Source organism: Antarcticibacterium sp. 1MA-6-2 (assembly GCF_021535135.1).
Lineage (GTDB): Bacteria > Bacteroidota > Bacteroidia > Flavobacteriales > Flavobacteriaceae > Gillisia.
This window is the reverse complement of the sequence record NZ_CP091036.1, coordinates 2,420,331-3,343,076: the sequence shown is the minus strand read 5'-3', so window position 1 is coordinate 3,343,076 and position 922,746 is coordinate 2,420,331. Positions and strand designations below refer to the sequence as shown.

Here is a 922,746-nt window from a genome sequence, read left to right as displayed (position 1 = left end):
TATCAATGATACAAACCACCTGGCCAACGGCCACTGCGTCACCTTCTTCTGCCTTAAGGGTGATTATTCCGCTTGCCTCCGCTAAGCAATTCAAGCGTTGCCTTGTCACTATCAACTTCTGCAATTGCCTGATCTTTTTCTACGTAATCTCCATCTTTTACCAGCCATTGAGCAATTTCAACTTCTGTAATAGATTCTCCGGGAGAAGGAACTTTCATTTCTAAAGCCATGATCTTTTATTTATTTCTGCTTAAAATTAGTAAGCAATTTTAATTTTTATATTCTTATTCTATTTTTTAAACCATTGTCTTATCAAAAACGCTCTCAATTACCTTTTCGTGACGTTTTTTAAACCTTACAGCACTACCTGCAGCAGGGGACCCATAAAATCTTCGACTGCACACCCTAAAGTTCTTAGCTTCATCAAAGTGAAGTAACAAATGACTATAGGCTCCCATATTCCTTGGTTCTTCCTGCGCCCATACCAGGTCATCGGCATTTTTATATTTATCTATCATTTCCTTCATCTTATCGCAGGGCAATGGAAATAATTGTTCTACCCTCACTAGAGCCACGTCATCTCTTCCAATCTTTTCACGGTGCTCAAGAAGGTCATAATAAAATTTACCTGTACAAAATACCAGGGATTTTATTTTATTAACTTCAGCTTGCGAATCATCTATTAGAGTTTGGAAACTACCCTGGGCGAAGTCTTCTTTTGTAGAAATAACTTTTGGATGCCTCAACAAACTTTTTGGAGTAAATATAATTAAAGGCTTTCTAAATTTCACCTTCATCTGCCTGCGAAGTAAATGAAACATGTTGGCAGGTGTTGTAACATCTGCCACATACATATTATCTGTAGCACACAACTGAAGAAAACGCTCCATTCTTCCCGAAGAGTGTTCTGCTCCCTGACCCTCATATCCGTGCGGCAGAAACATCACCAATCCATTTTGCAGTTTCCATTTATCTTCAGCGGCCGAGATGTATTGATCCAGCATAATCTGGGCACCATTGACGAAATCACCAAACTGCGCTTCCCAAATAGTAAGAGTTGTAGGGCTGGCCATTGCATAACCGTAATCAAAACCTACCACTCCATATTCTGAAAGTAGCGAATTGTATATCCTGAAATCTCCTTTTTTATTCTTTATGTTGTTGTGAAGAATAATTTCTTCTTCACTGTCTTCGACTTTTACAATAGCATGCTTAAGTGAGAAAAAGTACCTCTTTCCACATCCTGACCGCTCATCCTCACATTATAACCTTCCAGCATCAAACTTCCATAAGCAAGTAATTCTGCCATGGCCCAATCCAGTTGATTATTGTCAAAATACATACTATGCCTGCCCTCAATAAGTTTCGCGATTTTGCGCATAAACTTTTTGTCTTCCGGAAGTTGGGTAATTACTTCTGCAATCTCATCCAGCTTTTGAATATCTATAGTAGTATCTACAGATTCCATCATTTGGTCTTCCTCTACATTTTCAAAACCTTCCCACTCGTCTTCCATAAAGGGAGTTATTTTGGTTTTGTCCTCTTTACGGGAATTTTCCAGATTTTCTTCAAGATTTGCCTTGTATTCTTCTTCAAGCTTACCTACATAATCTTTATCAATAACTCCACTTTTGATAAGCTTTTCAGCATAAATATCGCGGGGATTTTCATGTGAAGCTATAGCCTTATAAAGCTTAGGTTGAGTAAACCTTGGTTCATCACCTTCATTATGCCCATATTTCCTGTAGCCAAGTAGATCAATAAAAACGTCTCTCTTAAACTTCATTCTAAAATCCAGTGCGAATAAAGCCGCGTGTACAACAGCCTCTGCATCATCAGCATTTACGTGAAGGATAGGAGATAAAGTAACCTTTCCAACATCTGTACAATAAGTTGATGAGCGGCCATCCAGGTAATTGGTGGTAAATCCAATTTGGTTGTTTACCACGATATGAATAGTACCTCCTGTTTGGTAACCCTCCAGTTGAGCCATTTGTATGACTTCATAGACAACTCCCTGTCCTGCTATTGCAGCATCTCCATGCACTACAATAGGCAAAACTGAAGAATTATCTCCATTGTACCGCCTGTCCTGTTTTGCACGGGTAATTCCTTCTACAACCGGACCTACGGTCTCCAGGTGAGAAGGATTGGGCGCTATGTTTATATTAATTTCTTTACCGTTACGGGTTTTCCTGCAACTAGTCCATCCAAGGTGATATTTTACGTCCCCATCAAAAATATCCTGCTCGTAATCTTTCCCATCAAATTCACTAAATATGTCCTTCGCACTTTTACCAAAGATATTGGTAAGGGTGTTTAATCTTCCCCTGTGAGCCATACCCATTACGAACTCACGCACTCCTACATCTGCAGCTTTTTCTATAATAGCATCCAACGCCGGAATTAAACTTTCATTTCCTTCTAAGGAAAATCTCTTTTGACCCACGTATTTCGTATGCAAAAAGCTCTCAAACGAAACAGCTTCATTTAATTTTTTAAGGATGAGCTTTTTTTGCTCAGCAGTAAAATCAGGCTGATTATCGTTGATATTTAATTTATCCTGGATCCAGGAAATTTCTTCGGGTTTACGAATATACATATACTCAATTCCAATGGATTGACAGTAGATCCTGGACAGGTGGGTAATAATGTCCTTTAAAGTGGCAGAACCAATACCAATAACCTCCCCCGCATTAAATACAGTATCTAAATCTCCCTGTGATAATCCATAATTTTCAATATCCAGGGTAGGGGAATATTTTCTTCGCTCCCTCACAGGATTTGTTTGAGTAAACAAATGCCCTCTTGTGCGATAACCTTCGATAAGTTTTATAACCTTAAATTCTTTTTCAAGGTTTTGTAGTTGTGGCGCGCAATACTCTCCATCGACTGCATTTTCAATTACCTCTTCCCTTGCTTCTCCATTTGAAGAAGAGAGGCCATTTTGTCCAAAATCAAATCCCTGGAAAAATGCTCTCCAGCTTGGTTCTACGCTGTCAGGATTTTCCAGATATTGTTCATAAAGATCGGCGAAAAATGATGTATGTGCGGCGTTAAGAAATGAGAATCTATCCATAGTTGGAAACTAATGTTTCTTTTTTGTAAAACATCGCAAAAATACAACTTTTAGCTATTATAGCTTATAAGAATTGTTATATTTATCCCACACCTTATAAGAACTTTAACATGACAAAAGCACTAAATTTCATTAATCCCAAAGTTTTTTTTCTTTTGTTGTTTTTAATAATTTCAAACTCACAGATAAAGGCTCAGGGCATAGAGAAGAATCCTCAAAATCCTTCTAACTTCTGGGATCAGGTAAGATTGGGAGGAAGTTTAGGATTATCTTTTGGAAATGGGAATTTCACTGGCGCTCTTGCACCTTCTGCAGTTTATGATTTCAATTCTTATTTTTCTGCAGGTGTAGGCATAAGTGGAGCTTATGCCTCTCAAAGGAATTATAAAGCCACAAGTTTTGGGGGAAGTGTCATTGGAATGTTCAGGCCAATTCAGGCTATTCAGCTATCTGCGGAATATGAACAATTAAATATTAACACGCGGTATGAATTTGATGGCGGCAGTATGAAAGAACAATCCTGGGTTCCCGCTCTGTTTGTAGGATTAGGATATAATGCCGGGCTTAGTTGTTACCGGGGTTCGTTATAACCTCTTGCACGACGATGAAAAAAGTTTCTATGGAAGTGCCTTTATGCCTTTTGTAAGTATTTATTTTTAAACCTTCCTGTTCATTAGTAACAATCCAAAATTTCGAAGAAGCTCCTTTTTGTGTGCCGGGATGTCTATTCCTTCTAAAACTTCAAAAGCCAAAGTAGTATATTTCTCAATTTCTTTCCTTGCCAGATTTGAAGCTCCACTGCTTTCAAAAATGCTTTTTACAGCTGATATTTTTCCTGAAGTTTCAGGCGGGTTAATGGAATACAAATGCTCCAGTTGTCTTCCCTGTAATTCATCTGCTTCTGCCAGTGCAGTTAAATAGAGGAAGGTTTTTTTATTTTCTATAATGTCCCCTCCAATTTGTTTCCCGAAAGACTCAGGATCACCAAATACGTCCAGGTAATCATCCTGCAATTGAAAGGCTATTCCCAGTAATTTTCCAAATTCATAAACCGCTTCTTTACATTCTCCGGTAGTTTCAGCAACTATGGCTCCCATTTGTAGTGAGGCACCAACGAGTACTGCCGTTTTGTATTCGATCATTTTAAGATACTCTCCTATCTTCACATTATCCCGCGCTTCAAAATCAACATCATACTGCTGTCCTTCACAAACTTTAATTGCCGTCCTGCTGAATAACTGTGCCAATTCCTTAAATACCGGACCGTCATAATTTTCGAATAGCTGGTAAGCATTAATGAGCATTGCGTCCCCGGAAAGGATACCTGTATTAATATCCCATTTTTCGTGTACTGTGACATTGCCTCTTCTCAAAGGGGCATCATCCATAATATCATCATGGACAAGGGAGAAATTGTGAAATACTTCTATGGCTAAAGCTGCATCCAAAGCTTTTTTGTGAGAACAATCAAAGATTTCTGCAGCCATTAAAGTTAGGACAGGCCTTAGTCTCTTGCCTCCCAGATTTAAAATATAGATCATTGGCTCATAAAGATTCACTAAGTTCTTTAGAAGTGATCTTCTTATTCATGTGATCTTCAAAAACATCACGGTATTCAGATATAGAAAGCATTTGAAAATTTTTAGTAAAAATAGGACAAATGAGCACAACTGGAAATTGTCACAATTATTTAATAATAATTTAATGGAAACTTTTATAGTTTTTAAAGTTTCCTGCAGTATATTTGCGCCCTCAGAAATTGAAAATGAAAGAAGATATAATACGTACTGCGGCAGATATGTTTTTGACTTTTGGCTTCAAAAGCGTCACTATGGACGAGATTGCCAATAAAATGGGAATATCAAAAAAGACAATTTACGCGAATTTTTCCACGAAAACCAAACTGGTGCAGGCCACCACTATTTACATCCTTAAATCAATAGAGCAGGGAATTGAGAACATCAAGGCCAGAGAAAACAATCCCATTGTAGAGCTTTATGAAATAAAGAAATTTGTAATGAATCATTTAAAGGATGAGAAATCTTCACCACAGTATCAATTAAATAAATATTACCCAAAGGTCTACCAGGAAGTTCAGGAAAATCATTCCGAAATGATGCACTGCAGCCTTGCCGACAATTTGAAAAAAGGTATAGACGACGGTCTTTACTCAGTCCTCCATACCCGTAGAATTTATTAGTAAGATCTACTTTATGGGAATGATGAGCATAAAGAATTCTGATTTTTTCCCAGTTGACCAGTTTCCGCTAAAGGATCTAACCGAAAAATTTCTCGAGTATCACCTGCGTGCCATTGTAACTCCCAAAGGCCTACAAACACTAAATGAAATCTTAACCCTTGAAGATTAAATGAAAAAAGTATTTCTATTCTTTACTCTCCTGTTTTCCTTTACAATGTTTTCACAGGAAGAGGATGTTCAAAGCTCCTATACCTTATCCCTGGAAGAAGCAATTATTTTAGGTCTTCAAAATAATTATACCTCTCAAATTGCCGGAAAGGAAGTAGAAAAAGCCCTGAAACAAAAATGGGAAATCATTTCCCAGGGTTTGCCGCAAATAAGTGCCAATGTTGATTATCAAAACCTTTTAAAACAACCTGTTACCCTTTTGCCAGCTGAACTTGCCGGAGGTGCTCCAGGAACTTTTGTGCTTAAGTGAGATTTGGAACGAAACAAAATCTTGGAGGCACCGCCACCTGGAACCAATTAATTTTTGACGGTTCTTATATTGTAGGTGTCCAATCAGCTCAAACTCTTTTAGCAATTTCCAGAAATGCCAAAACCAAGACAGATCAATCTGTAAAAGAGGCTATTGTTTCTGCTTATGCTAATGTACTCTTAGCTGAAGAAAGTGTTCAAATCCTGAAGAAAAACCTCCAGACTGTGGACAAGAATTACAGTGACACCCAAAAGATTTTTGAAAATGGTTTTGCTGAAGAGGAAGACGTGGAACAATTGCAAATCACTCTCCTCGGTTTACAGAACAATTTAAACCGCAGCGAGAGAATGCTGGAGATTTCTTATGAAATGCTTGCCCACACTTTGGGTCTTCCTGTAGATACTGAAATAAAACTGAGTGAAGATCTGGATGTTGTCGCAATGAAATATTACGACCTCGCTCTCCTCTCCAAGGAAATACCTGTCGAGGAAAATATTGATTACAGGATAGCTGCCAATAATGCCGAAGCCGCCCGCATTTTTGTTCGGCTGGAAAAGGCAAAAGCCCTGCCTTCGCTTACTGCTTTTGTCAATTACGGTGCACAGGCCTATAGTGGAAAATTCACCTTCTTCAATAGTGATCAGGAATATTTTGCACAGTCCATTCTTGGAGTAAGCCTTAATATTCCAATTTTCAGCAGCGGAATGCGCGGAGCAAGAACCCAGCAAATGCAGATTGAATATGAACAGGCTCTCTTAGAACTTGATGAAACCGAAAACAGAATTCGGCTTGATATCAATGCAGCAAGAAACGACTATGAATACAGTCTGGAAAATTACGAAACCCTAAAAAGAAATCTGGAACTGGCAGAGAGGATTGAAAACAAAAACAGGATCAAATTTTTTGAGGGACTCGCCACCAGCTTTGAATTAAGTGAAGCGCAACGGCAGCTTTTTAATGCTCAACAGGAATTATTACAATCCATGTTAAATGTAATAACAACAAAAGCGACTCTGGAGAACCTGCTGGACACCACCAAATATTCTCCTAATAATTAATACCCTTTACTTTAATAAACCACTTAATGAATTTAAGTAAACATAATAAGCCGATGAAAAATTTACTCTATATCTCCCTTTTCTCACTACTGCTTGTTTCCTGTGGGAAAACTGAAGAAGGTTCTGTAGAAGATGTTATAGCTTCTAACAACCTGGAAGAGATCCGGGCGAAAAAGGTAGAGCTAAGCAAGCAACAAAGTGAAATTGCAGGCAAAATTGAGCAACTCGATGCAGCAATAAACCAAATGGACGACACCAGAGGCTTTCCCGTTGTTACTGTTCAGGAGGTGATTGATACCACCTTCAGGCACTACACAAGAGTACAGGGTGATGTTGCTACCAGGGAGAACATAATTATTTATCCGGAATTTTCGGGAGTTCTTTCTCAAGTTCACGTAGAGGAGGGGCAGCAGGTGCGCAAAGGACAGTTACTCGCCACTATTGATGATGGAGGTCTATCGAGCCAGGTGGCACAGCTGGAGGCGCAGGCAAATCTTGCTAAAACCACTTTTGAGAGGCAGCAGCGCTTATGGGAGCAAAATATAGGATCAGAAATCCAGTTTTTGGAAGCTCAAACAACTTATCAATCGTCACAAAATGCTGTAAACCAATTGAGATCTCAATTAGCTAAAACTAATGTGAGAGCACCTTTTAGCGGAGTAATAGATGAAGTAATTTCCGATGAAGGACAGGTTGTAAACCCGGGTCAAAATCAACTATTCAGGCTGGTAAACCTTGAGAATATGTACGTGGAGGCAGCTGTTCCAGAAACATACCTTAATCAAATTAAAAAAGGCACATCGGTAATTGTAGAAATTCCCGCAATTAACAAGCAATATGAAGGAGAGGTTAAACAGGTTGGCAGCTTTATAAATCCCAATAACAGAACATTCCAGGTGGAGGTATCCATACCTAATAAGGATGGATTTGTAAAGCCTAACTTAATTGCTACTGTTAGGCTCAATGACTATACTGCTGAAGGAGCTATAACAATACCAGAGAGTGCTATTCAAAAGAACTCCATGGGGGAGAGTATAGTTTATGTTCTTCAGAAGGAAAGTGACAGCACCGGAACAGCAGTGAGAAAGACTGTAGAAACAGGAAAAACCCAGGATAATCAGGTAGAGATACTTTCAGGTATTGAAACAGATGAACAGGTTATTATCCAGGGAAGCAGAAATTTAAGGGATCAACAAAAGGTCAAAGTAAAAAATTAAGAATTTGTTGAAGCAGTCCAAATGAACAAAATAGACAAAGAATTTAAGATATCGTCCTGGGCCATTGAGAACAGGATGACGGTGTACGTAATTATTGCCATTGTCTTAGTAGGGGGACTTCTCTCCTACTACAGTATGCCAAGGGAATCTTTTCCTGAAATTATTGAAACCAAGATTTATGTTAGTACTATAAATCCAGGAAACTCTGCAGAGGATGTGGAGAAATTTATAACTGAACCTCTCGAGGAGGAATTCAATAACGTGGGAGGTGTTATAGACATAAGCTCTACTACTTTTCAGGATTACTCTATGATTATTGTAGAATTTGATGATGATGTAAGTGTTGATGTTGCAAGGCAAAAAATAAAAGACAGGGTAGATCAGGTCAAAGCAGAAACAACCTGGCCAAATCTGGATAATGGCGGTAAAGTAGAACCCAATGTTTTTGATCTCAATATTTCTGAAGAACAACCTATTCTTAATATCAATCTAACCGGAGATTTCACTGTTCAGCAATTAAAAGAATATGCCGAATATCTTCAGGATAAGATTGAAATCCTTCCGCAGATAAAAGAAGCAACTATTCGAGGTGCTGAAGAAATGGAAATTGAAATAGCTCTTGATGTCTATCGTATGACTGCCTCACAGGTGAGTTTCAACGATGTGGTCAATGCCGTTAGTGCCGAGAACAGAACAATTTCAGGAGGAAATATTCTTTCCAATAGTGTACAGAAAAACATCAGGATCATTGGGGAAATTGAAGATCCCGGGGAGCTCGAAGATATCGTGGTAAAACGTGAAGACGGAAATATCTTTCTTAAAGATATAGCCGAAGTCAAATTTCATGAAAAAGATGCTACCACTTATGCCCGGGAATATGGTGAACCTGTAGTGATGCTTGATATTAAAAAACGCGCGGGGAAGAACATGATCGAGGCGGTTGATGAGATTAATAGAATTATTGCCGAAGAGCAGGAAACCTACCTGCCAGAAACCCTTCATGTCTCTCTCACAAATGATCAATCTATTAAAACAGAAACCCAGGTAGATGACCTTGTAAATAACATCATTTTTGGGGTTATTCTTGTAGTTGTTGTCCTGATGTTTTTCCTTGGATTCAGGAATGCTTTGTTCGTGGGAATAGCTATCCCCCTTTCCATGTTCCTATCCTTTATAATCCTTTCAAGTCTCGGCATTACTCTTAATACTATGGTGCTTTTTGCCCTGGTAATGGGTCTGGGAATGCTCGTAGATAACGGGATTGTTGTTGTGGAGAACGTATTTTCATTAATGGACCAGGGGATGCCCCGGCTTAAAGCTGCAAAACAGGGATTGGGTGAAATTGCCTGGCCTATTATAGCCTCAACAGCCACTACTCTTGCAGCATTTTTTCCCCTGGGTCTGTGGCCGGGAACAATTGGAAAATTTATGATGATCTTTCCAATGACCTTATCCATAGTCCTGGGGTCTTCTCTTTTTGTCGCTCTTATAATAAATTCTATGCTTACCTCCCGCTTCATGAAAACCGAAGAGGAAGAGTTCACAAAGAATAAACTGGTACGGATAACCGTAATATTAATTGGGGTTGGTTTATTACTGCTTGTACCAGGGTTTATAATTGATTCTGGTTTATTAAGAGCTGTTGGAAACCTTCTTATTTTTAGTGCAGTATTGCTCTGGTTTTACAAGTATGTGCTTTCAAGAGGTGTAAATTATTTCCAGTATAAATCGCTAAAAAAACTTGAGAACAACTATGAAAAATTCCTGAAATTTGCCCTTAGGAAGAAGAAAGCTTATATGTTCTTCTTCGGTACTTTAGGCTTACTTATTTTCTCTTTTATCCTCGTGGGACTGGTACAGCCGAATGTACTCTTCTTTCCTGAAAATCAACCGAACCAGATCATTACGTATATAGAATTTCCTGAAGGAACTGATATAAAACGCACCAATGAATTCACCAAAAAGGTGGAGCAGCGAATATTTGATGTTATTGAAAAATATGAAGATGAGAGCGGTTATAACTATATGGTAGAATCTGCCATTTCGCAGGTGGGACAGGGTGCTGTAATCCTCAAACAGATGGTGGCCAGCAAAACGAAATGCCTCATAAAGCAAAAGTCACGCTTTCTATGAGAGAGTTTAGTGAAAGACGTGGAGTATTGAGTAGCCAGGTATTAGGCGAGGTACGGGATGCTGTAAGGGAATTCACAGGTGCAACAATTATAGTTGAAAAAGATGCTGCAGGACCACCATCAGGATATCCAATAAATATAGAACTGAAAGGGGAAAATTACGACCAGATGCTCGTGGAAGCAGAACAATTACGGGAATATATCAATGGACTTGGGATTGCAGGAATAGAAGAACTTAATATAGATGTAAATAAGTCTAAACCTGAATTAAGTATTCGCGTAGACCGAAGAAAGGCAGGACAGTTGGGGATCTCCACTTCCCAGGTGGGACAAACCCTGAGACGGGCAATTTACGGGGAAGAAGTTTCAACATATAAAGATGGTGATGATGATTATCAAATCAATGTAAGATTTAACGAGGAACTGCGATATGATCAAACAGCACTATTCAACCAGCCTATAACCTTCCGAAATAATTCAGGACAACTGGTACAGGTTCCAATATCTTCGGTTATTGAGACAGATGCAACATCTACTTTTAATTCCATAAAAAGAAAAGATTTAAAAAGGGTGATAACCTTATATTCCAATGTGCTGCAGGACTACAATGGCAATGAGATAGTAGAGCAATTAAAAAACTCGCTGGAAAGTTATGATTTACCTAATGAAATGTCCCTTGAGTTTACAGGAGAGCAGGAAAAACAGGCAGAAAACATGAGTTTTCTTCTCAAGGCGCTCCTCATTGCTCTTGGCGGAATTCTGCTTATCCTGGTTGCACAATTTAATTCTGTTTCCAAGCCTGTAATTATTCTTATGGCTGTAGTTCTAAGTTTAGCGGGAGTATTTTTAGGCCTGGTGGTTTTTCAAATGGATTTTATTATAATTATGACAATGATGGGAATCATTTCACTAGCGGGAATTGTAGTAAATAATGCCATAGTACTAATTGACTATACCCAACTCTTAATTGATAGGAAAAAAGTTGAATTAGGTTATGAAGAGTATGAGCTCTTAACCCGGGAAGAATATTTTCAAACCATTGTTGCCGGGGGTAAGTCCAGGCTTCGACCCGTTTTACTTACTGCTATTACTACAGTCCTGGGATTAATTCCCCTGGCTGTAGGTCTAAATATTGACTTCTTTGGATTATTCATAGATTACGCTCCAAACATAAAAATTGGAGGTGATAACGTAATCTTCTGGGGGCCACTTGCCTGGACAGTTATTTTTGGATTGGTTTTCGCCACCTTTCTCACCCTTGTAGTTGTACTGTAATGTTTTACCTGGTTAACAGGATGAAAGTAAGTGCTTCTAACAAGAGGAGAGCCAGAAAACGTTTAAAAGCAGTAAGAGAAGCAAGCCACTAAGGATATAAAAAATCTAGTGAAATGTGTCAGGAATTTCTTCGACCTAATACCTACGAATTAGACTTACACATAAAAGTAAATAATGCAAAATAATAATAATATTAAATATTCCATACTTGAGTTAGCCAGTATAGGTGCAGGAGTTAGTACATCTAAAACTTTTAAAAATAGCCTTGAGCTTGCACAAAAAGCTGAAGATTTTGGGTACAACAGGTTTTGGCTTGCAGAGCATCATAACATGATAAGCATTGCCAGCTCAGCCACCGTTGTTCTTATGGGTTATATAGCAGGTGGAACCAATAAAATAAGAGTGGGATCTGGAGGAATAATGCTTCCAAATCATTCCCCTTTAATAGTCGCCGAACAATTTGGAACACTAGCAAACCTTTACCCTGGAAGAATTGATATGGGACTTGGAAGGGCACCGGGAACAGATCAAACCACGGCTCACGCTATAAGATCAGACAGGATGCAGGCTGTTTATCAATTTCCAGATGAGATTGCTAAAATACAGCAGTATTTCTCACGTGACAACAGCAATTCTAAAGTAAGAGCAACTGTTGCCGAAGGCGTGGAAGTGCTAGTTTACATTTTGGGTTCCAGTACAGATAGTGCCCATCTTGCAGCTAAAAAGGGTTTACCTTATGTGTTCGCCAGCCACTTCGCTCCTACCCATCTTTTCGATGCATTTAATATTTATCACAACGAGTTTGAACCTTCAGAATTCCTGCAGGAACCTTACACAATGGCAGGAGTTAATATTGTAGCCGCCGAAACAGATGAAGAAGCACAAAAGATATCTACTTCAATGATAAGAATGATGTTGGGAGTGCTCACAGGAAAAATTGATTATATGCAGCCATCAATTGATATGACAGAGGAACTTCGGGAGATTTCACAACATCCCGCTCTTCAACAAATGTTGAGGTATTCATTCGTGGGAAGCAAAGAAACTGTAAAGAAAAAAACTAAAGAATTTTTGAAGCAAACCGGAGCAAATGAGATTATGGCAGTTTCGCACATTTATGACCACCAGGACAGGGTGAATTCCTTCAGAATATTTTCTGAAATAATGAAGGAGCTTTAAATACTTACTTATAGATTAAAATGCAAAACCCGAAGCTTCCACTTCGGGTTTTGCATTTTTAATGTTGAAAAATTAATCTATTTCTACAATTCCACTTACTTCTTCATATGAATGAACTTCAGCAATTATATTATTGTTGTAATCGACCTCAGTTAAAAAATTTTTATTCCAAAAAAACCATTTTCCTGTTTTAACGCCTTCTTTGTATTGCGCAACGGCATTCTTCTTACCGTCCTGGTCATAAGAAACCCATTCCCCGTGGAGTTGTCCGTTCTTGTACGTACCCTCCTGTCTAATACTTCCATTTTCATAATAATATGTACCTTTTATTAACTCTCCCTCTTTCTCAAATTTTGGTTTAATTTCCTGGGATACAGCTGTGGTGTTCGCAAAAATTGCCAATATTGCGATAGCCGTGAAAAACTTTTTCATATGCATAAGTTTTTGGTGAGGGTTATATCTCAAATATAGCCTTAATTTTACAATTAATCAATGTTTAGGTAACATTAATTTAACATTGTAGTATCCTCAACTTATAATTTCTCCTGATTATAAATGGATGTTCCTTAAATTTTTACTTCCTTGAAGACCTTAAATACCCTCGAACTTATTACTTTTGCGATTCTAAATTTGAATACTATTTATGTATAGAAGTCATACCTGCGGGGAATTGAGAAGTACCAACATTGGGGAGAAAGTTACTCTTGCTTAGGTTGGGTCCAAAAGATTAGAAATAAAGGATTTATGGTGTGGGTAGATCTCCGGGACAGGTATGGGGTGACACAATTAATTTTTGATGAAGAAAGAACTCCTGCAGCAATGCTAAAAGAAGCTGTAGAACTTGGGAGGGAATATGTCATCCAGGTGAAAGGAGAGGTTATAGAGCGGCAGTCAAAAAATCCACAGATGCCAACAGGAGATGTGGAAATTTTAGTTTCAGAATTTAATCTTTTAAATCCTTCTCTCACCCCTCCGTTTACAATTGAAAATGAAACTGATGGTGGTGAGGAGCTGCGAATGAAATATCGCTATCTGGATATTAGAAGAAATCCTGTAAAAGAAAGCCTTATGTTTCGGCACAAAGTTGGAATGCAGGTTAGAAATTACCTATCTCAACAGGGATTCATCGAAGTGGAAACGCCTTACCTTATAAAATCCACTCCCGAAGGAGCCCGGGATTTTGTGGTGCCAAGCCGGATGAATGAAGGTCAATTTTATGCACTCCCACAATCTCCACAAACTTTTAAACAGCTGTTGATGGTAGGCGGAATGGACAAGTATTTCCAGATCGTCAAATGCTTTAGGGATGAAGATCTACGCGCAGACCGTCAACCGGAATTTACCCAGATAGACTGCGAAATGGCTTTTGTGGAACAGGAAGATATCCTGAAAACTTTTGAAGGTCTCACCAGACATCTTTTAAAAGAAATTAAAGGATTAGAAGTAAAAGAATTTCCAAGGATGACCTATGCTGAAGCCATGGAAAAATATGGAAATGACAAACCGGACATTCGTTTTGGGATGGAGTTTGCCCAATTAAATGATCTGGTTAAAAACAAAGGTTTTAATGTATTTGATCAACAGGAACTTGTAGTTGGAATTGCAGTTCCCGGAGCTGCTTCCTATACCCGGAAAGAGACTGATAAATTAATTGAATGGGTAAAACGGCCTCAAATTGGTGCCACTAAGTCTTATTTGGGCAAAGTACAACGAAGATGGCAGCCTTAAATCATCTGTAGATAAATTTTATTCTGAAGAAGATCTTAAAGAATGGGCTAATACCACAGGAGCTAAACCCGGAGATCTTATTCTCGTAATGGCTGGCGAAACAGCAAAAACCAGATCGCAACTTAGTGCTCTGAGAATGCACTTGGCTACTGAACTAGGTCTAAGAGACCCTAACACCTTTGCACCTCTGTGGATAGTAGATTTCCCATTGTTGGAATGGGATGAAGAGACTTCCAGATTTCATGCTATGCACCACCCGTTCACGTCACCAAAACCTGAAGATGTAAAATTACTGGAAACAGAACCAGGTTCTGTACGGGCCAATGCTTACGATCTTGTTCTTAACGGTAATGAAATTGGTGGTGGTTCTATAAGGATACACGACAAAAAGACGCAGGCGAAAATGTTTGACTTTTTAGGTTTTACTCCTGAAGGAGCTAAAGAGCAATTTGGCTTTCTTATGAATGCCTTTGAATTTGGAGCACCACCCCATGGAGGAATCGCTTTTGGCTTTGACAGGCTTGTAGCCATTCTTGGAGGCCAGGAAACAATACGGGATTATATTGCCTTTCCAAAAAATAATGCGGGAAGAGATGTAATGATCGATGCCCCTGCCCGCCTGGAAGAGGCCCAACTAAAGGAATTGCACCTACAGGTAAAATTATAAATTTTTAAATCCTGCCTTTGGGCGGGATTTTTTTGTATCAGTCAAATAACACGTACTAATGGTTCCAAAATCAATTCCCGGGTTACAGCGTTTTTTGATATGGAAGACAAAGCATCTTTCACAGCAACAATTTATATTAGTACTTAGTTCTATTATAGGCTTCACCGCAGGTTTGGGAGCAGTTATTATAAAGAACCTTACACACTTTATACAAAAACTCCTGGAGGGGAATTTAATTTCTAATTACCATACTGCTTTTTACTTTATTTTCCCTCTGTTGGGACTAACCATTACCCTTCTTATAATAAAATTTGTGCTTAAGAAAAAAGTTGGTCACGGTATTCCTTCCACATTATATGCAATTTCCAAAAAACAGGGAATAATGCATACATATCAAATGTACGCATCTCTTATTACCGCACCATTGACTGTTGGTTTTGGAGGTTCTGTAGGACTTGAGGGACCCACGGTAGCCACAGGAGCATCCCTTGGATCTAATATTTCCCGTTTATTTCAAATGGACCAGCGGGCTCGCACACTGCTAATAAGTTGTGCGGCGGCAGGGGCAATGTCCTCCATATTTAAAGCCCCGGTTGCTGCTATCATTTTTGCTATTGAAGTTTTTAGCCTGGATCTCACACTCATTTCCTTACTGCCTTTACTTATTGCATCAGTTTCAGCGATCCTTACCTCCTACTTCTTCTTTGGATCAGATATTATTTTACCATTTCAACTTGAGGATAATTTCAAAATTTCAGAGGTTCCTTTTTATATTATCCTGGGGGTACTTGCGGCTTTTTCTTCTATGTATTTTACTTCGGTTTATTTTAAGATCAATAATTATTTTAAGAAGATCTCTTCTCCTTTTAAAAGGCTATTAATTGGTGGAATAGGTCTTGGAATTCTAATCTATTTTATTCCGCCTCTATATGGGGAGGGCTATAATGTCATAAATAATCTACTTTCTGCTAACTATTTGCAGGCTCTTGGAACCAATCTTTTTAATGATTACCTGGATAACATTTGGGTGGTAATTCTTCTATTGGCGGGTCTTGTAATTTTCAAAATTATTGCTACTTCGCTTACTTTTGGTGCAGGCGGAGTTGGAGGTATTTTTGCACCCGTACTTTTTATGGGAAGTGCTATGGGACATTGCTTTGCTTTGTTTGTAAATAATACAGGGCTATTAAAAAATCCTATTTCGGTTAGCAGCTTTACAATGGTGGGAATGGCTGGTCTTATGGCTGGTGTTTTACATGCCCCGCTTACGGCAATATTCCTCATTGCCGAGCTCACAGGCGGCTATGAACTATTTGTTCCTCTTATGATTACATCTGCCATTTCCTTTATGATAACCAACCAGTTCCAGCCTCACTCTGTTTATACCATGGAACTTGCTATGCGGGGAGAATTATTAACTCATGATAAAGATCAGGTAGTTTTAACCTTACTGGATATTGAACAGGTAATAGAGACTAATTTTGTGGAACTCAACGTGAATATGACCCTGGGAGAAGTAATCCACAAGGGAGTTATAAAATCCTCCCGAAACATCTTTCCGGTATCTGATGAAAATAATAACTTTATGGGAATCCTTCTACTGGATGACATACGACCTATTATGTTTGAACAGGATCTGTACGATAAGGTAAAGGTGCAGGAACTAATGCAACGGGCTCCCGAAATTATAGATATTAAGAAAGACAGAATGAAGGATATAATGAAAAAATTTCAGGATAGTGATGCCTGGAACCTTCCGGTCACAGAAAATGAAAAATATATAGGATTTGTCTCGAAGTCAAAGCTGCTTACGGCATACAGGCAAAAATTAATTGAGGTAACAGTATAGCTATGAATTTATTTTTAAAAATATTTGGAATCTTAATCCTTGTGGCTATAGGAACAGGATTCTATTTTAGAATTCAGGGGGAAATAATTTTAGGGGACAGAATTATTGGGATAGCAGTTCTGGCCACTGCCTTTATCCTTATGCCCATTTTTTTGGTCATTAGATGGAGGGGTAAAAAGCTGGAAGATTACACCCTTTCTGATAAGAATATAAAGAAAATGAGAGACAAAGGAATAGATTAACTCTCTTAAAATCAATAGGGTTATTATAACTAATAACGTTAAAAAGATTTTTAATTAAACTATTAATGATTCATTTAATTATGTAAGTTTGTCTTTTATTAATTATTTATTTTATTACAATGGAAGGTACAGTTAAATTTTTCAATGAGTCTAAAGGTTACGGATTCATTACCAACGACGACACAGGAAGAGACATCTTTGTTCACGTTACAGGTCTTAATGGTGAGACTTTGAACGAAGGTGACAAAGTTGAGTACGTTGAAGAAGAAGGAAGAAAAGGATTAACCGCAGCTCAGGTGCGTGTAATCAACGATTAATATATTTTGAATATATAATTCGACAACCTAACCAAAACCCGCCAATGGCGGGTTTTTTTATGGTATGTTATGGCTGCAAGTAAATTTTTAAGATTCTACCTTTAAACCCTGTAGCATAGCTTTTGTGAGTTTTGGAAGATCATATTCATGTTCCCAATACCACTCCTCTCTTGCTATACTGTCATCAATACTACCTGGCCAGGAATCAGCAATCTCCTGCCTGAAATCTGGCTTATAAGAAATTTCAAAACGCGGAAGTTCCTTTTTAATTTCTGCAGCCAGTTCTTTAGGAGTAAAACTCATGGCGGAAAGGTTGTATGAAGATCTCACCTTTATCCTCTCTCCCGGGGCTTCCATTATATCAATGGTAGCTTTAATTGCATCATCCATAAACATCATAGGTAAAGCAGTGTCTTCCTTGAGAAATGAAATATAAGTCCCGGTTTTTAAAGCTTCATGGAAAATTTCCACTGCATAATCTGTAGTACCACCACCGGGCAAAGTCTTATAACTAATAATTCCGGGATATCTAAGGCTTCTTACATCTACTCCATATTTCCTGAAATAGTATTCACACCATCTTTCTCCTGTTTGCTTTGAAATGCCATAAACAGTAGTAGGCTCCATTACCGTGGTTTGAGGAGTAGCTTCCTTAGGAGTGGAAGGCCCAAAAACAGCAATACTGGATGGCCAGAAAACTTTTTCAATTTTTTTATCCTTCGCAAGATCCAGAACAATGAATAATGAATCCATATTCAGTTCCCAGGCCTTCATTGGAACTTTTTCGGCAGTAGCACTTAAGAAAGCTGCCATTAAATAAACATCGGTAATCTCATAATGGTTAACCAGTCTATTGATATTTTCCCGGTCCTTGGCATCAGCTATTTCAAATGGGCCTGATTCCATGAGTTCCGGCCCTCCTTCTTTAATATCACTGGCAATAACATTTTCATTGCCATACTTTCCCCTTAATTTCAATGTCAATTCACTTCCTATTTGTCCCGCTGCACCAATTATGAGTATTTTCTTCGGATTCATTCTCTACTTTTTGAAGTGCAAAGATATTGATTTCACAAAAGAAGATTACCTACCGCACGTTAAAATGAAAATTGTGTAAATAGAGGAATATTTCCTTATTGGAGTAGGTTTTCATTAACTTTGTTGCTTTGTAATCCTTATGAAGAAAATATTCTGGTGCATCTCAATTATTATCCTGACAGCCTGTAACCAAAATGCTGGTGATGAGCAAATTCAATCGCAGGAAACAATTGACACCACGGCTCTTCAACAGCCTCTACAGGTTCCCAATGAGGAAGTTATTTTGTTACCTGAAGCCCGGGAAATAACTTCAGACTGGCTTGCTTATCTCACTGCACAAAGTGAAATTAATAATTTTAGCGATTACACCCTTAACGAAGTAATTTCCAATGCCACCCCAATTGCTGAAATTATGCAGTCCCTACGGCAAACAGTTCCAGCCGGATTTAGAACTAATGCAGTTCAAACAAGGCTTTCAGTTTTATATACCAAGGCGAAAGTTTTAGAGCGACTCTCCAGGAGCAGAAACAGCAAACCTGAAGAAATTGCAAAAACTGCTGAAGAACTTCCGGTGGAATTCAACAACCTTAAAATTCAGCTGAACGAGTTGTTCCTTAAAACGCTGGAGGATTTTGAACAGGAACTGGACGAGCTGGAAGAGATTCACACTACCCCCGATACCATTCCCGTTGACAACAGGGAAGAAATTGGCAGCGGATTCAATTAATAAATTTTATTAAGTATGAAGAAATTATTGCTGTTTCTTGCTCTTACCTCTGTTCTTTCCTGCAACTTTTCAGTAGAAACTTCAAAAGCTAATTTTGAAGAAAACAAGGCTCCGGTAAATAAGGAAATTTTAAAAGATTCTATTAATACGGTATTGGAAGAATGGCACAAAGCTGCAGCTGAGGCTCGTTTTGAAAAGTATTTTGATTTGATGACGCAGGACGGTGTTTTCCTTGGAACCGATGCTACAGAGAATTGGCAAAACAAAGACTTCAGGGCATATGCTAAACCTCATTTTGACAAAGGTAAAGCCTGGAGTTTTTCAACTTTGGAAAGAAATATTTACACAGGCGAAGAGGCTAATATTGCCTGGTTTGATGAGCTTCTCGACACCCAAATGGGAATTTGCCGTGGGTCGGGAGTGGTGGTGAGAACCACTGAAGGATGGAAGATCAAACATTATGTGCTTTCCATTAGCATTCCAAACGAAAATGTTTCAGAAATAACTGAATTAAAAAAAGATTTTGATGAGGAGTTAACATCCAGACTAAAATAAGACATCCAAATCTATTTGTGCCGTTCAACATCCCCGAGGCTCCTTCCGAAGAAATAATTGTTATTTGCCTGAAGCAATTTTCTGTTTCAAATCTCTCATGCGCTGACATTTTACTTTTTAGTACTTTAGCGCGAAATTTTTTAAACCCTGATAAAGAATGAAAAAAATATCCAATGCCATGATATTGTCAATCCTTGGTGCAGCCTTCGTGACTAAGCTGTAAAAGTGATGACAAAAAAATGGAAGAAAAACAGGATCCTCGAGGAATTAATCTTGCCTATATGGATACCACTGTTAGTCCTAAAGATGATTTCTTTAGATATGTTAACGGGATATGGATAGATTCTACTGAAATTCCTGATGAATATACCACCTGGGGCAGCTTTAATGAATTACGTAAAAACACAGATTCTGAGGCTCTTTCCCTGTTGGAGAAAGCATCAAAAAATTCAAATTTAGATCCTTCCAGCAATCAGGCAAAAGCAGTTTTCCTTTACCAGAGCATAATGGATACAGTTAGCAGGAATGAAAGAGGGATTGAACCTATAAAACCATACCTGGCTAAAATTGAATCAATTCAAAACAAGGAAGACCTTCAGAAATATTTAACCGGGATGCAGGAGTATGGCGGAGCAGGATTTTTTGGTTTTACGGTGAGGGCTGACGCTAAAGACAGTAATAAAAACGCGGCTTACATATATCCATCCGGATTAGGATTGCCGGACCGGGATTATTACCTGGGCGATGACCAAAGTACTAAAGACATCCGTGAGAAATATAAAGCTTACGTTTCAAGAATGCTGCAATTTTTAGGAGACTCTCAGGAAGAGGCTTCCAAAAAAGCTGAAACTATCCTGGCTTTTGAAACCAGCCTTGCAAAACCTCAATTAGATAAGGTGGAACGTCGAGATACACGTAACACATACAACCCTATGGCTGTTTCAGAATTAAAAAAGGAGGTTCCCGCTATAGACTGGAACCAGTATCTTGAACAGATTGGAGCATCAAAGGTAGACACGGTTATTGTTTCCATGCCTAAATATATGCAGGCGCTGCAAACTACCTTTTCAGGTCAAAATGTTGAAGACTGGAAAACTTACCTTCGATGGACGCTTTTTAATGATGCTGCCACTACATTGAGCACTGATATTGAACGAGCAAACTGGGAATTCTATGACAGGACTTTACAGGGAGCAAAAGAAATGCGACCCTTAAATGAACGTGCTTTAGGAACAGTAAATAACACCTTAGGTGAAGCGCTGGGAAAACTCTATGTAGAAGAGAACTTTCCACCGGAAGCTAAACAAAAAGCTCAGGAAATGATCGCCAATATTATTAAGGCTTTTGAGGTTAGGATCAACAATCTTACCTGGATGAGTGACAGTACCAAAGTAAAAGCTATTGAAAAATTGGGAACAACAACTATTAAAGTTGGATATCCCGATGAGTGGAAAGACTACAGCGAACTAGAAATCTACGGTCCTAATGATGAAGAAGGTTCTTACTTTCAAAACATGATGAATGCCAGCAAATGGAATGTAAATGAAACAATGGCAAAACTTGGAGAGCCTAGGTTGACAAAACTGAATGGTTTATGCCTCCTCAAACGGTAAATGCTTACTACAACCCAAGTTATAATGAGATCGTTTTCCCTGCTGCTATCCTGCAGCCTCCTTTCTATGACTACAAGGCTGATGCTGCTGTGAATTACGGCGGAATTGGTGCTGTAATAGGACATGAAATCTCTCACGGGTTTGATGACAGCGGTTCAAGATTTGACGCACAGGGCAACCTGAACAACTGGTGGACTGAAGATGACTTAAAACAGTTTGAAGGTCTTGGTGGTTCACTGGCAGACCAGTACAGCGCAATTGAAGTACTGGACAGCGTTTTCATTAATGGTAAATTTACCTTAGGTGAAAACATTGGAGATCTTGGAGGAGTTAATGCCGCTTATGACGGACTTCAAATTCACTTAGAGGAAAATGGAAATCCCGGAGAAATTGATGGATTTACACCAGAGCAACGTTTCTTCCTTTCATGGGCAACTGTATGGCGTACTAAAATGAGAGATGAAGCTTTAAGGAACAGGATTAAAACCGATCCTCATTCCCCGGGAATGTACCGCGCCTATGTCCCACTTCAAAATATTGATGCTTTTTATGAAGCCTTTGATATTAAGGAGGGAGACAAGATGTACGTGAAGCCGGAAAATCGCGTGCACATTTGGTAAGCACAATTAGAAAAATAAAAAGAGGGCCGCAGCATTGTTGGCCCTCTTTTTATTTTAATGAGTACTTTGCTTAACTGAGTTAGACCTCTCATCTACAGGTCGTTGCATACTGATGCAGGCCTCGCCACTCTTATCTTTTGTGATTTTAAATCTCCTTTTGAAAATTATAGCCAAGAAGTTGTTGAACTTTCACCGACTCCACAACTTTTCCTTTTGATGGATGTTGTAAATCAAAGTGAGGCAGGGCAAGGTTTTTTTCCTCAGCAACCCGTGTATAATAGATTTCTTTTGGAGGATGCTCAGGATAGACAGCATTAATGACTTCATCCCACAAGCCTTTTTCAAGTACAGATTTTATAATTCCCACACAATCATCAAGATGAATAAGATTTACAGGAGACACAGCATTTTTGTTATTCTTTTTTTGGGAAAGGAAGTTAATTGGATGCCTTCCCGGTCCTATTAGTCCGCCAAATCGAATTATTGTAGTGCTGAATTTATCACTACTCCGCAAAACTTCTTCAGCTGCAATTAATTGTTGTGAATTTTCTGCCGTTACGTTTGCTTCTTTCTCCTCGGTGTAAACAGGAAAATCCTCGCGATCCTCATAGACAGATGTACTGCTGATAAAAATTACTTTTTCAACAGAAGATTTTTCCAGATAGCCTTTTAATTTTCCAATCTTACCAACAAAATCAGCATCTGGATCTTTTCGCAGCCCGGGCGGAATATCTATTATTAAGACTTCAGTTTCTGAAAGAAAAGATTCCAGGTCACCCTGTACTCCATCTGTAAATAGCTTTATCTGGTAAGGAGTTATTCCCTCCTCCCTAAGTCTTGCCATTTTATCAAGAGTAGTAGTACTTCCTTTTACCACCTGTCCTGCTTCCACTAAATTTTTCGCCAACGGCAAACCCAGCCATCCACATCCCAATATTGAAATATTCATAAGTTTGTTTTAATCATAAAAGAGAACTGCTAGTTCATTCCTTCATCAAATTTAATTGTCTTTTTTACAACTACCGCATCATTAAGCACAAAGGGACGGGGGATCATTGTTTCCTCTCTTTGCGGCACCTCAAGCTGTTTGTTTTCGAGAAGGTCATAACTTGATTCGTAAAGCGTTATATTGGGAATTGTATCTCCTTTAAAAGAAAAATTTATTTCAAGGGTATCCTTATTAGCAGCATGATAAAGGAGCAGCTAGGTTACTCCATCTCTTACTGAAAACGTGGAAGGTACCGCTTCCCAGTTTTACTGAATCTGCCAGTTGATTGTTAACTGTGAAATTTTCAAAATTTTTATCCCTGTCTACAAAAAGTTCTATCCTGTTAACCTTCCTGTTGGGAGCAATTTTTAAGGAATAATTTTTTAAGGCTGAAAGAGAATCCATGCTTGTTCGCCTATAGATTATTCCCGGTTCCTCAATTGGGACTAAAGGTGCCGGAACGCTGTAAGTAAATCCTGAACTATATTTACTTTCAAAATTTACATCCCTGGGAGATTCTGCGGGATCTTCTCCCAAAAAAGGAGTTGTCCAGCTATCAAAGATTTCATCATAGGTATTCCAGGTAGCTTTTTCTGCATCAGCATCATAGAGATAGACAAGGCTGTTGGGTTTTTGGCGATCTTCAGAAAAACCAGATTTAAAATGTGCTATAATGAAGAGAGTTGTAAAAATTAAAAAACCTAAACCTGCCAGGATCTTCTTCCGACCAAAATAGAGAAACACGGGCAGAAACAGGCTAAATAAAAAAACAGTGAACAGGGCAGCAACAAATAATATTTTTAAGCCCAAAGCTACAGCGAAAGTCACCAGGAAAGGCCTTATTATAATTAATGCAGGAAGGCTCAGGAAAAACATCAGGAACAAATTAGGTTTCCGTTGTCTTAGCATCACCCAAAGCTGGATGCATCCAAAAAAAACAGGAATGACAAAGTAAGCCGCCCCTTTAAGGTAAAAAGAAACAAGAGCCGAAATTATCAACCAGAAAAGTAAGGGAATCACAAAATATCCTGCACGTGGATCTTTGTCTTTAAAGTTGCTGTATACAAAGAAAGCTATAGCAAGGCTAAGGAAAATAACTGCAGAAATATAATAGTAGCCGTTATAAGTGAAACCATGTTCCATCTCCCCGTACTGCGGATAAATGATGAGACACAATTCCCATAATAGAAATGAGAAAAGTGCAGCTCCTATTAGGCTTATAAAATAAGGCACTGCTCCTTTGAAAATACTTTTCAGGCTCAGGCCTTTTGTGGAAAGGCCATAAACGGTAATTCCCAGAAAAAGCAAAGTAGCTATAAGCAACATGGGCAGTATCCAGGAAAATGGATAGGTCAACAATTCTCCCGGAGGAACATTAAAATAAATTAGATCTTCTTCCGAATCCAGGTTATTTAAATCGGCATCCTTAAAGTAATTAAGCAATGGCATTAAGTAACTTCCCTGGTGTGCCAGGGTTTCAGGATCAAGATTCGCAGGTGTATCGTTAGCCGTATGGTAATCGAAATGATCATCAATAAAAGCAAAATTAAAACCGTTTACTTTGCCTTCTTCTCTTAATACAGTAAGATCTGTATCGTTGGGCAACATTTTATAGATGCTGTAATAAAGGGAACTTGTAGAGGGAAATGAAGGATTTGCCTTTACAAAGTTTTCTACCAAATTTGCATTCCCTTTATTTGTTTCCAGGAGCATAAAGGAATTTCCTCCACTGCCGCGGGATTCAAAATTGAGGGCGAGTTTAACGTCTTTAGCCCAGGGATGTTCTTTAATAAATAGCTGTGCACCCAGTAATCCGGTTTCCTCCACGTCTGTAAACAGCAGAATAATATCATTCTCATGTGATGGATTTTCAGCAAGAAAAGCCCTTATACCTTCGAGAATTGTCGCCACACCACTTGCTGCATCACTCGCGCCGTAAGAAGAGTGTACCGCGCTGTCGTAATGAGACATTAAAACAATTGCTTCCCCATCTCCAGTGCCATTGATCCTTGACAGAACATTTTGCGCATAACTAAGAGTGCCGGAATTATTTAGAACATAGCCCTGCTGCGTCTGCACTTCAAGTCCCTGCTTCTGGAGTTCGTCTATAATATAATTTCTAACCCGCGAATGGTTGTTACTCCCCACGAAATGAGGAGCTTTAGCCGTTTGTTCTACGTGTTCCAGTGCCCTAAGTGTTGAAAACCGGGATATAGGAACATCAGTTTCCTCCACGTCGCTGGGCATAGAAGAGTAAAAAAGATACCAAACAGTAAAGATCAATAACAGCAACACCAGGATAGGCGAAAGTTTCTTGAGCATAGGAGGATTTAATAGGTGAATAAAGATAAATAAGTAAAGTTTAAAACAAAGAAAAAATGACCTCTCTACCCCATTAAAAAAAAATTCATTAAATTGAAGAGACTAAGAATCAAAAACTTAAGCTATGGGAATTAAAAGTTTTCAGGGTAGAAGGGCAGAACCAGAAAAGCTGGAGAGTGCTCCTATATTAGTTGAGCACTACATGACAACTTCACTTATTACCTTCTCCAAAGATCAATTAGTCATAGAAGTCATGGAAGCCCTTGTAAAAAATAAAATTTCAGGAGCTCCTGTTGTCAACGAGAGAATGGAGTTGGTAGGAATAATTTCTGATGGGGATTGTATGAAGCAAATTTCAGAATGTCGTTACTACAATATGCCAATTGGAGATAAACGAATTGAAGAATTCATGGAATCTAATGTTTATACAATTGATAAAAAAATAAACATTTTTGACTGCGCTTCTCTTTTTTACAAACATGGATACCGCAGATTTCCGATTGTTGAGAATGGAAGATTAATTGGACAGATTAGCAGGAAAGACATCCTGTGCGCAGCAATGAAACTAAGGGGACAAAACTGGCATTGTTAGGTCCTGCGTACCAAAGCAAAATATTCACCTTCAATGGGGAGATATCCCTGATCATAAACAAAAAAGTAGGTATTACCTGTTTTTGTTGTATATATACTCGTAAAATATTCAAAACTAAATCCTTTAGCCAGCAACTTTGCTCTGCTGGCTTTCGTTTTATCAACTGGATTTAGTTCTTCAAGAATCCTGTAATTCTTTCTAAGGCGATTATTTATATTTCTTACCAGGTTAGTTTTATCCTTGTTGATTTTATTGTTGTAGGCATTGCGACAGTAATCACTACAGAATTTCTTATCTACCCTGCCAACGATCTTTTCCCCACATTCTAAACAACTTTTTTGCATCTATTAAAGATAAACAAAAAAATTATTATTAAAATTTTCACTATTTCTTAACACGTTTAAAAAAGGCAATTATTTTGTAAGCTTGAGCTATTACAATAAGAGAACAGGATTTTATTACTGAAAATTATAAACTTTATAGATTTTGCTTTAAGAGAGTTTTAAATCATAATTAGGAATATTTTACACTAGCCTCCTGTACCTTTGAAATTAGAGTTAAAATTTAAATCTGACTTACTGGGGTAAAGGCATCTGTGCCATATAAATTTTAAATAAATATTTCCAAATACGGGTGTACTCATGGGTCCTACCCGTTTTTATCGCATTAATTCTTTACCTGAAGCTGCAGATTTTTCACTTAAATTTCTTCTGAAATGCAGAAAGCAGCCTTACCAAAAACAGCCTTAGTAACCGGAGGAAGCAGCGGGATTGGTCGTGCTATTGCAAATAAATTTTCAGAAAATAAAATAAAAGTCGCAGTTGCCGACATTAAGGATTTACCCGGAGACCATGAGGATATTTTATATAAGAACTGTGATGTATCTGAAAGTGGTGATGTGGAGGAATTGTACTCCTGGACTGTTGATACAATAGGACATCCCGAAATTCTTGTGATCAATGCTTACTTGGGAATACAGGAAAAACTTACAGAAGGTGATCCTGAGAAATGGCAAAAAATCATTAATACCAATATTATGGGGGCACTTAGATGCATTAGAGCCTTTACCCCTAATATGATTGAACAGAAAAAAGGACATGTAGTGATTATTTCTTCAGTAGCTGCAGGACAGCCTCACCCTTACGGAGGCATATACAGTGCTACAAAAACGGCTCTGGAAGTAATAGCGGAAACTTTAAGACTGGAAACAGTGCCACACTTAAAGATCACAGTTATTAGTCCCGGTATCACAGATACCAGTTTTTTTCCAATCAACTGGCGGGAAATTCCAGTGTAGAGAATCTTAAAATGGGGTCTATATCGCCAGAAGAAATAGCTGAAGACGTTTTTTATGCAATAAGCAAGAAAAACGGAACCAACATAAATAAGATTATAACAAGACCAATAGCTCAAAGCTTTTAACCAACCAAAAAATTAATTAGATGAAAAAGCAAATCTTAATCACTGGAGGGGCAGGATTTATAGGCTCCCATCTTGCAGACGAACTTCTTAATAAAGGGTACAAAGTGAGAGTGCTCGACAATCTTAGTGAACAGGTTCACGGCGAATCCCGGAGAGACCTGCTTATTTAAATCCGGAAGTTGAACTGCAAATAGGAGATGTAAGAAATCCTGATGACGTAAAGAAAGCCTTAAAAAATGTTGATGCGGTTTTTCATCTTGCAGCTATGGTTGGTGTAGGTCAAAGTATGTATCAAATAAGGGATTATACAGATGTAAATAATTTAGGGACCGCTACTCTGCTGGAGGCTTTAATAGAAAATCCTGTAGAAAAACTGGTTGTTGCATCCAGTATGAGTATTTATGGCGAAGGACTTTATAAAGACGAAAGCGGCAATAAAAAAATGGAATGTGAAAGAGAACTGGAAGATCTGAAAAATGATCGTTGGGAAATGTATGATAACGGCAAAGAATTAAAACCAGTTCCCACTCCTGAAGATAAAAAACCAAATCTGTCTTCTGTTTACGCTCTTTCAAAATACGATCAGGAGCGGCTATGTATTATGACAGGAAAGGCTTACAATATTAATACTACCGCTCTTAGATTCTTCAATGTTTACGGTACGCGCCAGGCTCTTTCCAATCCCTATACAGGAGTGCTGGCGATTTTTGCTTCCCGTTTATTAAATAATAACCCGCCTCTAATCTTTGAGGACGGCAAGCAAAAAAAGAGATTTTATTCACGTAAAAGACGTCGCCCGTGCCTGCAGGCTGGCAATGGAAACTCCTGAAGCTGCCGGAGAAGTATTTAATGTCGGAAGTGGTAACCAATATACAATCACACATATTGCCGATAAACTTGCAGGTGTAATGAAGAAAAATATAGCTCCGGAAGTAACAGGAAAATACCGTGTCGGCGATATCAGGCATTGCTTTGCAGATACAAGTAAGACAAAAGAACTGTTAGGTTTTGAACCGGAAGTTAAGTTTGAAGATGGGCTTTTAGAGCTTGCAGAATGGTTAAAAGACCAGATAGCGACAGACAATGTAAACAAAGCAAGTACTGAACTTTCATCCAGAGGATTAACCGTATAAAATCAACCTGTTATGTACAAGAAGAAAGAAATGAACAACACACCCATAGTAGGTATCCTGGAATGGTTTAGGCCTGGAGAATATGATGAAGTTAAAAACGCCATAGAAGATTTTAAAAAGCTAGGAATTTCCCACCTTAGAACAGGAATCTCCTGGGCAGACTGGTATGTGGAAGGAACTCAGGATTGGTATGATTGGCTTTTTCCTGAATTAAGTAAGCACGTAGAAATACTTCCCTGTTTTCTATATACACCTCCTTCTCTGGGAGAAAGAGAAAAAACTTCATCCCCTCCGCGGGAGCTCAAATCTTATGCTGATTTTATTGATGTAATGATCAGCAGATACGGGGAATATTTTGAATGGGTCGAGCTTTGGAACGAACCAAATAATAAAGTTGAATATGATTTTACCCTTGATTATTCCTGGACAAAATTTTCAGAAATGATCATTAAAGCCGGGTACTGGGCACAGCAAAAAGGCAAAAAAACCCTGTTAGGAGGAATGAGTCCCATTGATCCTAACTGGTTACAAATGATGGGAGAACAGGGAGTTCTGGAGCATATAGATGCAGTGGGGATCCATGGTTTCCCCCACGTTTTTGATCAGCAATGGAAAGGATGGGAAATAAATATTAAAGCTGTCAAAAACATTTTGAAAAACTTCGGAATGGAACACAAAGAAGTTTGGGTATCTGAAGTGGGATTTTCAACCTGGCAGGATGATGAGGTAAAGCAGTTTGAAGAATTTAAAAAGGTAATGGGTGCAGATACTCAAAGAATCTACTGGTATAGCCTGAAGGATCTGGATCCGAAAAAATCTACTGTTGGCGGATTTCATCTCGACGAAAGGGAGTACCACTTCGGCTTAAAAAAGGAGGACGGCACCAAAAAATTACTCTACAAGCTCCTGGAAAAACACGGATTGAAAAAAATTAACAGCCACGACTATATTACCAAAACTTACCGTCTCGAGGAAAAAGAGAAATACACATTAATTACAGGTGGAGCAGGTTTTATAGGAACTAATCTCGCCAGCCGACTACTGAAGGAAGGTAAGCGGGTCATGGTATATGACAGCTTATTCCGTGATGGTGTAGAACAGAACCTGAAATGGTTAAAAGAGGAATATGGCGACAACCTGATAATCCAGATTGCAGATATCAATGAAACCAGAATTTTGGCTGAAATTGTGAAATACGCTTCAGAGATTTTCCATTTTTCTTCCCAGGTTGCTGTTACTACTTCTTTGACAAATCCTTTACTGGATTACCAGGTGAACCTGAAGGGAACATTTGAACTGCTTGAGGCCATAAGAAAATCTGATCATCAACCTCCGTTGTTGTTCACTTCTACAAATAAGGTTTACGGAAACCTTAATGATGTGGAAATGAAAACGAACGAAACCAGATATGTTCCTGCAGATAAAAAAATTCAGCAAAACGGAATCGATGAAAAACGTGCTTTGGATTTCCACAGCCCGTACGGATGTTCAAAAGGTGCTGCAGATCAATATATTCTGGATTACTCCCGCTCGTACGGATTAAAAACAGCGGTTTTCCGGATGAGTTGTATTTACGGTCCCCACCAGTTTGGAACCGAAGATCAGGGATGGGTTGCTCACTTTTTAATTAGTGCCCTGGAAGATAATCCTGTTGTGATCTACGGAAACGGAAAACAGGTACGGGATATCCTCTTTGTGGAAGATCTTGTGGATGCTTTTGTTCTGGCTGCTAAAAATATAGAAGATCTTTCAGGAGAAGTATTCAATATTGGCGGTGGACCTCAAAATACAGTGAGCCTTATTGAAATTCTGGAAATCATCAAAAATAAAGCAGGTAAAGAAATAGATATTTCCTTTGAAGACTGGAGAACTAAGCGATCAATATTATTATGTTTCCAACACTTCAAAATTTCAAAAGGCCATACTAGCTGGTCTCCAAAATATTCAGTAGACGAAGGAGTTCAGGCACTACTTCAGTGGTTATGTGAAACCCGAAATATTAAACTTAATAAAACTATACAACCCTCTAATAAAGAATTAGCTTTATGATCTTAAGCCCAACATTGCAACAAATGCCTCCTATTCAGGACAAAACTTTTTACCGGGCTGCGGTAATAGAAGCACCGGGAAAAGTTTCCGTCCAAAATCTGGACCTGCCTGAACCCGGAGCAGATGAAGTGCGTATAAAAATTGAGGGTTGTGGGATTTGTGCTTCCAATATTCCCGTGTGGGAAGGAAGAGACTGGTTTGAGTATCCTGTTTCTCCCGGTAACCCGGGACACGAAGCCTGGGGGATAATAGATGCTGTGGGGGAAAATGTTGATAATTTAACTCCGGGAGAACGGGTTGCAGGACTTTCCTATAACGCCTATGCCACTCATGACATTGCAAAAGCTAAAGATCTTGTGGTGTTGCCGGATTTCTTTGATAACAAACCTTTTCCGGGAGAACCGTTAGGGTGTGCTATGAATATCTTTTCAAGAAGTGACATTCAGGAAGGGCAGACTGTTGCCATTGTAGGTAGTGGATTTCTGGGCTTGCTCCTTACTCAGCTTGCAAAAAGTGCCGGAGCAAAAGTAATCGCACTTTCGAGAAGAGAATTCTCCCTTAAAGCCGCAAAAGAGGCAGGTGCAGATGAAATTATTACGCTTGATGATCATTACCAAATTATTGAAAAAGTAAAACAGCTTACAGAAGGGAGATTTTGTGAAAGAGTTATAGAAGCTACAGGAAAAGAATGGCCACTAAATCTTTCTATCGAACTCACTGCTGAAAGAGGAAAATTAATAGTAGCAGGCTTTCACCAGGATGGGATGAGGAATATTAATGTACAGATGCTTAACTGGCGTGGAATCGATATGATAAGTGCTCACGAAAGAGACTCATCAAAATATATAAAAGGAATTAAAGCTGCAATTGATGCAATTGAAAAACACGAAATGGATCCTTATCCCTTCTTTACTCACGGCTTTTCTCTTGATGAAATGGAGGACGCTTATAAACATCTCACAGAAAGACCTGATGGTTTTATAAAAGGCCTGATAATTAACAACCAATAAATGATAGCTACCCAACCAAAAGAACAAAAAAAGAAAGAATTGGCCTTAGGCTTTATTGGCGTAGGCTGGATTGGCAGAAACCGAATGGAGGCTATCCGGAACAATACTCAATCCCGGGTTGCTTCAATAGTTGAACCTACTAAAGAAAATGCTGAAGAAGCTCTAAAGTCAGCAAAAGAGGCAAAAATCATATCGTCTACTTCAGAAATGCTGGCAGATGAGGAGCTGGACGGTATTGTTATAGCAACTCCCAGTGCCATGCACGCACAACAGAGCATAGAGGCGCTTAAAGCGGGAAAAGCTGTGTTTTGTCAGAAACCTCTTGGCCGCACCGCCACTGAAGTAAGAGAGGTTGTGGAAGCTTCAAAAGAAGCCAATAAGCTTTTGAGCGTAGATCTTTCCTACAGGTACACAAAAGCTTTTGAGGCGATTTACCAGCTCATCAGGAATGGAGAAATAGGAGATATTTATGCTGTAGATCTGGTTTTCCATAATGCTTATGGCCCGGACAAGGAATGGTTTTACGACATCAAAAGATCGGGAGGAGGCTGTGTAATGGATCTGGGAATTCATTTGGTAGACCTGGCTCTCTGGAGTCTTGACTTTCCAAAAATAACAAATGTAAGAAGTCATCTTTTTCATCAGGGAAAAAAGCTTACCTCTTTTGAAGAGCAGGTAGAAGATTTTGCCAGCGTTGCAATGACTTCAGAAAAAGATAATATAATAAACCTGGAATGCTCATGGCACGTTTCGGCCGGAAGGGATGCTGTAATTGAAGCTAGATTCTACGGTACAAAAGGTGGCGCTGCATTTAAAAATGTCAACGGATCCTTTTATGATTTTAAAGCTGAAAAATATACCGGAACTCAAACTGAAACTTTGGTCACCCCTCCCGATGAATGGAGCGGTCGTGCAGGAGTAGTATGGGCCAATAATGTACTTGAAAATAATAGTTATGCCCCCCAATCTGGAGAAGAATTTATTAAAACTGCTGAAATAATTGATAGGATATATGGAAGGTAAAACTACAATTTTGATGACTACAGATACTGTAGGCGGCGTATGGACATATTCAATGGAATTGTGCCGTGTGCTAAATGATTATGGGATAAAAGTTCATTTGGCTGCTATGGGAAACTGGCCTTCGCAGGCACAGCAGGAAGAAGCTGCATCTCTGGACAATCTGCTTTTATACAAAAGTGATTATAAACTGGAATGGATGCAGGATCCCTGGGAGGATGTGGACCAGGCAGAGAAATGGTTAAATTCCATTTATCACACCGTACAACCTGATATTATCCATTTCAATAACTACGCACACAGACGGGAAGAATGGTCCTGCCCCACTGTTACTGTTTTTCACTCCTGCGTACAAACCTGGTGGCAGGCTGTGAAAGGCACTTCTGCCCCTGCAGCCTGGGATAAGTATAACGAACTGGTTTCAGATTCGCTGAATTCTTCTGATGTTGTTGTGGGTCCCACGGAAGCAATTCTGCAAAAAGCTAAGGAAACTCACGCAATCACTTCCCCGGTCAAATTGATCTATAACGGAAAGAATCTAAAACCTGCTGAAAATATTCAAAAGGAAAGAATAATCCTTTGTATGGGCAGGGTTTGGGATGAAGCTAAAAATCTTCGCTCCCTTTCCGGAATGGCGAAGGATCTTCCGTGGTAAGTATATGTGGTGGGAAATAACATTAATCCCAACACCGGGGAAGCAGTAGAAATTGAGAATGTGAAATTCCTTGGTGAAATGCCACAGGAAGAAGCTGAAAACTGGATGCGCCGGGCTTCCATTTTTATTAGTCCGACGAAATATGAACCCTTTGGTCTTGCAATTCTAGAAGCAGCAGCTGCAGGTTGTGCATTGGTACTAAACAAGCTGGACACTTTAACCGAATTATGGCATGACGTGGCAATTTTCTTTGATCCGGAAAACAAACGAGAAACAAAGGAACTGGTGCTTCAGCTAATTGAAAATGAAGAATTCAGAGAAGAAGTCGGACAAAAAGCAAGAAAGAGAGCTGAACATTTTTCCGCAGAAAAAATGGCAGTATCCTATATGGAACTATATAAAGATCTGCTCAATAAGAAGAAACCTGAAAATCAATTAATCCAAAGTATATAATAGCCACAACATAACTATAACAACAACCAACCAGGATCACGTATGAAAATTGTAATGTTTTACCACTCCCTTTATTCCGACTGGAATCACGGCAATGCGCACTTCCTTAGGGGGATCGTAAAAGAACTTCAGAAGAGGGAACATGAAGTTGAAGTTTACGAGCCGGACGGGGGCTGGAGTCTCAAAAATCTTATTAAAGATCACGGAGCGGAGAAATTGGATGAATTCCGCAGGTATTATCCTACCCTGAGTCCTCAGTTTTACAATCCTGCAAAGAAGATAAACGCAGATGCAATTCTTAAAGATGCTGATCTTGTTATAGTACACGAATGGAATGAGCCGGAACTGGTGGCAGAAATCGGGAGGAACAAAGCCAGGTATGGTTATAAATTGCTGTTTCACGACACCCACCATAGAGCCGCTTCTGCCCCTCAGGATATGTCAAAATATGATTTCAGCAACTACGACGGAGCACTCGTTTTTGGTGAAGTGATAAAGCAGATGTACCTTGAAAAAAAATGGATAGAAAATGTCTGGACCTGGCATGAAGCAGCAGATGCAGAGCTTTTCAGGCCGAACCGGAATGAAGATAAAGAGGGAGATCTTGTTTGGATTGGCAATTGGGGAGATGATGAACGTACAGAAGAATTGATGGAATATCTTATTGCTCCTGTAAAGGAACTGAGCCTAAAAGCAAAGGTCTACGGCGTTCGATATCCTGATCATGCTAAAAAAGCATTAGCTGATGCAGGTATAGAGTACGGCGGCTGGTTACCAAATTATAAAGTACCTGAGGTTTTTTCAAAATATAAAGTTACTGTTCACGTGCCAAGAAGGCCCTATGTTGAAATGCTTCCGGGGATACCAACAATACGCCCGTTTGAAGCCCTTTCCTGCGGAATTCCGCTGATATGTTCCCCGTGGGAAGACAGTGAGAATTTATTTACTCCGGGTGAGGATTATCTTATTGCTAAAGATGGTAATGATATGGGATACAAACTTGCTGAAGTGCTAAAGAGTGACCACCTTGCTCAAAGTTTATCTGAAAAGGGCAGAAAAACAATTTTAGAAAAACACACCTGTGCTCACCGGGTGGACGAACTGGAAAATATTTTAACCGAACTGAACAAGCAAAATCCCCTCACCCAAAAAACCGGAACAAATGGATAAGGACAACCTGAAGATCGCATTTTTTGGTTCCAGCATAGTATCTGCATACTGGAACGGTGCAGCAACTTATTACCGCGGAATAGTGAAAGCACTTAGTAAAATGGGACATGAAGTCACTTTTTATGAACCGGATATTTATGAAAGACAGCAACACCGTGATATTGAAGATCCCGATTATTGCAGAGTAGTTGTTTATCCTGAAGATAAGGTGACACTTAGAGCTCTGTTGAGAGAAGCTTCAGAAGCTGATGTCATAATAAAAGCCAGTGGTGTTGGAGCGTTTGATGAATTTCTGGAGTATGAAGTCACTCAGCTTAAAAAGGACAGCAATTTGATTATCTTCTGGGATGTTGATGCACCTGCGACTTTAGATAGAATAGAGGAAAATACTAATGATCCCTTTAGTGATCTAATTCCTAAATACGATTTTGTACTTACCTATGGTGGCGGGCAACCTAAGTTATTGATGCTTATGAAAGAAACGGAGCCAAAAAATGTATTCCTATTTATAATGCTCTGGACACAGACACTCATTTTCCTGTAGAACCACAGGAGAAATTTGAAGGTACTTTAGCTTTTCTTGGAAATCGGCTACCCGATAGAGAAAAACGGGTAGAAGAATTCTTTATAGAACCTGCAAAGGAACTCAAAGAGAAGAAATTTCTGCTTGGAGGTAGTGGCTGGGGAGACAAAGCGCTTCCGGAGAATGTGGAATATTTAGGTCACGTATATACCAAGGACCATAACGCCTTTAATTGCACACCAATGGCAGTCCTCAACATAAGCCGGGACAGTATGGCCAAATATGGTTTTTCACCCGCAACGAGAGTATTTGAAGCAGTAAGCTCTGCCGCCTGTATTATCACCGATTACTGGAAAGGTATTGAAACCTTTTTTGAGCCGGATGAAGAAATACTTGTTGCTAAAGATGGACAGGAAGTTCAGAATATTCTGGAAGAATTGACGCCGGAGAAAGCCCAGACAATAGGACAGGCAGCATACAAACGGGTACTGGCCGAACATACTTATGAGCATAGGGCAGAACTGTTAGAGAGTGTAATTTCCAGAAGATTATTTGGAGAAGCCAGGCATAACCACTAAAACCGGAGAAATGAAATTTGTAGTTATAGGATTATCTGTCACCTCCTCCTGGGGAAATGGCCATGCTACGACTTACCGAGCCTTGCTTAAAGAACTTGCGGCACTGGGGCACGACATCCTTTTTCTTGAAAAGGATGTGCCGTGGTATTCTGGTCATCGCGATATGCCGAATCCAGAATTTTGCAAATTAGGGTTATACAAGACGAACGAGGAGCTTAAGACGCAATACCAAGAAGCAGTTGCAAATGCAGATATAGTTATAGTTGGCTCTTATGTACAACAGGGAGTTGAAGTTGGAAACTGGGCAATAGAAACTGCACGCGGAGCAACCGCATTTTACGATATAGACACACTTAGTGACTCTGGCGAAACTTGAACGGCAGGATTATGAATATATAAATCCTGAACTCATCAGTAAATATGACATGTATTTATCCTTCTGCGGAGGACCAACCTTAAAATTGCTCGAAGAAAAGTACGGCTCACCTATGGCCAAAGCACTATACTGTTCGGTAGATCCGGATCATTATTATCCTGAAGATCAGACTTTAAAATGGCAAATGGGATACCTGGGAACCTATAGCACAGACAGGCAGCCGACGGTAGAAGCATTGCTGAATAAGGTCGCACCTCAGCTTCCGCAGGAAAAATTTATTGTGGCGGGGCCTCAATATCCTGAAAATATTACCTGGTCTCAAAATGTAGAACGAATTGATCATCTTCCGTAAGCAGAGCATAGAGCTTTCTACAATTCCCAGAAGTTTACTCTCAATGTTACCCGGGAAGATATGATTAAGGCAGGTTATTCTCCAAGTGTGCGACTCTTTGAAGCTGCCGCATGCGGGGTTCCGGTAATATCAGATTACTGGGACGGGATTGACAGCATCTTTGAACTGGACAAAGAAATTCTTATAGCAAGATCTTCGGAAGAAGTAGTTGAATATTTCAACAATATTAGTGAAGACGAAAGGAAGCAAATAGGTGAAAATGCCCGGCAGAAAATTCTGAAATATCATACAGCCAAAGCAAGAGCCAGAGAACTGGAAAATTATTCTAAACAGCTGAAAGAACTCTCAAAAGTTTAAATAAAATATTATGTCTACACAGGAAGAAGTAAAAAAATTAGAACCCTGGTTTCACAATATCCACCTTCCGGATGGCACACAAACTGCACCCAATCATTTCCTGGGGAATTTTCCGTCATTCAAATGGGAGAATATAAAAAATTCTGTACCCGAAGATCTTTCAGGCTGGAAAGTTCTGGATATTGGCTGTAATGCCGGATTTTATTCAATAGAACTTGCAAAACGTGGAGCCGAAGTAACTGGAATTGACCTGGACGAGCACTATTTAAAACAGGCCCGCTGGACAGCAGAAAAATTTGGACTGGATGATAAAATCACTTTTAAACAGATGCAGGTCTACGATTTTGCCCATACCGAAGAACAATTTGACCTCGTGTGGTTTATGGGAGTATTTTATCACTTGAGATACCCTTTACTGGCGTTAGACATCCTGTCGCAGAAAACAAAGAAAATGATGGTTTTTCAAACCCTCTCCCTTCCGGGGAAGGATGAGATGCAGGTGCCGGACGATGTTGAATTTCATAAGAGGGAGATCATGAAAACTGATGCCTGGCCTTCTATGGCTTTTATTGAAAATAAGCTTGCAGGAGATCCAACTAACTGGTGGGCACCTAATCATCAGGGAATAATTTCTATGCTTCGCAGTTGCGGATTTAAAGTGGAAGGTATGCCGGAAGATGAAACTTATATTGCCGTTAAGGACGGGGAGAATAAATCCAGCCTGGAGAGCTGGAATTATTCTGAATACCTTTCAGCGGTTGGCAAGGACTGGAAAGAGGAAGTAATGAAGAAAACGAAGAAATAATTTATTAATTAAAAATTAGAATGATGGCAAAGCACGATTCAAAAACAACGACAGACCACAGTAAAATTAAAAAGTGGGTGGAAGAAAGAGATGGAAAACCAGCTCTTGTGAAAGGAACAGGAGACAGTGGTAAAGGAGGAGGACTCTTAAGAATTAATTTTCCGGGAGGTGCAGAGGATAGTCTTGAAAATATTGACTGGGATCAATTCTTTACCATTTTTGATGAAAACGACCTTGAATTTTTATACCAGGAAGAAACTAAAGACGGCGGAGAAAGCAGGTTCTTTAAATTTGTAGGAAAAGATTAAATCATATAATTAGAAATAAAAACCTAAGCATTTAACTGCTTAGTTTTTTTGTTTAACCTCGCGTAAATTTTTACGCTTATAAAATTGCCGTTCTTTATCTCACAGTCTCCCATGGTACCTTCATAGTTGAAGTCCAATTTCTCCAGCAACTTTTCAGAATTTTGATTACCATCTTCTACGTAAGCTTCAATGCGATGCAGGTTTAAGTTTTTAAATGCATACTGTATCAATTCCCTGCCTGCCTCGGCAATTATACCCTTTCCCCAAAAATCCGGGAGGAGCCAATATCCAATTTCAGCTTTTTGATGATCCTCATTTAGACTGTTTATTCCTATTCCGCCCAGGAACTGTTTCTCTTCCAAGGAAGTTATGGCCCACCAGATTCCTGTTCCGGTTACGTCAAGCTCCCTAAACCATTTTATCTGCTTCTGAGTCTCTTCCAGGCTTTTATAGTTCACACCATAGTACCGAATCACTTCAGGATGAGAAAGTCCATAAAAAACGTTTTCCAGGTCGTCCTGCTGAAACTGCCTGAGGAGCAATCTTTCAGTTTTTATTTCCGGAAAACTCATCTGTTATTGATTTCTGGTGATTTCAAAGTTTTTTGGTGGCTCAGCACCTAATAAATGCTCCACAAAGTAATCCCACCTGCGTCGCATCATATAATAGCTGTCCTGCCCATAACCATGCCTGGCATTTGGAAATATTATAAGATCAAAATCCTTATTCGCTTTTATCAGCGCATCAACAACTAAATATGTATTATATGGCGGTACATTGTCATCCATTCCACCGTGGGCGAGAAGTAATTTTCCCTGTAGATTTTCAGCAAAATTCTGGTTAGCCTGTACATCATAATTATCCTTCCCCTCTTCATCTTTAACCAGAAGACCAATATATCTTTCGCCCCAGTCATCTTCATAATTCCGGTTGTCGTGGTTTCCTGATTCAGAAATTCCAACTTTATAAAATTCCGGATAACGAAACATTGCTGCAGCAGTTGCATATCCCCCGCCGGAATGGCCCCAAACTCCTACTTTATCAAGATCCAGGTAAGGATATTTCTCAGCAAGTTGTCTTATACCCGACATTTGATCTTCTAAGGTATTGTCTGCCATATTTCCATAGCAGGCATCGTGAAAAGCCTTGGAACGATCAGGATTACAGGTGCCGTCAATTACAACAACTACAAAGCCGAGTTCAGCCAAAGCCTGATGATCAGACCGGGCTAGGTGAGAAAGAGCGGCTTCCCACTCCCCCGCCCTGAGGTCCGGGATAGATGTAGTTGACGACGGGATACTTTTTTGACTCATCAAGATTCGTGGGGGTAAACATCAACCCGTATAGATCCCACTTTCCATTGCTGGATTTAACCGTTACGGCTGCGGCGGTTTCCATCCTGTAGCTTCTAAACGAGAAATATCAGCCTTTTCCAGTTCCATGACCAATTTCCCTTTTCTGTCCCTTAATTCTGTTACAGGAGCAACATCTGGCTGGCTGTAGGTATCTACTATATATTTACCATTTGGCGAGAAGCTTACACTATGGTTCCCATTTTCCGGAGTCAACAATTGCAGGTTTTTCCCATTGAAATTGACACGATATAAATGAGTGAAATAAGGGTCTCTGCCCTCTTCCTTACCATTAGCAAAAAAATACAGGACTCTGTTCTTCTTATCAACTTCCAGAAGTTCTGTAACTACAAAATCTCCTCTGGTTATCTGGTTTTTTAACTCTCCCGTTTCCAGGTTGTAAAGGTATAAATGACCCCAGTTGTCTCTTTCAGAATACCAGATAATTTCATTAGACGCGGGAAGGTATTTCCAGTTTATAGAACCCTGTCCTGATTCATATTGAGTTGCAACTACCTCTTCAAAAACATTTTTTACTTCTCCTGTAGAAGCATCAGCAATTTTTAATTTAGCTTCCTTATGATCCCTGGAAGTGGAAACGAACATTAATTTTGATGCATCTTCATTCCACTGATTATCATCAAAAGCACCTGAACAGGAAATATCGTCACATAAAGTTCCCCTACGCGGGTCTGCAGGCGTTTTCAGCCGTATCACCTTAGGTTCATCTACTTCAATAATAACTCTCTCAATTTTAATTATATCCTCATCTGTAGGCAGCGGATATTTCCACTCTTGCAATTTTGGTTCTCCCACATTTGTAGTCACCAAATACATGTCGCTTACGTGCCGCTGGTCCTGCTGATAAGTAGCTAATTTTTTAGAATCCGGCGACCAAAGTACAATAGGCCTGTCACTTTTTCTCCAGCTAAGCGTTATCTGTTGCGTAACCAAAATTTTCTGTGCCATCTGTTGTTAACTGAGTTTCTGCGCCAGTTTCCAGATTTTTCATCCACAAGTTCCAGTCCCGGATGAAAACTGCATTTTTACCATCGGGAGAAACTACTTCATTCCGGGAAGTTTTGGCTTGCTTAGCTTCATCAGGAACTTTTACATTTTTCAACAATTCCTCTTTAGAAGCTGCTGTTTTTCTGCTCTTCTTAGCGGGATCTACTAACACAAACCCCTTTCCGGCATTGGTAGAAACTTCATACCAGAACCTGCCATCTTCCAGCCAGTTTGGACGAACTGAAGCACGATCTACAAGATTATAGGTATTAAAACCAAGGGAGTTTACAGCCTCTTCATAATCGGCGGCGGTATATACTTTTTTTCTGAAGTTTGAGAAAATGCTGAAAGTGCTAAAAATAAAAAACACAAACTACCGGGGAATTTTTTTATCATAGTTGCTAATCCTGAATATTTGAAATTGAGAACCTCCAAGATACATATTTACGGGGAAGCGGAGGTATTTTTGTTAGACTGATGAATTGCTATTCTAAACTTAAAAATTTATTTTTTTTCCAGGAGATCATCATAAGTAGTATTCCTTCTATTGCTAGCTTTTTCTATAACTGATATTGTTCCGTCTGCTTCGAGAATAATAGCTTCTACTTCCTCAAGGCTTCCAATACCTTTTTTCCGGATACTTCCCAGAACATCACTTTTAACGAGCCTTTCCTTCCGAAGATTTTTTTCAATAAAACTATCTTTATAATAAATCATCTTTGGCCGGGCAGTAAAAATCTTCCTGAAGGAAGAAGAGCGAGTTTCGACATAGCTAAAAATAAACTGTAGAAAAGCCAGCAAAACAAAAGCAGTAACTGCTTCAGAAATAGCCACGTTTTTCGCAGTTAACACCCGTCCAAAAACAGCACCAATGGTAACAGTAATTACAAAATCAAAAGCGTTCATTTTTGCCAGGGTTCTTTTCCCTGACATCCTCAGTACCAAAACTATACTTATATAAGCTAAAGTTCCTACAATTAATATCCTTACCAGGGGTTCAAAACCATTCCAATAAATTTCAATTTTATCCATTTACCAGTTTGTGTTTATGAATGATGGAAAGTGGTTTACAGATTTTCGCTGCTGCAGTTTAAAGTCAATTTTTATTTTAAAAATATGATCTTATTTTATAAAATATAATTCAATCTGTAACTACATTAATCTGAAATACTTCATATATATCATTCCTGTACGGATATTTCATATTCTCCTTCAGATGATCTATTACTAAAGATTTCAATTCTTCCTGCCCTATAGAGGTATCTTTTGGAAGTAAAGTAGCCTCAAATTTTGCTATTGAGCGGTCATCAATCATTTCATTAGTAAAAGTTACGTCCTTACTTAAAACTTTAATGTACTCCAGCTTATTCAGCTCTTTAGTCAAAACTTTGGCAAGTTCGGTATTCATACTGGCCTTCCTAAGGTAAGGCGGCTGATTAAATTGCCAGAACATCATAGCGCCTATTCCTACGGCAACGACCAAAGTGGTAATAATTCCGGCCTTTTTGCTTCCTTTTAGAAATCGTACTCCATTAGGAGTTACTTTTCCGTAGAAATAAAACACCAGAGTAGCGGCCAAATGGATTCCTAACAACTGTAAAGCTATCCTGAAAAGACTACTGAATACAACTAAGCCAGTCCATCATATAAAGACCAATACCCACGAGTCCCACAGGCGGGGCAAGAGAAGCTGCAACTAAAATTCCTACCGCAGCACCAGATACAAGGCTGTCCCGTTCACTTTGACAAATATTAATCGCTCCTGCAAATCCTGAAATTATAGGTAGAAATAAGGCGAATTTCGACACCTGGCTCACCTGCTCCATTAGAGGAGTTAAAGTATTGAGAGGAAACAGGAGTGTCAATAAAAAGCTTGTTAAAATTCCTGTGAATATTGCAAGTGCATATCTGGCAAGACTGGTTTTTAGAAGATCTAATTTTCCCGCAGCAGTCGCCAGCGCTGCATTCATCGCAGGGCCTGCAAATGGAGCAACTAACATAGCAGCAACTAACAGGTATGAAGTTGAGGTGAACAAACCGATCCACACAATAATTCCCGCCACAAAGGAATAGCCGAAAAGTCCGAACATAGAACCCACACTTTGGATCCCACCAAGATAAATCTCAAGCGAACTTTTTGGCTGCACATCAGCTACCTGGTCGGGAGAATCAGATCTTAAGCGGATATAAAGAAATCACCCCCCTCGGAATAAGGGTGATCTCAGGTTTTTCAAATTCATCAATCTCCTTCAGGAAATCATTAACCTTTTGGTTTGGCAAATAAATATAAAAAACGTCTCCCTCTTCACTGGATAGGTTAAAGGTGTTTTTACCTTCATATTTCTTTACAATCTTGTTAACCTCTTCCTTGTGCCCCTTTGGAATTTTAATAATTAACTGACGCATATTTTCTGTTGAAAATCTTGTTTAATAGAACCATTTTTGGATAATTGGTTCTGATTTTAAATTTTAGGATTCTTGAAAATTGTGCTTTCAAGTAGTCTCTACAAGATAAAAAATCTACTTCGGAAAGTGGAGCGTATTAAGTCAGTTTTAGCTTTTACAGCTTATTTAATAAGTCTAATTACTATCTCTCATCTCTGCCCTGCGCATTGGCATACTGTCGATTTTGCTGAAGATTTCCTGCGGATCAGTAAAATTCCGTTCTGTCATTTTTATACCTCCGTCTAATCCGATTAGCTGAATCTCAAAAGGAGAATCGGTAGTTTTATTAATATACAATTGTTCATTTTTCTGCCATTCTGAATTTTCCTCAAGGTCTTTTTTGAATTGTTTTGAAGTTATTTGATAAACTACAAGTTTTCTTTCTTCCAGTTTTTTTCGGTTTTCCTTTAAAGCTGAAATTTGTTTTTCAAAATCAGGATTATTTTTGTTTTCGGTAAAAATCAGAAGAATTCTATTCTCCCATTGGTGTGAAGAAAGTTCTTGTGCATTAGCGCTTGTCATAATCAGAAAAATAAAGGTGAAGAGGAATTTCATATTTAAAATGAGGTGATAAAAGTTTAGATCATGAAAGAACCAAGGCTTTTATATTTATTACCTTAATTTAAAGATAATCCCGGAGGATGAGTCTATAACAAATATTAAAAACTTTATAAAGCTCAGGAATACAATCGTGGATCATCTAATCTTTAAAATCCACAAATTCAGAATGTGCCATGAAATTTTCCTGAAGTCTTTCAAGCTTTGAATTAAATTCCTGTGCAAATACCAGATACTGGCATTTCGAAATATGTTCCGGGATCTTGACGAGATTGTTGTAATCTTTTATATTGAGAAGGAATTCTGCATCTTCAACAATAAAAAGTTTTAGCTGACTCACATTAATTCCGGTTGCCTTAAAAAGCTTAAATAGCTTTTGAGGTGTGGCTATCACAATGTCTACTCCTTCGTAAATTTCACCTTTCTGAACATCTAAATCGGGTTTATCGTAAGCACTAAAGATCCTTAGATCCATGTGCCTTATAAATTTGCGGAATTCCTCTTCAAGCTCCAGGGCAGCCTCTTTATCTTTTACTACAATTAAAGCTCTGGGGGCATCTTCAAAAGCCTCACTATTTAAAGTCTGGATTGTATTTATAATTACTGTAGTGGTTTTGCCGCTGCCGTGCGGGGCAATTGCTAACAAATTCTTCCCGCTTTTAATTTTTGGAATAGCAATCTTCTGAAATGGCAAAGGCTCCTCATATCCCAGACGGTCAAGAGCTTCCAAAAGCGGCGGATTTAATTTTTTAAAAGACATTCTGTAAGATTTATTAGTAAACCTGATGTTAAAGACAAAAAAGTGATAAAGTTTTTTGTAAAGGTAACATTGCAGGATTTAAGAGGCCTTACAAATCTTTTATTTCTTTTATAACCGACAACAAACGTTTACAAACGCAAGTAAACGAAAACAAATCATTCCCAACCGATTACGATTTAAGAACCGCAATATGTTTGTCTCGTTGAAATGAACTAATGATTTTCAACTGCAATAAATTCTAAAGTTATGAGCACTCTAAGAAACAAAGTTCAATTAATTGGTCACGTAGGTAACATTCCTGAAATCGTAAACCTTGAATCCGGAAAGAAACTCGCCAAATTTTCTATCGCTACAAATGAATCCTATAAAAATTCAAAAGGCGAAAAAATTACAGATACTCAATGGCACAATATAGTTGCGTGGGGAAAAACCGCTGAACTTATTGAAAATTACGTTCCTAAGGGAAAAGAAGTTGGTATTGAAGGTAAATTAACCAGCCGCAGCTACGAAGATAAAGACGGACAAAAGAGATATGTTACTGAAGTAATTTGCAGTGAATTGCTTTTGATGGGCGGGAAATAACCTCGTTAATACCATTTTCAAAAATTAAAGGCACAGAGGAAATTCTTCCGTGCCTTTAATTTTTTTTTGATAATCGAAGGTCCAACAGCGGGAGGATGAAATCCAGCCACTTAGTTAACAGGTTATTTTTTGTTTCTTAAGGCTTCTATTCCATTTGCCAAATAGGCAAACGGAGCATTCCAGTTTATGGCGATTTCATTACTGGCATAACTGCAGCGATCATCGATATAGGAGGTAGCCGGATATTTATGCGCATCTGTATATTTTCCCTCGCAATATGCTTTGTCCTGTTGCCCAGGGTTCGGTCCGTAAGCTAATAAACCAGGGACAGGATCTTCCTGATCATCGGACTCAGAAGGGCGGTGATGTGGATCTTTTGTTGATTTCTTGCCAAACCCGGTTAAAAAGGAAAAACCCGTGGCATTTCTTCCTAATAGGTAATCCAGATTATGGTTAGCCGCATTTAAATATTTTTCGTCTCCCGTAAGCAGGTAAGCATTTATAAGCAACACACCCTGATTTCCGGCTACGGAATTACTTCCCCATACAAAATTTGATGATTTGTCACCCATTGGGGTAGCGTATGCAGATTCTTTAGAATGTTCTACCAGTTCCTCTGCCATCTCAATTACTTTACTCTCAATGGAGGAAATATTAACTATACTATTTGTCTTAAGTTTATTTCTGTTCCTTACCAAAGTATATAGTGCAAGAGTATTTACATTTGGCCAGGATGGAATGCCAAAGGCTTCGACAGCGTCTTTTTCAATATCAGAATCCTTATAGAACTTCTCATCTCCGGTGGTAACAAATAATTCTATTGCAGCCCATTGAAATTCGTCGGCAAATTTACCATCTCCATAGGCGCCTGTGTTTATAGTAAGTTCTTTTAGATTCTTTTGGATATAAGCAACTTCCGGATTTTCTTTGGCCCAGGTATAAGCTTTTTTGCTCATCACCAGCAAAGAGTCTGCTAATCCGGGTAATTCTTTCTGATATTCTTGAAATATCCTGGAGGCCTGTGCAGTAACTGCTGCAAAATCCAGGGTAGCAGCGGTTCCTTTCTGCACAACCCAACGTTGATTAACCGCCTCTTCAGGCTTCACCGCTCCCTCAAATTCAGCAGTGGTCAATTTATGGTAAACTCCGCCGTCTTCATCCTGCATGGTCATCATCCACCTAAGATTGTGGAGGGTTTCATCCAGCAGATCCGGAATTGTGTTTCCGCTCTCTGGAATATTCAGATTTATGGTATCAATATATTGAGGAAAATCCTCATATAATGACAACAAGGTGCCCATCGTTATCCCGCTGTTCACAATATATTTATTATAATCTCCCGCATCGTACCATCCTTTCGCTCCCGAGATTTCAGAGCCAGTAAGTCTTTTTCCGTAGCTGCCGAATTATGTACTTTTACAGCAGTATCAGGATGTCCCACCTCTCTGGCCCATTTTCCGGCATATTCTTCAGTAAGATTTGTAGAAGCTCTCTGAAAATAAAAAGCCTTTAAGCTGGCTTTTGCAGGTTCCAGATGCACATCTTCACGTATCTCAAAAGTAAAGCTGTTACCTATTCCGGAAATGTGCAGAACATAATCTCCCGGTTTGGTAAACGAGGAAAAATCTGCCTGCCGGACCATTTCTTTGCTATGCGGCCACTCCATTTCCTTCGAAAGGGTTCCGGAGAAAACCTCCTCCTTACTATCTGCTTTTAATATCTCAAAATTCAGATTCTCTGCGCCCAAAATCACCGCTGTTTTAGGTCCTTCAGGATAAAATCCTATTTGATTTAACCTTATTTTTTCAGATCCAGAATTATCTTCCGCTGTTTGGGCTAAAGATGTGAAACAATAAAAAGAGGTAATAATTATAAAGATTATTCGGTTTACAAATCGCATATTAAATTTTGTATTAATTAAAATTCAGAAGTTAAGTCCCCATCCAAAAGGTAAAAATAACTGCGGACTTCTCGGTCTCCCTTCAGTTTTACTTTTTAATGTAAAAGACGAATGCCTCCTGCAATTTTCATGGCATTCATTCAAGAGCCAGCTCTGCTGCCAATTAATCCTCCCCGAATTGTAAGCTATTTGAACAGCCTGGATGCTTCTTCAGTTAAACCAAAATTTCTAATTTTTAAGATCAGGCACATCCTGTTTCTTAACAGCAGGAGTAAGAGGTTTACCATCAGCATCTATTTCTATAATAGAATCAAATCCCAGTTCATCCAATTTGGACGCTATTTTTGCCCTGTCTCCCACTACAAACCAGTTTATTTCTTTCGGCTTAACCACCATCTTACTCACCTCGTGTAAATCTCCTATTTGCAGATTCCTCACATTAGCATCATAACTCTGATAATAGTCGTCATCAAGATCGTACTTTACAAGGTTGTAAAGAGAACTGTTGACGGAAGAATTTGTCTCCCACTGGCCGGGAAGTGCAAGTACTTTGTTCGTCTTCACTTTATCAAGCTCCTCCTGTGTTGCTAAGCCTGGAAGTAATAAATTCTTCAATTTCTTTTTTGAGCTCCACGATAGACTCTGCAGTCTTGTCGGTTTGTACGGGGGCATATAATATAAAAGGCCTCTCCTGTTGCGCGTTCATTACAAATCCGCTCGCTCCGTAAGCCCAATGTTTATCTTCCCTCAAATTCATGTTGATACGGGAGGTAAATTCTCCACCAAGGATGCTCACCATTTGCTCTACCGCCAGTTCATTTAAGTCTCCGTACTTTTCTGTTAAGTGACCTGCTATAATTACAGTCTGTTGTGACTCCGGTAAGTTGATTAGATAAAGAGTGTTTCCGGATGCCTGCTTGGGTTCATTAAAAGTAATATTGGGAACATCACCTTTCTTCCAATTTTTAAGGGAGTTCTCTAATTTCGATTTCAGTTCCTGCATAGTCACATCTCCTGTCACAACCAATGTTGCATTATTTGGTTTCAACCAGGTGTTATAAAAATCGACCACGTCTTTCCTTGTCAAATTTTCCACAGTACTCTCATAGCCACTACTGGTGTAAGGGTTGGCATAAGGATGATCTTCTCCATATAAATATTTATTCATTGATCTTAATGCCATTGTCACTTAAGCTGTGACTTCTCCCGTTTTATACCGTTAAGTTGTTCTGTTTTTAATCGCTGAAATTCCTTCTCATCGAAAGCAGGGTTAAGAACAACATCTGCCAACAAACTGAGACTTTCATCCAGGGTTGGCTTTAAGGTACTCATTCCTACAGATGAAATATCCTGGTCAGACCCTGTATATAGATCGGCTCCTAATAATTGCAGTTTTTCACTTATTTCCAGGGCATCCATATTTTTAGTGCCTTCATCCAGTAAATTCATTGCCAGGGCTGCTGTTCCGGGTTTAGACAGATGGTCAGTTTTATAGCCTGCGTTGAACATTAAATTCATAGCAATGGTAGGAACTCCTTCTCTTCTGGCAAGAACGATTTCCATTCCGTTAGAAAGTTTTGCACGTTCTACTTCAGGAAACTTACTGCTTTTGGCCACTCCTAATTCAGGTAAGCTGGAGCGGTCTAATGTTGAAGGAGTTACCGTATAATCAGGAAATGGATTTGCTATAAGTGTGTGTTTCCCTTTTGTTAGCCATTCCTGAGCAGTTTTTTTAAGATCTTCTGCTGTTGCTTCTTCGGCATATTCCAGAACCGTTTTATAGTAAGAAGCATCGCCAAAATAAGTTTCATTAGAAGCAAGGATGTCGCTTACTCCTCCAAAACCACCTATTCTTTCCATTCCCTTTATAAAATTTGCAAAGTATTCGGCTTTTACCCGCTTTAGTTCAGCCTCTGTAGGTCCATTATTTATCAAATTTTCAATTTCAGCTAAAAGAGTAGTTCTTACATTTTCCACATCTTCTCCAGGTTTAACATTAGCAGAAACAATAAATCTGCTGGCAATTTCCGCAGAAGCCTGATAAGCATTTACATAACCCACTGTTTGATCTTCGTAAACAAGTTTCTTATAAAGCCGCGAATTCTTTCCACTACTTAATATTCCGGCTATAAGATCCATATGAATGTCCTGTCGCGTCCCAAATTCAGGAGTGTTCCAGGCAAAAAGAACCCTGCTTTCGGGAACGCGATCTTCATAAACCTGGTAAGTGTCCGTTCCATGTTCAGGTATATTTCTCTCCTGCCGCTCGATGGTGGGTCCCGGGGGAATATGTCCAAAATACTTAAGTACTTTATCATAGGCCTCCTGCGGTTTTATGTCGTAAGCAATTGCAATGACAGCATTTGCAGCACCGTAATAAGATTTGAACCATTCCTGAACATCTTCTAAAGTCGCTGCATTTAGATCTTCCATTTCTCCAATTACTGTCCAGGAATATGGATGACCCTTAGGATAAAGAGCACGGGTAAGATAATTCCACTGTTGACCATATGGTTGATTCTCTCCCTGTCGCTTCTCGTTTTGTACCACTCCCCTCTGCTCATCAAGCAACTCCTGAGTAATGGCACCCAGCATATGCCCCATTCTGTCTGACTCCAGAAAAAGAACCTGGTCGAGGGCAGACACCGGGACGTTCTGGAAATAATTGGTCCTGTCTACGTTGGTTGTTCCGTTCACATCAGTTCCCCCAATTCTTTCTATCGCCTGAAAGTAATCATCATTAAAATTTTCGCTCCCATTGAACATCAAGTGTTCAAAAAGATGTGCAAAACCACTCTTCCCCGGCTTCTCATTTTTAGAACCGACGTGGTACCAAACGTTTACGGCTACTATAGGAGCCTTTGGATCCTCGTGAACCAGGAGTTTTAAACCATTGGGCAGAACAAATCGCTCGTACTCGATATTGATATCATCTGCCTTAAAATTTTGAGCATTCTGTTCCTGAAAGCAGAACACAAGCAACACCAGAAGGACTGTTAGCTTCTTCATAACTTAATAATTAAATGATTCTTAATGAGGTAGGGCGATTAAAGATAAGAATTAAACCTCACGATATGAGAGAGGTATGTGAAATTTTTTATACCCCTTATTTTGAAATTTGCCTAAAAATAAAGTTCCTTCGCCAATCTGTAAGTGTTGGAATGAGCTTCAATTATTGTCCTGATGTCCGGAGAGTAACCTCCCCCCATACTTATCTGAACCGCAATACTATGATCGCGGCAAGTTTCCAATACAAAACGATCTCTTTCTTTACAGCCGTCTACAGTACAACCCAATTTCCCCAGTTTATCTGTTAAAATTATATCTACTCCGCTCAGGTAGAAAATAAAATCCGGCTTTTGTTCCTGGATAAGCTGCGGCAGGATATTTTTGAGAATTTTGAGATATTCAGCGTCACTAAGTACCATCAGGGAGAGGAATGTCAAGATCTGAAGTTTCTTTCTTAAATGGATAATTATTCTTCCCATGCATACTAAAGGTAAAAACAGAATCATCTCCTTCAAAAATTTCTGCAGTTCCATTTCCCTGATGTACGTCCAGATCTACAATGAGAATTTTTTTCGCTAAGTTGTTTTTCTGAAGAAATCTCGCGGCTATTGCCTGATCGTTCAGCAAACAAAAAGCTTCACCGTGACCCGAATAGGCATGATGGGTACCTCCCGCTATATTTAATGCAATCCCATTTTTCAAAGCAAGTTCTGCTCCTTTAATGGTTCCTCCGGCAATAATTATTTCCCTTTGTACCAAAGCTTCAGAAAGAGGAAAACCTGTTTTTCGAACGGCCCGGGGGTTAACAGTAAGCTCCTTTAAATTCTGTAAATATTCCGCAGTATGAACAGCAAGAATATGTTCATCGGCAGCTAAGTTCAGGTTCAAAGAAATTTTCAGGCGTACAGGTGCCTTCGTGCAATAATTGTTTCGGCAGCAGCTCATATTTTTCCATTGGAAATCTGTGACCTTCCGGTAAAGGATGTTTGTAGATTGTGTGGTAGGCGATTCTGAGCATGCTTATTATGTGGACAACCGTTCTCTCATTAATTTTAGTTAATGTCAGGTCGAGCGCAGTCGAGACCTCCTCATTTAGTAAAATTATTCTTCCTTCCCAGGTAACCCCTCGACTGCGCTCGGGGTGACAAGAGGTTAATAACTGATTATGTTATTCTTCCGGTTTGTAATCAGAATGGCTGGCATTCCTGCACTCTGCTAAAATTTGAAGTAATTCAAACTCGCCTCCAATTAAAGCTCTTTTCTTCTGAGCACTCCACTTTTTTATTTTCTTCTCAAAAAATATTGCCTGGTTAACATCATTAAATTCCTGGTGGAATTTCAACATAACAGGTCTTCTTTTATATGTGAAGCTAGTTCGGTTTAATCCCGCATTATGTTCTTCTATCCTTCTGGAAATATTGTTCGTTATTCCTGTATACAGCAAATTGTCTGAACATTCTACTATGTATACATAATAACGTTTCATTTCTAAATTTAAAATAAAGGTTCAGTACTTAATTAAGTGTAGTATTCATAATAACCCCTCGACTGCGCTCGGGGTGACATGGAACTACAGATAACGCCCTACATTGTCAACAAAAACCAGTGTCATGTCGAGCGCAATCGAGACCTTTTGAAAGATCAATTTACGAAATAACTGCCCCGTTCTCCACTCCTTCTGTGTCAGGATTAAGAAAAACAAGCTTTCCTTCTGCATTTTCTGTCATTAGGATCATTCCTTCACTCTCTACTCCTCTTAATTTTCTTGGAGCGAGGTTGACCAGTACAGTAACTTTTTTGCCAATGATCTCTTCAGGCTTAAAACTTTGTGCAATTCCCGATACTATTGTACGGGTGTCTATCCCGGTATTAATTTTAAGAACCAAAAGCTTATCAGCTTTAGGCATTTTAGTGGCTTCCACAATAGTTCCAACCCGCAGGTCCATTTTAGAAAAATCTTCAAAGGTTGCAGTTTCTTTTTGTGGCTCCACTTTCTTATTTTCGGCTTCGTTAGCGGCTTTAGTTGTTTCCAATTTGTTCAATTGTTCCTGAATTTGTTCATCTTCTATTTTGCTGAAAAGCAGTTCTGCCTTTCCAATTTTGTTCCCTGCGGCCAGCAAGGCTTCTTTTGTAGCAATTTCATTCCATAAAGTTCCTGAAGAAAGACTCTTTTCATCCTGTTCCATATTAAGGATCTTCTTCAGTTTTGCTGAAGTAAACGGCAGAAAAGGCTCACTCAAAGTTGCCAGTGCTGAAGCTATTTGTAGTGCCACATACATTACTGTCTTTACGCGTTCGGCATCAGTTTTTATCAGCTTCCACGGTTCTTCATCTGCCAGATATTTATTCCCCAGCCTTGCCAGGTTCATCAATTCGCCCTGCGCTTCCCTAAACCTGTATTTATCTATAGAGCTCGCTATCACTGAAGGATAGGCTCTTAAAGTCGCCAGTGTTTCTTCATCAACTTCAGTATATGCTCCCGGAGCAGGTACTTCTCCTTCGTAATATTTGTCGGTTAGTACAACCACGCGGTTTATGAAATTTCCGAAAATTGCCACCAGTTCATTATTATTCCGCGCCTGGAAATCTTTCCAGGTAAAATCATTGTCTTTGGTCTCCGGTGCATTTGCTGTTAAAACATATCGCAGCACGTCCTGCTGACCCGGAAAATCCTGTAAATATTCGTGCAGCCAAACTGCCCAGTTTTTAGAAGTTGACAATTTTTTTCCTTCCAGATTAAGAAATTCGTTGGCAGGAACGTTTTCAGGAAGGATATAGCTACCTTCAGCTTTAAGCATTATAGGAAAAATTACACAGTGAAACACGATGTTGTCTTTCCCAATAAAATGTACCAGCTTTGTATCATCAGCTTTCCAGTAATCCTCCCAGTTTTTACCTTCTCTCTCTGCCCATTCCTTGGTAGAAGAAATATATCCTATAGGCGCATCAAACCATACATAAAGTACCTTTCCATCAGCTCCTTCAACAGGTACAGGAATTCCCCAATCCAGGTCACGGGTTACGGCACGAGCTCTTAACCCGTCATCTATCCAGGATTTAACCTGTCCGTACACATTAACTTTCCAGTCTCTCTTATGTCCTTCGATAATCCACTCTTTCAGCCAGCTTTCATACTGATCTAAAGGTAAATACCAGTGGCGGGTTTGTTTCATTGTAGGCACAGAACCTGTAATAGCCGATTTGGGATTGATGAGATCTGTCGCGTTTAAAGACGTTCCGCAGTTTTCACACTGGTCTCCGTAAGCTTCAGGATTGCCACATTTCGGGCAGGTTCCGGTTACAAATCTGTCGGCCAAAAATTGATTGGCTTCAGCGTCGTACAACTGCTCGTTTGTATCTTCTATAAATTTCCCCTCGTCATATAATTTTCTGAAAAATTCAGAAGCTGTTTTGTGATGTACATCGGCCGAGGTCCTTGAATAATTATCAAATGATACCCCAAAGTCTACAAATGACTGTTTTATAATAGAGTGATATTTATCTATCAACTCTTGTGGAGTGATTCCTTCTTTCTTGGCTTTCATCGGGATAGCAACCCCATGTTCATCGCTCCCACAAACAAAAGCAACATCAATCCCCTGCATCCTTAAAAATCTGGCATAAATATCGGCAGGCACATAAACTCCTGCAAGATGACCAATATGAATAGGCCCATTGGTATAGGGCAAAGCAGCGGTAATAGTGTATCGTTGTGAAGGTTTATTCATCTTAAAATTTTAAGGGTGTAAAGGTAAGCAACTGCCTTATATTACGCGTTAAATTCTTGTAAAAGACAGTGCCGGAGCGGGAAATGTGTCTAATTTTATCCCAAACTTAACCATAATGAGAAAAATTTTTGTTTTGCTTTTACTTGTGGGAATTTACTCGTGTAAAAGTACGAAACTAAGCAACTGAAGATAAATTTATACTGGAAAGCCTTGCAAAATTAGATGCTGAAGAACTTAAGAGAATATACCCGGAGGCTAATGCAAGAGAAGACGTGGGTGTTTTTGAAGAAGGCACAGTAGAAATGCCCTACTCCATCCTGTATGCCGATACGCCTGATGAGGTGCAGATCACCTGGAAGAATTCTGCTAAAACTGAAGTAAATGATATCAGGTTCTCAGGTAATGGAAAATGGAAATCATCAACAGGTTTAAAAATAGGTACCACCTACGATGAATTAAACAAATTGAATGAAAAGGAGATTTCCTTTTATGGTTTTGGTTGGGATTATAGTGGCGCTGTAATGTGGAATGATGGAAAACTTGAAGATAGTAACCTTAGAGTGTTTGTATCTCCCGAAGGGGAAACAAAAAATGACCATTATGGCGACCATATAATTGAAGCTACTCCCGAAGAAATAGCCAAGCTTAATTTGAAAGTGCAAACGATAATATATAAACTTTAGCCAATCCATTTGTAAAATATTGAGAATAAGCTACTTTTACTAGTTTTATTCCTCAATAGGTATGGCAGCACACAATGAACTTGGCAAAAAGGGAGAAGATCTGGCAGTAGAATTTTTACTGAAGAAAGGATATGAAATTGTTGCAAGAAATTTTATATACCAAAAAGCTGAAGTAGATATTATAGCGAGAAAGGATAGTATTTTGGCTATTGTAGAGGTAAAGACCAGAAGCACCCCTGATTTTGGAAATCCGCAGGAGTTTCTTAAGGGTCGCCAAATTCAGCGACTGGTCAAAGCAGTAGACCATTTTGTGACAGCTAATGAGATGGATGTGGAGGTTCGGTTTGACATTGTAGCTATAATTAAAAACAAATCCGGCACCCGGCTGGAACATTTAGAAGATGCTTTTTTACATTTTGATTAAGTAAATAGATGGCCGTTTCATTAACTCATATTTAAATCTATTTTTATTAATTTATTTCCGGCAAAGATCGCCCTAAACCTTTTGCTCCCTGTATAAAGCATGAAATATATAAAAATTTCCTTTTTCTTCTTATTCTTCCTCTGCTTTATCTTTCCTGTATTATCCCAGGAAAATAAAACAGAAAAGGATTCTGTAGAAATTTATAAAAAGATTGAAGAATTTTCTCAAAAAAGGAAGTTCACTAAAATGCTTCATAATCTTGTTTTTAAACCTACGAGCAAGAGTAAAAGATCCGGTATTAGGGTAAGGAAGTCAATAAATTTTAGGCCATACCAGGGTAAAGTGATTAGGAATATTATTATTCAAACTCTGGATCCCTTTGGCTATTCAATATATGATACCGTTTCAAAACCCAGAAACTGGGCAGAGGCTGTAGGTAATAAAGTGCATAAAAAGACCAATCACGCTCCCATTCGGGATCTTCTTTTATTTAAGGAAAACACTCCCCTGGACTCTCTTTTGCTCAAAGAGTCAGAACGTTTAATACGTTCCCGCTCCCATGTGAGGAGTGTCCTTGTAAAGCCTCAGTTTATCCATGGAAAAAATAGAGATTCTGTAGATGTAACGGTGAGAGTACTGGATTCCTGGAGCATTATTCCTGAAGGATCCTTTTCACCAGATCATACTTCGGTTGGACTGAAAGAAAGAAATTTTGCAGGTACAGGACACGAATTCCGTACTCGCTTTACCCGAAAGTTTGACGAGGGGGATAATGCTTATGATTTGGGTTATACCATACCTAATCTCAAGAATACTTACATAAGAACAAGCCTTAGGTATTTAAGAAATATTGATGAATCTTACTATAAAGGTTTTAATGCCGAAAGAAACTTTTATTCCCCTTTTACCCGATGGGCAGGAGGTATTTATCTGGATCAACACTACAGGAAAGATTCTTTGCAAAATCCTTTGCAGGAGATGGAACTGGAGAGTTTTAAATACAACACATACGATTTCTGGGGAGGACACTCCTTCCGGATTTTTAAAGGAAATACTCAGGATGATCGCACAACCAATCTCATTACTTCCGCAAGAATGCTCAATGTAGATTATCGCGAAAAACCTTCAGCAGAATTTGACAGTATTGGATTTTTTTCAGGTGAAACCTTTTACCTGGCGGGAATTGGAATCACTTCAAGGCAGTATGTGGAAGACCAGTATATTTTTAATTATGGGATTATTGAAGATGTACCAGTAGGCACGATCTACGGCATAACCGCAGGACACCAACGCAAGAACGGGCATGGCCGCTTATACCTGGGTGGACGTGTGGCTTATGGAGATTATTTTAGCTGGGGTTTCCTCAGCACTAATTTTGAGGCAGGAACTTATTTAGGAAACAAGAGAACCGAACAAACTACCTATTCCTTCCAGGCCAATTATTTCACAAAGTTGATTGATCTTAACCCTACCTGGAAGATGCGCCAATTTGTGAAACCACAACTTATCTGGGGGAGAAACCGCTTAAATTCGTTTGGCGACAGGCTCACGGTTAACGAACATGGAAATATTTTAGGTTTTTACGGACCAGATTATGAGGATATTTCCAATATAGGTGTTCAGGGCTTTCACAGCTCGCTCTATGGTACGAGAAAATTCCTGCTAACCCTTCAAACACAGTTTTATGCTCCCTGGAATTTATGGGGCTTCAGGTTAAACCCTTACCTCAACTATACTATGGCCGCAATTGGTGATGAGCAAAGGCAAATTGCTAATAGTGAAATCTATAACTCAATAGGCGTAGGTTTTATTATAAGTAATGATTACCTGGTGTTTGATACTTTCCAGCTCTCCTTCTCATTTTTTCCTGAAATGCCTGGTCGTGGAAACAATTTGTTCCGAACGAACACTTTTAATACAAACGACTTTGGATTTCAGGATTTCGAATTCGGGAAACCCCGACCTGTTTTGTTTAAGTAAACCTGAAATTTCCCTATTCTCGTTAATAAAAAAACCTCACAGGTCTTGAAGACCTGTGAGGTTAATAGGTATATCAAAACTAAATTATTCAGCCTTGGCAACTTCTTTTTGATAAGCTTCAGAATGTACATTCGCCACAGCTCTTCCTGAAGGATCATTCATATTCCTGAAAGATTCATCCCATTCCAGAGCAGTGGGACTACTGCAGGCAACAGAAGGTACCGAAGGTACAGAAAGTGCAGCGGCATCGCTTGGGAAGTGTTCTGAAAATATAGAACGGTAGAAATATTCTTCTTTGCTTTTTGGTGGTTGTACCGGGAATCTGAAGTGGGCATTTTTAAGCTGTTCATCGCTTACCTGCGCATTCACCATTTCCTTTAAAGTATCGATCCAGCTGTAACCAACTCCGTCCGAGAATTGCTCTTTCTGTCTCCAGGCAACACTGGCAGGCAGATAATCTTCAAAAGCGGTTCTCAGTACCCACTTTTCAATGCGTTCTCCCTTTACGATCATCTTATCTTTAGGATTTAACCTCATAGCGACATCCATAAATTCTTTATCCAGGAACGGCACTCTTCCTTCTATTCCCCAGGCGCAAAGAGATTTATTTGCTCTTAAACAATCGTACTGATGTAATTTATCCAGCTTTCTTACTGTCTCTTCGTGAAAATCCTTTGCACTTGGTGCTTTGTGAAAATATAAATATCCCCCGAAGATCTCATCGGCACCCTCACCGGAAAGTACCATTTTAATCCCCATAGCTTTAATAGCACGGGCCATTAAATACATAGGAGTAGAAGCCCTTATAGTGGTAACATCATAAGTTTCCAGCTGATAAATAACATCTCTAATCGCGTCAATTCCTTCCTGAATAGTAAACTTCACCTCGTGATGCACCGTGTCCAAATGCTCTGCCACTTTTCTTGCCGCGGCAAGATCGGGTGAGCCTTCAAGGCAGTAGCAAAGGAATGGAGTCGTGGCCACCAGGCAGCATCGGTATCGTCACTTTCAATACGTTTATCTGAATATTTTTTAGCTAATGCTGAAGTAATGGAAGAATCCAGTCCGCCGGAAAGTAGCACCCCGTAAGGAACATCACTCATTAACTGACGGTGCACAGCAGCTTCCAGTGCTTCCCGAAGGTCTTGAATACTGGTTTCGTTGTCCTTTACATTTTCATAATCCATCCAGTCCCGCTGGTACCAACGCTGATATCCTTCTTCCTTGCTCGACAGGTAATGACCCGGAGGGAAAAGCTCTATTTTGGTACAATGACCTTCCAAAGCTTTCAATTCGGAAGCGACATAAAAAGTTCCATTCTTATCCCAGCCTATGTACAGCGGAATAATTCCCATGTGGTCGCGGGCGATGAAATATTCGTTATTCTCCACATCATAAATAGCAAAACCGAAGATCCCGTTAAGTTCATCCAGGAATTGAGTACCTTTTTCCTTATAAAGGGCAAGAATTACCTCACAATCACTCTGCGTTTGGAAGTTATAACGGCCATCGAACTGCTTCCGTAATTTTTTGTGGTTATATATCTCACCATTTGCGGCAAGTATCAAATTTTTATCTTCACTAAACAATGGCTGTTTCCCCGAAGTAGGATCAACAATGGCCAGTCTTTCATGAGCCAATATCGCCTTCTCGTTACTATAGATCCCGCTCCAGTCCGGTCCGCGGTGGCGCAGGCATTTTGCCATATTCAACAATTGTGGTCTCAGTTTTTCAGAAGACTCTTTCAATTCAAAAGCACATACAATTCCGCACACAATATTTAATTTTAAATTACAATACAAATATGGCCTTATTAGTTTTCAATAACAAACTATCTTTAATAATTGCTTACATATATAAATAACAACAATATATTTTTATAGCAAATGTAAGGGTAATACAATTTTTTAAAAGAACTGTGTTTTCAAATGAAATTGAAATTAGGAGTAAGAGGCTAGCTGCATGTTATTCAAGATTTCTTTCAACCTGAGAAATTTCAAATTTGCTGTGGTTGTAAGATCTTGAGGAAAAAGAATTACTTAAATTGTGGGGTAAAGAAGCTTCTGCAGAACAGGGGGACAATGAGAAAGAATTCTAATCCTGTAAAATTGAAACCAAACAAAATGAACAAGATGGAAGTAAAGACTCTCGTGGCAAGGAATTCTAACAGATTTTTCCTACTTTCTTTCTTCCTTTTTGCTTCTTGTGCGGCACAGAAAAAGCAAACTTTTAAAGAAGAAAAAATCTACAGTCTTTTAGAGCATCATTATGCTTTAGGCGAAATTGAAGACTCAGGCAAGTTTCTATATAATCAAACGATATCAATAAAGGACAATCCAAACTTCGAGTGGACAAAACAGGTAACACTATCAGAATTTTTAAATGACTCAATTTTTGAAAAAAAATGTCAGGAAATTCAAAAGTTATTGGACAATGAGGAACAGGAAGAGTTGAATAACCGCTTTGCCAGTCTGGAAAGCAAGAGGCTTGATGAAAATAAATTTTCTAAAAATGTACTCAACCGGAAATTCCTACTGCATGAAACTTATGAAAAAGCACCCAATGCAGCAAGCAGGAAAGTATCCTATCCTATAATATTCACCGCAAAAAATCATATTTGTGGGCTTTTTGTTGAAGATGCGCATAATGAAGGTGGTAATCTGTATTTTTATAAACTTGAGGATAATGAATGGAAACTGGTATGTAAAGATTCTCTTTGGCGGGTATAAATTTAAATTTGATTTTTCAAAAACTTTCTTTTATAGGTGAAATTAAATAATTGTAGACCTTAAGATCAGGAGACTTTTGAAAAAAGAATTTCTTAAATTGTGTGGTACAGCTCAAAGTCGGGAGACTTTGCGCAGCAGGGGGATGTGCTTATATTCCTACTTCTAATGCTCCATATTGCCCATAATATATACCTCATGCACCAATTAATCCAATTTAAAAAAATTAAAGAAGACGAGCTACAAAAGTTTTCTCCCGGAATACATGAAGAAGTAAAGAAGTTCTATCCCCTCGGACTGAAAAAGGAGCAAGCAGATTATAATAAGTCTCCGGGAATTAAAAAAATAAACAGTATAATTCAGGATAACATCTTAAATGCAGAAAATTTTAGATCGCGATGGACGGAAGGTTTTCATCATGATTTGGCCAAAGCACTCCATCTGGACGTAAAAGGCGCGACTAAGCGGCCAGGTCCCCTGTACTGGCGGTATTATTTCTATGGGTGAAGATCATTTGGGCTATCCCATAGAACTTCATTATTATGTTTCTCTTTTAAATAATTATTTTTCAATTCAATTAGTGGAAACTGGCAGTATGATGCATTTTCCCAAGAAATATGTTCCTAATTCCTTTGGAACGGGAACAAAAAAAATCACCGTTTCCCCGGTGCCTGGTCCTTATCAATCTCTATTTCTGGAGTTGGAGAATTATTTAGCAGCAAATCTTACTGATGGAGTTTTTATTCCTTTTATCTTTGATACTTTACAATTAGAAGGTTTCCAGGTAGCCTACAAAGAATGTGTCGAAGATGAATGTTTTATAAGTGATGCTTTTTTTCATAAACTTTTTACTACCCATTTTAAAACTGAAATTATAGGAGATATTAAATATAAAATACAAGATATAAAGTAAGTATTTTAACAGTTTGACAGCTATACTCTCCTAGCTGCAAGAGGTCTAATGATCTAGTGCAAAACTTCAATTAAATAATAAATCTGGGAATCGAAGCCAAAGGCAAAAAACCTTGAGAAAAAGAATTTCTTAAATTGTGTGGTACAGCTCAAAGTCGGGAGATTTTGCGCAGCAGTATTACTGCATTTTTATCCAATTTAAATCATGATCTACCCGTTGAATCTCACCAGGACACTTTACTTATAAAAAACATATAAAAAATCATCTCATTTTAGAGAATATTAAAGGCAGTAACTTCAGCAAATTTAATTTCTGTGGTAAAAGCTCAAAGTCGGGAGACTTTGGGCAGCGGGGTTAATTAATCAACTGTTAGAATATACAAGTTCAACTATGGAAGATCCTTACAAGAAATTACTTTCTAAAACTGCAACTAAAGCAGAATTTACAAAAAACCTCAGCTTTGATGAATAAATTTTTAATTGCAAGTTATGCACTTCTTTTTTCATCAATGACTTTTTCTCAAAGTAAAGACACCCTTTATATTGAGTTCGATAATTCCTATGACCAAATGAGAAAAGATGATTTTACCCAAGCAGTTCAAGCGGGCTCTCCGGAGGAAAAACTTAAAAGATCTACAACCTATTATATAGAACAAATGGAATCTGTTAATGGGTATGACTTTGAATTTAGTTTTTCACATCTTAACCAAAGTCAAAAAAACTATAAAACCTTTGGAGGGAAACCTCCTACTATTCTAGATAAACCAAAATCTTTTTTAAAAGAAAAAACGGTTTTGGATATTAATTTTTTTAGATCCACACCCTATCTTAAAATTGCCAAGACCTTTGAAAAAGAAGATAGATGGGAGCAGGATGTGGTGATCTTTGTTGTAGATGTAGATGAGATAAAGAATGACAGTATTGTGTTGCGGGAGGTAAATTTTTCCCGGCCTGTAAAGCAGTAGCGTATCCTCCTTTTTAAGGGATAAAGCCCTCAACAATAGAAAACTTGCGAGGGCTTTTTCCTACTTCGTTAATTCCTCCTTTGGTTGCGCAGGAACTTTTAACGGCTCCAATACTTTTAAAGCCCTCTCCACAGAAGTTATCTTTTCAAATGTAAGCAACAACCTCAACCCGGCACGGGTTTTCTTCTCTTTCATGGTGCAGGAGTGGGAATGGGTTTGCACATATTGCAGTACTTTCGAGAATGCACTGGTTTGATAGAAATTCGATTGCTGATCTGCAATGAAATAACCTATTAATTTTCCCTGCTTCAGCACTACCTTTTCAAGTCCGATTTTTGGAAGCTATCCATTTTATACGCACGCTGTTCAGCAAGTCCACAGCCTGGGTTGGTAATTCCCCAAACCTGTCTACCAGTCTTCCTTCAAATTTCTGAAGTTCCTCTTCGGTTTGAATTCCGTTTAATTCTGTATAGAGATTTAATCTTTCAGAAATATTGTTGATGTAATCATCCGGGAACAGCAACTCGAAATCTGTATCAATTTGAGTGTCTTTTACAAAGACTTTTCCTTCCACATCCTCATTTTCTGCATAAAGATCTTTGAACTCGTTTTCCTTTAGCTCTTCAATGGCTTCATTTAAAATTTTCTGATATGTATCAAAACCTATTTCGTTGATAAATCCGCTTTGTTCTCCACCCAAAAGATCTCCTGCACCGCGGATCTCAAGATCCTTCATCGCAATATTAAATCCGCTGCCCAGTTCGCTGAATTGTTCAAGAGCGGTGATACGCTTACGCGCATCATCGGTCATAGCAGAATACGGGGGAGTAATAAAGTAGCAGAAGGCTTTTTTATTGCTTCGGCCTACACGACCACGCATCTGGTGAAGATCTGATAATCCGAAGTTATTGGCGTTATTAATAAAGATCGTATTGGCATTGGTGACATCGAGTCCGCTCTCGATAATTGTTGTAGAAATCAGCACATCAAACTCTCCGTTCATAAAGGAAAGCATCAGTTTCTCCAGCTTTTTTCCTTCCATTTGTCCGTGTCCTACAGCAACTTTAGCATCAGGAACCAAACGCTGCACCATTCCCGCGACTTCTTTTATATTTTCAATCCGGTTGTGAATAAAGAACACCTGACCTCCACGCTGAATCTCATACATCACAGCATCACGAATGGTTTCTTCAGAAAACCGAATAACATGACTTTCAATTGGATACCTGTTTGGCGGCGGAGTGGTAATGGTAGAAAGATCTCTCGCAGCCATTAAACTGAACTGCAACGTACGCGGAATTGGTGTCGCAGTAAGCGTAAGAGTATCCACATTTTCTTTTATGGTTTTCAGCTTGTCTTTTACCGCTACTCCGAATTTTTGCTCCTCATCAACAACTAAAAGACCCAGATCTTTAAATTTCACCGCTTTATTTACCAGCTGGTGAGTACCAATAATAATATCTACTTTCCCTTTCTCAAGATCCTCCAGCGTATCTTTTCGCTCTTTTGCAGTCCGGAAACGATTAAGATAATCTACAGTAACAGGAAAATCTTTCAGCCTTTCTGTAAATGTTTTATGATGCTGAAAAGCAAGTATTGTTGTGGGCACTAACACCGCCACTTGTTTTCCATTGTCTACGGCTTTAAAAGCAGCGCGAATTGCAACTTCTGTCTTTCCGAAGCCAACATCCCCACACACCAGCCTATCCATTGGCCGCTCGTTTTCCATATCCAGTTTTACAGCTTCAGTTGCTGTTGACTGATCCGGAGTATCTTCATAAATGAAAGAAGCTTCCAGCTCGTGCTGCAGATAGGAATCAGGTCCAAAAGCAAATCCTTTTTGCAGTCTTCTCTTCGCGTAAAGTTCTATAAGGTTGTAAGCAATGTGCTTTACTCTCGCTTTGGTCTTCTGCTTTAAATTCTTCCAGGCGTTGCTGCCAAGTTTATAAATTTTAGGAGGTTTCCCGTCCTTTCCGTTGTATTTCGAAATTTTGTGCAGCGAGTGAATGCTCAGGTATAGAATATCGCGTTCTCCATAGATCAGTTTTATCGCCTCCTGCATCTTCCCTTCCACATCTATTTTCTGAAGTCCTCCAAATTTTCCGATTCCGTGGTCGATATGGGTTACATAATCCCCTACTTCAAGATTTGTAAGCTCTTTGAGTGTGATTGCCTGTTTCTTGGCATAGCCGTTCTTAAGCTGGAATTTGTGGTAACGTTCAAAGATCTGATGATCTGTATAACAAACCATTTTAGCGGCATCATCAATGAAACCCTGGTACATCGAGAGTACCACAGTTTGGTATTTTACCTCCCGGTCCTGATCATCGAAGATGTCGTGGAAACGTTTTGCCTGTTGTTCGCTTACACAAAAGATAAAATTCTTAAAGCCAGGCTTCCTGATTCTCGATCAGGTTATCAATTAGAAGATCAAATTGCTTATTAAAGGAAGGTTGTGGTTTTGTATCAAAGGAAATGACTGCATCATCCTGAAAATCATCGCCTGTGGTTTTTCGTTTGGTACCGCCGCCCTGAAGGATATTCTGATTCCCCAGTTCTACCAGCGCAAAATCTTTAAGTTGCTTCTGAAAAGTATCTGCATTACAAAAAAGCTCTTCCGGTTTACCGTGCTTTACTTCCGAAGGAAGTTTTTCAAAAGCCTCTATTGCTTTTTCAAAAAGCTTATCCATTTGAGCAGAAAGCAGATCCATATTCTTTACGAATACCACCGTATTGGAGGACACATATTTTAAGAAACTTTCTCTCGTTTCATCCAGTCTTTTGTTCTCCACATTGGGCATAATGGAGATTTTCTTTACCTGCTCTGTAGAAAGTTGCGTCTCCACATCAAAACTCCTGATGCTGTCTACTTCATCCCCAAAAAATTCTATCCTATAAGGTTCATCGTTACTAAAGGAAAACACATCTATAATACCGCCTCGCACCGAAAACTCTCCGGGTTCAGTTACAAAATCTACTCTTTTAAATTTGTACTCAAAAAGAACTTCGTTGACAAAATCTATAGAAAGATTGTCATTTAAAGCAATTTTAAGGGTGCTTTTTTCAAGTTCCTTACGGGTTACTACTTTTTCAAAAAGAGCATCGGGATAAGTAACTATTAGAGCTTAGCTTTTTCCTGGAGTTGATCCGGTTTAAAACCTCTGCCCGAAGAAGAACATTAGCATTATCAGTTTCCTCGATCTGGTAAGGCCGACGATAACTTCCGGGGTAGAAAAGCACGTTTTTCTCTCCAATTAATTGTTCAAGATCATTCAGGTAATAGGCTGCTTCTTCTTTATCATTAAAGATCAGTAAAAAAGGAGCATCGGCTTCTTCAAAAGCATTAGCAACAACAAAGGAAAGTGCAGAGCCAACAAGGCCTCTCAGGTGAATATTTGTTTTGGAATCTTGAGAAGCGGCAATAGATTTTTGCAGTTTCTGCTGTTGCAGAGACCGTGCAAAATTTTGGGCGATAATAGATTTACTCATTAACGCAAAGATAAACGCTGCTGCTTTGCTTCACAAAACATTAATATTAATTTGTAATTATCTTCTTCCGAGGCTTCTAAACCCAATAAAAACAGAATTTTCCAGAGCAGCACCTCCTACCCGAAAGGTTATATTATTCCTAATCCTATCCTGTAAGCCTGCCTTTTTTCTGTAATTTGTTGGTCTATACTAGGAAATGGCAAAATTTAAAGAATACGATGTTTTCGTAATTGGGACAGGCACAGTAAGTAAAACTGTGGCAAAATCCAGTGCCGATAAAGGGTTAAAAGTAGCAATAGCCGATAACCGCGAGTATGGCGGCACCTGCCCTAACCGCGGCTGTGATCCTAAAAAAGTTTTATTGGGACTCACAGAAATATTAGACCGTGCAAGAAAAATGCAGGGAAAGGGAATAGCTGCCCTGCCGGAAACCAGCTGGGAAGACCTGATGACCTTCAAGGAAACTTTTGTAAATGCTGTTCCCGCCGCAACGGAGAAAGATCTCCTAGAAAAAGGAATTGAACTTTATCATCAATCTCCTCGCTTCCTGGATGAAAACACTCTCTCTGTAGAAGGGAAAACGGTTACAGCGAAAAAAATAGTGATTGCTACGGGACAGGTAGCGCGACCACTCAATATAGCAGGAGAAAAAATATGCATTAAAAAGTGAAGACTTTTTAAATCTGCCAAAATTACCCGCTTCCATGCTTTTTATTGGATCAGGATACATAGGAATGGAATTCGCTCATATTGCCGCCAGAATGGGAGTAAAAGTCACTGTAATGGACCTGGCACCAAGACCTCTTTCAAATTTTGATGAAGATTTGGTGGGGCTTCTACAGAAAGCTTCAGAAGAAATCGGGGTAAAATTTATTTTTAATGCTGAAGTCGAAAAAATTGAGAAACTGCAGAAAAATTTCCGGGTAACCGCAAAACAAAACGAGAAAGATATTACAGCAACCGCTGAATTGATCTTTAATACCAGCGGCAGAGTACCTTCCATAGAAGACCTGGATCTCGAAAAAGGAAACGTGAAATTCAGCAAAAAAGGAATAGTGGTAAATGAATTTCTGCAGAGTGTAAGCAACAAAAATGTATTGTCCTGCGGAGATGTTTCTGACAGTGAAGGATTGCCGCTCACCCCGTTATCTTCTTATGAGTCTGCAGTGGTGGCAAAAAATGTTTTAAAGGAGAAGGGCTTTGAGAAAATAAAATACCCGCCCCAGCCTTCGGTGGTATTTACCTTACCAAATCTTGCTTCCATAGGACTTTCTGAAGCAGCTGCAAAGAAAAAGGTTTTGAAGTAAGAGTAGAGTATAAAGAAGCCGGAGAGTGGTTCAATGCAAAACGAATCAATGAAAACTATTATGCTTACAAAACAATAACAGATGTAAAAACTTAGCCAAATTCTGGGAGCACATCTTTTAGGTCCTGAAGCCGGGGAAGTGATCAATATGTTTTCAATTGCTATGGCAGGAAAAGTGACCATGGAAGAACTCAAAAATATGATTTTTGCATATCCTAGCTGGGGGAACGATATGAAAAGTATGGTGTAGTACGATGTTCAGCAATATATAGCACGGATTGCAAATCCGCGCTATCTCTGCGCTATCACCGCGCTTTTATTGTTATATGAAGACTTGTTGGCCCGGATTTGCAATCCTAGCCAACTTCAACTGCCATTGTCAATCCGCAATTTCTAATTGAAAGAGAGCTTCTTATTAGTCAGCCTCATTATTCTCCCCCGCCACCAATTGAAACATAGGGTTGGATTTCCTGTTCACATAGCCGTGGTAACTCACGTAAGAAAAAATAATTATTCCGCCTGCAAGTGCCGTATAAGCCACTCCGGGATTATCGTTAATCTGCCGCACATAAATTGCCACAAGCGCCCAGATTCCTACCAGGGCAAACTCTCGCATGTTTCTCCTGTAGACAATGAGCAGGTTAATAATTACAGTCACCACCAGCATAATTATCATCCATTGTTGTTCACTCAGGAACCACTGTCTCCATCCTATATTGGTAAGGTGCGCAGAAACATTTGCTACAGCCGCAACGGTGATCCAGCCGGAATAAAAACAAATTGGCCACCAGGTAAAGGCAATAATTTTGGGAGGAGCATCCCATCTTTCCATGTTAGTATTGAGTATGATCTTGATCAAACTTCCCAGAATGATGAACATAAGGATTACCGATAAAAACGTGTTTTCATACAGCCACGCCACTACCCAGGCTGCATTGGCAATATTGGCAATAATAAACCAGGGTCCCGTTTGAAGAATAAAATCTGTCTCTTTTTCACTTACGAAGACACGGTTAAGCTGGAAGATACAGTAGACCAACAATGCCACATAAATTAAGCCCCAGATACTAAAAGCATATCCTGCAGGAGTGAAGAGGTTCTCGTAATAGTCACTTACTCCCCCTATAGTGTTATTGTTTAACCGAATTGCCTGTGAGTAGTAGCTCACGATTATCATTAAAATTACCGAAAGCAGATTTAACACCGAAAGATTTCGTGTCATCGGAAGAAATTTTGGTTGGTTAACTAAAATACTTCTTTTTATTGAATTGCTGAAGTACTGCACGGATTACAAATCCGCGCTAACGAATCCGCGCTACCGAATTTGTGTTATTAAATCTGCATCAGCAAATTAGTGCTGGCTATTGCATAGCTCTACTTCAAGTCCACTCTACTACAACTTTGATTTCATCTACTGAATGATGATGTAAGGCTTTATCAAAATCTGTATAGGGAACACGTTCAGTAATTATTCTGCTGATAGCCTCCGGCCATATTTTGTGACAGGTATGTATATCTTGTACCGCCATTTTATAATGATCTATACTTGCATTCACGCTTCCTAAAACAATCTGATTCTTTAGCACCAGTTGCCTCATGAGATCTGCACCATCCAGAGTAATAGGACGATTCCCAGCCGGAATTCCCGTGGCAACATAAATACCATTAACTCCAAGGGCATCAATTAATTCAATTTGCAACTCTGCATAACCCACGGCTTCAAAAACAAAATCCATATCTCCCAGGTAATCATCAAGATCTGTTACCTGTACTTCCCTTCCATCAACATACTTCCCGCCGATTTGCTCCAGCACCTGCGGCCTTAATGTTGTCCTGTCAACTATGTCCATTCCGTAAACTTCTGCACCTCGTAATCTTAATGCAAAAGCAGCTAAAATACCAATAGCTCCTATTCCGGCTACTAAAGCTTTTTTTCCTTTGAACCATTCCGAAGGATTTTCGAAGTCTTTGAATCTCGCTCCCTGCACGATCATTGCCTCGTCTATGGCTTTAGAAGCCACAGACATGGGTTCTGTCAAAACTCCCAGCTCCTTTATTTCTTCGGGAACAGGAATGAAGTATTCTTCAGTATCCACAACAAATTGAGACTGAAAACCGTCAGCTGCCTTTATTCCTCTTTCAGTATAGTCTCCGGTAAAGCACATGTCACTGCGGTTGTTTGTACAGGCTTTACATTTTCCACAACCACGCCTTACTGTAAAAACGCCGTAATCTCCTTTTTTTACTGAAGAAATCCCGGCACCTACTTCAATCACCTGCCCAAACATTTCATGGCCTATGATGAGTTCTTCTTTACCTGCAGGAGGATCGGCCCTGCCACCACTCGCTTCTTCTCTGTCCGTCCCACAAATTCCTACTCTTATCACCTGCATTTTAATTTCGTCTGGACGTGTAATTATAGGTTCTGCTACTTCATCAAGAGAAATATTGGTCGTACCCGGTACTAAAGAAATGGCTTTCATAATTAATAATTTACATCTTTATTTCGGCTGTCGTTCAATTGTTGATCCAGGTTATACGCAGCACTTATTAATCCCAAATGCGTAAATGCCTGTGGAAAATTCCCCAGATGCTCTCCCTGGAAACCTAATTGTTCAGCATATAGACCTACGTGATTAGCATAACCCATCATTTTTTCAAAGTAGAATCTTGCTTTCTCAAGTTGTCCTGCCCGGGACAAACATTCCACATACCAAAAGCTACACATAGAAAAAGTCCCTTCGTGACTTACAAAACCATCGGCTGCAGCTTTTCCGGGTCTATACCTGTAGACTAGAGAGTCAGAGACCAGTTCGTCCTCTATTCTGTCTAAAGTAGAAAGCCATCGCGGATCGGTTGGACTTATAAATCTCACCAGCGGCATCAGCAAAGTAGATGCATCTACAGTGTCAGATCCGGGATATTGCATAAAAGACTTCTTTTCTTTATCCCAGAATTCAGAAAAAATGCTGTTGAAAATAATATCCCGCTCTTTCCGCCATTTTTCATTGAGCGGGAAAGATCTTGCTTCACAAATTTTAATAGCTCTGTCAAAAGCCACCCAGCATAACAGCCTTGAATATAAAAAATTCTTTCTGCCACCCCGGACTTCCCAAATTCCTTCGTCAGGCTGTTTCCAGTTTTCACTCAGCCAGTCAATTTGCTTCTCCAGGTTTTTCCAAAAATCATAAGAAATAGGATTTCCGTATTTGTTGTACAGGTATACAGAATCCATTAACTCTCCGTAAATATCTAACTGTAGCTGGCCGTATGCCTCATTCCCAACTCTTACGGGAGAGGATTCTTTATAACCTTCAAAATTCTCAAGTTCCCATTCTTCCAGTTTCTTTTTTCCGTCTATAGAATACATGATCCCCAGGCGGTTCTGTCCCTTTATATCCTCACACAATTTTTCTACCCAATTCATAAAAGCTCCCGCTTCCTTGGTATAACCCAGACGTATCAGTGCATAAATTGAAAATGAGGCATCTCTTATCCAGGTGTAGCGGTAGTCAAAATTCCTTCCGCCACCAATACTTTCGGGAAGACTAAAGGTGGGAGCTGCTACAATAGATCCATATTTATGACTGGTAAGTAACTTGAGAACAAGGGAAGAGCGGTTTACCATATCTCTCCATCTACCTGTATAATTTGACTGCGCAATCCAGTCTTTCCAGTAATTTACTGTATCAAACAGGCTTTGGGTGACGAATCCTTTAAAATCCCTTTCAGAAGGATACTCGTTCTTTACCTCCTCAAGCAGGAAATCGGCAATTTCTGTAGGCTTGAGTGTGAATTCTGCCGTAACATCTTCTCCCTCCACTTTTAGCGGAACAGAACTCATAAGGCGTAGTGCAGTTTTGTCGTCTCCTTCACTTCGAAAAATTACTTCAACTTCCGAAATTCTTTCAACAGAAAATTTGCTTCTACCGTAGTTGAACCTGGGTGAGCATTTCATTTTATAAGGTACTTCCCCCCTTATAGTGGTAACCCTTCTTATAATTTCCTTGCCATCGTAAAGCTCCTCTCTAAGCATAAAATCAGTTATTTCTCCAACCCCTTCAGGAGAAAGACACCGGGTGAGCAAAACATTGGTATCAGGCAGGTACAGCTGTTTTGTCTTCATTTCTTTAAACTCAGGACAAATTTTAAACCTGCCACCCTTTTCATCATCCAGAAGTGCAGCGAATATACTGGGCGAATCAAAATTAGGAAAACACATAAAATCTATAGAACCGTTAAGGCCAATTAACGCGACTGTATTTAAGTCTCCAATTATTCCATAATTCTCAATTGGCAGATAACCCATAAAACTTTTGCTTTTGAACTATTAAAATTTTCAGCAGCAAAATGTAATAATTGCCGCTGCACAACAAGTTAAAAAAAGATAACAAGGAGAGTTGCTTTACTGCAGAAGATTATGGAATATTTATAATTTAAGAGACCAGGATAACTTCCTTTTTAGTTATCGCAAAGATTTGATCATCGGCCGCAGGAGATATCCAGAAATTACCAGTAAATTCTCCAAAAGCAGGCATAATAAGTTGCCTGTCCATTTTATGGAAACAAGGTAGCCCGAGAGATTGCCTGCCCCGTCCTCTTAACTTAAAACCGGGATGTAAATGACCGCAGATGTTGAAATGCTCTTCCCTTATTTCAGGGTGATGGGTAAGCAAAATTCCATTAAGTGAAATTTCAGAATAAATTTTAATTCCTAACTGCTCGTATTTATTTTCTGAAATTATATCGTGATTTCCTGCTATCAAAATAACTTTCGCAGATTGTTCTTCAATCCACGCGGCAAAGAGATCCCATTCTGCATTGAGGGAACTGTGGAACAAATCTCCCATAAACAGCAGGTTCACCGGATTAAAATATTCAACAGCTGCAGTAAGTCTTCTAAAATTTTCGGCAATGGCTTTTTGTGGAACAGCACTGCCAAATTTCCTGAAATGTGAGATCTTCCCCAGGTGCACATCACTTATAAGCAGCGCCTCCTGCTCTTCCCAGAACATGGCTCCGCTCGGGTGCAGGGAGAAATTTTGACCATTAATTTGCAGCTTTTCCGTCACTCTGCAAATCTAATCTTTTTCCAATTGTTCCAGCATACGTTTAATGCGATCTTCCAGTTTTTCTGAAGATAATTTATCTCTCAACCTGTCGGTAATAATTGGAAAAGCAAATGGGGTTGGCTTTTTACAAGGCATCCATTTTATAGTTTGATGTGCTATTCTTTCCAGCGCCAACCTAAGCCTTCCTTCCTCCAGTTGATGTTCAAACGTTTCTCTGTAAGCCTGAAGAAATAAAAGATTATCCGGCTCATAATCCCTGAATACACTGAAAAGCAATTGGGAATTGGACTGTAGATGTTTTGTTTTGATCAATTTATTTGGATATCCGGTAAAAACAAGTCCTGCAATAACAGCAATATCCCTAAACTTCCTTCTTGCCATCTCTGTGGAATTCAAACTTTTCTGAAGGTCATCCATCAGGTAAGCTGAAGTAAACAAATCATTATCCAGCACCTGCTGCATATCAAATTCCTGGTCGCTCAACAGTTCGAATCCGTAATCGTTAAAGGCCAAACTGAAAGAAATGGGAGTAAGCAGACTTATCCTGTAAGCAAAAAGACTTGCCAGCGCCTCGTGCACCAGCTAACCTTCAAAAGGATAAAACAATGCGTGGTATCCTTCCCGGGTTTTAAATGTTTCAATCAAAAATTCGTCTTTCCCCGGGACTATTGATTCCTTTTGTTGACGCTCCAAAATAGGTCTTAGGGCAACTAACTCCGGAGATTTCTTCCAGTCTGTAACCAACCCGCTATCGACCGATGCTTTTGCTTCGTACATTTCCTTTCTCAACAGTTCACTCATTTGAGCAGAAAAGGTCATCCTGCCACCCATCCAGCTGGGAACTTTTGCATTTTTTTCGGAGATTTCCTCACCAGCACCTGCATGTGTTTGATCTTTATCAGCTCTAAAGTTTTACTTAAGCAAAGGTGAAGGAATCCCCGGGATTTAATTTCGATATGAACCATTCTTCTATAGTACCAATATAACCACCTAAGCAAGATATTTCACACTCAACATAGCATCACTCACAATAGTACCAATTTGTAACCTGTGCCTCATCGCTACCCCACGATCATTTACTTTAAACCTGCCATCTTCTTCAATTTCTACTTTTTTATACTCGTCGTAAGCCTGCAGACTCTGGCTACCTTTGGTTATAAAGTTGAGGATCCATCGCCATTGATCTTCGGAAATATCGCGGTAACAGAAGGTGGATTTCACCTCCGGATAAATTTCTGCCGGAAAAAATCCGTTAGACACAGCCAGGGTTGTGAGATATTGAACCAGAACATCAAAACTCAACAAGTACGGAATTCTGTCTTCCACCACGGTTTCCGTAACCGCCTTTTGCAAAGCCGAAGCTTCTATTAATTCAATGGCATGAGTCGGCAGAAAATAGATCACACTCTCCTTGCCTGGTTGATGGCCGCTCCTCCCGGCGCGCTGGATAAAACGGGCCACTCCTTTCGGCCCACCAATCTGAATAATTGTTTCAACAGGGGCAAAATCGACTCCCAAATCAAGACTGGAAGTACACACCACAGCTTTTAAGGTTTCATCTCTTATCGCGTGCTCCACCCAAAGACGGGTTTCCTTATTAATACTCCCGTGGTGCATCGCCAGTTCTCCCGCAAACTCCGGATAATTATTAATAAGCTTCTGAAACCAAATTTCACATTGGGAGCGGGTATTGGTGAACAACAGGGTAGTTCTGGAATTACGGATTATCGGTACAACCTCATCAATTAAATGCATTCCTAAATGACCCCGCCACGGAAATCTTTCCATCTTCTCCGGAATAATTGATCTAACCGTGATCTTCTTTTTAATATCTGCTCTAATTAATTCTGAATTGAAAAAAGCTTCTGAATCAGGACCTAATAATACTTCCCGTGCCTCCTGCAGATTTCCTATTGTAGCAGAAATTCCCCAAATCTTCAGATCCTTAGAAACAGTTTTAAGCCTCGACAGCCCCAGCTCCACCTGTACCCCGCGTTTTGTCCCCAACAGTTCATGCCATTCATCAATAACAATAGCATTTAAATTTTTAAAAGTTTTGTCATAGTCTTTAGCAGCAAGAAGAAGCTGCAGACTTTCGGGAGTGGTGATCAAAAGATCTGGCATTTGTTTCTTTTGAGCAGCTCTTTCTTTTTGGGAAGTATCTCCCGACCTGATGCCAACAGTAAGCTCTGTACCCATTTCTTCTGCAAACCGGGAAGCGGCCTGTTCAATTTCCACAGAAAGTGCCCGCAACGGAGTAATCCAAACCGCTTTTAATCCTTTAGGCTTTTTAGTTTTATAATCGGGATTCTTCCTGATGTAATCCAGCACGATGGGGATCCAGAGTGCATAAGTTTTTCCGCTTCCGGTAGGAGCGTTAAGTAATCCGTTTTTTCCTTTTAAAAATGCCTCCCAGGTCTGTTTTTGAAAAGCAAAGGGTTTCCAGGATTGGTTCTTAAACCAATTATGTGCAAGTTTTAAAAGTTCTTTTTGGTTCATTTAATTTTTCAAAAGTTCCCCTCCTTGTTTTAAGGAGGGGTGGCCTATGCCGGGGTGGGTCAGTGTTCCGGGGATGTTTTTATTTCTTCGTTTATTTACTGAAATTAGCGTTTTATAATTGGCAATTAAATCTATCCAAAAATCTTTTTTAACCCTTCCGTCTTAATCGGTTTGATAATCCTGCACTGAAAACGCTTATCTACCGATTAATCCACCTTCCCTTAAAAAAAGGGAAGGAGCCCTTTTTAATTTAATTCATAGCAAGAGAATCAAAAGCTCCCCTCCTTATTTTAAGAAGGGGTGGCCGCAGGCCAGGGTGGTTCAGTGTTACAATCATAATTTTATCTCTAAAATCTTCCGCCAAAGCCTCAACCCTTCCGTCTTAATTTGTGTTGTTAATCCTGAACTGAAAACGCTTATCTCCCGATTAATCCACCTTCCCTTAAAAAAAGGGAAGGAGCCCTTTTTAATATAATCTATTAAAACAGAGGAAGAAGCTCCCCTCCTTTTTTTAAGGAGGGGTGGCCGCAGGCCGGGGTGGTTAACTTTTACAATTTATCTCACTTACCCAAGCCAAGATCATTCATTATCCTTCTCCCTAAAAATATTCGTTATCTCCATCAAAACCGAATCCAAATTTTCAAATACCATCTTGTTTTCAAACCTCAGCACAGTAAATCCCATTGCCTCCAGCTCCTTTTCTCTTCTCCTGTCTTTTTCCTCTGCTAAAGCATTTAGATGCACCTGTCCATCAAGTTCAATTATTAATCTTTCCATAGGACAGTAAAAATCTACAATAAAACTTTTGATACTGTGTTGCCGCCTGAATTTTCTTCCTTCCAGTTTTTGGTGCTGAAGTTCTTTCCATAAAAATGCCTCAGCCGAAGTCATTTCTTTCCGGAGTTCTTTTCTAAAAGGTTTTAAGTTCTTTTTATTGTGTATAGGTTCTTTCATTTTAAGCTATAGTACATCTTATCACCACATATTTAGAAATATTGGAATATATCAGGAAACCCTTCCGTCTTAATCGGTGTTGTTAATCTTACAATAATCACGTTTATCTACCGATTAATCCACCTTCCCTTAAAAAAAGGGAAGGAGCCCTTTTCAATGTAATCCATAAAAACTGAGTAAAAAGCTCCCCTCCTTATTTTAAGGAGGGGTGACCGCAGGCCGGGGTGGTAAACCTCAAGCTCCCGGCACTTTAATCAATGTCTTTAAATCTTCCAGAGTATTGGCGTCTTCAATCTTTTTGTCCTTCCTCCACCTCAAAATTCGTGGAAACCTTGTTGCTACTCCACTTTTATGTCTTCCGGATTCTGCTATTCCTTCAAAGGCTATTTCAAAAACATGGTGTGGAACTACACTCCTCACAGGACCAAATCTTTCAAGAGTGTTCTTTTTGATCCAGGCATCAACCTTTCTGAATTCTTCATCTGTGAGTCCGCTGTAGGCTTTTGCGAAGGTCACCAGTTCTTTCTTCTCCTCATCCCATAATCCAAATGTGTAGTCTGTAAATAGATTGCTTCTCCTTCCGTGGCCGCGCATTGCATACGTTAGGACAGCATCAATAGTGAGTGGAGCAACTTTCCACTTCCACCAGTCTCCTTTCTTCCTGCCCACCAGGTAAGGGGAATCAAGTTTTTTCAGCATTAGACCTTCAGACCTTTCTTCTCTCGCCCGGTCTCTTTCTTCCTGCAACTTTATCCCAGCTGTTGAAGGAAATAGTTTCAGAAATGTGTAGCGGAAAACCTTCTGCAGCAACTTCAGAATAAAGCTTTTTTAGAATATCCCTTCTTTCAGCATAAGCCCTATCCCGAATATCCTTTCCATCCCATTCCAAAATATCGTAGGCTTTTAAAATAACCGGAGTTTTATTTAGCAAAGCTTTTGAAATATTCTTACGGCCAATCCTGGTTTGCAGATCGTTGAAGGTCCCTATTTCTCCTTCTATAAATGGAAGTATCTCCCCGTCTATCACAGTTCCATTGGGAATAGCAAACTTAAAAACATCAAATTCCGGATATTTATCTGTCACCAGTTCTTCTCCACGACTCCACACAAAAAGTTCATCATTGCGAATGATAACCTGGGATCTAATGCCATCCCATTTATGTTCTGCAGCCCAGTCCTTCACGTCTCCAAGAGCAGTAACGTCATCTTCAATAGCGTAAGCCAAATAGAAAGGGTATGGCTTGGAAAGGTAATCCTCCTCGTTTTCTTCCAGGATCAACTGTTTAAAGCTGATGCTATTAGGATCCCAATTCCCCATTAACTTATAAGCAAGAATATCCTCTTCTATTCCGGTCGATTTCGATAGTGCCCTCGTCATTAATTTCTGACTCACTCCTATTCTGAAACTTCCCGTAATTAATTTGCTGAAAACGAATCGCTCATAGTAATTTAAATGTGTCCAATTCTCAAATAAATATTCTTTTTTATCTTCTTCAGATTTTGACTTGAGAGCCAGTATTTCTTCACAAAATTGCGTCAGGCTTTTTTCTGAATTTGCTTCGGAAACAGGAATAATAAGTGCGATTGTTTCAGCCAAATCTCCCACGATATGGTAAGAATCCTCAAACAGCCAAAGCGGAATATTTGCCAGTTCTGATGCCCAGTGGCGAAGCAGCGTAGTATTTACGGGTCGCGGCGGACGGCGGTGAGATAAAATGGCAATGGCCCATACCTTATCTTTATCTGTTGCTTCCTTGAAATATTCACTAAGCGCTTCTACCTTTAGATTTGTTTTATTAGTGCTGTCCAGGCTCCGGATCAATTCTGCAAAAGCAGCCATTCCCGCGGTTTGGGGTTTTTTTTGATTGTTATCTTTTTCGAGGTTTTCCATTAGTAGTATGCTTCTTCCGAAGATTAAAGCGGAATTACTTCGGACTTTTTATTTTTATAGAAGCACTTTCCTCATCAGGAACTACTTCTCCCGTACTCTCAGCTCTTGCTTCCATTTCACCCAGTTCTCCTTCGTATTGGGTTTCCTCTGTACGTGCATCAATTCCCTGCTCACAAAGGTATTTTGAAAAAATATCTGTGTACCCATGGGTGCAGATTACCTTTTCGCATCCTGTTTCTTTGATGGCTTTTAGCAGTCCCTGCCAATCACAATGATCGCTGAGAACAAACCCTTTATCAATAGCTCTCCTGCGCCGCGCACCCCGAAAGGTCATCCAGCCACTGGCCGAAGCTGTTACATAAGGCACCATTTTTCGCAACCACGGCGTACCATGAGCACTGGGTGGAGCTAGAACCATACTGCCTTTCAATTCTTCCTTTGTAGTATCTCTGGTGACCCGAATAGTTTCCGGAAAATCCATTAACGGCCTTAGGACTTCGGTCATATTTTCTACCGCACCATGGGTATAGATCTTTCCAATAGATGGATCCAAATGTTTAAGCAGACGCTGGGCTTTCCCCAGAGTGTAGCCAAAAAGAATAGAAGTGCGGCCGTCATCTTTGTTTTCCTGCCACCATTCGTTTATTTCGGTCATCACCTGTTGCTGTGGCAGCCATTTAAAGGCAGGTAAACCAAAAGTGCATTCAGTAATAAACGAATGACATTTTACCTAGCTCATATGGAACTGCCACTCCATCATCTTCCATTTTATAATCCCCGGTAAAAACCCATACTTCCCCTTTATACTCAACTCTAATTTGTGAAGAACCAATAATATGCCCCGCAGGATGTAAGGAAAATTTCACTCCATTAATAGTAAAACTTTCATTCCACTCTTTTCCTGCCACCTGGATATCCCCCAGACGGTGCTTGATAATTGGAACGTTAGAATGGTGGGTAATATATTTTTTGTGACCCCAGCGGGAATGATCGGCATGGCCATGGGAAATAATAGCATTTTCTACAGGTTTCCATGGATCCAGGTATACCTTAGCCCGATCACAGTAAATTCCTTTTTCATTAAATGCCAGTAAAGGAGGGGTCATTTTGTTCTAATTTGTTAGATGAAGTTAGGGATTTCGCTTAAGGCACTAAAGGGATTAAGAAAAGATTAGCGAATGCAACATTGGGATTTTAGCGGGAAAATCTCATTTTTTTCCAGTCAGCATTATATATTTGTACTATAAAATTAGAAACATGTCATTTTCAGATCTTTTTGGCTCGGGAGAGCATTTACGCAACTTAGGACACTTTGCATCAATAGTTAATATGGCCACAATTGATGGTGAGATAAATGAACATGAGCAAAAGGTTCTTGAACGGTTTGCGCGTAAACTTGATATTAGTGAAGATGAATATACAAGGGTACTTGAAAATCCAAAAGCCTTTCCTATTCACCCCACTAATTCTTCTGAAAGGCGCCTGGAAAGACTACACGATCTTTTTGTAATAGTTTTCTCTGATCATGATATTGATAATGAGGAGAAAGATCTAATTAAAAGGTATGCAATAGGACTGGGATTTTCTTCAGAATCTGCAGAAGCTGTAATTAACAGGTCTCTTCAGATATTTCAGGGGCAGTTAAGTTTTGATGATTATAAATACCTGGTGAACAAAAAATAATTACTCCTCATACTTCGCCATAAATTCTTCAGCTTTTTCTACCATTGTGGTACTTCCGCAGAAGAAAGGAACACGTTGATGAAGCTCATCGGGTTTCATTTCCAGAATTCTGGAAAAACCATTCGATGCTTTTCCACCTGCCTGTTCTACGATAAAAGCCATTGGATTGCATTCGTACAGAAGTCTTAGTTTTCCATTTGTAGCGGTGGAACTTTTTGGATAAATAAAAATTCCTCCTTTAATCATATTCCGGTGGATATCGCTTACCATGGATCCAATATATCTGGAAGTATACGGCTAAGTCCTCCTTTTCCTCCTGGCAATATTTAATATAGTCTTTCACCCCCTGGGGAAAATGAACGTAATTACCCTCGTTAATGGAATATATATTTCCCACCTCAGGAAATTTCATATCCGGGTGCGATAAATACCAGGAACCAAGGGCGGGATTGAGTGTAAAGCCATTAACTCCATTTCCTGTTGTGTAAACCAGCATTGTGGAAGTACCGTAAATAATATAACCCGCTGCTACCTGGTTGTTTCCCGCCTGCAGAAAATCCTCCAGTTGAACAGGAGTGCCAATTGGCGTTACCCGGCGATAAATAGAAAAAATAGTACCTACAGAGACATTAACGTCAATATTTGAACTCCCGTCCAGGGGATCCATTAAGACCACATACTTGTTTTTATGATCTCCCTTTTGACCGGAAATGGTTATGAAACTGTCATTTTCTTCGGAAGCAATCCCACAAACTATTTCCCGGTTCGTAAGAGTTTGAATAAAAGTTTCATTAGCCATTACGTCCAGCTTTTGCTGATCTTCCCCCTGAATGTTGGTCTCACCGTGGGCACCAATTATATCTACAAGCCCTGCTTTGTTTACTTCGTGATTTACCACTTTGGCAGCTAATCGTATAGAATTGATCAATCGTGAGAGTTCTCCCGAAGAGTAGGCAAAGTCAGCCTGATTTTCAATTATAAATTCCCCTAAGGTCTGGTTTCTTTTGGCCATAAAATTCTAAATCTTCTTTTAAAGGCGGTAAAAATATTCAAATAATTATGTTACTACAACGATTGCGTAAGAATTATAAGTTTAAGGTTCCTTATTTTTGAAACAATTAACACAACTATGGAACATAGAATTAGAAAAGCCGAAAAAGAAGACATTACTCAAATCCTGGAACTCATTAAGGAACTGGCAATTTTTGAAAAAGAACCCGAAGCTGTAGAGGTAGATATTCAACAACTGGAAAAAGAAGGTTTTGGGGAGCATCCCCTTTTTACCTGTTTTGTTGCCGAAGTTGCAGGGCGTATAGAAGGAATGGCTTTGGTCTATTTTCGATTCTCCACCTGGAAGGGCCGTACAGTACATTTGGAAGACCTCATCGTAAGGGAAAATATGCGAGGCACCTAGCCTGGGAGGTGCATTATATAAAAGAGTAATAGAATATGCCGTGGAGCAGGGAGTAAAAAGAACAGAATGGGTTGTATTGGACTGGAATGAGCATGCCATAAAATTTTATGAACGAAGTGGTGCAACCGTAATGCGGGATTGGCATACTGTACAAATGAATGAAAAAGGTATGAAAAACTATTTGGCTGAAGTTAAATAAATGTTTAGCCATCCCCGGGTTGCTGCCTTCCGCTAAAAGATGGGTAAATTTGTAGGAAATCAATTGAATTATGGAGTTTACAATAAGAGAAGCAGAAAGAAAGGATATGCCGGAAGTCCTGGAGCTAATAAAGGAACTGGCTGCCTATGAAAATGCATCAGATGAAGTGCAGATTGAAGTGGCCGATCTTGAGAAAGAAGGTTTTGACCAGTGCAATTTCAAATGTTTTGTAGCTGATGTTAATGGGAAACTGGAAGGAATGGCTTTAGTGTATTTCCGGTTTTCTACCTGGAAAGGACGAACGGTACACCTGGAAGACTTAATCGTAAGGGAATCCATGAGAGGGACTGGTCTTGGAGGTGCTCTTTATCGCAAAGTGGTAGAATATGCCCATGAGAATGGAGTACGACGTGTAGAATGGGTTGTTTCTGAAGGGAATAAGAATGCAATTCAGTTTTACGAAAATACGGGAGCAGATATTAAGAGAAACTGGTATACAGTTCATATGGATGAAGCCGTCATTCAAAAAAACATTAAGAAGTAAAATGGAGGTATTTAAATTTGGAGGAGCATCAGTTAAAGATGCTCCTTCAGTTAAAAATGTTTTAAAGGTACTTCGTCATACAGGTCTTCGGGATAAACTTGTGGTAGTTTCGGCAATGGGAAAAATGACCAATGCTTTTGAGGTAATTGTAGCAAAGTATCTGGAAAATTTATCCATTCCAAAAGAGAGTCTTTCAGCAGTAAAAAATTACCATAGTGAGATTATTGCAGAATTATTTGAAGATCCTGATAAAACCTTTTTTAAAATAGATGAACTATTTGGGGAACTGGAGAATTTTATGGAACATAATAAATCTACACAGTATCATTTTGTGTATGACCAAATTGTGAGCTATGGGGAATTGGTTTCCACCTCCATTTTAAGTGATTTTTTAGAGGCTCAGGGAATAGAGCACGAATGGCTGGATGCCCGAAAACTGGTTAAAACCGACAGTACGTACCGGGATGCTACTGTAAATTGGTTGGAGACCCAGCAAGGTATTCTACAAAAAGTTAGACCAAATAAATTATATATCACCCAGGGATTTATTGGGGCTGATGCCAATAATTTCACTACAACTTTGGGCAGGGAAGGAAGTGATTATACAGCAGCTATTTTTGCATATTGTCTCAATGCTGAAAGAGTGGTGATTTGGAAAGACGTTCCCGGTGTTTTAAATGCTGATCCCAGGGTATTTGAAAATTCACAATTATTGCACCAGATATCCTATGAGGAGGCTATAGAACTTGCCTTTTATGGAGCATCTGTAATACATCCTAAAACATTACAGCCTCTTCAAAGAAAAGAAATTCCGCTTTTTGTAAAATCATTTCTCAATCCGGAAGGTGAAGGGACAGCAGTAAGTAAAGGACAGGCTTTAATCCCCGCTGTTCCATGTTTTATTGTTAAGAAAAATCAGGTTTTAATCTCTCTTTCCTCTCTGGATTTTTCGTTTATGGTGGAGGAGAACCTTAGTGAAATTTTTAGGCTTTTTCATCTTTACCAAATGAAGGTAGACCTCATCCAGAATTCTGCTATTAGTTTTACTGTGTGCGTGGACAACCTAGGTTTAATAATCTGGATAAGTTAATTATGCACCTTAAGGCAAGATATAAAGTAGATTTTGTTGAAGGAGTTTCTCTTTATACGATCAGGCATTTTGATGATTCTGCAAAAGAACTTCTGGAAAAAGACAAAGATATTCTCGTTAAACAGGTGATGCAGAACACGGTACAGTTGGTTTCCCGCAACTAATCCTACATGTCAGGAAAAAACTGTAAATTTTATCTTTGTTATCAATCATTAAACAAAATTTCATGGGTATAGTTTCGGCAAAAGAAGTAGCTAAAGTAATGAACCTGGAAAAGTTTGGTACTGTTGGCACCTCTCTGGGCTGGATCATTCTGCAAACTACCCGTCTTTCTGTTATCAACAAAGAATATGAAAAAAGGAAAAACCTTAATGGTCAGGATTTTATCAAGTCCATCTTAAAGAGGTTTGAGATAGAATTTGAAATACCTGAAAAAGATTTAAAAAGAATACCCAAATCGGGACCTTTTATTACCATTTCAAACCATCCCCTTGGAGGGATTGATGGAATGATACTATTGAAAACTGTTCTTGAGCAAAGGGAAGATTACAAGGTAATAGCCAACTTTCTATTGCAAAGGCTTGACCCTTTAAAGCCATACATTATGCTTAGGTTAATCCCTTTGAGGAGCACAAGGAGGCAAAATCCAGCCTGGCGGGGATTAAAGAAGCTATTACACATTTAAAAGATGGTCACGCCTTGGGTATCTTTCCTGCAGGGGAAGTTTCTACTTACAGGGATGAGAGAAATATTGTGGACCGTCCCTGGGAACGGGTGCAATGAAGCTTATTCAAAAAGCTAACGTTCCTGTTATTCCAATATATTTCCATGCCAGAAATAGTGTTTTCTTCTACAGGCTTGCGGGATTGAGCGGGGTTCTACGTACAGCTAAATTGCCCAGTGAAATGCTCTCTCAAAGAAGGAGAAAAATCAAGGTGAGAATAGGCAACGCTATTTCTCCTGAAGAGTTGCAGGCACATCCCAACCTCGAAGCTTTTACTGCTTTTCTCCGAAGGAAAACTTACATGCTTGCCAATACTTTTGAGCGCAAGAGGTTAATAGATAACCTGCCAAAGACATTAAACATCCCAAAGAAGCCTAAAGACATTGCTTAGCGAAACAGAGCAGGAATTAATTGAGGCTGAGATTGAAACCTGTCGCCATTTGGACAAACGTCTTTTAGAAAGTAAAAATTATGAAGTCTTCCTGGCAAAAAAGGAAATAGTACCAAATATTATTAAGGAAATCGGCAGGCTTCGCGAGATAACTTTTCGTGCGATTGGTGAGGGAACTAATAATTCTATTGATCTGGATAAATTTGATGATTATTATTACCATATGTTTTTGTGGGATAACGATGCCAAAAAGGTAGCGGGGGCTTATAGAATGGGAATGGGTTCTGAAATCTTCAGAAAATACGGGATTGACGGGTTCTATCTACAGGACCTTTTCAGGTTTGAACCCGAACTACATAAAATGATGAGCCAGTCCATTGAGATGGGAAGGGCCTTTATTGTAAAGGAATATCAGCAGCGGCCAATGCCGTTGTTCTTACTGTGGAAAGGCATCGTTCACTGTACCCTCAGATTTCCGGAGCACAAATATTTAATTGGAGGAGTGACCATTAGTGACAAATTCTCCAACTTCTCCAAATCTCTGATGATCGAGTTTATGAGGTCTAACTTTTATGACCAGGAAGTAGCTCAATACGTAAGACCGAAAAAAGAATTTAAGGTGAAACTGCGGGACGAGGATAAGGATTTAGTAATGGACTCGAGCGAAGCCGATCTCAACAAATTTGATAAGATTATAGATGAACTGGAGCCGGATAGCTTACGTCTTCCTGTACTTATTAAAAAGTATATTAAGCAAAATGCCCGCGTTATTGCATTCAATGTCGACCCGTTGTTCAACAATGCTGTTGACGGACTTATGTACATCAAAATAGCTGATCTTCCTGAAAGTACAGTAAAACCTGTAATGGAAGAATTTCAAAAGGAGCTGGAACAAAAGGCTGCAGAACACTAAAACCGCTGTTAATTTCGTGTTATTCTGCCTGTCAATTTAGGCTTTGTAGGAGATCCTTCTTATATTTTCCTGAAACGCAATTTGAGAGACATGGAAAAAATATTAATTATAGGAGCAACCGGAAGCACAGGAAAAAGAGTAATTGAAATTCTTAAAAGCTCACAAAGTTTTGAACCTGTTGCGATGATTCGGAAGAAGGAACAGCAGGAAATGTTTGATGATATGGAAGTTCAATGGGTTATGGGAGATCTCGAGCAGGAGGTGGATCAGGCTTTTAAAGGTGTTGATAAGGTTATTTTTGCAGCAGGCTCTGGTGGGGAAACAGGAGAAGACAAAACTATAGCCGTAGATCAGGAAGGCGCCATGAAGGTTATCGATGCCGCCAAAAAAGCAAATGTGAAAAAGTTTGTGATGCTGAGTGCTATGGGAGCAGATGATCCCTCTCAACACGAAAAGCTGAAAGTTTATCTGGAGGCTAAACACAAAGCAGACGAGCACCTTAAGAATAGCGGAATCCCGTTTACTATCCTCCGTCCGGGAGCATTAACTGACGATTTAGGACTTGCCAAAGTTAAACTGGCAGAAAAGCTGAATGAGACAGGGGAAATTTCCCGTGATGATGTTGCTTTCCTTCTTGTGATGAGCCTTGCAGATCCTTTGGTGAAGAACAAAGTCATTGAAGCACTTGAAGGTAAAGAATCCATTAAAACTGCAATTATAGAAGCCAGTAGATAATTTCTTAAGTATGATACCAACTAGAAAAGATATTCATCCCGGCAGTCACGTAAGAATTGTTCAAAAGCATGATCAACGACCGGGAATGCTCACCGAAGGTGTGGTGAGAGAAATTCTTACCAACTCCCCTATTCATCCACACGGGATTAAAGTGAGACTGGAGACGGGAGAAGTGGGAAGAGTGCAACAAGTGATTGGGGTGGCGTAAATTTAACATATCAGACCGCTGCGCTGGTAGAAAAGAGAGGAAAGAGAAGAGACAAACGATTTTGCAATCTAACCAAAGTTAAAAATCCGGACAATTGGTCTCTTTTGTCATTCGGGGCGTAGTGAAGAATCTTACCTGCCATAGTCTCAAACTCGAAAGGGAAAAACGAGGAAAAACCCTAAGCCATAACCAGGAAGGTCCTTCCGCAGAAATGTTCAGGAATAGAAGAATGTTCATCCAACGCAAGAGATTCTTCCGAACCCGCTCGTAGCGGCTTCTTCAGAATGACAACATTACGTCTTTTGTAAATCAGAACAAAGTGAAGGATCCCCGACAACATTGTCTCTTTTGTCATTCTGAACGAAGTGAAGAATCTTACTTACCATTGCCTCAAACTAAAAGGGAGAAATGAGCAAGAACGTTCAGTCATACCAGAAAATCCTTCCGCAGAACTGTTCAGGATAAGAAGAAGGTTCATCCAACGCAAGAGATTCTTCCGAACCCGCTCGTAGCGGCTTCTTCAGAATGACAACATTACGTCTTTTGTAAATCAGAACAAAGTGAAGATTCCCGAACAACTAGTCTTTTCTCAATCAGAACAAAGTGAAGGGATCCCTAACAATATGGTCTCTTTTGTCATTCTGAACGTAGTGAAGAATCTTACCTGCCATAGCCTCAAACTAAAAGGGAGAAATGAGCAAGAACGTTCAGTCATACAAGATCCTTCCGCAGAACTGTTCAGGAATAAAAGAATGTTCATCTAACGCAAGAGATTCTTCCGAACCCGCTCGTAGCGGCTTCTTCAGAATGACAACTCTAGTAAGAGAAATCATCTCAATACTCAATACTGAAATCTCACTTCTCAGTACTATACCCAAACTTCCCAATAATCTTATCTGCAATTGTCAACGCGAGTTTTTTGTGGGATTCAATTGTCCAACCTGCCACGTGCGGACTAAACATTACGTTATCCAGAAGCATTAGTTCCTGGAGCGCTTCAGGTAGATGTTTTTTGGAAAATAACTGTTCGAAGGAACTCTTTTCATACTCCAGTACATCAAGGCTAAGCGCCAAGAACTTTGCCTTCTATGAGTGCCTGCACAAGATCTGAAGTCACTACACTTTTTCCCCTGGCGGTGTTAAGAAGCCAAAAGGGTTTTTGAAATCCACTGATAAAGGTGGAATTTATCATCTTATTCGTCTGTGGCGTCCAGGGAGTATGAAGACTCACCACTTCTGCTTTATCTTTAAATTCCGGAAGATCTACCTGCCTCGCATTTTCATCGCCAACTCCTTCTTTAATGTCATAACACAACACCTCAACTTCAAATCCCCGTAGCTTCTTTGCAAAGGCTTTACCCATATTCCCATATCCAATAATGCCCACTGTTTTTCCGTCCAGTTCAATGCCTCTGTTTGCCTCCCTGTTCCAATGGCCTTCCCGCACTTCCCTATCGGCCTTGTTGAGTTTGTTGAAAAGTGAGAGCAACATACCCAAAGCATGTTCTGCAACAGCATTCCTGTTTCCTTCCGGAGCTGAAAACAAAGCAATTCCTTTTTTTTCAGCATAATCCACATCAATGCTTTCCAGGCCTGCTCCAACTCTGGCAATGAACTTCAAATTAGGCGCTGCATCTAAAAAATCTTTTCCAATATCGAAACGACTTCTAATCACTATTCCATCATACAAATGCTGATTTTCCAGGATATCTTCTACCGAGTGGGTGTAGGCTTCAATATTTTGGTGCCCCGCCTCCTCCAATCTTCGCATTAAAAGAGGGTGGTTACTGTCTGCGTGCAGTATGGTCATGAATTAAATTTTTGGATATTCTGTAACTGTTCTTTCATCCTCAACTTCTCCTGTATGCTTAATACCAATTTTTTCAAAAAGCATCACATAAACTTCCTCATCGTTTTTAGTCATTGGGCAATGTCTCACTCCTTTGGGTACTACAATTATTTCTCCCTGCTCAATTTTTTCAGTTCGATCTTCAAACTTGATGTAAAGTGTTCCCTTTACAACCTGAAATAGCTCGTCTTCCTCATCGTGCTGATGCCAGACAAAATCTCCTTTTAATTTAGCTAACAGTACCTGCATGTTATTGACAACTGCAATTTGATGTGGGTGCCAGTTCTTACTGAATCTTTCGAATTTTTGCTGAATATTTATAGCGGTTGGAGTCAAGGTTGGAAGGGTTTAAGGTTCAAGGTTCAAAAATTCAAAGTTTCTGGTTTCGAATTTCTGGTTTCTGGTTTCTGAAAAAAGCTGGAATTTAAAGTAAGATTGAAAATAATTCGATTAAAATCCGAAGATGAGTTTTGCGATGGAAAAATAGATTAGAATTCCGCAGATGTCGTTACTTGTTGTTATAAATGGTCCTGTCGCCATTGCGGGATCAATTCCCTGTTTATCAAGAATAATAGGAACGAAAGTTCCAATAAGAGAAGCTATAACAATAACAGAAATAAGAGAAATACCTACTGTGATACCAAAAATCGCATCAAAACCCAGCAAATAGGTTGCTCCTATTCCCAAAATAATTGCCAGTACCAGACCATTAAAAAGACTCAGGAGAATTTCTTTAAAAAGCCTGTTTATAAGTGAACCTCTAAGGGTGTCATTTGCAAGACCCTGCAAAACAATGGCAGAGGACTGCACCCCCACGTTTCCCGCCATTGCGGCAATAAGAGGTACAAAGAAAAATAAAGCTCCATACTGTTGCATTGCTGCATCAAAGGTGCCTAAAACCGTGACACTCACAAATCCACCAAACAGAGCCAGGATCAACCAGGGGAGCCGGGCACGGGTGAGCCTCCAGATGCTGGCATCGGCCTCAACATCTTCAGAAATACCTGCCGCCATCTGATAATCTTTTTCCGATTGTTCTCTTATGTAATCTACAATATCATCAATCGTGATCCTGCCTACCAACCTGCCCATCTCATCTACAACCGGGATTGCCTCCAGGTCATATTTCTGCATTATTCTGGCTACTTCATCTCCAGATGTGTGCACATTCACGTAATCCACCTGAGGAATATAAACATCCCTAATATGAGCATTGCTGGGTGCAGTCAAAAGATCTTTTAAAGATAATCGCCCCTTAAGTTTGTTCTTATCATCCACCACATAAATAGAGTGAACACGCGTAACATTTTCGGCCTGATTTCGCATTTCGCTCATACAGCCTGTCACGTTCCAGTTCTCATTCACTTTCACCAGCTCCTTTGCCATCAAACCCCCGGCAGAATCTTCATCAAATCGAAGTAGCTCCACAATGTTTTCGGCATGCTCCTCATCTTCAATTTGAGCAATGACCTCCTGCTGCCTGTCTTCGGAAAGTTCAGAAATAATATCGGCAGCATCATCGGTATCCATATTCTCCAGCTCCTCGGCAATTTCTTTGGGAGAGAGATTTTCCAGGATACGCTCCCGCACGCCTTCCTCCAGCTCCATAAGAGCTTCAGAAGTTTTTTGACTATCGAGCAGTTTTATGATGTACGTGGCGTCATCAAGATCCAGCTCCGTCAGAATTTCAGCAATATCAGCGTGGTGAACTTCCTCCAGGTGCAATAGCAATTCTTCATCGTTCTTTTGTTCGATGAGGAATTCTATTTTCTCAATTAATTCATCACTAAGTTGAAATTGCATACGGTTCAATTTTTAACGTAAGGTCAATAAATTGTTGGGTGCTGAGTTGTTCAGGACGTTGCCCAAAGATAGCATCTTCGCGAAGATTATCTGGCAACTGGAAAATTTTTAAGCTATTTCTAAGAGTTTTTCGCCGTTGCTGAAAAGCTGTTTTCACCACTTTAAAAAGCAATTTTTCATTACAGGGAAGAGAATAATTTTCTTTCCGTTTTAGCCTTATCACTCCGCTCTCTACTTTTGGCGGCGGATTAAAAACTTCAGGGGGAACCGTAAATAAATATGTTACTTCATAGAATGCCTGTGCAAGTACAGATAGAATTCCGTAGGTTTTATTCCCATGAGGTGCTGCAATACGTTGAGCGACTTCTTTTTGGAACATTCCTGAAAATTCAGGAATATCCTCCCGATTCTCAAGGGTTTTAAAAACTATTTGTGTTGAAATATTGTAAGGGAAATTTCCAATGATGGCAAAAGGTGCATCGGGAAAAATGTTTTTTAGATCGTATTTCAGGAAATCCTCCTCGTGGATCTTTCCCGAAAGATCAGGATAATTTTCTTTTAAAAAAGCAACGCTTTCTCTGTCAATCTCGATTACGTGCAGATCTACATCTTTCTTCAGCAAATATTTGGTTAAAACACCCATTCCCGGACCTATTTCCAGTACGTTTTTAAAGCCGGACCAGGTAAGGGAATCAGCTATTTTTTGAGCCACATTTTCATCGGTTAGGAAATGTTGACCCAAATGTTTCTTTGCTCTTACTTCTCCTTCAGCTGCAGGATCATTTTGAGGGGTGTATTTTCCTTTGCTTTTCTTCATTTAAAAATTTTTGAATTTTTGTTTAGGAGGTGCAGAGAATTTTCGAAAACTCTCTTCTCATTCTTATATGCCTGTCTATTCTACTCTTTTTGTTCACTTATAATTTGCATCTCTGTACGAAAGCTCACGAATTTTCCTTCAAAAACTTTGCTCCTGGACCTTAGATCGGCGGCGTCCTCCTCGTAATATTTATGCAGCATCTCTTTGTTGATGCAGGTGTATTGAACGGAATAAGTTACTCCACCCATAGCCTCCTCCACCATTACCCTGGACATAAGCGCTTTAGTAAATTTTTTAGTGCTCAACATGTCAGGAATATGTTCATTCTTCATCCATTCCAGCCACTCTTCGTGAACATCTTCCTGTATATTTGTAGTTACGTTGTATATGTACATTTGTGGGTAATTGTTAATGGTTATTGGTTATTGGTTATTGGTTGTAGGTTGTAGGTTCTAGGTTTCTTTTTTATAAAAATTTTCTTAATCTCTTCTCTCTAAATTTCTTTCCCCCAGATATTACCAGATTTTCTCAACTTCTGATGAGTCAATTTCTCTTTTTCCGATCAAATCTTATTAATAACAATTTATTTCCCGGCTCTTGGCTCTTGGTTCTTGGCTCTTGTTTCTCAAACTCCCCTTTGGGGGCCGGGGGAAACTACTCAATCTCATCTCCCCGCAACTGTCTAAAATTCCTTCTGGCATCCACAAAATAGATACTATCTGGAAAATTAAATATGATCTTCTCGTAAAAATCTCTGGCTTTATCAGGTTCGTTCATCCGGTTGTTATAGAGCTGTGCCAAATTATATGTGGCATTATCAGCAAGAATACTTTTATTATAGAACTGCAATATCTTCAGATAATTCGCTTCAGCATTGTTCCAGTTTTCTTCCTCCTCGTATAATTCAGCCTGCTTCAGCAAAGCATCATCTTCAATTTTATCACCCTTATACTCGTTCAATAGCTCATCTAATAAAATTATAGCTTCTTTATTTTTATTCTGAAAAGCCAGCAGGTCTGCCCGCGCGTATTTTTTTAATGCAGCCTGAGCCGAATCTTCCAAAGTATTGTCCCTAATTAGCAGACTCAGTTCCATCGCATCATTGGCAATTAATTGCGTAGCCGATGCTTTTAAGATATCCAACTGCGATTTTGCCCATTCAAAATCTCCCTTATAGTAACTCGTTTTGGCCACTTTAAACCTGGCTGACTGGGACATTTCATCATTTTTTACCAGATTCTGAATTTGAGAGTAGAAAATAAGAGCCTGATTATATTTCTCGTCGAGAACAAGGATATCGGCAAGTGCCATTTTCACTCTTGCCTGCTCAAAATTAGAGAGGGTTTGATCTGAAAGGTTTCTAAGATCTCTAATGGCGTTTTCAGGCTGCTCAAGTTGAAAAGCCAGGAAATTAGCATAATCTACCTGTAAACCTAATGTTTCCCGACCTCTGCCGAACTGCTCAAATAATTTCTGAAAATCTCTTTGAATTCCCGAATAATCAGATTTTGTAGAGGTGGCCACCTTCATATCGAGCAGGAGTTGATTGGCCTGCAGCAGAATATTCGGCGGCGGGTTTTCACCAATAATAAATTCAACTATATCTTTGGCTGTTTCAAGATCACCTTCAGCTTTTGCCGTAAAAGTTAGCTGAATGATCCTTTGAATATCTCCATTGTTTCTGCGGAAAATTGCTTTCTCCTGGGCAAAGGCTTTGTCATATTCTTTCTGCTGCACATATAGCCAGGCGAGCATTTCGTTAAAAATAAGGTTTTGATTCTTCTGAAGCCTTTGAACGAGCAATTTCCGTAGGACATTATTAGCGGGATTAGTAGCATCCTCCAGTATATACTAGTCAAATTCCCTTACCAGGTTATAACTTATTTCAGGTTCCTTTCCCATTATATCAAGGTAAGAATTGAACATTTCATCCAGTTTTCCCTGCTCTCCATAAATTCTTGCAAGGGGCAGATCAAAGTTCATATCTGAACCTAATTCAGAACCCGATTTATATGCCTGCACCGCATAATCCAGAAGGCTGTATTTTTCAAAGGTGCGGGCAACGGAATAGGTATAATTCGAGTTTTCCTTCAGCATTTCAATTGCGGTGTTGTATTGTTGCTGGGCTTCTTCGGTTTTTTGCTGCAACTCAAAATTATGTCCCAACTCTATATGCATATTGGGGTTGTTCAGGATCTTCTGCATTCTTTCCTTCAGAAGAGCTTCAGCTGCATCAAAATTTTCCATTTCCTGGTATGCAGTAATTAGACCGTAGAAATAGGTAGAATTCCCGGGACTCTCCTGATATAGTTGCTGATAAGTCTTTAAGGCTTTTTCATACTCTCCCTGTTCCAGGTAATTTCGCGCCAGCTGATCGTTCTGGGCAAAATGACTGAAAGTTGTGAAGAGACAAAGGCTTATAAATAGAAAACAGCGCATTTCGTAAAGATAACAAAATGCGCTGTTTCAAATATGTAATTCCTGTTAATCTATAAGATCAAAACCTATTGTATTTCACCAGTACTTCAGGAACTTTTATTCCTTGAGGTGTTTGGTAATTTTCCAGTATTCCTGCCAGAACTCTTGGTAATGCCAGAGCACTCCCATTAAGCGTATGCAGCAATTGTTTGTTACCTTCCCTGTCTTTAAATCTAAGTTTTAACCTGTTAGCCTGGAAAGTCTCAAAGTTTGAAACCGAACTTATTTCCAGCCAGCGATCCTGAGCGGTAGAAAAAACTTCAAAATCATAAGTAAGGGCTGAAGTAAATCCTAAATCGCCGCCGCATAATCTTAAAATACGGTATGGAAGTTTTAATTCCTCAAGCAGGTTTTTGACGTGCTCTACCATTCCTTCCAGGGCAGGATAGGAGTTTTCCGGCTTCTCAATGCGCACCAATTCTACTTTGTCAAATTGATGTAATCTATTTAATCCCCGAACGTGCGATCCATATGAACCTGCTTCCCTTCGGAAACAAGGGGTAAATCCTGAAGCTTTAATTGGAAGATCAGTCTCATTCAAGATCATATCCCTGTACATATTGGTAATCGGGACTTCGGCAGTGGGGATGAGATACAAATCATCTTCGGTGACGTGGTACATTTGCCCCTCTTTATCGGGTAATTGTCCTGTACCAAAACCTGAAGCTTCATTTACCAAAAGTGGCAATTCATATTCGGTATAGCCTGCTTCTCCAGCTTTATCAAGAAAATAGGCAATTAGCGCCCGCTGCAGCCTAGAACCTTTTCCTTTGTAAACAGGAAAGCCAGCTCCGGTGATCTTATTCCCAAGCTCAAAATCTATAATGTCGTATTTTTTTGCAAGTTCCCAGTGTGGCAGGGAACCTTCAGCTAGTTGTGGTATTTCTCCGGAAGAAAAGATTTCTTCATTATCTGCCTCTCCCGCTCCTTCCGGAACAGACTCATGTGGTACATTGGGAATAGTGTATAACAACTGCTCAAGCCTTAGAACAGTATCATTAAGAGTTTCAGAAAGAGTTTTAGAGGATTCCTTCAGCTTAGCCGATTTCTCCTTTAAAACTCCGGCTTTGAGATGTTCCCCCGTCTTAAATAAAAGTCCGATTTCCCTGGAAACCTGGTTTGATTCAGCTAAAGTATCATCAAGTTGCGACTGGGTAGAGCGACGGATTTCGTCCAGCTGTAAAACATCATTTAAAGTGTCTTCAGCATTAAAATTTCTTTTCTTAAGAGCCTTAGTATATGCCTCTTTATTCGCCCGTATATTGTTAACCTGTAACATAAAGCCTACCTGATTTTTAGTGTGGCACAAATGTAACAAAAGCGGGACAAATTATTAGCCTAAAGCTAATCCAGATACATGGGGTATTTTAGACAATCATCAAAGAAATGGCCTGCTTGAAGAGTTTGTCAATATTTTAATGGTCATTTACTCCAATTTTGAAGGTAAGATCCAGTCGTGATGTTTAAAATGTCGCCATTTTTCTGCAGCGAGATCAACTTTGGGGTTAATTAAGGTTTGTGAAGGCCTCCCGTTCACCATTACCTTTGCATTTACAAATACCTGAATATCTTTTCCCTGTTCAGCATATTCTCTTTTTAAGCGATGCGCGAATTGCCAGATCATGTCTGGCTTGCTATTAATGGCCCGCATTTGTTTTTGAGTTAAGTAATCCTGTTTTTTAACATATATAGTATCCGTGGTGCCTTTCTCAACCACCTTAAAGGTGCTGCTCCCACCTTTGCTGCGTAACATCATTCTCCAGCTTAAACGGTGCCCTTCTTCTGTCCATAATACATTATCCTCAAAAAAATGATGTCGAAGCGGTAAAGCGATTTGCACCAGAAACCAACCGGAAAAAAGGAACATAAGCAGGTTTTTATGGGCCGGAACTATAATTTCATTTCCACCATAATATTCTTTTCTTCCCCGCAGAAAGAGGCTGTGGATTGTACGGCTTGAAAAAAAGAAAATTGTAAATGCCAGAGCGAGATAAGGAAAAATGCCAATATGCAGCACAAAACTATTAAAGAGATGGAAAAAGACCGCTGCTATGAAGGCAAATAGCCGCGTTCTTTTCCAAAGAAGCAGAGGTATTACCAGCAGGTCAAAAAAGAAGCCGTACCACACCATGCTTTGATGAACCCAGTTTTGCTGCAGAAACTCTCCTACCAGCCAGTAATCTTTTTTACCCGCCATAAGCAGCCGTGGGAAAGTTCCGTTAAACCAGTCGGGGTATATCTTTGCAATTGCCGCATAGGTATAGACAATAAACAGTTGCAGGACAATAGTTACCCACACCCAACGAGGCATAGATATAGATCTTATTGCCGGATTACGGCGGGCATCAAGAGAGAAACTACGGTGTGCAGGAAAAAATGCCATTAATATACACAACAGCATCAGGAGGTAATAGTGATTGTTATAGGAAGATTTCTGCATAAGATATACAGCCGTCCACATTATACCATACGCTATAATACTTACCCTGTAGCGATATCCCAGCATCACAAAAATCCCGAACATCCCCATAACGGCATAATAATACAACATTCCATTCCCGGGAAGCGGTTGCAGAAATTCAAATCCTATAAAATTAAATGTTTCCTGGGGCTCAATGAGAGTACGTTTTATCCAACCCGTAAAAATGGCTCCAAAAGCTTCAACAGCAATTAAAAATCCAAATAGCACCCGGAAAACTACCAGGGCACTATTGTCGATTCTGGTGAAGAACCACTTATTCAGCATAATTATCTTCAATATATTTTATTGAAAAAGCTTCATCCTGTTTCATCGCTATCTTTAGAGCGTCAACTGTGTCAAATTTCTTCTCATCTCTTATACGGGTAAGCATTTCAATTTGAAGCTTCATTCCATAAAGATTTTTGTCTAAAAAAAAGAAATAGGTTTCAATGGTAAGTTCCTCCCCGCCCACAGTAGGATTGGTGCCGATATTCATCATTCCAAAATACGGGATATCTTCAATAAAGGCACGTACTACATAAACACCGTTCCCGGGGATAAGTTTGTACTCTTCCTCAATCTTTAAATTTGCCGTGGGGTAGCCAAATTTTTTACCTAGTCCTTTTCCTTTAACCACAGTGCCCGTAAGGGTAAATGGATGCTGAAGGTACTAGGTTAGCCTTCTCTACGCGACCTTCAAGAAGAGCATTCCTGATCTTGGTAGAACTTACGGCCACATCCTCAATCTCCTGCTGACTTATCTCCTCAACATCAAAGTTAAATTCTTCTCCAAATTCCTTTAGGGTATTTATATCTGCCGTACGGTTACGGCCAAACCTATGGTCATAGCCTATAATTACTTTCTTTGCGTGCAGTTTATTAACGAGAATGTCGCGCACGAATTCCAGGGCTGTTAAGCGCGAGAAATGATGGGTAAAAGGATGTACTACCAGGTGATCTATTCCCGAACGTTCAAGGATTTGCTTTCGCTCGTCAATAGTATTAATAAGTTTAATATCACTTTCTTTTTGCAACACCATCCTTGGATGAGGGAAAAATGTGAGAATGACAGATTCCAGTTCGCTCATTCGTGCAGTAGCTACGAGGCGCTCAATGATTTTCTGGTGTCCGGCGTGAACTCCATCAAAGGTGCCAATGGTTATAACCGTAGGGTGATCGCTGGTAAAAGCGTAAGCTCCTTTATGTTCTTTCAAGTGAAATTATTTACCGTTAAAAGTATTCATCGTATTGTTGATTCCTGCCGTACCAAATGATTTTATCACTTCTACAGATTTTTCCAGGCGCTCCGGCATTGTTTTTAATTCCTCTTCATCCCATTCTCCCAGCACATAATCTATCTGCCTCCCTTTACTGTATTCGTTGCTTATCCCAAATCTAAACCTGTTGTAGTTGGTAGTATTAAGAGTAGCCTGTATATCTTTAAGACCATTATGCCCTCCATCACTGCCTTTTGTTTTTACGCGGATGGTTCCAAACTCAAGATTGAGATCATCTGTAATAACCAACAGATTTTCCAGTGGAATTTTTTCTTTAGTGAGCCAGTAATTAACTGCTTTTCCACTAAGATTCATGTAAGTGGATGGTTTTAACAGAATGAAAGTGCGGCCTTTGAACTTATAGGTAGCAACGTCACCAAGCTTTTCAGTCGAAAAGCTTATATCTTCTTTGTGGGCCAGATGGTCAAGAATCCTGAAACCAATATTGTGACGGGTGTTGTGATATTTTGGGCCAATATTCCCGAGGCTAAGCAATTAAAAATTTTTTCATGGGGTCTACCTGTTCCTCTGGGTGTTTTTTGCTCAATATTCTTCCGAAGAATGCCAGCATGAATTAAGTTTTGGCAAAGATAAAATTAATAAGGCTCTTTCCCCATACTTTTTAACTCTTAACAGTTGCTGAAGGTTATGAAACACTAATTCTCATAGCACGGTAGTATAAAGCCCCATAGTATAAAGTCCGATAGTACGAAGCACGGATTACAAATCCGCGCTAGCATCCGTTACAAATCCGCGCCATCTTCTGCGTTATATTATTACAACTCAACTCCATTTCCACAATAGCATCCGCCTTCGCTTTTGCTGGCGTTGGCGCGGATTTGCAATCCGCGACAGTATCTGTCCTATTATAAAAAAACATCCCAAACCTTTCGGAATGGGATGTTTAAATTTATTCTTAGAAAAAAATTTACTCCTTAGCGTCAGTTGCTCCCGACTGAGTGTTTCCTTCTTCAGAAACTTCAGTTGCTTAGTACTTCGTCTGCAGCTGTTTCTTCCTCTTCATCTTCAGTATCTGCAATAATGTTACGAGATGTTTTCACCTGGCATATAACAGTATTATCAGGATGCTGAATTTTATAGTCGTCGCTTGCTACCGCAGTAACATAAAGTTTGTTTCCAATTTTAAGGCTGGTAACATCGGCTTCAATAAAATCAGGAAGATTTTGAGGAAGACCTTTAACTTTAATTCTCCTTAGGTTGTAACGCAATACCCCACCATTCTTTACTCCTCTTGCAACACCTTTAGTATGAACAGGAATTTCCATTGTAATTTCTTTGTCTTCAAAGATTTGGTAAAAATCCATGTGAAGGATAGCATCTGTTACAGGGTGAAACTGGATGTCCTGTAGAACAGCATTGTAGCTCTCTCCACCTAAATCTAAAACCACTGTATGTACATCAGGAGTGTACACGAGGTCTTTGAAGGCAATCTCATCTGCTGCAAAGTGTAATGGCTCGCCCCCTCCGTATAGTACGCAAGGAACCTTTCCAGCATTACGTAGGTCTTTAGATACCTTTTTTCCTACGCTTTCTCTTTTAGATCCGTTGATCGTTAGTGATTTCATTGTTAAAAATTTTAGGCTGCAAAGGTGCGATATTTTTTTATGTTATTAAAGTGCTGTGAGAGAATTATTTTAATGTCCGTTTACCCCTGAATAGGATTACTTTGAAATACCAGTGCACCCTCCTTTCCTTAAGCTTAAAATATTCTCTTCCCGATTTTTCCCGCAGAAATTGCAGAATTAAATGGCAGACTGAAAACTGCCACCAATGCACTAATTTCTTTTTGGCAGAGAACAACAACGGAAACAGAGGAACTTTATTTAAAATAAACGATGTCCTGAAATAAATTCAGGGTGACGTAAATTTTGAAGTTTTTCCCCAGAATTCGCAGAATTAACTGGTGAATCCTGGCGGACTGCAAATTGCTACGAATGCACAAACAATTCTTTTAGGCAGAGAACAACAACGGAAAACAGAGGATCCTGGTTTTAAGTACAGGGAGATCCTGAAATAAATTCAGGATGACGAAAATTTTGAAGTTTTTCCCCAGAACCCCAAAGACTATTATCGTTGACCACTTTTCCTCCTGAAGGTGAGATTGCTTTACCAAGAGATAAGTCATTTTACGAAATGTTAATCTTCTTCGCGCGTAATGGCAGTAGGAATTTTAAGACCAGTTTCACCCCTCTCCTCTTTCCTTATTTACATTATAAAGTTAGTACTAATAGACCTGTTTTGATGTACCCGTTGCATCACATCGGCAAATAATTGAGCACAGCTTACTACTCTTATTTTTCGGCTTTCTTTTTTTAAAGGAATGGAATCTGTAACGATTAATTCCTGCAATTTTGAACTTTCGATTCTTTCATAGGCTTTTCCTGAGAGAATTGGGTGAGTACAAATTGCCCTCACACTTAATGCTCCGCGTTCCATCATTAAGTCTGCCGCTGCAGTAAGGGTTCCGGCTGTATCTACCATGTCATCAACCAAAACCACGTTTTTGCCAGTAACATCTCCAATAAGTTCCATATGAGTAATTATATTGGCCTTTGCTCGTTGCTTATAACAAATAACCACATCGCTCTCAAGAGCTTTAGAATAGGCATAAGCTCTTTTGGAACCTCCCATATCTGGTGATGCGATCGTAAGATCCTCAAGGTTAAGATCCCTTAGATAGGGTAAAAAGACAGTTGAAGCGAAGAGATGATCAACAGGTTTCTCAAAAAACCCCTGAATTTGATCAGCATGTAAGTCCATTGTGATTATCCTTGTCGCACCTGCGGTTTCAAGAATACTAGCTACCATTTTTGCAGCAATTGGCACCCTTGGTTTGTCTTTACGATCCTGCCTTGCCCAACCAAAATAAGGTAAAACAGCAGTAATATGTCGTGCAGATGCTCTTTTTGCTGCGTCGAGCATTAACAGCATCTCCATAAGGTGATCACTCCCGGGATGTGTGGAACCAATAATAAATACCCGCGATCCCCTAACAGACTCTTCAAAGGAAGGCTGAAATTCACCATCGCTATAAGTACTGGTTATAACATTCCCGAGGGGAGCACCGTAAGCTTCAGCTATTTTTTCGGAAAGTTCCCGGCTTTGGGTACAGGTAAAGATCTTGGCATCTGTAATTACATTTGGCATTGTGAGTGGTGTTGAGAATTCTAAAGTGGATTTTTTTGCGTGCTCCAAATTTAAAAATTTATTCCCACCAAACACACTTCATAAACTACTAGTTCCTAAATTTTTTATGAAGTTCTCTCCTGTATATTTTATCTATATCTAAAACGTAGCAGGAAAGGAAAAACTATTGCCCCATAAACACACCTACTAGCGCAAGAATTATATTTATGAAAATAAATCCAAGTACAAGGGCAAGGATTATTTTTCCAACAACTCCCACATCCTTTGTAGAATTTTTGTAATTGCTAACTAAAACAGTAAAGACTTCCATAGAATTAGATTTAGAGGTTTTATATCTCCCTTAAATTTAAGAGGAAATAAGAAGCTTCGAAAATGTTTTCGCTGAATGCAATATTTTATCTGGAAAAGGACGAAAAGAAATTTTAAGATGATATTTCCTACAACTATGACAAGGGTTACTTCCTAAATATCAGGCTTTCCATAATTTGAAAGAAATTTCTTACACAATTACATTATTGCGAACCGCTCATTTTGGCCAGCCTTTTTATAGCTGCGGTTAGGGTAACTCCAGAGGCTTCAATACTTTTCCACGGATCCCCTTTTTCCTCCAGTCGCTTAAAGATATTTTTTATATCATAAGATTTAGGAGAAAGAGAAGATTCTTTTAACTCATCCCACTCCAGAGGAGTGGCTACGGGAGCTCCTTTAACAGGTCTCACAGCATAAGGAGAAACTCCTGTCTGGCCGTAAGCATTCCTGCCAACATCCAGGTAGATCTTTCCTTCCCTCTTATTTTTTCTAGCGGCAGTCGTAAGCAGTTCAGGATTTTCTTTTTCAAGAAAATCGGCTGCAGATTGTGCAAACTCTCTTACCTCGTCAAAGTCCCTTGTCCTTTTAAGTGGCACCACAATATGTAATCCTCTGGAACCTGTGGTCATGAGATAAACAGGTAGCCCGAGATCTTCCTTAAGCAACTTTCGGGTTTTTTCTGCAGCTATTTTTACTTTTGAAAAATCCTCAACTTCAGGATCCAGATCTATAATTAGTCTATCGGGTTTTTCTGGTTTATCACGCTTAGCTCAGCCAGATATGAGGGGTTATACAAGCCTGGTTAGCGAGATAAACAAGAGTAGCAGCTTTGTTGCACACCACATAATTTGTAGTTCCTCCATCCCTATTATCTATAACTTTTGTATTAATCCAGGAGGGAAAATATTCAGGAGCTTCCTTTTGATAAAATCGTTTTCCATCTATTCCATTTGGAAAACGAATCATTGTCACAGGACGATCCTTTAAATAAGGCAACATGGTCTCTGCAATCTTTTCGTAATAATCAATTAAATCTCCCTTTGTATATCCTTCTTCCGGAAAGAAAATTTTTTGGGTATTGGTAATCTCAACGGTGTGGCTTCCTATTTTTATTTCTTTTCCCATAGCCTAAGCTTCTTTTTTAACCTCATAAGGATCTTTGTCCCTTCGCAATCCTATAAAAGAAGGATGTCTGAGTTTGTTTCCTGCAGTCCATTCTGTAAATGATATTTGCGCTACCAATTCCGGCTCTAACCAATGAACATTTTTAGACTTGATTGCTTTTGGATTTGCAAATTTTGAATTGGCGATCTCACGCTTCAACATATTTTTGTGCAATTCTTCCAAAACATCATTAGTAAATCCCGTTCCAACTTTGCCCGCGTACAGGAATTTATCACCATCATAATATCCTAAAAGCAAGGCTCCAAATTTTACCCTGCCACCTGTTGGTTCTGTAAATCCTCCTATTACAAACTCCTGCTCATTAGTACATTTAAACTTAAGCCAGGAAGAGGAGCGGCCGTGTACATACCTGCTATCAGCTTTCTTGGCAATGAGCCCTTCCCACTTCCGGCGACATGCGTCATTAAGAAATTTGAGTCCTTTTTCCTTTTTGTGTTCCGTGAATCTTACGGGATCTTTAAAGAGAATATATTTCTGTAGGAAATTTTTTCGCTCCAGGAGAGGAAGATCCCCCAGATTCATATCGTTTAAGTGTACAATGTCAAATACATAGTAAAAGACTTTTGTCTTGTGTCCCACAATATTCTCTGCCTTTGTTAAATGCATTCTCTTTTGAAGTTCAGCAAAACTGGTGTGCTTCCCTACAAAGGCAACCATTTCCCCGTCTAATATGAATTTATCCTCAGGTTGCCCCTGAAGAGCCTTAATAATTTCAGGATAGGTTGAATTGAGGTTTTTCTTATTCCTGGACATGATATTGACATTCTTCCCGTCTTTGAAAACCAGACAACGTTCCCCGTCCAGCTTTCTTTCATACACCCAGTCTTTATGAGAAAATTCCTCGTGAGTAAGTTTTGCCAGCATAGGAGAGATCCATTCCGGCTGTTTTTCCCTGACAGTTTTCTCGGCGAGATCTTCAAATATGATTTCTGGAACCTTCTTCATCGGTTATACTTTCCTTTCGAATTTGAGCCATGGACCTTCCAGTTAGGACTGATTTTGTTTCAGTATTTACAGGATTTCTCCTGGCATCGGCCTCATCATCGTCAACCTTCCGCAGCATCCAGTTTTCATCTTTCCCTTTACCGAATTTTATTAGAGAATAGCCTCCCCTCAATTTTTTCTCATGTAATATAAAGGTGCAGCGACCTTTATCCAACTGCTCCTGCATCGAAATTTCAGCTCCTTTTTTATCTGTCTTCTCGTTTTCATAAGTACTAGCATCCCATACCATCACAGTCCCGCCTCCATATTGGTCCTCGGGTATAATGCCCTCAAAATCGGCATATTCAATTGGATGGTCTTCGGTAGGGATTGCTAAACGTTTCTCGCGAGGATCGGTAGACGGCCCTTTAGGAACGGCCCAGCTTTTTAAAACTCCATCTACAAGTAGCCTGAAATCATAGTGCAAATTGGATGCGTCGTGCTTTTGGATAACGAAGATCTTCTTTTCCTTATCTTCAAGATCACTATCTCCTCCAAAAGGTTCTGAAGAAAGTTTAAAATCTCTTTTCTTATGATATTCGGTTAAAAGTTTACCGCTTCCCATAACATTACTTTGTTTTGGTTGCTTCTATGCACCAGGAGAATTGACTATTCTTCTTCCTCTGCTTCTTCATATCTTTTCCAGCCCTGAAATACAATTCCTTTGGACTTTACTGCCATTGATTGGTTCTTATGAAGTGCCTCCTGTTTCATCCCCTTTACAACACAGCCTTCACTAAAACGGCTCATCTTTCTCATGGTTATAATTTTAAATTTTATTGAAATTAAACCATTGTCATTTAAATATTCTTAAACAAGATGCTAAAAATAAGCCAATTATGAAAAATTTCAGATATTGCATACTCTATAGGAGCAGCAGTTGAAGAGGATTAAGAAGAACAGATAAACGGAGAAAACTTCTTCAGAATTAAACTTTTAGAAGCAACTAAATCAAATTCGGAACAATCTGCGGAAGGCACATTTACTCCGGCTCCCTGCTGGTACACAAGAGACGCGCCTAAATGGCTAAGTATAAATAGGAATGCAGATCCTGCTAATATGAGAAGAAGGGAAATAAAATTTATAATCCCTGTTTGTATTTAATAATATTCAATTGGGAAAGGCTTCAACGGCAACGGCTGCCGTAAATAACCAAATCATTGTTAAGACCACGGATCTTACGATGATCCATTAAGATTGAAATTTTAATGCGGAAGCATATTTAGAGAAGCAACGGTTCTAAATCCTAAATGTTCCTGTGCAGAATCTATAGAATTTGCCATACGGGCAGAAATCCTAAAACTGGCACAATAAGAAGCGTTACAAAGAAAAGATCCACCCTTGATAACTTTTTCAGGCATATTGGGATTGGCCGGGTTATATGCTTTTGCTGCTCCCGAAGGATTTTTTACAGTTCCTTTAATATTCGTCTCCCGGTAATATTGCACATTGTACCAGTCCTGTGTCCATTCCCAAACATTTCCCGCAAGATCATATAGTCCATACTTATTTGGCGGGAAAGATCTTACCGTAGATTTATTTTCAAAGCCATCTTCCAAAGTATTAGAGGAAGGAAATTCACCTTCCCAGGTGTTTGCCATTTTAGGTAATTTGGATCCATCTTCACCCCAGGTAAAAATACCTGTTTCATTACCACCTCTTGCCGCATACTCCCATTCCGCCTCAGTTGGTAGTCTTCGACTTAAGCCCATTGACAATAAGCTAAGGCATCTTCAAGGGCAATATGTACCACCGGGAAGTTTTCTTTCCCTTCTATACTACTGCCCTTGCCGTAAGGCTGCTTCCAATTCGCACCGATTTTCCAGTCCCACCACTGGGAGTAGTCGTAGAGATTGGGAACTTTGCTTTTAGCTTTTTTAAATATTAAAGAGCCCGGTTGTAAAATGGAATCATGCGGTTTGGGGGTGCCCGGGGGAAGTTGCTTTTTCATCTCCTCCCAATCAATTTCTCTTTCTGCAATAGTAACATATCCAGTTTCTTCAACGAATTTTTTGAACTGACCATTGGTTACTTCGGTCTGATCCATAAAAAATCCATCTACAACAACTGTGTGAGCTAGGTTTTTCATGAGCTAAAGCCATAGTATCGTCCTCAATTGCTCCCTGCACAAATTTTCCGCCAGGAATCCACACCATACCTTCAGGAGTTACTATTCCTTCAGGAAGTTCTTCAATAAAATTGATTTCTTCAAGTTCTCCCTTTCCTTCATTACTTAATTCCTGTATGTCCTTTCTTTCATCTGATTCAGATTTACAAGACAGGACAAAACTTAGGAAGAGGAAGAAAAACAGCCTGTTTTTCATGTAAATCAAATTTCTGTTATTGTATGAAAACTGAAGCTTCCCTGTGTTAATTAGATTTTAATTCACCTTTAAATTTCAAATCATTTAAAATCTTTTGAAGGCGGGCAGGTTCATCTACGTATGGCTCAAGATCTACGATTTCTATTTTTCGAAAGTCGGTTGGATGACTTTCACTCTGGACAGATATTGAACCTTTTTTAAGGATCTGCCCATCATCGGTTTGAGGTTTTTCATAACGCATTACCTCTTGCCCATCAATATAATGTGCAATTAAAGAATCCCGCAGGACGAGTACTTCCACCCGAACCCACTGGTCCCCATGAAATGTTTTTGAAGATGATTCTATACAGTGAGTTTTCACTAATTCGCCGTCTATTACCACATGGGTTCCCGGGGTACAAAGGTTGGCAGTAGATCGTTCCCCTGTTTCATTACCTCCTAACAGTTGCACCTCTATAGAAGTTGGAAAATCCTGATCTTTTTCCATAGTAGCCGGATCCTGCCCATGAACCATCACCCCATTATTCCTAAAAGCCCAGGAGCCTGGATTGTTACTAACCTGGTCTCCCACAAAACGATATTCAACAGCAAGTAAGTAGGAGGAAAACGAATCTTTGTAAAACAGATGTCCAAATTTTTCCTGAAACCCATTTTCGTATTGATCGTATCTCACCTGCAAATTTCCATCCTCCACCCTAAAGGTATTACCAAAATTATCACCCAGATCAAACCCGCGTATTTTGACGTTCCAGTTATCTAAATTTTCCCCATTGAATAATTGCTGCCATTCGGGATTTTCTTTGGAAGAACACCCAATACAGAATATCGCAACAAAAGACAGGAAAGCTTTTAAAAACGTATTATTCATAACTACTATAAATTTCAAACTATTATCTTTAAGTATGGTTTAGGATTCATTCTTCCCAGTTATTAAATGAGCAGTACACCTTTGGTTTTCCTTATAAGTCAGGAAATCATTGTTCATTTTATGTTCAATTAATAATTGAAGCTGCTAATTTACTCCCGGCCTTCAAAAATGATTTATTCCCCGTGAACATTTGTTTTTGCCTCCTGTTGCCTTACCATCTCATCTTCTTTTAAGGTTGCAAGGTAACTTACAAGATCCCTTATCTCTCTCTTGGTAAGTAACTGGCTCATATTGGGCATACTTGAAGGTGAATTTGTACGCTTTAGTACATCTTCTTTCCGAATTACAGTATCCCCTACATTCCCTCTTTTTACTGCAATGGTAATATCATTCTCCCCCTGAAGAATTCCGCTGACACTTTGACCATTTTTAAGATCAATTGAGACCATTCCAAAACCAGGAGAAAGTTCTTTTCCAGGATTTATTAGAGCCTCCAGTATCTGCTGTCGAGAGAGCCTTCCTGCCACACCATTAATTCGCGGGCTAAGCATTCCCTCCAAAATCATCAAAGGAATGACACTTCATACACTGTGCGGTTTGATGCTGAAAAAAGATCCTTCTGCCCACTTCTTCATTCCCGCCAAATAAGCTCGCTTCATAAGAGGAAAAAAGTTCCTCTGAACTTAAGTTTTTACTTATTTCTTCAAATCGCTTTTTTAAGGGTCCGGAACTGGTGCTGTCAATAGCTTCAGCCAATTCCAGATGAATTTCCGGCTCAAGATCTCCTTTTTCCAGCCTGTTCAGCAGTTTATTAAAAATATCTTCAGAATATTCAGAAGGCATGGCTCCAAGGGTTAACACGGCCACCTGTTTTTCTTCCTTACTTCTTTTTTGAATGACTTCAGCAAGAAGTTTAGCTGTTAATTCCTTCGACATTTCCAGTTGCCCGATCAAAGCCAGACCTCTCACCCTTACAATCTTTTCTTTATCAGACAGGGCCTGCTCAATGGCTTTTTCTATTAACGGATCTTTTAAGGTTGCCAAAGTATTTAATGCTGCAATTCGAACCTCAGGACTTGAATCTCTTTTTAAAAGCTCGAATAACTTCGTGGATCCTTCTTCAACTCCCAATTTTTCCATGGCGAGCACAGCATTGAGACGTATGGCTTCTTCCCGGTTATCTAACAATTGAATAAGCTCTGTAGAAGATTCATTCCTAACCAACAGAGGATCTCTGTTAACAACTCCTCTGTACTTAGGCCGTCTACCCTGTCAAGGACCGAAGGTTTTGCCCAGGTACTCAAAGCTTTAATGGCTTCTGCCCTCATGGCAATAGGTTTGTCTTCCCTAAGGGAAAAAGAGATTAAATTTTTCATTGCTCCAGCTCTACCCACTCTTAGATTAGCGTTTATAGCCCTTCTTAAAAGGGGCTCATTGGTAAAGGGGGTCGTCATGAGCGCATTGCCAAGTGCGGGCAGTGCCTCTTCTATTGAATAATCATCATTAATAGCCCTTGCCGCCTCTGTTACAATATATTCATTTTCATCATTAAGAAAATTTGCTATTCCAGGATGGTTCAGCCTACGCAGGGTAAGGACCGCTCCCATTCTCACAGCTGCCGAAGGGTGGTTTGCCAGGGCAACAATAGGTGTTGCCTTACCTATTCTTGCTAAAGCAAGACTTGCTGCGTGACGTATATAAGCATCCTCATCATTATTTTCCTCCAGTAGATCAATGAGGGGCTGGGTTGCGGGCTGATAGGCTATTCTTCCCAGAGCCTCTGCAGCAAAGAATCGGGTACGACTGTTGTCATCTTTAAGGAGAGGCAACAGTGACGGTGCCGCTTCTGCATAGCGTATATCCCCTAACCATTTAGCCGCCTGGGCTCTTATTTCAGGATCACTATCTTTCAACAACGGAAGCAGGATCTTTCCATGTTCACCTTCACCACGAGCCAGCTGGGCGATTCCCCAAATTCCATGTACCCTGGCCAGCTGATCATCCCGTTGTTTAATACTCTGCTGAAATACTTCTGCCCCCGCGAGACCTCTCTTTGCCAGCTCAAACTGGGCTTTTTGCCTTACCCGCATATCAGGATTCTTCAGCAACTCTCCTAACTCGCCTGATTTCCGGGAGCTAAAATCTTCAGAAAGCAATTTTTGAGTTAACTGGCGATGAGCACTGGCTGCTTCAGCTTCTGTATCAACTTTCCAAATACGGCCGTGGTTCTTTGTATCCCAACCGTCAATCCAGTCTCCAAAATAAAGTGCCCCATCAGGACCAAAATCCATTCCTGTGGCCAGGATACCTTTTAGGATCATTTCACTTTCCCCAAGTTCAAAAGATGCTCCTTTAGGTTTTAATTTGAAGGAATGTATCCCCGATTGTGCAGGGTTGCCAACAAATTCACCCACTAAAAAAGTGTTTTTGTATTTCTCTCCCAAAGCTGTTCCCGGGTTGTAAAGCATCCCCGTAGGCCCGCTTACATAGTTTGCAATAGCGGGAGTTATATAGGCGGCCTGTCCTTCAAATCTTGGCTTGTACATTTCCTCGTCCATCCAAACTTTATACGTATTATTATCTGGGTCTCTGTATTTCCCAAATTGCCAGTTGATCCTCCAGCCAGAATCAGAACCATTGACTATGTAAACCAGTCGCTCTTTTTCACCGGGATGATCCCCATCATTATCTACACTTATTAAGTTACCATATTCGTCAAATACGAATTCGTGGGTATTTCTAACACCCATTGCAAATACTTCAAAATCACTACCATCGGGGTTTGCTCTTACAATTACCCCGCGATTGGGATATTTCCATTCTTTACCGTCAGGACCTTTCCCATTAAATCCTATATCCCCAATTCCCCAATATAATTTACCATCTGGTCCCATTTCAAGACCCGACATCCCGTGACCTCCAAAACCAACATGCACTCCATAACCATGAGAAATAGAAGTTTTTTCATCAGCAATTCCATCGCCATTGGGATCTTTGATTCGCCACAAATCTGGTGCTACTCCAACGAATAAATCCCCTTCGTGAAAAAGAATGGCTCCGGCTACATCTGTTACCTCCGAATTAAAATCTTCAACCATTAGTTGAGAACGATCTGCCACTCCATCATTGTTGCTATCCTCCAGCCTGTAAACATGCTCCTTCTCAACTGTCATATCCCGCCAGTCCCGGGAACCATCTTCGTTAAGATCTGCCAGCCACTCATTTTTACTGCTGTTTTCCGGAGACAATACTTTGTAAAGGAAATTTCTTTTGTCTTCCACTGTTTGAAGTTGAATTGACTGAGTTTCCCAATCCTGATGAGCCCGGATATCAAATTCAGAATTTTTTTGCCTGTTGGTCCTGGTGTAAAAAAGTAAGCCCTGGTCATCGATATCTATAGAAATAGGATCTGCGACCAAAGAATCCACTCCCCACAGTCGCAAGCTAAGACCTTCGGCCAGTTCTGGGGTAATACCAGATTCTATTCCTTTGGCCATTTCTGCTGTCTTAACAGGATCAATTTCTACGATCCTCAAGTCCACATTTTCCTGTTCTTCCTGGCAGCCCAGCAAAATAAAGGCAGGCAAAATCGCAAAAAGCAAAATAATTCTACTATACATTTGTTTAATTTTAAAATCGGCAATCACATTATTTAGTATCTATAAACCTTCGAAAAGTTTAACCTGACTATAATTCGAAGATTTTTTTAGCTGTTTTATATACCTATTCGTAAATAACCCGTAAAAGTAATTTTCAAAAAGAGGTCAATTTAGCTATTTTATGAAGATCTACTGCACCCGGAATAAATTTTCCTGCGGGAATTAGAGTTATACCTTCTGAAAAAACTAATCCAATAAAGAAATTTGCTGAATCATCCTTCCCTCTCAACGTCTGGTTCTGCATTGATTTTACCCTTAAAGCCTTTCCGATTTTCTATAAACTGACTTATAAATCCGATATATAAAACTCTGAATAATCTCTTATAAGCCCTCTATATTTTTCTCAATTAATAATCTTCACTTAGTATTGTCTTCACATTAATTTAATCAATCATTGGAACCTATAAAGTAGGTTTGCGTCGACAAAATGATTCATTTCATTGCCATAGCCAGGCTTTAAATTGTCAGAAAGTTTGAATTAGCCAATTTAAGGGGGGAAAGAGATTCCACCCTTTTTTTGTACCCTCCTCTGAATATAATCCAAAAAAAATCCGAATATTTTCGCCTAATTTTTAACGCTGGGGTAATGAAGTGCAGGGAAGTTTAAATTTGGGATAACCTGGAACTTATACCCGCACTATATTTTTGTAACATAAACAAAAACACTGTTATGAATTCAAATGAAACTCAGGATATGGTAAAGGAAACAATATCCTTTCCCGTAATATACGATAGTAAACAACAAACCATATGGGATTCAAAAGGAATGATGGTATGCGATATTAAAGGGTGGGGCAAAATACAATTTATGGGAAATCAGAAGAGCGGCAGGATGCTATTGGAGAAAAAATTGCCCAACTTTTAAAAGAAGATTGCAGCAATTAGATTTAAACCAGCCTTTAATCCATCTATTCTGAAAAAAAGGAATAACAAATAATTTTTTCGGTTTTAGTGAGCGAACTTTAGAAATACTCTTATATACCTTTTTAACTTCAAATCTCCGTTTTTCCGAAGAAGAAAGATAGCAGGAGAAATATTATACTCTCCTGTTAGATTGTAAAATGTAATAGCTTGCAACAAGAATTGCTCCCGCAACTACACCTATAGCAGGTTTTGACGCCAGGAATTTCTTATAGGCAGGAGGATTTTCAAGATCTTCCAGGTACTTCCTGTATCCTTTGGTGGAGGCCTTTTTGAAATTTACATCAGGAATGTACTTTCCGTCCTTCAATTTTATGATCTTATGAGACAATAACTCTTTATAAGCATCTTCAAATTCTGATGGATATTCAATAAGATCCTCAATTTCACCTTCATAACTTATGATCATCAAGATTACCTCTGCGGCCTGATGAACATCTTTTTTCTCTTCCTGCATTTTTCAAATTATTTACAAAGATATTACAATGCTGTGCTATTGAAAAAAATTGATGATATCATTTCTTTAAATTTATACACATAATAATATATCGAAAAATAGTTAAGAAAAGAAACTTTAACGTTAGTTTTAACCTTGCATTATTAAAAAAATAATCATTTTGAACAAAAAAATAATTATAACCCCTACTTTATTTTTATATTTAGCGCTATGAAAACAAAACTTCTACTCCTCACACTTCTCACTTTACCTTTTTTTTCCTGTAAAACTTTGGATAAAAAAGGATCAGAGTCCTTTAGCTTGTTCAACGGTAAAAATCTGGAAGGTTGGCACGTTGATGTACCAAAAATGGATAATAACTCCCAGATACGAAATCCTTTTATTGTAAGGGATGGCATGTTAGTAAGTCTTGGAACGCCGGAAGGACATTTAATTACAGATACTGAATTTAAAAATTACAGACTGGAAGTTGATTACCGCTTTCCGGGAGAACCAGGAAATTGCGGGGTATTAGTTCACGCCTCTACTCCAAGGGCGTTATATGGGATGTTTCCTCAATCTATTGAGGTGCAGATGATGCATGAAAATGCAGGAGATTTTTGGTGTATTGTAGAAAATGTAGAAGTTCCAGATATGGAATCTCGTAGGGGACCCAAAGAGAATTGGGGAATAACTGAAGGCAAAGAACGCAGGATCAAAAATTTAACCGATGGATCTGAAAACCCGCTGGGGGAATGGAATACCATGGTCATCGAGGCTCAGGAGGATAAAATAAAAGTATGGGTAAATGGAGACCTTGTTAACGAAGGATATAATCTAACTGCAAAGGAAGGTCATATTGCAATCCAGGCAGAAGGTGCAGAAGTGGAATTTAGAAAAATAGAACTCACTTCTTTATAAATATTCCTGCTATTCCTTTTGTAAAGTTTACAACCATGTTATCAGAGCTTCAGTTTTTTGTAATTATGAGAAAATCCAACTTCTTATTATTTTCATTTTTTGTTTTCTTTACCTCCAAAGTCTTTTCCCAGGAACAAAACTTTAACAATTACTCCCAGGATATTTCAGGATCAAATTTAGTTATTGAAATGGTTGCAATTCCGGGAGGAACATTTGTTATGGGAAGTCCTGAAGACGAGAAAGATCGTTATGAAGATGAAGGACTTAGGTGCATGAGGTAGAAATTGAGGCCTTCTGGATGTCAAAATTTGAGATTACCTGGGATCTTTACTATTTATTTCTAACAAGGTCCGGAGACGCAATACCTTCAGCAAATAAAGCCAATGAGGTTAATATTGATGTCGATGCAGTATCGGGTGCGACTGTTCCATATGTTGATATGAGTTTAGGTATGGGCACCGGGGAAGATCTACTGTAGGAAACGTCACCCACCATGCCGCTTCTAAATTTTGTGAATGGCTTTCTGCCAAAACAGGGCATTTCTACAGATTACCCACAGAAGCGGAATGGGAATATGCAGCAAGGGCAGGTACCAGCACCGCTTTTCATTTTGGAAATAGTACTGAAGAGCTGGGGGAGTATGCCTGGTATTATGAGAATAGTGATAATTCGTATCACAAGGTGGGACAAAAGAAACCCAACCAGTGGGGGCTGTACGATATGTATGGAAACGTGGCCGAATGGACCCTTGATCAATATGAACCCCAAATATATAGCAGCAGAAAATCTTTGTCAAAAAATCCTTTAGAAGTTCCTGAAAATGAATATCCTCATTCTGTAAGGGGAGGTTCCTATTACGATGATGCTGAATTTTTAAGAAGTGCCGCCCGGTTAGGATCTGACGAAAAGTGGAAAATGCGCGACCCGCAATTCCCAAAAAGTAAATGGTGGAATACCGATGCTCCTTTTGTAGGATTTAGAGTTGTAAGAGTTCAAAATCCACCTGAAAAAACCGAATATAATAAATACTGGGGAGAAAGTAATCCTTAATCTTTAATACTAAAAATATGAACAAATCTGAAAAAGACCAGAACTCCATTTTGCAATCTTCAAGAAGAGATTTCTGTAAAAACACAGCTCTTTTTACAGCAGGCATGATGTTACCGGGGATGCAAATGGGAGCAATGGCCAATGTCTTTAATGATAAGACCTTAAAGCTTGCGGTAGTGGGTTGTGGAGGCAGAGGTACAGGTGCTGCCAACCAGGCATTAAAAGCCGATGAGAATGTAGAACTAGTGGCAATGGCCGATGCTTTTGAGGATAGGTTAAATGGTAGTTTGCAAAGCCTCCAAAAGGAATTTGAAGGAAGCAAAAAGGTGAACGTCCAGGAAAAAAACAGATTCGTAGGCTTTGATGCTTATAAAAAGGCTATTGATCAGGCCGATGTGGTCATTCTTGCCACTCCCCCGGGATTTCGACCTTACCATTTTGAGTATGCTGTAAACGCAGGGAAACACGTGTTTATGGAAAAACTGAGTTGCTACCGATGTTCCCGGAATAAGAAAAGTTTTGGAGATGGCAAAAGTTGCCAAAGAGAACAAACTAAACGTAGTGGTGGGATTACAACGGCGATACCAAAATAACTACCTCGCCATGGCCGAAAAGATTAAGCAGAATGAAGTGGGCAAGATCCTTTCTGGACAGGTGTACTGGAACAGTGGAGGTGTATGGGTAAACCCTAGAGTGGCAGGACAAAGTGAACTGGAATATCAAATGCGAAACTGGTATTATTTCAACTGGCTTTGCGGGGATCATATTCTGGAACAACACATTCACAATTTAGATGTAGCCAACTGGTTTTTGGGCGAATTTCCCGTCTCTGCCCAGGGAATGGGCGGGCGTCTCGTAAGAACGGGCCCGGAGCACGGGGAGATCTTTGATCATCATTTTGTAGAATATAAATACCCTAGTGGTGCAATTATCTCCAGCCAATGCAGGCATCAACCCGGAACCTGGTCTAAGGTGGGTGAAAATTTCCAGGGAACAAAAGGAAGTATTGAGATGAATGACGCCGGAGCAGCCAGTATTTCCGATCTTGAAGGAAATACTACTTTTGAGTACAGAAACCGGAGAGATCCAAATCCATACCAGGTAGAACACGATAAACTTTTTGCTTCAATTAGAAACAAAGGAGTCATAAGTGATGCTGAAGTTGGAGCCAAAAGTACCCTTACCGCAATTATGGGACGAATGGCAACATATACAGGCCAGGTAATTAAATGGGATGAAGCTATAAAATCAGAAAAACTTCTTATGCCTGCAGAGGTGACCTGGAAGTCTACTCCTCCTACTTTACCGGGAGAAGATGGATTGTACCCTATTCCTACTCCAGGAAAGACTGATGTAATGAGTTAATAAAAAAAATAATACCATATAAAACAGGTCACCACAAGTGGCCTGTTTTATTTTAAATAGTGTAACCGCCTTTATTTTCTATTCTTTTCCTGTGCTTTCCTTCCCCCTTTTGCGAGCCAATGCATAGTACAAAATTCCTGTTTCCCCACAAGATATAAAAAGTACCCGGGAACTTTTAGGATTTTAAAATAACTTAGAAACTCAAGATTTCTCCATTTTTTAGGCAGGTTTTCCTTTTCGGAAGATACCAAAAGAGGAAATTTTAATGTTATTTTGTGAGAGAGATGATTAGATCTGGTCCTGAATAAACCTATTTATTAAATAGACCTGAAATTTGAGAATTGATACTCCAACTTTAATAAAATGAGAGCAAAGCTCTATTTGAGCTTTTTCTCAAACTATGTCTACACTGTTAAGGAAGCATAAAATAATTTGATATGGATTTATACAAGCGTGTCTTTGAAAATAACAGCAGATGGGTTGCTGAAAAAAAAGCCTCTCAGGCAGATTTTTTTGAACATCTCTCCAAAGGACAGGCACCGGAATTCCTATATATAGGATGCAGTGATAGTAGAGTAACTGCTGAAGAATTAACCGGAATGGGACCGGGACAAATGTTTGTTCACAGGAACATAGCCAACCTTGTACCAAATAACGACAATAGTTCCCAATCTGTAATTGTTTATGCAGTAGAGCATCTACAGGTAAAACATATTGTCGTATGTGGCCATTATGACTGTGGAGGAGTAAGGGCTGCTATGCAAAGTAAGGACCTGGGAATACTTAATCCCTGGCTTAGAAATATTAGGGATGTATACAGGATTCACAAAACACAACTTAACGCCATTGAAGATGAAAATGAGCGTTATAAAAGGCTGGTAGAACTAAACGTCCAGGAACAATGTATTAACATTGTAAAAATGGCTGCCTGGCAAAAATCTTTTCTAAAAAAGCAATATCCTGAAATTCATGGTTGGGTCTTCGACATTTCAACTAAGTAAACTCTTAGACTTAAATATAAACATCCCAAAACTACTTTCTTCGATTCAGGAAATCTATGATCTCACTCAGGAGATTTGATCGTTTCCATTCAGTATTTTTTAAATTACATTCCTCCTAAAAGGTCAAGGGCTATTTTAACTATTACCGTGGGGAGTTAAACACATAGTCATGGTGGCAACAGGATTAATATCTCCCACGCGGTGAGCGAGTGTAACTTTTAATAAGATCACTCAATAAGACCATCGTTTTGGGAGGGACGGATAGTTTAACTAACTGGTGGTGTCCTCCGTTTTGCTGCCAAACTCTTCTCTCAAGCTGATCTGGAAATCTTCCTGATTATAGTTTTGATTAAAGCTGAAATAAAGTAAACCTGGTATAGTTATCTCTGTATTAAAAAACCCCCGATTATTATCAGGGGTTCAAAAGCATTAAATACTGGAAGGGTCCAGATTTTTCTTCAGCTCATAATTGACCGCCGAATTAGTCTCTGCGCTCTATTTTATTAATATATGAGCAAGAACAGAAGCTGCAGGTCCAAAATTTTAATTTAAGTTGAGACTAACTTTGGCAAAAAGAAAGCGTCCTCCCAGCCCGTATTGCAGGGCCTGGCGAGACCAGTCATAACGTCCACCACTTCTGTTCCCAAATTGTTCTTCGGCTCTGTCCGGGAAAATATCGAAAATATTATTTGCTCCTACTGTAAGAGTTAAAGCATCAGTAACACTATATCCTACTGAAAGATCTGTAACTATTTTTGAACTAAAAACCTGTCTCCCTGCTGGATCTGCTGATGCTTCGGTAGTTTCTCCGAAATAAACATTTCTAAGAAAGAAATTAAACTTATCCATAGAGAGATTATTAGTTAAATTAATTTTTGTTCGTGGTACAGATTCTTCTAAAAGAAGCCTGCTGTTCTCTGAAAAATAAGTATCAACAAGGCCCGCCCGTTCTAATTGTGGCGAGGCTTTTGTCTCTCCCACTTTAACTGTTTTTGAAAATGTTCCTGAAAGATCGGACCGCAGTTCTAAGCCATCTCCAAAGAAGGCTCTGTGCGTGATTACGACATCCAGTCCTTTTGATTCTGTATCAATAGCATTAACAAAGAAAGATGCCGCTGTTGCATTGGCCATGGATAAAAGATTGTCCAGTTCTGTACCTGTACCGGGACCTCTGAACTGTCCTGTATAGATGATCCTGTCATCAATGGCAACAAAGTATCCATCTACTGTTAGGGAAATATTGGCCTCGGGAAGTTTTGCAGTAAAACCAAGACTTGCACTTCTGGAGGTTTCCTCTTTTAACTGCGGAATTCCAAGAAGGGTTGCCGCACGACTTTCATTTGCAAAGGTTCCTACTTCTTGTGGAATACCGTTTGCCCCAAAAACAGTAGAGGTAGAATTAAAATATAACTGATGTAAGGAAGGTGCCCTATACCCGGTATTCGCGGCCCCTCTTATATTTATATTATCTGTAAGTTTATAGCGGCTGGAGACTTTAAAATTAAGGGTGGAACCAAAGTCTGAATAATCTTCGTAACGGGTAGCGAACGTAAGCAAAAATGCTTCAGTTAAATCTGCCTCTACATCGAAATATCCACCTATACTGCTCCTCATTCGGGATAGCTCATTGCTGGGGCTAAATCCGGGAAAAACCTGGGAACCGCCCGCTCTTGAGTTTCCGAAGAAATCCTGTGCAGGCTGTTGATCTGCCCTTGTCACCACATCACCTTCCGCAGTATATTGCTCATAAGAAGCTCTTTCCCCTGCTACTATTTCATACTGCTCCACCCGGTATTCTGCACCAAAAGCAATATTTAAACCTGCAAAAATTTCTTTATAGAATTGAGAAATATCAAGATTTGTGGTGTTTTGTGAAAATGAAAATCCGCCTGCATCAAAAGTAGTGGGACTGGAGCTCAACATGGAAGCATTGGAGGTATTCGAGATCAAATACATAAAACTGTTTCTTCCCCAGGTATTACTAAAATCTACATTCCAGTCTCCCACCATTCCTCTTATTCCCGCTGCAAAGGAAACATCATTAATTTTAGAATTTATTTCAGGAAGGAAACCATTTATATAAATAGGTGTGTACGTTCTGCTTTGATTGGGAAGCCTGTAAAAGCTTAAGCAGAATTTCCCTGGCGCGAACTTACACCTGAAAAAGCATAAAATTCTGTTCCTTCTTCATCAAAGGGAAGAGCCATGTTCATAAAAAACCTTCCTCCTCTTAATCCCGATTGCCCAACACGCATATTGAAGTCACTCCTTTGCAAATCTCTTGCTGCCAGTTCAGCCTCGGTTACGTCAAATGTTAATAAGGACTGCAGAGCCGCTCGATCGGGGGCAGCACCAATTGCATCTACAGTGGCAGCATCGAAATAATCAACATCCTGTGCAAAACCCTGAATTTGTTCATTATTTAAAAAGGAAATATCTGCACTTAAGCGTCTAATGCCACTCTTTCAATAGCATTATAGGCGTTAAAAATAGAACCCTCCCATTCTTTCATACGATTGTAAGGCTCCCTGAAATCAAAATCTCCTGCAAAGTTTATGTAACCTCCCTTATTTCCAAGTCCAATCCCGTAACTCGCTGCCACATTCACTGTTTCTCCATCTATTCCACTAAGTTTGTTCATTGGCATTTTGTGTGAAATTCGCCCCGGTAGTTATATCCACGTTAAGTTCATTTACATCGCTCTTAAGAACAATATTTATTACTCCGGCAATTGCATCAGAACCATATTGAGCAGCAGCTCCATCCCGTAAAACTTCAATACGATCAATGGCAGCAGCAGGGATAGCATTAAGATCTGTTCCCACACTTCCGCGGCCAAAGGTTCCGTTTACATTTATTAACGAGGTATTGTGTCTCCTTTTTCCATTTATTAAAACTAAAACCTGATCTGGCCCTAATCCCCGCAAAGAAGCAGGATCAATATGGTCTGTACCATCTGCAATTGTTTGGGTATTGGAAGAGAAAGATGGTGCAACATAATTTAGCATTTGATTCAGGTTCACCTGCGGTACCGCAGTGGAAAGTTCCTGGATATCCAGAACATCAATTGGTACAGTAGATTCTACCACGGTTCGGCTAGGCCTCCTGGACCCGACAAGAACAACCTCATCCAGAGCCATTCCTGCCACCAGTTTTACATAAATATCCTGTTCTGCAATTACAACCTCACGGCGATCAAATCCCACAAAGGTAAATACCAAGGTTTCTCCAAGATTTGCTTCCAGGGAAAATTTCCCGTCAAAATCTGTAACAGTACCCCTATTAGTCCCTTTAACAGCGACGGAAACTCCGGGTAAAGGTTGTTCATTATCGTCAACGACAGTTCCTGTTATTTCACCTGATTGTCCAAAGGACAACCAGCCGCAAAAAAGGAAAATAAATAGTAAATAGTTTTTCATAATCAAATGTTTATACGTTAATAATTATTAGAATCCCGCAGCAGCATCATCGCCTCTGGGATCTGCTCCTCCTTCAAGAGAACCGTTTGGAAGTCGTAGAATGGCATCGACTTTCCCAATAATGGTAGATTTTCCCTCGTTAGGCTCGTAACCTTTTGCCCTCAGATTTTGAAGGATTTCCTTATCAAAACTGTTGGGTTCAAAAAGAATTTCATCAGGCAGCCACTGGTGATGAAATCTTGGCGCCTCAACAGCTTCCTGCATGGACATGTTGAAATCGACCACATTGAGAATAGTTTGTAACACAGAAGTTATAATTGTAGACCCTCCCGGGGAACCAAGAACCATAAATAATTCGCCTTCCTTTTCCACTATGGTTGGCGTCATAGAACTCAGCATTCTCTTACCCGGCTCAATGGCATTTGCTTCAGTTCCTATAAGACCAAACATATTTGGCACTCCGGGTTTTGCACTGAAGTCGTCCATTTCGTTATTTAGGAAAAAACCAAGTTCTTCAGAATATAATTTCGAACCATACGCGCCATTGAGAGTGGTGGTGACAGAAACAGCATTTCCCTTATCATCAACAATAGAATAATGAGTTGTTTCCATACTTTCAAAACCAGAAATTTGGCCATGTTCTAAACTACTGGAAGGTGTTGCCCGGGAAAAATCGAAATTGCTCATTCTCTCCTTAAGATAATCCTCACTGAATAGTTCTTTTGTGGGAATATTCACAAAATCAGGGTCTCCCAGGTAAAAACTACGGTCTGCATATGCCCTTCTTTCAGCTTCGGTAATCACCTGTATTATTTTTTCAGAATTATGTTCAAATTCTGAAATTGAAAACGGCTCAATCATCTTCATTATCTGCCCGAGTACAATTCCTCCGCTGGAAGGAGGAGACATCGCGTGAATGGTAAGTTCTTTATATTTAAAAGTTACAGGATCACGCCAGCGTACTTCATATGCGGCGAGATCTTCCATGGTCATAATTCCTCCATTTTCCCGTACGGTAGCAACCAATTTCTCACCTATACTGCCATTGTAGAAAACGTTCCTACCTTCATTCACAATCCATTCCAGAGTATTTGCCAGTGCAGAATTCTTTAGAGTATCTCCTGCAACGAATCCTTGTGCAAAAAGAATGGTATCCTTATTTACTTCCATGAAATCCTCAAAATAACGGCTCATAGCCTGCTCCTGATTCTCTGATACCCGATATCCCTTTTGCGCCAGGGCTATAACAGGAGCAAGAATTTCCTCAATTGGAAGGGTACCAAACTTTTCATGAACGGCAAAGATTCCTGCAACCGTTCCGGGTACGCCTGCAGCCAGACCTCCATACCTGCTTTTTCGAGAGTTCACGTTGCCTTCTTCATCAAGATACATATTTCGGCTAGCTGCCATTGGTGCTTTTTCCCTGTAATCTAAAGCTCCGGTTTCACCATTATTCAAACGGTAAACCATAAAACCTCCACCCCCTAAATTTCCCGCATAGGGATATACTACGGCAAGTGCCATTTCAGTAGCCACCATAGCGTCAAAAGCGTTGCCCCCTTTCTTTATTATGGATAATCCAATTTTGGAAGCTTCCTCCCTTGCCGAAACTACCATTGCATTTTCAGCTATTAGACCTTGTTTTTCTATAGTATGAGGCGCTAAGGAAGTATCTTCATTGGTCTTACAACCCAGAAAAAAAGTAAGGACGAAAAATAAGGAAAGAGTTGATCTCATTGAGAAAGGTCAAGATTAGTAAAGGGTGAGATCCTTAAAAGTAAGAATTGGCTCCCTCTTCTTTTCTTAAAATTTTATTAAACCTTTCTATTTTGGCACTCCAAATATCGTTTAAAAGAAAAATAAAAACCCCCGAATACAGTGAATTTTACAGGGTTTTAGTTGTATTTGAAGCTTTAAAAGTACTCGAGCGGGAGTACTTAAAAAAATTGATTTTGCCTTTTTTTACTTATTCTTTTTTATAAGTAATATACGCTGACACAAGCCAATGATTAAGTTTATCGCCATTTATTGGAGTACCGTCTATGGAGATATTTACTTGGTATGTGCCTTTTTTTAAATCACCCAGTTCAGCTACCTTAGGGCTAACTTTAGAGCCGGGGCACCAGTTGGAGCGGGAAAGATCGGACGAAGCTAAACGCTCTTCAATTTCTTTAAATACCCTTTCCCGGTTACTGTTATATGCATAAGCAGTATCTTTTCTTGTCCATACTCCCGATGAAGGATTAAATCTTCTAAAGGCGGCACAGTCATCCCGCCAGGGAATGAAATTTATAACCACCTCATTATTGACACTTACTTTATTTCTAATTTTAATAAATTCATCACCCCCGCTATGTCCGCCATGGTAGAGTTGTGATGTAATGAATTTTTACATCCTCTGCATTTTGAGGAAGTTCAAATTTTGTTACCAAATCCTGTTGTGAAAAGACGTCAGGATGTTTTTGACCTGCATAATAAATAGTATTTACGAGAGGAATTACCATTCGTTTGGCAAGTGGCCTTCCAGAATACTCCAGGGAAACATCAATAAGATATCCTTCAGCTGTCCAGGTGTCTATCCATACACCTACTATAATTTCGCCCTGGAGTTCTTCTGCCAATTCGCTTATATCTTCTTCCCACACCACCTCTGGTGCCCAATTCGGAACTGAAACTGGTCTATTATACCGTATTTTTGGATGAGCTTTTTCATCGCTGTAATGACCCACTCCAAAAGGGGTCATAAATCTCAATATTTCCAGGGCAGGGTTGTAATTTTTTGACTTTATAATTCCAGGATAGCCACCTGGTCCGGACAATTCAGGAAAAGAAGCTTTACCCAGGGCTATATCCCTAATATCAATATTTTGAGGATCGGTAATAACAAAAAGTGATCCCGATTTATCCCATGCATCTCCTGCTGATTTGAGGGTCATTTTCACTTTAACGTCTGTACCTTTAGGAAAAACGGGAGCTTTTATTTTTTTAAACACAATGCGACCGTCCTGTACTCGCTCCATTGTAAGAGTATCACCTTTAACTCCATTAAAATTTACAGGCTGATCTTTAAATATCTCTACTACATAGGGTTTCTGAGCCTGGATTTTACCACATATTACAAAAACCAAAAACAGCAGAATTATATTATCTCTCATTTATTTTAATTTCTATTTTACAAGAATCTCATCATTAGACCCTAAGGAATCACCTCCGCAAGTGGAAAGAACAAAACTTCTCCTTCTATTTTAATAAACCTGGTCTTAATGAAATTCGCCTAATTATTAAATTTTCTTAATTATTTCTATTATTTCTGAATTTCCTGAAAGTATCCCTTACCTACATTTAAAAGATAAGAAATTAAACTTCTTTGCATTTTAGCTGTGGATTGCTCATCTCCTGACTTGTAATTTTCGTCCATTATATTATACCGCATCCCTATGTGGAAATACCTCCAATATTATAGAGAGCCCGCAGGAAATTTTAACCCTGTTATCTCTCCCTTTCTTCATAAAGCTGAATATAATAATTATCAAGTTCTTCTGAGTCTTTATACTTTTTCCGGATCTCTTTAAGTTTTTGCGTCATTTCCTCCCGCACTTCTGCGTATCTGGGATCGTAATAGACGTTGTGCAGCTCCTGGGGATCTTTCTTTTGATCATATAGCTCCCATTCATTAATGTCGTAGTAAAAATGAATAAGTTTATAATCCTTTGTGGCTATTCCATAATGCCGTTTTACCGCGTGTTCTCCGGGATATTCATAATAATGGTAATATACAGCATCTCTATCCCACGTCTCTTTCTTACCTTTTAGAAGAGGAACCAGACTTTTTCCCTGCATATCTTCGGGAGCATTTATTCCGGCTATTTCCAAAAAGGTCTGGGCAAAATCCAAATTCTGCACCATTTCTTCTTCGGTGGTACCTGCGGTGATTACGTTAGGCCATTTGATTAATAGTGGAGTCTTAAAAGATTCATTGTACATAAAACGTTTATCGAACCAACCGTGTTCTCCTAAATAAAATCCCTGGTCGGAGGTATACACTACTACTGTATTCTCATCCAGATGTTGTTCTTCCAAATAATCCAGCAGTCGACCTACATTTTCGTCAACCCCGGCTATGGTACCCAAATAATCCTGCATGTATCGCTGATATTTCCATACCATTAAAGTAGAGTCATTCATCCCGGGAAATTTTTCTTCAAATTCTTTTATAATAGGATCATAAACTGAGTCCCAGGACCTGCGCTGTTCCTGATCCATTCTATCAAGTGGACCAGTGGTATAGAACATGTCCTCTAAACCAAATTTCTCTATAACTTCACGGGAAAGTTTATTGTCATACCCCAGGGTCATGTGCTTATAAATATTCATCTCAGCCGTTTTTGCGGCAGTACTGTAAGGATTGAGACTCCCTTGCTTATTAAGTTCATCGCCAGAGGAAGGGCTTAGGTGATGGAAATACGTTTATAATCATCAAAAAGGGTGGCGGGTACCGGAAATTCTTTTTGGGTGAACTCTTTATAATGTTTTTCCGCAGGTAGCCAGGATCTATGTGGAGCCTTATGAAGATACATAAGTAGAAAAGGTTTATTAACGTCCCGGCGGTTATCAAGCCAGTCTATTGTAAGATCGGTGATAATATCTGTAACATACCCCTTTATTATAGTATCTCCCTTTTCTGTAATAAATTTAGGGTTATAATAATCTCCCTGCCCGGGCAATATTTTAAATTCATCAAAACCTTTAGGATTGTTCCCAAAGTGTAATTTTCCAAACATTGCAGTTTGGTAACCTGCGTCCTGGAAGAGCTGCGGGAACGTAACATTGGTAGTATCAAATTTGCTAATGTTATCAATTTTCCCATTGAGGTGAGTGTGTTTTCCAGTCAAAATAGTGGCTCGTGAAGGGGCACAGATTGAGTTCGTGACAGAGGCATTGGTAAATAACATTCCGCCTACTGCAATACGGTCAATGTTTGGCGTGTGGGTGAGTTTGTCACTGTAAGCACTAATCGCCTGATAGGCATGATCATCAGACATAATGAAAACTATGTTTGGTCTTTTATTTTTAGTTTCCTTTTCAAGCTCATTCTTCTTTTTACAGGACAACAGCAAGCTAAGTTAAACAAAAAATTAAAGCAATATGATTTATTTTAAGCATACAATATATAATTAACCTTTACCATTTTCTGATAATAGTAATACAGGAGCATATCATAAAAAGTCAATACTAGTTTTTTGGTGTAACAAATTTAAAAGGCGATTAACATTCTGCGCTTCAGCATAGATGAATAACAAAATGGCTATTTCGAAAAATAAAAAAACTAAACAAATTAATACATTATAAATTTATTCTTGGATTTATAATGTATTTTAAAATTAAATAGTCTTAAAATTTATATTTATCTCACTTATCCACCTATTACCTAGTCAGTTATAACACCTATTTCAGCAAAACCCATTACCCCTGAAGCATCTGCACTGCGTTTACTGTAGAATTTAAAATACCTGGCTTGTGTTGGGTCAAATGCTATACGTTGTTCAATTGGATTATTTTTAATATTTGAAAACTCACCTTCACTGACTTTTTTCCAGATTTCACCATTTTCACTTACTAAAAATTCATAATCAGCGAGGATGCCTTGCGGATAACGAGTTTGGTGTGGCAAATAGGTAAATCCGCTTAAAGTATAAGTCTTTCCCAAATCCACGACTACATCCTGGGGCAAATTTCCTTTTTTAGTCCAGATGGTATTTTCATCGGCATCTATGATTGCTGTAGCTCCTTCATTTTCATTTAATACCTTCCAGTTTTTCTTCGGAATATCAGCTCGGAAATTAGATACTTCGCTGTAGGTATCAGACTGAGGATTATAACCTACGGCTTTTACCTCAGTAGGTTTGTCGATCAAAAACTTTTCAGAATATATCTCTGAGGATTTATCAGGATTCTTTCCATTCAAGGTATAATATACCTCCAATCCTTTGTCATAACTGTTCACCGTAATAGTGCCTTCTAAGTCCTGTGAAATCTCCGGAGCTTGCATTACTAAAGGGGCACGATAAACTTCAATATTTGAAATTAGTGCTCGGGCTTTGGCATCTTCGATTTTCAGACGCAAAGCGGTAACCTCAACGGGATCAAATCTTAAAATCCGTTTGTAGCCAATTGTAGTTTCTGAAGCAATCTCTTCCCAATTTCCTTCAATCTCGCCCTCAAGCTTAAATTCTTCTACCCTTTGTCCCAGTGCGATATGTTCTTGTACCAGAAACCTATTAATTTCTGTAGGGCGCTCAAAACTTAGAATGATTTCACATTGTACAATACCTTCTTCAGGCATCCAGAAAGTATTATCATTTCCATCAGTTAATGTGGAAGCACTAAAATTTGAATCAGCAGTAGAAGAAGTCTTTACCTTCGCATTGGTAGCCAAATTGTTTGCAAAATCTTTGTCTAATTGTTCGCGTAATTTCATTAATTGCTTAACATCGTTCTCATGAACAATTCCACGCGCGTCCACGGGCAAATTGAGTAATAGTGTTGCATTTCTTCCTATTGATTTGTAATAGATATCGAGCAGATGCGGAAGACTTTTTACCTGGTGGTCTTCCCGCTTGTGATAATACCAACCCGGTCTTATAGAAACATCAGCTTCGGCCGGGATCCATTTGTCACCATCTTCATTTCCGGTTTGTGAGGCTCCACTTCCGGGCTTAAAAGTACTCCAGTTTGTTTTTGCTCCATAACCATGTTCATTTCCTATCCAGCGTATATCAGGATTTCCTCCACTGAATATTACGGCATCAGGCTGATGTTCCCTGATAATCTCTGTAATCCTATCCCATTGATAATATGTTGCATCGTCAATTTTTCGATCTTCATTAGCTCCTCCGTAGAAACCAGTTCCTCCATTGGCCCCATCAAACCAAACCTCGAATAAAGGACCGTAATTTGTCATTAGTTCTTCCAATTGCTTGTGAAACACTTCTACATAGCCTTCCCGGGCATATTCCGGATGGTTCCTGTCCCACGGAGAGAGATAGACTCCGAATTTAAGTCCATATTCTTTACAGGCTTCGGCCAGTTCTTTTACCACATCACCCTTACCATCTTTCCAAGGCGAATTTTTTACTGAATGTCCTGTGGTTTCGGTAGGCCAGAGACAAAATCCGTCGTGGTGTTTTGCGGTTAAAATAATCCCTTTCATTCCGGCATCTTTCGCAGTTTTTGCCCATTGGCGAGTATCGAGTGCAGTAGGATTAAAATTCTCCGGAGATTCCCCTCCGTCACCCCATTCCATATCGGTGAAGGTGTTCATATTAAAATGAATAAAAGCATAGTATTCCATATTCTGCCAGGCTAACTGTTGTGGGGTAGGCACCGGGCCAACGGCTTCAGGTCCAGTTTTCTTTCCGCTTTTACAGGACACAATACTGAATAAGAACAGGAGCAGGAAGATTGGTTTTAAAATGTTCATTTTTTGTTTAATTGGAAGATGTTTACGAGTTTGACAGGCTTTGCAGCTTTTTATTTTGATCTAAGGATAGAATTAATTTCTGAAATTATTAAGTTCTTTATTCTGACGGGAAATTGAACTTCTGTTGCAATTCCACATCATTTATGCATAAGGCGGGCTATTAAAGTGAAAGTTTAAACTAGCTCATTTTAATTTTCCTGGTACACCCTCACCCAATCTACTATCATTTCTACTGGCAAATCCTTATCATGAATTTCTCCAACCCATGAAACACCTAAAGCCTGGTCCAGGATAATGTAGAATTCCTGATCAAAAGGCCACTGTTCTGTAGTAGATCCCTCAATCCTGGGATAAGTGAATGTTTTTTCTCCATTTAAAAAGAAGTCCAGTCTGTCAGGATACCATTCTAAACCGAAGACATTAAATTCCCCTTCTTTAAAAGCGGCTGTCGCAAAGTTAATTGGGGTTTCTTTTTTGTGCTGGACATCCACATAAGTACTGTGGATAGTTTGATAAACAATAGTATCAAAATTAAGATGTTCCATTATATCGATTTCTCCACTATGCGGCCAACCTCCATATTGAGGGTCCTGTGGCATCATCCATATCGCTGGCCATGAGCCCTTTCCTTTGTCCAGCCTTGCACGAACTTCCACCTTCCCATATTTAAAAGAAAAGTTGTCTTTCGTTTGAATGCAGCCAGTTTGGTATTTAGTACTATCAGCCTCTGTGGTAATTATTCCTCGCAGATGGAGTTTTCCGTCCTTTACTAAGGTGGTTCCGGGATTATTTGCACAATAACAGTTCCAGTTGGCATTACCACGACTCGAAAACTCCCAGTTCTCAGAGTTTGGTGCTCCAGTATTTTCAAATTCATCCTGCCAGACAAGGTTCCAGGATGAGGCTCCTTTTTGTCCCATACAGGAAAAAAGACCAGAAAACACCCCAAGTGCGATGAGGAAGAAGTTTAGATTATTTTTCATGATTTAGCTCTTATTATGATGAACTATATTTTAATAGGATGACTTTCATAATATCCATTGTTTCTTCTGAATTTTAAATATTTAAATCCTATATGTACCTTTCGGTATTTTACCCCCTCTATTCGGTACATATAGGAAATATGGCTAACCCATTTAAAATTCAGCACTAAGTACCTGCTTCTTTGGACCAACCCGGATTTTGATAAATTACTGATTCAGATAAATTAGAAGATCCACCTGGGATAGTTATTAAAAAATGTTCTGTGGCAATAGGATTTAAATAATGAGCGAAAGCCCATGAATATCCCTCGCTTACCGGGTTACCGGAACTTGTATTTATACGGTAAGGCATCAGGTAATCACTTTCAGCACTACTTGAAACATTAGGAACTCCTCCTTCACCAGGCTCTATTAAAATTGAATTCCCATTTTCGTCCACATACCATTCAGACATTGGACCCCAAAGCTTAAAACCTTCAATTACGTGTGGTTCATTCTTTAATTGATCCAGTGCTCTCCATCGCTTCAAATCGAAAAGGCGCATCCCTTCAGCTATTAATTCACTTCGTCTTTCTCTTCTGATGTTATACATCACAGGATCATTAAGTAAGGTACCGGAAGAATAAGCAGCAAAATCATTTTCAGCCTCTTTGGATATATCTGTTGCGGCGACAGTGATTGTAAAGTCGGGTTCTACACCAGCTCTTGTCCTGATTTCTTTCCAATATTCGGAAGCTTTGGAATTAATGGCTCCCTCCATCAAGTAAGAAGCTTCAATGTAATTCAGGTAAGCTTCGGCAGCACGAAAAACTATACTACCTATAGATCCATTGTTGCCTTCTGTATTACTTGCCAGGTATGAAAAGCCTTTTTTTACAGAATATCCTGTCACGTCCTTTGTTTCCTGTAAGCCTGTAATATCAGGTACTCCAATTAGAATTGGACTTCCATCTGGTGCTGCTGCATCAATTAGTCTCAGCTCTCCCGGAGCTTTCATAAAAAGCTGAAGTCTGTGATCTCGATCTTTTTTGACATCTTCAATAAAATCATCCCCCTCATAACCAGAACCGGGAGCATAAATGGGTAAGCCGTTGGCCATTAAAAAATTATCTACTAAGCTCCTTGTATACCCTGAATTGCCTCCATTCTGATTCATGTAGTGGTTAACATTATGACTTATGCCCAGGGTTGGGTCGTAATCTCTCCATAATAAAACCTCCTCATAAGATTCTAGATTATCAGAACTAAACATAGTAAAATAGGGATTACTGGAGGAATTATACCCAATATCCTCATTAGGATTGTTAGGCACTAATGAAATAACATCTGCTACCCTGGAAGATGCGTCCATAGCTTCGGTTAGAAAATAGTCGATTTCAGCATCAAGACTTATATTAAAATCATTTACTAATCCCGTACCAGGCCAGTTGGGACCTCCCGGTACAAATGGAGTTCCTTTATGGTACGTTAACCAACTTCCCTCGTGAAGTGCTACTCTTGATTTTAATAAAAGGGCTGCATACTTTGAAATCCTGTTCTTTCCATTAGGTGGTGTCTCTTGTAATAACTCAATGGCAGTATTAAGATCTGAAATAACAAATCGTGCTACTTCATTTCTTGGTCTTCTTTTAGATTCAGCAATAAGTTGTTCAATATTGTCTTCGAGAGTATTTTTGACAATTGGAAAATCACCCACTGCCTGTACTTTCTGAAAATATTCATAGGCACGAAGGAAATAAGCTTCACCTATATAATGTTCAACATTTTGCGGAGTTCCAGCAATTTCTCCTGCTTCCCATTTAGGAACCACAGTTTCTAAAAAATAGTTTAACTGTCGGATATTTCCAAAGTTCCAAACTCCCCCTGATTGTGGCACTCGCCACTCACCTGGAGCCCAAATATCACTATAGCCAGAAGTAGCCTGATTATCTGTATGATTATCCTGGGCAAAAGTACCCAGGCCCCATCCTCCATGGGTTTGAAAGTTATATCGGGCAATAGTATAGGCTGCCAAATCCGCCTCTCTATTTAAATAATCATCGGGTGTTACATCAGAGAGAGGTTCCCTTTCCAAAAACTCTTCGACTTCGCAACCTACGAGAAAAAGCATTGCCATAATGGCAAAAACTGGTTTTATTAATTTCATATTTTTAAATTTTTAAATTTTTAAAATGTCACATTTAGACCCATAGAAAGCACCTGGGAATAAGGATAAGTTTTCCCATCGTTCCACCCTCCCAAGCCTATAGATTCGGGATCAAATATGTCTATCATATCAGTAAAAGTGAGTAAATTTTCACCTGATACGTAAAATCTTACTCTAGCTGCCTGAAAGGCTTCGAAAGAATAGCCAATCTGAACATTTTTTAATCTTAGATAAGAGGCATCCTGAAGGTAACGCGTTTGGGTTTGTTGATTCTTCCCACTACCAAACATTGGGCGGGGGAAATAAGCATTAGGATTTTCCTCTGCGAGACCCGCCTGCACCATTGGGGAATCTTCATCTCTAAAGAAATCCATATGTTCCTCAAAGCCCGCAGATTGCCACATACCTCCATTAGCTCCCCAAAAATAAGGGCCGTTTGGCATGTACTCTCTCTTTCCAAAGCCCTGTAAAAAAATTCTAAAATCAAATCCTTTGAAATCACCGCTCAAATCCACTCCAAATCTATAGCGGGGAGTTGAATTTCCTATAATTGTTAAATCTCCTGTATCCTCTAAAGTTCCGTTTCCAGAATTAATTTCTCCATCCCCGTTTAAATCAGCATACATAATATCTCCAGCTTCCCAGTTACTACCTAATTGACTCTGGCTGGTATTTTCCAGATGGTTCTCCATCTCCTCATCTGTTTGGGCAATTCCTATTGTGGTATATCCCCAGATTTCGCCCATTTCTCTACCGTTGTACCAATCCCCAATACTATTTGTAGGATTTGGATAACTTAAAATTTTCTGGCGGGAGTCTGATATAATTCCTCTTACACTATATCGAAAATCCCCTATTTGATCTCTCCAGTTAATTTCAAGCTCAACACCCTTTGACTCCATATCTGCATTATTAATTCGTGGCACTCCTGTTCCCAAAACCACTGGCAACTGGGGAGCAGGACCTACCATATCCAGGGTTCTTCTATTAAAATATTCCACAGTAAAATTTAACCTGTTCTTTAGGAGAGCCATATCCAAACCTACGTTCCAACTGGTTACTTTTTCCCAGGTAAGCAAAGAACTAACTAAACCTGGAGCACCTGCTGTATTCGGTTTTTCGCCGTTTAGCAACCAACCTCCGTTGGCGGTTCCAACAGGCATGGATTGATAAAAAGGATACCAGTTACTTGTATTCTGATTCCCCAGTTCCCCATATGAGCCTCTTAACTTAAACATTTGTATAGCCTCGTCCCAGTTCCAAAAATTCTCATTAGCAATATTCCAATAAGCCGATACAGAAGGAAAGAGATTCCAGCGCTTATCACCAATGAAGCGGGAGGACCCATCATACCTTGCATTCAATTCAAGCAGGTACTTTTCTTTGTAGTTATAATTTAACCTACTAAAGAAACCTGCTACTGACCAATGCTGATACTGTCCTTCAGTTGCTCTGCTTTCATCCGTAGCAGTATTTAGAGTAGGAAGGTCAGGAGTAATTAAGCCACTCCTTGAAGCACCTATTGTTCTGTACTTCGTTAATTCTGAATTATATCCAGCCATAACTTTAAAATTATGCGCCTCATTTAAATCAAAAGAATAATCCGTGTAAATGTTTGTGCTGAAATAATCTTCTTTACGGTTGTACTCGTAAACATAGCTATAGCCTGGTGAATTCCATCCCACGGCAACAGGAAAGGGATTTCCCGCCACATCATAAGCAAAAGCCGGAAGCACATCTGAATGATGATTGACATTTGTAATCTTATAATTACCGATGGCATAAATATTCCACCCTGTGAGAGGTGTGATAGTCAACTGTCCTTGCATATATAATCTATCTGTAAGATCATCCGTACGTCCTCCCTGCACTAGTTGAGGAATTTCTCCGGAAGCATCGCCAAAGTTCCCATTTGGATCTCGAACTGGTACGGTAGGCCATCTACGGGCTATATTATGATAAAACAAATCATTTTGCTGGGTTGGTTTATTATAGTTTCTTCTTGAAAACCTTGTACTGGAGTTAAAACTTACGTGCTTTGTTATTTCCGTTCTAAGTTTTCCACTGAAGTCATAATCTTCCAATCGATCCTCTCCATAAGCGAGTAATCCTCCCTGATCTAAAAATCTTGCAGAGGTGTAGTAGGTTGTTTTCTCATTACCTCCACTCAGGCTTAAATTATGTTCCTGTGAAAAAGAATAATCCTTATAAAGTTCATCAAACCAATCTGTGTTTGCGTTAGAACCAGTATAATACTGATATCTATCCCCGTTCGCATTAGGCACTGTACCATAATCAATTTCACCTTCCTGATATTGAATTATTCTCTCAATCACTTCTTGTGAGAAGGGAGCGCCCTGACCTGAATTGTCAGCAGCCTCATTCCAATACAAAGCAAATGTATGAGAGTCCATCATATTTGGTACGTGAAGGGGGGACGTAAACCTAAGGTTGTTATTATAGTTAATGGTGGGAGTACCGGTTTTACCATCTTTTGTAGTAACAAGAATAACCCCAAAGGCGGCCCTGGAACCATATACTGCAGAAGCTGCTGCATCTTTTAATACAGTAATAGATTCAATGTTTTGAGGATTAATTGCATCCAAATCTGCTTCCATACCATCTACTAAAACTAATGGAGCAGAATTGGAAGCGTACCAATTGTACCAGAACCCCGGATGTTGAAGCTAAGACCACTATTGAGTTCCCCTCCCAAACCTGATGTTTGAAAATTTAATCCAGGTACTACGCCTTGAAGCATCTGGCTCACGTTAGGTACGGGTCTTGACTGAAGAACCTCTGAATCAACGGTAGTCACAGCACCTGTGAGGTTTACTTTTTTCTGGGTACCATAACCTACTACAACTACTTCATCGAGGGTGGCCGAATCAGGCGTCAATGCTATTTCTACCCTCGACTTTCCCTGAACCTCGACCTCAGAAGACTTATAGCCTATATAGGAAATTACCAGGGTCGCATTTGCAGGTACATCGATTTCGAAGTTTCCATCGAAATCTGTCATAACTCCATTCGAAGTACCTTTCTCAACAATGTTTGTACCTGGAAGTGGGACACCCGTTTCTTCATCTAAGACAGTTCCAGTTACAGAGATCATTGCCTCCTGACTGTAGCTAAGCAAACTGAAAAAGCAATAAGGGAATTAAGATGAGTAAAGTTTTTTTCATTTTGTGAATTTGTTTTAACAGTTAATAAAATCTTTAAAGCAACAGTGTTTAATTCCTCTTCTTTTTTGAAGAGAACAAAAAGGGTTACCTACACTTCAGTACGTTCTATATACATTCTTCTATTTAAGACGCGAAATCTTAGAAAATTTGGTATTAAATTGATTGCAAGCTAAATCAAATGTTATATTTTTATTAATTATTACTAATAACATTAAGGTTACATCCTATATACATTAAGGTTACATCCTATATACATTTAGGTTACATTCGTAAAACGGATGGATTGATAATCAGGACAAAGCAAAGAGTCAAATTGTTAGAGAAGAATACAAGGATCATTAAAACGAAGTCAAACCTAATCTTAATTATAGGTAAACTATTTCTTTTTGTTTTCATACCTCATAGTGCTTTGGGTCAAGATCCTATTCCTTATTTTCAAAATTTTACAGCCGAGAACGGCTTACCTGATAATCGAATTTCTACTGTAATACAGGATAAGCAGGGTCTTTTATGGGTGGGCACACGTTTTGGTATCAATAGGTATGATGGAAGAGAAGCTATATCTTATCCTTTACCAGGTGAACCAAGGGTAGAAAAGATTTTTTTAGATAAAGAGGGCACACTTTGGGTCGGGACCAGCAAAGGCTTATTTTTTTACAATGGAAGAACTGATCTCTTTGAAATTTTTACTACCGGGAATCAAGACTTTGATTCTGTACTACATTCTAACATAGTTGAAGTTTTTCAAGCCAGTAATGGAAAAATATGGTTCAGTAACAGGATTGGACAATTAGCTTTCTTTATACCTGGCCTGGAGAAAAATCAAAAAATTTACAATATTCGTTCAAATCCGGTGAACCTGGCTTCCTGGGCTCTAATTACAGCTATTGAAGAAGATAATCAAGGGTATTTATGGTTGGGGAGCAACGTAGGAGATATACGCCTGTTTGATGCCACTGGAGAAAAATTTATTAAAACTGAATTTGAAAATTCATTTTTGGGATCTCATATAAATGACATAGCCCTTGACACCACAAATCAAATGTGGATAGCCACTAATGATAACGGGGTGTTCAAATTTATGCTGGATTCCGGTGATGCCGTTCATTATATCCAAAGGGGGAAGCACCTCGGCAATAGTATTAACAACAATATTGTTCTGTGCTTATTAGTTGATTCTAATAATAATGTTTGGATGGGAACCGACGGTGGCGGGTTAAATTTATATCGTGCGGAAAGAGATGAGTTTATATATTTTAAACGTAGAGGAGGCACGGAAGCTTCCCTATCTGATAATTCTATTCTTTCCATAACTCAGGGCCTCCATAATATTATATGGTTAGGTACAGTACATGGCGGCATTACCTATTTTAAAAATAATCTGAGTATACAAAATATTCCACCTGAAAAATTGTCTTTTAACGCGGATAGACAAGGTTCAAGAATTTTTGAAGATAGCAGGGGCAATTTTTGGATTAGTGCCGGAAGGGATGGTTTGAGAAAGTACAATCCCGCGACAGGTAAAATTTCATTAATTAACGATACAGATCATCCTACCGGGTATAGTGGAAAAATAGTTCTTTCCATAATGGAAGATTCTTTTCAAAGGTTATGGATAGGAACATTATACGAAGGAATTAATGTATATGATCTTAAAAAGGAAAAATTTCTTGAGGTTCCCGGGAGTAGGGATTTGAATGGAGTTTTAGCAATCGAGGAGCAAGAAAATGGAATTGTTTGGGTAGGTTCAGATACTGGAATAAGAATATATAACCCCTCCCTGGATATTGTAAACGATCTTAACACTCAGTCCGGGGAAGGTCTAAGTAACAATGTAGTGACCAGCATCTATAGAGATGCTAAGGGAGATATGTGGGTAGGTACCATCAATGGATTAAATGTATTTCCCCATAATCAGGAAAGCTTTCAAACCTTTTTCTCTGTTAAAGATGATAACTCCACTTTAAGCAGTAACCATATTTTATCCATAAGTGAGGGTCCCGATTTATCTGTTTGGGTAGGAACCTATGGCTTTGGTGCTAACCGTTTTTTCAGAAGCACAGAGAAATTCCACAGAATTAATAAAGAGGATGGTCTGGCAGGAAATATTGTGCAGGGTGTTTTAATGGACCACTCAGAGAATATCTGGTTAAGCACGAATTTAGGACTTAGTAGAGTTGGAGCAGAGGGTATTACAAATTATGGTAACAAGGAAGGAGTGCCGCCTTTTAATGGAAGTTCCGTAAGTATTAGTAAGAATGGTAGAATGTTTTTCGCTGGAGAAAAAGGTCTTTTTCATTTTAGACCTGAAGAGCTAAAGACCGATACTATTGCTCCAAGACCCTTTTTTAGTAGTACTCAGGTACTAAGAAAGGGAGGAGTGAAGGAAATTGCCTTCGGGGATTTAAACAATCGAGGAGAGAATACAAGAAAGATTTCTATTGAACCGGATGATAAATCGATGTTGGTCTTTTTTGGAAGTTCTAATTTTTGGAATCCCGAGAAAAACAATTATGCCTACCGCTTAAAAGGCCTCAGTGAGGAATGGCATAACATTGGTCTGCAACAATCGCTTTCATTTTCAAATCTTCCTCCCAATGAATATACTCTTGAAGTTAGAGTAGCAAATGAATTGGGAAAATGGAGTCCATATATCGCTTCACTGGATTTCATGGTTCTACCTTCATTTTGGCAAAAAACAGAGATTCAAATATTGGGATTTCTTTTGTTGATTTCAGCCATACTTTTTTTCATTAAATGGAGGAGCAATTATTAAAAAACACAGAATAAAAAATTACAGAATCTAATTGATATTAAGACTGTAGAGGTTAAACTTCAGAAAGACAGAATTTTTAAAAAAAATATGGATCTTTTAAAAGCAGAAAATGAAAATGAAAAGTTAAAGCAAAGAAATCTTCTAAGTGAACTTATTTATAGAAAAGAAGAATTAACCAATAACACACTTCGGAATGTCCACAAAAATAACTTATTAGCCATAATTAAGGAAGCTCTCAAAAAAGAGATAAACAGAGATCCTAACCTTAAGAACAACCTGAAAGAAATAATAGAGAATATAGATGACAGCTTAAGCCTGGATAAAGATTGGGAAGCTTTTTACCATTTATTTGGACAGGTACACCCCACCTTCATCGAAGATTTAAAAATTTCATGTTCGAAATTAAGCGATAGAGATATTAAGCTTTGTGCTCTAATAAAACTTAATTTTTCTTCTCAACACATTGCTACTCTTTTCGGTATTTCGCTAAGTTCCGTCAAAGTTGCACGTCATCGATTAAGAAAAAAACTAGATATTCCGGAAGACGTATCTTTTGATGATTTTCTGGAGAAGAAAATACTGGACCGAAGTGTGACCAATTAGGACTAATTTTTAATATAGTTTTTAAAAACTTCTCTTCAAAACAATTTCAAAATCTTATAAGGGAATTGTAGTAAAGTTCTATACCCAAAGATCTTAATAAAAAAGTGATACTGTTGGGTTTGAAGTATATTGACAAATAGAAGTATTGCCTATAAGCAGGGTTTACCGTTATTAGTTATTTGACACTATTTTACCTCTTTTCATTTAAAACACCCGTAAAAATTGAAAATATAAAGAAAATATTAATTCTGAAGTAAGCTAGCGTGTCAACTATTTAACGATCCCGAACAGGTCCATCATATAGTTTAATTGCCGCGCATTTTTTATTTTTGTTAAAAAAGCTGTACGGTCTCCTGCAGGAGATTATATATTCGTTTTTAATTTCCTTATCCGCGTTTTTTTCTTCAGAACTTCCTGGAGATAATTTAATTATAAAAAACTTGTGTTAGAACCCGAGGAAAAAGACTAGTACAGCTACTATAAGGAATAGTAGAGAAAACAGTGTACCACAATTAAAATAGGACTTCTCTTTTTTTATCTTTTCTTCTGCACTCTTCGTCGCCATATCCAGTTTAACATTAAAACTATAGCCTTTTAATTCAAAAATTAGAACCGTACCACTTACAAAAAATTATTAATTTCTAATGATTCGATTTTAAAAAACTTCCAGTGCTATTCTTAAAAAAATCTATTCTCTTTAAAAATGCGAATTCAAAATACCTTAAGAAGAGATTTTAACCTTGGGATTTTTCACTTTAACTTTGATATAAGGAATATTTTCCTTGTGAGACGGCGTTTTACAATCGTTCATTATAAATGAAACAAAGCCTTTGTAGGGGCCTTCACGTATAGCTTTTATGGATGTAAATATTTCATCTCCCTTTAATTATAAAAATCAATTTTTAATTATAAACTGGATTTTCTCAATGCTTAGCCTTAATTTAAAATAAAAAAGGAATGAAAGCAGCTGCTTTGGTTATAAGGGAAAATAAAGAGGGGATAATGCATCTCTGGGAGGAAACAGTTAGGAAGGAAATTCCCAAAATCAGGGATACAGAGCATCTGGTTCTTTTAAATATCGTTCCGCGTATACTGGATGACGTCGCTCAGGTCCTGGAGCAATCATATGAAAAGAAGAATCTTTTGAACGACATTAATCTGGATAAAATCAAAGAGGAAAACATTGATCACGGGCGTCACCGTGCAACTTCTGCAAATTATAATGAGAAAAGAATTATAGAAGAACAAATTATTCTTCATAAAACTCTTATTATTACCCTTAAAAACTACAATGCCTACAATGAAGAGGTGGGAATAGTACTTTCTTTGGTAATTGAAAAATCCATGTCTTATTCTGCAAAATCCTTTAGTGCCTCTCTCCAGGATATGCGGGAAAAACTAATTGGTACTTTGGCCCATGATATTCGCAATCCTCTTTCTACTGCACTTATAGGACTTAGCGCAGTGGATTATAAAGACGGAGAGGAGCAGGTAAATATAATTATTGGCATGGCAGCTAAAAGCCTGAAAAGGCTATCCATTTAGTTGAAAACCTACTTGACTCCATTACTGTAAAATCGGGAGAAGGAATTTCTCTGGTATTTTCTGAAGGTGATATTGTAAAGGATGCAAAACTGGTTTTTAGTGAAGCAACTGAAAACTTCGCAAATAAATTCGTATTTGAGAGTAAGGAAAAAGAAATATTAGGTGTCTTTGCCTCGACTGCCGTTAGAAGATTATTAGAAAACCTTATAACAAATGCGGTAAAATATGGTGCGTCTGACAAGCCGATAACAGTAAGCATTAAAAATGATAATGAAAAAGTAATATTACAAGTTCATAACTTCGGAAATCCCATAAGTCCTGAGAACAGAGAAGAAATTTTTAATTTTCTAAACCGTCTGGACTGTGAATCAGGAAGTGAACTGCAAAGCTGGGGAATAGGTCTCACTTTTGTAAAAATGGCAGCCGAAGCTCATGGCGGTCATGTAGAACTGGAAAGCGATGAAGAAAAAGGAACAACTTTTTCAGTTATTCTACCTAAACATTCTAACAAACCCGGAAAAAGGAGGGCTATGCTTAATTTTCAGTAGTAATATTAATAATCTGCTTATCTCATTGGAATCTTAACATTAAGATGATATGAGCATGTGGTTGTGGCTTTAATGTACTTGTTGCGGTCTGGGCAGCACATTGGGGAGCAAAACTCTATCCAAACCATACTTTAGACAAACCAGTAATTCTTCATTACCTTAAAATTACCAAAACACATTTTAATAAAATTTTTGTTTAAACATGGCTTCAAGTAACCTTTGATAAGATAACCTAACTATATTAATGAATAACACTCACCTCCTAAATATCAGAAACGGTTATAATCGAAAAATCAAAATTTTAGGAATTTGTTAAGAATTGTAAACCTTACTACTTCAAATTTTATTATTTGTAATTGTATTCTTACAAAAAAATTTTAGCTCTAGAAAAGTTGGAGCTAAATTTATATGGCTAAAATTTTTGAAAAAACGGGGATGTGTTACGGACTATCACTTGAAAAAGAGAAAAAAGAATTTGAGAAAGCTTATTTTGCTTCTATTAAGCCGGGATCAAATATTTTACCGTTCAAGCCTGGCTCCAGTATTTATGACAGTAATCTATACTGTATATCTTGTGAAAACCCATCTCAAATTTATCCTATGAAAATGGGAATTAGCCCCTCCTGGGGAAAAGAACATAGTAACTCTAATACCAGGAAATATAGAATTTTGAATATTAATGCTGATTCAGCATTTAATTGGGAGAGATACGCCAAACTGGTAAGAGAAAGAAGATGTTTAATCCTCGCCGATAGCTTTTTTGAGTTAACATTTAAAACCAATTTTTTACAGAATTCCTCAGGCTTTTATAGGTTTCAACTCAATGGGCAAAAATTGTTTGCAGTGGCAGGGATCTATGACATTTACGATGACAACCATGGATACGCTATGATTATTACTACAAAATTCAAAAGGAATTTTAATCATCCTCTTTTTCAGAGAAAAACAGTACCAGTGATTTTAGATCCTGATTATGAAGCAGATTGGCTTAATCCCACTCTAACTGATAATGAGATTAAGAGTCTTCTAAACCATGCTTTCACCAAAGAAGATATAGAAGCTCGTTTAGAAAACTCCAGCACACATAAACCAAACAGAATAGTTAAACTTTCAAAAGACACAGAAAGGATTCGGAAAATTTGATTTAGGTGTGTTGAGATCTTTAACTAATTTTTAAATTTTTCAAACCAATAATTAAAAGATTTCAATTCCATTATATCCCGGAATCTTTATCTGGAATTTACCTGTCCCCATTCAATTCTATTCTCTTTCTCAGTATCTCCATATCCTCACTTAATTTCTTATCCAGAACTTTTGCATAATGCTGAGTTATTTTAATAGACTGGTGGCCCAGCATTTTACTTACCGATTCAATAGGGACACCATTTGAGAGGGTGACAGTCGTCGCAAAAGTATGACGGGCCATATGGAAGGTTAAGTTCTTTTTAATCTCGCAACGGTCTGCTATTTCCTTTAAGTAACTATTGACTCTTTGATTGGTATAAACTAAGCAACAATTTTCCTTTAGGAAATTTTACTTCCTGGTATTTCTCAATTAAACTTTGTGCAACAGGAAGTACGGGAATACTACTAAGGGATTTGGTCTTGGTCCTTTTAATCTTAATCCACAAATTTCCATCAATCCCTTTTATTACATCATCTTCTGAAAGTTTTTCAACATCAGAATAGGCTAATCCCGTGAAACACGAGAAGACAAAAACATCCCTTACATGTTCTAATCTTGGGATAGAAAAATCCTGCTCCATTATTTTTACAATCTCTTCCTTTGTTAGGAAATCCCTGTCAATAGACTGGTTCTTTAATTTAAAATTATAAAAGGGATCTTTCTCCATCCACCCATTGGCAAAAGCAACCCGAACAATCTTCTTCAGGTAGGCTAAATATTTTAATGCAGAATTATGGGTAAGATCCAGCTCTGTTTTGAGATAGTAGATAAAGGCATTAATAAATTGGGTGTCAATATCCTCAACCGGATAATCCTTTTTCTTATAGGAACTAAGAATAAAAGCTGTCAGATGTTTTTTTGTTGTGTTGTACCTCTGGAGTGTGCGAAAAGAAAATTCTTTTCCAACTAATTTTTTCATCCTCAAATTATGCTCCTCGAAAAGTTGAATTATATTCCTCTCGGAATCGCTTTTGCCCAAATACTCATCACGAATTTTTCCCGCAGTTATTGCTTCTTTTTTCTCCAGCAACCTTTGATAACTGTCATATACATTGTTCTTAATAATATCCAGGTGACGGTTTACCTGCCGTGCTTCAATAGAAGATCCTCCCACTTTATTTGCTTTTGCATTCCATTTAGCTATTGGAACTCTACGCATAGTGCTGGTTTCTGACCGTTGGCCGTTATAAGTAATTCTTAAATATACAGTTGCGTGTATAGCATCTTGTTCTTTACTTTTTCTCACATAGAAGAGAACGGATAATAAATCTTGCATCTTTTTGTAATTTTTCTACAATAAAAGTATCTGAAAAAAAATTAAGATCAAACGCATAAAAGCTTATTTAACAGTGCTTTAGAGAGTATTCGGGCGCACCTAAGGTGTATCTTAAAGTGCCACCGAATTAGACACCTTTTATATGGTATTTTTTGATATTATTTGATATCATAGAAAATGAAAAACCCCGTAAATAGTAATATTTACAGGGTTTTAGTTCAATCTGAAGCCTTAAAAGTACTCGAGGCGGGAATCGAACCCGCACTCCCGAAAGAACCGGATTTTGAATCCGGCGCGTCTACCAATTCCGCCACTCGAGCAAGTAGGGCGCAAAATTAGCAAAAATTATTATTTCATACCCAATAACTTCCGATTTTAATTTTCTTCCATACCAGGTGTTCTAAAACGTCTCTTCCCGATGTCTACTTCAGTAATTAAATTGTTTAGAAGATTTCTAAACGTAATTCAACAAAGTTTTCAACTACATCGATTGCAACTCAGCTTAACTGTTAAATATGGGGACTGAGGCTGGTTCTCTATTGGAAATGAGGTAATTAATTTTTTTCTTGCGATGAATTAAATCAGGAAATTATGGCAATTACAAAACAAAATCTAAAGTCGAAACCCGTTTGCAAGGTAACCTTTACTGTTCCTGCGAAGGATGCAGAAAGTGTAAGTGTGGTAGGAGATTTTAACGAGTGGGATCCAAAGAAGACCGTGCTTAAAAAATCAAAAGCGGGTATTTTTAAGGGAACAGTTTCCGTTCCTGCGAAGAATACTTACGAATTCAAATATCTTATAGACGGGAATTACGTGAATGAACCTGAAGCAGATTCCCAAAAATGGAATGACTTTGCCTGCGCCGAGAATTCGGTTCTGGAGGTTTAAAGTTTTCCGTAGACAATAATAAATCTGCTGTAGCAAAAATTCTGCGCAGATTAGCTTTTATTCCCTCTCCTTTCTTCTTTTAGTAAAAAAGAAGCCAGTCCCGCCTACCCTAATTTCATAAAGTATTCTTATTCCCGGCTGTGAAGTAAAAACAAATTATAACTTAGATTGTCTTAATCCAAAACCAATAGCTATGCCCATTGATTTATTAAAACAGTTCAGCGTAACCGAAAAAGTGACAAACGAGGAGGGCAGAGAACTTTTTGAGATGTTCCTCTCCCCTACTGAGCCTATTGAGCTATACTACAGAACCTCCCGGGACAGGGTGATATTTACTGACAGAAAGATCATTGCCATAGACATTCAGGGCCTTACTGGAAAAAAGAAAGAATTCCGGATGTTTCCTTACTCCAAAATAACCTCCTGGTCTGTGGAAACAGTAAGCACCTTTGACTGGGACAGTGATCTAAAGATTTGGGTCTCAGGAGTGGGAGTTTTTGCCGTTAAACTTGGAAAGAAAATTCATATCGCCGAAATTGGGAAGTTGCTGAGTGAGAAGGTGAAGTAGAAAAGGTTTCAGATTTCTGGTTTCTGGTTTCTGGTTTCTGGTTTCTGGTTTCTAATTGCTGATTACTGGTTTGGGTTGAGAAAGTTGTAGCTTGATCTATTTAGTTTTTCCTAAATTCATCTACTCTCGCATTTGAATCTTCTAATGACCTTGCTGAAATGAAAAAATATCTGCTCGTTTTTTGCTCCCTCGCCATCCTCTCCTCCTGTAAGAAGGAGGAAAAAGTAGCAGAAGCCAAAGAAGAGGCTTATGAAGTATTGGGTACCATTAAAAATGTTCCTGATAGTTCTATGGTGGTTCTTTCGGCCGACAATAATAATATTGATTCTGCTTATGTGGTGGGTGAAAAATTCCGGCTTTCAGGGAAAATTGACGAACCTACGAATGTTTACCTGGTGGTAAAAAATTCCAGAAATTACAGTTCCTTTTGGCTGGAAAATAATTCTATGACCTTTGAAGCTGAAACGGGCAATTTTCAAAATGCCAGGATCACCGGATCTAAAACTGAGGATGAAAACAAAATTCTCTGGGCACAAATTGATCCGTTACGGATTGAAGTGGATAGCCTGATGACGAAAATTCTCAATGAAAGCATGCTCGTAACCAGGAGGGATTCAATTAGGGCAAGAATTACAGAACTTCGGGAAAAAGAAATGGAACTGGACCAGGATTTCATCAGGAATTATCCCAATTCCCTGGTAAGCACTAATGTTTTAAATATTTACAAGACCACCTGGGGCAAAGATGTGAGCAGTGACCTGTATTCAGAACTTTCTTCAGAACAAAAAGCATCTGAAAAGGGAAAGAACATACTTTCCTTCATCAGTCACAATAAAAATCCCGATGTGGGTGACAGCTATGTTGACCTGGAGCAGCCCGATTCAGCTGGAGAGATGGTGAAGATATCTGATGTTAAAGAAAAATACACTCTAATAGAATTCTGGGCATCCTGGTGCGGACCCTGCAGAAAAACCAATCCCGAACTGGTTAAAAATTACGAGCGATTTAAAGAGCAGGGTTTGAGATCTACGCTATCTCTCTTGACCAGCATAGGGATTCATGGTTAAAAGCGATCGACGAAGACGGTCTCACCTGGACCAATGTAAGTGAACTCAAAGGAGGTGAGAATGAAGCTTCTTATGTCTATGGCATCAATGGAATCCCTGATAATTTTCTAATTGATGAAAACGGAACCATCATTGCCCGTAATCTTCGAGGTGAAGATTTTACCCGAAAACTGGAAGAATTATTTGGTAAAAAGTAAGTGGCGGCTGGAAAGTAGGGAGTTAGATGTTAGACTTGAGATATTAGACAAGAGGTTTTAGACTTGAGATTTTAGAGTTTGGAGAGTGAATTTATATCCAATTTAAATATCCTGCTGGCGCGGATGTTTTTGTTTTTTTTTATTTCTTTTTTATTAAACATTAACTCTTAACCTGTCTCCAGATCCATGTCTAAATTTTCAAATCTCCATACTACAAAAGTTACCTGCGCGATCATAGAACATGAGGGAAAAGTGCTTTGCGCGCAGCGGAGTGAGCAAATGAAGCATCCTCTTAAATGGGAATTTCCGGGAGGGAAAGTAGAGGTAGACGAATCTTTGGAAGAATGCCTGCAGCGGGAAATACTGGAAGAATTGGGAGTTAAAATTGAGATCCTGGAGAGACTGCCTTCCAGCCACCACTCTTATTCTGCAAAATTAAAGATCAAATTAATTCCTTTTAGATGCAGGTTATTGAGCACTCAAATAAAGCTAAAAGAACATCTGCAAATCTCCTGGTTCACCTCTAAGGAAGCAGCAACTTATGACTGGGCAGAAGCAGATATTCCCGTTCTTAAACAGTATTTTCTTCATCACAATGAGCATTAAAATTTGGCTTATAAGAATTTTCTTCTACGGAATTTAAAGCTTTAACTTTTTAGTTTCAGGAGAATAACTTTTATTTGCTTATTGCTGTTTAACAAAATTTTATGAAATTCCCCCTTATTTCATTTATGGCTCTGGCCATCTTTCTCATTATACTTAACCTCATTTTTATCGGCTGGTTTAGCATACCACAAAGCAGGTGGATAAGATTACTCACCGCTGCCGTTTTTCTGGGTACCTATCTTCCAAAGTTTTCTCGAGAAACCCGGTTACTTGCAGGCGCTTTAATTTCTTTCTTAATTGCAGATATTTTTACTCTTAGCTATCAGCTGGAATCGTCAAAGGACGGATATTTTATTTTTCATGGCATCGCATTCTCCAGTTTATGCCTGTTCGTCACAAGAGGAACCCTAAAGGAACAATGGAGCTAGGTTTCAGAAAAACTATATTGTCATAGCTTCAGCGCTTTGTTTTATGATCCTGCTGTTCTTTGGGCTTACCTTCAGCAGTGAGATCAAAGGAATCCAGCACCTTATCTTTTTTTATTTTCACGGGGTGGCCATTATCACCTGCCTCATCACAGCCCTAAGCTACTATGAGAGAAAAACAGATTCCTCTGCTCTTTTCTTTCTTTTGGGCACCCTGGGCCTTCTGCTTTCAGATCTTACTGCTTTTGCCGCGGTTTATTTAAAAGCCGATAGTTTCTATTATTTTAGCAGAATTTTCTACGTCTCAGGACTGGCAGGAATGGTAAAATTTGCCTTTTCTTTTGAACCCTCTCCCAAACCTGAAGCAGAAAGTATTTCTTCCGCTTACCTGGAACAGAAATCAGAAACTGCTTACCACGATCATTAGGAAATATTTTCTGAAATCTTCTGCGGAAAAATTTTTTGTTCTAAACCCCACTTTATTTTTAAAATTAACACTCCCTCACCTACTAAAAATCAACAGGTTATCGATTTTTTTCCTAATTTAATATGCTGTACCGGGAAAACTAGTTCAGCAGGAATGGATTATGAAAGCGATCTTCTTACTTCTGGTATTTCTTCTTTTACTACAATCCTGTAGTGTATATAACGAACCCATATCTGTTCAGGAAGCTGTGGCTTCAGAAAAAAGAGCAAAAGTAATTACCGCAGATAAGCAGGAATTTAAATTGGAACGGCTCGAAAACAGAGATAACTAAGCTCACCGGAATTATCAAAAGAGGATCGACCATTGCAGAAAAAATAATTGGGATGCCAACTAACATTGACGGCAAATACCTTGTTGTAGACTTATCCAATTTAGATATTGAACAGGTAAGGCTTCGCAATAGATCCCGTTCAAACACCTCGACACTCCTGGTCCTTGCGGCAACTGCTTTTGTAACTGTTGTTGCAGTATTCCTTATTGGGTTTTCACAGGGCGATATCTGGCCTGCCAGCACTGGTGCAGAGTAATGGGGGCCAACCCTAAACCTTAAATTCTTAACCTTGAACTTTAAACCCGGAACCTTGAATTTCACCCCCTCCAGTCGAAGCGCCAGGAAAAACCTGCATCTACAAACCAGTTGTCCAGGTTATCCCTCCCCTGCCAACCTGCAGAAACATCCAGCCTAAGATCCTTATTCACCAGGTAAAATAAACCTAGGTATCATAATTGGCAGTAAAATCTTCCAGTCTTCCATAGACTTCCACAAAAGTTCCTATTCTGTCGGTAAGGCTAAAGCCGAGGTTGAAAACGTAAAGTTCTATTGGTCCCTCTCCGTTCCCCGGCCATAGAAGTCCGAAGTTGGCAGTGTAGCCGACCCAATCGGTGATTTTGTTTCCGGCAGACAATAGAAACTGGCTTCCCAGACTCTCTCTGCGGAATTCCTATTTCTGAAACTTAAGCAGCACCCGGCCCTGTAATCCCAGTGCGGGTATAGCGCCATTTGGCTCCAGGATATTATATCTGGCACCTATCTGGGTGTTGCTCACCCCGCGGATCCTGTTTCCGGTAAGGGGAGCTTCTTCAGCAATACGATAACCCACCACACCGCTGACTTCAAATTTCTCCCATATCCCCAGCCGGAATACATTGTTGTTCATATAAGTACTGTTCTCATTCCCGGCAGCATCTTCAAAACGGTTATAAGTAAGCCCGCTTTGCACCTGAAAAACTTTACTACCCAAAGCAAAGGCTCCTATAGCCTGCCCCGGTCTTCCTGTACGAATGGTTTCTCCATACTGCCCGAGCATAAGAGATGGAATAAAAATGATCAATAAAAGTATCAGGTTCTTTTTATACATACTGGTTCTTTAAAATGTGTACAATTACCGTTTAGATATACTATTTCTAAACGATTTTCATTAAGATGAGAAAAAATTGTTCAAACGTTTTTTAAGAGGGTGTTAAAAAAAGGGAAAATCGGCTGTAGATTAAAATATTGCTGAAATACTTGTATTTTTATTTCAATAAAGAACCCTCTTGAATAGAATTTCAGTCACTTGTGCCATTATAGAACAAGATGGAAAAATTCTGTGCGCCCAACGCAGCACAAAGATGAAGCACCCGTTAAAATGGGAATTCCCAGGAGGAAAGCTAGAGGAAGCCGAAAGTTTTGAAACCTGCCTACAACGGGAAATATGGGAAGAACTTGGAATAGAAATTAAGCTGCTAGAGAGGTTACCTTCCAATTTTCACATATATTCGAATTTCGAATTAGAATTGATACCATTTCGCTGTTCCCTGCAAACATTTGAAATAGATCTCCTCGAACATTCACAGATCCTTTGGCTATCGGTTAAGGAGCTGAAAGATCTGGATTGGGCAGAGGCAGATATTCCTATTGTAAACTTTTATACTGAAAACTATAAATGAGTTTTGAAACAGGATTATACGAACAGTTAATAAACAAACTCGTAGCTAATAAATTAAGTTTAGTTGACTCTCAGAAATTTCACATAAGTGAAACGACTCTGGACAAAGAGGAGGCTTCACAGCATTTGAGCATTTATTTAGCTGAAACTATTAAATACGCTCTTAATGAAATTAAAGAAAAGGATCGTCCTTTACTTCAAATAGAGCTGTCTAATAAGATCATAAAGCTTTTAGCAACAGAGTTAAAGAATCTTGATCTATCAGAGAATTTAATTGAAGCCGAAGGGAAAATTTTACAAGCTGTATTCTCTAAGCTCGATTTTCCGTATTCCAATTTGGAGTCTAGATTAAAGGAAATCACTCCTTATACCAGGTTAAGTCAAAGCGAATTATTCACAGGAAATAATGTAGGTATCTCACTGGAAAGTGAATTAAGAAAGGAAATTTTATCATCTGATGAAATTTCCTGGCTGGTTTCGTTTATAAAATATTCAGGAATCAGAATTTTTAAGAAGGAGCTTGAGGAGTTTACAAATAGCGGAAGAAAGTTAAAAATTATCACCACTTCCTACATGGGAGCCACAGATGTAAAAGCTGTAGAATATCTATCCTCTTTACCAAATACTGAAATTAAAGTTTCTTACAATTCTGAACACGAACGTTTACATGCAAAAGCTTATTTATTCCTTAGAAATTCTGGTTTTCATACCTAGCTATATTGGTTCTTCAAATCTTTCGCGTTCTGCTCTCACAAATGGTTTGGAATGGAACTTAAAAGTAACAACTCAGGAAATTGGCCACATAATCGATAAGTTTAAAAAAACTTTCGAGACCTATTGGGAAGATCCAGAATTTGAATTTTACGAAAAGGGAAAAGATCGGGAAAAATTAAGTAGCGCTCTTAAAAGACAAAGTTCATACGGCACTAATCAAATAACAACTTTTTTTGATTTAAAACCCTATCCCTATCAGGAGGAGATTTTAGCAAAATTACAATCTGAAAGAGAAGTGCATAACAGATGGAAAAATCTTTTGGTCGCAGCCACGGGAACTGGAAAAACAGTAATTTCTGCATTTGATTTTAAAAGATTCTATTTACAAAATCCATCGGCAAAATTCTTATTTGTTGCTCATCGAAAAGAAATATTACAACAAGCTCAAATCACGTTTCAGCATGTGCTTCGTGATGCAAATTTTGGAGAGTTATGGGTTGATGGAAATGAACCTGTAAGTTATGATCAAATTTTTGCTTCAGTCCAAACTTTAAATAATCGTTTAAAAAAATTAGAACTAGGTTCTGAATTTTATGATTATATAATTATTGATGAAGTTCATCACATTATAGCAGATAGCTACCGACCAATTCTAAAAAGATTTAGTCCTCAAATTCTATTAGGGTTAACAGCCACACCCGAAAGAATGGACGGTGGAGATATTGCAGAAGATTTTGACTACAAAATTGCTGCAGAAATACGATTGCCAGAAGCTTTAAATCGAAAGCTCTTAAGTCCTTTTCAATATTTTGCTCTTTCAGATACAATTGATCTATCCGATGTCAATTGGAGAAATGGTAAATATGAAATCAATGAACTAACCAAATTGTATACAGAAAATGATAGAAGAGTATCGGATATCATTCATAACTGTGAAGAATATTTAACCGATGTTCACGATGTACAAGCGCTAGGTTTTTGTGTAAGCCAAGAGCACGCAAGGTATATGGCAGAGAAATTTGCAATAGCAAATCTAAAAGCAGATTATTTGGTTAGTAGTAATAGTTCGTCTCGGGATGTAATTAGAAACAAACTCCTGAAAAAGGAAATAAACTATCTCTTCGTGGTAGACATATTTAATGAAGGTGTTGATATTCCTAATATAGATACGGTTCTTTTCCTCAGACCGACAGAAAGTTTGACGGTGTTTCTGCAGCAATTAGGCCGTGGCCTGAGACTAGCAGAAAATAAAGACTGTCTGACGGTTTTAGATTTTGTTGGAAATGCCCGTCCAGAATACGATTTTGAACATAAGTTTAGAGCACTTGTAGGCAAAACCCATACTTCTATAATTAAAGAAATTGAAGACGAATTTCCTCATTTACCATTAGGATGTTCTATTGTACTCGAGAAAAAAGCCAAGGAAGTAATTTTAAAAAATATTAGAGAAGCTACAGAATTTAGAAGACCTCAGCTTTTACTTAAAATCCAGCAGTTTAAACATCATTCAACTCTCCCGCTTACATTGAATAATTTTCTAGAATTTCATCATCTTGAAATCCGGCAAATTTACAGGAAAGGGAGCTGGAAACGATTATGTGTAGATGCAAAGGCAATCCCAGATTTTGATGAACCTCAAGAGAAAGAGCTTACCAGTTGTATGCAAAAGAAGCTTATGTACTGCAACTCCCTTAGTTACTTAAAATTTATTCAAAAAGTAATTTCTCCCACTTACAAATTGGATTTGCTAAGCAAAGAAGAAGAGATTATGCTTCTAATGTTCCATTATGACATATGGCAAGAAGCGGGAACAAAACTCAATTTTTTTAATGTAAAAGAAAGTATTGAATCTCTTAAGAAAAATCCAATAATGCTCCAAGAGATGCGGGAATTCACTGAACATCAAATAAACAAAATTGAATTCGTTGAGAAAGAGATTGATTTAGGTTTCTCATTCCCATTAAAACTCCATAGCAGATATAATAGAGAGGAAATCCTAGCCTCAATTGGAATGAGCACCTTCAGCAAAAAATCTTCAAATCGGGAAGGATCTGCTTTCAATAAGAAACTGAGTGTGGAGGCATTATTTGTGACACTTAAGAAAACTGAAAAAGAATATTCCCCGACTACCATGTATGAGGATTATGCCGTGAATAAAACGCTTTTCCACTGGCAGTCACAAAATAGCATCTCCCCCCAATCTCCAAAAGGAGAATCTTACATCCAGCATAAGAATATTGGAAAGAAAATTTTACTTTTCGTAAGGGAACAAAATGTAGATGAATATGGTTTTACAATGTCCTATACCTTCTTGGGAGAAACAGAATTTATAAAATCGCAAGGTGCAAAACCTATGAGTGTAGAATGGAGGCTTCTTGAGCCTATGCTTACTTATATTTTAAAGGAAAGTCAAAAATTAGCTGTTGGATAGTTATGACAGAAGAAGCCATAATTAAATATTCTACCTACTTCAAAAAACTTAGACGCGCCAATGTCAAAGGAATGGGAATGGCTCCTCATAAGCCAATCCTATTACTTTCCATTGTGCAATTAATTGCTAAAGGCTTAATATCAACAAATCGCATTTTCATTACCGCAGATCTTCTATTGGCGTTTAAACAGAATTGGAAGCTGATAGTTGACACTCCACATTCACCAACCTTTTCCCTTCCTTTTTTCCATCTACGATCAGAACCCTTCTGGCATTTAGTAGCTAAGCCAGGAAAAGAGATTATTACAACCAGCTCCAAAAGCATTTCAAGTTTTAATAAGCTCCAGGAAAATATTGCCTATGCTGAAATTGATCGTGAATTATTTCTGCTCCTATTAGAAATTCCAAATCAGCTATGGTTTGAGCAGCTACTACTGGAAAAATATTTTCAAAATGCCAGATTTTCTTATTTAAGACCTGATAGAAATTACGAAGAGGAAAGCATAGAAAATGAAATTTTGAATGAACCAAAAGAGGCTTATCAGAATCACATGCAAAGGCTGAGAGAAACTTTGGAGGAAGATGATTATGAAGAGGAAATTTTTGTTCGCGGTGGATTATTTAAAAAAACCATTCCAAAAATTTATGACTACACCTGTTGCATAACCGGAATGAAGATTCAGTCTTCACATAGCCTTCAAATGATTGATGCCTGTCATATATTTCCTTTTAGTCTCTCTGGAGATGATACTGTGACTAATGGAATTGCATTGTCGCCTACTTTGCATCGGGCATTTGACAGAGGTTTGATAACCATAAATTCCAATTTTCTGGTGAGAGTTTCGCCCTCTATTGAGGAGTTTAATTCAAGATTTACACTTTCACAATTTGATGGACAACAAATTATTCTTCCCGAAAAGGTAAAATATTTTCCATCTCAGGAGTCTTTGCAATGGCATAATAAAGAAGTGTTTTTGCTGTAAAACATTTTCAAAATTTTTATGTCGGGCTCGTTAGATGCAAATGACCCTAGAAATTTACGGAACGCAAATTAGCTGATCCACCCCTTCTCCTTCAAATCCTCAAGAATTAGATGATCTACCGTTGAACTTTCCGCTTTACGCGAGTATGGGAAAAATTCCAGCTTTTCGATTTCGGCAGCGGGTGAGAGTGTTCCGCTAAAATCTCCTGTGTAGCAGGTCATTCTTACCATTACTCCTTCAGGATGGCCGTGTGCCTGTGCTTCAAAAACTCCGTATAATTCAATGTTTCAAGTTCAATTTTTACCGTCAGCTCCTCTTCTATTTCCCTTATCAGCGCCTCGTGGTCGCTCTCTCCTGCTTCTCTTTTTCCGCCGGGAATATACCAGGTATCTTTTCCGCGGCTAAGGCTCATCAGGATCTTCTTTTCCCTGATGTGGATGTATGCCAGTTTATCTATAAATTTCTTCATCGTGCAAATTTACAGTTCCCGGAAATCTCTCTTCAGCAGTATCAATTATTTTTCGGAATTTAGATAAAACTTTGGCAATGAACCCCCTTCATCAACTTCAGCAAAAAATAACTGAGCAGCACCTGTGGGAACGGGAACTGGAGTTTGCGCGTAATGAATATCTTAAGGTGAAGGGCAGTAAAGACACCAACATCTATTTTGTGGAGGAGGGCAGCCTGCGCATTTTTGTTATTGATGAGGAAGAGGAGCACACGATACGCTTTGCCTACCAGAACAATTTTGTGGCTGCGCTGGATTCTTTTGTGAGTGAGAAACCTTCCGATCTTTATATTCAGGCATTGAAGAAGACGAGATTAAAAGTAATCTCAAAACAGCAGTATATGGAGTTCATCTTCAGCAATGAAGAAAACCTGAAACTGTGGCACGTGATCCTGGAGCAACTGGTGCTGCAACAAATCGAACGGGAAAGAGACCTGCTTACCTCCTCCCCGCTGGAGCGGTATAACCGGGTGCTGGAAAGGAGTCCGCAGCTGTTCCAGGAAATTCCGAACCGCTACATTGCCTCTTACCTGCGAATGACTCCCGAAACTTTGAGTCGGTTAAAAAAATCTTGATCAGGATCAATGTTTCCAACTCCCTGATGTGCAGATATTTGTAAAAAACAATCAAGATGAAAACGAACACAGAAAACCTCATCACCGATCTTATTGAAAGAACCCGGCAAAACCTGAACCAGGCAGAAATGTTGAAAGAGCATCACGAAAAAGAACTCAATTTCAAACCCGATGCACAATCCTGGAGCGTCCTGGAATGTATTGCTCACCTCAACTTCTACGGCGACTATTACCTTCCCGAGATAGAGCGGAGAATAAGCCAAAGCCGTTTCCCTTCTGAAGAGAATTTCAAGGCTGGCCTGCTGGGAAATTACTTTGCCATAATCATGCTGCCCGGGGAGAAAATGAAGAAGATGAAAACCCTGAAGAGCACAAACCCCAACGGCAGCAAGCTGAATAAAAAGACGCTGGAGAGTTTTATTTTTCAGCAGAAAAAGATGCTGGAGCTGCTTGGCAAAGCTAGGAAAGTGAGCCTCAACAAAACCAAAACCTCGATAAGCATTGCTTCATTTATAAAATTAAAACTGGGAGATACTTTTAGGGTAGTGATCTATCACAATGACCGACATTTACAACAGGCACAGCGGGTTCTTGCAAACGCAGAAAGCGCAAAAGCTTCTAAAATCAAATTCGCCTAATCGCTTCTCAATAATAACAAAAGTAAGCAAAACGCCTAAGCTTTGTTAAAGTGAAAATACAGCCTAAACCTATGAATCATATAAACCCGAATCTTCATCTGCCCTCATTATTTCTATAAGCCGAGATTTTGGATCCTCTTTTATTTTCGTGTGGGTAGTAAAATTGCCTTTTTCGTATTCATCTTCGGCTTTAGCAATTTCCCTCTTAAAATCCTCCTGGCTTAATATCTTTCCCTGAACATTGTAAGTTCCTGATCGCTCTTGCTCAATATTATCTAAAATGTTTTTTATAATATTAAGTTGTTCATCATCGGCATTTTTAATTTTCTCCAATAATTGTACTCTCAATTCTGTTGCATCCATCTTTTCCACTTTTACTAAAGATACAAATTCTCACTCTTCCACCTCGGAAATTTTACTCCCCCTCGTATGTTTGAATCTTGATTACTATTTCAAATATAAGATTTTGTTAGTAGAGATTATCTTGGTTATTTTAATTATAACTAAGGAAGGAACAGGATTAGCAACTCCCCCTAGATAACTCTTTTGATGTATATCGACCCGAAGATTTTGCTCCTGTTTCTTTTCTTCTCAAAATCTGAATAGTATCTAGGGAACTTGTATATCACTTGTATCCCGTATAATTACGAGGAAAGATAAAAAGAAGAATTCCTTTAATTTAAAAAACCTTTTATGAAAAAGCTTGTGGTTGGCATTGATATCTCTATGAATGATTTTCATGCCTGTATTAAATTAAGAACAGAAAATGATGTTATTAAGATTAAAGGCACCCGTACTTTTGAAAATACAGAAAAAGGATTCCAGGAATTCTATTCTTGGGCTTTAAAACAGCAAAAGAATAATTATTCTCTCAAGTTCGTAATGGAGGCCACAGGGATCTATTATGAGAATCTGGCATATTTTCTATATGCTAATGACCAGAATGTATCTGTAGTGCTGGCTAATAAAATCAAGAACTACGCTAAGAGCCTTAATATCAAAACAAAAACAGACAAGGGTGACTCAAAGATGATTACGGTTTTGGAATAGAAAGAAAACTGGAAGAATGGCAACCAATGTCCCCAGGCTATAAAGATCTTAGGGATCTATGTAGAGAACTTCTTAGTATTAAAAAAGAAAAGCAACGAGCCCAATCGCAACTTCATGCCCTTGAAAAGTCTCATAGAAAGCTGGAAGTCGTTTTAAAATTAAAGAGAGAACAAATTGAATTCTTTGAAAAAGCCATTAAGCTCATTAAAAAAGATATTAAAGCCAAGGTAAATCAGGATGTGGTTTTAAAAGAGAAAATAAGAAAAATAAAAACCACCCCAGGATTAGGGTTTGAAACAGCAGTGATTTTAGTATGTGAAACAAATGGATTTGCTCTTTTTAATAACATTAGCCAATTGGTAAGCTATGCGGGATTAGATGTAACACAAAATGAGTCTGGAAAATATAAAGGGAAAACAAGAATCTCAAAACGAGGTAACACAAGGATACGCCAGGCTTTATATATGCCTTCTATGAGTGCTGTTCAAGCTAATGAGCCTATTAAAAAATTATATGAAAGAGTGAAAGAGAGAAATCCAGATATTAAAAGAAAAGGCATAGTAGCCGGAATGAGAAAATTATTGATCCTTGCCTATACCCTCTGGAAAAAAGATGAAGAATATAGAAAGGATTATGACTGGACCCAATCAAAAAAAGAAAATAAAAGTATAAACCAAATTCCAAAAAAAGCGGAGCCCAAAGCCCCGCACTAGATAGACTTCGAATCAACGAATTGACCGAAGCCTTCTTTTAAACAAAATTAAAAAAAAGAAGAGATAATCTCTATATAATTAGGAATTCACCATAGTATCTTCGGGGGTAAGGGGGCCTTTACTCCCCCTTTGGGGGCTGGGGGGCTTCTATCCACCTGTCGATCTTTTTTCCAGAAGCGTAAGCGGCATTGCTCCACCTTCCAAAATCTGGTTGTGAAATTGCCCAATGTCAAATTTATCTCCCAGTGCGTTTTGCGCTTTGTCCCGAAGTTTCCGAATCTTTAACTGTCCCATTTATAAGATAACGCCTGACCCGGGATTGGCCATATAACGTTCAATTTCGGCAATTACGCTGGCTTCACTTTCAGCTTCATTATCCAGGGAATACTGGGTCGCCTGCTCGCGGGTCCAGCCTTTGCTGTGTAAACCTGTGTTTACCACCAGTCTTACTGCGCGGTGCATTTCAGCTCCCAGAGTTCCAAAATACTGGTAAGGATCTGTATACAGACCCAGCTCTTTCCCTAAAAATTCCGAAGATAACGCCCAGCCTTCACCGTAGCCACTGTACCACAAGGTTTTTCTGAATTCCGGCAGGTCTTCATTTTCCTGCGTCAAAGAAATCTGATAGTGATGCCCGGGAATAGCCTCGTGCAGGAACAGGGATTCATCGCTGTAAGTATTGTAAGCAGCAGCATCGGGCACAGGAACATAAAATATTCCGGGGCGGGTGCCGTCCAGTGATCCGGGGTTATATTCGGCACTGGCAGATGCTTCCCTGAATTCTTCAGTACGTCTTACCTAAAAAGCAGTTTTCGGTGTTATAGAAAAAAGCTCTTCCCGATTAAGAGAAGAGCCTGGTATAATTGGTTGGTTAGCTACTAATTTGTTCGTTCAGCTCGCATCATTTCCTGTTGCACATTTGAAATATTCATCACCTTCACCTGCCAGCCCGGATCATTCCCCTCACGCTCCCAAATAAAGGTATAGGTACCACGGTAGGTGGTGGTGTCGTTTGTATAACCATGTGTAAATGTACGGTATCATAAGCCATCCTGTCCGACGAATTTTTGTTGAGAGAGTTCATTTTAAGATCGGCCATGTCAGAACCTGCATTTTCCAGAAAAGTACGGATACTATCTTTTGGAACCTCTGTCCCGTTAAGCACCAGCACGGCATCCTCTGCAGTACGCGCAACGATTTGACGGGGATCATTACTATTCCAGGCCTCTCCCCACTCTACCATCGCCTCTTCAGGATCCTGAAATTCCTGTTCCTTAACCTCGATAACTTCTGGATCTTTCGGCTTGTTTTCTCCACACGCTATAAACAGCAGGGAAAAGGCAAAAAAGGAAAGGGTTTTATATATTTTCATAGTGGGAGGCTTTATATTTCTATATCTAATTTACTGAAAATATAGTGCGGTATGTAAGAGAGGTCGCTCTTTTAGATGAAAAGCAGAAATTACTGGTTCAAATTCCGGAGAACCGGAATTTTATTTCAGGTTCCAGGTTTCAGGTTTCAGGTTTCAAATTTCAATTTTTTGTAATTGTATGGGAAGAGGGAGAAACAGGTAATTTCGTCAAGCTGAATTTATTTCAGCTTCTAACATGAGGCTGGTGCGAATCTACTAGATCCTGAAACAAGTTCAGGATGACGTTGTTTTGAGTAAGAGGGAGAAGCAGTCATTCGTCAAGCTGAATTTATTTCAGCTTCTAACGTGAGGCTGGTGCGAATCATTTTAGATTCTGAAACAAGTTCAGGATGACGTTTATTTTGTGGTGAAGAGGCAAACCAATCATTCGTCAAGTTGAATTTATTTCAGCTTTTAGCATGAGGCGGGTGCGAATCATGTTAGATCCTGAAACAAGTTCAGGATGACGTTTGTTTGTGGTGAAGAGGGAACCAGTCATTCCTCAAGCTGAATTTATTTCAGCTTCTATCATGAGGCGGGTGCGAATCATGTTAGATCCTGAAACACAAGAAACTTATTTCAAATCACAAGGTACCCAACTTCAGCTCCGGAGGAGCGAGATGTATATAGCAATTGGCACACCCACAAATAGAGCTCCGGAGGAGCGAAATGTTACATATTCAGGATCACGATCTTTTAAAATTCTATATCGGAAATGCGTGGAATTACCCCTCAATTCATGCTGTTAAAAAAATGTCAAAATTTCTTACAATTATTTGCACATCACCGATTAACGGTAACAAAAACAATATATATTAGTTGCGAAATTTGAGATTTATGAAACACTATTTTTTAGCTAGTCTTTTCCTCTTTTTATCTGCTGTTTCCCCGGCCCAGGAAACAGATCTGGCAAAGGAGATCATGCAATATTCTGAAAGTAAAAGCGACCTTATTTCTAAAGGCAGAAGGTTGTTAATCGATAAATTTTTAGAGGGGGATATGGCAAAGGTGCAGGAGGTAAAAAATTACTTAATGAACGAAATAGAAGATGATTATTATATCGCTCTCTATCCCGGAGAGCTCTGGATGATCCAGTACTGGACGGGAGAATATGAGCCACTCCTAAAATCTATTACTCAAATGGATCAGGAGGCTATGGCCGCTTACAGCAGAAAATTGGCTCCCTCCCGCGATATGCTCTATAGTAAACTGGTAGAGCGTTCATGGGAAAACCTTGAAACGCTGGAGAACCAGATTATGGCTTCTCCCCTGGAAACGGTTCAAAAGGATTTTTTGTTATTGCATCTCAACTATATGGTCTCGGGTGAACCGTTGATGAAGCTTTCACAGGATGAGGTTAATAAAATGGCCGATCTTTATCTTGAAACACATCCCGATAGTCCTTACGAAGAATATATCCGGAATAATATAAGGTTTTACTTTGTTCCCAGGAACTGGGCACTGGGAATGGAATTTTTTGGCGGTTACGGATTGTTAACCGGGGAATTAGGGGAACAATACAGCAATAATGGAGCTGTGGGATTTGATTTTGATATTGAGTACAAGAAACTCACCTTATTCCTCAGAGCTTATATAGGGTTTGGGAAAACCTTGAAAGACAGGGAGTTTTCTACCGGAATTTGGGAAAAAGGTTCTGCTGCAAATCTTGCATTACCAGAAGCATCCCTGGGCTATGCCATTGCCGATAATGATAAGATAAGACTTAGTCCCTTTGTAGGGATTGGAGCTGCCGAAATCACTGCATTACAGGCTGATGTAGACAAATATCCTGAGCTGGATGACGCCAAATTGGTGGATGTGGCATACACCTTAGGCCTCAGCGCGAATTTTAAACTTGGCTGGGATACAAGCTCTTACATGATGTATAATGGGCTGCAGGATAAAAGTTATTGGTTTATACGGGTAAGATATGGTTACACCCTGCCCCAATTTAATGAGGTTGGGAATAATGGCAATATACACCATATCACAATTGGTATAGGAGGTATCTACCGGGGACTGAAACGGGAAATCTAAATTGAAATAAGATCTTATCGGGAGGTAGCTTTTACCTCCTGAATTTTTTCAGATGGTTCCATTTTGGTGCTTTCTGTACCCATCCATTTATCCCAGAATGTAAAGTAGAGGCCGTAGTTGGTATTAAATTCTGAATGGTGGTAGTGGTGATGTGTGGCACCGATAAATAATTTTCCGAATCGGCTTTTCTGAAATCTCTCCGGATAAACTTCTATATCCAGATGATTCATTACGCTGCTCACAGTCATAAGCATCAGGTAAAATCCAAGAACGAAAACATGCACCGGAAGGACGAGCAAGATAAGCGGTACTACAATAGCTTCAATAATACTTTCCCAGGGATGAAACGCAAAAGCTGTCCAGGGAGTTGGCGTTAAACTGTCGTGATGCACCTTGTGAACCGTTCTGAATATCTTTGGATCGTGCATCCAACGGTGTACCCAGTAATAGTAAGTTTCGTGAATAAGAAGAATTATAATCAAACTAATTGGAAGATACCAATAACCATATTCACCCACTTCCAGATAAATTGCAGTATAACCTTTTTGCCACAACCAGTACAGGCCTGCTCCCACTGCCGCAAAAATGGCTGAAGATTTAATGCTCCAGATGATCTCTTTTCTAATCTGCCCCTTTCTCCACCCGCGGCGGCTAAGTCTCTTCTCCCGAAATTTCTCCCCCCGCCAAACATAATAATACCCATAGAAAATACCCGCTGCCACGAAATACCTTATCAGGATCGCGAGGAAGAAGATAATCACATACACCATAAAAAGGGTGGGCGTGGTTGGATGTGGAAGCATTTTCTTTTTCAATTCTTTAGCAGGAATAAATTTAAGGGTTTTTTCGTGAACAGTTGTTAAAGAGGAGACAAGACTGCTGTGTGGGAGTGGAAAGTGGAAAGAGGAAAGTGGAGAGTGGAAGTGGAAACTTCAAATTCCAATTTTATTCATTGCGGGCGAAGGAAAACCAACTCGGTCTGAGTGCGGCAATTTCATCTGCAGAAAATTTTTCAGTTCGTCAAGCTGAATTTAATTCAGCTTCTAAATGGAGCTGGTTCCGATGATGTTAGCTCCTGAAATAAGTTCAGGATGACGTGCTTTTGGCGAAGAGGAGAAATCAGCAATGCGTCAAGCTGAATTTATTTCAGCTTCTAACGTGAGGCAGGTTCCTATGATGTTAGATCCTGAAACAAGTTCACGATGACGTACCTTGGTTACCCCACTTCTGCAATTTTCGAAAGCAAAACTGGATTTGAAAACACCTTAATTCCCGTGGTAAATATGCCGCTCCTCCGGAGCTCCATTCAGGGGCAAACATATATTCTATATACATCCAGCCTCTCTGAGGCTGGATTAAAATTATAATAACGTATTATCAGGAAACTTATCATCAGCTCCGGAGGAGCGAAATGTCTATAGTAATATCGCCCCCAATAATAGAACTCCGGAGGAGCGAGATGTAATGGAAACGAATGATGTTAGATCCTGAAACAAGTTCACGATGACCTTCTTTTTTAGCGAAGAGGAAAAAACAATTATGCGTCAAGCTGAATTTAATTCAGCTTCTAAATGGAGCTGGTTCCGATGATGTTAGCTCCTGAAATAAGTTCAAGATGACGTGTTTTTAGCGAAGAGGAGAAATCAGCAATTCGACAAGCTGAATTTATTTCAGCTTCTAACGTGAGGCAGGTTTCTATGATGTTAGATCCTGAAACAAGTTCACGATGACGAACCTTGGTTATCCCCACTTATGCAATTTTCGAAAGCAAAGCTAGATTTGAAAACACCTTAATTCCCGTGGTAAATATGCCGCTCCTCCGGAGCTCCATTCAGCGGCAAACATATATTCTGTATACATCCCGCCTCTCTGAGGCTGGATTAAATTATAATAACGTACTATCAGGAAACTTATCATCAGCTCCGGAGGAGCGAAATGTCTATAGTAATATCGCCCCCAATAATAGAGCTCCGGAGGAGCGGGATGGAAGGGAAACGAATGATGTTAGATCCTGAAATAAGTTCAGGATGACCTTCTTTTTAGCGAGGAGAAAAACCCAGCATTCGTCAAGCTAAATTTATTTCAGCTTCTAACGTGAGTCTGGTCCAAATTTGTTAAATCCTGAAACAAGTTCAGGATGACGTGTTTTAGATATTCCCGACATCCACAATTTTTGAGACCCCAAATACAATTGAAAAATTTCAAATTATTTAAAAAAATATGCCGCTCCTCCGGAGCTCCATTCAGCGGCAAACATATATTCTATAAACATCCCGCCTCTCTGAGGCTCAAGGGGATTATAGGAAAATAACAAATATATCATCAGCTCCGGAGGAGCGGAATGTCTATAGCAATATCACCCCAAATAATAGAGCTCCGGAGGAGCGGTATGTATTAGGATCGAATTATATTAGATCCTGAAACAAGTTCAGGATGACGTTCTTTGTTTATTCCAGACACCTGCTATCACTCCTATATACGAGAAAATACTTCTACTGTACCTCTAATATCGCCTTCCGCTTGCCAGATCTTCCTTTATTGGACTTCTTCTTCTTTGTTCGTTTGTTCCACCAGATTATTGTTCCTGTTATAGGAAGGCTGGTGGCGATGAGGCAGGCGAGGAAGTAGATGATCTTGGAGAAAGTGCCAAAGATTTCCCCGGTGTGAATGGGTTTAATGAGAGAAGCAATTTGCACGTTCGTGGATTTTTCACTGAAGATCTCTTTGTTCAAAACTTTTCCGTCGCGGTCAATTACCAACTGATCTGATGTTACGGGGGACCAGTTATCTTCTTTGTACTTTCTTATGCTGTAAAGCTGGGATTCTTCTGAAGGAAAAGATATCATGGTAGTACCGCTGTAGGCTAATTCAGTTGAACTGATTTTATAGATTTCTGCAACAGACCTCTCTTCTTCCGCCGAAATATTTTCATTTGAAGTGAACCCGGGACCTCCACCTCTGTTAAAGATCTTTGTTCCTATTACTGCACTTCCGGCTTCACGGTACCACTCAAAACTCCAGCACAGGCTAGTAAGGGTCATCACAACCAGGAATATACAGGCATAAAACCCAAGGGTGTTGTGAAGATCATGGTTAATACGCTTCCAGTTTGCTGAAGTTTTTATTTTAAACCCGGCTTTCATATTCCTCCACTTCAGCTTTTTCGGAAACCAAAGAACCAGTCCGCTAAGGGAAATAAAGAAAAAGAAGATGGTTGCGATCCCAACGATGGGTCTTCCGGTTTCGGTATCCAGTAAAAGCCAGCGGTGTAGCCTGAAATTCCACATAAAAAACCCATCCAGCGAAGACTCCTGCGTTTGCTGATATTCTCCTGTGTAAGGATTGACGTAAAAAACCGTTCCGCGCCAGTCTTCAGGAGAAGTTTTCACCCGAAACTCGTAAGGCTGTCCAGCTTCAGAAGGAATACTAACAGAACTTACCTCTCCTTCCTGCCTCAGACTTTCAGCAAGAGCCTCTACTTCCATTACTGTAGTGCTTAGCTTCTACTTTTAATTCTTCAGCAAATAAGCTTTTGATCTCTTTTTCAAAAGTGAGAATAGTTCCGCTAAGGCAAACCGCAAAAAGTATTATTCCGCTTCCCAGGCCCAGCCACAGGTGCACATCATTAATAAAACTGCGGAGACCGTATTTCTGTTTTTTCTTCATTGCTGAATTTTTAGAAGCAGGCCTCATCTTATAAAATAAGGCCTGCCAGGAAATTGGATTTAAAATGTATAGGTTAGAACGCTTAAGCAAAAGTACGTGGATCTGTTTGATTTATATAGCTGGTCCTGTAAGCATTATAACCTACCGTGTTTAAAACATTACTTGCAAGCAAACGGGTGCTCCAGTGTTCATTAAACTTATAACCTGCCTGAAAATTAAGCATCGTATAAGCATCTACATAAAAAGGTTCCTGATTAGGGACAATACCTTCGTGAGTTACGGGACCTGCGCTCCAGTCGTTGATTGGCCGTTCCCCGGTATAATAGGCTCCTCCTCCCAATGAAAGCCCTTCCAGACTACCCTGGAAGAAATAGTTGCTGTATACATTAAATGTATGTTTTGGAGTATTAAGCGGGGCCGACCCATACACGTAGGAAGTATGCTCTTTGTATTGCGCATCTATATAGGAATACCCCGTAATTACCTCAAGATTTTGAAGAACACGGCCCGTTAATTCTACTTCAATTCCCTGTCGTTGATCGTTCCCTCCTTTTTGATAGAAACCTGTAGCTACCCAGTTCTCGTCATATACAGGGAGATTAATATCCCTGTTGTTAATTTTAAATAAGGTAAGGTTAAACCTAAGCCTGTTATCCAGCCAGTTTGTTTTAATACCCGCTTCCAGTTGATCATATCGCTCATTGCCAAGCTCCTCTCCATTCTCACTTAGCCTTGAGGCGGTACGGGGATAAGAACTGTTAGTGTAAGAGGCGAAGAAATTTATATTCTTAAACGGAGAAAGCACAATTCCTCCCAGAGGATTTATAGCATCGCTGCGGTTTGTTTCTGTTTCGGTAATAGCCTCTGTAGAACTGTAGCGAAGTCCGAAAAAGGTTTTAAGCCACGAATTAAAGGTGATCACATCCTGCGCCACCAAACCTATTGCTTTAGATTCCCCGGCTCCTTCTCTTGCAACACCCAGTTCAAAGTTTGCAGGTAATAGGATTGTTATTAAGATCGAAAACATCAATTATATCAATATTATTTGCACTCCGGGAAAAGGTACTAAAATCTGTAGTCCTGTAATCTACTCCCACCTGGAAAGTATGAGTAAGGTTTCCGGTTTTGAGCTCATTTCCTATAAGATCCAGCTGCACCACACTGTTGATGTCACTACGGGTGGAGACACTGTAACCACGGTTGCGCAGGTTGTACACTAGCTCCCCATCCTGCTCAACCACATCTCCCAGGCTGGCACCTTTATCATCCAAAGCCAGGTTTGATCTATAAAATGCTCCTTTTAAACTTAAATAATTGTTGAGGGAGTGATCTACCCGAACTGCATAAGTTGAATTACGTGTAATGGAACGGTCATCTTCATATCCCAGGAAAATATCGTGCGGAAGATCGTAAATAGCATTCACATCATTTTCTCCAATATTCACGGTACCAAGATCAGGAGTTCGGCTGTCATCAAAATAGTCCATTTCTAGAGTTATAGTGGTATTTTCCGTCATTCGCCATTGCAGGGAAGGATTGAGATAGAACCGTTCCCTGGAAACTCCTTCCCTAAAACTCTCCCCATTTTCAAAAGCTCCATTTAAACGGAAAGCCACAGTTTCAGAATCGTTAATGGGTCCAAACACATCAAATGTAGGTCGCACCTGTCCGTAGCTTCCGAATCTTGTAGAGATTTCTCCCCCAAAGTAATATTTTGGGGTTTTGGTAACTATGTTTATTACTCCGCCGGGACTTCCAAGATCTGTTGCAACTCCCTGGGTGACTGATGCAGCACCTTTTAAAACCTGAATATTATCCACCCCCTGCATATCGGTTAGAATTCCTGTTCCGCGAAAATCGGAATGTACCCTCACTCCATTCTTAAGAATTGGGATTCCGCGGAACCCACGGGAGGACATACTTTCCCGTTTATTGCCGTAAGTGGCGAAGGTATAAACTCCCGGTACATTTTTAGTAGCTTCGGAAATGCTTAAAGCTCCCTGATTTTCTATAAGTTTTCCCGATATTACAGAAATACTTTGAATTTGTTCATAGGGTTCCAGCGGAAGACGGGTTAAAGCTTCAATTTTATCGGGATGTTTATACCTGTTTCCGAATACTTCAACTTCTTCCAGTTCATCCTCCTTCAGCTGGAAATTTACAGACATTTTTTCTGAAGCGTTTATAGAAATGGCAGCAGTTTTTGTGGCATATCCCACTGCTCTTATCTGCACTTTCCATTCTCCGGAAGGAATATTGGTTATACTGAAATTTCCATCAGCATCTGCCGCACTTCCCATTTCAAGATCGGCAATATAAACCGTTGCAAATGGAATTCCATCCCCTGAACTGTCGGTAATTTTTCCCGAAATGCCGGAGGTTTGGGAGTAAGAAAAGGAAGTTAAAAGAAGAATGAAAAAGCTTAATTTTTGAATCATGAGGGTTCTTATTTAGACTTGATAAAAATAAAAACCCAAAATTATATGGAATCTCTGAATTGAAAAAATTTATTTAGAATTATTTTAAATAAAAATGTAAGGTCAGGCAATATTCAACGACAGCGGGAGGTTTAAATGGTAGAATTATAAAACGAATCAAAGAATAGTAAGGATAAATTTATAGTATGGAACCTGAAATTTGGAACCTGAAACTTAAAATCTGAAATCTAAAATTCCTATGAACTAAGTTCGTTTCGTGCTATCCTGTTTAGCTTTTGCCAGTAAGCAGGAATATTGTACTTTCACGCATTATTTATTTTTGCTACTATGTCTCAATTTTGGTTATACTTCCAATTAGGCCTGGAACACGTTTTAGACTGGAATGCCTATGACCATATATTATTTCTAATTGTTCTTGTAGCTTCTTATTCCTTTTCAAGCTGGAAGCGGGTTTTATGGCTCGTGACAATTTTTACTCTGGGACATACGCTTGCATTATTTTTGTCAGTTTATGAAATAGTGATAGTGAGTAGCAAATGGGTAGAGGCGTTAATTGCAGTGACGATTTTTGTCACAGCTCTTTACAATATCCTAACCGCCAAAAAGAAAGAGTCTCAAAAAAATATTTCTCTTCTTTATTTTGCAACAGCATTTTTCGGGATCATTCACGGGTTGGGATTTTCAACCTATTTCAAAATGATTTCCTCAAATACTCAAAGTAAATTTCTTCCCCTACTTGAATTTGCCCTGGGAATAGAAGCGGCACAGGTTATTGTAGTCCTGGTGGTGCTGGTTCTCGCTTTTATTTGTCAAAACTTTTTTAGAATAAACAAGAGAGACTGGGTCCTGGTTTTATCCTCCATAGTTATAGGAATTATTCTTCCTATTTTGAAGGAAAATATTCAGGCATTTTTTTAAAATTTTAACTTGGTTAAATTGTATTAACCCTCACCTTGCAATAATTTAGTAAGCCTTGTTTTTTTACAAAAAAGCTTTTCTAATATTGCAGGACCCTTACTATTATGCAGGAAAAGAAGCAACTAAAATACGACAAAGCTTATCTAAGGATCGCCAGAGAGTGGAGTAAATTATCCCACTGCAAGAGAAAACAGGTTGGCGCACTTATTGTGAAAGACAGGATGATAATTTCCGACGGATATAACGGTACTCCTACGGTTTTGAGAATTATTGTGAAGATGAGGAAGGCTATACTAAATGGTATGTGCTTCATGCAGAAGCAAATGCCATCCTTAAAGTGGCTTCTTCAACTCAATCCTGCCAGGGAGCAACCTTATATATTACCATGTCGCCTTGCAGGGAATGTAGTAAACTCATCCACCAGTCTGGTATAACCCGGGTGGTATATCAGGTAAATTACAAAGATAATTCAGGATTGGATTTTCTCGAAAAAGCAGGGGTATTGCTAACACAGGTAACAGAATTAGATGCATAGTTGAAACGAAGTACTAAAATATATTTACCACTTTTGCTGGCAGTTGTTTGTGCAGCAGGCATTCTGCTTGGCTCCAAATTAAATTTCTCTCAAAGTCAGGGTTTGTTTTCCTCTAATCCCAAGAAGGAAAAACTTAACCGTCTTATTGATTATATTGATTATGAGTATGTGGATGACGTAAACACAGACAGTATAGTTGATGTAACCGTAAACCGGATCCTTGAAAATCTTGACCCTCATTCGGTTTATATTTCAAAAGATGAATACGCCAGCGTGACTGAAAGTATGCAGGGCGATTTTGTAGGGATAGGAGTGAGTTTTCAAAAAGTGAGGGACACTATTGTAGTTATTCAGCCTCTTAAAGGAGGACCCAGCGAAAAAATAGGAATTAAAGGTGGAGACAGGATCCTTTTTGCAAATGACGAGCAGCTTTTTGATAAAAACATAAGTAATGATTCTCTTATTTCCCAGCTCAAAGGGGAGGAGAATTCAAATGTCACTCTTACCGTTTTTAGGAAAGGCCTCAAAAACCTGATGACCTTTAATGTAAAGCGCGGCAGAGTTCCTCTTAAGAGCGTTGATGCTGCTTATATGCTTTCAGATAAACTGGGCTATATTAAGATTAACCGATTTGCTGAAACAACTTACCAGGAGTTTAAAGAGAGCATAAAAGATCTTAAAGCAAAAGGCGCAACACAAATCGCCCTGGATCTAAGGGATAATCCCGGAGGATATCTTTCAGAAGCTATAAACATAGTGGATGAATTTCTCGAGGACGGGAAACCTATTTTGTTCACCAAAAACAAAAAAGGAGCGATGGAGGAAACCTATTCCAGGAACAAAGGAAGTTTTGAGGATAAGGAGGTTTTTGTACTTATCAATGAAAATTCTGCTTCTGCCAGTGAAATAGTTGCCGGGGCTTTTCAGGATAATGACCGCGGTATTATCATAGGAAGAAGGTCTTATGGAAAAGGATTGGTACAAAGGGAAATGGAACTGGGAGATGGTAGTGCAGTGAGACTTACCATTGCACGATATTATACTCCTACAGGACGCTCTATTCAAAAACCTTATGAGCAGGGGAATGAGGAATATTTTAATGATTACATCCGTCAGTACAAGAATGGCGAATTGCAGAGCGTAGACAGTATTTCAGTAGATGATAGTTTACGGTATGTTACTCCCGGCGGAAAAGTAGTATACGGCGGCGGGGGAATTATTCCTGACATTTTCGTAGCCAAGGACACTAATTTTGAGAGGGAAAATCTCACTTATATTTTAAAAAGCGGTTTTCTAAGTCAGTTTGTTTTTGAGCAATTGGAAAAAGACAGGACCTACTATAACTCCCTCAGCTGGAAAGAGTTCCAGGACGAGGTGGTTGTAAATGATCAAATGGTGGAAAACTTTCAGAAATATGCCCAACGTCAAAATATTCCGATAAAAATTACTAATTATAAACCTCTGGTCAAACGCTATTTAAAAGCCGTCATGGCACAACAGCTGTACGGTACCGATGAATTTCAGCGATTAATTAATGAAGATGACCGAATTATAGAAAAACTCATGGAAATTTCAGAAACTATCTAGTATATTCGTTGGCATGGATGCTTACAACGACTATACAGCCATATTTTTATTGTTATCCCCCCTGGTCTTCTTCATCATTGCTGTAAGCTTCAGGTTGCTGGATAACAGCGCCTTGCTATTCCTGCAAAAGGAAATCCTTGTAGACTCTTCCAACGTCTCCCAAAAGGCTATTGAAGAGCAAATAAGATCATCTGCAGACTACAGGTTTAAAAAGCAGTTAAAGCGAGCTCTTCTCTTTAAGAAACTACACCGCATTTTTATTATTTTAATGATAGCTTTTTTGCTTAACAATAATAACTTACGTTACCTTATTCTAGCTTATCGTGCACCTTTGTGTGCTCTCCATTGTTCCATAAAGTCAAAACATCTGTAGCTACGGCAGCACCGCTCCCGCAGGCAATCGCGTATTGACTCCTGTGGTAAGCTAATGTACCTGCTACAAATAAGCCCGGAGCTACAAGGTGATCTTCATTTATTAATTGTATCCTGTTTTTAGCCGCCGGAGATTTTTTGTGAGGTATAATATATTCTTCCAATCCTCTAATCTTTAAAAGATGTGTATATCCCACACACACAACAACTAATTTTGTACTATAAGAATTTTTATTTGTTTTTATAGTAAAACTATCAGGCAAGGGAGTTATCTCAAGAACTTTTTCCTTTTGCACCTGTATCACCTGCGGATATAATTTTTCTAAATGCAGCGGGCCCTGCTTTAATATTTCCGCGCCCTGGGTTCCGGGTGTGATTCCAAGAGCATTATTTATTACTGCTGAAGATAAATGAGAGGCTTTTTGATGTATTACTATCCCCACCTTTTTATTATGTGCATAGGATTTATCTTTCGCTGATCCTAATACAAGTGCGCAAGAGAGTCCGGCCGCGCCTCCCCCAACAATGAGAACATCAAAATCCATTACTGTTTAAATCTTTTCGAAATCGATCGGGAGGTAAGTAAAATACCAAGTAATACAATGACACAGGCCGCGCACAATATTCCTATTAATGCTATCCCGCTATCCCCGTTAAACACATCATCAAAGTTAAGTAGAGTAACATTGTACCCTATCACCACGACGGCAAGTACAATGAGAAGGTAGATAAATATCTTCATTTTTATAGTTTTAAGGTTTTGAGAAACCCTGAAAAATTAATTGAACAGGCTCTGAATATTAGCTGTAAACAGTTTAACTGCTATTGCCAGTAAAATTACACCAAAAATTTTACGGATCACATTAATTCCCTGTTTGCCTAAAAATCTTTCCATTTTACCCGAAGATTTCAGCACCACATAAACAATGATAATATTGAACAGGATAGCCACCACGATGTTTATGGTGTGGTACTCTGCCCGAAGGGAAAGCAGGGTAGTCATGGTCCCTGCGCCTGCAATAAGAGGAAAGGCAAGAGGTACAACAGCAGCAGTTTCAGGAGCGTCATCTTTATATAGTGTAATCCCAAGGATCATCTCGAGTGCCAGAAAGAACAGGATGAAAGAACCCGCAACCGCAAATGAATTAACATCGATTCCAATTAAATTCAGGATCTCCTTCCCTACAAAAAGGAAAACGATCATTAGTATTCCCGCAACAATAGAAGCCTTTTCACTCTGGATATGCCCGGCTTTTTTCCGAAGATCTATAATAATAGGAATGCTCCCAATAATATCAATCACCGCAAAGAGGATCATACTTGCTGTGGCAATTTCCCGAAAATTCAGTTCCATTTTAAGCTGTTTAAATTTTGGCAAAATTAATCTTAAAAAACAGGATCCCCATATTATTTTAAGCTTATAATTGAATAGATTTATTCTGAAAAATTGGCCGGAAAAACTGTTTTTGATCTTGGCTTAATTAGATATCTTTGCCGCATGTTTCAACTCGGGAAAACAATCGTTTCTGAAGAGATCCTGGAAAAGGATTTTGTTTGCAACCTTTCCGCCTGTAAAGGTGGCTGCTGTATTGATGGTGATGCAGGTGCCCCTCTTGAGGCTGCCGAAACAGAGATCCTCCAGGAAATTTATCCAAAAGTGAAGCCTTTCCTGCGGAAAGAAGGGATTAAGGCAATTGAGGAGCAGGGCACTTATATTATTGGTGAGGACGGTGAATTTGAAACCCCTCTAATAGATGGAGCAGATTGTGCATACGTTACTTTTGATACTAAAGGAATTGCTCTCTGCGGAATAGAAGAAGCTTATAACCAGGGAGAAATTTCCTGGAAGAAACCCGTCTCCTGCCATCTCTATCCTGTAAGGGTGCAGGATTATACAGAATTTGCTGCCGTTAACTATCACCACTGGCATATTTGCGACCCCGCCTGTTCCCTCGGAAAAGAACTACAGGTGCCTGTTTACAAATTTGTAAAAGAAGCTCTAATTAGAAAATTTGGTGAGGATTGGTACGGGGAGCTCGAGAAAACAGCGAGAGATTTAAATAAGTAATACTATCTATTTTGCCGGACAGCAAGGTAATTATTTGATTTTCAGAGCAAAAAAATTATTCCTGCATTTTTTTTTGTAACTTACAGCTTATACCTTCCCTACAATTTATTCCCCAGGTCCAGATCTTTTACTCCCCTGGCAGGAGTTGTTTTTTTTCTTTATCGGTAGATTTAAAAATGTACAGGCTCTCAACCTCTCTGCATTAAAAAACATATACTATCTCTTAATATTTTTGATATGAGATTAATTGTCACTTTTTACCAGCAAAGCCTGTTTATTGGAGGTTTAGTTTTTTTAATTTTTACGAATAATATTTTTGCTGCTCCTTTTCAGGAGGATCATTCCGGGGAAAAGGTTCCTGTGGTAGAAATTGTTTCCACAGGAATGAATTTTGAGCTTCCCAATGAAATTCCTTCAGGCTGGACAACTTTTAAGTACAAAAATCTTTCGCCCGATGTACATTTCTTTGTACTTGAGAAAATGCCTGCAGGCAGGACTATTGAAGATACGCGAGCCGAAATTATACTGGTTTTACAACTGCGATGAACCAGATTAATAACGGGAACACGGAACAGGGTTTTGCTGAATTTAACAAGCTCCCCACCTGGTTCTTTGATGTTGTTTTTACAGGAGGAGCAGGTCTTATTTCACCCTCCGGCACCGCCCAAACCACTGTAAACCTGGAACCCGGAAAATATGTGATTGAATGTTATGTAAAAATGCCAAACGGAATGTTTCATTCAGCAATGGGAATGCTTGCAGAACTCGATGTTTTGCCCGCAAATAACAACAGGAGAAAACCAATAGCCCGGGATACCATTACAATTTCTTCAGAATTAGGTATTGCTTTTAAAGATGAGATCCAGCCGGGTGAACATACTTTTGCTGTAAATTTTAAAGATCAAATAGCACATGAACATTTCATAGGTCATGATGTGCACCTGGTACGTTTAAAGGACGAAAATAGCATTAAGGACCTTAACAACTGGATGAACTGGGCAGATCCTGAAGCTTTTAAAACTCCGGCTCCACAAGGTGTAGAGTTTTTAGGGGGAACGCAGGAAATGCCTGCCGGAAATACCTCCTATTTTACCGTTACCCTGACACCTGGAAACTACGCTCTTATTGCAGAGGTGCCTAATCCTATAGATAAAAACATGCTAAAAACTTTTACTGTTCCCCAAAACGGGGTTTTGGAAAAATAAGCCGTGTACAACCCGAACTATTTTTCTATTCCACTGACTCTTAAGCGTTAAAAACATAAAATCTCTCTAGTTCAGTATTAAAAAATCCAACTGAAGCATCTGCCGAATCAAAATATTATATACATTTGAAACGCAGATTTCCTAAATCTCGTTAGTTACCTACCCCCTCACCTAATTACTTTTTATTATTCATTTTCTACCGATGTTTAAATAACATTCCGGTGGAGTAGTTTCAACAAAAAATCCTGTAGTATGAAAAGATTATTCTACATTTTAATCGCCATCTGTATGTGTTACAGTACTTCCGCAGAGGCACAACTTCTTGGAAAACTTAAGAAAGGAGTTCAAAATGCTGCTGAAAGAGCGGTAGTTAAAAAGGCAGAAGACAAGGTTACGAAAGAGACAGAGAAAGCCATGGACGGTGTTCTTGACCCAAATGCACCCAAAGAAGAAACTACCGAAGTGGAAGAATCTTCTAATCAAACATCCAATGAACCTAACGTTGCTGCTGCAGTCCCTGCCTCCAAAGAGGCTAAGCTGTGGTCAAAGTACAACTTCGTACCTGGAGATGAAATTATTTTTGAAGACAATCTGGCAAGGGAAGAAAACGGTGAGTTCCCTTCACGATGGGACCTGTTACAGGGAAATGCTGAAAATGCTTCTCTCGATGGGGAGTAGGTGATCAAATTTGATAACAATAGCATTATTGCTCCCTTGATGGAAAAAGAAAAGTACCTGCCGGAAGTTTTTACGCTGGAATTTGATGCATACTTTAATGATGTTTATCACACGTATCAAACCTACAGCATAAGGTTTTTCCCCGGTGTTGGTGGTGCAGCTGATGTAAAGGATGGTTATCTGTACCCATTGGTCATTAGAATGAATGGCGCCGAAATTAATAAAACTGAAGCTGCAGGGAACAAGTCATATGAAAAACATCTCGAGTCAAATGGAAAAGTTCCCGGCTGGAAACATATTGCAATCTCTTATAACAAAAGAGCCATGAAAGTGTTCATCGATGAGGAAAGAATCCTGAATATCCCAAATATCGAACTTGATCCTTCTGTTTTTAGTATTCAGTCATATACCATTGGAGAAATGACCAGCGCAATTAAAAACATCAGGATAGCCGAAGGCGGGAAAAAATTATACGACAGAATAGTTGCAGATGGTAAATTCATTACCCGCGGAATAACATTTGATGTCAACAAATCAACTCTCAAACCTGAATCTATGGGTGTAATCAATGAAATAGCAACTTTAATGAAGGAGCATCAGGATCTTAAATTTAGTATAGAGGGCCATACTGATAGCGATGGTGAGGAAAGCTCTAATCTTAAATTAAGTGAGCAACGTGCGAATGCTGTTCGAGAAGCCCTGATCTCTTTTGGAGTGGACGGCTTGAGACTACAGGCAAAAGGTTTGGGCGAGACTGTTCCCGTGTCCAACAATTCCCTTCCTGAAGGAAAAGCAAATAACCGACGAGTGGAATTTGTCAAAATTTAAGTTTTCTCAGGAATGAATATCGAGAATATATAATTCATCCCGATGCATACACATCGGGATTTTTTCATTTAAAACCCAAAAATAATACCCCTTAATCCTTTTAGAACACCTGACAACCTGCACATTCCATCCCCCAATTTTGAAAGATTTATCAACTTTTCACAGCGGCTTCTTAAATTTATTAACAGGTTATAATCATCTGTATTTCAATTATTTATTCCTCCCGATTAACAAAAACCTAAGAATAACCGTAATTGGCTATGTTAAAAACTTTGTTGAAAACGTTTAGCCCAAATTCCCCTATCGTCCGCTCTAATTTGCAATATTTGTGAAAGCGCTAAACCCATTAGCTGAATCTAACCGAAAAAACCAGAACATCCATGGCCCAGACAGAACCCATTTTACAGGAAAACAAAGATAGATTCGTCATCTTCCCCATCAAACATCATGATATTTGGGACTGGTATAAAAAAATGGAAGCAAGTTTCTGGACTGCAGAGGAGATTGATCTACACCAGGATCTAACTGACTGGAACCAAAAGCTTAACTCAGATGAGCGGTATTTCATAAAGCACATTTTGGCTTTTTTCGCAGCTTCAGATGGAATTGTAAATGAAAATTTAGCTGAAAACTTCGTAAACGAGGTACAGTATTCCGAAGCTAAATTCTTCTACGGATTTCAGATAATGATGGAAAATATCCATTCTGAAACTTATTCGCTTCTTATCGATACTTACGTGAAAGACGAGAAGGAAAAGGATATGCTGTTCAGAGCTATTGAAACTTTTCCTGCTATTCAGAAAAAAGCTGAGTGGGCACTTAAATGGATTGAATCTGATTCTTTTGCTGAAAGGCTTATAGCATTTGCAGCAGTGGAAGGGATCTTCTTTTCGGGAGCTTTCTGCTCCATCTTCTGGTTGAAGAAACGCGGACTAATGCCCGGCCTAACTTTCTCTAACGAATTGATCTCGAGAGATGAAGGAGTTCATTGTGACTTTGCGGTTCACCTTCATAACAACCACCTTGTAAATAAAGTACCCAAAGAGCGCATTCGCGAAATAATCGTGGACGCTTTAAATATAGAGCGGGAATTCATTACAGAATCGCTTCCTGCAAGTCTTATTGGTATGAATGCCAAACTGATGACCCAGTATCTCGAATTTGTTGCCGACAGACTGCTTGTTGAACTGGAGTGCGAAAAAGAATACGGCAGTACCAATCCTTTCGATTTTATGGATATGATCAATCTCCAGGGCAAAACCAATTTCTTTGAAAAGCGAGTTGGGGAATACCAGAAAGCCGGAGTGATGAACAAGGATAAAGACACTAACAAAATTAGTTTCGACGCCGATTTTTAAAAATCAAGCCCCCTCCGGGTCCCTTAAAGGGGAGTGAATGGAAGGCTTTATCTTTTACCAGATAGACGGCACGGCTAAGCTTTTTTAAGAAATTTTCTTTGCCTAAATAATAACTTTTATTAAACAGGGGTTTCGCAGAACCAACTCCTCCCTTTGGGGAGGGTAGGTAGGGGCTCCTTAAATTTTTACCTATGTATGTACTGAAAAGAGACGGCCGTAAGGAGCCTGTCATGTTTGACAAGATTACCGCCAGAATACGAAAATTATGTTATGGTCTTAATGAAATGGTTGACCCTCTTAAGGTTGCCATGAGAGTAATTGAAGGCCTGTATGATGGGGTAACCACCAGTGAACTTGACAACCTGGCAGCAGAAGTATCGGCTACAATGACCACTGCTCATCCCGATTATGCCCGTCTTGCAGCACGTATCTCTGTTTCAAACTTACACAAGAATACAAAAAAGACATTTTCTGAGGTCATGACAGACCTTTATGAATATGTGAATCCACGCACAGGAGAGAAAGCTCCTTTACTTTCAGATGAAGTTTTTCATGTTGTTCAGGAAAATAAAGAGATCCTGGATTCCACAATCATCTACAACAGGGATTTTGGATATGATTACTTCGGATTTAAAACCCTGGAGAGATCTTATCTTCTTAAAATTAACGGCAATATCGCAGAACGTCCTCAACATATGCTGATGAGGGTTTCTATAGGTATTCACCTTAACGACATTGAAGCGGCATTGGAGACTTATGAGCTCATGTCCAAGAAATATTTTACCCACGCTACTCCAACACTTTTCAACAGCGGAACTCCAAAACCTCAAATGTCATCGTGCTTTCTTCTTACGATGAAGGACGACAGTATTGACGGGATTTATGACACGCTGAAACAAACCGCAAAAATTTCCCAATCTGCTTAAGCGGAATAGGATTATCTATTCACAATGTGAGAGCTACAAGCTCTTATATTTCTGGAACGAATGGTACTTCAAACGGAATTGTACCCATGTTAAGGGTATTTAATGACACCGCCAGGTATGTTGACCAGGGTGGCGGAAAACGAAAAGGCTCCTTCGCAATTTACGTAGAACCCTGGCACGCTGATATCTTTGATTTTCTGGATCTTAAAAAGAACCACGGAAAAGAAGAAATGCGCGCCCGTGACCTCTTCTATGCCATGTGGATCCCGGACCTATTCATGAAAAGAGTAGAAGAAGATTCTACCTGGACCCTGATGTGCCCGAACGAATGCCCGGGACTCTACGACATTCACGGGGACGAGTTCGAAGAACTTTATCTAAAGTACGAAGCAGAAGGAAAAGGCCGTAAGACTATAAAAGCGCGGGAATTATGGGAAAAGATCCTGGAATCTCAAATTGAGACAGGAACGCCCTATATGCTCTATAAGGATTCAGCCAACAGGAAATCTAATCAGCAAAATTTAGGAACCATTCGTTCTTCAAATCTTTGTACTGAAATCCTGGAATATACCAGTCCTGACGAAGTTGCTGTTTGTAACCTTGCATCCATAGCACTACCGATGTTTGTTAAGGGAAACGAATTTGATCACAAAGAACTTTTTAAAATCACCAAACGTGTAGTTCGAAACCTAAACCGGGTTATAGACAGAAATTACTACCCTGTTAAAGAAGCTGAAAATTCCAATATGCGACACCTAAGTAGTAGGTCTGGGTGTACAGGGTTTGGCAGATACATTCATTAAATTGAGAATGCCTTTTACCAGTGATGAGTCAAAACAACTGAACCAGGAGATTTTTGAAACGCTTTATTTTGCGGCTGTTTCGGCTTCTATGGAATTGGCAAAAGAAGAAGGTCCCTATTCTACCTATAAAGGCTCTCCAATAAGCAAAGGACAGTTTCAATATAACCTTTGGGGAATTAAGGATGAAGAACTGAGTGGCCGTTGGGACTGGGCTAAACTAAGGAAACAGGTTTTAAAGAATGGAGTACGAAACTCCCTTCTTGTAGCACCAATGCCCACAGCTTCCACCTCTCAAATACTTGGAAACAATGAAGCTTTTGAGCCTTATACCTCAAATATATATACCCGTAGAGTACTATCGGGAGAATTCATTGTCGTTAACAAACACTTACTGGAAGATCTTGTAGAGCGCAATTTATGGACAGAAGAAGTGAAAGATGCTATTTTACGTGCAAATGGATCTGTTCAAAACATAGATATTATTCCGGAGGATCTAAAGGAACTCTATAAAACGGTCTGGGAATTGAGTATGAAAGATATTATTGATATGTCCCGTCATCGCGGATACTTTATCGATCAGTCGCAATCCCTCAATCTGTTTATGGAAAATGCGAACTTCAGTAAACTCACCTCTATGCATTTCTACGCCTGGAAAAGCGGACTTAAAACAGGAATGTACTATTTAAGAACAAAGAGTGCTGTAGACGCTATAAAATTTACATTGAAAAAAGAAGAGAAGAAAGAACTGGTAACAACCTACAGTGAGCCTGTTTCAGTTTCCACGCCCAAAGCGGCACCAGTGAATGTCGAACCAGATTCGGGATCTCTTTCTCCGGAGGAGTTGCGTACTTTAATAGCGCAATCTAAAGAAGCTGAAGGGGACGATTGTTTAATGTGTGGTTCATAAGAGTTCACTACCCCCCGTTTATTTCAGATGAGATTACAAGTAAAGGGAAGTATCCATACCTACTTCCCTTTTTGTATTTTTAAAAATTATAGATTCTGCGAAAATCAGCGAGTTCTGCGGGAGAAAAATTAGTACTTTAATTACAGTTGAAGTTATATGGATGAAAATGAGATCTCTTATAAAATAAGAGGAGCCATATTTAAAGTTTATAAAACTCTTGGACCAGGTCTTCTGGAATCGGTTTATGTTGCCGCTTTAGATTATGAACTTGGTAAAGGTGGTTTGGAGGTTAAAAAAGAAGTTCCCTTACCTGTAATATATGAGGAAAAGAAATTAGAGTTAGGATTTCGTCTTGATATTCTCGTGGAAGGTAAGGTAATAATTGAAGTTAAATCTGTAGAGAATATAGCCGAAGTTCATCACAAACAAGTCCTGACTTATTTAAAATTAACAGGTTTAAAATTGGGCATTATGGTAAACTTTAATGTAGAAAACATCAACAATGGCATTTACAGAAAAGTGAATGGGCTGTAACAACTAATTCCCGCAGAACTCGCAGAATCACGCAGAAGAAATGACAAATAATTATACCAAGTATTTATTATGATGAATTGGGAACAACTCCTTTCCCTGAAAAGGTTTGGAGACAGGAATAAAAGACTTCGGAAAGAACAAAACGAAACCCGGCTGGGGTTTGAAGTAGACTACGACAGGATCATCTTTTCTTCAGCATTTAGAAGCTTACAGGACAAGACCCAGGTAATTCCGCTCTCTAAGACAGATTTTGTACATACCCGACTTACTCATAGTTTGGAAGTGTCGGTTGTCGGGCGATCTTTAGGAAGGCTGGCTAAGTCAAAAGATACTGGAGAAACACCCGCACCTCAACACCATTCACGGTTACCAGATGAACGATTTTGGGGCAATAGTCGCTGCAGCGGCGCTTGCTCACGACATAGGAAATCCACCTTTTGGGCATTCCGGGGAGAAGGCAATTGGAGAATACTTCAGCCTTGGTAGAGGTAAGAGATTCAGGGAACAATTAAGCGAGCAGGAATATCAGGATCTTATAAAATTTGAAGGGAATGCTAACGGTTTCAAGATCCTTACCCAAACCCGACCGGGGATAGAAGGTGGTATCCGGTTATCTTACGCCACTCTTGGAGCATTTATTAAATATCCCAAAGAATCTCTTCCGCATAAACCCACCAGGAATATTGGCGATAAAAAATTTGGAGTATTTCAAACCGAAAAGGCAATTTTTAACGAGGTAGCCCGGGAATTGGGATTAGTGGAAGTACGCTCAGGTAAAAACATTGCCTTTGCCCGACATCCTCTGGCATTTCTGGTAGAAGCGGCAGATGATATTTGCTATACTATTATAGACTTTGAAGACGGAATAAATTTGGGATTAATAGATGAGGAATATGCACTGGAGTACCTCATAAAGTTAGTTAAGAACAGTATTAATACAGCAAAATACAATGCTCTTACAAATACTGCTGACAGACTTAGCTATTTACGTGCATTAGCCATTAATACCCTTATTACTGAAGCAGTTGAATTATTTCTGAAAAATGAGGAGGCAATCTTAAAAGGAGAATTCCACGAATCCCTTTTTGACAAAAGTAGTTATGAGGCGCAGATAAAAGACATTATCAAGATAAGTGTCGAAAGAATTTACCAAAGTGAGGAAGTGATCAACAAAGAAATTGCTGGGTATAAAATGCTTTCCCATTTGCTGGACACCTATACCCATGCATTCTTGCCGGAAAACGCTGAGGAGGAAGATTCAAATTATAATAAACTGGTGAGAAGATCGGCACCAAAACTTGAGATTTCAGGAAACTCTGTGTACAATTCGCTGCTGGAGATTTGTTCCTATACTGCCTCTCTTACAGATGGATTTACCGTAGCTTCTTTTGAAAGATACAAAGGCTTGAAGATTTGATTTCTGCAGTTTAACGGTTTTCCTTAGACCTCACAGGTTTTTAAAACCTGTGAGGTCTTAAACTTCAACTTAAAATTCATAGACCACTCCCACTCCAAGCATTTGCTTAAATTGAATTCGTGGTCCCAGAGTCTCTAAATCTCCGTCTCCGTCAAGATCTTCTTTTACCTTGACATCATCATCATAACGAAGGTGAGAACCTATACTGGCTTTAACAAAGTTATTCACGACCATGTTTACATTCAGTTGCCAGTCTACATCAACATTTCCGAAACGATTTAGGTAATCTGAATATAAACTTAACTGGTTATCAAGATTTATATTTTCAAAGATCTTTTTGGTATAACCACTGGTGAAAAGCACCCCAAATTCCGTTCGCACCTTCTCCCCGTCTTCAACGATATTACCCTCTTCATCTCGTATTGCTGGTGTTACTCCAAACATTCCTTCATTAGCAAGTGTCCTGTCCAAAACAAAGGTAGATTTTTGGGTTATAGGTGATAGGTAGAGAGTAAGATCTTCCTTTGGGTGGGTATATTCTGTTCCTATACCCAGGAACATGTATCCCGGAGCCATGAATTTAGAAATAGGCCTCTCTGTATCTGGGTAACGATAACCATTGGCAAACTGGGTATTAAAATTAAATTTTGCTGAATATCGAAAATTAGAAACTGAATCTCTCCTGTAACCAAAAGTGGAATTAATAGCTATTTGGTCTTCACTTTTTCGTAATTCCCGGCCTTCCTGCGCATTTATTCCATATCGAATTGATGCATTATTTTTCCAGGACAAAAGTTTCTTTTGATATTTTCTCTCAAAATTTCCGTGAAAAAGTGCAGATATTGAATTGTTACCCCCGGCATTCCAGTTAACAAAGGCTACTTCATTAAAATTAACCCCTACTGCATTTTTATTGGTCCAGTAGATTATTACCTCTTGCGGCTCATTTGCCACAGAATCGATATTTACTGAATCTACCTTTACAGTATCCCTGCTTGTAGTATCTAACCTGATTATCCTCATATTTTTTCCAAACCCGGAAAAACTAATGGAAATGAAAAGAACGGTAAAAAAGATGGTAGGGTAAAATAACTTGTCTAACATTAATTCTATTGGCCTAAAACATTATTTAAGGAGCTCACTTATTGAGTCTGCTATACTATGAACGTCAATTTTTGAAATTTTGTATAATTGCTCCATATTTCCTTGTTCAATAAACTCATCAGGGACTCCCAGGCATTTAATTTTTCCGGTATATTGATGGGTAGCAGCAAATTCTAAAACGGCACTTCCAAAACCTCCCATAACTGCTCCATCCTCTACCGTGAGAATTTTTTCAAATTTATCAAATATTTTCCGAAGAAGTCTCTCATCCAGAGGTTTAACAAATTTTGCGTCAAAATGTGAAATTTGACCTGCTAAAAATGAGGATTCAATAGCTAGCTCAACGTTTTTGCAAATACTGCCTATGCTTATTACAGCAATTTTGTCCCCAGCTCTCAGCTGTTCTCCTTTCCCTATTTCTATCCTCTTAAAAGGTTCCCGCCAGTTTACGTTAATTCCTCTTCCACGGGGATATCTTATTGCTATGGGACCGCTTAAGTTTTCCTGGACCGTAAAAAGTAAATTCCTGAGATCAATTTCATTTGAAGGTGCGGCAATTGTTATATTTGGAATACACCTTAAATAGGGAATATCAAAAACCCCGTGATGAGTTGCACCGTCTTCTCCCACCAGTCCTGCACGATCTAAACAGAAGATCACAGGGAGATTTTGTAAGGCAACATCATGAATTACCTGATCATATGCTCTTTGAAGAAAGGTAGAATAGATTGCACAATAGACAATGAAACCCCGCGTAGCCATACCTGCAGCCAGAGTCACGGCATGTTGCTCAGCAATTCCCACATCAAAAGCCCTTTCAGGAAAGGCCTCCATCATATATTTTAAGGAGCTACCTGTAGGCATTGCGGGAGTAATCCCAATGATCTTATTATTCTTGCGGGCAAGTTCTACTAGTGTAAGCCCGAAGACATCCTGGTATTTTAAAGGTAGGCCATCTGTTTCGTAAGCTAAAAGTTCTCCCGTATCGGGGACAAATTTTCCGGGAGCATGGTATTTTACCTGATCCTCTTCAGCTTTTTTTAATCCTTTGCCTTTAGTGGTAATGACATGAAGAAATTTTGGCCCTTTTATCTTCTTAAGATCCTCAAAGGTATTGATCAGGCTGGGAATATCATGGCCATCCACCGGACCAAAATATTGAAAATTTAAGGCTTCAATGATATTATCCTGGGCAGGTTTGTGGCCTACCCGGGCTTTTGTAAGATATTGTTTTAATGCCCCAACGCTGTGGTCAATCCCAATAGCATTATCATTGAGGATCACCAGGAGATTTGCCTTTGTCACTCCGGCATGGTTCAGGCCTTCAAAAGCCATCCCGCTGGCGATGGAAGCATCGCCAATTACCGCAATGTGATGTTTTTCAAAATCCCCTTCCAACGCAGAAGCCAGAGCCATGCCCAGTGCTGCTGAAATTGATGTGGAAGAATGGCTAAGTGCCAAAGGTGTCATATTCACTTTCGCTCCTTTTAGGAAATCCGCTAATCCCGTTGAGTTGTAAGTTAGTATGAAAAATGTCTCTTCTTCCTGTAAGGATTTTATGCCCGTATGCCTGATGGCCCACATCCCAAACGAGCAGGTCCATAGGAGTATCGAAGGTAAAATGAAGAGCGATAGTTAATTCCACGACTCCCAAACTCGCACCTAAATGTCCTTCTTTTGTGGCAACAATTTCAATGATAAACTTCCTTAATTCGGCTGCAAGTTGAGGTAATTTTTCCTGCGGAATCTGCCTCAGTTCTGCCGGAGAATTGATCTTGTTTAAAATTCTTTCAGCCATAGAAACAAAGGTACAGTTTTCTGAAATTCCACAATTTAAAATTCCTGGATCCAATTCCTTTTGTAAATACTTTTCGTAACTCTAAGGATATTTTTATCTTTCAGCAAAGATGGGTTATATGAAGATCAATCCTCCAGATGATACTTATTTTATGCAGAAGGCTTTAGCTGAAGCAGATCTTGCTTATGAAAAAGGAGAAATTCCCGTGGGCGTAGTGGTAGTAATTAAGGATCGCATTATTGCCCGCGGCTATAATCTAACAGAAACTTTAAATGATGTTACCGCCCATGCTGAAATGCAGGCTATCACAGCCGCTGCCAACTTTTTAGGCGGAAAATACCTCAAAGACTGCACCCTCTACGTCACTCTGGAACCCTGCCAGATGTGTGCCGGAGCCCTGTATTGGAGCCAGTTGACCAGGCTGGTTTTTGGGGCTACAGATCATGAAAGGGGATATCGCAGCATGGGTACATCTCTTCACCCAAAAACCCTTGTTAAGGCCTAGGTGTACTTGAGAATGAATCATCTGCTTTATTAAAGAGATTTTTTATTGAAAAGCGGAATTTAAATTAGATTCCTCCAATCCCCGAAGGCTGAGAAAGAGAATTTCTGAAAGATTTGTATTATATAATTCCATCTACTGTTCCTGAATTAAGATCGTAACTCCCATTTGGGAAAGAATTAATGTCCTGATGCTTCTCCTGCACCTGAAGGAATTCGTATGCTCTCTACTATCTCCTGAACATCTTCAGGGGGATCAGGAGTAAAAAGATTAATTATGATAGCCACCGTAAAATTAGCGATCATTGCGACCGTTCCAAAACCTTCAGGAGATATTCCAAACCACCAATCCTGCTTTAATCCGGCTACCGCTTCCTGGCCTCCATCAAATAATCCAAACTTAAATTTCAGCATATAAAAAAGCATAAAACACAGTCCCACTACCATACCACCTATGGCACCTTCTTTATTCATCTTCTTGTAAAAAATTCCAAGGATAATAGCCGGGAAAAAAGATGCTGCTGCGAGTCCAAAAGCCAGAGCAACGACTGCAGCTACAAAGCCCGGTGGATTTATACCGAAGTACCCCGCAATTATAACAGCTACCGTCGCCGAAATACGGGCAGCCCATAATTCACCTTTTTCAGAAATATCGGGTTTAATGATTTTCTTGACAAGATCGTGGGAAACGGAAGATGAAATAACGAGTAACAGGCTAAGCAGCGGTAGAAAGTGCTGCGGCCAGGGCTCCTGCAGCCAGTAAAGCGATCACCCAATTAGGTAAATTAGCGATTTCAGGATTGGCGAGAACCATAATATCCTGGTCTATTGTTAATTCATTAGGATCTTTATCCCCTACATATTGAATTTTTCCATCCTGATTTTTGTCCTCAAAAGTTATAAGCCCAATTTTCTCCCATTTAGAGAACCATTCAGGCATATCACTATATTTTTGTTCACTCACCGTGCTAAGAAGGTTTGTCCTCACGAATACAGCGACTGCGGTGCGGTGGTGTAAAGAATAGCAATAAACAATAAGGCCAGTCCAGCTGACTTCCGGGCATCTTTCACCCTTTTTACCGTAAAAAACCTGATAATTACGTGTGGCAAACTGGCTGTTCCTACCATTAAGGCAAGGGTGATCGCAAACACATCTATTTTTGATTTTGTACCTTCAGTATATTCAGCAAATCCCAGTTCCGTATTCAGGCTATTTAATTTATCTATTAAATAAGTTCCTGAACCATCAGCCAGGGTGTCGCCCATTCCCAACTGGGGAATAGGATTGCCCGTCATTTGGATAGAGATGAAAATAGCGGGAACCATAAAGGCAAAAATGAGAACGCAATACTGCGCCACCTGGGTATAAGTAATGCCTTTCATACCACCCAGCACGGCATAAAATAAAACTATCACCATTCCTATTATTACTCCGGTGTTTATATCCACCTCAAGGAATTTTGAGAACACCACTCCCACCCCTCTCATTTGGCCCGCCACATAAGTAAACGAAACAATTAGAGCACATATGACCGCAACGATCCTTGCTGTTTTTGAATAATACGGTCTCCAATGAAATCCGGAACTGTAAATTTTCCGAATTTTCTAAGGTATGGAGCGAGCAACAGTGCCAGCAGTACATAACCTCCGGTCCATCCCATTAAATATACCGAGCCATCGTAACCCATGAAAGAAATTAATCCGGCCATAGAAATAAAGGAAGCCGCACTCATCCAGTCGGCAGCAGTTGCCATTCCGTTTGCCATTGGAGAAACTCCTCCTCCTGCAACATAGAATTCTGAAGTAGAACCAGCCCTGGACCAAATAGCTATACCAATATAAAGGGCAAAAGTGAGTCCAACCAACAAAAAGGTCCAGGTTTGTAAATCCATTAGTTAAAGGTTAGGGTCAGTGGGGTTTAGGTTAAAGTGCAGAAATTTCAATTATTGTAGCCGAATTTTTTATCCAACCTGTTCATAAGCCGGACATAGATAAAAATTAATATTACAAAAACGTAGATGGATCCTTGCTGGGCAAACCAGAAACCAAGGGGAAATCCACCTATAGAAAAATTATCAAGCAAATCTTTAAAAAGAATCCCGGCACCATAAGAGACGAGGAACCAAATACTCAGGAGTATGAATAAATATTTTAAATTCTGCTTCCAGTAAGCAGTTGCTTTTTCCTGTCCTTGCATAGTGTAATTGTTTCTAAAGCTCAAAAAAGGAAACCTTAAGCTTTGGATTCAAAAATGGAAGTTAAAATAAAAATCTTAAGAAGCAACAAATTTATTTTTTGAAAAAATATAAATAGGGCTTTTTAAGTCGATTTTCATTTGTTATGCAAGAATTTCTTCACCAGGAACAGAAATATTTAAGTAAAAAAGTAATATTTCTGCACGAACGATGTTCTAAAATTTTAAGTACTAAAAAGGAAAAAATTCTAATTCGTTTGGGTACAATACCAATCAATTCTTAAACTGTGTTGAATCCAAATGTTTTAATTCAGTTTTAATGATATTTTTAACCGGGGTTTTTTGAGAATATTTTTTAATTCGGTTAATCACCATAGTAGCCGCAGTTTCGCCCATTTGTACAGGATGTTGATCTACGTAACTAATTGAAGGGTAGAGAAAAGAGGCAAAATCTTCATTTACATAGCCAATCATCTTGATGTCTTCCGGAATATTAAGTTTGTGTTGTTGAATAGTACGGGATGTGAGAAGTGTACTCACAAAATCCAGCCCAATTAAAGCTTCTACTTCCCGGGTTTCAAGTAGATGAGAAAGTTTTGATTTTACAGTTTCTATATCTTTAGAGACTACAAGGTAATCCTCATCAATAGGTAATCCCAGTTCTTTACAGGCACGGGTATATCCCTCTATACGCTCCTGTCCCAGACCAATATCTCCAAGGGCACAAACCAAACCTATTTTTTTAAGATTTTTAGAATAAAGATATTGTACAGCGTCGTAAATACTGCCTTTATCGTTTACGCCCACCCGGTCCATTTCTATTTCAACACCTATTCTGTCAAACAAAACTACCGTATTTCATACTCCAGTAGTTGCATTAAATGGTCATAATTTTTTGTTTGTTGTGTTTCCTCAGACACTGAGATCAATAAACCATCTACAAGCCCATTAGAGATTAACTCGGTTATTTGTTGTTCAAGGCCTAGAGATTCATTAGAAATATAAGTAATCACCTGGAAGCCCTGTTTTCTGGCTTCAGTTTCTACACCTCCCAATACTTTCGCAAAAAAGGTATTAGATATATTGGGAACTATTACAGCAATATTACCCGTGCGGTTTCTCTTTAAATTTACTGCTGTAGGATTTGGTAGTAGTTATGCAATTGAGCGAGTTCCTTTACCCTTTCCACAGTTTTTTGACTTATTTCGGGGCTGTCATTTAAAGATTTTGAAACTGTTGATACTGAAACATTTAATAGTTTCGCCAGCTCTTTTAAAGTGATTTTTGATTTCATCTAATTCCAGGGTAAATTATAGGTGTTAAAAATAAGGAACATTCAGCCAAAACTCACACTTTCGGCTAAATTTTTGAGTTTTAAAATAGAATGAAGAGATGGTAATAAAATTAAATTTCGGCATCTTAAAAAGTTTGGGTTTAATAAATCTTCCGGATTCCGCATTATGGATCTGCTTATTTTAATATTTATATAAACAAAAAGAGCGGCACAATTGTACCGCTCTTAAATTTTCTAATTATAATTTCTACTGTCTTGGTTGGAAAGTAAATCTCTGTCCACCTACAGATATTCCAGCCATTGCACCAGCCTTAGGCACAGTTACAATTGAAACTCCATCCTGAAATTCAAGATTTCTTGAAACTCCTTTTTCAAGAATAACTGCCGATGCATTTGCATCCAGTTCATAGGTTCCTTCCTTAAATCTCTCCAGGGTACCCTGATCTTCAAAGAAAACCACTTCAATGAAAGATTTTCCTCCGGCCTGTAATCCTATATCTACCTGCTTAAGATCGGAATATCCTATAACATTTCCATTTTGGTATACCACACCGTTACCTGATGCTCCACCTATTATATATGCCCCTTTCCCAACATTTGGAAATATGGCATAAGCTTCAGCTTCATTAAACATTTCTGCAGCATTAGGATGGTCCATCATAATTGTATTACGGGCATCCTGTGCGTCAGACACAAGATCCTGCTCGGTATTTTTCATTGAACCACAACCTGCTACTAATACCAGCAAAAGAAGGGTTAATAAGGGTGCGTAAAATTTTTTACTCAATAGTTTCATTTTCAATAATTTTTTAGTTTCAGATCTAAATTACCACCATTCCTAAAAAATTTCTGTTAAGTGACTGTTATTTCACTTAATATTAATGTTTTAAGAAAATTTGTTAAAATCTACAAATAGAAAAATCCCACATTTCATTACTAATTTCCTTAAAACTACTCCTATCCATATACTTTTAAATTAACAATAATCCTGGATAATTTTTTTGGGGATATATCGTCCCGAGTCAAATTAATTATAACCTTTCCAGCCACTATGACCGGGTTTGACCTTACAAAACCTACCTTAGAATAGAAAATATATTAAAATCAGCAGATTAATTATATGAGACTTGTTCTTAAAATCTGATTATCTTCATATTACATAAAAAACACTTTAAGGATTAAGCAATATTTTTTTAATAATCAATTTAAAATAGCCTTTATTAAGATTTTTTTATATTTTTATAAGTAACTAACTTATTATAAATATTTTATGGACATTAAAATTACTTCTAATCCTGTGGGGTCACCCTGGAAATTATTCCAGGCAGTCATTATGGGAATTGCAATTACTAGGTTTTCTGTTCTTCGGGGGCGGTTTAACATTGATGGCCGGAAACCCGGATGAAATTGACCTTCAGCAAACGATTAGCGGGATGGTTACTGATCAAAATGGAATTCCTTTACCTGCGGTTAACGTTTATGTAAAAGGAACAACGACTGGAACCCAAACTGATTTTGATGGAAATTATAGCCTGGAAGCTTCTCCCGGACAAACTTTAATTTTTAGTTTCGTGGGATATGCTACAAAGGAAGTCATAGTAGGAGATCAGCAAACCCTGGATGTCAATTTAGAGGAAGACACCAGCCAGCTTGATGAAATAGTAGTTATGGGATATACCGCCCAAACCCGTGGGGATGTTACAGGATCTGTGTCTTCTGTCGACATTTCTGAAGCAACTAAAGCTCCTATAGTTAATGCCGCGGAAGCCTTGCAAGGCAGGGTCACAGGGGTGACGGTTTTAAATGACGGTTCCCCGGGATCCTCTCCTGTTGTTAGGATTCGTGGGTATGGAACCAGCAACAACAACAATCCATTATACATTATCGATGGAGTTCAAACAGATGATCCTTCTATTTTGAATAGTCTTAACGCAAACGATATAGAACAAATGAACGTTCTTAAGGATGGAGCTGCTGCAATATATGGAGCAAGAGCATCTAACGGGGTCGTGATTGTAACAACAAAAGGCGGAGGATATTTAATGCAAAAGCCTACTGTTTCTATTGATACTTACGTTGGCTTCTCACGGGCATCAAATCTTCCAGATTTATTGAATGCCCAGCAACACGGAGAAATGATCTTTCAAAGTCTCAGGAATGATGGCGCTCCTATTACACACGCCCAATATGGAAGCGGTGCAAGTCCTGTTGTTCCCAACACTATTCAAGGAGTAAATGCTCCCGTAACCGTCCCACAAGGGGGAACAAACTGGCTGGAGGAAATTTTCCGGGATGCGCCTACTTATAATGCCTCTGTAAGTTTTCAAAATGGAAATGAATTTGGTAAATATTTGATGTCTATCAATTATTTAAAAAGAGAAGGTATTCAGCTGGAAACAGGTTTTGAGAGGGCAGCTACCAGGTTAAATTCCGAATTTAAAATTATGGAAAAACTTAGGGTAGGACAACATTTAAATATTTCCCACAGCAACACACGTGGCGGCAATCAAATAAACTTTGCTCTAAGAAGTTCACCATTACTTCCTGTAAGGGATGATAACGGCAATTTTACTGGAAGTTATACAGCCGCTGCTGGTTTGGGTAATGCTGAAAATCCTGTAGCGATTCTAAATAGATCATCTGATAACTACAATAAATCTTTAAGGATTTTTGGAGACATCTATGCTTCGCTGGAAGTATTGGAGCACCTTAATATAAAAACCTCTATTGGTGCAGATATTCAAAACTATAATGGAAGGTTCTTTACCGCTTTAAACCCTGAACATTCAGAACCTCGTTCTACGAATACACTGGCAGAGCAGGATGCTCAGAATTTCCAGTGGATATGGACCAACACGATAAATTATGATAACAATATCGGCGATCACAGTATTAATGCAGTAGCTAGTATAGAAGCACTTGCACAAAGCGGAAAAGGAAAAGGAATTAACAGAAATGGTTACCTATTTGAGAATCCCGATTTCTACCTCCTAAGTAATGGTTCAGGGGCTCCCATAGTAAGTTATGCTTATGACGGGAAATCTACCCTGTACTCCTTTTTTGGTACTGCTAATTACAATTATGCTTAAGCAGGTATTTTTTAACTGCAACCGTAAGAAGAGATAAATCTTCAAGATTCCTGGGAGATAATCAAAGTGATATTTTTCCCTCATTTAGTGCAGGATGGGTTATCAGTGAAGAAAACTTTTATTCAGAAGATTGGTTTGTTAACAGGCTAAAAATAAAAGGATCCTGGGGAGAATTAGGAAACCAAACCCTTCCTTCAGACAATCCAACTATAAATATCTCCAATTTAAATAATCAATACGCCAATTATGCATTCAATGGAAGTGGCACACCTACTACAGGTGCGATCCTGAGCCAGGTAGGAAACGGAAACTTAAATTGGGAGAGCAGTATTACCAAAAATATAGGTTTTGATTTAGGATTATTTAATGACAGACTTGATGCTACGATAGAATTTTATCAAATCACCACTAAAGATCTTATTACAAGAGACAATAGTTTAATTAGTACAACAGCAATAGATGCCACTGCTCCTTTAGTAAACCTTGGTTCTATTGAAAATACTAGGTGTTGATTTTAGCCTGGGGTATCACAGTAGAGCAGCATCAGATTTTACTTATGGTATTAACCTAAACATTTCTCACTACAAGAATGAAGTAACAGATCTTATAAGCGAATTTCAAAGTGGTGATACCAGTTTTAGAGGAGGTGCAATTACCAGAACTTCTGTAGGCCAGCCACTTTCGTATTTCTACGGAAGACGGGTAGTGGGAATTTTTGCTTCTGAATCTGAAGTTTCCGGGGCAGCAGACCAGGGTTTCGCATCTCCTGCCGATGGGGTTGGCCGTTTCCAATATGCTGATGTGGATAATAATGGAGTTATTAATGACGAGGACAGAACTATCATAGGTTCTCCTCATCCTGATTTTACTTACGGTTTAAATTTAACAGCCGGATATAAAGGTTTTGATATGTCAGCTTTTTTCTCAGGTTCACAGGGAAATGATATTTACAATTATCAAAAAGTCTTTACTGATTTCCCATTGTTCTTCGATGGAAATAGAAGCACCAGAGTTCTGGATTCATTTACTCCCGATAATCCTAATGCTTCTTTACCAGCTCTAAGCGCCACCATTAGAAATAGCGAAACTAAGTCCAAATTCATATTTTGTAGAGGATGGTTCCTACTTTAGGTTATCAAATCTTCAAATTGGCTATAATTTTGCTGATACAGTTTTGGAAACTCTTAGGGTTCAGGACTTAAGAATATTTCTTCAGGGAACAAATTTATTCACAATTACAGATTATCAGGGCTTAGATCCTGAAATAGCCTCTAGTAATAGTCTTACCTTAGGTGTTGATGGCAACGTAGGCTATCAGGTTTATCCCATATCTCAGATTTATTCTATTGGTGTTAATATTAAAATATAATTATTATGAAAAGGAAATTAATTTATTATATACTCCCGCTACTAATCATTATTGCCTGTAGTGAGGATTTTACTGATACTCCTGCGGTAGGAGCCTTAAGTGATCAGGCTCTTCAAAATGCTCAGGGAGTTGATCTATTGTTAACCGGGGCCTATTCCGCACTGGATGGGATTGTTAATAATAACGGTGGAAATGGTTTTGCGGTTAGTCCCGATAACTGGTGGTTTGATGTATTGTCTGATGATGCACATAAAGGTAGTACAGATGGTGACCAGCAGGAACTTTTCTTAATGGAAACTTATAGTTTTACTCCCGCTAATCCATATATTTTAGGTAAATGGGAAGCCTTATATGGAGGTGTAAATCGGGCAAATGCTGTGATCTCTGTAATAAATAAAATAGAAGATCAGGATTTTACTGAAAAGCTTGCCGAAGCAAGATTTTTAAGAGGATACTTTAATTTTGAATTACAAAAAATTTATGGCAATCCTTCTTTTATTTCTGCTGAAAACTATGCGAACACCGAATTTAATCAGCCTAATCCGGGACCAATTTGGAGCGAAGTAGAGGCTGATCAGCAATTTGCAGTTGAAAATTTGCCTGATACTCAAACAGAGCCCGGAAGACCTACTTCCTGGACTGCAAAAGCATTTCTTGCTAAAACTTATTTATTTCAGGAAAAATGGACTGAGGCGTTTTCACTGTTACAGGACGTAATTAACAATGGCCCTTATGGCTTGAATGATGAGTTCCTGGCTAATTTTGTTGCAGGAAGTGAAAACAGCCAGGAATCTGTATTTGCTATTCAGTTTGCTGCAGATGATGGTTTATCTTTTAACGGTAATGTGGGTAGTACTTTGAATTTTCCAAACGCCCTTGGATGGTGCTGCGGGTTCTATGTTCCTACACAGGACCTTGTTGATGCTTTTCAAACTGGTCCCGATGGTTTGCCGCTTCTTGATAACTATAGCGATACTCACGTAGCATCAGATTATGGTATTGCCAGTGACGCACCATTTACACCAGAAACCTAGTCCTCTGGATCCAAGACTTGATTATACCGTAGGTAGAAGAGGAATAGAATACAACGGCTATGGCATCAATCCAGGTGCTGATTGGGTTCGAAATACTACAGCCGACATTTCGGGTAGTTACTTACCTAAAAAGAACGTGTACCACGCTGGAGAAGATGTTAACATGGGAACAGCAGATTGGGGTCAACAAAGTCCAGGAATTAATTACAATGTTATGCGCTTCTCAGGAGTATTGCTAATGGCTGCTGAAGCAGCAGCAGAATTGGGAGATCTTGATACTGCACTTGAATATGTAAACATGGTTCGTAACAGGGCTAAAAATATGACTTATGTGATGGCTGAAAATGGGTCACCTGCGGCAAACTATAAAATAGAGCCATATGCTTCTTTTCCAAATACTGAATTTGCTTTAAAGGCCATAAGATTTGAAAGAAGATTGGAACTAGCCATGGAAGGCCACAGATTCTTTGATCTTGCACGATGGGATATTGCTGTACCTAAGTTCTTAATCAGTACATCATAACCGAAACTGAAACTATTTCCAATTTTGGTCCTAAGACTTCTCCTTTCAAAGAATATATGACCATCATGCCTATTCCTACAACAGCAATTGATTTATCGGGAGGTGTATTAACGCAAAACCCCGGTTATTAATACCATTTAAGATTAATAAAAACCTTGAGTTTTTAATTAACAAGAAGCAAGAGCCTGTCTAAATATTCTCTAATAAAGAATTTATGGGCAGGCTCTTTTTTTATGATACATTAGTAAAAATAATAACGAATATAATGTTAAGAAGAAAATACTATAATTTTCTATTAGGTTGGGTTGGTGTAAGTTTATTACTACTGGCATCCTGCTCCTCTGACTCTTCTTCAAGCAAGGAAGAAAACGAAAAAAATTTTTCCCTGTTAAGTTTTGAGGATACCGGAATAGACTTTCAAAATAACTTAAAGGAAAATGACAGTATAAATTATTTCAGCTATTCATATCTATACATGGGTGGTGGAGTAGCAGCCGGGGATATTAATAATGATGGTCTTCCAGATCTATTTTTTACCGGAAATATGGAGCCCAATAAATTATACCTGAATAAAGGCAATCTCAAATTTGAGGACATTACAAAACAGGCAAATGTAGCTGGGGATAAACGCTGGTTTACAGGAGTTACTATGGTTGATATTAATAACGATGGTTACCTGGATATATACGTCTCGGTTTCAGGAAAATTTGAACCCCGGGAAAATCTACTGTATATAAATAATACCGATGGAACCTTTACTGAAAGCGCTGAGCAATATAATATTGCTGACCCCGGTCAAAGTGTTCAATCCACTTTTTTTGATTATGATATGGATGGGGACCTGGATCTTTATGTAGCTAATTATCCATCTACCAATTTCACTGCTCCTAATAGTTTTTACTTGTTTAAAATGCAAAATGTGAAGGATGTGGAAACTGATAATCTCTATAGAAATGATGGAAATACCTTTACGAAGGTAACAGATGAAGCCGGATTACGATCTTTTGGTCTCTCTTTAAGTGCAACAGTGGGAGATCTCAATGAGGACGGCTGGCCCGATATTTATATTTCAAATGACTTTAGTACTCCAGATTATATGTATTTAAATAATCAGGACGGGACATTTACCAATGTTATAAAAGAAGCCACCAGCCAGACATCTTTCTACGGGATGGGAGTTGACATTGCAGATTATAATAACGATGGGTTGCTTGATATTATTCAAATGGATATGGCTGCTAAAGATAACCGCAGAGCTAAAGCCAATATGGCAAGTATGAATCCAAAACTATTTTGGAGTACAGTAAATTCCGGTTTTCACTATCAGTATATGTTTAATTCTCTTCAAACAAACGCGGGAAATTTTAACGGGGATACGCCACACTTTAGTAACACCTCTTACCTCGCAGGAGTACAGGCGACTGATTGGAGCTGGGCACCTTTATTTGTTGATCTTGATAATGACGGCTGGAAAGATATTTATATCTCCAATGGTACCCGAAGAGAGATAAATAACAAGGATTACTTTAATGAATTAAAGAAAAAGGGCAGCCAAAGAGACAGCCTGCTTGAAAAATCCCTGGAGATACCTTCAGAAAAAATTGACAATTTTGTTTTTAAAAATAAAGGGGATCTAAGCTTTGAAAAAGTAAATGATAACTGGGGTATTAGTTACAGCGGATTTTCTAACGGAGCCGTTTATGTGGATCTGGATAATGATGGAGACCTTGAAGTTGTAACAAATAATATAGATGATTATGCCAGCGTATTCAGAAACAATAACACTGAAAACAATAATTACCTTGCGATTGATTTTAAAGGAACTGAAAGGAACAGATTTGGTTTAGGAGCCAGGGTTTATCTAACCAATGATGAAAAGGAGCAAATGCAGGAATTAACCCTTACGCGGGGTTTTCAGTCTTCAGTAGCTCCAAGACTTCATTTCGGTGTAGGTAAATCTAAAACTATTGAAAAATTAAAGGTGGTATGGCCAGATCAAAATGTACAAATCTTAAACAATATTCCGGTAAACCAGTTGCTGGTGCTGGATTACAAGGAGTCTGAAAAACAACCTGAGATTATAAAAGATGTTCCGGAAAAGTTATTTCTTACTATAAACGCAGATTCATTGGGATTGAAATATCAACACCGGGAAAATGAATATGACGATTTTAAAAAAGAAATTCTACTGCCTCATAAAACCTCGATGTTTGGACCGGGATTGGCTGTTGGAGATTTGAACGGTGATAACCTGGATGATATTTTCATAGGAGGTGCTGCCAATCATTCCGGGGGCATTTATTACCAAACGGCCAACGGATTTGAGAAGCAGGAATTTGATTTTCTGGAAACAGACAAAAAGTATGAAGATTTGGGCGCATTAATTTTTGATGCCAACGGTGATGGAAAAAATGATCTTTACGTTGTAAGTGGAGGTAATGAATTTGAAAAAGACTCAGAAAATCTTCAGGACAGGCTTTATAAAAACGAAAACGGTAAATTAAGCAGATCCCTTTCTGCATTACCTCAAATGTATACCAGCGGCTCCAGGGTGTACGCAGAAGATTTTGACAAAGATGGCGATCTTGATCTATTTGTTGGAGGCAGATTAGTTCCAGGTAATTATCCTGCACCCGCAAACAGCTATCTTCTTGAAAACCAATCTGAGAATGGGAGAACAAAATTTGTAAATGTTACCCCTCAAAAAGCACCCGGTCTGGAAAATTTGGGGTTGGTTACCAGTGCCAGCTGGACCGACTTTGATAATGATGGATGGAAGGACCTGATAATTGTGGGGGAATGGATGCCTATTACAGTATTTAAGAACAACAATGGAGATTTTAAAAATATTACAAAACAATTAGGTTTAACTGAAACTACAGGCTGGTGGTTTAGCCTTAAAGAGGGTGATTTTGATAATGATGGTGATATGGATTTCATTGCGGGCAATTTAGGCCGGAATTATAAATATCAGGCCAGGGAAGATGCCAGCTTTGATATCTATTATCACGATTTTGATGAAAATAATTCTAAGGATATAGTTTTAAGTTATTTCAATGACGGAGAGAAATTTCCTGTGAGAGGAAGAGAATGTTCTTCCCAGCAAATGCCCGGAATTAAAATGAAATTTGAAGATTATAATTCTTTTGCTAACGCAAACCTGGAAGATATTTATACTACAGATTATCTGGAAAATGCACTTCATTACCAGGTGAAATCCTTTGCCAGTGTATTTATTGAAAACAGGGAAGATGGATTTAAAATTCATCCACTTCCTGCGGAAGCACAAATTGCTCCTATTAATCAAATACTGGTTGAAGATTTTGATAATGATGACAATCCTGATCTTCTTATAGCCGGAAATCTCTATGCCTCAGAAGTAGAAACTCCACGTGCAGATGCGGGGATTGGACTTCTCCTTAAAGGAGATGGCAAAGGGAAATTTCAGCCTGTAAAAGCCCGTAAGAGCGGATTTTTCGTTCCGGGCGATGTAAAAGATATGGAATTTCTTAGCACCCCAAATGGAAGATACATTATAACTGCTAAGAACAATGACTATATTCAGTTAATTCAAATTAATACAAAATTGAAAAACAATATTGCTGCATTATCTTCAGATTAAGCGGTCATAAGCCCTTTCTAAATTATAGAAAAGCTTGCGCCGTCCAGGCCAAGATTAAATTATTTAATTACTAAGGCTCCAAAATTGGATTATTACTTTAACTTTTAAATCTAATTCTATTGTTATGCAAAGAAGGAAATTCATTAAATCTTCAGGTTTAGCTGTCACAGCCACTACTCTTTTACCCGGATTCCTCATGGGATGTAGAAAAAATTATCCATTAGGGCTTCAACTTTATTCTTTAAGAAATACTATTGGTGAGGACGTAAAAGGAACAATTAAAAGAGTAGCCGATATAGGTTTTAGTGAGGTTGAGACCTATGGATATTCACTTAACCAATCAATTTTGGGGTTTAAGTGTGCAGGAATTTAGAGACACTATTCATTCAAACGGAATGACAACACCAAGTGGGCACTATGGTCTTGATTCTTTTTTAAGAAAAGAAGGAAACAAAAGTGACTTAACACATGTTTTGGAAGTAGCACAGGGCCTGGATCAAAAATATGTAATCATTCCTTCAATTTCTGCAGATTTACGGACTTCTATTGAGGACTTTAAAAGAATAGCTGAAAAATTGAATCAGGCAGGGGAAATGTGCAGGCAGGCAGGTCTTAAATTAGCTTACCACAACCATGCCTTTGAATTTGAGGACTTTAATGGGCAAAATGGACTCCAAATCTTTTTAGAAAACACAGATAAAGATTTAGTGGATTTTGAATTAGACATATATTGGGTTGTTAGAGCTGGAAAAGATCCCATTGCACTTTTTGATAAGTATCCCGGAAGGTTTCCTCTTTGGCATATAAAAGATATGAGCAAGACCAATAATGAGCTCAATACAGAAATTGGTAGTGGAACAATTAATTACGAAAAGATTTTTCAAAGAGCAAAAACCGCAGGGGGTGAGCACTTTATTGTAGAGCAGGAAAATTTTGAAATAGATCCCTACCAAAGTCTCTCCCAAAGTTATTCTTACTTAAAAGGCAAATTTTAAAGTCTTTTCATAGATTTTTAATCCACAGCATCCCCAGTTTAAAAAATTATCCAATGAACTTTTAATTAATAAAGATTAGAGAATAGAAATCTTTGGTAAAATATTTATTAACACCCGCTCACTTAATTTTTTACGGGGTTCTTTCGCATAATTTAGTTGTAAGAAATAAGTGTGTGATTTTTAAAAATGGAGATCTAATTTTCTTTTATATTAAAATTCCTATGTTGAAAATTTTTTTATAAACCACACTTTCTCATACAGTTGGCCGCCAGCCTTCTTCGTATTTACGACTCCATAGTGACATTGCATCACGATCAAAGACGCGCCCGGTTTTATCATCAATGTCAAAACCCTTCCCGGTGCGATAAGCCATATTTGCATAATGCACCATAGCCATACTTACTGAGGCATCTTCAATAGGAGCCAGAAGTTTGTCTTTACCACGAATTGTATTGAAAAAATTAATTACGTGTGCAGTAGAGGAGTCTCCACCGCCACCTAAAGCCGTCCCCGCCTCATTGGAACCTGATCTTTTTTCCTTGATTATCTTGCCGCTAAGGTCAGTAACCTCATACCTCTCCCTGTCGACAAAGGCGGCTCCTTCACTACCGTAAATAAAAGTGCCGCGACCTGCTCCATAGGTGTTATAACCATTGCGACTTTTACCATCCCATTGTATAACTTTTTCATCAGGAAAATCAAAGGTAGCTTCCATACTATCATACATTTCCCACCCGTCATCTTTAAATTGTCGTTTTCCTGCTACTACTCTCGCGTGTTGAGGATAATCAACCTGCAGGGCCCAACGCGCTATATCCAATTCATGAGTGCCGTTATTTCCGGCTTCAGCCGTGCCGTAATTCCACCCATACCAGTGCCAGTTATAATCCCAAGTTTCAGCAGTATAATCTCTATGAATAGCCGGACCCTGCCATAATTCCCAATCCAGACCTTCAGGAACTAGGTGCCTTTTTTTGTACAGGAACGGGACCTCTGGAATTGACATAAAATGCGACCGCCTTATAAGGTTTTCCAATTGCACCGCTATGGATATCTTTCATTACTTCAATAGTATGGTTTGAAGACCGCTGTTGATTACCCATTTGTACCACTTTATCGTATTTTTTGGCAGCAGCAACAATCAATTCATTTTCTTCCATATTATGACTGGAAGGTTTTTCTACATACACGTGCTTCCCTCCTTTCATGGCCATTATAGAACCGGGTGTGTGCCAATGATCAGGAGTTGCATTTATTAATGCATCCACGTTTTTATCATCAATGACTTTTCGAATATCATTCTCAGCTTTTGGGGTATAGTTGATAAACTGAGAAACATTTTTCAGAGCATTTTCTCTCTGGCTCCTCATTACGTCACATAAGTAAACCAGTTCCACATTGGCTTCCTTTAAAGCTATAGGCTCATAATAGGCTCCTACTCTCCTTCCCAATCCTGCGATCGCAACATGAATCCTCTCATTGGAACCAATAATCCTTCTGTAACTTTTAGCTGGCATTGCCATTGCCGAACCCGAAATTGCCACAGCTGCTCCTCCTAAAATTGTGTCGGAAATAAATTTTCTTCTTGTTGTCATTTATAATTCCTTTATTTTAATGTTTTTGAATGAGACCCTGTCCCCGTGATCCTGAAGTAAAATTCGCCCTTCTTCTAATTCCCCAAAATTAGGCCACTGGTCATACTTACTTTCCGAAACAAGTTTTTTAAAGTCTTCGCTTCCTCTTTCATATTCCAGCACTTTTACCCCGTTTAACCAGTGTTCAACATGTTTGTCCTTTGATACTATATAAGCAGTATTCCACTCCCCTACGGGCTTTATAGGTTTATCAACATCTGCCTGAATTAAATCATAGAGTGACGCAACTGTTCTGCTCCCTTCGTGGTTTCCTAACTTTGCATCGGGGTGATTCTCATCATCTAAGATTTGATATTCCAGCCCTATAGAAGATCCCGGTCCTTTATTAATATCGGTATCTACATAATATTTAATTCCGCTATTTGCACCGCTGGTTATTTTAAAATCAACCTTCAGTTCAAAATCACCATATAAATTTTCTGTAACTATATCGCCTCCTGCTGCAGATTCCTCACCACCGCTTGCGAGAACTGTTAGAATACCGTCATTGACTTCCCATCCCTGCTGCGGGAAACTATCCAATCTCGCTCCTTTCCATCCTTCGGTTGTCTTTCCATCCCACAAAAGTTTCCATCCGTTCTTTTTCTCATCCAATGTCAGGCTGTTTTTTGTATTAGTAGGTTCTATGTCCATAGGTTGTGAATAATAGCTCAAACTATCGGTTATAATCCTAATATTTTTCCACATAATATGTTTCCCCGGCTCCTCTTCATTACCTATACTATGTACCTGTAAAGCAATAAATCCTTCCGGAGTCATATCGTCAATTAAATATGCTGCGGGAACATCATTGAGCCAGGTTTTTATAGTGTCTCCAATAGCTTCCACACGTACCTTGTTCCATTCATTCTGTTTGAAAGCCTGTTGTGCCTTTTGATTGTTATCCAGATTAACCAGCCAGCCTCTTCTAGCCTCGTCATAAATCCCTCCACTGTAAGCCCTTTCTGAAGGATCTATTTCTACCTGATAACCGTGAACTCTTCCATCCTGATACCCCGGTAAACTGTTACTTCTTATCTGAATTCCCGAATTCATGCTGGGATCAACCTTATATTCTAATTCCAGAATAAAGTCATCATACATTTTATCTGTGGTTAAAAAGGAATTGGGAGTATTGCTAACAGTTTCCCCAATAATGACGTCATCTTCTATTTTATAAACGGCCTCTCCCCCTTTCTGGGTCCAGCCTTGCAAATCTTCTCCATTAAAAAGAGCTATTCCTTTATTTGTTTCTTTTTTGGAATCTGAGCAGCTTACAAAGCACATTGCTCCAACAAAGATGAGTAACACAAAAAATTTAAGTTTTTTCATAAAAAATAAAGTTGAAAATATGATGTAGAGTGTAAGTTATAAAAAAGTCACAATATTGCACCTTAACTTGTACCTGATTTCTAAGGTCTTTGTATTATCCTTAGCAGATCTCTAATCAATAGGTGATATTTATTCGGAATTGGCGGCTATTTCAACCGCATAGGGTTTTCTCCTAAACTCCCTCTCCAGATAAGCATCTTCTGCAGAAATGACGTATTTATAATTTTCAGAATATAATAAATTCTAATTTATGTTGATAAACTGAAGAGGTTTTCACCTCAACATGGGAGAGGATTTCCAGCTGGTGCTACCTGCTTTTTCACAACCTGCATTTTTTAAAAACTGTACTTACAACTTCTTAAATCTTATCGCTGTACCTCCGCTTTCACCCAGGTTTAGAATGAGTTTATCGGCTGCAGTTACATTCTTTTTAGTTATAACAACCTCCATAGGATTATTGCGATAACCTGTTCCTTCGGCATCGGCATAAACCTGCGCTTCGTAAGTTGCTCCTTCATCCAGAAAGGACAAAGAAATAGCAAGTGCGCGACTCTCCTCATTAGTAATACTTCCCAGGTACCAATCGTCACTATTAAGATCTTTTCTCACTGTGGTAATGTATTTCCCAATTTCGCCATTCAATATTTGTGTGTCCTCCCAATTTACAAGTACATCGAGAAGGAACTGAAAAGCAGGTTTATCTACATAATTTTCGGGCAGGTCGGCCAGCATTTGTATGGGAGAAAAAACAGTTACCAGCAAGGCAAGCTGTTTAGCAGTGGTGGAATGTACATTTCTACCGGGATAACCCTGGCTTATTTCCACATCAAATATTCCTGCAGTAAAATCCATTGGGCTTAGCAAGGAACCGGGTGAAAGGAAGAATAGTGACGTGATCTGGTGGGTTTCCTTCACTCCAGGCATTATACTCAATACCACGGGCCCCCTCTCGTGCCATCATATTAGGATAGGTTCTGCGCTCCCCTGTATCCTTTATGGGTTCATGGAAGAACACAGTTAATTTATGCTCAGCAGCCTTTTCCAGTATGTACCTGAAATATCGCACTCCATACTGTCCATGATGCCATTCCTTCATATTAAGTTTTGAACCCACATGGCCAATCTTTACATCGTGAATACCCATCCTGTTGTAAAGGGCAAAGGCACTATCAACCTGCTTTAGATAATTATTTATATTAGATCCTGTTTCATGATAACCAATAATTCGCACTCCGTTTTCTGCGGCATAATCTGTTACTTGTTTAAGACTGAAATTATCTGCTTCCTCTGTGAAGTTAAAAGTGTGCATAGCATTTTGATACCACGAGGGAGTCCAGCCCTTGTTCCATCCTTCTATTAGTAGATGGTCTATACCTAGCTGTTTTGCATAATCTATATGTTCCTTTGCATTGCTCGTAGTGGCACCCTGATTTTCTCCTTCCCAAAAAGTGTATTTTCCAATATGCATTCCCCACCAGATGCCAATATATTTAAAGGGTTCGATCCAGCTTGTATCTTCAATTTTACTGGGTTCATTTAAGTTGAGAATAAGGTAGGATGTAATAAGATCTTTTGGCTGCTCACCTATTTGCAAGGTTCTCCAGGGCGTCGTAAAAGATTTCACTGTACGTACTTTAATTCCGTCTGCCCAGGGTACAAGATCAATTTTCAATTTCGATCCACCTTCCGCATAGAGCGTATAACTTGCAAAATCGGTGAGGTTAGCTTCATGAAAACTTAAAGCAAGCCCGCTTTTACTTTCTATAGTGAGAGGAGTGTGAACAGTATCCAGATCACTTATTTGAGAAGCTTTATAAAGATTTTCGTATCGTTGCTCGTGGTAAGCGGGGATCCACCAGGCTTTGCCATCATCTTTAAGGTTGAAGGTGGTGAGTTCATCCATAATAAATATACTATCTACAATTCCCTGCTCCGGAAAAATATACCTAAATGCTATTCCATCATCAAATGCACGAAACTGCACCTGTAGCTTTCTCTGCTTTCCGCCCTTCTCCTGAAGGTTTACAAGCATTTCATTATAATGGTTCCTTATGTTTTGTTTCTCTCCCCACCCCTGTTTCCATGTATTGTCATAGGTGGCTTTTTCCACACCTGTGACTTTGAAATTTTTACTTAAGGAGTCATTATTTCTAAACACAAATCCTAATTGTGAAGGCATTATGACTTCAATATTCCCATGTGAAACTGAATACCTGGGCTTCTCATTTTCCAGATTAAAAGATATTTCGTTTAATCCTCCGGGTGAATTGATCCTGTAACTTTTTTCCTGTTGACCAACAACTATAAGGGAGAACAAAAGCGCGGGAATTATGTTTAATTTTCTAATCATTTTAATACTATTATTATTGCTACCCATTTCATTTGTACAGATAGGGAACTTTAATTTATTTCTTCCACTCCGTTTTAAATGAGGTTTTTCCAGAAAGTGGGTTTTCTAAAACTTCAAAGGAATTTCCTTTTTTTGAGACGGTTATGGTCTCAACCTTTTCTCCTCCTGGTAAGAACACTTTTCCAGTTGCAGAATTGGTACTATCATTTGCATAAACCTTGAGATGAAGATTTTTCCAATCCATTGCCTGCGTGGATTGGGCCAGCCCGATGTGCGGGATTACTGTTCCATCTTTTATTAAAGCAATTATAGGTATCTCACCCGCCTTTATGGTATGCCAGCCGCTGTCGTAAATTTCGCAGGTTTGGTAATCTATCCATCTTCCTGGTGGAAGATATACTTCCCGCTCTGTTATTTCTTCAAAAAGCGGGGCAACCAGCATACTGGAGCCAAAGAGGTATTGATCATCAATTAACCAGGACCCTGGATCATTGGGAAATTCAATAAATAAGGCACGCATCATTGGTAATCCCTGCTCTGCACTCGCTTTAGCCTGAGCGTAGATATAAGGCATTAATTCATATCTCATATTATCTGCTTCTCTAAAAGCTTCAAGGAAGCTCTCGTTGTAAAGCCATGGCTCAGTAGGTGGTTCTCCGTGACTCCTCACATGGGAAGAGAGCATACCAAATGGAGTCCATCTTCTATAGAGACCTTCCGGGGCGGCAGTTACGAAACCACCCACGTCATGGCTCCAAAAGCTAAAACCACTTAAACCAAGGGAAAGTCCGCCGCGAAGGGTAGCGGACATTGCTGTATTTGTAGTTGCCGCATCTCCTCCCCAGTGCAGGGGATAACGTTGGCCTAAGCACCAGGTACTACGGGCCCAAATGAGGGAGTAACCCTTTTCTTTTTTAGTTAATTCCGCCACGGCTTTATTGTAGCGTAATGGATATAAATTATGCTCGTAGAATCCCGTACGACCAGAATGATATATACCAGTTGCCGGGGCAGCTTCTCCAAAATCAACTTTAAAGACTCCCACTCCCTGATCAAATAAATGTTTTAGTTTATCCTGGTACCAGTTAACGGCTTCTGGATTTGAAAAATCTAATACTGCATCTTCAAATGGAATATTTCCTTTCCTATCTTTCACGGCAAGCCCTTGCTCAATTATTTCCTTAAATAAGGTGTTTTGGGGAGTAAAATATGGCAATTGCCAAAGCGATACATGAAATCCATCCTTTTTCATGTCTTTCATCATATCAACCGGATCCTCAAAACGATCTGCGGCAAACTCATAGTTATTTCTCCAATCTACGTCAAACCAGCTGTAGATCAAAGTGGATCACATCACTGGGGATCTTATATTTCCGAAGATTGGAAGCAATCTCACGTCCTTCTTTTTCAGAAAAATAGGTAATTCGGCTCATCCAAAATCCGAAAGACCACAAAGGTGGCATTTCTGCTTTACTTATGAGGTTTGTATATTCATCAAGTACATCTTTTGGTTCCCCAAGAAAGAAGAAAAGATCGGCCACATCGTCACCTATCATCATATTATTAGCTGCATTAAAATATTTCCCAAAGTCGACTGTAATGGGGGAGGAAGTATGCATAAAAATTCCGTACCCACGGCTGCTCATATAAAAAGGAACAGGTTTGTACATTGTCTCATTTTGTACCCCGTTTGCATCATCTACCCATAATATTACTTTTTGCCCCCGTTTATTGAATTGAGTAAAAGATTCTCCAAGGCCAAATATTTTTTCACCTGGTTCAAGGCTTAAAACAGCCGCCATACTGCGAGAGTAATCGCTGTTCCTTCGAACGTAAGAGAAAGGTAAAACCGGGGTATATGTATTAGTAACATCTGAACTATGCAGGGTGCTGGTTAGCATTTTTCCCTTATTATCGTATAATTTTACACGCCAGGGCTTGGATAGGATCTCTACCCTTCCATGTTCATTAGAATAACCATGACCCCCTCTATTTTTGAATAGGTCCAAAGTTCCGGATGGTTTGGTGCAATACCATTGATAAGCATCAACGATTCTTCCTGCTTGTGGAACTGTGGTCCCGAAGCCATTTTAAGTCTTAGTGTACGAGCCGAAATAAATTGTATTTCAAAAGGCAATTGAGGTGAAACTGCATACTCTGTTGTAGGAAATTCATTGGCCTCCACCGGAACTCAGTCGCATAAGCATGTTTTTGAAAGCCTGTCGGGATTGATACTCATGCCGTAAATACTTTATTGTACCTCTTCCCGATTTTGGATCAAAATCTACCAGTTCATCAGCAAAGTAAAAAGTGTTATTATAATCGGCGAAATCTTTACTTATGTCCACCGGAGTATTGAGAATATCGATTTCCTGTAGCTGTGCCTCTGCACTTATACTTAAGAAGCCCGCCAAAAATATAGTAAGCCCCAACTTTTTTAAGCTGCCGTTCTTCATTATTTTAATTTATTTAAAAACTTATTTCTCTATTGCAGATTTGCTGATGTTTACTTCCCTAAGACAATTTTATTGTAAATCACTTTATTAACACCAGTTAAACCGAAAATTTTTCTGTTAAGACAGACTGCACAAACAAAAAAGAGCCATCATCGTTAATGCCATTTTTTATGAAATGTATTTCTGAAAAATTAGCAGAATAGCCACTAAAAATTCATCCTACTAATATTTTAGGATCAAAAGAATAAAGATAAAGAACTGATTAAAAGGAAGAAGCTCCTAATTAGAGCTTCTTCCTGAAAAATAAGAATGTTTTTGTATCAATTTGGAGTAGAAGGCAGCAGTCTTCTATAATAAAATTTTTACTTAGACTGTGGCCGTTTAATCCTCAGATTCCCCTGAATCACCCGATCCCTCAGGTTTAAATACCCAGGTCCATCCGGTATCTCCCGCATTGTTTGGAACATACAGGACTAATTCGTCTTCAGTTAAAGAAACTATATCATAAACGCCATTGGGATTACCTCTAGGCTCTTCAGCTCCTAAAATATTACCGTTATTAATTATTAATTTCTGGTTTTGAACGTCAAGTATAAAACTAGCTACCTGTCCTTCAGCAGTTTCATTAGCATAGTAGGTGAAATTAGCTGCACCATCTAAATCAAATTTCATTTTACCTGCCGCATCAGCTGGAGGACAACAATCTCCGGCTGCATTCCACCAGGCAGTCCAGGCACCGTCCTTACTACCAGGAGGAGACATAAACCACCATAAACCACCATCAGGGGCGGGACCTCCATCAAAAACCCATGTTTTACTTAGCTGCTGTCTCCTCACTCACAAGATCATACCAATCCTGATTCAATCGGTGATCAAGAGTATCAACCTGCACCTCAATCGTTTTTGTAAAAAACTCACCACCTAAAGTTCCAACATAAGTAAAACTGGATGTTCCCGGAATAGGATAAATTACGGTGGTTTTATTTGTAAGTGCTTTCCCAAGGTTATAATCCCAATAACCAGTAACACCCGGTGTTGTCATTTCCAGGGTAATTTTATTACCCCCTGTTGTACTTTGGCTAGCTGCCAAATCTACACCTTCCACATTGGTATTGTTTTCTAAAGATCGTTCATCTACCTCTGGTTCGCAAGCTGATAAGAACAGAACAAAAGAAGCAATAACCACACTCCCTATTTTATTAATTTTCATTTCTGTAAATTTTTAGATTTATAATTTATTCTACCAACCTGGATTTTGTTCATAAATACCATTAGATAACCTCATCTCAGTTTCCGGTATTGGCACCAAACCTTTAGTTTCTGGCCTGTAGTTTACTTGATAAGTAGCAGCAGTCCCGGAGTTATTTACATTAAGTGTATAATTAAATGCTGCTTCAACATCTCCCCAACGCACCAAATCAAACCAACGTAAACCTTCAAAAGCAAATTCATGTAAACGCTCTTCTTTCAAAGCTTCCAGTGAATAACCCACAGGATCCAAACCTGCTCTTGCTCTCACAGCATTCATTCCTTCTGCAGTACCTGTTATTTCTGAATGCATTAATAGCACATCGGCGAAACGCATAAAGATAAAATCCTGCGCGTGCATTAATTGCATATCTGCGTTACCCCAGCCATATAACTGCACAAACATACCTTTTACAGCACCTGTTTCATCGGGAAACTGCAAAGCTGTATATTTCTTATTATAAAGTCCTGTACCATGATCCTGATTTCCAGGAGGAGCCCATCCTTCTGTCCCCTGAGCTGGATTTCCTACTTCAAGAATTGAACCTGCTTTTCTTGGATCACTATCGTCCCAATTGCTCCATAATCTTGGATTTACTGTCATCCAACCCCAACCTTCTCCAAATGGAACCAGAGATTGACCGCGAATGGACGAGAATAGAGATAACCTGTTGGTATATATATTCCCATTATTCCAGCCCCAATCTCCAAATGAAAATCTTTGAGCAAACATGGTTTCGAAGTTTCCGGTTCCAAAAGTTGGCGTAGTCCCATCCTGGCCTACCCAGGATAATCCTTCCTCTGCAGCCCACGGTAAAACTGTTTCTCCTGCAGCTATATTAACATATGAATATGGCCAAAGGTTTCTAAAATCTGAAGCCAAAGCATGACCACTGTTATTAATTACATCCTCTAAATAAGCTGCCACATCTGCACTGCTTAAAGACCCACCATCAACCAAAGGTAAATCACTGGTTGGAGTGTTGTTCATATTGGTCATATATCCCGTGTAAAATAAAAATACACGTCCCATATAGGCTTCAGCTACCCATTTATTAGCATGTCCAATTTGAGATGTCGCAATACTTGGAAAAGGAGTCTCAGGCATTGTTTCTATTGCGGACTTCAAATCAGAAGCGATTTGTGCAAAAGTTTCAGAATAAGTAGCTCTGGCAACATCTTTAGGATCATTAATGGCAACGATTAGAGGCACACCACCAAAGAATTTAGCCAATCTAAAATAATAGAAAGCTCTCATAAAATGTGCTTCCCCGATTGCCTGATCTTTAAATTGTTGTGCTTCTTCAGGACTACTAAAGAAAGAAGAAAAATCAGCATCTGCAGCCTTTTCAATAATAGCATTGGCCCTGGCTATACCATTATATGATTGCACCCACAAATCACGATATGTATCTTCTGCGGGATCCTGGAAATTATCTACCCATTTTGCCCCCGCATCATCTGGTCCACCCCCACCGAGCATCATATCGGACATTAAATTGGCGGCAACTGATTCATTACTGTAAACATTAGTGGTATACATTGCATTGTAAACACCAGCCATTGCTTCATTAATATCTGTAGGAGTACTGTAAAAAGTCTCCAAACTTTTTCCGTAAATATTATCTGTGTCTAAATAGTCTTCACAACTAAAAGCAACAAACAATGTTGAAAGAGCTATAAAATATTTTATTTTTTTCATAATCATTGTATTAATATTAAAAGTCAATACCCATTCCAAACATTACCGTTCTTGCCTGTGGATACAATCCAAGGTCTATACCTGATGCCCAACTTACGTCATGTCCAAACCGTACTTCGGGATCCATACCATCATAACCTGTAAACGTATGTAAGTTATTTACAGACACATATAAATTAAGATTTTTTATAGCCACTGATTCAAACATGGTCCCAAAATCGTAACCTACAGTTAAATTATTAATTCTCAAATAGTCGGCATCGTGCATGAAAATATCAGAAATAAATTGTGTATTTCTATTGGAGGTATAGCTCAGCCTTGGAAGCGTATTTGAAGTACCCTCACCATGCCAACGATCAAATATACCTGTAGTATAATTTTGTGTAAATTGATCAGAGAATGAACGATAAGACTGCATTACCTGCATTCCAAATTTTCCTGAAAGCGTTGTATTGGCATAAATTCCTTTATACTCTAAATGTAATTGAATACCTGCTTCAAAATCTGGATTAGGATTTCCCAGAAATACTTTATCTGCCTCATCAATTAGTCCATCTTGATTTTGATCTACAAAACGTACATCACCGGGACGTTGATCATTAAAATATGGCGTACCATCGGGTGTTACATAAGCATCAACTTCCTCCTGATTTTGTAAAATTCCATCGGCTTTGTAACCATAGAAAACACCTATTGGTTGACCTACCTGTACTCTTGAAATAGCAGCAGTTCCCTGGGATAAAACATGGCTCGGTCCCTGAATAATACCATCTGAATTGGCTATTCTGGTTACCTCATTCTTGTTATGTGTTCCGGTTAATGTGACACCATAATTAAAATCTCCAAAACTGTCGTTCCAGTTTACTACAAGTTCAATACCGTATTTTGAATATCACCTCCATTAATAAATGGTGCAGCTGCACCTGAAGTTCCTAAGATAGGTGCTTCTAATAACCAATCCCTGGTTGTTTTTTTATACCAATCCAAAGTCACACCAAGTTTTGATTCAAACATACGAGCATCTAAACCTATGTTTAACTGTTCTGAAGTTTCCCAGGTAACATCTGGATTTGTAACCCTTTCAGGATAAGCTGTTACTCCGGAAACTAGGTTTTGTATCACCAAAGAAATAGCCGGGGAATACATAAGCGATCTGTGAGGAGTAAATGAAATTAGGAATGGACTGATTACCATTTTGTCCCCAACTCGCTCTAATCTTCAAATTATCCAGAACATCTGACGTATTAGACAGGAATTCTTCTTCTGTCAATACCCATCCAGCAGATACAGAAGGGAAAATTCCCCATCTATTGCCTTCTGCGAAATTGGAAGAACCATCTGCACGCACTGTAGCATTTAAAAGATACTTCTCTTTGTAGTTGTACTGGGCTCTTGCCATATACGACATTAAACCACCACCACTAAGCAGCCCAATCAGCACCCCAGGTATTGATATCATTAATACTTTCCGGGCTCTGGGTGTTATTTAGGTAAGCATATCGTGGATTTCCCGGAAATAATAGATTATTTCTTGAACCACCCACTTCATTATTGATTTGATTTTGAAGCAATTCGGTACCAACAAGGGCATTAATTTCATGATCCCCTACTTCAAAGTCATATGACAAAGTATTTGTCCAGGTCCAGTCATTTCCGAAGTTTTGACTTTGTTGCGCGCCATCTACATCATCTCTATAAAGTACACCTAAGCCATATGTAGGGTTCATAGATCTACTATGCCCAAACCAGGCATTGGTACCATAAGAAGATCGGAATTTTAGAGCTCTTATTGGCTCAATTTCTACAAACACATTCCCGATAATATTATTTCCTTTACCATAATTGTAGTTATGGCGGTAATACATTACAGCTAATGGATTAGTTTGACTTAGTACTTAACCCATCTAAAGTAGGTGTAAAACCAAACTCATTGATATTGTTATCAATTGCTTAGCTGCCAGTATGCAGGCTGTAACGGGTTTTGGACTAATGCATTATGCAGGTCATTCCAATAAATATTCCCGGTTGCCACACTTCTATTTTCTATGTTTGTATAAGTAAAGTTTTCCCCAATAGTAATAATGGCATGTTCGTCATTTCTTTTTAGAACCATTTCTGTATTTAATCTGGCTGTAAATCTTTTAAATCCGGCATCTGTAATATGCCCACCTATAATACCCTCCTGGTCTAAATAAGAAGCTCCCATTGAATAAATAATATCTTCACCACCACTAAGTAATGTTAATAGAATGACTTCTCATGGGTGCATCCTCTTGTGTCATTTCATTGATCCAGTTGGTCCCTTCCCAACCGTTTTGAAGATTTGTCCAGATCTCTTCACCTAATTGTGTTCCTAATCCAGGGTAATTCTGCTCTAACCAACTATTGTTCGAAAGCATAGCTTGCCAGTTATTTGGCGCCAATCCATCATTTACACGGCCTTCATCCATAATGTACATATATTCCTGTGCATTTAATGGATCTAAATTTTTGTAGATATTTTGAATTCCATAGTAGGTGTCGTAACTAATTTGAGCAGGTCTATTTTGACGACCTTTAACTGTTGTTACCAAAACAACTCCATTTGCTGCTCGTGAACCATAGATGGCCGCAGAGGCAGCATCTTTTAAAACGTTTATGGATTCAATATCCGAAGGGTTCAAATAATCTATATTTCCTACGGCTACACCATCAACAATGTATAAAGGGTTAGAATTTCCTATGGTTCCCAAACCTCGAATTGTAATTCTTGTACCTGCGCCTGGGGCTCCACTATTTCTTGTAACGCTTACACCTGCAACAACGCCCTGAAGTGCTTCCATAGCCGTTCCAGGATTAAGTGCCGCAATATCTTCCCCTGCCACATTACTTGTCGCGCCTGTAACTAAAGCACTCTTTTGAGTTCCATAACCTACGACTACAACTTCATCCAGAGATGCAGCATCTGGCGTTAAAGTAATTTCAATTTGGTTGGCATCTCCTACAACTACTTCCTGGGGCTCATACCCTAAAAAAGAGATAACCAGAACATCACCGCGAGCAGCCTCAATGGTAAAATTCCCGTCAAAATCTGTTAGGGTTCCCGTTGATGTACCCTGAATGAGAATATTAGCTCCAGGCAGGGGAAGACCATTCTCGTCCACCACCGTTCCAGTAATTGCCTCTGTTTGCGCTAAGGCAATGCTCGTAACCATTAAGCATAACATCACTAAATAATTCTTAATTTTCATTGATTGTTCAATTTAATTTGTTCGTGCATAAAATTTAAGTTCTCTTTTTCTAAAAGAGCCCTATAGTAATAATCGATAACGTTTTCGAATTAGGAGATAATTCAAGAAAATTATAAATTAGGGTATAGGCCGTCTTCAGCAATTGTTAAAATTGTGTTACGAATATATAAAAAAATGAAAAGAGGGTAATGAAAAGGACTTTACGCAGAAAATATTTTCCAGGCAAAGGTACTCCATCTCCAGCGCCCGTAATTCCTCACATTAGTGTGAATTGAACACAAATATTATGACCTTATAAAAAATAGTAGTTCTAATTAAAATAAAAATAAGAGGAAGAAAAAAGCTTTTAAGGATCAGAATTTATCAATTTAAAGTCGGAAACGGCGGAGTTATTTGAGAGAGATAAATCTCAAAATCTACCCTCGCCCTGTAGAAAATTTCTTATTCAACCTGGCCTCCAGCTCCTTCTTTTCCTTACTTATCAAAAGCCTCTAATTAATGCCTTCATTTGATGATATTATTACTCCTTAATCCTGATTATACAAAAAGGTCCTGCCGTTGCACCGCAGAACCTTTAGTGAAATTTAAATTCCTCAGGATTATCTTTTTATCGTTATTAGCCGCTGTACAGAGTTGAGCAGGTGATCCACAGAAAACTTTCCGCTACCAAGGATCAACAAAGGCAGATAAAGGAATAAGTAAAGTAGTCCTAATTCCTGATTTGCGAAAGGATCATTAAGATGAAAAACAAACACCGCTATGACCATCGTGATTATTAGGGGAATTGCCGCCCAACGTGTTGCCAGTCCTATTAAAATGAGGATAGAGCAAATCACCTCTGCAAAAACCGCCAGCATAAGAGAAATATCCTGACTCAATCCCATAACTGCCGGAAATTGGATTTCTCCTTCTTTAAAAAGCATTTGGAGCTTAGGAATACCATGGGTGAGCATAAGGACTCCTGCTCCAATTCTTAATATTAAAAGAGATATGTCTACCTGAAATGTTTTAAAACCTGTATTTATAATCTTGTTCATATTATTATTTAATCAATTTTTACTGAAGCGATCGCTATTGATCAATTTTACAGTACTGTCGTTAAAAAAACCTGTCTCTTAAACACATAGATCCAGTAGTGTATAGCTGATGTATTGGGGGTATGAATTGCCCCGGCGGCGTAATAGTTCTGGGGAAAAGTCTCTTTAGCTATTATGTTCCTTTGAGGATTTTTCATTATCAGCCAATTTATAGTTCTGAATCATTCATATTAGAACCGAAACCAACACTCCACTCCGGAATCATTTTTTCCCACCTGTTAGGTTTACCTGATATAATATATTGAGAGATTTTTTATAATTAAATTTTTAATCCGCGGTGCCACAAGAATTAGGGCTGGAGCTGGTAAGTAATAAAGAGGAAGCGGTAGGGCGATCTTAAGATCAAAGAAATTAAGATCATCGACTTCCTCTCTATATAGAGGGTTTATTGTTTTTTGAACTCTCCGTCAACGTCAATTACTACTTTGTCACTTAACACAGCTTCAGGGAAATCAGGCCCCAGGTTGTAATCAGATCCTTTTACCTCACCAGAGATTGCAAATCCTGAAATTATTTCACCATTTTGTGGATTCTTCACTGTTCCGCGGTACCAAACGTCAAGAGTGACGGTTTAGTAAACCCGTTGAAAGTAAGCTCACCTTTTACTCTATATTTTCCCTCACCAGCTTTTTCTGAAGAAGTGCTTTTAAAGATCATTTTTTGGTTTTTTTCAGCATCAAAAAAATCCGGACTTTTAAGGTGATCATCCCTCATTTCAATTCCTGTATCTATTGAAGGAACTTCTATGGTCATCTGGTATTGCGCATCGCTAAAATCGTCTTTTGTAGTTGTGATGCTACCATCAAATTTGTTGAATTTTCCTTCAACTTCAGAAATGCCAAGGTGGGTGATTCCAAAGGATACCTGCGTATGGGCCGGATCGACCTTCCAAGTAGTTTGGGCCAACGTTGTGCTGCTTATAAAAGCGATTGTTATTAATAAAAGTACTTGTTTCATAATATTCATTTTAAAAATTATTTATTAGTAATCAGGTTTTTAATATGCTGCGGTAAACCGCTGTTTTATATGTACTGCATTCTCAGCCTCGTCAAATAGCACCACAGCAGTATCCTGTACAGAAAGATCACTTCTCCCCTTCCCTTCAAACATCAAGTTGATCAAATCCTTTTCTCCAGGAATTCTTTTTCACCTGCGGTTTCCCGGGAGCCATTTCAATTGCCGGACTAAAAAAAGTTCAGTCGAGATTCTTTTCCTTATGATCTCCAGATAATCGCTGGCCGCGGTCGCACCGGGCCTGATTTGTTCAGGAAATTCCGGAGGATCAGTTGTGTTAAATATTGCCAGTAAAGCTTTAGGAAGGTCTACTGCCGAATTTCGTATCCAGCACCTGAAAAAATCTCCTTTACCCTGTCTCCCGCCTCAGGATAATCTCCAAACATTAAGAATTCCTTCTCCTGTGAATCTACCTGAAGCAGTACCACTTTTGAATGAGGCAGCACCTGCTTTAAATTTGAATTTTCGAGTTTTTTTGTGTTCTGGTAGGTGGCAAGTACAATTTTCTGCGTGGCTACTTCTCTTATTCCTTCGAGAAAATCAGAAGAAACTTTTTCAGGTTGAGAAATCACAATAATATCGGCTTCCCAACACCCATCGCGTTCACAGCTGGTAAATTCTACTTCAGCCACAGTTTTAGTTTGCTCCAGCCTTGACTTCAACTTAGATTTTTGGAATTCATCTTCAGAAACAAAAAGCAATCTTAGATCCTGCTTCATTAAAACTTCCATTAAGTCCGGAAAAATGTTCGTTGTATCCCCTAAAATTGTTATTGTTTTCTTCATCACCTGCCCCTTTAAAATTGCAGCCTGGTGAAAAGTGGTATAACTTTTCACCGCTGCTTTATTTATTATGATTGCTTTACAAACTGCACCTCTGCGTTTAGTCTCACCTGGTCACTTACAACCACGCTTCCCGCCTCGGTAACGGCATCCCAGGTTAACCCAAATTCTTTTCTGCTAATCTTTCCGCTTAGAGTAAGACCCGCTTTTGTTTGTCCGTAGGGATCTACTACCACTCCTCCAAATTCGCCATCGAGAGTGACAGGTTTTGTAATATTTTTAATCGTTAATTCACCTTGAAGCTTATCACTGCTAACATCAAATTTATCTGCACGAAAAACAATGTCTGCATGCTCATCGGCTGCAAAGAAATCACCTGATCTTAAATGTTCATCACGTTGTTCATTGTTGGTATCAATAGATTTAACATCAGCTATAAATTTTACGTCTGTCACATTTTTAAAATCCTCCTCTTCGCTCTCCGCCTGCCCTTCAAATACTTTAAATTTACCTGTGACAGTTGAGATCATTAGATGCTTAACTTTAAAAGTAACTTCACTGTGTGTTGGATCAATATTCCATTTTGTAGTTGCCATAATTTTAATTTTATTAGTTATTAATAATTGTTACTCTGCAAATTTACTAAGCATAGGACACGGTGGCCAATGACCTATGATAAGAAATGGATGTGATCTATGTCACGTTTTATCCTACAGCGTGTAATAGTGAAAGGACTAGGGATTATAAATTGACCTCCGGACACCGCTCGAGTGACTAATCTGAAAGGTTGAATTACTACCCCGCTTTTTCTGGAGAATATTAATACTGTGATTATACTATGTGTATTACGATATTTAGAAATTGCTGAAGGTTTCCCGTAGAAAAAACTGGGTCACCGCAAGAATCTTATAAGCGGATTATTCTGCCAATGCTTTAAAAGGATTTCGACACTTCAAAAATGGCCATTGCCATTGGCATCTCATTAACCTATAGTTATTTTCAAATATTTCTTAATTCTATTATTTTTTTTAATCCTGTCACATAGATTAAAAAGGAATAAATTCTTCGGTTATAAATTCCACCAGTATGTTACTTTGACCAGTAAGGCCCTATTCTGCACATTAAGGGAGTTGGGCAAATAATTATCTGTATACACAATAAAAATATCAGAAGCAGGCTGGAATCGCCACTGGAAACGGGCGTTAATATTAAGATTATCTATTTGTTCATTGTACTGCGCAAAGGCGGTGAAGAAAATTTTATTTGTTACGGTAACGTCGAGTCTTGGCCCCAACAGCCATAGGTTAGTATTTCCCCACGGTTGAGGAAGCCGGAGGTCATTATAAGTACCATTAATAGAAATTCCTACATAAGGCTGAAACCTATATCCCATTTCCCCACTAATGTTTGTCATAGAACCATCGGCATAATACCCTCCAAATCGTGAAGAAATGGCATATGTGAAGAGGCTTTGGGGTTTGGAATAATATCTTGCCCCTACACCAGGCCACTAAGTGTTCACTCCCGGGCAATAAATTATAGCCACTAAAGTTAGTAGGATCAAAAGGTTGCTGTAATTGTACATAATCATACCCTCCCCATAGTGTAAATAAGCTTTGGCTTCGAAATCGAATATTATACTCCAGCAAGCTTAAGCTTTCGGTATACTCCATTTGCTTATTAAAGAATACCATCGTACTCACGACCGGGCCGTGATTAAGAATGGTTTTACTTTTAGGAAAGAACAAATATCCAATGCTGGGATTGATCTTATAATACCCCGACCGTGGAACATACCCTACTTCAGCAGTAAAATTTTCTGCCACATATTCGTGTCTCCAATTCCAGGAGAGGTTCCCGCTTGTATATTTCAAATTTGCAGCGTGAACGAAATTTTTATCAGAATTATTAGGACTAAAACTTTTTAACACCATTGCTTTGCCTGTCCACTTATTATCGGGTGAGGCAAGATTGTATTCAAAGCCCAGGTTCCTGTTGAACTGAGAATAAACTAAGCACACCTAATGAAAGATCAGGAGTATAATCCAGGGATTCCTTATTTACAAAAATTGCGCTGATGTTTGATCGGGAAAAAACTCTCCTCTGCAAACCAACTACGGTAAAATTTTGAGCGGGAAGACCAATTTCTTTCACCTGCCCCGTTTGCATATTCATGGCACTTAGCCTCCAATCTCTATTTATTTTTCCACTTAGCCGGGCTCCAAAATCGATTGGCGCTAAAAGGCCAATGCGACGGGAAAAGAAAGGCCGTATATTTTCATAGCCAAAATTTGCAAAAATATCTCCATTCTCCAGGAAAAATTGCCTTCTCTCAGGAAAAAATAACTCAAACCTGTCCAGATTGGTTACCTGTAGGTCTACTTCCACCTGAGAAAAATCAGGATTCACGGTAAGATCAAGATTTAAGGAAGATCCCAGGGCAATTTTTGCATCAAGCCCTACTTCATGACGATTCCCCGCTGCATCTCCCACATTGTAATTTTTAGTAGTTCCTGCAAGAGCATAGGGGATTAAAGATATGTTCGTACTAGCTGCGGGAGGGAGCTGGTCCCACACAAGGTTCCCAGTATACGCCAGGGAAGCTGAGGGAAATTGACGTGGTACGGGAGCCCAGCTGGATTTTTCAGTTGTTTTTAAGTCATTCCTACTAAAATTTATTCCCCACTCCCTTATTCCTTTTTTATACCGTATACTTTTAAATGGTATAGCTGCTTCGAATGTCCACCTGTCCTCATAATTTTTTACAGAAGATAACCATTTGTTATCCCAACTTAAATCTACCGATCCACCGTTGTACATAATACCGTCCCATTGTGCTCCAGCCGCATTGGATCCAAAAGAAAAACCATTTGTTTGATCATCAAATGGGTCCATAAACAAAAGAAAATTATCATTTTTAGTGAAGGAAAAATCTCTTCTTAATGATTCCACCATATAAGGTCCCGGAGCACCATGATAGTTATTTACGAAAATATAAATATTCTTTTCGTCATAGGTCATCCTTACATCGGTTAAAACTTCTGCAAAACTGGTGTCTATAGGGAGAATCATAAAAAAATGGTCAGCAACCTCCGCATCCTGCCAGGATTGTTCGTCCATTATTCCATCAATTTCTATATCTGAAGTAGCCTTTTTAATTTCCAGCTTGTAAGCATTATTAAACTTTTGGGCTAAAAGAGATGATGGAACTCCAAAAACAAGAAATACCATTAGGACCTGAAAAAATTTTACCATTTTTAATAAATTATCTTTCTTTTTTAGGATAAAAGTTTACGACTAATATAGAATAAACTTATCTAAGACAAAAAGTAAAATCTTTTACTTCAGCCTGATTATTTATAATTTAAAGTTTTCAATAACAGGTGTGGTGTTGAAGGCCTTTTTATTAAATGCTTCTGTTTGTTGATAATGCCACTCTTTCTATACGGGCACTTAGTGACAGTAAATTCAGAAATTAGAAGACTTAAGAAATTTTAAAAATCAATTGTTATTAGGTGGGGAAAAATTATAACACAGGAATAGAAAATTTGTAAATCATAAATTTTACTTATAAAAAGGCAAAAAGGTAGATTTTTCAACTATTTTTATTTCATGATTAATAGTATATTCGTGAAATGTAAATTTTTCAAAATAGAACTGTAAATTTTTAAAAAATTAACTCACACATAAACCTTTAATCTTATGAAATCATTCTTTTTCCTTCTCATAACATGCCTGTCTACTTCTTTTCTTTCTGAAGGATATGCTCAAGCTGAACATCAATCAGGTTCGTTTTCTGATATCGACTTTATCGAAGGACGCTGGAAAGCCACCGCCGGGGATAACACAGTTTACGCTACCTGGTCTGCACCCGAAGGGAATACAAGAGTAGGTTATGTTCGTGTTATCAAAGAAGGGAAAGTTACACTATATGAATTTTTCGCCTTTGAACAAACGGAAGAAGGATTAATCGCACTTGTTAAGCATTTTAGACCAGGTCTTATTGGGTTGGAAGAAAAGGATAAATCTGATCGATATCAATTCCTGGAGGCCCGGGATAATGGAGCTTATTTTAAAAAAGACGGGGAAGACGTTCGGGTACTATATGAAAAACGAGGTGATGATCAATTCGCTATTGCCATTGGTAAACCACAGGGAAGCAAATGGGTATATAAAGACTTCTGGGTTTTCAATAAAGAGTAAGGCATAAATTTTAATTAGAATATAACTGTTGTTGTTTTGTTTACATTTTTTATTGGAAGTTAGGACTCCCTATTCTTGAAGTTTAACCCATTCCCTACAATGGGTTAATTTCTTGATAGCTCATGAAAAAGAGCTAATGTTAAGATTATCGCGGATAATTTATCTCTAATACAGCAGGTTCTTCCTAAGCTGTCTTTAAAAATTTCCAGAAACAAACCGCCAGCAGATACAAAATCAAAAACCCTGAAAATCAAAGATTAACAGGGTTTTAATTTTTTATAATTTAAAAGTAGCCTCGCCAAGAATCGAACTTGGATCTACAGTTTAGGAAACTACTATTCTATCCATTGAACTACGAGGCCAAAAAGGTTCACAAAAATAAAAATGTTTTAAGAATTTACAGCCTTAATCCATACAAAGTTTTAATGTCAAGAAAAAGGTTAGGAAAAACCTTTCACTTTCTCGATTCTTTCTTAGTGTTTTTATATTTGCAGGAAACCTTTAAAAATGAAATTTAAAATTCCTTTCCTTTTTTTATTGCTATTTACCTTTAGCATTAATGCTATAGCCCAGATAGATGAAGAAAAAACAGGTGCCTGGTATATGTATTTTTGGAATACCACATTCAAAGAAAGCAACTTCGGACTACAGGGAGATGTTCAGTATCGCAACTGGAACCTGGGAGGTGATCTCGAACAACTACTTTTAAGGGGCGGACTCACATATACTCCTGAAAGTACAAATGTAAAATTTACCCTCGGGTATGGCCATATAACTTCGGGTGTTTATGGGGACAGTAACGAAACCAGCAGTGAAAGCCGGGTATATCAGGAAGCCCTATTACCTCAAAAGTTGGGAAATAGATTCTACCTTACCCATAGGTTTAGATATGAGCAGCGTTGGGTGGAGGGACAGGATTTCCGCACGCGGTATCGCTATAATCTTTTTCTGAATTTACCGCTCAATAAGCCCGACCTAAGCCGGAATTCTATTTACCTCGCTTTATACAATGAGTTGTTCATCAACGGGGAAAGAAGTATTGGAAATGGAAGAAAGGTAGAGTTCTTTGACAGAAACAGATTTTATTCGGCATTGGGTTATTCCCTTCGGGATGATCTTAGGTTGCAGGCAGGATATATGACACAAACAACTAATACTACAGCCAAAGGACAGATACAGTTAAGTTTACACCACACCTGGTAAATTTATTTCCTGATTGTCTATATTTGAAATAGACACACATCAAATGAAGAAAATAATCTTTTCTATTTTAATTTCCGGTATGAGTATATACAATGGCTTAGCCCAAAATTCCTCTATTAGCGGGGACGCTTTTTGCACACACCTACTCTATAGTAGCAAGGGATTCTATTACCGGAGAAATGGCCGTAGGTGTTCAAAGCCACTGGTTTTCTGTTGGTTCTTTGGTATCCTGGGGAAAAAGTGGCGTGGGAGTAGTGGCCACTCAATCTTTTGTTAATCCTGCATATGGTCCAAAGGGGCTGGAATTAATGGAGAAAGGAAAATCGGCTACCGCGGCACTTAAACAATTAATTGCTGAAGATGAAGGGAGAGCTTACAGGCAGGTAGCTTTTCTTGACACCCGGGGAAATACCTCAGCTTATACCGGAGAAAATTGTGTAGAATCTGCAATGCACCATTCAGCAGAAAATTTTTCGGTACAGGCAAATATGATGCTCAACGACGATGTCATTCCTGCCATGAAAAAAGCTTATAAAGAAAATGTTGAACTCCCCCTGGCTGAAAGAGTAGTAAAAACTTTACAGGCTGCCGAAGCTGCGGGAGGTGATATTCGAGGCCGCCAGAGTGCTGCACTTATTGTAGTAGGTCCTGAAAAAGTGCAGAATTCCTGGGAGGATAAAAAAATAGATCTTCGGGTAGATGATCACGCGGAACCACTTAAGGAACTGGAACGCCTGCTAAAAGTAGCAAGGGCGTACGAATTTATGAACAAAGGTGACCTGGCCATGGAAGAAGAAAATGTGGATGAGGCACTAAAGCAATATTCCAAAGCTGAAGAGCTATTTCCTGAAAATCTCGAGATGAGATATTGGAAAGCTATTGCTCTCGCAAATAATAGTCGAATAGAGGAGGCCCTGCCTATTTTCAGAAAGATTTTTAAGGAAAATGATAATTGGAGAGAAATGACCACCCGTCTTCCTGCTTCAGGATTGTTAAATATTTCCGAAGAAGACCTAAATCGAATTGTAAATTGAGCCCGGTATTTTTCTAATTCTTACTTTTATAGATTCATTAGCTAATTAAAATTCTGATTATCATGAAATTACGAAATATAGGCTTTGCAATTCTTTCAATAAGCATCCTATCCCTTACTTCCTGTAAGAATGAAGAAAAGACTGAAGCTGCTCCTGTACAAACCCAGGAGCTAAGCAAGTAATACCGAGGGAACAACAGCTGCGTTAAATCCTGCTCACGGACAACCGGGGCATAGATGCGATATTCCGGTAGGTACTCCTCTTGACCAGCCAGCATCTTCAAATACGATTCAACAGCAACAGCAACCTGCCTCTTCTAACGTTTCTCCTGTAAGAGTCAATGGCTCCACTGCAACACCAACAAAAAATCCACCTCACGGGCAGCCAGGTCATAGCTGTGCTATTCCCGTAGGAGCAGATCTTCCGCAGAGCTAATTCTAATAAAAAGATATAATGCAAAAAATCCTCCTTTGCGGGAGGATTTTTGTTTATAAAGTATAGGGAGACTAATCTAATCCTCCTCTACGAGTAGCATCTCTTGGCTCCGGCCAGGTCATTTGTTCACTAGTTCTTGAATTCTTAGGTAATTTTATCTGTTCCCTGGAAGTCCTTTCCTGATCTTCACTGGCCTGATAAGTAAGTATTGCAGTAAGAATTGCGTTATTCCTAACATCATCCCACACGATCTTATCATAAGTGTCCAGATTTGTATGCCAGGTATAATTCCAGTAAGACCAGCTTAAGGAGCTTAAACTAAATGCTGGAGCACCTGCTGCTACGAAAGAAGCATAGTCTGATCCTCCACGACCCGGAGTTCCCGGAAAGTTAGTTTCTATTTCACTCTTGATTTCCTCAGGAACAGCTTCCAGCCAACGTCCTAAATAATCGTACGCATGTAAAAATCCGCCACCGGAAAGATTCACAACCCTTCCTGTTCCATTGTCCTGATTAAACAAAGCCTGTAAATTTTTAACAATTTCAGGATTATCTTTTACAAAGGCACGGGAACCGTTTAACCCCTGCTCTTCACTGCCCCAGTGACTAAGCAATAATTGTCCTTTTTGGGTTTGGATACATTTTCTTTAGGATTCGCATGGCTTCCATCATCACTAATGTTCCTGTCCCATTATCTGTTGCAACTGTAGCTCCATCCCAGGAGTCAAAATGAGCTGATAAAATAATATACTCATTCGGCAACTCTGTACCGGGAATTGTTGCAATAGTATTAAATGTAGGTACTGCTCCTAATTCTTTAGATTCAGCCGTTACTCTTAATTTTGGTTTGTTACCTGATTCGGCCAAACGATAAACCATTCCGTAGTCTTCAAGAGAAAGATCTATCGTAGGTATTTTTTTTGTGGAGGCTGAAAAGACTTTATTCGCTCCAAAACCTTGCGACCAGTACAGGGTAATAATTCCTGCTGCTCCTGCTTTTTCTAAAACTTCAGGAAGTTCGCGACTGCTATAACCTAGTTTTATTAAGTTTTTCTCTCCATTCATTTTGTTGCTCTTCCCTATCGGTCTTCATCTTTTCAAAAGATTTTTTTGTAGCAAATTCTTCCCAATTATAGTCGGGTCGACTTAGTTGCCTGTGGCATGGAGATCATAACAAGCTTCCCTTTTACCTGTGATAATTTCTTCGCAAAATCTACTGAATCTGCAGCTACGGGAAGTAACACTACTTCAGCTTCAATAGGCTTTTTTCCAGTAGAAGGACTCCAGGCAAGTTGCATTCCTGAAAGAGTTCGCACCCGGGGTTCAATAAGGTCTATATGAGTAATCCCACGCTGCCATCCACGCCATTCTCCCCATTGCTGATTTTCGGCTGAAATGCCCCAGTCTTCGTAAGTTTTTACTGCCCAGTCATGAGCCTGTTTGGCTTCAGGTGTACCTACAAGGCGTGGCCCGATAACATCGAGTAATTGATGCCCAAGTGTTTCCAGCTGGGAATTTTCGTTTGCTTCCTTAATGATATTCTGCACCACCTGGTCCTGTTCCTGTGCAAACAGAACAGTGGTAGACAAAAATAAGAATGTAAACAGTGCCTTAAAATTTCTTTTCATGTGTTCGTTTTAATATTGGATTATATGTTTTCCAAATATAAACACTCCTAAGCAATAAAAGAACCACTAAAGGATGTATTACTGTCCCGGTGAAAGGCTTTCTCCGTTAGAGAATGGAGCTTGACAGGTGCTCCTGAATTTAATTATCTTGCTGTCACTGATTTCACCACTTTTTTAAAAGTATTCTATGGACATCGATTTTGTACGGGAGCAATTTCCGGCGCTAAAACAGGATTTCACTTTTATGGATAACGCGGGAGGATCGCAAATTCTTGGCAGAACCATTGATTATATAAGTGAGTATTACAAGAACTATAATGTGCAGCTGGGTGCTTCCTATGAAGTTTCTAAAAATGCAGGTTCAAAATTAAGAGAGGCTACACAAAAAGTTGCGGATTTTATAAATTCTCCCGGAAGTCAGGAAATTGTGATTGGCCCCTCTTCCTCAATGCTATTGAGAATTCTCAGCATGGGGATTAGCCATGACTGGAAAGAAGGAGATGAAGTTATTGTTACCAATACCGATCACGAGGCGAATGTTTCCTGCTGGACAGATCTTCAGCAAAAAGGTATTGTAATAAAAATTTGGAAAGTGAACCCGGAAAATTTTCAACTGGAAATGGAAGAGCTCAGGAAACTACTTTCTTCCCGGACTAAACTGGTCGCTGTAACCCATGCTTCCAATGTTCTCGGAGGAATTAATCCCATCAAGGAAATTTCAAAGGAAGTCCACGAAGCCGGGGCACTTATTTGTGTAGACGGAGTAGCTTATGCGCCACACCGCAAAGTTGATGTACAGGAACTGGATGTAGATTTCTACACTTTCAGCTGGTACAAATTGTACGGACCTCATCTGGCGGTGATGTATGGCAAGCTGGAACTCCTGATAAATATGAAAGGAATCAATCATTATTTCTTTAAACCAGAGGATGTTCCCTACAAATTCCAGCCGGGCAATTACAATTTTGAACTTACTTATGGGCTAAAAGGAATTCCGGAATATTTTGGGGCATTGCACGATCATCATTTTCCTGAAGATAAATCAGTGTCTGAAGCTGAAAAATTGGAAAAAAGCTTCAACCTGATTACTCAATATGAAGAAAAACTCGCAGGTAAACTTCTCGATTATCTAAATTCCATTGAAGACATCAAAATCATCGGCAGCAACAAAGCTGATGGCTGCGGAAGAGTTCCAACTATTTCGTTTATTCACCATAAACTAAAAAGCCCGGAAATTGTGGAAAAGGTTGATCCTTTTAGGATTGGCATTCGCTTCGGAGATTTTTATGCCAAAAAATTAATTCAGGATCTGGATCTGGAAAAATATGGTGGAGTAGTTCGGGTGAGTCTTATGCATTATAATACAGAAGCTGAAGTAGATGATTTGATTCAGGCCTTCAGAAGCATATTTTAAACTAATTAATCTTTTTGTTCTTGCCGGGCTTCTGAAGAATTTTCTAATAGATCACTAAGCTTTAATAACTCTTCCACCTCCGGCGAGAATATTTATTTTCGCATTTTTATACTGTTCCTCATCAAGAGCACGCGTCGCATCCTCTATAAGAGTGACATTAAAACCTTCTTCAAGAGCATCAATGACTGAAAAGTACACACAGTATTCTCCCGCGAGGCCACAAAAATAAAGCTCTGAAGCCCCTTTTTCCCGAAGGTAACCCGCGAGTCCGGTGGATTTTAAATGTGCGTTGTCATAGAATCCGCTATAGCTGTCAATTTCAGGATCTGTTCCTTTTCTAAAGATAGATTCTATTTTCGCGGTTTCGAGTTCAGGGTAAAATTCAGCTCCATACGTATTCTGCACACAATGAATTGGCCAAAGCACCTGATCTTCATCTCTCCATTTTATAGTTTCAAATGCCTTTTTCCCCTCGTGATTTGCTGCAAAACTGGAATGGTTTTTTGGATGCCAGTCCTGGGTGGCAATAATAAGTTCAAATTTCTTCTGAAGATCGTTGATCACCTCTACTATTTCGTTTCCACCAGGCACAGCCAAAGCTCCGCCGGGGATGAAATCGTTTTGCACATCAATAATTACTAATGTCTTCATTTTCCATTTCTTTATATTTTGACAAAAGATCTGCCCGCTCTTTTTTAAGTTTTCTGCTTATTCCGATTTTGTAGATGTGCGGATTGTCAAACCTTTTATATTCCGTAAGCAAAGCCGATAATCTTTTAGCCGAGTATTCCGCTATTTCCCACACACTCCTGAATTCAATTGTGGTCTTCCCGTTTTCCATCACCGGGTGTAGCAAAGGCTCAAAATCGTGATGCGTTAAAGGGAGAGATTTTAAAGGTCCCACAGGATCATACATTCTTTCCAGCCTTGTTTCTTCCCGTAGTGCAATGGCATCAGCACCAATAAGCTCTCCTTTTGAATTTTTTATGCGGAAAACCTGCTTTTTATGCGGAATGGTCACCTTTGCCAGGTTTTCCGAAATCTTTATTCTGGGCTTTCCGTTAGACATTGAAAGTTTGTAGACTCCGTCAATAGCAGCATCAGGGCTACCCGTAACCAGGCTGGTTCCAACTCCGAAGATATCTATAGGTGCCTGCTGCTCCAGTAAGCTTTTTATCACATATTCATCCAGCTGATTTGAAGCAGCGATTTTTACGTAACTAAGCCCTGCATTATCTAACATTTTTCGGCTTTCTCTCGCGAGGTAAGCCAAATCTCCACTATCCAAACGTATTCCTGCCAGTTTTTCTCCCCTTGCCTCCATTTCCTTTCCTACTTTTATGGCGTGAGGAAGACCACTTTCCAGGGTATTGTACGTATCTACAAGAAGAACACAGCCCTTTGGCCGTCCTTTTGCAAAAGCCCTGAAGGCTTCCAGTTCATCATCAAAACTCTGGATAAAAGAATGAGCCATAGTCCCTGAAACAGGAATATCAAAATTCTTTGCAGCCATCACATTACTGGTACCGTTAAAACCACCAATTATTGCCGCCCTGCTGGCGTGATAACTTCCTGTAGCCTGGGCCCGTCGCATCCCGAATTCGAGTAGCTTTCTTTCTCCTGCCACCAATCGCATTCTGCTTGCTTTTGTGGCTACCAGGGTTTGAAAATTCAGAAGATTCAGCAAAAGAGTCTCAATTATCTGCGCCTCTATGATATTAGCCTCTACCTGTAAAATTGGCCTATTCGGAAATACCAGATCCCCCTCAAGAGCAGAAAAAATTCTCCCGTTAAATCTGAAATCTTTAAGGTAATCCAGGAAATCACTATCGAATCCCTGCCCCTGGAGGTACCTAATATCGTCTTCAGAAAACCTGAGATTCTCTAATATTCGGAGGAGATCTTCAAGACCTGCAAAAATTGCATAAGCTCCACTAAAAGGTACTTTCCTAAAGTAGTAATCAAAAACAGCGGTATGTTCTTTATGTCCATTCTTGAAATACACCTCAGCCATCGCAAGTTGATACTGATCGGTATAAGTAGCAGAAAAATTGATCATTTATATAACTTTTATTCCTTCTGAAGAATTCCTGTCACAGAGAGATAAATCCATCAATTGGTACTACAAATTTACTTGTTTGAAAGCGGATTATGGCAGCCACAGCTGAAATTTGTAATTCTACAGAGTCTTTTTTAGCGTGATCGGCATTTTTTCTGAAGGCGGAAGGGGCAATATTTAGATCTTATCTTCTGGAAAGAAAACACTTATTATGCGAAGAGTCAGGAATAAGAATAAATTAGGGTTATATATAAAACAAAAAAGCCCGACATTTCTGTCAGGCTTTCTGCTCCCCCTCTTGGGCTCGAACCAAGGACCCTCTGATTAACAGTCAGATGCTCTAACCAGCTGAGCTAAGGAGGAAGGTGTTTTTTCCTTTGCGGTTGCAAATATAACTCAAAATTTAAATGCTATCAAAACAAAAAATCATTTTTTTCTGAAAAACTTCTGTGTGTAAAAATTACAAAATTTAAGAAGATGAAATCCAGGTTGATGACTAAAATTACCACTCCTGTTTTTCAGGTTTTTGCATACCTTTAAAAGAAAGTTATTCCGAATTCCTTCTAAAATTGTATTACAATCAATTAAATCTTTTTTCGGAAATTTAAAACTCAAAAATCTATCTGGTCTATGAAAAAGCTCTTACTACTGAATTTTCTTATTCTGTTATCCTCTTCCGGATTTTCCCAACAAGCACTGGGAGGCGCAGGGAATATTATCTCTCCCGAGGTTCACGAAGACAACACAGTAACTTTTAGACTTTATGCTCCTAATGCAAGGGAAGTAAAAGTTAGCGGGGAGTGGATGCCGCAGAAAGAGTGGGCCACTATTCCTGCAGAAATGAAAATGAACAAGGATAGTGTTTGGACTTACACAACAAAACCACTACCATCTAATCTATACAGCTACTCTTTTCTAGTAGACGGCGTAAAAATGACAGATCCTAACAATGTACACCTGGTAAGGGATGTGGCAACAGTTAGCAGTATTTTTATTATTGGCAACGGAAAAGCAGAAAACTATAGCGTTAACGACGTGCCACATGGAACAGTTGCCAGAAGGTGGTACAATTCTCCCTCAAACAAAGAAAAGGATAACAGGCGCATTACTATTTACACTCCCCCGGGATATGAGACCAGTGATGAATCTTATCCCGTACTTTACCTGCTTCACGGAATGGGAGGTGATGAGGAAGCCTGGATTGCCCTTGGAAGGGCTTCTCAAATCCTCGACAATTTAATTGCGCAAGGAAAAGCCAAACCTATGGTAGTGGTAATGCCAAATGGTAATTATGTACAGGAAGCTGCTCCCGGAGAATCCTCAAAAGGTTTTTATAAGCCCAACTTTCAGCTGCCATTTACAATGGAAGGGAGTATGGAAAGCTCTTTCCCGGATGTTATAGATTTTGTTGAAAACAACTACAGAGTAAAGGCAGAGAAAGAAAGCAGAGCGATTGCAGGTCTATCCATGGGAGGTTTTCATTCCCTGCACATTTCAAGATATTATCCTGATACTTTTGATTATGTAGGCCTCTTTTCACCTGCTATTATGCCGGGAGAAAACGTAAAATCTCCTATTTATGAAAATCTGGAAGAAACTTTAAAACAGCAAAAGGAAAATGGGGTAGAACTTTACTGGATTGCAATAGGTAAAACAGATTTTCTATATAAGAGCGTAGAAGATTTTCGAAAAACACTTGACCAAATAAAAATGAATTATGTGTACAGGGAAACAGAAGGTGGCCACACCTGGAGTAACTGGAGGGATTACCTGGTGGAATTAACACAACTTCTATTTAAATAATGAAACCGCAGTAAAATATAAACGCCGGAAGTTCTTTCCGGCGTTCTAATTATAGTTCTTGTCTCTTATTCAAATAACCAGCGGTAGACATCATTTCCGTTTGCAAACAGTACTAACGCAATTATTATAAAGAATCCTACCAGCTGGGCATATTCCATGAATTTTTCATTGGGCTTTCTGCCTGTCACCAGTTCATACATTAAAAATACTACGTGCCCTCCATCTAAAGCAGGAATAGGCAGTATGTTCATAAAGGCTAAAATTATAGACAATAAAGCTGTTGTAAGCCAGAATCCCTGCCAGTTCCAGGCATCGGGAAACAATCCTCCTATCGCACCAAATCCACCCACTTGTGTAGCTCCTTTGGCAGTAAAAACATATTTAAATTGCGCTACGTAGTCGTGAAGGGTCCAGTAACCATATTCAAAACCTTCTGTAATACTTTCAGCAAGGCCGTACTCTCTTTTCTGAATATTAAAGTCTCCCTTTGAAGTAACACCTAATAATCCTTCTTCATCTGGAGTAACCGTGGTGCTCATTATTTCATCTCCTCTTTTAAAGACGATTTCCACTTCCTTATTTTTAGCATCCTGGGAAAGGGGAGCCAGATCATGCCAGTATCCTATTTCCTGCTTATTGAAGGAAATTAAACTGTCGCCCTTCTGTAAGCCTGCAATAGCAGCAGCTCTTCCAGCGACAACGCTGTCCAGAACAGCATTTTGAATAGGAACAAAAGGTTGCATAACCCCTTCCTGGAACATTCTCGTTCCTATTTCTTCAGGAATTTCTATAGTCTCTTCTTCACCATTCTGGCGTAATACAGTTACTCTTCTCACGTCCCGCATAAAAAGGTGTCGATTTATGTCCTCCCTGCCGTAAAGGAAATCTTCTCCATTAACCGCAAGGATCCTGTCCCCATCTTCAAAACCAAACTCTTTAAATTCTTCGGCAACCGCAAATCCCCTTGGCATGTCTTCCGGGGTAATAAAACTGCTACCCCAAACAAATAGGACTATCATATAAATGAAAAATCCTAACAGGAGGTTAACGGTTACTCCACCAAGCATAATAATTAAACGTTGCCATCTTGGTTTGCTCCTAAATTCCCAGGGTTTAGGCTCCTGCGCCATTTGCTCCCTGTCCATACTTTCATCGATCATCCCCGAGATCTTTACATAACCACCTAAAGGAAGCCACCCAATACCGTATACTGTATCACCAATCTTTTTCTTAAAAAGGGCAAATTTTACGTCAAAAAATAAGAAGAATTTTTCAACACGGGTCTTGAAAATTTTTGCGGGAATAAAGTGACCTAGCTCGTGTAGGACGATTAATATAGATAAACTAAGAAGTAATTGTATTGCTTTTATTAAAAATGGATCCATTCTGTATTCAAAATTTAAAACGCACAAAAGTAGTCTTTTAAACACTCTCAAAAAAGCATAAAAATGATCGAGTCTAAGGGAGATTCAAATTTTAAGTTTTGTAGTGCTACTAATTGATCTACAGGCCGTAATTTTGCAGAAATAAATATTGCTATGCTTAAATTCTTTGCCAAATACAAGTTCTTTGCTATTGTTTTATTTATTCTCTCTGTTATCATTATAATAACGATATACACTATTTTAAAGCCTGAAAAAAGATTACCCGTTTACCAACCAGACATGGTAAATGCTGAACTTGTAGATACCACCGTACAGTATATAAGAAAATATCACACGATTGGGGATTTTAAACTTCTAAATCAAAATGGCGATACCATCACCCAGGAATTTTACAAAGACAAAATATATATAGCCGATTTCTTTTTTACTACCTGCCTCACTATTTGCCCAATTATGACAGATCATATGCAAAAGATCCAGGAAAAGCTAAAAAACGATCCCGAGGTCCTCTTGCTTTCTCACACTGTTATTCCGCAACACGATAGTGTTCCCGTTTTAAAAAAGTATGCTTTAGAAAATGGAATTGATGATTCTAAATGGAACCTGGTAACCGGGGATAAGAAGGAGATTTATGACCTCGCCCGAAAGTCCTACCTCGCCACAAAATCTGATGGTGATGGCGGACCCTATGATATGATCCATACCGAAAATTTTGTACTGGTAGACAAAAAGGGCCAAATTAGAGGTTTTTATGACGGTACCCAACCCGGGGTAATAGACGAGGTAATGCGGGATGTAAAAATTCTTAAGGACATCACACGATAAATATTCTTTTCTCTCCTAAACTTTTTTAAGACTTTATTTTGCATTATTTTTGCCTTGTTTAAAATCAATCTAAATAAAAATGAAGCTTACAGTTGCTCATTTAAAGCGGGGACAGAAAGGGATCATCAGGGAATTTTCTGTTGACAATGTTCCGTTGAAGCTTCTGGAAATGGGGTGTCTCCCGGGAAACCAGGTTGAGCTTGTTCAAACTGCTCCTTTTCGGGATCCATTGTACCTCAATATTAACGGAAGTCATTTGGCTATAAGAAAGGAAACTGCACTTCATATAGAAATAGATCTAATTTCTTGAAATGGGGAAACAAATTAATGTAGCATTAATTGGAAACCCCAATACCGGGAAAACTTCGGTTTTTAACCAGCTTACGGTTTAAATCAACAGGTGGGGAACTATCCCGGGATTACTGTTGAAAAAAAGGAAGGTATCTGTAAACTTCCGCGGGGTATAAAAGCCCACATCCTGGATCTTCCCGGTACCTACAGCTTAAACGCCTCCTCCCTGGATGAAAATGTTGTCATTGAACTGCTCCTTAACAAAAATGATAAAGATTTTCCAGATGTTGCTGTTGTTGTGAGCGATGTGGAGAACCTTAAACGAAATCTCCTGCTTTTTACACAAATAAAAGATCTTGAAATTCCAACCATCCTCGTCATCAATATGGCCGACAGGATGAAGAGAAAAGGAATTAGCCTTGATGTAGAAAAACTGGAAGAACAACTAAAAACTAAAGTCGCTCTTGTAAGCGCAAGAAAAAGATCTGGAATAGAAGAACTTAAAGAGTTAATTCTCAATTATAAAAAAATCTCCACAGAACCGTGTTTAAATGCATCTTCCATGGATCCGGAGTATTTCAACAGGTTGAGAAAAGCTTTTCCTAACCAGTCGTTGTACAAACTTTGGTTGGTCATTACTCAGGATGTCAACTTCGGAAATGTAAACCTAGCACTCCCTGTCTACAGATCCCGATTTTCACACCAAGAGTGAAGGAGATCTAAAACGCCTTCAGCAAAAAGAAACCATCCTTAGGTATAAATTTATTAATGATCTTCTAAAAGATACGATGACTGTAGATGTTAATTCAGCTACAGATATCAGGATAAGGCTGGACAGGCTGCTTACTCATAAGGTTTGGGGATACGTGATATTCTTCTTTATTCTGCTTTTGATATTTCAGGCAATTTATGACTGGTCCAGTTATCCGATGGATTTTATAGATGTTACTTTTGCTGCATTTAGCGAATGGGCCCTTCAAATCCTGCCTCCGGGTGCTTTTACCAGCTTAATTGCTGAAGGTATTATCCCCGGCCTGGGAGGAATTGTAATTTTTATTCCCCAAATAGCATTCCTGTTCCTGTTTATTTCGGTTTTGGAAGAAAGCGGGTATATGAGCCGCGTCGTATTTTTAATGGACAGGTTAATGAGGAGGTTCGGCCTTAGCGGAAAAAGCGTGGTTCCCCTGGTTTCGGGTACTGCCTGTGCTATTCCCGCGGTAATGGCGACACGAAATATTGAAAACTGGAAAGAAAGGCTTATAACAATTCTTGTAGTACCCTTTACTACCTGCTCAGCAAGATTACCTGTATACCTTATAATTATTGCCCTCGTAATTCCCGACAGGAGTTTTATGGGATTCAACCTGCAGGGGATCACACTTATGTTGCTGTATTTATTAGGATTTGTTACTGCAATTGGCGCAGCCTGGATCCTCAATCAAATCCTGAACATTAAATCCAAAAGTTATTTTGTCATTGAAATGCCAAACTACAAGCTTCCTCTGGCAAAAAATGTGGCAATTAACGTAGTAGAAAAGACTAAATCATTTGTACTGGGAGCTGGAAAAATTATCCTGGCTATTTCTGTTATTTTGTGGGTTCTGGCAAGTTATGGCCCGGGAGAAAATTTCTCTAATGCTGAAGAAATAATAAGTACTCAAACAGAAAATGTTTCAGAAACCGAATTTGAGGAAAAAGTGGCCTCCTTTAAACTGGAAAATTCTTATATAGGAATTACAGGAAGAGCTATTGAACCAGTGTTTACTCCCCTGGGATACGACTGGAAAATTGGAATAGCTATTTTAAGTTCCTTTGCTGCAAGAGAAGTATTTGTGGGAACTCTGGCAACAATTTACAGCGTTGGAAGTGATGAAGTAGAAACCATCCAGAACAGGATGGCTGCAGAATCAAACCCCATCCTGGGAGGTCCTCTTTTTACATTCGCCAGTGGGGTGAGCCTGCTGCTGTTTTATGCTTTTGCCATGCAATGTATGAGTACACTTGCTATTGTAAAACGGGAAACTAATACGTGGAAATGGCCTGTACTACAACTTGTTATAATGAGTGGATTTGCCTATTTGGTAGCTCTGCTCGCATTTCAGGTTCTCAAATAAAATTGTAAGATCTAATTTCTAAACCGACTGAATCACTATGGAACTTATACAGGAAATCTTAGTCTTAATCACGTTTATTTTAGCAGTAGGCTATATGTTTACCAAATTTATTTGGAAACCTGCTTTTCTTAAAGGCAAAAAAGCTGCAGATAAATCTTGTGGGGTATCGGGTTGTGGCTGTGATTAAGAACAACCGCAGTCGGTAGGTAATTTTCCTTTCTTCGGAAGTTAATTTAAACTATCTGAAATTTTGCTGATTTGAATGTGCAGAGAGTAAGGATCGTGCTTTTCAGTAGTTTCTACCTTTGGATAAGGTAGAAGGATAAGCCCATTTAAATTATAGGAAATTTCTTCAGCTAAAAGATCTAAAGGAATTTTTCCTCCGCCTACAGTTTCAATTTTTTCCTTCTGAAAGATCCCATTTTTATATAATTCTACTCTCACTACTGCCTCCCCTGCCCATATACAGGTTACACCAATAGGACATCTGGAATCAGAAATTACCTCTTTAAATTTTATGGAACTATCTCCAAAGTTTAGCATTTCTCCTAGCTTAAGAACAGAGTTGTGGATTTTCACCTCTGTAGTATCCTGAGCAAGGGTTTCACCTGTAAGAAAAATAAGAAGAATGATTAGCAGGTATTTCATTTAGATGTTTTATATAAAGACTGCCTTTTGACCTTAGCGTTGCAAAAATTAGCTCAATCCTACGTCCAGCGTCATCATTATTATAAAACCACCTATAAAACCTAAAGTCGCAACATCAGTAAATTTTGCCTGTTGAGATTCAGGAATTACTTCTTCCACTACAACAAAGATCATTGCTCCTGCAGCAAAGGACAGCGCGTATGGTAAAATAGGTTCAAAAGTTAAAACTGCCCAGGCACCTAAAACAGCTGCAATCAGTTCCACTGCTGCCGAGAGTTGCCCAAAATTAAAACTTTTCCAGCTGGACATTCCCTGCTTAGGCGTAAGGGCATTGCCACTGCTATTCCTTCAGGAAAATTTTGAAGTCCTATCCCCAGGGCCAAAGCCACAGCCCCACCAATAGTTGCACCGTCAAAACCTGCAGCTGCCGCTCCAAATAATACACCCACTGCAAGACCCTCTGGAATATTGTGCATAGTAATTGCTAAAGTTAGCAGGGTAGATTTGTGCCAGGGAGTTTTTATTCCTTCTTTATCAACCATTTGGTTATGGATATGCAGGTGAGGTAAAACTTTATCCAGGCCGAATAAAAATAGTGCTCCCAGGGCAAATCCCACAACAGATGGAATGACTCTTACAAATCCTTCCCCCGGGCTCATTTCTATCCCGGGAGCCAATAAACTCCAGAAACTGGCTGCTACCATTACGCCTCCCGTAAATCCCAGCATACCGTCAAAAAAGCCCCTGCTCATATTTTTAAACAGGAATACCAGGGAAGCACCTAAAGCTGTAAGCCCCCAGGTGAAAAGAGTAGCAAGAAACGCTGCAAGAATAGGATCCAGGCCCTCAAAATAATTAATTATACTTTCCATTGTGTTAGGTGATTTTTATATATAAATTTCCTGAAATAAGATTTGAGATCCTTATTTCTTCATTTTCGATTCTTATTTTCATAGACTGGTCAAAAATCTCTTTTTCAAGGATCGTGATCTCTTTACCCAATGAGATCCTGTGCTTATCCAGAAATTGCAAAAAGGCAGGAGAAGAGTCTTTTACCCCTACACAAATACCTGTTTCTCCTTTTTCAAGATCGGCCAAAAGGTCTTTGTGCAGGATTTCAAATTTTCCATTTGCATCAGGAATAGGGTCTCCATGGGGATCCCGCTTTGGATATTTAAGAAACCTATCCAACTCATTAGTGAGTTTTTCAGATTTAATATGTTCTAATTGCTCTGCTACTTCATGCACCTCATCCCAGCTAAAATTTAATTTATCTACCAGGAAAACCTCCCAGAGCTAGGTGCTTTCTAATTACTCCAACAGCCGCTTTCTTCTAGCTTCACTTAATTTAACACCCTGATATTTCCTGTAATTGACCAAATCTTTGTCTGATAATCTTTTTATCATGTCTGTTACAGAAGATGCTTTAGTCTGCATTTCTTCTGCCAGGGCATTAGTACTTACACCCCCTCGATAATTTGATTCAAGATGAAAAATGGCTTTAAGATAATTTTCTTCAGATAGGCTAAACATTTTTATAATTTAAAGTACCAAAAATACATTTTTTAATTTAATAAATCAATTTTTTAGATACGCCTAAATATTTTTTATAAATTTGTGAAAAATTAATTGAATGAAAACTAAGGTTTTTATCTTCTTCAGCCTTTTATTTTCGACCGCAGGAGCTCAAAACACTGAAGTCAAAGGAGTAGTCATTCATGATGATATACCAATATCTTTTGCAAGTATTTCTATATCCGGAACAAGCAAAGGAGTTAGTGCAGATAAAAGAGGAATATTCTCTCTTAAGCTTGAAAATAAAATAGAAGAATTAACCATTCAGGCCATAGGTTTTAAAACCAAAAAAATAAGCATAAGACCCCGCGACTATTATGATAGAAAACTTATAATTAAATTGGAAGAAGATGCTTTGGGTCTGGATCAGGTAGTCATAAGTGCTACAAGAAACCGAATCAACTTAAAAGACGCTCCCGTGATTGTTAATGTGCTTAACTCTAAATTATTCAATGCCACGCAATCGGTCTCCGTTGCTGAAACTTTAAATTTTCAACCGGGGGTACGAATAGAAACTAATTGTCAAAATTGTGGATTTACCCAGGTAAGACTAAACGGACTTGATGGAAGTTATACACAGATTTTAATTAATAGCCGATCTGTCTTCAGTGCTTTAAATAGCGTTTATGGACTGGAACAAATACCTACTTCTATTTTGGACCGGGTAGAAGTGGTTCGCAGTGGTGGCTCTGCTTTATTTGGATCTAATGCTATTGCTAAGCACCGTAAATATCATTACTAAAGAACCTGTTTTAAATTCATGGAATCTTGCCTCCAACCTATCCCTGATAGAAGGTGAAATTCCTGACAGAACAATAAATTTTGCTGGTTCTGTAGTAACCGAAAATCTGAATAGAGGAGTAACCATTTATGGGATGAATCGCGATAGGTCTGCTTATGATGCTAATGGCGATGGATTCACTGAAATTACTGAATTATCTAATAACACCTTAGGCGCCAAGGCTTTTTTGGACCCTTCTGAAACCAGTAAGATTACTTTGGACCTTACAGCTCTCAAAGAATACAGAAGAGGTGGCGACAGATTAGCCCTTGCTCCGCATTTAACAGATATAACCGAAAAATTAAACCATAATACAGTTATTGGTGGACTTACCTATGATTTTTCAAATGCTGAAATGAGCAATAACTATTCTCTTTACATTTCCGGACAGCATACTGACAGGAAGAGTTATTATGGTGGGCTTGGAGGTGGCAGAACTTCTATGGATAGTATTTCAGCTTCTAACGCCTACGGAAATACTGAAGATCTGGCGCTGTTGGGAGGCTTTCAGGTCACCAGAAATTTTACTAATAATGATGTATTAACCACCGGAATCGAATATAATTACAGTAATACAGAAGATAATATTGCGGGATACAAAAGGTTTATTGATCAGGAAGTAAATTCCTATGCTGCATTTGGCCAGTACGAGTGGAAGCCTCTGGAGAATTTCACAGCATTGATAGGTGCTAGGCTGGATCATATAAATGTTTCTGGGACATATACCGTAGAAAACATTGGAAGAATTTCTGCAATAGATCAAACCGTAATGAGTCCAAGGCTAACCTTACTTTACAACATTACCGATGAGTTACAATTTCGTGGAGGATACGCCCGTGGTTTCAGAGCGCCGCAAGCCTTTAATGAAGATCTGCATATTTCTTCAGTTGGTGGAGAACCGCAGTTCGTAATTCTTTCAGATGATCTGGAAACAGAGTATTCCAATGCCTACACTGCTTCTTTCAACTATTCAAAAAGCATTAATAAGTTACAAACAGATTTTCTTTTAGAAGGTTTTTATACTGAACTAAAAGATCCCTTTACTACAGTGAGTACCGGAGCCAGCTTGCCCAATGGATCCATTTTAAAGGAAATCAGAAACGGAAGCGGGGCTTATGTTACAGGAACCAATTTTGAATTTGGTGTTTCTCCTTCATTAGATCTAACCTTCCAACTGGGAGGAACTTACCAGCAATCTATATACAAAGAAGACCAAATTCTATATGAGGCAGATCCGCTCTCTCAAACCGAAGCTGATATTGTGATTAGCGAATTCGTAAGAAATCCAGATTTTTACGGTTACTTAAATATAAATACCAGGCCTTTTGAAGATTTTTCCCTGGATCTTACCGTACTTATACGGGAAACATGATTATCCCAAGAGTGATCAATGCTAATGGATTTTTAGAGTTGAGAGAATCTTCATCTTTTTGGGATATAAATTTGAAACTTGAGCAACATATCGATATTACGGAGAATTTTCACATTAATTTAAGTGCGGGTGTTCAGAATGCTTTAAATGCTTATCAAGATGATTTTGACTCCGGCCCTACCCGGGATTCCGATTACATCTATGGACCAGCCCGACCCCGTACTTTTTTCTTCGGAATCAAAATTGGAAATCTCCATAACTAGACCGAAATCATGAAAAATCTAATCGCTCTCTTTTTTTAATCAGCTTCACTCACGTTTGTGCTCAGCAAAATGAGATCAACTGGATGGGCTTTGAAGAACTGGAGGAATCATTGGAAGAGGAAAAAAAACCCGTGGTGATCTACTTTTATACTGACTGGTGTGTGTATTGTAAAAAAATGGACAAACAGGCATTCAAAGATCCCGAAATTATTTCCGCTCTAAATAACCACTTTTATGCTGTCAAAATGAATGCGGAAAGCACTGAAAATATAAAATTTGATGGGCAGATTTTTACGAATGAACAGGTTAAAACGAAGAGGATCGCGATCCATCAAATACCTCTGCTGTTAGCCAGCCGAAAAAATACACCAGTTTCGTTTCCCGTCATTCTGGTGCTTGATGAAAACTTTAAAGTTCTCAGGAAGAGTTACGAATATCTCACTACAGAAAAATTGAAAATATTGATCAAAGACTAATTTTTGACTCAGGGTTTTCATAATTAACCTGGTTAAAAGTCATTGGGGGTTTTTAAATTCCTCTTTCCTTTAGAATATGCTCATATGCTTCCTGTACTTTTCTGAACTTTTCTTCAGCTCCTTTTTGGTAAGCTTCATCCATATGCTGCAGCTTGTCCGGGTGATACTTTTTTGCCATTGTTCGAAAAGCTTTTTTAACCTCGGCATCGGTAGCAGATTTTTCAATTTCCAGGATCTTGTAGGCATTATCGGCAGATTGGAAGAACATTGCTTTAATGCTTTCAAAATCTCTTTTCATCAGATTTAAGTATCCTGAAATTTGATGTAATTGATTTAATTCAGCCTGGGAAACCTGCCCGTCTGCTTTTGCAATTCCAAATAGAAAATGCAGGATTTGAAGTCTAACTTCATAGCGAGTACGCTGTTGTAAGTAAAGACCAATTCGCTGAGCTGATACTTCTCTGCTTTTGATGACCTCATTAAAGGTGCGAAAAGTGGCATTTGCCCGCTCCTTTCCGTAGGCCTGAACGAAATATGTCCTCACATAATCAAGTTCAGTTTGTGAAACCTTACCATCAGCTTTAATGACAATGGAACATAAGGATAATAGATTCAGCTCAAAATCACCGGGAGATACCGTTTGTGCTTCTCCCGAAAACACATTTTTATAAGTCCCTGACGACCGGGACCAGTTATCTATTACTGTACCTAAAATAAAACCGAGAATAGCTCCCGCATACCTGTAAAACATAAAGCCAATAACGGCCAGTATCCATTTGAACATGTATCTGCTTTGAAATTATTAATTGCAAAGATAGCATTTGGAGTTCTTATTTAGCTTATCTGCACGAGTCAAAACAGTCTAAAATAGGAGTATTGTTAGAATTTTAACCAGTCTTTAACCGGGAAATAAACTTGTAATCCTTAAATTTAGGAAAATCCGGTATTATGAAAACAAGTAATAAATTATACATTTTGTTAATCTTCGTCCTGGCATTTTTTACAAGTACGATGTCTTTTTCACAAAGTATTATCCAGGGGGACCCCGATCCCGAAATTGAGGAACGGGCAGCTGAAACTACTGAAATGTGGGCGAGGGAATTGGGCTTAACGAGCAAACAGGAAATCCTGATGGAAAAGAAAATTATTGAATTTACAATGAGAAGAAAAGACCTGCTGAATTCAAAAATGAATGAAGCAGCGAAAAAAGAAAGATTGATCGTATTGCAGGAAGAAGAACGTGCAGACATGACTGATATTCTTACACAACCCCAAATAGTAGACCTTGTTATCCAGGCAGAGAGAATAGCAGAGGCAGCGGAAAATAATGAAAAGAAAGAACAGTAGAATTGTCGCTTTATAATATGATGAATACTGCAGGTTTAATAGGCTCTGGCTATGTCCCTATAGTTAGATGAGATATCTCATTCCGAAGTAAATTCTGTATCTTTACGTTTTAAACTTTTAATAAAATATTCGATATATGTATCCAGCAGAATTAGTAAAACCAATGAGAGAAGATCTTACGAATGTAGGATTTGAAGAATTACATACAAGAAGCTGAAGTTGAGGCCGCAATGCAAAGACAGGGAACTACCCTGGTAGTGGTAAATTCAGTATGTGGTTGCGCGGCTGCAAACGCACGTCCGGGAGCCAGGATGTCCCTGCAAAATGCAAAAACGCCCGATAATCTTGTAACAGTTTTTGCGGGTGTAGACAGAGAAGCAACAGATAAAGCCAGAGGTTTTATGGTACCGTTTCCTCCATCTTCTCCTTCAATGGCTCTTTTTAAGGATGGCGAATTAGTTCATATGCTTGAGCGTCATCACATAGAAGGACGTCCTGCACAAATGATTGCAGAAAATCTTGTGAGTGCATACAATGAGTTTTGTTAATTTCAACTAAACCTATTAAATACAGTAAGCCACACATGTGGTCGGTTTTTGTATTTTAAAGGGGAGTTTTTGTATTTTCACCTTCTGTATTAATTTACTATGAAGATTATTTTATACTTCTTTTTCCTTACAATTGCCGTTGCCAGTTGTGAAAACCTGGGAGATCATCCTGAAGAATTTAAAAATGAGAATATTACACAAGCTCAACTGGAGCAGCAATTTTCAGAAATTGAGAAATATATAGCCCAGGGCAGCTGTACCGGAAGTGAACAGTGTTCTTTTATTCCTTACGGAAGAAAAGCGTGCGGAGGACCTCAAGGTTACCTTGTATTCTCCACAAAAGTTGACAACGAAAAGCTGCAGGAAATGGTGAATCGCTACACTAAAATGGAAATAGCTTATAATGAACAAAACCAGGTAATGAGCGATTGCAGCTTACCTCCGGAACCTGCTGAATTAGGCTGTGAAAACGGAAACTGTATAAGGATAAAGTAATTTTTTAAAAAAGTCTATTTTTGCTGTAGTCAAACGGTACAATGAAAAAGATCCTTTCCTACCCCTTATCGGTCATTTGCTATTTTTTCTTTTTTCTCTCACTTATTGTTTTTCACGTAATACAGTGGCTATGTCTTAAGCTAGGCGGGTACCAGGCGCACAAAAAATCGGTTGATATTTTTAACCTTGTGCTCATGCGTTGCTTAAATATAATGGGCACCCGGTTTAGTATAGATAATGCTTTTAATATTCCTGTTAACAGGACCTGCATTTTTGTTGCTAACCATCAGGGAATATATGACATTCCTCCTATTATTTGGTATTTGCGCAAGCAACATCCTAAGTTTGTGAGTAAAAAAGAACTGGGAAAAGGGATTCCGGGAATTTCATTCAATTTGAGACATGGAGGTTCTGCATTAATAGATCGAAAGAATCCAAGGCAGGCGGTAGTAACTATTTCAAAATTTGCGGCTTATTTAAAGGAAACAAATAGATCTGCCGTAATATTCCCTGAAGGAACCCGTAGCAGGACGGGGCAACCCAAGAAATTTGCCGTTACAGGGTTACAGGTCCTCTTCAAAAAGTTACCCGATGCTTTAGTAGTTCCTATAACAGTAAACAACTCCTGGAAATTATTTAAATATGGAAGTTTTCCCCTGGGGATGGGGGTTCACGTTAAACTGAAAGTTCACGAACCTATCCCGGTCAACTCCCAGGAACCCGAAGCGCTTATTGCCCTTGTAGAGCGCACCATTATAAAAGATATTAAATAAAAATGACAAATCGTTTTCCCATTGGCACCAGTCCAAACCACTCCCCGTTGACACAGGACCAAATTATCCAAAAGACTAAGATTTTTGTAGAAGCTTCTCTCAAAGATGCTGAAGGAGGACACGATTACTTTCATATTGAGCGGGTTTTAAACAACGCTCTCCTTATTAACAGGGAAGAAGGGGCCAATGAGTTTATAGTCGTTCTGGGAGCTTTACTGCACGACATAGCCGACTATAAATTTCACAATGGTGATGAAACAGTGGGGCCAAAAACGGCCAGAAATTTTTTATCTGAACAAGGGGTGGATCAATATACAATCGATCAGGTTGTGAAAATTATTGAAAATGTCTCTTTTAAAGGGGGAAATGAGAGGCAGGAATTCTGTTCAAAAGAGCTTGAAATTATACAGGATGCTGACAGACTGGATGCTTTGGGGGCAATTGGAATAGCCCGAACCTTTAATTACGGTGGATTTAAAGGAAGAGCTCTTTATGATCCTGGAGTAAAGCCAAACCTCTCCCTGACTAAAGAAGAATACAAAGCTTCAACAGCTCCCACAATAAATCATTTTTATGAAAAACTTCTCCTGTTAAAGGACAGGATGAATACTAAAACGGGGAGAACACTAGCCGCAGAGCGTCATAGATTTATGGAACAGTTTCTTGACCATTTCTATGCCGAATGGGAAGGTAAGCGGTGATTCCTAAAATTTAATTTAGAACCAGTTGCTCCACGGGATTCTTGATAATACGAATAGAAGGCCTAAACTATAGAAAATTGCCAGCATCTTAAATTTTGGCCTGGAGGTAAGCTTCTTTTTATGTTTGGAGTAACCTATAGTTATAAGTGCTACTGCAATCAACATCATAAGTGGATGTTCAATTATATACAAGCGCAAGGTACTATCGCTCATAACACCACCCATTCCAACTTTTCCAAACGCACTTAAATAGGGAGCCGTAAAGAAAAGAACAATTCCTATTAGTATTTGAATATGTGAAACTATTAAAGTGAAGAGGGCTATTCGAAAATTTGTAGCACCATATTCTTTATTTGAAAAATACCCTACCAAAGAATTCACTGTAGCGATTATTAAAATAAGTAGCACCAGATATGCCCAGTAGGAATGAATAAACAGAACAGTTTCGTACATAATTACTAATTTTTAGTAAAGATAGTTTTTTCCAATAAAAAACGCCACGGCTTCCCGTGGCGTTTCTCTATTAATATAAGATTTTCCTAGAAGTTGTACTTAACGCTCAAGCTCCATTGTCTGTCGTAACCAAAAAATGCTCTGTTTGCAGTGTTAATACCTTTGTAGGTAGCTGCACCATCTTCCACAGGTCGATTAGTTGCGAGACTCGAAAGATATACTTCATTAAATAGATTATCTACATTAGCCCTAAAGTTTAATGAACTTCTACCTTGCAATGGAATACTATAGGAAGCTCCAAGTCTAACAAGATCATAAGAAGGAACTTTTATAATTTCATTGGATGCTTCAGGATCGGTGAAAGAAATAGGATCAATACCTGCGTAAAGATCAGCATAGTAATACCAATCTGCATCTACGGAAAGATTTGGTAAAACATCATATTCTACTCCAAGATTAAAAGATGTTTGTGGTGCGTTACCTACTTTCTCCCCATCAATATAAGAAATAGTATTTGAAAGACCTTCAACAGGATCTAAAGTGCTTGAATCAAATAATGATTGCACAGGATTTGCTGAATATTTCCAATCTCCTACAGCAGCAAAACCTGTTACAGATAATGTAGTTGTTGGCCTGAAAATAAAATCCAATTCCACACCGTAGTGAGTTTGTTCAATTAGGTTAAAATTAGCGAAGTACTCTTCATCAACACCGTCCTCACCAACCAGGTCAAGGAAAGTAGTTCTTGTTTCAGTTCTGTTTGCCCATTTCGTAAAATATCCATTGATATTTGCGCTAAACAATCTTGTGCTATAACCATATCCGGCTTCGATCCCCGTAATTTCCTCATTTTCAGTTAAAGGATTAATATCATTCTCGAAGTTGAGAAAAATATTGTCGTGGAAAGGTTGACGGGAATAAAAACCTGCGTTAGCAAAAACATTGTGAACTTCACTTATATTATAGTTAGCCCCACCTTTTACATTGTAACCTGTGTTAGTAATTTTAGCAGATTCCTGATCAGATGGCATAGTATAATTAAAGTAATCAAACCTTTGGTGAGATTGACTTGACAATGCTCCCTGTAAAAAAGTCGAGAAACTATCATTCCTGTACTCAATCTGTCCAAATCCACCTATGTAAGCAATATCCTCAGAGTAACTATAATCAATCTGTTGATCTCCTCTTGCTTTGTTAAAAGTAGGACCAAAAAGACTAACATCAAAGCTTTGGAAAACTGTTTGTCCAGCAGGGATAGAACCATTTCCATTTTCATACCAACCATCAAGTCCAAGGAAATTTGTTACCTGTCTATAGTGGTCACCCTTATAAAATCTATAATCTGCACCAACATTTAATTCCAGGTTTTCACTTAATTCGTGGTTAAAGCTTGATACTGCACCTACCCAAAAGTGATTGTTCATAGAAGCTCTTGTAATGTAACCTCTTTCTCCCTGAACCGCAGGATTATTACCAATTTGAAGCTCTTCCCCAACAACCATCGTAGGAGTTATGCTTCTGTTACTTGCAACTATTTGGTCAAAATTGATTTGGCCTGCATCATTAAATTTGCTTCCAAATCTACCTAATGGACCTGTACCCCCTCCAGTTCCAGTAGAAGCATAAGCAACAGTAGATAAACTTGAAGCATCGCTCATATTCCAGTCCCAGTTAAAGTTGATAACTAGGTTTGTGATAGAAGTTTGTACGCTCATTATATAAGCTACCGTTTAAGTAACCCCAATTTTCGTTGTAATCTCTTCCGCGGGTCAAAGCGGCATTTATACTACCTTGATATGCCTGACCGTGGGTTTGAGGGGCTCCTGTAATAAGTAAGTTAAAGGCGTGCTCATCAGAAGGTCTGTATCCAACTGAGAAGAAATAGGTTAAACCTTCTCCAGCGGTTCCTTTATAGAAATTTCCATCTCCCTGCCATCTGGATAGCATATAGGTGGAAGACCAGCCAAGATCATTTTTACCTGTAGTGTAGTAGGCAGTTGTCTTATAGTAATTGTTGTTAGCAATTTCTCCAGAAACAAATCCTCTCTCAACGTTGTTATAGGTTTGTGTTACGATGTTAACAGTTCCTCCAACAGAAGAAATAGCAAGTTTTGAAGCTCCCAGACCTCTCTGAACTTGTACTGCATTGGCAATATCTCTTACTCCCTGCCAGTTACTCCAGTACATATTTCCATCCTCCATACCATTGATTGGTTGACCATTTAGAAGGAATGCGGTATTACTCTGGTCAAATCCACGAACTCTCATTTCAGAGTCACCATATCCACCTCCGGAAGTATTAGCATAAACAGACGGCATAGATCTTAACATCTCTGGAAACTCCATGTTTCCTGCACTTTTTTCTATTTCAGCAGAAGTTATTGTTGAAACAGCTACAGGAGTTTGTCTTCCAATTGCAACGTCGATAACTCCTCTACCAATTACTATAACTTCCGAAAGAGCATCGGCATCAGTGCCTAAAACAATATTTCCTAAATTTTGAGTTTGACCTGCAGCTACAGAATATGCTACTGTCTTTCTTTCAAATCCCACAAAAGTAATTTCCAACGTACCGCTTGCGTTAGGAACGCTAAGGGCAAAACGGCCATCAAAGTCGGTAGTGGTCCCTGTGTTTGTACCTACTACCTTTACGTTTGCACCAGGTAGTGGGGCATTCATGTCAGAATCTACTACCGTTCCGGTAATGGTTCCTTGAGCAAAAATCGTAGCAGACGTTAAAAAAAACACTGCTAGTGCTAATAATTTCCTCATTTTAAAAGTTGTTTGTTTTGAGTTTATAATTCGTGGCAAAAGAAGTGATTTTATGGTTATAAAACTTTAACTAATTGTTAAGGTTTCGACCTTTAACATCTAATGCCGGACAAATTTAATTAAAACAAATAACCCCCTGAAAATTAAGGAACAGTAAGTAGCTAACAGTTTATTAACTATTTCGAAATAGTTAGTTTAAATAGAATTTTAAGAGATTTTTAGTAGAACTATCATGGTTTGAAACGTCAAGTCGATCAATTTCTGAAAGAATTTTTGAAGCTAATTGCTTCCCTAATTCTACCCCCCATTGGTCATAACTGTAAATATTCCAAATCACTCCCTGTACAAAAATTTTGTGTTCATACATGGCTATTAATTTTCCCAAACTGGTGGGAGTCAATTGGTCTATTAGAATTGAAGTGGTGGGTTTATTCCCGTCAAATTCCTTGAATGGTCTTAATACATTCAATTCTTCAGAAGCCATTTTCTTTTCTTCCAGTTCTTTTTGAACCTCGTTAGAAGTTTTGCCCATTAATAAAGCCTCTGTCTGGGCAAAATAATTAGCCATAAGCTTATGATGATGATCCCTGTCTTTATAAAGAGATTTTTTAAACCCAATAAAATCAGCCGGAATAAGCTTGGTACCCTGATGGATCAATTGGAAAAAGGCATGCTGAGAATTAGTGCCGGGCTCACCCCAAATAATATTCCCGGTTTGGTAGGAAACTTTGTTCCCGTTGCGGTCAACGCTTTTACCATTGCTTTCCATAATTGCCTGTTGAAGATAGGAAGGCAATTTTTGCAGGTACTGCGTATAGGGAATTACGGCTTCACTTTCAGCTTTATAAAAATTATTATACCAAATGCTGAGTAAGGCCAGCTGCACCGGGATGTTCTTTTCAAAATCTTCAGTTTTAAAATGAACATCCATTTGATGAGCTCCTTCTAACAATTCATTAAACTGGCTGTATCCCACCGCCAGGCTAATAGATAAACCTACTGCACTCCAAAGAGAAAATCGGCCGCCAACCCAATCCCACATTGGGAAAATATTTTCAGAAGCAATTCCAAATTCTTCTACTTTGGAAATATTACTTGATACGGCCACAAAATGTTTTGAAACAGCATCAGCCGGAGAAGATTTTTTAAACCAGTCTCTGGCTGTGTTAGCGTTACTTAAGGTTTCCTGGGTTGTGAAAGTTTTTGAAACAATAACAAAAAGGGTGGTTTCAGGATTAAGATCTTTTAATGTCTCATGAACGTGATCACCGTCTACATTGGAAATGTAATGTACATTAAGGTGGTTTTTATAAAACTGCAGTGCTTCAGTCACCATAACGGGTCCAAGATCTGATCCTCCAATCCCGATGTTCACTACATCTGTAAAAGCCTGATCTGTATATCCCTTTTTCGCCCCATTTATTATTTGTTGCGAAAATTCCCTGATCTTTCTTTTAGCCTCGTAAACTTCAGGAATAACATTTTTACCATCTACTAAAACTTCTGAATCTTCAGGTGCCCGTAAAGCAGTATGTAATACCTGTAAGCCTTCGGTCCTGTTAATAGCTTCTCCGCCATAATAAGATTCTATTGCTTCCTTAAGTCCAGTGTCCTGTGCTAATCCCAGTAATGCTTGCTGAACTTCCGCCGTGATCCTGTTTTTACTGAAATCTACATAAAAATCTTTCCATTGAATGGTAAAATTACCAGATCGCTCCGGATCTTCCTGAAAAAGATCCTTCATCTTCAAATTCTTTGTCTCTTGAAATATCTCCTGGAGTTTCTTCCAGCTTTCTGTTGTAGTAGGATCTATATTTTTCATTCTAAATTTCTTTAAATGGTATGGACTCCAATCTAGTCTTCACTAAGTTCTATTGCTGCAAAATAATCATCTCGTAAACTATCAACTATTGGTTCGGCCGATGGAAGATTTTGCCTGAAAGGGTCCACCTGTTCTCCTCTCACCCAAAAACGGTAACACACGTGAGGGCCTAGCAAGACCTGTACTTCCTACAAATCCTATGACATCTCCCTGTTTAACTCTTTCACCCACTCTCACATTTCTTTTCGACATATGAAGGTATTGTGTGGTATAGGTGTCGTTGTGTTTAACCTTTACATAATTCCCATTTCCCGCTGTATAACCAGAGGCTATTACAACCCCGTTTGCCGTAGACCAAATTGGAGTTCCATGAGGCGCAGCATAATCGGTACCTTTATGAGCTTTCCAGGTTTTTTGCACGGGATGAAATCTTCTTCCTGAAAATCGGGAAGAAATCCTGCTGAAATTTAGCGGCGCCTTTAAGAAAAAACTCTCCAGTGGCCGTGCTTTTTCATCGTAAAAATCTGTATCAGAATTTTCTGTATTAGCAGCGTAATTAAAAGCATAATAGGGTTTATCCTGATGAACAAACACTGCTCCTTCTATACTTTCTAATCCTGCGTAAATTGTATCGTTGATGTAGCGTTCATTATACACCATCTTGAACTTGTCCCCCTTTTGCAATTTCCAGAAATCTATACTCCACTGGTAAATATTGCTCAACTCATAAGAAAGTAAAATACTTAAACCTTCATTTGTAATAGCATCTGAAAGATTACTAACTATTACTCCTGAAACCGTTTTTCTCTTTATAGTTACAGGTTTTTTCGCCTTTTCTACAGAAACACTATCCTTTATTTTTACGATTGTATATTCTATACGATCGTTTTCATAAATAAAAGCACTGGGTGTAGATGCGGAATCCTTTTCTTTCAGGATTACATATGGCTTTCCTACAATCAACTTTGTAGGGTCAAACTCTTTACCTGCCTGTTGAGTGATTTCATAAACTTTTTGAGCACTCACTCCATGATTGTTCATTATACTCCCGAAGAAATCTCCCGATCTTATGGTATCCCGTACTACTTCAAAATCATTTAATACAAATCCATATTCTTCAAGAATCGGCGGCTGCTCAATTACTTTGGCTTCAGTAATTTCACGGGTTTCCTTTTCCTGCTTACAGGCGGTGAGGGAAAGACCCAGTAATAGTAAGTAACTTAATTTTTTCAATTTTAATTGATATTTTCTTTATTAAACAAGTGAGTTACCCATTCCCTGCCCCAATTATTAAATTCCTCCTGTGACCATAAATTCGGAAAAAATGAATTCTTCTGAAAACTAGGAGGTAAAAATTCTTTCCAATTTGTTCCTCCTGTCGCTGCAATTGTATTTTTATCCTTCCTTAGGTAACGATGCGCTGCCCCCATGTGCATCAACAACCAGTTTACATTTACATTAACATCAAAAGTACGCAACGCTTCAATTAAATTCTTATTGTTCCTTTCCTCCTCAGGAAGCATCAAAAATTTATGATAAAGCGTTTTGCCTTTTACTTCATTAGCAATACGAAGAAATCTTCGCGTATACCTTAGCTCAAACTGTTTTAAGGTAAGAGTTTTTTCTTTGGTAGAAAGATCAATTCCTCCTTTTTTCCAGTAAGAATTTTCATAAAGCTCTTCAATAGGATTAGCTGGAGTAAAAGAATTGCGTTCGTTATGAGTGATCAAATGCTCAAGAGGTGTGGAATAAATTTCTATCATCCTGAACTGAGCGGACTGGAAACCACTTGCAGGCAACAGAGCCATCCGGAATTTTAAAAATTGATCCCTGTCCATTCCTTTGATCATGACATCAAAAGAATTAATAAGAATTCTAATATAGCGGTTAAGCCTGTCCAGTTTTTCAAGATAGAACTTCGCAGTAAGATACTCTTCAGCAATTATTTGCTTTTGCTCATGGATCATGAGCTTAAAATAAAGTTCAGTAATTTGATGGTAAGTGATGAAGATCTCTTCATCTGGGAATTGGGTTTTTGTATTCTGAAGGCTTAAAAGAGTATCCAGACTTATATAATCCCAATAGGTTAAATATTTGTCATATAAAAGACCATCCAGGTAAGAACCCATATCCTGCCCGGAATTTTTGAACTTCTCTTCAAGTTGTAAAATTCGTTCAGCAATTTCGGGCTTGATCTCTTTCATTCAATCTAACTTTAATCGTATATTATCTGCAGAGGATGTTTTAAACCTTTAAATTCATCCAGGCTGGCATTAAGAGAACCTACAGCCAGGTTTGCACTTATCTTTACAGGCATTTTATTTAAATCGTCACTCACCCAAAAAGTAAGGCTTTCCTTCTCCTCAAACACTCTTCCTGCCAAAACGTAGGGCCGGAATTTTAAAGTGGCAATTTTACCAAATTTTGTCTTAATAACCTCCTTTCCCAGGAACTTTAACTTGAACTCGTGATGTTCTTTATCGTAAAACATATTGAGGTTATACTCCTGCCCAGGAATTAAAGCTTTTTCGTTTAAATCATTGCGGAGGTAATAAAAAGCTGAAAGCATATCATGAACATTATCCGGAGTCGAATAATTATGATTCTCATTATTCTTACGATCAAATACAAAAGCTTTATTTTGAGACTGATTAAAATCTATTTGAAGATCTTTAGTATAGCCACCTTCATCAATTTGACGAATAAACCTGTATGGCAAACCGTTATTTGCATCTATATAACTTTCATAATTATCTTCAACTTTAAATACCAGGTGGAGCATACCTGATGATTTACCTTTTCCTACAACGTGGAATACTTTTTTATTATTAAAGTTGGTCTCCTTTACATTTAGAGTTGCATAGCCCGCATTTATAGGACCGTAATGAACCCGAAACTTAAACCATTCCCCATGGTCAAAAGCCTGCTGAGAAAAAATTTGAAAAGGAAGAAGTAATAGTAGAAGTGAAATTATAGTAATCCCGTTTTTCATATATCAAAATTTAATAGAGGCTTATCACATTTGGCCCATCTATTTGTAAGAATTACAATTTCTATTCCAAATGTAAAAAAACAAAAAACCCCATCAAATTAATGACGGGGTTTTTATCTTATTAACCAACTAAAACTTAAATTATGAAAAAAATTAAACATTTGGTAACCACTCCAAAATTCGGTGCAAAAGTCCCATAACTTAAGGTTATTTCCTAACAAAATTTTAAGTTTAACTAAAAATATGTCATCTTAAGCTATTTATTTTTATTTATTAAGCGAAGTTTTCAATATTTTGTGATTATTGAAGTGTACCCCGTAAATCCTGCTCCCTTTCAATTGCTTCAAAAAGAGCTTTAAAATTACCTTTCCCAAAAGATTGCGCACCTTTTCGCTGTATGATCTCGAAGAACATGGTAGGACGATCTAATACAGGCTTGGTAAATATCTGCAATAAGTAACCCTCATCATCACGGTCAATCAAAACACCAAGCTCTTTTAAAGGCTCAAGATCTTCATCAATCTCTCCCACTCTTTCCAACACTGTATCATAATAAATCTCTGGCACATATAAGAATTCCACTCCGCGATCCCGTAATTGCGTTACGGTTTCAATAATATTATCGGTTGCAACGGCAATGTGTTGAACTCCCGCCCCGTTGTAAAAATCTATATATTCCTCGATCTGTGATTTCTTTTTACCTTCCGCAGGTTCATTAATAGGAAATTTGATCCTGCCATTCCCATTACTCATTACCTTACTCATTAAGGCTGTATAATCTGTAGAAATATCTTTATCATCAAAGGACACCAGCTGAGCAAAACCCATAGTCTTAGCGTAAAACTCACACCATTTGTTCATTTCGTTCCAGCCTACATTTCCCACCATATGATCAATATATTTTAATCCCGTAGGCTCCACCTGGAATTTAGGGGTGTAGGCTCTGTAACCGGGAAGGAATGGTCCATTGTAATTGCTGCGCTCCACAAAAAGATGTACCGTTTCTCCATAAGTGTGGATTCCTGAAATTACCACAGTTCCATTCTCGTCCTTCATTTCATAAGGCTCCACATAGGACTCTGCTCCACGATGGGTCGTCTCCTGGTAACTTTTTCTTGCATCATCTACCCACAAAGCCACCACCTTTACCCCGTCACCATGTTTATTAATATGCTCATTTATAGCCCCTCCCGGTTGCAAGGGAGAAGTTAATACCAATCTTATTTTTCCTTGTTGCAGCACATAGGATACACTGTCTTTTCTTCCCGTTTCCAAACCGGAATATGCCATAAGCTGGAAACCCCAGGCTTGTTGATAATAAAACGCTGCCTGCTTTGCATTACCTACATAAAGTTCAACAAAGTCCGTCCCCAACAAAGGCAGAAAATCTTCAGCCTGTTGTACGGTTTTTTTTAGTTTTAATGAAGTGCTATCTGTGTTCATGCTGTTTTAATTAGAAGATTAAGTGATTAGATAATATTTTAATCACGTTGTATACTTATTCTTTATAATCCTTTTTTTGAGGAAGATATTTTGTGATACGTTCATATTTTCTCATTCATTTACCTGACAGTGGAACTAATCATTTTTTTCAAGATCCTAACAATAGATTCCTGACCTACCAGGAGGTAAACTGTTTTTGGATAGCTGGTAATCACCTTGTATAAAAATTAATCATCTTCTTCACCAGCTTCTTTCAGTGTAAATTTCATTTTACAAATAAAATCTCTCGTGCTTTCAACATTTTTAGATCCTTAATACTTGTTCCAATTGATGTCACGGATATCAACTAATGATCAAGCCAGGATTTATGGTATTCTTCATCAGCTATTTTCATCGCTTCTTCAGTCACTTTGAGGGGCTTAAAAGTATCTACCATAACGGCCAATTCTTCGGTCTCTACCTGTCCTATACTCCTTTCAACAGCTCCGGGATGTGGGCCGTGGGGTATTCCAGCAGGATGTAGTGAAATATGACCTGCTTCTATATCGTTACGGCTCATAAAATCTCCGTCGACATAATAAAGAACTTCATCGCTATCAATGTTGCTGTGACTATATGGCGCTGGAATACTTTCGGGGTGATAATCGTATTTCCTGGGACAAAAACTGCAAACCACAAAAGCATCTGTCTCAAAGGTTTGATGTACAGGTGGTGGTTGATGAATTCTCCCGGTAATAGGCTCAAAATCGTGAATTGAAAAAGCGTATGGGTAATTGTAGCCGTCATACCCAACTACATCAAAAGGATGCGTTGCATAGATCATATCAAAGATCTCTCCCTGTTTTTTCACCTTAATTAAAAACTCTCCTTTTTCATCATTCGTTTCCAATTCGTAAGGTCGGCGAATATCGCGCTCGCAAAAAGGGGAATGTTCCAGCAACTGGCCAAACCAGTTCCTGTAGCGTTTCGGAGTATATATTGGTCTTCTGGATTCTACGATAAACAGGCGATTTACCTCATCATCAAAATCGATCTTGTAGATCGTCCCCGGGGGGATCAACAGGTAATCTCCATATTTGAAATCCAGGTTCCCGAGGTGGGTGCGAAGTTTTCCGCTTCCTTTGTGAATAAACAAGAGTTCATCTGCATCTGAATTTTTATAAAAGTATTCCCTGGTTGAACCTTGTGGAGCGGCAAGGGCAATATCACAATCGCTGTTGGTTAGCACCACTTTCCTGCTCTCAAGATAATCGGGATGGGGTACGGTTTGAAATCCTCTAAACCTGTATGATTTAATATTGTTTTCTTTGGCTATTTTCGGCTTTATACTATAACTGCCTTTGACCTCTTTTACCTGAGTGGTAAGTGTTCGTGATACATATTTAAATACATCCCGTCAAAGCCTATCGTTCCAAATAACTGCTCATAGTAAAGGCTTCCATTCGGCTTTTTAAAGACGGTATGTCTTTTATGTGGAATCTTCCCTAATTTGTGATAAAAAGGCATAATCTTTATAATTTAGGGTTCCAATATTCTGCAGAACCTGAGTGATTCTTATTTTTTTTGAAAAATATTTCGATTATCACAAATATCGATAATTAAAACCAATATCTCTCTTAACGAAGGTTTAAATGTAGAGAGGCCTTTTCAAGTTAATTTCCTCTAAAACCAAAATCCCAAACTGAAAAACCATTGGCTGGATGACAACTCGGGAGAATACGAATATTTCACCTCCACAGGACCAAAAATCGTTTCCAGCCCATATCCCAGGGCATAGCCGGAATATTCGGGTAAAGTTAACCAGTTTCCAGATCCAAAAAGATTGTTATCTACATTGGCAAAATTTGCACTGGCAATAAGATGATTTCTTCGGAAAAATTCAAAATCTACTTCGAGAAGACTTTTTATATAACTATCCCCCGAAATATCTATGAAATCATATCCATAAAAAGGTATGAGATTATTAATAGGAGCATTTCCGTACCCTCCAAGAAAAAAATTGAGGGTATTATTGGAATAGGTTCCTATTCTAAAGCCAACTTCAGAAGAAATTTTTCCGGTAATTCTGGAATGAGGTGAAAAAACATATCCCAGTGATCCCCTGGTTATAGAAAATTCATCGAAATTTTCTTTATACCTGGAGGAAAGTAAATATAAGTTTGTGCTTCCTTCAAAATAAACTCCCCGGTTAGGGAAATATTTGTTGTCATAGCTGTCCAGCAAAAGAAAGCCAAAGGCGCTGTAGTAGTTGCTGTGGTCAAACACTGCAGCCGGACTCGACGCTCGCGTGGTCACTGGGCTCAGAGTTTCAGAAGTTATTTTTAAAAATTTATGCTCCACTCCCACCCCAAAAGAGAATATTTGCTGAAAAAGCGTTTCCAGGTATATCTGGTTGGTGATATCCTGGTAATCCACTTCAATCCTGTTGATCCCAATATCGGGTAATTTTTCGCTGTCATAAATAAGATCAGATGCCACTCCTTTGTCAAAGCTACTGTACCGCGACCTCACCCCCACGCTCCAGTAATAACCTTTATCTATGTAATAGTGAAAATTATACCTGAAGTTATCTCCCAGAACAACATCGAGAGAAGCCACATCATTGGTGAAAAAATTACTTTTCCTTGTAAAGTTAATAAGGGCACCACTTTTATAAAGATCGTCGTAATGAAGCGCCAGTCTTAAAAAAGATTTACTCCTGCTCTCTTCTACCTGTAATGCCAGGGTGTAGGTACTGTCATTGGGAATAAGATTGTAATTGATCCTATTAAAATTTCCGGTAGCTGCAAGATTATTTACTCCCTTATTAAGATCTTTTAAAGTGTACCGGGAATTGTATCTCAACCTAAGCTTACCCTGAATGTATGCCCGGGGATACGTGTTGCTACCTTCCATACTAAGTGCATCAATATTAATATTATCAAGTTTTATGCTCTTCTTTACGGGAGAATAATTCTCTTCCTGTGTTGCCGAAATCTTTTCCAATTCTGCCATTTTCTCTCTGGCGGCTTCTTCCCCGGCTTTAATGATCTCTGTCCCCTGTTCAAAGGAGAGTACACTGTATTTGCTAATTTCCGGCTTAATATAAACTTCAGTTAGTTCCACTTTATCTTTCATGTCACTAATTGTCCTAAAGTTGCTTATTTGAGTAAGAATATCGAAGACACTTCTAAGTTGTTCACGGGTCATTAGCGTATCCTGAACATCTACTCCAATAACAATTTCTGCTCCCCGATTTTTAAGTTCTTCCACAGGATAATTATTAGTAACTCCACCATCAGTAAGTATTTTACCGTCCATTCGTACTTAGCTGAAAAAAGGAGGGAATTGCAGCGCTGGCTGAAACTGCCTTTGCCAGGGAGCCGCTGTCTAATATTACTTCTTCTCCTGTTTCAATGTTTGATGCTACACAAAAGAACGGAATTGGCAACTGCGAAAAATCCCGAACATCTCCCAGATGTACAGTAAGCCGGGAAATGAGGTTATAAATATTTTGCCCTTTGGATAAACCTGAAGGGAATGCCACCTGAAAATTATTAATTGGAAGGGTAAGGGCATATTTCTCGGTTTCCTCCTTTTCATAAAAAGTCTTGGAACTTCGGGGGATATCATCCTGTAGAAGGATATTAAAATTAATTTCGTGAAAGAGAGAATCGAGCTGGGCAGCTGTATAACCAGATGCATAAAGCGCACCTACAATGGCACCCATACTACTACCGCCAATGTAATCTATTTTTATTCCTGCTTCTTCAATCACCTTTAAAGCTCCAATATGAGCCAGGCCCTTTGCCCCACCTCCGCTTAAAACCAGCCCTACCTTAGGATCTTCCTGTACCTGGGCAAAATTGAACAGGGGAAAAAGCAAAAGAAGCAACAGGATTTTCTTCATTTATTCTGAATTATAATTTTTATAGATTATGCCTGCTTTTGCAGTTCCTACCACCTGTGCCAGCTCATCCATTCCTGCTTCTTTTATTCTTTTTAGTGACCGAAAATGTTTTAATAGCTCCACCACTGTTTTATCTCCTATTCCGGGAATTGCTTCCAACTCTGTATTTAACGCGGTTTTACTGCGTTTATTCCTGTGAAACGTAATTCCAAATCTATGTGCTTCGTTCCGCAATTGCTGAATGATCTTCAGGGTTTCACTCTTCTTGTCCAGATAGAGGGGTATAGAATCCCCGGGATAATATATTTCCTCCAGGCGTTTCGCTATACCTATTATTGCTATTTTCCCTCGTAGACCCAAAGTTTCAAGTGCCTTAACACCTGAAGATAACTGTCCTTTACCTCCATCAACAATAATTAACTGCGGCAGGGGTTCTTCTTCATTTAATAATCTTTTGTACCTCCGGAAAACAACTTCTTCCATAGATGCAAAATCATCTGGACCCTCCACTGTTTTAATGTTGAACTTACGGTAATCTTTTTTGCTGGCTTTTCCATTTTTAAAAACCACACAGGCAGCAACGGGGTTAGTACCCTGGATATTAGAATTATCAAAACATTCTATATGGCGTGGCTCTTCATGAAGCCTTAGATCCTCCTTCATTTGTGCCATAATCCGGTTCACATGCCTGTCAGGATCTACAATTTTCATCTGCTTAAACTGCTCCTGCTAAGTAATATCTCGCATTGCGATGTGATAATTCCACAATCTTCTTTTTATCTCCCAACTGCGGCACAATAATTTTTACCTCCTCTCCTACTTCAACGTCAAAGGGAACATAAATCTCTCTGGAATTAGAATTAAACCTTTGCCTTATCTCGACGATCCCTAATTCAAGAAGTTCCTTATCTGTCTCATCCAGCTTTTTTTTCATTTCAATCGTGTGGGATCGTATTATAGCTCCGTGAGAGATTTGCAGAAAATTTACATAACCATAACCTTCATCACTAACAATAGAAAAAACATCTACATTATTGATACGAGGATTAACAACAGTAGATCTTGACTGGTAATTTTCCAGAACATCAATTTTGTTTTTGATTCGTTGTGCCTCCTCAAACTCCATATTTTCAGCATACTGCTTCATTTGCTGCCGGAACTGATTAAGAGAGTCTTTAAAATTTCCTTTAACTATCTCCCTGATAGCAGAAATATTCCGATTGTATTCTTCTTCCGATTGTTTATCCTCGCAGGGGCCTTTGCAATTCCCTAAATGGTATTCAAGACAAACCCTGTACTTCCCGTTCTGTATCTTATCTTCAGCAAGATCATAATTACATGTACGCAGAGGATAAAGACCCTTTATTAAGTCAAGAAGAGTATTGACTGTTTTAAAACTGGTGTAGGGGCCATAATACTCACTCCCGTCCTTTACCAGTCTACGGGTAGGGAAGACACGGGGAAATCTTTCGTTCTTAATACAAATCCAGGGATAGGTTTTATCATCCCTAAGCATAACGTTAAACCTTGGCTGATGCTTTTTAATAAGATTATTCTCGAGCAACAGCGCATCGGTCTCAGACTCTACGACAATATGCCTAATCTCTTTAATCTTTTTTACCATTACCCCAATGCGGTGACTGGTGTGGCCCTTTGTGAAATAGGAAGTAACTCTTTTCTTCAGGTTCTTTGCCTTACCTACATAAAGGATCTTCCCGTTCTTATCGTAGTATTGGTAAACTCCGGGATTCTCGGGCAATGTTTGAAGTTGAACGTTTAAAGCAGGTGTTTCCATTAATTCAAAGGTATTACATATTCCCGGGAGGCTTAAATCCTGAAAGCCGACAAAATGTTAAATTTTTGTCCTCTGCGCCTCCTGAAGTAACAATAAAGGCCTGAAAATCTGGGAGCTCAGGATTTTAAGGATGCTATAAGAAAACTCCAATAATCATTTTAGTATCTTGCAGTTATGGATAAAAAAGTAATAGGTAGGGTAGATAAAGCAGATTTTCCATTGTTGAACCTTGAAGATGTTGCAATTAAAATAGATACCGGGGCCTACACTTCTTCCATTCATTGTGATAACATTGTTGAAAAGGAAGACGCTTTACATTGTACATTTTTAGATGAAGAACACCCGCTCTATAACGGGAAAGAATTTATCTTTAAAGATTATGATGTGGTATTTGTACGCAGTAGTAATGGAATTATGCAGCAGCGCTATCAGGTACAATCCACTATAAAAATTTTCGGTAAGATTTTTAAAATTTCACTTTCTTTGTCGGCCCGGCAAGAGATGCGATATCCGGTGTTAATTGGAAGAAAATTTCTAACCAAGAAGTTTATAGTAGATCCGGAACTCACCGATGTTTCCTTTAATTTAAAAACAAATGAACATAAAAATTCTATCAAGGAATAGTCATTTATATTCCACACAGCGTCTTATCGAAGCTGCTAAAAAAAGAAACCACCATGTAGAGGTTATTGATCCTCTTAAGTGTGATCTTATAATTGAAAAAAGAAACCTTCTATATTTTACCGCGGGAAGACCTTAGCTGATACCGATGCAGTAATTCCCAGGATTGGAGCATCGGTTACATTTTATGGGACTGCAGTAGTTCGACAGTTTGAAATGATGGGCGTATTTACTACTACAGAATCTCAGGCACTTGTGCGCAGCAGGGACAAGCTTAGAAGTCTCCAGGTACTTTCCCGGGCCCGTCTTGGTTTGCCAAAAACAGTCTTCACTAATTATTCCAAAGATGTGGGAGAAGTGATTGACCATGTTGGTGGCGCACCATTAATTATTAAACTTTTGGAAGGCACACAGGGATTGGGAGTTGTACTTGCTGAAACTAAAAACGCTGCCGAATCGGTTATTGAAGCTTTTAACGGGCTACAGGCCAGGGTAATTGTTCAGGAGTTTATAAAAGAGGCCGGGGGAGCAGATATTCGCGCACTTATAGTGGATGGCCATGTAGTGGGCGCAATGAAACGCCAGGGTAAAGAAGGAGAATTCCGGTCTAATTTACACCGCGGAGGAACGGCCAGCGTTATAGAACTTACAGACGATGAGGAAAATGCTGCAATAAAGGCTGCAAAATCTATGGGTCTTGGTGTTGCAGGGGTAGATATGCTTCAAAGTTCAAGAGGTCCACTAATCCTGGAAGTAAATTCCTCGCCCGGCCTCGAAGGAATTGAAGCAGCAACCGGGAAGGATATTGCCAAAACCATCATTCGATATATTGAAAGAAATGTTTAGCCTATGGCTCATATAGACAAGAACAATGTTCTTGAAATCTTAGGTAAAAAAGTTCTTCCGGGAACGGGTGCCGTGATTAACCTTAACATGGCTAAACTATATACAACTACCTCTGTCGAGGTGCCTGTTATCATTGAAAGATCTAAAAAACCCGGACCTGTGGTTCTGCTTACTGCTGGAATTCACGGGGATGAAATTAATGGGGTAGAGATCGTAAGACAGGTAATTTCAAAAAATATAAACAAACCTGTTAAAGGAACAATTATTTGTATTCCCGTAGTCAACGTATTCGGATTTCTTAATATGAAAAGGGAATTTCCCGATGGCAGGGATTTGAACAGGGTTTTTCCGGGAACAAAAAATGGCTCCCTTGCCAGCAGATTTGCTTTCCAGTTTGTTAAAAAGATACTTCCGGTAGCCGACTTTTGTCTTGATTTTCACATAAGCGGTGCCAGTAGGTTTAATGTTGCGCAGGTTCGGGTGCTTAAAGGAGACGAAAAAAGTATGAAATTTGCTCATATTTTTAACGCGCCTTTCACCATATATTCCAAAACTATAGGAAAATCTTACCGGGAAACCTGTTACAAATTAGGGAAAATGGTTTTGCTCTTTGAAGGCGGAAAGTCAATGGATAGCAACAGGGAAATCGCACGGCTGGGAGTGGAAGGAACTATGCGCATTTTAAAACATTTGGGGATGTTAAAACCTCGATTTGAAATTGAAGATCCTCCTACCCAAACTAATATAATAGAAAACAGCACCTGGATGCGCGCGAAATACAGCGGCCTCCTCCACGTGAAAATTGAGTGTGGAAGACGGGTAGAAAGAGGGGAATATATTGCCACTATTACAGATCCCTACGGAAAGTTTCGCCACAAGGTGATTGCGCCACACGAGGGATTTATCATTAACGTAAATGAATCGCCCATTGTCTATCAGGGAGATGCGATATTTCATCTTTCAACACCTGCACGACCCAAAGAAGAAGCTGATGAAGGATAAATTGAGACAAAAATATTCAGCTTTAAGAAATGAATTAAGTAATTCTCAAATTGAGGAAAAAAGTTTGGAGATCGCCAACAGGCTTTTAGAACTTCCAATCTGGAATTACAGCTTTTATCATCTTTTCCTGAGCATTTCAGAAAAAAAAGAGATAGATACAGAGCCACTGCTGCACATCTTACAGGGAAAAGACAAGAATATTGTTCTTTCCAAAAGTAATTTCACAACACGGGAGCTCACAAATTACCTTCTTACTGACTCTACGGTAATTAAGAAAAATGAATGGAACATCCCTGAACCAGTAGACGGGATCGAGATTCCTGCCTCTAAAATCGACCTTATCTTTGTACCGCTTATGGCTTTTGACCTGGCAGGTCATCGGGTAGGTTATGGAAAAGGTTTTTACGATATTTTCCTGTCCTCCTGCCGGAACGATGTAATTAAGATTGGCCTGTCACTTTTTGAAGCCGAAGAGGAGATTCCCGGCCTTTTAAATAGCGATATACCTATGAATTATTGCATTACACCGAATAAAACGTATTTCTTTGAAAAATAGGATTTCTATATTTGTATTATTATTAACATTGCACTACATTTATTTCATATCCCCCTAGTAATATAATTGATGCTCAACGACCTTCAGTTAAACAATATCTTAGAAGATTTCGATATTGCGTACTGGAAAATTGACCTTATCACCAGAGAAATTACCTGGAGTGAGCATTTTCAGTCCCTGGTAGGTGCACCTCCATCTGGTTCTTCCCGCTTTGATTACTTTATAAATAATATACTTCACAAAGACTATCGCTATGATTTTAGGGTGGGCTTTGAGAATCTTACCAAAGGAGCTGAAAGTTTCAGTCAGGAGATCAAATTAAAACTCCAAAACGAGAAATATCGCTGGTTCGAATGCCGTAACTTAAAGAGCAAAGACAATTCTTCTCACCGGGATACAGCAGTTCTGCTTTTTGTTAATATTCACCAGTCAAAGAGAGACCAGTATACCATAGAAGAAAATTTCTTTTACTACAGGGAAACTGCCGAAATGACTTCAACAGGAGGTTGGTACGTAGACACTGTACATAAAGCAATTTACTGGGATGAAGTGACAAAAAGGATCCTTGATTGTCCAAAAGATTTTAACCTTAATTACGAGGACTGAGCAGAAATTCTATTCCAGGGAACACCAGGAGAAATCACTTTCTATGTTTGAAAAGTGTGAGAAATATGGTATTCCATTTAAGGAAGAGATCAAGATGGCCACCCTCTATGGTCGGGAATTTTGGGTGCGGGCAACGGGAAAACCTGTATATAACGAAGAGCAGGAGATCATTGGGATAAGAGGTGTCTTTCAGGACATAGATGACAACAAAGAAAATGAGATAAACCTGCAGAATACGCTGGATATTATTGCCACTCAAAACTCCCGTTTATTCAATTTTGCTCACGTTGTTTCCCATAACCTTAGATCACACAGCAGCAACCTCAGCCTTGTGGTACAGCTGGTGAAGGAGTCCCGCAATCAGGAAGAAAAAATCGAGCTTATAGATAATGTTCAAAGTATATCAGAAAACCTTGACAGGGCAATTTCCCAGCTGAATGATATGGTTAGTCACCAAAATCTTTTAAGAAAAGAACCAAGACTCGTAAAATTCAGTAATGCTTTAGACGTTGTAGTAGCATCGACTTCCTCTTTGATAAACCGGGAAAGCGCGAAGATTGTTTCAGATTTTTCAGCATTAAAAGAAATCAAATATATCCCTGAGTACCTGGAGAGCATTCTTTTAAATTTAATTACCAATGCCATCCGCTACAAACAACCCGGAAGAAAACCAGTTATATTCATCCAGTCTTACCTGCAAAATGCTCAGGCATTCCTTGAAGTAAGTGACAACGGTATGGGAATTGATCTCAATCAATATGGGGATAAGATGTTTGGGATGTATAAAACTTTTCACCGAAATCCTGATGCCAAAGGAATAGGTTTATTTATTACGCGTAACCAGGTAGAGACGATGGGTGGGACCATATCTGTCACCAGTACGGTTAATATTGGCACAACATTTAAAATTAAATTTTAATTCAACAAATGGGGCAAAAAATTGAATTGGCGTGCATTATAGATGATGACAAAATCTATGTGAATCTCGTCAAGAAAATCATCGAAATCAAAAAACTGTCAGAAAACTTATTGATCTTTAAGAATGGGCTGGAAGCTCTTGAATATTTCAAGGTAATTCTATGCAACATGACCGAGGAGAAACTTCCGGATATTATCTTTCTGGACCTGAACATGCCTGTTATGGATGGTTGGGAATTCCTGGGAGAATTTATTAAGATCAAGAACAACTTTGACAAAAAGATCACCTTGTACGTGGTCTCTTCTTCTATTGATCCACGGGATCTCGAGAGAGCAAGATCATTTAACCTGGTAACAGATTATCTTATTAAGCCTATTGAACTCAAGAAGTTTGAAAAGATATTTGACCGGGACGTTAACGTCGCCTAATTATTTTCGGCAGCCTCTTCTTTTTTAGGAAAGGCTTTTTTATTAAAAAGCAGCAATAGCACCACTCCGGTGCTAATGGCTGTGTCGGCTATATTGAAAACGGGTTCAAAGAAAGTGAAATGCTCTCCTCCCCAGAAGGGGATCCATTCAGGTAAAATATCGTCATATAAAGGAAAATAAAGCATATCTACTACCTTTCCGTAGAAGATATCTGCATATCCTCCACCCGCAGGCATAAATTCGGCTACGCGGCCGTAACTGTCTGTAAAGATCATTCCGTAGAGGACCGAATCAATGATGTTTCCAAAGGCACCCGCAAAAATAAAGGAAATGGCAATAATTAAAACTTTAGATCCATGGTTCTTTACCGAGTCCCACAGCCAATATCCAATCCCTACAATTGCGCACAAACGGAAAAGGGTAAGCAACAATTTACCATATTCTCCCGGAATTTTTGCTCCCCACGCCATTCCTTCATTTTCTACAAATAAAATGCTGAACCAGCTAAGAACTTCAATCTCTTCGCCTAAAACAAAATTGGTTTTTATATAAAATTTGGAGACTTGATCAATAATAAGGATCAAAAGGATGAGAAGACTCGCTTTCTTTAGGGACATGAATTGTTTTTGTTTAACTAAGCCTCAAAAATACTAATATTATTTAGTTTTTAACTACCTTAATATCACCGTTAATAGATCTTAGTTGTAAGGTATAAATACCATTCATTTCCTCCGGTAATTCTACCTTCCCCTTACCTGAAGAGGCAGTAACAACTGCATTACAGTCGCTACAAAAATTCCACCTCTGTAAGTATTGATAATTGCGTTCCCTGTAAAAGCTTTAAGAGTACAGCCACCGGACTGTAGATCCACCTGTAGGGCTTCAAAAGCACCAGTTGCATTTACACTGCCTATATTGGAGGATATGTAAACCTCTAATCCTTCAGGAATAGTAAGTTTAACTTCTAAGGAAAAGACTTTATGAGCACTTAGTTTGTCGTAGCCACTCTGTAGAATTTCCCGAAAACTGGAAGTAATGAGCATTTTATTCTGAAGTTGTTCCACCTCAAGATTAATGTAATTAAAATATTCCCCTTCGGAATGTGTACTTATAAGAATTTTATCTTCTTTGGAAGTTTGAAGATTGATCCTAAAGACTTCATCCAGGAATATTTCAAGACGCTGAACATTTCCTGCATCAAAGCTTCGGGAAGTATCCTTTTGAGAAAAAAGGGCAAGAGGGAGCACAAGTAAACAAAGGACGCTGTACTTCATGAGATATTCATCAACAAAAAACGCTCCAGCATAATGATATATGGGAGCGTTTGATATTAAAAAGATTTGTGGTTTATCGTTGCAAATTCTTTGCTTCAATGCTTAAAGTGGCATGAGGTACCAGCTTTAAACGTTCTTTGGCAATTAATTTTCCGGTTACTCTACAAATCCCGTAAGTTTTATTTTCAATCCTTATCAGTGCATTTTTTAAATCCCTGATAAATTTTTCCTGACGTATGGCTAACTGGGAGTTTGCTTCTTTACTCAAGGTTTCACTTCCTTCTTCAAATGCTTTAAAAGTGGGGGAAGTATCATCTGTTCCATTATTACCATCATTCACATAGGCGCTTTTATAAAGCTCCAATTGTTCCTGTGCCTTTTTAATCTTAGATTGAATTAACTCCTTAAATTCCGCCAGCTCGGCATCACTGTAACGTTCTTTGGTCTCTGTTGTTGACATGGGTCTTAATGTTTTCTGATCCACAATTTAGTGGCGACATTATCGAATTCTACCTCGTTACCGTCTTTTACCACATCTGCAAATTCGAGGTTTGCAGTTAGTGTTTCGTTTTTGATATAATTTATATTATTCAAAACAGCATCCTCGACAATACCGTCCTTCTGTAGGGTCACATCTATTGAATCTGTCACTTCAAATCCTGAATCTTTTCTAAGATTCTGAATTCTGTTTACCAGTTCCCTGGCAATTCCTTCATTCTTCAGTTCTTCTGAAATATGAACATCAAGAGCAACAGTTATTCCGCCACTGCTGGCTACCAGCCAACCTTCAATATCCTGTGAACTGATCTCCACGTCATTGGCGCCAAAAGTAAACATTTTTCCATTAATGTCAACCGTTATATTTCCTTCCCGTTCTATGGTCAAAATATCATCGGGAGTGAAATTATTTATCGCTCCTGCAACAGCTTTCATATCTTTACCAACTTTGGGGCCAAGAACTTTAAAATTAGGTTTTATCTGCTTCACAAGTATTCCTGAAGCATCGTCTATAAGCTCAATTTCCTTTACGTTTACTTCAGATTTTATCAAATCTTCAACCGCTGCTATTTCAGCTTTTTGCTTATCGTCAAGCACAGGGATCATGATCCTTTTTAAAGGCTGCCTCACTTTGATCATTTCCTTCTTCCGAAGTGAAAGAACGAGAGAAGAAATGGTTTGTGCCTTTTGCATTTTAGCTTCGAGATCTTTATCTACATAAGAAGCATCAAAAACCGGAAATTCAGCAAGGTGTACAGAATCAAACTCTTCTTTGTTGGTGGCTGAATTAAGATCTTTGTACAACCTGTCCATAAAGAATGGCGCTACAGGAGCACTTAGCTTTGCAACTGTCATTAAACAGGTATAAAGGGTTTGATAAGCGGAAATTTTATCCTGCTCATAATCCCCTTTCCAGAAACGCCTTCTGCTTAACCGTACGAACCAGTTGCTCAGGTTTTCCTGAACAAATTCTGAAATTGCACGGGTAGCCCGGGTAGGTTCATAATCGGCATAAAACTTATCTACATTGTCAATAAGGGTATTTAATTCTGAAAGGATCCAGCGGTCGATCTCCGGCCTGTCGTTTAAAGCTACCTCATCTTCAGAATAAGTAAAATTGTCAAGATTTGCATATAACGAGAAAAATGAATAGGTGTTGTAGAGCGTTCCGAAGAATTTACGACGCACCTCTCCTATTCCTTCAATATCAAATTTTAAGTTATCCCATGGATTTGCATTGGAGATCATGTACCATCTAGTGGCATCGGGCCCAAAAGCAGCAAGGGTTTCAAAAGGATCTACAGCATTACCAAGTCTCTTGGACATTTTTTGTCCGTTCTTATCGAGAACAAGTCCGTTGGAAACCACATTCTTATAAGCCACGTCATCAAAGATCATTGTAGCAATGGCGTGCAGAGTATAAAACCATCCCCTGGTTTGATCTACACCTTCAGCAATAAAGTCGGCGGTCTTTTCCCCTCCTTCTACCTTGTCCTTATTTTCAAAGGGATAATGCCATTGCGCATAGGGCATAGATCCGGAATCAAACCAAACGTCGATAAGATCTGCTTCCCTTCTCATAGGTTTTCCGGAATCTGAAACCAATACGATCTCATCTACCACATTCTTGTGAAGATCTACTTTGTCGTAGTTCTCATCGCTCATATTGCCCGGCTCAAACCCTCCAAAAATATCTTTATCTGCAACTCCGGCCTCAATAGCTTTTGCAATTTCTTCCTTGAGCTCTGCAATGGATCCTATGATCTTCTCCTCTTTTTTATCCTCTGTCCTCCAGATTGGAAGCGGGATTCCCCAGTAGCGGCTACGGGAAAGGTTCCAGTCATTGGCATTAGCAAGCCAGTTTCCAAAACGGCCTTCTCCGGTTGCTTTTGGTTTCCAGTTGATCTCTTTATTAAGATCAAACATCCTGTCCTTGAATTCGGTCACTTTTATAAACCAGGAATCAAGGGGATAATAAAGGATTGGCCTGTCTGTTCTCCAGCAGTTAGGATAACTATGAAGGTATTTTTCGACTTTAAAAGCCCTGTTTTCTTCTTTTAATTTTATTGCAATCTCAACATCTACAGACTTTTCGGGAGCTTCCCCGTCATCATAGTATTCATTTTTTACATACTTGCCGCCCAGTTCTCCCAGATCCTTTACAAATTTCCCCTGAAGATCTACCAGTGGAACAAGATTGTCATTTTCATCCTTCACCAATAATGGCGGAACTTCGGGAGTAGCCTGCTTTGCAACCATAGCATCATCTGCCCCAAAAGTTGGAGAGATATGTACGATTCCCGTACCATCATCTGTAGTAACAAAATCCCCAGAGATTAAGCGGAAAGCGTTTTCCGGATTATTATACGGTTGCACATAAGGCATTAACTGATGGTATTTAATTCCCACCAGGTCTTTTCCCTTAAACGTATTTTCTCCAATATAAAATGGGATCTTATCGCCCTGTTTATAAGAGTTTAAAAGTTCCTCATTTTCTACTTTTTTGAATTTTTTGTCGAACTGCTTTTCAGCCAGATTCTTTGCCACTACAATAGTGATTGGCTCGAAAGTATATTGATTATAAGTTTTTACCGTTACATACTCAATTTTCGGTCCCACGGTTAAGGCCGTATTTGACGGAAGCGTCCAGGGAGTGGTTGTCCAGGCAATGAAATAAATCTCAGGAGACACATCCAGAAGAAAATCAGGAAGTGTATCTCTCTTTGCCTTAAACATTGCGGTTACTGTGGTATCTGTAACATCCTGGTATGTTCCCGGCTGGTTAAGTTCGTGAGAGCTTAAGCCTGTATAAACTTTGGGTGAATAAGGTTGTATGGTGTACCCTTTGTAAATAAGCCCTTTCTTATAAATTTCGGAAAGCAGCCACCAAACAGTTTCCATGTATTTAGATTTGTAGGTGATGTATGGGTCCTCCATATCTACCCAATAGCCCATTTTTTCTGTAAGATCATTCCAAACATCAGTATAACGCATTACTGCGTTCTTACAGGCCTGGTTATATTCCTCTACACTTATCTTTTTACCAATATCTTCCTTGGTGATCCCCAGCTCCTTCTCAACTCCAAGTTCTATTGGTAACCCGTGAGTATCCCAACCTGCTTTCCGCTTTACCTGGAAGCCTTTTTGGGTTTTATACCTGCAGAATATATCTTTTATGGAACGAGCCATTACGTGGTGAATTCCGGGAAGTCCATTCGCTGATGGAGGACCTTCAAAAAATACAAAAGGCTCCTTCCCCTCACGCGTAGAAACACTCTTCTCAAAAATATCATTCTCCTTCCAGTAGTTGAGGATTTCCTCTGCTACTTTAGGTAAGTCAAGTCCTTTATATTCAGGAAACTTCATGCTCATTTTGCCTTAATTTCTAATGATGTGCGAAATTAATCAATTTTAGCAAAAGAGAAGGTTTTATGCTCGGAAATTGAGAGGCTGCCTTAAAAGGTAACTTGGGAAAAATGCAATGCTAACTATAATTTAAAATTGGGTAAGCGGCTGCAGCCGGATTGAATTAATTCTCCTTCAGGACCCGGATTACTTTGCAGGGGTTACTAGCTGCAAAAACATCTTCGGGAATATCTTTGGTCACTACACTGCCAGCACCAATTACGCTACGGTCTCCTATAGTTACTCCGGGACAGATAACTGCACTTCCTCCAATCCACACATCTTCTCCTATCACTATGGATTTTGCGTATTCAACTCCCGAACTTCTTTCTTTATGATCCAGCGGATGAGTGGCTGTATAAATCTGAACATTTGGACCAAACATCGTTCTGCTACCAATGCTTACGGGGGCAACATCCAGTACCACACAATTGAAATTGAAGAAAACCCGTTTCCCCACCTTCATGTTAAACCCATAGTCGCAGTAAAAGGGAGGCTGCAGATAAAGATCCTTTGATGCATTGGGCAGTAAAGTTTTCTGAATGCGACCTCTTTCGGAGAGTTGGTCTTCTGCTGTGTCGTTAAAAGCTTTCAGGAGCAATCTTGTTTGCTTCCTGTCTTCCACCAGCCCCCTGTCCATAGGATTATACATTTCCCCGGCGATCATTTTTTCCTTTTCTGTTTTCATACTTGAAGATAGTTAACAGCCTCTCAATATTGAAATTTTAATCCTTCTGAAATTTACTGAACCTCAAAATAATTTTACGGGGTTTTTATTCCTCCCGGGTATAATCACAATCTTCGCTAATCACAATTTTCCTATCAATTTTCCAGTAGTTGATTAATTTCTCTTTCGAGTCCAGTCTATCATAATAGTCTATATAATATTTTTCCAGAAAAATTCCATTGGGCAGCTTTTGTTTGGTTTTCCATTCCTCATAGATCGTTGGAAAATCCACTACAGGCAAATGAAATTCAGTTTCCTTTTCTATAATATAAAATTCAGCACCAAGTTTTTTTCTTTTAACTGTTTTAGGCTTTATTGATGCTATCTTGAAATGTTGGTAAGCTGTTCCATCAATAAGGGTGTCTGCTAATTCAAAGAATTCGTAATCCTCAGTTAGATGTTTATATGGATTTTCATAGGGGCTAACATATCTGCAATCAATGTTTATAAATTCTGCCTTATTTAAGTTGGACTTTAATACTGAGACTTCAGAATAAATACCGTCCTGATCTCTAAAGATCATCTTATAATAGGAACTGTCTAAATCCTTTATTACTGCAGTATAATTGTTTTTTCTCGAATTGGTCAAATAATATTTTTTATAGCTTTTTTCCTCTTTATGGAAAGGACGATTTTTTATTCTAACAGAATCCTTATAAAGAGTCACTTCGTATTCAAGGAGGTAATCAAATTCATATTGTTTTTGTGAAAAACACAAGGTGGTAAACAAGAGAAAGAGAAAGGTTAATAGTTTCATTAAGGTGTTATAATTTAAATATGGAGATGCAGCCGAAGATTTATTGATCTTTTTTCCTTACAGGAAATTTTTATACTTCCTTCGGGAATATGAACTGCTCATTTCATCCATTAATTTTTGACAAAATGAGGAGTTCAAAATTCTTTTCCTGGTTAAATACCTTTTTTCTCACACTGGATGTAAATCATTTTGATATAATAAAGCTCATTAATTCCCGGTCATGGTTATTTACTATTCTGCACTTTTCATTAAAAATCATAGTTTCTCCATTGTCAATTGAATAGGGTTCCCAATCGGGCAATTTCCCTTCTACATTAGGATTACCTGTTTTAGCAAAGTTGAGCCATGCCGAACTCATTTTGTCAGCCAGGTCATATGCTTCTTTTGTAGTACCTGTCCACTCCGGTTTTAGGTCAATATTATTAAATGCCAAAGGAATGTCCAAACCGTGAAAGGAACCTTTTGTTGCACCATCTTCAGGACTCTTCCAGGCTAGAAAATAGGTATAGACTGGAGCACTCTCCTGTTTCGTCCTGGCATCAGCAGCCATAATAGTTCCCGGCCTAAAAACCGTGTCGACAGAAAGAAGATCCTGAGGGGTAAAATCAGGATAGGTCTTTTCATATAATCTTATAAATTGATTTGTATCCTCACCGTATATCTTTGTTAAACGTGATCTGGCCTGTTCCATGCTCAGGTCCTTTTCGTCATAAGCTGTTTTAATAAGCTCGTTTAAGGTCGTGCCGATTAAAAGAGGAACATCCTTTGAAATTTCTGCAAAACCCGGACTAAAAGGTTGCTGAAGTAAAACCTGACCATCTGCTGAAGGTGCAAAACCAAACATCGTTTTTGAACCGGGTTTTCGGGGACCAAATAATTTTAATATAGCTTCATTTCCCGCTTTTACGAGGTCTTCATAGGGAACAGTTTCTAATTTACTTAGCATCATTTGATGTGATTCCTAAATTGTCAATTACGGCTAAACCCAGGGCTCTGGATTTCTCTTTGGTCATAACATTAACTAAAGTTCCACTTTGAATTATGGCTTTGTGAAATAAACCTTTTGCCGCTGGCATACCCATCAAGGTACCTACTTTTCCTCCACCACCTGATTCTCCAAAAATGGTCACATTAGAAGGATCACCTCCAAACTGCTCAATATTATTTTTAACCCATTCCAGGGCTTTAACAACATCAAGCATTCCAACATTTGCTGATTTAGCATACTTCTCATCATATGCTGACAAATCCAGAAAGCCCAGAATATTTAATCTATGATTTACAGATACCATTACCACATCTCCTTTTTGAGCCAAAGCCTTCCCATCGGTCATTGGGTCATTGCTGCTGCCAACATGAAATCCTCCTCCATGCAGCCAGAGCATTACAGGACGCTTTTTGCTATCTAAAATTCCCGGGGACCACACATTTAAGCTGAACAATTTTTTCTCATCCATTTGAGATTCATCAATCCAGCTAACTACTTGTTTAGCTGCTTACCCATACTCAATACTTTCACGGACTCCATCCCATGTAATAGGATCCTGTGGAGGCATAAATCTTTGGGCGCTGGCGTAGGGAATTCCTTTAAAAGAATATATCCCCTCCTCGACTTTCCCTGAAATAGTTCCAAAGGTGGTTGTAACGACTAGCTTTTGATCCTTGCCTTTACTGAAAGTGCTCTTGGAGAAACAAAATCCCGTTGTCAATAGTAAAAGGAGAAAAATGTTTATTACTTGTTTCATAGGTAAAAAGTTTATTTAGTATTCCAAATGTTTATAAAATGGAAATTGATTAAATCAAAAATTATTTATGGATATCTTCAACTTATTATAGATCTTAATTTTTCTCCTGATTTTTATTCCCCTCCAAAACTTTCTTTCTTCCGGTTGATTCATTTCTTCTGGTTTACCCTCTTAAGACTTAAGCCTATAGCTTCAGCTCAAAATTAAAAGAAAAAACCGCCTAACTTTATTAATCAGGCGGCCTTATACATTTAATGATTTTTTACTGAAGCTTTTTCACTAGAGAGTGGGAGAACCTCAACTTTATATAAAGGTATCCCGAAAAAAAGTCTTATTTCTCTTCAGCTTGGGCTATAAAAAACTTATTCACTTCCAGCCAGTGAATAAATGCATCAAACCAACGATTACTGGTTCGGTCAGGATTTCCAAGGCCGAATCCATGGCCACCATTTTGGTAAAGGTGAAGTTCAACAGGTTTACCTGCTTTGTACCAGGATTCAATTAAACCCAACTCTCCGTTGAACAGAAAATCATCTGCGGCAATAACATTAAACATTGGGGGAGCATTTTTTGGCACCTCTACTGCATTTAATCCTCCATAAATTGGAGCAATAAAAGCAAGATCCATAGTTTTGGAATTGAGCGTTGAATGCATTGTGAGACTTGGCACCAGCTGAAAAGCCCATCATCCCTATATTAGTAGTATCAACACCCCATTCCTCTGCACGTTTAACAATTAAAGCATAAGCAGCCTCAGCATCCTCGAGCTGGTTAGACAAATTGGACCGGGGACGTTGTGGTGGTACCGGAGCGCCGTTTGAAGAGCCTGCGGGAGGCGAAGGGGGTCGGGTCATCGAGGTTTTAAAATCTTCAAGTGACTCAGGAGTTGGGTTAAGCCTATACTTTAGTACAAAGGCAGCAATTCCTTTTTTGGCAAGTGCCTCAGCAACTTCCCAGCCTTCGTTACCCATAGAAAGCCACCTGAAACCTCCACCGGGTGCCACAATTACAGTGGTACCGTTTGCTATTGCAGGATCGGGCAGGAATGGTGTAAGTGTAGCAGTGGAAATATTACGAGCCATTGGATCCCCCCATTGTCGAAACCAGGTTTCTTTAGCTAAGCTGATCTTCAACCCCACCCGTTCCTAATGGAATTGCTCTCGGTTCTGCAGGGGCCTCTAGAGGATAAATTGTCCCGTCCTGGGCCATTCCCGATGCAGCACAAACAAATAAAATCGCGTAAATAGACGATTTAGCAAAAATATTAAAAGAAAAAGTCATTATAAATGGATTATTATGTTAATAATTATGAATATACGTATAGTTCCGGTTGTTAAAGCCTTTCTTTTATTTCTTAATGTTAAATTTTCGATCCCCTAAACAACTGATTAATAGTAAAATTTTTGGCCCCTACTGAATCCTTTTAATTAATCTGGAAATCAGGGAAGATCCTGGACTATGCATACCTAACCCATTAATGACCGAACGAAATGTTTTAATACTTTTTTGCAGCTATTATAATCCCGGTTGACCAATTCATTTTAGTCAAATTAAGGTCTTTTCGATTTTCTAAATATTCAATAAGGCCATCAACATTCTCCTGATGCCCCTCGGGCCAATTAGGCTGAGTAGACATATCATCAATAATATATATCCCGCCGATTTTAATAAGATCAAGTATTCTATTAATTTCGCTGTACTTGCCTGGCCATGCGTCTGCAAAAACCAAATCAAATTTTTCTCCGGTGTAATTATTTATCCATTCAGTTCCGTCTGCACAAATGAGTTCCACTCTTTTATCCTGTCCGAAAAAATTTTTAGCTATCTCAATTAATTCAGGATCATTGTCAATGCTGGTTAATTTCGAATCAGAGTCCATTCCATCTATCATCCAGGATAAGGACAATCCTATGCCCGTTCCTAGTTCCAGAAGGTTTGAATTAGGTTTAGACGTTATTAATGTTTTTAATAAAGTTCCTATGTAAATGTCAGAAGGCATTGTAAATCCAATTTCCTTAGATATATTTTCAACTTCTGAAAGAATTCCGGGCTTATTTTGAATATTAAAATCGTTCATATAATGTTTGTTTGATCTGTCTTTTGATGTTTTCAGATATTAAGCACTTCTCGTTAAAAATCCGTGCGAGTTGGCGAACTGGAATGTCCGAATGACCATCAAGCTTACTGGCGAGCAAGGGTTTTCGATCTAAGAGAGATTTAGTATAGTTTTAGACAATGTGCCTTCTGCACAAGTTATCTAAATTAGCTAATTTTTAAATGGAATGCATTGAAAAAGGATTACCAGTGAAAGACAAATGGCCAGGCGCTGTAAGACCTGCTTTTCCTCAAAGAATTCCTGGCTTAAGACACATAGACCTTGTGGTAAGACTGCTCAAATGTTAGAGTTAATCGTTACAATAAGTATTGGTGACGCTAAATAGAATCATTTGTTGTGCAATTGTCATCACCTGCCAACGAAATTTCCTTCTTTTTACTCTGCTTTTAAAACTTTTACAGCTTCAATTTCTCCCGCTCGAATGGTTTGAGATAAGACAGTCAAGAGCCCGAGTATGGCTACCATTATAAAGCCAAGGCTTATATTTATAAAACTTAATTTAACAAGACTGCTGCCTATATCCTGTCTTAATAAATCACTGCCAAACACGCTTAGCCGGAACCCCAATAAGTCCGGCAATTAAAATGAGAATAGCAAAATTTTTGGTAACTGTCCACACTAACTTTAATTTGCCTGCACCCAGTACTTTTCTTATACCAAGTTCTTTTATTCTTGTTTCTACAGAATAACTGGCTATGCCTAGAATGCCTAAACCAGCAATTATCATAACTATAAGGGCAAAGAATCCAAAAAAACTTATTCTTTCTCCACTGCTCGCATAAGCTTCTTTTAAATTTTGAAGATCTGCTGTTTTTTCAGGAAAATTGTTATTCCATAAGGTTTGAATGGCTTTAGTAGCTTCCAATTCTGTATTTGGCTTAATCTTTATGGCCAGGGATGCTATTTCATTTGGCAAATACCGATAGATTAAAGGAACTGTTTCGCCTATAATTTCATTCGGCATGATGCCTATGACCTGGACATAGGCAGAGTCAAGTGATAAATTTTGCCCCACTATATCCTCTGATTTATTTTTTAGTAATTCTGCGGCAGCTTCATTTATCAACACATATTGCTCAGTACTTTTGGGCATATGTTCAGGAAAATTTTCCCCGGATTTTAAGCTGATACCTTCTGTTTCAATTATTTTTGGATCAATACTTACATAATTAATATTCAGGATTTTATCCTTTATTTTTATAGAAGATTTGCCCATTTTCATTGGTCCATAATACCAGTTAGTTGCCAAAGTTGTTTCTACCTGGCTTAGTTGGTTTATTTGGTTCTGTAAATTTTCATATTCTTCACCTTTTAAATCAAGTGTGAGAACATTGGAGGACACAGTTGAGCTAATGATTTCATTATTTTTTATTTCATAATCGGCTAATATGACAACCAATATCATAAGCATTATGGTTACCGAAAATTGTAGGACAATTACAGCTTTGTAAACAGCAACACCCCGGAACAGCTTTATATTCTTCATTTTACGCAGTACCTGTATGGGTTTGAAGGCTGACAATAGCCATGACGGAAATGCCCCTGCGACCAGCCCTGTAATAACTGCATAGGTTAACAAGCCTGAAATTAGGATGGGATCCCAGGAGAATGTCACTTCCATATCGGGTATATGCTGCATTAAAAAATGAACCCCCGGGAGTGTAAACACTAAAGCAAAAAGAGCGATAAGGGTAGATTCCATTAAAAACTGACGAATAATTTGTCCCCTGGTTGCACCTATTGTTTTGCGAACACCTACTTCCTGGGCCCGGGAGAAGGCACGCGCCAATGACAAACTGATATAGTTGAAAGCAGATAAAAGGGTTAAGGATAGAATTAAAAGTAATTGCGTTCTAATACCCGCCCAATCCACGCCCGCATTAGGGTCATTTATAATGTCATTGTTTCGGGGGGTAATATCTTCTATGGGTTGTGCAAAAAATTGAAGACTGCTCTTTTCCAGTTTCCGATTGTAGTTTTGGAGGGTTGTATTAAGCTGCTCTAAATTATCTTCTGATTTTATACGCGCATAAATTGCTGAACTTTTGAAGTCTTCCCACCTTTGTGAAATATTACCGATTGCTCCTTCTTTTTCAAGGATTTCAGCAGAAGCAATAGAAAGCATTGCCTCAATGGGTAGATGTGTTTCTAAGGGCGGGTCCTGGATGATTCCTTCAACGGTATAAGAACCTAAATTTTCAAGTTGAACTATCTGCCCTAAAGCATTAAGGTCGCCAAATATCTTTTTTGCTGTTCTTTCAGTTAAAAATATGGAAGTGGGATTATTTGTTAGGCTTTGTGGATTCCCGGCCAGTAATTTAAAGCCGAATACATTAAAGAAAGAAGGCTCTGAAAATTTAATGTCAACAGGAACATCCCCTTTGTCTGTTTGCAGGTTATACTTTCCTGCCATTTGAATTTTTACCGTATTCTCCACAAAGGAGACGCTTTCCAATTGAGGTGCCAGAGCCAACGGTGTTGTTGCCCATTTAATTTTTTCTCCCTCCTTTGTTTCCTGGGTGAGTATACGTACTATATGATTTAATTCCGGATGAAAATGATCTGTATCATAAGTAGCTTTAATGCCTGTAAAGAGGATAACCCCTACCGCCATACACAAGGACAGGCTCAGGATATTGACTAATGAAAAAAGTTTATTTTTCCAGAGGATCCGGATTGCGATCTTAAAATTGTTTTTTAACATGCCTTGATGATTTATGATGAAAAACAGGCAAATACTGTAGGAGATGGTTCCTTCATTTTTATTGGCAAAGTTTGTGCCTCAACATAATCAACTAAACTACAGTTATTTAAAAACATAATTAGTTGAACCTGTTCGATTTTGATACACTTGTTGTATCGAATTGATACAGCCAGGAACAAAGATTTTTAACCTCTATAAGACCATATTTTTACGTTATATCAGAAAGCTGTTTACTATGGAAAAACTAATCCGTAGGATTTGTACGGGAGATTTTATTGGTTTCCAGGAAGGGTATTTTTAACAACGTTCAAGTATTGCTGATGTTATAATGATTTTTATGGGCACGGCTATAAAAAATTGTAGGATTAGCACTCATATCTTAAAAACACTAAATTGAAAATTGACGCAATTTTTAGAAGTAGAGGGAAAAGCATCATTATAGCCATCGTGGCGGGTAATTGTTTCTTCATTCCTTAATGGGGTTGATAGTAAAGTATTATAGCTCCACTTTGAAAGGTTTTAGTCTTAGCCAGTTTAAAAATAATTCTTTGGTTTATGTCTTCAAATAATGTTAAGCCGTTTCCCTGGAGAATTGGATAAATGCAAAGCTGGAATTCATTAATCAACTTTAGTTTCATTAGTTGTATAATTAAACTTCGGCTTCCAACGAATATATCTTTACCTGCTTGTTTCCTGAGTTCTAAAACTTCATCTTTTAAATCTCCTTTTGCTATGGTTGCACTTTCCCAATCTACTTTTTTAAGGCTATGAGAGAACACAAGTTTTGGAATTTTGTCAATAGCTAAAGCAAAGTCGTTCATTGATTTTTCTTCGGAAGGATTTTCTAAAACTGTTCGCCAAAATTCCATAAGTTAATACGTGGTCCTGCCGTATAGAATAGTGTCTCCTTTTTCTAATAATTCTGTATAATGCTGATGTATTTCTTCATCCGGAATTCCTGCTGTATGATCGCAAATTCCGTCAAGAGTCATATTTAATGCTGCAATTATTTTCCTCATTATTTTGACATTTAATTTCTATGCTCTATTTAGAAGTCAACTTATAAATAAATTCTTCTATTTCCATTTAACGGGCATTTGCAAAACCTTTGTCAGTGCCAACAATTTTAAAACCGCATTTGTCTAAAACCTTTTGCGAACCAGGATTGTCAAATGCAACCCGTGCGAAAATTGGTCTGCTGGTTTCAATTGTAAGAAATTCTTGCAGCGCTTTCGTGGCAATACCCTGTCCCCAATATTTTCTGTCAATCCAGTAGGTGATTTCTGCATTACCTTCCATTACAAACTTTCCAATGCTTCCTACGACCCTATTATTAAAAGTGATTGTTTGGTTATTTACGGTTGGATCAATTAGCAATTTTGAGTATTTGTTTACATAAGCTAATCTGTCCGTTGGGTCTTTAGGCATAAATGCAGCTAAATATCCACTTTCTTTGTCAGCCTGAAATTCAAAAAGAGTGTCTAAATCTGAAATTTCTGTTGGTCTAAGTTCTATATTTAATTTGTTACTAAGCATTTAGTATTATGTGTTAGATAAAATGACCGATAAAGCCAAGTATAAACAGTGTGAGCTTACGAGCATAGAGTTTCAGATTGAGACAGGTTTTAGCATGTTTTTAATTATTGTGCCTGTTGCACAAGTTACCTAAATTAGGTAATTTCCTGGAATACAAGCCAAAAAGGATTTTCAGGCAAACTCTTCACTTCCTTCAGATTAAGTGACAGAATCCAAAAACAATTTTTTTTTATAGCAGTGGTGAAAACTATACTTATCTTCAAAGAAATGGCATTAAAAGTTACCTTCCCTCCTGAAGGATTTGAGTATATCACGAAAGGAAACTATTGGCCGTGCACCCAGAGGAAAAAGGTCACCTTCTGCAATTAAAAAATGGAAAATGGCAGTCTAAACGAAAACTATTTTACTACCAGAGCCGACTGTAAGGCCTGTATCGGGAAAAGCCACAAAAAAAAGGATCAACATCACCGCATTCGGGGAAGAATAACAGCGGAATATCAAACTGGTAAAAAGAAGGCGTGGCCGCTATATGAATGGCAAGTGACAAAACACCATAGAAACTGTTTTGGCACCCTCAAAGAATTCGCGGGCTTAAGAAAAGTAAATGCTATCGGAATTCGCCAGGCTACACATGTATGCACCTGGCCGCAATTGCATATAACCTCAAGAAGTACCTGAAGTTTTCAATAAAGAAGATTTAATCCGGGGCAGATGCCTGGAAAAATGGTCATAGCGTCGTTCCTTCTTTTATAACGACTGACTTATTGACTTTTCAAGCTGTTCAAAGGCTTCTTATTTCTTCCCAAAAAGAGTTCGTGGATAGAGCAGCACTTGCTTAAAAAGCTTTAAATATTATAGGAAATGTTGTTTTTAGAGGGAAATTAAGGGCTTGTGCAACGGTTACTGTCGTTGACAGTAGTACTTTTTCAGTCATAATGAAACCTGCATTTCGCAATTAATATTTCTCCTTCTCTATATTGATAAATCAGTCTATGCTCACTATCTATACGTCTTGAAAAAAATCCAGCGTATTTATGTTTTAAAGGTTCAGGTTTTCCAATTCCATCAAAAGGATTTCGAGCGATGTCTTTAAGAAGTTCATTTATCTTTTTCAACTTTTTCCTGTCTGTTTTTTGCCAATATAAATAATCCTCCCACGACTCGTCAACGAAAATATACTTCATTTAATTTTCGATCAAATCTTTGTTGAATGCTGCTCCGCTTTTTAGTTTTTCAATTGCAGAATCTAACCTTAATTCATTCTTTCGAGATGACAGTTCGTGATTTGTAGCCATTAAAGAATTGTATTCTTGCAGAGACATAACTACAATTCCGGAATCTTTTCCGCGATTTATGATCAAAGTCTCAAAGTTCTTTACAACGCGATCTAAATAAGTTTTAATATCTTTTCTGAATTCAGAAACAGTTGTAATTTGCATAATATTGTATTTTAAGAGGTACAAATATATGTACAAAATTTAATTTGCCTAATTTTCCCGTTATTCTCTATCACTCCAAAAAAGCAGCAATTTTTTATATGCGCTGTGCCTGTTGCACAAGCTACACAAATTAGGTAATTTCCTGGAATACAAGCCAAAAAGGATTACCAGGAGAAACTCTTCACTTCCTTCAGGTGCTATATGAATGGCAAGTGACAAAACACCGTAGAAACTGTTTTTGGCACCCTCAAAGAATTCCCGGGCTTAAGAAAGGTAAATGCTATCGGAATTCTCCAGACCAACAAATTTATGTATCTGACCGCCATTGCTTAATAACCTCAAGAAGTACCTGAAGTTTACCAGCAAAGTCAAATCAGGGGCAAATGTCCTGCGAAATGACCAAAGCACCAATCCTTCTTTATAACGACTGAATCATGGACTTTTCAAGCTGTTCAAATGCTCCTTATTTCTTCCCAAAAAATTTTCGGGGATAGAGCAGCACTTGCTTAAAAAGCTTTAAATATTATAGGAAATATTGTTTTTAGAGGGAAATTATAGGCTTGTGCAACGGTTACTGTTGTTGTGCACTGTTATTTTAGTTCGATTATTTTATTATAATTAGATCTTAGGATAAACAACTTATCAAATAAAGTTGTGATCGGTTCTGAAACTTTAATCTCAGCAAATGATCCGGCATAATAATTTCCTTCTCTAATTAATAACCATTGTTCAGAACATATTTGGTATTTGCCTAATTTTCTATGTTTTTTGTTCAATATGTTATTAATATGAATATTTTCAATAATAGAAACTGCCCCTCCTTCAGGCATTACGTCATATGATTCTTTTAATCCGTCAAATCTGCCAATTTGAATAGAATTTATCTCCTCTGGTAGCATATCGAAATCTTCTATAATAACAGATTGTTTATTTTCAAGAATTAAAATATGTTTAATCGTTGCACAAAAAGCTTTGTTTAAAATCAGATCTTTCTTTTGCCTTTTTATTAATTTAAAGTCATTGAAACCAATTCCCATATGAAAAGGGAAGGAAACAAAATTTTGTATTTGGGAAATTAATTCATTTGTAAAAAAGTGTCGGTCAGAAGATAGCTTTTGGAATTTAGAATAACCTTCTAAATGAGTATCTTGAAAAATTTCCGTTATTTCAATCCCTATTTTACTATCATTACTTTGAACAATAAAATCTGGTTGTTCCGATTTTATAATTTCCCCTGGGGGAAAATTTTCATATAATTCCTTGAAGCGATTTAAATAATAAAGTTCCTGGGTAGAATTCATTCATTTCCTAATTGCGCTCAACGCTTTGCATATGAAAAGTTGCGAGTTAAAATGCTCGGACTTGTCCGCCGCAACTTCTGCTTTTTTAAAAGTAAAAAATTTCGAATAATTACCGCCGCAGCAATTTTTTTATATGCGTTGTTACCCTTTGTTTTATTTAGATAGTTGATAGTTATTTACCAGAACGGAAGCAGAAATTTGTAAAATCTTTTCCAATTCCCTTATCATATCCACTGTCAGTCTTTTTCTTTTATTCAGTATCTCAGAAACCCTACTTTTTCCTCCTATAATTCCAACTAAATCTTTCTGTTTAAGGTTCATCTCCTCCATTCGGATCTTTATAGCTTCGATTGGGTCAGGAGCCTCAATTAAATAATGTTGATTTTCATAGTTATCAATCAACATAGTTAATATTTCAGCCTCATCGCCTTCTTTTGTATTGGGATCTGCATCAAAAATCATCTCTAATCTTTTTAGCGTTTTTTCGTAATCTTGTTCGGATTTTATAGGTTTTATATTCATAATATTCTCTATTAAATTGTGTCAGCGTCTATTTTGTCGTATTCAGCGTGGGTACCTACAAACCTTATAAATGCCCATTGCCTTTCAAAATTAAATTTTACAATAAGTAAGTAAGAATTTCCCTTAATGTTGAAAACTACACGACCATTTTTTAAGATACTGGCATTTATATAGGTGTGCTTAATTTCATTTGGCGAAGTCCAATTGGAGTTTTTAGCTGTTTCATACCACGTTTTTAAATATTGTTCTGAATCAGCGTGCTTTTCCCAAAACTCTCGTAGTGCTCTCTTCGCAATTATTCTTTTCATATTTAACATTATACTGCAAAGATACACAAAAGTTCTCATTTAAAGAACCTCGTTTTGTTTTTTAATAAAGGATAACAGCTTATAAATGCACTAGTGCATTTTATTTCAATTTAAAAGTACTACTACGTTTAAATCTCTTATACCATGTAAGATAGAAAGTTTTTGTAAATGAAGAAGTTTAAAAACTGTACTTCAGCGCCAGGATAAGATTTCTTCCGGCAGCTGCAATTCCCGAGGAGTAGGTGCGGTATCGTTGATCTGTAATATTCTCAAGAGAGGCTGTTGCCTGCCAGTTTTCTGTCAGTTGGTAACGGCTAAGTGAAATTGATGGTATACCAGGAGGGGGAATAAGGATTCCCGTCATCGTCTATAGCATACAAATATGCTTTTCCCTGTTCAGAAGGTGCAAGATCCTCGTAGTCAAACTGCCCGTTATATTCACTAAAAAGATCCAGTTTCAGTTTTCCGCTGTCCCAGATAAAATGAGTATTCCCAAAAAGAGGAGCTGCATGTCTTAATGGCGCGGTGGTTCCGTCATCTAACTCTTCCTCACCCGTAGTTGCCGTGAGTTGGGAGATAAGTTTAAGTTCTTCAGAAAAAATTATTTCTGCCCCGGCTTCAAATCCGTAAACATAGGCACCCGCTGCGTTCTGTATTGCCTGGACGTTACTTTCTTCTCCCTGGTAATCTACAGTTGTAACTCCGTTAAGGTCAAAATCTCTTCTCACCATCGCATTTTCCAGGATGGTGTAAAAAGATGCCAGATCCATAACCAGGAATTCTCCAATTCTCCAGTTAAGCCCCAGCTCCCCATTATAGGCATACTCCGGCCTCAGGTTCGGATTCGGAACTACAACGGAACCGGGTTCAGAATCAAAGATCTTCCCCACATCGTCTATATTTGGTGCTCTAAAAGCGGTTGCAAGATTGGCCCGCCAGGTGGTTCTCTTGTTCGGGTGCCAGTTGATTCCGGCACTACCTGTCAGTGCCCCTGTACTTAAATTGGCATCGTTGAAAGGAAAATCATATATAGCTTCATCAAATTCAGCTTTTAAGAGAACATGGTTATAACGTGCACCAAACTGAATATTCAGTTTTTGATTCACCTCCCACCGAAAGCTGGAATAAGCGGCCAGAGATTGCCAGGTAGAACCATCAGGATAACGGGAAGCAGATGGTTCCTGCTCTCCTGAGAAAATATTCTTTGCAGCACCTTTAGATCCTACATAATTAAATACATATTCGGCACCATAGTAAAACCTGTTCTTTCCAAAACCTTTCTCAAAATCGAGGTTCAGGGAGTAAGCATCAACATTTTCTAAGGTATTATAAAACATTTCTCCTCCAAAATTCCTGTCATTCCTGCTCTCTTCGAAAAATTGGTAAGCGGCCGTCAATTTACTCCTGTCATAGAATTTATTATATCCCCTGTTTTCTACCTGCAGATGGCCCAGAAACCAGGTTTGCGGCCCGTAGTACCATTCCGCAGACCGCAGCTGCCCATTTCTCTCCTGATACAAACGGTCATAACGAGGATAATTGGAAGTAGTGGAATAATACAAACCAAGGTTAAGATCCCACAAATCGTGTGGCTGATACGCGATCTTCTGCAGAAGATTTATCTGATTATAACCCGTAGGTTTCTGCACCAGCGGATCGTCATTTTCTACAACTAAATCCTCCCCATTTCGGGTAACGACATAATGGGGGCGCATATATTCTAAAGGACCATGGCTCCCCATTCTCAAATCATCAAAATCTGAATAAGAAACACTGCTCAAAAAGGCCCACTTCTCGAAACCGACATTAAAATCGGCATGTACCGTTTTCTCATTGTTTGCGGTCGCATACCTACTGAAAGCATTTCCGCTAAAGTTGTCTTCTCTATAGGAGAAAACAGGTTTTAGGGTATAAAAATTCATAACCCCGCCTACCGCATCACTGCCGTAGATCACAGAACCCGGACCAAGAATAACCTCAGCCTGCTCTATCGCGAGCGGATCAATGGAAATAACATTTTGAAGGTTCCCACTCCTGAAAATGGCGTTATTCATTCTCACCCCATCTACAGTGATCAACAATAGGTTAGTGGCAAACCCTCTAATCATAGGACTTCCACCTCCAAGCTGGCTCTTTTGAACGTAAACCTTTCCTGTACTTTCTAAAAGATCTGCGGAAGTTTGAGGGTTGGCAAAAGCTATTTCTTCAGGCTGAATGGTGACCAGTTTTTGAGGTACTTCACTTTTTTTCTGCCTGAACCTGGATACCGACAAAACCACTTCCTGCAAGTGATTATCATCTAAAATTAGAAAAATTTTGCCTCCTGCAGCCATGACCTGGGCCTTGGTGGTGGTGTATTCCAGGTGAGAAATGTGTTTAAAAATGATCTCCTCGTGTTGTGAAAATCGGGTAAGATCTGCTTTTCCCTGTCCTGACGTTACAGTACTTTTAGTTTTCGCCTTATTATAAATTGCCACGTATGGCAGGGGAATGTCCGTGTTCTTTTCCAGGACTATTACTTCCTGCCCCAAACCGGGAAGGCTATATAACAGGAGGAGGAGAATAAGGAGGAGACGCATTAATGGAATAGTTCGTTTAGCACCGTGAGGGACTTTGGTTTCTTAAAAGATTCAATATGTAACTAGGTAATACCCAAGTAACATAGTGAGGAAATTTGATCTCGCGGATTGATTCAATTTTATTGCATTTAACTCATCAAAATTTGTACCGAGTAGCAGCTTAAGAAGCTGTAAATTTCCGCCTTCGATGCAATATTCGTTTGTTTTTATATCCTGAAAAATTCCCTCCAGGAGATTAAAATATTCTCCTTCTGCCTGGGAAGTATCAGGATAAAATCCAAGGAACCTCGTAAGCTTCAGCAGAAATAATAAATGAAAATTGGCGATATTATCATGAACATCCATCCAGTTAAATGTATTCTCAAGGAAATGATATAACTCTTCATTCTGTTCCTCTTCCTGGATTGAATTCCGAAGTATTTCAGAAAGAAATAGCACCATAGAACTTTTTACAACATTGGTGTGCAAGCTTTGGTAGTGCGCAATAAGCTTCGCATCCTGAATATATTCAAGACTGCCTTTATCTTTATGTTTTGCCACCAGCTCCAGCTGCGTTAACGGCTGAAACATAGAAACTTTAAATCTTCCCTTTTTCGATTTTAGAATACCACGCAGCAGGTACGACTTCAGTCCGCTTTTTTGGGTGAAGCATTTTACTATAAGATCTGCTTCGCCGTATTTTAAAACACTTATAACAATAGCATTCGTATTAACTATCATGGTACGAATTTGAGCCGAAGATAAAAAAATGCCGCTGGACGAGCGGCATTTGATCTATGCATTTAAGATTGTAAATTTTATACTACTCCCTGCGCAAGCATAGCATCGGCTACTTTTACGAAACCTGCAATGTTTGCTCCTTTTACGTAATCAACGTATCCGGATTCTTCTGTTCCATACTCCACACAACGTTCGTGGATATTTTTCATAATTTCGTGAAGTTTTTTGTCAACTTCTTCTGAAGTCCAGCTATATCTCATTGAGTTTTGAGACATTTCAAGTCCTGAAGTTGCAACCCCACCTAAGCATTTGATGCTTTCCCCGGGGAGAATAATATCTTCGCATCCTGGAAAACACTAACAGCCTCTGGTGTACAGGGCATATTCGCCCCTTCTCCTACACAGATGCAACCGTTACTAACAAGTTTTTCCGCATCTTCTTTGTGCAATTCATTTTGAGTGGCACAAGGCATAGCTATGTCACACTTCACTCCCCACGGAGTTTCCCCATCGTAATATTTAGCTGAAGGATACTCATCTACATACTCACTAATTCTTCCTCGTTTCACATTTTTCAGGTCCATGATGAACTGAAGTTTGGAAGCATCAATTCCACCTTCGTCATAAATAAAACCTCCTGAATCTGACATTGTTACAACCTTAGCTCCTAACTGGGTAGCTTTTTCTGCAGCAAATTGCGCCACGTTACCAGATCCTGAAATTACCGCCGTTTTACCTTTAATGGTATCGCCTTTTCTCTCAAGCATATTCTGTACAAAGTATACGTTACCGTAACCAGTAGCTTCAGGACGAATTAATGATCCGCCATAAGAAAGGCCTTTCCCGGTAAGAATCCCTGTGAATTCATTTCTAATTCTCTTGTACTGCCCGAACATGTAACCCACTTCACGGCCTCCAACTCCTATATCTCCTGCAGGAACATCTGTATCTGCACCTATATGGCGTTGAAGTTCTGTCATAAAACTTTGACAAAAACGCATTACTTCATTGTCTGATTTTCCTTTGGGATCAAAATCGGCTCCACCTTTACCACCACCCATAGGAAGTGTGGTCAAACTATTTTTGAAAACCTGCTCAAAAGCGAGGAATTTTAGAATACTCAGGTTTACTGAAGGGTGGAAACGAAGTCCTCCTTTATAGGGCCCGATAGCGGAATTCATTTGAATCCTAAACCCACGGTTGATCTGGGTATTTCCCTGATCATCGATCCACGGCACCCGAAACATGATCACCCTTTCAGGTTCAACCATACGTTCAAGTAACATTGCATTTTGATATTTTTTATTTTTTTCTATAAAGGGGATGACCGTTTCGGCCACCTCATGTACAGCTTGCATAAACTCAGGTTCATTCTGATTTCTCTTAGATACTACCTCTAAAAATTGTTTTACATTTTGTTCCATAATATAGTGGTAATGATGTTTATAAAAACGTTTGCGTAATGAGGTGCAAATATAAAGAATCTACAACCAAACGACGGATATTTTTAGATTTTGATATAATATTAACGGGTCACTGGGAAACCTCTGTTAAAGGGTATTTTTCCTTACATCTTTGTTAACTTCTATTTTATATATTTGTTTCTCCTGTAAGGTGTTAAAATGATAAAATTCCGCGCATTGTATCTTCTAATTTTCCTGTGTGCCTTTACATCTCACAGAGGATATGCGCAACTTGGAATTTCGCACGAAATAGGAGCACTAATTGGCCCGACTTCATTTTTTACAGATTACGGGGAGCGGTGGAATGTTAAAAATAATTTAGAGAATGCAGGACTGGGTATAGGGCTGGTACATTATATGAACTTTGCCTCCAGCAGGAAATGCAACTGTTACTCCACCAAAAACTTTTTTAGTGATCACTTCAAAATCCGTTCAGAGCTGGATTATTTCTTTAGTGACCTGGAGCATTACGGCCCTGTTGCCAAAGAAGATACTGATGGGGGAAGACTGTTACGGGCAATGCACGGCAAATCTCAGCTTCTTGAGATTGGTGCGGCCCTGGAATACTATCCCCTGAGCATAAGAGACTACACCTCCTTCGGATTTAGATTTGCACCTTTCATAAGTGCAGGTTTCCATTTTGTGTATTATAAACCCAGTGCTTATTCTGATTTTGGGCCCCTTACCAATGACAAGAATCTATTCCGAACTTTTCAAAACGGAGGAGTTAATCTTGAAGGTGGCTCTACCTGGTCTATCCAGGGAAGTATGGGTACCCGCTACAGGCTAAGCATTGTGAGCGATATTGTCGTAGAAGCAAGATGGAATTATTATGATACCGACTGGATTGATGGCCTTAATATTACAGCTCCCCAGAATAAATTCAATGATTTCATATTCTGGTTTAATGTTGGGTACATCTACTATCTTAACTATTAAACAAGCCAGGCTATTGCAAGCCCGGTTTTAATTAAATTCCTGAATTTATCCTAATGCCTGTTTTAGATCTTCTATAAGATCCTCATCATCTTCAATTCCTATACTTAACCTTATAAGAGAATCAACAACACCTGTCTTTGCTCTTTCTTCTGGCGGAATAGAGGCATGAGTCATACTGGCAGGATGTCCGGCAAGAGACTCCACCCCTCCCAGAGATTCAGCAAGTGTGAATACTTTTAAGTTTTCCACAACCTTCACTGCACTTTCGAGGGTTTCTTCTTTTGTTGTAAAAGAGATCATTCCACCAAAACCACTCATTTGTTTTTTTGCAATTTGGTGGTTTGGGTGATCTTCAAATCCCGGCCAGAAAACCTTTCCCACCTTTGGGTGAGACCTTAGGAAATTAGCCACTTTTTCTCCATTTTCGCAATGTCTTTGCATTCTAATATGTAGGGTTTTAATACCTCTTAAGACAAGAAAACTGTCCTGTGGCCCACAAATCGCCCCACTTGCATTCTGGATAAAATACAGTTTCTCTGCCAGTCTTTGATCGTTCACCACAAGCGAGCCCATAACAACATCACTGTGTCCACCCAGATATTTGGTTGCGCTGTGCATAACAATATCTGCACCCAGTTCCAGGGGCCGTTGCAAATAGGGAGTTGCAAAGGTATTGTCTACAGCCAATAAGACCTGGTGCTCTTTAGCAATCTTAGAGGTGGCTTCAATATCAATAATATTCATCATAGGGTTAGTAGGTGTTTCAACCCAGATGAGTTTTGTATTTTCATTAATATGATCTTCAATCTTTACCGCATCCTGCATTCCAATGAAATGAAATTTAATCCCCATACCTTCGAAAATCTTCGTAAAAAGGCGGTAAGAACCCCCGTAAAGATCACTTGTGGAAATGATTTCATCACCTGGCTTAAATAATTTTATAACGGCATCTATAGCTGCAAGCCCAGATCCAAAAGCGAGTCCATATTTACCATTTTCAATACTGGCAATGGATTTTTCAAGAGCAGTCCTCGTGGGATTTGCACTCCGGGAATATTCATAGCCTTTATGGCCGCCGGGAGTGGTTTGGGAATAGGTAGTGGTTTGGTAGATGGGAGGCATGACAGATCCATATGCAGGATCAATATCGTGCTGACCACCATGGATGGTTTTAGTATTAAATTTCATAGAATTGTATTAATTTTTAGAGGATATAGCAGAAATTACATCCGTTTTAATTCCTGATTTTCAGCCTATTTACTACAGCTATAAAAATCAAAAATTTATTTTCTCAAATGTACTACTCGTATTGGCGATTGACAAAATAGCTTGTACCTTTATCCCTAATTTAACAAGGATTAATGCTGTGAGAAAGCTGCTTTTGCCTCTTTTTTTTACCACTTTACTTATTAGTTGCCAAAAAGAAACATCTGCACCGGAATTTGAGGAACTAAACATTGACCAGGTATCCAGCCAGGACTGTAACCCCGAGGAAGAAAATTGTGCTTTTATAAGCATTAATGTTCCATGGGTGAAAAACGCGGGTGCCCGCAACAAAACAATTAACCACTACATAGAGCAACACGTAATAAATCTTGTTGACTTCCAGGAGGAAGATGAGTTTGGCAGCCTGGAGGAGTTGTCCCAGAATTTTATTGACAATTACGAAGCATCAGCAAGGGAATTTCCGGAATATAATATACCCTGGGAAGCCTCAGTAAACGGCAGAGTTTTATATACCTCTCCCGAAATTATTTCCATTGAATTTAACCTTGCCCTTTTTACGGGAGGGGCTCACGGTTATACCAGCCGGAGTTATCTCAATTTTGATCCTGAAACCGGGGAGCCGTTTTCAAATGAAGAACTATTTACTTCAGAATTTAAAGATTATGCTGAACAGCTCTTTAGAAAAAAGAATGAAATTCCTTTAGAAGAACCTATCAATAGTACAGGATATTTTTTTGAAAATGACAGCTTTCAACTTCCTCAAAATATTGGCTTTCACAAGAACAAGGTTATCCTAAGGTATAACGCCTATGAAGTTGCTTCTTATGCTGAAGGCGGTATTCAAATAGAGATTCCTAAAGAGGAAGCTCAGGATTTCATCCGAATATTTTAAATTTTTCCACGTCATTACCTTAAATCATTCTCTTCATGAAAAAAATCTATCATCTCTCTACCTGCGATACATGTAAGAAGATCCTGAAGGAATTAAATCTACCGTCTACTTTTGATGTTCAGGATATTAAAAGCGATCCTGTTACAGGCGACCAGCTCGAGGAAATGAAAAAACTTTCAGGAAGTTATGAAGCGCTTTTTAGCAAGAGAGCAAGATTATACAAAGAGCGCAGTCTAAAAGATAAATCACTTGCTGAAGATGATTACCGTAATCTTATCCTGGAACACTACACATTTTTAAAGAGGCTAGGTGATAATTAACCAGGAAGAAATATTTATAGGTAACTCCCGGAAAGAAGTAGAAGCCGCCACAAAATCTATACATGAATAAAAGGTCATTGGCGATCATGGCTGCCATTATGGAAAGCACCATTTATGGCCTTAACCATACGATTGCCAAAGCAGTAATGCCGGAATATGTAAAACCATTTGGATTTATATTTTTACGCGTAACAGGTGCGGCAATCCTATTCTGGCTTGTAAGCTTATGGTTTCCAAAGGAGAAAATTGCCAACAGTGACTGGCCACGACTTATTGCAGCAACAGTGTGCGGTATGGTTATAAACATGCTTTTGTTCTTCAAAGGCCTAAGTCTCTCTACTCCTATAAACAGCTCGGTCATAATGACCATTTCACCTATCCTTGTCTTATTGCTATCGTCTTATCTTTTAAAAGAAAGAATTACCTTGCTAAAGGTGATAGGGATCATAATAAGTTTAAGCGGTGCATTAATTTTAATTCTTTTTTCAGCTGAACAAAAATACAACGCACCCAATATACCTTTGGGTAATCTCTTGTTCCTGATCAACGCTTTTTCTTTTGGTATTTACCTCATCCTTGTAAAACCTTTAGCAGCCAAATACCATCCCATTACCCTAATGAAATGGCTGTTCCTTTGTTCTTTCCTCATAAACTTTCCTATAACTTTCTGGGAGTTTCGGCAAATTGAATGGGAAAGTATGCCGCCCGCCATATGGGGAAGCATAGCCTTTGTAATACTTGGTACTACCTTTTCCACATATTTGCTTAATATTTTTGCAATTAAACAGCTGGCCGCCTCTACTCTTAGCTCCTTTATTTATTTACAACCGCTCATAGCCATAGTCTTTTCAGTCGCAGTTGGCGCAGATCAATTAAACTTGCTGAAGATCGTGGCAGGATCATTAATTTTCCTGGGAGTTTACCTCGTCACAAAAAAGAAAACGGTTACAGGAAGCTAGGATCAACATCTGCAGGCTTTTTCCCGAATGCCCGGGTATCTTCTTTTGTAAGTATCCTGAAATCTTCTGTATGAGAAAGGCTGTTAAGGTTGTCAAATAACTCTTTAGGTAATGCGGTAAGACTTCTTTTTTCAAGATCTATCCAGGCTCCCATCATTTCACAACTGGCAAAATTTCTGCCTTTTTGGTCATAGAAGTTGTGAATAAACTCAAAGTACATCCCGTCCTCAGATAATCCTCTAAGTTGCAAACTAACCTTCACTGGTGCCCCCGCGAACACCTCCTTAAAATAATAAACGTGCTCATATAAAACCACTAAGCCCAATGTTATACTTTGCCATTTCTCTTTGACCAAAACCGTTATCCATGAGAAAGCCCATTCTCGTATGGCTCATGAAATTTATATATGCCGTATTGGCGAGATGCCTGTTAGCATCGAGATCGCTCCACCTTATCTCAAATTCCTTAATGTACATTCCAATTTTATTTTGATTAAAAATACAAAATTATGTTATGCATGCATAATTGTTTCTGTTTTGTATACCAGTAAAATTATTGCAATTTAGCAGGCATGCCATTAGTCAAGTCTCTATATAAGGTTCCATGGATTTTCAGGAATTATCACCTGAGCACCATCTATGCTTCAATGTTGCGAAAAGTGAAGGCACCCAAACAATATAGGTATAGGCTGGAACTTAAAGATGGAGATTTTCTGGATCTTGACCGCAGTTATTCAGAAAAGGGAAAATCAAGGAAAATTTTAATTGTTCTTCATGGTCTGGAAGGCAATGCTAAACGTCCTTACGTCACAGGTTTGGCTAAACATTTTACTGAAAAAGGATGGGACGTGGCAGCAGTAAATTTTAGAGGCTGCAGCGGCGAAATGAATAGATTATCAAGTCTTACAATGCAGGTGCAACTGAAGATCTTGAAGAGGTCATTAGCTATATTCTGAAAGAAAATTTCCAACAACTGGCGCTCACTGGCTTTAGTCTCGGCGGAAATTTAATGCTGAAATACCTGGGGGAGAGAACTGAATTTCCCCCTGAATTAAAAGCTGCAGTTGCTGTTTCAACTCCTTGTAACCTGCACAAATCTTTACTGGAATTGGATAAACCCCAAAACTGGATCTACTCAAAAAGATTTGTAGCTAAACTGAAACAGCAGCTCTACCTGAGAGAAAGCAGGTACCCGGCTAATATTTCCAAATCGGACATAGATTCCTGCAACAATCTCTTTTCTATTGATGATCTATACACGGGGAAAGCTCATGGATTTAAAGATGCCCTGGATTATTATGAGAAAAACAGCGCCTTACAATTTATTCCACACATTAAAATTCCGACTCTTCTAATTAATGCTAAAAACGACGGATTCTTATCTAAAGACTCCTCTCCTGTGGAACTTGCCCGGGTTAATCCATGGTTTCATCTGGAAATGCCAGATCACGGAGGACACGTGGCATTTCTTCAGAATAAAAATGAAACCTACGCTGAAGAAAGAGCTTTGGAATTTATTGAAAAACAACTTCAAAAATAGATTTGTTCCAACTATAGTTGCCGCGCAGGCAATTCAACAATTTAAGATTGCCCAACGTCTTCAAGGGTACAGAGGGAGCTTTAAATTCTCTCTTAAGCATTGACTACGGTTACATTCTCTAGGAGTAGTAGCTTTAGGCTTAATATTTTACGGTATTTTTCACGTGATGGTGGCGAAACATGCCAATCTTACCAGGTTAAAATAACATTCCCACACTTGGCTTACTTCTCTACCTGTTCAGGTTATAACCCAGCTTGTAAAATCTTGTTCCACAAAAAAGTTTATCTTTGCCCAACCTTTTAAAAATCAAGCATGATCCAGTCTATGACAGGTTTTGGAAAAAGCCTCATCCAGCTTCCTTCCAAAAAAATTACGGTGGAAATAAAATCTCTAAACAGCAAGAGTCTCGATCTCAACGCACGTGTTCCCAGCCAGTACCGGGAAAAAGAACTTCTTTTAAGGAATCTTATTGGCTCCTCCCTTACCCGGGGAAAGGTAGATTTCTCCCTATATGTAGAAATTACTGCTGAAGAAACTACTGCAACTATTAACGCTGCAGTGGTAAAACAATATATTAAGCAGATGAAGGAAATCGTAGATGGCGATGAAACTGAGCTTTTGAAAATGGCAGTAAGAATGCCCGATGCTTTAAAAACCGAAAGGGAAGAAATAGACGAAAAAGAATTTGCCTCTATAGAACTTGCTGTTAACCGTGCACTCGAGGAGATCAATAGATTTAGAGCCGATGAAGGAAAAGCACTGGAAAAAGAGCTTAATCTTAGGATTAGCAATATAGAAACCCTTCTTGCAGAAATTATTACAATGGATCCAGATAGGATCAATGGAGTTAGAGAGCGCTTGAGAAAAGGGGTAGCCGATTTAAAAGAGAATGTTGACGAAAACCGTTTTGAACAGGAACTGATCTTCTACATAGAAAAATTTGATATCACCGAAGAGAAGGTAAGACTTGACAACCACCTTGCTTATTTTAAAGATACTCTAAACAGCGTAGACTCCAATGGCCGAAAACTGGCCTTTATTTCCCAGGAAATGGGAAGGGAGATAAACACCATTGGCAGTAAGTCAAATTATGCTCCTATGCAGCAGCTCGTGGTTCAAATGAAGGATGAACTGGAAAAAATTAAAGAACAACTTCTAAACGTACTTTAATGAGCGGCGGAAAATTAATAGTATTCTCGGCACCTTCCGGTTCGGGAAAAACGACCATTGTACAGCACCTGCTTGCGCAGCCAGAACTTAAACTGGACTTTTCAATTTCAGCAACTTCAAGGGAAGCGCGTCCCGGAGAAACAGAAGGAAAAGATTATTACTTTCTTAACCTTGAGCAGTTTAAAAAGAAAATTAAAAATGATGAATTCCTGGAATGGGAGGAAGTATACAGGGATAACTTTTACGGCACTTTAAAATCGGAGATCGAAAGAATTTGGGCCTCCGGTAAAAATGTAATTTTTGATATTGATGTCGTAGGCGGGCTGGATATAAAACATATTTACCCAGATCAAACTTTGGCTGTTTTTGTAAAACCACCAAGTATCGAGGAGTTAAAGATACGTTTAAAGAAACGAAAGACTGAAAGTGACGATAAGATCAATATGAGGGTAGCCAAAGCTTCCATTGAACTGGCAACTGCTCCTCAATTTGATTATATTATTGAAAACAATGATCTTAAGCAGGCTTTAAAAGAAGCTCACGAACTGGTCTCCACATTTGTTGAAGCGGAAAAAAAGACAGAATGAAAAAAAAGATAGGTCTTTATTTCGGGACCTTTAATCCTATTCATATAGGGCATCTTATTATTGCAAATTTCATGGTTGAGTTCAGTGACCTTGAAGAAATATGGCTGGTCGTTACCCCACATAATCCCTTTAAAAAGAAAAGTTCTCTACTGGCTAACCATCACCGTCTGGAAATGGTGTACCTGGCTTGTGAAGAACACGAGAAACTCAAACCCTGTGATGTAGAGTTTAAATTGCCTCAGCCAAATTATACTGCCACTACCCTGGCTAAATTGGAGGAAGATTTTCCCGGAAACGAATTTTGTTTAATAATGGGGGAAGATAACCTCAAGACTTTTCATAAATGGAAAAATTATGAGGTGATCCTGGAAAGACATCAGGTGTATGTATATCCCAGAATTGGAGGGGGAAGAGTGGAAAATCAATTTAAAGATCATCCTAAAATCACCCGGGTAGAAGCATACGTAATTGAAATATCGTCTACTTTTATTAGAGAAGCCGTAAAAGAAGGTAAAAATATTACCACTATGTTACCGGGAAAGGTCTGGGAGTATATAGACAGGATGAATTTCTACCGAAGATAAAAGTTCCAATTAAGGCTACCCAACAATTCTCCTGACATTTATCTGAATCTATCTTACGTCATCCTGAACTTTGTTTCAGGTATTAATTTAGATCTATGAATAAGGTTATAATATTCTAAGGTTAAAATGATAAAGCGTTTATTCGCTTTTTTACTGCCTATCAAATAGAAAAAGACTGTTTAAAATATTTTTTGAAGGTTCTGTTGAGTTAAATGATCCTACTTTTTTCATGGTGGAACTTTAACTTTGCACTTCGACTGCGCTCAATGTAACTTTCTCAAATTTTTTAAACAGTCCTATATTATTTTGTTTGAGTAAGTATTCTTAGTACCTGCCCGGGATATATTTTGTCTGGGTCCTTAAGCATAGGTTTGTTAGCTTCAAATATTTCCTGATATTTATTAGCATTTCCGTAATGTTCCTTTGCTATTTTACTTAGAGTATCCCCGGTTTCAACTGTATGAAAAACAGATTCAGGTTCTTTATTTTCAACACTCATTTTATCATCCACCTGCGAGATCCCTTCAACATTTCCTACAACCAAAACTACTTTCTCCCGGGTAGACTGGTCCTTAGCTCTTCCCTGCACAGTAGCCATTTCGCCTTCAATTTCTACTCTTAGCCCTTCTACCTCAAGTTTTAGGTCCCTTATTGTTTCTTCCAGTTTGCTGGCGGCCTTTAAGTTTTCCTGTCGCTCTTCATTATCTTTATCACCTGTCACCTTTGCTGTCTCGTGTTTCGTTTCTTTGCCCGATCCAAAAACCTTAGCCCCGGCATTTTTTATAAAATTGAATAAACCCATATTTTCTTGTGCTATTTTTCTAAAGTACGAAATAGTGGCCAAAAGCATCAGCCTCTAAATATTAAAGTTTTGTTAGCATCTGAAAAAAGAAAAACAGGGAAAAGCAAAAAGATTTGCCTGTCCCTGTTTAACTAAATAACCAACCAAAAAACTAAATGAAAATGATAACTGTTTTCTCAATCACCCTTTCAATATCTCTAACGGAAAAAAAATGAATACATTGTAACGGAAGTCAAAAAAAGCCTTTTCTTCCAAATCTTTTAATTTTATGTATTTTTGGGCCGTAGACAGGCAACTATGGATAAAAACCCTTCTTTTGGTGTGATTGGTGGCGGCAGTTGGGCCACGGCTATTGTAAAAATGTTATGTGAAAATCTCGACGAGGTTAACTGGTATATGCGTAGCAAAACAGCTATTTACCATATTAAAACACAGGATCACAATCCTAATTATTTGAGTTCAGTAGAATTTAATATTAAGCAGCTTCATCTTAGTAATGATATCAATGAAGTAGTAAAGGCTTCAGACTATCTTATTTTTGCGATTCCTTCAGCCTTTGTAAAACAGGAGCTGGATAAACTTACTATCCCATTAAAAGGAAAAGTAATTTTTTCTGCTATTAAAGGTATAGTTCCGGAAAGCAGCCTTATAGTGGGAGAGCATTTCAATAAAGAATATGAAATTTCTGATGAAGATTTCGGGGTAATTACAGGACCCTGCCACGCTGAAGAAGTTGCACTGGAGCGTCTATCTTATCTCACTATAGCCTGCCAGGATGAGGCGAAGGCAGAGATAATGGCAAAACATTTACAGAGTGATTATATTACCTGTAAAACCAGCGATGATGTTACGGGAACAGAGTATGCTGCCATGCTTAAAAACATTTATGCTATTGCCGCAGGAATAGCCCACGGCCTTGGCTACGGAGATAATTTTCAAAGCGTACTTATGAGTAACGCTATACGGGAAATGAAAAAGTTTATCAAAAAGGTTCATAAGATGAAGCGGAATATTAATGATTCTGCATACCTGGGTGATCTTTTAGTAACAGGTTATTCAGTTTTTAGCCGTAACCGTATGTTCGGTAATATGATAGGGAAAGGGTATACCGTAAAAAGTGCCCAAGTGGAAATGAGTATGGTAGCTGAAGGTTATTACGCCACAGAGAGTGCTTACAAAATAAATAAGGAAAAAGGAGGAGCTAAAACGCCTATCATTAATGCGGTATACAATATTTTGTATGAAGGGAAAAATCCTAAAAAGGTATTCAGAAAATTAGCTGAAAAGCTGGATTAGGTTTTGTAAGACTACTTTGCCAGGATCCCCTTTTGCTGAATTACCAGTAAAGCCTCAACAGCCGACTCCTTTATAGAATTTTTACTGAAGCTAAAGGTCTTCTCATACATACTGTTACCCTCAAAGAAGGTTACAAGAAATTCGTTGGATAATTTAAGAATATCGTCCTGCATGAATTCAATCTTCGCATAAGACTTTGGCGGCAAAACTTTAATTGAATGCCTCATCGTGGAAGTAACACGCTTATTATCATACCCGCGGGCAATAATAAGCACCATTTCCAGAGGAACGCTCTTGTCATTAATAATGTAAGCATTCCAGTCCATAGACCTGAATTCTACATTTTTCTCCCTAACAGCTGCAACATGAACTCCCTCTACTTCAGGAATTGAAATATCCTTTTTCAAACTTAATCCAGTTTATCCTTTACCTTAAAATACAAATAAATGAGGAAGATAATGGCCACTATAAAGAGCACGGCACCCACTATAAATTCCAGTACCTGGAAAACAAGTGTAAGGACTAAAATAATTGCAAGGATAATTACACCTAGCTTGATAATGATTCCAACTTTTTTCATATAGAAGATTTAAATTGTTTAAGGAAACGAAGGTCATTCTCATAGAACATCCTAATATCTCCAATTTGATAAAGTAACATTGCAATTCGCTCTATTCCCATTCCAAAAGCAAATCCTGTATATTCTGTAGGATCTATTCCGCAGTTCTTTAACACATTAGGATCTACCATTCCACAGCCCATGATTTCGAGCCACCCGGTACCTTTAGTGATCCTGTAGTCGGTTTCTGTTTCCAGTCCCCAATAGATATCTACTTCGGCACTTGGTTCAGTAAAAGGAAAATAGGACGGCCTTAGCCTTATCTTTGATTTCCCGAACATTTGCTTTGTAAAGTACAACAAAGTTTGTTTTAAGTCGGCAAAGGAAACTTCCTTATCAATATAAAGCCCTTCTACCTGGTGAAAGATGCAATGGGATCTTGCTGAAATTGCCTCATTTCTAAAAACTCTTCCGGGGGAAATAGTTCTAATTGGCGGTTCGTTATTCTCCATATATCTTACCTGTACCGAAGAGGTGTGGGTACGAAGAAGCACATCAGGATTTGTCTGAATGAAAAAAGTATCCTGCATATCTCTTGCCGGGTGATATTCAGGTAAGTTTAAAGCCGTGAAATTATGCCAGTCATCTTCTATTTCGGGGCCTTCAGAAACATTAAAACCAATATTAGAAAAGATCTCAATGATCTGGTTCCTCACAATGGAAATAGGATGCCTGGAACCTATTTCAACAGGTTCAGAAGGACGGGTGAGATCTCCATAGACCCCTTTTTCTTCCTGCTGTCCTTCAAAAGATTCTTTTAAAAGATTCACCCTTTCCTGGGCGGAAGTCTTAAGTGTGTTTATGGCCTGTCCAAAATCCTTTTTTTGCTCATTCGGAACATTTTTAAATTCAGCAAAGAATTGATTTAATAATCCTTTCTTTCCCAAATATTCAATTCTAAAAGCCTCTACTTCCTGTTGATTTTTTGCTTCAAACTTTTCGACTTTTGCAATATGTTCCCTTATAGTCTCAATCATGGATTCCTTTTCTTTTAAACCAGCGCTAAATTAATAATTTTGCACGTTCTGTGGCTTTACTATATTATTCTATATATCCTTTTTCTAAAAAATATTGAACGATAGCCTCCTTCATTAAGACAGATTGTTCCCCTGCCTTTAAAGTAAGTAAACTTTCGATCACCTTATAATGAGGCCAGCTTTCCTCATCAAAATAATCAAATTCGTAGTAGCCATAAGGCTCCAGGAGGCGACAAATCGCAATATGCATTAAATCCAGTTTATGATCTTTCTTAAACTTCCTGTGAGGCTGGCCCAGTTCCTGCACACCGATAAGGTATATGATCGCGTCCAGATCAAGCAACTCACCATCTGCAAATTGCAGTGAAAGTTTCTTTTGTAAAACTGTCCAACGTTCTTTTAATTGTTCATCTCTTGCCATTGCGCAAAGATACGTATCTTAGGCTTTGTAACAGGTATTTTTAAACCATGAATACAGTAGATGTAATTCTCGCCGTAATTCTACTTTACGGCCTAATCCGGGGGTTCTTCCGCGGTTTTTTTGCTGAACTTGCTTCCCTTATAGCTTTTATTGCAGGAATTTATGTTGCTGTTTATTCCTCCCATATTTTAAGTGACTTCTTAACTGAAAGAGTGACCTGGAATATTAATTTTGTTAACCTCATTGCTTTCGCCATAACTTTTATTCTGGTGGTTTTTGTCATTTCCCTGGCTGGTAAATTACTCACTCAGGTTGCAAATCTGGCAATGCTGGGTATCCTGAATAAATTGATAGGTGCAGTATTCGGTTTCCTTAAGGTTGCTTTTATCACAAGTGTCGTAATTATGTTCTTTAGCGCAACAGGGGAAGACATCAATATTGTAGAGGAAGAAACTCTCGAAGATTCGGTTCTCTATGGACCCATACGTGTTTTGGCACCTACGATCCTGCCTTCAATTCTTAGAGAAGCAAGAGAGCTGGATCTTTTGGAAGAAGATGTGGAGGCGTAAAAAAGAGGCTGTCTGAAAAGGCAGCTTTTTTTATTTGATATTTTTTGGGTTTTTATTAATTTCATGGAATGAAAGCCAAAGTAGTATTTAAGACTTATGATCAGTCCCAGTTAAGTCTTTTACCTCCCAGTTATGATGATTTGGTTCCTGCCAACCATCCCGTTAGGATCGTGAATACGATTATTAATCAAATTGACATTTCTGCCTTAGAGAGAAGTTATAAAGGAGGAGGTACTTCCAGTTATCATCCCCGGATGTTGCTTAAGGTCACCATCTATGCTTACCTGCGCAATATGTATTCATCGCGTAAAATAGAGCAGGCCCTGCAGGAGAACATTCATTTTATATGGCTCAGTGGACAGAGCAAACCTGATCATAACACCATCAATGATTTTAGGGGCAAACGATTAAAAGGAAAATTTAAAGATATCTTCAATCAGGTGGTGCTCTTATTGGCAGACCAGGGAGTGTTGTCTTTAAAAGAACTTTTTATTGATGGCACTAAGATAGAGGCAAATGCGAATCGCTATACCTTCGTGTGGGGTAAATCTATTAACACCAGTAAAGAGCGGATAAAAAAACAGTTAAAAGAACTTTGGTCTTACGTAGAGAAGGTATATACCCAGGAGCAAATGCTGCCCAATGAACTGACTTTGATGCTATTGATCCGGTTGAAGTAGCTAAAACCATTGATGCTATTAATGAAGCTCTAAAGGACAAAGACATCGACAAAAAAATAAAGCAACGCCTTAATTATGCAAAGAAGAACTGGCCCCAAAACTTAGAAAAATACCAGAAGCAGCAAGCCATCTTAGGCAAACGAAATAGCTATAGCAAAACAGATCCTGATGCCACTTTTATGCGAATGAAAGATGACCCTATGCAAAATGGTCAATTAAAACCCGGGTATAATCTTCAAGCCTCCACTAACAACCAGTTCATTACCAATTACACTTTAGCTCAAACCACGGCAGATACCACAACATTAAAAGATCACTTACAGGACCATATTAATTCATACGGTCAAACCCCTCAAACCCTCACTGCAGATGCCGGATATGGTAGTGAAGAAAATTACACAGATTTAGAAGAAAAAGAAGTTACTGCTTATGTGAAATACAACTACTTCCATAAAGAACAGCGAGATAAAAAACATAAGCAAAACCCATTCCTCCCGGATAACCTCTTTTACAATAAGGAAGAGGATACCTATTACTGCCCTATGGGGCAACCGATGAGAAATATTGGAAATTACGAAAGTGAAACAACAACAGGCTTTAAGCAGCAAATCCATCGGTACCAGGCCGCCAACTGCCAGGGATGTCCTCTGCGAGGAGGGTGTCATAAAGCTAAAGGCAACAGGATCATAGAACGCAACCATAACCTGAACCGTTTAAAAGAACAGGCTCGAAATCTATTGCTCAGTGAAGAAGGCATAGCTCACCGCAAGAGAAGATGCTGGGATGTAGAGGCCGTCTTTGGAAATATAAAACAAAACATGGGGTTCAAGCGATTTATGCTCAGGGGAATGGATAAAGTAATTACTGAAATAGGCTTAATAGCGATGGCACACAACCTGAAAAAGTTCAGTATAGCCTAAGAAAGGGCTATCTGTAAATTTTTTGCCAAGAAATATTTAATAAAAACTATAGTTCACCTACCCATAATATTACCACAAAAAAAACCGCCTAAAATTTACTTTTTAGACGGCCTCTAAATTTTTGTTTTTATAAAAAATATTAGAAGTTCAATTGGTAAACTTCATCAAGATCTCCGTCGTTTTTTACATTCACTCCAAGATCTTTTATTATTCCGGAATCCACACCATAAACCCATCCATGAATTGAAAGTTCCTGGCCGTTGTTCCACGCACCCTGTACTATGGATGTTTTGGCAAGATCAAAAACCTGCTCGGTTACGTTCACCTCTACAAAGCGGTTGAATCTTTCAGTTTCATCCTCAATAGAATCAAGTTCCTTTTTATGAACTCTGTATACATCTTTAATGTGACGTATCCAGTTGTCTATTAATCCTATACTCTGGTTGCCCATAGCTGCGTTTATACCACCACAACCATAGTGACCACAAACAATAACGTGTTTCACTTTTAAAGCATTCACGGCGTAATCCAGCACGCTCAACATATTCATATCGCTATGTATTACCATATTGGCAATATTACGATGCACGAATACCTCTCCCGGTTGTGCTCCAATAATTTCATTTGCAGGTACCCTGCTATCAGCACATCCTATCCACAATAAAGGTGGTTTTTGGCCTTTAGCAAGTTTTTCAAAAAATTGAGGGTCAAGGTCAAGTTTACTCTCTACCCACTTCTTGTTATTCTTAATTAGATTATCATAAAATTCGCTCATGATTATATATTTTAAAATTAGTTATTAATGTGCTGCTCCTAAAACGTTGATTCCAAAAAACTCCCGGTAACTATGAGGATTTTCAATAGTACCTCTTTCAGAAACTAAATTTATTTTAATATTCCTTTCCTCTGCCGTAACAGAAAAATCGTCTAAAATTTCCAGAACGTCCAGGTCCAGGGCTTTTGTTTTTGTTACATCTAATGTAAGATAAGTATTCTCTGGTAATGCATATAATTCTCTTTGGATAGCTGCTTTGTTGAGGAAAGTAACCTCTTCTGCAAATTCCATTTTAATAGTATGCACTCCATTGGATTTATCTTCGATGTGAAGGAAATGAGAATTCCTGTAACTGTTGATAAGAATTGTAATCACCCCCACAGCAAGTCCCAGTAAGATCCCTACTAGTAGATCTGTGGCAACTATTGCAACTACAGTAACCGTGAATGGTATAAACTGCGACTTTCCAAGTTTCCACATGGTGATGAACTGTTTTGGATTTGCCAGTTTATAACCAATGATTAAGAGAACAGCAGCAAGAACCCCAAGAGGAATAAGATTAAGATATTCTGCAATAAACATTACACTTATTAAAAGGAAAAAACCATGTATAATGGCAGATAATTTAGTTCTACCTCCGTTCATCACATTTGCAGTACTACGTACGATAACCTGTGTAATTGGCAAACCTCCTACTAAACCCGAGAATGTATTTCCAACTCCCTGGGCGATAAGTTCCCTGTTAGTGGGAGTAACTCTCTTATGAGGGTCGAGTTTATCTGTTGCTTCCACACTTAGAAGGGTTTCAAGACTGGCTACAATAGCAATCGTTATGGCTACAATGTAAACCTGAGTGTTTCCCATTTCACTAAAGTCGGGAAAGGTAAACTGGTTGAAGAAATCCAAAGGATTTTCCGGTACCGGAACAGAGACCAAATTATTCCCGGTAATTTCCAGAACAGATCCTGCTCCACTAAAAAAGAGCTGATATATAATTCCCACAATTACCGCAACTAATGGCCCCGGAATGAGCTTAAAGATTTTGTGCTTCTTTGCCAGCACCTTATCCCAAACTAATAAAATTGCAAGGGAAATTGCAGTAATTAAAATTACTCCCGGAGCTATGGCGTCTATCATATGGCCAAGACTTCTAAAAAGATCATAACCTGTGGTTTCAAAGAATGCAAACGGTGTTTCTCCCTCTTCATATCCCAAAGCAAGAGGTATTTGTTTTAAGAAAATGATGATTCCAATTGCAGATAACATTCCTTTTATAACAGACGATGGAAAGAAATAACCAATAACTCCCGCCTTTAAAAATCCCATTAAGATTTGCAAAAGACCCGCAAGGACTACTGCTACAAGAAATAATTCATAGCTTCCAAGGTCTGAAATTGCAGTTAACACCACTACCGCAAGACTGGCTGCGGGGCCACTTACTCCAATTGAAGAACCGGAAATTGAACCTACTACAATTCCTCCTATAATTCCTGCTATAATTCCTGAAAAAAGTGGTGCTCCACTAGCGAGTGCAATTCCAAGACATAAAGGAAGTGCAACAAAAAATACTACCAAACTTGCAGGCAAGTCAGCTTTTACGTGCTTAAACATATACAAATATTTATTACAGGACCTCATTTGAAAGTCCCGAAAACTGTTTTACTAAAATTGAGAGATTACCAGGCTTGCGAGTTGAAATAGAAACTCCTCCCGGATCTTTATAAAGATCACGTCACAGTAGCAACCAAAAGTCGCGTGGTAATAAAACTGAAGTGTTTAAGCTTGTTTGGGTGGTGGAGAAAGAACATCAAGAAATATTAATCGATATCCTTCTTTGTAGTAATGATTAAATGCACTTTGTTCCTTAAGAAAATGTAAACTGGAATAACCTGGATGTGGATCCTGAATGTTATATTCAAATGTTATTCCTGTTTTAGAAGAATTTTCTTCTTCATTGGCAGTAAATGCTGAAGAAATGTTCACGTCCTTATCTATTAAAGTCACCACAGTGGGAGTCGCAATGAATCCCAGGAAGATGAATAGAAATAATAAGGCGAAATTTTTCTTCATAATTTGCAAAAATAGAACATAAACTCAATTAGAAAAGCCTGTTCTAATCATTTAATTTTAAATTAACATAGAAAATACTTATGGTTAAAGGAATTTGAGATAGCTTTTATCTGTCCAGCCCTGTAAACCATTGGCCAGTTCAAATTTAACCCAGTCCTGATAAGTTTCTATGATTTCAATTTTTGTTCCTTCGTGTAATGTGAAAATTTCTTCGCTCCGCTGTGTGGGTTCACTTCTTACCTCAGCTTCTTCAGTAAATATAACAGCAAACTGTTCACTGGTTACATAACTTTTCTGCTGAAAGGCAAACACCACAGCAAACAACATTCCCCCTACTGCTATCATAGACAAAGTAAAGAATAACCTCTTCTGAAATGTTTTTCTGCTGAAGTAATAGATCAGGAAAAAGATCGAAAACATTACAGCGAGGCTAATCGCCAGCCATCCCCATTCGTTATAATCTAAAACAGAAACAGTATCTTTCCAAATGGCAGTAAAACCGCTTTTTTGAACCTCCTCAATGTCGTCTATCGCCATATTACGGGCAAACTCAATATTGTTCTTAATGTCCTGATCATTGGGATTTAACTGTAGTGCTTTTTCGTAGTAGTATATAGAGGGAGCAATATTATTAAGTTTGTAATGTGCATTCCCAAGGTTGTAATACAACTCATCTGATGTTTCGCCACTATTCAGGATCTCTTCATAGTTTTCTATAGCTGCCTCGTAATTCCCATTATTGTATGCAGCATTTCCTGCTTCAAAAAGAGCATCATTCTGGCCCAGTAAGGGCATTGTAAATAGAAAAATGAGATAAAATAACTTCTTCATTTCCACATTCTGATTTTAAAGTTGTTTATCCATTGCAGAAAGAACTCTGGCAGCCTTCTCATAGTCCTGCTGCATTTCTACATTGGAAGAAGGAGTATAGCGTGCAAATTCACAGCTCCTCAACAAGGAGATGAACTCTGCTGAAGTTTCCTCATCTACCTTCTTCTCTGCCAGCAATGAGCTTATTCTTTCTTTAGTCATTTCACTGGTTTGAATATGTAGCTTTGCCTTGAGATAATTATGGAGGGAGCGTTCAAGAGCTTCATAAAAAAGTTTTTGGTCTCCAAGATTTCTCCTGGCCTCAGAAAGATATTTTTTTGCCAGCCTGTTAGCCTTTTTAATTCTGTTTCCCTGTACATCATTTGCAATGGCCTCACGTTTTTTACCCAGAAGAATTGCCCCCAGCACAACTACCATTGGCAAAACCATAAGGCTCCAGAAAACCCAGGAGCCCAAAAAACTCCCTGAATTTACTTAGCTGTAGATCAGCTCTAAGTTTAATGTATCTAAATTGTGTACCTGTTATATCGAGTGGTTGTTTTGTCACTCCTCCCCCAGGAGCTAAGCATTGAACTTCCTGCGGGAGCTTTATCTACTTCGAGCACAATTTCTTCAGAAGTGAGGGTTTTATAAGTTTCTGTAGAAGGATCGAAATAAGAAAATGAAAGTTGCGGGATAGGATATTTCCCCTGCCTCGTAGGAATGACAGTATAAGAGTCGGTAATACTTCCCTGGGTGCCATTAAGATCAGTCCTCACATTCTCTGTTCTTTCAGCTTCATATCTCTCCAGGGAGGGCGGGACCTGCAGTTCTGGGAGATCAAACAACTTAAGGTTGCCGTTACCATTCACCTGCACCTTTACATTCATAGATTCAGTAGCAGCAAGTTCTGTGCGGCTTGGGGTGACCTTAAAATTGTATTTTCCCACTGCTCCACTAAATCCAATGGGTTTTCCCTGCTCCGGTAAAGGTTTTACATTAATTGTTCTTTTTCCTGCAGCAACTGTTTTATCTATGGTGGTGTACAACCTCCCGCCAAAGATATCCCGCCTGTCACTGGGAACGTCTACAGAAACTGAAAGGGTTAAAGGTTCTATATCCAGTTCACCTGTCTTCTGGGGATAAAGTATTGTCTTTCTAAGAACCACAAAACGATATGGTTCTCCCTCATATTCCCCTGTTTCTATTTTAAGCTGCCTTATATCTATATTTTGGCTCCAAAAGTCACTAAACACAGGGCTATCCATTTCCCTCCAGTTGCTCACACTTATACGCGGACTTACGTAAAGCTTGTAAACAACAGTTATTGCCTGATTCAAATAAGGGTTGGCATTGGAAATTTCGGCAACCAGGTGGAGATTATCACTCGCAACCAAATCTGAATTGTTACCATCGGTAGGCTCTTCTACTGCTGCAGTTACTTCAACCTGGATAGGCGAAGTTTTATATACATCCCCGTCTACTGTTATTTCTGCCTGGCCAATTGTGAACTTTCCCCGTGCCGTAGGTGCAAGGAAAAAACTGTATGTCTTGGAATAAGTACGTTTCCCATTTATCCATTGGTTGCTAACCATTTGGTTAGGACCTCCTACAACGGTAAACCCGCTGAAAGACGGAGCTCTAAAATTATCCCCATCCTGATTCATTTCGAAATCTACCCTAAGCCGCTCATTTACTCCCAGCTTTTGCTTGCTCGCTTTGGCTTCAAATTTTACCTGCGCAAAACCTGCCGATGAAAGCATTAAGAAAAATGACAGTATGAAAAATTTCAATTTCATTCTTGTTCAATCAAATTATTTGACGGTAAACTTCAGGAAATGTTACCAGTCTTTTTCGGTTCGCACTTTTGCCCCCTTAACCTTTTCTGCGTTTACTTTATCCTGCACCTTCTTCTCCTCGTTATTCATGGCTTCTAATAAACTTTTTATTTGCTGAGGAGATAACTGGCCAGGCTGGGGCTGTTGAGGTTGTTGGGGTTCCCCATCCTCTTTTTGTTCTTTTGGCTCTCCTTTGTCATCTGGTTTTTCCGGCTCCTGCTTAGGATCTTCTTTTTTCTCCCCGCCTTTATCTTCTTTATCCTCGCCTTCCTGTTTATCTTTTTCCTGCTCTCCCTGGTCTCCTTTATTCTTTTCGTCCTCGTTCTTTTCTTCCTCGTCCTTCTTGTCATCTCCACCACCACCCTGAGGATCTTCCTTTTCTAACTTTTGTTTGGCCAGGGCAAGATTGTAGCGTGTTTCTTCATCATTGGGATTATTGCGGAGTGCATTTTTATATGCATCCACTGCTTCTTTATACTTCTTCTGCTCCATAAAAGAGTTTCCCATGTTATGGAAAATCTTGTGCTTATCCTCTTTAGCTTCTGCCACTTTTGCTGCCTGTTCTAACCTTGAAACAGCCTGTGCAGGTTTTTCCTTTCCATAGTACATATTTGCCATATTATACCTGGCCTTTACACTTTCATAATTTTTGGCTACAGCCTCCCGGTAAGATGCTTCAGCTGAAGAAAAATCATTTTCAGAAAGATGATCTTCGGCATCACGCATTAGGGTATTGGTCTCCCGCTCTATCTTTTTATCTTCCTGCTGAAGGGATTGAGCTGAAACTGAATTCAGAAAAAAGAAGAACCCCGGCAGCATTAAGAACACCTGAAGATCCTTCAAATATGTATTATTTCTCATTTCTTGTTTCTACTTTCATTAAATAGATTTAATCTCTTGATCCAGGCGGTTTTTCTTTCCAGAAGGAACACATCTACCAATAACAAAATTATTGCCAGACCCAAAAACCACTGAAACTGGGACTGATATTCAGCAAATTGACGATCATCAAATTGAGTTTTGTCAAGATCCTGAAGGAATTCTGTCATTTTTTCAGTTACCTCAGCAGTTACATTTCCATTTATATACTCGCCCTTTGAGGCTGCGGCTATATCGCTTAGCGTCTCCTCATTAAGACGGGTAATTACGGTTTCACCGTTCTGGTCCTTTTTATAACTCTGTACTATTCCACCTCGTTTCATTGGAATAGGTCCTCCTTTTGCAGTACCCACTCCTATGGTAATAATTCTTATTCCCTGTTCTGCAGCTTCCCGTGCAACTTCATCTACATTACCAATATGATCTTCCCCGTCGCTTATGATCACCAGCACTTTACTGGTAGGATCTGCCGGATTAAAATATGTTTGCGCCATTTCTATGGCTTCATTTATCGCCGTTCCCTGCGAAGAAACCATATCTGTATTCATTGCCTGCAAGAACATCTTTGCCGATCCGTAATCTGTCGTTATTGGCAACTGCGGAAAAGCGCTCCCGGCATAGGCGATAATTCCAATCCTGTCACTGGCAAGGTTATTTATAATTTGCGTTACCAGCTGCTTGGTTTTCTCCAGCCTGTTTGGTGCAACATCCTCTGCCTCCATACTTTTAGAGACGTCAATGGCAAAAACGATGTCTATCCCTTCCCGGGTAATCGTTTCCATTTCCGTGCCAAGTTTTGGATTTACGAGGGCAATACACATACTTGCCAGGGCAAGGAGCATAATGGTAAATTTAAGGCCGGGTTTAAACCAGGATTTATCCGGGCTTAGCTTTTTAAGCATTTCGGGGGAGGCAAATTGTTTTTGTTTCCGCTTTTTCCAATAAAAAAGTAAAGCGTAAAAAACCATCAGCACCGGGATGATGAGCAATAGCCAAAAATATTTTTCTTCTTCTAAAACGAACATTCTTTATGCTGCTATTTGTGCTGAAAATCTTTCAGCTATATAAAACTTCTGAAAATTGTGAACCTTAAAAGAAGTTCCATTATTAACAATAGTCCTGCAATTAGGAGGAATGGCCTAAACCTTTCTTCATAGTTGTAGTACTTAAATTCTTCAATTTCTGTTTTCTCAAGGGCATCTATTTCCTCATAGATCTCTTCCAGCTTCTCGTTGTTGGTAGCTCTAAAGTATTTACCATTGGTGGCCTGGGCAATTTCCTGCAAAAGCTGCTCATCGATCTCTCTGAGTACATTCCCGTACTGGAACTGCCCGTTTGATAATATTCCCAAGGGTGAAAGTGCCATTCCATTACTCCCCACTCCTATGGTATATACTTTTATGCCGTACTCCACGGCTAGTTCGCTGGCAATTTTAGGATCAATAAAACCCGCGTTATTTACTCCATCTGTAAGGAGGATGATCACTTTACTCTTAGCCTTACTATCTTTTAGTCGATTTACAGATGTTGCCAACCCCATCCCTATTGCTGTTCCAGTTTCGAGAACATTGTTGTATTCAATATCCTCAAGAGCATTAAGTACAACTGCCTTGTCGCTGGTTACAGGGGTAAGGGTAAAGCTTTCGCTTAAGCATACACAACAAGTCCTATTCTGTCTGTAGGCCTTCCCTCAATAAATTCTGCTGCTACTTCTTTTAATGCCTCGAGACGGTTTGGTTTTAGATCCCGCGCCAGCATACTTGCAGAAATGTCTATGGAAAGGACTATATCGATCCCCTGTGTAGAGGTAGTCCTGCTGGAGACATCTGTAGTACGCGGCCTTGCCATTGCTACAATTATAAATGCCAGGGCCAGTAGACGCAGCAAAAATAAACCGTGTCTTAAGGCGGGAAGAATGCTTTTGCGGGTTTTAAATCCTTTTACACTCGAAATTCTTAGCTCTGCCTGCTGTTTATTCCTCTTCCAGAAATACCAGGCAGCTACAAATGGCAGGATCGCCAAAAGCCAGAAAAACCCGGGATTTTCAAACGTGAAATTTGTCAGCATTGTCTTATATTATTTTATAAATTCTACAGAATTAATTATTCTGCCAGCGATTTCTTCAGCAAACTCGTCCTGCTCATCATAAATAACAGTAATCTGTTGAAAACCTCCACCTACAGAGAAGTTTAGAATACTATACTCCTTACTTATATATTCTCCTTCCTTGCGAGGATGCTCCATTTCTAAAGTCCCAAAAACCTTTACACCTTCTACTCCTTCCAGCGTGGTAAATTCTTCATCTTTAACTATGATATTTCTGGCTCCCTGTTGCTCAAGATTTGTATAAATTCCTTCTACCGCTTTATCAAGATCAAATTTTGCACCCTGGTTAAATTTCATCGTTGTAAGAACAACGTAAAGATCCTCGGCCAGATCACCATCTTTAAAAGTTTCGCTGCCAACCATCATTGCTTTTACATCATCAGGAAGCTCTATTTCTCCTCTTTTTAAGACCCGGGGCGTGTTTACAGCAACTGCAGGATCACCATATTCACTGCTTATCCATTCTCCTTCCATCAACTCTTTCGTAGGATTTCCAAATACAGTATGAGTTAAGTAGGTAAAGCCGCGTGTAGAGATAATTACTGATATCGCAATTACAATTATGACAGCTCCTGCGGTGGAAGCCATTATGATCTTACGGCGTTTCTTTTTCCTTAGCTGTGCCTGCCTGTATTCCTCATCCTTTAATAACTCCTCTTCAGTAGGTTCAGGAATTGCAGCTTTAGTATCTTTAATTACAAATTCGATTTTAGATCTGTCTCCTTTTGCCGTAATTATATCTGGCCGGGAATTTGCAAATTTGGCAAGATCTGCCCGTTGTAAAATGATTTTAAGATCATCTATGGTCTGGCGGCTAAGTTTTAATTCACCGCTTTTCATTTTTTCTTCAAGTTCCAGAATAAGTTCAGAAGTGGTGCTCTCCATTGCCCTTAAATGCACCTCATCCTCAATATACCTTCGCACGGCTTCAGTTAATTTAGAATAATATTCTTTGGTTTGCCTGTTCTCGAGTAGGTGGGATTCATCCAGTTGTTGAAGTTCAAACAGCGCCCGCTCATATGGCGGTAATTGTTTGGCTGCTTCCTGCCTCTTTTTCCTCCTGCGTAGCAAGAAAAATACCAGGGCAGCAAGGACTAATACTGCAAGGATTATCCAGATCCACGGAAAAAATGAAAAACCTGAGGGTACTTCCATCGCAGGTTTTATAGCATACATCTTTTGTTTGGTGGTATCTACAACAACATCATTAACTTCAACCAGAAGAGAATCTGTATAAAACGGATTTTCATTAATAAGTACCCGCTGGGATGGAATAGTGTAACTCCCTGAATCGAATTGTGTAAGTAAATATTCTTTGATAAGCCTGTACCCGTTGTCCTGTCTGGAAGTATCTGCTGCCAAAGACTCTACAACTTCCATAGGATTAAAGGTTTCGCCTTCAGGAAAAACCACAAGACTGGAAGGATTTGTTTCTACGCTAATCTTATAGGAAATTTGCTCCCCAATTTTAATTGCTGTAGTATCAATGTTTGCTTCAACTTTTGCATCCTGGGAATAAGCAGCAAAACAAAATAGGAACGACAGAGCAAATAAGAAAAGCTAGCTGGACCGGGTGTAGTCCCTTCTAAAGATCACAGAGAAAGGCAGAATAAGTATATAAAAAATAGCACTGTACCTTATAAAACTGTTTTTCATTATACTATCTTATCCTCTTGTTTTAAAATAACCCAATAATTTCTTCACGTAGCTCTCTCCCACGCGTGTACTCAACATTCCTGCTCCACTTTTAGAAAAACTTTCCCTAAAGTAATCTTCCCTCTCCTTAAAATAAGCTTCATAAGATCTTCTTACAGATTTGGAGCCTGTATTCACCATTATAAGTTCACCAGATTCCCTGTCCAACATTTGTACCAGACCCACATTTGGAATACTTTCTTCTCGTTCGTCATAAACTCTAATTCCCGTCACATCGTGTTTTCCACTGATGATCTTTAAAGTTTGACGGTAATCATCCACCAGGAAATCTGAAAGCACAAAGATGATAGCCTTTTTCTTAATTACGTTGGAAACATATTTTAAAGCTTCAGCGAGATTAGTATCTTTCCCTTTTGGCTTAAATTCCAGTAATTCACGTATGATCCTCAAAACGTGGGACCTTCCCTTTTTTGGAGGAATAAACAATTCCATTTGATCTGAAAAAAGCAAAAGACCGATTTTATCGTTATTTTGAGTTGCAGAAAAAGCGAGAGTAGCTGCAATTTCAGTTATAACTTCTTTTTTAAATTGTTCTCTTGAACCAAATAATTCAGATCCTGATACATCTACCACGAGCATCATCGTGAGCTCCCTTTCCTCTTCAAACACCTTTACAAAAGGTTCATTATAGCGGGCAGTGACATTCCAGTCTATATTTCGTACATCATCCCCAAATTGATATTCCCGAACTTCACTAAAAGTCATACCACGGCCTTTGAAGCTGGAATGATATTCTCCTCCAAATATATTATTACTGAGACGCCTGGTTTTGATCTCAATTTTCCTAACCTTCTTAAGTAGCTCTTTAGTATCCATATTAAGCTCCCTCGCTAATCCTCTCTCAAAAGCAGAGAAATTTATGAGGTCTTCGCAATTTTAATTTTTCATTTCAGAAAAACTTGTGGTGATTTTTTTAATCGGAGATGTTTCTTTTCGGGGTACAAAGGATTCTATGGGACTTCTACTTCGTTTATGATTTTACTTATAATATCTTCAGAAGTAATATTTTCAGCCTCGGCCTCATAAGTAAGTCCAATCCTGTGTCGCAATACGTCATATACTACTGCCCGTACATCCTCAGGAATAACATATCCCCTTCTCTTAATAAATGCGTAACATTTTGCTGCGGTTGCAAGATTAATACTTCCTCTTGGTGAAGCACCAAAATTAATTAATGGAGCCAGATCAGAAAGTTTATATTTATCTGGCGTACGTGTTGCAAATACTATATCAAGAATGTATTTTTCAATCTTTTCATCCATGTATACCTCCCGTACTGCTGCCTGCGCCCGTGCAATCTGCTCAAGTGTCACTACCTGGTTTACCTTTTCAAATCCACCTCTCAAATTTGCCCTTACAATTAATTGTTCGTCGGCCATTTGAGGATATTTAATAACAGTTTTCAGCATAAAACGGTCAACCTGAGCTTCTGGCAAAGGATATGTTCCTTCCTGCTCCACCGGGTTTTGAGTCGCCATAACCAGGAACGGCTAAGTCGAGCTTAAAAGTTTCATCCCCTATGGTTACCTGTTTTTCCTGCATCGCCTCCAGAAGTGCCGACTGGACTTTTGCGGGTGCCCGGTTGATCTCATCGGCAAGTACGAAATTGGCAAAAATAGGACCTTTCTTTATACTGAAGTCATTGAGCTTCATATTGTAGATCATCGTACCCACGACATCTGCGGGTAAAAGGTCTGGCGTAAACTGAATTCTGCTGAAGCTACCGTGAACAGCTTGAGACAAAGTATTTATTGCAAGTGTCTTTGCAAGACCGGGAACCCCTTCCAACAGGATGTGACCCTGACCCAACAAACCTATTAACAGACGTTCTACCATTGTCTTTTGACCCACAATCACCTTGTTAATTTCATTGATAAGCAGGTCTACAAAAGCGCTCTCCCTTTCAATTTTCTCATTCAGGCTGGATATGTCTATAGAAGCGTTGTTTTCTATCATAAATATTTATTTTAAAATACGTGAAGATATTCACAAATTACCAACGAAGCAAATAGAAAAATATTGGCAAAGAATAGAAAAAGCTCTAAAATAAAAAAGGCCGCCGAAGCGACCTTTTAATTTTACTTAAACATTTTTATTCAAAAAAGATAGTTTCAAGATCTGTCGTTTGCCCGGAAGTTACCACAATATTATTAAGAGTTTTTGCCTCATAACCTGTAGTAGCATCAGGAGTAACAGTAATTTGGTAGGTTCCTGCAGGAACTCCGTTTAAAGAAAAAGTACCGTTAGCATCTGTATAAGCAGAAATCTCATTAGTAGCATTTTTAGCTTTCACTACACTTTGAGTTAACGATGGCTGTATCTCTCCCATAATTGTTCCGGTAGCTTCCATAGTAGTCACTCTAATTACTGGTTTAAGAGAATATCCTCCAGCAGATCCTGCAGACACTATAGATTGGTCTACATTAAAATCTAACAGAAATTCATATTCTTCACCTGCTTCAAGAGTTTCATTCACCTGAAGCTTTAACCCAGATTGTTGCGCACTTGGTGTACTTAGAGCCTGGCTTTCACCATCAATAACAACTGTATTGTTTTCACCTAATACCAACCTGATTTGAGTAAGGGGTCCAGCAGGTACTTCAGCATCGGCTAAAAGCTCAGTTATACCTCCGGTAAGTTCAAGAAGGTCATATATTCCTGTTTTAACACCTGGAAGGCTTACCCATCCTTCCTCTTCTCCAGCTGAGGCATCGCGTTTTATTCTAACATCTTTTACTTCTATAAGAACTGACTCAAAATCTCCAGGGGCATCTGTAAGCCTTATCATTAACCTGGCGGTGTCTTCATTCATTTTGTCATCATCATCGCTACAGCTCGCAAATGAAGTTAAAGCTACAACGGCTAAAAGTAACCCGGCAAATTTTCTAAGTTTTAGTTTTCCAGAAAACATTTTCATATTTTAATTGATTTAAGTTTGACCTCAAAACGCAGTAATTGTACATTCATTTTAGTGAAACTACGGGTTTAACAATTTTTAACAATCCCTAAATGATGGATAAAACTATAACTACCTTAGAGGCAGAGGATTTAATGAAATATAAAATATATCACTTAGACAATATTTAACACACATGAGAACAGCACTAATTACAGCGCAACCAGTGGGATTGGCCGCTCCACCGCAATTGCCTTTTCAAAATTAGGTTATAACCTTATTATCTGCGGAAGAAGAAAAGATGCACTTGAACAGCTAAAAGCTGAAGTGGGCACTGAAGTTAAAGTTGCCACCCTGCAATTTGATGTAAGAAACAGATCTGAAGTTTTTGAGCAAATAAACAGCCTTTCTCAGGAATTTAAGAATATAGATATCCTCGTAAACAACGCAGGCAATGCCCACGGCCTGGAACCCATTCAGAAAGGAAATATAGACGATTGGGACGCTATGCTGGACATCAATGTTAAGGGACTGCTCTATGTGAGCAAAGCTGTTATTCCCGGAATGATTGAAAGAAAAAGAGGGCATATAATCAACGTGGGCTCTACTGCCGGAAAAGAAGTTTATCCAAATGGAAATGTTTATTGCGCCAGCAAGTTTGCTGTAGATGCAATTAACCAGGGAATGCGTATAGACCTCAACAAAACCGGAATAAAAGTTGGAGCAGTGAACCCGGGACTTACAAAAACGGGTTTTAGCAACGTAAGATTTAAAGGAGATGACAATAGAGCAGAAAAGGTTTATGAAGGTTTTGAACCTTTAATGCCGGAAGACATTGCCCAAATTATTTCTTTTATGGTCACAGTTCCGCAACACGTTAATATTGCAGATCTTACTGTAATGCCCTCGGCACAAGCTAGTAGTACGATAGTTAATCGGAAATAACTGCAATATTATTCATTACTTACCGGAGCAAATTCAAATCCAATTTTTTCTATATTAATTCTACTTATGTTTATTTTGAGTAATGGCTAAAATCCAAAATTTTGAAGATCCTGGGATTTACCAAGTGGCCAGAATAAAATGTAAAAATGTTCGGAATCTAATTGCCTCTGCACCACTTGAGCGGGATTATAAGTTACGGGACCAAATTAATAGAACCTCTATGGACAATATTGCTGAAGGATTTGGAAGAGGTGGAAATAAAGAATTAATTCAGTTCCTTGGGTTTTCCGTGGTTCAAATATTGAAACCCGGGTCCCATTAGAAAGAGCCTTTGATAGAAAACAAATTTCTGAAGAAAAATTCCGGCTTCTTTATAAAGAGTCAGAAAATTTGAAGGAACAAATATTAAAATTTAATAATTACCCGTAGAGCTCAAAAAAGAAAGGTTCTAAAGCGATTAACAGAGACGTACTAATTGTATAAAACAGAGAACTAATAATAAATAATAGAAATAAAGAATAAAATAACTTCAATGATCAATAAACGTCTCCTGATTAAGAACCTCCTGGCTCATAATGATGAGAACAGCTTTTATGACAAAAAGCGAAGGCTTAACATTGATCAAAAAGAAGGTAAAGCAAAATTTTTAAAGCACGTGTGTGCTCTGGCCAATTCAAATCCCAATAATAATTCATACATAGTAATTGGCGTTGAAGATGAAGACAACAGCATAATAAGCGTGGATTTTTTTGATGACAGTAAGATCCAGAATCTTGTTAACGCTTACCTTTCAAATCCTCCCCTGGTTTCTTATGAGAATATTCCCTTTCCTCACCTGCCCGACGATCTGGTGGTTGGCCTGGTCACAATTAGACCAAACAGTGGTGAAATATGTTCCCTGCGAAAGAACATCTGGAAATATTATGGGGGAGCTGTTTTTTTTAGGGAAGGCAGCATAAGCATGCCTAAAGTCTTTGACATAAAGATGAAAGACGTAAATTCTGCCATAGTTACTGCTATAGAAAACCATTCTCATAACAACATTGAACTCACCCTGGGGGGAGTTTTTGACTTTATGAAGAAGAGAAAAGATTTTCATCCCACCTATAAAGTTTTTAAAGAATATTTCGTGGTTTGCTGGTAGTAAGGTAAAAAAGAATAAAAATGAAGTTTATTTTTCCCGGGTAGATATTGAATTGATAAATGAACAGGTAAAATTATTTTACTCAGATCTTGATGAGGTGAGTATTAATATTGACAGTGACAGGTTTACTATAATTGAATATGTAAATCTGGGTCTTCAGGATAAATTCCAGTATTACCCTTTAGAGGAAGTTAATATAAGATTCAAAGAGAATGCGACCTATGACATTACCACTAAATTATTGTTTAATCCGCCGCAGTTTGATAAAAAAATCCTGTACCATATCTATAATTCTAACAATGCGCTTATAACGAAATTGAAAAATGGGAATAAATTAACTCCCGGAGAAGAAAAAGACCTTTTAAATTTGGCACCTACTTATTTAATCTGTTATTTAAATAATTTTGATAAGGCTATAGAGATACTTGAAGCTGCTAAAGATGTGCTGCGGGATTATAGTGAGAAAGTTTATCAATCGTACAAAGAGACTATGAGAATTTTAAGAAAAATGAAATACAGCTAAAAATGTCTAAAGGAAGAACAATAGCAATAGGAGACATACACGGGGGGTTAAAAGCCCTTGTTCAATTATTAAAGAAAATACAGGTAACGACAGATGATAAATTGATCTTTCTGGGAGACTATGTTGATGGCTGGAGCGACAGTGCAAATGTTGTGAGTTACCTTATTGAACTTGGAAAACAAAACACCTGTGTATTTTTAAGAGGAAATCATGATGACCTTACTCACAGATGGTTAAAAACAGGGGAGTTAAATGAACAATGGCTTCAGCATGGAGGCCAGTCCAGTATGGACGCTTATCGAAATTTTTCAGAAGAACAAATTGCAGCCCATATAAAGTTTTTTGATCAAATGGTTAATTATTATATTGATAAAGAAGAACGACTCTTCGTACACGCAGGTTTTACAAACTTACACGGCCCGAAGCAGGAATACCACAACACAGGTTATTATTGGGATCGTACACTTTGGGAAACAGCACTTTCCTTAAACCCGGGATTATCTCCTTCTCACGATTATTACCCTAAGCGTCTGGGTTTATTTAGGGAAATCTTTATTGGACACACTCCTACCACACGAATTGGGAAAGAGGAGCCCGTAAATGCGGGAAATGTTTGGAATATAGATACTTAGGTGCAGCATTCAAAGGAAAATTATCTGCACTGGATATAAATTCCAAAGAAATATGGCAAAGTGACCATGTTTACAAGCTTTATCCGGAAGAAGAAGGGAGAAATTAAGATTTTTTTATACCCTTAAGCCCTAATTACTTAGTATATTTGGTGCAAAATCATTTTTAGCATCATTCTTGATTAGTGCAACTTTAAAAACGAAATTAGCCAGCGCTTTACAGAAACATATTTTGTATTGTTTGGTCCCTAATAAAAAAAGCTATGGCCTTAGATAATATTAGATTAGAAGTCATGAAAACGGTGGAGAAATCCATTGATCAATTTGTGGAAAAATACCTTATCCCTGTGGAAGACATCTGGCAACCTACTGACCTGCTTCCAAACCTCCAGAATGAAAATTATATGGACGAAATTGTTCAAATAAGAGAAGAGGCAAAAGAACTTGGATATGACTTTTGGGTTGTTTTAGTAGCCGACATGGTTACTGAAGAAGCTTTACCAACTTATGAATCCTGGTTAATGGATATGGAAGGCGTAGAGCAACACGGCGCAAGCAGTGGCCAGCAAAATGGATGGGCGAAATGGATACGGCACTGGACAGGTGAAGAAACCTAGCACGGTGACACTTTAAATAAGTATTTATATCTTTCCGGAAGGGTAGATATGCGCGAGATCGAAAAAACCACTCAATACCTTATTAATGATGGTTTTGACATTGGTACAGGACGTGATCCCTATAAAAATTTCGTTTACACCAGTTTCCAGGAACTTGCTACAAATATTTCCCACAAGAGAGTTGGGCAACTTGCAAAGAAGAAAGGAAATAAGATGCTAGCAAAGATGTGTAGTATTATAGCGGGGGACGAAATGAGACACCACCTTGCCTACAGGGAATTTGTAAAGACTATTTTTGAGTATGATCCCAGCGAAATGATGCTGGCTTTCAATGATATGATGAAGAAGAAAATAGTTATGCCCGCCCAATTTATAAGAGAAAGCGGCCAGGGAATTGCTGAAGCTTTTGAAAATTTTTCAAACGCAGCTCAGCGCCTTGGGGTTTATACCACATACGATTACATAGATATTTTACAAAAGTTGAATGACTATTGGGAAATTGATAAGTATACCTCCCTAACAGATGAAGCCGAAAAAGCAAGAGATTATCTTATGGCCCTGCCAGACAGGATGACCCGGATTGCTAACCGGATTGCAGTACCGCAGGACCAACACCAATTTAAGTGGGTGGAGGCAAACGGAAGACTATAGATCGCTAAAAAAATATATAAAAATCCCGTTCCTTCCAGGAGCGGGGTTTTTCTTTTAGGGTAGCTTCAGATTTTTGCTGATGTAAAATCCTGCTAACGCTTTAGCTCTATCCAGACAGGACAGTGATCACTGGTTTTTTCCCAGCCACGTACCTCAAGGTCTACTCCCGCATTCACGAGATTCTTTTCCAAATGCGGGCTCAGCAAAAAATGATCTATTCGTAAACCTGTATTACGTTCATAAGCTTTTCTGAAATAGTCAAAGAAGGTATAGATCGTTTCATTGGGATAAAGTTTACGTATAGCATCTGTCCATCCCTGATCTACAAGATTCTCAAAAGCTGAACGCACTTCTGGTCTAAAGAGAGCATCGTTCTTCCATTTTTCGGGTTTGTAAACATCCAGCTCTGTAGGCATTACATTAAAGTCCCCTGCCAGTATAACCTAGGTGAATCGAGAGCCAGAAGCTCCTGAGCGCGCGCTGTAAGTCTTTCAAACCACCGGAGTTTATAATCAAATTTTGGCCCGGGAGCAGGATTACCGTTGGGGAGGTAGAGACAAGCTATTAATACATCCTCTACAAGTGCTTCAATATACCTGCTCTGTTCATCTTCAGGATCTCCGGCGAGACCACGTCCAATTTCATTGATCTCGAGGTTACGGGTGAGAATGGCGACTCCGTTCCATTGCTTTTGTCCATGCCATAGGGCATTATATCCCGCATCTGCTATAGCCTTTTCGGGAAATTTTTCATTAGGGGCTTTTAATTCCTGTAAACAAACTACATCTGGTTTGGCCAATTCCAGCCATCGCAGTAAGACCTAAGCAATCGGCCGTTTACCCCATTAACATTATAAGTCGCTATTTTCATAGTAATTCAAGTTAAAACATAAGGTACTAAAAATGATTCCGATGTTAGAAGAAATTCCATCTCTTCAACCTGGTTTTGCTAATTTTTAACCTTTTTTCAGGCAGTGGTTTTATCGTAATATCTTTCCGACTTCATTCCTACAGGAAAGAAATATTAGTGGCTGTGAACCAGAAATTCTTAACTTTAAGATCTAATCTTTATAAGTTATCTTCAACTGGCAAAAATCCCTCATTAACAACTTCTTTTTATGATATTAAAAAAACTCCTGCTCCTTCAGGCAATAGTCCTGTTGTTTTTGGTTTCTGAAACCTTTTCACAAACTACCAAAGAGGCAATTGAAATTGATGATCTTCTCAGCTTAAAAACAGTGGCTAATCCTCGTGTGAGTCCAGACGGGAAATGGATAGCATTTACTGTAAGAGAAATTGACATTGTTAAGGATAAGAATGATACAAGGATCTGGATGATATCTGCCAAAGGAGGAGAACCTATTCCTATGACTGGAAAAGGTTATACCGCCAACTCTCCCAGATGGAGCCCTGATAACAAATATCTTTCTTTTATTGCTTCCAGAGACGGGGGAAAAGCCCAGGTATGGACCCTCAATAGAATGGGAGGAGAGGCAGAACAGCTCACAAAAATTAAACAAGGTGTCTCTGATTACGAATGGTCGCCGGACGGAAAGAAATTATTAATGTTGTTGCGGGATCCAAAGCCCGAAGATCTTACCAAAGACAAAGAAGATGATAAAAAACCAAAGCCATACGTCATCGACAGATTGCAATTTAAACGTGACTATGTGGGCTACCTTGACAGATACAGAACCCATCTCTATACTTTCACTCCGGGAGATTCCACTGCCACACAAATTACTTTTGGAGACTTTGATGCTTCCAGCCCCGCCTGGAGTCCCGATGGATCTTCTATAGCTTTTGTTAGCAACAGAACCGAGGAACCAGATGGAAATACAAATTCAGATATTTGGATAGTTCCTGCAATTAACCCAGGTAAAGAAAAATCTCCTTTCCAGGTCACGAAAAATGAAAATGCCGATTCTGCACCTTCCTGGAGTCCAGATGGAAAATATATTACTTACACTACGGTAACAGATGGAGACGCCATATGGTATGCTACAGAAAAACTAGCTGTAATTTCTGCATCCGGGGAAGAACCTAAAATATTAACTAAGGAGCTCGACAGAAATGTTCGAAATCCCGAATTTTCAGCTGATGGTAAATCTATTTTCTTTATTCTGGAGGAACAGGGATCAACAATGCTCGCTTCTGTAAATCCATCAGGAGGAAATATTACAAGATATGCAAAAGGAGAGACTACAGTAGACGATTTTTCTGTTGCAGGAGGTGTAACTGCAGCCTTAGTAGGAAATCTCCTCGAGCCTTCTGAAATTTATACTCTTCAGAAGGACAATTTCATTAAATTGACAAATATAAATAAGGAATTTCTGGAGGACATTAAAAACCCGTCAATTGAAAAGATTAGTTTTAAAAGTGAAGATGGGACAGATGTAGAGGGTTTTGTTGTTAAACCAGTGGATTTTGACAAATCCAAAAAATATCCCGCAATAGTATGGATCCACGGTGGACCTGTGGCACAATATGAACACTCTTTTCACGCTACTGCCCAACTTTTTGCTGCTAATGGATATGTAACCTTACTTATAAATCCACGGGGATCGAGCGGGTACGGACAGGAATTTTCTCAGGCTATTTTTGCCGACTGGGGAAATCTGGATTTTCAGGATATTATGGCAGGAGTTGATCACGTTATTAAGGAAGGCTATGTAGATCCTGAAAAATTGGGAGTAGGCGGCTGGTCCTATGGGGGCGTTCTCACCAATCATGTAATTACAAAAACTAACAGGTTTAAGGGTGCAATTTCAGGGGCCAGTGAAGCCCTTTACAGAACAAACTATGGACATGATCATTATCAATTGCTTTGGGAAAAAGAACTTGGATTGCCGTGGGAAAATGCTGAAGCCTGGGAAAGAATCTCACCTTTTAATGATGTGGATAAAATTACCACCCCTACACTGTGGATAGGCGGTAGCGATGACTGGAATGTTCCAATCATAAATTCTGAACAAATGTACCAGGCAATGAAACGTCTTGGAGTGGAAACTCAACTTATTGTATATCCGGGTGAATTTCACGGGATCTCACGTCCCTCTTTTGTAAAGGACAGATATGAACGTTATCTCAATTGGTTCGACACATATGTCAAATAAAGTATAGACACATTGTTAACTATTAAAAACTTTAAATAAAAACTATTGTATGGCGGAAATAAATGAACAATTCCATGGCACGCCATTTCATTATATAAATAATCCTGATAATAGATTAGTAACCAATTGCACCGATTCAATTTTCAGGGCAAGTGATCCTTTAAGTTTTCATAATTCTCTCGCCGGATATAAACCCACTCCCCTGGTGGAACTTAAGAACCTGGCAAAGAAAATTGGAGTGCGGGAAATTTATATTAAGGATGAGTCTTATCGCTTCGGATTAAATGCATTTAAGGCATTAGGAGCATCTTATGCCATACACAAGATCCTGGAGAAAAACCCTGAAATTGAAACCTTTTGTACAGCTACTGATGGGAATCACGGTCGTGCAGTAGCCTGGTCTGCGAGAATATTTGATAAGAAATCAAGAATCTTTGTTCCCAGCGACACTACTACTGCAAGAATAGATGCAATTAGAGCTGAAGGTGCCGTGGTGGAAAAGATCATTGGGAATTATGAAGAAACCTGTGCATTTGCAAAGAAAAGGAGCCTTGAGTATGGCTGGACACTTTTACAGGATACTGCAACAGAAGATTATGAAGAAATACCTGCTCATATCATGGCAGGATATTTTACTCATTTCAAGGAACTGGAGGACGGCCTGCATCAATTACCTGAACCTAATGTAGATGTGGTTTTTTTACAATCGGGTGTGGGCAGTTGGCCTGCGGCGGCGGCCTGGTATTATACGAGTCGTTATAGCTTAAAAAGACCTAAACTGGTAATTGTTGAACCTAAGGAAGCTGCAGGAATGCTTGCATCTCTTATTAAAGGAGAACGTTGTAGCCCTTCGGGAAGCTTTAAAACCATGATGGCAGGTTTAAATTGCGGAATACCTTCCAGCACTGCCTGGGAAATCCTCAAAAATACTATAGATGTTTCTATAGCTATTGAAGACAAATTTATGGAAGCCGCAATAAGAACATTGTTTTCGCCCAGCCAGGATGATCCGCAGGTTATTTCAGGGGAATCCGGCGCAGGAGGTTTTGCAGGTTTTCTGGCAATAATGAATGATGAACGTTTTGCTGAAGTAAAAGAATTTCTAAATATTAATTCCAACACCAGGATTCTCTGTTACAGTACAGAAGGAGCTACAGATCCTTCCAATTTTAAAAAAATAATCTCTGCACATTAAAAGCTGATATAACTAAATCATCCCATGGCTCGCTACTTTGCTTATAATCAATAATTTAATATTTTTAACAGAAGTCAAAGTAATCCTTAAAATTTAAATTATGTATATATATGTAGAACTTTGGAATGTTATTCAAAAATGTATGGACTTATCAAAGCAGGAAAGAGAAGACTTTTTTAACAAAGTTGGCCCCGAAATTCAAAAATTAATGGATAAAGGAGTAGAAGTAACGGGTTGGGCTATGAACGATGAACATACTCCATACCGCAGCGACTACAGGTATATGGCAGTTTGGAAAATCCCCTCTCTGGAACTTGTGGAAACCCTGGAAAGAGCTGTGGCTGATGCAGGATGGCACAATTATTTTTCCCAGGTGAATGCCAGAGGTCAAATAATTCCATTAGATCAGGCAATAGATAATCTTATAAATCTCGAAAAACATTCCACATCTATTATTGAATAAAGGAATGTTATTACATATTAGGTAAAACATCTGCCTTTAATTGAGCTGCATCTCAGGAATTTCTCCTTCTACAATTAGGTTGCCCTCTGTTGCTGTTTTAATTTCTTCAACAGATACTCCGGGGGCTCGTTCGAGTAGTTTAAATCCTTTATTTGTAACTTCTATAACAGCAAGGTTCGTTACAATCCGCGTAACACAGCCCACACCTGTGAGAGGAAGAGTACATCTCTTCAATAACTTTGATTCTCCTTCTCTGTTGGTATGCATCATAGCCACTATAATATTTTCAGCTGAAGCAACGAGATCCATGGCTCCTCCCATTCCTTTGACCATTTTTCCGGGAATCTTCCAGTTGGCAATATCTCCATTTTCTGCTACTTCCATAGCTCCAAGAATAGTAAGATCTACATGCTTCCCACGGATCATTCCAAAGCTCATAGCCGAATCAAAAAAGCTGGCGCCGGGAAGTGCTGTAATAGTTTGTTTTCCGGCATTTATTAGGTCCGCATCTTCTTCTCCTTCAAAAGGAAAGGGCCCCATCCCTAATATCCCGTTTTCACTTTGAAATTCAACTTCAATATCATCCCGAACAAAATTTGCAACCAGGGTTGGAATACCTATTCCAAGATTGACGTAGTATCCATCTTTTACTTCTTGTGCTATTCTTTTTGCAATTCCGTTTTTGTCTAACATTTTATTTAATTTGAAAATTTGAAGGTTCTGCAATTCCTCTCGCTATTCATTCTTTCTACTGGAGCTAATAATTTTTGATATAAATTTACTTATATTCTACTTCCGCAAATGTTCTTAGGTGTGGATCGGGAAAGTGAGAGGAGGCTTTGCAAAGTCTGAACCAGTAGTTCGTTTCATCAGCCTCTTTCGCAGTAATCTTAAATTTGTAAATGAAACCTGCAGGACTTTCAGCATTTTGCGATTCCCAAACATTGGCCCAATTGAAGCCCCGCTTCCGAATAACTGAGAAGCCATTTCATATTTATGAAGAAATCTGAGATTTTTTGAGTATTAATTCCTTCCTGCGCAAAATCAGAAGTTGTATTTACTATAAAATTTTCTCTATCGTCTCCCATAACCATATCAATTTTCAAATCCTTAAATCACCTAATCCTCAAATTATCTCTTTCTCACTGTTCTTTGCTCTATTCTCTTCTCATAATTCTGTCCCTGAAAAATCCTTTTAACGAAAATCCCCGGGATGTGAATATGATTAGGATCCAGTTCTCCCGGTTTTACCAGTTCTTCCACCTCAGCAACAGTAATAGTGGCCGCGCCACACATTAAAGGATTAAAATTGCGCGCAGTTCCTTTAAAGATCAGGTTTCCTGCTTCATCCCCCTTCCAGGCTTTCACAAAAGCAAAATCTGCCTTGTAGGCTTCCTCTAAAACGTACATTTTACCGTCAAATTCCCTGGTCTCCTTTCCTTCAGCAACTTCAGTACCATATCCCGCTTGTTGTATAAACTGCGGGAAATCCCTGTTGAGCAGCCTGGCACTTTGCTGCAAGTGTTCCCTGGGGGGTTAATATAACATCCAGTTCTCCACTAAGCATCTGCCTTTCAAATTCGGCATTTTCCCCTACATAAGACGAGATCATCCTGTCAATTTGTTTTTTCTGAAGTAAAAGCCCCAATCCAAAATCGTCTACCCCGGCGTTATTGGAGATACAGGTTAAATTTTTTATATTAAGACGTACCAGCTCAGCAATAGCATTTTCAGGTATTCCGCTAAGTCCGAAACCTCCAAGCATCATGGTCATTCCATCTTTCACACCCTTAACAGCTTCTTCTACGTTATTTACAGTTTTTTTGATCATTGAAAAATTCTTTCCCGAAAATTACGAAAATATTGAGGCTACTACAACGTTTTCAGAAAAAAGGAAATCAAAAGTCTATCCCCCGAAGAAATAAAAAAACCCCGCAAGTTTATCACTGGCGAGGCTTCCTTTTTTATCTGAAATTCAGCTATTTAAATTTTCATTAAAATTCTAATTCATCCGGCAGTTCCTGAAAATCTTCACTGTTGCGACCATAATTATTACAATTTATCTCAATAGAAAGATGATCTGGCCTGGAAAAAGCCCCGGACGAAATCTCCAGAGATTTATCGGCATAAACTTTTTTCATATATGTTCCCCATATAGGCAATGCCATTGCAGCACCCTGACCATAGGTAATTGTGGGAAAATGTACTGCCCGGTCTTCTCCTCCTACCCAAACCCCGCTAACCAGGTCTGGCACCATACCCATAAACCAGCCGTCACTTTGATTCTGGGTTGTTCCTGTTTTTCCGGCAATAGGATTTTTAAAATCATAAGGATAACCAGTCATTACAGCTTTATAATAAGGATTATTTACACCCCAATTACCTCTTAATCTTGTACCCGATCCATACTGCGTTACTCCTTCCAGGAGATTTACAGTAACATAAGCAGTTTCTTTGCTTATTACATCCCGGGTTTCAGGAACGTGCTGATACAAAATTGTTCCGTTTTTATCTTCAATTCTTGTAACAATTACCTAGTTTTACAAATACCCCTTCATTAGCAAAGGTGCTGTAAGCAGAGACCATTTCAAACAGGCTCATATCTGCTGTTCCAAGAGCAATTGCAGGTCCTTTATCAACATTTCGAGTATCTATACCCAACTTGTTCAGCATCTCTATTACAGGTCCTGTTCCGGTTTTATCGATCAACCTGGCAGTAATGGTGTTTACAGAATTGGCTAAAGCATCTTTAAGAGACATCATCCCTTCATATTTACCATCGCTATTTCTTGGAGCCCAGTCGTTTTGGTTTCCATGTTTGCCTGCTTCTATAGTAAAATGGTTTCTTGGTAAGGTGTCACAGGGAGAAAGTTTAAGTTGATCTATAGCCGTCGCATATACGAAAGGCTTAAATGTAGAACCAACCTGCCGCTTTGCCTGCTTTACGTGTTCATACTTAAAATGTTTGAAATTTATTCCCCCCACCCAGGCTTTTACTTCTCCGGTTTGTGGAGTCATAGACATAAGGCTAAGCATTGAGAAAAGATTTATAATATCTAATAGAATCTCTTGGAGTCATCACAGTGTCTTTAATTCCACTCCAGCTAAAGACTCTCATATCTGTCTCCTTGTCAAAAGAACTTAATATTTGTTCTTTTGATTTCCCCTGTTCAGACATTATGCGCCATCTGTCAGAAGCCCTTATTGCACTATTCATTATGCCTTCGATTTCCTCAGCTTCAATGTCTCTAAATGGTGCTGTCTTATTGTTCTTGTTCTGTTTGTCAAATTCCTTCTGAAGGTTAGCCATATGCATTTCCACTGCTGCTTCAGCATATTTTTGCATCCTGGAATCCAGGCTGGTATAGATCTTTAGACCATCCCGAAAAATATTGTAGTTTTCCCCGTTTGGCTTTGGGTTTTTTTCAATCCAGTCTCTCATAAATCCCTGTAGATAAACCCTGAAATAGGTAGCTATTCCCTCATCATGACCCTGAGGTGAAAATTCAATCTTCATTGGGATCGCCTGAAGGGAATCTGTTTCTTCGGGAGTAAGAAAATCATTTCTTTCCATTTGGGAAAGCACTACATTTCTTCGCTGTTCCACAAGTTCAGGACGTCGCATGGGGTTGTAGTAAGCGGCATTCACCAGCATCCCTACCAAAACTGCCGATTCTTCTATATTAAGATCCTTTGCTTCTTTATTAAAATAGATTTTTGCTGCTGAACGTATTCCTACCGCCTGATACACAAAATCATATTTATTAAAATACATTGTAATAATTTCTTCCTTGGTGTACTGGCGCTCCAGCCTTATCGCAATGATCCATTCCTTAAACTTTTGAAGGACCCTGCTTAAGCAAAATTTGTGGAGGCGTTGCCTGTAAATAGCTGTTTTGCGAGCTGCTGAGTGATAGTACTTGCACCACCTCTTTCTCCAAGGTAAACGGCTGCCCTCATAGTTCCCCTCGCATCAATACCGGAATGTTCGTAGAACCGTTCATCCTCAGTCGCTACCAATGCCTGCACAAGATGATCTGGAAGATCCTCATATTTTATTGGGGTCCTGTTTTCGCTATAATACTTCCCCAGGGTTTCACCGTCTGCCGAAAAAATTTCGGTGGCAAGATTGGTTTCAGGATTTTCCAGTTCTTCAAACTTCGGCATCTTTCCAAAGGCACCCCAACCAGCAAGAAGGAAGAGAAATACTATGGCCAGTATACCTAATGAAAACAGTGTCCAAAAGCCAATGATGTATTTACGATAATTTGATTTTTTTGTGTTTTTTGATGGTTTTGCCATTGGTGCAAATGCATTAATTTTGGGTATTCTCTATGCGAAATCCTACTTCGGTTATTCCTTCAAGATCTTCAATTCCTTCTTCACTGCCGCTCTTTCTCATAGCGTGCTGTATACTTACTTTGTATTGACCGGGCTCTGTAAACCGAACGTCTTCTTTATACCAAAGTTTATTCTCCTTCACGTCTCCAAAACCTGTGCCAAGCCACTCACCACCCGGAGTAGCCATTTGATATTCAAGAGTATCTGTGATCACCTTTCCTTGTGGAAACTGGATTTGCGCTATTAAAAACAAATTACTGTAAGAAAAATTGTTATTGTTCCTGATGTTTATGAACAAATCATATGCCTGAACCGAATCTATATTCTTTAAATTAAACGTAACAATAGAGTCTTTATTCCATGCATCAGGAATTGAAGTGTACTCATCAAAAACCCTATTCTTATCACAGGACACTAAACAAGCGACAGCAACAAGTAAAACCAGAAAAAAAATTTATGCATTCTTTGACGGTTTTCCTTTACGACGTTTGTTCTTTCTACGTTTTTTACCTGTACTACTCTTAGGTGTATCAAAACGGGTAAGGCTGTCCTGGCCTACAACATTGTTAAAATCTTTAGTTTCTACTTCTGCAAGTACTTCGTACTCTTCAAGGCTTGCAACTAAGTTCTTTATCGGTATTAGCCTTTATTATTTTGTTTGCCTGTTCAGCAGTTAATTTGTGCCAGTTCATCCAGTCACCTTCATAGGCATACCAAAGTAAACCTTGAAAAATATCAATTTTTTGGCAAACAGCGGTTCCCTTTTTCGTGTTCAGCTTTACTTCTGTCTTCGGAAAAGCTTTTAATGCGTCAAGATAAGTGTCCAATTCATAGTTCAGGCAGCATTTAAGTTTTCCACACTGCCCTGCCAGCTTTTGGGGATTCAACGATAATTGCTGATATCTTGCTGCTGAAGTATTTACTGATCGAAAATCTGTTAACCAGGTAGAACAGCATAATTCTCTTCCGCAGGAACCAATACCTCCCAGGCGGGAAGCCTCCTGCCGAAACCCAATTTGCCGCATCTCAATACGGGTATTGAATTCCCTTGCAAATTCCTTGATGAGCTGCCTAAAATCTACCCGTTCCTCCGCAGTATAATAAAAAGTTGCTTTAGATGCGTCTCCCTGAAATTCTATATCACTAATTTTCATTTGTAGGTTGAGCCTTATGGCTATTTCCCTTGCACGCACCTTCATTTTATCCTCCCGGTCCCGGGCTTCCTGCCATACATCTATATCCCGTTGTGTGGCTTTTCTATATATTTTTAAAACTTCGTCACTGTCCTCGCTTACCCTTTTCTTCTTCATTTGAACCCTTACCAGTTCTCCAGTAAGTGTTACCATTCCCACATCATGACCCGGGGAAGCCTCTGTCGCGACTACATCTCCAATGCTTAAAGTTAAATTCTCCGGATTTTTAAAAAAATGTTTTCTTCCGTTCTTAAAACGAACTTCTACACAATTAAAAGGTTCAACTCCATTTGGTAAGGACATATTGGCTAACCAATCAAAAACAGTAAGTTTATTACAACCATCTGTTCCACAGGTGCCATTATTTTTACATCCCTTTGGCTGACCGTCCTTGCTTAAGTCGAGCAACTTGTACATCCCATATATTATATATTGAAAATTCTAGCAGGCCTATCACCCGCTGAATTTGATTGCTGATAATAAAAAGTAAAGATACCAATATTTATTGGTACGTATAGATAAGCAAATTATTCTCTATTGCTTGAACTTTAACACCTCGGATCTTCCCTTTTTAAAAATTTTATTGCTATTGGGTATACCTTTCCTTAGAGCCTTTTGCTCTTCATAAGGTAAGGCATTTACATCCTTACAACTGGTCGAGCAACAATTATCCATAGCTGCTGCACATTCTTCACACTGTATGAAGAGTAAATGACAGGCTTCATTTGCACAGTTCACATGAGTATCACAGGCTTTCCCGCATTGATGGCAGCAGGAGATCACATCCTCAGAGATTCGCTCGCTCCTGCGGTGATCAAAAACAAAATTCTTTCCTAAAAACTTGTTTTCCAGCTTTAGATTTTCAACCTGTCGGGCATATTCAATGATCCCGCCTTCAAGCTGAAATACATTTTTAAAACCTTTATGTTTATAATAAGCGCTGGCTTTTTCACATCTAATTCCCCCGGTGCAGTACATCACAAGATTCTTATCTTCTTTGTGATCTTTAAGATCTTCCTCAATAATATCAAGTGAATCTCTAAAAGTATCAACATCGGGAGTTATTGCTCCTTTAAAATGCCCGATTTCACTCTCATAATGATTCCTCATATCTACCAGTACAGTGTTGGGATCATCTATTAATTCATTGAAACGAACAGCATCTACGTGAACACCTTTATTGGTAACATCAAATGTGGAATCGTTAAGACCATCGGCTACAATTTTGTCCCTAACTTTTACCTTCAGCTTTAGGAAGGACATTAAATCGTGTTCTATGGCAATATTCAGCCTTACATCCTTCAGAAAATAAATCGAATCCAGAAAGTCCTTAAATTCAGCAAATCTTTTAGCGGGAATTGAGAGTTGTGCATTAATACCTTCGTGGGCAATATATATTCTCCCCAGAACCTCCATCTGGTCCCAGGCTATAAAAAGGTAATTTCTAAAAAGTTTGGGGTTGCCAATCTTGGCATAGGCGTAAAAAGAAAGAGTAAGCTAAGTCTTCACCTGCTTCCTGTATTAATGCTGCTCTTTCCTTTGCGCTTAATTTATTGTACAGTTGCATGCTATACTAATTTATTAAGTTAAAGAAAATTTTTGGCAAAGATAAGCCTTTCAATAAAACAAAAAAATGCCCTGAAAATCGTTCCCAGGGCATTTTTTGAATGGCTAATTCGTTATTATTATTTTTTACTTACTATCATAAAAATAAAAACAACGATTAGCCTCCATCAACTCTGCTACCACAACTCAACAAAATTGTAGTGGCAGAGCCGAATTGATTCAGGATCAAACTTATTTTAAGAAACCTCATAGTATTTTGGTTCTTTTAATTATTTATTAGATGCAGATATTTGGAAAAGGTTGCGTGGGAAATTGTAGTGATGGAAAACTTATAGTATTTTAGCAGCACGCATTTAAATGATCTTAAATAATTATGAGCAACGATAATAAAGAGAAAGAAGCAAAGTTAAAAGCTCTAAAGCTTACCCTGGACAAGATGGATAAAACCTATGGAAAGGGGACTGTAATGAAGATGAGTGACCAGTCAGTTTCTGATGTTGAAGCCATTTCTACTAGTTCTGTAGGTTTAAACATTGCAATGGGAGTAGGTGGATATCCTCGTGGGCGAGTAATTGAAATTTATGGACCTGAATCTTCAGGAAAAACTACATTGACGCTGCATGCTATTGCTGAAGCACAGAAACATGGAGGGATTGCGGCTTTTATTGATGCTGAACATGCTTTTGATAGATTTTATGCTGAAAATCTTGGAGTAGATCTTGAAAATCTCATTATTTCTCAACCCGATAATGGGGAACAGGCCCTGGAAATAACCGATAATCTTATACGCTCTGGAGCAATTGACATTATTGTAATAGATTCTGTTGCAGCCCTAACACCTAAGAGTGAAATAGAAGGTGAAATGGGAGATTCAAAAATGGGGCTTCACGCAAGATTGATGTCTCAGGCCTTAAGAAAACTTACTGCAAGCATTAGCAAAACCAATTGTACGGTAATTTTTATTAACCAGTTACGTGAAAAGATTGGTGTAATGTTTGGAAACCCGGAAACTACAACTTATGGGAACGCTTTAAAATTTTACGCTTCAGTAAGGCTGGATATTAGAAGGTCTACCCAAATTAAAGATGCCAACAGCAATGTTACAGGTAATAAGACCAGAGTTAAAGTAGTAAAGAATAAAGTAGCTCCTCCCTTCAAGACTGCTGAATTTGATATTATGTATGGGGAAGGAATCTCGAAAATTGGTGAGATCATTGACATTGGGGTTGACTACGAAATTATCAAGAAAAGTGGTTCCTGGTTTAGCTATGAAGATACCAAATTAGGACAGGGACGTGATGCTGTAAAACTAGTTTTAAAAGATAATCCCGACCTAATGGATGAACTCGAGGAAAAAATAAAAAATGCTATAAAGATAGCAACAGCGTAAGTTTTACGTTTATTTCTTACAAAATCCCGCCGACGCGGGATTTTTTTATGGTATAGGCACGCAACCCTTCAGGTATTTGTGCATCTGATAAGTGACAACCTACCAATTACTCCAGGATTATGTTAAGAATTAAAATATTACTGCTCGTATTTACTTCGTTTTTGATTACGGGGTGTTCGGGTGATGATGATTCCGGCGACATTATGCAAAACCTGGCGGCCGTGGTGTCTGTAGAAATGCCGGAGGAATTTGAGGAAGGTTCAAGATATGATTTGCATATCGTTTATGAACGTCCTACAAGTTGCCATACGTTTAGTGGTCTTGACATAAGTGAAGAAGGAAACAAAATGACTATTGGGGTGGTTACCAGTTTTCTTACCAATAACAATCTTAACTGTGTGGATACCGGAAATTTACAGGCTACAGCGACCATTAATTTTGTTGCAGAACAGGAGGAATTTTATATCTTTCGGTTTTGGAAAGGACGTAACGCGGCAGGAAGAGACGAATTTTTAATTTTTGAAATACCAGTTACCCCGCCAGGCACAGATTAATAACTTAATACTACTAAGCACTTGAGTTTAGATCAACTCATACACAATTGTAAAAAACAGGATATAAAAGCACAGGAACAGCTTTACAGGCTTTATGCCAATAAGCTTTTCGCAGTGTGCTTAAAATATTCCGGAAGCTATCAACAGGCTGAGGATAACCTGCAGGATGGCTTTATGACGATATTTGATAAAATAAAGCAGTACCAGGACAAAGGTTCTTTTGAAGGATGGATGAAGCGGATAATGATTAATACTACGCTACAGAAGTACAGAAAACAAACCGTCTTTGAAATTTATAATGAAGATATTTTAAAAGAGCCTGCTTTAGAAATTGATGAGGAAATACTAACAGTAGATTATCTGTTAGAAATTATTCAGGAGTTACCTAACCGCTACAGGCAGGTTTTTAATTTATACGCACTTGACGGATTTTCCCACAAGGAAATTTCAGAAATGCTGCAAATAAGTACAGGAACATCTAAATCTAACCTTGCAAGGGCGCGGATGATCTTAAAAGAAAAAATAGAAATCAACCAGGAAACAAAGGCGGTAAGTTCGTCGTAAAATGGAAGAAAAAAAGCACATAGACAGGCTCTTTCAGGAGAAATTTAAGGATTTCGAGGCTGCGCCACGAGAGGCAGTATGGAATAATATTTCTTCGCGGCTTCAGGAAAAAAAGCGTAAAAAATACGCTATTCCATTGTGGTACAGGATGGCAGGTATCGCTGCAGTCCTTGCTTTGCTCGTTAATTTCGCCAATGATTTGTTTAAAACGTCCCGCAGTTCTAATAATACTGCCTCAATTACTACAAAACAGCAAAGAAACTTTGGGGAACTCACTCTTATTTCAAATTCCTATAATGAGAATATGACAAGGTCTGCAATTATATTACAGGCTTTGATGCAGGACACAAAAAATAGACAAAAACAGGAAGCATTTGAAGCATCCTTAAGTACTCAATCGTTTTCAGGAGGATCACAACTGGCTCAACAAAGAGAAACTATCTCAGCAAAAAATCTTAAGCCGGGGCTTTCGTCCTTTTCTATTCTAAGTGCGCTTACCTATGAGGAGCTCCAACAGGAGAATGAGGTGAAACAGGTGACTGAAATAAGAAAAATTGCACTTCCCACACCGCCGGAAAATGGCTTTACCGAAGAATTAAAAGGAAAACATGCCATGCCGAAAAGAAGCTTAGGGTTTCAACAGTGGCTGCACCTGTTTACTTTGACAATCTGGGCAATGGAAACTCTATAGACTCCAGGTTTGCCAACAACAATAGCAGCGGCGAGATCTCTATGGCTTACGGGGTGAACTTTGCTTACAAAATTTCAGATAAAATTAAAATAAGGTCCGGGATTAGTAAAGTAGATCTTAGTTATAACACAAAAGATATTGCCTTTAGAGCTACCGTTAATCCCAGTGCACTTACCGGAATAGACTATAGAGGTGAAATTCCTAAGTATAGAATAGAAAACACTATTTCAAGACCCTTCAGCAATATAAGTGCTTCTTCAGAATTTAATCGCTCCAGCATTGCGTCTCCGGCGGCAGGTTACCTAAACCAAAAATTAGGATTTATTGAAATACTTAGTTGAACTGGAGTATGTCATTATTGACAAACGTGTAGGTTTTAACTTAATAGGAGGTGGAAGTACGTTATTCCTGGATGAAAATATGATCTCCCTCAACTCCTCTAATTTTTCAACAGATCTTGGGGAGTCAAACAACCTGAACCAGGTGAGTTTTAGTACAAATGTGGGGGTTGGCCTGGATTATGAAATTTCTCCACAATTTCAAATAAACCTGGAGCCCATTTTTAAATATCAAATAAACACCTACACCAATAATACCGATCTTAATCCCTACTACTTTGGTGTATATACGGGATTCAGCTTTAAATTCTAGTTAAATAGTCGGATTTTTTAGCTCCTTAAGAATTACCTCAAAAACTTCATCTTTAATTTCACGTTTATCGGCTTGCGTTTTATTTTTAGTTGGAACAACAGGATGAATTTTCGCCCTCATAATTCCCGGACTACCAGATAAAAAAGTATATGAAAATCTCCTTTTATTGTCGTGGAAGGTAATAGGTACAATGGGAATTTGATGATCAATTGCCAGTCTTACAGCCCCATCTTTAAAAGGTGCCATTACTATAAATTTATCTTCGGGCACTCCTCCTTCAGGAAAAATACAGATACTGTTTCCCTGCCTTAGTCGTCTTTGGGCTTCAGCAAAAGCTTCCAGGCGGCTTTTTTGAGAGCCCCTGTCTACCAGTATGCAAGTTCTACGGTAGAAATAGCCGAATAAGGGAATACGGGCAAGTTCCACTTTTCCTAAAAAAACAAAAGGATGATCAATAACTGCCAACATCAACATAATGTCTGTAATGGAAGTGTGATTGGCGACAAACATATAACTCTTTCCTTTTTCAAGCTTTGCTGATGAACATTTCTTTGGAATAAAACCCATGCCGTATAATATACATTTTGCCCAAATCCTGGCACAAACGAAATATTGCGGATAAAATCTTTCAGAAGAAGTAAAAATGATAAGAAAGGGAAACATAACTACAATTGGAAGACCTAAAAGAATATAAAACCAGATTCTCCAGATTATAGTTATAAAAGATCTCAATACTCCCATAGCAGGTAAAAATAGTAAAATGAATTAAGTGAATTCTATAAAAGAAGTACCTTTGTCAAAATATAAAAAAGTCAATGGCTAGAATACTTACAGGGGTTCAAAGTACAGGAACTCCTCATCTTGGAAACCTTCTTGGCGCAATTATCACTTAAGCAATTGAAATGGCCAATAGACCAGAAAATGAATCTTTTCTTTTTATTGCCAATTTGCATACTTTAACCCAGATAAAAGATGCAGAATTATTAAAGCAAAATACTTACTCCACGGCGGCAACCTGGCTTGCTTTTGGACTGGATATTAATAAAACCGTTTTCTACTAAGCAGAGTGATGTTCCGCAAACGGCGGAACTCACCTGGTATTTAAGTTGCTTTTTTCCTTACCAGAGGTTAACTCTTGCACATTCGTTTAAAGATAAAGCTGACAGACTTGAAGATGTAAATTCTGGCCTTTTTAGCTATCCTATGTTAATGGCGGCAGATATTCTTCTCTATGACGCGGAAATTGTGCTTATGGGAAAAGACCAATTGCAGCACCTGGAAATGACCCGTGATGTTGCTGCACGCTTTCACGCAAAAATGGGAGAAACCTTCGTTATGCCCGATGCCAAGGTTTCTGAAGATACAATGTATGTTCCCGGTACAGACGGAGAAAAGATGAGTAAATCCAAAGGAAACATAATTAATCTTTTTCTGCCAGATAAACAATTGAGAAAACAGATCATGGCAATCCAAACAGATAGCACACCTCTGGAGGAGCCAAAGGATCCGGATAATGATAATGTTTTCAACATCTATAAGTTAGTTGCAAGTAAGGAGCAAACTGCTGAGATGCGGAAAAATTATGAGGTCGGAGGATATGGGTATGGACATGCAAAACAGGCACTTTACGAGGTTTTGATCACAAGGTTCAAAAATGAAAGGGAACAGTATAATTATTATATGGAAAATCCTAAAGAAATTGATGCTGCCTTACAAATAGGAGCGAAAAAGGCCGAAGCAGTGGCAAATAAAGTCCTGGAAAGAGTTCGTACCAAATTGGGGTACTAAGAACAGAAAATCCTTACTTTATTGGCGGTGTACTAAATAAAAAGTCACAGGTTAAAGAAATAAATTTTCCATTTTAACCTGTGACTTTTTATTTCTGAAGGATCAGATTCAATCAATTAACCCGAATAAAGGATGTGGAATAAGTTCCATCCTCATCCTCTGCAGTGATTGTAAAGGTATTATTGTTGTTAGAAAAAGTAATAGTAACGTCATCAACCTGTTCTCCTTCGGTGATTCGGTAAACGTTATTCCCTCTATTTTCCCATTTTTGGGTACTAACTTCAGAAACACATTCTTCTGTGTCAAAATCTGCAAAATAATCGGTACTCTTAACAGTACCATTTGCCATAAATTCTACTGTTGTTTGCTTTTCACAATCAGTTAATGGTTCTTCCTCTCCGTCGAAAAATTGATTCTGGATCTTCCACGTTCCCAAAATTTTGTCATTATCCGGCGGCACATTAGAATTACCGTCATCGTCATTACTGCAGGAAGCAATTCCTGCAAAGGCCAGGAATACAAAAATAAATCTGAAATTTTTCATACTTACCAGATTGTTAAGTTAATACACCAAAAATCGGATAAAAAAAGACATGAATTCAAATTCAGGTGTTAAATAGCTTCAAACAATTTTCCCGGCAGCGGTCTTACAACTCCCTTTAATTCCATCTCCAGCAGCAGGCCTGCGGTTTTGTAGGTAGGCAGGCTGCAGCCAAGTGCAATGGCGTCGAGCTGTTGTTTACCTTCACGTTGCAGATAGTCGTAAAGTTCCTGCTCCTGTGGTTCCAACTCAACGAATAGTTGCTTTTGAACAGGAGACGGTGAAGGTTTGGTATCCCAGTTAAGAATGTACACCAAATCTGCCGCACTGGAAAGCAGATGCGCATTTTGAGATTTTATAAGGTTATTACAACCCCTGCTTTGTGAATCTACAGGTCGTCCGGGAACTGCAAAAACTTCCCTGTTATAAGAATTAGCAATATCGGCAGTTACTAAAGAGCCTCCTTTTTCTGCACTCTCTATTACTACTGTAGCTTCACTAAGACTAAGCAATTATCCTGTTCCGTTTCAAAAAATTATTGCGATCAAAGGGATGACTACTCCAAAAGTCGGTATAAAAACCTCCGTTAGTTTCTATTTGAGCGACGTATTTTTTATGAACCTTTGGATATACCTGGTTCAAGCCATGAGCAAGGCAGCCTATGGTTTGTAGCCCGTGTTTTACGGCAGCCTTTTGAGCTGTAATATCTACTCCATAAGCAAAACCGGAAATTATAACAGGATCTAAAGGAGAGATGTCTTCAACAAACTGCTCGCAAAATGCTATTCCCTGTGTGGTTATATTCCTCGTTCCCACTATGCTTATGATCCTCTTATTTTTTAGATCGATATTTCCTTTAGAAAAAAGAAGAATTGGGCCATCATGACAATGTTTAAGTTTTTCTGGATACTCTTTATCCTGGTAATAGCAAAAATCTATATTGTTGGCCTCAATAAATCTTATTTCCTCCTCTGCCAGCTTTAAATGTGCCGGATCATCGAATCCTTTTAATTTAGCATCCCCTACTCCATCAATTTTCAGAAGAACCTGCTTTTTGGTCTTAAAGATCTCAACCGCACTTCCCAGGTGGCGAAGCAGCTTCTTTGCTGTACTATCTCCTAAATTGGGCATATTTTGAAGCGCTAATAGATAGTGAAGTTCTGATTTGTCCATGAACTATTATTCGATTTTTACAATCTTTTCTTTTCTAAAGAATCTATAAAAGAAAATTCCATTTAATATCTGAAATTTTTTGGAAACTGTAAGAAATATGTAACTAATTTTCAGTAACTCAACGTTGATATCTCTGTTAAAAAGTCTCAAAAAAAAGATTTGTTAATAACATATCTTTATCTAATTTTATGCTGTTCCTTAAAATCTTATTTTTGCTATTATGACCGTAGCTTCTCACATCTCCGATTTATTGTACCGTTACGAATGCGTTATTCTTCCCGGTTTTGGTGCATTTTTGACCCATAGACAATCTGCAAATTACGATGAAAAAACACAGGCGTTTTATCCTCCTAAAAAGCTTATTTCGTTTAATGGACAGCTAAAAAAGAATGATGGCCTTCTGGCGAATTATATAGCAGATGCCGAACAATTAAGTTATCCTGCCGCAGTTTACAGCATTCAGGAATATGTGGAAAAGCTACAAATTCAACTTCAGAAGGAAAGTCATGTTGAATTGGAGAATCTTGGAATCTTTTCTCTTAATTCTGAAGACGTTCTACAATTTGAACCTGTGAAGGAAACCAACTTTTTAACTGAAGCATTTGGACTTAGTCATGTCCCTGCTACTGCAGTTAAACGAGAAGTATACAAAAAGCAGGCAGAGCAACTGGAGGAAAAAGCTCCTATCCATTTCACTCCCGAAAGAAGAGAAAGCAGGCCTTATTTAAAATATGCTGCTATCGCGGTTCTGGCTTTAGGCCTATCGGGTCTTACAGGCTTAAATATTTATAGTAACCAGGTAACTGAACATAATGTTGCTGAACAACAGGCTGCGGAATCTCAACTACAGCAAAAAATTCAACAAGCAACTTTTATTATTGATAATCCGCTGCCCGAAATTACTCTTAAAGTAACAAAGCAAAGTGGTGACTTTCACGTAGTTGCAGGGGCTTATAGAGTAGAAGAAAATGCTCACTTAAAGGTGACGGAACTTAGGGCCGAAGGGCACAAAGCTCGTTATATAGGAGAAAATCGCTATGGTTTACACCAGGTAGTCTACAGCAGTCATGAAACAAGGAGAGAGGCAATAAATATGTTATACCAGGTAAAGAAGTCTAACGACGGAGCCTGGCTATTGGTACAGGAACTTTAATAGTCCTTTAACTTGTAGCTGGAAATCCTGCAACTTACCTTTGCCAAAAATTTGGCATGCAGGCAAAAAATCCTAAAGATTCCCGTACTATACTTACCGATCTGGTCCTTCCCAGTGAGACTAATCCATTAAACAACCTTTTTGGTGGTGAACTGCTGGCACGAATGGACCGTGCGGCCAGTATTGCTGCCAGACGTCATAGCCGCAGGATAGTAGTAACGGCTTCTGTTAATCATGTCGCCTTTAATAAAGTTATCCCTTTAGGCAGTGTGGTAACGGTGGAGGCTGTCGTTTCAAGAGCTTTTAAAAGTTCCATGGAAATCTTTATTGATGTGTGGGTGGAAGACAGGGAAAGCGGAAAGCGTTCCCAGGCAAATGAGGCTATTTACACTTTTGTTGCGGTAGATGAAACCGGGGCACCCGTAGCTGTACCACCTCTGGAACCTGAAACTGAACAGGAAAAAGAACGATTTGACGCTGCTTTAAGAAGAAAGCAATTAAGTCTTGTACTTGCAGGAAAAATGAAACCAAATGATGCAACCGAGTTAAAGGCGCTTTTTAAAGATTGACAGCTTTATAAATTATATTAAAAACAAAATGGAGGCATATTTCCTCCATTTTTGTTTTTAAAATATTTGTTGTGGAAAAGTCTTACATCCTCAGGATCCAATCGGCAGGATCCATTTTATCCATGTTTTTATAGACAAGGAAGTATAAGGTGGTTTTACCCGAACTACTATTAGTAGCCACTTCGCCCAGGTCCTGACCTAAAGAAACTACGTCCCCACGTTTTACGAATACTTTCCCAAGATTGTTATAGATTGTGATATAATCTCCGTGTCTTACCATAACAGCCTTGTTAGCTCCGGGAACAGCCTGTACTTCACTTACTGTTCCTCCAAATACTGCACGGGCGTTGCTCCCTTTTTCGGTTTCAATATGCACCCCGTTACTTTCTACAGTAACCGTCTTAACAACAGGATGTGGTTGGGATCCATATCGCCTAACGACCACTCCTGAACGGACCTAGCCATGGTAACTTTCCTTTATTACTGGCAAAATTTGCTGCCAGAGCTTTTGCCTCTGGGGTTAATTCATAAACATCACGGGAACTGGAACCGCTTTCCTTGTTATCCCGCGCAATAGATGCTCTAATGATTTCATCTATCTTTTTATCTATAGCGCTAAGTTCCTGTTGCTTCTTGTTAATTTGTGCCGCAAATTCCCCCTCTTTCTGCCTGATGCTCTTAACCAGTACCTGCTGGGACTGCCTGTTCTTCTCCAGTTGTGCCCTGGTTTGCCTGTTTTCAGCAATAAGCTGGTCCTTTTGTTTCTTTTGACTAATGAGGTTACTATTTAGCGTCTGCAATTCTTCTGTACGCAGTTTTATCTCTTCTCCCTGTGTCTTTCTATAGTTGGCATACTGTTTCATGTATTGAAGTCGTTTGTATGCCTGTAAAAAGCTCTGAGACGACAACAGGAACATGATCCTGCTTTGTTGGGACTTACTTTTATAAGATTTGCCAATCATCTGGCCGTAATCCTCTTTAAGTTTTTCAAGTTCCTTTCGCAAGGACTGAATTTTATTGGTATTCGAATTGATATCCCTGGTAAGAAGATTGGCTTGCTGATTGGTTACTTTAATAAGGTTCTCGGTAGTACGAATTTGCCTGTCAAGATCCTCCACCTGGGTAAGGACCGATTTCTCACGCTGTTTATTCGAACTGCGGAGCGAATTGATCTTCTTGATCTCTTCCCGAAGTTCGAGTCTTCTTTGTTCAAGGTCTTCCCGGGTATTCTGAGCCTGAAGCTGAAATGCAGGCGCAGCAAAGATCAGAAGTACAAAAACAGTTTTTAAGATTTGTGGTATTCTCATTATTCAATTACGATTTCATCATAACCAGAAGGAATTTCAAACGGAAAGCTTACATCCTCATTAAAGCTCACCGATTTAAAGGAGATGTCAATGTTTGTACCTGTACCACCTTCGTTCGCAACAATCTTAATCTCCTCCGGAATAAGTCTTCCGCTTACATTTTGATACTTGGGATAGGTGACAGTAACATTTCTGTTTTCTCTTTCCTGGCCCAATTGCTGGGCCGAAGCTTTAAAGTTCTGCGGGTCGATAAGGAACATTTTTTTAATGGCTTCTCCTGCAGCATTTGCAGGTACTAATTGATATCCGCGGGAAGATTCTGCCAGTACATATCTGTCCTCCCTTAGATCGTAAATGGCCTGGCCCATCAAAAGGTTTTGAAGCTTTTCAAAGTCAAGAGGAGTTCCCACCCATTCACTAAGGAGTCTATAATTTCCATCGAAATAAGTTTTTCCAATTTTTTCAAAATAACTCACCCTGTCTCTTGTGATGAGAGCTTTCGCCAAAGGAATTCCAAGAACCTGGGCACTCATCCATATCGTCTCATCCTTTTGCATTCTAAAGCTTACCGTTACGGCCTGAGATCTTTCAGCATCCTGATAATTTAATCTCATCCTGCTGCTCATGGTTTTAAAATCGGGTTCGTTGCTGTAGTGGCTTGCAATTACTTTGGAAGTCGCGGCATCTTCAATTTCCAGACTTTCCCTTTTGCTTCCGCAGGAGGTTAGAAACAGGGTAACAGCAAAAAGAATCAGTATTTTCTTATACATTTATTTCAGTTTATTATTTTTTTCCTTAGCCCGTTGTAAAAATTCAGAAGATTTCTTCTCATTCCCCAAGCCGAGATAAGTTATAGAAAGCTGTTCAAAAAAGTCAACTTCCATATTTTCATTGTCTATTACATAATCCAGGCCAAAGGTGAGAGCTTCCTCTGCTTCTTTAAATTCCTGCTGTTGATTTAGTGCAGCACCTCTTACCAGATATAGAACTGGTTGTGCAGGAAAAATTTCAAGAGCTTTCTCGCTTAACACAGATGCTTCCTGAAAACGGCCGAGATCCAGCTGAAGCAACAAAGTGTTTCTTATCAATTCAAAATTGTCCAGATCTTTGGTTAATCCCTGTTCAAAATAAGATAATGCCTGCTCCTTTTCATTTTTGATCAAAAAATATTCTCCTAACTTCTGATATATTTGTGGACTATTTTCTGAAGTTGAAAAAAGCGCTATTACCTCATTTAAATCATCCTGATATTCTGGTCGTGGTGCGGCAAAAAGCAGAAAATCATTTAAGACTTTAAATTTCGATTCAGCGTCAATTTCTTCAGCAGCAAGAATGATCTTCATAGACTCCAATGCTTTCTCCGGCTTATTATCGTTGAGATAAAATTTATACAGAGCCAGATGAACTATCCGGGAATTAGGAAATTTGATCTTCATATCCTCGGCTGCGGAAAATGCTTCTGCTTCCATTCCTTCCTCGCTGTAGATGTAAATAAGATTTAAGTAGTTAGCCTGATCTTCGGGATTGGCCTTGATGGCCTGTTTCACTACATCAATTCGCGCAGGTGTATTATTAGTGATTGCAAAAATTTGTTGTCGAAGCCCGAGCCTGAACTCATCCACACCTAATTCAGCATCCAACCTGTCTAAAAGTTGCAGGAGCTCATCGAATTTCTGGGTTTTGAAATAAAGATCTGCCAGGTTGTTATAATATCCAGCATCTATTGGCACCAGGTTCTTTGCAATTATAATGGCTTCTTCGTAATCTTTATTTTCATAAAATGATTCCATTAATTCTGCCAGGACCCATTGCTGGTTCGGTTTTAACCTGTTGGCTTTTTGCAGGCTACTAATTGCAGCTTCATAATTTTCCAGAAGCTTATAATTTTTGCCCATTTCAAAAGGAACCACAGGATTTTCCGGCTGAAGCTTTTCACATTTTTGCAGAGCTACAATTGCCTTTTCGTAGTTCTCAATTGCTTTTTGCTTTAAAGCTTCAAAGAAATTTTCCTGAAATTCGTCGGTCACATTTCCAAGGTCGTCTTCATTTCCCTGCACCACCTGTATTGGAAGGCCATTTTCCTGCGCGAGCATACCTGTAGAAGTGGTAAAAGCCACTGCCAAACAGGAAGAAAAAATAAGCGCCTTCATCTTCATCTTTAATAATATAACGGGTTCCTGCCGTCTCTTCCGGTCCTGAAATTATTCCAAAACAGAATAATCCCCAATACTAATCTGGGTAAAGTTACCATCAAAAACAGCAAAATTTCCAATCATCGCATTTTCCAGCCTGGCATTTCTTACTTCAGAAAATTCCTGAATGAGGCTGTTTTTCACTGAAGCATCTATAATCCGGGTTCCGTTACCAATAGAAACATTCGGACCAATTTTGGCATTGATAAGCTCCACGTTTTCCCCTATAAAACAAGGCTCGGTAATTTCAGAATTCCTGATCTTTACATTCTCTGCAATCAGCTGTTCTCCATCCTGATGCAGAAATTTCAGCATTCTGCCATTGGTTTCTACAGTAACATTTTTGTTTCCGCAGTCCATCCATTCATCCACTTTCCCCGGAACAAACCTGTGTCCATTCCTTCTCAAAGCTTCAATACCATCATTGATCTGGTATTCTCCTCCTCTTGTAATATTTTGATTAAGAACATTTTGAAGCTCCTCTTTTAGCACTGCCACATCTTTGAAATAATAGATCCCTATTACCGCAAGATCTGATACGTACTCCTGAGGCTTTTCAACAAGGTCTGTGATTTCCCGCTTCTCATTAAGTTTAACCACTCCATAAGCAGAAGGATTATCCACCTGCTTTACCCAGATAACACTATCAGCCTCTTTATCTAACGTAAAATCCGCCTTAAAAAGTGTATCGGCATAAGCAATAACTGCAGGGCCTTCCAGCGAATCTTTGGCGCACATAATAGCGTGCCCTGTTCCTAAAGGTTTATCCTGGTAATAAATACTGGCTTTGGCTCCTAAAGTTTCAGCAATATGCCTTAGATCAGTTTCTACTTTTACTCCAAAGTCTTCCCCAATAATAAATGCTACTTCATCAATTTTTTCGTCAAGGACTTTAGCAATATCTTCTACCAACCTAGGTGGACTATAGGTTTTCCGGCAATAGGAATTAAAGGTTTAGGTACTGTTAAAGTATGAGGGCGCAGTCGCGATCCGCGTCCTGCCATAGGTACTATAATTTTCATTGTTGTTGTATTGAATATTAAATTAGAGGGAGCAGCAATTCTCTACTACAGATTATAGAAATTGTCTTTTACTTCGACTTAGCTCTCCGCTTTTCCTTTTTTGTTATTATTAATTAGACAGTTCCTGTACTGCCGAAACCTCCGGCGCCACGGCTAGTTTCCTCCAGCACTTCAACCTGCTCCCACTCTGCCCGCTCGTGTTGGGCAATAATGAGTTGAGCGATACGCTCACCATTTTCAACCGTAAATTCTTCATTGGAAAGATTAACAAGAATAACTCCTATTTCTCCGCGATAATCGGCATCAATAGTTCCCGGTGTATTAAGAACAGTAATTCCTTTTTTTAAAGCAAGACCGCTTCTTGGCCTCACCTGCGCTTCATATCCCACTGGGAGTTCAATAAACAATCCAGTTTTTATTAATGAACGTTGCAAAGGTTTTAACGTAACAGGCTCTGAAATATTGGCCCTAATGTCCATTCCTGCCGAAGCTATCGTTTCGTAATGGGGTAATTTGTGAGCAGATTGATTAATAACTTTTATTCTCATATTTTTAAATTTCATCTTCTTCGTCCTCGTCTTCCTCTTCATATTCATCCTCATCTTCATCCATGATTTCCTTGATCTCTGTTAGGAAAAGATTGGTTTCTTCCAGATCAAATTCCGATGGATCATAAGAACCTCCAAGCCACTCCATCATCTCCTCATATTCGGGATGCCATTTGTTATCAATTATCTCCAACAGGTTATAAAAACCGGGAATTCCACCACAATCTTCGGGAGGGCAATTTCTGCTTCCGGTAAGACAAACGGGATAATAGGATTTTTCATCTAAAGGCAAGATCTTTTCAATTTCCAGGTTATGAACCCATCCGTCACCAAAATCATACTCGTAAACGATCTTTTTATAGTCCTTTGCCAACACTTCCTCCAGAATTATATCAGCTGAATCAATTATATCTGAACTTCCAAAGCCATAGTCTTCCATTTCGTCATTCACTACCCCAATCCTGTAATCATCTACAGCAAATTCGTATAAATGGAAAATTCCCCAACCCATTGCAATTTGAATGGTATAATGAAGTTCTTCAAATGTAATGGAGCTATTAACCAGGATCCTTCTCCAAATAGGAGGTTTGGAATTCTTAAGTACCACCTTAATCTGAATCGCGTTATTCTTCATTTTCCACGTTTTAGGTCAACATTTTCTTTAGATCCTTTTTTTCAATTATGATGATCCCTGCGAGGAACAAAACTACAAAAGCTGTTCCTGCTATATAGTCTTCACGGAAGAAAATAAATGAAATAAAGGAAATAGCGATTGAGGTTAAAAGATACAGCCCTATTTTTTTTATATTGTAAGGTACGGGATAATATTTTTTTCCCAAAAAATAGGAAATTAACATCATACTTCCATACGCGGCCAAAGTTGCCCAGGCTGCCGCCATAAAGCCTATTACAGTATTAAAAATATATTTAAAAGAATAGTTATTACAGCACCCACGATAGAAATATACATTCCTATTCTTGTCTTGTCTGTAAGCTTATACCAAACTGAAAGGTTGTGATAAATTCCCAAAAACAGGTTTGCAAGCAGAATAACAGGAACAATTGCAATGGTAATCCAGTATTCTTCATCTCTTATCAATAATCTTTTAAAGAAATCAATATAAACTACTAGGATCACTAAAATTAAACTTCCCAATACCACGAAATATTGGAGAATTACAGCATAAGTTTCCCTTGCGTTTTCATTTTTGGAATGGTTAAAGAAGAAAGGCTCTGCACCCATTCGAAATGCCTGTATAAAGATAATCATAAACACCGCCAATTTATAACATCCCGCGTATGCTCCCATTACTTCATCAGAAATCATTTCTTTAATCAGCAACTTATCCAGGTTCTCATTTACAAAGAAGGCCAGACCAGCAACCATAATAAGCCAGCCGTACTTCCACATTTGTTTTAAAATAATTATGCTGAAATCAATTTTAGTTCTGAAGAAATAAGGAAGCAGAATCAAAAAAGTGATTAAGCTTGCAACAAGATTGGCTATGAAAATATATCCCACCTTATCCTCCTGAGAATAATTAGCAAGAATAAGATCTGGTGATAACTGAGGATATTCTGTGACAAACCAGAAAAAATAGAAATTGAGTATTACTACAACCGCAATGTTGAGTACTTTAACTATAGCAAATTTTACTGGTCGATTAGTAGCCCTTAAGTATGCAAAGGGTATTACAACAAGTGTATCCAGGGCAAGAATTCCCAATAGATAATTAAAATAAACAGGCTCCAGGTCTACCAGTGCCGTAATGTTCTCCCTGAAAATAAAAACCAGAAAGAAAAAAATGACAGTGGTAATGGTAAGGGTAATAAATGAGGTTGAAAAAACTTTAGATTTTTCTTCAGAATGACTGAAAAACCTGAAGAAGGCAGTTTCCATTCCAAATGTAAGTACCACATTAAAAAAAGTAGCCCAAACGTAGAATGTAGTATTAATAGAATATCCTGCGGGACCTAAATATTCCGTATGCAATGGCACCAGGATGAAATTCATGAGCCGCGGCAAGACCGTTGCAAAACCGTAAATAATGGTATCCTGGAAAAACCGTTTTAAGGTACTCAAAGAGGGAGTTTTGGTTTAGGGGATAAATATCCTAATTTCTAAACAAACTAAACTAAAACTGTCCTGCTTTTTATCTTTTATTGAGGTGAACGATCCTTTATCCCCAGGAGCTTGTAAAACTTTTCTTTTCCTCCTTCAGAAAAGACTATTACTGCCTCATCTTTCTCCAGTTCAAATGGGATCTTTTCTACAGCTTCGTGCATTTTGTTGCCGTATTCTTTTTTAGGATCTGAATGCATTACATAATCAGCTTTTCCTTTGTCGAAATTGGCCATATAGGATCCCGGCCGATTAGGATCCTCCTGAAGGCCTGCTTTTCTTCCTCTAAAGTAAACGCTATTGAAAGTAACGTCCTTTGTGGGAACTACGCTCATGGGAATAAACAACTGCAGGGAGGCTGCGTCTTCAGTATAATAAGCAGGTTGAAACTCGGCGGGAGCATCTTTTTCAAATCCTTTATATCCTGCACAATAGGATTATGAGTAGAGCAGCAAAAACAAATCCGAAAGTATAGTAGTATTTTTTCATTTGAAACATTCTTATTTGGTTCCTTTAAACCAAATAGCCTGCCAAATAAAAACCCTGCTCTTTAAAGCAGGGTCTTCAATTATATGAGGGGAATATAATTCCCGTTAATTATTTAAAGCTTCAGCACCACCAACGATTTCCAGAATTTCGTTTGTGATAGATGCCTGCCTTGCTTTGTTGTAAGATAACTTTAGAGAATTTCTCAATTCAGTAGCATTATCAGTAGCCTTGTGCATCGCAGTCATACGTGCCCCGTGTTCCGCAGCAAGAGAATCACTCATTGCTTTGAACAGCTGCATTTTCAATGATTTTGGTATAAGGTCCTTTACAATTTCCTCTTTTGAAGGTTCGTAGATATATTCTAAAGTAACATTTTCATCAGCTTCAAATTGCTCAATTGGCAAGAACTGTTCGGTAGTAACAATTTGCGTCGCTGCATTTTTAAACTGATTGTAGATAATCCTTATTTCATCATATTTTTCCTCTACGAACATTTTCATTAAAGCTTCCGCTATTTCCGAAACGTGGTCATAATCCAGATTATCATAAATGGCAGTGTTGTTCTCAGAAATTTTATACTCCTTTTTCAGAACGTCATTTGCCTTTTTCCCAAGGGTTAATACCTCCACATTTTTAAGCATATTGATTGGCGATCATTTGCCTTACACCTTTAACTATGTTGGTATTGAAAGCACCTGCCAATCCACGGTTAGAAGAAATAGCCACAATAAGAACATTGTTTACCTCTCTTTTTTCTGAATATTTACTTCCGGCGTCACCTTCCAGAGTCGCGCTAAGATTCTGCAGCAATTCCGTCAATTTTTCAGAATAAGGACGCATTGCAGTAATAGCATCCTGCGCTCTGCTCAATTTCGCAGCAGAAACCATTTTCATGGCACTGGTGATCTGCATCGTTGAAGAAACGGAGGTAATCCTGCTGCGTAAGTCTTTTAAGTTTGCCATTTTTTATTAGTATTGAGTATTGAGATATTAGACGTTAGATCTAATTCTCAATACTTAAAATTCGATTTTTGAAACAGAAAAAGAGTTACTTAATACTCAATTCTCTATACTCAATACTACTTCTTATACTTCGCTGAAAGTTCCTTAGCTACGTTGGTTAACGTATCTGTAATCTCGTCAGTCAGTTTTCCGGCCTTAAGACCATCTAACGTATCACGGTGCTTCATATTAAGGAATTCCAGATATTCTCTTTCAAATTCTTTTATTCTGTCCACGGGAACAGCTCTCAAAAGATTTTTAGATCCTGCAAAAATGATAGCGATTTGATCTTCTACAGGGTAAGGGTCATTCTCAGCCTGCTTTAAGATCTCCACGTTTCTCTTACCTTTTTCAATAACACTTAGTGTAGCAGCATCAAGGTCAGATCCAAATTTAGCAAAAGCTTCAAGCTCGCGGTATTGCGCCTGGTCAAGTTTTAACGTTCCCGCTACTTTCTTCATTGATTTAATCTGAGCGTTACCACCCACACGCGATACAGAAATACCTACATTAATTGCAGGACGTACCCCGGAGTTAAATAAATCGGAAGTAAGGAATATCTGTCCGTCTGTAATCGAAATTACGTTTGTCGGGATATATGCAGAAACGTCACTCAAGCCTGAGTTTCAATAAGCGGAAGAGCTGTTAAAGATCCGCCACCTTTTACGAGGTGCTTAATAGAATCCGGAAGATCGTTCATTTCGCTTGCAATCTTGTCATCGTTAATGATCTTCGCAGCACGCTCAAGTAATCTTGAGTGAAGGAAGAAAACGTCACCAGGATATGCTTCACGTCCCGGTGGGCGACGTAATAACAAAGACACCTCACGGTAAGCAACAGCTTGTTTAGACAAATCATCATAAACAATTAATGCAGGACGACTAGTGTCTCTAAAATATTCACCAATTGCAGCTCCCGCGAACGGTGCATATACCTGCATAGGAGCAGGATCTGATGCGTTTGCAGCAACTATTGTAGTATAGGCAAGAGCACCCCTGTCTTCAAGTACCTTTGCGATACAGCAACAGTAGAGGCTTTTTGCCCAATTGCAACATATATACAAAATACAGGTTCCCCTGCATCATAAAATTCTTTCTGGTTTAGGATGGTGTCAATACAAACAGCTGTTTTACCTGTTTGACGGTCACCAATTACAAGTTCTCTTTGACCTCTACCTACGGGCACCATTGCGTCAATAGCCTTAATTCCGGTTTGTAATGGCTCAGTTACAGGTTCTCTGTAAATTACTCCGGGTGCTTTTCTATCCAAAGGCATTTCAAAAGTTTCGCCTTCAATAGGACCTTTTCCATCAATAGGAGTTCCAAGAGTATCAATAACCCTTCCTGTTATACCCTCTCCTACTCTAATAGAAGCGATACGCTCAGTTCTTTTAGCAGTAGATCCTTCTTTTATTTCTTTAAAAGCTCCAAGAATTACTACCCCAACATTATCTTCTTCAAGGTTTAGAACGATTCCTTCAATTCCGCTTTCAAATTCAATAAGTTCACCGTACTGTGCATTTCCCAATCCGTAGATACGGGCAATACCATCCCCTACAGTAAGAACAGTTCCTACCTCATCAAGAGAAGCTTTTGCTTCAAAACCTGAAAGTTGTCTTTTTAATATTGCTGAAACTTCAGCAGGATTTACTTCGGCCATAATATTTAGAATAAAATGGTATGCTTAACAGCACACCCGTTTTAATTTAATTTTGAAATGTATGTATCGTTTTTTAACTCTCGTTTTAAATTCTTCAGGCTGCGTGCAACACTGGCATTGTACTGAAGATCTCCGATCCTAAGGATGAAACCTCCAATTATATCAGGGTCTACTACATTAGTGATCTTTGCACTATTGTAAGTTAACTCCTGGATCTTCTTCTGAATCTTAGCCTCAATAACCGTATCTAATGGAATAGCAGTCGTTACTGTGGCCAGCTGAATATTATTTTCTTCGTTATATAGCTGAATATATTGTTGAGCTACATATTTAAGAAGATAAATTCTATTATTCTCTAACAAAAGATCAAATGCACCCAAAGTTACAGCATGAGGCGTCCTTAAAAATTTCCCTAAGAGCATTCTTTTTTAGCTGATTTTTCACAGCCGGGCTTGCAAGCACATCCTGTAGTTCATTACTGGATGTAACCGTTTTGGAGATAGTCTCCATATCTTTAACCACCAACTGAGACACCTTTTGTTCTTTTGCAAGATCTAAAATTGCCCTGGCATATCTCTGTGCCGCCCTGGTTCCTATCATATTCTTAGTTTAAAGTAACATCTTCCAACATTTCCTCTACAAGCTTTTCCTGCCTGTCCTTGTTGGATAATTCACCACGAACTACTTTTTCTGCAATTTGAAGAGACAAAGAAGCTACCTGATTTTTAATTTCAGCCATAGCAGCATTTTTCTCATTCTGGATCGTAACCTGTGCCTGTGCAACTATTTCATTGGCTTTCTTCTGAGCTTCAGCAGAAGCATCGGCAATTACTTTTTCCTTTATCTGGCGTGCTTCTTTTAAAATAGAATCACGTTCTACGCGGGCTTCCTGTAACAACTTTTCGTTATCAGCCTGTAGATTCTGCATTTCTCTTCTGGCTTCTTCAGCTGAAGTCAATGCATTATTAATCGAATCCTCTCTCTTTTTTACAGCACCAAGAATTGGTTTCCAGGCAAACTTTGCCATTAAGAAGATTAAGACCAGGAAAACGATGGTCTGCCAAAAAAACAAGCCAATTTCAGGAGTTATTAAATCCATAGTATTTATATATAAAGGTTTTAATCAATAACTTTAATTAAAACCTGTTCGCAACCAACCGTTACGAACAGGTTTAACTTCTTAGGACTAAGCAGGTACAGTAAGTACCCCAAGTAATGCAGCAACAACTCCAAAAAGGGCAACACCCTCTACAAGAGCCGCAGCAATAATCATTGCAGTCTGGATTTTTCCAGAAGCCTCTGGCTGGCGTGCGATAGCATCCATTGCAGATCCACCGATTCTACCAACTCCAATAGCAGCTCCAATAACTGCAAGACCAGCTCCTAATGCTGCAAGTCCAATGTGTAAATACTCCATAGTAATTAAATTAAAAATTAAAATTAATGATGTTCATGTTCCTCAACCGCCATCCCTATAAACAGGGCAGACAGCATTGTAAAAATAAACGCTTGTAGGAATGCAACCAGCAATTCCAATACTGTAATGAAAAGTGCAAACGGAACAGAAATACCTGCTACCCCGGCGCTTTCCAGTATAAATATTAATGCGAGTAAACTTAAGATGATAATATGTCCTGCAGTTATGTTAGCGAACAAACGTATCATAAGTGCAATAGGTTTTATAAATAAGCCCATCACCTCAACTATTGCAAGAATAGGTTTTACAAAAGTTGGAATTCCAGGCATCCAGAAGGTGTGTTTCCAAAAATCTTTGTTTCCGTTAATAAGGATCAACGCCAAAGTAAAAAGACCTAAGGAAACAGTTACCGCAATATTACCTGTAACGTTAGCAGCTCCTGGTAAAAGACCCAATAAATTCGTGATCCAGATGAAGAAAAATACCGTTAAGAGGAATGGCATAAACTTCATATATTTTTTCTCACCTATTTGTGGAATTGCAATATCATCTCTTACAAACAACACCAATGTTTCAAGAATATTATTCATTCCTTTAGGAGCCTGCGAGTTTTTTCTATGGTAATTTGCAAGTTTAAAGAATAAAAACAGCATCAATATTACTGTTATAAACATAGCAGCAACATTCTTGGTTATTGAAAAATCCCAGGGAGTAGTAGCATTAACAGGATGGTGTTCTTCATCAAACCGAACTTCTGTCGCGCCATCTTCAAGTTGGTAGATCTTTTCGTGGTAATTCACAAAACTCATTCCGTCCTTTTCTACGATGTGCTCACCTTCAGTATCGTGATGAAATTCACTTGACATGAATGTCACCAAACCATTATCCGTAAAAAGAATAACAGGAAGAGGTAAAGTATAGGAGTGATCACCTTCACCAAAAAAGTGCCACTCGTGAGCGTCACCAATGTGATGCATGATCATATCTGTGGCATTAAATGCTTCTGCAGTTTCCTTTACGGCACTGCCTTCTTCCTGAGAAAAAGATAAAAAAGGAAGCATCGCCAGTGCAAATATCACTATAATCTTAAAAGATTTTTGTGCTGTCATAGTCCTGTTAAACTTATAATTGTGGGCTCAAAATTTCGGTGCAAAGGTATGCTTTTAATTTTTATCTAAAAGCCCCGAATTATTTTTTTTGCCTCATTTCCCCTTTTTATGAAGCTTATTGAAAGACAAACAGTTATTAAGAATTTATGAGTTTTACGGCATAAAAAGTTTCAAAGACCAGGTAAAGGAAATAAGGAATGAAAAAAGTGAGAAGATTGAAAAAGGCGCTACTAGTATTGTTAAGTAACATTGGCAGCAGAAAAACAATGGCAGCAAACATTTTAATAAGGCCTGCTCCCATAAAAGCAAAACCTGTCTTATCCTTAAAATGATGATGAACCAGGATCAATAATCCATAAATAATTAAAGTTGAAAAAAAATGGAAGAGATAAATAGAATAAGTCGAATAGTAGAGACTGGTTTCCTTTAGAAAATAATTTATTAAAACATACTGGATGAGGAAGAGAACAAGAGTTAAAGGAATTAATTTGACAACGAACCTTAGGAATTGCTGCTTCATCTATTTATTTTAATCGTCTTTACTCATTTGTGTTACTTTTCTAATTACCTGATAAAGTGCAATAAACACTCCTAGAAGAGATATTCCTATCGTAAAGCCCGAGTATTCATTAGGATATTTTTTGTCCAGCCAAATGCCGATAAAAACTCCGGCAGCTATAATAATGCCCATTTGGATCGCAATGTTGACGAACTCCAGGTACTTATCAGGCGGAGCGTTCTTTTTGTTTTGAGCCATCTTTAGGAAGAGTTTTCAAATTTCCTTTCATTTCACAGGTAGCGTTAAACGTAGCTCCCGGTTCTATGGCCAGTTTACCCGCAGTAACTTCTCCTTCAATAACAGCGGCAGATCTAAGGGTAAGAGTTTCCTGCACGGTTAGCTTTCCTGAAAATTTTCCTTCAAAATCGGCATTTTGGCAAATCAAAGTGCCGTCAATTAGTCCGCCTTTGCTAATTACAACTTTTCCTGCAGTAGTTACATTACCTCTAATTGTTCCTTCTACCCGAAAACCGCCTTTGGCTACAATATCATAAGTAATCACAGTTCCCGCAGAAATCCTGTTTTGTTCCTTGCTTGTTTCTGAAGACGATTTTGGCTTTGTAGGGTTGTTAAACATCCGTAGTTGGTTTTAAGGATTATTTTGTTGTTCCAGGTAGGCCTGAAAATTTTTGTGCAGCTGAAGCACCCGATAATTTTCCGTAGAAATAACTACAGGTTCCTTCTCAATTTCGTAAGATTTATTTACCTGAAGCAGTTCTGCAAAACCTCCTGCGCGTTCAGGATTCTCTAATCCATGAACAGCCACAAAAGTAGTATCTATATTATAAACATCTAGGGAAGTACTGTAATTTTTGTAGTTAAGGGAGGTTATTGCTGAATCAATTTTTTGCTTAAGCTGAAGAGCCACATCCTTTTGAGAAGCCGGAAAGGAATATAAAAGTTTTACACTGGCAGGCTTTCCACTAAAATTAAATTTATCACTTTCAAGGCGTGGTAAAGCGGTTGTCAATAAGTCCTGAGCCTTTTTACCCTCTTCTGTTTGAGGATAATTGAGAGCAACTTCATTAAGCTGCTTCTTATAAGCTTCAAAGCCATACAACCTCCCTGTAGCAGTAGCTGTGAGCAATTCTATTTTTGGAAGTAAATCGTCATCATTAAACTGCTCCGCGAAATTTTTCCCCAGCTGTAATACCTGTTCAAATTCACCTGCTTCAAATAGTGCATATAATCTTTTGTAGCTATTTTCAGCGGTGTCTTCCATGTCAATAGCCTTTCCGGGATTTATTATTCCGGCGGCATAACGGGAGTCAGGGTGATTTTTAAGGACATAACTTTTATACTTTTCAGCTTCGGCCAAATCCTCTTCTTCAGTATAAATTTGATAGAGGTAGTATGAAGCTAAGCAAAACAAGTCTTTCTTCGGAAGTATAATCTAAAAGTCCTTCCAGCCTTTCTGCAGCCAGCCTGTTTTCTTTAAATTTTTCTTTGTAGATAAGTCCAAGCCTATAGTAGGAATTGTTTCGTTGTGCCTGAAGGCTGTCAACAACTCTTTTATCCTGCGGAATTCTTTCCAGATAAGTTTGCGGATTAAACTGAGGGTTATTGGCAATAATTAATTCTGAAACCTCATCAATTCCCCCTTCTACTCCACGAGCTATATTGCCCGATTCTATCCTCCAGTTATCCTGAAGTTCCCTTGGCCCCCAAATAGCCAGAAATTCTCTCATTCCCGTAGCTACTCTTGCGGGGTTGTAAAAGTAAAAGGTGTTGCTTACAGGAGCGCCAAGAGCGGGCGGAGCACCTGCATTCCCCAGTCTGGGAGGGCCAGCTGGTCGTCGAGCAATTGGCATTTCCGCAACAGGTTCTGCCATTGCACCCAGTTTCGCCTCTTCTATGGCTACTTCTCTAAGCCCATTGGTATATTCGGTGAAATATTCGAGTCTTTCAGGTTCAGTCATTTCCACTAATCTTAGAATACTATCGTTCTTCTCAACGATCTCTTCATACATAATAACTTCCTGGAGGTTATCTCTTTTTCGCCTAATCACAAAATAATCCCGGGTAGTATTGGGTATTTTAGTGAGGGTGCTATCATAGTAAGCACTTAAGCAACCCGATATTCAGCATTGTCAAAGTAGATGTTCCCGAGGGTCTCGTAATTCACCGATTGCAGGAAATTATCTCCTGAAGGAATTCTGAGAGACGTTATAAAAATCTATTGCCAGTGCAGTAGAATCAACGTGGCTGTAGTATTCCGCGAGCTGAAAATAGATCTTGTCCAGAAACGGCCTGTTTTCCCTGTCTTCAGCCAATTCCAGCAAATAATCTTCTAACAGCTTTGGATCACCTTCAGAAAAATTGAAGTTTCTAACTTTGGCAAGGCGGGCGTTAATCAAATATTCTCTGGGAGTTTTACGGTTTAGTTCAATAACCTTGTCAAAGGCCATATTTGCACTGTCCCGCTTTTGGAGGTAATTGTATAACTGCCCCTGGATATAAAAATACCTGCCTTTTTCGTCTTCATCTTTTGTAGTAACAGCAGCAGTTTTAATAGGTGCCACCGCACTATCAAGAGAACCGATGTTTATATAAGCCTGGGCAAGGATGGCATTGGCATCAGCCACATCCTTCCGATCCATTTCTCCGTTCTTAATCAGTTTTTTCAGGTTTTTGATCGCCAATTGATCATTTTCCAGCCTCATATGAGTCTTCTCGCGCCAGATTTGAGCGTGATTGATCGTGTTGCTTGCAGGATATTTATGGAGGATGTAATTAAAAGCTTCCAGTGCCGGAATAAAACGCTGATCATAATACCTTGCTTTTCCCAGGAGGAGGTAAGCCTCATCAATTTGAGGATTCTTTTCGCGTCCTTCTTTAAGCATGGAATGTCTCTGGATTGCTTTGGTGGCTTTCTCTTCAGCAACTTTAAAAAATTCATTTGTTTCAGCACCCGGTAAACGGATTTCTTCAGAAATCTGCATCCTCTCAACAGGTAGCAATTGCCAGAAATTATCCAGGTAAGTCTGTGCGATTTGCTCTTTTCCCTGCTGCAGGGCAAGTCCTCCATTGTAGAGGGTATTGTATTCGGTAGTAACTGCGTGCCAGCTCCTGTTGACGAATTTATCTTTCTTTCGGGAACAACCCGAAAAGATTATCAACAAAAGAATGCAGGAGATCCCAATGGTATTTTTATTCAAAATCAATAAGTTCCGGATAAAATAAATAACTCTGATACGGCTGATTTAGTATGCTAAAGTACATTTCTTTTTGATTTTCTACCGTATTAGACAAGAGAGAAGATTAAACCTCCATCTGCGTTTCCCCTGAAAAGTAAGTCTCCAGTTCTTTAAGTGTAGCTTCAGAAGTAATAATATCTTTTACCACTTCCCCTTTATTAAGCACCACTATACGCTCACAGACTTCAGTAACGTGAATAAGGTCATGGCTGGAGATTAGAAAAGTTGTGTCTTTTGCAGCCGCCATGTCTTTAATTATTTTTTTTAATCTTATTTGTGTGGTAGGATCAAGGTTTGCAAATGGCTCGTCCAGAATTACAACTTTTGGATTACCTATGAGAGCAGCAACTATTCCTACTTTTTTCTGATTTCCCTTTGACAGGTCCCTGAGATATTTTTTCCGACCAATGATCTCACCGTTAAAGAAATCTTCAAAAGTACTAAGGAGAGCGTCCACATCGGCTTTATTCTCCTTTCTTATTTCTCCAATGAAATAAAAGTATTCTTCGGGAGTAAGATACCCTATTAAAAAACTTTCATCGATAAAGGAGGAGGTGAAGGTTTTCCACTCCTCACTTTGGTTTACGGTAATTTCATTGTTGAAAATGCTTCCGGTGGTGGGTTGGATAAGGTCCAGCAAAAGGCTAAAAAAAGTTGTTTTTCCTGCTCCATTATTTCCCACCAAACCAAAACTCTGGCCTTCAGGAATATCAAGATGTTCTATATTAAGAACTTTTGCTCCACTATAAGCCTTTGATAAATTAGTAGCCGTAATCATTTTTGTACAATCAATTTTATTCTCCTTTTTCTTTAAATCCTTGAATCATTACATATTTGTTCCTCTTGTAAACCTGTGCAATAAAATTTATAATGTGGCTACGAAAAATTAATCCCAGAAGTCCTAACATAAATAAAAATGCCACCCCACTTTCATAGGATATAAATCTATTAAAGAGCCAGAAAAGGAGGACAGGGATAACTATAAGCGGTAATGCCACCAGCCACTGTATAGCTCCCATTCCCTGGTAATTCATAAAGGGACTTCTATCCAAATCTATACGTTTTCTGTTAAAAGAGCCTAAGCATATAAAAGTATAGGAATATTAACTCCAATATTATAAACTGCACAAACCAGATTAATTACAAATATGCGCCATCCAAAGTAAATATAAGGAGTTGCCAGTATTGTAAGTGCGATTATGCTAAAGGTGATAAGAGAGGCTTTAGCAGTTAAATATTTATTAAGCGGAATATTTTGGGAGATGATCATAGGATAATGAGATGCGTCCCAGGCAGGAATGAACTGGCCGAAGTTGATCATAAAAACTCCCGAAATAAAAATTCCTACAAATATCAGGAATGCTTAGGTGTATCGTGGTAGGCTTCATTGGGATAGAAAATTAGACCATATCCTAAAAAGAGCAAGGATAAATAAAGTGTCGCCTTTGGACGTTTATTCCTCCAAAGCATTTTTAGATCCTGCTGCAGGTAAGGAGCCAAATCACCAAATTTTCTGGTCCATAAAAATTCATTAGTATCTACGCCTCTTGAACGTTCCTGGAGGGTTCCATCCAGATAGAACCTGGTTTCCAGATTTTTTCTGTTCCAATAGAATAGTGATATAAGAATAGCCAGAGGAACTAAAGCCAAATAGGGATATATAAAAATAAGATTAAGTAAATTTCCAAACCAGGATGTAATTCCAAAGATCTGCAGATAATCCAGTAGAGCCATTACTATTACTACAGTAACTACGGGAATTAATGCCTTTAAATTTTCAGTAAATTGTTTTTTGATAATGAAATTAGCGTAGTTAATTGATAACGTCAGCCCCAGCATTGCTATCATCCAAACGACTATTAATTCTGTTGAATAATCGCTCTTATAAATATTAAATATTCCGAAGGGAAGAATTATTAAAAGCGGCAGAAAATTGAAGAAGGAAAAAAGAGACTTCAGCAAAACAAAATTGACAATTTTTCTTTTTCGTACAGGCAAAATAAGCAGCGGCTTCACATCCAGAACAGTAAGGTCTGCAGAAAAAACCTTAGGGAAAGCTCAAGGCATAGCCATACGAGAACAAACCTGTTAGCGACCAGTAAAGGATCCTCATTGGGGAAATAATTCTTTAAAAAAGGGTAAAGTCCAATTCCCGCCAAAAGAAAGATAGTAGCGAAGTACACCGCCAGTAATGCCATCAAAATTTTTAGTCCGATGCTTTTTCCTACACTGGCCGATCTAAAAAATGACTTCCACTCCAGCGAAATAAAACGCTTGATCATACCTCTGTCTTTATTAACGAGTGTTGAAATTTACCAATTTGTTACATTCTAAAAAGCGGAGACTTTGTATTTTTGTGCCTAAATTTTAGAACATGAGTCAATTTTATGCTTTAAAGATAAAAGAAGTTATTCGGGAGACACCGGAAGCTGTAAGTTTATCTTTTGAAATTCCTGAAAACCTACAGGATACCTTCAACTACAAAGCGGGCCAATATATCACTATTAAAACCAACGTAAAAGGTGAGGAAATTAGAAGAGCCTACTCCCTTTGCTCCTCTCCGGGATCTGGTGAATTTAAAGTAACTGTTAAAGAAGTAGAAGGCGGAACTTTTTCTGTTGTTGCAAATAATGTACTTAAAGCCGGAGATACTTTGGAAGTGCATCCTCCGGAGGGTAAATTTATTTTTGAACCGGGAAAAGGAGGCAAAACTTATGCTGCTTTTGCTGCTGGAAGTGGTATTACCCCTGTGCTTTCAATATTAAAAACTGTTTTAACTGAAGAACCGGAAAGTAATTTCATCCTGGTCTATGGAAACAAAACAGTAGAAAACACCATCTTTTTTAAAGAACTTCTTCAGCTTCAGAGTAAATATTCAGAGAGACTATTTATAGAATTCGTATACAGCCGTAGCAGGGAAGAAAATGCCCACTTCGGAAGGATTGAAACCAGCACGGTTAATTATGTTCTCAAGAACAAGTTTAAGGAATCTACTATAGATAAGTTTTATTTGTGCGGTCCTGAAGAAATGATCAACACGGTTAAAAGTATTCTTCAGCAGAATGGAGTTGCAGCAGAAAACATCCTGTTTGAACTTTTCACCACTGAAGATTCAGGACCTGTAGAAACTGAGATTAAAGGAGGAGTACAACTCACTATTATTGTAGATGATGAAGAAAGCACATTTACCATGGATAGTGAAGAAACGGTATTGGAAACAGCACTAGAAAATGATCTTGATGTACCGTATTCCTGCCAGGGTGGTATTTGCAGCAGCTGTGTCGCAAGAATTGAAGAAGGAAAAGCCACAATGCGAAAAAACCAGGTTTTAACCGATAGTGAAATTGAAGAGGGTCTCATTCTTACCTGCCAGGCACAGGCTACAACCCCTACGTTAAGAGTAAACTACGACGACGTATAGGCTTTTTGCAAAGAAGAATATTGGGATTGATAGGATTTCTAAAAGCATCAAAAAGTCCTTGTTCTATTGAGGACAATCTGATATTGAAATGGATTTACTAAAGAAATCTTCTCTATAGCTGCGGAAGACATCCCGCTCCTACGGGGCTCATTATTTGGTAGGTTACATTTTTCCTATAATATTCCGCTCCTACGGAGCTGAAATAATTCTTTTCTGAACTTCATTTCTTACTCAGCCTCAGAGAGGCGGCATATTTATAGAAATTATGACGCCGATGATTTGAAGCTCCGTAGGAGCGGCGTAATGTGCTACATAGAAAATCTGGTGCGTAAAAATTTCCATGGTTTATTTTAAGGCTAATTTTAGGAAAAATAGACGCAGATTTACTTGTTATAAAAACGGAAATCAGCCTGTCTAGTCACAGTAGGCTGAGATAATCGAAAAACAGGTTATTCCCTAATCCTTTGCGGCTAAAATCACTTTAATCCTATTCACAACTCTCCCGGGCGGGATTGTACGCATCACATCTTCGTAACCTTCAGGAAATTTATTTCCATAAATAGAAGTGGGAATGGCAGGATATTTATGAAGGTCCGGCAAAAGGCAATTCTCTATTGGCTGATTGAAAGGTTTAAATCCGGCAAAGGGATGGGTAACACCCCATATTGTTATTACTGGGACACCATACATCGCGGCAAGATGAGCATTCCCACTATCCATGGAAAGCATAACATCCAGATTGGAGATGAGTTCCAGCTCCTCCTCAAACTTTAGCTTTCCTGCAACAGAGACAACATTTTCAAATTTGGTTGCGTACAGCTCCAGTTTTTCTTCTTCTGCCTTACCTCCTCCAAAGAGAAATATTTTAGTTTTTGCTTCCCTGTTCAGTTCTTTAAGGACCTCTTCCAGTAGATCGGCAGGATAGACTTTAGAATCGTGTTTCGCAAAAGGTGCCACTCCTATCCATTTATGAGGAGCATTACCTGTAAGGGTAAGAACACCCGGTGATAATTTCTGCTTTGGTGGAAATTTGTGGTTCTTGAGATCAATGGGATATCCTAATTGTCTGAAAACATCGGCATATCGTTGGTGAGTCGTCTTAAGTTGTTTAAAAACTTTATTATGGGCTGTTGTTAGTTCTTTCTTCTCTTTTCTCCCTTTATCGAGTTGCTTTACCGGAATTCCATAGAAGCAAAAAATTGTTTTCAGCACGTTACTCCTTAATACATCGTGCATGTCTGCAACCGCGTCCACTCCAATGTCCCGTAGTTCTCTCCCGAGCCTGCTCAGACCCATTACTCCCGCATGAAGGCCTTTGACATCGGCAGGGTAAACCTGCACATTTTGAATATCTTTAAAAAGCGGGGAAAAAAATTTCCTGGTTAATACGGTAATTTTAATAGCCGGATAAGTAGAAGTCACTACCCGCAGCACAGGCACCAGCATGGCCACATCTCCCATAGCCGAAAGGCGTATGACCAGAATATGCCGGAAATGTTTTTTTCCACCAGCTTCCCGGTCAAATTGCGTTTTTAATTTAGAAGAACCTAAGCATCCATTTCAAATCTTAATTACTGCTTGCTTCTTAGAACAGGGTTGAGTTCATCATCATTGTACATCTTCATTTGCCTGTACACCTTCATATATTTATCTCCAATTGATATATCCTCCAGAAGCTGATTAATAGCGGTGGAAAGATCAACTCTTTGCTCCAGCAGTACGTCCAGCTTTGCCTGGCATTTCATCTGGTGTTCCTGAGTCGCGTCAGTTCTATTGGCTTCCTCATTCATATGGAAAATCTTAAGTGCCAGTATTGACAATCAGTCTACTCCCCAGGCCGGGCTTTCAGTATTTATAGTAGCATCTTCTTTAGGAGTTACATCTTTATATTTTTCCAGAAAATAACTGTCAATGTATTCTACAGTATCTGTCCTGTCCTGATTGGAAGCATCAATTTGTCTTTTCAGTTTCAGCGCAGCTGCGGGATCAATATTAGGATCACGAATGATATCTTCATAATGCCACTGCACAGTATCAATCCAGCATTTGCGGTACAACAGGTGCTCCAGCAACTGCGAATCCCGGTCATACGGATTATGAAAAGGCTGATCTACAGTATCTAATTCGTGGTATTTTTCAATTACTTCCTGAAATATTTGATTGGCTTTATCTGAAAACATGCTTATTGATTTTTTTCTAAAATGTGTAAATATTCGGTGGTGGCAGTCGCAGTGTGATTTCGGCTCTCTGTTTTATCGGCTTTAAATCTTTGGTACTCTGTAGTGGCCAGATCGTATTTTCCAAATTGCTCCATCAGTTTCCTTATCTCCTCTGCTTAAGCATTAAACCCTCATTATTATAACTGAGAAAAATGTACTGAAACTTTGCCTCTCGCAGGAGAGCTTCAAAACTTTCCCTGACTTCTCCTGTCTTGCAGTAAGACGAGCGGTAGTAGTCTCTCAGTCCCGTTTTTCCCTGAGGTACAAAGGTATCATATTTTGCAATAGTATTAAGTAGATGGTAATTCGCTCCGTACTGCCGGGCATTGTATGGCGGATCAAGGTACAGGATATCGCCTTCAATTTTTGAGATCAGGCTATTCGCATCTTCCCTATGAACCTCGTGGGGATTTTGCGTAATATCAAAACTGGCGGGCTGGATTTCAAGTTCCTTTTTTGCTGATGCTTTTAAATTTTTCAGGAAAGCCCCGTAGACCGATGCTGTATTAGCAACTTTATCTGCACTCTCAATAATTGAGGCTAACAAAAAGTAATAGAGATTCATAATGATGATCCCATTCTCCCTCCAGGTTTCCAGCTGAATCCTCGCCGCATCTATTTTCTGCCCGTTTTCAGAAGAAAAATAGAGCCTATTTTCTTTCCCCCCTTCAGAATAAAACTCATAGATAAACCCTTTCTTGCCCTGAAGATTATTCAGCTCATCCAAATATTGCTGATAATCCAGCTGTTGATGGTTTCCAATATAATTTTGCAACAGCACATAGCTGTAGAATTCGATATCATTTGCGATAACAGTTTTTACATCCGGCTTAAAACTTCGCCCAATAATTCCGGTTCCCGCAAAAAGATCACAAAATATCTTTGCTGAAAGATCTCCCGGAACGACAGCCTTTACGTTGGATTTTATGAAATCGGTTAATCTATTTTTAGAACCTATATAATTCATCTTATTGCCCAGATTATATCTGAAAAAGTGGTTTTTTGATTATCAAAATTAAATTTATGTAACCGGGAGTGATCAAACCTATGCAACATATTCAGTCACGATTTGTTTTAACCAGGAGATCTCAGCCTTCAGCTTCCAGTGATTACCCGCTTCAGAAAAAACTATAAGAAACAAACGGTTGGCATAATGCTGTCTTTGTTGAGCACTCTGATTTTTGTAAAGCCATAGAATCAGTTCTTCCGGATGCTCCCTGCAATATGTAAGATCTCTCCCAAAGCCTTTCGGAAAAACAGAAGTTTTCAAGTCAAAATCCTTTCCGAAGAAATTAAAGTCAACAAGTCTGTTCGTTTTATTAAACTCAGGGACAATTCCGGGAAGAGTAGTAAAAATTTTTTCCACGGCTACAGCACTCCAGTAGTTATACCAGCGGTTGAAAGCGTAATTTAGAAATTCTCTCCTGTTGAGTCCATTGCTTTTTACAGCATCTTCACATTTTTGACGAAGTATATCCCAACTTGAAGTACTGTAGATGAAAGAAGAATGCCTGTCCCAAACATCATTTTGAATTCGTCCCCATTCATATGGGAAATCCCAGCGCTTTTTTAGTTCATTTTCAATCTTATCCAGCTCTTCCTGCTTCAAAACAAAATTGGAATTAAAATTGGCATCAGCACCAAACCTATTAACAGGATCTCTTTAAATAATTTTTCTCCTTTTCCTTCAAAATAATTTGAAGCGATAATAGATAAGGGAACAAAAAAGAAGAGGAATTCGCTCCCATCTTTTACAGGAGAAAACAAAGCTACTCCAACCGATAAGACCAAAGTTATCAATACCAGGATATAAGTAGGACGTGAATTTATACTTGCCTTTTGAAGCAACCCAAAGTAGTAAAATATAGTCCAAATCATTAAGGCTAGTATAACACTTAACGGAATGAGAATTTCTGCATCATTGTAATGCTTAAAATCAAAATTGCTGGGTTGAAACCAATCGTAAAAAGTATAGTAGTTGCCATAGACAATAATATCAAAGGATGTTACCAGGGCCAGAACTGCAAAAAATGAAATTGGAGGCACTAACCAATTCTTGAAATAGCTTCCCACGTGTAGCAGTATTCCTGTATACACGATAATCAGAAAGAGAATTGACCAGAAATAAAATAAAGACGCAATACAAATCCAGAAGGTGGCGTCAAAAATCTTCTTTTGAATATCTTTTTGCGACCGCAGGCTTATTATTCTTCTCAAAGCCAGTAGAATACATAAATTTGCTACTATTACAGGCCCGTTCCGCAGAATTTCGGGAAAGGAAACGGCAAAAACCGCAAATATGATGATCTTATAGGCACTGCGCTTGGTAAGTTCATTTTTCTTGGCAATAAAATTAAGAACTGAAATGCTTATAATAAAAAGAATTAAAACCCCCACCCGGGAAGCAATAGTATAAAAACTAAAAGAAGAAAACATTGCCTGAGCGTTGGCGAGCAAGTAAAAAATCGCCATAAAAAAAGCGACAGCAAGAAAATTAATAGGTTTTGATTTGCTAAAAAAGCTTGTTAGCATTGCCGTTTTTTATATTTTTGTGGAATAATTTTCAAACTGAAAAAATGAGAGATTTATTTGAGGGGATCGCATATGTTTTTGAGGAAATTTTATTTCTGCCTCTAAACTGGTTATATGATCTGGAACAGAACTCCTGGTTTTTAGCCAATATAATTAACTTCCTTTTTGTAATTATTGCTTTTGCTGCTTTCCTTTTTTGGATGAAGCAACTTAAGAAATTTAATGACAACGACGAGGAAGACAGAGATCCTACCGCCCACTCATTCCTGGGATAAATCAAATCCAAGATCTTTTCTATAATACATCCTGTCAAAATGAAGTTTTTCGATATTTTGATAGGATTTTTTTAGTGCCTCTTTGTAATTTGCCCCAAAGGAAGTAACAGCAAGGACTCTTCCTCCACTGGTTACTACCTTTCCATCCTTTTGCGTTGTACCTGCGTGAAATACAATTGAACCCTCTATATTATTCAAGCCTGTAATTTCCTTGCTTTTCTCGTAATCCTCTGGGTATCCTCCCGAAACGAGCACTACAGTCACTGCAGATTCCTCACTTATACTCACCTCAACCTCATTAAGCTTTTTTTCAGCGGTTTTTTTCAATAGCTCTACCAGATCTGTCTGAATTCTTGGTAAAACAACTTCTGTCTCAGGATCTCCCATTCTTACGTTATACTCAATTACATAAGGCTCATCACCCACCTTCATCAATCCGATAAAGACAAATCCTTTGTAATCCATATTTTCATCCTTAAAACCTTTTATAGTAGGCTTAATTATCCTTTCCTCTACCTTCTGCATAAATTCTTTGTCTGCAAAAGGAACAGGGGAAATAGCGCCCATTCCGCCCGTATTAAGGCTGTATCCCCTTCGCCTATTCGCTTGTAATCTTTTGCAGTGGGTAAGATCTTATAATTTTCTCCATCTGTAAGTACAAACACACTAAGCTCTATTCCCTTAAGAAATTCTTCAATTACAACTTTTGATCCCGCACTCCCGAATTTACTATCGATAAGCATTTTCTCAAGCTCCTGCTTTGCTTCATCCAGATCATCCAGAATTAGTACACCTTTCCCTGCCGCCAGGCCATCAGCTTTTAAAACGTATGGAGCCTGAAGAGATTCGAGAAAGGATTTTCCGGCGTCAAGACTTTCGGCAGTAAAACTTTGATAAGCGGCAGTAGGTATCCCGTGAATCAGCATAAATTCTTTTGCCCTTTCTTTACTGCCTTCCAGCAAAGCTCCTCTTTTTGAAGGACCAACTACTAAGACTTCCTTTAAGGAATCGTCTTCTTTAAAGAAATCAGTAATTCCTTCAACCAGGGGATCTTCGGGGCCCACAACCACCATCTCTACATTTTCGGTAAGTACAAAATCCTTTATTGCATCAAAATTGTTTAACTTCAAATCAACATTTTTAGCGATTTGGGCAGTCCCTGCATTTCCGGGAGCTACAAAGAGATTTGAACAATTTTTACTCTCTTTAATTTTTGTTGCAAAAGCATGTTCGCGACCACCTGCACCCAATATCAAAATATTCATCCGGAAGTTGTTTTAATTTTCTTGTGCCAAAATTAAATGTTTGTAAATTGAAGCACTAATAATTTCGAATAAAATAAAACTAATTTCCCCTTGAACTGGTTTAAGATCTCCCTTCAGCTTAACAGGTTCCCTATTAACAGGGCACAACAAAAGTTGTGGGAAATACAGAATATTCCAGAGGAAAATTACGAACAGTACGTGCAGGAAAGCTGCCAAAGTATTGTAGAATATCATTTAGAACACAACTTATTTTACCGGGATTTCTTTGGTGATGCCCAGTTTACCTCCTGGGAAAAGGTGCCTGTGATGCAAAAAAAACATTTACAAAGACCTTTAGACCAACGTCTCAGTAACTCTTGTAGTAAAAATAATAGTTATATAGGAAAGACTTCAGGTTCCAGCGGTCACCCTTTTATTTTTGCAAAAGACCGCTTTTGTCATGCGTTAACCTGGGCAGAATTTATTGACCGTTATCACTGGATTGATATTAATTTAAATCAATCTCTGCAGGCAAGGTTTTACGGAATTCCTTTAGACTTCTATGGAAATGCTTTTGAACGCTTTAAAGATAGAGTGAGTCTTCGACGAAGGTTTAACGTCTTTGACCTAAGTGAGAAGAAAATGTTGGGTTTTCTGGAAAGGTTTAAAAAGTCCAACTTTGACTATGTTAATGGTTATACCAGCGCAATTGTACTCTTCGCCAAATACCTCAAAAAGAAGGAAATTATACTGAAGGATCTGTGCCCTTCCCTTAAGGTTTGTATAGTTACTTCAGAAAAACTTTTTGAGGATGATAAGGAGCTTATAGAAAAGTCTTTTGGAGTACTAGTAGTAAATGAATATGGAGCCAGCGAAGTGGGCTTAATAGCTTTTGAAAATGCAGCCGGGGAATGGATAGTTAATTCTGAAAGTTTATTTATTGAAATCCTGGATGAAAACAACCGGATTCTTCCACATGGAGAAGAGGGACGCATTGTTATTACATCTCTCTACAACAAGGCTCATCCCATGATTCGCTATGATATTGGAGATACAGGTACTCTTACCCCAAACAGCACCTGTAAAAGACCTATTTTAAAAAAACTCACTAAGCCGCACAAATGACGTGGCAAGACTTGCCAATGGAAAAGTAGTTCCCGGTCTTACTTTTTATTATGTCACAAAGTCAATTATAGAAGACGCAGGGAGTATAAAGGAATTCATTATTATTCAAACGGGTATGGATACTTTTAAAATTGAGTACGTGAGCGACTATGAATTCTCCCCTGCACAAATTCAAAAAATCCTTGAGGCTATAGAAACTTTTGTGGGAAAAGATTTAAAAGTACAATTTGAGAGGAAACTCATTCTTCAAAGAAATATCAGTGGTAAATTGAAGCAATTCACTTCCCTGGTTTAAAGCTATAATAATAAATCGGGAAAAATTTAAAAACCCTTTCTTTAAAAAAGTCAGAACTCTAAACTTCCCCCGATTCTATTCAGGGTAGATTTAAAAAGCATAGATAGCTGCGAGTACAAAAGAGGACAAGTTGTCTATAGGAGCAAGATCTTTATCAAGGAAAACATCTTCAGAAACTGAATCCAATCTTAATTCCGGTTTAATTATCAGGTTACCTACTGTATAGCTTCCGGTTAGCGTAAAATCAAGAGCTCTCACATCGGCTCCATACACATATCCTTCTCCATCTTCCAATTCTTTAAAATATTCAGCTCTTAAGCCTAAAGCGAAATTTTCTGAAGTTTTTACTTGAGGATACAAAGCTACCCCGTAAAAACCTTCACCGTCTGTAGTGTTGTATGTGGTATTCAATCCAAGGTAGAAAGAATCGGAAAGGTCCCATCCAGTCGTAAGATCTATTTGAAAGGTCGCATCAAGACCCGGAGCCTGTTCTCCATAGATAAGGTTTAAAAAAGCGCTTCCTGCATCATTAGTGTATCCCAGTTGTCCTCCAAACGTATATAGACCAAATGGATTAAATTCAGTAAAATCTGTAGGATTCATTACTGCCAGCATTGCACTCCAATTATCGGTCAATGCAAAGTCAGCCTTCAATCCTGTGTGAGAGAAGGGACCGTAGGAAAACATGTACGATGTTGAATAGTGGAAATTTGCAGCCGGGGAAATGACCTCGTAACCTAAAAAGGTGTTGAAATTTCCGAGGGTCAACCTAAACTTATCGGTAACATTGTAAAAGGCGTAAAGTTGATTTACAATATTAGAAGAACCTTCTGATAAGAATACCGCATCCTCTCCCCGGGGACCAAAGACCATATCAGCTACAAAACCTGCCTTTTCACCCTCATAACTCAGGATTACATTGGCCATTCCCAAAGCAAAACCCGGGTCATTGGCAAAAGACGTAGCCGGAGCCTGAGGTGATCCTTCCTCCTCATCGTATTTATTATATCCGTTAAAATTGGTTCGGAAGTAAGCATCTACAGATCCACTAATGCTTAAATTGGAAAGAAATCCTTCCACAGCAGCAGGAGTCTCTGTTTCCTGTGAAAAAAGTTGATTATTAGCAGAACCAAGAAAGGCTATAAGTAAAAAAAATCTGATATTTGTAAATGTAATTCGTTTCATATAGAAGTCTTATTTAATTGAACTTAACTAGGATTTTTTGAAAGGATTATGTTTAGGAGCACTCCGCCAAGTGCTCCTTTTTCCTTTAATAATGATTTACAGGAGTTTCCTCTATCCCAAATTCGGCATAGGCATCCATACCATGTTCGTGGATATCAAGACCTTCAGTTTCTTCCCGCATTCCCATTCTAAGTCCCATGGTAGATTTTATCACGTATAGAATGATGAATGCTGAAATACAACAGAAAGCGCCTATAATCCCAACACCTGCCAGTTGATAAAGGAATTGATCGATTCCTGCCAGACTTCCGAAGATACCTACAGCCAGGGTTCCCCACATTCCGCAGATAAGGTGCACGGGAACAGCTCCTACAGGATCATCAAGTTTTAATTTGTCGATTAATGCAACTCCAAAAACAATGAGAACACCTGCTATAAGCCCTATGATTACAGCATCTAAAGGCGCCATTACGTCGGCTCCAGCAGTAATCCCCACAAGGCCACCAAGAATACCATTTAGGAACATTGTAAGATCGTAATTTTTATATTTGAGGGTAGAGACAACAAAGGCAGAAATTCCACCTGCTGCTGCTGCGAGGCATGTGGTAACCAGAGTTATGGAAGTGAGGGAGGGATCGGCCGAAAGAACAGAACCTCCATTGAAGCCAAACCAGCCTAACCATAGTATGAACACACCCGCAGTGGCTAAAGGAATATTATGTCCAGGAATGGCGTGAGAGCTTCCATCTTTTCCAAATTTGCCAAGTCTTGCTCCTAAAAGGGAAATAGCTATTAATGCAGCCCATCCTCCTACAGAGTGTACCAGTGTGGAACCTGCAAAATCATAAAAGCCTAACTCGTCCAGAAAACCGCCGCCCCACTTCCAGGATCCGGCAATTGGGTAGACAATGGCTATATATATTAACGAAAACAACATAAAACTTCCCAGTTTGATCCTCTCGGCTACTGCTCCAGATACAATAGTGGCGGCAGTGGCGGCAAACATACCCTGAAAAAGGAAGTCTGTCCAGTAAGTGTATCCTTCATTATAGGCCAAATCTAAAGAACCATCCACCATTGGAGGGTGTAACCCAAAAAGACCGAAAAAATAATCAGGAACTATCCCTGCTATAAAGGTGCCGGGATACATAAGATTAAATCCTATTATGCAATAGACGAGAAGCCCTGTGCATATAATAAAGACATTTTTAAAGAGAATATTAATGGCGTTTTTTTGACGGGTAAGTCCCACTTCAAGTAGTGAAAAACCAAGGTGCATGAAAAATACCAGGGCGGTACATATCATCATCCAAACATTATTAGTAGTAAGTAATTCCATTTAAATTATTTTAAATATTTATAGATTATTTTAAAGAATCGTTCCCTCTTTCTTTCGTCCTTATCCTGTATGTTTCCTCTATGGGCGATATAAATATTTTCCCATCGCCTACCGATCCTGTGTAGGCGGTTTGAAGAATAATTTCAACAGTTTTCTCAACAAAAGCATCCGATACTACAATGGAGATCATCCTACGTTGAATTTCACTGGTACTATAGGAGACCCCCCCTATACACATGTCCTTCCTTTTCATTCCCAATTCCAATGACATCCCAGTAACTAAAGAAATTCACCTCGGTCTCGTGAAGAGCATTTTTCACCTCCTCAAATTTTGCTTTCCGAATAATGGCTTCAATTTTTTTCATAAAATATTAAGATTTGAACTCGAGTAAAAATATAATAAAAAGTTAAATGCTACATAATTTTGGGGGTTAATCTTCAAATTTTATATAATAAATAAAATATACCCCCTAATTTTATAGGGGTCATTATAAATAATATCAATTTATACGATGTTTCTATAAAAATGCCAGGTGGAAAAGGATAATAAGGGCTTTATAGGAGAGGATTTTGGCTCTTTCTTATTAAAAAGAGTTTAAAAATCGCAATTATTAAAAAATAATTAGCAATAAAAATAAACCACCAACAATCTCTCATCGAAAATTTAGAATCGATGAGAATTATTGATTATCTGTGAATTATTAAATTTTGGAGCAGGATTTTACCTGCGAATTTTTTATAAAGAAGTGCTCCCAAAGAAATACTGCTAAATACCTACAGCTTTTAAGGAAGCTGAATTGAAGAAATTCATGATAAATATTAAAATTATAAGATACCAAAGCAGTTTTATTACGGGAAAGAGAATTGCTCCTTTTTCTATATACTGCGAGAGGCTTTAAAATTCCCTCTACTGGACCCGCTTTTTTCATCAAATTAAGCCACAATGCCCAATCCTGTCTTTTTCTGAAAACGGGAGAGTACATTTTACCCGTTTTACGGGCATTGTATATTCCGGTGAGGTTCCCTACATAATTTGATTTAAGAAGTTTCCCATAGGTAAGGACAGGTAGCGCTTCTACATAATTTCTGAGTCTTTTTCCATCCTCAGCCATTAAATAGTAGCTGGAATAGGTCATTACCAAATCTTTTTCCAACATTAAATTCACCTGGATCTCCAGCTTTTCCGGTAGCCAAAGGTCATCGGCATCCAAAAAGGCAATAAAAGTCCCTGTTGCTGCTTCAATGCCTTTATTACGGGCAGCTCCTGTACCCTGGTTTTGATTTAGCCGAAGAAGAGTAATCTGTGGATTTGTTTCCTCCAAATTTTGAACTATGGACACAGTTCCATCTGTCGAGGCATCATCAATAACAAAAAGTTCCCAGTGAGTATAAGTCTGACTGATAACTGACGCAATAGAATCTTTAATAAACCAGGCCGCATTGTACGCTAAGCATAATAACTGAAACCTTTGGCGTAAGTTGCATTCGGGAATTTATCTTTTTATGTGTTTTGAGAAATCTTTGTGTTCACTTTTATGCAATTCCTCTTCTGTCAAACCTTTGAAGTATTCATAAGTGATCTTCATCCCTTCCTGGCGGGATACCTTCGGCTCCCAACCTAATACTTCACGAGCACGGGTAATATCCGGCTGGCGTTGCATTGGATCATCCTCAGGTAGAGGTTGGTAAATAATCTTTTGATCGGTATTGGTAAGTTTAATGATTTCTTCAGCAAAATCTTTAATAGTAATCTCATCAGGATTCCCAATATTAACGGGATTGGTATAATCACTCAAAAGCAGCCTGTATATACCTTCAACCTGATCATCTACATAACAAAAGGAGCGGGTTTGGGAACCGTCTCCAAAAACTGTAAGATCCTGTCCTCTTAAAGCCTGTCCAATGAAAGCGGGAATTACCCTCCCGTCGTTAAGCCGCATCCTGGGACCATAAGTATTAAATATCCTGGCTATCCTGGTATCTACTCCGTGAAAGCGGTGGTAAGCCATTGTCATTGACTCCTGAAACCGTTTTGCCTCATCATAAACCCCTCTTGGGCCAATGGTATTTACATTTCCGTAGTATTCTTCGGTTTGAGGATGCACCAGAGGATCTCCATATACTTCAGAAGTAGATGCAATAAGAATTCTCGCGTCTTTTTCCTTTGCCAGTCCCAGTAAATGCCATATCCCAAGAGAACCTACCTTTAAGGTTTGAATTGGTATTTTAAGGTAATCTATTGGGCTTGCAGGAGATGCGAAGTGGAGAATGTAATCAAGATCTCCTCTTACATGGACAAACTGAGTAACATCGTAATTGAAAAATTCAAAATTTTCATTATTAAGAAGGTGAGCTATGTTTTTCATGTCTCCGGTTATAAGATTGTCCATGCCTATAACCTCAAAACCTTCTTTTATGAAACGATCACACAAATGAGAACCTAAAAATCCGGCTGCTCCCGTGATTAGTATTCTTTTTGCCATTTAAAATAATTTACATCGACTAAAAATAGCCAAAATATTATAGGATCAATTTTTATTAACTTCACTTTGATATAATTCCTCCAGTGCCATTTGCCAGGAAGCAACCGGATAATTAAAAGTATTTTTTAATTTGGTTTTATCCAGGACACTATAGGCGGGCCTTGTAGCTATAGTCTTATATGAATTATCCTCTATAAGACTTACCTCATCCAGGTTCCCGGATGCTCTTAAGATCTCTCTCGCAAATCCATACCAGGTAGTCTCCCCTGCATTACTGTAATGATATAAACCATACCTGGAGTTATTTTCTATAATTAGATTTACAACAAATTGAGCAAGATGATTGGCATTCGTGGGCGAACTAGTTTGAGAGGTGGTAATATTAAGCTGTGCTCCTTCTTTTACTTTTTTAAGGATAGTATTATAGAAGTTATGGCCATATTGTGAATATAACCAGGAGGTTCTAAAAATAAAAAAAGAATCCAGAATTTTCTTAATGTGCTCTTCTCCTTTTAATTTGGAATCACCATAAACGTTCAGTGGCTGTGTTTTATCCTCTTCAGTATAGGGCATTTGAGCGGTTCCTTTGAAAACATAGTCGGTAGAAAAGTGGTAAAGAACAGCTTCGTTTCTTCTACAGATTTCTGCAATATTTTTTACAGCTTCAGAATTTATTAGATAAGCTGTTTCTGTATCAGATTCGGCCTTTTCCACATTAGTATAGGCGGCACAATTAATACATACATCTATACTTTTACTATTAAATACCTGCTGAAGGTTATATTGTAAAGTAATATCAACTTCAGAAGAATCCATAAACAGCCAGTCAATGGTTTTTTCTTCCTTAACTGCATCCTGAATGCATCTGCCTAATTGTCCTCCGGCACTAAGTTACCAAAACAGTTCTCATGAAAATAGGGATTTTAATGTGGGAAGCTTTTTATCCTTATCAGATAATATAAATTCACTCTCCGGCATTCCCCAGTCTATTGCAAGATCAGGATCATTGTATACTATCCCAGATTCAGCTCCTGAAGAATAATACCTGTCACATTTATAGGAAAATACGGAAACTTCAGATAAAGTAAGAAAACCATGTGCAAATCCCTGAGGGATGAACAACTGGTGGTGATTTTTATCATCCAGTAAGATCTTAAAAGCCGACTTAAAAGTAGGAGAATCAGGTCGCAGATCAACAACAACATCCAAAACCTGCCCGTAAATTACTCTCACCAACTTAGCCTGCGCGTGATCGCCTTCCTGAAAATGAAGCCCTCGCAAGACCCCTCTTGTGGAAACCGACTGATTGTCCTGCACAAAATCAATTTCAAGCCCTGTGCCTTCTTTAAATCTATTCTTGCGGTAACTCTCCAGAAAAATTCCTCTATGATCTCTGAATACATCAGGAGCTATATAGAAGCAATCTTTTAAAGGAGTTGAATGAAATTGCATAACTATGTATTAAAAATTTGTTCCAGTATTTTTTCGGTAATGAGGTATGTAGGTTTGACTCCGGATGTTCCAAGTCCTCCCGATGCAAGCGTGCTACCAGTTTCCAGAGGATTATCTGATGCATAATAGGCATATCTCACCTTAACATCTTCCCTTATGTTGCCCCTAAGCCTTGACGCAGCCTGTATTGCTTTTTGATAATGTGCACCTTCCATTTCCAGCCCCACCACATTCCAGGTAGATTCCTGGAAGAACTTTAAAATATCCTTATTTTGAAGTGATGTACCTAAAACGGTTATCATCGTACCGTCTACCACATTGATTCCCTGGTCATCAAGATCAGATTTCTTTAGTTCATTGAAAAATGGATAGTTATCTGCAGTACCCTCAAACAAATGGGCAGAAGGAATCATAATATCTCCTTTTCCGCCTTCCAGAATTCCGGCCTTTCCCATAATTGAAATGGAAACCACGTTCAGGTGTATTTCATCATTTTCATAAACGTAAGGCTTCAGCAATTCGTCCATAGTTTCATATGCCTGCTCTCCAAAGGCGTAATCCATTACTAAAATAACAGGCTTATCATCCTTATCTCTTGATTGAAATTCCGAATTCCGGAAACCATCTTTGAGGAGGGCAGTGTCAAAAATCTGTACGTCAATATTTGTCCCGCTGGCATCTTCAATAAATTGCATTCCATTGTCAAGGGCCATTTTCATCACCTTGTTTCTAAGCTGTCCGTTACCTTTATCACTTAAAGCTTCATACATTTCCATAATGGACTTGTCTCCCATCTCCTCTTCCAGTGCTTCCGGAGTAAATAAGGTATTCATTACACTGTGCATATTAGCACTAATGATATGGATTGGCCTATGCATTAAGTTCTTTTCCAGGAGCTGAGTTTTAATTTTGTCTGCCCATACTTCCCCATGAATATGATGGCCAAGCCTCTCTCTTAGAACAGGGCTAAAAGTGACTATACGTTTGTTGTTATTAAGAGGTTCCTCAAGGGCTAATTTTCCCAGCCAATAAATAATATTGAGGAATCTTTCTTCATTTTCAGGGACCATGAACTTAGGGTAGATATTTGTGACTTCCTTAAAGGTCCTACCCAAAATATTAGCGGTATGAGTGAGGGCAATTTCTCTCTCTATTTGTGACAATTCTTTCTTTTGAACTGCAGCTTCAAGTTTTTGCCAGTCCCGGGAAACGCTGCCATCTTCATGAATGATCACCCTTCGCATAACCTTATGTGACTCCAGAAAAAGAAAAGTAAGGTGCGTGAGAATATCATATATTTCAGAACGGCCACGCGTAATTTCTATGTTTATTTGCTCTTCATCTATCCTGTAACAATTCCTGCGTCGCTTGGGGGGAACAATTGGCTTAAAGTGGGAATTGGCATAACCTTCATCACTGGTCAGGTTAATGTACTAGCATTCCTCTATTCCCTTGGGAAGACGATCCATAACGTATAACAACCCGTGAAGTTCAACTTTTTCATCGGCAATAGTTCCATAAATTTCAGGTCTTAAAGTCATTAATGCTTCTCTCAGGGTTTCTCCCGATACGCCCATTGGTTTATAGAAACCCCTGTTGAACAAATGCCTCATCGTAATATACATTCGTTCTATTGCATTTGTACTTTCCTGCGCCCGGGTCCTGCCCATCAAATTCAGGTTTGCCATATTTTATTTCTGATTTTTTATGATAATTTCCAGTTGATCGGCTATTTTCCTGTCGTTAGAAAGCCGTGGAAGTTTATTTTGTCCACCCAGTTTTCCTATGGATTTCATATACTGCTGAAAGCCATCCCTGGGGATTTTACTGATTTTTAACTGCTGAAGAATTTTTCCTTCAATAAGATCTAAATAATAAGAGTTTTGCTTCTGAAGGCTTTTATCAAGAATTAAATTAAATTTTTTCAAATCTGAAGGTTCTTTTTCAAACTCTATGAACCATTCATGATAAGGCAGTTCCTCTCCGGGAGGTGTTATTTGAGGTGCCACGGTAAATTCTGAAATTTGAGCTCCTGTTGCCTCTGTGGCCTCCTGCATCGCCTCCTCAACCTCTTTTGCGATTACATGTTCCCCAAAAGCCGAAATAAAATGTTTTATTCTGCCTGAAACTACCACCTTGTAAGGCTTAATGGATGTAAATTGAATAGTATCACCAATATTGTAAGCCCATAGACCTGCGGTAGTAGAAATGATCATTACATAATTCACACCCTTTTCTACCTCTCCTATTGATAAACGTCGTGGGTTTTCTTCGAAAAATTCTTCTGCTTTAACAAATTCGTAAAAAATCCCTGATTTTAACTGAAGCAACATTCCCTTATCCTCCTGCTTATCCTGAAAAGCAAAAAAACCTTCCGAAGCAGGGTATAATTCTATACTGTCTACTTTTCTGCCAATGAGATTCTCAAATTTTGCCCTGTATGGCTCATAATTTACTCCCCCGTAGATAAAGAGATTAAAATTTGGAAAAAGATCTCCTATTTTTTTTCCTGTTTTTTCCTTTAGACGCTCAAAATACATCTGCACCCAGGAAGGAATCCCGCTAATTACAGTCATATTCTCATTCCTGGTCTCTTCTACAATTGCATCTACTTTTGTTTCCCAATCCTCAATACAATTAGTTTCCCAGCTGGGGAGTCTGTTCTTTTGAAGATACGCTTACGTAATGCGCCACTATCCCCGAAAGTCGACCTAGTTTTACCCCATTTTTCTCAGTCATTTCAGGACTTCCCTGCAAAAAGATCATTTTGCCATCCACAAATCCTGCTTTGCCAGTCTCGGCAATGTAGCAGAGTATAGCATTCCGCGCCGCGTTAATATGGGTTGGCATTGAATCTTTTGTAAGGGGAATATACTTGGCACCACTGGTAGTTCCGCTGGTTTTGGCATAGTACAATGGCTTTCCCGGCCAGAGAATATTTTCTTCTCCGGCCACCACCCTGTCCACATAGGGCTTTAATTCCTCATAATCTCTAATAGGAACTCTTTTTCTATAGTCTTCGTAACTCTTAATATTCTCAAAATCGTGGTCCTTGCCAAAGACTGTGGACGCTCCTTTTCTAATTAACTCCTTGAATGTTTCTTCCTGCACTTCCACAGGCCGTGATGCCCAGCTGTCAATTTGTTTTCGGATGTATCGCGCAAAAATTTTTGCTGAAAAGGACTTTATCGACATAGATAATTATTCAAAATCAATATAATCTTTAGGGTTTACCGGGTTTCCTTCATTCCACAATTCAAAATGAAGATGTGGACTAGTACTTAATTCTCCTGTTGAACCGCCTGCAGCTATTACCTCCCCTGCCCTCACAAGATCCCCTTGCTCTTTGGTAAGGGAAGAGTTGTGCTTGTAAACTGATAATAAGCCGTAATCATGTTCAATAATTATAACAAATCCCGTGGCCGCGCTCCATTCAGCAAAAATTACTCTGCCATCTGCAACTGCCTTAACAGGAGCGTTTTTGGCAACAACAATATCTACTGCATAATGCTTAGCTTCTTAGATCGTATCCTTCTGTAATAGAGCCTTTAACAGGAGGGAATAGTGCAAACTCAATAGATGATCCCGCAGTCTCCAGGAGGTTGTATTTATCTTCCTGGGCTACTTCTTCTCTTAATAAAGAATCTGCCCTGGAGGGTGCGACATTCAGCAAAGAAGGGTCTGTTTGATATTCCCGGGCCAGGGAGTCCCTGTTCAAAGCTGTAGGTTCCAAATCTCCGGTTAAAACTCTTTTTATTGATTCGTAATACTGATTGTTAAGTAAAAGTTCCGTTTGGAGAGAATCGGTTTTATAAGCCAGCTCTGTCGCCTGTCGTTTTAATGCTGCGGAAGAATATCCCGGAATATATTCTCTTAAACCTGTGAAAGCAATTAGATAAGTTGTGCCTGCAATAAGTAAAATTGCACTGAGAGTGACCACTACAAACACATTTAATTTTGTGAGTTTAAAGGAAAGCCTCTCTTCAAAAGTATCTTCATTTAAAATTACCAGGCGGTATTTATGTAATAACTTCCTGGTGAATTTCTTCTTATTTCTCTTCTTTTCTGCCATGATAATTGCTGCACTCGCAAAGATAGTACAAAGTTAAATTTATACTATTTAATACGACTAAAGGTTTAAATTGATGAATTCTTAGTAAGTTTGTATTCTAAATATTTTGTTATGGAATTATTTATTTTACCCCTTGCTATAGGTGCTCCACAGATTATACTGATTGTGGTGGTAATATTGTTGTTGTTTGGAGGTCGTAAAATACCTGAATTGATGAGAGGTTTGGGTAGCGGTATTAAGGAATTTAAGGATGCTTCTAAAGAAGATACAGACGAGACCAAAAAAGTCTCAGAAGAGAAACATTAAATAAAATCAAGTTATATTTAAAAAGCCCAATGAAAATTGGGCTTTTTTTTATTCAAATTCGGCAGATCTTAAAATAGCCTCCAGTTCAAACATATTATCTCTTTTCGCTGTTGCAGGAGAAAAGGCGAAACCTTCCAGGATCACATACCTGTTATTCACGGAATCCCGTACTGCATAGTTTAGAAACGGGCCAGCCATAAATGCATTCTTCACTTCCCAGGTACCTCTGGTTTCATACGCGAATTTTCCATCCAGTTGAGAATGGAATAAATAGGGCGCATAAGCTTCCTCTGTAATCATATAACTTCCCTCTACAGGACCCGGAATGTGAGCTTCTCCTATAGAATCTCTCATTCTTATGATATTACCGATTATGTTAGTGTCTTTTTCAATAACGTTCATTGGAACTTCATATACCATTATTTCCATCATTCCTTTTGGAATATCTTTTCTAATCCAGAAGAAATCATCATCCTCAACTGCATATCTATAGGCCGTGGGAAATTTCATTGATATACCCATTTGTTCCTTAAGCCGGGAGTCATCTTTTAAGGATTTCCTTATCCTCCTTTGTTTTTCTTCAATCTCTGTATTTTTAAAAGCTTTAATAAGTTCTTCAGAATTTTGGTTTATCTGTTCAACTATCTCCTGGGAATTTTGTCCTGTGATCAATACACCTCGCTGTGGTTGTGCAAATGGATCATTAAAAACCTTAAAACCTGCATTTTTTCCTTCTTCAATTTTTACGAATAGGCGGTTTTTACGAACAAATCCTTTAAAAGATTCAGGTGGCATTTGGTTTAAAGAGAATAGCGGCTCATCCTGAGGTAAACCATCTACAGGGGCCGCTAAATTGTTTCTTAAGGCTTCACCAATCGAACCTTCCCAATTTTCATTGTCTACCACGACCGAAATATTGTTAATGTTTCCTGATGAGCTCGTTAAAACAAGTTTTTCTTCTTCACCGGAGCCTTTACAGCTCAGCATTAAGACAAATAGAGCAGCTAAGAATATTATATTCTTCATAAATAAAATTTTTCCAATTTTGGTTTAGCCCCTTGAAAGTTTCAGGACCATCCCAGGTTTGAGATTATTATCTGATATACTATTCCAACTCTTCAAATTTTGTACCGTAATTCCCGGAAACTTCTTTGAAATGCTCCAAAGGGAATCTCCTCTCTTGACGGTATATACATTTGATGAAGAACCTTTGGTAGTACTTTCTGATGCGGTTTCTGCCAGAGAGACAGAAGTTCTTGGGTAAATTGTTAAGTACTGTCCTACCCTCAGGCTATTTCCTCGCAGGTTATTCCAGCTTTTAATACTACTTATTCCCACGCCATATTTCTGAGCAATTTTACCCAGATAATCCCCGTTTTTTACCTTGTACCTTACCTTCTCTTCTGCTGCTATATATTTTGGAAGTTCCTTTTCCTTTTCAGCTAACTCTGCTTTTGTGAAATTATAGATTTCATCTTCATTGTTAACAAATATGCCGACACTGGATCTGGGTAAACGCAAAGCGTAAGCTTCATCTTTTATATAAGGAATTATATCAAGTTTGTAACTGGGGTTAAGAAACTGAAGCATTTCTTTTTCGACTCCGGTTACTTTGGTGATCTGCTCAAAATTAAGCAGTTGTTTCACGTGGATCGTATCTGTCTCAAAAAAAGCAATTTCCGGTAAGTTGGGCTGGAAATCATGCTCTTCTGCATATTCAAATAAATAAAGAGTGGCTAGAAAAGTAAGCACATAACCTGCTGTTTCCCGGGGTAAATACGGTCTTAGATCCCAGTAGTTCGTGGATCCACCACTTCTTCGCATAGCTTTCGAAACATTTCCCGGGCCTGAATTGTAGCTGGCCAGCACAAGATCCCAGTCACCAAATGTTCGATACAAAGCTGCAAGATAATCTGCAGCAGCCTTGGTGGATTTTGCAGGATCCATTCGCTCGTCTACATAAGAACTTACATCAAGCCCGTGCATCTTGCTTAGTGGTAAACATAAACTGCCATAATCCAGTAGCCCCCATGTGAGATTTTGCACGGGGATTAAGCGCAGATTCCACAATAGCAAGATATTTTATTTCCAGAGGTACGTCCTGCCTGTCCAGGTGCTGCTCAAATAATGGGAAATAATATTCACTTAACGCCATCAAGCGCTCCATGGATTTTTTATTGCGCTTTAAGTAGGATTTGATCACACTCTCCAGGATCGGGTTATATTCCACGTTAAAAGGAGTGCGGGCGTTAAGCCTTGCCAGCCTTGCCTTAAGAGTATCTGTAGGTAATTCTTTATAAACAACTTCAGAATAGTCCTGCTCCAGGATCTGTGACTGCATCTTTTCAAAAAGATCTGAATTTAAAAGCTCCGCCTTCCAAACCGAATCTATATCGGCAGCACGGGGAAGATCTTTTAGATCTACAAGTTCTGCCTTTTCAACTTTAGCCGATATTGGTAGCCTCTTCTTAAATTCAGGATCTGCCTCCTGAAGTTTTATCTCTTCTTCTCCCGATTTTTTGAAAACCTGAACTCTAAAATTGGCTTTTTTAGCCTCCGACTTACTGGCTTCCTTTTTTTCTCCGAGGTTTGTCCACAAACTCCGAAAGCCACAAGGAAAATAAGGAAAGAGAGTATTTTTTTCATAGACTCATCATAAAATACAAAAAAAGAAATTAAACGTATTTTCCGGTTTATTGTTGTGAAATAGCATCTATTCCAGGTAAAGATTTTCCTTCCAGCATTTCAAGCATAGCACCTCCGCCAGTAGAGACATAACTCATTTGATCTTCAAGATTAAATTTCTTCACGGCAGATACTGAGTCTCCACCACCAACAAGTGAAAAAGCACCGTTTTTAGTCGCTTTTCCTATGGCTTCCCCAATTTTAATTGTTCCATTTGAGAAGGCATCCATTTCAAACACTCCAACCGGACCATTCCATAAAATGGTTTTTGATTCAGCAATTACCCCGGAGAAATTTTCTATTGTTCTGGGTCCTGCGTCAAGCCCCATCCATCCCGCAGGAATAGCATTGGTAGGAGTAACATCTTTTTTTGCATTTTCTGAAAAATCATCAGCAATAACAGAATCCTGCGGAAGATGGATCTTCACCCCTTTTTCTTCAGCAGATCTTAAAATTTCCAGAGCCAATTCCTGCTTATCTTCCTCAACAAGGGAGTCACCTACATTCCCCCCTTTAGCTTTAATAAATGTAAAGGCCATTCCGCCTCCAATTATTAAATGATCCACCTTATCCAATATATTTTCAATCACCGTAATTTTAGAAGAAACTTTGGCACCTCCCAGGATTGCGGTGACAGGTTTCTCTGCAGATCTTAGAACTTTATTAAGGCTTTCAATCTCTTTTTGAAGAAGATAGCCAAAACATTTATCATCAAAATACTTTGCCACAATCGTTGTGGAAGCATGAGCCCGGTGTGCGGTTCCAAAGGCATCATTTATATAAATGTCACCTAACTTTGAAAGATTTTCAGAAAAAGTTTTGTCTCCTTCTGTTTCTTCATCGTAGAATCTAAGATTTTCCAGAAGAAGCACTTCCCCTGGTTGAAGACTTTCTGCTGCTTTTTCAGCTTCTTCGCCTACACAATCATTTACGAATTTGGTCTTTACACCTAAAACCTGTGAGACAGTATCAACAATTTGTTCCAAAGAATATTTTGCTTCCTTCCCTTCAGGTCTTCCAAGGTGAGACATAAGTATTACACTTCCCCCATCCTCAAGAACTTTTAAAATCGTAGGTTTTGCAGCTTCAATACGGGTAGTATCTCCAACTTCCCCGTTGCTTACTAAGCACATTAAAATCTACTCTAATTAGTGCTTTTTTATTCTTGAAATTAAAATCGTCTATTGTCTTCATAGTTCAGTTTAAAATTTATGCGTTCCTAAATTTCTGCCGGAACAATTGCAGATTATTTCATTAATATGTGTCTAATACAAATATAATTTTTTCTGAAGATATAAAGTGTAGATATATTTTATCTTTGCTTATGCTTTTTTCTGAAGTCCTTGGTTTACCTCATATAAAAAACCATTTAACCACTACGGCCGATAGAGGAAGAATCCCACATGCCCAGCTATTTATTGGTAATCACGGCAGCGGTTTACTTCCTATGGCAATTGCATATGCACAATATATTTTGTGCGGAAACACAGGGCAGGAAAATAATTTCGGGAATTCTGCGTGTAATTTACGCTTTAATAACCTCGCTCATCCCGATTTACATTTTGCATTCCCAGTTGCAACAAACGATCAAATTAAATCTCACCCTGTTTCTAACAACTTCCTTGACTCCTGGAGAAAATTTATTAAGGAAGATCCTTATGGAAGTTTATTTGACTGGTATCAAAGAATTGGAATAGAAAATAAGCAGGGACAAATTGGGGTGGATGAAGCCCAGGAGATCTTAAAATCTCTTTCCTTAAAATCTTATGAAGGTGGCTTTAAGGTGATGCTGATTTGGATGGCTGATAAAATGAATACATCCAGTTCCAATAAACTTTTGAAGCTTATTGAAGAACCGCCTGATAAAACTTTATTCCTTCTCATTGCTGAAGACGAAGAACAAATTATCCAAACCATCAAAAGCTAGGTGCCAGATCCTTCGTTTTCCTCCCCTGGCTGAAGCCATAATTGCGGAAGAATTAAGAGAAAAACACGGTTTGGATGCATCTACTTCTAAAAATATTGCAGTACAGGCAAATGGTAGTTTTGCAAAGGCTTTGCATTTACTTCACAAAGATGCTGGGGATGAGCAGTTTGAAACTTTATTTATTAATTGGGTGAGAACGGCATTTAAAGCCCGGGGAAATAAAGCTTCTATTCTTGATTTAATTAGTTGGAGTGATGAAATTGCTTCTATGGGAAGAGAAACTCAAAAGAGTTTTCTTCTCTATTGCCTTGGATTTTTTCGCCAGGCTTTGCTGGCAAATTATAATTCCAGGGACCTAATTTATATGCAATTACATTCTAAAGATTTTAAATTAGAGAAATTTGCTCCTTTTGTAAACAGCCTGAATATAAAAGGAATTACAGGAGAAATTGAAGACGCCATTTACCATATTGAGCGAAATGGAAATTCAAAAATAATTCTCACAGATCTTTCAATTAAACTAACGCGTCTACTTCATAAAAAAGCGGCTTAACGATTTTCTAATGGAACAACTACAAGTTCATATAACCGAAGTCCTTATCCTTCTTTTTATTGCGATCACTTTTCTACAATCGGGAATAGACAAACTCACAGATTGGAAAGGCAACCTTGGTTGGCTAAAAGGTCATTTTTCAAAAACTTTTCTAGCGGGACAGGTTCCCCTTATGCTGGGAATAATTTTGGTTCTAGAAGTCCTTTCCGGAATTCTAGCGCTGGTAGGAATTGGACAGCTCCTGCTTTACAACCTTATAGACATTGCTCTTTATGCTTAAGCATCCTTGCCGGGATTACGCTGTTGATGCTGCTGTTTGGGCAAAGAGTTGCAAAAGATTATGCAGGTGCTTTTACAATTGTGGGTTATTTTATCGTGGTGATCTTCGGAGTATACATAATGTCTTAATTTAAAAAAGCCCCATAAATGGAGCTTTTTTAAAATACTTAAAGCTTATTATTCAGGCTTCTTGTAGCTGTCGTTCAATTTTTGAAGTACTTCTTCTGTAATATCAAGTCCTTCTTCAGCGTACATTATGTTTGCAGATTCATTGGATCCAAAAATATAGGTGTAGTTGTTTTCCTTACCATAGTCCTGCACGTAATCTTTTACTTTGGTTACAATAGAATCTATAACCACATCGCTTTCCTGGCGTAGTTGATTCCCCATTCTTTGCTGCTGTTGTTGAATGGTTTGCTGCTTACGCATAAGTTCTTCTTCTTTTTCCTGTCTTTGAGTAGTAGACATACTATTCATATTCTGTTGGTATTCCTGAACTTCCATTTGAAAAGTTCTTGCTAGGGAATCCAGTTCGGTCTTAACCTGATCAGAGCGGGTGTTGAATTTTGCTTCCACCTCCTGCATTTCAGAATATTCTTTAATTAATCTTGTTGTGTCAACGTAAGCGGTTTTTTGTTCGTTACAACTTACCATTCCGGCTGCAACTAAAAGAACCAAAATTATTTTTTTCATGTTGTTAAAATTTATTTTACAGCAAAAGTAATAAAGTATGTGTGGATTAGATTATATTTTTAATTTTTCCTTTTCATAAGAAAAATCTATGGTGCCGATTGTATTAATAAAGTTTCAGAATAAAATTCTATTGATTTAGAAAGGATTTAAGGGTGAAATTTTAAATGGAACTATAGTTTACCTGTTTCAAGTAGATAACTCTCCTTAAAAACGCTTATTTGGACTTTTAACCTAATTTCCTGAAGAAATATGCAATGGAGGAGTAGTCCGAAGAGAACCGGGCTCGATAATTTGATTTCAAGCCAGTGTATAGGGCCCGTAAAAAGTTTGTGTTACCAGTTTTATATTTTTCAGAAAGCAGGCTTACATAAAACGAATCAAAAATAAGAGGTTTTAAATCGGTTTGTTTCAAACTTGTTCCAGCTAAAAGATGTCTAAAGCTATTTTGAGAAAAATGCCAAAGGTGACGGGGAACATCAAAGGCGGCCCAATATTCTTTGTAGTACCTCGCATCATAACTTTGAAAATTTGGGACGGCAATAACGAGCAAACCATTTTTTTTAAGTAGATGTTCAATTTCTATAATTTGACTTCTCAGATCTGGGACATGTTCCAGAACATGCCAAAGTGTAATAACATCAAATTTTTCCGACTTAAAATTTGTGGCATCAAGAGAAAGTTTCACATTTTTTTCAGAGGCTTTTTTTCTCGCCGCCTCACTCGGCTCAATTCCATTTATCCTCCACCCTCTGCTCCTGGCTTCAAAAAGAAAATCACCCGTTCCTGCTCCAATATCCAAGATTCTCCCCTTCTTAGGAACCTTCTTTTCAATCCACCTCAATTTCTTAACGAGCATGTATTTTTTTACTTTCTGATATAGTTTATCAGTCAAGGTTTTCCTGGAATCTGTATGTGAAATGTATTTCGGACTTTCGTAATAAGCAGGAAGCTCATCTGCCTGCGGACGCGGATGAGTTACCAACATCTCTGTTTGTGGATCAAAAATCAACTTGAATTTTTCACCAGAAACTGTGTGATCTTTACAAACGTAATATACCTCGTTGAGGGAAGGAGAAGATTTTTCTTTCACTATTGGAGTGTAGAGTTTAGAAAACAATTTACAAAAAATTGATAATGTTCCACGTGAAACATTATCTACCCATATAAACTAAAAGGACCGATATGTCACTGGGACTAACCCCGCTAATTCGGGAAGCCTGGGAAACGGTTACAGGTTGAATTTTGTTGAGCTTTTCTCTTGCTTCAAAAGACATTGATTTAATTTTTGAATAATCAAAGTTACCGGGAATTTTTACTTCCTCGAGCCTGTGAAGTTTATCGGCGTTGTTTTTTTCCTTATCAATATAACCGGAATATTTTACCTGAATTTCAGTTTGCTCAAGCATCTCCTCATTAAGATCATTTTCAGCAATAAACTCTCTAACACCAGGAAAAGATTTGACGTCTTCCATTGTAATATTAGGACGGGAAAATATTTTGAAGATTTTATCGCTCTGTTTCATTGGAGAAGAATCCTTCCCCTCAAGAACTGGATTTGAATATTCAGGTACCACGCTGGTCTCCTTTAAATATTCAACAAATTTAAAAGACTTCTCCTTCTTCTCTTCCATTTTTCTCATCCGCTTCTCCCCTGCTAATCCTAAATTGTAGGATTGCTCAGTAAGCCTGAAATCTGCATTATCCTGTCGAAGTAATGTCCTGTATTCTGCCCGGGAAGTAAACATTCTGTATGGTTCTTCTGTTCCTTTTGTAATAAGATCGTCTACAAGAACACCAATGTAAGCTTCATCTCTTTTAAGGATAAATGGATCTCTCTCCTGCACTTTTAAAGCTGCATTTATACCAGCCATTAGTCCTTGTGAAGCTGCTTCTTCGTAACCTGTAGTACCATTTATTTGTCCGGCAAAATAAAGGCCGTTTACCAATTTGGTTTCAAGGGTATGTTTTAATTGTGTAGGCGGGAAGTAATCATATTCTATTGCATAACCAGGCCTAAAGAATTTTACTTTCTCAAATCCTTCTACAGATCGTAAAGCTTTAAACTGAACATCCTCGGGTAAAGATGTAGAAAATCCATTTACATAAACCTCTACTGTATTCCAACCTTCGGGTTCTACAAAAAGTTGATGCCTGTCTTTATCTGCAAAACGGTTAATCTTATCTTCTATAGAAGGACAATACCTGGGGCCAATACTTTTTATTCTGCCATTGAACATTGGGGAGCGATCAAAACCTTCTTTTAGTAAATCATGAACCTGAGGTGAAGTGTATGTCATATAACATGACCTCTGTTTTGATAAAGGTTTCGTCACATCTAAATATGAAAATTTTCCTGGCACATCATCACCGGGTTGCTCAACCATTTTTGAATAATCCAAAGATCTCCCATCTACTCTAGGAGGAGTTCCGGTTTTCATTCTTCCTGATTCAAAACCTAACTGAACAAGTTCTTCGGTTATTCCTGTAGCCGCTCTTTCTCCAGATCTTCCACCACCAAAGTTTTTATCTCCAATATGTATCAACCCATTTAGAAAAGTACCGTTAGTAAGAACTACAGCTTTACTTCTAATTTCTATTCCAAGAGAAGTTTTAACTCCTTTAATTTCGTCTCCCTCTACTATTAAGCCTGCAACCATCTCCTGATAAAAATCGAGATTTTTGGTTTGTTCCAAACGCAGTCTCCAGTGTTCAGCAAACATCATTCTGTCGCTCTGCACTCTGGGACTCCACATAGCAGGTCCTTTTGATTTATTAAGCATTTTAAATTGTATTGCACTTGTGTCACTCACCAATCCGCTGTAACCACCAAGAGCATCAATCTCCCTTACAATTTGCCCTTTTGCAATTCCGCCCATAGCAGGATTACAACTCATTTGGGCTATATTCTGAAGGTTCATAGTAATTAATAATGTAGAACATCCCATATTAGCCGAAGCCGCAGCGGCCTCACTTCCTGCATGTCCTGCACCAACAACTATAACATCATATACTTTGTCAAACATAAAATCATTTTTCTTGTTATTGTTCCACGTGGAACAATTGCATTTTCTCCTCTTCTTTTTTTCTCATTAAAGAAGATTCTTCGTCAGTTTTATCCTTGTATCCGCACAAGTGAAGAACTCCATGTACTATTACCCGTCGTAACTCATCATCAAAACTAACATTGTAGATTTCAGAATTCTCCTTTACTCTTTCCGTGCTTATGTAAATATCTCCCTGAAGAATTCTTCCCACAGAGTAATCAAAAGTTATGATATCGGTGTATGTGTCGTGCTTAAGATACTCCTCATTAAGACTAAAGAAGATATTCATCATCACAAAAAATATAGCTTATCTCCTCCAGCTTCTTCTCCTCAGTAGAAATGACATTTTCAATCCAGGAGGAATATTTTTCCTGATTCTGGAGCTCAAAGGAATTTTCGGAATAGAAATTAATTTTCGAAGGCTTCAAAATATTGCTTTACTTTAGCTTTATAAATTTGCCGCAAAGGTAAGGTTTGTCTGTTTAAAATTTCGGTTGAATTGAAATATTCTTTAGCCTTAAGATTTTGATCCTGAGCATTATTTTGAAACTCCTGTAGGTTGGTTTTAGCCGTTCTTCGCTCTTCCTCTTCCTGCTCAAAAGAAGCATTCTCCAGCTCCAGCATCCTGTGTGAGATTCTGTTCATTCTATCAAGAGTTCTCTGGTTAAAACCATTTTCAAGTATCTCCCTTTCCACCTGTTCCATTTCTCTAAGTAATCCTGAATTCTGCGGCTCCTCTCCGGCTTCACGAAGCTTGTTTTGGAGTTGCTGTTTTAATAGCTGTTGTTGTTTAAAGATCTCAAAAAGTTTTCCGCTCATTTCCTCCTGTTGCCTTTCTTCATTTTCACCTTCTCCGCCTGTTCCCTTTTCCTGACCTGAAGAACCCTTCTCCTGACCTTTCTCTCCTTCTCCGCCTTCCCCTTGCTCACCGGGTTTCTCCCCTGTAGTTTGACCTAAACCTTCTTTCATCATTTCATTAAGCTCATCCTGGGACATAATGATATCCTTTAACTGTTTGCCACCCTTGCCTCCCTGACCCGGTCCTTCACCGGGCGAACTACTGGCATTCATCATTTGCTGCATATTGTCAAAAACCTCACTTAACATAAGTGCAAGATCATTGGTCCCGGTCATGACATATTGTTGGCTCGCGGTACCTTGCGGTATTTCATTTTGAGCAAGCCTTTCCAGGGATTTATCAATATCAAATTCGATGTCCGTCAACTTAGAGGTTATCTTTTCCGAGATCATCGGGTTGTTAACCGCAAGTGCGAATAAACTGTCGTCTACGTGCCGAAAATGTTCTTTTAATACCTGTTGTTTCTTAAGTTCATTTGCATAAGTAGGCGCATTAGGCCTGAGACCTCTAAACGTGAGTAAAAGCTCTTCCTGTTCAAAAGAAAAAACCATGAGGTTATCCAAAATTTGCCGAAGACTTTCCATGTTTGCCTCAAGTTGTTCTCCCTGACCCATTGCTTGCTGGGCTTTCATCTTCTGGCCCATTTCCTTCATTTTCTGTCCGGCCTCCTTTTGTTTCTGTTTAGCCCCCGATTTATCATTCTGTTCTAATTTCTCATAAGCTTCTTTTTGTTTGTCAGAAATTTCTGATTCATCTTCCTCTTCCCTTCCAAGTTTCATAGGTTTCTTTAATCCCTCATTTTCCTTTTCGAGTTCATCTAATTCTTCCTTAGTGTCTTCAAATTCCTTTGTAATTTCTTCCTGCTTCGTGGGAGTATTAGCCGAATCCTTTTCTGATATCGCCTCCTGCTTTTCACCCAACTCTAAAAGATCATTTGCTATTTTAAAGGTTTTCTCCTGCACATAATAACGCTTCATCAACTCTAAAATTTGCTCCAGGCTCTTTTGTTCATTTGTGTTCTGCTTGGCAAGTTTTTCCAGCTTTTCAGTTAATTCTTCCCGGCTTAATTTATCTGCATATTTCTGAAGTTCCTCCAAAAGGTTTTCATTCTCTTCCAGGCGTTCCTCTTTTCTAGCTAACCTCTGTTCCAGCTCTTTCTTGAATTCATTCTCCTTCTGTGGACTTTCACTCTGTAGGCTTTTCTTCAGCTTTTCAGAATAATTTTTCATCATTTCTGTTTGCTGTTTTTGCCTCTCGAGGAAATTTTCCATCTTCTTTCTGTCATTGAAATTTAATTGCTCCTTCTCCTTTTGAAGACGTGATAATTCTTCCAGTTCCTTTTCTGAAAGTTTTGTCTTCTCCAGGCTTTCAGAAAGATTTCTTATAGACTCCCCCTGTTTCTGAAGGTTTTCTTCCTGAACTTCATTATCAGATTTTTCCCTGTAACTGAATAGTTCACTCTCACTTCTTTTTGCCCCATGTACTCCATCATTATCAAATACCTCAAAATACATGTTGTAATTTGTTCCTTTTTCCAGCTTCACATTCCCGGGAAACGTTTGAAAGAATTCATTGAATACTTCCCTGTTCACAGGAATGGAAACTTTTTCAGAAGCTTCCTCGCCTTCTTCGGTGTTGTAGTAAACCAGGTTAAGTTTAGAGATTCCGTGATCATCAGAAACTTTTCCGAAGAAATACAACTCCTCCCCGTCTATACTGTCTCTCTTATGCTGAACATTAATTTCCGGAAATTGATCTTTTATCACAGCAACAGAATAACGCAGCGATTCATACTTCTCTACTTCGGAGTTGGAAGTAGTGATTTGGTAGTCCACATCAAAATAAAGAATTGTCGAAAAATTGAAAGATTCAGCCTTATTTTCAAACTGTCTTATAGTGTCTCTTGTTGAAAATAGCACCTCCCCTGTAGCTTTTGTCTGCAAGTTCCAGGAGACTTCAGTTCCTTCGGGCACAGTAATATTTCCAGTACCTTTAATTGCTTCTGAAGGCTTGTTAAGGTAACGCGGATAATTAAGAGACATTTGAAAGTCTAAGATTTTTGGCACTTCGACCACCTCAACAACATAACTCCTGGAAGTCACCCCATTGGCACTTAAATAAAACTGAATATCCTCCTTAATCCCCTGAAAAACATACTCATAAGTGGCAGGACCTGTGTTTCGCAGAAAATAGCTCTCATCATTAAAATGTATTGCAACCGTCTCTGGTGCAATAGAACCCGTGGTGTTTACACGAAGCGGAAAGGAGCTTCCCTCTTCTACCTTTAAATTTTCAGCTTCAAGGTGAAACGAAAAAGGTGCAGGAGGTTCATAAGCGGTTTTGTAATGTACGACCCTCTCATAACTATCCGAAAAAACATTTTGATTTCCGGTTATGAAAATAGCCAGTACAATTAGGATTGGAAAAGCTGCATATTTTAAGTACCTGAGACTGCTATTAAAATTGACAGCAAGCTTGAAAGGTACAGGTTTTAATTCCTTTGACTTTTGCGCAATACCTGCCATTAAAAGATCAGACTGTTGTGCGTTATTTTTTAGCTGCAGGACATTCAGCAGTTTATCATTCACCTCTGGAAAGTGTTTTCCAATAATCCTGGAAGCTTCTATTTCATCAATTCCTTTTGATAGTTTAAAGAGCCGGGCCAGGGGAATAAGAATAAACCGAAATAACAGTGCGGCCGAAACTGCTATAAACAACCAGAAAAGTATACTTCGGTTGGGCGGGGAAAGCCAGAAGAAATGTTCAATAAATAATATCAGAAGAAAATACAGCAGCCAGATGGAGAAGAACAGGATACTTCCCTTAAGTAATTCATTAAGATAATATCTCCTGATAAATTCTTCAAGCTGCTTTTTTATGTAATTAAATTCTTCCATTCCAGTCCCCTTCTAATCTATTTTTAAAACTACAAATTTCTTTTAATTTGATGAGCTTTACAAGAGGTAAAATATTCTGTATTAATCTCCTGCGTCATTTTGCCTCTTCTCTCTTTTGCTTAAGTGGCATTTCCTCCTAATATCTCTTACCTTTGCGTCTAAAATTAAATTTATGCCAGCTAAAGTAAGGGTAAGATTTGCGCCCAGCCCTACAGGTCCGTTACATATTGGTGGAGTGAGAACAGCTCTTTACAATTACCTGTTTGCAAAAAAACATAACGGAGATTTTCTGTTAAGAATTGAGGATACAGATCAAAATCGCTTTGTAGAAGGAGCCGAAGAATATATAATTGAATCGTTAAACTGGTGCGGGATCCCTTATGATGAAGGCCCCGGAAAAGAAGCAGGATACGGGCCCTACAAACAAAGTGAGCGGGCGCATTTGTATAAAAAATACGCCGATGAACTAATTGAAAGTGGTAATGCTTATTACGCTTTTGATACTGCCGAAGCCCTTGATGCCCACAGGAAAGATCACGAAGAAAAAGGTAAAACTTTTATTTACAACTGGCATAATCGGCAGAAACTGCAAAATTCCCTGTCTCTTCCAAAAGAGGAGGTAGAGAAAAAACTTACTGCAGGTGAAGAATATGTCATCCGCTTTAAGTCTCCCGAAGGAGAAACGCTGCATTTGGAAGATGAGATAAGAGGAGGAATGGAAATAGACACTAACATTCTTGACGATAAAGTTTTGTTCAAAAGCGACGGAATGCCCACCTATCATCTCGCCAATATAGTGGATGACCACCTTATGGAAATCACCCACGTAATTAGAGGTGAAGAATGGCTGCCTTCTCTTGCCCTACATGTTCTACTATATCGTGCCTTTGGCTGGGATGCTCCTAAATTTGCGCATTTACCTTTAATACTAAAGCCTCAGGGAAAAGGCAAATTAAGCAAACGTGACGGAGATAAAATGGGCTTTCCTGTGTTTCCACTTGAATGGAAAGATCCTAAAACAGGAGAAATTTCCTCAGGATACCGGGAAGAAAATTATCTTCCGGAAGCTGTGGTCAATATGCTTAGTTTTTTGGGATGGAATCCCGGGACGGAACAGGAGTTCTTCAAACTGGACGAGCTAGTACAGGCTTTTGAACTTTCCAGGGTACACAAATCAGGAGCTAAATTTGATCCTGAAAAAACGAAATGGTTTCAGCAGCACTATTTACAACTGCAGTCTGATGAAAAATTAGCCGAAGATTTTCAGAAAATCCTTGACAAAAAAAGCATTAATTCAGAAAAAAAATATACCACTACAGTTGTGAGTTTATTAAAAGAACGCGCAGTTTTTGTAAATGATATCTGGGAACTTGGAAGTTATTTTTTCCAGGCACCGGAGTCTTTTGATGAAAAAGCCGCTAGAAAAGTCTGGAAGGATGATACTGCTGAAATTATAGAGAAGCTTTCACAAATTGTTGAAAAAGTTGAGCCCTATAATGTTGAGAATCTCCAGAATCAAATTAAAACCTGGATCACAGATAATAACATTGGTTTTGGAAAAGTAATGCAACCCTTCAGATTATCCCTTGTAGGTGCAATGCAGGGACCCGATGTTTTTGAGATCGCAGCGCTTATTGGGAAGGAAGAAACTGTAAAAAGACTGAACTACGCTAAGGAAAATTTGTAATTAGAGATAAAAGACAAGTCCTAACGTAGCAAGAGTTAGTTTGCCATTAAGATCTGTCACACGATTTCCTGTATCACCTAGTTTCTACGGGTTCCAAATTTCCGAACATATTGGAAAGTCCATACTGGTACTGAGCAAATACTTTAAATCTGCGAAGGCTAAGCAGAAATTTCTCCGGCAACTGCAAAATTTAGTTTCGAAATATCTTCAAGATCCCCGGCAACCAGGTTGTAACCGGGGATCTTTGCATTTTCCAGACCTTCTTCAGGAGTAAACTTGCTGTTTATTTGAAGGACAGGACCTGCTTCTATACTCAGGTAATCCCCAATGATCTTATGACCCACAAAGAAATTTATCTGTACCCCATTGGTTTCAAAAAATGTTTCTGTAAGTCGGCCACTCCCCTGCTCCATCACTTCCATGCCTGAATTGTACTGGAAATAATTAAGGCCATATAGGAAAATAAATTTATTGTAGATATTGGCACGTGTGGATAAACCAGCTGAAAAACCAATTTGCCTGGTGAAGCTTAGATCATCACTGGTTAATCCTCCATAGTTTACTCCTGCCTGTATCCCGAGACTATTGTAGGTGTCTTTAGGGTATCGCTGGGAAAAAGACTGCCATGAAAAAAACAGCAGGACCAGCATCAAAAAATATCCTTTTAAACCCATTCCTTTAAGATTTGTTCACGATAAATGTAGTTTTTTTATCACTATCTTGAACTAATAAATTATTCAGGACTATGATAGGATATGTTTTAATCCCGTTAATAATCGTTTTTGCTCTGGTAATAGTTTTTTCCGGAATATTTACGGTTAGGCAACAAAAATCTGCTGTGGTGGAAAGGTTTGGGAAATTCCATAGCATACGCAATTCGGGTTTGCACTTTAAAGTTCCCATTATTGATCAAATAGCAGGAAGAATTAGTTTAAAAGTACAACAACTGGATGTTTTGGTGGAAACCAAGACAAAAGACGATGTATTTGTAAAACTGAAAATTTCTGTTCAGTTTCAGGTGATCAAGGCAAATGTTTATGATGCTTTCTATAAATTGGAGAATCCCAACGACCAGATAACCTCTTATGTATTTGACGTTGTAAGAGCAGAAGTTCCAAAAATGAAACTGGATGATGTTTTTGAGCGGAAAGATGACATTGCTATTGCTGTAAAACGAGAACTTAACCAGGCAATGTCAGATTACGGCTATGACATCATTAAAACGCTTGTAACAGACATTGATCCTGATGCACAGGTAAAGAGTGCCATGAACAGAATAAACGCCGCAGAACGCGAGAAAGTGGCTGCAGAATACATTGCAGAGGCTGAAAGAATAAAAATCGTTGCGAAAGCCCGTGCAGAAGCTGAGAGTAAAAGGCTACAAGGACAGGGAATCGCTGATCAACGAAGGGAAATAGCAAGAGGTTTAGAGGAAAGTGTTGATGTGCTGAATAAGGTGGGAATTAATTCCCAGGAAGCATCAGCTCTTATAGTAGTTACCCAACACTATGATACTCTCCAGGCAATAGGGGAAGAAACAAACACAAATCTTATTTTACTTCCTAATTCTCCTCAGGCAGGAAGTGACATGCTCAATAATATGATTGCTTCTTTTTCAGCTTCTAATCAAATAGGTGAAGCAATGAAAGAGAAAAACATAAGGGATGGTATTGTAAACGTAAAAGAACAAAAAAGAGCCAAAGAATCAGGGGAAGAAAAGGAATAAGAATAGCCGGATCTATTTAATAACACTTCAATATACAAAAGAATGTATTATTAATGAGATCCAGCTTTTACTGTTAAATATAAATTTTAAGGATTAAAAGGTTTATCCCTGTTCACTTCGTCTGTCCCGGCGTCTATAATAACTTTTTCCACTATTATTTCTGTTTCAACAGGACCTGCCATTTCATTGTCAATTGGTTCCACTCTTAAATCAGCACCAACACGAGGGGGATTGTTATCCTTATACTCTTCAATAAAACCTTTAGCTGCACCCTCAACCATCGCTTTAGCTTCTAAAGCTTTACGCTTAACCAGGTCAGATAGATTTCCCAATAAAACTTTAGGAGAAATCTCCCTTTTCACGTGTTTTATGTTCAATTTCAGCTCCTCCTTTTCTATTTCATTCTGCAACTTAAGGATCTTAAGATCGCGGTCAACTTCTTCAAATGATCTGTATTCTTTCATAATTTAGTTATTAAAGAATTTACGTGAAGATTTGACTAAAACAGTTTTCTCGATATATTTCTTACCGACAACAAACAGAAGAATGAGGAACAGTATATAAATTCCTCCCACAATAAAGAAACCTGCACTGGGAGAATCTAAAACATTACTAAGATAAATAGCAAGAGCCACTGAAAGGAACATAAGGGCTACAATAGCAAAAAAAGCTGCTAAAACCCCTACAATAATAGAGACAACTCCCTTCGTTGCACCCTTATATGCGCTAAGTTTATAGTATTCTTTACTGCTTTGTTTTACAGCTTGAATACTTTCCTTAAGGCTACTAATGCTATAACTTAGATTTTCAAAAGCCATGTTTAAATAACTGCTTGTCCAGTAGTTTGTGGTCCTGATTTACCACCACCAGTTGTTCCGGTTTTACTACCTGTTGTATCTCCTATAGTGCCAGAAGAACTTGTAGAACCAGATCCTGTTGAACCAGAAGCTGTGTCTTTCTGGAACTTAGAATTCTGCTTTCTAAGATCTTCAAGCTTGGATTCCATAGCAGACAGTATTTCATCAGCCTTATAACTGGCAGAAGATAAAGTTTCTTCTAAACGACGTTCAAAATCCACTCTGGCCTGTTTTGCCTTAGTGCCTAGATTAGATGAAGTTTCCTGATATCTTTTATTGAATTCATCCTGAGCTCTTCTGGCGTCCTCGCCAAGCTTCTGACGAGTTTTCTCACCACTGTCAGGTGCATATAAAATACCCGCAACAGCTCCAATAGCTGCGCCTGTTACTAAAGCCAGAAAAGTACTTCCAGTATTTGCCATAATTGTCTTTTTTAGTTAATATTCTTTCAAATATACTCTAAACAGTAACCTATGGCTGTTAATAACCTAAGTTAATATGTAAAAATTCAATGCTAAAGTATTCTTAACACATCACTCTCATTGGCCCTGCTTACCCCAGGAGTCCCTAAGTGTAACAGTCCTGTTGAAGATCAGGTTTTCAGCTGAGCTTTCTTTATCTACACAAAAATATCCAATTCTCTGAAACTGGAATTTTTCGGCCACTCCAGCATTCTTAAGTCCGGGCTCTACATATCCCTTAATTACTTTTAAAGATTCGGGATTAATGAACTCCAGAAAATCTTTCTCCTTATCAGTATCTGGTGTTTCTTCAGTGAACAATCGGTCATATAAGCGTATTTCAGCTTCAAGAGCGTGAGGTACAGATACCCAGTGGAGCGTTCCCTTTACTTTTCTCAATGATTCTTCGGTCCCACTTCCACTTTTGCTTTTGGGATCATAAGTACAATGAATTTCTGTAATTTCCCCGTTTTCATCCTTAACTACTCCTTCTCCTTTAATAATATAAGCACTCTTAAGCCTCACTTCCTTACCAAGGCTTAATCGGAAAAACTTTCGGTTAGCCTCTTCCTTAAAGTCTTCCCGCTCAATGTAAATTTCTCTTGAAAAAGGAATCTCTCTTGTACCCGCCTCTTCATCTTCAGGATTATTCTCAGTCTCCAGCCATTCTTCTTTCCCTTCAGGATAATTAGTAATAACCAATTTCACAGCGTCTAAAACTCCCATGACACGTTGAGTTGTTTTGTTAAGATCCTCACGTATGCAAAATTCTAAAAGAGAAACATCTATTACATTCTCCCTTTTAGCTATTCCTATAGTTTCAGCAAATTTTTTAATTGACGCAGGAGTATATCCCCTTCTTCTAAGCCCTGAGATAGTAGGCATCCTTGGATCATCCCAGGAAGCTACAATTCCTTTTTGTACTAAATGAAAGAGTTTTCTTTTACTTACAATGGTGTGGCTTAAATTGCGACGTGCGAATTCCCTTTGTTTAGGAAGAAAATCTTCAGAAGAGCTTACCTTTTCCAAAAACCAGTTATACAACTCCCGGTGCGGCAAAAATTCCAGGGTACAAAAGGAATGCGACACACCTTCAATAAAATCGCTCTCACCATGCGCCCAGTCATACATTGGATAAATATTCCAGTCATTCCCGGTTCTATGGTGTTTTTTATGTAAGCTCCTGTACATAATAGGATCTCTCATCAACATATTTGAAGAAGACATATCGATTTTGGCACGTAACACGTGAGCTCCTTCGGTAGTTTCCCCATTCTTCATTTTCTCAAACAACTCCAGGTTCTCCTCTACTCTTCTATCACGGAAAGGGCTATTTGTACTACTTGGGTTGGAGTTCCTTTTTGTTCGGCAATGACTGCTGAAGTTTGACTATCAACATACGCATACCCTCTCTTAATAAGTTCTACAGCCCAGTCGTACAGTTGCTGAAAATAATCGGAAGCATAACATTCATTAGCCCATTTAAAGCCAAGCCAAACGACATCTTCTTTTATAGCATCAACAAATTCCTGTTCTTCCTTTATAGGATTGGTATCGTCAAACCGAAGGTTAACTAAGTGCATTGTACTTCTCTCCTAACCCAAAGTTAAGACAGATTGAGGATGCGTGTCCAATATGTAAATATCCATTAGGTTCCGGGGGAAAACGGAATTTCAAATCCTGCTGAGAATACCCATTTTTAAGGTCTTCTTCTATAATTTGCTCAATGAAATTGAGAGATCTTTTTACTTCAGCCATAATCGTGCTTCTTATATAAAATAGATGGCAAAGTTACCAAAAATAAAATCGCTTTTTGTACAGGCATCTATCAGAAAAAACATCATTTCCATCATTTCTTCAAGAGGCTATTTTTACCGTAAAATCGAAAAAAATTAATTTATGGGAATAAAACAATGAAGCTCTTTAACTTTGTAAAAAAATAAATAGTGGGAAAAATTAAATTGCGCAACATCAAGGTCTTTTCTTACCATGGTTGCCTTGATGAAGAAGGAAAAATTGGAAGTGATTACCGGGTAGATCTTACTGTAAAAGGTGATCTTTCTCACTCAGCTAAAACTGATTCTTTAGCAGATACCATTGATTATGTTCACCTGAACAAAATAGTAAAAGAGGAAATGGCTATAAGGGCAAAACTCCTTGAAACTGTGGCAGAAAGGATTCTTAACCGGGTCCTGGATGAATTACTACTGGTACAAAAAGTAAAGGTGGGGGTCTCAAAAATAAATCCGCCTTTAGGAGGAGATGTGGGAATGGTTACGGTATACCGAAGTAAATCCCGTTAGTTTTTTCTTCTGTTACTGGAAAATTTTATTACATTTGCCAACCAATTTTAATGGCATCGTGGCCGAGTGGCTAGGCAGAGCTCTGCAAAAGCTCGTACAGCGGTTCGAATCCGCTCGATGCCTCAAAAGCTTCCTTTTATAGGAGGCTTTTTTTATTCTTTAAAATTACCTCCCCGGTTTCTTTGGTAAACTTAATGTTTAATGGAATTTTTTTTGCTCAAGGCAACATTCTCCGGCTGGATGATCTCTATTTGATCTTGAAGTCTTTCAATTTTTTTTGGAAAAACACCTCTCCCAATTAGGATGCCTCCAAACACTATCATTACAATACTTATCCCTCTTTTCATCATATAGATTCTTTCAGGGGTTAATTTACTGTTCAATTTCTTTGCGAGAAGAATTTTAAAGATATCAAGTACAAGATAGGTAGTTAGAACTGTAGCAAAAAAGACTGTAATTCTGTTAGTATCCATCTCGAGAGTTGGACCAAAGACTATGATAAGACCCAACCAAAATCCTAAAACTCCAATGTTTATAAAGTTTAGCAAAAAGCCTTTGGCCGCCAATCCCAGGTAATCATTTCGGTTCAATTTGCGAACTTCAGGAGTTTCATCTTCAAGAGGTAAGGATTTTTTGGCCTGGATGAAGCTCATGACCCCATATGTTGAAAGTATAACTCCTCCAAAGATGTAAAGGGCTGGATCATCCTTTAATCTCGCCAGTAATTTGGAGGTACTTAAATAGGCTATAAAAAGAAAAACAACATCAGCCAGAATAACTCCCAGATCAAAAAAAAATGCCGCTCTAAATCCCTTTATAGCGGCTGTTTCAAGTAAAACAAAAAATACCGGACCAAGTAAGAATGCCAGAAAAAATCCGAGGGGAATGGCTGCAAGGATGTCATGAATCATACGCTAACTCGATTTTCACAAAGGTAAACTTATTAGTTTATCTTTTTAATAACACCTCCAAAGCTGGTGTGTTCATCTACTCTTTCGGGATCACCATAAATATAAACATGACCTCCAGCTCTTACAGTTGCGTCTACATAATTTTCAGCAAAAACATATACACTACCTCCACCATTTAAATTTATTCGAATATTCTCTCCTTTAAGATTTTCACCTCTAAATCCTCCTGCAGCATTCACATCGATCTCCTGCTTTTCTGCTTTTCCACGAATTCGAAGGTTTCCGCCTGTGCTGGCATTGGCTACAAGATTTTCAACCTCTATAAAGGCAATGATCTCTGCTCCTTCTGTAGCTTTAAATTTTATCAAAGGTTGGGAAATCTTAGAACAAAATTCAACTGCAGCATTTTGCCTGGCCTTAATATCCTGTAATTGCTTATAATAAACGTTTACAACTGTATTATCTGATTTTAAGAGCTGAGTAAGACTGGTTTTAATAATCAAAACCCCTTTATCAACTTTCAAATTAATTTTATCCCTGCTATTGCCTGTAATAACAGCGGTATTTTCTTCAGCCGGAGTAAAATTCACTGTTAAACCTCTTGAAACTTCCACTTCATTAAAGTTATCAAGATCAATATTTATTTCCTGTCCAAACACACCTGTTGCAGGGATGAACAACAGTAAAAACAATAATTTTTTCATGATTAAATAGTCTTCTGCCTGTATAGATTTTTAATTTTTAAAACAGGAGTTAAGAATTCCCGCCTTCCTGATTATCACCAACGAGATTAAAATCCAGATGTCTTTTAACAAGATCTGCATTTTTTACAGTTACATATACTTCATCTCCAAGGGTATACTTTTTTCCAGTCCTTTTACCAACTATAGCATACTGTTCTTCATCAAACTCGTAATGATCATCCTTAATATCCCGTAATCTCACCATTCCCTCACATTTATTATCAATGATCTCAACATAGATACCCCATTCAGTCACTCCTGAAATAACGCCTAAAAATTTCTCATCCTGGTGATCTATCATAAATTTCACCTCCATGTACTTAATAGAATCTCTTTCGGCATTAGTCGCAAGACTTTCCATTTCACTACTGTGATGACATTTTTCTTCGTATTCTTCTTCTTTTGCTGAAGGTTGTTGATCCAGGTAACGCTGTAAAAGTCTATGAGTCATTACATCCGGATATCTTCGGATAGGTGAAGTAAAATGAGAATAATAATCAAATGCAAGACCATAGTGACCAATGTTCTCTGTACTGTAATAAGCTTTACTCATCGTGCGGATGGCGAGAGTATCTACAAGGTTCTGCTCTTTTTTCCCCTGAACATCACTCAATAAGCTATTTAGAGAGGTTGTAATAGATTTTCTGTCCTTAAGGTTTATCTTGTAACCAAATTTAGAGACAACAGTTTGTAATGAAGCTAATTTTGATTCATCTGGTTCATCATGACAACGGTATACAAAAGTTTTCTTTGGAGTTTGTTTACCTATGAACTCGGCTACTTTCCTATTGGCAAGTAACATAAACTCTTCAATTAATTTATTGGCTTCTTTAGTTGTTTTAAAGTAGACACCTGTAGGTTCATTCTCCTCGTTCAACTGAAACTTTACCTCTACTTTATCAAAAGATATGGCTCCTTCTTTCATACGCCGGGCCCGCATTTTCTTTGCAAGTGTATCCAGAGTAATTACTGCTTTTACAATATCATCACCCACAGTATACTCCTTATCCTGAATGGATATTTCTAAAGGAATATTTCCTTTTCCTGTTTCTATAATATGCTGTGCTTCTTCGTAGGCAAATCTTGCATCAGATAAAGTTACGGTTCGCCCAAACCATTGTTTTTTCACATGCCCGTGACTATCCATATTAAATATTGCAGAGAAAGTATATTTTTCCTCATTTGGTCTTAAAGAACAGGCATTGTTAGATAGTACTTCCGGTAGCATAGGCACAACCCTGTCTACCAGATATATAGATGTAGCCCGTTGATAAGCCTCTTCATCCAGTATAGTATCGGGTTGCAAATAATGAGAAACATCTGCTATATGAATCCCTATTTCAAAGTCGCCATCTTCTAATTCTCTAAAACTTAAAGCATCATCAAAATCCTTTGCATCTATAGGATCTATTGTAAAGGTTAGAACGTCCCGAAGATCTTTTCTTTTAGAAATTTCTTCTTCTTTTATTGAAGTATCAATGCCATTGGCGTATTCTTCAACTTCTTCAGGAAATTCATGAGGTAACCCATATTGGGCAAGTATGGAATGGATTTCAGTATTATGTTCCCCTGGTTTTCCCAACACCTGAGTAACCCTACCAAAGGGGGAATCAGCTTTTTCAGGCCATTCTTCCATGGTGACTACCACTTTATCACCATCCTGGGCATCCATTATCTTGTTCTTTTGAACAAAAATATCGGTGTACATTTTTGGATCCTGTATAGAAACAAATCCAAAATTCTTTTGAAGTTGAAGAACACCAACAAATTCAGTTCGCTTACGATTTATTACTCTTACAACTTCAGCTTCAGACTTTCTTTTTCTTCTGCGGTTGTAAATATAAATTTCAACCTCGTCACCATCAAAAGCTTTATTTAGAGCATTGGCAGGAACAAAAACATCATCTTCCAGTTCCGCTACCACTACATAACCAAATCCTTTAGCAGTCATATCGAGAATTCCGGTATAGTAATCAAGATTGGCTACTATGCTAAATTTTCCCCGTTCCTTTTCCTCAATTTCTTTTTTAGCTGCCAGTTGGGCCAGGGCCCTTATAATTTTATTTCTCGTATTAGCGTCATCAACGCCGAGTTTAGCTGCGATTTGTTTATAATTAAAAGTAGTCTCCGGTGCTTTTCTTAAAATGTCCTTAATAGATTTGGAGAGATTATCTGTATTGCCTCCGGAACTCTTATTCTTCTTCTTCTTTTGACTCATATATTTAATTAAAGGATAAAATTACGGCTAAAAACTGACTTAGAAATTATCTGCATCTAAAGTTTTGTTAAGGCATAGTTGCTATTTGATTTTCCCGGAAATCCAGGATCCATTGGTTAACAAACAGTTAAGAAATAATAAATTAAATTTTTATTAGGAAAATATTAAAGTTTTCTTAAATTTGGTGCTAATTTCTCCCCCACAGAATTCTCCCCGTTAACAAAATTTTTAAAGTGATAGGTATGAGCAAATCAACTAAAATATCGCTCTTATTTTTTATTATTTTTCTGGCAGGAGTACTGGGAATATTTTCGTTTGTAAATGAATCCCTTAATAAAAAATCTACTACACACTTTCATGTGAGTGGTACTTCTGTAGTAGTATTAAGTTCTGAAAATTAAACTTCTACAGAAAATTCAATAATTTATTTTTATTATTTCATAATTTAAATACTGGTATATCTGGTTGATATATAGTTATTTATAATAATTAAAAAAATAATACAAAAAATTACGTTTATTCCTGCACATCTTTTTTCTTCTAAAAATTATTTGTTCTTTTTCTCGCCAGACTTCATTGTTATCAACAGTTATTATATTATTTACTTTTTCTTCTTTTTAAAAATTTATAAAACTGATGCTTATGATGGGTTGTTAATTTGTAGAATAACTTTTTGAAGAAAAAATTGGAATTCTCGCTACCAACACATCCTATTGAGATGTTAACAAAACCCTAATAAGACAAAGTGCTGATTACTATGGTATTTTAAGAACTACTTAACAAAAGTTAATAATTATGTGTTAATAGAATCTCTTGATAAAACATTTAAATTTTGCTGTTCACAACAGAAATTTTGATGCTCATAAGTTGACGAAAAATACAGGAGTTATAATTTGAAATCCTCACATAATTTTTTCTATTCTTTATTTCAGCCATATATCCAAATAAGCTTGTAAGATTCTGCCTAAATCTTATTCACAATTATAGGTGAATATCAACACCTTTGAAATAAAGGTTTTATGAATAGTAATTAACAACTGAAATAATATTAGTTAACAAGCCATTTTTTACCTTTGTTTAAACTTATAAATCAACATTATGAAAATTGCAATTGGGAACGATCACGCAGGTACAGAGTATAAAAAAGCTATCGTAGCCTTTCTGGAATCAAAGGGTATTGAAGTTATTAACCATGGAACAAACTCTGAAGATAGTGTTGACTATGCTGACTTTGTACATCCCGTAGCTAATGATGTGGAGAATAAAACTGTGGATTTTGGTATAATTATTTGTGGAAGTGGTAACGGGGCTTCAATGACTGCTAATAAACACAGTGGAATTAGATGTGCCCTTTGTTGGACAAAAGAGATCGCTGCACTTGCAAGGGAGCATAACAATGCTAACATCTTAAGTATTCCGGCCAGATATGTTTCTCAAACTCAAGCTGTGGATATGGTCCAGGTTTTTTTGGATACAAAATTTGAAGGAGGAAGGCACCAAAAAAGAATTGAAAAAATACTGGTGTAGTTTTTAAATATTTATATTTCAAGAGGTTTTTCTTTAATTCATCTACATCAGTTTATGTTCTTATCCATCAGAGTATGTTCGGGTTAAGTTTTAGTTAGCTATTTTATATATAGAAATGAATATTATTATAAAATCTTTTTCTCAATTAAACCTTGAGGAGCTTTATAAAATCCTTCAGCTAAGAAGTGAAGTTTTTGTTGTAGAACAAAATTGTGTTTATCAGGATGTTGATGGGAAAGATATGGATGCCATTCACGTTTTAGGTTTTGAGGATACTGATCTTGTAGCTTACACCCGTTGTTTTGACGCTGGAAATTATTTTGATAAAGCTTCTATAGGACGGGTAATAGTAAAGGAGAATTTTAGAAAGTACGGCTATGGCCATCAAATAATGGAAGCTTCTGTAAATGAAATAAAAAAGAGATTTAATACAGGGAGCATTAAGCTTTCAGCACAACAATATCTTATTAGGTTTTATGAATCCCACGGGTTTCAACAAACAGGGGAAGGTTATCTTGAAGACGGCATTCCCCATGTTGCTATGATTAAAGAAAAATTTATTTAAGAATTTCTGAATACTTATTAGGATTATTAAGTACTTCCCGGGCCTGCACTATTTCCGGATTATTTTGTACATAATACTCATACAGGCCCTCCTGGTAAAAATATCTTTTTATTATTTCGTCTGTTAATAAGCTGGAAATTTCGGCTTTTTTGCTTTCTAATTCGGCTTGCTTTTTTTGAGCAATATCATTGATCATTTTTTTGTAATTATCCAGGATTTGCTGTTCAAAACCTTCCTTACGGGCAGTTACTAAAGCTTCATTTAGTTCTGCTTCAGTACGGGTTTCATAACTAAAGTTTTCTCGCTTCAAATAATCTTTAAAATCTGAAAAATCTGCATCAGTAAATTTGAAATTTTCTGCTTTCTCAAGGGAGTGGGAATAATAATATTCAGTAGCATAATCAAAAATGGCATTATTAGCCAATAAAGCGTTGGTTATGGTATTAAATTCAGAAGTTTTCAGCCTTATATCAGGAAGTATACCACCTCCATCATAGACAGATCTTCCACTCCTGGTTTTAAATTCATTGTAATCTTCTGTTCCAATTCTCATCGCATTTCCTTCTTCATCACGCTCACGATAATTAAGAGCCTGGATACACCTGCCACTGGGGGTATAATACCTGGAAATGGTTAGTTTTAACTGAGTGCCGTAAACAAGCTCCTTGGGACGCTGAACAAGTCCTTTCCCAAAACTCCTTGCTCCCACCACAACTCCCCTATCCAGATCCTGGATCGCACCTACAACGATTTCACTGGCTGAGGCACTCCTGCCATCGATTAAGACAGCAAGAGGTATTTTTGTATTAATGGGTTCATTGGGAGTAAAATACTGCTGATTATATTTTTCAATTACAGATTTGGTTGAAGTGATTAACTGTCCTTTTTCTATAAAAATATTGCTTACTAAAATAGCTTCACTTAAAAGCCCGCCGGGATTCCCGCGAAGATCCAGGATTATCTTATCTGCTCCCTTGCCTTGAAGTTCTTTTAATGCTTTAATGGTTTCAGAAGAGGCATTACTGTTAAACCTGGAAAGAACAATATATCCTGTATTATTTTCAAGTAACCTGTAAAACGGAACTGCTTTAAGTTCTATAGTTCCCCGGGTTAATACAGTATTTGTAGTCTTGCCCTGTCTCACATAAGTTATTTCTACCTGGGAATTTGGAGCGCCATTAAGAAGTTCTCCTGCATCTTCTTTAAAATCAGCAACAGAGAGTCCACCTATCTTTATTATTTCGTCTCCGGGCTTTAATCCTGCTTTATCTGCAGGAAAATCTTTATATGCTTCAAGAATGGTAAATTTGTCTTTGCTAATTTTGACTGCAGCCCCAATCCCGTGGTATTCCCCCGCAGTATTCATCCTTGCAGCTTCTACGTCCTGTTCATTCCAGTAATTGGTATAAGGATCTAAATCGTTGAGCATTGCTTTTATGGCAGTATCCATTAGCTCTGCAGGATTAGTTTCATCCACATAGTTCATGTTTAATTCCTTAAAAAGGGTGGTGAAGATCTCCAGTTGTTTGGCAATGGCAAAAAAATCTGATTTTACAAAACCCGTCGTTCCTACCAATAACACAAGGCAAATAAGGATTACTGATATTCGGTTACTTACATTCTTTTTCATTTGCTCCTTCTTTTTCATGTAATTGTTTTAAAACTGCCGTTATTCCCGAATTCACCTGTTGATAATCAACTATTTTTTTTCCTGTAAAAATAAATATGAACGCAAATTTATGGGATAAGTTGTTGTCTACAAGATACTTATTTTTTCTAAAAGCTTCTCTCATTAACCTTTTCAAAAAATTACGGTCAACAGCTTTTTTAAAACTTCTTTTTGGTACTGATACTCCGGTTTTGTGAGAGGACATTTCTTCATCCTTTAGTGGGAGATAAATAAGCTTTACCGGGAATTTATAAATGGATTTCCCATCGGAAAACAGCTAGTCTATAAGGATCTTACTCTTCAGTTTTTCAGTAGAAGGAAATTTCTCGTTCATCGTTAGTTACTACCCGGCTAAATTAAAAAAATCCGCTTTGGAATTCCCAAAACGGATTTTCTTCTTTTTTGTTTTTAATATTTAGTTAGAGGAATCTGTGTCCTTTTGGTAAATATTATCCTGTCTGTTTACATCGGCCATTAATTCCTTTTCATCAATAACAATTCTGGAAACATCGGCTTTTGGTCTTGTGAGACTGAGATCATAGGTAGGGTTTGTCCAGGCCCAATCATCAGCAATCCTTCTGTTTTGTTCTGCCTGAGCTGGTTTTTCCCAACGCATCATCTGTAGCGGAATATAAATATTCTCAACAGTTCCATCATTGTACTCCACTTTTAAATCTATAGGCATAGCAATTCCACCCTTTCTTTCAAGAACCACTGTGGCACCTCCAGGAGCATCATTAAGGTTGGTTACAGCGTAATCGATAGATTTTGTCGTCTGCGTCCAGTCCATTAAATACCAATCAAGTTCTGCTCCTGATACTTTTTCAGCAATGCGAATGAAATCATTGGGAGTGGGGTGTTTAAATTTCCACTCGTCGTAGTAACGTTTTATGGTATTTTTCAAATTTTCTTCCCCAATTATATATCCTAACTGACTTAGAAAGACAGCTCCTTTTGAATAGGCACTTCTACCATAAGCACCATTCAAACTGTACCTGTCTGCGTGGGTTGATTGTGGCTCTTCAACTCCGGAATTTGCCAGTTGAATATAACCTCTGTAACTCCCGGTTTGAGGATTTTCTTTGCCCTCCTCCATAACCTCATTCATAGCCACGGAAGAAATATAGGAAGTGAAGCCTTCATCCATCCATTCGTGTTTAGCTTCATTAGTAGCCATTAAATGCTGAAACCAGGCGTGGGCAAGTTCATGAGCCGTCACTCCTACCAGGCTACCAAACTTTCTTTCTCCTGTGATAAGAGTAGCCATAGCATACTCCATTCCACCATCTCCACCTTGAATTACAGTGTACTGATCCCAGGGATATGGGCCTATGTGTTCATTAAAAAATAACAGTAATTCTTCGGTTTTTGGCTGAAGATTTTTCCAGTTTTCTGCAATCTCAGGTTTGTTCTTATAAAGAAAATGAAGCACTGTACCATCTGCTGCTGTTCTTTTATCGTGGATATATTCGGGATCTGCAGCCCAGGCGAAATCATGTACTTGCGGCGCTACAAAGTGCCAGGTAAGTTTATCACCCTTTTTTCTGTTTACTTTAGTTCCTTCCTTTTCATATCCATATCCAATTTCCTGAGGATTCTGAAGATATCCTGTTCCACCAATAATATAAGATTTATCAAGGCTAATTTTTACATCAAAATCTCCCCATACTCCGTGGAATTCACGGCCTATATAAGGATCTGCATGCCAGCCTTCGAAATCATATTCGGCTAACTTTGGATACCATTGGGTCATGGAGAGTGCAACTCCTTCTTCGCTGTTCCTGCCAGATCTTCTGATTTGTTCCGGTACCTGGCCTTTAAATTCCATTTTAAAGGTGGTCTTTTCACCTGGTAAAATGGGAGAATCAAGCTCCACTTCCAATACTGTTCCTACTTCTTCATATTTTAAATTTTTTCCATTTTTTGTAAGGGAAGAAACCTTTAAATATCCCTGTTGTGCAGGTGTTAAAGATGAAATTCTGCTTCCTACCCTTGGATCGGGATCTGCAATTGTTCTGGATCTTACATCCATTTCGCTTCCTGGCTGGAAGGCATTAAAATATAAGTGATAAAAAACCCTGTTTAAAGTATCGGGAGAATTGTTAGTATAAACAAGTTCCTGGGTTCCTGTATATTGGTAATTATTTACATTCATATCTACCTCCATCGTATAATCTACGTGCTGTTGCCAGTAAGAGGTATTGTTTTGGGCTGAAATAAAACAGCTCATTAAGAGGGAGATTCCTAATAAAATATTCTTCATAATTTGTATTTCACTATTTAACTTTATCGGCTAAGATAAGCGCATTATATAAGTTTACCATCTTCCCTGAAGTTGACAGTTCTTTGAATCTTTTTGAACTCTGCTCCTCACCCACTACAACAGAAGCATTGGTTGTAAGGCCACTATCCATGATAACCTGTTTTACCTGTGTTGCGGTTAATTTTGGATAATATGAACGAATAATTGCTGCAACCCCCGCAACTGCTGGGGCAGCCATTGAAGTTCCCTGTAAATATTCATAGCTGTTATTCGGAGTGGTAGACCATATTTTAGTACCGGGAGCAAATACATCTACGTTAGATTTCCCATAGTTAGAGAAACTTGCTACCAAACCAGATCCATATTCGTAATTAAGAGCTCCAACAGTAAGGAAATTATTAGCAATCTCCTGTGGTTGAGATGGAGATTGATCGTTAGGATAAACCATTTTGTTGTCAAGATTTATTCCTTCGTTCCCGGCGGCATTTACTATTAAAACATCATTTTGAGCGGCATATTTAATAGCGTCTGTTACAAATTCAGGATTAGGAGAAAAATATTTACCAAAGCTGGTATTTATAACTTTTGCACCGTTGTCTACTGCATATCTTATAGCCAGGGCAATATCTTTATCATATTCATCCCCATCGGGAACAGCTCTAAGAACCATTATTTCAACGTTATTCGCTACTCCTTTTATGCCAATATTATTATTTCTTTGCGCAGCAATGATCCCTGCAACGTGGGTACCATGTTCTACATCCTCTTTGTCTGCAGTAGGCCCCGAAACTTTATTATTTCCATAGTTCGTGTCGTTGATGTTGTATGGATCATCTCCTACTATCGCTCTTGCATTAAGGTCTAAATTAAAATGTGACTTAAGCCTGTCACTGTAGTACTTAATTTGTTCATCAAGAATTTTTAATGCCTTCGGAATATTTTCATCAACATTACTTTGGATTTGAGATAACCACATCTTGTACTGCCTCATTTGATCTGTAGTTGCAGTCATTGCAGCAAGTTCTTCCCCGGTATAATCTTCTTTACCTAACTGGCCAGAAACTGCAGCATGAGCCGCTACCAACTGTTTCTGAATATTTCTGTATTGATCCCGGTTCTGAAGATTTTCAGTATACTCCTTTTCATATTCCGCTTTAGCAGCCTGGTATAATGCGAATTCTTCTCTTTGAGCCTCACTTAAGGTACTTGCCGATTTTCCTTCATATTGAGGTTTTAATCTTTTGTAAATCCTCGCATACTCCATGTTTTCCTTAACAGCGTCACCAAGAAAATTCCATCCGTGGATATCATCTACATAACCGTTATTATCATCATCTTTTCCGTTATTTCTTACCTCGTCCCGGTTTACCCAAATAACACTTTTAAGGTCTTCGTGAGCGATATCTACACCACTGTCTATAACCGCTACTATAACTTTTTGACCAGTATTAGTTTTAATTATTTCCTCGTAAGCCTTATTAACGCTCATTCCCGGTATGGTATCTTTAGTAAGATCTGCTCCACCCCAGCCCTTTAATTCTACATCGGTCAAACTGGTTACCTTTAATGGGATCTCATCTATATTCTCTATAGGAGTTGAAATAATAGATGGGGAGGTGCTGCCGCATCCTGCAAACACTAAGGCCATTCCTGCAATTAGAAAAGGCTTAAAAACTGGTATTCTCATATTTCTCATTAATTAAATAGTTCATTAAAAGTATAAACTTCATCCAGGCGAATTCCTTTTTCTGTTCGTTTTACAGTTACGATTTCGTTGTGGGCATCGTGTTCCAAAAAGAGGTAATAACCCTCATCTGCAGCTTTAGATAAAAAAACTTCCTTTTCTGAAAGTGTTAAAAGCGGCCTGGTGTCATAACCCATTACGTAAGGCAAAGGAATATGTCCTGCTGTTGGCAAAAGATCTGCCATAAAGACCAGGGTTTTGCTTTTATACTGTATATGAGGTATCATTTGTTTATCTGTATGGCCATCTGCAAAAAATACACCAAAATTAAAATACTCAGATTCCAGGAAAGCTTCTGATGAAGTTCTTTCCAGAAAATGCAACTTTCCACTTTGCTCCATGGGAAGTATATTTTCTTTTAAAAATGAAGCTTTTTCCCTTGCGTTTGGTTCAGTTGCCCACTTCCAGTGATCTTTGTTGCTCCAAAATCTGGCGTTCCTGAAAGCAGGTTCATAGCCTGTTCTATCTTTGTTCCATTGAATAGAGCCGCCGCAGTGGTCAAAGTGCAGGTGCGTCATAAAGACATCTGTAACATCATTCCGGCTAAAACCGTGTTTTTTTAAAGACTTATCAATAGAATTGTCACCCCAAAGATTATAGTAGCCAAAAAATTTATCACTTTGTTTATCACCCATTCCTGTGTCAATAAGTATGAGTTTATCTCCCTCTTCGATAAGAAGGCAACGTGCCGCCATATCTATAAGATTGTTTTCATCTGCAGGATTTGTCTTATTCCAGAGTGTTTTAGGAACAACTCCAAACATAGCACCACCATCGAGTTTAAAGTTTCCCGCTTCAATTGGGTATAAAGTCATAAAAGAAAAAATTTAGCCTGATTATTTGAATAATCTGCAAAATAAGAAATGCCTAAAACATTTGACAGGCTGTTAAGAGAGTTATAAGTATTTATCATCTTTTACTGGAGGAAAACTACTTTTTCACCCGGTGAAATAATCTCCTTATAGTGGAATGCTCTCAATTCCTCTTCAGTATTCAGGATAAAAACTGCCAGTATCGGGTTTTGCTCGTCCCTGTTCTCTTTGATCCATTCTCTTGCTGTCAGTTCAGTTTCTACCCCTACTATTTTTTCCTGGAATTGATTAGAAGAAATCTTTTGAAACCAGGGGGTTAGATTTGTTTTATCGGCAAACATGGAAGAAGCGTTTATAGGATCAAGAAGATCAACATCTGCTCCTGCTTCATTGGGAGATACTGTAACTATTTTTTTGGGAATGTAAAATAGGTCTCCCGCCAGTTGTGCAGCCAGAAGATTAATTTCGCTGTTCCCGGTAAGAGCAATAAATGTCCCCAGTTCCAGGGCATTTGCTTCTTCCATAGTCTCTTCCTTGAGAATATTACCATAAACAGTATTAAAACCTTTTTTTCGTGCTATTGCCACAAGTTCCCGGTTGGAATCAACCAAAGTAAGTTTGTTGGCAGCTTTTAGTTTTTCTGCCATATAAATACCTAAAGGATTAGCTCCTAAAATTAAATATCCATCCCGGGTTTCCTGATGTACTAGCTCCCCTCTCTTCTTCAGCCAATTCGTTGTCCAGGTAAGTAAGACCGGGACGGTAAGTGTTGTGAAGATAGCCATGAAAACGAGGATTGAAAATATTTCAGCAGTTATAATTCCCATTTGCAAACCTATTCCTGCGATAATAATTTCAACTGCTCCCCTCCCATTCATTCCTGTTCCCACTGCCAGTCCTTCTCTCCAGCCAAATCCACTGGGAAGATAAAAAAGAGCTGTTCCGGCAATTTTTCCTATCATAGCCACAAGAGTTACAGCTATAAGAAGATTCAGGTCGGTTTGAAAGACATCCAGAGTGACATTAAATCCCGCTGAGACAAAGAAAATTGGTGCAAGGAATCCAATGGAGACATCGTGAAAAACTTCATTAACTTCTTTGGATACCTGCTTAGTTAAATACGCCTTCCCTCACAAACAATCCCGCCATAAAAGCTCCCAAAATACTATGGAGACCAGCAATTTCAGCAAGTTCGGCAAATCCAAAAACAATTATGAGCATAAGGGTAAAATGTAACGTGCGGCTTTTTACCTTTTCTCTCGTTAACCATTTTCCAAGAAGAGGCAGCAAGTAAATTCCCGCCAGGGCAGTAGTTATAAAAAATAAAATTGCTTTTCCTGCTACCCATATAAGACCTATTGTATCAATACTTCCCGCATCAACAAAACTTGTAATTCCAGCAAAAAATATAAGTGCGAGAGTATCTGAAATTAAAGCTCCGGCCATTAATACATAGGCAATCCTGGTGTTTAGTAGCTTGAGATCTACCAGGATACGGCTCTTCGTAGCCAGGGAAGTGACTCCTACTGCTATTGCTACAAAAAGAGCTCCCATATTTGTACCCCCGAAATATATAATGGTGTAGTATCCCAGAATAAAAGGTACGATAAATCCACCAGCGGCTGCTAATAATCCCGGCCAGGAAGCTTTTCCAAGATCTTTAAAATTAATCTCGATACCGATATATACCATCAAAAGTATGATTCCTACTTCGGCAAGAACATTCAGTATCTCAGAAGGTTCAAGAATGCCAACAAGTGCAGGACCCAAAATAATTCCTACTACCAACTCACCCAGAATGGGGGATACCCCATTCTTTTCGATAAAGACCCACCCACCCAGGCAGCCACCAGAATTATAAGAATATTTAAAATATTTAATTCTTCCATGGATTACTGTTTTCCCGGGAAGGTAATTCCCAAAGGATAAGTTACAAAAAGGTTTTAAAACCCTGATAATCAAATTTTAAATATCGGCTGTGCTTCACCTCTTATGTGAAGACTTCCTTTTAACTGCGGAATTAATTATTAGCTATCTTTACCTGTGCTGATTATACAAGAATCCTGAATAGAAACTATATGAATGAATTCCTTGAAATTCTCCACCACGAATTTGAATTGCCTTTAAGCAATCCCGTACTGGTCTTCTCAATTATCCTTCTGATAATCCTTGTATCTCCTATACTTTTTAGGAAAATTAATATTCCGGGGATTATTGTTTTAATTATCTCCGGTATAATAATAGGACCTTTTGGAGTGGGCCTCCTGGAACAAAATTCTGCAATAGATCTTTTTTCAAAAATTGGTCTGTTATACATCATGTTTATTGTTAGTCTTGAACTGGATATGAACCAGTTCAAGGTTAACCGAAATAAAAGTTTTGCATTTGGGTTTTTCACCTTTGCGTTACCTTTATTAATTGGATTTCCGGTATGTTTTTACCTGTTAGGCTATGACTTCAACGCCAGCTTCTTAACTGCAAGTATGTTTGCTACCCACACCCTAATATCCTATCCTATAGTGAGTAAAATGGGGGTATCTAAAAATGAAGCCGTGGCAATAACAGTTGGAGGAACTATCCTTACTGATACTGCTGTGTTAATTATTTTGGCGGTGATCCTGGGAAATGCCCAGGAGGGCGGTTTAACATCAGATTTTTGGATCCGGCTGATAATTTCCCTTACAATATTTTGTGCCATAATGTTCTACCTGGTGCCAAAGATTGCCCGATGGTTCTTTACTAAAATGGAAAAGGAAAAGCATTCTCACTATATTTTTGTGCTTACAGTAGTTTTTCTTTCAGCTTTCCTTGCAGAGCTTGCGGGTGTGGAGGACATTATAGGTGCCTTTCTTGCGGGACTTGCCTTGAACAGGCTAATACCTCATACTTCCGCATTAATGAACCGAATAGAATTTATGGGCAATTCTTTGTTCATTCCCTTCTTTCTTATAAGTGTAGGTATGTTGGTGGATGTAAGAGTGATCTTTAGTGGTTATATGGCCATTGTTGTTGCTCTAACCTTATCTATAGTAGCAATTTCTGGTAAATGGCTTGCTGCTTTTTTAACCCAGCAGGTTTATAAATATTCAGCTTCACAAAGAAGAGTGATCTTTGGATTAAGCAGTGGACATGCGGCGGCTACTTTGGCCGTTATTATTGTTGGATTTAACGCTGATGTTATTGATGTAAATATCCTTAATGGAACAATCATACTTATTCTTATTACCTCCATAGTTGCAACTTTGGCTACTGAAAATGCTGCGAAAATAATGGTTGTGGAATCCAGGGAAGTAGATCCTGAAGAAATAAAAAAATCAGAAAGTTTTAAGATGGAAAGTATTTTGCTTCCTTTAGCAAACATTACTAATCTTGAAAAACTTCTTGAATTTGCTGTTCTTATTAAGGATAAAAGTTCTGAAAATCCTGTGTCTATTCTTTCAGTGGTTCCCAATGATGAACAGGCCGAACTTAATATAGCCCAGGCTAAGACGAAACTGGAGGATTTTGTTAAACAGGCATCTGCCACAGAAACTTCAGTAGATGTAACTGCCACAATTGATCACGACGTCGCCAGTGGAATATCCCGAAAATCGAAAGAGTTAATTGCAGATCTTATAGTAATGGGATGGCCAACAAGTTCAGGTAAAGGTGAGGTTATTGGTGAGAAGATGGCGGCCATTATTGACCAGACTTTAAAGACAGTTTTTCTTTGTGAAAGCGGAAAACCCTGGGCTACCCACACCAAATTAATTATTGCAGTACCCGCTCATTCAGAAAAGATGGAAGGTTTTGAACTATGGGTGAAAAAAGTTATAAAAATAGCTGAAGAGCTGAGTGTTCCAATCCTGGTATATTGTACCAATAAAACTCAAAGGGCAATTGAAAATTTAATAACTAAATTAAATCTTCGTGCACCCTTTGATTTTAACGAATTTAATAACCTGGAAGATTTTCTAATTATTGCAAAAGACCTGGAGCCAGAGAATATTATTATGTTCATAACTGCGAGAAAAGGAAGCGTTGCTTATGATCCAATTCTTGAAAAAATTCCTGTAAAACTGGAACAGCATTTCCCCGATAACACCAAAATAATGGTTTTTCCACAGTAGCAGCCTCAATTTTATTGATGTTGACATTTAGAAGCTTGATAAGCAGGAGAGCCTATGTCCTGAAAAAACCTTATTTTACCATCTTATCAATATTACACTAATTGAATGTTAGAGCTAGCAGGTTTAGTTATTCTTGGAATACTGGCGCAATGGATGGCATGGAAATTAAAAATTCCTGCGATCTTGCCTCTCATCCTAATTGGGCTCTTTGTAGGTCCTGTTTCAACTTTACTTTCTCAAGATGGTACAAAGTGGCTTGAACCAATATGGAACGGGGAGGAGGGATTATTTCCCGGGGAAAGTCTTTTCTATTTTGTCTCACTTGCAATTGCGGTTGTACTGTTTGAGGGTGGGTTAACTCTAAGAAAGAAGGATGTCTCCACAGTAGGCCCCGTCATTGTAAAATTAATTACTGTTGCTGTAATTATTACCTTTATTGGTGCGGGATTATCTGCGCACTTTATCTTTAATTTAACCTGGCAAATCTCTTTTTTATTTGCAGCCCTGGTCATAGTTACTGGCCCCACAGTTATTGCCCCAATCCTAAGGAATATTCCTTTAAAAAAAGATATTTCTTCTATCCTTAGATGGGAAGGAATTCTAATTGATCCTATTGGAGCCCTGGTTGCAGTTTTGGTCTATGAATTTATAAGGATTGAGGATGGACAGGAATACACAATGCGGGCCCTTATAGAATTTGGAAAGATTGTTTTATTTGGATTCACCTTCGGTTTTGCTTTTGCACATGCACTGGTTTATGCAATCAAGAAAAATTTTATACCGCATTACCTTCTAAACGTTTTCACCTTAGCGGTGGTAATTGGAGTGTTTGTACTGGCTGATACTTTCGCACACGAGAGCGGCCTTTTAGCCGTGGTGGTTATGGGAATGGTCATGGGGAATATCAACCTTCCAAATTTAAAAGAGCTGCTATATTTCAAAGAATCGCTGAGCATTTTGCTGGTCTCTATTCTGTTTATCCTCCTTGCTGCCAATATTCAAATGGAGGAAATGCTGCTGGTTTTTAATCAAAAGGCATTATTCTTATTTGCAATGGTGGTATTCGTCCTGAGGCCTTTTGGGGTTTTTCTTAGTTCCATAAAATCAGGACTCAATTACAGGGAGAAATTGTTTATAAGTTGGGTTGGACCCCGGGGGATTGTAGCTGCAGGTATTGCATCTCTTTTTGGCTTAAAATTGGCAAGACAGGGTGTCCCGGGAGCCGAATATATCACACCCCTGGTATTTATGATCGTACTGGGCACAGTATTATTAAATGCCACCACAGCAAGGCTTGTAGCAAAATTATTAGGTGTTTTTCTTAAGGATTCTAAAGGTATTTTGATAATTGGAGCATCTTCGGTTTCAAGATTAATAGCAAAATTCCTGCAGGATAATAATAGGCATGTGGTGCTGGTGGATAGTAACCCTGATAATATTAGACGTTCCAAAGAATTAGGGCTCGAAGCCCTTGAAGAGAGTGTTTATTCTGATGATCTTTTCAACAATATCGAGTTAAATGATGTGGGATACCTAATGGCTATAACAGGAAACAGCGATATCAACAAAACCGGAATAGCTAAATTTTCGAAACAATTTGGGGAAAGAGGCTCTTATCGCATTATTTCTACTGATGAAATGAATGACCCTGAAACCAATCCTGCGGAAGGTTTATTTTCCCATACAGATGATTTTATTAAACTAACAGAGGTAGCCAGAAAATATCCTGCTATTCATGAGTTGGTTTTAAACAGCAGGTCACACTACGAGGGACTTATAGAAATTTCGAAGACAGATCCCGATATTATTCCTTTGTTTGTAAAAACAAGTACAGGAGAACTGGAAATCATACCTTCCCATAGTTCTGAAGTTGATATTAGTGAAGGTTATCACCTGGTCTACCTGGGTAAAAAAATTCAAAAGGAGCAAGAGCAGGAGGATTTGAATTATGAAGAAGCGCTAGAACCTGAAAAACAGGAAAAAAGGTAGGATTCGTTCCAACTAAGAACCTCCCGTTGGATACAACGGGAGGTTCTTAGTTTTAGGTTTAGAAAGGAATAAAATTGAGGTAAAATCAGCTGCAACTACTCAGAAAATCTCAATACTCAATTCTAACATCTCAAATCTATTAATCATTAAGCTTTAATACAGCCATAAATGCTTCCTGTGGGATTTCTACGTTTCCAACCTGTCGCATACGCTTCTTACCTTTTTTCTGCTTTTCAAGAAGCTTTCTCTTACGCGAGATATCTCCTCCATAACATTTTGCAGTAACGTCTTTACGTAAGGCTTTTACAGTTTCCCTCGCGATTATTTTTGCTCCAATAGCTGCCTGGATTGGAATATCAAATTGTTGTCTTGGTATCAATTCCTTCAGCTTCTCACACATTTTCTTTCCAATATCATAAGCATTGTCAACGTGAAGCAGGGCAGAGAGGGCATCTACGACGCTGGCATTCAGTAGAACATCAACTTTAACCAGTTTTGATGCACGCATTCCAATAGGGGAGTAGTCAAAAGAGGCATAGCCTTTAGAGACCGTTTTTAGCCTGTCATAGAAATCAAAAACGATTTCAGCTAACGGCATATCAAAATTGAGTTCAACTCTTTCAGGAGTAAGATATGTTTGATTGGTGATCTGTCCGCGTTTTTCAATACACAGAGACATCACAGAACCCACAAAGTCTGATTTTGTAATAATACTTGCTTTTATAAAAGGTTCTTCAACTCTTTCTAAACGTGAAGGCTCTGGTAAGTCCGACGGATTGTTCACGAGAATTGCTTCTGAAGGATTTTTATGGGTGTAAGCGTGATAGGAAACGTTTGGTACTGTTGTAATAACAGTCATATCAAATTCCCTCTCCAGCCTTTCCTGAATAATCTCCAGGTGCAACATTCCAAGGAATCCACAACGGAAACCAAATCCAAGAGCTGCGGAACTTTCCGGAGTGAATACCAGCGAAGCATCGTTAAGCTGAAGTTTTTCCATAGAAGACCTTAGATCCTCATAATCTTCAGTATCTACTGGATAAATCCCTGCAAATACCATGGGTTTTACATCTTCAAAACCTGCCACTGCTTCTGTAGTTGGATTTTTGGCATCTGTAATTGTATCACCAACTTTTACTTCCCGGGCATCTTTTATACCTATTATAAGATATCCTACATCTCCGGTTTTAATTTCCTGCCTGGGGAATTGTTTAAGTCTTAAAGTTCCTACTTCATCTGCAAAATAATCTTTATCTGTAGCAACAAATTTAATATTCTGGCCTTTTTTAATAGAACCGTTGATCACTCTAAAATAAGTTTCAACTCCTCTAAAAGGATTATAAACTGAATCAAATACCAGGGCCCTTAATGGAGCATCTACTTTTCCTGTTGGAGGTGGAATATTTTCTATAATAGCGGCTAAAATTTCCTCAATTCCTAATCCTGTTTTTGCACTGGCAGGAATTATTTCTTCGTAATCACAACCCAAGAGATCTACTATGTCATCCTTTACAACTTCTGGATTCGCACTTGGAAGGTCTACTTTATTTAGCACAGGGATAATATGAAGATCATTTTCCAGTGCCAGGTATAGGTTTGAAATCGTTTGGGCCTGTATACTTTGGGCGGCATCTACAACCAATAAAGCTCCCTCACAGGCAGCAATAGATCGTGAAACTTCGTATGAGAAATCCACGTGGCCGGGAGTATCAATAAGATTTAATATGTATTGTTCACCTTTGTAAGTGTAATCCATCTGGATTGCGTGGCTTTTTATTGTAATTCCACGTTCCCGCTCAAGGTCCATACTGTCCAGTAACTGTTCCTGTTTCTCACGTTCAGTCACTGAGCCTGTAAAGTCTAAAAGCCTATCGGCAAGAGTACTTTTTCCGTGGTCAATGTGAGCGATTATACAAAAGTTACGTATGTTCTTCATCTGTCAATTTCAAAGTAAATGGAATTTGTTTCCCACCTGATTAAAAGATACAAATATAGGTGATTTAATAGCGATTAAGGAAAAATATTAGTTGTTCTACAAAGTGTTGAAAGTATCTAAAGACCCTATCCGGCTTTTTCTGACAATATTGGATTTTGATTAGCACTTTTATTTTAATTGAACTATTTTTAAGTAAACACCAAAAAGTATTTCGTAAATCTTCTTAAGATAAGCTACACATGAGCAATACAAAGAAAAATTTAAAAATTTCTACAGCGCAATTTGAACATCAGAGCGGTAATAAAGCTTACAATTTATCAGTAATTGAAAAATTGGCTGGAGAAGCAGCGAGGTGTGGGGCAGAGGCTATTGCTTTTCACGAATGCTCAGTGACGGGATACACTTTCGCCCGCGATTGCTCACAGAATGAGTTACTGGCAATAGCAGAAGAAATACCAGGAGGAGACAGTATAATGAAATTAATTGAAATTTCTGCAAAACATAATATTGCTATTCTGGTAGGCCTTTTTGAAAAAGATAAAGAAAACAATATTTACAATTCCTACGTCTGTGTATATGAGAATAGGGTAGTAGCTAAATACAGGAAACTGCACCCTTTTATAAATCCTCATCTTGTACCTGGAGAGAATTACTGCGTCTTTGAACTTTTCAATTGGAAGTTTGGAATATTATTATGCTACGATAATAATATTGTTGAAAATGTTCGTGCAACAAGACTTTTAGGTGCCGAAGTAATTTTTATGCCTCATGTTACTATGTGTACTCCCTCAACCCGTCCGGGTGCTGGTTTTGTGGATCCTAAATTATGGGAAAAAAGGGTAGAGGATCCTACCTCCCTTAGAATAGAATTCGAAGGATTAAAGGGGAGGAGATGGTTAATGAAGTGGTTACCTGCAAGGGCATACGATAACGCAATATATATTGTTTTCTCCAATCCTATTGGTATGGATCAGGATCAATTAAAAAATGGCTGTTCCATGATTTTAGATCCCTTTGGAGATATTCTTTGCGAAGCGAGGATCTTAGGAAATGAAGTAATAACCGCGACCCTTTCTCCAGGAAAACTTAAAGAAGCCGGAGGATGGAGATATATCGAGGCGAGAAGACCGGAATTGTATAAGAGTATTCTCAGCCAGGATCATACCTCTGAACAAAAGGTGGCGTGGCTTTCACGGGAAAGGGATCAAATTAAGAGCTAAATATAGCCGCTGCCTTAACTTCGCCCTTTTAAAACCCATATTTAAGGTAACTTAAATAAACAATTTAAAATTTTACCTGATGGTATTGGAAGTTCTTTTAATTAGAGATCAATAATTTTAATAGGTAGACCTGGTTAATCTGCAATAAGAACTTCTACATTATTTTTTTCAAGCATTCTAAGGCTTTCTTCAGGAATGTTAGCATCAGTTATAATTTTATGAACCCTTTCGAAACCTTCTATAAAAGCCAAACCAGTTTTGGCAAATTTCGAAGAATCAGCCACAACTATTACTTCTTCAGCAATTGAAATCATGATTTGGTTAAGATATGCCTCTTCCATATGATGAGTGAAAACTCCAACGTTTGCTTTTATTCCGTCAATTCCAAGGAAAAGTTTCCTGCAATTTAATTGTCTAAAATTTCTTTCTGCCATTGGACCCACAAGGGACATAGAAAACTCCTTTAAAAATCCTCCCGGCATAAAGACTTGCAGGTTGCTATACTGAGAAAGGTTATTAACTATATCCAGGGCATTACTAATTACCGTTAATCTTTTGAAGTGGCCAAGGTTATTGGAGATCTCAAAAGTTGTAGTTCCGGAATCAAGAATTATTGAATCATCTTCTTCGATTAATGAAACTGCTTTTTTACCTATTAACCTCTTGGATTCTAAGTTAATACTTTTTTTTCACTCACCGCGAGTGCAATATTACTGGTTTTAAAGGCACCTCCATGAGCTCTGATCAAGAGGTTATTTTTTTCCAGCTTATCCAGGTCATTTCGAATGGTAACTTCGCTTACCTTAAATAAATCACTAAGTTCAGTGACAAAAATTTGACCCTCTTCATCCAGTCTTTGCAAAATTAAGTTTCTCCGTTCTGCAGCTTTCTTCATACTTACATTTGATAAATTAGGGTCAAATATAATTGTTCACATAATATATACAATCTTTTGGAAGAAAATATTCTTTATAAGCCTCTATTCCAAAACCACTTTCGTTGTTCCACCACCTAAGTCAAAGTTATGTCTATAGGTTTATTAGTTTTCCAGGCACCGCGTGTAAAGTCAGGTATATCAACAGACTGGGCCCTGTTATTCACAGACTGTACTGATAGTGGAGTAACAGAACTCCATAGAGCGGCATCATATACGTCCTGATCTAATGGTAAACCGTTGCGCAGGCAATCAATAAGTCTCCAATCCATTAAAAAGTCCATTCCTCCGTGGCCACCTATTTGTTTAGCCAGGTCACCAACTTTTTTAACAATTTCGGGAGTATATTTTTCTTCAACAGCTTTCATTTCGGCTTCAGATAGCCAGTCATGGCCCGTCGAGATCTTTTCCGATGGATATTGTCTGGCGAAAGCTTTAGTACCACTAATGAGATGAATACGGGAATAAGGGCGTGGCGAGGTTACATCATGTTGTACCATAATACTTCTTCCCTTTTTAGTTTTAATGGCAGTGGTATTCATGTTTCCACGGTAACTTTGTCCCACAAAAGGTTTATAAAAGTCATCTTCGGCAGCTAGTTCTTTAGCCATTTTTCCCATATGAAAATCGTCACTCGAGAGGGAGGTGAGATAATCCAGTTGGTCCCCCCTGTTAATATTCATTACCTGGCAAATAGGACCTAACCCGTGAGATGGGTACAAACTTCCATTTCGTTCTATATTTTCTTTAAGACGCCACATATCCTGGTAACCATCCTTACTAAAATTAAGATCTCTTAAATCGTGAATATAAGCTCCTTCTCCATGAATTATTTCGCCAAAGAAACCCTGGCGTGCCATGTTGAGCGTAAGAAGCTCAAAAAATCCGTAGCACACGTTTTCGAGCATCATGCAATGCTTCTTTGTGCGCTCTGAAGTTTCAACTAATTGCCAAAGTTCATCTATAGTCTTACCAGCTGGCTGTTCAGTAGCGGCATGCTTTCCTGCTTCCATAGCATAAATAGCCATAGGAGCGTGCCAATTCCACGGAGTTGCAATGTATATAAGGTCCAAATCATCTCTATCAACCATTTCTTTCCAAACTTCTTGACCTCCGGAATAAGTTTCGGGCTTATGAGCTGTGCCTTCAAGCATTTTACTCACTTTATCCACCTCCTTAGGTAAAAGATCACATATAGCTTTTATTTCCACCCCTTCGATTTTGCTCATCCGGCTAACTGCACCAGGCCCTCTGGAACCTAAGCCAATAAAACCAATGCGAACCGTCTCAATTTTTGGGGCAGCATATCCTGCCATATTGAAACGCTGGTTTCCCGTTGGGATGGTGGCACTTAAAATTTCATTACTGGTCTTACAGCCAATTAAATTGCTGCTTACCAGCCCAAGGCCTCCAAGTCCTGTGATTCGAAGAAAATCTCGTCTGTTGTTTTTCATAATATGTGAGTTTGGAATGAACTAAATTGAAAAATTATATGTCTTTTTTGCATTGTAATAAAAAATCTTTTCGATGACTTCATCCGGAAGATCTAATCCAAAGAATTCACCTTCAAATTCTGGTGCTTTCATTTTTTGCCCGGTACTAAAAAAGGCATAGTGAAAATCCCAGAGGTGCTCAAATCGGTCTGCTACTTCTATTCCTGAAAGACTTCCATCATCTATAACATCTGTGCCGTAAATGATCTTATCCTGATATTTGATACAAAACTCGCGAACCGCTTCCCTATTATTTTTTGCCTGAAGTTGAAGATGAACCACTCGTTCTGCTAAGTCCGTAAGAGTATTAGGATACCTTTCGAGACGCTTCGCCACTTCCTCGATACTATACTCCATGCTAAACAGGTGAAGTCCCACATATCTTAAAGTTGGAAATTTTTCCAGCATATGATCTCTTGCCTGCATTTGCTGCTCATAAGTTGGATATTCCTTCTGAAGAAACATATGATACTCGGGATGTTCCAGAAAATAATTTCTATCGGAATCTACAGTCATTTCTTCAAGAGGTAGCCAGCAATTTCGTGGTTCTCCCTGATGGCCGATAAGAAGAATATCATTATCTACCAAAAATTGAAAAATTGGATCAAAAACAGGATTATCTATCATCACAAAATTTCCCTCTTCATCATGCAATTCAAAACCCACATCTTTCCAAATTTTTACACCTACCGCTCCATTTGAAAGACCTTTTTTAATTTGAGTAATGGCATCCTGTGCAAAATTATCTTTTCCCCAGTTCTCAAAATTAAAACTGGTAATGTACTGGATCCTTCCCGGATATTTTTCCTGAAGTTCTAATATTACTTTCTCCTGATCTTCTATAGATTCAAAAAACGGTATGTTGGTGTTTATAGAAAGGAATGCAGCATTTCTTTTTACCGCCAGTTCCATTTTTTCAATCGAAGTAGTGTTCAAATGAGCGTGTGCATCAATAAATTTAGATATCATTACTTAAGGTTTTTCACTATTTCTAATTTTCCTTTAACCAGCTGTGTAATTTGAGCTGTGGCTTTTGGAAAAACTTTCCTCAAATCTATTTCCTCATTGTTGCCAAGCTCTTGCTGCAGGGTTTTCATAAAAATATTCTTAATCTCGGTCGCAAGATTGACCTTACAAATACCCCTTGAAATTGCAGCTCTTAATTGTTCTGCTTAAGCACTCCTGAACCCCCATGAAGAACTAAGGTCGCAGAGGTTGATCTGGCTATTTCTTCAAGCAACTCTAGTTGTAGCTCCGGGTCTTGTTTATAAAATCCATGTGCCGTGCCTACTGCAACCGCCAGGGCATCAATTCCCGTTTCTTCTACAAATTGATGAGCCTCCCGTGGCTGGGTGAACCCCTGCTGATCGTGAGACTGTCCAAGTTTTGCCACATATCCTAATTCAGCTTCCACATGTGCGCCATAAGATTTGGCACGCTCCACAACTTCCCTGGTAATCTTAACATTCTCTTCAAAGGAAAGTTCACTACCATCTATCATTACTGAATCAAATCCGGCATCCAGACATCTTTGTGCCAGCTCGACTGAGCCTCCATGATCCAGATGGATCCATCCTTCAACACCAAATTGTTTTAAGCCTGTCCGTCCCAGCGTTACAGCAGTTTCTAATCCCATGTAATCAATAGAACTTTGTGTGAGTTGGAGGATTAGTGGTTCATTTAGATCTGCAGCTGCCTGCAAAACTCCATGTAGAGTCTCTAAGTTATAGAAGTTAGTGGCTAATAAACCTCTTCCCTCACTAGTAAACTGTCGTAACTTATCTTTAATTTTCATACTTTTCCTGTTGATTTAAAATTTGCTTTATTCCTTCTTCCATAGCTTCTCGGGAAGAAAAAGCATTAGTGCCACCAGAACATGTGGTACTAAGAGACCCCATTAAATTGGCATTTTTTAAGCATTCTTCAAGGGGGCTTCTTCTAAGAACCGGGCAATAAAGCCGGAATTAAAAGAATCGCCTGCTCCAATTGCATCTTTAAAATGTTTGTTTTTAAAAGGGAGCGATGGAAAGTCCATTTCTTTACTAATTAAACGACTTCCATTTTCGCCCATTTTTAAAGCTATTATATTAGCATAGGGTTTAAGCTCTGTTATAGCAGTGTCCATTGTTTCCTTTCCCGTTAACCCCAGTATTTCAGACTCATTTGGTAAGAAAACATCAACAAAGGGGAGGCAATTCTTGTAATCAAAATCCCAGGTGCCATTAGGGTCAAATTGTAGATCCAATGATGTAGTTAAACCTGCATCTTTTGCTTTTTTAAAGACAGCGGTAATATCTTTTTTAATACCATCCTGAAGGAAGTAATTGGAAAAATGGAAATGATCAAAACTCCTGATATCGTCCCATGGAATATCATTTATTGTAAGAGCATTCATTGCTCCGCAATAAGTAACATTTGCACGGTCCTGGTCGTAATTCATAATTACGGTTATACCTGTAGAATGTTCATTTGTTTTATTTATATACCTGGTATTTACACCTTTTTCTTTAAGTTGTCTCAGTACGAAATCCCCAAAATCATCAATTCCTACCATTCCACAAAAAGAAGTGTCAACCCCTAATGCTGAAATATTCGAAGCCATAATTGCAGAGGAACTTCCAAGGGTGAAATTCATATTATCGGCAACGATTTCAGTACCTATTTTTGGAAAACCCTGAATTCCATTTAATATTAGATCTATATTTAATTCCCCTACAACGAGGAGTTTTTTAGAACTCATTTTCTAATATTTTTAATTTTACTTTGGGGAATAATGTCTCTACATCATTCTTTCTTAACATTCCCAATTCTTCATTTTGACAATTGGCTGCTCCACAGGCTACTCCATATGCCGCCATATCTTCAGGAGGTAAACCCTTTTCATATGCCCAGGAAATTCCGGCAGTAAGACAGTCTCCACTTCCAACTGTGCTAAGGACATTTTCAATCTCAACATTTGCACAATATATTTTTCCTTTATACCACATCATTAAACCTTCCTTCCCTTTGGTCATCGCTACTAAATCAACCCTGTTATCAAGTTTTTCAAGAAGAACTTTAAAATTAGTACTGCCGCAAAATTGATGTGCTTCGTGTTCATTAATGTGAAGAGCAAAAAAGGATGATTTTAAAGCTTCTAAAAGTTGCGGGCCACTACAATCGAGGAATATTTTTTTATTATTCTCATTTGCAATCTTTACAAGCTGTGCATATGCATCCCCGGGTGCTCCCTTTGGCCATGATCCTGAAAGGCAAACAAGACTTGAATTGGAAATTTCCTTTTTAAACAAGCTTTTGAATTCCTGCCACTTATCATAGTTGATCTCCGGCCCCGGCTCCAAAATTTCAGTGTTACTGTGAGCAGGGTTTGAGGATCTTAAGGTGTAGCATTTTCGGTTATTTCCCTCTACGCTTACTCCTAATATTTCAATGCCTCTTGTAATGCTAAGGGCTCTTATCCATTCACCTGTTCCTCCTGCCCAGGTTCCAAAAAGTGTAGTCTTTCCACCCAATTCTTTAATTGCAAAAGCTATGTGAACACCTTTTCCTCCAGGATATTCCTGAATTCTTTCAATTCGGTTTACCTCTCCCGGCTTAATTTCCTCCAGCCACGCATAGCAATCAATTGATGGATTTGGACAGACTGATAATATCATCTATTTTTTAATTATAGGATGATTATAAATCGTAACTCCCTTGACCACCCTGCTTATTGCTCCCGAAACCGAAGGATTATCTGGATCCAGACCAAGGCTTAAGGATTTATAAAGACCTAACAGTTGGCCAACCAAACTTGTGGGTATAATATTCAACTGATGGTTTGGATTCAATTGTAGATCAATATTTAAAGACGAATTGAGTTCTTTATTCTCAGGACGGCCAATACTTAAACATTTGATGTCTCTTGGTTCATTTGCAATTGCAAGAGCTAAATCCAATTCATATTGGTACACAAAATCATTTGCAGAGAATAAATAAACTAATAAGGTATTCTCGTTGGTTACAGCTCTGGGCCCATGACGAAAACCTAAAAAGGAATCGTGTTTACATACGATTTGGCCATCGGTTAATTCTTGTAGTTTCAAGTGACATTCTCTGGCAATTCCCAACATTGAACCCGAACCCAAAAAAACAACCCTTTGAAATTTTTCTGATGCCAGTTTTTTAAATTCATTGGCATTTTGTAAAAGGAGATTACCCTGTTTTATGATTTGTTGAATTTCCGGTTGAATATTTTTAATTGCGGGTAAATCACTAATTAGTAATACACTTAGTAGCATAGAGGTAAAACTACTGTACTATCGCCAGGCTTTTATCGTTGGAAGCCTTTGGAAGTAATAAAGCCATTGATTTACCAGCATTCCCAAGAGCGTATTTTAATAATTTTCCATTTTGGTTACAGGTTATTATTAAATGGTAGACGTTCTTTACAAAATTGTCTGCTATTCTTAATGTTTCCAGACTTTCCGGACTGTTTCCTGAACGAGCAAAGGAAATTAGCAAGGTGGGAAGTTCCTGTTGGAAATAAAGATCGGGATGAGTCACCAAATCTGTGGTGGCAATGGCTCTGGTATTGCGACCCGTATTCTTTTGGACAAGGCCTTGTGCAGCTTCGCCAATAAAGGCAGAAGAGCCTGCCCCTGTTAGGATGATGTGAAGGTTTTCTTGTTGAAGTATAGGAGACAGAAAATTGCTTAGTTCTTCAGATTTTGATGTAAGCAATTCATGTACTTTCTCCCAGAGTTTTGGTTGACCCTCAATTTCCGTGGCCGTATAAGATATAGATCTTTTAATGGATTGTGTTGCCATTTTATATGTTTTCAATTTATCAATTACTCCAAATCCTGTGGATTTTGAATTTGTAGTTTAAAACTGACATCCTTCAAGAATAGGCATGACCAGTTTTCAAATTAAAGCAAATTTTTCGTAACTAAAAAATTTTCGTTTCAATTTTAATATGCTCCTCTAAATTTTATTAAAATTTCATTTCTCTTCTATAATTCTATGGATGATGGGGTTACATTGGAACTGTAAAGAACACAGCGTTGTTTATGCTCTTCTTTATTTGTGTGAACAACAATAAAAACTTATAAAAAAGAAAAAATTATCAAAAAATTTAGTTAATTAAGAATCAATTTTTATCTTAGCAAAGAATTTGAAAGTAATTGTTGTGGTTTATTTTGCTTTTCGTTGCTATTGATAAGCTATATCGATTTCGAAAATTTTCATTTTGTTTTATTACTAACTAATTAAATATGAAGAAAAAATTACTCTTATTTTTCGCTTGTTTAGGATTACCCATTATTGCGCTGGCACAGCAGGACATCCTTATAACAGGAACAGTGCTGGACTTAGAAACAGGCATTCCCATTCCCAGTGCGAATGTTATCGAAAAAGGCACTTCTAATGGAGTGCTTACTGATTTTGATGGAAAATTTACTATTGAAGTCCCTCCCGGTGCCGTTTTGGAAATCTCTTATTTAGGTTATGCGACCCGGGAAATCAAAATTGAGGGAGAGGCAGAACTTCAAATTGAGATGGAACCTAGCCACCTCTGGTCTGGAAGAAGTTCTTATCGTTGGTTACGGAACTCAGAAAAAACAAAGTGTGGTAGGGTCTCAATCAACTATTGAGGCTGAAAAATTAAAAGTTCCTGTTAGAGATCTTTCTACTGCAATTGCTTAAGCCGATCGTAGCTTGTTGTTGCTACTCAAAGAGGGGGTGGACCTGGAGCTGATGGGGCTAATCTCTTTATAAGGGGTATTGGCACCTTTGCTTCTAGTCCCCAGGGACCATTATTAGTAGTGGATGGTGTACCAGACAGGGAAATTAATAATATTGACCCGGAAGATATTGAAAGCTTTACGGTATTAAAAGATGCAACTGCAACAGCGGTTTACGGTACCCGCGGTGCCAATGGAGTTATCTTAATTAACACCAAGAGTGGAAAGATAGGTAAAGCAACAATTAATGCAGAAGTCAATAGCGCGGTAACAGAATTCACATACTTACCTGAATTTTTAGATGCTCCTAACTTTATGACACTTTATAATGAAGCTCTGCAGGTACGGGGGAGAGAGCCATTATACACTCAGGAAAGGATTGATTTACACAGTTCTGGAGAAGATCCTGATTTATACCCCAATGTCAATTGGTACGATGAACTGTTTAACAGGTTTGGGAGTAATAAAAGAGTAAATGTAAATGTTAGCGGAGGTACAGAAAAAGCAAGATATTATTTATCTGCTGGATATTTCAACGAAGTAGGTCAGTTCAAACGTGATAACATTCAAAACTTTAATTCTACCCTAAAACTGGACTTAGTTCAATTTCACCAGTAATTTAGATATTGATGTCACAAATACATCTCGCCTAGAGTTTGGTATTAATGGTTATATAACCAATCTAAACACTCCTGCTTATGGTGTGAATAGTATATTTAGTTTAGCTACAGCTTCTGCTCCTCATATTATACCTACTCAATATAGTAATGGAGAATGGCCGCAATTGCCAGGTACTTTACAAAGTCCATATATGGCTCTCACCCAATCTGGGGTTACTAATAGCTATAACAACACCGTGCGTTCAAATTTGAGATTAACTCAGGACCTTGATTTTTTTACTCAGGGTTTAAGTGTTACTGCAATGTTCGCATTTGATGTTAACGTGACCAACAGTTTAAGCCGTTCCAGAACCCTTCAAACTTATATTGCAAGCGGTAGGGATGAAGAAGGTAATTTACTTACTGAAATTTCCTCTCCTGGATCCAATGAACTTGGGTTTAATTTAAGCCGGTATGGTGACAGAAGGTTTTATGTTGAATCAGCCTTGAACTATAATAGAAGATTTGGTGATCACGATGTTTCCGGATTATTTTTATTTAATCAATCGGACTATAGTGACGCTACGGAAAGAGTTGGTAGCTATAAAGCAGCCATACCTTACCGACAACGGAACTTTGTAGGGAGAGCTACTTATGGGTATAAAGACAAATATTTTACAGAGGCGAATTTCTCCTACTCGGGTTCTGATAATTTCGTAGCAGAAGAAAGATATGGTTTTTTCCCTTCAGTAGGAGCAGGTTGGATAGTTTCAGAAGAAAACTTTTTCAAGCCACTAAAAAATATAGTGCCCTATTTTAAACTGCGTTATTCTTACGGATTGTCAGGTAATGCTGCAGTTAACAATCCGAATTTACGCTTCTTATACCTTACAACTATTGGAGATTCCGGAGGATATACATTCGGTGCTCCCGGTTCTCAACGTTCCTTTACGGGTTTCAATGAATCCAGGATTGGAGGGAATGTTCGTTGGGAGACTTCTTATAGACAAAACTTTGGTATAGAATTCGGTTTCCTGGATAATGATCTTGATATAATCGTGGAAATCTTTAAAGAAAACAGGGAAGATATTTTATTGCCAGATTATACAATCCCTTACATTTCAGGTTTCACAACAGGTAATATTCCCTATAATAATGTTGGAGAAACTGAAAATAAAGGTATTGATGTAACTCTTGATTATAGTAAGAACTGGACAAATGAAAACTTCTTTTCTTTCAGGGGTACCTTTAATTACAACCAAAACCTTGCGGTTAATGACGGCTTACCAGAGTGGAGATATCCTTATTTGAACAGGATAGGTCAACCTATTAGTCAGCGCTTTGGATATATTGCAACAGGTTTATTTGAAAATGAAGAACAAATAGAGAACGCAGCAGTACAAGCAGGAGATGTTCGCCCGGGAGATATTCGATATAAGGATCTAAATGGGGATGGGGTAATAAACAGCAATGACCAGTCTGCCATAGGATACGGTAGCACTCCAAGAATAGTATATGGATTATCTTTTGGTGGAGGATTCAAAGGATTTGATCTCAGCTTATTTTTTCAGGGTGTGGGGCAGGTAGATTTTAATTACTCCAGTGGATTTGGAACACAACCTTTTTCACAAGGAGCTGCTTATGGAAATATGTACAATAGGGTTCTGGACCGCTGGACTCCTGAAGATCCAGATCCAAATTCTTTCTATCCACGCTTGTCTACCAACCAGGATGCAACTACAAATTATTACACAAGCACCTGGTGGATAAAGAAAGCTGATTACCTCAGGTTAAAACAAGCCGAGTTAGGGTATAATTTCACAGATAATAACTTTCTGGACAGAATTGCTGTCAGGAAACTTCGACTTTATGCTAGTGGTACCAACCTATTGACGATATCTCCCTGGGATTTCTGGGATCCGGAATTAGGAGACGGGACTGGTGCCGTATATCCAAATATTGCGACATATAACCTGGGAATACGTGTTAACTTTCAATAATAAATCATGAAAAATTTGAAATTATATAATATACGTCTCGCTAGCTTCTTTTTGCTCGCGACTATACTTGTGGGATGCGAAAAAGATTATTTTGACACGCAGCCAGATAATATTGTAACTACTGAAGAAATTTTTGAAAACAGAGGCCAAACAGAAAGGTGGTGGGGTGGCTTGTTTTCTAATATTCCAGACATTTGGGATCAACCCTATAGCTATCAATTCGGGATACTTACCGATGAAATGGATGCGAGTAATTGGACTAATCCTGGCTTGAACAGTGGTGCTATTAATGCAGATAATTCAGCTTAGTTAATACTAACGGCCTGTATGAAAGAATTAGACTGGCCAGTATATTTCTACAGCGGGTTGAAGACAATGATGAAATCCGGGAAATGGATAATGGGGAAGAAATCATTGCACACTATAAAGGAGAAGCAAGATTCCTTAGAGCCTATTACTATTGGTTGTTAATGAAGGAGTTAGGTCCCGTTGCCATCGCTCCTCTAGAACCTTCAGGTCCAAATGATAATTTCCAGATTCCAAGAAGTACCTGGGATGAAAGCGTTGCTTTTGTACTATCTGAATTAAATTTAGCGAAGCAGGATCTCCCTACAGAATATTACGTGGAGGGAACTATAACTCCAGATGGAACTCAGGTTGGGAGAATAAATGATATAATTGTCGAAGCCTTAGAGTCGAGAATTTTATTATATCATGCAAGCCCGCTCTTTAATGGAAATACAGATCTAGCAAATTTTCAAAATCACGATGGCACCGTTTTATTTAATCAAACCTATGACGCTAGTAGATGGACTATAGCTGCCCAGGCAGCAAAGGAGGCTATAAATCTTGCCGAAGCTAACGGGAAATCCTTATTTAGAGTTGAAGGGTCAGATCCTTTTACGTCCGGTTTTCTTTCAGCCCGCAATCTTTACTGGGATGGCTGGAGTACTGAAGGTATATGGCTAAGACCAAGTTCAAATACTTATCAATGGCAGGTTCACGCCGCTCCCAGGTCTACGGCCGGAGGCTCCTATAATGGACTGGCAGTAGTTCAAAGGCTTGTGGACGACTATAGGATGGAGGACGGAAAGTCTATAGACGAAAGTACAGAGTATCACACAGAATCCTATTCCGCAGAAACAACAAATTATTATGTAGAAGGGACCAATAGCATGTATTTTAATCGTGAACCGCGATTTTATGCACATATAACTTTCAATGGAGCTCATAATCCCGGAACATCAAAACCCGGCTTACATAATTCCAGGGTGGAGTTCTTTAATACAGGAACTTCCGGAAAAGCAGGATCCCCAAGGGATTGGCCTAAAACCTAAGTTACACTGTAAGAAAAAATATTCATCCCACCTGGAGTTTAAATCCTTATATAAACGTCTCTCGACCTGCCATGTTAATAAGGCTTGCCGAATTGTACTTAAATTATGCCGAAGCCTTAAATGAAGCTGAACCTGGAAATCCGGAGATCCTGGAATATCTAAATAGACTTCGTACAAGATCCGGACTGCCGGAGTTGGAACCGGGATTGTCACAGTCTCAAATGAGAGATGAGATAAGACTGGAACGTAGAATTGAATTAAGCTTTGAAGGACATCGTTATTTTGACGTAAGAAGATGGAAGATTCCTGATGAACAGGGATCAAACCAGGGTGGACCCTTCTACGGTATGAATATGGACAAGGGTACGTACCTGTCTGATCCTGAATTTCATTCCCTTACAATAAGCTTTACAAGAACTCCCTGGAGGAACAGGTATTATTTTATGCCTTATCCACAGCGGGAAATGGACAGAAACAGAGAGCTCGTTCAGTTTCCAGGATATTAATTCTCTTTTTTATTCGAAAACACATGAAAATTATGAAAAAAATATTAACGCTAAGGTTATTGCTGGGAACCCTTATAATTTTAACAGGATTGTCCTGTGAGGAGACTCCCGTATATGAGGAGCTTACTACCTCGACAGATGGTGTACAGCTTTATATTGCTAAAGCAGATAGGGTACACACCCTTAAAACATTTTCTCTTGAGGAGATGGAACCACTGGAACATGATACTATTGCCCTTAATGTGGGCTACGGTGGTCTTGGCTTACCCGCCAGCCCTATAGACGTAAACTTTAAAATTAACAATGAAGTAATAGACAGTTTAAATCTTGCCCGTCAAATAAATGGCGAGAAAGAATACGTTCCTTTCCCGGAAGATGCATATGATTTTTCTACTACCAACGTAAGTATAGAAAAAGGAGAAGCCTATTCTAATTTTACTCATTTCACTTATTATCCGGAAAAATTTGAAATGGATAAAAATTATTTATTGGCCGTAGAAATAGAATCCCCGTCAGGTTACGCAATTAATCCAGACAGAAAGATCCTTCTGTTTGAAGTTCAGGAAGTAATTATTCCTGAACCGGAACCAAAATATTACGAAAAGGATTCCTGGGAAGTAATTGATCTAAGTTCTGAAGAAGCTGGAGGTGAGGGTCCAACAAATGGGTATGCATCTGCAATAATTGATGGGAATATTGAAACCTTTTGGCATTCCTGTTGGTCTTCCTGTACTGCAGAAGGATCTTCATATCCACATCATATTACCATAGATATGAAGGAAGAACTCGAGGTCAGTGGTCTGGGATTTGCCCAACGCCAAAGTGGAACACGTGGAATTGAGCTTATAGAAATTCAGGTAAGTAATGACAATGTTGAGTGGCGTAGCTTAGGAGACTTTAATCTACAGGACATAACCGCACTTCAATTAATTGAATTTGAGGAATTGCAAAGCTTTAAATACTTAAAGATCATTGTGAAATCGGGATACAATGATGGAGGGGCGGCTTTTACTGCTTTAGGAGAAGTGAGTCCTTATATCCTGGAGTGATGGAAAAGGGGAATAGTTAATACAGATCCCGGAAGAAAATTACGGGATCTGTATTCTCTTTAAGGGAATTAAAATTTCAATACTCAATATGCAATATTACAAACCTCAGCAATATTTTGGATTTCTGATTATTTTGGGTCTTTTTCTTGCTTGTTCGGATGATAAAATTGAAGAAATTGTAGACCCGCCTGAAGATCCGCCCACTGTATTAGAACCAAATCCTTATCAACCCGGGGATACAGATAAAATACAATCAAATACCAAAGTGCTTAGTAAAGGACGTGCTCACTAACCAATTTCAACCTGGCGGCGAAATAGAAAAATCTATTGATGGTGACTATAGCACAATATATCACAGCCCCTGGAATGGTGAGACATCCTTTCCTGTTACATTAGAATATTTTTTTGGAACGGATGAAAAAACCATAGATTATGCTGTTTTATATCCGCGCCGGGACGGTGGAACAAATGGTATAATTTTAAACTTTACCGTCTATTTTAAGACGGAAGGAGATGTGGATTATCGGGTAATGAATACCTATGAATATTCAGAAAGTACGGCTCCCAGGATCATTTCATTTCCTGAAGGAATTGAAGATCCCACAGCAATTAAACTGGTAGTTACAAAAGGGATGGGGGACTTTGCTAGCCTCGCAGAAATAGAATTCTATAACGAAGAAAATTTAAGTGAAGACCTGGATATTTTTAGAGATAAGTCTGCAACAGAACTGAAGCCGGAGGTGACCATAAATGATATTGAAAATATTGAGAATATTTTTATAAAAAATATGGCCGAAGCAATGTTTAACCATACCTACAGTGAATTCCGGACAGGAACTTTTCAAAGTTATCCTAACCCGAACATTATAGCAACCAGGAATAAAACGGGAACTTACGGCATATATGATAATGTTACTGGTATTTATGTGAAATCCTACGCAGACATGGTAGTATTTGCCGGGGATTTTGATGGAGAAATTTTTTTAAGAGTGGTAGATCATACGAAAGGATTTACTGGTGTTGATTTTCCAATAAGACCAGGAATTAACAAATTCCCTACAAATGGGGAAGAAGGTTTAGCTTACCTTATTTTTCAGGACGACCAGGAGAAAGAAGTCAGTTTAAATTTTGCCACTGGAGAAGTGAATGGGTATTTTGATATTGAAAAACATACAGAGGCTGATTGGCAGGATCTTTTAGATAACACTACATATCAATTTTTTGACGTCCTGGGGAAATATTCTCACCTGACTTTTACAACTCCGGCATTTCAACAGTACACAGATAAACCAATTGAATTAATTGAGTTATACGATGAAATAGTAGAACTCGAACAGGAGTTCTTAGGTTTATATAAGTACAACCGGGAAAATACCAGCAGGATGTACTTTCGGGTAAATGTACATCAGGACATGTATATGTTTGCGACCAGTTACCGTACGGAATATAGTAAAAGCACTCTTTCATCAATTGCGAATTCAGCAATTTTAAGATCTTCTCCCTGGGGGCCTGCACACGAGGTGGGCCACATTAACCAAACCCGTCCTGGTTTAAAATGGTTAGGGTTAACAGAAGTAACTACTAATATATATTCCCTGTATGTCCAAAAAGCTCTGGGTAATGAATCCAGAATTGATATAGAAGAGTTGGAAAATTACACTAACCGATATGAAAAAGCTTTTACAGAAATTCTGGCTGCTTAGTAAGGATCATCCCTCTCATAATGATGTCTTTGTAAAACTCGTACCTTTTTGGCAACTAGAGCTTTATGTCTCTAACGTTCTGGGTCAAAAAGATTTTTATAAAGATCTTCATGAAGTAATTAGAAATTCAGAAAATGAACCTACTAATGGACATCATCAACTAGAATTTGTAAAAATTGCCTCTGATGTAGCTTAGTTTAGATCTCACGGAATTCTTTGAGGCCTGGGGCTTTCTTACTCCGGTGAATGTGGAAATTAACGATTATGGAGATGGCAATCTTACCGTTACTCAAAGTATGATTGACGAGGTGAAAGCATACATAACCGGGAAAGCTTATGCAAAGCCGGATGATGCCATGAAATACATTACAGACTCAAACCTGGATTTATATAAATCAGGAAGTAGTGTTGTAGGAGGGTCAGCGATTGTTTCAGGACTATCCGTTACCATTTTAAACACCCAAAATGCGGTGGTGTACGAGCAGGAGCGGGAGGGAAAAGTGATTTTCGTATCTCCCAGAGCTAATTTTAAAGTCCATTCCGCTGAGGCGGGAGACAAGTTCTTTGCAGTAGGATATGATGGTCAAAGGAGGGAAGTTCAGGTAAATTAAAGTTCAGTAAAAAATATTATTGCTAGTAAGATTCTCGTTTTGTTGGGCCTCCACGTAATTCAGAAACAGGAGGTATTTGGATAGCCACTCTATCTCCCAGTTGGAAAGTACAACTGGGTTTCCGGTTAATTCAGTAAATAAATAAAAGGGAACATTTTAAACAATCAAGATAAGTGCCGGAAGACGGGAGAAAAGAACATAAGATTTTTAGCTCTCTTTACCTTCCTGGAAATTAGTAAATAACTGTAATTTTTCATCGAAATTTTATTCTCTCTGTTGATCTTTCTATTCTCTAAGAATTGGACCTCATTTTCAAGTAAATACTTATGAAGATTTTTTTGAAATCCTGACCTAAGAATAGTATTTGACAATGGATTTGATATGGCCGCATATGGTCAAACTCTCAATTTAAAAAATGAAATATGAATTTAATTAAAAAGTACCTCCTGTTTTTTCTAATGTTTCTGGCCCTGGTTTCCTGTAAGAACAATAATCTTCCTTTTGAAGGTGCAACTGAAGAGAAAATGGAAATTGCCTACCGTATTCCCGCCGGGGAGAACAGTTGGGCTTCTCAGGAGAGCGGTCGACGTTCCGGACCCATAACCCAGGAGGGAGTTAAAAACTGGAGCAATCTGGAAAACAAAATCACCTCCTTTTTCAGGACTGAAAATTCAGGAAAACTGCAACTGGGATTGAAAATTAAGGCGGCCTCAGGGCCAGCTACTCTAAAGATCATCTTTGCTGAAGAAACTAAGGAAATAAGTATTGATAACTCACAATTTGAAGATATCACCATAGGAACCTACGCTCTTGAGAAGCCCGGATATCATTCCGTAGAGATAATACCCGTCGATAAAACGGGGAAAACCATTGTGGATATTGAAGAGATCCTGGTAGGAGGGCCAGCCACACAGGCAGGGGTTAATTTTGTAGAAGATAACTTCCATTTTGGAAGGCGTGGTCCCTCAGTACATCTCAGGTATGAATATCCTGAAGAAAAGGAGGTCTTATACTTCTATAATGAAATAGAAGTTCCCGAAGGCGAAGATGTTATTGGTTCCTATTTTATGGCTAATGGATTTTCCCATGGATATTTTGGGATACAGGTAAATTCTCTTGAGGAGAGAAGGATCCTATTCTCCGTCTGGAGTCCCTACGAAACACAGGATCCAAATGAAATTCCTGAAGATTACAGGATAAACCTTCTTAAAAAGGGAGAAGACGTATATACAGGAGAGTTTGGAAATGAAGGATCTGGCGGGCAAAGTTATTTAAAGTACATGTGGAAGCCCGATACAACCTACAAATTCTTGCTAAAAGGAGAACCTGCAGGCAACAATAGTACCGACTACACCGCTTATTTCTATGCTCCTGAAAAGAAAGCTTGGGAGTTAATAGCCAGTTTTAAGAGACCCCATACCGATAGTTACCTTGGAAATTTCTACTCTTTCCTTGAGAACTTTGTGCCGTCCACAGGAGATATTTCAAGGAAAGCTTTTTATAAAAACCAGTGGGTTTATACAAAAAACGGAAAATGGATTGAATCTACTAAAGCCCGCTTTACTGCCGATGCCACTGCAGGGCAGAAACATAGGCTGGATTATGCCGGGGGTGTAGAAGGCAATTCTTATTTTATGAAGAATTGCGGTTTTTTTGATGATTACACTAAAGTCAACACCATTTTAGAACGGGAGCCAAATAATCAGGAGCCGATCATAGATTTTCAGAGCCTGCCTTAATGTAAAAAATTCCACTTATAACTTTTAAATAATGCAAAAAATTCTGATCACCGGGGCCGCAGGGCAATTGGGAATAGAACTTATCAATGCCCTTATTCCTGTTTATGGGGCCGAGAATATCCTGGCAACCGATATTAATCCCGATGCTGCGAGTAAATTCTCAGACACCAACTTTTTATCTGTAAACGCAATGGATGCCGATTACCTGGACAAAATTGTAAATGAATATAAGATTGATCAGGTATATCATTTGGCAGCAATTCTATCAGCCAATGGTGAACAAAACCCGCTCGCTACCTGGGAAGTAAATATGAAAAGCCTTCTAATTGTCCTTGAACTTGCCAGGAAGTATAAATTGAAGGTTTTCTGGCCTTCTTCCATTGCAGTCTTTGGAAGGGGTACACAGCGACAAAACACTCCACAAAATCCGGGAACAATACCTAATACGGTTTATGGGATCTCCAAGCAGGCCGGAGAACAATGGTGTAATTATTATGCTGAAAAATTTAATGTGGATGTGAGAAGTATACGGTATCCAGGTTTAATTTCTTATTCCTCACCCCCAGGGGGTGGCACCACAGATTATGCTGTAGATATTTTTCACAAAGCAGTTTGCAATCAAAATTACGAGTGCTTTTTAAGTGAAGAAACGCGACTTCCTATGATGTATATGCCAGATGCTGTGAGGGCTACTCTCGAATTAATGCAGTCAGATTTTAAAAAGATAAAGACCCGAACTTCTTATAATATTTCAGGAATAAGTTTTACTCCAGCCGAACTCTTTAGGGAGATCAAAAAACACCTGCCAGAATTCCAAATCTCTTACCGTCCTGATTTTCGACAAAATATAGCAAATACATGGCCTGAAAGTATTGATGATAGTATTGCTCGTATAGAGTGGGGATGGAAGCCGAAGTACGATCTTTCTAAAATGACCTTAAATATGCTGAAGAATATTAATAAAAAAAGAAATCGACAGGGCTCATCAAATTTATTAATATCCATTTTATAATACATGTTATGAAGGAATAGGAATTCAATGCGGGGTACGAGAGAAAATGGAATTTATAAGGATGTTCTTATTCAGGTATGAAATTAGTTTTCTGAAGATGTTTAGCATATTCAGAAAAATTAAAAAGAATCCAGGTTTTAAGAAAAAATATCCTAAGGTCCAATATTAAGAATTGGAGACCAAACGGTGAGTAGATGAATTACAGGAATTCAAATTTGGGCCTATTGAGTTTTACTACAAATTATAAGTACAGCAGAAATTGAACATAAAAAAAGAGGAATGGGTAATAAAATAAATACTAAAGTGCTTATTATTATATCAATGGCTCTATGTATTTTCTCATGTGAAGCTCCTGATGTTCACGTAAGTTTCGTAAGTCCAGACGATCTTTATTCACCTCAAGATAAACCACCTGAAAGTAATAATGTTGAATGGACTTTTAAGGCATGGAAAGGTGAGAAAGTAAATACTCAAATTCTGCTATGGTCTGAAGTTCCACTCAAAGAAATTGAAATAGAAAAAGGAGAATTGGTAGGTCCTAATGCTAAGTTGGGGAAGCAAAATATTGATATCAGCTTTTTAGGCTATGTCTGGTCAGATAGTGGAGCTGCCCGGAAAAAAGGTTGTGCAGTAGAACAGGGGCAGGATTCCATCCTGGTTGCTGATGTTATTGAGAACATAAAGTATAAGAATGTTTCGGCTAATACTCTGCAACCAATTTGGCTAAGTATTGATATTCCTAAAGACACTCCAGCAGGCCTTTATCAGGGTTCTATTCGTTTTCTATCTAAAGGCGATCAAAGTGGACCCACTTTAAAATATTCTGTAGAGGTTGGAAACCGTGTCCTACCCGATCCTAAGGAATGGAGTTTCTATCTTAATCTTTGGCAGAATCCAGACGCTATTGCTAGAGTTCACGATGTGGAGAAATGGTCTCCAGAGCATTTGGAAGCTATGAAACCATACATGAGAAAATTGATGGAGGCGGGACAAAAAGTCATAACAACAACATTAATTCATGATCCCTGGAACAGTCAAACTAAGGACGTCTATGATACGATGATCAAATGGACAAAAGAGATAGATGGCTCGTGGAGATATGATTATTCAGTTTTTGATAGATATGTTACTTCTATGTTAGAGAATAACCAGGACGGGCTAATTGAAAGTTTTAGTATGATACCCTGGAATTTAAAATTTTATTACCACGATGAAAATCTTGGAAAAGATACTGTCTTAGTGGCCGAACCTGGAAGCTTTGAGTACAGAGATCATTGGAAACCAATGTTATCAGATTTTGCCAGGCACCTTAAAGATAAAGGATGGTTTGATCAAACGGCTATTGCCATGGATGAAAGGCCCATGGAAGCAATGCAGGAAGCAATAAAAATTATTAAAGCTGCTGATAAAGATTTTAAAATATCGCTGGCGGGCAATTATCATCCGGAAATTGAAAGCTCTATTTTTGACTATAGTGTGTTTCTGGGGGAATCTATTGCCAATGAAAAGTTAGCGGAAAGAAGGAGTAAGGGCTTAAAGACTACTATTTATACTTCCTGCTCGCATGAATACCCAAACACCTTCACGGGATTCCCGCCTGCCGAATCGGCATGGTTGGGTTGGTTTGTGGCAAGTGAAGGTTATGACGGCTATTTGAGGTGGGCATATAATAGCTGGCCTAAAGATCCTTTGTTTGACAGTCGTTTTGGGTCCTGGCCTTCCGGAGACACTTATTTAATATATCCGGGAGCATTGTCTTCAGTTCGTTTTGAGCGCTTGATCGAAGGAATAGAGGATTATGAAAAGATCAGGATATTGAAAGAGGATTTTCAGAAAAATAACCAGGAGGAAAAATTAGCAGCTCTTGAAGAGATTTTAAATGAATTCACGGTTAAGGCATTAGACCATAATCAGACAGGGGAGATGGTTAAAAGAGCTAATAAGGCTATAAACGACTTTTGAGAATACAATTATGAATCTTAGTAACTCTTAGGAAATGGAGAAGTTATACATAAAAAAATCTTCCGATTTTGAAATAAATGGAGAAGGTACTCATCAGTATTGGGAAAAGACAGAATGGCTGAAACTCCCTCAACGTAAACAATCTGGTAGAGAGTTGGCTACAGCATTAAAAATCCTTTATTCCGGTACTAAGCATCTACTTCTTATTTGATTGCGAAGATTTAAAGCTGACTGCAACGATGGATGAAGATTTCCTGGATTTATGGCTGGAGGATGTTGTAGAAGTGTTTCTTTGGCCGGACGAAACCCGGCTTAGTATATTTTGAATACGAATTATCACCATTGAATCATGAATTACCTATCTTAGTTTCAAATGAAAATGGTGATCTGGTGAGGTGGCAACCTTTTCATTATGATGAAGACAGGAAAACCCGTCACGCAACTAGTGTCAAGGGGGGAGAAAAGCAAAAGCTTGCAACCATTTCTGGTTGGACTGCCGAATTCTTTATCCCGTACAAATTACTAAGACCGCTAAACAACATTCCTCCTGTGCCGGGGACAAGATGGAGGGCAAACTTTTATAGAGTAGACTATGACCATCCATCGACAGATGTTTGGTCGTGGCAAGAGACAGGGGAATCTTTTCATGAATATAAGGAATTTGGTCTTCTGTTATTTGAATAGTCTATAGGCTTTAAAGATCGAAGGTCCTATGAAAAAAATCCGCGGTTCCTATTTTGGATTTTTTTGAAGAAAATCAATAATATTTTTAATTTCTGAAGCTGCGAGGGTTGTGCAGACATATAATTGCTTGCTTTTTCTTCATCTCTCTGGAATTCTTATTTGGTCAACACCAATGGCAGGATTTCTTTATTGAAGTTTCTACCGCCTTTCTTTATTGTCATTGCTGGTACAGAGACGATCTTCTTGTTTTCAAAGCCAGCTTCTGCTTTTATAAGAAATTACCAGAATTATAAGCTGGGAGTCATTTACAAATTTTCCTTTAATATAGATTCTCTTAAGACGTGGTGAGGATACTTTTCCTTAAGGTTATGTAATAGGACGGCGTACATTATTACAATTTTGAGTCTTCCTTATTTTCCATTGAAATAAGATATTAATATTATTAGACTCCGTTTAATTCAATCCAATCAGGTTTTTTAGGGGTTTACCAGATTTCAGGTTTTGACAATTCTTTTAAAGATCAACAGAATATTCAATTATATATCTGGTTTTTCCTAAATGAATTCAGTGTTTGATGTTAGGTAAGGAGATTTGTTTTCCCAGATTATAGTGAATAGTTAAAAGATTGGAGTTTCCCTTCTTGCCCGAACTACATAATTTATTCAGGTATAAGTGAATAGGAGAGGGAGAACTTTCCGTGTAAAAAAGGAAAAGATTCCATTAAAAAGTTTAGATTATTAAAATTTTTAGTAAATAGATAATCCTTTGTGTAAAAATTTTAAACTTCTCTTTGTTTTTTGCAATAATTTCACTTAATTCACTTTTAATTAAAGTATTCATTGTAAACTGGTATTTTAAGAAGATCAATTGTTGTATTTGGAGGGATAAGTTGTAGATCATTATTTTTTTATTTTAATATTTTTTACAGTGAAGCCAAAACGAGGGACTGGAGTAAATACATAAACAAATCATATGAAAAAGACAATTCTATGCATGGTACTGGGAATTTTAGCCCTGTCGTGTAAAAATCAGGACAACAGCGATAAGCAAGTTGAAAAGGAAATAGTACAGGAAGATAAAACAGATCAATCTACTGCCGGGGAATGGCAATTTTTGTTTGACGGGACCAGTTTAGATGGATGGAGAGGCTATGGTGAAGAAGAACTACCTCCTGGCTGGGTAATAAAAGATGAGGTGCTTACTTATGATACTGAACTTGGATTAGAAGAAGATTATAAAGGAGGGCGTGACATTATTTATGGAGCCGAAGAATTTGAGAATTTTGAACTTTACCTGGAGTGGAAACTTCCCGAAGGAGGAAACAGTGGAATATTTTACCATGTTAAAGAAGGTTACGAGAATCCTTCAAAAGTGGCACCGGAATATCAACTTATAGACGATGACAATTACGCAAAGATCCACGACCTAACCTCTTACAACAAAAGCCTTGGTCATACAGAAAACCTTTCAGAATTAAAACCACTTAACAAAACAGCTGCAGATTATTCCATGTACGCACCAAATCCCGATAAGAAATCTTTAAATCCAATTGGGGAATGGAATAGCAGTAGAATTATTTTCACCCCTGAGAAAGTTGAATACTGGCTAAATGGGGAAAAGGTAGTTTCTTTTGAACCCTGGTCAGATGAGTGGTATGAGAAAAGGAATTCAGGAAAATGGAAAGATAGCCCGGACTACGGAAAATTCAAGACAGGTTATATTGCCCTACAGGATCATGCCAGTCCCATATGGTTTAGAAATATCAAAATTAGAAAACTATAAATAGTTATCGCCCCAGGCATTATCCCGTTAAATTAATAAATGAGTAGAAAATAATTCTTTAATAAATAAAAATTTTTTCGCAAATGAAACTTATGCCAGTGTTATCTTAAATTCTATATGAGAATATACGGGCAGGTAAAAATTGTCATAGAACATTCGTTTCTATTAGGGAAAGAGTGTAAAAATGAATAATAGGAGGCAAAATTTTATCAAACTTATACCTATAATTTCATAATAAATTGATGTATTTTTCAGGACATGTTGAAAAGGTTTTACCTTACGAAGCTAGGATGTCTATGCTTTGTTTAAAGTTTCGGAAATAATTTTCAGATTTAAAAGCTGAGGATTCGTGGTGTGGAGAAAATGGTTATAAAATACTGTAGCAGGTTTTTGTGGCTCATTTTATAAATCCATTTTAAAAACAGCGTAAGTTCTGAAATTCTTTTTTCTAAACGGACTAAGTGCTTTAAAATTCCTTAGATTTTATGAGTTGCCGAGTAGACAAGTTTCATTTCCTTTCTATATTATAAGAGATAATACAGGATAATTATTATTCGTAATAAAACAGAATTTACTTTTTTTCCCATTTTTATAATAAATTAGCAAAATATTACCCAAATTAGGGTTTTATATAAAATTCCCATAAACGGAATAAGCGTGATATACACCTTTATTAGAAGCATATAGAACTGTCGTCTGCAAAATTTAACTTCTCCATATATAGATTTTTTTAAGATTTATTTTTGTTACTTAACTTTTTTTATTTTATTTACTATTATATTTTGTTTTATTACTTTTAGAAATAAATAAATAGAAAATGAAAAATTATTAATCACAAACCAAAAGACCAAGTATGAAATTATCTTTTTTATTATTTACGAGTTTATTTCTCTTCCAGATTGGTGCTTTTGCACAGGGAGGGGACATTACTGTGACTGGTACTGTTACTGATGCAAACGGCATGCCTCTTCCCAGTGTTACCATCCAGGAAGAAGGAACGAATAACGGTGTTCTAACAGATTTTGACGGTAATTTCTCAATTGCTGTGGAATCTCCCCAATCAGTATTGATCTTTACTTATGTAGGTATGCAGACCATACGTAGAACAGTTGGAGGGGATACTACTATAAACGTTAGTTTGCAGGAGGATGCACAAGCTTTGGAAGAGGTTCTGGTTGTGGGTTATGGTACCCAGGAAAGGGCTAATGTTACAGGTGCTATTAGTTCTGTTAATGGGGAGGAACTTACGCAAAGGCCTGTTACAAGTACAGCTGTAGCTTTACAGGGCCAGTCCCCGGGTTTAACTATAATGAACCAGGGAGGAGCACCAGGGGTTGAAGATGTGGGAATCCGTATTCGTGGTATAGGAACCCTGAACAACGCAAACCCTTTGGTATTAGTAGATGGGGTTGAACAATCATTAAGTTCTGTAGAACCTCAGAATATTGAATCTATTTCTGTATTAAAAGATGCCGCTTCTGCCGCGATCTACGGGTCCAGGGCTGCAAACGGGGTTATTCTTGTAACCACTAAACGCGGTGCTGTTCAGTACAACTATTTCTTACAATACCTTCGTAGGGATTCAAAATCCTAGTTTTTTCCCTGAAGCGGCCGATACGGAGTCATGGATGAGGTTAGAAAATGAAGCTCAGGTAAATGCAGGAGGTACTCCTACTTACAGTGAAGAATATATACAAAACGTGCTTGCAGGTACTAATCCTTATGAATTTCCCTGGGCACTTTGGGAAGAGGGGATCTTTAATGAAGATGCTCTTATGCAACAGCATTCCTTCTCTATCTCCAGTGGTGGGGAAGTAGGAAAGGTCTTTGCTTCCTTAAATTATAATGATTCAGATGGTATTCTTCAAAACTTTAACAACAAGAGAGCTACAATGCGTATAAATGCCGATTTATATGCAAATGATAAGTTGACATTTAATTTGGGCCTCATGTATAGAAATGGAAATTTCAGTGGGCCGGGTCATGCTATAAACGGGGCCGGAATAGCAGGTCAACAAATTGTTCAGGGTCTTTTGCACATTAACAGAAATGTGGTGATGAGGTATCCAGATGGAACTTATGATCTTGTATCTGGTTATTGGAATCCTCATGCAATGGCAAATGAGGGTGAGACAAAAAGGCTTAAAGATGATGCTTTTGCTCAGGTAGGTTTTGATTATGATATTTTCCCTACACTTTCCCTACAGGGAAATGTTACTTACAATTTTGAAAACCAGGGTACATCTCAATTTATGAATAGTCTTGCGGGAATGAGACATTATGTAACAGGGGAACCTGTTGCAGTATCAGGCTGGTTTGCGACAAATCAAATGACCGAAACCGGAAATACTGAAAGAGAATTGAGTCAAAGGCTGTATTTAAATTATGATGAAGATTTTGGTGTGCACGAAGTGGAAGCTCTAGCAGGATATGAAGAAATTTATAACCAGTTTAAAAATGTAGTGGCGCGTCGTCAAAATTTCTTTAACAACGATCTTCGGGATTTAATGCTTAGTGGTGTGGATAATCAGGGAATTAGTGGATATAATCAGGAATGGCGTCTTAGATCCTTTTTTGGTAGAGTTAATTATTCCTTTGACGATAGATATTTACTTCAGGCCAACTTAAGATATGATGGTTCCTCACGATTTGGTGAAGGGAACAGATGGGGATTATTCCCTTCTCTTTCTGCCGGATGGAATATTACCAACGAAGCCTTCATGCAGGATGTTGTTGATAATTCTGTAATCAGCAATATAAAATTGAGAGGATCCTGGGGTCAATTAGGTAACCAGAATATTGGGCTTAATAGATTTAGAAGTACCTATAATTTAAATCAGGGCTACCAGTTCGGAGGTAATGTGGTTCCTGGTGCTGCCATAACACAGGCTGGTAATCCAGACATAACCTGGGAGACATCTACTATGACGAATGTTGGATTGGATGCTACTTTCCTTAATGGAAGAATAGGTTTTATTGCGGAATACTTTTGGAAATATACTGACGATATTTTAATTGAACTACCTATCTCAAGAACCATAGGTGTGAATCCTCCTGTTCAAAATGCAGCAGCGGTATCAAATAATGGTTATGAACTTAGTCTTAATTATCAGAGTCCGTTCCGGTCTGATGATGGATTCAATTATTCTGTAGGAGTTAATTTTTCAGATGTTATAAACAAAATAGAGGATTTGAACGGGGCGGGTCCATTTTTCCCGGATAATTTCTCAATATGGACTGAGGGTGAATCTATGAATGCCTTAAGAGGATTGTCTTCCCCGGGCCTTTATCGTACTGATGCAGATTTACAGCAATATCCTGCAACTATTCACCCTGCTGTGGGAATTGGAGATATAATTTATAGAGATGTTAATGGGGATGGAGCAATTACACAATCTTTTGCTCCCGGAGGAGATCAGGTAATAATTGGTAATGAAGATCCGCGATATGAGTTTGGTCTTAGATTTAACGCTTCGTATAAAGGCTTTGATTTTTCAATGTTTTGGCAGGGTGTGTTGAAGAAGCAACATTTATTGGATGGAGCAATTCCCGAAGGGCCTGCTTTTCAAAACTTTGTACATAAGGAAATGGTGGAGAGAGCTTATCATCCCACAAGAAATCCAAATGGTGACTGGCCATTAGTGACATCGGGTAATTCCTGGAATATCGTAAAATCAGATTTTTGGCTTATTGACAGTAAATATGCCAGATTAAAAAACTTTCAATTGGGTTATACTGTAAATCAGGACATCGTATCAAATTTTAGAATTTATGTATCAGGGGAGAACATGTTGACATTCACTCCTCAAGATCTTTTTGATCCTGAAACTCCTAGGGGAAGGAGCCAATTCTTTCCACAAACCAAAACTATGAGTGTCGGTTTAAATGTGGTTTTTTAGAAATAAAATGTAAAGAATAGTATTATGAGAAAATTTAATATAACAAAAAGTGTATTATTTATAGCGATCGCCTTTTTCTTTAGTTGTGAAGATGGTTTAGACAGTGGATTGGATCTGGAGCCTACCGGGGCAGTTTCTGAAACTGTTTATTGGTCAACTGAAAGAGATGCAAGATTGGCTGTAAATGCAGTATATAATGAACTGGACAACACCCAGTCGGTAATTGAACTTGATGGTATAACAGATATTGGATTTCGTTCTGCATCAAACGTACCAACATTCAACGACGTACGTTTGGGTGAAATAGATCCTTCGAATGGAACCATTACAGGAATTTGGAACAGATATTACAGAGGTATTCGAAAAGCAAATGATGTACTTGCCAATATAGACAGGATAGAAGGAGGAGATCAGGAAGTGCTTGATAGATTGGAGGCTGAGGCACGTTTCCTGCGAGCCTTTTATTACACTCAACTTTCGAGCTTATGGTGTAATGTGCCATTAATTACAGAGCCTATAGATGTAAATGATCAAAGACCTACTACCAGTAGAGAAGAGATAGTAGATTTTATTATTGATGAATTGGATATGATAATCAATTCAAATGCTCTTCCTCTAAGTTATACGGGTGATAATTTAGGTCGGGCAACCCATGGGGCTGCATTAACCTTAAAAGCAAGAGCAGCATTACGAAACGATAGATTTGAAGTGGTGCGTGATGCTACACAGGCTGTTATGGATTTAGGTATTTATAGCCTGTATCCGGATTATGAAGAACTATTTCAAGTGGAAGGGCAAAATTCCCAGGAAGTAATTTTTGACCTAGCAGTATGCAGTAGGAGGAGACACTTATAATAACTTTGGATATTCCGCAGCTTCTATTGGTGGAAATTCCACTGTTGAACCAATGATGGGTTTATATGAGAAGTATGAACATGTAGGTCCTGTTGATCCCAATGATCCATATGCAAATTTAGATCCTAGATGGGATTATAATGTTTATTACACCGGGCAACCTATTGGAAACAACATCTATAATTCCTGGCCCACAAGTGATACTCCTGATAGGGTGAGTGGAAGTGAATGGTCAACCCTGTATGGTTTTAACCTTAAGAAGTGGGTAGATTATGACGCGTATGCTGCTAATCCTGACCTTGGTGAAACTAATATGATCCTGATGAGATATGCTGATGTTCTTTTAATGTATGCTGAAGCAAAAATAGAATTGGGTGAAATAGACCAGTCTGTATATGACGCCATAAACCAGGTTAGGCAACGTCCCACAGTAGAGATGCCTCCCGTATCAGAAAGTTTAGGTCAGGAAGAGCTAAGGCAATTTGTGAGAGATGAACGTGCGCGGGAGCTGGCTTTTGAAGGATTACGCCTGTTTGATATAAACCGATGGGAAATTGGTGAAGAAAAGGCAGGTCTGCTTCAGGGTATGTATTATTTAAATGCGGCTTAGTCAATGGGAAATAATGGACTATGGACAGATAGCAAGCTTTAGACCAAGAGATTATTGCTGGCCTATTCCTGCAAGTGAAATGGATATAAACGATGTAATTACGCAGAACCCCGGCTATTAATTGATTAAAATGGAGGTAGTTCAGGCCTAAGGTCTTAGACTGGAATTTACCCCGGAAAAAATACCTGATTAGTCGTTGCTGTAACATGGGATTTTTTTAAAATCCCGTGTTTCGGCTTTAAAACCCAAAGGCTAATTATTTGTTTGATCGTCGAGGAGGTGTATAAAAAAAAGAATTATGACAAATAATAAAAAATTATTAATAAATGATCGAAGGAGCTTTATCAAATCTACAGGTGCGGCTCTTCTTTACGGTACAGCGGCCTTAAACCTGGGCTTTCCAACTCCTATGTTTGCCGCAAAGAAAGATACCCTAAGAGTTGGTTTAATAGGTTGTGGAGGAAGAGGTACAGGAGCTGCTGTACAGGCATTAAATGCTGATCCTGATGTAGTTCTTTACGCTATGGCAGATGCTTTTGAAGACCGCCTGAAGAGCTCTCTTGAATTAATGAAAAAAGCCCATGGAGGAAGAGTTCAGGTTGAGAAACAACGACAATTTGTAGGTTTTGATGCTTATCAAAAGCTTATTGATTCTGGAGTTGATGTGGTATTGCTGGCCGCTCCTCCCGGGTTTCGACCCAATCATTTGGCTGCTGCAGTGGAGGCCAGGTAAACATGTATTTTATGAAAAACCTGTGGCCGTAGATGGTCCTGGCGTTCGAAAGGTTTTAGATGCAGCAAAGGTTGCAAAGGAAAAGAACCTTTCTTTAGTATCGGGATTCTGCTTTCGATACCATTTCCCTAAGCAAGCCCTCTACCAAAGAGTATTGGATGGACAAATAGGAGACGTAAAAATCCTAACCTCTACCAGGAATGGTGGTGGATTATGGTACAAGCCAAGACAGCCGGAATGGAGTGATATGGAATACCACATGCGCAACTGGTACTACTACAATTGGCTTTCAGGAGATTTTATTGTTGAAATGTTTGTGCATAGCCTTGATATGATCTCGTGGGCAATGGGAGATAAAGTACCTGTTAGGGCTACTGGATCTGGAGGAAGACAAGCCCGGGTCGAGCCAAAATTTGGGAATATTTATGATCATTTTGCTACGGAATATGAATATGAGAATGGAGCCAAAGCATATACTTTTACCCGGCAGCAGGATGGAGCTTCAACTGAGAATTCTCTGGAAATATTTGGAACGAAGGGAAATGCTTTTTATGAAGGCAATAAACATTTGATTACTGGAGAGAATAGTTGGCAATATGATGGTGAAAGTAATGATATGTACCAAACTGAGCATGACGTTTTATTTTCGTCCATTCGTGAGGGGAAAGCAATTAATGATGGGGAACGTGCTGCAAATAGTTCAATGATGGGCATTTTGGGCAGAATGGTTGCTTATAGTGGCCAAACGATAACCTGGGAAGAGGCAATGAATTCTGAGAAATCTCTTGGTCCGCAAAAGTATAACTGGGATCTAAATTTTAAAGGGCCGGATATTGCTGTGCCTGGTGTTACAAAGGTTCTGGTATAGGAAGCGATATAGAAAAGTAAGGCTACCAGTGGTAATTTAATTAATAAAAGAAACCTAATGAAAATTCTGCAAAAATATTATTTAGCTCAATTCCAATTAATGATTGGACTGTTATTTACTTGTTATTCGTATGGACAGAACAGTAACTTTGAGTTTCAATTTGGTGAAATTGAAAATTTTGGAAAGCTCCTTTCTGACCAAACTAATATGGAGGAGCCATTAAAATGGATCAATGTAAATACAGAGAATGGTACCTGGTCTGTTAATGAGGAAGGCATCTTAGTATGCTCGGGGGAACCTATTGGTGTGGTTCGATCTGAGAAGCAGTACGAAAACTTTATCCTTCATGTGGAATGGAAACATGTAGAACCAGGAGGAAATTCTGGTGTCTTTGTTTGGAGTAACGCCACTCCGGGTGATAACAGGCTGCCAGATGGTGTTGAAGTACAAATGCTTGAACTGGATTGGGTTAAGCTCAATACACGGGATGGAGTTGTACCACCAATTGCTTACGTACATGGTGAATTATTTGGAGTTGGTGGAGTAGAAACGATTCCTGACAATCCAAGGGGAACAAGGAGTAAATCTATTGAAAACAGGGCAAAGGGAAAAGGTGAATGGAATACCTATGATGTAATTTGCGTTGATGGTGTTATAAAACTCGCGGTCAATGGAAAATTTGTAAATGGACTTAATAAATCTTCCCAAAAAAAGGGATACCTCTGCCTGGAATCGGAAGGTGCAGAAATTCATTTTAGGAATTTAAAAATTATAGAACTGCCTTCTGGAATTACCAGCCCCGATCAAATTGCTCCGGTAATTCCTTAGGAAAATTATCTGAGATTTTCGTTTATATAAGGTATAGGGAATTGGTAAAATACTTTTCTATAAGGGTGGCTTACCTCTAATTTGAAAATTTCTGAGGTAAAAAAATTCATTTCCATTTCAAATAAAATAATTAGATATGAAAGATTTTAAATTCTGCTATATTCTTGCGATTATCTTCTTGTGTTTTTCTGGATATGCACAGCAAAAGGCAATAAAGCCTCTAAAAATCATCGCATTTGGGGCACATCCTGATGATGCTGAACTTAAAGCTGGTGGCGTTGCAGCTTTGTGGGCGGAACAGGGCCATAAAGTAAAATTTGTGGCTATGACAAATGGAGATGTGGGTCATTTTAAAGAAGGCGGCGGTCCTTTAGCTCAAAGAAGGCAGGCCGAAGTTCAGGAATGTGCAAAGCTGCTGGGCATTGAGACAGAAGTTTTAGACATTCATGATGGAGAACTTATGCCTTCATTAGAGAAACATAGCGTACAGTAGCTAAATTGATTAGGGAATGGGAGGCAGATATTGTTTTGTTTCACCGCCCGTATGATTACCACCCGGATCATAGATATACCGGAGTTTTGGTTCAGGATGCTGCGGTTTTAGTCGCGGCGCCTTTTTTCCTGCCTCTAACTCCTCCAACCGAACAGAATCCAATTTTTATATACTATTCTGATAATTTTGAAAAACCCTACCCTACAGATCCTACTATTGTCGTAAGTATTGACGAGGTTTCTGAAGAAAAATGGAACTGCATCAGGGCAATGCCTTCGCAATTTAAAGATGCCGATTCCTGGGGCGGGAGATATCTTCCAAATGTACCGAAAGATGCCCAGAAGCGACAGGAATATATATTAGGAGTTCACCAAAACAGGATTGCTTCTGTTGCAGATAAATATAGAGATCGTCTGGTAGAATTATACGGATCAGAAAAAGGACAAAAAATTAAATATGCAGAAGCATTTGAATTGTGCCAGTATGGAAGACAGGTCTCTGTTGAAGAGTTAAAGTTGCTTTTTCCAACTTTTGAGAATGGCAGATAAAATTTAAGTTTTTAAGGTCTAAAATTTTAATCAAATTGGCGAATTATTGCGATTTATGAAAAAGTGTTTTAATAGAATGAATTTGAGGACTGGAGCTACACGAAGTAGCCTGTTAATAGTAATCCTACTCTTGAGTTGTAGTTATTATGTAGGACCCCGGCAGGAATTGGAGAAGGAAAGTAATGTTTTTATTCCCTATGTCCAGGACATTCCGGAATCTGATGCCAAAATAAAAATGGTCCCTGTGCCCGGAGGAACCTTTATGATGGGGAGTCCCGAAACTGAAGCTGGAAGGAACGACAACGAAGGTCCTCAGCGTTTAGTAAAGGTAGATTCTTTTTGGATGGGAGCCTATGAACTGTCCTGGGATCAATACGACCCTTTTCTTGAAGAGAAGGAACCCAATAGGCAAAATGTAAAGATCCTGGTGGATGGTAAAGAAATTGAGGTAGATGCTATTTCTACGGCTACGCCAATGTACATGGATATGAGTTTTGGGATGGGAAGAGGAGGTTTTCCCGCTGTAAATATGACTCAGTACGCGGCAATAATGTATGCTAAATGGCTGTTCGCAAAAACGGGTGTATTTTACCTGTTACCCACAGAGGCCGAGTGGGAATATGCCTGCCGTGCCGGAACAAATTCTGCATATAATTTTGGAGAAAATTCAAAGGATCTTGATAAGTATGCCTGGTTTAAAGAAAATAGTGGACAGGCCTATAGAAAAGTTGGGACAAAAGAACCCAACAGCCTTGGCTTATATGATATGCACGGGAATGTTGCAGAATGGACGATGGATCAATACCTAGAAGATTATCATGAGCAGTTAGAGGGAAACCCTTCAAATAATCCTTATTTTAAACCTACCACTCTATATCCCCGGTCTGTAAGAGGCGGTTCCTGGATGGATGATGGTAGTGGTTTACGATGTGCAAGTCGTGCAGCCTCTTCCAAAAAATGGAAACAACGGGATCCTCAAATGCCCAAAAGCCTTTGGTGGCTAACCGATGCGCCTTTCGTAGGATTTAGACTGGTAAGACCAAAAGAAACTCCTACAAGGGAGGAAATGGAAAAATATTGGATTGAGGTAATGGAGGATTTTTAATCGTTCTATCCATAGAAGAATAACATCACTAATAATACACAAAACTATGAAACATTTATTTTTTGTTTTTGCTTTTACCTTATTTTCAGGAACTATTTTTTCTCAGGAAATACAGAGTTTGTTTAATGGTGAAAATTTAAATGGCTGGACTAAGCACGGTACTGAATACTGGTATGTTGAAGATGGGGAACTCGTTTGTGAAAGTGGTCCTGAGGCAAAGTATGGGTATCTTTCTACTAATAAACCTTACAAAGATTTTATCTTAAATCTTGATTTCAAGCTGGAATCTAATGGGAATAGTGGTGTGTTTATTCGATCGCACGTTGGGGGTGAAGATGGTACAACAATTCGAGGCTGGCAAGTTGAGGTAGCACCACCAAATTTGCACACTGGTGGGATATATGAATCCACGGTAGGAGGAAGAGGATGGATAATTAAGCCTGAACCCGAAGATGAAAAAAATCTAAATCCAACTGACTGGAACCACATGAAAATTGAGGCAAGAGGAAATGAAGTTACCACCTGGCTAAATGGTAAAAAAATGGTACACCTGAATGATGAAAAAATTGGAGCGGCAAGAGGGTCAATAGCACTTCAAATTCATAGTGGAGGTGGTATAAAAGTGAGATGGAAGAATATAGAGATACAGGAGCTTGAGTAAAGTTTTTCCTTTGTTTCTGAAAGAAACGTTCTAACATATAAAACTCGCTGTTACACCTTAAGGAATTATAGCTACATAGTGGAATTTCAATAAAGTATAACTAAAAACATTGAAGGAGGGCCCGTGTTACCTACTTGATAATTTAAAGTTCCGGGATTAAAAGATCATGAAAAACTCAATTAGGTTACGCTTATCCCTCCTAATGTTCCTGGAGTATTTTAGTTGGGGTGCCTGGTATGTAACTATGGGTACGTATCTCCTTACATCTTTGGAAGTCGATGCAGTTCAGGTAGGGACAGCCTATGCAAATCTTTCAATTGCCGCAATTTTTTTCTCCCTTTTTTATCGGATTAATTGCCGATCGTTTCTTTTCTGCACAAAAGGTCCTGGGAATATTACATTTTCTTGGAGCTATAACGTTGTTTTACATAAGTACCATTCAGAATTTTGAAGAATTTTGGTGGCTTATACTGTTGAACACTCTATTATATATGCCAACAATATCCCTGGCAAATTCAGTGTCTTTTGCACAAATGAAAGATCCCGGAAAAGAGTTTCCCCGGGTAAGGGTCATAGGTACTTTGGGATGGATAGCAGCTATTTGTTAATTGGTTTTATGGATGTAGAATCTTCATATTTGACGTTTCGCATTGCTGCAGGTAGCTCTCTTATTTTAGCAATTTTCAGTTTTTTCCTGCCTGATACTCCTAAATCAACCAGAGGTACCAGTTTGACGTCAATTCTAGGTTTAGATGCTTTGTCGTTGTTTAAAGACAGGTCCTTTATAATCTTTTTTTTAAGTTCAATTTTAATTTGTATTCCCCTTGCTTTTTACTACAGTTTTGCAAACCCTTTTCTTAACAATATAGGAATAGAGAATGCGGCAGGTAAAATGACTCTAGGTCAGGTCTCAGAGCTTCTCTTCCTACTATTAATGCCTTTCGCTTTTGCCAAATTAGGACTTAAAAAAGTAATGCTGGCTGGTATGATCGCCTGGGTGGTGAGGTACTTATTTTTTGCTTTTGGAGATGCAGGTTCAGGAGCCTGGATGCTTTATATGGGTATTATTTTACATGGAATATGTTATGACTTCTTTTTTGTTTCAGGTCAAATTTATATTGATAAAAAATCAGATCCTTCCTTTAGAAATTCTGCACAGGGAATGATAACCTTCGCTACTTATGGTATGGGAATGCTTATTGGGTCTCTGTTCTCAGGCTATATAACAGAATCTTTTGTTACAACGTTTAATGACTCTATCACCTATCAATGGCAAATAATTTGGTTAATTCCCGGGGGGATCGCTGTGGTTGTAAGTTTGCTTTTCATGATTTTTTTCCGCGACAAACCGTATAGAAAAACTAAGGTGTTAAAGGAAGTGTTTAGGTAAATCAGGAACAATTTCTTCCAGTGCGGGAAGCGATTGTTTTTGCTATATAAAGTGTTGAATAATTTAAAATACAGGATTTATGAACAATAAAATAAGAGTTCTAATAGTAGGGTGTGGTAACATGGGAGCATCCCACGCAAAAGCTTACCACTCTATAGAAGATTTTAGCATTTGTGGTCTTGTTTCTACAGGTAAAAGTAAAGAGTTGTTAAACCAGGAATTAGGAGGCTCCTATGAACTGTTCGATAATTTTGAAGAGGGAATGAGGATGACAAAACCAGATGCCGTATGTATATCCACATATCCCGATACTCATGAAGCCATTGCCTTGGAAGCTTTTAAACGCGGATGCCATGTATTCGTTGAAAAGCCAGTTGCCGACACTGTTGAAGGTGCATTAAGAGTAGCAAAAGCGGCAAAAGAGGCCGATAAAAAATTGGTCGTGGGATATATTCTCCGGCACCATCCTTCCTGGGAGCGATTTGTAGAGTTAAGTAAAACATTAGGAAAACCCCTGGTGATGCGAATGAATCTTAATCAACAAAGTAAGGGAGATAAATGGAAGGTCCATCAAAACCTTATGAAAAGTTTAAGCCCTATTGTAGACTGTGGCGTACATTATATAGATGTAATGTGCCAAATGACTGGTGCAAAACCTTTACAGGTAAGCGCCATAGGAGCAAGATTAACCGAGGATATTCCTAAGGGAAATTATAATTATGGCCAGTTACAAATAAGGTTCGATGATGGATCTGTTGGGTGGTATGAAGCAGGATGGGGACCAATGGTTAGTGAAACCGCATTTTTTGTAAAAGATGTTTTTGGGCCAAAAGGTTCAGTGTCCATTGTCGCTAAAGAAGCGGGTGGAACTGGAAAATCTGATTCTATTGAAGCTCATACAAAAACAGAATCCTTAAGAGTCCATCATGCCGATCTTGATGAAAATGGTCAATTTGTAAAAGAAGATTCCTGGATAAATTTAGAAGATGAACCCGATCATCAGGAACTTTGTACCAGGGAACAAAAATATTTTTTAAAAGCCATTAAAGAAAATATAGATCTATCTGCCCACGTCGGGGATGCAGTAAACAGTTTACGGGTGGCCTTTGCCTGCGACGAGTCTGTACGTACGGGAAAAATGGTAGAATTAGATTAATATTAAATATCCCACCTGTCAGTTTTCAAAATAAATTTTATACACTTTTAAACCGTATTCCGGATTATCTCTACCTGCTTAATAGTTTGAGTCAGCAGACTTAACTTAAATTTTTCAAGAAGTTTACAATACACTAACAAAATATTTGGAAAGATTGTATTTATTTTAAGAAAAGTTTTTATATTGCTGAAGCAAAAATTTGCTTATCAGGAAATTGCTGATTTTTCTGTTCATAAATTAACCCTGTGTAATTTTATTATTATGGACATTTTTCTAGTATAAATCAATACAAGCATCATTATATCTTTTCATTATGGCAATAAAAAATATTAATTCAAGACGGGATTTTATAAAAAAGACAGCAGCTACTGCAGCAGCTTTTACTATTGTTCCCCGTTTTGTACTTGGAGGCACGGGCTACATACCTCCCAGTGATCAACTCACGAAGGCGGTAGTAGGAACAGGGGCTATGGGTAGAAATCATTTTCCTTATGAAGGAACTAGAGTTGTTGCTCTTTGTGACGTAGATAAGAATCACCTTAAGAAAGCAGCAGAGATGGTGGGAGGTGGAGTAAAGACTTTTGGGGATTATCGCGAATTGATTCAGCTCCCGGAAGTAGATATAGTACACGTTGCCACTCCACCGCATTGGCACGGGATTATAGCGGCAGATGCTGCCCGGGCCGGAAAGGATATATGGTGTGAAAAACCTATGACCAGAACAATAGGAGAGGGTAAGCGTCTTCAGGAAGCGGTTCAACAACATGGACGTATTTTCCGACTTAACACCTGGTTCAGGTTTAAAGATAACTTTTACGGAATGGCCACGCCTGTAAAACCTATAAAAAAATTAGTTGAGAGCGGCCTTTTAGGATGGCCTCTTAAGGTTACTGTGGGCAAAGGCACAGGCTTCGACTGGAAATTCTACTGGGTGGGTAAGACAGATCTTGATCCCATCTTGGTTCCTCCAGAATTAGATTACGACATGTGGCTCGGCCCTGCACCTTATAAACCTTACAATCCACACAGGGTACATCAAACTTTCCGGGGATATTGGGATTATGACGGTGGTGGTCTTGGAGATATGGGTCAGCATTACCTCGATCCCGTTCAATATTTTCTAGGTAAGGATAATACAAGTCCTGTTTCAGTAGAAATAGATGCACCACAACAACACCCCGATGCAGTACGTACATGGCGCAGAATCACCTACACTTATGCAGATGGATGCCAGATCGTGTTAGATGGAGAAGGAACACAGGAAAACATACCTTATATAGAAGGTCCAAAAGGAAAACTGTATCCTGGCTTCAGGTCAGATATTCCTAATCTTGAGAAAAAATTAGCTGCATTTCCCGATCCTGAGCCGCAAGTAACAAATTTTGTTGAAGCAGTGAAGGAGCGAAAAAAGTTTGCGCTTAATGAAGAAAATGGTCACAGGTCCTGCACCCTGGTTAATTTAGGATTAGCTGCCCTTCGTCTTGGGCGATCTTTAAAATTTGATCCGGAAAAGCAGGTTTTTATTAATGATGAAGGGGCTAATCGCCTTATTGATCAACCTATGCGGGCAGATTGGACTATGGTCCAATAATCACTCTTTGTAACCTTTAAAGAATTTAAAAACTTACTATCGTGCAAAAAATTATAAAATCCTTTCTTATTCTCACCGCACTTTTTTCCGGTACTATAGTATTGGCTCAAAGAGACAAAGATCAACGTACCTTATCCACAAAAATCGCAGATGTGCTGGCCGAACTACTGACTGAAAGTCCTGAAGAATTTAGTTCCACCATGGCCAATATAGGTGCCATGGGCGAGGAAGGCATTCTTGCATTGACAAAAATGCTTGTAGATCCTGAAACAGGTGACAATACAAATCTGGAGTATGCTTTAGGAGGCTTTTCCTTTTATGTGACGCAGCCAGAGATGGAGACTCTAAGGCAAATGAGTGTTAGTGCGTACTGCAGTGCTCTACCGCAGCTAAAGAATGTTCAAAATAAATCTTTCATTATACGTCAGCTTAAGATGGTTGGCGGGAATGATGCAATTTCCTGTTTGGAACCCTATCTTAATGATAGTTCTCTTTGTGCTCCTGCTGCAGAGGCTTTGATTAATATAAATTCTTCTGCTGCGAATGAAGCTTTATTGAAAGCATTAGAAAATTCACAGGGAGACTGTCAACTGTCATTAGTGCAGGCGATAGGAGATGTGAAATATGCCAAAGCTGGTTCTGCTATTATAAAACTGGCTGGTAGTGACAATGAGAAATTAAGAAAGCTTTCGTTGTATGCACTCGCGAATATAGGTGACCCTGCTTCAGAAAAAGTTTTAAGAAAAGCAGCAGAGGATGATGGTTTTAGCTTTGATAATGACAATGCAATTTCTGCATACCTGCTATACGGAAGACGCTTGCTTGAACAAGGAGATTCCAGGGCAGCAGAAAAAGTAGCCAAAAGAATTTCTAAAAGAGCAAAAGATGAAAGTCGCCTCTATAGCCGTACTGCTTCGTTAAAATTATTGACAGATATTCATGGGGAAGGCAGTGTGGCATTATTACGTAAAGCTACTGAGGATAAAAATGCCGAATATCGTGCAGCGGCCTTAAAATATGCTTCTAATTACATTACCCCGGAAAACTCTGATCTATGGATCAAAAAAGCTAAAAAATCTAATCCGCAGGTAGAAGCTGAGATTATAAAGATGCTGGGAGATAATAACGCAAACTCTGTTGCTCCGGAAGTTATTAAAGCTCTTGACAGCAAAAATACAGGTGTTCAAATGGCAGCCATCAATGCACTTGGGAAAATTGGTGATGATGCAGCAGTATCCCATTTGCTAAATGTGGCGAGGAATGGGGACAAACAAAAAGCAATCGCAGTGCGGGACGCTTTATTTATTATAGATGCAAAAAATTTAACTAATGCCGTAGCTGATGCTCTTCCACAAATGAGTAACGAAGCCCGCGCTGCTCTGCTTCCTGTGTTAGGAAAACGTGCTGCCAGTGACAGGATCAAAGATGTAATAAATTATGCAGAAGATCCAAACGATGAGGTACGTACTGCAGCTTTGGCTGCACTGGTACCCATGGCAAGAAAAGAAGACTTACCTCAATTATTTTCTCTATTGAAGAAAGCTGATAAGGCTGAAGACATTAAAATGCTTCAAAAAGCGGTCATAGCAGGAATAAATGAATACGACGATCAAACACAAAAATCAAAACTGGTACTGGAGCAAATGAATACTGTTTCAGAAGAGAAAAAAGCGCTTTATTTTCCAGTTCTTGCCAGTATTGGTGGGACTGAAGCTTTAAACGCTGTTGCATCTGAATTTGATAACACAAATTATGCTGCCACAAAGGCCGCTGCTATTAACGCACTTTCAGCCTGGAGTGATAACGCTGCCGCGACGGAACTGTTTAGGGTAAGCCAGGACGAGGCTAACAAAGAATATAAGGATAAGGCAGTGAACGGGTATATTAGTTCAGTTAGCCGATCAAATTATCCCGATGTACAAAAGTTGTTATTGCTACGTAAGGCCTTTGATGCTTCGGGGATACAACATAAAAAACTCATTCTGCAGGAAATAGGTAAGTTGGGAGATTTGCATTCTTTAACTTTTGCAGGAGAATATCTTGAGGAACCTTTACTGCAACAGGAGGCGGCTCGTGCAGTTATGGAGGTGGCACTTAATAATAATTACGATGGACAAATAGTAAAACAGCTGCTTAATAAAACTATTGAAGTGCTGGAAGGTGCAGAAAGTGAATACTTAAAACAGTCTATCGTCAAACATCTGGAAAGCATGCCGGAGGGTGAAGGTTTTGTTCCGCTGTTTAATGGAAAAGATTTGAGCGGTTGGAAAGGTTTGGTTGCCAATCCAGTGGAAAGAGCTAAAATGAGCAAAAATACGCTGAATAAAAAACAACAGGCTGCAGATGAGGAAATGAGGGGAAGCTGGAAGGTTGAAAATGGGGAACTGGTTTTTACCGGGAAGGGGAATAACATTGCTACTACCAAAAACTATGGAGACTTTGAACTCATTTTGGATTGGAAAATTTATGACGACGGACATAAAAATGGCGATGCAGGTATTTATTTGAGAGGAACACCTCAGGTGCAAATGTGGGACATCTCACGTGTTGAGGATGGAGCTCAGGTGGGTTCAGGAGGCTTATATAACAATCAAACCAATGAAAGTGATCCTCTGGAAGTCGCCGATAATCCCCTGGGAGAATGGAACCACTTTAAAATACTCATGAAAGGAGATCGTGTAACGGTACACCTTAATGGAAAGTTGGTGACTGATAATGTTACTCTGGAAAATTACTGGGATCGCAAGTCACCTATTTTTTCTGAAGAACAAATTGAACTACAAGCTCACGGTTCGCGGGTAGCTTATAGAGATATTTATATTCGGGAGATCGCAGAAACCGAAACTTTTGAATTGAGTGAAGCTGAGAAAAAGGAAGGTTTTAAAATCTTATTTGATGGTACCAACATGGACGAATGGCAGGGAAACACCAGAGATTATGTTATTGAGGATGGAAATATGGTAGTTCGCAAACCTGAATTTGGTAGTGGTGGTAACCTTTTTACCAGGAAAGAGTATGATAACTTCATATATAGATTTGAGTTCAAACTTACTCCGGGAGCAAATAACGGATTGGGAATTCGCGCACCTCTTGAAGGAGACGTGGCTTATCACGGTATGGAATTGCAAATACTTGATAATACAGCCGAGATCTATAAGGATTTGAAAGAATATCAATACCATGGATCATTGTATGGAGTTGCCGCAGCACAAAAAAGACATCTTAAGCAGGTAGGAGAGTGGAATTATGAAGAAGTGATTGTTGAAGGGAATAAGATCAAGGTAAACCTTAATGGACATACTATTTTAGAAACTGATATCTCTGAAGCAATAAAAAATGGTACTCTTGATGGAAAAGAGCACCCGGGACTTCTCCGTAAAAAAGGACATATTGGATTTTTGGGTCACGGTTCAGAAGTGTATTTCCGAAACATTCGTATCAAAGAATTATAGAATTTTAAAAATCTAGATTTCATATTAAAATTTAAGTGTTAATCAGTGCTTTTTAGGTTTCTGGTCGGGAATTTTAATTTCCTGACCAGGCCTTAAAAGTAAAAGCACCGTTTAGAGATGGAGGGATAGTAATTATGCCAGGTTTGAATATGGAAAGGATTAGATGTAGTATATATTACCAGGTTGTGGGAACAATATCTTTTAAAATATGAATAGGTAAAGTTTTAATCCCCTTTAGTCGGGTGGAAGCTGTGGGAAAATTATAAAAAGAAATAAATAAGGAAGCATTTGAGACTTTAAAAAAGTCAGGAAATGCAATAAAAATTAATCTTTTTAATATTAACTAAATCTAAAACCCAGAAAGAATGAAGGAAAAAATTACTAATAAATTACTATTAATTTTATTAACCTGTTCTACACTCATTCCCACCTACGGCCAGCAACAACAGACGACTGTTCAGGGTACAGTAATGGATGCTGAGACAGATGTCCCTATTCCCGGAGCAACAGTTGTAGAAAAAGGAAAGCCCAATGGGGCTCTTACAGACTTCGATGGAAAATTTATCCTTGGAGTAACCCGGGGAGCTGTTCTTCAAATTAGCTTTATGGGTTATGCAACAGCCGAAATTGAGGTGGGGGATCAAAAAGAATTTGTCATACCTCTAATGCCTCAGGCTGCTCAGTTGGATGAAGTAGTTCTGGTGGGTTACAATACCGTGCAACGAGAACATATAGCATCATCTGTAGCAGAGCTTGATATGGACCTAATAAACCAAAGGCCAATTTCAAAGCTACAGGAAGCTTTTAGTGGTACCATCCCTGGTGTCACAATGTTACAGGGGAGTAACTTACCTGGATCAGTTCCCGGTGATATAAATATTCGTGGAATAGCCACCTTACAAAATTCCTCTCCTCTTGTTATTATAGATGGAATGGAGCAGTCCTTAACTGATGTAGATCCAAATCAGGTGGCAAGTATAACCGTTTTAAAAGATGCTGCTTCTGCCTCTATGTATGGCTCAAGGGGAGCGAACGGTGTAATTATTATTGAAACAAAAAGAGGAGGCGCAGGAGAATTCAATGTCAATATTCATTCGTGGGCTGCTGTTAATGATCCCATAGATCTACCGGACTTTGTAAATTCTGCTGATTATATGCGGCTCAATAATGAAGCCCGTTATGTACAGGGCGAAACCTTGCTTTTTAGTCAGGAAGATATTAATCTGGCCCAAAGCGGAGAATATACTAATACAAACTGGTTAGAAGAAATAACTCAAAGAACCTCTTTCTCGCATAACACCAGTGCAAGTATATCAGGTGGTGGTGGTATAGGTACCTTTAATCTAATGGTTGGTTATATGGAAGAAGCCGGGCTTAATGAAGGCGAAGGCTCTCAAAAGTTTAGTGCCCGCTTTAATACCAATATCCAAATAAGTGAAGATTTTGTATTATTAGCCGATTTCTATGCTCACCAATTGCAGGTGGACCGCCTTTGGGCTGCCACTAATGGTCATGGTTTGTATAATGAGGCCTGGAGGATGAACCCTACTCAGGCAGTTACATATGAATCTGATATTGAGGATCATTATATTTTACATAATAACCTGAATCCTGTAGCAAGGATGAATCAGGGAGGATATTGGAACGCCTTACACGACAGAAGTACTGTTAACCTTAGACCAACTTACACTATTAATGATAAACTCAGTGTGCAGGGAAATGTGTCTTACTTGCTAAACAAGTCTGCCAACAAATGGGAACGGGAGACCTTTAGATTCTTTGATGGGGACGGTAGACTAGTAGATGTTTGGGGGAATGCTGTAGGTGCTGAACAAGGTGTGAGTTCTAGTCAAATTACTGCCCGTGGACTTATTAATTTTGAAAGTGGATTGAGAGATGGTAAGGACAGAATTTACCTTGTAGGAGGAGCAGAAATGATGAATTACAATTATACCGATTTCCGGGAGGTAGCCAAAGCTTCTTTTTTTGGAAAACTAAACTACTCCTTTGATAATCGATATATTCTTGAGGCCACTGTTCGAAAAGATGGAAGCAGTAAGTTTGCTCCCGGATATCAATGGGGCTTTTTTCCCTCCGGCGCAGTGAGCTGGAACCTTCATAATGAAGGCTTTTTGTCTGGAATGGTAGAGAGCGGTGTTATAAACCGTTTGAGGTTGAGAGGCTCCTTTGGTTTGATTGGAAACGAAGATGTGGACCCCTACTTGTGGGAAGAGTCTGTAAATACCTGGGGATGGACCATGCGAGTCCCTAATCCCCAATTCAGCTGGGAAAAGCAGGAGCAATGGAACGTAGGACTTAACGCCAGCATCCTGGATAATAAGCTAAGTGTTACTGCTGATGTCTATAACAAACGTTCTTATGATCTAATTTATGGAGCCTTTCCGGTACCGCCATTAACAGGATCTTATTACTTAACCACTTCTGTAAATATTGGAGAGGTTGAGAATAGGGGTTGGGAAGTAGGCGCAACCTGGAGTGATCAAATAGGTGAGTTTTCTTACACAGTAGGAGGAATGATGTTTGACAATCAAAATGAGGTGCTAAAGGCCGGATATTCAAAATCTGATACTCTTATTTTTAGAGATAACACCGACAAAATTTGGTATCAGGGAATTGGAATAGATAATTTTTACGGCTATGAAAGTGATGGTTTTTTCCAGACTGCGGAAGAGATAGAATCGAGTGCAAGTTTACCAAACACCCGCCAGGGTGATATTAAGTATGTAGATCAAAATGAAGATGGGATAATAAACGATAAGGACCGGGTAAACCTGGGAGATCCCTTTCCACATTTGAATTATTCTATAAATCTTACCATGAATTATAGAAGATGGGAGTTTAGGTTCCTTGGTCAAGGTGTGGGAGAAAGGTTAGGAAGGCTAAATGGATTAGAAGGATATCCTGTAGTAATGGATGGTTCGGCCAACAATTTAGGAACCCCACGGCAATATTACGCTGCAAATCGTTGGACCCCGGAAACACCAAATAGTCGCTTCCCGCGAATGTGGACAGGTAATAGTTCCAATGCAGTGCTTAGTGATGTTTGGTTAAGTGATGCCTCATTTTTCAGGATCAAAACCCTTCGCTTAGGTTACACTATTCCCAGTATTGGTACCCAAATAAACAATCTTAATATTTATGTCAATGCTCAGGATGCCTTCACCTTTAGTAACTGGGAAGGTCTGGAGCCGGAAAGAGATGGTGGAAATGGTGGATATCCAAGGATGGCTAGCTATAGCTTAGGCTTTAGAGCTACTTTATTTTAATAAAAATTATAAAACTAAAATCATGAAAAATATAATAATAATCTGCCTCATTTCCTTCAGTCTAATGAGCTGTGATGATTTTTTGGATAGGCCAGATCCTACAGCTACTTCTTTTGATGAGTTTTTTAATGATGAAGAAGATTTGAGACGGGTAGTGTATAGTAGTTATTTAGATGTTTTTACTCATACAGGTAACCGCAGGACATTGTTCTATATGTTGGATGGTAGGTCTGATAATGCTTATTCCCGAATTGAGGGGGATCATCATCAGGCTATAGCAAATGGGCGTTTAAACAGCAGTACACCGGGAATGGCGTATTATTGGGATCTCCATATGAAACATTTAGGAAGATTAAACACCTTTATTGCCAATGTAGATCAACCTTATGTGGAGAATGAAGCGATTAGGACAAAGTATAAAAGTATACTGGAAGCCTTGCGAATCTGGCATTATTTTAAACTGACCTTTCAATGGGGCGATGTTCCCTTTTATTTGGAACCTAAGCAAATTTAGCCGACGCGACACAACCTACCACTCCTAAAGAGGAAATACTGGCTACTATTTTTCCTTTGGCTGAAGAAATTGCCAACAGGTTGCCCGAAGAGGAGTACACCTCAGATCGTTACATGTTCAACAAATATTCTCTTAAAGCTTTGACCATGAGATATGCTCTTTACAATGAGCGTTATGAATTGGCGGCAAGACTTGCAAAGGAGATTATGGACAGTGGAAATTACTCTTTATATCCAGATTACGAAGCTTTGTTCATGTATGAAGGAACAGATAGTAATAATGAATTTATAATGTGGCAGGATATGGCTAGCCATTCCGGGGGTACTTATTCCTTTAGCCATCTCGGTCCACATTATAGAACAGGTCCCGGTGAATCATTCGTAGTTCCTTTAAAAAATCTGGTGGACTCGTATTGGACCCTGCAGGGAAATAAAATTGATGAAGATACGCGCCATACGAGAGAAGAATATGTATTAAATCCCGATTTAAACCGTGATCCAAGATTTGAAGCTACAATTATTGGTCATGGTGATATCTTCTATGAAGATACCATTAATATTTACAATCCTAATAGCCCAATGTTTTACGAAAACACAAGAGCCAGTGCTTCGGGATACTGGTGGAAAAAGTTCGTAGATGAAGCTGATGCTTTTAGAGGTGCTTGTAGTGGTGACATGAATTTTCCTTTACTAAGATACGCTGAGGTTCTCTTAACTTATGCTGAAGCAAAAATCATGATGGGGGAACCAGATCAATTGTCCAAGAATGCAATTAACCTGATTAGGGAAAGAGCTGGTTTGGACATGACCGAAGCTGATGTTACTCTGCCTCGTTACTCCTCCTACTCCCAGCAGGATTGGATCGATCTAATATGGAATGAAAGAAGAATTGAATTTGCCGGGGAAGGTTTGAGATATGATGATATAATAAGATGGAGAATTGCCGAAGATGTTTTAAACAAGCCTGCTCTTGGACACACCAGAAAAGTAAATGGTGAATTACAGTCCTTATTTATAGAAGAACGACGTTTTGAACCTCATATGTATTTATGGCCATTTCATGAAAGTAATTTAAAGGTAGAACCGGGTTTAAGTCAAAATCCTGGCTATTAGACTAACAAAAACCCATCTGTAATAATCGATTATGCTATAGTTCTAACCGTAAGGGAATATCCCGGGACTGGATATATAGGTAATCAAATTTTAATTGATAAAATCCTGAATATTATGTCGTGCTTGTCGAATTGACTTAGCGAAATAGAAATATTCGGTAGAGTATTCAGGAAATAATCTTATTAACCAGATAAAAACTAATTCTTTATAATGAAAAAAGGAAAAATATTAATATATGGTCTTTTGTTGTTTTTAGGTGTGACAGCATGCGAAAATGATGATTCCTCCGAAATTTTTTGGCCTGCCCGTGCCGATTTTAATTATTCTCCATCTGCTCCTTTGGCAGGTGATGAGATTGTTTTTGATGCCGAGCCAAGACCGGGATCGGGAGAGATCACTTCCTGGAGTTGGAATTTTGGAGATGAAAACTCCACGACTTCTACGGTTATGGATCCCACTTTCGTATTTGAAAATTCCGGAACCTATGAAGTCGTCCTCACAATTAATGATGCTTCTCAAAATGAGTATCAGGTTACCAAAACAGTAACAGTTCTTCCCCAACCTACAGATGTTTTTGAATCAAGAATTGTTTGGGATTTTACTACTGGTTCTGAAATTTCTGGAATAAATGATGGTTCAAGTTCTCCCGTTATTGGTGATGACGGTACTATTTATTATACCCAATCCAGAGCAGGTCTGGAAAGTAAAATCGTCGCTGTTAAAGATAATGGAGAGACAGCAGAGTTAAAATGGCTATCTTCTTACATGGGAGGAGATATTCCTAACGCTCCTTCAATTGGACCAGACGGAAACATTTTTATAAACGCCTGGGTTGATGAACAAGCCATTTCCAAAATTGATGCAACTGACGGGTCAATAATGTGGAGCGGAGGAATTGGAACTGACGTCTCTAATAATACAGCTGCCGTGGATTCTGAAGGTAATACTTATCACGGTTCAAGATCGCAGGGTGCTAATGGAGGAGTTTTCTCATGGAGCCCCACCTAGTGAAAAACGTTGGGAAATTACAGGTGTTGGTGCTTTTTATGCCTCTCCGGTAATTAGTTCAGACGAAAGTACCGTCTACTTCCTCAATACCAGCCAGGGTAAGATCTGGGCAGTTAATACTGAAGATGGTACAGAAAAATGGGAATCACCTGTAGGATTGGACGCAGGGGTTCATGGATCCTCATTATCAATGGATACTGACGGAACTATTTACTTTACTACAAAGACACATGTAGTGGCAATTTCAGATGAGGGTGGAACAGGATCAGTAAAATGGCAGACAGCAGTTAATGATGCTTCAAATTCAGGAGTCGTGATAGGGCCTGAAGGAGATTTATATGTAGGTTCAATAGGAGGACTTTTGGCTCTTGACCCATCAAGCGGTGAGATTAAATGGACTTTCGAGGCTGAGATTGCCGAAAGCGTTCCTGCAGTTGATGTAAATGGGTACATCTATGTGGGTGCCACTAATGGAAATTTCTTTGTGGTTAATCCTGAGGGTGAACAAATAAAAAGTTGGACTCTTGGAGATAGCGTTGTGAACTCTCCAACTATTACTGAAAATGGAACCGTGTACGTTGAAGCTACAGAGATGTTACAAATAAAGCTGTATAAAATTGTTGTTGAGAATAGTGGACCTGCAGTCTCCCCATGGCCTATGAAAGGGCAGAATGTAAAGAATACAGGTGTTGCTCAATAAAAAGAAATATTAATAATCTAAACTATCGCTTTGGCAAATTTTTTAAAAGGTATTGTAGCCGGAATGGCAGTTATTTTTGCTGTTGCCTGTTCCTCTTCATCATCTACTGCAGATTCTTCAGAAATGGACGGATCTAATCAGGAAAAAGTTGGAGAAGAATTGCGTGTAATGGCTTATAACATTCATCACGCTAATCCTCCCTCTAAACCGGAATTTATAGATCTTAATGCAATTGTGGAAACCATTCGCAATGAAGATCCAGATCTTGTAGCTCTTCAGGAGGTAGACTTTAACACAGAAAGATCGGGAGCTGGCAACCAGGCAGAGCAAATAGCCAGTCTATTAAATATGAACTATTTTTTTGGAAAGGCCATAGACTATGAAGGAGGAGAATATGGAGTGGCGATTCTTTCTAAGTTTCCTTTAGCAGAGGAAAAGGTGGAAAGGCTTCCCACACAGGCTGGTACCAATGGTGAACCCCGGGTACTTGTCACAGCTAAAATTGTAACTCCTAAAGGTAATACGATTCGCTTTGGCAGTACACATTTGGACGCCCAGAGAGAACCAACGAACAGGTTATTACAAATTAAGAAAATAGTCGAGTTGGCCCAGGATGAAGAGCTACCCTTTATTATAGCGGGGGATTTTAACGCGGTTCAGGATTCAGAGGTGATGAACATTTTTACAAATGATTTTGGATTAACCTGTACAGATTGTCCCTTCACCATCTCAACAGATAATCCTGTAAAGACAATTGACTTTATTGGTTTCAATCCTGCCTCGGGAAAATTTAAAGTGAAAAATCATCACGTTGTAAAGCAAGATTATGCGTCAGATCATTTTCCAATTGTTTCCAACCTGGTAATTGTACAATAACATATTTATTCTGCAATTATGAATTAGTACTTAACAAAAATGATAGTAACTGTTTATGGTTTGTAAGAAATGCTGGTGAGAAACTGCCGGAAAGCCATAGGCTTGTTTGATTTAGGAAGAAGCTTCACCTGTACCTATTTAGGGTACAGGTGAACCATTCTTCTTATTTAGTCCTCTAGAATTCACATATGATTAATTAATATTTAAATATTTAAAAATGAAAAAAGGAATTATAGGTATTTTATTGTTCGCTTCCATCGTTGCCTGCAAAGATAAGAAGGAGGAAGTGCAAGCATCTTCGGCTGTAGAGAGTCAGCAGAGTTCGAAAACTGACCTTTTCAATGGTGAGAATTTAGAAAACTGGACAGTACATGGCACTGAGAAATGGTATGTAGAAGATGGGGAATTGATTTGTGAAAGTGGTCCTGATAAGGAATATGGATATCTTGCCACAAAGCAATCTTTTAAAGACTTTGAATTAGATCTGGATTTTAAACAGGAAGCAGATGGGAATAGTGGAGTTTTTATTCGATCATCTGTAGACGGTACAAAGGTGTCTGGCTGGCAGGTAGAAGTAGCGCCTCCCGGTAATGATACAGGAGGAATATATGAATCTTATGGCAGGGAATGGCTGGTACAAATCCCTGATGAAAAGGAGGATATACTAAAACCAGGAAAGTGGAATCACCTAAAAATTAGAGCTGTTGGAGATAGTGTAACAACCTGGTTGAACGGGGAAAAGATGGTGGAATTGAAAGATGAAAAAATTGGTGCGGCTGAGGGTTCCATTGCTTTGCAAATCCACAGTGGTGGCGGAATAAAGGTTCGTTGGAAGAATATTAAAATCCGCGAAATAGAAGAAAATAATTAGTGATTAGGAAAACTCCTCCTGTACCAGGGTATAGGAGGTTTATATGATTTTTAGTTTGCAAATAACCACGCTTCCCCATCCAGTAAATTAACATATAGCAACATTACATATGAAAAAGGCAATTTTCCTTACGATTTTTTTTAGCCTGGTGATGTATTCATCTTTCCTCATTTTCGCTCAAAAACAGAGATCACCGATAGTTCCTGCTGCACAAGAGAATCGGGAAGATCTTTCTTCAAGGAAAGGAGCCCCAAGAATTGCCATTGCAGGTATTGGAACAGAATCCAGTACTTTTTCTCCGGCACTTGCTGAAGAGGATGCTTTTAGGGTAAGGAAAGGGGAAGATGTTATGGAATCCTACCCTTTTATGAGTAAAGATGCATTTCGTAAACGGGCAGAGTGGTTTCCGGCAATGGTATCAATGGCATCTCCGGGAGGTGCTGTAACAAGAAAAGCTTATGAATCCCTTGTGGAGCAAACCCTCGAATTGCTTAAAAAAAATGCGCCTTATGATGGTCTCTATTTTGATTTACATGGTGCTATGAGTGTGGTAGGTTTAGATGATCCTGAAGGTGATTTTATTGCCAGGATTCGGGAAGTAGTGGGAAAAGAAACTATTATTTCAACCTCTATGGATTTACACGGAAATGTTTCCTGGCGCCTGGCTTACAACAGCGATTTGCTCACCTGCTTTAGAATGGCACCTCATGAGGATCGGTATGAGACCAAGGAACGAGCGGTGGAGAATCTCCTTTCCCGTATAGAAAGTGGAAAAGGAAAACCTGCGTACAAAGCTTGGATACCTGTTCCAATATTACTGCCGGGGGAAAAAACGAGTACCCGTGTAGAACCTGCCAAAAGTTTGTATGCAAAACTTCCTGACGCAACTGCGCAGGAGGGGGTTATTGATGCAGCTATCTGGATTGGATATGCCTGGGCAGACGAACCCAGAAATAGTGCAGTTGTTATGGTTACGGGAGATGATAAGAGCAAAGTCAAAAGTACAGCTGAACAATTAGCGAATAGTTTATGGGAAGTAAGATCAAAATTTGATTTTGTCGCCCCTACAGACTCTTTACATGGAAGTCTGGATAAAGCATTGGCAAGTAATAAACGCCCCTTCTTCATTAGTGACTCGGGCGATAACCCTACTGCTGGAGGAGCTGGAGATGTTACCTGGACCTTGAAGGAAATTTTAGAACGTCCTGAATTTCAATCTAATAATGGACCTTCTTTAATTTATGCATCTATACCTGGACCGGAACTGGCAGCAAAAGCCACTGCGGCAGGGGTTGGTGCAAAAGTAGATGGATATGTGGGAGCTTTAATTGATTCCCGCTTTGCACCCCCGGTAAGATTAAAAGGTACAGTGGAATCTATTAATGACAGGGCAGTAGTAGTAAGAGTGGGTAGCATCAGGGTAATTGTAACTAAGGATCGAAATCGTAATACAAATTTCGATAAATTAAATCTTGATCCTAAATTAACAGATATTATTGTAGTTAAAATGGGCTATTTAGTACCTGAGCTTTATGATATGAGAGCAGATTGGATCATGGCACTTACTCCTGGTGGTGTAGACCAGGATCTGGAAAGTCTTGAATATAATAGGATTAACAGGCCTATGTTTCCCTTAGATAAAAAAATGAAAAGTCCTGACTTAACCGCCAAATTAATTCCTTCCTCAGAAGAATATATTCCGGAAAATTAGAGCTCATAAAGATTTACAATATTCTTTTGAAGATCTACAACAGATAAAATTTTTAATCCTGATAGTAAAGGATTTAATGAGAAAATTTATGGAAATATATAAAACGCTATTTACTCCACGATCGTAAATGAAAACAGTAAATGTGGCACTTGTGGGATTTGGTTCTGGCGCTAGATTTTTTAATGCTCCAATCATTTCCAGTATAGAAGGCTTTGATATCAAAAAAATTTTGACATCAACACCTGACAATGTAAAAAATGCCGAAACAGATTTTCCTAAGGCTATAATTTTAACCGATTATAAGGAAATTCTGGAGGATTCGTCTATTGGACTGGTGGTGATTGCAACGCCAAATCACACTCATACAGATTATGCAGCAAGAGCATTAAAAGCGGGTAAACATGTGATCGTTGAAAAACCTCTTGCCACGTCATCTCAGGACGCTGAATATCTAATAGACCTCTCCAAAAGCCACAACAAACTTCTTACTGTAAATCACAATAGGCGTTGGGCAAGTGATTTCCTAACTGTCAAAAAGCTTCTTGAACAAAAAAGACTGGGAAGGCTTGTTGAATATGAAGCGCATCTGGACAGGTTCCGGAAGGAAATTAAAACGGGTTGGAAGCAGGAAAAGGAAAATGCAGGAAATGGGCTTCTTTATGATCTTGGAAGCCATCTTATCGATCAGGCACTTTTGTTATTTGGACATCCCCTGGAGGTTTTTGCCAGTCTTCAAATACAGCGGGATGAGGCACAAGTGGTAGATAATTTTGAGCTAATACTTTTTTATTCAGGATTAAAAGTTACTCTGAAGGCCGGAATGCTGGTAAGAGAAAAAGGTCCTGTATTCACCCTATACGGAACCGATGGTACTTTTTTAAAATCAGGATATGATGTGCAGGAGGAGGCTTTAAAAAGAGGTGAAAAACCTCAGAATGTTTTGCAGTGGGGTGAAGAACCTAAAGATTCTTGGGGTAAGTTAACCACTGTGGCTGGAACGGAAATGATAAAAAGTGAAAGGGGAAATTATAAAAAAGTATATCAGAACCTTTATGATGCGATCCTTGGTAAGGAAGATCTGGAAATAACAGGTGAACAGGCTAAAGCTGTGGTTAAAGTTATTGAACTGGCAATGAAGAGCCATGCCGAAAAAAGGATAATTCCTTTTGCAGACTAAAGAAGCATTAGTTCCATCGATAAGAAAAAACTAAATCTATAGCCTTTACAATTGTTGGCCTGGAACTTTTAAATATTAGGAATTTTCATTAATCTGAAATTCGTCAAAAGATAAAATATTAAATGTGAGGGAAGGACAAATTTTACGCTGTTAAATTTTTTAAGAAATGACAGTTAATATAAGTTTTTTCCTAAATTGAGACGCGATAAGTAAAATTTTTACAAAAGTTTAGTAACTGATTGTTTTCCAAGAAGGACCGGAATTAATTTTAAAGTTTTGGTTTATCTTATGTCTAAGGATCTTCAGAAGTAGAAAGAATTGATTGCATAATAGGGCAGTAATTAAACTACTATTATCCTTTCTTAAGTGCTTTAGGAAAAGGTGAAACAAACAAGAAGTATAATCCTGAAAAAGGATTTTTAAATAAAGTTTATAATTAATAATTAAAAAAATGCAGCTTTCATGGGCTCCAAAATAGTAGGAATTGACATAGGTGCAACAAAAATACACATTGGTCTTGTACAGGACTCAACGGTGGTTAGGGAATTAAAATTTTCCACGACGGCCGGAGGTTCAAAGGAAGAAATAATGTCTACTCTTGTTCAAAAAATTGAAGAAATAAGTGAACCCGGGATAGAAGGTATAGGTATAGGTGTTCCTGGATTAGTAGATAGCAAAAAAGGAATTATATACGATCTTGAAAATATACCCTCCTGGAAAGAAGTACATTTAAAGGATTATCTTGAGGATCATTTTCAAAAGCCTGTAAAAATCACCAACGATGCCAACGTCTTTGTAATGGGTGAGAAGATTTTTGGAAAGGGAAGACCATACGAAAATCTCGTGGGTATAACTTTGGGTTCGGGATTTGGTACAGGGATTATTATAGACCACAAACTTTATTCCGGTGCTTTTTCAAGTGCAGGGGAACTGGGAAATATCCCTTATCGTGATAAAACTATAGAAGAGTATTGTAGTGGAAAATTTTTCCGTGATATACATGGTACTACAGGTAATGAAGTATACAATTTAGCTTTAAAAAATGATGAGGGGGCTTTAAAGATTTTTCAGGAATTTGGAGAACATTTGGGAGAAGCTTTAAAGTTAATTCTCTACGTTCTCTCTCCTCAGGCAATATTACTGGGAGGTTCGGTAAGTAATTCCTTCAGGTTTTTTGAAGAACCTCTTGTTGAAACTGTTAGTAGCTTTCCTTTTAAAAAGGTGCGGGATCAATTAAAGATTATGCATTCCAATATTCCCAATATTTCTATTCTTGGATCAGCCGCCCTAATTCTTTCAGAAGAAAAATCACCTAAATTTTAAACTTATACCAATTACTATGTCAATTGTAGCCAATTCAGAACAACCTAAAGCATCGCCTTCAAATACCAATCGCGCAATTATCATTATAGGAGCGCTATTCTTTATTTTTGGATTTGTCACCTGGTTAAATTCCTTACTAATTCCTTACCTGGAGATAGCTTGTGAATTAACAAAATTTCAATCATTTTTTGTCACTTTTGCTTTTTACATCGCTTATGTTGTAATGGCTCCGGTTTCAACCCGTACCCTTAACTACTTTGGATTTAAGAAAGGAATGTCTGTAGCCCTGGGAGTCATGGCAATAGGTGCTTTACTATTTATTCCAGCTGCGATGAGCAGGACTTATATAATATTCTTAATAGGGCTATTTATAATGGGAAGCGGTTTAGCAATTCTACAAACGGCGTCTAATCCTTATATTACAATAGTTGGTCCTGCAGAGAGTGCTGCAAAGCGTATAAGTATTATGGGTATTTGTAATAAACTTGCAGGTGCTATTGCTCCAATTCTTATTGGTTTTTTCCTGCAATTAGATAAAGCAGATCAACTTCAGGCAGAATTAGCAGATCTTTCACCTGCACTTAGAAATGCTGAACTGGATGAAATGGCGCTAAGGGTTATTCCACCATATATAGGAATTGTGGTGGTGCTATTGTTGCTTGGGCTTTGGGTGTATAAGTCAAGCCTTCCGGAGGTTGATGAAGAAGAGGAAGAGGAAGTGACAACTTCTTATGCGGCCGGAAAAACAAGTGTTTTCCAGTTTCCGCATGTAATGCTTGGTGTCTTTACACTTTTTCTTTACGTGGGAGTTGAGGTAATCGCCGGAGATAGTATTATAAGTTATGGCTCATCTCAGGGAATACCTCTTACAACGGCTAAATTCTTTGCAACCGGAACTATGGTTGCTATGGTGATAGGTTATATAATAGGAATATTTTCAATTCCGAAGTTCATTAAGCAGGAGAATGCGCTAAGGGTTTCAGCCATTTTAGGTGTTGTGTTTTCTATAATAGCCATTTTTACAGAAGGATATGTTTCTCTTGTATTTATAGCTTTGTTAGGTTTAGCAAACGCTCTTATGTGGCCTGCAATCTGGCCTTTAGTACTTGCAGATGTAGGTAAATTTACTAAGGCAGCATCTTCTTTGTTGGTAATGGGAATCGCGGGGGGAGCCATCGTTCCACTAATGTATGGAGCACTGGCTGAAGAGTGGAATCCCCGGGATGCATATTGGATTATGGTTCCTTGCTACCTGTTCATTTTATATTATTCAATCAAAGGTTATAAAATAAGAAATTAATGCGACCATATATTTTAGCCGAATCCAACTGGAGCGAAGTAAAAAAGAATAAAGCAGAAGTAGCCGTCCTGCCGTGGGGAGCTACAGAGGCACATAACTATCATCTGCCTTATGCTACAGACAATTTTCAAATAGAGGCATTTGCTACAGAGGCGGGAAAACAAGCCTGGGAAAATGGAGCTAAAGTTATAATTTTGCCCAATATACCTTTTGGTGTAAATACAGGGCAAACAGATATCGATCTGTGCATTAATTTATATCCGTCTACACAATTGGCAATTCTTAACGATATTGCAGAGGTTTTAAACAATCACGGCATTTATAAACTTATATTGTTAAACGGTCACGGGGGAAATAATTTTAAGGCCTTGCTAAGAGAAGTGGGAGCGAGGTTTCCCAAAATATTATTTGTTACCACTAGCTTTTTTCAGACGGTAGATAGGAACCAATTTTTTGAAGAATCCGGAGATCACGCCGATGAAATGGAAACCAGCCTCATGCTGCACTTGCGGCCAGATCTTGTATCGGGATTAGAAAAGGCAGGAAGCGGAGAGGAGAAAAAGTCCAGGATCACTGGGATCAAAGAAGGATGGGCCTGGTCTGAACGTAAATGGAATATGGTATCAGAAGATACCGGAATTGGAAATCCTAAAAAAGCCACTAAAGAAAAAGGCGAAAAGTTTTTTAATGCCGTAAGCGAGAAACTTGCGGGGCTTTTTACAGAAGTAGCAGGGATAGATATACAACAGCGTTACGAGGAATAGTAATGATTTAAATTTTTATGAAGATGAAAAGAAAAACTAAATTCTATATTATCAGCATCCTGGTTGCAGCGTTTTTTTCGTCCTGTGCGAATATTCAAAAGTCTGAGAATATCGCAGCTGAAGGTAACCCTCCGTCTCTAATTCCTGCTCCCCAATCGCTGGAGTGGGGAGATAATATGTTTCGTGTCCCACAGGAGAATATTATTTGCTTTAATACAGGTAGTGAAACAGCAGCAGCCTGGCTTCAGGAACTTCTGGACAGCGCCAATAAAGAAGTGACAATAACTTCAGGAGACGCCTGCGGAAATTGGAATCTGACTTTAGATTCGCAATTGGAGGACGAATTGGGAGAGGAAGGTTATACTCTTAATATCACCAATGAAATTGTAGAAATTAAAGGTGCTACTGAAGCTGGTCTTTTTTACGCCGTTCAAACCCTAAGACAACTCTTTCCATCTGAAATGGAACAGGGGCAATATACAGGAGAGGATATTTTTCTTCGACAGGTAAGCATAACAGATTATCCTGAATATCCCTGGAGAGGAACTATGGTAGATGTAGCCCGCAGTTTCTTTGGTTTGGAGTACCTTAAAAAGCATGTGGACAGGATGGCTCTGTATAAATTGAACAGGCTCCATTTACACCTTTCCGATGATCAGGGTTGGAGGATTGAAATAAAGAGCTGGCCAAAATTAACAGAGGTGGGTTCTAAAGGATCTGTTACAGGTGGAAGATCAGGTTTTTTATCACAGGAAGAATACAAGGAATTACAGGACTATGCCCTTTCCCGCAATATTATTATTGTACCTGAAGTGGATATGCCGGGCCATATTTACGCCGCATTAGTTTCTTATCCCGAACTAAACTGCCCGGAGAATTCTAATATTGAACCTAAACTTGCAACTCCTCCCGGATTGTATTCTGGTTACGAGGTGGGTTGGAGCAGGTTTTGCCTGGCGCAGCCTGAAACTTATGATTTTGTTTCTGATGTAATAGGTGAACTGGCCGAGATTACTAAAGGACCATGGATACATATAGGTGGTGATGAAATTGAAGATCCTTTATATGAAACTTTCGTCGTAAAGGCAGATTCTATCGTACAACATCACGGTAAAACTGCTATAGGCTGGGAAGAAGTCACAAAAGCTCCTGTGAGCTCCAGTATGATTAGCCAGGAGTGGACCGGAAAAACCGAAAGCGTTGTTGATGTTAAGAAGATCGTATCTATTTGCACAAATTTCTATTTTGATCACGCTAATTTCCCGGGACAGGAAGGCACCTTAAACTGGTGTAAAGAAGATGGTGTTTCTTTGGAAAATGCTTACAGCTTTATGAATGATGATCCTAATGTATTAGGAGTTGAAGCAATTGGTATGGACAGAGCACGTCTTAAATGATGAGATGCTGGATGATCGCTTTTGGCCACGAACATTAGCTGTGGCTGAAATTGGATGGTCTCCTGATGAAAAACGCAATTTTGAGGATTTTACCCTCCGCGTGGCTCAACAGGGCGAACGTCTTAATAATATGGGAATACATTTTCATCCAAGTCCCGAAGTTGAGTGGATAGAATCTGAAAAGTCAAATAAACCTGGTTCTGTTTTTTCTGATTTTGAACCGGGTGAGGTAAATTAAGTTGTTCTAAGAGGTTTTTTCCATACACTTCGCGAAAGTGAATAATGTAAAAAACCTGAAGCAGGCTAAGCATCTAAGAGCTTTGGACTGGAGCCATAAGAATTGATAAGCAAAAACCAATAGATTTTCATTTGAATGCACCTTCTTTATGAAGGCTGAGTAAGGCAGATGAAGATGTTGTGAAACTAAAAAGAGAAAGAGGTTGTTCCAAAGTATTTTTGGAGACAACCTCTTTTTTTTAACCCAATTTTTATAGATGACTAATAAGGAATTTTTATAAAAACACTCCGGTATAGCCTGCTGAATTTAATTCACAATTTTCTTAAAGTAGTTTACACTTTGTTCTATTTCAGGAAGAGAGGTGTCCCAGTTGTGCTCATATTCAACAGAAATAACTCCCTCAAATCCCTGACGTTTTAATTCTTCTACCAATGAATCCACATCACTTATTCCTGTCCCCCAGGGTACATCGTGTGCTTCTTTTGTCTTTTCATTTAGATCTTTAAAGTGAAGACTGGCAATATGGCCTTCCAGCTTTTTCAAATTTTCCACAGGATTCATTCCAGATCGAATCCAGTGGCCAACATCTGCACAAGCCTTTATATTTTCCCGTCCTTTTACAGCTTCAAGGACAGTATCAGGATTCCAGTATGTACTGGGCTCAGGATGATTATGGAGAGCCACGGTAATACCATATTCACTTAGCTAATCTATTCACCATATCCAGGTCTTCCGGCGCAGGTTCAGAATTGATGATTTTGATTTGCATTTCCCGGGCAAATTCAAATAATTTTTTCCAGTCTTCCTCATTTTTCCCGGAAACCACTCCATAAGCCGCCAGTTTGATTCCTTTTGAGTCCAGTAACTGTTTTACCTTATTCCTGGTTTGAGCGTCCATATCATAGTGCATAGTGCCTTCTATACCACCTCCTATTTTTTGTCCTGGATAAGCTTCTACAAATTTTAAATCAATACTTTTTATTTTATCGAGCGCTTCTGAAAAAGTAAAATTTTTGAAAGTATATGCCTGAACTCCTAATTTCCAGTCCAGATCTTTACCCTCTGAATTTTGTTGTGCTGAAACTGGCTGCATTACCAGCATCATAAAAACCACCATTAGTGAAATATTTTTCATATTCTTAAGTGTTTAATAATAATTTCTTCTGTCTATAAATTCCCTTTGTTTATTTCCTTTACCGCATAATCTACTGCTCTTGCAGTTAACGCCATATATGTGAGGGATGGGTTCTGTGTTCCTGTAGAGGTCATACAGGCTCCATCTGTTACGAAAACATTTTTTGAATGGTGCATCTGGTTCCATTCATTAAGTAGGGAAGTAGCGGGATCTTTTCCCATGCGAACCCCACCCATTTCATGAATATCAAGGCCAGGTGCCTGGTGACTATCTGTTGTCCGTATATTGGTAAATCCTGCGCTTTCAAACATTTGGGTCATTTCATCAAAGTAATCCTGTATCATTTTTTCGTCGTTTTCATCATAATCTACAGAAAAATTGATTAGAGGAATACCCCATACATCAGTTCCCGAATCGTGAAGTTTTACGTAATTGGATTCCTTTGGAATTGTCTCTCCCATCATATGACTACCTACTTTCCAGGGTCCTAATTTGAGAGTTAGTAAATTTTCTTTTAGAGTAGATCCCATGCCTCCCGAGTTAGTAATGGTATTCCTATAGGAAACCAAACCTGCGGCATAGCCCCTTAGAAACTCTGTTTCTTGCTTTCTAACATTTCTAAATCTTGGAATATAACCACTTGTTGGTCTTTTTCCCTCGGTTGTAAATTCGGGAAAACCGTCGTATTCCGCCTGAACATTTGCCCGATAATTATGAAAGGCTAAATATTTGCCTAAGAGTCCATTATCATTCCCGAGTCCATTTGGAAATCGGCTGGACTTAGAATTCAAAAGAATAGCATTAGTATTAATTGCAGATGCATTTACAAAAATAATCCTGGCGAAATATTCGGAGGTTTCTTTAGTTATTGCATCGATGACCCGTACCCCCGTTACTTTTTCTTTTTGTTCATCATAAATAAGAGACGCCACTACAGAGTTAGGTTGAAGGCTTAAGTTCCCGGTTTTCATCGCCCAGGGGATAGTGGAAGAATTACTGCTGAAATAGCCACCATAAGGGCAACCTCTTTCGCAGATAATTCTATTCTGGCAGGTCGCACGACCTTGTTCTCTGTGAATATCTTTTGGCTCAGAAAGATGAGCGCACCGGGCAATGATCACGTGCCTGTCTTTGTAATTTTCAGCAACATGATCTTTAAAATAATTCTCTACTTTCGTTAAAGGGTAGGGGCGCAGGAACTCACCGTCAGGAAGTTCTTCCAGTCCATCAGCATTTCCCGATACTCCTGCGAATTTTTCCACATAACTGTACCATGGAGCCAGATCTTTGTAACGAATTGGCCAGTCTACAGCAAATCCATCCCGGGCAGGTCCTTCAAAATCGAAATCGCTCCAGCGTTGTACCTGTCTTGCCCACAAAAGGGATTTTCCGCCCACCTGGTATCCTCTTATCCAGTCGAAAGGTTTTTCCTGAACATAAGGGTGTTCCTTGTCCTTAACAAAAAAATGATCGGCTCCGTCTTTAAATGCGTAACACTTGCTTACAATGGGATTTTCTCTTATTACCTCCAGCGGCATTCTTCCATGAAACTCAAATTCCCAGGGGCGCATATGAGTGGTTGGATAGTCCTTTATGTGTTCCACGTTCCTTCCCCTTTCAAGAACCAGGGTCTTTAAACCTTTTTCTGTCAATTCTTTTGCAGCCCAACCTCCACTAATTCCGGAGCCTATTACTATTGCGTCATAGGTTCGTTCCTTCGCTGCATCTATATTAAAATTTGCCATGTCTATGTGGTGCTGTAAATAGTTTTTTCCACAGGGAAACTTCCATCAAATCGCCCGGGTATAAACTCGTAATCTCTCAGGTTTTCCATTACGTACTGTGAATTCATATATCCCGTAATGGTAAGTTCTTTTACAAATTCTACAAAATTTATTTCCTTTCCTTCATTTTTATTGGCAGCCATTTTCTCCAGAATAATGAGACGTTCTTTATTTGGAATTTCTTTAAAAGATTTGTCATACATCTCTTTTGCTACAGATTCCAGTTCATCGAATCCAGCCAGGAATTCCCTTTGAATGTCTTCTTCCAAACAATTGGCCACAATTACCCTTACAAACTTATCGACCTCAAGATCTTTTGCTCCCGGGATTTCGCCCGGGGGGATGAGGGTATCCACAATTTCTGATAGGAGCAGTTTTTTGTCTTCGTTTAGTTCTAAAGAATCTTCAGGAAGATCATCTGTAGTCCAGGCATCCAACCATAAAGGAACAGTAGCTACCCCTACTGCCGAAATTCCCAGTATTTTTAAAAGATTTCGTCTGTTCATTTTTAGTATATAATCGAATTGTTAAAAATCAAAAATCAAATTTTGATTGAATTTTTTATTCCCAATCAAAGGGATTAAAGCTTATCCCGCTATAATCCCTTCTGGTTATAAATAAAATTCTGAATGGTTTTTACTTACACAAAGTAAAACTTCAAAAGAAGTTGTGGAAATAAAACTGTAAAATAAAATCAGCACGACGATCTTCAGGACAATATGAATCAGAATTAATGCATAGCCTGATCTAATTAAGAAGAGAGTGAAGAAGTCTTTTTGGACCTAATCTTCAAATTTCCATCTCACAAACGCTTCCATCGCTTCATAATTCGCCAGTCCTAAGTTGTGATAATTAATGGCAGTTTCACGATTTCTTTCTTCAGCACGTTGCCAAAACTCTCTTTCATCGTCTCCGGGAAAAACAGGTCGGTCTTTTTGTGACTGATGCTCAAATATTGCGTTTCTTTTTTTCGCCACTTCTTTTGGAGAAAGTGGTACGGCCATTTCGATCTCGTGTGTCTCAAATTCGTGCCAGGCACCGCGATACATCCATAGCCAGGTTTCTTTTGCCCAGTCTTCAGTTTTGCGCAGTTGGTTCATTGCTTCGATAATAATATTAAAACATACTAAATGCGTCCCATGGGGATCAGCAAAATCTCCAGCGGCAAAAACCTGGTGTGGTTTGATCTGTTGGAGCAGCTCCTTTGTAAGTTCTACATCTTTATCGGTTATAGGGTTTTTAACGGTCTTTCCCGTCTCGTAGAAGGGAAGGGCCATAAAATGGATGTTTTCATCACTAAGACCCGCGTATCGTGCTCCTGCTATAGCTTCAGATTTTCTTATAAAGCCTTTTACATTCCTTATTTCCGGAAGATCAATCTCATTGGGTTCTTTGCGGTTAATAAATTCGCGCATCTTTTCATAAATCCTTTCCAGTTTATCTACATCATCACCAATGCTGTTATTAAAATCAATAGCAAATTCCATGTACCGCAATACATCTGTGTCCCAAACGGCGGTGTTTCCGGAGGTTTGATAAGCTACGTGCACCTCGTGCCCCTGGTCAACAAGTCTTATGAATGTTCCTCCCATAGAAATTACATCATCATCAGGATGGGGAGAGAAAATAAGAGATCGTTTTCTCGCAGGATTGGCTCTCTCTGGACGCTGGCTGTCATCAGCGTTTGGTTTTCCTCCCGGCCAGCTGTAATACTGTGCTGGAGTTTATTAAAGACGTGAATATTTATATTATAAGTAAGTCCTTTCTCGGTAGCCAGCTGGGCCATTCCATGATTGTTGTAATCATCGTCTGTCAATTTTAGAATTGGCTTGTTAATTTCATTAGAAAGCCAGATTACTGCTTTTTTAATGAGATAATCATCCCAAACGCAATCTTTTACGAGCCATGGAGTATTAAAACGTGTTAATTCTGAAGCCGCATCTTCATCCAGAACAAATTCTGTATTTTCTGATAATTGCAGGTAAGTGGCAGGAACTTCTCCTGAAATCTCTCCTTCCACCGCCTTTTTTATAATCGAGGCTTTCTTGGTGTTCCAGGCCATGAGAATAATTTCCTTGGCTTTAAAAATGGTACCAATTCCCATCGTAATGGCCTTGGTAGGTACATTTCCTTTTCCTCCAAAGTCCCTGGAAGCATCCCTTCTCGTTAGATCATCGAGGGTAACCAGTCTCGTACCGGAATTTGGTGCAGAACCTGGCTCATTAAAGCCAATGTGTCCCGTTCTACCAATTCCTAATATTTGTAGATCTAATCCTCCCAACGCACCTATTCTGTTTTCGTAGGCAATGCAATATTCAGCTATATCTTCCTTATCAAGAGTCCCATCGGGAATGTGAATATTTTCTTTTTTGATATCTACATGATCAAAAAGGTTTTCATACATAAAAGTAACGTAACTCTGTCTGGAAGTAGGAGACATGGGATAGTATTCATCCAGGTTGAACGTAATTACATTGCTAAAACTTAAACCTTCTTCTTTGTGAAGACGTACTAGTTCAGAATAAACTCCTACGGGAGTTGCTCCGGTTGCCAATCCCAGAATAGCATTTTCTCCCAGGTCATTTTTAGTCCTGATGAGTGCGGCTATCCTGGCTGCCACTTTTTGCGAAGCAACTTGTTGATTTTTATAGATGGTTACCGGAACTTTTTCAAAACGTGTTTCTTCAAGTAGATTTAATCTGGCCATAGTAGAAAATTGAGATGTTAGAGGGTTTTAGTTAAAGGTTATGTGTTATTTTTATTTGGTTCTCAAATACTTTTTCCATTACTGTGGCGACAGACCCCAGTAGTATTGAGTCTTTTCCAATATTAGAAAGAGAAATAACTGTTTTCTCTCTAAGCTGGACCATACAGTATTTATTGATGGATTGCTGAATAGGAGTAGTAATAAGTTGTTTTGCATCAGCAAACTTTCCTTCCAGTATGATAAGCTCAGGATTGAAAAGCTGAATAATTATTGCAATAGCTTTACCCAGATTTATTCCTGCTTCAGAAAGCACTTTTATAGCGAATTGGTCTCCTTTGTTTGCAGCGTCTATTATAGATTCCGGCTGAAGCCTTTCAATTTCTTTTTTAGATAAATTACTTAAAATTGAGCTTTCCCCGGCACTAATTCCTTCTTTAGCAATTCGTACAATAGCCATTCCCGACGCTACAGTTTCCAGGCAACCGCGTTTTCCGCAGTAGCAGAGTATACCGTCGTCTATAAGCGGAATATGCCCAAATTCTCCTGCAAAACCTGATGAGCCCTGGTACGTTTTTCCGTCTATTATTATTCCCAGCCCAATACCCCAGTCCATGGAGATTACAAGTACATCTTTTTTATGTTTAGCCAGTCCAAAATTGGATTCGGCTAAACAGGCACTTTTTGCATCATTTAAGATATAAACGGGTTTTTTAAATTTTTGTCTTAAGAGGTGCTCCAGGGATTCTGATTCTTCTTCTTTTAGAAAGTATGTAAAGTTTTTCCCTTCTTCAGAAGATACTAAACCGGGCATACTTATCCCTATTCCCAAAAGCTTATCCTGGTCTATTCCTGAACTTTGTAGTAATTCGTTGGCTTTCTCATAAAGATGCTCTACTACACTTACTTCTTCATCAATACTAAATGGAATATCGGTAATCTCCAGCTTCTTGTTGTTGTGATTATCAAATAAGGCCATTTTAATATTAAACCTTTCAACCTGTATTCCCAGCATAAAGAAACAATCCTGACCTAATCTATAAAGATCTGGTTTTCTTCCACCTAAGCAGATTTACCCCGGCCTTCCTTAAGGATCCAGCCCTCCTTTATAAGTTGATTTAGAAGTCTTATTGAGGTTGGGGAGCTAATATTAAAAGCTTCACAGAGTTCAGAATTTGTCTTGGCTCCCTGGAAATAGAGGTATTGAAGAATACTAATCTTTTGAAGAGTTTTCTTACGTTGAACATTACTTAGACCTGTCTGTTGAGATTGTTGTACTAGAAAATTCTGGTCCTCCACGGGCTTGGGAATTATAAGGTGATGATAAAATCTTATTAAAATTACTAAAAAAAATTATAACAAAAGCATAACTTTACAAAAAAATTTATAAAAGTCCCGTGGCTTATTGTAAGTGAAAACAAATTTGAACTATATTGTAAATTTGGAAAAAGGATAAAAACTATGGGAAAAACAACTGAACAGGGTTCATTATATGCACATCTTGAGAAGATGAGCACCAAAGAACTTCTTACTAATATTAATAATGAAGATAAGAAAGTAGCCGATGCAATAGAAAAAGTTCTGCCTATGATCGAACAGGTTGTTGATGTTATTGTTACTCAAATTAGGGAGCATAATGGCAGATTATTTTATATTGGTGCAGGTACGAGTGGTAGATTGGGTGTTTTGGATGCCTCTGAATGTCCACCCACCTTTGGTGTTCCCGATAATATTATTATAGGTCTTATAGCCGGAGGAGATAGCGCATTAAGAAAAGCAGTGGAAAAAGCTGAAGATGATCCAAATCAGGCCTGGGAAGATCTTAAGAAATTTGAGATTAATAAAAATGATGTCCTGCTGGGCATAGCCGCCTCTGGATCTACACCTTACGTAGTAGGCGGAGTAAAAGAAGCTCGTAAAAACGGCCTTTTTACGGCTTGCATTACAAATAACGAAAATTCTTCTTTAGCCGGGGCGGTTGAATACCCTATAGAAGTCGTTGTAGGACCGGAATTTGTGACTGGAAGTACGCGAATGAAAGCAGGAACAGCTCAAAAACTGGTTTTGAATATGATCTCAACATCAGTTATGATTAAGCTTGGGAGAGTAAAGGGCAATAAAATGGTAGATATGCAACTCTCAAATAGTAAGCTGGTTGACCGCGGCATAAAAATGATTATGGAGGAGCTAAACCTGGACAGAACTACTGCAGAAAAACTTCTGAAGGAACATGGAAATGTTAGGAAAGTGTTGAATAATTTAAATAATTAATTCAACTTCTAATTAGTAGATAAGTCAGTACCGAAAAGAAGGTAAGGAAGAAACCTATGGCAGTCTCGTAGGGTATGACTTTAATCCTGTTATTTATACTTACATTGGTTACTCCTCCTGTAGCGTGGAAGAAAGAGCCGTGAGGCAGGTGATCGAGCACTGTCGCACCTAGCATTTATCATGGCAGCTCCCCAAATGCCGCTAATGCCGGCATTTAGAATAATTTCGGCAAATGAGGCAGAAGCAACAGTAGCTCCCGCTGTAGATGAAGCTGTCGCGGCACCCATTAATATTCCGGAAAGAGGTGCGATCAAAACTTCTCCCAAACCTGTATTTGCAAGCGAATCGAGGAGCACATCTTTAATTGTAGAAGCTTTAATAATTCCGGCAATTGTACCCGTTCCCACCAGAAGAATAGCTACAACAGACATTCTTGCAAGGCCATAACTCATTCCTTCCCGCAGGGTATTCACTTTTCTCATTGCAAAAACCCCGGCTATTCCTCCCACTGGCAGGGCGATTAGAGGATCAATGCCATAACCCAGTAAAGGCCGCATAGCAAGAAGGAGAATTGTCACAATTGGTGCTACCATACTTGTAAAAAAGGAAGGCAGATTTTCCAGCTCCTTTTCAACATCTTCCTCCTGCACAAGGTCCCCCTTTACCTAAGCATAAATCTCGCTACTACGTAAACAGTAAATAATAGACCGAGAAGTGCTGGTAGTATGTTCGCGTACATTACCGAAAATAAGTCAGCTTCAAAATTTTCTGCGGCAATTATGGTGTTTGGATTGGGTGAAATTATATTTCCGCATTTCCCTCCTCCAATCATCACCAGCAGGAGAATGGCTTTAGGTATGGATAATTTTTTGCCAATGTTAAGTGCTATAGGGGCAACCGTAATAACAGCTACGTCAATAAAAACACCAATGGCGGTGAGAAAAAAGGTAGCGAGGGCTAAGGCCATATAGACGTGGGTAACCCCCAATTTCCTGATAATCGTATTTGAGATTGAGGCTGCAGCTCCTGTTTTTATTAATACTCCTGAAAGTATTCCCGCTGTGAGTATTATTATAATGGCAGGAGTAATGTCTTTGACTCCTAAGATCATATATTCAACTGTTTCAGCTAAACTAAAACCTCCCAGTAATCCACCAACAACAGCACCGAGAATAAGACTGTAGGCCGGGGAGACCTTTCTGATGATGAGAACAATTGATAAAATCAAGCCGACTAAAGCGCCTATTGCACTCATATGTTTTGGGAGTTAAAGTAATGTATTACCCTAAGCTGTTGTTCAAGGGTTCGGGTTATGTTGTTGCTGGTAAATTCTTTCTGCATCGCCTGTTCCAGAGTGGCAGGAAACGGAAGTATAGGAAGTACAGCAAGAAATCCCATCGCATTTAATTCTGAAACCTCTTCAACATAACCTCCAATAGCTATAACGGGAATATCTTGTTTTCCGGCAGCTTTTAGTACTCCTCCCGGGGCTTTTCCCATTCCTGTTTGCTTATCCATTTTTCCTTCGCTTAGTGATAACCAGGTCAGCATTTTTTATGAGTTTGTTGAAGTTGATAATATCAAGCACCATTTCTACTCCGGGTTTAAGTTCCGCATTTAAGAATGCAAGGAATCCTCCTCCAAGTCCTCCGGCCGCACCTAAGCTCCCGGAACTTTTTCAATATCCTTACCTTCTCTTTCTGCTATTACCTGTGCAAAATGTTTCATTCCCTCTTCCAAAACGGCGATCATTTCATCATCAGCTCCTTTTTGTTTTGCATACACGTGAGCCGCTCCATTTGGTCCTGTGAGGGGGTTTTCTACATCACAAGCAATAGTAAAATTGGAATTAAAGACTTCAGGTATAACTTCGGAACGGTCAATGGCTGAAATATTTTTCAATATCTGACCGCCGTTTTTTAATTCTCTGTTTTCTTTATTCAAAAATTTGAAGCCCAGTGCCTGCAACATTCCTGTACCTGCATCATTTGTGGCACTACCACCTATACCAATCAGAAATTTTCGGCAGCCGCGCTCAAGCGCATCTTTAATTAGTTCTCCTGTTCCGAATGTAGAGGTAAGGAGTGGATTTCTTTGTTCTTCCGGAATTAAAGTTAAGCCGCTTGCCGAGGCCATTTCTATTACCGCAGTGGTGTTATCTCCAAGGATTCCGTAGTGCGCAGTTACTGGCTCCATTAAAGGACCCTTAATTGTGCAGTTTATAATTGTGCCGTTTAAGGAACCTACCAAAGCCTCTATAGTGCCTTCCCCGCCATCTGCCACCGCTGTTTTTACCACTTCACACCCGGGAAATATTCTTTTAATCGCTGTCTCGGCTGCATCGGCTACTTCCATTGAGGTTACCGATCCTTTGAACGAATCAGAGGCTATGACAATTTTTTTCATAAGTGGAATTCTTCCGGAAAGGCTTTAGAATTAAAAAACTGAGCAGTAATCATATTCTTACAGAAATATAGAAATTATTTCCCATTTCACCTGCTCCTGCCGGAATTAAAAGCAGATAAAATAATCTTGATTATTTCTTCACTATTTCCTTTTCTGAATCGTTCATCCATATAACTTTGTGAAAATTAAAATTTTACTTTACCCCATGTTGCACCCCAGATTATATATCACCCTTTTCATCGCTATCACACTTGTATTAAGTGGATGTTCCTCATCTAAGTCTGTTCCACGAAAACCTAAACCTGCTCCTGTTGAAGTTCCTGCAAAGGCCGAGAAACCTGTGCCTTCTGTGATAGAGGAGCCTGCTCCGGTAGAAATACTGGAAGAGGCTATTGAAGAAGAAGAAACTCCTGCGGTGCAGATAGTAAAAAAGTCGCCGCACGTAATGAGAGAATTTCGTGCAGCGTGGATTGCAACCGTAGCAAATATCAACTGGCCGAGCAAATCAGGACTTTCAGTCGCGGAACAACAAAAAGAAGCTATCGCCCTTCTGGATTTTCTTCAGAAGCACAATTATAATGCAGCTATTTTCCAGGTAAGACCACAGGCCGATGCTCTTTATGAAAGCAATCTCGAATCCTGGTCTTTTTTCCTTACCGGAACTCAGGGGAAAGCACCGGAGCCTTATTATGATCCGTTACAATTTTGGATCGAGGCGGCTCATGACCGTGGCCTGGAGCTTCACGTTTGGCTGAATCCTTACCGCGCTCACCATTCCACCTATGGTCCAATAACACCTGCTTCAATTGTGAAAACTCATCCGGAACTTGTAGTGGCACTCAAAAACGGGATGTACTGGCTGGACCCTTCTAAAAAGGGAACCCAGGATCATACTGCTGCAGTTGTAATGGACATAGTAAACCGGTACGACATCGACGGAGTTCATTTTGATGATTATTTTTATCCATATGCTTCCTATAATAAAGGAGCCGACTTTCCCGATGCTGCGAGTTATGCTGCTTATTTAAAGGAAGGTGGAAAACTTACTAAAGATGACTGGAGAAGGGATGGGGTAAACAAGTTTGTGGAGCGGATCTATAAAGAAATTAAAGCCGTAAAACCCAAAGTGAAATTTGGGATTAGTCCCTTCGGAATTTACAGACCGGGATATCCCAAATCTATAGCCGGAATGGACCAGTTTGCTGAATTATATGCCGATGCAAAATTGTGGTTAAACGAAGGCTGGATAGATTACTATTCCCCGCAGTTATACTGGAAGATAAATCAGACAAAGCAGAGTTTTCCTGTGCTTCTTGGCTGGTGGGAAAGTGAAAATCATCATCGACGCCATCTTTGGCCCGGGATAAATATTGATTTTGGAGGGGATGCATTAAATCTTGATGAAACAGTAAACCAGATAATGCTCACCCGGGGAATGGTGCCGGATAGTAAGGGAACTATTCACTGGAGCATAGGACCTCTTTTGAAGTATCCCAATATCTCAAAAGGAATCGTTGATGGACCCTATAAAACCCAGGCTTTGGTGCCTGAAAGCCCCTGGATAAACCCAATTCTTCCTGCTGCTCCAAAGGTTAATATGGAGATTGTTGATAATAAGGTTAACTTAAACTGGCATCTGCCGGAAGGCGAAGCCTTTAAGTGGGTGGTTTACTATAAGTACAATGACGTCTGGAATTATAAAATTCTTAATCGAAATGAACGTAATACAGAACTTAACCGTTTATCAAACGGCAAAACTCCTCTTACTCATGTTGGAGTGACCGCGGTAGACAGAACAGGGAATCAAAGTAGTTTCAATGAAATAGAGGTTTCACCCAAAGACCTTTAAATAGTTATATTTACTATTAATATAAATAAGCAGTTGATGGAAATCACTTATCATAGCTTTGATCTTGAACTAAGGAACACCTTTACAATTAGCCATGGCTCAAGAGATTTCCAGCCCAGCCTGATCGTGGAATTGAACGATCAGGGCTATTCAGGATATGGCGAAGCGGCAGCTGTTTTCTATTATGGAATAACAGTTGAAAAAATGATTTCTGATTTAAAGCAGCTGGAACCACTTATCAAAGAAAACATTAATCTTCCTCCCGAAGAACTTTGGGACATTACAAACATATATTTAAAAGATAATTCTTTCGCCCAATGCGCGCTTGATATAGCCGCTAACGATTTGTTTGGTAAGAAGAAAGGACTTCCGCTTTACAGGTTATGGAAATTGGATCCTGAAAAAATGCCTTTGACTAATTACACAATCGGTATTGACACAGTAGAGAAAATGGTTCAAAAGTTGAAGGACTTCCCCTGGCCACTCTACAAGATCAAATTGGGAACAGATGATGATGTTGCCATTGTAAGGGAACTTAGGAAACATACAGATGCCCCTTTTAGAGTTGATGCAAACGCAGGATGGACTGTAGAGGAAGCCATAGAGAACTCAAAAATTCTGAAGGACTTAAATGTGGAATTCCTGGAACAACCACTTCCTAAAGATGACTGGGAGGGGATCAAGGAAGTCTATAAACATTCAGCCTTACCTTTAATTGCTGACGAAAGTTGTATAAAAGAAAGCGATGTAGCAAGATGTGAGGGGTATTTTCATGGGATCAACATCAAACTTACCAAGTGTGGCGGTTTGACTCCCGCCCGCCGGATGATCAAAGAAGCCTCACAAAAAGGAATGAAAACCATGGTAGGCTGTATGATGGAATCAACAGTAGGAATTTCGGCTATTGCCCAATTGTTGCCGTTGTTGGATTATGTAGATATGGACGGGGCCCTGCTTTTAAAAAATGACATAGCCGAAGGTGTAAAACTAGTAGAAGGAAAAGCTATCCTGCCAAATGAAAACGGCACCGGAGTAAGACTGATAAAAAATTAATACTAACATTATGATAAAGAAGCTCGTTTTTTTAACTCTTAGCACGCTGGTAATAGCTTAGCTGTGAGAACAAGGAAAAGGAAAATGAATCTTTCCTGCAGGCACAGGATGTGATTGCTGAGGTTTCCAATGAATTTGCGCCTGATCGCAGGGTAGCGATGTTCAACGTGGAAGCTGAAGAAAAAGGAGAAGAGGTCTTTTTACGTGGGGAATCAAATCTTCCTGCCGCGGTAGACAGCCTTAGAGCAAGGCTAAAGAAAAAAGAAATTTCTTTTACTGATAGCATTCTTGTTTTACCTTCTGAAGATGTAAGGGAAATCTCAAAGGCAGTTGTAAAAATTTCTGTAGCCAATCTTAGAGGAGAACCTGGACATTCATCTGAACTTGTAACTCAGGCAACTTTAGGAATGCTTAGGTGAACGTATACAAAAAGAGTGACAATTGGTATTTAATTCAAACCCCCGATGATTACCTGGCCTGGGTGGATTCCGGCGGAGTTGAACTTCTTTCCGATTCAGAATATAAAAATTGGAAAGCTGCTGAAAAACTGATCTACCTGGAGCCATTCGGATTTTCATATAAAGAGGCAAACAGGGATTCTGAAAGAATTTCTGATGTTGTTGCAGGGAATATTTTTGAGCTTCAGGGAGAGCAGAATAATTTTTACCAAATCAAATATCCTGACGGTCGTGTTGCCTTTGTAGAAAAGCAGAATGCAAAGCCTTACGACGAATGGCTGGAGAATGTTGAACTAAATGGAGAAAGTCTAGTGGATACCTCCAAAGATCTAATGGGATTACCTTACTTATGGGGAGGTACTTCCTCTAAAGGAGTGGACTGCAGCGGTTATACCAAAACAGTATTTTTTCTCAATGGGTTAATTATTCCAAGGGATGCATCTCAACAAATAGCAACAGGAGAACAGGTAGACTCCACCCGTAATTTTGAAAATCTTATTCCGGGAGACCTTTTGTTCTTTGGCCGTCCTGCGACTGATTCAACTTCAGAAAGGGTGATTCACGTTGGAATGTGGATTGGAGATAATAAATTTATCCATTCTATGGGAGATGTCCACATTAGTAACATGGATCAAAAGGCAGAGGATTTTGACGAGTATAACTACAACAGATATTTGCGTTCCAAGCGTGTTGCCGGGGAAGTTCACGACAGGCTTATCTACCTTAAGAAAAATGACATCTTCAACGAACCTGCCGCAGAAAAGGCTGAAGAAATTAAAGGATAGTTAAAGGTATTTGCGGTAGAGGTTATTCAGGATCATGAGATCTCTTTCCGTTAGTTCCGGGGTGATCTCTCCCTGTACAAAATGCAGTTTAAATGCCTGAATGGCTGCTGAAAGATTGCTGGTATCATAACCAATGATCCTCAATGCCACCTCCGGTTCTACGTCCAGTATTTTTTCCTGCCCTAGTATGAAGGTTTGAGTACTGTCAACAGTCTCTGCACTGTCTTCGGCAGGAACGGGAATAGAATTCATTTGTTCTTCAATTCCTGCTGCGGTTTCAAAAATATCCTCGTCATACCACAGTCCGAAGCCTTCTTCAGCTAGAAGTTTCCAGGGAAAAAAGATATTGGGATCCACTTTTCGGGCCGGAGCAATATCTGAATGGCCTATAAAATTAGCTGCGGGAATATTGTATTTTTCTTTCAACACCTTCAGCAACTGCAATAAACTTTCAATTTGAACCGGAGAGAATGGTTCCACTCCATTGTTGTCCAGTTCTATTCCCAGGGAAGTAGAATTAAGATCAGTATTATTTCCCCATTTTCCTGCCCCTGCGTGCCAGGCCCGGTAATAGTCGTTGAGCATATGATAGATCTTTCCGTTTTTGCCAATCACGTAATGGGAACTCACCTGGGTTCTGGTTAGTGTAAAAGTGGATAGCGTCTGCTCTAGTGAATCCTGGGCCGTGTGATGCAGGATGACGAAATTAGGCTTGCGCAAGCTAAAATTGGTAGTTCCTACCCAATCTTCTCCGTAAGGAAGAAGAGCTTCTTCCGGGGATCTTTCAGGAGGAAAAATATTAAGCTGCTTTGTCAGTTCTTTAGACTGCTCCCTGTGCATTTTATTGGTTTTAGAGTAAGGATTGCTTCCGCAGGAAATAATTGTAAGAGTAATGAACGCAAAGGCAAATGTCCTGAAGTAGTATCTCATAGGTGTGTTTGTTGATGAACCTTTCTTTTATAAGGTAATTAACAGGAACAAATTCTAATAGCTCTATTCCTGCCGACTTAAAAGTAGAAAAAAAGACTTAAATTCCCTGCAGGTTAACAGATGTCAAAATATATGCTTATCAACTTTCTCAGGTTCTTCAAAACTATCTTTTCCAATTCCCGTATTTTAATGCTAATGATTTTTGCCGGATGCTTATTCAGCAACAATCTTTCTGCCCAGGAAGCCGAAGGGGTGGCTCCGGAATTTCTTAAATATGAAAACAGCAAATGGGTAGATTCCATTATGTCTACCTTATCTCCCGATGAACGTGTTGCACAACTTATTATGATTGCTGCATACTCTAACCGGGACGAAAAGCATAAGGAGGAAACCCTGAAACTTATTAAAGAACAAAAAGTTGGGGGAGTACTTTTTTTCCAGGGAGACCCGGTAAGGCAGGTGAAATTGATGAATGAATATCAGGCCGCTTCCAAAGTTCCTCTTCTGGGAGCAATAGATGCAGAATGGGGAGTGGGAATGCGACTGGACAGTACCGTTAGTTTTCCATTCCAAATGGCGCTGGGAGCTGTTAAAGATGATAGCCTGATCTACAATATGGGAGCACAAATCGCCCGGGATGTAAAAAGGGTTGGACTGCATATGAATTTTGCGCTTATGGTTGACGTCAATAACAATGCAGGGAATCCTGTGATTAATTATCGTTCTTTTGGAGAAGATAAATATAATGTAGCAAAAAAAGGGGTGGCTTATGTAAAAGGCTCCCAGGGAGAAAATGTTTTAACTACAGCAAAGCATTTTCCCGGGCATGGGGATACTGATGTTGATTCTCATTATTCCCTGCCGCAAATAAACCATTCTTTTGGCCGTCTTGATTCTCTGGAGCTTTATCCTTTTAAGGAGTTGCTAAAGGCAGGGGCAAGTGGGGTCATGGTTGCGCATCTCAATATTCCCTCCCTGGATTCTACTGGCGTTCCTTCCACGCTTTCCTATCCTACCATTACAGATCTACTTAAAAAGAAACTGAAATTTAAAGGACTCGTGGTGACTGATGCTATGAATATGAAAGGAGTGACCGAAGGAAATACTCCCGGAATTGTCGATAAAGATGCGCTTTTAGCAGGAAATGATCTTCTCGAATTTACGGAAGATGTTCCCAAAGCCATTGAAGAAATAAGAAAAGCCATAAACGCAGGATTGATTTCCCAGGCCGAAATTGACAGGAGAGCCAGAAAGATTCTGGCGGTGAAACAGTGGGTGGGGCTGGATAACTATAAACCGACTCCTTTATATAATATCATCGAAGAACTCAATTCTCCCGAAGTAGCTTTGATGAACCGAAAGCTTACTGAAGCCTCTTTAACAGTCTTAAAAAATGAAGGAGATATTCTGCCTGTTAAAGAATTAAATAAACATTCTATTGCAAGCCTTTCTTTCGGAAAGGAAGAAGAAACCACTTTCCAGAGATCTGTAGGTTTATATGCGGGTACTGCGAATTTTAATCTTCCGTTTGAAGCTTCAGAAGAAGAGGTGGATAGCATAAGAGCTTTGCTTCAGCCTTACAATATGGTGATTGCGGGAGTTCACGATTCGAGCAAATATCCGCGGAATAATCTCAACCTGGCAGGACTTAGCTTTATCTCTTCTGAAAGAACTTTCAGCAAAAGAAAATACAATAATTGCCTTTTTTAAGAATCCTTATCTGCTCAATCAAATTGATGAAATAGAAGCCGCACCGGGGCTAATCCTTACCTATCAGGATAATCTTAATTCTGAAGATCTTGCAGCGCAACTCATCTTTGGTGGGGTTGGTGCAAACGGAAAACTTCCTGTAACTGTAGGTGAAAAATTTAAAGCAGGAGCTGGACTGGAACTTGAAGGCGGACTAAGATTCAAATATACCCTTCCTGAAGAAGCAGGAATGGATTCAAAAATACTCGGTACGAAGATAAATTCGTTGATGCAGGAAGCAATAAACGCAAGGGCAATTCCGGGAGGACAGGTGCTCGTGGCGAAGGATCAGAAAGTTATTTTTCATAAAGCCTACGGCCACCACAGTTATACCGATACTATAAAAGTCAAACTCACAGATCTTTATGATCTGGCCTCCATTACAAAAGTTACTTCAGCACTTCCTGCCCTTATGAAGTTAAGAGATGAGGGAAAATTTGATCTGGAAGCAGGAATAGATACTTATCTGCCAAAATTCAGAAGATCCAATAAATCAGGAATATCCTTCCGGGAAATTCTGGCTCATCAGGCAGGATTCCAGGCATGGATCCCTTACTGGAGGAACACCATCCGCAGGAACGGCAGTTACAAATGGAATACTTTTAAGAAGGACTCTTCCGCAAGGTACCCTATAAAAGTGGCGGAAGATATGTGGTTGCACAGGAACTACAAAAAGAAGATCTATAGAGAAATAAAAAAATCACTTAGTGAGTGAGCAAAAGAAATATCTTTATTCGGGCCTCACCTTTTATCTGCTTCCGGAAATCGTGGAAAAACTTTCAGGAGAGAATTATACTGAATATCTGGATGAGGAATTTTACGGGCCTCTTGGTGCTAATTCCCTTACTTACCGCCCGCTTGAGAAGTTCATGCTGAGTGATATAACGCCTACAGAACATGATTTTTTATTCAGGAACAGTCCTATTCACGGAGTAGTTCATGACGAAGGTGCTATTATGATGAACGGAATTTCAGCCAATGCGGGATTATTTTCTAATGCCAATGATCTTGCAAAATTGATGCAGATGTATCTCAACAAAGGCAGCTATGCTGGCAAAAGATACATTTCTGAAGCAACCGTGGAAGAATTTACCCGCTACCAGTTTCCGGAAAATAAGAATCGACGCGGCCTGGGATTTGACAAGCTAGCTTTTGGAGAAAGAACTGTTGACAGTAATGCTGCTCCCGGGGCTTCAGCTTTAAGCTATGGTCATACAGGCTTTACGGGAACTATGGTATGGATGGATCCTGAAACCAAACTTTTGTATGTTTTTCTATCTAACCGGGTGTTGCCAACCAGGGAAAATACCAGGTTATACCAGCTAAATACCCGCACCAAAATCCAGCAGGCGCTTTACGATTCGATGGAGCAGAACCATTAAAAGAAAGAGGTTTCTTCAGGTAAAAATGCACTTCCTTAAGGTTTTTTTCAACTTTATTCAGAATAACTTTTATGTTTTTAAAGAAATAGTATATTTGTCTCAGCCCTACATATTTTAGAAATATTTACTCATCATTAAGAATGAAGAATTTCTCCTTCAGTTGTTTCATACTGATAGTATTATCGGGCTCCTTCTCTTCCTATTCACAACATACCCTAAAGGGCAATTTACAGGATAACAACCAAAACCCGGTAGCATTTGCAAATGTGGTTTTGTTTAAAAATGATACTGTCACCGTTTACAGGGGTGTGGTTTCTGATGAGGATGGGAACTATCTTTTTGAGGATATAGCTTAGTGACGAGTATGTCCTCGCCGTGAGTTTTGTGGGTTTTGAAAGATATCTTCAAAAAGTGGAAGTGAGAAGCGACATGGATCTTGACCAGATTACCTTAAATGAGGACGCAGGAGCACTGGAGGAGGTCACGGTAACGGGAAAAAGACCTACTGTAAGCAGGAGCATAGACTTGCTGGTATTTAATGTAGAAAATTCTATTCTTTCCACAGGGAATACGTATGAAATCCTTAAACGCACCCCGGGTGTAATTGAAAGCCAGGGGCAGTTGCTGGTGAAGAACTTACTTAGCGGTAGTTTACATCAACGACAGGCGTGTATATCTTACCAGCCAGGAACTGCAGCAGTTACTGGAAGGTTACTCCGCAGAAAATGTGCGATCTATTGAAGTTATTACCAATCCTCCAGCGAAATATGACGCAGAAGGTGGAGCTATTCTAAATATACAAACCAGCACAAATCCATCTATTGGCTACAAAGGAAGCTTAAATGCAACTTATGCCATTGGGGTTGTACCCAAATATCTTGTTGGTACTAGCCAGTATTATAAAAATAACTGGCTTAATTTCTTTGCCAGCTATAATCTTAGTACAAAAAGAGATTATAAGGAGGACGAGGGAATGATAGAATTTTATGAACCTAATGGAAGCGTAAATTCTCTGTGGCTCAATAATTTTAAAAGGAATACCCGTACCCTTTCCCATAGCTTCAACTCCATCCTCGATTTTACCCTTAGTGAAAAGAGCGAGTTGAGCCTTAGTGCAAATATACAGCTCACGCCGAAAGCAGATTCGGATATTAGTGGTCTAACTGAAATTTTTGATGCTCAAAATCAGCCGGAATTCTCTTATACCACGAACAGCTTTTTAGCCAACAATCAGGATAACATTCTTTTGGATGCAACTTTTACGACCAGTCTTGGAGAAAACGGCGCTTCTTTAATTGCAGCAGCTAACTATTTAAGTTATGAGGACGGGCAGGTGCAGGATCTGCGGTCTGATTTTTTTTCTTCGGAAGGGGAGTTAGATTCTCAGAATTTATTCAAAACCGATTCAGAACAAAATACGCAGATCTATACAGGTAAGATCGACCTTGCCACTCCCTGGGGCAGCAGCAGCCTGGAGAGCGGATTAAAATTTTCAGGAATAAGGTCTCAAAGCGGGATGGACTTTTTTGATAATAATAGTTCAGCACCTGTTTTTGTCGGAGAGTTTTCTGATGATTTTAACTATGATGAAAATATTTACGCTGCTTATGCCAGTCTCTCCAAGGATTGGGAAACCTGGAGCATCAAAGGGGGATTAAGAGGTGAATATACAGATGTTGCTTAGTTTTACAGCCTCTCGTGGCCCTGTAAATGATCAGGAGTATTTGGAATTATTTCCTACTTTTTACCTGATGCATACAGTGGGAGAAGATCACTCCTTCGGTCTTGACTACAGTAGAAGAATTGTGCGTCCAAGGTTCCAAAGTTTGAATCCTTACCAGTACTTCCTAAACCAGAATAACTACAATGTTGGAAATCCTAACCTGCAACCATCGATCTCCAACAAGATCAATTTCAATTATACTTATAAGAATAAATTATCTTTTGACCTCTATTGGGATAGGGCAGATGGTGCTATGGCGAGGCTTCCGTTTCAGGATAATGAAAACAGGATATTACGATCTGCGACTGCCAATATGATCTATGATCAGCAGTATAGTCTCGATGTCATGTTCTTTGATTATATCCAGGACTGGTGGTACTTATATGCGCTGAGTTCTTTTTTCTTCATGGAAAACCAGTTTATTGCACAGGAGAGTGGCAACATAGCTGTGAAAAAAGACGTTTTAAGTACATTTCTTCTGGCCCAGAATTATTTCACCATTTCCGAAGATCGCACTTTAACCGCGGAACTCACAGGAACTTTTCTTCCGAACATCCTCGAAGGCTCGTATGAATTTGATGAACCACAAACAGTAATTTCAGCCGGGCTCAGGAAATCTTTTCTCGACAACAGGCTGGTATTTACACTTAATGTCGATGATATTTTTAACTAAGCAAAATATTCCGCTTAGCTCACAATACTTAAACCAAAACAACTCTTTTAATGTTGTTGAAGGAGAATCCCGTCGGGTGAGAGTGGGTATGATCTATAAGTTTGGAAACTTTAGATTACAGGATAATCAGCGGGCTTTAGACACCGAAGAAGCTGCACGTTTACAGGAGGAAGAGGGGCACTAGGCTCCCCTGACCCCCGAAGGGGGAACCGGAAACTCACTTATATAGATTTTATTCCCTCTTGGGGGGCTAGGGGACTTCTCTTTTTTTGTTTAATTTTGCACTCTTAAATAATTGAGTGTGTCCAAAATAGGTAACATAGATGTAGGAGAGTTTCCATTGCTGCTTGCTCCAATGGAAGATGTAAGTGATCCGCCGTTTCGCGCGTTGTGCAAGGAACAGGGGGCAGATGTTGTTTTTACTGAATTCATTTCTTCGGAAGGGCTTATTCGTGATGCCGCCAAGAGCGTAATGAAACTCGATATTTACGAGAAGGAACGCCCTGTTGGAATTCAGATCTTTGGAGCAAACCTGGATTCAATGTTAGAGTCCGTGGAAATAGTAGAAAGATCAGGCCCTGATATGATCGATATAAATTTTGGCTGCCCCGTAAAAAAGGTAGTTTCCAAAGGTGCAGGGGCGGGAATCCTGAAAGATATAGATCTTATGGTCTCTCTTACCGCAGCTATGGTAAAGCACACCAAACTTCCCATTACTATTAAGACAAGGCTAGGCTGGGATCAGGATTCAATAAAAATTGTTGAGGTTGCTGAAAGATTGCAGGATGCCGGGGCAAAAGCTATCTCCATTCATGGAAGGACCCGCGCCCAAATGTATAAAGGCGTGGCTGACTGGGCTCCTATTGCCGAAGTTAAAAACAACCCCCGGATGCATATCCCGGTTTTCGGAAACGGAAACGTTGATTCACCCGAAAAAGCTGTAGAAATGCGCGACAGGTATGGTCTCGACGGTGCAATGATAGGACGTGCAAGCATTGGATATCCCTGGTTCTTTAGGGAAGTGAAGCACTTTTTTGAAACAGGGGAACATATGGCACCTCCATCTTTGGAAGAACGTGTTACTGCTGCACGCAGGCATCTGCAAATGGCTATTGACTGGAAAGGTGAGAAATTAGGTGTTTTTGAAACCAGGAGACATTATACCAATTACTTTAAGGGAATTCCGCACTTCAAGGATTACCGACAGAAAATGGTGACCAGCGATGAGGCTGAAGATGTTTTTGCAGCCTTTGATGAGGTTGAAAGAGAATTTTCCGGCTACGAATTTGCTTAAACCTGTAATGCTTTTTTACTTCGGCTGGCAGCGATATAAGAAGCCAGGATGCCCAAAGTTCCAATGGTGGCAATAACTATAAGTACGTTCTCCAGTCTTATCTGTACCGGGTAGGGAAGAGTTGGGGTGATCATCACCAGGTCAAATTGGAGCTGCAGCCAAACTACGAGAAGTGCTATTACCAGTCCTATCGCGCCGCCCACAATTGTCATTAGTGCGCCCTGCATGAAAAAGATATTTTTAATAGTACCCGGTGCTGCTCCCAGGCTGTATAAAGTTTTGATGTTTTCCCTCTTATCCAGTATCACCATTATTATGGAACCCACTACGTTAAAAAGCGCAATTATCACCACGAGCGTAAAAATGAGATATACAGCGAGATTTTCAGTATTGAGCATTTTATAGAGCGTCTCATTAAGCTGGGCCCGGTTCTTAATCACTACCTTTTCGTCAAGGATACTGCTTATTTCAGTCCTCACCTCATCAGGTTTGGCATTGGGAGTTAATTTTAGCTCTATCGCCGTAACTTCATTTGCTTCCAGTTCCAGCAAAGTCCTGGCGTAACCTAAATTTGAAAAGATGAATTTACTATCAAGCTCTTCGTTTACACTATAAACTCCGGTAACTATAGCGCTTTCACTATTGAAGGCTTCGGTAGGATTGGTAACCTGCCCTTTTCCCGGCCGCGGCACCATAAGTCTAAGTAAGTTTTGATAGTCATTAACGCTCAGTGATAAAATCCGCGTAATACCGTTTCCTGCCACCACCTGGAATTCACTTTTGCCAAGCCAGGTCCCAAAGATCAAAGAAGAATCTATTTGGTTAACCTGCTGATAATTACTGTCTACACCTTTTATAAAAGCAGTATGGGTCTTGGCCTTATATTCCAGAAAAACCCTTTCTTCTATTACTTCGGAAAAAGCTGCAACCCCGGCAACTTTGGAAAGTCGCTCTTTTTCGTCATCGGTAAAACTGAAAGTTTTTCCTGTTTCCGGAAAGACCTTGAGATCAGGATCAAATTCGTTGGTGAAGGAAAGGCTGAATTCCTTAAGTCCTGAAAATCCTGAAAGAACTATAAAAAGCGCAAAAGCTCCTGCAAACACACCTACCGCCGCGATAAGGGTAATAATGTTGATCGCATTATTACTGCTTTTGGTAAAAAGATAGCGCCGGGCGATGTAGAGGGAAAAATTCACTTTACGATTTTTTCCTGCGTTCCAGCAAATCGGGTTGTTCAATAGGATTTTCGTCTCCCTTAATAGACTTTTCTATCTTCTCGATGTATTCCAGGGAATCATCAATGAAAAATTCAAGATCGGGCATTCTTCGCAGCTGATTCCTTGTGCGTTGAGCCAGTTCGTGCTTGATTTTTGGTTTAATAATATTCAGCTCTTTTAGAAGATCCTTCGCGTCTTTGGAAGGAAATATGCTGAGATAAGCTTTTGCAACAGAAAGGTCTGTAGTCACTTTCACTTTAGAAACCGAGATCAAAATTCCCGTCACCCCTGCATCCCTCAAATGATTCTGAAGAATCTCCGCCAGGTCCTTCTGTAATACTCCGCCTATCTTTTTTTGTCTGTTTGTTTCCATAATACAAAAGTAAGATATATTTTCATAGCGCCGCAGGCGCGGGGAGATGGAAGTTAAGGGTTAAAGGTTAATAGTTAAAGTTGTTATAAGTTATAGGTTGTCAGTTGTCGGTGGAGTAGTGGAAAGAGGAGAGAGGAGAGAGGAAAGTCAGCACGGGGAAATTTTTTTTAGTTAAAGGTTATTGTTCATTGTAGTTTCTATTTCTGCGAGAATCTGCGAATTCTGCGGGAAAAAGAAAAGATTCGTGCATTAGTGGCTAAGTGGAGAGTGGAGAGTGGACAGAGGACAGTCAGCACGGGGGAAAAGGTTAATAGTAGTTCATATTTCTGCGAGATTCTGCGAGATCTGCGGGAAAACAACAAATAACGGGTAAACAGAAAACGGAAAAAAATGAGAAACATAGAACATATAGGAATAGCAGTAAAAGACCTGGAAGCAGCAAACAAAACCTACAGAGCCATTTTAGGAAGTGAACATTACAAAACCGAAGCAGTAGAAAGCGAGGGAGTAATCACCTCCTTCTTTAAAATCGGCGAAAGTAAAATAGAACTGCTCGCTGCCACCAATGCTGATAGCCCTATTGCGAAGTTTTTGGAAAAGAGGGGAGAAGGCATCCACCATATAGCCTTCAATGTAGCCGATATAGAAAAAGAGATTTCCCGCTTACAGGGAGAAGGTTTCACCCTGCTAAACGAAACTCCCAAACCCGGAGCCGACAATAAAATAGTAGCTTTTATGCACCCAAAGAACGGTCACGGAGTGTTGGTAGAATTGTGCCAGGAAAGACCCGAGAATTAAAGAAGCTAAACAATTAAGCCTTGTCTCAAGTCTCATATCTAAAATCTCAATTCTCACTACTCAATTCTCCCTACTAAGAAAGAAACTGAAAAAAGATTTGTAGAGTAAGCGGCAATTACATAAATTTGCGCCCTCATAATACCTAATGAGCCAGTCCTATAGCTCAGCTGGTTAGAGCACCTGACTCATAATCAGGTGGTCCCTGGTTCGAGTCCAGGTGGGACCACACCAGTAAAGACAAAGCTTCCGAGAAATCGGAAGCTTTTGCTTTTTAGGGCGGGTACAACATAGGTACAACAAAATTTAAATTTACTTTAAAGGTGTAACCACCCGAAGGTTTGTCCCAGAGCATTTGTTTTATGAAAATTGAGATTGATCTAATGTTACGTCATATAAACATAGTCTTAAATACTGGAAATTATGATCGAGTTTGGATTGGTAACTATAAATTCGACCTTAAATGTAGAAAACTTTAAGATTCGAATGCTTTAATGAATAATGCTTAGGCAATTCAGAGAACAACCAGGTTCGGACGACCTGAATTTGTGAATTCAGATTTACCAAAATTCTATTAAAAGTGATTAGAAATGTATTCTTTCATTTCTTCTCCAGAAAGCTCCTTAGCACTTGCTAATCTTCTTATGAAAAAGGCATCGTAAGCTTTACCATTTTTTGGTTTTTTAGAAATTGTTATAGGTCTATGGTATCTACTCTGTACTTGCACATAACATATTGTTTTACCTTTAATGTTGTAAAATTTCATATCAGATAAATTCTTATGAAAACCGTTTCCAAAATTGGATTCAATTAAATCATCAAAAAGTAATTTGTAACTATCAATGGTATTCTGTTTTGTCCTAAAATCTGTTTCCTCTAACCCAATAATGTCACCATTATCTTTAACTCCAATTAATACAGCGCCACCGTCGGTATTTGAAAAAGCAGCTATATTTTTCAACACTTCAAATCGTAAACTCTTTTTTAAAGTTTGGCTTTTAGTGCAAAATTGAAATGATGATTTAAATTCTAAATATTTGCCTTCTCCTTTTTTGATAATAGAATCTACTTCTCTTTCTTCAAGAGTTAAAATTCTCCGAGGGAAATCTTCATAATATTCATCTAATTTGGCGAAAAGTTTGTCAATCTCGTTAGGCACCTTTTTATAGATGATTTCAGTATCCGTATTAAAAAGCATTTTAGCAGCGTCTAAAGCTTTTTCATCTCCCGTTAATATTAATCGAGGTAAATCTGGATAATCTTGATTCAAATAATTTAATGTGGCACCTATGAAATCCGGCTTCTCTATCTTTTGGTCATTTCTGATTAAACACTTAATATCTAGTATAACTGCAACAATCTCTTTGTGAATACGGGGCAGTATAGTTTTAAGTTCTTCTAAACTCTTGCCATATGCTAATGCATATCCCTTCGATTGTGCTTTTATTTTAAAATCCTCTTTGAATTCCTCTTTATCATCTATTAATAATATGCTTTTACTCATATTCTGGCTGTTTTAATGGTAATTCAATAGTCAATCTCATACCCTTTTTCAAATCTTCTTTAATATTTAAAGAACCGTGATGTGCTTCTATAATTTTATTTATATAGTATCCTCCAATACCACTACCATTACTATCTATGGATTTCGTTAAAATAGAGGTATATTCTTTTTGAGTTATATTTAATGGTTTACCATTGTTTTGATACTCTATTTCAACAATGTCTCGATTAAAATCAGGCTTTATCTTAAAAGTAATTTTATTATCATTTTTTGATTTATCAAATCCGTGCTCCCTGGCATTGTCAAGAAGAGTATTAATTAGATCTTCAAAGTGAGTTTTTGAAATTTCAATATCAACAGGTATTCCTATTACTTCAATTGTAAAACAATCATTTCGAAACTCATCTTTAATTTTTTGAAAGATTGAAAGTAGCTCGACCTGAGAATAAGTCATGTTTAGGTTTATCGCTTTTTCAACATCTAAGAGTATCACATTTAAAGTTCGAGCTTTTTTTAATGCCCTGTCAATGATTTCTTGTACGCTATTATTTTCGGGTGTTTCGAATCCTTCTTTTGTTATCAAAATTGGGTCATCTTCATCATATTCTTTGTAATTAAAGAGTTCACGTTTAGTTGAAATCCTGTTTAGCTTATCCATCATTATTTCAATACCCGAGAGATTATGTCTTAATTGATGTGTAATAGTTCTCACAACATTTAACTCTCGCTCTTCGGCTTCTTCTTTATAACCTAAACGTTTAAATCTTTCATCAATTCTTGTTTTTTCTGCAGAAATAATAGCTGCTTTTTCTACCTCAATAAATCGGCTTTGAGAATGAATATCAACATATGGAATAATTAATTCCCGTAATTTCGCTAAAGTAATGAATGGTACAATTGATCTGCTTAATCTGTTTTTTATTTGATTTTGAACAATATCACTGTAAAATTGATAGTATAGAAATTCTAGTGATAGATGTTGATTATTTTTAGGGAATATTGCGATAACATTTGGATGTAAAATTATTTCCTCCATCCCTTGCGGGTCAGGTTTAAAATAAGTAGGTTTTAAATTCTCACCAATCTTAGCTAAAAGAAGACATTCTTTATCTATAATATGCCGATTATAATAAGGTTTGTATGAAACATAATCTTTAATGGATTTTTCGGACAACTGCATATCAAGAATTTCTCTTTCTAAATTCTCTATTCTTATGAAAGGTATTCCAGATTCGGTAATTAGGTCTGTTTTATTTTGAAGTTTGGTTCCAGATTTTGTAGTAATTAATTCAGACAGATATGCAGCGTTTCCCGAAACCAACAACTTCCTTATTTCAAAGAAATCATACGTATAGTAACTAGGGTCTAACGTATTAATTTTATTAATATCTTCTAAATTAACTATTTGTGAATAGTTGTTTTCAATATTTTGATGATATATATTTAATATTTCATTAATATCTAAATTTGAAGCTTCAAATACATTTGAGGCCACAATAAATTTCACTTTTCTTTTTAAGAAATTCTCTTTATTCTTGTTTAGAACTAAAATGGAGGATTTGCCATTTGTATATGGTTTTAATGCACCATTAGGTAAACTAATTATTGCTTCGATATAGTCTAAATCTAAAAGTATTTTTCTAACTCTTTGTTCTATTCCGGTTTTAAAAAGAAAACTATCTGAAACTGTGAAAACTGCTTTTCCATTAGGGCTTAATTTAGATAAGCTAAATAACACAAATGCACCAAAACCCTTAGTCCTTCTGGGGAATTTAATGTTCCATATTTCAGAAAGTCGATCAATTTCGTCGAAATGAATTCCGCTCAAAGGTAAATCTGCAATAATCAAGTCATATGAGAGATTGTTGTTTAACTGGCTAAAACAATTTTCAGCTTTTATATTAGCATCAAAATCACCATTCATAATTTGGTTCATTTGAGCAATTTGAGCAACTTTATAATTTACTTCGGAACCATGAATTTTAAGATTACTGTTTACCCTAAAACTTTGGGATAAAAAACCTCCTGTACCACAGACAGGATCGTATAAGGATAGTGCTTCTCTTGGATTTAAAATTGAAATCATCAATTCAATTATTTCCTTAGAAGTACGTATTAAATTTGTCTTTGAATTTTCAGCTTGATGTATTTCAATTACATATTCAAAGGCTTTTCCAAATTCTTCAACCGAAAAATAGTAAGTTTTAAGTTCTTTGAAATTTCTAATTATATTTTTGAGTTCAAAGAAGCGAAGTCTGGTTAAAATATTATTTAAATTTGAGAAAATACTTGTATCGAAATTATATTCTTTTTCTATATATTTTAAATCAGATAACCAATCTTCAACATCATTTTCATTGTTAATTACTGATACGTTATCATAATTTATCTCCTCTGAAGAAAAATCAAGATTTTCAAATTTTATATCAATTAATCTTTTGTAAAAAAAAGAGCTGTTACCACAAATTCCTGCTCTGACACATTCAAAATGCCTCTTGTACTATCAATAAGACTAAAATATGTTCTTAAAAGATTATTCCATTTTGAATCTTCTTTTAATACTACATAACCATTAAAATTGGTGAAAATTGATTGCTCCTTATTTACAATGTTTTTTACTTGATAGGCTTTGAGCTCTTTAAAACTAATGGTACTGATAAGTTCACTATTATTAAATTTTCTGGCAATCTCATTGAAGGTATAAGGTTCAGGTTGTGTTTTTAAAATTTCATACAAGGCTTCGCGTAATTTCATATTTGCTATTTTACCCAAATAAAACGTTTCTAAATTTTATATTAGTTTTTTGCCTTCCTTTTTTATGATTTACTTACTTCTCTCTAAAAAAATTGCGTTGTAAACTCATTATTTTCCCTGTACAGTTTTATCGATGCCTTTAGATAATTATGGAAATGATTATTTCCATCAATAGAGTATTCAAATTAGGCCAATCTAATATAAGATATAAAATTATAATAGAAAGTTGACATATCTCGTTTGGTTCTCATGTTCTGCTGTAATTTGTCAATACGAAATCATATGCTTCTTCTTTATTTTTCTTTTAACTATATTTAATAGGTTGAAAAAGAGGAGTCCATGGATAGATTTATTCTCAATGCCGGAAAGGTACTGGCCAGATGGAGATCACAAATAAATTATTTCCTGGAGGAGAAAGTGCAGGGCAGTAAAACCAACCTTATTCTCTTCCTTCTCTCTTTTTTTATTGTCTTTATTTTAAGCTTCAGCCTTATTTTCAGAATTGGATCCCTTGCTGATAATTATCTCATTTTCCTGGCGCTGTTAATAATAACTGTCTTGGTTCTGGTTTGGGTAGCTATTTTCTACGAATCCAATAAATACCTTGAAACAAACCGTCATAATTTTCAGGTAATCCCCCTTAAAAAATTCCAGGTGAAGTTTGAATTGCTTGATCTGGACCACGAGTCTCAACAACAATTCGTTAGGCTAATGAAAGGACTAAGAGTCCGGAATAAGATCAATTTTACTATGGGGAATAAAAGTGGCGAATCTGCCAATCATCGTATCCTCTTTGTATTGTTTGATGAATTGATCGTAGGTGGAATTCAGGATCTTACCGGAGAGCGTAAGCATAGCTTCTTCACATTATTAATGGATTCCTTTTTAATGAATAGTGAACCGCTAAAAGAGAACACTTTAAAAACCAGTTTTTCCGCTTGGAAAAACGATCAGGAAAAAATTAACTCCCGGAACCAGCGCAAATTCATCAAAAAGGTCTTAGGTATAGAATAATTATAGCAAAATTTTCTTCTTATTCCAATTATCCTATTGATTTATAGGTATTTGCTTTCCTAAGTTTGCCCTGTACAAAATCGTAAAAGGCCTTTTACTTATTCCAATTTTTAATCCTTTAATTATGAATGAGCACAATCAAGTTGTGGTGCTATTGGAAGATATTAAAGTCTTGCTTTCCCACACCAAAAAAGTAATGAACGTGGATGACCTGGCACAATATACTGGGCTATCCAAGAGCAAGATCTATAAGCTTACCCATTTAAAGCTTATACCCATCAGTAATAATCCCAATATTCGTCAGAAGTTTTTTGACAAAGATAAGATTGATGCCTGGCTGTTGGGGGAACCAAATCTTTCTGATGAATTCCTTGAGCATCAATTCAACCAGAGTTTGTTGAAAAACCGTAAGTAGGTTTAGTAACCTAAAACATTTTAAGATGAAAAAACTACCCTATATCCGTGTGGGTACCAGCTACTATAAATTAGTGGCAATGCCCAGTATTGCAGGGAATTTGAATGAAACTTTAGTTCCCTGGAATCTCGAGACACTGCGCCAGGACCACGGAAAGAGTTTTATTGCAGGTATAAAAAGATATGACGGTTTTACCTGTATTCCCAGTCATAGGGATTTTAAGCAGGAACATCATGGGTTTTATAATACGTACTCTCCATTGTTATATAAACCGCAACAGGGGAAGGTCGATCGATCCTTACGGTTTCTTAAGCACATTTTTGGTCCACAATTCGAACTGGGACTGGATTACTTGCAGCTGCTGTATTTAAAACCGCTCCAAATGTTACCTATTCTATGCCTGGTATCAAAAGAAAGAGTTACCAGTAAAACAACTTTCCTCAAATGGCTTAAGGCTATTTTTGATAGTAACCTCACGTACCTTACCAATGATAATTTCAGTAGCCAGTTTAATGTAGACTGGGCAAATAAGCTACTTATCTGTATTGATGAAGTACTGTTCAATAGGGAGGAGCTTACCGAGCGAATAAAATATCTGAGCACTACAGATTTTAATAAGATGGAAGCAAAAGGGAAGGATAAGCGGGAGGTGGAATTCTTCGGAAAATTTATTCTCTGTAGCAATAATGAAGACAATTTTATTAAGATCGATAGTGAGGAAACGCGCTTTTGGGTATTGAAGGTTCCTATTTTAAAAATAGAAGACACTCACTTTTTAGAACAGTTAAAAGCTGAAATCCCAGCCTTATTGCATTTCCTGGAACAGCGGGAGTTGGCTACCTCACACAGTACCCGCATGTGGTTTACCCCGGCACAGATAAAGACAAATGCACTTGAAAATCTGATGCAGAACAATAGGAACCGAGTCGAAAAAGAATTAGCAAGTATGATTCTCGATGTAATGGAGACTTTTGAATTGGAGGAAGTAGACGTTTGTCCGCTGGATGCTTTGCAAGTTTTAAATCGCACCCGGATTAAAACGGACCTGACCCAATTGCGGCAAATATTCAAGAAGGACTGGAAATTAAACAACCAGGATAATTCGCTGAAATATCAAAAAATATTTATGTGGCAGGATGGCGGATTGGGGCTTATTGATGGAAAGGGCCGCTATTATACCGTCACCAAATCTTTCTTACTTCATCACTTTAGTGAAGATCTAAAATGATGATTTGATGACCGACTGATGTAGTAGGGAAAGCCAATGAATATGGGAATTACCGTTGGGTTACACCTCCGTATCGGCATCACAGAAAATGGAGACTTTAGAATACACTTTACTTATTTCTTTATTTTTTGATGAATGATGCCAGATAGTAAATAAGCCCTCTGATAGCAAAGGTTTTCAGCGTCATCATTCTGTCATCGTTTTGTCATCAAAATAAAAATGATGCCAGGCAAAGTGTTGATAGACTGATATTTAAGTTTTAAAGAAAACAAATGAAAAATGGAAAAAACATACTTGCGTGCTGTGAAAGAGCCCGTAATATTTGCATCGTAAAAACGCTTGCAAAATTAGGGCACTTTCCCACCAGAACATCGGAAAAAGAAGCTTGGTTTCTGAGTCCCCTTCGGTCAGAAACGCAAGCCTCTTTCAACGTCTCTGTAGTTAAAAATTTATGGTATGACTTCGGAATGGGAAAAGGAGGTTCAACTATAGACTTGATTATGGCTATAAAGTCCTGCGACCTAATAGATGCCTTAGAATTTTTAAGTGAGGATATTATTACTTATTCTCTTAAACCGCGACTAAAAGAACCTTCTATTAATGAGAAAATTAAAATTAGCACAGTAGAACCACTTAATCTTCCTGCGCTACTCAACTATTTAGAATCCCGAAAAATACCTTTAGAAATCGGGAGGAAATATTGCAGACAGATTTGGTATAGATCTAATGGAAAACAATTCTTCACCATTGGTCTCCAAAATCAGAAGGGTGGCTGGGAACTTAGAAATAAATACTATAAAAATTCCAGCAGCCCCAAAACTTATTCCCTGTTTGAAAGAGGTTCTAAACAGCTACTGATTATTGAAGGGATGTTTGATTTTCTCTCTCTGGCAGCCATCGATGAAGACTTAGTAGAGAGTTCAGATTGTATTATTCTTAATTCCCTGGCTTTTATTGATAGAATTAAAGATATGATTCCAAAGTATGAAATTGTCTTACTGTATTTAGACAATGATCCCGCTGGAAAAAAAGCAGCCAGTTCACTTTTAAGTCTTTTTGATAACATCACCGATTGTAGTGATTGCTATAGTGGATATAAAGATCTCAATGAGAAGTTGAAAAATGAAAATCCTGGAAAAAACAAACAATTGTCCGGAGTAAAAACTAAGGCAAGAAAGTGCTAAAGTTCAATAGCAGTACCAGAGAAAGTACTAAAAAATGTAATGAAAAATCAATTCTAAATCGGAAAGGGAAGCAAGATGTGTCATTGTAATGACATCTTGCTTTGCGCCCGGAGGTTGCAAAGGTTTTAAAAGAAAAAAATGAAAAGGGAATACATCCAGATCCGCTGCTCGATATACGAGAAGAAGCTGCTCCAAAGAAGAGCGGCCAGGGCAGGAATTTCCCTTTCAGAATATATCCGATCTGCGGCCTTTGAAAGAAATATTGTAGAACGGATTACTCCGGAACAACTGGAGGCCTACCAGATGCTGGTTCAATACAAGAATAATTTTACCCGTATTGGGAATATGTTTAAAAAGCGGGATCCAAAGCTGGCTGGGGTTGTGGAAGATCTGGCAAGAGAAATCAGGACACATTTAAAAAAATTTAAAAAATGATAGGGAAAGGACACGCAATAGCCAGTACCGGGGCTTCTATCGAATACGGTTGGAACCAGGAGAAAGAGGCAGAAGTTGTTTTAAAAGAATACCTGGCCGGAGACACTCCCGCTGAGATTACAGAGGAGTTTAAGATTATCCAGTCGCAAAATGAACGATGCCTCAAAAACACCTTAAGCTTTATAGTAAGCCCTACGATTGAAGACGGAAAGGATTTAAGCAAAAGAGACCTGGAAGAAATTGCTAAAAGATTTTTAAAGGAGATGAAGCTGCAAAACCACCAGGCTATTGGTTTTGTCCATCGGGATAAAGCGCATACGCACGTACATATCTATGCCAACCGCATCAGCCTTAACGGGGAAGTTTATAAAGACAGCTTTATCGGAAAAAGAAGCCAGATAGCGGCAGATAATGTAGCAAAGGAATTAGGTCTTAAGAGAGTACAGGAAGTACAAAAGGAAAAAATGCAGGAATTACAAGGAATCCGACTTGAAATCAAAAATATAAATCACCGGGTTCTTCAATCGAAGCCAAAAACCCTGGATGATTACATTAAGAAAATGAGAGCTTATAAAGTGGAAGTGATTCCCACTATTAATAAATCAAATCAATTACAAGGATTCCGTGTAGCATACAAAGGAGTAAACCTTAAAGCAAGTGAGGTAGAACGATCTATGAGTAACAAAATAATCGCCGAGATCTCACAAAACAGAAGCTTTACCAGGTTAAAAGAAGCACCGCAAAACATCAGGGTGTTAGACAAAACCGTGCAGTTAAGTACTAAACTAACCACCAAAATAACCAAAGAACTTATAAAGGGAGCTTTAAGAGCACTGGATACCGGAATAGGAATTTGATATAAATTTTTAAACGATGAAAAAGTTAGACGAAATCATGGAACTGATGGCCGATGAAATGGCTGATTTTAAAAGTAGTGTTCAGGAACTTCAAAAGCTTTGTGAGCAATTATTTAATCTAAGTATTCCCATTAGCACCGAAGCTTTGGAGAAGGAGCTGAACATATTTCTGCAAAAGCAGGAAGCAGAAAAAGAAAAAACAGATGAAATCCTGCAGGGTATCGAAAGGAAATTAAAGCACGCCAAGTTAATACCGAATAATCTGCTCATTCTTTTTGGAATATCAGGAATTCTTGCTTTAGGTTTAGTGGGGTACTTTGCCTATAACTCCCATATAAAACAGGAAGCGAATTTTGAAATCTACCGGACAATTCTGGAAACTCAAAATAAACCGCACGAAGATTATTTTGCCCAATATCCGGAAATCCAGGAGGCCTATTGCGAGTGGTTGGAGGAAAATAAACGGGATTTGTAATGACAAATGATGATGTCGCAAAAACCTTAAATTTGCGACAAATGGCCTGAAACACCCAATAAAATCGTCAAAATTTGCGGCAAAACTGTGATCAAATTGTGTGATTTTTTTTCAACCCTAGTAGTGAAAGTTTGTAAGATTTCCAGTAAATGCATTGGGAAGGCTTGAAATCAGGTAAAAATTTACTGGGCATTAAGATGTAAGTAGGATGCGCCCTATGCTGTTTTTACTTTACGCTTAACTTCCCGTATGCTATAAAAACAGCACAGGAACCTCGCGCAGGTTAGTTATGGTAGAAATGGGGCTTAATAAGTGCTTTTATTCTTTTAAAATTTAATTATCAAGAAGGGTGTAGGAAAAGCACCAGTTTTTTATCTCACCTATCTAAGAGACAGATGTATTTAAATCAACAATTAAATTTTTAGACTAAAACATATTAATTAATGTCTCTCTCACTAATTTTTATAAGCTATTTCAAATTTTTAAATTTAAGTAACAAGACATGGAACTTACAAAATGGTTATAAAAAAATTATCCCGGAAAGAACTATATAACTTGGTTTGGGCAACCTCTATTAAACAAATAACAGAAGATTACTTAGTCTCTTTCCAAAGCTTTAAAAAAATTTGCAGGAACAATAGAATTCCTCTCCCTCCCAATGGGTATTGGTCTAAGAAAAAATTCGGCAAGGCCTCACCTCCAATTCCACTGCCAAAATATGGTACGGAAAAGGAAAATATTATTCTATACAGAAGGGAAGATGAGGATAAAAGAGATTTAGGTGAGTTGTCTGATTGTGACAAACTTAAACTGGAAATAGAGAATGATCCTAAAGTGGACTTGAAGGTTTCTAAAAAACTTTCAAAAAAATTCGATCCAATAGTAAAAGCTACAAAATTCCCTGAAACAGTAAATCATCCGAAAAAAGGCGGTGTATGGGATTATACTAAGCGTTATGATTACGGAGGAATTGGTGTTTCAGTATCTGAAAATCTATTACCTAAAACTTTGCGAATCATTGACACATTAGTGAGGGCCTTAAAGGCTCGGGGCCATACCTTTTCCTTTGTGTATGAGCGTTCATATGTTATAATTAATAGTATTGAAATATCTTTAAGCTTCAGGGAAAGGCATAAACGTATTATTTATACAGATGACTATGGCCATAAAAGAAGTAGACTGGATCCCTTGGGATTATTAATTTTAATTACGGGTGAATATTCTTCCAAAAAAGAATGGAATGAAACAAATACTATTTCTCTCGAAAAAAAATTATCTCAGATAATTGCCTATTTGGAAATAACAGCAGAAGAAGAATTGGATTGGAAAATTGAAAGTGCCAAACGGGAAAAGGAAAGACAGGAGCAAGAAAAAATAGAAAGGCAAAAAGCAGAAATTCGGAACAGGGAAGTTAAAAAGTTAAAAGACCTCATTGCGCTGTCTCGTCAATGGCATGAAACCCAAAAGTTGCGAAAATTCCTATCTCACCTTGAAGAGAATACTGATTTGAATTCTATATCAAATATAGAGATTAAAGAGCTAATAAAGTTTGGGAGGGAAAAAGCGGACTGGTTGGATCCAACAATAGCAAAAAAAGATGAAATACTAGAGGGTGTTAATCCTTATGATTTCTTATGATTGGCTAAAATTATCCGTAGCCTTAAATAACCACTACTTCCTGCACTTTAACATAAACTTTGCAGTTCTGTAAAAGAAACCTATCTTTCGCCTACTACCAACCACTATGGCATTTAACGAAGACTCTAGAGTAAAACTTCCCTCAATTCTACATCTTATACAATTGGGGTATGAATATATTTCTCTTAAGGACACGGAGTGGGATGTCGGCACCAATATTTTTACTGATTTATTTCGGAGATCTATAGGTAAGATTAATCCTAAATTGACAAAAGACGAGATAGATCGGCTATATCAGGAGGTTAGTATAAAATTGGAGAATGAGGATTTAGGTAAGGCATTTTATGAAATGCTAACCGTAAAATCTGGTGTAAAGCTTATAGATTTCGAAAATTTTGAACAGAACGATTTTCACGTAGTTACTGAACTCCCCTATAAAAATGGTGAAGACGAATTTCGTCCGGATATAATTTGCCTTATCAATGGAATGCCACTTGTTTTTATAGAAGTTAAAAAACCTAACAATAAAGATGGCGTAATTGCGGAGCGGGAACGTATTGCTAGGCGTTTTCAGAATAAGAAATTTAGAAAATTTGTAAATATTACACAGTTTATGATCTTTTCTAATAATATGGAATATGATGAAAACGAAATTCAACCTTGGCAGGGTGCGTTTTATGCTTCTCCATCTTACCATAATCCCATATTTAATTACTTCAGGGAAGAAATAGGTTTTAATTATACCCGGATCCTGAATCCTTTAAAAAATGGATCTGAGGATTTCTTATTAAAGGATACAAATTATCAGGTGGTTAAAAACAGTCCTGAATTTCAGACCAATAAAGATCCAAACACACCTACTAACAGGGTAATAACTTCTTTGGTTTCAAAGGATCGATTAAAATTTATGTTGTTTTTTGCGCTGGCGTATGTAAAAGAAACTACTGAGTATCCAAAAACATATCATGCGTTACCCTCAGTTTTTTGCGACAAAAGCTATCGCAAAAAAACTAGATGAGGGTGTTCGAAAAGGAATCATTTGGCATACGCAGGGGAGTGGTAAAACCGCATTAGCCTATTACAATACCCATTACCTCAAACATTATTATCAGCAGAAAAATATCATTCCTAAGTTTTACTTTATTGTAGATCGATTGGATTTATTAGCCCAGGCTCGGGATGAATTTACCGCAAGAGGACTCAAAGTGCATACGGTAAATTCAAAAGAGGAGTTTCTCTCTGATTTAAAGAAGACCACCGCTATAAATAATGATAAAGGACAAACCGAAATAACTGTTGTTAACATCCAAAAGTTTGAGAACGATCCGAATCTAGTTCAGAAGCAAGATTACAATTTAGCTATACAAAGAGTGTATTTTTTGGATGAAGTACACCGCAGTTATAATCCCACGGGTAGCTTCTTGGCCAACTTACAAGAGAGCGATTCAAATGCTATAAAAATTGGGCTTACAGGCACCCCTTTAATAGGATCAGATTTAAAGTCAAAGCAGCTCTTTGGTGACTATATCCATAAATACTATTACAACAAGTCCATTGCAGATGGTTATACCTTGAGGCTAATACGTGAGGAGATAGCAACAGAATATCAAATTAAGCTGAAAAAAGCTTTAGATCAAATTGATATTAGAAAAGGAGATACCGACAAGAAAAAACTGTATGCACATCCATCCTTTGTTGAACCTATGCTCGATTACATTGTAGATGATTTTGAGCAATTCAGGTCCAGACATGATGATAATGACCTTGGGGGAATGGTCATTTGCGACAGCAGCGAGCAAGCAGAGGAACTATATAAAATTTTTAAGAAAAAATACGGTCGTGGTTTTGAAGACATAGAACATTCAGCTGAACAGGAAGAATTAATTTTAGCAGCTGAAGAGCCGGAATCTTATAAAGCAAAACGTAAAGAATCGTACAAGCCGAAAGTTGCCGCTTTGATCCTTTACGACTCCGGTTCAAAAGAAGATTTGGCACGTTGGCGGGATGCTTTTAAAGCAGGAAAAGTAGATTTTCTTTTTGTTTATAATATGTTGCTTACTGGTTTTGATGCCAAACGTCTGAAGAAATTATATTTGGGACGTTTAATTAGGAAGCATAATCTGTTACAGGCTTTAACTCGGGTTAATAGAACTTACAAAACCTATCGTTACGGATATGTAGTAGATTTTGCTGATATCTCTACCGAATTTGATGCTACAAACAGAGCGTATTTTGATGAGCTTCAGGAAACCTTAGGCGATGAAATGGGAAGTTATTCCAATCTTTTTATGTCCAGAGAGGAAATGTTGGCTTCAATTCAGCAGATAAAAGAGACACTGGTTGATTATGACCTGAAAAATGCCGAAATCTTTCAGCAACAGATTTCACAGATCGATGATAGAAAGACGATGCTCGAAATTAAAAAGGCACTTGAAAATTCGAGGGCTTTATATAATATTATAAGGTTGGTTGGCGAATACGAGCTGTTGGAAGAGTTAGATTTTAGACGGCTCAGCACCCTACGAAATGAGGCAGCGAATCGTCTACAATTAATTAATGCCAAACACGCTTTTGAGCACAATGAGGAAATGGGAAACCTCCTAAACGTCGCTTTAGAAGATATTCTGTTTAATTTTAAGAAAATAGGAGAGGAAGAACTTGTTCTGGCTGATAAACTCAAAGACATCCTAAAGAAAACTCGAGAAGGTTTAGCCAATAATTTTGACACCAAAGATCCCCAATGGGTAAGTTTATATGACGAACTTCGCAGACTCTTTCAAAACAAAAACTTGAATGAGATAAGTCAGGAAGAAATGCAAGAGAATTTGCAATCCTTGAGACAAATACACAACAAAGTAAAAGAGCTTAACAGGAAAAATGATTTATTAAAATCCAAGTATGATGGGGATTCTAAATATGCTAGAACTGAAAAGAGGTTGTTGGAAGCAGGAAAACCTTCAAAAATTAAATCACAGATAATGAAAGCTTTGCAACGCATAAAGGAGCAAACCGATCTTACTGTTTTACAACGTCAGGATAGTTTGAATAACGAGAACTATTTTAAACGCGAGGTAGCCCGTATGGTTATGAAAGAGTTTAATGAAACGCTTAATCAAAAGTTGGATTATGAGACTGTCCTTTTTGTCTCAGATATTATTGTAAAAGAATACTTAGATGAATACTATGAGCGACCCGCTTAGTACTTAAATATCAAGATAAGCTTGTCTAAGCTTAATAGAAATAATTGAAATAGAATATGACTCTAGAGAATACTATAAAAACCAAAACCTTGATTGATGACCTAAAGGCTGTATGTGCCGGGTATGGCTTAGGGAATAGCAGTAGTGAGTTTGATATCATTACACAGGCATTTTTGTATAAATACCTTAATGACAAGTTTACCTTTCAGCTTAAAAAAGCAAAACCCGGACTAACTAAAGGGAAGAAGTGGCAAGAGCAGCTTGCTAAAATGGATGATGATGAATATCGTTTGCTACAGTTTGAGCTAGAAAGTAATGCGGCATTTTTGTTTCCCAGGCATCTAATTACGGTGCTTTTTAACCGTCAAAATGAATCTGATTTTGCACAAACTTTAGATGATACCCTTATTGATATTGGGCAAATGAACTCAGGGATATTCTCTGTTACTACAGAAGGGGGTTCAAAAATCCAATTGTTTGACCGGATTACCGAATTTGTAAAAGATGCAAGCAAGCGGGACGATTTTGCACGTGCCATCATCAACAAACTGGTACACGTAAATTTTGAAGAAATCATGGAAGAAGGCTTTGACTTCTTCTCTACAATTTTTGAATACCTCATTAAAGACTATAATAATGATTCAGGTGGTAAGTATGCCGAATATTATACCCCCCAGGCGGTATCAAAAATTATGGCCGCCATATTGGTGCCGGAACCTGAAAATAATGTTACCATTTATGACCCCAGTGCGGGTAGTGGAACTTTGCTTATGAATCTGGCGCACGCCATTGGGCCTAAAAAGTGTACAGTATATTCCCAGGATATTTCGCAAAAATCATCAAACCTGCTGAGACTTAATTTAATTCTTAATAATTTGGTTCATAGTATTGGGAATGTGATTCAGGGCAATACTATGACTGCCCCTTACCACAGAGAGAATGGTCACCTCCGTAAGTTTGATTATATCGTGAGCAATCCGCCGTTTAAGCTGGACTTTAGCGATGATATAGATGAGCTTAAGAAAAAAATAAATCAGAATCGCTTTTTTGCAGGTATCCCCAATGTACCTGAAAAGGCTAAAAATAAAATGGCCATTTACAGCTTGTTCCTGCAACATATCATGTTTTCATTAGCCGAGAAAACAGGTAAAGCAGCTGTGGTGGTACCCACCTAGTTTTATTACGGCGCAATCTGGGATCGATAGAAAGATACGACAGCAATTGGTGGAGCATAAAATGCTTGCCGGAGTGGTGAGTATGCCCTCTAATATTTTTGCCACGACGGGTACTAATGTATCAATTGTATTTTTTGACAAAGCCAATGACGATAAAGTTGTTCTAATTGATGCTAGTGGCTTGGGAACGATGGTTAAAGAAGGTAAAGCTCAAAAAACGGTACTATCACGAGAAGAGGAGCAGAAAATTATAAGCACGTTTGTGAACAAAGATGTAGTTGATGATTTTTCTGTGGTGGTAGATTATGAGAAATTAAAAACTAAAAATTATTCTCTAAATGCGGGACAATATTTTGAAGTACAAATTGAATATAGTGATATAACTGCTCAGGATTTCCAAGCAAAAATTCAGGCTTATGAAAGCAACCTAGCTTCATTATTTTCTAAAAGTAAAGAAATAGAAGATGAGATTGGAAAAAATTTGCAAGCGTTAAAATATGAATAAATTAAATTTAGTAAAATTAAATACCCTTTGTAAAAAAATTACAGATGGATCACACTATAGTCCAGTTGGAGTAGGAGAGGGCATTCCAATGCTCTCAGTAAAGAATATGAGAGAAAATGGGTTTGATTATTCGGACTCCAAATATGTATCTTTTAATGACTATTTAAAATTAGTTAAAGGTGATTGTAAACCGTTAATTAATGATGTGTTAATTGCAAAAGATGGAAGTTATCTTAAACATGTTTTTGTTATTGACAAAGAAATAAATCAGGCAGTTTTATCCTCTATTGGAATTTTGAGACCGGATCTGGACAAGGTTCATCCCCATTATTTGAAGTATTATCTTCAAACTAAATCTGTCAAAAGAACTGTATCTAAAAAATATGTTTCAGGTAGTGCATTACCAAGAATAATTTTAAAAAACTTTGGAGAAATCGATGTGATAGATAGAAGTTTGTCTGACCAAAAAAAAATATCAAAAGTCCTTTCAGATTTAGATGCCAAAATAGAACTGAATAATAAAATAAATATTGATTTAAATGAAATTGCCAAACTCATTTACGATTATTGGTTTGTGCAGTTTGATTTTCCTATGTCTTCAAACTATGCCAAAACTATCGGCCAACCCCAGTTAGCGGGCAAACCTTATAAAGCCTCTGGAGGTGCAATGTTTTATAGTGAACAATTAAAAAGGAGGATTCCTAAGGGTTGGGATGATGGTGTTCTTAGTAATATTGCTAAAATAACGATGGGCCAATCTCCAGCAGGAAGTTCATACAATGAAGAGGGGATGGGTGAGGTCTTCTTTCAAGGATCTACCGATTTTGGGGATAGATATCCAAGTATAAGGAAATATACAATACTTCCTTCAAGAATGGCTAAGGAAAATGATATTTTGCTATCAGTTAGAGCTCCAGTAGGAACTTTAAATCAAGCACTGATAGGGTGTTGTATTGGCAGGGGTTTAGCTGCATTACGTGAAAAAACAGGATCTAATACTTATCTCTGGCAGCAAATGAGTTATTTCAAACAGATTTTTGAATCAAGAAATAATTCCGGAACTACCTTTGGCTCAATCACTAAAGACGATTTGTTTAGTTTAAAAGTTATTATTCCTCCCCAGGAAATAATTAACGAGTATAAGAAAATTTCAGACCCCTTATATTTAAAATTAAAGATAAATTCTCAGCAAAACCAAGATCTCGCAGAACTCCGGGATTGGTTGTTGCCTATGTTAATGAATGGGCAGGTAACAGTCAAAGAATCTAACAATAAAATAAATGAACAGATAGATATGGCTGCGGAGGAAGAAACAGCCTATCAAAGGAATTCAGAATTTGTAGATTCACTTTTTGAGCACGTCAATCTTTATAAGGAGATAGCGGCAATTCAATTAATTGAAGAAGAAACAATCGGTATTACTCATGGTAAAACTGGTATTCAGAAGACGACAAGTAATCTTCAGCAAATATTTAAAGAAAAACGTTTTAAGAACGTGAAATTTGAAGAAAGACCTTGGGGAATGTTTTCAGAAACTATCGCTGAAAACATTGAGGCAAATCCATTCCTTTTTAAACTTGAATTAGAATCTGGAAAGAAGGTTTACAGGGTGAAACCTGAGACTAAAAAAGAATTACAAAATTGGATCAAATTAGAAGAGAATCAACAATATAACAAGTCATTAACCCAACTCCTTTCTATTTACCAGGAACCTTTTATAAAAAACGATATTTATAAAATCGAGCTTTTAAATACTGTTTATCGCTGTATGAGCAAATTACACACCGATAACCTTGACGCTATTAGAACAGCAATGCAGAACTGGCCTATGATAGAAAAAAAATATAAAAACAAGGCGGAAAAGTTTAGTGAAAGTGTAACCGCGAAAATGATTGATTTTATAAAAGATAAACAGTTGATCTAGAAATGAAGAAGAAGTAGAGGAGTAAATTCTCCATTTTGAAATAAAATAGCTGATTATTTATGAACCGAGAATCACAGAATATAGAATGGAAAGAATCCTGGCGAGAGGAATATTTTAAATGGGTTTGTGGTTTTGCCAATGCCCAAGGTGGCATCTTATTTATCGGAAAAAAGGATGATGGACAGGTAAAACATTTATCCAACGCTAGAAAATTACTGGAAGATATTCCTAACCAAGCACGAGATATATTAGGGTTGATGCTGGATGTAAATCTTCATACAGAAGGGAATAACGAGTATCTGGAAATCGTAGTAGAACCATATCCTTTTCCTATAAGTTTAAGAGGTAAATATTATTACCGTTCCGGAAGCACTTTACAGGAATTAAAGGGTGCCGCTCTAACCAAATTTTTATTGGAGCGCCAAGGTAAAAAATGGGATGGGGTGCAAGTTCCAAATATAGAAGTTAGAGATCTTAAAGATGGGACTTTTACGTTTTTTAAATCTAAAGCGGCAAAAAGCAATAGGTTAGAGCCAGAAGATTTACAGGAAAGCAATCAGGAGTTATTAGAGAGTCTGCATCTCTATCTTGAAGAGGAGAAAATGTTGAAACGTGGGGCAATACTTCTGTTTCATCCAAACCCTGAAAAATATGTCACAGGGGCTTATATTAAGATTGGCTTTTTTGAATCTGATGATGATTTAAAGTTTCAGGATGAAGTAAAAGGGAACCTTATAGAACAAGCGGAAGAGGCATTGGACTTGTTGAGAACCAAGTATGATACAGCCACTATTTCATATAAAGAAGGGAGTAGGGAAGAAAAATTCACTTTCCCGCAGGATGCAATTCGCGAAGCATTATTGAATGCTATTGCACATAAAGATTATAGTAGTGGTATCCCTATTCAAATAAGTGTTTATCGTGATAAAATCATATTCTGGAATGAAGGGCAGTTACCAGAAAATTGGACTGTAGATAGATTAATACGAAAACATCCTTCCAAACCTTTTAATCCTGATATAGCAAATGCATTATTTAGAGCTGGTTATATTGAATCCTGGGGGCGGGGGACTATTAAAATAATTAACGCTTGCAAAGAACATAAAATTGCGCCTCCGATTTTTTCCAATGATCCTCCCGATTTTCAAGTAGAACTTTTTAAATATTCTGATGAAGGCCTTAAAGAGATGGGTGTCAAAAAAGAACTTAGGCAAATAGTTCTTCATATTCAAGCAAATGAAACTATTACAAATTCACAAGTTCAAAATATTTGTAATGTTAGCAAAGCTACTGCAACCAGATATTTAAATGATTTGGAAAATAATTTTATTGAAAAAGTAGGAACCACAGGAGTAGGTACTGTTTATGTTTTAAAAGGGCTCAATGTGGGCTCATAACGAAATACCTAAAGGGCTTGATAAGGGCTTAATTAAAATATACACACTAGAACAAACTAGAACAGAATAAGACAGAGTTGAACAGATTAAAACAGACTAGAACAGACCTAGAACAGATTAAGAACAAACTAGAATAGATTAAAATTACCTTATTATTCAATCTAATGAAGGGCTCAATGTTTATAATAAGAGTATGGACAAGGGCTCATAAAGGGCTCATTAATTAGAATTAAAGAGTAGAAAAAATAGAATATGGCATTCAATCCACAATCCGAGTACATAATAACCTCTAAAGAAATCAGTATTAAAGATTTCTATGATTATAAAGAAGATTTTGTAACTCGTCCACCTTACCAGCGCAAGGTGGTATGGAATCGCAAAAAGAAACAGGCTTTAATGGATAGTTTATTCCGCCGATATTATATCCCTAAATTGGTAATTAGGGAGGTGCGATTAGGCGAAAATACTACTGTTTTTGAAATTGTTGATGGACAGCAACGTATTACCACTGTTCAGGATTTCTTTGCTAACAACTATAAATTACCGAAAAGTTTAGAAGATCTAAGTGATGACTTGGCAGGAAAATACTACAAAGACCTTGATACTGATGTACGGAAGTTTATAGATAAATCTCTTAAATATGAGGCTGATGTAATTAAAAATATTGATGAGCCTCAAAACGTAGAACATCAGATAATTGCTACGGAAATCTTCTGGAGACTCCAGCAAGGTGAGACTCTCAATTACATGGAGGTAGCTCACGCCCAGTTATCTAGCTTAAGCCGGAACTTTATAGTAAAATATGCTGATGACTTGACTTTTGATTATGAAAATTATGAGCCAATTGATTCTAATCCTGATAAAATGGATTTTTTCAGCTTATTAAATGTAGATAATGGAAGAATGAAGCATCTCCAATTTATGGCTAGGTTTATTCTAATTGAAAAAAATGGAGGATATGCCGATTTAAGCGATAAAAAAATTACCGAATTTATTGAGGAAGAAAAAATATCAAAAGGGATTGGTGATTATAGTTACGAAAATGAACATGTTGCAAAGGAGGTAATTAGAAATTTAAAAGCATTCTATTCCATTTTTATGGATGACCCAATGCTGGATCATAAAAACGGCATTAAAGAACTCTCAGTAGAATACTTTATTATTTCGGTATATATGCTCATCAGGCATCTTAGAATGTATTATGTTTTAAACGAACCTACACAGGAAGTGGTGAGAGATTTTATTTATGATTTTCATACTCGCTGGAAAACCTATGAAGATTCTGAAGACAATGATATGCTCACATTTAGTAATCGTAGACAGCAGGGGGAGCACGATTTAGAAGTTAGAGACAGGATAATGCGACAACTCTTTTTTGAATATGTAAAGGAGATTGATTTTGAATTATTAGAAAAGGACAGCAAAAGAGCTTTTTCAGAACTTGACCGGATTCTAATTTATAGAAAAGGAAAGGGACTATGTCAGCAATGCTTGAGAGATGGTAAGCCAGAGAAAGAAGCAAAAGTTAGTTGGTCACAGTACCAAGCAGATCACGTAATCCCGCACGCGAAAGGGGGTAAAACTACTTTGGATAATGGAGACCTCCTTTGCTCATATCATAACCAATCAAAAGGAGACAAATTTTTTCATAAAAATGTGGAATGAGTAAAGATTTAGATAAGATTCGTATTGACGCGGATAAAATCTTCAGAGCTTATAAAGAAGATCAGGAAATTAATAATGAAAATTATTTGATCAATTACCATTCTTTAATTACGGAGAACATCAGGTCTAATAATAAAAAAATCACCCAAAATTCATTGGGGATGATAACCGTTGTAACTATTTATTTTTTAGTCCTTTTAGAAGGTTCTGAGGTGTTGAATTTAGAATCCTTTTTTGGGATTAAGGATTCCAGTGTTATTTCGAATTTTTTGTAGTTAATTTTTTCATTTCTATATCTTCAGAATATAACCTTGTGGAATAACAATATTAACCTTATCCCATTGTTTGAAACTGTAAGTAGGAGAATGTTTAGCTTAGGTGCTACTACAGATACAATAAATATTATAAAACCTTTTTCGTTACTTCATCATATTCTTAATTACCAATATGAAAATGAAAAGGTGAGCGGACTTCTAAAAATCCCAGCGGGTATTGCTTTCTTAACTATTTTATTCTCACCTATTATTTTAAATATATTTTTTCTGATTCAAATTTATCTTATTAATGGTATAAAGATGATACCTGTAATATGTTTTTTAATAGTATTTATACTCACCATTACTACTATTGTTCAGGCATTGAACTCCCATAAAAGTTATTAATTTGTCAATCTAAAAAATCTAAATTAACTTTTTAGGAAGAGCAGAATATTTCCTTGAGACAATTTTCAAAGCTACGCCTGGCGAATATTAAAAGTAATGAGTGCAAAGATTTCATCATAGGTCTTAAATTAGAAGTTCAACGGCGTCATCCAGTACGGAACTATCAAGCTCCTTTAAATAAGCTTGGGTAACGGCCATATTTTGATGTCCCAAAGATTCGCTGATGATATCAGTTGCTACGCCTTTTTGCTTCATACAATTCGCGAAACTGTGCCTGGCTACGTAACTACTTAGTGTTTTATTAATCCCACAGATTTCAGCAATTTCCTTCAATTGAAGATTATATCTTTGAAGTACTTTATGTTTTCTGTTTGCAACCTGGGAGGGGGTAAGGTTATCGTGTAAGAGAATGGGAAAGACATACTTCGTATCTCGTTTCTGTTCTTTATAGAAGTTCAGGATGTCTTGAACTGGAGAAACAATTTTAATAATGAAGGTGCCTTTGGTTTTGGACCTGGTATAATATATCTTGTCTTCATCAATTTGTTTCCACTCCAGTTTCATCATGTCGGCAAAGTTCATCCCTCGGGTATAAAAGCTAAAGACAAAGAAATTACGGCTGTTGGTCAACCAGGGATGTTGCTCCAGGTCAAGTGAGACTATTTTCTTCACTTGCTCCATACTCAATGCTTTTTTCAATCCTTTCCCTTTCAATTTCGAAATCTTATAGATTTTAAATGGATAATATTCCTCTTTAACCATGTTTCGTTCAATGGCAAAATTATAGAGAGCTCTCAAGGCACGCATAGGAACTCCTATACCGCCATCGGTACCGCCTCTTGCCCGCATATGAACTTCATATTTGTTTAGAAAAGTTGGGGTAATGTTTTTAAATGTCAGGTTTTTTGTTCTATTAAATTTTAAAATCGATTTATAGGCCTCGCGGTTTATCCTGGCATTTCCCATTCTTCCTGCCTGGGTCATTTCTTCTATAATCTCATTCCAGAACGTAAAAACGTTATTTTGTACCGGATTTGTGACCACTCGATAATTCTTCTCAAAATCATCCAAAGTAAAGTCGTCGCTTTCAATCTTTAATTCCCCAAGAATTTCTAACGCTCGATCCTGGAATTTAATTAAAAGCCTATTGTTCTGAAGGTAATTATTATTTCGTTTATTAAACTTTCCTGTAGTGGAATTCCACTCTTCTTCTGTAGCGTTAAAAAGAGTTTTGAAATATTTTGTTTTTCTGTCTTTCGTAACCCTAAGGCACACCGGAAATTCCCCGTTAGAGAGCCTTTTTTTCCGTAAAACTATCCTGACGTTTATCATATTATTCCTAAAAACGGGTACAACATAGGTACAACAAATTGCCCCTTAAAGGTAAAATATATGAAAATTGCTACCTAATAAAAAATCATAAATTACTGACAATCAATATATAAGAATATAAATGCAACTTAAAGAAAATCAATTTCAACTTCTCATAATCAGGTGGTCCCTGGTTCGAGCCCAGGTGGGACCACTTTTAATGCCTGAAAAGCCCTATAAACATTGCGTTTGTGGGGCTTTTTTTATTTTAGGGGCGGAATGAGGGGTGGAATAAAGTTAAAACAATACATATAAAGATGATCGGAATGAATATTACCCATAAAAGAATATATTTGAGTTGTATATAATCTATTTTAGTTTATCATTATGAGTGAATTATTCATTTGTTCTACACGATATCTTAGAATTAAAGAAAAAAATTTTGATATTGATTTTGGATTTTCAAAATTCTCCGATAAAGACACTTTTCTAAAAAAAGTTTTTGAAAGTAAAAATTCTGTCTACCACTTTGGAATAAATCATTTACCACCACTAGAAAACACTCCGTACTTTTATAACGCTATTGATGAAAATGAAACGCCTGAGGTTAGAATTAGAAATTCTGAAAAATTCTTGGAATATTTTCAGACGATAATATCTAATCTTTGGTTTATAAAGGATTGTAGTTGTAACACCAGAGAATATCTTGATATTTCGAATAAGACGAATAATTTTTTTAATCGTTCAAGAACAATCTTTTTTAGTAATTCAGAAGGCCTGTACAAAGATGGAATATTTACTATTCAGGAGATTTTACAATCAATCGAGATAACAGAAAAAATAATTGAGTTACAGAATAATGATTTACCTGATGAAACTATTTCTAATAAACCAAATCAAAACCTCGGAAATATAACACCTGGGGATATTAATTATTTATTATATCATAGTACTAATCGCATACAAAGGGCTATTATGTTCTTAACAGTAGCCAGATCAAATTCCTTTTTACCTCTTAAAATCTCATTTTACATTGGCATTTTAGAAACCTTATTTACAACTGATAATTCAGAAGTTACCCATAAAGTATCTGAAAGAGTTTCCTTTTACTTAAAAGATGATTTTGAAAAACTTAAAACGTTTAAAACAATAAAAGAGTGTTATGCAATAAGATCAAAATTTGTCCATGGTCAAAAATTACATAAGAAATATTCGAACGATAAACTCAAGCAGACTTCTTCCCAGCTTGATAATATTGTACGAGTACTTCTTAAAAAAGTAATTGAGGAAGATTCTGAAGTTTTTTCGGAAAAATCGGATTTAGATATATTTTTTAATAAGCTTATTTTTACATGATTGATCCTTTTTTTATTTATTCAAGAATTTGTTTTATTCATCCAATCTTCTATATAAGGGCAAAGTATTTCTATTCAAGTCAATCATTTTGATTTTTAGAAATGGATGTTCCATATGATCTTTTACTTCAAACTCTTTTAGAACAGCATTTAAACGCTTAAATTGATCTGTAACTCTGTAGTAGTATAAAAAGTCTGTGTAGAGTTCGGAAACACGCTTAGAACAATTCCAAACCTGATTTAAACTTTGCATCATTCTTTGTTACGTATTTCGTTACATAAGATGCTATTGACCGAATATTACTTGAATTTAATTGCTTCACATCAAAAGCTGAAGAGGTTTAAAATCTTCTTTCTGGGTTTTTATTCCATTTTAATCTGAAGTTCTAGCCATAGTTCCACCACATTTCAACTTTCGAATATTTATTGTTAATATGAAAATGGACGTTTTCAATTAAAAGCATCTTTTTTCTTGCGTGCAATTAATAAATTTTTTGTCTTTCACTTTGACTTTAATAAATTTTTGATGTAATAGAAAGATTTTTATTAAAAACTTTCATTTTGTTTTACTTATGAGTAAGTTTAAAAAAAATACTTTTGAAAAAAGTGGATACTTTTTTAGTAAAATCTTTAAAAAGGGGAGATGTTAGTGCCCTGGAAAAGATATATAAGAACTATTATTCCAAAATATTTTCTTATGCGAAAAGGTTCGGCTTACAAACCCTGGAGCCGGATGATTTTGTCCAACAAACTTTTCTATTAGTATGGGAGAAAAAAGATCAGTTGGAGGAGGAAGTATTACTTGACAAACAACTTTTTGTTATTTGTAAAAATCTAATTATAAACCATCTAAAGCGTGAGGCGCGGGATTTATCTCATTTTGAGTGCGAGAGCGTGGAAGAGGAAAAGGATGTCCCAGGGGACAATAATAATCGGGCGAGATTATTTTCTATTATTCAGAGGCTGCCCAAAAAGAGAAAAGAAATATTTTTACTTCACAAAATTGAAAACCTAACCTATTCAGAGATAGCGGAATATCTCTCCATTTCTAAAAGAACGATAGCCAACCATATCTATCAGGCACAACAGCAAATTCAAAAAGAAATAAAAAAATCACAATTTTAACATTTAACTATAGGAACTTTCTTTTTCTCAATTGTTATAGTAGTAGATACCTTTAACATATTAAGTGAAGAACGGCGAATATAATAATGAGGATAAATTCTCAAGAGCTTGGGATACTCCTGTTGAACCCTTAGCCCGGGAACATATTGATGATTCATGGAAAAGGTTTCATTCTGTATTGAAAAGCAGGGAGAAACGATCTTCTCCTAATTATTTTAGAGCTGGATTGGCTGCAGCAGCTGTAGTTCTGCTTTTTACCAGCTATTTATTCATAGAGTTTTCTAATTCACAAATAAGGGTTCAAAACTTTTCACAGGTTGATAAGGAAGTGAATTTACCCGATGGCACTCTGGTAATGCTAAAACAGGGTTCTGAACTTCATTATGAGAAGAATTTTAAAAACTCCCGAAATGTAGACCTAAAAGGAGAGGCTTTCTTTGATGTAAAAGAAGACTCGCTAGCGCAATTCAGGGTTACGACAGAGCATATAACAACAATAGCTCTCGGGACTTCTTTTTTAATAACCGAGAGTCCAAATAAGGTTCAAACTACGGTATCCTTATTTACAGGAAGACTTCTTATTACCGCAAAAGATCTTCGAGGAAAATGGTCGCTCATCGAAGGGGAGAGTCTTGTTTATGAAAACGGAAAAGTTGTGGTGGGCAAACTTGATTCTGAAATCTCCTTTAAGCCCGGGAAGTCCTTTGTAGACCTCGATTATATTCCTATGGGCAAACTCTCTAATTTTCTTGAAAAGCAATATGGGTACCGTTTTGCAAGAAATGTTTATGAACCGGATTTGAGGGTAACAATGCGAATAAACAAGGAAGATTCCCTGGAACAAATACTAAATCTATTGTCTGTAATAACACACAAAAATTATGAAATAAACAAAGAAACGAAGGAAATAAAAGTCATAACGAATTAAAAAAAGGGTCTCCACCGTCAAATAGATGACCCTTTAATTATTAAACAAAAGTATTGCCGACACAGGTGTGTCGTCGGCTTTCTGTATTTCAAATTTAACAATTAAGTATGAACAAATTACTCTTAACACTGTTTTTTTCCATCCCCTTGTTGATAAATCCTCAACAAATCACTTTTACAGTAAAAAATCCAACACTTCAGGTAATTGTAAAGGAAGTGGAATCACAAACCGATTTTAAATTTGCCTATGGGAGTGAGATCAAACTTACCACCCCATTATTAGGCACATTTAGATTTGAAAGAAGAGATATAGATGAAGTTTTAAATGAAATTTCAAGAAGAACTCCATATGAATTAAAGCTGATTGGTAATAATATAGCTATAGCATTAGATTCTCCTGTTAAAGTTAAGCAATCTGGGAAACACCTGTCCGCTGCTCAATTCAGTGTAGAGGGAGTTGTGACAGATTCTAACGGAATGCCTCTCCCGGGGGTCACTGTTCAGGAAGAAGGGACCAATAATGGGGTTGTAACTGATTTTGACGGAAACTTCATTATTGAAGTAAACTCCACAGAATCTATTTTGGTATTTTCTTATATAGGAATGAAAGTAGCACGAAGGACGGTAGGTGATAGCCGTATGTTCACGATTCAACTGGAAGAAGATTCTGAAGCTTTGGAAGAGGTAGTTGTAGTTGGCTATGGAACCCAATTGAGGCGTGAAGTAACTGGATCTGTTAGTCAGGTAGGTGGGGAGGATATGGAAAATATGCCTATTCGAAGTGCAGCCGAAGCTTTGCAAGGTCAATCCGCAGGAGTGACAGTTACCTCCACGGGAGGAAGCCCTGGAACACCTCCCGCAGTTCGAATCAGAGGAGTTGGAACCGTGAATAATAACGACCCTCTTTATGTGGTTGATGGGTTGCCTCAATCTGATATTGGCTGGCTGAATCCAAATGATATAGCTTCCATGGATATATTAAAGGATGCATCTTCTACCTCCATTTATGGAGCAAGGGCAGCCAATGGAGTGATTATGATAACTACTAAAGGTTCTTCAGAAGGAGTGGAAAGCAACCTGATAACCTTTGATAGTTATACAGGATTCCAAAATCCCATAAAAACCTATGATATGATGAACGCTGCCCAGTTTATGGAATACAAGAACCTGGCCAACGTGAATGCTGGTTTAGATCCGTTTTTTTCCCAGGATCAACAGGCTGCGGTTCTTCAGTTTTTAAGAACGAACACCGGATCTGAAGAAGGAACTAACTGGTGGAAGGAAATTGAAAATGAAAATGCAATGGTTCAAAACTACAACCTTTCTTTCTCCGGGGGTGCAAAGAATTTAAGGTACAGGAGCAGCTTGAGTTATATGGATCAGGAGGGGATCATTAAAGGCTCGGATTATGAACGCTTATCGTGGAGAACGAATTTCAACCACAAACCAAAGGACTGGTTAAATATATCAGGAAATATCTCGATTGTTAACGAAGAGCGAGGAAATGTATTAGAGAATAGTCCCGGTTTCAATACTGCTTTCATCGCTTTTGTAGCTGATCCAATTTCTCCCGTCTACAGGACAAATTTGACGGATATTCCCGAGTTTATGAATGACTCTTTTTTTCTTGACAGAATAGATCCAAACAACCCCTGGTCCTTATACAGTCCTGTGTTGTTTTCCAATAAACACAATCCAGTGGCACAAACTGCTATTTACAATGAGAACAAATGGGAAGGAATTGGTATAAAAGGAGGGGGAGCCATAGATATTCAATTTGCTGAGTGGTTAAAATGGCGTACAAATATTGGTATTGATTTATCGAGAGGAGCTTCGGATTCGTTTACTCCTGAATATTTTCTTGATGGAGATCAATTCAGCTCAAATGCCGTCGTAGGGAAAAGTATAAGTAAAAACAATTATTACCAGATAGAAAATACATTATCCTTTGATAAGCAATTCGGTATTCATAAAATTTCTGCGCTAGTAGGAACATCAGCAGAGGAATGGCAGGGAGAATCTACTGGAGCATCGCGTGAGGGATTTGTTTCCAATGATCCCAGTCAACGAATAATTAGTGGAGGTAGTATTAATCCACAAGCTTCAGGTACAAAATGGGGCAGCACTCTTCATTCCTATTTTAGTAGGTTGTTCTACTCCTATGATGAACGCTATATGTTGACTGCTAATTTTAGGTATGACGGTTCTTCCAATTTTGGGCCTGACAATAAATGGGGTGCTTTCCCTTCCTTGTCTGTAGGATGGAATTTTTCAGAAGAATCTTTTATGCAAGATGCCTCCTGGCTAAGCTTTGGAAAGTTAAGAGCCAGTTGGGGAGAAATAGGTAATCAAAATATAAGCAGAGGGGCTTACCTGAGTACCTATTCTGGTAATATGGGGTACTTTCTCTTTGGAAGCTCTTATGTGCCACAACTTATGGGAGGAGTTAATTATATAGGTAACCAGGATATCCGTTGGGAAGAAACAAAACAAGTTGATATAGGGCTGGATTTATCTTTTTTCAGGAATCGTTTAAGTGTGGTATTGGATTATTACCAAAAAAACACAGAAGGAATGTTACTAAGTGTTCCCATTCCGTCGTATTTAGGTTATCCCAATAGCCCCTGGTCCAATGCTGGGGAAATTCGCAACAGAGGTTTTGAATCAGAAATAACCTATCGGGATTAGCTCGGGGATTTCAGTTATTCTATTTCAGCTAATGCATCCACGGTTTCCAATAAAGTTATAAGTCTAGGGCAGGGAGAGCCCATAAGCGGTGGTAACTGGACTAAGCAGTTATACTACCACTATGACAGAAGAAGGTATGCCCATTGGATATTTCTATGGATTCAAAACAGCTGGGATTTTCCAGTCTCAGGCAGAAGTAGATTCCTATGTACAAAATGATGCGAGACCCGGAGATCTACGTTTTGTAGACACAAATAATGACGGGATTATCAATGATGAAGACAGGACGTATATTGGGGACCCTTTTCCTGACCTCACCTATGGATTAAGATTAGGAGGGGAATATAAAAACTTTGATCTGCAAATCCTGATGCAGGGAACTTTGGGGAACGAAATTGTTAATATTTCAAAAATAGATATGAGGTCTGGAGTGGGTTGGTATAATGCCCCAAAAGACTTGATGGATCAAGCATGGTCACCTACAAACCCAAGCAATTCTCAGTTCCAGATAAATGCGAATAACCAAAACAATATGCAAATTTCTGATTGGTTAGTGGAAGATGGCTCTTATTTACGAGTAAAGAATATTCAGCTGGGTTACACGCTGCCAGCCTCCTTAATAGGACAGGCAGACATTCAGAAAATCCGCATTTACGCTGGAGGTTATAATTTGTTGACTCTAACAGGTTATTCCGGGCTGGATCCTGAAATAGGAAGTGGCTCTCCACTTAGTATGGGAGTTGATCAAGGGTATTATCCTCAAGCTTCTTCTGTGATGTTAGGAATCAATGCCTCCTTTTAAACAAAAAATAAACGAATTAAATATACTATTATGAACAAATATTCACTAGTGATATTGACCTTCATTACTATGATAGTGATATCATCGTGTTCTAAGGATTTTCTTGAGAGGGATCCCAATGGAGTATTAACTGAAGATCAGTACGTAATAAGCCCTGATGCAGCCTTGAAACTGGTTACCAGCTCTTATCAGCCTATGCTGGATGGTTGGGGATATACGGTAAACAAAATTGCTGTAGGAGAAGAAGTGGTGGACAATGCCAATGGAGGTGGTTCTGATCCTGGAGACAGACCACAAACCTTTGAAGTGGGAACAGGAAGGCCATTGCCATCCAATGCGTTACTTTTCGAAACCTGGAATAATAGATATCGGGGAATAGGAAAATGCAATGTAGCCCTGGATGCCTTTGAACGCAATGGAGAAAGGTTTGTAGAGAATGGTCTATCGGAAGAAGAACTGGCTCGCTTTATTTCAGAAGTGAAGTTCCTAAGGGCGTGGTATTATTTTGATCTGATTACTGTTTTTAAGGAAGTTCCTTTAGTTCTTACGGTGGAATCTCCTGATACCCGTAAAGAAAAAGCAACTATTCAGCAACTTAGGGACCAGCTTTACAAGGACCTGGATGATGCTATTAATGAACAGGCATTTCCCCGACTCCAGGCAATCCCGGTGGCTACTGAAAAAGGAAGAGCAACTAAAGATGCGGCATACGGTCTAAAGGCCCGGGCAGCTCTGTTTTTTGCCGGAATAATGGAACAGGGACGGATGGAAGGTGATGCTATGGCAGAATATTCAATCGCCGTTAATGCTTCACAAGAAATCATTGAAAACGGAAATCTAAATTTACTGCCTGATTTTCAGGATTTGTATCGTGGTGATTATACTGTTGGCCCATTTTCAACAGAAGTAATTTTTGGGGTTTTGCGAAATTATGATCCTGCTTTTGGCCTTGGAGGTGACGCTGCCGCTATTATGAATGTGGGGCGTAATAATGTAGGAGGATATGGTGGTAATACTCCTACCAAAGATTTGGCAGCAGCTTATAATCCTGCAGATCCACGAAAAATGTTTACCATAATAAGCCATAACGATATTTTCCCTACCTCCTCAGGAGGCGAGGAAGTGCATAATTATAGAGGCTATTATAACGAATTTTCCCTGCAGCATAGTCGTAAGGCTTTTGTTCCCCAGCAATACCGTCAACAGAACAATTTACTGATGAGTAACTGGCAACCTTATTGGATGAGATATTCGGAAATCTTACTGATTTATGCCGAATCTTTGTTCAAAACAGGAGGGAGTACCGCAGAAGTATTGGAAAGTGTAAACCAGGTGAGAAGAAGAGCTTTTGTAACTACTTCCAAAACGGATGAAGCAGCCATTTATAGATTGTTTGAAGAAGGCTTATTAGATATTGATGACGCTACCTTTGAAGCAAATTATGCTATTAAAGCCTCAGATGATATATATGAAGCGATAAAAAAAGAGCGTAGACTAGAATTGGCTCTTGAGGGATTGAGGTTATATGACCTCATTAGATGGGGAGATTACGCTTCCACGATGAAGGCCTACTATGAAGAATACGGTTTTGCAGATCAAGGGGTAAACGCTGGTGAAAACAGCTGGCCTTTTCCAATTCCCCAGATAGAAATAGATAGATCTAACGGCGCTTTAGTTCAACATCCGAATTATTGATAAAATTTAAAATTTTGAAGAATACAACAAATTACAATCGCAGGAATTTTATAAAAACAACCGCTATCGCTGGCGCCGGATTAAGTTTTATGCCTTTAGGCTCCACTTCGTTTCCAGAAGGTTTTTTATCACCTTCTGGAAAAAGGATTGGAATTATTGGTCTTGACACTTCCCATAGTCAGGTCTTTACTGAAGCGATCAATAATGGAGGCCTGGAAATGGCAGGCTATAAAGTAGTTGCTGCCTATCCCCATGGAAGCAAGGATATACCTTCCGCTCTTGAGATGAAGCCGAAAATCATAGAAGCTGTTAAAGCAAACGGAGTAGAAATAGTTGCCTCTATTGAAGAACTTCTTACCAGGGTGGATGTTGTGCTGCTGGAAAGTAACGATGGAAGAACCCACTATGAACAGGCATTACTTAGTGCTGCGTGCGGGAAAAAGAATGTTCATAGATAAACCCGTTGCTGCCACTCTTAAAGATGCCAAACGTATTTATACAGCGGCCAATAAATTTAAGACCCCAATCTTCACTAGCTCTGCGCTTCGTTTCGATGCAAACGTCCAAAAGGTAGTTCAAGGTTCAATTGGTAAAGTAATGGGTGCAGATGTATATACCCCCGGAGCACTGGAAAGAGGTCACCTTGATCTTGCATGGTATGCCATACACGGGGTAGAAATGCTTTTTACTGTGATGGGGAAGGGGTGTACTTCGGTTTCCAGAATCCATCAACAAGGAACAGATGTTATAACCGGAGTTTGGGAAGATGGAAGAATAGGAACGGTACGAGCCATACGAGAAGGGGCAAGCAATATTGCAGGAACGGCTTTTGGTGAAAAAGGGATCGCTCCTTTAGGGCCCTTTAGTACCTATGACCCATTAATAAAACAAATAATTTCCTTCTTTGAAACAGGGGAGCCTCCTGTTTCAGAAGCGGAAACTATAGAGATATTTTCCTTTATAAAAGCCGCTGATGTAAGTAAAGAAAAAGATGGGTTGGCAATTAATTTAAACACTGTGGGATGATTAAATTTAAAAGTTGCGCAGTACTATTTTTGATGTGTTGCGTATTACTGGTTTCTTGTTCTAAATCCCGCTCCACTACTAAAGTTCTTTATTATTCGGAGAGTAATGGAAACTTGACCCAGGAGCTGGAAAGATTAGCTGATTCTAGAAAATGGGAGGTGGTTACAACCAGCAATGAGCAGTACTTCAATGATGATTCCCTCTCCCGGATAAGCGCCGTTATTCTACCAAATTCTTCTATCAATCAATTGGGTCATCGATCCATACCAGCTTTAAAACGCTATATGGAAGCCGGGGGAAGTGGGATCATCACCCTGCCAGATACGCTACTGCAGAAAAAAGGATGGCCGTGGCTTCAAACTCTAACTGAGCAAAAGGAAGGTGCCGAGTTGTCAATAGATCAGGGAAGGCTACTTAAACTGGAAAAGAATTATAGTGCAGAAGATATAGAAAAAGGACTGGTGTATGTAATAGGAGGAAATAAGCAGGCCGATTACTCCAGGGCTACGACTTTGAATGTCCCGGACAGCACCCGGTATACACGCACAGTATTGGCCCAGGGGCTGGATGAACCATTGCAAATGGCCTTGTTACCTGGTAATGATGTCCTGTTCATAGAACGTAAGGGAGGTGTTAAGATGTTTGAAAGTAAGACCGGGGATCTAAAGACCATTGCAAATCTGGATGTTTTTACCGGAATTGAAGATGGATTACTTGGAGTTGCTGCCGATCCTAATTTTGCGGAAAATCACTGGCTGTATGTGTACTATTCTGTAGCAAAGGGAAAGCAGGTAAACCGACTGTCACGATTTGAACTACTTGATGATCAACTTGATCAGTCATCGGAAAAGATATTACTGGAAATCCCCACCCAAAGAATTTATTGCTGTCATTCGGCTGGCTATCTGGCTTTTGATTCACAAGGGAACCTGTATCTTTCTACAGGAGACAACACCAATGCCGAAGATCCTTTGGTGGAAGGCTACCCTCCTGTTGATGAGCGTCCCGGCCACGAACTGGCAGATGATCAAGCTACGGCAGCCAGTACAGATAACCTGAAGGGGAAAATACTACGTATTACCCCGGAAGATGATGGAACTTATTCCATTCCTGATGGAAATCTATTCCCAAAAGATGGTTCTAAAGGTCGGCCCGAAATTTATATCATGGGATTGCGTAATCCTTTCCGTTTTACTGTGGATGAGAAGAACAACAATTTATACTGGGGCGATGTAGGTCCTGATACCAAAGTAAAAAGTGACTATGGAGAGCCTATGAGTTTTGACGAAATTAATCAGGCACGAGGTCCTGGATTTTACGGCTGGCCGTATTTTCTTGGAAACAATCAGGCTTTTCCCCATTATGATTATGAGACAAAGTTAGAAGGACCCAAAAAAGATCCCGCTAATCCAATAAATGATTCTCCTAATAACACGGGAGAACGGATATTGCCCCCTGCCCAGGGTGCTATGATATGGTATGGAAAAGGGAATTCAAAAGAATTTCCTTTGGTGGGAAATGGCGGAGCTAGTGCCATGGCTTAGTCCCGTTTTTTACAACGATCTGTACCCTGATGCACCGTATAAGCTTTCGGAGTATTATAATGGTAAACTTATTATATATGAATGGATTAGAGGATGGGTAATGGCCGTTACTTTTGATGAAAACGGCAACTATCTTCGTATGGAACCTTTTTTGGACCACATGCAATTTGATTCCCCGGTAGATATTCAAATTGGCCAGGATGGGGCCATCTACGTACTGGAATATGGCACTAACTGGTTTTCAAAAAATTCAAATGCCAAACTGGTTCGAATAGAATATAAGGAAGGGAACAGAAATCCTGTAGCAGAGATTTCTCTTGATAAACAATATGGAGCTACTCCTTTGACGGTTCAGCTATCTGCTGAAAAATCACTTGATCCCGATGGGAATGACAAATTACAATACAACTGGAGTTTAGAAGGCATGCAGTTGGAAGGAGAAACCGTAGAGTACACTTTTACGAAACCTGGTGTGCATAAGATAGAACTTGTAGTGACTGACAATAAGGGAGGAAAGGGAACTACCAGCGAACAAGTATTTGTTGGTAATACTCCCCCGGAAGTTAAAATTCATACAGCCGCAAATCGAAGCTTCTATTGGGATAATTCAGTGCTGGATTACAGCATTGAAGTGAGGGATAAAGAAGACCTGGAAATTAATAAGGAGCAGGTTGCTCTTTCCTTCGGATATCTTCCAAGGGGTAAAGATATTGCTGTCATTTTGAGTAATGGGGGTGATATTTCCAACTTTAGGTATGCTAAAGGGCAGCAGATGGTAGCAACGATGGATTGTAAAGCCTGCCACTCGTTGAAGGATAACTCTGTAGGTCCTTCGTATGTTGCTATTTCTCAACGTTATGCAGGTCAAAAGGATGTAATTAACCAATTATCAACCAAAATTATTGAGGGAGGAAGTGGAAACTGGGGCGCCCATTTTATGTCCCCGCATCCAGAACTGTCCACCCAGGATGCCCGGGAGATGGTCAACTACATTCTTAGCCTTACTGGCAATGAGGAAGCAGGTAAATTGCCATTAAAGGACACCATAATCCTGAAGGAACACATAGGGCAGGGGATCGAGGGAAGTTACTTGCTTAACGCCGGGTATACAGATAATGGTGCCAATGGAATTGAGCCACTAGTGAGCAACACCTTCTTAACCTTAAAAAATCCATATGTGCAGGCAGAAGATTTTGATAAGGGTTCTGTGAGTATTGGCACGAGCACCACCAATGAATTCTATGCTTATATAAGAGCAGTAAATGGCGGTTATATACAGTTCAATCAAATTGACCTGAACCATGTGGAAAAACTGAAGTTTAGGGTGTTGCCCAAAACTGAAGGAAGGGTTGAAATTCGTTTAGATAGTGTAGATGGCACCGTGATAGGTTCGGTTGCTATTCCTGCTAAGGCTGATGGTGGTTCCTCCTGGAAAGAATTCACTGCAAGCCTGGAAGAGGTTAACACAAGACATACCTTGTACTTTGTATTTACAAGTGCAGAAGGAAAGGAGCAGCATTTATTCGATATTGATTGGATATATTTTTCCGAAAACTAATAGGATAGAAAGAAACTATTCCAATATGGATCAGAGGCGAATACAAGCTTTTGATTTGAGAGAAGTCATTTTATGAAGAAATCAATTAGAATACGTCTGTCTGTACTTATGCTGCTGGAATATTTCATCTGGGGAGCATGGTATGTTACTATGGGTACCTACCTTTTAACATCTCTGGATGTTGATGCGGTTCAGGTAGGAGCGGCTTATGCCAATCTCTCAATTGCGGCGATCATCTCCCCAATTTTCGTAGGACTTATTGCCGACAGGTTTTTCTCTGCGCAAAAGGTACTGGGGATTTTGCATCTATTGGGTGCAGGTACACTTTACTTTATTAGCACAGTGCAACATTTTGAGGGCTTCTGGTGGTTAATTTTATTGTATACTCTACTTTATATGCCTACTATGTCCCTCGCAAATTCCATTTCCTTTTCACAGATGGAAGATCCGGGAAAAGAATTTCCCAAGGTGCGTGTATTGGGAACGGTAGGCTGGATTGCTGCTGGTCTATTGATAGGTTTTATGGATATTGAATCTTCCTATTTGACTTTTAGAATTGCTGCTGCCTGTTCGCTTTTATTGGGTGTTTTTAGTTTTTTCTTGCCCAGCACTCCTCCTAAGAAGCAGAGCGCAAGCCTGTCTTCTATAGTTGGATTGGACGCACTTGTCTTATTCAAGGATCGATCTTTCCTTGTTTTTTTTATTAGTTCCATTATAATCTGTATACCTCTGGCGTTTTATTACAGCTTTGCTAATCCTTTTTTAAATGATATTGGGATGGATAACGCCGCAGGTAAAATGACCTTGGGCCAGGCATCAGAGTTTCTTTTTATGTTGTTAATGCCTTTTGCCTTCAGTAAACTCGGCATTAAAAAGGTAATGCTCGCTGGAATGCTCGCGATGGGTTGTCAGGTATTTATTTTTTGCTTTTGGAGATGTGGGCTCAGGAATTTGGATGTTGTATATGGGAATTGTGCTGCATGGAATATGTTATGATTTCTTCTTTGTCTCGGGTCAAATCTATATTGATAAAAAATCCAATGGTTCCATTAGGAATTCAGCACAGGGGTTAATCACTTTCGCAACCTATGGAGTCGGAATGTTAATAGGATCATTTGTGGCAGGATTCGTCACTGAAACTTTTGTATCCCGTAGTAATGAGGAACTAAATTATATCTGGCAGTCAATATGGTTGATCCCTGGAGCTATTGCATTACTGGTTGCCATTTTGTTCCTGTTCTTTTTTAAGGAAAAATTATTACAATCGCCTCCTGCTCCGCCAGAAACAAAAAAGTCATTATTACAGAAGGAGCCTGTACTTAAAGACAAGTTTTAATTAAAGTGGAAACACTGCAAAAAGAATTTTTCAAATTAATAAAATATAATTCAATGACCGATAAAATAAATACTTTACGTGTTCTCGTGGTTGGGTGTGGAAACATGGGAGCTTCTCATGCTGCTGCTTATCATGACTTAGAAGGCTTTGAAATTTGTGGTCTTGTATCAAAAGGCACAAAGCCATGGATATATGTGGAATGTTCATAAAAACCTGATGAAAAGTCTAAGTCCTATAGTAGATTGTGGAGTTCATTATATTGATGTGATGTGCCAGATGACACGATCTAAGCCTGTACAGGTGAGCGCTATTGGAGCAAGGCTTTCTGACGAGATACCTGAAGGTAACTATAACTATGGGCAACTCCAGATTCGTTTCGAGGATGGTTCAGTAGGATGGTATGAGGCGGGTTGGGGCCCCATGATTAGTGAAACGGCATTTTTTGTAAAAGATGTTATAGGACCTAAAGGATCCTTATCCATTGTAGCAAAGGAAGCGGGTGGAAAGGGTAAATCTGATTCTATTGAAGCTCATACCAAAACCGAATCTTTGAGATTCCATAAAGCAGCACTGGATAGAGAGGATAATTTTGTGGAAGAGGATACGTGGATAGATTTAAAGGACGAGCCTAACCACCAGGAACTTTGTAACAGGGAACAGCAGTATTTTTTAAATGCCATTAAGTTGGATTGGGATCTTTCTCTTCATGCGGAGGATGCTGTCAATAGTCTACGCATTGCATTTGCGTGCGATGAATCTGTACGTACAGGGCAAATTGTGAAATTAAATTAATCTTTTTGCACAAATCCACTATAGTACTTTTATATTCCCCCTCGAGGAGTTTAGTTTAACACGGAAGCTAAGAACGTAGGTAGGCAATTCCTAGAAAGAAAGATCAGAGATGACTTCAAAATTTATCGGGCGAAACAATTTTAAAGCTCGTAAGTCTTACAAAAAGAGAGGCTGATAAGGAAAAGGTTAAATCTTTAATTATTGAAAATTTGTCAAAGCTTTTACGTTAAAAGAGCTTGCGCATTTATTAGGTAAGCAAGAAGATTAGGTAAGTAGAACTTATATTACATCACTTATTAAAGAAGGCCCGCTAAGTTATAATATCGAGAAATGGTTAATCATCCCAAATAGGCGTCCAACAATGTGGAAAAATGAAAATCCTTAATTTCAGATCCTGTTTTATTCTAATATTGAATTAAAACATCTAGTTGCATCAACTTCTTTATTCTTACTCACCCTCAAAAGGTTCATAAGACATCCAGTCTACCTCCAGTTCGTAAGGCTGTAGCGGTTTTTCAGTAGATTGAGGATTTGTTTCTACAGGCCAGTTATTGGTATGCCAAAAATTCATTCGGTAACGGGAGCGATGTTGGGGTATTCCCATTGTAGATCCCTGATAATCCCATAAAATTATTTTTTCCCCACTCGTAGGATGAATCATCCACCAGCGAATACGGTCCTTATACCAGTCAAAGCCATAGGTGTAAAAATTAGCTGACGCATCAAAGTCCGGGATCGCCTCAATCGTTTCCGGCTGATTTTGCATTCCGGTAAATGGAAAATTTTCGCCGTCATGGCCCACTCTGTAAACTGTGTTTAATATAATTCCATTAGCCATATCGATGGTTCTGCCAATCCTTCTAAGTTCCCCGCTGTGAGTAAGTCCAAGTGCCTACATAGATAATAGTGGGATCTGCAATGAGCCATTCCATATCAATCTCACTAAGCCCCGGTATGCTATCTACGTGATAGGTGAAATAACCAACAACGGCACCAACATTAGGCTGAATATCTTTTACTTGAGGAACTTTCAGCCGGGCAGAATAATTACCAAAATGGGTAAAGTCCTTTGAGAGAATTTCAGGTCCACGCCCTGCCTAAGCACTATCTTGTGGGTCTATTTTAAAGGAGAGAATTTCAGTATTTGGTTCTGTGGGAGAATTCACGCCCATTCTATATTTAAATTCGGCTTTGGTTCCGGTAGAACCATACCTGAAATAATTAGACGTAGAATCTTCAAAATCTTCGACAAATGAACTGTGAAACTTGCCCGATTGGGAAATAGCAATTGTAGAAGTAAGAAGTAAAATTGCTGAGAAGATGTTTTTCATAATCAAAACTAAAGGGTGTAGAAACTAATCTACAAAAAAGAAGGCTCACAAAAATATCAAATCGAATAGACCACAAAGGGTAAGTTTCTGCTTTCTAGGATCAATGTACTCAATACTTTCTTCTTTTCCACATTTAACTTTTGGCTGCTTTACCGGAATTTGTGATTCTACTTAAGCTGAATAACAAATTTTATCAGTATTTTCAGGAAACAACTGACCTGGATTTGTATCATAGGCTTTATGTCTTTTAGCCTCTTTCGCCAAAAGGTATTTAAAACTGTTTTATTCGACCTGTCACTTGAGACTTTAAAAAGTATAAAATTCTTCAGTTTATGAAAGAAAAATTTACGATTTCAGTTAACGGTAGTAATCACGAGGTGGAGGTAGATCCCCAGACTCCTCTCCTGTATGTATTGCGAAATCACCTGAACCTTACTTAGCCCCAAATACGGCTGTGGCCTCTCCCAGTGTGGTGCGTGTATGGTGCTGTTCGACGGGGTGGCCAATCCATCCTGTCTTATTCCTATAGAACAGGCTTCAGAAATGAAAATCACTACCCTTGAAGGACTGGCCGACGAAAACGGAAATCTTCACAAGGTACAACAGGCTTTTATAGATGAACAGGCAGCTCAATGCGGCTATTGCCTCAATGGCCTGGTGATAGCTTCGGTAGCTTTGTTGGAAGAAAATCCGTCGCCAACAGATGCCGAAATTCAGGCAGGTTTGTATAGGAATGTTTGTAGATGCGGAGTTCATTCAAGAGTTATTAAAGCAGTAAAACGGGCATCTAATTCTTAGGATATGAAAACCGGACGGAGAGATTTTATAAAACAGATGGGATGTGTAAGCATCGGGTTTTCAATTCTGGGCCCACAAGCTTTAATGGGAGGGAGGGCTGAGGCAGATTGTGAAATGAATCCATTTTTAGAGGATAGTGTCAATGCCTGGTTACAGGTTTTGGAAGATGGCCGGGTAAGGGTGCTTACTGGTAAAATGGAACTGGGGCAGGGAATAAGAATTGCAGTTGCACAGGTGGCAGCAGAGGAATTAAATATGGATCCGCACCTGGTAGAAGTAAACCTAGCAGAAACCGGAGTCACAGCAAATGAAGGATATACCAGCTGGAGCCGCTCCATAGAATCCAGTGCAATGTCCATAAGAAAAGCGGCTGCAACTGCCCGGGAAATTCTTCTGGAAATGGCAGCAAAAAAATTAAATTCAGATGCATCCACGCTTAAGCTGGAGAATGGACTTGTAACGGATGGCAGCAGGAATTTAAATTTCTTCGAAATACTTGAAGGTCGGCAGCTTGAGGAAACTCTTCGGGAACCGAAGGAGTTTTATTGCAAGACCAAAAGGCGTGTTGTCGGCAAACCTATACCCCGAACAGATATTGCCGCCATGGTTAGGGGAGAGATGGAGTACGTTCAGGACCTGAAATTTCCCGATATGGTACACGCCCGAATTATAAGACCATCCTCGTATACCTCGACCTTATCCGCTTTGGATGAAACAGGTCTGGAGCAAATGCCGGGATTTTTAAAACTGGTAAAGATCGGCAGTTTTGTAGGAGTGATTGTCGAAGAAGAATATCAGGCGCTTAAAATTAGCTGGGAAGTGAATAACCGCGCCAAATGGAAAAGCGAAGAATTTTTACCGGATACTCCACTTAAGGATCATCTCAAAAACTTACCTGCAGATACTGAAACTGATGAAAATACAGGAAACTGGGAACAATCTGTAAAAGGAGCAGTGGTGCAGCATAAAGCTTCCTATTTTAAACCTTATCTAATGCACGGCGCCAATGGCCCTTCCTGTGCCGTAGCACATTATAACAACAATAAATTGGATGTCTATACCCACAGCCAGGGAGTCTACCCTTTAAGAGACACCCTGGCCAACCTTTTGGAAATGGAAGGGGAGTCTATCCATGTAAAAGGAGTTCCGGGATCCGGGTGTTACGGGCATAATGCTGCAGATGATGTTGCTGCTGAAGCTGCTTTACTGGCGGTCGAATTTCCCGGTCGGCATGTAAGGTTGCAATGGATGAGAGATGAGGAACATCGTTGGGAGCCTTACGGGACGGCGATGATCATGGGAGTGCAGGCGGGAGTAGATGCTTAAGCGGAAAAATTACAGGCTGGAAATATGATTTGTGGAGTGACGGACATAGCACGAGGCCCGGAGGTGATCCGTCTTCGCTTCTTCCAGCCAGATTCCTGGACCGGGGATATGGAGCACCTGGCGGAGGCTATAGAGGAGGGGCAATAAGGAACTCGAAGCCTTACTATGAAATTCCAAATATTAAAACCGATTCTCACATTTTCAAAGGCCCTTTAAGAATTTCTGCTTTAAGAGGGCTGGGAGCTTATGCCAATATTTTTGCAATAGAGTCTTTTATGGATGAGCTGGCGCATAAAGCAGGTGTAGATCCTATTTCTTTTAGATTGAACCACCTTCAGGATCCGAGGGCGAGGACCTGTGTAGAAAAAATTAAACAAAACACCTCGGGTGTGAAACCTGCATCCCGCGAAGGTCTGGGGTATGCTTTTGCACGGTATAAGAATTCTGCTTCCTATTTTGCTGTCGCAGCGCTGGTGGAAGTAGCAGACGATGACCTGGTAAAATTGATAAAGATGTGGGGTGTTATAGATGCGGGAGAAACTATAAATCCCGACGGATTAAAAAATCAAACAGAAGGAGGGATGATCCAGTCTGCCAGCTGGACTTTGCGCGAAGAGGTACAGTTTGATACGGAACATGTAAGCAGTAGAGACTGGCATACATACCCCATTTTCAGGTTTGAAGAAATTCCTGAAGTGGAGGTGGAAGTGATAGATATGGTTGAGGAACCTCCTTTGGGTGCAGGGGAGGCGGCCCAGGGCCCAACTGCGGCAGCCATTGCCAATGCAGTTTTTAATGCCACCGGAAGAAGAGTGAGGGATCTTCCTATTAATCCTGTAGAAAAGTATTTACGTTAAACCAATTGAACAGGTAATTGGTTAAAATACTGTTATTTCTCAATTTCTTAACGCAATACCTGCTTCATCTTTTAGAAATTGAACCTGAACCATAAAATTATATTTCAAATGGATAAGAACGAAATTAAAAATACAGCAAAGAAAGCAGCAGAAAAAGCAGCAGAATTATGGGTTGCCAAAAAAGGGCTTCAATGGACAGGAAGCATCCTCTCCGCAGGAATCGCTATTGGTGCCAGTTATTTGGTGTATAAATATATTAGAGATCATAAAGACGAGCTTAAGGAGAAATTTTCCTCCTAATTAATAATACTTAATTATGAGTAGAGTAAAGAATTTTTCTACTATTGTAAAATTTTCTTTACTAGTTTTTTTATGTTCAAAAGTATGACAAAACTAAAAGGAAAACTCCTTTACTAGTTTCTTAATTTACGCTGAATCTAGTTTAAACAACTTAAACCCTATTGTTTAAAATAAGAAATTGATATAACCAAATTTATAAAAATTGTTATTTACTAGAATCTGCTTCATAAAGAGCAAAACTTTAGGTTCAGGTAATTTTTAGACCTAGAAACAAAATTTTGACCCTTGATCCTTTCTATGGGCAGCCGACGTCTATTATCTATAACTATTGCAGCATCATTTTTGAAAATGAAAATAATTCGATATTAATATCTTCTGCTTTCCCTATTTATAGATCAGTAAAGACATTTTTTTATATACATTCTACTACTCCTTTCGTGAGATAGAGAGTCAGATTAAAATTAGGAATTGCTCTGTTATGTCTCAAAAATATTCGTCCGAACCTTTAAACTTTTTTATTTTGTCAAGTGCGGAGCAGGTCCTTGCTCGTAATCTCCAGTACCTGAGAGATATCCAATTTTTAAAGCCAAATTCAACTTATTTCCCTAGTTTTTATATTTTTCCTAGGTTTCCATTGCACAGCGTAAGAAAGGTCCTGTGGCTTTTTCCAAAAACAAGAATCTGCTTTTGCAAAAAGCACACATCCATATTAAGAGCTTCAATTTATTGTCCCAGTAGGTAATAAACTAAGACTGTAATAGCACAAAGAGCCAGGGAAAGTGGTTTGGCATATCTCCAGGGGGTCATGTCTATATGTACGTGTGGTGATAAGGACACTCTACCTTTACTGGGGTATTTAAGCGAAACCAAATACATTACGACTAAATTTAAAACAAATTCTATTCCCCAAACATGAATAAAATGGATATTAATATCCATTAGAAAGGTCGTAAGCAGATAGAACAGCAACCCCGTAAATAGACCTACTTTTGCTCCTGTGGCCGAAATTTTAGGTATAAACAGTCCCGCAAGTAAGATGGATGCAATTGGAATAAAGAAAATACCATTTAGTTGCTGCATTAATTGATAAAGACCTTCAGGGGCATTTCCTACCATAGGTGCTATAAGTATAGAAGATACTGCTAATAAAACAGAGCTGATTTTTCCTACACGAACCAGTTCTTTATCTGGTGCTTGTGAGTTTATTAGCTTTTTGTATATGTCCAGACTAAAGATGGTGGCAGAAGAGTTTAATACGCTATTGAATGTGCTCAAGATAGCTCCAAGAATTACTGCGGCAAAAAATCCGATAAGGCTCACGGGAAAGATCTTTTTCACCAATTCCGGATAAATAAAATCCTGTTGATCATAGAATTTATTTCCGAAATAATAAAAAGCTATAATTCCTGGTAAAACAATTATCAATGGTATCATGATTTTTAGAACTCCGGCATATAAGAGGCCTTTCTGGGCCTCAGCCATGTTTTTTGCACCAAATACTCGTTGAATAATGGTTTGATTCATTCCCCAAAAGTAAATTTGATTAATCATTAACCCTGTAAAAAGAGTACTGAAAGGTAAGACAGACGACTCCTCTCCAATTACGTCGAATTTGTGGGGAATTGTCTCATACATTTGAGAAAGTCCATTTAAGATATTCCCTGAGCCAATATCCCAAAGAGCAAAAAGCGGCACGAACAGTCCCGCAACAAGTAATCCAATTGCGTTTATAGAATCTGAAAAAGCTACAGCCTTTAACCCCCCTAAAATAGCGTATAAAGAACCTAAAACTCCAATTGCAGCAACCGTTACCCAGATACCCTCTGTTTTGCTAATGTTCAAAATTTCAGAAATGTTAAATATACTTTCTAAATTAATGGCACCAGTATATAGAACGATAGGTAGCAAGGTCACGACAAATGAAACCATAAGCAGTAGAGCTACAATGGTTTTTGTCAAACCGTCAAATCGGGTTTCAAGATACTCTGGAATTGTAGTTAATCCCATTCTTAAATAAGTAGGCAGAAAATAAAGTGCAGCAATAACTAAAGCGATAGCTGAGGTTACTTCCCAACCTATAATAATCATGCCGTTTTTATAGGCGGAACCATTCATACCTACAAGATGTTCAGTGGAGATATTGGTCATTATCATAGAACCAGCAATAACCACTCCTGTTAAACTTCTTCCGCCGAGAAAATATCCGTCTCTGGTACTTATGTTGTCATTACGCAATTTGTACCAGGAGTAAAAACCAACAAAAGCTGTAAAACCCACAAATGAAATCAGGATCAGCACGAGAGAAAAAATCTAAAAGTTAGAACAGAATTATATACAAAATTTTTTCGAATTAACAGGATGTAAAAATTAATAAAAACGTTAATAGAAAATAGCTGGTCTTTAATTTTTAAAATTTTAAAGTCGGTGGTAAGTATTTAGCAACTAAATCTTCATAATAAGGGCGAAGAGCTTTGGCATCTGGTGGTACAGGAACTTTAGAGTATAGGTCATAGGGATTGAACATATCGACCCATTTAAGCATTTCGCGATCCTGGTCATTCAGTAAATGATCATAAGCATTGTCCCTGTGTTGAGGGTAGAAAGAATGATACCTAATCATGTAAAGTGCAGGTTCAGGGAGATAGTCCTTCATCATATGATAAAGATATTCGTCGTGTCCCCAGGACATCTTCACCTTCTCAAGTCCGCAATTAGGTTCATAAATACCATATTTTGTACTATATCGTTCATCTTTGGAGTCTGGATTGGCTTCAAAAAATTCCGGTAAAACAATTTTCTCTGAATGTTTACAGCCCACAGGAAAAGTGTCACCAACAACGGCCCATTGCGGTTCACCGAATAGACATAACACTTTACCTAAATCATGCATAAAGTAGGTTAGAATGAACCAATCAGGATGCCCATCTGCCCTTATAGCCTCAGAAGTTTGTAGTAGGTGCTGAAGTTGATCGAGATCAGTATCAGGATCTGAATCATCGACCAAAGTATTTAAAAAAGCTATTGCTTCCCATAAAGACATTTCCCGTTTATCAAACTTTAAAAATTCTTCCTCTTTGACTTTTACAAACTCGTAAGTCTGATATGTATGGTTAAGCCTGTAAAATTCTTTGACTGTTTTTACTCTTTCGGAGTCTTTATAGTTTCGATATTCTTTTTTATTTTTGGGAGATGATTTGGAATTAGGATATCGAGAAATTAAATCATCTTCCCAGTCTTCAATACTCTTTAACGGAGCAATTTCTTTTTTGGAAAATTCGGTTTTCATGGCGTGAATGATTTTTAAAATAAATTAGTTGTTCTATAAAATAAGTAATTTTAAAAAATCGATTAGGTTAAACATAAAAACAAAGATTGCGTTTCAATTTTTCTCAAAATTTGCTCATACACTTTTTTCCGGGAATCAACAATTATTGACTGTCGGAATTAAGACCTAATTTAAGTAGTTTTTCCTTATCGGTAACATACCTATCATATTGATTAGATGCTTTTTGATAATAAAGACCTGGCTAGATTACTATCAGTTGTAGCATAAGTATTATTTCTTTAAAGGGTAATTGAAAATTCGTTTTTAATTAAATAGCCTAATTTCCTTCGGCATAATAAGAATTAATTAAAAAAAGTATTTAAGAATAATTGAAGTATATATGTGATAAGAGTATTTAAAGATCTCTTTTGGTTTTACCCAATAATACAATAAATTTTAAATTAAAAGGGATTATAAGTCACTAATTGATAAGCAAAGGTTTGCATTTATTTCTAATTATACTTCAAGTGACTTCTGATTTCGTGCGATTACTTTGATGAACTGGATTAGGCTTTAAATACTTACAATTTTTATCAACGGCACTTAAGTAGGAACTTAAAAACCAAAAAAATCGGATTTTTAGTTAAAATCTTTTGCTTCAAAATTCCCTAGCATTTTTTTGTAGAGTCACGTAACATCAGTTCTGGCTTAAAAATCTCCCGCCTATTTAGATTTAAATTAAGATTTTCTTCGCAATGGTTTAAGAGAATCTTAGCAGAAAGCATTCCCATTCCGTATATTGGTTGCCAAACTGATGATAAAGAAGGATAAGAATAGGCGCAGTAAGGTTCATCGTCAAATCCAATGACAGAGATATCATCTGGAATAACAAATCCTCTGTTTCGGATGACCAGCATCGCACCTATTGCCACTTGATCATTAACAACAAATATAGCATCCGGTGGATCTTTTAGGTCAAGAAGCCTTATAACTACTTCTTCTCCGCATTCAGAGGTAAAACCCTTACTCGTCACTATGAGATCATGAATAATAGGTAAATTATATTGTCTGAGCGCATCCAAATATCCTCTTAATCGAGATTTGGAGATAGATACACCTGTCGGTCCGACAATATGAGCAATTCTTTTGCAGCCCGTTTTGATCAAATATTCAACTGCTTGAAAAGCTCCATCATAATCATCAACCAAAACTTTATCTCCTTCAAAATCCGGGCAATCTCGGTCAAAAACAATTAAAGGCATTCCAGTCGATTTTAGATTTTGTAAATGTTTGTAATCAGATGTGGTTATCGAGGGGGATATAATAATACCATCAACTCTTACTTGAGAGAGGGCTTCAATTAGTCTCTGTTCTTCTTCAGGAGATTCATTCGATTGACTTATTAAAAGACGATAGCCTTTGGGTACGAGCACATCTTGAACCCCATTAATGGCCGTAGCAAAGAAATAACTTGTAATTTCGGGAACAATTAGGCCAATTGTTTTGGTTTTTTTGAAAGTAGACTTATCGCCAACAAATTAGGTTGATAATTAAGTTTATTGGCCAATTCTACCACAGCTTTCTTGGTCTTCCTTCCTATGGAAGGATGGTCATGTAGTGCCCTGGATACCGTAGATGCTGATAAATTCAGTGCATTACCAATATCAACTATGGTTATCTGCCTTTTCTTCATCTTCTTGATATGTTATTCTTAATTAAATGAAAGTCTGAATATAACAAAAACTTTGATGGAAGGAAATGTTGACTAGCACTTCTGGAAAAGAAAATATTATGCATAGAAAGACTTAAAGGGATGTATTCGCCCTAGTAATGTGTAACTAAATGTAAAAATCCCATCTTCTCCGTTTTAATTAATCATTTTCTCCAGCCATTATTTTATTTAAATTTCATTTAATTTTTTCGCTGGTTTGGTGCCGCGATTATTATTTTAAAACACCCATTATTGCTCTTCGGGAACGGCAAAGCATTGTGGTAGTAAAAAAGCAATGTGGTAGTAAATATTTACTCAATTAAAATGTCTCAATTCTTCCCTCACCACCGGAAGCCTCGCTATTATAAGTTTAAACTCCAGACACCTGACCATAATATTGATTTTCACCTCTATAAATATCTCCCATTTGATTTTGGCTCATAGTTTTGCCTGTTGTTCTACTAAGGATTCATATGACGTTACATTCACCATTATTCAATAGACTGCGCTATATTTTGCTGTAATGGAGAAACCTCCTCTTCCAGAGAATCTTCTTCCAATTTAATTGGATAATCCGGTCATATAAGGTAAACGAAAAAATATTCCACTTTTGCTTCTCTTTTTGCTGAACGGATACGAGGCGGTGTGCTTTTTTCATCGGGACATAAAATAGGTGTCTTCCATTCTAAAAGGATTCTGAGGATTAGAGTAATACGCCAGATTTAATTATTCTTCGCAGCAATCTCAAACATACTGTCAATATTCTTAACCTGTTCTGAAGATGATTTAGTTGATTCTCAGATTTTTATAGCATATGTGAAAAATATGGTGTGTCTGAAGGAAAAGGGAGTTTTTCAAATTATAATTTGATTGCCAAATGAATCTATATTTAGCTATGTAAAACAGTAAAAAGAATTTCTATGCAAACGTTTGCGCCATTTTTCGGGAGAATCGTGGTTGGCCCTGAAGAAAAATAATATAAATTGGACTTAAGGATTTCAATTAAAGATTTTTCCCTTTTAATTGTCAAGGACTTCGTACACTATCCAGCACGAAATAGAGCTTACTTGTTCTGGGTCAAAACCTAGATAGACGGAACATTAGGAGCCATTACTATTTTATTATTTGATTTATTATAAAGGAACATGAATAATTAACCTAAACATTTTTCTTTGGTAACACTGCAGAAGATTTTCAAGATTACTTTTATGCTTTACGAAATTTTGATTTAATAATTATTCCTAAAAATTAAATTTATTAATTATGAAAGAAGTTTTACGAAAAATTGTTTTAATGTTTCTGTTGATTTTTATTTCTTGGAATTCATGGTCCCAAGATAGGCCTATATCAGGTACTGTTGTAGATGAAAATGGCCTGCCACTTCCAGGTGTTTCGGTAAAGGTTCAAGACTTGCCAATTGGAGCAGTAACCGATTTTGATGGCAATTTTTCCTTTAGCCTACCTGATAATCCCAGGACCATACTTGTTTTTTCTTTTTTAGGTTTTGTGCAACAGGAAATTCCTCTAGGTGATCAAAGCACCTTTCATATTACCCTACTCGAAAGCGCTACAGGTCTAGGAGAGGTTATAGTTGTTGGATATGGATCGACGAATAGGGAAAATATTTCCACGGCAGTAAGTACTGTGGACGTAGGAAACATTGGTACTCGACCTAGTTGCGGATGTGGGGTCAACCTTACAGGGGTTAAGTCCGGGTTTGAATGTTACCCAGACGTCCGGTAAACCTGGAGATGAACCCAGAATAAATATCCGTGGATTTACTTCTATAAATGGTGGACAACCTCTTGTCCTGATTGACGGAGTAGAAGGAAGCATAAGTAATCTAAATCCTAATGATGTTGAATCCATAAGTGTACTAAAAGATGCTGGATCTGCAGCAATTTATGGAGCTAGAGGTGCTTTTGGAGTTGTATTGGTAACAACTAAAAATGCTCGAGAAGGGAATATTGTTGTTAATGTTGGAAGCACTATGGAAATAGGTACTCCCACTACAAATACTGATTTTCTTACAGATCCCTATTTGGCTGTATCTATTGTAGATGAATCCTTTAGATATGCCAATGGAGTTTCCTATACAGGTTATAATGCAGCTGACATGGCAAACTTACTAGAAGTTTCAAGAGATCCTTCCCTTGCACGGGTTGAAATCCAAAATCGTGCAGGTCGTGAGCAATACATTCATTATGGATATACGGACTGGTGGAAGTATTTTTTTAGGGAAAATTATCCGTCACAAATTCATACTGCTTCAGTTTCTGGAGGCTCAGAAAAGATCAAGGCGTATTTTTCCTACAGGAACTTTCAATCCACAGGAATCTTAAAAGTGCAGGACGATAGTTATACAAAATATAATCTTCGAGGAAAAATTGATGTAGAGGCTGCAGATTGGTTAACCTTTTCCAATAACCTGCAGTATAATGATGCCCAGGATTTGGAACATAGTGGAAGCCAATATGGTACTTACAGGAATGTGTGGAGTAGTCTAATGTGGGTACATGCTTTACCCTCATATATGCTTAAGTAAATCCAGATGGTGGCGCTTTATGGAGAACAGAATTAAATAACTACACACTGGGGGACGGGGTTTATGCTGCTTTATTACAAGGAACCTCGCATCAGCAAACAAACGAAGGTCAATTTTCAAACATAGCATCAGTGGAAATTAGACCATTCAACTCTATGACAGTTAATGCAAGTTATGCAATTAGAAGAGGGAACTGGAGCCGATATCAACGCTCTACCAGAATTCCTTATTCTATATACCCGGAACAAATCGATCTTATGGGTAATGATTATTTAAATGAGTACCGAACTACAAGTAGTTATGATGCATTTAACATTTACGGCGAGTATAGACTGTTTCTGGATAATCACGATTTTAAAGCAATGGTCGGGTTTAACCAGGAAACATATTTAGCGAAGAGTATTGATGCAAGTAAACAAAATCTTGTATCAGATGATTTAAATTCTTTGGGTCTTGGAACAGACAATCCCCAAGCGGATGGTGGTGCTACAGAATGGGCTTTGCAAGGAGTATTTTACTAGGTTGAATTACGACTATCTCGATAAATATCTACTGGAGCTAAACGGTAGGTACGATGCAACTTCTCGTTTTCCGGCTGATTATCGTTGGGGATTTTTCCCATCTGTATCAGCAGGATGGTTGATTAATAAAGAAAGTTTTTTTCAGGATATAACGGGAGAAACTTTTGATATGTTTAAAATAAGAGCGTCCTACGGATCAATGGGAAACCAAAACATAAGCAATTACGCCTATTTCCCTACAATGCCTAATGGATTATTTGATTATCCCATGAATGGTAGTCGACTAAATTACATAGAATCCCCTGCTTTAAATCCTACTCAAATTACTTGGGAAGAGGTGAGTACTTTAAATATCGGTGCCGATTTTTCATTATTTGAAAGTCGTTTAGCTATGAACTTTGACTGGTTTATAAGGGATACTGAAGGAATGTTGGCTCCTGGAGCTACATTACCAAGTGTCTTGGGTACAGGTTCACCTATGGAAAATGCTGCCGATCTTAGAACTAAAGGTTTTGAGATTTCCTTGACTTATGGTGATAATTTTCAATTAGGTAATGATCCTTTTTCTTTTTCAATTACTGGAAATTTATCTAATTCAATAACCAGAATAACCAGGTTCGAAAATCCTAATTTTAGTCTCCAGGACTTTTATGTAGGTATGACAATTGGTGAATTATGGGGTTATAGAGTAGACGGTTTATTTCAATCTGAAGAAGAAATTGCCAATCACGCAGATCAAAGTTTTGTGTCAAATCGAATATCAAACGGTGGGGGTCTTCAGCCTGGGGATGTAAGATATGTTGATTTAGATGGAGATGGATTCGTGGGCGAAGGAGAATATACTGTTAATGAACCCGGAGATAGAGAAATTATTGGGAATACAGCACCCCGATATTTGTATAGTGCAAATTTAAGTACTCAATGGAAAGGTTTTGATTTATCCGCTTTTATTCAAGGTGTAGGCCAGCAAGATTGGTATCCAAATGCAGATTCCAGGTTTTTCTGGGGTCAATATAACCGACCTTATAATGCCTATTTAAGAAAAGATCTTATTAATGACATGTGGTCTCCGGAAAACCCGGACGCTTATTTCCCAAGAAATTTTGGATACATTGCATTAGGAGGATCGTTGGAAAAGGTGAATGACAGATATATGCAAAGTGTGGCATATATGCGGATTAAAAATATCACGTTTGGGTATACTATACCTGAAGGCTTTATATCCCAGTCTTCTACAACAAAGCTACGTATTTTTGCCAGCGGTGAAAACTTATTTACTTTTTCACCATTGACAAATTATGTTGATCCTGAAGCCGCTAGTGCTGCCCTAAATTTTAATAACCCCTCTACATCTTCAAATAGGGGAAATGCTCAGGTAGTTCCTTTTTCAAAAATTTATTCATTTGGAGTAACGTTGCAATTTTAAAATTAGATTTAAAAAGAAATATTATGAAATTAAATCAATTATTTTTTACTATAGCTATAAGCTTAAGTTTATTTTCCTGTAGTGATGATTTTTTGGATAAACAACCATTATCAGAAATTACTGCAGAGACTTTCTTCAATACAGAAAGTGATTTAAGGCTGTACACAAATAGTTTTTATCGAATGTGGCCTCACACTTCTACTTATAATGGTGATGCCGACACAGATAATATTATAGAAACAAATCTCAGCGACATAATGAGAGGAACTCGCCTGGTGCCAACTTCTGGTGGAGGATGGGATTGGGCCTATTTAAGAGATATAAATTTTTTTCTAGAACATTATGAAAAGGCAGATAATGAAGAAGCTAAAGCTCATTATGCAGGTGTGGCACGTTTTTTTAGAGCGCGTTTTTACTTCGACAAGCTTCAACGGTTTGGAGAAGTTCCTTGGTATGAAACTACGATCCAACCTGATGACATAGAAGCTTTACAAAAGCCAAGGGATTCACGTCAATTTGTAGTTGATAAAATTTTAGAGGATCTCAACTTTGCTATTGAAAACATGCGCGCATGGCAGGACGTTTATGAAGTTACAAAGTATACTGCATTGGCTCTGAAGTCACGCGTGGGGCTATATGAAGGAACATATGAAAAATACCGTGGTATTTCGGGTTATGAAAAGTATTTAGAAGCTTCAATAGAGGCCTCGGAAGAACTAATTCAAAATTCCCCTTATGAGATATATAGTACGGGAAACCCTCAGCAAGATTATTCAAATCTTTTTAATTCACACGCAGCAATAGGCTCTGAGGTAATATTAGCCCGAGCTTATTCTGAAGAACTAAATATAGGGCATAATGTAAATTATTACACTACCACTGGTTCTTTCGGGATGCCGGGAATGCCCAAGGATCTTGTAAATAGTTATTTAAACCGAGATGGTACTCGTTTTACGGATCAGGCAAATTTTAATCAGATATTTTTTACAGAGGAGGTAGAAAATCGTGATCCTCGTTTATCCCAGACGATAAGAACTCCCGGTTATACCCGTAAGGGACAATCTATAGAGCTTGCCCCCAATTTAGGAGCGACAATGACCGGATATCAAATTACTAAATTCGTCACAGAACCAGTATATGATACCAATGGACAATCAATCACAGATTTACCTCTTTTCCGTTATGCAGAAGTCCTTTTAAATTATGCTGAAGCTAAGGCCGAATTAGGCACTTTAACTCAGGAAGATTTAGATAAATCTATTAATGAATTACGAGCAAGAGTTGATATGCCTCCTTTAAACCTAGAAATGGCAAACAATAATCCAGACTCATTTCTGGCCGACCAATACCCAGCTGTTTCCGGAAATAATAAAGGGGTTATACTTGAGATCAGGAGAGAAAGGCGTATTGAATTATTTATGGAAAATTTTCGGTGGGATGATATAGTGCGCTGGAAAGCAGGTCAAACCTTAACTCAACCCATTCGAGGAATGTATTTTCCAGGTCCAGGCGAATATGATTTAACAGGAGATGGTGAGATTGACGTAGTTCTTTATACAGGTACCCGCCCCGGAAACGTGTCAGGAGTGCAATATTATAAATTGGGATCGGATAAATTTTTAGATGAGAATGGTCTTATAAATCCTCATCCTAATTTTGACAGTCGCACCTTTAATGAGAACAAAGATTATCTTTTCCCAATTCCTAGAGTGGAATTGCAATTAAATCCTAATCTAGAACAAAATCCGGGGTGGGAATGAAAAAGTTAGGATTTTTACTGATACTCTTAATGAGTATAACGGCTCATAGCCAGTGTAAAGAGGATCTGGTGGTTATGTCCTATAATATTAGATGGAATAGTCCAGATGATGGAATTAACTCGTGGGATAATAGAAAAGATTGGGTAACAAGTAGTATCGTCTTTTTTGGCGCTGATTTGGTTGGGGCACAAGAAGTAACCATTACACAATTAAAGGATATGGAGAAGTTACTTCCCAAGTTTGGTCATGTAGGTGTTGGCCGCGATGGAGGCCAAAAGGGGGAATTTAGTCCAATTTTTTATGTTAAAGAACGGTTTGAACTCTTGGAAAATAACACTTTTTGGTTATCTGATACTCCTGAAATAGTGGGTTCAAAAGGTTGGGATGCTGCACTTCCCCGCATAGTAACGTGGGCAAAATTTAGAGATAAGGCCAAAGGAATAACCTTTTATTTTTTTAATTCGCATTTTGATCATAGAGGAGAAACAGCCAGAAAAAATAGTGCTAAAGTGCTCACTACCCGAATAAGTGAAATTGCGGGCGAAGAGCCTGTAATCCTTACCGGAGATTTTAACACTCCACCAGATTCGGAGCCATATGTCATATTAAACAAAACACTGGACGACGTGTTCGAGGCTTTAAACTCGGATCAAATTTATTCTCCGGGTTATACCTTTAACAGTTGGGACATAGAAGCCAAAGGAGATCGGTATAGAATCGATTATATTTTTTACGCAGGAAATAAACTCTCACCAAGAAAATACCATGTTCTTGATGGACAAAGGGGAAAACGATTTATTTCTGATCATTTTCCTGTAATTGTTACTTTTGAATACATAAATGGTTCTGATTCAAAAAATTAATATTTAAAGGTCACGCAAATATTAAATTAAAAGCATAAAGGAATAAACCATAAATGGAGATAGATATTGGGCAGAAATAGGTGCTCGAGAATTATCTTACGAGAGATTATTTTAGAAACTTTTTTGATGGAATTATTCTAAAAATATCTCAATTTAAATTTTTATGGCTGCCATAGATAAAAAATTTTCAAATAAAATTAATCTTAGTATTATGAAATATTTAAAACTTGTATTAACACCTCTGTTTTACTGTTTTTTATTAAGCTCCTGCAGCAAGGATATTGAAGTGAATAAGGAAGATTTTTCTCGTTTCTATCCCGACGAACAACCAGAGCCGGATCCAGAACCGGATCCAGATCCAGGTGCAAATGATTTCCCTGCCAGCATTGTCTGGGAATTTACTACAGAGTACTCAAGTAGCAAATATTAACGACGGATCCAGTGCTCCTGTGATAGGAGATAATGGCGTGATATTTTACGTAGAATCCCGGGCAGGTGCTGAAAGTTCCCTTGTTGCTGTAATAGATCAAGGAGAAGATGCAGAATTAAAATGGGCTTCAAATGCTCTGGGAGTTGAGCTTCCCAATGCACCTTCAATAGGACCTGACGGTAATATCTATTTAAATGCGTGGGTTGAGGATCAAGCTATTTCAAAATTTAACGCCGAAGATGGGAGTGTGATGTGGAGTGGGGGGATTAACACGAAAGTTTCAAATAATACTCCCGCCGTTGATTCAGAGGGAAATATTTACCATGGCTCCAGATTTCAGGGTGCCGGAAGAGGAGGTGTTTTTTCCTGGACTTTAGATGGTGAGAGAAGGTGGGAAGTTACCGGGGTTGGAGCTTTTTATACCGCTCCCGTATTAAGTCCTGATGAAAGTACTCTTTATATATTAAATACAGATGAAGGTTTGTTGTATGCGTTGTCAACTGCCAATGGTGCCCCAAAGTGGGATCCAGTTGGAACTGGTTCTGCTATACATGGATCATCATTATCTATGGCAGAGGGAGTTATCTATTACACTACCGCAACTCACGTTGTAGCAATTACAGATGAAGGAGGGAGCGGAAGTATTAAGTGGCAAACTCAGGTGAATGATGCTTCCAATTCTGGTGTGGTTATAGGTCCAAATGGAGAACTCTATACTAGTTCAAGGGGAGGATTGTTATCACTAAATCTAACTGATGGATCCATAATATGGACATTCGATGCTGATGTGGTTGAAAGTGTACTTAGCTGTTGATGAGGAGGGAAATATTTATGTCGGTGCAACAAACGGTAGCTTGTACATTGTTAATCCTGATGGCGAACTACTTAAAGAACTGGAGCTGGGTGATGGAGCTGTTAATTCTCCTACCATTATTGCTAACGGCACCGTTTACGTAGAAGCAAAAGCAGGTTCAACTATTGAACTCCATAAAATTACAGTTGAAAACAGCGGCCCTGCCGATTCTCCCTGGCCGATGAAGGGACAAAATGTGAAAAATACGGGAGTAGCTCAGGAATAAACAAAGAGTTAGTTAATAAGTATTTAAAATAAATCATGATAAAAACTAAAATTTCAAGTTTAATAGTAGGGTACATTTTTGTATTGATATCCTGCTCCGGATCTTCTTCCTCATCCTCTAAACCAGATTTACCTCCCGATAATGAAAACACTCAAGAAGCAGTGGAAGAAACCTTAAAAATAATGGCCTATAATATCCACCATGCTAACCCACCCTCCAATCCGGATTTAATAGATCTTGGTGCTATTGTACAGGTTATAAGGAATGAAGACCCGGATATAATAGCTTTACAAGAGATAGATGTGAACACTGGAAGATCGGGACCGGGCAATCAGGCTCAGGAGATCGCTTTGGCTCTTAATATGAATTACTTCTTTGGGAGAGCTATTGACTACGACGGGGGAGCGTACGGTGTTGCAATTCTATCAAAATTTCCTCTGACCGAAGAATATATTAACAGGCTACCTACTCAGGCTGGTACAAATGGGGAACCAAGGATTCTCGCTACTGCTAAAATTACCACATCAGCAGGTAATGTAATAAGATTTGGAAGTACTCACCTTGATGCTCAAGGTGAGGCTACTAATCGATTATTACAGATTCAGAAAATTATAGAGTTGGCTAAAGATGAAGAACTGCCTTTTATTATTGCAGGAGATTTTAATGCCGTTCCTGGCTCGGAAGTTATAGGTATTCTTGATCGACATTTTAAAAGAACCTGTAATGCTTGCCCCTTTACAAGTTCTGCACAAAATCCCGTCCGAGCCATTGATTTTATTGCTTATCATCATCCTGCTAATAAATTCACTACAATAAATCACGGAGTAATAGATGAATCTTATGCTTCAGATCATTTGCCCATTGTCGCAGAATTAAAAATTAATTAAAATCTAAACATGTACTAATTATCAAAACCAGGCCAATTTGGTAGAAATTCTTGAAGAAAGATTTAGGATGAAGATCTTTTTGGGAGAAACGATTGATCCTAATGGAGGAGAAAATGAGGTCGTGACATCTAACATCTCATTTCTGAGTAAAAAATCTGAAGATTACCTCCTGCGGCTGACACAAAGAGAGCTTTGAGTATTAGCTAATTGCAACCAACATCTTGGATTTATACCCCCTCAGAGCAATAATTTAATTGGATATAAACCTGCACGATTTTAGGGTAATGAGCCAGGGGGGCAATTAACTAGGCCTACATTTTAAATCATCTCCCCAATGATTCAGTATTAAATTTACAAACCAAAGTTTTTTAAGTAAGAGAACTGTAAGGCCCACGTCCAAGTATGATTTAAAGAATTTTCTAAAAATATATACAGAGTAGAAATGCGTTATCATTTAAAAATTAAAACTGTACAATTATTAAGCTGGATTCTACTTTTAGTATCAACCGTCTCTCTGGGTCAAGGTCAGTACAAGATACATTCGCACAACGATTATCTGCAAGACCTGCCGTTTTGGGAAGCTTATGCACACAGAGCTGGTTCTATAGAGGCTGATGTTTTTCTAAAGAATAACAGTTTGTATGTTGCCCACACCGAGAAGGAAATTGATAGCGCCAGAACCTTAGAAAAATTATACCTAAAGCCGCTTGCAGGCCTTGCAAGTGATGGTAAATTGAGGGAACTACAACTATTGATAGATATTAAATCCAAGGCAGAGCCCACTTTGGCTAAGCTCCTGGAAATTTTACAAAATTATCCTCATTTAAGAAGTAATTGTAATTTGCAAATCGTAATATCAGGGGACCTTCCTGCTCCGGAGGCTTACAAAAACTATCCGAATTTTATACACTTTGATCATCAGAATTTAAATAATCTTGATGAAATAAATTTAGGTAAAGTAGCTGTGATTAGTCAGAATTTCAGAAATTACTCGCAATGGAATGGCTTGGGCAGGCTTACTGCGAAAGATATGGAAAAGGTGGAAAGTGTCATAAATTTGGCCCATCAAAAAGGTAAAAAAATAAGGTTTTGGGCAGCTCCGGATACTAAGACTGCCTGGGGAAGATTTGCAAAGATGGGCGTAGATTTCATTAATACAGATCATCCTGGGGAGGCCTTCCAATATCTTGAAAGCCTTGATCAGCGAACTTATCTTTTACAAGAACCTATTCCAGTATATCGGCCCAATTACCGTCACGACTCTAAGGCAAAGCCCAAGAATGTCATTTTAATGATTGGGGATGGAAATGGTTTGGGGCAAATTTCTTCAGCAGTAATAGCTAATAAGGGGCAGCTTACAATAACACAGTTAAAAGACATTGGATTAATAAAAACTTCAGCATATGATGATCTGGTAACCGATTCGGCGGCAGGGGGAACCGCAATGGCAACGGGAAAGAAGACTAATAACCGGGCAGTAGGGACTGGACCTGAGGGTGAACAATTATCTAACATAACTGAAATTCTTGCAAATCATGGATTTATAAATGGTGTTATGACAACAGATAATATTACCGGAGCCACTCCTTCGTCTTTTTATGCCCACCAATCTGAACGTGATAACAGTACAGGAATTTTGAAGGATTTGCTTCAAAGTAGTTTGAATTTTTTCGTTTCAGCCGGGGCGAAAGACTATAGCTCTATCCGGAAGAAGTTTGAAAAAAAGGATATTTCAAGTCTAAGGCATTTCAATAATAAATTAGCTATTTATCTCTCTGAGGTTCAAATATCAGATCCCAGCTCCAGAGGAAATTTATTTCCAAAACATGTAAAAGAGGTTCTTAAAAAACTTGGGGAGCAGGAAAAGCCGTACTTTCTAATGATAGAAGGAGCTAAAATTGACAGTAATGGACACTCTAACAACATTGGCGGAATTGTTCAGGAAATGTTAGATTTTGACGAGGCCATTGCAGAAGTTCTTAAAGCTGCCGATAAAGATCAAAATACATTGGTTGTAATCACAGCCGATCATGAAACTTCAGGTTTTGGAATTGTAAAGGGAAGTAATGAAAATGATGAAATAGAAGGTGATTTTTTAACAAATGATCACACGGCTACTATGGTTCCTGTTTTTTCCTATGGGCCTCAATCCGAACGGTTTACAGGTGTTTATGAAAACACTGAAATTTTTAGGAAAATTTCCAGATCTTTGGGAATAGAAAATTAATTTGATTAGTTCTTTCTGCGATTTTTGGGAGACACTGGCTCTCTATCCATTAAGTTCTAAGAAGGGACATTAAAACAGAAAATTTGGCAGAACAGTTAAGATATTCCTGAATCCGGAGTTTGGCAGAATGGAAAACCTAACAACCTCAACAAGTTATCTGGCATATATTGAAGTCGATGTTCCTTCTTTTCAACGCGGAGAAGGTTTTTTCGCTATAGCAATACCGGATTTTTTTTGCTGGAGTCATAATTAAAAAATTTTCGATATAGCTTTTTAGGAGTTTGTAGAATCTCACATTTTTGAAACCTTTAAAAATGGGAAATACCCAGGTGGGACTCTCGGCAGGAGGAGGATTTTCTATAGTAGATGATATGCATAAATTCCTGAGTGGCTTAAGGGAGGGAAAACTCTTCAGGAATGAAAACACTAAACTCCTAATGACGCACACGCTAGACTGTAAATATGGATAAGGAACAGAGCATCATATTTTAGGCGTGGAGCATATTGTTGGCCACAGCGGTGGTTACATTAATGAATGTGTGGAGTTGAACATTTATCTGGAATATATTTATATAATGGTGATCTTATCCAATTCCAATCCTCCCTTTAGGTATTTTCTTTATAAAGTAAAGGAACTCTTGCTTTAGAGGTAAACAATTGATAAGTCCATTAAAAAAACCCTCTCTAACCAGGAGCGGATTTTTATGTTCTGTATTCTGTCCTGTCCTGAAATAGCGATACACTAAAAATCTAGTGTAATGAAAACATCAGCGAGCAAAGGGTATATCAAGCGTACCCAAAAAGATTACTCTGTTTCTTTTAAGTTACAAGTTGTCCAGGAAATTGAATTTGGTCAACTAGGCAGGACAGAAGCTTGTCATAAATATGGGATTCAAGCTAAATCAACAATTAGGGAATGGCTCAGAAAATATGGTAACTTTGATTGGGAGAATCAATCTGGAACTATTGTGGCAAAAACACCTGAACAAAGAATCCTTGAGCTAGAGGCCAAAGTCAAACTGCTGGAGAAACAGAAGGCAAGGGCGGAGCATCTTGCCGAGCGAGCAGATAAGAAAGTCATTATCTTCGATATGCTGGTAGATATGGCCGAGAAAGAATATGACATCCAGATCAGAAAAAATTACACGCCCGGGTTATCGACCACTTCAAAGAAGAACACAAAGAAACAATAGTTTCTTCCTGTGATTTACTCGGGGTAAGTAGACAGGTATATTACAGATCCATTAGATCTACCATTGAAAAACAGGAAGTGGCACAAAAGGTAATTGCCTTGGTGCGGCCCGTAAGAATACTGATGCCCAGGCTAGGTAGCAAGAAGCTGTACCATATCCTTAAAGAAGAACTTGTTCCTTTGAAAGTAGGACGTGACAAACTTTTTAGAATTCTTAGGGCAAACCATATGCTGATAAAATCCAGGAGAAGCTATCACATCACCACAGACTCGCACCATAGATTTAGAAAGCACAAAAACCTATTGTGTGCCACAGAAATAAATAGGCCAGAACAGGTTTTGGTAAGTGATATTACTTATGTGGGCAATAGGAGGAATCCTGCATACCTGGCACTGGTCACAGATGCTTACTCGAAAGTTGTAATGGGGCACGACGTATCGAATAGTTTGGATGTGTCAGGATCAATAAGAGCTATGGAGATGGCAGTCAAAAACAGATGCTATAGCGACCAACCTTTGATACACCACTCCGACAGGGGCCTCCAATACTGTTCCAACGACTATCAAAAGGTACTGGATAAAAACAATATTAAACCAAGTATGACTGAGAAGTATGATCCCTATGAAAATGCCATTGCCGAGCGGATAAATGGAATATTAAAGCAGGAATTCCATATTGCAAAATACGATACTGACCTCACAACAAGAAAAAAGCTAATAGATGAAGCAATAAAAATTTACAACCATTTAAGGCCACACCTGTCAAACCATATGCTAACTCCACATCAAATGCATCAACAATTAGTCCTAAAAAGAAAACAGTACAAATCAAAAAAGCTGAACAATGAGATCATCGTTCAGCTTTAAATAATTAATTTTAATCCTTAATAATCTGTATCGCTCATTTAGGACTAGACAGTCTTTCTATCTCATTTTAGCAAATTTTCCAGAATTACCACATCCGTATCATTGGTGTTCCAATTTTGAGAAAGTTGTTTAGGTACAGGGGTAAAGGCAAAGGTGAAAGATCCCAGGATTATATCCTGGTCCCCATCCTTATCTACATCGCCTGAATCTATTAACAGCCATCTTCCCAGTTCGGGTTTGTCAAAAGTATAAGGATCAAATTTAAAATGCTGAGCATCTATATTCTCCAGGTATACAAAAGAGAAATTAGGATAGTTTTCATAATCGGGAAAAGTGGCTATAATACCCATATCGAGATCCCCATCCTGGTCAAAATCTCCCGAAACAAACCTGGTGGCGCCGTTTAGCGGATAAAAATATTTCTCCTCAAAATTATTGTTGCCGTCATTGATGTGAATACGGAGCCCGTGGTAGGGTTTAGATATATAAGTTTTATCTGCATTATCCCCCTGAACAGATATAATATCCATATCCCCATCGTTATCATAATCTACCAGCTCAAACCAACTGCTTCCATAAACAGGACTAAACTGTATTAACTTCTCTTTGCGAAACTTTAAATTGTTTTCCTGATATAAAACCGTAATACTTTCATCTCCCTGGCTGGTAAGTACTATAAGGTCCTTTTTTCCATCCTTATCCATATCGTGAGCCAGTGATCTTATAACCCCTGGCTGTTTTAGTAACACTTGCTTTTTATAATTGTCCCCGTTTTTGATCCACAAGGATAACTGTCCCGTTAGGTTTCCAAATTCACTTACAATAATTTCATTGTTACCATTTTGGTCGAGATCTGTTATCAGCGAATTTACAGGCCTGTGCAGGGTTCCGGGTAAACTGTTTGAGTCGGGATTATTGGTATTTATAAAGATCTTTCCCGAGGATAATTCTGAAGGATGTAAAAATCCCATGGTAGTTACATAAGAATCGTTGTCCTTCTGAAAAAAATCACTCACTGGGGTTACAAAATTTCCGAAGATCACAGAACTTTTTGCTATAAGGTCGTGTTGTATTAAATTTCCGGAAAGGTCACCCAGATAAAGTAACTCCTGTTGATCATTATAATCAAGAAAGGTAATTTGTGAACCCTGGCTACTGTCAATATTAATTGTCCGCAGCTTAAATTGGTTTAGCTTTTTGCTGGATTTGGGAGCCGGGTGCGCTGGTATACTTTCGGGAGCATTTTCAAGAATATAATCTTCAAGAATTCTCCAGTCTTCAGCTGTAATAGTGGCTTCCCCGGAATAAAGCCCGGTTTTCATTATGGCTTCCTGCTGTTTAAATGAAAGTCCCGTATAAGGATTGTTGGAACTGTCGATAATTCCCATGCGTGCGGCCATATCTGGCAGCACATTATTTTTCCAGAGATCCCGGGGAAGAGAATTAATATCGGGGGCCAGATGACAACGTGCACAGTGACCCACATAAAGTGCTTCAGCTTTTTTATCATTGTTAGGAGCACAGGAGACTATAACAATTACCAGTATAAAAGAAAAGCGGTGCAGTAACAATGTATTTAAAGTGATAGAGATTACACGGAAAATTTAAAAGCTGGTTTTTCCGAAAATACAGGAAAAAAATAGAATTATACTATTCAGGTAATTCGTTGAAGAATAAAAAGTTCTAAAACTTAAGAAAGGTGCTATACTTGATTTACATCCTGGATCTTATTTTTTCCATTTCTCTTTCCAGGTAAAGCAACTTGTCTTCAAGTGCTTCCCCCATAACAGGTAGACGATGGTAAAAAACATAGCAAATTCTCCATATTTCCTTTACCTCTTTAAGGTCAACAGAAATTTCTTCCACATTCTTGTGCTCTGCCCTTAGTACGAGGATGCCGTTTGTAATGTAAAGTAAGCGTAGCACCAGCTGGTTTTCAAGCACCACAAGCACAAGGGTGCCATTGTCAAGATTTCTATAATTTTTTTCAGGTATAAACTCTCCAATAACAACATCTTTAGGAAATAAGCCTTTATCGTTACTGCTCATTTCAAGATTATCTACGGTATATCCGCGATAATTTACCTCTTTACTTATCGGCAGGTTCAGGCACGGCATTCTTTTAATGAATTCCTCTTTATCGTGATTGTGCAGGTAATCATTACTGTTGTTTTTGATGATACAGGGAATATTGGCAAATTGCTCCTTTACAAACTCCTCTTGTTCCGTAGTTAAGTTGCCTTTAAACTTCAATAGACGGTTAACAGTAAGTTCTTTAGTCAAAAGTTCGTCAATGGGAATGCTAAAATACTTAGCAATAGTAATTATTGTATCTATTTTAGGTTCGCTTCTTCCTTCTTCGTAAGCTCCTAAGGTTCCGCGTTTTAAATCGAAAAGATCAGCAAAGGCTTGTTGGCTTAGAGACCGGACACTTCTTATCTTCCTAATATTTTTACCGAAAAATGACATATTTTGCTAATTATATTTGCAAATAAGAATTTTATTTGTAAATTGGTCTAACAATATTAGCAAATACCTTTGAATCCTGCTAATATTATGAGACATACTTTTCAAATTTCCTTGTGAAGGGCCATATTGTATACCACGGGAAAGATAAAAGAGTTCTGTCTTGAGCTTTTAAAAATCTTTACTAACCATCAAAAACTACAATTATGATCGCATTAACATTTTTTGTCATTGACCTTATCATTAAAGTTATTATATAGCCAGCACTTTACAGGATTTTTGTAATATTACTTTTAGAAATTTTTAACACTCTTAACCAATTTTAGATGAAAGATCACTACCACATTACACGAGATTTTTTACTGGAACTGAACTTTCACGTTAGCCGTGAAGATCCTGAGGATGGCATCCTGGTAGTACAAAAGGAGAGCTATGGGATAAAAAACCTCATCCTGGGAGTAGCCCCGCCAATATTAATCCTCGAGCAATTTATATTTAGGATCAATGCGCAGTCAGAAAAAATATTTAAGAGTCTGCTCCAAAAGAACCGGGATATTATACACGGTGCTTTTGTTCTCGATGAAACAGGAGAAAAAGTGATTTTCAGGGACACGCTGCAAATCGAGAATCTTGATATAAACGAACTGGAGGGAAGTTTAAACTCCCTAAGCTTATTGATGAGCGAGTACTCAGACAACATTATTGAATTTTCAAAATACTAACATTATTAAAAACAGAAATCATGAACGTTTTCAAAAGATTATTTAAGATAGGCCAGGCTGAAACAAATTCGGCTATTGACAATATGGAAGATCCCATAAAAATGACAGAACAGGGTATAAGAGATATGAAAGAAGATCTCGATAAGAGCCTTGAGGCCCTTGCCCAGGTGAAAGCACTTGCTATTCGGGCAAAGAACGACCAGGAAGAATATCAGAATAAAGCTGAAGAATATCAAAACAAGGCTATTATTATTCTGAAAAAAGGGCACAGCAAAGAAATGAACTCAACTGAGGCAGATCGCCTTGCAAAAGAAGCCCTGGTTCAAAAAGAAGCGGCAGACCAACAGGTTCAAAGATCGAAAGAAGAGTCAGCGAAATTTGATTCAAATGTGGCTCAGCTTCAGAAAACGATCCAGACAATTAAAGGAAACATCGGGAACTGGGAAAATGAACTTAAAACCCTGAAGGCACGCGTAAAAGTGAGTAACGCCACTAAAAGCCTAAACAAACAAATGGCTGAGATCGACAGTACCGGGACCGTCTCCATGCTGGAGCGTATGAAGGAAAAAGTTGCCCAGGAAGAAGCTTTGGCCGAGGCTTACGGTGACATTGCGAACGCAACGAAGTCTATAGATGATGAGATCAATAAAGCAGCCGATACATCCAGCGCAAAGGCAAACGATGACCTTGCAAAGCTGAAAGAGAAGTTAGGACTTAACGATTCCAAAGAAATATAACCTTGGGAGATCTTTATAACATATTATTTTCAGAGGTTAATCTCGTCTTAACCATCCTGCTCATTGTGCTTATCCTTTACTGGCTGGTAACCATGATTGGAGGGATCGATTTCGACCTCGATTTTGATGTGGACGTGGATGTAGATGCCAGCCCGGCAATGGATATGAGCACCGGGATGGAAGGCGGGAATATGGATTTTCAGGATATTTCCAATGCCGAGGTTAACCAGGAAGATGTAGTGGGAAAACGCCGCAGGCCGCTTAAGTGGTGGCAGGTATTTTTGATCTACTTCAACTTTGTGGGTCTTCCTTTTATGTTCACGTTTACCTTCTGGATCTTTATCTGGTGGTTTATGACTGCGCTTACAACATCAATTACCTATTCGTATGACAATGTCTTCGGATTTGTAATTATGCTGGCAGCAATGTTCCCGGCCCTTATCGTCACCAAGATTTTTACCACTCCTTTCAAGGGATTCTTCAAAAATCTGAATAAAGATGGTGACCTCCCAATAGATTACCTGGGCCGGAAAGCGCTATTACTTTCTTCAATTTCCGCAGATAAAATGGGAAATGCTGAGGTAAAGGTTGAAGGCAGCACAATGTCAGTATATGTGAAATCTCTTAACGGGGAAGCGCTGCCTTATGGAAGCAATGTCCTCATCATCAAAAGATCACCAGATCATAATTTTTACTTAGTTCAATTATATAACGATTAAAACTTAAACAATGGAAACAATTTTACCCATCATAGGAATAGGCATAGGAGTAGTGCTATTTCTCATTGTCGTATACTTCGCCATCATTGCGATGTTCTATAAAAAAGTTCCGCAGGGACAGGCACTCATCCGTACCAGTTTTGGAGGTACACAAGTGGCTACAGATAAAGGTCTTTATGTAATTCCGGTTTTTCACAAGGTGGAAATTATGGATGTTTCAGTAAAGAAGATCCAGATCGAACGTCTTGCGCACGAAGGCCTTATTTGTAAGGACAATATGCGTGCAGATATTAAAGTTGCCTTTTTCGTAAGGGTTAACAATGATATCGAATACATTAAAAAAGTAGCACAAACTATAGGTGTTGCCCGGGCTTCCCGAATTGAAACCCTTGAAGATCTTTTTGAAGCCAAATTTTCTGAAGCCTTAAAAACTGTAGGGAAAAAGTTTGAATTCATTGAGCTCTATGAAGCCCGCCGCGAATTTCGGGATGAGATCGTGGACATTATCGGGACTGATCTTAACGGATACACTCTGGAGGATTGCGCGATTGACTTTTTGGAGCAAACTTCTGTAACCGCTTTAAAAGCTGATAACATTCTGGATGCGCAGGGTATTAAAAAGATCACTGAGCTCACTGCAATTCAAAATATCAAAGCGAACCTTATCAAGAGGGATGAGGAAAAAACAATCCGGAAGCAGGATGTTGAGGCAAGAGAAGCTATTCTTGAGCTTGACAAGCAGTTAGCTGAAAAAGAAGAACAGCAAAAACGTGAAATTGCAAATATCAAATCTAGGGAGGAAGCTGAAATTGCCAAGGTTTCTGAAGAAGAAAAATTAAAATCTGAATCGGCTCGAATTATCACCCAGGAGAAAGTAAAAGTTGCCGAGGAGAACATGGAGCGGCAGATCATTGTTGCCCTTAAGAACAAGCAACGAACTGAAGCTGTTGAAACAGAACGGGTTGAAAAAGACAGGATGTTGGAAGCTACAGAACGTGAACGCGTTGTAACTCTTGCTCAAATAGAGAAGGAAAAAGTAGTTGAGGTTGAGAAGAAAAATATCCAGGATGTAATTCGCGACAGGGTTGCTCTTGAAAAAGGAGTGGTAGAAGAGCAGGAGAATATGAAAGATATCGCCGCCTTCAAAACTGCCGATCGTGAGAAGCAGGTAAAAATAACCATTGCCGAAGCTGAAGCTCAGGAAGGTTTAATCAAAGTAACTAAAGCTGCGGAAGCTTCTAAAGAAGCTGCAAAACAAAAAGCAGAAGAAATCAATATTGAAGCACTTGCGCATAAAGAAGCCAGTGAGAAAGAGGCAGATGCACGTAAGATCTTAGCTGAAGCACAAGCTAAAGAAGAAGCAACAGTAGGTATGTCTGAAGCTCAGGTAATGCATGCAAAAGCTGATGCTAACGAGCGCCAGGGAATTGTGGAAGCTACTATTATTGAGAAAAAAGCCAAAGCTGAAGCTGCCGGAATTGAAGCAAAAGCAGATGCTAAACGTAAAGACGGTCTTGCTGAAGCTGCTGTGATTAAAGAAAAAGCCCTTGCCGATGCCGCCAGTATTGAAGAGAAAGCAAATGCAATGAAGAAACTGGACGGAGTTGGAAAAGACCACGAGGAGTTCAAATTGCGTCTTGATAAAGACCTGCAGGTAGACCTTGCGCATATCAATATCCAAAAAGATATTGCCGATGCCCAGGCAGCAGTTCTTGGAGATGCTTTAAGAGCAGCCAAAATAGACATAGTGGGAGGAGAGACCATGTTCTTTGACCAGATCATTAGTCAGATAACAAAAGCTAAGGGATATGACAGGCTGGTAGAAAACAGCCATAACCTTCAGGATGTTAAGAATGCTATTTTAGGAAGTGATAATGTAAAAGGAGATCTTCTGGACAAGATAAAAATGTTTACAGATAAGTACGGGATCTCTTCAGAAGATATTAAAAACCTGAGTATCGCGACCTTGCTTAATAATTTGAGACAAAAATCTGATGATCAGGAAGAGCAAACGATCTTCGGTAATTTGTTGACCCTGGCCGATGGTCTTGGAATTTCAAATAAGCCGCTTCCAAAGCTGAACCATAAGTAGTTGTATTGGGAGGTTGTTTAACGCTTACTTTTGGCAACCTGAACTTAAATTGTTCAAGGTGAAATAAAGCCGTCGCTTCGAGTGTTTTCTCCTGACCGGAAGGAAAGGAGAAAATGTATCGGGATGTGCAAAGGAAGCCGTCACTTCGAGTGTTTTCTCCTGACCGGAAGGAAAGGAGAAAATGTATCGAGAAGTGCAATGGAGTTAGAATCATTCTCGCAGAAGTTAAACAGCCTCTTTCTTATTATTTCGGAAGATTAATGGAGTACCCGGGGACATTTGGGTCCCCTGTACCTCTATTTTTACTCAACATTTTTTGACACCAAAGTTAGTATCCAATCAAAATGGCAGTAGATCAATTAAAACAAAAAGATGCTCGGGCACTGGATGGCGGTACCTATGAGATCATTCAGAATCGCTTACAGAAGCAGAAATCTGATCTCCAGGAGCGTCTTCAAAAATTAAACCTGGACAGGAAAGAAGTTTTTGGTTCCTTGGAAACGAAACTTATCTCCAATGACCGTATCAACACAGAGAATAACTGTATTGCCCGGGACATCATTTCCCTTGGCAACACCTGTGTGTTCGGTTATAATGTGCATTTTGGGCTGCGTACAGAGATAACCTTATCTGATGTTTTCAGTATCTACGAGTTTAAAGACAATCGTTTTGAACCACGACCACTGGATATTTTACAGGATGAAACTTTTGTTTCAGATTTTGCCAACCTCTATAAATATTACCGGAATACCATCTTTTCCAAATTTGCCATTATAGGCAATTACCTCCACATGATCTTTCAGCTTAGCGATAGTGTGACAGATATCAAGACTTTCAAGTGGCTTATAAAAGATAATTCGATTCAGTACATAGACAACCGCAGCGATCACGAATTTAAATATCAGGCGCAGCACGAGTTTAAGTGGCAGGAAGCTACCCGGGATATGCACCGTTATGGCGCTCATCCCCATGTATCGATCCTGGATAAGGTTTTTGTGGAAACTGTTGGGGGAGATCTTACTATTAAAATTGAAGATAATACTAAGGAAGGAAAGGGAATTCTTGCTGAACCTGTAGAGCAACTGGATCAAACCCTTGATGACGGGCAGTATCGTTATGCCAACCTGGGAAATCTTATAGCCCTGGAAATAAAACCTTTCCAGGAAGAGCCTAGATATTTTGTTTACAATCACAAACTGAAGGAGGTAAAGAAAATCGAGAGCATCAAAAACTCCTGTCTATTGTTGCCAGATGATCAGGGAATCATTTTCCCCACCTAAGCTATTACCTGCAAACGGGAGAGTATAAGCTCCTGGGCAATGGCATTGACAATGTAAAATTTGAACAAAAGATTGCCTCTCCAAACGGCGAGGATTACCTGTATGTGTTCTACTCTTCAAAGGAAGGATTGTACAACCTTATGTCGTACAATATTATTACCCAGGAGATCCTGACGCCAATCATTTGTAACGGATTTACAATTCTGAAAAATGGAGAACTCTGCTATTTTAAAACTGAAAATGAGCAGACAAAGCATCACGTGATACAAATCTGGCAGACTCCCTATTTAAAAGGAGATTTTATGCCTTCGCAGCACGAGGACACCCTGCTTTATAAAATTGGAAATAAGGATATTGTAAAAGCAATGGCAGAGGTGAACGGGCTTGTGAATCTCCTGAACAAGGAAGATAACTACGGCGGCTTATATCTGGATATTTCTAAATTTTCTAAAGATATATTAGATTCCTATTACTGGTTGCCGGAGCCGGACGCACAACAGCTTAATGAGCCGATAAGCGAGATCAATAAGGCGGCAAATGCTGCTATTGATGAGTTTGAAAAAGTTGTACAACTTAAGAAAAATGCACAGCAACAGACACACGAAATTCGGGAGAAAGCAGAGGCTTTGTTTGCAAAAATTAAAAGTTCTCCTTACAAGACCATTAATGACTTTGTATTTTTCCTTACTGAATTAAGGAAGTTAAGGGGAGAGGTGATAAACCTGAAAGATGTTCGTTATGTTGATGCCGAGTTCATTACTGAACTGGAGGCAGAAATAGCTGAACAAACCCAGAAGATCTCAGAGAAATGTGTGAAGTTCCTTCTGGATGAAAAAGCACTGCAGCCATATCAGAAATCTGTTCAGGAGAAGCAGCAGGCACTGGAAAAAGTATCGAAGGTTGTAGAGATTAAAAAACTGGAGGAGGAGGTGAATCAAATCGCCGCAGATCTGGAATTGTTGATCGAGATCGTTTCCAATCTTGACATAGAAGACACGGCTCATTCCACAAAGATCATCGATAATATCTCCCTCATTTTTGCAACAATTAATCAATTAAAAGCGGCTTTAAGAAACAAGAAAACCTCTTTGGGAAGTGCAGAGGCGAGAGCTGATTTTGCTGCGCAGCTAAAGCTTATCGATCAAAGTATCATCAATTACCTTGACATTGCTTAAGCACTCCCGAAAAATGTGATGAATTCCAGACAAAGATCTCGATTCAGCTGGAAGAACTGGAAGGGAAATTTACCGATTTTGAGGAATTTATTTCGTTGATCATCGAAAAGCGGGAAGAAGTTCATGGCGCTTTCGAAGCCCGGAAAAATGCCCTGGTTGAGAAGCGGAATAAAAAAGCAATGGCGCTTCAAAATGCTGCGGAAAGAATTTTAAAAGGAGCTCATTCCAAAGCTGAACGATTTACTTCGGCATCAGAAATCCACGGTTATTTTGCGGCCGACCTTATGATCAATAAGGTAAGGGACATAATTAAACAGCTCGTAGAACTGGATGACAGCGGGAAAGCCGAAGAAATTGAGACCAGTCTTAAAACAGCAAGGGAAAATGCCTTGCGCAGGCTCAAGGATAAGCTGGAACTATACGAGGATGGAGACAATGTGATCAGGCTTGGGAAGCATAAATTCGGGGTAAACAAACAGCCGCTGGACCTTACCATTGTTTTAAAAGATGGCGCGCCGCATTATCATCTGACCGGAACCGATTTTTATCAGGAACTAAAAGATGAAACTCTGCTGAATTCACAAAAACTGTGGGAGCAGGAATTTGTTTCTGAAAATGAACGTGTCTACAGGTCGTCCTACCTTGCTTATAAATTATTCAGGGAACTACCCGGCGAAGAATTGTTGAAAGCTTCAGAAGAGGAATTACTTAAGATCGTTCAAAAGGAAAGCAGCAGCGATTATTCCGAAGGCTACATCAAAGGAGTACACGATGTCGATGCAGCTAAAATTTTAAGTGTTCTGGTCCACAAGCACCACGAATTGGGATTGCTGATTTTTTCTCCACAGCTGAGAAGTTACGCGCAATATTTCTGGAATAGCCTTCCGGTGGAGGCGCGAAAAGAACTGGACCAAACTTTAAAAGCTTCGGGGGAAGTTTTAACTATTTTTCCGGCTACAAAAGAGTATGATTTTCTTATTCAGAATCTTCAGAAGCAAATAGAAATTTTTGCAGAAGAGACAGGTTTGTTTTCTTCCGCAGTAAATGAAAAAATTGCCATTTACCTCTTTGAAGAACTTCAAAATGATGATGAGTTCGTACGCAGCAGTGTAGCAATTTCTTTAAAAGAGGATTTCTTAAAAGCCCTGAAAAATCAGCAGGCAGATCTTAAATTTAAAAACAGTTACGAAGCCGTTAACGATTACAAAGGTAAGATTAGGCTGATAAAGCAGTGGGTATCGGCTTTTGTGAACAGTAAACAGGAAGGATCAGAAAAGGATTTACTTCTTAACTATATTGATGAGGTGGTATGCATTATACTGTTTGGAGACGAATCAATTTCTAAGACAAAAGCAGTATTTCCCGCAGCTGCTATTGAAGGACTTACCGGGGAGCATCCCAGCTTTAAGGAGGGCGTATTTAATTTCAATTATCATAAATTCATTTCTCAACTTGAGGAGTTTAGCAATAATGATATTCCTGCTTACAATTCCTTCAGAAAGGCGAAGCAGGAGATCACAAAGACCCTTCGGGAAGAACTGAAATTGGAGGAACTTAAACCCCGTGTTCTCACTTCTTTTGTTCGGAACAAACTGATTGACCAGGTTTATTTTCCTTTGTTTGGAGATAATCTCGCCAAGCAATTGGGTACAGTGGGTGACAAAACAAGGACAGACAGAAGTGGAATGTTGCTGCTTATCTCACCTCCGGGATACGGAAAAACCACCCTGATGGAATACATTGCCGATCGGCTTGGTCTGGTATTCATCAGGATCAACGGTCCGGCAATTGGCCATGAGATAACTTCAGTAGATCCAATTTCGGCAACAAATTCAGCTGCCAGGGAAGAGTTGAAAAAGCTGAATTTGGCTTTCGAAATGGGCAATAATGTGATGCTTTATCTGGATGATATTCAGCATTGCAACCCGGAATTTCTGCAGAAGTTTATTTCACTTTCAGACGGTACTAGAAAAATCGAAGGAGTCTACAACGGAAAGTCGAAAACATACGATCTGCGCGGAAAGAAGTTCTGCGTGATAATGGCAGGAAATCCATATACAGAAACCTAGTGATAAATTCAGGATTCCCGATATGCTTGCAAACCGGGCAGACATTTACAACCTGGGGGATATTATTGGAGATACTGAACATCTTTTCAAATTAAGCCTTGTGGAGAATTCCCTGACTGCAAATCCGTTGTTGCAGCAGTTGAGCAGCACTCATTTTGAGGATGTTTACACCCTGCTTAACAGGATTGAGAATAATAACCAGGAGGCACAGCTGGTGGGAAGTCATAGTAACCAGGAGATCCAGGAGTACACCTCTGTTCTTGAAAAAGTCATAGAGATTAGGAATACCGTTTTGAAGGTGAATGCTGCCTATATAAAAAGTGCAGCTATGGAAGATGAATACAGGACGCAGCCTTCGTTTAAACTGCAGGGTTCCTATCGGGATATGAATAAACTGGTGGCGAAGGTGGTGCCGATTATGAACGATAAAGAATTGGACAGGCTGTTGCTTTCCCATTATGAAAGTGAATCACAGACGCTAACTTCTTCTGCTGAAGCCAATCTCTTAAAGTACAAGGAGCTTGTAGATCAACTTGATGAGGTGGAGCAGGAGCGGTGGAAAACCATTCAGGAAACATTTGTGAAGAACAATAAGCTGAAAGGCTTCGGAAATAAAAATGAAATGGCGCAGATCTTATCTCAAATGATGCAATTTTCAGATAATCTTGAAGGTATAAAAGAGGTGCTTCAGAAAGGGCTGGAGAAGAAAAAACTGGACTAAATAGTTTTAATTCTCCTTTAGATTGAATAAACTATTTATACTCCTCAATAAGTACATTCCACTCCATGCTTTTAAGGGAAGCTACCAGGGCCGGATTTATTTTTTCAATAAGTGGTGATCCTTTGGGAAAACTATAGGAGTAGTAGTCTCTTTTTAAAGTACGTTGAAGCACTTCAAGCTCATCGTGAAGTTCTCTTTGATCTATTTCATACTTAAGAATAGGTTGGTCATAGACAAAGAGAACTCCTTCTTTTTCCAAAATGGCATCTATACCTTCATGCTCATTTATAACCTCATCAAAAAGAATATTGTACTGGCTTAACAATTCCTGGGAACTGGAACCGCTAACGGTGACAACTTCAAAATTTTCCAGATCCCGGATGGAATTGATCTCGTTATTTATATTTTGAACTGTAAGGGAAGAAGCTATTCCAGCTGTAAGGGTGGAAATTAATATAATTGCCATAAACATCCAGATCAACCCAATGACCCTGCCGCCAAAAGTCCTGGGAGATTTGTCTCCATAACCCACAGTGGTCATTGTTACGGCACTCCACCAAAAGCCCTGAAAAACACCTTTAAGGCCTCCTCCAAATTCTTCCTTATTCTTCCTTCGTTCAAAGATCCACACCAGGAAACCAAAAATGAAGATCACAGCTAAAAGAATAAGAATGGCCGAAAGAAAATTCCAGCTAAGGATATTCCCAAGGTATTTCCAAAAAATGGTGCCTTGCTGCTGTGCAATTCCTGTATAGGAAATAAAATAGGGTTGGGAAAAACTTATTCGTTTCATCCGCCTGTCGGTTACAGTAATCGGATTGATGCTCAGGTCCACTTCTTTATTTTCGATGGCAGTCAACAGCTCGAGAAGAGAGGAATAGGAGCGGTATGTGTAATTCAGATCCAAACTTTCATTCACCAGTTCCCATGAAGAAATACTCAGGCGAGTAAATCCTCTCTCGTTTTCCATGACAAAGGGTGGGGTAGGAGTTATTCCAATAACAATTTGTTCTGGTGTAACAGCTGCAGTGTCCTGTGCATTAATGGGATTCAAAAAAGAAATAATGAAAAAAGGGAGAATTGAAACTACGGCTCTCATGAAGGTTTTGGTCTTGATTTTTCCAAACCTAACAATTCCCAGGTAAAAGAACCCGCTAAATCACTTAATTTCTTGATGGATTAGGAGATATCGACGTTAAATACCCAGTTTATCTTTTAAAGTAATGGCATTTCTAACTGCGTGACCGCCAAGGTCATTATTAAAATAAACAAAAACGTCCTTTTTCTCTTCCCAATATTCCCGAATACTGGCCGCTATTCCATTCAGCTGTTCTTCAGTATAGCTACCGCTGTAGTTTTCTCCGTGAAATCTTAGATAAACCCAGTTTGTAGTGAGTTCTACAGGATGATCCTTTATCATATCGTGAATAACCAGGGAAGCCTCGTGTTTCCTGAGAAGTTCATAAAGCTCCTCTGAAAACCAATCGGGATCTCTGATTTCTACTGCCCATCTTAAACCTTTAGGCGTTTCCTGCAAGAATTCGTCGAGCCGCGGATAATTGCGCTTCCAGTTTGGAGGCAGTTGCACCAGGATAGGGCCAAGAGTTTTTTTAAGGTGAGAAGCTCGGTCTAAAAAGTAATTTACGTGCCCTTCGGGATCCTTCAGCTTTTTATTGTGAGTACCATATTTGCTGTATTTGATCACATAACAAAAACCTTCAGGCGCAGCTTCCCGCCAATTATGAAAAGTTTCTGCACTGGCCATTCTATAGAAAGTATTATTGATCTCAATAGTATCAAAAAATTTGCAGTAATGCTCAAACCATTGTGAAACCGGAAGATTTTCAGGATAAAAATCCCCTTTCCAATGCTTGTACTGATATCCGCTGGTTCCTATGTATATTTTTGAGTCCATTTTGCCTTTTTCGATTTCAGTTTAACATTTCAACTTTAATTAAGTTACTGAAAATAAATAAAAGTAATAACTCAATTAAGAACATAAGAAAGCCGTCCAGGGGACGGCTTCTTATAACTTTTATTACACTTCAATTAATAAACAGTAGTTAATGCTGTTCTGTCTCCAGTGGTAAAAGGTCTGTCAGTTCCGTTGCTACATGCTAACATATAAGAACCATCTTCCGGTCCTGAAGGCGTGCCTGGAATATATTCAGCTCCTACATCAGCTGCTCCTTCATTGGAATAACTTCCTCCACAGCTAAAAGAACGGTCAGCATAGTCTGTATGTCGAAAACCGATAGCGTGTCCTATTTCGTGTGCAATTACAGTAGCTGCATCAGCAGGAATACTTCCTCTTCGAGGGTTGTATACATCAGAATTTAGAACAATAGGAGTAGCAGGATTTCCACTTGCATCAGGGAATCCGGCACTACGTCCAAGGATAGTATAACCCCTGTATTTCGCCAATTTTTCTGCAAGAACATCAATATCTGCACCTTCACTTGAAGCTCTTTGAAATTTTATAGTTAAGGCAAGGGCATTATAACGTGCAAGAGCATCATCAAACGCAGCCTGCATTGTAGAATTAAACTCTGCATCCATGTAAACAGAAATTGTTCTTCCTGAAGTAACTACATTATGGGTGCGGTAATGTTCAGTTTCCAAAACATCATCTGAAACAGAAATTGCAGGAGACATTTCTATAATTTCATTTTTAGTCAGGAAAATGTCACCTTCAACTGCATAACCTTCAACTCCATTAAAGGTGGTTTTGTGAAGATCCTGAATGTTGAAACCTAATAGTTCCAGTTTTTCTCCCATTTGTGCCAATTCCTGATCCTGCTCTACATTTTCAGAGTCTGAATTACAGGATACAAAAGTTGTGGCAGTCAATGCTACCACGCAGATCATCGAAGTAATTTTACTTTTCATCATAATTTAATTTAGTTTAAGATAAGGGGTTTGAATAAAACATGTTTAATTAGCAACAATATATAGAATTAAATAAAAGAATTCCTGCTGCACAATGCTAAAATATTTACTGATACTCTTTTTTCTGGCAGCTAATATTCAGTTGATTACGGCTCAGGAACCATTCCTGCTGCCTCCGCGGGCAAAAGAAGTAAATGTTAAAAATTTTATAAAGGAAGGATTTTACTTACTTAAGAGTGGAAAATTTCCAAAGGAAATAAATTTATCCGGGGTAAAAATTGTCAAATCTTATGCAAAAGATGCACATATTATTCAGGTTTCTTCTGTTTCAGATCTGAAATTTACTGCTGATGATACTCTGTACGAAATTTCTGCAGACTGGAAACTGGCTCCTGCCCTGCAAAGGTTTCGGCCTGAAGCTCCTGTTCTTCTGTCGGTTAACACTGTAGATGCCGTTGAATTTAAAGAAATTCGAGGCATGGAAATACTTCAGGAGTACCAAAACTATTTTATAATAAGAGCATCCCCGGGGGATTTTAATAGACTTCTGAAAAGTGATCTTGTCACCCACATTAGTTTATATAAACGACCCCAGGTAGAAACTGCGGTTAATAAACATGATCTAACGGTTAACAATATAAATTTTGTACATCACCGTTATCCTGAAGTTCGTGGAGAAAATCTTAAGGTGTCTATTAAAGAATTTCTTTTTGATACCACAGATATTGATCTAAAAAACTAGGTATGAGCTAAACGGGCTTCAAGCAGAAAATTTGGACAGGCACGCGACTTTAATCGCGACACTCATAGTGGGAGCTGGAAACAGCAGCAGTAGAGGTAAGGGGGTGGCTCCTGCAGCAGTTGTAAGCAGTTCCAGTTTTCTACAATTATTTCCAGACGAAAATTCTTCCTATTTAGAAAATGAAATTTACGTTCAAAACCATTCTTATGGTACAGGTATAGAGACTTCATATAGTAACGAAGCCGCGGTTTATGACGCGCAAGTGAATGAAATCCCGGAGCTGGTTCATGTTTTCTCAGCCGGAAACAAAGGCCAGGAAACTCCGGAGACAGGAAATTATGCAGGAATCCCGGGAGCAGCAAATATGACCGGGAACTTCAAAATGGCAAAAAATGCTCTCACTGTAGGAGCGGTAGACAGAGAAAAGAAGGTGGAAGCACGAAGTTCTAAAGGCCCAGCTAATGACGGCCGCTTAAAACCCGAACTGGTAGCTTACGCGCCTGAAGGAACTTCAGATGCAGCTGCTCTTGTTTCAGGAACTGCGGTGCTGCTTCAGGATCTTTACAGGAAGAAAGAGGGCGTTTTTCCTGAATTTTCCCTCATAAAAGCAGTTTTAATTGCCGGAGCAGAAGACGTGGGAGCAGAGCATTTAGATTTTTCAGCGGGATATGGAAATCTTAATGCTTATGAAAGTATGAAAATCATAGAGGCAGGAAATTATCTTGAAGGAGAAATATACGGTAATGGTCCTGAAGATTTCAGTATTACAATTCCTGAAGGAATAAAATCTTTTAAGATAGCCATCTCCTGGATCGATCCCGCAGCAAATCCCGGGGATGAAGTAACTTTAAAAAATGATCTTAACCTGCAGATCACAGATCCCTCAGGAAACCTGTGGCTACCCTGGATTTTAAATAAGGACCCAGAAAATCTTAACGCTCCCGCACAGAGAGGGAAAGATCATCTAAATCCTTCTGAAATTATCACTCTGGAAGATCCTGTGGCAGGGGAATATATAATTGAAGTTGCTACAGAAAATCTTATCAGCGATGTTCAAAAGTTTTCTATAGCTTATACTACCGTTGCTGAAGATGAATTTGAATGGACCTTTCCAACTGCCGATGATGCAGTAATTAGAAACCAGACACCTAATTACCTGAGATGGAAAACCTCTTTTGCAGCTAATTCAGGAAAACTGGAGGTAAATCTCAATGAGTCAGGCTGGGTGACCCTGGATGAAAATGTAGATCTTAAAAAGGGCTACTATAAATGGAATACTTCTGATATTTCCGGAAGAGCTCAGCTGCGAATGACAATAGGCTCAACAGAATTTCTTTCTGATTATTTCGCTGTTTCTCAGGAATTAATTCCTGAAGTGGTGTACAACTGTGAAGAGGAGGTGCTGCTGTCATGGGAGAGCGTTGAAAATGCGACAGCTTATCAACTCCGGAACCTGGGATCTTTTTATATGCAGGATTTCCTGGAAGTGCAGGACACAAGTGCCGTTATTAATAAGGACACTTTCAGCAGCGATTTTTGGTCAGTTGTTCCCATTTTCGAAGGTTCCCGGGGACCAGCAGGTTTTGCGGTTAATTATAAAGAACAGGGAGTTTTATGTTATTACCAGAATTTTTATGCGCTGCTGGATGAGGGAGCTATGGTTAATGCCACTTTAAATCTCAGTACCAGCACAGGGATTGAAAAAATTACCTTCCGAAGAGATTCAGGCGGAGAAATATCTAATATTGAAGAATTTACCGCTCCCTTTAATAATTTGCAATTTACCGTTACAGATAGTGTAATGGAAGCTGGGTATAGCAATTTTTATGTAACAATCCTCTTAAGTGACGGACGGGAGATTAAAACAAACGAAGTGAAAATCTTTGTTCCCGGAGAGAATACTCTTGAGGTATATCCAAACCCCGTAAGGGCCGGGGAGGACCTAACGGTAATATCCAAAGGAGACGATCTTGAAATCCAGATTTTTGATATGCAGGGTAGGCTGCTCTCTGAAAATAATCTCATTCGCTATATTGATAGATTTGAGATCAAATTTTATACACCAGGGATGTACATATTAAGGACTTCCCGAGGAGGAAAGCAGGTAGGAACTGCGAAGATACTGGTCTATTAAATTAGGATCTAAAATATGTAATAAGCAAAAAGCCTGTCCACGGGACAGGCTTCGATCTCCTTATTTTATTTAATTAATTTTTTAAATCGGGTTGAGTTTTAATTTTATTAATCTCTTCCCCTTTTTTATCTACAAGCTGTACTTCGTCAAAGCCCATGTCTTTAAATTGCTCAAACTGGGTAGCTGCGTCACCAACAACGATATAAGCCATTTTTGACTCGTCCAGATATTTTTGAGCCAGCTTCCTGTGTTGTTCCAAAGTCATAGCTCCAATAATTTTTTCTTCCTTCTCTATATATTTAGGATCAAGATCATAAGCGCTCATTTCCTGAAGCATTCCAAGTAAAGAGCCCTGTGTCTCAAAACGAAGAGCATTGGATTTTATAAGAGCATTTTTGGTGAATTCTAAATCTTCAGGAGTAATTCCTTCCTTGTATTTAGCAATTTCATCCCTGAATATTCCAACAGATTCTCCTGTAGTATTAGTACGTACACTGGAAGAAGCCGTGAAAGTTCCGGGAATCTTAGAACCACTAAAACCTGAACGGGCACCGTAAGTATACCCCTTTTCCTCACGTAAAACCAGGTTGACGTTTCCGGAGAAAGACCCTCCCAATTTGTAATTCATCACCTCGGCCGGGAAATAATCCTGATTTGTTCTTGGAAGTGCGATATAGCCAATATTTATAACCGATTGTTTTGCGTTAGGAACATCTACGAAATACAAAGATGCTTTGTCCCTGTTATTACTGATAGGGAATTCAGGTATTTTTACTTCTTTTGGCTCCCATTTCTCTGCCAAACCTTTTGCAGCTGCCAGAGCTTCAGTTTTAGAAATGTCACCTACTATATGCATACGGCTCACGGTAGGAGAGAAGTATTTTTGATAATAATTCTTTAAATCCTGAATAGTGATAGATTCAACAGATTCTACTGTTCCCGAAACTGGATAGGCAAAAGGATGCTTTTCCCCATACAGGATTTTATTGTAAACCTGATTCGCAATTACATTAGGATTGGCCTCATTTCTTCTAATACCGTTGATAGTACTGGTCTTAATTCTCGCAAATTCTTCTTCGTCCCAACGAGGCTCAAGTAAAATTTCCTCTACCAAAGCCATAGTCTTATCAAAATTACGGGTAAGGGTATTACCCCGAATAACAATAGACTCACTGGTAGTGTACATATTTATGTTAGCACCAAGCAGGTCGATCTCTTCTTCCAGCTCTGCCGGAGTTTTATTGGCGGTACCTTCCATTAGAATATCCGTCATCAAGTTAGCTACTCCGTTTTTACTAAGATCATCCAGTAAGTGACCACCTTCTATAACAATGCTGAAGTTTACCAAGGGCAACTCAGTTTGTTCCAGTCCATATACTTCGAGCTTATTTCCAAGAACTTCTGACCAGGAATCCGGAACGTTTAGTTTGGGAGTTTCTCCCATTGCAGGTTGTACAGAGCGGTCAATTTTTGAAGGAGTCTTCTGGATTTCCTGCTGCTCTTCAGCTACTTCTGTTTGAACATTTTCAGTTATTTCTTCTTCAACTACTTCAGCTTTTTCAGAATTTTCAGCAATAAGTTCTATATTTCCTTTAGGTACAAAACTGGTGAGTACAAATGGTTTTCCCTTTATGTACTTGTTATAAACCCTCATAACATCTTCTTTTGTCACCGCACGAATATTTTTTATATCCTTTTCGATATAACCCGGATCTCCGGTGAATACATCATATTGTGCTAATTGGAAAGATTTACCAAGAACACTGCTAATTCCGTTATAAAAGTCAGTTTCCTGGCTAAGCTTTGATTCTTTCTATATCTCTTTCAGTAACACCTTCTTTTTCAAATAACGTGAAAGCTTCTTTGATACCAGCCTCAACGCTGTCTAGATCTACTCCTGCATTTGCGGTTACAGAGATTTGAAATTTACCTGCAATTTGGCTGGCGCTGTTATAAGCATAAGGTTGCGAAGTAAGCTCCTTCTCTTTTACAAGAACCTGGTATAAAGGTGCTTCTTTCCCGTCGGAAAGTATTTCTCCCAGGAAATCCAGGGCATAAGCATCTTTAGTATACTGCTCTACCGCAGGCCATACCATGTTTAGCTGAGGTGTTGTGGCAAAATTGTCTTCGTGGTAAAGACGTTTTGTTTCAGGAAGAGTCACAGTTTGAACTTCTAAAGGTGCCACTTCCTGTCTTTTTTTAATTTCTCCGAAGTACTTTTCTATCAGTTTTTTGGTTTCGGCTTTGTCAAAATCTCCTGCTATTACAAGGGTAGCATTATTAGGTCCATAGAACTTGTCATAGAATTCTTTAACATCGGCTACAGTTGCGTTTTGAAGATCTTCAAGCTCTCCAATCACCTGCCAGCTGTACGGGTGACCATCGGGATAAAGGTTTTTGTCAATTACCCATCCGGTGTGGCCATAAGGATTATTGTCAACACGTTGTCTTTTTTCGTTTTGTACAACTTCCTGCTGGTTGGCAAAAGCAGTTTCAGTTACTGTATTAATAAGATAACCCATCCTGTCAGATTCCAGCCACATTACCATTTCCAGCGCATTTTTTGGCACCACTTCATAATAAACTGTTCCATCCTGCCAGGTACCACCGTTTAATGTTCCACCTAAGCATCCTGGATTTTCTTAAAAAATTGATCCTGCGGAACGTTTTCTGATTCCTGAAAAAGCATGTGTTCAAAAAGGTGTGCGAAACCTGTACGGCCTTTTTTCTCCCGGTTTGATCCCACTCCATATTGTATGGCCACAGAGACAATTGGATCTGATTTATCCTGATGAAGGACCACGTTAAGCCCGTTATCAAGTTCATACTTCTCGTACTCAATTGATAATTCAGGATCGTTAGTAGCGGCTTTTTCATTTCCCACGGCCTTATCGCAGGAAACAAATCCTATCACACTTAACGATAGGACGAAAGCCACCATTTTAAACTTAAAATTTGTCATTTGATTGTTTTTAGTTTTAAGATGAATAAATATAAAGAATTGTGTTTTAGTAATTTGACAAATTTCTGCAGAAGATGTTACAAAATCTATTTTTATTTCGGGGAAGTGAATAGATTTTTAATAGAAGATTATTCTTTTCTTTAATGGAGGAAGGGCATCTGTTTTTAAAGGAAACTTATTATAATGTAAACTTGTAAAACAATAGCTTTGTAAATGCTAACCTTTAACAAGAAATACTTTTTCCTATTTGTACTTCTCTTTTTTTTAGAAATTTCTATTGCTTTATTCGTGAGAGATAGATTTATTCGACCTTACGCGGGAGATTTCCTTGTGATAATGCTCCTGTATTGCTTTGTAAAAAGTTTCCTTCAAATCTCTGTCGGCCGGGCTGTCCTTCTGGTTCTTTTATTTTCTTATCTGGTGGAAATCCTGCAATACATTAAAATCGTCAGAATTCTCAATGTGGAGAGAAATGCCGTATGGGCAACAGTATTGGGCACACAATTTGAATGGTGGGATATATTTGCATATACTGCAGGAGTTGGTGCGATTTTAATAATTGAGACTTATAGGAAATCGATCCTGAGGGGCAGAAGCTAAAAGGGAAGTGTAATTAAAAAGATTAAATGATTAAGGGACAATGGTATGGAATATAAACTTCTGATTAGGTAAATTTTACCTGTATTGCATTCCGGAATAAAAACTATTTTTGGATACTAAATGCTGAAATCGCTCTTTTCTGCTTTTCAACGAGTATATACCCGTTAGATCGAAAAAATGATGGAAAGTCTTTAATTTTGAAATAGGTTTGTTATACCCAATATCTGTATGAAACTTAAATTAAGGCATATTATACCTGTAGTTGTTTTGTTGTTCACAATGAGCTACAATACTTTTGGACAGGCAAGACCTTGCCCTCCGGGAGAAGTGCCTTGTGGTGCAAACCATACTTGCCTTCCAAGAGGAAGTTGTGGTGGTCCTAACCCGCCACCACCTGGTTTGGTTGTTCCTATAGATTCCAACTTAAGTTTTCTTCTCATTGCAGGTCTGGGGCTGGGAGTCTGGTTTTTTGCTTCTTCAGGTAAGAAATTTTTTCAAGAGAACTAAATACAATGCCGGAGTCTGAAAATCTACTCAGTACAACTCCTGACCTTGTATTATTTAAAAAGATTCTGGCGAACATTTATTTGCAGGAATTTTGTAACTAAGAACAAGGGAATTTATTTTAGTTCTGTTAGCCTCTTCACATATTTACCAATCACATCAAATTCTAGATTGACCGTTGCTCCTTCCCGGAGATTTTGAAAGCTTGTATTGTCGTAGGTATAGGGAATGATAGCCACACTAAATTCACTCTTTTTGGAATTAATGACCGTAAGGCTTACCCCGTTTACCGTTATAGAACCTTTTTCAATTGTAATGTTATTGCGGGTGGGGTCGTATTCAAAAGTATAGATCCAGCTACCTTCTTCCTGTCTTACACTTTTACAAATTCCGATTTGATCCACATGTCCCTGAACAATATGGCCGTCCAGTCTTGCTCCTAATTGCATTCCCCTTTCAAGGTTCACCAAATCCCCCTCCTTAAGCATCCCAAGATTAGTCTTTTCAAGAGTCTCATTTATTGCAGTAACAGTATAACTCTGCCCTTCTACATTTACCACGGTAAGGCACACCCCATTATGAGCTACACTTTGGTCAATTTTTAGTTCCGGCGTCATTCGGGCAGCCACAGTAATGTGAAGATTTCCCTTTTCCCCTACTAATTTTATTACCTCTCCTAGTTCCTCAACAATTCCAGTAAACATGGTCGTAGATTATTCTTACATTTGTGTGGTAAAAATAGAATAAAAAAGGGGATAAGGTATGAAGTCTGCTCAAAAAGTAAAGCTGGGGGTAAGCATTGGAGATCTAAATGGTATAGGAGGAGAGATCGTCTTAAAAACCTTTGACGACGCCAGGATGCTTGACTTTTGTACCCCTGTAATATTTGCTTCAGTAAAGACAGTAAGCTTCCTGAAAAAACATTTTGACCTGGAAATTAATATTCACGGGATTGATGATATCTCCCAGATTATTGAAGGAAAGATCAATGTTTTAAATGTATGGAAAGAGAATGTGAATATAAGTTTTGGAGCAGAAGATCCGGCTATTGGGAAGTATGCCTTTAAATCACTTGAGGCTGCTACCAGGGCGTTAAAGAATGATGAAATTGATGTGCTGGTCACCGCCCCTATAAATAAAAACACTATCCAGTCTGAAGATTTTAAGTTTCCCGGGCATACAGATTATCTGGCCAGGGAACTCCAGGGCGACAGTCTTATGTTTATGATTACCGATAATCTTAAAGTAGGTTTGTTGACAGATCATGTTGCTTTAAAGGATATTGCAAATGTTATAACACCAAAGCTCATAGAAAAAAAGATTGAGACAATATATAGAACACTGCAACAGGACTTCAGGATCTCTGCGCCCAAAATTGCAGTGCTGGGAATAAATCCGCATAGCGGTGATAACGGATTAATAGGAAAGGAAGATGAGGAAATATTAAAGCCTACTCTTCAAAAAATTCGCGACAAAGGAAAGCTTGTATACGGCCCATTTGCTGCTGACAGCTTTTTTGGAACCAAGAATCATCAGAATTTTGATGCGATAGTTGCTTCTTATCATGACCAGGGTCTCATTCCTTTTAAGACATTATCTTTTGGGGAAGGAGTAAATTACACTGCAGGATTACGAAAAGTGCGAACTTCTCCCGATCACGGAACCGCATTCGAAATAGCGGGGAAGAACATTGCAAATATTAACAGTTTTAAGGAGGCTGTATTTAAGGCTATAGACATATATAAAACCCGCAGGGAGTATAAGAAACTTACCAAAAACCCTCTCAAAAAACAGAACAAAAAGATATAAACAAAAAATTGTTTATAAGGAAGTTGGTTTCATAAGATTTTTATATCTTTGCGCCTGCCTTTCCGAGAAGGGCGGGCCCTTGAAAAAGAAGATGTTATGAGGAAACTAGCAGCGTTTACAATTCCTTTTGTGGGATTGAAACAAGGCAATCACGGGTTTGAGTACCAGGTGAATAAAGAGTTCTTTGAGCATTTTGAGTATGATGATTTTAATGATGCAGATGTTGAGGTGAAATTGGTTTTTGAAAAAAAACCAACGATGCTTGAACTAACTTTTACGGCTTCGGGAGTTGTAAATGTTAACTGTGATCTCACAAATGAGCCTTATGATCAATCTGTAGAAGGAGACTTAAGGCTTGTAGTGAAGTTTGGAGATGAACTTAATGAGGATAGTGAGGAATTGCTAATATTACCACACGGGGAGTATCAAATAAATGTAGCTCAATACATTTATGAATTAATTGTGCTTTCTGTTCCCTTGAAAAGGGTACACCCGGGAGTATTAGACGGTACTTTAAAATCTGATGTACTTGAAAAACTGGAAGAACTAAGCCCTAAAGAAGAACGGGAATTAGACGAATTAGAAAGTGAGGAAGATATAGATCCTCGATGGAATAAATTAAAAAACTTATTAAACGATAAATAATACGTAGCAATGGCACATCCTAAAAGAAAAACCTCCAAAACCAGAAGAGACAAAAGAAGGACTCATTATAAAGCTTCTGTTCCACAAATTGCAAAAGATCCTACCACTGGTGAAGCGCATTTGTATCACAGAGCTCACTGGCATGAAGGTAAACTATATTACCGTGGTCAGGTTTTAATAGACAATACAGAAGAAGTAGAAGCTTAATTAATAGAGCTTTGAATTTAAACAAACTCTCACCTCGTGGGAGTTTTTTGTTTTAAGTTGAATAAGTGCTAAAAACGCCTTAATTTGCACCCCATTTCGCAGAAATTTTAGTACATTTCTTAATCTAAGTGATGTGCTTCTCTCTTGCTTGGTGGATAAAATTCTTAATTTATGAATAAAAACACAGCAGCCATTACCGCTGTAGGTGCCTACGTTCCCGACGATGTATTGACTAACCAGATGCTGGAAAAAATGGTTGATACCAATGATGAATGGATTACGTCACGCACTGGAATCAAAGAACGTCGGATTTTAAAAGATCCCTCAAAAGGAACCTCTTTTCTTGCCATTAAAGCAGCTGAAAATCTTATTGAAAAATCGGGATTGGATCCCCAGGAAATTGATCTTGTCCTTTTGGCAACTGTAAGTCCGGATCTTCCTGTGGCAGCCACGGCTGTTTATGTAGCAACACAAATAGGAGCGACAAATGCCTTTGCTTACGACCTGCAGGCAGCCTGTTCGGGATTTCTTTACGGGATGTCTACCGCAGCTGCATACATAGAATCCGGCCGCTACAAAAAGGTACTTTTAATAGGTGCCGATAAAATGTCTTCAATAATTGATTATACTGACAGGACTACCTGTATCATCTTTGGAGATGGTGCGGGGGCAGTTTTGTTTGAATCTAATGACGAAGGACTTGGACTTCAGGATGAATATCTTAGGAGTGACGGTGTAGGTCGTGATTCATTAAAAATTGAAGCCTAGGTGGATCACTTATGCCACCTTCTGAAATTACGGTCGCCAAAAATTTACATTATGTGCAGCAGGACGGGAAAACCGTATTCAAATTTGCTGTCTCGAATATGGCTGAAGTAAGTGAGCTTATTATGAAGCGCAATGAACTTACTAATGAAGATGTTAACTGGCTGGTTGCACATCAGGCTAATCAAAGAATTGTGAGGGCCACCGCCAACAGGATGAACCTGGAGGATGAAAAAGTTCTTATGAACATTGAAAGGTATGGTAATACTACTTCAGCTACATTGCCTTTACTATTAAGCGATTACGAAAATAAATTCAAAAAAGGAGATAATATAGTATTTGCCACTTTCGGAGGAGGATTCACTTGGGGTTCTATCTATTTGAAATGGGCTTACAATTCTAATTAACCAACACACAATATTATGGATTTAAAAGAAATTCAGAATTTAATCAAATTTGTAGCAAAATCCGGGGCCAGTGAGGTAAAGCTCGAAATGGATGATATAAAGATCACCATTAAGACAGGAGGAGAAGAAAGAGAACCTACCTATATTCAACAGTTGCCAATGGGTGGACAGTCTATCCAGCAGCAACCAATGCAGCAACAGCAACAACAGGCACCCGCTCCATCTCAGGAAAGCTCTTCTTCTTTAGAAAAATCTCAAACACCTTCAGAAGATAATCCTAAATATGTTACAGTCAAATCTCCAATAATAGGTACATTTTATAGAAAACCTTCTCCAGACAAGGCTGCTTTTGTAGAAGTAGGTGATACTGTTAAGGAAGGAGATGTACTTTGTGTTATTGAGGCAATGAAACTTTTTAATGAAATAGAAAGTGAAGTCTCTGGTAAAATTGTAAAAGTTATTGTAGATGACTCTTCCCCGGTTGAATTTGACCAGCCTTTATTTATAGTAGACCCGTCTTAAGAAACTTCTTTCTTCAGGAAAATTAATTAATACCGCATTAGTAGAAAAAACACAGGTATATGTTTAAAAAAATATTAATTGCCAACAGAGGAGAGATTGCTTTACGTGTTATTAGGACATGTAGAGAGATGGGAATAAAGACCGTTGCAGTTTATTCTACTGCAGATGCAGAAAGTTTGCACGTAAGATTTGCCGATGAAGCAGTTTGTATTGGTCCTCCTCCTAGTAATTTATCTTATTTAAAAATTTCAAATATTATTGCAGCTGCCGAGATTACCAATGCAGATGCTATACATCCCGGTTATGGTTTTTTATCTGAAAACGCGAAGTTCTCCAGAATTTGCCAGGAACACAAAATAAAATTTATAGGCGCCAGTCCCGAAATGATTGACAAAATGGGAGACAAAGCTTCTGCCCGTGCGACTATGATTGCTGCAGGAGTTCCATGTATTCCGGGGTCAGATGGTATTTTGAAGGATTACGATGAATGTCTTAAAACCGCGAAAGGAATGGGCTTTCCCGTAATGCTTAAAGCCACTGCTTAGTGGTGGAGGAAAAGGAATGCGAGCTGTACATAAAGAAGAAGATCTTCGTGCTGCCTGGGATTCTGCAAGACAGGAAGCAGGCGCTGCATTCGGAAATGACGGGATGTATATGGAAAAGCTTATTTTGGAACCCCGCCACATTGAAATTCAGGTGGTTGGAGATAGTACCGGAAAAGCCTGTCACCTTTCTGAGAGAGATTGTTCCATACAACGTCGCCACCAAAAACTTACCGAAGAAACTCCTTCTCCTTTTATGACAGATAAGTTGAGGAAGCAAATGGGAGAAGCGGCAATTAAGGCAGCTGAATATATTAAATATGAAGGTGCAGGAACAGTAGAATTTTTGGTTGATAAACACCGAAATTTCTATTTTATGGAAATGAATACCCGTATCCAGGTAGAACATCCGATTACCGAACAGGTAATAGATTACGACCTTATAAGAGAACAAATTTTAGTAGCTGCAGGGGTGCCTATTTCAGGTAAAAACTATTTCCCTCAGTTGCACTCAATAGAATGCCGAATTAACGCAGAAGATCCACACCACGGCTTCAGGCCTTCACCCGGGAAGATTACTAATCTTCACGCTCCGGGAGGACATGGAGTGAGAATAGATACTCACGTTTACAGTGGTTATTCTATCCCGCCCAATTACGATTCAATGATAGCAAAGTTAATAACTACCGCTCAAACCAGGGAGGAAGCAATTAACAAGATGAAGCGTGCTCTTGATGAATTTGTAATAGAAGGAGTTAAAACAACTATTCCGTTTCACAGGCAGTTAATGGATCACCCAGACTATGTGGACGGGAATTATACTACTAAGTTCATGGAATCCTGGCAAATGGATCCCGTTAAAGAAGAGTAGGTGACAATCAACATATTTTAAACCTCACAGGTTTTAAAAACCTGTGAGGTTTTTAGTTTCAAATTTTAAGGAAATTTACTCTTGTTGACTTTCCAAAACATTCTGTACTTTCAGAAAAAAATATTTTATGAGTTTTTCTTATTGGGAGCAGCAATCCTGGCTTTCTAAAATAGATTTTACGGTGGTTGGTAGTGGCATTGTAGGACTCACTACTGCCTTAGAACTAAAACGGCGTTATCCTGACTCCAAGGTATTGGTATTGGAAAAAGGACTGCTCCCCGATGGAGCGAGCACAAAAAATGCCGGGTTCGCCTGTTACGGAAGCCTTTCGGAAATTTTGGAGGACCTTAGAAATCATTCTGAAGATGATGTGGTTCAATTGGTAAGAAAAAGGGTGAAAGGGTTCGAGCTATTGAGAAAAAACCTGGGAGATAAAACCTTAGGCTATGAATCCTACGGTGGTTATGAACTTTTCACTTCGGGAGACAGGGAACTTTTTGAGGAATGTGTATCTCAACTGGACTACGTAAACAATCTGCTTTTTCCCATCTTTAAAAAGCCTGTGTTTTCTGTAGAAAACGATTCCTTCGGTTTTAAAAATGTACAAAAGAATTTGATATACAGCGCATTTGAGGCACAAATAAATACTGGCCAAATGATGGCTGCACTCCTTCAAAAAACTCACGCGGCAGGTATAAGAATTCTTAATAATATTACTGTTGAAGCCTTTACCGATACGAGGAAAAAAGTTGAAATCGAGACAGATCATTTCAACATCACAATAAGTAAATTATTAATTGCCACCAATGGTTTTTCCTCCCAGTTAGGAATTAAAGAGGTCAAACCCGCCAGGGCGCAGGTGCTAATTACTAAACCGATTAAAGATTTACATATTAAAGGCACTTTTCACCTTGATAAGGGATTTTACTATTTTAGAAATATTGATGACCGTATTCTCTTTGGTGGAGGTAGAAATCTGGATTTTAAAGCCGAAGAAACTGTAAAAATGTTACAGACAAAATTAATTCAAAACCGCCTGGAAGAGCTGTTAAGAACAACGATCCTTCCTGATACACCCTTTGAAATAGATCAAAGGTGGAGCGGAATAATGGGAGTGGGAAAGCAGAAAAAACCTATTATAGAACAAATTTCCGAAAACATATTCTGTGGAGTGAGATTAGCTAGTATGGGTATTGCCATTGGCAGCCTTGTGGGTAAAGAGCTGGCAGATCTCATTAAATAAATTTTATGAAACGCTTTTTTAGATTTTTGCTGAAGTTAATTCTGTGGTTTTTTGCTTTTACCATTTTTATGGTGATCGTCTTTAAATGGCTGCCTGTACCTTTCACTCCTTTAATGGTTATCCGGTATTTTGAAAATCCCGAAGAAGACATACAGCACGATTGGGTGCCTGCGGAAGAAATCTCCAACGACCTTAAGCTGGCGGTGATAGCGAGCGAAGATCAAAATTTCCCGAACCACAGTGGTTTTGATATGGAAGCAATTGAAAAAGCAATTGAAAATAATAAGAAAGGCAAGCGGGTAAGAGGTGCCAGCACAATTTCACAACAAACAGCAAAAAATGTCTTTCTCTGGCCACAACGAAGCTGGGTGCGGAAAGGATTTGAAGTTTACTTCACGTTTTTAATAGAGTTGTTCTGGAGCAAAGAGAGAATTCTTGAAGTTTATCTCAATAGTATTGAGATGGGAAAAGGAGTGTATGGTGCCGAAGCAGCCTCCCGTTTTTGGTTTAATAAGTCTGCTTCAGATCTTGCTGCTTATGAAGCTGCCGCCATTGCAGCTGTATTGCCTAATCCGCGGCAATACAGAGCCAATCCTGCCAGTAATTACATTCAGGGTAGAAAAGTATGGATCATCAGGCAGATGCGGAATATGGGTCCTATAAATTTAAGTGAAAAAAAGCTGAATGACCGAACTAAGGAAACAACTCGCCGAGGCCTGTAAGGATTATGCTGAGGCCCGTATAGCTCGTTTTAATGCCACAATGGGGGAGCTTGAAGAAGCTTTGAAACCCGAAAGCCGGAGTTGTATGGGGGATAAATACGAAACCAGCAGAGCGATGCTTCATCTTGAATTTGAGAAAATCTCGGGGCAGGTAGAACTATTTAATAATCTTAGAAAAACTGCGAATTTAATAGAACATCAGGCATCTACTCAAAATATAGGTTTTGGAAGTGCGGTTGTAACTACCGGAGCCAATTATTTTATTTCCATTCCGGCAGGAGAAATAATTGCTGAAGGAAAGAAGTTTTACGCCGTCGGAATAAATTCTCCGGTCGCTCAGCTTCTTCTGGGAAAACAAGCAGGGGATAACTTCTTGTTGAATGGGAAAACTTTTGAAATTCTTGAGGTGGAATAAATTCTTTATTTCTATTTGATCTGCAAAGAGACCTCACAGGTTTCTAAAACCTGTGAGGTCTTTAGGAAAGATGATAATTGATTAACAGCCAGTATCTGTTCTTCTGGAAATAAGTTCCGGGGAAACATAAAGCTTAACTAATTTTCCCGGATCAAGGCTGGTTTGATTCTCAAAAAAAATTGTCTGATTCTTAATTTCTGCCTGTATCTCAAAATTTTTCCCTTTGAAAAAGCTTTGAATAACCACTGCCTCAGCGCTTCCTTCTTCTGTCACCTCTAACTCGTGGGGATACAGCAAAATTTTCTTTCGGCTTTTTTCTGAAGGATTGAGATCTTTTATTTTAATCTCATTTACGTCACCGAACAATGAAGCCACATACTTATTTGGCGGATTCATATATAGCTGCTCCGGTTGCGCCTGTGAGTGAATCTTTCCGTCTTTTAGAACAATGGTTTTATCAGCAAATGAAAGGGCATCTGTACTGTCGTGTGTGGCTGTGATGCAGGTGATATTTTTGTCCTTTAGATACCTGAAAACTTTTCTGCGCAAATTATTCTTTCGAAAGTGATCTATGTGGCTAAAAGGCTCATCGAGTAAAAGCAATTCAGGTTCTTTTGCCAGGGCCCGTGCAAGAGCAACTCTTTGTTGTTGCCCCCCGCTTAAATGCTTTGCCTTTACCTGTGAGAGGTCCTGCATTTCTACCACCTCAAGCAACTCAGCAATTCGTTGTTTTTTTTTCCGGGGATACATATTACTCAAATATTTTCCCACATTATCGGCTACACTTAATGGCAGCATCAGGTCAAAATCCTGGGCCAGGTATTTGAAGAATGGTTCTCCCGGAACAAGATTAAAATTTGGGCCCAGTAATTCCTGTTCTTTCCAGAAGATTCTGCCGTCTGTATGGTGCAGTCCATAAATGAGTTGTAAAAGTGTGCTTTTACCACAGCCGCTTTCTCCTATAACCGAAACATGTGCTCCCTGTTCTACCTCAAAACTGATATTCTTCAGGATTGGTTTCGCATCATAAGCAAAGGAAACATTTTTAAGCTTCAGCATGGGAAGATATTTGGAAGAGCAAAGGTAATAATCTCCTTTTGGAAAATACCAGAGGTTCAAAATCCAGTAATTTATGTTGAATATAAAAAAATGCCTCCGGAAAATCTTCCGGAGGCACTTGATCCACTTTAAAAATTAAAGCTTTATCCCTTTACTTTTTTTACGTTTTCAGGTAACACTTCGTAGCCCATATTGTAAAGCGTAAACGCAAAAATATCTGCATACTCATCAATAATCATTGAGGTAGGTTTTCCTGCACCGTGACTAAGCTTTAGTTTCAATTCTTATAAGAGTTGGATTATTCCCCGCCTGTTTTTCCTGGAGTTCTGCTGCAAATTTAAAAGAATGTGCAGGTACTACCCTGTCATCGTGGTCACTAAGTGGTCACCATTGTTGCAGGATATTCTACTCCTTCTTTTACATTGTGAACAGGAGAATATCCTTTGAGGTATTCAAACATTTCCTTATTATCGTCGGCAGTTCCATAATCATACGCCCAGCCTGCTCCGGCAGTAAAGGTATGATATCTTAACATGTCCATAACTCCTACTGCAGGTAGTGCCACCTGCATTAAATCTGGTCTTTGGGTCATTGTAGCTCCCACAAGCAGTCCCCCGTTAGATCCTCCTCTAACAGCCAGATACTCACTGGAAGTATAGTTCTCTTTAATCAGGTATTCAGCAGCGGCGATAAAATCGTCAAACACATTTTGTTTGTTCAATTTTGTACCTGCATCATGCCATTTTTTACCATATTCTCCACCCCCACGTAGATTAGGAACTGCATAAATTCCTCCCTGCTCCATCCATACCGCGTTTGCAGTGCTAAAAGAAGGAGTAAGGCTGATATTAAATCCTCCGTAAGCATAAAGAAGAGTTGGATTCTTTCCGTTCAACTCAATACCTTTTTTATGAGTAATGATCATCGGGATCTTAGTACCATCTTTGGAGGAATAGAAAACCTGCTTGCTTTCAAAGTCTTCAGGATTAAAATCGATGTTTGGCTTGTTGTAAAGTTCAGAAGTTCCTCCTTCTATGTCATATTTATAGATGGTTCCGGGGGTAACGTAATTTGTAAAGGAGTAGTAAAGAACATCATCCTCTTCTTTGGCTCCAAAACCTCCGGCAGATCCTAAACCCGGGAGTTCAATTTCTCTTACAAGCTTTCCTTCAAAATCGTACTGCTTAACCTGTGAAACTGCATCTACCATATATTCAGCAAAAATATAACCACCTCCGGTATTAGGGCTAAGCACATTTTCTGTTTCAGGAATAAGATCTTTCCAGTTTTCAGGTTTCGGATTTGCTGCATCTACGGTTACGATCCGCCTGTTAGGAGCGTCCAGATTTGTTAAGATAAAGAGTTTAGTTCCTTCGTTATGCATGACATAAGTATCTGTATCTTCATTATCCAGAATGGTAACTAATTCTGGATTAGTTTTGGTAAGATCCATCATAAAAACCTTCCCGCCAGACGTAGAATTCCTCGCAGAGATATATAGATACCTATTATCTTCTGAAACACTTCCACTTACATAACGGTGTTTTTGTGCGGCAGTATTACCGAAAACTAACCTGTCTTCACTCTGCTTTGTTCCCAGCTTGTGGTAGAAAAGTCGGTGCTGATCTGTCTTTGCAGAAAGTTCACTTCCTTCAGGTTTTTCATAACTGGAATAGTAAAATCCATCATTCCCTTTCCAGGAAATTCCGCTAAACTTTACATCTATAATAGTATCTTCAATTGCTTCTTTAGATTCTGTGTCAAGAATAATGATCTTTCTCCAGTCACTTCCTCCTTCAGAAATAGCATAAGCTGCTTTGCTTCCATCTTCAGAAAAACTTAAACTAAGCAAGTGAAGTGGTTCCGTCTTCACTAAATTTATTGGGATCAAGAAAAACTTCAGCTTCAGCATTTTCCTCTTTTTTTCTGTAGACTACATACTGGTTTTGCAACCCGTCATTTTTATAAAAATAGGTATAATCTCCTTCAATGAAAGGAGCACCGAGTTTTTCGTAGTTCCAGAGTTTGGTCAAACGATCATTAAGTTCCTTGCGGTAAGGAATCTTCTCCAGGTAGTCAAATGTAACTTCGTTTTGTGCTTTAACCCAGCTTCCGGTTTCTTCGCTACGGTCGTCTTCCAGCCATCGGTAAGGGTCTTTAACTTCTGTTCCAAAATAATTGGTGACAGTATCTACCTTTTTAGTTTCGGGATAATTCAATGCAGTGGTTTCTTTTTTAGAATCTTTGTTGCAGGAGAAAAGTACAGCTGCGGCAAAAATTCCGGGAATTATTTTTTTCATTTAAAAAATTTTAAGGTGCTAAAGTTAGTGCAAAAAAATGCCCATAAGTAACAAACCTACAGGCATTTCGTAAGAAAAAATTCTTTTTCTTTTATATTAACTTGTTGTCCATAAGATATTCTGCAATTTGCACCGCATTGGTAGCAGCACCTTTTCTAAGATTATCTGCAACGATCCACATATTCAAACTATTGGGCTGAGAATAATCCCTGCGGATGCGGCCAACAAAAACATCATCTTTTCCTTCAGCATAAATAGGCATGGGATAAGTATTTACATCTGGATTATCCTGGACAGTTACTCCCGGAAAGTCGCTTAATAACTTCCTGACATCCTTCTCATCAAAGTCACTTTCAAATTCCAGGTTTACCGATTCGCTATGGCCACCTACAACCGGAATTCTTATTGCCGTTGCACTTACTAAAACCGAATCGTCTCCAAGGATCTTCTTTGTTTCATTGGTAAGCTTCATCTCTTCCTTTGTGTAGCCGTTTTCAGTAAACACATCACATTGAGGAATGGCATTCCTGTGGATAGGATAAGGATAGGCCATTTCTCCTTTTTGGTCTTTGTACTCGTTCTCCAGCTGTTGCACCGCTTTTACCCCGGTACCCGTAATAGACTGGTAAGTGGAAACCACAACCCGCTTAATTTTATATTTATCGTGAAGAGGCTTTAAAGCCATTAATAACTGTATGGTTGAGCAGTTGGGATTCGCTATTATTTTGTCATCTTTGGTAAGTTCCACGGCATTAATCTCCGGGATCACGAGCTTTTTAGTTTTATCCATTCTCCAGGCTGAAGAATTATCAACTACTGTAGTGCCATTTTCAGCAAATTTTGGAGCCCATTCCAGGGAAGTGTCTCCTCCGGCTGAAAACAAAGCGAGGTCTGGTTTAATACTAACTGCCTCTTCAAGGCCTATAACTTTATAGCTCTTATTGTTAAAAGTTATTTCTTTTCCCACAGACCTTTCCGAAGCTACGGGATATAACTCTGTTATGGGGAAATTCCTTTCCTCTAAAACCTTTAGCATTATATTTCCAACCATTCCGGTTGCACCAACTACTGCTACTCTCATATTTGTATTTTTTAGGCTCTTAATGAACTTCTTATAAATTATTTTTGCAAAGGTATTATAGAATTTGAATTTAGGCTACTCCATAAGCCTAAATCGGGATTGAGGTTTTCAAATTGCACATCTTTTCAGAATTTGTTATAAAAAAGACCCCCTCGTATGGAGGGGGTTTAGGGTTAAAACATGTAGTGTAGCGGTAAGCGTACTTTTTATATAAATTCAATTTTTAAACCATTAGAAGACAATTGCTGCAATATTTACAGCCTTCCTGTATTGTTTTGTCGTTTTAATTCATCTCGTATTTCAGCCAGTAATTCTTCCTGCGTGGGACTTTTCACAGTAGTAAGTACTTCTTCCTTCTTTTTCTTGGTCTTCTCATAGGCCCTTAAAACAAGAAATATAAAGAGTCCAACAATTATAAAATGAATTATAGCGTCAATAAGATTTCCATAGGTTAAAACTGCGGCTTCAGCTTCCTTTGCAGCCTCGAGGCTTTCGTATTTGTTCCCATCCAGCGCAATAAAATTCCGGGAAAAATTTTCACCTCCGGTTAACAGACCTATTATAGGCATTATAATATCTGAAACTACCGAAGAAACTATTTTATTAAATGCTGCTCCAATTACAACGGCTGTAGCCAGTGCAATTATGTCGCCTTTCATTAAAAAAGCTTTAAAATCTTTAAAAAATGCCATTTGTTTAAATTGAGGGATTAGTTATGGAAATTACAAAATAATTATTTAACTAGTCTTCTATAATTACTCTTTTAACACGTTGTGAAATGCTCAGTAATAACCTCATAAGAAATAGTATTCCCGTTGTAAGCAAATTTCGTGACGTGCTGTGGTCCTCCAAAAATTATGACTTCGTCTCCTTCTTCGCACTCTATTCCGGAAATGTTGATCATGATCATATCCATACAAACATTTCCAATAATAGGGGCATATTTGCCATTGACATATACTCCTGCACGGCCATTTCCATACTGCCTGTTGATCCCATCGGCATGGCCAATAGGAATGGTAGCCATTTTCGTGTCTTCAGTAACCTTAAAAGCCCGATTGTAACCCACGGTTGCACCTTCCTTTAGATGATGAATTTGAGAAATTATCGTTTTAAGGGTGCCAATTGGTTTAAGTTGTTTGTCTATTTCAGGATCATTTCCAAATCCGTACAATCCTATTCCACTGCGTACCATATGAAAAGCAGCTTCGGGATAATTTATTATTGCTGAAGTATTACTTAGGTGGAGCAATGGCTGGTAACCGAGTTTTTCGGTTATTGTAAAAGCCAACTTTCGGAAAAGATTCAACTGTTGAAGTGTAAATTCGCGTTCTTTCCAATCTTCGCTGGCCGCAAGATGTGAAAAAACGCCCGTTATCTTAATTGAATCAGTAGTTGCAAGTTTTGTAAAAACCTTCTCAAGATCGTCCTCACTAAAACCTAAGCGGTTTAAGTAGGTATTTAGCTTTAAATGAATTGGATAATTCTTTTGATCAAGCTGTTCGGCTGTTTTGATAAATTCCCGAAGGACGAATTCGCTATAGATACTCGGCTCCAGGCAATTTTCAATAATTTTTTCAAAATTTATCGATTGGGGATGAAGTACCAGAATGGGTTTTTCTATACCTCCTTTTCTTAGAGCAACACCTTCGTCTACATAGGCAACGGCAAAGTAATCGACTCCCAGCTTGCTTAGTTTTTTAGCAATTTTAGTAGCATCGTTTCCGTAAGCAAAAGCTTTCACAACTGCCATAAATTTTATATCCCCATTTATTTTGGAGCGCATAAAATGGTAATTGTGCTCAAGGGCACCCAGATCAATCTCCAGAATGGTTTCACGTGTCTTAGACATTGTTCGTCTTTTTTTCGGGCTTAATTACTTCGGGATCGGCAACAGGTAATTTTTTTACCCTCTCCCGGAGCATTGCCTTGTAATATGCGGCACGGCTTAAAGGTTCATATTCCTCGTTCTCCCCAAGAAATACAAGATCGTCATTTATGGACTTCCTGTAACTGTACTGCGCAAGATTCCCCGTGCGGGTGCATACTGCATGAACTTTTGTAACATATTCTGCAGTGGCCATTAGATTTGGCATAGGTCCAAAAGGATTGCCTTTAAAGTCCATGTCCAGGCCCGCGACTATTACCCGCACCCCACGATTGGCAAGGTCGTTACACACGGTAACTATTTCATCATCAAAAAATTGTGCTTCATCTATTCCCACCACATCACAACCATCTGCCAGCAGCCTGATATTAGAAGCTGAAGGAACAGGAGTAGACCGTATTTCGTTAGCATCATGAGACACCACCATTTCTTCGTGGTAGCGTTTATCTATCGCTAGGTTTAAAGATCTCTACCTTTTGTTTCGCGAATTTTGCCCGCTTAAGGCGCCTGATAAGTTCTTCGGTCTTACCGGAAAACATTGAGCCGCAAATAACTTCTATCCAGCCAAATTGCTCTTTGTGATTTACTGTATTTTCGAGAAACATTTTGTAATTTTCAATGCCGAAAAGGGAGAGTCCCTCTTTTGTCTAAAGTTGGAACAAATTTATCAAAAATCCAACCGTTGAGCTTAGAGGTTCTTTAAATTTATAAAGCTATAAAAACGCTCCTATAAATTAATCTACTGTATTTTTTACTTTTTCTGAAAAAGGATAAAGTTGCACAATTTTAAATAATAGCCGCAATGAGAAAAAAACTGGAAGCCGATTTAAAAGATCTGGCAAATAAAATTCTTGATTTAAAAGAACCTGATGCCAGCGTACTAAAACAACAGGCCAGGGATCTATATGAAAAACTTACAATCTTAGCTTTTACTGAAGAAAATCTTGCTTCTTTTTCTGAAAAATCTACCTCTGATTCTAAGCCTCGGGAAGCTACTTTTGATTTGAACTCCAGTGAAACAAAAGAGGAAGAGAAAGTATTTGAATTACCATCACAACCCTCTCAGCCTCAACATCAAACAGTTGTGGAAGAAAAGGATGAGTATTTGCCTGATGGTACAGAATATAATGACAGTGAGGCTATTACTGAACCTAACACAGAGAAAATCAAAGATATAGTTGCTCAAATGCCACCGGAAACTGAAAAGCTGGATTTCATGCTTAATAATATCATTTCCAAAGAGCATACTGCGCCTATTATTAAGGAGCCTGTAAAGGAACCAAAAAGAGAGGAGGAGAAAAGAGACTTCAGGGATATTGGAGTGGATTATGACAACCTTCCCAATTTTGAGCCTGTAAGAAAGCAACAGGAAAGCAATCGACCTAAATCTCTGAATGACCGCCTTAAGAAAGGTTTTAATATTGGTCTTAATGAACGCCTGGCATTTATCCGTCACTTGTTTGAAGGGAAAACTGCCGATTATAACAGGGTGATCTCCCAACTCAACACTTTTGATTCTGTTGATGAGGCTAAGAAATTCATTCAGTTGGTCGTGAAGCCCGATTATAAGAACTGGCAGGGGAAAGAAGAATTTGAAAACAAATTCATGGAACTCGTAGAAAACAAATTCCGCCACTAAACCTTTTAAATGTCCAAACTTTATCTCGTTCCTACTCCAATAGGAAACCTGGAAGATATGACTTTGCGTGCGATCAGGGTTTTGAAGGAAGTAGATCACATCCTTGCAGAAGACACCAGGAATAGCGGCAAGCTTCTTAAACATTATGAGATTAACACGCCAATGCACAGCCATCACATGCACAACGAGCATAAAACAGTTGAAGGTATAGTGCGCAGGATACAGGCGGGAGAAAGTTTTGCGTTGATAAGTGATGCGGGAACGCTTAACAATTAGTGATCCGGGATTTCTTCTTACCCGGGCGTGTGTAGAAGCGGGAATTGAGGTAGACTGCCTACCGGGCGCCACTGCTTTTGTGCCTGCACTTGTCAATAGTGGTTTTCCAAATGACAAATTTGTTTTTGAAGGTTTTCTTCCTGTGAAAAAAGGAGACAAACAAGGTTAAACTTTTTAGCAGAAGAAGAACGCACCCTTATCTTCTATGAATCTCCTCACAAACTGCTAAAAACCCTGTCCCATTTTGTTGAATATTTTGGGGAAGAGAGGCAGGTTTCGGTATCCAGGGAGATCACGAAAATGCATGAAGAAACTGTAAGAGGAACCGCGGCAGAGGTGCTTCAGCATTACACGACTAAGCCTCCAAAAGGAGAAATTGTTATTGTGGTTGCCGGAAAAAAATAGACTTTTCCTTTATCAGAATCTTCATTTATTTTACAATTAAGGGTAAACCCCGATATTTGTTTTCCCGATTATTTATTAAATTATATACTCATACCCGTTAACTCCTTTAAATGCGCTGGACATTAAAACCTAAACCTGAAACTGATAAAGTAACCCGTCTTGCTTCTCAATTAGGAGTGGGAATTCCGGTTGCTTCATTGCTGGTTCAGCGGGGCGTTGAAACATACGAAGAGGCAAAGAAATTTTTCCGGCCCAGTCTCGATGATCTTCACGATCCATTTTTAATGAAGGACATGGATGTGGCGATAGAGCGAATTGAAAAAGCTATTTCTGCGGAAGAAAATATTCTTGTGTATGGAGATTACGATGTAGATGGAACTACCAGTGTGGCCTTAATGTCATCTTTTCTGAAATCATTTTATCCTAATGTGGCAACCTATATTCCCGACAGGTATGACGAAGGCTACGGAGTCTCATATAAGGGAATTGACTTTGCAGCAGACAATGACATCAGCCTGATTATTGCTCTCGATTGCGGAATTAAAGCAATAGAAAAGGTCGCTTATGCTCACGAGAAGAATATTGATTTTATAATTTGTGATCACCACAGGCCCGGTGCAGAAATTCCTAAAGCAGTAGCTGTTCTGGACCCTAAGAGGGAAGACTGCGATTATCCATACAAGGAACTTTGCGGCTGTGGAGTAGGCTTTAAACTGATGCAGGCCTGGATTCAAAAAAACGAACTTTCTATAGATATATTACTGCCGTACCTGGACCTCGTCGCTACTGCAATAGGAGCAGATATTGTTCCTATTACAGGAGAAAACAGAATCCTCGCCTATCACGGATTGAGAGTAATTAATGTAGCTCCCCGTCCCGGTTTTAAAGCTATTTTGGAACAGGTCAAAAAGGAAACCTTAACTATAACGGACGTTGTTTTTATTATTGCCCCCAGAATTAACGCTGCAGGGAGGATGAAGCATGGTCTTTATGCAGTTAATCTCCTCGTGGAAAATGACGAAGAAACTGCGAGAAAATATGCTGCAGAAATTGAAGCTTTTAATTCCGACAGGCGGGATACAGACAAGGTGATAACCCAGGAAGCTCTTGCGCAAATTGAAGAGTTAGAGGAAAAGGAAAGATTTACAACTGTAGTTTATGATGAAAGCTGGCACAAAGGAGTCATAGGCATTGTAGCTTCAAGATTGACAGAAACTTACTACTTAGCCGACCCTTGTTTTCACCAGGAGTGGCGAAAAGCTGGCGGCTTCGGCAAGATCTGTTAAAGGTTTTGATGTGTATGATGCTTTGGAAGCCTGTAAGGATCATATTGAACAGTTTGGGGGGCATAAGTACGCGGCGGGTTTGACTTTATTAGAGTCAGAATACCTCAATTTTAAAAGGAAGTTTGAAGAGGTGGTTTCAGGAAGTATAGATAAAAGGTTGCTGACTCCCGAGATCCTTATAGATGCTGAAATAGATCTGCAGGACATAACTCCGAAGTTTTACAGGATCCTGAAGCAGTTTGCTCCGTTCGGTCCCGGGAATATGTCTCCGGTTTTTATGACTCAAAACCTTAAAGATTGCGGATATGGAAAATGTGTGGGCAGCGATGACCTTCATCTTAAATGCTTAGCTCAGGCAGGGCGGCAAACCAGAGACTATTGATGCTATAGGATTTAATTTAGGCCCAAAACTTCAGCTTATTCAACCTACCAATTCCTTTAAGGCAGCATATTGTATAGATGAAAATGAATACAACGGCAATGTAACTCTGCAACTAAAGCTTAAGGATATCAGTGCCTGAAAACCTGATGTTTCGTGTGTTAAATAACAGATCATAAAATACGTTTTAAATACTCGTTCTAACTTTTGTTATCTTGTTATATGGGGACAGTCAATTTCAACAATTTTCGTTCGAACCTAAACTATTGGTTTGAAAAAGTAGTTAATGACGTAAGCTATTTAATTGTAAAACGTAAAGGAGGAAGGGATCTTGTTTTGATTTCGCTTGATGAATATAACTCCTTACAAGAGACGATCCATCTGTTAAAAGGTAAAAACAGAGATGTGCTTTTAAAATCCATAAAGGAGTTAGAATCTGGTTCTATTGTTCAAAAAGATCTTATTGAAGAATAAATTTAATGTAATCCTAAATCTTTCAGGAGGCAAAGAATAGACAATAAAATTTTAACCTGAAGCCCTAAAAGGTTATTGGTCCAGGCGCATTACTTCAGAACACCGTCTGGTCTATAGATTTGAAGAAGATAGTCTGCTTATAGCTGCCTGCTGTAACATTACGGAAAGTAAAGGTGTAATTTCTAAAGCTTTTTCAGAAAAGTTTTCTCCCCATCAAAAACAGCATAAGTATAATGGTTAATCCAGTCGCTTGTATTGATATAGGTAGCTTTTCCGTTAAGGTCAATTTCCATAGGCAGGTGCTTAGTGACCAAAAAGGAAGTAATCGTAGTCTTTGGACTCTAATTTTCTTTTACAGTATTGGATGAGCCACTCCTTATCCTCCCCTAAAAACTCCATATCCTCTTCTCCCGAGATTGCTTTATTCTTCACTGAAAAATATTGTGCCAGCGGTACTCCAAGGTCGGGATGGAGCCAACGGTAAAGCCATTTTGAAAAAGGATTTTTAAAAACCTTCTTCATTCGTTTATAGCCATGATCCCCGGGACCAAGTCCATCACCGTGGCCTACCAAAAATTTTTTTCCGTTGAAATCGAATTCTTGTGGCTGATGAAAAACTGGAATATTAAGTTCTTCTTCAAAATAATCCTGCATCCAGAGATCGTGATTTCCTACGAAAAAATAAACGGGAATGCCACTATCTTTTATCTCCGCCAGTTTTCCAAGGATGCGCACAAAACCTTTAGGAACCACATGTTTGTATTCAAACCAGAAGTCGAAAAGATCCCCCAACAGGAAAATTGCTGCGGCATCTTTTTTTATCTCATCCAGCCAGTTGACAAATTTGATTTCCCGCGGGCGACTTTCTTCAGCCGTGGGAGCACCAAGGTGGTTATCACTGGAAAAGTAAACTTTTTTACCCTGGGGTACCTGCATTTTAAGATGTGTAAAGTATAAATATAATAAAAGAGGTTGTACTTTAAATTCAGACCTCACAGGTTTTCAAAACCTGTGAGGTCTCTTACAAATTACTCCCCCTCGTATGTTTGAATCTTGATTACTATTTCAAATATAAGATTTTGTTAGTAGAGATTATCTTGGTTATTTTAATTATAACTAAGGAAGGAACAGGATTAGCAACTCCCCCTAGATAACTCTTTTGATGTATATCGACCCGAAGATTTTGCTCCTGTTTCTTTTCTTCTCAAAATCTGAATAGTATCTAGGGAACTTGTATATCACTTGTATCCCGTATAATTACGAGGAAAGATAAAAAGAAGAATTCCTTTAATTTAAAAAACCTTTTATGAAAAAGCTTGTGGTTGGCATTGATATCTCTATGAATGATTTTCATGCCTGTATTAAATTAAGAACAGAAAATGATGTTATTAAGATTAAAGGCACCCGTACTTTTGAAAATACAGAAAAAGGATTCCAGGAATTCTATTCTTGGGCTTTAAAACAGCAAAAGAATAATTATTCTCTCAAGTTCGTAATGGAGGCCACAGGGATCTATTATGAGAATCTGGCATATTTTCTATATGCTAATGACCAGAATGTATCTGTAGTGCTGGCTAATAAAATCAAGAACTACGCTAAGAGCCTTAATATCAAAACAAAAACAGACAAGGGTGACTCAAAGATGATTACCTATTTTGGAATAGAAAGAAAACTGGAAGAATGGCAACCAATGTCCCCAGGCTATAAAGATCTTAGGGATCTATGTAGAGAACTTCTTAGTATTAAAAAAGAAAAGCAACGAGCCCAATCGCAACTTCATGCCCTTGAAAAGTCTCATAGAAAGCTGGAAGTCGTTTTAAAATTAAAGAGAGAACAAATTGAATTCTTTGAAAAAGCCATTAAGCTCATTAAAAAAGATATTAAAGCCAAGGTAAATCAGGATGTGGTTTTAAAAGAGAAAATAAGAAAAATAAAAACCACCCCAGGATTAGGGTTTGAAACAGCAGTGATTTTAGTATGTGAAACAAATGGATTTGCTCTTTTTAATAACATTAGCCAATTGGTAAGCTATGCGGGATTAGATGTAACACAAAATGAGTCTGGAAAATATAAAGGAAAAACAAGAATCTCAAAACGAGGTAACACAAGGATACGCCAGGCTTTATATATGCCTTCTATGAGTGCTGTTCAAGCTAATGAGCCTATTAAAAAATTATATGAAAGAGTGAAAGAGAGAAATCCAGATATTAAAAGAAAAGGCATAGTAGCCGGAATGAGAAAATTATTGATCCTTGCCTATACCCTCTGGAAAAAAGATGAAGAATATAGAAAGGATTATGACTGGACCCAATCAAAAAAAGAAAATAAAAGTATAAACCAAATTCCAAAAAAAGCGGAGCCCAAAGCCCCGCACTAGATAGACTTCGAATCAACGAATTGACCGAAGCCTTCTTTTAAACAAAATTAAAAAAAAGAAGAGATAATCTCTATATAATTAGGAATTCACCATAGTATCTTCGGGGGCCGGGGGGATTACTGATCACTTGCAAACCATTCAGCAAAAGAAGTTTCAGTCTCCTGCAGTTTAAGGGAAAATAATTCAATACTTAGCTGGAAGATCCTTTTTAATTTTTTCAGCAAAATCAACGACCATATTCTCACTGGTTGGCTGGTAATCAACAAGAATGACATTATGATCTCTTTCTTCCAATTCTTTTGCCAGTTCTATATGAGGAGTATTCCGGTTAAAAACTGTAGCGTGATCAAACTTATCCACTATTTCTCTTTTCACAATACGTTTTAAATCACCAAAATCTATGACCATTCCGTACTTTACGTTAGAAGTATCTGTAATGGGAGTACCAATAACAGTCACATTTAATTTGTAGCTATGCCCGTGGACATTTTTACATTTACCGTCGTAGCCGTATAAAGCATGTCCTGTTTCAAAAGAAAACTGCTTGGTGATTCTAATTTTATTCATACCTTAAAATTTACGGCAAAGATAAAGGATTTTTAGAGGAGGAATAATGGAAGAATTTAAGCGATTCCTAATGTATATTTGCCTGTTTTTAAATCTGAGTCATGGAAGATGCAGTAGAACTTTTTGAGCAACTGGAATTTAAAGAAAATCCGCTATACGAAAAGATCATTTCCGGAATTATTGAGGATCAATATTATATAGCTGAAGACTTTTTTAATGCTGAAGAAGTCGCTCTTTTAAGAGACACCTTGTTGAAAAAATATGAAGAAGACGCTTTTAAAAAAGCTGCAATTGGGAATCACTTTAATGAGGTTATTCAGAAATCGGTTAGAGGAGATTTCATTTTATGGATCAATGAAGCTGATGCAGGAGAGGCGGAAAAGATCTTTTTTAATAAAATAAATTCCCTGGTCACTTATCTTAACAAAACCTGTTTCCTGGGGATCCTTCATAAGGAATTTCACTATGCAGTTTATCCTGAAGGAACTTTTTACAAGAGGCATCTTGACACTTTTCAAAATGACGACAGGAGAAAACTCTCCCTCGTTTGTTATTTAAATGATGAAGACTGGCAGCCTGAAAATGGCGGGGAACTTGTTATTTATAAAGAGGAAAACGGAGTGGAGGTGCCAAAAACTATTTATCCTTTTCCGGGAAGGGTAGTGATTTTTGAGAGCCAACTACTGGAGCACGAGGTAAAGCTAGTTAAAACAACCCGCTTAAGTATTACTGACTGGTTAAAAACGAGGTAATTACTTTTTAAATTTTTTATAGAGGAAAACAGCTATAAGAACTACAGCCAAAATTAGCCAAATACCCATACCGCTCAAAAATCTAAACACATCATAGGTGTCTTCGCTAACGGGAATATCATCCTGTATAAACATTATTTGTTCCTTTTAAAGTAGTTCCTGGAGTATAGAAAAATGGCAAGGATGATGAGGATTCCTAACAAATACCAGAAATTGCCCGTTATAAATTCCCAGAAGGTATAACCCCATTCTTCTTCACGTGTTGCAGCCTTGTCCTGAGGTAAATGCTGAATTTGCATATTCTACGAGTTATTTGCTACAAGATAAATAATTTGTAACCATTTAGTGGAATCTATATACTTCTCATTTTTCTTTTTTTAATGAAGCGTATCAGGAGGAAAGTGAGAGCAGCAAAAAATAATCCCAGGATCACCAGGATCAAAATTTGATTACTGCCAATGAAATATCCGACTTCATAACCCAAATTGTAGGCTTTATCATTCACTTTAGTTTGAAGTGCATAAACTATGCTCATATTAAGATTTTTTAAATTTTGACAGGGCTTGTTTAGTAAGGTCGGAAAGTACTAATTCTCCGGAAATCGCTGCTCTTTCTGCAAGTAAATTTTCCCAATGTTCAGTATTTTTCCAGAGGATCTTCTTCATTTCCAGCAGCGCCTTCGGATTATAAGAAGCGAGTTTTTCAGCAAATATTGTCACCTCCTTATCAAGCTCCTTAACCGAATCAAAAACCCGGGCATATAATCCTTTTTCCTTGGCCCAATATGCATTCTTCCAGTCGGTAGCGGCAAGGGTGAGTTCTGCAAGCGCGGCGACTCCCATTTTTCGTTCCACTGCGGGAGCAATGACAAAGGGTCCTATTCCAATACTTAATTCTGAAAGTTTTATAGCTGCGGCTTCTGTCGCCAGCACATAATCACAGGCTGCTGCAAGTCCCACTCCGCCACCAACTGCTTTTCCCTGCACTCTACCCACAATAATTTTACTGCACCTGCGCATCGCATTGATCACATTTGCAAATCCTGAAAAAAATGCCTTCCCCTGTTGTTCGTCTTCAATAGCAGTAAGTTCATCAAAAGATGCCCCTGCACAAAAAGTTCCCTCACCTTCAGATCTCAAAACAATTACATTTACACTATCCTCATTGGAAAGTTTGTTGATTTCGTTTTCAAGCCTTTCCAAAAGTTCAGAAGGAAAGGAATTACTGGCGGGGTGTCCAAATTCCACAATTGCAACCTTGTTCTCGATTTTAGTATATAAACTTCCGTTTTCGCGGGTGGTCGCCATAATTATCTGTTTTTACCAAATGTAATAAATATGTGGAGGTTATTCAATTCCGAAGATTAGCCACTAATGCACGAATCATTTATTTAAACTTTGAATAGTTCACCTCGAGTAAATATTAGTGGCTAAAACCAAATTCACACTTCCTTCTTTAAATATTTTCTTCGGAATTGAATTACTAAAGCACTGCTCCTAATGATCATCCAGACGAAGAATGCAATCCAGATGGCGTGCAGTTTCAGTCCGAAATAATCAGAAATAAGTAAAGCTTGCACGAATCCTAAGAAAGTGGCACCAAGAAGTAAGTTCCGCAGGTATTTTGCTTCTCCCAGGCCTTTAAAAATTCCGTCGAACATAAAGGCGATGGCATTAACAGGTTGCATTAGTAAAACGATCCAAAAGACTGATGAGAACATAAGGAGGACGCTTTCCTCCTTATTAAAGATCAGCCCTATTTCATCGTAAAATACTACACATATTCCCATTAGCATCAATGCTATTAGAACTGCATATTTGCTTATTTTCTTGCTAAGTTCCCACAGATTTTTATAATCCCGGGCGCCTAATAACCTTCCGCCTATAGCATTTCCGGCATTAGCGTAACCGTCAATAAAAAAAGAAAAGAAAAGCCAGATGTTCATCAGGATACTTTGAGCGGCGATGTATGTTTTTCCGTAATCTGTAGCATAGGCGTTTGCCAGGTAAATAGCGAAATTAAGTGCTGCTGTGCGAACAAAAAGATTAGCCGCCATAAGTAGTAAACCTCTCAAACGCGGATTTATATTTAAGCTCAGCTTTAGATGAAAAGGGGTTTTTCTGAAAAAGAACCAGAGAGCCATGGCCAGCATTATGGCCTGTGCTGCAAGACTCGCGTAAGCAGCGCCTTTTAAATGCATGGCAGGAATATAACCTTCAACTCCATACACCAACAGGTAGTCCAGTCCCACGTTCACAATAGCTCCTGTGAGGCTGCATTTCATAGCCCAAAGCGTATTCTGCAGACCACGGAAAACTCCAAAAATAGCGAAAGTCACCAGTGTCAAGGGATATCCCAGCGCACGGATTCTGTAATAATCTTCAGAATAATTCAGAATCAGACCTTCTGCATTATAAGCAGTAAAAATAGCTTCAGTAAAAAATGCCGTAACAGCATAAATAACAAAACTGAATAGCAGGTTGAAATAAATTGCTTGTGGGATTAGAGTTTTTACTGCGTGCAGCCGATTAGCGCCAAGGTGCTGAGAAACAATGGCAGAGATCGCTGTTTTGGTCTGGGCCACGATCCAGATTATTGCTGAAAGAAATGAGCCCACAATTCCCGCAGCTGCCAGGGCTTCAATAGGATTCTCTTCAACATTTCCAATTATGGCAATATCAGTAAGCGAGATCAAAGGTTCGGCCACACCTGCGATAATTGCCGGAATGGCTATTCTGTTGATATTTCTGAAGCTTACTGAAGTGTCCAAATCAAGAATTAGCTGCAAAGGTAGAACAAGATATTTTCTTTTCCTGATGCACCAATGATCGCTTTCCTTGTTTTTGTGTCTCCGGATTTTGAGCTGAAGATATTTGAGTGGAAAAAGTAGAAATTGATTTTAAAAAGAATCCATTTTTCTTTTTACGTCATCCTGAATTTATTTCAGGATCTAACATGTTAGAAGCTGAAACAAGTTCAGCTTGGCGGAAAGGGGAATATAAAAAACAACTTCTTTATTAAAGAACCAGTTCATAGCAATGAAAGGGATATTCACTCTGCTTCGGGAAAAAGATGTCACCCAGCTTCTGGTATCCGCGGCTTTCGTAAAACCGCTGATTTCTTTTATTTTGACTGAAAGTGTCTAAACGAACAGAAGTAAAGTTATTTCCCCGCGCAAAATCTTCAGCAAAATCCATTAGAGCCTGCCCATAACCTTTACCCCAGGCTTCGGGATCGGTAGCAAGCTAGGTGGATATAGAGATTATTTCCGGAATCAGTAAGCCACTCTATAGGAATATAATCCTCATCCATAAAGTCCGTCAGCACAACAATTCCTTTTATTTCTTCATCTTCCTTGAGGACATATAATTCTTTCTTTTCTATATCGGTTTCAAGTTTTTTAAGGGAAGGATAATGTTCGTTCCATTGAAAAATTCCCTTTTCCTGCATTGCTACAGCACAGGTTTCTGTGAGGATTTTTATCTCTTTTAGATCTGATATATGTGCGGATTTAATTTTCATTAAAGGGAGAATTTTTTAGTTTTCAGCGATATTGTAAAGAGCTACAAAGATGGAGCTTATCTTAAAATTTCCTGCGGAATCTTCTCATAAAATTCCATAAAAGGAGAGCTTTTAAACATGTAATTTTGAAAAAATCATTAGGATAAATGTATCTTTCTGTTTTGGATAAAATACTGCAGATTATTGAAGGCAGCCTATGTAAAAACAAAATGATGAAAATAAAGAATACGTATGTTGTGGCTGTGCTTTTTTTCTGCTGAATATTACTACAGGTAATTCTCCGGATATGAATATAATGGCGGAAGGAGCGGAATTAGAGCTGTTGGAAGATGGTTTCAAGTTTACTGAAGGCCCTGCTGCAGACCGTGAAGGAAATCTGTATTTTACCGATCAGCCGAACAATCGCATTATGAAATGGTCAGTAGTTGATAGTACTGTATCTGTCTATATGGAAAAGGCAGGACGGGCTAATGGTCTATTCTTCGATAAAGAAGAAAATTTACTGGCCTGTGCAGATGAAAACTCGGAACTGTGGAAGATCGATAAAGACAAAAATGTAACTGTTCTGGTGAATGATTTTGAAGGGAAAAGGCTCAATGGTCCTAACGATCTTTGGGTAGATAGTAAAGGCGGAGTATATTTTACAGATCCTTATTACCAAAGGGACTACTGGGAGCGCACAAAAAAAGATATTGAGAGCGAACGGGTATACTACCTTTCTCCTGATAGAAAAAAACTGAAGATCGTAATTGATGATTTTGAGCAGCCAAACGGGATTGTTGGCACCCCTGATGGTAAAACTTTGTATGTGGCTGATATAGGAGCAAAGAAAACCTGGTCCTACAACATTGAACCCGATGGCAGCCTTGGCGGGAAAAAACTCTTTGCTGAGATGGGTTCTGATGGAATGACGATTGACAGTAATGGGAATGTCTATTTAACCGGAAAAGGAGTTACTGTCTTTAATAAAGCAGGAGAGAAAATAGACCATATTTTAATAAATAAAGATTGGACTGGAAACCTCATCTTTGGAGGAGAAGATCATCAAACTTTATTTATTACGGCTATGGACGCTGTTTATAGCTTGAAGATGAACGTCAAAGGAGTGCGTTGGGAACAGTAAGTTTTAAAAACAAAAAACCACTCGCAGGGAGTGGTTTTGTGGAGAATATCGGAGTCGAACCGATGACCTTTTGGCTGCCAGCCAAACGCTCTAGCCAGCTGAGCTAATCCCCCGGATGCGTCAAAGGTAAAACAAAAAATTAAAGTGATAAAATCTTATTTTACCTGCTGTCCTTAAATTAATTAATTGGTTTGTTGTTTTAACTGAGCCTGATCTTTCTTTAAAAATTCGAGCATTTGTTCCAGGACATAAGTAAAAGACACAGGTAATTCCTGCCCCTTCCAGGGATGTGAAACATCATATACATGGTCTGCACTTTCTACCAGTAAAAGATCGGGATAGGGACTCCATTCAAACAATTGGCCCGAATCACTTATTGGTACAGTTGTATCATTGCTCCCGTGAACAATAAGATGCGGTATTTCTAAACTTTTTGCAGCCCGGGAGATATCAAGGCGCTCCTCATTTTCCTTATAATTGGTATAGAATTGAAAATGGTGAGGCAGCTGTTGCCCGGTACGGGTATTTGTAATATAAGTTACGCCTTTTTCCTGCCATTTTTCTATTTCTTCTTCCCCGGGAAATCTTGAGCCAAAGTCGCTAACTGCCGAGAGGGTAATAAGTCTTGTAACTCTTTTATCTTCTGATGCTTTTATCAAAGCGATTCCTCCACCCCGGGAGTGGCCCACCAGGCAAATATTGGAAACATCCAGATGCTGAGCGAATTCGAAATCGGGTAATAGAAGCCAATCAATAACTGTTTGGAAATCATCAAGTTCTTTGATATAGTTATTTTCTCCAAATGCTTCTATATCTAAAAATTCTGTAGGTTTCTCTGTAGTTGTTCCATTGTGGGAGAAATTAAATTTCACAAAGAAATAGCCTTTTTCAGCAAAATATTCTGCCCATCTCTTCCCAGGCTCCCCAATCCTTGAAACCTTTGTATCCATGGCAAAAGATGATAATTTGTTTAGGTTTATTTTCAGAAGGGAAGATAAGATCGGTTAGAATAGTTTTGCCGTGTTTCCCCTTTACTTCTAGATTCTTCTTCTTAGTAATTTCCATGAGCCTTTTTAATTTCTTTTTCAAGAAACGGAATTTTAGGATCACATATCTCCAGGATGAGGTTTTTTAACTGTACTTTAAAGTTTTCCAATGTTTCCGCCTCTATCGAGCAATTCTTCTTGCGTGCCCTGCTGCTCTCTTTTTCCCCAAACTTAAGGAAACCTTCTTTGAGATTTTTAAAAGAAATAACCCCCGCTTCCACAGTGCCCGTTGCGCGGTTATTTTCCAATAACATGGTAGCATACATAAGCACCTGGAAAGGCTTGGAGTACTTATCATAATTTGTAGTCAACTCGTCCCATTCACATATTTCGAGTTGGGGCTGAGTTACCTTGCCTGTTTTATAATCTATAATGCGGAGCACGTCATCATAAAGATCAACCCTGTCTACATTTCCTCTAATCTTCACAGGAAAATCCAGTTCGGGAATAGAAAGTTGTGAAGTGAGATTAGCTTCGATTTCTTTTATCTCAATTCTTTTTCCCTCCAGAAGGAATTTGCTTTCCAGCTTAAGAAAATTGGTGACATACCGTCTTGCTACTTCAAAAATGAGGAGGTTTTTGCCTTTTGTAAGAGGAACTTTGCTGTACTCCAGTTCAAATTGGTGTTTGACCTCAGCTGTGGCTCTTTTCCTGAACTCCTGAATATTTTTTTCAGTTAATACCTGATTTTTTAGAGGTTTGTAAAAGGTTTCCAGCGTTTTATGTACCACAGTTCCAAGTGTATTGTACGCTACAGTTTCCTCAACTTCATCTTTATCCCGGATCTTGAGGATGTACTGTAAATAAAAATCCAGAGGGTTCCTTATGTATGTTGTTAATGCTGAAGGTGAAAAACCATTACTTGCCAACTCCTTAATTCTCTCAAGGATAGCAGGAGTTTTTTGTACTTCCTGGAGTTGAGAGGAAACTTTTTTTACTTCAGGAGTAATAATTTTTGTAGTAACTTGGTGCAGAGGTTGTTTTTCAAGTTCCATCTGGATAAGAAATCTACTTTTTTCTCCTCCCATTTGGCTTTCTGTATCTGTATTGTGCAGTAGAAAAATTTTCTTTGCCCTCTGCAACAGGTGGTAGAAATGGTAAGTATAGACAGCGTCCTTTTCTTTATAGGTTGGTAGTCCAAAAGTTTTCTTTAGTTCATAAGGAATAAAAGAATTGTTGCTTTTTCCTGCCGGAAGTATTCCTTCATCTACAGAAGTTAAAATAACGGTGTCAAAATCCAGAACTCTGGATTCCAGCATTCCCATTAGTTGTAATCCTTCAAAAGAATTTCCCTGAAAGTCTAAAGTTTGCTGGCTACTCAATTCCCTGTAGAAGTGGAGGAGAGAGGAAATAGACTTAATATGAGGGTAAGAAAGAACCAGTTCTTTTAGCTGCTCTGTAATTTGGTGATATTTGGATAAGAACTCAAGATTTAAAGCATCATCAGCTTCATCAAGTCCTCTCTTTAGTTCCTCGATAATTGATTCCATCTTTTGGATGGCCTCAGGAGGACCAGGCTTTGTTTTAGGAAAAATATAATTTACAATATCCGGTGCCGGGTCATTAAATAACCCACTTATCTGGCTTTGATCGAGATAAAGGATGTTCTCTTTTTTTATAGTGGAAATAACGTCTTTGCATCGGTCTTCAGTAATTCTCTGGATCACCGGATTGCTGAGGACGCTTATAACATCCTTGTAATAGAATTTACTTTCTTCAGCTTTATAAAATTCCAGCAGCTTTTCAAACAAATAGGAAAACGGGCTATACTTTAGAGGATAACCCATTGTAATATTCACAGCAGGAACACCGGGAGGGATTGAGTTGAGGATAGGGAGCAATAAAGATTCTTCACCTAAGACCAGGGCTGCTGATTGTAGTTCTTTGGGAGTAAGAGATTCTAATATTTCTCCTACGTATTTTGCCTGTCCTATACTCTTTGGTATTCCTAAAATTTCAATGTCTTTGGAAGCCTTGTAGCCTGTAGAGATGAGCTCCATTTTTTGATCCTTATAAAAAGGCCAGTTTTTAGAATATTCTCTTATGAAAAGGCCTAAGCATCATGATCCTTGTCGTTAAAATGAACTTCATCAATGTCCCAAAAAACCCGGGACCCGTGTTCCAGCATCTTTTGCAGGATTTTTTGCTCTGCATTATTTAAGGCATTGAATCCTATAAAGACGTGAGAGGGAGCATTGCCTGGTGCAAAACTTTCAATTTTTTCAGCAGCCATTCTATAGATCAAACCCTGATATCCTTCCTGCTTTTCGAGCAGATTCCTGGTTAGCTCATCGTAGTACTGCGGAAGTTTCCTCCAGAATGCCAGGTAATTCTTAACAAGCTGAGTTTTCTCTGCGGCCAGAGACCAGTGATTTATATCCTGAATCTCGGAAAGGTAATCGAAGATCTTATCCGGAGGAATAAGATAACGGTCAATCTCATTAAAGTCGTGAATGAGAGTCTGCGCCCATGTACTGAAGGTATCAAACTCTTCAAGCTCTTCCCGGGGCGTAAGTTTTTCATAAATACTGTAGAATTCAAAGAGGCTGGTGGTATTGTCAATTGTAGAAAGTCCTGAGATTTTTTCCGTAAACTCTTCTATATTAACTACCTCTGGTGAAAATACAGGTTTATTAATAGTAAGGGAGATTTCCTTTTTTAATAAAGCTCCTGCTCTTCTACTGGGAAGGATAAACGTAAATGCAGAAAGATCGGGATGATCTTTTAAAAGATTAGAAATAATGCTTGAGAGAAAAGATGCCATAGGGTAAAAATAAAAAACGCCCCGACGAATCGGGACGTTTTCTGTATGTATTTGATAAGCTTTTTACTTATTATTACCTGTTCCTGTTGTGTCGGTTGGAGTTTCGTTAGAATCTCTCATTTCTTTGTCTTTATCTAAAGAAATCTCTACACGTCTATTATCCTGTCTTCCAGAAGCAGTGTTATTAGAAGCGATAGGCTGAGTTTCACCATAACCTTCAGAAGTTAATCTGTTAGCAGGAACTCCATTACTTACTAACCACTCTCTTACAGAAGCAGCACGCTCTTTAGACAATTGCAGGTTGTATTGGTCACTACCTGTACTATCTGTATGTCCTTCAATATGGAATACTGTATTTGAATATTCTTCCATTATTTCAGCAATACTTCTAAGAGCATCTTCAGACTCAGAACGTATTGTTGCTTTGTTTAAGTCAAACAATACTGTTTTAGAATACTCATTTAGTTCAGAAATAGCTTCAGCTGTTGGTTCAGGACATCCATTATTTGCTGCAGTACCTGCAGTATCTGGACATTCATCATCTTTATCCAAAACTCCGTCACCATCACGATCTTCGTAAGGACATCCGTTGTTTTCAGCAGGACCTGCTTCATCAGGACATTCATCATTTTGATCTGCAACACCATCACCATCAGCATCTGGACAACCATTCATTTCGGCTGTACCTGCTACAGTAGGACATTCGTCCTGAGGATCAGGGATTCCATCACCATCGGTATCAGGACATCCGTCAAATTGTGCCAAACCAGCAGTATCAGGACAGGCATCTCTTCTATCTTCTATACCATCCCCATCTGAATCTGGACAACCATTAAATTCTTCAAGTCCGGCAACTTCAGGACATTCGTCATCTTTGTCATATACGCCATCTCCGTCAGAATCCTTTCCACCAAAAATAAATTTAATTCCTGCTGCGTGTTGGAAATGTGGAGCTGCTTCATCTTTAAAAGCATGCTTGTAAGTAGACTGGATATTTAAGGCAACATTGTCTGAAAACCAGAAGCTTAATCCTGCAGTACCATTTAGTGTACCTGCACCTTGCTCATCTAGCCAGGTGTAACCTCCACCAACTCCAAGATGTGGGTCCAACCATCCATCATTAAGTAAGGCTCTTAAGCTGTACTTTAATGCTCCGTCTAAAGCATAATATGAAAGATCATCTACAGTATCATCACCGTATTTTGAGATTTGATTGACAGATCCTGCGGCTTCAAAAACCAATCCACCACCTATATAACGACTTACACCTAACCGGGAAACTGCTGGAAGGATGTTCCAGTGATCTCCAACATTGAAATATTCGTCAAACATTCCTCCGGATGGAGCATCTTCTCCTGTTGGATAAAGGTCAACCGCATTTACGCCAATTTCAATGGCCCACGGATTATTTTCATCTTGTGCCTGAGTTGTGGAAAACCCCAACACAAACAATGAAGCTAATAAAAGTCTGCTAAGATGTTTCATATTTGTTAATTTAGTTTTAAGTGTTAATGAGACAAAAGTATGTGGTTAATCCATATCAACAAAGCTTAAAATAATAAAGTTTTCTTAATTAAAGGGCAATCACAGCTTACAGGACGGGGCTTTAACTCAAATTATAAAGAAAAATAACCCTCTTTTCCTAAAAAGTTAAAATTACAAATCGTCAATTTCTTATGCTCAAAAATGCAAAATTTATAAAAAATTAACATGTGTTGATTTCTTCTAATTCGTTAAAACATTCAATTCCCTTCCTACCTTTTTGAAAGCTGCAACTGCCTTATCTAAGTGTTCTTTTTCATGGGCTGCGGAAAGTTGCACTCTAATTCGCGCTTTGTCCTTTGGTACAACGGGATAAAAGAAACCAATCACATAAATACCTTCTTCCAGTAATCTATCTGCCATATCCTGGGAAAGTTGTGCATCATAAAGCATTACAGGAACAATAGCTGAATCTCCGTCGATTATATCAAAACCAGCCGCTTTCATTTCCTTCTTGAAATATTTGGTATTTTGTTCCAGCTTATCTCTTAATGAAGTATCGTTTTTAAGCATGTCAAACACTTTTATTGATGCACCAACAATTGCAGGAGCGAGAGAGTTTGAAAATAAATAAGGGCGGGAACGCTGGCGCAGGAGATCAATAATTTCCTTTTTTCCTGTTGTGTAACCACCCATGGCTCCACCAAGAGCTTTCCCAAGAGTTCCGGTAATTATGTCAACTCTTCCTATTACTCCTTTTGCTTCGGGCGTACCAATTCCATTTTTTCCTATAAATCCTGTCGCGTGACATTCATCTATCATGACCATGGAATTGTACTTATCTGCCAGGTCACAAATTTTATCAAGAGGAGCCAGAAGGCCGTCCATTGAGAAAACCCCATCAGTCACGATTATTTTAAATCTTGCTCCTTTTTCATCTGCTGCTTTGAGTTGATTCTCGAGGTCTTCCATGTTTCCGTTTTCGAAACGATACCTGGCCGCTTTACAAAGCCTTACCCCATCTATAATTGAAGCGTGATTGAGGGAATCAGAAATTATTGCGTCTTCTGCAGAAAACAGGGGTTCAAAAACACCTCCATTTGCATCAAAAGCTGCGGCATAAAGAATGGTGTCTTCAGTCCCGTAAAATTCTGCTATTTTTTTCTCCAGATCCTTATGTATGTCCTGGGTACCACAAATGAACCTTACGCTGGACATCCCAAAACCGTGCGTGTCCATAGTGTCTTTGGCTGCCTGTACAACTTCCGGATGTGAAGACAGTCCCAAATAATTATTGGCGCAAAAGTTAATTACTTCCTGTCCCGTGGAAATTTTTATAACTGCTCCCTGTGGAGAAGTTATTATTCGCTCCTTTTTATAGAGACCATTTTCTTTTATTTGTTCAATTTCCTTTTGTAAGTGTTCTTTTATTTCTCCGTACATGATTAGGTTTTTTACAAAATTAGGTATCTTTTAAACAAATATGATATTCACATCGTCATTAATATAAATGAGTATTTTATTTTCTACTATAAAATCCATCTTTTCAAGAATAGATGCATAGACCTCCATTTGTTGCTTATGACCGGGTTGTAATTTTCCGGTTTTATAATCAATGATGGTAACCCTGTCGTTTATAAAATTTAGCCTATCCGGTCTTAAGATTTCGCCTTCAGGACTAATTATATCCCGTTCCCTGTATACCACGGCATCAGCAGAAAAGTAATCGGCAAGATCCGGATGCGAGATTATGCGGGAGATTTCCAGTTCCAGTTCCTGTTTATCAGTTATATCCAATTTACTTTTTCTGCTGTATTTTTTTATCGCTTCGGGAATATCTTCAGCAGTAGTAATTTCAGAAAGAATATCGTGTACAAGAATACGGTATTGATGGCTTCTTCCTGTGTAGACCCCCATAACTTTCCGGAGAGAGTTACAATTTTCACAATTTGATTTTGGGTAGGAGAGGAGTAAAATTCCTGCGGATGTAAGGCTTTACCGAAGAAACCTCTTCCCTTAACAGGAAGGTTTTCACCAATTTCATATGTTTTTTCCCCGCTCCACTTATTTTGTGACTTTAAATAACCAATTAGCAATCCTGAAACCTTGTCTTCACACTCCTGCCCATTCTTAAATTCATAACAGGAGAGGATGTATAACTGTTGAGACGCTCTCGTGAGGGCTACATATAAAATGTTAATCGCATCAAATTCGGTTTGATCAAGGAGGTTTTGATAGGCTTCAGCAGCATAATTCCCCCAATCCAACATTTTTTTAGATGCCTTAAAGTAACTTACAGGAATATCTGCAAGATCTTCTGGCAGTGGCAACCACAAATATTCTTTACTTATATCCTTTATCCTGGAATTTGCAAAAGGATAGATCACTACGGGAAACTCAAGACCCTTTGAGGTGTGAATAGTCATTATTTGTACTGCATCATTTGTTTTAGGTGCAACAATGCTAAGTTTTTCACTGTATTGATCCCAGTATTCCAAAAAGGTAGTTACACTTATGGCAGCTTTTGTTGATTTTTCAAATATAAAATCCAGGTAAGCCTGGAGATAAGCATCAGAACTTTTAATTAGGGAAAAACTTCGTATAATATATTCAGCAGCTTCATAGAGAGACAGCTCTCTTATCTCCTGTAGTTTAAAGGTAATACCAAACTTATTCAACCATTCAAAAAAGTACTTCTCCTTTTGATCCAGGGTGGCTACAATTAATTGGTGCGGTTCACTAACTTTAAGTTCTTTTACTAAATAATTCAGGATACTCCATCGTAGGTTTCGATCATCAGGATTAATAGAGAATTCCAGGAGGTCATTAATAAAAAGTACTTGAGGCGAATTTGCAACCAACAACGACTCTGATGATACAATAGAAATTCCCTGGTCATTTAGATAATTAGCTACAGCAAAACTTTGTTTTCTGGTCCTGGTAAGAACACAAATGTCACTCTTGTTTGTTCCCTGTTCCTCCAGGTTTTGAATGATCTCGTAAACCTTTGCAGGATGCAGTTCCATCTCGTGCTCTGCATTTTCAGTTTCCAGAAATGAAATATTAATATATCCTGTAGTTTCTTTTTTTGGCTGTTGCCCGCTATTTTCAAAAAGTTCGCGATAGGAAGGTTTATTAAACTTTGATGAAATATAACTAAAAAATGAATTATTAAATTCTACAATTTCCTTTGCACTCCTGTAATTGTAGGGCAGGTTCGTAACTTTTTCTTTTATGCTGAAGGGAGATTGGCCGTTATACAGATCTATAAATTGTTCTGCTTTTCCTCCTCTAAACCTGTAGATGGATTGTTTAGCGTCTCCTACAAGAGTAAGGCCTGCTGTTTGGTCTCTTTGGGTTTCCGAAGAAAGGGCGTGATCAATTAAAGGAATAATATTATTCCATTGCATCGCCGAAGTATCCTGAAATTCATCAATAAAATAATTGCGATAGCGTTCTCCCAGTCTTTCGTAAATAAACGGAGCTAAGCTGATCCTTTACTTCAGCGGCAATGGTCGGGTTAAAATCTGAAATCAGGATGAGCGCCCGCTCTTTTTTAATTTCCTGCATTTCGTTTGCTATTTCGCCCAGTAGTGAAAGTGGTATGAGATTAGCGTTAAGTTCCTTAAGAAATTCTCTTCTTAATACTGCAGCTTTTGAAGTTTTAAACAATAATGCAATTTCCTGCTGATTTCTATCCAGAGCCTCTTTTTCGATCTGCGGCACCTTTGCAGAATATAAATTATCCTCTTCCAAAGTTTCCTGCCATTTTAAACCAAAAGTCACTTTGTAGTTTTTTTGATCCAGCTTGCTGAAATACTCATAAACATAACCTCTGTTAAAACTGGACTTTTTAAGAGCTTCAGATTCTACAATTCTGAAGAAATCTTCTGAAATCTTCGCTATTCCTTCTTCAGAAGCTGCAATGGCAGTTTTAATTTTTTCAGAAAAATCCTTATAATCCTGAAGGCTTTTATTTTTTAGGTGAGAAACGTAGGGGATGTGGTTCTCGTGTAAAAGGATCTTTGAAAAGTTAAAAAGATCTTTTGCAATATCCCAGCTCTTGTCATCATCGGTCTTGGATAAAGTAAAATTCACCAGGATCTTTGTAAGTTGGTTGTCATCTCCTGCGCGATTAATCAACCTGTCCACTGCCTCCTCGAGGATTTGTAGGGTATTCATCTCCACTTCAAAATTCACAGGAAGTCCCAGATCCTTTGCAAAAGTCCTAATAACCTTATGTGTAAAGCGGTCAATAGTTGAAATGTCAAAAGAGGCATAATTGTGCAGAATGCTCTTTAGGACCATTCGGGATTTTTCTTTTACTTTTTCCTCAGGATAACCCGTTTCTAAAACAAGATCGGCCATTAGATTTTTTAGATCCCCGGGCACGTCTTCCAGGGACAGGGAATGAAGTGCCGAAATTACCCGGGTTTTCATTTCTGCCACGGCTTTATTTGTAAAAGTGATGGCGAGGATGTTACGATAAGCGTCTGGTTGATTGCTTTGCAATAATAAAATAAGGTAATCTTTTACAAGAGTATAAGTTTTACCAGATCCTGCGGAAGCATTGTAAATTTTATAGGAATTTTTGATTTCCAATAGGTAATTAAATTAGAGAATTAATTTCAGCTTAGTATTTACCAAATTTCGGGAAAGAAACTGTAACCTTTAAGGTTATTATAACAGTTTATTATTCCAAACTAATGGCTTTATACTTAAATTTGAAACAATCAATATATTATAACTAAAAAATTAAGAAATATGGCTTTTGAGTTACCAAAATTAAAATATTCATTTGATGCATTAGAACCACATATTGATGCAAAAACAATGGAAGTTCACCACGACAAACATCACGCAGGATATACCTCAAAATTGAATGCAGCTATTGAAGGAACCGATAATGAAGGAAAGACAATTGAGAACATCCTTAGAAATTTGGACAAATCAAATTCTGCTGTAAGAAACAATGGAGGTGGATATTATAACCACAACCTATTTTGGGAAATTATGTCTCCTGATGGTGGAGGACAGCCGGAAGGGGAACTGGCTCAGGCAATAAATAGTGCTTTCGGTTCATTTGAAGCTTTTAAAGATAAATTTGCGAGTGCAGCTGCCGGGCAATTTGGATCGGGTTGGGCATGGCTATGTGTTCAGGAAGGTGGAAAAGTAGAAATTTGTTCTACAGCCAACCAGGATAACCCTCTTATGCCACACGTAGATTGTGAGGGTACACCAATTCTTGGGCTTGATGTTTGGGAACACGCTTACTATCTTAAATATCAAAATAAGCGTCCCGAATATATAGATGCATTTTTTAATGTGATCAATTGGAAAGAAGTTTCCAGCCGATACGCGCAGAACAAATAGAAAATTAGATTTAGATTTAAGTGTAGAGCTTGCCTGGAAACGGGCAGGCTTTTTTGTTTTTCAGAAATTTTATTTCGCGACAAGACATAAAAAAAGGCGGATGAGAATCCACCTTTTTTTGCCCCAAATCTACCATGAACTTAACCTACTTATGCTATGGCTCTGCTAATATACATCATAACTCCAGCCGCACAAATATTTTTAGATGAAGTGCCCGAATATTAGTTGAAATGCACTTTTGAGGCGTTTTATGGCTATTAAATGCTAGTATGCACGATCTTTACTACCTTCATAAAAGTTAATGAAGGCGCGGTTTACCACCCTGTTACCACCAAAAGTTGGATAATCTCCTGTAAAATACCAGTCCCCCAAATTTTTTGGACAGGCCATATGTAAATTCTCTACCGTTTGATAGATAATCTTCACTTTTGTTTTCACCTCTGGCTCACTTAACAACTCGGCAATTTTATCAGAGATTTGCTGATCGTTGAAGGGAGTATAGATCTCCTTCACAAAATTCTGCACCTCTGCATCTTCCAGTTCAACCTGGAGTTTACACTTTCTATATACCTCATCTACTATGTCGTACTGGTTAGTGTCTTTTAATAGATCTAAAGCCGCCCTAAAAGCTACAAGATCTTCAAGCCTCGCCATATCAATTCCATAACAATCGGGATATCTTATTTGAGGAGCCGAGGATACCACTACAAGCTGCTTAGGGTTCAAACGGTCCAGCATTTTTATAATACTCTTTTTTAAAGTAGTACCTCTCACTATACTGTCATCAATGATAACGAGATTGTCTTCGGGTCTTACGACACCGTATGTGACATCATATACGTGAGCTACAAGATCGTCGCGGCTGCTATCTTCAGTTATAAAGGTCCTCAATTTTACATCTTTGATGGCGATCTTTTCAGTTCTTAACCTGTAATCCAATATCTGCTTCAGGCGTTCATCTGTAAGAGAATCTTTCTCAGCAAGAATTGCTTCATTCTTTTGTTTACTCAATTCGTCCTGTGCAGCTTCCACCATTCCGTAGAAAGAAGTTTCCGCAGTATTGGGAATATAGGAGAAAACAGTGTTTATGGTATCGTGTCCTATTGACTTTAATACTTCCGGCATTAATAAACGGCCAAGCATTTTGCGCTCCTTATAAATTTCCGAATCACTACCACGGGAGAAATAAATTCTTTCGAAAGAACAGGCCTTACGCTCAAGGGGTTCTAAAATCTGTTTAATTCTTACTTCTCCGTTCTTTTTGGTTATGATCGCATGTCCGGGATCCAGTTCTTTTACATCCTTAAAATCTACATTGAAAACGGTTTGTATTACCGCCTTTCAGAAGCTACCACTACTACTTCATCATCCTGGTAATAATACGCCGGGCGGATTCCTGCCGGATCCCTGAGAACAAAAGAATCCCCATGTCCAAGAAGCCCTGCCATAGCATAACCTCCATCCCAGTTTTTTGCAGATTTCCTGAGGATTTTTGCAACGTTTAAACGTTCAGCTATTTGTGGAGAGGCACTTACTTTATTATAACCTTCCTTCTTTAATTTTTTATAGAGCTTTCTAACTTCATCATCCAGGAAATGGCCTATCTTTTCCATTACGGTAACAGTATCTGCCCGCTCTTTAGGATGTTGCCCCAGTTCTACAAGATTATTGAAAAGCTGGAAGACATTTGTCATGTTAAAATTACCAGCCACAATGAGGTTCCTGTGCATCCAATTATTTTGGCGAAGAAAAGGGTGTACACTTTCAATGCTGTTTTTTCCAAAGGTGCCATAACGTACATGCCCTAAAAACAATTCACCTATATAAGGCACATGCTTTTTTTGAAGAGCGACATCATCTGCATATTCAGGATTTTGAGCTATCTCTTCATTAATTCGCTCATTTATTTGATTAAAAATATCCTGAATAGGCTGTGCGGCGTTAGATCTAAGTCGGCTTATATATCTCTCACCGGGTTGCGTATTAAGTTTAATACTGGCAAAACTAAGCACCATCCTGTCCGCGGTTGTGCTGTTTCTCCATTAGGAGGTACATTTTATTTACCCCGTAAAAAGCAGTTCCATATTTTTCTTTGTAGAACTCCAGTGGTTTAAGTAGCCGGATTAATGCTATTCCACATTCATGTTTTAAAGCGTCACTCATAGTTGGTTATTCAGCTTCAGGTGTTGAGGTTTGTTAGTCACAAAAAAAGCCCTGAAATTACAGGGCCTTGTTTGGGGTTAATTCTATATTGAATTGTGTTAAATTCTTAAATTCTTTCATACGGGACTGTATCTCCTCCCGGGAAAGCATTTCCATTCTTTCAGTTCCAAATTTTTCTACGGAAAAAGAGGCAAGTGTGGAGCCATAAATTACGGCATTCTTCATATTTTCAAATGAAATATCTCCTGTTTGGGCAAGATATCCTGTAAAGCCACCTAAACAAAGGTATCACCTGCACCTGTTGGATCAAACACTTCTTCTAATGGTAATGCGGGTGCAAAGAATATTTTTCCTTCGTGGAACAGTAAAGCTCCATTTTCCCCTTTTTTGATTACTACATATTTGGGTCCCATTTCTGCAATCTTTCTTGCAGCCTTTACTAAAGAGTGCTCTCCTGTTAACTGGCGTGCCTCTTCATCATTAATCGTGATAACATCAACTTTAGCAATAACTTTTAGAAGATCTTCCAGAGCGTTATCCATCCAAAAGTTCATGGTGTCCAGTACTACAAGCCTGGGAGATTTTACCTGCTCAAGTACACTTATTTGAACCAGTGGGTGAAGGTTGCCGAGCATTACGAACTCTGAATCCTGATATTCCTTTGGTACAACAGGATTAAAATCTGCCAAAACATTGAGTTGAGTCTCTAAAGTGTCCCGTGAATTAAGGTCGTTGTGATATTTGCCACTCCAGAAGAAGGTTTTTCCCCCTTTTACTATTTCTATTCCGTCAATATTAATACCGTTTCCAGTTAAAAGGTCAAGATGTTCCTGCGGAAAATCCTCTCCAACCACTGAAACTATAGCATTATCTATCTCAAATTGAGCAGAAGAAAGTCCAATATAAGTGGCTGCACCTCCTAAGATCTTATCTGTTTTTCCAAAAGGAGTTTCAATTGCATCAAAGGCGACAGTACCTACTATTAATAATTTACTCATAATGACTTTTCAAAATTGAGGTGCAAATATACGTTTTGTTTTAGAAGGATTAAATTATAAGGGGATGAAGAAGTCGAAGAGATAAAATAAATTTTGAGTAAATTAAAGATGCCCTATGGGGAGCTGGCGAGAATGAAAATATAGAAATTAAGCTTTTTAATTTTCTACAAAACCCGAATCTATAAGTAATCTTGTTTTTTTGGAAGCCTCAACTGCAAGGGTATCGCACCGCTCATTTTGTGGATGATTGTTATGCCCGCGAATCCATTTAAACTCCACCTGGTGCTTTCGGAATTCTTTTAAAAATTCCCGCCACAGGTCTTCATTTTTTTTCCCTTTAAAATTTTTCTTTTCCCATCCAAAAAGCCAGCCTTTCATAACTGCATCAACAACATACTTGGAATCTGTAAAGACTATTACCTGCGTTCCTGGATTTTTCAGCTTCCGTAAAGCTTCAATCACAGCCAGTAATTCCATTCTGTTGTTCGTTGTGTGTTTGTAACCCTGGGAGAATTCTTTTTTGTAAGGCTTGCCTACCCATTCCATCACTATACCAAAACCACCTGGGCCAGGATTTCCTCTTGCAGCTCCATCTGTATAAATATGTACGTTGGCGCTACTCATTATTTCTTTTTTGCAGAAGATTTTCGATGACCTGAGGGAAATGTTGATACTCTAACTGGTGTATGTTTTCAGCAACTTCAGCAGCTGTCATATTTGGAGTAACAGGAGTGGTGGCCTGGAAAATAACTGCCCCTTCATCATAATTTTCATTTACGTAGTGTATCGTAATTCCTGTTTCTATTTCTTTCTGTTCAATAACAGCCTTGTGTACGGCATCTCCAAACATGCCTTTTCCACCATATTTAGGAAGGAGGGCAGGATGAATATTTATCACCCGGTTGGGAAACTTCTTTAGGATCTTTGAAGGGAAAAGCCAAAGGAAACCTGCAAGAACAATAAGATCAGGCTTAAGATCTTTTAATACATTGAGAACCTCATTAGTTTCATAAAATGCTTCGCGGTCAAAATGTAGGGCTGTAACATTAAGATCATGAGCTCTTTTCAAAACTTTTGCTGATCTGTTATTGGAAAAAACTGCCGAGACTCTTGCGATTTCAGAATTTTGGAAGTATCGTATAATATTTTCTGCATTAGTTCCCGAGCCCGATGCAAAGATTACTATTTTGCCCGGGGACGTATTTTGTGTTGGCTTCAATTGGAAAGTCTTAACAATAATTAAGGGTAAATTTAAAGGCTTTAAATGAAATTTACGTAAATTACATTCACATTTTTCAAGTAAAATCCGGTTTTAAAATAAAGTTTTTTATTTTTGCCACCTAATCAAAATTAAAATAGAATATTATGTCAGACATTGCATCAAGAGTAAAAGCGATTATCGTTGACAAGTTAGGAGTTGACGAGAATGAAGTTGTAAACGAAGCTAGCTTCACTAACGACTTGGGCGCTGATTCATTAGACACTGTGGAATTAATTATGGAATTCGAAAAGGAATTTGATATCCAAATTCCAGACGACCAGGCAGAAAACATTGCCACAGTTGGTCAGGCAATTTCTTATATTGAAAACGCAAAATAAAAACAGGAAAGTACTTTTATGGAGTTAAAGCGAGTTGTAATTACGGGCCTGGGAGCCTTGACACCTATTGGAAACAATGTTGAAGAATATTGGAATGCATTGGTGGCCGGAAAAAGCGGAAGTGCTCCTATTACCTATTTTGATGCCGATAAATTCAAAACTAAATTCGCTTGTGAACTCAAAAATTTTAATGTTCTCGATTTCTTTGATCGCAAAGAGGCAAGAAAGCTGGACAGGTTTGCACAGTATGCCATAGTTGCTTCAGACGAAGCAATTAAAGACTCCGATTTAGACATGGATGCTATAGATAAAACCCGTGTGGGAGTTATCTGGGGTGCAGGGATAGGAGGACTGGAGACTTTCCAGGATGAAGTTACTAATTTCGCTACTAGTGACGGTACCCCTCGATTTAATCCATTTTTTATTCCTAAGATGATAGCAGATATTGCTCCCGGTAATATCTCTATTCGCCATGGTCTTATGGGGCCTAATTATACTACGGTTTCTGCTTGTGCGTCTGCAGCGAATGCAATGATAGATGCTTTAAATTATATAAGACTGGGCTACAGTGATATTATAATTTCAGGAGGATCTGAGGCTGCGGTAACACTGGCGGGAATGGGAGGTTTTAATGCTATGCATGCACTGTCAACCAGAAATGAGAGTCCTGAAACAGCTTCAAGGCCTTTTGATGCAACCCGGGATGGATTTGTTCTGGGAGAGGGAGCAGGGGCAATTGTACTTGAGGAATATGAGCACGCAAAAGCACGTGGAGCAAAAATTTACGCTGAGTTTATTGGAGGAGGATTATCTTCTGATGCCTATCACATGACAGCTCCTCATCCAGAAGGAACAGGTGTGGTTGCGGTAATGAAGAATTGTTTACGCAATGCCGGAATAAAGCCTGAAGAGGTTGATGCGATTAATACTCATGGTACCTCTACTCCTTTGGGAGATGTGGCTGAACTAAAGGCGATAAAAATTGTTTTTGGAGAGCACGCAAAGAACATTAGTATTAATTCCACTAAATCCATGACCGGGCATTTATTAGGCGCTGCAGGGGCGATTGAAGCAATTTCAACAATTCTATCCATGAAATATGGGATTGTACCTCCTACAATTAACCATGAACATCCGGACGAAAATATCGATCCAGAGTTAAATCTTACTTTGAATAAAGCACAAAAGAGAGAGGTTGATGTAGTAATGAGTAACACCTTTGGATTTGGAGGTCATAATGCCTGTGTAATTTTTAAAAAATTAAATGAGTAATACCAATGAGTGTTATTCGTAACATATTAAATTCCCGTTCTTCTAAAGACGGGAATTTTTTTATTGCTATGCAAAAGATCCTTGGGTTTAAACCAAAGGATGTAGCTCATTATCAAAAGGCTTTTACACATAGATCGCTAAACCAGAAGGATAAACAAGGCAACGCAGTAAATTTTGAAAGACTTGAATTTTTAGGAGATGCCATGTTAAGTGCGGTTATTGCGGGATACTTATTTAAAACAGTACCCGGCGGAAATGAGGGTTATCTTACCAAAATGCGATCAAAGATAGTTAGCCGGAAACATTTAAATGAGCTGGGAAAAGACCTTAACTTAATAGACTTTGTGCAAACCAACATTCCAAAATCTCAATTTGGTGCTAATATTCATGGCAACCTGTTTGAAGCATTAATAGGAGCTATTTACTGGGATAGAGGTTATAAATACTGCAAAAGATTTATTTATGAAAGGGTGATCAATCCCTATGTGGATATTGAACAACTCGAGGGAAGAGTCATTAGTTACAAGAGTCTTCTTATAGAGTGGTGCCAAAAAACCAAAAAGAATTTCAATTTTGAGGTTTATGATGATACAGGGAATGACGAGATTAAGCATTTTGCAGTTAAACTGAGAATTGACGAGAGAGTAGTCGCAAAAGCCCGTGCCACCTCCAAAAAGAAAGCTGAAGAAAAGGCCTCAAAGAGAGCCTTCTATGCCCTCCAAAATAGAATAGAAGGAGAATAAGATTTTGGCTAACACTATAACGTTTTCGTAGTTATATCCTAAAAATGTCGGTCAAAATATCATAATTTGGCAATCTTATTTTATCTTTATCACTAAAGTTTAGAAGTATGTTATCCCACAAATTGGTAATAGATGATGTGGAGGAAGATTATCATTTACTGGCCATTCACAGTTCTTTGGAAGAATATAAATTAGCTTTTTATCTAAACAGGCAATTACAAATTTGCCTTAAAAGAGCTCGCATTGATGTTGACTTTAACCACGGAAACATACAGGCGCTCTATCCATTATATACTTTTAAGGAACCGGAGAAATACCGCACATATAATCTAATCAAAAACAAATTTAAAGGTCCGGTAAAGAAAGTTGTGAGTTCAGGATCACTTTTTGTTGAGGAAGAAGTCTCTCCACAGGTTACCTATTTAATTCCTGAATATAAGGAGGTAGACTACTTTTTAAAGATAGATGATGAAAATGGAGAGGATATCCAAATAATGGTAGCTAAATTAGCCTCTATTCCTAACGTACAAACCACTTATGAAGTTGATCCAAATCAACTAAAATCAAAAAGTAATTTAATATTAGAATAATGCCAGTAAATAAAAGAACCAAAATAGTAGCCACTTTAGGCCCAGCCACAAGCACAAGATCGGTATTGAAAGATATGATGGAAGAGGGTGTAAATGTGTTTAGGGTCAATTTCTCTCACGCAAATTATGATGATGTAAAGGAGAGGGTTCAAATGATACGAGATCTTAATCAGGAATTTGGCTACAGCACTGCTATTCTGGCCGATTTACAAGGTCCCAAGCTTAGGGTTGGGGTGATGAAAGAGGAGGTTGTAGTGAATCCTGGAGATGAAATAGTCTTTGCTACCGGGGAAAAATTTGAAGGAACTGCCTCCAGAGTTTATATGAATTATGATAAGTTTCCGCAGGACGTGGAAAAAGGTGAAAGAATTCTGTTAGACGATGGAAAATTGATCTTTGAAATAGTTAGTACTAACAAAAAAGATGAAGTTGTCACAAAAGTGATCCAGGGTGGGCCTTTAAAATCCAAGAAAGGTGTGAATCTTCCTAATACAAATATTTCTCTTCCAGCATTAACTGAGAAAGATGTAAAAGATGCAATTTTTGCGTGTGAGCTTAAGGTGGATTGGATAGCTCTTTCGTTTGTAAGACACGAGCAAGACCTTATAGGATTGCAGAATATTATTAAAGAGCACAGTGATTATAAAATTCCAATTATTTCTAAAATTGAAAAACCTGAAGGGGTTAAGAATATTGACAAAATTGTAGCCTACTGTGACGGATTAATGGTTGCACGTGGAGATCTTGGAGTTGAAATTCCTGCCCAGGAGGTACCACTTATTCAAAAGCAACTGGTACTCACAGCAAAAAAGGCCCGAATACCCGTAATTATTGCCACTCAAATGATGGAGACGATGATTACCAGTCTTACTCCTACAAGGGCAGAAGTTAATGACGTTGCCAATTCAGTTATGGATGGTGCAGATGCTGTAATGTTAAGTGGAGAAACATCTGTTGGAAATTATCCTGTACAGGTGATCCAAAAAATGACTCAAATTATTAAGAGTGTAGAGAATTCTCCTCTTATTAAAGTTCCTCACGATCCACCACACATTAGAACAAGAAGATATATTACAAAGGCTATTTGCTATCATGCTGCTACCATGGCAAATGAGATTAAAGCAAAAGCAATTTGTACTCTTACCAATAGTGGTTATACAGCATTCCAGATTTCTGCCTGGAGACCTGAATCCAATATACTGGTATTCACTTCAAACGAACGAATTTTGTATCAACTTAGTTTGCTTTGGGGAGTGAGAGCTTTCTATTACGATAAGTATGCAAGTACAGATGAAACCATAGAAGATATTAATCGTATTGCCTGTGAAAACGGATATGTTGAAAACGGGGATTTCGTGATTAATCTGGCCGCTATGCCTATTACAGATAGAGGTATGGTAAATACTTTAAGAGTTTCAGAAATTTCTTCATAAGAAGTCAGGCTAATACCACCAATGAAAAAAACCTCCCGGAGCAATTTGGGAGGTTTTTTGTTTCTACTCTAGAAATCGAACTTTAGTTGAACTACTATTTCCAGTTTTTTTTCCGGTTTCTCTGTATTGAGATTAGAGAGCGAAATCCCCAGCAATCTCACCGATTCTTTCATCCTTTCCTGATAGAGTAACTCCTTGGCGTTTTCTAAAATCAGATCTTTACTGGAAATGTAGAAAGGGAGAGTTTTGCTTCGGGTATGCAGGCTAAAGTCACTGTACTTAATCTTAAGGGTTATAGTTTTGCCTGCAACCCCACCTCTTTGTAATCTTCTTTCTATCTCTTCAGAAATATTTTTCAATCTCTCGAGCATAAAAATTTCTGAAGATATATTTTCATCAAAAGTTCTTTCGGCACCAAGAGACTTTCTTATTCGGTTAGGTTTAACTTCGCTGTTATGAATTCCCCTCACCACTTTGTAGTAGTAACTTCCACTTTTGCCAAATTGTTCCGTAAGAAATTCTTCAGTTTTTTTCTTTAGATCGACTCCCTTAAATATGCCCAGCTGGTACATTTTTTCGGCAGTGACCTTTCCCACCCCGTAGAACTTCCTTATCTGTAATTTTTCGAGGAATTCCTCGACCTCTTCGGGATTTACTGTTTTTTGCCCGTTAGGTTTATTAATATCACTGGCAACTTTTGCTATAAATTTGTTGATTGAGATACTAAGCAGAGGCATTAAGACCAGTTCTTTCCTTAATAATTTGGCGAATTTCACGTGCTATTAGTGTCGCGCTGGGGTGTCCTTTTTTGTTTTCGGTGACATCCAGGTAAGCTTCATCCAGGGAAAGAGGCTCCACCAAATCTGTGTACTCATAAAATATTTCCCTTATGCGGGTGGAGATTTCTTTATATCGATCAAATCTGGGCCTTACAAAAATAAGGTGAGGGCAATTGCGTTTGGCGATGATGCTGCTCATAGCACTTTTAACGCCGAATTTTCGTGCCTCATAACTTGCCGCTGCTACCACTCCTCTTTCTTCGCTACCACCCACCGCAATAGGTTTCCCCTGCAGTTCAGGATTATCCAGTTGCTCCACCGATGCGTAAAAAGCATCCATATCAATATGAATAATTTTCCTTAAAAGATGCCCTTCTTTCACCTTACAAATTTAGTGAAAGTAAGGCCGCTCTTCTTCTTTAATTTTCTTCTGAATTTCTATCCTGCCCGGGAAATTACTGTTGAAGAAGCCTAACTTTCACTTTGCATATAAATTTTCTGTCAATGTGTTATCTTTAAGAATCCTGATCGGGTGATTAGGAAGCAAAATGATTTTGTATGAAAACAGCAATTCTCCTTGGAGCTACAGGATTAACCGGAGGAATCTTACTTCAGAAATTATTAAATGATGCGAGGTATGAGAAGATAATTTTATTCTCCCGAAGCAGTGCTGCCGTTAAGAACAGGAAAGTTGAAGAACATCTTGTTGATCTATTTAAGCTTGAGAATCAAAAAGATTTATTTAAAGCAGATGTGGTTTACTGCTGTATAGGTACTACGAAAAGTAAAACTCCTAATGAAGAAGTTTATAAAAAAATAGATTATGGGATTCCTGTAGCTGCTGCCAAACTGGCCAGGGAAAACGGCATTGAAAAGTTTTTGGTAATCTCCGCTCTTGGTGCCGATCCAAAAAGTAAAATGTTTTATAATAAAACTAAAGGTGAAATGGAGCAAGAGGTGCTGGCACAAAGAATCCCTGAAACTTATATTTTTGAACCTTCCCTGATCGCCGGGGACCGGGAGGAAACACGAACCTTTGAAAATTTGGCAATTTATGCGATGAAAGTATTAAACTACGCGCTCATAGGTCCCCTAAAAAAATACCGCTCAATTGATCCTGAAACTATTGCCGAAGCTATGATTAAAGTGGCTAACAATGGTTATGTGAATAAAGTTATTCCATCAAATGAGATCCAGGAAATTGCAGCTTCATAAAATAATTTTTGTATGGTAGAGATTGAGCGAAAATTTTTAATACGATCTGAAGATTACAAGCAACAGGCTTTTAAGAAGGAAAAGATTTCACAAGGCTATTTATCTTCAAATCCTGAAAGAACTGTGAGGGTGAGACTAAGAGGGGACAATGCATACTTAACAGTAAAGGGTAAATCTTCAAAAAGTGGTTTAAGTCGCTTTGAATGGGAAAAGGAAATTAGTGTGGAAGAGGCAGAAAATTTATTGTTGCTTTGTGAGCCGGGAAAAATAGAGAAGACCAGGTACTTAATAAAAGCTGGGGAGTTCACCTATGAAGTGGACGAATTTACAGGCGACAATTCCGGACTTACGATAGCTGAGATTGAACTTGGAACCGAAGATTCAGCTTTTGAAAAACCTGCCTGGTTGGGTGAGGAAGTAACAGGAGATATTCGATATTACAATTCTCAACTCTGTCTTGATCCTTATTGTAACTGGAAAAATTTATAATATGCAAAAAGCGTTCATCTTGGTATGTCTTGCTGCCTTAGTAGGCGCCTGTGAACAGCGTAGAAAAAGTGAGGGGAATTCCTTCGGAATCCAGAATAGAAGTTGAAGCTCCCAGTAAAGAAGCAGAGGCCGAAGAGCTAAAGAGAAAAGGATATCAAACTTTCACTTACAAGGAAGGAGATTCTACTTACCTGATGCAGCAGTATTATATTGTTTTTCTGAAAAAGGGGGCTAACTTACAGACAGGATTCCCTTGAAGCCGCGAAGCTTCAGGAGCAGCATATGGCACATCTAACCCGAATGTACATGGAAGGTTAAAGCAGTCTTGCCGGGACCTTTGGGGATGATGGTGAGATTCGGGGAGTAGTTATCTATAATACTGCAACTCAACAGCAAGCAGATAGTTTAGCCAGATTGGACCCCATGGTTAAAGCGGGAAGACTGGAGGTAGAGGTTCATCCCTGGTGGGCAGCAAAAGGAGGTAAGTTAAACTAAGTTAATTTCTTGCCCGAAGAATTAAATTGTTGTTCTTTAAAAATAAAAATTATGAAAATTGAACACAACAATAGTGACGGCAGAGGCATCTTTAAAGCTAAGGATGGTGGCAAAGATGCAGGGGAAATGACCTACTCCCGTACTAACGATAGTAAAATTATAATCGAGCACACCCAGGTAGAACCAGAATTTCAGGGCCAGGGAGTGGGCAAAAAATTGGTGCAGGAGGCAGTCGGGTATTCAAGACAAAATAATTTGAAGATAGTTCCCGAATGTTCCTATGCAAAAAAGGTTCTTCAAAGATCCCCCGAATATGAGGATGTTCTGGCTTAGAATTACCCTCTTTTTTGGTATATATTCTGTTCCTTTTCCAGGAGGTATTTGTTAATAGAATTTACCAAAGGTATACATATACACAAGCTTGCGGCAGCATCGGTCATCCAATGCGCCCCTGCCCAAAGCCTTGAAAGTGGTGCAATAGAACCGAATAAATAAATTACTCCCTTTAAGAATGGATCTTTGATTCTGCTACCTATGCATAAGAAGTGGTAAAAGCCAGGATGGAATGTCCTGAAGGAAAAGAATAGTATGAATTTTTTTTGCTGAAGGGGGAGAAGCTTGCTGTTCCCTCGTTTCTTAATGGCCTTGCCCGACCTATAACAATTTTAGCTATAGTTTGAAAAAGACCAGCTGCAGAGGAAGCCGAAATTAATAACACTCCGGTATTTCTAACTTCTTCGTTTTTGAATATGAGTCCATAGAGGTAGAAACCGCCATTTATTGCATAGTGATTTTCAGGACTCCCATAGTACCAGCCAAAATCTTTGAAAGTTGGAATAACATTTTCTCCCCTTGTTCGAAACCACCTGCTTATTTCCTCATCAAATAAAAATAGAATAACTATGCCAGATGTTACTGCTCCTGCGGTGAGAAATTGCTTTTCTTTCCACTGTAGGGGAGATATATAGGTTTCTTTAATGGCGCCAAATGTATTTTGGAAATCTTTTTTTAAAGTATCTCTGTAAGAATTACTTCTTCCATTTTTCTTTTTAAATAAAATAGCCCTTGCCAATAAACCCATCGCAAGGCAAGACAGTGATCGTTTTAAAAGACCGGAAAGTGCAGCCATATCTATTCTTTCTTATAAAATTAGGAAATAAAAAACCCCGGAAATGTTTTTCCGGGGTTATAATAAAGCTTATCAATTTTTTTATTGCCAACCGCCTCCTAAAGCCTGGTAAAGTTCAACAATCGCATTCAACCTGTTGAATCGCGCGTTTGCCAGCTCAAGTTGTGCGTTTAAAGTATTTTCTCTTGCAGTAAGAACTTCAAGGTAATTAATGAGGCCATTGTTAAGTAACTCTTCTGAATAAGAAGTCGCCAGTTCATACGCGTCAAATTCAAGAATTTTTACCTCGATAGTTTCTTCAGCAGCTCCAAAATTGTATAACGCGTCTGAAACTTCTCGCGAGGCGGTTAACAGTGATTGCTGAAAATCCAGCAACGCAATTTCCTGTTGGGCCTGGGAAACTTCAAATTCTGTTCTAATTTGCCTTCTGTTTAAAACAGGTTGGGCAATAGATCCTGCCAGGTTAGCAAATAAGGAATTAGCATTAAAAAGCTCAGCAAGATCCAAACTTTGAAAACCTCCTCCGGCGGTTAATCTCAGGGATGGATAAAAGCTACTGCGTGCCACATTTGTTAGTTCAAAGACGTTAATAAGATTATATTCTGCCGCAATAACATCTGGCCTGTTCCTTAAAAGATCTGCGGCCACTCCTGTTCGCAATTCTGTTTCAATTCGTTGTTGGTCCAGAGTGGTCCTTTCAATATGTTGTGGAGCAGTGCCCAGCAGGATAGAGAAAGTGTTTTCCAGTAGTTTCACATTTGTTTCCAGATCTATCAGGACAGCCTGGGCCCGATATAATTGTGCCTCAGTTTGTTTTACTCCTACTTCAGTCACATTACCCGCTTCTTTTAGAGCTTTTATAGTTTCAAGGCTGCGTTCCCGGTTCTCAATTGTTACACGAGTAATTTCTACCTGCTCATCCAGAGTGACCAGCTGGTAGTAAGTAGAAGCTATGGCAGCAATAAGTTCAGTTTTTACTGCCTGATGTGCGGCTACAGATTGTAAATAAGAAGCCTGGAATGCTCTACTGGTACTGCGTATTTTTCCCCAGATGTCTGCCTCCCAGGAAAGATTTGCGGTGGCTTCATACTGAGTGATATTTCCACTGAAGAAAGAACCAAATTGGCTATTCTGCGAAAGTATCTGGTGATTTACACCTCCATTGAGGTTTAGCGTAGGCAGATATCCTGCTTTGCCTTGTTTCACATAAGCTTCAGCTGCTGTTATTTGCTGAAGAGCTTTTCTTATATCAAGGTTGTTGTTTAAACCCTGCTCAATATACTTTTCAAGTAAAGGATCCTTGAACATTTCCCTCCACGATACTTCTGCTATATTCAGGCTGTCCTGTGGCAGGCGATCGGTCATGAAAAATTCCTCGTTAACAGCTTCTGGTCTTACGTATTCTTTGGCAACAAAACAGGATTGCAATGACAGCAGTAGCCCCGGCACAAGTAAAAATTTATATATCTGAATTTTCTTCATTTTCGAATTTTATAAATGATCATTTCTTCGGACAACAGCAGCTTCTGGCTCTCCACTTATCTTCTCCTGAAGCCACTGGAACAGGATGTATAGAATTGGGATTATAAATATCCCAAGGATAGTTCCAATAAGCAAGCCTCCCACAGCACCTGTACCAATAGATCTGTTTCCTGCTGCTCCTGTACCCGATGCGAAAACCAGGGGTAATAGACCAACAATAAAAGCAAAGGAGGTCATTAAAATAGGCCTTAATCTCACTTTTGCTGCATCGAAAGCAGCCTCTACAATTGGAACTCCCGCACGTCTTCGTTGAATAGCAAATTCCACAATAAGAATGGCATTTTTAGCCAGAAGCCCCAGTAGCATAATTAATGCAATCTGGAAATAAATATTGTTTTGCAATCCTGTTAAAGAAGTGGTGACATAGGCACCCATAACTCCTACAGGAAGAGAGAAGAGTACTGTAAATGGAAGTAAATAACTCTCATATTGTGCTGCCAGGATGAAGTAAACAAAGAGGATACTTAAAAAGAAAATATAAGTAGTTTGGTTTCCTGCGGAAATTTCTTCTCTTGTAAGACCTGAGAAATCAATGTCAAAGTTTGCAGGTAAGGAGCCTGTACCTACCTCCTGTACGGCCGCAATAGCATCCCCTGAAGAATATCCAGGAGCCGGAGCGCCATTAACTGCCGCAGCATTAAACAGGTTAAATCGGGTTACAGACTGTGGACCATAAACTCTTTTTAACTCAACAAATTCTGTAATAGGAGCCATTTCACCCTGTGCGTTTCGTACAAAGAGTGCATTAAGATCCCCTACAGTGGCCCGATCTTCCGGCATTGCCTGTACGAATACCCGGTACTGTTTCCCAAATCTCGCGAAATCGGCAGCATATACACTCCCAATATATCCTTGTAAAGTTGAGAAGATACTGCTTATAGAAACTCCTGCCTCCTTTGCCTTAGGTACATTAAGATCAATTTCATACTGTGGATAATTAGTATTAAAAGAGGTGGATGCATACAAGATCTCTGGGCGTGCCATTAATTCCATCAGGTAATTCTGTGCGGCGGCATCAAGGTCGTTAAAAGAGCCTCCAGATTTGTCCAAAATTTGCATTTCAAATCCTGAAGAGACCCCAAATCCCGGAACGCTCGGGGGCTGGAAGAACAGGATATCGGCATCGGTAATACCAGCTCCTATCCCGAAAAGTTGCCCGATAATGGCATCAATAGATGTAGAGTCATCTGTACGTTCATCCCATGGAGCCAGTTTTATAAAACCAAGGCCATAGTTACTACTAGCACCACCTATTAAGCTGAAGCCATTAACCATTGTAGCTACTTCAACACCGGGAATGTTTCTGGCTTTCTCACTTAATTCTGAAGTAATTTCTACGGTCCTGTCAAGAGAAGCCCCGGCAGGTAAGGAAACATTTACCATTACCATTCCGCGATCTTCATCGGGTACAAAACCTGTAGGTGTTGTAGACGATGCCCAAAAAATACCTACTATAGCGGCAAGAAGTATAAAACCTGTAACCCATTTATGCTTAAGTATAGAAAACCAAGTGAACCCACATATTTTTTGGTTGTGGCTTCAAAGCCCCGGTTAAATCCTGCAAAGAACCTCTTCAAGAATCCTTTTTTCTCCGATTTTTCATCGTGAGGTTTGAGGAACAGGGCAGCGAGAGCAGGGCTTAAGGTTAAGGCGTTTACTGCCGAAATTGCAATTGCAACTATTAAAGTGACTCCAAACTGTTCGTAGAATACACCTGTTGGACCCTGGATAAAAGTTACGGGAATGAATACTGCACCCATAACCAGGGTAATAGAGATAATAGCTCCTGCTATTTCATTCATCGCAGTAATAGTCGCTTCTTTTGCATTTTTTGCACCTTCTTCAAGTTTGGCGTGCACAGCCTCAACCACAACTATAGCGTCGTCTACCACAATCCCAATTGCCAGCACAAGTGCAAATAAAGTAAGCAGGTTAATGGAATACCCAAATAGATTAAGGAAGAAGAAGGTACCAATGATAGAAACCGTACAGCAATAGCAGGAATTAAAGTAGACTTAAAGTCCTGAAGGAATATAAAAACCACGAGAAACACCAGGAGAAATGCTTCTAAAAGTGTCATCACCACCTTGTCAATAGACGCATTTAAAAACTCATTACTGTCAAAGTTGATTAAGGTAGATAAACCTGCAGGAAAATTTGGCTCCAGTTCTGCCAGTTTTTCGTGAATTTCTTCAATTATTTCCTGGGCGTTAGATCCGGGAGTTTGATATACTGCCATACTTACCCCTGGAAGACCATTAGTAAAAGAAACCACGTTATAACCTTCGGCATCTAACTCAACCTTCGCTACATCCTTTAGTCTCAGGAATTGGCCGTTATCCAGAGCCTTAATAATGATATTTTGATATTCTTCTTCAGTATTATAGCGACCGCCGTATCTTATTACATATTCAAAAGCTTCAGCATTATTTTGTCCTAAAGAACCAGCCGCCGCCTCAAGACTCTGCTCATTAATTGCCGCAGTAACATCAGAAGGAATTAGATTATAGGCAGCAAGTTTTTCTGGTTGTAACCAGATTCTCATGGCGTAGGTCTTTGCACCAAAGACAGATACATCTCCAACCCCGTTGATCCTTTTTAGTTCTGGAAGTACATTGATGTTTAGATAATTCTGAATAAAAGTCGCATCATAATCTTCATTTTCAGAAACCATGGTAAGGAACATTAACGCACTGGTTTGCTGCTTTTGAGTTGTTACTCCAGACTGTGTAACTTCCCGCGGAAGTAAGGGAGTTGCCCGGGACACCCTGTTCTGCACATTCACTGCAGCAATATCAGGATCTATTCCCTGGTCAAAAAATACTTGAATACTGGCACTTCCATTGTTACTTGCAGTAGAAGTGATATAAGTCATTCCTTCCACCCCATTGATTTGTTCCTCAATAGGAATAATCACACTTTCCAGTACCGTTTGTGCATTTGCTCCCGGGAAATTCGCTCTAACCTGTACAGTAGGAGGAGCAATATCGGGATATTGAGTAACAGGTAAAGTTGTAATTCCTAATATTCCCAGGATTAATATAACTATAGAAACAACTGTGGATAATACAGGTCTCTCAATAAATTTCTTTAGCATCTTTAGATTTATTTAAATACTGGTTGCAAAGTGTTAGCGATACTGTCAAAAGAAGCTGGTTGAGGTTGAATGGCCATTCCACTTCTTACGAGACCAACTCCTTTGGCGACGATCTTTTCTCCTTCTTCTATTCCTGAAGCTACTACGATAATATTCTCAATCCTGTCCCTTACAGTAATAACCCTGGAAATTGCCACAGTATCTCCCTGTACCACATAAACGTGTACTTTCCCCTGCTGTTCAAATGTGGATGCTTCCGGCACTACAGGAACATTCTCAAACGTCTGTGGAATTTTTATGGTTCCGCTGTTTCCACTTGCCAGGATGCCGTTTGGGTTCGGGAACATTGCGCGAAAACCTACTGTACCCGTGGAGCGGTCAACAATACCCGTGACGGTTTGAATTTCTCCTTCTTCTGAATAATTTTCCCCGTTCACAAGCTCAAGTTGAACAGGAGGGAAGTTTTCAATCTTCTCCTGTATATTTTCCCCTTCAGCATTCTGAATGAAATTGAGGTAATCCCGTTCATTTAAAGAAAAGAAAGCATAAACTTCATCTATATCTGAAACTGTGGTCAAGGGGGAAGGATCCGCAGGGCTAATAAGGGCTCCTTCTCTAAAATTTATGGCCCCCACGTAACCATCTACAGGACTTTTAATTGTTGCATACCCAATGTTAGCATTGATACCACTTAAACCAGCCTTGGCCTGAGCGAGACGTGCCTCTGCAGTTTGAAGCTGAACAGAGCTAATAATACCCTTTTCAACTAAAGGTTTTAATTTATCAACCTCTACCTGTGCGGCGTTTACGTTTGCACGCGCTGCACCGACTTCCTGAGAAAGAGATTGAGTTTCCAGCTTAAAAAGAGTTTGTCCTTTGCGTACTTTTTCTCCCTCATCTACTAAAACATCTGTAATATAACCTGATGTTTTTGCACGAACAGCACTACTTACTGTTCCTTCCAGAGTGACAGGGTAACTGGTGTAGCTTAGTCACTGTTCTTACAGGAACTTCAATTACCGGATAGGGCGCAGGACCCTGAGCTTGTTGTTGTTGATTCCCTTCCTGGCAAGACAGGAAAAGGAATGAACTTATTATAAAACCTACATAACTTAATGTTCTCATCTTATTAATCATTCTGGGTGTTAGCTGTTTCTTTGGTTGATCTTAGTCTTTAATTTTTTAATTGCTGTTGTCGCTTCTTTTAAAAAGGTGAGGAAATCTTCCTGAAATTCAAGATCAAACTTGAATTCCTCCCTTCGTTGACATACATCGTTGTGCTTTTTTTTATAACTGAGAATTTTCTTGTGGATCTTAGTTTCGGTTTCCCATTTTGCAATCATTTCATCAATGACATTCAGCATTAGATCGGGATTAATTATAAAATATCTCTTTCTTTCGCTTAGGTTTGGTGAAATACTTAATTTTATTCGTCACCTGCAGTTGCTCCAGGTGAGTTGAGATAGTGCTTTTACTGGCATTAAGCTCGTTTACAAGCTTCTCAAAAGTTACTCCCTGTTTCCCATTTAAAATAAGGGTCGCCATCACTCTCGCAGCCAAAGGTGCCAGGTTATCGTTTTCCAGCTGAACCCCCAACTGTTCAATTAGTTCCATTTTCTGCTTTTCCAGCCCTTCCGTCATCTGTATTATTTGAAGGCGCAAAAATAGTTCTAGTTCTTATTTTACCGAACTAAACAAACTTAATTTATTGTTAAATAAAAAAACCCTTCCGAAGTCTTCGGAAGGGTTTTTTTATTTAGTTTGTCCTGTCCTGAAATAGCGATACACTAAAAATCTAGTGTAATGAAAACATCAGCGAGCAAAGGGTATATCAAGCGTACCCAAAAAGATTACTCTGTTTCTTTTAAGTTACAAGTTGTCCAGGAAATTGAATTTGGTCAACTAGGCAGGACAGAAGCTTGTCATAAATATGGGATTCAAGCTAAATCAACAATTAGGGAATGGCTCAGAAAATATGGTAACTTTGATTGGGAGAATCAATCTGGAACTATTGTGGCAAAAACACCTGAACAAAGAATCCTTGAGCTAGAGGCCAAAGTCAAACTGCTGGAGAAACAGAAGGCAAGGGCGGAGCATCTTGCCGAGCGAGCAGATAAGAAAGTCATTATCTTCGATATGCTGGTAGATATGGCCGAGAAAGAATATGACATCCAGATCAGAAAAAATTACACGCCCGGGTTATCGACCACTTCAAAGAAGAACACAAAGAAACAATAGTTTCTTCCTGTGATTTACTCGGGGTAAGTAGACAGGTATATTACAGATCCATTAGATCTACCATTGAAAAACAGGAAGTGGCACAAAAGGTAATTGCCTTGGTGCGGCCCGTAAGAATACTGATGCCCAGGCTAGGTAGCAAGAAGCTGTACCATATCCTTAAAGAAGAACTTGTTCCTTTGAAAGTAGGACGTGACAAACTTTTTAGAATTCTTAGGGCAAACCATATGCTGATAAAATCCAGGAGAAGCTATCACATCACCACAGACTCGCACCATAGATTTAGAAAGCACAAAAACCTATTGTGTGCCACAGAAATAAATAGGCCAGAACAGGTTTTGGTAAGTGATATTACTTATGTGGGCAATAGGAGGAATCCTGCATACCTGGCACTGGTCACAGATGCTTACTCGAAAGTTGTAATGGGGCACGACGTATCGAATAGTTTGGATGTGTCAGGATCAATAAGAGCTATGGAGATGGCAGTCAAAAACAGATGCTATAGCGACCAACCTTTGATACACCACTCCGACAGGGGCCTCCAATACTGTTCCAACGACTATCAAAAGGTACTGGATAAAAACAATATTAAACCAAGTATGACTGAGAAGTATGATCCCTATGAAAATGCCATTGCCGAGCGGATAAATGGAATATTAAAGCAGGAATTCCATATTGCAAAATACGATACTGACCTCACAACAAGAAAAAAGCTAATAGATGAAGCAATAAAAATTTACAACCATTTAAGGCCACACCTGTCAAACCATATGCTAACTCCACATCAAATGCATCAACAATTAGTCCTAAAAAGAAAACAGTACAAATCAAAAAAGCTGAACAATGAGATCATCGTTCAGCTTTAAATAATTAATTTTAATCCTTAATAATCTGTATCGCTCATTTAGGACTAGACAGTTCTGAATTTTATTCTGCTGCCGGAACTTCCTCTACACCTTCATTTTCCTTATATATTCCTAAAGTTAACTCTCCTTTTCTGTTCATCGCCGCCCGATACATTCCTGCGGAATTAAATTCCATCGCAATATTCCCTTTTCCGTCAATGGCAATTATACCTCCTTCTCCACCCAGTTGGGTTAGTTTTTCCTGAATCACCCTGGCTGCTGCTTTTTCCAGGCTCATCTTTCGGTATTCCATCATAGCTGAAATATCATACGCCACGACCCCGCGAATAAAGTATTCACCCCACCCCGTAGCAGAAACTGCACATGTGGCGTTATTGGCATAAGTTCCCGCTCCTATGATTGGAACATCGCCTATACGGTTCCATTTTTTATTTGTCATTCCACCTGTTGAAGTACCTGCAGCAACATTGCCATTTTTGTCCAGAGCTACCGCACCCACAGTTCCAAATTTCGAATCTTTAATTAAAGGATCATAAAATGCAGTTGTTGTAGTATCAATTTCTGACTCACTTTCTTCTGATTCTTTTATTCGTTGCAGGGATTGAAATCTGCTTTCATCATAGAAGTATGATGGTTCAACAATTTCTAAGCCTCTTTCCCCGGCAAATTTTTCTGCTCCCTTACCCGAAAGTAAAACGTGAGGGGAATTTTCCATTACTTCATAAGCGAGATTAATAGGATTTTTTACCGTGGTGACTCCTGCTATGGCACCCGCATTTAGAGTTTCTCCATCCATTATCGCTGCATCGAGTTCGTTAGTTTCTTCATTAGTAAAAACTGCACCCTTTCCTGCATTGAAGAGCGGCGAATCTTCCATGATATTAATAGTTCTTTGAACAGCTTCTATAGCTGTACCCCCGTTTGCCAAAATTTCGTGACCTGTTCTTATCGCCTGCTCCAGCACCTCTTTATAAGCCAGCTCAAGTGAGTCGGTCATATTTTCTTTTAGAATGGTACTTAAGCACCACCGTGAATAACAATTCCAAAGTTGTCCCCCTGTACCTGATCTGAGATCGGTTCTTTTGGAGTTTCACCAATTGGCTTTTTGTCAACAGATGCCTGATTGCAGGAAATGGCCACTCCCATAGAGAGGAGAAGAAGAATTTTTTTCATAGGTAAGTTCAACTTGAATTGAAGATTTAAAAATAAGAAAATAAAGAATAGCAGGGAAAGTATTATTTGGGAGGAATAATGATATCCTGATGTGAGCAAGAGCAGCAGAAAGCCGACAGTTCCACAGATGCGATGCGAAAACTTCCAGGGAATAACAGGATGATGCCAGATCTCATCCCCAAATCATTGTAAGATCCCGCCCAGTTTCTGGATGAGAATGCTTAATTTTAAGCAGCAGAAAAATAAACATGTATGGCTATTAATAAACCCTTTAATTTAAATAAGTGGATTGAGCAGAACAGGGATCTTTTAAAACCTCCTGTTGGAAATAAAAACGTCTATAAAGAGTCTGAAGATTATATAATCATGGTAGTGGGAGGACCCAATGCTAGAAAAGATTACCACTATAATGAAACTGAAGAATTATTCTATCAGCTCGAAGGCCATATAAAGGTCCACGTCCAGGAAAACGGGGAGAAGAAAACCATGGAGCTGGGACCGGGAGATATGTATCTACACCCGGGTAAAGTACCCCATTCTCCTGTAAGAGGTGAAGGTTCCATAGGGATAGTAGTAGAACGAAAAAGAGTTGGAGAACAGGGAGAGGATGGCCTGTTGTGGTTTTGTGATAATTGTAACAACAAATTATATGAGGTCTATTTCCCTTTAAACAATATTGAAGAGGATTTTTTGAAACACTTCAAGCATTTTTACCAGAGCAAGGAGCTAAGGACTTGCGATAAGTGTGGAAAATTAATGGAGGCAGATGAAAAATTCGTTGCTCCTGTCCCCGGCGTAAATACAAGCCGTGAATCTTAATCAAAATTGAAAAAACATTTAAAATAAAGAAAAAATTAATGAGTGATATTGCAGAAAAATTTGGCATAAAACAAGCGTTAAAAGATCTTGGTATTGAAGAAATTAATGATGGAACCTCTACCGGAAATAGCTTTTTTAGCAGTGGAGAAATAATAGAATCTTATTCTCCTGTAGACGGAGCATTAGTTGGAAAAGTTCGTGCGACTACAGCTGAGGATTTTGAAAAGGTGATGCAGGCAGCTACTGAAGGTTTTAAAACCTGGAGACAAATGCCTTCTCCCCAAAGAGGAGAAATAGTAAGAAAATTTAATGATGAACTGCGAAGGCTGAAAGAGCCGTTGGGGAAACTTGTTTCATATGAAATGGGCAAGTCTTACCAGGAAGGTTTGGGGGAAGTACAGGAAATGATAGATATCTGTGATTTTGCAGTTGGGTTATCAAGACAATTACATGGCCTTACAATGCATTCGGAAAGACCTGGTCACAGGATGTATGAACAGTACCACCCGCTGGGAGTAGTAGGAATTATTTCTGCATTTAATTTTCCTGTAGCAGTCTGGTCCTGGAACACGGCTCTTGCATGGGTGTGTGGAGATGCCTGTGTTTGGAAAGGATCTGAAAAAACCCCTGTAACTTCTGTTGCCTGTCAAAAAATAGCCGCCCGGGTGTTTGCTGAAAATAATGTGCCGGAAGGAATTTCCTGTCTCATAACCGGAGATTATAAGGTTGGCGAAATGATGACAACAGATACGCGTATTCCACTTATATCGGCTACTAGTTCTACCAGAATGGGAAAGATAGTGGCAGGAAAAGTGGGTGAAAGACTTGGGAAATCCTTACTGGAATTAGGAGGTAATAATGCAATTATTGTGACTCCCGATGCAGATATAAAAATGACTGTAATTGGGGCTGTGTTTGGGGCAGTTGGTACTGCAGGACAAAGATGTACTTCTACCCGTAGATTAATTATCCACGAATCAATTTATGATAAGGTAAAAGAGGCCGTGGTTACAGCTTACAAGCAACTGAGAATCGGCAATCCTCTTGATGAAAAAAATCATGTAGGTCCATTAATTGATAAAGATGCAGTAAAAAATTATCAAAATGCCCTGAAGAAGGTAGTAGAAGAGGGAGGAAAAGTAATAGTAGAAGGTGGAGTCTTAGAAGGTGAAGGCTTTGAAAGCGGTTGCTATGTAAAACTGGCAATTGCTGAAGCTGAAAATCATTTTGAAATTGTACAGCACGAAACTTTTGCACTTAGTTCTTTACCTGCTGAAATATTCGGGTGACCTCGAAAATGCTCTGGAACTTCAGAATGGAGTGAAACAGGGATTATCTTCGGCTATAATGACCAATAATCTCCGGGAAGCAGAGAGATTCTTATCTGTAGCAGGATCAGATTGTGGTATTGCCAATGTGAATATAGGAACAAGTGGAGCTGAGATTGGTGGCGCCTTTGGGGGTGAGAAAGAAACAGGTGGAGGACGTGAATCAGGGTCCGATGCGTGGAAAGTCTATATGAGAAGACAAACAAACACAATTAATTATACTACCGAGTTGCCCCTGGCACAAGGGATAAAATTTGATTTATAGGAGAAGTTTCCCTTCGCCCATCCTAAAGGGGAGGTGATGAATACTTCTTATATTTACATCAACCTAAACAGGCATAGATTTACTTAAGCAGACTTGTTTAGGTTTTTTTGTTCTATAGTCATCCGATAAATTCTAAACAAAATTGGCATGACAATGGAGCAGCTTTTAGACAGCTTAATTTTAGACAGTAATAATTTCAGCATCAGTTAAAAGATCTTCCTGTCTCATTCTCAGAACTACCTGAGCTATAGCCACGACATCCCGTTCGCAATAACTTACAATCCTGCCCAACTGCCTGTCGATGTAATATACATTTCTCACGTCAGTTCCATCAATATCTTCTTTAGGAGAAGGAATATTAAGGACATTAGTTAATAATTTAAGGGAGGTGTAGTGTTTATAATCTCCAAATTTCCATAGCTCCATAGTATCCAGATGAGGGACTTCCCAGGGTTTTCGTCCAAACATATCTAGTTTTACGGGAAGAGGGAGATTGTGGATTAACAGCCTTCTTGCTATGTACGGGAAATCAAATTCTTTTCCATTGTGGGCGCACAATAAGTGATGAGGTTTGTAAAAATGAGCTTCTACCAAATGAGAAAAATCCCTGAGAAGTTTTTCTTCGGTTCCCTGGAAGGTAGTAACTCTAAAAGTTCTTTTGTCATCTTTCTTTTTAAAATATCCTACAGAGATGCAGATGATCTTTCCAAATTCTGCCCAGATGCCAGCCTTGTCATAAAATTCTTCGGCAGTAAAATCTTCTTTGCGCTGGTAGTGGGTTTTCTCCTCCCAAAGCTTCTTCTTCTCTTCAGGTAAATTTTGAAAATGCTTTTCTTCCGGGACTGTTTCTATGTCCAGAAATAGTATATGTTCAAGATTGATCTTGCTCAGCATCTTTCAGCATTTTATAGGTTTCATCAATATAATTAAAAAAGTCCGGGGAATGGTCCTCTTCGGGTTTTCTCTTTTTCAAATTATGTCCAAGGCGCACAATTATAAGATCATCTTCAGGAATAACAATTACGTATTGGCCCAATACTCCCCGCATATAAAAAATCTCTTTATCTCTGTAATTACTCAACCAGAAACCATATCCATATTCCGGGGAATCTTCAAAGCGTGGATGGATTGCCTTTTGTACAAAAGCAGAATCAAGTAACTGCTTCCCATCCCAGTTTCCGTTATGTTTAAAAAGTTTTCCTAAGCGGGCAAAATCACGGGCATTGGAAGCAATACAACAATAAGCTTTTTCGAGTCCGCTTTCCTCACTGTCCAATTGCCACAGCGCATCATTTCTCATACCCATAGGTTTCCAGAAACTTTCACTGAGGTATTGAGAAAGCGTTTTTCCTGTTGCTTTTTCCAGGATCATTCCCAACATTAAAGTATTACCGCTTAGGTATTTAAATTCCTGTCCGGGCTCCCGGGTAATTTCCAAATCTAATACCACTTCTCGTATATCATCATCAAAATAGGCCCTGGCAGTTTGAGCAAAGGGATTGTAATAATCTTCATTCCAGTTAAGACCCGAGGACATTGAACTTAGATCTCCTACAGTTAAGGGTGATTCATAAGAGGACCGAAACTGGGGAAGGAAATCGGAAACCTAGCTGCTCCAGGCTTTTTACATAACCATCCTGGATTGCTTTTCCAAGAAGTGCAGTTGTAATAGATTTCGCCATGGAAAACGAATTGGTAAGGCTGTTTTTTCCGTAACCTTCTGCATAATTTTCATACCAGATACTGTCATTTTTTATGATGAGAAAGGCTACAGTACCTAATTCGTTGTTAATGCTCTTTAAATCTTCTGTGGCCGTAGCAGTATTGTATTCGGAGTGAAGTGGCCATGCTTGATGCTTTTCTCCTGCTTCTATTTTTCTGTTGTCAAATTCAGGATAATCATCTATATAAGCAGTAGTGTGGCCTTTAAGGTATACAACCTGTAGTCCCCGAAGAATGTAATCGTAATCAAAAGCAAACAGGAAAATCACGAATAGAATAAAGATGGAGAGAACTATACTTAGGAATTTCGCGACTTTTCTCATAGAAATAGAATCTTCAAATCTTTATTTTATATTCGAAAGGGTTTAAAAAAGAGTCTGTTGTGTTGTAGGATTTTCTATGTTCCAAAAGCCATTTTTTTCGCCACAACCCTCCGGCATAGCCTAGAAGAGAGCCATCAGTACCAATAACCCGGTGGCAGGGAACTACGATCCAAAGAGGATTTTTCCCATTGGCAGCGGCAACAGCTCTAATTGCTTTTATGTCACCAATTTTTTTTGAAAGCTGAAGGTAGGAGCAGGTAGTTCCAAAAGGAATTTCCTGTAGAGCGAGCCATATTTTCTTTTGAAAATCAGTGCCTGAAGGATTAAGCTTTAGTGAAAAATGTTTCCGTTCCCCGGCAAAATATTCTTTGAATTGGAGAACAGCTTGCTCCAGTTCTACAGGAGTTTCTTGATTTTCGGAAACAACTTCACCTTCCCGCACCTGAATTTTTGAAATTCCGAAGGAATCTCCCTCAATTTCTACTAAACCCAGGGGCGAATTAAAGCTGGTTTTCAGAAGATTGCTTACAATCTTTTTCATCTTTTAATAAACCCAGCCGTTTTGCACGCTTTTCCCAGTTTTGCCGTGCTAATACCTGCATATCTTCCACGTTATCGCTTTCATCCATGATCTCAAGACCAAGTAAGGTTTCAATTATATCTTCCATAGTCACAAGCCCTACAGTATTTCCATATTGGTCAACCACAATAGCTATATGAGCTCGCTTTTGTACAAAGGTTTCAAATAGTTCAGGAATGGGTTTATTCGAATCTATAATTAGAATATCCCGGCGGAGAGTACTAAGGGGTTGCGGTCCTTTATTCTCTATCATTTCCTCCAGCACTTCATCTTTTAAGATAAATCCTGTAATGTCATTAGAATTTTTTGTGTACACCGGGATCCTTGAAAATTTCAGGTTCTTATGTGTTTGGTGAAATTCTTCAATAGATGTATTTTCATCTTCAGTAACTGCAACAGAAAAAGGGGTCATAATATCCTTTGCCTCTACAGATTTAAACACCAGTAAATTTTTAATAACAGTAGTTTCGCTTTCTTCGAAAACTCCTTCCTCTTCAGCGGTATGAGTAAGTGCCAGGAATTCTTCTTTACTCATTGTTCCCACGTGAGCAGATTTTCCTATAGCTTTTGTGGTAAGTAACATAAGCCAGAGAATTCCAGTATACTTTAATGGAAATATGAGGATTCTAAGAGTTTTAGCTGTAAAGTTACCCAGGGACTGCCAATAAGTGGCACCAATTGTTTTCGGAATTATTTCTGAAAGAACAAGGATGGCCAGGGTCATAACTGCGGAAACTATTCCCACCTGATTTCCACTGTCGCCAAAAGCTTTTTCAGCCTGAACACCCACCATTATAGCACCTACAGTGTGAGCTATTGTGTTGACGGTCAAAATAGCAATTAGAGGTTTGTCCACATCCTGTTTTAATTGAGACAACGTCTCCGCATAAGGTTTTCCCTCCCTGATTTTCATTTTTATAAAAGTGGGAGTAAAGCTTAAAAATGCAGCTTCCAGAATTGAACACAGGAATGAGAAAAAGATGGAGAGAAAGGCGTATAAAATTAGTAGTCCCATGAAAATATTTTGTGGAACACTAAATTAAGTAATATAAATGGAAATAATCCCAAAGAAGTGGTAAAGCCTTTATGAAGAAAGCCGCAGAAATATTAACTTCAGCGGCCTTTCTAGGGCTTTAAAATTATTTAAGTTGCTTCTAAGAAATTAATTTTACGGCATCTTTTGCAAAGTAACTCGCGATCATATTTGCTCCGGCGCGTTTTATTGCCATAAGCTGTTCAAGTACAACGGCATCATGATTTAACCATCCTTTTTCAGCAGCTGCTTTTATCATTGCATATTCCCCGCTTACCTGGTAAACAGCAACAGGCACATTTACCGTATTCTTAATATCCCTCACGATGTCCAGGTAGCAAAGTCCCGGTTTTACCATAACAATATCTGCTCCTTCTTCAATATCCATAAGTGTTTCCTTTATCGCTTCATCACGATTGGCAGGATCCATTTGATAAGTCTTCTTATCTCCAAAACCCGGAGCAGAATCCAAAGCATCACGAAAAGGTCCGTAAAAGGCAGATGCATATTTCGCACTGTAGCTCATTATCCCGGTGTCATAGAAACCTTCATCTTCCAATAGGCTGCGGATTTCAAAGATCCTACCATCCATCATATCGCTGGGAGCTACAAAATCGGCTCCCGCTTTGGCATGAGATAAAGACATTTCAGCCAGTATTGCTGTAGTGTCGTCATTGAGGATCTTTCCATCTGCAACAACTCCGTCGTGTCCATAGGAAGAATATGGATCCAGGGCAACGTCTGTCATTACCAGCATTTCCGGAACTGCATTTTTTACAGTTTTCACAGCTCTTTGCATTAATCCTTCCGGATTTATAGCCTCAGTTCCTGCATTATCCTTTAATTCATTTGGAACCTTCACAAACAGAAGAACCGATTTTAATCCAAGGTTCCAAAGTTCCTTTACTTCTTTCTCCAGTAAGTCAAGGCTGTAACGAAAATAATTTGGCATTGAAGAAATCTCTTCCTTTACATTTTTTCCTTCTACCACAAATATTGGTACCAGGAAATCATTTGGAGTAACAGCTGTTTCCCTCACCAGCGAACGTATTGCTTCTCCTGTTCTTAATCTTCTGTTTCTTCTTAATGGGTACATAATCTTATTTTAAAAATTTAGGTTTTAGATTCCTCTGCTTTAAACCCAATCTCTTGGATTTTCCAAAACCTTTAATAATTTTATTTCTTCGCTGCCCGGCTGCGGGTGATGATCGTAAACCCATTGCACATGCGGGGGAAGGCTCATCAAAATACTTTCTATTCTTCCATTTGTTTTTAATCCGAAAAGGGTGCCTTTGTCGTGAACCAGGTTAAATTCTACATATCGGCCACGCCTTATTTCCTGCCAGTCACGCTGTTCCCTGGAGTATTCCAGATTTTTTCTCTTTTCTACTATTGGAACGTAGGCTTCCAAAAAACTATCTCCAACTTCAGTCACAAAGTTGTACCAGTTTTCTATAGTTGTTTCTTCTGTAGGCTTACAATAATCAAAAAATAATCCCCCAATCCCTCGCGCCTCATTTCGGTGCGTGTTCCAAAAATATTCGTCACATTGCTTTTTATATTTCTGATAAAATTCTGCATTATGGTTATTACAGGCTCTTTGACATATACTATGGAAGTGTATGGCATCCTGTTCAAAAAGATAGTACGGAGTTAGATCCTGCCCGCCGCCAAACCATTGATCAATGGTATTTCCATTTTTGTCATACATTTCGAAATATCTCCAGTTGGCATGTACTGTTGGCACCATAGGATTTTTAGGATGTAAAACCAAGCTTAAACCACAGGCAAAGAAATCTACATCCCCTACATTAAAGTATTTTTGCATAGCAGGGGCCAGTTCTCCATGAACAGCAGATATATTTACGCCGCCTTTTTCAAAGACATCACCATTTTCTATCACACGGGTTCTTCCACCACCGCCATCATGTCGTTCCCATAGATCTTCTTTAAAAATGGCTTTTCCATCTATTGCTTCTAAAGTGGATGTGATTTTATCTTGTAAATTTTCGATATACTTGTAAAATTTCTCTTTCATTTATTCAAGATCTTTAGCCATTTTAATTTTCTGCATTAAAATAAATGAGAAGATTTTTGCTCTCCTGCTGTGCTAATTGATAAACTGCTCCTGCACGCTCTGCCAGAAAAGATATATTTTCTTCCTCTTCAACCTCTGCTGTTTTAAGTAGAAGATCCCCAAACTGTTCATATTGATTAAACTCCAGGTTTGCCTCTTTTATTCGAAGGCAAAATTCTTCATTAGAAATTGTTTCTATCTCACCAAGAGCCAGATCTAAAATTTCTTTCAATTTTTTACTTACCTGTTGTTTCTGCTGACTTTCCCAAAGCTCGGGTACAAAAGGCATTTCTAAAAGTCTGTTAAAAACTTCGCTCACCTTTTCTTTCTCTTCGTCTCTTAAACCTTTACTTAGCATCGTATAAAATTTTAGCGTTCAAAAATTTCAGTTTTCGGTGAATATTAGTTTAGAACCAGCTTCTTTTACTTGTTTTATATTTTCGACCTTTTCTGCAGTTTCCATCATTTGCATGAGATGGGAAATAACGTCAAAATTAATTTCCGAAAATTTTCTGAACAGATCCCGACCTATTCTATTATTGTGAAGATCCATTTGATTACAAAGCTCGTCATTCGGCAAAAGTTCTTCGTGTAAATCGGTTATAGTTTTTGCCCAGACAGCTGATTTTTCAGAAGAACCTGCGGTTTTTAAACATCTCTGGCATAATTTAAAATTCCAGAGCGCGTGGCGAAATGCGTTAGTCCTGTTGTTGCTATGATGTTGATAACCGAAAAGGTTATTACAAAGAACAATTGTTTCCTTTGTGGTTTTATAGGAGGGAATAAGGTAACGAGGTTTTAGAAGAAAAATTCCCGACAGCCTGAACAATTGCCGAAAACTAAGGCTTCTAAGCCCGGACCCGATCGCCATTTATCGGGGCTTGAGTATTCCTTCACTGCGTCAACAAAGGCTCTGGCGTTTTCTACAGGAATGTCGGGTAAAATTCCGTGGCCAAGGTTTACTATGTAACGATCCTTACCAAACTCATCTATCATTTGATGCACCATTTTTCTTATTTCTGAAGGTGGAGAATACAACCTGGCAGGATCAAAATTCCCCTGTAGAGTAATGTCCCCTCCAGTTAAGTATCGTGCATTTCTTGCAGAACAAGTCCAGTCTACTCCTAATGCCGAAGCTCCAGATTGTGCCATTTCCCGGTAGGCAAACCAGCAGCCTTTCCCAAAAGCAATTACAGGAATGTCATCTTTTAATGCATCAATGATCTGCTGAATATATTGCCACGAGAATATGTGATAATCTGTAGGGGAAAGCATTCCGCCCCAGGAATCAAAAACCTGTACAGCGTCTACTCCGGCAGCTACTTTTGCTTTTAAATATGCTATAGTGGTATCTGTTATTTTCTGAAGAAGTTCGTGAGCTGCTTTAGGATTTGTAAAACAGAATTTCTTAGCGATGTCAAAATTTTTAGAACCCTGTCCCTGTACAGCGTAACATAAAATTGTCCACGGAGATCCCGCAAAGCCAATTAAAGGAACCTCATCATTAAGTTCTTTCTTCGTCATTTTAATTGCTTCCAGAACATAACCTAATGTTTCATCAACATTGGGAACAATAACTTTTTCTACATCATTTGAGGTACGTACAGGATTAGGAAGAAAAGGGCCCAGTCCCGGCTTCATTAAAACTTCAATATTCATTGCCTGTGGCACTACCAGAATATCGCTGAATAAAATAGCTGCATCAGGTCCTACCTGGTGAATTGGCATTACGGTAATTTCGGTTGCCAGTTCAGGAGTGCGACAACGGGTGAAGAAGTCGTATTTATCCTTCAATTTCATGAAATCCGGCAAATATCTTCCGGCCTGGCGCATCATCCAAACTAGTGGACGTTCTACAGTTTCTCCTTTTAATGCTTTTAGGAATAGATCATTTTTTATCATATCATATATTTTCAACCTTACCGCCTAAAGCAGTTTTTCCGAAGAATTTTGCGGCCTGAACAATTACGTTTTCAACGGTAGGTTTGGTAGCTATTAAAATACTTTTTGTGTGTTTTTCTGCTTCTGAAGCTGTGGTGTTTCCTATACAGATTGCGGTAGTATTTTTAAGTTCACTTGAAAAACAAAAACTTTCAACTCCGCTGGGGCTGAAAAATAGTACGGCCTCAAATTTCTGCTGAAATTTCTGCAGATTTAGAGAAGTTGAATATACTTCTACTTCCTTAAGATCCACCTGATGATCCTTCAGGATGAGAGGAAGTTCATCCCTTCTTATACTTCCGCAGAGATAGGTAAAAGAGCTTTTGCTGTAATTAGAGATAATAATGTGGGCAAGATCTACCCCGTAGTTAGCCATTTCAGAAATTCCAAACCCTCTGCTTTCTAACAATTCTGACGTTTTTTCTCCCACGCAAAAGAATTTCACGTCGGTAAGCTCATCAGGAGATTTTTTCTTTAGAAGAGCCTTGACTGCATTTTTACTGGTAATGATGAGGTTATCTCCGGGATTTATTTCTGCAGTAAAATTCAAAATATCTATTATTATAGCATCATATTCTACAAATCCCAGACCGCTGTTTAGCAAAAGTTGCTTTTGGGAAGGAGTTAATTTCTTTGTAGAAAGTACAGTAGACATAATTTTATTTTGTCACTTTTCGGAAATCCTTCATTAGATCCACACCACCATTTTTCAGGACTTCCTCGGCACATTTTTTACCAAAGGAATCAAGGTATTTCACCTCAATATTTTTCTGCACTTCAATTTTCTGCTTTCCGTCCAGGCTGAATAAGGCTCCGGAAAAATGTACGGTTTGGTCTTCAATGGTGGCTAAAGCACCAATTGGTGCAGTACAACCACCTTCGAGAAACTTAAGAAATTCCCGCTCTATATGAACGCAGATCCCGGTTTCTTTATGATTTAAAGCTGCAAGCGTTTCCCGGCAGTATTCATCTTCTTCTTTTGCGACAACCAGCATCGCGCCCTGTGCAGCAGCAAGCAACATCCAGCCTAAGGGTAAATTATCTTCAGGTTTTAGGTTTAAACGCTCCAGTCCTGCCGCGGCAAAAATAGCACCGTTCCAATTACTGTCTTTCAGCTTTTTCATCCTGGTGTTTACATTTCCGCGGAGATCCACAACGCTATGCCCCGGGTATCTATTTAACCACTGAGCTTTACGGCGCAGACTTCCTGTAGCAATGATTCCCTCTTCAGAATCTAAGAAATCAAGACCTTTATGAAGTAATATATCCGTGGTATTTGCTCTTTTAATTACCGCTGCTTCTACAATACCTTTAGGAAGAGAAGTAGGTACATCTTTCATGGAATGCACGGCAATATCAATATTGCTTAAGTGAGCATGGCAATATCAAGGGTTTTGGTAAAAATACCCGTTATTCCCATTTCATACAGCGGTTGGTCCAGGTTAAGATCACCTTCAGATTTTACTAAGCACGAGCTCAGCCTGGTGGCCTAATTTTTCAAGGGCGGTTTTAACAGTATTTGCCTGCCAAAGAGCAAGCTCGCTATCCCGTGTACCAATTTTTATTACCCTGTTCATTAATGAGTTTCTTCCAGCTGAAAAACCTTCTGGATAAGTTCCAGGCTTTCATCTGTTGTATTAGAATCATCTTTAAGGTGGTTGGCAAAATGATTCATGATTTTTTGAATGATCCTGTTGCTCACGATCTCTGCCTGCTCATCATTAAAGTTCGCGATTTTCTTTCTTTGAAAATCCAGCTCGGCATCCTTCATCGTCTTTAGCTTCTTTTTTAAAGCTTTTATAGTAGGAGCAAATTTTCTGGTTTCAAGCCACTTGGTAAATTCACCTTCTACTTCTGCAATGATCTCCTGTGCTTGTGGGATGGATTGCTTCCTGCGTTCAAGAGTTTCATCTGTCATTTGGGCAAGATGATCTAAATGCAATAGCTTAACATTTTTAAGCTCAGTTACATCATCTGCAACGTTCTTGGGTATAGAAAGATCCAGAATTAGAAGATCTTTTTTTGCGTAGATCAATTCTTTTGTAATTGTGGGATTTTGAGCGCTTAGTGGCAACGATGAGAATATCGGCCTGTCGGATTTCTTCCTGCAAATCGGTATAATCCTTTACTCTTAAATTAAACTTACTAAGCAATCTTTTCAGCTTTATCCTTGGTCCTGTTTATAAGGGTAATGTGAGTGTTTTTTGTGTGCTTCACAAGATTTTCACAGGTATTGCGGCCAATCTTACTAGTACCAAAAAGCAAAATGTTCTTTGCTGAAACATTTTCTACTTCCTTTAATATATACTGAACAGAAGCAAAACTTACTGAGGTTGCTCCTGAAGAAATTTGAGTCTCGTTCTTTATACGTTTACTTGCCTGGATCACTGCATTTACAAGTCTTTCAAGAAAAGGATTAGCGATATCGTGAGCTTTTGATTTTTGAAAGCCGTTCTTTAATTGGCTAATTATTTCAAAATCTCCAAGGATCTGGCTATCTAAACCCGTACCAACGCGGAACAGATGAGATATAGCTTCTTTATTCTTATATACGTAGGCTACCTTTTCAAATTCTTCTACAGTGCCATGGGTGTGCTCACAAAGTAATTTTATAAGCTGAAATGGGTGTTGTGCAAATCCGTATAATTCGGTACGATTACAGGTAGACGTTACCAGCAAACCTTCAATACCTTCAGCTTTTGCCTGTTCCAGTACATTTGTCTTTGCTTCTTCTGTAAGCGAGAAATGTCCACGTGTAACTGCATCGGCTTTCTTATAGCTTAGGCCAATGCTGTAAAAATGTTTTCCTCTTGAAATATGATTTTCCATGAACAGATTTAGGAATTCTTTGGCAAAAGTAAGACATTGATAAATTAAAAAACAACGCTGTAAGTACTAAATGTGTCGTTTCCTGATAATTATCATATTTCCTCCTGCGTTTTCCCTAAAATCGCTACTTTTGTAGTATTGACTATGCCTCACAGAGGCTTGTTTAGATTTATTCTAAATAGAATGAAAAATCTCCCATGAAAACGAAAGAAGAAAATATCGCTGGAAGGTTTGTTGATGAAACAAAAATTGAAGATGGTTTTTACATTCTCAAATTTCAAAACGACACTCAGGACCCTCAATTTAGCTCCCGCGCAATAGATAGTTCTTACATTCAATTTCATTTTAGTGTAAAGGGGCGAAGTAAATTTCTTTATAATAACGGTAGCTATAGCGTACCATTGGAGGAGGATCGCTCATTGCTTTTATATAATCCCAAACAGGATCTTCCACTTAATGTGGAGCTAAAACTAGCTTCCTGGCTTATCTCTCTTGTCGTTTCCATAGAAAAGTTTCATTCTCTTTTTTCACAGGAAGCGAAATATATTCCATTCTTAAGTCTGGAGAGCAAGGACAAAAAGTATTATCAGGATGGGAATATTTCACCCTCGATGGCTATTGTTCTTAATCAGTTGATGAACTTCAACCTCATGCCTACTATTAAATCTTTATATTTTAAAGCAAAAGCATATGAGCTTTTGAGTTTACAGTTCAACAGGACAGGTGATGCCGATGTTGAACAATGTCCTTTCCTGAGTGATGAGGAAAATATTCTGAAAATAAGGAAAGCAAAAGATATTGTCATCAACCGGATGGCTGAACCACCTGGACTTCAGGAGCTATCAGAGGAAATTGGATTAAGCCTTAAAAAACTAAAAGAAGGTTTTAAGCAAATATATGGCGACTCGGTTTACAGCTTTTTATTTGACTATAAAATGGAATATGCAAGACAGCTTCTGGATAGTGGGGAGTATAATGTAAATGAAGTTGGGCTTAAAGTAGGATACAGCACTTCCAGCCACTTTATTGCTTCCTTCAGAAAAAAATTCGGGACTACTCCCAAAAAATATATAATGTCATTACATCCCACAACTTAAAGTATTCATATGAAGACAATTCTAAATTTCCTGATGTGTTGCTTTCTTTTTGCAATTCTCCCAATACAGGCTCAGGATCAACAAGTTCTCGTTTTTCATAAAACAGTTGGTTTCTGGCACGAATCCATTCCTGCAGGCTACCAGGCTATACAGGATCTTGGAGAAGACAATGGATTCGCCGTTGTTGTTACAGATAAAGCCGACACTTTCAATGAAGAGGAACTGGAGACTTTTGACCTGGTTATTTTTCTAAATACTACGGGGAATGTATTGGATGAAAAACAGCAAGAGGCGTTTAAGAATTACATAAATGAAGGAGGTAATTTCTTTGGAATACACGCTGCCGCTGATACTGAGTATGATTGGGAATGGTATGGACAGCTGGTTGGGGCCTATTTTAATGGCCATCCCGAAAATCAATGGGCAGAGGTAAATGTGGTAATGTCGGAGCATCCTACTGTAAAACACCTGCCACACACCTGGAGAAGGCATGATGAATGGTATAACTACAAAAATATCAATCCTGAAATGCAGGTTTTAATGAAGCTGGATGAGTCTACCTATAAAGGAGGCACGAATGGTGATGACCATCCTATAGCGTGGTATAAAGAACTTGAAGGAGGGGGAAAAACCATCTATACCTAAGTGGCGGCCACACTATACAATCTTACGGAGAACCGCTTTTTGTGGAGCACATACTTCAATGTATTTTATTCGCTTTGGAAAAGCCAGAATAAACTTTTGTTCTATTCTGTAATAAGAAAGAATAATACCTGCTTTCCCTCCGCCGCAGGTAATATTGCTATTTTTGAGTTGAAAAAGAAAAATTATGAGTAAAGGTGTGTTGTTGGTTAACCTTGGATCTCCCGATAGTACAGATCCTAAGGATGTGAAAAAATACCTCGACGAATTTTTGATGGATGAGAGGGTAATAGATGTGCCGTTATGGGCGAGAAATTTATTGGTGAGAGGCATAATCCTAAACACCCGTCCTAAAAAATCTGCTGAAGCTTACCAAAAGATCTGGTGGGATGAAGGATCTCCGTTGATAGTTTTATCAAAAAGGCTTCGGGAGAAAATAGACAAATTCACCTCTATTCCTGTTTCGCTGGCTATGCGGTATGGAAAACCAAATATAAAATCCGGTCTTCAGGAGTTGCACGATAAGGGAGTAGATAAAGTTCTTATTTTTCCGCTTTATCCGCAGTTTGCAATGGCAACAACCGAAACTATACTTGTACTTGCAGAAAAACTACGAAAGGAATTTTTTCCTCAAATGAGCTTTACTTCTGTTCCGGCTTTTTACAATCATCCCGACTACATCAGGGTACTGGCGAACAGTATTGAAGAGAAATTGAAAGGAGTCGATTTTCAGCATTTGCTATTCTCTTACCACGGCGTCCCGGAGAGACACATAAGGAAAAGCGATATCACTAAATCTCATTGTCAAATTGATGGCAACTGCTGTAAGACACCTTCGGCCGCACATCAATTTTGCTACAGGCATCAATGTTATGAAACTACACGCCTGGTAGCCGAATATCTGGAATTAAAGCAGAATTCTTACAGCGTTTCCTTTCAATCAAGATTAGGATTTGATCCATGGTTACAACCTTATACAGACAGGACTATAGAACGTTTTGGAAAACAGGGCATGAAAAAGCTGGCCATAGTTACCCCTGCATTTGTAAGTGATTGCCTTGAGACTCTTGAAGAAATTGCTATGGAAGGAGAGGAGATTTTCCACGAAGTGGGAGGTGAGAAATTTACGGTCGTGCCGTGTTTGAATGACAGGGATGACTGGTCTAAAGTTCTTGCTCGATGGATTGATGAATGGGCTTTCTCCAATCCCGTAGAGGCATAATGGCTAATCGGGATGCGGCAGCATTAGGTAAGGAACCCATAGGTAAATTACTTATAAACCAGGCAGTACCTGCTTCTATTGGTATCCTGGTAATGTCGCTGAACATTTTAATTGATACAATTTTTGTTGGAAACTGGATCGGTTCTATTGCAATTGCAGCAATAAACGTAGTATTACCTGTTTCTCGTACGTTTGTAATTCATTAAGGTTCTTTTAGTTTCTTTGGAGAAAAAGGCAGTGGGAATAGGAGATATAGCTGTTACCAGGTAGTCCGTGAGATATACCGTAAAAAAGACACATACCCTGTTCCCATTCGTTTCTCAGAATCTGGGCAGTACTTAGGGAGCTTTTATGCATCCCGCGTAAAGACGAGAATAGATCATAAGAAGCTTCCTGCCTCATTAAATCCTAGTATTATGAATACAGTACAATTTTGTGTGGGAATTGATGTATCAAAAGATTCCCTTGAATGCTCCTATGGTTTGTATTCCGAATTCGGTGAATTACAATTTTCTAAGGTGCAGAAGTTTACAAATGACCTTAAAGGTTTTAAAAAACTACTGGAATGGTTGAAGAAGAAAAAAGATCCTGCAGAAATTTTTTTTGTGATGGAAGCCACTGGTGTCTATTATGAAAATTTGGCTTATTGGCTTCAAGAGAGGGATTTTTACTTATCGGTAGTACTTCCCAACAAAGTAAACTACTTTGCCAAGAGCCATAACATAAAGACAAAGACCGATAGTGTGGATGCTAAGCTTTTGTGCAGGATGGGCTTGGAAAGGAAATTGGATCATTGGGAAATTCCCTCCCTTCAAATGAGAACTTTAAAGATCCTAACAAGGGATTACCGTAGCCTTAAGGCCAAACTTACTATGACCAAAAATCAACTGCATGCAAAGGACAATTCTCATAAATGTCCCCCCACAGTTGGTAAGAGACTTAAACAACAAATCCAATTACTGGAAAAGCAGATTTCACAGGTGGAATCTGAGATCAAGCTAGTTGTTAGAAAAGATAGCATTCTGGACGAACGGATCAGAAAGATGGAGACCATACCAGGAGTAGGGTTCATGACCATCGCTTGTATTTTGGGCGAGACGAATGCTTTTGCGCTCGTACGCAATTCCAAACAATTGGTAAGCTATTGTGGATTTGACATACAGCATCGGCAGTCAGGTCTTTACGCTGGAAAGACGACCATAAGTAAAAAGGGGAACAGTTTTATAAGATCTGCACTCTATATGCCCGCATTATCTTCCCTACAACATAATCCAAACCTGAAAATATTCTATAATCGCTTGTCAGAGAAGAAATCCATAAAAAAGATTGCAGTGACTGCAGTGGCAAGAAAACTACTAGTGCTTATCTATACGATTTGGAAAAATGGATCAGAGTATAATCCAGATTATTTATTTTCAGATTAGAAATAATGATTTTGGTGTTGTGCTTGTTGGATTGGAAACAACTCCTTTTTAAGAGTTGTTCCATTTCAACAATGCCACGTACTCCATGTAAAAAAACAAAAAAAAGATTGTTTTTTATCGCAGTACCTTTTTTTATTGCCGCACTGGGTATGGCAATTGGCATTGGTGGATCATCAATTATTTCCCGTGCCCTGGGAGGCGGAGATAAGAAAAAGGCTCTTAAGACTTTCGGTAATCAAATTTCCCTTACACTTCTTTTCACTTTTACGATGGTATTCCTGGGTCTGCTTTTCGTGGATTCGTTAATCCCGACCTTCGGGGGAAAAGGAGATATCTTTGAACCTGCTAAAGTTTATTACACTATAGTTCTCTATGGAGTTCCCCTACTCGCTCTTTGCATGATGGGTAATAGTGTAATAAGGGCAGAAGGAAAGCCAAAATTCGCCATGACCGCGATGATTATTCCTTCTGTAGGTAATCTTGTGCTGGATTATATTCTTATTAATCATTTAGATATGGGAATGTATGGTGCGGCATGGGCGACTACAATATCCTATTTTCTTTGCCTGGTGTATGTCATCTGGTTCTTTTATTCTGAAAATTCTGAATTAAAGATAAACTGGTCCCACCTTGGCTTCAATTGGCCCATTCTAAAAGAGACTTCCTCCCTTGGATTTGTTACTCTTGCAAGGCAGGCTGTAGTAAGTATTACCTACTTACTAATGAACAATATTCTATATGATCTGGGAGGTGAAGATTCTGTTACAGTTTATGCAATTATTGGACGAATGTTAATGTTTGCGCTTTTCCCTGTATTGGGCGTCACACAAGGTTTTTTACCTATTGCGGGATATAATTACGGTGCAGAGAATTGGCAGCGAGTAAGGAAAAGCATAAATACGGCAGTCCTTTATGCAAGTATTCTTGGTTTTGTAGTTTTTGTGTTAATCATGATCTTTTCTGAAGAAATTGTAGCAGTTTTTACTGATAATCCTGTGGTAAACTCAGCCACTCCCGAAGCTATGAGATGGGTGTTTGCTGCAACACCCATTGTGGCACTACAATTAATAGGATCGGCATATTTTCAGTCTATAGGAAAAGCGGTTCCCGCACTATTGCTAACGCTTTCAAGGCAGGGCTTCATTTTTATTCCGCTTGTTTTGATCCTGCCGCATTATTTTGGTGAAATTGGGGTCTGGATTGCATTTCCTATTGCTGATGTTCTTTCGACAATAATAACGGGTTATTTCCTGAACCGTGAGATCAGGCTGAAGTTAAAGCCCGCAACAGCAGAGAATTTACCCTGAAGAAAAAATCTTATTCCTTATCTTTGATTGAAAGTGGAGGTTATGGAGATAAATGAGTTGAAAATAGAGCTGCTGAAAAAAATTTTAGCCTCTAATGATATTCGAACTTTAGATAAACTGAATGAATTTTTGTCTGCAGAAAATACAGTTTCGGAAGTAGGGGAGGAATACAAAACCGAAGGAAAGAACTCCAGCCTCTCGCCGGAGCAGTGGGAGGAACTTAACAGGAGGTATCAGGAATATCTGGAGGGAAAAGGAGAATCGGAATCTTTGGAAGCTTTTAACCAGAAGATCTTTGAAAGATATGGGTTTTAATCTTGAGATAAGAGTTACAGCCCGTCTAGATGTACAAGAAGCCATAGAGTGGTATGAAAAAAAGCAAGTGGGGCTAGGGAAAACCTTTGTTTCCGAGTTCAGAAATACCCTAATTTACATAAAAGAAAATCCTGAATATTTTCGCTAAGCTCGACTCCTCCTTCAGGGAAGCGGTCATCAGAAAATTCCCTTTTCTTATAATTTATAGAATAGAAAAAGATAAAATTGTTATTTTTTCTGTCTTTAACACCTACCAAAATCCTTTCAATAAACTTTAAACTGTGCAGGAATACTATTTATATTTAAAAGCTTTACACCTCATCTTTGTTGTAACCTGGTTTGCCGGGCTTTTTTATATTCCCAGGTTATTTGTTTATCATATTGAGGCCGCCGAAAAACCAGAGCCTGAAGCTTCTATTCTTACAAAGCAGTTAAAATTAATGACCCGGAGGTTGTGGTATATTATCACCTGGCCCTCTGCAATTCTCGCCAGCCTCTTTGCTTTTGCACTTCTAGCAATAATTCCGTCATTTCTTGGACAGGACTGGATGCTCGTAAAACTCGGTTTTGTATTGCTGCTTTATATCTATCATTACAAATGTCATCTAATATTTAAAGCTTTTCAGGAAGACAGGATAAACTGGACCTCCAATGGGATGAGGCTATTCAATGAAGGTTCCACCATAATTCTGTTTGCTGTTATTTTCCTGGTGATCCTTCGAAATGCGGTAGACTGGATCTATGGTGTCATAGGTATTATTCTGCTCTCTGTTATCCTTATGTTAGGATTTAAGATGTACAAAAGAATCCGGGATAAAAATCCGGAAGCCTAACAATGGTGTGAAAATTGATCAATGCAGGCAAATAATGGTACTACATAAATGAAGCTTATTAAACTTTCCCTTAGAAACAGAATTTTTATCTCAATGATACTCCTGGTGTTGGGTGCTTCTATTTTGATTGTGGGGGTTACAGTTTATCAGTACAAACAGGAGTCCGAAGCTTACCACAAGGAACGGCTTGAGAGGAAAGAGCAGGCGATTCGTGAAAATATTAAGTATGTGCTTCAAAGTACCACGCACGTAGTCTCAACTCAAAACATGCCTGTAATCCTAAGAGAGCGAAACAAGATCTATGAGATTTCCCAGGTGCATGATATGCAAATCACAATTTACGATCTCAATGGGAGATTGCTTATTCAGTCTAATGAATCCTTCTTTAGAGACACCAGTAACATTCAGATAGACAAGCCCATTCTTCAGGCGCTTGAGAATTCTCCCAAAAAGAGGTATTTAAAGAAGTCAGAAATAAATGGACAGAAGTTTCAGTCTTCCTATACTTATATAAACGATACCCAATTAAAACCTTTGGCAATTCTTTATCTGCCCTATCTACAGGATGACGAATTACTTCAGAAGGACCTTAATGACTTCTTAATGAAAATGGGGGAGGTATACCTTTTTATGCTCATTCTGGCGATTTTGCTTTCCTATTTCCTTTCTAAATATATAACCAAATCACTAAAGTTGGTTTCAGAAAAGATTGTGGAGACCAGGCTCGATAAAAGAAATCAAAAAATTGAAGTTCAAAACGCTTCCGAAGAGATTTATACTTTGGTGGCGGCTTATAACAGTATGATCGATGAACTGGAAGAGAGTGCTGTGAAACTGGCTACAAGTGAGAGGGAGCAAGCCTGGAGGGAGATGGCAAAACAGGTGGCACACGAGATCAAAAATCCGCTAACTCCTATGAGATTAAGTGTACAAAGTTTCCAGCGAAACTTTGATCCAAATGATCCAAAGATTATGCTGAAGGTTGAAGAATACAGTAATACGCTTATTCAACAAATTGACACGATGAGTGCCATTGCTTCTGCTTTTTCTAATTTTGCTAAAATGCCTGCCCAGCAAAATGAAACTCTTAATGTACCTAAAATTGTAAAGTTGGCCCTTGATATTTTTAATGAAAACTACATTGTATTTTCTTCTGAAAAAGAGGAAATTCTGGCCAAGTTTGACCGTACTCAACTTATTCGGGTCGTGACAAACCTGGTGAAAAATGCTACGCAGGCTCTACAGGATGTACCTGATCCAAAAATTTTAGTGAGAGTAGAAGATCAGGGGGAGATGGTGAGCATTACGGTGTCCGACAACGGAGTTGGAATTTCTGAAGAAAATAAAGAAAAGGTTTTTGAACCTAAGTTTACCACAAAATCCAGCGGGATGGGCCTTGGACTGGCAATGGTGAAAAACCTTGTAGAGACCTATGGCGGGAGCATAAGCTTTACTTCAAAAAGAAATAAAGGCACTATCTTTACAGTTAAGTTCCCAAAATAAAGGGTCATTTTGATTCTTACCTGGTTCTGATAATTATAAAAACTAATCGATATGAATTTTGAGAATATTCTGGAAGAAAATAGTAATGGCATTCTCACAATAACCATTAATCGTCCTTCAAAGCTTAACGCCTTAAATCGCAAAACTATAAAAGAACTTCATCACGCTTTTAATGATGCCGAATTAAATGATGAGGTAAAAGTTATAATAATTACCGGGAGTGGGGAAAAAGCTTTTGTTGCAGGAGCTGACATTAGCGAATTTGCAGATTTCTCTCCAGAAGAAGGTAAAGAATTGGCAGCAAAAGGTCAGGCTAAATTATTTGATCTGGTTGCAGAATTTTCTAAGCTTGGTAATAGCGGCCATTAACGGTTTTGCTTTAGGTGGAGGCCTTGAACTTGCGCTGGCAGCACATTTTAGAATAGCAAGTGAAAATGCAAAAATGGGATTACCCGAAGTTTCTTTGGGAGTAATCCCGGGGTACGGCGGAACCCAACGGTTGCCGCAGCTGGTAGGTAAAGGCAGGGCAATGGAGATGATAATGACAGCCGGAATGATAGATGCCAGCCAGGCGCTACAATACAATCTCGTGAATCACGTCACAACCCAGGAGGAACTACTGGAATTTACTGAAAACATTGCTACTAAAATTGCTAAAAATTCCCTTGTCGCAATAAGATCTGCGATTAAAGCTGTGAACGCTAATTATAAGGACGGAGTTAATGGTTTTGAAACAGAAATTGAGGAATTTGGACATTGCTTTAGTACTGCCGACTTTAAAGAGGGTACAACAGCCTTTCTCAATAAACGGAAAGCAGATTTCCCTGGAAGATAAATAATCAATCTCCTGAGAATTTAATATGGAAAATTTCCTACCAAAAGGAAAATTTCCATATTTTTGTTTTTATGGGTGATGCTGAAGAATATATTAAAGGTAGGGGAGCACAACTAAATGTTGCCAACAGGTTTGACGCGAACAGTCACGAATTTCGGGATGATTTTCTGAATTTTTGTGCTGTAGAAGGAGAAGAGGCGTTGGATAACAGGACGGTTTTAATAGACACTTTTCCCAAAACAATTGTAAATAAAGTGAACAGTCCTGATGTAAGAATGGGTTATTCCCTTAATCCTTACCAGGGCTGTGAACACGGCTGCGTGTACTGCTATGCCCGGAATTCACACGAATATTGGGGATATAGTGCAGGACTTGATTTTGAACAAAAGATCCTGGTAAAGCGGAATGCGGTGGAGTTACTGGAAAAGAAATTAAGAAGCAAAAGCTGGGAAGCAGAGCCCATAATTTTATCAGGAAATACAGATTGCTACCAGCCAATCGAAAAGAAACTGGAAATCACCCGAAACCTGCTACAGACCTTCCTTAAGTTTAAACACCCCGTAGGAATTATTACCAAGAATGCATTAATTCAAAGAGACATTGATGTTTTGCAGGACCTGGCGAAAGATCACCTGGTACAGGTAAATCTATCGATCACCTCCCTCGAAGAAAATACCCGCCGACTGCTGGAACCCCGGACTGCCAGTGTGAAGAAGCGGCTGGAAACCGTGAGAAAGCTAACTGAAGCCGGAATCCCGGTGAGCGTAATGATGGCACCTATTATTCCCGGCATTAATAGTCACGAGATCCTGCCGTTGGTAAAAGCCATTGCTGAAAACGGTGCAAGGGGTGTGGGCTATACTATGGTGCGACTTAATGGAGCAATAGGAGGAATTTTCACCGACTGGATAAGGAAGACAATGCCGCATAGGGCAGATAAAGTGCTGCACCAGATCCAGGAGTGCCACGGCGGAAGTTTAAATGACAGCCAGTTTGGTCGAAGAATGAAAGGCGGCTTAATATAGCTGAGCAGGTGGAGCAGCAGTTTGTAATTGCCAGAAAGAAATATTTATCTGGCAGAAGCATTGCGCCCCTCAATTGTGACCTGCACCGGGAATATAAAGACGGGCAGATGAGGTTGTTTTAGTTCTTTTCTTTAGAAGTTACTTTCTGGATGAGGTAAATGTAAACTGGAAAGTGATCGCTATATCCCCCTGTGTAACCACCGTAATCATAGCTTCTGAACGGATATCCTTTAAACTGACCGGAGGGGGTGAGAAGGTAATCTGGATTAAAGATCCCTGCTCGGTAAAATTGGTAAGAAGAATAGTCATTAGCAAGAAAAGGTGAGGAAATGATGATCTGGTCAAATAAATTCCAGCCATCTCTAAAAGCTAAAGTACCCATTCCCCTTTTCAGCATATTCTCCATAGGATTATATAGATCTCCTTGATTAAGATTTTCCATACTGGCCTTTGTTCCCAGGATTTTCTTAATGCTTTTGTTGGTGGGGTCATCATTAAAATCTCCCATCGTTATTATCTTTGCATTGCCGTCTAATCGGTAGAGAGAGTCTATAATTCGTTTATTGAGTTCCCCTGCTTTTTCTCTCCTGTAGCTACTACGCGCTTCACCGCCACTTCTGGAGGGCCAGTGGTTTACGATTACGTGTAGCAATTCTCCATCTAATAAGCCACTTACAACTAATTGATCTCGCGTATATACTCTTTTTGACTGATCGTCGCGATCGAAAATCAGAAGCCTGTGAGATCGGGAATGTAAGGGTTCAAAGAGGCTTTTTTGATAAAGCAAAGCCACATCCACACCACGGTTATCAGGAGAATCATAATGCACTATATCATAATTATGGGATAGCAAAAGAGGTTGATTTACTAAATCCTCTAAAACTTTATAATTTTCGATTTCGCAAACTCCTATAATGGCGGGAGGAATTTCTGCCTTGTCTGCTCCAATTTCAGAAAGCACCCGGGAAATATTCTTCAATTTGTCTCTGTACTTTTCTTCCGTCCAAACGTCTTTTCCTTCCGGAGTGCGATCTTCATCAAAGGTCAAAGGATCATCTACGGTGTCAAAAATATTCTCAACATTATAAAATGCTACAGTTCTTATCTGGTATAAATTATTCTCCTGCCCCGCAACCTGAGGAATGGATAAATAAGATATAATTATGTATAAAATCGTAGACAGAAAATTTTTTCCAATCATTATTAGGTACCTATAGATTTCTTAAAATTATGAGAAAACTGATATTTAATATACAAATTTTAAAGGGTCTATTAAATATTATAATTAACTTATATGTTGAAAATGAAGTTTTTATAGATGCGTAGGGGCAAATATCTATTAATACTGGGGCTAATACTATACTCGCAAATTTCTGCACAAGAAATATTTTTGAGAGGAAAAGTTGTTGATGCAGCCACTTTTGAACCTGTAGAAAATGTTACTGTTGCTATTGAAAATACTACTACATCCACTACAACAGACTTGCAGGGAAATTTTAAGTTTTCTCAAGAGGAACTTACTTCAGGAAATACAATTCTTATTTTTTCAGCACCGCGTTATGCGGTGTTGCGTTTACCAGTGTCAATTACAGAGGGAGCAGCAAAGGACCTTGATTTAATTCCAATTGAAAGAGATATGTTTAGGGAGCAAATGTTATTAGGTACTATAAGTCTGGGAGATGATCAATTAAGTGAAGAAGAAGGAAATGTTGATAATGTCGCGGGCCTGTTACAGGCATCCCGGGATGTTTTTCTTAATGCTGCTGCTTTTGATTTTAGCCAGACGTTCTTTCGACCGAGGGGATTGGATAGCGAGTTTGGGAAAGTTTATATTAATGGAGTTGAAATGAACAAACTATTCAACGGCAGACCTCAGTGGAGTAATTGGGGAGGCTTAAATGATGTACAAAGAAATCAGATTTTCAATATGGGAAGCCTTCCTGCAGAAGTGGGATTTGGTGGTTTGGCAGGGAGTACAAATATTGTAATGAGAGCGGCTAAATACAGTAATGGAGGAAGAATTTCATACGCTGCGGCAAACAGGAGCTACACAGGAAGAGTCATGGCGACCTATAATTCCGGGGAAACTCCCGGGGGTTGGGCTTATTCGGTTTCTATATCCAGAAGGTTTGCAGAAGAGGCATACGTTGAGGGAACTCTATATTCAGCCAATGCGCTATTTCTGGCAGTAGAAAAATTGATTTCTCCTTCCCATAGCATAAACTTTACCTCCTTCTATACCCCCAACACCAGAGGAAAATCATCAGCAAATACACAAGAAGTTTATGATCTTAGGGGTCAGCGTTACAATTCCTTCTGGGGATATCAAAATGGGGAGATAAGAAATTCAAGAATAAGAGAAATAAAGGAACCTGTTTTTATGCTAAATCATTTTTGGAAGATTTCAGGGAAAACTGATCTCAATACAAACCTCGCTTACCAATTTGGGAGTACCGGAAATAGCAGAATTGATTACGGAGGTACCCGGCTTATAGTTCAGCAGGATGGGCAGGAAAGTTTTATCGGGGGAGGTGGAAACCCAGATCCTTCTTACTACCAGAACCTCCCGAGCTATTTTTTACGATTTGAGGATAATCAGAATTTTGAAGCTGCTTACCGTGCCCGGAACACTTTTGTTAAGGACGGGCAAGTAAACTGGGAAAGTTTATACACTGCTAATATTATTTCCTCAGAAACAGGAGGCAATTCGGTTTATGTGATTGCCGAAGACAGGAATGACGATCAACAGATCACGGTTAATTCTATTTTAACTTCAGTATTAAGTCCTTCCCTAAAAATTAATTCGAAAGTAAAATTTACCAGACTCACTAGTCATAATTTTGCCGCTATTAAGGATCTATTGGGAGGAGCAGGTTATCTTGATATAGATGCTTTTGCTGAAGGAGATGCAACAACATCAGTTGGAGACAGGGCACAAAGTGATCTTCGAAACAGGAACAGAGTAGTTACTGAAGGAGAAAAATTTAAATACAATTTTGAACTCCATGCCGATGTTTTTGAAGGCTATTCGCAGTTGCAGTATAAAGGCAGAAGAGTTGATCTCTATGCAGCTAAGTCAGTTATCTCACACGCAGTATCAAAGGGTGGGTCTATTTCAGAATGGCAGCTATCCTAATAATTCTTTAGGGGAAAGTGAAAAGCTGAAGTTTAGCAACTATGGAGTGAAATTAGGAGGCACATATAAAATTATTAGCAGAAATCTTTTAAACTTTAATTCCGCTTATTATACCCGTGCTCCAAATTTAAGGAACAGCTTCTCTAATTCCCGAATGAACAATAGCGTAGTACAGAATTTAGACAGTGAAAATCTTTCCTCAGTAGATGCAAGCTATATTTTTAGAACTCCGCAGTTTAGGACGAGGATCACCGGATATTTTTCTGAAATTCAAGATGCAACAGAAATTTCTTTTTACTATGCTGATGGTTTAAGCGGACTTGGCAGAAACAGTACCACAGCCTTTGTGCAGGAGGTTTTGACAGGGATAGACAGACGACATTTTGGATTGGAACTGGGATTGGATTTTCAGGTAACATCTACAATCAAAATAAAATCTGCAGCCGCCATTGGACAACATACCTACAGCAATGATCCTAATTTATATCTAACTTCCGACAGTTTTGACGCTGCCGTGGATTATGGTACATCAAGTTTGAAAAATTATTTCCTGGCTGGAGGACCTCAACGTGCTGCCCAGATAGGATTTGAGTATAGAGATCCGGATTACTGGTGGTTTGGAACTACAGGAAATTATTTCTCACATGCTTTTAGTGATATTAGTCCTTTAACCCGCACTTCTAATTTTTTAACAGATGCAGATGGGCTTCCTTTAGTCGATTATAATGAAGAGGAGGCAAGGCATTTACTAAGACAGGAGCAATTTGACGACTACTTCGTTGTCAACATCATTGGAGGGAAATCCTGGAGGATTGACAGCTATTATCTTGGTTTTTTCGTGAGCCTGAACAATGTCTTTGACGTTGTGTATAAAACAGGAGGCTTTGAGCAGGCAAGAAATGCCAATTTTAGAACTCTTAAACAAGATAAGAATCGGGATCAGCCCATTTTTGGAAACAAGTACTGGTATGGCACAGGTGCGACTTATTACGCAAATATCTATGTTAGGTTTTAATTAAAGGGTTATGGGAAAAATAAGAATTCTGATATTGATAATAATTTCATTAAGCTCTTGTGTAAAAACAGATGATTTTCAGCTGCCGGAAATGACTACGCCACCTGTCCCGGCTGTCGGAAACATTACTACCATTGATGCTGTTAAAGGGCATTACAACTTTAATACAAATGAGATTTACACCTTCAGAGATACCAATACCTATTTTGAGGGATTTGTAATATCTAGTGATGAAGGAGGAAATTTTTATAAAAAGCTGATCCTTCAGGATAAGCCGGAGAATCCCACATCTGGTATCCAGGTTTTAATTGATGATAACTCTTTATTTGATACCTACAATTTTGGAAGAAAAGTTTATATAAAACTGGACGGTCTTAGCCTTTGGTACAACAATGGAGTTATGCAATTGGGGAAACAAAATAGAGGCGATGTTGTAGCTATTTCTCAGGCTCTTATTGATGATCATATAATAAGAACAAACGACACTGCTACTATTGTTCCTTTGGATCTTAAAATCACCCAGTTCAACGAGCAATTTAAAAATCTTTATATCCGAATTGATAATGTGCAATTCAACCGAAACCTAATAAAGGAGAATGACAGGTACACTTTTGCTGCTGAAAACTTCGATCAATATGACGGGGTACGACAGGTGGAAAGTTGCGAAAGCGGGGCTACAACCAATTTAAGTACCAGTACATTTTCAAACTTCCGGTCTTTATTGCTTCCTACATCTTCTGGAAGTGTTGAGGGAGTACTGGCAAGAGATTTTTACGACGACTTTTACGTTGTTATTATAACCTCTCCTGAAGCTTTAGACTTTAATGATGGAGCAAGATGTGATCCTCAATTCCTGAATTGTGGTTCTAACTCAACTCCGGGGATTGAGACAGTTTTTGAGGAAAGTTTTGAAACCATTACTACTCAAAGAATGCTGGAAACCCGTGGCTGGATGAATATCAATACCAGTGGCGGGAGTGAGAAATTTAAACCTGGAACTTTGCAGGGAAACAGACATGTTAGGATTTCTGCCTATAATACACAGGAAAATCCTCTCGAAGCATGGCTTATTACTCCTCCAATAGATGTAAATGCCATTTCTAATAGAGTTTTGTCTTTTGATCTTAGAGCTTCTTTTGATAATGCTACCATTCTCCGAGTTCTGGTAACTAATGAATTTACAGGAAATCCCCTCACAACTAATTGGCAGCTTCTGGAGGCAAATATTCCGGTAGGACCCACCAATCAAAATGCAGTGACTTTTACCCGATCTCATATCGATATCTCCTGCCTTGAAGGAACTATTCATGTGGCTTTCCATTATCTGGGTTCGGCTTCAGAAAAATCCACAACCTATGATATCGACAATGTGAGGGTAACTAGTGATTAAGATTTTTTTGAATTACATCCTGCCGAAAAATGTAAAGCCGGGACTCATGACTGGAACCCCGGCTTACTAACAGAATCAGGTTTAATCTTTATTTATTTTCAGCCTGATATGGCCACAGTCCTTGTTTCGTAAAAATTTCCGTTGATGTAAAAGTTAAGGGTATATTCTCCGCCTCCTGAAGGTAAGAAATAGACGCTTTTTACTTCCTCCCTTAGTACGTGGATGCAGGCGTCAGTTTCACTTCCAACTAAAAAGTCGTAGTAAAAATTTTTGTCTACAACCGAAACCTTGACTTTTTCTATTTTGTGGCAGGCGGTGGGCTTCAATACTGTTACATTTATCTTCTGTGCCTGGACAAATGGATATTCAGGAAAAAGATTAATATCTGCAATTGCTGTTTCCGGTTCCGGAGAAATTTGTTCTTTATGACAACTAATGGAGAGAGCACACAATGCCAGAAGGAACAAAAGATTAAGATTCTTCATAAGTGTAGGAAGTATTTAATGCTTTCAAAAATTATATGGGTGCATAACAATTATCAGGTCGGTCCAGGGTTTTAGGGCAATAAGGTGCGCGAATTTTAAATTTTATTCTGTAACTAATACTGTTCGGGTTTCCAGCAGTTCCCCGTCTATGTAAAAATTAAGAAGATGTTCTCCGGCTTCAGTAGGTTCAAAATTTACACTCATAGTTTCATCTCTCGCTAAAACCTGTATGCAAAATTCCCTATTGTTTAACAGGCGAAAGTAATACGAGTAAGTACTTGCTGAGACAGTAGCTGATTCCTCTTCTATTTCATGGCAGGGAGTGGGCTTGATGATAGTCACGTTAATTTCCTCTGCCTGTCCAACAGTATAGGTTTCTGCCAGGGTAATGTTTGAAATACTAATTTCAGGAGTAGGCTCTTCATCTTCCTTATCACAGGAAACTATAAGAGAAGAGAGGAAGAGGAGAGTTATTAAAGTAAAAACTTTCATATTTTACAATCGTGAGAAGGTTATATACATTAATGACTTAAAAAGTAAAAAAAGTTGCGTATGAATCTGTGAGTCAGAGCAATTACAGATTTCATTATGAATAACCGAGAATATATTTTTCCGGAAAAAGAAAAAAGCTAGGTTCTTCTATACTCAGAAGATCTGGCCTTTGGAGAAATAGGGTGATTTTTAATTACTTTATATTATTCCGTCACTGTTACAGTTCGGGTTTCCAATAGATCCCCGTTGATGAAAAAGTTAAGAGTGTGTTCCCCGGCTTCAGCAGGTTCAAAATCTACAGTTACGGTTTCCTCCTGCGTCACTTGAATGCAAATTTCAGCTTTATCTATAAGGCGGAAATTGTAAGAATAGATCCTGCCCGAAATAGTTAGTGCTTTCTCCTCTATAATATGGCAGGGAGTAGGCTTGGTGATTGTCACGTTTACTTCGGCCATTTGCCCTATAGAAAAGGACTCGGCAAGAGTTATGTTGGAAATATCAATCGCAGCAACCGGATCCGGCTCTTCCTTATCACAGGATGTTGTAAAAAAGGAGAAAAAGAAGACAGATAGAAGAAAGGAAATTTTCATGAGCTACAAAGTTTTGAAGGTTCCATATATAAATGACCTTGATAACATTAAAAGGTTGCGTACAAAACCGAAAAAAGTATGTTGGGACTTTTATAACGTAAGAGTAACAGAATTTTACGAAATTTCTGTTGTAATTTTGCGTAGCTTAAAATCACCTTTTATTTTTCGATTTAACTTTTATTTATGGTAAAAAAATTACTCCTCTACCCATTCTTTTTATTGTTCCTTACGTTTTCCTCTTTTGCCCAGGATATTTCCGGTTCCTGGAGCTGGAATTCAGTCGATGGAGGAAACATGTTTACAATTGACCTTATAGAAATTTCAGAAAATAATTACAGGGGAAACCACTGCAGTGTTTACCTTCATGGAGAAAGAATAGATTGCAACGACAATAAGGATGAGTTTTCTATAGTTCTTATTAGAAAGGCCGAAAATATTTTCCAGGGAAGTATAAGAAGCGGACTCAGCTATGCTGTGGGTAATGTGCAACTGCAATACCAGCCAGTAGAGAACAGAATCCTCTTCAGTTTAAAAACTAACCCTAAAGGAGAATATTACATTCCTGTAGAAGGAGTACTGGTGAGGAATTAGTGTCTATAGATATATTAAAGAGATATATTAACGCAGAAAATCAGCCCGAGGGCTGATTTTCTGTTTAATTACTTTTTTGATAAGCTTCTTCATAAGGGGACCAGATTTCATAAATTGGATCTCCTTTAGAGCTTTTTCCGTTATGATGCCATTTTCCATCCTTAACTTCGTAATCAAATTCTAAGCTGGCGCCTACGCGGCTGTCGTCTCTGGAGAAAAATTCTATAATTTCTGTATATTTTCCATCTTTGGCAGTGTAGGTTCCCCCGCCAGTGCCACTAAATTCTCCTGTAGCACTATTGAAGGCAATCCATTGAAAACGGTCGCCACTAAGGATCTTGACGGTTCTTCTGTCTCCGGGCGTCATTGTTCCCATTTCCCCGTTACGTTCCCTTCCCGTAATTACCCAATTACGTGTGAGATCGTTTTCTTTGTTAGAGATCCTTTGCCAGACTTCATTATTAATAGGATCAGATAATGTGAATTTATCTCCTTCTTTACTGAAGGTGTAATTTATTTCTTTGCCTATGAGCTCCGGATTTTCGGTATTGTAATCCTGAACAATTTTGAATTTATCTCCTGTTACTTCAAATTCTCCGCCTTTGGCACTATGAAATTTATTTCCCTCCTTCAGCTTTGCACCTATAGAAAAATAGCCATCCTGAATGATCTGTACCACTTCCATATCTTTCACTTCGGTTCCATTTCTTTCGGTTAGTTTCCAGGAACCACTCAAATCCTGCGCGTATAAAATTCCGCAGAAAAGAACCACAGGTAAAAACAAGAATTTTTTCATAAGACTTTGGTTTATACTAATTTAAGAAAAAGATTATTCTTCCTCACCATAAGCATCATATTCCGGGTATAAGAAATTGTTGTATGGAAATCTGGTAACGTGAATATCTCTTACTGTATCATAAACCTTTTTTCTGAAATCTTCCATATTCTCCTTATTAAGTGCTGAAATAAAAAGAACATTGTTCCCCAGCCTGTTCATCCAGGTTTGCCTCCACTCCTCCAGTGTATTATGAGCTGTTGTCTTTTCTGTTACCAGGTCATCGCTTTCGATCTCTTCAGGTTGGTAGGCATCTATTTTATTAAATACCATTATGGTAGGTTTATCTGCACTCTTTATGTCGGCAAGAGTTTGATTCACCGATTCAATGTGATCATCAAAATTTGGATGAGAAATATCAACAACGTGCAGGAGAAGATCTGCCTCCCTTACTTCATCCAGAGTAGATTTAAAAGATTCTATTAATTGGGTGGGTAGCTTCCTAATAAAACCAACAGTGTCGGTAAGCAGGAATGGAAGATTTCTTATTACAACCTTTCTAACTGTAGTGTCCAGCGTAGCAAATAATTTATTTTCAGCAAATACTTCACTTTTGCTTATGACATTCATCAGGGTAGATTTTCCTACGTTGGTGTAGCCCACCAAGGCCACCCGCACCAGCTGCCCGCGGTTTCCCCTTTGAACTTCCATTTGTTTGTCAATGGTTTCAATCTTTTTCTTGAGCAGGGCAATTTTATCTCTAACGATCCTACGGTCAGTCTCGATTTCTGTTTCCCCGGGACCACGCATTCCTATACCACCACGTTGTCTCTCCAGGTGAGTCCACATTCCCGCAAGCCTTGGGAGCAAATATTGATATTGCGCCAGTTCTACCTGCGTTCGCGCATAACTTGTTTGTGCACGTTGCGCAAAAATGTCCAAAATAAGGTTAGTCCTGTCCAGCACTTTGCACTGCAGGACCCGTTCTATATTTTTTTGTTGAGCAGGAGAAAGTTCGTCATCAAAAATTGCAGTTCCAACTTCATTTTCATCAATGAACTGTTTAACATCGTTAATTTTTCCTGATCCTATAAAAGTCTTGGGATCGGGCCGATCCATTTTTTGGGTAAACCTTTTTACAACTTCGCCACCTGCTGTATAGGTGAGAAATTCCAGTTCGTCCAGGTATTCATTCAGTTTATCAGCATCCTGCTCCCGGGTGACAATCCCAATAAGCACCGCTTTTTCATAATTTAAATCTGTCTTTTCTATCATAGATTCAAAGTTACACAATTGATTCTAAAAGCAATTTCAGCGAATCTAATTCAGCAAAAATTTAACTAGAAATTAGTGAAAACAAAAATCCCGAAGCAGCTGCTTCGGGATTAAAATCTATAAAGGGATATTTTTAGAATCCGAAATTGTAGTTAATGCCAAGTCCAAATACTTCTCTAATTTGAAAGGCAGCAACTGCATTATCATCATAAATGGCCTGGAAAAGCAAATTTGCAGAAAGATATTTATTGATGCCCATTTCAAGGTTCATCAGGTAATCAATATCTACATTTCCAGGTTTGTCTAGATAATTAGAGTAGAGGTTTATACTATTTTCCATCACCACATCACTCATTACTTTAAATTGAAGGTATGCATTAAGAGCAGCACCAAATTCGAAGCGGCTGCTTTTTCCTTCGTTTACACCAAAATAGCGACCATCTGCATAGCCCGGGGTAGTGGTGAATTTATCATCTACAAAAATAAACCTGGCAGTGGCAGGGGCAATATTTACAATAAAGTTTTCATCCTTTTTCCACATAAATCCCGGTCCTGTTTGCAGGTAAGCAGGAGAGAGAAAATGAGTATATTCTGTTCTTATAGTTTGTCCTGTTTCAGGATCTTTGCTGAAGTTGTACCCTTTGTCAAATTGAGTCCTGAAATTTAAAAAATAGGAGTAGTACCAATTGGAATTCTCCAATTGATAACCTGCAACAGAATTAAGTTCAAATCTGTCACTGGTTTTACGCGCAAACTTATCGGTTTTTACCTTTGTCAATCCATAATTCGCATGAATCCTGTTGGTCCAGGAAAAGTTGTCCATCCTGTAATTCTCCTCATAATTAAAGTTGAGGTTTCCTGCAATACTGGATGTTCCTCCTCCTGTCCATTCGTGATTAAAAGCAGATTGATTGAACAAAAGTTGAATTGTACCTTCAGAAGTCCAGCCATTGGGCGGAACCTCTTTTCCTTTGTCTTGTGCAGATACTGTGAGGGTAGAGACCAGCAGTAGAAAGACAGGAAAAAAATGTTTCATTTATTTAGTTTTTGGATTTCTTATAAAGCGGTACTGAGGAACAGGCTTCCCCGTACATAAGGCTTTTTACTACAGATTGTAGTTTTGAGATTAGTAATATGTAAGCGTTTTGAGGTACAGGTTTGTGAGAGCAGCCTTTAACAATTACAGGTTTGTCTGCAAGAGCTGTGACATCCAGATTTTGTATGATTTCTGTGTAAAGTACCGTTTCCAAATTATCCAGATTTCCCACAACTACTTTTTTCGCGTAAGGCTGCAGGTAAGTGGCGAGGAGCATATAGGCCCAGGCCGGAATAATGGCATCTGTAGAACAGGTTAAGGCGACGTAAGAGCCATCATATTGGCTCCAGTCCCAGGCAGCGGCCTTTTCTCTAAATACACCTTCCCTCAACACTAATCCTTCCAGTAACCAATCCTTAATATCAAATAAAACTCTTTCGCCTTTAGGATAGAAATCCTCAAGGTCAAAAGTGACTAATTTGCTATTTGCAACCCGATTTATAATTTCTGTAGACATAGTAAATTTAATTGCATCTTTTGTATCCTTTCCCCTTCGGGGGATAAGGTGCCTAAAGCATCCCGAGTTCCAGTTTAGCTTCTTCGCTCATAAGATCCTGAGTCCATGGGGGATCAAAAGTTATTTCAACTTCACAATCCTTAACCATATCAAGGGATTTTACCCTTTCTTCAACCTCCTGCGGTAAGCTTTCAGCAACCGGACAGTTAGGAGTTGTAAGCGTCATCAGGATCTTGACATCATAATCAGTATTTACCATGACGTCATAAATTAGCCCTAATTCATATATATCAACGGGAATTTCGGGGTCATAAATGGTTTTTAGTACCCTTACTATTTTTTCTCCCAGTTCCTGGGTATCTATTTCCTGTTCCATTTTAATCTAGTTGTGTTTGATACGCTATAGCATACATTTTCAATTGTTTAATCATACTCACCAATCCGTTTGCACGGGTGGGAGAGAGGTGCTCTTTTAGCCCGATTTCATCAATAAACTGTGTATCGGCTTCCAGTATATCTGCAGGATGTTGATTTGAAAATACCCTTATTAGAATCGCCACAATTCCTTTTGTTATTATAGCGTCACTATCTGCCGTAAAAACAAGTTTATCTCCCTCTAACTCTGCGTGTACCCAAACCTTGCTTTGGCAGCCTTTTATAATGTTTTCCTCTACTTTATATTTTTCATCAATAAGGGGCAGGGATTTTCCAAGATCTATCATATATTCATAACGCTGCATCCAGTCATCAAACATAGAAAACTCCTCTACAACCTCTTCCTGCTTCTCTTTTATATTACTCATTTCCGTTTTTTTGAACCATTAATAACTGCTCTCCCTCGTTTGAAAGAAAGATCACATTATCCTCGTTTTTTCTCATTTCAGTAATCTTCGGAAGGATTTCCATTACCTGATTTTCCCTTTCCATTTTTCCGTCGCAAAACATTCTGGTACTTACAGGTTCACTGAAGGTAATTTTTCTTCCATCTCTTTCAAATCCTGAACTAAACCTAGGGTTACATCCTGCGTTTCCGCGCAATTCCTTCCGCTTTTCATCAAAGGTGAGATCAATTTCTTCTGAAGAAACATCTTCGTTTCCTAATTGCGTTATGAAATAACTTCCTGAAAGTTCAGGATCTTCAGCAAGACTAAGTCTGCGGTTTCATTGGATCGGCTTTGCTGTCTTTTTTTCACCGCAGGATACCAAAATAATCAGAAATAGAACCAGAAGATTTTTCATAGCTGAAGGATTTTTATTCCAACATTGATTTTGCACGTTTTATCGCATCTATAAAGGTATCAATTTCTTCTTTGGTGTTGTAAAAAGAAAAAGATGCCCTCACTGTTCCCGGGATCTTGTAGTAATCCATAATGGGTTGAGCACAATGATGGCTAAGTGCGAACTGCTATTCCCAATTTGTCGACAATGGTTCCTATGTCATAAGGGTGAATTCCTTCAATGTTAAAGGAAATTACTGCAGTTTTCTTTTTGGAAATGCCGTAGATCTTAACTTTCTCGATCTCAAGAAGCTTTTGAGTTGCGTAATGCAGTAGCTCCTGTTCGTAAGCGGCAATGGTTTCAAAACCAATATTATTCATGTAATCCAGTGCTGCACCAAAGGCTATTCCCCCACAAATATTTGGAGTTCCTGCTTCGAATTTGTGAGGTAGATCTGCGTAAGTGGTTTTTTCAAAAGTAACAGTGGCTATCATTTCTCCGCCTCCCTGGTAAGGAGGTAGTTTTTTTAACCATTTTTCTTTTCCATAAAGGATCCCAACTCCCGTTGGGCCACACATTTTATGTGCAGAGGCTACATAGAAATCTACATCTAAAGCCTGTACATCTGCTTTAATATGGGGAGCGGCCTGTGCACCGTCAACCAATACCGCAGCACCCACCTTATGTGCCCCGGCAATAATCTCCTCTATAGGATTAATAGTACCGAGTGCGTTGGATACGTGGTTTATGAAAACAACTTTTGTTTTTCGTGAAAGAAGCTTTTCAAATTCTGAAAGAATTAATTCTCCACTTTCATCCATGGGGATAACTTTGAGAACAGCTCCTGTTTTTTCGGTTAGCATTTGCCACGGAACAATGTTCGAGTGATGTTCCAAAGCAGAGACCATTATCTCATCTCCTTCTTCCAGTAGGGCTGAAAATCCGCTGGCCACAAGATTAATCCCGTGTGTGGTGCCGGATGTAAGGATAATCTCGTATGAATGAGCAGCGTTAAAATGTGCCTGCACCTTTTTCCTGGCTTCCTCGTATTTGTCTGTAGCTTCCTGCGAAAGGGAATGAACTCCCCGGTGGATATTAGAATTATAGTTAGAATAGTAATCTACAATAGCATCCATTACCTGTACAGGCGTTTGTGAAGTAGCGGCATTATCAAAATAGACCAAAGGATGGCCGTTAACTTCCCTTTTTAGAATAGGAAAGTCTTTCCTTATCATTTCTACATCAAAAGAAGATTGTTTGGCCAATACACTCATACACCGTTTTTTCCTGCTAATTTATTAAAGGTCAAATCCCAGATTTACACCCAATTTTAAAGCTATTTGTTTTGTTATTCTCTTCTTTATTTCAGGAATTCTAACACTTTCCAAAACATTATTTGCAAAAGCATACATCAATAGTGCTTTTGCCTCTTTTTGAGGAATCCCTCTTGAGCGGAGGTAGAAAAGTGAATCCTTATCCAGCTGCCCAATTGTACAGCCGTGACTACATTTTACGTCATCGGCAAAGATTTCCAATTGTGGTTTGGAGTTGATTGTCGCTTTGTCATCCAATAATATATTATTGTTGGCCTGGAAAGCATTAATTTTCTGTGCTTCCTTATCTACAACTACTTTTCCATTAAAGACACAGTAAGAAGTATCAGCAAAAATACCTTTGTAATCCTGATGGCTTTCGCAGTTAGGGAATATATGATGCACCAGCGTATTATGATCTACTAGTTGCTTATCCTCAATTATGGTTATTCCTTTTAAGGTAGAATCGCAATGTTCTCCACGCTGATAAAAATTGAGGTTATTTCTCGTCAATTTTCCTCCAAAAGAAAAAGTGTGGATTGAACAATTAGAGTTATCCTTCTGCTCAATAAAAGTATTGTCTATTAATGAAGCTGAAGCCCTGTCATTCTGTATTTTATAATAATCAACAATAGCATTCTTTCCTGCGTAAATTTCTGTAACAGAATTTGTGAGTACGGGATGATCTGTAAGACTCTGGTGGCGTTCAATGATCTGTACCTGTGCATTCTCCTCAACTACGATCAAATTCCGTGGTTGTAGCATAAGCGCTGATTCATTTCCGGTAGAGAAATTCACTATCTGAATTGGTTTATCTGCTACTTTACCCTTATGAATTCTAATAAAAGCACCTTCTTTCGAAAAAGCAGTGTTTAGAGGTGTAAAACCATTTTCCCTCGAAACTATCTTGTTGAAATATTGATCTATAACCTCCTTATACTTCGGTTTTGCCAGGGCCGACGACATAAGACAAACATCATGTTTGTCGTGGGTCGTCTGTGATAAATGGGAAGAAAAGATCCCGTCGATAAAGATCAGGTTGTAAGTGTCTATATCGTGTATCAGATATTTCTTAATATCCCTGTATTCTATCGCATCTTCCTTTTTTGGGAAAACACTATAATCGTGCTTTAAAATTGAATTTAATGAAGTGTATTTCCAGGCCTCTTCTTTTTTCGTAGGGAAGCCCAGCGCCTCAAATTCTTTGATCGCTTCACTTCTTAAATTATGTATATCGGCATCCACATCACAAGCCTCTTCAAAGGCCATAAATGAGGATATTAATTTTTCCTTTAATTCCATTTCTTTTAATTTTTCCTAAAACAAACGCTTCTCAATTAAAGAAGGTTCAGGTTTCTATGCCTGCGGCAGTTTCAGGTTTATTCATTCCTGTATTTTAAACCCTGAAATGCTTTCTTATTCAAATAACTAATGAAGCTAAGCAATTTTTCTGCTCAATGCTTCGTAGTCATTCTTAATTCTCTCTAAGGTTTCTTTATCAATATATTCCGAATCGTACAACCTATATAATTGCGATCTCGTTTCTCCTGCCGAACCTTTAGCGATAGAGAGAAATTGTCTGAACTCAAGATTTCCATCTCTTTCAAATCCTTCTGCAATGTTATCCATTATAGAACCGGATGATCCTTTAATCTGCTCCCGAAGTTTAAAATCATTTTTTAACTCGGAATTCTTACTCAGTTTTATTATTTCATTTGACAATTTACGTGCCTCCTGCCAGATTTCTAAATCTTCAAACCTCCTGATAGTAGCCATAAATTGTTATTTTCATTCTACCCTAATATAAAACCTGAAACCTGAAACCTGAAACTTAAACAGTTTCCGGCTTCAGCCAGTCGTAACCTTTCTCCTCCAACTCGTAAGCAAGTTCTTTAGTGCCCGATTTCACAATTTTCCCATCCATCATCACGTGAACAAAATCTGGAATAATATAATCCAGCAGGCGCTGGTAGTGAGTTATTACCAAAACTGCATTGTCATTGCTCTTTAACCTGTTCACTCCATTAGCAACAACTTTTAAAGCGTCAATATCCAATCCTGAATCGGTCTCATCCAATATTGCTAATTTTGGGTTCAGCATAGCCATCTGGAAAATTTCATTTCGTTTCTTTTCTCCACCGGAAAATCCCTGGTTAAGGGAACGGGATAAGAATTTCCTGTCTATTTCAAGTAATTCAGATTTTTCTCTAATCAGCTTTAGCATCTCATTTGCTAAGATGTCTTCCAGTCCTTGTGATTTGCGGTGGGCGTTAATAGACGCTTTCATAAAATTTGTTACAGAAACACCGGGAATTTCAACGGGATACTGGAAAGACAAGAAGATACCTTTGTGCGCCCTCTCTTCAGGATCAAGCTCGGTAAGGTCTTCATTCTCAAAAAATATCTCCCCCTGTGTCATCTCAAATTCTTCCTTTCCTGCAATTACTGAAGACAATGTACTTTTCCCTGAACCGTTAGGTCCCATAATTGCGTGAACTTCACCCGGATTTATTTCCAAATTGATCCCTTTCAGGATTTCCTTATCTTCTATACTGGCGTGTAAATTTTTTATTTTAAGCATAATATTTCTGAATTTGCCGAATTTAAATCGACATTAATTTTTTGATTCTGTATTTTCTGATCGCTCTGCTTTAATTTCCAAAACTTCTGTGATCTTCAGAAGTTGGGAATAGCTTGATGCAGAGAAATTTTTTGTCACTTTTCCTTTTACTTTAACGGGAACGATACCATCCTGTGAAGCTTTGTATGATTTGAGAGAATCTTTAAACTCCATTGCAGTGGAATCCATTTTCACCTCATAAACAAATTTATTTCCCTTTAACACTGCATCATCTCCCGCCATTATAAAGTTGCCTTCATAAACCTGAATACTGTCCTTAACAATAGAAATAACTTCAGGCTCAGGCGCTGATTCCTGCTCGTTGTCACAAGATGTGATAAGGAAAAGTATACTTACCAGGACAATTAACTTCTTCATTTTCATTTTCACTTTTATCCGACTGATCCTTCAAGGGATATTTCCAATAACTTCTGAGCTTCCACAGCGAATTCCATAGGAAGCTTATTTAGAACCTCTTTGCTAAAACCGTTCACAATTAATGCAATCGCTTTCTCGGTGTCAATACCTCGTTGGTTACAGTAAAATATCTGGTCTTCCCCAATTTTACTGGTAGTTGCTTCATGTTCTACCTGCGCACTTTTGTTCTTTACTTCAATATAAGGGAAGGTGTGAGCTCCACATTTATTTCCCATAAGGAGGGAATCACATTGTGAGAAATTCCTTGCATTATCTGCACGACTGCTCATTTGAACAAGTCCTCGATAGCTGTTCTGGGATTGTCCTGCAGAAATTCCTTTAGAAATAATAGTACTCCTGGTATTTTTACCAAGGTGAATCATTTTTGTGCTTAGTATCAGCCTGCTGATGGTTGTTAGTAACAGCAATAGAATAAAATTCTCCAATAGAATTGTCTCCCTTTAGAATACAGGAAGGATACTTCCAGGTAATCGCAGAACTAGGTTTCAACCTGTGTCCAGGAGATCTTGGCATTTTTCTCGCAAATTCCTCTTTTGGTGACGAAGTTATAAACCCCGCCTTTTCCTTCTTTGTTCCCCGGGAACCAGTTTTGTACGGTGGAATATTTAATTTCAGCACCATCAAGTGCTACTAATTCAACAACTGCAGCATGTAACTGATTTTCATCCCGTGAAGGAGCAGTACAGCCTTCAAGATAACTTACGTAACTATCCTCGTCTGCAACTACAAGAGTCCTTTCAAATTGACCAGTTCCTGCCTGATTAATTCTGAAGTAAGTAGAAAGTTCCATAGGACAACGTACTCCTTTAGGAATATAGCAGAAGGAACCATCACTAAAAACAGCGGAATTTAAAGCTGCATAGAAATTATCCTTTTGAGGTACCACAGAACCAATATATTTCTTTACCAGTTCAGGATATTCTCGAATTGCTTCTGAAATAGAGCAGAAGATTATTCCTTTTTCAGCAAGGGTCTTCTTAAAAGTAGTGGTTACCGATACGGAGTCCATTACGATATCCACCGCCACACTTAACCAGTTTCTTTTGCTCATCAAGAGAAATACCTAATTTTTCAAATGTCGCCCTCAATTCAGGATCAACTTCATCCAGACTGTCATATTTCGGCTTCTTATTAGGAGCAGAGTAGTAGGAAATATTTTGAAAATTAGGCTTGGTGTACTTTACATTCGCCCAATTTGGTTCAGTCATATCTTCCCAAATTCTGTATGCTTCCAATCTCCACTGAGTCATCCATTCCGGCTCCTCTTTCTTTTTCGAAATTGCTCTAACGATATCCTCACTTAACCCCACGGGAAAAGTATCAGACTCAATATCTGTATAGAAACCATATTCGTATTCTTTGGTTTCCAGTTCTTTTTTTAAATCATCTTCAGTATATGCCATAACTTTAATTCAAAGTTTAAAGTTCAAAGTTTAAAGTTCTTTGGAGAACTTTGACCCTCTGAAGCCACTGTCTTTCAAATACTTCATAAATGAATTTATTTGTTTGCTCAGTGATGTTAGTTTTTCGACTAAATTGTCGAATTCTTCTTTACTTATGTAATCCCTATCGAGAACTCTATAGAACTGCGATCGCGTCTCTCCACATGAGGCTTTGGCAATAGACAGAAATTGGCAAAATTCTTTATTTCCATTTCTTTCAAAACCTTCAGCTATATTGTCCATTATTGAACCCGATGAACCATTCAATTGATTATAAAGCTTAAAGTCCTTTTTAAGGTCAGTCTTGCCTTGAATCAAATGCACTTTCTTACAAATTTCCCGTGCTCTTTTCCAAATTTCAAGATCCTCGAACTTCTGTGCTGTACCCATCTCCAATTTGATCAACCTTGAATCTTAAACTTTAAATTTTGAACCTACAACGAAAAACTCTCTCCACAACCACAAGTTCGCTGGGCGTTGGGATTGTTAAAAACAAATCCTTTGCCGTTTAGCCCGCCGGAATATTCTAAAATAGTACCTAGCCAGGTATAGTACGCTTTTCTTATCCACAACAATCTTAACCTGATTATCTTCAAATAATTTGTCCTGCTCTGCCTGTGATTTGTCAAACTTCAACTCGTAAGATAAACCGGAACATCCTCCGCTTTTCACTCCCACGCGTACAAAGTCTTTTTGCGCGTCATAACCCTCTTCGGCCATCAATAGCGCGATCCTTTTTTTTGCGTCTTCGCTTACCTTTATCATTGTTAAACAGATTAATTCTAAATTGGGCACAAATATACTACAAAACAAGCGGTTTACCATATCCTGAGCATTTGTTTTGAGAATGGAATTATAGGCTTACCCAATCCAAAATTCGAAAATTTTAATCAGGTCAAAAGGAGCTTTTTATCCCTTTGTCTTTCTGTACTTCCATAGGGCCTGGCTATTGCTCTTTAATAATTAGGAAAGTATGTAAACTTTCAGCACTTTCTTTAAAGTTAGGTATTGAAATTTTTGCTTTATGTGCGTTTTTTACTCTCCACTTCTCCGGTGCCTGGGGCATAAAACTATCAGAAATATGCGGGTTCAAATAATAAACCATTATTTTTGCAAAATTAAATTTGAACCAATGATAGAAGATAGTCAGAATAGCAGAACAAACCTTTCAGAATTAGGAGAATTTGGCCTTATAGACCTTCTTACGAAGAACCTTGTGGTAAAGCTCCCCTCCACTATAAAAGGAATTGGAGATGACGCTGCGGTCCTGGATTTTCAGGATTTGCAAACGCTGGTCACTACAGATCTTTTAGTTGAAGGAGTGCATTTTGATCTTGCATATATGCCGCTGAAGCATCTTGGTTATAAGGCCGTTATGGTTAATCTTTCTGACGTTTATGCCATGAATGCGACGGCCACCCAAATTACCATTTCCATTGCAGTTTCTAACAGGTTTCCTGTTGAAGCACTTGAAGAATTATATGCGGGAATAGAATTAGCTGCAAAAATTTATAATGTTGATGTAGTAGGAGGAGATACGACTTCCTCCACTAAGGGACTTTTAATTAGCATTACAGCTTTGGGTAGCGCCCCTAAGGAAGAAGTGGTTTTAAGAAGTGGTGCTAAACCTAACGACCTGCTCGTTGTTACGGGGGATTTGGGAGCGGCCTACATGGGATTGCAAATTCTTGAACGGGAAAAGGAAGTTTTCAAAGTCAATCCCAACTCACAACCCGATCTTGATGCTTACACTTACCTTATTGAAAGACAATTAAAACCGGAAGCCCGGAGAGATATTCCACCCTTGCTGAAAAAACTTGAAGTGCTGCCCACGGCTATGATAGATATCAGTGACGGCTTATCTTCAGAGATTATCCATATCTGCAAAAACTCTGGGGTGGGTGTAAATTTATTTGAAGAAAAAATACCTCTTGATCCAGCTGTAATTTCAGCTTGTGAAGAGTTTCAGCTTGACAGTACTACAATTGCTCTTAGTGGGGGAGAAGATTACGAACTTCTTTTTACTGTTTCCCAGAATGATTATGATAAAATAAAAGGGAATCCTCACTTAACAATCATTGGTCATATGACTGAAGAAAGGGAAGGAATGCATTTAATAACGCGTGGCAATACTAAAATACCTTTGAAGGCTAAGGGATGGAATGCTATGGAGAGGGATGAAGATTAAGAAGCATTAGCATATTGAGTGCGTCTTTGTCTTCTTCTTACATATATTTGAGAGATATAATCGTTTGTTTCTTTAAATTTAGGAGTTAACCTGGCGAGAAAGCCATCGGCAGTGTCGGTCATTTCAACTCCGCAGTGTGCACATTTATACTCGTGAATATGATTAGTAACATTTTTGGATACCGTTAAATTATGGCCGAAGAACGTGCAATAAAGCTTTGCGATAGAAGAAATTTTGGTGGTGATTTTCATCATACAAAATTTTATTAGTTGTTACAGAACATTAAAAGTATAAAAAAAGTTAATTAATCGCTAAAAAGTTAAAATTAATCGATGAAACGCAGAATTTCTCGAACTTCTGCAGTGTTTTCTATATATGCTAAATGACCTCCGGTTGTTAAAATAGTTTTACAGTTGCAATATTCTGCTATGCTAACGGCTGTTTTCCAGTTTAATATAGGATCATTTTTACCAATTAATAAGGTTTTTCTCTTTTGGTAATTCTTTAACAGCTCTTTTTTCTCTGTACGAATTTTCATACCTTTTATATTAGCTATAATTCCTTTAGTAGAAAATTTAAGAGCCTGCTTCCTTATAACTGCAATTTCATTTTTAAAAGTTTCATTGCTTTCGGGAGTTAAAAGGTTAGAAATAGCCATGCTTACAAATGTTCTTTTTTCTTTTTAATCAATTCTATTGCTCTTTCCCTATTAATGATCCTTTCTTCAGAATCTTTTTCGGGAGTAGAGTTGATAAGGAGGAGGGCCAGTACATCTTCCGGAAATTTTTCCAGGTATGAAAGTGCTACATAACCTCCCATAGAGTGGCTAAGCAAAACTTGCTTTTGAAATTTTTAGATGTTCGAGTACTGCCTTTACCACATCAGCCATTAGTTCCATCGAATGTATGCTTCCAATAGTACCCGAGTGACCGTGGCCGGGAAGATCAATACATATTACCTGACGAACCTGGGAAAGATCCTCTATATAGGGTTCCCAAATAGAGCTGCTTTCAAGAAATCCGTGTAACAGGACGAGAGGTTTTCCGGCTCCTTTTGAGGTGAAAAAGATTTGTGTGTTTTTGAATTCTAATAACATTAGAAAAATATGTTAGTAGGTGGGACGGCAGAATCAAATCTCCTTTTTTTAGCAAAGATTAGGCTGGAAGGAAAACATCAGAATGTTATGTATGGCGATTGTTTAAAAGCCTAAAAATTTAAATCTGATTAGCCATTTATAAACTTCAAACCCTGTTAGAGCCTGAACCAGGCCTGCTTCGCGGCAGACAGGTCCAGGTTTCTAATTAGGTGTTTCTACAGCTAATTTTTGAGAATTAAGAATTCATTATTTCCTCAATTTCTTCAGCTTCAATAGGAATATTCCGCATTAGATTAAAGGGTTCTCCACTTTTCTGAATTACTACATCATCTTCAAGTCTAATCCCAAAGCCTTCCGCAGGTATGTAAATTCCGGGTTCTACCGTGAAAACCTGATTTTCCTTCATTGGTTCTGTAAGAATTCCATAATCATGAGTGTCTAATCCTATATGATGAGAGGTACCGTGCATAAAATATTTTTTGTATGCGGGCCAGTCAGGATCTTGGTTTTTTACATCAGCTTTATCGATTAATTTCAGATCCAACAATTCTGAAGTCATTAATTTTCCTACTTCGACGTGATAATCTGCCCACAGCGTTCCTGGTACAAGCATTTTTGTAGCCTCCTTCTTTACCTTGTTGACGGCATTGTAAACCTCCTTTTGTCTTTGGCTAAATGTTCCCGAAACAGGAATAGTCCTGGAAAGGTCACTGGAATAATTGGCATATTCTGCTCCTGTATCTAATAAGATTAAATCTCCGGCTTTGCATTGCTGGTTGTTTTCAACGTAATGCAAAACATTGGCATTGTTCCCGCTGGCAATTATTGGCGTATAGGCAAATCCTTTAGACCTGTTCCTTAGCATTTCGTGCATAAACTCGGCCTCAATTTCATATTCCCAAACCCCGGGTTTTACAAAGTTTAAGGTTCTTCTAAAAGCTTTTTCAGTAATGTCACAAGCTTTTTGCATCAGGTCCAGTTCAATCTGGTCTTTCACACTTCGAAGCCGTTGTAAAATAGGATTACTTTTGGCTACCTGGTGTGCAGGATATTTTTGCTTGCACCACTCAATAAATCTGGCTTCGCGGGTTTGTGTTTCCACACTTGCCCGATAATGTTCATTGGTATTGAAGTACACAGTCTCGCACTGTGTCATTACTTCAAAGAAAATCTTTTCAAAATCCTTTAACCAATAAACTGTTTTTACTCCACTGGTGTCATACGCTTTTTCCTTTGTTAGTTTCTCACCTTCCCAAATTGCGATATGCTCGTTAGTTTCAGTAAGAAAAAGAATCTCTCTGTGTTTTTCAAGAGGTGCATCAGGAAACAAGACCAAGATACTTTTATCCTGGTCTACCCCGGAAAGATAAAAAATATCCCGGGCCTGTTGGAAGGGCATTGTACTGTCTGCACTTATGGGGTAAATATCATTAGAGTTAAAAACAGCAAGGCTTTTGGGCTTCATTTCAGCCATAAAATTCTTACGATTTTTTATGAACAACTTTTTGTCTATTAGATTGTATTTCATTGTATCTTAATTTATTTTTCCAAAGCTAAAAAGAAATTATGCTATAACTTCACTAGAATATCAATAATGATGAGATGATTTGCCCTCAAAAATTTAGTATAATGGCATATAATTTGATTTTTTTATATTAATGAATATATTTGAATATGGCAACAGGAGATAAAAAAATAGTACAAACTAAAAATCCCAGGACGGGAAAGTACGTCAAAATTGATCGTTCTAAAGGGAAAATTTTGTCCAATAAAAAATCGGATGGTCCATATAAAGGGGTTCCTGTAATAAGGAAAAGATCGAGCTAAATGATAATTTATTCTCCTATCAATGGTGAAGTATTTACCTCGTCTATAAAATACCAGCCTCGAAGTTGTTTTATTATGACTCAATTAGGAGGCAATCCTTCCACACAATTAAAAGAAATACGTACGGCAATTAGTGAGTTTTTAATATCAATTAATTTTCGAGAGATTGACGCCAGCTCGTATGTAACGGGTGGAGATTTTTTAGAAAAGATATGGAAGCAGATTTTAGCGGTGCCTGTCGGAATTGCAATTTTAACAGAAGAAATGAAGCTAACTACGGTTGCAAATATTTTTTACGAATTAGGGATTTTGGATGCTTTAGGAAAAGAAAGTATTGTTATAAAATCTCGTGATTTCCAAATTCCTTCAGATTTCGTTAGAACAGAATATGTGTCATTTGATGATAAGTTTCAAGCCAATCTGAATAAATTTTTTGAAAATGTGACGGAGCGAGAAGAACACTACTCTTTAATGTCGGAATTAATTAGGAAAGATATTGTTTTGTCAATAGATTATTTGAAAAGGGCCTATTTGATTTCTGGCAAATTAGAATATAAAGTAGAAGCTCAAAGATTATTTAATGATAACAAAGAAGTTATAGATGATCAATCCAAATTTATGATCAATGGATTTTTGAAATTAAATCCATAATTAAATTTACCTGCTACTCTTCTTCATATATATGGAGCTTAGGTTACGCAGCTGTAAGTTTTGTTTTTGGAGTTTCTTAAGTTGTTGAAGTAAATGTTGTACTGCTTCCATGCCTTCCAGATTAATATTAAGATCGTAATGCAGCCGATGCATTTTCTCAAAGTCCCTTATCTTATCGTGATGAACATATTCTTTTTGCTCTATGGTTACAACTTCAATTAATCCGCTTTCATAAAGGGATGAAATAAAAGTTCTTTCAACCCTGTACCTTGAGCACAATTCTTCTGTAGATACTAATCCTTCTAATTTCATGATCGTAGGTTTTGTAATTCCTTAAACAATTCCTTTTCTCTGGCAGAGAGATTTTTTAGGCATTTTGACATGGTAGCTAATATAAAGGTCACCAAACTGGTTGTCCTTTTTATATTTTGGAAAACCTTTTCCTTTGAGCTTCACCTGGGTGCCAGTTTGAGTTTCCGGCTTTACTGTTAATTTAACTTTACCATCAAAAGTGTCTACAGTAATTTCTCCTCCCAGTAATGCCGTGTAGAGGTCGATTTCTACGGTGCTGTAAAGGTTTTCTTTTTCCCTTTTAAAAGAGGTGTTGTTTACTATATTAAAAGTAATAAAAAGATCTCCGTTAGGTCCACCCTGCATTCCGGGTCCTCCGTGGCCTTTTATTTTAATAGTCTGACCGTTTTCTACTCCCGCAGGAATGGTTAACCTAATATTTTTTCCATTAATTGTCAGGGTTTGTTTCTGGCTGGAATAAACATCTGATAAATTAAGCTGAAGTTCAGCATTAAAGTCCTGGCCTTTGAATTGTGGATTTCTTCCGGTTCCTTGTGATCTGGCGCCCCCGCCGAACATTTGCTCGAAAAAGTCTGAAAAAGTGTCATCATCAAAATTTCCGGAATATTCTGCTCCGCTGCCAAACCCGCCGCCAAATCCGCCGGAATATTGTCTCTGGTTTTGCTGTTGTTTCTTCGCCTGTTCATACTGCTCAGCATGCTGCCAGTCCTTTCCGTATTGATCATATTTTTTCCTTTTTTCAGGATCGATTAAAACTTCGTGGGCTTCATTAATTTGTTGAAACCGCGCCTGTGCGCTTTTGTCATTTGGGTTTAAGTCAGGATGATATTTTCTTGCCAGCTTGCGGTAAGCTTTTTTAATATCTGCCTGGGAAGCAGATTTGTCTAATTCCAGGACTTTGTAATAGTCTATAAAATCCATAAAACTGAGTAAAAATTATAGTACTAAGTTACATTTTTCCCGATGTTTTTCCCATTCCCGGTTTAATTAAAATCTTTTGTTGGTCACATCATTAGCGAATTTATATATGAGGCTGTATCTGCCTCATTGGTAGATTTGCTTCAACAGCTTATAAAGGTTTTTTAAATTAGTTCTAAATTGAACTTTAATTAATATTAAAGTTGTCCAAAAGTCTTAGGAGGTGTATTTTTGTGACACTTTATCAAATCTTAAATTTTTTATGGCAAAATCTGCGCTATTAAAGTCATCTTTAGCAAAAAAATACTGGATGGCTTTCACGGGCCTCTTCCTTTGCACATTTTTAGTTGGCCATCTTCTTGGGAATCTTCAATTATTGCTCCCGGTAAGTGAGGCTACAAGAGATCAATTTAATGAGTATGGTCTTTTTATGACCACCAATCCTTTAATTATGATCCTTTCTTATGTCACCTATCTTAGTATACTTTTTCATGCTATAGATGGGGTGATTTTAACGATCAATAACAATAAGGCCAGACCCAAAGGTTATGTACGGTATAAACCCTCAGCAAACTCTACCTGGTCCTCCAGGAATATGGGCTTATTGGGAACAGTGATTTTTGCATTTATCGTTCTTCACATGAATGCGCTTTGGGCAAAAATGAAATTTGGAGGTTTAGATCATACCATCTACGAGACTGCAAGTGGTGCAGAGGTAAAAGATCTTTACACGCTTACAATTGAAACGTTTCAGGATCCTGATTATGGACTCCTTTTTGTGATTATTTATGTTATCTCAATGGCCGCCATTGCTTTTCACCTTAAGCACGGTTTCGCCAGCGGATTTCAATCTTTAGGGGTTAATCACCCGAATTACAACGGATTTATTAGAAAATTTGGATATGCTTTCTCAATATTAGTTCCTTTGGCGTTCGCTGTTATCCCTGTTTATATATACTTCGTACTAGATAAAATTTAAGCTATGGGAATACTAGAATCAAAAATACCCAAAGGCCCATTGGAGGATAAGTGGACCAAACATAAAAACGAGATCAACCTTGTTAATCCTGCCAATAAAAGAAACATAGATGTTATAATGGTAGGTACTGGTCTTGCGGGTGGTAGTGCAGCTGCTACTCTTGCAGAACTTGGCTACAACGTAAAAACCTTCTGCTACCAGGATTCTCCACGTCGTGCCCACTCTATTGCGGCACAGGGTGGAATTAATGCAGCCAAGAATTATCAGGGTGACGGGGATTCAAATTCCTATCGTTGTTCTACGATACGATAAAAGGAGGAGATTACCGTTCCCGTGAAGGAAATGTATATCGCCTTGCTGAAGTTTCAGCCAATATAATTGACCAATGTGTTGCACAAGGTGTTCCTTTTGCCAGAGAATACGGTGGAATGCTTGACAATAGATCCTTTGGTGGTGTTTTGGTTTCAAGAACATTTTATGCTAAAGGTCAAACCGGGCAGCAGTTATTATTGGGAGCGTATTCTGCAATGAACCGCCAAATAAACCGTGGAAAGATCCAGTCTTATACAAGACACGAGATGCTTGATCTTGTGATCGTAGATGGAAAAGCCCGGGGTATTATTGCAAGAAATCTCATAACAGGAGAAATAGAAAGACATAGTGCTCACGCAGTTGTTATTGCTTCGGGCGGATATGGCAATGTGTTTTTCCTTTCCACAAACGCAATGGGAAGTAATGTTACCGCAACCTGGAAAATACATAAAAAAGGAGCCTATTTCGCTAACCCTTGTTTTACACAAATACACCCTACCTGTATTCCTGTTTCCGGTGAACATCAGTCAAAATTGACTTTAATGAGTGAATCTCTTCGGAATGATGGAAGGATCTGGGTGCCAAAGAAAAAAGAAGATGCAGAGGCAATAAGGGCCGGAAAATTAAAGCCGACTCAAATAAAAGAAGAGGACAGGGATTATTATCTGGAAAGAAGATATCCTGCTTTTGGTAACCTGGTTCCCCGGGATGTGGCTTCAAGAGCAGCTAAGGAACGTTGTGACGCTAGTTATGGTGTAAATAAAACGGGAGAAGCAGTATATCTTGACTTTGGCTCAGCTTTTATACGGTACGGTCAGGAAGCTGCAAACACTCAGCACCTTACAAATGCTACAGATGAGCAGATTAAGGAGCTTGGAAAAGCTGTGGTAGAGGCAAAATATGGAAACCTGTTTGAGATGTATGAGAAGATCGTGGATCAAAATCCGTATGAAACACCAATGATGATTTATCCTGCAGTGCATTATACAATGGGAGGTATCTGGGTTGATTACAACCTTGAGACTACTATTCCCGGATGTTTCTGTACAGGTGAGGCCAATTTCTCTGATCACGGGGCCAACCGTTTAGGAGCATCGGCATTAATGCAGGGTCTTGCTGATGGTTATTTTGTACTTCCATATACCATTGGAGATTATCTTTCGAAAGATATTAGAACCGGAAAGATTTCAACCGATCTTCCTGAATTTGAAGAAGCAGAAAATAATGTTCGCCAGAGAATTGAGAAATTTGTTTCTAATAACGGAACTAAATCTGTTGACCACTTCCACAAAAGATTAGGAAAAATCATGTGGGATAAAGTTGGAATGTCCAGAAATGCATCTAATTTAAAAGAGGCAATTTCAGAAATTAAGGCTTTACGAGAAGAATTTTGGAGAGATGTACGTATTCCGGGTGGAGCAAATACTAAGAATGCTGAACTTGAAAAAGCAGGAAGAGTAGCCGATTTTCTTGAATTAGGAGAGTTGTTCGCCAAAGATGCGCTGCATAGGGATGAGTCTTGTGGAGGACACTTTAGAGAAGAATACCAAACTGAAGAAGGAGAAGCACTACGTGATGATGAAAACTTTATGTATGTAGCTGCCTGGGAATACACAGGTGAACCAGCCGATGCAGTGCTTCATAAAGAAGAGCTCGAATATGAATTTATTGAAGTAAAAACGAGAAGCTATAAATAAGATATGAGAATTGAGGAAACAGTATTTAGCTCCATCTGGACCAACTACTCACTACTCACTGCTCATTACTCAATACCATAACACCCATGAATCTTACGCTAAAAGTATGGCGCCAGAAAAGCGCTGCAGATAAAGGACAAATAGTTACTTACCCTATAGCTGGTGTTGATCCTGACCAGTCTTTTCTGGAAATGATGGATGTTCTTAATGAGCAGCTTGTAGAAAAAGGTGAAGAGACTATAGAATTTGACCACGATTGCAGGGAAGGAATTTGCGGTTCCTGCTCCTTACAAATTAACGGTGAACCCCATGGACCTGATACTGGAGTTGCGACCTGCCAGTTGCACATGAGAAGGTTTAAAGACGGTGATACGATAGTAGTTGAACCATTTAGGGCTAAGGCTTTTCCTGTAATTAAGGATTTAATTGTAGATCGAAGTGCCTTGGAGAGGATTCAACAGGCGGGAGGTTATATATCAGTAAATACTTCTGGTAATACCCAGGATGCAAATGCCATTCCTATTCCTAAAGAAGATGCAGATGCTTCTTTCTTCGCAGCTACCTGCATACAGTGTGGAGCTTGTGTAGCAGCATGTAAAAATGCGAGTGCCATGTTGTTTACTTCGGCAAGGGTAAGCCAGTTTGCGTTGTTGCCACAAGGCCAGGTGGAAGCCAGTCAAAGAGTTTTGGCGATGGTGGAACAAATGGATAAAGAAGGATTTGGTAACTGTACCAATACTAGCGCCTGTGAAATTGAATGCCCAAAGGGCATTTCTTTAGAGAACATCGCAAGGCTTAACAGGGAATATATGAAAGCCAGCGTTCTTTAAAATTAAAATTTAAGATAATTATATTGTAATCCCGGGCTTTGAAGTCCGGGATTTTTTGTGCATCTTTTTAAAAAAAAGAATGAGACAATTTTCAGTTCCGCCATCAAAACTTCCAAATCAGGAGGAGAGTATTTTTTCTTCCATGAGCAAACTTGCCAACCATCATAAGGCGGTAGATCTATCACAGGGTTTTCCCAATTTTGAGACTGATGAAAGTCTAAAAGAGCTGGTTGATAAAGCAATGAAAAATGGATTTAATCAATATGCTCCTATGGCTGGTGTGCTGGAACTTAGGGAAGAAATCTGTAAAAAGTTATTCAGTCTGTATTCCAGGAAGTATGATCCCGTTACCGAGGTGACTCTCACAAATGGAGCGACACAAGCTCTATATGCTGCTATTTCTGCTTTTGTACATAAAGATGATGAGGTTATAGTTTTTAAACCTGCCTATGACAGCTATGAACCTTCGATAAAACTAAATGGAGGAGTACCTGTTTTAATTCAGCTGAAAGGTGAAAATTACAATATCGACTGGCAGGAAGTGGAGGAAAAGATTTCTTCAAAAACAAGAATGATAATTATTAATACCCCTCATAATCCCACGGGAACAATTCTTCAGAAAGAAGACATGGAACAATTGGAGAAAATACTGAAGGATACGAATATTATAGTTCTTAGCGATGAGGTGTATGAACACCTGGTGTTTGACGGAAAATCCCACCAAAGCGCAGCTCTTTTCCCAGAGCTTTCCTCCAGAAGCATTATCTGCGCTTCCTTTGGAAAAACTTTTCACAACAAGCTGGAAAACCGGGTATTGCGTGGCTCCAAAAGAATTAATGGCAGAGATACGAAAAGTGCACCAGTTTGAAGTTTTCTGCATTAATCATCCCATGCAAATTGCTTATGCTGAATATCTCAAAAACCCCGACCATTATTTAAATTTAGGTGCTTTCTATCAGCAAAAAAGAGACCGATTTCTGGAGTTGATTAAGGATAGCAAGTTTAAAGGGATTCCCTCTTCCGGCACCTATTTTCAGTTATTGGATTATTCCCAAATTACCGATGAAAAAGATGTAGATTTTGCCGGACTACTTGTAAAGGACTTCAAGCTTGCAACCATACCTGTTTCAGTTTTTAACATAAACAACAGTGACAACAAACAGTTGAGGTTTTGTTTTGCAAAAACAGAGGAAACTCTTAAAAAGGCCGCCGATATTATGAACGGGATCTAAACCTGTTACCGTTTTTTAATTTTTCATTGACCGCGCTTCGAACTACTTCAGTAGTAATTCCAAAGAGAACGTGTACGAGTAATTCACTCGCCTGTGTCCCAACAGATACATCTGTAGGTTTTTTGTCAAGGCCCATTAAGGGTAAGGAAGTCTCGTGTGTAGAAAACCAGGTAGAGGCTCCAAGAATTACCCCGTCGCTAATATTGTAGGCATCTTTGTTTCTTTTGCCATAGCCATAAGCAGCTCCAACACTTGCTCCTAAAGGAAGGTTTACAAACTGTTCTGCCAGGGCTTCATTTTCAAGGCTTATAGGGCTCCCGGTAAGTTTAGTTGAAATATCGTCTAAAACTTTAATTTGTGCAGATCTTTGATTGATCTTTCGCACCGGAAGAAATCTCTCTACAAGACTTTTAACTACTGTTCCCGCAAATCCTCCAATTACTCCTGAGATCAAACCTCTGGAAGTGCTCGAGATATAGTTGTCCTGGCTGAAAAAACTAGTAGATTTCATATATTTTAATTTTGAATAAAGCTATTTATAATCCTTTTTAAAGCAAACCATTTAACAAGTATTTAGGAGAGGCCGTTTTATTTTTTTTAAATTTACATATGGAGAAAAATTTAAAAATTGCTGTTGTTCAGGTTGACCTGGCATGGGAAAACATCGCTAAAAATTTAGATGTTTTTTCTGAAAAAATTGAACAGATACAGGAAGATGTGGACCTTATTATTTTGCCCGAAATGTTTTCTACAGCTTTTCGATGAATGCTTCTAATCTTGCTGAACCTACTAATGGACCTGCTCTTCAATGGATGCAAAATGTAGCGAGAACAAGGGATACTGCAATAACCGGAAGCTTAATTGTGGAAGATGCCGGGAAATACTACAACAGGTTGTATTTCGTTTTCCCCGATGGTGCTTATGAAACCTATGATAAAAGGCACACCTTTACTCTTGCTAAGGAAGATGAAACTTATACTGCCGGGGAAAAAAAGTTACTGGTAGATTACAAAGGTTGGAGAATTTGCCCCCTTATATGTTATGATCTACGCTTTCCCGTGTGGTCCAGAAATACTGAAGACTATGATTTGCTAATTTACGTGGCTAACTGGCCAGAAACCAGAATACATGCCTGGGATGTGCTTTTACAGGCAAGGGCTATAGAAAATATGTCATGGTGCATAGGAATAAACCGTACCGGGGTAGACGGGAATGAATACAGGTATAATGGGCACACAGCAGTTTATGACTGCCTTGGAAAAAATCTTTTTAATACCCACAGACAAATAGAATTTACTGAGGTTGTTACAATAGATAAAGAGAGTTTAGTAGAAACCAGGAGCAAACTTAAATTTCTGCAAGACAGGGACAGCTTTTCTATAAACTAAATGGTTCTGTCATATCCCAGTTAGGTCTTATATCTAAAGGTTCCGGTAAATAAATTATCTCTTCAGGTTTGCGCTTTTCAAGATAATTACCTGTATCCCATTTTCCATTCTCGTTAACATCGTAGATTGCCCTGAGAAGGTATTTCCCCGGTGTTAGAAATTCAAATCTCAGGCTGCTTTCCCCTGTGGAATATTTTTCAGCTTTAACAGCTCCTTTTTCATCGGTTAGCTGAACAATAACGGGATAACTTTTTACATTCTGAAGATTGACAGTAAGGTTTGCAAAGTCTGCAAAGGGTCTTGTTTTAAAGGACTTTTTAATAGTGTCACTGGTGGAGCCATAAATATCAGTTATAGTTCCCGGGAGTGCCAACAAATTATAGGTCTGATTTTCATCCTTTGGAAACCGAAGTGCTACCGAATTATCCGGCCTTACTTCCGAAGAAAATTCAACACTTAACGAATCCTTGTTGATCAAAGTGATAAGATCTTCGTTAAACTCTTCTATAGGTGTACTGGGTTTGAAAACGACAGGACTATTAAAGTCCAGGTTACCTGAAGGTTCAGTGTTTACTAATAAAGTGTCGGCAGGCATTTTGTTTATTCTCGTAAAGAGCGTATCTGTTCTATTTGGTGCTATTAATTTAAACCTGATGCTATCCATTTCCAGAAGAGGCTTTGTCCACACATGCAAACTATCTTTGTCCGGCACTTTGGTGAATTTGTATTCAAAATTCTCCGGAACGCTGCTAATTGGTTCAATTTTAAGGCTATCTGGATTAATAGTACCTCTATAGCCAATTAAAAGTTTATTGCCAGATAATTGCTTCGGTCTTTCCGGTTGAAAAGGCAATATTTCAGAAAAAAGAATGAGATTATAAGTAGTGTCAGTAGGAATAGTTCATAGGTTCATTTATAAATGCGATCTTTTCCTTTCCGGGATTGTATTTGTAGTCGTTATTTCTGTCTTTTACCGCAACCAGTTGGTAGGTGCCTTCCTTGAGATTTGTAAGTTCAAAAGTTCTCAGGCTGTCAAGGGTATTGGTTATATATCGGGGTTGTTGTTTAAATACCAGAGAATCACTAAAATTCTCGTCTCTTTCATAAAGCATTACAGAAATAAAAGGTTCTGGTTCCAGAAGGAACGCATCACTTACCGTACCTGTTACGGTTAAAGAATCAATATAACTTCCTGTGGAGAAAACGTATTTGAAAAATGGCAATGGATTTCCTTCATTGTTATCAACAACACTGTTTCCAAAGTTAAAAACATAGGTAGTGTTATCCTGGAGTGTGGTGTCGTTTAATTTAATACGAATATACTTGCGGGGAGATCCCATGGGGGTAATTTCCGGTCTTGGATCAATGGGCGGGGAAATAATAATTTGTTCCTGTGGTTTCTCCAGTTTTATATACTCATCAAAGTATATATTTATTTCTTCCCGGTTGAAGTTGGTGGTAAAATTTTCAGGACTTGCTCTTAAAAATTTAGGTGGTTCAGTGTCTACTTCTCCTCCTGTAGGTGTTCCTCTTTTAGCACATTGTGCCATAGAAAAGATAATTATAAGAAAGAAAATTACCTGTAACCCCTTTTTCATAGATAACTGAATTTTAGCGCAAAGAAACGATTTTTTTCTATGTTACCCCGCGATTGCCATTGTTGCAATACTTATTTTAACGCCCCCGGCTTGTTTTAAAACTGTAGCGCAGGCCTCAAGGGTAGAGCTTATGGTTATTAGATCATCTACTATTAATACGTGCTTATCTTTAATTAAACCGGGATTAGCAAGAACAAAAGTTTCCTCGATATTTCCCCAACGGGCAAGTCTCGTCTTAATTGTTTGAGTGGTAGAAAGAGATGTTTTAAGCAGCACATTATCAACATAAGGTATTTGAAGGGCTTTACTTATTTCCTTCCCAAAGCCTTCTACCTGATTATACCCCCTGGCTTTAAGCTTCTTTTTATGCAGTGGTACAGGGATAACTATTTCAGCTTCTGAAAATTTGTTGTCTTGCTTCAAGTTTGTTCCCATCCATTCCCCCAGAAAACCTCCTATTTCCTTTTGCCCTCTGTATTTTAACTGATGAATAAGCTTTTGAACCGAACCTTTTTTCTGAAAAATTAGCAGTGCTTCAGCTTCTTCAACTTTAATCCTTCCATAAAATACTTTTTTCACATCATTCTCGTTGTTAGGCAGGTAAGAGGTAACAGGTAGCTCGTGCAAACATTCCACACAAATTATCCTTTCGTTCTTCAACAATTCTTTCTCGCAGATCTGGCATAGAGAAGGATAAAATAAATTGAGGAAATCGTGAAACATTTGTTAATGAATTGTAACTTACCTACTGAATCCTATAAATTTACAAACTAAATTAACATATACTATGACCGAACAAAAAAGTAATACCGCACTTAAAATCCTTACCGGAATTTTAGCCGTGGCTCTTATAGCTCTTGGTATTTACACGGTTAAATTTTATAATGAGGAAAAAGAAAATAAAGAAATCCTTACAAGAGAAAAAGCTGTAATAGAAGACGAGCTTAACGATCTTATTATAAAGTACGACGAGGCCATTGCCACGAACGAAGTAATGGATCAAAATCTTGTAGATGCACGTCAACGAATCGCTGTATTACTTGATTCTGTTAAGGATGCTGAAGCAAACCTGGTTCTAATTTCCAGATACAGAAGAGAAATTGGGGCTTTGCGGAGTGAAAAGGATCGCCTTTTTAGAGTGGTAGACAGCTTAAGCAACCAAAACAGGATGCTTACGACTGCAATAGACAGTACAAACATGGTGTTGTCCCAAAGAACAAGAATGGCAGATTCCCTGCAGCAAACAAATCAAAACCTTTCTACTAAGGTTGACAGGGCTGCACAGTTAAAAGTTACTTCTCTTCGTGGGGAGGGGGTGATTGTTAGAAACAGTGGACGTCTCGTGGAAAATGATCGTACCAGGCGTATCGACCAGATTCGTACCTGTTTTACAATTACTGAAAATGCATTAGCTGAGGCGGGAGAAAAGACCTTGTATGTGCAGGTTTACAATCCTGAAAATGAATTGGTTGGAGATCAAATCGCAGTGCAACATGATGGGGGAGTAATGGTATATAGTGCCACTTCAAAGATCTTCTATGAAAACGAAGAACTTGATGTATGTATACTTGCTAACACAGAAAAAGACAAACTTATGGAGGGGGAATATAAGGTTTATGTATATGCTTAGTCCACAGTTAATAGGCACATCTTCATTTTCACTTAAATAGGATATTATAAATTAAAGCAGCCGCCTTGACTAATATCAGGGCGGTTTTTTTATTTTTGCGTTATGGCAAAACAAGAAGATCTTTTTAAGAACGTTATTTCCCATGCAAAAGAGTATGGGTATATTTTCGCATCCAGTGAAATCTATGATGGCTTAAGTGCTGTTTATGATTATGGTCAAAACGGGGCAGAACTAAAGAAAAATATTAGGGACTACTGGTGGAAAAGCATGGTGCAAATGCATCAAAACATCGTAGGTTTAGATGCTTCTATTCTTATGCACCCTAAAACCTGGAAAGCCTCGGGCCATGTAGATGCTTTTAATGACCCGTTAATTGACAATAAAGATTCCAAAAAAAGATATCGGGCCGATGTCCTTGTAGAAGATCATGCTGAAAAGATCCTGCAAAAGGCTCAAAAGGAAATTGACAAAGCAAAAAAACGCTTTGGCGATGCCTTTGACGAGGAACAGTTTGTGGCTACCAACGATCGGGTTAAAAGATATATGAGTGAAAGGGATGCTATTTTGAAGCGCCTTGGAGACTCTCTTACTAAAGAAGATCTTAAGGATGTAAAAGCCTTAATTGAAGAACTTGAGATTGCTGATCCTGAAACAGGCTCTAAAAACTGGACTGATGTTAGGCAATTCAACCTGATGTTTGGTACAAAATTAGGAGCGTCTTCAGATTCTTCCTCTGACCTTTATTTGAGACCCGAAACCGCCCAGGGAATATTTGTCAATTTTTCAAATGTTCAGAAAACGGGGAGAATGAAAATTCCTTTTGGAATTGCTCAAACAGGAAAAGCATTCAGAAATGAAATAGTTGCAAGACAATTTATTTTTAGAATGAGAGAATTTGAGCAGATGGAGATGCAATTCTTTGTGAGGCCCGGGGAAGAATTGAAATGGTACGAGCACTGGAAGGAAGAAAGAATAAAATGGCATTATTCTCTTAATCTTGGTGAGGAAAAGTACAGATTCCATGACCACGATAAACTCGCACATTACGCTAATGCAGCTGCAGATATTGAATTTGACTTTCCTTTTGGATTTAAGGAGCTGGAGGGAATTCACTCACGAACAGACTTTGATCTTAAAGCCCACGAAGAACATTCAGGCAGAAAACTTCGATTTTTTGATCCAGACCTAAACGAAAATTACGTGCCTTACGTAATTGAAACCTCTATAGGTTTGGACAGGATGTTTCTTGCTGTTCTTTCAGCAGCCTTACAGGAGGAAACTCTCGAAGACGGTTCCTCCAGAACAGTATTAAAACTGCTTAAGCCATTCTCGCTCCCACAAAGGCGGCAATCTTACCTTTAGTAAAGAAGGATGGTTTGCCAGAAATGGCTTCAGAAATCTTTGAGGAGTTGAAATGGGATTTCCAGGTACAGTATGATGAAAAAGATGCCATTGGGCGAAGGTATCGCAGGCAGGATGCCGCAGGTACTCCTTTGTGTATAACAGTAGATCATGAATCACTTGAAGATAGAACCGTGACCGTGCGATATAGAGATAGCATGGAGCAAAAAAGAGTAAATATCTCAGATCTGTCCCGAATTATAAAAGATGAGGTCGATTTCAGGAGGTGGATGAAATAAAATTTATGCAATATTTAACTTTGAAAGAGAGGCAATTTAAATACGAATTGCCTCTCTTAATTTTTGGTAAATGCCTATTTTTAGGAACTTAATTGATCCTTAATTGAATATGAATATTTATAGAAAGCTACTGTTCCCGATAATTCTATTCATGGTGCTCCAGGTAACTGCGCAACAAAGGGAGAAAAGAGTTCCGGTATATGTAGATTCGGCAATGGCTGTGCCTGCTGCTGCACTTTCCAAGAAAAAACTTATCCCGCCTTCTACCGAATTTAAGTTGGTCAACCCCAGGAACAGAGGAATCAATCAGGTGGTTCCGGGAAAAGGTTTTCCCAGAACTGCAGATCCTACAAGACAGGCATTTAAAGGTGAAATTCCCGGTAAGGCTCCCCAACTTTCTTTTGATGCGGCTGTAACGGGTTCTACACCTTCAGATCCCACCGGGGCTGCAGGTCCAAATCACTATGTTAATGCCTGGAATTCAGCTTTTTCAATTTTCGATAAATCCGGAAACAGAATTGTAGAACTGGCTTCTCTTGCAAGCCTGGGGGGAGAATTTACAAATGAAGATTTAGGAGATCCCATAATTGCGTATGACGAGTTTGCAGATAGATTCCTCATTACCCAGTTTAGTGATACCCCCGAAAGTTTTTTACTTGCGATCTCACGTGGGCCAAATCCCGTTACAGATGGTTGGTATACCTACAGGTTTACAACAAATGGAGCACTTCCCGATTACCCAAAAATTTCTATTTGGCATGACGGGTATTATATTACCACCAACAAGAATTCAAGAACTGCGAATACCAGCCAGGTAGTTTATGTTTTGGAGCGGGATGCAATATTGCAGGGGCAAACAGCACAAATTGTGGGATTTCCCCTTCCGGGAATCAGGACAAATGGTTTTTATAGTCCGGCTTAGTTTAATGCAACAGGAGAGACTCTTCCACAGGGAAATGCAAATATAATTTTTCTACAGGACGATGCCTGGGCAGGTGTTTCGGTTGATCATCTTAAAATATGGTCCATAAATATGAACTGGAATGCTGCAGCGTCATCAACTATCGAAGAATCCCAGGAATTAGGTCCTGTCCAGGGAGTAAGTCCTTTTATAGCAACTTTTGATGGCGGTTCCTTCTCGAACCTTTCACAGCCGGGAAATGCGCCGGAAGTTGATGTTTTGCAGGCAACGATTATGCACTCTACCCAGTTTAGAAAATTTTCTACTCACAATTCGGTAGTACTTAATTTTGTTGTTGATATAGAACCCTCAGCGGCCGAGCACGCCGGGATTAGGTGGTATGAACTGCGACAGGACCCGGGTGGGGGATTATGGAGAGTACATCAGGAAGGAACGTATGCTCCGGACAAAAGCGACCGATTTAGTGGCAGTATTGGAATAGACAGGAATGGGAATATTGGCCTGGGTTTTACAGTTCTTGATGACAGTCCTGTAACTCCAATTTATCCATCTATACGATATACTGGAAGATATGCTTCAGACCCACTGGGAATAATGACAGTATTTGAAACTTCTATAGTAGAAGGACCAAGCCCGGATCCTTCTGCACGCTATGGGGATTATGCTCATCTTACTGTAGATCCTTTGGATGATCTTACCTTTTGGCATAATGCGGAGTATTTTGAAGGTGTTGACAGGAAGAACAGAGTTGGAGTTTTTAAACTGGCACCCGATTTTGCTAATGATGTAGGAATAATAGCGCTGGTCGATCCTACAGACGCTACTTTATCAAATTCTGAAGACATCACCGTAACTATTAGGAATTTTGGTAGCAGTCCTCAATCAAATTTTCCTGTAAGTTATTCAGTAGATGGAGGAGAAATAGTAATCGAAACTTTTACAGGAACCCTTAATGGTACCAGTTCTGTTAATTTTACTTTTTCCACAACAGCAAATTTAGGAGAAATTGGTGAAACATATGAAATAACAGCAACTACTAATTTACCCGGTGATCAGGAGGAAGGTAATGACGAATATTTAACTGAGGTAACGCATTTGTTCCCAAGGACGTAGGTGTCACTTCTATTGATGCACCTTCAACAGGACTTACCCTGGAATCAACAGAAGAAGTAGCGATTACCATAGAGAATTTTGGAGGAGAACCACAATCAAACATTCCGGTAAATTATCGCCTTGAGAATAATGTGTGGATTCGGGAAGTATATCCGGGGACGATTCCTGTAGGAGAACAGGCCATTTATACCTTTTCTACGAGAGCAAATCTTTCTGCCTTTGGACGCTACAGGATAACGGCAGAGACAGATCTTGAAGGAGATGCTATTCCCGAAAATGATGGAACCACAAAATCTATAGCAAATTTGGACTGTGTTCCATCAGGATCTGATTGTACGAGTTTTGGTGATGGGATCCATTCTTTTCAACTGGAGGATATCATTAATGAACGTATCCCGTGTATAGATGGTTATGCTGATTTTATAGGTTATTCTACAGATCTTGATCGTTCAAATGGAACTTACGTTGTTAGGGTGAAAACCCTTTTTGATTCTGAAGAAGGTGACGAGAAATTTTCTATATGGATAGATTTTAATGACAATGGGGTGTTTGATGATGTAGAAAAACTCATTAGTAGCCAGGTTATACCCACTGCTAATGTTTGGCATAGTTATGACCTAACACTTCCTGCAAATGCACCTCTGGGAGAACATCTTATGAGAGTACGTGCAGGGGATACCTCATTTGAAGGTGATCTGGATGATCCCTGTAGTGTGATGGAATATGGTTCAACACACGATTATAGTGTAAGAATAATAGACAGTAGCCTTAATATTGATGATTTTCTTTTAAATGAAGCAAATCTTGAAATTTCAAATCAGGGCAATGGGATTTTTAGAGTTTTTCTGGAAACTGATTTTACTGAAACTTTAAGGATCACAGTTCATGATATTCTGGGTCAAAAATTAATAGAAAATAAGGTGGAAACAAACGGGTTGGGTTACTTGTATGAAATTGATATGTCCTATGCCGCTACAGGAGTTTACTTATTGAGAATAGGAACAAGAGAAGTTGGAAGAGTAAAGAGGTTTATTGTTGAGTAACCTGGCTATTTGCACTTCAGAGATTATTTATTGTTTAATGTAATTATTATTTTTGATTCCAAAATTGAATCATGAGGATCATCTCTTATAATGTTAACGGAATACGAGCTGCAGTAAAAAAAGGTTTTATAGACTGGCTAAAATCTGCAAATCCAGATATAGTATGTTTGCAGGAAATTAAAGCGACACCAGATCAACTGGATATGCAACCCTTCGAAGATGCAGGTTATAAATATCATTACTGGTATCCTGCAACTAAAAAAGGATATAGCGGGGTGGCCATTTTAAGTAAACATAAACCCTTACACGTAGAATATGGTACCGGGATAGATTATATGGATTTTGAAGGCAGGAATCTTAGGGCAGATTTCGAAGGATTTTCTGTGATGAGTTTGTACCTTCCCTCTGGCACCAGCGAAAAAAGACTGGATCATAAGCTTCAGTTTATGGCAGATTTTCAGGAATATGTAGATGGATTAAAAACTGAAGTTCCAAATTTGATAATTTGCGGAGATTATAATATTTGCCATCAGGCAATAGATATTCACGATCCTGTAAGGTTAAAAAACACATCCGGATTTTTACCTGTTGAGAGAGAATGGATAGATGGCTTTATGAAAAGAGGTTTTATTGATTCTTTCCGGCACTTTAATGAAGAGGGAAATCACTATTCCTGGTGGAGTTACAGGGCCGGAGCCAGAAATAATAACAAGGGCTGGAGAATAGATTATAACCTGGTGGCGGAACCATTAAAAGAAAAATTAAAAAGGGCGGTAATTCTTCCGGATGCTATGCACAGTGACCACTGCCCGGTTTTACTTGAAATTGAAAATTAAATTTTAACCTATGTCTATTAAATTTTTCCTCAGTGTTTTGGTTACAGGACTGCTATTTACGTCTTGTGTTTCCTCAAAAGTTCACAAAGATTTACAATCTCAATATGATAGTCTTCAAGAGAAGAATCAAAAGCTTTCTACTGACCTTAAAGAAACAAAAGTAAAAGCTGAGAAAGATCTTGCAAGCCTTCGGGAGGAATACAATGCAATGCTGGCAGAGAAGAATAAAATACAAACAGATTTGGAAACTACCAGGTCTCAATTAAAAAGCCTCACGGAATCCTACGATGCTCTTGAAGCTAACAGTTCTAGTGCTTTGGCAGAAAATTCAAAGCGTAACCGCGATCTTATTGCACAGTTAGATGAAAAAGAGAAAACTTTGGCTGCAGAACAGGCAAGACTTGAAAAACTTCAAAAAGATCTTGCTGCACGATCCAGCAGGATAAATGAACTGGAAGGCCTAATTGCTGCTAAAGATGCTAAAATGAATGCTCTTAAAACGGCGGTTTCAAATGCACTCACAAATTTTGAAGGTAAAGGTCTTACAGTAGAACAAAGAGACGGCAAAGTCTATGTCTCTATGGAAAATAAACTATTATTCAATTCCGGTAGTTGGGCTGTGAATGCTGAAGGAAAGAAAGCTGTACAACAACTAGGTGCAGTACTGGCTCAAAATCCGGACATAGCTGTGCTCATTGAAGGTCATACAGATAATGTTCCTTATGGGGGCTCGGGGCAACTTCAGGATAACTGGGATCTTTCAACAAAGAGAGCGACAGCCATCGTACAGATCTTGCGTGAGAACAACAAAATAGATCCTCAAAATCTCACAGCGGCAGGAAGAGGAGAATACGCACCTGTAGCCAGTAATGAAACTTCAGAAGGTAAAGCAAAAAACAGAAGGATTGAGGTTATTCTTACCCCAAAGCTGGACGAAATAAGTCAGCTTCTTAATGAGGTGGAATAGCTAGAAATCGCTTTTTTTCTGTCTGTTTTAGAACAGGAAATTAAAAAAATGAACTTTTATTTAGAGAGGGAAGTGTATGTGGAAGCTTTTTCATAAGAGCAAATCCCATTTCATTTTCCTTCTAATCTCCTTAGTTATTATTTTTTTAGACTCCCCGATTCTACGGCTGTTATAAATTTCTTAAAGTTCCTTAGGATTAGGTGCTCAGTGGCAAACTCAAGCTTTTAATAAAATATTATTTCTGACCTTTGCAGCTTTTAATTAGTGAAAGACTTAGAAATGGAATATACGAGATTACCAGATTCAGATATAGAAGTTAGCAAGATCTGCCTTGGCTCAATGACCTGGGGAGAGCAAAATACCGAGGCCGAAGGGCATCTCCAGATGGATTATGCTATAGAGCAGGGGGTGAATTTTATAGATACTGCAGAAATGTATCCTATCCCCGCCAATGAAAAAACACAGGGCAGTACCGAAGAAATTATCGGTTCTTGGTTCAGGAAGAATGGCAACAGGGATAAAGTTGTTCTGGCTTCAAAAATAGTTGGTCCGGGAAATTCTATGTCCCACATCAGGCCAAATCTGGATTTTAGTAAAGAGTCTTTAAAAGATGCATTAAACAAGAGTTTAAAAAGATTACATACAGATTATGTAGATTTATATCAACTTCACTGGCCTGAGAGAAATACAAATTTTTTTGGTAAACTGGATTATGAAGTTGATCCTGAGGATAAATGGAGTGACAACTTTAGAGAGATCCTCCTGCACCTGGAAGGTTTTATTAAAGAAGGGAAGATTAGAAAAATTGGACTTTCAAACGAAACACCTTATGGGGTAATGCGGTGCGTGGAAGAAGCGCGAAAAGGCGCTCCAAAGATTAGTACGGTTCAAAATCCTTACAGTTTATTAAACAGGAAAGATGAGGTTGGACTTAGTGAAATTTACCATAGAGAAAATATAGGTCTTTTTCCATACTCTCCATTAGGTATGGGTACCTTATCGGGTAAATATTTAAACGAACAGCCACAAAACACCAGGCTTACCTTATTTCCGCAGTATACAAGATACTCCAGTGAACAGGCAGTGGAGGCTACAAAACGTTACTGTGAAATTGCCGATAAATTTAGCTTAAAACCTGCACAAATGGCTCTTGCTTTTGTACGCCAGCAACCCTTTGTAACCAGTACAATAATTGGTGCTACAACAATGGATCAATTGAAGGAAAATATTTCGAGCATTAATGTGGAGCTATCTTCTGAAGTTATAACAGAAATAAATAAAGTGCACAAAGCTTTTCCCAATCCGGCCCCTTAATTATAAAGAATTAACCAGGCTTTCGTGGATAAAGGCAGCCTGGTTTTTACCAGTCCTTATGTGAAACCATTCATTTGTTTTTCCTAAGAACCGTACGGTTTCCTGAGCATCCAGATTGCCTATAATCCGGGATTTTTGAGCAGTGGGTTGATCTCTTAAATTTGCTGTTCCTTTTGCTAAAAGCGTTTGAACATTGGGAATTTGGGGGACTTCAGGTTCAGGGTTTTCGTATTGAAATATGTACGGAAAAGGATTAATTGCTCCCTTATATCCTTTATAGATCCCGAAGTGTAGATGTGGGGGTGTGGTTCTCGCATTTCCGGTGTTACCTACAAATCCTAAAGTATCTCCTGTTGTTACACGAGCATTTCCTAAAGCTGCGATGCTGTCCAGGTGAGCATAATATAAAGATTGACCTCTTTTAGTATCCCTAAGCCATACCTGCTTACCTCCCAGACCCCTTTCTCCCGATGAAGTTATACGGCCATTTGTCACGGCGATAACAGGCGTACCCCGCGGTGCAAAAATGTCTACTCCTTCGTGGCTTCTTCTACCTCCATCTCTGGCATCGCCCCAAATACTCTGCACGTTTCTGTTAGTTCCACTTAAGCAACAGGGAAATTATAAACAGGAGTTTTTTTCAATTTGAGAACAAATGGTGTATTTGCTTCAAGAGCTGGCTGGACAATGAGCTTGTATGTGCCCGTTTGATCAATTTCTGCGGAAAGTGTCCTTTCAGCGTAGTCTGCAGTTTTGATCTTTTTATAGGTACGTAAGGAATCATTCTGTCTCTCGTAGAGATCAATGAAAACCAGGGGGTTCAAACTGTCAGATTCTACTTCCAGCTCCAGTTTTTCACCAGCACTTAGATTAACGTCATAAGAATATATTTGAAAATTCTTCGGAAAAAAGTGTCCGGCCAGGACATAAGGAAGTTCAATTTCCACACTGTCATTCAAGGCTAATTGCACCTGCTCCTCCCAAAGCTGAAATAATTCATCTGATATTTTAAAATCCCTTTGGTACTTTTCTTTAGCTGTTGGATTAGAAACCAGATCTTTTGCCTTATTAAGCTGGGAACAGCTCGTTAACAGGGAAAGTGCCAGACATAAAAATATTACCAATCGTTGCATTTACATCTTTATGCAATTTGAAGCAGGAATTATGCCAGTTTAACCAAATAAGAAGCTTACAACATCCTCAATTTTAGATACTTTCTGCACTTTTATTTTAAAAGTATGGGCAGGTAGTTTAGTTTGTTTTGAGACCATTATAGTGGCAAAGCCTAATTTCTCTGCTTCAGAAATTCTTTGCTCTGCACGGGTAACGGGCCTTATCTCTCCTGCCAGTCCCACTTCAGCAGCAAAACATATGTCTTTTTCTATAGAAATGTCTTCATTAGACGAAAGCACAGCTGCAATTACGGCCAAATCAATTGCAGGATCATCTACAATAATTCCACCTGTGACGTTAAGGAAAACATCTTTTGCTCCAAGACGAAAGCCTGCTCTTTTTTCCAGAACGGCGAGCAGCATATTTAGTCTTTTAGCATTATAACCTAGGTTGCTGAACGCTGGGGAGTGCCATAAACAGCAGAACTTACCAGGGCCTGGATCTCAATCATCAAGGGGCGCATTCCTTCCAGAGTTGAGGCGATGGCGGTGCCACTTAATCCTTCATCATTATTGGAGATCAAAATTTCAGAAGGGTTTGAAACTTCTCTTAAGCCACTTCCCTGCATTTCATAAATGCCTAGTTCATGAGTAGAACCAAACCTGTTTTTATGTGCCCTTAAAATGCGATAAACATGATTTCTGTCTCCTTCAAACTGAAGAACCGTATCTACCATATGTTCCAGGACTTTTGGGCCTGCTATACTTCCTTCTTTGGTGATATGGCCAATGAGGATAACAGGAACAGCACTTTCTTTAGCGTATTTGATAAGCTCAGCCGTACATTCTCTAATTTGAGAAATGCTTCCCGGAGAACTTTCTATGTAATCGCTATGGAGGGTTTGAATGGAATCAATTATAACCACTTCGGGTTCGAGTTCCTCTATTTGCCTGAAGATGTTTTGGGTTTTTGTTTCAGTAAGAATATAACAATTGGCAGGATTGGGATTTATTCGTTCGGCCCGCATCTTTATTTGTTGCTGGCTTTCCTCTCCTGAAACATACAATGTTTTTTGTTTTAAATGTAAAGATATCTGTAGTAATAATGTGCTTTTCCCAATTCCAGGCTCCCCTCCTAAAAGAGTAAGAGAACCGGGAACGAGGCCACCGCCCAGCACCCGGTCTAATTCTGAATTATTGGTATTTAACCTGGGCTGATTGCCTACTTCAATGTCAGAGATCCGAAGAGGTTTAGGTATTCTTTTTACCTCTCGCGACGCCTGCGGTTTCCAGTCTTTTTGATCGGGTTTTTGGACAACTTCTTCTACAAGTGTGTTCCACTCTTTACAGGCACTGCATTGTCCCTGCCATTTGGAATGTTGAGTGCCGCAATTCTGGCAGAAAAAAGTCGTCTTTACCTTAGCCATTTATTTTATCGTCCTGATTTTTAGTACCCAAAATCATTTTTTATTTTTTCAGCCTTTTCAAGCATAAAGTCTACAGTAAGAAAAGCAACTGGCTCCTGGCCATAAGCGTTTTGATAGCTTCTCATCGCCTTTTTAGGGTCGCCAATTTCCTCTTCATACCTGGCATCAAAATAAGTTGCCAGCATTGTTTTTGGATAATTCTTTGCTGCCAGTTTTGAAAGATCTTTTAACCCTTCCCAGTTCCTGGTCTTCTCCATAGCATTATACACTGCCATGAAATCATTGATTCGCACTGTTTTATCTATTCCAAAAAGGGTATGGATAGATTCATATTTTTCTACCAGGTAATCATAAGCTGAAACAGAAGTTTGCAGCAAGATCCTGTTGTAATCCTGTATAGAGATTGGCCGATATACCTGGAAAATCTGTTCAATAGCTTTTGGTATGGCATTTCCCACTAAGGTATAATGAGTTGCATCCTCAAAATTGTCGAAATTGTAGAACAAATTTTTATTGGTTATACCCGCGAGCTTTGCGTCAAAATCAATTATTTCTTCTTTTAAGCTGGGAATATCTTCTCCGGATGTTGCGAGGTAGTACCAGGTTTTGTTTGTTGACCGTTCCAGAGAACTGGCCACACGATTTGCCATTTCAGGAGCGAGATCAGGACTTAAATTTATATAGCCCTGAAAAAGAGGTGTTTCTTTTAATAAGTAATAGTTGATAAAGTTAGATGTAAAGTCGTGGCCCACTATAACTCTAAAGGGTGCTGTTCGGTATTTTGATTCGACAAATGGAAGTAGTTCCATTCCCAGAAATTCAAAAAATTTGGCACCTTTATCAGCCGGGAGAAACCTTTGGTTGTCGTAAAAAGCATCTTCTTCACGAGTAGAAACCTGGTTTACACCCACTACAATCATCTCGGGAATATCTTCCCAATATGAGTAGTAGTCTACATTACCTGCTACAGGTTCAAATAAATAATCTCCGTCTAAAACCAACATAACAGGATAAACTTTATCCTTGTTTTGCTCATAATTTCGCGGGAGTTGGATCTTTAATTCTCTTGTTTCTCCTAACTTAGAAGATTGTATTGTTTGATAAGTTACTTGTGCCGGGGTCACAAAGGGGGCTACCAGTAACAGTAAGAAAAGTAGTTTTCTTGCCATAGAATTGGTGTTAGATTTGGGCCACCAATATAGTTATTATTTCTTACGGTTATAAATTGGTAGAAAAAGGAAGGAAAGCCCTCCCAGTATTACAATCATAATGGTTTGAGTGGTCCAGGTTATCCAACCCAATGCTTCGCCACCCTGCCTGCTAATACCAAATAACATCAAAGCGGCACCAAAAGCTACCGGGAATATTCCTATTCCTCCATTAGTGGCAGAAATTGTGAAGCCTCCTACTACAAAGAGCACCATTACTACACCAAAAGAGAGTGAAGCTGTTTCAGGAACGGTAAAGATCAGGACATAAGTCATTAGTATGTACATGATCCATATAAAAAGTGTGTGGAGGATAAAGGCGACCTTTTTTTTCATTTGTAAAATACTGCGCATTCCTTCCAGTAAACCACGGGCAAAATTTTTAATCTTCTGCATAAATGGATGCGTAGATCTTCTTATGAACATAAGAATAAGAATTCCTACCGCCAATAAAGCCAGTAGAATTCCCAGGGTCATTAAGGGATTAATTTTATTTTCTCTGAAAAAAGTGAGAAGGTATTCCGCCTGCAGGATTAAAGTAACCCCTATTATTAAGAGGAGCATGAAAAAATCGGCAATTCTTTCAGAAATAATTGTTCCAAAGGCTTTTTCAAAGGGTATTCCTTCGTAGCTGGTTATAGTTAATCCTCGTAACACTTCACCTGAACGGGGAATTCCAAAGTTAGTAAGGTAACTAAGCCATCACAGCCATAAAACTATTGGGAAACCTTGGCAGGTAACCCATTGGCTCCAGTAGATACTTCCAGCGATAAGCTCTGGAAAGGTGAGATAAGATCCCGAAAAACATTGAAAGTAGGATCCAGCCCGGGTGGGCAGAAGTAATGTTCTCCCAAAGCTCTATCCTTTCCTCGGGGGTGGCACTGCTCAAAGAATAATAGATCAAAAAAACTCCCAGGGATAGTGGGAGTATAATTTTTAGTGCCTTTTTTGTAGTACTATTCAAAAAGCTTTAATTCAAAAGATTGTTTGCTTCATTTGGAAATACCAGGGAAGGCTTAAATTTTTTAGCTTCCTCAATATCCATTATTGCATATGTTATAAGGATAAGAACATCACCTTTAGCTACTCTTCTTGCCGCAGCCCCATTTAAAGTAATTTCACCGGAGTTCCGGGGCCCTGGGATGGCATAGGTTTCAAGTCTTTCTCCATTGTTATTATTTACGATTTGTACTTTTTCTCCTTCAATAATATTTGCTGCGTCCATTAGATCTTCATCAATGGTAATACTGCCAATGTAATTAAGGTCTGCCCCGGTACATTTAACGCGATGGATTTTAGATTTTACTACGTGAATCTGCATTTTCAAATTTTAATTTTATAAAGCGATATTATCTATAAGCCTAATTTCCCCGGCGTATGCAGCTATAAAAGCGCGATACACTTTTCCGGATTCTTTTTCCTTTGCTGTTTTAAGTGAATCATTATCTGCAATTTCAAAATATTCAAGCCTTAGAGCCGGATGTTTCTCGAATTCGCTGTTTACCCATTTATTTATCTTTGTTGCACTTTCTGTACCAAATTTGTCGCGGACAGATAGCAGGGTTTGATATATAAAAGCCGCCTCATCCCTCAATTCCGGAGTTAGTCGCTCATTCCTGGAACTCCTTGCAAGACCATTTTCTTCCCGGTCTATTGGGCAACCAATTATTTCTACAAGTAATCCTGCTTTTTCAGTTAATTTCCTGATGATTTGAAGTTGTTGATAGTCTTTCTCTCCGAAAAAGGCTTTATCGGGCTTAACAATTTCAAATAGTTTTTTAACTACAGTTCCCACCCCGTCAAAATGTCCTGTCCGGTACTTTCCTTCCATTTCATCTTCAAGTCCGTCAAAAGCAAAATGTTCTGCTTTAATATCATTTCCGTATAATTCAGATGCGCTGGGGGTAAAAATGATTAAATTTTGGCCTAAATTTTTCAGTAATAAAATGTCAGAGTCCAGGGTTCTGGGATAATTGTTAAGATCTTCGGGATTATCAAACTGGGTGGGGTTAATAAAAATGCTTACCACCACCGTGTCACTGGCTGCTGCAGCTTGTGTTACAAGGGAAAGATGTCCCCGGTGTAAAGCGCCCATGGTAGGAACAAATCCTACTGATTTTCCCTCCTGTTTTAGCGACCTAATTGCGCGTTTTAAGGCGGCTTTCTCTTTAAAAATTTGCATTTTGATAGAAAATTAACAGCGTGCAAACTTAAGATATCTCTGGCAAACTGCATAAATTTTTGTATTTTTGCATGTTTTTTATTCGTAAAAGCCAAAAATGATATGAAGAGAGCAATGCGTAAATAGAAAAGTCCCTATGAGTATTTGCGCCCGTTGCACATTACCCATTAAAGAACAAACAAGATAACATATGAAAGATAAGAGGATATTGTACGTATCATCTGAAGTTATACCTTACCTGCCCGAAACCGATATATCATCTATGTCTTTTGAAGCCGCCAGAATGGTCAACGGTTTGGGTGGTCAAATTAGAATCTTTATGCCTCGCTATGGGAATATTAATGAAAGAAGGCATCAATTACACGAGGTTATAAGGCTTTCTGGTATGAACCTGGTTATCGATGATCTTGACATGCCACTTATTATTAAAGTTGCTTCTATCCCCAAGGAAAGGATGCAGGTATACTTTATAGATAATGAAGATTATTTTAAAAGAAAGGCCACTCTTACAGATGAAGAAGGAAAACTTTTTCCTGATAATGATGAGCGTGCCATTTTCTTTGCAAAAGGGGTGATAGAGACAGTAAAAAAACTTAATTGGGCACCTGATATAATTCACGTTCATGGCTGGCTGTCATCGCTGCTGCCACTGTATTTAAGGAATTATTATGGGAAGGAACCATTGTTTGCTGATGCTAAAATTGTTACTTCTGTATACAATCAAAGCTTTGATGATACGTTAGATAACAACCTAAGTAAGAAAGTATTGTTTGATGGCCTTGAAAATTCAGATGTGAAGCATCTTAAAAAACCCACTTATGTTAACCTCATGAAAACTGCTATAGATAATTCTGACGCAGTTATCGTTGGCGGGGATAATATACCAGATGAATTAAGTAAATATCTTAAGAAGATAGAAAAACCCGTTTTAGATTATAAAAGTCCTGAAGAATTCTCTATTGCTTATCAGGAATTTTACAGCTCCCACGTTTTATCACAATAAGTAATTAGTACCCAATGATTTTATTGAAAAGAATGCGCTATTTCCCGGCCCTTGTGTTTTTGGTTTTAGCATTTATATCCTGTGACGATGATTTTACCAGCGTTGGAGGAGGCCTAATTGGAGGAGATCTTGATGAGGTTCCCAATTACGAGGCAGGTGTTGTTGCATATACACAGGAATTAACTGCTGTTCAAACAAACAACTTATCTGCAAATCTATTAGGTGTGTATAAAGAACCTGTCTATGGAGTTCACACGGCAAACGTGTTGACCCAGATAAGCCTGTCCGCTAATAATCCAAGCTTTGGAAATGAACCAAGATTGGATAGTGTGGTCCTTACAGTTCCTTATTTTAGCACTCAAACTGATGTTGATTTAGATGGAAATCCCGTTTATGAACTTGATTCTATATATGGAAATTCACCTTTTAAGCTGACTATTGCCAGATCAAATTATTTTTTAAATGATTATGATCCCGATGCAAACTTTGAAAGCAGGCAGAAATATTATTCAAATTTGGATCCTACCTTAAGAAATTCCTTAGTGGGACAACCTTTATATGTGAATGAGTCTTTTAAGCCATCCAATAGCAGTGTTTCCTACCGTCAACCCAATGATACAGGATCAATGGACACTGTTACTGTGTCTCCAAGGATGCGAATCCATTTATCGACAGAATTTTTTAAAGAAAATATTTTAGAAAAAGAAGGTTCTGCGCAATTGCTCAATGGTAATAATTTTAGAAACTTTATTAGGGGCCTTTACTTTATGGCTGAACCTGTCAATGAGGATGGTTCCATGATGTTGCTGAATTTTGCTAATGGTGAGGCGGGAATCACTCTTTACTATACTAACGTTGAAGAGGAAGATGAAGTTGAAACCGAAGAAGAAAGAAGTTTTAAGATCAATTTTGGTCCAAACCGGGTAAATACCTTTGTACAGGAATTACCTGAAGCTATTAAAGAAGATATAGCAAGTTCTAATGAGGAAGAGGGAGCGGCAAACCTTTATCTTAAAGGTGGCGAGGGTAGTATGGCTATAATTAAGTTATTTGAGGATGAAGCTGAGTTGGCAGAGCTAAGGGAAAAAGACTGGCTTATAAATGATGCTAACCTTACTTTTTATGTCAACCGTACTGGTTTTGAACAAGGACAGGCAGAGCCATCCAGAGTTTATCTTTACAACCTTGACAAAAATGAATTGTTATTTGATTACCGCATAGATCCAACAGGTTGGGGTGCAGGACCCTGCTTTGGCTTATACTTCTCACGCTCCGGAATTAGTAAGAGATGATAACGGAAATGGTCTTTATTACCGAATTAGAATAACTGAACATGTGCGAAGGATCTTAAACGAAGAGACAGAAAATGCCACTCTAGGTTTGGTAGTGATCCAGCATTTAAAAGATGTTGCGAATGCTTCAGTTAAAGTACCTGCGGAAGATGAAGTGTCATTGCCACCTGCTATTAGGGTGCCATCAGGATCTGTAATAATGCCAAAGGGAACAGTTTTACACGGGAATCTTTCTCCCGATGAAGAAAAAAGACTGAAGTTTAATATTTATTATACTGAGACAAATTAGTTATGTGTGGAATTGTAGGTTATATAGGAAACCGGGATGCCTATCCCATAGTAATGAAAGGATTGCAACGTTTGGAGTATCGCGGGTATGATAGTGCGGGAGTTGCTTTATTTGATGGCGAAAATCTTAATCTCTGTAAAACAAAAGGAAAAGTTGCAGATCTAAAAAAGAAATTTGAAGAAACTACTTCTACTTCCGGAACTATAGGAATAGGACATACCCGCTGGGCTACTCATGGTGTGCCAAACGATGTAAATTCACATCCACACTATTCAAATTCAGGAAACCTTGTAATTATACATAACGGGATCATTGAAAACTATGATTCTCTAAAAAAGGAACTTAAAAAGCGGGGATACACCTTTCAATCTGATACAGATACTGAAGTTCTGGTAAATCTTATTGAAGATGTAATGGTCAATGAGGACGTGAAGCTGGGGAAGGCTGTTCAAATCGCACTTAACCAAACGATTGGTGCTTATGCCATTACCGTATTTGACAAAAGAAAACCTAATGAGCTTGTTGTTGCCCGGTTGGGAAGCCCTCTTGCTATAGGGATTGGAGAAGATGAATTTTTTATAGCATCTGATGCCTCTCCGTTCATTGAATTTACCAGTGATGCAATTTACCTTGAAGATGGAGAAATGGCAGTTGTGCGACGTGGTAAATCTATTAAAGTGAGAAAGATTCAGGATGATTCCATGGTAGACCCTTATGTTCAGCAATTACAGCTGAATCTTGAGCAAATAGAAAAAGGTGGCTATGAGCATTTTATGCTTAAGGAAATATACGAGCAGCCAAATGCAATTACCGATACCTATAGGGGTAGAATGCTCGTGAATGAAGGTATTATAAGAATGGCGGGAGTAGATGATAATATCGAAAGACTTGCCAATGCTAAAAGAATAATTGTTGTAGCCTGTGGTACTTCGTGGCATGCTTAAGCCTGGTTTCAGAATATATATTTGAAGACCTGGCAAGGATTCCTGTTGAGGTAGAATACGCTTCAGAATTTAGATACAGAAATCCAGTCATTTATGAAAATGATGTGGTGATCGCCATTTCTCAAAGTGGAGAAACAGCAGATACCATGGCTGCTATTAAACTTGCTAAGGAAAAGGGCGCTTTCGTCTTTGGAGTTTGTAATGTAGTAGGTTCTTCTATTTCGAGAGAGACCCATGCCGGAGCTTATACTCACGCTGGACCTGAAATTGGAGTGGCCTCTACAAAAGCATTTACTACTCAAATTACAGTTCTTACACTTATTGCATTAAAATTGGCAAAATATAGAGGAACAATTTCCGATTCTGAATTTAGACTTCATTTACAGGAGCTTGATAGAATTCCCGCTAAGATCTCCACGGCACTGGAGGAAAATGAGCATGTGAAAATTGTTGCTGATAAGTATAAAGAGGCACCAAATTGTCTTTACCTGGGAAGAGGGTATAATTTTCCCGTTGCACTTGAAGGAGCTTTAAAATTAAAGGAAATCTCTTATATACATGCAGAAGGGTATCCGGCTGCCGAAATGAAACATGGCCCTATTGCTCTAATTGATGAACAAATGCCTGTTGTGGTTATTGCTACCAGGAAGGGTCATTATGATAAAGTTGTTAGTAACATACAGGAGATTAAATCCCGAAGCGGAAAGATCATAGCAGTTGTTACTGAAGGAGATGAGGCGGTAAGAGAATTGGCAGATTATGTCATAGAAGTTCCCGAAACACTGGAGCTCCTTACTCCTCTGTTAACTACCATTCCTCTTCAATTACTTTCTTACCATATAGCAGTAATGTTAGGTAAAAATGTTGACCAGCCACGAAACCTTGCCAAATCGGTGACTGTAGAATAAATTATCATATTTAATAAGTAAAAAGCCTCTTCAATAACATGAAGGGGCTTTTGTGTTTTTACTACCTCACTTCTGTAATTGCCAAATTTCCTGCTTATTACGGGCTTCGGAGAGGTTTTCGGCATTATCGTAATTTTTCAGAAAAAGTTGTACTGGAGCCTGTTTAATTTTATAAAGAAAAAACTATCTTTGCACCCGGAAAAAGGCTTAGGGTATATTCTTATTATCTAGGGATTTATCGGGTTTGTCTTAAAAAATATCAGTCTAAACAATAAAGAATTATATAATGTCTAAAATCACAGGTAAAGTTGCACAAGTCATTGGCCCTGTAGTTGACGTAGTTTTTAACGCGGAAAACATTGGTTTACCAAGAATTTACGATTCCCTGGAAATTACCAGGAAAGATGGATCTATTTTGGTTCTGGAAGTACAGTCTCATATTGGTGAAGATGTCGTAAGAACCGTATCTATGGATTCTACAGATGGGTTAAGCCGTGGAGTAGAAGTTATTGCTACAGGAGCTCCTATCCAGATGCCTATCGGGAAAGAAGTTTATGGCCGATTATTTAATGTGATTGGAGATGCCATCGATGGGATGGAAAATCTTCCAAAGGCTGGTGAGAAAGGCTTGCCAATTCACAGAGAAGCTCCAAAATTTGAAGATCTTTCTGTGTCTACTGAAGTTCTTTTTACCGGGATTAAAGTAATTGATCTTATTGAACCATATGCAAAAGGTGGTAAAATTGGTCTTTTTGGAGGTGCAGGTGTTGGTAAGACAGTACTTATTCAGGAATTGATCAACAACATTGCAAAAGGACACGGTGGTTTATCTGTATTCGCAGGTGTTGGAGAAAGAACCCGTGAAGGGAATGACCTTCTTAGGGAGATGCTTGAATCTGGGATTATAAAATATGGAGAGGACTTTATGCATTCTATGGAAGAAGGCGGATGGGACCTTTCTAAAGTTGATAAAACTGCTTTAAAGGAATCTAAAGCAACTTTCGTTTTTGGACAAATGAACGAGCCACCGGGAGCACGTGCAAGAGTAGCCCTTTCAGGACTTACAATTGCTGAATATTTCCGTGATGGAGCAGGAGAAGGACAGGGGAAAGACGTACTTTTCTTCGTAGATAACATTTTCCGTTTTACACAGGCAGGATCTGAGGTATCTGCACTGTTAGGACGTATGCCTTCTGCGGTAGGTTACCAGCCAACTCTTGCGACAGAGATGGGTGCGATGCAGGAACGTATTACTTCTACTAAAAACGGATCTATTACATCTGTACAGGCGGTTTACGTACCTGCGGATGACTTGACTGACCCGGCACTTAAGCAACAACCTTTGCCCACCTTGATGCTACAACCGTACTTTCAAGAAAAATTGCCGAGCTGGGTATCTATCCAGCGGTGGATCCTTTGGATTCTACTTCCCGTATTCTTACTAAAGAAATACTTGGAGCAGATCATTATAACTGTGCCCAGCGTGTAAAAGAGCTTTTGCAGAGGTATAAGGAACTTCAGGATATTATCGCGATTCTTGGTATGGAGGAACTTTCTGAAGAAGATAAACTTGCAGTATCACGTGCAAGACGTGTTCAGCGTTTTCTTTCTCAGCCATTCCACGTAGCTGAGCAATTTACAGGTCTAAAAGGAGTTCTTGTTGATATTAAAGAAACGATTAAAGGCTTTAATATGATCATGGATGGGGAACTGGATAAATATCCGGAAGCTGCCTTTAACCTGAAAGGAACTATTGAAGAAGCGATCGAGGCAGGTGAGAAAATGCTTGCTGAATCATAAATAGTATTGAGTATTGAGTAGTTAGTAGTGAGAGAGTCTCTAAACTAATTACTCAATACTTATATCTCAATACTCAATACTCAATACTCATATCTCAATACTAAAAAATATGTATTTAGAAATAGTTACTCCCGAAGCAGTAGTTTTTGGAGCTGAAGTTGAAGCAGTAAAGGTTCCCGGAGTTGAGGGTGAATTCCAGATGCTTAATCATCACGCGCCAATAGTTTCACTTTTAACTAAGGGGGAAGTACAAATAAATCTTGCATCAGAAAGCCAGCAGGATCTTAAGAAGCTTTCTAAAGATTTTAGAAGCGAAACAGGAGCTGCCAATGTTCTTTATTATCCAATTAAAGGCGGAGTTCTTGAAATGAAAGATAATAAAGCAATAGTGCTTGCCGATTAAGTTCAAAAAATGATATTTTAAAGCCTCGCATTGCGGGGCTTTTTTTATACCTGTTTTCCCTCAGATATTGCCTGCACCAGAACAGCCAGATCTGTGGTTAAGTCATAAAGCTGAAGGATTAAATTGCCCGGCGAAATTTGCACAATCTCCCATTTTTTCTCTATGCTTCCTGTGTGGGTATTGAATTCCGTTATTAAGAAGGTCCCTGAAGCCATTTCCGGAATTATCATTTTAACGTCTACAGGCTTTGCCTTTTTATTTATTTGTTTCCTTTTTATAGCATCAATCCGCAGCAGGTATACTATTGCCTGTGTGGAATCAGAGCAACCAAATGATGTAAAAGCTTTACTAGATAGTCTTATTTCTTCATTAATATTTTTTCTTCGGAAGGTCTTCCATTTCACAAGATTGCTAAACTTACTCAAAATTATCTGCTCCCTGCGCATCCCCTCGGTTAAAACGTGCGGATGCCTGTAGGGCCATCGCATTCCGCCCCCGGCTCCTCCGGATGCCAGATGTGCCCATTGGATATGTTTAAAATATTCGTCGTCAAAAGCTTCCGGAAGAATTCTCTTTCTATTTTTAAAAGCATAAATAGGTCCGTGTTCCGAATCCAGAAATGGCCTGTTGTCAGTTATATGCTGAAGGGCCTCTCTCACTAATTTTCCAGTAACGACTGCAGATTGAACAGTGTCTTTAGGGTTATTAATGGTAGCAGCATCATAAAAATGTGAACTTGCAAAATCCAGTTTCGGATGCCGGAAAATCGCATCTGCTAACTCAGGATTTTTATCTAATTGGGGACCAAAAATGCTCACGGTCTGTAAATGTGACCTTCCGTACAACTTTAATTCGAGATTTCGCACGTGATCACTTATTTCAGAAATGAAGGGTATAATGTATTCTGATTTTCCGCCGCAATGAGCGGGATGTATTTCGTTCCATAAGTCCCACGCAAAAAGAGCTCCACTTCCTCCCCAGCGGGAAATGAAAAATGTGAAGCGGTTTTTAATAGCCTCCCTCGTCTCCTTACACATTAGCCACTCACTTCTTCTGACACAAGGTCCTCCATTCTTTTTATTGTATGGGTGGTGCTTCCATCGCAGCCACATCCAGTAAGTATCTACTGGTGTTATTAGCAGTCGCATTTCGTGCTTCTCACATAATTGAAAAAGATCATCCCAAAGCTGCACCATATTCGCCTGAAACTTACCCACAGGCTTCTCAAGATACTGTAATTGTTCTGGCTGTATTCCATCATGAATCTCAGAACAGTAATTCCATGAGCTTTCAGCCATTTTAAATGATTTTCTACCTGTTCCAGATCTTTACGTTTGAACAGGTTATTGAAATCCGGCCAGTTTATCGCGTCATTTTGTCCAATAGGTGTAAAGTCTGTTCCATCTTTAGCAATGAAATATGGAATATCACCGGGGGCCTGCTTTATCCACGGCAATGAATTTTTGATGTGGGAACTTGCTGTTTCACTGTTTTTTTGTGCCTTATTCATTCGTAAGATTCCTGCTTCTTATTCTTCTGAATATTCTAAAATATTCCCCGGTTGACACTCCAACACCTTGCAAATGGCTTCCAGAGTTGAAAATCTTACTGCCTTTGCTTTTCCCGTTTTTAGAATCGACAGGTTGGCTGTTGTAATACCTATAGCATCTGCAAGTTCGATGCTTCTCATGCCACGTTTTTCCAGTATCAGGTCGAGATTGATTTTTATTGCCATATTATACGGTAAGTTCATTTTCTTCCTGTACGCTTCGGGCATAACTGAAGGATTTAGAGAGAAGGATGAAAAATAAACCCAGGGCAAGGCTAAACCATAAAGAATCAAATGATGTTTCAAACCGGAGTCCTACACTGGCTCTTTGTTCCAGGACCAGTCTAAGAAAGAAATTCAAACCTACTTCAGCAAGTGCGGTGATTATAATAAGTTGGCCAATTAATTTTAGACCTGCAATTTGAAGAGGAGTAAATACCTTTCGCTTAAAAAAACTGCGCACTACCTTCCGAAGTAAATAAATTATATAGATAAAAACAGCTGAAATAATCATTTTGAACAGAATTCCTATACCCAACGATAAACTAAATTCGTTTACCTCTAAATCATTAATGGTGACCATAACCGGAATATCAATATCAGTAAACCAATAGAAAAATGTGAAAATAGTCTTGAAAATCAAACCCAATAATGTGAGCCAGAAAAATATGTCCAAAATTGTTTTAAGCAGAATGGGAGGTTGAATGGAGGTGCCTGTTTTCATTTATTATTGTTTTTCGATAACAAACATATTATAAAATTATCGATAAACAATAACAGACTTAGATTTAATTTTAAAAATATTTTTTTAGGAAATTTTTGAATATTAAGGTAGGTCGTTATTATGAGTTCGTTAAGATTCTGCACCTGCTGAAGAAGGTGGTTTATAGCGTTATAACTGTTTTCTGTGTCTTTTAACTTCAATAATAACTGTTATATTTGCGTAAACGGAATTTTTAAAGTCGCATATGCTAATAGCTATACTTTTAGGATTTATCTTTTCATTGTTATTGGTAGTAGCCGGAAAATTCTTCAAAGGAAAATTCGCAATTGTATCTGCGTTGGTTCCTTTAGGACTGTTTCTTTATTTTTTACAGTTTATTCCTCAAATCTCCGGGGGAGATACAATTGTTCATAGTTATCCCTGGGTTCCTTCTTTTGGTGTAAATCTTGATTTTCACCTGGACGGTCTGTCTCTTCTTTTTTCTTTAATGATAACAGGAATAGGCTTTCTGGTTTTTGCCTATACGGCCTCGTACTTAAAAGGTCACGAATATCTGGATAGGTTTTATGGTTATTTGAGCATGTTCATGGCAGCAATGCTGGGGCTTGTACTATCAGATAACCTAATTTCTTTGTTTGTCTTTTGGGAACTCACCAGCATAAGTTCATTCTTTCTAATTGGATTTAACAATTCCAATCCTGAGTCAAGAAAGTCAGCAATAACTGCTTTGGCGATAACCTAGCTTTGGTGGGTTAGCTTTGTTGGCAGGAGCTCTAATATTAGGATCAGTAGGAGGTAGCTACAGCATTACAGAACTTCAGGCTTCAAGTGGTGAAATAATTAACAGTCCGTATTTTGTCTTAATTGCCATCCTGATTTTTGGAGCAGCATTTACAAAATCAGCACAGTTTCCTTTTCATTTTTGGTTACCGGGAGCAATGAAAGCTCCAACTCCGGTTTCCACTTACCTTCACTCAGCTACAATGGTTAAAGCCGGAATTTATCTTTTAATGAGGCTTACTCCTGTCCTGGGGAGTAACGAATTCTGGAATTCAACTTTAATTATTGTAGGAGCTATTACGATGGTATATTCTGCAATACACACTTTATTCCGTATCGATCTCAAAGGAATTCTGGCTTATTCTACTATTTCTGCTTTGGGAATTCTGGTATTCCTTATTGGGCAGGGAACAGAAGGTGCCTTACTTGCGGCTGCCGTTTTTATAATCGTGCACGCTTTATATAAAGCAACTTTATTCCTGGTGACAGGTATAATAGATCATCAAACTCATTCCCGCGATGTTACTTTCTTAAAAGGTTTAAGAAAAGTCATGCTTCCTGTGGCAATAGCAGGATTTCTTGCAGCCATTTCCAGTGCTTAGTATTCCGCCGACTATAGGTTTCCTTGGAAAGGAATTGACTTATGAATCAACTCTGGCAGTTGTAGGGGCTCCTGTTCTTTGGATTGCTTTGATCCTCATTACAAAAATTTTATTACTGCATGCGGGTTTTGTTGCCGGAATAAGTCCCTTTGTTGGTAAGCTTCCGGAAAAACTCGAGAAGACTAAATTTCCCGGACCTCTCTTATGGGTGCCACCAGTATTATTATCTGTCGCCGGGCTTGTTTTCGGAATTTTTCCCGGAATTATAGAGGGTTCTCTCATTAAGCCTGTTGTTGCTGCAATGGGGGAAGATGCGGGAGAACATCATTTACAGTTGTGGCATGGTTTCAATACAGTACTGTGGTTAAGTGCTGCCACCATAGTAATTGGTACAGTGTTATATTTTGTCGTTAAACCGTCTCAAAAGTTGGTGAATACTGCGGCAAGAGTGGAATTTCTTTCGCCAAAATCCGTTATGACCAACTCGTGGAGTTTCTTTAATAAGTTTTCTTCGGGCTGGACCAGGCTCTCACAGAATGGATATCTTAGGAATTACGTTTCAGTAATTCTGGTTTTCATGATTACGTTGTTAGGGTACGCTCTGTATAAATCGGCAAAATTTGCAATAGATCCGGCTTCACTTACTGAAATTACAATTTACGAAATGGTGGTCGTAGCTATAATGCTGGTGGCAATAATTTTTACCGTTTTCACCAGATCCAGATTGGCAGCAGTTGCTTCCATGGGAATTGTTGGACTTGCTATTTGTTTGCTTTTTATTTTTTATAGTGCCCCCGATCTTGCAATGACCCAGTTTTCTATAGATACTTTAACAGTTATTCTCTTTGTACTTGTACTCTACAGGCTGCCAAGATACCTGCAATTGTCTGATTATAAAACAAGGATTAAGGATGGGGTACTTTCGCTCGCCCTGGGAACAATAATTACAATTCTTATACTTGAGGTTCTTGCAGAGCTTATTAATAAAGAAATTTCTCAGTATTATGCAGAAAACGCTTACGTACTCGCTCATGGTAAAAATGTGGTGAACGTAATATTGGTAGATTTTAGAGGGGCTGATACTTTTATGGAAATCTCAGTTCTGGCAATTGCAGCTATTGGAGTATTCGGATTGTTAAAATTAAGGCTTAAGGAGACAGATCAACGTTAAATAGGAGAAATTATGAGAACTATTATATTAAGAACAGCTTCCACCTACCTTTTACTGTATTGCTTTTATTTTCTGTCTTTATTCTTCTGCGTGGTCATTATCTCCCGGGAGGTGGTTTTGTGGGTGGTTTAATGGCTTCTATTGCATTTGTGTTACACGCTTTTGCCAATGGCTTAACAAATACTAAGCACCTATTAAAGTTCCATCCTGGTTTTTTAATGCCATTTGGATTGGCACTTGCTTTTATTAGCGGTATGGCTCCCTTTCTTTTTAATTTACCGTTTATGACAGGTCTTTGGGCATCAGAAGCCATACCTGTTATAGGTTACCTGGGTTCTGCCCTATTTTTTGATATTGGAGTGTATATGGTTGTGGTAGGCGTAACTCTTACAATAATTTTTACAATTGCAGACACGATTTAATTTATGGAAATTGTCTTAGCTATATTAATTGGTGTTCTTTATGCCGCAGGGATCTATATGATCCTTCGGCGTAGCCTTGTGAAATTGATCCTGGGGATCATCATACTGGGCAATGGCGCCAATCTTCTTATTTTTTTATTGGGAAGGATTACCAAAGGAAGTCCGCCTTTAATTCCCGGAGATCTTAAAGTTTTTGAAGATGCCTATGCCGATCCTATTCCACAGGCGCTGATTTTAACAGCTATCGTAATAAGTTTTGGTTTACAATCTTTTGCAATAATCCTTATAAAAAGAGCATACAAAGTGGTAAAAACCGACGATTTGGATGAAATGAACGCAATAGACCAGGATTCATGATGCAACAACTAGTTATTTACCCACTATTACTTCAATTGTTTTTAAGCATTATCTTAATGTTCTGCTGGAGCAAGATAAGCTGGCAAAGAGTGATAAGCATAGTTGGAGGAATAATAAACCTTGGGGTTTCAATATGGCTTTTCAACTATATTTGGGACACAGGTACACACACAGTGCAGGCCGGAAATTGGAGTGCACCTTTTGGTATTACCTTTGTTGCAGATTCTCTTGCGGCTACCCTGGTTTTATTAACGGCAATTTCGGGCCTGGCTGTCTCTTCTTTTTCAGCTTCTTCTATAGTTGCGGCCAGGCTAAAGTTTGGGTATTTTCCCATTTTCCATTTTTTACTTTTAGGTCTAAATGGGGCTTTTTTAACCGGGGATATTTTCAATCTCTATGTTTGGTTTGAAATTATCATTATTAGCTCTTTTGTTCTTATTACTCTGGGAGGAGAAAAGGCACAGCTCGAGGGTGCAGTAAAGTATTTTACGCTCAACATTCTTGCTTCAATGATTTTTCTTACTGCAATCGCAGTTTTGTACGGCCTCACCGGATCCCTTAACATGGCCGATCTTTCTATGAAAGTTGCAGCGATAGAGAACAGAGGCCTTGTAGAAATTACAGCCATTCTTTTTCTTATTGCTTTCGGAATCAAAGCGGCAGTTTTTCCATTGTACTTCTGGTTGCTTAGCTTCCTATCACACTCCTCCATCGGCAGTTTCAGCAATATTTGGAGGGTTATTGACCAAAGTAGGGGTCTACGCTCTTATCCGGGTGTTCACCCTTATATTTGTGGGAGATGTTTTCCTTCAGGATACCATTCTTGTAATGGCGATTCTTACCTTAATAAGTGGGGGACTTGGTGCTTTGGTCCAGACCAACCTAAGAAAGGTTTTTTCTTATCTCATAATCTGTCATATCGGGTATATGATTGTTGGACTCGGTCTTTTTACTGAAGTGGCCATAGCAGGAACTATTTTTTATCTTATTCACGATATTGTGGTCAAGACGAATTTGTTTATGGTGGGGGGGCTTATTTACAGGATTAAAGGAACTAATAAAATTTCTTCTCTTGGAGGTTTGTATAGAGAATACCCCAAGATCAGCCTGTTAATTGCAATACCATTGTTTTCATTGGTAGGGATACCACCACTCTCTGGTTTCTGGCCTAAAATATCTCTCATTACAGCGGCATTTAATTCTGAACACTGGTGGTCCATTGGGGCAATACTCTTTGCCAGTTTAATAACAATGATAATTATAGCAAAGGTTTGGGCAAATGTTGTTTGGAAGGATAAAGTAGATCTTCCAAAGAGGCTTAACTTTAGATATTTTAATAAATTGACAACAGTTAGAAAAGCGCAATTGGTGGCGCCAATAATATTTCTTTCTCTAATATCTTTATATATTGGATTTGCAGCAGAGAATATTCAGCAGCTTTCCACACGAGTGGCTAGCGAATTAATGGATAGTCAGCAGTATATTGATGCAGTTTATAGAACTTAGTCAAAATGATGTAGAATGAAAAACAGGTTTTTAACAAATTTATTATTAACCTTTATCTGGCTGGCTCTTACCGGGAACTTTACCTATTCCAACTTTTTGTTTGGCTTCCTTTTAAGTTATTTTATTCTTACGGTTATTACCAGGGGTACCAGGAAAGCCCGCTATTTTAGATTGCTTCCCAAAGTAATTGGTTTTATTTTTTATTTTTTGTGGGAGCTTTTAAAAGCCAATTTCCAGGTGGCTTATGAAGTAATGACACCTGGATATCATATGACTCCGGCAATTATAAAATATCCTTTAAAAGTGCAATCTGACCTTCAAATTACATTTTTGGCTAACCTTATTACCCTTACCCCCGGTACTTTGACTTTAGATGTTTCAGATGATAAGAAGGTCATGTACATTCACACGATGTATTTGAAGGATAGGGAGAGCTTCATTAACGGAATTAAGAACGGCTTTGAAAAGCGAATTTTGGAGATAGTAAGATGACATTATTTGATTTCATAGAATATTTTGTTCTTCCGGTACTTTCACTGTCGGTAGTGTTGATCTTTTATAGATTTATAAAAGGTCCAAACATGGTAGACAGGGTAATTGCTTTAGACCTAATAGTCACTACCGGGATAGGTTTTATAAGTGCGTATAGTATTTTATACAATCAGCTTAGGCATTAATGGATGTAGCTCTCATTTTAGCCTTAATTGCCTTTTTAGGAACAGTAGCGTTTACATATTATATTCAGCAAAAAAATAAATAGATGATAACAGATATAGTTGTAGGAGTAATGGCATTCCTTGGAACAGTTTTCGTCTTCCTTGCCGCAGTAGGATTAATACGAATGCCCGATACTTACTTGAGACTGGCAGTGACCACAAAAGCAGCAACCCTGGGAGTGGGCTTATTACTCATTGCTGGTGCAATACATGCCTATGACCTTGCCAGCACAGCTAAGGTGCTTGCGATTATTCTTTTCGTTCTTCTTACTGCACCTATAAGTGCCCACCTCATTGGTCGTACTTCTTACTTCGCGGGGGTGAAACTTTGGAAAGGTTCTGTTATGGATGAGCTTAAAGGACAATATGATCCTAATACTCAAAAATTGAGCAGCGGAAGTGAAGAAGTTGAAACTAAAACACCTGCAGCAAAAGACTAAGGCTTTTTAAAGTAAGCATTTTCTTTATGTTCCTTTTTCTCCCGTTTTCGAATTAGGTTATTTTCGATAATGGTTAAAATGAAATTGATAAACAGTACGAGCCCCAGGACAATGGCTAGTTCTACAAAAAAATCAAGGGCCGCAAGACATCCTGCTGCTGCACTACACCAAATGGTCGCTGCACTGGTAAGGCCTTCAATTTTTCCTCTTTCCTGTAAAATTGTTCCTGCACCTATAAATCCTATTCCTGTAATAATTTGACCTAATACCCGGGTGGTGTCTACATAATCTTCACCTCGAAACGTAAGAGATATAAGAACAAAAACACAGGAGCCAAGTGCTACAAGAGCGTTTGTTTTGAGCCCTGCATCCTTTCCTCTAAATTCCCGTTCCAGGCCAATAAGTATCACTAAGCAACAACCGCTGCACAAACTTTTAGGGTAAAAAGTGCAATTTCCATTTAAATTAGGTTCTTAAGCTGTAATTTTATTTTATGAAGTTACCATCAAAGTTAGGCAAAAGGCTGGAGAAAAGAAAAAAGGACAATTCTTTTCGGCGACTACCCGGAAAAAGCCAGTTAATAGACTTTTACTCTAATGATTATTTGGGTCTTGCTGTTTCTGAAAATATTTGCAGGAAAGCAGCTGCTCTTCTAGAAAAAGAGAACTTGGCTGGAAACGGTGCTACAGGCTCCCGATTACTATCCGGTAATAACAAGCTCTACAATTTAGCAGAAGATTTAATCGCTTCCTTTCACGCCTCTGAAGCAGCCCTGGTTTTTAATTCAGGTTATGATGCCAATATCGGTTTTTTTTCTGCTGTACCGCAAAGAGGTGATCTTGTTTTATATGACGAGCTGGTGCACGCATCAATAAGAGACGGAATTTCTATGAGTCCTGCCAAAGCCTACAAATTCAGGCACAATGATCATCTGCATATAATAGAGCTACTAAAACGGTATGACTCGCATAGTGAGGATGCTGCTGTATTTATTGTAACAGAGTCTGTTTTCTCAATGGATGGGGATAAAGCTAGATTGAAAGACCTTGCGCAACTGTGTAAAGAGAACAACTGTTATCTTATAGTAGACGAGGCTCATGCCACGGGAGTCTTTGGGCAAAATGGGAATGGTCTTGTACAGGAGCTCCAATTGGAAGAAATTATTTTTGCACGTATCTATACTTTTGGAAAGGCTTTAGGCTGTCATGGAGCAGCAGTATTAGGAAGCCGGAATTTAAAAGATTACCTGGTAAATTTTGCCCGGAGTTTTATCTATACTACAGGTTTGCCGCCGCATTCACTGGCTACAATTTTAGCTGTTTACAAAGAATTAGAAAGTGCCTCAAATGTTGGTAAAGAAATTGCCCGACTAAAAACCAATATTGAACATTTTAAAAAATGCACTTTATCCAATGGACTTAACGATTATTTCATCGAGAGTCATTCTGCCATCCACAGCTGTGTTATTCCGGGAAATGAGCGGGTTAAATTTATTGCGAAAGAATTGGCAGCTGAAGGATTTGAAGTGAAACCTATTCTGTCTCCAACTGTTCCGCAGGGTAAGGAACGACTGAGATTTTGTATTCATAGTTATAATTCATTTTCTGAAGTTGAGCAGGTCTTAACCCATTTAGCTATCTTTATAAAGCAGTAGTTTTTACTGAATAGTAAGTAAGATTAATCCTGAAAACATGGAAGAAGCTTTTAGTACCGTCGCCAGATTTCAATATTCATCTGAGGCACAAATCTTTAAAGGAAGACTGGAAGCCGAGGGAATTAAAGTTTTTCTGGGAGATCAATGGACAATAGACACAGATCCTCTGGTGAGCAATGCCATTGGTGGAATAAAATTGAAGGTCTATTCCAGGGACGAGGCAGAAGCAGTAAAAATTCTAAATTCTGTAAATAAATATTCTTTAACAGATGAAGGTGAAGCCATGCATTGTCCTGCCTGCGGAAGTAAGCAGGTACAGTATTACACTAATGTAAAAGGCGTGAAATCCTTCTTCTTTTTTATCATATCCTTTTTAATAACTGCTTTGCCAATCTACACTCGTCGGGATTACCACTGTGAAAACTGCGGAAATAGATTTAATACAAAATTATGCCATATTTTATTACAGGTATTGGGACTGATGTTGGTAAAACTATAGTTTCAGCCATTGTTACCGAAGCTCTTGAAGCCGATTACTGGAAGCCGATCCAGGCAGGAGATCTGGATAATTCTGATACTGACAAGGTGCGGAGATTGATCTCGAATAAAAAAACAATCTTTCATCCAAATTCCTATTCACTTAACACGCCAATGAGTCCTCATGCTGCGGCAGATATTGATGGAGTTTCCATAAATGCTAATGAAATTCTCAGGCCGGAAACTTCAAATGATCTTGTTATTGAAGGAGCAGGTGGGTTGCTGGTTCCAATCAACGACAGCGAAACTATAATTGATCTTATTGATAATGATGATAAAGTAATAGTAATTTCCCGGCATTATCTGGGAAGTATTAATCATACCTTATTAACTTTGGAAGCACTGAAATCCCGCGGACTTAATTGCTTCGGAATAATTTTCAACGGAGAAAAAAACAGGTCTTCTGAAGAAATTATTTTGAAGATGAGCGGTGTGCCCTGCCTCGGTAGAATAGAGTTAGAACCTTACTTTGATAAGAATGTCGTGAAGGAATACGCTGAAGGATTTCGTGCTAAATTAATTGAGAATTAGATCGGCGGGAAAATGCTTCCGCAGATCATCAACTCCAAAAACAATATTTCATGTCTACCTCTATTCCGGGAAAAATAGCTAGGTACAACAACTTTTTCTGAAAGAGATAAAAAACATCTTTGGCATCCTCTTACCCAGCACCAGCTTTCTCCGGATATGATGGCAATTGCGCGGGCAAAAGGAGCTGTATTATATGATGAACACGGGAAGGAATACATAGACGGTATTTCCTCCTGGTATACCAGTGCCTACGGTCATTGCAATCCCTTCATTACTTCAAGAGTTGCTGAGCAAATGCAGAAACTGGATCAGGTAGTTTTTAGCGGTTTTACCCACGAGCCCGCAGTTAAGTTGGCTGAGGCACTTGTTTCTATACTTCCTGTAGGCCAGCAAAAGCTCTTTTTTAGTGACAATGGTTCTACAGCTACAGAAATAGGAATTAAAATGGCACTTCAGTACCATTATAACCTGGGGAATGACAGGAAAGTAATGTTGGCTTTTGAAGAAGGTTTCCATGGAGATACTTTTGGAGCAATGTCAGTTTCAGGACTTTCTGTTTATAATGGTGCTTTTGAGGATCATTTCATTCAAGTGGTTCGTATTCCGGTTCCAAATGGGAGAAATACTGCTGAGGTTATTTCAAGGTTAGAAAATCTAATTTCTGAAAATAATATAGCAGGATTTATCTATGAGCCATTGGTACAGGGTGCTGCCGCAATGAAATTTCATGATGCTGCAGGCCTGGATGAGATTCTTAAAATGTGCAAAAACAATGGCATCTTGCTTATTGCAGATGAGGTAATGACAGGTTTCGGAAAAACAGGAAGAAATTTTGCTTCAGAATATATGCAAACTCAGCCCGATATTATTTGCATGTCCAAAGCTCTTACTGCTTAGCCTCCTTCCTATGGCCGTTACTTCCTGCACGTTGGAAGTGTATAATGCTTTTCTTTCAGAAGAAATTAGTAAAGGTTTATTTCACGGCCATACTTACACTGCCAATCCTTTAGCCTGCACTGCAGCTTTAGCGGGAATAGAATTGCTGACTTCAAAAGAAATCCAAAATAGCATCCAAAAAGTTATAGCTTCTCATGATTCGTTTGCTAAAAAAATTGGGGCTCATCCAAAGGTGAAAAAATCTGCGCCAATTGGGAGTAATACTAGCCTTTGAACTTGATGTGGAAATGGAACGCTATGGGAATCTAAGAAATCAGTTATTCAGGCATTTTATGGATTTTGGAGTATATCTTAGACCTTTGGGAAATACTATTTATGTTCTTCCGCCCTACATAATTTCCGAAGCAGAACTGCATAAAATCCATGACAGTATACTGGCTGCACTGGAGAAATTTTAAAATTTGTTATAGCTTTTATAATTCGTGTAAATCAAGGGTTTAATTTATTACTTTAGAATAAAAATTCTTGGAAATATGATGCATCCCGACACGGAAGTTCAATTTATAAGTGACGAAATAGGATATGGAGTGGTTGCCACTAAATTTATCCCAAAAGGTACAATAACATGGGTACAGGATGAGCTGGACCAGGTATACACCCCGGGTGAAATTGATAAGATGAAAGAGCTCACCAAACAAATGGTAGATAAGTACACCTTTAGAAATAACAAAGGTAACTTTGTGATGTGCTGGGATATCTCCAAATATGTAAACCACAGTTTTAAGTCAAATTGTCTTTCGACCGCCTACGATTTTGAAATTGCTATACGAGACATACAGGCAGGAGAAGAACTGACAGATGATTACGGATATTTAAATGTTACCGAAGCCTTTAAAGCTAAAGACGAGGGGACAGAAAGAACGACAGTATATCCAGATGATCTTGTAAATTTCCACGGGGAGTGGGATAGGAAGCTGGAAGATGCAATGCCTTTAATAAATAGTGTGGACCAGCCTCTAATGCAGTTAATTGAACCTGCAGTAAAGCAGCAGCTTGACAAAATTATTATGGGGGAGAAGCAAATGGAATCTATTCTTAGTGTATACTATGTAGGAGACAAGGAAAACCACATATAAGATCATTATCTGAATGCTTTTACAGAAATTTTTAGCTATAAAATTTAGCTGTAGCGTTGGGAGGTCTTATTTTTGTTGAAAATTCCACAATTGAAAACCCCGGTTTATATAGCTTCCATGGCATCTTTATCTCCTTTGGGAATACAACAGGATGAAGTATGGGAAAACTACAAGAGTCCAAAACATTTTATCACCAGGCATATATTTGATGGTAACGCGGCATTAGCGGCATTTTTACCTGCTTCCTTAAAAGAGGAAATTAATAATTTACGGGAGTTCTCCCCTAAATATAAACATTTAGATAAGTCTGTATTATATGCGTTGCTGGCCTCCAGGGAAGCAGTAAAGCGTGCAGGTTGGAAAAGTGGCCAGGATGTTGGAATTAATATAGGGAGTTCAAGGGGTGCGACCGGGCTTTTTGAAGATTATTACCGCTCTTTCTTATCATCAGGTAAAGCTGAAACTTTCGCTTCTCCATCTACAACCCTTGGCAATATTTCCTCCTGGGTTGCGCAGGACCTGAAAAGTGGTGGACCTGAATTTTCTCACAGCGTTACCTGCTCTACTGAGTTTACATGCCGTATTAAATGCAGTAGCGTGGCTTCAAAGCGGGATGGCAAATAATTTCGTGGTTGGCGGGAGCGAAGCTGCGTTAACTCCTTTTACAATTGCTCAAATGCAGGCAATGAAAATTTATGCTTCTGAAGATCTTGATTATCCCTGCCGCTCCCTGGATATGGAAAAAAGCAGAAATTCCATGGTCCTGGGAGAAGCAGCAGGAATACTTTGCCTTCAGAATAATCCTGAAAAAGCTATAGCCAAAATCAGCGGAATTGGTTATGCTACGGAAGAGTTAAAACATTCTGTATCTATTTCAGCAAATGCGGAATGTCTTCAGAAATCTATGAAAATGGCTATTGGAGAAATAAGTCCTTCAGAAATCGATGCGATTGTAATGCACGCTCCCGGCACCCGAAAAGGAGATCTTTCCGAAGTAAATGCTGTAAAAGAAGTTTTCGGTAATAAAATTCCGGCAATGACCTCAAACAAATGGAAGCTGGGACATACTTTTGCAGCTTCGGGAATACTGAGTATAGAATGGGCAATACTTATGATGGAACATCAGGAATTTATTCCGGTTCCTTTTAAATCTTCAGAAGAAATTCCCCAAAAGTTGGACAATATTCTCGTCAATGCAGTAGGGTTTGGAGGAAATGCTGTAAGTATATTGATAAGCAGACTCTAACAAAAAATGCTTCAAAAGGAAAAAATCTTTTAACCTGAAACCTTCACTAAAGCTTACTTTTTAGCTATTTTTGACTTTAAACTCATTTTTATGGAAATTAGATACAACTGGACAAAGGAAGAAATACTTGAGATTTACAATAAGCCTTTTATGGATCTTCTTTATGAAGCAGCAAGTGTTCACAGGCAACATCACGACCAAAACACCGTCCAGGTTTCTACTTTACTTTCTATAAAAACAGGAGGATGTCCTGAAGACTGTGGATACTGTCCTCAGGCAGCCAGATATCATACCAATATTGAAGGTAATGACCTTATGAGTGTAAACCAGGTAAAGGCGCAGGCTTTACGGGCGAAAGCTTCGGGAAGCTCAAGAGTTTGTATGGGAGCAGCCTGGAGAAATGTGAAAGACGGGGCAGAGTTTGATTCAGTTTTGGAGATGGTACGAACCATCAATAAACTGGATATGGAAGTTTGCTGTACCCTGGGAATGATTACTGAAAATCAGGCACAACGTCTTGCTGAAGCAGGTTTATATGCATACAATCACAATCTGGATTCATCAGAAGAATATTATAAAGAAGTCATTTCAACCCGTGGCTATCAGGACAGGCTCGACACCATTGGAAATGTAAGAAAAACCAATGTGACCGTGTGTAGCGGTGGAATAATAGGAATGGGAGAATCTATTAGTGACCGTGCAGGAATGCTGGTTGCTTTAGCAACGCTTAACCCGCAGCCCGAAAGCGTGCCTATTAATGCGCTTGTACCTGTTGAGGGAACACCTTTGGAAGAACAGGAGCAGGTTTCTATATGGGAAATGGTTCGCATGGTAGCAACCACGAGAATAGTTATGCCGCATACGCAGGTAAGATTATCTGCAGGGAGAACACAAATGAGCAGGGAAGGACAGGCCATGTGCTTCTTTGCCGGAGCAAATTCCATATTCGCCGGGGATAAGTTGCTTACCACTCCTAATCCTGATGTAAATGAGGATATGGAAATGTTCAAACAACTTGGTCTTCAGCCCCAGAAACCGTTTGTGAAGAAAGCTCAGCCTGAAACGGTTTCAGCAGAAGAATCGAAGTTTCAAAACCTGGGAGAGAAGCCAAAATGGACAAGGCCGGGGCATTCTATAGAGAGAAATCTGGAAGCTCAGAAAAAAGCCAGAACCCGAATGGGATAAATCTAATTGCCAAATGAAGCTGAATTTACAGTCTATACCAAGGGTTGAAGGCATCAGTAAAAAGAGCTTTTTACAGGATTATTTTATTCCGGGGCGGCCTGTGGTTTTTGAAGATTTAACTGCAGACTGGCTAAGCAAAAGAAATGTGGAATTTCAATTATTTCAGAAAAAAAGCGGGAGACATTGTAGTCCCACTTTATGATGGTAAGTAAGCGAAAGGAAGACAAAAATCTCATGGGCCTGCAATGAAGCTTAAAATGGGAGAATACATAGATATTCTCGAGAGCGGTCCTACAGATCTTCGGATGTTTTTTTTTAATCTTCTTCAAAATTGTCCGGAACTTCTTAAGGATTTCAAGTATCCCAACCTGGGTGTAAAGTTCTTTAAAAAATTGCCTGTTCTTTTTGTTGGAGGAGAAGGTGCCAAAGTGGTGATGCATTATGATATGGATCTCGCTAATAATTTCCATTTTAATTTCGCTGGAAGAAAAAGGGTAATTCTTTACCCACCAGATCAAACTAAACACTTGTACAAAGTTCCTTATTCTATTGTGAGCATGGAAATTATAGATATGGATAAACCCGATCTGGTGAAATACCCTGCTCTTGCAAAAGCTAAAGGTTATGAGGTCGTACTTGAACACGGGGAAGCATTATATATTCCCAGTCATTGGTGGCATTTCATAAAATACGAAACTCCCTGTTTATCCTTAACTTTAAGGTCGCTTCCCACTTCTCCAAAAAAGATCCTGGAAGTACTGAATAATTTAATAGTTATAAGGAACTATGATAACCTGATGCGAAAAGTTAAAGGACAGGCGTGGATTGATTACAAAAATAGAAAGGCAATAAGGAACACTCACAAAAATTCCGGTATAGAATTATGAAAGAGCCAATGAGATTAGTTGAGATTCCAAGGGAAAAGAAACTTTCCAAAGCTGATTTCCTTGAGAAATATTACAGGCCTCAAAAACCTGTAGTAATTGAAGAGCTGATAGAGAACTGGCCAGCATATCAAAAGTGGACGCTGGATTATATTAAGGAAGTCGCAGGTGAAAAAATTGTACCTCTTTATGACGACAGGCCGATTAGCTCAAAATATAAATTTAATGAGCCCCATCTAAAGATGAAGATGGCCGAGTATATTGATTTGTTACGAAGTAAACCTACTAAGTACCGTATCTTCCTTTATCATCTCTTAAAAGAGGTGCCACGGCTCCAACAGGACTTTAAATATCCAAAGATGGGGATGAGGTTTATTAAGCAACTTCCCATGTTGTTCTTTGGAGGAGAAAATTCCAAAGTATTTATGCACTACGATATAGACTTTGCAAATATTTTCCATTTCCATTTTCACGGAAAAAAGCAGTGTATCCTGTTTGCTCCTTCTCAAACCCGCTACCTATATAAAGTTCCGCATGCGCTAATCTCCCGGCAGGATATAGACTTCAATGAACCCGATTATGATAAATTTCCCGCGCTTAAGAAAGCTGAAGGATATATTACTGAATTAAAACATGGGGAAACACTCTATATGCCAGAGGGCTATTGGCACCAGATGACCTACCTTACCCCGGGATTTTCTATGAGTCTGAGAGGAGCTCCAAGGAATTTAGCCCATCTATCAAAAGCTGTTTATAATCTTGCTTTTATGAGGTATTTTGATAATTATATGCGAAAATGGAGAGGTCAAAAGTGGATAGATTATAAAAATGAGCAGGCCATAAAAATTACCCACAGGAAAAATAAGATTCCTGTCTAACTCTTTAGAACCTTCACAGTTAAAACATTTTCTCCCGGGCGGTGCTCAACACTTCTTAATTGCTGTTAATCCTCGTTAAACTCTGCTAAATCTGCGAAGAATATTTTCGTCATTAACTGTAATAACCGATATTATAGATAACGATAAAAACAAGAAAATGAGCGTAGAAGAAAACAAAAAAGCACAACAAAAATTTGGAGAGGCGATAAACAGTGGTAACCTGGAACAATTAGGGGATCTAGTATCAAAAGATGTAAAGGAACATGATCCTGCTCCAAATCAGGGTCCGGGTCCGCAGGGATATATAGATTTCTTTACTATGATGAGAAATGCTTTTCCTGATATGAATGTGGATGTTGAAACAATGGTTGCGGCTGAAGATAAGGTTGCTTTTGCCTACACTCTTACCGGAACTCATAAAGGAGATTTTATGGGAGTATCAGCCACCGGGAAAAGTATTAAAGCAAGAGGAATGCAAATTAGCTCAGTTTGAGAACGGAAAATTGGTAGAGCGATGGGGTAGCAGTGATGAGCTGGGAATCCTCAAGCAGCTTGGGGTGAACCCTGTGCAGCAGTAAATTGATACACGTCTAAAATCTGTCACTAATTTCTTCAGCTGTTGTGTAAACGAGATGATGTTCAAAACCTTTCTGAAGTAAATAATTACTGAGTTTTTGACGTCTTTTATAAGGATCCGGTTCTTTTATGAGCCGGATTTTCTTTTCAGCAAGTTCCTTAAGGGTATTTAAATAATCAGACTCTTCTATTTCGGTCATGGCTATTTTTATAATGGGTGAAGAGATCTGCCGTTGTTTAAGTTCCTGCGTAATCTTTATTCTTCCCCATTTTTTTATTCTGAACTTTCCCCGTACAAAACTTCGTGCATATCTTTCCTCATTTAAAAAATTCTCCTGCATCAGCTTTATAATTATTTGCTCCTGTGCCGCCGGGATCATTCTCATCTCATTTAGCTTGTCTTCCACTTCTTTTTGAGAGCGGTCACGGTACGCACAAAACTGCATTAGTTTTACTGTTGCTTCTTTTACAGTATAGGATTTTTGGGCTGAATCAGACTTCATAAAGACAAAGATAATTTAGAAGAACGTATTTGCAAGGAGTCACATTCGGAATATATTTTTTCATAAAAAGGAAATTCATTGTGTTTATAAACAAGATAGGTGACTAATGAAAACAAGGAAACTTATTGATTTAGATAAAAATATTTTGGATGTCTGGAATGGGAGGCAAAAAGACAAAATCGTTCTTTAAAAAATTTCCTGGAATATACCTTCGAACAGGCTGGACGAAACTTGAAACGCCATCTCTTCATTATAGAAATATGATGGATGAAATGTTGACTAGAGTGGAGGAGGGGGATATTCATTTTTCACCTATGGAAGAGATTCAAAAGAAATATGGATTTTGAAGTTCATATTTCTAAAGAAGCAGAAATAGAATTTGAAACAGCAGAATGTTTCTTTAGGAGTAAAAATTTACATAATGACTTTCTCCAGGATTTTTTCAGGCAGATCGGTTTCATAAAAACAACTCCACTTTCTTTTCAATTACTATACCGGGACGTGAGAGTTATCCAACTTACACATTTCAATTATTCCATCCATTACATTGTAAGGGAGCAAAAAGTGATGATCTTGAGGATATTAAATCAGAGACAGGATTTCTAAACAAAAGATATTCACTACCACTTGCAGTCTAAATCTAAATATAGTGAAACAAAAAAAACGCCTCCCAAATTAATGAAAGGCGTTTCAAGATATTTAATATTTATTCTATGACTTCCCCGTTCTTATCGTGGAAGTGATATTCGAGGTACGTGTAAGCATCTCTTGGTAAAATTTTAACCCACTTCTTATGGTCAAAAAACCATTGCGAGCGGGGTGATGGAAAGCCTCTGGTTAAAAAGGCTGCAATAAATGGATGCGCACTAAGGGTTATCTTCTTATGATCTTTTTTGATAAGCCTTTCCAGGTCGGTTTTTATTTTATCAATGACAATAATAGGTGCTTCAATTTCACCTGTACCGTTAGGATTTTCTTCCCTTGTCTTGATATTAGTTTCCGGCCTTACGCGTTGTCTTGTGATTTGTATCAAACCAAATTTACTCGGAGGTAAAATTTTGTGCTTTGCACGGTCATCGCTCATTTCGTTTCTAAGGTGATCGTAGAGGGCCTTTCGGTTTTCAGCTTTGTTCATATCAATGAAGTCTATAACAATGATACCTCCCATATCGCGGAGTCGCAGCTGGCGGGCAATTTCGGTTGCGCTAATCAGGTTTACCTCTAATGCGGTATCCTCCTGATTTTTTGCTTTGTTGGACCTGTTGCCACTATTCACGTCTATAACGTGCATGGCCTCTGTATGCTCTATAATGAGATAGGCACCCTTACTCATGGAAACGGTGCGGCCAAATGAAGTTTTTATTTGTCTTTCGATACCAAATTTTTCAAAAACGGGAACGTTTGATTGATACAATTTTACTATTGATTCTTTATTCGGGGCAATCTCTGCCACGAAATCTTTAATTTGATCATAAAGCGTTTCGTCATCTACCCATATTGAGGTGAAGGAATCATTAAAGATGTCTCTCAATATTGAAGAAGCTCTGTTTAATTCTCCCAAGACTTTGGAAGGGTGAGGCGCTTTATAAAGTTTTTTGCTCATTGCTGTCCAGCGACCCAGTAAATTCTGGAGATCTCTGTCCAACTCTGCTACTTTTTTGCCTTCGGCTACGGTACGTACTATAATTCCAAATCCTTTTGGTTTTATACTTTTCACCAATCTTTTCAGGCGGTCTTTCTCTTCTTTGCTTTCTATCTTTTGTGAGACAGAGACGCGGTTAGAAAATGGGACCAGCACAATATAACGGCCGGGAAGGGAAAGCTCGGAGCTTATCCTGGGGCCTTTGGTGGAGATGGGTTCTTTCATCACCTGTACCAGTAGCGACTGATTTGATTTTAAGACGTCAACAATGCTGCCGTCTTTATCAATATCTTTTTCAAAAGTAAAATTCTGTAAAGAATAATCTTTTAATTTACCTGTGCTTACACGTTTTATGAACTTCAACAATGAAGAGACTTGCGGACCAAGATCGTGATAGTGTAAAAAACCATCTTTAGTATAGCCCACATTAACAAATGCGGCATTTAGTCCCGGAACAGCTTTTCTAACTTTGGCCAGAAATATATCTCCAACCGCAAAATTACTGTCGTCTTCTTCTTTGTTTAATTCAACAAGTTTTCCATCTTTTAATAAGGCAAAATCTACAGCAGAGGAACCAGTTCTAATAATTAACTCTTTGTCCACTCTATTAGATTTTTATCCGCCTACGGCGGATGGATTAAACAATATTTTAATCACAGGGTTTTTAAGCCTGAAGAAACCTCGGCTTTTGTTTATAAACCAGGTTTCGATTTCAAAGAACGTCTTGTACTAAAAAAAGTAGTGAGAGCACTACTTTTTCTTATGGCGGTTAGCTCTGCTTCGCTTTTTTCTTTTGTGAGTAGCTACCTTATGTCTTTTTCTTTTTTTACCACTTGGCATAGTGTCAGTTTTTAATTAGTAATTCTATTTTGTTCCTCTTATAAATAAGAGTTATTATTTTACTTCAACGTTAGTTTTAACACCATCCACAAATACCCTGGCAGGCTTAAACGCCGGAATGTTATGAGCCGGAATTTTAATTGTTGTGTTTTTTGAAATGTTTCTTCCGGTTTTTTCTGCTCTTGTTTTTATAACAAAGCTTCCAAATCCTCTTAAATAAACATTATCTCCACTTTCAAGTGAAGTTTTTACCTCTTCCATAAAGGTCTCAACAGTAGCCTGAACATCTCCTTTTTCCATTCCTAATTTTTCAGAAATTTTCGCTACGATATCTGCTTTCGTCATTTTCGTACTATTTTTAATATTATAATTGGGGTTCCTAATTTTCAAGGGGGCAAATATAAGAATTAAATCTCCAATATTTCAATCCTAAATCATTAAATAGTAACCAAATAAAGATTTATACTTGCAGCCAAACTTCTTATTTAATGTCTTTTGATAAAACTCTCATTTACTGGTATTTAAGAAATAAGAGGGATCTACCCTGGAGGGAAACAAAGGATCCTTATTCCATCTGGTTAAGTGAAGTTATCCTACAACAAACCCGGGTTGATCAGGGAATGCCTTATTATTTTCGCTTTCTCGAGGAGTTTCCAGATGTTTTTCATTTAGCTGAAGCCCCACTTGAAAAGGTTCTTAAAACCTGGCAGGGTTTAGGTTATTACTCCCGGGCAAGAAACCTGCACGAAACCGCAAATTTTGTGGCTAAAGACTTAAATGGTATTTTTCCAAACACCTATAAAGACTTAAAGAAGCTAAAAGGCATAGGGGAATATACTGCCAGTGCAATAGCTTCTACCTGTTATGAAGAGCTTAGTGGCAGTGGTAGACGGCAATGTTTACAGGTCGCTTTCCCGGTATTTTGGGATAGATACACCTATTAATAGTACTGCAGGAGCAAAGGAATTTAAAGAACTGGCTAATGAATTGCTTAATCCTGCCACACCGGGCTTATTTAATCAGGCCATGATTGAATTTGGAGCTACACAATGTAAGCCTCAACTTCCGCTTTGCGATACCTGTCCACTTTCCCATAGTTGTATGGCTTTAAAAGAGGGAAAAATCAAAGAACTTCCTGTAAAGCTGAAGAAGGGAAAGATAAGGAACAGGTTTTTCAATTATCTTGTTTTTCTTTCCGAAGAAAATAAAACCGTGTTGGAAAAGCGAATAGGAAAAGGAATATGGCAGGGTCTCTACCAATTCCCGCTGGTGGAAACTGATGATTTAGTGACGGCCGAAGAATTAATAAAAAATGAAAAGTATATTCTGCTGGCCGGAAAGGAAGAACATGAAATCTCACTTTATAATAATACCCCCGTCGTACATAAATTATCACATCAACAAATTCTTACCAGGTTTTGGCTTTTGGAACAGCCTAAGTTTTTACAGAAAGCTATTCCTGTAGAAAGTTTAAAAGAATATCCCGTTCCCGTTTTAATAGCCAATTTCCTGAATGAATTTGATTTTCACCAGTATTAAGTTTTCCTGTTTACCAGCGGGCAATGTGAATAATTTTAGTTATTTTTAAATAAATATGAGCAGATTGCTGTAATTTAGCAGATTAATTTTTTGAATATGACTGGAACACTTAATAAGGTAATGCTAATAGGCCATACAGGCGATGATGTAAAAATGCATTATTTTGAAGGTGGAGGTTCTATTGGAAGATTTCCTTTGGCGACGAACGAGGTGTACACAAACAAGTCATCTGGCCAGAGAGTAGAAAATACTGAATGGCATAATATTGTTGTAAGAAATAAAGCTGCTGAAATCTGCGAAAAATATTTAAAAAAAGGTGATAAGGTATATGTTGAAGGAAGGCTGAAGTCGCGTAAATGGACAGATGACAAAGGAATTGAAAGATATTCAGTTGAAATACAGTGTACAGACTTTACGTTTTTAACTCCTAAAGATTCCTCTTCAGGAGGAGGTGGTGGCCAAAATACGCAACAGTCAAGGCCATCTAACAGTGCAAAAAATGATACTTTTGCCAATCAACCGTTGGGCAACGATGATGAAGATGATTTGCCCTTCTAAGTTTAACTAAAATTAAAGCTATTGGATCCGGATCCTCCCAGTTTAATTTCCCTCTTTTTCTTTATTGATATCTCACAGATCTTCAGCGTAGTTATGTTGTTAGTTTTGCTGGTATGCTCTGCCCTTATCTCAGGCGCTGAAGTTGCTTTTTTTTCCCTAACACTTAGCAAATTTTATAACTGAAAACGGCAAAAGGAGTAACGCGCAAAAGATCGTTGTAAAGCTACTTGAGAAGCCAAAAAAATTACTTGCCACCATCCTCGTGGCTAACAATACAATTAACATTGCCATTGTTTTGCTTTTCGACCTGCTTACAGATGAATTCTTTGGCAGGATGAATACTGTATTATTTGGGATCAACTTTAAATTTGTTGTGGAAGTGGGGGTGATAACCTTCTTAATTTTATTGTTCGGTGAAATCTTACCTAAAGTGTACGCCAGCAGGAACAACGTAAAATTCTCGAATTTTATGGCTTATCCTATGAACGTTCTGGACACGCTTTTTTCTCCTCTAAGTACACCTATGAGGGCAGTAACGTTATATATTCATGAAAGGCTGGGTAAACAAAAGAGTTATATAAGCATAGACCAGCTATCCCAGGCTCTTGAGCTTACAAGGGAAGAGGACACTACTAAGGAAGAACAAAAGATCTTAAAAGGTATTGTTTCCTTTGGAAATACCGATACCAAACAGGTCATGCGTCCCCGAATGGATATCTTTGCACTGGACGAAAGTGACAGTTTTGAAGAGATAATTCCTGAAATTATAGAAAATGGATATTCCCGTATACTGAGTATATAAGGAAAGTATAGACCAGGTAGTGGGCATTTTATATGTGAAGGATTTGTTGCCTTACCTGGATAAGAAAAGATTTGACTGGACCAGCTTAGTGCGTGATCCTTATTTTATTCCTGAAAATAAAAAACTTGATGACCTGCTTAATGAGTTTAAAACCAAAAAAATTCATCTTGCCATTGTAGTTGACGAGTATGGCGGTACCAGCGGATTAATTGCTCTTGAAGATATTATTGAGGAAATAGTAGGAGATATTAGTGATGAGTTTGATGATGAAGATTTGATATTTTCAAAACTTGATGACAGTAATTTTGTTTTTGAAGGAAAAACACCGCTCAAAGATTTTTATAAGATCATAAAGCTAGAAGACCCTTTGGTCTTTGAAGAAAAACGGGGAGAATCTGAAACTCTGGCCGGATTTTTACTTGAAATTTCGGGAGGCTTTCCTAAAAAGAACGAGCTAATATCTTTTTTTAATTATCACTTTACAGTAGAAGTAATAGATGACAAAAGGCTTAAACAAATAAAGTTGAGTATTGAGCCTGTAGCTTCGGCCGCTATACAGGAAAATGGCGAAGACCGGAAAAAATAAACTTATGAAAAGATTCTTAATCCTGTTTTTTCTAAGCAGCGTATTAATCTCCTGCAAAGAAGAAAATTTGCCTAAGCCAAAGGCTTTTCTTGCACTTAATTATCCCGAAGCTGTTTATTCAGAATATAAGCCTGATTGTTCTTACAGCTTTGAAATAAATAATCTTTCCCGGGTGGCGCCTGCCCGGAATAATGTTTCCTGTTGGTTAAATATTAATTATCCTCTACTGGATGCTACCGTTTTTATTACCTATCAACAGGTTAATAACAACATTGATTCTCTCTTAATGGACGCACAAAAATTGCCTCTGCAGCACACTATTAAAGCCGATTTTATTGAAGGAGATGTTTATACGAATGAGCAGAATAAAACCTACGGAATGTTTTATGAAGTAGACGGCGATGCTGCCTCACAAGCTCAATTTTATGTGACAGATAGTGTAAAGCACTTCATCACCGGATCTTTGTACTTCAATGAAAAACCTAATTTTGATTCCATAATGCTTAGCTGCATCTTATCTTAAAGAAGATATGAAGCATTTGATGGAAACACTGCGCTGGCAGGAATAAAATTATTCCTGAATTTCCCATAGATTATCTCATTTTTGCGGACTAAAGTTCTGCTATGCCAATCAAAAACCTGAAGTGGATTTACCTTATTCTCCTTTCCCTGGTTTGGGGAAGTTCTTTTATCCTCATTAAGAAAGGGCTGGTGGGTCTTACGCCACTGCAACTGGGTTCTTTCAGAATAATTTTTGCTTCAATATTTTTAATTGTAGTAGGTTTTAAAAGTATTTTGCGGATTAGAAAAGAACAATGGAAGTGGATTATAATCACAGGGTTCAATGGTTCATTTTTTCCCGCATATCTTTTTGCTTTTGCTGAAACCGAAGTAGACAGCGCAGTAGCATCAATTTTAAATGCCACAACTCCTTTGATGACATTGATCTTTGGAGTCCTCTTCTTCAGAATGTTATTCACTCAAAACAAGATAATTGGTGTGGCTGTAGGGCTCTTGGGTGCCTTAGGTCTAATCATTAGTGGTGCACAGATAAATCCCGATCAAAATTATTTTTATTCAGGACTGGTTGTAGTGGCGGCAGCTTGTTACGCAATTAACGTGAATATTATCAAAAGATATATGCAGGATATTTCTGCTTTGGGAATAGCAGCGGGCAATTTCCTGGTATTACTGTTACCTGCAGTTGTAGTTTTACTCTTTACAGGATTTAATTTTGAAGCAATAACTGCAGATCCTGTAACGGGATTATCTGTAACTTACGTTGCCATTTTAGGAGTCATTGGTACCGGGATAGCGCTTATTATTTTTAATAAACTTATTCAGATCTCAGATCCTGTTTTCTCATCTTCGGTTACCTATACAATTCCTGTTGTGGGTCTTATTTGGGGAATCCTGGACGGGGAAGTTTTCAGTATTTTTCAGCTCCTTTCTACCTTTGTGATTCTCCTGGGAGTATTTTTAGTAAATCGGTCGAGAAATTTATCTTCAGGAAAGAAAAAAACTTCAGCTTAAAACAAAAAAAACTTGCCACTTCGGCTCAGTCTCTTCTATACTCTTTTTATAATTACTCTATGAAATCTTCAGCACTCACTCCTTCGTTAATCTGAATAGAAGTAACATTAAATTCAAAAGATTGTGGTCCAAAAGACTGTGTAATGGTGTAAGGGAATTTTACTCCTTTTACTGCCTGATAATTGCTAAAATTCGTGGGAACAGTCATTGTTTGTCCTCCCTGGCTAACAGTTTTCACTGCCTGCACCTTTAAACCTGTCTCTACATCATAGTAGACAACAGTATTTTCATCAAAAGCTACAGCATAAGCATCTTTCCCATTCACCTGCTCAATTCCTCTTAATTTTGCATTAGGAGAATTAAGTTCAGGAAAAGGGTTTGATTCTGCTTTTGCAGCATTCAATTGCTCATCATTATAAGGCATCTTTTGACCCTGGGCTACTACAAACCCGCTTTCGCCATTATAGATGTTTTTGCTTATGATGTTGCCACCCATTGCAATGATCTGCGAAGATTTTCCATCTTTGGTGTTCCTGGTTTCAAGGCTTAGTTGTTGCCCCTGTATAGAAGCTTCTGCTTTCATTAGCACACTTTCTACGTCTTCAACAGCTTCTTTGCCACCTATTGCTTTAATATAATTTTTGAAAATAGATTCAGTAGTGACAGAAGGATCTACTGCTTTATTGAAGTCCGGTCTGCTTACTTCATTTCCCTGCTTATCGAAATATTTTACGGGGATATTTTTCCCGTTGTAAGTAAGGTTCTCTAAAGGTCCAGCAACCTCACTTCCTTTACTTAGCAATTACTATCCTTGCCTGGTCTACCATAAAATACTTTTTAGCTACTCTTTGGATATCTTCTGCAGTAACTGCATTAATATTTTTTAAATAGTTTTGATAAAAATCTTTAGGAAGATCTTCTGTTTCAACAGTAAGCGCGTATCTGGCAATTGTGCTGGGCTGTTCAAGAGCCATAACAAAATTACCCACATACTTGGCTTTGGCATTTTCCAGTTCCTCCTTAGAAACTTTCTCATTCCTTATACGGTGAATTTCATCAAGAAAAGCAACTACAGCACTATCAGTCACTGCATTTCTAACACTTGCACTAGCAACAAATGTTGAAACATATTCATCGTTACCTGTGCTTGAATAAGCGCCGTAAGTATATCCTTTGTCTTCTCTGAGGTTAAGGAATAGTCTTCCTTCACCGCCACCACCAAGAATTTGATTGGCCATAAGGGCAGGGAAATAATCCTTATCCTTTTTCGTAAGTTTAAGAGTGTTCACTACAGCTACTTCACTTTGAACTGCATTTGGCATATCTAGAAAATTAACCTGGGTAGTCTGTACATTTTTAGGCTCAGGAAGTGTAAAAGAAGGAATTTCACTTTTGTTCCAGTTACTAAAATATTTTTTTGCAAGAGCTTTTACCTCCTTTAGATTAGTATCCCCAACTACAACCAAATAAGCATTTTTTGGAGAGAAATAAGTGTTATAGTATGATTTTACATCATTAAGCGTAACACTTTCTACACTTTCCTGGGTAGTCATTTCTCCATAAGGATGGTTTTTACCGTAAGCCAGGGCGGTTCGTAATCTGCTGGCATTGGCGGCTACATTCTTTTCATTAGATTTTAAACTTTCCAGGGTGCGCTCTTTTGCTTTAGTAAATTCTTCCTCTGTAAAATTAGGTTGAAGGGTACCCTCAGCCACCAATTCTAAAACTCTTGGGAAATATTTAGATAGCGTATTTGCTGCAGCACCACCAGAGAAGAAATTCACATTGGCTCCTAAGTAATCTATTTCTTCGTTGAATTTATCCTTATCTGTTTTTTTAGACCCTGTGCCTAATAAACTACCCATTAAAGATGCCACACCTTTCTTTGTGCCTTCAGGAGATGGAGGATTGTCTAAAGTAAGAGTAAGACTCACTCTGGGTAACTTGTGGTTTTCAACTAAAAGTACTTTTAACCCATTGTCAAGGGTGAAAGTTTGTGGTGATCCAAGATTAACTTCCGGAGCTGGTCCCGGTTGGGGTTGCTTGCTGCGATCAATTTGAGCCTGAATTCCGAAGGAGATCAGAAATAAAATTGCGAATGTTTTTATATTATTTTTCATCATGATTTTTTAATTTTTGCTATTCTGTATCTGCAGTTTTGGGTAAATACTTCAGGACCAATCTTTGATTTGGCTGAAGGTATTCCTTTGCTACTCTTTGAATATCTTCTCTTGTGATTGAACGGTAAATATCGATCTCATTATTAATGAGGTTGGTATCTCCATATAACATGTGGTAGGTAGCCAGTGAGCTTGCAATTCCTTCTACACTGCTGTTGGAATTTACAAATTGGTTTTCAAAGTTATTCTGAAGCTTTTGGTATTCTCTTTCAGAAATTAACTCGTTTTGTAATTTTTTAATTTCCTCATCTGTTTCTTCTACTAAAGTGTCAAGTGGAGTGTCTCCCATTGGAATAGCAAATACAACATACGCCCCATAATCTTCCTGGCTAAGATTGATCGCCTGCACCTGTAATGCCTGTTTCTGGTCATCTACAAGTTTTTTGTACAAACGGGAAGATTTACCATCAGATAATAAAGAGGAAATCATGTTCAAAACATAAGAATCTTTCTCCTTCATAGAGGGAGTGCGATAAGCAGTAACTATAGCGGGTAACTGAATATTTGGATCCTCATAAGTGGCATTAATCTGCTCGGTAATTGGCTCCTCCTTTACATTAACTCTTTCTACAGGTTCTCCTTTTGGAATAGGACCAAAATAGTCTTTGATCATCTTTTTTGTCTTCTCAATATCTATATCTCCCGCAACTACCAGGGTAGCATTGTTAGGGACATAATATTTTTCATTGAAGGCGCGGAATTCTTCTAAAGTTGCTGCATCAAGGTGTTCCATAGATCCTATTGGAGACCAGCGATATGGATGTTTTTCAAACAAATTCTTTTTTACTTCAGACAGGATTTGTCCATAAGGTGCGTTGTCTACTCTAAGTCGTTTTTCTTCTTTTACTACCTCGTTTTGAGTGTCAACCCCCTGTTGATCTATTACGGGATGTAACATTCTTTCTGATTCCATCCACAATGCAAGTTCAAGATTGTTGGAGGGGAAGTTTTCATAATAATAAGTTCTGTCATCAGATGTTGTAGCATTATTGCTTCCACCATTGGATGATACGAGTTTGAACCAGCTTCCTTTCTCTATATTTTCTGTGCCTTCAAAAAGGAGGTGCTCAAAAAAGTGAGCAAAACTAGTACGTTCCGGATCTTCATTCTTTGCTCCCACGTGATACATTACAGATGTGGTTACTACTGGTGCTGTTTTATCCTGATGTAAAATGACGTGCAGGCCATTATCAAGATCATATTCAGTAAATTCAACTTCTTGCGCAATTCCTGTAAAGGACAGGAAGAGTGCACAGGCTGACAAATTAAATTTATTAATCATTATTATTTGTTTTTGTTAATGTACAGGATTAGTAGGCTATTTGATTGAATTGTTACAGAAAAAAACATACTGTTCGGGAGATACCAAAAAGATGCCAAAAGCTAATATTAACAGCAAATTAAGTGAATAACAATACTTTTTTTCGAGATTTGTAAGTGAAAAGCAAAAAATAATGAAGTTATCTATACCAATAAAATACGGTTTATTTATTTCGGCAGGGCTTATTGCCTATTTTTTAATTCTTTCACTCTTTGGAGCTCACACCAATCCCTTCTTTAGTTTATTTAATCCTGTAATAGTTGGTTTGGGGATGTTTGCAGCAATTATGGCTTTTAAAAAACATAAAGGAGGAAAATTTAAATATCAAAAAGGATTTATGACTGGCCTGGTTCGTAGTTTTATATCAACTATAGTATTTACTGCTTTTTTTGCTTTCTATGCTACTGAGCTGGAGCCTGATTTCCTTGACAGACTTTTGGAAATGTGGGACAGTGACTGGTATATCAATATAGGTATGGTTATTTTTACTGTAGCATTAATGGGGTTTGCTACTACAGTTGTGCTTACTTTAGCATTTATGCAAATCTTTAAAGATTCCTGGAATACTAAAGAGGGCAGGGAACATGCTTATTAAATTACATTAAACAGTTTGTCAATTAATTAATTAGAATTATATTTGCACCCGCCTTCAAAAAATTGAAAGGTGGGTTTTTCTTTAAAATAATTAATTAATAAATACGCTATGTACGCAATTGTAGAGATAGCAGGGCAGCAATTTAAGGTTGCAAAAGACCAAAAAGTATTTGTACATCGCTTAGCGGGAGAAGAAGGGGATAGCGTTTCCTTTGATAATGTTCTTCTTACTTATGATGGTGACAATATAACTTTAGGCGCCCCAGCTATAGACGGAGCTTCGGTAGATGCAACCATCACCAGGCACGTAAAAGGAGACAAAGTTATTGTCTTCAAAAAGAAGAGAAGAAAAGGTTACCGTAAGAAAAATGGTCATCGTCAATCTTTAACAGAGATTTCAATTACGGTATTTCTTTACCAGGTTCTAAAAAATCTTCTTCTGCTAAAAAAGAAGAGACAACCTCTGCTAAAAAAGAAGCTTCGTCTTCTTCAAAAGATGAAGCCAGTAATTCTAATGATTTAAACGACAAAACTGTTGTTGAATTAAAAGAAATGGCAAAAGAAAGAGGAATTGAAGGTTACTCTTCAATGTTGAAAGCAGATTTAATTGCTGCTTTAAGTTAATTGTTAATAGTAAAAACGAAATAAAATGGCTCACAAAAAAGGAGTTGGTAGTTCCAAGAACGGTAGAGAATCTGAATCGAAACGCCTGGGTGTTAAGATTTTTGGAGGACAGGCTGCTATTGCAGGGAATATCATCGTTAGACAAAGAGGAACTGCGCACAAACCAGGAGAGAATGTGTATGCAGGAAAGGACCATACTTTACATGCCAAAATTGATGGCCTTGTAAAATTTACTAAAAAGAAAGACAATAAATCCTACGTTTCTATCGAACCGTTTGAAGCATAAGTCTTTTCTTTATAAGCTTTTAAAAACCCTTTCTGGAAACAGAAAGGGTTTTTTTGTATCTTACATAAAGTGAAATCTTGTAAATGGAATTCGTAACAATTTATAGCACCCCGGACGCTTCAGAAATATCTATAATTAAAAACCTTTTTGAGGAAAAAGGGGTCGATTATAAAATTCTGGATGAGGTTACTTCAGGCGTAATTGCCGGGGCAGGAGTTACAGGAGTACGCTTGCAGGTAAGGGAAGAGGATAGGGAAAAAGCAAAAGAGATCCTTATCGAGAGCGGATTTTTAGGGCATAGAAAAAGTACTTCTTCATCCCGACGGAAACCCACAGTGAATAAGTGGATATTAGTCTTTCTTGCTGCACTTGTCTTAGTAATAGTAGCAATACTTATAACCTGGTTTATGAACGTTAGCTAAAAAAAGAAAGTAAATTTTCCTCAAATTCACACTCTTGTGTGATAACTAAAAATAAAAAAGCTCCTCATTATTTAATTTGTAAAGAGGAACTTCCTATTTTTGTCTAACGTCTAACGTCTAACGTCTAACGTCTAACGTCTAACGTCTAACGTCTAACGTCTAACGTCTAACGTCTAACGTCTAATATCTGTAGTATTCAGGTTTAAAAGGTCCTTCAACAGTAACTCCTATATATTCGGCTTGTTCTTCGGAAAGTTCTGTTAGCTCAACACCAATTTTTTCAAGGTGAAGTTTTGCAACTTTCTCATCTAAATGCTTTGGGAGCATATATACTTCGTTCTGGTATTGATCTGAATTTTTCCAAAGTTCAATTTGAGCCAAAGTTTGGTTTGTAAAGGAATTACTCATCACAAAGCTCGGGTGCCCGGTGGCACAACCAAGATTGACAAGTCTTCCTTCAGCAAGAAGAATAATATCTTTTCCGTTAATAGTATATTTATCAACCTGTGGTTTAATAGTATTCTTTGTGTCCCCGAAGTTTTTATTTAACCAGGCAACATCTATTTCATTGTCAAAATGGCCAATATTACAAACGATAGTCTTGTCTTTCATAGCTTCGAAATGCTCTCCGCGAACTATGTCTTTGTTTCCTGTAGTAGTAATAACTATATCGGCTTTAGGCAGAACAGTTTCAAGTTTTTTAACTTCAAAACCGTCCATTGCAGCCTGTAAGGCACAAATAGGATCAATTTCAGTAACCGTAACAATTGGTAAGCTCCTTTAAAGGACTGTGCAGTTCCTTTTCCCACATCCCCGTAGCCACAAACCACCACTCTTTTTCCGGCAAGCATAATATCTGTAGCACGTCTAACCGCATCTACAGCACTTTCACGGCAACCATACTTATTGTCAAACTTAGACTTGGTTACGGAGTCATTTACATTAATTGCAGGCATAGGAAGAGTTCCTTTTTTCATTCTTTCGTAAAGACGGTGAACACCTGTGGTAGTTTCTTCTGACAGTCCTCTTATTCCTTCTGCAAGTTCAGGATATTTGTCCAGGACCATATTGGTAAGATCTCCCCCATCATCCAGGATCATATTTAGAGGCTTTCTGTCTTCACCAAAAAATAGAGTTTGTTCAATACACCAGTTGAATTCTTCTTCAGTCATTCCTTTCCACGCATAAACCGGGATTCCTGCTGCTGCTATAGCCGCTGCTGCCTGATCTTGAGTGGAAAAAATATTACAGGAACTCCACGTAACTTCAGCACCCAGAGACACTAAAGTTTCAATTAATACAGCTGTTTGAATGGTCATATGAAGACAGCCTGCAATACGTGCGCCTTTTAAAGGTTGCTCATTTCTAAATTCCTCCCTTAAAGACATAAGTCCTGGCATTTCTGCTTCTGCAAGTTCTATTTCTTTTCTTCCCCACTCTGCCAGGGAAATATCTTTAACTTTATGGGCTGTATAAGGCACTGTTTTAGTCGACATATTGTTATATTTGATTTATAGCTTTAAGTCGCAAAAGTAAACATTATCTAACTAAATTTTATGCCCCTTTACAAAAGAATAACAGTTGATAAAGATACTAAAGTCTTCATTTGGAAGGTTGAAGAATCCTTTGACTGGCTTTCCCGCGGGATCGAATTGACCGATAATTGTAGTCGCCGGGTTGAGGGTATGAAATCTGAAATTCACCGCCGGGGTTTTATGAGCATTCGGCACCTTCTTGCAGAAGCAGGGTATGAAGATAAGGATTTGTACTATGACGATTTAGGAAAACCACATCTTCACGATGGCAAGAACATTTCCATTACTCATTCCTTTAATTTTACAGGAATAATCCTGAGTGATAAAAAAGTAGGGATAGATATTGAGATGCAGCGGGACAAGATCCTTAGAATAGCGAATAAATTTACTCCATTAAAAGAATACCATACCCTGGCAAATGAAGATGCTCTCATTCGTAAACTCACAATAGTGTGGGGAGCCAAAGAGGCTATTTATAAAATGTATGCTGAACCGGGACTGGGATTCCTGCAACATATTAATATTACCGATTTTGAGTTTGAAGCAGGAACAACAACCGGAACTATTTATTTTAATGGGAGTACCTCCCGGTATTATATTGAATTTTTGGAATTTGAAGGCTTTACCTGTGTGTATTCTCTGCCTATAGAAGAAGCTCCGGTAAAAAATCTATAATGGCAAAAATTTTTGAAGATCTTAATAGAGCTGCAGCTGCTGTATTAAATCTCTTGCAGTCCTTATTGACCCGGAGAAGTTTCATGAAGCTGAAGCAGAATCTTTTCTGAAAAAATTACCTGGGGGAATTACTCATATTTTTATAGGAGGAAGTACGGCTGAAGCGGGCAAAACTCAATCCACTGTTCGTAGTGTTAGAGCAGTAACAAACTTACCTATCGTTCTCTTTCCGGGCGATCACACCCAAATTTCAGAAGAAGCAGATGCGCTGCTGTTTTTGAGTCTCATTTCAGGGAGAAATCCGGAGTATCTCATTGAACAACAGGTAAAATCTGTCTCCCAGCTAAGATTTTCTAAATTAGAAATTATTCCCACCTAAGTTATATTCTCATTGATGGAGGCAGGGAATGTGCAGTGCAAAGGGTTAGTGACACTAAACCGCTTCCTCAGGATAATATAGAAGCTATTGTAAATACAGCACTCGCAGGTCAATTTTCCGGAAAAAAACTCGTGTACCTCGAAGCAGGTAGCGGAGCAGATAAACCAGTTTCCGAAGAAATTATTTCCGAAGTAAAAGCTGCCCTCAAAATTCCTGTTATTGTGGGTGGGGGAATTCGCACCCGGGAACAACTTTGCAGATCATTTGAGGCAGGGGCAGACGTAGTAGTTGTGGGAACAGCATTTGAAACAGGAAATTTTAAGATGGTACATTCAGTAAAGACGATTCATTAGGTAAATTGTACCTTTAAGCGTAAATAGATTATTATGAAAATATCAGTAGAACTTACATTGACTCCCCTTCAGGATAATTATGAGCCTGCAATTATTGATTTTATAAAAAAACTGAGAGCTTCAGGTTTGACAGTTAAAGAAAACGCTTTAAGCACTCAGGTTTTTGGGGATTACGATGAGGTAATGGCTCTTCTGAATAAAGAGATAAAAACTGCTTTTGAAGCCATTGAACGGGGATTGATGTATGTAAAGATCGTAAAATCTGATCGCAGCGACTATGCAGCCGATTTTTGATTTTTTCTTTCAGCAGTATAATGATTACCCACCGCTGTTCATTTTTCTTGAAATTGTAGCAGTAATTTTTGGATTTCTCTCAGTCTGGTTTTCAAAGCAGGAAAACATTTTAGTCTATCCCACGGGAATAGTGAGCACGGTAATATTTGTTTACCTGTTGTGGCAATGGCAATTGCTTGGAGATATGATGATCAATATTTACTATTCCAGCATGAGTATCTATGGCTGGTACATATGGACCAGAAAGGTGGATGCTGTTCATTTTACTCCTGTAACAAGTACCAGCAGGAAAGAACATCTTTGGAGTGTAGTTATATTTGTGGGCACGTGGCTTTTCACTTATGGCATCTACGAATATTTTGAGAAGTGGAATGACTGGACTGCATATGTGGATACTATAACTACCGCAATTTTCTTTGTGGGAATGTGGTTAATGGCAAGGAAGAAGCTTGAGAATTGGATCTACTGGATTATAGGTGATATTATTTCTGTCCCATTATACTTTCACAAAGGCCTTACCTTTACCAGTTTTCAATATCTTTTATTTACTATTATAGCGATCTACGGTTACAAATCATGGAAGAAAAGCTTGCACAACAACCCTCTGACTGTTTGAAGGTAGTCCTCTTTGGGCCCGAATCTACAGGTAAAACCACACTTGCCGTGAAACTGGCAGAGCATTTTAGAACAGCTGTGGTAGAGGAGTATATGCGGGAGTATCTTCAGCTAAAATGGGATAATTTTAAAAAGGTTTGTGAACCTCGAGATCTTATTCCTATTGCAGCAGGTCAAATGCGCAGGGAGAACGAACTGTCCAAAACTGCAGGTAAGCTTCTGTTATGTGATACAGATCTTCTGGAGCTAAAGGTTTATTCAGAGGCTTATTACCACGGTTATTGCAACCCTTTGCTTCTTAAACATGCGTTAAACAATTGGTATGATCTTTACTTTTTAACTAATATTGATACACCCTGGGTGCCCGATGATCTTCGGGACAAACCTCATGACAGGGAAGGCATGTTCAAAAAGTTTAAAAGCACCCTACAGCTTTATAAAAGACCTTACATCATTTTAAGTGGTAATAAGGAAGAACGTTTTGAAAAAGCCGTCTTAGCAATTGACGAACTTTTAAAACAACGAAATTGAAATTAACACAGGAAGATTTACAACAGATAAATAAAAGAGGACTAAGTGAAGATAAGATTCATGAACAGTTAGATATCTTTAAACGTGGTAATATTCCTGTTGATATTGAGGCTGCAGCTACTGTAGGTAATGGCATTCGTCAATACTCTGAAGAAGAGAAAGAAAGCCTTGCCAAATTTTATGAGTCCCGAAAGAACGATCTGGATATAATAAAATTTGTACTTAGCATCTGGAGCAGCTACACGTATGTTTAAAGCTTTGCATCTTTTCCTGGACAAATTTGATCCTCAAAAGGAGGATCTTGAAAATTATCTTTCTCAAAGTGAGAATTCGAATCTTAAAGCATTTTTTAATAATATTGAAAAACTGCCTTTTTACGAGAGTGCTTTAAACTATGCAAAGGAAATTGAACCCGAATTTGATTCTCTGAGTGAAGATGCTAGAAAATATCTCCTGGTAAAAACAATGCTCTTTTCACCAGGACTTGATCTTAGTAACTATCCCAAAGGTCTTGTTCCCTTTCATAACTATAAAGATTATGTAGCAACTGCTTTTGAGGAGCATTTATACGAGGCAGCAGAATATGCTGAGGTTAATGGAGTGGCGAAATTACATTTCACAGTTTCTCCCGACCACCAGGAAAAATTTGAAGCAGAATTTGAAAAGATTAGGTCGGAAGTTGAGAAAAAAACTCAAATCACATTCGATATTACTTATTCTCATCAGGATCCCAAAACCGATACCATTGCTGCTAATGATAAAAATGAACCTTTTAGAACAGAAGATGACCAGTTGTTCTTCCGGCCGGGAGGTCACGGTGCACTAATTGAAAATCTTAATAAACAGGATGCTGATGTTGCTTTTATCAAGAATATAGATAATGTAGTAGTGGCTTTACGTGCAAAAGAGGTTGCAAAATATAAAAAGATGTTGGCCGGGAAATTGTTGCAGTTGCAGGAAGAATGTTTTCTTCATTTAAATGCTCTGGAAAACGAAGAGATCACGGATGAGGAAATTGCTGAAATAGAAAAATTCATCAGGGAAGAGTTGTTTACAGCTTTTGCAAAGGATTTTAATTCAGCTTCGAGAGAGGAGAGAATAAATCGAATTAGGGAAAGACTTAATCGTCCCCTGAGAGTTTGTGGAATGGTTAAAAATGAAGGTGAACCTGGAGGAGGACCCTTTCTTGTAAATATGCAAAATGGTACTAAATCTCTTCAAATAATTGAGGGTGCACAAATAGATGAGAAAAATCCACAGCAGAAGGAGATAGCTCAAAAAGCTACTCATTTTAATCCCGTAGATCTCGTTTGTGGTCTACGCGATAATACTGGTGATACTTTTGATCTTACCAATTATGTAGATCCTTCTACGAGTTTTGTGGCAAACAAAACTAAAGATGGAAAGCCTCTTAAAGCCCTTGAACTCCCCGGTCTTTGGAACGGAGCTATGGCACAATGGAATACGGTATTTGTTGAAGTGCTTAGTAGAGACTTTTAATCCTGTAAAAACTGTAGCCGATTTACTTAAACCTTCCCATCAGGTAGATTAATGCCGGATCTTGATGCTTTAGTTTCAGAAGCTACCTGGAAAGCAGTGAGAAGTTCTGGCCCTGGAGGGCAGCACGTCAATAAAACAGCTTCTAAAGTTGTCGTCCAATTTGATGTTCCTAATTCTTCAGCATTAAATGATGAAGAAAAGCAGCTTATTCTTCAAAAGCTCTCTTCGAGGCTTACATTAGAAGGGATCCTAATTCTTGAAGGAAGTTCTACACGCAGCCAACACAAGAATAAAGAACTTACCCTGGAACGATTGAAGGAAATTATTCTTAATAGCCTCAAGAAGCAAAAGCCCCGAAAAAAGACGAAACCTTCTAAGGCCTCTAAGCTAAAACGGCTAAGAGCGAAAAAAATTCAGGGCGAGAAAAAGCAAAACCGACAAAATCCTCTGCAATAGTTTGTTTTAAAGTTTTTTTTGAAAGGAAAATTTGGGGAAACCCTCCACAGCTTTTTCTAATATTTTGTCTTCTTCTACATAAGATTTTGTTAATACGGATTTTGTACAACTCCGTAAACCCCTGATTTAAGGAGGTTTTTGGCTATGAAAAGACTTTCCGGCTGATTTGGTACAATTGTTCCCCTATACTTCATAACCAAATATGAAAACAACAAAAACAACAAAAATTTAAAACTATGAAAAAATTATTTCTAACATTCGCAGCAATTGGATTGTTCTTTACAACCACACAAGCACAGGAAACCGAAACTTCATCTGAAGTTTATACTGAAGCACAATCTGAAGTAGGTATTACTCAGGAAGCGAATGATGATTTTCAAAAGATTGAACTCACCGAGTTACCGCTGCTGTAACAGATGCAATAACTCGTGATTTTGCTGATGCAGGAACTCAGGAAGCCTGGGTTAAAGAAAAAGAAGGTAAAAAAGTTTACAAGATCAAATTGAGTGTAAGCGGAGAAGAGAAAAAAGTTTATGCCGATGCTGAAGGAAACTGGATCGATATGAAAGAAAAGAAGGAGAAAAAAGACGCGATTAAACAGTCATAGGACCCTGCTCTTAGGAAATAAAAAAGCTGCCTTGTAAAGGGCAGCTTTTTTTGTTAATTAAAGGTTCATTCTTTGTAAATTTGTCTTCTTAATTTTATTTGCAATTTATGGTGTCAATACTTATAATCGAAGATGATGTGGCGTTTGCTACCATGCTTAAAACTTTTTTCGAAAAAAGAGATTATAATGTAGACAGTGCCTTTTCGGCGAGTGAAGGTTTAAGAAAACTGGGTTCCCGTAGTTTTGATATTGTTTTGACTGATGTTAGGCTGCCCGACCAGGACGGGCTGGAGATCTTATTTGAGGTCAAAGAGAAATATCCCCAATCTCAGATCATAGTTATGACTAATTACGCCGAAATTAATATGGCTGTACAGGCTATGAAAAATGGGGCTTTTGATTATGTTTCAAAACCATTTCAACCAGAAGCTATATTACAAACAATTCAAAATGCTTTGAGCCAGCGTTCGGCATCAGGTGGAGAAAGCGCTGAAAGGCAGAATGCTCCTTCTGAAAGAAAACCAGCTCCAAAGAAGGTGCAAACTTCAGAATTTGTAAAAGGGGTAAGCGATCCGGCTAGAAAATTATTAGACTACATTGAACTTGTGGCTCCTACAAATATGTCGGTTTTAATTATTGGTGAAAGCGGAACAGGAAAAGAACAGGTTGCAAAAAGTATTCACGATAAGAGTAAGAGGAGAGGGGCTCCTTTTATAGCGGTTGATTGTGGTGCCATACCAAAAGAAATAGCCTCCAGTGAATTTTTTGGACATTTGAAGGGATCATTTACCGGGGCTATCCAGGATAAGACAGGGCATTTTGAAGCCGCTAATGGTGGTACTCTTTTTCTTGATGAAATAGGGAATTTGGGTTATGATCTACAGGTGCAGTTATTACGTGCTTTACAGGAACGAAAAATTAAACCTGTGGGCAGCAATAATGAAATTAAAGTAGACATTAGGGTAGTCACTGCTACCAATGAGGATCTTAGTCAGGCTGTAAGAGAAGGAAATTTTAGGGAAGATCTTTATCATCTTCTAAACGAGTTCTCTATAGAGGTACCTAGCCTTACGGGAGAGGAGAGAAGATCTTATGCTTTTTGCTGAACATTTTTTAGATGAAGCAAATGAGGAGCTGGAAAAAGATGTTTTAGGGTTTAGTGACGAAGCTATTGAAGCTTTTAAAAATTATAATTGGCCGGGGAATCTACGGGAACTAAAGAATATGGTTAAAAGGGCGGTTCTGCTTACACAGGATTCTATTATACCTTTACGGGTTTTACCACACGAAATTGCCCATACCCCCACAATGGAGGAGAATTATGGACTATTTAAAAATAAGAACGAGGAAACTCTAATTTTGGATGCCCTGGAAAAATCAAACGGCAATAAAAGTAAGGCTGCGAGACTTTTATCTATTGATCGCAAAACCCTCTACAATAAACTAAAGCAATATAATATCAAGCTTTAACTTCTGTTTCCAGCTGAAGCAGGAACTGCTCAATTTCAGCAAGTAAATTTTTCATTTTACCATTTTCAAATTCGGCTGTTTGTTTTTCTTCCAGTTGCTGGAGTTTAGGAACTATTTCTTTTACTTTAAGTTGTTTGAACATAGGAAGCATCCTGTGTGCAATATTTCCGGTTCTATCCCAGTTTCCTTCTTCAGCAGCAAGATCCATTTCTTTTAAATTAAGCCTGGTGCTTTCTATAAAAGCGGTTAAAATTGTGTCCAGGGCAACCTGGTCGTCACCTGCAAAAAGGGAAATTTCTTCCAGGGAGTAGTGACTGAGTTCGGTGGTATATCTTCGGCTGTAATTTTGTTTACTTTCCAGTTCTATTTTAAGAATTTCACTAATCCTGTAAAGGAGGTCTGATGGTTTGTAAGGCTTAAGAATATTTCCGGAAAACCCTGCTTCGTTGTACTTCTCAGCAGGAACATTTGTTCGCCCCGAGATTGCAATGACAGGAATATGAGCTATTTTAGGATTCTTTCTTATTGCTTCCACCAATCCAAAACCATCCATTATGGGCATCTGTATATCAGTAAGGATAAGGTGATATTGATTCTGGTTGAGTTTGGTTAAAGCTTCTTTTCCATTTGGAGCAGTGTCACATTGAAGCCCAATTGATTTTATAAGCTCTTTACTTAGCGCGAGCTGGGAAGATTCATCATCCACCAAAAGCACTTTCTTGCCTTTTAGATCAACCCTAGGTATAGGAAGTGATGCAGGTTCTTCAGTAGTGCTTTTTACTTTTCTCACAGGAATCTTCACTATAAATTCGCTGCCTTCTCCAGGTTCACTCTTTAGTTCTACAGTACCTTGTAGGAGCTGGGTAAGCCTCTTAGTGATAGCAAGCCCTAAACCTAGTTCCCCCGTACTTCTTTTCAATCTCACCATGTTCCTGTGAAAACTCTTCAAAAATATCTTTCTGTTTTAATTTCGATATTCCAATGCTTAGGTATCTTTTATGGAAAAAATAAGAATGCAACTGTCTTCAATTTTTTTATTTAAAGAGATAGAAGCTGTTATCTCACCCTCTTCAGTAAACTTATATGCATTGTTGATGAGGTTGGACAGGATTTGTTTGATCCTGAAAGGATCACTTAGAACCTGGCAATCGGCTTCAGGAGAAGCTTCAATTTTAAGTTTTAAACCTTTACTGTCATTTTCAGGAATGGTATTATAAAAGGTATCGGTCAATAATTTTTTAGGATTAAACGGAAGATTTTCCACCAGCATTTTTCCGGCTTCCAGTTTAGAAAGGTCCAGCAGGTCATTCACCAGGTGTAAAATATATTCAGTAGATTTTTTTACCTGCCCCAGGTAATGATCTTGTTTCTTAGTAAGGCCGGAATTTCCCATTAATTCAGTATAACCCATGACCGTATTGAGCGGGGAACGCAGGTCATGAGTAATAGTTGCAATAAACTGTTCCCTTCGCTGCATTAAAGCTTCAGTAAAAGATTTGGCTTCCTCCAACTGGACCCGGTACTGCTGGCTCCTGCTAATGTCACTTACTATGAGCACCAGGAATACCAGAATTATTAAAATACAGGCAGCCCCCACTACAAAAATTGTGGTAGAAATATCATTAAGTAGAACCTGCGAATTTTCTACCCGGGCCATTGAGGCTTCTCTTTCTTCCCGTTCAATAGCCCGCAAAAGATTACGCAATTGCTCGTTAAGGATCATATCATTAACAAGCAGTTCATTTTCCTTCTTATTAATAACTTCCCGAAATTGTTGGTTTTCCCGCTCCAGTTCGCTTAAAACCTGCTTAACAGATTGAATTAAGGAATCGGCCCGAACTGTAGAAATTTCTTCGGGATTGTCCTCTTGTCCAAACTCCAGGATTTGAATAAAAACACGTCGCTGGTGTGGCTCTAAATTTGAAAATCTACCTTCATAGCTGGGCTTTTGAAAGGAGGGGTCCACTTTTTGAAGTTCCCTTATTACCTCTTTATAGTAACTGGTGTTGCGGTCTCGTGTTCTTAATTCCAGTAACTCCTGCAGGTTTTCACTCTTTTTTCCCAGTAGAACCGAAATACTATCCAATTCTCCCGCCATTGCAGAACCTGTATAGGTTTGACGGAGAGAATCAATATTTTCTCCTATATCTGAAATTTGGAGGTTATATCTTGTAAGATCTGTTGAGTCCCCGGTTTGTATAAATCTTCGTCCTATACTTTCAGTTTCATAAAGTTCTGTAGCAATTTCTCCAACAAAAAGAAGTTGTTGATTACTAAGATTATTAGATTGAGTTACCCTGGTGAAATGAACAACCTGGTTATACGTAAACCAAACCGCTGTTGCAGCGAGGGCAGCGACCAGCAAATAACCTACTATTACTTTGAAGGTTATAGATCTTTTAGGATTTTTCATATTCTCACTCATCCAATTGGTCACTTCTGAAAGGTCAACGGGAATTTCAGCTAAAATTACGCCAATTCTTTTTAAATCATAAATGCTTGCGATATTTCAAAAAATCTATATTACATTTGCGCCACATCTCAAGGGGTGCGGAATCTTAAAAGAGGAAGCTGAGATTATACCCAAAGAACCTGGGCAGGTAATGCTGCCAAGGGAAAATGAAATCGAAAGGTTTCAGTTTCTGGATACGACTCCCTGTTTAAATCTCTCGAAAGATTTTTATAGGGTTTTTTTATGCAGATCTTTAATCCAATTAATAACCATAGAATAACTGCCCCTTTTATTCGTATAAATTAATTTTTACGGATGAAAACTTTATTCATATTACCTGCAATGCTATTTTTCTCGGCATTGGGATTTTCACAGGAAAGAGAAAAAGATACATTACCAGGTACTCCTGAAGTCCTGGAGGAAGTACTGGTAAGAGCAGTACGCGTAGACGCCGACTCCCCCGTTACACATTCCAATCTCACCGAAGAGGAACTTGAAAGAAGAAATCTAGGCCAGGACATTCCCTTTATGCTTAATTATTTACCTTCTGTAGTAAGTACTTCCGATGCTTAAGTGCGGGAGTGGGCTATACTTATATTCGGGTTAGAGGGAGCGACGCTTCCCGGGTCAACGTCACTCTTAACGGAATTCCTTTCAACGATTCTGAAAGCCAGGGCTCCTTTTGGGTAAACCTGCCGGATTTCACTTCGTCTGTTGAAAACTTGCAATTACAAAGAGGAGTGGGAACATCCACAAATGGTTCAGGAGCTTTTGGAGCCAGCCTTAATTTATTGACAGACGCTGTTTCTCCTGAAGCCTACGGAGAAATTTCAAATTCCTTCGGCTCGTTTAATACCAGAAGGCACAATGTCAAATTTGGTACCGGACTGCTTAACAACCATATTGAAATAGCCGGAAGACTTTCAGCAATAGCATCTGATGGTTACATTGACCGTGCGAGTTCCGATCTTAAATCTTATTACCTGCAGGGTTCATATGTTGATGATAACACCCTCATTAAGGCTATAAGCTTTGGTGGGCATGAACTAACATATCAGGCCTGGAATGGAATAGAAGATAAAGAGGTTCTTAAAAATGACCGCACCTTTAATTCAGCAGGAATGTATACCGATGAGGATGGAGTTACAAAATTCTATGACAATGAGGTAGATGACTATAAACAGGATCATTATCAACTTCACTGGAACCAGCGGTACAATAATAACTGGTCCACAAATCTTGGCCTCAATTATACCTACGGGAGGGGTTTCTTTGAACAGTATCGGGAAGATGATGATTTTGAAACATATGGTTTGGAGTAAGTAGAGATAGGAGGGGAGATAATAGATGAAACAGATCTAATTCGCCGCCGCTGGCTGGACAACGATTACTATGTGATCAATGCAAATGCCACGTATAAAAACAACCGGGTGGAGGTAAATTCCGGACTTTTCTTTAGTCAGTACAAAGGAGATCATTATGGGGAAGTGATATGGGCGAGGTACGCCTCTGCTTCCGAAATTAGGGACAGGTATTATTTTAGTGATGCTACAAAAAATGAATATACAGCATTTATGAAAGTTACCTACAAGTTCAATGATCCATGGCAGGTTTTTGGAGATCTTCAGGGAAGGTTTATTGACTATAGTACAGGCGGTATAACATCAGATATTGTTCCTATAGACGTAGATGCTAATTATAGTTTCTTTAATCCGAAGGCAGGAATAAGTTACCAGATGACTCCGGCACATCAGTTATTTGCTTACTACGGAAGGGCCAACAGAGAACCTACACGAAACGATTTTGAAGAAGGTATCACTACAGCAGAGAAACTAAACGACTTTGAATTTGGATACAGATATACTTCTGAAGGTTTTAAGCTGAATACTAATTTGTACTATATGGATTATAAAGACCAGTTGGTGCTATCGGGAGAATTGAATGATGTGGGAGCTCCACTAAGAACGACCAGCGGTAGCAGCTATAGAGTGGGATTAGAGATTGATGCTGATATTCGCCTGCTGAAGGAATTATCTTTAAGGCCAAATGTCGCTTTTAGCTCTAATAAAAACAGAGATTTTGTAGCCTCCATTGACGGTGAATTAAGAAATTTGGGAGAAACTCATATTTCTTTTTCTCCCGGGATTGTCGCTTCCAATATGTTTGTTTATCAGCCAACAGATAATTTCCAGATTAGTTTGCTCTCAAAGTATGTAGGGGAACAATATATGAGCAATATAGACAGTGAGGCTTCAATTTTAGAAAGCTTCTTTATCAATGACATAAATGTTTATTATGAATTAAAAGAAGTTCCTGTGTTTAGGTCCATTGTTTTTTCAGCATTGCTGAATAATATTTTTAACGAGAAGTACATCTCCAATGGATATTTTTACACTTATGAAGATAACTGGACAAATCCAGGAAGTATAACTACCATAGAGGGAGCCGGATATTACCCGCAGGCAGAATTTAATTTCCTGGCGGGGGTTACATTAAAATTTTAGAGAAACCCGGTTCTCCTTCTAAACAGGAGGACTGAGTTAATTATAAACCTCCAGCACATTACCATTTTTCCTAAGCCTGTATGGCTTCAAGGAATACTGGCCTGTTCCGGCAGTTAATTCTCCTGTAAGAATATTATAGGAATTACTGTCTTCACAACTACAGGTAGCAATTATTCCCTCCACAGTTAACCTTGAACAGTCTCTAAGGCTGTGGTTGGGATCGCTTAATTCAAAAGCTGTATACTGGGTGTTATTAATATTGTAAACCACCACTCCATTTAGCCCTTGGTTATAGGTGACGTAACTGTTCCCAGGAAAGTTGAGGCTATTGTATTCCGGGAGGCTAAGATTAATGACCATTCTAAAGCTGATTTCCGGAAGAAACGGGTTGGATTGCCTTACTTCACTATCTGGGCTACAGGAAAAAACCAGCGATAAAACTACTAATGATAAGCCCGCTTTTTTAAGGAATTCCGATAGGCTCACGGCTGCAATTTTAATTGTTTTCAAGATTAAAATTTATTATATTTGTTTAGACAAATCCCGTTACGCATGGGATTTTTTGTATTTAATGATAGTGATAAAAATCATATTCGCAATAAATCGATCTTTTTAAGATCCCACCAAACTTAAGGCTAATAAGTTTTGGTCTTAAAAAATCACTCAAAAATATATAGCTACAGGATCAAAAGAATTATTCTTTTAATTCTATAATGTTAAACGAGAAAGTTATGAGCAAAGTATCTTATTATACAGCTGAAGGTTTAAAAAAACTGAAGGACGAGCTTAATCAACTAAGAGATGTGGAACGTCCAAAAGCTTCAGAGGCAATTGCCGAAGCACGTGACAAAGGGGATTTAAGTGAAAATGCCGAATATGATGCGGCCAAGGAAGCACAGGGTTTGCTTGAAATGAGGATTTCCAAAATGGAAGAAATTGTCGCAAATGCCCGCCTTATAGATGAATCACAACTAGATACCTCTAAGGTGCTGGTGCATTCTCTTGTGAAGATTAAGAACCTGGCGAATAAAATGGAGGTTACCTATAAACTGGTGGCTCAAAGTGAAGCCGATCTAAAAAGTGGAAAAATTTCAGTTGATTCTCCTATTGGTAAGGGATTGCTGGGAAAGAAAGAAGGCGATACTGCTGAAATTAATGTTCCAAACGGAAAACTTAATTTTGAGATCCTGAAAATCTGGAGAGAGTAATATTTACCTATAAAATTAAAAAATCCTTTTCCCTTCTGCAGGCCGGAAGTGAAAAGGATTTTTTAATTTAGTTCCTTATCAACAGCTAAGTAAAACAGCATGGCAACAATTTTTTCAAAAATAATAAGTGGAGAGATTCCCTCTTACAAAGTAGCGGAAACAGAAGAATTTCTCGCTTTCCTGGATATAAATCCTAATACCCAAGGCCACACCCTTTGTATTCCTAAAAAAGAGGTGAACAAAATTTTTGATCTTGACGAAAATACATATACCCGGTTGATGCAGTTTTCAAGAAAAGTTGCCATTGCCCTGGAAAAGACGGTGCCCTGTAAAAGAGTGGGAATGACGGTAATAGGCCTTGAAGTTCCTCACGTGCACGTACATCTCATACCTTTAAATTCTATGGGGAATATGGACTTTGGTAAAAAAGTAAATATGTCTAAAGAAGAATTTGAACAGCTGGCAGCTGAGATACAGTCAAATTTTGAATAGAACTGTCCTGAGTAAGTAGTGGATTAGATTACTGTAGTCAAATCAATTTAAAAATTGGCTTTTATTTAAGTTAAGAAAATCTTTGGCTTCACCCGGGAAGTAGAACTTTTCTTTAGCTTTGTTTACTATAAGCAGAGGTTATGGAAAACAATGCAACCGAAAGTGGGGGAAAGCAAGAGGAGGATGTGGTAAAGGTTGTAATATTTGACCTTAACGGCACCTTTTACCACGAAAGTTCTAAAGAAGAATTTTATAAGTTTATTCTTTCTAAAAGGCCTAATCGCATAAAGTACATTTTTGAAATGACGTACTACTATGTGAGAAAAAAGCTGAACAAAATTAACGAGACAGAATTTAAAGAAAATTTCTTCAATTATCTTGATGAGTTTCCGCCCGCACAGGTAAAGGAATATGCGAAAGCTTATTGGCAACAGGAGTTTCCCGATAAGTTCAATAAAGAACTTCTTCAAAAGTTTGACACTTTTAGAGATCGTAAAGATGTGGTTCTTTATTGTGCAACAGGAGGGTTGGAATTATATGTAAAACCACTTTTCGATCTCTATCCCATTGACGGTTTTGCAGGCACCCAGGTTAAATATAATGGAAAAACCTATGTTGTTGAAGGTTTAGCCTGTAAAGAAGAGGAAAAACTCGAGCGTCTAAGTAAATTTCTTAAGGGAAGACCATACAGAATAATTGAGGCGTATTCTGACAGTAAGGAAGAAATTTTAAAACGGGCAGAAAAGGCTTATTTGTTGGATGATGGAGAAATTAAACCTTACAATAAATCTGAAGAAAAGGATTAAGTTATACTTAGCTGCCCCTCTTCATTAATCTTCCTTAGCGCAATTTGAAAAGTCGTTCCTTTATTCAGCTCACTATGGAATACTTTTATTTTGCCCTTGTGATATTGTTCAATAATTCTTTTAGCCAGGGAGAGTCCTAGTCCCCATCCGCGCTTTTTTGATGTGTAGCCCGGTTCAAATACGAGGTTAAACTTGTGTTTGGGAATTCCTTTTCCTGTGTCCTTTATATAAATGTAGACCCATTTTGAATCCTGCTTTATTTCGATTATCAGCTTTCCTTTGCCACGCATGGCATCAACAGCATTTTTCACCAGGTTTTCTATGGTCCAGCTGTATAGAGATGGGTTAAGCTTTGCATAAATTGGAGAATGCGGGGTAATGAGTTGAAATTCTATAAGCTCAGAACTTCTAACCTTTAAATAAGTATAGCTTTCCAGGGTTGCTTCTACAAGTTCAGTAGTAGAAAGAATAGGGGCTGAGCCTATTTTTGAAAATCTTTCAGTAATGGTTCGAAGCTAGTCCACGTCTTTTTCAATTTCCGCTATATAGGTTTTATCAATGTTTTCTTCCTTTAAGATTTCGGTCCAGCCAATAAGTGAGGAAAGAGGGGTGCCTATTTGATGAGCTGTTTCTTTTGCCATTCCCGCCCATAATTTATTTTGCTCACTCGATTTTGTGGTAGTATAGAAGAAATAAACAACACCTATAAATAAAAAGATGATAAGCAATAGACCAATAGGATAATACTTTATTTTAGTAAGTAAGGGGGAATCGCCATAATAGATCTTTTGAACTTGATTTTGCCCCAGGACCATTTCTATGGGTTCATTTTCCGATTTTAGTTTTTTAAGGTAGCTACTAAGCTTTTCTTCATTTCCCTCTATTCCGTCCGGCAAATTAAGCCCATCAATAATACTCTCATTCTCATCTACCCAAATTGTTGGAATAGTAGTGTTACTGTTAAGAACCTGTAGAGTAAGAGCAATCTCCGTTTCATTATCGGTTTGATCCAGAAATTCCTGGGCAGATGCCCATATTTCCATCTTACCGCGTTCATCCTCCTTAAGGCGCTCAAAAAATATAGAAGTGTTCCACAGGATAAGGGCGACGATAAATAAAGAGGAAATTATAATGAACCAACGGGCTAAGTTTCGTTCGTCAGTAAAATTCATGAAACCGATTTATAGTAGATTTAAAGATAACCACTTTCTGTTAATATTATTGTTGGAGTGAGGTTTTTCATTACTGCCCCTATTCGTTATCTTTGTGAAAAATCGATAATGCTTTCTCTTGATCCCAAAGAAATTAGCACAGGGAAAACTCACCAGTATTTGCTGGGAGCAGTAGGGCCAAGGCCTATTGCTTTCGCCAGCACTGTAGATAAAGATGGCAGGCCCAACCTGTCCCCCTTTAGTTTTTTTAATGTCTTTAGTGCCAATCCTCCTATTCTAATTTTTTCACCTGCCAGGAGAGGAAGAGATAACACGGTGAAGCACACTTATCTTAATGCTAAAGCCACGAAAGAGGTAGTGATAAATATTGTCAATTTTGAAATGGTGCAACAAATGTCGCTTGCGAGTTCAGAATATGCCGAAGGTATTAATGAATTTGAAAAAGCGGGATTTACGATGTTGAAATCAGATCTTGTTTTACCCTACAGGGTTGCTGAGTCTCCGGCACAATTTGAGTGTAAGATCAATGAAGTAATAGAACTGGGAACCCAGGGCGGGGCAGGGAATCTTGTAATTTGTGAAGTGGTAAAAATGCATTTTCACGATTCAATTCTCGATGAATCAGGGGCAATAGATCAATCAAAAATAGATCAGGTTGCAAGAATGGGAGGTAATTGGTATACTCGTGCCAACATGGGAATGTTTGAGGTTCCAAAACCTTTGACTACCTTGGGGATAGGTGTAGACAGTATTCCCGATGAAATTCGAAACAGCAATGTTTTGACTGGAAATGACTACGGAAAATTAGGAAATATTGAATCCCTTCCGACCCGTGAGGAAATTGAGCAATTTTTGATGGAAGAAACTGCTGTGGCAGAACTGGTAGAAAATGGTGAAACTGAAGAGATCCATAAGGAAGCACAAAGATATCTAAAACAGGAAAACATTGCCAGAAGCCTGGAAATTATTATTAGCTAAAAATATTAAATGATGGAAGTACAAGGAAAAATTAAAATGATTGGTGAAACCCAAACTTTTGGTAGTAACGGGTTTAGAAAAAGAGAGGTTGTTGTAACTACAGAAGAGCAATATCCACAACATATAATGGTTGAATTTGTACAGGATAAAACAGACCTTTTAAACAATTTCCAGGTGGGGCAACCTGTGAAAATAGGAGTAAACCTAAGAGGTAGGGAATGGGTAAATCCTCAGGGCGAAACAAAATATTTTAATTCAATCCAAGGATGGAGAATTGAAAATCTGCAGCAGGGAGCTTCTGGAGGACAAAACGTTCCGCCACCTTCAGATCAATTTGAACCAGCGCAAGATCTTAACGACGAGGACTATGATGATCTTCCGTTTTAAGTAAAGACGGTACTGCAAAGTCTAATCAAATTTATAATTATTTAATAAAAGCTTGGTATCTATTTATGATGCCGGGCTTTTGTTGTTTCTGGGTTTCTTGTAATTTTAAAGAAAAGAGACAAAATTGAATTCCATAGATAAACATCAGGATTTTCCGCCTATTGAGGCCGCACGTAATGATGGTTTGCTCGCTATAGGCGGGACTATAACTGTTAAACGTTTGCTGGAAGCATACAACCTAGGTATATTTCCCTGGTATGATGCCTCACAGCTTAGTGCTTTGGTGGAGTCCCGATCCCAGGATGGTGTTGTTTCCAGAAAAGTTAAAAGTATCTAAAAGCATGAAACGCTTATTTAAGAAAAATGCTTTTAAAGTTACTATGAACCGGGATTTTAAAGCTGTTATTGAAAATTGTGCTCAAATGGAGCGGGAGGGGCAGGTAGGAACCTGGATTACTTCTGAACTTCAGGATGCTTTTTTGGTACTTTATAAATTGGGTATTGCCCAATCTATTGAGGTGTGGCAGAATGATGAACTTGTTGGAGGCCTTTACGGATTATACCTAAAGGAAAAGAACTTATTTTGCGGGGAAAGTATGTTTTCAAAAGTGAGTAATGCTTCGAAATATGGTTTTATTTATCTTGTTGAAAAACTGCGGAAGGAAGGCGTTAAATTAATAGACTGCCAGGTTTATACAGAACATTTATCGAGCCTGGGCGCCGAGGAAATCTCACGCGAAAAGTTTAAAGAATTCCTGAAGTAGTTGTAGCGGGGGAAGTTTAAGTGTGTTTATTAACTTTCTTCAGAAAACTTCTTCACCTCTTTAAATCTAAAACAACTCAATTCGTGGTCGTTTACCATTCCCGTTGCCTGCATATGTGCGTACATCACTGTCGAACCCACAAATTTAAACCCACGCTTTTTCAAATCTTTGCTAAGGTTATCACTCAGGGAAGTGGTAGCAGGAGCCTGTTTGTAATTTTCGACCTTATTCTGGATAGGGGAATGATCTACAAATCCCCAGATGTATTTGCTGAAACTTCCAAATTCTTCCTGTATCTGCATAAAGGCCCGCGCATTGCTCACTGTGGCTTTGACCTTCAGCTTGTTTCTGATGATTCCGGTATCCTGCAGTAAGCTTTCCAGTTTTTCTTCGGAATATTCTGCTATTTTCCGATAGTTGAAATCGTCCAAAGCTCTTCTGAAGTTTTCCCGCTTCCGAAGGATAGTGATCCAGCTCAATCCCGCCTGAAAGGTTTCGAGCACTAAAAATTCGAAGAGTTTTTCATCATCATAGACGGGTACTCCCCATTCAGTATCGTGATACTCCTCATAAAGAGCGTCTCCAACACACCAGCCGCAACGGTTCTTTTCTTTCATAAACTAACGCTGAAATTGATAAGTAATAGTTCCCGGCTGGGATTCCCTTCCGGCTAAATCGCTGAAAACAGCCTGAGCTGCATAATTCTGTGCATTCTCGATGAGGCACTCATTGGATGAAGTAGAGCTGGCCTTGTTGTAGCTGGTAGAGGTTACCCTCCCCAGGGAATTGACCTTAATATTAATGACTATTTTTCCTGCCACGTCACAGGTATAGATAGGATTTGGAATGTTAACTGCTGTTCTTCCCTGAAGTGAAAAGGTAATGGAGCTATCGTCCATTCCCCCGCTTTGAGTGGAGGTTTGTTGAGAAGTATTATTTCCGTCTGATCTTTTTTTAGGTTGCTCCTTTTTTGAGGATGGAAGATTTACAGTACCTGTTGATGCAGTTGGATCACTTTCTGAAGTTTCTTCCCGGGCAGCACTGTTTCTCTCAAAGATCTCGTTTAATTGCTGGTCAAAATTAGTACTTCGTGCCTTCTCATTTTCATTAAAGGCCCGATGGGTTTGAACATTGGGACGGGTTTGTCGCTGCTCGGGCACTTCTTCGGGTTCCTGTTCCGGTTTTTCCTGTTCCAGGGTTTTAAAGCTTTCAAGATCTACCAGTAATTCCTTCGTCTTTTGATTATTGCTCGAAAGAGTAAAATTGTAAAGTCCCAAAACAATGATTCCAAATATGAGGAGAGTTATGATAAGGGCTTTATGTCGATCAAAAAAATCCATAGAAGTAAAACTACCAAAAAAGGAATTTATTCTTGCTTAAGGTAGCAAATTTTCAAAGCCCTCAATATCAAAAGCATCCTCAACCTTAAAGTCTCCAATTTTGGTTCTGCGTAAAGAGGAGAGGTGTGCACCACTCCCAACTGCTTTCCCGAAGTCATTTGCAAGGCTTCTTATGTAGGTTCCTTTGCTGCACACTGTAAGAAAATCTATTTCAGGTAACCTGTTTGCAGTTATTTCAAAATCATGAATGACAACCTTTCTGGATTTTACTTCAACTTCCTCTCCACTGCGGGCATATTCATACAGGCGTTTTCCATCCTTTTTAAGAGCTGAAAAAACAGGGGGAACCTGGTCTATTTCTCCAATAAAATTGGATGTAGCTTGATGCAGCTTCTCATTTATAAGATGATCAACAGGATATTCTTTGTCAATCTCTGTTTCCAGGTCGTAAGAAGGGGTTGTTGCGCCAAGCGTAAAAGTCCCTGTATATTCTTTTTCCTGCCCCTGCAGTTCTTCAATTCTTTTGGTGAATTTTCCGGTGCATATAATTAATAGTCCCGTTGCCAAAGGATCTAAGGTTCCTGCGTGCCCAACTTTGATCTTTTTTATTTTGCAGCTCTGTCTTATTAGCCACCGAACTTTATTTACCAGCTGAAAAGAGGTCCAGCCCAGAGGTTTGTCAAACAGGAGAATTTGACCTTCTTTGAAATCATCAGGAGTAAAAACGTTTTGTTCCAATCTTTACACGTTGAAAAAGGAAGAACTAAGACTGTTGTCTCAGGCCCCTCACTGTTTATTGATTATAATATCCAAACAAAATAGCCAGGACTCCTGCGATAAAACAGTAAATGGCAAAATAAGATAATTTACTCTTTTTCACCAATTGAATCATCCAGGTACAGGCAACTATTCCTGCTATAAATGCCGCTATGAATCCAATGATTAAAATAGAGGGTTCTGTAGTGCTTTCTGCAAGATCCCCATTTAAAATATCCTTGGCAATCTTTCCAAGGATCAATGGTACGACCATTAAAAAGGAAAATCTCGCTGCCTTACTTTTATCATTGCCCAATAAAACTGAAGTTGAAATGGTGGCTCCACTTCTGGAAATACCGGGAAGCATTGCAATAGCCTGGGCAATTCCAATAACTACAGCGTTTTTATAGCTCACAGGTTTTTGGGTGTCTTTAGCTTTATCTGCCAGCCATAAAAGCGCTGCGGTAATAAGGAGCATGAAGCCTACAAATAAAATATTACCTCCAAAAAGCTGTTCCAGTTCTTCTTCAAAGAACAAACCTATAAAAACAGCCGGGATCATTGAAAGGATGATCTTCAGGGAAAATTCTGTCTCGTTATTCCATTTAAATTGAAAAAGGCTTAGGTTAGGATTTCCCAAATATCTTTTCTAAAAACCACAATTGTACTAAGAGCCGTTGCCGCGTGAAGTACTACTGTAAACATTAAAGATTCACTTGGAATACTGTTGTCGCCCAAAATAGCTTTTCCAAGTTCCAAATGGCCGCTGGAGGAAACAGGTAAAAATTCGGTAAGACCCTGAACAATACCCAGGATCGCTGCATCAAATTCGTTCAATTTTATTTATTCTTTTTGGGGTTTAGTAAAATCGCATAAGCTTCTATTGCAAACCCTATGAGAACAAGGGCAGGAGCCAGGCGAATTCTTCGAAAATTGTAGATCTCCTCATTAAAAACATTAGGATCCTCACTACCACCACCTGCCATAAGAATAAACCCAAGTGCAATTACGCCAAGACCAATGAACATGAACATATAATTTCTTTTTCCGAAGACGAAATTAAGGTCCTGCCTGTGCAACGGTTTTTTATCTTGATTTAATCCTTGTGGTCTGGCCATGGCAAAAGGTAATTTTAATTAAAACAACAAAGTTATACAATCAAGAGTATTTTTGCAGTAGATGTACTGCTCAAATTTTCTTCAATCTTTTCCTCTTTTACTATTAATAATACAACTACTATTAATAATACAACTCATCTGTCTTTAGGTTAAGAAACCTTGAGGTTGCAAAAAAGGTACTTAACCAGGTAATTAAGATCCCCATTAAAAAGATCCCAATAAACAATGCGGAAAGCAGGGAAATATCTTTTAGTAATTCAAGTTCAGGAAATGTGGAGTTAAGATAATATAAAACTATTGCCATCCCTATAAGTGCGAGAACGGCACCTATAATTCCCAGTTTCACACTTTGCCAGATAAAGGGGCTCCTGATAAAATTTTTGGTTGCCCCAACCATTTGCATTGTTTTAATAATAAAGCGTTTTGAATAAACGGCGAGTCTTATGGAACTGTTTATTAAGAGAACGGCAATAAAGGTAAATATCCCGCTTACAATGAGGATCCAGAAACTTATTTTCTTTACGTTGTCGTTGAGCAGGGCAATTAAAGGCTTATCATAAACCACTTCATCCACAAAATTTTTAGATGTAAGTTCTGTCGCAATGGTATCTATTTGCTCCGGAGAAACATAATCTGCCTTCATATAGACATCTATAGAATTCTGTAGCGGGTTGTATCCCAGGAATTCCATAAAATCCTCTCCAATTTCCTTACTGTGTTCTTCCGCAGCTTGTTCTTTAGAAATAAACGTGCTGGATTTGGTATATTCAGCCATAGCAAGGCTTTTCTTTAACTGCTCTATTTCTACTTCCTTGGCAGTGTCCTTCAGGTAAACAGTGAGGGCAATTTGTTCCTTAAAATGGTCGGCTACTTTTTTGGTGTTCAGGACCAAAAGCCCCAGCAGACCCAGCAAAAAAAGCACGAGAGAAATACTTATAACAACAGAAAAATAAGAAGAGATCAATCGGCGTTTTTGATACTTTTCAAAAGATGTACTCATAGAGTGGGGTCAGATTTTTTTGTAAAAATAAGAAAGTTATACAATCCCTTTCTTTAAAACGCTCAAACTTTTCACTTTCGTACATTAAACGTATTTTTGCGCCAACATCCCCGAATTTAGGGGTTTAGAGCGAAAATATAAAGTTGAAGATTTCAGTTAAGAAATAAATTCCATAATGAATTACCATTTTAATAAAATAGAGGAGAAGTGGCAGCGGTATTGGGCCCAAAATCAAACTTATAAAGCGTCAAACTCTTCCTCAAAAGAAAAGTTTTATGTGCTGGATATGTTTCCTTACCCTTCCGGAGCAGGTTTACACGTGGGTCATCCGCTGGGATATATTGCCAGTGATATTTATGCCAGATACAAACGCCACAAAGGTTTTAACGTGTTGCATCCTCAAGGCTATGACAGTTTTGGTCTTCCCGCCGAGCAATATGCGATCCAGACAGGACAGCATCCCGCTTTAACAACTGAAGAAAACATAAAGAGATACCGGGAGCAGCTTGATAAAATTGGTTTTTCCTTTGACTGGAGCAGGGAAGTACGTACCAGTGAACCTGATTATTATAAATGGACACAATGGATCTTCATTCAATTATTTGAATCCTGGTATGATGTTGATGCAGACAAAGCACGTGGAATTACTGAGCTTGAAGAAATATTTTCTGCGGAAGGAAACAGAAAAGTAAGAGCAGCTTGTGATGATGATGTGACTGAATTTTCTGCGGAACAATGGAATTCTTTTTCTTCTGAAGAGAAACAGGGAATATTACTGAAATACAGGCTCACGTACTTAGCTGAAACTGAAGTTAACTGGTGCCCGCAGCTGGGAACTGTTCTTGCCAATGATGAGATCGTCAACGGAGTTTCTGAAAGAGGAGGCTATCCTGTGGTTCGTAAGAAAATGACACAATGGAGCATGAGGATCTCTGCTTACGCCGAACGTTTGCGTGCAGATCTTGATAAGATCGACTGGAGTGAAAGCTTAAAGGAGAGTCAGCGCAACTGGATAGGGAAATCTGTTGGAGCCCACATAAACTTCCAGGTTCCAAATTCCAAATTCCAGATAGGAGTTTTTACTACCCGTCCTGATACCATTTTTGGAGTCACATTTATGACCCTTGCTCCGGAACATGATCTTGTTCCAAAGATCACTACTGAAGAACAAAGAGAAGAGGTAGAAGCATATATTAAAGCCAGTGCGAAAAGAAGTGAAAGGGATAGAATGGCTGATGTTAAAACCATCTCCGGTGTTTTTACAGGAGCTTATGCCGAACATCCTTTTACTAAAGAACCTAGTGCCAATCTGGATTGGAGATTACGTTCTGGCAGGATATGGTACAGGAGCGGTAATGGCCGTTCCTTGTGGTGATCAAAGGGATTATGATTTTGCCAAACATTTTGATATTCCTATCAAGAACATATTTGCAAATGCAGATATTTCGGAAGAAGCATTTTCCGGAAAAGAAGGTGCTGTAATAAAAGATTCAGATTTTCTAAGCGGTCTGGAGTATAAAGAAGCTCTTCCAAGAGTAATCGAAGAATTGGAAAAAATTGGAGCAGGTAAGGGAAAAACCAACTATAGGTTAAGAGACGCAGTTTTCAGCAGACAAAGATATTGGGGAGAGCCTTTTCCGGTTTACTATGTCAATGGATTACCTCAAATGATAGATGAAAAGTATCTGCCTTTGCGTCTTCCTGATGTTGAGAAATACCTTCCTACAGAAGAAGGTGAACCCCCATTGGGCCGTGCCAAGAACTGGTATTGGAATACCAAAACGAATGAAATTGTCTCCCCTCCTTCGGAGGGGATGGGGGAGGATATTTATCCTCTCGAGCTTAATACAATGCCGGGTTGGGCAGGAAGTTCCTGGTACTTATTCCGATATATGGATCCGCACAATGAGGACCGATTTGTGTCTAAAGAAGCACAGCAGTACTGGGAGAATGTTGACCTCTACATTGGGGGGAAGTGAGCATGCCACAGGGCATTTATTGTATTCCAGGTTCTGGACAAAATTCCTTTACGACCGCGGGCAGCTGACTGTAGAAGAACCATTTAAAAAGCTGATCAATCAGGGAATGATCCTGGGTCAGAGTGCTTTTGTTTATCGGGTTGAAGGTGAAAACAAACTTATATCCAAAAATCTTGTTGGAGATACAGCTGTGCAACCAATTCACGCAGATGTTTCCCTGGTAAACTTTTCTGATGAACTGGATATAGAAGCATTTAAGAAATGGCGTCCGGAGTTTGAAATCTCTGAATTTATTACCGAAGAAAATGGCGCTTACATCGTTGGCCGGGAAGTTGAAAAAATGTCCAAATCCAAGTACAATGTTGTAAATCCCGATGAGATTTGTCAGCAGTACGGGGCAGATACTTTAAGGATGTACGAAATGTTCCTTGGGCCTCTGGAACAGGCGAAACCATGGAATACCGCGGGAATTACTTGGGTGTACACAGTTTTCTAAAAAAACTCTGGAAACTCTACCACAACAATGACGCATTTGTTGTTTCTGAAGGATCTGCATCTAAAGATTCCTTAAAAACCCTGCACAAAACGATCAAAAAAGTAACTGAGGATATCGAGGCTTTCAGCTTCAATACTTCGGTCTCTACATTTATGATCTGTGTAAATGAACTTACTGCCCAAAATTGTAATCAGAGAGATGTTTTGGAGCCATTAGCTATATTAATTGCACCTTATGCGCCTCATATTGCAGAGGAGTTGTGGGAAAAATTAGGGCATTCAGAATCTATAACTACTGCGGAATATCCTGTTTACGACGAGAAGTACTTAGTAGAAAGCACTAAGGAATATCCAATTTCATTTAATGGGAAAACGCGCTTTACATTGGAGCTACCACTCGATTTAAGTAAAGATGAGATCGAAAAGGAAGTTATGCAGAATGAGAAGACACAAAAGCAACTGGAAGGAAGGACGCCAAAGAAGATTATTGTAGTACCGGGAAAGATCGTAAATATTGTCGGGTGATTTGCAGTAAATTAGCGGGAGAGGCAGCTGCCCTTTAAAGCTTTTTTTATATTTGATATATGGAGTTACTTTTTATTGGTCTTGGCGCGGGGGCTATTGTGGCATATTTCATATTTGCGAGGTTTAACAAGTATCGCAGTAAAGAACGTGCCGATGAGCAATCTGTTATCCTGATGGACAAGATCCGCAGTGTATGTAAATTCATTACTGTAGAAGGAGATTTTTCTGAAATCTACCATTACGAAAATCTGAAGGAGAAGTATATGAGCCTTATTCTGGGAAAGAAGAAGGCCATTGTTCTTATTAATGCTAAAGCACATATAGGTTTTGATCTTAGCAAAATCAGAATGGAAAGTGACAATGAAGCGAAAAAGATCATCCTGACTAATTTCCCGCAGCCCGAACTGCTTACTGTGGAAACCGATTTTAAATATTACGACAAGAGAGAAGGCTGGGCCAATCCTTTTACAACTTCAGATCTTACTGATATTAACCGGGATGCTAAGAAACATATCGTAGATAAGGTCCCACAAAGCGGACTCATTGAAAAAGCGAGGAATGAAGCTCTTACAACCATCCTGCTCATTGAAAAAATTGTAGAGACTATTGGCTGGAAGCTGGATTACACTGCTCTTACTACAGATGTAAAGGATCAGCCGAAGCTGCATTAAAAAGTCTCTAATTCATCCAGCCTTATAAAGAAACCAAAGATTTATATCAATTCATTCCTCTGTTATGATATGCAATTTTAATAGTCGAATTGTTTTACAGAAGACATTGTCAACAAACTTAAAAGGAAGTCGTACATTTAATTAAAATTGATTAAAATGGACTTAAAAGCTCGAAAAATATCCTTTGTTCAGGAATTCTTTAGGCTGGAAAGCGAAGAATCGATTTCCAGATTTGAAGAATTATTGTTGAAGGAAAAGTTGAAAATTAACCAGGAACTTAAACCAATGTCTATTGAAGAACTAAGAGAGAGAATAGGAAAATCTCTTGAAGATTCACACGCCGGGCAGGTTACTGAGGTTAATGATTTGTTGCTGGAAATAGAGAAATGGAGATGAAAATTGTATGGACTAATTTTGCGAAAAATGAGCTCCGCAAAATTTTTCTCTATTACAATGAGGCAGCAGGTACTTCATTAGCAAGGAAGTTGGTTAATAAAATTATTCAAAATACTTTGGTGTTGCAAAGCCAACCGGGAATTGGTCAGGTAGAGAAACTTCTTTTAATTTCGGAACGAAATTTTCATTATCTCGTAGTAAGTAATTATAAGATTATTTATGTAATTAATCAGACCAAGGATCAGGTAGAAATTCTGGATATTTTCGACACCAGACAAAATCCTGATAAACTTGAAAGAAATTATTAAACACCTAATTTCCATACTTTAAAACCTGCCGTTTTATTCCTTCGTATGAACATAGAAATTTTCAGAAACTACTGCCTCGAGAAAAAAGGAGTAACCGAAGAACTTCCTTTTGGTCCTGATACTTTAGTTTTAAAAGTCATGGGAAAAATGTTTGCAAGTGCGGGTCTTGATGAGGTACCGTTGCGGGTGAATCTCAAGTGTGATCCCGAGAAAGCTGTAGATCTTCGGGCAGAAAATCCTGAGGCTATTCTGCCGGGTTATCATATGAACAAGAAGCATTGGAATACAGTGGTCGTGGAGGGTAGTTTACCCAATTCGCTTATCTTTGAGCTTATAGACCATTCTTATCGATTGGTGGTAAAGGGACTTCCGAAAAAGGTTCGGGAGGAGCTTGAAAGCTTATAATATTTGAATTCGATTAATGACAGCAAATAATTTTTATACTTCTGAAAAAGATCTTCAGGAACAACATTTACAAAAAGCGAACAGGCAACTCAATATTGCAAGCACATTGCGGCTTCTGGTTTTTCTTCTCGTTGCTTACGGAATTTATTATTTTTTTGGGGAAACGAGAATAGTTGCCCTTATTGCTTTTGTGGGAATTGGAATTTTCCTGTTCCTTGTTTCCCGTCATACAGACCTTAAGTATGAGAGAGATAAGATCCAGGAACTGGTAAAATTAAATGAGCTGGAGTTAAGGGTTCTTGGCCGGGACTTCCACGATCTGCCAACAGGTAAGGAATATGAGGATCCGCTGCATCCCTACAGTCAGGATATTGATCTTTTTGGGAAGGGTTCTTTTTTTCAATATTTAAACCGCACAGCATTAAAGGAGGGAACAGATAGGTTGGCAGATTTGTTAACTGAAAATTCAATAGACGAAATTCTTGAAAAGCAGGAGGCAATAAAAGAGCTCTCTTCAATGGGAAAGTGGAGGCAGGAGTTTACTGCTGTTGCAAAATTAGTGAGAACAGAAACTAACTCACGCCAGGTACTAAGATGGTTTCTTACCTATAAACCTTTCGTTCCACAAATGATGAAGTGGGTGCCAATCGTTTTTAGCATAATTTCTCTGCTGGTAATTACGGGTTATATAATTGGATTTGTCACAGGAATGCAACTTTTTCTTTGGTTCTTGGTGGGGTTGATGATCACAGGTATTTTTATAAAAAAGGTCAATCTTCTCTCTGAAAGTGTAAATAAAGTGCAGGATACTTTTCATCAATACCATCAATTGTTGGACTTGTTGGAGAACACCAAATTTTCTTCGGAAGTTTTGCTTGAAAAAATACGACCTATTACCGAAGTTGAAGGGAAAGCTTCAAAAATTTTCAAGAAATTCTCCCGTTCCATTGATTCCCTGGAGCAACGAAATAACTTTCTGCTAGGGGTATTCCTCAACGGATTTTTACTGTGGGATCTTCAGCAATCCTACAGGCTGGAAAAATGGATTGTAAAGAACAGGCATCACGTGGAGAACTGGTTTGAGGTAATTGAATTCTTTGATGCTTATAACAGCCTGGGGAATTTTGCTTTTAACCATCAGGATTACACCTATCCTGTACTTGTACACGAAGTGCATACGGTAAAAGCTAAAGATCTTGCTCACCCTTTGCTGGATCCCAAAAAGCGGATTGCGAATGATTTTGAAATAAAGAAGGAAAATTTCTTTATTATCACCGGAGCCAATATGGCGGGAAAAAGCACATTTTTACGTACAGTTTCCCTGCAAATAGTAATGGCAAATATGGGCCTCCCTGTTTGTGCGAGTTCCTGTGATTACAGCCCAATCAAGCTTATTACCAGTATGAGAACCACAGATTCTTTAAGTGATGATGAATCCTACTTCTTTTCTGAACTTAAACGCCTGCAGTATATAGTAGGCGAAATTAAAACCGATAAATATTTTATCATTCTCGATGAGATCCTGAAAGGTACAAACAGTACAGACAAGGCTATAGGGAGCCGCAAATTTATCCAAAAGCTGGTAGGCTCCCAGTCAACCGGAATAATTGCCACGCACGATCTTAGCCTCTGTGAGGTGGCTGAGGAATTGCCACAGGTTAAAAATTACTATTTCGATGCTGAAATTATTAATGATGAACTCAACTTTGATTACAGGTTTAAGAACGGAGTCTGTCAAAATATGAATGCCTCATTTTTGCTGAAGAAAATGCAGATTGTCGATTAAGGTAGTATCAGGAAAAGGTCTATAGCTCAATGAAAAAATTTCTTCAGTTGAACAGGATACCGCTATTACTCACTATTTCAGCGTTTCTTTTTTATTGGTCTTTTGCTTATGATCTTGATCGGGGCGACTTTCTAAAACTCGTTTCTCTCTATGCCGGATTGTTCTTTTTGAGCTGGAAATTAATCCAGCTGAAGAAGAATAGTTTCTGGTTTCTTGCGGGAGTGGCATTAATCTTCAGATTTATTTTCATTGGAAGCATCCCCAATCTCTCGCAGGATTTCTACAGGTTCATTTGGGACGGGAGAATGTTGCTCAATGGTTTTAATCCTTTTCTCTCAGTCCCTGCAGAATTTATTACCGCAGGAGAAGCACCTGTCTCACAGGCGAAAGAACTATACCGAGGAATGGGAGAACTCAATGCCGGGAATTACACCAATTACCCGCCACTTCATCAGCTAATATTTGCTTTATCAGCAATCATTGGAGGCAAAAGCATAATAGGATCTATAATCGTAATGAGGGTCGTCATTATTGCTGCCGATTTTGGAATTTTATACTTCGGAAAAAAGATCCTTGAAAAGATGCAGCTGTTGTACACAGGATCTTTTGGTTTATTCTTAATCCCTTTGTGATAATTGAACTAACCGGAAATTTACATTTTGAGGGAATTATGCTGTTCTTCCTTGTGATGTCTTTTTATTTGCTTTTCACTTATAAGTGGCTCCTAAGTGCGATGGCATTTGCACTTTCAGTTTTAGTAAAATTGCTTCCGATAATGCTTCTACCGTTGTTTTTTGGCTATTTCTTCCGAAGAAATAAAACAGAAAATAACTTAGGGGTGAAAAAATTAATATTGTATTACCTACTTATAATTGGAGTTGTTATAGCAGGTTTTATACCTTTTTTATCTGCAGAATTCCTGTCAAATTTTAGCTCCAGTATTGGGTTATGGTTTCAGCAATTTGAGTTCAATGCAAGTTTTTATTACGTGCTGAGGTGGATTGGTTTTGAGCTAAAAGGATATAATACGATAGGAACGCTAGGAAAAGTACTGCTTGTATTGGTTGTGGTTATTCTGCTGGGTCTATCCTTCTTCAGAAAAAATTCTTCTAAACAACAGCTTTTAAGCACGTTGCTGTTTGGCGTTAGTATTTACTTTTTTCTCTCAACCACCGTTCATCCCTGGTATGTTGCCACACCCTTGCTGCTAAGTATCTTTACCCGTTTCAAATTTGTTATGGTGTGGTCCTTACTAGTTGTTTTGAGCTATTATGCTTATTCCAACCCCGGGTACCGGGAAAACCTCTGGCTGGTAGCACTGGAATATATTGTCGTAATAGGATATTTTATATCAGAAGTTTATCAGGAAAATCGAAGAGCAACTTTAAGTGCGGTGGATTAACTTACACTTTCCATAGTGTCTTCATTCTTTAGCAAATACAAATTTCGGAAATAGACAAATCCTCCAAAGCAGTGGGATGCGATCAAAACCGGGTCCTTCCGTAGAATGCCGTAAGTAAGAATGAGGCTCGCCCCAATAAGACTGATTATCCAGAATCCACGAGGGAGGGAAGAGGCTTTATTTTTTTCTGAATAAATCCACTGATAAAAGAATCTTCCATTAAATATAACCTGACCAATAATACCAAATACCAGCAAAAAAGGCGAAATAGTTTCCTGGTTAATTAGCTGACTCAGGCGTACTTCTGAAATAAAAATAAGGTAGGAGGCAATAACCAGAGGAGCGCCTATATATATGACCCGCAACAACCTATTGGAACCTGACCATTGGTCCTGTAGCTGTAAATTTCTAATATAGACGGTGTAAATAAAAACCTGGCCGAGCATGATTGCAAGATCCTGTCTTAAATAACCATAAACAAACATGAGGATTGCCGCTAGTAAGCTGAATTTCCAGAATGCAGTGGGAGTTTCAACTTTCTTTGCTTTTTCTGAAAGGATCCATTGGGTAATTAATCTGGCTGCAAAAAAAAACTGGGCAAAAAACCCTATGCTATAAATAAGCCAATTGCTCATGAAATGTAATTTGGTAGTCCTTTGTAGTGAGCAAAATTAGGAAAATTAAAAAGGGCTGTTGTTGTTGCAGCCCTTTTTTTAGAATGTTTTTTCAAATTACATATCAAGGAGGTAAGCAAATATTAGTGGCGCAACAATAGTAGCATCACTTTCTATTACGAATTTCGGGGTATCCTTATCTAGCTTGCCCCAGGTGATCTTTTCATTTGGAACAGCTCCTGAATAAGAACCATAACTTGTAGTGGAATCTGAAATCTGACAGAAATAACTCCAGAAAGGAGTATCAGTCATTTCCATATCCTGGTAGAGCATTGGCACCACGCATATGGGGAAATCTCCTGCAATTCCTCCACCAATCTGGAAGAAACCTACTCCGGTATCAGAATTTTTGGTATACCAGTCCGCCAGATATCCCATATATTCAATTCCAGATTTCATTGTGCTGGCTTTTAATTCTCCTTTCATTACATAGGAAGCAAAAATATTTCCCATAGTACTGTCTTCCCAACCGGGAACTACAATAGGTAAGTTCTTTTCGGCTGCAGCATAAACCCAGGAATCCTTTAGATCGATTTCATAGTGCTCCTCCATAACCCCGGAGAGTAGGAGTTTGTACATGAATTCGTGTGGAAAGTATCTTTCACCTTTAGCTTCAGCATCTTTCCAAATCTTCACGATGTGCTTTTGAATCCTTCTAAAGGCCTCTTCTTCGGGAATAGCAGTATCGGTTACCCGGTTTAGTCCTCTTTCCAGAAGATCCCACTCATCCTGCGCCGTAAGGTCACGGTAATGTGGTAATCTTTCGTAGTGGGTGTGCGCCACCAGGTTCATTACGTCCTCCTCAAGGTTTGCACCTGTACAGGAAATGAATTGTACCTTGTCCTGACGGATCATTTCGGCAAAGATCTTTCCTATCTCTGCAGTACTCATCGCGCCTGCAAGGGTAACCAGCATTTTGTTACCGTCCTGCAATTGTTTTTCGTAACCTTTGGCTGCATCTACAAGAGCAGCGGCATTAAAGTGTTTATAATATTTTTCTAAAAAATTGGAAATTTCTCCTTTACTCATCTTCGTCTTCGTCTGGATTATGATTTAAATATTTGAACTTATAGCTCAACATTTTATAGTACAGTTTTGCAGCAAGAAAATCTGATGATCTTTCATTTTCATTTGGACAAAGTTCAACAATGTCAAATCCTACTACATTTTTCTTTTTGAACATTAATTTCAGGAATTCCAGGGTTTCATACCAGAACAATCCTCCTGGTTCCGGAGTTCCTGTAGATGGCATAATGGAAGGATCAAACGCGTCCAGATCTATAGTAATAAATACATTGGGCGTCATTTGGCCAATCGCGTCATCCATCCAGTCTTCATACAAATTGTGAGCAAAATAAACCTGATTTTCATCCATATTATCAACTTCAGAAACATCCATTGATCGTATTCCTACCTGAATGAGGTTGGTGGTTTTACTTGCTTCGTAAATAGCGCAGGCGTGGTTGCATTTAGAACCTTCATATTCCGGCCTTAAATCAGCATGAGCATCAATTTGAACAACTGTTAGATCTTCAAAAGATTCATTAAAAGCACGTATAGTACCTATAGAAACAGAATGTTCACCACCAAATACAGTTACAAACTTTTCCTGTTTTATGTAGTTTTTGGTAGTCTTATGAACCACCTCCACCATCTTTTCCGGAGAAGAATTTTCAGTTACTGCCGGGGCGAGGTAGATACCTTTTTTATAAACCTCAGAGCGGGTTTCGATATCGTAAAGCTCCATATTCTCTGAAGCTTCTAGAAAAGCATCAGGACCTTTATCTGCACCTTTTTGCCAGGAACTGGTTCCATCATAAGGAACCGGAATCAATACCACTTTTGCCTCGTCTATGCGTGCATACTTGTCTGGTATCCCGGCGTAATTCTTTTTGCTCATTGCTTGATTTTAATAGTTTTAGATTGGAAAAAATTAGTGTTATCGTTAAAGTTATAATTTTTTTTCAATTAATTGGCTTCGCTGTATCCAAGGATGCTCAACAGCTCCTTTGATGTTTGCTGCTCGCGGAAAAGCTCTGTGGTAATGTTACCATCAGCATCCTTATCTATTAATATGTGCTTTGGTTGTGGGATTAGGCAATGTTGTAAACCTCCAAATCCTCCAATGGTTTCCTGGTAAGCACCTGTATTAAAAAAGCCAATATAAAGCGGTCTGTCTCTCCTGTACTTTGGAAGGTAAATGGCGTTCGTGTGCTGTTCAGAATTATAATAGTCATCACTGTCGCAGGTAAGTCCTCCCAGCAAAACCCTTTCATATTCATCATTCCAGCGGTTAACCGCCAGCATGAGGAATTTTTTACTTATTGCCCAGGTGTCCGGTAAAGTGGTGATAAAGGATGAATTGATCATATTCCACTTTTCACGGTCATTCTGTTGTTTCTGGTAAAGAATTTCATAAATCGCTCCACCGCTTTCACCAACTGTAAAGGATCCAAATTCAGTAAAAATGTGTGGAACTTCTACTTCAGCTTCTTCACAAGCGAGTTTAATCTGGTTTATTATTTCCTCTACCATGTACTGGTAGTCATAATCAAAATGAAGTGAATTTTTTATTGGAAAACCTCCGCCTATATTTAAACTGTCAAGGCTGGGACAAACCTTCTTCAGGTCTATATATACCTGGAGACACTTATTAAGTTCGTTCCAGTAGTAAGCAGTATCCCGAATACCGTATTAATAAAGAAGTGGAGCATTTTTAATTCTACCTGCTCATTATCCTTTACTTTTTTGTTATAAAAAGGAACAATGTTCTTGTAACCAATACCTAATCTTGAGGTATAAAATTCAAATTTTGGTTCTTCCTCAGAGGCGATCCTAATTCCTATTTTGTAATTGCCTTCAATAGCTTCAGAAAGAAGGTCAACTTCTTCATAATTATCAATAATTGGTATGCAGTTCTTATGACCGCTATTAAGAAGGTCTGCAATATTGCTTACATAAACGTCACGTTTGAATCCGTTACAGATCACGTAAGTCTCATCGGTTATTTTTCCAGATTCTTTTAAGGCTTTTACGATATTAATATCAAAAGCTGCAGATGTTTCAATATGAATATCATTCTTAAGCGCTTCATTAAGAACGTGTTCAAAATGAGAGCTTTTTGTGCAGTAACAATAATTATAAGTTCCTTTATAATTATGTTTTTCAATTGCATTTTTAAACCAGGCTTTTGCCCGACTTATATTCTGAGAAATTTTAGGAAGATATGTAAATTTTAAGGGGGCACCATATTTTTCAACTAACTCCATCAAATCGATATTGTGGAATTGTAATTCGTTGTTCTCCAGTTTAAATTCTTCCTGAGGAAAATAATATGTTTGGTCTATTAAATCGCTGTATTTAGTATTCAATTCTTTAGATTATATCTTGTTAAGGGTGAAAAATTAGGTATTAATTTAAAGCGTCAAAAATAATGACTGGTAAATTATTGTTAAGATAAAAAGTTCGGGTAAATAGAAGGATAGGCGGGCATAGGGTTTTGAAACATTTTTGCCGGACCCGGGTGCAGCTAAAGCTGCATTAGAAAATAAAATCAGTTTTGTCAACCGCGTAGGATTCTGAAAAATCGTTACTGAAATTCTTATTTAAATAGTAATCCTAATCTGTTTTTTAAGTACTATTACAAGCAAAAGTATAACAAATTGTAGAATTATTTTAAATCTAATGTGCAGATTATAACATTTTTATGTTGATGAGTTCCTGTTTAGTAAGTACTCTCCAGTTCCCTCTTGGAAGATCCTTTTTAGTGAGTCCGCCAAATACCACTCTGTCCAGCTTTTCAACTTCGTATCCAAGACTTTTGAACAGCCTTTGTACCACGTGCTGCTTAACACTGTTTGTCTCAATTCCAACTTCATTTTTAGGGCGGCCATCAATAAAACTTACGTCCTGGACCTTTACTTTTCCATCTTCCAAAGTAACACCATCTCTTATTTTATCAAGGTCCTCCGGGGAAACAGGTTTGGTTAATTCAACATGGTAGATCTGTCTAATTCCATTTTTTGGTTTTCCCAGTTGTTTCTCCAGCGTACCATCATTGGTAAATAGCAATAAACCACTTGCCTGTCTATCCAATTTTCCTACGGGTACCACTTTAGACTTTGTTGCATTAGAAATAAGGTCCATTACTGTTTTTGAACCTTTTTCTGTACTTCCGGTAGTATAAAATCCGCGGGGTTTATTAAGTAAAATATATTCGGGTTTTTCTGGATTAAGCTTCTGCCCGTCAAATTTCACCTCATCGCCTGGTTGAACTTTGTAACCCATTTCAGTAATAGGTTTACCATTGACGGTCACATTTCCGGCCGCTATATAAATGTCTGCATCTCGGCGTGAGCAAACTCCGGAATTCGATAAATATTTATTTAAACGGATTCCGTTGTCTTTTTTAACAGCAGGTTTTGCATCTGATTTAGTGGCCGGAGAAGAATTCCGACGGGTTGATCCCTTTTTATTAAAGTCTGAAGATGACTCACTTCGTACCGGGGAATTTCCACGAGTTGAAGGAGATTTTTTCCTTTCCCCACCACCTTGTCTTCCGCTATAGGTTTTTCCTCCTGAAGAATTATCTTGTCTGCTCATACCTTATCTTTTTTGCAAAGATACTGGATAATTAGAACATTGAGAATTAATGGAAAAAGATTGGTTCAGAGAAATTAGAGTCTTGAATCAAGAAACAAGAGTCAAGAGCCAAGACAGGGAAAAAGAAGATGGAATATGGGAGTTATTTTGTCCTCAAATCAAACATTTCTTTATTACCAAAGTCACTCTATTTAATAAGAAAAAGTACAGAGTACATAGAACGAACAAAATTTTTGAACCTGCAATTTTAAACTTTGAATTATTGAACTTTAAAACACTCTGTTCCACACCTCAGAAGGATCAATGAGGAGGATGCTTAGTACCCCGGCCACTATTATAAACTTTAGAATATTGTGAAGCAGGAGATATTGCCATTTGGCATTGCTGAAATATAGAAACAGTAGAAAAAAGAGAAGCATAACCAGAGATACATAAAAGTAATAATCCATTAAACCAATGTCAAACCTGGTAATTAGCAGCAGGATAGGAATAACAGCTACCACAGTGAGTATGGAGAGGAAGAATTTGCTGAGTTTTTCCCCGTACACGACCAGGTATAGTTTTATAATTCTGGATAAGATCTCCTTTTAAATTTTCCAGATCTTTTACCAGTTCCCTCATTACTATCATCAGGTACAGGAAGGTAGCGTGAATAAAAATTACGGTTTCAAAATTCCTGTAATAGACAAAAATCACAAAGAAGGGAGTAATTGTAAGTATACTTGCTACCAGATTACCCAAAAAGAGGACCCTTTTTAATCTATAGGAATAAACCCAAATAGCAAAAATGTAAATAGAAAAGAAAACCACCGCTCTAAAAGAAACGTAACTCGCAAAGAAAATGGCTGCGAAATTCAGAAGAAAATATACTGATAGCTTTGTGCGCTGGCTAATAAACCTGTCCAGCATAGTTTTTCTGGGCCTGTTAATAAGGTCTTTTTCGCTGTCGTAAAAGTTATTGACGATGTAGCCGGATGCAATTACAGTGGCAGAGGACAGAATAAGGAAAAATAAATTATCATCAAATAATACCCGTCGCAGCGGTAATTCCGGAGCAAGAATAAAAGCAGAGGTAAGGTACTGTGCAACTATTAAGACCAGGATATTGTAACCTCTCACAACTGAAAACAAACTCAGCATTTTGAGCATCAAACGTTTGTTTCTAGCTGCCGCCATGTAGAATAAGGATCTAGAAGTTGTACACTACTTCTAACCTGTAATCTTTCAGTGCCAGCCGGGCTTTGTCAATATCCTCTGTAAACCCCAGGATATATCCTCCTCCTCCTGAGCCGCAGAGTTTGAGATAATATTCATTAGTCTCAATACCATTCTTCCACAAATTGTGAAATTGTGCGGGAATCATTGGCTTAAAGTTGTCGAGGACGACGTGGGAAAGTTTTTTAATATTGCCGAACAGGGATTTTACATCACCCTTCAGGAAATCATCTACACAGGCATCAGTATGCTTTACAAACTGCTCTTTCAGCATTTTTCTAAAAGGTTCCTGCTGCATATTTTCCATAAAGATCTGTACCATTGGTGCGGTTTCTCCAATCGTGCCGCTGTCAAGAAGGAATACTGCTCCTTTCCCATTTTCAGTTTGGGAAGGTATGCCTGCAGGTTCAATATTATCTTTTGAATTGATAAGGATTGGAATGCTTAGGTAACTGTTAAGAGGATCAAGGCCCGAAGATTTTCCGTGAAAAAAAGATTCCATTTCCCCAAAGATCTTTTTCAGCTTTAACAGTTTATCCCTTGTAAGATTTTCAAGAACTGTAATTTTATCCTGGGCGTATTCATCATAAATTGCTGCTACTAAAGCTCCACTGCTTCCCACGCCATATCCCTGTGGAATGCTGGAGTCAAAATACATGCCTTTGGCAATATCGCTATTGAGTGATTCCAGATCAAAAGAGACCAGCTCCGGATTCTTTTTTTGAAGATCTTCAAGATAAGCAGCAAAGCGCTGAAGACTTTGATTTGATTTTTGCGCAGCTTCATCTGGATTTTCATCCACTTTTAAAGCACCGTTGTAAAAATTATAAGGAATTGATAAACCTTTGGAATCTTTAATAATTCCATATTCTCCAAAAAGAAGAATCTTAGAATAAAATAATGGTCCTTTCATCAGTTTTATAGAATTAAGTGCTGCAGTTTCAGGGGCGGGATCAAACTTAGTAAAGCTACAACATTTTTGCGCCCATTCCAATAGCGTCGCAAAGATACTGTTCCTTTTCACAATACACAACTAACTCATCCTTAATGAATTCTAAAATTAGTTCCCGGTCTTTTTCCGGGTACAGTACGTGAACATTGGCTCCTGCATCAAGTGTAAAACAAACCGGGAGGTGAGTTTCTTTCCTAAAATGCCATATCGCGTTAATGATCTCCAGGGTATTTGGTTTCATTAGGATGAAGTAAGGATTGCTGCTCATCATCATTGCGTGGAGGCTTAAAGCCTCACTTTCCACTATTTCCATAAAGCCTTGTAAATCTCCCTTTTCTAAAATCTTTACCAGTCTTTCAAGATTATCATGAGCCTGCATGAACCTGGCTTTTGCATACGGATGGTCGTGCATCAAATTGTGTCCCAGGGTACTGCTCACTAAGCTTTGATCCTTTGTCAACCAATAGAATAGTGTCCTGATAATTCTCAAACACCTTGTGTACCTTGTGAGGATAAAGAGTTCCAAAGAGATCATTGCTATTATCAACGGCAGAATGTTCTCCCCATACCACCAGCGGGCCTTCTATACTCCTGCAGGCACTCCCCGATCCCAGCCGGGCAAGGAAGGAGGCTTTTTTCTGAAAAAAATCTTCAGTAATATCGGGATTTAATTCTTTTTCAAGACTCATCACGGTGAGGGCCAGAGCGCTCATTCCGCTGGCAGAGGAAGCAATTCCGCTACTGTGGGGAAAAGAATTTTCGGTTCTTATCACCAGCTGGAAATTTTTTAGGTATGGACAGTAATCTTCAATCCTTTTAAAGAAGATTTCGACCTTTGGTTTAAAATCTTCCTTTTTCTTCCCTTCAAAATAAAGTTCAAAATCGTAATCAGTACCGGGAGTCTCTTTTTTTGTAAACTCTAAAGTAGTGGTAGTTCTGCAGGAATCGAGGGTAAAACTAATTGACGGATTTGCGGGAATTTGTTTTTTTTTCTTGCCCCAGTATTTTACAAGCGCAATGTTGCTTGGCGACTGCCAGGTGACACTTCCCGGGGAAATTTCCTTAGCCTGAGATGTGAAAATGAAATCTTCTGTTTCCATACTGCGGAATTTTTTAACAAATATACCGTTTTACTTTTCAGTGCCGGAAACTGCTTTTCAAATTAAAATGCTATTTTAGAATTATAAAACCAACCCGAATGTCATCAAGGATTGTCATAAGAGTTTCTGTGGCCTTAGGAATTTGCCTGTTCGTAGGCTTTATGGCCTCCCTGGCGACCCAGGTGGGTATAGGCGATTGGTATACAACATTAGAAAAGCCCAGTTTTAATCCACCCAACTGGATATTTGGACCTAGTATGGGCGTTAATGTATATTTTAATGGGAATTGCTGCAGGGATCGTTTGGAGCAAAGGTTTTTATCACAAATGGGTGCAAACGGCTCTGTATCACTTTGGATTTCAGCTCTTGCTAAATGCAGGCTGGTCGCTGCTTTTTTTCGGTTTAAAGCAACCGCTTTGGGCACTAATAGACATTGTGGCGCTTTTTATTGTGCTTCTTATCACAATCAAATGGTTCAAAATTGTAAGTGACAGGGCTGCTTACCTGCTAATGCCGTACGCAGTGTGGGTGCTCTTTGCTGCTGTACTTAATTTCGAGATTTGGAGATTGAATTGATACTTACTAAAAAGTTATTCTGTCATAGCTTTTGCCGCTAAAAAGGCTCCGGTCCAGGCATTTTGAAAATTAAATCCTCCTGTTATAGCATCAATATTTAATACCTCGCCTGCAAAATATAGATCTTTCTGAAGCTTACTCTCAAAAGTTTTAAAATTAACCTCTTCCAAATTTACCCCTCCGGCAGTTACGAATTCCTCTTTAAAAGTGCTTTTGCCATTTACCTGAAACCGGGAATCGCAAAGTTGAAAACTCAAACTCTGTAGCTGATTCTTATTCAGGTCTGCCCAAATTTCGGTTTCATTAATTCCTGCAGCTCTTACGAGGTTTTGCCAAAGTCTCTTCGGAAGTTCAAATTGGGAATATTTGGATATCTGTTGTTTTGCATGTTCAAATTTCAGGTCTTTAAGTTTCTCCAGAATTGCTTCAGAAGAATAGGCAGGAAGCCAGTTGACAATGATCTTAAAGCTGTAATTCAAATTATGGAGTTCTCGTGCTCCCCAGGCTGAAAGTTTTAAAATTGCAGGACCGCTCATTCCCCAATGTGTGATCAATAAGGGGCCGCTGCTTTCCAGTTTTTCACCTTCGACCTTTACATCTGCAAAAGTGGAAATCCCCGGAAGATCCTTTATTCTTTCGTCCCGAATATTAAAAGTAAAAAGGGATGGAACAGCAGCAGTAATTGTATGACCCAACTTTTCGAGCATCTTCCAAATCTTTGGATTGCTTCCCGTTGCTATTAGGATTTTTTCTGAAAAATAACTTTCCTTACCCATAGAAATTACCCAGTTATCTCCCGATTTCTGAATGTCCTGCACAGGTTGATTTGTCTTAACCCTTATTCCGTGTCTTCTAACTTCTGAAAGGAAACAATCAATTATAGTTTCTGAAGAATCGGAAACCGGAAACATTCTCCCGTCTTCTTCAATTTTTAATTCTATTCCCCGCTCCTCGAACCAAGCGATCGTATCCCCTGTCATAAAAGTATGGAACGGACCGCGCAGTTCTTTCTCTCCCCGCGGATAATTTTTTATCAACTCTGCCGGAAGAAATTCGGCATGAGTAACGTTGCACCGCCCTCCTCCCGAGATGCGTACTTTGGTAAGAACTTCTTTCCCCCGTTCAAGGATTAGGATACTCGCACCGGGCTTAAATTCGGCAGCATTTATCGCCGCAAAAAAACCCGCAGCCCCACCTCCAATTATGATAATATCGTATCCCTTCATTGTTTCGCCATGGAAGTTCTTCGGAATTTATGAGAATCTAATTAAATTTTTCTTCAGCAGAAGAAGCAAATTCTACAAAACTCTTCAGTTCAATAAAAACCTGCATCCACATTCGCTTCTCTCTTCTCTCTACTCTATTTTCTTTTTTCTCTTCTCTGTTTCCTTTTCTCTTTCTTCTCCTTACATCAAAGCCAGTCAGGATAATCGGAAATTATTCCTGTTACTCCAAATTTTTTCATTCGGGAAATAGCCTTATGTTCATTCACCGTCCAAACATTTACATCAAAACCTTTTTCCTGGCATTCTAGCACTTTGCTGCGGCTAATAATTCCAATAGAAGGATGTATGGCTTTTGCTTTCAATTTAATACCCAGTTCAATTGCTTCAGAAATACTTGCTTTGCTTAAGATCCCGATAGGAACTTCAGGATTTATTTCAAACACTCTTAAAAGTTCCTTCTGCTGAAAACTGGAAACAATGACGTCGCTGTATTTCCAGTTGCCATTGTCAACACTTGCTTTAATAATTTCACAGGTAGCTGTTGCTGTGTTGGAGCCCTTCAGCTCAATATTAATTTTGCATTTTCCAACAATAAGATCAAGAACTTCAGTAAGTAGAGGGATCCTATACTTTTCTTCAACAAGAAAAGATTTTAATTCTGAAAGTGATTTTTGATCCACATCTCCGCTTCCGTTCGTAGTGCGATCCAGGGTGAAGTCATGGATTACAACCAGTTCCCCGGATAGGCAGCGGTGTACATCTATTTCCACAGAATCCACTCCAAATTCCAAAGCTTTGGCAATACTCTCCAGGGTGTTTTCAGCTAGATGACCTTTGGCCCCACGATGCCCAATTTTTTGTATCAATTCCATTTTGTAAAGGTATTCAAAAGACTTAAAGTAATGCATTGCCTTGCATACAGAGAATTGTCACAATTTTCTAAACCTTTAGAAAGGCTTAGGAGTAGTTAACATTTTTTTTCAGACTTCTGCCATTACATTTATCTTTTAAACCAGTTAAGCGGTAAGTATGGATAAGCCAAAACAGTTTCAGGATCAGGACCAGTCACAACCAGGGGAGCAGTATAAAATGAATCCTGAACCGGAAATTATAAGGGAAAATTATAAAGGCAGCGGTAAACTTAAGGGTAAAATAGCTTTAATAACAGGGGGAGACAGTGGGATTGGTAGAAGTGTGGCGGTGTGTTTCGCAAGAGAAGGCGCCAACGTAGCAATTATATATCTTACCGAAGATGAAGATGCGGAGGAAACCAGGAGACTGGTAGAGAAGGAAGGCCGGAAGTGCCTTATCATTGAAGGTGATCTTAAAGAGAAAGACTTTTGTGAAAATGTAGTAAAACAAACTGTGAAGGAATTTGGAGCTCTGAATATTGTGGTTAATAATGCAGCAGTACAATTTCCAAAAGAAAATGTAGAGGAAATATCTGCTGAACAGGTACAGGAAACTTTTAATACAAACATTTTTCCCTATTTCAACATAGTAAAAGAAGCCCTTAAGCACCTGAGGGAGGGCGATACGATTATTAATACTACCTCTGTTACTGCATACAGGGGAAGTGCTCATTTATTAGATTATTCCAGCACAAAAGGGGCGATCGTTTCTTTTACCCGCTCCCTTGCAAAGATGCTGGCTAATAAGAATATTAGAGTTAACGGAGTGGCTCCCGGCCCCATATGGACCCCATTAATTCCTGCGACCTTTAGTGGCAAAAAAGTAGAAGAATTCGGGCAGGATACCCCATTAGGAAGGGCAGGTCAACCCAGCGAAGTAGCTCCTGCTTTCGTGTTTTTGGCAAGTGAAGACAGTAGCTATATTACAGGACAAATAATCCATGTGAACGGGGGAGACTTTATAGGAGGTTAGACTTTTTCCTAATATGGTAATGGAGAAAGATAAGATTCAGAATTAAAACCGAATAATTAATAAAATAAAAATGGCATTAGGTTGGACAGACATCTTGGGATTGATTGCGGGTATTTGTACTACAGTTGCTGTTATTCCACAAATTTGGAAGGCGTGGAAAACAAAAAAAGTTAAAGATGTTTCTCCGGGAATGTTTATCGTGCTTCTCGTAGGCCTGGCCTTGTGGGTGGTGTATGGAGTAACTAAAAAGGATATGCCTATTATTGCAACAAATGGTTTGGCATTATGCCTAAACGGGTTTATGCTTTTTCTAATGGTTCGCTACTAAGCACAATACAGATTAGGAAATATTATAAAAAAGGCAGCGTAGCACCTATTCCAAAAATGATATGTGCAGCAATAAGCTGAAGATAAAAACTTTTAAACTTAATTTCTGGAGGATTTGGACTTAAGCTGAACATGATCTTCCAGCCTGTTATTCCTATAAAACCAAAGATAAATCCCAGTGAGGCACCAGAAAGATAGGTAGGTTCAATTATTGTGAAATTCCAGATCATTCTAAAGATTACCACAAATAATAATCCTATAGAATAATGAATAATCCACCCGCTTAAATTCTTTTGGCCCGGTTTAAAGGCAAGTGCTGTTGACCTATTTATCAGTTCGTTTAAAAGTTGAGGTTCTCTAAACTGGGAATGGCTGAAAGCGGAGACTATATAGCTGAAAAGGGTCATTAGAGAAGTAGTTATAATTGCACTTAAGAAAATCTTCATCACGTCCACAGCTGTTAATCTTCATTAAAAATACACCTAATTTATTCTTAAACTCAAATCCCAGAGACATTTATGGGGTTATTTTTGAGTATTCAACAATTTATATGAAAGTAAGTACTAAAAAACTTTCTGCTGAGAAAACAAAAGTTTCTCCGGAAAATAAAGAAATCCATAACGAATTTAAAAATTTTATCCTTGAAAAAAACCATCCCTGTGTAATGGCACAAACGGTTTTTACCATGGATAAAGTAGATTTTCACGTCTACGAGAACTTTGGATCTAAAAATACATCAGCAAAGATATTAAGAGATATTAAGACATATCTCTCCCGGTATGATTTTGAGTCTAATGACTTTCTTACCTTCTTTGCAGTATTTAAGGATCGAAAAAAGTATACGGAGGAACAATTCGAAGAGTTGTTGTGGAAGCAACTTCAGTTTCTGCACGAGTTGGATGAGCAGCCTTGGGATCCTGCAGTAAGTTCAGATCCTGCTAATAAGGATTTTAGTTTCAGTATAAACGGGAAAGCCTTTTATATGGTTGGCCTGCATCCAAACAGCTCCAGGATGGCGAGACAAAGTCCTTATCCTGCTTTGGCTTTTAATTTACACTGGCAGTTTGAAAGATTACGGGAAATGGGAACTTATCAAACTGTAAGGGATAAGATTAGGGAACGTGATACCGAACTGCAGGGAAGTACAAATCCTATGCTTGAGGATTTTGGGGCGAGCAGCGAGGCTAAACAATATAGTGGAAGAAAAGTTGGAGAAGAATGGAAATGTCCGTTTCTTCAGGCTCAAAAATAAGATGTATCAACCTAAGAAATACCTAAAACGGGAGAAGGATTACATTTTTCAGGTTTATAGAAGAGCATCCTTTTGCAACATTTGTGGTACAGGGGGAGCGCCTGCTTGCAACTCATATTCCGGTTTTGGCTATAGGATCTCCAGATGATTTCTACCTATTTGCGCATATAGCAAATCACAATGAACAACTACACCATCTTAAAGATGGTGCAGAGGCTCTAATTGTTTTTCAGGGCCCTCATTCTTATGTTTCATCTTCCTGGTATAAAGAAAAAGACATTAGCACCTGGGATTATTCCGCAGTTCATGTAAATGCAAAAATTGCTGTTCAAACAGATTGGGAGCTGGAGGAATCTCTTCAAAAACTTATCGCAAGATTTGAAAGAGATCAGGATAAACCTTTATACTACCAGGATATTCCGGAAGATATTATTAGGGACCACCTGCCTTATATTACGGGGTTTTGGTTACAATCCTGATTAAAGTAGAAGCAATTGCTAAACTACACCAGGGTAGTGATAAGGAAGATGTCCAAAGTGTCGTAGACCATCTCGAAAAAAAGAATGACTTTATGAGCTGCCCTTTAAGTAAAAATATAAAAGAAGAACATGGTTTATAAAATTGAAAAACAATCTGGTGCCGCATTTAAACTAAAAAAGGGTCAGAGATTAAAGGTTATAGATCCACAGGGAGAACAGGTTAGTGATATGGTTCTTTTTAATGCTGAAGATCTTCGGGAGAAAATATCATCTGGTAAAACATTAGATTTTGAGGAAAATCTCCTTATTACCAAAGGCGACTTTTTATGGAGTAACCGCAGCAATAAAATGATGGAGATCCTGGAAGACACCAATGGGAGAAATGATTTCCTTCTTGCTCCCTGCAGCCCGGAGACTTTTCAAATTATGTATAAGAACCCGGAATATCACCCGAGTTGCTTTGAAAATCTCTATACCAACCTGGAGCAGTTTGGTATTGAACCAGATGATATACCCACCGCTTTCAATATCTTTATGAACGTACAGTTTCAACCCGACGGGAAACTGAGTGTAGATCCACCTATGAGTAAGGCAGGGGATTATGTTCTATTTGAAGCTCAAATGGATCTTGTAGTAGGCCTTACCGCCTGTTCGGCTGAGGATAGTAATAACGGTAGTTTTAAGCCTATCCACTACGAGATTGTAGATTGATCTTCCGGCGTTACAGAGTCTGCTTTCTTCCTGTATCTCATATTTAGCATTTCGATGGCAAGAGAGAAGAAGATCGCGAAGTAGATATAGCCTTTGGGAACGTGTGCGTGTGCACCTTCAACAATAAGCATTACACCAATTAAGATCAAAAATGATAAAGCAAGGATTTGAATTGTAGGATGCTTATTTACAAACTCACCAACAGCTTTGGCAAAAACCATCATTACAATAATGGAAACTGTCACTGCAATAAACATCAGGATAAGTTCATCTGTTAATCCAATTGCTGTAAGTATCGAATCAAAAGAAAATATTATATCCAATAAGACAATTTGTAAGATAGCATAACCAAATGAGCTGACCTTTTTAACTTCTTTGCTTTGTTCCTGTCCCTCAACTTTATGATGAATTTCAAGCGTACTTTTAACGAGCAGGAAAATACCACCACCTACCAGGATAATATCTCTCCAGCTTAAGGCAAAGTCACCAAATGTCATCACCTAGTTCTGTAAGACCTACGATCCAGGTAATACTTAGTAGTAAAAGGATTCTCATTACCAAAGCCAGTCCAAGACCGCCTAACCTGGCTTTTTTCTGTTGATCTTCAGGTAACTTTCCTGCAACGAGGGAAATAAATATTATGTTATCAATGCCCAGCACTATCTCCATAAATGTCAAAGTTACCAATGCTATCCAGGTGTCGGCATTTAAAAATATTTCCATAACTACTTATTAGTTTTTATTGAGCTGGTTGTAAAGATTTAAAATTAGGAATTTTCAATGTACAAAAGCAGCTTAATAGGGTAGTAATAGGTTATAATTATCCTAAAATTCTATTACTTCTAAGTTCCGTGTTTAAAGAATCGATCTCCTTTTTCTGGCTGTCAATTTGTTGTTCCAGCTCATGATATTCCTGTATGTGGGATTGCCTGAAAACCTTACCGGACGCAGTATTCCCCGCAAGAAAACTCACACCGCAAAGAGCGATCACCAAAAGCCAGAATCTTAAACTTCCAAAGAAAAGTTCCAGTTTACTACCGTTGCTTTCTAATCCTAACAACTCTATTTCTTCTATGTAATTTTGCAGGTACCGCTTAGCCTTGCTTTTTCTCACTGCGATCTTTTCTTCTGCACTAATATCTTCAAAGTACTGCGGATTCTTCTCAATGTTTTTTAATTGATCTATTTTAATTTGTGCGGATAATGGGAAAACTCTGAGAAGGACTGAAGCTGTCGAGGTAAGCCATTCATCTCTGTTAATAGCTTTATTCTGAATATTTTCGATTTGATTTTCTAACAATCTAATCGATTTACTTTGTTTCATCGTAGGGGATGGTTAAAGTTCTAAGGCGGTTTTTAATGTAGGGCAATATGGCGTCTAAGATTACAATTTTTTCTGATTTTCCATAATTTATTTTTGGAAAAGAAAATGCTGTTGTTTATGGCAGGCAAAAACTAAATAATAATCTTTCTGACTCTTCTGAAGGCTATTCGAATTTCTGAATCCTGGTAGTAAAAGATAAATTCTTGTAGTATTACCTTTTCATTAACAGGAAAGTCAGAAGGTTTTAAGTAGCTTTTAATCCGAAGAATAACATAATATTTATTGATATGGGAAAATTGAATGGAAAAACAGCACTAATTACAGGTTCCGATTCCGGAATAGGACAGGCAACTGCCATAGAATTTGCCAAAGAAGGAGCGAATGTGGTAATCACTTACCATTCAGATGAAGAAGGAGGAAAAGAGACGCTTAAAAAAGTCGAGAATGAAGGTGCAAAAGGACTGGTGCTTCAGGTAGATGTGAGTAATGAACAGGCAGTAGAACAAATGTTTGATAGTGCACTGGCTGAATTTGGAACAATTGACATCCTTATGAACAACGCCGCAGTGAATGGCCTGGGAATAGAAATTGCCGATTTGTCTACCGAAAAATGGGATAAAGCAATTAAAACTAACTTATATGGATACTTTTTCTGTGTTAGGAGATTTATTAAAATAAGGAGAGAAAATGGTGGAAAGGGAAAAATTTTAAATGTGAGTTCTGTTCATGAGGAAATTGCTGCGGCGGGAACGGGAGAATATTGCAGTTCAAAAGGAGCTATAAAAATGCTTACCCGCACCCTTGCTCTGGAGCTTGCCGAAGAAGGAATTAATGTTAACAATATAGCCCCTGGAATGATTCTTACTCCAATGAATCAGGAAGCAAAAGATAATAAGGAAGAAAGAGAGGAAAAGACACAGAATATTCCTATGAAAAGAGCGGGTCGCCCGGAGGAGATAGGCAAACTGGCCGTGTTTCTGGCTTCTTCAGATTCAGATTACGTCACGGGTTCTACATATTTTATGGATGGTGGCTTAATGAGAGCCGTAGGACAGGGAGCTTAGCAGAGAGTTGTTCTTATCGTCGACTTAAAGTTTTAGGTGTCAACAATTAAAGTTATAGATGTCAACAGTAATTTAACTATTATAAATAAATAATTTCTGCGGAAATGAAATCCCTCCTCCTGGCTTTAATGTTTCCGCTAATGGCTACTGCTCAGTTTGAACCTGATCAATATTTCACAATACAAACTGAAATTGACGCCCGTAATGCAATTTTTGGTGGTACCGTAAATGAAAAAGGCTACAATGGAGTATGGAAAGCAGGATTTTCAGCACAATGGTTTAGAGCTGATGTTTTCTATGAAACTTTCAGAGATTTAAAATATAAAACTGCGGGTTTAAATCTTACCCATATTTTTCACTATAAAAGAGCATTTAAACAAGGGCTTGGAGTTCAAATGAGCCTCATAGATAAACCGAAAAAATTGACTCCTTCCATAGGTCTAAATGCCATTCTCGAATATCATCTGGGGATGTTTTTTGTAACTGCCAGAGCTGAAAGAAAAGTAAGGACAGACTGGGATATAGTGGTAAATTCAGGATTTGTAGGGATGGGAGTAAAGATATAGCCAGATCTCCGTTTTTCACTTCCGCTTATAGATTCTTACCTACGGAAAAATCAAACTTTATGAAGGTGTCCTTCTTAATTTGAGAAGAGGAGATTTAGTTATAAAAATCAAAACCGCTGTTGCTGTACAAATGGCACTGGCTACCTGATATAATTTTTAAATTTTGCAGTGGAACTCTAAAATTGAATCTTAGGTTTGCTAAAACTTGATTACATTGGAACCTGCAAAGAAGCTTTAATTAGAAAAAGTATACCATAAAGAGTCTTGTATTAACTATTTATAAGTACTAATTTTTCGAATTAATATTTTTCCGAAGAATTGACGGAAAATGAACCTTCTTTTTCGGGAAGCACTAAAAACATGAAATCAAGATTAATTACATATAGCAAATTTCTATTATGTCTGGTGTTCCTGTGCGCTTCTTGTAATACTGAAGAAGAAACTCAAATTATTAGGTTAGGCCATGGTTTAGACACCTCTCACTCTGTTCATAAAGCCATGGTGTATATGGCAGAAAAGGTAGAGGAAAAATCTGGAGGGAGCTTAAGTATTAAAATTTATCCCAATCAGCAATTGGGATCAGAGAGGGAATGTCTTGAATTATTGCAAATAGGAAGTTTGGGAATGACAAAGGTTTCTGCAGCAACTATGGAAAATTTCGCACCCGAATTTAAAGTGTTGAATCTTCCTTATTTATTTCGTGACAGCGCACATCGGTATAAAGTTTTAGAGGGGGCAATTGGTCAAACTTTATTGAAGAGTAGCGAAAGTAAAAGGCTTATAGGACTCACTTTCTATGATTCGGGGACCCGTAATTTTTATGCAGATATTCCTATTGAAACTCCAGACGATCTAAAGGGGCTAAAGCTTAGGGTAATGCCCAGCCAGAGCGCTATTAATATGGTTAAACATTTAGGAGGTTCTCCTACACCAATTAGCTGGGGCGAACTCTATACTGCACTGCAACAGGGAATTGTTGATGGGGCCGAAAACAATTTACCCAGTTACTACCTGAACAATCATTACGAAGTATGCCAGTACTATTCTATGGATGAACATACTGCTGTACCGGATGAATTAATAATTAGTACCATTGTCTGGAACAAACTTAATGATCAGCAAAAACAATGGCTAAAAGAAGCGGCTGAAGAATCATCAATCTATCAAAAAAAGCTGTGGCAGGAATCTGAACAAGAGGCATTAGAAGGAATGAAAGAGGCAGGAGTTAAAATTATACATCCCGATAAAGAAAAGTTTAGGGAATTGGTGGGGCCAATGTATGAGGAATTCCGCAGGGATCCTTTAATGAAAAGAACAATAGAAGCAATTCAGGCAGTAGAATAGAATGAAAAAAATTATTGATAAACTCCTGGGCGGATTTTTAGTGCTTTCAATGGCTTTAATTGTAACAGCGGTTTTATGGCAGGTGTTTTCAAGATATGTTTTACAAAGTCCAAGCTCAGTTACTGAAGAAATTGCCAGATATTTATTGATATGGATAGGAATACTAGGTGCCGCATATGCCTCTGGTCAACAGGCTCATTTAGCCATAGACATATTACCTCCCAAACTAAATCCCTCAAACCGAATCAAACTTAGAATAGTAATAAATATTCTAATTATTCTGTTTAGCCTTACAGTTCTGGTAATTGGAGGGGGAAACCTGGTTTATGTTAATCACATTTTAGGACAATCTTCCGCAGCTTTACATCTCCCGCTATCTTATGTTTATATGGTTGTCCCCATTAGTGGGGTGCTGGTTATATTTTATAAGTTAAATGAAATCATCCATTCTAAAAAGTATTTGGTATGATGACAGAAGTCTTAATTCTCATAATTTCCTTTATTATTCTTTTGGGAGTAGGAGTTCCGGTTGCCTGGTCTATTGGAATCTCCTGTACTGTTACTATACTTGCTTCTATTGATTCCTTAGCTGCATTTACAACTGTTGCCCAACGTATGGCTACCGGATTAGACAGTTTTTCTCTTTTAGCAATTCCTTTGTTTATACTGGCGGGCCAAATTATGAACCAGGGAGGAATAGCAAATAGGCTTATTGCCTTTGCCAAAGCCCTCATGGGGGCTCTCCCAGGCGGATTGATTTATGTAAATGTCATTGCGGCCATGCTTTTTGGCGCTATTTCTGGATCGGCTGTTGCTGCGACTTCAGCTATCGGGGGAATTTTAGGGCCTGCAATGCAAAGGGAAAATTATTCAAAAGAATTTGGAGCTGCTGTTAATATTACTGCATCCACAACAGGATTAGTAATTCCGCCTTCTAATGTGCTTATAGTGTATTCTTTGGCAAGTGGAGGTGTGTCTATTGCTTCCTTATTTTTGGCAGGATATATTCCGGGAATACTAATGGGTTTGGCGTTGATGCTGGTGGCTGCAGCCTGGATCAAAAAGAAAAAATATCCTCCCGGAGAAAGAAGCAGCCTTAAAAGCATCGTCACAACTTTTCTACAGGCACTGCCGAGTCTTCTGTTGCTGGTGGTTGTCATTGGCGGTATTGTTTCGGGAATATTTACAGCAACTGAAGCTTCAGGAATAGCTGTTTTATATTGTCTTGTACTTTCCTTTATAAACAAAGAATTAAAAATAAGTGAGCTTTACGGGGTTTTCATTAGTTCTGTAGGTACTACTGCAATAGTGATGTTGCTAATAGCCACTTCGATGAGTATGTCATGGGTAATGTCATATGAAGAGATCCCCCAGGCAGTGAGTGTTGCATTATTGGGCCTGAGTGACAATGTATTTGTGATCTTACTAATAATCAACTTATTATTACTTTTTGTAGGTACCTTTATGGATATGACCCCCGCAGTGCTCATTTTTACACCAATTTTCCTGCCTGTTGTAGAAGCTTTGGGTGTAGACCCGGTGCATTTTGGAATAATGATGGTAATGAACCTTTGTGTAGGTTTATGTACACCACCTGTGGGATCGGTCTTATTCATAGGAGTGAGTGTGGCCAATACCTCTATTCAAAAAGTCTTAAAACCGCTCATACCATTATACATTGCAATGGCTATCGTTTTGCTCTTGATCACCTTTGTGCCTCAATTAAGTCTATGGCTACCTCAATTGTTTGATAATTAGCTATAAACTTTAAGAGGAGTTAAAATACTTCTCATGCCAGGAGATATCACAATTCTCTTCCAAAGGCTTTATTAATTCGGGATTATACTAAAGCTATTGTTTTTTTCTGAAGCACCCAGAAAATAAGTTTAATCTTAAAAAGGATGAAGATGAGAAGGAGTGGAAATGTATATGAAGCCTGAAATATTAAATTAAAAAAGCTCTCCATTTCTGAAGAGCTTTTTGTTTGTGCGGGCGAGAGGACTCGAACCTCCACACCTTGCGGCACCAGATCCTAAGTCTGGCGTGTCTACCAATTCCACCACGCCCGCATTAAATTTTACAACACTTAGGACTTATTGTAAAACCTGCTTACCTTGATAAGCGGCTGCAAATATACATAAGAATTTTGTTTTTCAAATAATATGAGACAAAAAAAGATGTTTTTTTCATTTCTCCTTTTATGCTCCTCTCATTTCTCAAATCTAAAATCTTATATCTAATTTCTTACCTTTACTTAACTTCAAAAAAGAAAGAATGAGTGACATAAAGAAATATGTGGAAGATAATAAGGACAGGTTTTTACAGGAACTTGTTGAATTGCTGAAGATTCCCTCAATAAGTGCAGACTCTGCCTACAAAAAAGATCTTTTAAAAACTGCGGAGGCTGTTAAACAGCGTTTGCAGGAAGCAGGTTGTGACAAAGTAGAAATTTGCGAAACTCCTGGAAATCCAATTGTTTTTGGAGAGAAAATAATAGATAAAGATTTACCTACGGTGCTGGTCTATGGACACTATGACGTCCAGCCGCCAGATCCATTAGATCTTTGGGAAAGTCCACCATTTGAACCCGTCATTAAAGAAACCAAAATTCATCCTGAGGGAGCTATTTACGCCCGGGGTGCATGTGACGATAAAGGCCAGATGTATATGCATGTAAAGGCGCTGGAATATATGACCCGGAACAATGAGCTTCCCTGTAACGTCAAGTTCATGATTGAAGGAGAGGAAGAGGTTGGTAGTGCAAACCTGGGATGGTTCCTTGAGAGAAATCAGGAAAAACTTTCTAACGACGTTATTCTTATCAGCGATACAGGAATGATTTCTAAAGAAACCCCTTCTGTAACTACAGGTCTTCGCGGACTTAGTTATATGGAAGTGGAAGTTACAGGTCCCAATCGCGATTTGCATAGCGGATTATATGGAGGGGCAGTTGCAAATCCTATTAATGTTCTTGCGAAAATGATCGCAAGTCTGCAGGATGAGAATAACAAGATTACTGTTCCCGGCTTTTACGATAAGGTGAATACCTATACTGAAGAAGAAAGAGCAAAAATGGCGGAAGCACCTTTTGATCTTGAAGAATATAAAGAAAAGCTGAATATTGGTGATGTTCATGGAGAGGAAGGATTTTCTACTCTGGAACGTGCATCAATTCGACCGACGCTCGATGTGAACGGGATCTGGGGCGGATACACAGGAGAAGGAGCAAAAACTGTCCTGCCTTCAAAAGCCTATGCGAAAATCTCGATGAGGCTGGTAAGCGATCAGGATTGGAAAGAAATCAGTGAATTATTTACTAAACATTTTGAAAGCCTTGCTCCAAAAAGCGTAAAAGTAAAGGTGAGTACGCACCATGGGGGGCAGGCTTATGTAACCCCTATTGATACCCTTGAATATCAGGCTGCCAATGATGCTTACAAAGAGGCCTTCGGAAAAGATCCAATCCCGCAACACAGCGGGGGAAGTATTCCTATAGTTTCTTTATTTGAAAAACAGCTGAAAAGTAAAACGATTCTAATGGGATTTGGTTTGGATACAGATGCCATTCACTCTCCTAATGAGCATTTTGGAATATGGAATTACCTGAAAGGGATTGAAACCATTCCGTTGTTCTACAAGCATTTTACAAAGCTTAAGAAAGAAGAAAAATAATTCTACTACTAAACCTCACAGGTTTTAGAAACCTGTGAGGTTCTAAACTAAATAGCTGGCGCGGATCTGTGATCCGGGCCATTTACTATACCTAAACTTTCTTCACAAACTTAGTAAGGATCACGATCTGTTGACCTTCCACCTTTCCTTCTATTTGCTCCGGATTATCATGCACTAAAGTAATCCGCCGTACGGCTGTTCCTCTTTTTGCCACTATGCTCGATCCTTTCACGTTGAGGTCTTTAATGAGCACGACGGTATCTCCAGCTTCAATTGTAGCTCCATTACTGTCTTTATGTACAAGATCTGTACTGGCTTCGCTTAGAGATTTTCCTGCCTTTGCCCAGGTTTTTAGCTCATCATCCATATACATCATATCCAGCAGATCCTGTGGCCATCCTTCAGCTTTAAGTCGGTTAAGCATTCTCCATGCCACCACCTGAACTGCCGGGACGGGGCTCCACATCGAGTCGTTGAGGCAGCGCCAGTGATTGGCATCAGTTTTTTTGGGATCCTCAATTTGTTCCTTGCAGGTACCACATATTAGAATATGATTTTCAGAATCTAAAGGTGAATTCGGCACTTCATATACCTGAAGATCATTACCTGCACCACATAATTCACATTGCGATCCGCTGCGTTGAAATAGTTCCTGTTCCAGGCTCATACTTAATTTTTTTAGATGTGCGCAAAGGTAATTTTTTAGTTCAGTTTTTATACCTGCTTAGCGAATTTCAAAAAAATTTTTAACTTCTATGTTTGTAGAATTAAAATATTATTCTACATTTGTAGAGAACGCTCTAATCTTGTAGAACCATGGCATTATCAAAATCTGAAGAACAACTAATGCAGATCCTTTGGAAACAGGATAAGGCTTTTATGAAAGATCTCATAGATGCATATCCCCATCCTAAACCTGCACCCACCACTGTGGCTACCTTATTAAAGAGAATGCAGGATAAGAACTTTGTAGATTATAAACAGTTGGGTAGGTCGCGGGAATACTTTGCTTTGGTAAAAAAGAAGGATTATTTCTCAAGACAGTTACGTGGAATGATGAAAACTTTTTTTAATGACTCAGCTACACAATTCGCCTCATTTTTTACTCAGGAAACTGATCTGACTAAAGAGGAACTGGAGGATCTAAAGCGGCTGATTGACGAAGAAATAAAAAATAAATAGCTATGGAAGTATATTTTTTAAAATCAGTCGCCTGCCTTGCCATTCTTCTGCTTTTCTATAAGTTATTTCTTGAAAGGGAAAAAATGCACGTAGTTAAAAGGTTCTACTTATTGACTGCCATGCTTGCTGCAGTTGCCATTCCCTTTATATCTTTTACGACATATGTAGAGGGTTCTGCCGAAGTCTTTCAGCTTACCACGTATTTCCTGTAGAAGAAATTTCCCGGGCTCCTCTTGATTATACCGTTTATTTTGAAAGAGGATTGTGGTTAATTTATGTACTGGGGGTTATATTTTTCAGTATAAAATTCTTTAGAAATTTTCGCGTGATTTTGCAGAGAATTAAAAAGAATCCTAAAGTGAAAGAGAACAATTTTATCAACGTTCTTCTTTCTGAAAAAATGAATCCGCATACATTTTTCAGCTATATTTTTCTGAATAAGATCAAGTATGAGAAGAATGAAATTCCTAAAGATGTTATCATTCATGAACAGGCTCACGCGGTGCAGAGGCACAGTCTGGATATTCTAATAATAGAAGTCACACAAATAATTTTTTGGTTTAATCCGTTTCTTTTTCTGCTTAAAGATGCCATTAAGCTTAATCACGAGTTTCTTGCAGACGCTTCGGTATTGCAAAAAGGAACAAATCTCTCCGTATATCAAAAAACTTTGCTTTCCTATTCATCCGGAGGTCTTGAGAGCGGCCTCACTAATCCTATTAATTATTCATCAGTTAAAAAACGATTTAAAGTTATGAAAACAAAAACATCAAAAACAGCAGTATGGGCGAGAAGCCTTTTGGTACTGCCATTACTGGCAATGCTGGTTTACGGTTTTAGTACAAGTGAAGTGGTAGTAAAAGCTCAGGATCAAAAACAGCATATGAATGCTGATGAGACATCCAATATTGTCATTTCCGAAGACATTAATGTCCACATCTTCAGGAATGGAAATATCACTGTCAATCACCAAGCCGTGAAATTGAATGAGCTGCAGGAGAGACTTCAAAAAATTAATGAACACCTAACTTATGAAGAAAGAAAAGATTTAACCAGTGCAGAAATTAGGGTGGAGCCGGGAGTTAGGATGGGGATAATAACAGATGTTAAAACAATTCTTATGAAGTATGGAACCCGGAAGATTAAAACATATGATTCAGAAAACTTAACTACAGCTAGTACTAAAGTAAATAGCAAGGTGGAAAAGCCTGAAAAAACAAAATATTCCGAAGTTTTATTGAATCACCAGGAAAAAGCAACCCCGGAAATGATCAGGGAATTCAATAAGATAGTTTCAGGTTTAAATGAAAAGGGAATGATAAGACAAATAGATCTTAATAGAATTAGAGAGATCCAGGCTCTCATGACCCCTGAGCAAAAGAAAAATGCTATACAACCAAAATTTTATATCTCTCCTTTCCCAAAAGAAGCAACCGAAAGTAATAACTATCAGGAAAAGGCAACTCAAAAAATGGTAGAGGAATATAACAAATTAGCAAAAGAATACAATTCTAAACCGGAAGGGGAAGCAATAATTAAAAAGAAGGATTATCAGAGGATGAAATACATTTATAATCTGATGACTTCGGATCAAAAAAAGAATTCCGAAAAATTTCCGATTCCTTCGCCACCTCCACCGCCTAATAAAGAAATGGTTGCAGAGTATAATAAGCTCGCAAGAGATTATAATAAAAAGGAAATTACAGAGGAAATTGTTCAGGAGGAAGGTTTTAAACGAATGTTGAGCATCTATAAAGTCATGACTGATTCACAGAGAAAAAATGCAGAAAAACTTCCACCGCCGCCACCGCTAAGCACCAGCTCCTGAACCCACAAAAGGCGAAGGAGACAAGTTGCCTGTGCCACCACCTCCTCCGGCAAAGGAAAATAATCCACCTGTTCCTCCTGCACTTCAGCGCAAGATGCCCTGCTTAAGCACCTCCACCACCGCCAACAGTTGATGGTTTACCACAACCTCCGCCACCTCCACCACCAGTAACTTTTGAAGAACTGCTGGCAGATGGAGCTACATTTTACTACAACGGAAAATTAATTGAACCCGAAAAAGCTAAAAATCTGGTTGAGGTGCAAAAAACGGTAAATGTGGAGATATCTATTAATAATTATGAAAAACCGATAGTAAAATTGACCGATAAGAAGAATAAGAAGTAATAATAAGAGGCAGGCACGGGCACGGATCACAGATCCGCGCCAGCATTTTCTGATTATCATTGAATAAAGCTAGCGCGGATTTTTAATTCGCGCTTTTTCTTGCTTCCAACCGTCTCCTGTAAGCAACGGCATCTATAATTGTTAGCGCGGATTTGCAATCCGTGCTAACAATTATATCTAAATCAATTCGAGCAGGTTCACCTCAAGTTCACCTTCCATACCTGCATAATTCCTGGCAGAACTAAATAAATAATCCTCAGGATTTTCCACAATTCTGTCTTTAACAGGATTGTGGTGGATGTAATTGAGCTTTTGATTAAGAAATTTCCCAGATGTTAAAGATTCGGCGTGGTAACCATTCTGCCATACTTTGTATTGTTGATCCCGCTTTAAATGTTCACACGCTCTCTCAAAGAGAGTGAGCATCCATTTCCTTCTGCTTTCAGGTGATTCTTTTATCGTTTTAATTATTTCTTTCGAAGTAAATTTTTTAAAATCTCGTAAGATATCAGACAGGATCCCTTCGTCAGCCTTACATATCATATGCAAATGATTAGACATTAGGCAATAAGCAAATATTTCGAGACCTTTATGCTGTTGGCAATATCTAAGGCTCTTTATAATAACCTCCTTTTGTTCCGGGCGAGTAAAAATATCAATCCAATCAACTGTTGTCATGGTGATGAAGTAAGCAACATCCGGTACTGTAGCTTTATACTTAGTAGACATAATTAAGGTATTTTTACTTTAGTATGGCACGCCCGGCACATCTCGACACGTCACGTCACGGCACGGCACGGATTGCAAATCCGCGCCAGCACGCTCGCGTGGCAGATCCGCGCCAGCACTTCTGGTGTTAGCGCGGATCTGCGATCCGTGCTGCTGCAATATAATCATTCACCAGCTCCTCCATAATCTCCAAAGTCACAGTTCCGTGGCTAAGGATCACCTCGTGAAAATCCCTTATCTCAAATTTAGAACCGAGTTCTTTTTCAGCTTTTTTCCTTAACTCCCGGATTTTAATTTCCCCAATCTTGTAAGAAACCGCTTGTCCCGGCCAGGAGATGTACTTAGGTCTATTTCGGTGTTAATCTCGTGCAGGGAAAGTGCTGTATTTGACCTTAGGAAATCTATTGCTTTGTCCCGGCTCCAGCCCATCGAGTGAATTCCGGTGTCTACAACCAGCCTGCAGGCGCGCCACTGTTCATATGTCAGTTTTCCGAAGAGTTCATAAGGAGTAGTATAGATTCCCATTTCTTCAGCTAAAAACTCCGAATACAATCCCCATCCTTCCCCATATGCCGACAGATAAAAATTTCTTCGGAATCGGGGAATGCTCTCGCCGAGTTCTCCGTTCAAAGCAATTTGTAAATGGTGCCCCGGCACTGCTTCGTGAGCAGTTAACGATGGCAATACGTAAAGCGGCCTGCTGGGCAGGTCATAGGTATTTACCCAATAATATCCAGGTTGGGTTTCACTGGAAGCACTAATGTATCTTCCGGTGGTATACTTTGGTGCAATAGCTGCTTATGACAGCGGCTACTCCGTAAGGTTTGCGGGGCAGCTTTTTAAAGTACCGCGGCAGTTGAGCATCAATTCTCTTCGAAATATCTCTTGCTTCCTTTAATAATTCTTCCGGAGTAGACGCGTAGAACTGCTCATCAGTTCGTAAAAACTGAATGAACTCTTCAAAACTCCCCTTGAATTCTACTTCCTCAATAATTTTTTTCATTTCGGAATTAATTCTGGAGACTTCCTTTAACCCTATTTGGTGAATTTCTTCAGCAGTAAGATCAAGGGTCGTGTAATAGTTCAACCGATTCTGGTAATAATTTCTTCCGTTTGGGATTTCTGAAACTCCTACACTTTTTCTTGCAATGGGTAAATATTCCTGGTCGAAAAACTTCTTGATACGGCTAAACTCCGGTACAACCTTCTTTTTAATAACCACTTCTGCGGCCTCTAATACAGAATCCCGCTGTTTTTCGGTAAGGCTGGAAGGCAGATTTTTAAAAGGTGAGTAGTAATAACTTTCTTTGAAATCCTTTACAATTTGATTGTTATAGGTAGCTTCATAACCATCAAAGATCACCCGCGGCTGGGTGTTCCCTTGTTCTATTCCTTCCCGAAGCAGCGCCAGGTGCTGGTCCACGAAAACAGGAAGTGCATTAAGTTTCTCCAGATATTCCTTTACCTGCCCGTAATTTACCAGTTCGCGCACATGGTAAGGCAGGCTCACGTGAAAATCAAGCATCTGAAAGCAAGGGATTTAAATATGCTTCATATTCGTAAAAATCTATAGTTTCCTGTAATTTGAATTTCAGAAGTTTCAATGAGATCCTGTCTGACTGAGAGAGAGTTTTTTCATCAATTTTCTGAAGCTTTTCCAACTGTTCTTTTGCAAATCCTGCTTCCCGGCGGTAATGTTCTTTGGTATAAAGCCCCAGCGGAAAGTTTTTTACGTCATAAGCTTTGTGTTCCTGTACCTTTTCTATGATTTCCCGGAGTTTTGCTGAAGGTTCCTGTGCAAAAAGTAGATTTGCTGAAAATATCAAAAAACAAAAAATTAAGTGGCATTTCATAGATTCTGGATAGTTTGAAGTTTAAAGATAAATAAAAGCGCCTACAGGTTATCTGAAGGTTCAGACAGGAAAGAGCGTTAATTTCCGAAGATCCTTTTTCCGAGGATAGAAATTAATTTTTTAGCTTCTTCAGTATTGCGCTCTACTTCTTCAATCTTTACCTCGCCACCTTCATCAATGATCCTGTATGTGAAGACAAAATTTGGTTCTGTTGCAGTAATGTCCAGAACTCCAAAGCGCAAGTCATGAAAGTACATTTTTCCTTCTTTTTCAGAAATAATATACCAGCCGTTCGAGATATCGATAAGCCGCTGCACTTTGTCATTCGAGTTTAAATCGCCAAGAAGATGATGGTTTTTCAAAAAGCTGTAAAAGCGGATTGGCTGAGAATCAAAAAAAGAATAATCTCCTATGAGGAAAGCGTCTTCTGTTTCAATATTTGCTGTCCACAAGATTGTGTTGAAAGGACTTGGCTTTGTTTCTATCTGCAGGTAGGGCACACTCTGTGCCTCCAGGGCATCTATAAACTTTATATAGCTTATTCCTTTAAGCGCTATAGTTGTAAGGAGATAAAGACTACTTACGATTAGCCCCAGATTATTTAATTTTCTTCTCTTTCTCGTACCGCGTTCGGTTCTCATAGCGAGGATGAGAAAAATCAGGAAAGGCAGCGTGTATAAGGGATCAATTACGAAAATGTTCTTAAAAGCAAGGCGAATGTCGAATGGCCAGAACAACTGTGTTCCCCAGGTGGTAAAAGAATCAAGAATGGGATGAGTGAAAAGGCCCCAGAACATCAACCACGACCATTCTTTCCATGTTGCCGCAGATTGTTTCTCGATCTTTGAAATAATCCACCCAAAAACGGGAGCAAAGAGGAGTGAGAAAACTATGGAATGACTAAAACCCCTGTGAATTTCTATTGCCGTAACAGTATCGGTAAAATAGCTTAAGCAAAGGTGTCAAGATCGGGAATAGTGCCAGCAATAGCACCATAAAGCATAGCCTTGTTTCCAACCTTTTTACCCAAAACTGCCTCGCCTACTGCAGCTCCAAGAACAATTTGTGTAAGTGAATCCATTTCTAATAATCTTCTGAAACTAAACGGAATGTTTTAATTATCCTCTTGCTCTTAAGGATTGAAAGATAACAAAACTTAATCCGCCAACTAACATCAGGTGAAACACCAGTAATCCGTAATCTGCCAGTTTTATAGCGCTGTAAATTCCGAAACAAAAGTATAACAACAACAGGATCTCGATATAGACATAAGTTGCCAGACCTTTAGTGATGTAAACATTGTCTTTCCACGAATTTTTTAAATCACTAACATTAAATTTTGGGGTACGGATGAAGGCACTTTTCTTGCCGAAATGTCCTTCGAGTACGGCAAGTGAATTGTATGCCGATAATCCCATAGCAACCGAAAAAAATGCGAAGAACATTCCCATAAACCTGAAAAAACTTTTGATGCCTTTTCCGTGGATCTTAGCCCAGGTAATCCAGTAACAGGCAAAGAAAACCAGGGTGCTAACTGCAAAAAATGCCATTAACTGAAAATACCATGCAAACTCCGGATTGTTATTTTTAATATACAGAACAGGAATACTTAGAACTGCTAAAATCAATAGAAGCAGAAACAGGCTGGAATTGAGTAAGTGGAAAAACCCGTGAAATTTCGTTCCGGCAGATTGATCTTTGTCTTTCAGCAAAAGCGAAAAATTCTTCTGGAAATTTTCCGCTGCTCCTTTGTTCCATCGGAATTGCTGAGACCTTGCCGCACTTATTATTACTGGTAGTTCCGCGGGAGTTACAACATCTTCCAGATACTTAAACTTCCACTTTTTCATTTGAGCTCGATAACTCAGGTCAAGATCTTCGGTTAAAGTATCACCTTCCCAATTTCCGGCATCAATAATACACTGCTTCCGCCAGATTCCTGCTGTGCCGTTAAAATTCATAAAATGCTTTCCGAAGTTTCTCGCGGTTTGTTCCACGACAAAGTGAAAATCAAGTGCAAAGGCAAGGACTTTTGTAAGTAAAGAATAATCCCGATTGAGATGACCCCAGCGGGTTTGTACCAATCCAACTTCAGGATCTTTTAAATGCGGAACAGTTTGAAGCAGCCAGTCTTTCTTCGGAAGGAAATCAGAATCAAAAATAGCGATCAACTCTCCCTTTGCGATTTTTAGACCTTTCTTAAGAGCACCCGCTTTATATCCTTTTCTGTTCTTTCTTCTAATATGTTGAATATCCAAACCTTTCTGCTGAAGTTCAGCCACAAGAGCAGCAGTTTTTTCCACAGACTCGTCGGTTGAATCGTCCAGAACCTGGATCTCAAGTTTATTTTTGGGATAATCAATTCCAGCTATGTTTTTCAGCAGTCGCTCCACGACATATTTTTCGTTGTACAGGGGCAGCTGAATGGTGATGTGAGGAATTTGATCTTTGTCTAAATTCAGGGGAGGTGTATGAGCTGATTTTTTTTTGGAACGCAGGTAATCCAGAAGCAGGAGGAATTGAGAGATACTGTAGATCAGGATCAATGCTGAAGCAAAGGTGTATATGATTATTATCGCTAGATCCATTATTTGAAGCTGTATTTAAAGATCCATCCCAAAATTTTAACTCCTGCGAACACTGCTCCTTTAACTGTGCCTGAAACTTTTGAAACTCCTATTCTGTTTTTATAATGCACTGGTATTTCTACATAAGTCAGATTTTTTCTCAAAGCTTTCAGTTGCATCTCAACTGTCCAGCCATATGTTTTATCCTGCATTTCAAGTGCCAGTAGTTCATCATATTTTATTGCTCTAAAAGGTCCAAGATCTGTAAACTTAGCGCCAAAAAACAATGACATTAGAGAAGTGGCGAGCCAGTTACCAAATATCTGCGGAAATGTCATTGATCCTTTTTCCCTCCATTTTTTCACTCGTGCGCCTATCACAAGATCAATATCATCCTCAATAATAGGAGCCACTATTTTGCTCATCTCTTCTGGATAGTCGCTGTAATCTCCATCGAGAAATACAACGATTTCAGGCTTTTCAGGTTGTTCGGCTATGTAATCCAAACCTTTAAGACAGGCGTAACCGTAACCTTTTCGCTCTTCCCGTAAAACTGTCGCGCCTGCAGCAGCTGCAACAACGTCAGTTTTATCTGTCGAGTTATTGCTTACTACAATGATTTCAGAAACAAAAGAGGGAATTTCATGGATCACTTTCCCTATAGATGCTTCTTCATTAAAAGCGGGAATAATGACTTTTATTACAACAGGCATTTAATATTCTTCAGTCCTCAAAGATAAGAGTTCCTGAGTAAGTAATTATACTAAAGGCAAGTTAAGACTAACCGCAAAATTACTTACTTCTCTGGTTCACCAAATCCATTAGATCAACATCATTTCCCAGCAGAATTTCTTCAGAATTTATTCTTCCGTCCTGACTGCCATTTTCCAGTTTTAGCACTCCCCGGGGACACACTGCAGCACAAATTCCGCAGCCAACACAACTGGATCGCACAATATTTTCTCCTTTTTGAGCGTAGGCCCTTACATCAATTCCCATTTCACAGTATGTGGAGCAATTTCCGCAGGAGATACACTGTCCGCCATTTGTCGTGATTCTGAATTTGGAAAACAACCTTTGCTGCATCCCGAGAACTGCTGCCATAGGACAGCCGAATCTGCACCACACCCGGTTTCCAAAAATCGGATAAAATCCCACTCCTATAACTCCCGAAAAGGCTGCGCCTATTAAAAACCCATACCATGAACGGATGGTGTCACCGTCAAAAAAGAAAATATTGGAGCTGCCGCTAAAATAATTAATGGCTGCTATTGTAAAGATCACACTCAGGAAAACAATTGCAGCTTTGCGTGCGTCTTCTGCCAATTGCTCTTTTTTAAAGATCATAATTAAGGCGAACAACAATATTAAAAAGCCTGCCGCACCTATTAAAAAAATTTCACGTGTCAACCAGAATTCATTTGGATCCGCCCCGAGATAGGAGTAGATAACCGCAATGGTCATTACCACCACGAAAACCAGCACACTGTGAATTAGCCAGCGCTCGAGTTTCCAGGCAGAACGGCTTTTGTCTGATAAATGCCGATAGGGATCGCTAAGCAGTTTCTGCCAGTCCGCCACATCCGCAAACCCAGGAACAGTACCACCTTTTGCCGTATTTGTAGGTGAGGATGGGGGTAATGACAAAGATGGAGAGTATTCCAAAAATAAACATTAGGATCCCAATATTTCCTCCTGAAAAAAACTCACTGATCTTATATCCTGCAAAAAAGTCGTAATTGAGCGGCCAGATATTCGTCGGGATGAAGTAAGGCTGGTTTAAACGATAAAGAATTTCCGGAATGAGGAAAGCAAACCCTAACTGAAAAAACATTACCGAATACGTTCTGTAAACCTCATATTTATTATGCCTGTACTTCAGAATAAATTTATAACCGAAGATCAGAATTGCAAGAGTGTAGAGTGTTCCATAAACAAACCACTGACTGGCAGGATTGCCACTGATTAGATAACTTAAAGGATCAAACAGAGCGATAATTCCGGTATTGGATCCCTCCTCTGTTAATCCCAAATATTCCGGAAACCAGTAGAGAACAACATAAAAAAGGGTGAGAAAAATTGCCGCCATCCACGCCCATAATCCACGTGAAGTTTGGGATTTAAACCATACCCCGTCATTCTTAATTCCGGCATGTTTTCCCAAATAAGCGTCATTGGCAAAAATGACTGTTCCCAGAGAAATAAGACCGAGAGACAACGTAAGGAACAGGGCCTTATTTGGAAAATTGACGTTTGCTATAGATAGTATGAGGATGAATAATCCCGTAAATCCAATTCCTGAAGCTATTTTTTGCTTTGTAGAAATAGCTTTTGGTGGTTCTCCCGTGAGAGACATATTGTCTTCTGTTGTGTTCATTGTTTATACTTTCAAAAGACCTCACAGGTTTTTAAAACCTGTGAGGTCTAAAATTTTTACTCCAAAAAAAGTTCCTCGTCCCTTTCTAAAATTTCATCCTGACGTAGGATATGTGCATTTTTAAAATTTGCTGTATCGCCAAATAAATCTATTACTCCTTCAACATCTAATAGCTCGTAATTATTTAATAGTAAAGGTCTAAAGGAGGAGTAATTATAACTGGCAAAATCATCAGTGAAGTTATGGTTCATCGGGTTGAGATGAATATAAAGGATCAACGTTCTTAAATATTCTTCATCCTTAACAATTATTCTTTTAAAGCGATCCTGGAATAAACTTCCTCTTCTTCCATAAGCTTTATTAATAGCTTTAGAGTAAGCATTGAAGAGATTTGAAAACGCTTTTGAAATTAAATTTTCATTCTTAAAGTCTCTGGTTTTTATAAGGAGATGAAAATGGTTTTTTAATAAGCAGTAGGCAAGGACATGAGCAACTAGGTAAAATATGTTTTTGAACCAATTGGAGAAAATAACTATAATTCCGTTCCTCAAGAAAAATATCTTCCCGATTATTTCCCCTGTTATAAATATGAAAATGTCTGTCGCCAACTAAAGATTCATACTTCATAAAACTCTTTATAATAAATATTGGTGTACTGCCATCTTTCTTACTCCGCGCTTAAACCTCACAGGTTTTTGAAACCTGTGAGGTTTCAACTCACCCTATTCTCCTTAAAAGCACCAAAAATCTCCTTTTCATACCTGTCGTAAAACTCAGGATCAAAATTGGCCTCTCGTAAATTTGCCAGCACGTGGTTAATGCTTCTCTCTTCCGTAAGCCATCTGTCAAAAACCTCGTGTCGCATTCTGATTCCGAAGCTATTGATCCCGAGGAATTTCTTTGTTTCCCGTTCAAAGGCAATAGTTATCGCTTTTGTGCCGTCACGATGCTCCCAACGAAAATGCTGTTCATTTTCCTTTGGTTCTGCCCATACCCGACCATAAGTCTGATATTCGATATCAAAAAATTTAGCCGAATTGAACCAGTGTCCGGGTTTGTATTTCATGGGTTTACCCGTGAGAGTCTGTCCCAAAGTTTCTCCCATCATCCTGCTTAAGTGTACCAGACTGCTTCCACAGGACTACGGTCTCCAATAGGTTCCCGCTGTTGGGCACAATCTCCAATTGCAAAAACATCTTCTATATTAGTCTGTAAGTAAGGATCTACAAGAATTCCTATGTCTGTTTCCAGTCCGCTGTCTTTTAAAAATTCTATATTAGGATGCACTCCCACACTTAGCCCTACCAGGTCGCAGAGAATTTCTTCTCCTTCAGCAGTCATTACTCCGGTAGCTCTTCCAACATCGTTCCCCAGGATATTCTCCAGATTCGTATTATGTCTCACTTCCACGCCGTGACTTTCAATGTGCCTGGAAATCATTTCGGCATCTTTTTCCGGAAGAACATTTCCCCAAAATCCGCTTTCGCGGACAAGCATCGTTACTTCAATTTTCCGGGTCCTCAGCATTTCTGCCAGTTCCACTCCTATGAGTCCGCCGCCCACAATAACCGCTTTCTTACAATTTGCCGTGTCCTGTTCCAGCTGGTCCAGGTCCTGTAAAGTTACCAGTCCCTGTACTCCTTTAAGATCCTGCCCTTCCCAACCAAACTTATTGTAACAGGAGCTGGTAGCGAGCACCAGTTTGTCATATTTTATTGGCTCATCTATGGAGAAATGCAGCTTTTTCTCTTCAAAATCAATTTTCTCCACCCAGGCTTTCTTAAGTTCGATCCTGTTTTCTTCCCAAAACCAATCCTCGTACGGCTTTAAATTTTCCCACTTCATATGTCCCATGTAAACATACATAAGAGCAGTCCTTGAGAAAAAATGATCGCTTTCACCGGAAATTACGGTTATTCTTTTTTCTGAAAACTTCCTGATATGCCGTGCGGCCGTTATTCCTGAAATTCCGTTGCCTATGATGACAATATGCTCCATAATGTTTAATTTAGGAGACTTAGAAAATTACTGATCTTTTGCATTGACTGAGGTATCAGAATTTTTTCTGAATGTTGAAATTTATGATGAAGTACCTTATTATTTTTCTCTGCCTTTTTACAGCTGATCTTTCAGCTCAAAGCACCGACCGTTTTTTTGATCTTGCCGATGATTTCTTTCAGCAATACGTGCAAAACGGCAAGGTAAAGTACGCAGAAATTCAGCAGAATCCCAAAGCATTAAATGAATTGTTGGCTGAAGCAAAAAAAGCTTCGGTCTCTTCTGAAAATCCCGCTGAGTACAAAGCTTTTTGGATCAATGCATACAATCTGGCCGTTATAAACGGAATAGTGCAGAATTATCCTGTAGCTTCCCCTCTTGAAATAGAAGGTTTTTTTGATAAACAAAAACATAGCCTGGGGCAAAAAAGTCTTACGCTGGACCAGGTGGAGCACGATCTTCTCTTCGGAAAATTTCCCGATGAGGCACGTTTTCATTTTGTACTTGTTTGTGCGGCAAAAGGTTGTCCTGAAATTATTCCTGCTGCTTATAGGCCCGAAATTCTGGAAGATCAATTACAAAAACAAACCGAAGCAGCTCTAAATAGTCTGGAGTTCGTTAAAGTAAGAGGAGACAAATTATCACTTTCAGAGCTCATGAAGTGGTACAGTGACGACTTCACTCGCGGCGGAAAGACGCTGATACAGTACATTAATCAGTTTCGGAAAGTGAAACTGGATAAAGATCTCAGTGTAGATTTTTACAAGTATAACTGGGATCTGAATGATTTCTAAATCTGAAAGTATAACCAGTTGGGCAGGAAAGATCCTGCTGTTTTTAATTTACCTGTTCCTTACTTCCTGTGCGTCAAAGCCTCCCTCAGAAAAGATTAACGGTGTTAGCTTTGTCGCTTCAAGAAATGAGGTAAAACCTGAAGATTTTCAGCCTGTTCTTAAAGTGAACGCGAATGCTATAGCGGTAATGCCCTTTGCTTTTATGCAGAGCCTGGAGCATGCTGAAATCAGGTTTAATTCAGAAAGGCAATGGTGGGGAGAAAGGGAAGAGGGGGTAAAAAAGACAATCCGAATGGCTCACCAGGAAAATCTCAGAGTAATGCTGAAGCCTCAGATTTGGTTACGTGGAGCCTTTACGGGACATCTTGAGATGCAAACCGAAGCTGATTGGAATAAGCTGGAAGAACAATACCGGGAATTCATTCTGTTCTATGCAAAACTGGCAGAAGATGAAAATGTGGATCTCTTTTGCATTGGAACTGAACTGAATTCTTTCGTACAGGCAAGACCGACTTTTTGGAGTGAGCTAATTGCGGAAGTAAGAGAGATCTACGATGGCAAATTAACTTACGCTGAGAATTGGGATAAAATTGAGGAGGTGCATTTCTGGAACAAATTGGATTATATTGGAGCAGACGCTTATTTTCCGCTTAGCGACGAGGCTGCGCCAACAGTAGAAGACTTATCCCGGGGGTGGAAACCAGTCAAGAGAAGCCTAAAAAAATTATCCGCAAAGGTGGACAGGCTAGGGTTTGTTTACCGAATACGGCTATAGGAATATAGATTTCACAGCCAAAGAGCCCTGGAATTTTTCACGGAAATTAACCAGCTTCAACTTTGGCGCCCAGGCCAGAGCTTTGTCTGCTCTTTACGAAGAGGTTTGGCCGGAAGAATGGTTCGCTTAACGGATTTCTATGGAAGTGGCATCACAATCACGCCAACGCCGGAGGTTTGGAAGATTCAGAATACACTCCCCAAAATAAACCCGCTGAAAAAGTTGTTCGGGAGAATTACGGGAAGTATTCGGGAAGGGAGTAGGGGGTTTCGTCTGGAATCGCAGTCGCCCCTCGAGCTGCTGTTAAGGCGGGAGACCTGTCAGACTTTTCTGTCTCGGAAGTTCGTGATTATCTGCGAATTACAGGACCACCTGGAAAAGGAAACCTGACTGGTCTGGAATCGCAGTCGCATCTCGATCTGCTGGTTAAGGCGGGAGACCTGTCAGGTTTTTTCGTCTCGGAAGTTCTTGGCTATCTGTGAATTACAGGACCACCTTGGAAAGGGAAACCTGACTGGTCTGGATCCAAGTCGCACCTCGATCTGCTTAGTTATCGAAGAGACCTGTCAGGTTTTTCGGCCTCAGAAGTTAGTTTCAGCCTAGTAGTTTCAGGCTAACCTGGAAAAGGATACCTGACAGGTCTGGGACCGAAGTCGCACCTCGATCTTCTGGTTATCGGAGAGACCAGACAGGTCTGGGATCGTAGTGGCTTTATTAGAACTCGATTTCTTCATCTAAACCTAAACCTAATTGTTGTTCCTCTTCAAATGAACCAACCGAAAATTTTCAAGGTCTCCAAACCATTCTATCACCTCTTCTCTTTTTAAGATGCTATACCTGCCGTCGAAGAATTGGGAATATGAAGAAAATGGGTAATTCTGAAAATTCTTATGAAATTTGTGAGCTTCAGGATTGAGGTGAATATATATTACCGAATTTCTCAAATAATTTTCATCCGATATTCTTTTCCGTCTAAAAGGTCTCTGAAACAGGCTACCTGTGCGGTCATATTTCTTGTTGATAGCTTTAGTGTAGGCGTTAAAGAGATTGGAAAATTTTGGCGAAGGGTAAATTGCTCCATTCTTAACTTTAACAAGTAAATGAAAGTGATTCCGAAGAAGGCAATAGCAATAAAGCTCAACAACAGGTAGAAGGTGTTGTTTTATTAACTTCAGAAAGTGCTTGTAGTTTGCCCCTTCAAAAAAGATCTTTTGCCTATTGTTTCCCCTGTTATAGATGTGATAATAACAACCTTCCTCAAGCGGTTCCATTTAAGCTGCTTTTCTTAAAGATAAAGAATTTAGCTTATATGGTCGAACCTGCTGAAAGGCAGCTTCTGTGATCTGCCATTTTTATCCTTTTTTAGTAGTCTTTTGACTACGGGTAATGAGAGTTTACCTGGTTTATTAAAACAGAGCATTCCGGGACGATCCAGAACTTCAAGATCAGTTCCTTTTCTTAGAATTTTTCAACAGCAACCTCCGCCATCGTAGTAGTAAGTTGATTCGCTGATGAAAATATCATCTCTGCCCAGAGCCGCAAGAGCAGCAGCCGTTTTATCGCATACCGCCAGCGGCTGATTGTATGATAAGAAGTGCCCTTTACCGTCGTCAAAGAACTGCTCTTTGCCATAATAAATAGCCGCTTTACCTGTAAAAATACAGGGACCATCGGCAGGCATAGGATCTTTAATGGCAGCTACCTCGATTGATTCAATAAATATTAATGTATCAGTAGGGTAGTGGTGCGGATCCAAAACCCGGTAAGGTTTCCTGGCGCGAATCTCAATGGTTCCAAATCCTGCATCTGTAAGAGCTTTTACATATTCGGTAATACTAAGACTTCCACTTAGGCAAAGTGCTCTTAGCCTTTCGTCGTTCCGCAGTTCTTCATTCATTTCCTGCTCGCAGGTGGGGTCACTCATAACCAACTTACCGTGCGGCTTCAAAACCCTGTACATTTCTTTAAGCGCCTGCGCCAGTTCTTCAGATTTAAAAATATTGAAGAGGCAATTTTGTGCAGCCACGTCAATAGAGCTATCCTTAACCGGAAGATTTAGCGCATCTCCCTTTTTAAGGTCAACAAAATCCTTTTGAAACCAGGTATTTAAAGCTTCTGCTTCATTAAAATTCTTTTGACTGGCTTCCAGCATTTCATCAACCACATCTACTCCTGTTACTCCACCTGGTTGACGGGAGAAATAGGCGAACTGCAGTAATTCCATTCCGCCGCCCACACCTACATACAGAATTTTAGGATTGTTTACGAGATCACGGGCGTGTACAGTACTCCCGCAGCCATAATTCATTTCCTGCATGATCTTTGGGATCTTCAAACCCGGTAATTCCCAAACCGGGTTTGTGGTGCAGCACAGTCCAATATCGGGGGTGAGGGCAGCATCACGATATACATTTTTTGTTGTTTCGAGGTATGACATACTTGAATAGTAAATAAATTAAATTTTAAAGAGACTCTATTAAACCCTTAAAAAGAGTGATCATTTGAGGTTCTGCTTTTTGTGCCATCTCAATGATTTCCTGGATATCTACAGGCTTAAGATTGTCAGGATCTCCTTCGTCGGTAATAACAGAAATTGCCGATACCGGGATCTTCAGGTGGTTTGCCACAATGACTTCAGGAACCGTGCTCATTCCCACAGCGTCTGCACCTATTATTCTTAAATACCAGGTATTCTGCACGGGTTTCCAGTTGAGGTCCAAGTACTGCGGCATACACACCTTTGTGTAGCCTGATGTTGTGCTCTGCAGCAATTTCCTCCAGTTTTTGGTTTATTTCATTATTATACGGAGCACTCATATCCACAAATCTTTCTCCCATTTTTTCGACTCCTTTAAATGCCAAAGGTGAACCTCCCTGCAGGTTGATATGGTCATCTAACAACATCAATTCCCCTTTTTTGTAGTCGGGATTTATAGAGCTAAGCCGCATTGGAAACCAGCAATTTTTTAATTCCCAGCAGGTGCATTACCCTAATGGGATAGGTCACGTCAAAAAGAGAATAGCCTTCATATAGATGGAACCTTCCCTGCATTACTACTACTTTTTTACCTGCGAGGATCCCGTAGATCAATTTGCCACGGTGGAATTCTACTGTTGCCGTTGGAAAACTGGGGATATGATTATAGCTGCATTCCGCTTTAATTTCTATTTCGTCGATAAGCTGGCCTAAACCGGTGCCCAATATTATTCCTATTTCAGGATTGTCAAAACCTCTCTCTATAAGATAGTCTGCTGTTTCGTGTATTTGTTTGATCATTGATTATTTTTTGGTAAAAATTGCTGAAATGCCTCCTGCTCCCTAATATCTTCAAAGGTATCAACATCATTGCGCACTGCCAGCAGTTTTAAGTTTTCGTTCTGAAGATCTTTAAGTGTATCGGGAAGTACAGTTGAGGTGCTCCATTTTTTATTGCTGAAAATTTCCGGTCTTAACTGTTTCATCCCCAGCAGATAATAACCTCCATCTTTAGCAGGTCCCACAACAAAATCTTTTTGCTGAAGATCGGCAAATGCCTCACTCAAATCTTCAGCAGAAAGTTCGTACAGATCACTCCCGATAATTATGATATTTTGGTATCCATCTTTATAGCCTTCAGCAAAAGCATTCTGCATTTTTTCACCAAGATCTTCTCCGTGTTGTAATTTTTTCTGAAAAATATCTTTTTTCCAGATATCTTCTTCAGGAATAGCTTCAGAATAATAAACCCTTTTATCTACAGGCAAGTCCAGGGTTATCTGAAAAGTGTGCAAAAGCAGAAATTTATAGATTTCCAGTGCAGCTTCCTCGCCAATATCTTTAGCAAGACGGGTCTTGACTTTTCCTAATTGGGGGTTTTTGGTGAAAATTATGAGGAGTTCTGTTGAAGCTGGTTGCAAAGAAGGAAGTTTAAAATGAGGTTTTTATTTAGTAACAGTTCCCTGGCAGCTGCTCCTGGCTCCCGCGGTACATCCGTAACAATGCTGGGAGATAATGATGTCCCTGTCGTTTAACAGATCTTCATTATAGGAACTGATATGTTTGACCCGGCTGTTCACCTTCAGGTCAAGCATCTGGTTGAAATCACAGTCATACAACCAGCCGTCCCAGCTTACCGAGATCGTATTGGTACACATAACATTTTCCACCGCCGCCGGATTATATGCTTCCACAAGTGCATACATATAATCCTCATAATTTTCCGAAGCAATAAGAAATTCAAGAAATCTGCTAATTGGCAAATTTGTTATTGCAAAAAGGTTGTTGAAGTCGATATTAAAATCAGCTTTTAGAGCTTTTTTAAAATCCCTTTCCATTGCAGATTGATCTGTAGGCAAAAAGGCACTAAGCAGGATTATATACAAGATCGAGTTTTAATCCTGTTCCTTCTTTTCCGTAGCCTTCCTCATTAAGCATCTGTAAAGCCTTTATGGATTTATCAAAAACTCCACTTCCTCTTTGTTTATCAGTTTTCTCTCTTTTGTAAAACGGCAGGGAAGAGATTACGTGTACATTGTGCTTTTTAAAGAATTGCGGCAGGTCGTGGTATTTTTTATTGGCAAGTATAATTGTAAGGTTAGACCTCACGATAAAATCATTTATTCCCGCTTTAGAAGCCTCTTCAACAAACCAGCGGAATTGCGGATGCATCTCCGGGGCACCTCCTGTAAGGTCCAGCGTATGAGCTCCGGTAGTTCTTACGACATCCAGGCATTGCTGCAGCGTCTCCATCGTCATCATCTCCTTCCTGTCCGGACCTGCATCTACGTGGCAATGGGAGCAGGTTTGATTGCACATATATCCCAGGTTGAGTTGCAGGATCTCCAGCTTCTTTGGCCTTAATGGATAATGTCCGGTTTTGGAAATTTTCTCCTTAAAGAGCGGCAGTTCCCCCTTTTTAAAGATGCCATTACTCAAATATTTTAACTGATTGACAGGATCGGAAAGACCTTCTTTTCGTGCCGCCAATGATTTTATTAATGCCATAACTATTATTAAATTCCAAAAACCAAATTCCAAATTCCAAACCTGCCTGACGGCAGTATGTTAGAAACAAGAAACAAGAAACAAGAGACAAGAGACAAGAAACAAGAAACAAGAGACAAGAGACAAGAGACAAGAGACAAGAGGCAAGAGACAAAAGAAGTTATTGTAACCTACAACCTTTATCTTACAACCAATAAACAATAACCTATAACTAAAAACCTATAACCTACAACTTACAACTTACAACTTACAACTTAGAACCTTGAACCTTAAACCTTGAACCTTGAACCGTTTTACATACTCAACTTCTTATACTTATTCATCATTTGAACTCCGTGTACCAGGGTTGCTCCTCCTTTTATCGCAGCTCCTACGTGTACTGCTTCCATCATTTCTTCTTTTTCAATCCCTCTTTTAAGTCCGTCCTGGGTATAGGCGTCTATACAATAAGGACATTGCACCACATGGGAAACTGCCAGTGCGATCAGGGATTTTTCCCTTGCAGTTAGTGCTCCTTCTTCAAAAACCTTTCCATAGTAGTCAAAGAATTTAGATCCCAGCTCCTCATCCCATTCAGATATTTCACCAAACTTCCGTAAATCGGCAGGATCGTAATATGTTTTACTCATTATAATCTTATTTATTGTTTCTCCGTCTAAATTATTCCTTAAATCTTGCCCGTACAAGCTGTTCTATTTATTTCTATGGAATGAAAGTATAATAAGGTGAATATTGAAATTACTATTACAACGATATAGTTAAAAAAAACTCTCCGAAATTTCTTAAAACTTACTCACTTAGGAGCAAATATTGGTTTTTTGGGAGATAAAAACGAGGATAACACTTATATTGCTGAAGAAATCATAATTCAGGAATGGTTTCAATATTTGGCTAATTCAAAACACAATTTGTATGAAAATGAAAAACTACTTTTTTTTGGGATTACTTTTTATTTCATCAATGGTTTTAGCTCAGGAAAGAGAGATTTCCGGAACTATTACAGATGCTGAAGGTTTGCCGCTCATTGGCGTAAACATTATTATAGAAGGCACCAACCGCGGAACCCAGAGTGACTTTGACGGGAACTATTCAATTGTTGCAGATGAAGGCCAGGTTCTTGTTTATTCTTTCGTTGGTTTCTCACCGGAAAAAAGAACAGTTGGAACCCAATCCGTGATTAACGTAAATCTTTCCGCAGATAATACGCTGGAAGAGGTTGTGGTTGTGGGATATGGTACCCAATCGAAGCGGAAGGTAACCGATAATATTTCTTCAATTTCCGCAGACGAGATCAACAACATTCCTGTGGCTAATATGCAAAGTGCTTTGGTAGGAAAAGCGGCGGGGGTACAAATTACGCAGATCAACGGTAAAGTTGAGGGAGGAGTAAAGATGAGAGTTCGGGGTGTTGCCAGTATCTCTTCATCTCTTGAACCTCTTTACGTAGTAGATGGAATGCCACTTATTAATGATGACGAAAGTACTTCAGAGGCACCTATCAATCCGTTGATCTCGATTAATCCTAACGATATAGAATCTATTGAGATCCTTAAAGATGCTTCATCTGCCGCTATTTACGGGGCTCGTGGTACAAACGGTGTTGTCCTTATTACGACCAAGCAGGGAAGGGCAGGAAAAACTACTGTTTCCATTAACACTTCTTCAGGCTGGAGCAGGCCAACTAATAAAGTGGAATGGTTAAATGCTGAAGAATACATCATGCTTATGCAGGAAGCCAGTGCTTATACCTATGGAAGTGATGATGAATGGCTGATTGAGGAAGACGGTTATTTTGACTGGATGGCAAACGGACTTGACTGGAGAAATGGAGCAGTAGATACAGATTGGCAGGATTATGCCCTGGTGGACGGTGCAGTACAGGATCACACAGTTTCCGTTTCCGGAGGTAATGATAAAACCCGATTTTTCCTTTCAGGAGGTTATAACAGGACAGAGGCTATAATTCGTGGGAATGACCTTGAGAGGTATTCTATAAGAAGCAATATAGACCACGATGTATCGGAGAGGTTGAGCGTAGGGTTTAATTCAGGAATAAGTAAAACACATATTTCCCGTATTGGAACAGACAACTCCTTTTCTACTCCCCTACAGGCTGTGGCCCAGTCACCTATTTCTCCTGCATACCTGGAAGATGGGATAATTCCCAACAACGAATCTACTATCTATTATAACTTTCTCATGCAGGAATATAATGGTGATTGGGATTCCAATATTTTCAGGGTTCTTATAAACACCTATGCTCAGTACGAATTACTACCGGGTCTAAATTTCAGGACAGAGGTGGGTTATGACAACAACAATCAAACTGAAGAATATTTCGCGGGTAGTATGACCGAATCTGCCTCTACAAATGGTTATGCTGATGCCAATGCGGTACAAAGTGATAAGTATAATTTAAACAACTATTTTAATTACAGCACTACTTTTGCTGAAGACTACGATCTTGACCTGGTATTAGGGATGAGTTTTGAAGAAAGTACCCGAAGCAGGCAATATACTGCTGTACCGAATTTCCTTCAGATGATCTTCAAACAGTGGCAAGTGCTTCGGAAATTATCGACGGAATTTCTTCCAGGACCAAGTACAACTTTCTCTCCTATTTTAGTAGGGCAACATTCTCCTTGTTTGACAAATACCTTTTCAAAGGAAGTTTGAGATATGATGGTTCCTCCCGTTTTGGTGAAGTAAACTGGTATGGATTCTTCCCGGCAGCTTCTGCAGGATGGATTATCTCAGAAGAAGATTTCCTAAGAGATTCAGGAACTTTATCGCTGCTTAAACTTCGCGGTAGCTGGGGCATCACCGGGAATGCGGGGATTGGGAATTTTGCCAGCCTGGGATTATTCAGCGGTAGAGCCTATAATCAACGTGCGGCTTTATATCCCAGCCAGTTAGGAAATCCAGAACTTAAATGGGAAAGGACACAGCAGGTGGATATAGGATTGGATTATGGATTATTTAATAGTAGAGTCACTGGAGAAATTGACTATTACGTAAAGACAACAAATGATCTTTTACTGGACCAGCCAATCCCGGGAACTTCTGGTTTCTCTAGTATTACCCGAAATGTGGGATCTATGGTCAACCGTGGCTTTGAATTTGTTCTTAACACCAGGAATATAACGGGTATAGATTTTAACTGGAGCACCAGCTTTAATCTCTCTACTCTGGACAATGAGGTGAAAGAACTACCGGGAGGTGATATAGTATCTGGTTTAAATATTGTAAGGGAAGGAGAAACTATTTCTTCATTCTATATGGTGGAATATGCTTGGTGTAGATCCCGATAATGGAGACGCACTTTTTTATACAAATACTTTGAATACCAATGGCATCCGTGACAGGTCCACCACGGCAAATTATAATGAGGCTGAAAGGGTTGTTTTAGGAAGTCCCTACCCAGAACTTATGGCAGGACTTACCAACAATTTGAGTTTTTATGGTTTTGATATGTCTTTTACATTTCAGGGGGAATGGGGTGCATCTTTATATAATTCAGGAGGAAGATTTCAGTCAGGAAATATGAGGTATGAAGATAACCAGACCCGGGATCAATTGAACAGGTGGCAAAATCCCGGTGACATTACCGATGTTCCGCAGGCAAGATTATATATCACCAACGGCCAACAAGATTCCTCACGCTATTTGGAAGAATCAGATTTTATACGGCTACGTAATTTCACCTTTGGTTATACTCTACCAAGGGAGGTTACAGAAACAATTTCTGTAGAGCGCCTAAGGGTTTATTTTACCGGAGTGAACCTGTTAACTTTTACAGATTACAGTGGGTACGATCCCGAATCTACTTATGACAACCTGGGGAGTTCAAATATCCAGAGAGGGATTACCTTTTATTCAGCCCCTCCCGCAAAAACATTTACAATAGGATTAAACATTGACTTATAAAAATTCAACTATGAAAAAATATATAACCTATAGATTATTTTTTTCAATGCTGGCATTAAGTTTTATTGCCTGTGATGATAATCTTGATATAGAACCGGAACAGGATCTTTCCCCCGAAGTCGCAACAGAGTCGCCATCTAACATTATGAATATCTTAAACAGCATCTATGCCGATCTAAGATCTGATGATGCTTACGCAGGAGGAATCGCTCTTATTTCTGAACTTCTGGGCAATACCGGAGATCTTTCGTGGAATGGAACCTATCTGGAACCCGGGGAATTTGATGAAAAAGCAGTAGTGGCTGCAAACAGTTTCGTGAGCGGGACCTGGCTAAATGCATATCAAATAAATAACCAGGCTAATATAGTTCTTGCTAATCTGGATGTTTTTGATGATGAGGATGCCAGGAACAGGGCAGAGGGGGAAGCTAAATTTTTAAGAGCCCTTAATTATTTTGACCTTCTAAGGCTATATGCAAAACCTTATGAGCAGGGAGCAAATGGTGGAGAACCTGGTGTTCCCCTAATTTTAGAACCTGTTTTAAATGCTTCACAAATTGCATATCCGCCCCGAAATACTATTGAAGAAGTGTACACACAAATATTAAATGATCTTAATGCGGCCTACGAGCTGCTACCTTCTGATAATGGCTACTTCGCAGATAAATATACAGCACAGGCACTGTTGGCGAGAGTTTATTTGCAAAGAGGTGATTATGAGGAAGCAAGAGATGCTGCCAATGATGTAATAGAGAATAGCGATGCCTCTCTAACCAATACCTTCGCGGGAGCATTTAATAATCCTGAGAACTCTTCGGAAGATCTGTTTGCCATACAGGTGACTGCCCAGGATGCGAGTATAAACGCCTATAATGAGTATTGGGGAGGTAATGATTTTGGAGGTCGCCCCGGAGATCCTGACATTTCTATTCTGGAACCGCATTATGGTATTTATGATAGTGAGCAGGATGACCGTGCGAACTTCTTTTATGAGACTGATAGGGGTACGGCTACCACAAAATGGCAGAACCAGTTTGGAAATATTCCGGTTATTCGTTTAGCTGAAATGTATTTAATTAGAGCTGAAGCTAATGAAAGGTTAGGAACTGAAGTAGGAGCTACCCCCTTAGAAGATATCAATACCCTTCGAGAAAGAGCACGTGCCCCTAGGCTGAGCTCTGTTGATCTTGAAACTATTCTTGAAGAAAGACGAAGAGAACTTGCTTTTGAAGGTTTTGCATTGTTCGACGCGAAAAGACTTGGTCGTGACGTGGGAGATATCACTTATGATGCTAACAGGCTGGTACTGCCAATTCCATTAAGAGAAACTGATGCTAACCCGCAACTGGAGCAAAATCCCGGATATTAATATTTATCTGAAATTAAATCCTGAGGGAGTCGTAATCGGCTCCCTTTTTTGTTGCTGAATAGTTTCAGGACTATCCTTGTAAATCGATTCGCTGGAATGGCCGTGGCATTCGATGTGAATGGAAAAGGAGCGGGAGGAGTAATTCACCGGAGAGTTTTCTTCCGGAGGCACTTCCGGGAAGAAGATAAACCTGACAGGTTTCTTTTCTTTCAGCCCTGGAATAACCTGGGAATTTTGCATCTGTTTGATTGAAAAACCTGTCAGGTTTAGGGCCAGGCCCGGGGTCGTCCTGGGGGAAGAGGAGCGGGAGAAGATTTCGCCGGAGAGTTTTCTTCCCGCGGCGCTTCCGGGAACGAGATAAACCTGACAGGTTTCTTTTCTTTCAGCCCTGGAATAAACTGGAAATTTCCGCATTTGTTAGAACGATAAACCTGTCAGGTTTACGGCCAGGCCCGGGGTCGTCGTCGTCTTTAAAACTCAATGAATCCGGCGAAGGCTGCAATAATTACCAGAACGGCAATAATGATAATAACGATTAGGACCGTGTTCGTTTTTGGTTTTGACTAGGTTTACTTCGGTAGACTGGTTTCTCGTATGCTCCTTCTGGTGAGGAGTAGGTACGGGAGTAGATTTATCGCTTTCTTTGCTCATGGCTTCAGTTTTTATTTTACTAATCCAAGTTATCTAAAAAATACTGAACATGGAAATCCTATCTCCGGGAAGAAAAATTTTCCGAAGCACGCGGTAATTCTTAAAATGAAACCTATAAATCAGATAAATAGAGGGCGCTATTGAGGTTTAACGCCTTTTGTCCCGAAGAGTTTTAATAATTTTCCGCAGAAAAAAAACTGTTACGTAAACTATTACAAGAACTTCGAGACCTAATAAAATGTAAAGTACTGTCATAAGATGGTCCTTTAATAGAGAATAAAAAATGCATTTTCTTCGGCCTCAAAAAAGTAAGTTGGATAAATATCTCTTTTTTTAAAGAAAACCATTGCCGCTTTTCAAATTTAGATTAATGTTATTCACATTTTATTAACAATGAGCGGATTTTATTGAACTTTTGATTAACGTTTTTCACATTTTTGTTACCTGAATAACTATATTTACTATAAACGGGCTAGCTTAAGCTAAAGGAAATGTTAATTTTGATGTGAAAATATCCCGTGAAATAAATATTGGGATTACTACATATAACAAATACCAGAGGGCGCAACCTTTATGAGAATAGATGTAAAAACTTTACCTGTTCATGAAATAATACAGGATATTTCTGAAAATCTTAATGTACCTATAGTTTACGGTGATGCAGAACTTACAATTCAAATCCCCGCAGAAATTGGAGAGGGTTACATCAAAGGGAGCAGTTTTGATAGCGGAATAGGGTTAATGTCTTTTAACGGTAAGTTTTATCAGGATGTAGAGATCTGTTTTACCCTCAACACTGTTCACCCATTAAAATTTATCTTTTGCTCAGAAGGGGAAGTCTCTCATTCTTTTCAGGGGACCAGGGAGCAACATAAAATTGAAGCTTATCAAAACATCATAGTGTCCAGTAGCGGTTACGAAGGGCACGTGTTGTATTTTAAGGCCAATGTCCGCACTCATGTTTCCAGTCTGGAGATCATAAGAAGCAAATTTGCACACCGTACCAACTATAATTTTAAAGATCTGGACCCTACTTTGCAGGAGCTCTTTAAAGATGCTGTGTCTAAAAATAAATTCTTTTACCAGGGGAATTACAGCATAAAGGCAGCAGATCTTATGGAGGAGCTCAACACTAAAGATTTTACGGGTTTTCTTAGGTCTCTTTACCTTGAAGCCAAATCTTATGACATGCTGGTTATCCAGATTGCTCAATACCAGGATGACGAAGCTGTGGATCGACTGCCCACCATTCTAAGAAAATCTGATATTCTTAAAGTAGATTATGTTGCAAGGCGAATTATTGGTGACCTCGCCAGTAATCTCACCGTGGAAAGTCTCGCTAAAGAAGCAGGTACTAACGTAAATAAACTTCAGGAAGGTTTTAAACACGTTTATGACCTTACCGTAAACAAATTTATTCAGCACAAAAAGCTGGAAGCCGCCAAAGAAATGTTGCTTACCACCGATAAAAATATTTCAGAAATTGTTACAGCTATAGGCCTCAACAACAGGAGTTACTTCTCAAAGATCTTTAAAGAGAAGTACGGGGTCAATCCTAAGTACTTTCTGAAGTCAAAAAAGTCTGAAGCTAAAATGGAGTGAAAATGTTTTGGCTTCCTGATTGGTTATTTATGGTTGAATAGAAATTTCAAATTCCGGAAATATCACCCTTCCCCCATTCTCTAACTCTTTAAGCAGCAGCAGCAAATATTTTCCCCCACAAAAATTTTTTCTTATCCCCCTGCCTCTCCTGAAAATAATCATAACTTTGTTATGCATGTCTGACTATTTTCTGACGCTATCCTGCGCCACCCTACTTCGGAAAATAGTTAAAAAAAGTAAGAGCTATACGTATGGAGTGGTTTGTGGTTTACACAAAACCCCGCAGTGAATTAAAAGTTGCGGAAGGTTTAAAAAAAGCAGGAATAGAAAATTTTTGTCCGACGATTACAGAAGTCAGGCAGTGGAGTGACAGGAAGAAGAAGATCACCTCTCCGTTGTTTAAGTCTTACGTTTTTGTTTACCTGCCCGATTCTAAGCGGGAGCAGGTATTTGAAGTTCCCGGTGTGGTTCGATTTCTAAACTGGCTTGGCAAACCCGCCCGTGTCATGAACCAGGAAATCGAAACCATCAAAACCTGGCTGGCCGATGAGAATATCGAAGAAGTCGCCACAGAGCATCTGCAACCCGGCGACCAGATCACAATAGCCAACGGAGATTTCAAAGGTAAAGATGCAATTATTCAGAATGTCGGAAAAAAGCGCCTTCGCCTGGTTCTAAAAACTATGGGTTGGGTGGTAAATGTGAAGGTGAGGGATGCGGTGAGTTAGTCGTCTGTTATAGGTTATCAGTTGTTGGTTTTCGGTTTTCCGTTGCTTGTAAAAGTTGGCCTGAAGCGACCGAAAGCGAAAAATATAAAACCAGAAATCAGAAATCTAAAACCTTTTCCCCCATCATTCCGCGTGGTCACACCACTGCCAGTTCCCTGAGCAAAGCAATCTCATCTATTGAGAGATTTCCGCAGTTTTCCGTTTAGCGCTTTTCATTCTCAGTTTTCCGTAGTTTTAAGAATTATTCTAAAACTACCGAAAGCGAAAAATTTGAAACCAGAAATCATAAACCAGAAATCTTTCCCCCGAGTCATTGCGGGCGAAGAGGAAAATAAAGTCACACCACTGCCAGTTCCCTGAGCAAAGCAATCTCATCTATGGAAAGATTTCCGCGGTTTTCCGTTTAGCGTTTTTCATTCTCAGTTTTCCGTAATTTAAGAATTATTATAAGACCACCGAAAGCGAAAGAAAATCAAGTCCATAAAAGCAGCTTTCCTACAAATTCTACACATAAATTTTTTCGCTTAATTACAATACTTTTTACTCCCTGGACTTTTCCTAAAAATTTCTTAAATAAGTTCCTGCAAATTCTGTGATACTAATCGTAACCTAAAGATTATTAAGGTTTTCCATAAAAGTTCGACTTTTAACTATAACGATATTGTTTATAAAAAACCTTAAAATTTTAACAGAATAGCTTGTCCGTTAAAAAGAAGCCGCCTTATATTTGCAGCTTTATTGAAAGAAAGGTGCTTTCAACGATAAAAAATGACCTTTTGCCGAATTGACGACTAGAAATGGGACTCACAGCGGCGAAGCCATGAAAGGAGACCGCTGCGCTGCAAGAATCAAGAACAAAGACCGCTGCGCTGCAAGACAAATTTAAGTCTTGTCTCTTGGATCTTGTCTCTTGGATCTTTCTTGGTTCCTCAAAGAACCGAAGACGTGAACCTTACAACACATAACCTACACCCCCTGAACTAAAAAATTCCCCCGTTGGCAGTCCCCCCGTCACTGCTGATTCAAAAATTTAAATTATGCCCCTCACTTACCACGTTCTCCTTACAGGAGGAGTAGGAAGCAGGCTTTGGCCGCTCTCCAGGCAGTCCCGGCCAAAACAATACCTTCAGTTATTTTCAGATTCGTCACCCGAATTGGCTGCCGTCACTTCGAGTGTTTTGCCCGATGGCGAAGCCAACGGGGAAAATGTATCGAGAAGCGGCGGGGAAAATGTAACGGAACATCATTCCCTGTTTGAACTCGCTGTAAAACGAAACGCTGCTTTTGCAGATTCTTTAATTGTTGTGCCTGTTGCACAAGTTACCGAAATTAGGTAATTTCATGGAATGCAAGGCAAAAAAGACTATCAGGAAAAACTCTTCACTTCCTTTAGGTTAAGTGATCGAATCCCAAAAGAAAATTTTTATCGCAGGTTAAAAGAGGCTCTCAACCTGGATTTCCTTTATCCACTCACCCACCAGTTCTATGGGGAGAGCGGACAAAAAAGTATCGACCCCGTGGTGTATTTCAAGATCTGCCTGGTGGGATATCTTGAGAATATTACTACAGATCGTGGCGTAATGGATCATTGTGCAATGCGGCTGGACATCCTTTATTTCCTTGGGTATGATGTAGATGAAGAACTACCCTGGCACAGCACCATAAGCCGTACCCGAAAGCTTTTTACCGATGATGTCTTTGAGGAAGTATTCACCCGGGTTTTTAAACTATGTGTAGAAGCAGGATTGGTAAGCGGGCATACACAAGCCATTGATTCAGCTCCTGTTAAAGCCAATGCTTCTATGGATAGCCTGGAGCTTAAAGTCCCGGCAGAAGATCTTGAAGAGCATCTCTCAAAGCTGCGTGTGCAAAGCAGCAGGGACCGAAAAGCCAAAGAGAACAAAGCCCCTAAAGAACAACAGGAAATTACCGCCAGTAAACAAGAATTACAGGAAATTAAGAGCCGTAATAAAAGATGGAGTAAGGACCAGGATATGAAACCCGGTGCAAAGAACAAAGGCAGTAAATATACCAGCAACAAAACCCACTACAGCCCCACAGATCCTGATGCAAGGATCAGTGTCAAACCCGGAAAAGCCAGGAAACTTAACTACCTCTGCAATATAGCCGTAGATACTAAAGCCCACGTAATAACAGATGTACAGGCCTACCATGCAGATAAGAAAGACACAAAATATTTAAAGGATACTGTTACAAGATTGAACAGGCGTTTACGCAGGGAAGGATTGATCTGGGAAAATCTGCTGGCAGATGCAGGTTATAGCAGTGGGGAGAATTATGCATACCTGGAAAATAAAGGTCTTACACCCTATATTCCACCACACGGCACTTACAAAGGAGGACCTGAAGGGTTCCAATATTTTAAAGAGGGCAACTACTGGCTGTGCCCGCAAGGAAAAAGGTAACCTTCCGGAAGCAGAAAATGGAGAATGGAAACTTAAAGGATAACTATTTTACTACAAGAGCAGATTGTAAAGACTGCCCAATAAAAAAAGCCTGCATTGGCAAGAGCCACGAAAAAAGGATCAATATTACCGCCTTTCGGGAAGAATACGAAAGAAATATTGAACGGGTAAAAAGCAGGCGTGGCCGCTATATGAAAGGCAAACGACAAGGCACGGTAGAACCCGTTTTTGGTACCCTTAAAGAATTCCTGGGACTAAGAAAAGTAAATACCATCGGAATTCGCCAGGCCAACAAATGTATGCACCTGGCCGCCATTGCGTATAACCTGAAGAAGTACCTGAAGTTTACCACAAGGAAAGTCAAGTCCGGGGCAAATGCCCTGCAAAAATGCCAAGACGCCGCTCCTTCTATTATAAAAGCTGAATTAATGGCTTTTCAAGCTGTTTTGATCCTCCTTTTTTCTTCCCAAAAAGTGTTTGTGAATAGAGCATCACTTGCTTAAAAAGCTTTAAATATAATAGGAAATCTTGTTTGTAGAGGAAATTATGAGGCTTGTGCAACGGTTACTGTTGTTGGCAACAGGGGAAACAAACAGTTATCGGCTGAGGGATTGCAAAAATTGAATGTTACAGATTATTTGGAAATTGTTGAAGCAACTCCGCGCAATACAGCTCCCGCAATAGCTTTTGCTGCTTTTGCTGCGAGGCCCCAGGATATTCTGCTGGTAACTCCGGCAGATCATATTATCAAAGAAGGCGGGGAATATACTTCTGCAGTTAAAAAAGCAATAAAGCTTGCGGAACAGGATAATCTGGTAACTTTTGGAATTCAGCCTACCAGGCCTGAAACAGGTTATGGATATATCGAGTACAATAAGACAGATGTATTATCTTTCCGGGAAAAACCGAATACTGAAACTGCCAAAGATTTTCTAAGACAGGGTAATTTTTTATGGAACAGCGGGATGTTTTGTTTTAAAGCTAGTGTATTTTTGCAGGAGCTGAAAAAATATTCTGAAGAGGTTTATGAACAATCTCTGGTAGCCTGGAAGGCAGCTGATGAGAATCAGCTTGAAGTTGCAACTTCGATGGAGATTCCCTCTGTAAGTGTAGATTACGCTGTAATGGAGAAGAGTGACTTACTTAAAGTAGTGCCTTCAGATTTTGAATGGAGTGATATGGGAAGTTTTGAAGCTGTTTATGATTACCTTAGAGAGCAGGGGCATCCTGTTGATGAAGCAGGTAACATGGTAATTGGGAGTGATATCTATACAGCATTTGTAGGGATGCGCAACAGTATCCTAGTGTGTACAGAAAATGCTAACCTGGTACTTCAAAAGAAGTGTCCCAGGATATAAAAGATCTTTATCAAAAACTAGAAATAAATAATCCCGCATTGGTGGGGTAAAACAATCCGCGGTGTTAGTTCGAGTGATTTTCAGAAGTGGGAGCTTGTGAAAATTGTGTCGAGAACCGCATAAATCCGTGGAATCATTTTTAAAATCCGCGAAATCTTTTTCAACATGAAAAAAATAGCATTAATTACAGGAGTTACGGGTCAGGACGGAGCTTACTTAAGTGAATTCCTTCTTAAAAAAGATTATATAGTTCACGGGATCAAAAGAAGATCCTCTCTTTTTAATACTGATAGGATTGATCATCTTTACCAGGATCCACATGAGGCAAACAGGAATTTCATCCTCCACTATGGAGATATGACTGATAGTACAAACCTTATCCGATTGATCCAGGAGATCCAGCCGGATGAGATCTATAATCTGGCTGCAATGAGCCATGTTGCTGTTTCTTTTGAAACTCCGGAATATACAGGAAATGCTGACGGACTTGGAACTTTGAGAATTCTGGATGCAGTAAGATTGTTAGGTCTGGAAAAAAAGACCAGGATCTATCAGGCTTCTACTTCTGAATTATATGGGAAAGTACAGGAAGTTCCTCAATCTGAAACTACTCCTTTCTACCCGCGCAGTCCTTATGCAGTAGCAAAAATGTATGCTTACTGGATCACGGTAAATTACCGCGAGGCATACGGAATGTTTGCCTGCAACGGAATTCTTTTCAACCACGAATCTCCCCTTAGAGGTGAAACCTTTGTAACAAGAAAAATTTCCCGTGCAGCAGCCCGAATTGCATTGGGGTTACAGGATAAATTTTATTTAGGAAACCTGGATGCTCAAAGAGACTGGGGCCATGCGAAGGATTATGTGAGAATGATGTGGATGATCCTTCAGGCAGAAGAAGCTGAAGACTGGGTGATCGCGACAGGAAAAACCACTCCCGTAAGAGATTTTGTAAGAATGGCTTTTGCTGAAGTTGGAATAGAACTCGAATTTAAAGGAACAGGAGTAGATGAAAAAGCCTATGTTGTTTCCTGCAGTAATCCTGAATTCCAGTTGGAAGCAGGAAAAGAAGTGCTGGCAGTAGACCCTAAATATTTCCGACCTACAGAAGTCGATCTTTTAATAGGAGACGCCACTAAAGCAAATACAAAATTAGGCTGGACCCCGAAATATGATCTAAAAGATCTTGTAAAAGAAATGATGGAGAGCGATGTGCAGTTGATGAAAAAAGATCAGCACTTAAAAGTTAGCGGCTACCAGATCCTAAACTATTTCGAATAAAATTATAGTAATAATGAGCTCCTTCCCTTTTTTTAAGGGAAGGTGGATTAACCTGCCACAGCAGGATAAGACGGAAGGGTAAATTTTGAGAAATGAATAAATCAACAAAAATATACATCGCTTAATCACCGCGGAATGGTTGGATCCGCTATTTGGCGCAAATTAGAAGCCGAAGGTTATTCTAATATTTTAGGTAGAACATCATCTGAACTTGACTTAAGAAATCAGGCGGCTGTAAATGATTTTTTCGCTTCTGAAAAACCCGAAGTGGTAATAGACGCTGCAGCAAGAGTAGGAGGGATATTGGCCAACAACGACTATCCTTACCAGTTCTTAATGGAAAACCTCCAGATCCAGAACAACCTTATAGACGGTTCCCATAAACATGACGTACAGAAATTCATCTTTCTAGGCAGTTCCTGCATCTACCCTAAACTGGCACCACAACCTCTTAAAGAAGAATACCTGCTTACAAGCAGCCTGGAACCAACCAATGAATGGTACGCCATAGCAAAGATCGCCGGAGTAAAAGCATGTGGAGCTATCAGGAAACAATTCGGAAAAGATTACGTATCCCTTATGCCTACGAACCTGTACGGCAGCCACGACAATTTTGATCTGCAAACATCCCACGTGCTTCCGGCGATGATCAGGAAATTTCACGATGCTAAAGGAAATAGTGAGCCTGTCGAACTATGGGGCTCCGGTAACCCAATGAGAGAATTTTTATATGTTGATGATCTGGCAGATGCTGTGTTCTTTGCGCTAGAGAATAAGCTTTCTGAAAACCTATACAACGTAGGCACTAAGCAAAGATTTAACGATAAAAGAACTTGCTGAAACTATTCAAAAGATCACTCTAGCCACACCGGAGACATCATCTGGGACAGCTCAAAACCCGATGGTACTCCACGTAAACTTATGGATGTCTCCAAACTTGCAAAAGAAGGGTGGAAGTCTTCTACTCCTCTGGAAGAAGGAATAAAGAGAACTTATCAGTGGTTCCTGGAGAACAGTGTCAATTATAAAGAAGTTAAACTATAAAAATCCGCACAAATCCGTGGAATCCGCATTTACTCAGTGAAACTCCTTAAACTCTGTGTTTAAACCATCCACGAAATCAGCCACAATCAGTGGAATCCATATTATAAAATCAGTACAATAATTTTCATGAAAGACATTAGAATTGCAGTTATAGGCCTGGGTTATGTAGGTTTACCACTCGCCAGGTTATTCGCCACAAAATTTCCAGTTACAGGATTTGATATAAATGTAAAACGTGTAGAAGAATTAAAAAACGGCCACGATAATACTTTAGAAGTAGAAGATGAGGTGCTGCAATCTGTTCTGGTAGATAGAGGACAATGGATTGTCAAAAGTATTGAACAGCATAAAGCTGAGCCTGTCAAAAATCGTCATGCTGAGCTTGTCGAAGCATTGCATGTTGAGCCTGTAGAAGTTTGTCATGCTGAGCCTGTCGAAGCACTTTATAATGAACCTGTCGAAGCACCTACTAGTCTTTTCTGTTCTTATGATCTGGAAGATATTGCCAACTGCAATCATTATATTATCACGGTCCCAACTCCGGTTGATAAAAATAACCGACCCGATCTTACCCCGCTCTACAAGTCCAGTGAAAGTGTAGGGAAAGTATTGAAGAAAGGGGATATTGTAATTTACGAATCTACTGTATATCCGGGAGTAACCGAAGAGGAATGTGTGCTTAGTACTGGAAAGGGTGAGCGGACTCAAATTTAATGAAGATTTCTTTGTAGGCTATTCTCCCGAACGTATCAACCCGGGAGATAAAGAACACACCGTAGAAAAAATATTAAAAGTAACAGCAGGTTCCACCCCTGCAATTGCAAAGCAGGTAGATGCCCTTTATAAAGCAGTGATCATAGCTGGAACGCATCTGGCTCCAACCATTAAAGTAGCGGAGGCTGCAAAGGTAATTGAGAATTCCCAGCGTGACATTAACATAGCATTTGTAAATGAACTTGCCAAGATCTTCAACTTAATGGGTATAGATACCCAGGACGTTTTGGAAGCTGCGGGCACTAAATGGAATTTCCTGCCGTTTAAACCGGGACTGGTTGGCGGGCATTGTATAGGAGTAGATCCTTATTATCTGGCACAAAAAGCACAGGAAATGGGATATCATCCCGAAATTATTCTTGCAGGAAGACGTATGAACGATTCTATGGGGCAATATGTAGCTTCAGAAGTTATTAAGCTAATGCTGAAGAACGACCTAAAAGTAAAAGGAGCCAACATTCTGGTTTTGGGCATCACTTTTAAAGAAGATTGTCCTGATGTACGAAACACAAAAGTGGTGGATGTTGTAAAACATCTTGAAGAATACCAGACAAAAGTGACTATTTATGATCCTTTAGCAAATCCTGCAGAAGTTAAACACGAATACGGCTTGGAAACAACAAAACTCTTACCTACAGGTAAGTTTGATGCGGTGGTTTTAACTGTAGCACATAAGGAGTTTTTAGAAATGGATCTTGAACAATTTAAAGCTGAACAGGCAGTGGTGTATGATGTCAAGGGAGTAATGGGGATATTTGCTGATGGTAATTTATAAAAAAAACAAATTTTTCATTTCTCACTTAATTTTCCTTCAGCAAAATTAAGTGAGAAATATTTGTTCCCCTTATGCTAAGATTAAATCACATGCTACAAAATAAAAATCCCTTAATTAGTATAGTTATTCCTACCTATAAGAGAGGAGAAAAGCTTCAAAGAGCCATAGATTCCGTAATTAACCAAACCTACACAAATTGGGAAGTTTTGGTTGTTGATGATAATAATCCTGATACTAAGGATCGAAAGGAAACTGAAAAATTAATCGAATTTTATAAGTCGGATAATCGTATTAAATATTTAAAGCAGGTCAGAAATTCAGGTGGAGCGGTAGCTAGAAATACAGGGATAAAAAATAGTGAAGGAGAATTAATTGCATTTTTAGATGATGATGATCAATTCTTACCAGAGAAATTAGAGAAACAGGTTCAATTTTTAAATGAAAACAAAAATTTCCAAGGAGTGTACTGTGGCAGTATTTGGCATGGACAGAAAGTTATACCCTGCTTGTCTGGCGATCTACGGAAAGAATTACTGCAACTCAAAACATCTATTTTTACACCAACTATGATGTTTTATAAAAGTGTTCTCCTAATGCTTGAAGGATTTGATGAAAATTTTAAAAGGCATCAGGATTATGAACTATTGTTAAGATTTTTCAGCAAAAATTATGAAATAGGAGTCCTTTCCGAGTCCTTAGTAATTATTGGTACAAATAGTGGAGAAAATGTTTTACGTGGCAAAGATCTCGAAAATTTAAAACGAAATTTTTTGCAACAGTTTAGTTCAATAATTGAAGAAATTGAAAAAAAAAGAACCGGGTTTTCAAAAAGAAATCCATTGTAAAAATTTTTCTAGAGTTTTAATAGACTACGTGATAAGAGGAAATTTTAAAGCAGCAAAGAGATTATTTCTCGAACAATATCGCAGTTTTGGCTTTAGAATTCTTTCAGAATTTTTTGTGCAATTCTTTATTTTAGTAAAGAAAAAATACGGAGGTAGAGCTAAATGATTTTAAGTGAATCAAGAAGATCTAAAACATCTATCATTTTTGTTATTTACCTATTTGTATTTTCCATTCTTAAAATATTGTGGATTGACCTTTCTATTAAGAACACCACTCTAATATTAGCTTTTGTCGCTTCTTTTTTACTCGTAGGGTCTATTATTTATTCTTGGAAGATTTTAACCCCCCCCCTTTCTCTTAGCCCTTAAATTTTTATTTTTAAATCTCTTTTTTTTTCTGTTAAACAATGCATTTAGAGAAAGTGAAAATATTTTTTCTACTCGACTATACGAATTTCTAATTTTTGGAATTCTTCCTGTTTTATTGTTGTCTCAAACTATTTGCCTGAGACTTTTATTTAAATCTTACGTCGTTTTATCCATCTTAATATTTCTTCTTTATGCTTTTGATCCATTCATGGGTTACAAGTATAGTGGTAATTATATGGATTATGGCTATCAAATGATGTTGCCAGTTTTCTTTGGAAGTCATTTAGGAAGAATCTTGTTTAAGTGGAAATTTTTAATTTTTATTCAATTAGCAGTTTTTGGCTTGATTTTAATTTTTGGTAATAGAATGGCTTCTATTGCCTGTATCGTTTTTGTTATATTTATGGATTTTTTCTACCTCGGATTTAATAAAAAAAAATTTCTAATTTATTTTTTAATTGGTATTATAGCTAGTTTAGGTATCTTATTTTTACAAGATATTCTTGCGTGGATTGCAGAAATTCTTGAAAGACATAATCTATCTAGTTATAGTCTTCGAACAATCATAAATTTTCAAGATTTAGGGTCCTTTTCTGCAGGGCGAGATATAATTTGGGATAATGCTACTGGAATGATTTTGGAAAAGCCCATTTTTGGTCATGGAATTGGAGTCTTTGAAGTATTATATGATACTTATTCTCATAACGTAATTTTGGATTTATTGATTAGTTTTGGTTTTGTAGGTTTCCTCATTTACTTCTACCTTTTAATTAAAGCATTTAAAAAGATATTAAATACTGAGGGATATGTAAGACTTCTGGGAATTATTCTTTTTTGCACAAGTTTTCCGAAACTTTTTACTAGTATCTATATTTTTAAAGAACTTAGCTTTTTGGCTTTTCTTATTTTATGGATTTTTTGCGCCTTACTTAACCAGATTTCCTCCAAATAATGTGGTTAAAGGATAATTTTTATGGCGTTCTAAAAAAAGGAAAGAAAAATTCTTTTATTAAAGGATTTTCTTTTTTGTTAGGAGGGACAGTTATTACTCAAATTATAACTTTGGTTTTAGCTCCAGTTTTAACAAGATTGTATTCACCTGAAGAATATGGAATTAATGCTCTTTATATTTCCACCATTTCAATGTTAGGAGTTTTTGCCACCTTACGGTTTAACAGTGCAATAGTAATCGCCGAAAATATTTTTGAACGTAATAGGCTAATCCGGTTATGTATTATAACTACAATATCCATTTCTGTTATTAGTTTGATTACAATTGGAGGCATTCAATTTTCGGGACATTATCGAAATTTTGGCTGGTTATGGTTTGTTCCTTTATCAGTTCTTCTAATGGGATTTTTTGAAATTCTATATGCCTCCATACTTAATCAAAACAAATATAAAGTTTTAGCTAAAATTACTATTGTAAAAATCACCATACAAGGAGTTGCTCAGATTTTATTTTCATTTTTTGGATTTGGTTATGCAGGTTTAATACTGGGAAATATTCTCTCTTTTGTGGTTGTATTATTTATTCTTTTAAATTTTCACCATCTAATTTTCGTTTGGAAAAACATAGTGGATTTTCACCGTTATTGGCAAACCTTCAAAACTTTTTTGGAGTATCCTAAATTTGCTTTTCCTGCAGAATTAGCAAGTATGGCTTCTTTAATGTTATTCCCTTTTTTAATTTCTTATTTATATACAGTTGAAGAAGTAGGTTTTTTTGCATTAGCTAATAAATTAATAGGAATTCCAATAGGTCTTTTTGGCAATTCCGTACGACAAGTTTTTGTGCGAGAAGTTAGTCCTTATGCAAAAAATTTTAATATGTTGAGGAAGAAATATACACAAACTAGTTTAGTTCTTTTTTTTCTAGGATTGGCGTCATCAGGAGTTTTATATATTCTTGGACCTTCCTTTTTTTCTTTTGTTTTTGGGAAGGAATGGGTAATGGCGGGGATTTATGTTCAAGCTTTAATCCTTTTGTTATTAGCTCGAATGACTATTACTCCATTGTTGTCAATTTTAATAGTGATAAAAAAGCAAAGAATGAGTTTAATAATTAATTTTAGTTTAGTTTTTGCTATGGTTTTGTGCACTACAGTATATAAAATATTTTTTTCAGCACAAATTCAATCTTTTTTATTCGCTATTTCTTTAGTCCTTAGTCTAATTTATTTCTCCAGCTTTTTTCTTATACTCAAAATTTTAAAAAATAAAAATGATGAAGATTAAATCCTTCTTAATCCATCTTTTAAGGCGTTTTAGGTATCCAAATAGGTATAATTCAAAGGTATATATAGAAACATTGAGAAAAGGAGGCTGCCATATAGGAGAAGGTACTTATTTTTTCGACCCCATAAATACACAGGTCGATGTAAGCAGGTTTGGTTTGTTACGAATTGGTAAGTTTTGTAAAATAACTAGTGGAGTTCATATTTTGACTCATGATTATAGTAGATCTGTTGTTAGATTGAAATATAAAGAAATACTGAATAGTGCTAAAATTACGGAGATTGGCAATAATGTTTTTATTGGCTTAAGAAGTATAATTTTACCTGGTGTTAAAATAGGAAATAATGTAATTATAGCAGCAGGTTCTGTTGTTTCTAAAGATGTTCCAGATGATTCTATAATTGGAGGAAATCCCGCAAAGGTGATTGCCTCTTTGGAAAATTTTTACCTAAAAAGAAGGGAACTTTTTCTTGGAGAGGCACTGTCCTATGGTAGAATGATTAAGAAAGAAAAAAAACGAAATCCTACTATACAAGAAATGGGTGATTTTTTCCCTCTTTACTTTAGTGGGGATGTTGAAGAATTGAAGAAAGAAGGGTATGCCCCTCGCTGCAACGGAGATGATAAAGAAGATTATCTGCGACAAATAAAAATAAATGAACCTAAATTCAAAAATTTTGAAGCCTTTCTTAGGGAACTATAATATATGAAATTAGAAGTTTTAATTGCTTGTATGCATCAAAAAGACAAAAGTATAGTTTATGCAGCAAATGCGACAAGTGATGTTTTAGTTATTAATCAAACTGACAAAGAATCCATCCAAGAATTCTCTCATTGCGACGGAAAGAAAGCTAGAATAATTGCCACACAAGAAAGAGGTCTTTCTAGGAGTAGAAATATGGCAATAAATAAGGCAAGAAACGAGATATGTTTACTTGTAGATGATGATGAGATTTTAAAGCCTAATTATGAGAGAGATATTTTGGAAGCTTATATAGCAAACCCCGACGCAGATATAATTGCCTTTGCGTTAGAATATCCTGGAAAGATTTATCCTAAAAAAGGCTATAAGGTTAGTTATCCTCAAGCGTTACGCATAGGGAGCTGCCAAATCTCTTTTAAAAGAAAATCCATTATTGAAAACAATATTCAATTCGATTTACGTTTTGGTTCAGGTACGAAAAATGGTCCCGGTGAAGAAAATCTTTTTTTGTTCGAATGTTTGCGAAAAGGGTTAAAAATTATTTATTGTCCTTTAGTTATTGGTGCTGTTAAACAAGAGCAATCTGAATGGTTCCACGGATTCAACTCTGAGTATTTTTTAAATAGAGGAAAAGTTACAAAAGCATTATTAGGTTCCTTCCTTGCTTTTTGGTATGCCCTATATTTTGCTGTTACTAAACATGATAAATATAAAAGCGAAACGAATTTTTTGAGAGCTTTTTTTTAATGATCAAAGGAATATTTACACCTATAATAAGCAGATGAAATTTCAAAAAAATTTATGAAAGGTCCATTAATATCCATCGTTACACCAACCTTTAATTCCGAAAAATATATAAAAGAAACGATTTCGTCTATTTTTAATCAAACTTATCAAAATTGGGAATTACTTATTATTGACGATTGTTCTTTAGACAAAACGGTGTCTTATATTAAAGAATTTTCTCAAAAAGATAAAAGAGTAACACTCTTTCAAAATGAAGTTAATTCAGGTCCTGCAGTTTCAAGAAACAAGGGAATAAAAGCAGCAACTGGAGATTTTCTTACGTTTTTAGATGGAGATGATATTTGGTTCCCTTCATTTTTAGAAAATTCTTTGAATGCTTGTCAGAATAATAATTACGAATTTGTATTTGCCTCCTACCGGAGACTGGATGAATCACTGCAGCCGTTACTGAGTGACTTCATCGTTCCAGATAAAGTTAAATATCAAGATGTCCTTAAAGCCTGTCCTATTCCTTGTTTGACCGCCTTTCTTGATATTAAAAGGATAGGGAAATATTATATGCCGATAATGAATAAAAGACAGGACTGGGGATTGTGGTTAGCCATTTTGAAAGAGGTGGATTTTGCTTATGGTATTCAAGAGCCTCTTGCAGCTTATCGTATGAGGAAAGATTCGGTTTCCAGAAGCAAACGCAAGCTCATTCCCTATGTGTGGCAAATTTACAGAGAGGTTGAGAATTTTAGCATTATAAAGTCCTCATACTACTTTTTGCATTGGGCTTTTAATGGATTTAAGAAATATTATATTAATCGTTAAATAAATTATTAATAGTTGACGTTGTGATGTAAAATCATTATAATTAAAGAAAAACCTGTTAGGATATGCAGGTAATTTTTAATAACTATGCAAATTCTTTAAAAATCATATCCTGAAGCCCCATTTATTAACAATTAAATCAAACCAATTAATCTTATGAATTTTAAATTTACCCCCTGCAGCGCAGGAGGCTGAGCTTTTGTTGCCTGGCCCTGTGCTCGTTGTTTTTGATCAACTGTAGTTCCAAAGACCTGGAATTTATTGATCCTTATGAATTTGTCAATACCGATTTTGATCAAATAGGAGATCTTCCCACCATTGTGGATGAAGACCAAGAAGTTACCGAACCCGAAGTGGGAGAGGTGGCAAACTCTGAAGAAACCCAGGCTATCATAAACGAAGTAATGGATCTTGGAGAAAGCGGAGAAGTGAGTGCAGCAACAAAGGCTAAATTGGAGGAAGTAGAAACCTTTATTGAACAACTTCCACCCGCCGTAAATACCGCTGCTCAAAATCTTGACGCTGAAGCTATAAACAATATTCTCGATCCATCTGTCGAATTAAGTTCAGATCTACAGGCGGTAAGAGACGCACTTTCCCTTCCAGCTTCAGTAAGACAATTACTTCCCGTTATTAACTTTAGTACTGATTTCAGAATAAGTTCTTCAGCAAATAAATCTGCTGTTGTTTATGATATTAATGATTCAGATATCCGTAGTCAGTCCGTAAGCGGACCTTGTGCAGATGCTGCCAGACTATCTTACGAGATTAAAATTGAAGATCTTGAGGCGCAGAGAGATGCAAATCTTGCCATTGTAGATGGCAACTATACCCGCAGATTAGGGGAGGCTGATACGCGTTATGAGCAAAGGCTGGTAGAGCAGGAAGAACGTCTTGCTACAAATACAGCAGATATAACTACTGTCCTGGTAGATCTTCTTGCGGCGGCTGATGCTGCTGCGGCTGCAGGAAATTTTGAACTGGAGGCTCAGATCCGTCAGTTAACCCTGCTTTATGCTATAGATGCAAGAGCTTCATTAATTGAGTGGAATAATTTAGTGTTGGAATTACTTGAAGACACCATGGCTGAAGAAAAAGCATGGGCCGAGGAGAGAAAAACCCTTCGTACGGCTGAAGTAACAGCTGCTTTTGACGCTGCTAAAGCTCAGGCAAACACTTTGCTTACAAGCGCACTTAACTCCTGTCACAACCAGGGATCAGGTAACTAATTCCAACTAATTAACCAGAGAAATTATTAAAATGAAAAAATATACAGCAGTAATATTACTGGCCCTGGGCTTCATCAGCTATAATGGTCAGTCACAAATAAAATTAAACAATCTTGGCCTGGGTGTTTCCTACTGGGAACGTTCTTACAGTGGCGTTGACGAAAGAGCTTTTTTAGCCAATTATGAAGGCGAAGGCGACTTTAAACAGGGAGCAGCAATGCCTTTTGTAAGTGCCGAATTAAACCTTTGGAAAAGTATAGCTTTAGACGGAAGAGTTGGAGTATGGTCAGCCGATTACGAGAGTGTGCAAAGTTTTGGTAACGGACTTACCATAGCCGAAAAAATGGAACAGACCATTATTCCTGTTTCTGTGGGACTTGTATACCGCGGAAGCGATCTAATTGCCACCAACTTTGATTTTTTTGCAGGAGTTGGAATTAACAGGTACTTTATTCAGAACAAAGTGAGCCGGGAAGTTAGCGGCGGGACAGGATCAATTTCTCCTGAAACTTTTAGCGGTAATAATTATGGCGTCAACTTTAAGGCAGGTTTGGAATATTATTTTTCAGACAAGCTTGGGGTAGCCCTGGAAGGAAGGTATAATACCGGAACATACAACCAGAACTATCGCGCGAACCAGGATGGGCCAATAGTAAATAATGAAGTTTCTATCCAGGGGCCGGAAGTAGGTTTAAGCCTTAAGTACAGGTTTGGTTACGAAAAGCCGGAAATAACAAAGGAATCTGAACCATTTGTACAGTAGGTTTAGAATTTTATTTTTTACAGCGGGATGCCTCATCTGGCATTCCGCTTTTCCACAACTTAACTTCCTGGGGAAACCGGGTTTAATGGTCATTCCTACTGCTCACTGGCAGGAGGACCGGGAACTGGGGCTTACGTTTTCTTACCTCCCTGACAAGTATTCTATTTTTAGTTCTCCGGGGGAAAGGAATACGGTAAACTTTTATAATGCCAGGATAAGCTTTACTTCCTTTATGGAAGCAAATCTTAGCATAGCTTACCAAGCCACTGATGGCAGACAAAATTGGGGTTGGAGACTAAGCAACTGGATTTCAGGTTTAGACTGTTGCGGGAGAAAAAATATATTCCGGCTATTGTGTTGGGTTGGACTCCACCGGGATCAGTTTCCCCGGTTATGGCTCACGATTACTTAGTGGTTACAAAAAATTTCCTTACCGGGATTGGAAACTTTCAGGTCACAGGCGGTTACGGTTCTCCTTTTGTTATCAGGAAAAATTCTCAACAGGAGGATTTTCTAAAATCCCTGGAGTTAAGGGAAAAATCAGATTATAAACATGGCAATTACCTTACGGGATTTTTTGGAGGCCTGTCTTATATGCCTGTCAGCTTCGGCGGAATAATGCTGGAATATGATACCCGAACATTTAATGCCTAGTGCTTTTATACAATTTAAAGAATGGTTGTATTTGCAGGCTTATACTTTTGAAGCAAAGGAACTGGCTTTCCAGGTAAGTACCCAGCTAAATTTAGATTTCTCACCCCGTAGTCTACGACGCTATGAGAAAACACTGGATTAGCTTTTGCCTTGCCTGTTTTTGTTGCGCAGTGCAGGCACAGGACATCGAAAAAAAGCTTTTTGAAGCTGGATTTGAAAATGTACAGGTAAAGCAGGAAAAAGACACCACCAAAGTTTATTTTGAACATCGGGAATTTCGAAGCCCATTTCACAGTATGCGGTATGCTAACCTGCTACTGCAGGAAGAGCAAAAAGAACTAATATTCGTTCCCCTGCATCACAGCAGGCCGATAGGAAATTATACGGCCGATACTTTTGAATTTAGTGCACTGAGTAAAGAAGACAGGAGGTTCTTCAGGGATGAAATTAGCGGTTACAGGTTTCATTTCCGGATTCATCCCGATCTTTCCGCCAGGTTTGGATATTACAGCTCTCCTTTCCAGGTAAAATTTAATGTAGTGCTGGACAGCAGGATCTATCTTGCCCCGGGGCTGAGTGTACAAACCGGGATTAGCATTCCGGTAGAGAATTCCCTGGATGCACAGGATATGAAGCCACGGCTTGCTCCCAGTATGTTGCACTATTTTATACAGCCTGTGAACAGCCATTTCGTGGCTTTAAGTGTGGGAACTTTTTATTATGACACCTACGGAATAGATTTCCAGTACAGGTATGCTCCCTTAGATGGTCAATGGAGTTTTGGATTGGAGGCAGGTTATACAGGATTCTACTGGCTGAATGCTGATGGATTTTATTCCGAAGACCTGGAAGATCTTCACTTGGTTACCGATGTGGAGTTCCGGCCCAATTTTCAAAATTTAAGTTTTAAACTGAGCGGCGGTCAATTTATGTTTGGCGACAGGGGGATTAGAGCAGATATGATAAAGCAGTTTGGAACTGTGGATGTAGGACTTCACGGAGGCTGGAGCGATTTAGGAACGACAGCAGGTTTTCAAATTGCCTTTCCACTGTTCCCCGGAAAGATTTACAGAAATCGACACCTGGAGATAAGAACAACTGAAGAATTTCGCTGGGAATACAATTATAATAACGAAGAACCCGTTACAAGAAGTTACAGGATTGGAATGCCGAGAATTTCAGATGTGCTTAGGCAGTATAATTCAAATTTGATGAAAAACCTTGATTAGTAAATAGTTAAGATTTAATAGTTAAAAGTTAAAGAGTAAAAGAGGCAAAAAAGGAAAGAGGAAAGGCTGCCGGATGAATTCGAAAGAAAGGACCAATAACCCATAACCTATAAACAGGAACCTACAACCTATAACTGACAACCTATAACTTAGAACTTTACAACCAAAAATACCAGATTTCCCCTACGGATTGGTACTAACATAAAAGTAACTTACATCCAAAAACAACTAATATGAACATCCTTGATCAGGAAACAATTGTAGAATTGTTTCGGACTTACAATTTACTATTTATAGGAGGCCTGTTCTTAATTGCTTTTTGCCTTACCTACTATTTAATCCCAAAAGTTCTTTGGGTGAGTAAGGAGAAGAATTTAATGGCACAGGTAAATGACCGCAGTTCGCATTCAACGGCTACCCCTTCGTTTGGGGGAGTGGCTTTTTATGTAACGCTCATCCTGCTACTTACCACGCTGCAAACGCTACGTTTGACCTATGTAGGAAACCATCTTATAGCTGCAATTACTATTTTATTTATGGTTGGGATCAAGGATGACCTTGTTATCTCTACGGCCAGGGTAAAACTCTTTGGACAATTGGCGGCTATTTGCTTTCTAATATTTTCTCCTGAAATGCAACTGTCAAATTTGCATGGGTTTTGGGGCATCTATGAGATACCTGTGTTAATGGGTTATGCCATTAATGCTGTTATTGCAATTGCTCTTATCAACGCCTATAATCTTATTGACGGGATTGACGGCCTCGCCTCTATGGTTGGGATCGTAATTGCGGGAGTATATGCGGGAATTTTTTATACGACCGGGAATTCTTATTTTGTACTGGTAAGCACAGGCCTGGTGGGAATACTTACAGCCTTTATGAGGTTTAACTTCTCGCGTGGCAGGAAAAAGATCTTTATGGGAGATTCCGGTTCGCTGGTTATAGGTTTGATCCTTGCTTTTCTCACAATTAAAGTGTTAGTAATGGCACCGCAAACTCAAATTTTAACTGATGGACATATTCCGGCCAACAGGTTACTTCTTATTGCAAGTGTACTGTTTATACCTGCTTTTGATACCCTGAGGGTGATTGTTATAAGGTTACTGGATAAAAGAAGTCCCTTCTCTGCAGATCGTAATCACGCTCACCATATTTTACTGGATTTAGGTATGACTCACTTCCGTGCCAGCTTTAGCCTTGCTATGTATAACCTGCTGGTAATAAGCTCTTATTTTTATCTGTCGACAAAACTCAGCAACCTATGGCTCACTTTTGTAGTGGTATTTATGTACTCCCTTACCTTTTTGGTGGTTACAAGGTTAAAAATCATAACCGACAGAGAAGCCAAACCTACTCACACTACAGTGCCAAGAATGGAGGGGATCAAGATTGAGAGGGTAGAGAAAGTCAAGAAAGAATTAGTGGAAGCATCGTAAAAGGGTTCATAGTTCAATGTTTTAAGTTTGAAGTTCTTGTTCAGGTTGAATAAGTAAAGAGGACAAGAGGCGAAAGTTTAGGATTTCAGTTTCAGGAACTAAGACCTACAACTGATAACCTACAACTGATAACCTACAACTAATAACCATGAACCGAGACCTCACATTTAACATCCTGAACATTAAGTTTTCCTTAACATAAATATATATTTGCAAAAAGTTATATTGAATGAAACTCCCCAAATTTTTTATTTTTTCGGTTTTGGCAGTGCTTGTAAGTAGCTGTGTTTCCGGGAAGAAGATCACTTATTTTCAGAACATTGAGGATTTGCAGCAGGTGGCTGATGCTTCAAGGAGCAATTTAAGTATTAAGCCAAATGACCTGCTTACGATTTCCGTTTCCGGACCCGAGCCCGAGGCTGTTATGCCTTTTAACTTACCCGTAGTGGGAGTTGCAATGGGCGCAGGAATAGAGGCACAGATGAGAGTCTCCGGAACTCCACAGTTACAAAGTTACCTGGTGGACAGTGAAGGGAATATTGAATTTCCTATTTTGGGAACGGTAGAAGTTGCAGGACTGAACCGACAGGAACTGGCGGCAAAACTGAAGCAACAAATCTCTGATTATGTGCAGAACCCTATTGTCAACGTTAGGATTGTCAACTTCCAGGTAAGTGTGTTGGGAGAAGTAAACCGTCCCGGAACTTTTACTATACAGGATGAGTATTTAAGTTTGCCAAAAGCTTTAGGCCTTGCGGGCGATATGAGCATCTACGGAATGAGGGAGAATGTGCTGGTTATGAGGGAAGAAGGCGGCGTTACTAAATCAGCTTACCTCGACCTTACCGACGCCAACGTGGTGAACTCCCCTTTTTACTACCTGCAACAGAATGATGTGGTTTATGTTGAGCCGAACGGCGCCCAAAAGCAGGGTGCAGCCTACAACAGGAATGCTACAGTTTATATTTCCATAGCCTCTGTTTTAATTTCCCTGGCTATTTTGATTACCCGATAAATTATGTCACAACAACAATACACCCCGAACCGACCACAGGAAGAAGAAATTGATCTTCGGGAGGAATTTCAAAAATATTCCCGTTACTGGCCTGCTTTTGTAGGCAGTGTCGTCCTGTGTCTTTTACTGGCCTTTCTTTATTTAAGGTACTCTACTCCCATTTATCAGACTACTGCAACAATAATAATCAAAGACGAAAAGAACGGCGGAGCGATGTCTGAACTCGCTGCTTTTGAAAGCCTTGGACTCCTTAGCGGAATGGGAACAAACAGCCTGGAGAACGAAATGGGGATCCTGAGATCTAAACAGCTGATGAACCAGGTAGTGAAAGGGCTTCAGCTTAATACTCAGTACTTTGTAGATGGAAATGTGAGGACCTCTGAAGTTTATCAGGAGAAACCTGTAGAGGTACAGCTATTGGTGCTTGATGAAGAAAAACTTAAGCAGTCCTATAGATTTCAGATCCATGAAAATGAAGAAAGTGGTATCAAACTTGTAAATGAGGAGACTTAGTGCTGAAATTAAAGCTAAATATGGTAAGCCCGTAGATCTCGATTTTGGTACTGTAGTTTTAAACAGAAACCCTGAAGCCGTCCCGGAATATTATTTTCCTGTGACGGTAGTTTTCTCTTCTGTAGATAATGTCTCAGCGGCTTACAGACAAAAAATGCAGTTGAACTTAACCGATAAAAATTCCAGCTTAATAGAATTAAACCTGCAGGATCCCGTAAAGGAAAAAGCACAGGATATTCTCGATCAACTTATTCTGGAATACAATCGCCAGGCAATTGAAGACAAAAACTTAGTAGCCCGTAATACAGCTGAATTTATTGAAGATAGACTGGACATTATTACCCGGGAACTGGACTCAGTAGAAACCGGAAAAGAGCAATTTAAAGAAACTAACCGTCTCACTGATATCCAGGCAGAGTCCCAAATGTTCATTGAAAATGTGAGCGACTACAACAAGCAGCAGCAGGAAGTGGCTACCCAGCTGGAGCTTAGTAACGCTATGATCGAATATATCACCTCGGGAACAGGATCTGACCTTTTACCTGCGAACCTGGGGATTTCTGAAACCGGAGTAAATTCCCTTATTTCAGAATACAACAATTTAGTACTGGAACGTGACAGGATCCTTAGCGGATCTACAGAGCGCAACCCGGTAGTCGTGAGATTGAACAACAGTATAGACCAAATCAAGGAAAATGTTCTTGCCAGCTTACGCAGGATGAAGTCTAACCTGTTGATTGCAAAGGAAGATCTGGACCAACAGGCTGCGATAATAGGCGGACGTATAGCTACCGTTCCCGGGAAAGAAAAACAGTTTCGTGGTATTGAGCGGCAGCAGAATATAAAAGAAGCACTTTATCTTTTTTTATTGCAGAAAAGAGAAGAAACAAGTTTGTCCTTGGCTGTTACTGCGCCTAAAGCAAAGATCGTAGACAGTGCATACAGCTTAAATGAACCTGTTTCCCCAAAATCAAAGATCATACTTTTAGCAGCACTTATTCTTGGTTTTATTATTCCTTTCCTGATTATTTATCTGAAGAACCTGTTTAACAATAAGGTTGAGAGCCAGAAAGATATGCAGGCTGTGGCGAAGATCATTCCAATAGTAGGGGAGATCCCCAAAGTGAGCAAGAAGGAAGAGGAGATTATTTCGAAAAACGACCGATCTGTGATCTCTGAAGCTTTCAGGATCTTACATACAAACCTCCAATACCTGTTGGTTAATTCCACAAATACCGATAGCGGCAATGTGCTCTTTGTAACTTCCAGTGTAAAAGGAGAGGGGAAAACTTTTGTTGCTTTTAACCTTGCACTAACTCTTGCAAACGCCGGAAAGAAGGTGCTGATCATGGGAGCAGACCTTAGAAATCCACAGTTACAAAGGTATGAGTCTGATGCCAGGAACAACAAAGGGATAAGTGATTACCTGGTGAACAAAGAAATAGTACTGGAATCATTGATCAAAGAATCATCCTTACATTCTAATTTAAATTTACTTGCTTCAGGAAGTATTCCTCCCAACCCATCAGAACTCTGGAGACAGAATCGTGCCGATGAGCTGTTTGCCAATTTACGATCAGAGTATGACTATATAGTAGTAGATACTGCACTTAGTGATGCTGGTAACAGATACCTTCCTTATCAACAAGTTTGCTGATCTTACTTTGTATCTGGTACGTGCAGGTTATTCAGAAAAGCGCCTTCTGGATTTTGCGATTGATGCAAGGAATGACGGTAAGCTTCACGATGTAAGTTTTGTGCTGAATGATGTGAAACTGGTAAACTTTGGATATGGAAACAAATACGGCTACATCTATGGGGCTCATAAAGAAAAGTTCTGGGATAAATTAAAAGGGAAAGCTGCCATGTGGTAGAAGCCGCGGTTACCTTTTCTACCGAAGAACAGGAAATAAAAAATAAAAAAATGAATCCGGTCAATCCGGAAAGCTCACGGGAATAACTTCTTGTGAGCTTTATTATTTTAAGGAATTTTCTTATTATAAAAAATACCCGACTCGATGAAAAGCAGTTTTCCACGAAGAAGAGTCAATCTCTTGATCATTATGCTTTTAAACGTCGAAATAGAGTTTACATCTGATCATTTTTAAATTTTTTTAACAAAAGCTTAAATATTTCCTTAATTTGCTCTGCCTATTTTAGATGAGATAAATCCTATCCTAAAGCTTAGCAGATGGTAAATCGAAGTATAATAAGTTTCCTCCTTTTTTCTTTTGTTTCCGTAGCTGTTTTTTCCCAGGCGGAGTACAGTGGAGAAGTAAATTTATCGGGAATGGTTTCTTCACAGGACAATCTTCCCTTTTGGATGCACCACAACAAGCGGGGGCGGATTTTGGAGAATACCAACGTAGCAGGTTGGGTCTCCGGTAAAGCAATTTTTGAAACAGGTTTTTATTCCAGTCTTGAAATTGGAGCGGGAGGATTGGTTAGAGACAACGAAGGGGATGAATTTGCTGTTGATGAGGCTTATGCTCATTTCCAAACAGAAGATTTATATATAACAGCGGGAATTAAGCACCAGGAGGAGCTGTACAATGGTTTAAGTGCTTCCAACAGGAGCATCCTGTGGTCTTTAAATTCCCGGGCAATTCCAGGATTACAAATTGGTACCAACAAGTAGGTATATTTTAACCGCAATGAGGACGGTTTTGGATTTGAAGGTTCCTGGGAAGAATACTTTTTACTGGATGACAGGTATGTGAATAATGTAAAAGTGCACAACAAGAATTTATTTCTGGTTTACCGGGGCGAAGATGATCTACAAATAAAAGCAGGGCTAAGGCACATAGCGCAGTGGGGAGGAACATCGGAAGAAGAGGGGAAAAGGCCTCAGTCTATGAAGGATTATCTCAAGGTAGTGACTTAGCCTGGGCCACGGTGCAAGAAATCTTGCTAATGACATAGGAAGTTACGAGCTGTCTGTCTCAAAACAATTTGACGAATTTTCTATAGAATTCCTGTACAATTATCTTTTTGAAACCTATGCTTAGTTCAAGACTGGCGAATATTCCTGACGGCCGCTATGGCTTTTTTGTTGAATTTACAGAGTCTTATCGCCTGGTGAATTCTTTTATGTATGAATTTTATTATACGAAAAATCAAAGTAGGTTTGGAGATAATAAAAATATTCCGGAAAATTATTTTACGATGATGGGTATCGCTCCGGCTGGACCTATGATCAGCAGGTAATAGGTACTCCCTTTTTTACCGCTGCTCCCAGGGGTATGGGGATTAGCAACAACAGGTTTGCTATGCACCACCTGGGCATAGGTGGAGATTTTTCAGGGAGGTATATTAATTATCCTTATAAGTTATTATTGAGCTTTGGAAAAAATTACGGCACCTACTCCAAACCCTATAACATCCCTCAGGAGGTACTTTACTGGAGCTACGAAATGAGAGTTTTACAGAATGTTGTAGAGCTTAATATCCAACTGGCTGCAGAATTCAACAGTACCGCAGCCCCTATCTATGGAGCCGGGCTCAATTTGAGAAAGACTTTTTAATACCCTGTTCTTGAGCAGCGGAAAATCTTTTCCGGAAGCCTTAAATACACCTTGACAGAAATATTTAACCTGTCCTTTCTTCTATATCTTCCAATAAATCACTTACCCACCCGTTATACTGAATAATATTATTTGCACTAAATGCTAAAGTTCAATTAAGCAGTCACATTATTCTCTCAGCCATAAATACTATATATTTGCGCAGAATTTACCCCGAATCCCTACTAATGAGATTTTTATCATTTCCGGCAGTTTTTTTTCTTTTACTTGTTGCGCCTGCTGCGCAGTCTCAAATGTATTTTTCGGGGGAGGCCAGTGTAGTGGGTTTTTATTCTTCTCAGGAGGATCTGCCGTTTTGGTTGCACCACAATAAGAGGGGCAGAGTTTCTGAAGAGACCAATATTTCCACCTGGATCTCAGGGAAGGGAGTTTATGAACTGGACGCTACTGCTTTTTTTGAAGTAGGTGCGGGAGTTTTGTTTCACGATGGCTTTGATGGCGTTATTGTTCCCGATGAATTGTACGGGCATTTTGAGAACTTAGCGATTGTATTTTACACTTGGGAAAAAGCAAAAGAAAGAACTATACCGGGGGCTGAGCGCATCCAACAGGAGTATCCTCTGGTCTCTTAATACACAACCTTTACCGGGAGTACAAATTGGTACAAATGGCCCACTGTTTCCTTTTGATCCGGACAATGAAACGGGATTTGGATTTGAAGGTTCTTACAACGAATACCTGATGGGGACTGACAGGTATGTGAAATATGCCAGCCTTCATCACAAAAATTTTCTGTTTGTATACAGGACTCAAAGTGAGTGGCAATTCAAGGCGGGACTTCAGCATTTTGTACAATGGGGCGGGAATTCTCCGCAGTGGGGACCGCAGCCGTCCTCTGCCAGGGATTACCTCAGGCTTATTACTGGCCAAAGCGGAAGAGAAAACGCCACGGTGAATGATCAGCTAAATACTCTTGGGAACCACCTGGGCGGCTATGAATTTAACGTGCGGAAGGGGTTTAGGGATTTCAGTATAGAATTGCTTTATCAGCACTTATTTGAAGACTTATCGGGGCAGTTGCTGGGAAATACTCCTGATGGACGCTATGGGATCTACTTTGAAACGAATGATACGAAAAACTTCATTAACTCTGTCATTTATGAATTTTATTATACAAAGCACCAGAGCCAGACCACTACTGGGTGTGCATAAATATGATGACTACTTCGTAAGTGGAATTTATCGATCGGGCTGGACCTATCAAAATATGGTCCTGGGAGCACCTTTTTCACTGTTAACCCTGTAAGGAATACGCTGGTGGGAATAATAAACAACAATTTTACTACCCATCATATTGGAATAGGAGGAGAGTTCTTCAATTATTTTGTGAGCTATCCTTATAAATTAATGTTCACCTACGGAAATAACTACGGAAGATACCATACCCCTTATGAACCTAAACAGGAAGTTGGCTATATCTATTCTGAGTTAGGTGTACTTCGTAAATATCTCAATCTTGATGTACAGTTGGGTGCCGAATTTAATTCTGTACAATCCCCCATATTTGGAGTCGGTATACAGTTAAGTAAAACATTCTAACCGGGTTCTTCATTATTTTTATTTTAAGTTCTGTTTCAATCCAATCTGGTTTTTTATTGAAATATTTCGTTATCGTCTGGTCTTCAGACGGAAACTAAATATAAAAGAGTTTATCTCTTTTTAGCAACAAAAGAATATTGGCCTCTTTTTAAATTTTAACATTTTGGGCGTCGCGCAAATCTAAAAATTTTGTTAATTTAGGATATAAGCAAAGCGTAAACTAATCCCTAAAACGATTTTCGCCTATGACAACAGATGCCTGTAACACTTCAAAATTATCCTCCTGGTATAAATTGGATCATGTTCTCTATGAGATCAGAGACCAGCGGGGTATATTAAAGAATTATACCTATGAATCCTGGAAAGCCGAAGTAATTATTGAACTGGAGTCCCTGGGCTTTATAAAACCAGATGGTGATAAATATGTGATCACCGAAGAAGGAAGAGAAGTGATCCACCAGGACAGCTTCCTTCGTTATAACTGTAAATTAAAAAATAAAACTGAAGATGCAATACTGGATCTTATAGAAGGTAGATCTTCTAAATTCTGGAGTTACCTCCTGGGACTTTCGCTACTGTTCGTAACACTACTTGTGGCAGGTACTAAGTTGCAACTCCTGGCTTTCTTGTTTTAAGATTTTATTTGCCTGTTTTTGTTCAGGTCTAATCATAGAAAAACCGTCAATCTACAGTTGGAATTGACGGTTTTTATTTTTTTATAAGCTCTAGATCTGCCCGCTACGATTGCAGGTAGGCCAGATGAATTGGAACTCACAAGAACCACCCCGTCTCCCGCCGAGGCGTGATCCACCCCTCCTTTAAAAAAGGAGGGGAGCCTTTAGAGTACTTTTGGTATAAAATGTAAAAATAAAGAGCTCCTTCCCTTTTCAAGGGAAGGTGGCATTCCGCAGGAATGACGGAAGGGTTGCCTGGCGGGGGAAAATCATCTTTTAACCAGGAGCAAGCTGCGGGAGTTCAATTAATCCAGTTTAAATCAAGAAACTTTACTCTAAATCCTTCATCGCAAATTAGCTGGCACTTACGAAATATTTGTAACTCACGAGGAACCACCCCGTCTCCCGCCCGGCGCGGGATCCACCCCTCCTTTAAAAGGAGGGGAGCCTTTAAAGGTCTCTAGTATAAAAGAAAAATTTCAAGAGCTCCTTCCCTCTTCAAGGGAAGGTGGCATTCCGCAGGAATGACGGAAGGGTTGCCTGGCGGGGGAAAATCATCTTTTAACGAGGAGCAAGTTGCGGGAGTTCAATTTATCCAGTTTAAACGAGAAACTTTACTCTAAATCCTTCATCGCAAATTAGCTGGCACTTACAAAATATTTGGAACTCACGAGGAACCACCCCGTCTCCCGCCTGTGGCGGGATCCACCCCCCCTCCTTTAAAAGGAGGGGAGCCTTTAAAGGTCTATAGTATAAAAGAAAAATTTCAAGAGCTCCTTCCCTTTTCAAGGGAAGGTGGCATTCCGCAGGAATGACGGAAGGGTTGCCTGGCGGGGGAAAATCATCTTTTAACCAGGAGCAAGTTGCGGGAGTTCAATTTATCCAGTTTAAATCGAGAAACTTTACTCTAAATCCTTCATCGCAAATTAGCTGGCACTTACAAAATATTTGGAACTCATTAGGAACCACCCCGTCTCCCGCCTGGGCGGGATTCACCCCTCCTTTAAAAGGAGGGGAGCCTTTAAAGGTCTCTAGTATAAAAGAAAAATTTCAAGAGCTCCTTCCCTCTTCAAGGGAAGGTGGCATTCCGCAGGAATGACGGAAGGGTTGCCTGGCGGGGGAAATTTATCTATTAACTATGAGCAAGCTGCGGGAGGTTCAATTTATTCAGTTTAAATCGAGAAACTTTACTCTAAATCCTTTATCGTAAATTAGCTGACACTAACGAAATATTTGGAACTCACGAGGAACCACCCCGTCTCCCGCCTGGGCGGGATCCACCTCTCCTTTAAAAGGAGGGGAGCCTTTAGAGGTCTCTAGTATAAAAGAAAAATTTTAAGAGCTCCTTCCCTTTTCAAGGGAAGGTGGCATTCCGCAGGAATGACGGAAGGGTTTTCGGGAGCAGAAACCCTCTTCTAATGCAAATAAAAAATGCCTCTTTCTTAATGAGAATAGAGGCATTAAATTAATTATGTTGTAAAGAAGCTACTGCTTCTTAAATTCCCCATCAGCTTCTAACAGAACCTCGTCACTTAAAACTGCTTCCGGAAACTTAGGGCCTAAATTAAAATTAGAGCGGTTTACTTTTCCGGTGATCTTTAGTCCGGCAACTTTTTCTCCTTTTTGATTTTCAATAGTTCCCCTATGCCAGATCTCCAGAGTCACAGGTTTTGTAACTCCATTCATAGTGAGGTCACCGCTGACTTTATATTTTCCGTCAGAAATTTTTTCAGTAGCCTTTCCCTTGAAAGTGATCTTTGGGTTGTTTTCCACGTTAAAGAAATCTGGATTGCGCAAATGATCATCTCTCCGGCCTACTCCGGTATTAATAGATGAAGCGTCTATTTCTACGTCATAATCAGCATCACTAAAATCTTCTTTGGTAGCATTAATAGTTGCTTCAAAGGAGTCAAAGGAACCTTCAATTTCTGAAATTCCCAGGTGGGTGATTGCGAAGCTAACCTGGGAGTGAGCTTTGTCCGGCTTCCAAGTGGTCTGAGCCGAAACAGCAGCACCCATAAAAGCAATAAATACAATAGAAACAATTTTGTCCATTTTGATAAATTTTAAGTTGTTATAGTAATAAGAATTATCCTGTGCAGCTGATATAAATTTTAAAACTGAAATGAACTAAACTTCATTTAAAAATGAATCAGCCTATAAATATATAATTTTCTTCGGCAGGATATTTTTCATTTATGTATTCTGTATTAAGAAATTGCAATCTTTTTTGCCTTTCAACAGCGGAAAGTTAAATCTTTTGTTTTCAAAGTTGAAAATTATCTCCGGATTGTCTGCTACTCTTGCTTGCTGGATCTAAAAAATAGCCACTAATGCACGAATATTGTTCTATAGTTTCCAATTGTTTAAAATTTTCTCCGGATGGTTATGCTATCCTTACTTGCCGGATTTAAAAAATAGCCACTAATGCACGAATATTTATCTATAGTTTCCACTTGTTTAAGATTTTCTCCGGATTGTTCTGCTACTCTTGCTTGCCAGATCTAAAAAATGGCCACTAAGGCACGAATTATTTTTTTAGTTTTCACTTGTTTAAAATTTTCTCCGGATTGTTATGCTATTTCTTGCTTGCCGGATCTAAAAAATGGCCACTAATGCACGAATTATTTTTTTAGTTTTCACTGTTCAAGGATGATCTCCGGGATGTTCGGAAACTCCAGCTACTTTCCGGATCTTAAAAGATTTGGCACTACTGCACAGTTAAATTTCTATGGTGTACTCTTGTAAGGAGATTATAAAACCCAATAAAAACATTAGTGCATTAGTGGCGACATCTCTTTTTCTCCAAAATTTCCCCTAAACGGAATTTACTTTCAACTTTATTACTTCAGATTTATTTACAGCTGGATCAGCATTTACAGGGCCTGCGAGTTTTCAGGTACTAAAAGATCTATTTTTCTGAAAAAAAAAGTTCCTCCCACTGTAACCTTTGAGAAGTTTGTGACTATATATTTATAAAACACCATCAAAAAAGAAATTTGTACAAGGATCTAACAGACGAGAATTTGATGAAAGAAGTCGCAGGAAATAACCTCGAGGTCCTGCGGATTCTTTTGACTTAAGCATCATAAGCACGTCTTTAATTTTTTATATAAAATGTCTGGTGACAGGATGTTGAGTGAAGATCTAACTCAGGAGGTGTTCTACAAAGTTTTGAAGTATAGAAACTCTTATAATGACGGCAAATTTATTTCATGGATGTTTACCATCGCCAGAAATAGTCTCGCCACTCATTTCAGAAGAAATCAGGACCATGTATTGCTAAAGATTTCTCATTACGAAAATCTGCCTGAGGAAGAGGATGGGGAAAAGGAAGATTACAGTCAGCTCCAAAAAGCACTTGATCTACTGAATCCTGAAGATAAAGAACTACTCGTCCTTCATAAGCTTCAAAATATAAGTCACCAGGAGATAGCTGAAATTGTGGGAAGTACTCCCGGCGCGGTGAAAACAAAAACCAGCCGGGCACTAAAAAAACTGAAAGAAATTTATTTTAAAACAGTAGGAAATGAAGCCTGAACACATAAAACATCTTATTCCGGAATACCAGGAAAGCCTCCTTGAGGAGGATCAAATTTTGGAAGTGAAGAAGCATCTTGAGCAGTGTGCAGAATGTCGAAATGAGCTTGAACAATTTCTCGAGCTAGAAAGACAGTTTTTGAACGAAAAGGAGGTAGAGCCATCGCCAAACATAAAAGCCAGTTTCTCCGCTATGTTAGAAAGAGAAAAGGCTGAAATTCAAGAAAAGAGAACCTCTTTCCCTTATAAAGAGATCCTGAAGATCGCAGCAGCAATAGTTGTTCTCTTTATCTCTTTTGAGGCAGGACGCTTAATGGAACAAAAGTCTTCTAATGAACCAGTAGTTGTCTTGGAAGATTCCGGTGAATCTGAACAGCGAATTGCAATGCTTTCCTTAATAACAAATGAGTCTGCAAGTAAACGAATCCAGGGAGTAAACTATTTTGAGGATTTTGAAGATTTAGATGAAGATATTCTGAAAGTCCTGATTAACAAGATGCTCTACGATGAGAACAAGAACGTAAGACTTGCGGCCGTGGAAGCACTGGCAAAGTTCAGTACTTCAGAAGAGGTGAAAGACAATTTAATTACCGCGTTAAAAACAGAAAATGATCCTGTTATACAGATTTCCCTTATTCAGGTTTTGGTGAAAATTCAGGAGAAACAGGCGGTAGAGCCTATGAAAAACTTACTTCAAAAGGAGGAAACAGAGCCTTTTGTGAAGGACCAGATAAAAGCATTATTACCCAGCATAGTCTAATAATAAAATAAAAAAATATGAAAAATATAGTATCAATTATCTTCACCTGCTTTATATGCCTCACGGTGAATGCTCAGAACGATTTTACAAAATCCCTTAATGGCATTGAACGGGTGCAAATAGAATCTAAAACAGATGTTGTTGTAAAAACACAAAACAATAACCAATTACTTATTAAAGCAGGAAAAAATGTTGAAATACCAGAACAGGCGAAAGGCCTGAGGTTAGTGGGAGAAGGGGGGACTGACAATACTAATGTTGGTTTTATGGTGGAGCAAAAAGGCAATACATTACTGGTAAGAAATCTTCGGAAGGAGGGAAAGGCTGAAATTTTTCTTCCGGCTAATCAAAACATTGCAGTAAAGAGCATGGCTCTTAATGATATTGAAATCACGGGTTTTACTGGGGAAGTAGAAGCAACGGCAGAAGTGGTGGGAAGCATAACAATAAAAGATGTGACTTAGCCCTTTAACCGTAAATTCTAACACCGGACTCGTCACTGTTATTTTTACAAAATTAAATACCACATCTCCAACAACGATCACAACAGCAACAGGAGATCTTGACATAAGCCTGCCCGGGAATACTCCCGCTACAATAACAATGAACTCTACAATGGGAGAGATCTATACCGATTTTGATCTTCAGTTACCTGATAAAGGAGGGCTAAAAGCCGTCTCGGCTCCCAAGGTCAAAGGAACCCTCAATGGAGGAGGTGGGACCATTCAGCTAAACTCTGCCACCGGAAATATTCTGCTAAGAAAGAAATAATAAACACCAACAACTATGAAAAATTTAGCCGTACTATTTATTTTGAGCTTTATTAGTTTCTCAACACAGGCTCAACGCATTATAGAAAAAAACATCAATTACAAAAATCAGGAGATCAATATTGAAGTTCCTTTTGCTTCGGAAATTGAATTAAAAACCTGGGATAAAAATACCGTATATGTAAAGGCAGATCTTACAATGTCTGAAGGGAAATACCTGGATCTTTATGAGCTGAATATCGAAGAGAGTAACGACCGCATCGAAGTTATTTCTAATGCTGAGCCTCTGTTTAAAGAGTGGCAAAAAGATTACAGAAGGAACTATCCCGGGAAAGCAGAAGATTCTGATAAAAAGCCTAAAAACAATAATGTTACCTACAGTGGTGATCAAATTATCATTACCGACGAAATGGAATATACTTTTAATTATGTTATTTATATTCCTGAAGGTGCTGAGGTCAAAATTAGCAGTATTAATGGAAATTTGTATTCGGAAGTCATCACCTAGCAACTTCTCGGCAGACCTGATCAACGGAAATATCAATATTGACAAATATGCGGGAAATCTTGATTTGAACACAATTAATGGAGAGATCAATATCTCTTTAGGAGATTCAAATATGAAAGCTGAAACCATTCATGGCAACATCTATGCTGATGAAACTATTGAATTTTCTTCTGCCAAAACTATGATAGGGCAGAACATTGAAAGAAATACCGGAAGTGGAGCTAGCCACCTTCAGTTGAGTACTATCAATGGGAATATGTACCTGAAGAAATAAGTGTCATTCTCTGTTTAAGCAGAAGCAATTCAGCTTAAAGAGTGAATAAAGGTCATTTGCAGGTTATGAATTTTTAATTTCAGGATTAAGGGCAGCTTAAAAACTTTCATTGCCTTAATGCGCGTGAAGTTTTGGCCTGGCGGGGGAGAATTTAGGAAGATCAATAAACCGGGGATCTCCAATTGTTTCCTGCCGGGAAATCCACTTGAGATTTAGAGATATATAATCTAATTCTTCTACTACTTTTCCATAGCAAAGAAATATCCCTTTGGTTCGGATAGGATATTTTTCAGCTACTCCTGGAAACTGAACAATATCAAAAACCTGCCCGTCTATATCATAAAAAGTACTAAAACACATGAATTTACCATTCACCGTCGGGGTTCTTTTTGTGGTAATGAGGTTCCCGTATATCTGTACATCCTTACCAATAAAGTTCTTCAGCTCTTTTGCTTTTACAGAAGATTGCAGTGGGTTTTTCAGTAATTCAAAATGACTACAGAGGGGAAATCCCAAAAGTTCCATCTGGTCGTAAGCTTCCACTACTTCAGAAATTAGAAATTCGGGCAAATCAAAATCTTTATGTTTCGGCCGGAACAGTACTTACTGATTGGTTTTTAACCTATTTTTGTTCAGCTTAAAATGAGCTTTCCACAACAAATGATATTTATCCAGCCCGGTAAATCTAAAAGCACCAATTTTTAATAAAATACTCAGCTGTTCAATAGAAATATCAAGACGGTCAGTAAAGTCATCTAAAGATTTAAAAGGTCCAAAAAACTGCTTAGGTTTTCCAGAATGCGCTGGATCACCTTTATTTCCAGTTCTTTAATATGGCCCAGGCCCAGATAAATGTCCTTACCATAGATCACATTAGGATGGTCGCTGTTGTTAATACAGGGAGCGTGAACCATACCGCCACATTTGCGTATTTCCTGAATATAGGTTTCTACATCATAAAATCCCCCGCCATTGTTAAGTGCAGCCACCATAAATTCCAGCGGAAAGTACTTTTTTAAATAAAGGCTTTGATAACTTTCTACCGCGTAAGAGGCCGAATGTCCTTTCGGAAATGCGTAGCCTGCAAAGGAGAAAATCTGCTCCCATACTTCATTGATCAATTGCTCTGAATATCCTTTTTTTCTGCAATTACTTCTGAATTTGGATTCAATCCTCGCTATTTGCCCTTTAGAAGTTTTCTTGCCACTCATTCCCCGTCTTAAAATATCGGCTTCATCATAAGACAATCCTGCAAAGTAGTGAGCTATTTTAAGAACATCTTCCTGGTAGACCATTACTCCATAAGTTTCGGCTAAAATCTCAAAGAGAACAGGGTGGGCTACTTTACGTTGCTCGGGATTACGGTGACGTTGAATATACTCTTCTTTCATCCCACCATTGGAAACCCCCGGCCTAATGATAGAACTCGCCGCGACCAGTTCAATGTAGCTGTTGGTTTGTAATTTGATCATTAGTCCCCGCATAGCAGGAGATTCTACATAAAAAACGCCCATACAATCTCCTGTTTTTAGAAGGTGATTAATTGCGGGATCCTCTTTAAAGACCCGGGTGTTTTCTATATCTTCAATGACCGCCCCCGGTTGATTTTGCCTGATGATCTCAAGGGCATCTGTTATTTTGGACAAGCCTCTTTGAGCCAGAATATCAAATTTATGGATTCCCACGTCTTCACTAATGTTCATATCTATTTGCACCGTACGAAAACCTTTGGGCGGCATAAAAGTACTTGCATAATTGTGTACGGAATCATCCAGGATCAATATCCCACCTGAATGTACACTTATATAATTGGGAAAGCCTGCTATTAATCTACTGTACCTAAGCACCAATTTTTCCAGGTGGTCCAGCTGGTTGTAATCAAAATATCCTGCAGAGAGTTTGTCGAGATTCTCTTTTGGCAGTCCCAGAACCTTGCCCAGCTCTCTCACCACTGCCCGTCGTTTAAAAGTCACATAAGTTCCCATAAGAGCAGTGTGTTTATAGGTCCTGAAGATATAATTTGTCACGTCCTGCTTGTGTTTCCAGGAAAAATCGATATCAAAATCGGGTGGAGAATTGCGATGGGCATTGATAAAGCGCTCAAAATAAAGATCCAGTTCAATAGGATCTACATTGGTAATTCCAATAATGTAAGCCACGATCGAATTGGCACCGCTACCTCTTCCTATATAAGGATAAGCCTGTGATCTTGCATAGCGAATAATGTCATAATTGATCAGGAAAAAAGAAACATAGCCCAGGTTAATAATGGCTTTTAATTCTTTTTTTACCCGTTGATAAACTTCTTCTGAAGTGTGTGGATAACGTTGGGAGAGCTTCTCATAACACAATTTCTTTAGCTCTTCTTCATCTGCTTTTTTATTCTGCCCAAAAACTTTCAAATTTTTATTCTCCCGCGCTTCTCCAAAACCAAAATTTACCTGGCAATTACGGGTAAGGTCTTCAGTATTCTGCAGAATGTGGGGATAATCCTTGAATTCAGATCTAATAATTTTTGGAGAGATCATTTGCTGGGAAAAGCTTCCTTCCTCACTTTTGGGCAACTTGCTGAGCAGGGTATTATTATCTATGGCCCTTAGGAGGCGGTGTGCATTATAATCTCTTTTACTTCGGAAACTTACCGTTTGCAACAGCACCAGTTTTTCCCTGTATTCAAGATATTTGGAAAATTTTAGCTTCCGCAGGCTTTCTACGGAAACTCCTATGTATTCATTTTCTTTAAAATTTAGTTTGTTCTCTAAAAGCACCTTTTTAAAAGGATATATTATATAACAGTCCGGCAGGAGAGGGGCCTCATTTGTAAAATTATTTTTGCTGTGTAGGTGTTGGGATAAATGCTTAGTTCAATTGATTAAACCCTTTATTGTTCTTAGCTATTCCTACGTACTGCTGTTGAACTCCATTCCTAAAGTCAATTCCTATCAGGGGTGTAATATTGTATTCTGAAGCAATTTTGATAAATTTTAAGCAGGCAGAAGTATTATTAATATCAGTTACAGCAAGACTTTGTACGTTTTGAGCCCGGGCCAGTTCGCACAAATCTTCCACTGGAAAAGTTCCATAACGCAGGGAATAATAGGTATGACAGTTTAAAAACATCCGCTTATCTATTGTTGTCTATGGGCATACAGTGTTGGCGGCTCTCCATTGAACGGATTTTTCATTCTGCTCACGTCATTACCGCCTATTGTTGAAACTCTTGCCACAGCGTGTTCTCCATACCTGTTCCTGATTCTATCCATAGCATTGTACAGATTCAGCATTTTTTCAGAATCATCAAAAAGATCTATCTGGTAGTGTCCTCCGGTGAGATCACTGTATTTTATTCCAATCAACCTTATCAACAACTCCATGATTGTATAATTGCCGGAACAGTTCTTCAATTTTTGGGATCAGGATATGATCGGCACTGGTATAGGGAATTTTAGACTGTTTAGTATAAGTTTGAAAATCGGAATACCGGATTTTTACACTTACACAGGAAGTGAGTTTATTTCCCCGTCTTAATTGATAAGCCAGGTTTTCTGCCATTCCTGCCAGAGTGGCCTGCAGTTTAAACATGTCGGTAGTATCGCGGTTAAAAGTTCGTTCAGCAGAAATGGATTTTCGTTCGTGAAAAGGAATAATAGGTGAATCATCAATGCCATTAGCTCTTTTCCAGATCACTCTTCCATTTTTCCCAAGAACACTTTCCAGCATTTCTACTAAGCATTTCCTGGATTGTTTTTATTTCCCGAATCCCCAGATTGAGCAACTTTTGAAATGTCTTACTTCCTATCATAGGTATTTTTCGAACCGAAAGAGGAGCCAGGAAAGATTTTTCTTTTCCGTTATCTACATATCGCTCATTGTTAGGTTTTGCTTCCCCGGTAGCAATTTTAGAAACCACTTTATTTTGTGACAATCCAAAGGAAATTGGTAGCCCGCTTTCCTGAATAATGGTTTGCCTTAATTCGTGAGCAAATTTCCTGATCCCAAAAAATTTGTCCATTCCAGAAAGATCTGCATAAAATTCATCAATACTTGCCTTTTCAAAAGAGGGAACCCTGCTCTTAATAATTTCAGTAACGGTGTGGGAATGCTTCGTATAGACGCCGGAATCTCCTTTTATAACTGTGGCGTGAGGACATAGTTGACGGGCTACTTTCATGGCCATTCCCGAATGCACCCCAAATTTTCTGGTTTCATAACTGGCAGCAGCCACCACCCCGCGATCTCCCATTCCACCTACGATTAATGGCTTATCCTGCAATTCTGTATGAGTTAATCGCTCTACAGAAACAAAAAAAGTATCCAGGTCCAGGTGTATGATGGCTCTCTTATTCATAATTAGGAAAAATTCCTTCTTTTAGGATTATTTCCAAAATTATAAAATAAACGGAACACCGGGTGAAGAGAAATAGTTAAACTTATTTCAAAGATTTTAACCTGGGGAAATAGTAAAAAAGCTTAGAGAAAAAATAAAAATCCGGATAGATTAAGGAGGTTAAAAATATGGTTATAGAGCTTCCATTCAGTTTAATCCCAGAGGAACCGGGATCTTATTAAGCAATACCAATTCCTGGTCTCACCTCCAATTAAGCTTAAACCTCACAGGTCTCGAAGACCTGTGAGGTTTTGATCTAAAAATTTAATTTATACCAACAAAAAAACCCGCAACGTGAGTCGCGGGTTTTTAAGTGGTGCCTCCAGGAATCGAACCAGGGACACAAGGATTTTCAGTCCTTTGCTCTACCAACTGAGCTAAGGCACCAGTTGCTTTAAAGCTTGTAAGCCTGTCAAGCGGGTGCAAATATAATTTCATTTTTATTAACCCACAAAGGAAAAATTAAAAAAATGCTTTTGTACCTTGGCTTTTTTAATGAAAATCTATGAATCTGGTAATCGATGTGGGTAATACCCTTATAAAATCGGCTGTCTTTCAGGGGGATAACTTAATCAAAAAGAAAATCGCTTTAAAGCAGGATTTTTTAAAAAATATTGATGAAGTGCTGCAGGCCCATCCAAAAATCACGCATGTATTGATATCTTCGGTAGTAAAGTCTACCACAAAATGGGAACAAAGGCTCCGGGAAAAGCTCCATGTTATAAATCTCCACCAGGATCTTCCTCAACTTTTCACCAACAGGTATTCAACTCCTGCAACAATGGGGCAGGATCGCATTGCTCTGGTTTCGGCGGCGGCAAAATTGTATCCGGAAGAAAATATTTTGGTTATTGATGCTTAGCAGCTGTGTTACTTACGACTTTAAGAATAGTAAAAATGAATATTTTGGAGGTGCAATCTCCCCGGGCTTACATATGCGATATAAAGCCATGCATACGTTTACTGAAAAACTGCCGTTATTAGAACCGGAGGAGGAGGTTTCTCTTATTGGAAATTCTACCCGCAACAGCATGCACACAGGAGCAATTATGGGTCTTACCGCAGAAATTGACGGAATGATAGATGCTTATCGGGCTGTAATAAAGAATTAACAGTAATTTTGACAGGGGGCGATGCACAATTTTTGTGTAAAAGATTAAAAAATAGCATCTTTGCCAACTCAAATTTTCTCCTGCAAGGATTGAATTTTATTTTAGAATTTAACAAATCTCAATGATTAAACGATTTATAGTAATCGTGGCCTTATTATCTACAGTGCTTACGGCTGCGCAAGAGGGAAATTCCTCACCATATTCTTACTACGGTATTGGTCTAACAAAATTTAGGGGAACAGTAGAAAATCAATCAATGGGAGGTCTCACTGTATTTTCTGACAGTATCCACCTCAACCTGCGAAATCCTGCTTCTTACGGTAAACTTAAATTGACTACTTACAGTGTGGGAGGTAGCCTTACAAGTACCAATCTTAAGAGTGAAGACAACAGCGGCAGCGCAAGAAATGTTTCGTTTGACTACCTTGCTATAGGTATTCCTACAGGAAAATTAAACTTCGGGTTTGGTCTTATTCCATACACTTCCGTGGGATACCGGATCTTGGAAGAAAGTGAAAATGCTTCAAATCGGTATACAGGAAGAGGAGGAATGAATAAGGTTTATCTTACTACAGCCTATTCTTTCACTCCGGGACTTAGTGTTGGGGTAGATCTAAATTATAACTTCGGAAATGTTCAGAATAAATTTACTGCTCTTCAAAGGGGAGTTCAGTATGGTACCCGTGTTATTAACAGAACAGATTTACGGGGGTTTAATCTGGACCTGGGAGTAGATTATCAAACAAATATTTCTAATAAGTTGAGACTTTATACGGCAGCAACTTATACTCCCGAAATGGATATTACCACAGAGCGAATGAGGAATACTGCTACAGTTGTTACTAATTCCCAGGGCGGGGAAGCAATTGCGGCGGAATCTAATCTCTCATTTCCCGAAACTTCTGTGGGCTTACCTTCACAATATACCATGGGATTAGGTGTAGGAAGACCAAACCATTGGTTTGTAGGAGGAGAATACACAAATTTACAAGCGTCTAATTTTGATCTTGATACGGGATTAAACAACCTGAATTATTTCTATGGAGATGCTGCTCAATATAGATTAGGAGGATTTTATGTACCTGAATATACGTCGCTTACAAGTTATATAAATCGTATTGTTTACAGGGCCGGACTAAGGTATGAGGAGACGGGGTTAAATGTGAATAACGAGGGCATAAACGAGTTTGGCATATCTTTTGGATTAGGATTACCTGTAGGAGCAAATTTTTCTAATGCTAACATCGGATTTGAGTATGGACAGCGCGGTACCACAAATTCCGGTTTAATAAAAGAAAACTTTTTTAAGCTATCTTTGAGTCTGTCTCTAAATGATAGATGGTTCGTACAAAGTAGATTTGATTAACCACAATAAAAACAAAAAAATGAAAACTAAATTAGTAATTGCCCTTTCCGGAGTGTTGTTGAGTAAGCGTGCTGCAGGCACAATCTGGTGATTGTGCTACTAAAGCGGCCCTGGCATATGACGACGCAAAAGCACAAAGATACGATCAGGCTTATCAGCCATTAATGGAAGTGAAAAATGAGTGTCCAACCTACAGTCTTGCCACTTTCCAATATCTTGATCGTGTTTTAAAGCATAAACTTGAAAATGCACAAGGTGCCGAAAAGAATAAACTTATTGAAGAGAATATACAATTGATGAATGAAAGGCTTAAGCATTTCCCTAATAAAACCAATGCTGCTGAAGTTCAGGGAGATATTGCCTGGTTGAAATATGAAAATGGAATAGGAACTAAAGAAAAGCAGTTCAAAGCTTTTGATGAAGCTTATAAAGGAAGTCCTGAAAGCTTTACCAGTCCTAAAAGGATCTATGCTTACTTTTCTCTACTTGTAGATTTACAGGATGAAGGAAAAAGAGATCTTCAGGATGTATTTGAGCTTTATGATGAGATCATAGGCAAAATTGAAAGTGAAGAAAATAAACTTGCAGAGATGCTTGCTCCTCTGGTTGAAAAGCAGGAAGCAGGTACTAAGCTTAGTGCCCAGGAAGCTAAACTTGCAGAGAATGCAGAGATTAACCTTAGTGCATACAGCCAGGTTAAAGGAAGTGTGAATGCGAAGTTAGGTCAAAGAGCAGATTGTGATAACCTTATCCCACTTTATAATAAAGATTTCGAAGAGAAAAAAGGTGATGTTCAATGGTTGAGAATTGCATCTGAAAGATTGTCTCAAAAAGACTGTACTGAAGATCCAATCTTCTTTAAAGTTTCTGAAGCACTTCACAAAGCTGAACCTTCTGCAAAATCAGCAATGTATTTAGGACAGTTGGCTGAGGCTGAAGGTAAATCTTCTCAGGCTATGAAATATTACAATGAAAGTGCTGAACTGGAAACCGATCCAGGTGACAAGGCAAGAGTATATATGAGAATTGCCAACAATTACAGACAGGGAGGTAATTTTTCCCAGGCTAGATCTTTTTATAGAAAGGCGCTTCAAACAAACCCATCTAATGGTAGAGCTTACTTACACATTGCAAATATGTATGCTCAAAGTGCCAACAACTGTGGAGACAATCCCTTTGATAAGAGAGCGGTTTACTGGTTAGCTGCAGATTATGCTGCAAGAGTCGTGTAGATCCTTCCTTGAGTGGTACTGCAAATGAAAGCGTTGCAGCCTACAGAGGTAGAGCTCCTCAAAAATCTGAAATTTTCCAGGCTGGAAAACAAGGAGAGACTATTAGCATAGGATGTTGGATAGGAGAGAGTGTAAAAGTACCTGCATTGTAAAATTAATGATTACATATCAAAAAATAATTTCAGGCATTGTCACAGTGATCACTGTGACAATGCTTTTTTCATGTGAGGGTAATTTGAATAAAGTAAGGGCACTGGAAAACCCCGGAGATAGTCCTCAGGCTATAGGTGAAAATCTAAACTTGATCTATACAGATTCCGGTCGTGTGGTAGCTACCCTTAAAAGCGATAAAATGCTTGACTTTACCAATCTCCCTTTTCCTTACCGGGAATTTCCCAATGGGGTGGAAGTTGAATTTTTTGATGAGGAGAGACGAAAGAATACGGTTACCGCAGACTATGGGATTATTTACGACGAAACAGATTTAATTGACCTGCAGGGAAATGTAGTATTAGTGACAAGCGACAGTACAAGACTGGAGGCAGATCAACTTTACTGGGATCAAAATCTTGGCTGGGTTTTTACTGACAGGGCTAATACTATAAGTTTTGCCAGTGGTGCCCGCAATAGGGGACAGGGCTTTGATTCCGATTTAAATTTCACTAATTTCCGTTCGCGTACCAATATTGGAGTGCAGGTAATTGAGGAGACCAAAAAATGATGAAGTTTTTTAAATATTTTGAATACGCATACCTGTTTATAGCAGCCCTGTCTTTATTTGAAGCGATCAGGATTTGGAATACCGAAAGAAACAGGGCCTATATTTTTGCCTTCTTTGTAGTGGTAGCAATTTTTATGTTCTTCTTTAAAAGACGCTTCAGGAGAAAAATAGAAGAACGGAACCGCTAGTTCGCTATGCAGTACGAGATATTTATCATTATTGTGACATTAATTTTGTCAGCGTTCTTTTCGGGAATGGAAATAGCCTATGTTTCCTCCAATAAAATTTTTATTGAAATAGAAAAGAGGCAAAGCGGGATCCTGGCTACAGTTTTAAAGCGGCTCACAAAAAAACCTTCAAAATTTATTGCCACCATGCTGGTGGGAAATAATATTGCGCTGGTAGTGTATGGTTTCTTTATGGGAGATCTCATAATGAACTGGCTTTACAGCTATCAACCGTATTCAAAATGAATTTTTAAGTTTATTGATAGTAGACTTTAGTTTACTCACTCAAACTATTATTTCTACGCTTGTTATACTTTTTACTGCGGAATTTCTTCCAAAGGTTTTCTTCCAGATATATTCGAATGTTCTTCTGAAGTTTTTTGCCATTCCGGCCTATTTGTTCTATCTGTTATTCAGCTTTGTATCAGATTTTGTGATCTGGATTTCAGATTTTATTCTGAAGCGTTTTTTTAAAACCGACGGGGATGAGGTACAACTTGCCTTTACGAAGGTAGAACTGGGGAATTTCATTAGTGAACAAATGGAAACAGTAGAGTCCAGTGAAGAGGTGGATTCTGAAATTCAGATCTTTCAGAATGCTCTGGAATTTTCAGATATAAAAGCAAGGGAAGTGATGATTCCACGTACAGAAATTGTTGCTGTAGATCTTACTACAGCTCCGGGGGATCTTGTTCAGAAGTTTACAGATACAGGCCTCTCAAAGATCCTGGTATTTAATGAAACCGTTGATGATATCATTGGTTACATACACTCCTTCGAACTTTTCAAAAGACCAAAAACACTTAAATCTATCCTGTTGCTTAGTCCTTTTTGTGCCTGAAACAATGTGGGTGAAGGATGTCCTCAATATCCTGATGAAAAAAAGGAAAAGTATAGCTGTGGTTATCGATGAGTATGGAGGTACAAGTGGAATGATAACTATTGAGGATATCGTAGAGGAACTTTTTGGAGAAATTGAAGACGAACACGATCCTGTAATTCTCATAGAAGAAAAGCTGGGAGAGGATCATTATAAATTTTCTGCACGTCTTGAAGTAGATTATCTCAACGAAACCTACAAACTCGATATCCCGGAAGGAGAAAACTATGAAACTTTGGGAGGGTTTATTACAAACTTTACCGAAGAGATCCCGCAACAGTTTGAAGAGTTGAATATTGAAGACTTTCATATTAAGATCCTGGAGGTTTCCACCACCAAAATTGAATTGGTCGAGCTGGAAATAAGAGATAAGGATTAAATTCTTTCAGGCGTTAATATTTTGCAAATATTAAGTTTTTTAATTTACCTAAAAACACTATTTTCGCCCACTATATTAGATTAAACAATAACTAGAAATGGCAGTATTAAATAAAATTAGACAACGTTCTGTTTTCTTGATCATAATTATTGCATTGGCCTTATTTTCATTCGTTTTGGCCGATGTGATTCGCAATGGCGGGATGAGTTCACAGAAATCTCAAAATGTTGTTGCCACTGTAAATGGTGAAGAAGTAAGCCGTGAGGATTTTTGCAAGGCAGGTGGAGGCTTACCAGCAAAATATGGGACCCAATGCTTCAACAACCCAGGCTGTAAATCAGGTTTGGGATTTTAAGCTTCGGGAGGTTATGCTTAAGGAGCAGTTTGAAGAGCTGGGAATTGAAGTGGGTGAGGCACAGGTAAGACGAGCGCTAAGAATGCAGTTGGCTCAAAATCCTAATTTTACAAATGAAGCAGGAATGTTTGATGAAAACAGGCTTCAGGAATATGTTGCCAATCTTAAAGCTACTTCTCCACAAGCATACCAACAGTGGGTTGCTTATGAAAACTCAATTGCTGAAGGGGCCCGGGAAAATATATATTTTAACCTGGTAAGAGCTGATCTTGGTGCCACTTTACTGGAAGGGGAGCAGGCATACCGTATGGAGAATGACAATGTTGACTTTAAATATGTTCAAATTCCTTACACTACTGTTCCTGATTCTGAAGTTCAGGTTACAAAAGAAGATATCCGTAGCTATGTAAAAAATCATCCCAAAAGGTTTAAGTCAGACAAAGCCCGGGATCTACAATATATCGTTTTTCAGGAAGAAGCATCCAGCCAGGATGAGGCCGAAGCAAAACAGGAAATAGAAAGTGTGCTTGATGGAAGAGCGCAATTTAATTCTTCTACAAGTTCTAATGATACCGTTGCAGGTTTTAGAACTACAAATAATATTGAAGGATTTGTAAATCAAAATTCTGATATTCAATTTCAGGATAGATTTATTTTTAGAGACCAGTACCAGGGAGAAAATGTAGATGCCATCTTTAATCTTCAGCCGGGTGAATTGCTAGGACCCTATAAGGAAAATGGATACTGGAAAGTGACCAGAATGCTTGAAAAACGTCAAATGGCAGATTCAGCTAAAGCAAGCCATATTATGGTTACCTGGCAGGGTCTTCAAACTGCCAATGGTGCAACAAGAACAAAAGAAGAAGCAAAAACTCTTGCCGATAGTCTTGCACAGGTTGTGAGAGGGGATAAAGAAAAATTTGCAGAGCTTGCAGCGCAATTTTCTGCAGACCAGGCTTCACAAACTCAGGGAGGGGATTTAGGATTCTTCCGCCCGGGTGATATGATTCCGGCTTTTAATGATTTTGTATTTGAAAGCACGCCGGGGAGCGTTGGTGTTGTAGAAAGCGATTTTGGTTACCACGTAATTAGCGTAGTAGAAAAAACATCTGAAGAGGAAGCTGTAAAAGTGGCAACTATTGCCAGAGAAATTCAGCCATCAGAGCAGTCATTGAACGATCTTTATACAAAAGTGATTCAATTTGAAATGGAGGCCAAGAACGGCAGTTTTGTCGATGCGGCTAAAAAGGATAACGTACAGGTTCGTACTGTAAAGGATGTGAAAGCTCTTGATGAAAATATTCCCGGAGTTGGCGCTCAAAGGAGAATTGTGCAGTGGGCATTTGGAGAGGATATTAAAGCAGGAGACATTAGTAGATTTGAAGTACCGGGAGGATATGTTGTAGCCCAGGTCACTGCAGTAAAGGAAGAAGGTTTAATGAGTGCTGAAGATGCTTCAGCCACTGTAACTCCTATTCTTACTAAACAGAAGAAAGCTGAAATAATTAAGAGTAAAATTAGTGCCAATAGTCTAGAGCAGATTGCGCAAAATCAAAATGTAAGTGTGCAAACTGTAAACGCTGTTAACCTTAAAAATCCTACTATCGCCGGAGCAGGAAATGAGCCGGAAGTCGTAGGAACTGCCTTTGCTCTTGAGCAGGGAGAATTGAGTAAACCAATCCAGGGTAACAACGGGGTGTATGTGGTAGAAGTAACTACTATAAACCGTGCTCCCGATATGGAATCCTATAGAAATTTTGCTACTCAACAAACCCAGCAAAGAAGACAGGGAGTACAGGAAAGAGTGTTTGAAGCTCTAAAACAAAATGCAGATATAGAAGATAACAGAGCCAGGTTTTACTAGACCTGGAGATAATAATAACTGAAGCCCTTGCATATAATGTTAGGGCTTTTTTATTGGTGGGAAAGAGGTTTGGCAGCCGGAGAAGGATGAGTCAGGTTTGGATGTAGATTAGACCTCACAGGTTTTTAAAACCTGTGAGGTCTTTGGAAAACCTGTGAGGTCTTTGGAAAACCTGTGAGGTCTTTGGAAAACCTGTGAGGTCTTTGGAAAACCTGTGAGGTCTTTGGAAAACCTGTGAGGTCTTTGGAAAACCTGTGAGGTCTTTGGAAAACCTGTGAGGTCTTTGGAAACCTGGAATCGCGGGAAAGGAGGAATCTCTCAAGGAGGAAACTTCAATGACCTATAGGATCATTTCAGAATATGGAATGACCACTCTAAAACCTTTTTTTCTGAAATAATTTTTTGCCTCATCATCTCCTGTGGCAAGTATAAAGTCACCACCCCAGCCTCCCAGACTTTTGATGCTGCCTTTAAAATCTGAAAAATGTGTTGTCTTTATTTTGGGAATATCAATCACCCTGGAAATAACAGTCTCATGAATTTCCATTAAAAGTTCAAATTCCTGAAAATCCTCACAGGAGGTAAAGCTACTTGTGAGACCAGAAACTTTATCCACAGCTTCCTGCAAATCTTTACGGGATTGCTTCCTGTAGTGAGCAATAGAAGAGCGGCTGTTTTGTTTTTGATTTAAATAAACGAAAAAGAGCTTATCAGGGAAGGGAGGGTCAAAATCAATATTAAGGACACTGCGACCCTTATCCTGAAGCTGATAAGTTACTGCCTGCTCTGCCTGTGCTGCTGCAATATCATACCCGCTTCCTCCAAAGGTCTTTTCAAGCAAAATATAAGGATCTATTTGGAACCAGGAAGCAATGTTGTTTACAAGAGTAGAAGAACTTCCAAGACCCCACTCCTTCTCAAATTCAAGCATTGTGGTGACAATGTAATTCAGTCCGGAACCGAATACTTTCTGATTCATCTGGTGGGCAGCTGTAAGGATCTTTAACAGGGTTGTTTCAGCTTCATTAGAAGAAGTTTCATTTTCTTTCTGAAAGCTGTTCTGGTCCAGAGAAAATTTGAAATCCAGCCACGGCTTTCCATTTTTGTCTAAAGCTGTCCAGCCAGTCATCTTTCCTTCTGCAGGTAATACCTCCAAAGATTGTCCAGGTTTTGTAGGCAATGCTAAAGCGAGTGCGCCATCCAGTACCAGGTATTCCCCTGTTAATAAAAGTTTACCGTTGCTGCGATATTTTTGGATCATTGTCTAATTTTTTCCAGATGCTCTACCACTCCGCTATGGGTGACCGTATTATGTTTAAAATAGTTTATTAACTCTTCCTTCTCCTCTGGAGTGGCATTTTGCTGATTCAGGATATTCATAAGGTGCATTTTCATGTGCCCCTGCTGAATGCTTAGTGGTTACCAGTGATTTTATTGCTGCAAAGTTTTGAGCTAATCCTGCTACTGCAATGATCTCCATTAATTTGGAAGCTGAAGGTTTCTGCAGAATTTCGAGAGCGACTTTCACGAGGGGATGAAGATTTGTAAGCCCACCCACAGTACCAACAGCTAGTGGAATTTCCATCCAGAATTTGAAATGATCTTCTTTTACTTCGGCATGGGTAAGACTGCTATAAGTTCCATCTTTCGCGGCATATGCGTGTACGCCATTTCCACCGCTCTAAAGTCATTACAGTCGCCAGGACCACGGCATCTATTCCGTTCATAATTCCTTTGTTGTGGGTGACTGCACGATGGGTTTCCAGTTCAGCTATTTTAATGGCTGTTACAAATTTTTCAGCAAAAGCATAAGGATCATTAATTTTCTCATCCTTAAGGTCTTCTATAGGGCAGGAAACTTCAGCTCTTACCAGACATTCCGGTACAAAGTTGGACAGGATGCTTATGATAATTTCCGGGTGCTTTTCTTCTTCAGAAAACTGCTCATTTTCAGCAGCCGCAGTTCGGAAAACTTCCGCAAATTTCTCCAGGCAGGAATTAATAAAATTAGCACCCATGGAATCTTTTGTCTCAAACTTGCAATGCAGCTGATAATAATTTTCAAGAAGTGCTGTCTTATCCCGCAGTTCAATATCAAGTACTCCACCTCCTCTTTTTTCCATATTCCGGGTAATACCCGCTACTCCATCCAAAAGGCGAGGCTTAACATCATTAAAAAAGGTTGTGAGCTTTTCTTTAGCACCTTTAAAAAGAAAGTGAACCTGCCCAACCTTGGTAGTATTTAGCACTTTTACTTTAAAGCCGCCTCTGCTGCCCCAGAATTTTGCTGCTTTACTGGCTGCTGCAATAACAGAACTTTCTTCAATGGCCATAGGAATGGCATACAATTCCCCGTTAATATTAAAATTAGGAGCAATACCAAAAGGCAGATAAAAGTTGGTTAAAGTATTTTCTGTAAATTCCTCATGAAGACGCTGCAGGTCGGGATCATTATTCCAATACTGCCGAAGAACATTTTCGGTAGTGGGAGAATCTCTTAAGTAAGTATTTGACAACCAGGTAATTTTCTCTTCCTTGCTAAGCTTAGAAAAACCTGTTACGGGCTTAATCATACTAATTATAATTTGTGATGCAAAGATACAATTACTAAGACTATTACTAAAAGTCCTTTTCTATATTGAAAATGGGAGGAAGAGCAGAGCAGTACAGGTACTGCGCATTAACAAAGTCTTAGTATTTAACAGTCCCAAACTCCATTTTTTGCTGAATTTTTAGTAAACTTGGCCAATTAAAAATTTTTCTACTTTTTATGAAGTTACCCCACGTACTGCTGGCATTTTTATTTGTAGGTGCTACTACAGTTTTTGCACAGGAAAAAGAGATTACACTCGAGGAAATATGGAACGGAACTTTTAGCCCGGAGCGTCTTGAATCTTTAAAATCTTTAAATAACGGAACAGAATATATTGTTCTTAATCAGGATCAAAATAGCGGCACCAGCATAGATGTTTACGATTACAAAAGTGGGGAAAAGAAAAGGAGCCTTCTCCAATCTTCCAAATTAGACGGTATTAAAAGGTTTCAGGGTTACCAGTTAAGCGATGATGAGAATAAAGCTCTGCTCGAAACAGGTTCTGAACAAATCTACCGCCACTCTTCCCGGGGAATTTATTACGTTTATGACTTTTCTACAGAAACCCTGACAAAGCTTAGCGAGAATAAGGTGCAGGAGCCAACTTTTTCACCTGATGCTTCTAAAGTTGCGTATGTCTATGAAAACAACATTTACATAAAAGATCTGTCAAGCGGTAACGAAGTGCAGGTTACAGAAGATGGAAAGAAGAATGAAATTATAAACGGAATTACAGATTGGGTTTATGAAGAAGAATTCGGCATTGTGCGAGCATTTGAATGGAATGCCACAGGAAACTACCTTGCTTATTTGAGGTTTGATGAAAAGGAAGTTCCGGAATTTTCAATGGACGTTTTTGGAGAAGAATTATATCCCGAAGCTTCAACTTTTAAATATCCAAAAGCAGGGGAAAAGAATGCCGAAGTTTCCCTGCATATTTATTCGGTTGCGGAAAAAACATCCCGAAAGGTGGAATTGGGGAATTATGAAGATTTCTATATCCCACGTATAAATTGGACCAATGATCCGGCCATTTTAAGTGTGCAGGTATTAAACCGTCATCAAAATAATTTGGACTTAATCTTTGTTAACGCAAAAACACTTGAAACCAAAGTTGTTCTAAACGAAAAAGATAAGGCTTATGTGGATATTACCGATAATTTGACTTTTCTTAAGGATAACAGCTTTATCTGGACCAGTGAAAAAGATGGATTCAACCACATCTACCACTACGACGAAACAGGGAAATTGATTAATCAGGTAACCAATGGAGATTGGGAAGTTACCCGCTATTACGGCTTTAGCCCTAAAACGAATACCATTTTCTACCAAAGTACCGAAAACGGAAGCCTTAACCGTGACGTGTATTCTATAAAAGCTAATGGTAAATCAAAAAAACGACTCACTAATAAAGAAGGGACAAACAGTGCAGACTTCAGTACAGATTTCACCTACTTTATAAATACTTTCACTAATACAAGTACTCCCTATACCTACACCTTACACGAAGCCAAAACAGGTAAACTGGTAAGAGAGATCAAGGATAATAACGAGCTGCTGGAGCTTTCGAAAGCTTATGATTTTGCTCCCAAGGAATTGTCAACCATTACAGTTAACGGAAATGAGCTCAATATGTGGATGATAAAACCAACAAATTTTGATGAAACAAAAAAGTATCCTCTCCTAATGTTTCAATATTCCGGTCCCGGCTCACAATCTGTTTCCAATACATATTATAATTCAAATGAATATTGGTACCAGTTGCTTGCAAACGAAGGATATATTGTTGCAGCTGTAGATGGAAGAGGTACAGGGTATAAAGGAGCTGCATTTAAAAAAGTGACGCAGAACGAGCTAGGGAAATACGAACTTGAAGATCAAATCGCTGCAGCAAAACTTTTTTCAGATTATGATTACATAGATGAAGAGAGAATAGGGATCTGGGGATGGAGCTATGGCGGGTTTATGTCTACCAATGCAATTTTAAAGGGAAATGATGTCTTCTCTATGGCCATCGCGGTAGCACTTATGACCAGCTGGAGATTTTACGATACCATTTATACTGAAAGGTATTTGACCACTCCGCAGGAGAATCCCTCAGGATATGATGAAAATTCACCATTATCGCACGTGGAGAAGCTTAAAGGGGATTACCTCCTCATTCATGGGAGTGCTGATGATAATGTTCATGTACAAAATACCATGAGACTGGTAGAAGCACTTATCCAGGCTAATAAACAGTTTGACTGGAGGATCTATCCCGATAAAAATCATGGGATCTATGGTGGGAATACGCGACTTCACCTGTATACCCTTATGACAAAATTCATTAAAGAAAAACTATAATAACCCTACATAAATAAATCATATGGAATTCAAATTTGGAGGATCAGAGCACAATCAAAAGACGGTTTTAGGCCATCCGGCAGGTCTGTTTATTCTTTTCTTTACCGAAATGTGGGAGAGGTTTTCCTACTATGGGATGCGGGCACTACTTGTTTTATTCCTGGTTTCTTCCATAATGGACGAAGGATGGGGTTGGGAACGTTCAGAAGCTCTGCTTTTATATGCATGGTACACTTGTCTTGTCTACGTTACCCCCATTTTTGGTGGTTTAATTGCAGATAAAATCATGGGCTACAGGAATGCCATTATTCTTGGAGCATTTTTAATGACACTAGGCCATGCTTCTATGGCTTTTGAAGTTTTTACTGACATCTTTTTTTATTTAGGATTGGGATTACTTATCATTGGGAATGGCCTCTTCAAACCTAATATTTCTTCAATTGTGGGTCAGCTTTACCTCAACCAGGGTAAAGAAAAGGATGCAGGTTATACCATCTTTTACATGGGTATTAATGCTTAGTGCCTTCTTGGGAATATTACTTTGCGGTTATATAGGAGAAAGCGTTGGCTGGCACTATGGTTTTGGTCTTGCAGGGATCTTTATGTTCTTTGGAATGTTGCAGTTTTATTTTGCCCAGGGAATTTTTGGTAGGATAGGTTTAAGACCCGATAAAATAGACGGTTATGTTGACCAAAGAACCATTACAGGAGAGGTTGAGGATGAACAGGGGAACAGGATTAAAGATAAATCTTTCGAAGAGGCTAAACCTCCGGTAGAGGAAAGCCCAAAAGTTACTAAGGACAGGCTAATTGTGATAAGTGTATTAGCATTTTTCACCATCTTCTTTTGGTGGGCATTTGAACAGGCAGGAGGTTCCATGACCATTTTTGCAGCAGATTATACTGACAGGGTTCTTGTAGGTGGGGGAGCCTTAACTTTTAAGATATTTAATACATTATTGACCGTTATTCCATTAATGATTATTACCTGGGTTCTTATAATGCTTTTTCGCCAGACCTTTAAAAATTATCCTCTGGCAAGTTATGCTTTGGGAGCCAGTTTTGTCATCATATGGGGAATCGTTATATGGATGTTAATGAGACAATTTGAAGAAGAATCACCTGAAGTTCCTGCATCGTGGTTTGGAATCTTAAATTCCTTCTTTATTATTGCTTTTGCACCACTCTTCTCGAAAATATGGCAGAGTAAACTCAATCCCACCGGGCCTAGGTTAAATTTGCAATTGGATTAATCCTACTGGGTATTGGTTTCGCCATTCTTTCCTATGGTTCTATGGGGATTCCAGTAGGGGCGAAAACAGCTTCTGTAAGCATGATATTTCTAATTTTTGCGTATTTGTTCCATACCCTGGGAGAATTGTGTGTTTCTCCGGTAGGTCTGTCTTATGTAAGTAAGCTGGCCCCGGTAAAATTAGTAGGTTTAATGTTTGGTGTCTGGTTCGTTGCAAATTTTATTGCTAACCTTATGGCAGGTGTTACAGGTAGCTATATTGATCCTATAGTTGAAGAATATGGAATGACAACTTTCTTCCTCATTTTTACACTCATACCTATAGCAGCAGGAATTGTGATGTTGATGCTCAACAAAACTTTAATCAAAAAAATGCACGGTATACGTTAAGCTCATTTTTTAATTATCAGGAAATATTAGGAATGATAATTGAATAGGGCTTTTAAAAATTTACAGAATGAAACTAAGATATTTTGCATTTTTCTTCTTTTTAGCTCTGGGTGTTTCTCAGGCGCAGGAAATTAAATGGATGAGCATGAATGAAGCTTTGGCTGCCCAAAAGAAAGCGCCAAAGAAGATCCTGATGGATGCTTATACCGACTGGTGTGGCCCGTGTAAACTTATGGATCAAAAAACTTTTACAAATAAGGATGTGGTGAACTATGTCAATAAACATTTTTATGCAGTAAAATTTAATGCTGAAGGAACCGAAGAAGTAATGTACCGGGATTTTAATTATACCAATCCTAATTACGACCCTAACCGTAAGGGGCGTAATAGTCAGCACTTTTTTGCAAATGCACTAAAAATAAATGGCTATCCAAGTCTGGTTTTTTTTGATGAACAATCTAATGTCATCGCGCCTATAGCTGGATATAGAACTCCGGAACAATTGGAGATCTATTTAAAAATGATTGCTAAGGATGATTATAAAAAATTGACTACCCAGGATGCCTGGCAGGAATACGAGAAGAACTTTAAAGGAAGTTTTAAGAACTAAAAGCTAATTCCCTTCGGCCAAAGGTTCAAATTGAAAAGCTCCCTTTTCACCAGTGGCGTGGAAGGGGAGCTTCATTTTTTCGGCTGTTTTCTTCCACCGGGAAACTACTGAGGGATAGTTGCTGCCATCAGCAATAATGATCTTGGGTTGTAAAATATTTATTAGCCTTTCCAGGTTAACTCGCGGTGAGTTGGTGAGCAGAATTATTTCAGGGTTAAGCCCGCGTATTCTATAGATTCCACTGCTGTCAATACGTAACATAACAGCATGATGGATATTAAAAAGGTTCTTTAGAGGCAGGTTCTTGATTTCCTCTATATCTTTTTCAACTGAATAATTTTTGATAAAGCTGAAGGATATAGCTGCGTTTTCAAAGTCGTGGAACAACTGTAGTTCTTTTTCCGTTTTTACGCCAATGACAGTATTTCTACTCTTGTGGAATACATAGACTTCAGTACTTTCTGCTGAAAATTCTTCAGAAATAAAGCTTATTTGCAAAACTGCTATGGCGATTAGCAAGAACATAATTCTTCTGTAACTTATTTTCTTCAGCAAAAGAATGAATCCCGCGACGAGAAGATAAGAGGTTATACATAAGGTGAGGGAAAAACTTATATCCTGAAAGATAAAATCTTCTTTTGCAGCAACAAGTTCTACTATGGAGTTTAATGTTTTGATCATCCAGCTGAATGCATTAGCCAGCAATTCCGGCAGAAGGTTTAGAAGCGACAGTAACATAACTAGGATCCCGGTAGCCAGGATAATCCCCAGAAAAGGTAAAATGAGGAGGTTAGAAACAAAAAATAATCCCGGAAACTGGTGAAAATAGAAGAGGCTTAGAGGTAACACTCCTATTTGCGCTGCGATAGTTACTGAAAGTATTCCCCATAAATATTTTATAAATCGTGATTCTCCTTTGTATAAATTAAATAGATGTGGCTGTATAAGTACTATACTTAAAACTGCCGCATAACTCAATTGAAAGCCTACCTGTGTGAGATATTGGGGATTTATGAGCAATAGCACCAAAAGGGAAATAAAAAGAGTGTTGAGCACGCTGGTGCGCCTGTTTAATTGCATCCCTATAGCTACGAACGAAAACATACTTACAGCTCGTACCACAGAAGGGGAGAGGCTTAAGCAAGGATGGCAAAACACCACAGGAGGAGAAGTAGGATTATAGTTTTTATGAGCTTTCCCCTGGGCAAACGCTCTATTGGTTGTAGAATCCTGTTGAGCAACAACAGTATAATTCCCACGTGTAATCCCGAAACGGCCAGAATATGAATAACTCCTGCCGCTGCGTAATTGCTGTAGATCTCCTGCGAAATTTCCTGTCGCTGTCCTAACAACAGCGCCTGAATTATGGCTAGTTCATCTGGTTGAAAGGAATAATGTTCTAAATTTGAAACTATACTTCCTCTTATATTTCCGGCAACTTCCCTAAACCCCCTATTGTTCTCAGGAAGTATCATCACCTGATGTTTACTAACATTTACCTGCCGCAACACACCCAGATCTTCCATATAGTTGCTGTAGTCAAACTGGTAAGGGTTTAGGGGTTTATTAATTTGAACAATTTCAGAAGTAACTGCCAAAAGATCTCCCGGGTGAAGAACTACTAAAGTTGAATCTTTGTTGATGTTAAGTAAAAGTTTTCCGCTTACGGGCTTTGAATTAATTTCCCGGGTTTTTAAAATATACCGTTCCTGGAAGGCTGAAGGTTTTAGCCTTTCATGAACTTCAGCAATTATAAATTCGGTAGTTCCTTCTGAAGAAAAATGTGTAAAATGATCGGGATGGTTTTTGGGTTGATGGATGCTGGTAGTAGTAATGCCTATGAATATAAAGAGAATATAGGTGGTAATTCCGAAGAATACGTCCTGTAAAAGAAAGTTTTTGGTACGTTTATAGGAAATTATAAAGAGAGCTAATAATAGTGCTCCGGGAAAGAGCAGGCATCCCGGAGGAATTTGCAAATGATTCCCAAGGATTATTCCCACTATCAATAGCAGGCTGAGTTTTATAATAGTATAATTCAGCAAATTACGGTCCTGATTATCTCTAATCAAGTTACCGAAAAAATCTAAATCACCCGCTTCGCCATTACAAAATGCTCAAACCAGTAATTTTCTGCAAGGGAAGAGATGACCACTCCCCGGGAGCTTGTAGAATGGATAAAAAGAATATGCCCCGGTTGAATTTCGACCACAAGACCCACATGATTTATCACTTTTTTATTCTTGTCTGTCTCAAAGAATAAAAGATCTCCAATATTTACATCTTCAAGCGATAGACGATCACCAAGTTTGGCCATTTCACGGGAAGACCGCGGCAAAGGAATCTCTTCCTGAAGAAAGGAAGTATAAACAAGGCCGGAGCAGTCCATTCCATCTTGGGTAGTGCCGCCATATTTATAACGGGTTCCTTCAAAACCTTTAGCAAAAGTGGTAATATTATACACCCGATTGTCTTCGGGCTCATCTTCAGGACTAAGCAGTTTTTATATTGATTTGTGCTTAGTGGAGTTTTAATTTTCCTCGACTGGGAAGAAGTGGTTGTAGAATCTTTAGACGATAATCGTGCTTTTGAAGTTCCGCAGGAGGTGAAGAGTAACACAAAAATTAGCATTCCTGCAATTCCTAAAAAGTTTATCCGCATACAGAGATCAGTTTTTTATATCCTCAAAAATTAATCGGGCGGTATTCTCACTTGCTCCGGTGCCGCCCAGTTTTTCTTCTAACTCATCATACTGCTTCAAAATTGTCTGCTTGTACTCTTTATTCAAAATTTTATTTAATTCTGTCTTAAGATTTTTCCGGTTTAGATCTTTCTGAATCAGTTCCCTCACAACCTCTTTATCCATTATGAGATTGACGAGCGAAATATAATCAAGTTTTATAATACGTTTCGCGATCTGGTAAGAAATATTGCTGCCTTTATAACACACTACTTCAGGGACTTTGAAAAGTGCTGTTTCAAGAGTTGCTGTGCCCGATGTTACCAAAGCTGCTGTGGCCGTACTTAGTAGATCATAGGTCCTGTTCATTACAAGGTTTACATTCTTCTTTTTAATATATGGATGGTAGAAATCCTCGTCCTGGCTTGGTGCTCCCGCTATAACGAATTGGTAGTCGGGAAAATCATTAGTTATGCTAAGCATAATCTCCAGCATTTTTGAGATCTCCTGCTTTCTGCTTCCCGGCAATAAGGCGATAACTCGGTTTTGGTTTAGTTGATGTTCCTTTTTAAACTGCTCTACATTTCCTAATTGATGCTGTGAAATCGCATCAATTAAAGGATGGCCCACAAAATGAACCGGATATTGATGTTTTTCTTCATAAAACTGCTTCTCGAAAGGCAGTATCACATACATTTTATCAATGTCTCGCTTAATAGCAGATATTCTACTTTCTTTCCAGGCCCATATTTGGGGAGAGACATAAAAGTGCGTAGGAATGCCTTCTTTCTTTGCCCATTTTGCTATTCGAAGATTAAAGCCTGGATAATCTACAAAAATGAGAACATCGGGTTGATATGCCGAAATATCTTTTTTGCAGAAGGAAATATTTTTTAAGATCGTGCGCAGGTTAAACAGGACTTCAACAAATCCCATAAAAGCAAGTTCCCGGTAATGCTTTACCTGTGTCCCGCCTACGCGCTGCATTAGATCTCCTCCCCAAAAACGGAAATCGGCAGCTGGATCTAAATTTTTAAGAGATTTCATGAGGTTAGCCGCGTGAAGATCACCCGATGCCTCCCCGGCTATAATGTAATATTTCATCTTACCAAAATTTATAAACTGCCAGGGCAACTGCTATTACCACCATTGAAAGTAACACCCCTCTTGCGTGATAGACAAGATCTTTCTTAAGAAAGACGAAAAATGGCAGGAAGTTTAAAGCAGCTCCCAAAACAATTATTTTACCAAGATAGTCATTACGCAGGGCATCCTTTAAGGTAGGCTGTAATCCCAAATCTGAAAACAGCAGGATATACAGTATCATTCCTGTTGCTGTGGAGACGATTCCTGTTAAAAACCCTGCCAGGACGTTTATTTTAATCATTGAAACTCCAGCTGTTTAAGTCCTGGATAAAATGATGAGCAGTGAGGTCAAATTGAACTGGCACTACAGAGACAAATCCATTGGCAAGCGCCCATTCATCTGTATCCTCTCCTTTATCCTCACTAACAAATTTCCCGGTGAGCCAGTAGTAATCCCTACCCTGTGGATTTGTCCTTTTATCAAATTCTTCTACCCAATTGGCTTTTGCCTGCCTGCAAACTTTGATTCCCTTGATTTCTTTTTCTTTAAGCTTGGGTAAGTTGACGTTTAAAACAACCCCTTTAGGCAAACCGTTTTCCAGAACATTTTCAGTTATTATTTTCACGAATTTTTTCGTAGGTTCAAAGTCGGCTGTTAGGGAATAATCCAGAAGAGAAAATCCTATGGCGGGAATACCCTCGATGCCAGCTTCTACCGCGGCACTCATAGTTCCAGAATAGATGACATTTATTGAAGAATTTGAGCCGTGATTTATTCCGCTTACACAAAGGTCTGGCTTACGATGCAAGATCTCCTGGGTTGCTATTTTAACACAATCGGCGGGAGTGCCGGAGCATCGATATTCCTTTTGTGGAAGATCTTCCTTTACAGTCACAGGGTCACAATACAAAGTATCACTAATCGTAATTGCGTGTCCCATACCGCTCTGGGGGCTATCCGGGGCAACAACTACAACCTCTCCCAGTTCATTCATTACTTCTATTAAAGCCCTGATTCCCGGGGCAGTAATTCCATCATCATTAGTTACCAGAATGAGCGGTTTTTTTTTGGGCATAAGTGTATTTTTAAGAGTTGCTAAAATAGTAATTTCCATAGGAAACCTTATCTTAGGCGTCTTACAATTTATTCTTGCCGTTAAATATTATTGGCACAGTTTTTTATGTAATTTGTTGAATATTTAATGATGAAATTAATCCGGCTTATGAAAAGGAATTATAAAATTCTGATTGTTGTGCTACTTATGGCAGTAGCCTCCTGCAGCTTTACTACTAAACAATTTAATGATCCAAATAAAGATAAACTTCTTATAGATCTAATTACCTATGTTCTTGAAAAGGGTCATTATGATGCCAAAAATATAGATGATGACTTCTCAAAGGAAGTTTATAAAGACTATCTGGCAGCTATTGATCCTCTAAAACGTTTCTTTTATAAAGAAGATATAGAAGAGTTTGCTGTGTATGAAGATCAAATAGACGATCAAATTAGAGATAAGGACCTGGCGTTTTTTGATCTCACCCATGATAGATTACAAAAAAGAATGAAGGAAGTGCGGGAGATCTATACAGAGATTCTTGCCGAACCTTTTGATTTTACAGAAGTAGAAGAGATTAACACCAACTATGATGAGATTGGATATGTTTCCAGCAGGAAAGAACTTAAGGAGCGTTGGAGAAAGCAGTTGAAGTTTACAACTCTTGGTAACTTCTATGATAAGAAGCAGGAACAAAACGGCGAGGTTGATGACTCTTTGGAGGATTATACTTATGAAGATGTGGATGGTACTCTGGAGAATCCTGTGAAGCCTGAAGGAGCTGTAGCTACCGGAAGTACTTCAGAAGAAAAGTCAAAGGAGATAAAAACTGATGCAGAACTTGAAAAAGAAGCAAGGGAAACCACCCTCACTGCGATGAATGAATATTTTGACTTTAGTGAGGAGCTGGAGCGAAAAGATTATTTCTCTGTTTATGTGAATGCTATTGTAGAAGAATTTGACCCTCATACTTTTTATTTTGCTCCGCAGGATAAAGATAGATTTGATATCGCGATGAGTGGTAAACTTGAGGGAATAGGCGCCCGTCTTCAAAAGAAAAGTGACAATATTACGATAATGGAAGTTATCTCTGGTGGGCTTAAGCCTGGATGAGTGATCAACTTAGTGAAGGGGATATTATTCTTAAGGTGAAACAGGAAGATGAAGAAAATCCTGTAAGCATAGTAGGAATGAGACTTGATGATGCGGTAAACCTTATTAAAGGACCAAAAGACTCTAAAGTTACTCTTACTGTAAAGAAAAAAGTACTTGGAAATATAGAAGATATAACCATTACACGGGATGTTGTAGAGCTTGAGGAGACTTATGCAAAAACTGCCAAAGTAGAGAAGAATGGAAGGACTTTTGGATTAATAAATCTTCCCAAGTTTTACTTCGATATGGGAGACTATGATAAGCGTAATGCAGCATCAGATGTGAAACAGGAAATTATCAGGTTAAAGCAGGAAGGAATGGAAGGACTTGTTCTGGATCTTCGGAATAATGGTGGGGGATCTTTGAAAACAGTAGTTGATATTGCTGGGCTTTTTATAGAAAAAGGACCTATAGTTCAGGTAAAATCTAAAATGGAAGGCCAGGAAGTGCTATCTGATAAAGATCCAAGTATAATCTGGGATGGTCCATTGGTTATTCTTGTAAATGAACTTTCAGCATCTGCTTCAGAAATTCTTGCTGCTGCAATGCAGGATTATAAGAGAGCAATTATTATTGGAAGCAAACAAACGTATGGTAAAGGAACAGTTCAAAATGTTATAGACCTTAACCAGACCGTAAGAAGTAACGAGTATGGTGACCTAGGGGCCTTAAAACTTACAACTCAAAAGTTTTACCGTGTCAATGGAGGATCTACACAATTGGAAGGAGTTAAGAGTGATGTTGTGGTGCCGGATAGATATAGTTATATTGATATAGGAGAAAAGGACTATGATAACCCACTACCCTGGGATCAAATAAAACCTGCAACTTATAAAGTGTGGGAGGGTTATATAGATTACGATGAAGTGATCGAAAAGAGCAAAGAAAGAATGGCATCCAATGAGCAACTGCGATTAATAGCTGAGAATGCTAAATGGGTAAGAGATCAAAGAGATGAGGAAGTCTATCCGCTTCAGTTTGACGCTTATCACTCACAGCGTATGAATGATAAGGAAGATGCAAAAAGATTTAATGGTATTTCTAAATACTCTTCAAATCTTACCTATCAATCCCTTCCTTATGAAGAGGCGCTTTATGAAAAAGATACAGTGCTAAAGGAGAAAAGAGTAAGATGGCACAAAAATTTGACGAGTGACGTTTATATTGAAGAGGCAATTAATGTGCTGGATGATATTCAACTGAACAATATCAAAAAAGGTAAGATTGCTGATATAAAGAAATAAGAGAGCATAAAGATTAAAAGGCGCTCCGGAATCTATTTCGGAGCGTTCTTTTTTAGCAGAAATTTGAACAAATAAGATGAAAAGAAAATATATTTATCCGGCCTTGATCCTTATTGTGGCAGCTGCCCTCTTAATGGCTGATCGTTGTGCCTGAAAGAGAAAACTTACCCGAATTATTTTTATTTAGAAATGATAACATAAAATTTCGGGTCCCGCTATTCGATACGGATTGAAAGAAATTTTCGGTTCACCTACACTTGGTGAATTTCCTGACTTTTACACTGAAGATCATTTAATTTTTATGCCATATCTGAATACTACTGGCCGCTGTCAATTGTAAGCTTCTTTTCTGAAGTACCTAATCTTATTGTCGTGGATAGGTTTCAGAAGAAATTTACTTAATGGATCTCACCTCAATTATTGGAGCCTTCTGCCAGGTTGCGGCGACCACAAAGGGGATTAAATATAGCTTCAGTTAAACAAAAATAAAAGGGAGGGAATGGCTTTTACCAATAGGACATTCGTTCAGCATCAAGCTTAATAAAGATGAAGAGGAGAATGGTAAAACTCCATAGTCCCGAGCCTCCATAGCTGAAAAAGGGGAGAGGAATTCCTACTGTCGGGAATATACCTATTACCATTCCAATATTTACCATAAAGTGCAGGAAAAGAATACCTACAACACTATAGCCGTAGATCCTGTAGGCCTGGGATTTTTGACGTTCAGCTAAATAAAGCAAACGCACAAGTAGCAGGATAAACAGTAATACCACCAAGGTAGTGCCAAAGAATCCCCATTCCTCACCTACTGTACTAAAAATGTAATCCGTATGCTGTTCAGGAACGAACTGTCCTTTTGTTTGTGTTCCTTCAGTCCATCCTTTTCCTAGCCAGCCACCGCTCCCAATGGCAATCTCGCTTTGATTAGTATTGTAGCCAATTCCACGGGAATCTACTTCCTTGCCAAGTACAATGTTAAACCTGTCGCGGTGGCGTTGCTCAAAAACATTTTCAAAGATATAATCTACAGAATAAGATAGCCCTATTCCCACCGCAATTCCCAGGACCAGCAGGATGTATCTTGGTCGTTTGCTCCTCTTCTGGAATAATGAAAATATGGCCAAAAGTATTATTGCGATTGCTACGTTTAAAGGTCCTATTATAAGGGTGAAAACAAAAATAAGGACTGCTGCAAACCCTGTAGCAAGATAAATTCCTGATAGGCCTTCCCTGTAAAGGGGGAAGAGAAAAGAAGCATAAACCATTGCACTACTAAGCATCGGGTTGTGGCAGGATGATCAAAGGCGGAAGTAGGATTATAAAAAAGGCCATTAACTGGCTCGAAAAGGTCTTTATATTAGTTTGTATATCCCCCAGGTATTTAGCCAGAGCGAGTGCTGTTGCGACTTTGGCAAATTCAGCTAGGTTGAATGCTCACTCCCCCGAAGACATACCATGAGGTGGCGCCATTAATCGTTTTTCCGAACACAAATAAACCTAAAATGGAGATGAGGGAGATTATATAAATCACACTCGAAAAGCGCATATAGAATCGTGCTTCAATAGAAAGCAGTACTACAATCATGGCAAAACTTAGGAGGATCCAAACTGCTTGCTTCCCATACACTTCATTAAAATCGAAGATTGATGAGGGATTATCCCCTAGTGATGCGGAGTAAATATTTACCCACCCAAAGAGGACCAGTAACAAATAAAGTAATATTGTTAACCAGTCAAAACCGACTCCTGTTTTTGACATTATTGGTTTATTCTAAAAGATTCTCCGCTGTAGGGTTTCATATATTCTTCTTCCAGGCTATGGGTAAGTATCCAGTCCTCCATATCGGTTCTGGTGATGGTGCCTTTGAGATATTTTTCAATCATCAAACTAAGCAATTCTACCCGCATATCTTCCTCCCCAGTATCCATTCTCAACGAAAACAGCAAGAGCTATTTTAGGATCATCTACTAAGTGCAAAGGCGATAAAAATGGAATGATCTGTAAGCTGTACCCGTTTTCCACCTATTTTGGTAAAATTCTCTGCGGTACCTGTTTTGCCTGCTATTTCTACTCCGGGAATTTTAAGACTTGAAGCCGTACCACTTAAGTAAACCTGGTGCATTCCCTCCACTACTGGATCAAAATGCCGTGGTTCTATTGTGGTTATTCTTTTTTCAGTAAAAGCTTTGTCTTTAATAGGGCTTCCATCTATTTCTTTTAAAATATGAGGTGTATAATACCATCCCCGGTTGGCAATGGCTGCAGTCATATTGGCAAGTTGAATAGGGGTCATTAATACTTCTCCCTGTCCAATAGCATTAGATAATGTGGCGGTAGAAAACCATTTATAGGTAGGGTAATTGTAAATTTTGTTGTAATAATCTGCAGTAGGTATTTTTCCAGGTCTTCCTGTGGAAAGATCAGATCCCAAATAATCTCCCAGGCCAAAGCTTTTCAAGTGACCTGCCCAGGTATTTACTCCTTCCTGAGGGGTAGGATATTTTTCAATTATTCTTCTGTATACGTTTGCAAAATAGGCATTACAGGACTGAGCAATTCCCGGAATCATTGGAAGTGGGCTCGCGTGTGGGTGACAACCCATTTTTCTGCCTCTTCCGTACACATATCCCCCGCTACAATAGAATTTATCTTCGGTAGTAACAACGCCTTCCTGAAGGCCAATAAGGGCATTAATTGTTTTAAAAGGAGATCCCGGTGGATACTCTGCAAGTAAACCGCGGTCATAAAGCGGACGGGCAATACTGTCGTAATATAATTCTGAAAAATTGGGGGACCTTTTTCGTCCTACCAGCTTTGCAGGATCATAGCTGGGAGCAGTAACCATAGAAAGAATTTCACTTAGGGTTGCTGGTTCAATGGCAACTATACCTCCCCATTTGTTCTCCATAAGTTTTTCACCATAGGCCTGTAATTCGGCATCTATAGTTATGGTGATATCTTTCCCCTTTTTTGGTAATGTGTCATAGATCCCTTCTTTAAAGGCACCAATATCACGGTTAAACCTATCTTTTTGAATATATTTCACCCCTTTAACTCCCCGGAGCAATTCTTCATAATAGCCTTCCACACCTTGTTTTCCTATAAGATCACCCGAGATGTAGTAGGGATTATTTTCAATTATTTTTTTATTTACTTCAGCAATATATCCAAGGACATTGGCGGCACTTGATGTTTGGTAGTCTCTTAACGATCGCTTCTGAATATAAAAGCCGGGATAGTTTCTCATTTTTTCAGAAAAATAGGCGTACTCAGATTTTGTAAGTTGAGGAACTATTATAGAGGGCAGGCGGGGAGAGTAAATCTTCGCCTTATCAAGCTTCTGTGCAAGTTGTTCTGGAGTAATATTAAGAATTGTGCAAAATTCTGCAGTGTCAAAAGCTTTCACATTCCTGGGAATAGCCATTACATCATAAGATGGTTGATTAGAGACCAGCAAATTACCATCCCTGTCAAAGATATAGCCACGCTGAGGGTAATCGTACACAACTTTAACTGCGTTATCTTCAGACAAACGAACGAAAGAATCATCGAGGATTTGAAGATAAAAAAGCCTCGCGATAAAAATTATTCCGGTGGTAAGAATGATTATGTAAAGTAGTAATCTTCTCATCGGCGTTTGGGTTTAAATAAGGTTAAGCTGATAAGGATCAATAATATAGTAAATATCCCGGAAAACAAGGTTTTTTTCAATATTAGTAATGTATGAGAAAAATCAAACATTTCCAGGGTAAAGAGTATCAAATGATGTACAAAAACTATTAAAAAAATATATGCAAATCGTGCGCCATAAGGGGTGTTTGATAATTTCACTGTTTGGTAGTCATAGCTCACACCAAATGAAAACCTTAAAAATGTGGGCCTAATATAGGCTACTACCAGGCATGCTGCTGCGTTTATCCCACCACTGTCCTCAAAAGTATCAATAGTTATACCTAAAAGGAAAGCGACAATAATAAATAGGGACTGGGGAGTATTAAAAGGGTACAACACCAAAAATAAAACATACAGGTAAGGATTAATATATCCCAGAAAATTGATATTGTTGAGCAGGAGTACCTGTAACAAAACCAAAAAAATAAACCTGATGGTGTTAGTAATTATTGTATTAGTCATTGTCTGTTTCCAGAGCCTTTAACTCCTCTTTATCCTGATTTTCTATAATGTAAACGTGCCCTATGTTGGTCATATCATTAAATAACCTGATGTTAAGGGTGTAATAGCTCTCATTCTGGTCCAAGGTGAAATCCTGTATATCTCCAATAGGAATCCCCATTGGGAAAATATAGGATTTTCCTCCTGTTACTATTGTATCTCCTACTGCTACAGGGGCCTGTCGGGGGACATCAATTAATTGTACAAGATTAGGGTCTTTTCCATTCCAAACCAGGGAGCCAAAATGATTTGTTTTTTGGAGTTGTGCATTTATCCTGGAGTTCGTATTTAAAATTGAAATTACTCTTGAATGTTTTTCTGTAACGTGGTCTACAATACCCACTATTCCCTGGCTTGTAATTACTCCAAATTCTTTTTCTATACCTGAATTGGCACCGCGATCCAGGGTAATATAATTGTCAACTTTTGAATAATTATTGTTGATCACCCGGGCAGTTCTAAATTTATATATCCCGTTTACAATGGTGGAATCAACGATTATTTCCAGCTGTGTAGTATCCTGTACATTTGCCAGTAAACTTCGCAGTTGTTTGTTTTCATCTAAAAGACGCTTATTGTAATCGTTTAGGTGAAAATACGTTTGGATATTATTTGCCCAGCTATATATTCCTCCCGTTACAACATTGGCAGAACTAATAAATTTACTTTTATGGAAGGAGTGAGACTGGATTGTTAAAAACAGGGAAAGGATCAGCAGCAACAGGAACAAAATGTTATTCTTATTGCGGATAAGAAAATTAAAAATCTGCTGCATAAGTCTGCTCCTACTACTTTATCAAAATTCCCTTATATCGGCTGAGATTTTTTAAACATATACCTGTGCCTCTTACTACCGCTCTTAAGGGGTCTTCGGCAATGTATACGGGTAGATCGGTTTTTAGGGATAAACGTTTGTCGAGGCCACGCAACATGGATCCACCACTAAGCAAGATAAATACCGGTATTGTAAATATCTGCAGCCAGTTCAGGAGGTGTTTGTGATAAAGTCTCCATAACGGCATCTTCAATTCTTAGAATAGATTTGTCCAGAGCTTTGGCGATCTCGCGATAAGAGATTTGAACCTGTTTTGGTTTCCCTGTTAAAAGATCACGACCCTGTACGCTCATCTCATCTGGCGGGACCTCAAGATCTTCAGTCGCTGCACCAATTTGAATTTTAATTTTTTCCGCAGTGCGTTCCCCCACATAAAGGTTGTGCTGGGTACGCATGTAATAAACTATATCATTGGTAAAAACGTCACCAGCTATTTTTATGGATTTATCGCAAACAATACCTCCTAAAGCAATTACTGCAATCTCGGTGGTACCACCTCCTATATCGACAATCATATTTCCCTTAGGTTGCATAATGTCTACACCAATACCTATGGCTGCTGCCATAGGTTCATGGATCAGGTAAACTTCTTTGCCATTAACCCTTTCTGCGCTTTCTTTTACAGCACGCATTTCAACCTCGGTAATTCCCGATGGAATACAAATAACCATTCGCAAAGCCGGAGTAAACATTTTCTTTTTTAATGCGGGAATTTCTTTGATGAACATGCTTATCATCTTCTCACTGGCATCAAAATCTGCAATTACTCCATCTTTTAAGGGACGAATTGTTTTAATGTTTTCATGAGTTTTTCCCTGCATCATTGCAGCTTCTTTTCCCACGGCAATAATTTTTCCGGAAGTACGGTCCCGGGCAACGATAGAGGGACTGTCTACCACCACCTTGTCATTATGTATCACAAGAGTATTGGCTGTACCTAAATCTATTGCTATTTCTTCAATGAGAAAATCGAAAAATCCCATAGTATGTTATGTTGAGGTTAAGTAAATGTAGTAAAATTAATGTTTAAAATGCCTTGTTCCCGTCATCACCATTGCAATATTATGATCATTGCAATAATCTATACTTAATTCATCTTTTATAGATCCACCCGGCTGAATAACAGCCGTAATTCCGGCATTCCCGGCTATCTCTACACAGTCTGGAAATGGGAAGAATGCGTCGCTCGCCATAACTGCGCCGTTTAAACTAAATTTAAAATTTTGAGCTTTCTCTATGCTGTGATTTAAAGCGTCTACCCGCGAAGTCTGGCCCGTGCCACTAGCGAGGAGTTGTTTATTCTTAGCAAGGACGATGGTATTGGATTTTGTGTGTTTGCATATCTTTGATGCAAAAATCAGGTCATTTAATTCCTCGTCGGTAGGTTTTTTAGAAGTGGAGTAGGTAAGCTGTTCAATAGCGTCAGTCTTGTTGTCTTTATCCTGTACTAAAACTCCATTCAAACAGGTGCGTACCAATTCCTTAGGCAGCTCTACTTCTTTTTGAACCAGTATAATCCTGTTTTTCTTTTCTTTTAAAATTTCTAAGGCTTCATTGGAAAAAGAGGGTGCAATTACAACTTCACAAAATAAAGTGTGGATTTCTTCGGCAGTTGCGGCGTCAATTTCCACATTACTTATCAAAATCCCTCCAAATGCTGAAACAGGATCCCCTGCCAAAGCATCTAAATACGCTTGCTTAATTGTCTCCCTTTGAGCAAGACCACAGGCGTTATTGTGTTTTAGAATTGCAAAGGTAGGAGCGTCATTTTTGAACTCAGCCATTAGGTTTACGGCAGCGTCTACATCCAGTAAATTATTATAGGACAATTCTTTTCCGTGAAGTTGATCAAACATCTCCTCAAAATTTCCATAGAAAGTACCTTTTTGATGAGGATTCTCTCCGTAACGCAATTCTTTTCCTTTAGAAAAACTCTGTTTAAGAACTTTTTCTTCAGAATTAAAGAAATTAAATATTGCAGTATCGTAGTGGGAGGAAATATTGAAAGCTTTAGCTGCAAATTTTTTCCTGTCGCTCAGGCTGGTTTCCCCGTTTTTTTCTGAAATTAAACCAAGAAATTCTGAATAATCTTCTACAGAAGAAACACAAAGAACATCTTTAAAATTTTTGGCGGCAGCACGAATAAGTGAAATTCCTCCAATATCTATTTTTTCTATTATGTCAGCTTCAGAAGCACCTGAAGCTACAGTTTTTTCAAAAGGATATAAATCTACAATTACAATGTCAATTTGCGGAATATCAAAACTCTTCATTTCAGCCATATCCCCCCCATGATCCTGGCGATTTAAAATTCCCCCAAACACTTTGGGGTGTAAGGTCTTAACTCTCCCGCCAAGTATAGAAGGATAAGAAGTAAGATCTTCAACCGGAATAACTTTAATGCCTAAATTTTTTATGAAATCTTCTGTGCCCCCGGTAGAATAAATAGTAATTCCAAGATCGTTAAGCTTTTTTGCAATAGGTTCGAGTCCATCTTTACTAAAAACCGAAATTAGTGCCGATTTCGCCAATTTTAAATCGCTCATTGTGTTGTGTTTGTTAAGGTTGCAAAAGTAATTAAATCACCCTAAAATCTAAAGATCTAAAGTTTTATTTCTGGAAATAATTGTAACGAAAAACAAGAGTGTGCGTCTTATCATTAATTGACGTAAAACAGCTGTCTTTACTATGATTATTTATCTAAGGGTTCTCAAAGAGAGTTTTAATTTTGCAATAAGTGCTTTGAAGAACAACAAACTTCGAACATTTTTGTCGTTGCTGGGAGTAACTATTGGTATTTTTTCCATTATAGCTGTGCTTGCAGCAGTAGATTCTCTTGAGAAGGAGATCAAAGGAAGTTTGAGTTCTCTTGATAACAGTACAATTATATTAATGCGCTTTTCCTTTGGACCTACAGATATTCCGCAGTGGAAAAGAGAGCAGTTTCCTGATATGTCTTATGATGAGTTTCAATACCTCGCAAGAAACACTCCCGGTATAGAAGCTATTAGTTTTACGATGAATGTGCCCCGGGAAAGTATCAAATCTGGAGACAAAACTGTTGAAAATGTTGATATTGGAGCGGTGACTGATGGTTACTATGACATTGAAGCGCTGGAATTTGAAGATGGCAGGTTTTTTAATGAATCTGAATCTGTTAGTGGTGCTCCCGTGGCAGTTATAGGTTATGAGATAGCTCAAAGTCTCTTTGGAGGTTCAAATGCCATAGGTAAAGAAATGAGACTGTATGGCAGAAAATTTTCTGTTATTGGTGTTTTAGAAAAGGAGGGTTCCAATATTTTCGGAAACAATAAAGATGAAGCTGTGTTTATTCCTGTGAATGTGGTGAGAAGAATATACGGAGATAACAACAGGAGCACTTTTCCTCAAATTGTATTAAAGCCTGAAGAAGGAGTGGATTATGCAGAATTTAAAGCTCAACTTACACAGCAACTGCGAACTTACAGAGGCTTAAGACCGGAGGAAATCAACAATTTCTTTGTGAATGAACTGCAGGGATTTGCTGATATGATAGATAATATTACCGGGCAAATGAACCTGATAGGTTTAATAATTAGCGGGTTCTCCCTTCTCGTGGGAGGTTTTGGTATTGCAAACATTATGTTTGTAAGTGTAAAAGAGCGAACTAATTTAATAGGAATTCAAAAATCCCTGGGAGCGAAAAATAAATTTATTCTATTTCAATTTCTATTTGAAGCCGTGATCCTGGCAGTAATTGGAGGTTTAATTGGTTTGGTCCTTGTTTATATTGTATCAATTATTGCATCTCAGTTTACAGGAGAATTTGATTTTGTCCTCTCCACCTGGAACATGTTCCTGGGGACGGCAGTGTCGGCAGTGATAGGATTAATTTCCGGAATCATTCCTGCCATTTCGGCTTCCAAGCTGGATCCTGTTGAGGCTATTAGAACAGGAATGTAATAACCCTACTCTCCCAGAAGGAGCTGGGTCACTTAATACAATAGCTTTAATTGCGTAAAAGATCCTGAAGAATTATTGGCTTTTACCCCGAGAATTGGTTTTTTGGAGGAAAAATTATAGATCGGGCAACAGTATTTAACGGGAAATCCCGAGAGGAATTCTTATAAAATTTCAGCAACCTGTTCATTCACCCATTCAAGAAATCTTTCGTCTTCTTCAGTAAAAGGATCAGGGGTATTTGAATCTATATCAATTTGTCCTATGTTTTTACCATCTTTGAACAAAGGCACCACGATTTCTGCTTTTACATCTATACTGCAGGCAATATAGTTATCTTGTGCCCTAACATCTGGCACTACAAAATTTTGATTTGATACTGCCACCTGTCCGCAAATACCTTTTCCAAAAGGAATGATCGTATGATCAGTTGGTGCACCAACATAAGGTCCAAGTTTTAATTCGTCCTTATCCCCATTAACAAAATAGAACCCTACCCAATTGTAATAGGAGATCTTTTCCTTTAACAGTGTACAAACCTGCAACAACCTTTCATCTACAGATAATCCTTCTTTTTCTAAAATAGTAGAAACTTCTCCTTTCAGGTTTTCAAATGACATAACAAATTTTTTTGCAAAAGTATTTAATTAATAAATTATTTTGACCCGCAAATTTCTATAAATTTGTTAAAACGTGCCCCGCCTTGCTGCAGTTATTCAGGAAATATAAATCAGTTCTTTTTTTCATACTTACCTTTTTAGGGAGTTACTTTCTTTTCTCCCTATTTTACAATATTTATCTAGATTTCTCCGGCTCTTCAAATTACTACCCCGATTTTTTTACACATCTTGTTGCGGTGCAAAGCCATGCAGCTATTGAAGCTATGGGCTATGCTGTTGAGATTGTGCCACACCGCGGGGAGGAATCTATAATAGTCTTTATTAATGATCTTTTACTTGCGAGGATAGTAGAAGGCTGTAACTCCATAAGTGTCATCATCCTTTTCACTTCTTTTATTCTTTCTTTTTTTCAGATGTTAAAACCACATTGTTATATGTGCTTGCAGGTGGAGTGATTATATATGTAATGAATATAGTAAGAATAGCGCTTCTTAGTATTGGCATCTATGAATATCCACGCTATGCAGAGTTTATGCATAGCATTTTATTTCCCCTGGTCATATACGGGACGGTGTTCGTTCTATGGATTTTTTGGGTGAGAATATATTCAAACAACAGCGGTAATGAAGGCAAGGTTTAGAATACTTGGAATAGGGTTTTTGATAGGATTGTTGGTCCTAATAAGGTTTTTTGAAACCAGTCTCTTTTATGATCCATTAATAAATTTCTTTAAACTTGAATATTTACTTAATAAAACCCCTGATTTTGAAGCGGCAAGATTGCTTATAAATGTAGCTTTTAGATTTGCCCTTAATACACTAATTTCTTTGGCAATTATATATGTTGCCTTCTTTGATAAAAATATTTTAAAGTTCTCAACAGCGCTCTTTCTGTTATTATTCCTAATCTGTTTTCCGGTATTTTTCTTCTTTGTTTACACTATCGAAAATCAAAATTTTATGGCGCTGTTTTACGTGAGGAGATTTTTAATTCATCCAATATTCGTCATAATTCTACTTCCGGCATTTTATTATTATAGGCTCAAAACCCGAAAAAACAATAATGTTGAAAGTTTTGCCCGTAAGAATTAAAGTTTTTGTTTAAAATGACAGCTAAATTTGTAATGTGCAACTATTAAGAAGAATTGGTTCTTGTTTCACTAAGACAAATATTTATATCTTTGTTGTCCAATGAGAAAGAAATTTCAAAAGGCTATTTCCACTTTATTAGCGCTTTTAGTGCTGGTCTCTACTTTCTCATTTACGGTGGATAAACATTTCTGCGGAAGTATTTTAGTGGATCTTGCAGTTTTTTCTGAAGCTGAAACCTGCGGAATGGAGATGGACTTCGAAATGGGTATAGCCGAAGATTCCTGCTGTACAAACGAAAAGACTGCTGTTGAAGGTCAGGATGAGTTGAAGATTTCTTTTAATTCTTTGGATCTTGATCAACAGATTTTTCTCACAAGTTTTACACACACTTTCCTAAATCTTTTTGAGGGGGCTTCTCTTGAAGTTATTCCTTTTAAAGATTATACCCCGCCCTTGCTGGTCACAGACATTCAGGTTCTGGATCAGGTCTTTTTAATTTGATCATATAAAATTCTGTTCGGGATTTAAATCCCTTTATGAGGATTTGCTAATGCTGCAAGTACCTCACCTATCAGAAGTTTTAATTAATGATCAAATTTCATGTTTGATAAATTCATAAAGTATTTTTTATACAACTAAGCTGGTAACTGTAATCCTGCTGATATTTTTTATTGGTTGGGGACTTGTAACGGCACCTTTTGACTGGGACCTGGGAATTCTGCCCAAGGATTCTGTTCCGGTTGATGCTATCCCCGATATTGGAGAAAATCAACAGATCGTGTTTACTGACTGGCCGGGACGTTCTCCACAGGACATTGAGGATCAAATCACGTATCCGTTAACAAGTTCCTTATTGGGAATTCCGGGAGTGAAGTCTATCAGGAGCACCTCAATGTTCGGATTTTCTATTGTTTACATCATATTTGAAGAGGATGTGGAATTCTACTGGTCCCGCACCAGAGTTCTCGAGAAACTAAATTCCCTTTCTTCTGATCTACTCCCGCAGGGCGTTCAGCCAACTTTGGGTCCTGATGCTACGCCTTGGCCAGGTTTTTTGGTATACGCTGGAAGGTCGTGATTTGGAAGGAAATGTTACCGGAGGCTGGGACCTAAATGAGCTAAGGTCCATTCAGGATTATTATGTAAAACTGGGACTAAGCGGTACGCAGGGAGTTTCAGAAGTAGCTTCTATAGGAGGTTATATTCAGGAATATCAAATCGATGTAAATCCTGATGCATTGAAGGCCTACAATATTGGAATTGACCAGGTAATGATGGCGGTAAAGAATTCCAACCGGGATATAGGTGCTAAAACTCTAGAAATTAATAAAGTAGAATACCTGGTGAGGGGACTTGGTTATGTAAAATCTATTGAAGATATAGAGAATTCAGTCGTTACTGCAGTAGATAATAAACCTGTACTTATAAAGGACCTGGGAATTGTAACTCTGGGACCTGCTGAAAGACGGGGAATCCTGGACAAAGGAGGAGCTGAAGTCGTGGGCGGAGTTGTTGTCGCCCGGTACGGATCTAATCCGTTGGCTGTTATAGAAAATACCAAAGAGAAAATCCTGGAGATCTCTCCGGGCCTTCCGCAAAAAACCCTTGCTGATGGTACAGTTAGTAAACTCACAATCGTTCCCTTTTATGACAGAACAGAGTTAATTAATGAAACCATTGGAACCCTGGAAAGTGCACTTTCAGATGAAATTCTTATAAGTATAATAGTCATCATCGTGTTGGTCCTTAATTTACGGGCTTCTCTTATAATTTCCAGCTTGCTGCTTATTGCTGTACTTATCACTTTTATCGTAATGCGGTATTTTGGTATAGATGCCAATGTTGTTGCCTTATCTGGTATCGCCATTGCAATAGGAATAATGGTAGATGTGGGGATCGTGTTCGTGGAAAACACCATTCGACATCTCGAGATGAGGAAAAACAGGGGAGCAAAAGATGCGAAATTACTGGCTGTAATTCACAAAGCCACCGTTGAGGTTGCTCCGGCTGTCACCACTGCACTTGCAACTACCATTGTAAGTTTTCTTCCGGTGTTTTTTATGGAAAATGCTGAAGGTAAATTGTTCAGGCCGCTCGCCTTTACCAAAACATTTGCCCTGGCCGCATCTTTCTTTATTGGAATAATGATCCTGCCAATGCTTTCTTACTTTGCCTTTAACCTAAAGCTTGAGAAGAAAAGAGTAAACAGGATATGGAACCTTTCTTTAATCCTGGGAGGTTTATTCCTGGCTATATATTTTGGTCTTTGGCTGCCCATAGCTTTGGTTGTAATAGGTATTCTTAGATTATTGGAAGATCAAAATCCCGATTTCCTTGGGAAGTACTCTAAACAGATCACGCTGTTCATTATTCTTGCAGTATCTATATTCTTTTTAACTGAAGAATGGGTGCCGCTCGGGCATCAAAATTCTCTCTTTGCCAATTACTTATTTGTAATTGTGCTGTTGGCCATAACCTTATTGATATTAATGGGAATCGTTCGATTTTACAGGCCAATTCTTAACTGGTGTCTGCTGAACAAAGGTAAATTTCTACTGCTGCCGTTGATCACAATTTTCTTCGGAGTGACGATCTGGTTAGGATTTCCAAAGATTTTTGGATTTGTTGCAAATGGATTTGATACTGTAGGTTTAAATATCAGGAAAACAAGTGTCTGGAGCGGATTGTCACACTCGTTTCCGGGTGTTGGAAAAGAATTTATGCCTTCGTTGAACGAAGGGAGTTTTTTTGCTGATGCCTACCTCAATGCCACACGCTGGTATTGAGGCTTCAAAAGAAACCTTACAGCGACTGGATATTGCAGTTACAGCTATTCCTGAAGTAGAAGTTGCAGTAGGTAAGCTTGGAAGGATTGAAAGTGCTTTAGATCCTGCTCCAATTTCTATGTATGAGAATGTGATCAATTATAAAACAGAATACATTCTTTCTGAATCGGGAAGACCTGTGGCTTTTAAAGTTGATGATGATGAGCGATTCATATTAAGATCAGGAGATACTCTTACAAATGAAGAAGCTATTAATAGAGGAATAACTTCCGCAGATCTTATAGTAGAAGATGGTGGTGAATATTTCAGGAACTGGAGAGCTCATATTAATAGTCCCGATGATATTTGGGAGGAGATCGTGAAAAGAACTGATATTCCAGGGGTAACATCTGCACCAAAACTTCAGCCTATAGAAACCCGGCTGGTGATGTTGCAAACCGGAATGCGGGCTCCTATGGGAATTAAAGTTTATGGACCGGATTTACAGACGATTCAGGAATTTGGGATGGAGCTGGAGGAACTATTACAGCAGGTTCCTTCAGTAAAAGCTGAAGCGGTGTTTGCAGACAGAACTGTAGGGAAGCCTTATCTCGAGATCAATATCAATCGAAACGCCATAGCCCGGTACGGGCTCAGCATTGAAAACGTTCAGCAAACTTTGGAAACAGCGATAGGGGGAATGGAGATCACCTCTACTGTTGAAGGCAGAGAGCGTTATCCTGTACGGGTTCGTTATCCAAGAGAACTAAGGGATGACCCGGAAAGCATCAAACAAATACTTGTTCCCACACCTTCCGGTGCCCAGGTGCCATTAGGTGAGCTTGCAGATTTAGAATATACCAGAGGTCCCCAGATGATCAGGAGCGAAGATACTTTCCTGGTAGGATATGTTTTGTTCGATAAACGTGAAGGTAATGCTGAAGTAAATACCGTCAATGATGCGCAGGAGTTCATTCAGGAGAAAATTGATTCGGGAGAATTGGTAGTTCCGGCAGGAGTTGGTTATAAATTTTCCGGAAACTATGAAAATCAGGTCAGGGCTGTAAAGCGACTTTCAATTGTAATTCCTATAAGTTTGATCATCATCTTCCTGCTTCTTTACTTCCAGTTCAAAACTGTAATTGCTTCTACAATTCACTTTTCCGGAGTATTCGTTGCTTTTGCAGGCGGATTTATAATGATTTGGCTCTACGGACAGGAGTGGTTTATGAATTTCGCCATTTCAGGAATGAATATGCGGGACCTGTTTCAAATGGGAGATATCAACTTAAGTGTAGCCGTTTGGGTTGGATTTATTGCGCTGTTTGGTATTGCGACAGATGATGGCGTTTTAATGGGAACATATATCCACCAGGTTTTTGAAAAACGGAATCCGCAGACGGTTGCTGAAGTGAGAAGTGCGGTAATGGAGGCGGGATTAAAAAGAGTGAGGCTTAGCGATGATGACAACTGCAGTGACCATTATTGCCTTATTCCCCGTTTTGACCTCCACAGGAAAAGGTGCAGATATTATGGTACCCATGGCTATCCCTATAGTAGGAGGAATGATCATACAGATAATGACAATTTTTGTAGTACCTGTGTTGCAGGCTTACTGGCGGGAAAGTGTGGTGGCAACCTCCGGCTCCCCCGGTCCCCTCCCTAACCCTCCCCGAAGGAGAGGGGACTTATAGATTTTTAAGTCGTAAACTTTTTTTACAATTAAAGAACAAAAAATGAAAATACATATAGAACGTACCCGAAGGAAATGGCTCAAACTCTCCCTTAGAGGGTTAGTGGGCCTTCGGGGTTTTTGGTTACTGTTTCTCCCCCTTTGGGGGATGGGGGGCTTTGTTTCTGCTCAAACTTTAAATGATTATCTTGGAATTGCTGCTGAAAATAATCCTAATGTTCGTGCTGCTTATACAGAGTTTGAAGCGGCCATGCAAAAGGCGCCACAGGTGTCATCTTTGCCCGATCCCAGCCTTACGATGAGCGCCTTCGGAAGAATGGTGGAGACTAGGTTAGGTGCGCAGGAAGCAAGATTTTCCCTGATGCAGATGTTTCCCTGGTTTGGAACTCTGGAAGCAAAAGAAGAAGCTTCAATTTTAATGGCAGAAGCCAGTTTTCAGCAATATTTGGATCTTCGGAAGAATTTGTTTTTCGATATAAAATCTGTTTATGCTGAATTGTATGCACTGAAGAAAATACTTCAGCTGAAAAATGAAAATCTGGAAATTCTGAATTCTTATCGGGAGTTGGCACTGAGCCGATTTAAAAGCGGAAATTCTCCTATGGTCAATGTGGTGAAAGTGGATATTCAGCTTTTAGCCGCACAAACTGAGATTGAATTGCTACAGGAACAGGTACGCCCGTTGCAGGCAAGGTTTAATCTATTGCTGAACAGGGAAAAATCTGCTTCTATAGAAGTGCCGGATACATTAAGCCTGGGAACTGTAATTGTTCCGCAGAATATCGAAAATCTTTTTAAAGAGCATCCCAGTGTGATTGGTTTTGAAAAGCAACGGGAATCTTATGAACTTCAGGAAGTAGTTGCAGAAAAAGAAGGAATGCCAATGCTAGGCCTTGGGGTTGATTATAGCATTATTTCTAAACGTACAGATGCCAATCCCGAAATGAATGGGCAGGACGCGATTATGCCGATGCTTACCGTTACTCTGCCTATTTATAGAAAGAAATACAGAGCTGCAAGAAAAGAAGCTGAATTGATGGCCAGAAGCACAGAACTGCAGCAAAGTGCCCGGATTAATGAATTACAATATGAATATGAAAGTATGGTTTATGAGCTTCAGAAAGCAGAAAGATTAATTGAATTATACACCCGACAGGTTACAAGCTCAGATCAGGCAAACAAACTACTCATCTCCGGTTTTAGCAGTTCTATTACCGATTTTGAGGAGGTTCTTCAAATGAATCAGGATATTTTGCTTTATAAAGCCCAGGCAGTAGAGGCCCTAAAGAACGGATTGATAGCAGAAGCACGACTGGAATATTTACTTTCAGAAATTCAGAAATAGGTATCCTTAGAGTTAATATAAGAAGACGATGAAAACAGATAACAAAACATTATTAACAGCAGCCGGAATACTCATAGCGGGTATCCTGCTGGGTTGGCTGTTCTTTGGTGGAGGAAACTCTAATGACGAGGTTTCTCACGAACATTCAGAAATGGCAGGAGAGCAGGAATGGACCTGTTCCATGCACCCTCAAATTCGGCAAGATGAGCCGGGAGATTGTCCTATTTGTGGGATGGATCTTATTCCTGTGTCATCAACAACGAGCGGAGAAGATATTGGCAGCTACCAGATGAGCGAAAATGCTATGAAGCTTGCAAATATCCAGACGATGATTGTGGGTAGAGGGAATGCTTCAAAAGAGGTTAGGCTGAACGGAAAAGTTCAGGTTGATGAGAGAAATTCATATTCTCAATCTACCCACATTCCGGGACGAATAGAAAAGCTAAGCGTTAATTTTACCGGAGAAAAAGTAAATCGCGGACAAAACCTGGCAACCGTCTATTCTCCTGAACTGGTAACCGCCCAGGAAGAGCTTCTACAGGCGGCAAGCATTAAGGAAAGTCAGCCGGAATTATTTGAGGCTGCAAAGCAGAAACTTCGAAACTGGAAGATAGGGCCTGCACAAATTGAGCGTATTCTTTCAGGAGGAAAAGCTTTGGACAGGTTTGCTATCACAGCTGATGTAAGCGGAATTGTGACAGAAAAAATGGTGGAACTGGGAGATTATGTAGAACGGGGGATGCCAATTTATGAGATTTCAGATCTTTCAAAAGTTTGGATACTATTTGATCTTTATGAAAGTGAATTAAATTGGATAGAAGAAGGTGATACGATACAGTACACAGTAAATTCCATTCCCGGAGAAACTTTTGAAGGCGTAATAAGCTTTATAGATCCCATTATTAATTCACAAACGAGGGTGGCCACTGCACGTGTTGAGGTGGATAACAAGGAAGGAAAATTAAAACCTGAAATGTTTGCATCGGGAGTAGTAACAAATACCACTGTTGGTTCAACCAATAAGAAAGAACTGGTAATTCCCAAATCTTCAGTTTTGTGGACAGGAGAAAGATCTGTTGTATACATTAAGAAAAGCATTAACGGGAGAGCGGCTTTTGAGATGCGAGAAATTGTTTTGGGACTTAGCGCTTGGGGATTCCTATATGGTAAAATCAGGACTTGAAAATGGAGAGGAGATCGTTACTAATGGAACTTTTACAGTAGATGCCGCAGTTCAGCTTTCCGGCAGGCCAAGCATGATGAATCCTTCAGCTGATGTGAAAAAAGGCAATCTTGCGCTGGAGGTAGAAATTTCAGAAGCAGCAAAGGCTGAACTTAATTTAATAACAGCACATTATCTGGAATTAAAAGATGCTTTGGTAAGTGATCAATTTTCCGAAGCAAAATCAGCAGCATTAAATTTGCAGAAAGAAATAGAAAATGTGAGTGCAAAGGATTTAAATGAAGCAGCAGCAGTAGTATGGAAAAGTTATAAAGAGCAGTTGATGTTAAGCTTAAAGAATATGGCCGCCGCCGCGGGTATTGAAGAAATGAGAAACTCCTTTGATGAATTATCAAATACTTTAATAGGAATGGTCACAAGTTTTAAATTATCCTCAGGAGAGTTATATGTCTTGCACTGCCCTATGTCAAACAGTAATCGGGGTGCAGATTGGTTAAGCGCATCCCCTGAAATTAGAAATCCGTACTATGGAGCAGCAATGTTGAAATGTGGAGAAGTAAAAAGAGAAATTAATTAACTAAAAATAAGACAAAATGGAATCATCTAAAAAAGAAGACCAAAAAATGAGTAGTAGTATGTATCGCAAATTTTTTTTAATGCTGGGTTTGTCATTTATAGCAATGTATATCACCATGTATTTAAACACCTATGCAATGGACCACGTATACTTTAGTCTTACCCGGTTTTATATGAGCTGTTTGGGAATCTCTGCCATGGCCGTTATTATGCTTTCTCTAATGTTGAATATGTATAAAAACAAGAAGAAGAACATCGCTATTTATACAGGAAGCTTTCTGCTTTTTGTAAGTGCGTTATTGCTGGTAAGGGCGCAAACTCCTATAGGAGATGAATTATGGATGAAGGCCATGATCCCTCACCACTCCATTGCTATATTAACCAGTGAACGAGCAAATATAGAAGACCCGGAGGTTAAAAAACTGGCAGAAACGATAATTAAAACTCAAAGAGAAGAAATTGCCCAAATGAAGCAGTTATTAGAAAAACTGGAGGCAAAGAATTAGAATGCAAAAATCCCTTTTTGAAAAATTTCCTTTAAGCAGGAAAAATTGGTTTAATTTTAATAAATTATAAATAAAGAAGTCATGAAAAGAAATTTTAAAAGTTTAGTGATGTTTTCCCTTATTGCAGGTTCCTTAACTCTTAATTCCTGCAGGAATGGGGAGGAGAATAAAGAGGATGCTGCAGAGCCAATGCAAAATGAAATGCGCGAAGGTGAGCGTATGAATGAGGATACAGAAATTGAGGAGAATATTGATGAAACCACCGCCGAATTTAAAGATGAAACTACAGCAATGGTTTACCAGCATTACATAGATATTAAAAAAGCCTTGGTAGAGACAGATGCAGCAATGGCACAGGAAAGGGCAAAAGAACTGGTGGCACAACTGGAAACAGCAGAAGTCACTGAAGAATTTGCTGCAGCGGCGAGAAATATTTCCAGCAGTAACGATGTGAACAAGCAACGGGAAGCATTTTCAAATCTTACTGCGGCTATGGAAACCAGGCTGGAAGGAGCACTGGCATCGGGAGAAATATACAAGCAGTATTGCCCCATGGCTTTCGAAGGTAAAGGTGACTACTGGTTCTCCAATAGTCAGGAAATAAGAAATCCATATTATGGGGATAAAATGTTGAAATGCGGCAGGGTAGAGGCAACAATTAACTAATGTAAACAGGTTCATATTCTGCGGTGCTTCTCCTGCAGAATATGCTTCTTATCCATTAAAATTCCTAAGTTAGAGAATATAGAAAAAAGAAATTTAAATGATAGATCAAACCTTGCATATTAAAAACATGGTTTGTGACCGCTGTATAAGCACAGTGGAACAAATTCTGCTCCGGCTGGAAATTCCGTTTGAAAGAATATCCCTGGGAGAGGTGGTTTTAAAGCGGGCTTTACCTTTAAAGGAAGAACAGCTTCTTAAAAAGGAATTAAAGCAGGTTGGATTTGACTTAATTGCAGACAGGAATGAGATGATCGTCACCAGGATCAAATCTATTATTATTAAAAGCATTTATGATGATGCTAATTTCAGTAATAAAAATCTTTCCCAGTTGCTTACAGAGGATCTCGCATTTGACTACAGTCATCTTAGCTCAATTTTTACAAAGGTGGAAGGCAAGAGCATCCAGGCTTTTCAATTTGCCATTAAGACCGAAAGAATTAAGGAGTTCCTGGAGTATAATGAAAAATCTATTTCTGAGATAGCTGACTTGATGGGATATGGAAGTGCGGCTTATCTTTCTACTTCCTTTAAAAAAGCTACAGGATTAACTCCTTCCCAATACCGGATGAACCATATTAAAAGCAGAAACACGTTAAATTCTTTATAAAATCAATAATATCGTAAGTTTTTACATTTTTATTAAAAGTCCTTGCAAATTCTTATTCTTAAATTGAGGTAATTAATTAAAACCAATATATTATGAGAAATGAAAGATTGATTCATGCACTGGGAAATTGTATTAACCACTGTAATTATTGCGCTGATGCATGTCTCGGGGAAGAAAATGTGAAAATGATGGTAGACTGTATACGGACAGATAGAGTTTGTGCTGAGGTTTGTTCCACCGTTAACCAGGTGATCATAACCAATTTTAAGAATGTTCAGGGTCTGCTGGATTACTGCATTGAAATTTGTGAGGCTTGTGCTAAAGAATGTGAAAAGCACGAACACCAACATTGTAAAGATTGTGCTAAAGCATGTAGAGAATGTGCTGAAGCCTGTAGAAATTATGCGGCATAAGTCGTGCTATTATAAAGCAGAAGCCCCGGTATTTTCCGGGGTTTTGTTTTTTATAAGAATTGAATTTTTCTAAAAAATTTAAAAGTTTTCACCCTAATCCTGAAAGTCTTACAATAAAGGACAGAGTAAATTTACATTTCAATTTAAGAAATATGGAACACACTTATAAAATATCCGGGATGACATGTGACGGTTGCAGGAAGCATGTAGAAGAAGCTTTAAATGCAACTCCAGGGGTAAAGAAAGCAGTAGTTGATCTTGAAAAAGCCGAGGCTGTAGTAGAGATGGAACCTCACATTCCAACTCAGGAATTAGAAAAATCCCTGCAGAAAGCAGGCGGGAATTATCATATTTCAGAAATGCATAAATCTTCTACTGAAGGAACTACGATGAAACATACTTACAATGTTTCAGGAATGACCTGTAATGGGTGCCGCGGGCACGTCGAAAAAATCCTTAGAGGAATAGAAGGAGTTCAATTTGCTACAGTAGATCTTGAAAGAGCTGAAGCTGAAATTGAAATGTCAAATCACGTGAAAACAGGAAAGCTTGAAGCGGCTTTACAGGAAGCAGGCGGGAATTATCATATTTCGGATAAGAAACATGAGTCTGCTACGGAAGGAACTACCATGAAGCACACTTATCAAATTGCCGGGATGACCTGTAATGGTTGCAGATCACACGTAGAGAAGGTGTTGAGCGAAGTCGACGGAGTTACAAACGTTACTGTAGATCTTGAAAAAGCTGAAGCTGAAATTCATATGCAACGGCATATTCCTGTAGATGTTTTTGAATCTGCCCTGCAACAAAATGGTGGAAATTATCATATTTCCACACCTTCTTCGGAAGGGAAAGAATTGATGTCACACAAATACCAGGTTACTTAAGATGACCTGCAACGGTTGTCGCAGCCACGTTGAGGAGACACTTTCAAAAGTTGAAGGTGTAATTAAAGCTGAGGTGGATTTGCAAAAAGCGGAAGCAGTAATAACGATGAAGCAACACTTGCCACTGGAGAAATTTCAGGAAGTTCTGGAAAAAGATGGTGGTACCTACAATATTGGTCTTCCGGGGCAGGAACTTGCTGCACCGCCAAAGCCAAAAAAGCCGAAGGGGAAAGGCACCAGCACTTTTTACTGCCCGATGCATTGTGAAGGTGACAAGACCTATGACAAAGCGGGAGATTGCCCTGTCTGTGGAATGGACCTGGTGGAAGAAGTGAGCTTAAAGGCTGAAGAGCCACAGTACACCTGCCCGATGCACCCTGAAGTGAAGGAAGTACAGCCGGGAAGCTGCCCCATCTGCGGAATGGATCTGGTTCGGATCGAACCTGAAGCCTCAGCCGAGCAGAAGTCTTACCAAAAGCTACTTAAAAAATTTAAAATTGCAGTTGCGTTTACACTTCCCATCTTCATTATTGCCATGGGCGAAATGATAGAAGGCAATCCACTGTACGACTGGATGAGTATGAAAGCGTGGAACTGGGTACAGTTTACACTTTCGCTACCAGTAGTCTTTTACGCCACCTGGATGTTCTTCGAGCGTGCCTGGAGATCCATCGTCTCCTGGAACCTGAACATGTTTACCCTCATCGGGATAGGTGCAGGAATTGCCTGGATATTTAGTGTCGTAGGATTGCTCTTTCCTGATATTTTTCCTGCGGAATTTAAATCTCACCACGGTACTGTGCATGTTTATTTTGAAGCCGCTACTGTAATTCTTACGCTGGTTTTGTTGGGTCAGTTGATGGAAGCCAGAGCCCACAGCAAAACAAATTCTGCCATAAAGGAGCTTCTCAAGCTCGCTCCTAATAGAGCAGTTATTGTAGTCAATGGGGTAGAAAAAGAAATTCATACAGATGAAATTCAGGTAGGAGATATCCTGAGGGTAAAGCCGGGAGATAAAATCCCCGTGGATGGTATCATCGAAAAAGGGGAAACCAATATCGACGAATCTATGATAACAGGGGAACCTGTTCCCGTGGAAAAAGCTGAAGGTGACAAAGTGAGTTCAGGAACCATTAATGGAAACCGAAGTTTCACGATGAAAGCAGAAAAAGTTGGGGATGAAACCCTGCTTGCGCAGATCATCAAAATGGTAAATGATGCAAGCCGTTCCCAGGCGCCTATTCAAAAGTTGGCGGATAAAATTTCTGCTTATTTTGTGCCGATTGTTGTCCTTATTTCGGTTCTCACCTTCATAGTTTGGGCAATATGGGGACCGGAACCCAGCTACTCCTTTGCGCTCATTAATGCTATTGCAGTCCTTATTATCGCCTGTCCCTGTGCCCTCGGACTTGCCACACCAATGTCAGTGATGGTAGGAGTGGGAAAAGGTGCTCAAAACGGAGTATTGATCAAAAATGCCCAGTCCATTGAACAAATGGACAAGATAGATACACTCATTATTGATAAAACAGGAACTATTACTGAAGGAAAACCTTCAGTGGAAAAAATTGTGGCTTTAAATAACATTTCTGAAGAAGAATTAATTCAGTACATCGCTTCTGTCAATGCGCAAAGTGAGCATCCATTAGCTGAAGCTACTGTGAAATATGCACGAGATCGGAAGGTAAATGTTTCAGAAGCTTCAGATTTTAATTCGGTTACAGGTAAAGGAGTTACAGGAATTTCTGAAGGAAAAAAGATTGCTATAGGTAACGAGAAACTTATGCAGGAAATCAAGGCTGATGTTAGTAGCGATCTCAAGAAGCAGGTAGAGGCAGAACAGGAAAAAGGAAAGACAGTTTCTTATGTCGCTGTAAATGGAAAGGTTTCCGGCTTTATGACAATTACAGATCCAATCAAGAATACCAGTAGGCAGGCGATAAAGGAATTAATAGACAGAGGGGTGGAGGTTGTGATGTTGACGGGAGATAATGAAAAGACCGCAGCCGCAGTAGCTTCAGAATTACATCTAACTGATTTCAAAGCCGGGATGCTTCCGCAGGATAAATTGCACGAAGTAGAACGTCTTCAAAAGCAGGGAAAGAAAGTGGCGATGGCCGGAGACGGTATTAATGATGCGCTAAGCACTTGCAAAGGCCGATATTGGAATAGCAATGGGAACAGGAACCGATGTGGCAATAGAAAGTGCAGAGATTACGCTGGTAAAAGGTGATCTTCATGGAGTGGTCAAGGCAAAAAACCTTAGCAGTAAAGTGATGAAGAATATAAAACAAAATCTATTTTTTGCTCTTATTTATAATACCCTGGGAGTGCCAATTGCAGCAGGTTTACTTTACCCGTTCTTTGGGATCCTGCTTTCTCCAATGATTGCGGCGCTTGCAATGAGCTTTAGTTCAGTTTCCGTAATAGCAAACGCATTGCGGTTACGTGGGGTAAAGCTTTAGAAAGTGGATTGATTAAAGAAAACTCAGGCAACTATAAAATAAAAAAGTCCGAAGGAATTAACCTTCGGACTTTTATTTTTAAAGCGATTATGTTTACCAGGCAGTGGTATAAGGACTATAAATATTGAACTCATCCTCATTAATAGATCCATTCCCATCTGCATCCCAGTCTCCCCAGAGTCCGGTATTCCATTCAGTTTCTGATACACTGCTGTTTGCATCGGCATCATACGTTGTAAACCATTCAGTCTCTCCAAAACCAGTCATCCACTCTTCACTGCTTAGGCTTCCGTTAGAGTCAGCATCAAAAGTGGCAAAATCATCTTCGCTAAGTGTAAGTGCCGTACATTCTGGTCCACCCCATATTCCATTCAGCTTCACTAATTGTGTCGTCGTCATCTGCATCGGTATTACCAAAAGTAGTGTTAGAAAATTCTTCATCACTTAAAGAACCGTCTCCATCTACATCCCATTCAGAAAAATTGTTTTGGTAGGAATTAGGAAATTCATTTTGATTCAGCATCCCATCAGCATTTGCGTCAAAATCGGCAAAGGTTTGATTACTACTGTCGTCAACGAAAACAGTTATAGTTTCTGTTGCCATGGTATCTCCATCCATAATAGGATCATCTGATTCATCCCATTCTCCTAAATTTCCCTCGTCCTGATCGTTGGCATAAAGTTTAATGGATATCTCATTTCCTGCATCTCCTGCCGTTAAATCAACATCATCATTAAGTATTAATTCAACGTTTGTAGTTGTTCCTGCTTCTACCTTAACAGGTTCTGTAATAAAATTGTTAGTGTTTTCGTCACCGCCCATAACGGCTACTACCCAACTTTCCTGTCCAACGGTCACGCTTTGTACTATTAAAGTATTTTGGGAAATTTCCTGGTTGTCTTCAACAGTTATAGAACCTGTTGCTATTGGTTCCATCATATCATCAGCGTCATCATCACTGCTACAGCTGGACATCCCAACTGCCATAAAAGAAAATACAACATACATCACGTACCTCGTAAGATCATTGCTTAAACTCTTCATACTTATTTCTTTTTTAGGTTATCAATGGCCCTAAAGTCCTGAAAATATCATACCCGAAAAAAAATTTAAGACAGAAATGCACGCCTTTATTTCTTTTTTAACTGGTTTCTTAAAGTTGTTTTAAAAGTGTTGGTTTAGTAAAATGTTTTTGTGAAAAAGAGTTAATACGCCAGTAGCTATAGAGGCAAAAAAAAACTACCGCTTTAAGCGGTAGTTTAAAATGGTTAGCGCTGCCGCTATTATTTCACTGGATTAAGTATAAGATCTATTCTTTCAGCTGCATCCAACAAATGATATCGGGTTAATTGATCACCTGATCTGTTTGCAGCACTTTTTACATTCCTTAAAAGAGTTACAAGTTCTCCTCTTACTACAGGTCTAATGTCGCTTTGAGCAACATCTATGCTGGTTCCACCAAAACGACCGGAAGATTGGTTTTGAGTCATAAGGTATTCCATTCGACTAATGTATGCCCGTTGTAGGTTACGACGGTAAGTGCTAATTGCGCTACCCGATCGTAATTCACTCCAAATCCCCGTTCTAAGATCTGTCATCATTTCGAGAAGGTCATAAGCTTCACGGCCATTGATTTCGCGGTTTTCAATTAATCTTCCCATTCTGCCAAAGTCAAGCAAATTATTCAGGGTTCTTTCCTGTGTTCCGCGTACTCTTTCAATATTTCCATCAAATTCAATTTTGTTGAAAATATCCTGCTCGATCAACCATTCAGGAGTTGTAAATAATTCATCCTGAAGGAATTTCATCGCTTTCCTTTGCTTGTCGGCAGTTACGTGGAAATAAACAGCACCTTCCTGGTCGTAAGTTTTAGTTTGTTTTAGAACTCCACCAATGTTAGCGGCAACGTGTCCCATATAACGATTATATTGCCCAAGAACCTGCCCGTACATTTCTTCAAGATCATCGTAATCTTTTCCATCTTCAGCGGTCCATTCAATTAATCTGGGAGTGATCCTCTTAAGATTCTTAATGCCGTACTGGCTGGCGAGAACAGCATCATCACCAAGATCTTCAGTTTGCGAACTTGGGTCTACAACGCTGTATTGTTGAGCGCCGAACCTGTATATAGGATCATCAGCTTTTTCAATGATCCATTGATCAAGAACTTCCTTTTCTTCTATTCCCTGTTTCCCGGGTATGGGCTTATATCCCCACATTATGGAATATTTGTCATATGGACCTACTTCCGGCATTAGAGCAACATCCCCATCTTCCGGTTGAGCAATATAATTAAACCTCGCATAATCCATGATAGATGGAGCAGTACCAAACTTTTTAGTGAATTCAGCATCTCTTAAAGACTCTACAGGATATGCCACACTGCTACCCATGTTATGAGGAAGACCTAAAGTATGTCCTACTTCGTGAGAAGAAACAAATCTTATAAGTCGTCCCATCACTTCATCCTTAAATGCAACTCCCTGTGCATCCTCGTTAATAGCAGCTGTTTGTACAAAGAACCAGTTTCTTAACAGAGTCATTACGTTGTGGTACCAGTTGATATCTGATTCAAGGATTTCTCCTGAACGTGGATCACTTACATGAGGGCCATTGGCATTGGGTATAGGAGAAGCAAGATATCTTACTACAGAATACCTCACGTCCTCAGGACTCCAATCCGGATCTTCTGCAACAGAGGGCGGATCTTTTGCGATAATAGCATTTTTAAAACCCGCTGCCTCAAAAGCTACCTGCCAGTCCTCGATTCCCTGCTTTATGAATGGGATCCATTTTTTTGGGGTTGCACGATCGATATAGTATACAATAGGTTCTTTTGGTTCTACAAGTTCTCCACGCTTAAATTTCTCCAGATCCTCTTCTTTTACCTCAAGTCTCCAGCGATCAAGATATCGCACCGTTTCACTTTTTTGAGCATCCAGACCGTAATCTACCTGCGAACTGGTGAACCATCCAACTCTTTCATCAAAATATCTTCTCTCCATTGGCACCTTTGGAAGAAGAATCATGGAATTACTCATTTTCACTGAAATGGAGGCAGTACTTGAGTTTGAAGGTGGCTCGGTAGAGTTATAAGTCTTTACGTGACGAACTTCAATATTCTCAGGATAGCTTCTTATGGTATCAATATAAGACCTGCTGTCATCAATACGGCTTATTTTGTAATTGTTTCTGCTTCTTTGAGGAAAACCCAGGGCTTGTACGTCTTGCTTAAAAAGATCTGTCACCTTAATAACTGTAGAAGTACTTAGTGAATCCTTTTTATAAGCTTCAATGTTGAAAGAAAATAAAATAGGTTCAAAATTGGAATTTACTACTGCCTCGTGAATGGGTAGAGAATCAGCTGCATAAACATCATGGGAAACAACGCGTAACAAAACATTTTTATTCTTCTTTTCCCAACGAAGTACCTGCTCATTTTGTTTACCTCCACCAAAGCCAATACCCGATGCTGTTTGAGCTATACGGGTTACCATGAGCATTTCACGGTTGAATAAGCTATCAGGAATTTCATAGAAATAATCATCCTCCACCTGGTGAACAGTAAAGAGACCTTCATCGGTCTTCGCATTTTTGGTGATAACTTTACTGTAAGGTTTGATTCCGTTTTTATTCTGCGATTCCGGTTTTTCGGTAGTTGCTGCTGCGCTTTTAGAATCTTTTTTCTGAAAAACGGCACAACCGGAAACAGAAATAGACAGGGCTACAAGTAATAGCCTGGTCGAAAATTGTTTGGTCATGAAAAATTTAGTTTAATTGTTTTAATAGTAATGAAGTGGTTCACGATAAAAATTGAAAAAGACCACAAGTGGGTAATCCTTTGACCGCTAAATATAGAAAAGGTTTAAGGGATAGTTATATCTTTTTTATTTTTAACATCCTTTCGTGAGAATAAATAAGAAATAAAACCTCTGCAACATTTTTCCTTCCGTAATGAAAGTCTTCGCCAAAATATAATTTTATGAGGTGCTCAATATTTTGTTAAGCTGCGGAAGGAAACCCGTTTTCCTGATAATATTTCTTAATTTGTAGAAATAACAAAAAAAATACGGTTATGGATAAAGTTGTAAAGATGGTGGCTGAAAGAGCCGGAATTTCAGAATCTCAGGCAAGGACAGCTGTGAATACAGTGGCGTCTTTTTTGAAAGATAGACTGCCTGCGGGTATTGCAGGCCAGGTAGATAATTATTTAAAAGATGATGGCGCTGGAGGAAGTGCAGGCGCAGGAGGAGATCTTGGTGGAATGGCCGGAAAGATCGGCGGAATGTTCGGAAAGAAATAAAAATTTTGATCAGAAAAAACCCTCTCACTAATTACTGAGAGGGTTTTTCATTTTTATCTAAAACCATTTTTCCACTTCCTCGAGCTGAAGGGCGGCAATGGGTAATTTATTTTTCTTTCTTAACCCATTTAACTTCTGATGGACCTGGGTAGCTTTATTCTCCTTTAATTTTGAAACACTTCCAAATTCGTGCATTACCACATCTACCCAATCATGAGGGACACCAAGTTTAATAAAATCCTCAGGCTTTGGAACAGAAGCTTTCTTTTCAGGTTTCATTTGGGGAAAGAACAACACTTCCTGAATAGAAGCATTATTAGTTAAAAACATAATTAACCTGTCCATTCCTATTCCCAATCCTGAAGTTGGAGGCATTCCGTATTCAAGTGCACGTAGAAAATCATTATCAATAAACATTGCCTCATCATCTCCTTTTTCTGAAAGTTTTAATTGCTCTTCAAATCTCTCTCTTTGATCAATAGGATCATTAAGTTCGGAATAGGCATTCGCAACTTCTTTCCCGCAAACCATTAGTTCAAAACGTTCAGTTAATTCTGGATTCTCCCTGTGTTCCTTACAAAGCGGACTCATTTCCTTAGGATAATCTGTTATGAAAGTAGGCTGTATAAAATTACCCTCACATTTTTCGCCGAAGATCTCGTCGATAAGCTTGCCTTTACCCATTGTGTCATCTACGTCTATGCCCATTCCTTTTGCAGCTTCGTAAAGTTCTTTTTCAGATTTTCCTGTTATATCAAAACCTGTATATTCTTTTATAGCATCAGTCATTGTAACCCGCTTAAAAGGAGCTTTGAAGTTAATGGAATGCTTTCCGAAGGTAACATCGGTTTTACCATTTACCTCCATAGCACAATATTCCAGAAGATTCTCGGTAAACTCCATCATCCAGTTGTAATCCTTGTAGGCGACGTAAATTTCCATCACCGTAAACTCAGGATTATGGGTGCGGTCCATACCTTCGTTTCTAAAGTTCTTAGAAAATTCATATACCCCATCAAAACCTCCAACAATTAATCTCTTAAGATAAAGTTCATTTGCTATTCTTAAGTAAAGGGGTATGTCCAGGGCATTGTGGTGAGTTATAAATGGTCGGGCTGCCGCACCCCGGGAATTGATTGCAGGATTGGAGTCTCAACTTCAAAATAACCTTTTTCGTTAAAGAAATTCCGCATCGCTTTAAACAGGTTAGTGCGCTTCACGAAAGTTTCCTTTACCCTTGGGTTTACAACCAGATCTGCATATCGCTGGCGGTACCGTTGTTCAGGATCATTAAATTCATCAAATGTTTTTCCTTCTTTATCTGTTTTTGGAAGAGGTAATGGCCTCAAGGATTTACTTAAGAGAGAAAAGTTTTTTACCATGATGGTTTTTTCTCCCACCTGAGTTTTGAATAATTCCCCTTCAATTCCTATAAAATCTCCAATGTCCAGCAACTTTTTATATACATCATTGTACATTGATTTGTCCTCTCCTGTACAAATTTCGTCCCGGTTAAAATAAACCTGAATTTTACCCAGGGAGTCCTGTATTTCAGCAAAAGATGCTTTTCCCTGAATTCTTCGGGACATTAGCCTTCCTGCAACTACCACTTTTTTCCCTTCTTCAAAATCAGACTTAATTTCACTTGTTCTATGAGTGACAGGATATAAGGCTGCCGGGTAAGGATCAATTCCTATTTTCCTTAGTGACTGAAGTTTTTCTCTTCGTACAATTTCTTGTTCAGATAGCTGCATGATTTTCTTTTAATTAAGCTGCTTACCCTCCTGGGCTAAGCAAGTGCAAATATAAGGACATTCAGTCAACCAGTCAATTACATTTTCTTTCATCCTTATGTTGTTTAAGTGAGTCATCTTTTCAGCTATATAATTAATATCTTTGTACAATTCCATTTATAAAAAACATTGAAATGAGTGTTTGGCGTGTAATTCTTTCGGTTCTTTTTCCTCCTCTTGCGGTTTACGATCGCGGGTGCGGATCAATTTTAATTGTTCTCATTCTCACCCTGCTTGGATGGATTCCAGGAGTAATTGCAGCATTGATAATACTGAACAAACCAAAGGATTAGGATTTTTAGATCCAGGAGGCTTTAAAAGTGGAGAGTGGAGAGTGGAATGAGGACAGTGGAAAGAGGAGAGTGGAAAGTGGAAAGTGGAGAGTGGAGAGTGGAAGGAATGGAATTATAATACAAGAGAAAGAATTAAAATTACTCGTGCATTAGTGGCTATAATAGTGGAGTGAGAAATGTATATGTTTATAGGCCGGATACTAAGAGAAAAATAAGAATATTAGTGCATTAGTGGCTAAAAGGAAGAGAGTTAAAAATTGAATAAAAAGATAGAAATACAGCGGCTGGGTTTAAAGGATTATAAGGAGACCTGGGATTATCAGGAGAAGTTATTCCGCGAAATTCTGGATCTAAAAATTTGCAACCGTAGAGAAAATCTGGAAGAAGAAACTCCCAATTATCTTCTAATGCTGGAGCACCCGCATGTATATACTCTTGGAAAAAGTGGAAAGGCAGAACACCTTCTTCTTTCTGAAGCTGATCTTGAAAATAGAGGAGCAAAATACTATAAGATCAACCGGGGCGGAGATATTACTTATCACGGGCCGGGGCAGTTAGTGGGTTATCCCATTCTGGACCTGGACAATTTCTTTACAGATATTCATAAGTACCTTCGGCTCCTGGAAGAAACAATTATCCTGACCCTTAGAGATTTTGGATTAAAACCAGAAAGAAGCGAAGGTGAAACCGGAGTTTGGCTGGATGTAGGAACACCCTATGCAAGAAAAATTTGTGCTATGGGAGTTAGGGCCAGTCGCTGGGTTACGATGCATGGTTTTGCCCTTAATGTAAATGCAGATCTTGGATACTTTGATCATATTATTCCCTGCGGAATTCAGGGTAAAGCTGTCACTTCTTTAAATGTAGAGCTCGGTAGAAAAGAAGTTTCTCTCAACGAAGTGGAGGAAAAACTACTAAGACATTTTGCTTCGATTTTTGAAGCCAAATTGGTGCGAAGTGTGTCAGAAAAAATTTCCTAAACTAATTATATCTATATAGTATAGCAGAGTTTTTTTCTCCCAATACCCCTAAAATAAATGCACCGTCCTCTGCCTGATAAATATCTACTGAAGAAGTCCCGTAAACCGGAAATCCCTGTACTAAAGTAGCATCTTCATTAAAGATAAAGACTTTTTGCGACTGGGTATCTGTAATGGTAATAAACGTTTTTCCACCAATCTCAAAAATTTGAGGTCGCGTGTACAAACCAAAATCTAAAGTCACAGTATTGTCATTTATTTTTAAAATGTTTTCGGACTGTAGTACCAGAGTATTTTCTGTAGCAGTAAGAAATGGAGGAACCTCAAATCCCGATTTTTCGCGGTTGATCTTTCCGTTCTCATTGATCTTTAACAGCTCCCCTTCAGTATTAACCGAAACAAAATTGCCATTGTTCTCAAACCATCCATTTTCTGAAAGGTCTAATTTTGTGTTTACCTTCACCCGCTGCTTCCCCTGCCTGCTAAGGATATTTAATTTCCCCTCCTTTTCAGGAAAAACTATATAATCTTTATTTCCCATCCTTATGTGCTGTGGAGACTGGGAAATTTCAGAAGCTGCCTTGTCAAATCCAAAGCCTTTTACAATGGAACCTTTGGAATCGTACATTAAAAGATCCCTTCCCTGGGTAATGACAAATCTATAGGTGCGGTTGTTGTCATAGTCAAATACCGATAATGGCCTGGTCACAGCGTCTTTAAAATTAAGAGGGAATGGTTTAACACTATTTCCATCCCTGTCCAGGACGGTAAGGGAATTTTGAGTGCTGAACAATAATTGTAGATTGCCATTTTTAAACAGGTCTACCTGGTGAATTTCTCCCAGGATCCTGCCATCCACTTCTTTTTTCCACTGAAGCTTCCCCGTAAGCAGAATAAAGGTAAAGCATATTGTTTTCATCCTGGAAAGCAACTTCTATCTTTCGGGATTTGTCATTTTTCAGCAGAAATGGTTTTAGAGCTATGTTTGTATTTTCAATTTCTATTGCTGCCAGTTGTTGAGGTCCTGAAGCAGAGGCAGTGGCCTTGGTAGTATTAAAAACTCCATGTACATGGGCAAAATCTGATTCAGCAACAAATTGAAGTGCCAGGACAGGGTAGTTTTTGAAGTCCAATTTCTCAATTTCTGAAAGTATTGTGGGGGTAGCTACCTGTAACAGTTTTGATTTAAATTCCCCAGAATTAGCTACCATTAAGAGCGATGATGATTCCGCCAGATTTATCGTTGCATCCTTATAAGACTCCTGTTCACTTAAAGTCGTTTTATTGAGGTAATTGGTGATAATGTTTTTTAGAGGAGAAAGATTTTTAGAAAAAAGGATGAATTCATCTACAGAGGCAAAGTAATTCGCCTCTTTTTCTTTAATTAATGGCTTCAGATTTTCGGCTATGGAAACTTCTTCAGTAAAATGAAAAATAGAAAAATTCCGAAATTCCTCCAGTAATTCGTTTTCCGAAGTGATTGCTTCTCTGGCTAAAACGGGATCTGTGGTAGTGAGAACTAGAACTGGTTCTTCCGCAGTAAAAATTAAACCCGCCTCCCGTGTAAAAGTAAGCAGGTGATTATCGGAAATCTTTTGACGGGTACTGTCTATTTTTGCCCAGTTAAAATCTAATTTTTTGTAATCACTGTAGGTAAA

The 922,746-nt window shown here is 38.6% G+C and carries 843 protein-coding genes, 8 tRNA genes and 148 pseudogenes (3 of these 999 only partly in view); 514 read left to right on the top strand and 485 right to left on the bottom strand.

Annotation, left to right across the window (positions count from 1 at the left end):
- Positions 1-230 (bottom strand): annotated as a pseudogene (gene odhB, locus LZ575_RS17075) (2-oxoglutarate dehydrogenase complex dihydrolipoyllysine-residue succinyltransferase) (it extends 1,047 nt beyond the left edge of the window).
- Between the two features lie 66 nt (positions 231-296).
- Positions 297-3,079 (bottom strand): annotated as a pseudogene (locus LZ575_RS17065) (2-oxoglutarate dehydrogenase E1 component).
- Between the two features lie 110 nt (positions 3,080-3,189).
- On the opposite strand from LZ575_RS17065, the gene LZ575_RS17060 reads away from it, so the two are divergent.
- Complete coding sequence (locus LZ575_RS17060; RefSeq protein WP_235325918.1) at positions 3,190-3,669, top strand: alpha-ketoglutarate decarboxylase; 480 nt, start codon at positions 3,190-3,192, stop codon at positions 3,667-3,669.
- 66 nt (positions 3,670-3,735) lie between these two features.
- Here LZ575_RS17060 and LZ575_RS17055 read toward each other — a convergent pair whose 3' ends face one another.
- Complete coding sequence (locus tag LZ575_RS17055) at positions 3,736-4,620, bottom strand: polyprenyl synthetase family protein (RefSeq protein WP_311195841.1); 885 nt, start codon at positions 4,618-4,620, stop codon at positions 3,736-3,738.
- Positions 4,621-4,844: 224 nt separating this feature from the next.
- On the opposite strand from LZ575_RS17055, the gene LZ575_RS17050 reads away from it, so the two are divergent.
- The 6 genes and pseudogenes from LZ575_RS17050 (at position 4,845) to LZ575_RS17030 (ending at position 12,618) form a co-directional block, all read left to right on the top strand.
- Complete coding sequence (locus tag LZ575_RS17050) at positions 4,845-5,279, top strand: TetR/AcrR family transcriptional regulator (protein ID WP_311195840.1); 435 nt, start codon at positions 4,845-4,847, stop codon at positions 5,277-5,279.
- A 169-nt stretch (positions 5,280-5,448) separates the two neighbouring features.
- A complete protein-coding gene (locus tag LZ575_RS23940) occupies positions 5,449-5,757 on the top strand; it encodes a hypothetical protein (RefSeq protein WP_311195839.1) in 309 nt (102 codons plus the stop codon).
- Complete coding sequence (locus LZ575_RS17045) at positions 5,754-6,815, top strand: TolC family protein (RefSeq protein WP_311195838.1); 1,062 nt, start codon at positions 5,754-5,756, stop codon at positions 6,813-6,815. The genes LZ575_RS23940 and LZ575_RS17045 overlap by 4 nt, the downstream gene beginning before the upstream one ends.
- A gap of 53 nt (positions 6,816-6,868) precedes the next feature.
- The gene (locus tag LZ575_RS17040; protein WP_235325916.1) at positions 6,869-8,032 is read left to right on the top strand and encodes an efflux RND transporter periplasmic adaptor subunit; all 1,164 of its coding nucleotides are present in this window, start codon (positions 6,869-6,871) and stop codon (positions 8,030-8,032) included.
- A gap of 21 nt (positions 8,033-8,053) precedes the next feature.
- Positions 8,054-11,531: pseudogene (locus LZ575_RS17035) on the top strand (efflux RND transporter permease subunit).
- Between the two features lie 82 nt (positions 11,532-11,613).
- Positions 11,614-12,618, top strand: coding sequence for an LLM class flavin-dependent oxidoreductase (locus LZ575_RS17030; protein WP_235325914.1), 1,005 nt, complete (start codon positions 11,614-11,616; stop codon positions 12,616-12,618).
- Positions 12,619-12,690: 72 nt separating this feature from the next.
- Here LZ575_RS17030 and LZ575_RS17025 read toward each other — a convergent pair whose 3' ends face one another.
- Positions 12,691-13,050, bottom strand: a complete 360-nt coding sequence (locus tag LZ575_RS17025; protein WP_235325912.1) for a toxin-antitoxin system YwqK family antitoxin — start codon at positions 13,048-13,050, stop codon at positions 12,691-12,693.
- A 211-nt stretch (positions 13,051-13,261) separates the two neighbouring features.
- Here LZ575_RS17025 and aspS point away from each other — a divergent pair.
- The 4 genes and pseudogenes from aspS to LZ575_RS17005 all read left to right on the top strand — a co-directional run bounded on the left by aspS (position 13,262) and on the right by LZ575_RS17005 (position 17,421).
- Positions 13,262-15,013, top strand: a pseudogene (gene aspS, locus LZ575_RS17020) (aspartate--tRNA ligase).
- A 58-nt stretch (positions 15,014-15,071) separates the two neighbouring features.
- Complete coding sequence (locus tag LZ575_RS17015) at positions 15,072-16,862, top strand: chloride channel protein (RefSeq protein WP_235325910.1); 1,791 nt, start codon at positions 15,072-15,074, stop codon at positions 16,860-16,862.
- Positions 16,863-16,864: 2 nt separating this feature from the next.
- A complete protein-coding gene (locus LZ575_RS17010; RefSeq protein ID WP_235325908.1) occupies positions 16,865-17,104 on the top strand; it encodes a hypothetical protein in 240 nt (79 codons plus the stop codon).
- A 119-nt stretch (positions 17,105-17,223) separates the two neighbouring features.
- Complete coding sequence (locus tag LZ575_RS17005) at positions 17,224-17,421, top strand: cold-shock protein (protein WP_235325906.1); 198 nt, start codon at positions 17,224-17,226, stop codon at positions 17,419-17,421.
- 87 nt (positions 17,422-17,508) lie between these two features.
- Here LZ575_RS17005 and LZ575_RS17000 read toward each other — a convergent pair whose 3' ends face one another.
- On the bottom strand, positions 17,509-18,459 hold the full coding sequence (locus LZ575_RS17000; protein WP_235325904.1) for an NAD-dependent epimerase/dehydratase family protein: 951 nt from the start codon (positions 18,457-18,459) through the stop codon (positions 17,509-17,511).
- Between the two features lie 139 nt (positions 18,460-18,598).
- Here LZ575_RS17000 and LZ575_RS16995 point away from each other — a divergent pair, with 139 nt between their 5' ends.
- The 4 genes from LZ575_RS16995 to LZ575_RS24355 all read left to right on the top strand — a co-directional run bounded on the left by LZ575_RS16995 (position 18,599) and on the right by LZ575_RS24355 (position 21,974).
- A complete protein-coding gene (locus LZ575_RS16995) occupies positions 18,599-19,186 on the top strand; it encodes a hypothetical protein (protein WP_235325902.1) in 588 nt (195 codons plus the stop codon).
- Between the two features lie 15 nt (positions 19,187-19,201).
- Complete coding sequence (locus LZ575_RS16990; RefSeq protein ID WP_235325900.1) at positions 19,202-19,741, top strand: nuclear transport factor 2 family protein; 540 nt, start codon at positions 19,202-19,204, stop codon at positions 19,739-19,741.
- A 239-nt stretch (positions 19,742-19,980) separates the two neighbouring features.
- Positions 19,981-21,354, top strand: coding sequence for a M13 family metallopeptidase (locus tag LZ575_RS16985; protein ID WP_409187169.1), 1,374 nt, complete (start codon positions 19,981-19,983; stop codon positions 21,352-21,354).
- Positions 21,336-21,974, top strand: a complete 639-nt coding sequence (locus tag LZ575_RS24355) for a M13-type metalloendopeptidase (RefSeq protein ID WP_409187168.1) — start codon at positions 21,336-21,338, stop codon at positions 21,972-21,974. Before LZ575_RS16985 ends, LZ575_RS24355 begins: the two co-directional genes overlap by 19 nt.
- A gap of 145 nt (positions 21,975-22,119) precedes the next feature.
- Here LZ575_RS24355 and LZ575_RS16980 read toward each other — a convergent pair whose 3' ends face one another.
- The gene (locus tag LZ575_RS16980) at positions 22,120-22,923 is read right to left on the bottom strand and encodes an NAD(P)H-binding protein (RefSeq protein ID WP_235325898.1); all 804 of its coding nucleotides are present in this window, start codon (positions 22,921-22,923) and stop codon (positions 22,120-22,122) included.
- A gap of 231 nt (positions 22,924-23,154) precedes the next feature.
- Positions 23,155-25,284 carry a M28 family peptidase gene (locus LZ575_RS16975; protein ID WP_235325896.1) on the bottom strand — a complete coding sequence of 710 codons (2,130 nt, stop codon included), beginning with the start codon at positions 25,282-25,284 and terminating at the stop codon, positions 23,155-23,157.
- Between the two features lie 124 nt (positions 25,285-25,408).
- Here LZ575_RS16975 and LZ575_RS16970 point away from each other — a divergent pair, with 124 nt between their 5' ends.
- Positions 25,409-25,876, top strand: coding sequence for a CBS domain-containing protein (locus tag LZ575_RS16970; protein WP_235325894.1), 468 nt, complete (start codon positions 25,409-25,411; stop codon positions 25,874-25,876).
- Here LZ575_RS16970 and LZ575_RS16965 read toward each other — a convergent pair.
- Positions 25,873-26,220 (bottom strand): hypothetical protein, encoded by a 348-nt coding sequence (locus LZ575_RS16965; RefSeq protein ID WP_235325892.1) that lies wholly within the window; start codon positions 26,218-26,220, stop codon positions 25,873-25,875. The genes LZ575_RS16970 and LZ575_RS16965 overlap by 4 nt on opposite strands.
- Positions 26,221-26,591: 371 nt before the next feature.
- Between LZ575_RS16965 and LZ575_RS16960 the strand changes: the two genes are divergently transcribed.
- The 17 genes from LZ575_RS16960 to LZ575_RS16885 all read left to right on the top strand — a co-directional run bounded on the left by LZ575_RS16960 (position 26,592) and on the right by LZ575_RS16885 (position 38,087).
- The gene (locus LZ575_RS16960; protein ID WP_235325890.1) at positions 26,592-27,173 is read left to right on the top strand and encodes an SDR family oxidoreductase; all 582 of its coding nucleotides are present in this window, start codon (positions 26,592-26,594) and stop codon (positions 27,171-27,173) included.
- Positions 27,174-27,318: 145 nt separating this feature from the next.
- On the top strand, positions 27,319-27,468 hold the full coding sequence (locus LZ575_RS22750; RefSeq protein ID WP_255702653.1) for an NAD-dependent epimerase/dehydratase family protein: 150 nt from the start codon (positions 27,319-27,321) through the stop codon (positions 27,466-27,468).
- Positions 27,444-28,127, top strand: a complete 684-nt coding sequence (locus LZ575_RS16955; RefSeq protein WP_311196124.1) for an NAD-dependent epimerase/dehydratase family protein — start codon at positions 27,444-27,446, stop codon at positions 28,125-28,127. Before LZ575_RS22750 ends, LZ575_RS16955 begins: the two co-directional genes overlap by 25 nt.
- A complete protein-coding gene (locus LZ575_RS16950; protein ID WP_409187167.1) occupies positions 28,045-28,431 on the top strand; it encodes an NAD-dependent epimerase/dehydratase family protein in 387 nt (128 codons plus the stop codon). Before LZ575_RS16955 ends, LZ575_RS16950 begins: the two co-directional genes overlap by 83 nt.
- Positions 28,432-28,443: 12 nt before the next feature.
- The gene (locus LZ575_RS16945; RefSeq protein ID WP_235325886.1) at positions 28,444-30,480 is read left to right on the top strand and encodes an NAD-dependent epimerase/dehydratase family protein; all 2,037 of its coding nucleotides are present in this window, start codon (positions 28,444-28,446) and stop codon (positions 30,478-30,480) included.
- Positions 30,477-31,490 carry a zinc-binding dehydrogenase gene (locus LZ575_RS16940; RefSeq protein ID WP_235325884.1) on the top strand — a complete coding sequence of 338 codons (1,014 nt, stop codon included), beginning with the start codon at positions 30,477-30,479 and terminating at the stop codon, positions 31,488-31,490. Before LZ575_RS16945 ends, LZ575_RS16940 begins: the two co-directional genes overlap by 4 nt.
- On the top strand, positions 31,491-32,513 hold the full coding sequence (locus LZ575_RS16935) for a Gfo/Idh/MocA family protein (protein ID WP_235325882.1): 1,023 nt from the start codon (positions 31,491-31,493) through the stop codon (positions 32,511-32,513).
- Positions 32,503-33,165 (top strand): glycosyltransferase family 4 protein, encoded by a 663-nt coding sequence (locus tag LZ575_RS16930; protein ID WP_235325880.1) that lies wholly within the window; start codon positions 32,503-32,505, stop codon positions 33,163-33,165. Before LZ575_RS16935 ends, LZ575_RS16930 begins: the two co-directional genes overlap by 11 nt.
- 9 nt (positions 33,166-33,174) lie before the next feature.
- The gene (locus LZ575_RS16925) at positions 33,175-33,618 is read left to right on the top strand and encodes a glycosyltransferase family 4 protein (RefSeq protein ID WP_235325878.1); all 444 of its coding nucleotides are present in this window, start codon (positions 33,175-33,177) and stop codon (positions 33,616-33,618) included.
- Positions 33,619-33,660: 42 nt separating this feature from the next.
- Positions 33,661-34,788 (top strand): glycosyltransferase, encoded by a 1,128-nt coding sequence (locus LZ575_RS16920; RefSeq protein ID WP_235325876.1) that lies wholly within the window; start codon positions 33,661-33,663, stop codon positions 34,786-34,788.
- The gene (locus LZ575_RS16915) at positions 34,781-35,332 is read left to right on the top strand and encodes a hypothetical protein (protein ID WP_235325874.1); all 552 of its coding nucleotides are present in this window, start codon (positions 34,781-34,783) and stop codon (positions 35,330-35,332) included. Before LZ575_RS16920 ends, LZ575_RS16915 begins: the two co-directional genes overlap by 8 nt.
- Before the next feature lie 164 nt (positions 35,333-35,496).
- On the top strand, positions 35,497-35,889 hold the full coding sequence (locus LZ575_RS16910) for a glycosyltransferase (protein ID WP_235325872.1): 393 nt from the start codon (positions 35,497-35,499) through the stop codon (positions 35,887-35,889).
- A gap of 10 nt (positions 35,890-35,899) precedes the next feature.
- Positions 35,900-36,265, top strand: coding sequence for a hypothetical protein (locus LZ575_RS16905; RefSeq protein ID WP_235325870.1), 366 nt, complete (start codon positions 35,900-35,902; stop codon positions 36,263-36,265).
- Entirely contained in the window at positions 36,246-36,617 is a 372-nt protein-coding gene (locus LZ575_RS16900) for a hypothetical protein (RefSeq protein ID WP_235325868.1), read from the top strand. Before LZ575_RS16905 ends, LZ575_RS16900 begins: the two co-directional genes overlap by 20 nt.
- A 60-nt stretch (positions 36,618-36,677) precedes the next feature.
- Entirely contained in the window at positions 36,678-36,974 is a 297-nt protein-coding gene (locus LZ575_RS16895) for a glycosyltransferase (RefSeq protein WP_235325866.1), read from the top strand.
- 10 nt (positions 36,975-36,984) lie between these two features.
- Entirely contained in the window at positions 36,985-37,779 is a 795-nt protein-coding gene (locus LZ575_RS16890; protein WP_235325864.1) for a TIGR04290 family methyltransferase, read from the top strand.
- 20 nt (positions 37,780-37,799) lie between these two features.
- Positions 37,800-38,087 carry a hypothetical protein gene (locus tag LZ575_RS16885; RefSeq protein ID WP_235325862.1) on the top strand — a complete coding sequence of 96 codons (288 nt, stop codon included), beginning with the start codon at positions 37,800-37,802 and terminating at the stop codon, positions 38,085-38,087.
- A 23-nt stretch (positions 38,088-38,110) separates the two neighbouring features.
- On the opposite strand, the gene LZ575_RS16880 is transcribed toward LZ575_RS16885, so the two are convergent.
- From LZ575_RS16880 to LZ575_RS16840, 10 genes are all read right to left on the bottom strand, one after another.
- Positions 38,111-38,659: a GNAT family N-acetyltransferase gene (locus LZ575_RS16880; protein WP_235325860.1), complete on the bottom strand. Its 549-nt coding sequence runs from the start codon at positions 38,657-38,659 to the stop codon at positions 38,111-38,113.
- A 3-nt stretch (positions 38,660-38,662) separates the two neighbouring features.
- A complete protein-coding gene (locus tag LZ575_RS16875) occupies positions 38,663-39,400 on the bottom strand; it encodes a S9 family peptidase (RefSeq protein ID WP_235325858.1) in 738 nt (245 codons plus the stop codon).
- A 63-nt stretch (positions 39,401-39,463) separates the two neighbouring features.
- A complete protein-coding gene (locus tag LZ575_RS16870; RefSeq protein ID WP_255702652.1) occupies positions 39,464-40,408 on the bottom strand; it encodes a DPP IV N-terminal domain-containing protein in 945 nt (314 codons plus the stop codon).
- Positions 40,368-40,817, bottom strand: coding sequence for a DPP IV N-terminal domain-containing protein (locus tag LZ575_RS22745; protein WP_255702651.1), 450 nt, complete (start codon positions 40,815-40,817; stop codon positions 40,368-40,370). Before LZ575_RS22745 ends, LZ575_RS16870 begins: the two co-directional genes overlap by 41 nt.
- A 134-nt stretch (positions 40,818-40,951) precedes the next feature.
- Entirely contained in the window at positions 40,952-41,479 is a 528-nt protein-coding gene (locus LZ575_RS16865; protein WP_235325856.1) for a DUF421 domain-containing protein, read from the bottom strand.
- Between the two features lie 109 nt (positions 41,480-41,588).
- Complete coding sequence (locus tag LZ575_RS16860) at positions 41,589-42,041, bottom strand: hypothetical protein (RefSeq protein WP_235325854.1); 453 nt, start codon at positions 42,039-42,041, stop codon at positions 41,589-41,591.
- A gap of 22 nt (positions 42,042-42,063) precedes the next feature.
- Positions 42,064-42,594: a DUF389 domain-containing protein gene (locus tag LZ575_RS16855; protein ID WP_235325852.1), complete on the bottom strand. Its 531-nt coding sequence runs from the start codon at positions 42,592-42,594 to the stop codon at positions 42,064-42,066.
- Positions 42,595-42,616: 22 nt separating this feature from the next.
- A complete protein-coding gene (locus LZ575_RS16850; protein ID WP_235325850.1) occupies positions 42,617-42,853 on the bottom strand; it encodes a hypothetical protein in 237 nt (78 codons plus the stop codon).
- A gap of 174 nt (positions 42,854-43,027) precedes the next feature.
- Positions 43,028-43,414: a DUF4174 domain-containing protein gene (locus LZ575_RS16845; RefSeq protein ID WP_235325848.1), complete on the bottom strand. Its 387-nt coding sequence runs from the start codon at positions 43,412-43,414 to the stop codon at positions 43,028-43,030.
- Between the two features lie 178 nt (positions 43,415-43,592).
- Positions 43,593-44,210 (bottom strand): DEAD/DEAH box helicase, encoded by a 618-nt coding sequence (locus tag LZ575_RS16840; RefSeq protein WP_235325846.1) that lies wholly within the window; start codon positions 44,208-44,210, stop codon positions 43,593-43,595.
- 246 nt (positions 44,211-44,456) lie between these two features.
- Between LZ575_RS16840 and LZ575_RS16835 the strand changes: the two genes are divergently transcribed.
- Positions 44,457-44,792, top strand: a complete 336-nt coding sequence (locus LZ575_RS16835; RefSeq protein WP_235325844.1) for a single-stranded DNA-binding protein — start codon at positions 44,457-44,459, stop codon at positions 44,790-44,792.
- Positions 44,793-44,914: 122 nt separating this feature from the next.
- On the opposite strand, the gene LZ575_RS16830 is transcribed toward LZ575_RS16835, so the two are convergent.
- The 8 genes and pseudogenes from LZ575_RS16830 to metG form a co-directional block, all read right to left on the bottom strand.
- Positions 44,915-46,111 (bottom strand): glycoside hydrolase family 9 protein, encoded by a 1,197-nt coding sequence (locus LZ575_RS16830; RefSeq protein WP_235325842.1) that lies wholly within the window; start codon positions 46,109-46,111, stop codon positions 44,915-44,917.
- Positions 46,108-46,692 (bottom strand): cellulase N-terminal Ig-like domain-containing protein, encoded by a 585-nt coding sequence (locus tag LZ575_RS16825; RefSeq protein ID WP_235325840.1) that lies wholly within the window; start codon positions 46,690-46,692, stop codon positions 46,108-46,110. Before LZ575_RS16825 ends, LZ575_RS16830 begins: the two co-directional genes overlap by 4 nt.
- A 228-nt stretch (positions 46,693-46,920) precedes the next feature.
- Complete coding sequence (locus LZ575_RS16820; protein WP_235325838.1) at positions 46,921-47,256, bottom strand: hypothetical protein; 336 nt, start codon at positions 47,254-47,256, stop codon at positions 46,921-46,923.
- A 4-nt stretch (positions 47,257-47,260) separates the two neighbouring features.
- The gene (locus LZ575_RS16815; protein ID WP_235325836.1) at positions 47,261-47,875 is read right to left on the bottom strand and encodes a pitrilysin family protein; all 615 of its coding nucleotides are present in this window, start codon (positions 47,873-47,875) and stop codon (positions 47,261-47,263) included.
- 2 nt (positions 47,876-47,877) lie between these two features.
- Positions 47,878-49,701 (bottom strand): pitrilysin family protein, encoded by a 1,824-nt coding sequence (locus tag LZ575_RS16810; protein ID WP_235325834.1) that lies wholly within the window; start codon positions 49,699-49,701, stop codon positions 47,878-47,880.
- A 113-nt stretch (positions 49,702-49,814) separates the two neighbouring features.
- Positions 49,815-50,719: pseudogene (locus tag LZ575_RS16805) on the bottom strand (histone deacetylase).
- Between the two features lie 150 nt (positions 50,720-50,869).
- A complete protein-coding gene (locus tag LZ575_RS16800; protein WP_235325832.1) occupies positions 50,870-51,187 on the bottom strand; it encodes a GIY-YIG nuclease family protein in 318 nt (105 codons plus the stop codon).
- A gap of 160 nt (positions 51,188-51,347) precedes the next feature.
- A complete protein-coding gene (metG, locus tag LZ575_RS16795) occupies positions 51,348-53,429 on the bottom strand; it encodes a methionine--tRNA ligase (RefSeq protein WP_235325830.1) in 2,082 nt (693 codons plus the stop codon).
- Positions 53,430-53,701: 272 nt separating this feature from the next.
- Here metG and LZ575_RS16790 point away from each other — a divergent pair, with 272 nt between their 5' ends.
- The 3 genes from LZ575_RS16790 to LZ575_RS16780 all read left to right on the top strand — a co-directional run bounded on the left by LZ575_RS16790 (position 53,702) and on the right by LZ575_RS16780 (position 56,516).
- Positions 53,702-54,112, top strand: a complete 411-nt coding sequence (locus LZ575_RS16790) for a hypothetical protein (protein WP_235325828.1) — start codon at positions 53,702-53,704, stop codon at positions 54,110-54,112.
- 61 nt (positions 54,113-54,173) lie between these two features.
- Complete coding sequence (locus LZ575_RS16785) at positions 54,174-54,536, top strand: YraN family protein (RefSeq protein ID WP_235325826.1); 363 nt, start codon at positions 54,174-54,176, stop codon at positions 54,534-54,536.
- A gap of 246 nt (positions 54,537-54,782) precedes the next feature.
- The gene (locus tag LZ575_RS16780) at positions 54,783-56,516 is read left to right on the top strand and encodes a hypothetical protein (protein WP_235325823.1); all 1,734 of its coding nucleotides are present in this window, start codon (positions 54,783-54,785) and stop codon (positions 56,514-56,516) included.
- Between the two features lie 84 nt (positions 56,517-56,600).
- Here LZ575_RS16780 and asnB read toward each other — a convergent pair.
- Positions 56,601-58,291, bottom strand: a pseudogene (gene asnB / locus LZ575_RS16775) (asparagine synthase B).
- Positions 58,292-58,597: 306 nt separating this feature from the next.
- On the opposite strand from asnB, the gene LZ575_RS16770 reads away from it, so the two are divergent.
- The 4 genes from LZ575_RS16770 to LZ575_RS16755 all read left to right on the top strand — a co-directional run bounded on the left by LZ575_RS16770 (position 58,598) and on the right by LZ575_RS16755 (position 61,119).
- Positions 58,598-59,245: a hypothetical protein gene (locus LZ575_RS16770; protein ID WP_235325820.1), complete on the top strand. Its 648-nt coding sequence runs from the start codon at positions 58,598-58,600 to the stop codon at positions 59,243-59,245.
- Positions 59,246-59,344: 99 nt separating this feature from the next.
- Complete coding sequence (locus LZ575_RS16765; protein WP_235325818.1) at positions 59,345-59,749, top strand: hypothetical protein; 405 nt, start codon at positions 59,345-59,347, stop codon at positions 59,747-59,749.
- Positions 59,742-60,155: a hypothetical protein gene (locus tag LZ575_RS16760; RefSeq protein ID WP_235325816.1), complete on the top strand. Its 414-nt coding sequence runs from the start codon at positions 59,742-59,744 to the stop codon at positions 60,153-60,155. Before LZ575_RS16765 ends, LZ575_RS16760 begins: the two co-directional genes overlap by 8 nt.
- Before the next feature lie 463 nt (positions 60,156-60,618).
- Entirely contained in the window at positions 60,619-61,119 is a 501-nt protein-coding gene (locus LZ575_RS16755) for a hypothetical protein (RefSeq protein ID WP_235325814.1), read from the top strand.
- Between the two features lie 60 nt (positions 61,120-61,179).
- On the opposite strand, the pseudogene mfd reads toward LZ575_RS16755, so the two are convergent.
- Positions 61,180-64,608 (bottom strand): annotated as a pseudogene (gene mfd / locus LZ575_RS16750) (transcription-repair coupling factor).
- A gap of 196 nt (positions 64,609-64,804) precedes the next feature.
- Here mfd and LZ575_RS24350 point away from each other — a divergent pair.
- Positions 64,805-65,915, top strand: a pseudogene (locus LZ575_RS24350) (dihydrolipoyl dehydrogenase family protein).
- A gap of 147 nt (positions 65,916-66,062) precedes the next feature.
- Entirely contained in the window at positions 66,063-66,164 is a 102-nt protein-coding gene (locus LZ575_RS23925; RefSeq protein ID WP_311195835.1) for a hypothetical protein, read from the top strand.
- A gap of 165 nt (positions 66,165-66,329) precedes the next feature.
- Here the strand turns inward: LZ575_RS23925 and LZ575_RS16740 are convergent, their stop codons facing one another.
- From LZ575_RS16740 to LZ575_RS16705, 8 genes and pseudogenes are all read right to left on the bottom strand, one after another.
- The gene (locus LZ575_RS16740; RefSeq protein WP_235325812.1) at positions 66,330-67,136 is read right to left on the bottom strand and encodes a tryptophan-rich sensory protein; all 807 of its coding nucleotides are present in this window, start codon (positions 67,134-67,136) and stop codon (positions 66,330-66,332) included.
- A gap of 157 nt (positions 67,137-67,293) precedes the next feature.
- On the bottom strand, positions 67,294-68,397 hold the full coding sequence (locus LZ575_RS16735) for a glucose 1-dehydrogenase (protein WP_235325810.1): 1,104 nt from the start codon (positions 68,395-68,397) through the stop codon (positions 67,294-67,296).
- Positions 68,398-68,399: 2 nt separating this feature from the next.
- The gene (locus LZ575_RS16730) at positions 68,400-70,223 is read right to left on the bottom strand and encodes a glycoside hydrolase family 15 protein (RefSeq protein ID WP_235325808.1); all 1,824 of its coding nucleotides are present in this window, start codon (positions 70,221-70,223) and stop codon (positions 68,400-68,402) included.
- Between the two features lie 127 nt (positions 70,224-70,350).
- A complete protein-coding gene (pdeM, locus tag LZ575_RS16725; protein ID WP_235325806.1) occupies positions 70,351-70,986 on the bottom strand; it encodes a ligase-associated DNA damage response endonuclease PdeM in 636 nt (211 codons plus the stop codon).
- Between the two features lie 9 nt (positions 70,987-70,995).
- Positions 70,996-73,485 (bottom strand): annotated as a pseudogene (locus LZ575_RS16720) (ligase-associated DNA damage response DEXH box helicase).
- A 579-nt stretch (positions 73,486-74,064) separates the two neighbouring features.
- The gene (locus LZ575_RS16715; protein WP_235325804.1) at positions 74,065-74,439 is read right to left on the bottom strand and encodes an endonuclease domain-containing protein; all 375 of its coding nucleotides are present in this window, start codon (positions 74,437-74,439) and stop codon (positions 74,065-74,067) included.
- A 234-nt stretch (positions 74,440-74,673) separates the two neighbouring features.
- Positions 74,674-76,279: pseudogene (locus LZ575_RS16710) on the bottom strand (ATP-dependent DNA ligase).
- Positions 76,280-76,364: 85 nt separating this feature from the next.
- A pseudogene (locus LZ575_RS16705) lies at positions 76,365-77,436 on the bottom strand (ligase-associated DNA damage response exonuclease).
- 151 nt (positions 77,437-77,587) lie between these two features.
- On the opposite strand from LZ575_RS16705, the gene LZ575_RS16700 reads away from it, so the two are divergent.
- Positions 77,588-78,013: a TerB family tellurite resistance protein gene (locus tag LZ575_RS16700; RefSeq protein ID WP_235325802.1), complete on the top strand. Its 426-nt coding sequence runs from the start codon at positions 77,588-77,590 to the stop codon at positions 78,011-78,013.
- Here the strand turns inward: LZ575_RS16700 and fbp are convergent.
- Positions 78,014-79,025 (bottom strand): annotated as a pseudogene (gene fbp, locus LZ575_RS16695) (class 1 fructose-bisphosphatase).
- 117 nt (positions 79,026-79,142) lie between these two features.
- On the opposite strand from fbp, the pseudogene LZ575_RS16690 reads away from it, so the two are divergent.
- From LZ575_RS16690 to LZ575_RS16665, 6 genes and pseudogenes are all read left to right on the top strand, one after another.
- Positions 79,143-79,626: pseudogene (locus LZ575_RS16690) on the top strand (GNAT family N-acetyltransferase).
- 70 nt (positions 79,627-79,696) lie between these two features.
- Positions 79,697-80,170 carry a GNAT family N-acetyltransferase gene (locus LZ575_RS16685; protein WP_235325800.1) on the top strand — a complete coding sequence of 158 codons (474 nt, stop codon included), beginning with the start codon at positions 79,697-79,699 and terminating at the stop codon, positions 80,168-80,170.
- Position 80,171: 1 nt separating this feature from the next.
- Positions 80,172-81,424: pseudogene (locus tag LZ575_RS16680) on the top strand (aspartate kinase).
- Between the two features lie 62 nt (positions 81,425-81,486).
- Positions 81,487-83,288: pseudogene (locus LZ575_RS16675) on the top strand (GNAT family N-acyltransferase).
- Positions 83,289-83,378: 90 nt separating this feature from the next.
- Positions 83,379-84,023 carry an SDR family oxidoreductase gene (locus tag LZ575_RS16670; RefSeq protein WP_235325798.1) on the top strand — a complete coding sequence of 215 codons (645 nt, stop codon included), beginning with the start codon at positions 83,379-83,381 and terminating at the stop codon, positions 84,021-84,023.
- Between the two features lie 10 nt (positions 84,024-84,033).
- On the top strand, positions 84,034-84,231 hold the full coding sequence (locus tag LZ575_RS16665; RefSeq protein ID WP_235325796.1) for a YwbE family protein: 198 nt from the start codon (positions 84,034-84,036) through the stop codon (positions 84,229-84,231).
- Between the two features lie 178 nt (positions 84,232-84,409).
- Here LZ575_RS16665 and LZ575_RS16660 read toward each other — a convergent pair whose 3' ends face one another.
- From LZ575_RS16660 to LZ575_RS16535, 28 genes and pseudogenes are all read right to left on the bottom strand, one after another.
- The gene (locus tag LZ575_RS16660) at positions 84,410-84,586 is read right to left on the bottom strand and encodes a hypothetical protein (protein WP_235325794.1); all 177 of its coding nucleotides are present in this window, start codon (positions 84,584-84,586) and stop codon (positions 84,410-84,412) included.
- A gap of 500 nt (positions 84,587-85,086) precedes the next feature.
- Positions 85,087-86,041: pseudogene (locus LZ575_RS16655) on the bottom strand (2-hydroxyacid dehydrogenase).
- 3 nt (positions 86,042-86,044) lie between these two features.
- Positions 86,045-86,416, bottom strand: coding sequence for a cupin domain-containing protein (locus LZ575_RS16650; RefSeq protein ID WP_235325792.1), 372 nt, complete (start codon positions 86,414-86,416; stop codon positions 86,045-86,047).
- A gap of 114 nt (positions 86,417-86,530) precedes the next feature.
- Positions 86,531-87,883 (bottom strand): magnesium transporter, encoded by a 1,353-nt coding sequence (gene mgtE, locus LZ575_RS16645; RefSeq protein ID WP_235325790.1) that lies wholly within the window; start codon positions 87,881-87,883, stop codon positions 86,531-86,533.
- Positions 87,867-88,700, bottom strand: a complete 834-nt coding sequence (rsmA, locus tag LZ575_RS16640) for a 16S rRNA (adenine(1518)-N(6)/adenine(1519)-N(6))-dimethyltransferase RsmA (RefSeq protein ID WP_235325788.1) — start codon at positions 88,698-88,700, stop codon at positions 87,867-87,869. Before rsmA ends, mgtE begins: the two co-directional genes overlap by 17 nt.
- Positions 88,701-88,780: 80 nt before the next feature.
- On the bottom strand, positions 88,781-89,095 hold the full coding sequence (locus LZ575_RS16635; RefSeq protein WP_235325786.1) for a DUF4286 family protein: 315 nt from the start codon (positions 89,093-89,095) through the stop codon (positions 88,781-88,783).
- 259 nt (positions 89,096-89,354) lie between these two features.
- Positions 89,355-90,503: a tetratricopeptide repeat protein gene (locus LZ575_RS16630; protein ID WP_235325784.1), complete on the bottom strand. Its 1,149-nt coding sequence runs from the start codon at positions 90,501-90,503 to the stop codon at positions 89,355-89,357.
- Positions 90,504-90,551: 48 nt separating this feature from the next.
- Positions 90,552-91,139 (bottom strand): lipopolysaccharide assembly protein LapB, encoded by a 588-nt coding sequence (locus tag LZ575_RS16625; protein ID WP_235325782.1) that lies wholly within the window; start codon positions 91,137-91,139, stop codon positions 90,552-90,554.
- Positions 91,140-91,197: 58 nt separating this feature from the next.
- Positions 91,198-92,457, bottom strand: coding sequence for a serine--tRNA ligase (serS, locus tag LZ575_RS16620; protein WP_235325780.1), 1,260 nt, complete (start codon positions 92,455-92,457; stop codon positions 91,198-91,200).
- 147 nt (positions 92,458-92,604) lie between these two features.
- Complete coding sequence (locus LZ575_RS16615; RefSeq protein ID WP_235325778.1) at positions 92,605-93,924, bottom strand: HTTM domain-containing protein; 1,320 nt, start codon at positions 93,922-93,924, stop codon at positions 92,605-92,607.
- Positions 93,914-94,853 (bottom strand): annotated as a pseudogene (locus tag LZ575_RS16610) (bifunctional riboflavin kinase/FAD synthetase). The gene LZ575_RS16615 and the pseudogene LZ575_RS16610 overlap by 11 nt, the downstream one beginning before the upstream one ends.
- Before the next feature lie 6 nt (positions 94,854-94,859).
- A pseudogene (gene pth, locus LZ575_RS16605) lies at positions 94,860-95,487 on the bottom strand (aminoacyl-tRNA hydrolase).
- A gap of 409 nt (positions 95,488-95,896) precedes the next feature.
- Positions 95,897-96,502, bottom strand: a complete 606-nt coding sequence (locus tag LZ575_RS16600; protein WP_235325776.1) for a 50S ribosomal protein L25/general stress protein Ctc — start codon at positions 96,500-96,502, stop codon at positions 95,897-95,899.
- Between the two features lie 640 nt (positions 96,503-97,142).
- On the bottom strand, positions 97,143-98,084 hold the full coding sequence (locus LZ575_RS16595; RefSeq protein ID WP_235325774.1) for a ribose-phosphate pyrophosphokinase: 942 nt from the start codon (positions 98,082-98,084) through the stop codon (positions 97,143-97,145).
- 163 nt (positions 98,085-98,247) lie between these two features.
- Positions 98,248-98,394, bottom strand: coding sequence for a hypothetical protein (locus tag LZ575_RS16590; protein ID WP_235325772.1), 147 nt, complete (start codon positions 98,392-98,394; stop codon positions 98,248-98,250).
- 202 nt (positions 98,395-98,596) lie between these two features.
- Positions 98,597-99,118, bottom strand: a complete 522-nt coding sequence (locus LZ575_RS16585; protein WP_409187222.1) for a DNA primase small subunit domain-containing protein — start codon at positions 99,116-99,118, stop codon at positions 98,597-98,599.
- Between the two features lie 40 nt (positions 99,119-99,158).
- Entirely contained in the window at positions 99,159-99,518 is a 360-nt protein-coding gene (locus LZ575_RS16580; protein ID WP_235325767.1) for a hypothetical protein, read from the bottom strand.
- A gap of 3 nt (positions 99,519-99,521) precedes the next feature.
- A complete protein-coding gene (gene ligD / locus LZ575_RS16575) occupies positions 99,522-100,523 on the bottom strand; it encodes a non-homologous end-joining DNA ligase (RefSeq protein ID WP_235325765.1) in 1,002 nt (333 codons plus the stop codon).
- The gene (locus tag LZ575_RS16570) at positions 100,495-101,127 is read right to left on the bottom strand and encodes a DNA polymerase ligase N-terminal domain-containing protein (protein ID WP_235325763.1); all 633 of its coding nucleotides are present in this window, start codon (positions 101,125-101,127) and stop codon (positions 100,495-100,497) included. Before LZ575_RS16570 ends, ligD begins: the two co-directional genes overlap by 29 nt.
- 44 nt (positions 101,128-101,171) lie before the next feature.
- Positions 101,172-101,321 (bottom strand): hypothetical protein, encoded by a 150-nt coding sequence (locus LZ575_RS16565; protein WP_235325761.1) that lies wholly within the window; start codon positions 101,319-101,321, stop codon positions 101,172-101,174.
- Positions 101,322-101,767: 446 nt separating this feature from the next.
- On the bottom strand, positions 101,768-102,274 hold the full coding sequence (locus tag LZ575_RS23920; protein WP_311195834.1) for an SUMF1/EgtB/PvdO family nonheme iron enzyme: 507 nt from the start codon (positions 102,272-102,274) through the stop codon (positions 101,768-101,770).
- Positions 102,265-102,609: an SUMF1/EgtB/PvdO family nonheme iron enzyme gene (locus tag LZ575_RS23915; protein WP_311195833.1), complete on the bottom strand. Its 345-nt coding sequence runs from the start codon at positions 102,607-102,609 to the stop codon at positions 102,265-102,267. The genes LZ575_RS23920 and LZ575_RS23915 overlap by 10 nt, the downstream gene beginning before the upstream one ends.
- Positions 102,563-102,886, bottom strand: a complete 324-nt coding sequence (locus tag LZ575_RS23910; protein WP_311195832.1) for a hypothetical protein — start codon at positions 102,884-102,886, stop codon at positions 102,563-102,565. Before LZ575_RS23910 ends, LZ575_RS23915 begins: the two co-directional genes overlap by 47 nt.
- 46 nt (positions 102,887-102,932) lie before the next feature.
- Complete coding sequence (locus tag LZ575_RS16555) at positions 102,933-103,772, bottom strand: DUF1080 domain-containing protein (RefSeq protein WP_235325759.1); 840 nt, start codon at positions 103,770-103,772, stop codon at positions 102,933-102,935.
- Between the two features lie 155 nt (positions 103,773-103,927).
- Positions 103,928-104,305: a hypothetical protein gene (locus LZ575_RS16550; protein WP_235325757.1), complete on the bottom strand. Its 378-nt coding sequence runs from the start codon at positions 104,303-104,305 to the stop codon at positions 103,928-103,930.
- Positions 104,298-104,978 (bottom strand): HEAT repeat domain-containing protein, encoded by a 681-nt coding sequence (locus LZ575_RS16545; protein ID WP_235325755.1) that lies wholly within the window; start codon positions 104,976-104,978, stop codon positions 104,298-104,300. Before LZ575_RS16545 ends, LZ575_RS16550 begins: the two co-directional genes overlap by 8 nt.
- Positions 104,936-107,374 carry a HEAT repeat domain-containing protein gene (locus LZ575_RS16540; RefSeq protein WP_235325753.1) on the bottom strand — a complete coding sequence of 813 codons (2,439 nt, stop codon included), beginning with the start codon at positions 107,372-107,374 and terminating at the stop codon, positions 104,936-104,938. Before LZ575_RS16540 ends, LZ575_RS16545 begins: the two co-directional genes overlap by 43 nt.
- A gap of 133 nt (positions 107,375-107,507) precedes the next feature.
- Positions 107,508-107,657: a hypothetical protein gene (locus LZ575_RS16535; protein WP_235325751.1), complete on the bottom strand. Its 150-nt coding sequence runs from the start codon at positions 107,655-107,657 to the stop codon at positions 107,508-107,510.
- A gap of 426 nt (positions 107,658-108,083) precedes the next feature.
- Between LZ575_RS16535 and LZ575_RS16530 the strand changes: the two genes are divergently transcribed.
- Positions 108,084-108,278 carry a hypothetical protein gene (locus LZ575_RS16530; protein ID WP_235325749.1) on the top strand — a complete coding sequence of 65 codons (195 nt, stop codon included), beginning with the start codon at positions 108,084-108,086 and terminating at the stop codon, positions 108,276-108,278.
- Between the two features lie 171 nt (positions 108,279-108,449).
- Here the strand turns inward: LZ575_RS16530 and LZ575_RS16525 are convergent, their stop codons facing one another.
- Positions 108,450-108,791, bottom strand: a complete 342-nt coding sequence (locus LZ575_RS16525) for a hypothetical protein (RefSeq protein WP_235325747.1) — start codon at positions 108,789-108,791, stop codon at positions 108,450-108,452.
- 210 nt (positions 108,792-109,001) lie between these two features.
- Here LZ575_RS16525 and LZ575_RS16520 point away from each other — a divergent pair, with 210 nt between their 5' ends.
- From LZ575_RS16520 to LZ575_RS16490, 6 genes and pseudogenes are all read left to right on the top strand, one after another.
- Positions 109,002-109,691 carry a DUF1080 domain-containing protein gene (locus LZ575_RS16520; RefSeq protein WP_235325745.1) on the top strand — a complete coding sequence of 230 codons (690 nt, stop codon included), beginning with the start codon at positions 109,002-109,004 and terminating at the stop codon, positions 109,689-109,691.
- A 65-nt stretch (positions 109,692-109,756) separates the two neighbouring features.
- A complete protein-coding gene (locus LZ575_RS16515) occupies positions 109,757-109,972 on the top strand; it encodes a hypothetical protein (protein ID WP_235325743.1) in 216 nt (71 codons plus the stop codon).
- Positions 109,973-109,989: 17 nt separating this feature from the next.
- Positions 109,990-110,169 carry a hypothetical protein gene (locus LZ575_RS16510; RefSeq protein ID WP_235325741.1) on the top strand — a complete coding sequence of 60 codons (180 nt, stop codon included), beginning with the start codon at positions 109,990-109,992 and terminating at the stop codon, positions 110,167-110,169.
- Positions 110,170-110,225: 56 nt separating this feature from the next.
- Positions 110,226-110,741 (top strand): annotated as a pseudogene (locus LZ575_RS16505) (formylglycine-generating enzyme family protein); the annotation flags it as partial.
- A 17-nt stretch (positions 110,742-110,758) separates the two neighbouring features.
- Positions 110,759-112,106: pseudogene (locus tag LZ575_RS24345) on the top strand (Gfo/Idh/MocA family protein).
- Between the two features lie 437 nt (positions 112,107-112,543).
- Positions 112,544-113,186: pseudogene (locus LZ575_RS16490) on the top strand (carbonic anhydrase).
- Positions 113,187-113,650: 464 nt separating this feature from the next.
- Here the strand turns inward: LZ575_RS16490 and LZ575_RS16485 are convergent.
- The 11 genes and pseudogenes from LZ575_RS16485 to LZ575_RS22740 form a co-directional block, all read right to left on the bottom strand.
- A pseudogene (locus tag LZ575_RS16485) lies at positions 113,651-116,526 on the bottom strand (TonB-dependent receptor).
- 27 nt (positions 116,527-116,553) lie between these two features.
- Positions 116,554-118,263: a gamma-glutamyltransferase gene (gene ggt / locus LZ575_RS16480; RefSeq protein ID WP_235325735.1), complete on the bottom strand. Its 1,710-nt coding sequence runs from the start codon at positions 118,261-118,263 to the stop codon at positions 116,554-116,556.
- 229 nt (positions 118,264-118,492) lie between these two features.
- Positions 118,493-118,855 carry a peptide-N-glycosidase F-related protein gene (locus LZ575_RS16475; RefSeq protein ID WP_235330760.1) on the bottom strand — a complete coding sequence of 121 codons (363 nt, stop codon included), beginning with the start codon at positions 118,853-118,855 and terminating at the stop codon, positions 118,493-118,495.
- A gap of 22 nt (positions 118,856-118,877) precedes the next feature.
- On the bottom strand, positions 118,878-119,681 hold the full coding sequence (locus LZ575_RS16470) for a PNGase F N-terminal domain-containing protein (protein WP_235325733.1): 804 nt from the start codon (positions 119,679-119,681) through the stop codon (positions 118,878-118,880).
- A 334-nt stretch (positions 119,682-120,015) separates the two neighbouring features.
- Positions 120,016-120,900, bottom strand: coding sequence for a sulfatase/phosphatase domain-containing protein (locus LZ575_RS16465; RefSeq protein ID WP_235325731.1), 885 nt, complete (start codon positions 120,898-120,900; stop codon positions 120,016-120,018).
- A gap of 74 nt (positions 120,901-120,974) precedes the next feature.
- Complete coding sequence (locus tag LZ575_RS16460) at positions 120,975-121,568, bottom strand: sulfatase-like hydrolase/transferase (protein ID WP_235325729.1); 594 nt, start codon at positions 121,566-121,568, stop codon at positions 120,975-120,977.
- 386 nt (positions 121,569-121,954) lie between these two features.
- Positions 121,955-124,006 (bottom strand): alpha-L-fucosidase, encoded by a 2,052-nt coding sequence (locus LZ575_RS16455; protein ID WP_235325727.1) that lies wholly within the window; start codon positions 124,004-124,006, stop codon positions 121,955-121,957.
- A 188-nt stretch (positions 124,007-124,194) separates the two neighbouring features.
- A complete protein-coding gene (locus LZ575_RS16450; RefSeq protein WP_235325725.1) occupies positions 124,195-124,989 on the bottom strand; it encodes a glycoside hydrolase family 16 protein in 795 nt (264 codons plus the stop codon).
- A 166-nt stretch (positions 124,990-125,155) separates the two neighbouring features.
- On the bottom strand, positions 125,156-127,135 hold the full coding sequence (locus LZ575_RS16445) for a RagB/SusD family nutrient uptake outer membrane protein (protein WP_235325723.1): 1,980 nt from the start codon (positions 127,133-127,135) through the stop codon (positions 125,156-125,158).
- Between the two features lie 20 nt (positions 127,136-127,155).
- The gene (locus LZ575_RS16440) at positions 127,156-129,753 is read right to left on the bottom strand and encodes a SusC/RagA family TonB-linked outer membrane protein (protein ID WP_255702650.1); all 2,598 of its coding nucleotides are present in this window, start codon (positions 129,751-129,753) and stop codon (positions 127,156-127,158) included.
- Positions 129,754-129,767: 14 nt separating this feature from the next.
- Entirely contained in the window at positions 129,768-130,274 is a 507-nt protein-coding gene (locus LZ575_RS22740) for a carboxypeptidase-like regulatory domain-containing protein (RefSeq protein ID WP_255702649.1), read from the bottom strand.
- Positions 130,275-130,603: 329 nt separating this feature from the next.
- Here LZ575_RS22740 and LZ575_RS16435 point away from each other — a divergent pair, with 329 nt between their 5' ends.
- The 5 genes from LZ575_RS16435 (at position 130,604) to LZ575_RS16415 (ending at position 136,935) form a co-directional block, all read left to right on the top strand.
- Positions 130,604-133,096 (top strand): two-component regulator propeller domain-containing protein, encoded by a 2,493-nt coding sequence (locus tag LZ575_RS16435; protein WP_235325721.1) that lies wholly within the window; start codon positions 130,604-130,606, stop codon positions 133,094-133,096.
- A gap of 87 nt (positions 133,097-133,183) precedes the next feature.
- Positions 133,184-133,699 (top strand): hypothetical protein, encoded by a 516-nt coding sequence (locus LZ575_RS16430; RefSeq protein ID WP_235325719.1) that lies wholly within the window; start codon positions 133,184-133,186, stop codon positions 133,697-133,699.
- 957 nt (positions 133,700-134,656) lie between these two features.
- Entirely contained in the window at positions 134,657-135,244 is a 588-nt protein-coding gene (locus LZ575_RS16425; protein ID WP_235325717.1) for a hypothetical protein, read from the top strand.
- Positions 135,235-135,792 carry a HAMP domain-containing sensor histidine kinase gene (locus LZ575_RS23905; RefSeq protein ID WP_311196123.1) on the top strand — a complete coding sequence of 186 codons (558 nt, stop codon included), beginning with the start codon at positions 135,235-135,237 and terminating at the stop codon, positions 135,790-135,792. The genes LZ575_RS16425 and LZ575_RS23905 overlap by 10 nt, the downstream gene beginning before the upstream one ends.
- Positions 135,793-136,200: 408 nt before the next feature.
- On the top strand, positions 136,201-136,935 hold the full coding sequence (locus tag LZ575_RS16415; protein WP_235325715.1) for an SOS response-associated peptidase family protein: 735 nt from the start codon (positions 136,201-136,203) through the stop codon (positions 136,933-136,935).
- Positions 136,936-137,032: 97 nt separating this feature from the next.
- On the opposite strand, the gene LZ575_RS16410 is transcribed toward LZ575_RS16415, so the two are convergent.
- From LZ575_RS16410 to LZ575_RS16400, 3 genes are all read right to left on the bottom strand, one after another.
- Positions 137,033-137,242, bottom strand: coding sequence for a tyrosine-type recombinase/integrase (locus LZ575_RS16410; RefSeq protein ID WP_235330758.1), 210 nt, complete (start codon positions 137,240-137,242; stop codon positions 137,033-137,035).
- 31 nt (positions 137,243-137,273) lie between these two features.
- Positions 137,274-138,254: a site-specific integrase gene (locus tag LZ575_RS16405; protein WP_235325711.1), complete on the bottom strand. Its 981-nt coding sequence runs from the start codon at positions 138,252-138,254 to the stop codon at positions 137,274-137,276.
- A gap of 238 nt (positions 138,255-138,492) precedes the next feature.
- Positions 138,493-138,574 (bottom strand) — tRNA-Leu (locus LZ575_RS16400).
- Positions 138,575-138,845: 271 nt separating this feature from the next.
- On the opposite strand from LZ575_RS16400, the gene LZ575_RS16395 reads away from it, so the two are divergent.
- The 9 genes from LZ575_RS16395 (at position 138,846) to LZ575_RS16360 (ending at position 143,019) form a co-directional block, all read left to right on the top strand.
- The gene (locus tag LZ575_RS16395; RefSeq protein ID WP_235325709.1) at positions 138,846-139,142 is read left to right on the top strand and encodes an isoamylase early set domain-containing protein; all 297 of its coding nucleotides are present in this window, start codon (positions 138,846-138,848) and stop codon (positions 139,140-139,142) included.
- Between the two features lie 193 nt (positions 139,143-139,335).
- Positions 139,336-139,710 (top strand): PH domain-containing protein, encoded by a 375-nt coding sequence (locus LZ575_RS16390; RefSeq protein WP_235325707.1) that lies wholly within the window; start codon positions 139,336-139,338, stop codon positions 139,708-139,710.
- A gap of 158 nt (positions 139,711-139,868) precedes the next feature.
- A complete protein-coding gene (locus LZ575_RS16385; protein WP_235325705.1) occupies positions 139,869-140,777 on the top strand; it encodes a TlpA disulfide reductase family protein in 909 nt (302 codons plus the stop codon).
- Positions 140,735-140,974, top strand: a complete 240-nt coding sequence (locus LZ575_RS24340) for a peroxiredoxin family protein (protein WP_409187221.1) — start codon at positions 140,735-140,737, stop codon at positions 140,972-140,974. Before LZ575_RS16385 ends, LZ575_RS24340 begins: the two co-directional genes overlap by 43 nt.
- A gap of 186 nt (positions 140,975-141,160) precedes the next feature.
- Positions 141,161-141,580, top strand: a complete 420-nt coding sequence (locus LZ575_RS16380) for a (deoxy)nucleoside triphosphate pyrophosphohydrolase (RefSeq protein WP_235325703.1) — start codon at positions 141,161-141,163, stop codon at positions 141,578-141,580.
- Between the two features lie 101 nt (positions 141,581-141,681).
- Positions 141,682-142,008 carry a hypothetical protein gene (locus LZ575_RS16375; protein ID WP_235325701.1) on the top strand — a complete coding sequence of 109 codons (327 nt, stop codon included), beginning with the start codon at positions 141,682-141,684 and terminating at the stop codon, positions 142,006-142,008.
- A gap of 43 nt (positions 142,009-142,051) precedes the next feature.
- Positions 142,052-142,432 (top strand): hypothetical protein, encoded by a 381-nt coding sequence (locus LZ575_RS16370; RefSeq protein ID WP_235325699.1) that lies wholly within the window; start codon positions 142,052-142,054, stop codon positions 142,430-142,432.
- A 160-nt stretch (positions 142,433-142,592) separates the two neighbouring features.
- A complete protein-coding gene (locus LZ575_RS16365; RefSeq protein ID WP_235325697.1) occupies positions 142,593-142,763 on the top strand; it encodes a hypothetical protein in 171 nt (56 codons plus the stop codon).
- Between the two features lie 52 nt (positions 142,764-142,815).
- A complete protein-coding gene (locus tag LZ575_RS16360; RefSeq protein ID WP_235325695.1) occupies positions 142,816-143,019 on the top strand; it encodes a hypothetical protein in 204 nt (67 codons plus the stop codon).
- 186 nt (positions 143,020-143,205) lie between these two features.
- On the opposite strand, the gene LZ575_RS16355 is transcribed toward LZ575_RS16360, so the two are convergent.
- Together LZ575_RS16355 and LZ575_RS16350 are read right to left on the bottom strand one after the other, a co-directional pair.
- On the bottom strand, positions 143,206-143,397 hold the full coding sequence (locus LZ575_RS16355; protein WP_235325693.1) for a hypothetical protein: 192 nt from the start codon (positions 143,395-143,397) through the stop codon (positions 143,206-143,208).
- Positions 143,398-143,433: 36 nt separating this feature from the next.
- Entirely contained in the window at positions 143,434-143,850 is a 417-nt protein-coding gene (locus LZ575_RS16350; RefSeq protein ID WP_235325691.1) for a transporter, read from the bottom strand.
- Positions 143,851-144,028: 178 nt separating this feature from the next.
- On the opposite strand from LZ575_RS16350, the gene LZ575_RS16345 reads away from it, so the two are divergent.
- The 4 genes from LZ575_RS16345 to LZ575_RS16330 are packed head-to-tail and all read left to right on the top strand — an operon-like array spanning position 144,029 to position 148,548.
- Entirely contained in the window at positions 144,029-144,421 is a 393-nt protein-coding gene (locus tag LZ575_RS16345; RefSeq protein ID WP_235325689.1) for a (deoxy)nucleoside triphosphate pyrophosphohydrolase, read from the top strand.
- Complete coding sequence (locus tag LZ575_RS16340) at positions 144,418-145,134, top strand: hypothetical protein (protein WP_235325687.1); 717 nt, start codon at positions 144,418-144,420, stop codon at positions 145,132-145,134. Before LZ575_RS16345 ends, LZ575_RS16340 begins: the two co-directional genes overlap by 4 nt.
- A complete protein-coding gene (locus LZ575_RS16335; RefSeq protein ID WP_235325685.1) occupies positions 145,088-147,565 on the top strand; it encodes a DUF3427 domain-containing protein in 2,478 nt (825 codons plus the stop codon). Before LZ575_RS16340 ends, LZ575_RS16335 begins: the two co-directional genes overlap by 47 nt.
- 2 nt (positions 147,566-147,567) lie before the next feature.
- Positions 147,568-148,548 (top strand): HNH endonuclease, encoded by a 981-nt coding sequence (locus LZ575_RS16330; RefSeq protein WP_235325683.1) that lies wholly within the window; start codon positions 147,568-147,570, stop codon positions 148,546-148,548.
- Positions 148,549-148,616: 68 nt separating this feature from the next.
- Here LZ575_RS16330 and LZ575_RS16325 read toward each other — a convergent pair whose 3' ends face one another.
- Together LZ575_RS16325 and LZ575_RS16320 are read right to left on the bottom strand one after the other, a co-directional pair.
- Complete coding sequence (locus tag LZ575_RS16325) at positions 148,617-148,769, bottom strand: hypothetical protein (RefSeq protein ID WP_235325681.1); 153 nt, start codon at positions 148,767-148,769, stop codon at positions 148,617-148,619.
- 8 nt (positions 148,770-148,777) lie between these two features.
- The gene (locus tag LZ575_RS16320; RefSeq protein ID WP_235325679.1) at positions 148,778-149,017 is read right to left on the bottom strand and encodes an NUDIX domain-containing protein; all 240 of its coding nucleotides are present in this window, start codon (positions 149,015-149,017) and stop codon (positions 148,778-148,780) included.
- A gap of 77 nt (positions 149,018-149,094) precedes the next feature.
- Here LZ575_RS16320 and LZ575_RS16315 point away from each other — a divergent pair, with 77 nt between their 5' ends.
- Positions 149,095-149,631: a Crp/Fnr family transcriptional regulator gene (locus tag LZ575_RS16315; RefSeq protein WP_235325677.1), complete on the top strand. Its 537-nt coding sequence runs from the start codon at positions 149,095-149,097 to the stop codon at positions 149,629-149,631.
- A gap of 56 nt (positions 149,632-149,687) precedes the next feature.
- Complete coding sequence (locus LZ575_RS16310) at positions 149,688-150,269, top strand: DinB family protein (protein WP_235325675.1); 582 nt, start codon at positions 149,688-149,690, stop codon at positions 150,267-150,269.
- Between the two features lie 69 nt (positions 150,270-150,338).
- On the opposite strand, the gene LZ575_RS16305 is transcribed toward LZ575_RS16310, so the two are convergent.
- Complete coding sequence (locus LZ575_RS16305; RefSeq protein WP_235325673.1) at positions 150,339-150,632, bottom strand: hypothetical protein; 294 nt, start codon at positions 150,630-150,632, stop codon at positions 150,339-150,341.
- Between the two features lie 330 nt (positions 150,633-150,962).
- Here LZ575_RS16305 and LZ575_RS16300 point away from each other — a divergent pair, with 330 nt between their 5' ends.
- Together LZ575_RS16300 and LZ575_RS16295 are read left to right on the top strand one after the other, a co-directional pair.
- Positions 150,963-151,319, top strand: coding sequence for an IS110 family transposase (locus tag LZ575_RS16300; RefSeq protein WP_235325670.1), 357 nt, complete (start codon positions 150,963-150,965; stop codon positions 151,317-151,319).
- A gap of 26 nt (positions 151,320-151,345) precedes the next feature.
- Positions 151,346-152,032 carry a transposase gene (locus LZ575_RS16295; RefSeq protein WP_235325668.1) on the top strand — a complete coding sequence of 229 codons (687 nt, stop codon included), beginning with the start codon at positions 151,346-151,348 and terminating at the stop codon, positions 152,030-152,032.
- Positions 152,033-152,179: 147 nt separating this feature from the next.
- Here LZ575_RS16295 and LZ575_RS16290 read toward each other — a convergent pair.
- Together LZ575_RS16290 and LZ575_RS16285 are read right to left on the bottom strand one after the other, a co-directional pair.
- Positions 152,180-152,770: pseudogene (locus LZ575_RS16290) on the bottom strand (DUF885 domain-containing protein).
- 199 nt (positions 152,771-152,969) lie between these two features.
- Positions 152,970-153,404 (bottom strand): hypothetical protein, encoded by a 435-nt coding sequence (locus LZ575_RS16285; RefSeq protein ID WP_235325666.1) that lies wholly within the window; start codon positions 153,402-153,404, stop codon positions 152,970-152,972.
- 876 nt (positions 153,405-154,280) lie between these two features.
- Between LZ575_RS16285 and LZ575_RS16280 the strand changes: the two genes are divergently transcribed.
- The gene (locus tag LZ575_RS16280) at positions 154,281-155,480 is read left to right on the top strand and encodes a hypothetical protein (protein ID WP_235325664.1); all 1,200 of its coding nucleotides are present in this window, start codon (positions 154,281-154,283) and stop codon (positions 155,478-155,480) included.
- A 14-nt stretch (positions 155,481-155,494) separates the two neighbouring features.
- On the opposite strand, the gene LZ575_RS16275 is transcribed toward LZ575_RS16280, so the two are convergent.
- From LZ575_RS16275 to LZ575_RS16260, 5 genes are all read right to left on the bottom strand, one after another.
- Complete coding sequence (locus LZ575_RS16275; RefSeq protein ID WP_235325662.1) at positions 155,495-156,295, bottom strand: sterol desaturase family protein; 801 nt, start codon at positions 156,293-156,295, stop codon at positions 155,495-155,497.
- 1,677 nt (positions 156,296-157,972) lie between these two features.
- Positions 157,973-158,965, bottom strand: a complete 993-nt coding sequence (locus LZ575_RS16270) for a PepSY domain-containing protein (protein WP_255702646.1) — start codon at positions 158,963-158,965, stop codon at positions 157,973-157,975.
- Positions 158,943-159,146 carry a PepSY domain-containing protein gene (locus LZ575_RS22735; RefSeq protein WP_255702645.1) on the bottom strand — a complete coding sequence of 68 codons (204 nt, stop codon included), beginning with the start codon at positions 159,144-159,146 and terminating at the stop codon, positions 158,943-158,945. Before LZ575_RS22735 ends, LZ575_RS16270 begins: the two co-directional genes overlap by 23 nt.
- A gap of 82 nt (positions 159,147-159,228) precedes the next feature.
- Complete coding sequence (locus tag LZ575_RS16265; RefSeq protein ID WP_235325660.1) at positions 159,229-160,173, bottom strand: TonB-dependent siderophore receptor; 945 nt, start codon at positions 160,171-160,173, stop codon at positions 159,229-159,231.
- The gene (locus LZ575_RS16260; protein WP_235325658.1) at positions 160,130-161,584 is read right to left on the bottom strand and encodes a TonB-dependent receptor; all 1,455 of its coding nucleotides are present in this window, start codon (positions 161,582-161,584) and stop codon (positions 160,130-160,132) included. Before LZ575_RS16260 ends, LZ575_RS16265 begins: the two co-directional genes overlap by 44 nt.
- A gap of 327 nt (positions 161,585-161,911) precedes the next feature.
- Between LZ575_RS16260 and LZ575_RS16255 the strand changes: the two genes are divergently transcribed.
- The 3 genes and pseudogenes from LZ575_RS16255 to LZ575_RS16245 all read left to right on the top strand — a co-directional run bounded on the left by LZ575_RS16255 (position 161,912) and on the right by LZ575_RS16245 (position 164,624).
- Positions 161,912-162,502, top strand: coding sequence for a HupE/UreJ family protein (locus LZ575_RS16255; protein WP_235325656.1), 591 nt, complete (start codon positions 161,912-161,914; stop codon positions 162,500-162,502).
- A gap of 104 nt (positions 162,503-162,606) precedes the next feature.
- Positions 162,607-163,037: pseudogene (locus LZ575_RS16250) on the top strand (deoxycytidylate deaminase).
- Between the two features lie 33 nt (positions 163,038-163,070).
- Complete coding sequence (locus tag LZ575_RS16245) at positions 163,071-164,624, top strand: S41 family peptidase (protein WP_235325653.1); 1,554 nt, start codon at positions 163,071-163,073, stop codon at positions 164,622-164,624.
- Positions 164,625-164,932: 308 nt separating this feature from the next.
- On the opposite strand, the gene LZ575_RS16240 is transcribed toward LZ575_RS16245, so the two are convergent.
- From LZ575_RS16240 to LZ575_RS16230, 3 genes are read right to left on the bottom strand one after another with little or no spacing between them, the layout of a single operon-like run.
- The gene (locus LZ575_RS16240) at positions 164,933-165,541 is read right to left on the bottom strand and encodes an FAD-dependent oxidoreductase (RefSeq protein WP_235325651.1); all 609 of its coding nucleotides are present in this window, start codon (positions 165,539-165,541) and stop codon (positions 164,933-164,935) included.
- Positions 165,541-165,738, bottom strand: coding sequence for a hypothetical protein (locus LZ575_RS16235; protein WP_235325649.1), 198 nt, complete (start codon positions 165,736-165,738; stop codon positions 165,541-165,543). Before LZ575_RS16235 ends, LZ575_RS16240 begins: the two co-directional genes overlap by 1 nt.
- 36 nt (positions 165,739-165,774) lie before the next feature.
- Positions 165,775-166,350 carry a MarC family protein gene (locus tag LZ575_RS16230; protein WP_235325647.1) on the bottom strand — a complete coding sequence of 192 codons (576 nt, stop codon included), beginning with the start codon at positions 166,348-166,350 and terminating at the stop codon, positions 165,775-165,777.
- 144 nt (positions 166,351-166,494) lie between these two features.
- Here LZ575_RS16230 and LZ575_RS16225 point away from each other — a divergent pair, with 144 nt between their 5' ends.
- From LZ575_RS16225 to dgt, 9 genes and pseudogenes are all read left to right on the top strand, one after another.
- Positions 166,495-167,064: a DUF3109 family protein gene (locus LZ575_RS16225; protein WP_235330757.1), complete on the top strand. Its 570-nt coding sequence runs from the start codon at positions 166,495-166,497 to the stop codon at positions 167,062-167,064.
- 237 nt (positions 167,065-167,301) lie between these two features.
- Positions 167,302-167,610, top strand: a complete 309-nt coding sequence (locus LZ575_RS16220) for a hypothetical protein (RefSeq protein WP_235325645.1) — start codon at positions 167,302-167,304, stop codon at positions 167,608-167,610.
- Positions 167,607-168,269 carry a hypothetical protein gene (locus LZ575_RS16215; RefSeq protein WP_235325643.1) on the top strand — a complete coding sequence of 221 codons (663 nt, stop codon included), beginning with the start codon at positions 167,607-167,609 and terminating at the stop codon, positions 168,267-168,269. Before LZ575_RS16220 ends, LZ575_RS16215 begins: the two co-directional genes overlap by 4 nt.
- A 252-nt stretch (positions 168,270-168,521) precedes the next feature.
- Complete coding sequence (locus LZ575_RS16210; protein ID WP_235325641.1) at positions 168,522-168,947, top strand: hypothetical protein; 426 nt, start codon at positions 168,522-168,524, stop codon at positions 168,945-168,947.
- A complete protein-coding gene (locus LZ575_RS16205; RefSeq protein WP_235325639.1) occupies positions 168,948-169,775 on the top strand; it encodes an OmpA family protein in 828 nt (275 codons plus the stop codon). It abuts the gene before it with no gap.
- Between the two features lie 380 nt (positions 169,776-170,155).
- Positions 170,156-171,133 carry a ribonucleotide-diphosphate reductase subunit beta gene (locus LZ575_RS16200; RefSeq protein ID WP_235325637.1) on the top strand — a complete coding sequence of 326 codons (978 nt, stop codon included), beginning with the start codon at positions 170,156-170,158 and terminating at the stop codon, positions 171,131-171,133.
- A gap of 191 nt (positions 171,134-171,324) precedes the next feature.
- Positions 171,325-173,769 (top strand): annotated as a pseudogene (locus tag LZ575_RS16195) (ribonucleoside-diphosphate reductase subunit alpha).
- A 156-nt stretch (positions 173,770-173,925) separates the two neighbouring features.
- Positions 173,926-174,303, top strand: a complete 378-nt coding sequence (locus LZ575_RS16190; RefSeq protein ID WP_235325635.1) for a GxxExxY protein — start codon at positions 173,926-173,928, stop codon at positions 174,301-174,303.
- Positions 174,304-174,375: 72 nt separating this feature from the next.
- Positions 174,376-175,720: pseudogene (gene dgt, locus LZ575_RS16185) on the top strand (dGTP triphosphohydrolase).
- Positions 175,721-175,789: 69 nt separating this feature from the next.
- Here the strand turns inward: dgt and LZ575_RS16180 are convergent.
- Both LZ575_RS16180 and LZ575_RS16175 read right to left on the bottom strand, forming a co-directional pair.
- Positions 175,790-176,743: a DUF3078 domain-containing protein gene (locus LZ575_RS16180; RefSeq protein WP_235325632.1), complete on the bottom strand. Its 954-nt coding sequence runs from the start codon at positions 176,741-176,743 to the stop codon at positions 175,790-175,792.
- A 102-nt stretch (positions 176,744-176,845) separates the two neighbouring features.
- Positions 176,846-178,622, bottom strand: a pseudogene (locus LZ575_RS16175) (1-deoxy-D-xylulose-5-phosphate synthase).
- A gap of 118 nt (positions 178,623-178,740) precedes the next feature.
- Here LZ575_RS16175 and LZ575_RS16170 point away from each other — a divergent pair.
- A pseudogene (locus LZ575_RS16170) lies at positions 178,741-179,195 on the top strand (nucleoside deaminase).
- A gap of 108 nt (positions 179,196-179,303) precedes the next feature.
- Here the strand turns inward: LZ575_RS16170 and LZ575_RS16165 are convergent.
- From LZ575_RS16165 to LZ575_RS16145, 6 genes and pseudogenes are all read right to left on the bottom strand, one after another.
- Positions 179,304-181,015: pseudogene (locus LZ575_RS16165) on the bottom strand (sodium:solute symporter family protein).
- 47 nt (positions 181,016-181,062) lie between these two features.
- On the bottom strand, positions 181,063-181,320 hold the full coding sequence (locus LZ575_RS16160; RefSeq protein WP_235325630.1) for a DUF4212 domain-containing protein: 258 nt from the start codon (positions 181,318-181,320) through the stop codon (positions 181,063-181,065).
- Between the two features lie 270 nt (positions 181,321-181,590).
- Entirely contained in the window at positions 181,591-182,163 is a 573-nt protein-coding gene (locus LZ575_RS16155) for a substrate-binding domain-containing protein (protein ID WP_255702644.1), read from the bottom strand.
- 2 nt (positions 182,164-182,165) lie between these two features.
- Entirely contained in the window at positions 182,166-182,372 is a 207-nt protein-coding gene (locus LZ575_RS22730; RefSeq protein WP_255702643.1) for a hypothetical protein, read from the bottom strand.
- 74 nt (positions 182,373-182,446) lie between these two features.
- Entirely contained in the window at positions 182,447-182,611 is a 165-nt protein-coding gene (locus LZ575_RS16150; RefSeq protein ID WP_235325628.1) for a LacI family DNA-binding transcriptional regulator, read from the bottom strand.
- Between the two features lie 247 nt (positions 182,612-182,858).
- Positions 182,859-183,407, bottom strand: a complete 549-nt coding sequence (locus tag LZ575_RS16145; protein ID WP_235325626.1) for a lipid-binding SYLF domain-containing protein — start codon at positions 183,405-183,407, stop codon at positions 182,859-182,861.
- Positions 183,408-183,881: 474 nt separating this feature from the next.
- Here LZ575_RS16145 and LZ575_RS22725 point away from each other — a divergent pair, with 474 nt between their 5' ends.
- The 9 genes from LZ575_RS22725 (at position 183,882) to LZ575_RS16105 (ending at position 193,243) form a co-directional block, all read left to right on the top strand.
- Positions 183,882-184,016, top strand: coding sequence for a hypothetical protein (locus LZ575_RS22725; protein WP_255702642.1), 135 nt, complete (start codon positions 183,882-183,884; stop codon positions 184,014-184,016).
- On the top strand, positions 183,997-185,700 hold the full coding sequence (locus tag LZ575_RS16140) for a SusC/RagA family TonB-linked outer membrane protein (protein WP_235325623.1): 1,704 nt from the start codon (positions 183,997-183,999) through the stop codon (positions 185,698-185,700). The genes LZ575_RS22725 and LZ575_RS16140 overlap by 20 nt, the downstream gene beginning before the upstream one ends.
- A 50-nt stretch (positions 185,701-185,750) precedes the next feature.
- The gene (locus tag LZ575_RS16135) at positions 185,751-186,212 is read left to right on the top strand and encodes a TonB-dependent receptor domain-containing protein (RefSeq protein ID WP_235330756.1); all 462 of its coding nucleotides are present in this window, start codon (positions 185,751-185,753) and stop codon (positions 186,210-186,212) included.
- Positions 186,193-186,831 carry a hypothetical protein gene (locus LZ575_RS16130; protein WP_235325621.1) on the top strand — a complete coding sequence of 213 codons (639 nt, stop codon included), beginning with the start codon at positions 186,193-186,195 and terminating at the stop codon, positions 186,829-186,831. Before LZ575_RS16135 ends, LZ575_RS16130 begins: the two co-directional genes overlap by 20 nt.
- 243 nt (positions 186,832-187,074) lie before the next feature.
- On the top strand, positions 187,075-188,103 hold the full coding sequence (locus tag LZ575_RS16125) for a RagB/SusD family nutrient uptake outer membrane protein (RefSeq protein WP_235325619.1): 1,029 nt from the start codon (positions 187,075-187,077) through the stop codon (positions 188,101-188,103).
- Complete coding sequence (locus LZ575_RS16120) at positions 188,075-188,626, top strand: RagB/SusD family nutrient uptake outer membrane protein (protein ID WP_235325617.1); 552 nt, start codon at positions 188,075-188,077, stop codon at positions 188,624-188,626. The genes LZ575_RS16125 and LZ575_RS16120 overlap by 29 nt, the downstream gene beginning before the upstream one ends.
- 265 nt (positions 188,627-188,891) lie before the next feature.
- Complete coding sequence (locus LZ575_RS16115; RefSeq protein ID WP_235325615.1) at positions 188,892-192,248, top strand: FG-GAP-like repeat-containing protein; 3,357 nt, start codon at positions 188,892-188,894, stop codon at positions 192,246-192,248.
- Between the two features lie 124 nt (positions 192,249-192,372).
- Positions 192,373-192,621 carry a hypothetical protein gene (locus tag LZ575_RS16110; protein ID WP_235325613.1) on the top strand — a complete coding sequence of 83 codons (249 nt, stop codon included), beginning with the start codon at positions 192,373-192,375 and terminating at the stop codon, positions 192,619-192,621.
- On the top strand, positions 192,569-193,243 hold the full coding sequence (locus tag LZ575_RS16105; protein ID WP_235325610.1) for a sugar phosphate isomerase/epimerase: 675 nt from the start codon (positions 192,569-192,571) through the stop codon (positions 193,241-193,243). Before LZ575_RS16110 ends, LZ575_RS16105 begins: the two co-directional genes overlap by 53 nt.
- A 253-nt stretch (positions 193,244-193,496) precedes the next feature.
- Here the strand turns inward: LZ575_RS16105 and LZ575_RS16100 are convergent, their stop codons facing one another.
- The 26 genes from LZ575_RS16100 to LZ575_RS15985 form a co-directional block, all read right to left on the bottom strand.
- Entirely contained in the window at positions 193,497-194,249 is a 753-nt protein-coding gene (locus LZ575_RS16100) for a hypothetical protein (protein ID WP_235325608.1), read from the bottom strand.
- On the bottom strand, positions 194,197-194,838 hold the full coding sequence (locus LZ575_RS16095; RefSeq protein ID WP_235325606.1) for a Gfo/Idh/MocA family protein: 642 nt from the start codon (positions 194,836-194,838) through the stop codon (positions 194,197-194,199). Before LZ575_RS16095 ends, LZ575_RS16100 begins: the two co-directional genes overlap by 53 nt.
- Entirely contained in the window at positions 194,839-196,164 is a 1,326-nt protein-coding gene (locus tag LZ575_RS16090; protein WP_409187220.1) for a DUF1080 domain-containing protein, read from the bottom strand.
- Positions 196,165-196,557: 393 nt separating this feature from the next.
- Positions 196,558-197,061, bottom strand: a complete 504-nt coding sequence (locus LZ575_RS16085; RefSeq protein ID WP_255702641.1) for a glycoside hydrolase family 97 C-terminal domain-containing protein — start codon at positions 197,059-197,061, stop codon at positions 196,558-196,560.
- Positions 197,036-198,559, bottom strand: coding sequence for a glycoside hydrolase family 97 N-terminal domain-containing protein (locus LZ575_RS16080; RefSeq protein ID WP_255702640.1), 1,524 nt, complete (start codon positions 198,557-198,559; stop codon positions 197,036-197,038). The genes LZ575_RS16085 and LZ575_RS16080 overlap by 26 nt, the downstream gene beginning before the upstream one ends.
- Positions 198,560-198,614: 55 nt before the next feature.
- Positions 198,615-199,901, bottom strand: a complete 1,287-nt coding sequence (locus LZ575_RS16075) for a TIM-barrel domain-containing protein (protein WP_255702639.1) — start codon at positions 199,899-199,901, stop codon at positions 198,615-198,617.
- A complete protein-coding gene (locus LZ575_RS22720) occupies positions 199,882-200,568 on the bottom strand; it encodes a TIM-barrel domain-containing protein (RefSeq protein WP_409187166.1) in 687 nt (228 codons plus the stop codon). The genes LZ575_RS16075 and LZ575_RS22720 overlap by 20 nt, the downstream gene beginning before the upstream one ends.
- Positions 200,511-200,744: a hypothetical protein gene (locus LZ575_RS16070; protein WP_235325602.1), complete on the bottom strand. Its 234-nt coding sequence runs from the start codon at positions 200,742-200,744 to the stop codon at positions 200,511-200,513. Before LZ575_RS16070 ends, LZ575_RS22720 begins: the two co-directional genes overlap by 58 nt.
- Complete coding sequence (locus LZ575_RS16065; RefSeq protein WP_235325600.1) at positions 200,731-201,015, bottom strand: hypothetical protein; 285 nt, start codon at positions 201,013-201,015, stop codon at positions 200,731-200,733. Before LZ575_RS16065 ends, LZ575_RS16070 begins: the two co-directional genes overlap by 14 nt.
- Before the next feature lie 381 nt (positions 201,016-201,396).
- Positions 201,397-201,852 carry a hypothetical protein gene (locus LZ575_RS16060; protein WP_235325598.1) on the bottom strand — a complete coding sequence of 152 codons (456 nt, stop codon included), beginning with the start codon at positions 201,850-201,852 and terminating at the stop codon, positions 201,397-201,399.
- Positions 201,830-202,225, bottom strand: coding sequence for a hypothetical protein (locus tag LZ575_RS16055; protein ID WP_235325596.1), 396 nt, complete (start codon positions 202,223-202,225; stop codon positions 201,830-201,832). The genes LZ575_RS16060 and LZ575_RS16055 overlap by 23 nt, the downstream gene beginning before the upstream one ends.
- Before the next feature lie 30 nt (positions 202,226-202,255).
- Positions 202,256-203,965 carry a RagB/SusD family nutrient uptake outer membrane protein gene (locus LZ575_RS16050; RefSeq protein ID WP_235325594.1) on the bottom strand — a complete coding sequence of 570 codons (1,710 nt, stop codon included), beginning with the start codon at positions 203,963-203,965 and terminating at the stop codon, positions 202,256-202,258.
- 16 nt (positions 203,966-203,981) lie between these two features.
- Positions 203,982-204,392: a TonB-dependent receptor gene (locus LZ575_RS16045; protein WP_235325592.1), complete on the bottom strand. Its 411-nt coding sequence runs from the start codon at positions 204,390-204,392 to the stop codon at positions 203,982-203,984.
- A gap of 437 nt (positions 204,393-204,829) precedes the next feature.
- The gene (locus tag LZ575_RS22715; protein ID WP_255702637.1) at positions 204,830-205,087 is read right to left on the bottom strand and encodes a TonB-dependent receptor domain-containing protein; all 258 of its coding nucleotides are present in this window, start codon (positions 205,085-205,087) and stop codon (positions 204,830-204,832) included.
- On the bottom strand, positions 205,047-205,424 hold the full coding sequence (locus LZ575_RS22710; protein WP_255702636.1) for a TonB-dependent receptor: 378 nt from the start codon (positions 205,422-205,424) through the stop codon (positions 205,047-205,049). Before LZ575_RS22710 ends, LZ575_RS22715 begins: the two co-directional genes overlap by 41 nt.
- A complete protein-coding gene (locus LZ575_RS16035) occupies positions 205,387-205,830 on the bottom strand; it encodes a hypothetical protein (RefSeq protein ID WP_235325590.1) in 444 nt (147 codons plus the stop codon). Before LZ575_RS16035 ends, LZ575_RS22710 begins: the two co-directional genes overlap by 38 nt.
- 77 nt (positions 205,831-205,907) lie before the next feature.
- The gene (locus LZ575_RS16030) at positions 205,908-206,171 is read right to left on the bottom strand and encodes a hypothetical protein (protein ID WP_235325588.1); all 264 of its coding nucleotides are present in this window, start codon (positions 206,169-206,171) and stop codon (positions 205,908-205,910) included.
- A gap of 25 nt (positions 206,172-206,196) precedes the next feature.
- Complete coding sequence (locus LZ575_RS16025; RefSeq protein ID WP_235325586.1) at positions 206,197-207,195, bottom strand: carboxypeptidase-like regulatory domain-containing protein; 999 nt, start codon at positions 207,193-207,195, stop codon at positions 206,197-206,199.
- Positions 207,196-207,794: 599 nt separating this feature from the next.
- Entirely contained in the window at positions 207,795-208,232 is a 438-nt protein-coding gene (locus LZ575_RS16020; protein ID WP_235325584.1) for a DoxX family protein, read from the bottom strand.
- A gap of 445 nt (positions 208,233-208,677) precedes the next feature.
- Positions 208,678-208,830, bottom strand: a complete 153-nt coding sequence (locus tag LZ575_RS16015) for a hypothetical protein (RefSeq protein WP_235325582.1) — start codon at positions 208,828-208,830, stop codon at positions 208,678-208,680.
- Positions 208,827-209,249 carry a YceI family protein gene (locus LZ575_RS16010; protein ID WP_235325580.1) on the bottom strand — a complete coding sequence of 141 codons (423 nt, stop codon included), beginning with the start codon at positions 209,247-209,249 and terminating at the stop codon, positions 208,827-208,829. The genes LZ575_RS16015 and LZ575_RS16010 overlap by 4 nt, the downstream gene beginning before the upstream one ends.
- 365 nt (positions 209,250-209,614) lie before the next feature.
- The gene (locus LZ575_RS16005; RefSeq protein ID WP_235325578.1) at positions 209,615-210,142 is read right to left on the bottom strand and encodes a hypothetical protein; all 528 of its coding nucleotides are present in this window, start codon (positions 210,140-210,142) and stop codon (positions 209,615-209,617) included.
- Between the two features lie 14 nt (positions 210,143-210,156).
- Positions 210,157-210,684: a YceI family protein gene (locus LZ575_RS16000; protein ID WP_235325576.1), complete on the bottom strand. Its 528-nt coding sequence runs from the start codon at positions 210,682-210,684 to the stop codon at positions 210,157-210,159.
- 473 nt (positions 210,685-211,157) lie between these two features.
- Complete coding sequence (locus tag LZ575_RS15995; protein ID WP_235325575.1) at positions 211,158-211,502, bottom strand: hypothetical protein; 345 nt, start codon at positions 211,500-211,502, stop codon at positions 211,158-211,160.
- Positions 211,489-212,109, bottom strand: a complete 621-nt coding sequence (locus LZ575_RS15990) for a hypothetical protein (RefSeq protein ID WP_235325573.1) — start codon at positions 212,107-212,109, stop codon at positions 211,489-211,491. The genes LZ575_RS15995 and LZ575_RS15990 overlap by 14 nt, the downstream gene beginning before the upstream one ends.
- Entirely contained in the window at positions 212,066-213,343 is a 1,278-nt protein-coding gene (locus LZ575_RS15985; RefSeq protein WP_235325571.1) for a carbohydrate binding family 9 domain-containing protein, read from the bottom strand. The genes LZ575_RS15990 and LZ575_RS15985 overlap by 44 nt, the downstream gene beginning before the upstream one ends.
- Positions 213,344-213,790: 447 nt before the next feature.
- On the opposite strand from LZ575_RS15985, the gene LZ575_RS15980 reads away from it, so the two are divergent.
- On the top strand, positions 213,791-214,291 hold the full coding sequence (locus LZ575_RS15980) for a DUF6265 family protein (protein WP_235325569.1): 501 nt from the start codon (positions 213,791-213,793) through the stop codon (positions 214,289-214,291).
- 290 nt (positions 214,292-214,581) lie between these two features.
- On the opposite strand, the gene LZ575_RS15975 is transcribed toward LZ575_RS15980, so the two are convergent.
- Positions 214,582-214,653 (bottom strand) — tRNA-Arg (locus LZ575_RS15975).
- A 145-nt stretch (positions 214,654-214,798) separates the two neighbouring features.
- On the opposite strand from LZ575_RS15975, the gene LZ575_RS15970 reads away from it, so the two are divergent.
- On the top strand, positions 214,799-215,494 hold the full coding sequence (locus LZ575_RS15970) for a DUF2490 domain-containing protein (RefSeq protein WP_235325567.1): 696 nt from the start codon (positions 214,799-214,801) through the stop codon (positions 215,492-215,494).
- 179 nt (positions 215,495-215,673) lie between these two features.
- Positions 215,674-216,528 carry a DUF1028 domain-containing protein gene (locus tag LZ575_RS15965; RefSeq protein ID WP_235325565.1) on the top strand — a complete coding sequence of 285 codons (855 nt, stop codon included), beginning with the start codon at positions 215,674-215,676 and terminating at the stop codon, positions 216,526-216,528.
- A gap of 506 nt (positions 216,529-217,034) precedes the next feature.
- Here LZ575_RS15965 and LZ575_RS15960 read toward each other — a convergent pair.
- Positions 217,035-218,591: pseudogene (locus tag LZ575_RS15960) on the bottom strand (M20/M25/M40 family metallo-hydrolase).
- Between the two features lie 187 nt (positions 218,592-218,778).
- Here LZ575_RS15960 and LZ575_RS15955 point away from each other — a divergent pair.
- Positions 218,779-220,005 carry a cysteine desulfurase-like protein gene (locus LZ575_RS15955; RefSeq protein WP_235325563.1) on the top strand — a complete coding sequence of 409 codons (1,227 nt, stop codon included), beginning with the start codon at positions 218,779-218,781 and terminating at the stop codon, positions 220,003-220,005.
- Between the two features lie 54 nt (positions 220,006-220,059).
- Here LZ575_RS15955 and pncA read toward each other — a convergent pair whose 3' ends face one another.
- From pncA to LZ575_RS15940, 3 genes are all read right to left on the bottom strand, one after another.
- Positions 220,060-220,656 (bottom strand): bifunctional nicotinamidase/pyrazinamidase, encoded by a 597-nt coding sequence (gene pncA / locus LZ575_RS15950; protein ID WP_235325560.1) that lies wholly within the window; start codon positions 220,654-220,656, stop codon positions 220,060-220,062.
- Positions 220,634-222,064, bottom strand: coding sequence for a nicotinate phosphoribosyltransferase (locus tag LZ575_RS15945; RefSeq protein WP_235325558.1), 1,431 nt, complete (start codon positions 222,062-222,064; stop codon positions 220,634-220,636). The genes pncA and LZ575_RS15945 overlap by 23 nt, the downstream gene beginning before the upstream one ends.
- Before the next feature lie 289 nt (positions 222,065-222,353).
- Positions 222,354-222,427 (bottom strand) — tRNA-Asn (locus LZ575_RS15940).
- A 267-nt stretch (positions 222,428-222,694) separates the two neighbouring features.
- Between LZ575_RS15940 and LZ575_RS15935 the strand changes: the two genes are divergently transcribed.
- Positions 222,695-223,867, top strand: coding sequence for an esterase (locus tag LZ575_RS15935; protein WP_235325550.1), 1,173 nt, complete (start codon positions 222,695-222,697; stop codon positions 223,865-223,867).
- A gap of 65 nt (positions 223,868-223,932) precedes the next feature.
- On the opposite strand, the gene rseP is transcribed toward LZ575_RS15935, so the two are convergent.
- Entirely contained in the window at positions 223,933-225,252 is a 1,320-nt protein-coding gene (rseP, locus tag LZ575_RS15930; RefSeq protein WP_235325549.1) for an RIP metalloprotease RseP, read from the bottom strand.
- Between the two features lie 153 nt (positions 225,253-225,405).
- Between rseP and LZ575_RS15925 the strand changes: the two genes are divergently transcribed.
- The 3 genes and pseudogenes from LZ575_RS15925 (at position 225,406) to feoB (ending at position 228,482) form a co-directional block, all read left to right on the top strand.
- A complete protein-coding gene (locus LZ575_RS15925) occupies positions 225,406-226,077 on the top strand; it encodes an SCO family protein (protein ID WP_235325541.1) in 672 nt (223 codons plus the stop codon).
- Positions 226,078-226,156: 79 nt separating this feature from the next.
- Positions 226,157-226,387, top strand: coding sequence for a FeoA family protein (locus LZ575_RS15920; RefSeq protein WP_235325539.1), 231 nt, complete (start codon positions 226,157-226,159; stop codon positions 226,385-226,387).
- Between the two features lies 1 nt (position 226,388).
- A pseudogene (gene feoB, locus LZ575_RS24335) lies at positions 226,389-228,482 on the top strand (ferrous iron transport protein B).
- A gap of 228 nt (positions 228,483-228,710) precedes the next feature.
- Here the strand turns inward: feoB and LZ575_RS15905 are convergent.
- The 3 genes and pseudogenes from LZ575_RS15905 to LZ575_RS15895 form a co-directional block, all read right to left on the bottom strand.
- Positions 228,711-229,130, bottom strand: a complete 420-nt coding sequence (locus LZ575_RS15905) for a hypothetical protein (protein WP_235325535.1) — start codon at positions 229,128-229,130, stop codon at positions 228,711-228,713.
- A 48-nt stretch (positions 229,131-229,178) separates the two neighbouring features.
- A pseudogene (locus LZ575_RS15900) lies at positions 229,179-230,002 on the bottom strand (ZIP family metal transporter).
- Positions 230,003-230,006: 4 nt separating this feature from the next.
- Positions 230,007-230,663, bottom strand: a pseudogene (locus LZ575_RS15895) (metal-dependent transcriptional regulator).
- 100 nt (positions 230,664-230,763) lie between these two features.
- Between LZ575_RS15895 and LZ575_RS15890 the strand changes: the two are divergent.
- The 4 genes from LZ575_RS15890 to LZ575_RS15880 all read left to right on the top strand — a co-directional run bounded on the left by LZ575_RS15890 (position 230,764) and on the right by LZ575_RS15880 (position 233,597).
- A complete protein-coding gene (locus LZ575_RS15890) occupies positions 230,764-231,447 on the top strand; it encodes a TonB-dependent receptor plug domain-containing protein (RefSeq protein WP_235325533.1) in 684 nt (227 codons plus the stop codon).
- Positions 231,386-232,858 (top strand): TonB-dependent siderophore receptor, encoded by a 1,473-nt coding sequence (locus LZ575_RS15885; RefSeq protein WP_255702635.1) that lies wholly within the window; start codon positions 231,386-231,388, stop codon positions 232,856-232,858. Before LZ575_RS15890 ends, LZ575_RS15885 begins: the two co-directional genes overlap by 62 nt.
- Positions 232,855-233,121, top strand: coding sequence for a TonB-dependent receptor (locus LZ575_RS22705; protein ID WP_255702634.1), 267 nt, complete (start codon positions 232,855-232,857; stop codon positions 233,119-233,121). Before LZ575_RS15885 ends, LZ575_RS22705 begins: the two co-directional genes overlap by 4 nt.
- A gap of 83 nt (positions 233,122-233,204) precedes the next feature.
- The gene (locus LZ575_RS15880) at positions 233,205-233,597 is read left to right on the top strand and encodes a thioredoxin family protein (protein WP_235325531.1); all 393 of its coding nucleotides are present in this window, start codon (positions 233,205-233,207) and stop codon (positions 233,595-233,597) included.
- A gap of 52 nt (positions 233,598-233,649) precedes the next feature.
- Here LZ575_RS15880 and LZ575_RS15875 read toward each other — a convergent pair whose 3' ends face one another.
- Positions 233,650-234,381 (bottom strand): TerB family tellurite resistance protein, encoded by a 732-nt coding sequence (locus tag LZ575_RS15875; RefSeq protein ID WP_235325529.1) that lies wholly within the window; start codon positions 234,379-234,381, stop codon positions 233,650-233,652.
- 164 nt (positions 234,382-234,545) lie between these two features.
- Between LZ575_RS15875 and LZ575_RS15870 the strand changes: the two genes are divergently transcribed.
- The 5 genes and pseudogenes from LZ575_RS15870 (at position 234,546) to LZ575_RS15850 (ending at position 237,461) form a co-directional block, all read left to right on the top strand.
- Entirely contained in the window at positions 234,546-234,944 is a 399-nt protein-coding gene (locus LZ575_RS15870) for a hypothetical protein (protein WP_235325527.1), read from the top strand.
- Positions 234,945-235,080: 136 nt separating this feature from the next.
- Positions 235,081-235,492: pseudogene (locus LZ575_RS15865) on the top strand (BrxA/BrxB family bacilliredoxin).
- A gap of 99 nt (positions 235,493-235,591) precedes the next feature.
- Entirely contained in the window at positions 235,592-235,987 is a 396-nt protein-coding gene (locus LZ575_RS15860) for a hypothetical protein (protein WP_235325525.1), read from the top strand.
- Positions 235,988-236,028: 41 nt separating this feature from the next.
- The gene (locus tag LZ575_RS15855; protein WP_235325523.1) at positions 236,029-236,760 is read left to right on the top strand and encodes a 1-acyl-sn-glycerol-3-phosphate acyltransferase; all 732 of its coding nucleotides are present in this window, start codon (positions 236,029-236,031) and stop codon (positions 236,758-236,760) included.
- 2 nt (positions 236,761-236,762) lie between these two features.
- Positions 236,763-237,461: an HD domain-containing protein gene (locus LZ575_RS15850; protein WP_235325521.1), complete on the top strand. Its 699-nt coding sequence runs from the start codon at positions 236,763-236,765 to the stop codon at positions 237,459-237,461.
- 15 nt (positions 237,462-237,476) lie between these two features.
- On the opposite strand, the gene LZ575_RS15845 is transcribed toward LZ575_RS15850, so the two are convergent.
- From LZ575_RS15845 to uvrC, 12 genes and pseudogenes are all read right to left on the bottom strand, one after another.
- The gene (locus LZ575_RS15845) at positions 237,477-237,914 is read right to left on the bottom strand and encodes a hypothetical protein (protein WP_235325519.1); all 438 of its coding nucleotides are present in this window, start codon (positions 237,912-237,914) and stop codon (positions 237,477-237,479) included.
- Between the two features lie 86 nt (positions 237,915-238,000).
- On the bottom strand, positions 238,001-239,629 hold the full coding sequence (locus LZ575_RS15840) for a hypothetical protein (protein ID WP_235325518.1): 1,629 nt from the start codon (positions 239,627-239,629) through the stop codon (positions 238,001-238,003).
- Entirely contained in the window at positions 239,586-240,686 is a 1,101-nt protein-coding gene (locus LZ575_RS15835) for a TonB-dependent receptor (RefSeq protein ID WP_235325516.1), read from the bottom strand. Before LZ575_RS15835 ends, LZ575_RS15840 begins: the two co-directional genes overlap by 44 nt.
- 190 nt (positions 240,687-240,876) lie before the next feature.
- Positions 240,877-242,508 carry a glucose-6-phosphate isomerase gene (gene pgi / locus LZ575_RS15830; RefSeq protein ID WP_235325513.1) on the bottom strand — a complete coding sequence of 544 codons (1,632 nt, stop codon included), beginning with the start codon at positions 242,506-242,508 and terminating at the stop codon, positions 240,877-240,879.
- A gap of 81 nt (positions 242,509-242,589) precedes the next feature.
- The gene (locus LZ575_RS15825) at positions 242,590-243,741 is read right to left on the bottom strand and encodes a peptidoglycan DD-metalloendopeptidase family protein (protein WP_311195831.1); all 1,152 of its coding nucleotides are present in this window, start codon (positions 243,739-243,741) and stop codon (positions 242,590-242,592) included.
- A gap of 2 nt (positions 243,742-243,743) precedes the next feature.
- Positions 243,744-244,712: a tryptophan 2,3-dioxygenase family protein gene (locus LZ575_RS15820; RefSeq protein ID WP_235325511.1), complete on the bottom strand. Its 969-nt coding sequence runs from the start codon at positions 244,710-244,712 to the stop codon at positions 243,744-243,746.
- Between the two features lie 11 nt (positions 244,713-244,723).
- Positions 244,724-245,500: a DUF3108 domain-containing protein gene (locus tag LZ575_RS15815; RefSeq protein ID WP_235325509.1), complete on the bottom strand. Its 777-nt coding sequence runs from the start codon at positions 245,498-245,500 to the stop codon at positions 244,724-244,726.
- A gap of 300 nt (positions 245,501-245,800) precedes the next feature.
- Positions 245,801-246,943, bottom strand: coding sequence for a 4-hydroxyphenylpyruvate dioxygenase (hppD, locus tag LZ575_RS15810; RefSeq protein WP_235325507.1), 1,143 nt, complete (start codon positions 246,941-246,943; stop codon positions 245,801-245,803).
- Between the two features lie 346 nt (positions 246,944-247,289).
- Positions 247,290-248,449: pseudogene (locus LZ575_RS15805) on the bottom strand (homogentisate 1,2-dioxygenase).
- Positions 248,450-248,605: 156 nt separating this feature from the next.
- On the bottom strand, positions 248,606-250,243 hold the full coding sequence (locus LZ575_RS15800) for a patatin (protein WP_311195830.1): 1,638 nt from the start codon (positions 250,241-250,243) through the stop codon (positions 248,606-248,608).
- On the bottom strand, positions 250,233-250,832 hold the full coding sequence (locus tag LZ575_RS23900; protein ID WP_311195829.1) for a patatin-like phospholipase family protein: 600 nt from the start codon (positions 250,830-250,832) through the stop codon (positions 250,233-250,235). Before LZ575_RS23900 ends, LZ575_RS15800 begins: the two co-directional genes overlap by 11 nt.
- Positions 250,833-252,627 (bottom strand): annotated as a pseudogene (uvrC, locus tag LZ575_RS15795) (excinuclease ABC subunit UvrC). It abuts the gene before it with no gap.
- A gap of 174 nt (positions 252,628-252,801) precedes the next feature.
- Here uvrC and LZ575_RS15790 point away from each other — a divergent pair.
- The 7 genes and pseudogenes from LZ575_RS15790 (at position 252,802) to LZ575_RS15760 (ending at position 257,605) form a co-directional block, all read left to right on the top strand.
- The gene (locus LZ575_RS15790; RefSeq protein ID WP_235325505.1) at positions 252,802-253,251 is read left to right on the top strand and encodes a RimK/LysX family protein; all 450 of its coding nucleotides are present in this window, start codon (positions 252,802-252,804) and stop codon (positions 253,249-253,251) included.
- A pseudogene (rimK, locus tag LZ575_RS15785) lies at positions 253,223-254,094 on the top strand (30S ribosomal protein S6--L-glutamate ligase). Before LZ575_RS15790 ends, rimK begins: the two are co-directional and overlap by 29 nt.
- Positions 254,095-254,097: 3 nt before the next feature.
- Complete coding sequence (locus LZ575_RS15780) at positions 254,098-255,096, top strand: succinylglutamate desuccinylase/aspartoacylase family protein (protein ID WP_235325503.1); 999 nt, start codon at positions 254,098-254,100, stop codon at positions 255,094-255,096.
- A complete protein-coding gene (locus LZ575_RS15775; RefSeq protein ID WP_235325501.1) occupies positions 255,086-255,652 on the top strand; it encodes a 5-formyltetrahydrofolate cyclo-ligase in 567 nt (188 codons plus the stop codon). Before LZ575_RS15780 ends, LZ575_RS15775 begins: the two co-directional genes overlap by 11 nt.
- A gap of 69 nt (positions 255,653-255,721) precedes the next feature.
- Positions 255,722-256,258 (top strand): PAS domain-containing protein, encoded by a 537-nt coding sequence (locus LZ575_RS15770; protein WP_235325499.1) that lies wholly within the window; start codon positions 255,722-255,724, stop codon positions 256,256-256,258.
- A gap of 43 nt (positions 256,259-256,301) precedes the next feature.
- Positions 256,302-257,177: an ATP-binding protein gene (locus LZ575_RS15765; protein ID WP_235325497.1), complete on the top strand. Its 876-nt coding sequence runs from the start codon at positions 256,302-256,304 to the stop codon at positions 257,175-257,177.
- A gap of 8 nt (positions 257,178-257,185) precedes the next feature.
- Positions 257,186-257,605, top strand: a complete 420-nt coding sequence (locus tag LZ575_RS15760; RefSeq protein ID WP_235325495.1) for a response regulator — start codon at positions 257,186-257,188, stop codon at positions 257,603-257,605.
- Here LZ575_RS15760 and LZ575_RS15755 read toward each other — a convergent pair.
- From LZ575_RS15755 to LZ575_RS15685, 16 genes and pseudogenes are all read right to left on the bottom strand, one after another.
- Positions 257,602-258,222 (bottom strand): lipoprotein signal peptidase, encoded by a 621-nt coding sequence (locus tag LZ575_RS15755; protein ID WP_235325493.1) that lies wholly within the window; start codon positions 258,220-258,222, stop codon positions 257,602-257,604. The genes LZ575_RS15760 and LZ575_RS15755 overlap by 4 nt on opposite strands.
- Before the next feature lie 123 nt (positions 258,223-258,345).
- Positions 258,346-258,978: a hypothetical protein gene (locus LZ575_RS15750; RefSeq protein ID WP_235325491.1), complete on the bottom strand. Its 633-nt coding sequence runs from the start codon at positions 258,976-258,978 to the stop codon at positions 258,346-258,348.
- Complete coding sequence (locus tag LZ575_RS15745; RefSeq protein WP_235325489.1) at positions 258,953-259,339, bottom strand: TraR/DksA C4-type zinc finger protein; 387 nt, start codon at positions 259,337-259,339, stop codon at positions 258,953-258,955. The genes LZ575_RS15750 and LZ575_RS15745 overlap by 26 nt, the downstream gene beginning before the upstream one ends.
- A 5-nt stretch (positions 259,340-259,344) precedes the next feature.
- A complete protein-coding gene (gene ileS, locus LZ575_RS15740; RefSeq protein WP_235325488.1) occupies positions 259,345-262,749 on the bottom strand; it encodes an isoleucine--tRNA ligase in 3,405 nt (1,134 codons plus the stop codon).
- Positions 262,750-262,906: 157 nt separating this feature from the next.
- Positions 262,907-263,470, bottom strand: coding sequence for a sugar O-acetyltransferase (locus LZ575_RS15735; protein WP_235325486.1), 564 nt, complete (start codon positions 263,468-263,470; stop codon positions 262,907-262,909).
- 85 nt (positions 263,471-263,555) lie between these two features.
- Positions 263,556-264,266, bottom strand: coding sequence for a hypothetical protein (locus LZ575_RS15730; protein WP_235325484.1), 711 nt, complete (start codon positions 264,264-264,266; stop codon positions 263,556-263,558).
- Between the two features lie 184 nt (positions 264,267-264,450).
- Complete coding sequence (locus LZ575_RS22700) at positions 264,451-265,215, bottom strand: carboxylesterase family protein (protein WP_255702633.1); 765 nt, start codon at positions 265,213-265,215, stop codon at positions 264,451-264,453.
- Positions 265,202-266,011 (bottom strand): annotated as a pseudogene (locus LZ575_RS22695) (carboxylesterase family protein). Before LZ575_RS22695 ends, LZ575_RS22700 begins: the two are co-directional and overlap by 14 nt.
- Before the next feature lie 331 nt (positions 266,012-266,342).
- On the bottom strand, positions 266,343-266,567 hold the full coding sequence (locus LZ575_RS15720) for an alpha/beta hydrolase (RefSeq protein ID WP_235325482.1): 225 nt from the start codon (positions 266,565-266,567) through the stop codon (positions 266,343-266,345).
- On the bottom strand, positions 266,560-267,144 hold the full coding sequence (locus LZ575_RS15715) for an alpha/beta hydrolase (RefSeq protein ID WP_235325480.1): 585 nt from the start codon (positions 267,142-267,144) through the stop codon (positions 266,560-266,562). The genes LZ575_RS15720 and LZ575_RS15715 overlap by 8 nt, the downstream gene beginning before the upstream one ends.
- A complete protein-coding gene (locus LZ575_RS15710; RefSeq protein WP_235325478.1) occupies positions 267,125-267,292 on the bottom strand; it encodes a hypothetical protein in 168 nt (55 codons plus the stop codon). The genes LZ575_RS15715 and LZ575_RS15710 overlap by 20 nt, the downstream gene beginning before the upstream one ends.
- Positions 267,293-267,506: 214 nt before the next feature.
- Entirely contained in the window at positions 267,507-268,088 is a 582-nt protein-coding gene (locus tag LZ575_RS15705) for an O-methyltransferase (RefSeq protein ID WP_235325476.1), read from the bottom strand.
- Positions 268,089-268,662: 574 nt separating this feature from the next.
- Positions 268,663-270,741, bottom strand: a complete 2,079-nt coding sequence (locus tag LZ575_RS15700) for an ABC transporter permease (protein ID WP_235325475.1) — start codon at positions 270,739-270,741, stop codon at positions 268,663-268,665.
- Between the two features lie 563 nt (positions 270,742-271,304).
- Positions 271,305-271,652 carry a dihydrofolate reductase family protein gene (locus LZ575_RS15695; protein WP_235325473.1) on the bottom strand — a complete coding sequence of 116 codons (348 nt, stop codon included), beginning with the start codon at positions 271,650-271,652 and terminating at the stop codon, positions 271,305-271,307.
- Between the two features lie 51 nt (positions 271,653-271,703).
- Positions 271,704-271,850 (bottom strand): hypothetical protein, encoded by a 147-nt coding sequence (locus LZ575_RS15690; RefSeq protein ID WP_235325471.1) that lies wholly within the window; start codon positions 271,848-271,850, stop codon positions 271,704-271,706.
- A 67-nt stretch (positions 271,851-271,917) separates the two neighbouring features.
- Positions 271,918-272,367 carry a GNAT family N-acetyltransferase gene (locus LZ575_RS15685; RefSeq protein WP_235325469.1) on the bottom strand — a complete coding sequence of 150 codons (450 nt, stop codon included), beginning with the start codon at positions 272,365-272,367 and terminating at the stop codon, positions 271,918-271,920.
- Positions 272,368-272,739: 372 nt separating this feature from the next.
- Between LZ575_RS15685 and LZ575_RS15680 the strand changes: the two genes are divergently transcribed.
- Entirely contained in the window at positions 272,740-273,045 is a 306-nt protein-coding gene (locus LZ575_RS15680; protein ID WP_235325467.1) for a hypothetical protein, read from the top strand.
- A gap of 248 nt (positions 273,046-273,293) precedes the next feature.
- Here LZ575_RS15680 and LZ575_RS15675 read toward each other — a convergent pair whose 3' ends face one another.
- The 9 genes and pseudogenes from LZ575_RS15675 to gdhA form a co-directional block, all read right to left on the bottom strand.
- Positions 273,294-273,551, bottom strand: a complete 258-nt coding sequence (locus tag LZ575_RS15675) for a Txe/YoeB family addiction module toxin (protein ID WP_235325465.1) — start codon at positions 273,549-273,551, stop codon at positions 273,294-273,296.
- On the bottom strand, positions 273,552-273,806 hold the full coding sequence (locus LZ575_RS15670) for a type II toxin-antitoxin system Phd/YefM family antitoxin (RefSeq protein ID WP_235325463.1): 255 nt from the start codon (positions 273,804-273,806) through the stop codon (positions 273,552-273,554).
- 590 nt (positions 273,807-274,396) lie between these two features.
- Positions 274,397-275,107: a hypothetical protein gene (locus tag LZ575_RS15665; RefSeq protein ID WP_235325461.1), complete on the bottom strand. Its 711-nt coding sequence runs from the start codon at positions 275,105-275,107 to the stop codon at positions 274,397-274,399.
- A 153-nt stretch (positions 275,108-275,260) separates the two neighbouring features.
- Positions 275,261-275,629 carry a type II toxin-antitoxin system HigA family antitoxin gene (locus LZ575_RS15660; RefSeq protein ID WP_235325459.1) on the bottom strand — a complete coding sequence of 123 codons (369 nt, stop codon included), beginning with the start codon at positions 275,627-275,629 and terminating at the stop codon, positions 275,261-275,263.
- An 11-nt stretch (positions 275,630-275,640) separates the two neighbouring features.
- On the bottom strand, positions 275,641-275,937 hold the full coding sequence (locus LZ575_RS15655; protein ID WP_235325457.1) for a type II toxin-antitoxin system HigB family toxin: 297 nt from the start codon (positions 275,935-275,937) through the stop codon (positions 275,641-275,643).
- Between the two features lie 178 nt (positions 275,938-276,115).
- Positions 276,116-276,301, bottom strand: coding sequence for a hypothetical protein (locus LZ575_RS23895; protein WP_311195828.1), 186 nt, complete (start codon positions 276,299-276,301; stop codon positions 276,116-276,118).
- Positions 276,252-278,516, bottom strand: coding sequence for a TonB-dependent receptor domain-containing protein (locus LZ575_RS15650; RefSeq protein WP_311195827.1), 2,265 nt, complete (start codon positions 278,514-278,516; stop codon positions 276,252-276,254). The genes LZ575_RS23895 and LZ575_RS15650 overlap by 50 nt, the downstream gene beginning before the upstream one ends.
- Before the next feature lie 51 nt (positions 278,517-278,567).
- A complete protein-coding gene (recO, locus tag LZ575_RS15645) occupies positions 278,568-279,236 on the bottom strand; it encodes a DNA repair protein RecO (protein WP_311195826.1) in 669 nt (222 codons plus the stop codon).
- A 77-nt stretch (positions 279,237-279,313) separates the two neighbouring features.
- Positions 279,314-280,659 (bottom strand): annotated as a pseudogene (gene gdhA, locus LZ575_RS15640) (NADP-specific glutamate dehydrogenase).
- Positions 280,660-280,857: 198 nt separating this feature from the next.
- Here gdhA and LZ575_RS15635 point away from each other — a divergent pair.
- Positions 280,858-281,637 (top strand): THC0290_0291 family protein, encoded by a 780-nt coding sequence (locus LZ575_RS15635; RefSeq protein ID WP_235325455.1) that lies wholly within the window; start codon positions 280,858-280,860, stop codon positions 281,635-281,637.
- 45 nt (positions 281,638-281,682) lie between these two features.
- Here LZ575_RS15635 and LZ575_RS15630 read toward each other — a convergent pair whose 3' ends face one another.
- The gene (locus LZ575_RS15630) at positions 281,683-282,825 is read right to left on the bottom strand and encodes a cystathionine gamma-synthase (protein ID WP_235325453.1); all 1,143 of its coding nucleotides are present in this window, start codon (positions 282,823-282,825) and stop codon (positions 281,683-281,685) included.
- A 178-nt stretch (positions 282,826-283,003) separates the two neighbouring features.
- On the opposite strand from LZ575_RS15630, the gene LZ575_RS15625 reads away from it, so the two are divergent.
- From LZ575_RS15625 to LZ575_RS15615, 3 genes and pseudogenes are all read left to right on the top strand, one after another.
- A complete protein-coding gene (locus LZ575_RS15625; protein WP_235325451.1) occupies positions 283,004-283,756 on the top strand; it encodes a DUF3298 and DUF4163 domain-containing protein in 753 nt (250 codons plus the stop codon).
- 35 nt (positions 283,757-283,791) lie between these two features.
- Positions 283,792-284,146: pseudogene (locus LZ575_RS15620) on the top strand (arsenate reductase family protein).
- Positions 284,139-285,035: a DMT family transporter gene (locus LZ575_RS15615; protein WP_235325449.1), complete on the top strand. Its 897-nt coding sequence runs from the start codon at positions 284,139-284,141 to the stop codon at positions 285,033-285,035. Before LZ575_RS15620 ends, LZ575_RS15615 begins: the two are co-directional and overlap by 8 nt.
- On the opposite strand, the pseudogene LZ575_RS15610 reads toward LZ575_RS15615, so the two are convergent.
- Positions 285,022-285,511: pseudogene (locus LZ575_RS15610) on the bottom strand (acyl-CoA thioesterase). The gene LZ575_RS15615 and the pseudogene LZ575_RS15610 overlap by 14 nt on opposite strands.
- A gap of 182 nt (positions 285,512-285,693) precedes the next feature.
- Here LZ575_RS15610 and LZ575_RS23890 point away from each other — a divergent pair.
- From LZ575_RS23890 to nadD, 5 genes are all read left to right on the top strand, one after another.
- Positions 285,694-285,990: a hypothetical protein gene (locus tag LZ575_RS23890; protein WP_311195825.1), complete on the top strand. Its 297-nt coding sequence runs from the start codon at positions 285,694-285,696 to the stop codon at positions 285,988-285,990.
- Positions 285,927-286,574, top strand: a complete 648-nt coding sequence (locus LZ575_RS15605; RefSeq protein ID WP_311196122.1) for an alpha/beta fold hydrolase — start codon at positions 285,927-285,929, stop codon at positions 286,572-286,574. Before LZ575_RS23890 ends, LZ575_RS15605 begins: the two co-directional genes overlap by 64 nt.
- A gap of 312 nt (positions 286,575-286,886) precedes the next feature.
- Positions 286,887-287,744 carry a YicC/YloC family endoribonuclease gene (locus LZ575_RS15600; protein WP_235325447.1) on the top strand — a complete coding sequence of 286 codons (858 nt, stop codon included), beginning with the start codon at positions 286,887-286,889 and terminating at the stop codon, positions 287,742-287,744.
- The gene (gene gmk, locus LZ575_RS15595) at positions 287,744-288,331 is read left to right on the top strand and encodes a guanylate kinase (RefSeq protein WP_235325445.1); all 588 of its coding nucleotides are present in this window, start codon (positions 287,744-287,746) and stop codon (positions 288,329-288,331) included. Before LZ575_RS15600 ends, gmk begins: the two co-directional genes overlap by 1 nt.
- On the top strand, positions 288,328-288,915 hold the full coding sequence (gene nadD / locus LZ575_RS15590; protein WP_235325443.1) for a nicotinate (nicotinamide) nucleotide adenylyltransferase: 588 nt from the start codon (positions 288,328-288,330) through the stop codon (positions 288,913-288,915). Before gmk ends, nadD begins: the two co-directional genes overlap by 4 nt.
- Before the next feature lie 301 nt (positions 288,916-289,216).
- Here nadD and lysM read toward each other — a convergent pair whose 3' ends face one another.
- Positions 289,217-289,717 (bottom strand): peptidoglycan-binding protein LysM, encoded by a 501-nt coding sequence (gene lysM, locus LZ575_RS15585; RefSeq protein ID WP_235325441.1) that lies wholly within the window; start codon positions 289,715-289,717, stop codon positions 289,217-289,219.
- 297 nt (positions 289,718-290,014) lie between these two features.
- Between lysM and LZ575_RS15580 the strand changes: the two genes are divergently transcribed.
- Positions 290,015-291,013 carry an NAD(P)H-dependent glycerol-3-phosphate dehydrogenase gene (locus LZ575_RS15580; protein ID WP_235325439.1) on the top strand — a complete coding sequence of 333 codons (999 nt, stop codon included), beginning with the start codon at positions 290,015-290,017 and terminating at the stop codon, positions 291,011-291,013.
- Positions 291,014-291,024: 11 nt separating this feature from the next.
- On the opposite strand, the gene LZ575_RS15575 is transcribed toward LZ575_RS15580, so the two are convergent.
- The 4 genes from LZ575_RS15575 to LZ575_RS15560 form a co-directional block, all read right to left on the bottom strand.
- Positions 291,025-291,420: a hypothetical protein gene (locus LZ575_RS15575; RefSeq protein WP_235325437.1), complete on the bottom strand. Its 396-nt coding sequence runs from the start codon at positions 291,418-291,420 to the stop codon at positions 291,025-291,027.
- A gap of 2 nt (positions 291,421-291,422) precedes the next feature.
- Positions 291,423-291,593, bottom strand: a complete 171-nt coding sequence (locus LZ575_RS15570; protein ID WP_235325435.1) for a hypothetical protein — start codon at positions 291,591-291,593, stop codon at positions 291,423-291,425.
- On the bottom strand, positions 291,590-292,609 hold the full coding sequence (pheS, locus tag LZ575_RS15565) for a phenylalanine--tRNA ligase subunit alpha (protein ID WP_235325433.1): 1,020 nt from the start codon (positions 292,607-292,609) through the stop codon (positions 291,590-291,592). The genes LZ575_RS15570 and pheS overlap by 4 nt, the downstream gene beginning before the upstream one ends.
- 64 nt (positions 292,610-292,673) lie before the next feature.
- Positions 292,674-293,030, bottom strand: a complete 357-nt coding sequence (locus LZ575_RS15560) for a hypothetical protein (RefSeq protein WP_235325430.1) — start codon at positions 293,028-293,030, stop codon at positions 292,674-292,676.
- Between the two features lie 47 nt (positions 293,031-293,077).
- On the opposite strand from LZ575_RS15560, the gene LZ575_RS15555 reads away from it, so the two are divergent.
- Both LZ575_RS15555 and LZ575_RS15550 read left to right on the top strand, forming a co-directional pair.
- On the top strand, positions 293,078-293,599 hold the full coding sequence (locus LZ575_RS15555) for a CvpA family protein (protein ID WP_235325428.1): 522 nt from the start codon (positions 293,078-293,080) through the stop codon (positions 293,597-293,599).
- A gap of 68 nt (positions 293,600-293,667) precedes the next feature.
- Positions 293,668-295,199, top strand: a pseudogene (locus LZ575_RS15550) (IS1182 family transposase).
- A 139-nt stretch (positions 295,200-295,338) separates the two neighbouring features.
- Here the strand turns inward: LZ575_RS15550 and can are convergent.
- The 13 genes and pseudogenes from can to LZ575_RS15490 form a co-directional block, all read right to left on the bottom strand.
- A complete protein-coding gene (can, locus tag LZ575_RS15545) occupies positions 295,339-295,974 on the bottom strand; it encodes a carbonate dehydratase (protein WP_235325426.1) in 636 nt (211 codons plus the stop codon).
- 24 nt (positions 295,975-295,998) lie between these two features.
- Positions 295,999-297,585 carry a SulP family inorganic anion transporter gene (locus LZ575_RS15540; RefSeq protein WP_235325424.1) on the bottom strand — a complete coding sequence of 529 codons (1,587 nt, stop codon included), beginning with the start codon at positions 297,583-297,585 and terminating at the stop codon, positions 295,999-296,001.
- 165 nt (positions 297,586-297,750) lie between these two features.
- Positions 297,751-298,044: a hypothetical protein gene (locus LZ575_RS15535; protein ID WP_235325422.1), complete on the bottom strand. Its 294-nt coding sequence runs from the start codon at positions 298,042-298,044 to the stop codon at positions 297,751-297,753.
- An 84-nt stretch (positions 298,045-298,128) separates the two neighbouring features.
- Complete coding sequence (locus LZ575_RS15530) at positions 298,129-298,875, bottom strand: tetratricopeptide repeat protein (protein WP_235325420.1); 747 nt, start codon at positions 298,873-298,875, stop codon at positions 298,129-298,131.
- 15 nt (positions 298,876-298,890) lie between these two features.
- Positions 298,891-299,331 (bottom strand): hypothetical protein, encoded by a 441-nt coding sequence (locus LZ575_RS23885; protein ID WP_311195824.1) that lies wholly within the window; start codon positions 299,329-299,331, stop codon positions 298,891-298,893.
- A 50-nt stretch (positions 299,332-299,381) separates the two neighbouring features.
- Positions 299,382-300,653 carry a BatD family protein gene (locus tag LZ575_RS15525; protein WP_311195823.1) on the bottom strand — a complete coding sequence of 424 codons (1,272 nt, stop codon included), beginning with the start codon at positions 300,651-300,653 and terminating at the stop codon, positions 299,382-299,384.
- Positions 300,654-300,695: 42 nt separating this feature from the next.
- Positions 300,696-301,553, bottom strand: coding sequence for a tetratricopeptide repeat protein (locus LZ575_RS15520; protein ID WP_235325418.1), 858 nt, complete (start codon positions 301,551-301,553; stop codon positions 300,696-300,698).
- Positions 301,550-302,596: a VWA domain-containing protein gene (locus LZ575_RS15515; RefSeq protein ID WP_235325416.1), complete on the bottom strand. Its 1,047-nt coding sequence runs from the start codon at positions 302,594-302,596 to the stop codon at positions 301,550-301,552. The genes LZ575_RS15520 and LZ575_RS15515 overlap by 4 nt, the downstream gene beginning before the upstream one ends.
- Before the next feature lie 35 nt (positions 302,597-302,631).
- Positions 302,632-303,638, bottom strand: a pseudogene (locus LZ575_RS15510) (vWA domain-containing protein).
- Positions 303,639-303,647: 9 nt separating this feature from the next.
- Positions 303,648-305,057, bottom strand: coding sequence for a DUF4381 domain-containing protein (locus LZ575_RS15505; protein WP_235325414.1), 1,410 nt, complete (start codon positions 305,055-305,057; stop codon positions 303,648-303,650).
- 285 nt (positions 305,058-305,342) lie between these two features.
- A complete protein-coding gene (locus LZ575_RS15500) occupies positions 305,343-306,209 on the bottom strand; it encodes a DUF58 domain-containing protein (protein ID WP_235325412.1) in 867 nt (288 codons plus the stop codon).
- Between the two features lie 134 nt (positions 306,210-306,343).
- Positions 306,344-307,349: pseudogene (locus LZ575_RS15495) on the bottom strand (AAA family ATPase).
- Between the two features lie 136 nt (positions 307,350-307,485).
- A complete protein-coding gene (locus tag LZ575_RS15490; protein ID WP_235325410.1) occupies positions 307,486-308,310 on the bottom strand; it encodes a DUF4382 domain-containing protein in 825 nt (274 codons plus the stop codon).
- A gap of 162 nt (positions 308,311-308,472) precedes the next feature.
- Here LZ575_RS15490 and LZ575_RS15485 point away from each other — a divergent pair, with 162 nt between their 5' ends.
- The 5 genes and pseudogenes from LZ575_RS15485 to LZ575_RS15465 all read left to right on the top strand — a co-directional run bounded on the left by LZ575_RS15485 (position 308,473) and on the right by LZ575_RS15465 (position 312,798).
- The gene (locus LZ575_RS15485; protein ID WP_235330754.1) at positions 308,473-309,234 is read left to right on the top strand and encodes an SDR family NAD(P)-dependent oxidoreductase; all 762 of its coding nucleotides are present in this window, start codon (positions 308,473-308,475) and stop codon (positions 309,232-309,234) included.
- Between the two features lie 82 nt (positions 309,235-309,316).
- Positions 309,317-309,556, top strand: coding sequence for a four helix bundle protein (locus LZ575_RS15480; RefSeq protein ID WP_235325408.1), 240 nt, complete (start codon positions 309,317-309,319; stop codon positions 309,554-309,556).
- 210 nt (positions 309,557-309,766) lie between these two features.
- Positions 309,767-310,901, top strand: a pseudogene (locus LZ575_RS15475) (ATP-binding protein).
- 2 nt (positions 310,902-310,903) lie between these two features.
- Positions 310,904-311,640, top strand: a pseudogene (locus LZ575_RS15470) (metallophosphoesterase family protein).
- Positions 311,641-311,793: 153 nt separating this feature from the next.
- Positions 311,794-312,798: pseudogene (locus LZ575_RS15465) on the top strand (acyl-ACP desaturase).
- Positions 312,799-312,890: 92 nt separating this feature from the next.
- Here LZ575_RS15465 and LZ575_RS15460 read toward each other — a convergent pair.
- Together LZ575_RS15460 and LZ575_RS15455 are read right to left on the bottom strand one after the other, a co-directional pair.
- A complete protein-coding gene (locus tag LZ575_RS15460) occupies positions 312,891-313,214 on the bottom strand; it encodes an exodeoxyribonuclease III (protein ID WP_235325406.1) in 324 nt (107 codons plus the stop codon).
- Positions 313,214-313,597, bottom strand: a complete 384-nt coding sequence (locus LZ575_RS15455) for an endonuclease/exonuclease/phosphatase family protein (RefSeq protein ID WP_235325404.1) — start codon at positions 313,595-313,597, stop codon at positions 313,214-313,216. The genes LZ575_RS15460 and LZ575_RS15455 overlap by 1 nt, the downstream gene beginning before the upstream one ends.
- 318 nt (positions 313,598-313,915) lie before the next feature.
- Here LZ575_RS15455 and LZ575_RS15450 point away from each other — a divergent pair, with 318 nt between their 5' ends.
- The 3 genes from LZ575_RS15450 to LZ575_RS15440 all read left to right on the top strand — a co-directional run bounded on the left by LZ575_RS15450 (position 313,916) and on the right by LZ575_RS15440 (position 317,571).
- Entirely contained in the window at positions 313,916-315,913 is a 1,998-nt protein-coding gene (locus tag LZ575_RS15450; protein WP_235325402.1) for a S9 family peptidase, read from the top strand.
- Between the two features lie 49 nt (positions 315,914-315,962).
- Entirely contained in the window at positions 315,963-317,108 is a 1,146-nt protein-coding gene (locus LZ575_RS15445) for a diaminopropionate ammonia-lyase (protein WP_235325400.1), read from the top strand.
- Positions 317,109-317,208: 100 nt separating this feature from the next.
- Positions 317,209-317,571, top strand: a complete 363-nt coding sequence (locus LZ575_RS15440; protein ID WP_235325398.1) for a DUF6616 family protein — start codon at positions 317,209-317,211, stop codon at positions 317,569-317,571.
- A 36-nt stretch (positions 317,572-317,607) separates the two neighbouring features.
- Here LZ575_RS15440 and LZ575_RS15435 read toward each other — a convergent pair whose 3' ends face one another.
- The 7 genes and pseudogenes from LZ575_RS15435 to LZ575_RS15405 form a co-directional block, all read right to left on the bottom strand.
- The gene (locus LZ575_RS15435; protein ID WP_235325396.1) at positions 317,608-318,264 is read right to left on the bottom strand and encodes a CoA transferase subunit B; all 657 of its coding nucleotides are present in this window, start codon (positions 318,262-318,264) and stop codon (positions 317,608-317,610) included.
- Positions 318,265-318,349: 85 nt separating this feature from the next.
- A complete protein-coding gene (locus tag LZ575_RS15430) occupies positions 318,350-318,475 on the bottom strand; it encodes a hypothetical protein (RefSeq protein WP_235330753.1) in 126 nt (41 codons plus the stop codon).
- Between the two features lie 227 nt (positions 318,476-318,702).
- Positions 318,703-319,402 (bottom strand): annotated as a pseudogene (locus tag LZ575_RS15425) (CoA transferase subunit A).
- Positions 319,403-319,565: 163 nt separating this feature from the next.
- Positions 319,566-321,873 (bottom strand): annotated as a pseudogene (locus LZ575_RS15420) (penicillin-binding protein 1A).
- A gap of 13 nt (positions 321,874-321,886) precedes the next feature.
- Complete coding sequence (locus LZ575_RS15415; RefSeq protein WP_235325394.1) at positions 321,887-322,327, bottom strand: gliding motility lipoprotein GldH; 441 nt, start codon at positions 322,325-322,327, stop codon at positions 321,887-321,889.
- A 39-nt stretch (positions 322,328-322,366) separates the two neighbouring features.
- Positions 322,367-323,527 (bottom strand): annotated as a pseudogene (locus tag LZ575_RS15410) (stage 0 sporulation family protein).
- Between the two features lie 112 nt (positions 323,528-323,639).
- Positions 323,640-324,672 (bottom strand): annotated as a pseudogene (locus LZ575_RS15405) (rhodanese-related sulfurtransferase).
- A gap of 372 nt (positions 324,673-325,044) precedes the next feature.
- Between LZ575_RS15405 and recA the strand changes: the two are divergent.
- The 6 genes from recA to LZ575_RS15375 all read left to right on the top strand — a co-directional run bounded on the left by recA (position 325,045) and on the right by LZ575_RS15375 (position 328,521).
- Positions 325,045-326,061, top strand: a complete 1,017-nt coding sequence (gene recA, locus LZ575_RS15400; RefSeq protein WP_235325392.1) for a recombinase RecA — start codon at positions 325,045-325,047, stop codon at positions 326,059-326,061.
- A 119-nt stretch (positions 326,062-326,180) separates the two neighbouring features.
- Positions 326,181-326,615 carry a hypothetical protein gene (locus LZ575_RS15395; protein WP_235325390.1) on the top strand — a complete coding sequence of 145 codons (435 nt, stop codon included), beginning with the start codon at positions 326,181-326,183 and terminating at the stop codon, positions 326,613-326,615.
- A gap of 21 nt (positions 326,616-326,636) precedes the next feature.
- On the top strand, positions 326,637-327,179 hold the full coding sequence (locus LZ575_RS15390; protein WP_235325388.1) for an RNA polymerase sigma factor: 543 nt from the start codon (positions 326,637-326,639) through the stop codon (positions 327,177-327,179).
- Between the two features lies 1 nt (position 327,180).
- Complete coding sequence (locus tag LZ575_RS15385) at positions 327,181-327,870, top strand: hypothetical protein (protein ID WP_235325386.1); 690 nt, start codon at positions 327,181-327,183, stop codon at positions 327,868-327,870.
- On the top strand, positions 327,822-328,211 hold the full coding sequence (locus LZ575_RS15380; RefSeq protein ID WP_235325384.1) for a hypothetical protein: 390 nt from the start codon (positions 327,822-327,824) through the stop codon (positions 328,209-328,211). Before LZ575_RS15385 ends, LZ575_RS15380 begins: the two co-directional genes overlap by 49 nt.
- Entirely contained in the window at positions 328,195-328,521 is a 327-nt protein-coding gene (locus tag LZ575_RS15375) for a hypothetical protein (protein ID WP_235325382.1), read from the top strand. Before LZ575_RS15380 ends, LZ575_RS15375 begins: the two co-directional genes overlap by 17 nt.
- On the opposite strand, the gene LZ575_RS15370 is transcribed toward LZ575_RS15375, so the two are convergent.
- Positions 328,522-329,262, bottom strand: a complete 741-nt coding sequence (locus LZ575_RS15370) for a 1-acyl-sn-glycerol-3-phosphate acyltransferase (RefSeq protein WP_235325380.1) — start codon at positions 329,260-329,262, stop codon at positions 328,522-328,524.
- A gap of 74 nt (positions 329,263-329,336) precedes the next feature.
- Between LZ575_RS15370 and trpS the strand changes: the two are divergent.
- Positions 329,337-330,309 (top strand): annotated as a pseudogene (trpS, locus tag LZ575_RS15365) (tryptophan--tRNA ligase).
- Positions 330,310-330,421: 112 nt separating this feature from the next.
- On the opposite strand, the gene LZ575_RS15360 reads toward trpS, so the two are convergent.
- On the bottom strand, positions 330,422-330,853 hold the full coding sequence (locus LZ575_RS15360) for a lipocalin family protein (RefSeq protein WP_235325378.1): 432 nt from the start codon (positions 330,851-330,853) through the stop codon (positions 330,422-330,424).
- A gap of 68 nt (positions 330,854-330,921) precedes the next feature.
- A pseudogene (dprA, locus tag LZ575_RS15355) lies at positions 330,922-332,023 on the bottom strand (DNA-processing protein DprA).
- A gap of 220 nt (positions 332,024-332,243) precedes the next feature.
- Here dprA and LZ575_RS15350 point away from each other — a divergent pair.
- Both LZ575_RS15350 and LZ575_RS15345 read left to right on the top strand, forming a co-directional pair.
- Complete coding sequence (locus tag LZ575_RS15350) at positions 332,244-333,176, top strand: SPOR domain-containing protein (protein ID WP_235325376.1); 933 nt, start codon at positions 332,244-332,246, stop codon at positions 333,174-333,176.
- 56 nt (positions 333,177-333,232) lie between these two features.
- A complete protein-coding gene (locus LZ575_RS15345) occupies positions 333,233-333,745 on the top strand; it encodes an acyl-CoA thioesterase (RefSeq protein WP_235325374.1) in 513 nt (170 codons plus the stop codon).
- Positions 333,746-333,827: 82 nt separating this feature from the next.
- Here the strand turns inward: LZ575_RS15345 and LZ575_RS23880 are convergent, their stop codons facing one another.
- The 27 genes and pseudogenes from LZ575_RS23880 to LZ575_RS22680 form a co-directional block, all read right to left on the bottom strand.
- Positions 333,828-334,190, bottom strand: coding sequence for a peptidoglycan DD-metalloendopeptidase family protein (locus LZ575_RS23880; RefSeq protein ID WP_311195822.1), 363 nt, complete (start codon positions 334,188-334,190; stop codon positions 333,828-333,830).
- The gene (locus tag LZ575_RS15340) at positions 334,180-335,052 is read right to left on the bottom strand and encodes a hypothetical protein (RefSeq protein ID WP_311195821.1); all 873 of its coding nucleotides are present in this window, start codon (positions 335,050-335,052) and stop codon (positions 334,180-334,182) included. Before LZ575_RS15340 ends, LZ575_RS23880 begins: the two co-directional genes overlap by 11 nt.
- A complete protein-coding gene (locus LZ575_RS15335; RefSeq protein ID WP_235325372.1) occupies positions 335,052-335,822 on the bottom strand; it encodes a DUF4292 domain-containing protein in 771 nt (256 codons plus the stop codon). The genes LZ575_RS15340 and LZ575_RS15335 overlap by 1 nt, the downstream gene beginning before the upstream one ends.
- The gene (locus LZ575_RS15330) at positions 335,823-337,208 is read right to left on the bottom strand and encodes a lipopolysaccharide assembly protein LapB (RefSeq protein WP_235325370.1); all 1,386 of its coding nucleotides are present in this window, start codon (positions 337,206-337,208) and stop codon (positions 335,823-335,825) included.
- A 45-nt stretch (positions 337,209-337,253) separates the two neighbouring features.
- Positions 337,254-338,266: pseudogene (locus LZ575_RS15325) on the bottom strand (sugar phosphate nucleotidyltransferase).
- Between the two features lie 113 nt (positions 338,267-338,379).
- Entirely contained in the window at positions 338,380-338,814 is a 435-nt protein-coding gene (dut, locus tag LZ575_RS15320; RefSeq protein ID WP_235325368.1) for a dUTP diphosphatase, read from the bottom strand.
- A gap of 4 nt (positions 338,815-338,818) precedes the next feature.
- The gene (locus LZ575_RS15315) at positions 338,819-339,448 is read right to left on the bottom strand and encodes a plasmid pRiA4b ORF-3 family protein (protein ID WP_235325366.1); all 630 of its coding nucleotides are present in this window, start codon (positions 339,446-339,448) and stop codon (positions 338,819-338,821) included.
- A gap of 10 nt (positions 339,449-339,458) precedes the next feature.
- Entirely contained in the window at positions 339,459-339,713 is a 255-nt protein-coding gene (locus LZ575_RS15310) for a hypothetical protein (RefSeq protein ID WP_235325364.1), read from the bottom strand.
- 8 nt (positions 339,714-339,721) lie between these two features.
- Positions 339,722-340,897, bottom strand: a complete 1,176-nt coding sequence (locus tag LZ575_RS15305; RefSeq protein WP_235325362.1) for a lipopolysaccharide biosynthesis protein — start codon at positions 340,895-340,897, stop codon at positions 339,722-339,724.
- 77 nt (positions 340,898-340,974) lie between these two features.
- On the bottom strand, positions 340,975-341,271 hold the full coding sequence (locus LZ575_RS15300; protein WP_235325360.1) for a hypothetical protein: 297 nt from the start codon (positions 341,269-341,271) through the stop codon (positions 340,975-340,977).
- A 258-nt stretch (positions 341,272-341,529) separates the two neighbouring features.
- Positions 341,530-342,388 (bottom strand): annotated as a pseudogene (gene atpG, locus LZ575_RS15295) (ATP synthase F1 subunit gamma).
- 116 nt (positions 342,389-342,504) lie between these two features.
- Positions 342,505-344,086: pseudogene (atpA, locus tag LZ575_RS15290) on the bottom strand (F0F1 ATP synthase subunit alpha).
- Positions 344,087-344,127: 41 nt separating this feature from the next.
- The gene (gene atpH, locus LZ575_RS15285; RefSeq protein ID WP_311195820.1) at positions 344,128-344,508 is read right to left on the bottom strand and encodes an ATP synthase F1 subunit delta; all 381 of its coding nucleotides are present in this window, start codon (positions 344,506-344,508) and stop codon (positions 344,128-344,130) included.
- Positions 344,453-344,686 (bottom strand): F0F1 ATP synthase subunit delta, encoded by a 234-nt coding sequence (locus LZ575_RS23875; RefSeq protein WP_311195819.1) that lies wholly within the window; start codon positions 344,684-344,686, stop codon positions 344,453-344,455. The genes atpH and LZ575_RS23875 overlap by 56 nt, the downstream gene beginning before the upstream one ends.
- A gap of 4 nt (positions 344,687-344,690) precedes the next feature.
- Positions 344,691-345,185 carry a F0F1 ATP synthase subunit B gene (locus LZ575_RS15280; protein ID WP_235325358.1) on the bottom strand — a complete coding sequence of 165 codons (495 nt, stop codon included), beginning with the start codon at positions 345,183-345,185 and terminating at the stop codon, positions 344,691-344,693.
- A gap of 87 nt (positions 345,186-345,272) precedes the next feature.
- Positions 345,273-345,503 carry an ATP synthase F0 subunit C gene (gene atpE / locus LZ575_RS15275; protein WP_006989078.1) on the bottom strand — a complete coding sequence of 77 codons (231 nt, stop codon included), beginning with the start codon at positions 345,501-345,503 and terminating at the stop codon, positions 345,273-345,275.
- A 23-nt stretch (positions 345,504-345,526) separates the two neighbouring features.
- Positions 345,527-346,612, bottom strand: coding sequence for a F0F1 ATP synthase subunit A (gene atpB / locus LZ575_RS15270; RefSeq protein WP_235325356.1), 1,086 nt, complete (start codon positions 346,610-346,612; stop codon positions 345,527-345,529).
- A gap of 136 nt (positions 346,613-346,748) precedes the next feature.
- Complete coding sequence (locus LZ575_RS15265; protein ID WP_235325354.1) at positions 346,749-347,132, bottom strand: hypothetical protein; 384 nt, start codon at positions 347,130-347,132, stop codon at positions 346,749-346,751.
- Between the two features lie 9 nt (positions 347,133-347,141).
- Positions 347,142-347,369: an AtpZ/AtpI family protein gene (locus tag LZ575_RS15260; protein WP_235325352.1), complete on the bottom strand. Its 228-nt coding sequence runs from the start codon at positions 347,367-347,369 to the stop codon at positions 347,142-347,144.
- Positions 347,338-347,748 carry a polymer-forming cytoskeletal protein gene (locus LZ575_RS15255; RefSeq protein ID WP_235325350.1) on the bottom strand — a complete coding sequence of 137 codons (411 nt, stop codon included), beginning with the start codon at positions 347,746-347,748 and terminating at the stop codon, positions 347,338-347,340. Before LZ575_RS15255 ends, LZ575_RS15260 begins: the two co-directional genes overlap by 32 nt.
- 12 nt (positions 347,749-347,760) lie before the next feature.
- On the bottom strand, positions 347,761-348,543 hold the full coding sequence (locus LZ575_RS15250; protein ID WP_235325348.1) for a hypothetical protein: 783 nt from the start codon (positions 348,541-348,543) through the stop codon (positions 347,761-347,763).
- Positions 348,500-349,180, bottom strand: a complete 681-nt coding sequence (locus LZ575_RS15245) for a hypothetical protein (protein WP_235325346.1) — start codon at positions 349,178-349,180, stop codon at positions 348,500-348,502. Before LZ575_RS15245 ends, LZ575_RS15250 begins: the two co-directional genes overlap by 44 nt.
- A 129-nt stretch (positions 349,181-349,309) precedes the next feature.
- Positions 349,310-350,329 carry a lipopolysaccharide assembly protein LapB gene (locus tag LZ575_RS15240; RefSeq protein WP_235325344.1) on the bottom strand — a complete coding sequence of 340 codons (1,020 nt, stop codon included), beginning with the start codon at positions 350,327-350,329 and terminating at the stop codon, positions 349,310-349,312.
- 103 nt (positions 350,330-350,432) lie between these two features.
- Positions 350,433-351,146, bottom strand: coding sequence for an ABC transporter ATP-binding protein (locus LZ575_RS15235; RefSeq protein WP_235325342.1), 714 nt, complete (start codon positions 351,144-351,146; stop codon positions 350,433-350,435).
- Between the two features lie 16 nt (positions 351,147-351,162).
- Positions 351,163-351,420, bottom strand: coding sequence for a DUF5687 family protein (locus tag LZ575_RS22690; protein WP_255702632.1), 258 nt, complete (start codon positions 351,418-351,420; stop codon positions 351,163-351,165).
- Positions 351,421-351,446: 26 nt separating this feature from the next.
- The gene (locus LZ575_RS22685) at positions 351,447-351,689 is read right to left on the bottom strand and encodes a DUF5687 family protein (RefSeq protein ID WP_255702631.1); all 243 of its coding nucleotides are present in this window, start codon (positions 351,687-351,689) and stop codon (positions 351,447-351,449) included.
- 32 nt (positions 351,690-351,721) lie between these two features.
- Positions 351,722-352,566, bottom strand: a pseudogene (locus tag LZ575_RS22680) (DUF5687 family protein).
- 176 nt (positions 352,567-352,742) lie between these two features.
- On the opposite strand from LZ575_RS22680, the gene LZ575_RS15225 reads away from it, so the two are divergent.
- Positions 352,743-353,789, top strand: coding sequence for a ferredoxin--NADP reductase (locus tag LZ575_RS15225; protein ID WP_235325340.1), 1,047 nt, complete (start codon positions 352,743-352,745; stop codon positions 353,787-353,789).
- A gap of 456 nt (positions 353,790-354,245) precedes the next feature.
- Here LZ575_RS15225 and LZ575_RS15220 read toward each other — a convergent pair whose 3' ends face one another.
- From LZ575_RS15220 to LZ575_RS15200, 6 genes and pseudogenes are all read right to left on the bottom strand, one after another.
- Positions 354,246-355,250 carry a glycosyltransferase family 9 protein gene (locus LZ575_RS15220; protein WP_235325338.1) on the bottom strand — a complete coding sequence of 335 codons (1,005 nt, stop codon included), beginning with the start codon at positions 355,248-355,250 and terminating at the stop codon, positions 354,246-354,248.
- Between the two features lie 110 nt (positions 355,251-355,360).
- A pseudogene (locus tag LZ575_RS15215) lies at positions 355,361-355,969 on the bottom strand (DUF4254 domain-containing protein).
- Between the two features lie 2 nt (positions 355,970-355,971).
- Positions 355,972-356,103, bottom strand: coding sequence for a hypothetical protein (locus LZ575_RS23870; protein ID WP_311195818.1), 132 nt, complete (start codon positions 356,101-356,103; stop codon positions 355,972-355,974).
- Between the two features lie 8 nt (positions 356,104-356,111).
- On the bottom strand, positions 356,112-356,975 hold the full coding sequence (locus LZ575_RS15210; RefSeq protein ID WP_311195817.1) for a DNA adenine methylase: 864 nt from the start codon (positions 356,973-356,975) through the stop codon (positions 356,112-356,114).
- A 78-nt stretch (positions 356,976-357,053) separates the two neighbouring features.
- The gene (locus tag LZ575_RS15205; RefSeq protein WP_235325336.1) at positions 357,054-357,617 is read right to left on the bottom strand and encodes a hypothetical protein; all 564 of its coding nucleotides are present in this window, start codon (positions 357,615-357,617) and stop codon (positions 357,054-357,056) included.
- Complete coding sequence (locus LZ575_RS15200; protein ID WP_235325334.1) at positions 357,614-358,540, bottom strand: DUF6427 family protein; 927 nt, start codon at positions 358,538-358,540, stop codon at positions 357,614-357,616. Before LZ575_RS15200 ends, LZ575_RS15205 begins: the two co-directional genes overlap by 4 nt.
- Positions 358,541-358,584: 44 nt before the next feature.
- Here LZ575_RS15200 and LZ575_RS15195 point away from each other — a divergent pair, with 44 nt between their 5' ends.
- Entirely contained in the window at positions 358,585-358,815 is a 231-nt protein-coding gene (locus LZ575_RS15195; RefSeq protein WP_235325332.1) for a DUF6341 family protein, read from the top strand.
- Here LZ575_RS15195 and purD read toward each other — a convergent pair.
- Positions 358,801-360,080: pseudogene (gene purD, locus LZ575_RS15190) on the bottom strand (phosphoribosylamine--glycine ligase). The gene LZ575_RS15195 and the pseudogene purD sit on opposite strands and share 15 nt — an antisense overlap.
- A 90-nt stretch (positions 360,081-360,170) precedes the next feature.
- Here purD and LZ575_RS15185 point away from each other — a divergent pair.
- A pseudogene (locus LZ575_RS15185) lies at positions 360,171-361,479 on the top strand (phenylacetate--CoA ligase family protein).
- Positions 361,480-361,569: 90 nt separating this feature from the next.
- Here LZ575_RS15185 and LZ575_RS15180 read toward each other — a convergent pair.
- From LZ575_RS15180 to LZ575_RS15135, 10 genes and pseudogenes are all read right to left on the bottom strand, one after another.
- Positions 361,570-362,664, bottom strand: a complete 1,095-nt coding sequence (locus LZ575_RS15180) for a porin (RefSeq protein ID WP_235325330.1) — start codon at positions 362,662-362,664, stop codon at positions 361,570-361,572.
- 85 nt (positions 362,665-362,749) lie between these two features.
- Positions 362,750-364,003: an ammonium transporter gene (locus LZ575_RS15175; protein ID WP_235325329.1), complete on the bottom strand. Its 1,254-nt coding sequence runs from the start codon at positions 364,001-364,003 to the stop codon at positions 362,750-362,752.
- Between the two features lie 25 nt (positions 364,004-364,028).
- Positions 364,029-364,368: pseudogene (locus tag LZ575_RS15170) on the bottom strand (P-II family nitrogen regulator).
- Positions 364,369-364,704: 336 nt separating this feature from the next.
- On the bottom strand, positions 364,705-365,430 hold the full coding sequence (locus LZ575_RS15165) for a glycosyltransferase (RefSeq protein WP_235330752.1): 726 nt from the start codon (positions 365,428-365,430) through the stop codon (positions 364,705-364,707).
- A gap of 66 nt (positions 365,431-365,496) precedes the next feature.
- Positions 365,497-366,486, bottom strand: coding sequence for a UDP-glucuronic acid decarboxylase family protein (locus LZ575_RS15160; RefSeq protein WP_235325327.1), 990 nt, complete (start codon positions 366,484-366,486; stop codon positions 365,497-365,499).
- 45 nt (positions 366,487-366,531) lie between these two features.
- Positions 366,532-367,347: a dTDP-4-dehydrorhamnose reductase gene (rfbD, locus tag LZ575_RS15155; RefSeq protein WP_409187219.1), complete on the bottom strand. Its 816-nt coding sequence runs from the start codon at positions 367,345-367,347 to the stop codon at positions 366,532-366,534.
- Positions 367,348-367,392: 45 nt separating this feature from the next.
- Positions 367,393-367,938: a dTDP-4-dehydrorhamnose 3,5-epimerase gene (rfbC, locus tag LZ575_RS15150; protein WP_235325325.1), complete on the bottom strand. Its 546-nt coding sequence runs from the start codon at positions 367,936-367,938 to the stop codon at positions 367,393-367,395.
- 2 nt (positions 367,939-367,940) lie between these two features.
- A pseudogene (locus LZ575_RS15145) lies at positions 367,941-369,626 on the bottom strand (DUF6909 family protein).
- A 3-nt stretch (positions 369,627-369,629) separates the two neighbouring features.
- Positions 369,630-371,133 (bottom strand): annotated as a pseudogene (locus tag LZ575_RS15140) (GH3 auxin-responsive promoter family protein).
- A gap of 6 nt (positions 371,134-371,139) precedes the next feature.
- A pseudogene (locus LZ575_RS15135) lies at positions 371,140-372,010 on the bottom strand (M23 family metallopeptidase).
- Between the two features lie 111 nt (positions 372,011-372,121).
- Between LZ575_RS15135 and tatA the strand changes: the two are divergent.
- Complete coding sequence (gene tatA / locus LZ575_RS15130; RefSeq protein WP_235325323.1) at positions 372,122-372,316, top strand: twin-arginine translocase TatA/TatE family subunit; 195 nt, start codon at positions 372,122-372,124, stop codon at positions 372,314-372,316.
- Positions 372,317-372,364: 48 nt separating this feature from the next.
- Here tatA and LZ575_RS15125 read toward each other — a convergent pair whose 3' ends face one another.
- From LZ575_RS15125 to LZ575_RS15115, 4 genes and pseudogenes are all read right to left on the bottom strand, one after another.
- Positions 372,365-373,342, bottom strand: coding sequence for a DUF4837 family protein (locus LZ575_RS15125; RefSeq protein WP_235325321.1), 978 nt, complete (start codon positions 373,340-373,342; stop codon positions 372,365-372,367).
- 24 nt (positions 373,343-373,366) lie between these two features.
- Positions 373,367-374,302, bottom strand: coding sequence for a LysM peptidoglycan-binding domain-containing protein (locus LZ575_RS24330; RefSeq protein ID WP_409187165.1), 936 nt, complete (start codon positions 374,300-374,302; stop codon positions 373,367-373,369).
- The gene (locus LZ575_RS24325) at positions 374,289-374,915 is read right to left on the bottom strand and encodes a transglycosylase SLT domain-containing protein (RefSeq protein WP_409187164.1); all 627 of its coding nucleotides are present in this window, start codon (positions 374,913-374,915) and stop codon (positions 374,289-374,291) included. The genes LZ575_RS24330 and LZ575_RS24325 overlap by 14 nt, the downstream gene beginning before the upstream one ends.
- A gap of 94 nt (positions 374,916-375,009) precedes the next feature.
- A pseudogene (locus LZ575_RS15115) lies at positions 375,010-376,195 on the bottom strand (phosphoglycerate kinase).
- Positions 376,196-376,325: 130 nt separating this feature from the next.
- On the opposite strand from LZ575_RS15115, the pseudogene LZ575_RS15110 reads away from it, so the two are divergent.
- Positions 376,326-377,481 (top strand): annotated as a pseudogene (locus LZ575_RS15110) (ATP-binding protein).
- 10 nt (positions 377,482-377,491) lie between these two features.
- A complete protein-coding gene (locus LZ575_RS15105) occupies positions 377,492-377,761 on the top strand; it encodes a hypothetical protein (protein ID WP_311195816.1) in 270 nt (89 codons plus the stop codon).
- Between the two features lie 176 nt (positions 377,762-377,937).
- On the opposite strand, the gene LZ575_RS15100 is transcribed toward LZ575_RS15105, so the two are convergent.
- The 5 genes and pseudogenes from LZ575_RS15100 to LZ575_RS15080 all read right to left on the bottom strand — a co-directional run bounded on the left by LZ575_RS15100 (position 377,938) and on the right by LZ575_RS15080 (position 385,253).
- The gene (locus LZ575_RS15100; RefSeq protein WP_235325319.1) at positions 377,938-378,453 is read right to left on the bottom strand and encodes an OmpH family outer membrane protein; all 516 of its coding nucleotides are present in this window, start codon (positions 378,451-378,453) and stop codon (positions 377,938-377,940) included.
- Positions 378,454-378,679: 226 nt separating this feature from the next.
- Complete coding sequence (locus tag LZ575_RS15095; RefSeq protein ID WP_235325314.1) at positions 378,680-379,543, bottom strand: bifunctional 2-polyprenyl-6-hydroxyphenol methylase/3-demethylubiquinol 3-O-methyltransferase UbiG; 864 nt, start codon at positions 379,541-379,543, stop codon at positions 378,680-378,682.
- Positions 379,544-379,604: 61 nt separating this feature from the next.
- Positions 379,605-381,476, bottom strand: a complete 1,872-nt coding sequence (mnmG, locus tag LZ575_RS15090; protein WP_235325312.1) for a tRNA uridine-5-carboxymethylaminomethyl(34) synthesis enzyme MnmG — start codon at positions 381,474-381,476, stop codon at positions 379,605-379,607.
- Positions 381,477-381,492: 16 nt separating this feature from the next.
- Positions 381,493-381,925 (bottom strand): annotated as a pseudogene (gene ybeY / locus LZ575_RS15085) (rRNA maturation RNase YbeY).
- On the bottom strand, positions 381,906-385,253 hold the full coding sequence (locus LZ575_RS15080) for a DUF4175 family protein (protein ID WP_235325311.1): 3,348 nt from the start codon (positions 385,251-385,253) through the stop codon (positions 381,906-381,908). The pseudogene ybeY and the gene LZ575_RS15080 overlap by 20 nt, the downstream one beginning before the upstream one ends.
- Positions 385,254-385,425: 172 nt before the next feature.
- On the opposite strand from LZ575_RS15080, the gene gltX reads away from it, so the two are divergent.
- Positions 385,426-386,940 carry a glutamate--tRNA ligase gene (gltX, locus tag LZ575_RS15075; RefSeq protein WP_235325309.1) on the top strand — a complete coding sequence of 505 codons (1,515 nt, stop codon included), beginning with the start codon at positions 385,426-385,428 and terminating at the stop codon, positions 386,938-386,940.
- A 158-nt stretch (positions 386,941-387,098) separates the two neighbouring features.
- On the opposite strand, the gene LZ575_RS15070 is transcribed toward gltX, so the two are convergent.
- Positions 387,099-387,614, bottom strand: coding sequence for a hypothetical protein (locus LZ575_RS15070; protein ID WP_235325307.1), 516 nt, complete (start codon positions 387,612-387,614; stop codon positions 387,099-387,101).
- A gap of 71 nt (positions 387,615-387,685) precedes the next feature.
- On the opposite strand from LZ575_RS15070, the gene LZ575_RS15065 reads away from it, so the two are divergent.
- A complete protein-coding gene (locus LZ575_RS15065; RefSeq protein ID WP_235325305.1) occupies positions 387,686-388,666 on the top strand; it encodes an SPFH domain-containing protein in 981 nt (326 codons plus the stop codon).
- Between the two features lie 86 nt (positions 388,667-388,752).
- Here LZ575_RS15065 and LZ575_RS15060 read toward each other — a convergent pair whose 3' ends face one another.
- From LZ575_RS15060 to LZ575_RS15045, 4 genes and pseudogenes are all read right to left on the bottom strand, one after another.
- Positions 388,753-389,130, bottom strand: a complete 378-nt coding sequence (locus tag LZ575_RS15060) for a DUF6327 family protein (protein WP_235325303.1) — start codon at positions 389,128-389,130, stop codon at positions 388,753-388,755.
- Between the two features lie 3 nt (positions 389,131-389,133).
- Positions 389,134-389,484: a phage holin family protein gene (locus LZ575_RS15055; RefSeq protein ID WP_235325301.1), complete on the bottom strand. Its 351-nt coding sequence runs from the start codon at positions 389,482-389,484 to the stop codon at positions 389,134-389,136.
- Positions 389,485-389,486: 2 nt separating this feature from the next.
- Positions 389,487-389,945 carry a YtxH domain-containing protein gene (locus LZ575_RS15050; protein ID WP_311195815.1) on the bottom strand — a complete coding sequence of 153 codons (459 nt, stop codon included), beginning with the start codon at positions 389,943-389,945 and terminating at the stop codon, positions 389,487-389,489.
- A gap of 117 nt (positions 389,946-390,062) precedes the next feature.
- Positions 390,063-391,742: pseudogene (locus LZ575_RS15045) on the bottom strand (glutamine--tRNA ligase/YqeY domain fusion protein).
- A 188-nt stretch (positions 391,743-391,930) separates the two neighbouring features.
- Between LZ575_RS15045 and folB the strand changes: the two are divergent.
- Complete coding sequence (folB, locus tag LZ575_RS15040; RefSeq protein WP_235325299.1) at positions 391,931-392,287, top strand: dihydroneopterin aldolase; 357 nt, start codon at positions 391,931-391,933, stop codon at positions 392,285-392,287.
- A gap of 52 nt (positions 392,288-392,339) precedes the next feature.
- Positions 392,340-392,410: transfer RNA gene (locus LZ575_RS15035), tRNA-Cys, on the top strand.
- Between the two features lie 68 nt (positions 392,411-392,478).
- Here the strand turns inward: LZ575_RS15035 and LZ575_RS15030 are convergent.
- The 3 genes from LZ575_RS15030 to rnr are packed head-to-tail and all read right to left on the bottom strand — an operon-like array spanning position 392,479 to position 396,159.
- On the bottom strand, positions 392,479-393,198 hold the full coding sequence (locus tag LZ575_RS15030) for a LysE family translocator (RefSeq protein WP_235325297.1): 720 nt from the start codon (positions 393,196-393,198) through the stop codon (positions 392,479-392,481).
- Positions 393,199-393,230: 32 nt separating this feature from the next.
- Entirely contained in the window at positions 393,231-393,902 is a 672-nt protein-coding gene (locus LZ575_RS15025) for a head GIN domain-containing protein (protein ID WP_235325295.1), read from the bottom strand.
- A 49-nt stretch (positions 393,903-393,951) separates the two neighbouring features.
- Positions 393,952-396,159: a ribonuclease R gene (gene rnr / locus LZ575_RS15020; protein ID WP_235325293.1), complete on the bottom strand. Its 2,208-nt coding sequence runs from the start codon at positions 396,157-396,159 to the stop codon at positions 393,952-393,954.
- Positions 396,160-396,401: 242 nt separating this feature from the next.
- Between rnr and LZ575_RS15015 the strand changes: the two genes are divergently transcribed.
- From LZ575_RS15015 to LZ575_RS15005, 3 genes are all read left to right on the top strand, one after another.
- Positions 396,402-396,560 (top strand): hypothetical protein, encoded by a 159-nt coding sequence (locus LZ575_RS15015; RefSeq protein WP_235325291.1) that lies wholly within the window; start codon positions 396,402-396,404, stop codon positions 396,558-396,560.
- Positions 396,561-397,257: 697 nt separating this feature from the next.
- Positions 397,258-397,686: a ribose 5-phosphate isomerase B gene (rpiB, locus tag LZ575_RS15010; RefSeq protein WP_235325289.1), complete on the top strand. Its 429-nt coding sequence runs from the start codon at positions 397,258-397,260 to the stop codon at positions 397,684-397,686.
- A 115-nt stretch (positions 397,687-397,801) separates the two neighbouring features.
- A complete protein-coding gene (locus LZ575_RS15005; RefSeq protein ID WP_235325287.1) occupies positions 397,802-398,251 on the top strand; it encodes a GNAT family N-acetyltransferase in 450 nt (149 codons plus the stop codon).
- On the opposite strand, the gene LZ575_RS15000 is transcribed toward LZ575_RS15005, so the two are convergent.
- From LZ575_RS15000 to LZ575_RS14970, 7 genes are all read right to left on the bottom strand, one after another.
- Positions 398,244-399,881, bottom strand: coding sequence for a S41 family peptidase (locus LZ575_RS15000; RefSeq protein WP_235330750.1), 1,638 nt, complete (start codon positions 399,879-399,881; stop codon positions 398,244-398,246). The two genes, LZ575_RS15005 and LZ575_RS15000, sit on opposite strands and share 8 nt — an antisense overlap.
- Positions 399,862-400,152, bottom strand: coding sequence for a ribonuclease P protein component (locus tag LZ575_RS14995; RefSeq protein ID WP_235330749.1), 291 nt, complete (start codon positions 400,150-400,152; stop codon positions 399,862-399,864). The genes LZ575_RS15000 and LZ575_RS14995 overlap by 20 nt, the downstream gene beginning before the upstream one ends.
- 183 nt (positions 400,153-400,335) lie before the next feature.
- Entirely contained in the window at positions 400,336-402,183 is a 1,848-nt protein-coding gene (locus LZ575_RS14990) for a M1 family metallopeptidase (RefSeq protein ID WP_235325285.1), read from the bottom strand.
- 13 nt (positions 402,184-402,196) lie between these two features.
- A complete protein-coding gene (locus LZ575_RS14985) occupies positions 402,197-403,870 on the bottom strand; it encodes a S8 family peptidase (protein ID WP_235325283.1) in 1,674 nt (557 codons plus the stop codon).
- Between the two features lie 8 nt (positions 403,871-403,878).
- On the bottom strand, positions 403,879-404,742 hold the full coding sequence (locus LZ575_RS14980; RefSeq protein ID WP_235325281.1) for an MBL fold metallo-hydrolase: 864 nt from the start codon (positions 404,740-404,742) through the stop codon (positions 403,879-403,881).
- A gap of 101 nt (positions 404,743-404,843) precedes the next feature.
- Complete coding sequence (locus tag LZ575_RS22675; RefSeq protein WP_409187218.1) at positions 404,844-405,788, bottom strand: cation:proton antiporter; 945 nt, start codon at positions 405,786-405,788, stop codon at positions 404,844-404,846.
- 61 nt (positions 405,789-405,849) lie between these two features.
- Entirely contained in the window at positions 405,850-406,701 is an 852-nt protein-coding gene (locus tag LZ575_RS14970; RefSeq protein ID WP_255702630.1) for a cation:proton antiporter, read from the bottom strand.
- 116 nt (positions 406,702-406,817) lie between these two features.
- Here LZ575_RS14970 and LZ575_RS14965 point away from each other — a divergent pair, with 116 nt between their 5' ends.
- Both LZ575_RS14965 and LZ575_RS14960 read left to right on the top strand, forming a co-directional pair.
- On the top strand, positions 406,818-408,848 hold the full coding sequence (locus LZ575_RS14965; RefSeq protein WP_235325279.1) for a cation:proton antiporter: 2,031 nt from the start codon (positions 406,818-406,820) through the stop codon (positions 408,846-408,848).
- 105 nt (positions 408,849-408,953) lie between these two features.
- Positions 408,954-410,837 carry a sodium:proton antiporter gene (locus tag LZ575_RS14960; protein ID WP_235325277.1) on the top strand — a complete coding sequence of 628 codons (1,884 nt, stop codon included), beginning with the start codon at positions 408,954-408,956 and terminating at the stop codon, positions 410,835-410,837.
- Between the two features lie 139 nt (positions 410,838-410,976).
- Here LZ575_RS14960 and lepA read toward each other — a convergent pair whose 3' ends face one another.
- Positions 410,977-412,773, bottom strand: a complete 1,797-nt coding sequence (lepA, locus tag LZ575_RS14955; RefSeq protein ID WP_235325275.1) for a translation elongation factor 4 — start codon at positions 412,771-412,773, stop codon at positions 410,977-410,979.
- Positions 412,774-413,012: 239 nt separating this feature from the next.
- Between lepA and LZ575_RS14950 the strand changes: the two genes are divergently transcribed.
- Positions 413,013-413,993: a nitrilase family protein gene (locus LZ575_RS14950; RefSeq protein ID WP_235325273.1), complete on the top strand. Its 981-nt coding sequence runs from the start codon at positions 413,013-413,015 to the stop codon at positions 413,991-413,993.
- A gap of 134 nt (positions 413,994-414,127) precedes the next feature.
- On the opposite strand, the gene LZ575_RS14945 is transcribed toward LZ575_RS14950, so the two are convergent.
- The 10 genes from LZ575_RS14945 to LZ575_RS14905 form a co-directional block, all read right to left on the bottom strand.
- Entirely contained in the window at positions 414,128-414,625 is a 498-nt protein-coding gene (locus LZ575_RS14945; protein WP_235330747.1) for a DeoR/GlpR family DNA-binding transcription regulator, read from the bottom strand.
- 38 nt (positions 414,626-414,663) lie between these two features.
- Positions 414,664-414,888, bottom strand: a complete 225-nt coding sequence (locus LZ575_RS14940) for a DeoR family transcriptional regulator (RefSeq protein ID WP_235325271.1) — start codon at positions 414,886-414,888, stop codon at positions 414,664-414,666.
- 116 nt (positions 414,889-415,004) lie between these two features.
- Positions 415,005-416,381: a Gfo/Idh/MocA family protein gene (locus LZ575_RS14935; RefSeq protein WP_235325269.1), complete on the bottom strand. Its 1,377-nt coding sequence runs from the start codon at positions 416,379-416,381 to the stop codon at positions 415,005-415,007.
- 21 nt (positions 416,382-416,402) lie between these two features.
- Positions 416,403-417,389, bottom strand: a complete 987-nt coding sequence (locus LZ575_RS14930) for an amidohydrolase family protein (RefSeq protein ID WP_235325267.1) — start codon at positions 417,387-417,389, stop codon at positions 416,403-416,405.
- Positions 417,389-417,532 (bottom strand): hypothetical protein, encoded by a 144-nt coding sequence (locus LZ575_RS22670; protein WP_255702962.1) that lies wholly within the window; start codon positions 417,530-417,532, stop codon positions 417,389-417,391. The genes LZ575_RS14930 and LZ575_RS22670 overlap by 1 nt, the downstream gene beginning before the upstream one ends.
- Before the next feature lie 47 nt (positions 417,533-417,579).
- Positions 417,580-418,215, bottom strand: coding sequence for a class II fructose-bisphosphate aldolase (locus tag LZ575_RS14925; protein ID WP_255702629.1), 636 nt, complete (start codon positions 418,213-418,215; stop codon positions 417,580-417,582).
- Between the two features lie 117 nt (positions 418,216-418,332).
- Entirely contained in the window at positions 418,333-419,160 is an 828-nt protein-coding gene (locus tag LZ575_RS14920) for a carbohydrate kinase family protein (RefSeq protein ID WP_235325265.1), read from the bottom strand.
- A complete protein-coding gene (locus LZ575_RS14915; RefSeq protein ID WP_235325263.1) occupies positions 419,150-420,076 on the bottom strand; it encodes a 1-phosphofructokinase family hexose kinase in 927 nt (308 codons plus the stop codon). Before LZ575_RS14915 ends, LZ575_RS14920 begins: the two co-directional genes overlap by 11 nt.
- Positions 420,077-420,700, bottom strand: coding sequence for a hypothetical protein (locus tag LZ575_RS14910; RefSeq protein WP_235325261.1), 624 nt, complete (start codon positions 420,698-420,700; stop codon positions 420,077-420,079).
- 10 nt (positions 420,701-420,710) lie between these two features.
- Positions 420,711-421,229, bottom strand: a complete 519-nt coding sequence (locus tag LZ575_RS14905; protein ID WP_235325259.1) for an SIS domain-containing protein — start codon at positions 421,227-421,229, stop codon at positions 420,711-420,713.
- A 446-nt stretch (positions 421,230-421,675) separates the two neighbouring features.
- Between LZ575_RS14905 and LZ575_RS14900 the strand changes: the two genes are divergently transcribed.
- The 48 genes and pseudogenes from LZ575_RS14900 to LZ575_RS22650 all read left to right on the top strand — a co-directional run bounded on the left by LZ575_RS14900 (position 421,676) and on the right by LZ575_RS22650 (position 471,594).
- Positions 421,676-422,053, top strand: a complete 378-nt coding sequence (locus tag LZ575_RS14900) for a carboxypeptidase-like regulatory domain-containing protein (RefSeq protein WP_235325256.1) — start codon at positions 421,676-421,678, stop codon at positions 422,051-422,053.
- A 120-nt stretch (positions 422,054-422,173) separates the two neighbouring features.
- Entirely contained in the window at positions 422,174-422,761 is a 588-nt protein-coding gene (locus LZ575_RS14895) for a TonB-dependent receptor plug domain-containing protein (protein WP_311196120.1), read from the top strand.
- A 7-nt stretch (positions 422,762-422,768) separates the two neighbouring features.
- Positions 422,769-424,742, top strand: coding sequence for a SusC/RagA family TonB-linked outer membrane protein (locus LZ575_RS14890; protein WP_311196119.1), 1,974 nt, complete (start codon positions 422,769-422,771; stop codon positions 424,740-424,742).
- A gap of 6 nt (positions 424,743-424,748) precedes the next feature.
- Complete coding sequence (locus LZ575_RS14885; protein ID WP_235325254.1) at positions 424,749-425,051, top strand: hypothetical protein; 303 nt, start codon at positions 424,749-424,751, stop codon at positions 425,049-425,051.
- Positions 425,052-425,065: 14 nt separating this feature from the next.
- Entirely contained in the window at positions 425,066-426,079 is a 1,014-nt protein-coding gene (locus LZ575_RS14880) for a RagB/SusD family nutrient uptake outer membrane protein (RefSeq protein WP_311196118.1), read from the top strand.
- A gap of 20 nt (positions 426,080-426,099) precedes the next feature.
- A complete protein-coding gene (locus LZ575_RS22665) occupies positions 426,100-426,585 on the top strand; it encodes a RagB/SusD family nutrient uptake outer membrane protein (RefSeq protein ID WP_311196117.1) in 486 nt (161 codons plus the stop codon).
- A gap of 32 nt (positions 426,586-426,617) precedes the next feature.
- Positions 426,618-427,634, top strand: coding sequence for a BT_3987 domain-containing protein (locus LZ575_RS14875; protein ID WP_235325252.1), 1,017 nt, complete (start codon positions 426,618-426,620; stop codon positions 427,632-427,634).
- 88 nt (positions 427,635-427,722) lie between these two features.
- Positions 427,723-427,926 (top strand): hypothetical protein, encoded by a 204-nt coding sequence (locus LZ575_RS14870; protein ID WP_235325250.1) that lies wholly within the window; start codon positions 427,723-427,725, stop codon positions 427,924-427,926.
- Entirely contained in the window at positions 427,916-429,337 is a 1,422-nt protein-coding gene (locus LZ575_RS22660) for a M60 family metallopeptidase (RefSeq protein WP_255702628.1), read from the top strand. Before LZ575_RS14870 ends, LZ575_RS22660 begins: the two co-directional genes overlap by 11 nt.
- Positions 429,303-429,533 carry a M60 family metallopeptidase gene (locus LZ575_RS22655; RefSeq protein ID WP_255702627.1) on the top strand — a complete coding sequence of 77 codons (231 nt, stop codon included), beginning with the start codon at positions 429,303-429,305 and terminating at the stop codon, positions 429,531-429,533. The genes LZ575_RS22660 and LZ575_RS22655 overlap by 35 nt, the downstream gene beginning before the upstream one ends.
- A gap of 52 nt (positions 429,534-429,585) precedes the next feature.
- Positions 429,586-429,948, top strand: coding sequence for a hypothetical protein (locus LZ575_RS14860; RefSeq protein WP_235325248.1), 363 nt, complete (start codon positions 429,586-429,588; stop codon positions 429,946-429,948).
- 422 nt (positions 429,949-430,370) lie between these two features.
- On the top strand, positions 430,371-431,687 hold the full coding sequence (locus LZ575_RS14855) for a DUF3472 domain-containing protein (protein WP_235325246.1): 1,317 nt from the start codon (positions 430,371-430,373) through the stop codon (positions 431,685-431,687).
- 31 nt (positions 431,688-431,718) lie between these two features.
- Positions 431,719-432,699, top strand: a complete 981-nt coding sequence (locus LZ575_RS14850; RefSeq protein ID WP_409187163.1) for an NAD-dependent epimerase/dehydratase family protein — start codon at positions 431,719-431,721, stop codon at positions 432,697-432,699.
- Positions 432,700-432,978: 279 nt separating this feature from the next.
- The gene (locus tag LZ575_RS14845) at positions 432,979-434,661 is read left to right on the top strand and encodes a glycoside hydrolase domain-containing protein (RefSeq protein WP_235325244.1); all 1,683 of its coding nucleotides are present in this window, start codon (positions 432,979-432,981) and stop codon (positions 434,659-434,661) included.
- Between the two features lie 34 nt (positions 434,662-434,695).
- The gene (locus tag LZ575_RS14840) at positions 434,696-434,872 is read left to right on the top strand and encodes a hypothetical protein (protein WP_235325242.1); all 177 of its coding nucleotides are present in this window, start codon (positions 434,696-434,698) and stop codon (positions 434,870-434,872) included.
- Positions 434,873-435,003: 131 nt separating this feature from the next.
- A complete protein-coding gene (locus tag LZ575_RS14835) occupies positions 435,004-435,345 on the top strand; it encodes a carbohydrate-binding family 9-like protein (RefSeq protein WP_235325240.1) in 342 nt (113 codons plus the stop codon).
- Between the two features lie 972 nt (positions 435,346-436,317).
- Entirely contained in the window at positions 436,318-437,127 is an 810-nt protein-coding gene (locus LZ575_RS14830) for a DUF1080 domain-containing protein (RefSeq protein WP_235325238.1), read from the top strand.
- Positions 437,128-437,980: 853 nt separating this feature from the next.
- A complete protein-coding gene (locus tag LZ575_RS14825) occupies positions 437,981-438,721 on the top strand; it encodes a TonB-dependent receptor plug domain-containing protein (protein ID WP_235325236.1) in 741 nt (246 codons plus the stop codon).
- The gene (locus tag LZ575_RS14820; RefSeq protein WP_235325234.1) at positions 438,666-441,026 is read left to right on the top strand and encodes a SusC/RagA family TonB-linked outer membrane protein; all 2,361 of its coding nucleotides are present in this window, start codon (positions 438,666-438,668) and stop codon (positions 441,024-441,026) included. The genes LZ575_RS14825 and LZ575_RS14820 overlap by 56 nt, the downstream gene beginning before the upstream one ends.
- A 24-nt stretch (positions 441,027-441,050) precedes the next feature.
- Positions 441,051-441,881 carry a RagB/SusD family nutrient uptake outer membrane protein gene (locus LZ575_RS14815; protein WP_235325232.1) on the top strand — a complete coding sequence of 277 codons (831 nt, stop codon included), beginning with the start codon at positions 441,051-441,053 and terminating at the stop codon, positions 441,879-441,881.
- A 25-nt stretch (positions 441,882-441,906) separates the two neighbouring features.
- On the top strand, positions 441,907-442,491 hold the full coding sequence (locus LZ575_RS14810) for a RagB/SusD family nutrient uptake outer membrane protein (protein WP_409187217.1): 585 nt from the start codon (positions 441,907-441,909) through the stop codon (positions 442,489-442,491).
- Positions 442,481-442,612, top strand: coding sequence for a RagB/SusD family nutrient uptake outer membrane protein (locus tag LZ575_RS24320; RefSeq protein WP_409187162.1), 132 nt, complete (start codon positions 442,481-442,483; stop codon positions 442,610-442,612). The genes LZ575_RS14810 and LZ575_RS24320 overlap by 11 nt, the downstream gene beginning before the upstream one ends.
- Positions 442,613-442,789: 177 nt before the next feature.
- Positions 442,790-443,224 carry a hypothetical protein gene (locus LZ575_RS14805; protein ID WP_235325230.1) on the top strand — a complete coding sequence of 145 codons (435 nt, stop codon included), beginning with the start codon at positions 442,790-442,792 and terminating at the stop codon, positions 443,222-443,224.
- 22 nt (positions 443,225-443,246) lie between these two features.
- A complete protein-coding gene (locus LZ575_RS14800; protein ID WP_235325228.1) occupies positions 443,247-444,092 on the top strand; it encodes a Gfo/Idh/MocA family protein in 846 nt (281 codons plus the stop codon).
- Between the two features lie 57 nt (positions 444,093-444,149).
- Positions 444,150-444,920, top strand: coding sequence for a DUF1080 domain-containing protein (locus LZ575_RS14795; RefSeq protein ID WP_235325226.1), 771 nt, complete (start codon positions 444,150-444,152; stop codon positions 444,918-444,920).
- Positions 444,921-445,056: 136 nt separating this feature from the next.
- The gene (locus LZ575_RS14790) at positions 445,057-445,413 is read left to right on the top strand and encodes a PIG-L deacetylase family protein (protein WP_235325224.1); all 357 of its coding nucleotides are present in this window, start codon (positions 445,057-445,059) and stop codon (positions 445,411-445,413) included.
- 5 nt (positions 445,414-445,418) lie between these two features.
- Positions 445,419-445,961 carry a PIG-L deacetylase family protein gene (locus LZ575_RS14785; protein WP_235325222.1) on the top strand — a complete coding sequence of 181 codons (543 nt, stop codon included), beginning with the start codon at positions 445,419-445,421 and terminating at the stop codon, positions 445,959-445,961.
- A gap of 76 nt (positions 445,962-446,037) precedes the next feature.
- Positions 446,038-447,066 (top strand): SUMF1/EgtB/PvdO family nonheme iron enzyme, encoded by a 1,029-nt coding sequence (locus tag LZ575_RS14780; protein ID WP_235325220.1) that lies wholly within the window; start codon positions 446,038-446,040, stop codon positions 447,064-447,066.
- A 46-nt stretch (positions 447,067-447,112) separates the two neighbouring features.
- On the top strand, positions 447,113-447,727 hold the full coding sequence (locus LZ575_RS14775; RefSeq protein ID WP_235325218.1) for a DUF1080 domain-containing protein: 615 nt from the start codon (positions 447,113-447,115) through the stop codon (positions 447,725-447,727).
- Positions 447,728-447,893: 166 nt separating this feature from the next.
- Positions 447,894-448,019: pseudogene (locus LZ575_RS23865) on the top strand (MFS transporter); the annotation flags it as partial.
- 24 nt (positions 448,020-448,043) lie between these two features.
- A pseudogene (locus LZ575_RS14770) lies at positions 448,044-449,117 on the top strand (MFS transporter); the annotation flags it as partial.
- 79 nt (positions 449,118-449,196) lie between these two features.
- Positions 449,197-450,273 carry a Gfo/Idh/MocA family protein gene (locus LZ575_RS14765; RefSeq protein ID WP_235325216.1) on the top strand — a complete coding sequence of 359 codons (1,077 nt, stop codon included), beginning with the start codon at positions 449,197-449,199 and terminating at the stop codon, positions 450,271-450,273.
- Between the two features lie 313 nt (positions 450,274-450,586).
- Positions 450,587-451,864 carry a Gfo/Idh/MocA family oxidoreductase gene (locus LZ575_RS14760; RefSeq protein WP_235325214.1) on the top strand — a complete coding sequence of 426 codons (1,278 nt, stop codon included), beginning with the start codon at positions 450,587-450,589 and terminating at the stop codon, positions 451,862-451,864.
- A gap of 41 nt (positions 451,865-451,905) precedes the next feature.
- On the top strand, positions 451,906-455,316 hold the full coding sequence (locus tag LZ575_RS14755) for a DUF1080 domain-containing protein (RefSeq protein ID WP_235325213.1): 3,411 nt from the start codon (positions 451,906-451,908) through the stop codon (positions 455,314-455,316).
- A gap of 365 nt (positions 455,317-455,681) precedes the next feature.
- On the top strand, positions 455,682-458,603 hold the full coding sequence (locus tag LZ575_RS14750; protein ID WP_235325212.1) for a SusC/RagA family TonB-linked outer membrane protein: 2,922 nt from the start codon (positions 455,682-455,684) through the stop codon (positions 458,601-458,603).
- A 22-nt stretch (positions 458,604-458,625) separates the two neighbouring features.
- Positions 458,626-459,117: a RagB/SusD family nutrient uptake outer membrane protein gene (locus tag LZ575_RS14745; RefSeq protein ID WP_235325211.1), complete on the top strand. Its 492-nt coding sequence runs from the start codon at positions 458,626-458,628 to the stop codon at positions 459,115-459,117.
- 56 nt (positions 459,118-459,173) lie between these two features.
- Entirely contained in the window at positions 459,174-460,229 is a 1,056-nt protein-coding gene (locus tag LZ575_RS14740) for a RagB/SusD family nutrient uptake outer membrane protein (RefSeq protein WP_235325210.1), read from the top strand.
- A gap of 210 nt (positions 460,230-460,439) precedes the next feature.
- Positions 460,440-461,237 (top strand): PKD domain-containing protein, encoded by a 798-nt coding sequence (locus LZ575_RS14735; protein WP_235325208.1) that lies wholly within the window; start codon positions 460,440-460,442, stop codon positions 461,235-461,237.
- Entirely contained in the window at positions 461,206-461,937 is a 732-nt protein-coding gene (locus LZ575_RS14730) for a PQQ-binding-like beta-propeller repeat protein (RefSeq protein WP_235325207.1), read from the top strand. Before LZ575_RS14735 ends, LZ575_RS14730 begins: the two co-directional genes overlap by 32 nt.
- A 30-nt stretch (positions 461,938-461,967) precedes the next feature.
- Positions 461,968-462,813 (top strand): endonuclease/exonuclease/phosphatase family protein, encoded by an 846-nt coding sequence (locus tag LZ575_RS14725; RefSeq protein ID WP_235325206.1) that lies wholly within the window; start codon positions 461,968-461,970, stop codon positions 462,811-462,813.
- Between the two features lie 217 nt (positions 462,814-463,030).
- Positions 463,031-463,684 carry a DUF1080 domain-containing protein gene (locus LZ575_RS14720; RefSeq protein ID WP_235325205.1) on the top strand — a complete coding sequence of 218 codons (654 nt, stop codon included), beginning with the start codon at positions 463,031-463,033 and terminating at the stop codon, positions 463,682-463,684.
- A 109-nt stretch (positions 463,685-463,793) separates the two neighbouring features.
- Positions 463,794-465,395, top strand: a complete 1,602-nt coding sequence (locus LZ575_RS14715; RefSeq protein ID WP_235325204.1) for a M81 family metallopeptidase — start codon at positions 463,794-463,796, stop codon at positions 465,393-465,395.
- 127 nt (positions 465,396-465,522) lie between these two features.
- Positions 465,523-466,572 carry a Gfo/Idh/MocA family oxidoreductase gene (locus tag LZ575_RS14710; RefSeq protein ID WP_235325203.1) on the top strand — a complete coding sequence of 350 codons (1,050 nt, stop codon included), beginning with the start codon at positions 465,523-465,525 and terminating at the stop codon, positions 466,570-466,572.
- 462 nt (positions 466,573-467,034) lie between these two features.
- On the top strand, positions 467,035-467,895 hold the full coding sequence (locus LZ575_RS14705) for an ROK family protein (RefSeq protein ID WP_235325202.1): 861 nt from the start codon (positions 467,035-467,037) through the stop codon (positions 467,893-467,895).
- Between the two features lie 16 nt (positions 467,896-467,911).
- Positions 467,912-469,195 carry a sugar MFS transporter gene (locus LZ575_RS14700; protein WP_235325201.1) on the top strand — a complete coding sequence of 428 codons (1,284 nt, stop codon included), beginning with the start codon at positions 467,912-467,914 and terminating at the stop codon, positions 469,193-469,195.
- Positions 469,195-469,959, top strand: coding sequence for a creatininase family protein (locus LZ575_RS14695; protein WP_235325200.1), 765 nt, complete (start codon positions 469,195-469,197; stop codon positions 469,957-469,959). The genes LZ575_RS14700 and LZ575_RS14695 overlap by 1 nt, the downstream gene beginning before the upstream one ends.
- A gap of 23 nt (positions 469,960-469,982) precedes the next feature.
- Positions 469,983-471,356, top strand: coding sequence for a beta-N-acetylhexosaminidase (locus LZ575_RS14690; RefSeq protein ID WP_255702625.1), 1,374 nt, complete (start codon positions 469,983-469,985; stop codon positions 471,354-471,356).
- Positions 471,319-471,594: a family 20 glycosylhydrolase gene (locus tag LZ575_RS22650; protein ID WP_255702624.1), complete on the top strand. Its 276-nt coding sequence runs from the start codon at positions 471,319-471,321 to the stop codon at positions 471,592-471,594. Before LZ575_RS14690 ends, LZ575_RS22650 begins: the two co-directional genes overlap by 38 nt.
- Positions 471,595-471,900: 306 nt before the next feature.
- On the opposite strand, the gene LZ575_RS14685 is transcribed toward LZ575_RS22650, so the two are convergent.
- The 7 genes and pseudogenes from LZ575_RS14685 to LZ575_RS14655 form a co-directional block, all read right to left on the bottom strand.
- Positions 471,901-472,278: a sugar phosphate isomerase/epimerase gene (locus LZ575_RS14685; RefSeq protein WP_235325199.1), complete on the bottom strand. Its 378-nt coding sequence runs from the start codon at positions 472,276-472,278 to the stop codon at positions 471,901-471,903.
- A 13-nt stretch (positions 472,279-472,291) separates the two neighbouring features.
- Positions 472,292-472,729, bottom strand: coding sequence for a sugar phosphate isomerase/epimerase (locus tag LZ575_RS14680; RefSeq protein WP_235325198.1), 438 nt, complete (start codon positions 472,727-472,729; stop codon positions 472,292-472,294).
- A gap of 32 nt (positions 472,730-472,761) precedes the next feature.
- Complete coding sequence (locus tag LZ575_RS14675) at positions 472,762-474,474, bottom strand: GMC oxidoreductase (protein ID WP_235325197.1); 1,713 nt, start codon at positions 474,472-474,474, stop codon at positions 472,762-472,764.
- 2 nt (positions 474,475-474,476) lie between these two features.
- Positions 474,477-475,019 (bottom strand): gluconate 2-dehydrogenase subunit 3 family protein, encoded by a 543-nt coding sequence (locus LZ575_RS14670; RefSeq protein WP_235325196.1) that lies wholly within the window; start codon positions 475,017-475,019, stop codon positions 474,477-474,479.
- Between the two features lie 276 nt (positions 475,020-475,295).
- Positions 475,296-477,220, bottom strand: a pseudogene (gene nagB / locus LZ575_RS14665) (glucosamine-6-phosphate deaminase).
- A 31-nt stretch (positions 477,221-477,251) separates the two neighbouring features.
- A complete protein-coding gene (locus LZ575_RS14660; protein ID WP_235325195.1) occupies positions 477,252-478,232 on the bottom strand; it encodes an ROK family protein in 981 nt (326 codons plus the stop codon).
- Between the two features lie 47 nt (positions 478,233-478,279).
- Complete coding sequence (locus LZ575_RS14655) at positions 478,280-478,516, bottom strand: MarR family transcriptional regulator (protein ID WP_235325194.1); 237 nt, start codon at positions 478,514-478,516, stop codon at positions 478,280-478,282.
- A 162-nt stretch (positions 478,517-478,678) separates the two neighbouring features.
- On the opposite strand from LZ575_RS14655, the gene murQ reads away from it, so the two are divergent.
- On the top strand, positions 478,679-479,488 hold the full coding sequence (gene murQ / locus LZ575_RS14650; RefSeq protein ID WP_235325193.1) for an N-acetylmuramic acid 6-phosphate etherase: 810 nt from the start codon (positions 478,679-478,681) through the stop codon (positions 479,486-479,488).
- Between the two features lie 89 nt (positions 479,489-479,577).
- On the opposite strand, the gene LZ575_RS14645 is transcribed toward murQ, so the two are convergent.
- The 5 genes and pseudogenes from LZ575_RS14645 to LZ575_RS14630 form a co-directional block, all read right to left on the bottom strand.
- A complete protein-coding gene (locus tag LZ575_RS14645; RefSeq protein ID WP_235325192.1) occupies positions 479,578-480,138 on the bottom strand; it encodes a hypothetical protein in 561 nt (186 codons plus the stop codon).
- Positions 480,139-480,149: 11 nt separating this feature from the next.
- Positions 480,150-480,743: an SLC13 family permease gene (locus LZ575_RS14640; RefSeq protein ID WP_235325191.1), complete on the bottom strand. Its 594-nt coding sequence runs from the start codon at positions 480,741-480,743 to the stop codon at positions 480,150-480,152.
- Positions 480,740-481,039, bottom strand: a complete 300-nt coding sequence (locus LZ575_RS14635; protein WP_235325190.1) for a glycerate kinase — start codon at positions 481,037-481,039, stop codon at positions 480,740-480,742. Before LZ575_RS14635 ends, LZ575_RS14640 begins: the two co-directional genes overlap by 4 nt.
- Positions 480,999-481,091 (bottom strand): annotated as a pseudogene (locus LZ575_RS24315) (hypothetical protein); the annotation flags it as partial. The gene LZ575_RS14635 and the pseudogene LZ575_RS24315, both read right to left, overlap by 41 nt.
- Before the next feature lie 56 nt (positions 481,092-481,147).
- Entirely contained in the window at positions 481,148-481,894 is a 747-nt protein-coding gene (locus tag LZ575_RS14630; protein WP_235325189.1) for a glycerate kinase, read from the bottom strand.
- A 205-nt stretch (positions 481,895-482,099) separates the two neighbouring features.
- Here LZ575_RS14630 and LZ575_RS14625 point away from each other — a divergent pair, with 205 nt between their 5' ends.
- The 4 genes from LZ575_RS14625 (at position 482,100) to LZ575_RS14615 (ending at position 486,039) form a co-directional block, all read left to right on the top strand.
- Positions 482,100-483,743, top strand: a complete 1,644-nt coding sequence (locus LZ575_RS14625; RefSeq protein WP_235325188.1) for a glycoside hydrolase family 10 protein — start codon at positions 482,100-482,102, stop codon at positions 483,741-483,743.
- Positions 483,744-483,779: 36 nt separating this feature from the next.
- Positions 483,780-484,796 (top strand): dipeptide epimerase, encoded by a 1,017-nt coding sequence (locus LZ575_RS14620; RefSeq protein ID WP_235325187.1) that lies wholly within the window; start codon positions 483,780-483,782, stop codon positions 484,794-484,796.
- Between the two features lie 110 nt (positions 484,797-484,906).
- Positions 484,907-485,215, top strand: a complete 309-nt coding sequence (locus LZ575_RS23860; protein WP_311195814.1) for a hypothetical protein — start codon at positions 484,907-484,909, stop codon at positions 485,213-485,215.
- Complete coding sequence (locus LZ575_RS14615) at positions 485,212-486,039, top strand: SH3 domain-containing C40 family peptidase (protein WP_311195813.1); 828 nt, start codon at positions 485,212-485,214, stop codon at positions 486,037-486,039. Before LZ575_RS23860 ends, LZ575_RS14615 begins: the two co-directional genes overlap by 4 nt.
- Here the strand turns inward: LZ575_RS14615 and LZ575_RS14610 are convergent, their stop codons facing one another.
- Positions 486,040-486,969, bottom strand: coding sequence for an N-acetylmuramoyl-L-alanine amidase (locus tag LZ575_RS14610; protein WP_235325186.1), 930 nt, complete (start codon positions 486,967-486,969; stop codon positions 486,040-486,042). It lies immediately after the preceding gene.
- A gap of 132 nt (positions 486,970-487,101) precedes the next feature.
- Here LZ575_RS14610 and LZ575_RS14605 point away from each other — a divergent pair, with 132 nt between their 5' ends.
- The 9 genes from LZ575_RS14605 to dusB all read left to right on the top strand — a co-directional run bounded on the left by LZ575_RS14605 (position 487,102) and on the right by dusB (position 493,790).
- Positions 487,102-488,679, top strand: a complete 1,578-nt coding sequence (locus LZ575_RS14605) for a glycoside hydrolase family 3 protein (protein WP_235325185.1) — start codon at positions 487,102-487,104, stop codon at positions 488,677-488,679.
- Entirely contained in the window at positions 488,561-489,433 is an 873-nt protein-coding gene (locus LZ575_RS14600; RefSeq protein ID WP_235325184.1) for a serine hydrolase, read from the top strand. The genes LZ575_RS14605 and LZ575_RS14600 overlap by 119 nt, the downstream gene beginning before the upstream one ends.
- Positions 489,426-490,100, top strand: a complete 675-nt coding sequence (locus tag LZ575_RS14595; protein ID WP_235325183.1) for a serine hydrolase — start codon at positions 489,426-489,428, stop codon at positions 490,098-490,100. The genes LZ575_RS14600 and LZ575_RS14595 overlap by 8 nt, the downstream gene beginning before the upstream one ends.
- Before the next feature lie 140 nt (positions 490,101-490,240).
- On the top strand, positions 490,241-490,456 hold the full coding sequence (locus tag LZ575_RS14590; RefSeq protein ID WP_235325182.1) for a carboxypeptidase-like regulatory domain-containing protein: 216 nt from the start codon (positions 490,241-490,243) through the stop codon (positions 490,454-490,456).
- A 19-nt stretch (positions 490,457-490,475) separates the two neighbouring features.
- On the top strand, positions 490,476-490,841 hold the full coding sequence (locus LZ575_RS14585) for a carboxypeptidase-like regulatory domain-containing protein (protein ID WP_235325181.1): 366 nt from the start codon (positions 490,476-490,478) through the stop codon (positions 490,839-490,841).
- The gene (locus LZ575_RS22645; protein WP_255702623.1) at positions 490,828-491,784 is read left to right on the top strand and encodes an outer membrane beta-barrel protein; all 957 of its coding nucleotides are present in this window, start codon (positions 490,828-490,830) and stop codon (positions 491,782-491,784) included. The genes LZ575_RS14585 and LZ575_RS22645 overlap by 14 nt, the downstream gene beginning before the upstream one ends.
- Entirely contained in the window at positions 491,774-492,496 is a 723-nt protein-coding gene (locus tag LZ575_RS22640; RefSeq protein WP_255702622.1) for an outer membrane beta-barrel family protein, read from the top strand. The genes LZ575_RS22645 and LZ575_RS22640 overlap by 11 nt, the downstream gene beginning before the upstream one ends.
- A complete protein-coding gene (locus LZ575_RS14575; protein WP_235325180.1) occupies positions 492,480-492,680 on the top strand; it encodes a hypothetical protein in 201 nt (66 codons plus the stop codon). The genes LZ575_RS22640 and LZ575_RS14575 overlap by 17 nt, the downstream gene beginning before the upstream one ends.
- Positions 492,681-492,797: 117 nt before the next feature.
- Positions 492,798-493,790: a tRNA dihydrouridine synthase DusB gene (dusB, locus tag LZ575_RS14570; protein WP_235325179.1), complete on the top strand. Its 993-nt coding sequence runs from the start codon at positions 492,798-492,800 to the stop codon at positions 493,788-493,790.
- Here dusB and LZ575_RS14565 read toward each other — a convergent pair.
- A complete protein-coding gene (locus tag LZ575_RS14565) occupies positions 493,787-494,986 on the bottom strand; it encodes an ABC transporter permease (RefSeq protein WP_235325178.1) in 1,200 nt (399 codons plus the stop codon). The two genes, dusB and LZ575_RS14565, sit on opposite strands and share 4 nt — an antisense overlap.
- A gap of 1 nt (position 494,987) precedes the next feature.
- A complete protein-coding gene (rbfA, locus tag LZ575_RS14560; RefSeq protein WP_235325177.1) occupies positions 494,988-495,380 on the bottom strand; it encodes a 30S ribosome-binding factor RbfA in 393 nt (130 codons plus the stop codon).
- A gap of 390 nt (positions 495,381-495,770) precedes the next feature.
- Here rbfA and mce point away from each other — a divergent pair, with 390 nt between their 5' ends.
- On the top strand, positions 495,771-496,178 hold the full coding sequence (mce, locus tag LZ575_RS14555; protein ID WP_235325176.1) for a methylmalonyl-CoA epimerase: 408 nt from the start codon (positions 495,771-495,773) through the stop codon (positions 496,176-496,178).
- 152 nt (positions 496,179-496,330) lie between these two features.
- Positions 496,331-496,404: transfer RNA gene (locus LZ575_RS14550), tRNA-Ile, on the top strand.
- Between the two features lie 345 nt (positions 496,405-496,749).
- Here LZ575_RS14550 and LZ575_RS14545 read toward each other — a convergent pair.
- The 3 genes from LZ575_RS14545 to LZ575_RS14535 form a co-directional block, all read right to left on the bottom strand.
- Complete coding sequence (locus LZ575_RS14545; RefSeq protein ID WP_235325175.1) at positions 496,750-497,679, bottom strand: ATP-binding protein; 930 nt, start codon at positions 497,677-497,679, stop codon at positions 496,750-496,752.
- The gene (locus tag LZ575_RS14540) at positions 497,672-499,828 is read right to left on the bottom strand and encodes an N-6 DNA methylase (RefSeq protein WP_235330743.1); all 2,157 of its coding nucleotides are present in this window, start codon (positions 499,826-499,828) and stop codon (positions 497,672-497,674) included. Before LZ575_RS14540 ends, LZ575_RS14545 begins: the two co-directional genes overlap by 8 nt.
- Positions 499,829-500,109: 281 nt before the next feature.
- Positions 500,110-500,451, bottom strand: a complete 342-nt coding sequence (locus LZ575_RS14535) for a hypothetical protein (RefSeq protein ID WP_235325174.1) — start codon at positions 500,449-500,451, stop codon at positions 500,110-500,112.
- A gap of 321 nt (positions 500,452-500,772) precedes the next feature.
- Here LZ575_RS14535 and LZ575_RS14530 point away from each other — a divergent pair, with 321 nt between their 5' ends.
- The 16 genes from LZ575_RS14530 to LZ575_RS14460 all read left to right on the top strand — a co-directional run bounded on the left by LZ575_RS14530 (position 500,773) and on the right by LZ575_RS14460 (position 517,820).
- A complete protein-coding gene (locus LZ575_RS14530) occupies positions 500,773-501,447 on the top strand; it encodes a hypothetical protein (RefSeq protein ID WP_235325173.1) in 675 nt (224 codons plus the stop codon).
- Positions 501,448-501,571: 124 nt separating this feature from the next.
- A complete protein-coding gene (locus LZ575_RS14525) occupies positions 501,572-501,862 on the top strand; it encodes an AlpA family transcriptional regulator (protein ID WP_235325172.1) in 291 nt (96 codons plus the stop codon).
- A 25-nt stretch (positions 501,863-501,887) separates the two neighbouring features.
- Entirely contained in the window at positions 501,888-503,090 is a 1,203-nt protein-coding gene (locus tag LZ575_RS14520; RefSeq protein ID WP_235325171.1) for a primase-helicase family protein, read from the top strand.
- A 272-nt stretch (positions 503,091-503,362) separates the two neighbouring features.
- Positions 503,363-504,274: a toprim domain-containing protein gene (locus LZ575_RS14515; protein WP_235325170.1), complete on the top strand. Its 912-nt coding sequence runs from the start codon at positions 503,363-503,365 to the stop codon at positions 504,272-504,274.
- A 138-nt stretch (positions 504,275-504,412) separates the two neighbouring features.
- On the top strand, positions 504,413-504,709 hold the full coding sequence (gene mbpA / locus LZ575_RS14510) for a mobilization protein MbpA (RefSeq protein ID WP_235325169.1): 297 nt from the start codon (positions 504,413-504,415) through the stop codon (positions 504,707-504,709).
- Positions 504,706-505,566 (top strand): relaxase/mobilization nuclease domain-containing protein, encoded by an 861-nt coding sequence (locus tag LZ575_RS14505; RefSeq protein WP_235325168.1) that lies wholly within the window; start codon positions 504,706-504,708, stop codon positions 505,564-505,566. Before mbpA ends, LZ575_RS14505 begins: the two co-directional genes overlap by 4 nt.
- A 16-nt stretch (positions 505,567-505,582) precedes the next feature.
- On the top strand, positions 505,583-506,041 hold the full coding sequence (locus LZ575_RS14500; RefSeq protein WP_235325167.1) for a DUF6730 family protein: 459 nt from the start codon (positions 505,583-505,585) through the stop codon (positions 506,039-506,041).
- Positions 506,042-506,557: 516 nt separating this feature from the next.
- Positions 506,558-507,679: a hypothetical protein gene (locus tag LZ575_RS14495; protein ID WP_235325166.1), complete on the top strand. Its 1,122-nt coding sequence runs from the start codon at positions 506,558-506,560 to the stop codon at positions 507,677-507,679.
- A 106-nt stretch (positions 507,680-507,785) separates the two neighbouring features.
- On the top strand, positions 507,786-508,697 hold the full coding sequence (locus LZ575_RS14490) for a type I restriction endonuclease (protein WP_235325165.1): 912 nt from the start codon (positions 507,786-507,788) through the stop codon (positions 508,695-508,697).
- A complete protein-coding gene (locus LZ575_RS14485) occupies positions 508,645-510,879 on the top strand; it encodes a DEAD/DEAH box helicase family protein (protein WP_235325164.1) in 2,235 nt (744 codons plus the stop codon). The genes LZ575_RS14490 and LZ575_RS14485 overlap by 53 nt, the downstream gene beginning before the upstream one ends.
- A gap of 56 nt (positions 510,880-510,935) precedes the next feature.
- Positions 510,936-512,054, top strand: a complete 1,119-nt coding sequence (locus LZ575_RS22635; RefSeq protein ID WP_255702621.1) for a class I SAM-dependent DNA methyltransferase — start codon at positions 510,936-510,938, stop codon at positions 512,052-512,054.
- Positions 512,055-512,115: 61 nt separating this feature from the next.
- The gene (locus LZ575_RS22630) at positions 512,116-512,559 is read left to right on the top strand and encodes an N-6 DNA methylase (RefSeq protein ID WP_255702620.1); all 444 of its coding nucleotides are present in this window, start codon (positions 512,116-512,118) and stop codon (positions 512,557-512,559) included.
- Positions 512,552-514,483 (top strand): restriction endonuclease subunit S, encoded by a 1,932-nt coding sequence (locus tag LZ575_RS14475; RefSeq protein WP_235325163.1) that lies wholly within the window; start codon positions 512,552-512,554, stop codon positions 514,481-514,483. The genes LZ575_RS22630 and LZ575_RS14475 overlap by 8 nt, the downstream gene beginning before the upstream one ends.
- Before the next feature lie 59 nt (positions 514,484-514,542).
- Positions 514,543-515,880, top strand: coding sequence for an ATP-binding protein (locus LZ575_RS14470; protein WP_235325162.1), 1,338 nt, complete (start codon positions 514,543-514,545; stop codon positions 515,878-515,880).
- A gap of 252 nt (positions 515,881-516,132) precedes the next feature.
- Positions 516,133-517,545: a DUF262 domain-containing protein gene (locus LZ575_RS14465; protein WP_235325161.1), complete on the top strand. Its 1,413-nt coding sequence runs from the start codon at positions 516,133-516,135 to the stop codon at positions 517,543-517,545.
- Entirely contained in the window at positions 517,542-517,820 is a 279-nt protein-coding gene (locus LZ575_RS14460; protein ID WP_235325160.1) for a hypothetical protein, read from the top strand. Before LZ575_RS14465 ends, LZ575_RS14460 begins: the two co-directional genes overlap by 4 nt.
- A 510-nt stretch (positions 517,821-518,330) precedes the next feature.
- Here LZ575_RS14460 and LZ575_RS14455 read toward each other — a convergent pair.
- The gene (locus tag LZ575_RS14455; protein WP_235325159.1) at positions 518,331-519,539 is read right to left on the bottom strand and encodes a site-specific integrase; all 1,209 of its coding nucleotides are present in this window, start codon (positions 519,537-519,539) and stop codon (positions 518,331-518,333) included.
- A gap of 366 nt (positions 519,540-519,905) precedes the next feature.
- Between LZ575_RS14455 and LZ575_RS14450 the strand changes: the two genes are divergently transcribed.
- From LZ575_RS14450 to LZ575_RS14390, 14 genes are all read left to right on the top strand, one after another.
- Positions 519,906-520,874 carry a HEPN domain-containing protein gene (locus tag LZ575_RS14450; protein WP_235325158.1) on the top strand — a complete coding sequence of 323 codons (969 nt, stop codon included), beginning with the start codon at positions 519,906-519,908 and terminating at the stop codon, positions 520,872-520,874.
- 605 nt (positions 520,875-521,479) lie between these two features.
- Entirely contained in the window at positions 521,480-521,998 is a 519-nt protein-coding gene (locus LZ575_RS14445) for an RNA polymerase sigma factor (protein WP_235330742.1), read from the top strand.
- A gap of 64 nt (positions 521,999-522,062) precedes the next feature.
- Positions 522,063-522,926: a FecR family protein gene (locus LZ575_RS14440; RefSeq protein WP_235325157.1), complete on the top strand. Its 864-nt coding sequence runs from the start codon at positions 522,063-522,065 to the stop codon at positions 522,924-522,926.
- A 107-nt stretch (positions 522,927-523,033) separates the two neighbouring features.
- Entirely contained in the window at positions 523,034-525,613 is a 2,580-nt protein-coding gene (locus tag LZ575_RS14435) for a SusC/RagA family TonB-linked outer membrane protein (protein ID WP_235325156.1), read from the top strand.
- A gap of 88 nt (positions 525,614-525,701) precedes the next feature.
- Positions 525,702-526,415: a hypothetical protein gene (locus LZ575_RS14430; protein ID WP_235325155.1), complete on the top strand. Its 714-nt coding sequence runs from the start codon at positions 525,702-525,704 to the stop codon at positions 526,413-526,415.
- 30 nt (positions 526,416-526,445) lie between these two features.
- On the top strand, positions 526,446-528,110 hold the full coding sequence (locus LZ575_RS14425; RefSeq protein ID WP_235325154.1) for a RagB/SusD family nutrient uptake outer membrane protein: 1,665 nt from the start codon (positions 526,446-526,448) through the stop codon (positions 528,108-528,110).
- 14 nt (positions 528,111-528,124) lie between these two features.
- The gene (locus LZ575_RS14420; RefSeq protein ID WP_235325153.1) at positions 528,125-528,568 is read left to right on the top strand and encodes a twin-arginine translocation signal domain-containing protein; all 444 of its coding nucleotides are present in this window, start codon (positions 528,125-528,127) and stop codon (positions 528,566-528,568) included.
- The gene (locus LZ575_RS14415; RefSeq protein WP_235325152.1) at positions 528,501-529,136 is read left to right on the top strand and encodes a hypothetical protein; all 636 of its coding nucleotides are present in this window, start codon (positions 528,501-528,503) and stop codon (positions 529,134-529,136) included. Before LZ575_RS14420 ends, LZ575_RS14415 begins: the two co-directional genes overlap by 68 nt.
- 158 nt (positions 529,137-529,294) lie before the next feature.
- Positions 529,295-530,680 carry a PQQ-dependent sugar dehydrogenase gene (locus LZ575_RS14410; protein ID WP_235325151.1) on the top strand — a complete coding sequence of 462 codons (1,386 nt, stop codon included), beginning with the start codon at positions 529,295-529,297 and terminating at the stop codon, positions 530,678-530,680.
- Complete coding sequence (locus tag LZ575_RS14405; protein ID WP_235325150.1) at positions 530,655-532,238, top strand: carbohydrate-binding protein; 1,584 nt, start codon at positions 530,655-530,657, stop codon at positions 532,236-532,238. The genes LZ575_RS14410 and LZ575_RS14405 overlap by 26 nt, the downstream gene beginning before the upstream one ends.
- A 72-nt stretch (positions 532,239-532,310) precedes the next feature.
- Positions 532,311-533,234 (top strand): MFS transporter, encoded by a 924-nt coding sequence (locus LZ575_RS14400; RefSeq protein ID WP_311195812.1) that lies wholly within the window; start codon positions 532,311-532,313, stop codon positions 533,232-533,234.
- Positions 533,203-533,574: an MFS transporter gene (locus LZ575_RS23855; RefSeq protein ID WP_409187161.1), complete on the top strand. Its 372-nt coding sequence runs from the start codon at positions 533,203-533,205 to the stop codon at positions 533,572-533,574. The genes LZ575_RS14400 and LZ575_RS23855 overlap by 32 nt, the downstream gene beginning before the upstream one ends.
- Before the next feature lie 5 nt (positions 533,575-533,579).
- A complete protein-coding gene (locus LZ575_RS14395) occupies positions 533,580-533,783 on the top strand; it encodes a Gfo/Idh/MocA family oxidoreductase (RefSeq protein WP_235325149.1) in 204 nt (67 codons plus the stop codon).
- A gap of 7 nt (positions 533,784-533,790) precedes the next feature.
- Positions 533,791-534,366, top strand: a complete 576-nt coding sequence (locus LZ575_RS14390) for a Gfo/Idh/MocA family oxidoreductase (protein WP_235325148.1) — start codon at positions 533,791-533,793, stop codon at positions 534,364-534,366.
- A gap of 448 nt (positions 534,367-534,814) precedes the next feature.
- Here the strand turns inward: LZ575_RS14390 and LZ575_RS14385 are convergent, their stop codons facing one another.
- Together LZ575_RS14385 and LZ575_RS14380 are read right to left on the bottom strand one after the other, a co-directional pair.
- Positions 534,815-535,204, bottom strand: coding sequence for a hypothetical protein (locus tag LZ575_RS14385; protein WP_235325147.1), 390 nt, complete (start codon positions 535,202-535,204; stop codon positions 534,815-534,817).
- A 259-nt stretch (positions 535,205-535,463) separates the two neighbouring features.
- A complete protein-coding gene (locus tag LZ575_RS14380) occupies positions 535,464-535,697 on the bottom strand; it encodes a hypothetical protein (RefSeq protein WP_235325146.1) in 234 nt (77 codons plus the stop codon).
- 480 nt (positions 535,698-536,177) lie between these two features.
- On the opposite strand from LZ575_RS14380, the gene LZ575_RS14375 reads away from it, so the two are divergent.
- The 4 genes from LZ575_RS14375 to LZ575_RS14360 all read left to right on the top strand — a co-directional run bounded on the left by LZ575_RS14375 (position 536,178) and on the right by LZ575_RS14360 (position 538,978).
- The gene (locus tag LZ575_RS14375; protein ID WP_235325145.1) at positions 536,178-536,495 is read left to right on the top strand and encodes a (2Fe-2S)-binding protein; all 318 of its coding nucleotides are present in this window, start codon (positions 536,178-536,180) and stop codon (positions 536,493-536,495) included.
- A gap of 3 nt (positions 536,496-536,498) precedes the next feature.
- Entirely contained in the window at positions 536,499-537,821 is a 1,323-nt protein-coding gene (locus LZ575_RS14370; RefSeq protein ID WP_255702619.1) for a molybdopterin cofactor-binding domain-containing protein, read from the top strand.
- Positions 537,764-538,678 carry a molybdopterin cofactor-binding domain-containing protein gene (locus tag LZ575_RS22625; protein WP_255702618.1) on the top strand — a complete coding sequence of 305 codons (915 nt, stop codon included), beginning with the start codon at positions 537,764-537,766 and terminating at the stop codon, positions 538,676-538,678. The genes LZ575_RS14370 and LZ575_RS22625 overlap by 58 nt, the downstream gene beginning before the upstream one ends.
- Positions 538,679-538,786: 108 nt before the next feature.
- The gene (locus LZ575_RS14360; RefSeq protein ID WP_235325144.1) at positions 538,787-538,978 is read left to right on the top strand and encodes a hypothetical protein; all 192 of its coding nucleotides are present in this window, start codon (positions 538,787-538,789) and stop codon (positions 538,976-538,978) included.
- Between the two features lie 723 nt (positions 538,979-539,701).
- On the opposite strand, the gene LZ575_RS14355 is transcribed toward LZ575_RS14360, so the two are convergent.
- The 4 genes from LZ575_RS14355 to LZ575_RS14340 all read right to left on the bottom strand — a co-directional run bounded on the left by LZ575_RS14355 (position 539,702) and on the right by LZ575_RS14340 (position 543,936).
- Positions 539,702-541,276, bottom strand: coding sequence for a solute:sodium symporter family transporter (locus LZ575_RS14355; RefSeq protein WP_235325143.1), 1,575 nt, complete (start codon positions 541,274-541,276; stop codon positions 539,702-539,704).
- Between the two features lie 109 nt (positions 541,277-541,385).
- Positions 541,386-542,264: an inositol oxygenase gene (locus LZ575_RS14350; protein WP_235325142.1), complete on the bottom strand. Its 879-nt coding sequence runs from the start codon at positions 542,262-542,264 to the stop codon at positions 541,386-541,388.
- Positions 542,265-542,911: 647 nt separating this feature from the next.
- Complete coding sequence (locus tag LZ575_RS14345) at positions 542,912-543,694, bottom strand: substrate-binding domain-containing protein (protein WP_235330740.1); 783 nt, start codon at positions 543,692-543,694, stop codon at positions 542,912-542,914.
- A gap of 38 nt (positions 543,695-543,732) precedes the next feature.
- Positions 543,733-543,936 (bottom strand): LacI family DNA-binding transcriptional regulator, encoded by a 204-nt coding sequence (locus tag LZ575_RS14340; protein WP_235325141.1) that lies wholly within the window; start codon positions 543,934-543,936, stop codon positions 543,733-543,735.
- Between the two features lie 1,281 nt (positions 543,937-545,217).
- On the opposite strand from LZ575_RS14340, the gene LZ575_RS14335 reads away from it, so the two are divergent.
- The 15 genes from LZ575_RS14335 to LZ575_RS14265 all read left to right on the top strand — a co-directional run bounded on the left by LZ575_RS14335 (position 545,218) and on the right by LZ575_RS14265 (position 557,751).
- On the top strand, positions 545,218-545,697 hold the full coding sequence (locus LZ575_RS14335) for a carboxypeptidase-like regulatory domain-containing protein (protein ID WP_235325140.1): 480 nt from the start codon (positions 545,218-545,220) through the stop codon (positions 545,695-545,697).
- Entirely contained in the window at positions 545,639-546,499 is an 861-nt protein-coding gene (locus tag LZ575_RS14330; RefSeq protein ID WP_235325139.1) for a TonB-dependent receptor plug domain-containing protein, read from the top strand. The genes LZ575_RS14335 and LZ575_RS14330 overlap by 59 nt, the downstream gene beginning before the upstream one ends.
- A gap of 131 nt (positions 546,500-546,630) precedes the next feature.
- Positions 546,631-547,020 (top strand): hypothetical protein, encoded by a 390-nt coding sequence (locus LZ575_RS14325; protein ID WP_235325138.1) that lies wholly within the window; start codon positions 546,631-546,633, stop codon positions 547,018-547,020.
- Positions 546,977-548,446 (top strand): SusC/RagA family TonB-linked outer membrane protein, encoded by a 1,470-nt coding sequence (locus tag LZ575_RS14320; protein WP_235325137.1) that lies wholly within the window; start codon positions 546,977-546,979, stop codon positions 548,444-548,446. Before LZ575_RS14325 ends, LZ575_RS14320 begins: the two co-directional genes overlap by 44 nt.
- Positions 548,447-548,469: 23 nt before the next feature.
- Positions 548,470-550,206, top strand: a complete 1,737-nt coding sequence (locus LZ575_RS14315; RefSeq protein WP_235325136.1) for a RagB/SusD family nutrient uptake outer membrane protein — start codon at positions 548,470-548,472, stop codon at positions 550,204-550,206.
- Positions 550,203-551,069 carry an endonuclease/exonuclease/phosphatase family protein gene (locus LZ575_RS14310; protein ID WP_235325135.1) on the top strand — a complete coding sequence of 289 codons (867 nt, stop codon included), beginning with the start codon at positions 550,203-550,205 and terminating at the stop codon, positions 551,067-551,069. Before LZ575_RS14315 ends, LZ575_RS14310 begins: the two co-directional genes overlap by 4 nt.
- A 163-nt stretch (positions 551,070-551,232) precedes the next feature.
- Positions 551,233-551,499, top strand: coding sequence for a hypothetical protein (locus tag LZ575_RS14305; RefSeq protein WP_235325134.1), 267 nt, complete (start codon positions 551,233-551,235; stop codon positions 551,497-551,499).
- Complete coding sequence (locus tag LZ575_RS14300) at positions 551,456-552,313, top strand: PQQ-binding-like beta-propeller repeat protein (RefSeq protein WP_235325133.1); 858 nt, start codon at positions 551,456-551,458, stop codon at positions 552,311-552,313. The genes LZ575_RS14305 and LZ575_RS14300 overlap by 44 nt, the downstream gene beginning before the upstream one ends.
- Complete coding sequence (locus LZ575_RS14295; protein WP_235325132.1) at positions 552,297-552,578, top strand: hypothetical protein; 282 nt, start codon at positions 552,297-552,299, stop codon at positions 552,576-552,578. The genes LZ575_RS14300 and LZ575_RS14295 overlap by 17 nt, the downstream gene beginning before the upstream one ends.
- Positions 552,579-552,613: 35 nt before the next feature.
- Positions 552,614-553,465, top strand: coding sequence for an endonuclease/exonuclease/phosphatase family protein (locus LZ575_RS14290; RefSeq protein ID WP_235325131.1), 852 nt, complete (start codon positions 552,614-552,616; stop codon positions 553,463-553,465).
- A gap of 37 nt (positions 553,466-553,502) precedes the next feature.
- Positions 553,503-553,661, top strand: a complete 159-nt coding sequence (locus LZ575_RS14285) for a hypothetical protein (RefSeq protein WP_235325130.1) — start codon at positions 553,503-553,505, stop codon at positions 553,659-553,661.
- Between the two features lie 246 nt (positions 553,662-553,907).
- A complete protein-coding gene (locus LZ575_RS14280; RefSeq protein ID WP_235325129.1) occupies positions 553,908-555,692 on the top strand; it encodes an alkaline phosphatase in 1,785 nt (594 codons plus the stop codon).
- Between the two features lie 314 nt (positions 555,693-556,006).
- Complete coding sequence (locus LZ575_RS14275; protein WP_235325128.1) at positions 556,007-556,162, top strand: hypothetical protein; 156 nt, start codon at positions 556,007-556,009, stop codon at positions 556,160-556,162.
- Between the two features lie 288 nt (positions 556,163-556,450).
- The gene (locus LZ575_RS14270) at positions 556,451-556,885 is read left to right on the top strand and encodes a helix-turn-helix domain-containing protein (RefSeq protein ID WP_235325074.1); all 435 of its coding nucleotides are present in this window, start codon (positions 556,451-556,453) and stop codon (positions 556,883-556,885) included.
- Positions 556,849-557,751: an IS3 family transposase gene (locus LZ575_RS14265; RefSeq protein WP_311196085.1), complete on the top strand. Its 903-nt coding sequence runs from the start codon at positions 556,849-556,851 to the stop codon at positions 557,749-557,751. Before LZ575_RS14270 ends, LZ575_RS14265 begins: the two co-directional genes overlap by 37 nt.
- A 62-nt stretch (positions 557,752-557,813) precedes the next feature.
- Here LZ575_RS14265 and LZ575_RS14260 read toward each other — a convergent pair whose 3' ends face one another.
- A complete protein-coding gene (locus LZ575_RS14260) occupies positions 557,814-559,322 on the bottom strand; it encodes a VCBS repeat-containing protein (protein WP_235325127.1) in 1,509 nt (502 codons plus the stop codon).
- Between the two features lie 142 nt (positions 559,323-559,464).
- Entirely contained in the window at positions 559,465-560,220 is a 756-nt protein-coding gene (locus LZ575_RS14255; protein WP_235325126.1) for a helix-turn-helix domain-containing protein, read from the bottom strand.
- 323 nt (positions 560,221-560,543) lie between these two features.
- Here LZ575_RS14255 and LZ575_RS14250 point away from each other — a divergent pair, with 323 nt between their 5' ends.
- The 5 genes and pseudogenes from LZ575_RS14250 (at position 560,544) to LZ575_RS24310 (ending at position 569,732) form a co-directional block, all read left to right on the top strand.
- Positions 560,544-560,939, top strand: coding sequence for a YbjN domain-containing protein (locus tag LZ575_RS14250; protein WP_235325125.1), 396 nt, complete (start codon positions 560,544-560,546; stop codon positions 560,937-560,939).
- Positions 560,940-560,959: 20 nt separating this feature from the next.
- On the top strand, positions 560,960-561,676 hold the full coding sequence (locus LZ575_RS14245; RefSeq protein ID WP_235325124.1) for a PspA/IM30 family protein: 717 nt from the start codon (positions 560,960-560,962) through the stop codon (positions 561,674-561,676).
- Positions 561,677-561,678: 2 nt separating this feature from the next.
- Positions 561,679-562,395: a hypothetical protein gene (locus tag LZ575_RS14240; protein WP_235325123.1), complete on the top strand. Its 717-nt coding sequence runs from the start codon at positions 561,679-561,681 to the stop codon at positions 562,393-562,395.
- Between the two features lie 10 nt (positions 562,396-562,405).
- Positions 562,406-564,487, top strand: coding sequence for an SPFH domain-containing protein (locus LZ575_RS14235; protein WP_235325122.1), 2,082 nt, complete (start codon positions 562,406-562,408; stop codon positions 564,485-564,487).
- A 344-nt stretch (positions 564,488-564,831) separates the two neighbouring features.
- Positions 564,832-569,732, top strand: a pseudogene (locus LZ575_RS24310) (DNA repair ATPase).
- Positions 569,733-569,763: 31 nt separating this feature from the next.
- On the opposite strand, the gene LZ575_RS14225 reads toward LZ575_RS24310, so the two are convergent.
- The 3 genes from LZ575_RS14225 to LZ575_RS14215 all read right to left on the bottom strand — a co-directional run bounded on the left by LZ575_RS14225 (position 569,764) and on the right by LZ575_RS14215 (position 572,600).
- Positions 569,764-570,831: an ion channel gene (locus LZ575_RS14225; protein WP_235325121.1), complete on the bottom strand. Its 1,068-nt coding sequence runs from the start codon at positions 570,829-570,831 to the stop codon at positions 569,764-569,766.
- Positions 570,832-570,927: 96 nt separating this feature from the next.
- The gene (locus LZ575_RS14220) at positions 570,928-571,647 is read right to left on the bottom strand and encodes a DUF72 domain-containing protein (RefSeq protein ID WP_235325120.1); all 720 of its coding nucleotides are present in this window, start codon (positions 571,645-571,647) and stop codon (positions 570,928-570,930) included.
- Positions 571,648-571,781: 134 nt separating this feature from the next.
- Positions 571,782-572,600, bottom strand: a complete 819-nt coding sequence (locus LZ575_RS14215; protein ID WP_235325119.1) for a M57 family metalloprotease — start codon at positions 572,598-572,600, stop codon at positions 571,782-571,784.
- 115 nt (positions 572,601-572,715) lie between these two features.
- Between LZ575_RS14215 and LZ575_RS14210 the strand changes: the two genes are divergently transcribed.
- Positions 572,716-573,363: a hypothetical protein gene (locus LZ575_RS14210; protein ID WP_235325118.1), complete on the top strand. Its 648-nt coding sequence runs from the start codon at positions 572,716-572,718 to the stop codon at positions 573,361-573,363.
- 31 nt (positions 573,364-573,394) lie between these two features.
- A complete protein-coding gene (locus LZ575_RS14205; RefSeq protein ID WP_235325117.1) occupies positions 573,395-575,497 on the top strand; it encodes a S8 family peptidase in 2,103 nt (700 codons plus the stop codon).
- A gap of 73 nt (positions 575,498-575,570) precedes the next feature.
- Here the strand turns inward: LZ575_RS14205 and LZ575_RS14200 are convergent.
- Positions 575,571-578,459: pseudogene (locus tag LZ575_RS14200) on the bottom strand (M16 family metallopeptidase).
- 213 nt (positions 578,460-578,672) lie between these two features.
- On the opposite strand from LZ575_RS14200, the gene LZ575_RS14195 reads away from it, so the two are divergent.
- Positions 578,673-579,059 (top strand): DUF2809 domain-containing protein, encoded by a 387-nt coding sequence (locus tag LZ575_RS14195; RefSeq protein ID WP_235325116.1) that lies wholly within the window; start codon positions 578,673-578,675, stop codon positions 579,057-579,059.
- A 228-nt stretch (positions 579,060-579,287) separates the two neighbouring features.
- A complete protein-coding gene (locus LZ575_RS14190; RefSeq protein ID WP_235325115.1) occupies positions 579,288-579,566 on the top strand; it encodes a hypothetical protein in 279 nt (92 codons plus the stop codon).
- Positions 579,567-579,679: 113 nt separating this feature from the next.
- On the opposite strand, the gene LZ575_RS14185 is transcribed toward LZ575_RS14190, so the two are convergent.
- Complete coding sequence (locus tag LZ575_RS14185; RefSeq protein ID WP_235325114.1) at positions 579,680-580,267, bottom strand: riboflavin synthase; 588 nt, start codon at positions 580,265-580,267, stop codon at positions 579,680-579,682.
- Between the two features lie 58 nt (positions 580,268-580,325).
- On the opposite strand from LZ575_RS14185, the gene pdxA reads away from it, so the two are divergent.
- The 9 genes and pseudogenes from pdxA (at position 580,326) to LZ575_RS14140 (ending at position 587,711) form a co-directional block, all read left to right on the top strand.
- Complete coding sequence (pdxA, locus tag LZ575_RS14180) at positions 580,326-581,372, top strand: 4-hydroxythreonine-4-phosphate dehydrogenase PdxA (RefSeq protein ID WP_235325113.1); 1,047 nt, start codon at positions 580,326-580,328, stop codon at positions 581,370-581,372.
- A gap of 96 nt (positions 581,373-581,468) precedes the next feature.
- The gene (locus LZ575_RS14175; RefSeq protein WP_235325112.1) at positions 581,469-582,017 is read left to right on the top strand and encodes a DUF177 domain-containing protein; all 549 of its coding nucleotides are present in this window, start codon (positions 581,469-581,471) and stop codon (positions 582,015-582,017) included.
- A 9-nt stretch (positions 582,018-582,026) separates the two neighbouring features.
- Positions 582,027-582,224 carry a 50S ribosomal protein L32 gene (gene rpmF, locus LZ575_RS14170; RefSeq protein WP_139066239.1) on the top strand — a complete coding sequence of 66 codons (198 nt, stop codon included), beginning with the start codon at positions 582,027-582,029 and terminating at the stop codon, positions 582,222-582,224.
- A gap of 171 nt (positions 582,225-582,395) precedes the next feature.
- Positions 582,396-583,396 (top strand): annotated as a pseudogene (locus LZ575_RS14165) (beta-ketoacyl-ACP synthase III).
- A gap of 15 nt (positions 583,397-583,411) precedes the next feature.
- Positions 583,412-583,918, top strand: coding sequence for an acetyl-CoA carboxylase biotin carboxyl carrier protein (accB, locus tag LZ575_RS14160; RefSeq protein ID WP_235325111.1), 507 nt, complete (start codon positions 583,412-583,414; stop codon positions 583,916-583,918).
- Between the two features lie 59 nt (positions 583,919-583,977).
- Positions 583,978-585,331, top strand: a pseudogene (accC, locus tag LZ575_RS14155) (acetyl-CoA carboxylase biotin carboxylase subunit).
- A 127-nt stretch (positions 585,332-585,458) separates the two neighbouring features.
- Complete coding sequence (locus LZ575_RS14150) at positions 585,459-586,574, top strand: FAD-binding oxidoreductase (protein ID WP_235325110.1); 1,116 nt, start codon at positions 585,459-585,461, stop codon at positions 586,572-586,574.
- Positions 586,575-586,579: 5 nt separating this feature from the next.
- Positions 586,580-587,296 carry a monofunctional biosynthetic peptidoglycan transglycosylase gene (mtgA, locus tag LZ575_RS14145; protein ID WP_235325109.1) on the top strand — a complete coding sequence of 239 codons (717 nt, stop codon included), beginning with the start codon at positions 586,580-586,582 and terminating at the stop codon, positions 587,294-587,296.
- Complete coding sequence (locus LZ575_RS14140) at positions 587,259-587,711, top strand: transcription elongation factor (protein WP_235325108.1); 453 nt, start codon at positions 587,259-587,261, stop codon at positions 587,709-587,711. The genes mtgA and LZ575_RS14140 overlap by 38 nt, the downstream gene beginning before the upstream one ends.
- Before the next feature lie 81 nt (positions 587,712-587,792).
- On the opposite strand, the gene LZ575_RS14135 is transcribed toward LZ575_RS14140, so the two are convergent.
- The 6 genes and pseudogenes from LZ575_RS14135 to LZ575_RS14110 all read right to left on the bottom strand — a co-directional run bounded on the left by LZ575_RS14135 (position 587,793) and on the right by LZ575_RS14110 (position 594,644).
- Entirely contained in the window at positions 587,793-588,770 is a 978-nt protein-coding gene (locus LZ575_RS14135; RefSeq protein ID WP_235325107.1) for an ABC transporter ATP-binding protein, read from the bottom strand.
- Between the two features lie 143 nt (positions 588,771-588,913).
- Positions 588,914-591,070, bottom strand: a pseudogene (locus LZ575_RS14130) (prolyl oligopeptidase family serine peptidase).
- 91 nt (positions 591,071-591,161) lie between these two features.
- Complete coding sequence (locus LZ575_RS14125; RefSeq protein ID WP_235325106.1) at positions 591,162-592,151, bottom strand: aspartate-semialdehyde dehydrogenase; 990 nt, start codon at positions 592,149-592,151, stop codon at positions 591,162-591,164.
- A 254-nt stretch (positions 592,152-592,405) separates the two neighbouring features.
- The gene (mscL, locus tag LZ575_RS14120; protein ID WP_235325105.1) at positions 592,406-592,843 is read right to left on the bottom strand and encodes a large conductance mechanosensitive channel protein MscL; all 438 of its coding nucleotides are present in this window, start codon (positions 592,841-592,843) and stop codon (positions 592,406-592,408) included.
- A gap of 71 nt (positions 592,844-592,914) precedes the next feature.
- The gene (alr, locus tag LZ575_RS14115; RefSeq protein WP_311195808.1) at positions 592,915-594,003 is read right to left on the bottom strand and encodes an alanine racemase; all 1,089 of its coding nucleotides are present in this window, start codon (positions 594,001-594,003) and stop codon (positions 592,915-592,917) included.
- Positions 593,996-594,644, bottom strand: a pseudogene (locus LZ575_RS14110) (thymidine kinase). The gene alr and the pseudogene LZ575_RS14110 overlap by 8 nt, the downstream one beginning before the upstream one ends.
- A 197-nt stretch (positions 594,645-594,841) precedes the next feature.
- On the opposite strand from LZ575_RS14110, the gene LZ575_RS14105 reads away from it, so the two are divergent.
- The 5 genes and pseudogenes from LZ575_RS14105 to LZ575_RS24305 form a co-directional block, all read left to right on the top strand.
- Positions 594,842-595,678 (top strand): hypothetical protein, encoded by an 837-nt coding sequence (locus tag LZ575_RS14105; protein ID WP_235325104.1) that lies wholly within the window; start codon positions 594,842-594,844, stop codon positions 595,676-595,678.
- Between the two features lie 9 nt (positions 595,679-595,687).
- A pseudogene (gene rsmI / locus LZ575_RS14100) lies at positions 595,688-596,359 on the top strand (16S rRNA (cytidine(1402)-2'-O)-methyltransferase).
- Between the two features lie 110 nt (positions 596,360-596,469).
- Positions 596,470-598,166, top strand: a pseudogene (gene recJ / locus LZ575_RS14095) (single-stranded-DNA-specific exonuclease RecJ).
- Positions 598,167-598,246: 80 nt separating this feature from the next.
- Complete coding sequence (locus tag LZ575_RS14085) at positions 598,247-598,498, top strand: type II toxin-antitoxin system Phd/YefM family antitoxin (protein ID WP_235325102.1); 252 nt, start codon at positions 598,247-598,249, stop codon at positions 598,496-598,498.
- A gap of 55 nt (positions 598,499-598,553) precedes the next feature.
- Positions 598,554-598,669, top strand: a pseudogene (locus LZ575_RS24305) (type II toxin-antitoxin system YoeB family toxin); the annotation flags it as partial.
- An 11-nt stretch (positions 598,670-598,680) separates the two neighbouring features.
- Here the strand turns inward: LZ575_RS24305 and LZ575_RS14075 are convergent.
- A pseudogene (locus LZ575_RS14075) lies at positions 598,681-599,434 on the bottom strand (UDP-2,3-diacylglucosamine diphosphatase).
- A gap of 370 nt (positions 599,435-599,804) precedes the next feature.
- Here LZ575_RS14075 and LZ575_RS14070 point away from each other — a divergent pair.
- Complete coding sequence (locus LZ575_RS14070) at positions 599,805-600,875, top strand: IS110 family transposase (RefSeq protein ID WP_235325101.1); 1,071 nt, start codon at positions 599,805-599,807, stop codon at positions 600,873-600,875.
- Positions 600,876-600,991: 116 nt separating this feature from the next.
- Here the strand turns inward: LZ575_RS14070 and LZ575_RS14065 are convergent.
- Positions 600,992-601,442 (bottom strand): annotated as a pseudogene (locus tag LZ575_RS14065) (6-pyruvoyl trahydropterin synthase family protein).
- A gap of 101 nt (positions 601,443-601,543) precedes the next feature.
- Here LZ575_RS14065 and LZ575_RS14060 point away from each other — a divergent pair.
- Positions 601,544-602,194: a 2OG-Fe(II) oxygenase gene (locus LZ575_RS14060; RefSeq protein WP_235325100.1), complete on the top strand. Its 651-nt coding sequence runs from the start codon at positions 601,544-601,546 to the stop codon at positions 602,192-602,194.
- Here the strand turns inward: LZ575_RS14060 and LZ575_RS22620 are convergent, their stop codons facing one another.
- The 5 genes from LZ575_RS22620 to LZ575_RS14040 form a co-directional block, all read right to left on the bottom strand.
- A complete protein-coding gene (locus LZ575_RS22620; RefSeq protein ID WP_255702617.1) occupies positions 602,195-602,329 on the bottom strand; it encodes a hypothetical protein in 135 nt (44 codons plus the stop codon).
- Positions 602,329-602,493 (bottom strand): hypothetical protein, encoded by a 165-nt coding sequence (locus tag LZ575_RS14055; protein ID WP_235325099.1) that lies wholly within the window; start codon positions 602,491-602,493, stop codon positions 602,329-602,331. Before LZ575_RS14055 ends, LZ575_RS22620 begins: the two co-directional genes overlap by 1 nt.
- Positions 602,494-602,546: 53 nt before the next feature.
- Complete coding sequence (locus LZ575_RS14050; RefSeq protein WP_235325098.1) at positions 602,547-602,729, bottom strand: hypothetical protein; 183 nt, start codon at positions 602,727-602,729, stop codon at positions 602,547-602,549.
- 1 nt (position 602,730) lies between these two features.
- On the bottom strand, positions 602,731-603,501 hold the full coding sequence (locus LZ575_RS14045; RefSeq protein ID WP_235325097.1) for an enoyl-CoA hydratase/isomerase family protein: 771 nt from the start codon (positions 603,499-603,501) through the stop codon (positions 602,731-602,733).
- Positions 603,502-603,635: 134 nt separating this feature from the next.
- Entirely contained in the window at positions 603,636-604,964 is a 1,329-nt protein-coding gene (locus tag LZ575_RS14040) for an MATE family efflux transporter (protein WP_235330739.1), read from the bottom strand.
- A gap of 107 nt (positions 604,965-605,071) precedes the next feature.
- Here LZ575_RS14040 and LZ575_RS14035 point away from each other — a divergent pair, with 107 nt between their 5' ends.
- Positions 605,072-605,215: a hypothetical protein gene (locus tag LZ575_RS14035; protein ID WP_235325096.1), complete on the top strand. Its 144-nt coding sequence runs from the start codon at positions 605,072-605,074 to the stop codon at positions 605,213-605,215.
- Here the strand turns inward: LZ575_RS14035 and LZ575_RS23825 are convergent.
- Complete coding sequence (locus tag LZ575_RS23825) at positions 605,212-605,391, bottom strand: GNAT family N-acetyltransferase (RefSeq protein WP_311195807.1); 180 nt, start codon at positions 605,389-605,391, stop codon at positions 605,212-605,214. The two genes, LZ575_RS14035 and LZ575_RS23825, sit on opposite strands and share 4 nt — an antisense overlap.
- Before the next feature lie 19 nt (positions 605,392-605,410).
- The gene (locus LZ575_RS23820) at positions 605,411-605,716 is read right to left on the bottom strand and encodes a hypothetical protein (protein ID WP_311195806.1); all 306 of its coding nucleotides are present in this window, start codon (positions 605,714-605,716) and stop codon (positions 605,411-605,413) included.
- Between the two features lie 295 nt (positions 605,717-606,011).
- Here LZ575_RS23820 and LZ575_RS14025 point away from each other — a divergent pair, with 295 nt between their 5' ends.
- Positions 606,012-606,839: an SMP-30/gluconolactonase/LRE family protein gene (locus tag LZ575_RS14025; RefSeq protein ID WP_235325095.1), complete on the top strand. Its 828-nt coding sequence runs from the start codon at positions 606,012-606,014 to the stop codon at positions 606,837-606,839.
- A gap of 39 nt (positions 606,840-606,878) precedes the next feature.
- Here LZ575_RS14025 and LZ575_RS14020 read toward each other — a convergent pair.
- The 9 genes from LZ575_RS14020 to LZ575_RS13980 form a co-directional block, all read right to left on the bottom strand.
- Positions 606,879-606,952 (bottom strand) — tRNA-Ala (locus tag LZ575_RS14020).
- A gap of 69 nt (positions 606,953-607,021) precedes the next feature.
- The gene (locus LZ575_RS14015; RefSeq protein WP_311195805.1) at positions 607,022-607,789 is read right to left on the bottom strand and encodes an alpha/beta fold hydrolase; all 768 of its coding nucleotides are present in this window, start codon (positions 607,787-607,789) and stop codon (positions 607,022-607,024) included.
- A gap of 101 nt (positions 607,790-607,890) precedes the next feature.
- Positions 607,891-609,885: a PD-(D/E)XK nuclease family protein gene (locus tag LZ575_RS14010; RefSeq protein ID WP_235325094.1), complete on the bottom strand. Its 1,995-nt coding sequence runs from the start codon at positions 609,883-609,885 to the stop codon at positions 607,891-607,893.
- 53 nt (positions 609,886-609,938) lie between these two features.
- Positions 609,939-610,649: a hypothetical protein gene (locus tag LZ575_RS14005; protein ID WP_235325093.1), complete on the bottom strand. Its 711-nt coding sequence runs from the start codon at positions 610,647-610,649 to the stop codon at positions 609,939-609,941.
- Between the two features lie 63 nt (positions 610,650-610,712).
- On the bottom strand, positions 610,713-612,134 hold the full coding sequence (locus tag LZ575_RS14000; RefSeq protein ID WP_235325092.1) for an OmpA family protein: 1,422 nt from the start codon (positions 612,132-612,134) through the stop codon (positions 610,713-610,715).
- 240 nt (positions 612,135-612,374) lie between these two features.
- Positions 612,375-613,574 (bottom strand): glycine C-acetyltransferase, encoded by a 1,200-nt coding sequence (kbl, locus tag LZ575_RS13995; RefSeq protein WP_235325091.1) that lies wholly within the window; start codon positions 613,572-613,574, stop codon positions 612,375-612,377.
- 30 nt (positions 613,575-613,604) lie between these two features.
- Positions 613,605-613,928 (bottom strand): PD-(D/E)XK nuclease family protein, encoded by a 324-nt coding sequence (locus LZ575_RS13990; protein WP_235325090.1) that lies wholly within the window; start codon positions 613,926-613,928, stop codon positions 613,605-613,607.
- 23 nt (positions 613,929-613,951) lie between these two features.
- Positions 613,952-615,568: an exodeoxyribonuclease V subunit beta gene (locus tag LZ575_RS13985; RefSeq protein WP_235330738.1), complete on the bottom strand. Its 1,617-nt coding sequence runs from the start codon at positions 615,566-615,568 to the stop codon at positions 613,952-613,954.
- Positions 615,564-616,733 carry a UvrD-helicase domain-containing protein gene (locus tag LZ575_RS13980; protein WP_235325089.1) on the bottom strand — a complete coding sequence of 390 codons (1,170 nt, stop codon included), beginning with the start codon at positions 616,731-616,733 and terminating at the stop codon, positions 615,564-615,566. Before LZ575_RS13980 ends, LZ575_RS13985 begins: the two co-directional genes overlap by 5 nt.
- A gap of 162 nt (positions 616,734-616,895) precedes the next feature.
- Between LZ575_RS13980 and LZ575_RS13975 the strand changes: the two genes are divergently transcribed.
- On the top strand, positions 616,896-617,504 hold the full coding sequence (locus tag LZ575_RS13975; RefSeq protein ID WP_235325088.1) for a superoxide dismutase: 609 nt from the start codon (positions 616,896-616,898) through the stop codon (positions 617,502-617,504).
- 264 nt (positions 617,505-617,768) lie between these two features.
- Here LZ575_RS13975 and LZ575_RS13970 read toward each other — a convergent pair.
- The 4 genes and pseudogenes from LZ575_RS13970 to purN form a co-directional block, all read right to left on the bottom strand.
- Positions 617,769-619,667 (bottom strand): annotated as a pseudogene (locus tag LZ575_RS13970) (amidophosphoribosyltransferase).
- Between the two features lie 57 nt (positions 619,668-619,724).
- Positions 619,725-620,665, bottom strand: a pseudogene (locus LZ575_RS13965) (PfkB family carbohydrate kinase).
- Between the two features lie 156 nt (positions 620,666-620,821).
- Positions 620,822-621,289, bottom strand: coding sequence for a ribonuclease HI (rnhA, locus tag LZ575_RS13960; RefSeq protein WP_235325087.1), 468 nt, complete (start codon positions 621,287-621,289; stop codon positions 620,822-620,824).
- Positions 621,282-621,884 carry a phosphoribosylglycinamide formyltransferase gene (purN, locus tag LZ575_RS13955; protein ID WP_235325086.1) on the bottom strand — a complete coding sequence of 201 codons (603 nt, stop codon included), beginning with the start codon at positions 621,882-621,884 and terminating at the stop codon, positions 621,282-621,284. The genes rnhA and purN overlap by 8 nt, the downstream gene beginning before the upstream one ends.
- Positions 621,885-622,030: 146 nt before the next feature.
- On the opposite strand from purN, the gene LZ575_RS13950 reads away from it, so the two are divergent.
- From LZ575_RS13950 to pyk, 5 genes are all read left to right on the top strand, one after another.
- On the top strand, positions 622,031-622,264 hold the full coding sequence (locus tag LZ575_RS13950; protein WP_139066275.1) for an acyl carrier protein: 234 nt from the start codon (positions 622,031-622,033) through the stop codon (positions 622,262-622,264).
- 18 nt (positions 622,265-622,282) lie between these two features.
- Complete coding sequence (gene fabF, locus LZ575_RS13945; RefSeq protein ID WP_235325085.1) at positions 622,283-623,536, top strand: beta-ketoacyl-ACP synthase II; 1,254 nt, start codon at positions 622,283-622,285, stop codon at positions 623,534-623,536.
- 5 nt (positions 623,537-623,541) lie between these two features.
- Positions 623,542-624,279, top strand: a complete 738-nt coding sequence (rnc, locus tag LZ575_RS13940; protein WP_235325084.1) for a ribonuclease III — start codon at positions 623,542-623,544, stop codon at positions 624,277-624,279.
- A 107-nt stretch (positions 624,280-624,386) separates the two neighbouring features.
- Positions 624,387-624,869, top strand: a complete 483-nt coding sequence (locus LZ575_RS13935) for an IPExxxVDY family protein (RefSeq protein ID WP_235325083.1) — start codon at positions 624,387-624,389, stop codon at positions 624,867-624,869.
- On the top strand, positions 624,869-626,302 hold the full coding sequence (pyk, locus tag LZ575_RS13930; protein WP_235325082.1) for a pyruvate kinase: 1,434 nt from the start codon (positions 624,869-624,871) through the stop codon (positions 626,300-626,302). The genes LZ575_RS13935 and pyk overlap by 1 nt, the downstream gene beginning before the upstream one ends.
- 68 nt (positions 626,303-626,370) lie before the next feature.
- Here pyk and dinB (LZ575_RS13925) read toward each other — a convergent pair.
- Positions 626,371-627,421, bottom strand: a pseudogene (gene dinB / locus LZ575_RS13925) (DNA polymerase IV).
- A 218-nt stretch (positions 627,422-627,639) separates the two neighbouring features.
- Here dinB (LZ575_RS13925) and LZ575_RS13920 point away from each other — a divergent pair.
- The 4 genes from LZ575_RS13920 to LZ575_RS13905 all read left to right on the top strand — a co-directional run bounded on the left by LZ575_RS13920 (position 627,640) and on the right by LZ575_RS13905 (position 629,613).
- Complete coding sequence (locus LZ575_RS13920) at positions 627,640-628,296, top strand: NAD(P)H-binding protein (RefSeq protein WP_235325081.1); 657 nt, start codon at positions 627,640-627,642, stop codon at positions 628,294-628,296.
- A 12-nt stretch (positions 628,297-628,308) separates the two neighbouring features.
- Positions 628,309-628,785: a CYTH domain-containing protein gene (locus LZ575_RS13915; protein WP_235325080.1), complete on the top strand. Its 477-nt coding sequence runs from the start codon at positions 628,309-628,311 to the stop codon at positions 628,783-628,785.
- 50 nt (positions 628,786-628,835) lie between these two features.
- On the top strand, positions 628,836-629,042 hold the full coding sequence (locus tag LZ575_RS23815; RefSeq protein ID WP_311195804.1) for a hypothetical protein: 207 nt from the start codon (positions 628,836-628,838) through the stop codon (positions 629,040-629,042).
- Between the two features lie 289 nt (positions 629,043-629,331).
- On the top strand, positions 629,332-629,613 hold the full coding sequence (locus tag LZ575_RS13905; RefSeq protein ID WP_235325079.1) for a GNAT family N-acetyltransferase: 282 nt from the start codon (positions 629,332-629,334) through the stop codon (positions 629,611-629,613).
- Positions 629,614-629,812: 199 nt separating this feature from the next.
- On the opposite strand, the gene LZ575_RS13900 is transcribed toward LZ575_RS13905, so the two are convergent.
- The 7 genes and pseudogenes from LZ575_RS13900 to LZ575_RS13875 form a co-directional block, all read right to left on the bottom strand.
- Positions 629,813-630,409 carry a phosphatase PAP2 family protein gene (locus LZ575_RS13900; protein WP_235325078.1) on the bottom strand — a complete coding sequence of 199 codons (597 nt, stop codon included), beginning with the start codon at positions 630,407-630,409 and terminating at the stop codon, positions 629,813-629,815.
- A gap of 81 nt (positions 630,410-630,490) precedes the next feature.
- Positions 630,491-631,891: an efflux transporter outer membrane subunit gene (locus tag LZ575_RS13895; protein ID WP_235325077.1), complete on the bottom strand. Its 1,401-nt coding sequence runs from the start codon at positions 631,889-631,891 to the stop codon at positions 630,491-630,493.
- 9 nt (positions 631,892-631,900) lie between these two features.
- Positions 631,901-635,048, bottom strand: a pseudogene (locus LZ575_RS13890) (efflux RND transporter permease subunit).
- Positions 635,049-635,056: 8 nt separating this feature from the next.
- Positions 635,057-636,013, bottom strand: a complete 957-nt coding sequence (locus LZ575_RS13885) for an efflux RND transporter periplasmic adaptor subunit (protein WP_311196113.1) — start codon at positions 636,011-636,013, stop codon at positions 635,057-635,059.
- The gene (locus tag LZ575_RS23810) at positions 635,994-636,173 is read right to left on the bottom strand and encodes a hypothetical protein (protein WP_311195803.1); all 180 of its coding nucleotides are present in this window, start codon (positions 636,171-636,173) and stop codon (positions 635,994-635,996) included. The genes LZ575_RS13885 and LZ575_RS23810 overlap by 20 nt, the downstream gene beginning before the upstream one ends.
- Before the next feature lie 20 nt (positions 636,174-636,193).
- Positions 636,194-636,412 carry a hypothetical protein gene (locus LZ575_RS13880; RefSeq protein WP_235325076.1) on the bottom strand — a complete coding sequence of 73 codons (219 nt, stop codon included), beginning with the start codon at positions 636,410-636,412 and terminating at the stop codon, positions 636,194-636,196.
- A 10-nt stretch (positions 636,413-636,422) separates the two neighbouring features.
- Positions 636,423-636,689, bottom strand: coding sequence for a GbsR/MarR family transcriptional regulator (locus LZ575_RS13875; RefSeq protein WP_235325075.1), 267 nt, complete (start codon positions 636,687-636,689; stop codon positions 636,423-636,425).
- Between the two features lie 162 nt (positions 636,690-636,851).
- On the opposite strand from LZ575_RS13875, the gene LZ575_RS13870 reads away from it, so the two are divergent.
- Positions 636,852-637,286 (top strand): helix-turn-helix domain-containing protein, encoded by a 435-nt coding sequence (locus LZ575_RS13870; RefSeq protein WP_235325074.1) that lies wholly within the window; start codon positions 636,852-636,854, stop codon positions 637,284-637,286.
- Complete coding sequence (locus tag LZ575_RS13865; RefSeq protein WP_311196085.1) at positions 637,250-638,152, top strand: IS3 family transposase; 903 nt, start codon at positions 637,250-637,252, stop codon at positions 638,150-638,152. The genes LZ575_RS13870 and LZ575_RS13865 overlap by 37 nt, the downstream gene beginning before the upstream one ends.
- 61 nt (positions 638,153-638,213) lie before the next feature.
- Here LZ575_RS13865 and LZ575_RS13860 read toward each other — a convergent pair.
- A pseudogene (locus tag LZ575_RS13860) lies at positions 638,214-639,325 on the bottom strand (isoaspartyl peptidase/L-asparaginase family protein).
- Between the two features lie 252 nt (positions 639,326-639,577).
- On the opposite strand from LZ575_RS13860, the gene LZ575_RS13855 reads away from it, so the two are divergent.
- Both LZ575_RS13855 and LZ575_RS13850 read left to right on the top strand, forming a co-directional pair.
- Positions 639,578-640,144, top strand: coding sequence for a 3-hydroxyanthranilate 3,4-dioxygenase (locus tag LZ575_RS13855; protein WP_235325073.1), 567 nt, complete (start codon positions 639,578-639,580; stop codon positions 640,142-640,144).
- Between the two features lie 38 nt (positions 640,145-640,182).
- A pseudogene (locus LZ575_RS13850) lies at positions 640,183-641,737 on the top strand (aldehyde dehydrogenase family protein).
- A gap of 180 nt (positions 641,738-641,917) precedes the next feature.
- On the opposite strand, the gene LZ575_RS13845 reads toward LZ575_RS13850, so the two are convergent.
- The 12 genes and pseudogenes from LZ575_RS13845 to hemA all read right to left on the bottom strand — a co-directional run bounded on the left by LZ575_RS13845 (position 641,918) and on the right by hemA (position 652,242).
- Positions 641,918-642,631: a 3'-5' exonuclease gene (locus LZ575_RS13845; protein ID WP_235325072.1), complete on the bottom strand. Its 714-nt coding sequence runs from the start codon at positions 642,629-642,631 to the stop codon at positions 641,918-641,920.
- A pseudogene (locus tag LZ575_RS13840) lies at positions 642,609-643,782 on the bottom strand (serine hydrolase domain-containing protein). Before LZ575_RS13840 ends, LZ575_RS13845 begins: the two are co-directional and overlap by 23 nt.
- Before the next feature lie 13 nt (positions 643,783-643,795).
- Positions 643,796-644,323 (bottom strand): methylated-DNA--[protein]-cysteine S-methyltransferase, encoded by a 528-nt coding sequence (locus LZ575_RS13835; protein ID WP_311195802.1) that lies wholly within the window; start codon positions 644,321-644,323, stop codon positions 643,796-643,798.
- Positions 644,283-645,377 carry a CNNM domain-containing protein gene (locus LZ575_RS13830; protein ID WP_235325071.1) on the bottom strand — a complete coding sequence of 365 codons (1,095 nt, stop codon included), beginning with the start codon at positions 645,375-645,377 and terminating at the stop codon, positions 644,283-644,285. Before LZ575_RS13830 ends, LZ575_RS13835 begins: the two co-directional genes overlap by 41 nt.
- 139 nt (positions 645,378-645,516) lie before the next feature.
- Positions 645,517-646,491 carry a porphobilinogen synthase gene (gene hemB, locus LZ575_RS13825; RefSeq protein WP_235325070.1) on the bottom strand — a complete coding sequence of 325 codons (975 nt, stop codon included), beginning with the start codon at positions 646,489-646,491 and terminating at the stop codon, positions 645,517-645,519.
- A 39-nt stretch (positions 646,492-646,530) separates the two neighbouring features.
- Positions 646,531-647,433: an oxygen-dependent coproporphyrinogen oxidase gene (gene hemF, locus LZ575_RS13820; protein WP_235325069.1), complete on the bottom strand. Its 903-nt coding sequence runs from the start codon at positions 647,431-647,433 to the stop codon at positions 646,531-646,533.
- 22 nt (positions 647,434-647,455) lie between these two features.
- Positions 647,456-647,830: a hypothetical protein gene (locus LZ575_RS13815; protein ID WP_235325068.1), complete on the bottom strand. Its 375-nt coding sequence runs from the start codon at positions 647,828-647,830 to the stop codon at positions 647,456-647,458.
- Positions 647,831-647,857: 27 nt separating this feature from the next.
- A complete protein-coding gene (locus LZ575_RS13810) occupies positions 647,858-648,301 on the bottom strand; it encodes a DUF6973 domain-containing protein (protein ID WP_235325067.1) in 444 nt (147 codons plus the stop codon).
- Complete coding sequence (hemE, locus tag LZ575_RS13805; protein WP_235325066.1) at positions 648,271-649,374, bottom strand: uroporphyrinogen decarboxylase; 1,104 nt, start codon at positions 649,372-649,374, stop codon at positions 648,271-648,273. The genes LZ575_RS13810 and hemE overlap by 31 nt, the downstream gene beginning before the upstream one ends.
- A gap of 1 nt (position 649,375) precedes the next feature.
- Positions 649,376-650,068, bottom strand: coding sequence for a uroporphyrinogen-III synthase (locus tag LZ575_RS13800; RefSeq protein WP_235325065.1), 693 nt, complete (start codon positions 650,066-650,068; stop codon positions 649,376-649,378).
- Between the two features lie 4 nt (positions 650,069-650,072).
- Positions 650,073-650,990: pseudogene (gene hemC / locus LZ575_RS13795) on the bottom strand (hydroxymethylbilane synthase).
- Positions 650,990-652,242: pseudogene (hemA, locus tag LZ575_RS13790) on the bottom strand (glutamyl-tRNA reductase). The pseudogenes hemC and hemA overlap by 1 nt, the downstream one beginning before the upstream one ends.
- A gap of 197 nt (positions 652,243-652,439) precedes the next feature.
- Between hemA and LZ575_RS13785 the strand changes: the two are divergent.
- From LZ575_RS13785 to LZ575_RS13735, 11 genes and pseudogenes are all read left to right on the top strand, one after another.
- Positions 652,440-653,339, top strand: coding sequence for an AraC family transcriptional regulator (locus LZ575_RS13785; RefSeq protein WP_235325064.1), 900 nt, complete (start codon positions 652,440-652,442; stop codon positions 653,337-653,339).
- Between the two features lie 9 nt (positions 653,340-653,348).
- Complete coding sequence (locus LZ575_RS13780) at positions 653,349-653,984, top strand: ThuA domain-containing protein (RefSeq protein ID WP_235325063.1); 636 nt, start codon at positions 653,349-653,351, stop codon at positions 653,982-653,984.
- Positions 653,985-654,168: 184 nt separating this feature from the next.
- Positions 654,169-655,203 (top strand): ferrochelatase, encoded by a 1,035-nt coding sequence (gene hemH / locus LZ575_RS13775; RefSeq protein WP_235325062.1) that lies wholly within the window; start codon positions 654,169-654,171, stop codon positions 655,201-655,203.
- Positions 655,203-655,388 (top strand): annotated as a pseudogene (locus tag LZ575_RS13770) (MATE family efflux transporter); the annotation flags it as partial. The gene hemH and the pseudogene LZ575_RS13770, both read left to right, overlap by 1 nt.
- A 231-nt stretch (positions 655,389-655,619) precedes the next feature.
- On the top strand, positions 655,620-656,627 hold the full coding sequence (locus LZ575_RS13765) for an IS110 family transposase (protein ID WP_235324700.1): 1,008 nt from the start codon (positions 655,620-655,622) through the stop codon (positions 656,625-656,627).
- Positions 656,628-656,776: 149 nt separating this feature from the next.
- Positions 656,777-657,934 (top strand): MATE family efflux transporter, encoded by a 1,158-nt coding sequence (locus tag LZ575_RS13760; protein ID WP_235330737.1) that lies wholly within the window; start codon positions 656,777-656,779, stop codon positions 657,932-657,934.
- Between the two features lie 42 nt (positions 657,935-657,976).
- On the top strand, positions 657,977-658,249 hold the full coding sequence (locus LZ575_RS13755; RefSeq protein WP_235325061.1) for a hypothetical protein: 273 nt from the start codon (positions 657,977-657,979) through the stop codon (positions 658,247-658,249).
- A gap of 281 nt (positions 658,250-658,530) precedes the next feature.
- Positions 658,531-659,082, top strand: coding sequence for a CopD family protein (locus LZ575_RS13750; protein WP_235325060.1), 552 nt, complete (start codon positions 658,531-658,533; stop codon positions 659,080-659,082).
- Positions 659,083-659,130: 48 nt separating this feature from the next.
- Entirely contained in the window at positions 659,131-660,585 is a 1,455-nt protein-coding gene (locus LZ575_RS13745) for a PAS domain-containing sensor histidine kinase (protein ID WP_235325059.1), read from the top strand.
- 138 nt (positions 660,586-660,723) lie between these two features.
- A pseudogene (locus LZ575_RS13740) lies at positions 660,724-661,420 on the top strand (enoyl-CoA hydratase/isomerase family protein); the annotation flags it as partial.
- A gap of 71 nt (positions 661,421-661,491) precedes the next feature.
- A pseudogene (locus LZ575_RS13735) lies at positions 661,492-662,567 on the top strand (PA0069 family radical SAM protein).
- Here LZ575_RS13735 and LZ575_RS13730 read toward each other — a convergent pair.
- Entirely contained in the window at positions 662,564-663,646 is a 1,083-nt protein-coding gene (locus LZ575_RS13730; RefSeq protein WP_235325058.1) for an endonuclease/exonuclease/phosphatase family protein, read from the bottom strand. The pseudogene LZ575_RS13735 and the gene LZ575_RS13730 overlap by 4 nt on opposite strands.
- A 189-nt stretch (positions 663,647-663,835) precedes the next feature.
- Between LZ575_RS13730 and LZ575_RS23805 the strand changes: the two genes are divergently transcribed.
- From LZ575_RS23805 to LZ575_RS13720, 3 genes are read left to right on the top strand one after another with little or no spacing between them, the layout of a single operon-like run.
- Positions 663,836-665,581, top strand: coding sequence for a carboxypeptidase-like regulatory domain-containing protein (locus LZ575_RS23805; protein WP_311195800.1), 1,746 nt, complete (start codon positions 663,836-663,838; stop codon positions 665,579-665,581).
- Positions 665,511-666,596, top strand: coding sequence for a hypothetical protein (locus LZ575_RS23800; protein ID WP_311195799.1), 1,086 nt, complete (start codon positions 665,511-665,513; stop codon positions 666,594-666,596). Before LZ575_RS23805 ends, LZ575_RS23800 begins: the two co-directional genes overlap by 71 nt.
- 10 nt (positions 666,597-666,606) lie before the next feature.
- A complete protein-coding gene (locus LZ575_RS13720) occupies positions 666,607-667,986 on the top strand; it encodes a DUF5689 domain-containing protein (RefSeq protein ID WP_235325057.1) in 1,380 nt (459 codons plus the stop codon).
- Between the two features lie 98 nt (positions 667,987-668,084).
- Here the strand turns inward: LZ575_RS13720 and LZ575_RS13715 are convergent, their stop codons facing one another.
- From LZ575_RS13715 to LZ575_RS13705, 3 genes are all read right to left on the bottom strand, one after another.
- Positions 668,085-668,471, bottom strand: coding sequence for a hypothetical protein (locus LZ575_RS13715; RefSeq protein WP_235325056.1), 387 nt, complete (start codon positions 668,469-668,471; stop codon positions 668,085-668,087).
- 102 nt (positions 668,472-668,573) lie between these two features.
- Entirely contained in the window at positions 668,574-668,963 is a 390-nt protein-coding gene (locus LZ575_RS13710; RefSeq protein WP_235325055.1) for a hypothetical protein, read from the bottom strand.
- A 203-nt stretch (positions 668,964-669,166) separates the two neighbouring features.
- Positions 669,167-669,553, bottom strand: coding sequence for a hypothetical protein (locus LZ575_RS13705; protein WP_235325054.1), 387 nt, complete (start codon positions 669,551-669,553; stop codon positions 669,167-669,169).
- A gap of 183 nt (positions 669,554-669,736) precedes the next feature.
- On the opposite strand from LZ575_RS13705, the gene LZ575_RS13700 reads away from it, so the two are divergent.
- The gene (locus tag LZ575_RS13700; RefSeq protein ID WP_235325053.1) at positions 669,737-670,144 is read left to right on the top strand and encodes a hypothetical protein; all 408 of its coding nucleotides are present in this window, start codon (positions 669,737-669,739) and stop codon (positions 670,142-670,144) included.
- Between the two features lie 64 nt (positions 670,145-670,208).
- On the opposite strand, the gene LZ575_RS13695 is transcribed toward LZ575_RS13700, so the two are convergent.
- From LZ575_RS13695 to LZ575_RS13625, 15 genes and pseudogenes are all read right to left on the bottom strand, one after another.
- Entirely contained in the window at positions 670,209-670,940 is a 732-nt protein-coding gene (locus LZ575_RS13695) for a hypothetical protein (protein ID WP_235325052.1), read from the bottom strand.
- A gap of 33 nt (positions 670,941-670,973) precedes the next feature.
- On the bottom strand, positions 670,974-672,194 hold the full coding sequence (hflX, locus tag LZ575_RS13690) for a GTPase HflX (protein WP_235325051.1): 1,221 nt from the start codon (positions 672,192-672,194) through the stop codon (positions 670,974-670,976).
- 133 nt (positions 672,195-672,327) lie between these two features.
- A complete protein-coding gene (locus LZ575_RS13685) occupies positions 672,328-673,230 on the bottom strand; it encodes a DUF3078 domain-containing protein (protein ID WP_235325050.1) in 903 nt (300 codons plus the stop codon).
- Positions 673,231-673,234: 4 nt separating this feature from the next.
- Entirely contained in the window at positions 673,235-673,747 is a 513-nt protein-coding gene (locus tag LZ575_RS13680) for a DUF2480 family protein (RefSeq protein ID WP_235325049.1), read from the bottom strand.
- A 52-nt stretch (positions 673,748-673,799) separates the two neighbouring features.
- Positions 673,800-674,123: an SUF system Fe-S cluster assembly protein gene (locus tag LZ575_RS13675; protein WP_235325048.1), complete on the bottom strand. Its 324-nt coding sequence runs from the start codon at positions 674,121-674,123 to the stop codon at positions 673,800-673,802.
- A gap of 1 nt (position 674,124) precedes the next feature.
- The gene (locus LZ575_RS13670) at positions 674,125-674,550 is read right to left on the bottom strand and encodes a SufE family protein (RefSeq protein WP_235325047.1); all 426 of its coding nucleotides are present in this window, start codon (positions 674,548-674,550) and stop codon (positions 674,125-674,127) included.
- A complete protein-coding gene (locus tag LZ575_RS13665) occupies positions 674,543-674,818 on the bottom strand; it encodes an META domain-containing protein (protein ID WP_235330736.1) in 276 nt (91 codons plus the stop codon). The genes LZ575_RS13670 and LZ575_RS13665 overlap by 8 nt, the downstream gene beginning before the upstream one ends.
- A 181-nt stretch (positions 674,819-674,999) precedes the next feature.
- Positions 675,000-676,239: pseudogene (locus LZ575_RS13660) on the bottom strand (aminotransferase class V-fold PLP-dependent enzyme).
- A gap of 24 nt (positions 676,240-676,263) precedes the next feature.
- Positions 676,264-677,580 carry a Fe-S cluster assembly protein SufD gene (sufD, locus tag LZ575_RS13655; RefSeq protein ID WP_235325046.1) on the bottom strand — a complete coding sequence of 439 codons (1,317 nt, stop codon included), beginning with the start codon at positions 677,578-677,580 and terminating at the stop codon, positions 676,264-676,266.
- A gap of 135 nt (positions 677,581-677,715) precedes the next feature.
- The gene (locus LZ575_RS13650) at positions 677,716-678,054 is read right to left on the bottom strand and encodes a four helix bundle protein (RefSeq protein ID WP_311195798.1); all 339 of its coding nucleotides are present in this window, start codon (positions 678,052-678,054) and stop codon (positions 677,716-677,718) included.
- 55 nt (positions 678,055-678,109) lie between these two features.
- Positions 678,110-678,859, bottom strand: coding sequence for a Fe-S cluster assembly ATPase SufC (gene sufC, locus LZ575_RS13645; RefSeq protein ID WP_235325045.1), 750 nt, complete (start codon positions 678,857-678,859; stop codon positions 678,110-678,112).
- A 33-nt stretch (positions 678,860-678,892) separates the two neighbouring features.
- Positions 678,893-679,276: a hypothetical protein gene (locus tag LZ575_RS13640; protein WP_235325044.1), complete on the bottom strand. Its 384-nt coding sequence runs from the start codon at positions 679,274-679,276 to the stop codon at positions 678,893-678,895.
- A gap of 14 nt (positions 679,277-679,290) precedes the next feature.
- Positions 679,291-680,739, bottom strand: a pseudogene (gene sufB / locus LZ575_RS13635) (Fe-S cluster assembly protein SufB).
- Positions 680,740-680,769: 30 nt separating this feature from the next.
- Positions 680,770-681,168 carry a four helix bundle protein gene (locus LZ575_RS13630; protein ID WP_235325043.1) on the bottom strand — a complete coding sequence of 133 codons (399 nt, stop codon included), beginning with the start codon at positions 681,166-681,168 and terminating at the stop codon, positions 680,770-680,772.
- A 44-nt stretch (positions 681,169-681,212) separates the two neighbouring features.
- Positions 681,213-681,543, bottom strand: a pseudogene (locus LZ575_RS13625) (HesB/IscA family protein).
- A 367-nt stretch (positions 681,544-681,910) separates the two neighbouring features.
- Between LZ575_RS13625 and thiL the strand changes: the two are divergent.
- Positions 681,911-682,966: a thiamine-phosphate kinase gene (thiL, locus tag LZ575_RS13620; protein WP_235325042.1), complete on the top strand. Its 1,056-nt coding sequence runs from the start codon at positions 681,911-681,913 to the stop codon at positions 682,964-682,966.
- On the opposite strand, the gene LZ575_RS13615 is transcribed toward thiL, so the two are convergent.
- The 5 genes from LZ575_RS13615 to LZ575_RS13595 all read right to left on the bottom strand — a co-directional run bounded on the left by LZ575_RS13615 (position 682,963) and on the right by LZ575_RS13595 (position 685,590).
- On the bottom strand, positions 682,963-683,220 hold the full coding sequence (locus LZ575_RS13615; RefSeq protein WP_235325041.1) for a hypothetical protein: 258 nt from the start codon (positions 683,218-683,220) through the stop codon (positions 682,963-682,965). The two genes, thiL and LZ575_RS13615, sit on opposite strands and share 4 nt — an antisense overlap.
- Positions 683,221-683,291: 71 nt before the next feature.
- The gene (locus LZ575_RS13610) at positions 683,292-683,624 is read right to left on the bottom strand and encodes a hypothetical protein (RefSeq protein WP_235325040.1); all 333 of its coding nucleotides are present in this window, start codon (positions 683,622-683,624) and stop codon (positions 683,292-683,294) included.
- A 2-nt stretch (positions 683,625-683,626) separates the two neighbouring features.
- On the bottom strand, positions 683,627-683,800 hold the full coding sequence (locus tag LZ575_RS13605) for a hypothetical protein (protein ID WP_235325039.1): 174 nt from the start codon (positions 683,798-683,800) through the stop codon (positions 683,627-683,629).
- Complete coding sequence (locus LZ575_RS13600; protein WP_235325038.1) at positions 683,793-684,062, bottom strand: alpha/beta fold hydrolase; 270 nt, start codon at positions 684,060-684,062, stop codon at positions 683,793-683,795. The genes LZ575_RS13605 and LZ575_RS13600 overlap by 8 nt, the downstream gene beginning before the upstream one ends.
- A gap of 235 nt (positions 684,063-684,297) precedes the next feature.
- Positions 684,298-685,590, bottom strand: a complete 1,293-nt coding sequence (locus LZ575_RS13595; RefSeq protein ID WP_235325037.1) for an aminopeptidase P family protein — start codon at positions 685,588-685,590, stop codon at positions 684,298-684,300.
- 374 nt (positions 685,591-685,964) lie between these two features.
- Here LZ575_RS13595 and LZ575_RS13590 point away from each other — a divergent pair, with 374 nt between their 5' ends.
- Complete coding sequence (locus tag LZ575_RS13590) at positions 685,965-686,540, top strand: hypothetical protein (protein ID WP_235325036.1); 576 nt, start codon at positions 685,965-685,967, stop codon at positions 686,538-686,540.
- Positions 686,541-686,546: 6 nt separating this feature from the next.
- Here the strand turns inward: LZ575_RS13590 and LZ575_RS13585 are convergent, their stop codons facing one another.
- Positions 686,547-686,852, bottom strand: coding sequence for a chaperone modulator CbpM (locus tag LZ575_RS13585; protein WP_235325035.1), 306 nt, complete (start codon positions 686,850-686,852; stop codon positions 686,547-686,549).
- A pseudogene (locus tag LZ575_RS13580) lies at positions 686,849-687,773 on the bottom strand (DnaJ C-terminal domain-containing protein). Before LZ575_RS13580 ends, LZ575_RS13585 begins: the two are co-directional and overlap by 4 nt.
- A 259-nt stretch (positions 687,774-688,032) precedes the next feature.
- On the opposite strand from LZ575_RS13580, the gene LZ575_RS13575 reads away from it, so the two are divergent.
- The 5 genes and pseudogenes from LZ575_RS13575 to LZ575_RS23795 all read left to right on the top strand — a co-directional run bounded on the left by LZ575_RS13575 (position 688,033) and on the right by LZ575_RS23795 (position 692,820).
- Entirely contained in the window at positions 688,033-688,749 is a 717-nt protein-coding gene (locus tag LZ575_RS13575; protein WP_235325034.1) for a succinate dehydrogenase cytochrome b subunit, read from the top strand.
- 3 nt (positions 688,750-688,752) lie between these two features.
- Positions 688,753-690,758 (top strand): annotated as a pseudogene (locus tag LZ575_RS13570) (fumarate reductase/succinate dehydrogenase flavoprotein subunit).
- 86 nt (positions 690,759-690,844) lie between these two features.
- Positions 690,845-691,588 (top strand): succinate dehydrogenase/fumarate reductase iron-sulfur subunit, encoded by a 744-nt coding sequence (locus tag LZ575_RS13565; RefSeq protein WP_235325033.1) that lies wholly within the window; start codon positions 690,845-690,847, stop codon positions 691,586-691,588.
- Between the two features lie 79 nt (positions 691,589-691,667).
- Positions 691,668-692,456, top strand: a complete 789-nt coding sequence (locus tag LZ575_RS13560) for an aminotransferase class I/II-fold pyridoxal phosphate-dependent enzyme (RefSeq protein ID WP_311195797.1) — start codon at positions 691,668-691,670, stop codon at positions 692,454-692,456.
- Positions 692,425-692,820, top strand: coding sequence for an aminotransferase class I/II-fold pyridoxal phosphate-dependent enzyme (locus LZ575_RS23795; protein ID WP_311195796.1), 396 nt, complete (start codon positions 692,425-692,427; stop codon positions 692,818-692,820). The genes LZ575_RS13560 and LZ575_RS23795 overlap by 32 nt, the downstream gene beginning before the upstream one ends.
- Here LZ575_RS23795 and LZ575_RS13555 read toward each other — a convergent pair.
- Entirely contained in the window at positions 692,804-693,331 is a 528-nt protein-coding gene (locus tag LZ575_RS13555; protein ID WP_235325032.1) for a DUF1440 domain-containing protein, read from the bottom strand. The genes LZ575_RS23795 and LZ575_RS13555 overlap by 17 nt on opposite strands.
- 98 nt (positions 693,332-693,429) lie before the next feature.
- Between LZ575_RS13555 and LZ575_RS23790 the strand changes: the two genes are divergently transcribed.
- A complete protein-coding gene (locus tag LZ575_RS23790; protein ID WP_311195795.1) occupies positions 693,430-693,585 on the top strand; it encodes a hypothetical protein in 156 nt (51 codons plus the stop codon).
- Complete coding sequence (locus tag LZ575_RS13550; RefSeq protein ID WP_311195794.1) at positions 693,582-694,208, top strand: nitrilase-related carbon-nitrogen hydrolase; 627 nt, start codon at positions 693,582-693,584, stop codon at positions 694,206-694,208. Before LZ575_RS23790 ends, LZ575_RS13550 begins: the two co-directional genes overlap by 4 nt.
- Here the strand turns inward: LZ575_RS13550 and LZ575_RS13545 are convergent.
- From LZ575_RS13545 to LZ575_RS13535, 3 genes are read right to left on the bottom strand one after another with little or no spacing between them, the layout of a single operon-like run.
- A complete protein-coding gene (locus LZ575_RS13545) occupies positions 694,198-695,061 on the bottom strand; it encodes a hypothetical protein (RefSeq protein WP_235325031.1) in 864 nt (287 codons plus the stop codon). The genes LZ575_RS13550 and LZ575_RS13545 overlap by 11 nt on opposite strands.
- Positions 695,062-695,095: 34 nt before the next feature.
- A complete protein-coding gene (locus tag LZ575_RS13540) occupies positions 695,096-695,806 on the bottom strand; it encodes an Ig-like domain-containing protein (RefSeq protein ID WP_235325030.1) in 711 nt (236 codons plus the stop codon).
- 42 nt (positions 695,807-695,848) lie between these two features.
- Positions 695,849-696,466, bottom strand: a complete 618-nt coding sequence (locus LZ575_RS13535; protein ID WP_311195793.1) for a phosphoribosyltransferase family protein — start codon at positions 696,464-696,466, stop codon at positions 695,849-695,851.
- A gap of 127 nt (positions 696,467-696,593) precedes the next feature.
- Here LZ575_RS13535 and LZ575_RS13530 point away from each other — a divergent pair, with 127 nt between their 5' ends.
- The 8 genes and pseudogenes from LZ575_RS13530 (at position 696,594) to LZ575_RS13495 (ending at position 705,271) form a co-directional block, all read left to right on the top strand.
- Entirely contained in the window at positions 696,594-697,436 is an 843-nt protein-coding gene (locus LZ575_RS13530; RefSeq protein WP_235325028.1) for a hypothetical protein, read from the top strand.
- A gap of 102 nt (positions 697,437-697,538) precedes the next feature.
- Positions 697,539-699,076, top strand: a pseudogene (locus LZ575_RS13525) (glycine--tRNA ligase).
- 109 nt (positions 699,077-699,185) lie between these two features.
- The gene (locus LZ575_RS13520; RefSeq protein WP_235325027.1) at positions 699,186-699,998 is read left to right on the top strand and encodes a hypothetical protein; all 813 of its coding nucleotides are present in this window, start codon (positions 699,186-699,188) and stop codon (positions 699,996-699,998) included.
- Positions 699,999-700,109: 111 nt separating this feature from the next.
- Positions 700,110-701,111: a hypothetical protein gene (locus tag LZ575_RS13515; RefSeq protein ID WP_235325026.1), complete on the top strand. Its 1,002-nt coding sequence runs from the start codon at positions 700,110-700,112 to the stop codon at positions 701,109-701,111.
- A gap of 131 nt (positions 701,112-701,242) precedes the next feature.
- Positions 701,243-702,154, top strand: coding sequence for a GEVED domain-containing protein (locus LZ575_RS13510; protein WP_235325025.1), 912 nt, complete (start codon positions 701,243-701,245; stop codon positions 702,152-702,154).
- Between the two features lie 71 nt (positions 702,155-702,225).
- On the top strand, positions 702,226-702,990 hold the full coding sequence (locus LZ575_RS13505) for an exodeoxyribonuclease III (RefSeq protein ID WP_235325024.1): 765 nt from the start codon (positions 702,226-702,228) through the stop codon (positions 702,988-702,990).
- 10 nt (positions 702,991-703,000) lie between these two features.
- Positions 703,001-703,957 (top strand): OmpA family protein, encoded by a 957-nt coding sequence (locus tag LZ575_RS13500; RefSeq protein WP_235325023.1) that lies wholly within the window; start codon positions 703,001-703,003, stop codon positions 703,955-703,957.
- 279 nt (positions 703,958-704,236) lie between these two features.
- On the top strand, positions 704,237-705,271 hold the full coding sequence (locus LZ575_RS13495; protein ID WP_235325022.1) for an NADP(H)-dependent aldo-keto reductase: 1,035 nt from the start codon (positions 704,237-704,239) through the stop codon (positions 705,269-705,271).
- On the opposite strand, the gene LZ575_RS13490 is transcribed toward LZ575_RS13495, so the two are convergent.
- The 8 genes and pseudogenes from LZ575_RS13490 to panC all read right to left on the bottom strand — a co-directional run bounded on the left by LZ575_RS13490 (position 705,272) and on the right by panC (position 711,200).
- A complete protein-coding gene (locus LZ575_RS13490; protein ID WP_235325021.1) occupies positions 705,272-705,859 on the bottom strand; it encodes a M23 family metallopeptidase in 588 nt (195 codons plus the stop codon).
- Between the two features lie 17 nt (positions 705,860-705,876).
- Positions 705,877-706,404: a hypothetical protein gene (locus tag LZ575_RS13485; RefSeq protein WP_235325020.1), complete on the bottom strand. Its 528-nt coding sequence runs from the start codon at positions 706,402-706,404 to the stop codon at positions 705,877-705,879.
- Between the two features lie 39 nt (positions 706,405-706,443).
- Positions 706,444-707,810, bottom strand: a pseudogene (radA, locus tag LZ575_RS13480) (DNA repair protein RadA).
- A 20-nt stretch (positions 707,811-707,830) separates the two neighbouring features.
- The gene (locus LZ575_RS13475) at positions 707,831-708,979 is read right to left on the bottom strand and encodes an alpha/beta hydrolase (RefSeq protein WP_235325019.1); all 1,149 of its coding nucleotides are present in this window, start codon (positions 708,977-708,979) and stop codon (positions 707,831-707,833) included.
- Between the two features lie 36 nt (positions 708,980-709,015).
- Positions 709,016-709,675 carry a lysylphosphatidylglycerol synthase transmembrane domain-containing protein gene (locus LZ575_RS13470; RefSeq protein WP_311195792.1) on the bottom strand — a complete coding sequence of 220 codons (660 nt, stop codon included), beginning with the start codon at positions 709,673-709,675 and terminating at the stop codon, positions 709,016-709,018.
- 37 nt (positions 709,676-709,712) lie between these two features.
- Complete coding sequence (locus tag LZ575_RS23785) at positions 709,713-709,982, bottom strand: lysylphosphatidylglycerol synthase domain-containing protein (RefSeq protein ID WP_311195791.1); 270 nt, start codon at positions 709,980-709,982, stop codon at positions 709,713-709,715.
- 6 nt (positions 709,983-709,988) lie between these two features.
- Positions 709,989-710,339, bottom strand: a complete 351-nt coding sequence (gene panD, locus LZ575_RS13465; RefSeq protein WP_235325018.1) for an aspartate 1-decarboxylase — start codon at positions 710,337-710,339, stop codon at positions 709,989-709,991.
- A 15-nt stretch (positions 710,340-710,354) separates the two neighbouring features.
- Positions 710,355-711,200, bottom strand: coding sequence for a pantoate--beta-alanine ligase (gene panC / locus LZ575_RS13460; protein WP_235325017.1), 846 nt, complete (start codon positions 711,198-711,200; stop codon positions 710,355-710,357).
- A gap of 190 nt (positions 711,201-711,390) precedes the next feature.
- Here panC and LZ575_RS13455 point away from each other — a divergent pair, with 190 nt between their 5' ends.
- The 6 genes and pseudogenes from LZ575_RS13455 (at position 711,391) to LZ575_RS13435 (ending at position 717,839) form a co-directional block, all read left to right on the top strand.
- Positions 711,391-712,203 carry a glycogen/starch synthase gene (locus tag LZ575_RS13455; RefSeq protein ID WP_235325016.1) on the top strand — a complete coding sequence of 271 codons (813 nt, stop codon included), beginning with the start codon at positions 711,391-711,393 and terminating at the stop codon, positions 712,201-712,203.
- A gap of 32 nt (positions 712,204-712,235) precedes the next feature.
- Positions 712,236-713,495 (top strand): DUF4270 domain-containing protein, encoded by a 1,260-nt coding sequence (locus LZ575_RS13450; RefSeq protein WP_255702615.1) that lies wholly within the window; start codon positions 712,236-712,238, stop codon positions 713,493-713,495.
- Complete coding sequence (locus LZ575_RS22615; RefSeq protein ID WP_255702614.1) at positions 713,455-713,784, top strand: DUF4270 family protein; 330 nt, start codon at positions 713,455-713,457, stop codon at positions 713,782-713,784. Before LZ575_RS13450 ends, LZ575_RS22615 begins: the two co-directional genes overlap by 41 nt.
- Positions 713,785-713,786: 2 nt before the next feature.
- Positions 713,787-715,636: pseudogene (gene glmS / locus LZ575_RS13445) on the top strand (glutamine--fructose-6-phosphate transaminase (isomerizing)).
- A gap of 286 nt (positions 715,637-715,922) precedes the next feature.
- A pseudogene (atpD, locus tag LZ575_RS13440) lies at positions 715,923-717,436 on the top strand (F0F1 ATP synthase subunit beta).
- Positions 717,437-717,545: 109 nt separating this feature from the next.
- Positions 717,546-717,839: a F0F1 ATP synthase subunit epsilon gene (locus tag LZ575_RS13435; RefSeq protein ID WP_235325015.1), complete on the top strand. Its 294-nt coding sequence runs from the start codon at positions 717,546-717,548 to the stop codon at positions 717,837-717,839.
- Between the two features lie 44 nt (positions 717,840-717,883).
- Here LZ575_RS13435 and LZ575_RS13430 read toward each other — a convergent pair whose 3' ends face one another.
- From LZ575_RS13430 to LZ575_RS13415, 4 genes are read right to left on the bottom strand one after another with little or no spacing between them, the layout of a single operon-like run.
- Complete coding sequence (locus LZ575_RS13430) at positions 717,884-719,035, bottom strand: hypothetical protein (protein ID WP_235325014.1); 1,152 nt, start codon at positions 719,033-719,035, stop codon at positions 717,884-717,886.
- The gene (locus tag LZ575_RS13425; protein ID WP_235325013.1) at positions 718,975-719,349 is read right to left on the bottom strand and encodes a hypothetical protein; all 375 of its coding nucleotides are present in this window, start codon (positions 719,347-719,349) and stop codon (positions 718,975-718,977) included. Before LZ575_RS13425 ends, LZ575_RS13430 begins: the two co-directional genes overlap by 61 nt.
- An 18-nt stretch (positions 719,350-719,367) precedes the next feature.
- On the bottom strand, positions 719,368-719,574 hold the full coding sequence (locus tag LZ575_RS13420; RefSeq protein ID WP_235330735.1) for a helix-turn-helix transcriptional regulator: 207 nt from the start codon (positions 719,572-719,574) through the stop codon (positions 719,368-719,370).
- A gap of 1 nt (position 719,575) precedes the next feature.
- Positions 719,576-720,112: a DUF2975 domain-containing protein gene (locus tag LZ575_RS13415; protein WP_235325012.1), complete on the bottom strand. Its 537-nt coding sequence runs from the start codon at positions 720,110-720,112 to the stop codon at positions 719,576-719,578.
- Positions 720,113-720,356: 244 nt separating this feature from the next.
- On the opposite strand from LZ575_RS13415, the pseudogene LZ575_RS13410 reads away from it, so the two are divergent.
- The 8 genes and pseudogenes from LZ575_RS13410 (at position 720,357) to mnhG (ending at position 726,106) form a co-directional block, all read left to right on the top strand.
- Positions 720,357-722,665, top strand: a pseudogene (locus tag LZ575_RS13410) (putative monovalent cation/H+ antiporter subunit A).
- A 12-nt stretch (positions 722,666-722,677) separates the two neighbouring features.
- A pseudogene (locus tag LZ575_RS13405) lies at positions 722,678-723,087 on the top strand (Na+/H+ antiporter subunit B).
- A gap of 3 nt (positions 723,088-723,090) precedes the next feature.
- On the top strand, positions 723,091-723,444 hold the full coding sequence (locus LZ575_RS13400; RefSeq protein WP_235325011.1) for a Na+/H+ antiporter subunit C: 354 nt from the start codon (positions 723,091-723,093) through the stop codon (positions 723,442-723,444).
- A pseudogene (locus LZ575_RS13395) lies at positions 723,441-724,950 on the top strand (proton-conducting transporter membrane subunit). The gene LZ575_RS13400 and the pseudogene LZ575_RS13395 overlap by 4 nt, the downstream one beginning before the upstream one ends.
- A 15-nt stretch (positions 724,951-724,965) precedes the next feature.
- On the top strand, positions 724,966-725,442 hold the full coding sequence (locus LZ575_RS13390) for a Na+/H+ antiporter subunit E (protein WP_235325010.1): 477 nt from the start codon (positions 724,966-724,968) through the stop codon (positions 725,440-725,442).
- Positions 725,439-725,627 carry a monovalent cation/H+ antiporter complex subunit F gene (locus LZ575_RS22610; protein ID WP_255702613.1) on the top strand — a complete coding sequence of 63 codons (189 nt, stop codon included), beginning with the start codon at positions 725,439-725,441 and terminating at the stop codon, positions 725,625-725,627. Before LZ575_RS13390 ends, LZ575_RS22610 begins: the two co-directional genes overlap by 4 nt.
- Positions 725,627-725,710 carry a monovalent cation/H+ antiporter complex subunit F gene (locus tag LZ575_RS24300; RefSeq protein ID WP_409187216.1) on the top strand — a complete coding sequence of 28 codons (84 nt, stop codon included), beginning with the start codon at positions 725,627-725,629 and terminating at the stop codon, positions 725,708-725,710. The genes LZ575_RS22610 and LZ575_RS24300 overlap by 1 nt, the downstream gene beginning before the upstream one ends.
- Positions 725,711-726,106 (top strand): monovalent cation/H(+) antiporter subunit G, encoded by a 396-nt coding sequence (mnhG, locus tag LZ575_RS13380; RefSeq protein WP_235325009.1) that lies wholly within the window; start codon positions 725,711-725,713, stop codon positions 726,104-726,106.
- On the opposite strand, the gene LZ575_RS13375 is transcribed toward mnhG, so the two are convergent.
- Positions 726,103-726,516 (bottom strand): MgtC/SapB family protein, encoded by a 414-nt coding sequence (locus LZ575_RS13375; protein ID WP_235325008.1) that lies wholly within the window; start codon positions 726,514-726,516, stop codon positions 726,103-726,105. The two genes, mnhG and LZ575_RS13375, sit on opposite strands and share 4 nt — an antisense overlap.
- 83 nt (positions 726,517-726,599) lie before the next feature.
- On the opposite strand from LZ575_RS13375, the gene LZ575_RS13370 reads away from it, so the two are divergent.
- The 13 genes and pseudogenes from LZ575_RS13370 (at position 726,600) to LZ575_RS24295 (ending at position 735,632) form a co-directional block, all read left to right on the top strand.
- Complete coding sequence (locus LZ575_RS13370; protein WP_235325007.1) at positions 726,600-727,760, top strand: 8-amino-7-oxononanoate synthase; 1,161 nt, start codon at positions 726,600-726,602, stop codon at positions 727,758-727,760.
- 37 nt (positions 727,761-727,797) lie between these two features.
- Complete coding sequence (locus LZ575_RS13365) at positions 727,798-728,259, top strand: DUF2007 domain-containing protein (RefSeq protein WP_235325006.1); 462 nt, start codon at positions 727,798-727,800, stop codon at positions 728,257-728,259.
- The gene (bioD, locus tag LZ575_RS13360; protein WP_235325005.1) at positions 728,211-728,828 is read left to right on the top strand and encodes a dethiobiotin synthase; all 618 of its coding nucleotides are present in this window, start codon (positions 728,211-728,213) and stop codon (positions 728,826-728,828) included. Before LZ575_RS13365 ends, bioD begins: the two co-directional genes overlap by 49 nt.
- Before the next feature lie 90 nt (positions 728,829-728,918).
- Positions 728,919-730,183: pseudogene (gene bioA / locus LZ575_RS13355) on the top strand (adenosylmethionine--8-amino-7-oxononanoate transaminase); the annotation flags it as partial.
- Between the two features lie 75 nt (positions 730,184-730,258).
- Complete coding sequence (locus LZ575_RS13350; RefSeq protein ID WP_235325004.1) at positions 730,259-730,861, top strand: SET domain-containing protein; 603 nt, start codon at positions 730,259-730,261, stop codon at positions 730,859-730,861.
- Positions 730,862-730,951: 90 nt separating this feature from the next.
- Positions 730,952-731,485: a beta-ketoacyl synthase N-terminal-like domain-containing protein gene (locus LZ575_RS23780; RefSeq protein WP_311195790.1), complete on the top strand. Its 534-nt coding sequence runs from the start codon at positions 730,952-730,954 to the stop codon at positions 731,483-731,485.
- Complete coding sequence (locus LZ575_RS23775; RefSeq protein ID WP_311195789.1) at positions 731,475-732,107, top strand: beta-ketoacyl synthase N-terminal-like domain-containing protein; 633 nt, start codon at positions 731,475-731,477, stop codon at positions 732,105-732,107. The genes LZ575_RS23780 and LZ575_RS23775 overlap by 11 nt, the downstream gene beginning before the upstream one ends.
- A gap of 90 nt (positions 732,108-732,197) precedes the next feature.
- On the top strand, positions 732,198-733,292 hold the full coding sequence (gene bioB / locus LZ575_RS13340) for a biotin synthase BioB (protein WP_235325003.1): 1,095 nt from the start codon (positions 732,198-732,200) through the stop codon (positions 733,290-733,292).
- A gap of 13 nt (positions 733,293-733,305) precedes the next feature.
- Positions 733,306-733,494, top strand: coding sequence for a hypothetical protein (locus tag LZ575_RS23770; protein WP_311195788.1), 189 nt, complete (start codon positions 733,306-733,308; stop codon positions 733,492-733,494).
- A 55-nt stretch (positions 733,495-733,549) separates the two neighbouring features.
- Positions 733,550-734,179: a cupin-like domain-containing protein gene (locus LZ575_RS13335; RefSeq protein WP_311195787.1), complete on the top strand. Its 630-nt coding sequence runs from the start codon at positions 733,550-733,552 to the stop codon at positions 734,177-734,179.
- 8 nt (positions 734,180-734,187) lie between these two features.
- The gene (locus LZ575_RS13330; protein WP_235325002.1) at positions 734,188-735,054 is read left to right on the top strand and encodes a cupin-like domain-containing protein; all 867 of its coding nucleotides are present in this window, start codon (positions 734,188-734,190) and stop codon (positions 735,052-735,054) included.
- A gap of 157 nt (positions 735,055-735,211) precedes the next feature.
- The gene (locus LZ575_RS13325; protein WP_235325001.1) at positions 735,212-735,547 is read left to right on the top strand and encodes an ester cyclase; all 336 of its coding nucleotides are present in this window, start codon (positions 735,212-735,214) and stop codon (positions 735,545-735,547) included.
- 10 nt (positions 735,548-735,557) lie between these two features.
- On the top strand, positions 735,558-735,632 hold the full coding sequence (locus LZ575_RS24295; protein WP_409187215.1) for a hypothetical protein: 75 nt from the start codon (positions 735,558-735,560) through the stop codon (positions 735,630-735,632).
- 12 nt (positions 735,633-735,644) lie between these two features.
- Here LZ575_RS24295 and LZ575_RS13315 read toward each other — a convergent pair whose 3' ends face one another.
- Positions 735,645-736,133: a regulatory protein RecX gene (locus LZ575_RS13315; protein WP_235325000.1), complete on the bottom strand. Its 489-nt coding sequence runs from the start codon at positions 736,131-736,133 to the stop codon at positions 735,645-735,647.
- Positions 736,134-736,282: 149 nt separating this feature from the next.
- Between LZ575_RS13315 and LZ575_RS13310 the strand changes: the two genes are divergently transcribed.
- On the top strand, positions 736,283-736,480 hold the full coding sequence (locus LZ575_RS13310) for a hypothetical protein (RefSeq protein ID WP_235324999.1): 198 nt from the start codon (positions 736,283-736,285) through the stop codon (positions 736,478-736,480).
- 359 nt (positions 736,481-736,839) lie between these two features.
- On the opposite strand, the gene LZ575_RS13305 is transcribed toward LZ575_RS13310, so the two are convergent.
- Positions 736,840-738,378, bottom strand: coding sequence for a ribonuclease E/G (locus LZ575_RS13305; RefSeq protein WP_235324998.1), 1,539 nt, complete (start codon positions 738,376-738,378; stop codon positions 736,840-736,842).
- Positions 738,379-738,669: 291 nt separating this feature from the next.
- Complete coding sequence (locus LZ575_RS13300; RefSeq protein WP_139066385.1) at positions 738,670-738,960, bottom strand: HU family DNA-binding protein; 291 nt, start codon at positions 738,958-738,960, stop codon at positions 738,670-738,672.
- Between the two features lie 143 nt (positions 738,961-739,103).
- On the opposite strand from LZ575_RS13300, the pseudogene mutY reads away from it, so the two are divergent.
- From mutY to LZ575_RS13275, 5 genes and pseudogenes are all read left to right on the top strand, one after another.
- A pseudogene (gene mutY, locus LZ575_RS13295) lies at positions 739,104-740,154 on the top strand (A/G-specific adenine glycosylase).
- 96 nt (positions 740,155-740,250) lie between these two features.
- The gene (locus LZ575_RS13290; protein ID WP_235324997.1) at positions 740,251-740,712 is read left to right on the top strand and encodes a single-stranded DNA-binding protein; all 462 of its coding nucleotides are present in this window, start codon (positions 740,251-740,253) and stop codon (positions 740,710-740,712) included.
- Between the two features lie 21 nt (positions 740,713-740,733).
- Positions 740,734-742,100: pseudogene (locus LZ575_RS13285) on the top strand (gliding motility-associated protein GldE).
- Positions 742,101-742,104: 4 nt separating this feature from the next.
- On the top strand, positions 742,105-742,623 hold the full coding sequence (gene gldD / locus LZ575_RS13280; protein WP_311195785.1) for a gliding motility lipoprotein GldD: 519 nt from the start codon (positions 742,105-742,107) through the stop codon (positions 742,621-742,623).
- A gap of 101 nt (positions 742,624-742,724) precedes the next feature.
- Entirely contained in the window at positions 742,725-743,633 is a 909-nt protein-coding gene (locus tag LZ575_RS13275) for a DMT family transporter (protein WP_235324996.1), read from the top strand.
- A gap of 52 nt (positions 743,634-743,685) precedes the next feature.
- Here the strand turns inward: LZ575_RS13275 and LZ575_RS23765 are convergent, their stop codons facing one another.
- Genes LZ575_RS23765 through LZ575_RS13265 form a run of 3 tightly spaced genes read right to left on the bottom strand, consistent with a single transcriptional unit; the run spans position 743,686 to position 747,095 of the window.
- Entirely contained in the window at positions 743,686-744,435 is a 750-nt protein-coding gene (locus LZ575_RS23765; protein WP_311195784.1) for a hypothetical protein, read from the bottom strand.
- Entirely contained in the window at positions 744,425-745,756 is a 1,332-nt protein-coding gene (locus LZ575_RS23760; RefSeq protein ID WP_311195783.1) for a pitrilysin family protein, read from the bottom strand. The genes LZ575_RS23765 and LZ575_RS23760 overlap by 11 nt, the downstream gene beginning before the upstream one ends.
- Positions 745,757-745,772: 16 nt before the next feature.
- Positions 745,773-747,095: a pitrilysin family protein gene (locus LZ575_RS13265; RefSeq protein WP_235324995.1), complete on the bottom strand. Its 1,323-nt coding sequence runs from the start codon at positions 747,093-747,095 to the stop codon at positions 745,773-745,775.
- Between the two features lie 172 nt (positions 747,096-747,267).
- Here LZ575_RS13265 and LZ575_RS13260 point away from each other — a divergent pair, with 172 nt between their 5' ends.
- The 4 genes and pseudogenes from LZ575_RS13260 to LZ575_RS13245 all read left to right on the top strand — a co-directional run bounded on the left by LZ575_RS13260 (position 747,268) and on the right by LZ575_RS13245 (position 749,060).
- Positions 747,268-747,729: a DUF4199 family protein gene (locus LZ575_RS13260; protein ID WP_311195782.1), complete on the top strand. Its 462-nt coding sequence runs from the start codon at positions 747,268-747,270 to the stop codon at positions 747,727-747,729.
- Between the two features lie 108 nt (positions 747,730-747,837).
- Positions 747,838-748,352: pseudogene (rplU, locus tag LZ575_RS13255) on the top strand (50S ribosomal protein L21).
- A 25-nt stretch (positions 748,353-748,377) separates the two neighbouring features.
- A complete protein-coding gene (rpmA, locus tag LZ575_RS13250; protein WP_235324994.1) occupies positions 748,378-748,638 on the top strand; it encodes a 50S ribosomal protein L27 in 261 nt (86 codons plus the stop codon).
- Positions 748,639-748,721: 83 nt separating this feature from the next.
- A complete protein-coding gene (locus LZ575_RS13245; RefSeq protein ID WP_235324993.1) occupies positions 748,722-749,060 on the top strand; it encodes a DUF2007 domain-containing protein in 339 nt (112 codons plus the stop codon).
- Positions 749,061-749,240: 180 nt separating this feature from the next.
- On the opposite strand, the pseudogene ahcY reads toward LZ575_RS13245, so the two are convergent.
- Positions 749,241-750,556 (bottom strand): annotated as a pseudogene (gene ahcY / locus LZ575_RS13240) (adenosylhomocysteinase).
- A gap of 60 nt (positions 750,557-750,616) precedes the next feature.
- Here ahcY and LZ575_RS13235 point away from each other — a divergent pair.
- The 11 genes and pseudogenes from LZ575_RS13235 (at position 750,617) to LZ575_RS13195 (ending at position 757,475) form a co-directional block, all read left to right on the top strand.
- Positions 750,617-751,270, top strand: coding sequence for a 4'-phosphopantetheinyl transferase superfamily protein (locus LZ575_RS13235; protein ID WP_235324992.1), 654 nt, complete (start codon positions 750,617-750,619; stop codon positions 751,268-751,270).
- 43 nt (positions 751,271-751,313) lie between these two features.
- Positions 751,314-751,649, top strand: coding sequence for a geranylgeranylglyceryl/heptaprenylglyceryl phosphate synthase (locus LZ575_RS23755; protein ID WP_311196112.1), 336 nt, complete (start codon positions 751,314-751,316; stop codon positions 751,647-751,649).
- Between the two features lie 35 nt (positions 751,650-751,684).
- Entirely contained in the window at positions 751,685-752,002 is a 318-nt protein-coding gene (locus tag LZ575_RS23750) for a geranylgeranylglyceryl/heptaprenylglyceryl phosphate synthase (RefSeq protein ID WP_311195781.1), read from the top strand.
- Between the two features lie 33 nt (positions 752,003-752,035).
- A complete protein-coding gene (locus tag LZ575_RS13225; protein WP_235324991.1) occupies positions 752,036-752,296 on the top strand; it encodes a thiamine-binding protein in 261 nt (86 codons plus the stop codon).
- The gene (gene pnuC / locus LZ575_RS13220) at positions 752,280-752,912 is read left to right on the top strand and encodes a nicotinamide riboside transporter PnuC (protein WP_235324990.1); all 633 of its coding nucleotides are present in this window, start codon (positions 752,280-752,282) and stop codon (positions 752,910-752,912) included. The genes LZ575_RS13225 and pnuC overlap by 17 nt, the downstream gene beginning before the upstream one ends.
- Complete coding sequence (locus tag LZ575_RS13215; RefSeq protein ID WP_235324989.1) at positions 752,873-753,442, top strand: AAA family ATPase; 570 nt, start codon at positions 752,873-752,875, stop codon at positions 753,440-753,442. The genes pnuC and LZ575_RS13215 overlap by 40 nt, the downstream gene beginning before the upstream one ends.
- Positions 753,439-753,696 carry a DUF4301 family protein gene (locus LZ575_RS23745; RefSeq protein ID WP_311195780.1) on the top strand — a complete coding sequence of 86 codons (258 nt, stop codon included), beginning with the start codon at positions 753,439-753,441 and terminating at the stop codon, positions 753,694-753,696. The genes LZ575_RS13215 and LZ575_RS23745 overlap by 4 nt, the downstream gene beginning before the upstream one ends.
- Positions 753,659-754,942, top strand: a complete 1,284-nt coding sequence (locus LZ575_RS13210; RefSeq protein WP_311195779.1) for a DUF4301 family protein — start codon at positions 753,659-753,661, stop codon at positions 754,940-754,942. Before LZ575_RS23745 ends, LZ575_RS13210 begins: the two co-directional genes overlap by 38 nt.
- Before the next feature lie 51 nt (positions 754,943-754,993).
- Positions 754,994-755,398, top strand: a complete 405-nt coding sequence (gene arfB / locus LZ575_RS13205; protein ID WP_235324988.1) for an alternative ribosome rescue aminoacyl-tRNA hydrolase ArfB — start codon at positions 754,994-754,996, stop codon at positions 755,396-755,398.
- A 236-nt stretch (positions 755,399-755,634) separates the two neighbouring features.
- Complete coding sequence (locus LZ575_RS13200; protein WP_235324987.1) at positions 755,635-755,811, top strand: hypothetical protein; 177 nt, start codon at positions 755,635-755,637, stop codon at positions 755,809-755,811.
- Positions 755,812-756,112: 301 nt separating this feature from the next.
- Positions 756,113-757,475: pseudogene (locus LZ575_RS13195) on the top strand (sigma-54-dependent transcriptional regulator).
- On the opposite strand, the gene LZ575_RS13190 reads toward LZ575_RS13195, so the two are convergent.
- Together LZ575_RS13190 and LZ575_RS13185 are read right to left on the bottom strand one after the other, a co-directional pair.
- Positions 757,465-758,394 carry a response regulator gene (locus LZ575_RS13190; protein WP_235324986.1) on the bottom strand — a complete coding sequence of 310 codons (930 nt, stop codon included), beginning with the start codon at positions 758,392-758,394 and terminating at the stop codon, positions 757,465-757,467. The pseudogene LZ575_RS13195 and the gene LZ575_RS13190 overlap by 11 nt on opposite strands.
- Before the next feature lie 66 nt (positions 758,395-758,460).
- Positions 758,461-759,888, bottom strand: a complete 1,428-nt coding sequence (locus LZ575_RS13185; RefSeq protein ID WP_235324985.1) for a histidine kinase dimerization/phospho-acceptor domain-containing protein — start codon at positions 759,886-759,888, stop codon at positions 758,461-758,463.
- A 354-nt stretch (positions 759,889-760,242) separates the two neighbouring features.
- On the opposite strand from LZ575_RS13185, the pseudogene LZ575_RS13180 reads away from it, so the two are divergent.
- A pseudogene (locus LZ575_RS13180) lies at positions 760,243-762,431 on the top strand (TonB-dependent receptor).
- Between the two features lie 36 nt (positions 762,432-762,467).
- Here the strand turns inward: LZ575_RS13180 and LZ575_RS13175 are convergent.
- Positions 762,468-762,941 (bottom strand): hypothetical protein, encoded by a 474-nt coding sequence (locus tag LZ575_RS13175; RefSeq protein ID WP_311195778.1) that lies wholly within the window; start codon positions 762,939-762,941, stop codon positions 762,468-762,470.
- A 221-nt stretch (positions 762,942-763,162) separates the two neighbouring features.
- Here LZ575_RS13175 and greA point away from each other — a divergent pair, with 221 nt between their 5' ends.
- The 3 genes from greA (at position 763,163) to LZ575_RS13160 (ending at position 764,937) form a co-directional block, all read left to right on the top strand.
- Entirely contained in the window at positions 763,163-763,639 is a 477-nt protein-coding gene (gene greA, locus LZ575_RS13170) for a transcription elongation factor GreA (protein WP_235324984.1), read from the top strand.
- Between the two features lie 99 nt (positions 763,640-763,738).
- Entirely contained in the window at positions 763,739-764,131 is a 393-nt protein-coding gene (locus LZ575_RS13165) for an HIT family protein (protein WP_235324983.1), read from the top strand.
- Between the two features lie 140 nt (positions 764,132-764,271).
- Positions 764,272-764,937: a haloacid dehalogenase-like hydrolase gene (locus LZ575_RS13160; protein WP_235324982.1), complete on the top strand. Its 666-nt coding sequence runs from the start codon at positions 764,272-764,274 to the stop codon at positions 764,935-764,937.
- Here LZ575_RS13160 and LZ575_RS13155 read toward each other — a convergent pair.
- Positions 764,934-766,109, bottom strand: a pseudogene (locus tag LZ575_RS13155) (sensor histidine kinase). The gene LZ575_RS13160 and the pseudogene LZ575_RS13155 overlap by 4 nt on opposite strands.
- Before the next feature lie 108 nt (positions 766,110-766,217).
- On the opposite strand from LZ575_RS13155, the pseudogene LZ575_RS13150 reads away from it, so the two are divergent.
- From LZ575_RS13150 to aat, 3 genes and pseudogenes are all read left to right on the top strand, one after another.
- A pseudogene (locus LZ575_RS13150) lies at positions 766,218-767,100 on the top strand (flavin reductase family protein).
- The gene (locus LZ575_RS13145; RefSeq protein ID WP_235330731.1) at positions 767,100-767,474 is read left to right on the top strand and encodes a DUF3127 domain-containing protein; all 375 of its coding nucleotides are present in this window, start codon (positions 767,100-767,102) and stop codon (positions 767,472-767,474) included. The pseudogene LZ575_RS13150 and the gene LZ575_RS13145 overlap by 1 nt, the downstream one beginning before the upstream one ends.
- A 124-nt stretch (positions 767,475-767,598) precedes the next feature.
- Positions 767,599-768,238, top strand: a pseudogene (gene aat / locus LZ575_RS13140) (leucyl/phenylalanyl-tRNA--protein transferase).
- 29 nt (positions 768,239-768,267) lie between these two features.
- Here aat and LZ575_RS13135 read toward each other — a convergent pair.
- The 6 genes and pseudogenes from LZ575_RS13135 to LZ575_RS13110 all read right to left on the bottom strand — a co-directional run bounded on the left by LZ575_RS13135 (position 768,268) and on the right by LZ575_RS13110 (position 772,452).
- Entirely contained in the window at positions 768,268-768,855 is a 588-nt protein-coding gene (locus tag LZ575_RS13135) for a DNA-3-methyladenine glycosylase I (RefSeq protein WP_235324980.1), read from the bottom strand.
- A gap of 3 nt (positions 768,856-768,858) precedes the next feature.
- Entirely contained in the window at positions 768,859-769,578 is a 720-nt protein-coding gene (locus LZ575_RS13130) for a hypothetical protein (RefSeq protein WP_235324979.1), read from the bottom strand.
- 36 nt (positions 769,579-769,614) lie between these two features.
- Positions 769,615-770,316 (bottom strand): tRNA pseudouridine(55) synthase TruB, encoded by a 702-nt coding sequence (truB, locus tag LZ575_RS13125; RefSeq protein WP_235324978.1) that lies wholly within the window; start codon positions 770,314-770,316, stop codon positions 769,615-769,617.
- A gap of 55 nt (positions 770,317-770,371) precedes the next feature.
- Positions 770,372-771,171 (bottom strand): annotated as a pseudogene (locus LZ575_RS13120) (undecaprenyl-diphosphate phosphatase).
- A gap of 2 nt (positions 771,172-771,173) precedes the next feature.
- Positions 771,174-771,452, bottom strand: a complete 279-nt coding sequence (locus tag LZ575_RS13115; RefSeq protein WP_235324977.1) for a DUF3098 domain-containing protein — start codon at positions 771,450-771,452, stop codon at positions 771,174-771,176.
- A 121-nt stretch (positions 771,453-771,573) separates the two neighbouring features.
- The gene (locus LZ575_RS13110; RefSeq protein ID WP_235324976.1) at positions 771,574-772,452 is read right to left on the bottom strand and encodes an ABC transporter permease; all 879 of its coding nucleotides are present in this window, start codon (positions 772,450-772,452) and stop codon (positions 771,574-771,576) included.
- Between the two features lie 175 nt (positions 772,453-772,627).
- On the opposite strand from LZ575_RS13110, the pseudogene leuS reads away from it, so the two are divergent.
- The 8 genes and pseudogenes from leuS to LZ575_RS23730 all read left to right on the top strand — a co-directional run bounded on the left by leuS (position 772,628) and on the right by LZ575_RS23730 (position 780,419).
- Positions 772,628-775,451 (top strand): annotated as a pseudogene (gene leuS, locus LZ575_RS23740) (leucine--tRNA ligase).
- A 59-nt stretch (positions 775,452-775,510) separates the two neighbouring features.
- Positions 775,511-776,122 (top strand): DUF4230 domain-containing protein, encoded by a 612-nt coding sequence (locus tag LZ575_RS13085; RefSeq protein ID WP_235324971.1) that lies wholly within the window; start codon positions 775,511-775,513, stop codon positions 776,120-776,122.
- Positions 776,123-776,278: 156 nt separating this feature from the next.
- A complete protein-coding gene (locus LZ575_RS13080) occupies positions 776,279-776,518 on the top strand; it encodes a hypothetical protein (RefSeq protein WP_235324970.1) in 240 nt (79 codons plus the stop codon).
- Positions 776,509-776,826: a type II toxin-antitoxin system RelE/ParE family toxin gene (locus tag LZ575_RS13075; RefSeq protein WP_235324969.1), complete on the top strand. Its 318-nt coding sequence runs from the start codon at positions 776,509-776,511 to the stop codon at positions 776,824-776,826. The genes LZ575_RS13080 and LZ575_RS13075 overlap by 10 nt, the downstream gene beginning before the upstream one ends.
- Positions 776,827-776,871: 45 nt before the next feature.
- The gene (locus tag LZ575_RS13070; RefSeq protein WP_235324968.1) at positions 776,872-777,231 is read left to right on the top strand and encodes an MmcQ/YjbR family DNA-binding protein; all 360 of its coding nucleotides are present in this window, start codon (positions 776,872-776,874) and stop codon (positions 777,229-777,231) included.
- A 16-nt stretch (positions 777,232-777,247) separates the two neighbouring features.
- On the top strand, positions 777,248-779,017 hold the full coding sequence (locus tag LZ575_RS13065) for a MutS-related protein (RefSeq protein WP_235324967.1): 1,770 nt from the start codon (positions 777,248-777,250) through the stop codon (positions 779,015-779,017).
- Positions 779,018-779,046: 29 nt separating this feature from the next.
- A complete protein-coding gene (locus tag LZ575_RS23735) occupies positions 779,047-779,649 on the top strand; it encodes a hypothetical protein (protein WP_311195777.1) in 603 nt (200 codons plus the stop codon).
- Between the two features lie 206 nt (positions 779,650-779,855).
- The gene (locus LZ575_RS23730; protein ID WP_311195776.1) at positions 779,856-780,419 is read left to right on the top strand and encodes a hypothetical protein; all 564 of its coding nucleotides are present in this window, start codon (positions 779,856-779,858) and stop codon (positions 780,417-780,419) included.
- On the opposite strand, the gene LZ575_RS13055 is transcribed toward LZ575_RS23730, so the two are convergent.
- The 8 genes and pseudogenes from LZ575_RS13055 to LZ575_RS13020 all read right to left on the bottom strand — a co-directional run bounded on the left by LZ575_RS13055 (position 780,416) and on the right by LZ575_RS13020 (position 788,962).
- The gene (locus LZ575_RS13055) at positions 780,416-781,054 is read right to left on the bottom strand and encodes a lipid-A-disaccharide synthase N-terminal domain-containing protein (protein ID WP_235324966.1); all 639 of its coding nucleotides are present in this window, start codon (positions 781,052-781,054) and stop codon (positions 780,416-780,418) included. The genes LZ575_RS23730 and LZ575_RS13055 overlap by 4 nt on opposite strands.
- A 96-nt stretch (positions 781,055-781,150) precedes the next feature.
- A complete protein-coding gene (locus LZ575_RS13050) occupies positions 781,151-782,122 on the bottom strand; it encodes a deoxyhypusine synthase family protein (RefSeq protein ID WP_235324965.1) in 972 nt (323 codons plus the stop codon).
- Positions 782,115-782,993 carry an agmatinase gene (gene speB, locus LZ575_RS13045; protein ID WP_235324964.1) on the bottom strand — a complete coding sequence of 293 codons (879 nt, stop codon included), beginning with the start codon at positions 782,991-782,993 and terminating at the stop codon, positions 782,115-782,117. The genes LZ575_RS13050 and speB overlap by 8 nt, the downstream gene beginning before the upstream one ends.
- Positions 782,994-783,061: 68 nt before the next feature.
- Positions 783,062-784,464, bottom strand: a pseudogene (locus tag LZ575_RS13040) (arginine decarboxylase).
- 322 nt (positions 784,465-784,786) lie between these two features.
- A complete protein-coding gene (locus tag LZ575_RS13035) occupies positions 784,787-785,695 on the bottom strand; it encodes a pseudouridine synthase (protein WP_235324963.1) in 909 nt (302 codons plus the stop codon).
- Positions 785,696-785,964: 269 nt separating this feature from the next.
- Positions 785,965-786,871, bottom strand: a pseudogene (locus LZ575_RS13030) (geranylgeranylglycerol-phosphate geranylgeranyltransferase).
- 13 nt (positions 786,872-786,884) lie between these two features.
- Complete coding sequence (locus LZ575_RS13025) at positions 786,885-787,823, bottom strand: mevalonate kinase (protein ID WP_235330730.1); 939 nt, start codon at positions 787,821-787,823, stop codon at positions 786,885-786,887.
- A 55-nt stretch (positions 787,824-787,878) separates the two neighbouring features.
- Positions 787,879-788,962: pseudogene (locus LZ575_RS13020) on the bottom strand (diphosphomevalonate/mevalonate 3,5-bisphosphate decarboxylase family protein).
- A 98-nt stretch (positions 788,963-789,060) separates the two neighbouring features.
- Here LZ575_RS13020 and LZ575_RS13015 point away from each other — a divergent pair.
- Positions 789,061-789,538: pseudogene (locus LZ575_RS13015) on the top strand (TspO/MBR family protein).
- Between the two features lie 14 nt (positions 789,539-789,552).
- Here the strand turns inward: LZ575_RS13015 and LZ575_RS13010 are convergent.
- Together LZ575_RS13010 and LZ575_RS13005 are read right to left on the bottom strand one after the other, a co-directional pair.
- Complete coding sequence (locus tag LZ575_RS13010) at positions 789,553-790,764, bottom strand: NAD(P)/FAD-dependent oxidoreductase (RefSeq protein ID WP_235324962.1); 1,212 nt, start codon at positions 790,762-790,764, stop codon at positions 789,553-789,555.
- Positions 790,765-790,949: 185 nt separating this feature from the next.
- Complete coding sequence (locus tag LZ575_RS13005; protein ID WP_235324961.1) at positions 790,950-791,636, bottom strand: glycerophosphodiester phosphodiesterase family protein; 687 nt, start codon at positions 791,634-791,636, stop codon at positions 790,950-790,952.
- A gap of 157 nt (positions 791,637-791,793) precedes the next feature.
- Here LZ575_RS13005 and LZ575_RS13000 point away from each other — a divergent pair, with 157 nt between their 5' ends.
- Both LZ575_RS13000 and LZ575_RS12995 read left to right on the top strand, forming a co-directional pair.
- Entirely contained in the window at positions 791,794-792,648 is an 855-nt protein-coding gene (locus LZ575_RS13000; RefSeq protein ID WP_235324960.1) for an SDR family oxidoreductase, read from the top strand.
- Positions 792,649-792,718: 70 nt separating this feature from the next.
- On the top strand, positions 792,719-792,976 hold the full coding sequence (locus tag LZ575_RS12995; protein ID WP_235324959.1) for a SemiSWEET family sugar transporter: 258 nt from the start codon (positions 792,719-792,721) through the stop codon (positions 792,974-792,976).
- Between the two features lie 22 nt (positions 792,977-792,998).
- Here LZ575_RS12995 and LZ575_RS12990 read toward each other — a convergent pair whose 3' ends face one another.
- Positions 792,999-793,424, bottom strand: a complete 426-nt coding sequence (locus LZ575_RS12990; RefSeq protein ID WP_235324958.1) for a hypothetical protein — start codon at positions 793,422-793,424, stop codon at positions 792,999-793,001.
- A gap of 101 nt (positions 793,425-793,525) precedes the next feature.
- Here LZ575_RS12990 and gntA point away from each other — a divergent pair, with 101 nt between their 5' ends.
- The 4 genes from gntA to LZ575_RS12970 all read left to right on the top strand — a co-directional run bounded on the left by gntA (position 793,526) and on the right by LZ575_RS12970 (position 795,417).
- Positions 793,526-794,227, top strand: coding sequence for a guanitoxin biosynthesis heme-dependent pre-guanitoxin N-hydroxylase GntA (gene gntA, locus LZ575_RS12985; RefSeq protein ID WP_235324957.1), 702 nt, complete (start codon positions 793,526-793,528; stop codon positions 794,225-794,227).
- 83 nt (positions 794,228-794,310) lie between these two features.
- Positions 794,311-794,706 (top strand): FMN-binding negative transcriptional regulator, encoded by a 396-nt coding sequence (locus LZ575_RS12980; protein WP_235324956.1) that lies wholly within the window; start codon positions 794,311-794,313, stop codon positions 794,704-794,706.
- Positions 794,691-794,846, top strand: coding sequence for a hypothetical protein (locus LZ575_RS12975; RefSeq protein WP_235324955.1), 156 nt, complete (start codon positions 794,691-794,693; stop codon positions 794,844-794,846). Before LZ575_RS12980 ends, LZ575_RS12975 begins: the two co-directional genes overlap by 16 nt.
- Positions 794,836-795,417, top strand: a complete 582-nt coding sequence (locus tag LZ575_RS12970; RefSeq protein ID WP_235324954.1) for a DUF1989 domain-containing protein — start codon at positions 794,836-794,838, stop codon at positions 795,415-795,417. The genes LZ575_RS12975 and LZ575_RS12970 overlap by 11 nt, the downstream gene beginning before the upstream one ends.
- Here LZ575_RS12970 and LZ575_RS12965 read toward each other — a convergent pair.
- Positions 795,399-796,140 (bottom strand): annotated as a pseudogene (locus LZ575_RS12965) (TerC family protein). The gene LZ575_RS12970 and the pseudogene LZ575_RS12965 sit on opposite strands and share 19 nt — an antisense overlap.
- Before the next feature lie 97 nt (positions 796,141-796,237).
- Positions 796,238-796,741 carry a hypothetical protein gene (locus LZ575_RS12960; protein WP_235324953.1) on the bottom strand — a complete coding sequence of 168 codons (504 nt, stop codon included), beginning with the start codon at positions 796,739-796,741 and terminating at the stop codon, positions 796,238-796,240.
- 287 nt (positions 796,742-797,028) lie between these two features.
- Here LZ575_RS12960 and LZ575_RS12955 point away from each other — a divergent pair, with 287 nt between their 5' ends.
- The 5 genes from LZ575_RS12955 to LZ575_RS12935 all read left to right on the top strand — a co-directional run bounded on the left by LZ575_RS12955 (position 797,029) and on the right by LZ575_RS12935 (position 801,473).
- The gene (locus LZ575_RS12955; protein ID WP_235324952.1) at positions 797,029-797,805 is read left to right on the top strand and encodes an SDR family oxidoreductase; all 777 of its coding nucleotides are present in this window, start codon (positions 797,029-797,031) and stop codon (positions 797,803-797,805) included.
- 104 nt (positions 797,806-797,909) lie between these two features.
- A complete protein-coding gene (locus LZ575_RS12950) occupies positions 797,910-798,371 on the top strand; it encodes a hypothetical protein (protein WP_235324951.1) in 462 nt (153 codons plus the stop codon).
- Between the two features lie 360 nt (positions 798,372-798,731).
- On the top strand, positions 798,732-799,715 hold the full coding sequence (locus LZ575_RS12945) for a TRAP transporter substrate-binding protein (RefSeq protein WP_235324950.1): 984 nt from the start codon (positions 798,732-798,734) through the stop codon (positions 799,713-799,715).
- A gap of 1 nt (position 799,716) precedes the next feature.
- Entirely contained in the window at positions 799,717-800,184 is a 468-nt protein-coding gene (locus LZ575_RS12940; RefSeq protein WP_235324949.1) for a TRAP transporter small permease, read from the top strand.
- Positions 800,181-801,473, top strand: a complete 1,293-nt coding sequence (locus LZ575_RS12935; RefSeq protein ID WP_409187160.1) for a TRAP transporter large permease — start codon at positions 800,181-800,183, stop codon at positions 801,471-801,473. Before LZ575_RS12940 ends, LZ575_RS12935 begins: the two co-directional genes overlap by 4 nt.
- Before the next feature lie 229 nt (positions 801,474-801,702).
- Here LZ575_RS12935 and LZ575_RS12930 read toward each other — a convergent pair.
- A tRNA-Leu gene (locus LZ575_RS12930) sits at positions 801,703-801,784 on the bottom strand.
- Positions 801,785-801,989: 205 nt separating this feature from the next.
- On the opposite strand from LZ575_RS12930, the gene LZ575_RS12925 reads away from it, so the two are divergent.
- Positions 801,990-803,387, top strand: a complete 1,398-nt coding sequence (locus LZ575_RS12925) for a dipeptidase (RefSeq protein WP_235324948.1) — start codon at positions 801,990-801,992, stop codon at positions 803,385-803,387.
- 91 nt (positions 803,388-803,478) lie between these two features.
- Here the strand turns inward: LZ575_RS12925 and LZ575_RS12920 are convergent, their stop codons facing one another.
- On the bottom strand, positions 803,479-804,054 hold the full coding sequence (locus tag LZ575_RS12920; protein ID WP_235324947.1) for an alkylphosphonate utilization protein: 576 nt from the start codon (positions 804,052-804,054) through the stop codon (positions 803,479-803,481).
- A 149-nt stretch (positions 804,055-804,203) separates the two neighbouring features.
- On the opposite strand from LZ575_RS12920, the gene LZ575_RS12915 reads away from it, so the two are divergent.
- The 3 genes from LZ575_RS12915 to LZ575_RS12905 all read left to right on the top strand — a co-directional run bounded on the left by LZ575_RS12915 (position 804,204) and on the right by LZ575_RS12905 (position 806,397).
- The gene (locus tag LZ575_RS12915; protein ID WP_235324946.1) at positions 804,204-804,569 is read left to right on the top strand and encodes a BlaI/MecI/CopY family transcriptional regulator; all 366 of its coding nucleotides are present in this window, start codon (positions 804,204-804,206) and stop codon (positions 804,567-804,569) included.
- A gap of 2 nt (positions 804,570-804,571) precedes the next feature.
- Positions 804,572-804,781, top strand: coding sequence for a hypothetical protein (locus tag LZ575_RS12910; RefSeq protein ID WP_235324945.1), 210 nt, complete (start codon positions 804,572-804,574; stop codon positions 804,779-804,781).
- Positions 804,782-804,927: 146 nt separating this feature from the next.
- Entirely contained in the window at positions 804,928-806,397 is a 1,470-nt protein-coding gene (locus tag LZ575_RS12905; protein ID WP_235324944.1) for a M56 family metallopeptidase, read from the top strand.
- 521 nt (positions 806,398-806,918) lie between these two features.
- On the opposite strand, the gene LZ575_RS12900 is transcribed toward LZ575_RS12905, so the two are convergent.
- The 8 genes and pseudogenes from LZ575_RS12900 to LZ575_RS12865 form a co-directional block, all read right to left on the bottom strand.
- The gene (locus LZ575_RS12900) at positions 806,919-807,470 is read right to left on the bottom strand and encodes an REP-associated tyrosine transposase (protein ID WP_235324943.1); all 552 of its coding nucleotides are present in this window, start codon (positions 807,468-807,470) and stop codon (positions 806,919-806,921) included.
- 127 nt (positions 807,471-807,597) lie between these two features.
- Positions 807,598-809,323: pseudogene (locus tag LZ575_RS12895) on the bottom strand (DUF885 domain-containing protein).
- A gap of 77 nt (positions 809,324-809,400) precedes the next feature.
- Positions 809,401-810,404, bottom strand: a pseudogene (locus tag LZ575_RS12890) (metal-dependent hydrolase).
- A gap of 37 nt (positions 810,405-810,441) precedes the next feature.
- Complete coding sequence (locus LZ575_RS12885; protein WP_235324942.1) at positions 810,442-811,911, bottom strand: cellulose synthase family protein; 1,470 nt, start codon at positions 811,909-811,911, stop codon at positions 810,442-810,444.
- Entirely contained in the window at positions 811,911-812,603 is a 693-nt protein-coding gene (locus LZ575_RS12880; protein WP_235324941.1) for a glycosyltransferase family 2 protein, read from the bottom strand. The genes LZ575_RS12885 and LZ575_RS12880 overlap by 1 nt, the downstream gene beginning before the upstream one ends.
- A 79-nt stretch (positions 812,604-812,682) precedes the next feature.
- Positions 812,683-814,267 (bottom strand): annotated as a pseudogene (locus tag LZ575_RS12875) (4Fe-4S binding protein).
- 56 nt (positions 814,268-814,323) lie between these two features.
- Positions 814,324-814,818 carry a transposase gene (locus tag LZ575_RS12870; RefSeq protein WP_235324940.1) on the bottom strand — a complete coding sequence of 165 codons (495 nt, stop codon included), beginning with the start codon at positions 814,816-814,818 and terminating at the stop codon, positions 814,324-814,326.
- 161 nt (positions 814,819-814,979) lie between these two features.
- Positions 814,980-816,265 (bottom strand): annotated as a pseudogene (locus LZ575_RS12865) (NAD(P)/FAD-dependent oxidoreductase).
- 83 nt (positions 816,266-816,348) lie between these two features.
- Here LZ575_RS12865 and LZ575_RS12860 point away from each other — a divergent pair.
- From LZ575_RS12860 to LZ575_RS23725, 3 genes are all read left to right on the top strand, one after another.
- Positions 816,349-817,059, top strand: a complete 711-nt coding sequence (locus LZ575_RS12860) for a DUF547 domain-containing protein (RefSeq protein WP_235324939.1) — start codon at positions 816,349-816,351, stop codon at positions 817,057-817,059.
- Positions 817,049-817,834, top strand: a complete 786-nt coding sequence (locus LZ575_RS12855) for a glycoside hydrolase family 113 (protein ID WP_311195775.1) — start codon at positions 817,049-817,051, stop codon at positions 817,832-817,834. The genes LZ575_RS12860 and LZ575_RS12855 overlap by 11 nt, the downstream gene beginning before the upstream one ends.
- 62 nt (positions 817,835-817,896) lie before the next feature.
- On the top strand, positions 817,897-818,097 hold the full coding sequence (locus LZ575_RS23725) for a hypothetical protein (RefSeq protein ID WP_311195774.1): 201 nt from the start codon (positions 817,897-817,899) through the stop codon (positions 818,095-818,097).
- A 483-nt stretch (positions 818,098-818,580) separates the two neighbouring features.
- Here the strand turns inward: LZ575_RS23725 and LZ575_RS12850 are convergent, their stop codons facing one another.
- The 6 genes and pseudogenes from LZ575_RS12850 to LZ575_RS12825 form a co-directional block, all read right to left on the bottom strand.
- On the bottom strand, positions 818,581-819,105 hold the full coding sequence (locus tag LZ575_RS12850; protein WP_235324938.1) for a transposase: 525 nt from the start codon (positions 819,103-819,105) through the stop codon (positions 818,581-818,583).
- A 197-nt stretch (positions 819,106-819,302) separates the two neighbouring features.
- The gene (arsM, locus tag LZ575_RS12845; protein ID WP_235324937.1) at positions 819,303-820,271 is read right to left on the bottom strand and encodes an arsenosugar biosynthesis arsenite methyltransferase ArsM; all 969 of its coding nucleotides are present in this window, start codon (positions 820,269-820,271) and stop codon (positions 819,303-819,305) included.
- A 25-nt stretch (positions 820,272-820,296) separates the two neighbouring features.
- Positions 820,297-821,111, bottom strand: a pseudogene (locus tag LZ575_RS12840) (purine-nucleoside phosphorylase).
- Positions 821,108-821,731 carry a TIGR04282 family arsenosugar biosynthesis glycosyltransferase gene (locus tag LZ575_RS12835; protein WP_235324936.1) on the bottom strand — a complete coding sequence of 208 codons (624 nt, stop codon included), beginning with the start codon at positions 821,729-821,731 and terminating at the stop codon, positions 821,108-821,110. Before LZ575_RS12835 ends, LZ575_RS12840 begins: the two are co-directional and overlap by 4 nt.
- Before the next feature lie 24 nt (positions 821,732-821,755).
- Positions 821,756-822,818, bottom strand: a pseudogene (arsS, locus tag LZ575_RS12830) (arsenosugar biosynthesis radical SAM (seleno)protein ArsS).
- 293 nt (positions 822,819-823,111) lie between these two features.
- On the bottom strand, positions 823,112-823,447 hold the full coding sequence (locus LZ575_RS12825; RefSeq protein ID WP_235324935.1) for an arsenosugar biosynthesis-associated peroxidase-like protein: 336 nt from the start codon (positions 823,445-823,447) through the stop codon (positions 823,112-823,114).
- Between the two features lie 289 nt (positions 823,448-823,736).
- Here LZ575_RS12825 and LZ575_RS12820 point away from each other — a divergent pair, with 289 nt between their 5' ends.
- From LZ575_RS12820 to LZ575_RS12805, 4 genes are read left to right on the top strand one after another with little or no spacing between them, the layout of a single operon-like run.
- A complete protein-coding gene (locus LZ575_RS12820) occupies positions 823,737-825,494 on the top strand; it encodes a SusC/RagA family TonB-linked outer membrane protein (RefSeq protein ID WP_235324934.1) in 1,758 nt (585 codons plus the stop codon).
- Positions 825,461-826,129 (top strand): TonB-dependent receptor domain-containing protein, encoded by a 669-nt coding sequence (locus LZ575_RS12815; protein WP_235324933.1) that lies wholly within the window; start codon positions 825,461-825,463, stop codon positions 826,127-826,129. The genes LZ575_RS12820 and LZ575_RS12815 overlap by 34 nt, the downstream gene beginning before the upstream one ends.
- Entirely contained in the window at positions 826,107-826,745 is a 639-nt protein-coding gene (locus tag LZ575_RS12810) for a hypothetical protein (protein WP_235324932.1), read from the top strand. Before LZ575_RS12815 ends, LZ575_RS12810 begins: the two co-directional genes overlap by 23 nt.
- A 10-nt stretch (positions 826,746-826,755) precedes the next feature.
- Positions 826,756-828,114: a RagB/SusD family nutrient uptake outer membrane protein gene (locus LZ575_RS12805; RefSeq protein WP_235324931.1), complete on the top strand. Its 1,359-nt coding sequence runs from the start codon at positions 826,756-826,758 to the stop codon at positions 828,112-828,114.
- A 3-nt stretch (positions 828,115-828,117) separates the two neighbouring features.
- Here the strand turns inward: LZ575_RS12805 and LZ575_RS12800 are convergent, their stop codons facing one another.
- Together LZ575_RS12800 and LZ575_RS12795 are read right to left on the bottom strand one after the other, a co-directional pair.
- Positions 828,118-828,528: a hypothetical protein gene (locus LZ575_RS12800; protein WP_235324930.1), complete on the bottom strand. Its 411-nt coding sequence runs from the start codon at positions 828,526-828,528 to the stop codon at positions 828,118-828,120.
- A gap of 63 nt (positions 828,529-828,591) precedes the next feature.
- A complete protein-coding gene (locus LZ575_RS12795; RefSeq protein ID WP_235324929.1) occupies positions 828,592-828,765 on the bottom strand; it encodes a hypothetical protein in 174 nt (57 codons plus the stop codon).
- Positions 828,766-829,338: 573 nt separating this feature from the next.
- On the opposite strand from LZ575_RS12795, the gene LZ575_RS12790 reads away from it, so the two are divergent.
- From LZ575_RS12790 to LZ575_RS12630, 33 genes and pseudogenes are all read left to right on the top strand, one after another.
- Entirely contained in the window at positions 829,339-830,367 is a 1,029-nt protein-coding gene (locus tag LZ575_RS12790; RefSeq protein WP_235324928.1) for an AraC family transcriptional regulator, read from the top strand.
- Positions 830,368-830,618: 251 nt separating this feature from the next.
- Positions 830,619-831,095, top strand: a complete 477-nt coding sequence (locus LZ575_RS12785) for a UpxY family transcription antiterminator (protein ID WP_235324927.1) — start codon at positions 830,619-830,621, stop codon at positions 831,093-831,095.
- Positions 831,096-832,132: 1,037 nt separating this feature from the next.
- Positions 832,133-832,231, top strand: a pseudogene (locus tag LZ575_RS22605) (sugar phosphate nucleotidyltransferase); the annotation flags it as partial.
- Between the two features lie 210 nt (positions 832,232-832,441).
- Positions 832,442-833,521, top strand: coding sequence for a transposase (locus tag LZ575_RS12775; protein WP_235324926.1), 1,080 nt, complete (start codon positions 832,442-832,444; stop codon positions 833,519-833,521).
- A gap of 17 nt (positions 833,522-833,538) precedes the next feature.
- A complete protein-coding gene (locus LZ575_RS12770; protein WP_235324925.1) occupies positions 833,539-834,024 on the top strand; it encodes a transposase in 486 nt (161 codons plus the stop codon).
- A gap of 12 nt (positions 834,025-834,036) precedes the next feature.
- Positions 834,037-834,879, top strand: a complete 843-nt coding sequence (locus LZ575_RS12765; RefSeq protein ID WP_311196111.1) for a sugar phosphate nucleotidyltransferase — start codon at positions 834,037-834,039, stop codon at positions 834,877-834,879.
- A gap of 165 nt (positions 834,880-835,044) precedes the next feature.
- On the top strand, positions 835,045-836,160 hold the full coding sequence (gmd, locus tag LZ575_RS12760; RefSeq protein WP_235324924.1) for a GDP-mannose 4,6-dehydratase: 1,116 nt from the start codon (positions 835,045-835,047) through the stop codon (positions 836,158-836,160).
- Positions 836,161-836,252: 92 nt separating this feature from the next.
- A pseudogene (locus tag LZ575_RS12755) lies at positions 836,253-837,204 on the top strand (GDP-L-fucose synthase family protein).
- Between the two features lie 126 nt (positions 837,205-837,330).
- Positions 837,331-838,753 (top strand): annotated as a pseudogene (locus LZ575_RS12750) (nucleotide sugar dehydrogenase).
- An 89-nt stretch (positions 838,754-838,842) separates the two neighbouring features.
- Entirely contained in the window at positions 838,843-839,598 is a 756-nt protein-coding gene (locus tag LZ575_RS12745) for a glycosyltransferase family 2 protein (RefSeq protein WP_235324923.1), read from the top strand.
- A 604-nt stretch (positions 839,599-840,202) separates the two neighbouring features.
- Positions 840,203-840,919: an O-antigen ligase gene (locus LZ575_RS12740; protein WP_235324922.1), complete on the top strand. Its 717-nt coding sequence runs from the start codon at positions 840,203-840,205 to the stop codon at positions 840,917-840,919.
- Positions 840,919-842,205 (top strand): lipopolysaccharide biosynthesis protein, encoded by a 1,287-nt coding sequence (locus LZ575_RS12735; protein ID WP_235324921.1) that lies wholly within the window; start codon positions 840,919-840,921, stop codon positions 842,203-842,205. Before LZ575_RS12740 ends, LZ575_RS12735 begins: the two co-directional genes overlap by 1 nt.
- Positions 842,192-842,908 carry a DapH/DapD/GlmU-related protein gene (locus LZ575_RS12730; protein WP_235324920.1) on the top strand — a complete coding sequence of 239 codons (717 nt, stop codon included), beginning with the start codon at positions 842,192-842,194 and terminating at the stop codon, positions 842,906-842,908. Before LZ575_RS12735 ends, LZ575_RS12730 begins: the two co-directional genes overlap by 14 nt.
- A gap of 3 nt (positions 842,909-842,911) precedes the next feature.
- On the top strand, positions 842,912-843,655 hold the full coding sequence (locus LZ575_RS12725) for a glycosyltransferase family A protein (protein ID WP_235324919.1): 744 nt from the start codon (positions 842,912-842,914) through the stop codon (positions 843,653-843,655).
- A 54-nt stretch (positions 843,656-843,709) separates the two neighbouring features.
- On the top strand, positions 843,710-844,471 hold the full coding sequence (locus LZ575_RS12720) for a glycosyltransferase family 2 protein (protein ID WP_235324918.1): 762 nt from the start codon (positions 843,710-843,712) through the stop codon (positions 844,469-844,471).
- Between the two features lie 227 nt (positions 844,472-844,698).
- Positions 844,699-845,700 (top strand): hypothetical protein, encoded by a 1,002-nt coding sequence (locus LZ575_RS12715; protein ID WP_235324917.1) that lies wholly within the window; start codon positions 844,699-844,701, stop codon positions 845,698-845,700.
- A 31-nt stretch (positions 845,701-845,731) separates the two neighbouring features.
- Positions 845,732-846,463, top strand: a complete 732-nt coding sequence (locus tag LZ575_RS12710; protein WP_235324916.1) for an outer membrane beta-barrel protein — start codon at positions 845,732-845,734, stop codon at positions 846,461-846,463.
- 288 nt (positions 846,464-846,751) lie between these two features.
- Positions 846,752-847,117, top strand: a complete 366-nt coding sequence (locus LZ575_RS12705; RefSeq protein WP_235324915.1) for a YjbH domain-containing protein — start codon at positions 846,752-846,754, stop codon at positions 847,115-847,117.
- A complete protein-coding gene (locus tag LZ575_RS12700) occupies positions 847,110-847,259 on the top strand; it encodes a hypothetical protein (RefSeq protein WP_235324914.1) in 150 nt (49 codons plus the stop codon). Before LZ575_RS12705 ends, LZ575_RS12700 begins: the two co-directional genes overlap by 8 nt.
- A complete protein-coding gene (locus tag LZ575_RS12695; protein ID WP_235324913.1) occupies positions 847,240-848,346 on the top strand; it encodes a YjbH domain-containing protein in 1,107 nt (368 codons plus the stop codon). The genes LZ575_RS12700 and LZ575_RS12695 overlap by 20 nt, the downstream gene beginning before the upstream one ends.
- Positions 848,347-848,579: 233 nt before the next feature.
- Positions 848,580-849,782, top strand: a complete 1,203-nt coding sequence (locus tag LZ575_RS12690; protein WP_235324912.1) for an MraY family glycosyltransferase — start codon at positions 848,580-848,582, stop codon at positions 849,780-849,782.
- A gap of 229 nt (positions 849,783-850,011) precedes the next feature.
- Positions 850,012-850,797 carry a polysaccharide biosynthesis/export family protein gene (locus LZ575_RS12685; protein ID WP_235324911.1) on the top strand — a complete coding sequence of 262 codons (786 nt, stop codon included), beginning with the start codon at positions 850,012-850,014 and terminating at the stop codon, positions 850,795-850,797.
- Between the two features lie 3 nt (positions 850,798-850,800).
- The gene (locus LZ575_RS12680) at positions 850,801-851,310 is read left to right on the top strand and encodes a Wzz/FepE/Etk N-terminal domain-containing protein (protein ID WP_235324910.1); all 510 of its coding nucleotides are present in this window, start codon (positions 850,801-850,803) and stop codon (positions 851,308-851,310) included.
- Positions 851,297-852,967, top strand: a complete 1,671-nt coding sequence (locus tag LZ575_RS12675) for a GumC family protein (RefSeq protein ID WP_235324909.1) — start codon at positions 851,297-851,299, stop codon at positions 852,965-852,967. Before LZ575_RS12680 ends, LZ575_RS12675 begins: the two co-directional genes overlap by 14 nt.
- Positions 852,924-853,184, top strand: a complete 261-nt coding sequence (locus LZ575_RS12670) for a hypothetical protein (protein ID WP_235324908.1) — start codon at positions 852,924-852,926, stop codon at positions 853,182-853,184. Before LZ575_RS12675 ends, LZ575_RS12670 begins: the two co-directional genes overlap by 44 nt.
- Positions 853,185-853,501: 317 nt before the next feature.
- A complete protein-coding gene (locus LZ575_RS12665) occupies positions 853,502-853,948 on the top strand; it encodes a hypothetical protein (protein WP_235324907.1) in 447 nt (148 codons plus the stop codon).
- A 78-nt stretch (positions 853,949-854,026) separates the two neighbouring features.
- Positions 854,027-854,194 carry a hypothetical protein gene (locus LZ575_RS12660; protein WP_235324906.1) on the top strand — a complete coding sequence of 56 codons (168 nt, stop codon included), beginning with the start codon at positions 854,027-854,029 and terminating at the stop codon, positions 854,192-854,194.
- Between the two features lie 116 nt (positions 854,195-854,310).
- Positions 854,311-854,517 carry a hypothetical protein gene (locus LZ575_RS12655; RefSeq protein WP_235324905.1) on the top strand — a complete coding sequence of 69 codons (207 nt, stop codon included), beginning with the start codon at positions 854,311-854,313 and terminating at the stop codon, positions 854,515-854,517.
- A gap of 35 nt (positions 854,518-854,552) precedes the next feature.
- Positions 854,553-854,834, top strand: coding sequence for a hypothetical protein (locus LZ575_RS12650; RefSeq protein WP_235324904.1), 282 nt, complete (start codon positions 854,553-854,555; stop codon positions 854,832-854,834).
- Between the two features lie 227 nt (positions 854,835-855,061).
- Positions 855,062-855,466, top strand: coding sequence for a hypothetical protein (locus tag LZ575_RS12645; protein ID WP_235324903.1), 405 nt, complete (start codon positions 855,062-855,064; stop codon positions 855,464-855,466).
- Positions 855,381-856,046, top strand: a complete 666-nt coding sequence (locus LZ575_RS12640; protein ID WP_235324902.1) for a capsule assembly Wzi family protein — start codon at positions 855,381-855,383, stop codon at positions 856,044-856,046. The genes LZ575_RS12645 and LZ575_RS12640 overlap by 86 nt, the downstream gene beginning before the upstream one ends.
- A gap of 105 nt (positions 856,047-856,151) precedes the next feature.
- Positions 856,152-856,433, top strand: coding sequence for a hypothetical protein (locus LZ575_RS12635; RefSeq protein WP_235324901.1), 282 nt, complete (start codon positions 856,152-856,154; stop codon positions 856,431-856,433).
- A gap of 245 nt (positions 856,434-856,678) precedes the next feature.
- Complete coding sequence (locus LZ575_RS12630; RefSeq protein ID WP_235324900.1) at positions 856,679-857,068, top strand: hypothetical protein; 390 nt, start codon at positions 856,679-856,681, stop codon at positions 857,066-857,068.
- A gap of 1,524 nt (positions 857,069-858,592) precedes the next feature.
- Here LZ575_RS12630 and LZ575_RS12625 read toward each other — a convergent pair.
- Positions 858,593-859,162, bottom strand: a complete 570-nt coding sequence (locus LZ575_RS12625; protein WP_235324899.1) for a YceI family protein — start codon at positions 859,160-859,162, stop codon at positions 858,593-858,595.
- A gap of 1,062 nt (positions 859,163-860,224) precedes the next feature.
- Here LZ575_RS12625 and LZ575_RS12620 point away from each other — a divergent pair.
- The 6 genes from LZ575_RS12620 to LZ575_RS12595 all read left to right on the top strand — a co-directional run bounded on the left by LZ575_RS12620 (position 860,225) and on the right by LZ575_RS12595 (position 862,959).
- Entirely contained in the window at positions 860,225-860,647 is a 423-nt protein-coding gene (locus tag LZ575_RS12620; protein WP_235324898.1) for an RNA polymerase sigma factor, read from the top strand.
- On the top strand, positions 860,637-861,407 hold the full coding sequence (locus LZ575_RS12615) for a HEAT repeat domain-containing protein (protein WP_235324897.1): 771 nt from the start codon (positions 860,637-860,639) through the stop codon (positions 861,405-861,407). The genes LZ575_RS12620 and LZ575_RS12615 overlap by 11 nt, the downstream gene beginning before the upstream one ends.
- Positions 861,408-861,424: 17 nt before the next feature.
- Complete coding sequence (locus LZ575_RS12610; RefSeq protein ID WP_235324896.1) at positions 861,425-861,871, top strand: hypothetical protein; 447 nt, start codon at positions 861,425-861,427, stop codon at positions 861,869-861,871.
- Between the two features lie 139 nt (positions 861,872-862,010).
- Positions 862,011-862,178 carry a hypothetical protein gene (locus LZ575_RS12605; RefSeq protein WP_235324895.1) on the top strand — a complete coding sequence of 56 codons (168 nt, stop codon included), beginning with the start codon at positions 862,011-862,013 and terminating at the stop codon, positions 862,176-862,178.
- A gap of 15 nt (positions 862,179-862,193) precedes the next feature.
- On the top strand, positions 862,194-862,685 hold the full coding sequence (locus LZ575_RS12600; protein ID WP_235324894.1) for a hypothetical protein: 492 nt from the start codon (positions 862,194-862,196) through the stop codon (positions 862,683-862,685).
- The gene (locus tag LZ575_RS12595; protein WP_235324893.1) at positions 862,654-862,959 is read left to right on the top strand and encodes a hypothetical protein; all 306 of its coding nucleotides are present in this window, start codon (positions 862,654-862,656) and stop codon (positions 862,957-862,959) included. The genes LZ575_RS12600 and LZ575_RS12595 overlap by 32 nt, the downstream gene beginning before the upstream one ends.
- Positions 862,960-863,073: 114 nt before the next feature.
- Here the strand turns inward: LZ575_RS12595 and LZ575_RS12590 are convergent.
- The 3 genes and pseudogenes from LZ575_RS12590 to LZ575_RS12580 all read right to left on the bottom strand — a co-directional run bounded on the left by LZ575_RS12590 (position 863,074) and on the right by LZ575_RS12580 (position 867,733).
- Positions 863,074-866,079, bottom strand: a pseudogene (locus tag LZ575_RS12590) (DNA polymerase III subunit alpha).
- Between the two features lie 8 nt (positions 866,080-866,087).
- Positions 866,088-867,307, bottom strand: a pseudogene (dinB, locus tag LZ575_RS12585) (DNA polymerase IV).
- Positions 867,308-867,660: 353 nt separating this feature from the next.
- Positions 867,661-867,733, bottom strand: a tRNA-Phe gene (locus LZ575_RS12580).
- Positions 867,734-867,851: 118 nt separating this feature from the next.
- Between LZ575_RS12580 and LZ575_RS23705 the strand changes: the two genes are divergently transcribed.
- From LZ575_RS23705 to LZ575_RS12540, 9 genes and pseudogenes are all read left to right on the top strand, one after another.
- Positions 867,852-868,208 carry a type III pantothenate kinase gene (locus tag LZ575_RS23705; protein ID WP_311195770.1) on the top strand — a complete coding sequence of 119 codons (357 nt, stop codon included), beginning with the start codon at positions 867,852-867,854 and terminating at the stop codon, positions 868,206-868,208.
- Entirely contained in the window at positions 868,201-868,458 is a 258-nt protein-coding gene (locus LZ575_RS23700; protein WP_311195769.1) for a type III pantothenate kinase, read from the top strand. The genes LZ575_RS23705 and LZ575_RS23700 overlap by 8 nt, the downstream gene beginning before the upstream one ends.
- 121 nt (positions 868,459-868,579) lie before the next feature.
- Positions 868,580-869,824, top strand: coding sequence for an outer membrane protein transport protein (locus tag LZ575_RS12570; protein WP_235324892.1), 1,245 nt, complete (start codon positions 868,580-868,582; stop codon positions 869,822-869,824).
- 68 nt (positions 869,825-869,892) lie between these two features.
- Complete coding sequence (locus LZ575_RS12565) at positions 869,893-871,056, top strand: tetratricopeptide repeat protein (protein ID WP_235324891.1); 1,164 nt, start codon at positions 869,893-869,895, stop codon at positions 871,054-871,056.
- Positions 871,057-871,213: 157 nt separating this feature from the next.
- A complete protein-coding gene (gene lptC, locus LZ575_RS12560; protein ID WP_235324890.1) occupies positions 871,214-871,777 on the top strand; it encodes an LPS export ABC transporter periplasmic protein LptC in 564 nt (187 codons plus the stop codon).
- A complete protein-coding gene (locus tag LZ575_RS12555) occupies positions 871,774-871,965 on the top strand; it encodes a hypothetical protein (protein ID WP_235324889.1) in 192 nt (63 codons plus the stop codon). The genes lptC and LZ575_RS12555 overlap by 4 nt, the downstream gene beginning before the upstream one ends.
- Positions 871,966-871,971: 6 nt before the next feature.
- Positions 871,972-873,263, top strand: a pseudogene (locus tag LZ575_RS12550) (hemolysin family protein).
- Between the two features lie 97 nt (positions 873,264-873,360).
- Positions 873,361-873,754, top strand: a pseudogene (locus tag LZ575_RS12545) (SurA N-terminal domain-containing protein); the annotation flags it as partial.
- Positions 873,743-875,482, top strand: a complete 1,740-nt coding sequence (locus LZ575_RS12540) for a peptidylprolyl isomerase (protein WP_311196109.1) — start codon at positions 873,743-873,745, stop codon at positions 875,480-875,482. The pseudogene LZ575_RS12545 and the gene LZ575_RS12540, both read left to right, overlap by 12 nt.
- 340 nt (positions 875,483-875,822) lie before the next feature.
- Here the strand turns inward: LZ575_RS12540 and LZ575_RS12535 are convergent, their stop codons facing one another.
- Both LZ575_RS12535 and LZ575_RS12530 read right to left on the bottom strand, forming a co-directional pair.
- Positions 875,823-876,743, bottom strand: a complete 921-nt coding sequence (locus tag LZ575_RS12535; RefSeq protein ID WP_235324888.1) for a GYDIA family GHMP kinase — start codon at positions 876,741-876,743, stop codon at positions 875,823-875,825.
- Positions 876,740-878,055 (bottom strand): annotated as a pseudogene (locus LZ575_RS12530) (hydroxymethylglutaryl-CoA reductase, degradative). The gene LZ575_RS12535 and the pseudogene LZ575_RS12530 overlap by 4 nt, the downstream one beginning before the upstream one ends.
- A 197-nt stretch (positions 878,056-878,252) precedes the next feature.
- Here LZ575_RS12530 and LZ575_RS12525 point away from each other — a divergent pair.
- The 3 genes and pseudogenes from LZ575_RS12525 to LZ575_RS12515 all read left to right on the top strand — a co-directional run bounded on the left by LZ575_RS12525 (position 878,253) and on the right by LZ575_RS12515 (position 882,673).
- Positions 878,253-880,421: a S9 family peptidase gene (locus tag LZ575_RS12525; protein WP_235324887.1), complete on the top strand. Its 2,169-nt coding sequence runs from the start codon at positions 878,253-878,255 to the stop codon at positions 880,419-880,421.
- A 22-nt stretch (positions 880,422-880,443) separates the two neighbouring features.
- Positions 880,444-882,063, top strand: a pseudogene (locus tag LZ575_RS12520) (peptide MFS transporter).
- Positions 882,064-882,130: 67 nt separating this feature from the next.
- Positions 882,131-882,673, top strand: a complete 543-nt coding sequence (locus LZ575_RS12515; protein WP_235324886.1) for a thioredoxin fold domain-containing protein — start codon at positions 882,131-882,133, stop codon at positions 882,671-882,673.
- 3 nt (positions 882,674-882,676) lie between these two features.
- Here the strand turns inward: LZ575_RS12515 and LZ575_RS22600 are convergent, their stop codons facing one another.
- From LZ575_RS22600 to surE, 6 genes are all read right to left on the bottom strand, one after another.
- Positions 882,677-883,777, bottom strand: a complete 1,101-nt coding sequence (locus LZ575_RS22600; protein WP_255702612.1) for a ComEC/Rec2 family competence protein — start codon at positions 883,775-883,777, stop codon at positions 882,677-882,679.
- A 32-nt stretch (positions 883,778-883,809) separates the two neighbouring features.
- Positions 883,810-884,745, bottom strand: coding sequence for a ComEC/Rec2 family competence protein (locus tag LZ575_RS22595; RefSeq protein WP_255702611.1), 936 nt, complete (start codon positions 884,743-884,745; stop codon positions 883,810-883,812).
- Positions 884,746-884,759: 14 nt separating this feature from the next.
- Positions 884,760-885,137: a C40 family peptidase gene (locus LZ575_RS12505; RefSeq protein WP_235324885.1), complete on the bottom strand. Its 378-nt coding sequence runs from the start codon at positions 885,135-885,137 to the stop codon at positions 884,760-884,762.
- A 204-nt stretch (positions 885,138-885,341) separates the two neighbouring features.
- On the bottom strand, positions 885,342-886,457 hold the full coding sequence (lpxB, locus tag LZ575_RS12500; protein WP_235324884.1) for a lipid-A-disaccharide synthase: 1,116 nt from the start codon (positions 886,455-886,457) through the stop codon (positions 885,342-885,344).
- Position 886,458: 1 nt separating this feature from the next.
- Positions 886,459-886,740, bottom strand: coding sequence for a hypothetical protein (locus tag LZ575_RS12495; RefSeq protein ID WP_235324883.1), 282 nt, complete (start codon positions 886,738-886,740; stop codon positions 886,459-886,461).
- Positions 886,733-887,515 (bottom strand): 5'/3'-nucleotidase SurE, encoded by a 783-nt coding sequence (gene surE / locus LZ575_RS12490; RefSeq protein ID WP_235324882.1) that lies wholly within the window; start codon positions 887,513-887,515, stop codon positions 886,733-886,735. The genes LZ575_RS12495 and surE overlap by 8 nt, the downstream gene beginning before the upstream one ends.
- A gap of 147 nt (positions 887,516-887,662) precedes the next feature.
- Between surE and LZ575_RS12485 the strand changes: the two are divergent.
- A pseudogene (locus LZ575_RS12485) lies at positions 887,663-889,893 on the top strand (carboxy terminal-processing peptidase).
- A 506-nt stretch (positions 889,894-890,399) separates the two neighbouring features.
- On the opposite strand, the pseudogene rodA reads toward LZ575_RS12485, so the two are convergent.
- The 6 genes and pseudogenes from rodA to purH form a co-directional block, all read right to left on the bottom strand.
- A pseudogene (rodA, locus tag LZ575_RS12480) lies at positions 890,400-891,652 on the bottom strand (rod shape-determining protein RodA).
- A pseudogene (locus LZ575_RS12475) lies at positions 891,652-893,525 on the bottom strand (peptidoglycan D,D-transpeptidase FtsI family protein). Before LZ575_RS12475 ends, rodA begins: the two co-directional pseudogenes overlap by 1 nt.
- Positions 893,522-894,028 carry a rod shape-determining protein MreD gene (mreD, locus tag LZ575_RS12470; RefSeq protein ID WP_235324881.1) on the bottom strand — a complete coding sequence of 169 codons (507 nt, stop codon included), beginning with the start codon at positions 894,026-894,028 and terminating at the stop codon, positions 893,522-893,524. Before mreD ends, LZ575_RS12475 begins: the two are co-directional and overlap by 4 nt.
- Positions 894,021-894,842, bottom strand: coding sequence for a rod shape-determining protein MreC (mreC, locus tag LZ575_RS12465; RefSeq protein ID WP_235324880.1), 822 nt, complete (start codon positions 894,840-894,842; stop codon positions 894,021-894,023). Before mreC ends, mreD begins: the two co-directional genes overlap by 8 nt.
- A gap of 13 nt (positions 894,843-894,855) precedes the next feature.
- Positions 894,856-895,885, bottom strand: a pseudogene (locus LZ575_RS12460) (rod shape-determining protein).
- Between the two features lie 36 nt (positions 895,886-895,921).
- Positions 895,922-897,448 carry a bifunctional phosphoribosylaminoimidazolecarboxamide formyltransferase/IMP cyclohydrolase gene (gene purH / locus LZ575_RS12455; protein WP_235324879.1) on the bottom strand — a complete coding sequence of 509 codons (1,527 nt, stop codon included), beginning with the start codon at positions 897,446-897,448 and terminating at the stop codon, positions 895,922-895,924.
- 142 nt (positions 897,449-897,590) lie between these two features.
- On the opposite strand from purH, the gene LZ575_RS12450 reads away from it, so the two are divergent.
- A complete protein-coding gene (locus tag LZ575_RS12450) occupies positions 897,591-898,844 on the top strand; it encodes an ABC transporter permease (protein WP_235324878.1) in 1,254 nt (417 codons plus the stop codon).
- 161 nt (positions 898,845-899,005) lie between these two features.
- Here the strand turns inward: LZ575_RS12450 and LZ575_RS12445 are convergent, their stop codons facing one another.
- Positions 899,006-899,461 (bottom strand): GAF domain-containing protein, encoded by a 456-nt coding sequence (locus LZ575_RS12445; RefSeq protein ID WP_235324877.1) that lies wholly within the window; start codon positions 899,459-899,461, stop codon positions 899,006-899,008.
- 83 nt (positions 899,462-899,544) lie between these two features.
- Here LZ575_RS12445 and xrtF point away from each other — a divergent pair.
- From xrtF to LZ575_RS12375, 13 genes and pseudogenes are all read left to right on the top strand, one after another.
- A pseudogene (gene xrtF / locus LZ575_RS12440) lies at positions 899,545-900,101 on the top strand (exosortase family protein XrtF).
- Complete coding sequence (locus tag LZ575_RS12435) at positions 900,085-900,552, top strand: exosortase F system-associated membrane protein (protein ID WP_235324876.1); 468 nt, start codon at positions 900,085-900,087, stop codon at positions 900,550-900,552. The pseudogene xrtF and the gene LZ575_RS12435 overlap by 17 nt, the downstream one beginning before the upstream one ends.
- A gap of 99 nt (positions 900,553-900,651) precedes the next feature.
- Positions 900,652-901,053 carry an HYC_CC_PP family protein gene (locus LZ575_RS12430; protein WP_235324875.1) on the top strand — a complete coding sequence of 134 codons (402 nt, stop codon included), beginning with the start codon at positions 900,652-900,654 and terminating at the stop codon, positions 901,051-901,053.
- A gap of 99 nt (positions 901,054-901,152) precedes the next feature.
- Positions 901,153-905,011 (top strand): annotated as a pseudogene (locus tag LZ575_RS22590) (efflux RND transporter permease subunit).
- A 42-nt stretch (positions 905,012-905,053) separates the two neighbouring features.
- On the top strand, positions 905,054-906,355 hold the full coding sequence (locus tag LZ575_RS12415; protein WP_235324874.1) for a TolC family protein: 1,302 nt from the start codon (positions 905,054-905,056) through the stop codon (positions 906,353-906,355).
- Between the two features lie 28 nt (positions 906,356-906,383).
- The gene (locus LZ575_RS12410; RefSeq protein WP_235324873.1) at positions 906,384-907,538 is read left to right on the top strand and encodes an efflux RND transporter periplasmic adaptor subunit; all 1,155 of its coding nucleotides are present in this window, start codon (positions 906,384-906,386) and stop codon (positions 907,536-907,538) included.
- Positions 907,519-908,115 carry a DUF3347 domain-containing protein gene (locus tag LZ575_RS12405; RefSeq protein ID WP_235324872.1) on the top strand — a complete coding sequence of 199 codons (597 nt, stop codon included), beginning with the start codon at positions 907,519-907,521 and terminating at the stop codon, positions 908,113-908,115. Before LZ575_RS12410 ends, LZ575_RS12405 begins: the two co-directional genes overlap by 20 nt.
- Positions 908,116-908,131: 16 nt before the next feature.
- The gene (locus LZ575_RS12400; RefSeq protein ID WP_235324871.1) at positions 908,132-908,620 is read left to right on the top strand and encodes a DUF305 domain-containing protein; all 489 of its coding nucleotides are present in this window, start codon (positions 908,132-908,134) and stop codon (positions 908,618-908,620) included.
- Between the two features lie 81 nt (positions 908,621-908,701).
- The gene (locus LZ575_RS12395; RefSeq protein WP_235324870.1) at positions 908,702-909,286 is read left to right on the top strand and encodes a DUF3347 domain-containing protein; all 585 of its coding nucleotides are present in this window, start codon (positions 908,702-908,704) and stop codon (positions 909,284-909,286) included.
- Between the two features lie 97 nt (positions 909,287-909,383).
- Positions 909,384-909,953, top strand: coding sequence for an AraC family transcriptional regulator (locus LZ575_RS12390; protein WP_235324869.1), 570 nt, complete (start codon positions 909,384-909,386; stop codon positions 909,951-909,953).
- Between the two features lie 92 nt (positions 909,954-910,045).
- On the top strand, positions 910,046-910,366 hold the full coding sequence (locus LZ575_RS12385) for a four-helix bundle copper-binding protein (protein WP_235324868.1): 321 nt from the start codon (positions 910,046-910,048) through the stop codon (positions 910,364-910,366).
- A 152-nt stretch (positions 910,367-910,518) separates the two neighbouring features.
- A pseudogene (locus LZ575_RS12380) lies at positions 910,519-910,644 on the top strand (heavy-metal-associated domain-containing protein); the annotation flags it as partial.
- Positions 910,645-910,755: 111 nt separating this feature from the next.
- A pseudogene (locus LZ575_RS12375) lies at positions 910,756-913,718 on the top strand (heavy metal translocating P-type ATPase).
- 93 nt (positions 913,719-913,811) lie between these two features.
- Here the strand turns inward: LZ575_RS12375 and LZ575_RS12370 are convergent.
- The 3 genes from LZ575_RS12370 to LZ575_RS12360 form a co-directional block, all read right to left on the bottom strand.
- Positions 913,812-914,099, bottom strand: coding sequence for an EF-hand domain-containing protein (locus LZ575_RS12370; RefSeq protein WP_235324867.1), 288 nt, complete (start codon positions 914,097-914,099; stop codon positions 913,812-913,814).
- Positions 914,047-914,763: a hypothetical protein gene (locus LZ575_RS12365; protein WP_235324866.1), complete on the bottom strand. Its 717-nt coding sequence runs from the start codon at positions 914,761-914,763 to the stop codon at positions 914,047-914,049. The genes LZ575_RS12370 and LZ575_RS12365 overlap by 53 nt, the downstream gene beginning before the upstream one ends.
- A gap of 239 nt (positions 914,764-915,002) precedes the next feature.
- The gene (locus LZ575_RS12360) at positions 915,003-917,480 is read right to left on the bottom strand and encodes a zinc-dependent metalloprotease (protein ID WP_235324865.1); all 2,478 of its coding nucleotides are present in this window, start codon (positions 917,478-917,480) and stop codon (positions 915,003-915,005) included.
- Positions 917,481-917,794: 314 nt separating this feature from the next.
- Here LZ575_RS12360 and LZ575_RS12355 point away from each other — a divergent pair, with 314 nt between their 5' ends.
- A complete protein-coding gene (locus LZ575_RS12355; protein ID WP_235324864.1) occupies positions 917,795-918,022 on the top strand; it encodes a DUF2267 domain-containing protein in 228 nt (75 codons plus the stop codon).
- Positions 918,023-918,079: 57 nt separating this feature from the next.
- Here the strand turns inward: LZ575_RS12355 and lysS are convergent.
- Positions 918,080-919,776, bottom strand: a pseudogene (gene lysS / locus LZ575_RS12350) (lysine--tRNA ligase).
- Between the two features lie 173 nt (positions 919,777-919,949).
- Between lysS and LZ575_RS12345 the strand changes: the two are divergent.
- The 3 genes from LZ575_RS12345 to lipB all read left to right on the top strand — a co-directional run bounded on the left by LZ575_RS12345 (position 919,950) and on the right by lipB (position 921,088).
- Positions 919,950-920,108, top strand: a complete 159-nt coding sequence (locus tag LZ575_RS12345) for a YqaE/Pmp3 family membrane protein (protein WP_235324863.1) — start codon at positions 919,950-919,952, stop codon at positions 920,106-920,108.
- Positions 920,109-920,135: 27 nt separating this feature from the next.
- On the top strand, positions 920,136-920,261 hold the full coding sequence (locus LZ575_RS22585) for a hypothetical protein (protein ID WP_255702610.1): 126 nt from the start codon (positions 920,136-920,138) through the stop codon (positions 920,259-920,261).
- Positions 920,262-920,365: 104 nt separating this feature from the next.
- Positions 920,366-921,088, top strand: coding sequence for a lipoyl(octanoyl) transferase LipB (gene lipB / locus LZ575_RS12340; protein ID WP_235324862.1), 723 nt, complete (start codon positions 920,366-920,368; stop codon positions 921,086-921,088).
- Position 921,089: 1 nt separating this feature from the next.
- On the opposite strand, the gene LZ575_RS12335 is transcribed toward lipB, so the two are convergent.
- Positions 921,090-922,007: a hypothetical protein gene (locus tag LZ575_RS12335; RefSeq protein WP_235324861.1), complete on the bottom strand. Its 918-nt coding sequence runs from the start codon at positions 922,005-922,007 to the stop codon at positions 921,090-921,092.
- Positions 921,901-922,746, bottom strand: partial view of a hypothetical protein gene (locus LZ575_RS12330; RefSeq protein WP_235324860.1) — the 3' portion only. The gene runs 42 nt beyond the window's last position; the window shows 846 of its 888 coding nt (coding positions 43-888); its start codon lies off the right edge, out of view; the stop codon is at positions 921,901-921,903. Before LZ575_RS12330 ends, LZ575_RS12335 begins: the two co-directional genes overlap by 107 nt.
- Positions 922,733-922,746, bottom strand: the final stretch of a protein-coding gene (locus LZ575_RS12325) for a hypothetical protein (protein WP_235324859.1). Its footprint extends 808 nt past the window's final position; 14 of the gene's 822 nt are visible here — the last part of the coding sequence; its start codon lies off the right edge, out of view; the stop codon is at positions 922,733-922,735. The genes LZ575_RS12330 and LZ575_RS12325 overlap by 56 nt, the downstream gene beginning before the upstream one ends.

Bases quoted from the DNA above. Each gene is read 5' to 3' on its own strand.
- LZ575_RS16965 (WP_235325892.1), bottom strand. From the start codon at position 26,220: ATGCAAAAAAGTTGTTTAGAATGTGGGGAAAAGATCGTTGGCAGGGTA.
- LZ575_RS16360 (WP_235325695.1), top strand. From the start codon at position 142,816: ATGCCAACTAACATTGACGGCAAATACCTTGTTGTAGACTTATCCAAT.
- LZ575_RS16570 (WP_235325763.1), bottom strand. From the start codon at position 101,127: ATGGGAAGCGGTAAACTTTTAACCGAATATCATAAGAAAAGAGATTTT.
- LZ575_RS13700 (WP_235325053.1), top strand. From the start codon at position 669,737: ATGGTAAAAAAATTACTCCTCTACCCATTCTTTTTATTGTTCCTTACG.
- LZ575_RS14850 (WP_409187163.1), top strand. From the start codon at position 431,719: ATGCAAAAAATTCTGATCACCGGGGCCGCAGGGCAATTGGGAATAGAA.
- LZ575_RS13435 (WP_235325015.1), top strand. From the start codon at position 717,546: ATGTATTTAGAAATAGTTACTCCCGAAGCAGTAGTTTTTGGAGCTGAA.
- LZ575_RS15995 (WP_235325575.1), bottom strand. From the start codon at position 211,502: ATGACAAACATTAGTGGGGAAATGGGATATAGGTTTCAGCCTTATGTA.
- LZ575_RS15220 (WP_235325338.1), bottom strand. From the start codon at position 355,250: ATGGGAGATGTGGCCATGCTGGTGCCTGTGCTGCGGGTAGTGACTTCT.
- LZ575_RS23855 (WP_409187161.1), top strand. From the start codon at position 533,203: ATGGGAATTGTGCTGCATGGAATATGTTATGATTTCTTCTTTGTCTCG.
- LZ575_RS17055 (WP_311195841.1), bottom strand. From the start codon at position 4,620: ATGATCTATATTTTAAATCTGGGAGGCAAGAGACTAAGGCCTGTCCTA.
- LZ575_RS12650 (WP_235324904.1), top strand. From the start codon at position 854,553: ATGGGGATTAGCAACAACAGGTTTGCTATGCACCACCTGGGCATAGGT.
- LZ575_RS15260 (WP_235325352.1), bottom strand. From the start codon at position 347,369: ATGGCTCAAAACAAAAAGAACGCTCCGCCTGATAAGTACCTGGAGTTC.
- LZ575_RS16930 (WP_235325880.1), top strand. From the start codon at position 32,503: ATGGAAGGTAAAACTACAATTTTGATGACTACAGATACTGTAGGCGGC.
- LZ575_RS13875 (WP_235325075.1), bottom strand. From the start codon at position 636,689: ATGACGGAAGGGCTGGAAAAGCAGAAAATGGAACTAATTGAACAGTTG.
- LZ575_RS16285 (WP_235325666.1), bottom strand. From the start codon at position 153,404: ATGAAAATATATAAAACCCTTTCCTTTTTTGCCTTTTCCCTGCTGTTT.
- hflX (WP_235325051.1), bottom strand. From the start codon at position 672,194: ATGATAGAAAAGACAGATTTAAATTATGAAAAAGCGGTGCTTATTGGG.
- LZ575_RS12555 (WP_235324889.1), top strand. From the start codon at position 871,774: ATGATGAAGTTTTTTAAATATTTTGAATACGCATACCTGTTTATAGCA.
- LZ575_RS16395 (WP_235325709.1), top strand. From the start codon at position 138,846: ATGGCAATTACAAAACAAAATCTAAAGTCGAAACCCGTTTGCAAGGTA.
- LZ575_RS14490 (WP_235325165.1), top strand. From the start codon at position 507,786: ATGGCATTTAACGAAGACTCTAGAGTAAAACTTCCCTCAATTCTACAT.
- LZ575_RS13290 (WP_235324997.1), top strand. From the start codon at position 740,251: ATGACTGGAACACTTAATAAGGTAATGCTAATAGGCCATACAGGCGAT.
- LZ575_RS14500 (WP_235325167.1), top strand. From the start codon at position 505,583: ATGAAAAAGTTAGACGAAATCATGGAACTGATGGCCGATGAAATGGCT.
- LZ575_RS16330 (WP_235325683.1), top strand. From the start codon at position 147,568: ATGACAGAAGAAGCCATAATTAAATATTCTACCTACTTCAAAAAACTT.
- LZ575_RS24355 (WP_409187168.1), top strand. From the start codon at position 21,336: ATGCCTCCTCAAACGGTAAATGCTTACTACAACCCAAGTTATAATGAG.
- LZ575_RS12785 (WP_235324927.1), top strand. From the start codon at position 830,619: ATGGAGTGGTTTGTGGTTTACACAAAACCCCGCAGTGAATTAAAAGTT.
- LZ575_RS12410 (WP_235324873.1), top strand. From the start codon at position 906,384: ATGAAAACAGATAACAAAACATTATTAACAGCAGCCGGAATACTCATA.
- LZ575_RS13065 (WP_235324967.1), top strand. From the start codon at position 777,248: ATGACAGCAAATAATTTTTATACTTCTGAAAAAGATCTTCAGGAACAA.
- LZ575_RS14790 (WP_235325224.1), top strand. From the start codon at position 445,057: ATGAAAGATTTTAAATTCTGCTATATTCTTGCGATTATCTTCTTGTGT.
- LZ575_RS16090 (WP_409187220.1), bottom strand. From the start codon at position 196,164: ATGTGCTTTGTAAGCTGCTCAGATTCCAAAAAAGAAACAAATAAAGGA.
- LZ575_RS14670 (WP_235325196.1), bottom strand. From the start codon at position 475,019: ATGAACAGACGAAATCTTTTAAAAATACTGGGAATTTCGGCAGTAGGG.
- LZ575_RS13010 (WP_235324962.1), bottom strand. From the start codon at position 790,764: ATGAAGGGATACGATATTATCATAATTGGAGGTGGGGCTGCGGGTTTT.
- LZ575_RS16715 (WP_235325804.1), bottom strand. From the start codon at position 74,439: ATGAAAGAACCTATACACAATAAAAAGAACTTAAAACCTTTTAGAAAA.
- LZ575_RS14575 (WP_235325180.1), top strand. From the start codon at position 492,480: ATGATATTTTTAACTAAGCAAAATATTCCGCTTAGCTCACAATACTTA.
- LZ575_RS17000 (WP_235325904.1), bottom strand. From the start codon at position 18,459: ATGAATCCGAAGAAAATACTCATAATTGGTGCAGCGGGACAAATAGGA.
- LZ575_RS12430 (WP_235324875.1), top strand. From the start codon at position 900,652: ATGAGAAAGAAATTTCAAAAGGCTATTTCCACTTTATTAGCGCTTTTA.
- metG (WP_235325830.1), bottom strand. From the start codon at position 53,429: ATGAATAAACCTTCACAACGATACACTATTACCGCTGCTTTGCCCTAT.
- LZ575_RS23700 (WP_311195769.1), top strand. From the start codon at position 868,201: ATGCTTAGCAGCTGTGTTACTTACGACTTTAAGAATAGTAAAAATGAA.
- LZ575_RS16095 (WP_235325606.1), bottom strand. From the start codon at position 194,838: ATGACAACAAGAAGAAAATTTATTTCCGACACAATTTTAGGAGGAGCA.
- LZ575_RS23910 (WP_311195832.1), bottom strand. From the start codon at position 102,886: ATGAAAAACAGGCTGTTTTTCTTCCTCTTCCTAAGTTTTGTCCTGTCT.
- LZ575_RS13070 (WP_235324968.1), top strand. From the start codon at position 776,872: ATGAACATAGAAATTTTCAGAAACTACTGCCTCGAGAAAAAAGGAGTA.
- LZ575_RS14525 (WP_235325172.1), top strand. From the start codon at position 501,572: ATGAATGAGCACAATCAAGTTGTGGTGCTATTGGAAGATATTAAAGTC.
- LZ575_RS15980 (WP_235325569.1), top strand. From the start codon at position 213,791: ATGAAATCATTCTTTTTCCTTCTCATAACATGCCTGTCTACTTCTTTT.
- LZ575_RS16115 (WP_235325615.1), top strand. From the start codon at position 188,892: ATGTTAAGAAGAAAATACTATAATTTTCTATTAGGTTGGGTTGGTGTA.
- LZ575_RS12940 (WP_235324949.1), top strand. From the start codon at position 799,717: ATGAAAAAAATTATTGATAAACTCCTGGGCGGATTTTTAGTGCTTTCA.
- LZ575_RS14385 (WP_235325147.1), bottom strand. From the start codon at position 535,204: ATGGCTAATGGAATTATATTAAACACAGTTTACAGAGTGGGCCATGAC.
- LZ575_RS12710 (WP_235324916.1), top strand. From the start codon at position 845,732: ATGAAAAAATATACAGCAGTAATATTACTGGCCCTGGGCTTCATCAGC.
- LZ575_RS14920 (WP_235325265.1), bottom strand. From the start codon at position 419,160: ATGAGTTCTAAAAAACTCCTCGTTGTAGGGGAATTAAATATAGATCTA.
- LZ575_RS14745 (WP_235325211.1), top strand. From the start codon at position 458,626: ATGAAAAATATAATAATAATCTGCCTCATTTCCTTCAGTCTAATGAGC.
- LZ575_RS14425 (WP_235325154.1), top strand. From the start codon at position 526,446: ATGAACAAATATTCACTAGTGATATTGACCTTCATTACTATGATAGTG.
- LZ575_RS16985 (WP_409187169.1), top strand. From the start codon at position 19,981: ATGGAAGAAAAACAGGATCCTCGAGGAATTAATCTTGCCTATATGGAT.
- LZ575_RS16140 (WP_235325623.1), top strand. From the start codon at position 183,997: ATGGCCGGAAACCCGGATGAAATTGACCTTCAGCAAACGATTAGCGGG.
- LZ575_RS13005 (WP_235324961.1), bottom strand. From the start codon at position 791,636: ATGGAATTGATACAAAAAATTGGGCATCGTGGGGCCAAAGGTCATCTA.
- LZ575_RS13565 (WP_235325033.1), top strand. From the start codon at position 690,845: ATGAATCTTACGCTAAAAGTATGGCGCCAGAAAAGCGCTGCAGATAAA.
- LZ575_RS15770 (WP_235325499.1), top strand. From the start codon at position 255,722: ATGCTCAACGACCTTCAGTTAAACAATATCTTAGAAGATTTCGATATT.
- LZ575_RS15580 (WP_235325439.1), top strand. From the start codon at position 290,015: ATGGATAAAAACCCTTCTTTTGGTGTGATTGGTGGCGGCAGTTGGGCC.
- LZ575_RS12850 (WP_235324938.1), bottom strand. From the start codon at position 819,105: ATGGAACCGCTTGAGGAAGGTTGTTATTATCACATCTATAACAGGGGA.
- LZ575_RS14775 (WP_235325218.1), top strand. From the start codon at position 447,113: ATGAAACATTTATTTTTTGTTTTTGCTTTTACCTTATTTTCAGGAACT.
- pncA (WP_235325560.1), bottom strand. From the start codon at position 220,656: ATGAAGACATTAGTAATTATTGATGTGCAAAACGATTTCATCCCCGGC.
- LZ575_RS14515 (WP_235325170.1), top strand. From the start codon at position 503,363: ATGAAAAATGGAAAAAACATACTTGCGTGCTGTGAAAGAGCCCGTAAT.
- LZ575_RS14910 (WP_235325261.1), bottom strand. From the start codon at position 420,700: ATGCTACTAAGTGTATTACTAATTAGTGATTTACCCGCAATTAAAAAT.
- LZ575_RS16540 (WP_235325753.1), bottom strand. From the start codon at position 107,374: ATGTATAGTAGAATTATTTTGCTTTTTGCGATTTTGCCTGCCTTTATT.
- LZ575_RS16600 (WP_235325776.1), bottom strand. From the start codon at position 96,502: ATGAAATCACTAACGATCAACGGATCTAAAAGAGAAAGCGTAGGAAAA.
- LZ575_RS12405 (WP_235324872.1), top strand. From the start codon at position 907,519: ATGGTAAAATCAGGACTTGAAAATGGAGAGGAGATCGTTACTAATGGA.
- LZ575_RS23915 (WP_311195833.1), bottom strand. From the start codon at position 102,609: ATGGATCAGACCGAAGTAACCAATGGTCAGTTCAAAAAATTCGTTGAA.
- LZ575_RS14660 (WP_235325195.1), bottom strand. From the start codon at position 478,232: ATGCTGGGAATACAGGTTGAAAGGTTTAATATTAAAATGGCCTTATTT.
- serS (WP_235325780.1), bottom strand. From the start codon at position 92,457: ATGTTACAGGTTAACAATATACGGGCGAATAAAGAGGCATATACTAAG.
- LZ575_RS15315 (WP_235325366.1), bottom strand. From the start codon at position 339,448: ATGAAGAATAACGCGATTCAGATTAAGGTGGTACTTAAGAATTCCAAA.
- LZ575_RS23900 (WP_311195829.1), bottom strand. From the start codon at position 250,832: ATGAAGAAAATCCTGTTGCTTCTTTTGCTTTTTCCCCTGTTCAATTTT.
- LZ575_RS16785 (WP_235325826.1), top strand. From the start codon at position 54,174: ATGGCAGCACACAATGAACTTGGCAAAAAGGGAGAAGATCTGGCAGTA.
- LZ575_RS13575 (WP_235325034.1), top strand. From the start codon at position 688,033: ATGGCAAAATCTGCGCTATTAAAGTCATCTTTAGCAAAAAAATACTGG.
- LZ575_RS15070 (WP_235325307.1), bottom strand. From the start codon at position 387,614: ATGGGTTTAAAAGGATATTTTTTGATGCTGGTCCTGCTGTTTTTTTCA.
- LZ575_RS13720 (WP_235325057.1), top strand. From the start codon at position 666,607: ATGGGAAAAATAAGAATTCTGATATTGATAATAATTTCATTAAGCTCT.
- gmd (WP_235324924.1), top strand. From the start codon at position 835,045: ATGAAAAAAATAGCATTAATTACAGGAGTTACGGGTCAGGACGGAGCT.
- LZ575_RS13915 (WP_235325080.1), top strand. From the start codon at position 628,309: ATGGTAGAGATTGAGCGAAAATTTTTAATACGATCTGAAGATTACAAG.
- LZ575_RS13695 (WP_235325052.1), bottom strand. From the start codon at position 670,940: ATGAAAAAATTCTTGTTTTTACCTGTGGTTCTTTTCTGCGGAATTTTA.
- LZ575_RS14495 (WP_235325166.1), top strand. From the start codon at position 506,558: ATGGTTATAAAAAAATTATCCCGGAAAGAACTATATAACTTGGTTTGG.
- LZ575_RS16510 (WP_235325741.1), top strand. From the start codon at position 109,990: ATGTCAAAATTTGAGATTACCTGGGATCTTTACTATTTATTTCTAACA.
- LZ575_RS14315 (WP_235325136.1), top strand. From the start codon at position 548,470: ATGAAATTAAATCAATTATTTTTTACTATAGCTATAAGCTTAAGTTTA.
- LZ575_RS24320 (WP_409187162.1), top strand. From the start codon at position 442,481: ATGCGGCTTAGTCAATGGGAAATAATGGACTATGGACAGATAGCAAGC.
- LZ575_RS15890 (WP_235325533.1), top strand. From the start codon at position 230,764: ATGAAAACTAAGGTTTTTATCTTCTTCAGCCTTTTATTTTCGACCGCA.
- LZ575_RS14935 (WP_235325269.1), bottom strand. From the start codon at position 416,381: ATGAAAAACAACAGACGAGATTTTCTTCGAATCACAGGACTTGGAGGC.
- LZ575_RS16385 (WP_235325705.1), top strand. From the start codon at position 139,869: ATGAAAAAATATCTGCTCGTTTTTTGCTCCCTCGCCATCCTCTCCTCC.
- LZ575_RS16770 (WP_235325820.1), top strand. From the start codon at position 58,598: ATGAGAAAGAATTCTAATCCTGTAAAATTGAAACCAAACAAAATGAAC.
- hemE (WP_235325066.1), bottom strand. From the start codon at position 649,374: ATGATAAAAAATGATCTATTCCTAAAAGCATTAAAAGGAGAAACTGTA.
- LZ575_RS13420 (WP_235330735.1), bottom strand. From the start codon at position 719,574: ATGGCAATAAAAATCAATCTCGACCTGATACTGGAAAAACGTGGCATG.
- LZ575_RS14690 (WP_255702625.1), top strand. From the start codon at position 469,983: ATGAAAAGAAAAACTAAATTCTATATTATCAGCATCCTGGTTGCAGCG.
- LZ575_RS12445 (WP_235324877.1), bottom strand. From the start codon at position 899,461: ATGTCATTTGAAAACCTGAAAGGAGAAGTTTCTACTATTTTAGAAAAA.
- LZ575_RS12450 (WP_235324878.1), top strand. From the start codon at position 897,591: ATGATTATTTATCTAAGGGTTCTCAAAGAGAGTTTTAATTTTGCAATA.
- LZ575_RS16295 (WP_235325668.1), top strand. From the start codon at position 151,346: ATGTCCCCAGGCTATAAAGATCTTAGGGATCTATGTAGAGAACTTCTT.
- LZ575_RS12620 (WP_235324898.1), top strand. From the start codon at position 860,225: ATGTCTGGTGACAGGATGTTGAGTGAAGATCTAACTCAGGAGGTGTTC.
- LZ575_RS14925 (WP_255702629.1), bottom strand. From the start codon at position 418,215: ATGAAAATTAAAGATAAGTTACGACAGTTTACTAGTGAGGGAAGAGGT.
- LZ575_RS15015 (WP_235325291.1), top strand. From the start codon at position 396,402: ATGAGCAAATCAACTAAAATATCGCTCTTATTTTTTATTATTTTTCTG.
- LZ575_RS16445 (WP_235325723.1), bottom strand. From the start codon at position 127,135: ATGAAATTAATAAAACCAGTTTTTGCCATTATGGCAATGCTTTTTCTC.
- LZ575_RS13370 (WP_235325007.1), top strand. From the start codon at position 726,600: ATGAAGTTACCATCAAAGTTAGGCAAAAGGCTGGAGAAAAGAAAAAAG.
- LZ575_RS15440 (WP_235325398.1), top strand. From the start codon at position 317,209: ATGTATATATATGTAGAACTTTGGAATGTTATTCAAAAATGTATGGAC.
- LZ575_RS15050 (WP_311195815.1), bottom strand. From the start codon at position 389,945: ATGGCAAATACTGGAAGTACTTTTCTGGCTTTAGTAACAGGCGCAGCT.
- LZ575_RS16325 (WP_235325681.1), bottom strand. From the start codon at position 148,769: ATGACCTGCTACACAGGAGATTTTAGCGGAACACTCTCACCCGCTGCC.
- LZ575_RS14105 (WP_235325104.1), top strand. From the start codon at position 594,842: ATGAGAAAAAAACTGGAAGCCGATTTAAAAGATCTGGCAAATAAAATT.
- LZ575_RS12820 (WP_235324934.1), top strand. From the start codon at position 823,737: ATGAAAAACTACTTTTTTTTGGGATTACTTTTTATTTCATCAATGGTT.
- LZ575_RS15675 (WP_235325465.1), bottom strand. From the start codon at position 273,551: ATGAAGTATATTTTCGTTGACGAGTCGTGGGAGGATTATTTATATTGG.
- LZ575_RS14765 (WP_235325216.1), top strand. From the start codon at position 449,197: ATGAACAATAAAATAAGAGTTCTAATAGTAGGGTGTGGTAACATGGGA.
- LZ575_RS14805 (WP_235325230.1), top strand. From the start codon at position 442,790: ATGACAAATAATAAAAAATTATTAATAAATGATCGAAGGAGCTTTATC.
- LZ575_RS15210 (WP_311195817.1), bottom strand. From the start codon at position 356,975: ATGAATTATATAGGTTCTAAAAATAGATTAACCGATTTCATAAAATCC.
- ileS (WP_235325488.1), bottom strand. From the start codon at position 262,749: ATGAGCATGAAGTTTCCTGAATATAAAGGACTTGACTTACCTAAAGTA.
- LZ575_RS15760 (WP_235325495.1), top strand. From the start codon at position 257,186: ATGGGGCAAAAAATTGAATTGGCGTGCATTATAGATGATGACAAAATC.
- LZ575_RS16740 (WP_235325812.1), bottom strand. From the start codon at position 67,136: ATGACACGAAATCTTTCGGTGTTAAATCTGCTTTCGGTAATTTTAATG.
- LZ575_RS15965 (WP_235325565.1), top strand. From the start codon at position 215,674: ATGGCCGTAGGTGTTCAAAGCCACTGGTTTTCTGTTGGTTCTTTGGTA.
- LZ575_RS14380 (WP_235325146.1), bottom strand. From the start codon at position 535,697: ATGAAAAACATCTTCTCAGCAATTTTACTTCTTACTTCTACAATTGCT.
- LZ575_RS16270 (WP_255702646.1), bottom strand. From the start codon at position 158,965: ATGGAAGTAGAGGCTCTTGCTGAAAGTCTGAGGCAGGAAGGAGAGGTA.
- LZ575_RS22600 (WP_255702612.1), bottom strand. From the start codon at position 883,777: ATGTTTTCGTTCGTAGCTATAGGGATGCAATTAAACAGGCGCACCAGC.
- LZ575_RS12685 (WP_235324911.1), top strand. From the start codon at position 850,012: ATGAAACTCCCCAAATTTTTTATTTTTTCGGTTTTGGCAGTGCTTGTA.
- LZ575_RS14695 (WP_235325200.1), top strand. From the start codon at position 469,195: ATGCGACCATATATTTTAGCCGAATCCAACTGGAGCGAAGTAAAAAAG.
- lepA (WP_235325275.1), bottom strand. From the start codon at position 412,773: ATGAAGAACATACGTAACTTTTGTATAATCGCTCACATTGACCACGGA.
- LZ575_RS12745 (WP_235324923.1), top strand. From the start codon at position 838,843: ATGCTACAAAATAAAAATCCCTTAATTAGTATAGTTATTCCTACCTAT.
- atpB (WP_235325356.1), bottom strand. From the start codon at position 346,612: ATGACAGCACAAAAATCTTTTAAGATTATAGTGATATTTGCACTGGCG.
- LZ575_RS15635 (WP_235325455.1), top strand. From the start codon at position 280,858: ATGATAAAATTCCGCGCATTGTATCTTCTAATTTTCCTGTGTGCCTTT.
- mreD (WP_235324881.1), bottom strand. From the start codon at position 894,028: ATGACTAATACAATAATTACTAACACCATCAGGTTTATTTTTTTGGTT.
- LZ575_RS13415 (WP_235325012.1), bottom strand. From the start codon at position 720,112: ATGAAAACAGGCACCTCCATTCAACCTCCCATTCTGCTTAAAACAATT.
- LZ575_RS15745 (WP_235325489.1), bottom strand. From the start codon at position 259,339: ATGTCAACAACAGAGACCAAAGAACGTTACAGTGATGCCGAGCTGGCG.
- LZ575_RS16960 (WP_235325890.1), top strand. From the start codon at position 26,592: ATGCAGAAAGCAGCCTTACCAAAAACAGCCTTAGTAACCGGAGGAAGC.
- LZ575_RS16310 (WP_235325675.1), top strand. From the start codon at position 149,688: ATGAAAACGAACACAGAAAACCTCATCACCGATCTTATTGAAAGAACC.
- LZ575_RS17040 (WP_235325916.1), top strand. From the start codon at position 6,869: ATGAAAAATTTACTCTATATCTCCCTTTTCTCACTACTGCTTGTTTCC.
- LZ575_RS12525 (WP_235324887.1), top strand. From the start codon at position 878,253: ATGAAGTTACCCCACGTACTGCTGGCATTTTTATTTGTAGGTGCTACT.
- LZ575_RS14985 (WP_235325283.1), bottom strand. From the start codon at position 403,870: ATGAGAATACCAGTTTTTAAGCCTTTTCTAATTGCAGGAATGGCCTTA.
- LZ575_RS14405 (WP_235325150.1), top strand. From the start codon at position 530,655: ATGGCGGAGCTAGTGCCATGGCTTAGTCCCGTTTTTTACAACGATCTG.
- LZ575_RS22610 (WP_255702613.1), top strand. From the start codon at position 725,439: ATGACATTATTTGATTTCATAGAATATTTTGTTCTTCCGGTACTTTCA.
- LZ575_RS13760 (WP_235330737.1), top strand. From the start codon at position 656,777: ATGGCAATTGGCATTGGTGGATCATCAATTATTTCCCGTGCCCTGGGA.
- LZ575_RS13085 (WP_235324971.1), top strand. From the start codon at position 775,511: ATGGAGTTACTTTTTATTGGTCTTGGCGCGGGGGCTATTGTGGCATAT.
- LZ575_RS22630 (WP_255702620.1), top strand. From the start codon at position 512,116: ATGCTTGCCGGAGTGGTGAGTATGCCCTCTAATATTTTTGCCACGACG.
- LZ575_RS15340 (WP_311195821.1), bottom strand. From the start codon at position 335,052: ATGAGAATACCACAAATCTTAAAAACTGTTTTTGTACTTCTGATCTTT.
- LZ575_RS16525 (WP_235325747.1), bottom strand. From the start codon at position 108,791: ATGCAGGAAGAGAAAAAAGATGTTCATCAGGCCGCAGAGGTAATCTTG.
- LZ575_RS14465 (WP_235325161.1), top strand. From the start codon at position 516,133: ATGGCATTCAATCCACAATCCGAGTACATAATAACCTCTAAAGAAATC.
- LZ575_RS12885 (WP_235324942.1), bottom strand. From the start codon at position 811,911: ATGGATCTAGCGATAATAATCATATACACCTTTGCTTCAGCATTGATC.
- LZ575_RS16535 (WP_235325751.1), bottom strand. From the start codon at position 107,657: ATGCAGAACCAGACGTTGAGAGGGAAGGATGATTCAGCAAATTTCTTT.
- LZ575_RS13000 (WP_235324960.1), top strand. From the start codon at position 791,794: ATGGATAAGCCAAAACAGTTTCAGGATCAGGACCAGTCACAACCAGGG.
- LZ575_RS13755 (WP_235325061.1), top strand. From the start codon at position 657,977: ATGGAGATAAATGAGTTGAAAATAGAGCTGCTGAAAAAAATTTTAGCC.
- rnhA (WP_235325087.1), bottom strand. From the start codon at position 621,289: ATGAGTAGCGCCAACGTACATATTTATACAGATGGAGCTGCAAGAGGA.
- LZ575_RS14050 (WP_235325098.1), bottom strand. From the start codon at position 602,729: ATGAGCATAGTTTATGCACTTCAAACTAAAGTGAATGATAAAGCCTAC.
- LZ575_RS22685 (WP_255702631.1), bottom strand. From the start codon at position 351,689: ATGATCAACTTCGGCCAGTTCATTCCTGCCTGGGACGCATCTCATTAT.
- ggt (WP_235325735.1), bottom strand. From the start codon at position 118,263: ATGAGATCAACTCTTTCCTTATTTTTCGTCCTTACTTTTTTTCTGGGT.
- LZ575_RS22640 (WP_255702622.1), top strand. From the start codon at position 491,774: ATGTTGCTTAGTTTTACAGCCTCTCGTGGCCCTGTAAATGATCAGGAG.
- LZ575_RS15490 (WP_235325410.1), bottom strand. From the start codon at position 308,310: ATGAAAATGTTTTCTGGAAAACTAAAACTTAGAAAATTTGCCGGGTTA.
- rpmA (WP_235324994.1), top strand. From the start codon at position 748,378: ATGGCTCACAAAAAAGGAGTTGGTAGTTCCAAGAACGGTAGAGAATCT.
- LZ575_RS14675 (WP_235325197.1), bottom strand. From the start codon at position 474,474: ATGGCAAATTTTAATATAGATGCAGCGAAGGAACGAACCTATGACGCA.
- LZ575_RS14455 (WP_235325159.1), bottom strand. From the start codon at position 519,539: ATGATAAACGTCAGGATAGTTTTACGGAAAAAAAGGCTCTCTAACGGG.
- LZ575_RS17025 (WP_235325912.1), bottom strand. From the start codon at position 13,050: ATGAAAAAGTTTTTCACGGCTATCGCAATATTGGCAATTTTTGCGAAC.
- lptC (WP_235324890.1), top strand. From the start codon at position 871,214: ATGATTACATATCAAAAAATAATTTCAGGCATTGTCACAGTGATCACT.
- LZ575_RS16305 (WP_235325673.1), bottom strand. From the start codon at position 150,632: ATGGATGCAACAGAATTGAGAGTACAATTATTGGAGAAAATTAAAAAT.
- LZ575_RS13895 (WP_235325077.1), bottom strand. From the start codon at position 631,891: ATGAAGAAAATTCAGATATATAAATTTTTACTTGTGCCGGGGCTACTG.
- LZ575_RS14640 (WP_235325191.1), bottom strand. From the start codon at position 480,743: ATGAGTGCAATAGGCGCTTTAGTCGGCTTGATTTTATCAATTGTTCTC.
- LZ575_RS14390 (WP_235325148.1), top strand. From the start codon at position 533,791: ATGAAAAGTCTAAGTCCTATAGTAGATTGTGGAGTTCATTATATTGAT.
- LZ575_RS12385 (WP_235324868.1), top strand. From the start codon at position 910,046: ATGAGAAATGAAAGATTGATTCATGCACTGGGAAATTGTATTAACCAC.
- LZ575_RS14980 (WP_235325281.1), bottom strand. From the start codon at position 404,742: ATGACTTTATACCCAATTGAAGCGGGAAACTTTAAACTCGATGGTGGT.
- LZ575_RS14135 (WP_235325107.1), bottom strand. From the start codon at position 588,770: ATGCTGAAGCTTAAAAATGTTTCCTTTGCTTATGATGCGAAACCAATC.
- accB (WP_235325111.1), top strand. From the start codon at position 583,412: ATGGATTTAAAAGAAATTCAGAATTTAATCAAATTTGTAGCAAAATCC.
- rbfA (WP_235325177.1), bottom strand. From the start codon at position 495,380: ATGGAAACAAACAGACAAAAAAAGATAGGCGGAGTATTACAGAAGGAC.
- LZ575_RS12435 (WP_235324876.1), top strand. From the start codon at position 900,085: ATGAAGGCAAGGTTTAGAATACTTGGAATAGGGTTTTTGATAGGATTG.
- LZ575_RS14900 (WP_235325256.1), top strand. From the start codon at position 421,676: ATGAAGAAAAAATTACTCTTATTTTTCGCTTGTTTAGGATTACCCATT.
- LZ575_RS15515 (WP_235325416.1), bottom strand. From the start codon at position 302,596: ATGTTCGTTTTAGAAGAAGAAAAATATTTTTGGCTATTGCTCATCATC.
- LZ575_RS14760 (WP_235325214.1), top strand. From the start codon at position 450,587: ATGGCAATAAAAAATATTAATTCAAGACGGGATTTTATAAAAAAGACA.
- LZ575_RS16025 (WP_235325586.1), bottom strand. From the start codon at position 207,195: ATGAAAATTAAGAATTATTTAGTGATGTTATGCTTAATGGTTACGAGC.
- LZ575_RS15350 (WP_235325376.1), top strand. From the start codon at position 332,244: ATGACCGTAGCTTCTCACATCTCCGATTTATTGTACCGTTACGAATGC.
- LZ575_RS13115 (WP_235324977.1), bottom strand. From the start codon at position 771,452: ATGGCCAGACCACAAGGATTAAATCAAGATAAAAAACCGTTGCACAGG.
- LZ575_RS14620 (WP_235325187.1), top strand. From the start codon at position 483,780: ATGGAAATCACTTATCATAGCTTTGATCTTGAACTAAGGAACACCTTT.
- LZ575_RS16940 (WP_235325884.1), top strand. From the start codon at position 30,477: ATGATCTTAAGCCCAACATTGCAACAAATGCCTCCTATTCAGGACAAA.
- LZ575_RS15685 (WP_235325469.1), bottom strand. From the start codon at position 272,367: ATGCTTAGTAACAAATTAAATATAGAACTTAGACCAACAGAAATTTCA.
- LZ575_RS14085 (WP_235325102.1), top strand. From the start codon at position 598,247: ATGGGGACAGTCAATTTCAACAATTTTCGTTCGAACCTAAACTATTGG.
- mnmG (WP_235325312.1), bottom strand. From the start codon at position 381,476: ATGTTTGACAAAGTATATGATGTTATAGTTGTTGGTGCAGGACATGCA.
- LZ575_RS16260 (WP_235325658.1), bottom strand. From the start codon at position 161,584: ATGATTCAAAAATTAAGCTTTTTCATTCTTCTTTTAACTTCCTTTTCT.
- LZ575_RS16320 (WP_235325679.1), bottom strand. From the start codon at position 149,017: ATGAAGAAATTTATAGATAAACTGGCATACATCCACATCAGGGAAAAG.
- LZ575_RS23825 (WP_311195807.1), bottom strand. From the start codon at position 605,391: ATGGATTTTGCTGAAGATTTTGCGCGGGGAAATAACTTTACTTCTGTT.
- LZ575_RS14255 (WP_235325126.1), bottom strand. From the start codon at position 560,220: ATGTCATTTTTCGGTAAAAATATTAGGAAGATAAGAAGTGTCCGGTCT.
- LZ575_RS14855 (WP_235325246.1), top strand. From the start codon at position 430,371: ATGAATTTAATTAAAAAGTACCTCCTGTTTTTTCTAATGTTTCTGGCC.
- LZ575_RS15540 (WP_235325424.1), bottom strand. From the start codon at position 297,585: ATGTTTAAGCACGTAAAAGCTGACTTGCCTGCAAGTTTGGTAGTATTT.
- LZ575_RS14270 (WP_235325074.1), top strand. From the start codon at position 556,451: ATGAAAACATCAGCGAGCAAAGGGTATATCAAGCGTACCCAAAAAGAT.
- rseP (WP_235325549.1), bottom strand. From the start codon at position 225,252: ATGGATCCATTTTTAATAAAAGCAATACAATTACTTCTTAGTTTATCT.
- LZ575_RS23795 (WP_311195796.1), top strand. From the start codon at position 692,425: ATGGCAGAGATACGAAAAGTGCACCAGTTTGAAGTTTTCTGCATTAAT.
- LZ575_RS16350 (WP_235325691.1), bottom strand. From the start codon at position 143,850: ATGTATAAAAAGAACCTGATACTTTTATTGATCATTTTTATTCCATCT.
- hemF (WP_235325069.1), bottom strand. From the start codon at position 647,433: ATGAAAGAGAAATTTTACAAGTATATCGAAAATTTACAAGATAAAATC.
- LZ575_RS13550 (WP_311195794.1), top strand. From the start codon at position 693,582: ATGAATGCTTCTAATCTTGCTGAACCTACTAATGGACCTGCTCTTCAA.
- LZ575_RS15875 (WP_235325529.1), bottom strand. From the start codon at position 234,381: ATGTTCAAATGGATACTGGCCGTTATTGGCTTTATGTTTTACAGGTAT.
- LZ575_RS15755 (WP_235325493.1), bottom strand. From the start codon at position 258,222: ATGTCCCTAAAGAAAGCGAGTCTTCTCATCCTTTTGATCCTTATTATT.
- LZ575_RS12910 (WP_235324945.1), top strand. From the start codon at position 804,572: ATGGAAGTATATTTTTTAAAATCAGTCGCCTGCCTTGCCATTCTTCTG.
- LZ575_RS14915 (WP_235325263.1), bottom strand. From the start codon at position 420,076: ATGATATTATCAGTCTGTCCAAATCCATCAATTGATTGCTATGCGTGG.
- LZ575_RS13080 (WP_235324970.1), top strand. From the start codon at position 776,279: ATGGACTTAAAAGCTCGAAAAATATCCTTTGTTCAGGAATTCTTTAGG.
- LZ575_RS13505 (WP_235325024.1), top strand. From the start codon at position 702,226: ATGAGGATCATCTCTTATAATGTTAACGGAATACGAGCTGCAGTAAAA.
- LZ575_RS16255 (WP_235325656.1), top strand. From the start codon at position 161,912: ATGTCTCAATTTTGGTTATACTTCCAATTAGGCCTGGAACACGTTTTA.
- LZ575_RS16080 (WP_255702640.1), bottom strand. From the start codon at position 198,559: ATGATTAGAAAATTAAACATAATTCCCGCGCTTTTGTTCTCCCTTATA.
- LZ575_RS14930 (WP_235325267.1), bottom strand. From the start codon at position 417,389: ATGATATCTAAATTTATTGATGCACACGCTCATTTGAACACTACTTCG.
- LZ575_RS15835 (WP_235325516.1), bottom strand. From the start codon at position 240,686: ATGAGGAAATTATTAGCACTAGCAGTGTTTTTTTTAACGTCTGCTACG.
- LZ575_RS13365 (WP_235325006.1), top strand. From the start codon at position 727,798: ATGGAAGAAGCTTTTAGTACCGTCGCCAGATTTCAATATTCATCTGAG.
- LZ575_RS14435 (WP_235325156.1), top strand. From the start codon at position 523,034: ATGAACAAATTACTCTTAACACTGTTTTTTTCCATCCCCTTGTTGATA.
- LZ575_RS14870 (WP_235325250.1), top strand. From the start codon at position 427,723: ATGCAATATTACAAACCTCAGCAATATTTTGGATTTCTGATTATTTTG.
- LZ575_RS13450 (WP_255702615.1), top strand. From the start codon at position 712,236: ATGCGCTATTTCCCGGCCCTTGTGTTTTTGGTTTTAGCATTTATATCC.
- LZ575_RS15445 (WP_235325400.1), top strand. From the start codon at position 315,963: ATGGCGGAAATAAATGAACAATTCCATGGCACGCCATTTCATTATATA.
- pnuC (WP_235324990.1), top strand. From the start codon at position 752,280: ATGCAGCCGATTTTTGATTTTTTCTTTCAGCAGTATAATGATTACCCA.
- LZ575_RS17010 (WP_235325908.1), top strand. From the start codon at position 16,865: ATGAATTTATTTTTAAAAATATTTGGAATCTTAATCCTTGTGGCTATA.
- LZ575_RS15065 (WP_235325305.1), top strand. From the start codon at position 387,686: ATGATAGGATATGTTTTAATCCCGTTAATAATCGTTTTTGCTCTGGTA.
- LZ575_RS15370 (WP_235325380.1), bottom strand. From the start codon at position 329,262: ATGGGAGTATTGAGATCTTTTATAACTATAATCTGGAGAATCTGGTTT.
- mtgA (WP_235325109.1), top strand. From the start codon at position 586,580: ATGAAACGCTTTTTTAGATTTTTGCTGAAGTTAATTCTGTGGTTTTTT.
- LZ575_RS16530 (WP_235325749.1), top strand. From the start codon at position 108,084: ATGAATTCAAATGAAACTCAGGATATGGTAAAGGAAACAATATCCTTT.
- LZ575_RS12960 (WP_235324953.1), bottom strand. From the start codon at position 796,741: ATGAAACAAAGTAAATCGATTAGATTGTTAGAAAATCAAATCGAAAAT.
- LZ575_RS15850 (WP_235325521.1), top strand. From the start codon at position 236,763: ATGACAAATCGTTTTCCCATTGGCACCAGTCCAAACCACTCCCCGTTG.
- LZ575_RS15880 (WP_235325531.1), top strand. From the start codon at position 233,205: ATGGGCTTTGAAGAACTGGAGGAATCATTGGAAGAGGAAAAAAAACCC.
- LZ575_RS14215 (WP_235325119.1), bottom strand. From the start codon at position 572,600: ATGATCTGCGTGGTAGCATTGACTGCCACAACTTTTGTATCCTGTAAT.
- LZ575_RS15175 (WP_235325329.1), bottom strand. From the start codon at position 364,003: ATGGAATTACTTACTACTAATAATGTTTGGATGATGATATGTACCGCC.
- LZ575_RS16110 (WP_235325613.1), top strand. From the start codon at position 192,373: ATGCAAAGAAGGAAATTCATTAAATCTTCAGGTTTAGCTGTCACAGCC.
- LZ575_RS22750 (WP_255702653.1), top strand. From the start codon at position 27,319: ATGAAAAAGCAAATCTTAATCACTGGAGGGGCAGGATTTATAGGCTCC.
- rpmF (WP_139066239.1), top strand. From the start codon at position 582,027: ATGGCACATCCTAAAAGAAAAACCTCCAAAACCAGAAGAGACAAAAGA.
- LZ575_RS16995 (WP_235325902.1), top strand. From the start codon at position 18,599: ATGAAGAAAATATTCTGGTGCATCTCAATTATTATCCTGACAGCCTGT.
- LZ575_RS16975 (WP_235325896.1), bottom strand. From the start codon at position 25,284: ATGCTCAAGAAACTTTCGCCTATCCTGGTGTTGCTGTTATTGATCTTT.
- LZ575_RS23920 (WP_311195834.1), bottom strand. From the start codon at position 102,274: ATGGGCTTAAGTCGAAGACTACCAACTGAGGCGGAATGGGAGTATGCG.
- LZ575_RS16010 (WP_235325580.1), bottom strand. From the start codon at position 209,249: ATGAAACAAGTACTTTTATTAATAACAATCGCTTTTATAAGCAGCACA.
- hemB (WP_235325070.1), bottom strand. From the start codon at position 646,491: ATGTACCCATTAAGAAGAAACAGAAGATTAAGAACAGGAGAAGCAATA.
- murQ (WP_235325193.1), top strand. From the start codon at position 478,679: ATGGGAAAAACAACTGAACAGGGTTCATTATATGCACATCTTGAGAAG.
- LZ575_RS12605 (WP_235324895.1), top strand. From the start codon at position 862,011: ATGAACTCTACAATGGGAGAGATCTATACCGATTTTGATCTTCAGTTA.
- LZ575_RS16870 (WP_255702652.1), bottom strand. From the start codon at position 40,408: ATGGCACAGAAAATTTTGGTTACGCAACAGATAACGCTTAGCTGGAGA.
- LZ575_RS14940 (WP_235325271.1), bottom strand. From the start codon at position 414,888: ATGAAGAAAGCTGCAGAACGGAGAAACTTAATTTTGCAAAGACTGGAT.
- LZ575_RS22735 (WP_255702645.1), bottom strand. From the start codon at position 159,146: ATGAAGAAAAAACAGAAATACGGTCTCCGCAGTTTTATTAATGATGTG.
- LZ575_RS12735 (WP_235324921.1), top strand. From the start codon at position 840,919: ATGTGGTTAAAGGATAATTTTTATGGCGTTCTAAAAAAAGGAAAGAAA.
- LZ575_RS12945 (WP_235324950.1), top strand. From the start codon at position 798,732: ATGAAATCAAGATTAATTACATATAGCAAATTTCTATTATGTCTGGTG.
- LZ575_RS15815 (WP_235325509.1), bottom strand. From the start codon at position 245,500: ATGAAAAACGGGATTACTATAATTTCACTTCTACTATTACTTCTTCCT.
- LZ575_RS13515 (WP_235325026.1), top strand. From the start codon at position 700,110: ATGAACTGGAATGCTGCAGCGTCATCAACTATCGAAGAATCCCAGGAA.
- LZ575_RS16365 (WP_235325697.1), top strand. From the start codon at position 142,593: ATGAAAGCGATCTTCTTACTTCTGGTATTTCTTCTTTTACTACAATCC.
- LZ575_RS15615 (WP_235325449.1), top strand. From the start codon at position 284,139: ATGAATAAAAGGTCATTGGCGATCATGGCTGCCATTATGGAAAGCACC.
- LZ575_RS15670 (WP_235325463.1), bottom strand. From the start codon at position 273,806: ATGCAAATTACAACTGTTTCTGAATTCAGAAAAGATATTAAAACTTAT.
- ligD (WP_235325765.1), bottom strand. From the start codon at position 100,523: ATGAAGAAGGTTCCAGAAATCATATTTGAAGATCTCGCCGAGAAAACT.
- pheS (WP_235325433.1), bottom strand. From the start codon at position 292,609: ATGATTGAGACTATAAGGGAACATATTGCAAAAGTCGAAAAGTTTGAA.
- LZ575_RS16625 (WP_235325782.1), bottom strand. From the start codon at position 91,139: ATGCGCTGTTTTCTATTTATAAGCCTTTGTCTCTTCACAACTTTCAGT.
- LZ575_RS16865 (WP_235325856.1), bottom strand. From the start codon at position 41,479: ATGGATAAAATTGAAATTTATTGGAATGGTTTTGAACCCCTGGTAAGG.
- LZ575_RS13075 (WP_235324969.1), top strand. From the start codon at position 776,509: ATGGAGATGAAAATTGTATGGACTAATTTTGCGAAAAATGAGCTCCGC.
- LZ575_RS12880 (WP_235324941.1), bottom strand. From the start codon at position 812,603: ATGCCTGTTGTAATAAAAGTCATTATTCCCGCTTTTAATGAAGAAGCA.
- LZ575_RS15395 (WP_235325390.1), top strand. From the start codon at position 326,181: ATGTTAAGAATTAAAATATTACTGCTCGTATTTACTTCGTTTTTGATT.
- LZ575_RS14635 (WP_235325190.1), bottom strand. From the start codon at position 481,039: ATGCTGACCTGGTTATCACTAAGCGAAGGAAAAATGGATAAGCAAACA.
- LZ575_RS16300 (WP_235325670.1), top strand. From the start codon at position 150,963: ATGAAAAAGCTTGTGGTTGGCATTGATATCTCTATGAATGATTTTCAT.
- LZ575_RS23925 (WP_311195835.1), top strand. From the start codon at position 66,063: ATGTTTTCAATTGCTATGGCAGGAAAAGTGACCATGGAAGAACTCAAA.
- LZ575_RS14150 (WP_235325110.1), top strand. From the start codon at position 585,459: ATGAGTTTTTCTTATTGGGAGCAGCAATCCTGGCTTTCTAAAATAGAT.
- LZ575_RS15435 (WP_235325396.1), bottom strand. From the start codon at position 318,264: ATGTTAGACAAAAACGGAATTGCAAAAAGAATAGCACAAGAAGTAAAA.
- LZ575_RS13815 (WP_235325068.1), bottom strand. From the start codon at position 647,830: ATGCTAAGTAAAGGTTTAAGAGACGAAGAGAAAGAAAAGGTGAGCGAA.
- LZ575_RS13540 (WP_235325030.1), bottom strand. From the start codon at position 695,806: ATGAAAAAGGGGTTACAGGTAATTTTCTTTCTTATAATTATCTTTTCT.
- LZ575_RS15970 (WP_235325567.1), top strand. From the start codon at position 214,799: ATGAAATTTAAAATTCCTTTCCTTTTTTTATTGCTATTTACCTTTAGC.
- LZ575_RS13685 (WP_235325050.1), bottom strand. From the start codon at position 673,230: ATGAAACATTTTTTTCCTGTCTTTCTACTGCTGGTCTCTACCCTCACA.
- LZ575_RS13475 (WP_235325019.1), bottom strand. From the start codon at position 708,979: ATGGCAAGAAAACTACTTTTCTTACTGTTACTGGTAGCCCCCTTTGTG.
- LZ575_RS15555 (WP_235325428.1), top strand. From the start codon at position 293,078: ATGAATACAGTAGATGTAATTCTCGCCGTAATTCTACTTTACGGCCTA.
- LZ575_RS14485 (WP_235325164.1), top strand. From the start codon at position 508,645: ATGCGTTACCCTCAGTTTTTTGCGACAAAAGCTATCGCAAAAAAACTA.
- LZ575_RS14720 (WP_235325205.1), top strand. From the start codon at position 463,031: ATGAAAAAAGGAATTATAGGTATTTTATTGTTCGCTTCCATCGTTGCC.
- LZ575_RS16335 (WP_235325685.1), top strand. From the start codon at position 145,088: ATGCAAAAGCTTATTTATTCCTTAGAAATTCTGGTTTTCATACCTAGC.
- LZ575_RS15665 (WP_235325461.1), bottom strand. From the start codon at position 275,107: ATGAATTCTACCCAGGAACTTTATTATTTAAATCGCTTCAAGGAATTA.
- LZ575_RS12665 (WP_235324907.1), top strand. From the start codon at position 853,502: ATGGTAAATCGAAGTATAATAAGTTTCCTCCTTTTTTCTTTTGTTTCC.
- LZ575_RS13425 (WP_235325013.1), bottom strand. From the start codon at position 719,349: ATGAATAAGGCACAAAAAAACAGTGAAACAGCAAGTTCCCACATCAAA.
- LZ575_RS15105 (WP_311195816.1), top strand. From the start codon at position 377,492: ATGGAACAACTACAAGTTCATATAACCGAAGTCCTTATCCTTCTTTTT.
- greA (WP_235324984.1), top strand. From the start codon at position 763,163: ATGAGCAAAGTATCTTATTATACAGCTGAAGGTTTAAAAAAACTGAAG.
- LZ575_RS13950 (WP_139066275.1), top strand. From the start codon at position 622,031: ATGTCAGACATTGCATCAAGAGTAAAAGCGATTATCGTTGACAAGTTA.
- LZ575_RS13705 (WP_235325054.1), bottom strand. From the start codon at position 669,553: ATGAAAATTTCCTTTCTTCTATCTGTCTTCTTTTTCTCCTTTTTTACA.
- LZ575_RS16455 (WP_235325727.1), bottom strand. From the start codon at position 124,006: ATGAACATTTTAAAACCAATCTTCCTGCTCCTGTTCTTATTCAGTATT.
- LZ575_RS12595 (WP_235324893.1), top strand. From the start codon at position 862,654: ATGGAAATTTGTATTCGGAAGTCATCACCTAGCAACTTCTCGGCAGAC.
- LZ575_RS14310 (WP_235325135.1), top strand. From the start codon at position 550,203: ATGAAAAAGTTAGGATTTTTACTGATACTCTTAATGAGTATAACGGCT.
- LZ575_RS13640 (WP_235325044.1), bottom strand. From the start codon at position 679,276: ATGAAGAAGTTAATTGTCCTGGTAAGTATACTTTTCCTTATCACATCT.
- LZ575_RS13400 (WP_235325011.1), top strand. From the start codon at position 723,091: ATGGAAATTGTCTTAGCTATATTAATTGGTGTTCTTTATGCCGCAGGG.
- LZ575_RS15180 (WP_235325330.1), bottom strand. From the start codon at position 362,664: ATGAAACGAATTACATTTACAAATATCAGATTTTTTTTACTTATAGCC.
- LZ575_RS15920 (WP_235325539.1), top strand. From the start codon at position 226,157: ATGAAGCTTACAGTTGCTCATTTAAAGCGGGGACAGAAAGGGATCATC.
- LZ575_RS12970 (WP_235324954.1), top strand. From the start codon at position 794,836: ATGGTTTATAAAATTGAAAAACAATCTGGTGCCGCATTTAAACTAAAA.
- LZ575_RS15845 (WP_235325519.1), bottom strand. From the start codon at position 237,914: ATGTACGAAACTGTTCTGTTTATTCATTCCTACTGGGCATATCTGGTG.
- LZ575_RS16235 (WP_235325649.1), bottom strand. From the start codon at position 165,738: ATGAAGATATTTATCTACCTTCTCATTGTACTTGCCGTCGTGGTGATA.
- LZ575_RS14680 (WP_235325198.1), bottom strand. From the start codon at position 472,729: ATGAAAAATATTTCACTAATGGTGGTTTTTATGATGCTGGTAATGCAG.
- LZ575_RS14275 (WP_235325128.1), top strand. From the start codon at position 556,007: ATGGGAAATACCCAGGTGGGACTCTCGGCAGGAGGAGGATTTTCTATA.
- LZ575_RS16085 (WP_255702641.1), bottom strand. From the start codon at position 197,061: ATGGATTTTACTGCAGGAATATTTGATGTGGAAATAAGCCAGGGTTAT.
- LZ575_RS13615 (WP_235325041.1), bottom strand. From the start codon at position 683,220: ATGATGAAAATCACCACCAAAATTTCTTCTATCGCAAAGCTTTATTGC.
- sufC (WP_235325045.1), bottom strand. From the start codon at position 678,859: ATGCTTAAAATAAAAAATTTACACGCCAGTATAGAAGATAAGGAAATC.
- LZ575_RS14825 (WP_235325236.1), top strand. From the start codon at position 437,981: ATGAAATTATCTTTTTTATTATTTACGAGTTTATTTCTCTTCCAGATT.
- LZ575_RS14010 (WP_235325094.1), bottom strand. From the start codon at position 609,885: ATGGAGCTCATCTCTACAGGCTACAAGGCTTCCAAAGACATTGAAATT.
- LZ575_RS16935 (WP_235325882.1), top strand. From the start codon at position 31,491: ATGATAGCTACCCAACCAAAAGAACAAAAAAAGAAAGAATTGGCCTTA.
- LZ575_RS12570 (WP_235324892.1), top strand. From the start codon at position 868,580: ATGATTAAACGATTTATAGTAATCGTGGCCTTATTATCTACAGTGCTT.
- LZ575_RS13745 (WP_235325059.1), top strand. From the start codon at position 659,131: ATGAAGCTTATTAAACTTTCCCTTAGAAACAGAATTTTTATCTCAATG.
- LZ575_RS16755 (WP_235325814.1), top strand. From the start codon at position 60,619: ATGAATAAATTTTTAATTGCAAGTTATGCACTTCTTTTTTCATCAATG.
- LZ575_RS13765 (WP_235324700.1), top strand. From the start codon at position 655,620: ATGAATACAGTACAATTTTGTGTGGGAATTGATGTATCAAAAGATTCC.
- LZ575_RS13855 (WP_235325073.1), top strand. From the start codon at position 639,578: ATGGCTATTAATAAACCCTTTAATTTAAATAAGTGGATTGAGCAGAAC.
- LZ575_RS13880 (WP_235325076.1), bottom strand. From the start codon at position 636,412: ATGCTGAATGTCATTGATGAAATGATTGCAAAATGGGAAACCGAAACT.
- LZ575_RS12360 (WP_235324865.1), bottom strand. From the start codon at position 917,480: ATGACCAAACAATTTTCGACCAGGCTATTACTTGTAGCCCTGTCTATT.
- LZ575_RS12395 (WP_235324870.1), top strand. From the start codon at position 908,702: ATGAAAAGAAATTTTAAAAGTTTAGTGATGTTTTCCCTTATTGCAGGT.
- lpxB (WP_235324884.1), bottom strand. From the start codon at position 886,457: ATGAAATATTACATTATAGCCGGGGAGGCATCGGGTGATCTTCACGCG.
- LZ575_RS14335 (WP_235325140.1), top strand. From the start codon at position 545,218: ATGAAAGAAGTTTTACGAAAAATTGTTTTAATGTTTCTGTTGATTTTT.
- LZ575_RS12535 (WP_235324888.1), bottom strand. From the start codon at position 876,743: ATGATCCAAAAATATCGCAGCAACGGTAAACTTTTATTAACAGGGGAA.
- LZ575_RS15855 (WP_235325523.1), top strand. From the start codon at position 236,029: ATGAAAAAGATCCTTTCCTACCCCTTATCGGTCATTTGCTATTTTTTC.
- LZ575_RS15860 (WP_235325525.1), top strand. From the start codon at position 235,592: ATGAAGATTATTTTATACTTCTTTTTCCTTACAATTGCCGTTGCCAGT.
- LZ575_RS13900 (WP_235325078.1), bottom strand. From the start codon at position 630,409: ATGGCTGCACTTTCCGGTCTTTTAAAACGATCACTGTCTTGCCTTGCG.
- LZ575_RS13560 (WP_311195797.1), top strand. From the start codon at position 691,668: ATGAGACAATTTTCAGTTCCGCCATCAAAACTTCCAAATCAGGAGGAG.
- LZ575_RS15780 (WP_235325503.1), top strand. From the start codon at position 254,098: ATGGCTCATATAGACAAGAACAATGTTCTTGAAATCTTAGGTAAAAAA.
- LZ575_RS12805 (WP_235324931.1), top strand. From the start codon at position 826,756: ATGAAAAAATATATAACCTATAGATTATTTTTTTCAATGCTGGCATTA.
- hppD (WP_235325507.1), bottom strand. From the start codon at position 246,943: ATGAACACAGATAGCACTTCATTAAAACTAAAAAAAACCGTACAACAG.
- LZ575_RS12680 (WP_235324910.1), top strand. From the start codon at position 850,801: ATGTCACAACAACAATACACCCCGAACCGACCACAGGAAGAAGAAATT.
- LZ575_RS13585 (WP_235325035.1), bottom strand. From the start codon at position 686,852: ATGAAATTAGAAGGATTAGTATCTACAGAAGAATTGTGCTCAAGGTAC.
- can (WP_235325426.1), bottom strand. From the start codon at position 295,974: ATGAGCGAATTTTATGATAATCTAATTAAGAATAACAAGAAGTGGGTA.
- LZ575_RS14280 (WP_235325129.1), top strand. From the start codon at position 553,908: ATGCGTTATCATTTAAAAATTAAAACTGTACAATTATTAAGCTGGATT.
- LZ575_RS12810 (WP_235324932.1), top strand. From the start codon at position 826,107: ATGCTTGGTGTAGATCCCGATAATGGAGACGCACTTTTTTATACAAAT.
- LZ575_RS13215 (WP_235324989.1), top strand. From the start codon at position 752,873: ATGGAAGAAAAGCTTGCACAACAACCCTCTGACTGTTTGAAGGTAGTC.
- LZ575_RS15840 (WP_235325518.1), bottom strand. From the start codon at position 239,629: ATGAGCGTACAAACTTCTATCACAAACCTAGTTATCAACTTTAACTGG.
- LZ575_RS16905 (WP_235325870.1), top strand. From the start codon at position 35,900: ATGAAATTTGTAGTTATAGGATTATCTGTCACCTCCTCCTGGGGAAAT.
- LZ575_RS16635 (WP_235325786.1), bottom strand. From the start codon at position 89,095: ATGTACATATACAACGTAACTACAAATATACAGGAAGATGTTCACGAA.
- LZ575_RS12365 (WP_235324866.1), bottom strand. From the start codon at position 914,763: ATGAAGAGTTTAAGCAATGATCTTACGAGGTACGTGATGTATGTTGTA.
- LZ575_RS23875 (WP_311195819.1), bottom strand. From the start codon at position 344,686: ATGATAGGAACCAGGGCGGCACAGAGATATGCCAGGGCAATTTTAGAT.
- LZ575_RS24330 (WP_409187165.1), bottom strand. From the start codon at position 374,302: ATGCACGGGCTTGATGTAAGTTCTTATGTAGACGAGCGAATGGATCCT.
- LZ575_RS12725 (WP_235324919.1), top strand. From the start codon at position 842,912: ATGAAATTAGAAGTTTTAATTGCTTGTATGCATCAAAAAGACAAAAGT.
- LZ575_RS16000 (WP_235325576.1), bottom strand. From the start codon at position 210,684: ATGGCAACTACAAAATGGAATATTGATCCAACACACAGTGAAGTTACT.
- LZ575_RS16430 (WP_235325719.1), top strand. From the start codon at position 133,184: ATGGATCTTTTAAAAGCAGAAAATGAAAATGAAAAGTTAAAGCAAAGA.
- LZ575_RS23760 (WP_311195783.1), bottom strand. From the start codon at position 745,756: ATGATGAAAAATAATATAAAAACATTCGCAATTTTATTTCTGATCTCC.
- LZ575_RS23895 (WP_311195828.1), bottom strand. From the start codon at position 276,301: ATGACGGGAATCCTTATTCCCCCTCCTGGTATACCATCAATTTCACTT.
- LZ575_RS17030 (WP_235325914.1), top strand. From the start codon at position 11,614: ATGCAAAATAATAATAATATTAAATATTCCATACTTGAGTTAGCCAGT.
- LZ575_RS15700 (WP_235325475.1), bottom strand. From the start codon at position 270,741: ATGGCGGTAGGGGTTATCCTCTTTACAGGCATTAAAGCTACTTATGAT.
- LZ575_RS14005 (WP_235325093.1), bottom strand. From the start codon at position 610,649: ATGGCATCTTTTCTCTCAAGCATTATTTCTAATCTTTTAAAAGATCAT.
- LZ575_RS14905 (WP_235325259.1), bottom strand. From the start codon at position 421,229: ATGGCAACACAATCCATTAAAAGATCTATATCTTATACGGCCACGGAA.
- LZ575_RS16125 (WP_235325619.1), top strand. From the start codon at position 187,075: ATGAAAAGGAAATTAATTTATTATATACTCCCGCTACTAATCATTATT.
- LZ575_RS13455 (WP_235325016.1), top strand. From the start codon at position 711,391: ATGAAAGATAAGAGGATATTGTACGTATCATCTGAAGTTATACCTTAC.
- LZ575_RS15680 (WP_235325467.1), top strand. From the start codon at position 272,740: ATGGAAAATGGCAGTCTAAACGAAAACTATTTTACTACCAGAGCCGAC.
- LZ575_RS16565 (WP_235325761.1), bottom strand. From the start codon at position 101,321: ATGAGAAAGATGAGCCGTTTTAGTGAAGGCTGTGTTGTAAAGGGGATG.
- LZ575_RS16065 (WP_235325600.1), bottom strand. From the start codon at position 201,015: ATGAAGAACGGCAGCTTAAAAAAGTTGGGGCTTACTATATTTTTGGCG.
- LZ575_RS13710 (WP_235325055.1), bottom strand. From the start codon at position 668,963: ATGAAAGTTTTTACTTTAATAACTCTCCTCTTCCTCTCTTCTCTTATA.
- LZ575_RS15060 (WP_235325303.1), bottom strand. From the start codon at position 389,130: ATGAAAGAATACAGATCATTTGAAGAAGTTGACCGCGATCTTAAGATC.
- LZ575_RS13630 (WP_235325043.1), bottom strand. From the start codon at position 681,168: ATGGGTACAGCACAGAAGTTCGAGGATCTTGAAATTTGGAAAAGAGCA.
- LZ575_RS14605 (WP_235325185.1), top strand. From the start codon at position 487,102: ATGCTTATCAACTTTCTCAGGTTCTTCAAAACTATCTTTTCCAATTCC.
- LZ575_RS23870 (WP_311195818.1), bottom strand. From the start codon at position 356,103: ATGGAGCAATTTGGAAAATACGATCTGGCCACTACAGAGTACCAAAGA.
- LZ575_RS16595 (WP_235325774.1), bottom strand. From the start codon at position 98,084: ATGCCAAATGTAATTACAGATGCCAAGATCTTTACCTGTACCCAAAGC.
- LZ575_RS15600 (WP_235325447.1), top strand. From the start codon at position 286,887: ATGATCCAGTCTATGACAGGTTTTGGAAAAAGCCTCATCCAGCTTCCT.
- surE (WP_235324882.1), bottom strand. From the start codon at position 887,515: ATGCCCAAAAAAAAACCGCTCATTCTGGTAACTAATGATGATGGAATT.
- lysM (WP_235325441.1), bottom strand. From the start codon at position 289,717: ATGGGTTTATTCAATTTTATAAAAAATGCCGGGGCTAAGGTTTTTGGA.
- LZ575_RS13680 (WP_235325049.1), bottom strand. From the start codon at position 673,747: ATGTCTACAGAAATTATAAATCGGGTTGCAAATAGCAAATTAGTCACT.
- LZ575_RS14715 (WP_235325204.1), top strand. From the start codon at position 463,794: ATGAAAAAGGCAATTTTCCTTACGATTTTTTTTAGCCTGGTGATGTAT.
- LZ575_RS23800 (WP_311195799.1), top strand. From the start codon at position 665,511: ATGCAGCTAAGTCAGTTATCTCACACGCAGTATCAAAGGGTGGGTCTA.
- LZ575_RS12740 (WP_235324922.1), top strand. From the start codon at position 840,203: ATGGATTATGGCTATCAAATGATGTTGCCAGTTTTCTTTGGAAGTCAT.
- LZ575_RS12355 (WP_235324864.1), top strand. From the start codon at position 917,795: ATGGATAAAGTTGTAAAGATGGTGGCTGAAAGAGCCGGAATTTCAGAA.
- LZ575_RS14450 (WP_235325158.1), top strand. From the start codon at position 519,906: ATGAGTGAATTATTCATTTGTTCTACACGATATCTTAGAATTAAAGAA.
- mgtE (WP_235325790.1), bottom strand. From the start codon at position 87,883: ATGCAATTTCAACTTAGTGATGAATTAATTGAGAAAATAGAATTCCTC.
- LZ575_RS14845 (WP_235325244.1), top strand. From the start codon at position 432,979: ATGGGTAATAAAATAAATACTAAAGTGCTTATTATTATATCAATGGCT.
- LZ575_RS14320 (WP_235325137.1), top strand. From the start codon at position 546,977: ATGGTGGTGCTACAGAATGGGCTTTGCAAGGAGTATTTTACTAGGTTG.
- LZ575_RS12655 (WP_235324905.1), top strand. From the start codon at position 854,311: ATGCTTAGTTCAAGACTGGCGAATATTCCTGACGGCCGCTATGGCTTT.
- LZ575_RS13315 (WP_235325000.1), bottom strand. From the start codon at position 736,133: ATGAAGTCTGATTCAGCCCAAAAATCCTATACTGTAAAAGAAGCAACA.
- LZ575_RS15345 (WP_235325374.1), top strand. From the start codon at position 333,233: ATGCAGGCAAAAAATCCTAAAGATTCCCGTACTATACTTACCGATCTG.
- LZ575_RS16190 (WP_235325635.1), top strand. From the start codon at position 173,926: ATGGATGAAAATGAGATCTCTTATAAAATAAGAGGAGCCATATTTAAA.
- LZ575_RS14780 (WP_235325220.1), top strand. From the start codon at position 446,038: ATGAATTTGAGGACTGGAGCTACACGAAGTAGCCTGTTAATAGTAATC.
- LZ575_RS14210 (WP_235325118.1), top strand. From the start codon at position 572,716: ATGCTAAAATATTTACTGATACTCTTTTTTCTGGCAGCTAATATTCAG.
- LZ575_RS12675 (WP_235324909.1), top strand. From the start codon at position 851,297: ATGAGGAGACTTAGTGCTGAAATTAAAGCTAAATATGGTAAGCCCGTA.
- LZ575_RS14250 (WP_235325125.1), top strand. From the start codon at position 560,544: ATGAAAGATCACTACCACATTACACGAGATTTTTTACTGGAACTGAAC.
- LZ575_RS12900 (WP_235324943.1), bottom strand. From the start codon at position 807,470: ATGTCTACTAAGTATAAAGCTACAGTACCGGATGTTGCTTACTTCATC.
- kbl (WP_235325091.1), bottom strand. From the start codon at position 613,574: ATGTACGGAGAAATAAAAGAACACTTACAAAAGGAAATTGAACAAATA.
- LZ575_RS15535 (WP_235325422.1), bottom strand. From the start codon at position 298,044: ATGAAGAAAAATTTCGCCTTATTATTTCTATTCATCTTCCTGGGATTC.
- LZ575_RS12390 (WP_235324869.1), top strand. From the start codon at position 909,384: ATGATAGATCAAACCTTGCATATTAAAAACATGGTTTGTGACCGCTGT.
- LZ575_RS15480 (WP_235325408.1), top strand. From the start codon at position 309,317: ATGGCTAAAATCCAAAATTTTGAAGATCCTGGGATTTACCAAGTGGCC.
- LZ575_RS23735 (WP_311195777.1), top strand. From the start codon at position 779,047: ATGAAAAAATTTCTTCAGTTGAACAGGATACCGCTATTACTCACTATT.
- LZ575_RS16380 (WP_235325703.1), top strand. From the start codon at position 141,161: ATGTCTAAATTTTCAAATCTCCATACTACAAAAGTTACCTGCGCGATC.
- LZ575_RS13785 (WP_235325064.1), top strand. From the start codon at position 652,440: ATGAAAACGAAAGAAGAAAATATCGCTGGAAGGTTTGTTGATGAAACA.
- LZ575_RS15520 (WP_235325418.1), bottom strand. From the start codon at position 301,553: ATGAGAAATAATACATATTTGAAGGATCTTCAGGTGTTCTTAATGCTG.
- LZ575_RS15005 (WP_235325287.1), top strand. From the start codon at position 397,802: ATGAATATTATTATAAAATCTTTTTCTCAATTAAACCTTGAGGAGCTT.
- LZ575_RS15360 (WP_235325378.1), bottom strand. From the start codon at position 330,853: ATGAAAAATTTCAGATTTATTTTTGTATTCCTGGCCTTTGCAGGAATT.
- recA (WP_235325392.1), top strand. From the start codon at position 325,045: ATGAGCAACGATAATAAAGAGAAAGAAGCAAAGTTAAAAGCTCTAAAG.
- LZ575_RS12695 (WP_235324913.1), top strand. From the start codon at position 847,240: ATGAGAAAACACTGGATTAGCTTTTGCCTTGCCTGTTTTTGTTGCGCA.
- LZ575_RS15235 (WP_235325342.1), bottom strand. From the start codon at position 351,146: ATGATTACGGCTACTAATTTATCAAAGGCTTATAGTGGAGCAAAAGTT.
- LZ575_RS13555 (WP_235325032.1), bottom strand. From the start codon at position 693,331: ATGAAATCTACTAGTTTTTTCAGCCAGGACAACTATATCTCGAGCACT.
- LZ575_RS22710 (WP_255702636.1), bottom strand. From the start codon at position 205,424: ATGATATCAATACCTGGGGTGCTGATTGGGCTGCTTAGTGGTGGTGGT.
- LZ575_RS16880 (WP_235325860.1), bottom strand. From the start codon at position 38,659: ATGAGTTTTCCGGAAATAAAAACTGAAAGATTGCTCCTCAGGCAGTTT.
- LZ575_RS16375 (WP_235325701.1), top strand. From the start codon at position 141,682: ATGAAATTCCCCCTTATTTCATTTATGGCTCTGGCCATCTTTCTCATT.
- LZ575_RS22655 (WP_255702627.1), top strand. From the start codon at position 429,303: ATGAAAAAGCTTTTACAGAAATTCTGGCTGCTTAGTAAGGATCATCCC.
- LZ575_RS13730 (WP_235325058.1), bottom strand. From the start codon at position 663,646: ATGATTGGAAAAAATTTTCTGTCTACGATTTTATACATAATTATATCT.
- LZ575_RS16800 (WP_235325832.1), bottom strand. From the start codon at position 51,187: ATGAAACGTTATTATGTATACATAGTAGAATGTTCAGACAATTTGCTG.
- LZ575_RS15925 (WP_235325541.1), top strand. From the start codon at position 225,406: ATGCTTAAATTCTTTGCCAAATACAAGTTCTTTGCTATTGTTTTATTT.
- LZ575_RS15450 (WP_235325402.1), top strand. From the start codon at position 313,916: ATGATATTAAAAAAACTCCTGCTCCTTCAGGCAATAGTCCTGTTGTTT.
- LZ575_RS22705 (WP_255702634.1), top strand. From the start codon at position 232,855: ATGATTATCCCAAGAGTGATCAATGCTAATGGATTTTTAGAGTTGAGA.
- LZ575_RS14475 (WP_235325163.1), top strand. From the start codon at position 512,552: ATGAATAAATTAAATTTAGTAAAATTAAATACCCTTTGTAAAAAAATT.
- LZ575_RS16220 (WP_235325645.1), top strand. From the start codon at position 167,302: ATGAGATTAATTGTCACTTTTTACCAGCAAAGCCTGTTTATTGGAGGT.
- LZ575_RS14730 (WP_235325207.1), top strand. From the start codon at position 461,206: ATGGAGGAGTTTTCTCATGGAGCCCCACCTAGTGAAAAACGTTGGGAA.
- LZ575_RS15695 (WP_235325473.1), bottom strand. From the start codon at position 271,652: ATGAACGACTTTGCTTTAGCTATTGACAAAATTCCAAAACTTGTGTTC.
- LZ575_RS16915 (WP_235325874.1), top strand. From the start codon at position 34,781: ATGGATAAGGACAACCTGAAGATCGCATTTTTTGGTTCCAGCATAGTA.
- LZ575_RS14960 (WP_235325277.1), top strand. From the start codon at position 408,954: ATGTTAGAGCTAGCAGGTTTAGTTATTCTTGGAATACTGGCGCAATGG.
- LZ575_RS12915 (WP_235324946.1), top strand. From the start codon at position 804,204: ATGGCATTATCAAAATCTGAAGAACAACTAATGCAGATCCTTTGGAAA.
- LZ575_RS12610 (WP_235324896.1), top strand. From the start codon at position 861,425: ATGAAAAATATAGTATCAATTATCTTCACCTGCTTTATATGCCTCACG.
- LZ575_RS16580 (WP_235325767.1), bottom strand. From the start codon at position 99,518: ATGGGAAAAGAAATAAAAATAGGAAGCCACACCGTTGAGATTACCAAT.
- LZ575_RS13675 (WP_235325048.1), bottom strand. From the start codon at position 674,123: ATGGAACAGGAAATAGATACCCAGGAACTGGGAGAAAAAATAGTAAGG.
- mreC (WP_235324880.1), bottom strand. From the start codon at position 894,842: ATGCAGCAGATTTTTAATTTTCTTATCCGCAATAAGAATAACATTTTG.
- speB (WP_235324964.1), bottom strand. From the start codon at position 782,993: ATGAGCAAAAAGAATTACGCCGGGATACCAGACAAGTATGCACGCATA.
- LZ575_RS17060 (WP_235325918.1), top strand. From the start codon at position 3,190: ATGACAAAAGCACTAAATTTCATTAATCCCAAAGTTTTTTTTCTTTTG.
- LZ575_RS14190 (WP_235325115.1), top strand. From the start codon at position 579,288: ATGAAACTTAAATTAAGGCATATTATACCTGTAGTTGTTTTGTTGTTC.
- LZ575_RS14530 (WP_235325173.1), top strand. From the start codon at position 500,773: ATGGATAGATTTATTCTCAATGCCGGAAAGGTACTGGCCAGATGGAGA.
- LZ575_RS13165 (WP_235324983.1), top strand. From the start codon at position 763,739: ATGGCAACAATTTTTTCAAAAATAATAAGTGGAGAGATTCCCTCTTAC.
- LZ575_RS16100 (WP_235325608.1), bottom strand. From the start codon at position 194,249: ATGTCAATTCCAGAGGTCCCGTTCCTGTACAAAAAAAGGCACCTAGTT.
- LZ575_RS14505 (WP_235325168.1), top strand. From the start codon at position 504,706: ATGATAGGGAAAGGACACGCAATAGCCAGTACCGGGGCTTCTATCGAA.
- LZ575_RS12400 (WP_235324871.1), top strand. From the start codon at position 908,132: ATGGAATCATCTAAAAAAGAAGACCAAAAAATGAGTAGTAGTATGTAT.
- pyk (WP_235325082.1), top strand. From the start codon at position 624,869: ATGCCAGTAAATAAAAGAACCAAAATAGTAGCCACTTTAGGCCCAGCC.
- LZ575_RS15025 (WP_235325295.1), bottom strand. From the start codon at position 393,902: ATGAAAAAATTATTGTTTTTACTGTTGTTCATCCCTGCAACAGGTGTG.
- LZ575_RS14965 (WP_235325279.1), top strand. From the start codon at position 406,818: ATGAATGAATTCCTTGAAATTCTCCACCACGAATTTGAATTGCCTTTA.
- LZ575_RS13500 (WP_235325023.1), top strand. From the start codon at position 703,001: ATGTCTATTAAATTTTTCCTCAGTGTTTTGGTTACAGGACTGCTATTT.
- LZ575_RS16515 (WP_235325743.1), top strand. From the start codon at position 109,757: ATGAGAAAATCCAACTTCTTATTATTTTCATTTTTTGTTTTCTTTACC.
- LZ575_RS15080 (WP_235325311.1), bottom strand. From the start codon at position 385,253: ATGGAAGAATTTAATTACATAAAAAAGCAGCTTGAAGAATTTATCAGG.
- LZ575_RS12540 (WP_311196109.1), top strand. From the start codon at position 873,743: ATGTTTGATGAAAACAGGCTTCAGGAATATGTTGCCAATCTTAAAGCT.
- LZ575_RS13145 (WP_235330731.1), top strand. From the start codon at position 767,100: ATGGAAGTACAAGGAAAAATTAAAATGATTGGTGAAACCCAAACTTTT.
- LZ575_RS16340 (WP_235325687.1), top strand. From the start codon at position 144,418: ATGAGTTTTGAAACAGGATTATACGAACAGTTAATAAACAAACTCGTA.
- dut (WP_235325368.1), bottom strand. From the start codon at position 338,814: ATGAGAATAAAAGTTATTAATCAATCTGCTCACAAATTACCCCATTAC.
- LZ575_RS15935 (WP_235325550.1), top strand. From the start codon at position 222,695: ATGAAAAAGCTCTTACTACTGAATTTTCTTATTCTGTTATCCTCTTCC.
- gldD (WP_311195785.1), top strand. From the start codon at position 742,105: ATGAAAAGATTCTTAATCCTGTTTTTTCTAAGCAGCGTATTAATCTCC.
- LZ575_RS16465 (WP_235325731.1), bottom strand. From the start codon at position 120,900: ATGAATATTTATAAGCACATGACCCTGGGGTATGACAATAAACTTTCC.
- LZ575_RS13780 (WP_235325063.1), top strand. From the start codon at position 653,349: ATGAAGACAATTCTAAATTTCCTGATGTGTTGCTTTCTTTTTGCAATT.
- LZ575_RS16055 (WP_235325596.1), bottom strand. From the start codon at position 202,225: ATGAAAATTAATAAAATAGGGAGTGTGGTTATTGCTTCTTTTGTTCTG.
- LZ575_RS15710 (WP_235325478.1), bottom strand. From the start codon at position 267,292: ATGACTTTTTCTTTTAATATTTTTGCTAAATCGTCTATTTACGCGATT.
- LZ575_RS14990 (WP_235325285.1), bottom strand. From the start codon at position 402,183: ATGAAGAATATTTTATTAGGAATCTCCCTCTTAATGAGCTGTTTTATT.
- LZ575_RS14025 (WP_235325095.1), top strand. From the start codon at position 606,012: ATGGCGGAAGGAGCGGAATTAGAGCTGTTGGAAGATGGTTTCAAGTTT.
- LZ575_RS14885 (WP_235325254.1), top strand. From the start codon at position 424,749: ATGAAAAATTTGAAATTATATAATATACGTCTCGCTAGCTTCTTTTTG.
- LZ575_RS23705 (WP_311195770.1), top strand. From the start codon at position 867,852: ATGAATCTGGTAATCGATGTGGGTAATACCCTTATAAAATCGGCTGTC.
- LZ575_RS12690 (WP_235324912.1), top strand. From the start codon at position 848,580: ATGAACATCCTTGATCAGGAAACAATTGTAGAATTGTTTCGGACTTAC.
- LZ575_RS13050 (WP_235324965.1), bottom strand. From the start codon at position 782,122: ATGAGTAAAGGAGAAATTTCCAATTTTTTAGAAAAATATTATAAACAC.
- LZ575_RS13260 (WP_311195782.1), top strand. From the start codon at position 747,268: ATGAAGTTATCTATACCAATAAAATACGGTTTATTTATTTCGGCAGGG.
- LZ575_RS15265 (WP_235325354.1), bottom strand. From the start codon at position 347,132: ATGAAGCAGCAATTCCTAAGGTTCGTTGTCAAATTAATTCCTTTAACT.
- arsM (WP_235324937.1), bottom strand. From the start codon at position 820,271: ATGTCATACCTCGAAACAACAAAAAATGTATATCGTGATGCTGCCCTC.
- LZ575_RS13935 (WP_235325083.1), top strand. From the start codon at position 624,387: ATGTTATCCCACAAATTGGTAATAGATGATGTGGAGGAAGATTATCAT.
- LZ575_RS23820 (WP_311195806.1), bottom strand. From the start codon at position 605,716: ATGAAAATTAAATCCGCACATATATCAGATCTAAAAGAGATAAAAATC.
- LZ575_RS13110 (WP_235324976.1), bottom strand. From the start codon at position 772,452: ATGAGTACATCTTTTGAAAAGTATCAAAAACGCCGATTGATCTCTTCT.
- LZ575_RS14545 (WP_235325175.1), bottom strand. From the start codon at position 497,679: ATGAGTAAAAGCATATTATTAATAGATGATAAAGAGGAATTCAAAGAG.
- LZ575_RS14070 (WP_235325101.1), top strand. From the start codon at position 599,805: ATGAAAAAGCTTGTGGTTGGCATTGATATCTCTATGAATGATTTTCAT.
- LZ575_RS15945 (WP_235325558.1), bottom strand. From the start codon at position 222,064: ATGATCAATTTTTCTGCTACTTATACCGATCAGTATCAACTTGCGATG.
- pgi (WP_235325513.1), bottom strand. From the start codon at position 242,508: ATGAAAAATATAGATCCTACTACAACAGAAAGCTGGAAGAAACTCCAG.
- LZ575_RS12615 (WP_235324897.1), top strand. From the start codon at position 860,637: ATGAAGCCTGAACACATAAAACATCTTATTCCGGAATACCAGGAAAGC.
- atpH (WP_311195820.1), bottom strand. From the start codon at position 344,508: ATGCTCTTAGGGAAATTTTTAAGGACGCCTCATGCTGTAACTTTGGGT.
- LZ575_RS13350 (WP_235325004.1), top strand. From the start codon at position 730,259: ATGATGCATCCCGACACGGAAGTTCAATTTATAAGTGACGAAATAGGA.
- LZ575_RS14360 (WP_235325144.1), top strand. From the start codon at position 538,787: ATGGATAAGAACGAAATTAAAAATACAGCAAAGAAAGCAGCAGAAAAA.
- LZ575_RS14245 (WP_235325124.1), top strand. From the start codon at position 560,960: ATGAACGTTTTCAAAAGATTATTTAAGATAGGCCAGGCTGAAACAAAT.
- fabF (WP_235325085.1), top strand. From the start codon at position 622,283: ATGGAGTTAAAGCGAGTTGTAATTACGGGCCTGGGAGCCTTGACACCT.
- LZ575_RS14140 (WP_235325108.1), top strand. From the start codon at position 587,259: ATGACCGAACTAAGGAAACAACTCGCCGAGGCCTGTAAGGATTATGCT.
- LZ575_RS16700 (WP_235325802.1), top strand. From the start codon at position 77,588: ATGTCATTTTCAGATCTTTTTGGCTCGGGAGAGCATTTACGCAACTTA.
- LZ575_RS12700 (WP_235324914.1), top strand. From the start codon at position 847,110: ATGCCTAGTGCTTTTATACAATTTAAAGAATGGTTGTATTTGCAGGCT.
- LZ575_RS12600 (WP_235324894.1), top strand. From the start codon at position 862,194: ATGAAAAATTTAGCCGTACTATTTATTTTGAGCTTTATTAGTTTCTCA.
- LZ575_RS16160 (WP_235325630.1), bottom strand. From the start codon at position 181,320: ATGCAAGGACAGGAAAAAGCAACTGCTTACTGGAAGCAGAATTTAAAA.
- LZ575_RS16875 (WP_235325858.1), bottom strand. From the start codon at position 39,400: ATGAGTCAAAAAAGTATCCCGTCGTCAACTACATCTATCCCGGACCTC.
- LZ575_RS16825 (WP_235325840.1), bottom strand. From the start codon at position 46,692: ATGCGATTTGTAAACCGAATAATCTTTATAATTATTACCTCTTTTTAT.
- rfbC (WP_235325325.1), bottom strand. From the start codon at position 367,938: ATGCAATTTCATTCAACTCCTTTAAAAGATTGCTTCTATATAGCTCCT.
- LZ575_RS15570 (WP_235325435.1), bottom strand. From the start codon at position 291,593: ATGAAAAAAGTTGGAATCATTATCAAGCTAGGTGTAATTATCCTTGCA.
- LZ575_RS16450 (WP_235325725.1), bottom strand. From the start codon at position 124,989: ATGAAAAATAATCTAAACTTCTTCCTCATCGCACTTGGGGTGTTTTCT.
- tatA (WP_235325323.1), top strand. From the start codon at position 372,122: ATGGAATTATTTATTTTACCCCTTGCTATAGGTGCTCCACAGATTATA.
- LZ575_RS15775 (WP_235325501.1), top strand. From the start codon at position 255,086: ATGAAGGATAAATTGAGACAAAAATATTCAGCTTTAAGAAATGAATTA.
- LZ575_RS14875 (WP_235325252.1), top strand. From the start codon at position 426,618: ATGAAAAAAATATTAACGCTAAGGTTATTGCTGGGAACCCTTATAATT.
- LZ575_RS17005 (WP_235325906.1), top strand. From the start codon at position 17,224: ATGGAAGGTACAGTTAAATTTTTCAATGAGTCTAAAGGTTACGGATTC.
- LZ575_RS12860 (WP_235324939.1), top strand. From the start codon at position 816,349: ATGATGAAGTACCTTATTATTTTTCTCTGCCTTTTTACAGCTGATCTT.
- LZ575_RS12855 (WP_311195775.1), top strand. From the start codon at position 817,049: ATGATTTCTAAATCTGAAAGTATAACCAGTTGGGCAGGAAAGATCCTG.
- LZ575_RS14735 (WP_235325208.1), top strand. From the start codon at position 460,440: ATGAAAAAAGGAAAAATATTAATATATGGTCTTTTGTTGTTTTTAGGT.
- rpiB (WP_235325289.1), top strand. From the start codon at position 397,258: ATGAAAATTGCAATTGGGAACGATCACGCAGGTACAGAGTATAAAAAA.
- LZ575_RS15505 (WP_235325414.1), bottom strand. From the start codon at position 305,057: ATGGAAGTTGTAGAGTCTTTGGCAGCAGATACTTCCAGACAGGACAAC.
- LZ575_RS13800 (WP_235325065.1), bottom strand. From the start codon at position 650,068: ATGTCTACTGTACTTTCTACAAAGAAATTAACTCCTTCCCAAAAGCAA.
- LZ575_RS16370 (WP_235325699.1), top strand. From the start codon at position 142,052: ATGATCCTGCTGTTCTTTGGGCTTACCTTCAGCAGTGAGATCAAAGGA.
- LZ575_RS15195 (WP_235325332.1), top strand. From the start codon at position 358,585: ATGAGAGATTTATTTGAGGGGATCGCATATGTTTTTGAGGAAATTTTA.
- LZ575_RS14350 (WP_235325142.1), bottom strand. From the start codon at position 542,264: ATGAAAACCGAATTTTCCAAAAAAGAAATTGCTCCGTTAAAGAGTATT.
- LZ575_RS13245 (WP_235324993.1), top strand. From the start codon at position 748,722: ATGGAATTCGTAACAATTTATAGCACCCCGGACGCTTCAGAAATATCT.
- LZ575_RS16780 (WP_235325823.1), top strand. From the start codon at position 54,783: ATGCTTCATAATCTTGTTTTTAAACCTACGAGCAAGAGTAAAAGATCC.
- LZ575_RS22635 (WP_255702621.1), top strand. From the start codon at position 510,936: ATGACTCTAGAGAATACTATAAAAACCAAAACCTTGATTGATGACCTA.
- LZ575_RS13200 (WP_235324987.1), top strand. From the start codon at position 755,635: ATGAAAAAATTATTTCTAACATTCGCAGCAATTGGATTGTTCTTTACA.
- LZ575_RS16225 (WP_235330757.1), top strand. From the start codon at position 166,495: ATGTTTCAACTCGGGAAAACAATCGTTTCTGAAGAGATCCTGGAAAAG.
- LZ575_RS15160 (WP_235325327.1), bottom strand. From the start codon at position 366,486: ATGGCAAAAAGAATACTAATCACGGGAGCAGCCGGATTTTTAGGTTCT.
- LZ575_RS15525 (WP_311195823.1), bottom strand. From the start codon at position 300,653: ATGAAATTGAAATTTTTCATACTGTCATTTTTCTTAATGCTTTCATCG.
- LZ575_RS13265 (WP_235324995.1), bottom strand. From the start codon at position 747,095: ATGATTAATAAATTTAATTTGTCAGCCTGTGCACTCTTCCTGTCCTTT.
- LZ575_RS14340 (WP_235325141.1), bottom strand. From the start codon at position 543,936: ATGAAGAAAAGGCAGATAACCATAGTTGATATTGGTAATGCACTGAAT.
- LZ575_RS15300 (WP_235325360.1), bottom strand. From the start codon at position 341,271: ATGAGCGTAGTTCCCACAAAGGACGTTACTTTCAATAGCGTTTACTTT.
- LZ575_RS13485 (WP_235325020.1), bottom strand. From the start codon at position 706,404: ATGCAACGATTGGTAATATTTTTATGTCTGGCACTTTCCCTGTTAACG.
- LZ575_RS13130 (WP_235324979.1), bottom strand. From the start codon at position 769,578: ATGGATTTTTTTGATCGACATAAAGCCCTTATCATAACTCTCCTCATA.
- LZ575_RS14225 (WP_235325121.1), bottom strand. From the start codon at position 570,831: ATGAGAGCCGTAGTTTCAATTCTCCCTTTTTTCATTATTTCTTTTTTG.
- LZ575_RS16215 (WP_235325643.1), top strand. From the start codon at position 167,607: ATGAACCAGATTAATAACGGGAACACGGAACAGGGTTTTGCTGAATTT.
- LZ575_RS13430 (WP_235325014.1), bottom strand. From the start codon at position 719,035: ATGGTGCAGCTTTGGGATGATCTTTTTCAATTATGTGAGAAGCACGAA.
- LZ575_RS12825 (WP_235324935.1), bottom strand. From the start codon at position 823,447: ATGAGTAAAACATATTACGATCCTGCCGATTTACGGAAGTTTGGTGAA.
- LZ575_RS14610 (WP_235325186.1), bottom strand. From the start codon at position 486,969: ATGAGATACTACTTCAGGACATTTGCCTTTGCGTTCATTACTCTTACA.
- LZ575_RS16885 (WP_235325862.1), top strand. From the start codon at position 37,800: ATGATGGCAAAGCACGATTCAAAAACAACGACAGACCACAGTAAAATT.
- LZ575_RS16840 (WP_235325846.1), bottom strand. From the start codon at position 44,210: ATGTCTTTTAAAAAATTAAATCCGCCGCTTTTGGAAGCTCTTGACCGT.
- LZ575_RS16230 (WP_235325647.1), bottom strand. From the start codon at position 166,350: ATGGAACTGAATTTTCGGGAAATTGCCACAGCAAGTATGATCCTCTTT.
- rsmA (WP_235325788.1), bottom strand. From the start codon at position 88,700: ATGAAGAAAAGCAAAGGAAAATACACCCCTCAAAATGATCCTGCAGCT.
- LZ575_RS16665 (WP_235325796.1), top strand. From the start codon at position 84,034: ATGATACCAACTAGAAAAGATATTCATCCCGGCAGTCACGTAAGAATT.
- LZ575_RS17015 (WP_235325910.1), top strand. From the start codon at position 15,072: ATGGTTCCAAAATCAATTCCCGGGTTACAGCGTTTTTTGATATGGAAG.
- LZ575_RS16615 (WP_235325778.1), bottom strand. From the start codon at position 93,924: ATGCTGAATAAGTGGTTCTTCACCAGAATCGACAATAGTGCCCTGGTA.
- LZ575_RS16200 (WP_235325637.1), top strand. From the start codon at position 170,156: ATGGCCCAGACAGAACCCATTTTACAGGAAAACAAAGATAGATTCGTC.
- LZ575_RS12730 (WP_235324920.1), top strand. From the start codon at position 842,192: ATGATGAAGATTAAATCCTTCTTAATCCATCTTTTAAGGCGTTTTAGG.
- bioD (WP_235325005.1), top strand. From the start codon at position 728,211: ATGCCATATTTTATTACAGGTATTGGGACTGATGTTGGTAAAACTATA.
- LZ575_RS13530 (WP_235325028.1), top strand. From the start codon at position 696,594: ATGACCGAACAAAAAAGTAATACCGCACTTAAAATCCTTACCGGAATT.
- LZ575_RS15650 (WP_311195827.1), bottom strand. From the start codon at position 278,516: ATGCGTCTCCTCCTTATTCTCCTCCTCCTGTTATATAGCCTTCCCGGT.
- LZ575_RS14815 (WP_235325232.1), top strand. From the start codon at position 441,051: ATGAGAAAATTTAATATAACAAAAAGTGTATTATTTATAGCGATCGCC.
- LZ575_RS15655 (WP_235325457.1), bottom strand. From the start codon at position 275,937: ATGAAAAGAATAATTGCGAAGAGAGCACTACGAGAGTTTTGGGAAAAG.
- LZ575_RS12775 (WP_235324926.1), top strand. From the start codon at position 832,442: ATGCAAGGCAAAAAAGACTATCAGGAAAAACTCTTCACTTCCTTTAGG.
- LZ575_RS16845 (WP_235325848.1), bottom strand. From the start codon at position 43,414: ATGACAAGCGCTAATGCACAAGAACTTTCTTCACACCAATGGGAGAAT.
- LZ575_RS12920 (WP_235324947.1), bottom strand. From the start codon at position 804,054: ATGAGCCTGGAACAGGAACTATTTCAACGCAGCGGATCGCAATGTGAA.
- LZ575_RS15255 (WP_235325350.1), bottom strand. From the start codon at position 347,748: ATGTTTAACAACCCTACAAAGCCAAAATCGTCTTCAGAAACAAGCAAG.
- arfB (WP_235324988.1), top strand. From the start codon at position 754,994: ATGCCGGATCTTGATGCTTTAGTTTCAGAAGCTACCTGGAAAGCAGTG.
- LZ575_RS14370 (WP_255702619.1), top strand. From the start codon at position 536,499: ATGAAAACCGGACGGAGAGATTTTATAAAACAGATGGGATGTGTAAGC.
- LZ575_RS13845 (WP_235325072.1), bottom strand. From the start codon at position 642,631: ATGCTGAGCAAGATCAATCTTGAACATATACTATTTCTGGACATAGAA.
- LZ575_RS15985 (WP_235325571.1), bottom strand. From the start codon at position 213,343: ATGGTAAAATTTTTTCAGGTCCTAATGGTATTTCTTGTTTTTGGAGTT.
- LZ575_RS14830 (WP_235325238.1), top strand. From the start codon at position 436,318: ATGAAAAAGACAATTCTATGCATGGTACTGGGAATTTTAGCCCTGTCG.
- recO (WP_311195826.1), bottom strand. From the start codon at position 279,236: ATGATAGTTAATACGAATGCTATTGTTATAAGTGTTTTAAAATACGGC.
- LZ575_RS12950 (WP_235324951.1), top strand. From the start codon at position 797,910: ATGAAATCCCTCCTCCTGGCTTTAATGTTTCCGCTAATGGCTACTGCT.
- LZ575_RS22700 (WP_255702633.1), bottom strand. From the start codon at position 265,215: ATGATGCTAAGTAAATTAGAAACTGTTCCCTATGAAGACCTCGTAAAA.
- LZ575_RS14235 (WP_235325122.1), top strand. From the start codon at position 562,406: ATGGAAACAATTTTACCCATCATAGGAATAGGCATAGGAGTAGTGCTA.
- LZ575_RS13275 (WP_235324996.1), top strand. From the start codon at position 742,725: ATGCCAATCAAAAACCTGAAGTGGATTTACCTTATTCTCCTTTCCCTG.
- nadD (WP_235325443.1), top strand. From the start codon at position 288,328: ATGAAAAAAAAGATAGGTCTTTATTTCGGGACCTTTAATCCTATTCAT.
- LZ575_RS13310 (WP_235324999.1), top strand. From the start codon at position 736,283: ATGTCTGGAATGGGAGGCAAAAAGACAAAATCGTTCTTTAAAAAATTT.
- LZ575_RS16550 (WP_235325757.1), bottom strand. From the start codon at position 104,305: ATGCTTAGCCCGCGAATTAATGGTGTGGCAGGAAGGCTCTCTCGACAG.
- LZ575_RS15660 (WP_235325459.1), bottom strand. From the start codon at position 275,629: ATGAATATAAAACCTATAAAATCCGAACAAGATTACGAAAAAACGCTA.
- LZ575_RS16105 (WP_235325610.1), top strand. From the start codon at position 192,569: ATGGATATTCACTTAACCAATCAATTTTGGGGTTTAAGTGTGCAGGAA.
- LZ575_RS16815 (WP_235325836.1), bottom strand. From the start codon at position 47,875: ATGGCATTAAGATCAATGAATAAATATTTATATGGAGAAGATCATCCT.
- LZ575_RS15560 (WP_235325430.1), bottom strand. From the start codon at position 293,030: ATGGCAAGAGATGAACAATTAAAAGAACGTTGGACAGTTTTACAAAAG.
- LZ575_RS15690 (WP_235325471.1), bottom strand. From the start codon at position 271,850: ATGAGGAAAATAATTGCAGCATTAAATATGACTCTTGACGGAATTTGC.
- LZ575_RS13715 (WP_235325056.1), bottom strand. From the start codon at position 668,471: ATGAAGAATCTTAATCTTTTGTTCCTTCTGGCATTGTGTGCTCTCTCC.
- mce (WP_235325176.1), top strand. From the start codon at position 495,771: ATGAGAAACATAGAACATATAGGAATAGCAGTAAAAGACCTGGAAGCA.
- LZ575_RS13590 (WP_235325036.1), top strand. From the start codon at position 685,965: ATGACTCAATTAGGAGGCAATCCTTCCACACAATTAAAAGAAATACGT.
- LZ575_RS15720 (WP_235325482.1), bottom strand. From the start codon at position 266,567: ATGTTTAATGTTATTGCCGCAGATGATTTTCTGTTCAACGGAGAGTTG.
- thiL (WP_235325042.1), top strand. From the start codon at position 681,911: ATGATAGAAGATAGTCAGAATAGCAGAACAAACCTTTCAGAATTAGGA.
- LZ575_RS12625 (WP_235324899.1), bottom strand. From the start codon at position 859,162: ATGGACAAAATTGTTTCTATTGTATTTATTGCTTTTATGGGTGCTGCT.
- LZ575_RS15530 (WP_235325420.1), bottom strand. From the start codon at position 298,875: ATGAAGAAGTTATTTTATCTCATTTTTCTATTTACAATGCCCTTACTG.
- LZ575_RS13600 (WP_235325038.1), bottom strand. From the start codon at position 684,062: ATGTTATTAGAATTCAAAAACACACAAATCTTTTTCACCTCAAAAGGA.
- LZ575_RS14950 (WP_235325273.1), top strand. From the start codon at position 413,013: ATGAGCAATACAAAGAAAAATTTAAAAATTTCTACAGCGCAATTTGAA.
- LZ575_RS16315 (WP_235325677.1), top strand. From the start codon at position 149,095: ATGAACCCCCTTCATCAACTTCAGCAAAAAATAACTGAGCAGCACCTG.
- LZ575_RS15630 (WP_235325453.1), bottom strand. From the start codon at position 282,825: ATGAAATTTAATACTAAAACCATCCATGGTGGTCAGCACGATATTGAT.
- LZ575_RS16145 (WP_235325626.1), bottom strand. From the start codon at position 183,407: ATGAAACTATTGAGTAAAAAATTTTACGCACCCTTATTAACCCTTCTT.
- LZ575_RS16150 (WP_235325628.1), bottom strand. From the start codon at position 182,611: ATGAAATCAAAAATCACTTTAAAAGAGCTGGCGAAACTATTAAATGTT.
- LZ575_RS15955 (WP_235325563.1), top strand. From the start codon at position 218,779: ATGGACATCGATTTTGTACGGGAGCAATTTCCGGCGCTAAAACAGGAT.
- LZ575_RS16415 (WP_235325715.1), top strand. From the start codon at position 136,201: ATGGCTAAAATTTTTGAAAAAACGGGGATGTGTTACGGACTATCACTT.
- rnr (WP_235325293.1), bottom strand. From the start codon at position 396,159: ATGAGTCAAAAGAAGAAGAAGAATAAGAGTTCCGGAGGCAATACAGAT.
- LZ575_RS16590 (WP_235325772.1), bottom strand. From the start codon at position 98,394: ATGGAAGTCTTTACTGTTTTAGTTAGCAATTACAAAAATTCTACAAAG.
- LZ575_RS15225 (WP_235325340.1), top strand. From the start codon at position 352,743: ATGAGTCAATTTTATGCTTTAAAGATAAAAGAAGTTATTCGGGAGACA.
- gltX (WP_235325309.1), top strand. From the start codon at position 385,426: ATGCCAGCTAAAGTAAGGGTAAGATTTGCGCCCAGCCCTACAGGTCCG.
- LZ575_RS13650 (WP_311195798.1), bottom strand. From the start codon at position 678,054: ATGGCTACTATCAGGAGGTTTGAAGATTTAGAAATCTGGCAGGAGGCA.
- LZ575_RS16440 (WP_255702650.1), bottom strand. From the start codon at position 129,753: ATGGAAGCAGATTTGGATGCAATTAATCCTCAAAACATTGAATCTATT.
- LZ575_RS15200 (WP_235325334.1), bottom strand. From the start codon at position 358,540: ATGCTAACAAGCTTTTTTAGCAAATCAAAACCTATTAATTTTCTTGCT.
- gmk (WP_235325445.1), top strand. From the start codon at position 287,744: ATGAGCGGCGGAAAATTAATAGTATTCTCGGCACCTTCCGGTTCGGGA.
- LZ575_RS13225 (WP_235324991.1), top strand. From the start codon at position 752,036: ATGAAAATATCAGTAGAACTTACATTGACTCCCCTTCAGGATAATTAT.
- LZ575_RS15280 (WP_235325358.1), bottom strand. From the start codon at position 345,185: ATGGATTTAATAACTCCTGAAATTGGCTTGTTTTTTTGGCAGACCATC.
- LZ575_RS13055 (WP_235324966.1), bottom strand. From the start codon at position 781,054: ATGAGCAATTGGCTTATTTATAGCATAGGGTTTTTTGCCCAGTTTTTT.
- LZ575_RS13185 (WP_235324985.1), bottom strand. From the start codon at position 759,888: ATGAAAAATCCTAAAAGATCTATAACCTTCAAAGTAATAGTAGGTTAT.
- mscL (WP_235325105.1), bottom strand. From the start codon at position 592,843: ATGGCATTTTTTAAAGATTTTAAAGCTTTTTTAATGAAAGGCGACATA.
- LZ575_RS13920 (WP_235325081.1), top strand. From the start codon at position 627,640: ATGAAAACAGCAATTCTCCTTGGAGCTACAGGATTAACCGGAGGAATC.
- LZ575_RS17050 (WP_311195840.1), top strand. From the start codon at position 4,845: ATGAAAGAAGATATAATACGTACTGCGGCAGATATGTTTTTGACTTTT.
- LZ575_RS13300 (WP_139066385.1), bottom strand. From the start codon at position 738,960: ATGACGAAAGCAGATATCGTAGCGAAAATTTCTGAAAAATTAGGAATG.
- LZ575_RS13235 (WP_235324992.1), top strand. From the start codon at position 750,617: ATGCCCCTTTACAAAAGAATAACAGTTGATAAAGATACTAAAGTCTTC.
- LZ575_RS24300 (WP_409187216.1), top strand. From the start codon at position 725,627: ATGGATGTAGCTCTCATTTTAGCCTTAATTGCCTTTTTAGGAACAGTA.
- LZ575_RS15055 (WP_235325301.1), bottom strand. From the start codon at position 389,484: ATGGCTTTTGAAAATCTAAGTTATAGCATTAGTAGCCTTAAGGAAAGT.
- sufD (WP_235325046.1), bottom strand. From the start codon at position 677,580: ATGGAATTAAAGGAAAAATTAATATCCTCATTTATGGCCTTTGAAGAG.
- LZ575_RS13835 (WP_311195802.1), bottom strand. From the start codon at position 644,323: ATGAAAAAGATTGTAAGCAATCTTCTGAAAACCAGCTTTAATTCGCCC.
- LZ575_RS16460 (WP_235325729.1), bottom strand. From the start codon at position 121,568: ATGTCTGATGATCATGCCTATCAGGCGATTAGTGCTTACAGTGACAAA.
- LZ575_RS16050 (WP_235325594.1), bottom strand. From the start codon at position 203,965: ATGAAAAAAATAAAATATTTTATAGCTCTTTCAACATTGTTTGTTGCT.
- LZ575_RS14000 (WP_235325092.1), bottom strand. From the start codon at position 612,134: ATGAAACATCTTAGCAGACTTTTATTAGCTTCATTGTTTGTGTTGGGG.
- LZ575_RS14060 (WP_235325100.1), top strand. From the start codon at position 601,544: ATGGAAGATGCAGTAGAACTTTTTGAGCAACTGGAATTTAAAGAAAAT.
- LZ575_RS15870 (WP_235325527.1), top strand. From the start codon at position 234,546: ATGAAAACAAGTAATAAATTATACATTTTGTTAATCTTCGTCCTGGCA.
- LZ575_RS14460 (WP_235325160.1), top strand. From the start codon at position 517,542: ATGAGTAAAGATTTAGATAAGATTCGTATTGACGCGGATAAAATCTTC.
- LZ575_RS15705 (WP_235325476.1), bottom strand. From the start codon at position 268,088: ATGAACGATTTTAATATTCAAAATAAGCCCGGAATTCTTTCAGAAGTT.
- LZ575_RS16890 (WP_235325864.1), top strand. From the start codon at position 36,985: ATGTCTACACAGGAAGAAGTAAAAAAATTAGAACCCTGGTTTCACAAT.
- LZ575_RS13035 (WP_235324963.1), bottom strand. From the start codon at position 785,695: ATGAGCAGACAAGATAATTCTTCAGGAGGAAAAACCTATAGCGGAAGA.
- LZ575_RS13495 (WP_235325022.1), top strand. From the start codon at position 704,237: ATGGAATATACGAGATTACCAGATTCAGATATAGAAGTTAGCAAGATC.
- LZ575_RS12645 (WP_235324903.1), top strand. From the start codon at position 855,062: ATGAGATTTTTATCATTTCCGGCAGTTTTTTTTCTTTTACTTGTTGCG.
- LZ575_RS12515 (WP_235324886.1), top strand. From the start codon at position 882,131: ATGAAACTAAGATATTTTGCATTTTTCTTCTTTTTAGCTCTGGGTGTT.
- LZ575_RS14710 (WP_235325203.1), top strand. From the start codon at position 465,523: ATGAAAACAGTAAATGTGGCACTTGTGGGATTTGGTTCTGGCGCTAGA.
- LZ575_RS16180 (WP_235325632.1), bottom strand. From the start codon at position 176,743: ATGAGGATAATCAGGTTAGATACTACAAGCAGGGATACTGTAAAGGTA.
- LZ575_RS12800 (WP_235324930.1), bottom strand. From the start codon at position 828,528: ATGCGGAAATTTCCAGTTTATTCCAGGGCTGAAAGAAAAGAAACCTGT.
- LZ575_RS12770 (WP_235324925.1), top strand. From the start codon at position 833,539: ATGGAGAATGGAAACTTAAAGGATAACTATTTTACTACAAGAGCAGAT.
- LZ575_RS16835 (WP_235325844.1), top strand. From the start codon at position 44,457: ATGAGCACTCTAAGAAACAAAGTTCAATTAATTGGTCACGTAGGTAAC.
- pdxA (WP_235325113.1), top strand. From the start codon at position 580,326: ATGAAGTCTGCTCAAAAAGTAAAGCTGGGGGTAAGCATTGGAGATCTA.
- LZ575_RS16670 (WP_235325798.1), top strand. From the start codon at position 83,379: ATGGAAAAAATATTAATTATAGGAGCAACCGGAAGCACAGGAAAAAGA.
- LZ575_RS14750 (WP_235325212.1), top strand. From the start codon at position 455,682: ATGAAGGAAAAAATTACTAATAAATTACTATTAATTTTATTAACCTGT.
- hemH (WP_235325062.1), top strand. From the start codon at position 654,169: ATGAGTAAAGGTGTGTTGTTGGTTAACCTTGGATCTCCCGATAGTACA.
- LZ575_RS12335 (WP_235324861.1), bottom strand. From the start codon at position 922,007: ATGAAAACAATATGCTTTACCTTTATTCTGCTTACGGGGAAGCTTCAG.
- LZ575_RS14220 (WP_235325120.1), bottom strand. From the start codon at position 571,647: ATGGACTCAAAAATATACATAGGAACCAGCGGATATCAGTACAAGCAT.
- LZ575_RS12495 (WP_235324883.1), bottom strand. From the start codon at position 886,740: ATGATTAAAATAAACGTCCTGGCAGGGTTTTTAACAGGAATCGTCTCC.
- LZ575_RS16470 (WP_235325733.1), bottom strand. From the start codon at position 119,681: ATGAGAGATAATATAATTCTGCTGTTTTTGGTTTTTGTAATATGTGGT.
- alr (WP_311195808.1), bottom strand. From the start codon at position 594,003: ATGTCTAAGACACGTGAAACCATTCTGGAGATTGATCTGGGTGCCCTT.
- LZ575_RS23790 (WP_311195795.1), top strand. From the start codon at position 693,430: ATGGAGAAAAATTTAAAAATTGCTGTTGTTCAGGTTGACCTGGCATGG.
- LZ575_RS15735 (WP_235325486.1), bottom strand. From the start codon at position 263,470: ATGAAAACAGAAAAGGAAAAAATGATCGCCGGGGAAATGTATAATCCT.
- gntA (WP_235324957.1), top strand. From the start codon at position 793,526: ATGAAAGTAAGTACTAAAAAACTTTCTGCTGAGAAAACAAAAGTTTCT.
- LZ575_RS15500 (WP_235325412.1), bottom strand. From the start codon at position 306,209: ATGGATACTAAAGAGCTACTTAAGAAGGTTAGGAAAATTGAGATCAAA.
- LZ575_RS14045 (WP_235325097.1), bottom strand. From the start codon at position 603,501: ATGGCGACCACCCGCGAAAACGGAAGTTTATATACTAAAATCGAGAAC.
- LZ575_RS16730 (WP_235325808.1), bottom strand. From the start codon at position 70,223: ATGGGTTATCTGCCAATTGAGAATTATGGAATAATTGGAGACTTAAAT.
- LZ575_RS16265 (WP_235325660.1), bottom strand. From the start codon at position 160,173: ATGTTTTCGATCTTAATAACAATCCTATTACCTGCAAACTTTGAACTG.
- LZ575_RS23775 (WP_311195789.1), top strand. From the start codon at position 731,475: ATGGCAAATAATTTCGTGGTTGGCGGGAGCGAAGCTGCGTTAACTCCT.
- LZ575_RS16895 (WP_235325866.1), top strand. From the start codon at position 36,678: ATGATTAAGGCAGGTTATTCTCCAAGTGTGCGACTCTTTGAAGCTGCC.
- LZ575_RS14705 (WP_235325202.1), top strand. From the start codon at position 467,035: ATGGGCTCCAAAATAGTAGGAATTGACATAGGTGCAACAAAAATACAC.
- LZ575_RS16660 (WP_235325794.1), bottom strand. From the start codon at position 84,586: ATGACAAAAGAGACAATGTTGTCGGGGATCCTTCACTTTGTTCTGATT.
- LZ575_RS15730 (WP_235325484.1), bottom strand. From the start codon at position 264,266: ATGAAACTATTAACCTTTCTCTTTCTCTTGTTTACCACCTTGTGTTTT.
- LZ575_RS16760 (WP_235325816.1), top strand. From the start codon at position 59,742: ATGGGTGAAGATCATTTGGGCTATCCCATAGAACTTCATTATTATGTT.
- LZ575_RS16390 (WP_235325707.1), top strand. From the start codon at position 139,336: ATGCCCATTGATTTATTAAAACAGTTCAGCGTAACCGAAAAAGTGACA.
- LZ575_RS12345 (WP_235324863.1), top strand. From the start codon at position 919,950: ATGAGTGTTTGGCGTGTAATTCTTTCGGTTCTTTTTCCTCCTCTTGCG.
- LZ575_RS16425 (WP_235325717.1), top strand. From the start codon at position 134,657: ATGAAAGCAGCTGCTTTGGTTATAAGGGAAAATAAAGAGGGGATAATG.
- panC (WP_235325017.1), bottom strand. From the start codon at position 711,200: ATGCAAATTTTTAAAGAGAAAGCCGCCTTAAAACGCGCAATTAGGTCG.
- LZ575_RS14375 (WP_235325145.1), top strand. From the start codon at position 536,178: ATGGTGCTGTTCGACGGGGTGGCCAATCCATCCTGTCTTATTCCTATA.
- LZ575_RS16920 (WP_235325876.1), top strand. From the start codon at position 33,661: ATGAAAATTGTAATGTTTTACCACTCCCTTTATTCCGACTGGAATCAC.
- LZ575_RS14125 (WP_235325106.1), bottom strand. From the start codon at position 592,151: ATGAGAGTAGCAGTAGTTGGTGCAACCGGAATGGTTGGAAATATAATG.
- LZ575_RS13870 (WP_235325074.1), top strand. From the start codon at position 636,852: ATGAAAACATCAGCGAGCAAAGGGTATATCAAGCGTACCCAAAAAGAT.
- LZ575_RS13975 (WP_235325088.1), top strand. From the start codon at position 616,896: ATGGCTTTTGAGTTACCAAAATTAAAATATTCATTTGATGCATTAGAA.
- LZ575_RS22620 (WP_255702617.1), bottom strand. From the start codon at position 602,329: ATGTTTATACAGGATGATATTCCCGTTAGCGAAGACACCTATGATGTG.
- LZ575_RS14195 (WP_235325116.1), top strand. From the start codon at position 578,673: ATGCTAACCTTTAACAAGAAATACTTTTTCCTATTTGTACTTCTCTTT.
- LZ575_RS16980 (WP_235325898.1), bottom strand. From the start codon at position 22,923: ATGAATATTTCAATATTGGGATGTGGATGGCTGGGTTTGCCGTTGGCG.
- LZ575_RS16035 (WP_235325590.1), bottom strand. From the start codon at position 205,830: ATGTATTACCGCCATAACTACAATTATGGTAAAGGAAATAATATTATC.
- LZ575_RS12415 (WP_235324874.1), top strand. From the start codon at position 905,054: ATGAAAATACATATAGAACGTACCCGAAGGAAATGGCTCAAACTCTCC.
- LZ575_RS13520 (WP_235325027.1), top strand. From the start codon at position 699,186: ATGAATATTTATAGAAAGCTACTGTTCCCGATAATTCTATTCATGGTG.
- LZ575_RS13330 (WP_235325002.1), top strand. From the start codon at position 734,188: ATGAGATTAGTTGAGATTCCAAGGGAAAAGAAACTTTCCAAAGCTGAT.
- bioB (WP_235325003.1), top strand. From the start codon at position 732,198: ATGGAAATTAGATACAACTGGACAAAGGAAGAAATACTTGAGATTTAC.
- LZ575_RS13905 (WP_235325079.1), top strand. From the start codon at position 629,332: ATGAAAATTGAACACAACAATAGTGACGGCAGAGGCATCTTTAAAGCT.
- LZ575_RS12955 (WP_235324952.1), top strand. From the start codon at position 797,029: ATGGGAAAATTGAATGGAAAAACAGCACTAATTACAGGTTCCGATTCC.
- LZ575_RS13325 (WP_235325001.1), top strand. From the start codon at position 735,212: ATGAGCGTAGAAGAAAACAAAAAAGCACAACAAAAATTTGGAGAGGCG.
- LZ575_RS14700 (WP_235325201.1), top strand. From the start codon at position 467,912: ATGTCAATTGTAGCCAATTCAGAACAACCTAAAGCATCGCCTTCAAAT.
- LZ575_RS12795 (WP_235324929.1), bottom strand. From the start codon at position 828,765: ATGAGCAAAGAAAGCGATAAATCTACTCCCGTACCTACTCCTCACCAG.
- LZ575_RS16970 (WP_235325894.1), top strand. From the start codon at position 25,409: ATGGGAATTAAAAGTTTTCAGGGTAGAAGGGCAGAACCAGAAAAGCTG.
- LZ575_RS14185 (WP_235325114.1), bottom strand. From the start codon at position 580,267: ATGTTTACTGGAATTGTTGAGGAACTAGGAGAGGTAATAAAATTAGTA.
- LZ575_RS13135 (WP_235324980.1), bottom strand. From the start codon at position 768,855: ATGAAAGAAAAGAACCGTTGCGGCTGGTGTGTTGGAGACGCTCTTTAT.
- LZ575_RS14840 (WP_235325242.1), top strand. From the start codon at position 434,696: ATGGAGAAGTTATACATAAAAAAATCTTCCGATTTTGAAATAAATGGA.
- LZ575_RS12935 (WP_409187160.1), top strand. From the start codon at position 800,181: ATGATGACAGAAGTCTTAATTCTCATAATTTCCTTTATTATTCTTTTG.
- LZ575_RS15765 (WP_235325497.1), top strand. From the start codon at position 256,302: ATGTTTGAAAAGTGTGAGAAATATGGTATTCCATTTAAGGAAGAGATC.
- LZ575_RS12630 (WP_235324900.1), top strand. From the start codon at position 856,679: ATGACAACAGATGCCTGTAACACTTCAAAATTATCCTCCTGGTATAAA.
- LZ575_RS15460 (WP_235325406.1), bottom strand. From the start codon at position 313,214: ATGCCTACAGAGCTGGATGTTTACAAACCCGAAAAATGGAAGAACGAT.
- LZ575_RS14175 (WP_235325112.1), top strand. From the start codon at position 581,469: ATGAGGAAACTAGCAGCGTTTACAATTCCTTTTGTGGGATTGAAACAA.
- LZ575_RS14290 (WP_235325131.1), top strand. From the start codon at position 552,614: ATGATAAAAACTAAAATTTCAAGTTTAATAGTAGGGTACATTTTTGTA.
- LZ575_RS16685 (WP_235325800.1), top strand. From the start codon at position 79,697: ATGGAGTTTACAATAAGAGAAGCAGAAAGAAAGGATATGCCGGAAGTC.
- LZ575_RS14630 (WP_235325189.1), bottom strand. From the start codon at position 481,894: ATGAAAAAAATTGTCATAGCCTCTGATTCGTTCAAAGGATCGGTAACC.
- rnc (WP_235325084.1), top strand. From the start codon at position 623,542: ATGAGTGTTATTCGTAACATATTAAATTCCCGTTCTTCTAAAGACGGG.
- LZ575_RS23770 (WP_311195788.1), top strand. From the start codon at position 733,306: ATGAAGCTGAATTTACAGTCTATACCAAGGGTTGAAGGCATCAGTAAA.
- LZ575_RS13335 (WP_311195787.1), top strand. From the start codon at position 733,550: ATGGGAGAATACATAGATATTCTCGAGAGCGGTCCTACAGATCTTCGG.
- LZ575_RS14415 (WP_235325152.1), top strand. From the start codon at position 528,501: ATGGAAGAACCCACTATGAACAGGCATTACTTAGTGCTGCGTGCGGGA.
- LZ575_RS13610 (WP_235325040.1), bottom strand. From the start codon at position 683,624: ATGGCTATTTCTAACCTTTTAACTCCCGAAAGCAATGAAACTTTTAAA.
- LZ575_RS12925 (WP_235324948.1), top strand. From the start codon at position 801,990: ATGAGTGACATAAAGAAATATGTGGAAGATAATAAGGACAGGTTTTTA.
- LZ575_RS23940 (WP_311195839.1), top strand. From the start codon at position 5,449: ATGAAAAAAGTATTTCTATTCTTTACTCTCCTGTTTTCCTTTACAATG.
- panD (WP_235325018.1), bottom strand. From the start codon at position 710,339: ATGCAGATTCACGTAGTAAAATCTAAAATCCATCGCGTTAAATGTACC.
- LZ575_RS16210 (WP_235325641.1), top strand. From the start codon at position 168,522: ATGAAAAGATTATTCTACATTTTAATCGCCATCTGTATGTGTTACAGT.
- LZ575_RS14055 (WP_235325099.1), bottom strand. From the start codon at position 602,493: ATGCAAATTCAGCATTTACCTCAGGACAAGGCTGCAACACGTGAAGAA.
- LZ575_RS15030 (WP_235325297.1), bottom strand. From the start codon at position 393,198: ATGATTCATGACATCCTTGCAGCCATTCCCCTCGGATTTTTTCTGGCA.
- LZ575_RS16405 (WP_235325711.1), bottom strand. From the start codon at position 138,254: ATGCAAGATTTATTATCCGTTCTCTTCTATGTGAGAAAAAGTAAAGAA.
- LZ575_RS14520 (WP_235325171.1), top strand. From the start codon at position 501,888: ATGAAAAAACTACCCTATATCCGTGTGGGTACCAGCTACTATAAATTA.
- LZ575_RS12995 (WP_235324959.1), top strand. From the start codon at position 792,719: ATGGCATTAGGTTGGACAGACATCTTGGGATTGATTGCGGGTATTTGT.
- LZ575_RS12720 (WP_235324918.1), top strand. From the start codon at position 843,710: ATGAAAGGTCCATTAATATCCATCGTTACACCAACCTTTAATTCCGAA.
- purH (WP_235324879.1), bottom strand. From the start codon at position 897,448: ATGAGCGATTTAAAATTGGCGAAATCGGCACTAATTTCGGTTTTTAGT.
- LZ575_RS15800 (WP_311195830.1), bottom strand. From the start codon at position 250,243: ATGGACGGTAAAATACTTACTGATGGTGGAGTTACTAATAATTATCCT.
- LZ575_RS15385 (WP_235325386.1), top strand. From the start codon at position 327,181: ATGGAAGAAAAAAAGCACATAGACAGGCTCTTTCAGGAGAAATTTAAG.
- LZ575_RS15820 (WP_235325511.1), bottom strand. From the start codon at position 244,712: ATGAAAGAGATCAAGCCCGAAATTGCTGAACGAATTTTACAACTTGAA.
- mnhG (WP_235325009.1), top strand. From the start codon at position 725,711: ATGATAACAGATATAGTTGTAGGAGTAATGGCATTCCTTGGAACAGTT.
- LZ575_RS16520 (WP_235325745.1), top strand. From the start codon at position 109,002: ATGAAAACAAAACTTCTACTCCTCACACTTCTCACTTTACCTTTTTTT.
- LZ575_RS16945 (WP_235325886.1), top strand. From the start codon at position 28,444: ATGTACAAGAAGAAAGAAATGAACAACACACCCATAGTAGGTATCCTG.
- LZ575_RS15790 (WP_235325505.1), top strand. From the start codon at position 252,802: ATGGATAAAAAAGTAATAGGTAGGGTAGATAAAGCAGATTTTCCATTG.
- LZ575_RS15000 (WP_235330750.1), bottom strand. From the start codon at position 399,881: ATGAAAAAGAATGTAAGTAACCGAATATCAGTAATCCTTATTTGCCTT.
- LZ575_RS14470 (WP_235325162.1), top strand. From the start codon at position 514,543: ATGAACCGAGAATCACAGAATATAGAATGGAAAGAATCCTGGCGAGAG.
- LZ575_RS16020 (WP_235325584.1), bottom strand. From the start codon at position 208,232: ATGAACAAGATTATAAATACAGGTTTTAAAACATTTCAGGTAGACATA.
- LZ575_RS14015 (WP_311195805.1), bottom strand. From the start codon at position 607,789: ATGGATACAAAGGTTTCAAGGATTGGGGAGCCTGGGAAGAGATGGGCA.
- LZ575_RS16990 (WP_235325900.1), top strand. From the start codon at position 19,202: ATGAAGAAATTATTGCTGTTTCTTGCTCTTACCTCTGTTCTTTCCTGC.
- LZ575_RS13670 (WP_235325047.1), bottom strand. From the start codon at position 674,550: ATGAGTAATATAAAAGAGAAGCAGGAAGAGGTTGTAGAGGAGTTTTCT.
- LZ575_RS16045 (WP_235325592.1), bottom strand. From the start codon at position 204,392: ATGCAGGTAATGCAGTCTTATCGTTCATTCTCTGATCAATTTACACAA.
- LZ575_RS16735 (WP_235325810.1), bottom strand. From the start codon at position 68,397: ATGAAAGCCATTTCTTTAGTACCGGGTACGACCAATATTTCTCTTGAT.
- LZ575_RS13390 (WP_235325010.1), top strand. From the start codon at position 724,966: ATGAAAAACAGGTTTTTAACAAATTTATTATTAACCTTTATCTGGCTG.
- LZ575_RS16810 (WP_235325834.1), bottom strand. From the start codon at position 49,701: ATGAAGAAGCTAACAGTCCTTCTGGTGTTGCTTGTGTTCTGCTTTCAG.
- mbpA (WP_235325169.1), top strand. From the start codon at position 504,413: ATGAAAAGGGAATACATCCAGATCCGCTGCTCGATATACGAGAAGAAG.
- LZ575_RS14625 (WP_235325188.1), top strand. From the start codon at position 482,100: ATGTTGCACCCCAGATTATATATCACCCTTTTCATCGCTATCACACTT.
- LZ575_RS16850 (WP_235325850.1), bottom strand. From the start codon at position 42,853: ATGCGTCAGTTAATTATTAAAATTCCAAAGGGGCACAAGGAAGAGGTT.
- LZ575_RS14305 (WP_235325134.1), top strand. From the start codon at position 551,233: ATGGCTGCCATAGATAAAAAATTTTCAAATAAAATTAATCTTAGTATT.
- LZ575_RS16280 (WP_235325664.1), top strand. From the start codon at position 154,281: ATGAAACACTATTTTTTAGCTAGTCTTTTCCTCTTTTTATCTGCTGTT.
- LZ575_RS16030 (WP_235325588.1), bottom strand. From the start codon at position 206,171: ATGGGAGCTTCTTATTTAGACCAGGAGGGTATTATAGGTGGGCATATT.
- LZ575_RS13595 (WP_235325037.1), bottom strand. From the start codon at position 685,590: ATGAAATACAATCTAATAGACAAAAAGTTGTTCATAAAAAATCGTAAG.
- LZ575_RS15100 (WP_235325319.1), bottom strand. From the start codon at position 378,453: ATGAAAAAAATAATTTTGGTTCTTTTAGTTGCAGCCGGAATGGTAAGT.
- LZ575_RS14400 (WP_311195812.1), top strand. From the start codon at position 532,311: ATGAAGAAATCAATTAGAATACGTCTGTCTGTACTTATGCTGCTGGAA.
- LZ575_RS12790 (WP_235324928.1), top strand. From the start codon at position 829,339: ATGAGAATAGATGTAAAAACTTTACCTGTTCATGAAATAATACAGGAT.
- LZ575_RS15310 (WP_235325364.1), bottom strand. From the start codon at position 339,713: ATGGCGGCAGCCTGGGCAACTTTGGCCGCGTATGGAAGTATGATGTTA.
- LZ575_RS15905 (WP_235325535.1), bottom strand. From the start codon at position 229,130: ATGAAATACCTGCTAATCATTCTTCTTATTTTTCTTACAGGTGAAACC.
- LZ575_RS13160 (WP_235324982.1), top strand. From the start codon at position 764,272: ATGGAAAACAATGCAACCGAAAGTGGGGGAAAGCAAGAGGAGGATGTG.
- LZ575_RS23810 (WP_311195803.1), bottom strand. From the start codon at position 636,173: ATGAGAACATTAAGTTATGTAGGTTTTATAATAAGTTCATTCCTTTTC.
- LZ575_RS16240 (WP_235325651.1), bottom strand. From the start codon at position 165,541: ATGGATTTTGATGTTCTCATTGTTGGGGGAGGCGCGGCCGGACTCTCT.
- LZ575_RS15330 (WP_235325370.1), bottom strand. From the start codon at position 337,208: ATGAAGATGAAGGCGCTTATTTTTTCTTCCTGTTTGGCAGTGGCTTTT.
- LZ575_RS15335 (WP_235325372.1), bottom strand. From the start codon at position 335,822: ATGTATAAGAAAATACTGATTCTTTTTGCTGTTACCCTGTTTCTAACC.
- LZ575_RS14795 (WP_235325226.1), top strand. From the start codon at position 444,150: ATGAAAATTCTGCAAAAATATTATTTAGCTCAATTCCAATTAATGATT.
- LZ575_RS15125 (WP_235325321.1), bottom strand. From the start codon at position 373,342: ATGAAGAATATAATATTCTTAGCTGCTCTATTTGTCTTAATGCTGAGC.
- LZ575_RS22725 (WP_255702642.1), top strand. From the start codon at position 183,882: ATGGACATTAAAATTACTTCTAATCCTGTGGGGTCACCCTGGAAATTA.
- atpE (WP_006989078.1), bottom strand. From the start codon at position 345,503: ATGGAGTATTTACACATTGGACTTGCAGCATTAGGAGCTGGTCTTGCA.
- LZ575_RS13025 (WP_235330730.1), bottom strand. From the start codon at position 787,823: ATGAAAGGACCATTATTTTATTCTAAGATTCTTCTTTTTGGAGAATAT.
- LZ575_RS14590 (WP_235325182.1), top strand. From the start codon at position 490,241: ATGAAGAATTTCTCCTTCAGTTGTTTCATACTGATAGTATTATCGGGC.
- LZ575_RS13830 (WP_235325071.1), bottom strand. From the start codon at position 645,377: ATGGGACTACTAATTTTATACGCCTTTCTCTCCATCTTTTTCTCATTC.